At 65.1% G+C, this 911,123-nt stretch carries 839 protein-coding genes, 11 tRNA genes, 2 pseudogenes and 2 riboswitches (2 of these 854 only partly in view); of the genes and pseudogenes, 387 read left to right on the top strand and 465 right to left on the bottom strand.

Features of this window, described 5'->3' with window-relative positions:
• Positions 1-305, bottom strand: the 5' end (the start) of a protein-coding gene (locus CAP37_RS07575) for a YebC/PmpR family DNA-binding transcriptional regulator (protein WP_086123618.1). The gene continues 421 nt to the left of window position 1, outside the view; the window shows 305 of its 726 coding nt (coding positions 1-305); its start codon is at positions 303-305; its stop codon lies off the left edge, out of view.
• A 102-nt stretch (positions 306-407) separates the two neighbouring features.
• Here CAP37_RS07575 and CAP37_RS07570 point away from each other — a divergent pair, with 102 nt between their 5' ends.
• The gene (locus CAP37_RS07570) at positions 408-1,955 is read left to right on the top strand and encodes a helicase HerA-like C-terminal domain-containing protein (RefSeq protein ID WP_086123617.1); all 1,548 of its coding nucleotides are present in this window, start codon (positions 408-410) and stop codon (positions 1,953-1,955) included.
• Between the two features lie 9 nt (positions 1,956-1,964).
• A complete protein-coding gene (locus CAP37_RS07565; RefSeq protein WP_086123616.1) occupies positions 1,965-2,450 on the top strand; it encodes a DUF1499 domain-containing protein in 486 nt (161 codons plus the stop codon).
• 73 nt (positions 2,451-2,523) lie between these two features.
• Here CAP37_RS07565 and clpA read toward each other — a convergent pair whose 3' ends face one another.
• The 3 genes from clpA to icd all read right to left on the bottom strand — a co-directional run bounded on the left by clpA (position 2,524) and on the right by icd (position 6,790).
• Complete coding sequence (gene clpA, locus CAP37_RS07560) at positions 2,524-4,860, bottom strand: ATP-dependent Clp protease ATP-binding subunit ClpA (protein WP_086123615.1); 2,337 nt, start codon at positions 4,858-4,860, stop codon at positions 2,524-2,526.
• 89 nt (positions 4,861-4,949) lie between these two features.
• Positions 4,950-5,306, bottom strand: a complete 357-nt coding sequence (gene clpS / locus CAP37_RS07555) for an ATP-dependent Clp protease adapter ClpS (RefSeq protein WP_179190159.1) — start codon at positions 5,304-5,306, stop codon at positions 4,950-4,952.
• 230 nt (positions 5,307-5,536) lie between these two features.
• Positions 5,537-6,790: an NADP-dependent isocitrate dehydrogenase gene (icd, locus tag CAP37_RS07550; protein ID WP_086123613.1), complete on the bottom strand. Its 1,254-nt coding sequence runs from the start codon at positions 6,788-6,790 to the stop codon at positions 5,537-5,539.
• Between the two features lie 121 nt (positions 6,791-6,911).
• On the opposite strand from icd, the gene CAP37_RS07545 reads away from it, so the two are divergent.
• Complete coding sequence (locus CAP37_RS07545; protein WP_256926907.1) at positions 6,912-7,364, top strand: DUF192 domain-containing protein; 453 nt, start codon at positions 6,912-6,914, stop codon at positions 7,362-7,364.
• A 31-nt stretch (positions 7,365-7,395) separates the two neighbouring features.
• Here CAP37_RS07545 and CAP37_RS07540 read toward each other — a convergent pair whose 3' ends face one another.
• The 3 genes from CAP37_RS07540 to xseA form a co-directional block, all read right to left on the bottom strand.
• Entirely contained in the window at positions 7,396-9,633 is a 2,238-nt protein-coding gene (locus tag CAP37_RS07540; protein ID WP_086123611.1) for an NADP-dependent isocitrate dehydrogenase, read from the bottom strand.
• A 238-nt stretch (positions 9,634-9,871) separates the two neighbouring features.
• A complete protein-coding gene (locus tag CAP37_RS07535) occupies positions 9,872-10,453 on the bottom strand; it encodes a superoxide dismutase (protein WP_086123610.1) in 582 nt (193 codons plus the stop codon).
• A gap of 131 nt (positions 10,454-10,584) precedes the next feature.
• Positions 10,585-11,865 (bottom strand): exodeoxyribonuclease VII large subunit, encoded by a 1,281-nt coding sequence (xseA, locus tag CAP37_RS07530; RefSeq protein ID WP_256926906.1) that lies wholly within the window; start codon positions 11,863-11,865, stop codon positions 10,585-10,587.
• Between the two features lie 365 nt (positions 11,866-12,230).
• Between xseA and CAP37_RS07525 the strand changes: the two genes are divergently transcribed.
• The 6 genes from CAP37_RS07525 (at position 12,231) to adk (ending at position 16,214) form a co-directional block, all read left to right on the top strand.
• Positions 12,231-12,878, top strand: coding sequence for a MotA/TolQ/ExbB proton channel family protein (locus CAP37_RS07525; RefSeq protein WP_086123608.1), 648 nt, complete (start codon positions 12,231-12,233; stop codon positions 12,876-12,878).
• The gene (locus CAP37_RS07520) at positions 12,875-13,312 is read left to right on the top strand and encodes a biopolymer transporter ExbD (RefSeq protein WP_086123607.1); all 438 of its coding nucleotides are present in this window, start codon (positions 12,875-12,877) and stop codon (positions 13,310-13,312) included. Before CAP37_RS07525 ends, CAP37_RS07520 begins: the two co-directional genes overlap by 4 nt.
• Before the next feature lie 28 nt (positions 13,313-13,340).
• A complete protein-coding gene (lpxK, locus tag CAP37_RS07515) occupies positions 13,341-14,423 on the top strand; it encodes a tetraacyldisaccharide 4'-kinase (RefSeq protein ID WP_086123606.1) in 1,083 nt (360 codons plus the stop codon).
• Complete coding sequence (locus CAP37_RS07510) at positions 14,404-14,610, top strand: Trm112 family protein (RefSeq protein WP_086123605.1); 207 nt, start codon at positions 14,404-14,406, stop codon at positions 14,608-14,610. The genes lpxK and CAP37_RS07510 overlap by 20 nt, the downstream gene beginning before the upstream one ends.
• Positions 14,607-15,404, top strand: coding sequence for a 3-deoxy-manno-octulosonate cytidylyltransferase (gene kdsB, locus CAP37_RS07505; RefSeq protein ID WP_086123604.1), 798 nt, complete (start codon positions 14,607-14,609; stop codon positions 15,402-15,404). The genes CAP37_RS07510 and kdsB overlap by 4 nt, the downstream gene beginning before the upstream one ends.
• 153 nt (positions 15,405-15,557) lie before the next feature.
• Complete coding sequence (gene adk, locus CAP37_RS07500; protein WP_086123603.1) at positions 15,558-16,214, top strand: adenylate kinase; 657 nt, start codon at positions 15,558-15,560, stop codon at positions 16,212-16,214.
• Between the two features lie 4 nt (positions 16,215-16,218).
• Here adk and CAP37_RS07495 read toward each other — a convergent pair whose 3' ends face one another.
• From CAP37_RS07495 to CAP37_RS07485, 3 genes are read right to left on the bottom strand one after another with little or no spacing between them, the layout of a single operon-like run.
• Complete coding sequence (locus CAP37_RS07495; protein WP_086123602.1) at positions 16,219-16,698, bottom strand: DUF6152 family protein; 480 nt, start codon at positions 16,696-16,698, stop codon at positions 16,219-16,221.
• 23 nt (positions 16,699-16,721) lie between these two features.
• Complete coding sequence (locus CAP37_RS07490) at positions 16,722-17,141, bottom strand: hypothetical protein (RefSeq protein WP_086123601.1); 420 nt, start codon at positions 17,139-17,141, stop codon at positions 16,722-16,724.
• A 3-nt stretch (positions 17,142-17,144) separates the two neighbouring features.
• Positions 17,145-18,116 (bottom strand): asparaginase, encoded by a 972-nt coding sequence (locus tag CAP37_RS07485; RefSeq protein WP_256926905.1) that lies wholly within the window; start codon positions 18,114-18,116, stop codon positions 17,145-17,147.
• A gap of 117 nt (positions 18,117-18,233) precedes the next feature.
• Here CAP37_RS07485 and lexA point away from each other — a divergent pair, with 117 nt between their 5' ends.
• The 3 genes from lexA (at position 18,234) to CAP37_RS07470 (ending at position 20,498) form a co-directional block, all read left to right on the top strand.
• Positions 18,234-18,920 carry a transcriptional repressor LexA gene (gene lexA, locus CAP37_RS07480; RefSeq protein WP_373271059.1) on the top strand — a complete coding sequence of 229 codons (687 nt, stop codon included), beginning with the start codon at positions 18,234-18,236 and terminating at the stop codon, positions 18,918-18,920.
• A 138-nt stretch (positions 18,921-19,058) separates the two neighbouring features.
• Positions 19,059-19,433, top strand: a complete 375-nt coding sequence (locus CAP37_RS07475; protein WP_086123600.1) for a hypothetical protein — start codon at positions 19,059-19,061, stop codon at positions 19,431-19,433.
• Between the two features lie 57 nt (positions 19,434-19,490).
• Positions 19,491-20,498 (top strand): D-2-hydroxyacid dehydrogenase family protein, encoded by a 1,008-nt coding sequence (locus CAP37_RS07470; RefSeq protein WP_086123599.1) that lies wholly within the window; start codon positions 19,491-19,493, stop codon positions 20,496-20,498.
• 10 nt (positions 20,499-20,508) lie between these two features.
• On the opposite strand, the gene CAP37_RS07465 is transcribed toward CAP37_RS07470, so the two are convergent.
• The gene (locus CAP37_RS07465) at positions 20,509-22,518 is read right to left on the bottom strand and encodes a hypothetical protein (protein WP_086123598.1); all 2,010 of its coding nucleotides are present in this window, start codon (positions 22,516-22,518) and stop codon (positions 20,509-20,511) included.
• Positions 22,519-22,709: 191 nt separating this feature from the next.
• Between CAP37_RS07465 and CAP37_RS07460 the strand changes: the two genes are divergently transcribed.
• From CAP37_RS07460 to CAP37_RS07440, 5 genes are all read left to right on the top strand, one after another.
• On the top strand, positions 22,710-24,230 hold the full coding sequence (locus CAP37_RS07460) for a 3-hydroxyacyl-CoA dehydrogenase (RefSeq protein WP_086123597.1): 1,521 nt from the start codon (positions 22,710-22,712) through the stop codon (positions 24,228-24,230).
• Between the two features lie 27 nt (positions 24,231-24,257).
• A complete protein-coding gene (locus CAP37_RS07455) occupies positions 24,258-25,037 on the top strand; it encodes an oxepin-CoA hydrolase, alternative type (RefSeq protein ID WP_086123596.1) in 780 nt (259 codons plus the stop codon).
• A gap of 97 nt (positions 25,038-25,134) precedes the next feature.
• Complete coding sequence (locus CAP37_RS07450) at positions 25,135-25,854, top strand: Crp/Fnr family transcriptional regulator (protein WP_086123595.1); 720 nt, start codon at positions 25,135-25,137, stop codon at positions 25,852-25,854.
• Positions 25,855-25,894: 40 nt separating this feature from the next.
• The gene (locus CAP37_RS07445; protein WP_086123594.1) at positions 25,895-26,980 is read left to right on the top strand and encodes a phosphotransferase family protein; all 1,086 of its coding nucleotides are present in this window, start codon (positions 25,895-25,897) and stop codon (positions 26,978-26,980) included.
• A gap of 44 nt (positions 26,981-27,024) precedes the next feature.
• On the top strand, positions 27,025-28,284 hold the full coding sequence (locus CAP37_RS07440; RefSeq protein WP_086123593.1) for an acyl-CoA dehydrogenase family protein: 1,260 nt from the start codon (positions 27,025-27,027) through the stop codon (positions 28,282-28,284).
• 27 nt (positions 28,285-28,311) lie between these two features.
• Here CAP37_RS07440 and CAP37_RS07435 read toward each other — a convergent pair whose 3' ends face one another.
• Positions 28,312-28,980, bottom strand: coding sequence for a hypothetical protein (locus CAP37_RS07435; RefSeq protein ID WP_143435899.1), 669 nt, complete (start codon positions 28,978-28,980; stop codon positions 28,312-28,314).
• Positions 28,981-29,056: 76 nt separating this feature from the next.
• Between CAP37_RS07435 and CAP37_RS07430 the strand changes: the two genes are divergently transcribed.
• The 3 genes from CAP37_RS07430 (at position 29,057) to CAP37_RS07420 (ending at position 30,023) form a co-directional block, all read left to right on the top strand.
• Positions 29,057-29,761 (top strand): glutathione binding-like protein, encoded by a 705-nt coding sequence (locus tag CAP37_RS07430; protein WP_086123591.1) that lies wholly within the window; start codon positions 29,057-29,059, stop codon positions 29,759-29,761.
• Between the two features lie 46 nt (positions 29,762-29,807).
• Positions 29,808-29,884: transfer RNA gene (locus CAP37_RS07425), tRNA-Pro, on the top strand.
• 62 nt (positions 29,885-29,946) lie between these two features.
• Positions 29,947-30,023, top strand: a tRNA-Arg gene (locus tag CAP37_RS07420).
• Positions 30,024-30,043: 20 nt separating this feature from the next.
• Here CAP37_RS07420 and CAP37_RS07415 read toward each other — a convergent pair.
• Together CAP37_RS07415 and CAP37_RS07410 are read right to left on the bottom strand one after the other, a co-directional pair.
• Positions 30,044-31,336, bottom strand: a complete 1,293-nt coding sequence (locus tag CAP37_RS07415; protein ID WP_086123590.1) for a phosphatidylserine/phosphatidylglycerophosphate/cardiolipin synthase family protein — start codon at positions 31,334-31,336, stop codon at positions 30,044-30,046.
• Positions 31,337-31,365: 29 nt separating this feature from the next.
• Entirely contained in the window at positions 31,366-32,328 is a 963-nt protein-coding gene (locus CAP37_RS07410) for a tripartite tricarboxylate transporter substrate binding protein (RefSeq protein ID WP_179190158.1), read from the bottom strand.
• Positions 32,329-32,641: 313 nt separating this feature from the next.
• Between CAP37_RS07410 and CAP37_RS07405 the strand changes: the two genes are divergently transcribed.
• From CAP37_RS07405 to CAP37_RS07385, 5 genes are all read left to right on the top strand, one after another.
• Positions 32,642-33,829, top strand: a complete 1,188-nt coding sequence (locus CAP37_RS07405) for an ABC transporter substrate-binding protein (protein WP_086123588.1) — start codon at positions 32,642-32,644, stop codon at positions 33,827-33,829.
• A gap of 100 nt (positions 33,830-33,929) precedes the next feature.
• The gene (locus CAP37_RS07400) at positions 33,930-34,793 is read left to right on the top strand and encodes a branched-chain amino acid ABC transporter permease (RefSeq protein ID WP_086124868.1); all 864 of its coding nucleotides are present in this window, start codon (positions 33,930-33,932) and stop codon (positions 34,791-34,793) included.
• Positions 34,790-35,782 (top strand): branched-chain amino acid ABC transporter permease, encoded by a 993-nt coding sequence (locus CAP37_RS07395; RefSeq protein ID WP_086123587.1) that lies wholly within the window; start codon positions 34,790-34,792, stop codon positions 35,780-35,782. The genes CAP37_RS07400 and CAP37_RS07395 overlap by 4 nt, the downstream gene beginning before the upstream one ends.
• A complete protein-coding gene (locus CAP37_RS07390) occupies positions 35,779-36,543 on the top strand; it encodes an ABC transporter ATP-binding protein (protein WP_086123586.1) in 765 nt (254 codons plus the stop codon). Before CAP37_RS07395 ends, CAP37_RS07390 begins: the two co-directional genes overlap by 4 nt.
• The gene (locus CAP37_RS07385; RefSeq protein WP_086123585.1) at positions 36,540-37,256 is read left to right on the top strand and encodes an ABC transporter ATP-binding protein; all 717 of its coding nucleotides are present in this window, start codon (positions 36,540-36,542) and stop codon (positions 37,254-37,256) included. Before CAP37_RS07390 ends, CAP37_RS07385 begins: the two co-directional genes overlap by 4 nt.
• 5 nt (positions 37,257-37,261) lie before the next feature.
• Here CAP37_RS07385 and CAP37_RS07380 read toward each other — a convergent pair whose 3' ends face one another.
• A complete protein-coding gene (locus CAP37_RS07380; protein WP_086123584.1) occupies positions 37,262-38,044 on the bottom strand; it encodes an IclR family transcriptional regulator C-terminal domain-containing protein in 783 nt (260 codons plus the stop codon).
• A 140-nt stretch (positions 38,045-38,184) separates the two neighbouring features.
• On the opposite strand from CAP37_RS07380, the gene pobA reads away from it, so the two are divergent.
• From pobA to CAP37_RS07365, 3 genes are all read left to right on the top strand, one after another.
• A complete protein-coding gene (gene pobA / locus CAP37_RS07375; RefSeq protein ID WP_086123583.1) occupies positions 38,185-39,372 on the top strand; it encodes a 4-hydroxybenzoate 3-monooxygenase in 1,188 nt (395 codons plus the stop codon).
• An 18-nt stretch (positions 39,373-39,390) separates the two neighbouring features.
• Positions 39,391-40,320, top strand: coding sequence for a CoA transferase (locus CAP37_RS07370; protein WP_086123582.1), 930 nt, complete (start codon positions 39,391-39,393; stop codon positions 40,318-40,320).
• 109 nt (positions 40,321-40,429) lie between these two features.
• Complete coding sequence (locus CAP37_RS07365; protein ID WP_086123581.1) at positions 40,430-41,626, top strand: amino acid aminotransferase; 1,197 nt, start codon at positions 40,430-40,432, stop codon at positions 41,624-41,626.
• A gap of 3 nt (positions 41,627-41,629) precedes the next feature.
• Here the strand turns inward: CAP37_RS07365 and ygiD are convergent, their stop codons facing one another.
• Positions 41,630-42,460, bottom strand: coding sequence for a 4,5-DOPA dioxygenase extradiol (ygiD, locus tag CAP37_RS07360; RefSeq protein WP_086123580.1), 831 nt, complete (start codon positions 42,458-42,460; stop codon positions 41,630-41,632).
• A gap of 125 nt (positions 42,461-42,585) precedes the next feature.
• Here ygiD and phaZ point away from each other — a divergent pair, with 125 nt between their 5' ends.
• The gene (gene phaZ / locus CAP37_RS07355; RefSeq protein WP_086123579.1) at positions 42,586-44,028 is read left to right on the top strand and encodes a polyhydroxyalkanoate depolymerase; all 1,443 of its coding nucleotides are present in this window, start codon (positions 42,586-42,588) and stop codon (positions 44,026-44,028) included.
• A 49-nt stretch (positions 44,029-44,077) separates the two neighbouring features.
• Positions 44,078-44,734, top strand: coding sequence for an electron transport complex subunit RsxB (rsxB, locus tag CAP37_RS07350; RefSeq protein ID WP_086123578.1), 657 nt, complete (start codon positions 44,078-44,080; stop codon positions 44,732-44,734).
• Here rsxB and CAP37_RS07345 read toward each other — a convergent pair.
• From CAP37_RS07345 to scpA, 8 genes are all read right to left on the bottom strand, one after another.
• Positions 44,731-46,245, bottom strand: a complete 1,515-nt coding sequence (locus tag CAP37_RS07345) for a methyl-accepting chemotaxis protein (protein WP_086123577.1) — start codon at positions 46,243-46,245, stop codon at positions 44,731-44,733. The genes rsxB and CAP37_RS07345 overlap by 4 nt on opposite strands.
• A 29-nt stretch (positions 46,246-46,274) precedes the next feature.
• The gene (locus tag CAP37_RS07340; RefSeq protein ID WP_086123576.1) at positions 46,275-46,562 is read right to left on the bottom strand and encodes a hypothetical protein; all 288 of its coding nucleotides are present in this window, start codon (positions 46,560-46,562) and stop codon (positions 46,275-46,277) included.
• Positions 46,563-46,694: 132 nt separating this feature from the next.
• Positions 46,695-47,195 (bottom strand): VOC family protein, encoded by a 501-nt coding sequence (locus tag CAP37_RS07335; RefSeq protein ID WP_086123575.1) that lies wholly within the window; start codon positions 47,193-47,195, stop codon positions 46,695-46,697.
• A gap of 3 nt (positions 47,196-47,198) precedes the next feature.
• Positions 47,199-47,735, bottom strand: coding sequence for a class I SAM-dependent methyltransferase (locus CAP37_RS07330; RefSeq protein ID WP_143435898.1), 537 nt, complete (start codon positions 47,733-47,735; stop codon positions 47,199-47,201).
• Positions 47,736-47,869: 134 nt separating this feature from the next.
• Complete coding sequence (locus tag CAP37_RS07325; RefSeq protein ID WP_086123573.1) at positions 47,870-49,918, bottom strand: acetyl/propionyl/methylcrotonyl-CoA carboxylase subunit alpha; 2,049 nt, start codon at positions 49,916-49,918, stop codon at positions 47,870-47,872.
• 19 nt (positions 49,919-49,937) lie between these two features.
• Positions 49,938-51,470: an acyl-CoA carboxylase subunit beta gene (locus CAP37_RS07320; protein WP_086123572.1), complete on the bottom strand. Its 1,533-nt coding sequence runs from the start codon at positions 51,468-51,470 to the stop codon at positions 49,938-49,940.
• 32 nt (positions 51,471-51,502) lie between these two features.
• Positions 51,503-52,507, bottom strand: a complete 1,005-nt coding sequence (gene meaB / locus CAP37_RS07315) for a methylmalonyl Co-A mutase-associated GTPase MeaB (protein ID WP_086123571.1) — start codon at positions 52,505-52,507, stop codon at positions 51,503-51,505.
• Entirely contained in the window at positions 52,504-54,672 is a 2,169-nt protein-coding gene (scpA, locus tag CAP37_RS07310; protein WP_086123570.1) for a methylmalonyl-CoA mutase, read from the bottom strand. Before scpA ends, meaB begins: the two co-directional genes overlap by 4 nt.
• A gap of 96 nt (positions 54,673-54,768) precedes the next feature.
• Between scpA and CAP37_RS07305 the strand changes: the two genes are divergently transcribed.
• Entirely contained in the window at positions 54,769-55,404 is a 636-nt protein-coding gene (locus CAP37_RS07305) for a GntR family transcriptional regulator (RefSeq protein WP_086123569.1), read from the top strand.
• A 22-nt stretch (positions 55,405-55,426) separates the two neighbouring features.
• Here the strand turns inward: CAP37_RS07305 and CAP37_RS07300 are convergent, their stop codons facing one another.
• The 7 genes from CAP37_RS07300 to CAP37_RS07270 form a co-directional block, all read right to left on the bottom strand.
• Complete coding sequence (locus CAP37_RS07300; RefSeq protein WP_086123568.1) at positions 55,427-57,127, bottom strand: alkaline phosphatase; 1,701 nt, start codon at positions 57,125-57,127, stop codon at positions 55,427-55,429.
• Between the two features lie 106 nt (positions 57,128-57,233).
• Positions 57,234-58,136 carry an alpha/beta fold hydrolase gene (locus CAP37_RS07295; RefSeq protein WP_256926904.1) on the bottom strand — a complete coding sequence of 301 codons (903 nt, stop codon included), beginning with the start codon at positions 58,134-58,136 and terminating at the stop codon, positions 57,234-57,236.
• A complete protein-coding gene (gene dusA / locus CAP37_RS07290; protein ID WP_086123567.1) occupies positions 58,133-59,137 on the bottom strand; it encodes a tRNA dihydrouridine(20/20a) synthase DusA in 1,005 nt (334 codons plus the stop codon). Before dusA ends, CAP37_RS07295 begins: the two co-directional genes overlap by 4 nt.
• Before the next feature lie 11 nt (positions 59,138-59,148).
• A complete protein-coding gene (gene ybaL, locus CAP37_RS07285; RefSeq protein ID WP_086123566.1) occupies positions 59,149-60,861 on the bottom strand; it encodes a YbaL family putative K(+) efflux transporter in 1,713 nt (570 codons plus the stop codon).
• Positions 60,862-60,952: 91 nt separating this feature from the next.
• Complete coding sequence (phbB, locus tag CAP37_RS07280; protein WP_086123565.1) at positions 60,953-61,690, bottom strand: acetoacetyl-CoA reductase; 738 nt, start codon at positions 61,688-61,690, stop codon at positions 60,953-60,955.
• Between the two features lie 61 nt (positions 61,691-61,751).
• Positions 61,752-62,930 (bottom strand): acetyl-CoA C-acetyltransferase, encoded by a 1,179-nt coding sequence (locus CAP37_RS07275; RefSeq protein WP_086123564.1) that lies wholly within the window; start codon positions 62,928-62,930, stop codon positions 61,752-61,754.
• Positions 62,931-62,964: 34 nt separating this feature from the next.
• Positions 62,965-64,758 carry an alpha/beta hydrolase gene (locus CAP37_RS07270; protein WP_256926903.1) on the bottom strand — a complete coding sequence of 598 codons (1,794 nt, stop codon included), beginning with the start codon at positions 64,756-64,758 and terminating at the stop codon, positions 62,965-62,967.
• 129 nt (positions 64,759-64,887) lie between these two features.
• On the opposite strand from CAP37_RS07270, the gene CAP37_RS07265 reads away from it, so the two are divergent.
• The gene (locus tag CAP37_RS07265; RefSeq protein ID WP_086124865.1) at positions 64,888-65,187 is read left to right on the top strand and encodes a hypothetical protein; all 300 of its coding nucleotides are present in this window, start codon (positions 64,888-64,890) and stop codon (positions 65,185-65,187) included.
• On the opposite strand, the gene pgeF is transcribed toward CAP37_RS07265, so the two are convergent.
• From pgeF to CAP37_RS07235, 6 genes are all read right to left on the bottom strand, one after another.
• Positions 65,107-65,877 carry a peptidoglycan editing factor PgeF gene (gene pgeF / locus CAP37_RS07260; protein WP_086123563.1) on the bottom strand — a complete coding sequence of 257 codons (771 nt, stop codon included), beginning with the start codon at positions 65,875-65,877 and terminating at the stop codon, positions 65,107-65,109. The genes CAP37_RS07265 and pgeF overlap by 81 nt on opposite strands.
• On the bottom strand, positions 65,877-66,518 hold the full coding sequence (maiA, locus tag CAP37_RS07255) for a maleylacetoacetate isomerase (RefSeq protein ID WP_086123562.1): 642 nt from the start codon (positions 66,516-66,518) through the stop codon (positions 65,877-65,879). The genes pgeF and maiA overlap by 1 nt, the downstream gene beginning before the upstream one ends.
• A gap of 31 nt (positions 66,519-66,549) precedes the next feature.
• Positions 66,550-67,662, bottom strand: coding sequence for an alkene reductase (locus CAP37_RS07250; protein ID WP_086124864.1), 1,113 nt, complete (start codon positions 67,660-67,662; stop codon positions 66,550-66,552).
• Positions 67,663-68,040: 378 nt separating this feature from the next.
• Positions 68,041-68,943, bottom strand: coding sequence for a ribose-phosphate diphosphokinase (locus CAP37_RS07245; protein ID WP_086123561.1), 903 nt, complete (start codon positions 68,941-68,943; stop codon positions 68,041-68,043).
• The gene (locus tag CAP37_RS07240; RefSeq protein ID WP_086123560.1) at positions 68,943-70,508 is read right to left on the bottom strand and encodes a thymidine phosphorylase family protein; all 1,566 of its coding nucleotides are present in this window, start codon (positions 70,506-70,508) and stop codon (positions 68,943-68,945) included. Before CAP37_RS07240 ends, CAP37_RS07245 begins: the two co-directional genes overlap by 1 nt.
• 27 nt (positions 70,509-70,535) lie before the next feature.
• On the bottom strand, positions 70,536-71,255 hold the full coding sequence (locus tag CAP37_RS07235; RefSeq protein WP_086123559.1) for a GntR family transcriptional regulator: 720 nt from the start codon (positions 71,253-71,255) through the stop codon (positions 70,536-70,538).
• 68 nt (positions 71,256-71,323) lie between these two features.
• On the opposite strand from CAP37_RS07235, the gene CAP37_RS07230 reads away from it, so the two are divergent.
• The 7 genes from CAP37_RS07230 (at position 71,324) to CAP37_RS07200 (ending at position 78,234) form a co-directional block, all read left to right on the top strand.
• Complete coding sequence (locus CAP37_RS07230; protein WP_086123558.1) at positions 71,324-72,697, top strand: Rieske 2Fe-2S domain-containing protein; 1,374 nt, start codon at positions 71,324-71,326, stop codon at positions 72,695-72,697.
• Complete coding sequence (locus CAP37_RS07225; protein WP_086123557.1) at positions 72,694-74,172, top strand: glutamine synthetase family protein; 1,479 nt, start codon at positions 72,694-72,696, stop codon at positions 74,170-74,172. Before CAP37_RS07230 ends, CAP37_RS07225 begins: the two co-directional genes overlap by 4 nt.
• Before the next feature lie 9 nt (positions 74,173-74,181).
• Positions 74,182-74,505 (top strand): 2Fe-2S iron-sulfur cluster-binding protein, encoded by a 324-nt coding sequence (locus CAP37_RS07220; RefSeq protein WP_086123556.1) that lies wholly within the window; start codon positions 74,182-74,184, stop codon positions 74,503-74,505.
• A 50-nt stretch (positions 74,506-74,555) separates the two neighbouring features.
• Positions 74,556-75,260, top strand: a complete 705-nt coding sequence (locus CAP37_RS07215; protein WP_086123555.1) for a fumarylacetoacetate hydrolase family protein — start codon at positions 74,556-74,558, stop codon at positions 75,258-75,260.
• Positions 75,261-75,360: 100 nt separating this feature from the next.
• A complete protein-coding gene (locus tag CAP37_RS07210; protein ID WP_086123554.1) occupies positions 75,361-76,407 on the top strand; it encodes a TRAP transporter substrate-binding protein in 1,047 nt (348 codons plus the stop codon).
• 72 nt (positions 76,408-76,479) lie between these two features.
• Positions 76,480-77,034, top strand: coding sequence for an NUDIX hydrolase (locus tag CAP37_RS07205; RefSeq protein WP_086123553.1), 555 nt, complete (start codon positions 76,480-76,482; stop codon positions 77,032-77,034).
• Positions 77,035-77,055: 21 nt separating this feature from the next.
• On the top strand, positions 77,056-78,234 hold the full coding sequence (locus CAP37_RS07200) for an MFS transporter (protein WP_086123552.1): 1,179 nt from the start codon (positions 77,056-77,058) through the stop codon (positions 78,232-78,234).
• A 9-nt stretch (positions 78,235-78,243) separates the two neighbouring features.
• On the opposite strand, the gene CAP37_RS07195 is transcribed toward CAP37_RS07200, so the two are convergent.
• Complete coding sequence (locus CAP37_RS07195) at positions 78,244-78,561, bottom strand: ATPase with chaperone activity (protein ID WP_086123551.1); 318 nt, start codon at positions 78,559-78,561, stop codon at positions 78,244-78,246.
• Positions 78,562-78,633: 72 nt separating this feature from the next.
• Here CAP37_RS07195 and CAP37_RS21945 point away from each other — a divergent pair, with 72 nt between their 5' ends.
• Positions 78,634-78,768: a hypothetical protein gene (locus CAP37_RS21945; protein WP_256926901.1), complete on the top strand. Its 135-nt coding sequence runs from the start codon at positions 78,634-78,636 to the stop codon at positions 78,766-78,768.
• A gap of 214 nt (positions 78,769-78,982) precedes the next feature.
• Here the strand turns inward: CAP37_RS21945 and CAP37_RS07185 are convergent, their stop codons facing one another.
• Complete coding sequence (locus CAP37_RS07185) at positions 78,983-79,327, bottom strand: hypothetical protein (protein ID WP_086123549.1); 345 nt, start codon at positions 79,325-79,327, stop codon at positions 78,983-78,985.
• A gap of 95 nt (positions 79,328-79,422) precedes the next feature.
• On the opposite strand from CAP37_RS07185, the gene CAP37_RS07180 reads away from it, so the two are divergent.
• On the top strand, positions 79,423-80,118 hold the full coding sequence (locus CAP37_RS07180) for a cold shock and DUF1294 domain-containing protein (protein ID WP_086123548.1): 696 nt from the start codon (positions 79,423-79,425) through the stop codon (positions 80,116-80,118).
• 8 nt (positions 80,119-80,126) lie between these two features.
• On the opposite strand, the gene CAP37_RS07175 is transcribed toward CAP37_RS07180, so the two are convergent.
• From CAP37_RS07175 to CAP37_RS07155, 5 genes are all read right to left on the bottom strand, one after another.
• A complete protein-coding gene (locus tag CAP37_RS07175; protein WP_086123547.1) occupies positions 80,127-82,457 on the bottom strand; it encodes a YgiQ family radical SAM protein in 2,331 nt (776 codons plus the stop codon).
• Positions 82,458-82,559: 102 nt separating this feature from the next.
• Positions 82,560-83,135 carry a GAF domain-containing protein gene (locus tag CAP37_RS07170; protein ID WP_086123546.1) on the bottom strand — a complete coding sequence of 192 codons (576 nt, stop codon included), beginning with the start codon at positions 83,133-83,135 and terminating at the stop codon, positions 82,560-82,562.
• A 24-nt stretch (positions 83,136-83,159) separates the two neighbouring features.
• Positions 83,160-83,615 carry a MarR family winged helix-turn-helix transcriptional regulator gene (locus CAP37_RS07165; RefSeq protein WP_086123545.1) on the bottom strand — a complete coding sequence of 152 codons (456 nt, stop codon included), beginning with the start codon at positions 83,613-83,615 and terminating at the stop codon, positions 83,160-83,162.
• Positions 83,612-83,800: a hypothetical protein gene (locus CAP37_RS07160; RefSeq protein WP_086123544.1), complete on the bottom strand. Its 189-nt coding sequence runs from the start codon at positions 83,798-83,800 to the stop codon at positions 83,612-83,614. The genes CAP37_RS07165 and CAP37_RS07160 overlap by 4 nt, the downstream gene beginning before the upstream one ends.
• A complete protein-coding gene (locus CAP37_RS07155; RefSeq protein WP_086123543.1) occupies positions 83,797-85,362 on the bottom strand; it encodes an FAD-dependent monooxygenase in 1,566 nt (521 codons plus the stop codon). The genes CAP37_RS07160 and CAP37_RS07155 overlap by 4 nt, the downstream gene beginning before the upstream one ends.
• Positions 85,363-85,427: 65 nt before the next feature.
• Between CAP37_RS07155 and CAP37_RS07150 the strand changes: the two genes are divergently transcribed.
• From CAP37_RS07150 to CAP37_RS07125, 6 genes are all read left to right on the top strand, one after another.
• A complete protein-coding gene (locus CAP37_RS07150; RefSeq protein ID WP_086123542.1) occupies positions 85,428-86,342 on the top strand; it encodes a crotonase/enoyl-CoA hydratase family protein in 915 nt (304 codons plus the stop codon).
• Positions 86,343-86,444: 102 nt separating this feature from the next.
• Complete coding sequence (locus tag CAP37_RS07145; protein ID WP_086123541.1) at positions 86,445-87,011, top strand: polymer-forming cytoskeletal protein; 567 nt, start codon at positions 86,445-86,447, stop codon at positions 87,009-87,011.
• Between the two features lie 83 nt (positions 87,012-87,094).
• Positions 87,095-88,792, top strand: coding sequence for an ExeA family protein (locus tag CAP37_RS07140; RefSeq protein WP_086123540.1), 1,698 nt, complete (start codon positions 87,095-87,097; stop codon positions 88,790-88,792).
• A 21-nt stretch (positions 88,793-88,813) separates the two neighbouring features.
• Positions 88,814-89,497 (top strand): general secretion pathway protein GspB, encoded by a 684-nt coding sequence (locus tag CAP37_RS07135; RefSeq protein ID WP_086123539.1) that lies wholly within the window; start codon positions 88,814-88,816, stop codon positions 89,495-89,497.
• 1 nt (position 89,498) lies between these two features.
• Complete coding sequence (locus CAP37_RS07130; protein ID WP_256926900.1) at positions 89,499-90,128, top strand: ATP-binding cassette domain-containing protein; 630 nt, start codon at positions 89,499-89,501, stop codon at positions 90,126-90,128.
• A 93-nt stretch (positions 90,129-90,221) separates the two neighbouring features.
• On the top strand, positions 90,222-91,229 hold the full coding sequence (locus CAP37_RS07125; RefSeq protein ID WP_086123538.1) for a catalase family peroxidase: 1,008 nt from the start codon (positions 90,222-90,224) through the stop codon (positions 91,227-91,229).
• Positions 91,230-91,253: 24 nt separating this feature from the next.
• Here the strand turns inward: CAP37_RS07125 and CAP37_RS07120 are convergent, their stop codons facing one another.
• A complete protein-coding gene (locus CAP37_RS07120) occupies positions 91,254-92,417 on the bottom strand; it encodes an acyl-CoA dehydrogenase family protein (protein ID WP_086123537.1) in 1,164 nt (387 codons plus the stop codon).
• Positions 92,418-92,518: 101 nt separating this feature from the next.
• On the opposite strand from CAP37_RS07120, the gene CAP37_RS07115 reads away from it, so the two are divergent.
• From CAP37_RS07115 to CAP37_RS07090, 6 genes are all read left to right on the top strand, one after another.
• Complete coding sequence (locus CAP37_RS07115; RefSeq protein ID WP_086123536.1) at positions 92,519-93,724, top strand: acetyl-CoA C-acetyltransferase; 1,206 nt, start codon at positions 92,519-92,521, stop codon at positions 93,722-93,724.
• A 19-nt stretch (positions 93,725-93,743) separates the two neighbouring features.
• Positions 93,744-95,897 carry a 3-hydroxyacyl-CoA dehydrogenase NAD-binding domain-containing protein gene (locus CAP37_RS07110; protein WP_086123535.1) on the top strand — a complete coding sequence of 718 codons (2,154 nt, stop codon included), beginning with the start codon at positions 93,744-93,746 and terminating at the stop codon, positions 95,895-95,897.
• A gap of 15 nt (positions 95,898-95,912) precedes the next feature.
• Entirely contained in the window at positions 95,913-96,656 is a 744-nt protein-coding gene (fabG, locus tag CAP37_RS07105) for a 3-oxoacyl-ACP reductase FabG (RefSeq protein ID WP_086123534.1), read from the top strand.
• A 66-nt stretch (positions 96,657-96,722) separates the two neighbouring features.
• Positions 96,723-97,667, top strand: a complete 945-nt coding sequence (locus tag CAP37_RS07100; RefSeq protein WP_086123533.1) for a helix-turn-helix domain-containing GNAT family N-acetyltransferase — start codon at positions 96,723-96,725, stop codon at positions 97,665-97,667.
• Between the two features lie 40 nt (positions 97,668-97,707).
• Positions 97,708-98,325: a chromate transporter gene (locus tag CAP37_RS07095; RefSeq protein ID WP_086123532.1), complete on the top strand. Its 618-nt coding sequence runs from the start codon at positions 97,708-97,710 to the stop codon at positions 98,323-98,325.
• Entirely contained in the window at positions 98,322-98,915 is a 594-nt protein-coding gene (locus tag CAP37_RS07090) for a chromate transporter (protein WP_086123531.1), read from the top strand. Before CAP37_RS07095 ends, CAP37_RS07090 begins: the two co-directional genes overlap by 4 nt.
• Before the next feature lie 13 nt (positions 98,916-98,928).
• Here CAP37_RS07090 and CAP37_RS07085 read toward each other — a convergent pair whose 3' ends face one another.
• The 3 genes from CAP37_RS07085 to CAP37_RS07075 are packed head-to-tail and all read right to left on the bottom strand — an operon-like array spanning position 98,929 to position 101,523.
• Positions 98,929-99,318: a nuclear transport factor 2 family protein gene (locus CAP37_RS07085; RefSeq protein WP_086123530.1), complete on the bottom strand. Its 390-nt coding sequence runs from the start codon at positions 99,316-99,318 to the stop codon at positions 98,929-98,931.
• Between the two features lie 19 nt (positions 99,319-99,337).
• A complete protein-coding gene (gene rlmB / locus CAP37_RS07080) occupies positions 99,338-100,081 on the bottom strand; it encodes a 23S rRNA (guanosine(2251)-2'-O)-methyltransferase RlmB (protein ID WP_086123529.1) in 744 nt (247 codons plus the stop codon).
• Between the two features lie 17 nt (positions 100,082-100,098).
• Entirely contained in the window at positions 100,099-101,523 is a 1,425-nt protein-coding gene (locus CAP37_RS07075) for a PLP-dependent aminotransferase family protein (protein WP_086123528.1), read from the bottom strand.
• 75 nt (positions 101,524-101,598) lie between these two features.
• On the opposite strand from CAP37_RS07075, the gene CAP37_RS07070 reads away from it, so the two are divergent.
• Positions 101,599-102,324: a c-type cytochrome gene (locus tag CAP37_RS07070; RefSeq protein ID WP_086123527.1), complete on the top strand. Its 726-nt coding sequence runs from the start codon at positions 101,599-101,601 to the stop codon at positions 102,322-102,324.
• The gene (locus CAP37_RS07065; protein ID WP_086123526.1) at positions 102,321-103,595 is read left to right on the top strand and encodes a c-type cytochrome; all 1,275 of its coding nucleotides are present in this window, start codon (positions 102,321-102,323) and stop codon (positions 103,593-103,595) included. Before CAP37_RS07070 ends, CAP37_RS07065 begins: the two co-directional genes overlap by 4 nt.
• Before the next feature lie 7 nt (positions 103,596-103,602).
• On the opposite strand, the gene CAP37_RS07060 is transcribed toward CAP37_RS07065, so the two are convergent.
• A complete protein-coding gene (locus CAP37_RS07060) occupies positions 103,603-104,286 on the bottom strand; it encodes an ABC transporter ATP-binding protein (protein ID WP_086123525.1) in 684 nt (227 codons plus the stop codon).
• Between CAP37_RS07060 and CAP37_RS07055 the strand changes: the two genes are divergently transcribed.
• Both CAP37_RS07055 and mnmH read left to right on the top strand, forming a co-directional pair.
• Positions 104,285-104,935 carry an arylesterase gene (locus CAP37_RS07055; protein WP_086123524.1) on the top strand — a complete coding sequence of 217 codons (651 nt, stop codon included), beginning with the start codon at positions 104,285-104,287 and terminating at the stop codon, positions 104,933-104,935. The genes CAP37_RS07060 and CAP37_RS07055 overlap by 2 nt on opposite strands.
• 10 nt (positions 104,936-104,945) lie before the next feature.
• A complete protein-coding gene (gene mnmH, locus CAP37_RS07050) occupies positions 104,946-106,025 on the top strand; it encodes a tRNA 2-selenouridine(34) synthase MnmH (RefSeq protein WP_086123523.1) in 1,080 nt (359 codons plus the stop codon).
• A 34-nt stretch (positions 106,026-106,059) separates the two neighbouring features.
• Here the strand turns inward: mnmH and CAP37_RS07045 are convergent, their stop codons facing one another.
• From CAP37_RS07045 to CAP37_RS06940, 22 genes are all read right to left on the bottom strand, one after another.
• Positions 106,060-106,257: a hypothetical protein gene (locus tag CAP37_RS07045; protein ID WP_086123522.1), complete on the bottom strand. Its 198-nt coding sequence runs from the start codon at positions 106,255-106,257 to the stop codon at positions 106,060-106,062.
• Between the two features lie 33 nt (positions 106,258-106,290).
• The gene (locus CAP37_RS07040; RefSeq protein ID WP_086123521.1) at positions 106,291-107,484 is read right to left on the bottom strand and encodes a PLP-dependent transferase; all 1,194 of its coding nucleotides are present in this window, start codon (positions 107,482-107,484) and stop codon (positions 106,291-106,293) included.
• A gap of 91 nt (positions 107,485-107,575) precedes the next feature.
• A complete protein-coding gene (locus CAP37_RS07035; protein ID WP_086123520.1) occupies positions 107,576-108,100 on the bottom strand; it encodes a phosphoribosyltransferase in 525 nt (174 codons plus the stop codon).
• 69 nt (positions 108,101-108,169) lie between these two features.
• Positions 108,170-109,558 (bottom strand): adenylosuccinate synthase, encoded by a 1,389-nt coding sequence (locus CAP37_RS07030; protein WP_086123519.1) that lies wholly within the window; start codon positions 109,556-109,558, stop codon positions 108,170-108,172.
• Complete coding sequence (locus CAP37_RS07025) at positions 109,555-110,748, bottom strand: ATP phosphoribosyltransferase regulatory subunit (RefSeq protein WP_086123518.1); 1,194 nt, start codon at positions 110,746-110,748, stop codon at positions 109,555-109,557. Before CAP37_RS07025 ends, CAP37_RS07030 begins: the two co-directional genes overlap by 4 nt.
• 65 nt (positions 110,749-110,813) lie before the next feature.
• Positions 110,814-110,999, bottom strand: coding sequence for a DUF2065 family protein (locus CAP37_RS07020; protein ID WP_086123517.1), 186 nt, complete (start codon positions 110,997-110,999; stop codon positions 110,814-110,816).
• 58 nt (positions 111,000-111,057) lie between these two features.
• Positions 111,058-111,954 (bottom strand): protease modulator HflC, encoded by an 897-nt coding sequence (gene hflC, locus CAP37_RS07015; RefSeq protein WP_086123516.1) that lies wholly within the window; start codon positions 111,952-111,954, stop codon positions 111,058-111,060.
• Between the two features lie 29 nt (positions 111,955-111,983).
• Positions 111,984-113,390, bottom strand: a complete 1,407-nt coding sequence (gene hflK / locus CAP37_RS07010; protein ID WP_373271058.1) for an FtsH protease activity modulator HflK — start codon at positions 113,388-113,390, stop codon at positions 111,984-111,986.
• 52 nt (positions 113,391-113,442) lie between these two features.
• On the bottom strand, positions 113,443-114,615 hold the full coding sequence (gene hflX, locus CAP37_RS07005; RefSeq protein WP_256926899.1) for a GTPase HflX: 1,173 nt from the start codon (positions 114,613-114,615) through the stop codon (positions 113,443-113,445).
• Positions 114,616-114,706: 91 nt separating this feature from the next.
• On the bottom strand, positions 114,707-114,973 hold the full coding sequence (gene hfq, locus CAP37_RS07000; protein WP_086123514.1) for an RNA chaperone Hfq: 267 nt from the start codon (positions 114,971-114,973) through the stop codon (positions 114,707-114,709).
• A gap of 65 nt (positions 114,974-115,038) precedes the next feature.
• Positions 115,039-116,373, bottom strand: coding sequence for a ribosome biogenesis GTPase Der (gene der, locus CAP37_RS06995; protein WP_086123513.1), 1,335 nt, complete (start codon positions 116,371-116,373; stop codon positions 115,039-115,041).
• Positions 116,370-117,527, bottom strand: coding sequence for an outer membrane protein assembly factor BamB (bamB, locus tag CAP37_RS06990; protein ID WP_086123512.1), 1,158 nt, complete (start codon positions 117,525-117,527; stop codon positions 116,370-116,372). Before bamB ends, der begins: the two co-directional genes overlap by 4 nt.
• Positions 117,528-117,532: 5 nt before the next feature.
• A complete protein-coding gene (locus tag CAP37_RS06985) occupies positions 117,533-118,198 on the bottom strand; it encodes a tetratricopeptide repeat protein (RefSeq protein WP_086123511.1) in 666 nt (221 codons plus the stop codon).
• Positions 118,199-118,279: 81 nt separating this feature from the next.
• Entirely contained in the window at positions 118,280-119,593 is a 1,314-nt protein-coding gene (gene hisS, locus CAP37_RS06980; protein ID WP_086123510.1) for a histidine--tRNA ligase, read from the bottom strand.
• A gap of 16 nt (positions 119,594-119,609) precedes the next feature.
• Positions 119,610-120,890 (bottom strand): flavodoxin-dependent (E)-4-hydroxy-3-methylbut-2-enyl-diphosphate synthase, encoded by a 1,281-nt coding sequence (gene ispG / locus CAP37_RS06975; protein ID WP_086123509.1) that lies wholly within the window; start codon positions 120,888-120,890, stop codon positions 119,610-119,612.
• A 2-nt stretch (positions 120,891-120,892) separates the two neighbouring features.
• Positions 120,893-121,807 (bottom strand): helix-turn-helix domain-containing protein, encoded by a 915-nt coding sequence (locus CAP37_RS06970; protein ID WP_086123508.1) that lies wholly within the window; start codon positions 121,805-121,807, stop codon positions 120,893-120,895.
• Positions 121,800-122,660, bottom strand: a complete 861-nt coding sequence (pilW, locus tag CAP37_RS06965) for a type IV pilus biogenesis/stability protein PilW (RefSeq protein WP_256926898.1) — start codon at positions 122,658-122,660, stop codon at positions 121,800-121,802. The genes CAP37_RS06970 and pilW overlap by 8 nt, the downstream gene beginning before the upstream one ends.
• Complete coding sequence (rlmN, locus tag CAP37_RS06960; protein ID WP_086123507.1) at positions 122,657-123,802, bottom strand: 23S rRNA (adenine(2503)-C(2))-methyltransferase RlmN; 1,146 nt, start codon at positions 123,800-123,802, stop codon at positions 122,657-122,659. Before rlmN ends, pilW begins: the two co-directional genes overlap by 4 nt.
• A 7-nt stretch (positions 123,803-123,809) precedes the next feature.
• Complete coding sequence (ndk, locus tag CAP37_RS06955) at positions 123,810-124,235, bottom strand: nucleoside-diphosphate kinase (RefSeq protein ID WP_086123506.1); 426 nt, start codon at positions 124,233-124,235, stop codon at positions 123,810-123,812.
• A gap of 103 nt (positions 124,236-124,338) precedes the next feature.
• Entirely contained in the window at positions 124,339-125,775 is a 1,437-nt protein-coding gene (locus CAP37_RS06950; RefSeq protein WP_373271057.1) for a pseudouridine synthase, read from the bottom strand.
• Entirely contained in the window at positions 125,696-126,400 is a 705-nt protein-coding gene (scpB, locus tag CAP37_RS06945; protein WP_086123504.1) for an SMC-Scp complex subunit ScpB, read from the bottom strand. Before scpB ends, CAP37_RS06950 begins: the two co-directional genes overlap by 80 nt.
• A gap of 132 nt (positions 126,401-126,532) precedes the next feature.
• Positions 126,533-127,468: an RluA family pseudouridine synthase gene (locus CAP37_RS06940; RefSeq protein WP_306297826.1), complete on the bottom strand. Its 936-nt coding sequence runs from the start codon at positions 127,466-127,468 to the stop codon at positions 126,533-126,535.
• A 143-nt stretch (positions 127,469-127,611) separates the two neighbouring features.
• Here CAP37_RS06940 and CAP37_RS06935 point away from each other — a divergent pair, with 143 nt between their 5' ends.
• A complete protein-coding gene (locus tag CAP37_RS06935) occupies positions 127,612-128,415 on the top strand; it encodes an outer membrane protein assembly factor BamD (protein WP_086123502.1) in 804 nt (267 codons plus the stop codon).
• Here the strand turns inward: CAP37_RS06935 and CAP37_RS06930 are convergent.
• Complete coding sequence (locus CAP37_RS06930) at positions 128,378-130,306, bottom strand: ATP-dependent DNA helicase (RefSeq protein ID WP_256926897.1); 1,929 nt, start codon at positions 130,304-130,306, stop codon at positions 128,378-128,380. The two genes, CAP37_RS06935 and CAP37_RS06930, sit on opposite strands and share 38 nt — an antisense overlap.
• Before the next feature lie 275 nt (positions 130,307-130,581).
• Here CAP37_RS06930 and CAP37_RS06925 point away from each other — a divergent pair, with 275 nt between their 5' ends.
• A complete protein-coding gene (locus CAP37_RS06925; protein WP_086123500.1) occupies positions 130,582-131,340 on the top strand; it encodes a PP2C family serine/threonine-protein phosphatase in 759 nt (252 codons plus the stop codon).
• 12 nt (positions 131,341-131,352) lie between these two features.
• Here the strand turns inward: CAP37_RS06925 and zapE are convergent, their stop codons facing one another.
• From zapE to CAP37_RS06890, 7 genes are all read right to left on the bottom strand, one after another.
• On the bottom strand, positions 131,353-132,450 hold the full coding sequence (gene zapE, locus CAP37_RS06920) for a cell division protein ZapE (RefSeq protein ID WP_086123499.1): 1,098 nt from the start codon (positions 132,448-132,450) through the stop codon (positions 131,353-131,355).
• A 10-nt stretch (positions 132,451-132,460) separates the two neighbouring features.
• Positions 132,461-133,888 (bottom strand): dihydrolipoyl dehydrogenase, encoded by a 1,428-nt coding sequence (lpdA, locus tag CAP37_RS06915; RefSeq protein ID WP_086123498.1) that lies wholly within the window; start codon positions 133,886-133,888, stop codon positions 132,461-132,463.
• A 63-nt stretch (positions 133,889-133,951) separates the two neighbouring features.
• Positions 133,952-135,235: a 2-oxoglutarate dehydrogenase complex dihydrolipoyllysine-residue succinyltransferase gene (gene odhB, locus CAP37_RS06910; protein WP_086123497.1), complete on the bottom strand. Its 1,284-nt coding sequence runs from the start codon at positions 135,233-135,235 to the stop codon at positions 133,952-133,954.
• Between the two features lie 34 nt (positions 135,236-135,269).
• Positions 135,270-138,161, bottom strand: coding sequence for a 2-oxoglutarate dehydrogenase E1 component (locus CAP37_RS06905; RefSeq protein ID WP_086123496.1), 2,892 nt, complete (start codon positions 138,159-138,161; stop codon positions 135,270-135,272).
• A gap of 184 nt (positions 138,162-138,345) precedes the next feature.
• A complete protein-coding gene (locus CAP37_RS06900; RefSeq protein ID WP_086123495.1) occupies positions 138,346-138,720 on the bottom strand; it encodes a helix-turn-helix transcriptional regulator in 375 nt (124 codons plus the stop codon).
• 85 nt (positions 138,721-138,805) lie between these two features.
• Positions 138,806-140,725 (bottom strand): propionate--CoA ligase, encoded by a 1,920-nt coding sequence (locus CAP37_RS06895; RefSeq protein WP_256926991.1) that lies wholly within the window; start codon positions 140,723-140,725, stop codon positions 138,806-138,808.
• A 95-nt stretch (positions 140,726-140,820) separates the two neighbouring features.
• Complete coding sequence (locus CAP37_RS06890; protein ID WP_086123493.1) at positions 140,821-141,426, bottom strand: isochorismatase family protein; 606 nt, start codon at positions 141,424-141,426, stop codon at positions 140,821-140,823.
• A 185-nt stretch (positions 141,427-141,611) separates the two neighbouring features.
• Here CAP37_RS06890 and CAP37_RS06885 point away from each other — a divergent pair, with 185 nt between their 5' ends.
• Positions 141,612-142,166: a C40 family peptidase gene (locus CAP37_RS06885; RefSeq protein WP_086124860.1), complete on the top strand. Its 555-nt coding sequence runs from the start codon at positions 141,612-141,614 to the stop codon at positions 142,164-142,166.
• A gap of 63 nt (positions 142,167-142,229) precedes the next feature.
• Here the strand turns inward: CAP37_RS06885 and lpdA (CAP37_RS06880) are convergent, their stop codons facing one another.
• The 3 genes from lpdA (CAP37_RS06880) to aceE are packed head-to-tail and all read right to left on the bottom strand — an operon-like array spanning position 142,230 to position 148,482.
• On the bottom strand, positions 142,230-144,077 hold the full coding sequence (gene lpdA / locus CAP37_RS06880) for a dihydrolipoyl dehydrogenase (RefSeq protein ID WP_086123492.1): 1,848 nt from the start codon (positions 144,075-144,077) through the stop codon (positions 142,230-142,232).
• 9 nt (positions 144,078-144,086) lie between these two features.
• The gene (aceF, locus tag CAP37_RS06875; RefSeq protein WP_086123491.1) at positions 144,087-145,754 is read right to left on the bottom strand and encodes a dihydrolipoyllysine-residue acetyltransferase; all 1,668 of its coding nucleotides are present in this window, start codon (positions 145,752-145,754) and stop codon (positions 144,087-144,089) included.
• 16 nt (positions 145,755-145,770) lie between these two features.
• The gene (gene aceE, locus CAP37_RS06870; protein ID WP_086123490.1) at positions 145,771-148,482 is read right to left on the bottom strand and encodes a pyruvate dehydrogenase (acetyl-transferring), homodimeric type; all 2,712 of its coding nucleotides are present in this window, start codon (positions 148,480-148,482) and stop codon (positions 145,771-145,773) included.
• 171 nt (positions 148,483-148,653) lie between these two features.
• Between aceE and CAP37_RS06865 the strand changes: the two genes are divergently transcribed.
• The 3 genes from CAP37_RS06865 to folD all read left to right on the top strand — a co-directional run bounded on the left by CAP37_RS06865 (position 148,654) and on the right by folD (position 152,766).
• Entirely contained in the window at positions 148,654-151,209 is a 2,556-nt protein-coding gene (locus CAP37_RS06865) for a PAS domain-containing sensor histidine kinase (RefSeq protein ID WP_086123489.1), read from the top strand.
• Complete coding sequence (locus tag CAP37_RS06860) at positions 151,206-151,832, top strand: response regulator transcription factor (RefSeq protein ID WP_086123488.1); 627 nt, start codon at positions 151,206-151,208, stop codon at positions 151,830-151,832. Before CAP37_RS06865 ends, CAP37_RS06860 begins: the two co-directional genes overlap by 4 nt.
• 82 nt (positions 151,833-151,914) lie before the next feature.
• The gene (gene folD, locus CAP37_RS06855) at positions 151,915-152,766 is read left to right on the top strand and encodes a bifunctional methylenetetrahydrofolate dehydrogenase/methenyltetrahydrofolate cyclohydrolase FolD (RefSeq protein WP_086123487.1); all 852 of its coding nucleotides are present in this window, start codon (positions 151,915-151,917) and stop codon (positions 152,764-152,766) included.
• A 9-nt stretch (positions 152,767-152,775) separates the two neighbouring features.
• Here the strand turns inward: folD and CAP37_RS06850 are convergent.
• The 11 genes from CAP37_RS06850 to CAP37_RS06800 all read right to left on the bottom strand — a co-directional run bounded on the left by CAP37_RS06850 (position 152,776) and on the right by CAP37_RS06800 (position 165,218).
• Positions 152,776-152,849 (bottom strand) — tRNA-Cys (locus tag CAP37_RS06850).
• A 73-nt stretch (positions 152,850-152,922) separates the two neighbouring features.
• Positions 152,923-152,998: transfer RNA gene (locus CAP37_RS06845), tRNA-Gly, on the bottom strand.
• Positions 152,999-153,098: 100 nt separating this feature from the next.
• Entirely contained in the window at positions 153,099-155,531 is a 2,433-nt protein-coding gene (lon, locus tag CAP37_RS06840) for an endopeptidase La (protein ID WP_086123486.1), read from the bottom strand.
• A 106-nt stretch (positions 155,532-155,637) separates the two neighbouring features.
• Positions 155,638-156,903 carry an ATP-dependent Clp protease ATP-binding subunit ClpX gene (gene clpX, locus CAP37_RS06835; protein ID WP_086123485.1) on the bottom strand — a complete coding sequence of 422 codons (1,266 nt, stop codon included), beginning with the start codon at positions 156,901-156,903 and terminating at the stop codon, positions 155,638-155,640.
• A 139-nt stretch (positions 156,904-157,042) separates the two neighbouring features.
• Positions 157,043-157,660, bottom strand: a complete 618-nt coding sequence (gene clpP, locus CAP37_RS06830; RefSeq protein WP_086123484.1) for an ATP-dependent Clp endopeptidase proteolytic subunit ClpP — start codon at positions 157,658-157,660, stop codon at positions 157,043-157,045.
• 184 nt (positions 157,661-157,844) lie between these two features.
• Positions 157,845-159,155, bottom strand: coding sequence for a trigger factor (tig, locus tag CAP37_RS06825; protein ID WP_086123483.1), 1,311 nt, complete (start codon positions 159,153-159,155; stop codon positions 157,845-157,847).
• 70 nt (positions 159,156-159,225) lie between these two features.
• Positions 159,226-159,312 (bottom strand) — tRNA-Leu (locus CAP37_RS06820).
• A 110-nt stretch (positions 159,313-159,422) separates the two neighbouring features.
• Positions 159,423-160,064 (bottom strand): aspartate/glutamate racemase family protein, encoded by a 642-nt coding sequence (locus CAP37_RS06815; protein WP_086123482.1) that lies wholly within the window; start codon positions 160,062-160,064, stop codon positions 159,423-159,425.
• 1 nt (position 160,065) lies between these two features.
• On the bottom strand, positions 160,066-162,648 hold the full coding sequence (locus CAP37_RS06810) for a TRAP transporter permease (RefSeq protein WP_086123481.1): 2,583 nt from the start codon (positions 162,646-162,648) through the stop codon (positions 160,066-160,068).
• A gap of 91 nt (positions 162,649-162,739) precedes the next feature.
• The gene (locus tag CAP37_RS06805; RefSeq protein WP_086123480.1) at positions 162,740-163,717 is read right to left on the bottom strand and encodes a TAXI family TRAP transporter solute-binding subunit; all 978 of its coding nucleotides are present in this window, start codon (positions 163,715-163,717) and stop codon (positions 162,740-162,742) included.
• 148 nt (positions 163,718-163,865) lie between these two features.
• Positions 163,866-165,218, bottom strand: coding sequence for an aspartate aminotransferase family protein (locus CAP37_RS06800; RefSeq protein WP_086123479.1), 1,353 nt, complete (start codon positions 165,216-165,218; stop codon positions 163,866-163,868).
• A gap of 218 nt (positions 165,219-165,436) precedes the next feature.
• Between CAP37_RS06800 and CAP37_RS06795 the strand changes: the two genes are divergently transcribed.
• Positions 165,437-166,690, top strand: a complete 1,254-nt coding sequence (locus CAP37_RS06795; RefSeq protein ID WP_179190226.1) for a D-amino acid dehydrogenase — start codon at positions 165,437-165,439, stop codon at positions 166,688-166,690.
• Here the strand turns inward: CAP37_RS06795 and CAP37_RS06790 are convergent.
• The 3 genes from CAP37_RS06790 to CAP37_RS06780 form a co-directional block, all read right to left on the bottom strand.
• Positions 166,650-167,549, bottom strand: a complete 900-nt coding sequence (locus CAP37_RS06790; RefSeq protein WP_086123478.1) for a LysR family transcriptional regulator — start codon at positions 167,547-167,549, stop codon at positions 166,650-166,652. The genes CAP37_RS06795 and CAP37_RS06790 overlap by 41 nt on opposite strands.
• A gap of 296 nt (positions 167,550-167,845) precedes the next feature.
• Positions 167,846-171,007: an efflux RND transporter permease subunit gene (locus CAP37_RS06785; RefSeq protein WP_086123477.1), complete on the bottom strand. Its 3,162-nt coding sequence runs from the start codon at positions 171,005-171,007 to the stop codon at positions 167,846-167,848.
• A 7-nt stretch (positions 171,008-171,014) separates the two neighbouring features.
• On the bottom strand, positions 171,015-172,136 hold the full coding sequence (locus CAP37_RS06780; protein WP_086123476.1) for an efflux RND transporter periplasmic adaptor subunit: 1,122 nt from the start codon (positions 172,134-172,136) through the stop codon (positions 171,015-171,017).
• A 123-nt stretch (positions 172,137-172,259) separates the two neighbouring features.
• On the opposite strand from CAP37_RS06780, the gene hpnC reads away from it, so the two are divergent.
• The 6 genes from hpnC (at position 172,260) to CAP37_RS06755 (ending at position 179,396) form a co-directional block, all read left to right on the top strand.
• Positions 172,260-173,189, top strand: coding sequence for a squalene synthase HpnC (gene hpnC / locus CAP37_RS06775; protein WP_086123475.1), 930 nt, complete (start codon positions 172,260-172,262; stop codon positions 173,187-173,189).
• A gap of 95 nt (positions 173,190-173,284) precedes the next feature.
• The gene (bchI, locus tag CAP37_RS06770) at positions 173,285-174,301 is read left to right on the top strand and encodes a magnesium chelatase ATPase subunit I (RefSeq protein WP_086123474.1); all 1,017 of its coding nucleotides are present in this window, start codon (positions 173,285-173,287) and stop codon (positions 174,299-174,301) included.
• 38 nt (positions 174,302-174,339) lie between these two features.
• Entirely contained in the window at positions 174,340-176,118 is a 1,779-nt protein-coding gene (locus CAP37_RS06765; protein ID WP_179190157.1) for a magnesium chelatase subunit D, read from the top strand.
• A gap of 9 nt (positions 176,119-176,127) precedes the next feature.
• Positions 176,128-177,009, top strand: coding sequence for an alpha/beta fold hydrolase BchO (gene bchO, locus CAP37_RS21680; protein WP_179190156.1), 882 nt, complete (start codon positions 176,128-176,130; stop codon positions 177,007-177,009).
• A 108-nt stretch (positions 177,010-177,117) separates the two neighbouring features.
• Positions 177,118-178,200 carry a TRAP transporter substrate-binding protein gene (locus CAP37_RS06760; RefSeq protein ID WP_086123473.1) on the top strand — a complete coding sequence of 361 codons (1,083 nt, stop codon included), beginning with the start codon at positions 177,118-177,120 and terminating at the stop codon, positions 178,198-178,200.
• A gap of 74 nt (positions 178,201-178,274) precedes the next feature.
• Positions 178,275-179,396, top strand: coding sequence for a DUF2855 family protein (locus CAP37_RS06755; protein ID WP_086123472.1), 1,122 nt, complete (start codon positions 178,275-178,277; stop codon positions 179,394-179,396).
• Between the two features lie 3 nt (positions 179,397-179,399).
• Here the strand turns inward: CAP37_RS06755 and CAP37_RS22125 are convergent, their stop codons facing one another.
• From CAP37_RS22125 to ccmA, 8 genes are read right to left on the bottom strand one after another with little or no spacing between them, the layout of a single operon-like run.
• Positions 179,400-180,665 carry a cytochrome c-type biogenesis protein CcmH gene (locus CAP37_RS22125; RefSeq protein WP_086123471.1) on the bottom strand — a complete coding sequence of 422 codons (1,266 nt, stop codon included), beginning with the start codon at positions 180,663-180,665 and terminating at the stop codon, positions 179,400-179,402.
• A gap of 4 nt (positions 180,666-180,669) precedes the next feature.
• Positions 180,670-181,239: a DsbE family thiol:disulfide interchange protein gene (locus CAP37_RS06745; RefSeq protein WP_256926896.1), complete on the bottom strand. Its 570-nt coding sequence runs from the start codon at positions 181,237-181,239 to the stop codon at positions 180,670-180,672.
• Positions 181,236-183,242, bottom strand: a complete 2,007-nt coding sequence (locus CAP37_RS06740; RefSeq protein WP_086123470.1) for a heme lyase CcmF/NrfE family subunit — start codon at positions 183,240-183,242, stop codon at positions 181,236-181,238. Before CAP37_RS06740 ends, CAP37_RS06745 begins: the two co-directional genes overlap by 4 nt.
• Positions 183,239-183,697 (bottom strand): cytochrome c maturation protein CcmE, encoded by a 459-nt coding sequence (gene ccmE / locus CAP37_RS06735; protein WP_086123469.1) that lies wholly within the window; start codon positions 183,695-183,697, stop codon positions 183,239-183,241. Before ccmE ends, CAP37_RS06740 begins: the two co-directional genes overlap by 4 nt.
• Positions 183,694-183,873: a heme exporter protein CcmD gene (ccmD, locus tag CAP37_RS06730; RefSeq protein ID WP_086123468.1), complete on the bottom strand. Its 180-nt coding sequence runs from the start codon at positions 183,871-183,873 to the stop codon at positions 183,694-183,696. The genes ccmE and ccmD overlap by 4 nt, the downstream gene beginning before the upstream one ends.
• Positions 183,870-184,622: a heme ABC transporter permease CcmC gene (gene ccmC / locus CAP37_RS06725; RefSeq protein WP_086123467.1), complete on the bottom strand. Its 753-nt coding sequence runs from the start codon at positions 184,620-184,622 to the stop codon at positions 183,870-183,872. Before ccmC ends, ccmD begins: the two co-directional genes overlap by 4 nt.
• A 7-nt stretch (positions 184,623-184,629) precedes the next feature.
• Positions 184,630-185,295: a heme exporter protein CcmB gene (ccmB, locus tag CAP37_RS06720; RefSeq protein ID WP_086124857.1), complete on the bottom strand. Its 666-nt coding sequence runs from the start codon at positions 185,293-185,295 to the stop codon at positions 184,630-184,632.
• A 53-nt stretch (positions 185,296-185,348) separates the two neighbouring features.
• Positions 185,349-185,972, bottom strand: coding sequence for a cytochrome c biogenesis heme-transporting ATPase CcmA (gene ccmA, locus CAP37_RS06715; protein ID WP_086123466.1), 624 nt, complete (start codon positions 185,970-185,972; stop codon positions 185,349-185,351).
• A gap of 110 nt (positions 185,973-186,082) precedes the next feature.
• On the opposite strand from ccmA, the gene CAP37_RS06710 reads away from it, so the two are divergent.
• The 17 genes from CAP37_RS06710 to CAP37_RS06630 all read left to right on the top strand — a co-directional run bounded on the left by CAP37_RS06710 (position 186,083) and on the right by CAP37_RS06630 (position 202,584).
• Positions 186,083-187,348: a Coenzyme F420 hydrogenase/dehydrogenase, beta subunit C-terminal domain gene (locus tag CAP37_RS06710; RefSeq protein ID WP_086123465.1), complete on the top strand. Its 1,266-nt coding sequence runs from the start codon at positions 186,083-186,085 to the stop codon at positions 187,346-187,348.
• A 134-nt stretch (positions 187,349-187,482) separates the two neighbouring features.
• Positions 187,483-188,385: a polyprenyl synthetase family protein gene (locus CAP37_RS06705; RefSeq protein ID WP_086123464.1), complete on the top strand. Its 903-nt coding sequence runs from the start codon at positions 187,483-187,485 to the stop codon at positions 188,383-188,385.
• A gap of 3 nt (positions 188,386-188,388) precedes the next feature.
• Positions 188,389-189,585, top strand: a complete 1,197-nt coding sequence (locus CAP37_RS06700) for a methyltransferase (protein WP_086123463.1) — start codon at positions 188,389-188,391, stop codon at positions 189,583-189,585.
• A 32-nt stretch (positions 189,586-189,617) separates the two neighbouring features.
• Positions 189,618-190,565 (top strand): chlorophyll synthesis pathway protein BchC, encoded by a 948-nt coding sequence (bchC, locus tag CAP37_RS06695; protein ID WP_086123462.1) that lies wholly within the window; start codon positions 189,618-189,620, stop codon positions 190,563-190,565.
• Entirely contained in the window at positions 190,565-191,572 is a 1,008-nt protein-coding gene (locus CAP37_RS06690) for a chlorophyllide a reductase iron protein subunit X (RefSeq protein ID WP_086123461.1), read from the top strand. Before bchC ends, CAP37_RS06690 begins: the two co-directional genes overlap by 1 nt.
• Positions 191,573-191,577: 5 nt before the next feature.
• A complete protein-coding gene (bchY, locus tag CAP37_RS06685; protein ID WP_086123460.1) occupies positions 191,578-193,122 on the top strand; it encodes a chlorophyllide a reductase subunit Y in 1,545 nt (514 codons plus the stop codon).
• A gap of 27 nt (positions 193,123-193,149) precedes the next feature.
• Positions 193,150-194,631, top strand: a complete 1,482-nt coding sequence (bchZ, locus tag CAP37_RS06680; RefSeq protein ID WP_086123459.1) for a chlorophyllide a reductase subunit Z — start codon at positions 193,150-193,152, stop codon at positions 194,629-194,631.
• A 136-nt stretch (positions 194,632-194,767) separates the two neighbouring features.
• Positions 194,768-194,911, top strand: coding sequence for a light-harvesting antenna LH1, beta subunit (gene pufB, locus CAP37_RS06675; RefSeq protein ID WP_086123458.1), 144 nt, complete (start codon positions 194,768-194,770; stop codon positions 194,909-194,911).
• A 33-nt stretch (positions 194,912-194,944) separates the two neighbouring features.
• On the top strand, positions 194,945-195,169 hold the full coding sequence (locus tag CAP37_RS06670; RefSeq protein WP_256926895.1) for a hypothetical protein: 225 nt from the start codon (positions 194,945-194,947) through the stop codon (positions 195,167-195,169).
• A 16-nt stretch (positions 195,170-195,185) separates the two neighbouring features.
• Complete coding sequence (gene pufA / locus CAP37_RS06665) at positions 195,186-195,392, top strand: light-harvesting antenna LH1, alpha subunit (RefSeq protein ID WP_086123457.1); 207 nt, start codon at positions 195,186-195,188, stop codon at positions 195,390-195,392.
• 116 nt (positions 195,393-195,508) lie between these two features.
• Complete coding sequence (pufL, locus tag CAP37_RS06660) at positions 195,509-196,333, top strand: photosynthetic reaction center subunit L (protein ID WP_086123456.1); 825 nt, start codon at positions 195,509-195,511, stop codon at positions 196,331-196,333.
• Between the two features lie 10 nt (positions 196,334-196,343).
• Positions 196,344-197,321, top strand: a complete 978-nt coding sequence (gene pufM, locus CAP37_RS06655) for a photosynthetic reaction center subunit M (protein WP_086123455.1) — start codon at positions 196,344-196,346, stop codon at positions 197,319-197,321.
• A complete protein-coding gene (pufC, locus tag CAP37_RS06650; RefSeq protein ID WP_086123454.1) occupies positions 197,321-198,409 on the top strand; it encodes a photosynthetic reaction center cytochrome PufC in 1,089 nt (362 codons plus the stop codon). Before pufM ends, pufC begins: the two co-directional genes overlap by 1 nt.
• Before the next feature lie 36 nt (positions 198,410-198,445).
• Complete coding sequence (gene ispH / locus CAP37_RS06645) at positions 198,446-199,381, top strand: 4-hydroxy-3-methylbut-2-enyl diphosphate reductase (protein ID WP_086123453.1); 936 nt, start codon at positions 198,446-198,448, stop codon at positions 199,379-199,381.
• Positions 199,378-200,184, top strand: coding sequence for a hypothetical protein (locus tag CAP37_RS06640; RefSeq protein WP_086123452.1), 807 nt, complete (start codon positions 199,378-199,380; stop codon positions 200,182-200,184). Before ispH ends, CAP37_RS06640 begins: the two co-directional genes overlap by 4 nt.
• Entirely contained in the window at positions 200,177-201,721 is a 1,545-nt protein-coding gene (gene crtD, locus CAP37_RS06635) for a 1-hydroxycarotenoid 3,4-desaturase CrtD (protein WP_086123451.1), read from the top strand. Before CAP37_RS06640 ends, crtD begins: the two co-directional genes overlap by 8 nt.
• The gene (locus tag CAP37_RS06630) at positions 201,679-202,584 is read left to right on the top strand and encodes a carotenoid 1,2-hydratase (RefSeq protein ID WP_256926894.1); all 906 of its coding nucleotides are present in this window, start codon (positions 201,679-201,681) and stop codon (positions 202,582-202,584) included. Before crtD ends, CAP37_RS06630 begins: the two co-directional genes overlap by 43 nt.
• 16 nt (positions 202,585-202,600) lie before the next feature.
• On the opposite strand, the gene CAP37_RS21480 is transcribed toward CAP37_RS06630, so the two are convergent.
• A complete protein-coding gene (locus CAP37_RS21480) occupies positions 202,601-203,413 on the bottom strand; it encodes a hypothetical protein (protein WP_143435897.1) in 813 nt (270 codons plus the stop codon).
• A 72-nt stretch (positions 203,414-203,485) separates the two neighbouring features.
• Here CAP37_RS21480 and CAP37_RS06620 point away from each other — a divergent pair, with 72 nt between their 5' ends.
• The 11 genes from CAP37_RS06620 to CAP37_RS06570 all read left to right on the top strand — a co-directional run bounded on the left by CAP37_RS06620 (position 203,486) and on the right by CAP37_RS06570 (position 216,596).
• On the top strand, positions 203,486-204,937 hold the full coding sequence (locus CAP37_RS06620; protein WP_086123449.1) for a YfcC family protein: 1,452 nt from the start codon (positions 203,486-203,488) through the stop codon (positions 204,935-204,937).
• Complete coding sequence (locus CAP37_RS06615; protein WP_086123448.1) at positions 204,934-206,181, top strand: arginine deiminase; 1,248 nt, start codon at positions 204,934-204,936, stop codon at positions 206,179-206,181. The genes CAP37_RS06620 and CAP37_RS06615 overlap by 4 nt, the downstream gene beginning before the upstream one ends.
• A gap of 50 nt (positions 206,182-206,231) precedes the next feature.
• The gene (argF, locus tag CAP37_RS06610; protein ID WP_086123447.1) at positions 206,232-207,233 is read left to right on the top strand and encodes an ornithine carbamoyltransferase; all 1,002 of its coding nucleotides are present in this window, start codon (positions 206,232-206,234) and stop codon (positions 207,231-207,233) included.
• Position 207,234: 1 nt separating this feature from the next.
• A complete protein-coding gene (arcC, locus tag CAP37_RS06605) occupies positions 207,235-208,155 on the top strand; it encodes a carbamate kinase (protein WP_086123446.1) in 921 nt (306 codons plus the stop codon).
• Between the two features lie 12 nt (positions 208,156-208,167).
• Positions 208,168-210,981, top strand: a complete 2,814-nt coding sequence (locus tag CAP37_RS06600) for a cation-translocating P-type ATPase (protein WP_086123445.1) — start codon at positions 208,168-208,170, stop codon at positions 210,979-210,981.
• 135 nt (positions 210,982-211,116) lie between these two features.
• Positions 211,117-211,491, top strand: a complete 375-nt coding sequence (locus tag CAP37_RS06595) for a hypothetical protein (protein WP_086123444.1) — start codon at positions 211,117-211,119, stop codon at positions 211,489-211,491.
• Between the two features lie 92 nt (positions 211,492-211,583).
• Positions 211,584-212,405 carry a universal stress protein gene (locus CAP37_RS06590; RefSeq protein ID WP_086123443.1) on the top strand — a complete coding sequence of 274 codons (822 nt, stop codon included), beginning with the start codon at positions 211,584-211,586 and terminating at the stop codon, positions 212,403-212,405.
• A 176-nt stretch (positions 212,406-212,581) separates the two neighbouring features.
• The gene (locus CAP37_RS06585) at positions 212,582-212,905 is read left to right on the top strand and encodes a PepSY domain-containing protein (RefSeq protein WP_086123442.1); all 324 of its coding nucleotides are present in this window, start codon (positions 212,582-212,584) and stop codon (positions 212,903-212,905) included.
• A 25-nt stretch (positions 212,906-212,930) separates the two neighbouring features.
• The gene (locus CAP37_RS06580; RefSeq protein ID WP_086123441.1) at positions 212,931-213,407 is read left to right on the top strand and encodes a DUF2271 domain-containing protein; all 477 of its coding nucleotides are present in this window, start codon (positions 212,931-212,933) and stop codon (positions 213,405-213,407) included.
• 17 nt (positions 213,408-213,424) lie between these two features.
• Entirely contained in the window at positions 213,425-215,632 is a 2,208-nt protein-coding gene (locus tag CAP37_RS06575; RefSeq protein WP_086123440.1) for a PepSY domain-containing protein, read from the top strand.
• A complete protein-coding gene (locus CAP37_RS06570; protein ID WP_086123439.1) occupies positions 215,613-216,596 on the top strand; it encodes an FAD:protein FMN transferase in 984 nt (327 codons plus the stop codon). Before CAP37_RS06575 ends, CAP37_RS06570 begins: the two co-directional genes overlap by 20 nt.
• Here CAP37_RS06570 and CAP37_RS06565 read toward each other — a convergent pair.
• Together CAP37_RS06565 and CAP37_RS06560 are read right to left on the bottom strand one after the other, a co-directional pair.
• The gene (locus tag CAP37_RS06565) at positions 216,588-219,230 is read right to left on the bottom strand and encodes a cation-translocating P-type ATPase (RefSeq protein WP_086123438.1); all 2,643 of its coding nucleotides are present in this window, start codon (positions 219,228-219,230) and stop codon (positions 216,588-216,590) included. The two genes, CAP37_RS06570 and CAP37_RS06565, sit on opposite strands and share 9 nt — an antisense overlap.
• Positions 219,231-219,303: 73 nt before the next feature.
• Positions 219,304-220,608 carry a hypothetical protein gene (locus CAP37_RS06560; protein ID WP_143435896.1) on the bottom strand — a complete coding sequence of 435 codons (1,305 nt, stop codon included), beginning with the start codon at positions 220,606-220,608 and terminating at the stop codon, positions 219,304-219,306.
• Positions 220,609-220,984: 376 nt separating this feature from the next.
• On the opposite strand from CAP37_RS06560, the gene CAP37_RS06555 reads away from it, so the two are divergent.
• Positions 220,985-221,458 (top strand): hypothetical protein, encoded by a 474-nt coding sequence (locus tag CAP37_RS06555; protein ID WP_086123436.1) that lies wholly within the window; start codon positions 220,985-220,987, stop codon positions 221,456-221,458.
• Positions 221,459-221,581: 123 nt separating this feature from the next.
• On the opposite strand, the gene CAP37_RS06550 is transcribed toward CAP37_RS06555, so the two are convergent.
• The gene (locus tag CAP37_RS06550; RefSeq protein ID WP_086123435.1) at positions 221,582-222,373 is read right to left on the bottom strand and encodes a TetR/AcrR family transcriptional regulator; all 792 of its coding nucleotides are present in this window, start codon (positions 222,371-222,373) and stop codon (positions 221,582-221,584) included.
• Between the two features lie 63 nt (positions 222,374-222,436).
• Here CAP37_RS06550 and CAP37_RS06545 point away from each other — a divergent pair, with 63 nt between their 5' ends.
• The 3 genes from CAP37_RS06545 (at position 222,437) to CAP37_RS06535 (ending at position 224,354) form a co-directional block, all read left to right on the top strand.
• Positions 222,437-223,216, top strand: a complete 780-nt coding sequence (locus CAP37_RS06545; protein ID WP_143435895.1) for a DUF5701 family protein — start codon at positions 222,437-222,439, stop codon at positions 223,214-223,216.
• Positions 223,217-223,765 (top strand): putative glycolipid-binding domain-containing protein, encoded by a 549-nt coding sequence (locus CAP37_RS06540; protein WP_086123433.1) that lies wholly within the window; start codon positions 223,217-223,219, stop codon positions 223,763-223,765.
• A gap of 91 nt (positions 223,766-223,856) precedes the next feature.
• Complete coding sequence (locus CAP37_RS06535; protein WP_143435894.1) at positions 223,857-224,354, top strand: hypothetical protein; 498 nt, start codon at positions 223,857-223,859, stop codon at positions 224,352-224,354.
• A gap of 154 nt (positions 224,355-224,508) precedes the next feature.
• Here the strand turns inward: CAP37_RS06535 and CAP37_RS06530 are convergent, their stop codons facing one another.
• From CAP37_RS06530 to CAP37_RS06515, 4 genes are read right to left on the bottom strand one after another with little or no spacing between them, the layout of a single operon-like run.
• Entirely contained in the window at positions 224,509-225,948 is a 1,440-nt protein-coding gene (locus CAP37_RS06530) for an NAD(P)-binding protein (protein ID WP_179190155.1), read from the bottom strand.
• A 20-nt stretch (positions 225,949-225,968) separates the two neighbouring features.
• Positions 225,969-227,183: a vanadium-dependent haloperoxidase gene (locus CAP37_RS06525; RefSeq protein WP_256926893.1), complete on the bottom strand. Its 1,215-nt coding sequence runs from the start codon at positions 227,181-227,183 to the stop codon at positions 225,969-225,971.
• A 48-nt stretch (positions 227,184-227,231) separates the two neighbouring features.
• Positions 227,232-227,780: a DUF3455 domain-containing protein gene (locus CAP37_RS06520; protein ID WP_086123429.1), complete on the bottom strand. Its 549-nt coding sequence runs from the start codon at positions 227,778-227,780 to the stop codon at positions 227,232-227,234.
• A gap of 19 nt (positions 227,781-227,799) precedes the next feature.
• Complete coding sequence (locus CAP37_RS06515) at positions 227,800-228,627, bottom strand: class I SAM-dependent methyltransferase (protein WP_086123428.1); 828 nt, start codon at positions 228,625-228,627, stop codon at positions 227,800-227,802.
• Between the two features lie 206 nt (positions 228,628-228,833).
• Between CAP37_RS06515 and CAP37_RS06510 the strand changes: the two genes are divergently transcribed.
• On the top strand, positions 228,834-229,832 hold the full coding sequence (locus CAP37_RS06510; protein WP_086123427.1) for an AraC family transcriptional regulator: 999 nt from the start codon (positions 228,834-228,836) through the stop codon (positions 229,830-229,832).
• Here CAP37_RS06510 and CAP37_RS06505 read toward each other — a convergent pair.
• The gene (locus tag CAP37_RS06505) at positions 229,777-230,289 is read right to left on the bottom strand and encodes a hypothetical protein (RefSeq protein WP_256926892.1); all 513 of its coding nucleotides are present in this window, start codon (positions 230,287-230,289) and stop codon (positions 229,777-229,779) included. The genes CAP37_RS06510 and CAP37_RS06505 overlap by 56 nt on opposite strands.
• Positions 230,290-230,299: 10 nt before the next feature.
• Entirely contained in the window at positions 230,300-231,331 is a 1,032-nt protein-coding gene (locus CAP37_RS06500; RefSeq protein ID WP_256926891.1) for an AraC family transcriptional regulator, read from the bottom strand.
• A gap of 96 nt (positions 231,332-231,427) precedes the next feature.
• Here CAP37_RS06500 and CAP37_RS06495 point away from each other — a divergent pair, with 96 nt between their 5' ends.
• Positions 231,428-232,336 (top strand): LysR family transcriptional regulator, encoded by a 909-nt coding sequence (locus tag CAP37_RS06495; protein WP_086123426.1) that lies wholly within the window; start codon positions 231,428-231,430, stop codon positions 232,334-232,336.
• Here CAP37_RS06495 and CAP37_RS06490 read toward each other — a convergent pair.
• From CAP37_RS06490 to CAP37_RS06475, 4 genes are all read right to left on the bottom strand, one after another.
• The gene (locus CAP37_RS06490) at positions 232,329-233,258 is read right to left on the bottom strand and encodes a DMT family transporter (protein WP_086123425.1); all 930 of its coding nucleotides are present in this window, start codon (positions 233,256-233,258) and stop codon (positions 232,329-232,331) included. The two genes, CAP37_RS06495 and CAP37_RS06490, sit on opposite strands and share 8 nt — an antisense overlap.
• 40 nt (positions 233,259-233,298) lie before the next feature.
• Positions 233,299-234,165 carry an AraC family transcriptional regulator gene (locus tag CAP37_RS06485; protein WP_256926890.1) on the bottom strand — a complete coding sequence of 289 codons (867 nt, stop codon included), beginning with the start codon at positions 234,163-234,165 and terminating at the stop codon, positions 233,299-233,301.
• An 83-nt stretch (positions 234,166-234,248) separates the two neighbouring features.
• Positions 234,249-234,680, bottom strand: a complete 432-nt coding sequence (locus tag CAP37_RS06480; RefSeq protein ID WP_218776828.1) for a hypothetical protein — start codon at positions 234,678-234,680, stop codon at positions 234,249-234,251.
• Between the two features lie 8 nt (positions 234,681-234,688).
• Positions 234,689-235,210, bottom strand: a complete 522-nt coding sequence (locus tag CAP37_RS06475; protein WP_086123423.1) for a nuclear transport factor 2 family protein — start codon at positions 235,208-235,210, stop codon at positions 234,689-234,691.
• Between the two features lie 41 nt (positions 235,211-235,251).
• Here CAP37_RS06475 and CAP37_RS06470 point away from each other — a divergent pair, with 41 nt between their 5' ends.
• Positions 235,252-236,256: a LysR family transcriptional regulator gene (locus CAP37_RS06470; protein ID WP_256926989.1), complete on the top strand. Its 1,005-nt coding sequence runs from the start codon at positions 235,252-235,254 to the stop codon at positions 236,254-236,256.
• 81 nt (positions 236,257-236,337) lie between these two features.
• On the opposite strand, the gene CAP37_RS06465 is transcribed toward CAP37_RS06470, so the two are convergent.
• Positions 236,338-236,793, bottom strand: a complete 456-nt coding sequence (locus tag CAP37_RS06465) for a fasciclin domain-containing protein (RefSeq protein WP_086123421.1) — start codon at positions 236,791-236,793, stop codon at positions 236,338-236,340.
• Positions 236,794-237,043: 250 nt separating this feature from the next.
• Between CAP37_RS06465 and CAP37_RS06460 the strand changes: the two genes are divergently transcribed.
• The 8 genes from CAP37_RS06460 to CAP37_RS06425 all read left to right on the top strand — a co-directional run bounded on the left by CAP37_RS06460 (position 237,044) and on the right by CAP37_RS06425 (position 246,791).
• Positions 237,044-238,090: a LacI family DNA-binding transcriptional regulator gene (locus CAP37_RS06460; RefSeq protein ID WP_086123420.1), complete on the top strand. Its 1,047-nt coding sequence runs from the start codon at positions 237,044-237,046 to the stop codon at positions 238,088-238,090.
• Positions 238,087-239,568: a xylulokinase gene (gene xylB, locus CAP37_RS06455; RefSeq protein ID WP_256926889.1), complete on the top strand. Its 1,482-nt coding sequence runs from the start codon at positions 238,087-238,089 to the stop codon at positions 239,566-239,568. Before CAP37_RS06460 ends, xylB begins: the two co-directional genes overlap by 4 nt.
• Before the next feature lie 43 nt (positions 239,569-239,611).
• The gene (gene xylA / locus CAP37_RS06450) at positions 239,612-240,982 is read left to right on the top strand and encodes a xylose isomerase (RefSeq protein WP_086123419.1); all 1,371 of its coding nucleotides are present in this window, start codon (positions 239,612-239,614) and stop codon (positions 240,980-240,982) included.
• Positions 240,983-241,027: 45 nt separating this feature from the next.
• Positions 241,028-242,098 (top strand): sugar phosphate isomerase/epimerase, encoded by a 1,071-nt coding sequence (locus CAP37_RS06445; protein WP_086123418.1) that lies wholly within the window; start codon positions 241,028-241,030, stop codon positions 242,096-242,098.
• Entirely contained in the window at positions 242,095-243,273 is a 1,179-nt protein-coding gene (locus CAP37_RS06440; protein WP_086123417.1) for a Gfo/Idh/MocA family protein, read from the top strand. Before CAP37_RS06445 ends, CAP37_RS06440 begins: the two co-directional genes overlap by 4 nt.
• On the top strand, positions 243,270-244,754 hold the full coding sequence (locus CAP37_RS06435; protein WP_086124851.1) for a sugar ABC transporter ATP-binding protein: 1,485 nt from the start codon (positions 243,270-243,272) through the stop codon (positions 244,752-244,754). The genes CAP37_RS06440 and CAP37_RS06435 overlap by 4 nt, the downstream gene beginning before the upstream one ends.
• Before the next feature lies 1 nt (position 244,755).
• Positions 244,756-245,766 carry an ABC transporter permease gene (locus CAP37_RS06430; RefSeq protein ID WP_373271054.1) on the top strand — a complete coding sequence of 337 codons (1,011 nt, stop codon included), beginning with the start codon at positions 244,756-244,758 and terminating at the stop codon, positions 245,764-245,766.
• Between the two features lie 68 nt (positions 245,767-245,834).
• A complete protein-coding gene (locus CAP37_RS06425) occupies positions 245,835-246,791 on the top strand; it encodes a substrate-binding domain-containing protein (RefSeq protein ID WP_086123415.1) in 957 nt (318 codons plus the stop codon).
• On the opposite strand, the gene CAP37_RS06420 is transcribed toward CAP37_RS06425, so the two are convergent.
• The 4 genes from CAP37_RS06420 to CAP37_RS06405 are packed head-to-tail and all read right to left on the bottom strand — an operon-like array spanning position 246,788 to position 250,400.
• Positions 246,788-247,390, bottom strand: a complete 603-nt coding sequence (locus tag CAP37_RS06420; protein ID WP_086123414.1) for a membrane integrity-associated transporter subunit PqiC — start codon at positions 247,388-247,390, stop codon at positions 246,788-246,790. The genes CAP37_RS06425 and CAP37_RS06420 overlap by 4 nt on opposite strands.
• Positions 247,387-248,412, bottom strand: a complete 1,026-nt coding sequence (locus CAP37_RS06415) for an MlaD family protein (protein WP_086123413.1) — start codon at positions 248,410-248,412, stop codon at positions 247,387-247,389. The genes CAP37_RS06420 and CAP37_RS06415 overlap by 4 nt, the downstream gene beginning before the upstream one ends.
• Positions 248,409-249,224: an ABC transporter ATP-binding protein gene (locus CAP37_RS06410; RefSeq protein ID WP_086123412.1), complete on the bottom strand. Its 816-nt coding sequence runs from the start codon at positions 249,222-249,224 to the stop codon at positions 248,409-248,411. Before CAP37_RS06410 ends, CAP37_RS06415 begins: the two co-directional genes overlap by 4 nt.
• Positions 249,225-250,400, bottom strand: a complete 1,176-nt coding sequence (locus CAP37_RS06405; RefSeq protein WP_256926888.1) for an ABC transporter permease — start codon at positions 250,398-250,400, stop codon at positions 249,225-249,227.
• Positions 250,401-250,512: 112 nt separating this feature from the next.
• On the opposite strand from CAP37_RS06405, the gene CAP37_RS06400 reads away from it, so the two are divergent.
• Positions 250,513-252,588, top strand: a complete 2,076-nt coding sequence (locus CAP37_RS06400) for an AsmA family protein (RefSeq protein WP_086123410.1) — start codon at positions 250,513-250,515, stop codon at positions 252,586-252,588.
• 18 nt (positions 252,589-252,606) lie between these two features.
• On the opposite strand, the gene CAP37_RS06395 is transcribed toward CAP37_RS06400, so the two are convergent.
• On the bottom strand, positions 252,607-253,584 hold the full coding sequence (locus CAP37_RS06395) for an AraC family transcriptional regulator (RefSeq protein WP_086123409.1): 978 nt from the start codon (positions 253,582-253,584) through the stop codon (positions 252,607-252,609).
• A gap of 6 nt (positions 253,585-253,590) precedes the next feature.
• Positions 253,591-254,118 carry an OsmC family protein gene (locus CAP37_RS06390; RefSeq protein ID WP_218776826.1) on the bottom strand — a complete coding sequence of 176 codons (528 nt, stop codon included), beginning with the start codon at positions 254,116-254,118 and terminating at the stop codon, positions 253,591-253,593.
• Positions 254,119-254,386: 268 nt separating this feature from the next.
• Here CAP37_RS06390 and CAP37_RS06385 point away from each other — a divergent pair, with 268 nt between their 5' ends.
• Positions 254,387-255,199 carry a class I SAM-dependent methyltransferase gene (locus CAP37_RS06385; RefSeq protein ID WP_086123408.1) on the top strand — a complete coding sequence of 271 codons (813 nt, stop codon included), beginning with the start codon at positions 254,387-254,389 and terminating at the stop codon, positions 255,197-255,199.
• A 6-nt stretch (positions 255,200-255,205) separates the two neighbouring features.
• Positions 255,206-256,027, top strand: a complete 822-nt coding sequence (locus CAP37_RS06380; RefSeq protein ID WP_086123407.1) for a class I SAM-dependent methyltransferase — start codon at positions 255,206-255,208, stop codon at positions 256,025-256,027.
• On the opposite strand, the gene CAP37_RS06375 is transcribed toward CAP37_RS06380, so the two are convergent.
• Positions 255,976-257,073 carry a mechanosensitive ion channel family protein gene (locus CAP37_RS06375; RefSeq protein WP_086123406.1) on the bottom strand — a complete coding sequence of 366 codons (1,098 nt, stop codon included), beginning with the start codon at positions 257,071-257,073 and terminating at the stop codon, positions 255,976-255,978. The genes CAP37_RS06380 and CAP37_RS06375 overlap by 52 nt on opposite strands.
• 71 nt (positions 257,074-257,144) lie before the next feature.
• On the opposite strand from CAP37_RS06375, the gene CAP37_RS06370 reads away from it, so the two are divergent.
• The 4 genes from CAP37_RS06370 to CAP37_RS06355 all read left to right on the top strand — a co-directional run bounded on the left by CAP37_RS06370 (position 257,145) and on the right by CAP37_RS06355 (position 261,352).
• Entirely contained in the window at positions 257,145-258,443 is a 1,299-nt protein-coding gene (locus CAP37_RS06370) for an NAD(P)/FAD-dependent oxidoreductase (RefSeq protein WP_086123405.1), read from the top strand.
• A 79-nt stretch (positions 258,444-258,522) separates the two neighbouring features.
• Entirely contained in the window at positions 258,523-259,044 is a 522-nt protein-coding gene (locus tag CAP37_RS06365; protein ID WP_086123404.1) for a chemotaxis protein CheW, read from the top strand.
• A gap of 17 nt (positions 259,045-259,061) precedes the next feature.
• Positions 259,062-260,816: a methyl-accepting chemotaxis protein gene (locus CAP37_RS22120; RefSeq protein WP_086123403.1), complete on the top strand. Its 1,755-nt coding sequence runs from the start codon at positions 259,062-259,064 to the stop codon at positions 260,814-260,816.
• 65 nt (positions 260,817-260,881) lie between these two features.
• The gene (locus CAP37_RS06355) at positions 260,882-261,352 is read left to right on the top strand and encodes an EVE domain-containing protein (RefSeq protein WP_086123402.1); all 471 of its coding nucleotides are present in this window, start codon (positions 260,882-260,884) and stop codon (positions 261,350-261,352) included.
• A 70-nt stretch (positions 261,353-261,422) separates the two neighbouring features.
• On the opposite strand, the gene CAP37_RS06350 is transcribed toward CAP37_RS06355, so the two are convergent.
• Positions 261,423-262,874, bottom strand: coding sequence for an alpha/beta hydrolase (locus CAP37_RS06350; RefSeq protein ID WP_143435893.1), 1,452 nt, complete (start codon positions 262,872-262,874; stop codon positions 261,423-261,425).
• 266 nt (positions 262,875-263,140) lie between these two features.
• Between CAP37_RS06350 and CAP37_RS06345 the strand changes: the two genes are divergently transcribed.
• Both CAP37_RS06345 and CAP37_RS06340 read left to right on the top strand, forming a co-directional pair.
• Positions 263,141-264,157, top strand: coding sequence for a GNAT family N-acetyltransferase (locus CAP37_RS06345; protein ID WP_256926887.1), 1,017 nt, complete (start codon positions 263,141-263,143; stop codon positions 264,155-264,157).
• A 128-nt stretch (positions 264,158-264,285) separates the two neighbouring features.
• On the top strand, positions 264,286-266,631 hold the full coding sequence (locus tag CAP37_RS06340; protein ID WP_086123401.1) for an AI-2E family transporter: 2,346 nt from the start codon (positions 264,286-264,288) through the stop codon (positions 266,629-266,631).
• A gap of 22 nt (positions 266,632-266,653) precedes the next feature.
• Here CAP37_RS06340 and CAP37_RS06335 read toward each other — a convergent pair whose 3' ends face one another.
• The 4 genes from CAP37_RS06335 to imuA are packed head-to-tail and all read right to left on the bottom strand — an operon-like array spanning position 266,654 to position 272,705.
• A complete protein-coding gene (locus tag CAP37_RS06335) occupies positions 266,654-267,484 on the bottom strand; it encodes a peptidylprolyl isomerase (RefSeq protein WP_086123400.1) in 831 nt (276 codons plus the stop codon).
• Between the two features lie 45 nt (positions 267,485-267,529).
• A complete protein-coding gene (locus tag CAP37_RS06330) occupies positions 267,530-270,622 on the bottom strand; it encodes an error-prone DNA polymerase (protein ID WP_086123399.1) in 3,093 nt (1,030 codons plus the stop codon).
• A gap of 9 nt (positions 270,623-270,631) precedes the next feature.
• A complete protein-coding gene (locus CAP37_RS06325; RefSeq protein ID WP_086123398.1) occupies positions 270,632-271,936 on the bottom strand; it encodes a DNA polymerase Y family protein in 1,305 nt (434 codons plus the stop codon).
• The gene (gene imuA / locus CAP37_RS06320) at positions 271,881-272,705 is read right to left on the bottom strand and encodes a translesion DNA synthesis-associated protein ImuA (protein WP_086123397.1); all 825 of its coding nucleotides are present in this window, start codon (positions 272,703-272,705) and stop codon (positions 271,881-271,883) included. The genes CAP37_RS06325 and imuA overlap by 56 nt, the downstream gene beginning before the upstream one ends.
• Before the next feature lie 181 nt (positions 272,706-272,886).
• Here imuA and CAP37_RS06315 point away from each other — a divergent pair, with 181 nt between their 5' ends.
• Both CAP37_RS06315 and CAP37_RS06310 read left to right on the top strand, forming a co-directional pair.
• Positions 272,887-273,141, top strand: a complete 255-nt coding sequence (locus CAP37_RS06315; RefSeq protein WP_086123396.1) for a helix-turn-helix domain-containing protein — start codon at positions 272,887-272,889, stop codon at positions 273,139-273,141.
• Entirely contained in the window at positions 273,138-274,463 is a 1,326-nt protein-coding gene (locus CAP37_RS06310) for a type II toxin-antitoxin system HipA family toxin (protein ID WP_086123395.1), read from the top strand. Before CAP37_RS06315 ends, CAP37_RS06310 begins: the two co-directional genes overlap by 4 nt.
• Here the strand turns inward: CAP37_RS06310 and CAP37_RS06305 are convergent.
• Genes CAP37_RS06305 through CAP37_RS06285 form a run of 5 tightly spaced genes read right to left on the bottom strand, consistent with a single transcriptional unit; the run spans position 274,420 to position 279,488 of the window.
• On the bottom strand, positions 274,420-275,505 hold the full coding sequence (locus CAP37_RS06305; RefSeq protein WP_086123394.1) for a C4-dicarboxylate TRAP transporter substrate-binding protein: 1,086 nt from the start codon (positions 275,503-275,505) through the stop codon (positions 274,420-274,422). The two genes, CAP37_RS06310 and CAP37_RS06305, sit on opposite strands and share 44 nt — an antisense overlap.
• A 50-nt stretch (positions 275,506-275,555) precedes the next feature.
• The gene (locus CAP37_RS06300; protein ID WP_086123393.1) at positions 275,556-276,551 is read right to left on the bottom strand and encodes a tripartite tricarboxylate transporter substrate binding protein; all 996 of its coding nucleotides are present in this window, start codon (positions 276,549-276,551) and stop codon (positions 275,556-275,558) included.
• Complete coding sequence (locus CAP37_RS06295; protein ID WP_086123392.1) at positions 276,548-277,720, bottom strand: CaiB/BaiF CoA-transferase family protein; 1,173 nt, start codon at positions 277,718-277,720, stop codon at positions 276,548-276,550. The genes CAP37_RS06300 and CAP37_RS06295 overlap by 4 nt, the downstream gene beginning before the upstream one ends.
• Positions 277,721-277,730: 10 nt before the next feature.
• A complete protein-coding gene (locus CAP37_RS06290; RefSeq protein WP_086123391.1) occupies positions 277,731-278,546 on the bottom strand; it encodes a citryl-CoA lyase in 816 nt (271 codons plus the stop codon).
• A gap of 45 nt (positions 278,547-278,591) precedes the next feature.
• Entirely contained in the window at positions 278,592-279,488 is an 897-nt protein-coding gene (locus CAP37_RS06285; protein WP_086123390.1) for an intradiol ring-cleavage dioxygenase, read from the bottom strand.
• Between the two features lie 109 nt (positions 279,489-279,597).
• On the opposite strand from CAP37_RS06285, the gene CAP37_RS06280 reads away from it, so the two are divergent.
• Entirely contained in the window at positions 279,598-280,473 is an 876-nt protein-coding gene (locus CAP37_RS06280; protein WP_086123389.1) for a LysR substrate-binding domain-containing protein, read from the top strand.
• A gap of 4 nt (positions 280,474-280,477) precedes the next feature.
• Here CAP37_RS06280 and CAP37_RS06275 read toward each other — a convergent pair whose 3' ends face one another.
• Genes CAP37_RS06275 through CAP37_RS06245 form a run of 7 tightly spaced genes read right to left on the bottom strand, consistent with a single transcriptional unit; the run spans position 280,478 to position 285,586 of the window.
• Positions 280,478-281,062, bottom strand: coding sequence for a malonic semialdehyde reductase (locus tag CAP37_RS06275; RefSeq protein WP_086123388.1), 585 nt, complete (start codon positions 281,060-281,062; stop codon positions 280,478-280,480).
• Between the two features lie 30 nt (positions 281,063-281,092).
• Positions 281,093-281,395, bottom strand: coding sequence for a Dabb family protein (locus tag CAP37_RS06270; protein ID WP_086123387.1), 303 nt, complete (start codon positions 281,393-281,395; stop codon positions 281,093-281,095).
• An 11-nt stretch (positions 281,396-281,406) separates the two neighbouring features.
• Positions 281,407-281,709 carry a YciI family protein gene (locus CAP37_RS06265; RefSeq protein ID WP_086123386.1) on the bottom strand — a complete coding sequence of 101 codons (303 nt, stop codon included), beginning with the start codon at positions 281,707-281,709 and terminating at the stop codon, positions 281,407-281,409.
• Between the two features lie 10 nt (positions 281,710-281,719).
• Entirely contained in the window at positions 281,720-283,042 is a 1,323-nt protein-coding gene (locus tag CAP37_RS06260) for a TRAP transporter large permease (protein ID WP_086123385.1), read from the bottom strand.
• On the bottom strand, positions 283,035-283,610 hold the full coding sequence (locus tag CAP37_RS06255; RefSeq protein ID WP_086123384.1) for a TRAP transporter small permease subunit: 576 nt from the start codon (positions 283,608-283,610) through the stop codon (positions 283,035-283,037). Before CAP37_RS06255 ends, CAP37_RS06260 begins: the two co-directional genes overlap by 8 nt.
• Positions 283,611-283,616: 6 nt before the next feature.
• Entirely contained in the window at positions 283,617-284,729 is a 1,113-nt protein-coding gene (locus tag CAP37_RS06250; RefSeq protein WP_256926886.1) for a C4-dicarboxylate TRAP transporter substrate-binding protein, read from the bottom strand.
• 23 nt (positions 284,730-284,752) lie between these two features.
• Positions 284,753-285,586 (bottom strand): intradiol ring-cleavage dioxygenase, encoded by an 834-nt coding sequence (locus tag CAP37_RS06245; protein WP_086124846.1) that lies wholly within the window; start codon positions 285,584-285,586, stop codon positions 284,753-284,755.
• A gap of 123 nt (positions 285,587-285,709) precedes the next feature.
• Between CAP37_RS06245 and CAP37_RS06240 the strand changes: the two genes are divergently transcribed.
• A complete protein-coding gene (locus CAP37_RS06240; RefSeq protein ID WP_086123383.1) occupies positions 285,710-286,639 on the top strand; it encodes a LysR family transcriptional regulator in 930 nt (309 codons plus the stop codon).
• Here CAP37_RS06240 and ligD read toward each other — a convergent pair.
• Together ligD and CAP37_RS06230 are read right to left on the bottom strand one after the other, a co-directional pair.
• Positions 286,626-289,028, bottom strand: coding sequence for a DNA ligase D (ligD, locus tag CAP37_RS06235; protein WP_086123382.1), 2,403 nt, complete (start codon positions 289,026-289,028; stop codon positions 286,626-286,628). The genes CAP37_RS06240 and ligD overlap by 14 nt on opposite strands.
• 10 nt (positions 289,029-289,038) lie before the next feature.
• Positions 289,039-290,052, bottom strand: a complete 1,014-nt coding sequence (locus CAP37_RS06230) for a Ku protein (protein WP_086123381.1) — start codon at positions 290,050-290,052, stop codon at positions 289,039-289,041.
• A 101-nt stretch (positions 290,053-290,153) separates the two neighbouring features.
• On the opposite strand from CAP37_RS06230, the gene CAP37_RS06225 reads away from it, so the two are divergent.
• Positions 290,154-290,663, top strand: coding sequence for a hypothetical protein (locus CAP37_RS06225; protein WP_086123380.1), 510 nt, complete (start codon positions 290,154-290,156; stop codon positions 290,661-290,663).
• Positions 290,664-290,682: 19 nt separating this feature from the next.
• On the opposite strand, the gene CAP37_RS06220 is transcribed toward CAP37_RS06225, so the two are convergent.
• Genes CAP37_RS06220 through CAP37_RS06205 form a run of 4 tightly spaced genes read right to left on the bottom strand, consistent with a single transcriptional unit; the run spans position 290,683 to position 294,911 of the window.
• Entirely contained in the window at positions 290,683-291,741 is a 1,059-nt protein-coding gene (locus CAP37_RS06220; RefSeq protein WP_086123379.1) for a maleylacetate reductase, read from the bottom strand.
• Positions 291,738-292,607 (bottom strand): NAD(P)-dependent oxidoreductase, encoded by an 870-nt coding sequence (locus tag CAP37_RS06215; RefSeq protein ID WP_256926885.1) that lies wholly within the window; start codon positions 292,605-292,607, stop codon positions 291,738-291,740. Before CAP37_RS06215 ends, CAP37_RS06220 begins: the two co-directional genes overlap by 4 nt.
• 25 nt (positions 292,608-292,632) lie before the next feature.
• Positions 292,633-293,976: an amidohydrolase family protein gene (locus CAP37_RS06210; protein ID WP_086123378.1), complete on the bottom strand. Its 1,344-nt coding sequence runs from the start codon at positions 293,974-293,976 to the stop codon at positions 292,633-292,635.
• An 11-nt stretch (positions 293,977-293,987) separates the two neighbouring features.
• Entirely contained in the window at positions 293,988-294,911 is a 924-nt protein-coding gene (locus CAP37_RS06205; protein ID WP_218776825.1) for an NAD(P)-dependent oxidoreductase, read from the bottom strand.
• 173 nt (positions 294,912-295,084) lie between these two features.
• Between CAP37_RS06205 and CAP37_RS06200 the strand changes: the two genes are divergently transcribed.
• The 4 genes from CAP37_RS06200 (at position 295,085) to CAP37_RS06185 (ending at position 297,955) form a co-directional block, all read left to right on the top strand.
• Positions 295,085-295,801, top strand: a complete 717-nt coding sequence (locus CAP37_RS06200) for a 3-oxoacid CoA-transferase subunit A (protein ID WP_086123376.1) — start codon at positions 295,085-295,087, stop codon at positions 295,799-295,801.
• The gene (locus CAP37_RS06195; protein WP_086123375.1) at positions 295,798-296,439 is read left to right on the top strand and encodes a 3-oxoacid CoA-transferase subunit B; all 642 of its coding nucleotides are present in this window, start codon (positions 295,798-295,800) and stop codon (positions 296,437-296,439) included. Before CAP37_RS06200 ends, CAP37_RS06195 begins: the two co-directional genes overlap by 4 nt.
• 120 nt (positions 296,440-296,559) lie before the next feature.
• The gene (locus tag CAP37_RS06190) at positions 296,560-297,573 is read left to right on the top strand and encodes a sulfate ABC transporter substrate-binding protein (RefSeq protein WP_086123374.1); all 1,014 of its coding nucleotides are present in this window, start codon (positions 296,560-296,562) and stop codon (positions 297,571-297,573) included.
• Positions 297,574-297,661: 88 nt separating this feature from the next.
• Positions 297,662-297,955 carry a DUF1330 domain-containing protein gene (locus CAP37_RS06185; RefSeq protein WP_086123373.1) on the top strand — a complete coding sequence of 98 codons (294 nt, stop codon included), beginning with the start codon at positions 297,662-297,664 and terminating at the stop codon, positions 297,953-297,955.
• Between the two features lie 47 nt (positions 297,956-298,002).
• Here CAP37_RS06185 and CAP37_RS06180 read toward each other — a convergent pair whose 3' ends face one another.
• Complete coding sequence (locus CAP37_RS06180; RefSeq protein ID WP_086123372.1) at positions 298,003-299,115, bottom strand: PQQ-dependent sugar dehydrogenase; 1,113 nt, start codon at positions 299,113-299,115, stop codon at positions 298,003-298,005.
• Positions 299,116-299,136: 21 nt separating this feature from the next.
• Between CAP37_RS06180 and CAP37_RS06175 the strand changes: the two genes are divergently transcribed.
• The gene (locus CAP37_RS06175; protein WP_086123371.1) at positions 299,137-299,598 is read left to right on the top strand and encodes a hypothetical protein; all 462 of its coding nucleotides are present in this window, start codon (positions 299,137-299,139) and stop codon (positions 299,596-299,598) included.
• Positions 299,599-299,646: 48 nt separating this feature from the next.
• Positions 299,647-300,390: a class I SAM-dependent methyltransferase gene (locus tag CAP37_RS06170; protein WP_086123370.1), complete on the top strand. Its 744-nt coding sequence runs from the start codon at positions 299,647-299,649 to the stop codon at positions 300,388-300,390.
• A gap of 12 nt (positions 300,391-300,402) precedes the next feature.
• Here CAP37_RS06170 and CAP37_RS06165 read toward each other — a convergent pair whose 3' ends face one another.
• A complete protein-coding gene (locus CAP37_RS06165; protein WP_086123369.1) occupies positions 300,403-301,731 on the bottom strand; it encodes an NAD(P)/FAD-dependent oxidoreductase in 1,329 nt (442 codons plus the stop codon).
• Positions 301,732-301,896: 165 nt separating this feature from the next.
• Here CAP37_RS06165 and CAP37_RS06160 point away from each other — a divergent pair, with 165 nt between their 5' ends.
• The 6 genes from CAP37_RS06160 (at position 301,897) to CAP37_RS06140 (ending at position 307,475) form a co-directional block, all read left to right on the top strand.
• Complete coding sequence (locus CAP37_RS06160; RefSeq protein WP_086123368.1) at positions 301,897-302,115, top strand: hypothetical protein; 219 nt, start codon at positions 301,897-301,899, stop codon at positions 302,113-302,115.
• A gap of 259 nt (positions 302,116-302,374) precedes the next feature.
• A complete protein-coding gene (locus tag CAP37_RS06155) occupies positions 302,375-303,808 on the top strand; it encodes an integrase family protein (protein WP_086123367.1) in 1,434 nt (477 codons plus the stop codon).
• A 1-nt stretch (position 303,809) separates the two neighbouring features.
• Entirely contained in the window at positions 303,810-304,439 is a 630-nt protein-coding gene (locus CAP37_RS21475) for a helix-turn-helix domain-containing protein (RefSeq protein WP_143435892.1), read from the top strand.
• Positions 304,440-304,576: 137 nt separating this feature from the next.
• Positions 304,577-304,786, top strand: coding sequence for a hypothetical protein (locus CAP37_RS21920; RefSeq protein ID WP_086123366.1), 210 nt, complete (start codon positions 304,577-304,579; stop codon positions 304,784-304,786).
• 455 nt (positions 304,787-305,241) lie between these two features.
• Positions 305,242-305,490, top strand: coding sequence for a hypothetical protein (locus CAP37_RS06145; protein ID WP_086123365.1), 249 nt, complete (start codon positions 305,242-305,244; stop codon positions 305,488-305,490).
• Complete coding sequence (locus CAP37_RS06140; RefSeq protein WP_086123364.1) at positions 305,487-307,475, top strand: AAA family ATPase; 1,989 nt, start codon at positions 305,487-305,489, stop codon at positions 307,473-307,475. Before CAP37_RS06145 ends, CAP37_RS06140 begins: the two co-directional genes overlap by 4 nt.
• Positions 307,476-307,675: 200 nt before the next feature.
• Here CAP37_RS06140 and CAP37_RS06135 read toward each other — a convergent pair whose 3' ends face one another.
• From CAP37_RS06135 to uvrC, 10 genes are all read right to left on the bottom strand, one after another.
• Entirely contained in the window at positions 307,676-308,137 is a 462-nt protein-coding gene (locus CAP37_RS06135) for a hypothetical protein (protein ID WP_086123363.1), read from the bottom strand.
• 10 nt (positions 308,138-308,147) lie between these two features.
• Positions 308,148-308,648, bottom strand: a complete 501-nt coding sequence (locus CAP37_RS06130; RefSeq protein ID WP_086123362.1) for a hypothetical protein — start codon at positions 308,646-308,648, stop codon at positions 308,148-308,150.
• 384 nt (positions 308,649-309,032) lie between these two features.
• Positions 309,033-309,108: transfer RNA gene (locus CAP37_RS06125), tRNA-His, on the bottom strand.
• 45 nt (positions 309,109-309,153) lie between these two features.
• On the bottom strand, positions 309,154-311,076 hold the full coding sequence (locus CAP37_RS06120) for a SurA N-terminal domain-containing protein (protein ID WP_086123361.1): 1,923 nt from the start codon (positions 311,074-311,076) through the stop codon (positions 309,154-309,156).
• A 91-nt stretch (positions 311,077-311,167) separates the two neighbouring features.
• Positions 311,168-311,243 (bottom strand) — tRNA-Val (locus CAP37_RS06115).
• Positions 311,244-311,265: 22 nt separating this feature from the next.
• Positions 311,266-311,538, bottom strand: coding sequence for an HU family DNA-binding protein (locus CAP37_RS06110; protein ID WP_066158910.1), 273 nt, complete (start codon positions 311,536-311,538; stop codon positions 311,266-311,268).
• A 288-nt stretch (positions 311,539-311,826) separates the two neighbouring features.
• Positions 311,827-312,918, bottom strand: a complete 1,092-nt coding sequence (locus CAP37_RS06105) for a tartrate dehydrogenase (protein WP_086123360.1) — start codon at positions 312,916-312,918, stop codon at positions 311,827-311,829.
• A 30-nt stretch (positions 312,919-312,948) separates the two neighbouring features.
• Positions 312,949-313,839 carry a DMT family transporter gene (locus tag CAP37_RS06100; RefSeq protein WP_086123359.1) on the bottom strand — a complete coding sequence of 297 codons (891 nt, stop codon included), beginning with the start codon at positions 313,837-313,839 and terminating at the stop codon, positions 312,949-312,951.
• Positions 313,840-313,851: 12 nt separating this feature from the next.
• The gene (pgsA, locus tag CAP37_RS06095; RefSeq protein ID WP_086123358.1) at positions 313,852-314,421 is read right to left on the bottom strand and encodes a CDP-diacylglycerol--glycerol-3-phosphate 3-phosphatidyltransferase; all 570 of its coding nucleotides are present in this window, start codon (positions 314,419-314,421) and stop codon (positions 313,852-313,854) included.
• Between the two features lie 22 nt (positions 314,422-314,443).
• Complete coding sequence (gene uvrC / locus CAP37_RS06090; protein ID WP_086124844.1) at positions 314,444-316,507, bottom strand: excinuclease ABC subunit UvrC; 2,064 nt, start codon at positions 316,505-316,507, stop codon at positions 314,444-314,446.
• A gap of 50 nt (positions 316,508-316,557) precedes the next feature.
• Between uvrC and earP the strand changes: the two genes are divergently transcribed.
• From earP to CAP37_RS06070, 4 genes are all read left to right on the top strand, one after another.
• Positions 316,558-317,652 (top strand): elongation factor P maturation arginine rhamnosyltransferase EarP, encoded by a 1,095-nt coding sequence (gene earP, locus CAP37_RS06085; RefSeq protein WP_086124843.1) that lies wholly within the window; start codon positions 316,558-316,560, stop codon positions 317,650-317,652.
• Positions 317,653-317,727: 75 nt separating this feature from the next.
• Positions 317,728-318,282: an elongation factor P gene (gene efp, locus CAP37_RS06080; RefSeq protein ID WP_086123357.1), complete on the top strand. Its 555-nt coding sequence runs from the start codon at positions 317,728-317,730 to the stop codon at positions 318,280-318,282.
• A gap of 89 nt (positions 318,283-318,371) precedes the next feature.
• Positions 318,372-319,250, top strand: coding sequence for an AEC family transporter (locus CAP37_RS06075; protein WP_218776824.1), 879 nt, complete (start codon positions 318,372-318,374; stop codon positions 319,248-319,250).
• 30 nt (positions 319,251-319,280) lie between these two features.
• Positions 319,281-320,150: a TIGR00730 family Rossman fold protein gene (locus CAP37_RS06070; protein ID WP_086123356.1), complete on the top strand. Its 870-nt coding sequence runs from the start codon at positions 319,281-319,283 to the stop codon at positions 320,148-320,150.
• Here the strand turns inward: CAP37_RS06070 and CAP37_RS06065 are convergent.
• From CAP37_RS06065 to CAP37_RS06055, 3 genes are read right to left on the bottom strand one after another with little or no spacing between them, the layout of a single operon-like run.
• The gene (locus tag CAP37_RS06065) at positions 320,147-321,613 is read right to left on the bottom strand and encodes an efflux transporter outer membrane subunit (RefSeq protein ID WP_086123355.1); all 1,467 of its coding nucleotides are present in this window, start codon (positions 321,611-321,613) and stop codon (positions 320,147-320,149) included. The two genes, CAP37_RS06070 and CAP37_RS06065, sit on opposite strands and share 4 nt — an antisense overlap.
• A 3-nt stretch (positions 321,614-321,616) precedes the next feature.
• The gene (locus tag CAP37_RS06060) at positions 321,617-324,766 is read right to left on the bottom strand and encodes an efflux RND transporter permease subunit (protein ID WP_086123354.1); all 3,150 of its coding nucleotides are present in this window, start codon (positions 324,764-324,766) and stop codon (positions 321,617-321,619) included.
• Positions 324,767-324,779: 13 nt separating this feature from the next.
• The gene (locus CAP37_RS06055; protein ID WP_086123353.1) at positions 324,780-326,045 is read right to left on the bottom strand and encodes an efflux RND transporter periplasmic adaptor subunit; all 1,266 of its coding nucleotides are present in this window, start codon (positions 326,043-326,045) and stop codon (positions 324,780-324,782) included.
• A gap of 168 nt (positions 326,046-326,213) precedes the next feature.
• On the opposite strand from CAP37_RS06055, the gene CAP37_RS06050 reads away from it, so the two are divergent.
• Positions 326,214-326,867 carry a TetR family transcriptional regulator gene (locus tag CAP37_RS06050; protein ID WP_179190153.1) on the top strand — a complete coding sequence of 218 codons (654 nt, stop codon included), beginning with the start codon at positions 326,214-326,216 and terminating at the stop codon, positions 326,865-326,867.
• 7 nt (positions 326,868-326,874) lie between these two features.
• Here the strand turns inward: CAP37_RS06050 and CAP37_RS06045 are convergent, their stop codons facing one another.
• Genes CAP37_RS06045 through CAP37_RS06010 form a run of 8 tightly spaced genes read right to left on the bottom strand, consistent with a single transcriptional unit; the run spans position 326,875 to position 334,339 of the window.
• Positions 326,875-328,056, bottom strand: coding sequence for an MFS transporter (locus CAP37_RS06045; protein WP_373271053.1), 1,182 nt, complete (start codon positions 328,054-328,056; stop codon positions 326,875-326,877).
• A complete protein-coding gene (locus CAP37_RS06040; protein WP_086123351.1) occupies positions 328,053-329,429 on the bottom strand; it encodes a DNA recombination protein RmuC in 1,377 nt (458 codons plus the stop codon). Before CAP37_RS06040 ends, CAP37_RS06045 begins: the two co-directional genes overlap by 4 nt.
• A 10-nt stretch (positions 329,430-329,439) precedes the next feature.
• A complete protein-coding gene (locus CAP37_RS06035) occupies positions 329,440-330,417 on the bottom strand; it encodes a D-glycerate dehydrogenase (RefSeq protein ID WP_086123350.1) in 978 nt (325 codons plus the stop codon).
• Positions 330,418-330,439: 22 nt separating this feature from the next.
• Entirely contained in the window at positions 330,440-331,837 is a 1,398-nt protein-coding gene (locus tag CAP37_RS06030; protein ID WP_086123349.1) for a sodium:proton antiporter, read from the bottom strand.
• Position 331,838: 1 nt separating this feature from the next.
• Positions 331,839-332,186, bottom strand: coding sequence for an FKBP-type peptidyl-prolyl cis-trans isomerase (locus tag CAP37_RS06025; RefSeq protein ID WP_086123348.1), 348 nt, complete (start codon positions 332,184-332,186; stop codon positions 331,839-331,841).
• Positions 332,187-332,223: 37 nt separating this feature from the next.
• Positions 332,224-332,952 carry a nitroreductase gene (locus CAP37_RS06020; protein WP_086123347.1) on the bottom strand — a complete coding sequence of 243 codons (729 nt, stop codon included), beginning with the start codon at positions 332,950-332,952 and terminating at the stop codon, positions 332,224-332,226.
• Positions 332,949-333,404 carry a thioesterase family protein gene (locus CAP37_RS06015; RefSeq protein WP_086123346.1) on the bottom strand — a complete coding sequence of 152 codons (456 nt, stop codon included), beginning with the start codon at positions 333,402-333,404 and terminating at the stop codon, positions 332,949-332,951. The genes CAP37_RS06020 and CAP37_RS06015 overlap by 4 nt, the downstream gene beginning before the upstream one ends.
• Entirely contained in the window at positions 333,401-334,339 is a 939-nt protein-coding gene (locus CAP37_RS06010; RefSeq protein ID WP_086123345.1) for a histone deacetylase, read from the bottom strand. The genes CAP37_RS06015 and CAP37_RS06010 overlap by 4 nt, the downstream gene beginning before the upstream one ends.
• 263 nt (positions 334,340-334,602) lie before the next feature.
• On the opposite strand from CAP37_RS06010, the gene CAP37_RS06005 reads away from it, so the two are divergent.
• Positions 334,603-335,145, top strand: coding sequence for a phasin family protein (locus tag CAP37_RS06005; RefSeq protein ID WP_086123344.1), 543 nt, complete (start codon positions 334,603-334,605; stop codon positions 335,143-335,145).
• A 133-nt stretch (positions 335,146-335,278) separates the two neighbouring features.
• Here the strand turns inward: CAP37_RS06005 and CAP37_RS06000 are convergent, their stop codons facing one another.
• On the bottom strand, positions 335,279-336,211 hold the full coding sequence (locus tag CAP37_RS06000; protein ID WP_086123343.1) for a patatin-like phospholipase family protein: 933 nt from the start codon (positions 336,209-336,211) through the stop codon (positions 335,279-335,281).
• 108 nt (positions 336,212-336,319) lie between these two features.
• Between CAP37_RS06000 and CAP37_RS05995 the strand changes: the two genes are divergently transcribed.
• Positions 336,320-337,369: an extracellular solute-binding protein gene (locus tag CAP37_RS05995; RefSeq protein ID WP_256926884.1), complete on the top strand. Its 1,050-nt coding sequence runs from the start codon at positions 336,320-336,322 to the stop codon at positions 337,367-337,369.
• Positions 337,370-337,485: 116 nt separating this feature from the next.
• On the opposite strand, the gene ppk2 is transcribed toward CAP37_RS05995, so the two are convergent.
• Positions 337,486-338,382, bottom strand: coding sequence for a polyphosphate kinase 2 (gene ppk2, locus CAP37_RS05990; protein WP_086123341.1), 897 nt, complete (start codon positions 338,380-338,382; stop codon positions 337,486-337,488).
• A 137-nt stretch (positions 338,383-338,519) separates the two neighbouring features.
• Between ppk2 and CAP37_RS05985 the strand changes: the two genes are divergently transcribed.
• The 4 genes from CAP37_RS05985 (at position 338,520) to rpoD (ending at position 345,706) form a co-directional block, all read left to right on the top strand.
• On the top strand, positions 338,520-339,278 hold the full coding sequence (locus tag CAP37_RS05985; RefSeq protein ID WP_086123340.1) for a 3-hydroxyacyl-CoA dehydrogenase: 759 nt from the start codon (positions 338,520-338,522) through the stop codon (positions 339,276-339,278).
• A 13-nt stretch (positions 339,279-339,291) separates the two neighbouring features.
• The gene (locus CAP37_RS05980; RefSeq protein ID WP_086123339.1) at positions 339,292-341,073 is read left to right on the top strand and encodes a gamma-glutamyltransferase family protein; all 1,782 of its coding nucleotides are present in this window, start codon (positions 339,292-339,294) and stop codon (positions 341,071-341,073) included.
• A 39-nt stretch (positions 341,074-341,112) separates the two neighbouring features.
• Positions 341,113-342,984: a DNA primase gene (dnaG, locus tag CAP37_RS05975; protein WP_086124840.1), complete on the top strand. Its 1,872-nt coding sequence runs from the start codon at positions 341,113-341,115 to the stop codon at positions 342,982-342,984.
• 340 nt (positions 342,985-343,324) lie between these two features.
• Positions 343,325-345,706, top strand: coding sequence for an RNA polymerase sigma factor RpoD (gene rpoD, locus CAP37_RS05970; RefSeq protein ID WP_086123338.1), 2,382 nt, complete (start codon positions 343,325-343,327; stop codon positions 345,704-345,706).
• Positions 345,707-345,712: 6 nt separating this feature from the next.
• Here rpoD and CAP37_RS05965 read toward each other — a convergent pair whose 3' ends face one another.
• The 7 genes from CAP37_RS05965 to CAP37_RS05935 form a co-directional block, all read right to left on the bottom strand.
• Positions 345,713-346,519, bottom strand: a complete 807-nt coding sequence (locus CAP37_RS05965; RefSeq protein ID WP_086123337.1) for a hypothetical protein — start codon at positions 346,517-346,519, stop codon at positions 345,713-345,715.
• Positions 346,520-346,529: 10 nt separating this feature from the next.
• On the bottom strand, positions 346,530-347,195 hold the full coding sequence (locus tag CAP37_RS05960) for a hypothetical protein (RefSeq protein WP_086123336.1): 666 nt from the start codon (positions 347,193-347,195) through the stop codon (positions 346,530-346,532).
• A gap of 95 nt (positions 347,196-347,290) precedes the next feature.
• Positions 347,291-348,670 (bottom strand): cell wall metabolism sensor histidine kinase WalK, encoded by a 1,380-nt coding sequence (locus tag CAP37_RS05955; RefSeq protein WP_256926883.1) that lies wholly within the window; start codon positions 348,668-348,670, stop codon positions 347,291-347,293.
• Complete coding sequence (locus CAP37_RS05950; RefSeq protein WP_086123335.1) at positions 348,667-349,365, bottom strand: response regulator transcription factor; 699 nt, start codon at positions 349,363-349,365, stop codon at positions 348,667-348,669. The genes CAP37_RS05955 and CAP37_RS05950 overlap by 4 nt, the downstream gene beginning before the upstream one ends.
• Before the next feature lie 13 nt (positions 349,366-349,378).
• Complete coding sequence (locus tag CAP37_RS05945; RefSeq protein WP_086123334.1) at positions 349,379-349,690, bottom strand: hypothetical protein; 312 nt, start codon at positions 349,688-349,690, stop codon at positions 349,379-349,381.
• Positions 349,691-349,709: 19 nt separating this feature from the next.
• Positions 349,710-350,180 (bottom strand): Spy/CpxP family protein refolding chaperone, encoded by a 471-nt coding sequence (locus tag CAP37_RS05940; RefSeq protein WP_086123333.1) that lies wholly within the window; start codon positions 350,178-350,180, stop codon positions 349,710-349,712.
• A gap of 57 nt (positions 350,181-350,237) precedes the next feature.
• On the bottom strand, positions 350,238-351,221 hold the full coding sequence (locus CAP37_RS05935; protein WP_179190152.1) for a LysR family transcriptional regulator: 984 nt from the start codon (positions 351,219-351,221) through the stop codon (positions 350,238-350,240).
• A 78-nt stretch (positions 351,222-351,299) separates the two neighbouring features.
• On the opposite strand from CAP37_RS05935, the gene uraD reads away from it, so the two are divergent.
• Genes uraD through CAP37_RS05920 form a run of 3 tightly spaced genes read left to right on the top strand, consistent with a single transcriptional unit; the run spans position 351,300 to position 353,229 of the window.
• Positions 351,300-351,884, top strand: coding sequence for a 2-oxo-4-hydroxy-4-carboxy-5-ureidoimidazoline decarboxylase (gene uraD / locus CAP37_RS05930; protein WP_086123331.1), 585 nt, complete (start codon positions 351,300-351,302; stop codon positions 351,882-351,884).
• A complete protein-coding gene (locus tag CAP37_RS05925) occupies positions 351,881-352,855 on the top strand; it encodes a tripartite tricarboxylate transporter substrate binding protein (protein ID WP_179190151.1) in 975 nt (324 codons plus the stop codon). Before uraD ends, CAP37_RS05925 begins: the two co-directional genes overlap by 4 nt.
• On the top strand, positions 352,813-353,229 hold the full coding sequence (locus CAP37_RS05920) for a hydroxyisourate hydrolase (protein ID WP_256926882.1): 417 nt from the start codon (positions 352,813-352,815) through the stop codon (positions 353,227-353,229). The genes CAP37_RS05925 and CAP37_RS05920 overlap by 43 nt, the downstream gene beginning before the upstream one ends.
• A 3-nt stretch (positions 353,230-353,232) precedes the next feature.
• On the opposite strand, the gene CAP37_RS05915 is transcribed toward CAP37_RS05920, so the two are convergent.
• From CAP37_RS05915 to CAP37_RS05880, 8 genes are all read right to left on the bottom strand, one after another.
• Entirely contained in the window at positions 353,233-354,234 is a 1,002-nt protein-coding gene (locus CAP37_RS05915) for an aldo/keto reductase (RefSeq protein WP_086123330.1), read from the bottom strand.
• Positions 354,235-354,239: 5 nt separating this feature from the next.
• A complete protein-coding gene (locus tag CAP37_RS05910; protein WP_086123329.1) occupies positions 354,240-355,205 on the bottom strand; it encodes a Gfo/Idh/MocA family oxidoreductase in 966 nt (321 codons plus the stop codon).
• A 1-nt stretch (position 355,206) separates the two neighbouring features.
• Positions 355,207-356,073: a class III extradiol dioxygenase subunit beta gene (locus tag CAP37_RS05905; protein ID WP_086123328.1), complete on the bottom strand. Its 867-nt coding sequence runs from the start codon at positions 356,071-356,073 to the stop codon at positions 355,207-355,209.
• 66 nt (positions 356,074-356,139) lie between these two features.
• Positions 356,140-356,565, bottom strand: a complete 426-nt coding sequence (ligA, locus tag CAP37_RS05900) for a protocatechuate 4,5-dioxygenase subunit alpha (protein WP_086123327.1) — start codon at positions 356,563-356,565, stop codon at positions 356,140-356,142.
• Position 356,566: 1 nt separating this feature from the next.
• Complete coding sequence (locus CAP37_RS05895; RefSeq protein WP_086123326.1) at positions 356,567-357,499, bottom strand: amidohydrolase family protein; 933 nt, start codon at positions 357,497-357,499, stop codon at positions 356,567-356,569.
• Positions 357,500-357,508: 9 nt separating this feature from the next.
• Positions 357,509-358,192, bottom strand: a complete 684-nt coding sequence (gene ligK / locus CAP37_RS05890; protein ID WP_086123325.1) for a 4-carboxy-4-hydroxy-2-oxoadipate aldolase/oxaloacetate decarboxylase — start codon at positions 358,190-358,192, stop codon at positions 357,509-357,511.
• A 1-nt stretch (position 358,193) separates the two neighbouring features.
• A complete protein-coding gene (locus CAP37_RS05885; protein ID WP_086123324.1) occupies positions 358,194-359,228 on the bottom strand; it encodes an amidohydrolase family protein in 1,035 nt (344 codons plus the stop codon).
• A gap of 20 nt (positions 359,229-359,248) precedes the next feature.
• Positions 359,249-359,941 (bottom strand): substrate-binding domain-containing protein, encoded by a 693-nt coding sequence (locus CAP37_RS05880; RefSeq protein ID WP_179190150.1) that lies wholly within the window; start codon positions 359,939-359,941, stop codon positions 359,249-359,251.
• A gap of 128 nt (positions 359,942-360,069) precedes the next feature.
• Between CAP37_RS05880 and CAP37_RS05875 the strand changes: the two genes are divergently transcribed.
• Positions 360,070-360,978 (top strand): LysR substrate-binding domain-containing protein, encoded by a 909-nt coding sequence (locus tag CAP37_RS05875; RefSeq protein WP_086123322.1) that lies wholly within the window; start codon positions 360,070-360,072, stop codon positions 360,976-360,978.
• A gap of 36 nt (positions 360,979-361,014) precedes the next feature.
• Here CAP37_RS05875 and CAP37_RS05870 read toward each other — a convergent pair whose 3' ends face one another.
• The 7 genes from CAP37_RS05870 to CAP37_RS05840 all read right to left on the bottom strand — a co-directional run bounded on the left by CAP37_RS05870 (position 361,015) and on the right by CAP37_RS05840 (position 367,911).
• Positions 361,015-361,992 (bottom strand): tripartite tricarboxylate transporter substrate binding protein, encoded by a 978-nt coding sequence (locus CAP37_RS05870; protein ID WP_086123321.1) that lies wholly within the window; start codon positions 361,990-361,992, stop codon positions 361,015-361,017.
• A gap of 17 nt (positions 361,993-362,009) precedes the next feature.
• On the bottom strand, positions 362,010-363,329 hold the full coding sequence (locus CAP37_RS05865; protein WP_086123320.1) for a TRAP transporter large permease: 1,320 nt from the start codon (positions 363,327-363,329) through the stop codon (positions 362,010-362,012).
• Positions 363,326-363,802, bottom strand: a complete 477-nt coding sequence (locus CAP37_RS05860; protein WP_086124836.1) for a TRAP transporter small permease — start codon at positions 363,800-363,802, stop codon at positions 363,326-363,328. Before CAP37_RS05860 ends, CAP37_RS05865 begins: the two co-directional genes overlap by 4 nt.
• A gap of 106 nt (positions 363,803-363,908) precedes the next feature.
• Positions 363,909-364,949: a TRAP transporter substrate-binding protein gene (locus tag CAP37_RS05855; protein WP_086123319.1), complete on the bottom strand. Its 1,041-nt coding sequence runs from the start codon at positions 364,947-364,949 to the stop codon at positions 363,909-363,911.
• 111 nt (positions 364,950-365,060) lie between these two features.
• Entirely contained in the window at positions 365,061-366,050 is a 990-nt protein-coding gene (locus CAP37_RS05850; protein ID WP_086123318.1) for a PDR/VanB family oxidoreductase, read from the bottom strand.
• On the bottom strand, positions 366,047-366,823 hold the full coding sequence (locus CAP37_RS05845; protein ID WP_086123317.1) for a GntR family transcriptional regulator: 777 nt from the start codon (positions 366,821-366,823) through the stop codon (positions 366,047-366,049). The genes CAP37_RS05850 and CAP37_RS05845 overlap by 4 nt, the downstream gene beginning before the upstream one ends.
• A 2-nt stretch (positions 366,824-366,825) precedes the next feature.
• Positions 366,826-367,911 carry an aromatic ring-hydroxylating dioxygenase subunit alpha gene (locus tag CAP37_RS05840; RefSeq protein ID WP_086123316.1) on the bottom strand — a complete coding sequence of 362 codons (1,086 nt, stop codon included), beginning with the start codon at positions 367,909-367,911 and terminating at the stop codon, positions 366,826-366,828.
• A gap of 139 nt (positions 367,912-368,050) precedes the next feature.
• On the opposite strand from CAP37_RS05840, the gene CAP37_RS05835 reads away from it, so the two are divergent.
• Complete coding sequence (locus tag CAP37_RS05835) at positions 368,051-369,178, top strand: 5-methyltetrahydropteroyltriglutamate--homocysteine S-methyltransferase (protein ID WP_086123315.1); 1,128 nt, start codon at positions 368,051-368,053, stop codon at positions 369,176-369,178.
• Positions 369,179-369,206: 28 nt separating this feature from the next.
• Here CAP37_RS05835 and CAP37_RS05830 read toward each other — a convergent pair whose 3' ends face one another.
• The 3 genes from CAP37_RS05830 to CAP37_RS05820 are packed head-to-tail and all read right to left on the bottom strand — an operon-like array spanning position 369,207 to position 373,015.
• Positions 369,207-370,247: a TRAP transporter substrate-binding protein gene (locus CAP37_RS05830; RefSeq protein ID WP_086123314.1), complete on the bottom strand. Its 1,041-nt coding sequence runs from the start codon at positions 370,245-370,247 to the stop codon at positions 369,207-369,209.
• 49 nt (positions 370,248-370,296) lie between these two features.
• Complete coding sequence (locus tag CAP37_RS05825) at positions 370,297-372,135, bottom strand: AMP-binding protein (protein ID WP_086123313.1); 1,839 nt, start codon at positions 372,133-372,135, stop codon at positions 370,297-370,299.
• A 10-nt stretch (positions 372,136-372,145) separates the two neighbouring features.
• Positions 372,146-373,015: an amidohydrolase family protein gene (locus CAP37_RS05820; protein ID WP_086123312.1), complete on the bottom strand. Its 870-nt coding sequence runs from the start codon at positions 373,013-373,015 to the stop codon at positions 372,146-372,148.
• A gap of 113 nt (positions 373,016-373,128) precedes the next feature.
• Between CAP37_RS05820 and CAP37_RS05815 the strand changes: the two genes are divergently transcribed.
• The 12 genes from CAP37_RS05815 (at position 373,129) to CAP37_RS05760 (ending at position 387,141) form a co-directional block, all read left to right on the top strand.
• On the top strand, positions 373,129-373,917 hold the full coding sequence (locus CAP37_RS05815) for a crotonase/enoyl-CoA hydratase family protein (RefSeq protein ID WP_086123311.1): 789 nt from the start codon (positions 373,129-373,131) through the stop codon (positions 373,915-373,917).
• Positions 373,918-373,921: 4 nt separating this feature from the next.
• On the top strand, positions 373,922-375,775 hold the full coding sequence (locus tag CAP37_RS05810; protein WP_086123310.1) for a feruloyl-CoA synthase: 1,854 nt from the start codon (positions 373,922-373,924) through the stop codon (positions 375,773-375,775).
• Positions 375,776-375,783: 8 nt separating this feature from the next.
• The gene (locus CAP37_RS05805; RefSeq protein WP_086123309.1) at positions 375,784-377,031 is read left to right on the top strand and encodes a thiolase family protein; all 1,248 of its coding nucleotides are present in this window, start codon (positions 375,784-375,786) and stop codon (positions 377,029-377,031) included.
• 16 nt (positions 377,032-377,047) lie between these two features.
• Positions 377,048-377,812: an SDR family NAD(P)-dependent oxidoreductase gene (locus CAP37_RS05800; RefSeq protein ID WP_086123308.1), complete on the top strand. Its 765-nt coding sequence runs from the start codon at positions 377,048-377,050 to the stop codon at positions 377,810-377,812.
• A complete protein-coding gene (locus tag CAP37_RS05795; protein WP_086123307.1) occupies positions 377,809-378,228 on the top strand; it encodes a thioesterase family protein in 420 nt (139 codons plus the stop codon). The genes CAP37_RS05800 and CAP37_RS05795 overlap by 4 nt, the downstream gene beginning before the upstream one ends.
• Before the next feature lie 55 nt (positions 378,229-378,283).
• A complete protein-coding gene (locus tag CAP37_RS05790; protein WP_086123306.1) occupies positions 378,284-379,417 on the top strand; it encodes an ABC transporter substrate-binding protein in 1,134 nt (377 codons plus the stop codon).
• 150 nt (positions 379,418-379,567) lie between these two features.
• Complete coding sequence (locus CAP37_RS05785) at positions 379,568-380,608, top strand: branched-chain amino acid ABC transporter permease (protein WP_086123305.1); 1,041 nt, start codon at positions 379,568-379,570, stop codon at positions 380,606-380,608.
• A 1-nt stretch (position 380,609) separates the two neighbouring features.
• Positions 380,610-382,379 (top strand): ATP-binding cassette domain-containing protein, encoded by a 1,770-nt coding sequence (locus tag CAP37_RS05780; protein WP_086123304.1) that lies wholly within the window; start codon positions 380,610-380,612, stop codon positions 382,377-382,379.
• A 1-nt stretch (position 382,380) separates the two neighbouring features.
• The gene (locus CAP37_RS05775; protein ID WP_086123303.1) at positions 382,381-383,115 is read left to right on the top strand and encodes an ABC transporter ATP-binding protein; all 735 of its coding nucleotides are present in this window, start codon (positions 382,381-382,383) and stop codon (positions 383,113-383,115) included.
• A 30-nt stretch (positions 383,116-383,145) separates the two neighbouring features.
• Complete coding sequence (locus tag CAP37_RS05770; RefSeq protein ID WP_086123302.1) at positions 383,146-384,873, top strand: tannase/feruloyl esterase family alpha/beta hydrolase; 1,728 nt, start codon at positions 383,146-383,148, stop codon at positions 384,871-384,873.
• A 4-nt stretch (positions 384,874-384,877) separates the two neighbouring features.
• The gene (locus CAP37_RS05765) at positions 384,878-386,575 is read left to right on the top strand and encodes an acyl-CoA dehydrogenase family protein (protein WP_086123301.1); all 1,698 of its coding nucleotides are present in this window, start codon (positions 384,878-384,880) and stop codon (positions 386,573-386,575) included.
• 23 nt (positions 386,576-386,598) lie between these two features.
• Positions 386,599-387,141 (top strand): MarR family winged helix-turn-helix transcriptional regulator, encoded by a 543-nt coding sequence (locus tag CAP37_RS05760; RefSeq protein ID WP_086123300.1) that lies wholly within the window; start codon positions 386,599-386,601, stop codon positions 387,139-387,141.
• Between the two features lie 12 nt (positions 387,142-387,153).
• On the opposite strand, the gene CAP37_RS05755 is transcribed toward CAP37_RS05760, so the two are convergent.
• A complete protein-coding gene (locus CAP37_RS05755; RefSeq protein WP_086123299.1) occupies positions 387,154-388,074 on the bottom strand; it encodes a LysR family transcriptional regulator in 921 nt (306 codons plus the stop codon).
• Positions 388,075-388,171: 97 nt separating this feature from the next.
• Between CAP37_RS05755 and CAP37_RS05750 the strand changes: the two genes are divergently transcribed.
• The 5 genes from CAP37_RS05750 to dnaJ all read left to right on the top strand — a co-directional run bounded on the left by CAP37_RS05750 (position 388,172) and on the right by dnaJ (position 393,548).
• The gene (locus CAP37_RS05750) at positions 388,172-389,104 is read left to right on the top strand and encodes a sodium-dependent bicarbonate transport family permease (protein WP_086123298.1); all 933 of its coding nucleotides are present in this window, start codon (positions 388,172-388,174) and stop codon (positions 389,102-389,104) included.
• Between the two features lie 132 nt (positions 389,105-389,236).
• Positions 389,237-389,575 carry a helix-turn-helix domain-containing protein gene (locus CAP37_RS05745; RefSeq protein ID WP_086123297.1) on the top strand — a complete coding sequence of 113 codons (339 nt, stop codon included), beginning with the start codon at positions 389,237-389,239 and terminating at the stop codon, positions 389,573-389,575.
• A gap of 173 nt (positions 389,576-389,748) precedes the next feature.
• Positions 389,749-390,309 (top strand): nucleotide exchange factor GrpE, encoded by a 561-nt coding sequence (gene grpE / locus CAP37_RS05740; RefSeq protein ID WP_086123296.1) that lies wholly within the window; start codon positions 389,749-389,751, stop codon positions 390,307-390,309.
• Between the two features lie 90 nt (positions 390,310-390,399).
• Positions 390,400-392,334: a molecular chaperone DnaK gene (gene dnaK, locus CAP37_RS05735; protein WP_086123295.1), complete on the top strand. Its 1,935-nt coding sequence runs from the start codon at positions 390,400-390,402 to the stop codon at positions 392,332-392,334.
• An 80-nt stretch (positions 392,335-392,414) separates the two neighbouring features.
• Complete coding sequence (gene dnaJ / locus CAP37_RS05730) at positions 392,415-393,548, top strand: molecular chaperone DnaJ (protein ID WP_086123294.1); 1,134 nt, start codon at positions 392,415-392,417, stop codon at positions 393,546-393,548.
• A gap of 14 nt (positions 393,549-393,562) precedes the next feature.
• On the opposite strand, the gene CAP37_RS05725 is transcribed toward dnaJ, so the two are convergent.
• The 5 genes from CAP37_RS05725 to CAP37_RS05705 all read right to left on the bottom strand — a co-directional run bounded on the left by CAP37_RS05725 (position 393,563) and on the right by CAP37_RS05705 (position 395,534).
• Positions 393,563-393,907: a type II toxin-antitoxin system RelE/ParE family toxin gene (locus tag CAP37_RS05725; RefSeq protein WP_086123293.1), complete on the bottom strand. Its 345-nt coding sequence runs from the start codon at positions 393,905-393,907 to the stop codon at positions 393,563-393,565.
• Positions 393,907-394,182, bottom strand: coding sequence for a type II toxin-antitoxin system Phd/YefM family antitoxin (locus CAP37_RS05720; protein ID WP_086123292.1), 276 nt, complete (start codon positions 394,180-394,182; stop codon positions 393,907-393,909). Before CAP37_RS05720 ends, CAP37_RS05725 begins: the two co-directional genes overlap by 1 nt.
• A 148-nt stretch (positions 394,183-394,330) precedes the next feature.
• Positions 394,331-394,735 carry a hypothetical protein gene (locus CAP37_RS21470; RefSeq protein WP_143435889.1) on the bottom strand — a complete coding sequence of 135 codons (405 nt, stop codon included), beginning with the start codon at positions 394,733-394,735 and terminating at the stop codon, positions 394,331-394,333.
• 22 nt (positions 394,736-394,757) lie between these two features.
• A complete protein-coding gene (locus CAP37_RS05710; RefSeq protein WP_086123291.1) occupies positions 394,758-395,027 on the bottom strand; it encodes a hypothetical protein in 270 nt (89 codons plus the stop codon).
• 6 nt (positions 395,028-395,033) lie between these two features.
• On the bottom strand, positions 395,034-395,534 hold the full coding sequence (locus CAP37_RS05705) for a GrpB family protein (protein ID WP_256926881.1): 501 nt from the start codon (positions 395,532-395,534) through the stop codon (positions 395,034-395,036).
• A gap of 67 nt (positions 395,535-395,601) precedes the next feature.
• On the opposite strand from CAP37_RS05705, the gene CAP37_RS05700 reads away from it, so the two are divergent.
• Together CAP37_RS05700 and CAP37_RS05695 are read left to right on the top strand one after the other, a co-directional pair.
• The gene (locus CAP37_RS05700) at positions 395,602-396,966 is read left to right on the top strand and encodes an MBL fold metallo-hydrolase (protein WP_086123289.1); all 1,365 of its coding nucleotides are present in this window, start codon (positions 395,602-395,604) and stop codon (positions 396,964-396,966) included.
• A 63-nt stretch (positions 396,967-397,029) separates the two neighbouring features.
• A complete protein-coding gene (locus CAP37_RS05695) occupies positions 397,030-398,220 on the top strand; it encodes a lytic murein transglycosylase (RefSeq protein WP_086123288.1) in 1,191 nt (396 codons plus the stop codon).
• Here CAP37_RS05695 and CAP37_RS05690 read toward each other — a convergent pair.
• Positions 398,198-399,145 (bottom strand): YafY family protein, encoded by a 948-nt coding sequence (locus CAP37_RS05690; protein ID WP_086123287.1) that lies wholly within the window; start codon positions 399,143-399,145, stop codon positions 398,198-398,200. The two genes, CAP37_RS05695 and CAP37_RS05690, sit on opposite strands and share 23 nt — an antisense overlap.
• A 113-nt stretch (positions 399,146-399,258) precedes the next feature.
• On the opposite strand from CAP37_RS05690, the gene CAP37_RS05685 reads away from it, so the two are divergent.
• Positions 399,259-399,861 carry a glutathione S-transferase family protein gene (locus tag CAP37_RS05685; RefSeq protein WP_086123286.1) on the top strand — a complete coding sequence of 201 codons (603 nt, stop codon included), beginning with the start codon at positions 399,259-399,261 and terminating at the stop codon, positions 399,859-399,861.
• Between the two features lie 4 nt (positions 399,862-399,865).
• On the opposite strand, the gene CAP37_RS05680 is transcribed toward CAP37_RS05685, so the two are convergent.
• Positions 399,866-400,213 carry a heavy metal-binding domain-containing protein gene (locus CAP37_RS05680; protein WP_086123285.1) on the bottom strand — a complete coding sequence of 116 codons (348 nt, stop codon included), beginning with the start codon at positions 400,211-400,213 and terminating at the stop codon, positions 399,866-399,868.
• Between the two features lie 79 nt (positions 400,214-400,292).
• Between CAP37_RS05680 and CAP37_RS05675 the strand changes: the two genes are divergently transcribed.
• Positions 400,293-400,955: a methyltransferase gene (locus CAP37_RS05675; protein ID WP_086124834.1), complete on the top strand. Its 663-nt coding sequence runs from the start codon at positions 400,293-400,295 to the stop codon at positions 400,953-400,955.
• Positions 400,956-401,033: 78 nt separating this feature from the next.
• Here CAP37_RS05675 and CAP37_RS21670 read toward each other — a convergent pair whose 3' ends face one another.
• A complete protein-coding gene (locus CAP37_RS21670; RefSeq protein WP_179190149.1) occupies positions 401,034-401,204 on the bottom strand; it encodes a hypothetical protein in 171 nt (56 codons plus the stop codon).
• 61 nt (positions 401,205-401,265) lie between these two features.
• Complete coding sequence (locus CAP37_RS05670; protein WP_086123284.1) at positions 401,266-402,159, bottom strand: transglutaminase family protein; 894 nt, start codon at positions 402,157-402,159, stop codon at positions 401,266-401,268.
• Positions 402,160-402,355: 196 nt separating this feature from the next.
• On the opposite strand from CAP37_RS05670, the gene CAP37_RS05665 reads away from it, so the two are divergent.
• Together CAP37_RS05665 and CAP37_RS05660 are read left to right on the top strand one after the other, a co-directional pair.
• Positions 402,356-404,899: an FtsX-like permease family protein gene (locus tag CAP37_RS05665; protein WP_086123283.1), complete on the top strand. Its 2,544-nt coding sequence runs from the start codon at positions 402,356-402,358 to the stop codon at positions 404,897-404,899.
• A 17-nt stretch (positions 404,900-404,916) separates the two neighbouring features.
• The gene (locus CAP37_RS05660) at positions 404,917-406,020 is read left to right on the top strand and encodes a lipocalin-like domain-containing protein (protein ID WP_086123282.1); all 1,104 of its coding nucleotides are present in this window, start codon (positions 404,917-404,919) and stop codon (positions 406,018-406,020) included.
• A gap of 13 nt (positions 406,021-406,033) precedes the next feature.
• Here CAP37_RS05660 and CAP37_RS05655 read toward each other — a convergent pair whose 3' ends face one another.
• On the bottom strand, positions 406,034-406,705 hold the full coding sequence (locus tag CAP37_RS05655; protein WP_086123281.1) for a FadR/GntR family transcriptional regulator: 672 nt from the start codon (positions 406,703-406,705) through the stop codon (positions 406,034-406,036).
• Positions 406,706-406,860: 155 nt separating this feature from the next.
• On the opposite strand from CAP37_RS05655, the gene CAP37_RS05650 reads away from it, so the two are divergent.
• Positions 406,861-407,733, top strand: a complete 873-nt coding sequence (locus tag CAP37_RS05650) for a fumarylacetoacetate hydrolase family protein (RefSeq protein WP_086123280.1) — start codon at positions 406,861-406,863, stop codon at positions 407,731-407,733.
• 49 nt (positions 407,734-407,782) lie between these two features.
• Positions 407,783-408,760, top strand: a complete 978-nt coding sequence (locus CAP37_RS05645) for a tripartite tricarboxylate transporter substrate binding protein (RefSeq protein WP_086123279.1) — start codon at positions 407,783-407,785, stop codon at positions 408,758-408,760.
• 1 nt (position 408,761) lies between these two features.
• Here the strand turns inward: CAP37_RS05645 and CAP37_RS05640 are convergent, their stop codons facing one another.
• Genes CAP37_RS05640 through CAP37_RS05630 form a run of 3 tightly spaced genes read right to left on the bottom strand, consistent with a single transcriptional unit; the run spans position 408,762 to position 411,244 of the window.
• Entirely contained in the window at positions 408,762-409,424 is a 663-nt protein-coding gene (locus CAP37_RS05640; protein WP_086123278.1) for a hypothetical protein, read from the bottom strand.
• Positions 409,421-410,431, bottom strand: coding sequence for an MlaD family protein (locus tag CAP37_RS05635; RefSeq protein ID WP_086123277.1), 1,011 nt, complete (start codon positions 410,429-410,431; stop codon positions 409,421-409,423). The genes CAP37_RS05640 and CAP37_RS05635 overlap by 4 nt, the downstream gene beginning before the upstream one ends.
• A gap of 6 nt (positions 410,432-410,437) precedes the next feature.
• Positions 410,438-411,244 (bottom strand): ABC transporter permease, encoded by an 807-nt coding sequence (locus CAP37_RS05630; protein WP_179190148.1) that lies wholly within the window; start codon positions 411,242-411,244, stop codon positions 410,438-410,440.
• 151 nt (positions 411,245-411,395) lie between these two features.
• Here CAP37_RS05630 and CAP37_RS05625 point away from each other — a divergent pair, with 151 nt between their 5' ends.
• Complete coding sequence (locus CAP37_RS05625; RefSeq protein WP_086123276.1) at positions 411,396-412,958, top strand: acyl-CoA synthetase; 1,563 nt, start codon at positions 411,396-411,398, stop codon at positions 412,956-412,958.
• Here CAP37_RS05625 and queG read toward each other — a convergent pair.
• Positions 412,946-414,025 (bottom strand): tRNA epoxyqueuosine(34) reductase QueG, encoded by a 1,080-nt coding sequence (gene queG / locus CAP37_RS05620; protein ID WP_086123275.1) that lies wholly within the window; start codon positions 414,023-414,025, stop codon positions 412,946-412,948. The two genes, CAP37_RS05625 and queG, sit on opposite strands and share 13 nt — an antisense overlap.
• A gap of 54 nt (positions 414,026-414,079) precedes the next feature.
• On the opposite strand from queG, the gene tsaE reads away from it, so the two are divergent.
• Positions 414,080-414,601: a tRNA (adenosine(37)-N6)-threonylcarbamoyltransferase complex ATPase subunit type 1 TsaE gene (tsaE, locus tag CAP37_RS05615; protein ID WP_086123274.1), complete on the top strand. Its 522-nt coding sequence runs from the start codon at positions 414,080-414,082 to the stop codon at positions 414,599-414,601.
• Entirely contained in the window at positions 414,598-416,043 is a 1,446-nt protein-coding gene (locus CAP37_RS05610; protein WP_086123273.1) for an N-acetylmuramoyl-L-alanine amidase, read from the top strand. The genes tsaE and CAP37_RS05610 overlap by 4 nt, the downstream gene beginning before the upstream one ends.
• Positions 416,044-416,053: 10 nt before the next feature.
• Here the strand turns inward: CAP37_RS05610 and CAP37_RS05605 are convergent, their stop codons facing one another.
• From CAP37_RS05605 to CAP37_RS05590, 4 genes are read right to left on the bottom strand one after another with little or no spacing between them, the layout of a single operon-like run.
• Positions 416,054-416,380, bottom strand: coding sequence for a non-heme iron oxygenase ferredoxin subunit (locus CAP37_RS05605; RefSeq protein WP_086123272.1), 327 nt, complete (start codon positions 416,378-416,380; stop codon positions 416,054-416,056).
• Between the two features lie 16 nt (positions 416,381-416,396).
• Positions 416,397-416,885, bottom strand: a complete 489-nt coding sequence (locus CAP37_RS05600; RefSeq protein ID WP_086123271.1) for an aromatic-ring-hydroxylating dioxygenase subunit beta — start codon at positions 416,883-416,885, stop codon at positions 416,397-416,399.
• On the bottom strand, positions 416,882-418,237 hold the full coding sequence (locus CAP37_RS05595) for an aromatic ring-hydroxylating dioxygenase subunit alpha (RefSeq protein WP_086123270.1): 1,356 nt from the start codon (positions 418,235-418,237) through the stop codon (positions 416,882-416,884). Before CAP37_RS05595 ends, CAP37_RS05600 begins: the two co-directional genes overlap by 4 nt.
• Positions 418,238-418,258: 21 nt before the next feature.
• On the bottom strand, positions 418,259-419,245 hold the full coding sequence (locus tag CAP37_RS05590) for a 2Fe-2S iron-sulfur cluster-binding protein (RefSeq protein WP_086123269.1): 987 nt from the start codon (positions 419,243-419,245) through the stop codon (positions 418,259-418,261).
• Positions 419,246-419,317: 72 nt separating this feature from the next.
• Here CAP37_RS05590 and CAP37_RS05585 point away from each other — a divergent pair, with 72 nt between their 5' ends.
• Entirely contained in the window at positions 419,318-420,232 is a 915-nt protein-coding gene (locus CAP37_RS05585; protein ID WP_086124832.1) for a LysR family transcriptional regulator, read from the top strand.
• 17 nt (positions 420,233-420,249) lie between these two features.
• Here the strand turns inward: CAP37_RS05585 and CAP37_RS05580 are convergent, their stop codons facing one another.
• Complete coding sequence (locus tag CAP37_RS05580; RefSeq protein ID WP_086123268.1) at positions 420,250-420,903, bottom strand: DedA family protein; 654 nt, start codon at positions 420,901-420,903, stop codon at positions 420,250-420,252.
• 35 nt (positions 420,904-420,938) lie between these two features.
• On the opposite strand from CAP37_RS05580, the gene mutL reads away from it, so the two are divergent.
• The 13 genes from mutL (at position 420,939) to CAP37_RS05515 (ending at position 435,526) form a co-directional block, all read left to right on the top strand.
• Positions 420,939-422,792 carry a DNA mismatch repair endonuclease MutL gene (gene mutL / locus CAP37_RS05575; RefSeq protein ID WP_086124831.1) on the top strand — a complete coding sequence of 618 codons (1,854 nt, stop codon included), beginning with the start codon at positions 420,939-420,941 and terminating at the stop codon, positions 422,790-422,792.
• Positions 422,793-422,876: 84 nt separating this feature from the next.
• Positions 422,877-424,220, top strand: coding sequence for an NADP-specific glutamate dehydrogenase (gdhA, locus tag CAP37_RS05570; RefSeq protein WP_086123267.1), 1,344 nt, complete (start codon positions 422,877-422,879; stop codon positions 424,218-424,220).
• A 101-nt stretch (positions 424,221-424,321) separates the two neighbouring features.
• Positions 424,322-425,206, top strand: coding sequence for an alpha/beta hydrolase (locus CAP37_RS05565; RefSeq protein WP_086123266.1), 885 nt, complete (start codon positions 424,322-424,324; stop codon positions 425,204-425,206).
• A 56-nt stretch (positions 425,207-425,262) separates the two neighbouring features.
• Complete coding sequence (locus CAP37_RS05560; protein ID WP_256926879.1) at positions 425,263-426,513, top strand: multidrug effflux MFS transporter; 1,251 nt, start codon at positions 425,263-425,265, stop codon at positions 426,511-426,513.
• Entirely contained in the window at positions 426,510-427,481 is a 972-nt protein-coding gene (gene miaA, locus CAP37_RS05555; RefSeq protein ID WP_256926878.1) for a tRNA (adenosine(37)-N6)-dimethylallyltransferase MiaA, read from the top strand. The genes CAP37_RS05560 and miaA overlap by 4 nt, the downstream gene beginning before the upstream one ends.
• The gene (locus tag CAP37_RS05550; RefSeq protein ID WP_086123263.1) at positions 427,478-428,134 is read left to right on the top strand and encodes an ABC transporter ATP-binding protein; all 657 of its coding nucleotides are present in this window, start codon (positions 427,478-427,480) and stop codon (positions 428,132-428,134) included. The genes miaA and CAP37_RS05550 overlap by 4 nt, the downstream gene beginning before the upstream one ends.
• Positions 428,135-428,235: 101 nt before the next feature.
• A complete protein-coding gene (zwf, locus tag CAP37_RS05545) occupies positions 428,236-429,714 on the top strand; it encodes a glucose-6-phosphate dehydrogenase (protein ID WP_086123262.1) in 1,479 nt (492 codons plus the stop codon).
• 4 nt (positions 429,715-429,718) lie between these two features.
• The gene (pgl, locus tag CAP37_RS05540; RefSeq protein ID WP_086123261.1) at positions 429,719-430,450 is read left to right on the top strand and encodes a 6-phosphogluconolactonase; all 732 of its coding nucleotides are present in this window, start codon (positions 429,719-429,721) and stop codon (positions 430,448-430,450) included.
• A 14-nt stretch (positions 430,451-430,464) separates the two neighbouring features.
• Positions 430,465-432,297 (top strand): phosphogluconate dehydratase, encoded by a 1,833-nt coding sequence (gene edd, locus CAP37_RS05535; RefSeq protein WP_086123260.1) that lies wholly within the window; start codon positions 430,465-430,467, stop codon positions 432,295-432,297.
• A 28-nt stretch (positions 432,298-432,325) separates the two neighbouring features.
• Complete coding sequence (eda, locus tag CAP37_RS05530) at positions 432,326-432,961, top strand: bifunctional 4-hydroxy-2-oxoglutarate aldolase/2-dehydro-3-deoxy-phosphogluconate aldolase (protein ID WP_086123259.1); 636 nt, start codon at positions 432,326-432,328, stop codon at positions 432,959-432,961.
• Entirely contained in the window at positions 432,958-434,547 is a 1,590-nt protein-coding gene (gene pgi / locus CAP37_RS05525; RefSeq protein ID WP_086123258.1) for a glucose-6-phosphate isomerase, read from the top strand. Before eda ends, pgi begins: the two co-directional genes overlap by 4 nt.
• Positions 434,548-434,619: 72 nt before the next feature.
• Entirely contained in the window at positions 434,620-434,973 is a 354-nt protein-coding gene (locus tag CAP37_RS05520; RefSeq protein ID WP_086123257.1) for a hypothetical protein, read from the top strand.
• 139 nt (positions 434,974-435,112) lie between these two features.
• Complete coding sequence (locus tag CAP37_RS05515; protein WP_143435888.1) at positions 435,113-435,526, top strand: hypothetical protein; 414 nt, start codon at positions 435,113-435,115, stop codon at positions 435,524-435,526.
• Positions 435,527-435,535: 9 nt separating this feature from the next.
• Here the strand turns inward: CAP37_RS05515 and garD are convergent, their stop codons facing one another.
• Positions 435,536-437,116, bottom strand: a complete 1,581-nt coding sequence (garD, locus tag CAP37_RS05510; protein ID WP_086123255.1) for a galactarate dehydratase — start codon at positions 437,114-437,116, stop codon at positions 435,536-435,538.
• A gap of 98 nt (positions 437,117-437,214) precedes the next feature.
• On the opposite strand from garD, the gene CAP37_RS05505 reads away from it, so the two are divergent.
• The 5 genes from CAP37_RS05505 to glxR all read left to right on the top strand — a co-directional run bounded on the left by CAP37_RS05505 (position 437,215) and on the right by glxR (position 442,685).
• Positions 437,215-438,243 (top strand): LacI family DNA-binding transcriptional regulator, encoded by a 1,029-nt coding sequence (locus CAP37_RS05505; RefSeq protein ID WP_086123254.1) that lies wholly within the window; start codon positions 437,215-437,217, stop codon positions 438,241-438,243.
• A gap of 409 nt (positions 438,244-438,652) precedes the next feature.
• Positions 438,653-439,603, top strand: a complete 951-nt coding sequence (locus CAP37_RS05500) for a tripartite tricarboxylate transporter substrate binding protein (protein ID WP_086123253.1) — start codon at positions 438,653-438,655, stop codon at positions 439,601-439,603.
• A gap of 10 nt (positions 439,604-439,613) precedes the next feature.
• Positions 439,614-440,963 (top strand): glucarate dehydratase, encoded by a 1,350-nt coding sequence (gene gudD / locus CAP37_RS05495; RefSeq protein ID WP_086123252.1) that lies wholly within the window; start codon positions 439,614-439,616, stop codon positions 440,961-440,963.
• A 19-nt stretch (positions 440,964-440,982) separates the two neighbouring features.
• On the top strand, positions 440,983-441,771 hold the full coding sequence (locus CAP37_RS05490; protein WP_086123251.1) for an HpcH/HpaI aldolase/citrate lyase family protein: 789 nt from the start codon (positions 440,983-440,985) through the stop codon (positions 441,769-441,771).
• Between the two features lie 29 nt (positions 441,772-441,800).
• Complete coding sequence (gene glxR / locus CAP37_RS05485; protein ID WP_086123250.1) at positions 441,801-442,685, top strand: 2-hydroxy-3-oxopropionate reductase; 885 nt, start codon at positions 441,801-441,803, stop codon at positions 442,683-442,685.
• 38 nt (positions 442,686-442,723) lie between these two features.
• On the opposite strand, the gene CAP37_RS05480 is transcribed toward glxR, so the two are convergent.
• On the bottom strand, positions 442,724-443,131 hold the full coding sequence (locus CAP37_RS05480; RefSeq protein ID WP_086123249.1) for a rhodanese-like domain-containing protein: 408 nt from the start codon (positions 443,129-443,131) through the stop codon (positions 442,724-442,726).
• 294 nt (positions 443,132-443,425) lie between these two features.
• Here CAP37_RS05480 and CAP37_RS05475 point away from each other — a divergent pair, with 294 nt between their 5' ends.
• A complete protein-coding gene (locus CAP37_RS05475; RefSeq protein WP_086123248.1) occupies positions 443,426-444,085 on the top strand; it encodes a hypothetical protein in 660 nt (219 codons plus the stop codon).
• An 82-nt stretch (positions 444,086-444,167) separates the two neighbouring features.
• Here the strand turns inward: CAP37_RS05475 and CAP37_RS05470 are convergent, their stop codons facing one another.
• The 4 genes from CAP37_RS05470 to CAP37_RS05455 all read right to left on the bottom strand — a co-directional run bounded on the left by CAP37_RS05470 (position 444,168) and on the right by CAP37_RS05455 (position 447,591).
• Positions 444,168-445,187, bottom strand: a complete 1,020-nt coding sequence (locus CAP37_RS05470; RefSeq protein ID WP_086123247.1) for a TRAP transporter substrate-binding protein — start codon at positions 445,185-445,187, stop codon at positions 444,168-444,170.
• Between the two features lie 33 nt (positions 445,188-445,220).
• A complete protein-coding gene (locus tag CAP37_RS05465) occupies positions 445,221-446,513 on the bottom strand; it encodes a TRAP transporter large permease (RefSeq protein ID WP_086123246.1) in 1,293 nt (430 codons plus the stop codon).
• 3 nt (positions 446,514-446,516) lie between these two features.
• Positions 446,517-447,008, bottom strand: a complete 492-nt coding sequence (locus CAP37_RS05460) for a TRAP transporter small permease subunit (protein WP_086123245.1) — start codon at positions 447,006-447,008, stop codon at positions 446,517-446,519.
• Positions 447,009-447,069: 61 nt separating this feature from the next.
• Positions 447,070-447,591: a gluconokinase gene (locus CAP37_RS05455; RefSeq protein ID WP_256926877.1), complete on the bottom strand. Its 522-nt coding sequence runs from the start codon at positions 447,589-447,591 to the stop codon at positions 447,070-447,072.
• Between the two features lie 181 nt (positions 447,592-447,772).
• Between CAP37_RS05455 and CAP37_RS05450 the strand changes: the two genes are divergently transcribed.
• The 3 genes from CAP37_RS05450 to CAP37_RS05440 are packed head-to-tail and all read left to right on the top strand — an operon-like array spanning position 447,773 to position 449,524.
• Positions 447,773-448,798, top strand: coding sequence for a LacI family DNA-binding transcriptional regulator (locus CAP37_RS05450; protein WP_086123243.1), 1,026 nt, complete (start codon positions 447,773-447,775; stop codon positions 448,796-448,798).
• A gap of 41 nt (positions 448,799-448,839) precedes the next feature.
• Complete coding sequence (locus tag CAP37_RS05445) at positions 448,840-449,208, top strand: hypothetical protein (protein ID WP_086123242.1); 369 nt, start codon at positions 448,840-448,842, stop codon at positions 449,206-449,208.
• 28 nt (positions 449,209-449,236) lie between these two features.
• A complete protein-coding gene (locus tag CAP37_RS05440) occupies positions 449,237-449,524 on the top strand; it encodes a DUF1330 domain-containing protein (RefSeq protein WP_086123241.1) in 288 nt (95 codons plus the stop codon).
• Here CAP37_RS05440 and creD read toward each other — a convergent pair.
• From creD to creB, 3 genes are all read right to left on the bottom strand, one after another.
• Positions 449,479-450,849, bottom strand: coding sequence for a cell envelope integrity protein CreD (gene creD, locus CAP37_RS05435; RefSeq protein ID WP_143435887.1), 1,371 nt, complete (start codon positions 450,847-450,849; stop codon positions 449,479-449,481). The genes CAP37_RS05440 and creD overlap by 46 nt on opposite strands.
• A 95-nt stretch (positions 450,850-450,944) precedes the next feature.
• Complete coding sequence (creC, locus tag CAP37_RS05430; RefSeq protein ID WP_086123239.1) at positions 450,945-452,387, bottom strand: two-component system sensor histidine kinase CreC; 1,443 nt, start codon at positions 452,385-452,387, stop codon at positions 450,945-450,947.
• Between the two features lie 4 nt (positions 452,388-452,391).
• Positions 452,392-453,123: a two-component system response regulator CreB gene (gene creB / locus CAP37_RS05425; RefSeq protein WP_086123238.1), complete on the bottom strand. Its 732-nt coding sequence runs from the start codon at positions 453,121-453,123 to the stop codon at positions 452,392-452,394.
• Between the two features lie 112 nt (positions 453,124-453,235).
• Between creB and CAP37_RS05420 the strand changes: the two genes are divergently transcribed.
• A complete protein-coding gene (locus CAP37_RS05420; RefSeq protein ID WP_086123237.1) occupies positions 453,236-455,551 on the top strand; it encodes a penicillin-binding protein 1A in 2,316 nt (771 codons plus the stop codon).
• Between the two features lie 7 nt (positions 455,552-455,558).
• Here CAP37_RS05420 and CAP37_RS05415 read toward each other — a convergent pair whose 3' ends face one another.
• The 4 genes from CAP37_RS05415 to CAP37_RS05400 all read right to left on the bottom strand — a co-directional run bounded on the left by CAP37_RS05415 (position 455,559) and on the right by CAP37_RS05400 (position 460,123).
• The gene (locus CAP37_RS05415) at positions 455,559-456,539 is read right to left on the bottom strand and encodes a nitronate monooxygenase family protein (RefSeq protein ID WP_086123236.1); all 981 of its coding nucleotides are present in this window, start codon (positions 456,537-456,539) and stop codon (positions 455,559-455,561) included.
• A gap of 24 nt (positions 456,540-456,563) precedes the next feature.
• Complete coding sequence (locus CAP37_RS05410; protein ID WP_086123235.1) at positions 456,564-458,351, bottom strand: acyl-CoA dehydrogenase; 1,788 nt, start codon at positions 458,349-458,351, stop codon at positions 456,564-456,566.
• 78 nt (positions 458,352-458,429) lie between these two features.
• On the bottom strand, positions 458,430-459,362 hold the full coding sequence (locus CAP37_RS05405; RefSeq protein WP_086123234.1) for an electron transfer flavoprotein subunit alpha/FixB family protein: 933 nt from the start codon (positions 459,360-459,362) through the stop codon (positions 458,430-458,432).
• Between the two features lie 11 nt (positions 459,363-459,373).
• Positions 459,374-460,123 (bottom strand): electron transfer flavoprotein subunit beta/FixA family protein, encoded by a 750-nt coding sequence (locus CAP37_RS05400; protein WP_086123233.1) that lies wholly within the window; start codon positions 460,121-460,123, stop codon positions 459,374-459,376.
• A gap of 326 nt (positions 460,124-460,449) precedes the next feature.
• Between CAP37_RS05400 and CAP37_RS05395 the strand changes: the two genes are divergently transcribed.
• The 3 genes from CAP37_RS05395 (at position 460,450) to CAP37_RS05385 (ending at position 463,355) form a co-directional block, all read left to right on the top strand.
• Positions 460,450-461,463, top strand: coding sequence for a TRAP transporter substrate-binding protein (locus CAP37_RS05395; protein WP_086123232.1), 1,014 nt, complete (start codon positions 460,450-460,452; stop codon positions 461,461-461,463).
• Between the two features lie 81 nt (positions 461,464-461,544).
• Positions 461,545-462,063: a TRAP transporter small permease gene (locus CAP37_RS05390; RefSeq protein WP_086123231.1), complete on the top strand. Its 519-nt coding sequence runs from the start codon at positions 461,545-461,547 to the stop codon at positions 462,061-462,063.
• Positions 462,060-463,355: a TRAP transporter large permease gene (locus tag CAP37_RS05385; RefSeq protein WP_086123230.1), complete on the top strand. Its 1,296-nt coding sequence runs from the start codon at positions 462,060-462,062 to the stop codon at positions 463,353-463,355. Before CAP37_RS05390 ends, CAP37_RS05385 begins: the two co-directional genes overlap by 4 nt.
• On the opposite strand, the gene CAP37_RS05380 is transcribed toward CAP37_RS05385, so the two are convergent.
• Both CAP37_RS05380 and CAP37_RS05375 read right to left on the bottom strand, forming a co-directional pair.
• Entirely contained in the window at positions 463,342-464,667 is a 1,326-nt protein-coding gene (locus CAP37_RS05380; RefSeq protein WP_086123229.1) for a mechanosensitive ion channel family protein, read from the bottom strand. The genes CAP37_RS05385 and CAP37_RS05380 overlap by 14 nt on opposite strands.
• Before the next feature lie 6 nt (positions 464,668-464,673).
• Positions 464,674-465,627, bottom strand: a complete 954-nt coding sequence (locus CAP37_RS05375) for a histone deacetylase family protein (RefSeq protein ID WP_086123228.1) — start codon at positions 465,625-465,627, stop codon at positions 464,674-464,676.
• Between the two features lie 26 nt (positions 465,628-465,653).
• Here CAP37_RS05375 and CAP37_RS05370 point away from each other — a divergent pair, with 26 nt between their 5' ends.
• Genes CAP37_RS05370 through mltB form a run of 4 tightly spaced genes read left to right on the top strand, consistent with a single transcriptional unit; the run spans position 465,654 to position 470,667 of the window.
• Positions 465,654-466,574, top strand: coding sequence for a MoxR family ATPase (locus CAP37_RS05370; RefSeq protein WP_086124830.1), 921 nt, complete (start codon positions 465,654-465,656; stop codon positions 466,572-466,574).
• Between the two features lie 3 nt (positions 466,575-466,577).
• Entirely contained in the window at positions 466,578-467,561 is a 984-nt protein-coding gene (locus CAP37_RS05365; RefSeq protein WP_086123227.1) for a DUF58 domain-containing protein, read from the top strand.
• The gene (locus CAP37_RS05360) at positions 467,558-469,579 is read left to right on the top strand and encodes a DUF3488 and transglutaminase-like domain-containing protein (RefSeq protein WP_086124829.1); all 2,022 of its coding nucleotides are present in this window, start codon (positions 467,558-467,560) and stop codon (positions 469,577-469,579) included. The genes CAP37_RS05365 and CAP37_RS05360 overlap by 4 nt, the downstream gene beginning before the upstream one ends.
• Positions 469,546-470,667, top strand: a complete 1,122-nt coding sequence (gene mltB, locus CAP37_RS05355; RefSeq protein ID WP_256926876.1) for a lytic murein transglycosylase B — start codon at positions 469,546-469,548, stop codon at positions 470,665-470,667. Before CAP37_RS05360 ends, mltB begins: the two co-directional genes overlap by 34 nt.
• A 10-nt stretch (positions 470,668-470,677) precedes the next feature.
• Here mltB and CAP37_RS05350 read toward each other — a convergent pair whose 3' ends face one another.
• Positions 470,678-471,478, bottom strand: a complete 801-nt coding sequence (locus CAP37_RS05350; protein WP_086123226.1) for an IclR family transcriptional regulator — start codon at positions 471,476-471,478, stop codon at positions 470,678-470,680.
• A 146-nt stretch (positions 471,479-471,624) separates the two neighbouring features.
• On the opposite strand from CAP37_RS05350, the gene CAP37_RS05345 reads away from it, so the two are divergent.
• The 8 genes from CAP37_RS05345 (at position 471,625) to CAP37_RS05310 (ending at position 479,864) form a co-directional block, all read left to right on the top strand.
• Complete coding sequence (locus tag CAP37_RS05345) at positions 471,625-472,446, top strand: SDR family NAD(P)-dependent oxidoreductase (protein ID WP_086123225.1); 822 nt, start codon at positions 471,625-471,627, stop codon at positions 472,444-472,446.
• 49 nt (positions 472,447-472,495) lie between these two features.
• Complete coding sequence (locus CAP37_RS05340) at positions 472,496-473,512, top strand: TRAP transporter substrate-binding protein (protein WP_086123224.1); 1,017 nt, start codon at positions 472,496-472,498, stop codon at positions 473,510-473,512.
• Positions 473,513-473,660: 148 nt separating this feature from the next.
• Positions 473,661-475,544, top strand: a complete 1,884-nt coding sequence (locus tag CAP37_RS05335) for a TRAP transporter large permease subunit (protein ID WP_086123223.1) — start codon at positions 473,661-473,663, stop codon at positions 475,542-475,544.
• A gap of 11 nt (positions 475,545-475,555) precedes the next feature.
• Positions 475,556-476,548 (top strand): thiamine pyrophosphate-dependent dehydrogenase E1 component subunit alpha, encoded by a 993-nt coding sequence (locus tag CAP37_RS05330; protein ID WP_086124827.1) that lies wholly within the window; start codon positions 475,556-475,558, stop codon positions 476,546-476,548.
• Positions 476,539-477,555, top strand: coding sequence for an alpha-ketoacid dehydrogenase subunit beta (locus CAP37_RS05325; RefSeq protein ID WP_086123222.1), 1,017 nt, complete (start codon positions 476,539-476,541; stop codon positions 477,553-477,555). Before CAP37_RS05330 ends, CAP37_RS05325 begins: the two co-directional genes overlap by 10 nt.
• A gap of 13 nt (positions 477,556-477,568) precedes the next feature.
• Entirely contained in the window at positions 477,569-478,585 is a 1,017-nt protein-coding gene (gene ilvC / locus CAP37_RS05320) for a ketol-acid reductoisomerase (RefSeq protein WP_086123221.1), read from the top strand.
• A 5-nt stretch (positions 478,586-478,590) separates the two neighbouring features.
• Entirely contained in the window at positions 478,591-479,385 is a 795-nt protein-coding gene (locus CAP37_RS05315; protein ID WP_179190146.1) for an SDR family NAD(P)-dependent oxidoreductase, read from the top strand.
• A gap of 116 nt (positions 479,386-479,501) precedes the next feature.
• On the top strand, positions 479,502-479,864 hold the full coding sequence (locus tag CAP37_RS05310) for a hypothetical protein (RefSeq protein ID WP_086123220.1): 363 nt from the start codon (positions 479,502-479,504) through the stop codon (positions 479,862-479,864).
• Position 479,865: 1 nt separating this feature from the next.
• On the opposite strand, the gene CAP37_RS05305 is transcribed toward CAP37_RS05310, so the two are convergent.
• Positions 479,866-480,576 (bottom strand): GntR family transcriptional regulator, encoded by a 711-nt coding sequence (locus tag CAP37_RS05305; protein ID WP_086123219.1) that lies wholly within the window; start codon positions 480,574-480,576, stop codon positions 479,866-479,868.
• 341 nt (positions 480,577-480,917) lie between these two features.
• Between CAP37_RS05305 and hydA the strand changes: the two genes are divergently transcribed.
• The 7 genes from hydA to CAP37_RS05270 are packed head-to-tail and all read left to right on the top strand — an operon-like array spanning position 480,918 to position 488,306.
• A complete protein-coding gene (gene hydA / locus CAP37_RS05300; protein WP_086124825.1) occupies positions 480,918-482,339 on the top strand; it encodes a dihydropyrimidinase in 1,422 nt (473 codons plus the stop codon).
• On the top strand, positions 482,336-483,772 hold the full coding sequence (locus CAP37_RS05295) for an amidase (RefSeq protein WP_086123218.1): 1,437 nt from the start codon (positions 482,336-482,338) through the stop codon (positions 483,770-483,772). Before hydA ends, CAP37_RS05295 begins: the two co-directional genes overlap by 4 nt.
• Before the next feature lie 38 nt (positions 483,773-483,810).
• On the top strand, positions 483,811-484,812 hold the full coding sequence (locus tag CAP37_RS05290; RefSeq protein ID WP_086123217.1) for a TRAP transporter substrate-binding protein: 1,002 nt from the start codon (positions 483,811-483,813) through the stop codon (positions 484,810-484,812).
• Between the two features lie 28 nt (positions 484,813-484,840).
• Positions 484,841-485,368 (top strand): TRAP transporter small permease, encoded by a 528-nt coding sequence (locus CAP37_RS05285; protein WP_086123216.1) that lies wholly within the window; start codon positions 484,841-484,843, stop codon positions 485,366-485,368.
• A 34-nt stretch (positions 485,369-485,402) separates the two neighbouring features.
• On the top strand, positions 485,403-486,698 hold the full coding sequence (locus tag CAP37_RS05280) for a TRAP transporter large permease (RefSeq protein WP_086123215.1): 1,296 nt from the start codon (positions 485,403-485,405) through the stop codon (positions 486,696-486,698).
• A gap of 4 nt (positions 486,699-486,702) precedes the next feature.
• Positions 486,703-487,464, top strand: a complete 762-nt coding sequence (locus CAP37_RS05275) for an aspartate/glutamate racemase family protein (protein ID WP_086123214.1) — start codon at positions 486,703-486,705, stop codon at positions 487,462-487,464.
• A complete protein-coding gene (locus tag CAP37_RS05270; RefSeq protein WP_086123213.1) occupies positions 487,461-488,306 on the top strand; it encodes a fumarylacetoacetate hydrolase family protein in 846 nt (281 codons plus the stop codon). Before CAP37_RS05275 ends, CAP37_RS05270 begins: the two co-directional genes overlap by 4 nt.
• 21 nt (positions 488,307-488,327) lie before the next feature.
• Here CAP37_RS05270 and CAP37_RS21665 read toward each other — a convergent pair whose 3' ends face one another.
• Positions 488,328-489,032: a hypothetical protein gene (locus tag CAP37_RS21665; protein WP_086123212.1), complete on the bottom strand. Its 705-nt coding sequence runs from the start codon at positions 489,030-489,032 to the stop codon at positions 488,328-488,330.
• Between the two features lie 63 nt (positions 489,033-489,095).
• Positions 489,096-490,037, bottom strand: coding sequence for a LysR substrate-binding domain-containing protein (locus tag CAP37_RS05260; RefSeq protein WP_086123211.1), 942 nt, complete (start codon positions 490,035-490,037; stop codon positions 489,096-489,098).
• A 113-nt stretch (positions 490,038-490,150) separates the two neighbouring features.
• On the opposite strand from CAP37_RS05260, the gene CAP37_RS05255 reads away from it, so the two are divergent.
• Both CAP37_RS05255 and CAP37_RS05250 read left to right on the top strand, forming a co-directional pair.
• Complete coding sequence (locus CAP37_RS05255) at positions 490,151-491,239, top strand: tartrate dehydrogenase (protein ID WP_086123210.1); 1,089 nt, start codon at positions 490,151-490,153, stop codon at positions 491,237-491,239.
• 38 nt (positions 491,240-491,277) lie between these two features.
• On the top strand, positions 491,278-492,264 hold the full coding sequence (locus tag CAP37_RS05250) for a tripartite tricarboxylate transporter substrate binding protein (RefSeq protein ID WP_086123209.1): 987 nt from the start codon (positions 491,278-491,280) through the stop codon (positions 492,262-492,264).
• Here CAP37_RS05250 and CAP37_RS05245 read toward each other — a convergent pair.
• The gene (locus CAP37_RS05245) at positions 492,251-493,105 is read right to left on the bottom strand and encodes a DMT family transporter (RefSeq protein ID WP_086123208.1); all 855 of its coding nucleotides are present in this window, start codon (positions 493,103-493,105) and stop codon (positions 492,251-492,253) included. The two genes, CAP37_RS05250 and CAP37_RS05245, sit on opposite strands and share 14 nt — an antisense overlap.
• Positions 493,106-493,183: 78 nt before the next feature.
• On the opposite strand from CAP37_RS05245, the gene CAP37_RS05240 reads away from it, so the two are divergent.
• Both CAP37_RS05240 and CAP37_RS05235 read left to right on the top strand, forming a co-directional pair.
• Complete coding sequence (locus tag CAP37_RS05240; protein ID WP_086123207.1) at positions 493,184-494,089, top strand: LysR family transcriptional regulator; 906 nt, start codon at positions 493,184-493,186, stop codon at positions 494,087-494,089.
• Between the two features lie 25 nt (positions 494,090-494,114).
• Positions 494,115-494,660, top strand: coding sequence for a nucleotidyltransferase family protein (locus CAP37_RS05235; RefSeq protein ID WP_086123206.1), 546 nt, complete (start codon positions 494,115-494,117; stop codon positions 494,658-494,660).
• Here CAP37_RS05235 and CAP37_RS05230 read toward each other — a convergent pair.
• Together CAP37_RS05230 and CAP37_RS05225 are read right to left on the bottom strand one after the other, a co-directional pair.
• Positions 494,657-495,481 carry a phosphatase PAP2 family protein gene (locus CAP37_RS05230; protein WP_086123205.1) on the bottom strand — a complete coding sequence of 275 codons (825 nt, stop codon included), beginning with the start codon at positions 495,479-495,481 and terminating at the stop codon, positions 494,657-494,659. The genes CAP37_RS05235 and CAP37_RS05230 overlap by 4 nt on opposite strands.
• A gap of 691 nt (positions 495,482-496,172) precedes the next feature.
• Positions 496,173-496,475, bottom strand: coding sequence for a putative quinol monooxygenase (locus tag CAP37_RS05225; RefSeq protein ID WP_086123204.1), 303 nt, complete (start codon positions 496,473-496,475; stop codon positions 496,173-496,175).
• Between the two features lie 109 nt (positions 496,476-496,584).
• On the opposite strand from CAP37_RS05225, the gene CAP37_RS05220 reads away from it, so the two are divergent.
• Positions 496,585-497,547 carry a helix-turn-helix domain-containing protein gene (locus CAP37_RS05220; protein WP_086123203.1) on the top strand — a complete coding sequence of 321 codons (963 nt, stop codon included), beginning with the start codon at positions 496,585-496,587 and terminating at the stop codon, positions 497,545-497,547.
• A 163-nt stretch (positions 497,548-497,710) separates the two neighbouring features.
• On the opposite strand, the gene CAP37_RS05215 is transcribed toward CAP37_RS05220, so the two are convergent.
• On the bottom strand, positions 497,711-498,322 hold the full coding sequence (locus tag CAP37_RS05215) for a tyrosine-type recombinase/integrase (protein ID WP_086123202.1): 612 nt from the start codon (positions 498,320-498,322) through the stop codon (positions 497,711-497,713).
• Positions 498,323-498,551: 229 nt separating this feature from the next.
• A complete protein-coding gene (locus CAP37_RS05210; RefSeq protein WP_086123201.1) occupies positions 498,552-499,535 on the bottom strand; it encodes a hypothetical protein in 984 nt (327 codons plus the stop codon).
• A gap of 182 nt (positions 499,536-499,717) precedes the next feature.
• Between CAP37_RS05210 and CAP37_RS05205 the strand changes: the two genes are divergently transcribed.
• A complete protein-coding gene (locus tag CAP37_RS05205) occupies positions 499,718-500,701 on the top strand; it encodes a DUF3644 domain-containing protein (protein WP_086123200.1) in 984 nt (327 codons plus the stop codon).
• Between the two features lie 333 nt (positions 500,702-501,034).
• On the opposite strand, the gene CAP37_RS05200 is transcribed toward CAP37_RS05205, so the two are convergent.
• The 5 genes from CAP37_RS05200 to CAP37_RS05180 all read right to left on the bottom strand — a co-directional run bounded on the left by CAP37_RS05200 (position 501,035) and on the right by CAP37_RS05180 (position 504,650).
• Complete coding sequence (locus tag CAP37_RS05200; protein WP_086123199.1) at positions 501,035-501,904, bottom strand: hypothetical protein; 870 nt, start codon at positions 501,902-501,904, stop codon at positions 501,035-501,037.
• A 152-nt stretch (positions 501,905-502,056) separates the two neighbouring features.
• Positions 502,057-502,680: a CGNR zinc finger domain-containing protein gene (locus tag CAP37_RS05195; protein ID WP_179190145.1), complete on the bottom strand. Its 624-nt coding sequence runs from the start codon at positions 502,678-502,680 to the stop codon at positions 502,057-502,059.
• On the bottom strand, positions 502,641-502,949 hold the full coding sequence (locus CAP37_RS05190; protein ID WP_086123197.1) for an AzlD domain-containing protein: 309 nt from the start codon (positions 502,947-502,949) through the stop codon (positions 502,641-502,643). The genes CAP37_RS05195 and CAP37_RS05190 overlap by 40 nt, the downstream gene beginning before the upstream one ends.
• The gene (locus CAP37_RS05185) at positions 502,946-503,647 is read right to left on the bottom strand and encodes an AzlC family ABC transporter permease (protein ID WP_086123196.1); all 702 of its coding nucleotides are present in this window, start codon (positions 503,645-503,647) and stop codon (positions 502,946-502,948) included. Before CAP37_RS05185 ends, CAP37_RS05190 begins: the two co-directional genes overlap by 4 nt.
• 76 nt (positions 503,648-503,723) lie before the next feature.
• A complete protein-coding gene (locus CAP37_RS05180) occupies positions 503,724-504,650 on the bottom strand; it encodes a DMT family transporter (protein ID WP_143435884.1) in 927 nt (308 codons plus the stop codon).
• 85 nt (positions 504,651-504,735) lie between these two features.
• On the opposite strand from CAP37_RS05180, the gene CAP37_RS05175 reads away from it, so the two are divergent.
• Complete coding sequence (locus CAP37_RS05175) at positions 504,736-505,614, top strand: LysR family transcriptional regulator (protein ID WP_179190144.1); 879 nt, start codon at positions 504,736-504,738, stop codon at positions 505,612-505,614.
• Here CAP37_RS05175 and CAP37_RS05170 read toward each other — a convergent pair.
• Genes CAP37_RS05170 through CAP37_RS05160 form a run of 3 tightly spaced genes read right to left on the bottom strand, consistent with a single transcriptional unit; the run spans position 505,583 to position 510,457 of the window.
• Positions 505,583-506,542, bottom strand: a complete 960-nt coding sequence (locus tag CAP37_RS05170) for an alpha-E domain-containing protein (RefSeq protein WP_086123194.1) — start codon at positions 506,540-506,542, stop codon at positions 505,583-505,585. The two genes, CAP37_RS05175 and CAP37_RS05170, sit on opposite strands and share 32 nt — an antisense overlap.
• A 17-nt stretch (positions 506,543-506,559) precedes the next feature.
• Positions 506,560-507,999 (bottom strand): circularly permuted type 2 ATP-grasp protein, encoded by a 1,440-nt coding sequence (locus tag CAP37_RS05165; protein WP_086123193.1) that lies wholly within the window; start codon positions 507,997-507,999, stop codon positions 506,560-506,562.
• A gap of 55 nt (positions 508,000-508,054) precedes the next feature.
• The gene (locus CAP37_RS05160) at positions 508,055-510,457 is read right to left on the bottom strand and encodes a DNA internalization-related competence protein ComEC/Rec2 (RefSeq protein ID WP_256926875.1); all 2,403 of its coding nucleotides are present in this window, start codon (positions 510,455-510,457) and stop codon (positions 508,055-508,057) included.
• A gap of 131 nt (positions 510,458-510,588) precedes the next feature.
• On the opposite strand from CAP37_RS05160, the gene CAP37_RS05155 reads away from it, so the two are divergent.
• The 4 genes from CAP37_RS05155 (at position 510,589) to CAP37_RS05140 (ending at position 518,316) form a co-directional block, all read left to right on the top strand.
• Positions 510,589-514,095 (top strand): DUF2126 domain-containing protein, encoded by a 3,507-nt coding sequence (locus CAP37_RS05155; protein WP_086123191.1) that lies wholly within the window; start codon positions 510,589-510,591, stop codon positions 514,093-514,095.
• Positions 514,096-514,146: 51 nt separating this feature from the next.
• A complete protein-coding gene (locus tag CAP37_RS05150) occupies positions 514,147-516,786 on the top strand; it encodes a circularly permuted type 2 ATP-grasp protein (protein WP_179190143.1) in 2,640 nt (879 codons plus the stop codon).
• Between the two features lies 1 nt (position 516,787).
• Positions 516,788-517,771, top strand: coding sequence for a transglutaminase family protein (locus tag CAP37_RS05145; protein WP_086123189.1), 984 nt, complete (start codon positions 516,788-516,790; stop codon positions 517,769-517,771).
• Between the two features lie 77 nt (positions 517,772-517,848).
• Complete coding sequence (locus CAP37_RS05140) at positions 517,849-518,316, top strand: RidA family protein (RefSeq protein ID WP_086123188.1); 468 nt, start codon at positions 517,849-517,851, stop codon at positions 518,314-518,316.
• Positions 518,317-518,321: 5 nt separating this feature from the next.
• Here CAP37_RS05140 and CAP37_RS05135 read toward each other — a convergent pair whose 3' ends face one another.
• Genes CAP37_RS05135 through CAP37_RS05120 form a run of 4 tightly spaced genes read right to left on the bottom strand, consistent with a single transcriptional unit; the run spans position 518,322 to position 523,936 of the window.
• A complete protein-coding gene (locus tag CAP37_RS05135; RefSeq protein WP_086123187.1) occupies positions 518,322-518,501 on the bottom strand; it encodes a hypothetical protein in 180 nt (59 codons plus the stop codon).
• 2 nt (positions 518,502-518,503) lie between these two features.
• Positions 518,504-519,604 carry a DNA glycosylase AlkZ-like family protein gene (locus CAP37_RS05130; protein WP_086123186.1) on the bottom strand — a complete coding sequence of 367 codons (1,101 nt, stop codon included), beginning with the start codon at positions 519,602-519,604 and terminating at the stop codon, positions 518,504-518,506.
• Positions 519,604-521,955: a DNA topoisomerase IV subunit A gene (gene parC, locus CAP37_RS05125; protein WP_086123185.1), complete on the bottom strand. Its 2,352-nt coding sequence runs from the start codon at positions 521,953-521,955 to the stop codon at positions 519,604-519,606. The genes CAP37_RS05130 and parC overlap by 1 nt, the downstream gene beginning before the upstream one ends.
• Before the next feature lie 10 nt (positions 521,956-521,965).
• Positions 521,966-523,936 (bottom strand): DNA topoisomerase IV subunit B, encoded by a 1,971-nt coding sequence (locus CAP37_RS05120; protein WP_086123184.1) that lies wholly within the window; start codon positions 523,934-523,936, stop codon positions 521,966-521,968.
• A gap of 155 nt (positions 523,937-524,091) precedes the next feature.
• Between CAP37_RS05120 and CAP37_RS05115 the strand changes: the two genes are divergently transcribed.
• The 5 genes from CAP37_RS05115 to bamC all read left to right on the top strand — a co-directional run bounded on the left by CAP37_RS05115 (position 524,092) and on the right by bamC (position 528,187).
• Positions 524,092-525,339: an MFS transporter gene (locus CAP37_RS05115; RefSeq protein WP_086123183.1), complete on the top strand. Its 1,248-nt coding sequence runs from the start codon at positions 524,092-524,094 to the stop codon at positions 525,337-525,339.
• Complete coding sequence (locus tag CAP37_RS21915) at positions 525,336-525,464, top strand: hypothetical protein (RefSeq protein ID WP_256927009.1); 129 nt, start codon at positions 525,336-525,338, stop codon at positions 525,462-525,464. The genes CAP37_RS05115 and CAP37_RS21915 overlap by 4 nt, the downstream gene beginning before the upstream one ends.
• The gene (locus CAP37_RS05110; protein ID WP_086123182.1) at positions 525,464-526,018 is read left to right on the top strand and encodes a bifunctional 2-polyprenyl-6-hydroxyphenol methylase/3-demethylubiquinol 3-O-methyltransferase UbiG; all 555 of its coding nucleotides are present in this window, start codon (positions 525,464-525,466) and stop codon (positions 526,016-526,018) included. The genes CAP37_RS21915 and CAP37_RS05110 overlap by 1 nt, the downstream gene beginning before the upstream one ends.
• Before the next feature lie 75 nt (positions 526,019-526,093).
• Complete coding sequence (gene dapA / locus CAP37_RS05105; RefSeq protein ID WP_086123181.1) at positions 526,094-526,993, top strand: 4-hydroxy-tetrahydrodipicolinate synthase; 900 nt, start codon at positions 526,094-526,096, stop codon at positions 526,991-526,993.
• A 90-nt stretch (positions 526,994-527,083) separates the two neighbouring features.
• Positions 527,084-528,187: an outer membrane protein assembly factor BamC gene (gene bamC / locus CAP37_RS05100; protein ID WP_256926988.1), complete on the top strand. Its 1,104-nt coding sequence runs from the start codon at positions 527,084-527,086 to the stop codon at positions 528,185-528,187.
• A 4-nt stretch (positions 528,188-528,191) separates the two neighbouring features.
• On the opposite strand, the gene CAP37_RS05095 is transcribed toward bamC, so the two are convergent.
• A complete protein-coding gene (locus tag CAP37_RS05095; protein ID WP_086123180.1) occupies positions 528,192-528,713 on the bottom strand; it encodes a hypothetical protein in 522 nt (173 codons plus the stop codon).
• A 13-nt stretch (positions 528,714-528,726) separates the two neighbouring features.
• Entirely contained in the window at positions 528,727-529,869 is a 1,143-nt protein-coding gene (locus CAP37_RS05090) for a JmjC domain-containing protein (protein ID WP_086123179.1), read from the bottom strand.
• 14 nt (positions 529,870-529,883) lie between these two features.
• Here CAP37_RS05090 and CAP37_RS05085 point away from each other — a divergent pair, with 14 nt between their 5' ends.
• Positions 529,884-530,435: a peptidylprolyl isomerase gene (locus tag CAP37_RS05085; RefSeq protein ID WP_086123178.1), complete on the top strand. Its 552-nt coding sequence runs from the start codon at positions 529,884-529,886 to the stop codon at positions 530,433-530,435.
• A gap of 12 nt (positions 530,436-530,447) precedes the next feature.
• Here the strand turns inward: CAP37_RS05085 and dut are convergent, their stop codons facing one another.
• The 7 genes from dut to CAP37_RS05050 all read right to left on the bottom strand — a co-directional run bounded on the left by dut (position 530,448) and on the right by CAP37_RS05050 (position 537,882).
• The gene (dut, locus tag CAP37_RS05080) at positions 530,448-530,897 is read right to left on the bottom strand and encodes a dUTP diphosphatase (RefSeq protein WP_086123177.1); all 450 of its coding nucleotides are present in this window, start codon (positions 530,895-530,897) and stop codon (positions 530,448-530,450) included.
• 51 nt (positions 530,898-530,948) lie between these two features.
• Positions 530,949-532,736, bottom strand: a complete 1,788-nt coding sequence (locus CAP37_RS05075) for a TRAP transporter large permease subunit (protein WP_086123176.1) — start codon at positions 532,734-532,736, stop codon at positions 530,949-530,951.
• Between the two features lie 2 nt (positions 532,737-532,738).
• Positions 532,739-533,338, bottom strand: a complete 600-nt coding sequence (locus CAP37_RS05070) for a TRAP transporter small permease subunit (RefSeq protein WP_086123175.1) — start codon at positions 533,336-533,338, stop codon at positions 532,739-532,741.
• A gap of 174 nt (positions 533,339-533,512) precedes the next feature.
• Positions 533,513-534,592, bottom strand: coding sequence for a TRAP transporter substrate-binding protein (locus CAP37_RS05065; protein ID WP_086123174.1), 1,080 nt, complete (start codon positions 534,590-534,592; stop codon positions 533,513-533,515).
• Between the two features lie 189 nt (positions 534,593-534,781).
• Positions 534,782-536,677, bottom strand: coding sequence for a 1-deoxy-D-xylulose-5-phosphate synthase (gene dxs / locus CAP37_RS05060; protein ID WP_179190142.1), 1,896 nt, complete (start codon positions 536,675-536,677; stop codon positions 534,782-534,784).
• A gap of 45 nt (positions 536,678-536,722) precedes the next feature.
• Positions 536,723-537,628 (bottom strand): polyprenyl synthetase family protein, encoded by a 906-nt coding sequence (locus CAP37_RS05055; RefSeq protein WP_373271047.1) that lies wholly within the window; start codon positions 537,626-537,628, stop codon positions 536,723-536,725.
• Positions 537,625-537,882, bottom strand: coding sequence for an exodeoxyribonuclease VII small subunit (locus tag CAP37_RS05050; RefSeq protein WP_086124821.1), 258 nt, complete (start codon positions 537,880-537,882; stop codon positions 537,625-537,627). Before CAP37_RS05050 ends, CAP37_RS05055 begins: the two co-directional genes overlap by 4 nt.
• A gap of 219 nt (positions 537,883-538,101) precedes the next feature.
• On the opposite strand from CAP37_RS05050, the gene CAP37_RS05045 reads away from it, so the two are divergent.
• From CAP37_RS05045 to CAP37_RS05030, 4 genes are read left to right on the top strand one after another with little or no spacing between them, the layout of a single operon-like run.
• Entirely contained in the window at positions 538,102-539,307 is a 1,206-nt protein-coding gene (locus CAP37_RS05045; protein ID WP_086123172.1) for an aromatic ring-hydroxylating dioxygenase subunit alpha, read from the top strand.
• A gap of 25 nt (positions 539,308-539,332) precedes the next feature.
• Positions 539,333-540,223 (top strand): DMT family transporter, encoded by an 891-nt coding sequence (locus CAP37_RS05040; RefSeq protein ID WP_086123171.1) that lies wholly within the window; start codon positions 539,333-539,335, stop codon positions 540,221-540,223.
• Between the two features lie 27 nt (positions 540,224-540,250).
• Positions 540,251-541,108, top strand: coding sequence for a sulfurtransferase (locus CAP37_RS05035; RefSeq protein WP_086123170.1), 858 nt, complete (start codon positions 540,251-540,253; stop codon positions 541,106-541,108).
• Positions 541,109-541,129: 21 nt separating this feature from the next.
• Complete coding sequence (locus CAP37_RS05030) at positions 541,130-543,691, top strand: PAS domain S-box protein (RefSeq protein ID WP_086123169.1); 2,562 nt, start codon at positions 541,130-541,132, stop codon at positions 543,689-543,691.
• Here the strand turns inward: CAP37_RS05030 and CAP37_RS05025 are convergent.
• From CAP37_RS05025 to polA, 3 genes are all read right to left on the bottom strand, one after another.
• Positions 543,683-544,474, bottom strand: coding sequence for a ZIP family metal transporter (locus tag CAP37_RS05025; protein ID WP_086123168.1), 792 nt, complete (start codon positions 544,472-544,474; stop codon positions 543,683-543,685). The two genes, CAP37_RS05030 and CAP37_RS05025, sit on opposite strands and share 9 nt — an antisense overlap.
• 70 nt (positions 544,475-544,544) lie before the next feature.
• Entirely contained in the window at positions 544,545-545,444 is a 900-nt protein-coding gene (locus CAP37_RS05020) for a dienelactone hydrolase family protein (RefSeq protein ID WP_086123167.1), read from the bottom strand.
• A 174-nt stretch (positions 545,445-545,618) separates the two neighbouring features.
• On the bottom strand, positions 545,619-548,435 hold the full coding sequence (polA, locus tag CAP37_RS05015; RefSeq protein ID WP_086124820.1) for a DNA polymerase I: 2,817 nt from the start codon (positions 548,433-548,435) through the stop codon (positions 545,619-545,621).
• A gap of 115 nt (positions 548,436-548,550) precedes the next feature.
• Here polA and CAP37_RS05010 point away from each other — a divergent pair, with 115 nt between their 5' ends.
• From CAP37_RS05010 to CAP37_RS04995, 4 genes are read left to right on the top strand one after another with little or no spacing between them, the layout of a single operon-like run.
• Entirely contained in the window at positions 548,551-548,874 is a 324-nt protein-coding gene (locus CAP37_RS05010; protein ID WP_086123166.1) for a hypothetical protein, read from the top strand.
• 11 nt (positions 548,875-548,885) lie between these two features.
• Positions 548,886-549,893, top strand: coding sequence for a homoserine kinase (locus CAP37_RS05005; protein WP_086123165.1), 1,008 nt, complete (start codon positions 548,886-548,888; stop codon positions 549,891-549,893).
• Positions 549,890-550,696 carry a BPSS1780 family membrane protein gene (locus tag CAP37_RS05000; protein WP_086123164.1) on the top strand — a complete coding sequence of 269 codons (807 nt, stop codon included), beginning with the start codon at positions 549,890-549,892 and terminating at the stop codon, positions 550,694-550,696. Before CAP37_RS05005 ends, CAP37_RS05000 begins: the two co-directional genes overlap by 4 nt.
• Positions 550,693-551,445: an iron dicitrate transport regulator FecR gene (locus CAP37_RS04995; protein ID WP_086123163.1), complete on the top strand. Its 753-nt coding sequence runs from the start codon at positions 550,693-550,695 to the stop codon at positions 551,443-551,445. The genes CAP37_RS05000 and CAP37_RS04995 overlap by 4 nt, the downstream gene beginning before the upstream one ends.
• Before the next feature lie 16 nt (positions 551,446-551,461).
• Here the strand turns inward: CAP37_RS04995 and CAP37_RS04990 are convergent, their stop codons facing one another.
• From CAP37_RS04990 to CAP37_RS04980, 3 genes are all read right to left on the bottom strand, one after another.
• Positions 551,462-551,953, bottom strand: coding sequence for a tetratricopeptide repeat protein (locus CAP37_RS04990; RefSeq protein WP_086123162.1), 492 nt, complete (start codon positions 551,951-551,953; stop codon positions 551,462-551,464).
• 45 nt (positions 551,954-551,998) lie between these two features.
• Complete coding sequence (locus CAP37_RS04985) at positions 551,999-554,251, bottom strand: PhoX family phosphatase (protein ID WP_086123161.1); 2,253 nt, start codon at positions 554,249-554,251, stop codon at positions 551,999-552,001.
• A gap of 109 nt (positions 554,252-554,360) precedes the next feature.
• Positions 554,361-555,560, bottom strand: a complete 1,200-nt coding sequence (locus tag CAP37_RS04980) for a glycosyltransferase family 1 protein (RefSeq protein ID WP_086123160.1) — start codon at positions 555,558-555,560, stop codon at positions 554,361-554,363.
• A 120-nt stretch (positions 555,561-555,680) separates the two neighbouring features.
• Here CAP37_RS04980 and CAP37_RS04975 point away from each other — a divergent pair, with 120 nt between their 5' ends.
• The gene (locus CAP37_RS04975) at positions 555,681-556,286 is read left to right on the top strand and encodes an Mpo1-like protein (protein ID WP_086123159.1); all 606 of its coding nucleotides are present in this window, start codon (positions 555,681-555,683) and stop codon (positions 556,284-556,286) included.
• Positions 556,287-556,293: 7 nt separating this feature from the next.
• On the opposite strand, the gene CAP37_RS04970 is transcribed toward CAP37_RS04975, so the two are convergent.
• Positions 556,294-557,940 (bottom strand): aminotransferase class III-fold pyridoxal phosphate-dependent enzyme, encoded by a 1,647-nt coding sequence (locus CAP37_RS04970; RefSeq protein WP_086123158.1) that lies wholly within the window; start codon positions 557,938-557,940, stop codon positions 556,294-556,296.
• Between the two features lie 61 nt (positions 557,941-558,001).
• Here CAP37_RS04970 and asd point away from each other — a divergent pair, with 61 nt between their 5' ends.
• Positions 558,002-558,892: an archaetidylserine decarboxylase gene (asd, locus tag CAP37_RS04965; RefSeq protein WP_086123157.1), complete on the top strand. Its 891-nt coding sequence runs from the start codon at positions 558,002-558,004 to the stop codon at positions 558,890-558,892.
• Position 558,893: 1 nt separating this feature from the next.
• Here asd and arsH read toward each other — a convergent pair whose 3' ends face one another.
• Genes arsH through CAP37_RS04935 form a run of 6 tightly spaced genes read right to left on the bottom strand, consistent with a single transcriptional unit; the run spans position 558,894 to position 563,822 of the window.
• Entirely contained in the window at positions 558,894-559,610 is a 717-nt protein-coding gene (arsH, locus tag CAP37_RS04960) for an arsenical resistance protein ArsH (protein WP_086123156.1), read from the bottom strand.
• Between the two features lie 6 nt (positions 559,611-559,616).
• A complete protein-coding gene (arsB, locus tag CAP37_RS04955; protein WP_086123155.1) occupies positions 559,617-560,642 on the bottom strand; it encodes an ACR3 family arsenite efflux transporter in 1,026 nt (341 codons plus the stop codon).
• A gap of 31 nt (positions 560,643-560,673) precedes the next feature.
• Positions 560,674-561,174, bottom strand: coding sequence for an arsenate reductase ArsC (locus CAP37_RS04950; protein ID WP_086123154.1), 501 nt, complete (start codon positions 561,172-561,174; stop codon positions 560,674-560,676).
• 24 nt (positions 561,175-561,198) lie between these two features.
• Complete coding sequence (locus CAP37_RS04945; protein WP_086123153.1) at positions 561,199-561,525, bottom strand: helix-turn-helix transcriptional regulator; 327 nt, start codon at positions 561,523-561,525, stop codon at positions 561,199-561,201.
• Positions 561,518-562,777 carry an organoarsenical effux MFS transporter ArsJ gene (gene arsJ / locus CAP37_RS04940; RefSeq protein ID WP_086123152.1) on the bottom strand — a complete coding sequence of 420 codons (1,260 nt, stop codon included), beginning with the start codon at positions 562,775-562,777 and terminating at the stop codon, positions 561,518-561,520. Before arsJ ends, CAP37_RS04945 begins: the two co-directional genes overlap by 8 nt.
• A gap of 1 nt (position 562,778) precedes the next feature.
• The gene (locus CAP37_RS04935; protein ID WP_086123151.1) at positions 562,779-563,822 is read right to left on the bottom strand and encodes an ArsJ-associated glyceraldehyde-3-phosphate dehydrogenase; all 1,044 of its coding nucleotides are present in this window, start codon (positions 563,820-563,822) and stop codon (positions 562,779-562,781) included.
• An 82-nt stretch (positions 563,823-563,904) separates the two neighbouring features.
• On the opposite strand from CAP37_RS04935, the gene arsA reads away from it, so the two are divergent.
• Together arsA and CAP37_RS04925 are read left to right on the top strand one after the other, a co-directional pair.
• Positions 563,905-565,695 carry an arsenical pump-driving ATPase gene (gene arsA / locus CAP37_RS04930; protein WP_086123150.1) on the top strand — a complete coding sequence of 597 codons (1,791 nt, stop codon included), beginning with the start codon at positions 563,905-563,907 and terminating at the stop codon, positions 565,693-565,695.
• 111 nt (positions 565,696-565,806) lie between these two features.
• The gene (locus CAP37_RS04925) at positions 565,807-567,960 is read left to right on the top strand and encodes a PhoX family phosphatase (RefSeq protein WP_086123149.1); all 2,154 of its coding nucleotides are present in this window, start codon (positions 565,807-565,809) and stop codon (positions 567,958-567,960) included.
• 3 nt (positions 567,961-567,963) lie between these two features.
• Here the strand turns inward: CAP37_RS04925 and CAP37_RS04920 are convergent, their stop codons facing one another.
• Complete coding sequence (locus tag CAP37_RS04920) at positions 567,964-570,405, bottom strand: UvrD-helicase domain-containing protein (protein ID WP_086123148.1); 2,442 nt, start codon at positions 570,403-570,405, stop codon at positions 567,964-567,966.
• A 74-nt stretch (positions 570,406-570,479) separates the two neighbouring features.
• Here CAP37_RS04920 and CAP37_RS04915 point away from each other — a divergent pair, with 74 nt between their 5' ends.
• Both CAP37_RS04915 and CAP37_RS04910 read left to right on the top strand, forming a co-directional pair.
• Entirely contained in the window at positions 570,480-571,493 is a 1,014-nt protein-coding gene (locus CAP37_RS04915; protein ID WP_143435883.1) for a hypothetical protein, read from the top strand.
• A gap of 193 nt (positions 571,494-571,686) precedes the next feature.
• Complete coding sequence (locus CAP37_RS04910) at positions 571,687-572,664, top strand: GMP reductase (RefSeq protein WP_086124819.1); 978 nt, start codon at positions 571,687-571,689, stop codon at positions 572,662-572,664.
• Positions 572,665-572,678: 14 nt separating this feature from the next.
• Here the strand turns inward: CAP37_RS04910 and CAP37_RS04905 are convergent, their stop codons facing one another.
• Complete coding sequence (locus tag CAP37_RS04905) at positions 572,679-573,563, bottom strand: alpha/beta hydrolase (RefSeq protein ID WP_256926873.1); 885 nt, start codon at positions 573,561-573,563, stop codon at positions 572,679-572,681.
• Between the two features lie 93 nt (positions 573,564-573,656).
• Between CAP37_RS04905 and CAP37_RS04900 the strand changes: the two genes are divergently transcribed.
• A complete protein-coding gene (locus tag CAP37_RS04900; protein ID WP_086123145.1) occupies positions 573,657-574,418 on the top strand; it encodes a GntR family transcriptional regulator in 762 nt (253 codons plus the stop codon).
• A gap of 73 nt (positions 574,419-574,491) precedes the next feature.
• Positions 574,492-575,400, top strand: coding sequence for an NAD(P)-dependent oxidoreductase (locus CAP37_RS04895; RefSeq protein WP_086123144.1), 909 nt, complete (start codon positions 574,492-574,494; stop codon positions 575,398-575,400).
• 20 nt (positions 575,401-575,420) lie between these two features.
• On the opposite strand, the gene CAP37_RS04890 is transcribed toward CAP37_RS04895, so the two are convergent.
• The gene (locus CAP37_RS04890; protein ID WP_179190141.1) at positions 575,421-576,785 is read right to left on the bottom strand and encodes a tetratricopeptide repeat protein; all 1,365 of its coding nucleotides are present in this window, start codon (positions 576,783-576,785) and stop codon (positions 575,421-575,423) included.
• A 154-nt stretch (positions 576,786-576,939) separates the two neighbouring features.
• Between CAP37_RS04890 and CAP37_RS04885 the strand changes: the two genes are divergently transcribed.
• Positions 576,940-577,944, top strand: coding sequence for an AraC family transcriptional regulator (locus CAP37_RS04885; protein ID WP_086123143.1), 1,005 nt, complete (start codon positions 576,940-576,942; stop codon positions 577,942-577,944).
• A gap of 71 nt (positions 577,945-578,015) precedes the next feature.
• Here the strand turns inward: CAP37_RS04885 and CAP37_RS04880 are convergent, their stop codons facing one another.
• From CAP37_RS04880 to orn, 3 genes are all read right to left on the bottom strand, one after another.
• The gene (locus tag CAP37_RS04880) at positions 578,016-579,842 is read right to left on the bottom strand and encodes a DEAD/DEAH box helicase (protein WP_086123142.1); all 1,827 of its coding nucleotides are present in this window, start codon (positions 579,840-579,842) and stop codon (positions 578,016-578,018) included.
• A gap of 289 nt (positions 579,843-580,131) precedes the next feature.
• The gene (locus CAP37_RS04875; protein WP_086123141.1) at positions 580,132-581,721 is read right to left on the bottom strand and encodes an inorganic phosphate transporter; all 1,590 of its coding nucleotides are present in this window, start codon (positions 581,719-581,721) and stop codon (positions 580,132-580,134) included.
• Between the two features lie 61 nt (positions 581,722-581,782).
• A complete protein-coding gene (gene orn / locus CAP37_RS04870) occupies positions 581,783-582,379 on the bottom strand; it encodes an oligoribonuclease (protein ID WP_086123140.1) in 597 nt (198 codons plus the stop codon).
• 89 nt (positions 582,380-582,468) lie between these two features.
• Here orn and CAP37_RS04865 point away from each other — a divergent pair, with 89 nt between their 5' ends.
• Genes CAP37_RS04865 through rsgA form a run of 3 tightly spaced genes read left to right on the top strand, consistent with a single transcriptional unit; the run spans position 582,469 to position 584,982 of the window.
• Positions 582,469-583,731, top strand: coding sequence for a M48 family metallopeptidase (locus tag CAP37_RS04865; RefSeq protein WP_086123139.1), 1,263 nt, complete (start codon positions 582,469-582,471; stop codon positions 583,729-583,731).
• 10 nt (positions 583,732-583,741) lie between these two features.
• Complete coding sequence (locus CAP37_RS04860) at positions 583,742-584,062, top strand: 4a-hydroxytetrahydrobiopterin dehydratase (RefSeq protein ID WP_086123138.1); 321 nt, start codon at positions 583,742-583,744, stop codon at positions 584,060-584,062.
• The gene (rsgA, locus tag CAP37_RS04855; RefSeq protein WP_086123137.1) at positions 584,062-584,982 is read left to right on the top strand and encodes a ribosome small subunit-dependent GTPase A; all 921 of its coding nucleotides are present in this window, start codon (positions 584,062-584,064) and stop codon (positions 584,980-584,982) included. Before CAP37_RS04860 ends, rsgA begins: the two co-directional genes overlap by 1 nt.
• Positions 584,983-586,061: 1,079 nt before the next feature.
• On the opposite strand, the gene CAP37_RS04850 is transcribed toward rsgA, so the two are convergent.
• The 6 genes from CAP37_RS04850 to rpsP all read right to left on the bottom strand — a co-directional run bounded on the left by CAP37_RS04850 (position 586,062) and on the right by rpsP (position 589,954).
• Positions 586,062-586,991: a CobD/CbiB family protein gene (locus tag CAP37_RS04850; RefSeq protein WP_086123136.1), complete on the bottom strand. Its 930-nt coding sequence runs from the start codon at positions 586,989-586,991 to the stop codon at positions 586,062-586,064.
• A gap of 39 nt (positions 586,992-587,030) precedes the next feature.
• The gene (locus CAP37_RS04845; protein WP_086123135.1) at positions 587,031-587,714 is read right to left on the bottom strand and encodes a CoA pyrophosphatase; all 684 of its coding nucleotides are present in this window, start codon (positions 587,712-587,714) and stop codon (positions 587,031-587,033) included.
• A 70-nt stretch (positions 587,715-587,784) separates the two neighbouring features.
• On the bottom strand, positions 587,785-588,141 hold the full coding sequence (rplS, locus tag CAP37_RS04840) for a 50S ribosomal protein L19 (protein WP_086123134.1): 357 nt from the start codon (positions 588,139-588,141) through the stop codon (positions 587,785-587,787).
• 132 nt (positions 588,142-588,273) lie between these two features.
• Positions 588,274-589,050 (bottom strand): tRNA (guanosine(37)-N1)-methyltransferase TrmD, encoded by a 777-nt coding sequence (trmD, locus tag CAP37_RS04835; protein ID WP_086123133.1) that lies wholly within the window; start codon positions 589,048-589,050, stop codon positions 588,274-588,276.
• Between the two features lie 30 nt (positions 589,051-589,080).
• Positions 589,081-589,680: a ribosome maturation factor RimM gene (gene rimM, locus CAP37_RS04830; RefSeq protein ID WP_086123132.1), complete on the bottom strand. Its 600-nt coding sequence runs from the start codon at positions 589,678-589,680 to the stop codon at positions 589,081-589,083.
• A gap of 16 nt (positions 589,681-589,696) precedes the next feature.
• The gene (gene rpsP / locus CAP37_RS04825) at positions 589,697-589,954 is read right to left on the bottom strand and encodes a 30S ribosomal protein S16 (protein WP_086123131.1); all 258 of its coding nucleotides are present in this window, start codon (positions 589,952-589,954) and stop codon (positions 589,697-589,699) included.
• 177 nt (positions 589,955-590,131) lie between these two features.
• Between rpsP and CAP37_RS04820 the strand changes: the two genes are divergently transcribed.
• Both CAP37_RS04820 and CAP37_RS04815 read left to right on the top strand, forming a co-directional pair.
• Entirely contained in the window at positions 590,132-590,662 is a 531-nt protein-coding gene (locus CAP37_RS04820) for a GNAT family N-acetyltransferase (protein WP_086123130.1), read from the top strand.
• Positions 590,659-591,117 carry a TM2 domain-containing protein gene (locus CAP37_RS04815; protein WP_086123129.1) on the top strand — a complete coding sequence of 153 codons (459 nt, stop codon included), beginning with the start codon at positions 590,659-590,661 and terminating at the stop codon, positions 591,115-591,117. The genes CAP37_RS04820 and CAP37_RS04815 overlap by 4 nt, the downstream gene beginning before the upstream one ends.
• A gap of 6 nt (positions 591,118-591,123) precedes the next feature.
• Here the strand turns inward: CAP37_RS04815 and CAP37_RS04810 are convergent, their stop codons facing one another.
• From CAP37_RS04810 to CAP37_RS04785, 6 genes are read right to left on the bottom strand one after another with little or no spacing between them, the layout of a single operon-like run.
• Positions 591,124-592,080, bottom strand: coding sequence for an AEC family transporter (locus CAP37_RS04810; protein WP_086123128.1), 957 nt, complete (start codon positions 592,078-592,080; stop codon positions 591,124-591,126).
• Positions 592,081-592,093: 13 nt separating this feature from the next.
• Positions 592,094-592,639: a DUF3299 domain-containing protein gene (locus CAP37_RS04805; protein WP_086123127.1), complete on the bottom strand. Its 546-nt coding sequence runs from the start codon at positions 592,637-592,639 to the stop codon at positions 592,094-592,096.
• 21 nt (positions 592,640-592,660) lie between these two features.
• On the bottom strand, positions 592,661-592,903 hold the full coding sequence (locus CAP37_RS04800) for a hypothetical protein (protein WP_086124818.1): 243 nt from the start codon (positions 592,901-592,903) through the stop codon (positions 592,661-592,663).
• 5 nt (positions 592,904-592,908) lie between these two features.
• Positions 592,909-594,135 (bottom strand): FtsX-like permease family protein, encoded by a 1,227-nt coding sequence (locus tag CAP37_RS04795; RefSeq protein WP_086123126.1) that lies wholly within the window; start codon positions 594,133-594,135, stop codon positions 592,909-592,911.
• Positions 594,132-594,791, bottom strand: a complete 660-nt coding sequence (locus CAP37_RS04790; RefSeq protein ID WP_086123125.1) for an ABC transporter ATP-binding protein — start codon at positions 594,789-594,791, stop codon at positions 594,132-594,134. Before CAP37_RS04790 ends, CAP37_RS04795 begins: the two co-directional genes overlap by 4 nt.
• The gene (locus CAP37_RS04785; protein ID WP_086123124.1) at positions 594,788-595,303 is read right to left on the bottom strand and encodes a hypothetical protein; all 516 of its coding nucleotides are present in this window, start codon (positions 595,301-595,303) and stop codon (positions 594,788-594,790) included. The genes CAP37_RS04790 and CAP37_RS04785 overlap by 4 nt, the downstream gene beginning before the upstream one ends.
• Positions 595,304-595,496: 193 nt before the next feature.
• On the opposite strand from CAP37_RS04785, the gene CAP37_RS04780 reads away from it, so the two are divergent.
• Entirely contained in the window at positions 595,497-596,048 is a 552-nt protein-coding gene (locus CAP37_RS04780) for a fasciclin domain-containing protein (protein ID WP_086123123.1), read from the top strand.
• Between the two features lie 18 nt (positions 596,049-596,066).
• On the opposite strand, the gene msrA is transcribed toward CAP37_RS04780, so the two are convergent.
• Entirely contained in the window at positions 596,067-596,603 is a 537-nt protein-coding gene (gene msrA / locus CAP37_RS04775) for a peptide-methionine (S)-S-oxide reductase MsrA (RefSeq protein WP_086123122.1), read from the bottom strand.
• An 18-nt stretch (positions 596,604-596,621) separates the two neighbouring features.
• The gene (locus CAP37_RS04770; RefSeq protein WP_086123121.1) at positions 596,622-597,521 is read right to left on the bottom strand and encodes a LysR family transcriptional regulator; all 900 of its coding nucleotides are present in this window, start codon (positions 597,519-597,521) and stop codon (positions 596,622-596,624) included.
• Positions 597,522-597,628: 107 nt separating this feature from the next.
• On the opposite strand from CAP37_RS04770, the gene CAP37_RS04765 reads away from it, so the two are divergent.
• The 7 genes from CAP37_RS04765 to CAP37_RS04735 all read left to right on the top strand — a co-directional run bounded on the left by CAP37_RS04765 (position 597,629) and on the right by CAP37_RS04735 (position 606,489).
• Positions 597,629-598,822, top strand: a complete 1,194-nt coding sequence (locus CAP37_RS04765; RefSeq protein WP_086123120.1) for an acyl-CoA dehydrogenase — start codon at positions 597,629-597,631, stop codon at positions 598,820-598,822.
• 87 nt (positions 598,823-598,909) lie between these two features.
• On the top strand, positions 598,910-599,584 hold the full coding sequence (locus CAP37_RS04760) for a TetR/AcrR family transcriptional regulator (RefSeq protein WP_086123119.1): 675 nt from the start codon (positions 598,910-598,912) through the stop codon (positions 599,582-599,584).
• Between the two features lie 25 nt (positions 599,585-599,609).
• The gene (locus CAP37_RS04755) at positions 599,610-600,755 is read left to right on the top strand and encodes an efflux RND transporter periplasmic adaptor subunit (RefSeq protein ID WP_086123118.1); all 1,146 of its coding nucleotides are present in this window, start codon (positions 599,610-599,612) and stop codon (positions 600,753-600,755) included.
• A 12-nt stretch (positions 600,756-600,767) separates the two neighbouring features.
• Positions 600,768-603,947 carry an efflux RND transporter permease subunit gene (locus CAP37_RS04750; RefSeq protein WP_086123117.1) on the top strand — a complete coding sequence of 1,060 codons (3,180 nt, stop codon included), beginning with the start codon at positions 600,768-600,770 and terminating at the stop codon, positions 603,945-603,947.
• 50 nt (positions 603,948-603,997) lie between these two features.
• Positions 603,998-604,702: a protein-L-isoaspartate O-methyltransferase gene (locus tag CAP37_RS04745; RefSeq protein ID WP_256926872.1), complete on the top strand. Its 705-nt coding sequence runs from the start codon at positions 603,998-604,000 to the stop codon at positions 604,700-604,702.
• Between the two features lie 25 nt (positions 604,703-604,727).
• Positions 604,728-605,078, top strand: a complete 351-nt coding sequence (locus tag CAP37_RS04740; protein ID WP_086123116.1) for a rhodanese-like domain-containing protein — start codon at positions 604,728-604,730, stop codon at positions 605,076-605,078.
• 49 nt (positions 605,079-605,127) lie between these two features.
• Complete coding sequence (locus CAP37_RS04735) at positions 605,128-606,489, top strand: TolC family outer membrane protein (RefSeq protein ID WP_086123115.1); 1,362 nt, start codon at positions 605,128-605,130, stop codon at positions 606,487-606,489.
• 3 nt (positions 606,490-606,492) lie between these two features.
• Here the strand turns inward: CAP37_RS04735 and CAP37_RS04730 are convergent, their stop codons facing one another.
• From CAP37_RS04730 to CAP37_RS04710, 5 genes are read right to left on the bottom strand one after another with little or no spacing between them, the layout of a single operon-like run.
• Positions 606,493-607,587 (bottom strand): rhamnan synthesis F family protein, encoded by a 1,095-nt coding sequence (locus CAP37_RS04730; protein ID WP_143435882.1) that lies wholly within the window; start codon positions 607,585-607,587, stop codon positions 606,493-606,495.
• A 5-nt stretch (positions 607,588-607,592) separates the two neighbouring features.
• On the bottom strand, positions 607,593-608,798 hold the full coding sequence (locus tag CAP37_RS04725) for an O-antigen ligase (protein WP_179190140.1): 1,206 nt from the start codon (positions 608,796-608,798) through the stop codon (positions 607,593-607,595).
• A gap of 50 nt (positions 608,799-608,848) precedes the next feature.
• Positions 608,849-609,967 (bottom strand): UDP-N-acetylglucosamine 2-epimerase, encoded by a 1,119-nt coding sequence (gene neuC / locus CAP37_RS04720; protein WP_086123112.1) that lies wholly within the window; start codon positions 609,965-609,967, stop codon positions 608,849-608,851.
• Positions 609,967-611,019, bottom strand: a complete 1,053-nt coding sequence (locus tag CAP37_RS04715) for an N-acetylneuraminate synthase family protein (protein ID WP_086123111.1) — start codon at positions 611,017-611,019, stop codon at positions 609,967-609,969. Before CAP37_RS04715 ends, neuC begins: the two co-directional genes overlap by 1 nt.
• A gap of 13 nt (positions 611,020-611,032) precedes the next feature.
• Complete coding sequence (locus CAP37_RS04710; protein ID WP_086123110.1) at positions 611,033-611,719, bottom strand: cytidylyltransferase domain-containing protein; 687 nt, start codon at positions 611,717-611,719, stop codon at positions 611,033-611,035.
• Positions 611,720-611,833: 114 nt separating this feature from the next.
• Between CAP37_RS04710 and CAP37_RS04705 the strand changes: the two genes are divergently transcribed.
• The gene (locus CAP37_RS04705; RefSeq protein ID WP_179190139.1) at positions 611,834-613,234 is read left to right on the top strand and encodes a 3-deoxy-D-manno-octulosonic acid transferase; all 1,401 of its coding nucleotides are present in this window, start codon (positions 611,834-611,836) and stop codon (positions 613,232-613,234) included.
• Positions 613,231-614,487: a 3-deoxy-D-manno-octulosonic acid transferase gene (locus tag CAP37_RS21660; protein ID WP_179190138.1), complete on the top strand. Its 1,257-nt coding sequence runs from the start codon at positions 613,231-613,233 to the stop codon at positions 614,485-614,487. Before CAP37_RS04705 ends, CAP37_RS21660 begins: the two co-directional genes overlap by 4 nt.
• 45 nt (positions 614,488-614,532) lie before the next feature.
• Here the strand turns inward: CAP37_RS21660 and CAP37_RS04695 are convergent, their stop codons facing one another.
• The gene (locus tag CAP37_RS04695; RefSeq protein ID WP_086123108.1) at positions 614,533-615,915 is read right to left on the bottom strand and encodes a phosphomannomutase/phosphoglucomutase; all 1,383 of its coding nucleotides are present in this window, start codon (positions 615,913-615,915) and stop codon (positions 614,533-614,535) included.
• A gap of 107 nt (positions 615,916-616,022) precedes the next feature.
• On the opposite strand from CAP37_RS04695, the gene CAP37_RS04690 reads away from it, so the two are divergent.
• The 3 genes from CAP37_RS04690 to CAP37_RS04680 all read left to right on the top strand — a co-directional run bounded on the left by CAP37_RS04690 (position 616,023) and on the right by CAP37_RS04680 (position 619,054).
• Positions 616,023-617,576, top strand: coding sequence for a DNA-3-methyladenine glycosylase 2 family protein (locus CAP37_RS04690; RefSeq protein WP_373271046.1), 1,554 nt, complete (start codon positions 616,023-616,025; stop codon positions 617,574-617,576).
• On the top strand, positions 617,573-618,073 hold the full coding sequence (locus tag CAP37_RS04685; RefSeq protein WP_086123106.1) for a methylated-DNA--[protein]-cysteine S-methyltransferase: 501 nt from the start codon (positions 617,573-617,575) through the stop codon (positions 618,071-618,073). The genes CAP37_RS04690 and CAP37_RS04685 overlap by 4 nt, the downstream gene beginning before the upstream one ends.
• An 81-nt stretch (positions 618,074-618,154) precedes the next feature.
• Positions 618,155-619,054, top strand: a complete 900-nt coding sequence (locus CAP37_RS04680; RefSeq protein WP_086123105.1) for a DMT family transporter — start codon at positions 618,155-618,157, stop codon at positions 619,052-619,054.
• Positions 619,055-619,065: 11 nt separating this feature from the next.
• Here the strand turns inward: CAP37_RS04680 and CAP37_RS04675 are convergent, their stop codons facing one another.
• The 6 genes from CAP37_RS04675 to CAP37_RS04650 all read right to left on the bottom strand — a co-directional run bounded on the left by CAP37_RS04675 (position 619,066) and on the right by CAP37_RS04650 (position 626,746).
• Entirely contained in the window at positions 619,066-621,066 is a 2,001-nt protein-coding gene (locus tag CAP37_RS04675; protein WP_256926870.1) for an acyltransferase family protein, read from the bottom strand.
• Between the two features lie 269 nt (positions 621,067-621,335).
• Positions 621,336-622,292, bottom strand: coding sequence for a PDR/VanB family oxidoreductase (locus CAP37_RS04670; protein ID WP_086123103.1), 957 nt, complete (start codon positions 622,290-622,292; stop codon positions 621,336-621,338).
• A gap of 9 nt (positions 622,293-622,301) precedes the next feature.
• A complete protein-coding gene (locus CAP37_RS04665) occupies positions 622,302-623,621 on the bottom strand; it encodes a Rieske 2Fe-2S domain-containing protein (protein WP_086123102.1) in 1,320 nt (439 codons plus the stop codon).
• A gap of 47 nt (positions 623,622-623,668) precedes the next feature.
• On the bottom strand, positions 623,669-624,007 hold the full coding sequence (locus CAP37_RS04660) for an NIPSNAP family protein (protein WP_086123101.1): 339 nt from the start codon (positions 624,005-624,007) through the stop codon (positions 623,669-623,671).
• Positions 623,991-625,754: an FAD-dependent oxidoreductase gene (locus CAP37_RS04655; protein ID WP_086123100.1), complete on the bottom strand. Its 1,764-nt coding sequence runs from the start codon at positions 625,752-625,754 to the stop codon at positions 623,991-623,993. Before CAP37_RS04655 ends, CAP37_RS04660 begins: the two co-directional genes overlap by 17 nt.
• An 8-nt stretch (positions 625,755-625,762) precedes the next feature.
• The gene (locus CAP37_RS04650) at positions 625,763-626,746 is read right to left on the bottom strand and encodes a flavin reductase (protein ID WP_086123099.1); all 984 of its coding nucleotides are present in this window, start codon (positions 626,744-626,746) and stop codon (positions 625,763-625,765) included.
• 182 nt (positions 626,747-626,928) lie between these two features.
• On the opposite strand from CAP37_RS04650, the gene CAP37_RS04645 reads away from it, so the two are divergent.
• The 4 genes from CAP37_RS04645 to CAP37_RS04630 all read left to right on the top strand — a co-directional run bounded on the left by CAP37_RS04645 (position 626,929) and on the right by CAP37_RS04630 (position 629,820).
• Positions 626,929-628,122 (top strand): thiolase family protein, encoded by a 1,194-nt coding sequence (locus CAP37_RS04645; RefSeq protein WP_086123098.1) that lies wholly within the window; start codon positions 626,929-626,931, stop codon positions 628,120-628,122.
• Positions 628,119-628,541 (top strand): Zn-ribbon domain-containing OB-fold protein, encoded by a 423-nt coding sequence (locus tag CAP37_RS04640; protein ID WP_086123097.1) that lies wholly within the window; start codon positions 628,119-628,121, stop codon positions 628,539-628,541. Before CAP37_RS04645 ends, CAP37_RS04640 begins: the two co-directional genes overlap by 4 nt.
• 33 nt (positions 628,542-628,574) lie before the next feature.
• Positions 628,575-628,898 (top strand): NIPSNAP family protein, encoded by a 324-nt coding sequence (locus CAP37_RS04635; RefSeq protein WP_086123096.1) that lies wholly within the window; start codon positions 628,575-628,577, stop codon positions 628,896-628,898.
• Positions 628,899-629,079: 181 nt separating this feature from the next.
• Positions 629,080-629,820, top strand: coding sequence for a FadR/GntR family transcriptional regulator (locus CAP37_RS04630; RefSeq protein ID WP_086123095.1), 741 nt, complete (start codon positions 629,080-629,082; stop codon positions 629,818-629,820).
• Here CAP37_RS04630 and CAP37_RS22115 read toward each other — a convergent pair.
• The 5 genes from CAP37_RS22115 to CAP37_RS04605 form a co-directional block, all read right to left on the bottom strand.
• On the bottom strand, positions 629,817-631,307 hold the full coding sequence (locus CAP37_RS22115; RefSeq protein ID WP_086123094.1) for an FAD-dependent oxidoreductase: 1,491 nt from the start codon (positions 631,305-631,307) through the stop codon (positions 629,817-629,819). The two genes, CAP37_RS04630 and CAP37_RS22115, sit on opposite strands and share 4 nt — an antisense overlap.
• A complete protein-coding gene (locus tag CAP37_RS04620; protein ID WP_086123093.1) occupies positions 631,304-632,284 on the bottom strand; it encodes a tripartite tricarboxylate transporter substrate binding protein in 981 nt (326 codons plus the stop codon). The genes CAP37_RS22115 and CAP37_RS04620 overlap by 4 nt, the downstream gene beginning before the upstream one ends.
• 31 nt (positions 632,285-632,315) lie before the next feature.
• Positions 632,316-632,717, bottom strand: coding sequence for a cupin domain-containing protein (locus CAP37_RS04615; RefSeq protein WP_086123092.1), 402 nt, complete (start codon positions 632,715-632,717; stop codon positions 632,316-632,318).
• A gap of 14 nt (positions 632,718-632,731) precedes the next feature.
• The gene (locus CAP37_RS04610; protein ID WP_086123091.1) at positions 632,732-633,964 is read right to left on the bottom strand and encodes an amidohydrolase family protein; all 1,233 of its coding nucleotides are present in this window, start codon (positions 633,962-633,964) and stop codon (positions 632,732-632,734) included.
• 164 nt (positions 633,965-634,128) lie between these two features.
• Complete coding sequence (locus CAP37_RS04605) at positions 634,129-634,971, bottom strand: FadR/GntR family transcriptional regulator (protein ID WP_179190136.1); 843 nt, start codon at positions 634,969-634,971, stop codon at positions 634,129-634,131.
• Positions 634,972-635,166: 195 nt separating this feature from the next.
• Here CAP37_RS04605 and CAP37_RS04600 point away from each other — a divergent pair, with 195 nt between their 5' ends.
• Genes CAP37_RS04600 through CAP37_RS04585 form a run of 4 tightly spaced genes read left to right on the top strand, consistent with a single transcriptional unit; the run spans position 635,167 to position 639,764 of the window.
• Complete coding sequence (locus tag CAP37_RS04600) at positions 635,167-636,012, top strand: hypothetical protein (protein ID WP_086123089.1); 846 nt, start codon at positions 635,167-635,169, stop codon at positions 636,010-636,012.
• The gene (locus tag CAP37_RS04595; protein WP_143435880.1) at positions 636,009-637,424 is read left to right on the top strand and encodes a hypothetical protein; all 1,416 of its coding nucleotides are present in this window, start codon (positions 636,009-636,011) and stop codon (positions 637,422-637,424) included. The genes CAP37_RS04600 and CAP37_RS04595 overlap by 4 nt, the downstream gene beginning before the upstream one ends.
• 28 nt (positions 637,425-637,452) lie before the next feature.
• Positions 637,453-638,553, top strand: a complete 1,101-nt coding sequence (locus CAP37_RS04590) for a CaiB/BaiF CoA-transferase family protein (protein WP_086123087.1) — start codon at positions 637,453-637,455, stop codon at positions 638,551-638,553.
• Complete coding sequence (locus tag CAP37_RS04585) at positions 638,550-639,764, top strand: MFS transporter (RefSeq protein WP_256926869.1); 1,215 nt, start codon at positions 638,550-638,552, stop codon at positions 639,762-639,764. The genes CAP37_RS04590 and CAP37_RS04585 overlap by 4 nt, the downstream gene beginning before the upstream one ends.
• A 4-nt stretch (positions 639,765-639,768) precedes the next feature.
• On the opposite strand, the gene CAP37_RS04580 is transcribed toward CAP37_RS04585, so the two are convergent.
• The 3 genes from CAP37_RS04580 to CAP37_RS04570 are packed head-to-tail and all read right to left on the bottom strand — an operon-like array spanning position 639,769 to position 642,538.
• The gene (locus CAP37_RS04580) at positions 639,769-640,920 is read right to left on the bottom strand and encodes an MFS transporter (protein WP_143435879.1); all 1,152 of its coding nucleotides are present in this window, start codon (positions 640,918-640,920) and stop codon (positions 639,769-639,771) included.
• Positions 640,902-641,360, bottom strand: a complete 459-nt coding sequence (locus CAP37_RS04575; RefSeq protein WP_086123085.1) for a Zn-ribbon domain-containing OB-fold protein — start codon at positions 641,358-641,360, stop codon at positions 640,902-640,904. Before CAP37_RS04575 ends, CAP37_RS04580 begins: the two co-directional genes overlap by 19 nt.
• Positions 641,357-642,538 (bottom strand): acetyl-CoA acetyltransferase, encoded by a 1,182-nt coding sequence (locus CAP37_RS04570; RefSeq protein WP_086123084.1) that lies wholly within the window; start codon positions 642,536-642,538, stop codon positions 641,357-641,359. Before CAP37_RS04570 ends, CAP37_RS04575 begins: the two co-directional genes overlap by 4 nt.
• 123 nt (positions 642,539-642,661) lie before the next feature.
• Between CAP37_RS04570 and CAP37_RS04565 the strand changes: the two genes are divergently transcribed.
• The 8 genes from CAP37_RS04565 to CAP37_RS04530 are packed head-to-tail and all read left to right on the top strand — an operon-like array spanning position 642,662 to position 650,433.
• Positions 642,662-643,681 (top strand): cyclase family protein, encoded by a 1,020-nt coding sequence (locus CAP37_RS04565; RefSeq protein ID WP_086123083.1) that lies wholly within the window; start codon positions 642,662-642,664, stop codon positions 643,679-643,681.
• 26 nt (positions 643,682-643,707) lie between these two features.
• On the top strand, positions 643,708-644,469 hold the full coding sequence (locus CAP37_RS04560; protein WP_179190135.1) for an SDR family NAD(P)-dependent oxidoreductase: 762 nt from the start codon (positions 643,708-643,710) through the stop codon (positions 644,467-644,469).
• Between the two features lie 4 nt (positions 644,470-644,473).
• The gene (locus CAP37_RS04555) at positions 644,474-645,553 is read left to right on the top strand and encodes an amidohydrolase (protein WP_086123081.1); all 1,080 of its coding nucleotides are present in this window, start codon (positions 644,474-644,476) and stop codon (positions 645,551-645,553) included.
• On the top strand, positions 645,550-646,302 hold the full coding sequence (locus CAP37_RS04550; RefSeq protein WP_086123080.1) for an SDR family NAD(P)-dependent oxidoreductase: 753 nt from the start codon (positions 645,550-645,552) through the stop codon (positions 646,300-646,302). The genes CAP37_RS04555 and CAP37_RS04550 overlap by 4 nt, the downstream gene beginning before the upstream one ends.
• 21 nt (positions 646,303-646,323) lie before the next feature.
• Positions 646,324-647,967, top strand: a complete 1,644-nt coding sequence (locus tag CAP37_RS04545) for an AMP-binding protein (protein WP_179190134.1) — start codon at positions 646,324-646,326, stop codon at positions 647,965-647,967.
• Between the two features lie 17 nt (positions 647,968-647,984).
• Positions 647,985-648,902 carry an NAD(P)-dependent oxidoreductase gene (locus CAP37_RS04540; RefSeq protein ID WP_086123078.1) on the top strand — a complete coding sequence of 306 codons (918 nt, stop codon included), beginning with the start codon at positions 647,985-647,987 and terminating at the stop codon, positions 648,900-648,902.
• A 23-nt stretch (positions 648,903-648,925) separates the two neighbouring features.
• Complete coding sequence (locus CAP37_RS04535; protein WP_086123077.1) at positions 648,926-649,507, top strand: amino acid synthesis family protein; 582 nt, start codon at positions 648,926-648,928, stop codon at positions 649,505-649,507.
• Positions 649,504-650,433, top strand: a complete 930-nt coding sequence (locus tag CAP37_RS04530) for an SMP-30/gluconolactonase/LRE family protein (RefSeq protein WP_086123076.1) — start codon at positions 649,504-649,506, stop codon at positions 650,431-650,433. Before CAP37_RS04535 ends, CAP37_RS04530 begins: the two co-directional genes overlap by 4 nt.
• Positions 650,434-650,442: 9 nt before the next feature.
• Here the strand turns inward: CAP37_RS04530 and CAP37_RS04525 are convergent, their stop codons facing one another.
• The 4 genes from CAP37_RS04525 to CAP37_RS04510 are packed head-to-tail and all read right to left on the bottom strand — an operon-like array spanning position 650,443 to position 655,915.
• Positions 650,443-651,252 carry an SDR family NAD(P)-dependent oxidoreductase gene (locus CAP37_RS04525; protein WP_086123075.1) on the bottom strand — a complete coding sequence of 270 codons (810 nt, stop codon included), beginning with the start codon at positions 651,250-651,252 and terminating at the stop codon, positions 650,443-650,445.
• A gap of 4 nt (positions 651,253-651,256) precedes the next feature.
• Positions 651,257-652,483, bottom strand: coding sequence for an ABC transporter substrate-binding protein (locus CAP37_RS04520; protein ID WP_179190133.1), 1,227 nt, complete (start codon positions 652,481-652,483; stop codon positions 651,257-651,259).
• Positions 652,484-652,529: 46 nt separating this feature from the next.
• Positions 652,530-655,049, bottom strand: a complete 2,520-nt coding sequence (locus CAP37_RS04515) for a branched-chain amino acid ABC transporter ATP-binding protein/permease (RefSeq protein ID WP_086123073.1) — start codon at positions 655,047-655,049, stop codon at positions 652,530-652,532.
• Complete coding sequence (locus tag CAP37_RS04510) at positions 655,046-655,915, bottom strand: branched-chain amino acid ABC transporter permease (RefSeq protein ID WP_086124814.1); 870 nt, start codon at positions 655,913-655,915, stop codon at positions 655,046-655,048. Before CAP37_RS04510 ends, CAP37_RS04515 begins: the two co-directional genes overlap by 4 nt.
• 86 nt (positions 655,916-656,001) lie before the next feature.
• On the opposite strand from CAP37_RS04510, the gene CAP37_RS04505 reads away from it, so the two are divergent.
• Positions 656,002-656,844, top strand: coding sequence for a FadR/GntR family transcriptional regulator (locus CAP37_RS04505; RefSeq protein ID WP_179190132.1), 843 nt, complete (start codon positions 656,002-656,004; stop codon positions 656,842-656,844).
• Between the two features lie 27 nt (positions 656,845-656,871).
• Here the strand turns inward: CAP37_RS04505 and CAP37_RS04500 are convergent, their stop codons facing one another.
• Genes CAP37_RS04500 through CAP37_RS04480 form a run of 5 tightly spaced genes read right to left on the bottom strand, consistent with a single transcriptional unit; the run spans position 656,872 to position 660,736 of the window.
• The gene (locus CAP37_RS04500; RefSeq protein ID WP_086123071.1) at positions 656,872-657,441 is read right to left on the bottom strand and encodes a nuclear transport factor 2 family protein; all 570 of its coding nucleotides are present in this window, start codon (positions 657,439-657,441) and stop codon (positions 656,872-656,874) included.
• Positions 657,442-657,451: 10 nt separating this feature from the next.
• A complete protein-coding gene (locus CAP37_RS04495; protein WP_086123070.1) occupies positions 657,452-658,432 on the bottom strand; it encodes a tripartite tricarboxylate transporter substrate binding protein in 981 nt (326 codons plus the stop codon).
• Complete coding sequence (locus CAP37_RS04490; protein ID WP_086123069.1) at positions 658,429-658,854, bottom strand: Zn-ribbon domain-containing OB-fold protein; 426 nt, start codon at positions 658,852-658,854, stop codon at positions 658,429-658,431. Before CAP37_RS04490 ends, CAP37_RS04495 begins: the two co-directional genes overlap by 4 nt.
• The gene (locus tag CAP37_RS04485) at positions 658,851-660,035 is read right to left on the bottom strand and encodes a thiolase family protein (RefSeq protein ID WP_086123068.1); all 1,185 of its coding nucleotides are present in this window, start codon (positions 660,033-660,035) and stop codon (positions 658,851-658,853) included. The genes CAP37_RS04490 and CAP37_RS04485 overlap by 4 nt, the downstream gene beginning before the upstream one ends.
• Complete coding sequence (locus tag CAP37_RS04480) at positions 660,035-660,736, bottom strand: nitroreductase (RefSeq protein ID WP_086123067.1); 702 nt, start codon at positions 660,734-660,736, stop codon at positions 660,035-660,037. The genes CAP37_RS04485 and CAP37_RS04480 overlap by 1 nt, the downstream gene beginning before the upstream one ends.
• A 106-nt stretch (positions 660,737-660,842) precedes the next feature.
• On the opposite strand from CAP37_RS04480, the gene CAP37_RS04475 reads away from it, so the two are divergent.
• The gene (locus tag CAP37_RS04475; protein WP_179190131.1) at positions 660,843-661,838 is read left to right on the top strand and encodes a tripartite tricarboxylate transporter substrate binding protein; all 996 of its coding nucleotides are present in this window, start codon (positions 660,843-660,845) and stop codon (positions 661,836-661,838) included.
• 7 nt (positions 661,839-661,845) lie between these two features.
• On the opposite strand, the gene CAP37_RS04470 is transcribed toward CAP37_RS04475, so the two are convergent.
• Positions 661,846-662,409 carry a DUF2889 domain-containing protein gene (locus CAP37_RS04470; RefSeq protein WP_086123065.1) on the bottom strand — a complete coding sequence of 188 codons (564 nt, stop codon included), beginning with the start codon at positions 662,407-662,409 and terminating at the stop codon, positions 661,846-661,848.
• Positions 662,409-663,719, bottom strand: a complete 1,311-nt coding sequence (locus tag CAP37_RS04465; RefSeq protein ID WP_086123064.1) for a CaiB/BaiF CoA-transferase family protein — start codon at positions 663,717-663,719, stop codon at positions 662,409-662,411. The genes CAP37_RS04470 and CAP37_RS04465 overlap by 1 nt, the downstream gene beginning before the upstream one ends.
• Positions 663,720-663,845: 126 nt before the next feature.
• Between CAP37_RS04465 and CAP37_RS04460 the strand changes: the two genes are divergently transcribed.
• The 5 genes from CAP37_RS04460 (at position 663,846) to CAP37_RS04440 (ending at position 668,177) form a co-directional block, all read left to right on the top strand.
• On the top strand, positions 663,846-664,379 hold the full coding sequence (locus CAP37_RS04460) for a nuclear transport factor 2 family protein (RefSeq protein ID WP_218776822.1): 534 nt from the start codon (positions 663,846-663,848) through the stop codon (positions 664,377-664,379).
• Between the two features lie 52 nt (positions 664,380-664,431).
• Positions 664,432-665,403, top strand: coding sequence for a tripartite tricarboxylate transporter substrate binding protein (locus CAP37_RS04455; protein ID WP_086123063.1), 972 nt, complete (start codon positions 664,432-664,434; stop codon positions 665,401-665,403).
• Positions 665,404-665,420: 17 nt separating this feature from the next.
• Entirely contained in the window at positions 665,421-666,329 is a 909-nt protein-coding gene (locus CAP37_RS04450) for a fumarylacetoacetate hydrolase family protein (RefSeq protein ID WP_086123062.1), read from the top strand.
• 44 nt (positions 666,330-666,373) lie between these two features.
• Positions 666,374-667,378: a tripartite tricarboxylate transporter substrate binding protein gene (locus CAP37_RS04445; RefSeq protein ID WP_086123061.1), complete on the top strand. Its 1,005-nt coding sequence runs from the start codon at positions 666,374-666,376 to the stop codon at positions 667,376-667,378.
• A 118-nt stretch (positions 667,379-667,496) separates the two neighbouring features.
• On the top strand, positions 667,497-668,177 hold the full coding sequence (locus CAP37_RS04440) for an EthD family reductase (protein WP_086123060.1): 681 nt from the start codon (positions 667,497-667,499) through the stop codon (positions 668,175-668,177).
• Here CAP37_RS04440 and CAP37_RS04435 read toward each other — a convergent pair.
• The 7 genes from CAP37_RS04435 to CAP37_RS04405 form a co-directional block, all read right to left on the bottom strand.
• Positions 668,170-669,414, bottom strand: a complete 1,245-nt coding sequence (locus tag CAP37_RS04435) for a CaiB/BaiF CoA-transferase family protein (protein WP_086123059.1) — start codon at positions 669,412-669,414, stop codon at positions 668,170-668,172. The two genes, CAP37_RS04440 and CAP37_RS04435, sit on opposite strands and share 8 nt — an antisense overlap.
• A gap of 103 nt (positions 669,415-669,517) precedes the next feature.
• Complete coding sequence (locus CAP37_RS04430) at positions 669,518-670,411, bottom strand: NUDIX domain-containing protein (protein WP_086123058.1); 894 nt, start codon at positions 670,409-670,411, stop codon at positions 669,518-669,520.
• Positions 670,408-671,262, bottom strand: a complete 855-nt coding sequence (locus CAP37_RS04425; RefSeq protein WP_086123057.1) for a hotdog domain-containing protein — start codon at positions 671,260-671,262, stop codon at positions 670,408-670,410. Before CAP37_RS04425 ends, CAP37_RS04430 begins: the two co-directional genes overlap by 4 nt.
• Positions 671,259-672,404 carry a CaiB/BaiF CoA-transferase family protein gene (locus tag CAP37_RS04420; protein WP_086123056.1) on the bottom strand — a complete coding sequence of 382 codons (1,146 nt, stop codon included), beginning with the start codon at positions 672,402-672,404 and terminating at the stop codon, positions 671,259-671,261. The genes CAP37_RS04425 and CAP37_RS04420 overlap by 4 nt, the downstream gene beginning before the upstream one ends.
• A gap of 4 nt (positions 672,405-672,408) precedes the next feature.
• The gene (locus CAP37_RS04415) at positions 672,409-672,666 is read right to left on the bottom strand and encodes a hypothetical protein (RefSeq protein WP_086123055.1); all 258 of its coding nucleotides are present in this window, start codon (positions 672,664-672,666) and stop codon (positions 672,409-672,411) included.
• A gap of 52 nt (positions 672,667-672,718) precedes the next feature.
• The gene (locus tag CAP37_RS04410; protein ID WP_086123054.1) at positions 672,719-673,699 is read right to left on the bottom strand and encodes an aldo/keto reductase; all 981 of its coding nucleotides are present in this window, start codon (positions 673,697-673,699) and stop codon (positions 672,719-672,721) included.
• Positions 673,700-673,722: 23 nt separating this feature from the next.
• Positions 673,723-674,658: an alpha/beta hydrolase gene (locus CAP37_RS04405; protein WP_086123053.1), complete on the bottom strand. Its 936-nt coding sequence runs from the start codon at positions 674,656-674,658 to the stop codon at positions 673,723-673,725.
• Between the two features lie 170 nt (positions 674,659-674,828).
• Between CAP37_RS04405 and CAP37_RS04400 the strand changes: the two genes are divergently transcribed.
• The 5 genes from CAP37_RS04400 to CAP37_RS04380 all read left to right on the top strand — a co-directional run bounded on the left by CAP37_RS04400 (position 674,829) and on the right by CAP37_RS04380 (position 679,949).
• Positions 674,829-676,442 (top strand): NAD(P)/FAD-dependent oxidoreductase, encoded by a 1,614-nt coding sequence (locus tag CAP37_RS04400; protein WP_086123052.1) that lies wholly within the window; start codon positions 674,829-674,831, stop codon positions 676,440-676,442.
• A gap of 22 nt (positions 676,443-676,464) precedes the next feature.
• Positions 676,465-676,920, top strand: coding sequence for a MarR family winged helix-turn-helix transcriptional regulator (locus tag CAP37_RS04395; protein ID WP_086123051.1), 456 nt, complete (start codon positions 676,465-676,467; stop codon positions 676,918-676,920).
• A gap of 205 nt (positions 676,921-677,125) precedes the next feature.
• Positions 677,126-678,169: a TRAP transporter substrate-binding protein gene (locus tag CAP37_RS04390; RefSeq protein WP_086123050.1), complete on the top strand. Its 1,044-nt coding sequence runs from the start codon at positions 677,126-677,128 to the stop codon at positions 678,167-678,169.
• Entirely contained in the window at positions 678,166-678,663 is a 498-nt protein-coding gene (locus CAP37_RS04385; RefSeq protein ID WP_086123049.1) for a TRAP transporter small permease, read from the top strand. Before CAP37_RS04390 ends, CAP37_RS04385 begins: the two co-directional genes overlap by 4 nt.
• A complete protein-coding gene (locus tag CAP37_RS04380; RefSeq protein WP_086123048.1) occupies positions 678,657-679,949 on the top strand; it encodes a TRAP transporter large permease in 1,293 nt (430 codons plus the stop codon). Before CAP37_RS04385 ends, CAP37_RS04380 begins: the two co-directional genes overlap by 7 nt.
• A gap of 47 nt (positions 679,950-679,996) precedes the next feature.
• Here CAP37_RS04380 and CAP37_RS04375 read toward each other — a convergent pair whose 3' ends face one another.
• Together CAP37_RS04375 and CAP37_RS04370 are read right to left on the bottom strand one after the other, a co-directional pair.
• Positions 679,997-681,586: a GMC family oxidoreductase gene (locus CAP37_RS04375; protein ID WP_086123047.1), complete on the bottom strand. Its 1,590-nt coding sequence runs from the start codon at positions 681,584-681,586 to the stop codon at positions 679,997-679,999.
• 30 nt (positions 681,587-681,616) lie between these two features.
• Positions 681,617-683,056 carry an NAD-dependent succinate-semialdehyde dehydrogenase gene (locus CAP37_RS04370; RefSeq protein ID WP_256926868.1) on the bottom strand — a complete coding sequence of 480 codons (1,440 nt, stop codon included), beginning with the start codon at positions 683,054-683,056 and terminating at the stop codon, positions 681,617-681,619.
• A 253-nt stretch (positions 683,057-683,309) separates the two neighbouring features.
• Here CAP37_RS04370 and CAP37_RS04365 point away from each other — a divergent pair, with 253 nt between their 5' ends.
• Entirely contained in the window at positions 683,310-683,966 is a 657-nt protein-coding gene (locus tag CAP37_RS04365; RefSeq protein WP_179190130.1) for a FadR/GntR family transcriptional regulator, read from the top strand.
• Positions 683,967-683,987: 21 nt separating this feature from the next.
• Here CAP37_RS04365 and CAP37_RS04360 read toward each other — a convergent pair whose 3' ends face one another.
• Both CAP37_RS04360 and CAP37_RS04355 read right to left on the bottom strand, forming a co-directional pair.
• Positions 683,988-684,725, bottom strand: a complete 738-nt coding sequence (locus CAP37_RS04360; RefSeq protein ID WP_179190129.1) for an SDR family NAD(P)-dependent oxidoreductase — start codon at positions 684,723-684,725, stop codon at positions 683,988-683,990.
• A gap of 7 nt (positions 684,726-684,732) precedes the next feature.
• A complete protein-coding gene (locus tag CAP37_RS04355; RefSeq protein WP_086123044.1) occupies positions 684,733-685,554 on the bottom strand; it encodes an SDR family NAD(P)-dependent oxidoreductase in 822 nt (273 codons plus the stop codon).
• A gap of 164 nt (positions 685,555-685,718) precedes the next feature.
• On the opposite strand from CAP37_RS04355, the gene CAP37_RS04350 reads away from it, so the two are divergent.
• A complete protein-coding gene (locus CAP37_RS04350; RefSeq protein WP_086123043.1) occupies positions 685,719-686,684 on the top strand; it encodes a tripartite tricarboxylate transporter substrate binding protein in 966 nt (321 codons plus the stop codon).
• Between the two features lie 107 nt (positions 686,685-686,791).
• On the opposite strand, the gene gtdA is transcribed toward CAP37_RS04350, so the two are convergent.
• From gtdA to CAP37_RS04330, 4 genes are read right to left on the bottom strand one after another with little or no spacing between them, the layout of a single operon-like run.
• The gene (gtdA, locus tag CAP37_RS04345; protein ID WP_086123042.1) at positions 686,792-687,886 is read right to left on the bottom strand and encodes a gentisate 1,2-dioxygenase; all 1,095 of its coding nucleotides are present in this window, start codon (positions 687,884-687,886) and stop codon (positions 686,792-686,794) included.
• A 22-nt stretch (positions 687,887-687,908) separates the two neighbouring features.
• On the bottom strand, positions 687,909-689,663 hold the full coding sequence (locus CAP37_RS04340) for an FAD-dependent oxidoreductase (protein ID WP_086123041.1): 1,755 nt from the start codon (positions 689,661-689,663) through the stop codon (positions 687,909-687,911).
• Between the two features lie 17 nt (positions 689,664-689,680).
• Complete coding sequence (locus CAP37_RS04335) at positions 689,681-690,580, bottom strand: NAD(P)-dependent oxidoreductase (RefSeq protein ID WP_086123040.1); 900 nt, start codon at positions 690,578-690,580, stop codon at positions 689,681-689,683.
• Positions 690,577-691,284, bottom strand: coding sequence for an EthD domain-containing protein (locus CAP37_RS04330; RefSeq protein ID WP_086123039.1), 708 nt, complete (start codon positions 691,282-691,284; stop codon positions 690,577-690,579). Before CAP37_RS04330 ends, CAP37_RS04335 begins: the two co-directional genes overlap by 4 nt.
• Before the next feature lie 77 nt (positions 691,285-691,361).
• On the opposite strand from CAP37_RS04330, the gene CAP37_RS04325 reads away from it, so the two are divergent.
• Positions 691,362-692,345, top strand: a complete 984-nt coding sequence (locus CAP37_RS04325; RefSeq protein WP_086123038.1) for an NADPH:quinone oxidoreductase family protein — start codon at positions 691,362-691,364, stop codon at positions 692,343-692,345.
• Here the strand turns inward: CAP37_RS04325 and CAP37_RS04320 are convergent.
• Together CAP37_RS04320 and CAP37_RS04315 are read right to left on the bottom strand one after the other, a co-directional pair.
• On the bottom strand, positions 692,335-693,288 hold the full coding sequence (locus tag CAP37_RS04320; protein ID WP_086123037.1) for an aldo/keto reductase: 954 nt from the start codon (positions 693,286-693,288) through the stop codon (positions 692,335-692,337). The genes CAP37_RS04325 and CAP37_RS04320 overlap by 11 nt on opposite strands.
• A gap of 52 nt (positions 693,289-693,340) precedes the next feature.
• Positions 693,341-694,045 (bottom strand): SDR family NAD(P)-dependent oxidoreductase, encoded by a 705-nt coding sequence (locus CAP37_RS04315; protein WP_086123036.1) that lies wholly within the window; start codon positions 694,043-694,045, stop codon positions 693,341-693,343.
• A 202-nt stretch (positions 694,046-694,247) separates the two neighbouring features.
• Here CAP37_RS04315 and CAP37_RS04310 point away from each other — a divergent pair, with 202 nt between their 5' ends.
• The 5 genes from CAP37_RS04310 (at position 694,248) to CAP37_RS04290 (ending at position 700,722) form a co-directional block, all read left to right on the top strand.
• On the top strand, positions 694,248-695,972 hold the full coding sequence (locus tag CAP37_RS04310) for an amidohydrolase family protein (RefSeq protein ID WP_086123035.1): 1,725 nt from the start codon (positions 694,248-694,250) through the stop codon (positions 695,970-695,972).
• Positions 695,973-695,986: 14 nt separating this feature from the next.
• A complete protein-coding gene (locus tag CAP37_RS04305; RefSeq protein WP_086123034.1) occupies positions 695,987-697,729 on the top strand; it encodes an amidohydrolase family protein in 1,743 nt (580 codons plus the stop codon).
• A gap of 43 nt (positions 697,730-697,772) precedes the next feature.
• Positions 697,773-698,756 carry a tripartite tricarboxylate transporter substrate binding protein gene (locus tag CAP37_RS04300; RefSeq protein WP_179190128.1) on the top strand — a complete coding sequence of 328 codons (984 nt, stop codon included), beginning with the start codon at positions 697,773-697,775 and terminating at the stop codon, positions 698,754-698,756.
• A 9-nt stretch (positions 698,757-698,765) separates the two neighbouring features.
• A complete protein-coding gene (locus CAP37_RS04295; protein ID WP_086123032.1) occupies positions 698,766-699,623 on the top strand; it encodes an SDR family NAD(P)-dependent oxidoreductase in 858 nt (285 codons plus the stop codon).
• Positions 699,624-699,705: 82 nt separating this feature from the next.
• Positions 699,706-700,722 carry a TRAP transporter substrate-binding protein gene (locus CAP37_RS04290; protein WP_086123031.1) on the top strand — a complete coding sequence of 339 codons (1,017 nt, stop codon included), beginning with the start codon at positions 699,706-699,708 and terminating at the stop codon, positions 700,720-700,722.
• Positions 700,723-700,742: 20 nt separating this feature from the next.
• On the opposite strand, the gene CAP37_RS04285 is transcribed toward CAP37_RS04290, so the two are convergent.
• Positions 700,743-701,423 (bottom strand): hypothetical protein, encoded by a 681-nt coding sequence (locus CAP37_RS04285; protein WP_086123030.1) that lies wholly within the window; start codon positions 701,421-701,423, stop codon positions 700,743-700,745.
• A gap of 73 nt (positions 701,424-701,496) precedes the next feature.
• On the opposite strand from CAP37_RS04285, the gene CAP37_RS04280 reads away from it, so the two are divergent.
• Both CAP37_RS04280 and CAP37_RS04275 read left to right on the top strand, forming a co-directional pair.
• Complete coding sequence (locus tag CAP37_RS04280; protein WP_086123029.1) at positions 701,497-702,033, top strand: TRAP transporter small permease; 537 nt, start codon at positions 701,497-701,499, stop codon at positions 702,031-702,033.
• A 10-nt stretch (positions 702,034-702,043) separates the two neighbouring features.
• On the top strand, positions 702,044-703,324 hold the full coding sequence (locus tag CAP37_RS04275) for a TRAP transporter large permease (RefSeq protein ID WP_086123028.1): 1,281 nt from the start codon (positions 702,044-702,046) through the stop codon (positions 703,322-703,324).
• Between the two features lie 4 nt (positions 703,325-703,328).
• Here the strand turns inward: CAP37_RS04275 and CAP37_RS04270 are convergent, their stop codons facing one another.
• Genes CAP37_RS04270 through CAP37_RS04255 form a run of 4 tightly spaced genes read right to left on the bottom strand, consistent with a single transcriptional unit; the run spans position 703,329 to position 707,760 of the window.
• Positions 703,329-704,108: an SDR family NAD(P)-dependent oxidoreductase gene (locus CAP37_RS04270; RefSeq protein ID WP_086123027.1), complete on the bottom strand. Its 780-nt coding sequence runs from the start codon at positions 704,106-704,108 to the stop codon at positions 703,329-703,331.
• Between the two features lie 35 nt (positions 704,109-704,143).
• Positions 704,144-704,977 (bottom strand): sugar phosphate isomerase/epimerase, encoded by an 834-nt coding sequence (locus tag CAP37_RS04265; RefSeq protein WP_086123026.1) that lies wholly within the window; start codon positions 704,975-704,977, stop codon positions 704,144-704,146.
• Positions 704,974-706,035, bottom strand: a complete 1,062-nt coding sequence (locus CAP37_RS04260; RefSeq protein WP_086123025.1) for an SDR family oxidoreductase — start codon at positions 706,033-706,035, stop codon at positions 704,974-704,976. Before CAP37_RS04260 ends, CAP37_RS04265 begins: the two co-directional genes overlap by 4 nt.
• A gap of 15 nt (positions 706,036-706,050) precedes the next feature.
• Entirely contained in the window at positions 706,051-707,760 is a 1,710-nt protein-coding gene (locus tag CAP37_RS04255) for an FAD-binding protein (protein WP_256926867.1), read from the bottom strand.
• A gap of 87 nt (positions 707,761-707,847) precedes the next feature.
• Here CAP37_RS04255 and CAP37_RS04250 point away from each other — a divergent pair, with 87 nt between their 5' ends.
• Positions 707,848-708,915, top strand: a complete 1,068-nt coding sequence (locus tag CAP37_RS04250; protein WP_086123023.1) for a Gfo/Idh/MocA family protein — start codon at positions 707,848-707,850, stop codon at positions 708,913-708,915.
• Here CAP37_RS04250 and CAP37_RS04245 read toward each other — a convergent pair.
• Positions 708,891-710,516: an NAD(P)/FAD-dependent oxidoreductase gene (locus CAP37_RS04245; RefSeq protein WP_086123022.1), complete on the bottom strand. Its 1,626-nt coding sequence runs from the start codon at positions 710,514-710,516 to the stop codon at positions 708,891-708,893. The genes CAP37_RS04250 and CAP37_RS04245 overlap by 25 nt on opposite strands.
• Positions 710,517-710,613: 97 nt before the next feature.
• Between CAP37_RS04245 and CAP37_RS04240 the strand changes: the two genes are divergently transcribed.
• Together CAP37_RS04240 and CAP37_RS04235 are read left to right on the top strand one after the other, a co-directional pair.
• Entirely contained in the window at positions 710,614-711,405 is a 792-nt protein-coding gene (locus CAP37_RS04240; RefSeq protein ID WP_086123021.1) for an SDR family NAD(P)-dependent oxidoreductase, read from the top strand.
• A 44-nt stretch (positions 711,406-711,449) separates the two neighbouring features.
• Positions 711,450-713,066, top strand: coding sequence for an NAD(P)/FAD-dependent oxidoreductase (locus tag CAP37_RS04235; RefSeq protein ID WP_086123020.1), 1,617 nt, complete (start codon positions 711,450-711,452; stop codon positions 713,064-713,066).
• Here CAP37_RS04235 and CAP37_RS04230 read toward each other — a convergent pair.
• The 8 genes from CAP37_RS04230 to CAP37_RS04195 all read right to left on the bottom strand — a co-directional run bounded on the left by CAP37_RS04230 (position 713,050) and on the right by CAP37_RS04195 (position 722,174).
• Positions 713,050-714,708, bottom strand: coding sequence for a GMC family oxidoreductase (locus tag CAP37_RS04230; protein ID WP_086123019.1), 1,659 nt, complete (start codon positions 714,706-714,708; stop codon positions 713,050-713,052). The two genes, CAP37_RS04235 and CAP37_RS04230, sit on opposite strands and share 17 nt — an antisense overlap.
• A 13-nt stretch (positions 714,709-714,721) precedes the next feature.
• On the bottom strand, positions 714,722-716,224 hold the full coding sequence (locus tag CAP37_RS04225) for an aldehyde dehydrogenase family protein (RefSeq protein ID WP_086123018.1): 1,503 nt from the start codon (positions 716,222-716,224) through the stop codon (positions 714,722-714,724).
• A 25-nt stretch (positions 716,225-716,249) separates the two neighbouring features.
• Entirely contained in the window at positions 716,250-717,482 is a 1,233-nt protein-coding gene (locus CAP37_RS04220) for a branched-chain amino acid ABC transporter substrate-binding protein (RefSeq protein WP_086123017.1), read from the bottom strand.
• 46 nt (positions 717,483-717,528) lie between these two features.
• Positions 717,529-718,248 carry an ABC transporter ATP-binding protein gene (locus CAP37_RS04215; RefSeq protein ID WP_086123016.1) on the bottom strand — a complete coding sequence of 240 codons (720 nt, stop codon included), beginning with the start codon at positions 718,246-718,248 and terminating at the stop codon, positions 717,529-717,531.
• Positions 718,245-719,012, bottom strand: coding sequence for an ABC transporter ATP-binding protein (locus CAP37_RS04210; protein WP_086123015.1), 768 nt, complete (start codon positions 719,010-719,012; stop codon positions 718,245-718,247). The genes CAP37_RS04215 and CAP37_RS04210 overlap by 4 nt, the downstream gene beginning before the upstream one ends.
• A complete protein-coding gene (locus CAP37_RS04205) occupies positions 719,009-720,280 on the bottom strand; it encodes a branched-chain amino acid ABC transporter permease (RefSeq protein ID WP_086123014.1) in 1,272 nt (423 codons plus the stop codon). Before CAP37_RS04205 ends, CAP37_RS04210 begins: the two co-directional genes overlap by 4 nt.
• A gap of 3 nt (positions 720,281-720,283) precedes the next feature.
• Positions 720,284-721,231 (bottom strand): branched-chain amino acid ABC transporter permease, encoded by a 948-nt coding sequence (locus tag CAP37_RS04200; RefSeq protein ID WP_086123013.1) that lies wholly within the window; start codon positions 721,229-721,231, stop codon positions 720,284-720,286.
• 202 nt (positions 721,232-721,433) lie between these two features.
• Positions 721,434-722,174 (bottom strand): FadR/GntR family transcriptional regulator, encoded by a 741-nt coding sequence (locus tag CAP37_RS04195; RefSeq protein ID WP_179190127.1) that lies wholly within the window; start codon positions 722,172-722,174, stop codon positions 721,434-721,436.
• A 210-nt stretch (positions 722,175-722,384) separates the two neighbouring features.
• Between CAP37_RS04195 and CAP37_RS04190 the strand changes: the two genes are divergently transcribed.
• Positions 722,385-722,831, top strand: a complete 447-nt coding sequence (locus CAP37_RS04190; protein ID WP_086123011.1) for an RDD family protein — start codon at positions 722,385-722,387, stop codon at positions 722,829-722,831.
• On the opposite strand, the gene CAP37_RS04185 is transcribed toward CAP37_RS04190, so the two are convergent.
• From CAP37_RS04185 to iaaH, 5 genes are read right to left on the bottom strand one after another with little or no spacing between them, the layout of a single operon-like run.
• Complete coding sequence (locus CAP37_RS04185) at positions 722,828-723,520, bottom strand: ABC transporter ATP-binding protein (RefSeq protein WP_256926866.1); 693 nt, start codon at positions 723,518-723,520, stop codon at positions 722,828-722,830. The genes CAP37_RS04190 and CAP37_RS04185 overlap by 4 nt on opposite strands.
• A complete protein-coding gene (locus CAP37_RS04180; protein ID WP_086123010.1) occupies positions 723,517-725,280 on the bottom strand; it encodes an ATP-binding cassette domain-containing protein in 1,764 nt (587 codons plus the stop codon). The genes CAP37_RS04185 and CAP37_RS04180 overlap by 4 nt, the downstream gene beginning before the upstream one ends.
• Positions 725,258-726,112, bottom strand: a complete 855-nt coding sequence (locus CAP37_RS04175; protein ID WP_086123009.1) for a branched-chain amino acid ABC transporter permease — start codon at positions 726,110-726,112, stop codon at positions 725,258-725,260. The genes CAP37_RS04180 and CAP37_RS04175 overlap by 23 nt, the downstream gene beginning before the upstream one ends.
• Before the next feature lie 7 nt (positions 726,113-726,119).
• Complete coding sequence (locus CAP37_RS04170) at positions 726,120-727,286, bottom strand: substrate-binding domain-containing protein (RefSeq protein ID WP_086123008.1); 1,167 nt, start codon at positions 727,284-727,286, stop codon at positions 726,120-726,122.
• 28 nt (positions 727,287-727,314) lie between these two features.
• Positions 727,315-728,739 carry an indoleacetamide hydrolase gene (gene iaaH, locus CAP37_RS04165; RefSeq protein ID WP_086123007.1) on the bottom strand — a complete coding sequence of 475 codons (1,425 nt, stop codon included), beginning with the start codon at positions 728,737-728,739 and terminating at the stop codon, positions 727,315-727,317.
• A 153-nt stretch (positions 728,740-728,892) separates the two neighbouring features.
• On the opposite strand from iaaH, the gene CAP37_RS04160 reads away from it, so the two are divergent.
• Both CAP37_RS04160 and CAP37_RS04155 read left to right on the top strand, forming a co-directional pair.
• Complete coding sequence (locus CAP37_RS04160; protein WP_086123006.1) at positions 728,893-729,708, top strand: helix-turn-helix transcriptional regulator; 816 nt, start codon at positions 728,893-728,895, stop codon at positions 729,706-729,708.
• Between the two features lie 29 nt (positions 729,709-729,737).
• Positions 729,738-730,862, top strand: a complete 1,125-nt coding sequence (locus CAP37_RS04155; RefSeq protein ID WP_143435878.1) for a threonine aldolase — start codon at positions 729,738-729,740, stop codon at positions 730,860-730,862.
• A gap of 48 nt (positions 730,863-730,910) precedes the next feature.
• Here the strand turns inward: CAP37_RS04155 and CAP37_RS04150 are convergent.
• From CAP37_RS04150 to folC, 9 genes are all read right to left on the bottom strand, one after another.
• Positions 730,911-730,987, bottom strand: a tRNA-Asp gene (locus tag CAP37_RS04150).
• Between the two features lie 70 nt (positions 730,988-731,057).
• Positions 731,058-731,133 (bottom strand) — tRNA-Glu (locus tag CAP37_RS04145).
• Between the two features lie 74 nt (positions 731,134-731,207).
• Positions 731,208-731,283 (bottom strand) — tRNA-Ala (locus CAP37_RS04140).
• A gap of 78 nt (positions 731,284-731,361) precedes the next feature.
• Positions 731,362-732,753: a glutamate--tRNA ligase gene (gene gltX / locus CAP37_RS04135; protein WP_086123005.1), complete on the bottom strand. Its 1,392-nt coding sequence runs from the start codon at positions 732,751-732,753 to the stop codon at positions 731,362-731,364.
• 1 nt (position 732,754) lies between these two features.
• Positions 732,755-733,972, bottom strand: a complete 1,218-nt coding sequence (locus tag CAP37_RS04130; RefSeq protein WP_086123004.1) for an O-succinylhomoserine sulfhydrylase — start codon at positions 733,970-733,972, stop codon at positions 732,755-732,757.
• Between the two features lie 24 nt (positions 733,973-733,996).
• Entirely contained in the window at positions 733,997-735,502 is a 1,506-nt protein-coding gene (purF, locus tag CAP37_RS04125) for an amidophosphoribosyltransferase (protein WP_086123003.1), read from the bottom strand.
• 21 nt (positions 735,503-735,523) lie between these two features.
• Positions 735,524-736,009 carry a CvpA family protein gene (locus tag CAP37_RS04120; protein WP_086123002.1) on the bottom strand — a complete coding sequence of 162 codons (486 nt, stop codon included), beginning with the start codon at positions 736,007-736,009 and terminating at the stop codon, positions 735,524-735,526.
• Between the two features lie 19 nt (positions 736,010-736,028).
• Positions 736,029-736,751, bottom strand: coding sequence for an SPOR domain-containing protein (locus CAP37_RS04115; RefSeq protein ID WP_086123001.1), 723 nt, complete (start codon positions 736,749-736,751; stop codon positions 736,029-736,031).
• Between the two features lie 76 nt (positions 736,752-736,827).
• On the bottom strand, positions 736,828-738,195 hold the full coding sequence (gene folC, locus CAP37_RS04110) for a bifunctional tetrahydrofolate synthase/dihydrofolate synthase (RefSeq protein WP_086124810.1): 1,368 nt from the start codon (positions 738,193-738,195) through the stop codon (positions 736,828-736,830).
• A gap of 38 nt (positions 738,196-738,233) precedes the next feature.
• Between folC and CAP37_RS04105 the strand changes: the two genes are divergently transcribed.
• From CAP37_RS04105 to argG, 3 genes are all read left to right on the top strand, one after another.
• Entirely contained in the window at positions 738,234-738,581 is a 348-nt protein-coding gene (locus tag CAP37_RS04105) for an ArsC family reductase (RefSeq protein WP_086124809.1), read from the top strand.
• Positions 738,582-738,643: 62 nt separating this feature from the next.
• On the top strand, positions 738,644-738,961 hold the full coding sequence (locus tag CAP37_RS04100) for a pyrimidine/purine nucleoside phosphorylase (protein WP_086123000.1): 318 nt from the start codon (positions 738,644-738,646) through the stop codon (positions 738,959-738,961).
• Between the two features lie 6 nt (positions 738,962-738,967).
• Positions 738,968-740,299: an argininosuccinate synthase gene (gene argG, locus CAP37_RS04095; RefSeq protein ID WP_086122999.1), complete on the top strand. Its 1,332-nt coding sequence runs from the start codon at positions 738,968-738,970 to the stop codon at positions 740,297-740,299.
• Between the two features lie 143 nt (positions 740,300-740,442).
• On the opposite strand, the gene murB is transcribed toward argG, so the two are convergent.
• Positions 740,443-741,495 (bottom strand): UDP-N-acetylmuramate dehydrogenase, encoded by a 1,053-nt coding sequence (murB, locus tag CAP37_RS04090; protein ID WP_086122998.1) that lies wholly within the window; start codon positions 741,493-741,495, stop codon positions 740,443-740,445.
• A gap of 58 nt (positions 741,496-741,553) precedes the next feature.
• Here murB and CAP37_RS04085 point away from each other — a divergent pair, with 58 nt between their 5' ends.
• The 3 genes from CAP37_RS04085 to CAP37_RS04075 are packed head-to-tail and all read left to right on the top strand — an operon-like array spanning position 741,554 to position 743,616.
• Complete coding sequence (locus CAP37_RS04085) at positions 741,554-742,456, top strand: hypothetical protein (RefSeq protein ID WP_086122997.1); 903 nt, start codon at positions 741,554-741,556, stop codon at positions 742,454-742,456.
• A 15-nt stretch (positions 742,457-742,471) separates the two neighbouring features.
• Positions 742,472-742,963 carry a YajQ family cyclic di-GMP-binding protein gene (locus CAP37_RS04080; RefSeq protein ID WP_086122996.1) on the top strand — a complete coding sequence of 164 codons (492 nt, stop codon included), beginning with the start codon at positions 742,472-742,474 and terminating at the stop codon, positions 742,961-742,963.
• On the top strand, positions 742,963-743,616 hold the full coding sequence (locus CAP37_RS04075) for a TIGR02281 family clan AA aspartic protease (RefSeq protein WP_086122995.1): 654 nt from the start codon (positions 742,963-742,965) through the stop codon (positions 743,614-743,616). The genes CAP37_RS04080 and CAP37_RS04075 overlap by 1 nt, the downstream gene beginning before the upstream one ends.
• On the opposite strand, the gene CAP37_RS04070 is transcribed toward CAP37_RS04075, so the two are convergent.
• Genes CAP37_RS04070 through CAP37_RS04055 form a run of 4 tightly spaced genes read right to left on the bottom strand, consistent with a single transcriptional unit; the run spans position 743,617 to position 746,208 of the window.
• On the bottom strand, positions 743,617-743,985 hold the full coding sequence (locus CAP37_RS04070; RefSeq protein ID WP_086122994.1) for a RidA family protein: 369 nt from the start codon (positions 743,983-743,985) through the stop codon (positions 743,617-743,619). It lies immediately after the preceding gene.
• Positions 743,982-744,611, bottom strand: a complete 630-nt coding sequence (plsY, locus tag CAP37_RS04065) for a glycerol-3-phosphate 1-O-acyltransferase PlsY (protein WP_086122993.1) — start codon at positions 744,609-744,611, stop codon at positions 743,982-743,984. The genes CAP37_RS04070 and plsY overlap by 4 nt, the downstream gene beginning before the upstream one ends.
• 44 nt (positions 744,612-744,655) lie before the next feature.
• Positions 744,656-745,147: an aminoacyl-tRNA deacylase gene (locus tag CAP37_RS04060; protein ID WP_086122992.1), complete on the bottom strand. Its 492-nt coding sequence runs from the start codon at positions 745,145-745,147 to the stop codon at positions 744,656-744,658.
• An 8-nt stretch (positions 745,148-745,155) separates the two neighbouring features.
• Complete coding sequence (locus CAP37_RS04055) at positions 745,156-746,208, bottom strand: aldo/keto reductase (RefSeq protein WP_086122991.1); 1,053 nt, start codon at positions 746,206-746,208, stop codon at positions 745,156-745,158.
• 138 nt (positions 746,209-746,346) lie between these two features.
• On the opposite strand from CAP37_RS04055, the gene CAP37_RS04050 reads away from it, so the two are divergent.
• The gene (locus tag CAP37_RS04050) at positions 746,347-747,030 is read left to right on the top strand and encodes an OmpA family protein (RefSeq protein ID WP_086122990.1); all 684 of its coding nucleotides are present in this window, start codon (positions 746,347-746,349) and stop codon (positions 747,028-747,030) included.
• Positions 747,031-747,078: 48 nt separating this feature from the next.
• On the opposite strand, the gene CAP37_RS04045 is transcribed toward CAP37_RS04050, so the two are convergent.
• Genes CAP37_RS04045 through CAP37_RS04025 form a run of 5 tightly spaced genes read right to left on the bottom strand, consistent with a single transcriptional unit; the run spans position 747,079 to position 752,525 of the window.
• A complete protein-coding gene (locus CAP37_RS04045; RefSeq protein ID WP_086122989.1) occupies positions 747,079-748,536 on the bottom strand; it encodes a gamma-aminobutyraldehyde dehydrogenase in 1,458 nt (485 codons plus the stop codon).
• A gap of 31 nt (positions 748,537-748,567) precedes the next feature.
• A complete protein-coding gene (locus tag CAP37_RS04040) occupies positions 748,568-749,374 on the bottom strand; it encodes an ABC transporter permease (protein WP_086122988.1) in 807 nt (268 codons plus the stop codon).
• Positions 749,364-750,317, bottom strand: coding sequence for an ABC transporter permease (locus CAP37_RS04035; RefSeq protein WP_086122987.1), 954 nt, complete (start codon positions 750,315-750,317; stop codon positions 749,364-749,366). The genes CAP37_RS04040 and CAP37_RS04035 overlap by 11 nt, the downstream gene beginning before the upstream one ends.
• Complete coding sequence (locus CAP37_RS04030) at positions 750,314-751,333, bottom strand: ABC transporter ATP-binding protein (RefSeq protein WP_086122986.1); 1,020 nt, start codon at positions 751,331-751,333, stop codon at positions 750,314-750,316. The genes CAP37_RS04035 and CAP37_RS04030 overlap by 4 nt, the downstream gene beginning before the upstream one ends.
• 4 nt (positions 751,334-751,337) lie before the next feature.
• Positions 751,338-752,525 carry an ABC transporter substrate-binding protein gene (locus CAP37_RS04025; protein WP_086122985.1) on the bottom strand — a complete coding sequence of 396 codons (1,188 nt, stop codon included), beginning with the start codon at positions 752,523-752,525 and terminating at the stop codon, positions 751,338-751,340.
• A gap of 207 nt (positions 752,526-752,732) precedes the next feature.
• Here CAP37_RS04025 and CAP37_RS04020 point away from each other — a divergent pair, with 207 nt between their 5' ends.
• Complete coding sequence (locus CAP37_RS04020) at positions 752,733-753,653, top strand: LysR substrate-binding domain-containing protein (RefSeq protein ID WP_143435877.1); 921 nt, start codon at positions 752,733-752,735, stop codon at positions 753,651-753,653.
• A gap of 275 nt (positions 753,654-753,928) precedes the next feature.
• Here the strand turns inward: CAP37_RS04020 and CAP37_RS04015 are convergent, their stop codons facing one another.
• Positions 753,929-755,683, bottom strand: coding sequence for an acyl-CoA synthetase (locus CAP37_RS04015; protein WP_086122983.1), 1,755 nt, complete (start codon positions 755,681-755,683; stop codon positions 753,929-753,931).
• Positions 755,684-755,718: 35 nt separating this feature from the next.
• Between CAP37_RS04015 and CAP37_RS04010 the strand changes: the two genes are divergently transcribed.
• The 6 genes from CAP37_RS04010 (at position 755,719) to CAP37_RS03985 (ending at position 762,230) form a co-directional block, all read left to right on the top strand.
• Entirely contained in the window at positions 755,719-756,630 is a 912-nt protein-coding gene (locus CAP37_RS04010; RefSeq protein ID WP_086122982.1) for an alpha/beta fold hydrolase, read from the top strand.
• A gap of 92 nt (positions 756,631-756,722) precedes the next feature.
• Complete coding sequence (locus tag CAP37_RS04005) at positions 756,723-757,253, top strand: hypothetical protein (protein WP_218776821.1); 531 nt, start codon at positions 756,723-756,725, stop codon at positions 757,251-757,253.
• Between the two features lie 66 nt (positions 757,254-757,319).
• Positions 757,320-758,424, top strand: a protein-coding gene (prfB, locus tag CAP37_RS04000; RefSeq protein ID WP_143435875.1) for a peptide chain release factor 2 whose coding sequence is annotated in 2 segments (ribosomal slippage) — positions 757,320-757,400 and positions 757,402-758,424 — 1,104 coding nt in all. Because the reading frame shifts where the segments join, the coding sequence is not laid out codon by codon here.
• A 2-nt stretch (positions 758,425-758,426) separates the two neighbouring features.
• Positions 758,427-761,123: an aminopeptidase N gene (gene pepN, locus CAP37_RS03995; protein WP_179190126.1), complete on the top strand. Its 2,697-nt coding sequence runs from the start codon at positions 758,427-758,429 to the stop codon at positions 761,121-761,123.
• Between the two features lie 12 nt (positions 761,124-761,135).
• Positions 761,136-762,143, top strand: coding sequence for a class 1 fructose-bisphosphatase (locus CAP37_RS03990; RefSeq protein ID WP_086122980.1), 1,008 nt, complete (start codon positions 761,136-761,138; stop codon positions 762,141-762,143).
• Between the two features lie 11 nt (positions 762,144-762,154).
• Positions 762,155-762,230, top strand: a tRNA-Thr gene (locus tag CAP37_RS03985).
• Between the two features lie 82 nt (positions 762,231-762,312).
• Here the strand turns inward: CAP37_RS03985 and CAP37_RS03980 are convergent.
• From CAP37_RS03980 to CAP37_RS03950, 7 genes and pseudogenes are all read right to left on the bottom strand, one after another.
• On the bottom strand, positions 762,313-762,780 hold the full coding sequence (locus CAP37_RS03980; RefSeq protein ID WP_143435874.1) for a hypothetical protein: 468 nt from the start codon (positions 762,778-762,780) through the stop codon (positions 762,313-762,315).
• Positions 762,781-762,907: 127 nt separating this feature from the next.
• Positions 762,908-763,198, bottom strand: a complete 291-nt coding sequence (locus CAP37_RS03975) for a YqaJ viral recombinase family protein (protein WP_086122978.1) — start codon at positions 763,196-763,198, stop codon at positions 762,908-762,910.
• Positions 763,199-763,307: 109 nt separating this feature from the next.
• Positions 763,308-764,012 (bottom strand): DUF1071 domain-containing protein, encoded by a 705-nt coding sequence (locus CAP37_RS03970; RefSeq protein WP_086122977.1) that lies wholly within the window; start codon positions 764,010-764,012, stop codon positions 763,308-763,310.
• 86 nt (positions 764,013-764,098) lie between these two features.
• Positions 764,099-764,515: pseudogene (gene radC / locus CAP37_RS03965) on the bottom strand (DNA repair protein RadC); the annotation flags it as partial.
• A 17-nt stretch (positions 764,516-764,532) separates the two neighbouring features.
• Entirely contained in the window at positions 764,533-765,435 is a 903-nt protein-coding gene (locus CAP37_RS03960) for an ArdC family protein (RefSeq protein ID WP_086122975.1), read from the bottom strand.
• 96 nt (positions 765,436-765,531) lie between these two features.
• Positions 765,532-765,894: a hypothetical protein gene (locus CAP37_RS03955; protein WP_086122974.1), complete on the bottom strand. Its 363-nt coding sequence runs from the start codon at positions 765,892-765,894 to the stop codon at positions 765,532-765,534.
• 9 nt (positions 765,895-765,903) lie between these two features.
• Positions 765,904-766,179, bottom strand: coding sequence for a hypothetical protein (locus tag CAP37_RS03950; RefSeq protein ID WP_086124807.1), 276 nt, complete (start codon positions 766,177-766,179; stop codon positions 765,904-765,906).
• A gap of 494 nt (positions 766,180-766,673) precedes the next feature.
• Here CAP37_RS03950 and CAP37_RS03945 point away from each other — a divergent pair, with 494 nt between their 5' ends.
• From CAP37_RS03945 to CAP37_RS03930, 4 genes and pseudogenes are all read left to right on the top strand, one after another.
• Entirely contained in the window at positions 766,674-767,120 is a 447-nt protein-coding gene (locus CAP37_RS03945) for a HEPN family nuclease (protein ID WP_179190125.1), read from the top strand.
• Positions 767,121-767,252: 132 nt separating this feature from the next.
• Positions 767,253-767,792 (top strand): HEPN domain-containing protein, encoded by a 540-nt coding sequence (locus CAP37_RS03940; protein WP_086122972.1) that lies wholly within the window; start codon positions 767,253-767,255, stop codon positions 767,790-767,792.
• 78 nt (positions 767,793-767,870) lie between these two features.
• On the top strand, positions 767,871-768,596 hold the full coding sequence (locus CAP37_RS03935) for a hypothetical protein (RefSeq protein WP_086122971.1): 726 nt from the start codon (positions 767,871-767,873) through the stop codon (positions 768,594-768,596).
• A gap of 171 nt (positions 768,597-768,767) precedes the next feature.
• A pseudogene (locus tag CAP37_RS03930) lies at positions 768,768-768,887 on the top strand (integrase core domain-containing protein); the annotation flags it as partial.
• Between the two features lie 142 nt (positions 768,888-769,029).
• Here CAP37_RS03930 and CAP37_RS03925 read toward each other — a convergent pair.
• The 8 genes from CAP37_RS03925 to CAP37_RS03880 form a co-directional block, all read right to left on the bottom strand.
• The gene (locus CAP37_RS03925; RefSeq protein ID WP_086122970.1) at positions 769,030-771,756 is read right to left on the bottom strand and encodes a DEAD/DEAH box helicase; all 2,727 of its coding nucleotides are present in this window, start codon (positions 771,754-771,756) and stop codon (positions 769,030-769,032) included.
• A 27-nt stretch (positions 771,757-771,783) separates the two neighbouring features.
• Complete coding sequence (locus CAP37_RS03920; RefSeq protein ID WP_086122969.1) at positions 771,784-774,291, bottom strand: dynamin family protein; 2,508 nt, start codon at positions 774,289-774,291, stop codon at positions 771,784-771,786.
• 532 nt (positions 774,292-774,823) lie between these two features.
• A complete protein-coding gene (locus CAP37_RS03910) occupies positions 774,824-776,917 on the bottom strand; it encodes a UvrD-helicase domain-containing protein (protein ID WP_086124806.1) in 2,094 nt (697 codons plus the stop codon).
• Between the two features lie 12 nt (positions 776,918-776,929).
• Positions 776,930-778,726 carry a DUF262 domain-containing protein gene (locus CAP37_RS03905; RefSeq protein ID WP_086122967.1) on the bottom strand — a complete coding sequence of 599 codons (1,797 nt, stop codon included), beginning with the start codon at positions 778,724-778,726 and terminating at the stop codon, positions 776,930-776,932.
• A gap of 305 nt (positions 778,727-779,031) precedes the next feature.
• Entirely contained in the window at positions 779,032-779,643 is a 612-nt protein-coding gene (locus CAP37_RS03900; RefSeq protein WP_086122966.1) for a hypothetical protein, read from the bottom strand.
• A gap of 4 nt (positions 779,644-779,647) precedes the next feature.
• On the bottom strand, positions 779,648-780,037 hold the full coding sequence (locus CAP37_RS03895; RefSeq protein WP_086122965.1) for a hypothetical protein: 390 nt from the start codon (positions 780,035-780,037) through the stop codon (positions 779,648-779,650).
• A complete protein-coding gene (locus tag CAP37_RS21900) occupies positions 780,034-783,066 on the bottom strand; it encodes a site-specific DNA-methyltransferase (protein ID WP_143435872.1) in 3,033 nt (1,010 codons plus the stop codon). The genes CAP37_RS03895 and CAP37_RS21900 overlap by 4 nt, the downstream gene beginning before the upstream one ends.
• 2 nt (positions 783,067-783,068) lie before the next feature.
• On the bottom strand, positions 783,069-786,164 hold the full coding sequence (locus tag CAP37_RS03880) for a BPTD_3080 family restriction endonuclease (RefSeq protein ID WP_086122964.1): 3,096 nt from the start codon (positions 786,162-786,164) through the stop codon (positions 783,069-783,071).
• Between the two features lie 485 nt (positions 786,165-786,649).
• Here CAP37_RS03880 and CAP37_RS03875 point away from each other — a divergent pair, with 485 nt between their 5' ends.
• A complete protein-coding gene (locus CAP37_RS03875) occupies positions 786,650-787,093 on the top strand; it encodes a terminase small subunit (protein WP_086122963.1) in 444 nt (147 codons plus the stop codon).
• Between the two features lie 175 nt (positions 787,094-787,268).
• On the opposite strand, the gene CAP37_RS03870 is transcribed toward CAP37_RS03875, so the two are convergent.
• The 9 genes from CAP37_RS03870 to CAP37_RS03830 form a co-directional block, all read right to left on the bottom strand.
• A complete protein-coding gene (locus CAP37_RS03870) occupies positions 787,269-788,972 on the bottom strand; it encodes a phage/plasmid primase, P4 family (RefSeq protein ID WP_086122962.1) in 1,704 nt (567 codons plus the stop codon).
• The gene (locus CAP37_RS03865; protein WP_179190124.1) at positions 788,969-789,532 is read right to left on the bottom strand and encodes a DNA-primase RepB domain-containing protein; all 564 of its coding nucleotides are present in this window, start codon (positions 789,530-789,532) and stop codon (positions 788,969-788,971) included. The genes CAP37_RS03870 and CAP37_RS03865 overlap by 4 nt, the downstream gene beginning before the upstream one ends.
• Positions 789,529-789,822 (bottom strand): hypothetical protein, encoded by a 294-nt coding sequence (locus tag CAP37_RS21455; RefSeq protein WP_143435871.1) that lies wholly within the window; start codon positions 789,820-789,822, stop codon positions 789,529-789,531. The genes CAP37_RS03865 and CAP37_RS21455 overlap by 4 nt, the downstream gene beginning before the upstream one ends.
• Before the next feature lie 331 nt (positions 789,823-790,153).
• Positions 790,154-790,780, bottom strand: a complete 627-nt coding sequence (locus CAP37_RS21450; protein ID WP_143435870.1) for a hypothetical protein — start codon at positions 790,778-790,780, stop codon at positions 790,154-790,156.
• 62 nt (positions 790,781-790,842) lie between these two features.
• On the bottom strand, positions 790,843-791,256 hold the full coding sequence (locus CAP37_RS03850) for a type II toxin-antitoxin system HicB family antitoxin (protein WP_086122958.1): 414 nt from the start codon (positions 791,254-791,256) through the stop codon (positions 790,843-790,845).
• A 12-nt stretch (positions 791,257-791,268) separates the two neighbouring features.
• Entirely contained in the window at positions 791,269-791,448 is a 180-nt protein-coding gene (locus CAP37_RS03845) for a type II toxin-antitoxin system HicA family toxin (RefSeq protein WP_086122957.1), read from the bottom strand.
• A 64-nt stretch (positions 791,449-791,512) separates the two neighbouring features.
• Positions 791,513-792,817, bottom strand: coding sequence for an integrase family protein (locus CAP37_RS03840; protein WP_086122956.1), 1,305 nt, complete (start codon positions 792,815-792,817; stop codon positions 791,513-791,515).
• 322 nt (positions 792,818-793,139) lie between these two features.
• Positions 793,140-794,648 carry an ATP-binding protein gene (locus CAP37_RS03835; RefSeq protein ID WP_086122955.1) on the bottom strand — a complete coding sequence of 503 codons (1,509 nt, stop codon included), beginning with the start codon at positions 794,646-794,648 and terminating at the stop codon, positions 793,140-793,142.
• A 494-nt stretch (positions 794,649-795,142) separates the two neighbouring features.
• On the bottom strand, positions 795,143-795,418 hold the full coding sequence (locus CAP37_RS03830) for a VOC family protein (protein ID WP_373271043.1): 276 nt from the start codon (positions 795,416-795,418) through the stop codon (positions 795,143-795,145).
• 87 nt (positions 795,419-795,505) lie between these two features.
• Here CAP37_RS03830 and CAP37_RS03825 point away from each other — a divergent pair, with 87 nt between their 5' ends.
• Positions 795,506-795,694, top strand: coding sequence for a DUF6496 domain-containing protein (locus tag CAP37_RS03825; protein WP_086122954.1), 189 nt, complete (start codon positions 795,506-795,508; stop codon positions 795,692-795,694).
• A 29-nt stretch (positions 795,695-795,723) separates the two neighbouring features.
• On the opposite strand, the gene CAP37_RS03820 is transcribed toward CAP37_RS03825, so the two are convergent.
• From CAP37_RS03820 to CAP37_RS03810, 3 genes are read right to left on the bottom strand one after another with little or no spacing between them, the layout of a single operon-like run.
• Positions 795,724-796,296: a cysteine hydrolase family protein gene (locus tag CAP37_RS03820; RefSeq protein ID WP_086122953.1), complete on the bottom strand. Its 573-nt coding sequence runs from the start codon at positions 796,294-796,296 to the stop codon at positions 795,724-795,726.
• Positions 796,289-796,783: a DUF421 domain-containing protein gene (locus tag CAP37_RS03815; protein WP_086122952.1), complete on the bottom strand. Its 495-nt coding sequence runs from the start codon at positions 796,781-796,783 to the stop codon at positions 796,289-796,291. Before CAP37_RS03815 ends, CAP37_RS03820 begins: the two co-directional genes overlap by 8 nt.
• A gap of 10 nt (positions 796,784-796,793) precedes the next feature.
• The gene (locus CAP37_RS03810) at positions 796,794-797,318 is read right to left on the bottom strand and encodes a response regulator (RefSeq protein WP_086122951.1); all 525 of its coding nucleotides are present in this window, start codon (positions 797,316-797,318) and stop codon (positions 796,794-796,796) included.
• A gap of 232 nt (positions 797,319-797,550) precedes the next feature.
• Here CAP37_RS03810 and CAP37_RS03805 point away from each other — a divergent pair, with 232 nt between their 5' ends.
• The 3 genes from CAP37_RS03805 to CAP37_RS21655 are packed head-to-tail and all read left to right on the top strand — an operon-like array spanning position 797,551 to position 800,572.
• Positions 797,551-799,695, top strand: a complete 2,145-nt coding sequence (locus tag CAP37_RS03805) for a hybrid sensor histidine kinase/response regulator (RefSeq protein ID WP_179190123.1) — start codon at positions 797,551-797,553, stop codon at positions 799,693-799,695.
• On the top strand, positions 799,692-800,195 hold the full coding sequence (locus CAP37_RS03800; RefSeq protein ID WP_218776820.1) for a hypothetical protein: 504 nt from the start codon (positions 799,692-799,694) through the stop codon (positions 800,193-800,195). The genes CAP37_RS03805 and CAP37_RS03800 overlap by 4 nt, the downstream gene beginning before the upstream one ends.
• Positions 800,192-800,572, top strand: a complete 381-nt coding sequence (locus CAP37_RS21655; protein ID WP_179190122.1) for a hypothetical protein — start codon at positions 800,192-800,194, stop codon at positions 800,570-800,572. The genes CAP37_RS03800 and CAP37_RS21655 overlap by 4 nt, the downstream gene beginning before the upstream one ends.
• Positions 800,573-800,605: 33 nt before the next feature.
• Here the strand turns inward: CAP37_RS21655 and CAP37_RS03795 are convergent, their stop codons facing one another.
• Positions 800,606-801,853 carry an FAD-binding oxidoreductase gene (locus CAP37_RS03795; protein ID WP_086122948.1) on the bottom strand — a complete coding sequence of 416 codons (1,248 nt, stop codon included), beginning with the start codon at positions 801,851-801,853 and terminating at the stop codon, positions 800,606-800,608.
• Positions 801,854-802,067: 214 nt separating this feature from the next.
• Between CAP37_RS03795 and CAP37_RS03790 the strand changes: the two genes are divergently transcribed.
• Complete coding sequence (locus tag CAP37_RS03790) at positions 802,068-803,084, top strand: porin (protein ID WP_179190121.1); 1,017 nt, start codon at positions 802,068-802,070, stop codon at positions 803,082-803,084.
• A 65-nt stretch (positions 803,085-803,149) separates the two neighbouring features.
• Here CAP37_RS03790 and soxB read toward each other — a convergent pair whose 3' ends face one another.
• The 7 genes from soxB to soxC all read right to left on the bottom strand — a co-directional run bounded on the left by soxB (position 803,150) and on the right by soxC (position 809,910).
• Positions 803,150-804,874 carry a thiosulfohydrolase SoxB gene (gene soxB / locus CAP37_RS03785; RefSeq protein WP_086122946.1) on the bottom strand — a complete coding sequence of 575 codons (1,725 nt, stop codon included), beginning with the start codon at positions 804,872-804,874 and terminating at the stop codon, positions 803,150-803,152.
• Between the two features lie 92 nt (positions 804,875-804,966).
• Positions 804,967-805,617, bottom strand: a complete 651-nt coding sequence (gene soxX, locus CAP37_RS03780; protein WP_086122945.1) for a sulfur oxidation c-type cytochrome SoxX — start codon at positions 805,615-805,617, stop codon at positions 804,967-804,969.
• Between the two features lie 15 nt (positions 805,618-805,632).
• Positions 805,633-806,442, bottom strand: coding sequence for a sulfur oxidation c-type cytochrome SoxA (gene soxA, locus CAP37_RS03775; protein WP_086122944.1), 810 nt, complete (start codon positions 806,440-806,442; stop codon positions 805,633-805,635).
• A gap of 81 nt (positions 806,443-806,523) precedes the next feature.
• Positions 806,524-806,835: a thiosulfate oxidation carrier complex protein SoxZ gene (soxZ, locus tag CAP37_RS03770; RefSeq protein WP_086122943.1), complete on the bottom strand. Its 312-nt coding sequence runs from the start codon at positions 806,833-806,835 to the stop codon at positions 806,524-806,526.
• Between the two features lie 57 nt (positions 806,836-806,892).
• Positions 806,893-807,348 carry a thiosulfate oxidation carrier protein SoxY gene (gene soxY / locus CAP37_RS03765; RefSeq protein WP_086122942.1) on the bottom strand — a complete coding sequence of 152 codons (456 nt, stop codon included), beginning with the start codon at positions 807,346-807,348 and terminating at the stop codon, positions 806,893-806,895.
• A gap of 148 nt (positions 807,349-807,496) precedes the next feature.
• The gene (locus tag CAP37_RS03760; protein ID WP_086122941.1) at positions 807,497-808,567 is read right to left on the bottom strand and encodes a c-type cytochrome; all 1,071 of its coding nucleotides are present in this window, start codon (positions 808,565-808,567) and stop codon (positions 807,497-807,499) included.
• On the bottom strand, positions 808,567-809,910 hold the full coding sequence (gene soxC, locus CAP37_RS03755) for a sulfite dehydrogenase (protein ID WP_086122940.1): 1,344 nt from the start codon (positions 809,908-809,910) through the stop codon (positions 808,567-808,569). The genes CAP37_RS03760 and soxC overlap by 1 nt, the downstream gene beginning before the upstream one ends.
• A gap of 160 nt (positions 809,911-810,070) precedes the next feature.
• Here soxC and CAP37_RS03750 point away from each other — a divergent pair, with 160 nt between their 5' ends.
• The 4 genes from CAP37_RS03750 (at position 810,071) to CAP37_RS03735 (ending at position 814,074) form a co-directional block, all read left to right on the top strand.
• On the top strand, positions 810,071-810,373 hold the full coding sequence (locus tag CAP37_RS03750) for a c-type cytochrome (protein ID WP_086122939.1): 303 nt from the start codon (positions 810,071-810,073) through the stop codon (positions 810,371-810,373).
• Between the two features lie 12 nt (positions 810,374-810,385).
• Positions 810,386-811,663 carry an NAD(P)/FAD-dependent oxidoreductase gene (locus tag CAP37_RS03745; protein WP_086122938.1) on the top strand — a complete coding sequence of 426 codons (1,278 nt, stop codon included), beginning with the start codon at positions 810,386-810,388 and terminating at the stop codon, positions 811,661-811,663.
• A gap of 74 nt (positions 811,664-811,737) precedes the next feature.
• The gene (locus CAP37_RS03740; protein ID WP_086122937.1) at positions 811,738-812,544 is read left to right on the top strand and encodes an alpha/beta fold hydrolase; all 807 of its coding nucleotides are present in this window, start codon (positions 811,738-811,740) and stop codon (positions 812,542-812,544) included.
• Between the two features lie 34 nt (positions 812,545-812,578).
• Positions 812,579-812,689: riboswitch (TPP riboswitch) on the top strand.
• A gap of 71 nt (positions 812,690-812,760) precedes the next feature.
• A complete protein-coding gene (locus CAP37_RS03735; RefSeq protein ID WP_086122936.1) occupies positions 812,761-814,074 on the top strand; it encodes a cytosine permease in 1,314 nt (437 codons plus the stop codon).
• An 11-nt stretch (positions 814,075-814,085) separates the two neighbouring features.
• Here the strand turns inward: CAP37_RS03735 and thiD are convergent, their stop codons facing one another.
• The gene (thiD, locus tag CAP37_RS03730) at positions 814,086-814,931 is read right to left on the bottom strand and encodes a bifunctional hydroxymethylpyrimidine kinase/phosphomethylpyrimidine kinase (RefSeq protein WP_256926864.1); all 846 of its coding nucleotides are present in this window, start codon (positions 814,929-814,931) and stop codon (positions 814,086-814,088) included.
• Between the two features lie 32 nt (positions 814,932-814,963).
• On the opposite strand from thiD, the gene CAP37_RS03725 reads away from it, so the two are divergent.
• From CAP37_RS03725 to CAP37_RS03705, 5 genes are all read left to right on the top strand, one after another.
• A complete protein-coding gene (locus CAP37_RS03725; protein WP_086122934.1) occupies positions 814,964-816,034 on the top strand; it encodes an FAD-dependent oxidoreductase in 1,071 nt (356 codons plus the stop codon).
• A 13-nt stretch (positions 816,035-816,047) separates the two neighbouring features.
• Entirely contained in the window at positions 816,048-816,245 is a 198-nt protein-coding gene (gene thiS / locus CAP37_RS03720; RefSeq protein ID WP_086122933.1) for a sulfur carrier protein ThiS, read from the top strand.
• A gap of 17 nt (positions 816,246-816,262) precedes the next feature.
• Positions 816,263-817,072: a thiazole synthase gene (locus tag CAP37_RS03715; RefSeq protein WP_086124804.1), complete on the top strand. Its 810-nt coding sequence runs from the start codon at positions 816,263-816,265 to the stop codon at positions 817,070-817,072.
• On the top strand, positions 817,069-817,986 hold the full coding sequence (locus CAP37_RS03710; protein WP_086122932.1) for a thiamine phosphate synthase: 918 nt from the start codon (positions 817,069-817,071) through the stop codon (positions 817,984-817,986). Before CAP37_RS03715 ends, CAP37_RS03710 begins: the two co-directional genes overlap by 4 nt.
• Before the next feature lie 114 nt (positions 817,987-818,100).
• Positions 818,101-818,340, top strand: a complete 240-nt coding sequence (locus CAP37_RS03705; RefSeq protein ID WP_086122931.1) for a CsbD family protein — start codon at positions 818,101-818,103, stop codon at positions 818,338-818,340.
• Between the two features lie 12 nt (positions 818,341-818,352).
• Here CAP37_RS03705 and CAP37_RS03700 read toward each other — a convergent pair whose 3' ends face one another.
• The 5 genes from CAP37_RS03700 to CAP37_RS03680 all read right to left on the bottom strand — a co-directional run bounded on the left by CAP37_RS03700 (position 818,353) and on the right by CAP37_RS03680 (position 829,345).
• Positions 818,353-819,054: a Crp/Fnr family transcriptional regulator gene (locus CAP37_RS03700; protein WP_086122930.1), complete on the bottom strand. Its 702-nt coding sequence runs from the start codon at positions 819,052-819,054 to the stop codon at positions 818,353-818,355.
• Between the two features lie 117 nt (positions 819,055-819,171).
• On the bottom strand, positions 819,172-819,681 hold the full coding sequence (locus CAP37_RS03695; protein WP_086122929.1) for a hemerythrin domain-containing protein: 510 nt from the start codon (positions 819,679-819,681) through the stop codon (positions 819,172-819,174).
• 89 nt (positions 819,682-819,770) lie between these two features.
• The gene (locus CAP37_RS03690; protein ID WP_179190120.1) at positions 819,771-820,484 is read right to left on the bottom strand and encodes a Crp/Fnr family transcriptional regulator; all 714 of its coding nucleotides are present in this window, start codon (positions 820,482-820,484) and stop codon (positions 819,771-819,773) included.
• Between the two features lie 91 nt (positions 820,485-820,575).
• Positions 820,576-829,083 (bottom strand): glycoside hydrolase family 94 protein, encoded by an 8,508-nt coding sequence (locus tag CAP37_RS03685; RefSeq protein WP_306297825.1) that lies wholly within the window; start codon positions 829,081-829,083, stop codon positions 820,576-820,578.
• Positions 829,084-829,102: 19 nt separating this feature from the next.
• Positions 829,103-829,345 (bottom strand): hypothetical protein, encoded by a 243-nt coding sequence (locus tag CAP37_RS03680; RefSeq protein ID WP_086122927.1) that lies wholly within the window; start codon positions 829,343-829,345, stop codon positions 829,103-829,105.
• 208 nt (positions 829,346-829,553) lie between these two features.
• Here CAP37_RS03680 and CAP37_RS22110 point away from each other — a divergent pair, with 208 nt between their 5' ends.
• The gene (locus CAP37_RS22110) at positions 829,554-830,150 is read left to right on the top strand and encodes a glycine zipper 2TM domain-containing protein (protein ID WP_306297824.1); all 597 of its coding nucleotides are present in this window, start codon (positions 829,554-829,556) and stop codon (positions 830,148-830,150) included.
• Between the two features lie 102 nt (positions 830,151-830,252).
• A complete protein-coding gene (locus tag CAP37_RS03670; protein ID WP_086122926.1) occupies positions 830,253-831,020 on the top strand; it encodes an SDR family NAD(P)-dependent oxidoreductase in 768 nt (255 codons plus the stop codon).
• Between the two features lie 9 nt (positions 831,021-831,029).
• Here the strand turns inward: CAP37_RS03670 and CAP37_RS03665 are convergent, their stop codons facing one another.
• Positions 831,030-831,467 (bottom strand): hypothetical protein, encoded by a 438-nt coding sequence (locus tag CAP37_RS03665; RefSeq protein ID WP_086122925.1) that lies wholly within the window; start codon positions 831,465-831,467, stop codon positions 831,030-831,032.
• A 178-nt stretch (positions 831,468-831,645) separates the two neighbouring features.
• Between CAP37_RS03665 and CAP37_RS03660 the strand changes: the two genes are divergently transcribed.
• Positions 831,646-831,885: a SlyX family protein gene (locus CAP37_RS03660; RefSeq protein ID WP_086124801.1), complete on the top strand. Its 240-nt coding sequence runs from the start codon at positions 831,646-831,648 to the stop codon at positions 831,883-831,885.
• 9 nt (positions 831,886-831,894) lie between these two features.
• Here CAP37_RS03660 and CAP37_RS03655 read toward each other — a convergent pair whose 3' ends face one another.
• The 4 genes from CAP37_RS03655 to CAP37_RS03640 are packed head-to-tail and all read right to left on the bottom strand — an operon-like array spanning position 831,895 to position 834,469.
• The gene (locus tag CAP37_RS03655; RefSeq protein WP_143435869.1) at positions 831,895-832,284 is read right to left on the bottom strand and encodes a hypothetical protein; all 390 of its coding nucleotides are present in this window, start codon (positions 832,282-832,284) and stop codon (positions 831,895-831,897) included.
• Positions 832,285-832,300: 16 nt separating this feature from the next.
• A complete protein-coding gene (locus tag CAP37_RS03650; protein ID WP_086122923.1) occupies positions 832,301-833,038 on the bottom strand; it encodes an SDR family oxidoreductase in 738 nt (245 codons plus the stop codon).
• Positions 833,039-833,061: 23 nt separating this feature from the next.
• Positions 833,062-833,520: a carboxymuconolactone decarboxylase family protein gene (locus CAP37_RS03645; RefSeq protein ID WP_086122922.1), complete on the bottom strand. Its 459-nt coding sequence runs from the start codon at positions 833,518-833,520 to the stop codon at positions 833,062-833,064.
• A gap of 43 nt (positions 833,521-833,563) precedes the next feature.
• Positions 833,564-834,469, bottom strand: coding sequence for an RNA polymerase sigma-70 factor (locus tag CAP37_RS03640; RefSeq protein ID WP_086122921.1), 906 nt, complete (start codon positions 834,467-834,469; stop codon positions 833,564-833,566).
• A 178-nt stretch (positions 834,470-834,647) separates the two neighbouring features.
• Between CAP37_RS03640 and CAP37_RS03635 the strand changes: the two genes are divergently transcribed.
• The 3 genes from CAP37_RS03635 to CAP37_RS03625 are packed head-to-tail and all read left to right on the top strand — an operon-like array spanning position 834,648 to position 839,488.
• Entirely contained in the window at positions 834,648-837,698 is a 3,051-nt protein-coding gene (locus CAP37_RS03635) for a transglycosylase domain-containing protein (RefSeq protein ID WP_218776819.1), read from the top strand.
• Positions 837,699-837,728: 30 nt separating this feature from the next.
• Positions 837,729-838,697, top strand: a complete 969-nt coding sequence (locus CAP37_RS03630; protein WP_086122920.1) for a diacylglycerol kinase family protein — start codon at positions 837,729-837,731, stop codon at positions 838,695-838,697.
• A complete protein-coding gene (locus CAP37_RS03625; RefSeq protein WP_086122919.1) occupies positions 838,694-839,488 on the top strand; it encodes a metallophosphoesterase in 795 nt (264 codons plus the stop codon). The genes CAP37_RS03630 and CAP37_RS03625 overlap by 4 nt, the downstream gene beginning before the upstream one ends.
• A gap of 10 nt (positions 839,489-839,498) precedes the next feature.
• On the opposite strand, the gene CAP37_RS03620 is transcribed toward CAP37_RS03625, so the two are convergent.
• The 4 genes from CAP37_RS03620 to CAP37_RS03605 form a co-directional block, all read right to left on the bottom strand.
• A complete protein-coding gene (locus CAP37_RS03620; RefSeq protein ID WP_086122918.1) occupies positions 839,499-840,398 on the bottom strand; it encodes an NAD(P)/FAD-dependent oxidoreductase in 900 nt (299 codons plus the stop codon).
• Positions 840,373-840,843 carry an Rrf2 family transcriptional regulator gene (locus CAP37_RS03615; protein WP_086122917.1) on the bottom strand — a complete coding sequence of 157 codons (471 nt, stop codon included), beginning with the start codon at positions 840,841-840,843 and terminating at the stop codon, positions 840,373-840,375. Before CAP37_RS03615 ends, CAP37_RS03620 begins: the two co-directional genes overlap by 26 nt.
• 56 nt (positions 840,844-840,899) lie before the next feature.
• The gene (locus tag CAP37_RS03610; RefSeq protein ID WP_086122916.1) at positions 840,900-841,421 is read right to left on the bottom strand and encodes a DUF962 domain-containing protein; all 522 of its coding nucleotides are present in this window, start codon (positions 841,419-841,421) and stop codon (positions 840,900-840,902) included.
• Positions 841,422-841,504: 83 nt separating this feature from the next.
• Positions 841,505-842,299 carry a hypothetical protein gene (locus CAP37_RS03605; RefSeq protein WP_086122915.1) on the bottom strand — a complete coding sequence of 265 codons (795 nt, stop codon included), beginning with the start codon at positions 842,297-842,299 and terminating at the stop codon, positions 841,505-841,507.
• A gap of 33 nt (positions 842,300-842,332) precedes the next feature.
• Between CAP37_RS03605 and CAP37_RS03600 the strand changes: the two genes are divergently transcribed.
• Positions 842,333-844,609 (top strand): ATP-dependent DNA helicase, encoded by a 2,277-nt coding sequence (locus tag CAP37_RS03600; RefSeq protein ID WP_086122914.1) that lies wholly within the window; start codon positions 842,333-842,335, stop codon positions 844,607-844,609.
• Positions 844,610-844,612: 3 nt separating this feature from the next.
• Here CAP37_RS03600 and CAP37_RS03595 read toward each other — a convergent pair whose 3' ends face one another.
• Positions 844,613-845,923, bottom strand: coding sequence for a hemolysin family protein (locus CAP37_RS03595; protein ID WP_086122913.1), 1,311 nt, complete (start codon positions 845,921-845,923; stop codon positions 844,613-844,615).
• Between the two features lie 9 nt (positions 845,924-845,932).
• Here CAP37_RS03595 and CAP37_RS03590 point away from each other — a divergent pair, with 9 nt between their 5' ends.
• Complete coding sequence (locus CAP37_RS03590; RefSeq protein ID WP_086122912.1) at positions 845,933-846,772, top strand: symmetrical bis(5'-nucleosyl)-tetraphosphatase; 840 nt, start codon at positions 845,933-845,935, stop codon at positions 846,770-846,772.
• A 49-nt stretch (positions 846,773-846,821) separates the two neighbouring features.
• Here CAP37_RS03590 and CAP37_RS03585 read toward each other — a convergent pair whose 3' ends face one another.
• From CAP37_RS03585 to dcd, 4 genes are all read right to left on the bottom strand, one after another.
• Positions 846,822-848,309: a DEAD/DEAH box helicase gene (locus tag CAP37_RS03585; RefSeq protein ID WP_086122911.1), complete on the bottom strand. Its 1,488-nt coding sequence runs from the start codon at positions 848,307-848,309 to the stop codon at positions 846,822-846,824.
• A gap of 159 nt (positions 848,310-848,468) precedes the next feature.
• Positions 848,469-849,365, bottom strand: coding sequence for a neutral zinc metallopeptidase (locus CAP37_RS03580; RefSeq protein WP_086122910.1), 897 nt, complete (start codon positions 849,363-849,365; stop codon positions 848,469-848,471).
• A gap of 57 nt (positions 849,366-849,422) precedes the next feature.
• Positions 849,423-850,526, bottom strand: coding sequence for a fatty acid desaturase (locus CAP37_RS03575; protein ID WP_086122909.1), 1,104 nt, complete (start codon positions 850,524-850,526; stop codon positions 849,423-849,425).
• 64 nt (positions 850,527-850,590) lie between these two features.
• Positions 850,591-851,163, bottom strand: coding sequence for a dCTP deaminase (dcd, locus tag CAP37_RS03570; protein WP_086122908.1), 573 nt, complete (start codon positions 851,161-851,163; stop codon positions 850,591-850,593).
• 116 nt (positions 851,164-851,279) lie between these two features.
• Here dcd and CAP37_RS03565 point away from each other — a divergent pair, with 116 nt between their 5' ends.
• Genes CAP37_RS03565 through CAP37_RS03555 form a run of 3 tightly spaced genes read left to right on the top strand, consistent with a single transcriptional unit; the run spans position 851,280 to position 854,287 of the window.
• Positions 851,280-851,876 (top strand): GbsR/MarR family transcriptional regulator, encoded by a 597-nt coding sequence (locus CAP37_RS03565; RefSeq protein WP_086122907.1) that lies wholly within the window; start codon positions 851,280-851,282, stop codon positions 851,874-851,876.
• Between the two features lie 16 nt (positions 851,877-851,892).
• The gene (locus CAP37_RS03560; protein WP_086122906.1) at positions 851,893-853,266 is read left to right on the top strand and encodes a cytochrome ubiquinol oxidase subunit I; all 1,374 of its coding nucleotides are present in this window, start codon (positions 851,893-851,895) and stop codon (positions 853,264-853,266) included.
• Between the two features lie 16 nt (positions 853,267-853,282).
• Positions 853,283-854,287: a cytochrome d ubiquinol oxidase subunit II gene (locus CAP37_RS03555; protein ID WP_086122905.1), complete on the top strand. Its 1,005-nt coding sequence runs from the start codon at positions 853,283-853,285 to the stop codon at positions 854,285-854,287.
• On the opposite strand, the gene guaD is transcribed toward CAP37_RS03555, so the two are convergent.
• The 10 genes from guaD to CAP37_RS03505 all read right to left on the bottom strand — a co-directional run bounded on the left by guaD (position 854,288) and on the right by CAP37_RS03505 (position 865,863).
• A complete protein-coding gene (gene guaD, locus CAP37_RS03550; protein ID WP_086122904.1) occupies positions 854,288-855,580 on the bottom strand; it encodes a guanine deaminase in 1,293 nt (430 codons plus the stop codon).
• Positions 855,581-855,653: 73 nt separating this feature from the next.
• A complete protein-coding gene (locus tag CAP37_RS03545; RefSeq protein ID WP_086122903.1) occupies positions 855,654-856,757 on the bottom strand; it encodes a BMP family ABC transporter substrate-binding protein in 1,104 nt (367 codons plus the stop codon).
• A 72-nt stretch (positions 856,758-856,829) separates the two neighbouring features.
• Positions 856,830-857,969, bottom strand: coding sequence for a Fic family protein (locus CAP37_RS03540; RefSeq protein ID WP_086122902.1), 1,140 nt, complete (start codon positions 857,967-857,969; stop codon positions 856,830-856,832).
• Positions 857,970-858,058: 89 nt separating this feature from the next.
• Positions 858,059-859,069 carry an adenosine deaminase gene (locus CAP37_RS03535; protein ID WP_086122901.1) on the bottom strand — a complete coding sequence of 337 codons (1,011 nt, stop codon included), beginning with the start codon at positions 859,067-859,069 and terminating at the stop codon, positions 858,059-858,061.
• 14 nt (positions 859,070-859,083) lie between these two features.
• On the bottom strand, positions 859,084-860,088 hold the full coding sequence (locus CAP37_RS03530) for an aromatic ring-hydroxylating dioxygenase subunit alpha (RefSeq protein ID WP_086122900.1): 1,005 nt from the start codon (positions 860,086-860,088) through the stop codon (positions 859,084-859,086).
• A gap of 61 nt (positions 860,089-860,149) precedes the next feature.
• Entirely contained in the window at positions 860,150-861,307 is a 1,158-nt protein-coding gene (locus tag CAP37_RS03525; RefSeq protein WP_086122899.1) for a BMP family ABC transporter substrate-binding protein, read from the bottom strand.
• Positions 861,308-861,383: 76 nt separating this feature from the next.
• Positions 861,384-862,304, bottom strand: coding sequence for an ABC transporter permease (locus CAP37_RS03520; protein ID WP_086122898.1), 921 nt, complete (start codon positions 862,302-862,304; stop codon positions 861,384-861,386).
• A 7-nt stretch (positions 862,305-862,311) separates the two neighbouring features.
• Positions 862,312-863,367, bottom strand: a complete 1,056-nt coding sequence (locus CAP37_RS03515; RefSeq protein ID WP_086122897.1) for an ABC transporter permease — start codon at positions 863,365-863,367, stop codon at positions 862,312-862,314.
• Positions 863,354-864,895: an ABC transporter ATP-binding protein gene (locus CAP37_RS03510; protein ID WP_086122896.1), complete on the bottom strand. Its 1,542-nt coding sequence runs from the start codon at positions 864,893-864,895 to the stop codon at positions 863,354-863,356. The genes CAP37_RS03515 and CAP37_RS03510 overlap by 14 nt, the downstream gene beginning before the upstream one ends.
• A gap of 23 nt (positions 864,896-864,918) precedes the next feature.
• On the bottom strand, positions 864,919-865,863 hold the full coding sequence (locus tag CAP37_RS03505; protein ID WP_086122895.1) for a LysR family transcriptional regulator: 945 nt from the start codon (positions 865,861-865,863) through the stop codon (positions 864,919-864,921).
• Positions 865,864-865,957: 94 nt separating this feature from the next.
• Between CAP37_RS03505 and xdhA the strand changes: the two genes are divergently transcribed.
• The 3 genes from xdhA to CAP37_RS03490 all read left to right on the top strand — a co-directional run bounded on the left by xdhA (position 865,958) and on the right by CAP37_RS03490 (position 870,432).
• Positions 865,958-867,451: a xanthine dehydrogenase small subunit gene (xdhA, locus tag CAP37_RS03500; RefSeq protein ID WP_086124799.1), complete on the top strand. Its 1,494-nt coding sequence runs from the start codon at positions 865,958-865,960 to the stop codon at positions 867,449-867,451.
• Positions 867,448-869,829, top strand: a complete 2,382-nt coding sequence (gene xdhB, locus CAP37_RS03495) for a xanthine dehydrogenase molybdopterin binding subunit (RefSeq protein WP_086122894.1) — start codon at positions 867,448-867,450, stop codon at positions 869,827-869,829. The genes xdhA and xdhB overlap by 4 nt, the downstream gene beginning before the upstream one ends.
• 93 nt (positions 869,830-869,922) lie before the next feature.
• Positions 869,923-870,432 carry a DUF1993 family protein gene (locus tag CAP37_RS03490; RefSeq protein WP_086122893.1) on the top strand — a complete coding sequence of 170 codons (510 nt, stop codon included), beginning with the start codon at positions 869,923-869,925 and terminating at the stop codon, positions 870,430-870,432.
• 114 nt (positions 870,433-870,546) lie between these two features.
• Here CAP37_RS03490 and CAP37_RS03485 read toward each other — a convergent pair whose 3' ends face one another.
• Both CAP37_RS03485 and CAP37_RS03480 read right to left on the bottom strand, forming a co-directional pair.
• Positions 870,547-871,656 (bottom strand): type I restriction endonuclease, encoded by a 1,110-nt coding sequence (locus CAP37_RS03485; protein WP_086122892.1) that lies wholly within the window; start codon positions 871,654-871,656, stop codon positions 870,547-870,549.
• A 145-nt stretch (positions 871,657-871,801) separates the two neighbouring features.
• Complete coding sequence (locus CAP37_RS03480) at positions 871,802-878,431, bottom strand: DUF3320 domain-containing protein (protein WP_086122891.1); 6,630 nt, start codon at positions 878,429-878,431, stop codon at positions 871,802-871,804.
• 473 nt (positions 878,432-878,904) lie between these two features.
• Here CAP37_RS03480 and CAP37_RS03475 point away from each other — a divergent pair, with 473 nt between their 5' ends.
• From CAP37_RS03475 to CAP37_RS03435, 9 genes are all read left to right on the top strand, one after another.
• On the top strand, positions 878,905-879,927 hold the full coding sequence (locus CAP37_RS03475) for a uroporphyrinogen decarboxylase family protein (RefSeq protein ID WP_086122890.1): 1,023 nt from the start codon (positions 878,905-878,907) through the stop codon (positions 879,925-879,927).
• Positions 879,928-879,959: 32 nt separating this feature from the next.
• A complete protein-coding gene (locus CAP37_RS03470; protein WP_086122889.1) occupies positions 879,960-880,628 on the top strand; it encodes a response regulator in 669 nt (222 codons plus the stop codon).
• Positions 880,625-882,022 (top strand): sensor histidine kinase, encoded by a 1,398-nt coding sequence (locus CAP37_RS03465; RefSeq protein WP_086122888.1) that lies wholly within the window; start codon positions 880,625-880,627, stop codon positions 882,020-882,022. Before CAP37_RS03470 ends, CAP37_RS03465 begins: the two co-directional genes overlap by 4 nt.
• Positions 882,023-882,158: 136 nt before the next feature.
• Positions 882,159-883,148, top strand: coding sequence for a tripartite tricarboxylate transporter substrate binding protein (locus CAP37_RS03460; RefSeq protein ID WP_086122887.1), 990 nt, complete (start codon positions 882,159-882,161; stop codon positions 883,146-883,148).
• A 75-nt stretch (positions 883,149-883,223) separates the two neighbouring features.
• Entirely contained in the window at positions 883,224-883,670 is a 447-nt protein-coding gene (locus CAP37_RS03455; protein WP_086122886.1) for a tripartite tricarboxylate transporter TctB family protein, read from the top strand.
• Position 883,671: 1 nt separating this feature from the next.
• Entirely contained in the window at positions 883,672-885,183 is a 1,512-nt protein-coding gene (locus tag CAP37_RS03450) for a tripartite tricarboxylate transporter permease (RefSeq protein ID WP_086122885.1), read from the top strand.
• 120 nt (positions 885,184-885,303) lie between these two features.
• A complete protein-coding gene (locus CAP37_RS03445) occupies positions 885,304-885,837 on the top strand; it encodes a hypothetical protein (RefSeq protein ID WP_086122884.1) in 534 nt (177 codons plus the stop codon).
• Between the two features lie 24 nt (positions 885,838-885,861).
• Positions 885,862-886,407 (top strand): MFS transporter, encoded by a 546-nt coding sequence (locus CAP37_RS03440; RefSeq protein ID WP_143435868.1) that lies wholly within the window; start codon positions 885,862-885,864, stop codon positions 886,405-886,407.
• A 37-nt stretch (positions 886,408-886,444) separates the two neighbouring features.
• Positions 886,445-887,149, top strand: coding sequence for a hypothetical protein (locus tag CAP37_RS03435; protein ID WP_086122882.1), 705 nt, complete (start codon positions 886,445-886,447; stop codon positions 887,147-887,149).
• 129 nt (positions 887,150-887,278) lie between these two features.
• On the opposite strand, the gene CAP37_RS03430 is transcribed toward CAP37_RS03435, so the two are convergent.
• The 7 genes from CAP37_RS03430 to CAP37_RS03400 form a co-directional block, all read right to left on the bottom strand.
• Positions 887,279-889,384, bottom strand: a complete 2,106-nt coding sequence (locus tag CAP37_RS03430; RefSeq protein ID WP_086122881.1) for a reductive dehalogenase domain-containing protein — start codon at positions 889,382-889,384, stop codon at positions 887,279-887,281.
• 87 nt (positions 889,385-889,471) lie between these two features.
• Positions 889,472-890,290 (bottom strand): helix-turn-helix domain-containing protein, encoded by an 819-nt coding sequence (locus CAP37_RS03425; RefSeq protein ID WP_086122880.1) that lies wholly within the window; start codon positions 890,288-890,290, stop codon positions 889,472-889,474.
• A gap of 26 nt (positions 890,291-890,316) precedes the next feature.
• A complete protein-coding gene (locus CAP37_RS21650; RefSeq protein ID WP_179190119.1) occupies positions 890,317-890,607 on the bottom strand; it encodes a helix-turn-helix transcriptional regulator in 291 nt (96 codons plus the stop codon).
• Between the two features lie 52 nt (positions 890,608-890,659).
• The gene (locus tag CAP37_RS03415; protein ID WP_086122878.1) at positions 890,660-890,983 is read right to left on the bottom strand and encodes a DUF2834 domain-containing protein; all 324 of its coding nucleotides are present in this window, start codon (positions 890,981-890,983) and stop codon (positions 890,660-890,662) included.
• A 47-nt stretch (positions 890,984-891,030) separates the two neighbouring features.
• Positions 891,031-891,918 (bottom strand): DMT family transporter, encoded by an 888-nt coding sequence (locus CAP37_RS03410; RefSeq protein ID WP_086122877.1) that lies wholly within the window; start codon positions 891,916-891,918, stop codon positions 891,031-891,033.
• 52 nt (positions 891,919-891,970) lie between these two features.
• Positions 891,971-892,264, bottom strand: a complete 294-nt coding sequence (locus tag CAP37_RS22160) for a helix-turn-helix transcriptional regulator (protein WP_373271086.1) — start codon at positions 892,262-892,264, stop codon at positions 891,971-891,973.
• A 522-nt stretch (positions 892,265-892,786) separates the two neighbouring features.
• Positions 892,787-895,174 (bottom strand): catalase, encoded by a 2,388-nt coding sequence (locus tag CAP37_RS03400; RefSeq protein WP_086122875.1) that lies wholly within the window; start codon positions 895,172-895,174, stop codon positions 892,787-892,789.
• A 292-nt stretch (positions 895,175-895,466) separates the two neighbouring features.
• Here CAP37_RS03400 and CAP37_RS03395 point away from each other — a divergent pair, with 292 nt between their 5' ends.
• The 4 genes from CAP37_RS03395 to CAP37_RS03380 all read left to right on the top strand — a co-directional run bounded on the left by CAP37_RS03395 (position 895,467) and on the right by CAP37_RS03380 (position 901,751).
• A complete protein-coding gene (locus CAP37_RS03395) occupies positions 895,467-898,748 on the top strand; it encodes a PAS domain S-box protein (protein WP_179190118.1) in 3,282 nt (1,093 codons plus the stop codon).
• A 116-nt stretch (positions 898,749-898,864) separates the two neighbouring features.
• Positions 898,865-899,347 carry a hemerythrin domain-containing protein gene (locus CAP37_RS03390; protein ID WP_086122873.1) on the top strand — a complete coding sequence of 161 codons (483 nt, stop codon included), beginning with the start codon at positions 898,865-898,867 and terminating at the stop codon, positions 899,345-899,347.
• 82 nt (positions 899,348-899,429) lie between these two features.
• Positions 899,430-899,636, top strand: a complete 207-nt coding sequence (locus CAP37_RS03385; protein WP_086122872.1) for a hypothetical protein — start codon at positions 899,430-899,432, stop codon at positions 899,634-899,636.
• An 81-nt stretch (positions 899,637-899,717) separates the two neighbouring features.
• Positions 899,718-901,751, top strand: a complete 2,034-nt coding sequence (locus CAP37_RS03380) for a fused MFS/spermidine synthase (RefSeq protein WP_086122871.1) — start codon at positions 899,718-899,720, stop codon at positions 901,749-901,751.
• A gap of 52 nt (positions 901,752-901,803) precedes the next feature.
• Here the strand turns inward: CAP37_RS03380 and CAP37_RS03375 are convergent, their stop codons facing one another.
• Genes CAP37_RS03375 through CAP37_RS03350 form a run of 6 tightly spaced genes read right to left on the bottom strand, consistent with a single transcriptional unit; the run spans position 901,804 to position 908,243 of the window.
• Positions 901,804-902,628, bottom strand: a complete 825-nt coding sequence (locus CAP37_RS03375) for a cyclopropane-fatty-acyl-phospholipid synthase family protein (RefSeq protein WP_086122870.1) — start codon at positions 902,626-902,628, stop codon at positions 901,804-901,806.
• Between the two features lie 30 nt (positions 902,629-902,658).
• Positions 902,659-903,777, bottom strand: coding sequence for an MBL fold metallo-hydrolase (locus CAP37_RS03370; protein ID WP_086122869.1), 1,119 nt, complete (start codon positions 903,775-903,777; stop codon positions 902,659-902,661).
• The gene (locus CAP37_RS03365) at positions 903,774-905,036 is read right to left on the bottom strand and encodes an amidohydrolase family protein (RefSeq protein WP_086122868.1); all 1,263 of its coding nucleotides are present in this window, start codon (positions 905,034-905,036) and stop codon (positions 903,774-903,776) included. The genes CAP37_RS03370 and CAP37_RS03365 overlap by 4 nt, the downstream gene beginning before the upstream one ends.
• Before the next feature lie 6 nt (positions 905,037-905,042).
• Complete coding sequence (upp, locus tag CAP37_RS03360; RefSeq protein WP_086122867.1) at positions 905,043-905,672, bottom strand: uracil phosphoribosyltransferase; 630 nt, start codon at positions 905,670-905,672, stop codon at positions 905,043-905,045.
• Between the two features lie 28 nt (positions 905,673-905,700).
• Complete coding sequence (locus tag CAP37_RS03355) at positions 905,701-906,942, bottom strand: URC4/urg3 family protein (protein WP_086122866.1); 1,242 nt, start codon at positions 906,940-906,942, stop codon at positions 905,701-905,703.
• Positions 906,939-908,243 carry a GTP cyclohydrolase II gene (locus CAP37_RS03350; RefSeq protein WP_086122865.1) on the bottom strand — a complete coding sequence of 435 codons (1,305 nt, stop codon included), beginning with the start codon at positions 908,241-908,243 and terminating at the stop codon, positions 906,939-906,941. The genes CAP37_RS03355 and CAP37_RS03350 overlap by 4 nt, the downstream gene beginning before the upstream one ends.
• A 119-nt stretch (positions 908,244-908,362) precedes the next feature.
• Here CAP37_RS03350 and CAP37_RS03345 point away from each other — a divergent pair, with 119 nt between their 5' ends.
• Positions 908,363-908,662 carry a hypothetical protein gene (locus CAP37_RS03345; protein WP_086122864.1) on the top strand — a complete coding sequence of 100 codons (300 nt, stop codon included), beginning with the start codon at positions 908,363-908,365 and terminating at the stop codon, positions 908,660-908,662.
• 6 nt (positions 908,663-908,668) lie between these two features.
• Here CAP37_RS03345 and CAP37_RS03340 read toward each other — a convergent pair whose 3' ends face one another.
• Positions 908,669-909,481, bottom strand: coding sequence for a DUF72 domain-containing protein (locus CAP37_RS03340; protein WP_086122863.1), 813 nt, complete (start codon positions 909,479-909,481; stop codon positions 908,669-908,671).
• Positions 909,482-909,523: 42 nt separating this feature from the next.
• Positions 909,524-909,638: riboswitch (TPP riboswitch) on the top strand.
• Between the two features lie 59 nt (positions 909,639-909,697).
• Between CAP37_RS03340 and thiC the strand changes: the two genes are divergently transcribed.
• Positions 909,698-911,123, top strand: partial view of a phosphomethylpyrimidine synthase ThiC gene (gene thiC / locus CAP37_RS03335; RefSeq protein WP_086122862.1) — the 5' portion only. The gene runs 488 nt beyond the window's last position; the window shows 1,426 of its 1,914 coding nt (coding positions 1-1,426); it begins with the start codon at positions 909,698-909,700; its stop codon lies off the right edge, out of view.

The raw sequence follows: 911,123 nt of genomic DNA, 5'->3' as shown, positions 1-911,123 counted from the left end.
ATGGTGTCGACAATCACAGCCGCGCCACCGATGCCGTAGCCCTCGTAGCGGATTTCTTCCAGCGCCTGGCCTTCCAGGTTGCCCGAGGCCTTGTCGACGTTGTACTTGATGCGGTCGGCGGGCATGTTCGCGGCCTTGGCCTTGTCGATCGCCAACCGGAGCCGCGGGTTCATGGTCGGGTCGCCACCGCCCTGGCGCGCGGCCACTGTGATTTCACGAATGACACGTGTCCAGATCTTGCCGCGCTTCTCGTCCTGGCGACCTTTGCGGTGCTGAATATTTGCCCATTTGCTGTGTCCGGCCACGAAATTGTCCTTCAGCCCGTTCTGGCTTTGATCTAATAAGCCTGCGATTTTACGTTTTCACCCGCCCCGCCCCGAACAACGCCACTCCAGGAAGACCCGACCATGGCCGAACCGATGCTGATCGCCCAGAACGCCAACACCACCTGCCAGTTGCTGCCTGGGCTGGCCAACCGCCACGGCCTCATCACCGGCGCCACGGGCACCGGCAAGACCGTGACGCTACAGACCTTGGCCGAGCAGTTCTCCAACATCGGGGTACCCGTGTTCATGGCCGACGTGAAAGGCGATCTGTCGGGCATCAGCCAGAAGGGCAGCTTTGGCGAGAAGCTGACCAAGGTATTGCAGGACCGCGGCATCACCCCGCCTGCCTCTCAGGCCTGCCCCACCACGCTGTGGGACGTGTTCGGCGAGCTCGGCCATCCCGTGCGCGCCACCATCAGCGACATGGGCCCGCTGCTGCTCGCGCGCATGCTCAACCTGAACGACACGCAGGCCGGCGTGCTCAACCTCGTGTTCAAGATCGCCGACGACAACGGCCTGCTGCTGCTGGACATGAAGGACCTGCGGGCCATGCTGCAGCACATCGGCGACAACGCCAAGCAGTTCACCACCGAGTACGGCAACATCAGCGCGGCCAGCATCGGCGCCATTCAGCGCGGATTGATGCAGGTGGAACAGCAAGGTGGCGACCAGTTTTTTGGCGAACCCATGCTCGACATCAGCGATTTCATGCAGACAGTGGACGGCAAGGGTGTGATCAACATCCTGGCGGCCGACAAGCTCATGAACGCGCCGCGCCTGTACGCCACCTTCCTGCTGTGGATGCTTTCCGAACTGTTCGAGACCTTGCCCGAGATTGGCGACCCTGACAAACCCAAGCTGGTCTTCTTTTTCGATGAGGCGCATCTGCTTTTCAACGAGGCACCCAAGGTGCTCATCGAACGCATCGAGCTGGTGGTGCGCCTGGTGCGTTCCAAGGGCGTCGGCGTCTATTTCGTGACGCAGAACCCGCTGGACATTCCCGACAGCGTGCTGGGCCAGCTGGGCAACCGGGTGCAGCATGCGCTGCGCGCCTTCACCCCCCGCGATCAGAAGGCGGTGAAGTCAACCGCACAGACCATGCGGCCCAAGGCCGGACTGGACATCGAAGCGGCGATCACCGAACTCGCCGTGGGTGAGGCCCTGGTGAGCCTGCTCGATGCCAAGGGCCGCCCCAGCGAGACCGAGCGCGTGTTTGTCATCCCGCCTGGCAGCCAGCTCGGCCCCATCACCGACGCCCAGCGACAGCAGCTGCGCCAGACGTCGCTGGTGGCGGGGGTCTATGAAAAATTGCTCGACCGTGAGAGCGCCTACGAGATGTTCGCCAACCATGCCGGCAAACGCGGTGAAGAGGCGGCGCCGGAGGAACCCAAGGCCACGCGGACGCCACGCATTCCCGGGGCAGCAAAACCGGAAGCCGAAGCCGCAGCAGGGGGCGGCATTGGCGGCATGGTCAACGAAGCGCTGTTCGGCCGCACTGGTCCGCGCGGAGGACAGTACGACGGTCTCGTCCAGACGATGGCCAAGACCGCGGCGCGCACGGTGGCCAGCGGACTGGGGCGGCAAATCCTGCGCGGCGTTCTCGGTGGGCTGCTTGGTGGCAAGCGCTGAAGGGCGATCATGAAAATCGCTCTGTTTGTTCTCGCGCTGGTCGTTGCGTTGGTGGTGGCTGCAGCGCAGTTCGGCATGCTCAGCGGTCGACGCCCCGCCGATCTGGGTGTCAAGGACGGACGGCTCAAGCCCCCCTCCTTTACCCGCAACAGCGTCAGCAGCCAGGCCGACGCCCATGCCGACCACCCTCAGCGCGGCTACGCCAACATCGAGCCACTGCCATCCAAACGCTTGAACGCCACCGACTCCCTGCAGGTGCTCGAACGCGTGCTGTCCGGTATGCCCGGCATCACGGTAATCGAGCGGCGTCCGGAATACCTCTACGCCCAGGCACAGACACGTTGGCTCAAGTTTGTTGACGACCTGGAGTTCTGGGCCAACCCGTCCACCGGAGTGATCGAGCTGCGCAGTGCCAGCCGGCTCGGGCGGGAGGATTTTGGCGTCAACCGCCAACGCATCGAATCCATACGATCGGCCTACCTGTCCGCGCCCTGAAGCCCAGGCAAGGCCTGTAAAAGCAAAAGGCCCGGAACGACCGGGCCTTTTGACGGGTGGTGGCGCGAGCGCCTTAGCCTGCTGTGGCTTCCTCTGGCTTGGCCTTGCCCTCTTTCTTCTGCAGGGGCTGGATGTCGAGCAGCACTTCCTGCACTTCCTTGCCCGCTTCGTCGAGTTTGGTCTCGATGTCCACCGTAAGGCGTCCGCCTTCGGTCAGGCGACCGAACAGCAGTTCGTCGGCCAGCGCACGGCGGATCGTGTCCTGGATCAGGCGCTGCATCGGGCGCGCACCCATCAGCGGATCGAAGCCCTTCTTGGCGAGGTGCTTGCGCAACGCGTCGGTGAAAGTGACCTCGACCTTCTTCTCGGCCAGTTGCGTCTCGAGCTGCAGCAAGAACTTGTCGACCACGCGCATGATGATGTTCTCATCAAGCGCCTTGAAGCCCACTGTCGCGTCCAGACGGTTGCGGAACTCGGGCGTGAACAGGCGCTTGATATCGGCCATCTCGTCGCCCGCTTCGCGCGGGTTGGTGAAACCAATGGTCGCCTTGTTCATCGTCTCAGCGCCGGCGTTGGTCGTCATGATGATGATGACGTTTCGGAAGTCGGCCTTGCGCCCGTTGTTGTCCGTCAGCGTGCCGTGGTCCATCACCTGCAGCAGCACATTGAAGATGTCCGGGTGTGCCTTCTCGATTTCGTCAAGCAGCAGCACGCAGTGCGGCTTCTTGGTCACCGCTTCAGTCAGGAGGCCACCCTGGTCGAATCCCACGTAACCGGGAGGCGCGCCGATCAGACGACTCACAGCATGGCGTTCCATGTACTCCGACATGTCGAAGCGGATCAGGTCGATGCCCATGATGTAGGCGAGCTGCTTGGCGGCTTCGGTCTTGCCCACGCCCGTGGGGCCGCTGAACAGGAATGATCCAATCGGCTTGTCGCTCTTGCCCAGGCCCGAGCGCGCCATCTTGACGGACGAGGCAAGGATCTCCAGCGCCTTGTCCTGGCCGAACACCACGCTCTTGAGATCGCGCTCCAGCGTCTGAAGCTTGCTGCGGTCGTCGTTGGACACATTGGCGGGCGGAATCCGGGCGATCTTGGCCACAATTTCCTCGACCTCAGCCTTGCTGATGGTCTTCTTGCGCTTGGACACCGGCAGGATGCGTTGGGCAGCGCCCGCCTCGTCGATCACGTCAATGGCCTTGTCGGGCAGGTGACGGTCGTTGATGTACTTGGCGCTCAACTCCGCCGCCGCCTGCAGGGCAGCCAGGGCGTACTTGACGTTGTGGTGCTCCTCGAAGCGAGACTTCAAACCCTTCAAGATGTCCACCGTTTGTTCCACGGTGGGCTCCACCACATCGATCTTCTGGAAGCGACGGGAAAGCGCCGCGTCCTTCTCGAAAATGCCACGGTACTCTGTGAACGTGGTCGCACCGATGCACTTGAGCTGGCCACTGGAGAGCGCCGGCTTCAGAAGGTTGGAAGCGTCCAGCGTGCCGCCGGAAGCAGCACCGGCACCGATCAAGGTGTGGATTTCGTCGATGAAGAGGATTGCGTTGGGCTTGTCCTTGAGCGACTTGAGCACACCCTTGAGGCGCTGCTCGAAATCACCGCGGTACTTGGTGCCGGCCAGCAGAGCACCCATGTCCAGCGAGTACACGGCGGACTCCGCCAGAATTTCTGGCACGTCGCCCTGCGTGATGCGCCAGGCCAGGCCCTCGGCGATCGCGGTTTTGCCCACGCCGGCTTCGCCCACCAACAGCGGGTTGTTCTTGCGGCGGCGGCACAGGATCTGGATCACACGTTCGACTTCGTACTCACGGCCGATCAACGGATCGATCTTGCCGTCTTTGGCGAGCTGGTTCAGGTTCTGGGTGAACTGCTCCAGCGGCGAAGCCTTCTCGTTGCCCTTGGCTTCCCCCGCTTCCTCGTTCTCGGCCGCGCTTTCGCCCGACTTGGTGGGCTCGGGCGGGTCGCTCTTGCGGATGCCGTGGGCGATGAAGTTCACCACGTCCAGCCGGGTCACGCCCTGCTGGTGGAGGTAATACACCGCGTGCGAGTCCTTTTCGCCAAAGATGGCGACCAGCACGTTGGCGCCGGTCACTTCTTTCTTGCCGTTGCCGGTGGACTGCACGTGCATGATGGCCCGCTGAATCACGCGCTGGAATCCCAGCGTGGGCTGCGTATCCACCTCATCGGTGCCGGCAACCTGGGGCGTGTTGTCCTTGATGAAGTTCGTCAGGGACTTGCGCAGGTCGTCGATGTTGGCCGAACACGCGCGCAACACCTCCGCGGCGCTGGGGTTGTCGAGCAGCGCGAGCAGCAGGTGCTCGACGGTGATGAATTCGTGCCGCTGCTGCCGGGCCTCCACGAAGGCCATATGCAAGCTGACTTCAAGTTCCTGGGCAATCATGGGCACGTCCTTTGGGATGGGGATGATTTGATGAGCAATCGGCTGGGTACAAGTATGGGGTACTGAGTCAAGATGGGGTGGGTTCAGGTTTATTCAACCGGCTCGCTCATGCACTGCAAAGGGTGCCCGGCCGCGCGGGCGGCCTGGAGGACCTGGTCCACTTTGGTGCTTGCCACGTCTCGGGAGTAGACGCCACAGATGCCTTTGCCCTCCAGATGGATCTTGAGCATGATCTGGGTGGCGGTCTCGCGATCCTTGCTGAAGTATTCCTGGATGACGTGAACCACGAACTCCATGGGCGTGAAGTCGTCGTTGAGCAACACCACCTGGAACATCTGGGGAGGTTGGGTGCGCTGGGTGCGACGCTCAAGCACCACCGCATCGTCGCTCCCAACACTGGGCGGGGCGGCGGGGTTGGGTGGTTTTTTCGGGTTCTGGGTGGCCATGAAAATGATTCTAGCGGCGCGCCTGCGTCCGCCGCGACGTGCGGGAATAGGAATGCCCGGATCGGGCATGATATGGCTGGACCCGGACTCCGTGGAGCAGTGACAGCGGCGCGATCGTCCATGCCTCATTGTGAATCCAAAGGCAGCAGGAAAACCGTGAAGAAAGGTGGCAATCGAACGCTTGTTCGCGGGCCAGCGCGGACGCCGTCGGGTGAGCCGTCTGCCCAGCTTTACATGTGCTCGATCATCACCTCGCCAAAACCCGAGCAGCTGACCTGGGTAGCGCCATCCATCAACCGGGCAAAGTCGTATGTAACCCTCTTGCTGAGAATGGCCTTTTCCAGCGAACTGATGATCAGGTCGGCGGCCTCCTTCCAGCCCATGTGGCGGAGCATCATCTCCGCGGAAAGGATCTCCGAGCCCGGGTTCACATAGTCTTTGCCGGCGTACTTGGGTGCCGTACCGTGCGTGGCCTCGAAACACGCCACGGTGTCCGACAGGTTGGCGCCCGGCGCAATACCGATGCCCCCCACCTGGGCGGCCAGGGCGTCGGAGATGTAGTCGCCATTGAGGTTGAGCGTGGCCACCACGGAATACTCGGCCGGGCGAAGCAGGATCTGCTGCAGGAAAGCGTCGGCGATGCTGTCCTTGATGATGATGTCCCGGCCTGTCCGAGGGTTCTTGAACCGGCACCAGGGGCCGCCATCGATGGGCTGAGCGCCGAACTCCCTCTGGGAAAGCGCATAGGCCCAATCCCGGAATCCGCCTTCCGTGTACTTCATGATGTTGCCCTTGTGCACGATGGTGACGTTGGGCTTGTCGTTGTCAATGGCGTACTGAACGGCCTTTCGCATCAGTCGCTCCGTGCCCTCGCGAGAGACCGGCTTGATGCCGATGCCCGACGTGTTCGGGAAGCGGATCTTGGTCACGCCCATCTCTTCCGTCAGGAACTTGATCAATTTTTTCGCCTTTTCCGACTCGGCCTCGTACTCAATGCCCGCGTAAATGTCCTCCGAGTTCTCGCGGAAGATCACCATGTTGGTCTTTTCGGGTTCTTTCAACGGCGACGGTACGCCCTTGAAATACTGAACCGGACGCAGGCAGACGTAGAGATCGAGCTCCTGGCGCAAAGCCACATTGAGAGAACGGATGCCGCCACCCACCGGGGTGGTCAGCGGCCCTTTGATGGACACCACGTACTCGCGCAACGCCGCCAGGGTCTCTTCGGGAAGCCACACGTCGGGACCGTAGACCCTGGTCGATTTTTCACCCGCGTACACCTCCATCCAGTGAATCTTGCGCTTGCCGGCATAGGCTTTTGCCACGGCCGCATCCACCACTTTCAACATCACCGGCGTGATGTCCAGGCCAGTCCCATCGCCTTCAATGAAAGGCACGATCGGTTCGTCGGGCACGTTGAGAGACATGTCGGCATTGACGGTGATCTTCTGGCCCTGTGTGGGAAGCTGGATGTGCTGGTACATGGATCGGAAAGCTCCGTGGGTTGATCGCGTGGGGCCAAAAGGGAAATTTTAGTTCGGCGACCGGCTGGTAAAGCCAATGACGCACAATGCGGCCGTGAAGCGAACCACCCCTCTGCTCCCTATGAAACGCCTGTTCACCCAACTGTTCTGCCTGCTCTTTCTCCTTGCCGGACCGGCCTGGTCACAAGCAGAATCGCCGCAGTTGCAATTGCCCAGGGCAAGCTTGTCCGCCGGCATGTTCCTGATCAGCGCTCAGGTGGTGTCCACGCCGGAGCAGCGCGCCATTGGCCTCATGTTCAGGAAAGAAATGCCCGCCAATGAAGGCATGTTGTTCGTTTTCGAGCAGCCTGCGGTCCAGTGCTTCTGGATGAAGAACACTTTTCTGCCACTCACCGCCGCCTTCGTCGAGGAAGACGGCACCATCGTCAACCTGGCAGACATGCAGCCGCAGAGTCTGGATTCCCACTGCTCGGCGAAGCCGGTGCGCTACGTGCTGGAAATGCACCAGGGCTGGTTCGCCAAACGCGGGCTCAAGGCGGGTTCGAAGTTGTCAGGCGCTCCGTTTACCCGGTAGGCCGTGGTCTCCCACGGCCCCCCGAGACACTTCAGGCCTTCAAGGATGCCAGGGCGGCATTGAAGGTTTTGCTGGGCCGCATGATGGTTTCGAGCTTGTCGAAATCGGGCTTGTAGTAGCCGCCGATGTCCACGGCTTTGCCCTGCACCGCAGCCAGCTCGGCAACGATGGCCTTCTCACCCTCCGCAAGCTGTTTGGCGAGCGGGGCAAACTTTGCAGCCAGGGCCGCGTCCTCGGTCTGAGCCGCCAGCTCTTCTGCCCAATACAGCGCGAGATAAAACTGGCTGCCCCGGTTGTCCAGCTGACCGGTCTTGGGTGATGGATTCTTGTTGTTGTCCAGCAGCTTGCCGGTGGCTGCATCCAGTGTGCGCGCCAGAATCTTGGCCTGCGCATTGCCGGTTTTCAGGCCGAGGTCTTCCAGCGATACCGCCAGCGCCAGGAACTCGCCCAGCGAATCCCAGCGCAGGTGGTTCTCTTCCACCAGTTGCTGCACATGCTTGGGAGCCGATCCGCCGGCGCCCGTCTCGTACATGCCGCCACCGGCCATCAGCGGCACGATGGAAAGCATCTTGGCCGAGGTTCCGAGTTCCATGATCGGGAACAGGTCGGTGAGGTAATCGCGCAGGATGTTGCCTGTGGCGCTGATGGTGTCCAGGCCGCGAATCACGCGCTCCAGGGTGTAACGCATGGCACGCACCTGGCTCATGATCTGAATGTCCAGCCCGGCGGTGTTGTGCTCGTGCAGGTACATCTTGACCTTGGTGATGAGCTGCGCCTCATGCGGGCGGTACTGGTCAAGCCAGAACACCACGGGCATGCCCGAGTTGCGTGCGCGGTTCACTGCGAGCTTGACCCAGTCACGAATGGCGGCGTCCTTGACCTGGCACATGCGCCAGATATCGCCCTGCTCCACGTTCTGGCTCATCAGCACTTCGCCGGTGGCCAGGTCTGTGATGTTGGCCACGCCGTCTTCCGGAATCTCGAAGGTCTTGTCGTGCGAGCCGTATTCCTCGGCCTGCTGGGCCATCAAGCCCACATTGGGCACCGTGCCCATGGTCTTGGGGTCAAACGCGCCGTGCCACTTGCAGAAGTTGATGATCTCCTGGTAGATGCGGGCAAAAGTCGATTCCGGCATCACAGCCTTCACGTCCTTCAGGCGGCCGTCGGCGCCCCACATCTTGCCGCTGTTGCGGATCATGGCGGGCATGGAAGCGTCCACGATCACGTCGTTGGGCGAGTGGAAATTGGTGATGCCCTTGGCGGAATCGACCATCGCGAGCTCGGGGCGGCCTTCGTGGCAGGCGTGCAGGTCGCGCTTGATCTCGTCCTGCTTGCTTTGCGGGAGCGTGGCGATCTTGTTGTAAAGATCAACCATGCCGTTGTTGACGTTGACACCCAGTTCGTCGAAGAGTTTGCCGTGCTTGGCGAAGGCGTCCTTGTAGAAAATCTTGACGCAGTGACCGAACACAATGGGGTGTGACACCTTCATCATGGTCGCCTTCACGTGCAGCGAGAACATCACGCCGGTCTTGTGGGCGTCGTCGATCTCCTTCTCGTAGAACGCCAGCAACGCCTTCTTGCTCATGTACATGGAGTCGACGATTTCGCGATCCAGCAGCGACACCTTGGATTTGAGGACGATGGTCTTGCCACTCGTGGTGATCAGCTCCATCTTCACGTCGCGCGCCTTGTCGAGGGTCATGGACTTCTCGCCGTGGTAGAAGTCGCCGGCGTGCATGTGGGACACGTGCGAGCGCGAAGCCTGGCTCCATTCGCCCATGCTGTGAGGGTTCTTGCGCGCATATTCCTTCACGGCCCTGGGGGCACGGCGATCGGAATTGCCTTCCCGCAGCACCGGGTTGACCGCACTGCCCGTGCATCGGGAGTAGCGCGCACGGATGTCCTTCTCCTCGTCCGTCTTCGGGCTCTCCGGGTAGTCAGGAATCTTGTAACCCTTGGCTTGCAGTTCCTTGATACAGGCCATCAACTGCGAAACCGACGCGCTGATGTTGGGCAGCTTGATGATGTTGGCTTCCGGCTTCAGCGTGAGCTTGCCCAGTTCTGCCAGGTAGTCCGGCACTCGCTGGGCTTCGGTCAGGCATTCGGGGAAGGCGGCCAGCACGCGGGCGGCCACGGAGATGTCGCTGGTGGCCACATTCACGCCAGCCGGCGCCGTGAAGGTGCGGATGATGGGCAGGAACGCACTCGTGGCCAGCAGGGGAGCTTCGTCCGTGAGGGTGTAAATGATGGTGGGTTGCTGGCTGCTCATTGCGTATCTCCAGAGATTGTTGGGGTATGCCGCCGGGCTGTCCGGCCGGGTTGTCCGTGCACAAGGATGGGACCGTCCGTGATTTTGCTTTCACAGGTCTGACCGAAGCGCCCATTTTGGAACACCATTCCCACAATGCAGAAAGGCGGCTTGAAAAACTGCATTATTTTTCGAGCCCGAACAACAAAAAGGGCCCGAAGGTTGCCCTTCGAGCCCTGCTTGTGCATCACACGCTGGCTCAGCCGAAATTCTTTTCAGCAAAAGACCAGTTCACCAGCTTGTCCAGATAGGTCTCGACAAACTTCGGACGCATGTTGCGGTAGTCGATGTAGTAGGCGTGCTCCCAGACATCCACGGTCAGCAAGGCCTTGTCGCCAGTGGTCAGCGGGGTGCCGGCAGCGCCCATGTTCACGATATCGACGGTGCCGTCGGCCTTCTTCACCAGCCATGTCCAGCCAGAACCGAAGTTCCCTACGGCCGACTTGACGAAGGCTTCCTTGAACGCGGCGTAGCTGCCCCACTTCGCGGTGATGGCTTCGGCCAGTTTGCCGGACGGCTCGCCGCCGCCGCTGGGCTTCATGCAGTTCCAGAAGAAGGTGTGGTTCCAGATCTGGGCTGCATTGTTGTAGATACCGCCGCTGGACTTCTTCACGATGGACTCAAGGTCCAGGCTTTCAAACTCGGTGCCCTTCTGCAGGTTGTTGAGGTTCACCACGTAGGCGTTGTGGTGCTTGCCGTGGTGAAACTCCAGGGTCTCCCGGCTGTAGTGCGGGGCCAGTGCGTCCAGGTCGTAGGGCAATGCGGGCAGGGTGTGTTCCATGGGGTCCTCTTGTGTTGGAGTAATGACACGTGCCTGGCTGCCGCGCAAAGAAGCAGCAGGTCAACAGCGATGCATTGTAGGCATGGCCACTACCGGCAAGACGAGCATGGTTTTTCGCCCCGCGCGCAACCTCAGCCGTCGACGTGAAGACCGAGTTCACCGTCGGCAAGGGTGGCACGCACGGCTTGTCCTGGTGAGGCTTGGGCAGTGCTCGTGAGCGCCTGTCCCTCGTCGTTCGACAGGAAGGCGTAGCCTCGCTGCAAGACAAGGCGCGGGTCCAGCATGCCCAATGCTTCCTCGCCACGACGAAGACGGATCTGCTGGCGCTCCAAGGCACGTTGAACCGCCAACGGCAAGGCCGTCCGCAGGCTCTGGAGGTGGTTGCGTTGCTGTTGAGTCGCAAGCAGCACGCCACTGTGCAAGCGGTGCTGCAGGCGGGTGAGTTGCTGCTGGCTGGTGTGCAGGCGGGTCGAGGGGCGGCCCAGCCGCTGTGCCAGCCTGTCCAGCCGCTGGCCGTGCTGGTCCACGATGCCGAGCGAGGTGCTGCTCAGCCGCTCTTGCAGGTATTCCAGCTCCCCCATGCGCTGCTCCCGGGCTGGAGCGCAGAGCTCGGCGGCGGCAGTGGGGGTGGGCGCGCGCAGGTCGGCCACAAAGTCTGCCAGCGTGAAGTCGGTCTCGTGGCCCACCCCACAGACCACCGGCATCGGCGATCGGGCGATGGTACGAACCAGCTCGGGATCGTTGAAAGACCAGAGGTCTTCGAGCGAACCTCCGCCGCGCACGAGCAGGAGCACATCGCATTCAGCGCGCGCGTAAGCGGTGCGCAGCGCAGCGCACAGCTCGCCCGGTGCCAGATTGCCCTGCACGGCGGCGGGATAAATCACGACCGGGATGTGGGGCACACGGCGCCTGAGCGCTGTGACCACGTCGCGCAGCGCGGCGGCGCCCAGGGAAGTGACCACGCCAATGCCACTCGGCTGCGCAGGCAGCGGCCTCTTTCGCGAGGCCTCGAAAAGGCCTTCGGCACCGAGCTGTGCCTTGAGCTTCAGGAACTGCTCGAAAAGCGCGCCTTGTCCGCCGGTCTTGAGGCTTTCCACAATCAGCTGCAGATCGCCACGAGGCCCGTAAACGTCGAGCTTGCCGCGCGCCTCCACGAGCTGCCCGTCCTTTGGCACGAAGTCGAGCTGGTCGGCGGCTCGCCGAAACATGGCACAGCGGACCTGTCCGCTGTCGTCCTTGAGTGAAAAGTAGCAATGCCCGCTGGCGGCGCGCGAGAAGCCGGAAAGCTCGCCCTGCACCGCCACGGGATTGAAGCGCGCAGACAAGGTGTCCGCCACCGCTCGCATCAGCGGGCCAACTGCCCACACACGCCGCGCTGCAGGGGCATCCTCGTCGGAAAATGCTTCAGCCACGGAGCTTTCCCTTGCAAATGTGTCCACAAGCCGCACCATTGCTGGCGGTCAAGGGTTTGCCCACAGGCGTTCTGCGGCGTCGCGTCAAGTGTGTTGATTTCAAAGTCTTTTGGCCTGCCTGTTTTGTCATCGTTCCGTCGCAGACCGCGCCAGTTGCAGGCTCGGGACCGAATCCAGCGGTGTTCTTCACAAAGTTATCCACAGAATCTGTGCACGAAGTGTGGGCAGGACGGCGGCATGTGGACGCGGCCCGACATCCGGTGCTTGCGAGGGGATGACCATCAAAGGAAGCCACAGGTGCTGAGACATAATCATCCGACCGTACCGGGCCACCCCTTCGGGCGGCCGTCGACTGGAGCCCCGTTTTGTTTTCCATCATACAAGCCGCCGGTTGGCCAATCTGGCCTCTGATCATCTGTTCTGTGCTGGGTCTGGCCCTGGTCATCGAGCGATTCATCAGCCTGAAATCCAGCAAGATCATGCCGCCCAAATTGCTCGACGAGGCCATCATGGTCTCGCGCAATGGCATCCCCGGCCCCGATGTGGTGACCCAGCTTGAACAGAATTCTGTGCTCGGGTCGGTGCTGGCCAGTGGCTTTCGCACCTTCAACAGCAACCCTCGCGCCAGCGAGGACGACTTGCGCGCCAGCCTGGAGGGCGCTGGCCGCCAGGCAGCAGCCAAGCTGCAACGCTACCTGGGCGCACTGGCCACCATCGCTTCAGCCGCGCCTCTGCTGGGCCTTCTGGGCACGGTCATTGGCATGATCGAGATCTTCGGCTCACAGGCCACCGATGTATCGGGCGCGGTGCCGGGTATGGGCAACCCGGGCCAGCTTGCGCATGGCATTTCGATCGCCCTCTACAACACGGCATTCGGCCTGATTGTGGCCATCCCGGCCTTGATCTTCTGGCGTTACTTCCGAGCGCGAGTGGACGACTATTTGCTGGGCATGGAGATCGCTGCCGAGCGCTTCACTCGCCACCTGCTGAGCCTGCGCAGGACGCCCCTATGAACTTCCGGCCGGGCACGCGGGATGAACCGGAGATCAACCTGATCCCGTTCATCGACATCCTGCTGGTGGTGCTGATCTTTCTGATGCTGACCACCACGTACAGCAAATTCACCGAACTCCAGGTAAACCTGCCGGTGGCCGATGCGCAGGCGCCCAAGCAAAACCCTCGCGAGGTGGTGGTGGCGGTGGGTGCCGATGGGCGCTACTCCATCAACCGGCAGGTGCTTGAAGGCGTGGGCGTCGACGCCCTGACCCGGGTGCTTTCGCTGGCCGCGCAAGACAGCCGTGACACGGTCATTGTCATCAGCGCCGATGCGGCCGCTACCCACCAGTCGGTCATCAACGTGATGGACGCCGCGCGCCGCGCCGGCCTCGTGCAGATCACGTTTGCCACGCAGCAGTCGGGCGCATCCGCAGCCCGCGGCAAACCCTGATTCGAGTCCGGCGAGCCCGGCGCCAGCCATGAGTGAAGGCATCGGGCACTGGCAGAAAGCCTGGCTGGAAGGCGCGCAACGCCGTGGATGGCTGGCCTGCCTGCTGTGGCCACTGTCTGTCCTCTACCTCGTCCTCATCGAAACGCGCCGAGCGCTGTATGCACTGGGCATCTTTGCCACTCACAAGCCGCCGGTGCCCGTGATCGTGGTCGGCAACGTGGTGGTAGGTGGCGCTGGCAAGACGCCCGCCACGCTGGCCCTGGTGGCACACCTGCAGGCCCGAGGCTGGCACCCGGGCGTGATCTCGCGTGGGCACGGGCGGCGGGGTGAGGGCCTTGTTCATGTTGAAACAGACACCGCAGCGCAGCACGTGGGTGACGAGCCGCTGCTCATTCGCCAGCGCACGGGTGTGCCGGTCTGCGTGGCGCGTGGCCGCGTGGATGCGGCGCTTGCGCTCCTGGCCAGACACCCCGAAGTGGACCTGCTGGTGTGCGACGACGGGATGCAGCATCTCGCACTGGGACGCGACTTGACGGTGGCCGTGTTCGACGATCGCGGGGTGGGCAACGGCTGGGTGCTGCCGGCCGGATTGCTGCGTGAACCCTGGCCATTTGCCGCAATGGCGGCTGGAAGGCCCGATATGGTGCTGCGACAAGGGCGAATGGGAGCCGTCGAAGTTGCCTTGCCTCCGCCGAAAGGCATGCCCGAGTTCCACGCGGTGCGTCGGCTGGCGTCCCGCGCCATTGGCCCCGACGGCCAAAGCCAGCCACTGGCACAACTGCAGCAACAACCGGTGATCGCCGTTGCAGGTATCGCGCGCCCCGAGGTTTTTTTCGAGATGCTGCGCGAGAGCGGTTTCACGCTCGCAAGCTGCGTAAGCCTGCCGGACCATGCAGACGCCGCAGACTACGCCGATGTGATCAGTGGCGCTCGCCACCCTCTGATCTGCACCGAGAAGGACGCCGTCAAGCTGTTCCCCATGATGCCGGCCGACCGATCGCCTGAAGCCTGGGCGGTTCCACTCGAACTGGTACCGGAAGCTGCGTTCTTTGAATGCGTCGATGCGAGCCTTGCGCGACTATCATCCCGCCATGGACACGAAACTGCTTGAACTGCTGGTGTGCCCCGTGACAAAGGGTCCGCTGATCTTCGACCGCGAAAAGCAGGAGCTGCTCTCCCGCAGCGCCCGCCTGGCCTACCCGGTCCGGGACGGCATCCCCATCCTGCTCGAACACGAGGCGCGCACCCTGACGGAAGAGGAAGCGGCGCGACCTTCAGCACCCGCGCCACTGGGATGACGCTCTCGGCCGTGGCCGATGCCGGCTTCACCGTGTTGATCCCGGCGCGCCTGGCCTCCAGCCGCCTGCCCGACAAACCCCTGGCCGACATCGGCGGCCTGCCCATGGTGGTGCGCGTGGCCCGGCGTGCGCAGCAAAGCGCTGCACGGCGCTGCGTGGTGGCGGCTGACGATTTGCGAATCGTGCAGGCCTGCGAGTTGCACGGCGTGGAGGCCGTGCTCACCCGCGTCGATCACGCCTCGGGCAGCGACCGGCTTGCCGAAGCCTGCGACCTGCTTGGCCTGGGCAGCGCAGAAGTGGTGGTGAACGTGCAAGGCGACGAACCGCTCATGGAGCCTGCCCTGATCGACGCAGTGGCCGCAGAACTGGTTCGCCGCACCGACTGCGTGATGAGCACGGCGGCCCACGCGATCGGCGGGACAGACGAGTTCCTCAACCCCAACGTCGTGAAAGTGGTGGTCGACCGGATCGGCACCGCGCTGTATTTCAGCCGCGCTCCGATTCCCTGGTGGCGCGACGGCATGGGGTCGCTGAATTCGGGCGAGGCCCTGGCCGCTCTCCCCTCCCCCGTGCCACTGCGTCACATCGGCATCTACGGCTACCGCGTCGATTTCCTGCGCCAGTTCCCGCGACTGGAGCCCGCGCCGTTAGAGGCCACCGAGTCGCTGGAGCAACTGCGCGTGCTCTGGCACGGCCATCGCATCGCGGTGCACATCACCGATTTGTCACCCGGCCCTGGCGTGGACACGCCGGCCGACCTCGAGCGGGTGCGGGCACTGCTCCGAGCTAGCTGAAAACACCCTCTTTCGGGACTCACCGGCTCCAGCTGCTGTAAGCCGGATGCGGGAATGCCCGTGCTATCCTCGAACGGTTGCCCCGGGTCCCAGGCCCGGGCGTGCCGCTGGCGGCCAGCGGCCATGCCATTGAAACTCTGAACAAGGAAAACGATGAGACTGATTCTGTTGGGTGCGCCTGGGGCCGGCAAGGGCACGCAAGCCACGTTCATCTGCCAGAAATACGGCATTCCCCAGATCTCCACCGGCGACATGCTGCGCGCCGCCGTGAAGGCAGGAACGCCGCTGGGACTGCAAGCCAAAGCGGTCATGGAATCCGGTGGCCTGGTCAGCGACGACCTCATCATCAACCTCGTCAAGGAACGCATCGCTCAGCCCGACTGCGCCAATGGTTTTCTGTTCGATGGTTTCCCCCGCACCATCCCGCAGGCCGATGCCATGAAGTCCGCCGGCGTGAAGCTGGACTACGTGCTGGAGATCGACGTGCCCTTTGACGCCATCGTGGAGCGCATGAGCGGGCGCCGCTCGCACCCCGCGTCTGGCCGCACCTATCACGTCAAATTCAATCCGCCTAAAGTGGAAGCCAGGGACGATGTGACGGGCGAACCGCTCATCCAGCGCGACGACGACAAAGAAGAAACCGTGAAAAAGCGCCTGGAGGTCTACAGCGCACAGACCCGCCCGCTGGTGGAGTACTACAGCAGCTGGGCGCGCATCGATCCGGCCAGCGCGCCGAAGTACCGTGCCATCAGCGGAATGGGCTCGGTGGACGAAATCACCGCGCGCGCCTTCGAGGCGCTTTCAAAGTAAGACCTCAAGTCGGGCTGGATCGCAGCCCGTAGGTCTTGCCGTCGAGGAAGATGTATTCGGCGCGCACAATTGCCTCGCCTTTCTCTTCCTTGAACGTGAAGCCCACAACGGCCATCGGCGTGCCGTTCTTGATCTCTGGTACCTGCCACTGGCCCATGCGAAAAAGCGGCGCCAGCTCGATCTCCCAGCGCTTGTCACGGCGAGTGGGCACCACGGTCTTGGCCAACAACGCCGGCCCGTCTATGCCGGCGGTCTGCGCCGGCAAAGCGCGCCGCGCGAGATCGGCGGGCAGGCTCAGGCCTTCAGACACTTCCAGAATCAATTCGGCGTGCGGGTTCCGCCATTTCACGTCCACGGCCTTCCCTTCCAGGTAGACGGGGCGGTCTTGATCGAAGCTGCTCCAGCCGTGGTGTGCCAGAGCGCCGGAGCCCCAGCCCGACAGACCAAGCAACGCGCCAGCCTGCACCAATTCCCGTCTTTGCATGTGCGTCTCCTTCAGATTTCAAACTACACGTAGCCGATCCAGCGGCCGCAGGTGAGAACCAGCAACCACAACACGGTGGACAGCGTCATCAATGCCCGGGCCGCACCATCCTGCAACTGCAGCGACCTGCGCGCGTGAAACCAGCCGGCGTTGCAGCCAGCCAGCATGATCAACGCCATCTTGGCTGTGAACACGCGGTTGGCCAACAGTTCCCCTGGTTGAGTACCAAACATCAGCAGCCCAGAAACCGCAGCCAGCGCGAAGCCGCAAACCGCAAGACCCAGGCTCAACCGTGCCAGGGGCTCAACGGGCAGCGCCGCGCCCCAGCCAAAAACGCGAAGCTCCAGCAACACCAGGTTGCCCAGCAACAACGCCACGCCCAGCAGGTGCACCACCTCCAGCATGGGATAGGCCCACGGATGAGCGCCGAGCGCGGCCAGCAAGGATCAACCCTCCAGCAGGTCCAGCGCGAGCGACAGGCGCGCCTTGACCGGGGACAGACCCCCGGCGTCTTCAAAGGCCAGACCAGCATGGGGCACCACCCGGCCTCCAGCGCAGCGGCTGGTCAATCTCACGCGAACGCCCTGCGCCTCGGCTTCGGTGAGGGCGGCCGCCAAGGCCTGGTGCACCGTGCCGTTGCCTGTGCCTGCAACCACGATGCCGCGCAAAGGCCGTTCGCCAGGGAATGCAAGCAATCCCCTGACGATGCTGCCGTCCGAATCAGCGTGGCTCGTCACCAGTTCAACGCGTGGAAGTTCGCTGACCGCCATGAGGTGTGCCAGCGCTCTGGGATCAAACGGCCGGTCTTCACGGCAACCATCCCAGCTCCGAAATTCGCGCACCTGTCCTTCCTCGACGCAAGCCAGGGCTCCGGCATCGCCGGAATCGAACGCGTCCAGCCGGTACGTGTGGACCTTGGCGACGTCGCGGGCGCCGTGCACCTGCCCGGCGCACACCACCACCACGCCCTCTGTTCCCGCATGGCGGGCCACCGCCACGGCATCGCTGAGATTCTGAGGGCCATCGGACATGAGGGCGGTGGCAGGTCGCGTTGCGCAGGTGAGAACCACGGGCCGGGTGGGCCGCAGCACCCGGTGCAGCAGAAAGGCGGTTTCCTCGATGGTGTCGGTGCCGTGGGTCACGATCACCGCCTGGACCTCTTGCCGCTCCAGATGCGCCGCAATACGGCTCGCGAGAGATTGCCACACGGACAACGCCATGTCCTTGCTGTCGATCTGGGCAATCTGCTCTACCTCAAGCGGCATGCCGCCGAGCACGGGCACCGCAGCCACCAGCTCCGCCGCGCTCACCTGGCCCGCCACGTAACCCACGTTGTCAGCCGACTGCGCGGCGCGCCCGGCGATGGTCCCGCCCGTACCCAGCAGCACCAAACGAAGGGCCTGATTTGATCGCACCACTTGCCAACTCTCCGAAACTGGTTAAAAATACAGCCACTGGATAAGAAAACAGGTATGGGTACGAAAACCCGTCCCAACTTGTTCAACTCCTGTCCCCATGTTCCCGACGAGGTTCCCATGTCCGACATGCCCGCATCCGCCCCCAAGCTCACCGCCCGGCAGCAGCAAATCCTGGAATTGATCCAGACGGCCATCTCCCGCTCTGGCGCGCCGCCCACGCGGGCCGAGATCGCCAGCGAGCTGGGATTCAAGTCGGCCAACGCCGCGGAGGAACATCTCCAGGCACTGGCCCGCAAAGGCGTCATCGAACTCGTCAGCGGCACATCTCGCGGCATCCGGCTGCGCAGTGAAGACCTTCGCTCCATCAACGACTCACGGTCTCGCCAGCTTACACTGCCGCTCGCTGGTTTCTCCCAGCTCATGCTGCCCCTGATCGGGCGCGTGGCAGCAGGCTCCCCCATCCTCGCGCAGGAGCATGTGGACCAGACTTACCACGTCGAACGCAGCCTGTTCCAGCGAGCACCGGACTACCTCCTCAAGGTGCGAGGCATGTCCATGCGGGACGCCGGCATCATGGATGGCGACCTGCTCGCCGTGCAGGCCACCAAGGAAGCGAAGAACGGCCAGATCGTGGTGGCGCGCCTCGGCGACGACGTCACCGTCAAGCGCTTCATGCGGCGCCAGCACCTGATCGAGCTGCACGCAGAGAACCCCGACTACAAAACCATCATCGTCGAACCGGGCGAGGCGTTCGAGATAGAAGGCCTGGCCGTGGGCCTCATCCGCAACAGCTTCCAGCTCTGACCGCACCCGGTCTTTGTCGCCTCAGCAGGTGGCGGGCGTTTGGTCCAGCGGGCTTCTGCGGTTCGCACAGGACACATCCCTGCGTTGGCGGCTTTCCAGCAATCCTGCCTGTGTTCAACCCCCACCAAGGAGTTTCGCATGGGAATCCTCTTCAGCACCAACACCTGGCGCGCACCGCTGCAGCTCATCGACTGCTGGCTTCCGGCCGCCCCAAAACGCCTGGCGCCAGCGGCCAATGAGCCGCTGGCCAGCCGCGTGGTCCAACGATTCGCCCGTGCCGGGTGGCTCGGCCGGCCAGCCAGCGTACCCGCGCACCAGGGGGCGCATACCACGCCGATCAGGCGGTCTGAAAACACAGGCGCATGCCGCGTCCGGGTGTTGCGAGCAACAGATCCGCGGCCATCACCGTCGCTCGGCGTGCGCCTGGTCATCTCGGGCCGCATCAACGATGTTTGCGCCGAACTCGATCGGCTTGCGGATCAGGAAAAACACAGCTCAGCGCGGGCAGCGTGAGCATCTCGCGCCTGCGTGGCGGGGCGACCGGGATGGTGGTGAGGGCACAATAGGGACATGAATATTGTGATCCTTGATGACTATCAAGATGCGGTGCGCAAGCTGCGATGCGCCGAGAAACTGGAGCCCTATCCCGCCAAGGTGTTCACCAACACCGTCAAGGGCGTGGGACAACTGTCCATACGGCTGCGGGATGCCGACGTGCTGGTCCTCATTCGCGAACGCACTCAGGTCACGCGGCAGCTCATTGAAAAGCTGCCGCGACTCAAGTTGATTGCCCAGACCGGGCGCGTAGGCAGCCACCTTGATGTGGCCGCCTGCACCGAGCGTGGCATTGCGGTGGCGGAGGGGGTCGGTTCACCGGTATCCACGGCGGAACTCACCTGGGGCCTTGTGCTGGCCGCTATGCGCCGCATTCCGCAGTACGTGTCGCACCTGAAGCACGGTGCCTGGCAGCAGGCCGGGCTCAAGGCGGCGGCCATGCCCGCCAACTTCGGGCTGGGCATGGTGCTGCGTGGCAAAACCCTCGGCATCTGGAGCTACGGCCGCATCGGCCAGCTGGTGGCTGGCTACGGCCGGGCTTTTGGCATGCGCGTGGTGGTGTGGGGCAGCGAGGACGCCCGGGCGCGCGCCAGGGCCGATGGCCACGAAACGATCGAGAGCAAAGCAGCCTTGTTCGAGGAAGCCGACGTGCTCTCTCTGCACCTTCGCCTGAGCGAAAAAAGCGCGGGTTGCGTGAAGGCGGAAGACCTTGCGCGAATGAAAACCAGCTCCCTGCTGGTGAACACCTCGCGAGCGGAACTGATCGAGCCTGAGGCCTTGATCGCTGCGCTCAACCGTGGTCACCCTGGCATGGCCGCTGTGGATGTTTTCGAGTCAGAGCCCATCTTGCAGGGACACGCCTTGCTTCGTCTGGAGAATTGCATCTGCACGCCCCACATTGGTTATGTGGAGCAGGACAGCTACGAGATGTATTTCGCGGCCGCGTTCGACAACGTCGTCAACTTCATCAAGGGCACGCCGACCAACATCGTCAACCCCGGCGCGCTGCAGGTCCGACGCTGATACTGGCCGCTCATGCCTTCTTGTCGGGACCAGCGTCCCGCGCGCCGGCGCCGTCGCTCTCGGGGGGCATGAAGTCCTGAACCTCAAAATCGATGAGGTTGTCACCAATCTGGCCGGGCTGTTCGCTTTCAGCCGGCCTGGCAGTTTGCTCGACGGCCACGTCCACCTCGGGCAGCGATGCTTCAAACGCCGAAAATTCGGACAGGTCGTCAAGGTTCACGTCAAGCCCGAGCCGAGATGACGCCGGGCTCATGGTGTCCAGACCCATGGGCTGGGTGTTTCGCTCTCGACCATCTTGGGACCCTCCTCTCTCGGCGATCGGCGAGCCATCGAGCAGCCGCCCGGCCGCCTTGAGGGGTTGCACGGCCGTGTGGTGAAACTCGCTGTTCCCCACTGCCTGGGAGCCGTCGCGCTTGATCAGGTCCTTGGCCATTGCGTGCAGGAGCAAGAGTTCGCGGTAAGCCTCCAGATCGAAAACCTCCACTTCGTCGTCGGACGCATCGCGGAAGATCGACTGCTCGATCAGGTCGAGCACGCGTGGCTCCGGCCACAGAGACTGGATTCGGCTGAAGGCTGTTTCGTAGGCTTCCAGCCCGCGCCCGGCGTCGGTGTAGTGATCGAAGGGCGGCGCGCCGGCGTTGAACACCTGATTGAATTCGTCGCGCAACTGGTCGTAGTCGTGGCGCCGTCCGAGCCGGTGGTAAAGCTTGAACAAATCGAGGTACGCCAGCGCACTGGGCTCGTGGCTTTCAGCAAGGTGGTTGCGCAGCACCTGAATGGCCTGTCCATCCTCGCCCAGCGAGACAAAGAAATCGGCCTGCTGCTGAATGTCAAACAGTTCTTCGGTGGCAATGGAGCGAGAGCCACCAATGGCGCTGGAAGAAAACTCGCGCTTGTCGCGCGTGGGCAGGGCCGGTGCCGGTTCGGCGGCCAGGGGGGGGCGGCCACTGCGCCCCGACCCGGTCTTGGGCGAGTTGGGCGGGTTGAGCAAGTCGAAAGAGGAGTCGTCGCCCAGATTGAAATCAATATCCTTGTCGACGTTGTCCACCGCGGCAGGCGTCGGAGTCTTGCGCGTCACGGGTTCGCCGAGTTTGTCGGCGGCCGACTTGTCGTCAGGATGGGAAGACCACCAGGCGCGCGATGCCTCGCCACCTGGCGCTCTGGCCTTGCGACGCCACACGAACGCAAGCAGCAGCAGCATGAGCAGTAGAAGCCCAGCCAGCGCATGGACGAGCGGGTTGCTGTAGCGCTCGTCCCGCGCCTGATTGAGTTGGGACCTGAGTTCGGAGAGACTGGCCTGATCCCGGGTTTGCGCACCGCGCAACTCGGCGGCCTCGGCCTCCAGGGTGCTCAGCTTCCGGGCATCACGCAGAATGTCCTCGGGTGTGGCGTTGATGGCCTTCCAGCGCTCGGCAGCCGCAGCGCGAGCTTCTTCGGAAGTTCCGGGTTCGCTGAGCATCAGCGGTGAGAGCTTGAGCGTGGGATCGCGCTCGATGCCCGGATCCAGGTCGACGGGATCGAGCTGCAGCCGGGGCGCGGCCACCGGGGCTGGCGCGCGGCGCACCACGCTGGGTGGTCTGGCGGCGGGCGCGGGTCGGGCACTGGCCTGGGCCGTTGTGGCAGTAGCTGCCCGCGACGAAGTTGCCGGCGCAGGCACAGCGCCTGCCGAAGACGAGGTGGTGGCGCGCTGCGACGGCAAGGCATCGACGGCGGGAGGACGCGCGGGGGAGGCAGCAGGTGCGGGAGCACTGGCCGCCGCAGGCTCCGAAGACAGATCGGCCAGCAGCACATAGCGGCGGGTGAAGGGATTGCTGCAGCCCGCCCGCACATAGAGCGTGACGATGGGCTCGTTTACAGGAAGCGCCGCCTGGATGCGCACGGTGGCCTGCGCATCGGCCCCGGCCGACTTTTGAGGCGTGCTTCGAACGGCGCCCGCCGATACCTGGGCATCGCCGTAGAACACGTCGGTGTTCACGCACTGGTTGGCGGCGTCTTCGTCGGGCCCGACCAGAAGCTGCACCCGGACATCAAGTGGTTGACCAATGAGGGCTGCGCCACTGTGCCTTCCCAAGGTCACTGCCGAACTGCCCATGGCAGTTGATAGCAAAATACAGGCTGTCCATGTCTGGCGCACGTTGGATGTCCTTCGTTCTTTCGTTTGGTCATTTTGTCATAGCTGCCGGGCCCCTCATTCCAAATACAACACACTTTATGCAACCCATTTTTCCCTCGGCGGGCGTCGTTGGCACGGGCGCCATGGGCCGCGGCATTGCCCAGATGGCGGCACAAGCCGGCAGCCAGGTCTGGCTTTTCGACGTGCAGCCCGGCGCCGCTCAGGCCGCCAGGGACGCGCTGGAAACCACCTGGAAGACTCTGGTGGAAAAGAACCGGATGGATGCCGCGACCATGCAGGCGTGTCTGGAACGCATTCAACTCGCCCAGGCATTGACCGACCTGGCGCCGTGCCACCTGGTGATTGAAGCGGTGGTGGAGCGGCTGGACGTGAAGCAGCGTTTGTTTGCCGACCTGGAGGGCATCGTGCAGCCCGATGCGGTGCTGGCGACCAACACCTCTTCGCTCTCCGTCACCGCCATTGCAGCTGCGCTCAAACGACCGGCACAGCTCGCGGGCTACCACTTTTTCAATCCTGTGCCGCTGATGCGGGTGGTCGAGGTTATTGCCGGCCTGAAAACCAGCGCTGAGGTGTGCCAGCGCCTCACCGACTACACGCGCCAGTTCGGTCACACGCCGGTGGCAGCGCAGGACACGCCCGGGTTCATCGTCAACCACGCGGGGCGCGGCTATGGCACCGAGGCGCTGCGCGTGGTGGGTGAGCAAGTGGCCGATTTCGCCACGATTGACCGCATCCTCAAGGACCAGATGGGATTTCGCCTCGGTCCGTTCGAGCTGATGGACCTGACCGCGCTCGACGTCTCGCACCCGGTGATGGAGTCCATCTACCACCAGTACTTCGAGGAGCCGCGCTACCGCCCCAGCGTCATCACGGCGCAGCGTCTGGCCGGCGGTGTGGTCGGCAAAAAGGTCGGCGAAGGCTTCTACACCTACGACAAAGGCGTGGCCCGCCTGGCCGCCGAACCCGCCACACCCGATGTGTCCGATCTGCCACCGGTGTGGGTGTCACCCAAGGCGGCTCGGCGCCAGGAGCTCTACCAGCTGCTCAAGAACCTTGGCGCGAGCATCGAAACCGCCGCCGTTCCTTCGGCCAGCGCACTGATCCTCGTGGCACCTCTTGGCCTGGACGTGACCACACTCGCTGCGGTGGAGCGCCTGGATGCCACGCGCACCGTGGGCATCGACCTGATGCTGGAAGACGCCTCAACGCGCCGACGCGTGCTGGCCACCAACCCCGCCACGCGACCCGACATGCGCGATGCCGCCCACGCCCTGTTCGCACGCGACGGCAAGCCGGTGAGCGTGATCCGCGACAGCGGCGGTTTCGTCACGCAGCGCGTGGTCGCCACCATTGTCAACATTGCGGCTGACATGTGCCAGCAAGGCATCTGCTCCCCGGCAGACCTGGACGTGGCGGTCACGCTCGGCCTGGGCTACCCTGCCGGGCCACTGGCCATGGGCGACCGCATCGGACCAACGAACGTGCTGGAAATCCTGTTCAACCTGCAGACGGTCTACGGCGATCCTCGCTACCGTCCCTCGCCCTGGCTGCGCCGGCGCGGTGCGCTGGGCCTGAGCCTCACCCACACTGAAGCCTGACCCGGCCACCCCACAGGAAACGCCCCAATGACCGCCAGCCTCAAGAGCCACAGCCATGGACAGACCATGGTGCTGACCATCAGCAACCCCGAGAACCGCAACGCCCTGAGCCCGGACATGTACGCCGCCGGTGTGGAGGCGCTGAACGTGGCAGAGAGCAGCGACGAAGTGCGCAGCGTCGTGATCACTGGAGAAGGCAGCCACTTTTGCGCTGGTGGCAACCTGCAGCGGCTGCTGGCCAACCGTCAGCAACCCCCGGAGGTGCAGGCACAGAGCATCGAAGGCCTGCACAACTGGGTAGAGACCATCCGCGCCTTTCCCAAGCCAGTGCTGGCGGCGGTTGAAGGCTCCTGCGCTGGTGCAGGCTTTTCACTGGTGCTGGCTTGCGACATGGTGGTGGCAGCGCAAAACAGCGTGTTCGTGATGGCGTACAGCAATGTGGGCCTTTCACCCGATGGAGGTGCCACCTGGAGCCTGACGCGCGCCCTCCCCCGCGCCACCGCACTGCAACTGTTGATGTGCGGCGACCGCATCGGCGCCGAGCGGTTGCATCAGCTGGGTGTGATCAACCAGGTGAGCGCGCCTGGCGAGGCCCTGGCCGATGCGCTGGCGCTGAGCGAGCGGCTCAACGCCAGGGCACCCAACGCGTTGTCCAGCATCAAGGAACTCGCCAACGAGGCCTCCACGCAAGCCTTGCATGCCCAGCTCGCCGCCGAGCGCGATCATTTCGTGCGATGCCTTCACCACGGCAACGCCGGCGAAGGCATCAGCGCCTTCATGGAAAAACGCCCCGCCAGCTACCGCTGAGCGGCGCGCCCACTCCCTCCCTGCGCGCATACCCTGATCCCTCGCCACGTCCCTGTGGCGACAATGATCGCCTTTCCAGTCACTCAAAAGACAGCCCATGGACGAACCGATTCTGACAATGGAAGAACGCGAGGCGATCAACAACGGTCGCTGGTTCACCAGCCTTTCTCCTTCCCTGCGTCACGACATACTCCGATGCGCCTACGTCAAGCGATTCAAGGACGGCGATCTCATCGTCGCCCGAGGCGATCCGCCCTCCGAGTGGTCTGCGGTGGCCAAGGGCGCGGTGCGCGTGAGCTCCACATCGCTTTCGGGCAAACAGATCACCCTGACGTATGTGGAGCCTGGTGTGTGGTTCGGCGACGTGGCAATGTTCGACGGCGACCAGCGCACCCACGATGCCTATGCGCATGGACCCACCACCATGTTGTGCGTGGCCAGGACCGATTTCCAGAAAATCCTGAGCATGCATGTGGAGCTCTACGAAGCGCTCATGCGCCTTCAGGCGCGACGCATTCGCACGCTGTTCGGCCTGGTGGAAGACCTCAATACCCTGCCCCTTCGAGCCCGGCTCGCCAAGCAGTTGCTTCACCTCGTGCGCAGTTACGGCGTGCCCTGCTTGTCGGACGGCAGCGAAATGCGCATCGGCCTGCAACTGGCTCAGGAAGAACTGGCGCAACTGCTTGGCGCTTCGCGGCAGCGCGTGAACCAGGAACTCAAATCCATGGAGCGCGAAGAAGCGATCCGCATCGAACAAGGTGGTCTGGTGGTGCGCAACCGCGACATGCTCATGCGCATCGCCGAGTCGGAATCCTGAACAGCACCTGGCCCATCACCTCACTTCGGGCTCGAGCTGCATGACAGACCACCAGAACTTCACTGGCACCAGGCCCGTTGCCGGGCAGCATGCGTTTGACGAAGCCGCCCTGGCCGCCTGGATGGCATCCAGCGTGCCGGACTTCGCGGGGCCGCTCACCGTAGAAATGTTCAAGGGTGGGCAGTCCAACCCCACCTACAAGCTGGTCACGCCGCAACGCGCTTTTGTGATGCGCGCCAAGCCCGGACCCGTGGCAAAGCTGCTGCCGTCGGCCCATGCCATCGAGCGCGAATTCCGCGTGATGAGTGCGCTGCACGGTACCGGGGTGCCTGTGGCCCGCATGCACGCTCTTTGCGAGGACGAGTCGGTGATCGGTCGCGCCTTCTACATCATGGAGTGCGTGGACGGTCGCGTGCTGTGGGACCAGTCGCTGCCTGGCATGACGCCTTCTCAGCGCGGCGCCATCTACGACGAGATGAACCGCGTGATCGCCGCGTTGCACAACGTGAAGCCGCTGGAGATCGGCCTGGACGGCTACGGCAAACCAGGCAACTACTTCGAGCGCCAGATCGGACGCTGGAGCAAGCAGTACCAGGCCTCGGTGACGCAACCGATCGATGCCATGGACCGGCTGATGGAATGGTTGCCCCAAAACGTGCCTTCCATGGCACGCGACGAGTCACTGCTGTCGGTCGTGCACGGCGACTTTCGCCTCGACAACCTGATGTTCCTTCCTGCCGAGCCGCGCGTGCTCGCCGTGCTCGACTGGGAGCTCTCGACGCTGGGCCACCCGCTCGCCGACTTCAGTTACCACTGCATGTCCTGGCACATTCCGCCGGGTGCGTTTCGCGGCATTGGCGGCCTGGACCTGAAGTCGCTGGGCATCCCGTCCGAAGCCGACTACATCGCGCTGTACTGCGAGCGCACCGGCTTTGCAAAACCCGAACAGCTCAAGGCCGACTGGAATTTTTACCTCGCCTACAACATGTTCCGCCTGGCGGCCATCCTGCAAGGCATTGCCAAGCGGGTGGAAGCCGGCACCGCATCCAGCGCCCAGGCCGTCAGCTCGGCTGCTGGCGCGCGGCCCATGGCCGAGCTGGCCTGGCGATTCGCCAGCGCTGGCTGACCCCTTTTTCCCATGCATCCAAGCACTACCCCACAGGAGACAAGATGAACTTCGACTACACCGACAAAGTGAAGGACATGCGCGAACGCCTGCTTGCTTTCATGGACCAGCACATCTACCCCAATGAAGCGCGCTTTTTCGAGGAAATCTCGGCCAATCGAGCGAAGGGCAACGCCTGGGTACCCACCGCGATCATCGAGGAGCTCAAGCCCAAGGCGCTGGCCGCCGGTTTATGGAACCTGTTTCTGCCGCGCAGCCCGCGCGCGCCGCAGGGGCTGTCCAACCTTGAATACGCGCCCATGTGCGAGATCATGGGTCGCGTGCCGTTTGCCGCCGAGGTGTTCAATTGCTCCGCGCCCGACACCGGCAACATGGAGACTTTGGAGCGGTACGCCAGCGAGCCCCTGAAGGACGAATGGCTGGAGCCGCTCTTGCGCGGCGAAATCCGGTCGGCCTTCCTCATGACCGAGCCCGAAGTGGCCTCGTCGGACGCGACCAACATCCAGTGCCGCATTGAGCGCGACGGCAACGAGTACGTGATCAACGGCCGCAAGTGGTGGTCTTCCGGGGCGGGCGATCCACGCTGTGCTGTGTACATCGTGATGGGAAAGACGAACCCGGAGGCACCGCGCCATTCGCAGCAATCCATGATCGTGGTGCCCTCGAACGCCAAAGGCATCAGCGTGCTGCGACCACTCACCGTGTTTGGCTACGACGATGCGCCGCACGGCCACATGGAAGTCTTGCTGGAGAACGTACGTGTTCCGGTCGAGAACCTGCTTCTGGGCGAAGGCCGTGGCTTCGAGATTGCCCAGGGCCGTCTTGGCCCGGGCCGCATTCACCACTGCATGCGCTCCATCGGTGCCGCCGAGCGCGCCATGGAACTCATGTGCCAACGGCTCAACAGCAGAGTAGCCTTTGGAAAACCGGTCTCAGCGCAATCGGTCTGGCACGAACGCATCGCCGATGCACGTTGCCGCATCGAGATGGCGCGCCTGCTCACGCTGAAAGCGGCATACATGATGGACACGGTGGGCAACAAGGTGGCCAAGGCGGAGATCGCCATGATCAAGGTGGTGGCGCCCAACATGGCCTGCGATGTCATTGACATGGCCATTCAGGCGCACGGCGGTGGTGGCGTGAGCGGCGACTTTCCGCTGGCCTACGCTTACGCCAGCCAGCGCACGCTGCGCCTGGCCGACGGCCCAGACGAAGTACATCGCCAGTCCATCGCCAAGCTCGAGCTGGCGCGCCACATGGCGTTGAAGACCGAGGTGGAGATGCCCATCACGCGGGGTTTCTGAACCGGGCTTCTGAACCGCTCGCTTCGCTCAGGACACGGGCAGCGAGCGGGCCTGTTCGGCCAGGTGGCGGAACAGGTCCAGCCCATGCACAGCGGTGGCCCCGTCGCGCGTCTGGTCGATCTGCAAGCGCAAATAGGTCTTGCCTCTCAGCAACATGAACAGCACCGGGGTGGTCGCTGAAACCGCCGCGCCCGGCCAGTCCATGAGTCGCTGCACGGCGCTTTCGTCGATCCAGGCTCTGGCGGTCTCTGTCGAGTCCGTCAGCACGGCATAGCGCTCCCAGAAAGCCTCTTCCGGCCCGGCCCAACCGGCGTCGCGGTACATGGCCAGCCACCGGATTTCTTCGGGAAGCATCGCCGCGCTGGTCTGCAGATCGTCGGTGTAGCTGGCATACAGCGCGGTGGCCTGCTGCTCCAGTGCGCGCTTGAGCGCACGGTTCATCACCACCACGCTGCTCGCTGTACCCAACCCCAGATCGGCGCGCGCCATGAGTTCCATGCCCTGAAGGTAAGCCCGCGACGGGGCTCCGCATTCGATGCGAACACTCTGGCCCTGCCACTGCCCCGCCATGGCATAGGCCCCGCCAAACATTCGTTTGAAGGCCAGTCCCTGTGAAGTGGCCCACTCCGCCAGCGGGGTGGATGGGTCTGGAGAGGGCCGCAAGCCTGTCAACGCTTTTCCCAGTCGCTCAAACATGGACTTGTGTTTTCCCGTAGAGTGAATTTTTTCCAAGCATAACCAACGCCCATCCGCTCACAGAAAGTGCTCTGCCATGATCGACGTTTACTCTTGGCCCACCCCCAACGGACACAAGGTCCACATCATGCTGGAGGAATGCGGCCTGCGCCTTGGCCGCGACTGGCAGGTGCACCCCATCAACATCGGCCAGGGCGACCAGTTTGCGCAGGATTTCCTGAAGATCAGCCCCAACAACAAGATTCCCGCGCTAGTGGATCCACAAGGCCCGGGAGGCCAGCCCATCAGCCTGTTCGAGTCCGGCGCGATCCTGCTGTACCTCGCCGCCAAAACCGGCAAGTTTCTGCCGAAGTCGGACCGCGCGAAGTGGAAGGTGCTGGAGTGGCTGATGTTCCAGATGGGTGGCGTGGGCCCCATGTTGGGACAGGCACACCACTTTCGTCTGTACGCGCCCGAGAAGATCGAGTACGCCGTCAACCGCTACACCAACGAAGCCAAACGGCTTTACGGCGTGATGGACCGGCAACTGGCTCACCACGAGTACATCGCCGGCAAGCAGTACAGCGTGGCCGACATCGCCATCTTCCCGTGGCTGCGGAGTTGGCAGAACCAGGGCATCGACTGGGCAGACCACCCCAGGCTGAAGGTCTGGTTCGACACCATTGCCGCGCGTCCCGCAGTACAGCGTGGAGTGGCGGTGCTGGCCGATGCACGCAAACCGCTCACCGACGACAAGTCCCGCGACGTGCTGTTTGGCAAGACGCAATACGAAAAGCGATGAGGTTTCTGGAGAAGGCTTCGACAGCAGGTACAATTCGAGGCTTAGTCGGAGCGTAGCGCAGCCTGGTAGCGCATCTGCTTTGGGAGCAGAGGGTCGCGAGTTCGAATCCCGCCGCTCCGACCATTGATCGAAAACAAAAAGGCCCACAGTGTGGGCCTTTTTTGTATCACCGGTCGTCACCCTGTCTGCCCGTAGCTCAACCGGATAGAGCAGCTGCCTTCTAAGCAGCAGGTCGGGGGTTCGAGTCCCTCCGGGCAGGCCATCCGATCGTTGCGGCAATCCCTACAGCTGCGAATCAATCAAGGAAGCCACTTTTTCCGCCAGCCGCTCTTGCAGCGGGCGGTTCAGCCACTCCTGATGGCTGATGGGTCGTGACCTGGCCAGGTCCGCTTCAAAAATCGCGGTCTGCTCTTTGGCAAAACGGACGTCCAGAATGTTCAGGGTGGCCTCGTCGTTCAGGCGAAAAGACCGGTTGTCGAAATTGGTGGAGCCCACCGACACCAGCAGGTCATCGATGATCAATACCTTGCAGTGGTACATGGTGGGTCCGTATTCGGCGATGACGGCACCGGCTTCCAGCAGAGGTCCCCACTGAGCCCGCGAGGCCAGGCGCACCGTTTCGGCGTCGATGTGCTCGCCAGGCACCACAATTCGCAGCCGCACACCGCGTTTCATGGCCTCCACCAGCGCTCGCAGCATCAGCTCGTCGGGCACGAAATACGAGGCCGAAAGATCAATGGTGCGAGCTGCCGAGGTGATGGACAGCAGGTACATCAACTGCATGCTCTCGGCGCCGCCGGTGGGCGAGCTGCTGAACATCTGGGCCGCACTCTGCCCGACGTCCTCCAGTTCTGCAAAGTAGGGTTCCCCGTGCAGAACCTGGCCCGTGACCTTGATCCAGTTGTCGAGGAACACGGCCTGAATCTGCGCCACCACCGGGCCCTCCACCTGAAAGTGGGTGTCGCGCCAGCGCTCAGGGCTTTCGGCATTGCCAGTCCATTCGGGCGCAATGCCCACACCGCCGGTAAACGCGCGTTTGCCATCGACCACCAGCAACTTGCGGTGGGTGCGGTTGTTCATGCGCTGCAGGTGGTACCAATGCGGCGGATGAAACTTGTGCACCTCCACCCCCGCAGTCTCCATGGCCTTGATGATCTCTTCGTCCATCTTGCTGCTGCCGATCCAGTCCAGCAGCACATGGGTGCGCACGCCAGCCCGTGCGCGCTCGGCGAGCGCCTCGCCAAACTCCCGGCCGATATCACCCGACCAGTAAATATAGGACTCGAAGGTGATCGTCTTCTGCGCGCCGCGAATGGCCGCGAGCATTGCTGGAAAGATCTCGTCCCCGTTGCGAAGCACCCGCACCCGGTTGCCGTCGACAAACGGCGGACCAAGCAGCACGCCCAGTTCCTGCCGGAAGCGCGGGTCCTCCACGGCGTAGAGGCGTTCCAGGCGCTTTTCGATGTGCGGCTCTGCGCCGGAAAAGTTCATGACCGCCAGCACGGCCAGCAGCGTGACCACCGCTGTGCCAAACACGGCGAACAAGATGCGGTACCTGGAGATGAATTCGCGCATGCACCGAGTATCGCGCGCGTGCAGCTGACTCAGTCCAGGCGGATGTTCTTCTCCTTGACCACCTTGCCCCACAGGGCATTCTCGCGCTTGAGGATATCGCCCAGCTCGTTGCGACCCGGCCTGGCCAGTACATTGACCGACTGGTATTGGGCCACCACTTCAGGTTGGGTGAGCACGGTGGACAAGGCCGCAGCGAGTTTGTCCAGAATGGGCGTGGGGGTGCCGGCCCGCGCCAGGAAGCCGAACCAGACGTCGGCCGAGAATCCCGGCACCACCTCCGAAATGCTCGGCAGATCGGGCATGGCGGAGGATCGCGTCGGGTAAGACAAACCCAGGTAACGCAGGCGCCCTTCTTTCACCAGTCCAGCGGTCGATGACGACGGCGTGGACATCAGGTATTTCACCTGCCCGCTCAAGAGACCCTGGATGGCGGGCGCCGATCCGGAGAATGCGATCCGCACCATGTCCTTGATGCTGGCCATGTCGTGAAACACCTCTGTGGCCAGATGGCCCACGCCGCCCAATGCAGCGGTGCCCCACTCCAGCTTGCCCGGATTCGCCCGCGCAAAGCTCACGAACTCGGCCAGTGTGGCGGGCATCGAGGGATGCGCCATCAGCAGCAACGGTGAAGTGCCTTGCAGCGAAACCGGCACCAGGTCCTTGAACTCGTAGCCCGCGTTGTTGCGAACCAGAGGCGTGGTCACGAATCCGTTGTGGTGCGTGAGGATGGTGTAGCCATCGGCGGGTTGCTGGGCCACGAACTGGGTGCCAATGGCACCGCCCGCACCTGCTTTGGCTTCAATGATGACGGGCTGCCCGAGGATCTTGCTCAGGGGTTCGGTGACGTAGCGCGAAAGCACATCATTCGTGCCGCCCGGCGCACCGGGATTGATGATGCGGATCGGACGCTGGGGCCAGTTGTCCTGGGCCGAAACGTGGGAGGCAAAGGGTGCCATCGTTGCAAGCGAGAGAACGTGTCGACGGTTGAGCATGGGGCGGGTCTCCGGTGGGTAGGGGGAAATCATAGTACCCAACCAATCAAAGTTTTATTGGTAAGACCACTTACTCAGTAACCGTCCACTGCTTTTGCACCGCACAAGGGTTTTCCCGCGCTACAAGAGACCGCATATGCAATATATTGCACGCTGCGTAGATGCACTATTGCTCATAAATTGTTGGCACTCCAATCAAACTTCAACTTTGAATTGTTCAGGCCTAAAGTACGGGTAATTCAGGATCGCCAATCAGCACCCTGCCGACTACAGTGAATCGCACCCCGGCAAACCACCCACAGGAGAATTCACCATGACCACCCGCCGACTCGTCCTGACCCGCAGCGCCGCCGTGATCGGCGCCGCATCCACAGGCCTGTTGCTGCCCCAGATCGTGCGCGCGCAGTCGGACAAGGTCCGCGTGGGCTTCATGCTGCCCTACACGGGCACTTTTGCACAGTTGGGCGTGGCCATCGAGAACGGCTTTCGCCTGGCCGTCAATGAACAAGGCGGCAAACTGGGCGGCCGCGAAATCGAGTATTTCAAGGTCGATGACGAATCCAACCCGGCCAAGGGCATCGAGAACGCCACCCGCCTCGTGCAACGCGACAAGGTCGACGTGCTGGTGGGCACCGTCCACTCAGGCGTGCAGATGGGCATTCACAAGGTGGCGCGCGACACCGGTGTGCTCAACCTGATTCCCAACGCGGGCGTGCACGTCGCCACCCGCGCTCAGTGCGCACCCAACGTGTTCCGCACCTCCTTCACCAACTCCCAGCCCACACTGGCGCTGGGCAAAGCCATGGTGGACCGGGGCCACAAGAAGGCTGTCTGGATCACCTGGAACTACGCCGCGGGCGACGAGGCCTTTGAAGGCTTCGAGCAGAGCTACACCGCCGCGGGCGGCACCATCGTCAAAAAGCTCGGCCTCCCCTTCCCCAACGTGGAGTTCCAGGCGTTGCTCACGGAGATCGCATCGCTCAAGCCCGATGCGGTGGCGTGCTTCTTTGCTGGTGGCGGTGCCGCCAAGTTCATGAGCGACTTCGCCGCTGCCGGCCTGAACAAGTCCATTCAACTTTACGGATCGGGATTCCTGACCGAAGGCGTGCTCGAAGCTGCGGGTCCTGCGGCCGACGGCGTGCTCACCACCATGCACTACGGCGATTCGCTCAACACGCCGCGCGACAAGCAATTCCGCCTGGAGTACGCCAAGGCCTTCCGCCTCCAGCCAGACGTGTACGCGGTGCAGGGCTACGACACGGGCCTGCTGCTCATCAAGGGTGCAAACGCTGTCAAGGGCGACCTCAACAACAAGAAGCCGCTCTACGCCGCCATGGAAGGCGCCGTGATCGACAGCCCGCGCGGCAAGTGGACCATGAGCAAGGCGCACAACCCGGTGCAGGATATCTATCTCCGAAAAGTCGAGAAAAAGGAAAACAAGGTGATCGGTGTGGCGCAGAAGGCTGTGGCCGATTCCGCCGCTGGCTGCCGTATGGGCTGAACGCCGCACCCCTCAACCGATTGCACTGCAAACCGGCGCCCCAGCGGCGCTGGTCTGCTTTTTGCTCGCCGCAGTTTTCCACTCGCCCGCCTCCTGCACCATGGATTTCGCCAATTTCCTGATCCAGTTGCTCAACAGCCTGCAATACGGTCTGCTGTTGTTCATGCTGGCCGCCGGGCTCACGCTGATCTTCGGCATCATGGGCGTGGTCAATCTCGCGCATGGCAGCTTCTACATGCTGGGTGCCTATCTCGCCTGGTTTCTGGTCGGGCAGCTTGAAAGCCTGGTCCTGGCCATCATTCTGGGCACGCTGCTCGCGGTGGTATTCGGCTGGCTGCTGGAGTGGCTGCTGTTCAGGCACTTCTACCATCGAGACCACCTCGACCAGGTGTTGCTGACCTTCGGCCTCATCTACATCTTTGAAGAAGTGCGGTCCATCCTCTGGGGTGACGATGTGCATTCGGTCCAGGTGCCCGAGATGCTCAACTGGTCGATTCCGCTGACCGACAACCTCTCATACCCGGTCTACCGTCTGGTGATGTCGGGCGTGTGCATCGCGCTTGCCCTCGGCCTCTACCTGCTGATTTCAAAGACGCGCCTGGGCATGAAGATTCGAGCCGGCGCCTTCAACCGCGAGATGACCGAATCGCTCGGCATCAACATCCGCCTGATCCATGGCGTGGTGTTCGCGCTGGGCGTGGGACTGGCCGCCATTGCCGGCATGATTGCGTCGCCCATCTCGAGCGTGTACCCGGGCATGGGCAGCTCGGTGCTGATCATGTGCTTTGTGGTGGTCGTGATCGGTGGCATCGGCTCGGTGCGCGGCGCCCTGGTCGCCGCCTTGCTGGTCGGCCTGGTGGACACCTTCGGCAAGGTGCTGGCCCCGCAGATCGCCGGCATGGCCGTGTACATGCTCATGGCCGTTGTGCTGCTCTACAAGCCGGAAGGGCTCTTCAAACAATGAGCTCCCCCAAAGCCCAACTCGAAAAGCTGCCTCGCAGCATCCAGCTCGTGCTGCTGCTGGGCGCCGCAGCGCTCGCGGCTTTTCCGTTCGTGCCCATCGAGGGCACCGATTTCTACCTGCAGATGCTCTCGCAGATGATGATCCTCGCCATCTTCGCGATGAGCCTCGATCTGCTCCAAGGTGTCACCGGTCTGGTGTCGCTCGGCCATGCGGCCTACTTCGGCCTGGCTGGCTACGCACTGGCTTTCCTCACGCCGGCCGATCTGCCCATCAGCCTGTGGTGGTCGTTGCCGGTCGCGGCGCTGGCCGCGGGGCTGGCGGCGCTCATCATCGGCTTCTTCGTGGTGCGCACGCACGGCATCTACTTCATCATGGTCACCATGGCGTTCGCGCAGATGGTGTTCTTCCTCTTCTTCGACAACAAAGCCCTCGGCGGGTCCGACGGCATTTACGTGAACTTCCGGCCCGACGCATCGCTGTTTGGGTGGACGGGCATCGACCTCGACAACAAGACCACGTTCTACTACTTCACGCTGCTGGTGCTGGTGCTGGTGTATGGCTTCCTCCGCCGACTGCTGTTTTCGCCGTTTGGCCGCGTGCTCGCGGGCATTCGCGTGAACGAGCACCGCATGCGCGCCGTGGGCTACGGTACCTTCGGCTACAAGCTGGCCGCCTTCACACTGGCCGGCGCACTCGCCGGCGTGGCGGGCTTCCTGTGGGCAGCGCAGACCGGCTATGTGAACCCCGAACTCATGGGATTTCACATGAGCGCGCACGCCATCATGATGGTGATCCTCGGCGGCATGGGCAACTTTGCGGGTGCCATTGTGGGTGCCTTCGCCTTCGAGTACGTCATGCACTTCTTCAAGGACCTCACGAAACACTGGCAACTGCTCATGGGCAGTTTCATTGTGCTGGTGGTGGTGTTCGCGCCGCGTGGGTTGCTCGGCATGGTGGAAAAATTCACCGGCAAAAGGAGCGGTTCATGAGCGAGCTTCTCCTCAGCGCGAAGAACCTCACCAAACGCTTCGGGGGTCTGGCCGCCGTGAACGACGTTTCGGTCGACCTGTTCCGCGATCGCATCCATGCCGTGATCGGGCCGAACGGCGCGGGCAAGTCCACCCTGACCAATCTGCTCTCGGGCGATCTGCCGCCCACCTCCGGCCGCATCACGGTCAATGGCATTGAGACCGCCGGACTCAGCCCCGAGCGCATCTCCCGCCTGGGCCTGGGCCGCAGCTACCAGAAGACCAACATCTTCCTGCCCTTCACCGTGTGGGACAACGTGCGACTGGCCGCGCAGTCTCGCGAGCGGCACAGCCCGTGGAACCCGCTGCGCTGGCTCTCCGCAGCGGGCGCCATGAACACCGTCAACCAGCGCTGTGAGCGTGCGGTGGAACTGGCCGGCCTCACCGCGCGTGCACACACTGTGGCAGGCACCATCAGCCACGGCGAACAACGCCAGCTCGAGATCGCCATGACGCTGGCCACCGAGCCCACCGTGCTGCTGCTCGATGAGCCGTTGGCCGGTATGGGCCAGGCGGAGGCCGAGAGCATGGTCGCTCTGCTCCAGAAGATCAAGAAGGACCACGCCATGATGCTCGTGGAACACGACATGGACGCCGTGTTCACGCTGGCCGACCAGCTCACCGTGATGGTCAACGGCCAGGTGATCGCCAGCGGCACGCCTGCGGCGGTGCGGGCCGACGCCAACGTACAGGCCGCCTACCTTGGCGAGGAGCACGCATGAGCGCGGACAACTTGATCGCGGCCCGCGCACTGCACACCCACTACGGCGCCAGCCACATCCTGCGCGGCGTCGATTTCACCGTCGGCAAAGGCCAGACCATCGGCCTCATGGGCCGCAACGGCATGGGCAAGACCACGCTGCTGAAATCGCTCATGGGCATCGTCAAACCCAGCGGCGGCCAGGTGCACGTGAAGGGGCGTGAAATGACCGGCGCACCCACCTTTGAAATAGCGCGCCAGGGCCTTGCCTACGTACCTGAAGGGCGCGGCATCTTTGGCAACCTGAGCGTGCGCGAAAACCTGGTGATGTCGGCCCGCGCTGGAACCCAGGGTCAGCGCGACTGGACCTACGAGCGCGTGCTGGACACTTTCCCCCGCCTGGCCGAACGGCTGAATCACGGTGGCCAGCAGCTCAGCGGTGGCGAACAGCAGATGCTCACCATCGGCCGCGCGCTCATGACCAACCCCGACCTGCTGATCCTGGACGAGGCCACTGAGGGCCTTGCGCCACTGATCGCGCGTGAAATCTGGCGCATCTGCGGCCTCATTCGCGAGAGCGGCATCAGCAGCGTCATCGTGGACAAGAACTGGAAACACGTCACCCAGATCACCGACCGCAATGTGATCCTGGTCAAGGGAGAGGTCGTGTTTGAAGGCAGTTCAGCGCAACTGCATGCGCAACCTGAATTGCTGGAGCAGCACCTCGGGGTGTGATTGCCTCAGAGCACTGGCCGCAACTCCCGCGCCGCGTCCAGCAGCAACGGCAACAAGTCTTTCTGCAGGCGAGCCAGTTCAAGTCTTTCGGGTGATGCCACCACATTGAGTGCGGCCACAGTGCGGCCCTGCATGTTTCGCAGAGGCACGGCAAGCGCGTGCACGCCCAGCTCGTGCTCCTCCTGGGCCACGCACAGGTCGTCTTCCCTCACACGCGCAATCAGTTCACGAAAAGCCTTGTGGTCTACCGTGGTGCGAGGGGTCAGGCGTGGCAGCTCACGGCCCTTGAGCCAGGCATTGAAGCCCGCCTTGGGCATGGCTGCGAGCAGCACTCGCCCGGTGGAGGTGGCATGTGCCGGCAGGCGCGCACCCAGGTGAAGGCCATAGGCCATGAGACGCTGCCCACCAATGGAAACGTTGCGCGCGACGATCACCACCTCGTCGCCATCGAGCACGGCCGCCGAGAACGATTCGCGCGTGAGCGCAGCCAGTCGGTTGAGCGTGGGCTGCAGCAGGCGCGGCAGGCGTGCGGATGCAAGGTAGCTGCCGGAAAAGCGCAGCACCTTCGGGGAAAGCCAGTAGTGACTGCCGTCGGACTCCAGGTAGCCGAGGTGGGCCAGCGTGAGCAGGTGTCGCCGTGCCGCAGCGCGCGTAATGCCGGCGCGCTCGGCCGCCTGCGTTGCGTTGAGCCGCTGGCGTTCCGTGTCGAAACTTTCGAGCACCGCCATGCCCTTGGCCATGCCTTCGATGAAATCGGCTTTGGCGATCGCAGGGTGCGCTGTGTTCATGGGCGGATTATGCCTTCGCGCCTGGTTCTGCGCGGTGATCGCACAATTGGTCCGATCATCGCGCAGTCATGACGGTTGCCCATGGCACAGGCCGACGCGTCTTCCTATGCTTCAGGGCAAATCACCCCCAGGAGACACCCATGCGCACCCAGGTCGCCATCATTGGCGCTGGCCCTTCCGGCCTGCTGCTCGGTCAGTTGCTGCACAAGGCTGGCATCGACAACATCATCGTGGAACGCCAGAGCGGCGACTATGTGCTGGGGCGCATTCGCGCGGGCGTGCTCGAACAGGTGACCACCGACCTTATGCTGGAAGTGGGCGTGGGCGAGCGCATGCTGAAGGAAGGCCTGCCCCACGGTGGCTTCGACATGCTTTTCGACGGTGCGCGTCACCGCATCGATCTCGAAGCGCTCACCGGCGGCAAGCGCGTCACGGTCTATGGCCAGACGGAGGTAACCCGCGACCTGATGGAAGCGCGCGAAAAGGTCGGCCGCACCACCGTGTACGAAGCCGCCAATGTGCAGGTGCTCGACTACGACACCGCCAAGCCCCGCGTGACGTACGAGAAGGACGGCCAGACGCACACCATCGAATGCGATTTCATTGCCGGCTGCGACGGCTTCCACGGCGTGTGCAGGGCCAGCGTACCGCGGGGCGCGATCCGTGAATTCGAGAAGGTCTATCCCTTCGGCTGGCTCGGCATGCTGGCCGACACGCCGCCTGTGCACCACGAGTTGATCTACGTGCGCAGCGAGCGCGGCTTCGCCCTGTGCTCGCAACGCAGCCACACGCGCAGCCGCTACTACCTGCAGGTGCCGCTGACCGACAAGGTCGAGGCCTGGTCGGACGACGCCTTCTGGAACGAGCTTCGCCTGCGCCTGGACCCCGAGGCCGCCGCCAGGCTGGTCACCGGACCCGGCCTGGAAAAGAGCATTGCGCCGCTTCGCAGCTTCGTCACAGAGCCGCTGCGCTTCGGCCGGATGTTCCTGGCTGGGGACGCCGGTCACATCGTGCCGCCCACGGGAGCCAAGGGACTGAACCTCGCCGCTACCGACGTGAAGTACCTCTCCACCGCCATCACCGAGTTTTATCAGGAGCGCAGCGAGGCTGGTATTGACGGCTATTCCGAACGCTGCCTCAAGCGCATCTGGCGCGCCGAGCGGTTCTCGTGGTGGTTCACCGGCATCATGCACAACTTCCCGGAAGATGGCCCCATCGTGGCCAAGCTGCAGCAAGCCGAGCTGGATTACCTCATCCATTCGGAGCACGGCCGCCGCACTATTGCAGAAAACTACGTGGGCCTGCCGCTGAATTTCGGCGAAAGCTGAAGCATTTACAGTGGCGGCATGACACAAGCTGCTCATCCCCGCTCCGCCGCCCATCGTCCGCTTCGCGGGGTGCGCGTGCTCAGCCTGGCGCTCAACCTTCCCGGACCCGCAGCCCTCATGCGACTGCGGTTGATGGGCGCTACCTGCCTGAAGGCAGAGCCACCCGCGCCCAAGGGTGCTGGCGCAGGGACGCCGGGCGACCCCATGGGCCAGTACAACGCCATGGCCTATGCCACCCTGCACGATGGCATCAAGGTCGTGAACTGGGACTTGAAGTCGGAGCGTGGTCAGGTCGCCCTGCACAAGGAACTTGCGCGAACCGACGTGTTGCTCACGTCGTTCCGGCCGTCTGCATTGGTCAAGCTGGGTTTGGGCTGGAAGGCATTGCACACGCGTTATGCCGCGCTGTCTTTGGTGGCCATCGTAGGTGCACCGGGTGAGCGCGCAGAGGAGCCGGGCCACGATCTCACTTACCTTGCCGATGCGGGTCTGGTGACCGGCATGGACCTGCCCCCCACCCTGTTCGCCGACATGGGCGGCGCGCTCATGGCGAGCGAAGCGGTGCTGGGCTGCGTGCTGGCTCAGAAGACCTCTGGCAAGGGATCGTTCCGTGAAGTGGCCTTGTCCGAGGCAGCCTCCTGGCTCGCCCTGCCCCGCACCTGGGGGCTCACGCAGCCACAAGGTGCGGTGGGCGGCGCGCACGCCGGCTACCGCATCTACGCTTGCCGCGATGGCCGCGTGGCTGTGGCCGCCCTGGAGCCGCATTTCGCCGCCGCGCTTTGCCAGGCAGCAGGTTGGCCAGTCGGTGGGCCCGCCGCGCTTTTCCAGCCCGACACACATGCAGCGATCGCGGCCTTTCTGCAAGCTCGCACCTGCGCAGAACTGGATGCCCTGGCGCGCGAGCGAGACATTCCGCTGCACACGCTGCGGGCCGCGCCCTCAGCCTGATCCTGGCTCGACGGCTACGGCTTCAGCGAAGCAGACTGCCTGAAAGCGCCCGCCAGCCTCCCGGTAAAATGCGCGCTGCTACCGACCCCAACTCCCCAGGAAATTCAGCATGTCCCTCTTCTCCGCCGTCGAGATGGCGCCCCGCGACCCGATTCTGGGTCTGAACGAACAATTTGCCGCCGACACCAATCCGAACAAAGTCAACCTCGGCGTCGGCGTGTACTTCGATGACAACGGCAAGCTGCCCCTGCTGCAGTGCGTGCAAGCCGCCGAGAAAACCATGATGGACAAGCCCACCGCACGGGGCTACCTGCCCATCGATGGCATTGCGGCCTACGATGCGGCCGTCAAGAGCCTGGTTTTCGGGGCCGACTCCGAGCCGGTGAAATCGGGTCGCGTGGCCACGGTGCAGGCCATCGGCGGCACGGGTGGTCTCAAGATCGGCGCCGATTTCCTCAAGCGCCTCAACCCCGACGCCACGGTGCTCATCAGCGATCCAAGCTGGGAAAACCACCGGGCCCTGTTCACCAATGCCGGCTTCAAGGTCGACAGCTACGCCTACTACGACGCCGCCAAAAAGGGCGTGAATTTCGAAGGCATGCTCGCCAGTCTGAACGCGGCCGCTCCCGGCACCATTGCCGTGCTCCACGCCTGCTGCCACAACCCCACCGGCTACGACATCACGCCCGCCCAGTGGGACCAGGTGATCGCTGTGGTCAAGGCGCGAAGCCTGACGCCCTTTCTGGACATGGCCTACCAGGGTTTCGGCCACGGCATTGCCGAAGATGGAGCGGTCATCGGCAAGTTTGTTGCCGCGGGTCTCACCTTCTTCGTGTCCACCTCGTTCTCCAAGAGCTTCAGCCTGTATGGCGAGCGCGTGGGCGCACTCTCGGTGCTGTGCGAGAACGCGGAGGAAGCTTCGCGTGTGCTGTCTCAGCTCAAAATTGTGATCCGCACCAACTACTCCAACCCACCCATCCACGGTGGCGCGGTGGTCGCTGCGGTGCTCAACAACCCCGAGCTGCGCGCCCAGTGGGAAAAGGAACTGGGCGACATGCGCGTGCGCATCAAGGCCATGCGCCAGAAGCTGGTGGACGGCCTCAAGGCCGCCGGCGTGAAGCAGGACATGGGATTCATCACCAGCCAGATCGGCATGTTCAGCTACTCCGGCCTGACCAAGGACCAGATGGTGCGCCTGCGCAGCGAGTTCGGCGTTTACGGCACCGACACCGGCCGTATGTGCGTGGCCGCGCTCAACAGCAAGAACATCGACTACGTCTGCCAGGCCATCGCCAAGGTGGTCTGAGGCTCAGCCCCACACCATCGAGCGCATGGAAATCGAGGCGCCCTGGAAGCCTTCGTTGAAGAAGGTGGCGCTCTCGGTCTCGCCCGCCGCACCAGCGGCGTACAGCAACGGCAGATAGTGCTCCCAGGTCGGGTGCGCCATCTGCGCCACCGCGCCCATCTGCTGAAAATCGGCCAGCGCATCGGTCCGCCCAGCGGCAATGTGTTCGGCCGTGACGCGGTCGAACTCGATCGCCCAGTCGTAGGCCTGGTTGTCCGCGGCGTCGCGGCGCATGGTGCGCAGGTTGTGCACCACGTTGCCGCTGCCGACGATAAGCACGCCCTGTTCGCGCAACGGCGCCAGCTGCCGCCCCAGCGCAAGATGCTCCGAAGCTGGGCGCCGGTAGTCCATGCTGAGCTGGATCACCGGTATGTCGGCTTCGGGGAACATGGGTTTGAGCACCGACCAGGCGCCGTGGTCGAGGCCCCATTCCACTTCGTCCAGGGCGAGCGGCGCGCCGCTGCCGGGTTGCCGCACCTGCTCGCTGATGGACCGCGCCAGGGCCGGCGCACCGGGTGCGGGGTACCGCTGGTCGAAAAGTGCCTGCGGAAAGCCGCCGAAATCGTGAATGGTGCGGGGCTGCTCCATGGCCGTGAGCGCCCAGCCGCTGGTGAGCCAATGGGCTGAAATGCACAGGATCAGGCTGGGCGGCGAATGCCGCGCGCGCAGTTCGTGCCCCAGGGCCTGCCACTGGCGCCGCCAGGCGTTGTCCTCGATGGCGTTCATGGGACTCCCATGGCCGACGAAAAGGACGGGTTGGCGCGGGGTGGTGGGGGAGGTGTCGTTATGGTTCATGGGAGCTCCGGCCGCATTCTTTCACGAAGGTGACAAGTGGGCCCGAAGATTAGGTGTTTTCACCCTGACAGGGCCTTTGACATGCTGCTATATTGCACTGCAACATAACGAGTCCGTCCCCATCCATGCTGTATCAGATTTACGAAACCCAACGCTCCATCATGGAGCCGTTTGCGGATCTCGCCGAAGTGGCCGCCAAGCTGTACAGCAACCCCATGTTGCCACTGGCGCAAATGCCCGGAGCGCAGCGCATATCCGCCAGTTACGACCTCATGCACCGGTTGGGCAAGGACTACGAGAAGCCGGTGTTCGGCATTCACACGGTGGACATCGACGGCATTGAAGTCGCCGTGCACGAACGCATCGAGATCGACAAGCCGTTCTGCGAACTGCGCCGCTTCAAGCGCTTCTCCGACGACACCAGCACGCTGGCCAAGCTGAAAGGTGAGCCCGTGGTGCTGATCGTGGCCCCGCTCTCCGGCCACTACGCCACCTTGCTGCGCGACACCGTGCGCACCATGCTCAAGGACCACAAGGTCTACATCACCGACTGGAAAAATGCCCGTCTGGTGCCTTTGTCCGAAGGTGAATTCCACCTCGACGACTACGTGAACTACGTGCAGGAGTTCATTCGCCACCTGCAAAAGGGCTATGGGAACTGCCACGTGATCAGCGTCTGCCAGCCCACCGTGCCGGTGCTTGCTGCTGTATCGCTCATGGCCAGCCGGGGTGAAACCACACCGTTGTCGATGACCATGATGGGCGGCCCGATCGATGCCCGCAAGTCACCCACCGCGGTGAACAACCTGGCCACGCAGCGCAGCCACGAGTGGTTCGCGAACAATGTGATCTACCGGGTTCCCGACAACTTTCCTGGTGTGGGCCGCCGCGTCTATCCCGGCTTCCTTCAACACACCGGGTTTGTGGCCATGAACCCGGACCGCCATGCCACGAGCCATTACGACTACTTCAAGGACCTCGTGAAGGGTGACAACGAGAGCGTGGAGACGCACCGGAAGTTCTACGACGAGTACAACGCCGTGCTCGACATGGACGCCGACTACTACCTCGAAACCATCGAGACCGTGTTCCAGGACTTCAAGCTGGTCAACGGCACCTGGGACGTGAAGAACGAAGCAGGCGAACTGGAGCGGGTACGCCCGCAGGACATCACCCGCACCGCCCTGCTCACCATCGAGGGCGAGCTCGACGACATTTCAGGGTCCGGCCAGACCGCCGCCGCGCACGATCTGTGCACCGGCGTCGCCACGCCGCACCGCATGCATTTCGAGGCACCGGGAGCCGGCCACTACGGCATCTTCAGCGGCCGGCGCTGGCGCGAGATGGTGCACCCGGTGGTGAAGACCTTCATCCTCGCGCACCAGCCGGCCACCACCGCACCCGCCCCAGTACCCAAGGCATCGCCCCAGACCGTCAGCAAGGCGCCCGTGCGCGCCGCAAGCAAGGCAAAGCCGGTGAAGAAGGCGGCCGTAGCCAAACCGGTGAGTGCCAAGGTCAAGGTGCAGCCCAAGCCCGCCGCCAAGGGCCGCAAGACCGTTTCCGCCTGAGCGCCAGCTTCACGGCCGCAGCAGCCGTGTCGCCGTTATATTTCCGGGCATGAACGAACTGGCCCGGCGCATCGACGCCGCCCTGCCGCAAACGCAATGCACGCGTTGCGGCTACCCCGACTGCGCCAGCTATGCGCAAGCCATCGCTGCGGGTGAAGCCGGGATCAACCAGTGCCCACCCGGCGGCGCTGAAGGCATTGAACGTCTGGCTGTCCTTACCGGTCAGCCCCCTGTTCCCCTGGATCCAAAGTTCGGTGTGGAAGGCCCGGTGACGGTGGCCGTGATCGACGAGGCCTGGTGCATTGGCTGCACGCTCTGCATCGAGGTCTGTCCCACCGACGCCATTCTGGGCACCCACAAGCGAATGCACACGGTGGTGGAGCCTTATTGCACGGGTTGCGAGCTCTGCCTGCCGGTGTGTCCGGTGGACTGCATTTCGCTGGAAGTGGTGAGCGGCGAGCGCAGTGGCTGGCAGGCCTGGACGCCAGAGCAAGCTCAGCTGGGGCGAGAACGCTACACCCGCCGGCAAGCGCGTCTGGCCCGCGAAAAACAGGAACACGAGGCTCGGCAGGAGGCGAAGTTGCGCGAGAAGCTGGCCCACCTGGCCGACCATTCGCAGATCACCGACCCCGCCTTGCTGGACCGCAAGCGCGCCGTGATCGAGGCGGCTCTTGCCCGCGCGCGCGCGCAGCGCAAGGAAACCTAGGCCTGCTGGCGAGCGGCCACGGTCTTGTACACGCCGCAGCCCACGTAGAGATCGTCGATCTTCACCACGTAGGACATTTTTCCCTGAATGGCACCGGTGACCGGATTGGCGATGTCGTACTCCACCCACCCTGCTGCCGACTCTGCCTGGTTCACGATGGCGCTCAGCAATGCGGCGCCATCGGCGCCTGCGATGTCCTGCACCCGGCTGCCCACCTTCTCCGGCTTGCCACCAAAGGCACGGTAGACGCCGTCGCGGTCGAGCGCGAACACATACATGTCCCGGTCATGGAAACCACTCGCTGGTTCGGTGATTTCGCACACAAAGGCTTCGCGGCCCCGCTGCAGGCGCATGGCCTGTGCCCGGTCCACCAGCGCCATGGCTTCTTCGGCCGTGCCCTGCTGGAGCATGAAGGACGACACCGCGCGTGAGAGGTGCGCCGCGCGCTGCTCGAGTTGATCCGCTTGCGCCACCGCCCGTTCGACCATCTGCGCGTTGCGCTGGGTGATGGCATCGAGCTGCGTCACGGCGGAGGATATTTCTTTCAGGCCGGAACTCTGCTCGGCGCTTGACGCGGAAATGAGCGACATGTTGGCGGCCACGCCCCGCACCCCGCTGACGATCTGGCCCATGCTGCTGCCCGCCGTGCGCATGCGTGCCACGCTGGTTTCCACCTGTGTGCGCGAAGCCTCGATCAGTTCGCGAATCTCGCGTGCTGAAGACGATGAACGTTGCGCCAGCGTGCGAACCTCATTGGCCACCACGGCGAAGCCTCGGCCCTGTTCACCCGCCCGCGCAGCCTCCACCGCTGCGTTGAGCGCCAGGATGTTGGTCTGGAAAGCGATGCTGTCGATCACGCCAATGATCTCGTTCATCTGCTGCGCGCCCTTCTGAATGCCTTCGACGGAATCAACCGCACGGCCCATGGACTGCGCACCGGACTCGGCCACGTCGCGCACCTGAGCCGCCTGCTGATCGGACTCGCCAGCGGTCTGGGCGTTCTGCTGCACGGTGCTGGAGAGCTGCTGCACGCTGGCAGCCGTTTGCTCCAGGTTGGCGGCCTGTTGCTCGGTGCGGTCGGCCAGATCCCGGTTGCCCGCCGCCAGGCTGCGGCCTGCATGGGCCACCAGCGCGGAGTTGCTGCGCACCTCGGCCACCATGGCCGAGAGGTTGGTGGCGACACGCTCGACGAGATGCCCGAGATCGGTCAGCTCATCGCGCCCCTGAATCCGGACCGAAGAGCGCAGATTGCCCTCTGCGGTCTGTTCCATGGCGTGCCGCACCTGCTGGAAATCGGCCATGAAACTCATGTGAAAGGCCAGGAGGAAATAGGCCAGCATGGCCAGGCCGCCACCGGCGACCAGCATCACGCCAGTGCTCTGCGGCTCCAGCCACATGACGGCTTTTAGCGGCCAGGCCGCCGCAGCGGCCAGAACCAGCAGTTTGCTGCCCAGGCGCAGCCGGCGCATCAGCCAGGTGCCGGGAAAGAACAGGAATTGAAACGCGGACATGCAGGGCAGCTCCTCGTAATCTGGGTCGCTCAGTGAACGCCAGCGATGCCGGATCGCTGACTCACGAAATGCCGGAACAGTTCGACGGCCATGGCTCGCAGGGTGTCGTCGGCCATGGTGTGCGCGTGAGAAATCTGCTCCAGCGCGTAGCGGCGGTCGCAGACCATGAGCGCGCGGCTCACGCACATGCCCTGGCTGGACATGCGCAGGCAGAAATTGGCCAGCAAGGCGTCTGGCCAGGGCTCCGCCTCTCCCATGCCACGCCAGCGAGACGCGGGGGTCAGGTCATTCGGTATCGATTTGGCGGACGGTTCCATGGCTCGCTCCTGCGGCAGGGTGCGGAGCCTTGCTCACAGCATGGCCCCTGAAGCCACAAGCGTAATTCGCCCAAAACCGCCGCATTGCGACGAAAAGGTCGGGAAAAACCGGCCAGCTCCCCGTTTGGGGGATCAGGCTGGCAGGGTTTCCAGCCTGGCAAAGGCGGCCACCACTTCGGGCGGCGCCTGCACCAGCTCCACCAGAACGCCTTCGCCGGCGATGGGAAACTCGTCGTTGGCCTTGGGGTGCAGAAAACAGATATCGAAGCCCGCCGCACCCTGGCGAATGCCCCCAGGAGCAAAGCGCACGCCCTGGGCGCTGAGCCACTCCACCGCCTGGGGCAGCCGGTCGATCCACAGGCCCACGTGGTTGAGCGGCGTGGTGTGCACGGCGGGTTTTTTCTCGGGGTCCAGCGGCTGCATCAGGTCGACCTCGACCTTGAACGGGCCACTGCCCATGGCACAGATGTCCTCGTCCACGTTCTCGCGCTCGCTGCGGAAGGTGCCGGTGACCTCCAGCCCGAGCATCTCGACCCAGAGTTTCTGCAGGCGTTGCTTGTCGGGGCCGCCGATGGCGATTTGCTGAATGCCGAGCACCTTGAAGGGTCGATGTGAAGGTTGCGCCTGGACCATTGGTCAGTGGACTCCGTGGATGAACCCGGGTGTGCGCTCCAGCGACCAGACGGTGGCCGGGGGCAGATTGGCCCAGACCGACGCCGCGCGGCGCCAGTGCCAGCCCGGGGGGATGTGGTTGAAAGGCCGAAGGTGCGGCGCCGCATAGGTGTACTGGATCAGGCGCGAGCCAGGCTGGCGGGCAATGATCGAAAACATGGCGTCGATGCACTGTTTGGCTTCGTCTCGCGGCATGGACAGCAGCGGCAGCGATGAAACCAGAGTGACCGGCGAAAGGGCCTTGATGGGCAGGGTGTGCAGACTGGAGGCGCAGTGATTCAGCACCTCCAGAGCCGGAAAGGACCGGCGCAGCAAGCGCGCGAAGTCGGCATCGCGCTCGATCACCAGGAAACGCTCCGGCGTGATGGGCGACTCAGCCAGGGCGCGGGTAATGGCACCCGTGCCAGCGCCGACCTCGATCAGCACGGCAGGCTGATCGCGCTGCACTTCGTCTGCAATGGCGCGGGCCAGTGCCCTGGAAGCCGGGGCAATCGCGCCCATGCGGCGCGGATCGCGCAAACACCCCAGGGCAAAAGCCAGACCATGCCGCATAAACACCCTTCGAAACCGCAATGGCTCGAAGGGTATCCCATTTCGCAAACAGCGTCCGTTTCGGGATGTGCCCTGCAGGGGCCTCATGCAAACTCGACGATGGGCTGATCGACCACCAGCGAATCGCCCTTGGTAGCAAGCACCTTGGCGACCACGCCGTCGGCCGCCGCAAAGAGCACGTTCTCCATCTTCATGGCTTCGATCACGGCCACGCGCTCGCCGGCCTGCACCTTCTGGCCGGGTTGCACCGCCACATCCACCAGCAGACCGGGCATGGGCGACAGCACGTATTTGCTCATGTCGGCCGGTGCCTTGAAGGGCATCAAGGCGTGCAGCTCGCCCATGCGTGGCGACACCACCATGGTCTCGATGCGCGTGCCGTTGTGCTGCACCACCAGCGCCAGCGGGTTGCGCGGCGTGCCACGCTCCACCTGCACCGTGAAGGGTTCGGCGTTGCAGAGACCGATGACGCAGATGTCGTTCAGGCGCGAAGGGCTGGAGAGCGCATAGCGCTTGCCGTCCACCGTGACCACGGCGGAGCCGATCTGCCCCACCACCTCGTCCACGTGCACGGAACGGTAGACATGCCGGCCCTGTGCGTCGAGCACGATCACGCAGAAATCGTGCCCCACCTTCACGCCATAACCCGGCAACTGCCCCGAGAGGCCAGCGGCGCGCTCGCGCGACTTGCGCCGCACGAAGGCGGCCAGTGCCACGAGAAAATCGGGGTCGCTGTGCGGCACGTCTTCCGCGCGAAAACCCTGGGCGTAGTGCTCGGCGATGAAGCCGGTGTTGAAATCGCCGGAGATGAATTTCGGGTGCGCCAGCAGAGCGGCCTGGAAAGGGATGTTGCTGCTGATGCCACGGATCACGAAACCGTTGAGCGCCTCTCGCATTTTGGCAATGGCCTCCGTGCGGTCCTTGCCGTGCACGATGAGCTTGGCGATCATCGAGTCGTAAAACATGGGGATCTCGCCACCGTCCTGCACACCGGTGTCCACCCGCACGCCGTACAGTGCCTCCGTGTTTGCCTGGAACATGGATTGCGCCGGGGGAACAAAACGCACCAGCCGCCCGGTGCTGGGGAGGAAGTTGCGAAACGGGTCCTCTGCGTTGATGCGGCACTCGATCGCCCAGCCTTCGCGTTTCACGTCGGCCTGCGTGAGCGGCAGCTTCTCGCCCGCCGCCACGCGAATCATCAACTCCACCAGATCCAGACCCGTGATGCACTCGGTCACAGGGTGCTCCACCTGCAGGCGCGTGTTCATCTCCAGGAAGTAGAAGTCCTGGTCCTTGCCGACCACAAACTCCACCGTGCCTGCGCTCTGGTAGTTCACTGCCTTGGCCAGCGCCACGGCTTGCTCGCCCATGGCCTTTCGCGTCGCATCACTGATGAACGGCGATGGCGCTTCTTCGATCACTTTCTGATGTCGACGCTGAATGGAACACTCGCGCTCGTTCAGGTAGATCACGTTGCCATGCGAATCGCCCAGCACCTGAATCTCGATGTGGCGCGGCTCCTGCACAAACTTCTCGATGAAGATGCGGTCGTCACCAAAGCTGTTGCGTGCTTCGTTCTGGCACGCGGTAAACCCCTCTAGGGCTTCCTTGTCGTTGTAGGCCACGCGCAGGCCTTTGCCACCACCGCCCGCACTGGCCTTGATCATCACCGGATAGCCGATGTCCTTCGCGATCTCCACCGCTCGCTCGGCAGACTCGATGGCGTCGTTCCAGCCCGGGATGGTGTTCACCTTGGCCGCATTGGCCAGTTTCTTCGATGCGATCTTGTCGCCCATGGCCGCAATGCTGAAATGCTTCGGGCCGATGAAGGCCATGCCTTCGTCTTCCACGCGCTTCGCAAAGGCTTCGTTCTCTGACAGGAAGCCGTAGCCCGGGTGGATCGCCTGCGCGCCAGTCTTCTTCGCGGCCTCGATGATCTTGTCGGCCACGAGGTAGGACTCGCGCGAGGGTGCGGGACCGAGCAGCACGGCTTCGTCGGCCAGCTGCACGTGGCGTGCTTCCTTGTCGGCTTCGGAATACACCGCCACCGTGGCGATGCCCATTTTCTTGGCGGTGGCGATCACGCGGCAGGCGATCTCGCCACGGTTTGCAATCAGGATCTTGGTAAACATCTTGTTGTTCTCCTCGGGCTCAGAGTGGAATGTTGCCGTGCTTGCGCCACGGGTTCTCGAGCTTCTTGTCCTTGAGCATCACCAGGCTGCGGCAGATGCGTTTTCGCGTTTCGTGCGGCAGGATCACGTCGTCGATAAAGCCGCGCGCGCCCGCCACGAAGGGGTTCGCGAAGCGCGCCTTGTACTCGGCCTCGCGAAGGGCCAGCTTGGCCGGGTCCTTCTTCTCCTCGCGGAAGATGATTTCCACCGCGCCCTTGGCGCCCATCACCGCGATCTCCGCGTTGGGCCAGGCGAAGTTCACGTCGCCGCGCAGGTGCTTGGAGCTCATCACGTCGTAGGCACCGCCGTAGGCCTTGCGCGTGATCACGGTGATCTTGGGCACCGTGCACTCGGCGTACGCGTAGAGCAGCTTGGCGCCGTGCTTGATGATGCCGCCGTACTCCTGGCTCGTGCCAGGCATGAACCCGGGAACGTCCACGAAGGTGACCACCGGAATGTTGAAGGCGTCGCAGAAGCGCACGAAGCGCGCGGCCTTGATGGAACTCTTGATGTCCAGGCAACCCGCCAGCACCAGCGGCTGGTTGGCCACGATGCCCACGGTCTGGCCGTCCATGCGGGCAAAGCCGATCAGGATGTTCTTGGCGTACTCGGGTTGCAGCTCGAAGAAGTCGCCGTCATCCACCGTCTTGATGATCAGCTCCTTCATGTCGTAGGGCTTGTTCGGGTTCTCGGGCACCAGCGTGTCCAGGCTGATGTCCATGCGGTCGATGGGATCGCCGCTCGGCCGCACGGGGGCCTTCTCGCGGTTGTTCAGCGGCAGGTAGTTGTAGAGGCGGCGCAGCATCAGGAGCGCTTCCACATCGTTCTCGAAAGCCAGATCGGCCACGCCGCTGCGCGTGGTGTGCGTGATGGCGCCGCCCAGCTCCTCTGCCGTCACTTCTTCGTGTGTCACGGTCTTCACCACCTCGGGGCCGGTCACAAACATGTAGGCCGAATCCTTCACCATGAAGATGAAATCGGTCATGGCGGGCGAATACACAGCGCCGCCTGCCGAGGGCCCCATGATCATGCTGATCTGCGGCACCACACCGCTGGCCATCACGTTGCGCTGGAACACGTCGGCATAACCGCCGAGCGAAGCCACGCCTTCCTGGATGCGGGCACCGCCCGAATCGTTGAGGCCAATCACCGGCGCGCCCACCTTCATGGCCTGGTCCATCACCTTGCAGATTTTCTCCGCGTGCGCTTCAGACAGCGCACCACCGAACACGGTGAAGTCCTGGCTGAACACAAACACCAGCCGGCCGTTGATCATGCCGTAGCCGGTCACCACGCCATCGCCCGGAATCTTGTTGTCCTGCATGCCGAAGTCGGTGCAGCGGTGCTCGACGAACATGTCCCACTCTTCGAAGGTGCCTTCGTCCAGCAGCACCTCCAGGCGTTCGCGCGCGCTCAGTTTGCCTTTGGCGTGTTGCGCGGCGATGCGCTTGTCGCCGCCACCCAGGCGAGCAGCGGCGCGCTTCTTCTCCAGTTGTTCCAGGATGTCCTGCATGGTCGTGTGCTCCAGAAAGGAAAGGGGTTCAGTCAGTCGAAAAGGTCGAGCAGGCGGCGCGCGGCGGTGGAAGCGGGCAACTGCCCTGCAAGCACCTGCCGCGAAATGCCATCGAGCTCGGCGCGCACTTGTGGGTGCGCGCGAAAACGTTGCTTCAAACCGGCGTCGATGCGCTCCCACATCCAGGCCCGGGCCTGCTGCTGGCGGCGCGTCGACATTTGGCCGTTGCCGGTCTGGAGCGTGCGAAAGCGCGATACCTCGGCCCAGAACGCATCCACACCGCGGCCCAGCAGCGCGCTGAGCTGAATCACCTGCGGGTGCCAGAGCGCCTCGTTGTGGTGGGCGTGCTCGGGATGGCCCTGCAGACCCAGCAGGCGCAGCGATGAGGTGATCTGCGCACGCGCACGCGTGGCGGCATCGGGATCCAGATCGGCCTTGTTGATGACCACCAGGTCGGCCAGCTCCATCACACCTTTCTTGATCGCCTGGAGATCGTCACCCGCATTGGGCAACTGCATCAGCACGAACATGTCGGTCATGCCGCTCACCGCCGTTTCGCTCTGGCCCACGCCCACGGTTTCGACAATCACGATGTCGTAGCCCGCCGCCTCGCAGACCAGCATGGCTTCGCGCGTCTTCTCGGCCACGCCGCCCAGCGTGCCGCTGCTGGGGCTGGGGCGAATGTAGGCCTGCTCCTGCACCGATAGCTTCTCCATGCGCGTCTTGTCTCCCAGGATGGAGCCGCCCGAGACGGTGCTGGAGGGATCGACGGTGAGCACTGCGACGCGGTGGCCCCGCTCGATCAGGTACAGGCCCAGAGCCTCGATGAAAGTGCTCTTTCCCACACCTGGCACGCCGCTGATGCCGAGGCGGAACGCATTGCCGGTGTGGGGCAGCAAGGCGGTGAGCAGCTCGTCGCCTTCCGCGCGGTGATCCACGCGGGTGGACTCCAGCAGCGTGATGGCTTTGGCCATGGCCCGGCGTTGCGCAGCAGGCTCGCCGCGCAGAATGCCGTCCAGCAACTCCGAAGGAATCACCCGATCGCTTTCTTGATCTGCTCCAGCACGTCCTTGGCGCTGGCCGGGATGGGTGTACCTGGGCCGTAGATGCCTTTCACACCTGCTTCGTACAGCATGTCGTAGTCCTGCCGGGGGATCACGCCGCCGACGAACACGATGATGTCGTCAGCGCCCTGCTTCTTGAGTTCGGCAATGATGGCGGGCACCAGAGTCTTGTGACCCGCAGCGAGTGTGGACACGCCCACCGCGTGCACGTCGTTCTCGATCGCCTGGCGCGCGCACTCCTCGGGCGTCTGGAACAGAGGGCCCATGTCGACGTCGAAGCCGAGGTCGGCGAAGGCCGTGGCCACCACTTTGGCGCCTCGGTCGTGGCCGTCCTGGCCGAGTTTGCTGATCATCACGCGAGGACGGCGGCCCTGCGCTTCAGCAAAGGCGTTGATCTCGGTCTTGAGGGCGTCCCAGCCCTCGGCGGAATCGTAGGCAGCAGCGTACACACCGGTCACCTTTTGCGTATCGGCGCGGTGGCGCCCATAAACCTTCTCCAGCGCGTCGCTCACCTCGCCCACCGTGGCGCGAAGTCGTATTGCCTGGATCGAAAGATCGAGCAAGTTGCCTTCACCACTGTCGGCGGCTGCGGTGAGCGCTTCCAGCGCCGCCTGCACTTTCGCGCCATCACGCGTTGCCTTGATTTTCTGCAGACGCGCAATCTGCCCGTCGCGCACGGCCAAGTTGTCGATGTCGCGCGTCTCGATCGGGTCTTCCTTGGCGAGCTTGTACTTGTTGACGCCCACGATCACGTCCTTGCCGGAGTCGATGCGCGCCTGCTTCTCGGCGGCGGCAGCTTCGATCTTGAGCTTGGCCCAGCCGCTGTCCACCGCCTTGGTCATGCCGCCCATGGCCTCGACCTCTTCGATGATGGCCCAGGCCTTGTCGGCCATTTCCTGCGTCAGCGATTCCATCATGTACGAGCCGGCCCACGGGTCCACCACGTTGGTGATGTGCGTCTCTTCCTGAATGATGAGCTGGGTGTTGCGCGCAATGCGGGAGCTGAATTCGGTCGGCAGCGCAATGGCTTCGTCGAACGAGTTGGTGTGCAGGCTCTGCGTGCCGCCGAACACCGCCGCCATGGCTTCGATGGTGGTGCGCACCACGTTGTTGTATGGGTCTTGCTCGGTGAGCGACCACCCTGAGGTCTGGCAATGCGTGCGCAGCATCAGGCTCTTGGGATTCTTCGCGTTGAAGCCCTTCATGATGCGAGTCCACAGCAGGCGCGCCGCGCGCATCTTGGCGATCTCCAGGTAGAAGTTCATGCCGATCGCCCAGAAGAAGCTCAGGCGTCCGGCGAAGTCGTCCACGTCCATGCCTTTGGCGGTGGCGGTCTTCACGTATTCCTTGCCGTCGGCCAGCGTGAAGGCGAGTTCCAGCGCCTGGTTGGCGCCGGCTTCCTGCATGTGGTAGCCGCTGATGCTGATCGAGTTGAACTTCGGCATGTTCTTTGCCGTGTACTCGATGATGTCGCCGATGATCTTCATGCTCGGCTCGGGCGGGAAGATGTAGGTGTTGCGGACCATGAACTCCTTGAGGATGTCGTTCTGGATGGTTCCGCTCAGTTTGACCTGTGACACGCCCTGCTCTTCCGCCGCCACCACGTAGCCCGCCAGCACCGGCAGCACCGCGCCGTTCATGGTCATGGACACGCTCACCTTGTCGAGCGGGATCTGGTCGAACAGGATCTTCATGTCCTCCACGCTGTCGATGGCCACGCCGGCCTTGCCCACGTCGCCGGTCACGCGCGGGTGGTCGCTGTCGTAGCCCCGATGGGTAGCCAGATCAAACGCCACGCTCACGCCCTGCCCGCCAGCGGCCAGTGCCTTGCGGTAGAAGGCGTTGCTTTCTTCTGCGGTGGAAAACCCCGCGTACTGGCGGATTGTCCACGGCCGTACTGCGTACATGGTGGCCTGCGGGCCGCGTATGAAGGGCTCGAACCCTGGCAGCGTGTGGGTGTGCGGGAGCCCTGCGGTGTCCTCCGCTGTGTAGAGCGGCTTGACGCGAATGCCGTCCGGGGTCACCCAGTCCAGCGCGTTCACATCGCCTCCCGGCGCGGACTTGGCGGCAGCCTGAGCCCAGGCTTCAAGGCTGGCTGGGGCAAATTCGGGCTTGGATTCGGGCGGTGACTGGCTCATGGCGTGATGGGGATCAGGGTATTCAGAACGGGGGCGAGTTTACATCATTCATAATTATTGATGCAGAATATTCCGCCTGACTTACAATCCGTACCCATGTCTGCCCTCTCGCTCTCACCCCGCGCCCTATATGAAGAAGTCGCCGAGCTGCTGCGTCAGCGCATCTTCAGCCGCGAGCTGGAGCCCGGGAGCTGGATCGACGAACTCAAGATCGCCGAGGAATACGGCATCAGCCGAACCCCCCTGCGAGAGGCGCTGAAAGTGCTGGCGGCCGAGGGGCTGGTCACCATGAAAGTGCGCCGTGGCGCCTACGTGACCGAAGTCTCCGAGAAGGACCTGGCGGACGTGTACCACCTGCTCTCGCTGCTGGAATCCGATGCCGGCGGCGTGGTGGCCGAGCGCGCCAGCGACGAAGAAATCGCGTCACTGCAGACCCTGCACGCCGAACTGGAAGCCGCCGCGGGCGAGCGCGACCGCTTCTTCGCCATCAACGAACAATTCCACATGCGGCTGCTCGAGCTGGCGCGCAACCGCTGGCGCGAGCAGATGGTGGCCGACCTGCGCAAGGTCATGAAGCTCAACCGCCACAACTCGCTGCTGAAGACCGGGCGCATCGAGGAATCGCTGGCCGAACACCGCGCCATCGTGGAGGCCCTCGCGCAGCGCAATCCTGCACTCACCGTGCAGCGCATGCGCGAGCACTTCCAGAACGGGCTCGAAGCCGCCGCCTGACGCGCGCCCCGGCGCTGGCCCCTCAGGCGTTGACCACCGCGGTGTGTCCCAGCGTCACGGTGTGTGCCGACGACTTCACCGTGTCGATGAAGTACCAGTCACCCGTGGCCGCCTGCGCCGTGAAACTCATCAGCAGAAAGCCGCGCCGTTCGGTGTTGGCGAAGTTCAGCATGTCCAGCACATCGATGAAGGTGTCGGCCACGACCGAGGGTGAGATCGATCCCAGGAAGGCCTCGAAGCCGGGTGATGTCACGCTGGGGGTAGCGAACTCCTGCCCGACCACGGTGCCGTCGGCCAGACTCAGATCACTCTGCCAGGCGTTGTGCGTATCCCCCGCGAGCGACACCAGGCGCTTGCCCAGGCCGGAAGCTGAAGACAGCACCGCCTCGCGCGCGGCAGGGTAGCCGTCCCACGCGTCAAGGTTGTAGCCGATCTTCGGGTTCTGAACCGGGTCCACCAGCGCCAACTGCTCGGGGGTCATCAACTGCGGCGCAGAAACTTCAAGCTCCCTGGCCAGCAGATAGGCCGCCACCGCTGCAGCGCCCGCCGCAGGGTCGGTTGCCGGATCGAGCGCCTGCAGCACCGAGGCGGGAAACATCATGCGGGCCATCAGCACCTGCTGGCCCAGCACCTGCCACGTGGCGCCTGAAGCCGTCATCTGCTGGGTCAACCACCCGGTCTGTTCCATGCCCAGCATCTGGCGCGTGGGCGTGTTCAGCGCGGCGAAGGCCGCTGCCGAGGTGGCGGGATCGGTGAGTGACGCAATGGTCAGCGCCGGTTCACGCGCCAGCAGGCGCGTCTCCAGCATGTGCAGCGACAGCAGGTTGCCGAAATCGAAGCTGCGGTAAGCCCTGCGCAAATTGCTGATGTCGGGCGTGCGGATGGGCAGCCACTCGTGGTAAGCCTGCGCCGCCGCAGCAGCCCGCGCGCTGAAGCTGCCCTCGACGCCTTCGGTGTGGTTGATCGAACCACTGGCGCTGGCGTTCTCGGCGATCTCGTGGTCGTCCCAGATGGCGATCATCGGCAACGTGGCGTGCAGCTGTTTCAGGTCGGGGTCGCTGCGGTACTGGGCATAGCGCGCCCGGTAGTCCGCGAGCGTCAGGCATTCGTTGGCAGGCACCGACACCCTGCCCAGTGCCACCGCGTCTTCAGAGGCGTAGCCACCGGCTTCGTATTCGTAGATGTAGTCGCCCAGGTGCACCGCGTATTCGGCCCCGACCGACAACGCGCCGCTGTAGGCGTGGAAGAAGCCGGCCGGATAGTTGGCGCAACTGAACACCGCCAGCTTCACGCTGGTCGCGTTGAGGGCCGGCAGCGTGCGCGTGCGGCCCACGGGGGAGATGTACTCGCCCGAGCGGAAGCGGAAGAAGTAAGTCTGACCAGCTTGCAAGCCGGTGGCATCGACCTTCACGGTATTCCCCGCATCGGGCGATGCCTGGGCCTGTCCTGTGGAAACCAGCTGTGTGAAGCCGGCATCGAGGGCGACTTCCCACGTCAGCGCCACAGGGTTCGCGTCGCCACGCGTGGCGTGTGTCCACAGAATCACACGATCCGCCAGGGGGTCGCCACTGGCCACGCCGAAGTCGAAACGCACCGGTGCCTGTGGGTCGACCGCCTCCTCATCGCCACCACCGCCGCAGGCCGACAGCACACCACCAGCCGACACGGCCGCAGAGACGGAAACGAGCCGCACGATGAAGGTGCGGCGGCTGGATGTGTTCATGGGAATTCCTTCGGACCAGGTCAATTTCCTGACCGCGCAAGTTACCCGTGGGCCCTCTGAGCGTCGGTGCGACATCGCACCCTGCGCAGGCCCGGAGGCTGCGTGTTCAGATCCAGAAAGGATCGAGAACGGTGTTGAAGGCAGGCAGGTCTTCGAAGTAAGGCAAGGCGCCTCCCTCAATGGCATGAAACTGCCAGTTGGGGCGAGATTCCACCGAGTTCCGCCCCTGGTAGTCGGTGAAGTCGCCGCGCGTGGACATGCTCACCCAGACCGGGCAGAGGAGCGTTTCGTAGAGCGTGTTGATGTCGGCACTGAACAGAGCGCCCGACAGAAAGGCGAGCGGTGCATGGTGGGCACCGGGCTGCTTCGCCGTAATGACCGCCTGGCGCCAGAGCGTCTCGTCGATGTTGCTGGAGCCAAAAGTGCGCTTGAGGAAATAGCGAACCACGCCAGGCCGGGTGAGCTGGCGAAAGATGCGGTCGCCCCAACCGGGACGCGACAGCAGGCGCAGCAACCAGGGGATGACCAGCGTGGTACCCGGCGGGCCATGCCGGCGTTTGCTGCGCGAAAACCCGGTAGGGCTCACCAGCGCAATGCGCCGGATTTGCGCTGGCGCCTCGCTCTGCGCACGCGCCACGAATTCGCAGCCGAGTGAAACACCGAGCACATCCACCTGCCCCGTCCCGAACGCCGTGCGCATCCACTCCACCACGGCAAGCACCGCATCGGTCATGAGCCGAGGTGTGTAGGCGCGGTCGCTGCGGTCGGAACGCCCATAGCCAGGCAGGTCCAGCGCCACCACCGTGCGCGTGGCGCGGTAGTGGTCGAAGAGCGGCGCCACTTCAGCCGCAGAGGCCGCCGCATTGACGCTGTGCACCAGCAACAAGGGCGGGAGGCCAACGCCCTGCCCCTCCAACCGGGCGTGGTAGACAGCCACACGGCCCACCGCCGTGTGCAGGATTTCCATGGGCGCGTTCACGGCCGGCGGCAGCATGGGCAGCAAGCTCATGCCGCAGTGGCCTCGGTTTCCTCGCCCGTGTGTGCTCGCGCCAAGGCCCAGACCTCGCGCGGCGGCAGCGGCTTAAGCCGGTGGTCGCTCCACACCTGGCGCCACTTGCGCGCGCCACGCAAGCCGTGGCGAAGTCCCAGCATGTGCCGCGCAATCGCGTACCACGGGCAACCATCCTCCAGGAAAGCCCGCTCCATGTAGGCGACCATCTGCTCTTCCACCGCCTCACGCGTCACACAGGACGGCGCGGCGCCGAAGAACGCCTCGTCCCAGGTCGTGAGCAACCAGGGGTTGTGGTAGGCCTCGCGGCCCACCATCGCGCCATCGACATGCAGCAGATGTTCGCCGATCTGTGCGTTGGTGGTGATGCCACCGTTCACCGCAATGGTGAGCGATGGAAAGTCGCGCTTGAGCTGGTAGGCCAGTGAATAGCGCAACGGCGGAATCTCGCGATTTTCCTTGGGCGAAAGGCCTTCCAGCCAGGCATTGCGCGCATGCACCAGAAACACCGAGCAGCCCGCCTCGCTGACCGTGCCCACGAAGTCGCGCACAAAGTCGTAGCTCTCCACCCGGTCGATGCCGATGCGGTGCTTCACCGTGACCGGAATCGACACCGCATCGCGCATGGCCTTCACGCCATCGGCCACTGTCTGCGGCTCGGCCATGAGGCAGGCGCCAAAAGCGCCGCGCTGCACGCGCTCGCTCGGGCAGCCGCAATTGAGGTTGATCTCGTCGTAACCCCACTGCTCACCCAGGCGCGCGGCGCGGGCCAGCTCGTCCGGCTCGCTGCCACCGAGCTGCAACGCAACAGGGTGCTCCTCGGCGTTGAAACGCAAATGCCGCTGCACGCTGCCGTGCATGAGCGCGCCGGTGGTCACCATCTCGGTGTAGAGCAAGGTGTGCTTTGTGAGCAGACGGTGCAGGTAGCGGCAGTGGCGATCGGTCCAGTCCATCATGGGCGCGACAGACAGGCGCCAGGGCGATAGCGTGGTGGTTTCCATCGACTGGACCTTCAGGCGTGCGCGCGTGCCACGCCGGCCGCCTGCGAGTGTTCCAGCACGTAGCGCGTCATCGACTGCGCCAGTTCTTCTTCGCCGATGAAAATCTTGCCGGCTACCTCTTTTTCAAGCAGGCCGGCCTCTTCCTCGCTGTGGGTGCGAATCACGGTCTGGATCTCCGGGTTCAGGGTGCGGGCGATGCCGATCATCTGGCGCACGTCCAGGGTGTCCGGGGTCGCGATGACGAGCATGCCTGCCCGCGCGATGTGGGCCTGGATGAGCACCGCCGGGTCTGCCGCGTCGCCGAAAACCGCCGGGATGCCTTGTGCGCGCAAACGCTCCACGATGTCGCGGTTCTGCTCGGCCACCACATACGGCAGGTGCTTTTCTTCAAGTGCTGCGGCAATGCGCCGACCCACCCTTCCATAGCCCACCAGCACCACCTGGCGCGAGAGGTATTTCTCGTGGGTGGTCACGGGCAGTTCTGCCAGCGGATCGTCGCGCGCTTCGAGCTTGCGCGCGAACTCGGAGTTCTTGCGCAGCCATTCCTGTAATGGGTTGATCGCCTTGAACAGCAGGGGATTCAGGGCGATGGAGATGAGGGCACCCGCCAGCACCAGGCTGGTGCCTTCCGGTGGCAACAGGCCCAGCGAAGCGCCCAGACCCACCAGAATGAACGAGAACTCACCGATCTGCGCCAGACTCGCCGACACCGTCAGCGCCGTGTTGAGCGGGTAGCGCATGGCCACCACCAGCGCGGCCGCTGCCACCGACTTGCCCACGATGATGATGGCCACCACCCCGAGCACATGCAGGGGACGCTCCAGCAGGATGGACGGGTTGAACAGCATGCCGACCGACACAAAGAACAGCACCGCGAAAGCGTCGCGCAGGGGCAGCGATTCTTCGGCCGCACGATGGCTGAACTCGGACTCGCGCAGCACCATGCCGGCAAAGAAAGCACCCAGTGCGAACGACACACCAAACAACGCCGCAGAGGCGAAAGCGATGCTCACCGCCGCAGCCACCACGCACAGCGTGAACAGTTCGCGTGAGCCCGTGCGCGTGACCTGCCAGAGAAGCCACGGGAACAGACGCCGGCCGACGATGAGCATGAGGGCCACGAAGCCTCCCACCTGCATCAGGGTGAAGCCGAGCGTGCGCCAGACGGAGTCGAGATCTTCGTCGGCGCCTTTTCCGCCCAGAAAGCCTGCCAGCGGAGGCAGCAACACGAGCACCAGCACCATCGCCAGGTCTTCCACGACCAGCCAGCCCACCGCAATGCGACCCGTAAACGAATCGAGAATGCCCAGGCTCTCCAGCGCCCGCAACAGCACCACCGTGCTGGCCACAGAGAGCGACACGCCAAACACCAGCGCGGCGCCTGGCGTCCAGCCCCACCACAGGGCCAGCCCCATGCCCATGAGCGTGGCCACAGCCATCTGCACCACCGCACCGGGCAATGCAATCTTCCGCACCGAGAGCAGGTCGGCCAGTGAAAAATGCAACCCCACGCCGAACATCAGCAGCATCACCCCGATCTCGGCCAGTTGCGAAGCGATGCCTGCATCGGCAACGAAACCCGGCGTGTAGGGCCCGATGATCACGCCCGCCAGCAGGTAGCCCACCAGCGCGGGCAGGCGCACCTTCGCCGCCAGGAAGCCCAGCACCAATGCCAGTCCCAGACCGGCGGCGATGGTATTGATCAGTGAAACGCTGTGGGGCATCGGTCGAATTTACACCACGACCTTGTCCCCAACGGTGGGCCAACAAAAAACCCGCCGAAGCGGGTTGCGGGCTCTCAATCGGCTCGCGCTATCACCCCATGTGCAGGCCACCGTTCACCGAGAAATCGGCACCGGTGGCATAGCCGCCCTCTTCGCTGGCGAGCCAGGCAATGATGGACGCGATCTCGCTGGGTTCGCCCAGGCGCTTGACCGGCACGGTGGCCACGATCTTCTCCAGCACGTCGGGCCGGATCGCCTTGACCATGTCGGTACCGATGTAGCCCGGGCTCACGGTGTTCACCGTGACGCCCTTGGTGGCAAGCTCCTGCGCCAGCGCCATCGAGAAGCCGTGCATGCCGGCCTTGGCGGCGGAGTAGTTGGTCTGGCCGGCCTGGCCCTTCTCGCCGTTGACCGACGAGATGTTGACGATGCGGCCCCAGCCCTTTTCCACCATGTCGGCCACGACCTGCTTGGTCACGTTGAACATGGAGTTCAGGTTGGTCTCGATCACAGCGTCCCAGTCCTCGCGCGACATCTTGAGGAACATGCGGTCGCGGGTGATGCCGGCGTTGTTCACGAGCACGTCGATGGTGCCGTGTTCCGCCTTGGTCTTGGTGAACGCTTCCACGGTGGAATCCCAGTCGCCGACATTGCCGACCGATGCGTGAAAGCTGTAGCCCAGAGCCTTCTGCTCGTCGAGCCATTTCTTGAAGTCGCGCGTGGGGCCGCAGCCGGCAATAACGGTGAAGCCGTCTTTGTGCAGGCGCTGGCAGATGGCGGTGCCGATGCCGCCCATGCCACCCGTGACGTAGGCTACTTTTTTACTCATTGTGTGTGCTCCTCTGAGGTGTTTTGCGAAATGCAGTGCACGGGACGATTAGACCCAATATTCAGCGTTCGACCGCGAGGGAAACCCCCATGCCGCCACCGATGCACAGCGCGGCAAGGCCCTTCTTCGCGTCGCGGCGCTGCATCTCGTGCAGCAACGTCACCAGGATGCGGCAGCCGGACGCACCAATAGGGTGACCGATGGCAATGGCGCCGCCGTTGACGTTCACACGCGCGGGATCGATCTCCAGCACCTTGTTGACCGCGCAGGCCTGTGCGGCAAACGCCTCGTTCAGTTCGAACAGGTCGACGTCGGCGGCTGACCAGCCGGCGCGGGCCAGCGCCTTTTTCGATGCGGGCACCGGGCCCATGCCCATGGTGGCGGGGTCGAGGCCGCTGGTGCCGAAGGCGGCGATGCGCGCCAATGGCTTCAGGCCCAGCGATGCGGCCTTCTTCGCGCTCATCACCATCACCGCAGCGGCACCGTCGTTGATGCCCGAGGCATTGCCCGCGGTCACCGAGCCGGCCTTGTCGAACGCGGGGCGCAAGCCGGCCAGCGCTTCGGCGCTGGTCTTCTTGTTGATGAACTCGTCGGCGTCGAAAACGATCGGATCGCCCTTGCGCTGCGGAATGCTCACGCCAACGATCTCGTCCTTGAATTTGCCCGCGTCCTGTGCGGCACTCGCCTTTTGCTGGCTGCCCAGCGCCAGGGCGTCCTGCGCATCTCGACCAATGCCGTGCGCCTTGGCCACGTTCTCGGCGGTGATGCCCATGTGGTACTGGTTGTACACATCCCAGAGGCCATCCACGATCATGGTGTCGGTCATCTTCCAGTCGCCCATGCGCTGGCCGTCGCGGCTGCCGTTGAGCACGTGTGGCGAGGCGCTCATGTTCTCCTGACCACCGGCAATCACGATCTCGCTGTCGCCCCAGGCCACGGCCTGCGCCGCCAGCATCACGGCCTTGAGGCCGGAGCCACACACGGCGTTGATGGTGAGCGCCGGCGTTTCCTTGGCCACACCGGCTTTCATCATGGCCTGCCGCGCAGGGTTCTGGCCCACGCCCGCAGCCAGCACCTGGCCCATGATCACTTCACCAATGGCGTCCACCGGGAGGCCGGTGCGCGCGAGCAGTTCCTTGATGACGATGCTGCCGAGCTCGGTGGCCGGCGTTTTGGCGAGCGAACCGCCGAATTTGCCCACAGCGGTGCGGGTGGCTGCAACGATGACGATGTCTTCCATGGCTATCTCCTTGTTGTGCTCAAAAAAATCAAGATCAGGCTTTGGCTTTGACGTAACGACCAGGCGCAGGCTCGATCGCCGCGTAGGTCTTGCCCCTGCCATAGGCCTTGGGCGCTGCGATCTGCTTGCCCGCCTGCGGCTTGAGCCAGGCGGACCAGTCGGTCCACCAGCTGCCGGGGTGTTCGGTGGCGCTGTCGATCCATTCCTTCACGTCCTTCGGGAACTTGCCCGCGGGGCCGATCCAGTGGCTGCGCTTGTTCTTGCTGGCGGGGTTGATCACGCCGGCAATGTGACCCGAAGCACCCATCACAAAGCGCTTCTTGCCCGGGAACAACTGGGTGCTGCCGTAGGCACCGCCAATGGGCACGATGTGGTCTTCGCGTGAGCCGTAGATGTAGACCGGCAGCTTGACCTGGCGGAAATCGATTTTTTCGCCACAGACCTTGACCTTGCCCGGCTTGACGAGGTTGTTTTCCAGGTACATCTGGCGCAGGTACCACGCGTAATACGGTCCCGGCAGGTTGGTGCTGTCGGAGTTCCAGTACAACAGGTCGAACGGCGGCGGCGTTTCGCCCTTCAGGTAGTTGCCCACCACGTAGTTCCACACCAGGTCGTTGGGCCGCAGGAAACTGAAAGTGGTGGCCAGGTCGCGCCCAGGCATGAGGCCGCCGTCCTTGAACTGCATCTCGCGGTACTTCACAAAGTTCTCGTCAATGAAGACATCGAGGATGCCGGTGTCGGTGAAGTCGAGCAGCGTGGTGAGAAAGGTGGCGCAGTTCACGGGCTCTTCGCCGCGGGCGGCGAGCACGGCCAGCGCAGTGCCCAGCATGGTGCCACCCACGCAGAAGCCGAGGGCGTTGATGGTTTCGGCACCGGTGATGTCCTGCGTGACGCCAATCGCCTTGATCACCGCATCCTCGATGTACTCGTCCCAGGTCTTCTGCGCCAGCGACTCGTCCGGGTTGCGCCAGCTCACCACGAAGGTGCGGTGGCCTTGCTCCACACAGTAGCGAATGAGGGAATTCTCGGGCTGCAGATCGAGGATGTAGAACTTGTTGATGCACGGCGGCACCAGCAGGAACGGCCGCTCGTACACCTTGGTGGTGAGCGGCTTGTATTCGATGAGCTGGAACAGCTCGTTTTCGAACACCACGGCGCCTTCGGTGGTGGCCACGTTCTTGCCGACCTCGAACACGCTCTCATCCGTCATGGACACGTGGCCCTGCTTCATGTCGTGCAGCAGGTTGGCCACGCCCTTGGCAATGCTCTCGCCCTGGGTGTCGATCGCCTTCTTCTGGGCTTCTGCGTTGAAGGCCAGGAAGTTGCTGGGTGCGCTGGCGTCGATCCACTGCTGTACGGCGAAGCGCACTCGGCTGCGCGTCTTGGCGTCGCCCTGCACGGCATCGGCCATGGCCATGAGCGTGCGCGCGTTCAGCAGGTAGGACGCGGCGGCAAAGGCGGCCACCGGGTTGCCAGCCCAGGCGTCCGAAGCAAAGCGGCGATCGGCTGCGGGTTTGACGTTCGGCCCCTGGTTCCAGAGCCCGGTGACTTCCTTGAGGTAGTTGTTCTGAATTTCGAGCAGCTTGGCAGGATCGAAGCTCACGCCCTGGCCAGCGGCCTGGGAGAACATTTCGCCGATACCGGCCATGCCCGGCATGGCCGAGGGCATGGGCATGGATGTGGGCACTGGCATGCCAAAAGGATTGGATGCACCGGTGGCCGCACCGGGCATCGTCTGCGCCAGTTGCGTCCATTGACTGACGAGGTTCTGCTGAAACTGCTGGGCGGACTCCAGCCAGTTGGTAGGGGGGGTTTTGCCCGATGTCATGCTGGTCTCCGTGGGTGTTGCTTGCGGCCTATGATGGCCTTTCTGGGGAAGAAATTCCGGGTTTTCCCCAGTATTGATGCGAGAGCTTCCAGCAAGCTGACGCGTGGTTCCCGGGCTGCAAGGATGGCCGTGTATCTGGTGGTGATCGGGTGGATGTATGTGGTTCTCATGATGTCGGTGGCCGAGGCCACCAACACCACAGGCACGGTGCTGGGAGCCATTGTGACCTTTTTTCTTTACGGTTTGCTGCCGGTGGCACTGGTGGTTTACCTGATGCGCACGCCTCAGCGCCGCAAGGCCCTCAAGGCGCGCGAAGCGACCGAGCTGCGCGAGGCGCAAACCGCCGCTTCAGGCGATCCAGATGCTGGCGGCCATGCGGCCGGTGCTGCCGAGGCGGGCGGCATCGCGCCGGTGCGAAAAGAACCTTGAAGCGTCCGCCACGGTGCACCAGGCTTCGCTGCCGTCGTTGCCGTGCACATCGCTGAGGCCAGCCACCTGCAACGCTCGACGCGCCAGCGCAGGGAGGTCGGCCAGGAACTTGCCATCGCCGCTGGGCCAGAAGTGCGCCACGGCATTGTGGTCTGCCTTCACGAAAGCCTCGCACACCTCGGCACCCACCTCAAACGCCTTTGGCCCGATGCAGGGACCCAGCCAGGCCATCACATCCCCATCGCCTGCCACCTCGCGCAATGCGCTCAGGGTCGACTGAAGCACGCCAGCGGCGAGTCCGCGCCAGCCGGCATGCGCTGCCGCCACGGCGGTGCCCGAGGCGTGAGCGAACAGCACGGGCAGGCAGTCCGCCACCATGATGGTGGCGGCCACACCTCGACCATTCACCACGCAGCCATCGGCCAGGGTTCCATCGGGGGTTTCCGGGGTCAGGCGCACCACCTGCGTGCCGTGAACCTGTTGCAGGAACACGGGGCGCGCAGGCGCTGTGAACGCGGCGAGCCGCTCACGGTTGGCCACCACAGCCAGTGGTTCGTCCCGCACGTGATCGCCCAGGTTGAAGCTGTCGAATGGCGCCACCGACACACCTCCCAGCCGCGTGGTGCAGACGGCCCGCACACCCGGCGGCACTGGCCAGTCGGGAACGATGGCGTCGGCGGCCAGCAGCATCAGGCTTCGGCGTCAGGACACGCCGAGGGCTGGGATTTCTGGAACGCTTCGAGCTTCATGCAGGCCTCGAAGGCTGCCATGGTGCGTGGAAGGCCGGTGAAGTCGGTGTTGAAGCGCTGGCCGTTGAAGATCTGCGGCACCAGGCAGCAGTCGGCCAGGGTCGGCGTGTCGCCGAAGCTGTAGGTGGACGCCGGCAACTGCGCGAGCTGGCCCTCGTACGCCTGCAAACCAGCGCGGACCCAATGGCGGTACCAGACGTTCTTCGGCTCTTCCTCCACCTTCAGCTCGCGCGTGAGGTACTTGAGGATGCGCAGGTTGTTCACCGGGTGAATTTCGCAGGCCACGATCTGCGCCAGCGCGCGCACGCGCGCCCGGTCGATCAGGTTGGCAGGCACCAGCGACGGCGTGGGGTGCACCTCGTCGAGGTACTCGATGATGGCCATCGACTGCGTCAGGCGCGTGCCGTCGTCCAGTTCGAGTACCGGCACCAGGCCTTCGACCGAGATGTCCCCGAACGCGGGCAACTTGTGATCGCCGCGCGCGATGTGCACCGGAACGTAGTCGTAAGGAATGCCCTTGAGCGCGAGCGCAATGCGCACGCGAAAAGACGCCGAGGAGCGGAAGTAGTTGTAGAGCTTCATGGGCATCAAGGATAAACCCACGCCCCGGCGTTCAGGCAGCCGTCAGTGCGGGGTAATCGGTGTAACCGTGTTCGCTGCCGCCATAGAAAGTGGTGCGGTCGGGTTCATTGAACGGCCCGCCCTGCTTGAGGCGTTGCACCAGATCCGGGTTGGCGATGAACAGCTTGCCGAAGGCGACGAGGTCGGCGCCATCCTTCAGGGACTTCTCGGACAGCGCCAGGTCGTAGCCGTTGTTGACCATCCAGGCGGCGCGCCCGCCAGCGGTGCGGTAGGTCGTTTGCAAGGCCGTGTAGTCGAAGGGCCGATCAGAAATCTCACGCGGTCCACCCGTGGCGCCTTCGATGAAGTGCACATAGGCCAGGTCCATGGGCGCGAGCTCGCGCATCACCAGGTCGAACAGCGGCTGGGGGTCAGCGTCCAGCGCGTCGTTGGCCGGCGTTACCGGCGAGAGGCGAATGCCGGTGCGTTCCCCGCCGATGGCGCTCACGACCGACTGGGTGACTTCCAGCAGCAGACGAGCGCGGTTCTCGATGGAACCACCATAGGCATCGGTGCGCTGGTTGCTGCCGGTCTTGAGGAACTGGTCGATCAGGTAGCCGTTGGCGGCGTGGATTTCGACGCCATCGAAACCGGCCTCGATGGCCGCCAGCGCAGCGCGGCGGTAGTCGTCCACGATGCCAGGCAACTCGTCCAGCGCGAGCGCGCGGGGTTCGGACGTTTCCACGAACGTGGGCACGCCGTCCTTGATCAGCACGGTCTTGGTCTTGGCGCGAATGGCCGACGGTGCCACGGGCGCGCCTCCGCCTGGTTGCAGTTCGGTGTGCGAGACACGACCGACGTGCCAGAGCTGCACCACAATCTTGCCGCCGGCATCGTGCACGGCACGGGTAACGCGTTTCCAGCCTTCGATCTGCTCGGGCGCATACAGGCCCGGCACATCGGCATACCCCTGCCCCTGGTGGCTGATGGCGGTGGCCTCGGTGATGAGCAGGCCGGCGCTGGCGCGCTGCTGGTAATAGGTGGCCATGAGCGGCGTGGGCACGGCGTTGGGCGCGCGGTTGCGCGTGAGCGGCGCCATGACGATGCGGTTGGCGAGCGAGAGCTTTCCGGCAGTGAAGGGTGAAAACAGCGAGGTGGTGGTCATGCGAGCGGTGCAGTCCGTGGAAGGTGCAAAGGGAAAACCCGAGTATTCCCCCATCTCCGGGCGCTTGCCCCGGGCATTGCCTCATAACCCGCCAACCGCACGGCCATTCAAACGCACACGCACGCTGACCCCGCACGCGTGGCAAACCTCGGACCGCTCAGTTGCCACCGATGTGCATGCGGTATGCCGCGCCGTTGGAAAACGTGCAGGTCCCCGCGCCCTGGTAGGGCGTGTTAGGCAGGAGTCGTTGAAGACTCCTTTGCCGGTCATCATGTTGGTGGCCGAGTCTCCTGGTAGCAAACGGGGGTCACGCCCCCGCCCGACCAATCCAGGGCGCGATTCGCACCCGGCGTTGAGCAACCTCAACGCAGCGGCTGTCTACCGGATGCCCTGCAGCGCGGCCACGACCTGGGGAACGATGCTCACGGCGTTGGAGGCATGCGGGATGCAGTCGGTGCTCCAGATTTCACCCACACCCGAACTGCGCACCAGTTGTACCGAGCCCTGGGCAAACAGCGCATGCGTCACGGCCACGTCGACCGAGACCGCGCCCGCCGCGCGCAGCTTCATGGCCGCACGCGCCAGCGTGTGGCCGGAGCTTGCCACATCGTCCATGAGCACCACCGCCCGGCCCGCCACCGGCAGTTCGGGCAGTTCGATGCCCACGTCCCGGTCGCCATGGCGCGTCTTGCGGCACACCGCATGGTCCCAGCCATGCTGCGCGGCGGCCAGGGCCACCCACTGCAGCGCTTCTTCGTCCGGCCCCATCAGCAGCGGGTTCTGGCGCTGGGTGGCGATGTGGTCGGCCAGCAGCGGCGCGCCGCTGAGCACGATCGCATCTTTCACCGGCACGGCTTCATGCAGTGTGGCCACGCGGTGCAGGTGCGGGTCCACCGTGATGATGGCGTCGAACAACCCGGCCAGGAAAGCGCCCACGATGCGCTGGCTGATCGCCTCCCCGGGGTTGAAGGCGATGTCCTGCCGCATATAGGCCAGATACGGCGAGACCAGCGTGAGTTGCTGTGCACCCAGCGTGCGCGCGGTCTGCGCGGCGAGCAACACCTCCACCAGTTTTTCGTTGGGCTGTTGCAGACCGCGCCACAGCACCACGCGCGCGGGCAGCTCGGCTGGCAGGCGCAGGCGCGTCTCTCCGTCGGGGAACCGGTGGCGCTCCACCACGGCCAGGGCCATGCCGAGTGCGCTGGCGGCCTGACCGGCCAGCGAGGTTTCGTCCTCGAAACACAGCACACAACCGGCAGCGGTTTTGCTTGAGAGAGACATCAGAACTCCACAAAGACATGGGGCACCTGGGCGGCGGTGCCCACGCTGAAACCGGAGGCGCGCTCGCTGGCCTGGCGCGCGAACTCCAGATCGGCCGGGTAGCTGGCGTACACGCTGTAGAGCACGTCACCAGCAGCCACCTGTTGGCCGAGTTTGACGCACAGATCCACACCCGCACCCTGCACCTTGGGAGCACCTGCCAGGCGGGCAATCTGCGCGATCTGCAGGTTGTCGATGCCGATGACCACACCGGCGGCGGGCGCCCTCACCGCCTGTGTGAGCGCGCCCAATGCCGGGTGGTGGTGGTCAAAACTGCGGTCGCCTTGTGCCCGCACAATCGCCCGCATCTGCGCCAGCGCGCGGCCCGAATCGAGGATGTCGCGCGCGATGCGAAAGCCTTCGCCGCCGCGCACATCAGGGCTGCACTCGATCAGCCGCCCGGCCAGCCGCAACGATTTCTGCCTCAGATCGTCCGGCGCGCGCGGGTCGTTTTCCAGCACCTGCATCACGTCACGGGCCTCCAGCACCGGCCCCACCCCACGGCCCACGGGCTGGCGGCCATCGGTGATCACCACATCGAGCGATAGGTGCATGCGCTGCGCCACGTATTCAAACAAGCGGCGCAGCCGCTGGGCCTCTGGCATGGAGCGCACCTTGGCCGTGGGGCCGATGGGGATGTCGAGCACCAGGTGCGTGGCGCCGGCGGCGATCTTCTTCGACAGGATGGAGGCCACCATCTGGCCGGGTGAGTCGATGGACAGCGGACGCTCTACCGAAATCAGCACGTCATCGGCCGGCGAAAGCTGGGCCGTACCGCCCCAGGCCAGACAGCCATGGTGCTGGCGCACGATCCCGGTGAGCTGTTCGAACGGCAGCTCCACGTTGGCCAGCACGGCCATGGAGTCCGCCGTGCCGGCGGGCGAGGTGATGGCACGCGACGAGGTCTTGGGGAACACCAGGCCATGGGCCGCCACGATGGGCACGACCAGCATCGAGGTGCGGTTGCCCGGAATGCCGCCGATGCAGTGCTTGTCCACCACCAGGGTTTCGTTCCAGTCGAGCCGCCGGCCGCTGGCCACCATGGCTTCGGTCAGGAAATAGACCTCCTCGCGGTCGAGCTCGCTGCGGTTGCAGGCCACCACAAAGGCGGTGAGTTCGATCTTGGAATAGCGCAACTCGGCGATGTCGCGAATGATGTGGCGGAAGTCGTCGCGCCCCAGTCGCTCACCATTGATCTTGCGAAACAGCGCGGGGATGGACTCGGGCGGCTCGGCCGGCGACACCGAGGCGGGGTGGCCACCAGCCACTTCAAGCCGGGCAAAGGCATCCTCGGACACGCCGATCTCGTGGCAGCCCACGATAGCCTGGTCGTCCACCACGTTGAGCGTGGCCAGGATGCGCCGTCCGTTGGCCCGCACCTCCACCTTGGACAGCGCCTGGAAGCCTTCGGCCCGCACCACGGCGCAGTCGCGGTGCAGATAGGCCACGTTCTCATGGTAGGTGTCGATGGCCACGCGCCGCAGCGTGAGGCCGGTCGGGGCAGCGAGCTCGTTGGTGGGCGACATGCCCGGGACGATACACCGGCCGGGTGCTCACCCCACCACGAGTCGGATGGCGGGCAAGACGCGTTCAGAGTCCGTGCGGCGCTCCAGAGCGAGGCGCATGTTCATTTGCGCGACCTCGGTGTGCTCGACCGCAAGTGCCTGCGCCCGGGCGCTTTCACCGCGCAGCAGCGCGTCGACCAGCATGTGGTGCTGGCGGTGCGCGTAAAGCATCCAGTCGCGGTCCATCGTCAAGGTGCCCTGCATGGGCAGCATCGCCGAAGCGGGCGCAAACGGCAGCTTGTCGTTGAGCGCCACGGCGCGCTGCAGGGCCCGGTTGCCGCATGCCTCGAGCAGCAAGGCATGAAAGCGATCGTTCATTACCGAGTAGGCGGCGTAGCTTTCGATGGTGAGCGGGTTGTCGGCCAGCAGCCGATCGCCTTCCTCGAGGCACGCCTGCAATTGACCCTGCAACTGTCGCGACACACCGTGCTCAGCCACCAGCCGAGCGGCCATGCCTTCGAGGTGCCCGCGCACGGCGATGGCGTCGGTCACTTCCTGTGCGGTGAACTGGCGCACAAGGTACTTGCCGGTGTCGTTCGCCTCCACCAGGCCTTCCTGCTCCAGCGTGACCAGCGCGGCGCGCACCGGCGTGCGCGAGGCGCCCAGGCGTTCGGCCAGTTGCTGCTCGGCCAGCCGCTGGCCGGGCTCGAACCCACCGCTCAGGATCAGGTCGCGCAACTGCATCAAAACGGTGTCTTGCAAGCTCATGCGGCAAACTGTACACTGAATTTACGAAACGGTATACCGTTTGAACGTTCCCGCATTGGAGCCTGCACATGAAAGCCGAACTCAATCAACGACTCACCCAGGTGGGACCGGGCACACCGGGGGGTGAACTGTTGCGCCGCTACTGGCAGCCCGTGGCCTTGCTCGACGAGTTCGACCCGGCGCTGGACCCGCGCATGGCCGTGCGCCCGGTGAAGCCGGTGCGCCTGCTGGGGCAGAACTTCGTGTTGTTCCGCGATGCACAAGGCCAATACGGTCTGCTCGACCGCGACTGCCCGCACCGAGGCGCCGATCTCGCCTTCGGCCGCAACGAAGGCGATGGCCTGCGCTGCCCTTTCCACGGCTGGAAGTTCGACACCACAGGCCAATGCATCGAGACGCCAGCCGAGCCCGCGGGCAGCACGCTGTGCAACCGAATTCGCCAGCGCAGCTACCCGCTGCAAACTGCCAGCGGCGTGCTGTTTGCCTGGCTCGGCCCAGAAGGCCAGACACCGCCACCGCTCCCGGCGCTGGACTGCTTTGCCGCACCGGCCTCCCACACCTTCGCTTTCAAGGGCCTGTGGCACTGCAACTGGCTGCAGTCGTTCGAAGTGGGCATTGACCCGGCGCATGCTTCCTACCTGCACCGCTTCTTCAACGACGCCTCGCTGGAAGACAGCTATGGCAAACAGTTTCGCGGCGCCAGCGCGGGCGATGTGGGTGGCGAGCGCTGGCCCATGACGCGTGTGATGCGCGAGTTCGGCCAGCCGCAGATTTCGTTCGAGGCCAAACCGTATGGCCTGCAGCTCACCGCCCTGCGTCCCATGACGGAAGACCTCACCCACGTGCGCATCACCAACGCCGTGTTCCCGCAGACTTTCGTGATTCCGCTGTCGGAAACCATGACCATCACGCAGATGCATGTGCCGGTGGACGACACGCACAACTACTGGTACGCCTTTTTCACCAGCTTCGGCGGCCCGGTGGACAAGGAAGCGATGCGCAACCAGCGCCTGTCCGCCGTCACCCTGCCCGACTACATCCCGAAGTCAGGCCGCCAGAACCAGTGGGGCTTCAGCGCCGAAGAACAGCAGACCAGCACCTACCTCGGCATGGGCGAGGACGACATCAACGTGCACGACCAGTGGGCCTGCGAAAGCATGGGCGCCATACAGGACCGCACGCGCGAACACCTGGGCACCACCGACCGCGTGATCATGGCCAACCGGCGCCTGCTGCAACAGGCGATCGACACGGTGGAGCAAGGCGGCACACCACCGGGCATCGCCGATGCCGCGCTGCACGGTGCGATCCATGGCCCCGACACCGTGGACGGCATCGCGCCCGCAAAGGACTGGCAAACCTGGTGGCAGGACGGCGTGCGCGCCAAGCGCGAAAACGCTCCCTGGTACACGGGACACTCCGAAACAGCGGGCGCCAAATGACCCATTTCGCCGAACGCTGCGGCAATCACACCGCAGTTCGCGAAATAGCCTGCCTGCGCACCGCCCGCCTGATCGAAGCCAGCGGGATCGAGCTGGTGCGTTTCGGCTGGTGCGACACGCACGGCATGCTGCGCGGCAAGACGCTCACCGCCGCCGCCGCGGTGCGCGCCCTGCGCGACGGTGTGGGCATGGTGGGCACGCTCATGCTCAAGGACACCGCCGACCGCACCGCCTGGAAGGTGTTTGAGCCCGGCGCTGCCGACGATCTGCCTGGCTTTGCCGGCGCGGCCAACCTCATGCTGCTGCCCGACCCGGATAGCTTTACCACCCTGCCCTGGCTCGAACGCACGGGCTGGCTGCGCTGCCAGCCCTGGTTCGCCGACGGCACGCCGGTGCCACTCGACACGCGACGCGTGCTGCAGTCGGCGCTGGATCGGTTGGCCAAGGTGGGCTACGGTCTGAAAACGGGGCTCGAGGTCGAATTTCACATCTACCGCATCACCGACACCCGACCTCAGCTCGACCCCGACCTGGCCGCATGGCCGGGGCTGCCACCGAGCGTGGAGATGATCCACCCCGGCTACAACCTGCAAGCCGAGGCCATGGCCGATCTGGCCGATGAACCGCTGCGCATCGTGCAGCGCACCGCGCAGGCGCTGGGCCTGCCATTGCAATCGCTGGAGATCGAGCTCGGGCCCAGCCAGGTGGAAGCCGTTTTCGACGCCACCGACGCGCTCACCGCCGCTGACCAGATGGTGCTGTTCCGCAACGGCGTGCGCCAGGCGCTGCGCCGCGCTGGTTACCACGCCACCTTCATGTGCCGCCCACCGTTTCCAAACATCATGTCCAGCGGCTGGCACCTGCACCAGTCGCTGGTAGACTTCAAGACGGGCGGCAACGCCTTTGTCCGCGACGCCTCGGCCGGCGGCACCACGAAAGCCGATGCCACACACACGCTCTCGGACACGGGCGCACGCTGGCTTGCGGGCTTGCTGGCGCATGCGCGCGGCATGACCGTGTTGTGCACACCCACCATCAACGGCTTTGCCCGCTTCCGGCCCAATGCGTTGGCGCCGCAGGCCGTGCTGTGGGGCCAGGACAACCGGGGCGCCATGCTGCGCGTGGTGGGTGCTGCCGGCGACAACGCCACCCGCATCGAAAACCGGGTGGGTGAGCCCGCCGCCAATCCCTACCTCTACATGGCCGCGCAGATCCACGCCGGGCTCGACGGCATCGCGCGCGGCCTGAACCCACCGGCCGCTTCTGAAACACCGTATGCCGAGGGGGGTGAGAAGATTCCCACTTCGCTGGCAGAAGGCATTGCGGCGCTGCAAGCGGACGCCGCTCTTTGCGAGGGCCTGGGCGATGGTTTTGTTCGCTACTTCAGCCGGATCAAGCAGAGCGAGATCGATCGCCACGCACAGGCCGAGGACAAGACCGATTTTGAACGCCGCGAGTACTTCAGCCGAACCTGAACCCACACCATGATCAAGATCCGATTCATCTACGCCGACGAGCGCGTGCAGGACATCCAGGCCGAGCCTGGCCAGAGCCTCATGAAAGCCGCGGTGGACGCCAACGTGGCTGGCATCGAGGCCGATTGCGGTGGCTCGCTGACCTGTGCCACCTGCCATGTGATCGTGGATCCAACGTGGGCGAGCCGGCTTCCACCGCCAGTAGCGGACGAGGTCGACATGCTGGACTTCGCATCGAGTCCGGTGGAGCCTGAGAGCCGGCTTTCGTGCCAGATTCGGTTGCTGCCTGAACTGGATGGCCTGGTGGTTCGGCTGCCCGCCACGCAACACTGAGTACACTGAATTCCCCGTTTCGCTTCCCCTGTTCTTCCCGCCACACCCACATGACCGAACCCACCTACGCCTTTGCCCCTCCCGCCGTCGTCAGCGTGCCCGTGCTGGGGCGCGCCGAGCGTTTCGCCGTGCACCGCATCTACTGCGTGGGCCGCAACTACGAAGAACACGCGAAAGAAATGGGCTTCACCGGCCGCGAGCCGCCTTTCTTCTTCCTCAAGCCGGCCGATGCCATTGTGGTGGCCGAGACCGGCCAGACCGCCACCATCCCCTACCCCACGCTCACGTCCAACCTGCACCACGAAATCGAGCTGGTGGTGGCCATCGGAACCGGCGGCAAAAACATCAAGGCCGCTGATGCCGCCAAGCACATCTACGGCTATGCCGTGGGCCTGGACATGACGCGACGCGACCTGCAGACCGACATGAAAAAGCAAGGCCGCCCCTGGTGCATTGGCAAAGCCTACGACCAGTCCGCCCCCATCGGACCCATCACGCTGGCCGCGCAGGCGGGCGACGTGAACAACGCCGCTATCTGGGTGCAGGTGAATGGCACAGACCGCCAGCGCAGCAACGTGGCCAAGCTGATCTGGAATGTGGCCGAGACCATCGAAGCCTTGTCGCAGGCCTGGGAACTGCAGCCCGGCGACCTGATCTACACCGGCACCCCGGAGGGCGTGGCTGCGGTGGTGCGCGGCGACACCATGAACGGTGGCGTCGACGGCCTCACACCCATCTCGGTGAAGGTTGTCTGACTTCGTTGAGCCTCCCACTGAGGGTTAGACCTCTCAGCAATCCCCGCGCCCCGGCGTATGCTTGCGCCACTTTTTTCATAGCACCCAGGAGAACTCCACCATGATCCAACGCAGAACCCTGCTCCAGTCCGGCGCCGCCGTGGCCCTTGGCGCGCCCGCCTTCGCCAGCCTGGCGCAGCAAAGCGTCACGCTCAAGTTCCACACCTTCATGGCCCCGCAATCCAATGTGTGGCTCAACATGCACAAGGCGTGGATGGACAAGGTCGAGAAAGACTCGGGTGGTCGCATCAAGTTTGAAGGCTACCCCGCCATGCAACTCGGTGGATCGCCAGCCCAGTTGTACGACCAGGCGCGCGATGGCGTGGTCGACATTGTGTGGACTCTGCCGGGCAACACGCCAGGCCGCTTCCCCCGCATCGAAGCCTTCGAGCTGCCTTTCATGATGAACAACGCCGAAGCCACCTCCAGGGCCTATTGGGAATATGTGCAGACCGTCGCCCAGGACGAGTTCAAGGACACGCACCCCATTGCCCTGCAGGTGCACGGCCCGGGCATGTTCCACATGCGCAGCAAGCAGATCAAGACCGCCGAAGACCTGCGTGGCTCCAAGGTGCGCGGCCCCACCCGCCAGATCACCAAGATGCTCGGCTACCTGGGCGCCACGCCCGTGGGCATGCCGCTGCCGCAGATTCCCGATGCGCTCTCCAAGGGCGTGATCGATGGCTGCGTGATTCCCTGGGAAGTGGTGCCTTCGGTGAAGGTGCACGAACTCACCAAGTTCCACAGCGAGTTCGATCCCGCTGGCGGCGCGCTCTACACCACCACTTTCGTGATGGCGATGAACCGCAACAAATACGCTTCGCTGCCCGCCGATCTCAAGGCCGTGATCGACAAGAATTCCGGTATCGAGACCTCCGGCTGGCTGGGCAAGGTTCAGCAGGCCGGCGACGGCCCGGGCCGCGAGCAGGCCGTGAAGCAAGGCAACACCATCTACACCATCCCCGCCGCTGAAGCGCAGGAATTCCGCCGCAAGGCGCGTCTGGTGGAAGTGGAGTGGGTGCAGGACATGGACAAGCGGGGCTTCAACGGCAAACAGCTGCTGGAGACCGCCAAGTCACTCATCGCCAAACACGGCAAGAAGGCGTAAGGGCATAAAGCCTTCTCCCTCGAAAAGCCGGGCCTCGAGCCCGGCTTTTTTCTGAGCCCGTAAACTGCCACGATGCTTCGCACACCCGCCAAACACTGCCGCAACTGCGGAGCCGCCGTTCAACTCAGGCTGCCCGACGATGGCGACACGCGGCCCCGCGCCGTGTGCCCGGCCTGCATGACCGTGCATTACGACAACCCGCTCAATGTGGTGGGCACGGTGCCGGTGTGGGGTGACGAGGGGGAATACGTGCTGCTTTGCAAGCGGAACATCGAACCCCGATGGGGCAAATGGACCTTACCGGCGGGTTTCATGGAACTGGGAGAAACCACCGCGGAAGGAGCATCGCGCGAAACCGATGAAGAAGCCGGCGCGCAGTTCGAGCTGGGCGATATCTTCACGCTCATGAACGTGGCTCGCGTGGGCCAGGTTCACATTTACTACCGCGCCCGCCTGCTCAGCGAACGCTTTAACCCGGGCCACGAAACGATCGAGGCCCGACTGTTCACCGAAGACCAGATTCCCTGGGACGACATCGCATTCCGCACCGTCAAGGAAACGCTGGAGCACTACTTCGCAGACCGGCGACGCGGTGCATTCGGCTTTCACACCTTCGACATCGGCTGAACACCCGTTCCTTCACTTGCCATGAGCGACACCCGCCAATGGCCACTTGTGCTGCGGCTGGGCAGTGCCCAGACCCTGGCCTGGGCTTCTTCCTACTACCTGCCCGCCCTGCTCGCGTGGCCCATGGCTCAGGAGCTCGGCATCCCGGTCACCCAGGTCTGGACGGCGTTCAGCGTCGCCTTGCTGCTCTCGGCGGCACTCGGCCCTTTCGCGGGACGCGCCATCGACCGCTGGGGTGGACGCCCCTTGCTCATGGGCACCAGCCTTCTGTTTGCGGCCGGCCTCGCCGGCATGTCGCAGGCACAAGGGCCCATCAGTCTGGGGCTGGCGTGGTTGCTGATGGGCGTGGCCATGGGCGGAGGCCTCTACGAAGCGGCCTTTGCCGCACTGGTGCGCCTGAGAGGCACCGACGCCCGGGCCTCCATCACTGGCATCACGTTGCTGGCAGGCTTTGCGAGCACGGTGGGCTGGCCCCTGAGCGGCTGGTGGGAAGCCGAATGGGGATGGCGCGGCGCCTGCCTGATGTGGGCCGGGCTGCACCTGCTGGTGGGCCTGCCGCTCAATGCGAGCATCCCGCGCGCCATTGCGCTGCCCGTACCCCAGGCCGTGCGGCTGGACGGCGACACCGCCTTCGACACCCCTGCCGAGCCCGCGCCCCGGTACGCCGCCTGGGTGCTGGCCTACGTTTTCGCCGTCACCTGGTTTGTGAGCACCGCCATGGCCACGCACCTGCCACAACTGCTGGTGGCCAGTGGCGCCACGCTGGCGGGCGCGGTGGCCATCGGCGCACTGGTTGGCCCGGCGCAGGTGGCGGGCCGGTTGCTGGAGTTCGGGTTCCTGCGCCGCCTGCACCCCTTGCTGGCCGCGCGCGCGGCTGCCCTGGGTCATCCCCTGGGTGTGGCCTGCTGGATGCTGTTCGGGCCGGTGGCGGGACCGGTGTTCGCGGTGTTGCACGGGGCGGGCAATGGCATCCTCACCATCGCCAAGGGCACGCTGCCGCTGGTGCTGTTCGGGCCCAGGGGCTATGGCCGACGGCAGGGCCTGATCACCGCGCCTTCCCGCGTGGCGCAGGCGTTCGCACCGTTGGTGTTCGGCGCCTGCATAGAGCGCTGGGGAGCGGGAGCGTTGTGGATTTCAAGCGCGCTCGGCCTGAGCGCAGTGGGCGCGTTGATGTGGCTGCGCACCGGGGTGAAGCGCTGATCAGCCGGCTCAGTCGAGCGCCGGCGCCGGTGCTGGCCAGTTCAACAACTCGGCAAGGCGCGTGATCACCCAGGTGGATTCGGCATCACTCACCACCGCCGGCTCCACCCGCAATCCCAGCAGGCAGCGCGTGAGGACGTCGGTTTCCGTGATGCCCAGGCTGAACTCCATCTGCCGCGCGGTTTCGGTCAGCATCTGCGCCATGTCCTCGCAAAGTTCGTAGCGCTCCGCCAGCTCGGCGCGCGGCAGCGACGGCTTCTGTCGTCCGGGCGCGAGATACAGCTCAAGGAAGGAAGGCGGAATTTCGATCTGGGATTCGTCGGACATGCCGAACTGTATTGCAGCGGCCGGTGCCTTCGGGCAACATGCGGCGCTTTCACCCCACACAAGGCGCCCATCATGGCCATCTGGTTGGAACTCGGCATTTTCATCGTCGTGCTGGCCATTGGCGTCTGGCAGTTGTGGGACGTGAAGAAAGCTCAGGCCGAACGCATTGCCCGGGAAGCCCGGAAGCCCTCTGATCAGGACGCCTGAGGAGCGTCCAGCACCTTCGCCAGCCACTGGGGTGGCGCGCTGGCGTCTCGCCAGACGAGAGATCGCGCACCTGCTGCAGGTGTGCGGCTTCATGAAGGTCGGCGTTGACGAACTCGGCCTGCTCCGGAATCAGGCCAGCAACCACGGCAGATGCGTACAGGGTCGACTTGCCGGCGCCATTGGGACCGGCCCAGCAGGTAAAAGACGGGCCGTGTCACGCGGCGCGGCGGCTGCCAGATGCCTTGCTGCGCTGTTCCTTCACGCTCTGCCGCACCGCCTCGGCCAGAACCCCGCTGGACTCGGCAGCGAGAAAACGGGCTTCGATCGCCTCAACCGAATCGGTCGCCAGGGCCTGCCGGGCGGCAGCGTCGTAGCGGGAAATGGCCTCGCGGGCTTCCTGCACCGTGAGGCCGGTCTCTTCTGCGATGCGGCCGAGCGTGGCCCAGTACTCGATCTGCCCGGCAACCGACCGGCGTTGTGGCTGGGCCGCATCACGGGCTTGCTGGACCAGCCCCGCGGGCAGCTTGACCGAGGAAAATGCACTGCTGGAGGACGACATGGGAAAACTCCTGTTTGGCGCATTTTGCGCCATTCGGGATACCATGGCAAGCGCTGGCCTATTGCCACATTCGTTGAAACCTTTCCTACACCGCCATGAGAAAACAGGGAACCGTGGTGCGCTGGGACCGCGAGCGCGCGTTTGGATTCATTCGCAGCCCGCAAACCGCCGCCGACATCTTTTTTCACACCCGCGACTTCAGCGGCCACAACCCGCCCGCCGAAGGCATGGAAGTGAGCTTCGACGAGATTCACGTGGGTGGAAAGGGGCCGCGAGCCCTTTCGGTGGAGCCGGTGCGCAACTTGGTGGCCTCGCCACTGGATGCCGCGCCACTGCCCTTGCCTGCTGAGGCCGAGATTCTGCCCAAGGCAGCGCCTGCGCGGCGATCGCGCACGCCGCGCGAGAAGCGCCGCGAAGAATTGCCGTTGTGGATCGGGCTGGGCCTGATCGCGCTGTGGCTGCTGCTCTGGCTCATCGGCATCGGGTTCGGCCGCTTTCCCTGGGTGGTACTCACCGCCGTGGTCATCCTCAACCTCGCCACCTTCTACATGTACTGGCGAGACAAGGACGCGGCCATCACCGAAAGCCCGCGCGTGCCGGAAGACTGGCTGCATGGCCTCGACGTGGCGGGTGGCTGGCCCGGCGGCTGGTTCGCCCAGCACATCCTGAGGCACAAAACCGCCAAATCCCGCTTCCAGCTGATGTACTGGGGCACGGTGGCACTGAACTTTGCGGCGTTGCTGGCCTGGATCTGCTGGCCGTTGCTCATGGGCTCTCCACCCGAGGCTTGAACCCTGCTTCAGCCGGGCTTGCGCTTGCCCGCACCCACCGGTGAACCGGGTCGGGCCGCGCTACCGGTGACGCGGGGCGGCAGCCCGGTGTGCTGCGTGAGCAGGCGCCCCTTCGACGGCGCCGCACCCACCGGCGTGCTGTTCTTGCGGCGCGCGCTCTGGTAGCTGCCATCGGTGAGCGGCTGGAACGTGGGGATGAGGTGGTGCTTGCCGTTGCCAATCAGGTCGGCACGACCCATGGCCTTGAGCGCCTCACGCAGCAGCGGCCAGTTGTTCGAGTCGTGGTAGCGCAGAAAGGCCTTGTGCAGGCGACGGCGCTTGTCGCCGCGCACGATGTCCACGCGTTCGGCGCGCTCGTCGCGGTGAATGCCCTTGAGCGGGTTCAGGTTGGTGTGGTACATGGCCGTGGCGGTGGCCATGGGGCTGGGGTAGAAGGTCTGCACCTGGTCGGCGCGAAAGCCGTTTTTCTTCAGCCACACGGCCAGGTTCATCATGTCCTCGTCGCTCGTGCCCGGGTGGGCAGCGATGAAATACGGAATGAGGTACTGCTTCTTCCCGGCCTCTTCGCTGAACTTCTCGAACAGCTGCTTGAACTTGTCGTAGCTGCCGATGCCGGGCTTCATCATCTTCGACAGTGGCCCGCCTTCAGTGTGTTCGGGCGCGATCTTCAAATACCCACCCACGTGGTGCTGCACCAGCTCCTTCACGTACTCGGGGCTCTTGATGGCGAGGTCGTAGCGCAAGCCAGAACCGATCAGGACCTTCTTGATGCCGCGCAACTCCCGCGCCCGCTTGTAAATCTTGATCAGCGGACCGTGGTCGGTGTGCAGGTTGGAACAGATGCCCGGGTACACACAGCTCGGCTTGCGGCAGGCCGCTTCGATCTCGGGCGTCTTGCAGCCCAGGCGGTACATGTTGGCCGTGGGGCCGCCAAGGTCGGACACCACACCGGTGAAGCCTTCCACCTTGTCGCGGATGTCTTCCACTTCCTTGATGATCGATTCTTCGGAGCGGCTCTGAATGATGCGGCCCTCGTGCTCGGTGATCGAGCAGAACGTGCAGCCGCCAAAGCAGCCGCGCATGATGTTCACGCTGAAGCGGATCATTTCCCAGGCCGGGATCTTCGTGGCGCCATCGTGCTTGCCGTGTTCGTCGGCGTAGGCGGGGTGCGGACTGCGCGCGTACGGCAGGTCGAACACATGGTCCATCTCCGCCGTGGTGAGTGGAATCGGCGGCGGGTTGATCCACACGTCGCGCGCCGTGGCGCCTTCGCCGTGGGCCTGCACCAGCGCGCGCGCGTTGCCGGGGTTGGCTTCGACATGCAGCACGCGGTTGGCGTGCGCGTAGAGCACGGGGTCACTCTTGACTTGTTCGTAGCTGGGCAGGCGAATCACCGACCGGTCGCGCGCGGGCGGTTTGCGTTTGCTTTGCAAGGCCGGGTTGGGCACGAACTTCAGCGTCTGAATGGCGGGGTTGACCTCGGCCAACGGTGCGTCGTCATCTTCCTTCGAACAACTCTGCCCTTGCGCCTGCGCCTGCTCGCTCGTCGTCAGGTAAGGATTGATGTGGCTCTCGATGCGCCCAGGCGCATCCACCTCGCTCGAGTCGATCTCGATCCAGCCCGCAGCGGTCGGATCGCCCGGCCGCCGCACGAATGCGGTGCCACGCACATCGGTGATCTGCTCGATCGGCTCGCGCGCGGCAATGCGGTGCGCCACCTCGACCAGCGCGCGTTCGGCATTGCCGTACAGAAGGATGTCGCACTTGCTGTCCACCACCACGCTGCGGCGCACCTTGTCGCTCCAGTAATCGTAGTGGGCGATGCGGCGCAGGCTGCCTTCGATGCCGCCCAGCACGATGGGCACCTCCTTGAAGGCTTCCCGGCAGCGCTGGCTGTAGACAATGGCCGCGCGGTCGGGGCGCTTGCCACCCACGTCACCGGGCGTGTAGGCGTCGTCGCTGCGGATCTTGCGGTCCGCCGTGTAGCGGTTGATCATGGAATCCATGTTCCCGGCCGTCACGCCCCAGAACAGGTTGGGCTTGCCCAAGGCCTTGAACGCTTCGGCGCTGGTCCAGTCGGGCTGGGCAATGATGCCCACACGAAAGCCCTGCGCCTCGAGCACCCGGCCCACCACCGCCATGCCGAAGCTGGGGTGGTCCACGTAGGCATCGCCGGTGACCAGAACGATGTCGCAACTGTCCCAACCCAGCTGCTCCATTTCGGCGCGGGTCATCGGCAGGAACGGCGCCACGCCGAACCGCTTGGCCCAATACGGCCGGTAGCTTGTGATCGGCTTGGCGGCGCGTGCGAAGAAGGAGACGTCGATGGGGGCGTTCATGGGGCTGGCACAGACCCGGAGCGCGGGTGGGTGGAAAACCGCTGATTTTACCGGGCCACCCCGTTTTCATGGGGGATCAGGGCTACCGCGCCCCAGCAGCAGTCACTTGGGGCGAAGTTGCCAGTCCGGCACGGACTCAGGGGCTTTGCGCACCACGCGCCGCTGATCAAGCTTCTGGGCCGCCAGGCGAGCCGTGAATTCGAGCTTCTTAAGGTCTTCCGGATCGGGCTTGCCCTGAGCATGAAAGCTGAAGCAGCACAGCGTGCCGTAGATGTCTCCGTTCTGCAGCACGATGGGCGTGCTGATGTGGGTACCAATCGGAAAGGGTACTTCCTTGAGCAGGGCCGCCGAGGCCGGCAGGGCTCTTGCATCGGCAATGAACCTCGGCAAGCGCCCGTCCACCACGCGCTGGCACCAGCTCGCCTCCAGCGGCGCCGCATCGCCTGGCTTCACCACCGGCGGATCGCCTGCTGCCACCTGCCGCATCACGCGCTGACCATCGGTGAATTCAGAGACAAACACCACGTCCATCTTCATTCGTTCGCGCAGCAGGCGAAGCACCTGCGAGACAGACTGGTCGACGAGTTCGTCGGACGCATCGGCCGTGGCCACCAGCAGTTCGGTTACCTGCACGGTGAGGTCATCGGGCTTGTAGCCCAGATCGTTCAAGGGATTCATGCACGTTTTATAAACGGATCGCTCTCATTCATCGACCTCCTGGCGCTGTGAATGGGCCACCAGACGGTCAAAAAATGTTTCAAGCTGTCGCTGTTCGCCGGGGGAAAGACACCCAAAGATGTCTTGGTTGCGCCTTGCAATGAGCCGCATGACGCGCTTCCACAGCAGTTTCCCACTGCGCGTGGGCGTGAGCACCACGCCGCGCGCGTCGGTGTCACTGGCCGTCTTCTGCACCAGTTCACGCTCCACCAGCATTTGCGCCGCGCGACTGGCTTGTCCCTTGTCCAGATTGGCGCGCATGGCGAGATCGTTCACCGACAGGGGTGCGAACTGCCCGATGGCTGCAAGACAGCGCGCCTCGCCCACCCCAAGGCCCAGTTCGCTCGCGTAGGCTGCGCTGCTGTGTCGATCGGTGAGTTTGTTGAGTCGGTGCAGGCGGTAGGTCAGGAAGTCCTGCAGTGAAGGCAGTTCGGTGCTCATGCGGGGCCCGCATCGCTTTGTGCCAGCGCGTTCGCAATCAGCGGCAGCACCTCGTCGGCGCGATCAAACCGGCTCATGAGCGAAAGACACAGCATGGACAGAAACATGGGGGCACCGGCCTCCCCCACATGCGCCAGGGCCTCGCACACGGCGCTGTAACTCTGGTCAAGATCGGCATCGGTCATGCGAACACTCCCACGTGGTTCAAAGCTGCGCACAGCGGCGCGGGGTCCAGGCCGTGCCAGCGGCCCATCACATAGCCATCGGGCCGCACCAGCACCAGGGCGGGCTCGTCTGGCTGGTGCAGGCCGAAGCGCTGCCAGGCCTGGCCAACCGCATCCATGGTCGGGTTGATGGACAGCACCTCCACCTCGGGTTGATCCATCACCAGATTGCCACCGAACACCAGCACCACGAACCGGTGGCCGAAGCGGCTGCTCAAGTGGAACGGGCCGTCGGCGGCATGCAGCAGCGCCTCGGGCGCGGGCGCGCCAGGCGCGGCCTGCTCGTTGGCCCAGACACCCGCCTGCGGGGCGTTCAGGGGAGAGTCCACGTAAGTGATGGGCGAAGACTGGCGCGGATTGATCAGTGAGCGCACTTGCGCGTCGCTCACCGCCAGCCGCAGGGTGGCTTCGCGCATGAGCTGGTAAGCGAAGTTGGGGGGCGCCATGAACTCGGTGCTCTTGGCACCGTAGGCGATGTTCTCTTGCGCAGCGTGAACGCGTTCGACGGAATACGAGTCGAGCAACGCCTCGGGCGACCGGCCCTGAACGACCCGGGCAAGCTTCCAGGCCAGGTTGGCCGCGTCGTCCAGCCCGGAATTGAGCCCGCGCACGCCAAAGATCGGCACCAGATGTGCGGCGTCGCCGGCAAAGCACACGCGGCCGTGGCGGTAGCTCGGCAGCGTGAGGCATTTGGCGTTGTAGATCGATATCCACAGCGGCTCCCAGGGTTCGGTTTCACCGATCATGTCCAGGTGGCTCTGCACGCGTGGCAACACGTTCTCGGGCTTCACCGCCTCCAGCGGGTCCTCGTCGTCGCGGATCTGGTAGTCGATGCGCCACACGTCGTCGGGCTGGCGGTGCATGAGGATGGTCGAGCCGGGGTTGGACGGTGGGTCGAACCACGCCAGGCGCTCGACTTCGCGCCGCGTTTTCTGCACGATGTCGACGATGACATACCGGCCTTCGTACTGCGTGCCCTCCAGTTGCAAACCGAGCTGTTCGCGCACCGTGCTGCGGCCACCGTCACAGGCCACCACCCAATCGGCGTTCACGGTCTGCGTGCCTTGCGGCGTCTCCACGTCGACCGCCACACCATCGGCGCGCGGCCGGACTGCAGCCACCCGGCTGGCCCAGTTCACCTGGGCGCCAGCGCCCTGTGCAATGGCCGCCTTGTGGGCAAACTCCTCCACATAGAACTGCTGGATGTTCACCATCGGAGCGAAGCGCTGTGTGGGTTCACTGGGCATCTGGAAGTGAAGCACCTCGGTGTTCCGCCAGTGGCTTCGCCCGCCCACCCAGCTCAAGCCTTTTTCCTCCAGCGGCCGGTCGGCGCCCACCCACCCCAGAATCTCCAGCGAACGGCGCGACATGCAGATGGCGCGACTGCCGCTGCAGTAGCTTTCGTCGGCTTCGATGACCAGGTTGGTGACGCCCTGGCTGGACAACAATGCCGAGAGAGTCAGGCCGACGGGACCGCCGCCAGCAATGAGCACCGGTACGGATTCAGGCAGAGTTTTTTTCATGTCATGCTATTTAGTTGCGTGCGCAACTATAGTGCAATCTGATCATTCCACCAAAGGAGACCTTCATGCCACACTTCAGCACGCTGCGCATCGAACCGGACGCCACCAACCCGCGCGTCGCGCGATTGCTGCTCAACCGACCCGAGCGCCTGAACGCCATCAACGACGAAATGCCACGCGAAATCCGTGCGGCGGTGGAATGGGCCAATGCCGAAGACAAGGTGCACGTGATCGTGGTCGAAGGTGCAGGCAAGGGCTTCTGCGGCGGCTACGACCTGTCGATGTTCGGCGAGGGTGAGATTGACCACCCTTGCCAGCAGGAACGACACCCCTGGGACCCGATGGACGACTACGCTTTCATGAAGCGCAACACCGAGGACTTCATGGCGCTCTGGCGCAGTGCGAAACCGACCATCGCGAAAGTGCATGGCGCGGCGGTGGCCGGCGGCAGCGACATTGCGCTGTGCTGCGATCTGCTGGTCATGGCCGAAGACGCCCGCATCGGCTACATGCCTACCCGGGTGTGGGGCTGCCCCACCACCGCCATGTGGACCTACCGGCTGGGTGCCGCGCGCGCCAAGCAGATGATGTTCACCGGCAACGTGATCGACGGCCGCACTGCCGCCGCCTGGGGCCTGGCCAACGAGGCCGTGCCTGCGGCACAACTGGAAGACGCCGTGATGGCACTGGCCAACCGCATTGCGGGTGTGCCGCGCTCTCATCTGGCCATGCACAAGCTGGTCGTCAACCAGGTCATGCTCACCATGGGCCTGGAGCAGGCACAGACCATGGCCACACTGTTCGACGGCATCACCCGGCACAACCCCGAAGGCCTCTGGTTCCGGCGCCACGCGCAGGAGGCCGGCTTCAAGGACGCGGTGCAGTGGAGAGACAGCGGTCGCCCGATTCCGGAGGGCGAAGAGGCTCGTGCGCTGGTGCGCGAAATCGAAAAGCGCAAGAGGGATGCTGCGGAAAAATGAAACCGCATGTACGGTTCATCTCGTTACCCCTCTTACGGTACCTGTCTGAATGTAAGCTGCGCCCCGCATAGCATGGCCGCTTCACTTTTTGAAGGAGCTGGCATGGCACTGCATTTTGGTAAACGCGAAACCGAACAACCCAAATCCCTCAACACCGGCATGGCCACGCAACGGTATGGCCAACCCGGCACCAGCCCGTCGAGTGCCCAGGCACCGACCCCCGCGCAGCCGAGCGCCGCCGCCACGCCGGATCTGGACCTGCCCCTCTCGTCCCCCGAAAGCACCAAAATGCCCGAAGGCGGCAGCAAGCTCACCGTCGGCCCCAACATCAAGCTCAAGGGTGTCGAGATTACCGATTGCGACACCCTGGTGGTCGAAGGCCTGGTGGAAGCCACCATGGATTCGCGCGTGATCCAGATCGCCGAGCAAGGCGCCTTCAAGGGCTCGGTGGAAATCGACATCGCCGAAATCCGTGGCACTTTCGACGGCAACCTCACCGTGCGCCAGAAGCTGGTGATCTACGCCACCGGCAAGGTCACTGGCAAGATCCGCTACGGCAAGGTCGTGATCGAGGAAGGCGGCCAGCTCTCCGGCGACATCGAGTGCACCGTGACCTCGTCCAGCAAGACGCAGACGAACAAGCAACACGCCATGGCGCTGGCGGCCTGATCCGCGCCTCCGGCACGCCGGAGCGGTCGCACCCTGACCGCCCGGCGTTGCCCGCCCCAGAGCGCACCGTTATGCTCGGGGGCATGTACGCCGAATTCTTCGGGTTGAAGCAAGACCCGTTCTCCATTGCACCGGACCCGCGCTACCTCTTCATGAGCGAGCGTCACCGCGAGGCATTGGCGCACCTGCTTTACGGTATTCGGGGTGGCGGTGGCTTCGTGCTGCTCAGCGGCGAAATTGGCGCTGGCAAGACCACCATCTGCCGCTGCTTCCTGGAGCAGATCCCGGAGCGCTGCCGGGTGGCTTACATCTTCAACCCGAAACTCACCGTCGGCGATCTCCTCAAGACCATCTGCCACGAGTTCAATATCGAGGTGCGTCACGAAGGCATCGGGCCAGCCACCATCAAGGACTACCTCGACCCGCTCAACGAGTACCTGCTCAAGAGCCACGCCGAAGGCGAACGCAACGTGCTCATCATCGATGAAGCACAGAACCTCACGCCCCATGTGCTGGAGCAATTGCGCCTGCTGACCAATCTGGAAACCAGCGAGCGCAAGCTGCTGCAGATCATCCTGATCGGTCAGCCTGAGCTGCGCACGGTCATCGCGCGGCCCGAGCTGGAACAGCTCGCCCAGCGGGTGATTGCGCGTTTTCACCTCGGTGCGCTCAACGAAGCCGAGACCCGCCAGTACATCCAGCACCGCATGCAGGTCGCCGGCCTGCGCGGTCCGCTGCCGTTTTCCAGCCAGGCCATCCAGCGCGTTCACGAACTCGCGCGCGGTGTGCCGCGGCGCATCAACCTGTTGTGCGATCGCGCGCTGCTCGGCGCCTACGCCACGAACCAGCCCCGTGTGGACCGCGCGGTGGTGGACAAGGCGGCGCGAGAGGTCTTTGAATCCGATGCCCCAGCGCCGGTGGCCCGCCGTCGCGCCGCGCGCGCCCAGACGCGCACCTCGTCCCTGCGGGTGCTGGGTGCCGGCGTGCTGGCGGGTGTGCTGGTCGCGGGCGCCGCTTTCTGGTTGTGGAACCTGCAACACAGCCGCGCCGGCGTCGCCACGCCGAGCGAGACGCCCGCGTTGGCCCAAGCGAAACCTGCGGCCCCGGCGGCCAGCCAGCCCGCCACCGCGCTGGTGCCTGCAGACTCTGCGAGCGCGCCGGCTCCCACCGCACCCGTGCTGCCCAGCGGGCCGCCGCCGGCTACCAGTCTGCACAGCACCGAGGTCGCCGCGCTGCGTGAACTAGGTCCCTTGTGGGGGCAGGCGCTGGAGGCGGGGGAACCCTGTGCCACCGCCCAGCGCGCCGAGCTGCAGTGCTACCGAACCGACCGCCTCACCCTCAGTGGCATGCGCCAGCTTGATCGCCCCGGCATCGTCACCCTGAGGCTGCCTGAAGGGACTGGCCTCGCGCTCGTCACCGCCCTCGCCGGCGACACCATCACCCTGCAGGCCCAGGGTCAGCGCTGGGCCATGCCGCTGGCTGCGCTGGCCGACATCTGGCGCGGCGACTTCGCCACGCTCTGGCGCACGCCGCCTGGCCAGAAGGGCCGTCTGGTGGACGGGCGCACTGGCCCCGCTGGCGAATGGCTGGGCAGCCGCATCGCCGGCCTGCAGGCCATCGGCAAGGTGCCGCCCACGGCCAACAACCTCACCGCCCGCATTCAGGCTTTCCAGCGTGTCAACGGCATCGATCCAGCCGGGCTGGCCGGCCCCATCACTTTCATGCAGGTGAACCTGGCGAGCGGCGTCGACGAGCCTCGCCTGTCCGTGCCCGGCTCCTGAGCCCGAACACCCGAGCCCGCCATGTCCTACATTCTTGACGCCCTCCAGCGCGCCGACGCAGAACGCGAACGCGGCCACGTGCCAGGCCTCAACAGCCAGCGGGTGCCACCGGCCAGCCGCAAGCCAGTACAGGCTCGGCGCTTGCGCCCCTGGCATGTGGTGCTGGCAGCGGCCCTGGGCTTGTGCGTGGTGCTGGCGCTCTGGTGGTGGCAGCCTCCATCCCTGCAGTCCACCTCCACGCCTGCCACTGAGCGCCCTGCCCCCACCATGCGCGAGGCACCGCCTCCTGCGCAGACGGCGGCCCAGCCGGAACCGGTGCTGCCGATCCTCGCCCCGCCGCGCCCCGAACCCGCCGCACCCGCCAGACCCGCAACAGCCACCGCAACGGCCAGCAAGAAAGCGCCCGCCCCTTCCGCCAGCGCACCGGCGTCGGCGCCCTCGGTCACGCCGGCAGCTGCCGAGGTTTCACCCGCTGGCGCGGTGCGCAGTTTCGCCGAGTTGTCGCCCGAAGTGCGCGCCCAACTGCCCGCCGTCAGCGTGAGCGGTGCCACCTACTCCAAGGACGCCGCGGTGCGCATGCTGATCGTCAACGGCAAGGTGGTGCAGGAAGGCCAGGAGATAGCGCCCGGGCTCAAGCTGGAAACCATTGGCCAGCGCAGTGCCGTGCTCAACCACCAGGGCTTGCGCTACTCCATCGGCTATTGATGTGAACGCCGATCCCATCGATCCCGTGCTGCAGGTGAAGGGCCTGCGCTTTGGCTGGCCCGGCCGACCCCTGTTCCACGATCTGTCGTTCGATCTGCCACCGGGCGTGAGCCTGGTGCGCGGCGATGACGGCAGTGGCAAGAGCAGCCTGCTGGGTCTGATCGCCGGCGCGCTGCTGCCCGAGGCAGGCACGCTGAGCATTCAAGGCGTTCGTCTGCACGAACAGCACGATGCCTACCGCCACCGCGTGTTCTGGATCGACCCACAGACCGAAGCCCACGACGCGCTTGCCGCAGGCGGCTACCTGGAAAGCCTCAGCCGCCACTACCCCCGGTTCGACAACGACACCTTCAACGAGCTCGTGGACGGCTTCGGCCTGAGGCCACACCTGGGCAAGCCGATGTACATGCTCTCCACCGGCAGCCGGCGCAAGGTGTGGCTCACCGCTGCGTTTTCGGCGGGCACTCCGCTCACGCTGATCGACCAGCCTTTCGCGGCGCTGGACGCGCCTTCCGCTCGCTTCCTTCGGGAGCTGCTCCAGGACGCCAGCAGCCACACCAGCCGCGCCTGGCTGCTGGCAGACCACGAAGCGCCAGAGGGCGTGTTGCTCACGAGAAAGATCGAGATCTGACGACTTTTCTGTAAGAAGTTGCGACTGCGCCCGACCACTGCACAGGTGGTCGCGCCCCGCTCCACCGCACTCTTTACGCAAAGGTCGCTCACGATGAAACCCCTGCTTCTTGCCGCTGCCGCATCTGCCGCTCTGGGCAGTTCGCTACTTTCCCCAGTCGCCATCGCCCAGGCATCACCTGCCGAAGCGCAGGTCAATGCGCTCGAAGGTCTGGCCGGCCCGCAGCCCGGCTTCCGGCGCTCGGGCGCCAAAGGCATTTGCGCCAGCGGCCATTTCGTGGGCAATGCCGCCGGTCGCGAACTGTCTCGCGCCAGCGTCTTCAAGGGCGAAAAAGTGCCGGTGGTGGCGCGCTTCTCGGTCGGCGGTGGCAGCCCCAAGGCCAGCGACAAGAGCAAGTCCGTGCGCGGGCTCGCACTGCAGTTCCAGTTGCCTGGTGGCGAGCAATGGCAGATGGCCAACATCTCTGCACCGGTTTTCTTCGTGAGCAAGCCCGAGCAGTTCGCGCCATTCGTACAGGCCCGCACGGCAGACCCGGCCACCGGCAAGCCCGATGCAGAAAAGCTCAAGGCCTTCAACGCCGCCAACCCGGACACGTTGCGACAGGCGGCCTACCTCGCGCAGGCCCCCGTCCCTGCCAGCTACGGTGCGGTGAATTACTGGGGTGTGAACGCGTTCGAGTTCGAGGCCGCGCCCGGCAAAAGCCGCTTTGCACGTTGGCAGTTTGTGCCTGATGCTGGCACCCTGGGCCTGACCGAGGATCAGCTTAAAAGCATGGGTGACGAGTTCCTGGCGGGCGAGCTGCGCGAGCGTGTGGCGAAAGCGCCGGTGAGTTTCGACTTCCGTCTTCAACTCGCTGAAGCCGGCGACAACCTGACGGATCCCACCCTGACCTGGCCCGACGCGCGGCGGGTGGTGTCGGCCGGCAAGCTGGTGATCGACAAGGTGGCCGACGGCATGGGCGGAGCCTGCGATGCCATGACCTTCAACCCGGTGGTGCTGCCGGCCGGCATCAAGCCTTCGGCCGACCCGGTGCTGAACGCACGTGCAGCGCCCTATGCGCTTTCCCTCGGTCGCCGTCTGGGCGAAGCTGCGAAGAAGTAAACCTTGCAGGTGATGGGCGGCCGGTCACCGGCTGCCCATGCCCATGCTCCGCGAGATCACCTCTTTCATGATCTCGTTGGTGCCGCCGTAAATGCGCTGAACGCGCGCATCGGCGTAGGCCCGGGTGATCGGGTATTCCCACATGTAGCCGTAGCCGCCGTGCAGCTGCAGGCACTCGTCCATCACCTTGCACTGCAGGTCCGAGCACCAGTACTTGGCCATGCTCGCGGTTGCCGTGTCGAGCTTTCCGTCCGCAATCAGTTCGCAGCATTTGTCCACAAACACGCGCGCCACCTGCACCTCGGTCTGAAGCTCGGCCAGCTTGTAGCGCGTGTTCTGGAAGGCGGCCACCGCCTGGCCGAACACCTTGCGGTCTTTCGTGTACTGCACGGTCCAGTCGATGGCGGCCTGGGCGGAGGCCACCGCCCCGATGGCAATCTGCAAGCGCTCCCAGGGCAGTTGTTCCATGAGGCAGATGAAGCCACGGCCCTCCATGGCCGGGCCACCCAGCAGGTTCTCAGCGGGCACCACCACGTTGTCGAAAAAGAGCTCGGAGGTGTCCTGCGCCTTCATGCCCAGTTTCTTCAGGCGCTTTCCTTTTTCAAAGCCTGGCATGCCGCGCTCGACCAGCAGCAAGCTGGTGCCCTTCGCACCCGCGCCGGGGTCGGTCTTGGCCACCACGATCACCAGGTCGGCGTGCCAGCCATTGGTGATGAAGGTCTTGCTGCCGTTGAGCAGGTAGCTGCCATCGGGCTGCCTGATGGCCGTGGACTTCACGCCTTGCAGATCGCTGCCAGCGGCCGGCTCGCTCATCGCGATCGCGCCCACCATGGCACCGCTGGCCATGAGCGGCAGGTACTTCTGCTTCTGCGCTTCGGTCCCGTAGTGAAGGATGTAGGGTGCCACGATTTCGCTGTGCAGGCCGAAGCCGATGCCGCTGAAACCAGTGCGCGCAATCTCTTCCATCTGCAGCACCGAATACAACTTGTCGGCGCCGGACCCACCGTAGGCCTCGGGCAGCGTCATGCACAGGAACCCGTTTTCGCCCGCCTTGTTCCACACAGCCCGGTCCACAAAACCCTGCTCCTCCCAGGCCTCGTGATGAGGGGCGATTTCCTTCTCCACGAACTTGCGGAAGCTGTCGCCAAAAGCGGCGTGGTCGGGGTTGAAAAGTGTGCGGTCGATCATGGCGGTGTCACCTATCAGACTGTGTCGGGGAATATCACAAAGCAGATGCTTGGCGAAAGTCTATACTCGTTCGCGGCATCCGCATTCCCCCAGGAGACACCATGAGCGAAGCCTTCGTTTTCGATGCCGTGCGCACGCCGCGCGGCAAGGGCAAGAAAGACGGCAGCCTGCACGAGGTCAAGCCGGTCGACCTGCTCGCCGGCGTGTTGACCCGCCTGCAGCAGCGCAACGGCTTCGACACCGGCGCGGTGGACGATGTGGTCATGGGCGTGGTCTCGCCCGTGGGTGAGCAAGGCTCGGTGATCGCCAAGGTGGCCGCGCTCAAGGCCGGCTGGGACTGGCGCTGCTCCGGCGTGCAGCTCAACCGCTTCTGCGCCTCCGGCCTGGAGGCGGTGAACCTGGCGGCCATGAAGGTGAAGAGCGGCTGGGAAGATCTCGTGGTCGCTGGCGGCGTGGAAAGCATGAGCCGCGTGCCCATCGGGTCGGACGGCGGGGCCTGGGCACAGGACCCGCAGACCAACAGCGATACGCTGTTTGTGCCGCAAGGCATCGGCGCAGACTTGATCGCCACACTCGAAGGATTCAGCCGGGAAGACGTGGACGCTTTCGCCCTCGAATCGCAGAAGCGCGCTGCGGCGGCGCGGGCCGCCGGCCACTTCAAGAGCTCGGTGGTGCCGGTGACCGATTTTCTCGGCCAGACCATCCTCGAAGAAGACGAGTTCATCAAGCCGCACACCACGATGGAAGGGCTCGGCTCGCTCAAGCCAGCTTTCGATCAGCTCGGTGGCATGGGCTTCGATGCGGTGGCCCTGCAGCGCTACCCGCAGGTTGAACGCATCCACCACGTCCACCACGCGGGCAACTCCTCGGGCATCGTGGACGGCGCCACCGCCATGCTGATCGGCAGCGAGTCCGCCGGCAAGACGCACGGCCTCACGCCGCGTGCACGCATTGTCTCGGTGGCGCTCTCCGGCGCCGACCCCACCATCATGCTCACGGGGCCGATGCCGGCGGCGCGCAAGGCGCTGGCCAAAGCCGGCCTCACCATCGATCAGATCGATCTGTTCGAGGTGAACGAAGCCTTCGCCGCCGTGCCCATGAAGTTCATGAAGGAGCTGGGCGTGCCGCATGAGAAAGTGAATGTGAACGGCGGCGCCATCGCGCTTGGCCATCCCCTGGGCGCCACCGGCGCCATGATTCTTGGCACGCTGGTGGACGAGCTGCATCGCCGGCAGTTGCGTTACGGGCTGGCCACCTTGTGTGTGGGCGGCGGCATGGGCATCGCGACGATTGTGGAACGCATCTGAGGCGGAGTTCAAAGACAACATGAAAACCATCCGATACGAACTCGCCAACGGCATCGCCACCCTCACCTTCGACGAACCCGATTCACCGGTGAACACCATGTGTGCCGACTGGCAGCTCGACCTGTCCGAGGCCACGAGGCAGGTGATGAGCGATGCCGCCAACATCAAGGGCATCGTCCTGGCCTCGGCCAAATCCACGTTCTTCGCAGGTGCCGATCTCAAGGGCACCATGCGCCTGAAGACCAGTGATGCACCACGCGTGTTCAAGGAGGTCGAGCAGACCAAGAAGAACTTCCGCACGCTTGAAACGCTGGGCGTTCCGGTGGTGAGCTGCATCAACGGTGCGGCGCTGGGCGGTGGCTGGGAAGTGGCGCTGGTGGGTCATTACCGCGTGTCGGTCGACAACCCGAAGATCCAGCTGGGCCTGCCGGAGATCACGCTCGGCCTGATCCCTGGCGCCACGGGCATCACCAAGATGACGCGCCTGCTCGGCATCGTCGGTGCCCAGCCCTACATCCTGGAGAGCAAGCTGTTCAACCCGCGCGAGGCGCTCGACCTCGGCCTCGTGCACGAGCTGGTTTCCGCAGAGGGCGACGTGCGGGCGGCATTGCGCACCGCCGCGCTGGTGTGGATCGCCGCGAACCCGCGGCCGCGCCATCCGTGGGATGAGAAGGACTACAAGATGCCCGGCGGCACGCCGGCCAACCCGAAGATCGCCGGCATGCTGGCCGTGGCGCCAGCCATGCTCAAGCAGAAAACGCGCGGCCTGTATCCCGCACCGGAGGCCGCGCTGGCCGCCATGGTCGAAGGCGCGCTGGTGGACTTCGATACCGCGCTTCGCATCGAGAGCCGGTACCTGGCGCGGCTGATCGTGAGCCCGGTGGCGAAGAACATGATCAACACGTTCTTCTTCAACATGAACGCGATCCGTGGTGGACATTCGCGGCCCAAGGGCATTCAGCGCTACGTCCCCCGCCGCGTCGGCATTCTGGGCGCCGGCATGATGGGCGCGGGCATTGCCTACATGCAGGCCAGCCGCGGCATCACCACCGTGCTGGAAGACGTGAGCCTGGAGAACGCACAGCGCGGCAAGGCCTATAGCCTGAAGATCACCGACCCGCGTGTGGAAAAGGGCCAGATGAGCCCGTTTGATCAGAAGGCGCTGCTCGACCGCATCACGGCCACCGAGTTCGTTGCTGACCTCAAGGGTTGCGACCTGATCATCGAAGCCGTGTTCGAGGACCGGGAGCTCAAGTCCGCCGTGACCCGCGAGGCCGAACCCATGCTGGGCGCCGGCGGCTTCTTTGCCAGCAACACCTCCACGCTGCCCATTTCCGGGCTGGCCAAAGCCAGCAACAAGCCGCAGCGTTTTGTGGGCATCCACTTCTTCAGCCCGGTCGACAAGATGAAGCTGGTGGAGATCATCCGAGGCAAGCTGACCGACGATGAAACCGTGGCCCGCGCCTACGACTACGTTCAGGCACTGGGCAAGTTGCCGATCGTGGTGAACGACTCGCGCGGCTTCTACACGAGCCGAACCTTCGGCACCTTCGTGATGGAGGGCGCAGCCATGCTGGGCGAAGGCATTCCGGCGCCGGTGATCGAGAACGCGGCCATGCAGATCGGTATGCCGGTGGGGCCGCTGGCGGTGCTCGACGAAACCGCGCTGTCGCTTTCGGTGCATGTGCTGGACCAGACACGCACTGATTTCTCGCGCGAGGGTCGGACCTACGAAGCCTCGCCCGGCGAACGGCTGGTGGAGCGCATGGTCAAGGAATTCAAGCGCCCGGGCCGGGCCGGCGGTGGCGGCTTCTACGATTACCCCAGCGGTCAGAAAAAACACCTCTGGCCCGAACTCAAGGCCCGCTTCGAGAAACCCACGCTCACGTGGAACCTGCAGGACATCAAGGACCGGCTGCTCTATCGGCAGTCGGTGGAGACCGCGCGTTGCCTGGCCGAAGGCGTGCTCACCAGCGTGCACGACGCCAACATTGGCTCGCTCTTCGGCATCGGCTTCCCCGCCTGGACGGGCGGTGCCATGCAGTTCATCTATGGCACCGGCATCGAGGCCTTCGAACAGCGGTGTGCGAGTCTGGCCGCTTTGTATGGCAAGGGCTTTGAACTCAATCAGGCGGAGAAAGACGCCATCCGCATGCACCAACCCGCCTATTGAAACTGAAACGAGAACATGAAACGACTCGAAGGAAAAGTCAGCCTCATTACGGGCGCCGCACAAGGCATCGGCCTGGCCACCGCGCTCAAGTTCGCTCAGGAAGGCTCCACCGTCATCGTCTGCGACGTGAAGCAGGCGGGCGTGGACGACGCCGTGAAGCAGTGTGAAGCCCTCGGCGTTCAGGCGCTGGGCTTCGTGATGGATGTGACGCAGCGCGACATGGTGGACGCGGTGGTGGCACAGGTGCAGCAGCGTCTGGGCCGCATCGACGTGCTGGTGAACAACGCCGGCATCACGCAGGACGCGCGCCTGCAGAAGATGACGCTGGAGCAGTTCGACCGGGTGATCGACGTGAATCTGCGCGGCGTGTTTCACTGCGCGCAGGCGGTGGCCGACGGCATGACGGCGCAAGGCAGTGGCGTGATCCTCAATGCGTCGTCGGTGGTCGGCATTTACGGCAACTTCGGCCAGACCAACTACGCAGCCAGCAAGTTTGGTGTGATCGGTTTCACCAAGACCTGGAGCCGCGAACTCGGGCCCAAGGGTGTGCGCGTGAATGCGGTGGCACCGGGGTTCATCACCACGCCCATTCTTTCCACCATTCCAGACAAGGTGATCAGCGAGATGGAGCACCGCGTGCCCCTGCGCCGGCTGGGCCGCCCGGAAGAGATCGCCAACGTCTATGCCTTCCTGGCCAGCGACGAGGCCAGCTACGTGAACGGCGCTGTGATCGAAGTTTCGGGCGGCATGTCGGTCTGAGGCCATTAATTGCCTTGGTCCTCAAAACAGTTGCCAAAAGAAACTTCTTTGAAGACAATCCCGGGCATGAATCTGCCCGAAACCCCAGCCCAGGTTGACCCACTGCAAGTTCGCGCGCTGCGCGCCTTCAACCGCTTCTACACCCAGCGCACGGGCCTGCTCGACCCTTATCTCGACAGCGATTTCTCGCTGACCGAAGTTCGGGTGCTGTACGAACTGGCACACCACGCGCCGTGCACCGCCAGCGATCTCAAGCGCCGTTTGCTGCTGGACGCTGGCTACCTCAGCCGCATCATGCGACGCTTCGGCGCGGCCGGCTGGGTGACGCGATCGCGCTCCACCGTCGATGCGCGTCAACTCGCGCTGAGCCTCACGCCCGAAGGTCGCGCTGTGTTCGAGCCGCTGCAGCAGCGTTCGCGCGATGAAGCCGCCCGCCTGTTGGCCCCATTGCCGGCGGCGCAGCGCGACCTGCTGGTAACGGCCCTGGCAAGAGCCCAGAGCTTGCTGGAATCGCCAGGCACACCGACCTCGCACACCGCCGTGCTGCGTGATCCGCGGCCCGGCGACATGGGTTGGGTGGTGCAGCAACATGGCGAGCTTTACGCACGCGAATACGGCTGGAACAGCGAGTTCGAGGCGCTGGTGGCCGAGATCGTGGCCGGCATGATCCGCCAGCACGATCCGGTGCACGAACGGGGCTGGATCGCCGAGCTCAATGGCGAACGCGTGGGTTCGGTCTTTGTGGTGCGCAAGAGCGAGACCGAGGCGCAGCTGCGCCTGCTCATCCTCAGCCCCGCCGCACGCGGCCTGGGCCTGGGCGCGCGCCTCACCGACGAGTGCCTGGCCTTCGCGCGCGCCAAGGGCTACCGCCGCATGGTGCTGTGGACCAACAGCAACCTGACGGCCGCCCGCGCCATCTACGCCCAGCGCGGCTTTGTGCTTGAGCACAGCGAGCCGTACCGGGGCTACGGCCAGGACCTGGTCGGGGAAACCTGGGCACTCAAGCTCTGAACGGCGGGGCTGTCGGGTCGAACCGATAATCAGCGCCACCATGCCCGCGCCCCCGCAAAACCCGCCCCTGGAACTCCATCAACCCCATTCAAAGACCGATCTGTTCGTGTCCTTCACCTGGCTGGCGCTGCAAGGCTTTGGCGGCGTGCTGGCGGTGGTGCAGCGGGAGCTGGTGGAGAAAAAGCGCTGGATGACGCGCGAGCAGTTCGTGGAAGACTGGGCCGTGGCGCAGATCATGCCGGGCCCCAATGTGGTCAATCTTTCCATGATGATCGGCGGGCGCTACTTCGGCCTGCCAGGCGCACTCGCCGCGCTTGCCGGCATGCTGTGCGCGCCCATGGTCGTGGTCCTTTTGCTGGCCGTGCTGTACGGCAACGTAGCAGACAACCCGATCGCCCAGAACGCGCTGCGCGGCATGGGCGCCGTGGCCGCGGGCCTGATCACCGCCACCGGCATCAAACTCATCAGCGCACTCGACAAGAACGCCATGGGCCTGGGTGTGTGCATTGCCCTGGCCGCCCTCACCTTCGTGGCCATTGCGCTGCTGCGCTGGCCGCTGCTGTGGGTGCTGCTGGGCATTGGGGGCTGCGCCTGTGTGTGGGCCTACCGCGTGCTGTCTGACGGGGACGCCGACCGCCAGAAGGACGCACAGCCATGATGGCACCCACGCCCGAGAACTGGCTCGACCTGTTCACCCACTTCGCTTCACTCTCCCTGCTGGGCGTGGGCGGTGCCATCACCACCGCGCCCGACATGCACCGCTACCTCGTGTACCAGAACGGATGGCTCAGCGAATCGCAGTTCACGTCGTCCATTGCGCTCTCGCAGGCTGCACCCGGGCCTAACGTGCTTTTCGTCGCCCTGCTGGGCTGGAACGTGGGCCTCAACGCCGGCGGTGGACCTGGCGCAGGTGGCATCGCCTGGGCGCTCGCCTTCCTGGGCGTGCTGGTGACCATGGTGGCCATCCTGCTGCCTTCCTCGGTGCTCACCTACACCGCCACGCGCTGGGCGCACCAGAACCGCGAACTGCGCGCCGTGCGCGCGTTCAAGACTGGCATGGCGCCCATCGTGATTGCCCTGCTGATCGCCACCGGGTGGCTGCTCACCGGTTCGCACGAACACCCGGCGCGCGACTGGCGGCTGTGGCTGCTCACGGCGGTGGCCACCGTGCTGGTGTGGCGCACGAAGCTGCACCTGCTGTGGATGATCGGTGCCGGCGCAGTGCTCGGCGCCCTGGGACTGGTCTGAGAAACTTCGCCCGCTATTGATTGGCCTGCAGCATGGCCGCCATCTTCTGGTGGATCAGGTTGATCGCCTTGAGGGGGCGGATCATCACCTTGAATTCGACGATCTGGCCTTCATCGTTCCAGCGGATCATGTCCACGCCATTGACGGTGATGCCGTCGATTTCGACCTGGAATTCCAGCACCGCGTCGCGTGGCCCCACCACCTCCCGTACATAACGGAAAGAGGCGTTGAAGAACACCTGGAACGCCGCCCCCAGGTACTGCGTGGTCACCGCCCTGCCAGGCTGCGGCGTGTGCACCACCGGGGAATGGAAAACCACATCCTCGGCGAGCAGGTCTCTCAGACCTCGCACGTTGCGGGTGTTGACCAGTTCATGCCAGATCGCCAGGGTTTCCATCGTCATGTGATCTCCCGTTGGGGCTTCAGCTTCTCTGCCGCAGCGCCTCATAAAGGCACACGCCGCTGGCCACCGACACGTTCAGGCTCTCGACCGCCCCCGCCATGGGAATGCTCACCAGCTCGTCGCAGGTCTTGCGCGTGAGCTGGCGCATGCCCGCGCCCTCGGCGCCCAGCACCATCGCCACCGGGCCTTTCAGATCGACCTGGTACAGCGTCTTTGGCGCGTCGTCGCTGGTGCCGATGATCCAGATGTTGCGTTCCTTGAGCTCACCCAGCGTGCGCGCCAGGTTGGTGACCATGAAGTAGGGCACGGTCTCGGCCGCGCCGCTCGCCACCTTGGCCACCGTGGCGTTGATGCCAGCCGCGTGGTCCTTGGGCGCAATCACGGCATGCGCACCCGCGCCATCGGCCACTCGCAGGCATGCGCCGAGGTTGTGCGGGTCGGTGATGCCATCAAGCACCAGCAACAAGGGCGGCACGCCGGTGGGTTCCAGCTGCTCCAGCAGGTCGTCCAGCGAGCGCACCTGCGCAACTTCTTCCACCCGCGCGGCCACGCCCTGGTGACCATGGCTGCCCGCCAGTTTGGCGATGCGCAAGCCGTCGGCCTCGATCAGCCGCACGTTGGCCTCTCGCGCTTTCTCCAGAAATTGACGCATGCGAGCGTCGCGCCGGGTGGGTTCAAAATAGATTTCGATGATGGATTGCGGCGCGGTCTTGAGGCGCACGCCCACGGCATGGAAGCCGAACAGCACTTTGGGGGATGACATCCGGGGATTATCGATGCTCAGAGACCGTGGGCCAGCTCACCCAGGCGGCGCACCGCGCCATCGAAGCGCGCATCGCCCGGATGCCCGACGTTCAAGCGAAGGTGGTGGGTGAAGCGGCGGTCGGCGGAAAACAGCACACCGGGTGCGGTGCTGATGGCGCATGCCCGCGCTTTGTGGTGCAGGGCGAGCGTGTCCACCCCGGTTGGCAATTCCAGCCACAGAAAGTAGCCGCCCAGCGGCCGCGTGACGCGCGTGCCGGCGGGGAAGTGCCGCTCCACCAATCGCAATGCGCGCTGCTGTTGCGCGGCGAGCGCTTCACGCAGGCCGCGCAGGTGGCGGTCGTAGCCACCCTGCGCTAGGTACTCGGCCACGGCGAGCTGGGGCGGCAGCGCTGTGGCCAGCGAACTCATCATCTTCAGCCGCTCCACCGCAGGCGCAAAACGCCCGGCGGCTGCCCAGCCGACGCGGTAGCCCGGCGCCAGGCATTTGGAAAAAGACGAGCAGTGCAGCACCCAGCCTTCGCGGTCGAAGGCTTTTGCCGGCGGCGGGCGGCGCGCTCCGGCATGCAGCTCGCCATAGACGTCGTCTTCGATGAGCGGCACGCGGTGGCGCGTCAGGAGTTCCACGAGGGCCTGCTTGCGGGCAGGTGGCATGAGCGCGCCCAGCGGGTTCTGGAAACTGGGCATGAACCAGCAGGCGGCCACCTTCTGGCGCGCAAGCAATTCGGCCAACGCCTCCAGATCCACGCCGTCGCGCGGGTCGGTCGCCACCTCCACCGCTTGCAAGTGCAGCCGCTCCAGCGCATGCAGTGCGGCATAAAAAGTGGGCGACTCCACCACCACCAGATCGCCGGGTTTTGTCACCGCCTGCAGGCACAGGTTGAGCGCCTCCATGGCGCCGTTCGTGATGATGGGCTCGTTGTCGGCCAGGGGCACACCATGCAGGGCGTAGCGCCGGCGCAGCGCATGGCGCAGGCCCTCGTCGCCCGCCGTGAGAGCGCCGGTGATGCGCGCTGCGGGCAACCGGCGCATGGCCCGCGCGCCGCTGCGTGCGAGTGCCTCGAACGGAAACAGGTGCGACGCCGGAAATGCGGAGCCGAGCGGGACCACGTCGGCATCGCGGGTGGAATCCAGCAGCGCGTAGACCAGCTCGCTCACGGCCACTGGCGTGGCCTCGGTACGCGGCTGTGCTGCCTGCGGCACCGCGCGCGGCAGCCGGCGGCTTGCGCGAACGTAGAAGCCCGAGCGCGCGCGTGCTTCCACCAGACCCTGGGACTCCAGCTGCCCATAAGCCTGGAACACCGTGGACGGGCTCATGCCGCGCTGCAGGCAGGTCTGGCGCACCGAGGGCAGGCGCTCGCCCGGGCGCAGTGCCCCGGCGCGGATGCCTTCGGCCAGCTCTTCCGCGAGCTGTTGGTAACGGGTGATCTGCGCTTGCTGCATGTCATCTGATCTGGTTGCTTTTCAATATATCTGAACATTGCACATCAGATGGGTCTTTGCGATGATCGATGCACCATGAAATTCCGCTTTCCGTTGCCTGTGTGGCGTGTGTGGGTCCTCGCCATTGGCTGGGCATTGACCCCGCTGGCGATACCTGCCCCTTTTGAAGACACCCTCGCGCAGCGTCTGGTGGCCTGCACAGCCTGCCACGGTCCGCAAGGTCGCGCCGCGCCCGACGGCTACTACCCGCGCCTGGCGGGCAAGCCGGCGGGCTACCTCTACAACCAGTTGCTGAACTTCCGCGACGGCCAGCGCCAGTACCGGCTCATGTCGCAAATGGTCGAGCCGCTGAGCGAGGCCTACTTGCTGGAAATCGCCGAGCACTTTGCGGCGATGGAGGTGCCCTACCCCGCCCCTGCTCCGGTTCAGGCCACGGCCGGGCAGCGCCAGCGCGGCGAGCAGCTCGCGCTGCGCGGCGATGCTTCGCGCCAGCTGCCGGCCTGCGCCAGCTGCCACGGTGCAGCGCTCACCGGCGTGTTGCCCGCCACGCCAGGCTTGCTCGGTCTGCCGCGCGACTATTTGAACGCCCAGCTCGGCGCGTGGCGCACGGGCCTGCGAAAGGCACACGCGCCGGACTGCATGGCCGAGGTCGCTCGCCGTCTGGCGCCTGAGGACATTGCCGCTGTGAGCGCGTGGCTGGCTTCGCAGACGGTACCAGCACAGGCGCATGCCGTGGTGGCTTCAGCCGCGACGCTGCCGATGCGCTGTGGCAGCGCCGTCCCGCCGGGAGCAAGACCATGAGCCCGCGCTTGCTGAAGTTCACCGCAGCTTTCACGCTGCTCCTGGTGGCGGTGCTGGGCTGGATGAGCTGGCCCACGGCGCCGATTGCGGTAACACCCTCAGCCACCACCCCCGCAGACGTGGGAACGATCGAGCGTGGTCGCTACCTCGCTGTGCAAGGCAATTGCCAGGGTTGCCACACGGTGCGCGGCGGCGCGCCGTTTGCGGGCGGTCGCGCCGTGGGCACGCCATTCGGCACGGTGTTTGGCAGCAACCTCACGCCCAGCGCCACAGGGCTGGGCGAATGGACCGCCGACGATTTCTGGCGCGCCCTGCACCACGGTCAGTCGCGCGACGGCCGCTGGCTCAACCCGGTTTTTCCCTTCAACAACACCACGCAGATCGCCCGCGCCGACAGCGACGCGCTGTTCGCCTACCTGCGCAGCCTGCCGCCGTCTGACGCGGCCGTGCCAGCGCACGACTTACGCTGGCCCTACAACACACAGGGCGCGCTGAAGGTGTGGCGCGCGCTCTATTTCGTGGAAGGTGACGCCACCGCCTCTGCCAAAGACGCCAGCGCAGTGGACGAGGTGCGGCGTGGCGCCTACCTGGTGAATGGCCTGGGCCACTGCAGTGCCTGCCACGTGACGCGCAATGCACTGAGCGGCAACGCCGACATGCTGGGTCTCGCGGGTGGCCTGATCCCTTTGCAGAACTGGTACGCGCCTTCGCTGCTTGATCCCGCAGAAGCCGGCGTGCAGGAGTGGTCTCTCGAAGAGATCGTGGCGCTGTTCCGGGATGGCCGCACGCCAGGCGCCAGCGTGAGTGGGCCGATGGCCGAGGTGGTGCAACACAGCACGCAGCACTGGCAGCCTGAAGATCTGCGTGCCATGGCCAGTTACCTCCGGCAACTGCCCAAGGTCCAGATCGCGACCCCATCCACGGTGAAAGCGCCAGAAGACCGCGCGCTGCGCATCGGCGCTGAACGCTACGAACAGCACTGCGCGCAGTGCCACGGAAAACAGGGCGAGGGCGTGGCCGTCTATCCACCGCTGGCGGGCAACCGGGCCGTGCTCATGGCCTCACCTGCCAACGCACTTCAGACGGTGCTCAATGGCGGCTTCGGTCCTTCCACGGCGGCTCATCCCCGGCCCTTCGGCATGCCGCCTTTCGTGCTGGAACTCAGCGAGCAGGACATTGCCGATGTGCTCACCTACGTGCGCACCCAATGGGGGAACCAGGCCGCGCCGGTGACCGCACTGGACGTTCGACAGCTGCGCGGATCGCGCTGACCGCCCTTCAGACCAGCGCTTCGGCCACCACCTGGCCGGCTTCGATGGTGATGCGGCGCTCGCAGCGCTGCGCAATCGCGCGGTCGTGTGTCACCAGCACCAGCGTGGTGCCTTGCTCGCGGTTGAGGTCGAACATCAGTTCCATGATCTTGCCGCCGGTGGCGAAGTCCAGGCTGCCGGTGGGCTCGTCGGCCAGCAGCACCGCTGGCTGCACCACGAAGGCTCGCGCCAGCGCCACGCGCTGCTGCTCACCGCCCGAGAGCACCTTGGGGTAGCTGGAAAGGCGCTCCCCGAGGCCCACGCGCTGCAGCATCTGCGTGGCGGTGGCCCTCGCATCGCGCCGCCCTGCCAGCTCCAGCGGCAGCATCACGTTTTCCAGCGCGGTCAGGTTGCCCAGCAACTGGAAGCTCTGGAACACGAAGCCGACCTTCTGCGATCGCAGCGCGGCACGCTGGTCTTCGTCCATGGCGAACAGATCGACACCATCGATTTGAACCGTTCCGCTGCTGGGCGTGTCCAACCCCGCAATGATCGACAGCAGCGTGCTCTTGCCGGACCCGGATGCGCCCACGATGGCGGCCGTTTCCCCTTTGTTCAGGGTGAAATCGATATCACGCAGAATGGTCAGGGAACCGGTGGAGTCGGTCACCGTCTTGAACACATGCTGAACCGCAATCATCGAATCGGACATGGAAGGAATTCTCAAGTTGAAACGTCGTCACTTTAACGTGCTGGCCCTTGTCGGGCTGGCAGCTCCGGCCATTGCCCAGACCCAGGCGCCTGTGATTCTGGTGGTCGGCGACTCCCTGAGCGCCGAATACGGACTCAAGCGGGGTACCGGCTGGGTGGCGCTGCTGGATGAGCGCCTGAAGAAGGAAAAAGTTCAGGCACGCATCGTGAACGCGAGCATCAGCGGTGACACCACCTCGGGAGGCCGGTCGCGCATAGCGGCGCTGCTCAAGCAGCACAAGCCGGCCGTGGTGGTGATCGAGCTGGGTGGCAACGACGCCCTGCGAGGCCTGCCGAACAACATGACCCGCGAGAACCTGGCCACCATGGCCCGACTCTCCAGGGAAGCGGGAGCCAAGGTTCTGTTGCTGGGCATGGAAATGCCGCCCAACTACGGCGCCCGATATGCCCAGGAGTTTCGCGAGGCGTACGTCGCCGTGGCCAAGGCCGAGAAGACCGCGCTCGTACCGTTCTTCCTGAAGAACGTGGCCGATATCAAGGATCCCACTGCGCTGTTCCAGTCCGACCGCATCCACCCCAACGAAAGTGCCCAGGCGCTCATGCTCGACAACGTCTGGCCCGAGCTTCGCAAACTGCTGCCGCGCGGATAATCGCGGCACCATGCCCGTCCACACCCTGAACGCCACGCTCGCACCTGCCCGCCTGGCCGAGTTCGACACCATCATCGACGCGCGCACCGAAGACGAATACGCGCTCGATCACGTACCGGGCGCTGTCAACTGGCCCACACTCAACAACGCCGAGCGCATCGAGATCGGGACCCTCTACAAGCAGGTGAATCCGTTCGAGGCCAGAAAACGCGGCGCGGCCATGTCGGCGCGCAACATCGCCGCCCACATCGAGCGCGAGGTGCTCGACAAGCCGCGCGACTGGAAGCCGCTGCTGTACTGCTGGCGTGGCGGCAACCGCAGCGGCGCACTGGCCACCATCCTGAGCGCCATCGGTTTTCATGTCACCCTCATCGAAGGTGGCTACAAATCATGGCGCGCGGCGCTGGTGGATGCGGTTCCGGAACTGGCGCGCGGCCTGTCCTACCGCGTGGTCTGCGGCCCCACGGGCAGTGGCAAGACGCGCCTGCTTCACGCACTGGCCGCGCAAGGCGCCCAGGTGCTCGACCTGGAAGCGCTGGCGTGTCACCGAAGTTCGGTGCTGGGTCATATTCCGGGTCTGGCACAACCGAGCCAGAAGCGTTTTGATTCGTTGATCTGGGACGCGCTGCGCGGCTTCGACCCCGCGCGCGTGGTCTATGTGGAGAGCGAAAGCAAGAAGGTGGGCAATGTGCGGGTGCCCGATGCGCTGATGGACGCCATGCGGGCCAGCCCATGCATCGACCTGCGGCTTAGTGACGAGCAGCGCGTTTCATTGCTGCTCGAAGACTACGACTTCTATGTGAAGGATCCGGCGATTTTCTGCGAACGGCTCCAGGCGTTGACCGAACTGCGCGGCAAAGCCACGGTGTCGGACTGGGTAGCTCGGGTACAGGCGGGGCAGACACCGGCGGTGGTGCTGGAGCTGTTGACGCTCCACTACGATCCGATGTACAGCCAGTCGATCGACCGCAATTTCAACCAGTTTGCAAGCGCTCTGCCCTGCGAACTGCGCGATCGCTCAGCCCAGGCGCTCGCGGAAGCGGCGAGCATGTTGATCGGCAGCGAAACGCCCGCAAACGCGCACGCCTGAGGCGTGTTTGCAGAGCGCGCCGAGCGGGACTAACTCAGTCCGCGCTGCCAGTGCCCTCGCCAGCGGCGGGCGCATCCCCGGGCACATCGGGCGAATCAGCGCCATCCCCCTGCGGAGAGTCGCTGTCTTCAGGCCGACGACCGGCGGACTTGGCCTTGAGCTTCTCCTCCTTCTTTTTCTTCTTGGCAAGCTCGCGCTGGCGTTTTTCGTATCCGTAGTTGGGAGTAGCCAAATCGATCTTTCGGGTCTGTGGTGAGGAAAGGGGTCAGGTCTTCAGCGCATCCATCGCCTGCGCCAGATCGGCGCGCAGGTCGTGCACGGATTCCAGCCCCACGGCAAAGCGTACCAGACCGCCAGTATGTGGCCAGGCCAGTTTTCGCGAGAAAGCCATGCGGTAAGGCGCACAGAGGCTGATGGGGCCGGCCCAGCTCCAGCCGAGGCGGAACAAGCGCAAGGCGTCGCAGAAGGCATCGATGCGGGCCTGCTCGATGGCAGGATCGAACACCGCACTGAACAGGCAGGCGGCCGCGGTGGCATCGCGTTGCCACACGGCGTGGCCCGGGGAGCCGTGGAGCGCGGGATGCAGCACCTGCACCACGCCCGGCTGCGCCTGCATCCAGGCGGCGAGTTCGCGGGTGCTGGAGTCCTGAGCTGCGTAGCGCAGCGCCATGCTGGGCAATCCTCGCAGCACGAGTTCAGCGTCGTTGGCACCAACGCCCAGGCCCAGACGCATTCGGGTCAGCAGGATCTTGCGGTGCAACGCGAGATCGCGCGTGATCACTGAGCCCATGAGCACGTCTGCGCCACCACTGGGGTATTTGGTGAGCGCCTGCACGGAAACGTCTGCGCCGAGCTCGAACGCATTGAACGCGATGCCCGCACCCCACGTGTTGTCGATGGCGGTGACGATGGCTTGTGAAGGATCGCGCACCGCGTTGGCCTGGCGCACGCGATCGACCAGGGCCGGAATATCCGGAAACTCCAGCGTGATCGAGCCCGCCGCTTCCAGCCAGACCAGCCGCGTGGCGGGACCGATCTTGCGCGCCAGATCATCGGGATCCATGGCGTCGTAAAAACGGTGCGTGATGCCCCATGCCGCGAGTTCCACGCTGGCAAACACCTTGCCCGGGTCGTAGGCGTTGTCGGGAATCAGCAATTCGTCGCCGGCGCGCAGCAGGGCCATGTCCACCAGCGTCATCGCAGCCAGGCCGCTGGGCGCGAGCATGCAGTGCGCGCCGCCTTCCAGCGTGGCCAGGCGCTCTTCCAGCGTGAAGGTGGTGGGCGTGCCGTGCAGGCCGTAGGTGTAGCCGCTCTTGTCTTTCCAGTCGTAAGTGCGGAGCGCCTGGACGTTGGGAAAAATGACGGTAGACGCCTTGTGCACCCCCGGCGCCACGGCCTCGAAGCCCTCGGGGGGCTTGTACGGGTGGTGGATGAGGCGGGTGGACAGGTCGTCGTTCATGAATGTGTTGCCGCCGGGCCGCCCCAAGGCGACACGCGTCCCCTTGGGGGGCAGCGACACGCGCAGCGGCGGAGCGTGGGGGCCACTTGGACTAGAGTTTCCACTTTTCAAGCAACTGCGCGGGCCGCATGCTGTCGTAGCCTTCGAAGGGCTGGTGAATCCATGGATTGGTGGGCAGGAATTCCACCGAGTAGTCGGGAGTGAAGGACGACAACTGCTTGGTCCAGATCACCGCGCTGCGCATTTCGGTGATGGGCTTGTAGTTGTTTCGGAGCAGGTCGATGACGGCCTTGAGCGTGTGGCCCGAGTCGGCCAGATCGTCCACCAGCAGCACGCGGCCAGCGATCTCGCCCTTGGGGGTGGTGATGTAACGCGCGATGTCGAGATTGCCCTGCTCTGTGCCGGCAGCGGCGCGGTAGGAGCTGGTCGACATGATGGCCAGCGGTTTGTCGAAAATGCGCGAAAGGATGTCACCGGGGCGCATGCCTCCACGCGCCAGACACAGGATGGTGTCGAACTCCCAGCCCGACTGGTAGACCTTGAGCGCGAGCTTTTCGATCAGGTTGTGGTACTCGTCGTAAGAAACGTAGAGGTGTTTACCGTCTTCGGTCAGCATGCGGACTCCGGGTGTGGGGCGTGGGGTGGATTTTGCACGAACGCGGGGTCCGGTACGGGAGCGAAACGCTCAGCCATGGTAGGGGTTGACGAGCAGGATGGTGTGATCGCGGTCGGGGCTGGTGGAGACAACGTGGATCGGCACGCCGGTCGTTTCCTCGATGCGCTGCAGGTAGCGTTGCGCATTCACCGGCAGATCTTCGTGGCGCGTCACGCCCACCGAGGTCTCGCTCCACCCCGGCAAGGTTTCGTAGATGGGTTCGCAGCGAGCGATGTCCTCGGCCCCCATGGGCAGGATGTCAATCACCTCGCCATCAAGCCGGTATCCGGTGCAGAGCTTCAGTTCTTTCAGGCCATCGAGCACATCCAGCTTGGTGATGCACAGACCAGTCAGGCCGTTGACCTGCGCCGAGCGCTTGAGCAACGCGGCATCGAACCAGCCACAGCGGCGGCTGCGGCCAGTGGTCACGCCCTTTTCGGCGCCCACGGTCGCCATGTGCCAGCCGGGCGTGCCTTCTTTTTCCCATTCGAGTTCGGTGGGAAAAGGACCGCCACCCACTCTCGTGCAGTACGCCTTGGTGATGCCCAGCACGTAGTGCAACAGGCCAGGACCGACGCCAGAACCCGCCGCGGCGTTGCCCGCCACGCAGTTGCTGGAGGTGACGAAGGGGTAGGTGCCATGGTCGATGTCGAGCAGCGTGCCTTGCGCGCCCTCAAACAGCAGATTGGCGCCTGCGCGGTGGGCTTCGTTGAGTTCGCGCGAGACGTCGGCGATCATGGGCTTGAGCAGCTCGGCTTGCTGCATGGCCTCAGCGTAGACGGGCTCGAACTGGATCGCGCCGTCCTTCATGTAGGCGGCGATCTTCTCGTCCCAGGCGAGATCGGCCGAATGCAACCAGGTGGTGAGCAGGTGGTTGTGCAAATCGAGCAGCTCGCGAAGCTTGGTGGCGAAACGCTCGGGGTACTTCAGATCCTGCACCCGCAGCGCTCGGCGAGCGATCTTGTCTTCGTAAGCCGGGCCGATGCCACGACCGGTGGTGCCGATCTTCTCGGTGCCGGCCTTCACCTTGGCGGCCTCGCGCGCGATGTCGATGGCGGCGTGGAACGGCAGGATGAGCGGGCAACCTTCGCTGACGCGCAGGCGCGAGCGCACCTCGACCCCGGCTTTCTCGAGCCCTGCGATTTCCTCGAACAGCTTGCCCACGGACAGCACCACGCCATTGCCGATGTAGCACTTCACACCCGCACGCATGATGCCGCTGGGAATGAGGTGCAACGCGGTCTTGACGCCATTGATGACCAGTGTGTGCCCGGCGTTGTGACCGCCCTGGAAACGCACCACGCCGGTGGCCGATTCGGTGAGCCAGTCAACCAGCTTGCCCTTGCCTTCGTCACCCCACTGGGTGCCCACCACCACCACATTGCGCCCTGGGGTCACGGCGCTGTTGCTGTTCGTCATTTGCTGGTTTCCGTTTGAATGGGTTGCACTGTCCATTGCCCGCTTCGGAGCGCATCGGCGACCAGTTCGCGGTCGCAGTGGAATTCGTCGACTTCGTGTTCATGTCCCGGCAGCACGCACACCACGGTGTGGCCTTCGCTGCGCAACCGGGCGATGGTTTCGCGCAGGCCAGCATCCATGCCCCAGGGCGCGCGAATGGCGGCCTTGAGCGGACGCGGCGCCACGGCGGCCACCAGTTCCTTGAGATCCAGGCTGAAACCCACGGCGGGGCGGTTGCGACCGAACACCGCGCCCACTTCGTCGTAGCGCCCGCCCCGGGCGAGTTCGAGCGACTGCCCTGCCCCGCTCCCGACCTCTTGGGCGAACAGCGCGAAACGCATGCCCGTGTAGTAGGCGTAGCCACGCAGATCCGCCAGATCGATCGACACGCGCAAGTCTGCGGCGTGCGAAGCCAGCCAGCGAAGGCCTTGCAATGCGGCATGCAATTCTGCGGAGGGCTGCAGGATGCGTTGCGCCTCGTCGAGCACTTCCACGCCACCAAAAAGACGGGGCAGCGCACAGAGGTCATGGCGCACGCGGTCGGGCAGCTCACGCGCCAGCGCGTCCAGGCCGGCCACATCCTTGGCGTTGAGCGCAGCGTGGATGCGGGCCTCGTCAGCGGCGGTGAGCTTCACCGGAGCGAGAACGGCGTCAATCACGCGCACATCGGCCATGTCGAGCTGCAGGCTCTGCACACCCGCACTGCGCAGGCAGGCCTCTGCCAGTTCAATCACTTCGAGATCGGCCTCCTGCGCGGCATGGCCGTAGATTTCAGCACCGAACTGCAGCGGCTCCCGGCTGGCAAAAGGCCGATCGGTCCGGGTGTGCACCACGGGACCGCAGTAACACAGGCGTGCCACACCCTGGCGGTTGAGCAGGTGCGCGTCGATGCGAGCGACCTGCGGCGTGCTGTCCGCACGCAGCCCGAGGGTGCGCCCGGAGAGCTGGTCAACCAGTTTGAAAGTCTGCAGATCCAGTGCCCCGCCGGTGCCGGTGAGCAAGGATTCCAGGTGCTCCACCAGCGGCGGCATCACCAGCTCGTAGCCGTAGCCTCGGGCGGTGTCGAGCAAACTCCTGCGTAATTCTTCGATGTGGCGCGCCTCGGAAGGCAGGACATCGGCGATGTGATCCGGGAGGACCCAGGCAGACATGGGCATTTTCAGGAGCTGTTAAAACCGTGATTTTACCGGCCCCTGTACCGGGGCCCGGCGTGGATTCAGCCGAGCAGCCACCAGAGCAGCGCGCCGCCGATGATGCTCATGAGGCCGAAGAATCTAAGCTGCCCGTCGCGCAGGCGAAGCATTTCCGAAAACATGCGACGCCAAAGGCCCGGTGCCAGCAGCGGAAGCAGGCCTTCGACAATCAGCACCAGGGCCAGCACCGGCCAGAACAGTTCGGACATGTCATGCCCCTGTGGATCCTGGACACCGCGCGGAAGCGGTGCCCTGTGCCCCTCGCCCTCAGCGGCCGGCGGGTGCGAGGTTGCTGCTGCGCAAGGCCTTGAAGAAGTCAGACGAAGGATCCACCACCAGCACGTCGCCCTTGCTGGCAAAGCTGGCTTTGTAGGCATCGAGGCTGCGGTAGAACTGGGCGAAAGCCGGGTCGCGACCGAAGGCATCGTTGAATGACGCGGCTGCTTTGGCGTCGCCCTCGCCCTTGATGAGCTGAGCGGCGCGGTAGGCTTCAGAAACAATCACTTCGCGCTGGCGGTCTGCATCGGCGCGGATCTTCTCGCCTTCGGCGAAGCCGGTGGAGCGCAACTCGTTGGCCACGCGCTTGCGTTCGGCTTCCATCCGCTGGTAGACCGAGGCGGTGATGCTCTCGGCATAGTCCACGCGGGTGATGCGCACATCCACCACATCCATGCCCCAGGGCTTGTCGGCACCGCGCACAGCGGCCAGAACTTCGCGTTTCACATCGGCCATGAGCTGTTCGCGCCGGGTGGAAAGCAGCTCGTTCACGGTGCGCTTGTTCACTTCCTGCTGGAACGAGTTGCGAACCACGCGGTTGAGTTGCAGAGCACCTGCGCGCTCGGTGATGCCGACGTTGCGGATGTACTCCTGCGGCTCGCTGATGCGCCAGCGCACGTACCAGTCGATCACCACGCGCTGCTTTTCGGCGGTCAGCGTGGGCTCGGTATCGGTGCTCTCCAGGGTAAGCAGGCGCTTGTCGATGTACGAAACATTCTGGAAAGGCGGCGGCAGCTTGAAGTTCAGGCCCGGTTCGGTGACCACCTGCTTGATCTGTCCGAGCTGGAAGACCACGCCGAACTGGCGCTGGTCGACCACGAACAGCATGGAACTGGCGATCGCCAGGGCCACGATGAGTGAAGTGAGGATGAAACCCAGTTTGTTCATGTGATTGCTCTCGGGTCGCGTGGGGCGGCTCAGCGGACTTCGCGCTCACGCGAACGTGCGGCGTTGTCGATGCTGCGGCTGGCAGGCGTGGACGTGGTCCCTGTGGCGGACACCGGAGCGCTTGGCGAAGCCGCTGCCGCTGCCCCGGTCTGGGCGGTCATCTGCATGATCTTGTCCAGCGGCAGGTACAACAGGTTGGAGCCCGACTTGGAATCCACAAGCACCTTGGTCACATTGGAGTAGATCTCCTGCATGGCATCCGTGTACATGCGCTCGCGCGTCACTTGCGGTGCCTTCTGGTACTCGGTCAGCACCGAACGGAAGCGTTGCGAATCACCCTCGGCCTGCGCGACGATGCGCGCACGGTAGCCTTCGGCTTCTTCGGTCAGGCGCGAAGCAGCACCACGGGCGCGCGGCACCACGTCGTTCGCGTAGGCCTGCGCCTCGTTCTTCGCCCGCTCGCGTTCCTGGCCAGCCTTGAGCACGTCGTCGAAGGACGCCTGCACCTGCTCAGGCGGCCGCACGCCGCCCTGCTGCAGGTTGATCCCGACGACTTCAATACCCACCTTGTAGCGGTCAAGGATGTTCTGCATGAGCGCTCGAACGCGCGGAGCGATCTGATCACGCTCCTCGGCCAGCGCGGCATCCATCTTCATCTTGCCGACCACTTCGCGCACCGCGGTTTCGGCCACCTTGACCACCGATGCATCGGGGTCGCGGCTCTCGAAGAGGAAGGCACGCGCATCGTTCAAGCGGTACTGCACCGCGAACTTGATCTCAACAATGTTTTCGTCTTCCGTGAGCATGGCCGATTCGCGCAGGCCCGTGGCAGGCACGACGTTGTCGCGCCCCACATCGACCGAGCGGATCTGCGTCACGAAAACAGTTTCATGGCGCTGAATGGGATAGGGCAAGCGCCAGTTGAAACCAGCGCCTACCGAGCTGTGGTATTTGCCGAACTGAGTGATGACCGCCTGCTGGCCTTCCTGCACGATGAAAAAGCCAGTGCCCAACCAGATCAGTGCGGCCACGCCAACGATCAGGCCGGCGCCGATGCCGGTGGTCTTCGGGCTCGGCGTGAAGCCGGGCATGCCGCCACCCGAACCGTTGCCACCGCCCGTGCCACCACCGCGACCGCCCTTGTTGCCCAGCAGGCCACCCAGCTTGCGATTGAAGTCGCGCCAGAGTTCGTCGAGGTCGGGCGGGCCCTGGTTGGGGCCCTGGCCGCGAGGCGGGCGCTGCGGCGGACGCGGATCTTCATTGCGATCGGGCTCCTGCCCATCCTTCGAGCCTTCATTCCGGGATGCATCGTCACCGCGACCCCAGCGAGGGTCGTTCAGGTTGAACATGCCCAGCAAGCCGCGCCAACCCCGGCGGCGGGAGGGCTGCGAAGGGGTCTTGGCGCCGGGTGCGGGGGATTGCAGATTCACATCCATGTGTTGCCAACTTTTTTCGGTGCAAAGAACAAAACAGTCACATTGTGCCCAATCACGAGACCGGGTTGCCTATTTCAGGTGTAGGCCCGGGGGACATCTCCCCCTGGCCTGCTTTCAGGGCCAGTACGCGTTCGGCCAGCATGGCGCGCAACGCGGGTATGCCTTCGCCCGTGTGTGCGCTGACGTGGATTCGAGGGACCGACTGCCCCTCCAGTTCCATGGAGTCGCTCAGAACGCGTGGAACATTGGCAATATCCATCGCATCAAGCTTGTTGAACACCAGGATCTGGGGCACCTGGTCAGCCCCGATGTCCTTGAGCACGCCCATCACTGACGCGATCTGCTCCGGGTGCGCAGGATTCGACGCATCGACCACATGAAGCAGCAGATCGGCGTCGGCCGCTTCCTGAAGCGTGGCGGCAAAGGCATCGACCAGGCCGTGCGGCAGGTCACGAATGAATCCGACGGTGTCTGACAAGGAGACTGAGCGTTCCGCTTCGCCCAGATAGAGCTGGCGTGTGGTCGTGTCCAACGTGGCGAAAAGTTGGTCGGCCGCGTAAGCGCGAGCCTTGACGAGGCTGTTGAATATGGACGACTTGCCCGCGTTCGTATAGCCCACGAGCGAGATGGAGTAAGTGTCCCGGCGCTCGCGCTGGCGGCGCTGGGTGGCGCGCTGCTTCTTGACCTTCTCCAGGCGATCTTTGGTGCGCTTGATGGCCTCGCCGATCATGCGGCGGTCGAGCTCGATCTGAGTCTCTCCTGGCCCCCCGCGCATCCCGATACCGCCACTCTGGCGCTCCAGGTGCGACCAGCGCCGCACCAAGCGGGTGGAGAGGTACTGCAGGCGAGCGAGCTCTACTTGCAGCTTGCCTTCATGGCTCCGAGCGCGCTGAGCGAAAATTTCCAGAATCAGCAGCGTGCGATCGTTCACCGGCAGGCCAAGATGGCGCTCCAGGTTGCGCTGCTGTGCGGGGCTCAACGACTGGTCGAACAGCACCTCGGCCGCACCGGTGGACTGGGCCAGCATTTTGATTTCTTCGGCCTTGCCCGAGCCAACGAACAGCGCCGGATCGGGAGCGCGACGCTTGCAGGTCACGCGGTCGGCCACCGAATAGCCTGCGGTTTGTGCCAGCAGGCCGAGTTCTTCCAGGCCTGCGTCGAAATGAGGAACACCAAAATCCACCCCCACCAGAATGACCGATGGCGTGGACGTTGGGGAGGGCAAAACGGGGTTCAAAGCGAGCGGGCGGCAACGCACAAGGCGTCGCAAGCCCGACAGTCGCACTGCACGGGCTTACTGTGATTCAAGGTATGAATCAGGGGGCGGGGTCGTCCGCGCCGACCGCCGAGAACTGAACGGGGCGACCCGGAACGATGGTGGAGATGGCGTGCTTGTAGACCATCTGCGTGACCGTGTTGCGCAGGAGCACCACGTATTGGTCGAATGATTCAATCTGACCCTGCAACTTGATGCCGTTGACCAGATAAATCGACACGGGCACATGCTCCCGGCGAAGCTGGTTCAGGAAAGGGTCTTGCAAGAGCTGGCCTTTGTTATTGCTCACGATATGCTCCGTGTTCAACGAAAGTTAATGAAGAATGGACCATACCACAGCACCGGCGGCACGCCTTGGGTAACCAGAAATTCCTATTCCTTGAAGGGATTGGCTGAGGTCTTGAACTCGATCCGCAGGGGCGTGCCCACCAGATCGAAGGCCTTGCGGAAGCGTCCTTCGAGGAAGCGCCGGTAGGCGTCGGGCACGTGCTCCAGGGAGTTGCCGTGAATGACGATCACCGGCGGATTCATCCCCCCCTGGTGGGCATATCGCATCTTGGGCCTGAACATGCCGCTGCGCGTGGGTGCCTGGAAAGCCACCGCTTCAAGCAGCAGGCGCGTGAGCACCGGCGTGGACATTTTGCGCATGGCCGAGGCATGCGCCAGGCCGATGGATTTCCAGACAGGGCCGAGGCCCTGGCGTTTCTTCGCCGAAATGAGGTGCATCGAGGCAAACTTGAGAAAGGCCAGCCGGGTTTCGACCTGCCTTTCGATCTGCTCGCGCTGGTAGGCGTCAATGGCGTCCCACTTGTTGATGGCCAGAACGACGGCTCGGCCACTTTCGAGGATATAGCCAGCAATGTGCGCATCCTGGTCGGTCACACCCTGGGTGGCATCGAGCAACAGCAAGACGACGTGCGCGTTCTCGATCGCCTGCAGTGTCTTGACCACCGAGAACTTCTCGATCGCTTCGAAGACCTTGCCCTTGCGACGAATGCCGGCGGTGTCGATGAGTTCGAACTTCTGACCACCATGCTCGAAAGGCACGGAAATGGCATCGCGCGTGGTGCCGGGCAGATCGAAGGCCACCAGACGCTCTTCGCCCAGCCACGCATTGATGAGCGTGGATTTCCCGACGTTGGGCCGACCAGCCACCGCAAGGCGGATCACGCCAGTCTCGGCTTCCGGTTCTTCCTCGTCCTCGGGCGGCAGACCGGGAATGCTCTCCAGCGCCGTCTCCAGCAGGGTTCGGATGCCCTGCCCGTGAGCGCTGGAAGCTGGCAGCACTTCACCCAGGCCCAGCTCGTAGAACTCCACCAGCTGCAGGCCCTGCGTCATGCCCTCGGCTTTGTTGGCCACGAGCACCGTGGGCTTGCCCAGGCGGCGAAGGTATTGGGCAATTTCGTGGTCTTGAGCGCTGATGCCGGCGCGCGCATCCACCACGAAGATCACCACGTCGGACTCGGCCACAGCCTGCCGGGTCTGCTTGGCCATCTCCTTGTAGATGCCCTCGATGGCTTCGGGCTCGAAGCCGCCGGTATCGATGACGATGTATTCGCGGCGACCGACCTTGCCGTTGCCGTAGTGGCGATCACGGGTAAGGCCGGCAAAGTCGGCCACGATGGCGTCGCGCGTGCCCGTCAAACGGTTGAACAGGGTGGACTTGCCCACATTGGGCCGGCCGACCAGAGCGATGACTGGCTTCACTGGGGGCGCCAGGCGTAGACGCCGCCGTTGCGGGTCTGCACCACCAGCGCATCACCCGCCAGCACCGGTGCCGACAGGATGGGTGATCCGTCGGTCGAGAGACGCGTCATCTCGCTGCCATCCTCGCGCGAGATGAGGTGCACCAGACCGGCGCCATCACCAACGGCCACCACGCGGCCCAGGGCCAGTGGAGCACTCAGGTCGCGGTACTTGAGGCGATCCAGGGTCCAGGCGGGCTCGCCCGTGCCGCGCTGCCAGGCCAGAAACTTGCCGTCGGTTTCAGCGCCAAACACCAGCCGGTCATCGCCGTGAAGGCCCGCAGTACCCCTTGCAGGGCGGGTCCAGATTGTGGTGCCGCGTGTCGTGTCAACGCAGCCCACCGCCGCACCATAGGCGCGCACGCAGACGCTGCTGCCGATGCGGCTGGCAGGGCCCACGATGTCGACCAGCCGTTCGACCTCGTTGGTGCCGCGCGAGGTGGCCACAGGCGCGTCCCAGCGGACCACGCCGTTTTGCGGGTTCAAGCCGACCAGGCGGCCGGCGAGTCCTGCCACCAGCATGTCACCCACGGCGAGCAGTACGCCACTCTGGCTGAGCACCAGTGGCTCGGCGGGGCGGGTCTGACTCCAGAGCCGCGCGCCGTTGGATCCATCGAAGGCGATCACGGTGCGATCTGCCGTGAGAACGAAGACGCGCTTGCCAGCGACAAGGGGTGCGGTGAAAGCGCGCGCGGGAAGGCGCACACGCCAGAGCTCGCGCCCATCGGCGATGGCGATCAGTTCGTTTTCGCGCGTGACGACGGCAGCGGTTTCTCCGTCGGAGCCCACGCCCGCTGCAATGCGAGCCTTGAGGTCCAGGCGCCAGACGTCTTTTCCATTGCTGGCGTTGAGCGCCGCGACCGTACCAGCCTCGCTGGCCACGAAAACGCGCCCGGCCGCCACTTGAGGCACCAGAGAAGCGTGGCCAGCGCCCACCTGCGCCGACCAGGCGACGCTGGTTCCCATGAGAGCGGCCACTGGCGCCAGTTCCGCAGGCTTGGGCTTCTCGGGGCCCGAGGAACAGGCCGCCAGCAAAACGGTGAAAGTGAGACCCAGCACGGCCAGCGTGCGGCGCCCGGGGTGGGGATGGAAGGCAGAGATCAGGCAGGTCGGCATGGCATTCAGGGCGCGGTGGGAGTCAGGCTGGTGACGTTCACGCCCAGGGCGGCGAGCTTCACCTCAACCAGGCGGCGGTATTCAGTGCGCTGGCCCAGCGCCTTCCAGGCGGCCTGGTATTGCGCGCGGGCTTCGTCAGGCTTGCCCTGGGCCATGTAGATGTCACCGCGTCGATCGGCCACCAGCGGTTCAAAAGATTTCGGCACCGGCGCTTCGAGCGTCTTCAGCGCCTGATCGAAAGCCTTCGCTTCCAGGTCAAGGGCAGCCAGGCGCAGGCGCGCCACAGCTTTGTAGGAAGCATCGCCGGATTTCTCGGCCGCCCAAGCCAGCGCGGCGCGCGCCTTTTCCGCTTGCCCGGCATCGAACAAGGTTTTGCTGGCCAGCAGCGCAGCCTGGCTGGCGAAGGTGGTGCTGCCAAAGTTGGCCTGCATGTCTGCCAGCGCGCGCTCCATGCGCTGCGCATCCTTGGCCACGGCTGCGCGATCGACCTCGTCGTACAGCGCTGCCGCTTTCACAGCCTGGTTGCGCTGCCACCAGTTCCAGCCATTCCAGGCCGCGAACGCACCGAAAACGACAATCAACACCCAGCTGATGAGGTTGCCGTAGCGGGTCCAGAAGTGTTTGATCTGGTCGAGCTGTTCCTGCTCTTCGAGGTCGAGGTGTTTGGCCATGATGGGTGTTGAACTGCGGGTCGTGCGCTGCGTGCGCAACAGGGGATTGTAGGCGGGTGGGCGAGCCGCCCGGGGCGGCGCTCAGACCTGGCGAAGGCGTGCCGCCCATTCCGCCACCGCCGCCAGCGGCAGCAGGCTCTGCACCGCCTCAGGCGAAGCGCCCTGCCCTGGCGCGCGCGGCCCCCGCAAGGCCTTGAGGGCCACACTGCCCTGCTGCATTTCCTGCTCGCCGAAGATGAGCGCATGGCGTGCACCACTGGCATCGGCTTTCTTGAACTGTGACTTCATGCTGCCCATGCCTTCAGCTCCGCCCGCATGCATCTGCACGCTCACCCCATGGCGGCGCAGCGCGCGCAGCACCGGCATCACCTCAGGCACCCGCGCCGCGTCGGGCACAACGGCATAGGCGTCTGGCACCGGCTGGTCGGGCAGCTTGCCTTGTTCCTTGAGCAGCTCAAGGATGCGCTCCATGCCGAGCGCCCAACCCACAGCGGGTGCCGCCTTGCCGCCGATCTGCTCGAAAAGACCGTCGTAGCGGCCGCCCGCGCACACCGTGCCCTGCGAGCCCAGTTGCGTGGTGACGAACTCGAACACGGACAGGTTGTAGTAGTCCATGCCACGCACCAGGCGTGGGTTGATGCGGTAAGCGATGCCGTGCGCGTCCAGCAGGCCGCGCAAGCGATTGAAGTGATCCAGCGACTCGGCCCCGAGGTGGTCCATGAGCCGAGGTGCGGCGTTGACCAGCGCCTGCATGGACGGATTCTTGGTGTCGAGGATGCGCAGCGGGTTGCTGTGCAGGCGCCGTCTGGCTTCTTCATCCAGCTGGTCGCTGTGGGCTTCGAGGTAGGCGATGAGTGCATGCCGGTGCGCGAGCCGCTCGGGCGGCTGACCTAGGCTGTTGATTTCAAGCTCGATACCTTCCAGGCCCAGCTCGGCCCAGAGGTCGCAGGCCAGCACGATGAGTTCTGCGTCCACATCCGGCCCCACAAAACCCAGGGCCTCGGCACCAAACTGGTGGAACTGGCGGTAGCGACCGCGCTGCGGCCGCTCGTGCCGGAACATCGGGCCCATGTAGTACAGGCGCTTGGGCCCGTCGTAGAGCATCGAATGCTCCAGGGCGGCTCGCACAACACCCGCCGTGTTCTCTGGGCGAAGCGTGAGCTGTTCGCCATTGAGCCGGTCTTCAAAGGAGTACATCTCCTTCTCGACGATGTCGGTCACCTCGCCCAGGCCGCGCACGAACAGCGCCGTGGGCTCCACGATGGGCGTGCGCAGATTGCGGTAGCCGTAGCGGCGCATGAGGCTCCGAAGCGTGTCCTCGAGCCACTCCCAGTGCGCGGACGCGGGAGGGGCGATGTCGTTCATGCCTTTGACGGCGCTCAGTTTCTCTGCCATGGGCGGTGGGGGCGATTCAGGCGGGCGTGCCGAACCGCTTCTCGATGTAGTTTTCGACGATGGTCTGGAATTCCTGCGCGATGCCTGCACCGCGCAGCGTCATGGCCTTTTTGCCGTCGATGAAGATCGGCGCGGCCGGCGCCTCACCGGTGCCCGGCAGGCTGATGCCGATGTCGGCGTGCTTGCTCTCCCCCGGGCCATTGACGATGCAGCCCATCACCGCCACCTTGAGGCTTTCCACGCCGGGATAGCGGGCGCGCCACACCGGCATGGACGCACGAAGATAGTCGTCGATCTGTTTGGCCAGCTCCTGGAAAGTGGTGCTGGTGGTTCGGCCGCAGCCGGGGCAGGCGGTGACCGAAGGCACAAAGGCACGCATGCCCAGGGCCTGAAGAATCTCCAGCGCGATCACCACCTCTTGGGTGCGCGCCTCGCCAGGCTGCGGCGTGAGCGAGACGCGGATCGTGTCGCCAATACCTTGTTGCAGCAGCACTGAAAGTGCGGCGGTGGAGGCCACCGCACCTTTGGTGCCCATTCCGGCCTCGGTCAAGCCCAGATGCAGTGCGTAGTCGCAACGCTGAGCCAGCGCCTGGTACACGGCGATGAGGTCCTGCACGGCGCTGACCTTGCAGGAAAGAAAGATGTTGTTGCCATCGAGGCCAATGTGCTCTGCCCGTTTCGCGGATTCCACGGCCGATGTGATCAGCGCCTCGTACATCACCTGACGCGCGTCCCAAGGTTCGGTGCGGCCAGCGTTCTCGTCCATCAGGCGCGCCAGCAGGTCCTGATCCAGGCTGCCCCAGTTCACGCCGATGCGCACCGCCTTGTTGTGCCGGGCGGCGATCTCGATCATCTGCGCGAACTGGCGGTCGCCCTTGTCTCCACGGCCCACATTGCCCGGGTTGATGCGGTATTTGGACAGCGCCTCGGCACAGGCCGGGTGGTCCGTCAGCAGCCGGTGACCGTTGTAGTGAAAGTCGCCAATCAGCGGCACGTCCACACCCATGCGGTCGAGCTGTTCGCGGATGTAAGGCACGGCCTTGGCGGCTTCGTCGTTGTTCACCGTGATCCGCACCAGCTCGGAGCCGGCAAGCGCCAGTTCCTTGACCTGAATGGCGGTGCCCACGGCGTCTGCGGTGTCGGTGTTGGTCATGGACTGCACGCGCACCGGCGCGCCGCCCCCCACTGTCACACGATGGCCGCCCCAGGCCACCACGCCCTGTCGTGTGCGGCGCGGCCGTGCCAACGACAGCGGAATGGGTTCGCAGGACCTGGCAGATCGCACGACATCGTCCATGGTCACTTCACCTCGAATCGCGCCACGTTGTTGCGGGCAATGGCATTCACGTCGAAAGGCCGTCCGCGCACGGTCACCTGAGCCGATTCGGCGCGGCCCAGCACCACGGTGTAAGGCGGAGAAGTAGAGAAATCGACCGCATCGCCAGGTTTGAGCATCCGCTGGACGACGACACTGCCGGTGCCGTTGGTGACCTCCACCCACGATTCCCCGGTGGCGGAAATCGTCAGCAGACTGCCGGGCGTGGGAGTGGGTGTGGACACGAGCGTGGGCGTGGACGCCGGCGTCGCTGCCGCATTCGGGGTGGTTGCCGGCGGAGCCGTGGGAACGGGCGCTGCTTCAGGCATCGGCGCGACAGGCGTTGCCACCGCCGGAACGCTGGGGTTCGATGACACGCCGGCCGCATCCACCGGCACGGGCGCAGAACCGGGCTCCACAGCGGCAACGGGCTCCACCGGCGTAACAACGGTGTCGCCCCCTGAGACGGCCGGCGGCTCCTGTGCACGCGGCAGAAACACGATCACCAGCGCACCCAGCAGCAGCACGATCGCTGCGAGCATGGCGGGTCGCGAGAGCCACGACAGCGGATTGACCGGGGCGGGGTCGCTGGCCGGCTTGAACGGTGCATTGATGGCCTGACGCGAGCCGCCCAGCTCGGGCGCCACGCCGATCGGAATCTGCTGCAGGATGGGCGCCGGATCGACCTTGAGATGGCGACAGGCGCTGGAGGCCAGCGCGCGCGCGAAGGTCAGGTCGGGCAATTCGTTGTACCGACCCGCTTCCAGCGCCTCAAGCTTGCGCACCGGCACTTTCAACGCGGCCGCAAGGGCAGCGATGTGCAGGCCGGCCGCCTCCCGGGCGACGCGAAGCAGCACAGGGCGGCTGACCTCCTCCACCGCGTTCTGAGCGTCACTCATCGAAGGCCCCTCGCTGATAGGACGCCCACTCTCGGGAATCAGGGTAGCGGCGGCCCAGCTGTTGGGCGAGCTGGCGCATGGCTTCGGTGTTGCCCACCTTGCGCTCGACCTTGATGCCAAGCCAGAGCGTCTCTGCGTTGGCCAGATCCGAATTGTTCAGACGACGGATCGTGAACTGCGCTTTCTCGTTTTCGCCACGCCGAAACTGCAGCGCGGCCAGGTTGTAGGCGGTGATGGGGTTGCCAGCGTCGAGCTCGTACGAACGCGCCAGGCTGCCTTCGGCCTCGGCAAACTGACCGGCCCGCACCTGGCAAACGCCTTTGGCCATCAGCGTCTTGGCCTGACCGCCATAGACCGGGCTGGCCATCGCTTGCTGGAACAGTTCGACGGCCTGCGCGTACCGCCCTTGCTGGCACGCGAACAGGCCATAGTGGTGCAGCACGTCGGGATCGCGTGGGTTGAGCTGCTGGGCGCGGCGGAAGCTTTCCTCCGCCAGCGGAAGCTCATTCATTCGCGAATACACCAGGCCGCGCAACATGTACGCCGATGCATAGGTCGGGTCAGCGGCCAGCGAGAGTTTGATCTCGTCGAGCGCCACCGTGGTCTGTCCTTGCTCAAAGTACCCTGCCGCGAGCTCCAGGCGAATTCGAGCCCGCTTGCGGGCCTCGGGTTCATCGGATTCGGTGACCGGCTCGGCAGTACGGCCCACGCCGGCCCCCGTGTTCGAGCCTGCGCCGGGGTTCTGTGCGCAACCGGCAAACAAAGCCATCAAGGAAAGCGCTAGGAGCAACGAAAAAGGCAAGGGCAGCCAGGGTCTGGAACTCGGGTCGGAGATGCGGAGCGCTTGGGTCATGCCTGCCTTTCCTTGCGGACGATGTGAATCGGTCTTGCGGTAGCTTGTCGGCGCTGAGCCAGCCGGCTGGCCGCATTGGTGCGGTCCAGCACGTCACCGGCGAGCTGCCCGCAAGCGGCGTCGATGTCGTCGCCCCGCGTCTTGCGCACGGTGGTCACCACGCCGCCCTCGTTGAGAATCTGCCCGAAACGCAGCACCACAGAGCGCGGCGAACAGGTCAGACCCGAATCGGGGAACGGATTAAAAGGAATCAGGTTGATTTTGCACGGAACACCACGGGCGCCATGCCCCTTGAGCAGCGCGAGCAACTGCCGCGCGTGTTCAGGCTGGTCGTTCACGCCGTCGAGCATGCAGTACTCGAAAGTGACGAAATCGCGCGGCGCGGCGGGCAGATAGGCCAGGCAGGCGTCGAGCAGTTCGGCGATGGGGTACTTGCGGTTGAGCGGAACAAGGTCGTCGCGCAAGGCGTCGTTGGGTGCGTGCAGCGAAACCGCCAGCGCCACCGGGCAGTCCTGCGCCAGCCGCTCGATCATGGGCACCACGCCGGAAGTGGACACAGTCACCCTGCGACGAGAGAGCCCGTAACCGTGGTCATCGAGCATGACGCGCAGCGCGGGCACCAGCGCGCTGTAGTTCTGCAAGGGTTCACCCATGCCCATCATGACCACGTTGGTGATCACGCGTTCCCCGGTCTTGAGGTGGCGGCGCAGGAAATGTTCGGCGTGCCAGAGTTGGGCGACGATCTCGCCGGTGCTGAGGTTGCGCGAGAAGCCCTGATGGCCGGTGGAGCAGAAGCGGCAGCCAACGGCGCAGCCGGCCTGGGAAGAAATGCACAGTGTGCCGCGGTCGTCTTCAGGGATGAAAACGGTTTCGACCGCATTGCCGTCGCCGACGTCGAACAACCATTTGATGGTGCCGTCGGTGGAGTCCTGGCGAGAGAGCACAGGCAGATCGGCGACCGTGCAGACCCCGGGCAGCTTCTCACGCAGGCTGCGGGCGAGATCGGTCATGTCGGCGAAGTCCGCCGCACCCTTCTGATGAATCCAGCGGAACAACTGGACGGCGCGGAAGCGCTTCTCGCCCAGCTGCTCGCAAAAGGCGGCCAAACCCTCGAGATCGAAGTCGAGCAGATTGGCCGTCATGACATGATCAACGCGAGTAAACGTTGAGACCGGCAAAGAAGAAAGCCACTTCGGCAGCGGCGGTCTCGGGAGCGTCGGAACCGTGCACTGCGTTGGCGTCGATGCTGTCGGCGAAGTCAGCGCGGATGGTGCCAGCGGCAGCCTTCTTGGGATCCGTGGCGCCCATCAGGTCGCGGTTCTTGGCAATGGCGCCTTCGCCTTCGAGCGCCTGAATCATCACAGGGCCGGAGATCATGAAGTCGACCAGATCCTTGAAGAAGGGGCGGGCCTTGTGCACAGCGTAGAAGGCCTCGGCCTCGCCACGCGAGAGGTGCGCCATGCGGGCTGCCACGACCTTCAGGCCGGCGGCTTCAAAGCGGGCGTAAATCTGGCCAATGACGTTCTTGGCGACGGCGTCGGGCTTGATGATCGAGAGGGTGCGTTCGATGGCCATGGAAATCCTGAAGTTGTTGGGTCAATCAACCGAGGCTTTGAGACACCTCGCAAAGCCCATGATTCTACATCGGTCGAGCCATTCACCCCGGGTGTGCCGGGGTTCAGCGCCCTCCCGGACGGCCGCCCCCACTCCCGCCTCCGCCCCCGCCTCCACGGCGACGGCCGCCAGCGGGCGGACCCCCGCGGCCGGCATTCTGCTCGCGAACGCGCTGCAGGGCATCCTGACCGATGTAGCCAAAGGACGTTTTCATGGGATCGGGCTGAGCCTGTCCGGTTCCGGGCCCTTTGCCAGCTCCCTTGCCGCCTCGCCCCTTGCCCTTGCCAGCCGCACCCGATGGTGCTCCTCCCATGCCGTAGCCGCCGGCACGGCGGTCGTCAAACCCCGGGCCCTCGGCGCGACTGCCTGGCGGCTTGCCCTGGCCTCGAACTGCCTGACCACGCCGCATGGGTTGCTGGGTCGGATGGCGTCCGGGTGCCCGTGCTCGATTCACGCCACTGTCATCAACGCCAGCAGCCGGCATGCCGGCGGCGGCGGTCAATCGACCGATGTCCCGCTCGTCAAGCTCGACCCAGGCGCCGCGCTTGAGGCCTCGCGGCAGCATCATGGCGCCGTAACGGATCCGGATCAGGCGGCTGACCGCGTGGCCCACGGCCTCGAACATGCGGCGCACTTCGCGATTGCGGCCTTCGCCGATGGTGACGCGGTACCAGCAGTTGGCGCCCTCGCCTCCGCCGTCTTCGATGGAAGCGAACTGGGCCATTCCGTCATCGAGGCGAACGCCATCGAGCAGGCGCTGCTTTTCCTCGTTGGACAACGCGCCGAGCACGCGCACGGCGTACTCGCGCTGGAGACCAAAACGCGGGTGCATGAGGCGGTTGGCCAGCTCGCCGGAACTGGTGAGCAACAGCAGACCTTCGGTGTTGATGTCCAGCCGTCCGACCGACTGCCATTTGCCCTGCATCAAGCGTGGCAGCCGCCGGAAAACCGTCGGCCGGTTCTGCGGGTCGTCGTGCGAAACCACTTCGCCCGCGGGCTTGTGGTAGGCCAGCACGCGCGGCGGCGGTGGCGTCATGCGCACGCGCACGGGCTTGCCGTTGACCTTGATCGTGTCGCCGAACTGGATGCGCTGGCCGATGTGGGCGGGCTCCCCGTTGACGGAGATGCGCCCCTCAAGGATGAGTTGCTCCATCTCCAGGCGCGAACCCATGCCGGCCTGCGCCAGCACCTTGTGCAGCTTGGGCGACTCGGGTTGGGCGCTGAGCACCCGCTTCGTGGGCAGCGGCAGATCCTGCTCCTGCTCCGCATCGAACGCACCACTGACCACATCGTCGAAACGCAAGGCCTCGAGTTCGGCGGACGGGCTGGCACCAGGGGCTGAAGCCACGGGCATCACCACCTCCGGGAGCGCTGGCGGCTTTGGTTCGCCGGCGGCCTCATGCCCCGCCTCAGCGTCGGGATCAGATGGCGTGGGAGGGTGGTTCGCCGGGTTCATGGGGTTCCTGTGTAGAGGTTTCCAGTGCCGGCGGATCGCCGGCATGGGTTGCGGCGTCGCCGGAGGTGTCCGCTGGCTCGGACGTGTCGTTGGGCTCCGGCTGCAGGCTGGCCGACAGCGAATCGAAATCCAGGCGATCCAGGGCAGACTCCTGCACGTCGCTGCCTTCCAGCGGGGGGAGCTGGTCCAGCGATGAGAGGCCGAGGTCGTCCAGAAACTGGCGGGTGGTGGCAAACAGCGCGGGGCGGCCCACCGTCTCGCGATGCCCGATGACCTCGATCCAGCCTCTGTCCTCCAGCTGTTTGATGATGAGTGAATTGATGGTCACACCGCGAATGTCTTCCATGTCGCCGCGCGTGACGGGTTGGCGGTAGGCAATGATGGCCAGCGTCTCCATGGCGGCGCGGCTGTAGCGCGGCGGCTTCTCGGGATGCAGGCGATCAAGGAAGGGACGCAGTTCGGGCCGACTCTGAAAACGCCAGCCTGTGGCCACCTTCACCAGCTCCACGCCGCGCCCGGTCCATTCCAGTTGCAGATCGGCCAGCAGCGACTTGAGCGTGTCGGCAGAAACTTCGTCCTCGAACAGCGTGCCGAGTTCGCGCACCGACAGCGGCTGGGGTGCGCAGATCAAGGCCGTCTCGAGGACGCGCTTGGCATCCGTGGTGTTCATGGTGTCGGTAGGTCAAAAACCAGCTTGCAGCCGGGACGGTACGGAAAGGCATCGGGCCCGCCACAACCCTGCCGGCTGCGTTGACCGGAAAAGGGATCGAAGGGGTTCAACCGGTTGCCATGGCGGGCAACGTCAAGAGATTTGGGGGTCCAGAAAGGCGCTGGCCACCCGGGCGTGATTGTAACGGAGGCCGCATTCGGCCATGGCGGCCTGCATGTCGGGTGGTGGGGCACTCTCGAAGTCGAGTTCCTTACCGGTGGTGGGGTGCCGCAGGCGCAGGCGCGCCGCGTGCAGCGCCTGCCGAACCATGCCCCATTGGACTCGTCCGCCGTAGAGGGTGTCGCCCACCAGGGGATGCCCCATCCACGCCATGTGCACGCGGATCTGGTGGGTTCGACCGGTGTGCAGCTTGCAGGCCACCAGACAGGCCTGGTCCAGTCCGTCGATCAGTCGCACCGTGGTCTGCGCCGGCTTGCCGTTGCCGTTTTCAGCCCGCACCACCGACATGCGCAGCCGGTTGTGCACGTCTCGCCCGATCGGCTGGTCAACGCCCCGCTCCACCGGGCCCTGCCAGCGGCCGTGTGCGAGCGCAAGGTACTGCCGATTCACCTCGCGGGCGGCGATGGCACGCACCAGCGCCTCCATGGCCTGCCGGCTCTTTCCCACGAGCATCAGGCCCGAGGTGTCCTTGTCGAGCCGGTGAACGATACCGGCGCGCGGCAGACTGCTGGCTCCGGGGTGGTAAGCCAACAGGCCGTTCAGCAAGGTCCCGCGCCAGTTGCCGGCCGCGGGATGCACCACCATGCCGGCCGGCTTGTGAATCACCAGAAGCTCGGCGTCTTCATGAACCACGTCCAGCGCCATCGGCTCGGCCACGAAGGCTTGCGCCTGCTGCGTTGGGCGCAACTCCACCGTCAACCGGTCGCCCGCCGCGATGCGCGCTGAAGGCTTGCGAAGCGGGATATCCCTGAGCACGACGGCGCCATCGGCCATCAGCTGCTGCAGGTAGGAGCGGGAGAATTCGGGAATCAGCGCGGCCAGCGCCCGGTCGATGCGCCAGCCGTGCATCTCGGCGGGTACATTGCAAACCCGGGTTTCAGCCTCCGCGGCGAGCTCGTCGACAAGCCCTGGCGGTGAACCTTCTGACACATCCCCCGTCGATATAATTTGCGTTGCCAAACCCATTGTCCCGTTGTAAAGGTGCATCCTTGATGCTTAGTCTCAGATTATCGGCTGTGTCCTCCTTTGTGCTGGCAACGGCACTGGTGTTGACCGCTTGCAGCACCAAGCCCGTGGATGAGACGGCTGGCTGGAGCCCGAACCGCATCTACAGCGAAGCCACGGAAGAGCGTTCGGCCGGCAACTTCGAGAAGGCGGTGACGCTGCTGGAAAAGCTCGAAGGGCGCGCAGCGGGTACGCCGCTGGCTCAACAAGCCCAGCTCGACAAGGCTTACACGCACTACAAGGCCAGTGAGCAGGCCCAGGCGCTGGCCGCGATCGACCGCTTCCAGAAGCTGCACCCGGCGAGCCCCGCCATGGATTACGCGCTTTACCTCAAGGGCCTGATCAACTTCAACGACAACCTTGGTCTGTTCGGGTCGTTGGCGCGGCAAGACCTCTCGGAGCGCGATCAGAAGGCCGCCAAGGAATCGTTCGAGGCGTTTCGCGAGCTCGTGAGCCGTTTCCCGGACTCCCGCTACAGCCCCGACGCGCGCCTGCGCATGACCTACATCGTCAATTCGCTGGCGCAATACGAGGTGCACGTGGCGCGCTACTACCACAGCCGTGGCGCATATGTGGCCGCCATCAACCGCGCGCAATCCGCCCTCACCGACTACACCGACGCACCCGCGCTGGAAGAAGCCCTTTTCATCATCGTGCAGTCTTACGACGCGCTCGGCATGACCCAGTTGCGCGACGACGCCAGGCGTGTGATGCAGGCCAGCTATCCCCGTAGCGAGTACCTGAGCAAGGGATTCAAGTCGGTCGATAGCCCGTGGTGGAAGCTCTGGTAAGCACCAGCGCATCGAGCGCTTTGGCCATCTCGGCCTCGTCCTCCAGCCGGCGCATGGGCGGCAGGGCAGCCAGCAGGCGGTTGCCGTAAGAGCGGCTGATAAGCCGACGGTCGCCGATCACCAGAATGCCGCGGTCCGACTCCGAGCGGATCAGCCGGCCAGCGCCTTGCTTGAGGGCCATGGCGGCTTCCGGCAGGAATCCGTCGGTGAACGCATTCATTCCTTTCGCCTCGAGCTGCCGCGCCCGCGCTTCCATCAGGGGGTCGTCGGGCGGTGGAAACGGCAGCTTGTCGATAACGAGCAGTTGCAGCGCATCACCAGGCAGATCCACCCCTTCCCAGAACGACGCTGAAGCGACGAGCACCGAAGCCTCGGTCGCTACCCGAAACCGGTCGAGCAAAGCACGCCGGGAGCCCCGCCCCTGAGCAAGCACCTCCAGCGGACCGCAGCGGCCCAGTGCGATCAGTTCAACGAGGCGCGCCGCCAGGCGGTCGGCCGCGCGCAAGGTGGTGGTGAGCACGAGGGTGCGCCCACCCAGCCGCGATGCCCAGCGCGCCACGGATTCGGCAAGCGCCGGTGTGTGCGACTCCTCACCGGGATCGGGCAGATCCTCCGGCACGTAAAGCGAGGCCTGCGCGGCATGGTCGAACGCGCTGGGGACCTGCAGGGAGCGCAGGCCCGGCAGGTCGCTGAGTCCCAAGCCGCGGGAAAACCACTCCAGCTCCGGCTCATGGCCAAGGGTGGCCGACGAGAAAATCCAGCTTCGTTCTCTGGGTGCATCCGGACCCAGCAGCGCTCGAAACAAGGCAGAACTGTCGGGCGGCGAGCGCAGCGCGCGCCAGGATCGACCCTCTTTCCACTCCACCCAACGCACACCTTCGCCGGCTGTCTGCCCAGTGCAGATTTCGCGCCAGAGCAAGCGCATGGATTGCACGCGCTGGAAAAGCCGCTCCAGATCGACGCTGGCCTGGGCAGTGGCGTGCAGCGCCTGTGCCGCCGCAGTGAGGGCATTCTCCAGACCGGCCACCGCATCGGTCCACCGGCCGGCGTCCACCCCCTGCGGCACAGCGTCTGGCCAACGGCTGCGCTGCGCGCCTGGTCGCGGCATGGTCAGAAATGCCCTTCCCGCCTGCTCCAGACTGAGGGCGATATGGGCCCAGGGCCGCTGGCCGCGGGCCCACTGCGGTCCCTCCATCGCCAGATCGTGCGCGAGTGCGCGCACCGGGCCCGACCCAATGGACTGGCCCAGGAAACCAATGCCTGTGTCGTTGAGCTGGTGCGCTTCATCAAAAACGACCACACCGGCGGTGGGCAGCAGAGCGGCAGCGCCGGTTTCGCGCACGAGTTGATCGGCAAAAAAAAGATGGTGATTGATCACAACCCAGTCGGCCTGCAAGGCTTCGCCGCGCGCACGGTAGACATGGCAGGCATCGTGGCGTGGGCAGGCGGAGCCCAGGCAGTTTTCGCCTGTTGACGTGATCAGCGGCCGCAGCGGTGAACGTTCGTCCAGACCATCGAGTTCAGCCAGATCGCCACGGCGCGATTGCCGGGCCCAGTGCATCACCCTGAACAAGCCTGCTGCCAATGCAGGATCGCGCAGCCCCTTCGACGCGGGTCCATGCAGGGCCTGTTCCAGCCGGTACAGACACACATAGCTGGATCGCCCCTTGAGCAACGCCACGCGCACCGGCACACCCAGCGCGCTCACCACCGCCGGTATGTCGCGCGCAAAGAGCTGGTCCTGCAAGGACTGAGTGGCAGTGGACAGCAAGGCACGCCGGCCGCTGAGCAGCAACGGCACCAGATAGGCGAAAGTCTTGCCAACACCGGTGCCCGCCTCCACCGCCAGACTCTCGTTCGCTTCGATGGCGCGGGAAACGGCCTGAGCCATAACAAGCTGGCCGGGCCTTTCTCGCATCCCTGGCCGAGCGCGCGCAAGAGGCCCGTCGGCGGAAAACGCCGCCGCGACCCCGGATTCCAGTGTGTTCAGAGTGCCTCCGTCAGCATCGCGCATCGTCCACGGTGGACAAAGTCACAGGCGGCGCTCTGGCGCCGTCCAGCGGCGCCAGATATCGCGCGTTTGATGATAGGCTGATCGAGCCATGGCCCAAGCTTGGCGCCCACAGGCTTCAACCGCACGATTTTTCCGACGGCTTTCATTCAGACATGTCCAAAGGCTACCGCATCCAGGCATCCACCGGCATCCACCGGGGCGACCGAGACTACCAGCAGGATCAGGTTTGCCTGCTCCACCATCCCCGCCATGGCAGTTGCATGCTGGCCGTGCTGGCCGACGGTATGGGTGGTCGAAGTGGGGGGCGAAAGGCCTCGGACCAGGTGATGCTGACGGCGCGGCAGCTGTTCGAGCGTTACGACCCCGAAACCGACGATGCCGGCTCTCTGCTGCGCCAGATCGTCGAAGAGTCGCACCTGGTGATCAAGTTGACCGCCGTGTCGGCCGAACAGGAACCGCACAGCACCATCGCTGCTTTCCTCATCAATCCCGGTGGCGACAGCCATTGGGTGCATGCTGGCGACTCGCGCATCTACCATTTCCGCAATGGCAAGATGATCTTCCGCACCATGGACCACTCCTACGTGCAGACGCTGGTGAACCAGGGCGAAATCAGCGAAGAAGAAGCGCTGGACCACCCGCACGCCAACATCCTCATGGGCTGCCTGGGCACCGAGAACGATCCACCGGTGGACATTCACGTGGTGCCGCAGCTGCACCCTGGCGACGCGCTGATGGCCTGCAGCGACGGCGTGTGGCACTACTTCACCCCGGAAGAACTCTCCAGCACCATTGCCATGCTCTCGCCGCGCGAGGCCTGTGAGTTCCTGATCCAGAAGGCGCGCACGCGTGCCAAGGGCATGGGCGACAACCTCTCGCTCATCATCGTGAAACTCGACCCCTTGGGCTGATCAGGCCTTTGCTCAGGTCAGCCCGGTGTCCACCAGCCGGTGCTCGAGGGCCAGAAACTCCGCCGATTGCATCTCGTTCAAGCGCGAAACCGTGCGGGGGAATTCGTGCGCCATGGGGCCTTCCAGATAGAGCTCCTCCGGTGGCACTGCAGCCGACATCACGAACTTGACGCGCCGGTCATAGAGCACATCCACCAGCCAGGTGAAACGCCGCGCTTCTGAAGCCTGCCGTACTGACATCTGTGGCACGTTGGACAGCATCAGGGTGTGGAACTGCGTGGCGACTTCCAGGTAGTCGTTCTGCGATCGCGGGCCGCCGCACAGCGTGCGGAAGTCAAACCAGATCACGCCACCCGCGCGCCGCAAGGCATGGATCTGTCGTGCCTCGATGTGCATGACCGCTTCCTTTTCGCCCACCTCGGCCAGTTGCTCGAAGGTGGCCTCCATGGCTGCATCGGCTTCAGGCCCGAGCGGGCAATGGTAGAGCTGGATGTGCGTGAGGGTGCGCTGGCGGTAGTCGGTCCCGTTGTCCACGCTGAGGACTTCCAGCCGGTCCTTGAGCAACGCTATCGCAGGAAGAACGCGCTCACGGTGCAGTCCGTCGGGGTAAAGATTGTCGGGGTGGAAATTGGAGGTGGTGACAAAGCCCACACCCGCCTTGAACAGCGTGTCCAGCAGACGGTGAAGGATCAAGGCATCGGTCACGTCGGCCACGTGAAACTCGTCGAAGCAGATCAGCTTGTAGCGCTTGGCGATGCGAGCGCCAAGCTCGTCCAGCGGGTTCACGGTGCCCTGCAGCTCGCGAAGTTCGCGGTGAACCTCGCGCATGAATTCGTGGAAGTGCAGGCGCGTCTTGCGTTTGAGCGGAACAGCTTCGAAGAAGCACTCCATCAGGAAGCTCTTGCCGCGCCCTACGCCGCCGTGCATGTAGACGCCGCGCGGAATCTCCGGGTTGACGAAGAGCTTCTTGAGGGAGTTGGAGCGCTTCTGCTTGTAGGCCGCCCACTCGTTTGCGCAGCGCTCCAGCGCATCAATGGCGCGCTCCTGCGCCGGATCGGACGTGTAGCCGCGCTCCTTGAGCGCGGCCTCGTAGGTGCTGCGAACGCTCAAGATCGCCGTGTCAGAAGTTCAGCGTGCGCTTGTCCACCGCCAGCGCGGCTTCCTTGGTCGCCTCCGAGAGCGAGGGATGGGCGTGGCAGATGCGAGCGATGTCCTCGGCACTGGCCTTGAACTCCATGGCCACCACCGCTTCGGCGATCAGCTCGGAGGCCATGGGGCCCACGATGTGAACACCCAGGATTTCGTCGGTGGTGGCGTCGGCCAGAAACTTCACCATGCCGGTGGTGTCGCCCAGCGCCCGCGCACGGCCATTGGCCAGAAACGGGAACGTGCCCGCCTTGTAGGCCACACCGTCGGCCTTGAGCTGCTGCTCTGTGCGGCCCACCCAGGCAATCTCGGGACTGGTGTAGATCACCCACGGTACGGTGTTGAAGTTGACGTGTCCGTGCTGCCCGGCGATGCGTTCTGCCACGGCCACGCCCTCTTCCTCGGCCTTGTGCGCCAGCATGGGGCCACGCACCACGTCGCCCACCGCCCACACGCCCTTCAGACTGGTGCGGCATTCGTCGTCGACCACGATGGCGCCGCGCTCGTCCAGCTTCAAGCCGACAGCTTCGGCGTTGAGGCCAATGGTGTTGGGCACGCGGCCGATGGAGACGATGAGCTTGTCGGCATCGATGGACTGGTCTTCGCCCTTGGCGTTGGTGTAGGCCACGCTCACGCCCTTCTTGCTGGTCTTGACTTCCCCGACCTTCACGCCGAGCTCGATTTTCAGACCTTGCTTGTCGAACGCCTTCTTGGCTTCCTTGGCAATCTGCTGATCCACCGCGCCGAGGAAGGTGGGCAGGCCTTCGAGAATGGTCACGTCCGAACCCAGGCGACGCCACACCGAACCCATCTCCAGCCCGATCACGCCGGAGCCGATCAGCACCAGCTTCTTCGGCACGGCACCGACGCGCAACGCGCCGTCGTTGGACAGCACGGTCTCTTCATCGAACGGCACGCCCGGCAACGCCCGCGCGTTCGAGCCGGTTGCCACGATGACCTGTTGACCCGTGAGGAGCTCTTCATTGGCACCCGTCACCTGAATCTCGTAGCCCGCTTCCACCGCCTTCACGAAAGAGCCCCGGCCGTGGAAGAACGTGATCTTGTTCTTCTTGAACAGGTAGAGGATGCCGTCGTTGTTCTGCTTGACGACGGCGTCCTTGCGGGCGAGCATTTTTGTGACGTCGATCTTGACGTTGGTCGCACTGATGCCGTGGTCGGCGAAGTGGTGGTTGGCGTGGTCAAAGTGCTCGGACGACTGCAGCAAAGCCTTGCTGGGGATGCAGCCCACGTTGGTGCAGGTGCCACCCGGAGCGGGTCCGCCAGCGGCGTTCTTCCACTCGTCGATGCAGGCGACCTTGTAGCCGAGCTGCGCTGCGCGGATGGCAGCGATGTAGCCGCCGGGGCCGCCACCGATCACGACGACGTCAAATGCTTGGGACATGTTGTTTTCCTGAATTCAAAGGGCCAACGCCCCTGGCGGGGCGTTGGCGGGAGAGGTCGCTGGTCAGATATCGAACAGGATTCTGGCGGGATCTTCAAGCGCCTCTTTCATGGCGACCAGACCCAGCACAGCTTCGCGGCCATCGATGATGCGGTGGTCGTAGGACATGGCCAGGTAGTTGATCGGGCGGATCACGATCTGGCCGTTTTCCACCACCGGCCGGTCCTTGGTGGCGTGCACACCCAGGATGGCCGATTGCGGTGGGTTGATGATGGGCGTGGACAACATCGAACCGAAGGTGCCGCCGTTGGAGATGGAGAAGGTGCCGCCCGAAAGGTCGTCCAGGCCGATCTTGCCGTCCTTGGCCTTCTGGCCGAATTCAGCAATCTTCTTTTCGATATCGGCAAAGCTCATCTGGTCGGCGTTGCGCAGGATGGGCACCACCAGACCACGCGGAGAGCCCACCGCAATACCGATGTCAAAGTAGCCGTGGTAGACGATGTCGTTGCCATCGACCGACGCGTTGATGATCGGGTACTTCTTGAGCGCATGCACCGCCGCCTTGACGAAGAAGCTCATGAACCCGAGCTTCACGCCGTGTTCCTTCTCGAACTTCTCCTGGAACTTCTTGCGCATCTCCATCACCGGCGCCATGTTCACTTCGTTGAACGTGGTCAAGATGGCGTTGGTCGACTGCGATTGCAGCAGGCGTTCGGCCACGCGGGCGCGAAGGCGGGTCATGGCCACGCGCTCTTCCGGACGGTCACCCAGGTCGGGTGCGACCACCGGTACCTGCGGCAGCACTTTGGCGGGCGCGCCGGTGGGAATGGCCACTGGCGCAGCCACGGCTTTGGGCGCCGAAGCCGCAGGAGCGGCAGCGCCGCCAGCCACGGCCGAGAGCACGTCGCCCTTGGTGACGCGACCATCCTTGCCCGTGCCCGGCACCGAGCCTGATGCCAGGCTGTTGTCGGCCATGAGCTTGGCAGCTGCGGGCATGGCCACGCCGGCCTTTGACTGCGATGCCGGGGCAGCGGCGGCGGCTGCGGGAGCGGTCGCGACTGCCGAAGACGCCGGTGCGGCGGCCGGCGCCGCTGCGCCCGCCACAGCTTCGGTGTCGATGCGCGCGATCAGTTGCTCGGCCGCGACGGTCGCGCCGTCGGCCTGCACCAGTTCGACCAGCACACCGGCGGCAGGCGCGGGCACTTCCAGCACCACCTTGTCGGTTTCGATCTCGATCAGGATCTCGTCGATTGCGACGGATTCACCGGCCTTTTTCTTCCACGTCAACAAGGTGGCTTCGGCCACCGATTCAGAGAGTTGCGGGACTTTGACTTCTACGATTGCCATTGTTTTTCCTGCGCTATGCGTTTTGCGTTGTGCGTCACTTGGTGAGGATGAAGCCCTTGAGCTTGCCGAAGGCGGCTTCGATCAGGGTCTTCTGCTGCTCCTGGTGCAGATGGGCGTAGCCCACTGCGGGAGAAGCCGACGCTGCTCGCCCGGCGTAGCCCAGCTTCTGGCCTTCGAGCATGTTCTCGTGGATGTAGTGCTGCACGAAGAACCAGGCGCCCTGGTTCTGCGGTTCGTCCTGGCACCAGACCACATCGGTGGCGTTGGGGTACTTGCGCATCTCCGCGCCAAACACCTTGTGCGGGAACGGATAGAGCTGTTCCACACGCAGAATGGCGACGTCGTCCGAGCCGCGCTCCTCGCGCTTCTTCACGAGGTCGTAGTACACCTTGCCCGAGCAGCAGATGACACGCTTGACCTTCTCGGCCTTCTTCACCACATCGGCGTCGTGCTCGGGAATGACGGTCTGGAAGCCACCCTTCGTGAACTCGGACAACGGCGAGGTGGCGTCCTTGTTTCGCAACAGCGACTTGGGCGTGAAGATGATCAGCGGCTTGCGCAGCCCCCGGATCATCTGGCGGCGCAGCACATGGAAGATCTGGCTCGCCGTCGTCGGCTGCACCACCTGCATGTTGGTGTCGGCCGCCAGCTGCATGAAGCGTTCCAGGCGGGCAGAGCTGTGTTCCGGACCCTGACCCTCATAGCCGTGCGGCAGCATCAGCGTGATGCCGTTGACGCGGCCCCATTTCACTTCGCCAGAGGCGATGAACTGGTCGATCACGACCTGCGCGCCATTAACGAAGTCGCCAAACTGCGCTTCCCAGATCACCAGCGTGTTGGGGTCGTTCGACGCGTAGCCGTACTCGAACCCCAACACCGCCTCTTCCGACAGGATGGAGTCGATCACCATGAACGGCGCCTGGTTGTCGGCCACGTTCTGCAGCGGCACGTAGGTGCCCTCGTCGTACTTCTCGCGGTTCTGGTCGTGAATCACGGCGTGGCGGTGCGTGAACGTGCCACGGCCACAGTCTTCACCTGACAGGCGCACAGGGAAGCCGCTGGCCACCAGCGAGGCAAACGCCATGTGCTCACCCATGCCCCAGTCCACGGGAATCTCGCCACGGCCCATGGCTGCGCGGTCTGCATAGACCTTCTTGACGAGCTGGTGCGGGGTCACGCTACCAGGGATCGTGGTGAGGCGGTCCGACAGGCGCTTCCACTCGGCCATGGGAATGGCGGAATCCGCGTTGTCGGTCCACTTCTTGCCCAGATACGGGCTCCAGTCGACCGCGAATTTGCTCTTGAAGTTGGTCAGGACCGGGTCTACCGTGTGGCGCCCGGCATCGAGCGCAGCGCGGTAGGACTTCACCATGTCGTCGCCGAGCGTGTCGCCCAGGCCTTGCGCGGCCAGCTTGTCGGCGTACAGCTTGCGCGTGCCGGGGTGGGCTGCGATCTTCTTGTACATCAGCGGCTGAGTCAGGCTGGGGGTGTCCTGCTCGTTGTGACCCAGCTTGCGGAAACACACGATGTCGACCACCACGTCCTTCTGGAACGCCATGCGGAAGTCCAGCGCCAGCTGGGTCGCGAACACCACGGCCTCGGGGTCGTCGCCGTTCACGTGCAGCACCGGCGCCTCGATCATCTTCACCACGTCCGAGCAGTACAGCGTGGAGCGGCTGTCTCGCGGGTCGGAGGTGGTGAAACCGATCTGGTTGTTGATAACCAGATGCACCGTACCGCCGGTGGAATAACCCCGGGTCTCGGCCAGCGCCAGAGTTTCCATCACCACGCCCTGCCCGGCGAAAGCGGCGTCGCCGTGCACGAGCACCGGCAACACCTGCTTGCCCAGCGGGTCGCCACGGCGGTCCATGCGGGCGCGCACCGAGCCCTCCACCACCGGGTTCACGATCTCCAGGTGGGAAGGGTTGAAGGCGAGCGAGAGGTGAACCGGCCCACCGGGGGTGGTCACATCCGAGCTGAAGCCCTGGTGGTATTTCACGTCGCCCGAAGGCAGCTCTTCGGGAGCCGTGTGGTCGAACTCGGCAAACAGGTCCTTGGGCATCTTGCCCAGGGTGTTGACCAGCACGTTGAGGCGGCCACGGTGGGCCATGCCGATCACAATCTCCTGGATGCCGACCTGTCCAGCCTGGCGAATGAGTTCGTCCATCGATGCGATGAAGCTCTCGCCGCCCTCGAGAGAGAAGCGCTTCTGCCCGACATACTTGGTGTGCAGGAAGCGCTCGAGGCCCTCGGCCGCAGTGAGGCGGTCCAGGATGTGCTTTTTCTTCTCGGCATTGAATGCAGGCTTGGTGCGGCTGGCTTCCAGGCGCTCCTGCCACCAGCGCTTCTGGCCCTGGTCGGTGATGTACATGTACTCGGCACCGATGGAGCCGCAGTAGGTTTCGCGCAGCGCATTCAGCAGCTCCCGCAAGGACATGGTTTCCTTGCCGAAGAACGTGTTGCTGGTGTTGAACACGGTTTCCAGGTCAGCGTCGGCAAAACCATAGAACGACAGTTCAAGCTCTGGAATGTGGTCGCGCTCCGCGCGCTTCAGCGGATCAAGGTCGGCCCATCGGGCTCCGACGTTGCGATAAGCGGCGATGAGCTGCTGGACTGCAACTCGCTTGCGGCCGAGTTCAGAATCTGCACCGGTGGCCACCACCACCTTGGTGCCGCCCTGCTTGGCGCGCTCGGCGAAGGCATTGATGACGGGCTGGTGCGGAACGTCGCGGGCGTCGGAGCCGTCGCCTGCGGGAACGTGTTGCAACGCGTCAAAGTAGCCGCGCCAGTTTTCGGGCACGCTGCCCGGATTTTCGAGGTAGTTCTCGTACATCTCTTCCACGTACGGCGCGTTGCCGCCGAAGAGATACGAGTTGCCCTTGTAGGCAACGTAGACGTTGCCTCCGTTCGATGAGGAATCGCTCATGAATCCGCTGACCTCCGTTTCCCTTCGGGAAACATTAGCTGGTTAAGAAAAACCTCCCGCGGCACGGCTGAACCGTTAGGCGGATGCGACAGTGACTGTGGAAGGACCTGACTGCAGCCCCAGATTGTGCCAGCTTGAGGCGCGTCAGGGGAGAAGAATGCGCTTTCAGTGTTTCAGATGTGCGTCAGGATGCAACACGGGGCGACAGTCGCTCTGACGCGGGCACCGAGCTGGGCTCGTCCATTTCGATCGCAATCTGGGTGCACACGGTGCGGCAAAGCATCACGGCCTTCTCGCTCTGCACCCGGTAGATCACCTGGGTACCCTCCTTGCGCTTGGCCAGCACACCCGCCCGATACAGCAGGTTCAGGTGCTGCGACAGGTTCGGTTGGGTGGTGTCGATCTCCTGCAACAGTTGCGAGACCGACTTTTCGCGATCGCACAGGGCACTGAGGATGCGAAGGCGCATGGGCGTGGCAAGCACGCCGAACAACTCAGCAGCCAGCTCGAACACACGCACCTTTTCTACCTGCCCCGGGGTCTCGATCATTTGGTCCATGGCGATCTTCGGTAGTGACTATATAAGCATGAATGATACTTATAAAGACCTCAGGTGACCACCTCTGGTGGCCTGTCGACCGCCTTCAGGCCAGCAAATCCCGGATCTGCTGCAAGGCCGCGGGGTCGTCCATGGTGGTCAGGTCACCCGGGTCGCGGCCTTCACAGACCGCCTGAATGGCGCGGCGCAAGAGCTTGCCGCTGCGCGTCTTGGGCAACACGTTCACGAAGCGAACACGGGCCGGCCGGGCCACGGCGCCGAGCTGCTCGTCCACCACCTTCATGATCTCGCCCTCCAGTTTGAGTCGGGCGGCATCGGTGGTGAGCGCGGAAACATCCCTGGCCACCACGAAGGCCATGGCCACCTGGCCTTTGAGCTGGTCGGCAACGCCCACCACGGCCACCTCGGCCACGTTGGCGTGGCTGGAAATGCTTTCCTCGATCTCGCGGGTGCCCAGGCGGTGGCCGGCGACGTTGATCACGTCGTCGGTGCGGCCCAGTATGTAGAAGTAGCCATCCTTGTCACGCACGCCCCAGTCGAAAGTGCTGTAGACCAGCTTGCCCGGAATGCTCTTCCAGTAGGTGTTGACGAAGCGCGCATCGTCGCGCCAGACGGTCTGCATGAAACCCGGAGGAGTGGGACCCTCGATCACCACCACACCCTTTTCGTCCGACCCGGTGAGCTCTTCGCCGGTGTTCTCGTGCAGCAGCTTCACGTTGTAGCCGTACATCGGCACGCCGGGGCTGCCGAATTTGCTGGGTTTGCGCTCCACGCCGTTGGCAACCGTCAAGATCGGCCACCCGCTCTCGGTCTGCCAGTAGTTGTCGATGATGGGCACACCCAGGCCGTCGCTGATCCAGCGGGCAGTGGGCTCGTCCAGCGGCTCGCCAGCGAGAAACAACGCCTTCAGGCTCGAAAGATCGTATTTCTTCAGGTAGGCCGGGTCTTGCTTCTTCAGCACCCGAACTGCCGTCGGCGCACTGAACATCACCGAAACCTTGTATTTTTCAATCAGGCTCCACCAGATGCCACCATCCGGGCGGATGGGCAGGCCCTCATACATGATGGTGGCCATGCCGGCGATGAGCGGACCATAAATGATGTAACTGTGCCCCACGACCCAGCCGATGTCGCTGGTGGAGAAGTAGGTTTCTCCGGGCTCGCACATGAAGATGTGCTTCATGCTCGCGGCCAGCGCTACGGCATAGCCGCCGGTGTCGCGCTGCACGCCCTTGGGTTTGCCCGTGGTACCGCTGGTGTAGATGGTGTAGCTGATGTCGGTGGCGTCAAGCCACTCGCAGGGAACCTGAGCGCCAAGGTGCTGTTCGCGCAACGCGGCGTAATCGTGATCGCGCCCGGGCACGAGACTCATGGCAGCGAGCCCCCGGTTGACAAGAACAACGGAGGTGGGCTTGTGGCTCGACAGGCGGATGGCCTCGTCCAGCAGGGGCTTGTATTCCACCACTTTGCCTCCGCGCGAACCGGCATCGGCGCTGACGATCGCCACCGGCGATGCGTCTTCGATCCGATTGGCCAGCGAGTGGCTGGCGAAGCCACCGAACACCACGGAGTGAATGGCGCCAATGCGCGCGCAGGCCAGCATGGCAAAAGCCGCCTCGGGAATCATGGGCATGTAGATCAAGACCCGATCGCCCTTCTTCACGCCCTGATCCAGCAGCACAGCAGCCATGTGCTGCACTTCGGCATGCAGCTCCCGGAAGCTGTAGGTGCGCTCGACGTCGGTCTCGGTGGAGACAAAGATCAGTGCGTTCTGGTCCGCCCGATCTTTGAGATGCCGGTCCACAGCGTTGTGGCAGAGATTGATCTGGCCGCCCTCGAACCAGCGCGCGAACGGCGGGTTGTCGTTGTTGCAGACGCGATCGAAGGGTTTTTTCCAGTCGACCAGGGCGGCCTGTTCAGTCCAGAACGCGTCCCGGTCCTCCATGGAACGGCGGTAGAACTCGGTGTAGCCCTGAGCTTGCTTCATGGATGTCTCCTGCGAAATGGATGCGGGTGAAACGAATCTGAATTCTTAATTATGAGAGTCAGTCTTGCGAGAGGCTGACGCGACGGGATCTTCCGTAGCGCGCCAGACTTCCTTTACTTGATCAAGGCCTGCACGTCGCGAAAGGCCGGGTGTTCCGCGCTGCGAAGCCACTCGAAAGCCACCATTTCTGTCGTGACCAGTTCGGCGCCAGCGCCGGCCAGGCGGTCGAAGGCCGCATCGCGATTTCGTTCGGTGCGCGAGCTGCAGGCATCGGTCACGACCCAGACGTCGAACTCCTGTTCAATCAGTTCCAGGGCGGTCTGCAGCAGACAGACATGGGCCTCACAACCCGCTATCACGATGGTCGGCCGCTCAATCTCTGCCGCTGCAGCGGGTTTCTGCAGGTGTTTTGGCATGCTGCGGGCATTGCCGCCACCCGATCGGGCTGGCGGCCGAAGCCAGTCGGCCAGCCCGTCGCTCAACGCGCCGAAGCTCATCTTGGGCAAGGTCTTGCGGCAAAGCTCGCGCAGTTCGGACGCATTGGGGCCCAGCTTCTCCGGGTTCTGCTCGGTGCCGAACGCAGGCACATCGAGCAGCTTTGCCATGCGCGCCAGTCGCAGGGCATTGGCCAACACCTCTGGGCCCTCGAAGATGACGGGCATCAGGCGCGTTTGGTAGTCCACGAGCACCAGTTGGGATTCGGAAGCGTCCAGCAGCATCTTGTCTTTCTTTCTGATCGGGGTTGGTGCCGCATTCTCGCAGCGGTGGCGCTGCCCTTCGTCAGCCGTTTCACACCACCGGGCCGGTCAATACCGGGGAAAACGCCCAAAATACAAATCAAATCAATGGCTTGCTTGAATTTCCTCACTTGACTTCGACCGCCATGCCGGCTACGCTGCGCCCCATGACCCGCTGGCTCCCCGTCCTGATCCTGAGCTGCTCGACCGTGGCGCATGCCTCGCCGGGCGGCACCAGCTTCAATGACATCGACGGCCTGCTGGTCGAAAAGGGCTTGATGTCCCGCATGGGCGAACAATTTCAGCAGACGCGCGACACGGTGAGTGAACAGGCATCCAGCCTGGTGATCAACGCCCTCGCCTTCCTCGACATTCCCTACCGCTATGGCGGCAACAACACACAAACCGGTTTTGATTGCAGCGGTTTTGTGCGCGCTGTGTACGAGCAGTCGGTGGGCAAGGTGCTGCCTCGGCGTTCCGATGAGCAAGCGGCGGCCACACAAGAAATCGACCGCAGCGATCTCAAACCGGGTGACCTGGTGTTCTTCAACACCATGAAGCGGGCTTTCAGCCATGTGGGCATCTACATGGGGGAAGGCAAGTTCATCCACTCGCCGCGTGCGGGCGCGCAGGTTCGGGTGGAAGACATGCGCCTGGCTTATTGGAGCAAGCGCTTCAATGGCGCGCGACGCGTGCCCTTGGCCTCTTCAGATCAGCGCTGAAAGTGCGCTGCGCCAGAAACAAACCCGGCTGAGGCCGGGTTTGTCATTGGTGGCTTGAGCGCGCTACTTGCGCTGAGGTGGCACGTCGGTGCAACTTCCGTGCGCGATTTCAGCCGCCATGCCGATGCTCTCGCCCAGCGTAGGGTGCGGGTGGATGGTCTTGCCGATGTCCACTGCGTCTGCGCCCATCTCGATGGCCAGAGCGATCTCACCGATCATGTCGCCCGCATGGGTGCCCACCATGCCGCCGCCCAGAATCTTGCCGTGCCCATGGGCCTCAGGCGAGTCGTCGAACAGCAGCTTGGTCACCCCTTCGTCGCGCCCGTTGGCAATGGCGCGGCCAGAGGCGTTCCAGGGGAACAAGCCCTTCTTCACCTTGATGCCTTGCGCCTTGGCCTGGTCTTCGGTGAGGCCCACCCAGGCCACCTCGGGGTCGGTGTAAGCCACGCTGGGAATCACGCGCGCATTGAAGGCGGCACTGGCCAGCTCCTTGTTGCCCTGCAGCTCGCCCGCAATCACTTCGGCCGCCACATGCGCCTCGTGCACCGCCTTGTGCGCCAGCATGGGCTGACCCACGATGTCGCCGATGGCAAAGATGTGCGGCATGTTGGTGCGCATCTGAATATCGACATTGATGAAGCCGCGATCGGTCACGGCCACACCAGCCTTGTCGGCCGCGATCTTCTTGCCGTTGGGGCTGCGGCCCACGGCCTGAAGCACCAGATCGTAAGTTTGAGGCGCAGGGGCCGTGCCGCCCTCTTCCGCCGCAGCAAACGTCACTTCAATACCTTCGGGCGTGGCTTTGGCCGACACCGTCTTGGTCTTGAGCATGATGTTGTCGAAGCGTTTGGCGTTCATCTTCTGCCAGATCTTCACCAGGTCGCGATCGGCGCCCTGCATCAGTCCGTCGAGCATTTCCACCACGTCCAGGCGCGCGCCGAGCGTGCTGTAGACCGTGCCCATCTCCAGGCCGATGATGCCGCCGCCCAGAATCAGCATGCGCTTGGGCACCTCCTTGAGTGCGAGCGCGCCAGTACTGTCGACCACTCGCGGATCTTCGGGCATGAAGGGCAGGCGCACGGCCTGGCTACCGGCCGCGATGATGGCCTTCTTGAAGGCGATCACCTGCTTCTTGCCGGTTTTCTCCTGCGCCGCGCCCGTGGTCTCCTCCACTTCCAGGTGGTTGGCCCCCACGAAGGCGCCGTAGCCGCGCACGGTGGTGACCTTGCGCATCTTGGCCATGGCCGCCAGGCCGCCGGTGAGCTTGCCGATGACCTTTTCCTTGTGGCCGCGCAACTTGTCGATGTCGAGCTCCGGCTTGCCGAAGGCCACGCCGAGGTCGGCCATGTGACTCACTTCGTCCATCACCGCAGCGACGTGCAGCAAGGCCTTGGAAGGAATGCAGCCCACGTTCAGGCACACGCCGCCCAGCGATGCGTAGCGCTCCACCAGAACGACCTTGAGACCAAGGTCGGCAGCGCGGAAAGCCGCACTGTAGCCGCCGGGGCCACCACCGAGCACGAGCACGTCGCACTCGAGGTCGGCACTGCCACCAAAGCTGGCCGCCGCAGGTGCAGCAGCGGCAGGCTCACCCGCTTTTCCGCTCGCCGCCGCGGGTTGAGGTGAGGGCGCTGCCGGCGAAGCAGCGGGCGTCGGCGCGGAAGTCGCGCCCTCGGCCGCTTCCAGCGTCAACACCACACTGCCCTGCTTGACCTTGTCGCCGAGCTGGACCTTGAGCTCCTTGACCACGCCTGCGTGCGAAGACGGTATTTCCATCGACGCCTTGTCGGATTCCACCGTGATAAGCGACTGCTCCGCCTTGACGGTGTCGCCGGGCTTGACCAGCAGCTCGATCACCGCAACTTCGTCGAAGTCCCCGATGTCCGGAACCTGAATTTCAATCAGTGCCATCGCCATGCCTTAAAGAAGAACGCGACGGAAGTCGCCGAGGATCTGGCCCAGGTAGGCGTTGAAGCGCGCGGCGGCCGCGCCATCGATCACCCGGTGGTCCCAGGTCAACGAGAGCGGCAGCATCAGGCGCGGCTGGAAAGCCTTGCCGTCCCACACGGGTTCCATCTGGCTCTTGCACACGCCCAGAATGGCCACCTCGGGCGCGTTGATGATGGGCGTGAAGTAACGCCCACCAATGCCGCCGAGGCTGGAGATGGTGAACGTGGCGCCGCTCATTTCGGCCGGACTCAGCTTGCCTTCCCGCGCCTTCTTCGCCAGTTCACCCATTTCCTGGCTGATCTGCAGCACGCCCTTCTTGTCGGCGTCCTTGATCACGGGGACCATCAGGCCATTGGGCGTGTCGGCCGCGAAGCCGATGTGCCAGTACTGTTTGTAGATCAGCGCGTCGCCGTCGATGGAGCTGTTGAACTCAGGGAATTTCTTGAGCGAGGCCACGCAGGCTTTGATGAGGAAGGCGAGCATGGTGACCTTGACACCGCTCTTCTCGTTTTCCTTGTTGGTGGAAACGCGAAACGCTTCGAGATCGGTGATGTCGGCATCGTCGTGGTTGGTGACCGCCGGGATCATGATCGCGTTGCGCAGCAAGTTGGCGCCGCTGATCTTCTTGATCCGGCCCATCTCCTTGCGTTCGATCGGTCCGAACTTCGCGAAGTCCACTTTCGGCCAGGGAATCAGGCCCAGACCAGCACCTTCAGCACCGCCGGACGAGGCCTTGGCAGCCTGCGCCTTCGTTTGCGTGGAACCTGTCATGACGGCCTTGGTGAAGCCGAGCACGTCTTCCTGCGTGATGCGCCCTTTGGGACCGCTGCCCTTGATTTCATCGAGCGGCACCCCTAGTTCGCGCGCGAACTTGCGCACGGAAGGCGAGGCGTGAGGCAGGCCCACGGTGGTGGTGGCGGTCGGGTTGTGTTCGGCAGCGGCAGGCGCCACTTCCGTTCGCCCTGAGCCTGTCGAAGGGCTCGCCTGCACCTTGGCAGGGGCTTCGACGGGCTCAGCCCGAACGGGTGCAGAAGACGCCGCCACGGCGCCTTCGAGCACCGCCAGCAGATCACCGATGTTGACCGTGTCTCCGACCTTGACCTTGAGTTCCTTCAGCACGCCAGCGGCAGAAGAAGGAATCTCCATCGACGCCTTGTCGGATTCGACGGTGATCAGGCTTTGCTCGACCGCAATCTTGTCGCCGGGCTTGACCAGCACTTCAATGACGGCGACGTCCTTGAAGTCGCCAATATCGGGCACGCGCACCTCGACCGGGCCACTGGCGGCCGGCGCAGCGGCCGGCGCAGCGGCCGGAGTCGCTGGGGCCGGAGCCGCCGCAGGAGCAGCAACCTGAGCTGGCGCCGCTGGAGCTGCTGGCGCCGGTGCGGCAGCGGCTTCACCCGCCGCCTCGACCACGAGCACCACCGAGCCCTGCTTCACCTTGTCGCCCAGCGCGACCTTGAGCTCCTTCACCACACCTGCTGTGCTGGACGGAATCTCCATGGAAGCCTTGTCCGACTCCACAGTGATCAGCGACTGCTCCGCCTTGACGGAGTCGCCCACCTTCACCAGCAGCTCGATCACCGCCACCTCATCAAAATCCCCAATGTCCGGGACCTTCACTTCAATCAGTGCCATGTTCTTTGTCTCCGGGTTAGGCGTAGAGGGGGTTCACTTTGTCGACCTGAATGCCGTATTTCTTGATGGCCTCGGCCACCTTGGCCACTGGCACTTTGCCCTCTTCGCTCAACGCCTTGAGCGCAGCCACCACGACGTAATGGCGGTTGATCTCGAAGTGTTCGCGCAGCTTGCTGCGGAAATCGCTGCGGCCAAAGCCGTCGGTGCCCAGCACCTTGTAGGTGCGGTCTTTCGGAATGAAGGGGCGGATCTGCTCCGCGTAGTTCTTCATGTAGTCGGTGGAAGCGATCACCGGGCCCGTGGTTGCGCTCAATTGCTGCGCCACGAAAGGCACGCGGGGTGTCTCGGTGGGATGCAACAGGTTCCAGCGATCGGCATCCTGCCCATCGCGAGCCAGCTCGTTGAAGCTCGGGCAGCTCCACACACCAGCACTCACGCCCCAGTCTTTTTCAAGTAACTCCTGCGCAGCAATGCTCTCGCGCAGGATGGTGCCGCTGCCCAGCAGTTGAACGCTCGGCGCGGTCTTCTTGAGCGCTGGCGCCTGCTTGCAGTAATACATGCCCTTGATGATCTGCTCTTCCGTGCCGGGCTGCAGGCCGGGCATGGCGTAGTTCTCGTTGAGCAGCGTGAGGTAGAAGTAAACGTTGTCCTGCTTCTCCACCATGCGCTTCAAGCCGTGGTGCAGGATCACGCCGACCTCGTGCGCAAAGGTCGGGTCGTAGCTGATGCAGTTCGGAATGGTGCCGGCCAGGATGTGGCTGTGGCCGTCTTCGTGCTGCAGGCCTTCGCCGTTGAGCGTGGTGCGCCCGGAGGTGCCGCCCAGCAAGAAGCCGCGCGCCTGCATGTCGCCCGCCGCCCAGGCGAGATCGCCAATGCGCTGAAAACCGAACATGGAGTAGTACACGTAGAACGGCACCATGATGCGGTTGCTGGTGCTGTAGCTGGTGGCTGCGGCGATCCAGCTGCTCATGCCACCGGCTTCGTTGATGCCTTCCTGCAGGATCTGGCCAGCCTTGTCTTCCTTGTAGTACATCACCTGGTCTTTATCGACAGGTGTGTACTGCTGGCCGGCCGGGTTGTAGATGCCCACCTGCCGGAACAGGCCTTCCATGCCGAAGGTCCGTGCCTCGTCGACCAGAATGGGCACCACGCGCGGACCCAGTGCCTGGTCACGCAGCAACTGCGTCAGAAAGCGCACATAGGCCTGGGTGGTGGAAATCTCGCGACCTTCGGCGGTGGGCTCCAGCACGGCCTTGAAGGTCTCAAGCGAAGGCACCGTGAAGCTCTCATCGGCCTTCACCCGGCGCTTGGGCAAATACCCGCCCAGTGCTTTGCGACGCTCGTGCAGGTAGCGCATCTCCGGCGTGTCGTCGGCCGGCTTGTAAAACGGAATCTTGGAGAGTTCGCTGTCCGGGATCGGCAGATTGAAACGGTCGCGGAAGATCTTGATGTCTTCGTCGGTGAGCTTCTTGGTCTGGTGAACCGTGTTCTTGCCCTCGCCCGACTTGCCCATGCCGAAGCCCTTGACCGTTTTGATCAGCAGCACGGTGGGCTGGCCCTTGTGGTTCACCGCCTTGTGGTACGCGGCGTAGACCTTTTGCGGGTCGTGACCACCGCGCTTCAGGTTCCAGATGTCGTTGTCGCTGAGGTGGGCCACCATCTCCAGCGTCTTGGGGTCGCGGCCGAAGAAATGCTTGCGCACGTAGGCACCGTCGTTGGCCTTGAAGGCCTGGTAGTCGCCGTCGACCGTGTCCATCATGATCTTGCGAAGCGCGCCGTCCTTGTCGCGCGCCAGCAGCGAATCCCACTCGCTGCCCCACAGCAGCTTGATCACGTTCCAGCCGGAACCACGGAACTCGCCTTCGAGCTCCTGGATGATCTTGCCGTTGCCGCGCACCGGGCCATCCAGACGCTGCAGGTTGCAGTTCACCACGAAGATCAGGTTGTCGAGGTTTTCGCGCGCCGCCAGGCTGATGGCGCCCAGCGATTCGACTTCGTCCATCTCGCCGTCACCGCAGAACACCCAGACCTTGCGGTTCTCGGTGTTGGCGATGCCGCGCGCGTGCAGGTACTTCAGGAAACGCGCCTGGTAGATCGCCATCAGTGGACCCAGGCCCATGGAGACGGTGGGAAACTGCCAGAACTCGGGCATGAGCTTGGGGTGCGGATAGCTCGACAAACCCTTGCCATCCACTTCCTGGCGGAAGTTGAGCAGCTGCTCTTCGGTCAGGCGGCCTTCCAGGTAAGCGCGGGCGTACACGCCGGGCGACACGTGACCCTGAATGTAGAGGCAGTCGCCACCATGGTTCTCGCTCTCGGCGTGCCAGAAATGGTTGAAGCCGGCGCCAAACATGTGCGCCAGCGAGGCAAAGGAACCGATGTGACCGCCCAGGTCACCGCCGTCTTCGGGGTTGTGCCGATTGGCCTTGACGACCATGGCCATTGCGTTCCAGCGCATGTAGGCGCGCAGGCGCTCTTCAATCTCGATGTTGCCGGGGCAACGCTCTTCCTGGTTGGGCTCGATGGTGTTCACATAGCCGGTGGTGGCCGAGAAAGGAAGGTCGATGCTGTGCTGGCGAGCTTCTTCCAGAAGTTGCTCAAGCAGAAAGTGCGCCCGTTCGGGGCCCTCGCGCTCAATCACGGCGGCCAGGGCCTGCATCCACTCGCGGGTTTCCTGGGCGTCCACATCCCCGGCAACCTGGCCTTTGAGAGCGTCGTTCGCTGACATTCTTGTCTCCTGTTGGTTTGAATCGAGCTTACGGAGGTCTATCCGCAGTGTCACGGATTTTTCCACAAATGGTTTTCAATTTCAATATGTGCGTAAAGATTTCATATTACGAGATCATACGGATGCCAGCCTAGGGTATTCGGGCTGCTCTCACGTAGACTTCGGGCATTCATGATCCCGCTGCCGTCCCCGACCCCATCGAACCGGCCGCCCGCACAGGCAGCGTGGTGGAAACGCTGGTGGCGCCGCCTCCCCCCCTCTCGACAGGACCGCTTCGCCACGCTCGCGCCTTTGCTGGCGGTGCTGCTGTTCCTCTCGGCCATCGTGGTGGCCATCACTTACCTGCGTTATGAGGAACTGGAGCGTGAACAGGAAGCCGTGACGCGGGATGTGGAGTACGCCCAGCAGCGGCTTCGGCTGCGGCTGCTGGAACGGCAGGAGCAGCTCATGCGTCTGGCGCGCGAGGTGAGCAACAAGGAAATCGAGAGCGAAGAGTTCAAATTCCAGGTCGAGTCGCTGGTCAGCCAGTTTCCCGAGATGCTGGCGATCAGCTGGATTGATGGCCGGCGCAATGTGCAGGCGAGCTACGCCTCGCCCAGCGCGCCCGTGGCCTTGACTCGCGCGGTGGGCAGCACCCTTTCCCCGGGCGAGACCGACGGCACATTTGAACTGGCGCGCGACCTGCGCCAGCCCGTGTACTCCCGCCCCTTTGGTGAAGATGCCCGCAACGCCACGCTGATGTTGCACGTGCCGCTGAGCGAGCAGGGACGTTTCTCCGGCACGATCATGGGCGAGTATTCCATCGACGGACTCATGCGGTTTGGCATCCCGCCGGAGATCATGGCGCGCTACGCCGTGGCTCTGGTGGACGACCGCGATCGCGTGCTCGCCGGCAGCCTGCAAGCGCCCGAATCGGTTTTGCGCCTGTTGCCCTGGTCCAACCCGCCTCTGGAGCACGAAGTGCCGGTGTCCCCGGTGGGCAACGGACTGATTCTCAAGGCGCAGGGTTATCGCACCTCGCAGGACATCGTGGGCAGCGGTTTCTTCTGGGTGATCGGCGCCCTGAGTGCCCTTACCGTGTGGATGCTGCTGGGCACCTGGCGCCACACCCGGCGACGCGTGCAGGCCCAGCAAGCCCTCATGGCCGAAACCAACTTCCGGCGCGCCATGGAAAACTCCATGCTCACGGGCATGCGTGCGCTGGACATGCAGGGGCGCATCACCTACGTGAACCCGGCCTTTTGCTCCATGACGGGCTGGACCGAAGGCGAGCTGGTGGGTCGCACGGCGCCCTTTCCCTACTGGCCCGAAGAAGACCACGACCAGCTCGCCGCACGGCTTGAAGACGAGCTTCGCGGGCGCTCCACGCCGGGCGGCTTCGAAGTGCGCGTGCGCCGGCGAGACGGCAGCATCTTCGATGCGCGCATGTACGTCTCGCCGCTGATCGACCCCAAAGGCCATCAGACCGGCTGGATGACCTCGATGACTGACATCACCGAGCCCAAGCGCATTCGCGAGGAACTCTCGGCCTCCTACGAGCGCTTCACCACCGTGCTGGAATCGCTGGACTCCGCGGTGTCGGTGGCGCCCCTTGGCAGCGACGAGATGCTGTTCGCCAACAAGATGTACCGGCTGTGGTTTGGCACGCGCGGCCTGGGCCACCGTCATCTGGTCGACCTCGCGGGCAACCAGCCCTCGCCCAGCCCGGACGACGGCGATGCCGTGGACGCCTTTGCAGGCATGCCCACCGAGACGCTGACCGATGCGGGCGCGGAGAACGCCGAGGTGTTCGTGGAAGAGCTCGACCGCTGGCTGGAGGTGCGCACGCGTTATCTGACCTGGGTCGACGGACGCCTGGCGCAGATGGTGATCGCCAGCGACATCACGCCCCGACGCTTCGCGGAAGAACAGGCATCCCGCCAGGCCGAGCGTGCCCAGACCGCGAGCCGCCTCATCACCATGGGCGAAATGGCTTCCAGTGTGGCCCACGAGCTGAATCAACCGCTCACCGCCATCACCAACTATTGCAACGGCATGATCTCCCGCCTTCAGGAGCAGCGGATCACCCCGGACGAACTGCTGGGCGCGCTGGAAAAAACCTCCCGGCAGGCCCAGCGCGCCGGGCAGATCATCCAGCGCATCCGCGCCTTCGTGAAGCGCAGCGAGCCCAACCCCACGCTGTCCGACGTTGCCCAGATGGTGAACAACGCCATCGAGCTGGCAGACATCGAGTTGCGCCGCCACCAGGTTCGCCTCTCGCCCTACGTGGCCGCCCGGCTGCCCAATCTCATGGTCGATCCCATCCTGATCGAGCAGGTGCTGATCAACCTGCTCAAAAACGCGGGTGAGGCGATCGCGCAGGCGGGTCGTCTGCCGGGCGAGCGTTACGTGGAACTTCGCGTCGGCCCCCGGCATCTGGACGATCAGGATGTGGTTGAGTTTTCCGTGCGTGATTCGGGCAATGGTGTTCCCGATGAAATGATCGAGCGAATTTACGAGGCCTTCTACAGCACGAAGAGCGAGGGTATGGGCATTGGTCTCAAACTGTGCCGCAGCATCGTCGAATCGCACCATGGGAGGATGCAGGTGCAGAACATCTACAATGGCGAAGAGGTGGTGGGCTGCTGCTTCAGCTTCTGGATCCCCGTGGTCTCGCGGCTGCAGAACCACAGCACCGCGGCTGGGCCCGCCACAGAGCCGCTGACGGACACAGAAAGAGCGAGATGAGTTTGATCCCCAAAAAAGGCAGTGTCTACGTGGTCGATGACGACGAGGCGGTGCGCGACTCACTTCAGTGGCTGCTCGAAGGCAAGGACTTTCGGGTGCGCTGCTTCGAATCTGCAGAAGCCTTCCTGAGCCGCTACGACGCTCGCGAAGTGGCCTGCCTGATTGCCGATATCCGCATGGGTGGCATGACCGGCATGGAACTGCAGGACCGCCTCATCGAACGCCAGTCACCCCTTCCCATCGTCTTCATCACGGGTCATGGCGACGTGCCCATGGCGGTGGAGTCCATGAAGAAGGGCGCGCTCGACTTCATTCAGAAACCATTCAAGGAAGACCAGCTTGTGGCCCTGGTCGAGCGCATGCTCGAACACGCCCGAGAGGCCTTCGCCACGCACCAGCAAGCCGTCAGCCGGGACGCCCTGCTCTCCAAGCTCACCAGCCGCGAAGCGCAGGTGCTCGAACGCATCGTGGCGGGTCGGCTGAACAAGCAGATCGCCGACGACCTGGGCATCAGCATCAAGACGGTGGAAGCCCATCGCGCCAACATCATGGAAAAGCTGGGTGCCAACACCGTTGCGGATCTGCTCAAGATTGCGTTGGGACAAACGCCCGCCAAAGCCTGATCACACGCTGAAATTCTTCTTCACAACGCCCGCCACTTTTCCGGCGGGCGTTTCTGTTTTCAACCTCTTCTGATTCTTCAACATGACCGCTCAACTGATCGATGGCAATGCGCTTTCCAGGAAGATCCGCGCCGAAGTGGCCGGCCGCACCGCCGCGCTCAGGGCAAAAGGCGTCGTGCCCGCCCTCTCCATCATCCTCGTGGGTGAAGATCCGGCGAGCCAGGTGTACACCAAGCACAAGGTCAACGACAGCACCGAAACCGGCCTGCAGGCCACGCTGGAGCGCTACCCCGCCAGCATGACCGAGGGCGAATTGCTCGCCCGCATCGAGGCGCTGAACCTCGACCCGGCGGTACACGGCATCCTGGTGCAACTGCCGCTGCCCCGGCACATGGATGCCAGCAAGGTCATTGAAACCATCGCGCCGGCCAAGGACGTGGATGGGTTTCACATCTCCAGCGCCGGTGCGCTGATGGTCGGGCAACCCGGCTTCTGGCCCTGCACGCCGTACGGCTGCATGAAGATGCTCGAGGACATCGGCTACGACCTCAAAGGCAAACACGCGGTGGTGATCGGCCGCAGCAACATCGTCGGCAAGCCCATGGCGCTGATGCTTCTGCAAAAGAACGCCACCGTGACCATATGCCACAGTGCGACGCAAGACCTGAAGGCCATGACGCTGCAGGCCGACGTGGTGGTTGCCGCCGTAGGCAAGCGCAACGTGCTCACCGCCGACATGGTCAAACCCGGCGCGGTGGTGATCGACGTCGGCATGAACCGCAACGACGAAGGCAAGCTTTGCGGCGACGTGGACTTTGAAGGGGTGAAGGAAGTGGCCGGCTGGATCACACCGGTGCCCGGTGGCGTGGGCCCCATGACACGCGCCATGCTGCTCGTCAACACCTTGCAGGCGGCGGAGCGGCAGCTGGCTTGAGAGGATTTGTGGAGGCGCGATCCGGAGTCGAACCGGACTAACCGGATTTGCAATCCGGGGCATAACCGCTTTGCTATCGCGCCATCAGGCTCGGCGCGTGGAGCGCTGAGCTGAAACTCTGACAAAAAAGGGAAGCAGAGCTTCCCTTTTTAAATCTGGAGCGGGAAACGAGACTCGAACTCGCGACCTCAACCTTGGCAAGGTTGCGCTCTACCAACTGAGCTATTCCCGCATTCTTTCTCGGCTCACATTGCGTTGATTCAGTGCTTGCCGGAAACCGAAATTATAGCGTAAAAAACCGGCCTCTTTCAAGCCCGGTTTCATTTTCTGAATCAGTGCTTGACCGCATCTGGATGCGGCGCCGGCGTGCGGACGGAAGCAGCCGCAATCTGCGCAGCAACCTCCTCTTCGGTCAGTGGCACAGGCAGTCGCTCCAGCGCAATGGCAAGCACCTTGTCGATCCATTTCACCGGCACGATCTCCAGGCCCTGCTTCACGTTGTCGGGGATCTCGGCCAGGTCCTTCACGTTCTCTTCCGGAATGATCACGGTCTTGATGCCACCGCGAAGTGCCGCCAGCAGCTTCTCTTTCAGGCCACCGATGGCCGTGACCTCGCCTCGCAGCGTGATCTCGCCGGTCATGGCCACATCGGCCCGCACCGGTATGCCGGTGATCGCCGAAACCAGCGCCGTGGTCATGGCGGCGCCGGCACTGGGGCCGTCCTTCGGCGTGGCGCCATCGGGCACGTGAATGTGGATGTCGCGCTTGTCGAACTGCTCGTCCTTGATGCCCAGCATATGGGCCCGGCTGCGCACCACAGTGCGTGCCGCTTCAACCGACTCTTTCATCACATCACCGAGCGAACCGGTGCGGGTGATGACACCCTTGCCCGGCATGATGGCAACTTCGATGGTGAGCAAATCGCCGCCCACTTCGGTCCAGGCCAGACCCACGACCTGACCCACCTGGTTCTGTGCTTCGGCGCGACCATAGTTGTACTTGCGCACACCCAGGAATTCGCTGAGGTTGTCGGCGTTCACCACCACGGTGGGCGTGTACTTCTTGAGCAGCAGACCCTTGACCACCTTGCGGCAGATCTTGGAGAGATCTCGCTCAAGCGAACGCACGCCAGCTTCGCGCGTGTAGTAGCGCACGACGTCGCGCACGGCTTCCTCGCACACTTCAAGCTCGCCTTCTTTCAGCCCGTTGTTCTTCAGCTGCTTGGGCAGCAGGTAACGCATGGCAATGTTGACTTTCTCGTCTTCGGTGTAACCCGAGAGGCGGATCACTTCCATGCGGTCCAGCAAGGCCGGTGGAATGTTCATGGAGTTTGAAGTCGCCACGAACATCACGTCGGAAAGGTCAAAGTCCACTTCGACGTAGTGATCGCCGAAGGTGTGGTTCTGCTCAGGGTCCAGAACTTCCAGCAGAGCGCTCGAGGGATCGCCACGGAAGTCGGTCCCCAGCTTGTCGATCTCGTCGAGCAGGAACAGCGGGTTGCGCGTGCCCACCTTGGACAGGCTCTGCAGCACCTTGCCAGGCATCGCGCCGATGTAGGTGCGGCGGTGCCCGCGGATTTCCGCTTCGTCACGCATGCCGCCGAGCGCCATGCGCACATACTTGCGACCAGTGGCCTTGGCCACCGACTGCCCCAGCGAAGTCTTGCCCACACCGGGTGGGCCGACCAAGCAAAGAATGGGCGCCTTGACCTTGTCCACGCGCTGCTGCACTGCAAGATATTCAAGGATGCGGTCCTTGACCTTTTCCAGACCGTAGTGGTCTTCGTTCAGCACGGCCTCGGCGTGCGCCAGATCGTGCTTGATCTTGGTCTTCTTGCTCCAGGGCAACGCCACCAGCGCATCGATGTAGTTGCGCACCACGGTGGCCTCGGCCGACATGGGTGACATCAACTTGAGCTTCTTGAACTCGGCATCGGCCTTCTTGCGGGCCTCTGCGGGCATCTTGGCGGCCTTGATCTTCTTCTCGATCTCTTCGATGTCGGCGCCCTCTTCGCCTTCACCCAGCTCCTTCTGGATCGCCTTGACCTGTTCGTTCAGGTAGAAATCGCGCTGGTTCTTCTCCATCTGGCGCTTCACGCGGCCACGGATCTTCTTGTCGACGTTGAGGATGTCGACCTCGCGCTCGAGTTGTTCAAACAGGTTTTCCAGCCGCTTGTTGACCGGGTCGAGATCGAGCACGACCTGCTTGGACTCCAGCTTGAGCGGCAGGTGGGCCGCAATGGTGTCGGCCAGACGACCCGGATCGTCGATGCTGGAGATGGACGTGAGGATCTCGGAAGGGATCTTCTTGTTCAGCTTGACGTACTGGTCGAACTGCTGCATCACGGCGCGACGCAGGGCTTCGAGTTCGTTGGACGGCGTTTCCGGCTTGTCGGCACCTGCATTGACCGGGCTGACACTGGCCACGAAGTGGGTTTCACCATCGCGGATGTCGAGCACCTTGGCGCGCTGCACACCCTCGACCAGCACTTTCACGGTGCCATCGGGCAGCTTGAGCATCTGCAGGATGGTGGCCACGCAGCCCATCTCGAACATATCGTCGGTGGAAGGCTCGTCCTTGGCGGCGGCCTTCTGCGCCACCAGCATGATGCGGCGCTCGGATTCCATCGCGGCTTCGAGCGCCTTGATGCTTTTGGGGCGACCCACGAACAGGGGAATCACCATGTGCGGGAAGACCACCACGTCGCGCAGGGGCAGCAACGGGAGTTCAACCGGCGAACTGGGCAAAGGGGTTTGTCCGGACATTGCAACCTCGACTAAAACGGGTAAATGGGGTGGGTGCGCGCGATCTCAACCGGACGGACGCATCAACCAGCTCGGCGCGCTTTCAGGGCGCGCGCCGCTGAACCATTCAGGCCTGCCTGGCCGCTTCGCGGTACACCAGCAGGGGCGGCTTGTTCTCATCGATGGTGGACTCATCGACCACCACCTTCTCTACATTGCTCATGCCCGGCAGATCGAACATGGTGTCGATCAGCGCGTTTTCCAGTATCGACCGCAATCCACGTGCGCCGGTCTTGCGCGCGAGCGCCTTTCGGGCAATCGCCTTGAGCGCTGTGGGGCGCACTTCCAGCTCGGCGCCTTCCATGGCCAGCAGGCGCGAAAACTGCTTGACGACGGCGTTCTTGGGCTCGGTCAGGATTTCGACCAGCGCATCCTCGCTGAGTTCCGAAAGCGCGGCAATCACGGGGACGCGGCCGACCAGCTCGGGGATCAGGCCGAACTTGATCAGGTCTTCCGGCTCGATTTCCTTGAAGGCATCGGTCACGCTGCGTTGTTGCTTGCTCTTGACGGTGGCGCCAAAACCGATGCCGGAAGCCTCGGTGCGGTTGTCAATGATCTTCTCCAGCCCGGCGAACGCGCCGCCGCAGATGAAGAGGATGTTGGTGGTGTCCACCTGCAGGAAGTCCTGGTTCGGGTGCTTGCGGCCACCCTGCGGCGGCACCGAGGCCATGGTGCCTTCGATAAGCTTGAGCAAGGCCTGCTGGACACCCTCACCTGAAACATCGCGGGTGATCGATGGGTTGTCGGACTTCCGCGTGATCTTGTCGATCTCGTCGATGTACACAATGCCTTGTTGCGCCCGCTCGACGTCGTAGTTGCAGCTCTGGAGCAGCTTGGCCACGATGTTTTCCACGTCTTCGCCCACGTAGCCGGCTTCGGTCAGCGTTGTCGCATCCGCCATGACGAACGGCACATTGAGCATGCGCGCCATGGTCTGGGCGAGCAGCGTCTTGCCGGATCCTGTGGGGCCAATGAGCAGGATGTTGCTCTTGGCCAGCTCCACGTCGTCCTTGCGAGCGGTCTGCTTGTGGCGCAGACGCTTGTAGTGGTTGTAGACGGCCACCGCCAGCGCGCGCTTGGCGGGTTGCTGACCGATGACGTAGTTGTCCAGGTTGGCCTTGATCTGGGCGGGCGTGGGCACGTCGTCGCCCGAGGCTTTGACCGACTCGAGACCGGGCAACTCATCGCGAATGATGTCGTTGCAGAGGTCGATGCACTCGTCGCAGATGAACACCGAGGGGCCGGCGATCAGCTTCTTCACCTCGTGCTGGCTCTTGCCGCAAAAGGAGCAGTAGAGCGCTTTTTCACTGGAGGCGGCTTTTTTGTCTGCCATAGGTTGGGGAGCTCGGATGACGCGATGTCAACAATGATAGTTCAAGGGTGAGCGGCGACAAACGGGGGAAAAGCGCCGGAATTGGCACCAAGTCCCCCATTTACACCTTCAAAAAGGCCAAATAGCCTGCCGCGAGGCTTCAGGTCGTGCCAGGGCGCTTCTCGATGACCTTGTCGATCAGGCCGTATTCCTGGGCTTCCGAGGCCGTGAGGAAGTAGTCGCGCTCGGTGTCGTGCCGGATCTTCTCCAGCGGCTGACCGGTGCGCTCAGCGAGGATACGGTTCATCTGATCCTTGGTGCGAAGGATGTCGCGGGCATGGATCTCGATGTCGGTGGCCTGGCCACGTGCGCCACCCAGCACCTGGTGGATCATGACTTTGGAGTTCGGCAACGAGAAGCGCTTGCCTTTGGCGCCAGCGGCCAGAAGGAATGCGCCCATGCTGGCGGCAAAGCCACAGCACAGCGTGGACACATCGGGCTTGATGAAATTCATCGTGTCGAAGATCGCCATGCCGGCGGTCACGCTGCCGCCTGGAGAGTTGATGTAGAACGAAATGTCCTTGTCGGGGTTCTCGCTCTCCAGGAACAACAGTTGCGCCACGACCAGGTTGGCGGTCTGGTCGTTCACCTCACCCACCAGAAAGATCACGCGTTCCTTGAGGAGTCGCGAGTAGATGTCGTAAGAGCGCTCGCCGCGGCCTGACTGCTCGATGACCATGGGCACCATGCCCAAACCTTGAATGTCCATTGCGCTCATGCGTTTCTCCATGTGTTGATGCTTGCCATGTCACTACTGTAACCAACCCGCCGTGGCCGCCTGCCCGCCCGGTGCAAGACCGGAGCGCCTGCAGGGGTGGACCGCCGACAACGGCAGATGGGGGACGAACTGAAAAAAGAAAGGGCGGATCGCTCCGCCCTGTTCCATTGGCCGCTCAGTCGGATCAGGACTGGGCCATCAGCTCGTCAAAGCTGACCGGCTTCTCGGTCACTTGCGCTTTGGCCAGCACGAATTCCGTGACGTTGTTTTCGATCACGATGGCTTCGACTTCGGCCATGCGGCGGTTGTCGCTCTGGTACCAGCGCACCACATCGCCCGGCTTCTCGTAAGAAGCAGACAGTTCTTCGATGTGGGCCTTGATCTGCTCGGGCTTGGCGTGCAGCTCGTTCGCGCGCACCAGCTCGGCCACCACCAGACCCAGGCGCACACGGCGCTCGGCCTGCGGGCGGAACAGCTCTTCGGGAATCGGCGCCTTGTCGGCATCCTTCACGCCGCGCTGCTTCAGGTCGGCACGGGCACCTTCCACCAGGCGGTCCAGCTCGGACTGCACCACCGACTTCGGCAGGTCCAGCTCGGCCTTGGAAATCAGTGCGTCCATCACGGCCTGCTTGTTGCGGGCCTGCAGGCGGAACTTCACCTCGCGTTCCAGGTTCTTGCGGATGTCGGCGCGCAGGCCTTCCACGGTGCCTTCAGCAATGCCGAGCGACTTGGCCAGAGCTTCGTCAACTTCGGGCAGGTGGGCGGCTTCAAGCTTGTTGACAGTGACGAGGAAGTCGGCCGTCTTGCCAGCCACGTCCTTGCCGTGGTAATCGGCCGGGAAAGCCAGCGGGAAGGTCTTGGATTCGCCAATCTTCATGCCGCGCACGGCATCTTCGAATTCCTTCAGCATCTGGCCATCGCCCACGATGAACTGGAAGGCCTCGGCCTTGCCGCCCTCAAAGGGTTCGCCATCGATCTTGCCGCTGAAGTCGATGGTGGCGCGGTCGCCGTCCTGTGCGGCCTGGTCCTGCGCGCGTTGCGCGAAGGTGCGACGCTGCTTGCGCAGGATGTCGAGCGTGCGGTCGATGGCGGCATCGTCCACTTCGGCGGACACCTTCTCCACCGTGGCGGTGGCCAGGTCGCCGATCTTCACTTCGGGATAGACCTCGAACACGGCGTCGAAGGTCAGCTGGCCTTCGGGCGCGCCTTCCTTCTCGGTGATCTTTGGCTGGCCGGCCACGCGCAGTTGCGCTTCGTTGGCAGCGCTGGCAAAAGCCTCGCCCACCTTGTCGTTCATCACTTCGTAGTGCACCGAGTAGCCATAGCGCTGGGCCACCACGTTCATGGGCACCTTGCCGGGCCGGAAGCCATCCATCTTCACGTCGCGAGCAATGCGCTTGAGGCGGTTGGACACTTCGTTCTGGATCACATTGGCTGGCAGCGTCAGCGTGATCTTGCGCTCCAGCTTTTCCAGGGTTTCAACGGTCACGGTCATGGTTTTCTCCAAAAGGGTGTGGTCAACCAGCCTGTCTGGCCGACCCGGGGAAATGTCTTTGTCTGTGGTGTGGTGCGCGGGGGGGGACTCGAACCCCCACACCATTGCTGGCGTCAGGACCTAAACCTGGTGCGTCTACCAATTTCGCCACCCGCGCGCCTCGTAGGGGGTTTTCCGACGCAGCGCAAGGGGTTCGCTGAGCGGCCGGTTGTCCACTTCACGGCAACCCTAGATTGTAGCCGCTGCGCTTCTCCCCGCCTTGCCCGTTCAGGCGCCCAGCCGCTGGCGCAACACCCGCACCGCGCTGCCGGGCGTGGTGAGCACGGGAAGGCCCGTGGCCTTGTGTATGGCGCGCTGGGCGCGTGCCATGCTGAACTGGGCCACGGCGATCAGATCGCAGCCCTGGCCTGCGAGCCAGTGCGCGGCTTCCACCACGCGCGCGTCGTGACCGGCGTCATCGCCCCGGTTCAACGCATCCATGGCGCCTTCGGCCAGGCAGGTGACGAGCTCGGTGCCGGGCGGGAACTCCGGCGGCATGGAGACCAGCGTGGGCGCGAACGAGGCCACCAGCCCAATGCGGCCACCGCGCGCCACCGCTTCGGCCACCATGGCCTCGTTGGGCTTGAGCACCGGCATGTGCGGCCGGCGCGCGGCCACCGCCTCGATGCACGGACCAAAAGCCGAGCAGGTGAACAGGATCGCGTCCGCACCGGTGCCCTCGGCGTAAGCCGCAAGGGCTTCGAAGCGGCGGTGCATGGCGCCGTCAAGCCCCTTGCCGCTGTTCGCCAGATCGGCCGAAAGGCTGTCGTCCTGCAGGTTCATGCGCACAGCCTCGGGCCACGCGCGTTCCATCTCTTCGTTGATGGGAGCCACCGAATGAGACAGGGCGTGGATGAGAGCGATGCGCATGTCAGGCGGCTTGAGCCAGCGGCACGGGTCGCATGCGGCGACCCTGGGTCCACCACACCAGCAGCACCAGCACCAGCGCGGGCAGGTAGAACCAGTGTGGCGTGGGCCGGTCGGTCGGCACCTGCACACCCGTCACATCCCAACCCTGCTCGAAGCCGGACTTGGCGGCGCGCGTACCAAACTTCACCTGCCCGATCTGCACCGCGTCACCCAGCGGCATGAGCTGCAGCCCAGCGTCAGACAGGCGCTTGCGGCCATCCGGCCCCTGGTCGCCCAGTTGCAGGGCCACCGTCTTTTTCACCTCATCGCCTTCGATGGTCAGACCCTGTATGACCATGACCACGCGGTCATCGGTGAGCACATCGCGCGCCACGTCGTACACCTGCGCCGCCGGCACCAGGCGGTACTCGGGTTCGATGCGGTCCATGAAAAAGTCGGGGCGGAACAGCAGCACCACGGCCACGGAGAGCAGCAAGGTTTCCCACCAGCGGCTCTTCACGCGAAACCAGTTCATGGTGACGGCAGCAAAAATCAATGTGGCCAAGGTGCAGGCGAGCACGAGGCGAATGAGTTCGCCCCAGCCGTGCACGTTGATCAGCAGCAGCTGCGGGTTGAATATCCAGATGAAAGGGAGGATGACCGTGCGCAGCGCGTACACCGCACCCTGCACACCCGTCTCGATGGCGTCCTCACCCGAGATGGCGGCCGCCGCGAAGGTGGCCAGCCCTACCGGCGGTGTGATGTCACCCATGATCCCGTAATAGAAGACGAACAGGTGAACCGCGATGAGCGGAATGATCAGGCCGGACTGCGCGCCCAGTTCCACCACCACGGGCGCCATCAGCGTGGCCACCAGCACGTAGTTGGCGGTGGTGGGCACGCCCAGGCCCAGCACCAGGCACACGAAGGCGATGAAGAGCAGCATCACCATCACATTGCCCTGCGCCACGAACTCCACAAACTCCGTCATGCGCAGGCCCAGGCCGGTGAGCGTGATGGCGCCGACGATGACGCCTGCCGTGGCCGTGGCCACGCCAATTCCGATCATGTTGCGCGAGCCGTCGTTGAAACCGCCCACCACCGAATTCCAGCCCGCCAGCCAGGTGCCGGCCGTGCTGGCGCGGCGAAACATGGCGATCAGCGGGCGCTGCGTGAGCATGAGCACCACCAGCGTGGTCACGGCCCAGAAGGCGGAGAGCGATGGCGACATCTCTTCGACCATCAGGCACCAGATCAGCATGGCGATCGGCATGAGGTAGTGCAGACCTGCGCGGACCGTGGGCCAGGTCTCCAGCGCCTTGGGATGTTCGATGTCGATGTCGTCCGGCAGATCGGGACAACCCGCCGCCTGCTTCACCGAGAACAGGTACAGCGCCAGCACCACGGCGGACACAGCGTAAGGCGCCACGGGGCCCATCACCGCCTTGATGGCCTGCAGCAGGTAATAGATGGCGCACACCACGGCGATGCTCCCCGCGATGCCGATCGCATTGCGCAGCACGCGAATGCGCCAAGGCTTGGGCGTGGTCTTGATGATCGGCTGCATGCCCATCTTCAACGCTTCGAGGTGAACGATGTAGAGCAGTCCGATGTATGACAGCGTGGCCGGCAGAAAAGCGTGCTTGACGATGTCGGCGTACGGAATGCCGACGTACTCCACCATCAGGAAGGCGGCAGCGCCCATCACCGGCGGCATGATCTGGCCGTTGACCGAGGCCATGGTCTCGATGGCGCCGGCTTTGACGCCACCATAGCCCGCCTTCTTCATGAGCGGGATGGTGAAGATGCCGCCAGAAACCACGTTGGACACCGACGAGCCGGAAATCATGCCGTTGAGGGCAGACGACACCACCGCCACCTTGGCGGGCCCGCCGCGCAAGTGGCCCAGGGCCGCGAAGCTCACCTGCATCATGTAGTTGCCGCCGCCCGCGCGATCCAGCAAGGCGCCGAACAGCACATAGACAAAGATGGTGCCAGCCGACACACCGAGCGCGATGCCGTACACGCCTTCGGTGGTGAGCCACATGTGCGAGATCAACCGGTTGACCGAAGCACCCTTGTGCGAAAGCACCTCGGGCAGGTGCGGGCCGAGCAGGCAGTAAGCCAGAAAGATCACCGCCAGGGCGGCCATGGGCCAGCCCACCGCGCGGCGCGTGGCTTCGAGCAGCAGCAGCACACCTGCAGATCCAACCACGATGTCCATGGTGTTCGGCTGGCCCGGCCGCGTGGCCAGCTCGGCGTAGAACAGCATGATGTACGCGCCGCAAAACGCGGCCACCAGCGCCAGCAGCCAGTCCACCACCGGCACGCGATTGCGTGGCGAGCGCTTGAAGGCGGGCCAGGCCAGGAAAGCCAGGAACAAGGCAAAACCAAGGTGAATGGCGCGTGCTTCGGTGTCGTTGAGGATGCCGAACCCGAGTGCGAAAGGCAGCGGCGAGGCGTACCAGTACTGGAACAACGCCCAGAGCATCGCGACCGCGAACACCACGCCCGCCGTAATGCCTGTGGGTTTTCGCCCGCCGGTGTCGCTGTCGGCGACGAGTTGCTGCAAGGCTTCCGGCGCTTTTTCTAGGTCTGTGGTCATGGCGTCAGGTTCGCTGGAGAAGGCTAAAAAAAATGGCGAAGATCACTTCGCCATGGGGTTCAAACCGGGCCTGCCCGCAGGCCCGTGGGGATCACTTGATCCAGCCCTTTTCCTTGTAGTACTTCACCGCACCTTCGTGCAGCGGAGCGCTCAGGCCGTCCTTGATCATGTTCTCGGGATTCAGGTTGCCAAGGGCGGGGTGCAGCTTCTTGAACTCGTCGAAGTTCTCGAACACCGACTTCACCACGGCATACACCGTGTCCGTCGGCGTCTTGCTGGAAGCCACCACGGTGGCGATCACACCGTAGGTGTTGGTCGGCTGTGGGTTGTTGGGGTACAGGCCGCCTGGCAGCGTGACCTTGGCGTAGTACGGCTTTTCGGCCACCAGCTTGTCGACCGCCGGGCCGGTGATGGACACCAGCTTGGCGCCGCAAGACGTGGTCGGGTCCTGGATGTTGGCGCTGGGGTGTCCAACGGCGTAGTAGAAGCCGTCGATCTTGCCATCGCACAGTGCCGGGCCATGTTCATCGGCCTTGAGTTCGGAAGCCAGCGAGAAGTCGCCCAGCTTCCAGCCCATGGCGCCCAGCAGCTCTTCCATGGAGGAACGCGTGCCCGAGCCAGGGTTGCCGACGTTGAAGCGCTTGCCCTTGAAGTCTTCAAACTTGGTGACGCCAGCTTCCTTGCGGGCCAGCACGGTGAAGGGCTCGGGGTGCACGGCAAACACCGCGCGCAGGTCGCCATAAGCGCCCGCGTCCTTGAACTGGCCCACGCCCTTGAGTGAGTTGAACTGCACGTCGGACTGGGTGAAACCCAGGTCAAGCTCACCGGCCTTAATGGTGTTCACGTTGAACACGGAACCCCCGGTGGATTCCACCGAGCAGCGGATGCCGTGCTTGGCGCGGTCCTTGTTGACCAGGCGGCAGATCGCGCCGCCAGCGGCGTAATAAACGCCCGTGACACCCCCGGTGCCGATGGTCATGAACTTCTGCTGGGCCTGGGCGGGAGCCGTGGGTGCCATCAGGGCGGCGGCCGCGGCCATGGCGCTCAGACAAAGTTGGATTTTTTTCATGGTGGTAGCTCCTGCAGTTTTCTGCGTGGTTGAACAATCGTGGTACCCCTGAAGGGCCGGTCCCCGATGCCTTTGAATCCTAAGGCAAGCATCGTGCCGACCTTGGGCTGCGGACTTAGTGTTTACCCCAGAAGGGTATGCAAATGCGTCATGAAGTCAGTTGGGTGTCAGCCTGCGCAATCGCAAGGTCGATGGCGCCAGCCAGCCGCTCCACGATCTGCTCCAGCTCGCCAGGCGTGCTGATGAAGGGCGGCGCCAGCAGCACGTGGTCACCGCAGCGGCCATCCACCGTGCCCCCCATGGGATACACCAGTACCCCATTGGCCATTGCCTTGCTCTTGATGCTGGCGTGCAGCTTGTGCGAGGGATCGAACCACTGCTTGCTCTCGCGCTCGGCCACCACCTCGATGCCCCAGAAAAGACCGCGCCCCCGGATGTCGCCCACATGCGGATGCTCGCCAAAGGCCCGCTGCAGCAAAGCGTGCAGCTGTGCACCACGTTCGCGCACCTGGGCCAGAAGACCATCGCGTTCAATGACACGCTGCACCGCCAGCGCCGCCGCGCAGGCCACGGCATGGCCCAGGTAGGTGTGGCCATGCTGAAAGAGCCCGCTGCCGCGTCGAAACGCCTCTACCAGCTTGCCCTGCGCCAGCACGGCGCCAATGGGCTGGTAGCCACCACCCAGACCCTTGGCGATGGTGAGCAGGTCGGGCACGACGCCGTCCTGCTCGCAGGCGTGCAGCGTGCCGGTGCGGCCCATGCCGCACATCACCTCGTCCAGGATCAGCAGGATGCCGTGTCGGTCGCACAGTTCGCGCACGCCCTTGAAGTAGCCCGGCACCGGTACCAGCACCCCTGCGGTGGCGCCGCCCACGGTCTCGGCCACGAAAGCCATCACCGTATCGGGCCCAAGCCGCTCAATGGTTTGTTCCAGCTCGGCCACCAGCCGCTGCCCGTATTGCTCAGGCGTTTCTTCGTCGCGCTTCTCGCGGTATTCGTAGCAGGGCGACACATGCGTCACGTCGATCAGCAGAGGTTTGAACTGCTCGCGCCGCCAGGCGTTGCCGCCCACAGCCAGCGCACCCAGCGTGTTGCCGTGGTAACTCTGCCGCCGCGCAATGAAGTGGCGCCGCTGCGGCTGGCCAATCTCCACAAAATACTGGCGCGCCATCTTCAGCGCCGCCTCCACCGCCTCCGAGCCACCGCTGACGAAATAGGCGTGGCTCATGCCCGCCGGCGCGGAGTCGATCAACACGCTGGCCAGCTCCTCGGCCACTTCGGTTGTGAAGAAGCTGGTGTGCGCATAGGCAAGGCGGTCGATCTGCGCGTGCATGGCCGCCAGCACATCCGGATGGCCATGGCCCAGGCAGGAAACGGCCGCACCGCCAGAGGCATCGAGGTAGCTCTTGCCCTGAGCGTCGGTGAGGGTGATGCCCTGCCCGCTCACCGCCACAGGCAGGTCGTGGCGCAACTGGCGGTGGAAGACTCGGGTGGAATTCATTCGGTGATGCAGCATGTTGGGGCGACGGTCGCAGTGTAAGTAGCACCCCCACCGTTTGAGAATGCTTTTTTGTCGCCCATCCATGCCCGGGGTTTATGGCGGCGCGGCCGTCACACGGCCCATGAGTTCAGGGCATGGGCCGTGTGGCGAACGGCATTTTCCAGAATGTCGGCGTCTGCTTACAGTGCGGTTTCATGAACACCACCACCACCCCGCGTCTGCAAGTTTGTGTGCTGGGCGCTGGCATTGTCGGCCTGGCCACCGCCTGGCAACTGCAACGCGATGGCCACGAGGTGACGGTGGTGGACAGCGCGCAGACCGGTGCCGGCGCCAGCGGTGCCAACGGCGCGCAACTCAGCTATTCGTATGTGCAGCCACTGGCAGACCCTTCGCTTTGGCTGCAGTTGCCCAAGCTGCTGCTCGCGCCCGATTCGCCGCTGAAGTTCCGACCGCAGCTCGACCCGCACCAGTGGGCCTGGGGCCTGCGCTTTCTGGCCGCCTGCCGCGCCAGCGTCTCGCGCCGCACCACGGCCAGCCTGCTCGCGCTGGCGTCTGAGAGCCGAGCAGGGTTCGAGCACCTGATGGCGCAGGAACCGCTGGACTGCGATTTCTCGGCCACCGGCAAGCTGGTGCTCTACCCCGACCCAAGCTCCTTTGCCGCCGCACGCCGTCAGATGGAACTGCAACGCAGCCTGGGCACGGTGCAGCACGCCATCTCGCCGGCCGAAGCGGTGGCCATCGAGTCCGCGCTGGCGCAGCACGCGCCAAACTTTGCCGGCGCCATTCACACCCCCAGTGAGTGCGCGGCAGACTGCTTCAAGGTCTGCCAGGCGTTGCAGCGCTCGCTGGAAGCGCGCGGCGTGCGCTTTCTGTTCCAGACCGAAGTCACCGGCCTGATCCGCCAGGGCGACCGCATCGTGGCGGCCCAGACTCGCGATGGCCGAATCGAAGCCGATGCCTTCGTGGTGTCGCTCGGCACCGGTTCACGCCGTCTGGCCGCGCCCCTGGGGCTGGACGTGCCGGTCTATCCCATCAAGGGCTACAGCATCACGGTGGAGGCCAGCCAGGCTGCAGGCGCGGCCCCGCTGGTGAATGTGACCGATGCAGCTCGCAAGGTGGTGTTCGCACGCATCGGAAACCGCCTGCGTGTGGCCGGCATGGCCGAGCTGGTGGGCCACGATCGAGCGATCCCGGCCGAGCGCATCGCGTCGCTGGTGACCAGCACCCGCGAGGTGTTTCCCGAAGCCGGCAATTTTGATGACGTGCAGCCTTGGGCGGGTTTGCGTCCGGCCACGCCCACAGGGTTCCCGGTGCTGGGCCGGCTGCGCGGCTCGCCCCACAACCTGTTGTTCAACACGGGACACGGCGCCCTGGGTTTTACGCTCGCCTTTGGCAGTGCGCAGCGCGTGGCACGCGCGCTGAATGAAAGCGTCAGGCCAGTTGCTGCAAGGCTTGTTGCATGCAGCGCGTGAATGCGCGGGTGGTGAGCGAATTGGGCCGCGCGGTCGGGCGCAACATGCGCACGGTGGTTGCCAGTTCGGGTTCCAGCGCGAGAACGTCGACCCGCTCCAGATCCGCCGACGCTGCCGTGCAACCCTCCACCATGGCCACGCCCACCCCATGGTGCGCCAGCGCCAGCGCCACGTGGTAGGTCTGCACGGTCATGACTTCCTGCAACCCGGCACCACTGTCTCGCACGGCATGAGCCAGCAAGGTGCCCAGCGGGTCCTGGCCGTCGAGCGCAATCACAGGCAGTTTTGAAAGCTGGGCCAGGGTGATGGTGCCGGCCTTGACCTGTTTCACCGGCAGCAAGCCTTTGGGCACCACACACACCACGCGCCGCTGCGCCAGTTGTTCCTGCGCCAGCGCGGGGTGCGACACGGCGCTGAACACGTAACCCACATCGGCCTCCTGCAGCACCAGCGAAGCCACAATCTGTGGCGAGTGCAGCGCCTCATGGTGCACAACCACCGAGGGATGTTTTTCGCGAAACAGCCGCATGGCGCGCGGAAAAACTTCGTAGCTCAGCGCGAGCACGGTGAGCACACGAAGCTCCCCCTTGCCACGCCCGGCCTTGAGGCTTGCAGAAAGACGCTGCACTTCATCCAGCTGGGTGAACAACCGTTCGATGTGCGGGTACAAAACCTGCGCCTCCACCGTGGGCTTGAGCCTGCCGCCGACGCGTTGAAAAAGCTGGAAACCCAGCTGGAGTTCCGCGTGCTGCAGCGTGCGACTCACGGCCGGCTGCGTCACGTTGATCATGCGGGCGGCAGCGCTCACGCTGCCGGTGAGCATGACGGCGTTGAAGACTTCGATGTGGCGTAGGCGCATGCCTTGTATTGTTTCCTTTTTTCTCGGGTGGGTACGGTCATCGGCAACCGGGGTGATCGGCTCCGCGAATGTCCCCCGGGTCGGCTTCGCCGCCCCTCCTCCTTTATTTCGCTGCGCCGCTCACCCCGGCTGCCGATGACCTCTTTGCGCGCGAATAGTGGAGCGCCACCAGCGTTGGAAGCTCATGGATCTCAGGTGCTCTGTGGAGCGAAATAAAGGAGGAGACGGCCGAAGGCCGTCGGGGGACATTCGCGGAACAGAGCGCCTGAGGTCCATGAGCCAGCGAGGTGGAGTCCTTACGAGTCCTTGGGCTCCCTTTGCACCCGGAACCACGCCGCATACATGGCAGGCAACGCCAGCAAGGTCAACACCGTGGCAACCACCAGCCCCCCCATGATCGCCACCGCCATCGGACCCCAGAACACGCTGCGCGAGAGCGGAATCATGGCGAGCACCGCAGCGGCAGCCGTCAACACGATGGGCCGCATCCGCCGCACGGCCGCTTCCACGATCGCGTCCCAGGCTGGCACGCCGCGCGCACGGTCCTGCTCGATCTGGTCGATCAGGATCACCGAGTTGCGCTGGATCATGCCCATCAGCGCAATCACGCCGAGCAGCGCCACAAAGCCGAACGGCCGGTTCAGCAACAGCAGCGCACCGGCCACGCCCGCCATGCCCAGCGGCCCGGTGAGAAACACCAGCAAGGATCGGCTAAAACTCTGCAATTGCAGCATGAGCAAAGTGAACACGATGAACAGCATCAGTGGAACGCCCGCCACGATCGACGACGACCCCTTGCTGCTTTCTTCCACCGCGCCCGCCACCTCGATGCGGTAGGCGTTAAGACCCCGCTCGGCCCAGCTGTCGCTGATTTTCTTCAGCGCCGGCTGCAACTCCGCCGTCACCGTGGCACCTTGCAGGCCTTCGACCACGTCGCTCTGCACCGTGATCGCGTAGTCGCGGTTCTCGCGCCACAGCACGCCCGGCTCCCAGTCGAACACCGGCGTTGCAATCTGCAGCAGCGGAATCGCCTGGCCGCTCGCCGTGGGCAGGTAGGCATTGGCCAGGCTGCTGATGGCATCGCGCTCCTGCAGCGGCTGGCGCAGCACGATGTCGATCAGCTTGTCGCCCTCGCGGTACTGGCCCACCGTGCTGCCACTGAGCAGCGTGCGGGAAGCCTGCGCGATCGACTGGCTCGACACGCCCAGCGCACGCGCCTTGGCCTGATCCACCTCCAGCCGCAGCCGCTTCACCGACTCGTTCCAGTTGTCGTTCACGCCACGCGTGTTCGGATTCGCGCGCAGGGCCACGGTCACCTCGTCGGCCAGGCCGCGCAGCACCGCCGGGTCGGTGCCCACCACGCGGAATTGCACCGGATACGGCACGGGCGGTCCATTGGGCAGCAGCTTCACGCGACCACGCACCTCGGGGAACTCGGTGGCCAGCAAGGCGGGCAGCGCCTTGCGCATGACCTCGCGCGTCTTCAGGTCCTTGGGCAGCACGATCATCTGCGCCACGTTGGTCTGCGGAAAGATCTGGTCCAGCGGCAGGTAGAAACGCGGCACGCCCGTGCCCACCCAGGTGCTCACGCTGCGCACGCCAGGCTCTGCCGCCAAGCGCTTTTCCACCCGCTTTGTCACCTCGTCCATCGCCTGCATGCTGCTGCCCTCGGGCAACCAGATGTCCACCAGAATTTCGGGCCGGCTTGAGTCGGGGAAGAACTGCTGCTGCACCGAACCCATTCCCACGATGCCGAGCACAAAGGTGAGGATGGTCGCGCCGATGGTGATCCAGCGGTACTGAACGCACCAGTCCACCACGGCGCGAAAGCGCACATAGAACGGGCCGTCGAAAACCTCGTGCACGTCGCCGGCGTGGGGCTTCACCTTCAACAGTTTCACGCCCAGGTAAGGCACGAACATCACCGCCACCACCCACGAGATCACCAGCGCGAGGACCGTCACCGCAAAAATGGCAAACGTGTATTCACCCGTGGTGGAGTTGGCCAGGCCGATCGGCAGGAAGCCGGCTGCAGTGATGAGCGTCCCGGTGAGCATGGGCATTGCCGTGGCCTCCCAGGTGAAGGTGGCTGCGCGCACCATGCTGTAGCCCTCCTCCAGCTTGCGCACCATCATCTCCACCGCAATGATGGCGTCGTCCACCAGCAGGCCGAGCGCGATGATCAGCGAGCCCAGCGAAATCTTGTGCAGGCCGATGCCCCAGTAGTTCATGGCCAGGAAGGTGATGGCCAGCACCAGCGGAATGGTGATGAACACCACCAGGCCGGGGCGAATGTCCAGCGTGTAGCGGCGCAGGCCCTTGCCGCCTTCGCGCCGGTGCAGACCCAGCGCGAGGAAGCTCACCGCCAGCACGATCACCACCGCCTCGATCAGCACCTTCACGAACTCGTTCACAGAGTTCGTCACGGCCGAGGGCTGATCCTGCACCTGCGCCAGCGACATGCCGGCGGGCAGGCGCGCCTCGATGCCGGCCACGGTGGTCTTGAGCGCCTTGCCGAGCGCAATGATGTCGCCGCCCTTTGCCATGGATATGCCCAAGGCGATGCTGTCTTTTCCGTTGTGGCGCACCAGCACCGCCGGGGGGTCTTCGTAGCCGAGACCGATGTCGGCGATGTCACCCAGGCGGATCTGCGTGCCATTGCCGGCGCGGATCGGCATGGCGCGCAGCTGCTCGACCGAGTTGAAGGCACCGGCCACACGCACCTGCACCACATCGTGCGGCGACTGCACGGCGCCTGCGGACTCCACCGCGTTCTGCTGGCCCAGCGCGTCGAGCACTTGCTGCAGGTTCAGGCCGAGCACCGCCAGGCGTTTCTGCGAGATCTCGATGTAGAGCTTCTCGTCCTGCACGCCAAAGAGTTCGACCTTGCTCACATCGGGCACGCGCAGCAATTGCTGGCGCACGTCGTCGGCCACCGTCTTTCGTTCAGCGAGCGAAAAACCATCGCCCTGCAGCGCGTAGATCACGCCGTACACGTCACCGAATTCGTCGTTGAAAAACGGACCGATCACGCCTTGTGGCAGCGTGCCGCGCATGTCGCCCACCTTCTTGCGCACGGCGTACCAGACCTGCGGCACCTCGCCCGGCGGCGCAGAGTCCTTGAGCTGAAAAATGATGAGGGCCTCGCCCGGCTTGGAATAGCTGCGGATCTTGTCCGCGTACGGCACTTCCTGCAGCGTTTTCTCGATGCGGTCGGTCACCTGCTCGGCCACCTGCTCGGCGGTGGCGCCGGGCCAGACCACACTGACCACCATGGCGCGAAAGGTGAAGGGCGGGTCTTCGTCCTGGCCGAGCTGAAAGTACGCCGCCACACCGAGCAGCATCAGCACGATCATGAGGTAGCGGGTGAAGGCCTGGTGGTCCAGCGCCCACTGCGAAAGGTTGAAGCGCGAGACCCAGTTGCTGGTCGGCGCGGGGGGGTGGGCAGAGTCGCTCATTCGGCGCTCACTGCGTGGACGTGGTGGCGAAGCGCGTGACCTTCTGGCCCGGCGCGAGCACATGCACACCCGCGGCCACCACCTCGTCGCCCGGCTTCAGGCCTGCTGCAATCACCATGTCGTTGCCATCGGCACCGGCCACCACCACCGGGCGCGGTTGCACCGTGCCGGCGGTGGCGTCGTACACCCACACCGCAGTACCCGAACGGTCACCCTCGGTGGAGCGCATCAGGGCGCTCGTGGGCAGCTTGATCACCGGGCCGGCCGCGAGCTGGCTGGCCGAAGGTGCCAGGGTTACGTAGGCGGTGGCGCCCAGCGGCGCGGTGGCGTCGTCGGGCAGCGCGAGCTTGACCTGGTAGGTGCGCGTGGCGGCGTCTGCGCTGGCCGCCACTTCGCGAACCACGGCGGCCAGCGGAGCGGGCGTCGCGCCTGCACCTGCCGCACCGGCCCACAGCCTCACCTGCGCGCTGGTGCCCACCTTGATCTGGCCCACGCGGTCTTCGGGCACCGCAATCACGACATCGCGCGCGCCATCTCGCGCCAGCCGCACCACGGGCGTCCCGGGGGAAACCACCTGCCCCACCTCGGCCTCCACCGCCAATACCACACCGGCGCCGTCGGCCAGCAGCCGCGCGTAAGCCGCCTGGTTGCCCTGCACCGCGCCCTGCGCCTTCGCCTGGCGCAGCGTGGCATCGGCCGATTGCAGCGTGGCCTGCCGGCGCTCGATTTCGGCGCCGCTCACGAAACCACGGGACAGCAGATCCTGGTAGCGCTTGAGGTCGGCCGCCGCAAGGTCGCGCTGGGTTTGCGCTGCGCTCACCTGGGCCTGCGCGGCCTGGCTGGACAGCGCCAGGTCCTGCGCATCGAGTTGCGCCAGCAACTGGCCCGGCTTCACCCGCTGACCCACTTCGGCCGGCCGCTGCACCAGCTTGCCGCCGACCCGAAAACCCAGCCTCGATTCGGTGCGCGCACGCACCTCGCCAGCGTATTCGGCTCGGGCGTTCACGCTGCCCGAGCCCACGGTGAGCAGCTTCACAGAGCGGATCGGTTCCTGCGGCGCCTCCGGCCGGGAGCAGGCGGCCAGCGCAACGGCGGCGGTGAGCACGAGCAGAACGTGAGGTGTTTTCATGGCGGTACGGGCTTGCGCCAAGGGGTCGGGTAGGTTGAAAAATTTGGTCAGATCATTAATGACTGACCGGTTAGTAATCAAAATTGTAGTGTAAATTCCACTCCCTTCTTCAAGATTTCCACGATGTCGTCGTCCCCCGAAAATCCATCTGCACCCGCCAAAGCCGTGCCTTCGCACGCCGCGCCGCTGGGCGGTTCGGTCGGGCACTACGAGAACTTTCCCGTGGCCTCCTGGCTGTGCCCGGCGCCGCTGCGGCCAACCGTGGCGGCCATCTACCACTTCGCCCGCACCGCCGACGACATCGCCGATGAAGGCGACGCCACGGCGGCAGAGCGCCTGGCCGATCTCGCGGCATACCGCGCCGAACTGGTGCAATGTCTGCCGGGTGTTGTCACCGCCGAAGTGCCCACGCCGCGCTGGCCCCAGGTGTTTGGCCCGCTGGCCCGGGCGGTGCGCCGGCACGTCCTGCCGACTGAACCCCTGCACGACCTCATCAGCGCCTTCGAGCAAGACGTGCGCCACACCGAAAACGCGCACCCCTATGCCAACATGGGCGAGCTGCTGGCCTACTGCCGCCTTTCGGCCCAACCGGTGGGTCGCCTGCTGTTGCACCTTTATGGCGTGCGCGACGAGGCTTCGCTCAAACAAAGCGACCAGATCTGCAGCGCGCTGCAACTCATCAATTTCTGGCAGGACCTGAGCGTGGACCTGCCGCGCCAGCGTGTGTACCTGCCCGCCGATGTGCTGCAACGCCACGGTGCCAGCGTGGCCGACTTCATGCCCCCTTCAAGCGCTGAACCCGGCGCTTCCATTGCGCGCCAGCAGGCCGTGGTGGCCGAGCTTTGCGGCTTCGCGCGCGGCCTCATGCAGCAGGGCGCGCCGCTGGTGCGCAGCGTGCCGGGGCGTGCGGGTTGGGAGCTGCGCCTGGTGGTTCAGGGCGGCCTCGCCGTGCTCGACGAGATTGCCGCCATCCAGCACCGCAGCTGGCAAACGCGCGTGAAGCTGGAACGTGGCGATGTGCCTCGCCTCGCGTGGCGCGCATTGTGGATGTGAAGCCCTTGCGGCTGCACTGAGTCGCCTAAAAGACACGGGTTTCAGTACAAGCCCTCGGGGTGAAACCGGGGTGCCATGCCATACTGATTTCCCATATGGCACAGGCATTCCCTTTCTCGGCAATCGTGGGGCAGGATGAGATGAAGACGGCGATCCTGATCGCCGCCATCGACCCCGGCATTGGTGGCGTTCTGGTTCTCGGAGACCGTGGCACAGGCAAGTCCACCGCCGTGCGCGCGCTGGCCGCGTTGTTGCCGAAAATGCGCGCCGTGGTGGGTTGCCGCTACGGCTGCGACCCGGCCGAATCGGCGAGCCATTGCGATGAATGCGCCGCGCTGCACGGCGCGGCCAAATCCCACCTCATTCCCGTCCCCGTGGTCGACCTGCCGCTGGGCGCGACCGAAGACCGCGTGGTCGGCGCGCTCGACCTGGAACGCGCGCTCTCGCAAGGCGTGAAGGCCTTCGAGCCCGGCCTGCTGGCGCAGGCGCACCGGGGCTTTCTCTACATCGACGAGGTCAACCTGCTTGAAGACCACCTGGTGGATCTGCTGATCGACGTGGCCGCATCGGGCGAAAACGTGGTGGAGCGCGAAGGCCTGTCGGTGCGCCACCCCGCGCGCTTCGTGCTGGTGGGCAGTGGCAACCCGGAAGAAGGCGAACTGCGCCCCCAGCTGCTCGACCGCTTCGGCCTATCGGTGGAGGTAAAAACGCCCGAAGCCCTGGCGGACCGCGTGGAAGTGGTGCGCCGCCGCGACGCCTTCGAGCAGGACCGCGCTGCGTTCATCGAACGCTGGCAAAAGGACGACGAGCGCATCCGCAAGCAGATCACCGCCGCGCGCAAGCGCTTGCCAGAGGTCGCCATTACCGACGCGGTTCGGGAACGCATCAGCGCGCTGTGTGCGGCACTCGGCACAGACGGCCTGCGTGGCGACCTCACGCTCTTGCGCGCTGCCCGTGCGCTGGCTGCGCTCGATGGCGACAAGACCGTGGGCAACGCGCACATCCGCCGTGTGGCCGCGCCCGCATTGCGCCACCGCCTGCGCCGAAATCCGCTGGACAACGCGGGTTCCAGCGCGCGTGTGGAACGCGCCGTGGCCGAACTGCTCGCGTAGCGGTTCGGGCTGAGCCTGCCATAGCCCAGCGCACGCCCATGTTTGAACTCGCCCCCCCCAAGCTTCGCGCCGATGCAGCCTTCGCCGCCGCCCTGTGCGCGGTGGACCCTGTGGGCCTCGGTGGCGTCGCCTTGCGCGCCAGCGCGAGCCCCCTGCGCGCTGCCTGGCTGAACCTGCTCAAGACCTTGCAGCCCGCCGGCACACCCTGGCTGCGCCTGCCCCATCACGCCACCGACGCGGCCCTGCTCGGCGGGCTCGACCTCGCCGCAACGCTGCACGCGGGCCGGCCCGTGGCCCAGCGTGGTCTGCTGGCGCGGGCCGATGGCGGCTGGCTGCTGCTGGCCATGGCCGAACGGTGTGGCCCCAACGTGGCCGCGCACCTGAGTGCCGCGCTCGACCTGCATGAAGTGCGCTTGCAACGCGAAGGTCTCGCGCACACCGCGCCCGCACGCTTCGGCCTGGTTGCGCTGGACGAAGGCCAGGGCGATGACGAACGCCTGCCCGCCACCCTGCTGGACCGGCTGGCCTTTCAGCTCGTGCTGGAACCTGCCAGCGCCGCAGACGACACCCCAGCGTTCACACCACACGACATTGAGCAGGCGCGCGCCGCGTTGCCCGCCGTGCGCGTGCCCGACGAACTGGTGCAGGCCCTGTGTGGTGCTGCGCTGGCGTGGGGCGTTGCATCGCTGCGCGCACCCCTCATGGCGTTGCGCGCCGTGCGGGCCGCCGCCGCGCTGGCCGGGCTCGAGGAGGCCGATGAATCGCACGCCGCGCTGGCGGCGCGCCTGGTGCTGGCCCCCCGCGCCACGCGCGTGCCCGCGCCGCCGGAGCCGCAAGAGGCTGAAGCCGAGGAACCCCCTCCGCCCAGCGAAGACCGCACCGAAGAAACTCAGGCCGACGAAGACAACGAAAGCTCACCCGCCGACCCGCAGGCGCTGGAAGACCAGCTCATCGAGGCAATGCAGTCCGCGTTGCCGCCCGGCCTGCTGGCCGCGCTGCAGGCGGGCCAGCAGCGCCAGGCGCAAGCCCGGGCCGCCGGCACCGCGGGCGCGCTGCAGAAGCACGCCCACCGGGGCCGCCCTGTTGGCACGCGCCGGGGTGAACCGCGCGCCGGGGCCCGCCTGCATGTGCTCGACACCCTTCGCGCCGCCGCACCCTGGCAGCGCCTGCGCCAGCGCGATGCCACGCCCCACCCGCGCAAACGCATCGAGGTGCGACGCGAAGACTTTCACGTGGTGCGCCACCGCCAGCACCGCCCCACCACCACTGTGTTTGTGGTCGATGCCTCCGGCTCGGCGGCACTGCACCGCCTGGCCGAGGCCAAGGGCGCGGTGGAGTTGCTGCTGGCAGAGTGTTATGTGCGGCGCGACAAGGTGGCCGTGCTGGCGTTCCGCGGCGCAGGGGCCGATCTGCTGCTGCCGCCCACCCGCTCGCTGGCCAGGGCCAAACGCGCGCTGGCCGCGCTGCCCGGCGGCGGTGGCACGCCGCTGGCCAACGCCATCAGCGCGGCGCTTGAACTCGCACAGCAGATCGCACGAGCCGGCGACACACCGGTCACCGTGTTCCTGACCGACGGCCGCGCCAACATCGATCGCCATGGTGCGCCCGGCCGCGCGCAGGCCACGCAAGACGCGAAGGCTGCCGCAGAAGCGTTTGCAGTCACCGGCCTGAATGCGTTGCTCATCGACACCTCGCCGCAGCCCGCAGATGCCGCGCGCGAGTTGTCGCAGGCCATGGGGGCGACCTACATCCCGCTGCCCTACGCGGGCGCCGCCGGGCTGACACAGGCTGTGCTGCTGGCACAGCCCGCCGGCTGAACGCCAACCATGGACTGGCAGCGCGACAGCAAGGACTGGCCCCACCGCGAGCGCAGCCGCTTCACGCAGGCCGGCGGCCTCACCTGGCATGTGCAGGTGTTCGATGGCCCATCCGCACAAGCTCCTGTGGCCTTGCTGCTGCACGGCACCGGCGCCTCCACCCATTCGTGGCGCGAGGTGGCGCCGCTGCTGGTGCAAAGGGGATACACGGTCATCGCCCCCGACCTGCCGGGCCATGCCTTCACGGGCATGCCACCGGGCGGAGCAGGCTCACCGCAGCTCGGGCTGCCTGGCATGGCGCGCGCGCTGCACGCGCTGCTGCAGGCGCTGCACGCCACCCCCGCCATGGCGATCGGCCACTCCGCCGGCGCGGCCATCGCCATCCGCATGGCGCTCGACGGCCTCATCCATCCGCAACGCATCGTCGGCATCAACGCCGCCGTGCTGCCGCTGGGCGGGCTCGCGGGGCCGCTGTTCTCACCCGTGGCCAAGCTCATGGCCGCCGCGCCGGTGGTGCCCCGCCTGTTCGCCTGGCGAGCGCGCGACCCCGCCGTGCTCGAGCGCCTGCTGGCCGGCACGGGTTCGACGCTCGACGCCACAGGCAATGCCCTGTACCACCGGCTTGTGAGCAACCCCGAGCACGCCGCCGGCGCGCTCGCCATGATGGCCAACTGGAACCTGCCGCAACTGGCGCGCGACCTGCCTCACCTGCACACGCCGCTGGACCTGCTGGTCGGCGAAAACGACCGCACCGTGCCGCCCGCCCATGGCGCCCTCATCCACGACCGGCTCGCGCCCGTCGCACGCGGCAGGCTGGTGCGTCTGCAGGGCCTCGGCCATCTGGCTCACGAGGAAGCGCCGGCGCGGCTTGTGGCGCAGATCTTCGGGTAAGGCCCGCGCCGGGCATGCCCCAGGGGGTACGGGCATAATCGTCCGGCTACACGGGGTGCAACGCCCCACTTTCCGCAACCCTCGACCCTTCCCCAGGAGACTCATTCAATGGATCGTCGTTCCGTCATCAAGAACGCTGGCATCGCCGGTGTTCTGGCCGCAGGCATCGCGCCCGCCGTGCATGCCCAGGCCGCTGTTCGCTGGCGCCTTGCCAGCAGCTTCCCCAAATCGCTGCCCACCATCTTCGGCTCTGCCGAGAAGTTCTCCGAGACCGTCAAGGCCCTGTCTGGCGGCAAGTTCGAAGTGTCGGTGCACCCCGCCGGCGACCTGGTCCCCGCCTTCGGCGTGGTCGATGCAATCCAGGACAGCACCATCGAGATGGCTCAGACCGCCTCGTATTACTTCACCGGCAAGGACCCCATTTTTGCCTTCGGCTGCGCCGTGCCCTTCGGCCTGACCGCGCGCCACATGGACGCCTGGATGGAACACGGCAACGGCCGCAAGTTCATGGACGAGTTCTACGCCAAGTTCAACATCGTCTCGATGAGTGCGGGCAACACCGGCACCCAGATGGGTGGCTGGTACCGCAAGGAAATCAAGACCGTGGCCGACCTCAAGGGCCTGAAGATGCGCCTGGGTGGCGGTCTGTTCGGTGAGACCATGGCCAAGCTCGGTGTGGTGGCACAGAACATGCCTGCTGGCGAGGTGTACCAGGCGCTGGAAAAGGGCTCGCTGGACGCCACCGAATTCGTCGGCCCGTTCGACGACGAGCGCCTGGGCTTCCAGAAGGTTGCACCGTATTACTACTACCCCGGCTGGTGGGAAGGTGGCGCCGAGCTGGAGTTCTTCATCAACAAGAAGGCCTTCGACGCCCTGTCGCCCGAGAACAAGGCCATCGTGCGCGCTGCGGGTGCCGTGGCTGCGCGCGACATGACCGCCAAGTACGACGCCCAGAACCCGATCGCCCTGAAGCGCCTGGTGGCCGCAGGCACCAAGCTCATGCCGTTCTCGAAGGCGCTGATGGACGCCGGCTTCAAGGCCTCGCAGGAAGTATTTGCTGCGCACGAAGCCAAGTCGCCCGAGTTCAAGAAGATCCACCAGGACATGCGCGCCTTCCAGCGCGACCAGATCCTGTGGAGCCGCTTCTCTGAATGGCGCTACGACAGCTACATCACGGGCGTCAAACTCTGACCTCCGTCGACATGACTGTCTGACCCAGGAGCCCGCCACGAACGTGACGGGCTCTTTTTTTTGGAGACGCCCCCATGACCACCACCCAGTTTCAGATCCGCAAGAACGCCTTGGACACGACCCGCCTGGTGACGCTGCCCGATGCGCCGCTGGCCGAGGGCGAGGTGCGCGTGCGCGTGGATCAGTTCGCCTACACCGCCAACAACATCACCTACGCCGCGTTCGGCGAGGCCATGAGCTACTGGCAGTTCTTCCCCGTGTTGAACGATGCGGAAGGTCTGTGGGGCATCGTGCCGGTGTGGGGCTTCGGCGTGGTGGAGCAATCGCGCTGCGAAGGCGTGGCAGTGGGCGAGCGCCTGTACGGCTACTGGCCCATGGCCACGCACGCGGTGCTGCAGCCGGTGCGTGTTTCGCCCGAAGGATTTCTGGACGGCGCTGCACACCGCGCCGCGCTGCACACCATCTACAACCAGTACATTCGCTGCGCGGCCGACCCGTTGCACAACCCCGCCACCGAAGCCTTGCAGGCGCTTCTCAGGCCGCTGTTTCTCACCGCGTGGCTGATCGACGATTTTCTGGCCGACAACGCCTTCTTCGGCACCTGCGAGGGTGGCCAGCGCGGCGTCATGCTGCTCTCTTCGGCCAGCAGCAAGACCGCCTTTGCCACAGCGGCTCAACTCGCGAAGCGGCCCGAGGTGGAGGTGGTGGGGCTGACCTCCGCCGCCAACGTGGCGTTTTGCGAAAGCCTGGGCGTCTACAGCCGCGTGCTCACCTACGACCAGCTCGACGCCCTGGCGAGTGACACGCCCTGCGTGTACGTGGACTTCGCGGGCAACGGCAGGCTTCGAAAGCACATCCACAGCCGCTTCGACAAACTGGCCTACAGCTGCTCCATCGGCGGCACGCATGTGGACCAGTTGTCGGGCGCGCGAGAACTGCCCGGGCCGCGCCCGGTGCTGTTCTTCGCCCCCGCGCAGGCGAAGAAACGCCATGGCGACTGGGGCGGTGCCGAATTCAACCAGCGCATGGCGCGCGCCTGGCACGGGTTCATCGAACAGGTGAACGAACCTGCTGCGCCTTGGGTGAAGGTGCAGCACCACCACGGACCCGAGGCGGTGACGGCCGCCCATGCGCTGGTGCTGGCAGGGCGCGGGGACCCGCGCCTCGGTCACATGCTTTCGATGGCGGGCGATTAGAGCCTAAGGCACGACGCCAGCCACCAGCACGCGCAAGCCCTGTTCGCTGTTGGCGATGGCGCCCGTGCGGCCCACCAGATCGCCGGCCTTCGGCATGGCATCGCCCGAGCGGCTGATGCGCGCTTCCACCACCACCTGCGCGTGATCGGAAATGCGGTGGTCAGGCGCCATGGCCTGGTCGTCGCTCAAGGTGAATGCCACGGGTTCGGCCGACGCGCTCAGCCGCAGCACCGCCAGCGGCAGGCGCGGGCCCTGCGGCGGGCGGGCCGTGATGTAGAGCGTGTCGCCCGGCTGCAGGCGCGAGCGAAGTTCGGGTGCGATCTCGACGCGTCCGGAGATGCCCGTGGTCGGCGTGGCGGCGGGCGCCTGCGCGGCGGCCAGCGCCAGCGCTTTAGGGTGACGCGGATCGATCTTCAAAGCCCGCTGCACCAGCCGCTCGGCTTCGGCGGCGCCGCCGGGGCCGTTGATCAGCCGCAGCAGATCGGCGCGGTCGGCCAGGCGCTGGGCGTCGTTGGGGTCGAGCTCGATGGCGCGGGCGTAGCTCTCGGCCGCTTGCCCATAGCGCTGCATGCTGGCCTGTGCGCGGGCCAGCATGTCCCACGCGGGCGCATCGGCGGCGTTGCCCGCCGGGCGGGCGCGCAGGGCTTGCTCCATCTGCCTCACCATGCCGTCCACATCGGCCATGGTGGGCGCCGCGTTGGCGGGCTGCACCAGAGACCCTGGCTGGCCGAGCACGCTGTAGAGCGCCAGCGCCGGCACGGTGAGCACCAGCGCGCCCAACGTGAGCTGACGCACGCTGTACGCACCCGTCTCGGTGGTTGAGGCGCTCACAGCGGGCGTATCGGTGCGCTCGCCGGCATCGAAGCCGCCCGCAGCGCGCCGACGCAGATGCCGCACCAGCGCAACGCCACCCAGCAACAGCAGCGCAAACGGCCCGAGCCACAGCATCACGGTGCTGGTTTTCAGTGGTGGTCGGTACAGCACAAAGTCGCCATAGCGCTGCGACATGAAGGCGAGGATCTCGGCCTCGCTGCGGCCGGCGCGCAGTTGCTCGCGAATCTGTCCGCGCAGATCCACCGCCAGTTCGGCGTTCGACGCGGCCACGGTTTCGTTCTGGCAGACCAGGCAGCGAAGCTCTGCGCCGATGCTCATCACACGCGCTTCCAGCGCGGGGTCGGCCACGGCGGGCTTGGCGTTGCCGCGATCCTGCGCCCAGGCCTGCGAGAACAGCACACACGCGATCAGAAAAAGCACCTGGCGCAACGACATGGTTTCAACCCTCTAGTTGCCGCAGCAAAGGCAGCAGTTGCTTCTGCATCACGTCGCGGGTGAGTTCACCGGTGTGCTTGTGGCGGATCACCCCATCGCGGTCGATCACATAGGTCTCCGGCACGCCGTAGACGCCAAAATCCAGCCCCACGCGGCCCTGCGTGTCCGACAGCGTGGCCGCGTACGGATTGCCGTGGCGCGCCAGCCAGCCCAGCGCCAGATCGCGCTTGTCCTTGTAGTTCAAGCCGATCAGCGTGACCTGCCCCGTTTTCGCCATTTCCACCAGCAGCGGGTGCTCGGCCTGGCAGGCCACGCACCAGGAGGCCCACACGTTGAGCACCCACACCTGGCCGCGCAACTGTTCGGGGCCGAGCGTGCGCTCGGGCGCGGCCAGCGTGGGCAACACGAAGGCGGGAACGCGTTGGCCAATCAGCGGCGAAGGCACCTCGCGCGGGTTGAGCTGCAGGCCGGCGCCCAGCACACCCACCAGCGCGATGAACGCCACCAGCGGCCATAGAAAGCGCAGGCCGCGCGGCGCTGGCTTGTCCATCGCTTCGTTCACGGGTTCGTTCATGGCTGCACCTTCTGCGCCACCACCAGCGGCGCCACGGGCATGGGGGTCGCCGTGCGTTCATCGCGGCGGCTGCGTGCCACGCGGTAGCGACGGTCTGCCATGGCGAGCAAGCCGCCGAGGCCCATCATCAGGCAGCCACCCCAGATCCAGTTCACCAGCGGCTTGTGGTGCAGGCGAACGCTCCACGCCGTCTCGCTCACCGGCTCACCCAGCGCCACGTACAGGTCGCGCATCACGCTGCGGTCGATGGCCACTTCGGTCATGGGCATGCGGCTCACCGCGTAGAGCCTGCGCTCGGGTCGCAGCAGCGCCACGGGCTCGCCGTCGGCTGTGGTCACGCGCATCTGCGCCTGAGCCGAGGTGTAGTTGGGTCCCTGCACCACGCCCATGCTTTCCAGCGTGAAGCGGTAGCCGCCCACCTCGGCGTGCTGGCCAGCCTCCATGCGCACATCGTTCTCGGTGCTGAAGCTGCTGACCACGCTGACCCCCGCCACGAACACCGCCACACCCAGGTGCGCGAGCAACATGCCGAGCCATGCGCCGGGCTGCGCTGCAAGGCCGCCCAAGAAACCAGCTGGATGCGCGCGCAGGCGTTGCAGCGCACCCGCCAGCGTGCTCACCGCAACCCACGCCGCCAGCAGCAGGCCCAGGCCGGTCAGCGGCGCGCTGGCCTGCCACCACACTGCGGCCAGCAAGGCGGCTGCCGCGCTCACGGCGGCGGCCCACCGCAGGCGCTTCACCAGATCGCCCGCATGCGCCTGGCGCCATTTCGCCAGCGGCCCCACACCCATGAGGAACAGCGCCGGCGCCATCAGCGGCACGAACACGGCGTTGAAGTACGGCGGCCCCACCGAGAGCTTGCCCATGCCGAACGCGTCGATCACCAGCGGGTACAGCGTGCCCAGCATCACCGCCGCCGTGGCCACCAGCAGCAGCAGGTTGTTGGCCAGCAGGAAGCTCTCGCGCGAGAGCACGCCGAAGCGCTCGCCCTCGCCCACACTGGGCGCACGCCACGCATACAGCGCCAGCGAACCACCCACCACCAGCAGCAGGAAAACAAGAATGAACACGCCGCGCGCCGGGTCGGTGGCGAAGGCGTGCACCGAACTCAGCACGCCAGACCGCACGATGAAGGTGCCCAGAAGCGAAAGCGAAAACGCAAGAATGGCGAGCAGCACGGTCCAGCGCCGGAAGGCGCCGCGTTTCTCGGTGACCATGAGCGAATGGATGAGTGCCGTGCCCACCAGCCACGGCATGAAGGACGCGTTTTCCACCGGGTCCCAGAACCACCAGCCGCCCCAGCCGAGTTCGTAGTAGGCCCAGAAGCTGCCCAGCGCAATGCCCACCGTGAGAAAGCTCCAGGCCGCCAGCGTCCACGGCCGCGAGGCGCGCGCCCAGGCGTCGTCGAGCCGCCCGCCGAGCAAGGCGGCCACCGCAAACGCAAAGGCCACCACGAAACCGACGTAGCCCATGTAGAGCATGGGCGGGTGGATCGCCATGCCCGGGTCCTGCAGCAGGGGGTTGAGGTCGTTCCCATCGGGCGGTGCGGGAAACACGCGCTCGAAGGGGTTGGAGGTGAGCAGCGTGAACAGCAAAAAGCCCACGCTGATGAGGCCCATCACGCCCAGCACACGCGCCTTCATGGGCAGGTCGATGCCGCGCGAAAACACCGTGACCGCGAGCGTCCACCCACCGAGGATCAACGCCCACAGCAGGATCGAGCCTTCGTGGTTGCCCCACACGGCGCTGAGCCGGTAGATGAGCGGCAGCGCGCTGTGCGAATGGTTGGCCGCGAGCAGCACGGTGAAATCGTGCGTGACGAAAGCGTGCGTGAGGCAGACATAAGACACCAGCAACAACCCGAACTGCGCGCGCGCCGCCGGCACGGCCAGCGCCATCCACGCCACATGGCCACGCTGCGCGCCCCAGATCGGCAGCACGCCCTGCACCAGCGCCACGCACAGCGCCATCACCAGCGCAAAGTGACCGAGCTCGGCGATCATTTCGCGCTGCCTTCCACCAGGCTGCCCTGCCCCGTGCGGGCGCGGGCCAGCGCATCGGCAGCTTCAGGCGCCATGTAGTTCTCGTCGTGCTTGGCGAGCACCTGGTCGGCACGAAAAACCCCATCGGCCCCGAGCCGGCCCTGTGCCACCACACCCTTGCCTTCCTGGAACAGATCGGGCAGCAGACCGGTGTAGGTGACCGGAATGGCGCGTGCCGTGTCGGTCACCTGAAACTGGATCGTGAGACTCTTGCCGTCGCGCCGCACGCTGCCCTCTTCCACCAGCCCACCGATGCGAAAGGCGCGGTCGCGCGGCGCCTCTTTGGCCTGCACCTGCGTGGGGCTGTAGAAAAACACCAGGTTGCTGCGAAATGCGTTGAGCACCAGCGCACTGGCCGCACCCACCGTGAGCAGGCCCACCGCCAGCGCCACCGCGCGCCGCGTGCGCGGCTTCATGCGACGCGCTCCCCGATGGCTTCGGTGTCGCTCGCCTCGCGCACCAGCAGCCGGCGGCGCAGGCGCAGCATCAGCAGCTCGGCCACCACCACGGCGGCGGTCATGCCCAGGGAACCCCACACATATAGGCCGTAGCCGCCCATGTCCAGAAAATCGCGCAGGTCGGTCCAGTTCATCGTGCGGCCTCCAGGGTCTGGTGCGCCCAGCCAGTGTGGCGTTCGCGCTCGAGCATGATCACGCGCACCCGGGCCAGCGCCACGGCGATGCAGTACATCCAGCAGGCCAGCGCCATCACCAGCATGCCGAGCAACATGGGCGTGGCCATGCTGGGCGCTTTCGACAGGCTCACCGATGCGCCCTGGTGCAGCGTGTTCCACCACTGCACCGAGAAATAGATGATGGGCAGATTGACCACACCCACGATCGCGAGCAGGCCGGCGGCGCGGTCGGCGCGGCGGGTGTCGTCGATGGCGTTGTGCAGTGCGATGAAGCCGATGTAGAGGAACAGCAGCACCAGCTCGGAGGTCAGCCGCGCGTCCCAAACCCACCAGGTGCCCCAGGTCGGCTTGCCCCAGAGCGCGCCAGTCCACAGCGCGAGAAACGTCATGAGCGCGCCGGTGGGCGCGAGCGCGCAGGCCATCATGCTGGAGAGGCGCGAGTTGAAGATGAGGCCGATGGCGGCCCACATTGCCATGGCGAGGTACACCACCATCGATGCCCACGCCGTGGGCACGTGCACGAAGATGATGCGGTAGGCCTCGCCTTGCTGCGCATCGGTGGGCGCGAGCCAGAAACCGATGTAGAGGCCGATGGCCGTGAGCACCAGCGCCAGCGCACCGAACCACGGAATCAGCTTGCCCGCCAGCGGGTAGAAGCGCTGCGGTGCGGCGTAGTGGAACCAGTCGATGCGTCGCGAGGTGTTCATGGTGTGTTCACTCCATCGAAATGCGCAGGGCCGCGCTGGTCACCAGCGGGGCGGCCAGAAGCGAGAGCAGCAACATGGCGCCGAGCAGAGAAAAATGGCCGCCCACGTCCAGCCCGGCGCTGTGCGCCTGCACCGCGCCCGCTCCAAAGATGAGCACCGGCATGAGCAGCGGCAGCACCAGCAGCGACATGAGCACGCCCGCGCCGCGCAGGCCCAGCGTGAGCGCTGCGCCAATCGCACCCACCAGGCTCAGCACCGGCGTGCCCAGCAACAGCGAGAACAGCAGCACGCCGGTGGCCGAGGCCGACAGATCGAACTGCAGCGCCAGCAGCGGCGAAACCAGCACCAGCGGCAGCACCGAGCTGCACCAGTGCGCGGCCACCTTGCCCAGCACCAGCAGCGGCAACGGGTGCGCACCGATCAGCAACTGCTCGAGCGTGCCGTCCTGGTGGTCGTCTGCAAACAGCCGCGCCAGCGGCAGCGTGCACGCCAGCAGCGCCGCCACCCACACCACGCCGGGTGCCATGGTGCGCAGCAGCGCGGGCTCGGGGCCCACGCCCAGCGGGAACAGGCTGACCACCATCACGAAGAACAACAGGGCACCCAGCGCATCGGTGCGCCGGCGCGCGGCGATGCGCAGGTCGCGCAGGAAGATGCAGCGCAGGCCAGCCAGCCAGCCGGGCGCGGTGGCCTCGGCGCTGGGAGCTGCGTCGACCACGGCGGTGTTCACAGCGCCAGCTCCTGGTGGGGTACATCGTCCAGCGCCACGCCCTGGTGGCTGGTGAGCACCACCGAGCCACCGCGGCGCAACTGCGTTCGCACCAGGCCTTCGAGCCACGCCGTGGCTGCTGTGTCGAGCGCGTTGAAGGGTTCGTCCAGCACCCACAGCGGCGCATGGCGCGCCAGCACCAGGCGTGCCAGCCCGCAGCGCTTGCGCTGCCCCTGGGAGAGATGCCGCACCGGCGTGCGCTCGAAACCGCGCAGGCCGGCATCGACCAGGGCCTGCAGCGCCTCGGTGCGCACTGCATCGTGCCCACCCAGTGTGCTGGCGGTGCGCAGGTTGTCCAGCGGCGAAAGATCGTCTTTCAGCGCGGCGGCGTGGCCCAGGTACACAAGCTCACGACCCCAGCGTTCGCGCTGTGCGGCAAGCGGCTCACCGCGCCAGCGCACTTCGCCCTCGCTGGGCAGCAACAGCCCGCACATCAGGCGGAGCAGGCTGGTCTTGCCGGCGCCGTTGGCACCCGCCACCCGCAGCAACTGGCCAGCACCCAATTGAAGATTCAGGCCGCTGAACAGGGTTCGTCCACCGCGCACGCAGGCCACCCGGTCCAGCGCCAGGCCGGCGTTCATCCCGCCATCCCGTCGGTGCGCAGCAGGGGGCTGATGCGGTTGGTCAAGGTCTTCACCGGCTCGTCTCGAATGTCATTGTCAACTTAATGTGACACTTATATCATCGGTCGATGGTTGACACAAACGCAGAAACCCCGAAACCCGTCTGGCGCGCCCCGCCCTTGCCAGATGCGCCCGCCCGGCATTTCTGCACCGACTGCGGCCTCTCCCGCACAGAGAACCCACGCCGGTGCGGCCAGGCCTGCCAGTTCATCCAGCCCGACTATCCCGCCCTCGAACAGCGGGTGCACGGCCGCAGCCGCGCCCTGCCCGGCCCCGGCGACACCGGCAGCGACGAGCTTTTCTTCGGACCCCACCGCCAGATGCTGCAAGCGCGGCTGGCGCATCCCCTGCCCGGCGCGCAATGGACCGGCATCACCACCCGCATCGCCGAGAAGCTGCTGCGCGCCGGCGAGGTGGACGCGGTGATCGCCATGGCGCCACATCCCGACGACGCCTGGCGGCCCATGCCGGTGCTGGTGACGCGGCCGGAAGACATGGCGCAATGCCGGGGCATGCGCATGGGCTATGCGCCCTTGATCGCGCTGGTGGAGCCCGCGCTGCGCCAGGGCTTCAAGCGCCTGGCCGTCATCGGCATTCCCTGCCAGGTGTACGCGCTGCGCGCCATCCAGCCCGAACTGGAGCGCGAGCTCGGGCTCGAAAAACTGTTCGTCATCGGCACGCCCTGCTCGGACAACACCACCACCGAGCGCTTCCACCATTTCCTCTCGCTGATCTCACCGCGCCCCGAAGACATCACCTACCTGGAATTCCGCGCCGACTACCACGTGGAGATCCGCATGAAGGGTGGCGAAGTGCGCACCATTCCCTTTCTGCAACTGCCGCTGTCCACCCTGCCGCCGGACTTTTTTCCCACCACCTGCCGCACCTGTGTGGACTACACCAACGCGCTGTCGGACATCACCGTGGGCTACATGGGTGGCCAGGGCGAACAGTGGCTGCTGGTGCGCAATGAGCGCGGCCAGGCCCTGCTGGAGTTGCTGGGCAAGGAAGTGGTGACGCAGGCGCCGGGCAGCGCGGGCAAGCGCGCTGGCGCGGTGCGCGGCTTCCTGAAAAACGTGGAGCTCGCGGCCGGCGGCCTGCCGCTGCGGCGCATGCCCGACTGGCTGCGCCCGATCGTGGGCTGGCTGATGCCACGCATCGGGCCACGCGGGCTGGAATTCGCCCGCGCCAGGGTGGAAATGAAAGCCATCGAAACGCTGCTCCACCTGCAACGCGAAGCCCCGGCCCGCATCAAGACCATGGTGCCCGAGCATGTGGTGCACCTGGTGCGGCCCTATGGGCTGGCGCGCGAGCCCGCACCACCCAAGCCCTGACCTGCGTTCCCTTCTGCGCGGGTTTTGGTTGCAGTGCACAACCAAATAGCCTTTGACATGTTGAAGTGTCATGTTAGATTGACACTACTTGATGTCACATCTTGATGACACCAAGTCACTCGGACGAGGGGCCCATGGACATGATGTCACGCATCCAGCAAGCACTAGACAGGCAACTGACTCAGGCTTGCAGCCCCAGCTCCCCACCCCGGTTGATGGCCGCCATGCGGCACGCGGTGTTTCCCGGCGGTGCCCGGATCCGCCCCCAGCTCTGCCTCGCTGTGGCGCGAGCCTGCGGTGAAGACGCACCCGAACTCACCGACGCGGCCGCCGTGGCCATCGAGCTGCTGCACTGCGCCTCGCTGGTACACGACGACATGCCCTGCTTCGACGACGCCGACACCCGGCGCGGCCAGCCCACCGTGCACAAGGTGTACGGCGAACCGCTCGCGCTGCTCACGGGCGACGCGCTGATCGTGATGGCCTACCAGGCACTCGCCCGAGCCGGCGTGAAGCACCCCATGCGGTTGGCGGGCCTGCTGCAGACCGTGTGCGATGGCACCGGTGCACCCGACGGCATCGTGGCCGGGCAGGCCTGGGAATGCGAAAGCCGTGTGGACCTGGGCCAGTACCAGCGCGCCAAGACCGGCGCGCTTTTTGTGGCCTCCACCTGCGCCGGCGCACAGGCCGCCGGTGCCGACCCGGCCGGCTGGCGCGCCCTGGGCGAATGCCTGGGCGAGGCCTACCAGGTGGCCGACGACATTCGCGACGTGATGCTGCAGGCCGATCAGCTCGGCAAACCCTGCGGCCAGGACGCGCACCACGGGCGCCCCAGCGCCGCAGCCGATCTGGGCCTGCTCGGCGCCATCGACCATTTCCGCGGCCTCATGAAATCCGCTGTGGATTCACTGCCCGAGTGCCCGAGCCGCGGCGCCATGCGCCACCTGGTGCTGCAGGAATCCGAGCGGCTGATTCCGCAAAGTACCTGTGATCGCATCGAGCGCGAACACCACGTCATGACGCTGGCGAGCCTCTGAGCCATGACCACACTGCGCGCCACCGAACCACCGCTCTCCGGCGAGCCACCGCCATCCTGGCGCGACCGACTCGCCGCGCGCGCCGACCGCTGGATGACCAGCCCCGCACTGAATCGCTGGGCCAGTGCCAGCCCGCTCACACGCTGGCTGGTGCGCCGGCGCTCGGCGCAGCTGTTCGAACTCATGGCCGGCTTCGTGCACACGCAGGTGCTGCTGGGCTGCGTGCGGCTGCGGGTGCTGGAGCATGTGCTTGCAGCGCCGTGCACCCTCGACGAACTCGCGCGCCTCACGCGGACCCCGGCCGCATCGCTCCAGCGCCTGCTGGATTCCGCCGTGGCGCTGCGCCTGCTGGAACGCCGGGGCGAGGCGCGCTATGGCCTGGGCAGTCTGGGCGCGCCGGTGCTGGCGCACGCCGGCATCCGGGACATGATCGAACACAACGCCGTGCTGTTCGACGACCTGCGCGACCCGCTGGCGCTGCTGCGCGACCCCGCGCAGGCGCGCATGCACCGCTACTGGCCCTACACCGAAGAAGGCGGCCTGCCCGCGCCACAGGAGCAATGCGCGCGCTACTCGGCGCTGATGGCGAGTTCGCAGCGCTTCGTCATCGACGAGTTGCTGGCGGCCTACGCGTTTCAGGAACACCGCGTGGTGCTCGACGTGGGGGGCGGCATGGGCGGCTGGGTGAGCGCGCTGGCCCAGGCCCACCCCGCCCTGCAATTGCAGCTGTTTGATCTGCCGCCCGTGGCCGCGCTGGCGCAGGACCACATTCAACGCCTGGGCCTGGCCAACCGCATCACCACCCACGGCGGCAGCTTCACGCAAGACCCGCTGCCGCGAGGCGCCGATCTCGTCACCCTGGTGCGCGTGGCGCACGACCACGCCGATGCCACGGTGCTGAAGCTGCTGCGCGCCATCTTCGAGGCCCTGCCCCTGGGCGGCGCCCTGCTGCTGGCCGAGCCCATGGCCGAAGCCGGCGGCACGCCACAGCCGAGCGACCCGTATTTCCACTTCTATCTGCTCGCCATGGGCGCCGGCCGGCTGCGCACGCCGGAGCAGCTGATGGTGCTGATGCGGGAAGCCGGCTTCTCGCACATCGAACGCGTGCCCAACCGCCAGCCGCTCCATGCCCAGCTGCTGCTCGCACGCAAGGCTAGGTGTTTACCCGCAATTGACGCTGATAGCGTCAATTCAGATTGACACTTTGAACTGTCACTCATTAAATACATCACATGACAGCCGACGCCATCGTTTTCCAGAGTCCATGCAACCTGTCGGTGCGTTCGCTGGATCTTCGCAGCCTTGCGGACGGTGACGTGGAAGTGGAAGTTTCGTACAGCGGCATCAGCACCGGCACCGAGCGCTTGCTGTGGGACGGCAGCATGCCGCCCTTCCCCGGCATGGGCTACCCGCTGGTCCCCGGTTATGAAACGGTGGGCCGCGTGGTGCGCACCCAGGGCGAATGCGGCCTGGCCGTGGGCGACCACGTGTTCGTGCCCGGCTCCTACAGCTTTGAAGGCGTGCACAACCTCTTCGGCGGCGCCGGCTCGCGGCTCGTGGTGCAGGCCAGCCGCGCAGTGCGCCTGGACGCTGCCCCCACCGCCGATATGGTGCTGCTGGCCCTGGCCGCCACCGCGTACCACACGGTGAGCTACGGCGGCACTCGCGCCCCCGATACCCCGCCCGACCTGATCGTGGGCCACGGCGTGATGGGCCGCCTGCTGGCGCGCCTTACGGTGGCTGCGGGCGCAGCCGCCCCGGTGGTGTGGGAAACGCAGGCACAGCGCCACGAAGGCGCCGAGGGCTACAGCGTGGTGCACCCCGACGAAGACGACCGCAAGAACTACCGCGCGATCTACGACGTGAGCGGCGACGCCGACATCCTGCACCGCGTGATTCCGCGCCTGGACAAGGGCGGCGAGGTGGTGCTGGCCGGCTTCTACAAGCAGAACATTTCCTTCGCGTACGCACCGGCCTTCATGCGCGAAGCGCAGATCCGCGTGGCCGCCGAATGGAAGCGGGCCGACCTGCTCGCCGTGACCGAACTGGTGCAGACCGGCCGCCTCTCGCTCGAAGGCCTGCTCACCCACACCGATACGCCTGCGCATGCCAGCGCCGCCTATGCGACCGCCTTCGGCGACCCGCAATGTTTGAAGATGGTCCTGGACTGGAGACACTGATGAATTCACTGCCTGTCAACGTGCAACCCGCTCGCTTCATGGAAGCCCTGCGCGAGGAAGCCGCCATCGAGCCCGAACCGGTGCACACCGGCGAGGTGAAGAAGGAAACGCAGATCATCGCGATCTACGGCAAGGGCGGCATCGGCAAGAGCTTCACGCTCGCCAACCTTTCTTACATGATGGCGCAGCAGGGCAAGAAGGTGCTGCTGATCGGCTGCGATCCCAAGAGCGACACCACCAGCCTGCTGTTCGGCGGCCGGGCCTGCCCCACCATCATCGAAACCTCGTCGAAGAAAAAGCTGGCCGGCGAAGCGGTGCAGATCGGCGACGTGTGCTTCAAGCGCGACGGCGTCTACGCCATGGAGCTGGGCGGCCCCGAAGTGGGTCGCGGCTGCGGCGGGCGCGGCATCATCCACGGCTTCGAGCTGCTGGAGAAGCTGGGCTTCCACGAATGGGGTTTCGACTACGTGCTGCTCGACTTCCTGGGCGACGTGGTGTGCGGCGGCTTCGGACTGCCGATCGCCCGCGACATGTGCCAGAAGGTCATCGTGGTGGCCTCGAACGACCTGCAGTCGCTCTACGTGGCCAACAACGTGTGCAGCGCCGTGGAGTACTTCCGCAAGCTCGGCGGCAACGTCGGTGTGGCCGGCATGGTGATCAACCGCGACGACGGCACTGGCGAGGCGATGGCGTTTGCCGAACAGGTCGGCATCCCGGTGCTGTCGGTGATTCCGGCCGACGACGACATCCGCCGCAAGAGCGCGAGCTACGAAATCATTGGCCGCCCGGAATCGGTGTGGGGCCCCCTGTTTGCCGAGCTGGCCGAGAACGTGGGGACCTCCACGCCCATGCGGCCAAAACCCATGTCTCAAGACGGCCTGCTCGGCCTTTTCTCCGCCGCCTCGGTGGGACGCGATGTGGTGCTGGAACCGGCCACGGTGTTCGACATGTGCGGCAAGTCCGAAACCGTCAAGCCCACGCTTGAAGTGGTTTACGACGAAGTCTGAACGCCATGAGCCAGCCCGTCATCCCCATCGTCCCCTTGAAGGCCACCACCGCCATCGAGGGCGATGGCATGGGCTGCCACGCGGGCGGTGAAACGCTGCTCGCCGCCGCGAAATCGGCCGGCAAGAGCGAGGTGCTGGCGCAGTACGCCAAGGACTACCCCAAGCGCGAGAACGCCGGCCCGCACGACCAGCCGCAGAGCATGTGCCCGGCCTTCGGCTCGCTGCGCGTGGGCCTGCGCATGCGCCGCACCGCCACCATCCTCAGCGGCTCGGCCTGCTGCGTGTACGGCCTCACCTTCACCAGCCACTTCTACGGCGCGCGCCGCAGCGTGGGTTATGTGCCGTTCAACAGCGAATCGCTGGTCACCGGCAAGCTGTTTGAAGACATACGCGAGGCGGTGCACGCCCAGGCCGATCCCGCCAAGCTCGACGCCATCGTCATCATCAACCTGTGTGTGCCCACCGCCAGCGGCGTGCCGCTGCAGATCCTGCCCAAGGCCATCAACGGCGTGCGCATCATCGGCATCGACGTGCCCGGCTTCGGCGTGCCGACCCATGCCGAAGCCAAGGACGTGCTGACCGGCGCCATGCTGCGCTACGCCCGCGACGAAATCATGGCCGGCCCGGTGGCCGCACCGCGCCAGGGCCGCCAGGCGCTGCCCACGCTCACGCTGCTGGGCGAAATGTTCCCGGCCGACCCCATGGGCATCGCGCAGATGATTGCGCCCATGGGAATTGCGGTGGGTACCGTGGCACCCACGCGCGAATGGCGCGAGCTGTACGCCGCGCTCGACGGCGCCGCCGTGGCCGCCATCCACCCGTTCTATACCGCCAGCATTCGCGAGTTCGAAGCCGCTGGCCGGCCCATCGTCGGCTCCGCGCCCGTGGGCGTGGACGGCACGCACGACTGGCTCGGGGCGGTGGGCCAGGCCATGGGTGTATCGCCGGCGCTGGTCGATGCCGCTCGCAACCAGTCGCTCGGTGCGATTCGCGGCGTGCTGTCGCAACAGAAGATCAACGGCCGCATCACCCTGAGCGGCTACGAAGGTTCCGAGCTGCTGGTGGGTCGCCTGCTGGTGGAATGCGGCGCCGACCTGCGCTACGTGGGCTCGGCCTGCCCGGCCACACCCTGGAACAGGCACGACGCCGAGTGGTTGAAGTCCAAAGGCGTGCAGGTGCAGTTCCGTGCCTCGCTGGAGAACGATCTCGACGCGCTGCACGAATACCAGCCGCAGCTGGCCATTGGCACCACGCCGGTGGTGCAGGCCGCCAAGGAAGCCTGCGTGCCTTCGCTCTATTTCACCAACCTTATTTCGGCCCGTCCCCTCATGGGCGTGGCCGGTGCGGGCTCGCTGATCCAGGTGGTGAACGCCGCCATGGGCAACAAGGCGCGCTTCGACGACATGAAGGCCTTCTTCGGCGGCGTGGGCCAGGGCGACGAAGCCGGCGTGTGGGAAGAAGTGCCCCGCCCGTTCCCGGATTTCCGCAAGGAGAACCGGCGCCAGAACGAGAAGCAGGCCAAGAAGCGCAAAGCCGAGGAGATGTCATGAGCACCACAACGAAAGCGCAGGCCTGACATGCTCGTTCTCGACCACGATCGCGCAGGAGGATACTGGGGGGCGGTGTATGTCTTTACCGCCATCAAGGGCCTGCAGGTCGTGATCGATGGTCCGGTGGGTTGCGAGAACCTGCCCGTGACTTCGGTGCTGCACTACACCGACGCGCTGCCGCCGCACGAGTTGCCCATCGTGGTGACCGGCCTGGCCGAAGAACAGCTTGGCCGCGAAGGCACCGAGGGCTCCATGAAGCGCGCCCACGCGGTGCTCGACCCTGAGCTGCCCGCCGTGGTGGTCACCGGTTCCATTGCCGAGATGATCGGTGGCGGCGTGACGCCCGAGGGCACCAACCTCATGCGCTTCCTGCCGCGCACCATCGACGAAGACCAGTGGCAGTGCGCCAACCGCGCGATGTTCTGGCTCTGGAGCGAGTACGGCATGAAGAAGGTGCCGGCGCGCAAACCCTTCAGCGAGCGCCCCGCCGGCGAGAAGCCGCGCGTGAACATCATCGGCCCCTGCTACGGCACCTTCAACAGCCCCAGCGACCTGGCCGAGATCCGCCGCCTGGTGCAGGGCATCGGCGCGGAGATCAACCTGGTGTTCCCGCTCGGCAGCCACCTGTCCGAAGTCTCGCGTCTGGTCGAGGCCGACGTGAACATCTGCATGTACCGCGAGTTCGGCCGCATGCTCTGCGAGGCGCTGGACCGCCCCTACCTGCAGGCACCGATCGGCCTGCACAGCACCACGAAATTCCTGCGCAAGCTGGGCGAGTTGCTGGGCCTGGACCCGGAGCCGTTCATCCAGCGCGAAAAGCACACCACCATCAAACCGGTGTGGGACCTGTGGCGCTCGGTCACTCAAGATTTCTTCGCCACCGCGAGCTTCGCCGTGGTGGCGAACGAAACCTACACACGCGGCTTGCAGCATTTCCTGGAAACGGAAATGGGTCTGCCCTGCCGCTTTGCGGTGCCGCGCATCCCTGGCGCCAAGACCGACAACGCCGCCGTGCGCGAACTGGTGCGCACCAAAACACCGCTGATCCTTTTCGGCAGCTTCAACGAACGCATGTACCTGGCCGAAGCCGGTGCCAGCGGCCCGATGCGCGCGGCCTTCATTCCGGCTTCCTTCCCCGGCGCGATCATCCGCCGCCACACGGGCACGCCTTTCATGGGCTACAGCGGCGCCACTTACCTCATTCAGGAGGTGTGCAACGCGCTGTTCGATGCGCTGTTCCACATCCTCCCGCTCGGCACCGACATGGACAAGGTCGACCCCACGCTCGCGCGCGGCGAAGTGGCTGGCCTCTCGACCCCGTGGAACGACCAGGCCCAGGCCCGTCTGCACGCACTCGTTTCCATCCAGCCGGTGCTGGTGCAGATCTCGGCGGCCAAGCGCCTGCGCGACGAGGCCGAACGCCGCGCCCGCGAAAACGGCGATGCGGCCGTGACCGAAGGCCACGTGAACACCGCCGGACAAGAGCTCGGCATGGGAGAGACGGCATGACGTCTTTTCTGAAACCCATTCGATCTGTGCCCAAGGGCCAGGTCACCCCCACGTTGTGGCATTCCGCCACGGCTGCCCAGGTTGCGCGGGTCGGGCGCATCGCAGGCCACGAGGCCTTACCAAGAAGGAGCATCACATGTCACAACGGACATCCATATCCGGCCTGACGGACGAGGAAGCTCAGGAGTTCCACCAGTACTACATCCAGGGTTTCATCGGGTTCACGGCCATCGCCGTGGTGGCCCACATCCTGGTGTGGTTCTGGCGGCCCTGGCTCTAGGTCCGACCCATTGTCATGAAAAGGAAGACTGCCATGAACGATATGTCTTATGAGGCTCATAAGCCATCCAGCCGAGGCGACAAGTTGTCGTTCGTGCTGATCTTTGCTCCCTGCTTCGTGCTGTTGTTGTCGCTTGCGTTGCTGGGCCAGCTGGTCGGCATGCATTGGCAGCTCTGGCTGCCAGGCGCGGAGCACAAGGCCAGCATCTTCTCGGGCGTGCATGCCGCCGTCTACACCCTCATGTCTCACATCATTTAGAAAAGGAATTCACATCATGTGGAGAATTTGGCGATTGTTCGACCCGGTCAGGGTCATGGTGGTGCAAGGCGTATTTCTGTTCGCCGTGGCCGTGATGATTCACCTCATCCTGCTCAGCACCAACAAGTTCAACTGGCTCGACGGCCCCAAGGCCGCACCAGCAAAAACGGCGTTGATCGCTCCGGCCGTTGTGCCGGCGGCCACGCCTGCCGTGAAGTCCTGAGCTTCACCCCAGGTGTGCAGATGCTGTTACTTCGCACGGGCCAGCACAGCATCTGCACCACCCATTTCTGAACAATAAAAACGCATTCCATCCACCTGAGACAGGAGGGCCGATCCATGGCCATGCTGAATTTTGAAAAGAAGTACCGGGTCCGAGGCGGGACACTGGTCGGCGGCGACCTGTTCGACTTCTGGGTGGGTCCGTTCTACGTCGGCTTCTTCGGTGTCACCACCATCTTTTTCGCCTTCCTGGGCACGGCCATGATTCTCTGGGGGGCCTCGCAAGGGCCGACCTGGAACCTGTGGCAGATCAGCATCGCGCCTCCCGACCTCTCCTACGGCCTGCGCTTCGCGCCGCTCATGGAAGGCGGCCTGTGGCAGCTCATCACCGTGTGTGCGATCGGCTCGTTTGTTTCCTGGGCGCTGCGCGAAGTGGAGATCTGCCGAAAACTCGGCATGGGTTACCACGTGCCCGCCGCCTTCGCGGTGGCCATCCTGGCGTATGTCACGCTGGTGGTGATTCGGCCGGTGCTGCTCGGTGCCTGGGGCCACGGTTTCCCCTACGGCATCTTCAGCCACCTCGACTGGGTGTCCAACGTGGGCTACCAGTACCTGCACTTCCACTACAACCCCGCGCACATGATCGCGGTGAGTTTCTTCTTTGCCACCACCTTCGCGCTCTCGCTGCACGGCTCGCTGATTCTTTCGGCGACCAACCCGAAAGCCGGCGAAACGGTGAAGACACCCGAGCACGAAGACACGTTCTTCCGCGACACCATCGGTTACTCCATCGGCACGCTGGGCATCCACCGCCTGGGCCTGTTTCTCGCGCTGGCCGCCGTGCTGTTCAGCGCGCTTTGCATCGTGATCAGCGGACCGTTCTGGAGCCGAGGCTGGCCCGAATGGTGGGGCTGGTGGCTGAACATGCCCATCTGGAGCTGAGGAGAACACCATGTCGCAATACCAGAACCTCTTCACCACCGTGCAGGCCGTTGGCCCGCTGCACCACGGCGTGCCCCTTCCTCACGGCGACAGCCCGCGCACCGGCAAGCTGCCGGCTTCGTGGCACTGGCTCGGCCGGCTCGGCAACGCGCAGATCGGCCCCATCTACCTCGGCGGGCTCGGCCTCGCTTCGCTGATCTTCGGCGTGCTGGCGATCAACATCATGGGCATGAACATGCTCGCCTCGGTCAACTACGACCCGGTGCAGTTTGTGCGGCAACTTTTCTGGCTCTCGCTCGAACCCCCGGGACCGCAGCACGGCCTGGGCCTGGCGCCGCTGAACCAGGGCGGCTGGTGGCAGATAGCCGGCCTGTTCCTCACCATCTCGGTGATGCTCTGGTGGGCGCGCACCTACCGCCGGGCTCGCGTGCTGGGCATGGGGACACACGTGGCCTGGGCCTTTGCAGCGGCCATCTGGCTGTTCCTGGTGCTGGGCCTCATCCGCCCGGTGCTCATGGGTTCGTGGAGCGAGGCCGTGCCCTTCGGCATCTTCCCCCACCTCGACTGGACGGCCGCCTTCTCGCTGCGCTACGGCAACCTGTTCTACAACCCGTTCCACGCCCTCTCCATCGCCTTCCTCTATGGCGCCACGCTGCTGTTTGCCATGCACGGTGCCACCATCCTCGCGGTGAGCCGCTTCGGTGGTGAGCGCGAGATCGAACAGATCGTGGACCGTGGCACGGCCAGCGAGCGCGCCGCCTTGTTCTGGCGCTGGACCATGGGCTTCAACGCCACCATGGAATCCATTCACCGCTGGGCCTGGTGGTTCGCCGTGCTGTGCCCGCTGGTGGGCGGCATCGGCATCCTGCTCACGGGCACGGTGGTCGACAACTGGTACCTATGGGCCATCAAGCATGGCGTGGCACCGCCCTACCCCGACGTGTTCCCCGCCGTGATGGATCCGGCGCTCACTCCAGGAGCCAAGTGATGAACCACGCAACTTCAAACACACGCCCCTGGCTGCGCCTGATCGCGCTCGGTTCTCTCGTGCTGCTGGCCGCCTGCGAGCGCCCGCCCATGGAGACCAAGCAACAGGGCTACCGTGGCACCGGCATGGTCCAGATCGTCAACCCGCGCCTGCAGGGCGATGTGGCGGCGGCGAACCAGATCCCGGTGTCGATTCCCCCCGCCAGCGCCGAAGGCCCCAAGGCCGGGCAGGTGTACCAGAACGTGAAGGTGCTGGGCGATCTGAGCGTGGGTGAGTTCACACGGCTGATGGTCAACATGACGGCCTGGGTGTCGCCCGAACAGGGCTGCAACTACTGCCACAACCCGGCCAACCTGGCCGACGACAGCCTCTACACCAAAGTGGTGGCGCGCCGCATGGTGCAGATGACGCAGCACATCAACACCGACTGGAAGCCCCACGTGGCCGAGACCGGCGTGACCTGCTACACCTGCCACCGCGGCCAGCCGGTGCCCAGCAACGTGTGGTTCACCGCCGATGCGCAACCCTACGGCTCGAACTTCATGGGTGACAAGGCGGGCCAGAACTCGCCCACGGTGGATGTGAAGCTGGGATCGCTGCCTTACGACCCGCTCAATGGCTACCTTGCCGGCACCCCGCAGGCCATTCGCGTGGGCGGCACCACCGCCCTGCCCACCGGCAAGGGCGCGAGTATCCAGCAGACCGAGAAGACCTACGCGCTCATGACGCACATGTCGAGCGCGCTGGGCCAGAACTGCACCTTCTGCCACAACACCCAGAACTTCAGCAAATGGGAAGGCACACCACCGCAGCGCGTGACGGCGTGGCACGGCATCCAGATGACGCGTGATCTGAACCTGGCCTACATGGAGCCGCTGACCAGCGTGTTCCCCGCCAACCGCAAGGGCGAGCTGGGTGACGTGGCCAAGGCCAATTGCGCCACCTGCCACCAGGGCGTGAACAAACCCCTGGCCGGCGTGCCCATGCTGAAGGACCACCCCGAGCTCGCGGCCTACCGGCCCTACACGGCGCCCGCCCCTGCGGCACCGGCGCCTGCACCGACCACGGCGCCTGGCCCGTCGCAGTAGGCCTGAAACCCACCCGCAGGCCCGCCGGCGACCACCATGCAAGTGATCCTGGCCCAGCCGCGCGGTTTCTGTGCCGGGGTTACCCGCGCGATCGACATCGTCGATCGCGCGCTTGCGCTTCATGGCGCACCGGTGCATGTGTTTCACGAGATCGTGCACAACCAGTGGGTGGTGGACGACCTGCGCTCACGCGGTGCGGTGTTTGTGAACTCGCTCGACGACGTGCCCGCCAACGCCGTGGTGGTGTTCAGCGCGCACGGCGTTTCACGCCAGGTGGTGGACCACGCCAAAGCGCGGGGCCTGCACACCATCGACGCCACCTGCCCGCTGGTGGCCAAGGTGCACCAGCAAGCCCAGCGCTTCGTGCGCCAGGGCCGCACGCTGCTGATGATTGGCCACGCAGGCCACGAGGAAGTGGTGGGCACCATGGGCCAGGTGGATGCTCCGGTGCACCTGGTGAGCCGCGCCGCCGATGTGCAGGCGCTGGACCTGCCCGAAGGTGCCGAACTGGCCTACGTGACCCAGACCACGCTCAGCCTGGACGATACGCGCGAGATCATTGCGGCGCTGCAGGCGCGTTTTCCCGGCATCGTCGGCCCCGAAGTGGACGACATCTGCTACGCCACGCAGAACCGCCAGGTGGCGGTGCGCGCGCTGGCCGCGCGGGTCGACCTGGTGCTGGTGGTCGGCGCACGCAACAGCTCCAACTCGAACCGACTGCGCGAAGTGGCCGAGCGCTCGGGTGTGCCAGCCCGCCTGGTACAGGACGAGCACGAGATCGATCCGGCTTGGCTGCGCTCCGCGCCGCGCGTGGGCGTCACATCGGGCGCATCCACACCCGAACTGCTGGTGCAGCGCGTGGTGGCCACCCTGGGCATGCTGAACCCCGACCCCCGTGCTTCGGTGGTGCAGCTGGCGGGCGTGCGCGAGGAAGTGAGCTTCCGGCTGCCAGCCGAGTTGGCCTTGCCATGACAGAGACACCACCCGACGTCATCACCCTTTCCGGGGTGGTGGTGGTGGTGCTGGTCAACTATTTGCGCGAGCACCAGGCCTGGGGCTGGATGCGCATGGTGCAGGGCCCATCCGCCATCAAGGACACGCCGGGCCTGTGTTTCGCGAAGGTGATGGGCAGCGGGCATGGCGGCGGCTTCGGCCTGCGCCCCAGCGCAAGCCACCAGGGTTTGATTGCGATGTTCGACCACGCCGAACAGGCACACGCCTTTCTGGGCGGTGCGCATGTAAGGGCCATGCACGAACGCGCGAGCGATTTCTGGAGCGGCATGCTCGAAGTGCTTTCGGCGCGCGGCCAGTGGGATGGTCAGGCCTGGGGCGCCACACCCGGCACGCAGCTCGGCACCTGGGTGCGCGCTGCCAACGACGAAGAGGCCCCGCGCCCGCTGGCCGCGCTCACACGCGCCAGCATCCGGCCCGCCAAAGCCATGGCCTTCTGGCGCAACGCGCCGGCCGCGCAGAACGCGCTGCACACCGCACCCGGCTGCACGCTGGCCATGGGCCTGGGCGAAGCACCGCTGGTGCGCCAGTGCACCTTCAGCCTGTGGAAAGACACCCCCTCCATGCTGGCCTACGCGCACCAGGGCGCCCACCAGCAGGCCATCGAGGCGGCCTACCGCCACGGCTACTTTTCCGAATCGCTGTTTGTGCGCATGCGCCTGCTCACACACCACGGCCACTGGCCCGCGCCCATGGCCCCCCCAGAGGCGGTGGAAGACCCGCCGCCGCCGAGCGACCGCACCGAGCAGCGAGCGCATGTCTGAACACAAGGTGGTCGTGGTGGGTGCCGGCATCGGCGGGCTGGTGAGCGCCTTGCGACTGGCCCACCAGGGCCTGGACGTGACGGTGGTGGAAGCCGCTGAAGGCCCGGGCGGCAAGCTGCGCCAGCTGGTGGTGGACGGCGCGCCCATCGACAGCGGCCCCACCGTGTTCACACTGCGCTGGGTGTTCGACGAACTGCTGGCTTCGGTGGGCACCAGCCTCGAAGCCGAGTTGCGCATTCGCAAGCTGCCGGTGCTGGCGCGCCACTGGTGGGAAGACGGCGGCACGCTCGATTTGCATGCCGACCCGGCGCGTTCATTCGACGCGGTGGCGAGCTTCGCAGGCGCGGCCGAGGCCCGGCGCTTCCAGGGATTTTGCGCGCAGGCGCAGGCGCTGTACCGCACGCTGGAGCGCCCCTACATGCGCACCGCCGCACCCAGCATGGCCGGCCTCTCCATGGGGCTGGGCCTGCGCGGCATGGGTGTGCTCGCGTCCATCGGCCCACTGCACAGCCTGTGGCGCAGCCTGGGCCGCCATTTCACCGATCCGCGCCTGCGGCAACTGTTTGCGCGCTACGCCACCTACACAGGCTCATCGCCCTGGCAGGCGCCGGCCACGCTCATGCTGATTGCGCAGGTGGAGCTCGATGGCGTGTGGAGCATCGACGGTGGCATGCACGCGCTGGCGCGCTGCCTGGAGCGGCTGGCGCGCGAGCGCGGTGCCACGTTCCGATACCGCAGCGCCTGCGAACGCATCGACGTGCGCGCTGGCCGCGTGCGCGGCGTCACCTTGGCCAGCGGCGAAACGCTGCAGGCCGACAGCGTGGTCTTCAACGGCGACGCCGCAGCGCTGCGCCACGGCCTGCTGGGCGAAGGCGTGCGCCGCGCCGTGCCACGCCGCTCGCCACCGCGCTCGCTCTCGGCCATCACCTGGTCCGTCCACGCGCCCACGCGCGGTATCGAACTCGACCGGCACAACGTGTTCTTCCGCGCCGACTACGCCAGCGAATTCACCGACATCTTCCAGCGCGGCCGCCTGCCGCAAGCGCCCACGGTGTACGTGTGCGCGCAGGATCGTGGCGCGGGCGAACCCGCTCCAGAGGGCAGCGAACGCCTGCTGTGCCTCGTCAACGCGCCCGCTGCCGGCGACACCCCGAACTCGCAGGAGCTCACCCCGGAGGCCATCGAACAATGCGAAACCACCAGCTTTTCCCTGCTGCGCCGTTGTGGCCTGAAGATCACTGCCTCGCACCCGCCGGCCATCCGCACCACGCCGCAGGACTTCCATCGCCTGTTTCCGGCCACGGGGGGCGCGCTGTACGGCCAGGCCACCCACGGCTGGACGGCAGCCTTCTCTCGACCTGGCGCCAGCACACCGGTGGCGGGACTTTTCCTGGCGGGGGGGAGCGTGCACCCGGGTCCGGGGGTTCCCATGGCGGCCCTCTCGGGCCTGCGGGCGGCCGAGGCGCTGATGGCGAGCCCCGCTTTGACCAGGTGGTGCCCTCCGGTGGCTACCTCTGGTGGTACATCGACGCCCTGAGCGACGACGGCCAGCACGGCCTCTCCATCATCGCCTTCGTGGGCAGCGTGTTCTCGCCCTACTACGCCTGGGCGCGAAGGCGCGGCAACAACACCAACCCCGACAACTTCTGCGCACTCAACGTGGCGCTGTACAGCCGGCAGGCCCGGCGCTGGAGCATGACCGAGCGCGGCGCCGCGCACAACCACCGCGACCGCACCCGCTTCGTCATCGGCCCCAGCCAGCTGCACTGGAACGGGCAATCGCTCTGCATCGAAATCGACGAAGTGGGCGTGCCCCTGCCCCGCCGCATTCGCGGCACTGTCACCGTGCACCCGCAGCAGCTCTTCAACTTCAGCACCCCGCTCGACGCCACAGGCCGCCACCGCTGGGGACCGCTCGCACCAAGATCCCGCGTGGAAGTGGACCTGAGCCACCCCGCCCAACGCTGGCGCGGCCACGCCTACCTCGACAGCAACGAAGGCGACGAACCCATCGAACGCGCGTTCACCGAATGGGACTGGTCACGCAGCGCCATGAAAGACGGCAGCACTGCCGTGCTGTATGACGTGGAACCCGGCCGCGCCAACGGCCGCCTGCTCGCCCTGCGCTTCGGCCGCCACGGCAGCGTGGTGCCGTTTGAAGCCCCACCGCGCCACGAACTGCCCCGCACCGCCTGGCGGCTGGCGCGGCGAATGTGCAGCGAAGCGCCTGTGCAGGTGGTGCAGCAGCTGGAAGACACACCGTTCTACCAGCGCTCGATGCTGTCCAGCCGCTTGATGGGCGAGACGGTGACGAGCTTTCACGAAACGCTGCATGTGCCACGGCTGGTGTCGCCGGTGGTGCAGGCGATGTTGCCCTGGAGGATGCCGAGGCGGGGCTAGGTGCAGGGCATCCCGATCAACGCCGCAGCACCGCTCCCGCAGCTTCACCGGCCGACTGAAAAGGCCCCAACGGATTGGTCTGGCGCTCCAACTTCTCCATGCGAGCCTCACCAGCGTAGTTCCGGAACAGCACCACGCCGTCGCTCACGACCACCAGAGTCTCGAACCACCAGCCGGTTGTGTAAGTCACTCGCCGGATGTTCAGGAAATCGAGCCAGAAGCCCCCTTGACGTTTCCGGGTGGAACGATCGAAGCGGAACAGGTAGGCGCGGCAGGCAGAGCGTGCCTCGATGCAGGCGCGGATGCCCGCGTCCAGGCTGTCGATCGGCACGCCGGCATGAGGCGCCAGACGCGCCACGATTTCGGGGTAAGCGATCTGCGTCACGTTCTTGCCTTCCCTTGGGTCGAAGCCCAGAGCAGGAAGCTCGCTTTCACGCGTACGGAACGGTTCCAGGCGCTCCACCGCCGCCTGCGCCTCTGCAAAGCTTTGAAAGGGAGATGCCGTGACACTGCTGCCGCTCGGTAGCAAGCTGGTGCACCCGCTCAGAAAAAGAGACAGCACCCACCAGCCCGCGTGCCAAAGATTTGCCTTCATGCACGCACTATCGACGCGGCCTTGGCCTGCGCCCTTGACGAAGATCAACCGCCACAGCAAGCGTCCGCCTGAAATGGGGAACCGATGACAGGTCGTGTTCATATGTGCATGCTCGCGGTGGCTGCGCCAACCTATGCGGTGGGGTTGCGATCTCCCTGAATGGTTCGTGACAGCGAGGAATGTGCTGCACACTTGATGCTGGTCAATGGGCGAGGTTGCGAACAGCGGGAACATGCCGCCAGATGCTGCACACGGTCTTTCCGTCATTCGACGTGGAGGTGTGGGGTGTCACAGGAGGCAAACCCCATGGAACAACCGACATCCACGGTGGCGGTGACGGTGCCCCGCCCCGCCCTGCAAGACCGCTTTCCGAGCGCCTACACGATCCTCTTTGCGCTGACCATCCTGATGGCCATCCTCACCTGGATGTTGCCGGCGGGCCAGTACCAGCGGGTGGCCAACGAAGCTCTGGGAAAGAACGCACCGGTGCCGGGCAGCTACCAGCTCGTGGCAGCTTCTCCACAAGGCGTGCTGGATGTTCTGACAGCACCCGTAGCCGGGTTCTACGACCAGGCCACCGGCATGGCAAACGCCATCGACGTGTCGCTCTTCGTGCTGTTCATTGGGGGCTTCCTGGGCGTCGTCAACGCCACGGGCGCCATCAACACGGGCATCGAGCGCGTGATGTTGCGGTTGAAAGGACGGGAGAAATGGATGATCCCGGCCTTGATGCTGCTGTTCGCCGCAGGTGGCACCACCTACGGCATGGCAGAGGAGACACTGGCGTTCTATGTGCTGCTGATCCCGCTGATGATCGCAGTGGGGTACGACGCGCTCACCGCCGTGGCAGTGATCATGGTCGGCGCTGGCATCGGGGTGATCGGATCGACCATCAACCCTTTTTCCACCGCCATTGCATCCAACGCAGCGGGCATCCACTTCACCCAGGGCATGGCCTTGCGCCTGACCATTCTGGGGCTGGGCTGGCTGATCTGTGTGGCCTATGTGATGCGTTACGCGGAGCGCGTTAGAAAAGATCCGTCGGCCTCGCTGGTGGCTGATCTCAAGGCATCCAACGAAGCCCATTTCCTGCGCAACCGGGCAGACCATCGCAACGCGCTTCTCAGCAGGCGCCAACAGCTCATTCTGGTGATGTTCGGCGCCACCTTCGTCGCCATGGTCTGGGGCGTGGCCACTCAGGGCTGGTGGATGGCCGAGATGTCGGCCCTGTTCCTGACGGCGGCCATTGCCGTGGGTCTGGTGGCGTGGATGGGCGAGAAGCCGTTCACCAACGCATTTGTCGACGGCGCCCGTGACCTGCTCGGTGTGGCACTGGTGATTGGTGTGGCACGCGGCATCGTGGTCATCATGGACCAGGGCAAGATCACCGACACCATCCTGCACGCATTTGAAGGCTGGATCACCGGCATGTCGGACGTAGCCTTCGTGAACGCCCTCTTTGCCACCGAAGGGCTTTTGAGCCTTCTGGTCCCGTCCACCTCGGGGCTGGCGGTCTTGAGCATGCCCATCCTGGCTCCGCTGTCGGACTTTGCGGGCGTATCGCGCGATCTCGCGGTCACGGCGTTCCAGACCGCGATCGGCATCACCAACCTCGTCACCCCCACCTATGCGGTGGTGGTGGGTGCGCTCGCCATCGGCAAGGTGCCCTACCAGCGCTGGGTGCGCTTCATCTGGCCGTTGATGCTGATGCTGGCGTTGCTGAGCATGGCCTCCCTGAGCGTGGCGGTCATGCTGTGAGCGCGGCCCCGGCATCGAACGCAGACACCAGCCGCCTGGGCGTGCATTCCGAAGTGGGCCGGCTGCGGCGCGTGCTGGTCGGCTCGCCCGGCCTTGCCCATGAGCGCCTCACCCCTGCCAACTGCGACGCGATGCTGTTTGACGATGTGTTCTGGGTTCAGCAGGCACGCACCGACCATTTCGACTTTGTTTCCAAGATGCAGGACCGCGGCGTCGAGGTGCTCGAGATGGGTCAATTGCTTGGCGAGACCCTGGCCATTCCCGAAGCGCGCGACTGGGTCCTGCAACGCCGGGCCACGCCCGACCATGTGGGTGTCGGCATGCTCGATGAGCTCAAGGGCTGGCTTTGGGAGCTGCCGCCCGACGTGCTGGCACGTTACCTGGTGGGTGGCGTGGCGGTGCACGACCTACCGTTCAAGCCGCACGGCATGTTCGGCCCCTACCTGGGACCCGACGGCTTTGTGCTGCCGCCCCTGCCGAATCTGATGTTCACCCGCGACACCAGCGCCTGGATCTATGGCGGCGTCACCCTCAACCCGATGCACTGGCCCGCACGCCGCCAGGAGACGCTCCTGACGGCCGCCGTGTATCGCTTCCATCCGCTCTTTGCAACGGCCGGGTTTCCGGTGTGGTGGGGCGACCCCGATGCAGATCACGGACCGGCCACGCTGGAAGGCGGGGACATCATGCCGATCGGCAATGGCGTGGTGCTGATCGGCATGGGTGAGCGCAGCACGCCGCAGGCGGTGGGGCAACTCGCGCAGGCTCTCTTTGCGGGCGGGGCCGTCCGGCGCGTGGTGGCCTGCCAGATGCCGCCATCCCGGGCTGCCATGCACCTGGACACCGTGTTCTCGTTCTGCGACCGCGACACCGTCACCAGCTTCGTCGCTGTGGCCGAACAGATCGTCTGTCACAGCCTCTATCCCCAGGACCGTGGCGGCATCGAACACCGGCGAGAAAGCCGGCCCCTGTTCGAGGTGGTGGCCGAGTGTCTGGGCCTGAAACAGCTGCGCGTGATCCCGACCGGTGGCGACAGCTATGAACAGGCGCGGGAGCAGTGGGACGACGGCAACAACGTGGTCGCCCTGGCACCCGGGGTGGTGATCGGCTACGACCGGAACACCCACACCAACACGCTGCTGCGCAAGGCGGGGATCGAGGTCATCACCATCCGTGGCAGCGAGCTGGGCAGAGGCCGGGGCGGAGCTCACTGCATGACGTGCCCGCTGTGGCGCGAGGCATGAGGCACTTGCACGACCGACCAACCGACCGACCGACCGAATCAGGACTCCACATGGCATTCAACCTGCATCAGCGCAGCTTTCTTAAGTTGCGCGACTTCTCCGCAGATGAAATCGGCTTTTTGCTCAGGCTCGCCGCCGACCTCAAGACCGCCAAGTACACCGGCACGGAGCAACCCCGTTTACAAGGCAAGGAAATTGCACTGATCTTCGAGAAGGATTCCACCCGCACACGGGTGGGCTTCGAGGTGGCCGCGCACGACCAGGGCGCCACCGTGACCTACCTGGGCCCTTCCGGGAGTCACATCGGGCACAAGGAGTCGATCAAGGACACGGCGCGGGTGCTCGGCCGCGTGTACGACGCGATCGAATACCGGGGCTTTGGCCAGGAGGTGGTGGAGACGCTGGCCAGGTGGTCGGGCGTGCCGGTGTACAACGGCCTCACCGATCAGTTTCATCCGACGCAGGTACTGGCCGACCTGCTCACCATGCGTGAACACTGCGACAAGCCCTATCGGGAAATGGCCTTCTGCTTCCTGGGCGATACCGGCAACAACATGGGGGACTCGCTGTTGATCGGCGCGGCCAAGCTGGGCATGGACGTGCGCCTGTGCGGGCCGGCCTCGCTGTGGCCTGAGCCAGCCATCGTCGATGAAGCGTCGGCACTTGCGCGGGCGAGCGGCGCACGCATCCTGCTGACCGAAGACGTGGCCGTCGGCGTGAAGGGCTGCGACTTCCTCTACACCGATGTCTGGGTCTCCATGGGTGAGCCCGAAACGAAGTGGGCCGATCGCATCGGTCTGCTGCTGCCCTACCAGGTCAATGCCCAGGTGATGGAATTGACCGGAAATCCCCGCGTTCGATTCATGCATTGCCTGCCAGCTTTTCACAACACGGAGACTGAAGTGGGCGCGCAGATCGCCAGGCTACATGGCATCACCGCCATGGAAGTAACCGACGAGGTGTTCGAGAGTCCGGCATCCATCGTGTTCGATCAGGCCGAGAACCGCATGCACACGATCAAGGCCGTTCTCGTGGCCACGCTGGGCGGCTGACATGGGCCGCGTCGTCGTGGCTCTGGGCGGCAATGCGCTCCTGCGGCGCGGCGAGCCGGTGAGCGCCGCCACGCAGCGTGACAACATCCGGCGCGCTGCGCAGGCATTGGCGCTGCTCATGGCCGAAGGACACCTGCTGGTCATCACCCACGGCAATGGGCCGCAGGTAGGCATGCTGGCGCTGCAGGGCGAAGCGGCCGGCCAGGGCGCGTTTCCGCTCGACGTGCTCGGGGCGGAGACGGAGGGCATGATCGGCTACGTCTTGCAGCAGGAACTGGACAACGCCTTCGCTGGCCCAGCGCGTTTCGCCACTCTGCTCACCCAGGTGGAGGTGGACCCTCGCGACGTCGCGTTCCAGTCACCGAGCAAGCCCGTGGGCCCGGTGTATGCCGAGGCCGAAGCGAGGCGGCTTGCCGGGCAGCGCGGATGGGCCATCGCGCGCGACGGTGACGCCTGGCGCCGCGTCGTGGCATCGCCCCACCCGGTGCGCATTCTCGAAATCGAGGTCATCCGTCTGCTGGTGGCTCAAGGGGTCACGGTGATCTGCGCGGGCGGAGGTGGCATCCCTGTGGTTATGCGTCCTGATGGCACCTGCATCGGCGTCGAAGCCGTCATCGACAAGGACCATGCCAGCGGTTTGCTGGCCGTCGAACTGAAGGCCGATGCCTTCCTGATGCTGACCGACGTGCCGGCGGTGTACACCGACTGGGGCACTCCAGAAAAGCGCGCACTGGGTGATGTGACGCCGGACGAACTCGCAAAGCTCAATTTCGCTGCGGGCTCCATGGGCCCCAAGGTTCATGCGGCCTGCGATTTTGTGACGCGCATGGGTGGCCTGGCCGGCATCGGCGCTCTCGAGGACGCGTCCTCCATCCTGGCGCGACGGGCGGGCACCCGGGTGGTACCTGCTTCATCACCATAAACTCTGCCTTTCATGCCTGCCGGTATTCCCTCCTCCCAGGCATCGCAATCGACCCTCGAAAACCTGTTGACCCTGACGGCGTCGGACAGCACCAACGGGCTGGGCTCGGTCGATGCCCACGAACGCCTTGCTCGACTCGGACCCAATGCGCTGGTGGCCGCACAGCCGCTTGCGGCGTGGCGCGGTTTTGTGGACCAGTTTCGGGATCCACTGGTTTATCTCCTGCTCGTGGCGGCGGCCGTCACATTCTTCGCCTGGTGGTCCGAGGAGGGCCATGGCTGGCCGGTCGACGGCATCGTGATCCTGTCCATCGTGATGCTGAACGCGGTGCTGGGGTTCACGCAGGTGACCCGGTCGCAGCGCGCGGTCGCGGCGCTGGCCAAGCTGGCTGGCGCCACCTCAGGCGTCCTGCGAGACGGCACGGTGCTTCGCGTTCCCGGCACGGATCTGGTGGTCGGCGACATCCTGCTGCTCGCCGAGGGTGACCGGGTGGGTGCGGACGCTCGATTGCTGGACGCCCACGCCTTGCTGGTGCAGCAGGCATCACTCACCGGTGAGAGCGACGCCGTTCTCAAGCAGGCCAGTGACCTCTCCACCGAGCAGTCGCTGGGCGAGCGCTACAACATGGTGTTCAAAGGAACGGCGGTGGTCCAGGGCAACGGCCGGGCACTGGTCACGGCCACCGGCATGCAAACGGAAATGGGCTCGATTGCCCACTTGCTCGCCACCACGCCTGAGGAAGCAACGCCCTTGCAAAAGGAGGTGCGCCACATCGGACGGCTTCTGGGAGTGGGGGTCATGGTCATCGCCACCATCGTCATCCTGACGGTGCTCTGGACCGCCGACATTCGCAACTGGACCGACGCCGTCCCAGTCTTGTTGCTGGGGGTTTCCCTCGCCGTGGCAGCGGTGCCCGAAGGACTGCCGGCCATTCTTTCCCTGGTGCTGGCCCTGGGCGTGCAACGCATGGCGGCCCACAACGCGATCGTCAAGAAGCTGTCTTCGGTGGAGACGCTGGGATCGGCCTCCGTCATCTGCACCGACAAGACGGGAACATTGACCCACTCGGAGATGACCATTCAGCAAGTGGTGACCGCTTCTGGCACCACGCGCGCGGACGGCGTGGGCTACTCGCCCGAAGGCGGCATGTACCACCAGGACCAACCGCTGGGCCCTGGTGCACTGCGAGCCGAGGTGGTGGCGGTGGTGAGTGGCGGCAGCCTTGCCGGCAACGCCAGCCTGCGAAAAGATGCCGATGGAAACTGGGTAATTCAGGGCGACCCCACAGAGGCCGCTTTTCTGGTGGCCGAGCGAAAGCTGGACGCGCACGAGCGGCGCGCCGAACGCTTTGAGCGGATCGCCGAAGTGCCCTTCACCTCCGATCGAAAGATGATGTCGGTGGTGGCGATCGACCATGAACTTGCCGACGCACATGTGTTGATCAGCAAGGGGGCTCCGGACGTGCTGCTCGACCACTGCAACCGCGCGCGCGTGGGCATGGACGTTCTGCCGTTGACGGCAGAGATGAGGGCCCGGGTACTGATGGAGGTCGAACAGCTGTCCAACGCTGCGTTGCGCACGCTTTCGGTCGCCTATCGAACCCTTGAGAAAGGCGAAGACACACACGCCGGCGAGGCTCTGGAAAATGACCTGGTGTTCCTGGGCACCGTGGGCATCATGGATCCACCGCGCACCGAGGTGGCACCGGCCATCCAGGCGGCGCAGGCGGCTGGCATTCGCATCATCATGATCACGGGGGACCATCCCCGCACCGCCGACCGCATCGCCGAAGACCTCGGCATCATCCAGGCGGGCGCCATAGCGCTCACCGGCCCCGACATCGATCAGCTGGACGACACGGCATTGGCCAACGCCGTTCGATCGGTCTCGGTGTTCGCCCGTGTGGCACCGGCACACAAGCTGAGGATCGTGGACGCGCTGCAGGCACAGGGACACGTGGTGGCCATGACCGGCGATGGCGTGAACGACGCGCCAGCACTCAAGTCAGCGGACATCGGGGTGGCCATGGGAGGGACCGGAACGGAGGTGACGAAGGAAGCCAGCAAGATGATTCTTGCCGATGACAACTTCGCCACGATCGTCGCTGCGGTGCGCGAGGGGCGTGGCATTCTGGACAACATCCGAAAGTTCCTGCGCTACCTGCTCTCGTCCAACATGGGCGAGCTGCTCACCGTGTTCCTCGGCATCGTCCTGGCACGATCGCTCGGGTTGCAGGACGCCGCCGGTGCGGCCGTGCTCCCCCTGCTGGCCACGCAGATTCTGTGGATCAATCTGATCACCGACACAGGCCCTGCCCTGGCGATGGGGGTCGATCCACGCGCGAGCGATGTCATGACCCGAAAGCCACGCAGGCCTGACGAACGCGTGATCGACAAGCGAATGTGGCTCACCGTGGGACTGACGGGCATGACCATGGCCGCAGTCACCTTGCTTACGCTGGACATTTTTCTGCCGGGCGGCTGGATCCATGGCGAACACAGCATCGAGACCGCCCGGACGGCGGCATTCACGGTGTTGGTACTGGCCCAACTCTTCAACGCTTTCAATTCGCGATCGGACACATTCAGCGCATTCGTGGACCCGTTCTCCAACGGTTGGCTCTGGGCGGCCGTGGCGCTGGGCGCTGCGCTGCAGTGGGTGGTGGTGCACTGGAGCGTGCTGAATCTGGCTTTCGGCACAACGCCGCTCTCGGCGGGCCAGTGGGCGCTGTGTGCATCACTCGCCAGCGTGGTTCTCTGGGTGAGCGAGCTTCAAAAGTGGTGGACTCGCCGCTCAGCCCTAACCGCAGGACGCTTGCCAGGCTGACACCAGGCGCGAGCCTGGGCTGCGACTTTGCGCTGGATCAAGATCGCGCGACGATTCGTGCCGTAAGGTGGTCGACGTGCACCAGATCTGCTGTTGATCCATGCGCTGCACCCTTACCGTTTTCAGAGGAATCCCATGACATTCACCCATGCTGTGATCTGGCTGGATCACCACAAAGCTCTGGTCATCGAGTTCGATCCAGAAACCATGCGCGAACGCCGCCTGGAGGCCAGCTCCCATCCAACCGCTCAACATCGCAGCGAGGTTCGAAGCGAGCACGAGTTTTTCGCCAAAGTGTGTGACGCGGTGGCGGGTATGGATTCCATCCTGGTGACCGGCAGTCACACCGCACAGGCCGACTTCCGTCATTACATCGACAAGCATCGACCGACCTTGACGGACCGGATCAGCGGATGGGAAACCGTGGACCATCGAACATCCGCGCAATTGGTGGCACTGGCGCGGCAACGGCAGCAGGAATCTGCAAAGGGTCTGGCACCTCGGCCCTGAACCGCGCGGCTGCTTGATCCAGCGCAATGCGCCCGGGCTCTGCACCGGGTAAGTTGGAGCTTTCCAAGCTTCCCGCGCTGGAAGGAGTGTTCATGTCTTCTCCCCAATCCATCCTGCTCCAGGTCGACAGCTCTTCGCGCACGACGGAGCGCATCCGGCTGGCGCGCCAGCTGGCCGACGAATTCAATGCCGAAGTCATTGCACAGCCCTGCATGCTGAGTTCGATCGCACGCCACCCCATGGCACTGGAAGGGTCGTCTTCAGCCATCGCACTGATGCAGGAATTCGACGAAGCGTGCCTCCAGAAGGCGCACGCAACTTTCATGAAGGCGGCTGCAGGCTCCAGCCGCCTCCACTGGGCCAAACCCCTGGTGGAGGGGCCGTGGGGCTTTGCCCATCGTGCGCTGTACGCCGACCTGATGATCCTCGGCCAACGCGATGCGGACGATCCTGCCGCAGGGGAACTGCCGGCGGATTTCTTGCCCGGGGCGCTGGTGCAAAGCGGGCGACCTGCGCTCGTGCTGCCCCACACCGGCTCCATCCCTCCGGTGGGCCGCCAGGTGCTGGTGGCCTGGAAGGAGACGCGGGAATCGGCTCGCGCAGTAACGGCCGCACTGCCCTGGCTGCAGCGTGCCCGCAAAGTCCATGTGCTGTCTTACGGTGAAGAGGCCGGCGCCTCCCTGCGAGCGCTCGAACGGTACCTGCAACCCCATGGCGTCTCGGTCATCTGCCACGACGGCGGCCCTGAGCACGCCGAAGCCGGCGACCAGGTGCTGTCGAGGGCGGCAGATCTGGGTGCTGACCTGCTCGTCATGGGCTGCTATGGCCACAGCCGGGCTCGCGAATGGGTCCTGGGCGGTTTCACGCGCACCATCCTGCGGTCGATGACGCTCCCCGTGCTGATGGTTCATTGAACAGCAGAGCATTTGTTCGACTGGTTCTTGACGTCTTGAACGTGCCCCCTGAAGAAAGCGCTGCAACCCTCTCTGCTTCAACGCACCTGCTCCAGTGGTCACACCACGCTTGGCTTATCCGGAGTGAGCGCCCAGATTCTTCTGACGCGCGCTGACCCGACTTGAAAGAGCTTTCCATGAACCCCCTCCCCTTATTGCGCCATGGCTTGCTGGCGCTGTCACTCAGCCTGGCCGCGCTGCCCGTGCTGGCCGACGATGACTGCGATGCGCCGCTGAGTCGCTGGCAGTCACGCGATGCCGTGCGGCAGATGGCTGCCGCTCAGGGCTGGCAGATACAACGGCTGAAGATCGATGACGGCTGCTACGAAGTGCGGGGCACAGATGCCCTGGGCCGCACCTTCAAGGCCAGGATCGACCCGGAAACCCTGAAGGTGTTGAAGCTGAAGCAGGACGACCACCAACGAGACCGCGATCGCGATCGTGATCGCAATTCCGAATAACCACGACCCCCACCGGAGCATCACCATGTCCAGACCCCTTTTGACTCTTCTGACAGCCGCTTGTGCGACCGCCCTCCCCGCTCTTGCACACAGCCGTCCACTCACGCTGACCGCCCAGCTCAAGAACTACGGCGGCGACGGCGCCTACCTGGCGGCGTACCTGACCGATGCCAAGGGCGCCTATGTGCGAACGCTGTGGGTCGCTGGCGGCAAGGCCAAGTACCACAAGCACTTGTCCGACTGGAGCCGACTCTCGGCCGGTGACACCAAGCGGCTGGACGGCGTCACCGGCGCCAGCGTGGGCGCAGGGCGAACACTCAAGGTCACCGCCGATCTGGCCGATGCGCTGATCGACGCAGGCTATGAGATCCGCATTGACGCCGCGGCAGAAGACATGCGCGACAGCCCCTCGGAGGTCCGCATACCACTGTCCACCGCCAACGTCGGCAAGCCACAGACCGGCAAGCAGTACATCCAGTCCGCGACCTTCGAGCTCAAGTGAAGGGTGAAAGGTCTCGCGTGACCTGGAAAGCCATCCACCGCTGGCTGGGTCTGACGGTGGGCAGCCTGGCCGTGCTGCTGGGCGTCACCGGTGCCGTACTGGCAATCGATCCGGTGCAGCAGGCGTGGCAGGCACCCGCCGCACCGGGCGATCTGCCGGTGGCCACGCTGGTGGAACGCGTCACACGCACCATAGCCGGCGCAGAGGAAATTCGGCACCTGCCCTCGGGCGCCATCGTGGTGTTCAGCTTTGCGGGTGACCAGCCGCAGGCGACTTACGTGGACCCGGCCGATGGCCGGGTGCTGGGTGCCTGGCAAGCCTCGGTGCTGCCGCGCTGGGTGAAGAACCTGCACCGCTCGCTGCTGTTGGGCGACGCCGGGCGCTGGGGTGCAGCGGGCATTGCGCTGGCCATGGCCCTGGTGTGCGTTTCTGCCCTGGTGCTGCTGCTGCGCCGAATGGGCGGCTGGCGGCGGTTGGCGGCGCGGGTGCGCGGCTCGCTGGCGCAACGCATCCATGTGGTCACGGGTCGCGTGGTGCTCGCCGTTTTGTGCCTGACGTCGCTCACGGCGCTGACCATGAGCGCATCGACACTGGGGCTGGTGGTTCTCGATTCCCGAACCGAACCTGATGTGCTCTCGGTGGTTTCCGGCCAGCCGGCCTTGCCTGGTGCGCAGCTGGTCACGCTGCAAAACCTGGCCGTGAAGGATCTGCGCAAGCTGAATTTTCCCGGAACCACCGACCCGGAGGACACATGGAAGGTCGCCACCGCCCAAGGTCAAGGCTGGATCGACCGGTATTCGGGGCAGATGCTGGTGTGGCAGGACGCCACCGTGGCGCAGCGCGCTTACGACCTGGCGGTGGTGCTGCACACGGGGGAAGCGGCCTGGCCCTGGGCCGTGGTGCTCGGGTGCGTGGGTGCCAGCGTGCTGCTTTTCTGGCTGTCAGGCGTGGTGATCTGGTGGCAGGCCCGCCGCCAGGCGCCGCACGTCACGGGCAGCGCCCCGCTGGCACAGGCCGGAGTGCTCATCTTCGTGGCCAGCGAAGGCGGCAGCACCTGGGGCTTTGCCCAAACGCTGCAAGACGCGCTGAGCCAGGTGGGCCACCGCGTGCACACCAGCGCGCTGGAGAACTTCCAAACCACGGCCGCCACGCGGCAGGTGTTCATGCTGGTCGCCACCTATGGCGAGGGCCAGGCCCCGGCCCATGCCAGCCACACCCTGGAGCACATCGGCAAGCTCAAGGCCAACGCCGTGCCGGTGACGGTGCTGGGCTTTGGCGACCGGCAGTTCCCGGCCTTCTGCGCCTTTGCGCAGGCGCTGGACCAGACGCTGCGCAAGCAGGGCTGGCTCTCGCTGCTGCCGCTCGAATGCATCCACCAACAGTCCGGCCAACAGTTCGCGCGCTGGGGCGTTGCCCTGGCGCAGGCGCTGGGCGAACCCTTGGTGCTGGAGCATGTGCCGCGAGTGCCTACCACCACCGCACTCACGCTCATTGCGCGCCAGGATTACAACGGTGCTGAGGGGCCGGCCACGGCAGTCCTGCGCTTTGCGTGGCCTGCACAGAGCCTGGGCGCACGCCTGCGCGGGCACGGCCTGGCGCGGTTTGCGGCGGGCGACCTCGTGGGCGTCGTGCCGCCGGGATCGGCCGTGCCGCGTTACTACTCACTGGCATCGGGCCAGAAAGACGGCTTTCTGGAAATCTGCGTGCGTCAGATGGCGGGCGGTCTGTGCTCCACGCACTTGCTGAACCTGAAGATGGGAGACCGCATCACCGCCTTCATCCGGTCCAACCCTGGCTTTGCATTGCCGCGAACACGTCGGCCGGTGCTGTTGATCGGGGCGGGCACTGGCGTGGCGCCACTGGCGGGCTTCATCCGCCGCAACGACCGGCACAGCCCCATGCACCTGTACTTTGGCGGGCGCGATCCGGCACGCGACTTCTACTTCGGCCCCGACATCCAGCGCTGGCTTGTTGAAGGGCGCCTGGCGACGTTGCACACGGCCTTCTCTCGCGTGCCCGAGGGCGGCGGCTACGTGCAGGACGCCCTGCGCCGGGATGCCGAGAACCTGCGCGTATGGGTGATGCGGGGCGCCCTCGTGCGCGTCTGCGGCGGCCGCGCCATGGCGCAGGGCGTGGCCGAGGCGATGGACGCGGTGCTGGCGCCCCTGCAACTGAGCGTGGCAAAGCTCAAAGCCAGCGCGCGCTATGCCGAAGATGTCTTCTGAAACTGCCTTGAGCTGCCAGCGCACCACGCTGCACGGTCCGACCATGGGCACGCGTTGGTCCGCCACGGTCGACGCCAACACCTCCTTGGACCTGGAAGCCTTGCGCCAGGACCTCGCCACGGCGGCAGAGCAGGTGGACGAGCAGATGTCGCCCTGGAAAATGGGCAGCGACCTCATGCGCCTGAACCGGGCGCCCGTGGACACCTGGGTGCATCTGTCCGCTGACATCCTGGAGGTGCTGGCCTGTGCGCTCGATATCCAGCGCCTGAGTGCAGGTTCATTCGATCCGTGCCTTGGGGAACTGGTCGATGCCTGGGGCTTCGGCGCAGTGCGCGACACACCCGACGCGAAAGCGATCCTCGCCGCGCGCCAACCCGCAGCGCACGCCGTGCCCGGGAGCATCGAGCTGGAAAGGCCCTCGGGGCGTGCCCGCAAACGCATGCCGTTGCAGCTTGACCTGTGCGGCATTGCCAAGGGCTACGCGGTGGACCGCATGGTCACGGTGCTGCAACAACACGGTGTGCGGCACGCACTGGCCGCGCTGGACGGCGAGCTTCGCGCCGTAGGTCGCCAGGCCAGCGGTGCGCCCTGGGCCGTGGCACTCGAGCGCCCCGAAGCGGGGTTGCGCGCGGTACAGGGTGTGCTCGAACTGGAAGACCTGGCCGTGGCCACCTCGGGCGACTACCGACGCTGCTTGCAAGTGGGCGATGCGCGCCTGGCCCACACCATGGACGCGCGCCGCCGTGCACCAGTGAACAACGCCGTGGCGTCGGTCACCGTGCTGGCGCGCACCTGCATGCACGCAGACGCCTGGGCCACGGCTCTGCTGGTGGCAGGCCCCGACGAAGGTCTGGCCATGGCACAGCGCATGGGCCTGGATGTGTTGTTCCTGCTGCGCCGTGCAGGAGGTCTGGTGGAGCTGGGCCTGGGCCGGTTTGGCAGGGCCGCCGCCCTCTCAAATTGAAGGCCGTCTGCGGGCCCACTTGATGCCTTCAAACCACAGCACGCTCAGCAAACCCAGACCGCAGGCAGCGGCCAGCTCGTGCATGGGCAGGGGCGCGAAGCGCAGCACCTCCACCGCCCAGGGAACGTAGAGCGCAGCCAGCAACAGCGCGCTGGCCAACCCCAGCACTCCCCACAGCGTGCGGTTCGGCGTGCGCAGCGTGGCCCACAGCGAGCGGGTGGTCGAACGGTTGGAAAGGATCAGTGCCAGGTTGCCCACGACCAGGGTGGCAAACGCAAAGGCACGCGCCTCGGGTTCGGGGATGCGCGCACTGGCCCATGCGAACGAGGCCATGACAACAGCCAGCACACCCACACCCTGAACCAGCGCCAGGAGCAGCGTGGTGCCGCCAAACAGGGGGGCGGTCGCATCGCGCGGCGGGCGCTGCATCACATCGTCTTCTGCCGGCTCGTTCTCGAATGCCACCGAGCAGGCCGGATCGATGATGAGCTCGAGCAAGGCAATGTGCATCGGGTACAGCAAGGCCGGCCAACCGAGCAGCACCGGCAACATCGCCATGCCGGCGATGGGAACATGCACCGCCAGGATGTACGACATGGCCTTGCGCAGGTTGTCGAAGATCCTGCGTCCCAGCCGAACCGACGCGACGATGGCCGCGAAGTTGTCGTCGACCAGCACCAGCGAAGCCGACTCGCGGGCCACGTCGGTGCCGCGCTTGCCCATGGCCACACCCACGTGCGCCGCGCGCAGCGCCGGGGCATCGTTCACGCCGTCGCCCGTCATCGCGACGATATCGCCCGGCGCCTTCAGCGCCTGGACGATGCGCAACTTCTGCTCGGGTGCGATGCGTGCGCAAACGCTGACAGTGGCCATGCGTTCACGCAGTGCCCCATCGTCCAGCCCGGCGATTTCGTCGCCGGTGAGCACGTCACCGTCGAGCCCGGCCAACCCAGCCTGATGGGCGATGGCCCGTGCCGTGGCCGGATAGTCGCCGGTGATCATGACCACGCGAATGCCAGCGGCGCGGCACTCGGCCACGGCGGCGGGCACTTCTGCGCGCACCGGATCGGCCAGCCCGAGCAACCCGATGAACTCGAAATCGAAACCGTGCTCGTCCGTTGGCCAGTCCTGGCCTTCAAACGATCCACTCGCCACAGCCAGCACGCGCAGCCCCTGGGCCGCCAGCTTCTCCACCGCGCTACCGACATGGGCCCTCTGCGCATCGTCGAGGTGGCACAGGTCCATCACCGCCTCCGGCGCACCCTTGGCAGAGACGGTCTGGACACCATCACCCGGCGCTGCCCACACGTGCGACATCGCCCGCAGCGCCGGGCTGAGCGCGTAGGTGCGCACCAGACGCCAGTTTCGGTGCAGGTGTTCGGTGTCCGTGAGGAAGCGCTGACCGAGTTGATGGAAGGCCTTTTCCATCGGGTCGAACGGGTCGATCACGCTGGCCAGGATCGCGTGCTCCACCAGCGCGTGGAAGGCCTCGGGCAACCGGTCTTCGGTTCGTGCATCCAGCGCGAGGCTTTCGCTCAGTTCGACACCACCGGTGACCAGGTTCGTCACCGTCATGCGGTTCTCCGTCAGCGTGCCCGTCTTGTCGCTGCAGAGCACGGTGGTGGCGCCCAGCGTTTCGATGGCGTTGATGCGCCGGGTGAGCACACCTTCCCGGGACAGCCTGCGTGCGCCGAGCGCGGGAAACACCGTCAGCACCACCGGGTACTCCTCTGGCAACAAGGCCATGGCCAGGGCAATGCCTGCCAGCAGGGCTTGCAGCCAGTCGCCCCCGATCAACCCGTGCGTCAGGATCAGCAGCAGGCTGAGCGTCAGCGCCAGCAAGGCGAGGTTGCGCACCAGCCGAGCAGTCTGCTTTTGCAGCGGCGAACGCTCGTTCTCCACGGTGCTCAGCGAGGTACCAATGCGGCCGATCTCGCTGCGCTGGCCGGTGGCGGTCACGCAGGCCAGCGCGGTGCCCTGCACGATCAGCGTGCCCGCGTACACCCAAGGTAGATCGTCACCGCCCGGTGCCTGGCGCGTGGCTCCGGACGCCTCACCCGATGCAGCCCGTTCATCGGCCTTGGCCACCCGCTTCCCCACCGGAACAGCCTCACCCGTCAGCAGTGATTCATCCGCCCTTACGCCGTCAGCAGAAACCAGCAGCGCATCGGCCGCAATACGGTCGCCTTCGCTCAGCTTGAGCAGGTCGCCGCGAACCACGTCGCGCCCGGCAATTCGCTGAGGCTGTCCGTCGCGAATGACCAGCGCGCGCGGGCTCGTGAGGTCACGCAACGCTTCGATGGCCCGCTCGGTCTTACCCTCCTGGTACAGCGTGAGCCCCACGGTGACCGCCACGAACCCGAAGAGCGTCAGCCCCTCCTGCAGGTCCCCGAAGGCGAGGTACAGGGTGCCTGCCGCGAGCAGCAAAAGGAACATCGGCTCCCGCACGGTTCCCAAAGCGATGGACAGCAGGGAGCGGCGCTGTCCACCGGGCAGCGCGTTGGGGCCATCTTCCCTCAGGCGCTGCGCAGCCAGGTTGGTGGTAAGACCCGATTCAAGGATGGCCGCATCGGCGGACGTCTCAATGGGGGACGCCGCGCCGGGTTCGTCCAGATCAGCTTGGGTCGCAGTCATGTCAGGGCCGGATCGCCGGCCACCTCCTTGGCCACAAGCTTACGTGCACCTGCGCTGTTCCGCGAGCAGTCGGTTACTTCACATCAATGTCGATGTAGACCTCGGTGTCGGATACGCGCACACCGTTGGTGGCGGTCTTCATGAAAGTGTTGTTGACCGGGTTGCCCGTTCCGAACAAAGACGTCGGATCCAGCTTGAAGGTCACGCGGTACTTGCCTGCGGATGAGCCTGAGGTAGCGGGATCCCACACGAACCCATAGGTGAAGTTACCGGACACAGGGATTTCACCAGACAGCTTGTTGAGACCGTCGGGGAATGCAGGATCAAACAGGGCCTGGTCCACCACCAAAGCACCGGTGGGCAGGCCGCCCGCGTCCAGCTTCTGGAGCGTCAGTCGGGCATTGGTCGCGAAGACAAAGGCGGTGGTGGCGGTGGCGGCCACCCCAGTGGTTCCCTGCAACTCGTTGGTTCCCGAACCCGACAGCAGCAGCATCGGGTAGATCGTCATGGGGGTTGCGGTCACGTCCTTGCTCAGCACCATTTCGATCCTGATCTTGGCAGACGAACTGAGGCTGGCGCTGGACAGGTTGTCGCCCCACTTGGCATTGACTTCCTGGTCCACCCCGCTGGCCTTGGCCCATTCACCCTGCCAGGTGTTGATGGACTTTTGCTCGTAATACAGAGGGTTGATCCTGGAAGCCCGAGGCAGATACGGCAGCGCGGTCTGGCCAAGACCCTGCATGGCTGTCACTTCAGCGGTCAAGGGGCGCAGGCCGGTGTTGTAGTCGATCACCGTCAAGTCGGTGGTCCAGACTTTTGCCGGGTCGAGGGCCATGTTGGTGATGCCAATGTCGTCCGCAAAGATCAGGGCCGCTGAGAAGTTGTTGCCATAGGTGGCTGGCACAGGCGGCCCCGTCACGGAGTCGCTGGCGACCGCAGATGCTGTCTCGCCACCCGCATTCTTGGCGGTGACCACGTAGTAGTACGTGGCGTTGGCCCCTGGCAAGCCGATGTCGGTGTGGCTGTAGGGCGTTGTCTGTGCCGCGACCGCTGGTATCGAGGTGACGAAGTTGGTCGGGGACACCACCGTGGTGGCGCTGGTGGTGGCGGTGGTGGTGCGGTAGATCTCGAAACTGCCTGGCAGGCCGGTGCTGGCCGAGACGGCTGGAGGTGACCACACCAGAGTTGCCACGTTCTCGCCACCGGTCACGGTCAAGGCGGTGGGCGCTCCAGGCGCAGCAACAGTCACCGGTGTCGGCAAGTCGGATGAGCCCCCGCAGCCCGAGAAAGACAGGGCCGCAAAAGATGCCAGCGCCAATGTGGCGACACGCGTCACCAGGCGATACCAGCGAGACGGGTCGGTTCTGGTCGGCTTCATGAAAAGTTCCTTTGTGAAACAAGGTTGAGAAATTGTCCGGAGAACGCCCGGCCCTTCGCGACCGGATGTTCTGCACAGTGCCCACTGAAACGGATTGCTCCTTGGTCCGCTTCTCGGGCAATGAAGACAAGCTCCACTTTCGGGCGCTGAAGCTGGACTCCCATTGACTGGACGCAATGCCTTGCAGAAAAAGTTTGCGGCAGGGTGGTCTGTGCTGCTGATCGGAGCGGGTGCCACCAGCACCTCGCTTTGCGTTGAGCGCACTCAACGTGCAGCGGGCTCCTCATGCAGACACTGAATGGCGCAGCTCCGAACGGCGCACATCAACGAATCTGACTTGCACGACGACTCAACTTTCAACTTTTAGGACATCCCCATGAACAAGCCCTTGCCCGCGTTCTTTGCCACTATTGCCCTCGCCGCTTCTATGGCGGCACCCGCCTGGTCCGCCGGCGGCGCCGGCTCCGGGAGTGGTGCTGGTGGCTCTGGTGGAGCCGCATCGGGCGCCATGAACGCCCAGCAAAACCGCATTCATACCCAGACGCAACTCAAGACCCAGGACCAGTTGTTGCTGCGCACGCGCGAACAGCTTAAAACTCAGGACCGCCTGCTCAGCGCCACGCGTGACCAGCTCAAGACACAGGACCGTCTGCTCACGCAGACCCGCGACCAGCTCAAGACTCAAGACCAGACACGCGATCGAGAACAACTGCAGACGCAGGAAAAACTCCACCAGCAGTCGCTCGACCAGTTGAAATTGCAGGAACAGGCGCAGCTGAAAACACGCGACCAGCTCAAGGCACAGGAGGAACTGCATCTCCACCTGAGGGACGAACTAAAGAACCGCTGATCGACCTGAATGCGCGCAGATCGCGATCGAGCCTGGACCGCACACAAAGACGCTCGTTCCTGATCGGGAGTAACCCGTCGCAAACGTACCTGCGGGGACCTTCCAATCTCCTCGCGGACTCCGCTACCCGCGACTGGTGTGACGACCCTGAACGTGGAGTACCACGCCACTGATCAGGCGCTCCAGACCGAACGCGAATGTCCGCCGAGGATCGGTGGCCGCGCCATAGGCTTCACCTGCGGCCGCACCCACTCTGACCGCAAGTGGAAACTGATCGGGTGTCACGAATCGAGCCAGGTGCTGGGCGTGCGCCTCCCACCAGCCGCGATCTGAGAGGCCGGTAGCATCAGAGGCGCTGGCCGCCTCGATGGCGCTGCGCGCGCTGCCGCGCACGAAGTCGGAAACGGTGGCGATCACCAGGTCCATTTCGACGTCTGGCAACCCGGCAGGTTCGATCGACTTCAGCTCCCGCTCGTACTTTCGGATGGCGTGAGGACCGAGCGATGGGCGTTGCACAGAAATCTGCAGCATCCAGGGATGCGCCCGGTACAGGTTCCAGGCATCGGTCGCGACGATGCGAAGTTGTTCGGGCCATGCGGCACGCAAGGGCAAGTCATCAGGCAGCTTTGCGTACGCGGCTTCCAGGACCAGTTCCAGCAGGACGTCCTTGGTGGGCACATAGCGGTAAAGCGCCATCGCCGCCACGCCGAGTCGGGCGCCGAGATTGCGCATGGAAAGCGCTGTCAGACCGCCCTGATCGGCCAATTCAAGCGCCGCATCACCCACTGCCCTGGTGGACAGGCTGCGCCGCGGCCCGCGACGCGTTTCGGGCGTGTTGCCCCAAAGCAGGTCGAGCGTAGAGCGAGGGTCCCCATGGCCGACGAAACTGACGGGTGCTCCGGTTTTTGGCTTCATTTGTTGACAGTGTACGCTTTTAATGTTTATGCTTACACCGTACACTTTTTAAGGGAACACCCTGTGGAACACAAGCAATCGCATGGCCAGACCCGGCGCATGGGCGCAGTGAGCGGGCTCGTCTCGCAGATCGACCGACTCATCGATCTTGGTATTCATTCTGCGATCGGACTATCGCCCGAAGCGTTCCGCCAGTCATTGCTACCGCTGGGGGTGCATGTGCAGGGTGAAGCAGGCGAACCGGACATGGAGGCCGGAACTGCAGATGCGGTCATCGTCATCAATACGCCGCGGCTCCCCATCGGCGACATGTGGTCCAGAGTGCACCGCGCAGGAAAGCCAGCCATGGAGCGCCTCTTTCCGAGAAAGCCCGAGGACTTCCGACCCACGGAGAGCCTGGATCTACCGGCCGGGGAAGCCTATCTGCTTTTGGGCCTCGACCGGGGGAACGCAACCCTGAACGCCGTGCCGACGGAGGCATCGCCGCGCATCGCCGCACAAGGACGTTCGCCGATCACGGTGGAGGAAGGCACCAGCGTACTCCTGCAGTGGCCTCTCTTCTTGAAGCCGAACCACTGCTTCATGATGCTGGGATCGCGCTGCGGTGACCGACGCGTTCCAGCCTGGTGGCTGAGCAACCGCGCTCCCCGGCTGGGCTGGTGCTGGGAAGGCAACCCGCATACGTGGCTCGGGTTCGCTTCATGCCTTGGCCGCAGCCCCGCCATCGACTTCGGCCGAGTGGAAGCAGATCGAGACGCCAAGCCATGCGATCAAGCGCCATCGCGACCCGAATACTCAACCTTCGATCGCGGTGCGTCGGGCACGTGCATGAAAGGAAAATAGATGTCTGTCCTGTTCTGGCGACGCACTGATCTCCACGGCCTGGAACGAATGACTCTGGCCGTGAAGCCGGATTGCATCACCGCGATGTCCACCGTGATCAGCGTCGAAGGTAGCGGCCTTCGCCTGGACCACCGATGGGTGCTCACGCCCGACTGGCGTGCGCAATCGGTGGAGATCGAGCGATGGGATGCGGAGGGCCACGAAGCGCTGCGACTGGCCCGTGTGGGAGCCACGGCATGGGAAGTCAATGGCGTGACGCGGCCGGACCTGGACGGCGCTGAAGAGCCTGATCTGTCGGTCACCCCGTTCTGCAACACGTTCCCGATCCGCCGCGTGCCGCACGCTGCGGGCGAAAGCCTCACGCTGGACACCGCCTTCATCGACGGCGAAACACTCACCGTCACACGATCGCGGCAGCGCTATGAGCGACAGGGTCCTGGTCGCCTGCGCTTCATCGACCTTGGGCTCTTCAGCGGCTTTACGGCCGACCTCACCGTGGATGCAGACGGACTGGTGACGGCCTACGAAGGCCTGTTCGAGCGGGTCTAGGGTGCAAGGAGCACCAGGTGTTCAGATTTGCGCGGCCACTCTGAAAAGCTAGGATGCGCACTGCACCTTTTCTCAAACCTTCCGAAAAGACATGTCTAAAACCATCGCTTGCGTCGCCCTGACGTCGCTCCTGCTGGCCGGCTGCACATCCACAGCCCCACTTCCAACGGCCACCTACACCGCTCCCGCGCACACATCTGCCGCCGTCTTGTATGTTTTTCGTGGACATACGATGCCGACAAAGGCCAACGTGGATATCCAGATTGACGGCAATGGCGTGGGTTACCTTGCACCCGGCACGTTCACCTGGATCCTGGTGCAGCCTGGCAAGCGCGTGATTGGGGTCGGCTATCCATCTTTTCCCAACATGCGCCCGGAACTGGAGATGGAGTTCGTGCCTGGACAAAAGTATCTGGTGGAGTACGACAGCAAGTTCGGGCGCGAGTTTTCCTGGTTCGGTACCCGAGAAGCGGCCCAACCCGGTGTGAGGTGGGATGGCAAGGGCGGGTACACGCGGATACGCAATTTGCCAATCAGTGGGTTAAACAATGTTGTAGGTGAGTACCGCTACGTCAGCAATTCACCCTGAGAGCCCTTGCAGGCGCACGTCCAGGTGCATCTCCACCCGAATACTCATCCTTCGATCGTGGTGCGTCGGGCAGTTGTTCGTCCAGCGACTGCCGATCCTCCAGCCGAAAAGTGCAGTGACGGGTGCGCAACGCGTTCTGGCAAGCGCGAGACACTCATTCTGTCGACGAAACCACACGGCCTTGCTGAGAACTTTCCTTTACTGAGGCGAGCAATGTGGTCATGCGTTGAAGCCCGGGAACGCGAGCCTGCCTGAGCCTGGACTGAAGCGCTTCCCATGCCGGGTCTGCGTGGTGGTGGAAACGCGTGAACAGGCCGGTGTAAGCCTCCAGCCGCGAGCGCCGCAGCCAGTCCTGGAGTTCCGCGTGTTGCGACCAGGCGGCCTGGTTGCGCGCGGTCTGCAGGTGCATGAGCAGCCAGTCAAGGGGCACCGTTGGCACCAGCACGGGTTCGCTCAACGCGTTCTTGACCTCGTCGTCTTCGATGGTGGCTTCCAGGTGGGCGATGAAGGCGGCGCTGAAGCTGGGCGAGCAACGGCGCAGGTATTGCGGAACGATGCGATGCCCCTGAAAGACGGGTTGCACCGGTCCGCGTGGCAGGCCGCCGGCGCTGCAGTGGATGTGCACATGCTTGGGGGAAGTGGGCACCTTGCCCTGATCCAGCACGATGCGATCGAGTTCGATGCCCTTCACGTGGCCCAGACGCACAACGTTCCTGATGCGGCGCAGCTGCATCAGCTCGGCGTTGCTCACCACCGCGCATCGGTACATCGTCGGCGTCACGGACGGGTCGATGCGTTGCAGCAGCTGCATGCCTTCCAGCCGGGCAAACAGATCCGGCAGAGAAGTGGCATCACGTGCGGCCTCGAATTCCGCCACCATCGCGGCCATCGTCTGGTGCGCGAACGGAGCGGTGGGCTGCACGTTGGCGCGGTTGAGCAGCCAGGCTTCGCGTGGGCGGATCCAGGTGATCGAATCGGCGTCGACGCCCTGCTCCAGCAACCACAAGGCGGTGTCCATGGCCGTCTTGCCGCCGCCCACGATCACGTGGCCGGCGACGGGTCGATCCCACTGCGTGAGTTCGGTCGGCGTGAGGCAGGTCACCCCATCAGCCACGGCAAACTTTGGCCCGTGGGTCGCGGGCACCTGGGTGTCAGCCTGGGTGGCGTCCACCCAGCGCCGGCGCGCCACCAGTCGCACGCGCTGACCGTTCACGAGCGAAGTGGCCACACCGGTTTCATCGACGTCGTGCATGGGCAGCCAGCTCACGCGACCGCTGGTCAACAGCTGCTGCATCACGCGGTCGTAGTAGGCGCAGATCTCCGCACCACTGGCCAGTTCATTGAGGCCGGCATTCAGGCCTGTCGTGTCGATCTGGCCCCGCCCCAGCGGCAGCGAGTTCACGCCGTAAGTGACCGAAGGACCATGCAGCCGAACGAAGGGATACGCGTCGTTCCAGTGGCCACCCGGCCTGGCGCGGCGGTCGACGATGGCCACCGTGGCCGAGGTCTCAGCCGTCAGCGTGTCGGCCATCGCCATGCCGACCGCGCCTGCGCCGACGATGACGTAGTCGACTTCCCGGATGGTTTCGCTCATGGTGCGCTCCTGGCTGCTGATCATTGTTCCGCCGCGGCGCTGCGCTGCAGGGCCCACTGGCCGATGCGCTGGCCCATGGCCACGCCCACCTCGGTGGAGTTGCGGTAGTGCACGCCGCCGTAAATGCGCGCCTGCGCCACTTCGCTGGCGAACTCGTCGGGCGTGTTCCAGCGGCGCACCACGCCAGGCAAGGTGGCGCTGGTCGTGCTGAGCACCGGCAGCGGCCCCTTGCTGCCCTCAGCCTTCAGCACCGTGGCCACGGTACTGGCCAGGATGCAGTGCGCGCAAGGGTATTCCGGGTGCATGGGCGTCTCGATGAGGGGCGTCCAGCTCGCGTCGCGCTCGGTGGCGTCCTGACCGTCCACGTCGCCGTTGCGAATGGCGGTGACGGGGCGCCAGAAGTTGTATTGGTACTTCGCATCCATCACGGCGATCAGCGCGTCGTCCATGGACTGGGCCACCAGCGCAAACAGACGCGCGTTGGCCACCGCGTCACGGCCCGGCTGCAGCGCCACCGAGCGCACCACCCCGTGGTAGATGGCGGGCATCGAGTAATCCCAGAAGCGACCGATTTCGGTTTGTTCCGTGCTGCGCTGCTTGCTGTCGCGTGCGCCCACCACCTTCATTTCATTGAAGTCCGTTGCCCAGCGTGCGCTGGTGAGTGCGGGTGGCGGTCCTGGTCGGAACTGGTCGGCACGCTGCAGCAACCACGGCTTGCGTTGTGGCCAGGCGAGCGCGGCGAGCGTGGTGGTGGGCACATAGGCGCCTGCGGTGGTGTGGGGCCGGTAGCTGTCCGCGCTGTTCGGCATCTCACCGCTACGTGCGGCCAGCACACGCTGTGCTGCGCGCTCGCCGGCCGCCAGATGCGTGGCACGTGAAGCGTCGTCGGGCACGGCAGAAAGCGCGGACTGCACAGCGGCTTCAATGCCGGCGCGTTGCGCAGGCAGCAACTGCGTGAGCGCCGCGCGGTGGGCGCCTGCCACCGCCACGTCCACCGCGTGAGATGGTGCCGCAGGTGCGCGGGCCGCTTCCCGCGCGGCTTCGTACACGGCGGTCTGCACCAGTGCCATCACACGCACGGCAGGTGGCGTGCCAATGCGCGCGTCGCCGACGATCTGGGCAGATCGCTGGTTCCAGTCGGTGATGACATCGGCGCTCGCGGGTGATGCGGTGATCGTGATCAGGGCGCCAGCGATTGGCACGGCGAAACCTGTCATCCACGGAGTTGTTTTCATGATGGTTCTTTCAATTTGAGAATCTGGGATGCCTGCCGCGGACAGCGATCAGGCGGGAACAAAAAACCGGTAATCGGCGCGGTAGCCCACGCGCGTCTGCCGCCCGATCGATGCAGCGTTGCAGCCCTCTGCCGGCGCGATGCCGCCTTCGGTGTTCACACGCTGAATGAAGCTGACGGCGCTCAACACGCCAGGTGCACCGGCACTGTGGGTGCTGATCAGCAGCCACGGAATGGCACCACGTGCCGGCGCGTCGGCACGGGCTCGCACACTGCCCACTACCCGGCTGCCGTCCAGGCCCATCCAGTAGGGGCCGGCGCCATGGCTGCCCATGGAGCGGCCACGTTCGTCGAACAACTGAGCCTCTGGCGCCACGAAGACCCAGGCGGGCGCGGTGCTGCCGCTCGGGCTGCGGCATTCGTAGATCTGTACGCCGGTGGCCGAGACCGTGGTCAACGCGCGCACCGAGCGCCCTGGCTCCAGCGCCGCAGGCACGATGACATCGGGTGTCGGTGCACCGGCGCAAGCCGCGAGAGCGGCGAGGCAGGCGCCCGCCAGCAGGGCAGTCAGCGGCCTCAGAGAGTTCCTTGTTTGCATGTCGTTCTACCTTGCTGTTTCAGTGCTTGGTCACCACGATTTCGAGGTATTCGCTCGGGACCACCATCGAACCAGGACCCGCCACGTTCAGTTCCTCCAGCAGGGCCGTGATGCCGCGCTCCAGCGATTGCGCACCGGCGGCGTCGAGTGCCGCGAAGGCCTTGTGGGTCGGGCCGTAGAAATCCCGGAACACTTCGATGAAGTGCGCTGCCGACCGGTAGCGGAAGTTGAAGTGCCGACGCAGGCATTCAATGTGCGAAGCCTGTGCGCCGAAGAGTTCGACGATGTGCGGCTCCGTGCCCCACAGCGCAGGTGGCTGCACGCCGGCCGGGGGCGGCACGTGCGCGCCAATCACCTTGAACAGACGGCCGATGAAGCCAGCAGGTGTCCAGTTCGCCAGAGCAATGCGGCCGCCGGGACGCGCGACGCGCAGCATCTCGCTGGCCGCGCGGTGGTGGTCGGGCGTGAACATGACGCCGAAGGTGGACAGCACCACGTCAAAACTGGCGTTGGCAAAGGGCAGTGCCTCAGCGTCCGCAAGCTGGAACTGCATGGGCAGGTGCTCGGCCTGTGCGCGGTTGCGCCCTTTGTCCAGCAGCGCTTGCACGTAATCGGTAGACGTGACCTTGGCGTAGCGGCGTGCGGCTGCCAGCGACGCGTTGCCGTTGCCGGCCGCCACGTCCAGAACCATCTCATCGGCGCAGACGTTGGCGGCTTCTGCCAGCGATTCGCCCACAATCTGCAGGGTGGTGCCGACGGTGGAGTAGTCGCCACTGGCCCAGGTGGCCTGCTGACGCTGCTTGATGGCGGTGAGATCCGGGGCGGGTTTGTCGATGACGGTGTTCATGGCTTCTAAGCTCCTGAGGTTGGGTGTGAGAGAGGTGCATCGGCGCCATCTGCGCCAATGGATGAATTCTCGAAAACCAACGCCATTGACGCTTCACCTTGCGTTCGGCATATTTGCTCGTGCGTCCGCCATTGGCAGCGCGGAGCGCCGGGACCTTGCCGTGCGTCCGCGCGGATTGACCGAAACTCCGGACAAAGCCAAAAGCCATGAGTCACGATCCGTTGTCCGACGTGTTGCGCAGCGTTCGCCTGCGCGGCGCGATCTTTTATTACGTGAGCTTCGACGGCGAATGGGCCGCCGAAACACCACCCTCCCCCATGCTCGCCGGTGCACTCATGCCCGGCGCGGACCACGTGCTCGCCTACCACCTGATGGCCAAGGGAGAAGGCTGGGCCGCATCCGACGGGCAGGCCCCTGTGCGGCTGGCCACCGGAGACATCATCATGTTTCCCCGCGGCGACGGCCACGTGATTTCCAGTGCGCCCGGCATGCACGCCATGGCCGATGAAAGCAGCTGGCGCTTCGAGACGCGCAACGATCCCAAGCCCATTCCCGTGGCTTACCACCGAGGCGTGCTGCGTCCTGGCTTGCCGGGGCCTGCCGACGACGCCCGCTCGGTGGTCGTGTGTGGCTTCGTGGCCTGCGACATGAGGCCCTTCAACCCGCTGATCAACGCGCTTCCCCCGCAGTTGCATCTGCGCGCCGGCGCCCTGGGCGCGTGGACGATGCAGCTGCTCGACCAGGCGGTGTCGGAATCGCGCGAACGCCGCGCCGGCAGCGCCGCTGTGCTGGAGCGGGCCAGTGAATTCGTGTTCGTGGATGCGGCGCGGCGCTACCTGGAATCGCTGCCGCCGGGATCGTCGGGATGGCTGGGTGCCCTGCGCGACCGGCACGTCGGCCAGGCCATTTCGCTGCTTCATGAACGACCGGCGGAACCATGGAGCGTGGAAGAGCTGGGTCGGCAGGTCGGGCTCTCGCGCTCGGCCCTGCACGATCGCTTCGTTGAACTGACTGGACAGGCGCCGATGCAATACCTGACCAACTGGCGCATGCAACTGGGTGCGGGCTTGCTGCGCAAAGGCCACGCCAAAGTGGCCACGGTGGCGCAGGAGGTGGGTTACGACTCCGAAGCCGCTTTTGCGAGGGCTTTCAAGCGACTCGTGGGCCAGCCGCCAGCGGCGTGGCGGCGCTCCCAGACAGGATGAGCCTCCGCCTGTCTTGGGCCAGGGCTGCCAGACATCGCACCTGCCATTCGAACTCGGGTTCGAACGACCCTCGCTCGACCACTGCCCCGTAGCCTCCTGCACCGTAGACCATGGCATAGGCGGCGTAGTCGGCCGCCTGAAGTGCCTTGCCCGCCAGCGCGTTGGCGACCGCGTAGGTGGCCGACACCGCCGCGTGGCCGCAGCCATCGATCGACTTCGAGCCCGGATGCTGGTTGGCCAGACGGGAAGCCTCGGCCGCTAGCCGCTGGCGACCTTCTACGCTCAGCTCGCCTTCAAGATAACGGCCTAGCCCATTCAGGCACTCGATGGCGGCCGGCTCCTCAAGCAGGTGCCGTACCCGAAGCGCGCAAGCATGGCCAAACGCCAGTCGCAGACGCTCGTGGGTCGGTGCATTCAATTCAAGCCTGCGGGCAAGCAGATCCAGGTTGTCGTTCACATTCAACTCTTCAAGTGGGTTGGGTATTGGCCACTGATTGCCCGTGTGCACGTCGCCAGGTCGCGGGCGGTAGCCCGGTAGCGCGCTTGAAAGCACGCGAGAACGCTGCCTCCGAGTCGTAGCCCACATCGAGGGCCACAGCGGCCACGCTGGTATGGCCTTCGCGCAGCAGGCGCGCACCGCACTGCATGCGCCAGTTGGCCAGGTATTGCATGGGAGCAAATCCGGTCAGCAAGACAAACCGGTCGTGCAGGGCTGAGCGCGACAGCCCCACGCGAAGGCTGAGTTCTTCAAGCGTCCAGGGCTCGGCGGGGTCGCCGTGCATCAGGGTGATGGCGCGACCCACCTGGCGGTCGCGCAGAGCGCCCAGCCATCCCTGCGCTTCAGCCGGCAAGGAGTCGAGGTACCGCCGCGCGCCATCGACAAACACCATCTCGCTCACGCGTTGCAACAGGGCCGCACTGCCTGCGCGTCGGGCCTTGGTTTCGGCGGCGGCGTGCTCAAGCATCGGTGCCACCCAGGCGTCCATGCCACTGGCAGGAAGGTGCAGCAGCCTGGGCAAGGTGTTGACCAATGGGTTGAATGGCTTCACGTCGCAGGCGATGAAGCCGCAGACCACCACCGTGCTGGCCTGCTCTCGCAGCAGGCCAGACCCCACGATGCAGGCGCCTCCGCTGTAGGTGATGGGGATGGCGCGCTCACCGTCAAGCACCCGACCGAGCATGCCTTCATTGTCCTTCTCGATCGGCGCGAGGCCCGGCATGCTGGAGACAACGTGCGCGTCGCCGTGCGGGAGCATCACGATGTCGCCTTCATGCATGCGAAGCGGCGGCTCACCATCTACCCCAACCCACCCCCCGCCTTTCACAAACATGTGGTACTCGATGACGTGCTCGGCACCCGGCATTACCGCTGGTCCGATGGTGCGCCCGCCAGGTGCCTGAACGGACCAGTCATCCCGGCAAGTCAAGTGAAAGAAAACCGAGCCGCGCAAGCGCACGCTGCGCAGTACGTCGGAAAGTGGGTCAATAAGAGCGTTCAATTTCGACTCCCTCAAAAGGTGACCGTCACGCGGATTTTGAGGATATTCAGTCAGTGCGTAAAATGAATTTCTCGAACCGATTACTGCACTTTGCTGATGAAACTCGACGTCCTCGGGATGCAGGCCTTTGTGGCCATAGCGACGCTAGGAAGCTTTGCGCGCGCAGCTGACAGCCTGTCCGTGACATCGCCAGCCTTGACACGCCGTCTGAGCAATCTCGAGTCACAACTTGGCGTGCAGCTTCTGGAACGAACCACGCGTTCGGTCGCACTTACGCCCACCGGGACCAGCTTTCTGCCCCGTGCGCGCAATCTGCTGGACGAGCTTTCCATCGCCATTCGCGAGATCAGTGCCAGCGGTCAGGCGCAGCGTGGTACGGTGACGATTGCATGCGTACCCACAGTTGGGGTTCGGTTTTTGCCTTCGATCCTTGGCGCGTACAGCTGCCGCCACCCCGACAACCACATCCGCATTCTTGACCACACCTCTTATGGCGTAGCGGAGGCCGTGCAGAGGCGGGAAGCGGAGTTCGGGATCAACATGGCGAATGCCCAGTTCTCGGACCTCGAGAGCATCCCGGTTCTCACTGATCGATTCGGACTGATCTGCAGGCGCGATCACCCGCTGGCCCGCAGGCGCACGCTGAAATGGCATCAATTGCAGGGCCATGCGCTCATCGTCCCGGGAAGCGGAAGCAGCAATCGGCCCCTCCTTGACACGGTGTTGGGTCCTTTGAACATCCAGTTGCCTGCAACCTACGAAGTGGAACGCAGCTCCACAGCGGTAGGTCTGGTCGCCCAGGGGCTGGGGGCTGCAATCGTTCCTCAGTTGTCGATCCCACCCGGAGCGTACCCCCAACTCAAGCTCGTCGCGCTGGCGGACCCCTGTGTGGAGCGCACGTTTGTCCTGCTGCGACGTAAAGGAGCTGTGCTCTCCCCACCTGCCCAGGCACTGTTCGAGTTGATTCGTGCGCAGGCAGCTCATGAGCCCAGGGTCCCTACCTGACATGTAGGTGCTTCCTGCGCAAAAGTGGCAAGGCCATTGCAAGCAGCACGAAACCCATGGCAAGCCACTGCATGGAATGAATCGGTTCCGCCAACCACCAGGCGGACAAAGCGAAGGCCGACAAAGGCAGAAATGCAGTGGCCAGGGCCGCTCCGGCGGCTGAGGTTCTTGCAGCGCCGGCGTACCACAGCACAAAGCCGCCCACGGTACCCACCCACGCGTAATACAAGACACCCGCCATGGCGGTGCTTTGCCAGAGCACACCACCGTCTGGCCAGCGCACAGCTGCAGGAACCGCGCACAAAACCAATCCGCCCGCACTCATCAAGATGGACATCTGCAACGGCGTGAGGGCACTTTTCAGGCGACCCTGGCCCAGGATGAAAACGGCCTCGCAAGCGACGGCGCCGAGCACCAGCGACATGCCCAGGAAGCGGTGTTCTGATGGGACAGCGGTGCCGGCATCGGGGCTGGCCAGCGCGAGAAGTACCACACCCAGCGTGGCCAGACCAATAGAGGCAACTGTGCGAAGCCGGGGGCGCTCACCCAGAAACACGAAGGACAACAGCGCCGCTACCGCAGGCAGCGTGCCGGTCACCACACTGGCATCCGCTGCGCTGGCCATCTGCACGCCCAGAATCAACAACACCGTGTAGCCCACGCTGCCCGCGGCAGCCTGCAGCAACAGCACGATCTGGTCATGCCGACAGAGCCTGGGCCACGCGGTTGATTGCCACAGCAGCCCGATCAGCAGCACGGGCAAGGCTGCTGCATGGCGCAGAGCCGTAGCCACGAAGGGATCCATGGTCTGGCCAATCAGTTTGCTGGCTGGCACTGTGGAGCCCACCAGAACCATGGCCAGCACACACAGCAACTGACCGTTGCGCTGTTCTTTTGGGTGGTCCCTGATGGTTTGTTCCATGTGCGCCCTCCGGGTAAATGAGGGCCCACTGTGAACAGCTTCAGGCGTTTAGTCTTGAACGCGGTTGCAGCACGCGCTGGCTGGCGCCAGGCGCATAGCCGAGCAATGCCCGGAAGGTGCGGGTCATGTGGCTCTGGTCGGCAAAGCCGCTCTCTGCAGCAGTAGCGGCCAGAGGCACGCCCTGCGCGATCAGCGCGCGAGCTCGCTCCAGTCGGTAGGCTCGCAGCCATGCGTGGGGAGGGAGGCCATACACCTCGGTGAAGCGGCGCAACAACTGGTAGCGGCTCAGGCCGAGTGGCGCCGACAAGGCTTGCAGCGATGGGGGGTTGAGCACTTCGGCCGCCAGCATGTCGCGCACCTTGCCGATGGATGCCGGTGCGTTCGAAGGCAGGCGGGCCGTGGTGTGATGCGTGAGCACGTGGGTGCACAGAAGCGTCAAGGCCGATTCGTCAGCCAGCCGCGTCAGGCCGTCAGCCGCTTCGCGGGCGCCGCGGTGCGCCCACGCCTTGAACAGCTGCTGCAGCTGAACCACCAACAGTGGGTCCTGCAACACCGGACGGGTGAATTCCACGTCGGCGTCGCTGCTGGCGTCGGTCTGGCCGCCGAGTGAACGCATGAGCTTCACGTCAACATGCAGCATGACCCAGCGGCGGCCTTCTCTCTGGAGGGGAGCGCCGTCATGGACCTCACCAGGGTTGTGCGTCAGCACACTGCCCGCCAGCACATCCACCGGCCCCCGGCCGCTGGCCGAGCGATGGCCGCCTTGCTCCATCACACCAAATCCGAACGTGCTGTGCCAGTGTTTGCCAAATGACCGAGTCGAACTGATCCGGATGGCATGGACACCGGGCAACGAGCTCTGCAAGAGTTCGGCATGCATGGGCGAGGTTGCGCTCGTACTGGACATGTGCTGGTTGCTGCGATCGTTCACCATAACTCTGAAATCCTACATTGCAGAAACACTGCTTGATGCCGACAGTGGCTTCTCGCTCAGTCGATGGTCAGCACGTGACCCAGCATGCCCACGGTCAGCGCGCCTTGCAGCGTGACGCTGATGGTGCGTGGCCAGTTGCAACAAATGAGTTCATCAATCACTTCCGTGTCCTTGCCACCAATCTCCAGATGAGCGTGGCGCGGAGTTTCCACGGCCATCGCAACGAGAAGTCCCACCACGCCCAATGCAATGTTCGCGGCGTGCATCCACTCCGGCATGCCCGGGCCGAATACGGCCAAGGGGATCGGAAACAGAAAGCACGCAAAGCCCGGGGCGGCCATTGCCAGCGAAGCGCGCAATGCATAGAACCGGTGATAGCAGATGTAATCCGTCTCGCCGACACGCTGGAACAAGGGATACAGCACAACCTGTGCGAGCCATACCTGCCCGACAGCCCAGAAGCAGATCCCCGTCCACCCCAGCAGCATGGCTTCTCTCATGCGCGTCCAGCGGACAACGCCGCCGCTTTCTCCAGGCTGATGGCCGTGACCAAGGGGTCGGCATGCCGGTGAGCCAGTGCCCAGTGGCCACCCTCGCGCCGAAACACCAGGGTCACCCGCAGCGCCCAGGGCTGAGCGGTCAGACCTCCCACTTCAGCCACGGTGCGTTCAATGGCGACGAGCACCACCAGGTCGGTTGAGGGATAGGCCTGCACGAGCTCCAGCGTGGAGTCACGCCCGCTATTGAAGAATCGGCCAATCGCTTTCCAGCGCTCGGGAGAAAGCAACGAGCCATGGGTCGGAGGGCCGCCGAAAGGGGCCATCAAGGTGAAGTCAGGGCTGATCCGGATGTGGCTGAAATAGCGGTCAAGGTCGCCCTGCATCAGTGCAGCGTGCGCCTGCGTGGCGCTGTCCAAAAGGGGCGCGAGGATGTCGTCTGAGGTGGCGCTGCGTGGCGTCTCCGCCAGGGCGAGCGTAGGGAGGGCTGCGGCCAGCACGGTGCGGCGAGTGGTGCTCATGATGGAAATCCTTTGATGAGGCTCTGTGCCTCTCGTAGTTGATGGAGGCGCGTAGGATCTGCCCTTCGTCGAGATGCATCAAGCGATATGATTTCAGGAATATGCTGAATGAAATTGATCTGTCGCGTGTCGATCTCAATCTGATGGTGCTGTTTGAGGCCGTCATGCGCGAGCGGCATGTGGGTCGCGCTGCGGAGCGGCTTCACCTCACGCCTTCGGCCGTGAGCCACGGCATCGGGCGGCTGAGACGCCTGCTCAACGATCCCTTGTTCCTGAAGACGCCCAAGGGCGTCACCCCCACGGCCCGAGCAAGCCAGCTCGCTTCGCCAATCACCGAATTGCTGGCACGTACACGCAGCGTGCTGTCGTCCGCAACGCCTTTCGACCCGGCATCGACCACGCGACGGTTCACGATCGGCGCACCCGATGGTTCGTCGGCGGTGTTGTTGTTGCCGCTGCTGGACACATTGAAGACAACGGCGCCCGGCATCGAGATCTCCGTACGGCAACTGATGCCAGTGGCCGGAGAAGTTTCACCAGAAAAGGCATGGCGCACGGCCTGGAGCGAGCTCGACGCTAGGGAAATGGACCTCGCGATCGTCCCGACGGACAGCACACCACTGCGCTTCTCAAGGCACCTGCTTTACGACGAAGACTTCGTGCTCGTGGTGCGCGCTGGAAATCCACTGGCCCGCAAGCCGAGCCTGAAACGGTACCTCGAGGCCCGGCATCTGGTGGTTTCGATAACAGGTGAGCCTCACGGCTTCGTTGACGCCGTGCTGGCCTCCGAAGGACATTCCCGCCGCGTTGCGTGCACCGTGCCGAATTTCATGTTTGCGCTGGCCGTCGTGGCAGAAAGCGATCTGGTCTGCGCCGTCCCTCGCCGCTTCGCACATACGCACGGAGCCCGTTTCGGTCTGAAAGTGATCGAGCCTCCGCTGCCGCTGGGCGGCTTCCACATGAACCTCGTCTTACCCGAAATCGCGATGATGGATGGGGGCGTGGCCTGGCTGGTCGAGCTGCTGCTGACGCAACACAAGTCATAGACCTCGATCGCCCAGGGGCCCCTACACCGGACAAAAAAAAAGCGCCCCGCACGAACGGGGCGCTCTTCCGTCAGTGCTTTGTTACTTGGGCATGATCACCGTGTCGATCACGTGAATGACGCCGTTGTCCGCCGCGATGTCGGTCTTCACCACATTCGCAGCGTCCACCTTGACGCCACCGGTGGTCGACACCGTGAAAGAGCCGCCCTGAACGGTCTTGACCGGGCCAGCCTTCACGTCCTTGGCCATCACCTTGCCAGGAACCACGTGGTACGTGAGCACCTTGGTGAGTGCTGCCTTGTCTTTCAGCAGCGCGTCCAGGGTGGCCTTGGGGATTTTGGCAAACGCTTCGTCCGTCGGGGCGAACACCGTGAACGGGCCAGGGCCCTTCAAGGTGTCAACCAGACCGGCAGCCTGTACCGCCGTCACGAGTGTCTTGAACGAGCCGGCTGCAACGGCGGTGTCCACGATGTCTGCGGCCTGGGCCGAGCCCAGCGAAGCAAACGCCACGAGCGAAGAAATGATCAGTTTTTTCATCGGTAAGTCCTTGAAGAGGGTTGAGGAAGTAGTCGACTGCGCTTTCAAGCGCCTCGTCGCGGTCGAATACTAAACTGCAAAGTCTCTACATAGACTACTTAGTCTGTAAAGATACTTTTCTGTATGGTTATTGGGTGCAAGACGCCGTCCACCGTCCGGCAGGCGGTCCGAGTAACGAACCTCAAACTGCCTGCTCCTCTCAGTAAAAACACCTAGCAATTTTCTGAGGTACGTACCTCAGAATGCCGGCATGGACCCCCGGACACCCCTCAAGGCACGCGCCACGCTGGAAGACGTGGCGCTGGATGCGCAGGTCAGCCTGGCCACGGCGGACCGGGTGGTGAACAAGCGGCCCGGGGTGCGGGAAGCTACGGTGGCGCGGGTGAATGCCGCCGTGCGCCGGCTGGGTTACCGGCCCGACCCTTCTGCTGCCAAGCTGGCGCGCTCGCGCCTTAGACGGGTGGCGTTCCTGCTGCCGGCGGGCAACAACCGGTTCGTGGATTTGCTGGGTGAGCAGATCGAGGCCAATGCCGAATGGATGCGCGACCAGCGCATCGATTCCGAGGTGCTGTCGGTCAACGTGTTCAACCCCGGCGAGCTGGCCAAGGCGTTGCTCGCGCAAGAGGGCCAGCGCGATGCCGTGGTGGTGATGGCGCTCGATCACCCGGTGGTGCGCTCGGCCATCGACCAGCTCACACAAGCCGGCACGGTGGTGATCACGCTGGTGTCGGATGTGCCCTCCTCCACGCGCCAGCATTACGTGGGCATCGACAACACGGCGGCGGGCCGCACGGCCGCCACGCTCATTGGGCGTTTCGTGGGCTCGCGCAAGGCGCAGGTGGCCATCATCCTCGGCAGCCTTTCGCTGCGCGACCACGCCGAGCGGTATTTTGGTTTCAACCAGGTGATGGCGCAGGAGCACCCGCACCTCACGGTGTTGCCGCCGCTCGAAGGGCAGGACGACGCGGGGCGCAACCAGTCGCTGGCTGTGCAGTTGCTGGCCGATCACCCGGATCTGGCCGCCATCTACAGCGTGGGCGCGGGCAATGCCGGCATCTGCCAGGCGCTGCGCGGCGCGGGGCGCGACCAGAACACGGTCTTCGTGGGCCACGAGCTCACCAGCGTGTCGCGCGCGGAGTTGCTCAACGGCACGATGGACGCGGTGATCAACCAGGACGCGGGCCACGAGATCCGCTCTGCCCTGCGCGTCGCCCTGGCGCAGTGGTCGCAGGAGCCGGTGCTGGCGGACCAGGAACGCATCCGCATCGATATCTACCTGAAGGACAACCTGCCGTGATCACCCTCGGCCTGGACCTCGGCACCTCCGGCGTGAAAGCCCTGCTGCTGGACGGCGACAACACGCTGGCCACTGCCACGGCGCCGCTCACCGTGCAGCGGCCGCAGCCGGGGTGGTCTGAGCAGGACCCTGCCGACTGGTGGCGCGCCACCGAGAGCTGCCTGGACGAACTGGCCGCTGCACATCCCCGCGCTTTGGCGGCGGTGAAGGGCATTGGCTTGTCTGGCCAGATGCATGGCGCCACGCTGCTCGACGCCGGGAACAACGTGCTGCGTCCCTGCATCTTGTGGAACGACGCGCGCAGCGGCGCGCAGTGCGCAGAACTGGAAGCGCCGGCCCTGAACCTGCGCCGCCTCACCGGCAACCCGGCCATGGCGGGCTTCACGGCGCCCAAGCTGCTGTGGGTGCGCGAGCACGAGCCGGAGATCTTCGCGCGCATTGCGCGTGTGCTGCTGCCCAAGGCCTGGCTGCGCTGGAAGCTCTGCGGCGAATTCATCGAAGACATGTCCGACGCTTCGGGCACGCTCTGGCTGGATGTGGCGCAGCGTCGCTGGTCGCCCTCGTTGCTGGCGGCTTGCGGCTTGTCTGAAGCGCAGATGCCGCGCCTGGTGGAAGGCTCCGAGCCGGCGGGCCAGTTGCGTGCCGAATGGGTGAAGCGGTGGAAGTTTGATCAGGTTCCGGTGATCGCAGGAGGTGCGGGCGACAACGCGGCGGGTGCCGTGGGCGTGGGCGCGGTGAACGCGGGCGATGCGTTTGTGTCGCTCGGCACATCGGGTGTGCTGTGGGCCACTACCGCCGGCTTCGCGCCCGCGGCCAGCCAGGGCGTGCACGCTTTCTGCCACGCCCTGCCCGACCTGTGGCACCAGATGGGCGTGCAGCTCTCGGCCGCCGCTTCGCTGGCGTGGTGGGCGCGCACCACGGGTGTGAACGAAGCGCGCCTGCTCGATGAGCTGGACCACGCCGACCCCGGCCCCGCGCCCTGCTGGTTCCTGCCCTACCTGAATGGCGACCGCACGCCGCACAACGACAGCACGGTGCGCGGCGGTTTCCTGCAGCTCTCGGCCGACACCGAGCGAACCGACATGACGCAGGCGGTGCTCGAAGGCGTGGCGTTTGCGTTTCGCGATGCGCGCGATGCGCTGGCCACCGCTGGCACGCAACTCACCGAGGCCGACCTGCTCGGCGGCGGCGCCCGCTCGGCGCGCTGGAGTCAGGTGCTGGCCGATGTGCTGGGCATGCCGCTGCACCAGATCGAAGGTGGCGAACACGGCTGCGCGCTGGGCGCGGCGCGGCTGGCGCGCGCAGCGGCCGGTGGCGGCAGCACATTCGGCAAGCCACGCCGGTTGCGCAGCTTTGAACCCGACCGCGAACGTGCCGCCCTTTACGAAGAGGCTCATCTGCGCTGGCAGGCGCTGTATGGCCTGGCGCGACAGGTGGCTTCGCCCCTGCAGACCATTCCATCGGCCATGCCTGCATGAGCCTTTCATTTCCACTGCCCAACACGCTCACAGCGCCATCACCATGACACAGACCCTCGCTCCCGAACCCGTGGCCGCCACCGCCCAGCACAAGGGCTACTTCAGCTTCCGCGAGCCCATTGCCTTCCGGGGCGAAGGCTTCAAGCCCACACCATCCGAACCGCTGGCCTACCAGTACTACGACAAGAACCGCCTGGTGCTGGGCAAGCGCATGGAAGACCAGCTGCGCTTTGCCACCTGCTACTGGCACAGCTTCGGCTGGGGTGGCACCGATCCCTTCGGTGAACCCACCTTCCAGCGCCCCTGGCACGGCGCGGGCGATCCGATGGCGCAGGCGATCCAAAAGGCCGACGTGGCCTTTGATCTCTTCCGCCTGATCGACTCGCCCTTCTTCACCTTCCACGACCGCGATGTGGCCCCTGAGGGCGCCACGCTGCGCGAATCGAACGAGCACCTGAAGCGCATTGAAGGCGTGTTTGAACGCAAGATGGACGAGACCGGCGTCAAGCTGCTCTGGGGCACGGCCAATCTGTTCTCCAACCGCCGCTACCTCGCAGGCGCCGCCACCAACCCCGACCCGGACGTGTTCGCCTACGCCGCCGCGCAGGTGAAGAACGTGATGGAAATGACGCACCGCCTGAAGGGCCAGAACTATGTGCTTTGGGGTGGGCGCGAAGGCTACGAGACGCTGCTCAACACCGACCTGAAACGCGAGCTGGCGCAGCTCGGCCGCTTCCTGAACCTGGTGGTGGAGCACAAGCACAAGATCGGATTCACCGGCCAGATCCTCATCGAGCCCAAGCCGGCCGAACCCACCAAGCACCAGTACGACTACGACGTGGGCACGGTGTTCGGCTTCCTGAAGGCGCATGGGCTGGAGAACGAAGTGAAGGTGAACCTGGAGCAGAACCACGCACTGCTGGCCGGCCACACGTTTGAACACGAAATTGCGCTGGCCGGCGCACTTGGCATCTTCGGCTCGCTCGACATGAACCGCGGCGACGAGATGCTGGGCTGGGACACCGACCAGTTCCCCAACAACCTGCCGCAGGTGGCGATGACGATGTACGAAGTGCTCCGGGCCGGCGGCATTGGCCAGGGCGGCCTGAACTTCGACGCCAAGCTGCGCCGCCAGTCGATCGACGCCGACGACCTGGTGTGGGCCCACGCCACCGCCATGGACCTCTGCGCACGCGCGCTGCTGGTGGCCGAAAAGATGATTCAGGACGGCGCGCTGCAGCGCCATGTGGAGAGCCGTTACCAGGGCTGGGATTCGCCACGCGGCCGCGCCATTCTGAACGGCGAACGCTCGCTGGACGCACTGGCGCGCGAAGTGGAGGCCGATGGCCTGGAACCGCAGCCGCGCTCGGCGCAGCAGGAGCGGCTGGAGCACCTGGTCAACAGCTACCTCTGAACATCGCCGCTCAACAGAACACCGCAAGACAAGGAGACATCACTCATGGCCACCAACATCAAAGGCCCCGGCATCTACCTCGCGCAGTTCGCCAGCGACACCGCGCCGTTCGACTCATGGGCGTCCATCACCCAATGGGCCGGCGGCCTGGGTTTCGAGGGCGTGCAGATCCCGTCGTGGGACAAGCGAATTTTCGACATGGACAAGGCCGCTGAATCGCAGACCTACTGCGACGAAATCGCAGGCGTGGCACGCGAGAACGGCGTGGCCATCACCGAACTCGGCACGCACCTGCAGGGCCAGCTGGTGGCCGTGCACCCGGCTTACGACGAAGCCTTCGACGGCTTCGCACCCGAGGCGTTTCGCAAGAACCCCAAGGCGCGCCAGGCCTGGGCGGTGGAGCAGATGAAGCTCTCGGCCAAGGCCTCGCAGCGCCTGGGCCTGAAGAGCAACGTGAGTTTTCCCGGTGCGCTGGCCTGGCCGTTCCTGTACCCGTGGCCACAGCGCCCGGCAGGTTTGATCGACGCCGCCTTCGACGAACTCGCCAAGCGCTGGAAGCCGATCTTCGATGCGTTTGAAGACGCCGACTGCAATGTGTGCTTCGAGCTGCACCCCGGTGAAGACCTGTTCGACGGCACCACCTTCGAGATGTTCCTGGAGCGCGTGAACAACCACCCGCGCTGCTGCATCAACTACGACCCTTCGCACTTCCTGCTGCAGCAGCTCGACTATCTGGAGTTCATCGACATCTACCACGAGCGCATCAAAGCGCTGCACATCAAGGACGCCGAGTTCCGCCCCACCGGCCGACAGGGTGTGTACTCCGGTTACCAGCCGTGGGTGGAGCGTGCCGGGCGCTTCCGCTCGCTGGGTGATGGGCAGGTGGACTTTGGCGCCATCTTCTCCAAGATGGCGCAGTACAACTACGACAGCTGGGCGGTGCTCGAATGGGAGTGCTGCCTGAAACACCCGGAGGCTGGTGCGGCCGAAGGCGCGGAGTTCATTCGCAAGCACATCATCCGTGTCACAGAAAAAGCCTTCGACGATTTCGCGGGTGGCGATACCGACCCTGCGCAATTGCGCCGCATGCTCGGCCTGCAGGAGGCCGGCCAATGACGATCGAAGCCGGTTCCACAGCGGAAGGCGCAGGCCGCCGCATCCGCCTGGGCATGGTGGGCGGTGGCGAAGGTGCTTTCATTGGCGCGGTTCACCGCATCGCCGCGCGGCTGGACGATCACTACGAGCTGGTGGCCGGTGCGCTTTCTTCCACGCCCGAGAAGGCCCTGCGCTCGGCGCAGGCGCTGGGTCTTGCGCGTGCGTACCCTGATTTCCGCACCATGGCGCGTGAGGAAGCGGCGCGCGGAGCGGATGGCATCGAGGCCGTGGCCATCGTCACACCCAACGATCAGCACGCGCCCGCGGCCGAAGCGTTCCTGGAGGCCGGCATCCACGTGATCTGCGACAAGCCAGTGACCACGACGCTGGCCGAAGCGCAGCGCCTGCGTGAACTGGCCAAGGCCAAAGGCCGCCTGCTGGCCGTGACCTACAACTACAGCGGGTACCCCATGGTGCGGCACGCTCGCCGGCTGGTGCGCGAGGGTGCCCTGGGCCAGATCCGAGTGGTGCAGGTGGAGTACGCGCAAGACTGGTTGACCGAACCGCTCGAATCCAGCGGGCAGAAGCAGGCCGCCTGGCGCACCGACCCGGCCCGTGCGGGCGCAGGCGGCTGCATTGGCGATATCGGCACGCACGCCTACCAGCTGGCGGCCTTTGTGAGCGGCTTGCACACGCAATCGCTCTGCGCGGAACTCAGCGCCTTCGTACCCGGCCGCGTGCTGGACGACAACGTGCAGGTGATGCTGCGCTTTGCGGGTGGCGCGCGCGGCTCGCTGTGGGCCAGCCAGGTGGCGCCGGGCAACGAGAACGGCCTGCGCCTGCGCATCTACGGCGACAAGGCCGGACTCGAATGGCGGCAGGAACACCCGAACCAGCTGCACTGGTCGCCGTTCGGCCAGGCCACACAGATCATTTCGCGCGGCACGGGGGCGGCCAACGCCGACGCAGCCCGCGTCTCGCGCCTGCCCTCTGGCCACCCGGAGGGTTACCTCGAAGGCTTCGCCACGGTCTACGCTGAAATTGCGCAGGCCCTGCGCGCCGCGCGCGACGGCTCGGCGCTGTCGCCCGAGGTGGTGTTCCCCACCATCGAAGACGGCGTGCACGGCATGGCCTTCATTGAAGCTGCGGTGCGATCGTCGTCGAAGGGTGGGCAATGGGTGGAGGTGGCTGCGTGAGCCTTAGCGTGCGCTTCAACGACGTCGTAAAGGACTTCGGGCCGGTGCGCGTGCTGCACGGCGTGAGCTTCGAGCTTGCGCCCGGGCGCATGGTGGGCCTGCTGGGCGAGAACGGCGCGGGCAAGTCCACGCTGATGAAGATCCTCTCGGGCTACGAATCGCTGTCCGGCGGCAGCCTGGAGGTGGATGGCGTGGTGCGGCATTTCGCCAGCTCGCGTGACGCGGAAGAAGCCGGCATCGTGCTGATTCACCAGGAGTTCAACCTGGCCGACGACCTGACCGTGGCGCAGAACATCTTTCTGGGCCGGGAGCTGCGGCGCGGCTGGCTGCTGGACGAAGCGGGCATGCGAAGCGCCGCACGCAAGGTGCTGCAGCAGGTGGGGCTGGACATCGACCCCGACACCCGCGCACGCGATCTCATCGTGGCGGAGAAACAGCTGGTGGAAATTGCCAAGGCGCTCTCGCGCAACGCGCGCCTGCTGGTGATGGACGAACCCACCGCCACGCTCACGCCTTCGGAAACGCAGCGCCTGTTTGCGCTCATTGCGCAGTTGCGGGCCCAGGGCGTCACGGTGATCTACATCTCGCACAAGCTCGACGAGGTGGAGCGCGTGACGGATGAGATTGTGGTGATGCGCGACGGCCGCTTCGTGGCGCGCGGCCCCACGGCCGAGCACACGCGGCACCAGATGGCCAACCTGATGGTGGGCCGCGAACTCTCCGACATGTTTCCGCCGCGCGTGGCACCGCCGGCCGGCGAGCCATTGCTCTCGGTGAAGAACGTGACCGTGCCCGGTTGGGCAAAGAACGTGAGCTTCGACGTGCGCCCCGGCGAGATTCTGGGCTTTGCGGGGTTGGTGGGCGCCGGTCGTACGGAACTCTTTGAAGGCCTGCTGGGCCTGCGCCCGCGCACTGGCGGCGAAATGCTGCTGGCCGGCCGCCCCGTGCATTTCAGGAATCCCCGCGAAGCCGCTCACGAGGGGCTGACTTACCTCAGCGAAGACCGCAAGGGCTGCGGCCTGCACATCCGCATGTCGCTGCAGGAGAACCTGACGCTCATGGACCTGGACCGCCATGCGAAGCCGATGCTCGACCCGCGCTCCGAACGCCGCGCGCTGGAAAAAGCCGTGGCCGATTTCGGCATCCGCACCGGCTCGCTGGATGCGCCGGCGGGCTCGCTCTCTGGCGGCAACCAGCAAAAGCTGGCCATGGCCAAGGTGCTGCAGCCCGACCCGCGTGTGGTGGTGCTCGACGAACCCACGCGCGGGGTGGACGTGGGCGCCAAGCGCGACATCTATTTTCTGGTCCAGCGCCTTGCGGCCGAAGGGCGCGGCGTGGTCGTGATCTCTTCCGAACTCATGGAGCTGATCGGCCTGTGCCACCGCGTGGTGGTGATGCGCGCCGGCGCCGTGCAGACCACGCTGGACGCCGACCACCTGACCGAAGAGGCGCTGATCGCGCATGCCACCGGAACACACTGAAATGAACCAGAACGCCGTTCAAGCTGTCGAAGCCCCGCCCACCCAAGGCCGCCAACCTTTGCGGCAATTCCTGCGCGACGCCGGCCCCATCGTTGGCCTGGTGTTGCTGTGCATCGCCGGCACCTTGCTCAACCCCGATTTCGCGACCTGGGACAACGCGATGAACGTGCTCACACGCACCGCCTTCATCGGCATCATCGCGGTGGGCATGTGCTTCGTCATCATCTCCGGAGGCATCGACCTCTCGGTGGGCTCCATGGCCGCGCTCATTGCGGGCTGCATGATCATGGTGATGAACTGGGTCGCGCCGATGGTGGGCAGCCCGGTGGCTGCCGTGCTGGTGGGCATGGCGATTGCACTCATCCTCGGAGCCGCGTTTGGCCTCGCGCACGGGGTGCTCATCACCAAGGGGCGCATCGAGCCCTTCATCGTCACGCTGGGCACGCTCGGCATCTTTCGCGCCTACCTCACCTACTTCTCGAACGGCGGCGCGCTCACGCTCGACAACGAACTGGGCGACACCTACGGCCCGGTGTACTACGGTGCCTGGCTGGGCATCCCCATTCCCATCTGGGTGTTCCTGGGTGTGGCGCTGGCCGGCGCCCTGCTGCTCAACCGCACTCGCTATGGCCGCTACGTGCAGGCCATCGGCTCCAACGAACAGGTGGCGCGCTACGCCGCCGTGGCGGTGGACCGCATCAAGATCCTCACCTACGTGCTGCTTGGCGTGTGCGTGGGCATTGCCACCCTGCTCTACGTGCCGCGCCTGGGCTCGGCATCGCCCTCCACCGGCCTGCTCTGGGAGCTCGAAGCCATCGCGGCTGTGATAGTGGGCGGCACCGCGCTCAAGGGCGGCCAGGGCCGCATCGTGGGCACCGTGGTGGGTGCCGTGCTGCTCTCCGTGATCGGCAACATCCTCAACCTCACCAGCATCATCAGCGTGTACCTGAACGCGGCGGTGCAGGGTTTCGTGATCATCGTCGTGGCCTTCCTCCAAAGAGGGCGACGATGAATTCCCCGGCAACGCAGCCATTCGGCCGGCGAGCCATTTCAGCCTCGAGAACCTAGCAAGGAGACATCATGAACAGACGCCTTTTTTCTGCCATTTCACTGGCCATCGCCACCCTCGTCACCGCCCCTTCAGCTTTCGCCCAGAACAAGATGGTGATGGGCGTGTCTATTCCCGCCGCCACCCACGGCTGGACCGGCGGCGTCGTCTATTGGGCCAACCGCACCAAGGCCGAACTCGAGAAGCAGTACCCCGGCTCTTCCGTCATCGTGAAGACCGCAGGCTCTGCCGCCGAGCAGGCCAACCAGGTGCAGGATCTGCAGACCGTCAACAAGATCGACACGCTGGTGATCCTGCCGTTTGAGTCCGCACCGCTCACCAAGCCGGTGGGCCAGGTCAAGAGCAAGGGCGTGTTCGTGACGGTGGTGGACCGTGGCCTCACCGACCCCACCGCGCAAAACGCGTATGTGGCCGGTGACAACCCCGGCTTCGGCAAGGTGGCCGGCGAGTACATGGCCAAGGCCATGGGCGGCAAGGGCAACGTGGTGATCCTGCGTGGCATTCCCACCGTGATCGACAACCAGCGCGTGGACGCGTTCAACGCGGTGATGAAGGCGAATCCGAACATCAAGGTGCTGGACGCCAAGCACGGCAACTGGAACCGCGACGACGCCTTCAAGGTGATGCAGGACTACCTGACCCGCTTCAAGCAGATCGACGCCGTGTGGGCTTCAGACGACGACATGGCGGTAGGCGTGCAGAAAGCGATTGAACAGGCCAAGCGCACCGACGTGAAGCTGGTGCTGGGCGGCGCGGGCTCCAAGGACTACATCAAGAAGGTGATGGATGGCGACAAGGTCGTCACCGCCGATGTGACCTACTCGCCCAGCATGATCGCCGACGCCATGAAGCTCACCGCCGAGTCGCGCGTGAAGGGCACCGCCATGCCCGCCACCACCACCATTCCTTCGGTACTCATCACCAAGGAAAACGCGTCGAAGTACTACTTCCCCGACTCGCCGTTCTAAGCCGGCCCTGACCCTGCCACCCGCATCGCGAGTTGCCACAGCGCAACCCGGTGCGCGGCGGCCAGGGCATCGGGCGAGGCATCGCTCAGGTCCACCTTGAAATCAGCGGCACCCAGTACGGGTGCGGCAGCGCCAGCGCCTACGCTGGTCAACCCCCAGCGCGCCTGAAGGCGCAGCGTGCGCTGCGCGGCATCGGCCATCAGCGTCACGATCTCCACACGCAGCATTCGGCCCACCGCCACACCCCCCGGTGCAGGTGCGCGCCACACCAGGCCTTCACCGCGCAGCAGCGCCAGATCAGAAGCCAGCAGGCGTGGAATGCTGTCGCGCAGCGGCTCGGCCCAGCGGTGGCCGGTGAGCGGCTGCAAGCCTGCAGCTCCGCTCGCCACCATCAGGGTGTCGCGGTCCAGCGAGCCCGGCATGTCGACCGCGCTGGCCACTTCCCACACCGCCCCATCGCCGGGGCGCGGCGCGGGCCGTGGTGCCGGCGGCTCGCTGCGGAGTTCGTACCAGCGGGTGGAAGGTGCGGGGTTGCCGGCGCAGGCCGCCAGCAAAAGCGTCGAGGCGCAAACGCCTCCCAGGATCAATCTTCTCTTCATTCGGGAACCCTCCGGCCACGCAGCAGTGAATCAGGTTGTTGTTCGAGCGCTTCGGCGAGGTCGCGCAAGGCGCGCGCGGCGCGAGACAGATCGCCCAGTGCCTGGTCGGCGCCGGTCATGAGGCGCGAGTCGCCCGAGGTGGCTTGTCGAAGCGCCGTGGCGGTGCGTGCCACCTCGTCGGCCGCGCGCTGCAGGTTGGTCACCAGCGGCGCGTTGGGCGCCAGCAGTTCAGAAACCTGATTGGAGGTTTTGCCCAGCCCCGTTGCGGTGTTGTTCACCGATTGCGCGGCCTGCCCCATGCCGTCCATGGCCTTGCGGGTTGACTCCAGCGAACGCTGCAGCTCATTCGCCAGCGGATCGATGCGTTTGTCCAGGCGATCCGAGATGCGCTTGAAGGTGGACGTGATGGCGGCCAGGTCGTCCATCGCCTGCTTGAGCTGCGGGCCGCCCACCACTGCGCGCGCCGACGACGCAATGGCGGAAATGTCTTCAGCAATGCGGCGGAAGTCCATGCCGTCGAACTGCTCGCGCAGGTTCTGGATGGCGGTGGCCGTGGTGGGAATCTCGATCTCGGCGCGGCGGTTGCTTCCGCGCAACTTGCCCTCCAGCTTGGGGCGCAAGTCCAGGTCGACGTACAGCAGGCCGGTGAGCAGGCTCTGCATGGACAACTGCGCGCTCAAACCCCGCTCCACCAGCGCGGGCAGCGCCGGCTCCGAGCCACGCTTGCCGTCGAGCCCGCTCACCGCGTTGCTGTCGAGCACGGCCACCACGGGAATGGCGTAGCTGTCGTTCTTGCGGTCGTAGAAGATGTCGATGGATTCCACGCTGCCGACCCTCACGCCCCGAAACACCACCGGTGCACCGACCTGCAGGCCATACACCGACCCGCTGAAGTACATGACGGTGCGCTCCTTGCGCGTGAACAGGTTGTTGCCTGCGAGGGCGATGATGGCGATGGCAATCAAAGCGATGCCGGCCACCACGAAAGTGCCGATCAGCGTGGCGCTGGCCTTGCGTTTCATGTCGAGGTCTCCTGAGGAATCGGTGCGCCGCGCCGCAGGAAATTCTGCACGCCTTCGGGGCCGCTGCGCCGCAGTTCTTTGGGTGGGCCAAGTGCGGTCATGGTCTTGGTTTCGGCGTCGAGGAACAGCAGCCGATCGGCCACGGTGAAGATGCTTTCGAGTTCGTGGCTGACCATCACCACGGTGGTGTGCAGGTCGTTGCGAAGGTGCAGGATGAGCTCGTCCAGGTTGGCCGAGGCCAGTGGGTCCAGCCCGGCAGAAGGCTCGTCGAGAAACACCAGCGGCGGATTCAGCGCCAGCGCACGGGCAATGGCCGCGCGCTTCTTCATGCCGCCGCTGAGGGTGGCGGGCTCGGCATCGAAGCTGCCACCCAGCCCTACCAGCGCCAGCTTGAAGCGCGCTTCGTGTTCGCACTGCTCGGGCGCCATGTCGGTGAAGAGCTGCATGGGCAACATCACGTTTTCACCCACGGTCATGCTGCTCCACAGCGCACCGGCCTGAAACGTGACGCCGAAAGTCTGCATGAGCTTGCGCTGCTCGGCCGCATCGGCCGCGTAAAGATCACGGTCGCCATAGATCACCTGCCCCGTTGCGGGCGCCTGCAAGCCGATGAGGTGGCGCAGCAGCGTGCTCTTGCCGCACCCGCTGCCACCGGCAATGGCGAGCACCTCGCCGGGCAGGATGTCGAAGTCGAGGTCGCGCTGAATCACCTTCGGGCCAAAGGCCATGGTGAGGTTTCTCACGCTCACCAGAGGCTCTGCCGAAGCAGGCGCGGCGGCAGAGGCAACTGTGGGTTCCTGAAGTGTTTCCATCTAGAAATCGAGCCTTTGAAACACGACCGTGAGCGCCGAAGCGGCCACCACGATCCAGACGATGGCTTGCACCACCGACGCGGTGGTGGCATCGCCCACGGCCTGCGCGCTGCGCCCGGCAGAGAGGCCTTGCAGGCAACCCGCCAGCGCCACCAGAACTGAATACACCGTGCCCTTGATCAACCCCACCAGCACATGCGGCAGGGTGAGCGCCTCCACGCTGGAATACACGTACTCCAGCGGCGTGACACCGTAGATGCCCACAGCCACCAGCCAGCCCACCGCCATGCCCACCAGCGCACCGAACGCGGTGAGCATGGGGCCGACAATGAGGAGTGCGAGCACGCGTGGAAGCACCAGGAAATCCACCGGGTTCACGCCCATGGTGGCGAGTGCGTCCACCTCTTCGTTGGCGCGCATGCTGCCGATCTGCGCCGCAAAGGCTGCGCCCACGCGCCCAGCCAGCACGATGCCCACCAGCAAAGCCGCCACTTCACGCACCACGCCCACGGTGACCAGGTCGGCGATGTAGGTCTGCGCGCCAAAACGCTGGAGTTGCGCCGCGCCCATGTAGGCCACGATCAGCCCCACCAGGAAGCTCACGAGGGCGATGATGGGCAGGCTGCGCGGCCCTGTCTGTTCGATCTGCCACAGAAGGTCTGATCCCCGCATGTCGCACTTGCCGCGAAACAGGCGGCCGACGGAGAGCAACACTTCGCCGAAGAAGGTCAGCGCCTTGCGTTTGTCGACCCACCACGCGGCGGTGCGCGTGCCCAGGCGAGTGACTCGGCCTGGCGGGTCGGCAGGGACTGCCGCGGCCAGCGGCGGCGTGCCGTTCAACGCCAGCGAAACAATCTCCTGCAAGCCTTCGGGCAGGTCGCGAAGATCGACCGACACGTCTCGTTGCGCAAGCGGTTCGAGCTGCATCCAGAGCCGAGACGCCAGTGCGGCATCCCACGCGCCCAGACCAGCCGCGTCGATGCGCACCGATTGCATGTCGGTCGCGGGAAGTTCGGGAAATGTGGGGGCAGAGGCCGTCCAGTTGCCAGCCAGACGCAGCACCCACGCATCGCCCTGCGCGTCCCAATGAGCCTCGGGGGCCTGCGCCGTGTCACGCACCTCCATGGCGGGTGAAGAGGTATTTCCAGCGGGGGCATGGTGCACGGAGGAATCCATTCATGCTCGGAGTGTGGATTCTATCGACGGGCCCGTCTGTAGGACATCGCGCACAAGGATCGCGGCCTGCGCCTACGCCACGCTCGTGCGAACGCGCATACCCTGAAGCCACATGAACACTCCCGTGAGACGCCTCAGGACCCGACACGTGCTGATCGGCACGGCGGCCGCGCTTGTGTTGGGCGTGGTGGCGCTGGAAATCGCCGGCTGGCCTTTCCTGCGCCAACCGGTCGAGCGCGCGATGGCGCGCGCCACCGCTGTGCCCACCACCTTGCAGGGGCCTTTCAAGCTTCACCTGTTCTGGCGCCCCAGGCTGGAGGTGGATCACCTGAACATCGGCTCAGACCCGCGTTACGAGGTGCCGCACCTGCTGGATGCACGCAACGTGGTGCTGGCCTGGCGCTGGGGTGACGTGTGGCGCTGGCGCCAGGGCGAGGCACTGCGCGTGCATGCGCTGAAGGCCGACACGCTCGATGCCCACCTGCGACGCACACCGGAAGGGCAAGCCAACTGGCAACTGGGCGACCAGAGCAAGCCGAAAGACCCGCAGGCCAGAGGCTTCGACCTGCCTCGCTTCGGCACCCTCATGGTCGGCCGCGGGCAGATCGACTGGCGCGACGCGGTGCAGGATGTGGACCTGGACATTGCCGTGCGCGGCAGCGAAGGCGAGGCGGTCAGCCAGCAAGGCGCGGGCTACGAGGCCACGGTGACGGGTCGTTACCAGGCCATGCCGATGAAGCTGGCCGTGAAGGCGGGTGGCACCCTCCCCTTGTTGCAGGACCCCGATGCATCGGCGCAAGCGCCCTGGGTGCCCGTGCGGGTGGAAGGCAGCGTGGCGTCCTCCCGCTTGCTGTTCGATGGCGAAGCAGCCGCGCTGCTGGGCACGCCGCGGTTGCGTGGTGCGCTCGAATTCAAGGGCCCGTCGCTCGCCGCCGTGGGCGAGCCGCTGGGCATCACGCTGCCCACCACGCCCCCGTTCGACCTGAAGGGCAACCTGCAGCACGAAGGCGGGCAGTGGCGCTTGCAGGCGTCGCGCGCCCACATCGGCAGCAGCCGCCTGGCCGGCGATCTGCTGTTCGATCAGACCGTGCGCCCGGCTCGACTCAGTGGCGAGTTGAATGGCTCGCGGCTTGCCTTCGCCGATCTCGGCCCTGCCGTGGGCGCCAATGGCGCAGGTGACAAACCCGCGCAGAGCCAAGCCGATGGCCGCGTGTTGCCGCAGCGCAAGTTCGACCTGCCCTCGCTCAAGGCCATGGATGCCGACGTGCGCATGAAGTTCGAGGAGCTCGACTTCGGCACGGCGTCGATGGCGCCTTTGCGCCAACTTCAAACGCGGCTGCGGCTCGACGGTGGCGTGCTGCGCCTCGAATCGCTGCAGACCGTGGTGGCTGGCGGCTCGCTCAAAGGCATGACCCAGCTCGACGCCAACGCCAGCCCCGCGAAATGGGAAGCGAATCTGGATTTCGCCGGCATCGATGTGGCGGGCTGGCTGCGCGGCCTGCAGAAGGATGGCGCCACCGAAAAGCCCCCGGCAGCCACCGCCACCACCGCGCTCAAGCGCGAACGCAACGAAGCCCGCCAGGGTGGTGACCAGCCCGTGCAGTCTTACCTGACGGGCGCACTCTCCGGCAACGTGAAGGTCACAGGCGCCGGCAACTCCACCGCCGCCATCCTGGGCAGCCTCAATGGCCCGATGCAGATCAACCTGCGCGACGGCACGGTGTCGTATCTCATCACAGAAGCCCTGGGGCTCGACGTGGCGCAGGCGCTGGGTGTCGTCGTCAGCGGCGACAAGCCCCTGCCGCTGCGCTGCGCCCGCTTCGACCTGATGGCCAGCAAAGGCGTGATCGAACCCCGGCTCGCGGTGGCCGACAACGCCGACAGCACCATCTGGGTGACTGGCCCCATCAACCTGAAGAACGAAACGCTGGACCTGCGGGTAGTGACCCGCCCGAAGGACTGGTCGCCGCTGTCCCTGCGCACGCCCATTACCGTGGGTGGCACGCTCGGCAACCCCGATGTGGGCATCGAGGCGCAGGGCCTGGTGGGGCGTGTGCTGGGCGCGCTGGCACTGGGCGCCACCGTGGGGCCGCTGGCGGCGTTGATTCCCTTGATCGAGCAAGGCAGCAAGGAAGGCGCAGACCCCTGCAACCCCGTGCTGGCCAGCGCGCCCGCGAAAAAGCCCTGAACGGTGTGACCGGGTTGGTCAGTGCACCGTCACCACGGGCTCTGCGTGGCGGTTGCGCCGCCAGGTGGCGGGCGGCACGCCGTACTCGCGCCTGAAGGCGCGGATGAAGGCGGTGTCGGTCTGGTAGCCCACATCCTGCGCAATTTGCGCGAGCGGCGCCTTGCTCCGGCACAGCAGATTGGCCGCCAGCATCATGCGCCACTGGGTGAGGTACTGCATGGGCGAGCTACCCACCAGCAACTGGAAGCGCTCGGCCAGCACCGAGCGCGAGGTGCCGGCCGAGCGCGCGAGCTCGTCCAGCGTCCAGGCGTGCGCGGGCTTGTGGTGCAGCGCGTTCAGCGAAGCGCCCACGATGCGGTCACCCAGGCCCGCGAGCCAGCCGGTGCGGCCCGCGCTCTGCTCGTGGATGTAGAGCCGCAGCACCTCGATGAACAGCACCTCGGCCAGCTTGGCGAGCACGCCCGCGCCACCCGCGCGCGGTGACCGTGCCTCGGCCAGCGCGTAGCGCACCGAGGCTTCGAGCCACACGCCCGCGTTCGAGCCGCGCACGTTCACACGCACCAGCGGCGGCAGGCCGGCGAGCAGCAGCCGGGCCAGCCGGGCATCGCAGGCCAGATAGCCACACAGCAGCCGCGTGGTGGCGCCACCGCCACCGTAGTTCAGCTGGCGCGGCCGGCGCTGCAGCAGCTCCTTGAGCGGTGTGCCTGCAGCAGGCGGCAACCCCGGCGCAGATGACATGCGGTGCGCATCGCCCTGCGGAAACAGGATCACGTCACCCGCCGTGAGGCGCATGGGTTCTTCGCCCTCCAGTTCCACATGGCATTCGCCCTCGGTGATGAGGTGAAAGATGATCACGCGTTCTGCGCCGGGCTCCAGCAGCGGCGCGGCTGCGTCGGCTGGGGGCGACTGGTAACACCACGGCGCGGTGAAGCGCGCCTGCAGAAAAATGGCGCCCACCAGTTGCACCACGCGCAGGGTTTCGGAAAGCGCATCCATGGTGAGCTACGCAGTTTCCACGCGGATGGTCAGCGGCAGTGCGCTGCGCACCAGAGAGGGGATCGGAGAACTGCCCAGCGCGGTCTCCACGAAAGCGCGAAGCCGGTCGGGTGACTCGGCTGGCGCAACGATGCGCACGGTCAGACTCACTTCAAGCGGCCCGGCGGGGACCTGCCGGCCGTCCGCATCCGTCATGGCGAACATGCCGCGCGCATCAGATCGGCTCTCGGCCCGAACTTCCAGCGCCTCGATGGGCAAGCCCTGCAGGGCAGCCGCCATGGTGATCGAAGTGGTTGCGCACGAAGCCAGGCCGGCGCGGAAAAACCACCCCGGCGTGACCTCGTCACCGGCACCGCCGAATTCGGTCGGCATGTCGGAAGGCAGCGCCGTGCCGTTGGCGTGCCGAACCACCACGCGCATGCCGTTCGTCCACTGCGCAGTGGCCGGCGTATCGTCGTGCAAGCCCGCCTCGGGGCGGCGGGAGAAAACCGACTGAACGCGTTGCAAGGCCTGGGTGATGGGAGTCTGCGACACGGTGTTTTCCTTCAGTGGAGGACAGGAACTCAGCGGCGGATTATGAGCGGACCAGGTGCTCGCTGGGGTGGCTTCGGACGCGTGGTCAGCTTTCCCGGACGTCGAGTCAAGGCCAGCGCGATGGGGGGCCAGTTGCGGACGATCGGACAGACCTGCCAGCCGCTCGAACAGGACAGCGATGGCCCACCGGCGTTCCACTGCATGCCGGGCCAACCGCTCCATGGCGGTCACCCCGCCCTTGCCAGCCAACCCACCAGGAGAGAACACCATGAACGCATCCAACGACCTCATTGCCCTCAAGGCTCGCCAGCAGACCGCCTGGGCCAGCGGCGACTACGCCGTGATTGGCACCACCTTGCAGATCGTCGGCGAATCGCTGGCCGAAGCCTGCGACCTGCGCTGGGACGAGCGCGTGCTCGACGTGGCCGCCGGCAACGGCAACGCCACCTTGGCCGCCGCGCGGCGCGGCTGCCAGGTCACCTCCACCGACTACGTGGGCGGCCTGCTTGAACGCGGCGCCGAGCGCGCGCGCGCCGAACGCTTCGACGTGAAGTTTCAGGAAGCCGACGTGGAAGAACTGCCGTTCGCACACGCCAGTTTCGACGCCGTGCTCTCCACCTTCGGCGTGATGTTCGCGCCCGACCATGCACGCTCGGCTTCGGAGATGCTGCGCGTGTGCCGCCCAGGCGGCCGCATCGGCATGGCCAACTGGACACCAGCCGGCTTCATCGGCCAGCTCTTCAAGACACTGGGCAAACAACTGCCGCCACCTGCCGGCCTGCAACCCCCTTCGCTCTGGGGCATGGAAGCGCACCTGCGCGAACTGTTTGGTGCGGGTGCTGCAAAGATCGGGGTGACGCCTCGCATTTTCAACTTCCGCTACCGCTCGGCCGCGCACTTCATCGACGTGTTCCGGACCTGGTACGGCCCGGTGCACAAGGCCTTTGCAGCCCTGCCCGCCGACAAGGCCCAGGCGCTCGAAGCCGACCTCACGGCCCTGCTCAACGGCCTGAACCAGGCCGGGCCCGGCTCGCTCGTGGTGCCCAGCGAGTACCTTGAAATCGTCATCACACGCAGCTGAAGCCCCATGGAACCCCGCCTGCAACGCCGCGTGCAACGCTACGGCTGGGACCTGGCCGCCGATGACTACGAGCCGCTGTGGCAGGCGCAGCTGGCGCCCGCGCAGGCCGAGCTGCTGGCGCAGGTGGCGCTGGCGCCGGGCGAGCGCGTGCTCGACGTGGCCTGCGGCACCGGTCTTGTGACCCTGCCGGCGGCGAGGGCGGTGGGGCCGCACGGCCGGGTGCTGGGTGTGGACATCTCCGAGCGCATGGTGCAGACCACGCTGCACCGTGCGCGGGCAGAGCAGTTGCATCAAGTCGATGCGGCGCGCATGGACGCCGAGCAACTGGCTCTGCCCGATGCGGGCTTCGACGTGGCGCTGTGCGCCTTCGGTCTGATGTACCTGCCAGAACCGGAGCAGGCATTGCGCGAACTGCGGCGCGTGCTGCGCCCGGGCGGCCGCCTCGGCCTGGCGATCTGGGGTGAACGCGCTCGCTGTGGGTGGTCGGCACTGTTTCCCATCGTCGATGCCGAAGTGACCAGCGAGGTCTGCCCGTTGTTCTTCCGCCTCGGCCAGGCCGACACGTTGGTGCGTCTGTGCGCACAAGCTGGCTTCAACGATATGCAAACCATGCGCATCAGCACCACCCTGCGCTACACCCATGCCGACGACGCCTGTCGGGCCGCCTTCGTGGGTGGGCCGGTGGCGCTGGCCTGGTCGCGCATGGACGAGGCGGCCCGAGAGCGCGTCAGCGCGGCCTACCTGCAGGCCATCGACGGGTGGCGCACCGGTGCTGGCTACGCGGTGCCCGCCGAGTTCCTCATTTCCACCGCCACTTCGCCTTCCTGACGCTGACGCGGCAGGCACTGCGGGTACTCGCGCTGGATGAAGTCGATGAGCTGTTCGCGCACATGGCAGCGCAGGTCCCACGCGGCACCGGCGGACGCTGCCGTGACAAGGCAGCGCAACTGCAGAGCCTGCTCACCCGCTTCGGTCACCTGCAGCAGGGCGAAGCGCTTGTCCCAGTGCGGGCTGCTTTCCACCGCCCGCTGCAGCGATTCGCGCAGTGGCGCAAGCGGCATGCGGTAGTCCACCCAGAGAAACACGGTGCCGATGAGTTCGGAGGTCTGGCGCGTCCAGTTCTGGAACGGCTTTTCGATCCAGTACTGCAGCGGAACCACGAGCCGGCGCTGGTCCCAGATGCGCACCACCACGTAGGTGCCCGTGATTTCCTCGATCACGCCCCATTCGTTCTCGACGATCACCACGTCGTCGATGCGGATCGGCTGGCTCAGGCCGATCTGCAAACCCGCAATGAGGTTGCCGAGCACCGGTCTCGCCGCGAAGCCCGCCACGATGCCCACCACGCCCGCCGAGGCGAGCAGGCTGGCCCCGACCTGTCGCACGGCTGGAAAGGTCATGAGCATCAGCGCGCCGCCGATCAGGATGATGAGGCCCTGCACAGTGCGCGAGAGCACCAGGGTCTGCGTCTGGATGCGGCGCGCCACCAGGTTGTCGGCCACGGCCAGCGGGTTCGCAGCCGCCACGCCATTGGCCGCCCCCTGCACGGTGCGGGTCAGCAGCCAGGTGATCACGCCGATGAGCAGCAATGTGGTGAGGCGCTCGGCCCAGGTGAGCCAGCCCATGCCCTGCGGCGCCTGCTGCCACGCGATGTTGAGCGCGAGCAACTGCAGCAGCAGGTGAGCAGGCGCCTCGATCGCCCGACCCACGGAAATGATCATGGGCGAATCGCGCCCGGCGCGTTGCACGATGCGCCGGCCCACGCGGTACACCAGCTCGGCCAGCAGCATGAGCAGCACCGCCACCAGCAGCGCGGGCAGCCATTCGACGAGAAACGGAGGGAAATTTTCGGGGAGCCAGTTCGACACGTTCATGCCACAGCATAGCCAGAACCGTGCCATCCACGCTTTTGGCATGGGCACACGCGTGGACTACAGTGGTGCCCATGAAAACACGCATCGTGATCGTCGGTGGCGGCGCTGGTGGTCTGGAGCTGGCCAGCAAGCTCGGCCGCCAGCTCGGCGCAGAACAGGTGACGCTGGTCGACCAGCAGTTGTTCCACATCTGGAAACCGTCACTGCACGAAGTGGCTGCGGGCACGCTGGACATTCACCAGGAAGGCCTGTCGTACGAAATGCTTGCGCACGACAACCGCTTTACCTTCTGCTTTGGCGCCATGACCGACCTTGACCTGGAAGCACACGCCGTGCAGGTGGCGCCCGTGCTCGACGAACACGGTGAAGAGCTGGTGCCTGCGCGCACCGTGCCCTACGACCAGCTGGTGATTGCCGTGGGGAGCACCGCCAACCACTACAACGTACCGGGTGCGGCCGAACACACCCTGTCGCTCAACCGGCCCGCCGACGCCGAGCAGTTCCGCCTGCGCATGCTCAAGCTGCTCACGGCCGCCGAGCTGCGCAAGAGCGCGGGCAACGAGGGCCAGGTGCGCATCGTCATCATCGGGGGCGGCGCCACTGGCGTGGAGCTGGCGGCCGAGCTGCGCGAAGCCAGCGTGGTGCACTCGCGCTACGGCTTTCGCCGGCTCGACCCGCAGCGCGACGTGCAGCTGACGCTGCTCGAAGGCGCCGACCGCATCCTGGCGCCGCTGCCGGAAAAAGTGTCCAGCGCCGCCGCCAAACTGCTCCAGCAACGGCACGTCGCCATCGAGACGAAATGCCGTGTGGCGCGCATCACGCCCACGCAGGTGGAAGACGCCACCGGCCGCGTGTTCCAGGCCGACCTGGTGGTGTGGGCCGCCGGCATCAAGGCGCCCGATGTGCTGAGCACGCTGGGCCTGCCCACCAACCGCACCGGCCAACTGGAGGTGGACGATCACCTGCTCGTAAAGGGCCACGCGAACATCCACGCCCTGGGCGACTGCGCCGCCTGCCCCACCGCAGAGGGCGGCTGGGTGCCCCCACGCGCACAGGCCGCCCACCAGCAGGCCAGCTACCTGCACGATCTGCTGTTGCGCCACGCCATGGACAAGCCGGCGCAGAAGCGCCCCTACGTCTACAGAGACCACGGATCGCTGGTGTCGCTGGGTACACAGACCTCGGTGGGCAGCCTCATGGGCAACCTGTTCAAGTCCACCTGGTATGTGCAGGGCCTGCTCGCCCGCACCATGTACGTGAGCCTGCACCTGATGCACCACCAGGCGGTGCTGGGCACGCTGCGCACCGGTGTGCTGGCGGTGGCGCGGTTCCTGGTGAAGCGGGCGACGCCGCTGGTGAAGCTGCACTGAACTCCGCCTGGCGCGCGGCCAGCTCAAGAAATCCGGGAAGCCGCCGATACGGAGGCATCAACCCTCCTTCCCGGACCCCATGGACGCCCCACACCACCCCTCTGCCGGCGCGGCTTCGCGCCACCCGTCTCCTGCGCTCGCCGCCGCTGGTGAATTCTTGAGCTTTCGCCTCGGTGCGGAGGAATACGGCATCGACATCCTGCACGTGCAGGAGATCCGCTCTTACGAAGAGCCCACCCGCATCGCGAATGCGCCGGCGTTCATCAAGGGCGTGGTGAATCTGCGCGGTGTGATCGTGCCGGTGGTGGACATGCGCATCAAGCTCAATTGCGAAAAGGTGGAATACAACGGCTTCACCGTCACCATCGTCATCAGCGTGCACGACCACGTGATCGGCCTGGTGGTGGATTCGGTGAGCGATGTGATCGAGCTCACCCAGGATCAGATTCGGCCCGTGCCGCAAATCAGCACCTCGCTGGACGCCGACTTCATCACCGGCATCGCCAATGTGGGCGAACGCATGCTCATCCTGGCCGACATCGGCGCCCTGGTCGGCAGCGCCGAACTTGGCCTGGTGAACGCGCCCTCCGCTCTTCAGTAAACCTTCCCCCTTTCGTCATGAACCTTTTCCGACATCTCTCCGTCGGCGCCAGGCTGTGGGCCGGCGTCATTGCCATCATCGTGGCGCTGTTCGTGGTGGTGGCCACCGCAGGCTCGCGCTCTTCCAGCCTCAATGAAGAGTCCGAACGCGTGCTCTCGGCCCTGGCCGCCAAGACCACCATCGCCACCGAATGGGCCGGCCTGACCGAAACCAACGTGACGCGCGTGCAGGCCTCCATTGCCAGCACCGACCCGGCCATTGCCGAGATGTACAAGGACCTGATTCCTGCGGGCGTGGCCTCCATTTCCGAACTGCAGAAGCAACTGCAGGCGATGGACATGAGTGCACCCGAGAAGGCCCAGCTGGAAAAGATTGCCGGGCTGCGCAAGGCGGTGCTGGATTCGCTGGCGAAGGCCAACGAAATGAAGAAGGCCGGCGATGCTGCGGGCGCCGCGCAGGAAATCTCGTCGCGCTTCAATGGCGCCGTCACGCCCTACCTGGCCGCGCTGCGCGAGTTCGCCCGCATGCAGACCGACATCCGCCAGCAGGCGCAGGCCGAGTTCACCGAGCGCCGTTCCACCAGCCTCACCATTGCCACTTTCCAGGTCGGAATCCTCATTGCCGGCATCGTGGCTGGGGCGTTCTTCCTCATCCGCAACATCCGCAATCCGCTGCGCGAAGCCATGGGTTTTGCCGAGCAGATCGCCAGCGGCGACCTGACCGCGCAGATCAGCAATCACCGCAAGGACGAGTTCGGCGCCATGAGCGCGGCGCTGCTCAGCATGCGCGACCGCCTGGTGAACGTGGTGGCCGACGTGAAGCGCGGCACCGAGAACATCAACGTGGCCGCGCGCGAGATTGCCACCGGCAACAACGACCTCTCGGCCCGCACGGAGCAGACCGCCTCCAACCTGCAGCAGACCGCTGCGAGCATGGAGGAGATGTCGGGCGCCATTCGCCAGTCCGCCGACTCGGCGCGCGTGGCCAACCAGCTGGCCGACGTGGCGGGCCAGAGCGCGCAAAAGGGTGGAGAAGTGGTGAGCCAGGTGGTGGCCACCATGGAAGAGATCAACCAGGCCTCACGCAAGATCAGCGACATCATCGGCGTGATCGACGGCATTGCGTTCCAGACCAACATTCTGGCGCTGAACGCTGCCGTGGAAGCGGCCCGTGCCGGTGAGCAGGGCCGTGGTTTTGCGGTGGTGGCGGGCGAGGTGCGCAACCTGGCGCAACGCAGCGCGCAGGCCGCCAAGGAGATCAAGGTGCTCATCAGCGCCAGCGTGGACAGGGTCACCACCGGCACCGAGCTGGTGAACCAGGCCGGTCAGACCATGGGCGAGATCGTGGCCAACGTGGTGCGCGTGCGCGACATGATCGGCGAGATCGCCAGCGCCTCGGGCGAACAGGCCGACGGCGTGAACCAGATCAACTCGGCCGTGGCCAACCTCGACCAGCTCACGCAGCAGAACGCCGCGCTGGTGGAAGAAAGCGCGGCCGCCGCGTCCAGCATGAACGACCAGGCCGACCGCCTGGCCCAGGTGGTGCAGGTGTTCCGCGTGGACGCCCACGCCGCCACGCAGAGCGCCATCACGCAGTTGCGCCCCGCCGAGCCGCGCAAGCTGCCGGCAGCCAAGCCGGCGCCGAAGGTGGTCGCCACAGCCAAGGCCGCTCCGCGCGCCGAAGCCAAACCAGCCACACCGCCCACGCTGAAGACCAGGGTGGCGGTGGCGGAGAAGGCCAGCTCGAACAACGAAGAGTGGGAGTCCTTCTGAAGCCAGAACCCCGCTGAAGCTCAGCGGGGCCTCGACAGCCCCGGGAAAATCCGCAGAATGGCGCGATGACCCAACAGTACTGGCTGATGAAATCCGAGCCCGAAGAATGCTCGATCGACGACGCGCTGAACGCCCCCAAGGCCACCGTGCCCTGGACCGGCGTGCGCAACTACCAGGCCCGCAACTTCATGCGCGACCAGATGAAGGTCGGCGACGGCGTGCTGTTCTACCACTCCAGTTGCCCCGAACCGGGCATCGCCGGCATTGCCAAAGTGGCATCGGGCACCCGGCCCGACCCCACCCAATTCGACAAGAAATCCCCCTACTTCGACCCGGCCTCCAAACCCGAGGAACCGCGCTGGCTGCTGCTGGACGTGAAGGCCGTGAAGAAGACGCGCCTGATGGGACTGGCCGAACTGCGCGAGATGCCCGCGCTTGCCGACATGGTGGTGTTGAAGCGCGGGAACCGGCTGTCGATCACACCGGTGAGTGAGGCGCACTGGAAGGTGATCAACAAGAAGCTGGCGGACGATTGAACGCGTTCGCTCACGCAAAAAAAGCCCCGACGCGTCACCGCATCGGGGCTTTTTCATTCAAGTGCCGCTTTCAGGGAGGGCAGGCAGGCGCCAGCGGGCGGAACGCGGATGCGGCGCTGCCGGTGTCGTCCACGCCCAGCGTGCTGTCGGTGAACGTGCAGCCGTAGGCCGCGTTGGCCACGGTGGCTGGCGTCATCACGTCGTCGCCGGCGGGTTTCACGCCGGTCTGCTCCCAGGTCACCATGTCTTCAAACGCTCTCACCTGCTCGGCCGTGGTGAAGTCGCAATGGCTGGCGCCGCGGATGGCGCGCTGCACCAGCCAGCCGGCATTGCCCTTGGCGGCTGCGCGCTGCTGGTACACCTGCTGCATGCTGAAAGGCACGAACAGATCACCCAGCGTGTGGATGGACACCACCGGGATGCTGAACTCGCCGTTGATGGCGGGGACCCAGCGCAGGCCATCCCTTCTCAGGCGGTTGGCGTCGGGTGCGGCGGTGAGCTTCTGCACGCTGTTGTTGAGCGCGGTCGAGCCCGGCACATCGCCTGCAATCAGGTAGGTGAATGCGTTGGTGTCCAGGATGTTTCGGTTCAGGATGCCGGTCACGGTGCCGTCGCTGCCGAAGGTGCCGTAGGCCGACTGAAAGCTGCGGCCGTACAGCACGCCTTCGTCGAACATCGGGCGCTCGCCACCGGTGAGGTTCTCCACCACCGACAGGTACTTGACGCCTTGCGCGGTGGGCACGATGTTGGCCGCGGTGAAGGTGGAGAACAGCGAGCTGGTGACCAGTCCCACGATCTCCGACCATTTGTCGGTGGGGTAGCTGGGCACGCCAGCCAGCGCCTGGGCGGTGACCTGCATGCCGGCGAACCGGTTGAAGAGCTCGGCATCACCCATCACACCGCACATGGGCACCGCGCCGTGGTAGCTCACCTTGTTCTTCGCGGTGGCCATGGCCTCTTGCTCGATGGCCGCGCCCGTGACGTGGCCGCCCATGGAATGCCCGGTGATGTAGATGCGATCGGGCGCGGCGAGCGCCCGGCCATTGGTCGCGGCGATTCTGGTGAAGGCCAGCGCGAGCGCGTTGGTGTCTTCCACGCCGGTGCGCACGTCGTAGTAGTTGGTGGAATAGCTGGATGCCGCCCAGGCATAGCCGTTCTCGATGAGATAGCGACGGATGCTGGGGTTGGACACCGTGAGCACGGAACCCTCACCACGGAAGCCGTGCGCATACATCACCAGCTTGCCGTTCCAGCCGGTGGCGGGCACCTCCACGCGGTAGGCCGCCCCGTTGAGCACACCGGCCCACCGATCGGTCCCCGCGACCACGCCCGCCATGGCGGCAAACGTGGTGGCACTCGGGTCTTGCGGCGTGAAAGTGCGGCTGTCCTGGGCGCGCGTTTCCTCTGGCACCACGGGTGGTGGAGGCGCAACGACCACCGGGTCGTCGCCGCCACCACCGCAGGCGGCGAGCAAGGCTGCGCCCGCCAGAATCGCCAGGCGAAATCTGTTTGCTGTTTTCAAGGTTGTCTCCAAATCGTTGTAGGTCAATCAATGGTTGTTCACGCGAAAGCGCACACAACCCGTCGGTTATGCGGTGACGGATACAACGGCAGGAGCGGGATTACCCGAAAAAAGTCGCACAGGCGACGCGCATTGTTTCCCACGAAGCGGGCATGTCGTTTGCCCTTCCGGTCGCACCTGGGGATGAGGCCAATGTCGCTGGGTACAGTGCAGCCTTACCCTGGCGGGGTGGTGGTGCTTGAATATAGGCTGACGTAATCTCACCGTTGGCAAACCAGGAGACACCCATCGCCACGATTGAAAACCCCCTGCCCGGTCTTCGCCTTCGCCCGTTCGCAGGCGACAGCGACTTTCCCGCGATGGCCGAGGTTGCCAACGCCGTGTTTGCCGCAGACGTGATGGGGTGGGTGCGCACCCCCGAGCACATCCGGCGCGACTACGCCAGCTTCACCCATTTCGACGCGAGCAAGGACCTCGCCATGGCGGAGGTGGATGGCCGGCTGGTGGGCTATGTGCGCACGGTGCAGTGGATCGACGAGAAAGGGATCCTGGTGCAGGGACAGGTCGGCTTCGTGCATCCGGCGTTCAGGCGCCGGGGGGTGGGCGACGAGCTGTTGCGCTGGGTCGAGGCGCGGCAGCGCGAAGTGGCACAGCTGCAAGGCGCTGCGGATTCCGTGCACCATGTGTTCGTGACCGAGGGCGAGACCGATCGTGCCGCCCTGTTGCACCGCGCAGGTTATGTTCCCATCCGCCACTTTCTGCGCATGGAGCGGGCGACGCTCGACGACATCCCGGACTTCCCGCTGCCCGAAGGCTTCGAGCTGCGCAGCGTGCAGCCCGAGCACCTGCGGCCCATCTTCGACGCGCACATGGAAGCACTGCAGGACCACTGGGGCGTGGCGCCCGCCAGACCGGGCGACTTCGAACGCTGGACCACCCTGCCCACCTTCCAGCCCCACCTGTGGCAAGTGGCGTGGCACCGCGAGACGGACCAGGTCGCCGGACAAGTGAAACCCTTCATCAACGAAGAGCAGAACCTGACGCAGAACCGCCGGCGCGGCGAGACCGAGTTCATCAGCGTCGGCGCGCCCTGGCGAAGGCGCGGCCTGGCACGCGCGCTCATCGTGCGCGCCCTGCAGGCGCAGCGCGACGCCGGCATGAACGAATCCGTGCTGGGTGTGGACGCTGACAACCCGCACGAGGCCGCCAGGCTCTATGAGCTCTGCGGATTTCGCGTCACGCAGCGGAACATGGTGGTGCGCAAGAACGTCAAGGGACGGTGATCAGAGCCCCCACGTCCACAGGCTCCATCTCCAGGCTGGAGAGCTTCAACTTATAGTGCTAGCGGTCAGCGGGCAGGCCATGCCATCAAGGCAGGGATTTTTTTGATGCCCTATCCAGGAGAAGCGGTTTGCAAGAATCAGAGACATCCCTGCCGCTGCCTCAGCGGCTGCTGGCGGCGGCCGTGGTTGTCACCGCGCTCTACTTTGGGCGGGATCTGCTGATTCCGCTGGCGTTGGCCACTTTGCTGGCGTTCGTGCTGGCGCCACTGTCCGAACGCATCCGGCGTGTGGGCATTCCGCGTGCCGTGGCGGTGATGGCGGTGGTGCTCGTCACGCTCGGGGCGCTGGTGGGCATGAGTCTGTTCATGGCCGGACAGGTTCGCGAGCTGGGCAAGGAACTGCCCACCTACCAGAGCAACATCGCGACCAAGTTCGACCGGCTCCGGGCGCACCTGCGCGCACCCGGCATCTTCAGCGAAGCCAGCCGTGTGATCGATGCGGTGGAATCGGAAATCGCTCAGACCCAGGGGGAGCTGGAGAAAGGTTCCGCACCTGCGCAGCGCCGCCCGGCCCGAGTCGAAGTGGTTCCCGTGACGCCCGGCGCGTATGCCACCGTCGGCCTCTGGCTGGAGCGATTCGGCCCGCCCGTTGCGGTTTTTGCCACCACGCTCATCTATCTCGTGCTGGTGCTGTTGAATCCAGGCGACCTGCGCGATCGACTGGTGAGGCTGCTGGGCGGCAGCGTGCACCGCACCACCGACGCGCTGAACGACGCAGGCCAGCGCGTCACCCGCTACCTGACGATGCAATTGGTCGTGAACCTTTGTTACGCCATTCCCATGGCGGCCGGGCTGTGGTTGATCGGCATTCCCGGCGCGCTGCTGTGGGGGCTGGTGTCTGCGGTGCTGCGCTTCATCCCTTACGTGGGCGCGCTGGTGGGTGCCATTTTCCCGCTGCTGCTGGCCGTGGCGGTTGATCCGGGCTGGTCGATGCTCCTGTGGGCTGTGGCACTGATCGCGGTGCTCGAGCTGATCAGCAACAACATCATCGAACCCTGGCTCTACGGCGCGAGCACGGGTCTGTCGGCCATGTCGTTGATCGTCGCCGCGACGTTCTGGACGGCGCTGTGGGGACCGGTGGGTCTTGCCCTGTCGACGCCGCTGACGGTGTGCCTGATGGTGTTCGGCAGGCATCTGCCTCAACTCGCGTTCCTGGACGTGCTGCTGGGGAGTCGGCCTGCTCTGGAGCCCTCCGCCCGCCTGTACCAGCGGCTGCTGGCCGGCAACAGCGCCGATGCCATCGAACTGGCAGACGATTCGGTGGAGACGTCGAGCCCACGCCAGTTCTACGAGGATGTCGGCATCCCGGTGCTGCGCATGGCCACCGTGGACCACCGGCTGCAGGAGGCCTCTGCGGAACACCGCCACCGTGTCGTGAGCGGCATGGGGGCGGTGATTGAAGAGTTGCGCACACGCTACCCCACCGATCGACCTGATGGACCGCTGGAAGCACTTTGCATTGGCAGCCGCTGGACGGTGGACACACTGGGGGCCAGCATGGCGGCGCACGCGCTGGCGCTGGACGGGGTGGCTGCTTCAGCCGCGCCCATGGCGGCGGGTGCGGTCACAGGGGAGCTGATTGCCTCGCTCGGTTCCGAAGGAGCCAAGGTATTCGTGTTGTCCTACTTCAGCCCCAAGCCGCAGGAGCACGCGCAATATTTCGCCCGCCGGCTCAAGCGGCGCTGGCCGGAATCGAAAGTGGTGCTGGCGCTGTGGAACGTGGAGGGCGCAGAGATTGCGGCATGGCCGCTTGCCGACTGGGGCGTGGACGCGGCAGTCGGCTCGATCAATTCCCTGGTGACCGAGGTGTCTGCCCGGCTCGACCGCGTCGGTGCGGCGGGCTGGACACCGGCGCAATTCGGGGACGAGGACGAAGAGCGCGTGCGTGCGCTGCGCGAGAGCGGCGTGCTCGACGCATCGCTGCGCGGCACCTTCGACAGCGCCGCGCGACGCGCCGCAGACATCTTCGACATGCCCACAGCCTTGATCACGCTGATCGACGACCAGTGGCAGTACAACCATGGCGACTCGACCAAGTCGGGTCGCATCGGCACCGGGGATCCGGAACGCGGGCCTGAGCGAAGCGTGTCGATGTGCGGCCACGTGGTGGCAGGCGGCGCGGTGATGGTGGTGCCGGACGTGCAGCGCGACCCGCGCTTTGGGGGCAACCCCGTGCTGATCGAGAGCGAGATCCGCTTTTACGCCGGTGCGCCGCTGCGCGATGCAGATGGGCACATTCTGGGCACACTGTGCCTGCACGACACAGAACCCCGCACCATGAGCCTGCGCGACGCCAGGCTGCTGGAATCCCTGGCCGAAGAAATCATGGCACCACTGCGCAAGCGCACCGTATCGCCCGCGCCTTCGATTGGCACGGACGCTCAGGTGAAAGCGGTCGATCCGGAGCGGGCTTGAAGTCAAGTGCCGCTGGTGCGGCTCACTCGATCTTCGCGCTGGAGCGCAGCACCTGAAGCTGCACGTCCAGGGTTCTTTCAGCGATCACGCGGCCTACTTGCGGACGGATGGCGTCGAAGCTCGGTGGCACCAGGGGGCGCGAAGCCTCCAGCTTGAGCACATGCCAGCCGGCCGGGCTGCGCACCGGCTTGAGCGCTGTAGCGCCGGGTTGCAGGTCGTCCATGGCCTGGGCCAGCGACGCGTGCAACTGACCGCGCGGCACCCAGCCGGCCAGGCCGCCGGTGGTGCGCGTGCCGGTGTCGGTGGAATGCGCCACCACCAGACTCGCCATCGGCGTGCCCTTCTGGATCTGCCGGATGAGGCGGCGCGCCGTGCCTTCGTCGGCCACCAGCAGGTGCCTCAACTGGTATTCGACAGTGCCCAGACCTGCCACCTGCCGCAGGTATTCGGCCTGCAGGTCTTCGTCGCTGGCGGGGTTGAGCGCCACCACGCGTTGTTGCCACATCTTCACCAGCGCAGCCTGCGTGGCCAGCTCGATCTGTGCGGCGGCCAGCGTGGCGCGGTCGAGCCCCACGGCGCGCGCGGCCTGCGCCATCAGCGCCCGGTTGATCAGCGTGTCGCGAATGCTGGTGCGCAGCGTCGGGCCGTCGCTGGCACCCTGCCCCGTCTGCTCGCGCGCCAGGATGTCGGCATGGATGTTGGGAATGGCCTGGCCGTTGACGGTGACGAAGGTCTGCAGCATGGCGCCGCTGTCGCGCACGTCTTCGAGGGGTGGGGCTTGCTGTGCCTGGGCGGTGGTGCCCGCGGTGGCGAGCAGGCACAGGAGCAGGGCCAGGTGTTGGCGAGCAGTCATGTGGAGGTCCTCCAAGATGGAAGGCCCACTGTAGTCTCCCCAGACTCAATGAAAATCCCGGCTCACCGTAGACAGGCCCTGCAGCATCGGCGTGAGGTCTTCCAGGTGGCCGGCGATGAGGTTGGTGACTTCGCCTTCGCGTTGCCAGACGCCGCGCACAGCGAGCAGGCGTGAGTTGGCGAGCACGCTGCGCTGGCGTTCGCGCAGGTGGCGCCACACGATGACCTGCACCACGCCGGTTTCGTCTTCCAAAGTGACGAACACCACGCCCGAAGCGGTGCCGGGTTGCTGGCGCAGGGTGACGATGCCGCAGTGGCGCACCAGGCGTCCGTTGGGCGCGTCCTTGAGTTGCTCAGCGCTCATCAATTTTCGTTTCGCGAGTTCGGCCCGCAGCAACGCCAGCGGATGGCGGCGCAGCGTGAGGCCGGTGGCGGCGTAGTCCCACACGATGGCTTCGCCTTCGGGGGCTTCGGGCAGGGCCAGCGGGGTTTCTTCAATGGGGGCGCCTCTGAGCAACGCGGGCGGTGCCTGCAGCGCGGCGGCATCCCACACTTGCTGGCGGCGGTGGCCGCTCAGGCCGGCCAGGGCGTCGGCGGCGGCGAGGTGTTTCATCTGCAACTGGTCGAGGTTCGCGCGGCGGGCGAGGTCCTGGGCGTTGCGCAAGGGTTGCTGGGCGCGCGTCTGGACGATGCGCTCGGCGGCGTCTTTTCGGATGCCGTTGACGAGGTGCAGGCCCAGGCGCACGCCATCGCCTTCGATGGTGCTGTCCCATGGGCTGTGCAAGACGTCGATCGGGCGCACTTCCACACCGTGCCGTTTCGCGTCCTGCACGAGCTGGCTCGGCGTGTAGAAGCCCATGGGCTGGCTGTTGAGCAGGGCCACCAGAAATTCCGCCGGGTAATGGCATTTGATCCACGCACTCACATAGACCAGCAGCGCGAAGCTGGCGGCGTGGCTTTCGGGGAAGCCGTAGCTGGAGAAACCCTTGATCTGTTCGTACACGCTCTGCGCGAATTCGGCGGTGTAGCCGCGATCGGTCATGCCCTTGACGAGGCGCTCTTCGTATTTCTGCAGGTTGCCGTGGCGCTTCCACGCGGCCATGGCGCGGCGCAGGCCGTCGGCCTCGCCGGGGGTGAAGCCGGCGGCGAGCACGGCGATCTGCATGCACTGCTCCTGAAAGATGGGGACACCCAGCGTTCGCCCCAGCGCCGCTTTCAACTCCGGGCCCGGATAGCTCACCGGCACCTTGCCCTGCCGCCGGTTCAGGTAGGGATGCACCGCGCCACCCTGGATCGGCCCCGGCCGCACCAGCGCCACTTCGATCACCAGGTCGTAGTATTCGCGCGGCCTCAGGCGCGGCAGCATGCTCATCTGCGCGCGGCTCTCGATCTGGAACACGCCCACGGTGTCGGCAGCGCAGATCATGTCGTAGGTGGGTGTGTCGCCTTCGGTCGCGTCCTGCATGGTGAAGGTGCGGCCTTCTTTCTCGCTGATCAGGGCCATGGCCTTGCGCAAGGCGGTGAGCATGCCGAGCGCGAGCACGTCCACCTTGAGCAGGCCCAGCGCGTCGAGATCGTCCTTGTCCCACTCGATCACGGTGCGGTCTTTCATGGTGGCGTTCTCGATCGGCACCAGGCGTGAGAGCGGCATCTGCGTGAGCACAAAGCCGCCGGTGTGCTGCGAGAGGTGGCGCGGAAAACCCATGAGATCGGCGGTGATGTCGAGCAACTGCCGCACCTGCAGGCTGTCGGGGTCCAGCCCGGCCTCGCGCAGGCGCTCGGGCGCGATCTCGCGGCCATTCCACCAGCGCGACTGTTTCGCCAGCGCATCGAGCAGACCTTCTTCAAAACCCAGGGCCTTGCCGACGTCGCGCAGGGCGCTGCGCGGCCGGTAGCTGATGACGGCGGCGGTGAGCGCGGCGCGTTCGCGGCCGTATTTGGCGTAGAGGTACTGGATCACCTCTTCGCGCCGCTCGTGCTCGAAATCCACATCGATGTCGGGGGGCTCATTGCGCTCTCTGGAAATGAAGCGCTCGAACAGCACGGTGGCCCGGTCGGGATCGACTTCGGTGATGCCGAGGCAGTAGCAGACCACGCTGTTGGCGGCCGAGCCACGGCCCTGGCACAGGATTTTTTGCCCACGCGCGAAGGCCACGATGTCGTGCACGGTGAGGAAGTAGTGCTCGTACTTCATGTCGGTGATGAGTTCGAGTTCGTGCTCGATCTGCTTCACCCACTTCCCGGGGATGCCTTGCGGCCACCGTTTTCGGGCGCCCTCCTCGGTCAGGCGGCGCAGGTAGCTGGTGGGCGTCTCGCCTTCGGGAATCACCTCGCTCGGGTACTGGTAGCGCAACTCGTCGAGAGAAAAATCGCAGCGCGCGGCCACCGCGAGCGTTTCGGCCAGCAGCTCGGGGGGATAGAGGTTGCCCAGTGTGGAGCGCAGGCGCAGGCGCTGTTCGGCGCTGGGTTCCAGCGCGAAGCCGCATTCGGTGAGCGGCTTGCCGATGCGCGTGGCGGTGAGCACGTCCTGCAGGCGCTTGCGCGAACGCACATGCATGTGCACGTCGCCCACGGCCACCAGCGGCACCGCGGTCAGCTCGCTGCTCTGGCGCAGGCGGTGCAGGCACCTCTCGTCGTCGACTCGGCGCAGCTGCTCCACGCCCAGCCAGCAGCGGCCGGTGAAGTGCTGCAGCAACCAGCGCGCCACGGTGTCCAGGGCGTCCTGGTCGTTGTTCCGATCGGGCACGGCGACTACCACGCAGTCGGCCAGCGCGGTGGCATCGATGCCGTCCAGCGTGAGGCGGTAGCTGCCCTTGGGCGATGCGCGGCGCAGGCCCGTGATGAACTCGCACAGGTTGCCGTAGCCATTGAGGTTGCAGGCCAGCACGATCAGGGTGAAAGGCGCGTCGCACCGCACCTGGAACTGGCTGCCGATCAACAGTTTCAACCGGTGTTCTTTCGCGGCCACATGGGCACGCACCACGCCGGCCAGAGAACATTCGTCCACCATCGCCAGCGCCTGGTAGCCCAGCTTTTTCGCGCGCTCGACCAGTTCTTCCGGGTGGCTGGCGCCGCGCAGGAAACTGAAGTTGGAGAGACAACGCAGCTCGGCGTAGTCGGGCAAAGTGGGTGGGTTCATCGCAGCGCCTCAAGCAAAGTGCCCATGCAGAAACCAGCAGGCTGATTCATCCAGCCGCGTCTGGAACACCCACACCACACCCGCCTGCGGCGACAGCGCCACCCAGTAATCGCGCACCACGTTGCGCATGCGGTCTTCATCGCCCACGCGGTCCCACCACCCGCCTTCCACGCGCTGCGGCCCGAGCAGCAGCACCAGTTCGCCCTGGTAGAGCGGCCGGTGCTCGCGCACGAGCAGGCGCAGCGGCACGGGCAGCAGAAAGGCCGGCTGGGGCAGACCGGTGGTGGGTGCGCCGTGGCGCGGCAGGGGCAGCGCCGCCAGCTGCCAGCGGCACATCCATTCGGGGCGGTGGTCTTCGCACAGCACCGGGCGCAGCACGCGCTGCGGCCCCAGGCGAGCAGACAGCCGCTCCAGCACCAGACCCAGCTTTTCGCCCTGTCGCACGGCATCGGGCAGCAGCGATGCACTCACCTCGTGCAGGGGCTGCACTTCGGTGGCCACCAGCACCAGATCGCCCACGGGGGCGAGCAGTTGCACGCGCGCAAGATGCTCGGCCAGCAGCCGGCACAAATGCTCGATGTCGCGCGTGGGCTCGGCCGTGCCGATGGTGATCTCGCCGCCCTCGCCCGCCGCGCGCGCGCGCATCGCGTCGTGCGCCCATTTCAGCGTAAAGGCTGTAACGCCCGCGCGCCGCGCCGCCAGCCAGCCACTGAGCACGAGCAGCAGGCGCCGCGCGCCGAACAGCAGGGCCGGCGCCTGCTCCACGCGTGCCATGAGTTCGAGCCGCTCTTCAAAATGCTCGGGCAGCGTCACCCATTCGTGCACTTCGGGCGCGAGGCCATAGGCCTGGTCGAGCGCCTTGAGCAGGTGCTGATCGAACCGCCGCGCCATGCCACCACGCGGCAGCGCACGCACGTCGCCCAGCGTGCGGCAGCCGATGTGTTCGAGCGTGAGGCGGTGCGGATGCGTGGCGCTCAGCGTGGCCATGGGCAGGGTGTCCAGCAGGGCATCGAGCTCTCGCTTGAAACCGTTCTCGATGCCGGCGCGCGCCAGCGCCAGCGCGGCCAGGCCGTTGGGCGCCCAGGCGAGTTGCGCCACACCCACTTCACGCCCCTCGCCCAGCACGCGGTCGCGCAGCGCGCGTTTGCCGCCGAACAGCCGCACGCTGGCCTGCACTTCCATGAGCACGGCTTCATCCACCAGCGCCACGCGGGGTGTGAACTGCAGGGCCCAGGTCGCCAGCGCGCGCTGCGCGGCCTCAGTGCGCGGGGCTGGGCTGTGGGCTGGGCTGGGCAGGAGTGCGGACCACAACATGGTCGACCTCTTCTTCGCGGGGCGTCCACCGGCTGGGCTGGCGCAGCCGGGGGGTGATGAAGGCTTGCAGGCCGCCGGGCACCGAGGCCAGGCGCAGGGTGTCATCGAGCGGCGGGCCCTTGCGCTTGGCAATGCGCACGTGCAGTTCCCAATCAGGCCCCACGCGCACCTGCAGCCGCAGCGGCGCCGCCGACGATTCGCCGAGCGCCCGGCTGGGCCGGCACACGAACACCGGCGATTCGAAGCTGGCGGCCAGCACCTGCAGCCGGCGGATCTGCGCGGGGCGCGCCTGCGGCAGCCACACCACGAGCGCACCGCAGGCCTGCGCCTTGACGAGCTGTTCGGCCGACCACAGGCGCTCGGGCGCCGAATCGGCCTGCACCCAGACCAGCCGGCGTTCGTCGATGCCTTCAAAGCGCAAACCCGGCAGGTGCGGCGCCAGCGGCGGGCCCACCACCACCACCGGTTGCCCGGCGGCACACACCTGGCGCAGCGCCGGCCCGAGCAGGCGCCATTCCAGCGTGCCGCTGTGCGGTGTGAGGATTTCGGTCAGCCCATGGCCGGGCCAGCCACCGCCGGGCAACTGCGCGTCCAGCACGGGGAACCCGCTGGGCCACACGGCAGACACCGGCGTGCCGAGCTGATCCCCACGCCACAAGGCCGAGGCCACGGCGGCCGACCACCCACCAGCGGGATGCGCCGGGCGGGAAGGCGGAGAAACGGCAGGGGAAGACGGATCTTCCTCCTGCCAGTTGAGGGCGGGCTGCATGGCGTGGGGTGGTGGGAAATCAAACGAACCTGAAACTGTATGAACGTACAGTATCTGAAAGCCATCCCACTGTCCATCGACAAGATGCAGCGCTGGGCGGTCATCAAGAATCCCTCACCAAAAACTTGATATTTTTATCAAATAAATCTACTATCCAACAAATTATTGATCTATTTATCAAATGCAAACGCTTCAGGAACTGGGTCACACAGTGGCAATGCGCCGCAAGGCATTGGGCTTGCGCCAACAGGTCGTGGCCGAGCAAGCCGGCATCACGGCTGAATCCCTGTCCCGCTTCGAGCGCGGACGCAGCGCCGAATTTGGATCGCGAAAGCTGCTGGCCGTGCTGGCGGTTCTCGGCATGGAACTGAATGTGGTGCCCACTGGTCAGGCAGGCACGCTGGATGAGCTGCGCCGGGAGCGCAACCAGGCATGAAACTGTCGGTTTACGTGATGGGCCGCAATGTGGCCACGCTGGAACAGTCGGGCGACTTCAGGAGCGTGCTCGCCTACAACGCCAATACCGCGCCCGATGATTTCGTCTCGCTCACCATGCCGGTGCGCACCGAAAGCTACGTGTGGGACGACACGCTTCCCCCCACTCTGCAAATGAACCTGCCCGAGGGCTACCTGCTTCAAGTGCTGCAGGAACAGTTCGGCCCGCACATCGGCGCGAGCCCGGTCGCCTTGTTGTCGGTCATCGGGCGCAACATGGTGGGCCGTGTGCAGGTGGCTTCGGCAGGCGCCGAACTCAGCGAACCCACATCCTTCCTTGAAGTCGCCTCGCTGCTGAAGGGAGACAACTCCGAAGCGGCTTTTGCCGCACTGGTGCGCGAACATGCCACCAGTGGGGTATCGGGTGTCGTGCCCAAATTCCTGGACGCGCAGGCCGCCCCTGGCTCACCCCTGGGCCTGCACAAGAAGACCAGCCTGATCACGCGCCGTCACATCATCAAGGGCTCCAGTGCGCGGCTGCCTTTCGTCGCGCTGAACGAACACCTGTGCATGGAGGTGACCCGCCGCGTCATGCCTGCTGCACGGACCGAAGTGTCCGACGACGGCCAGGCGCTGGTGGTGCATCGCTTCGATGTGGACGAACAGGGCCAGCCCCACTGGGGCATGGAAGACTTCTGCAGCCTGCTGGGCTTGCGGCCCGCCGCGAAGTACGACACCACCTGGGAGCGCATCGCCAAAGCCGTGCGAGACCACGTGCCGGGCCCGCAGCGGCTGGAGACCTGCCGCCAGCTCGCCGCCATCTTGCTGCTCACCTACGCCCTGCGCAATGCCGACTGCCATGCCAAGAATCTGGCACTGCTCTATACCAGCCGTGCCGATGTGCATCTGACACCGGCGTACGACATGCTGACGACCAGCGTGTACGCGGGCTTTGAACACAACCCGCCCGCCATCGAATTCATGGGCAGGAAAACATGGACGCCGGGCAAGAGCCTGCAAAAATTCATTGCAGCCATCCTGGGCATTCAACCCAGGGAGCAGCAACAGATGGTGCAAGCCATCAGCGATGCAGTGGCTGATGTGGGACCGTTGGTGCGCCAGGCAATGGCGCAACATCCCGGCTTTGAAGCAATCGGCAAACGCATGCTCGTGGCCTGGGCCGAAGGCGTGCAAGGTCTGCGCGATGAGCGCGTCTATGCGGCAGGCGATTGGGCAGCGGGTGAAGCCTTCACAGGCTTCTCGCCACCGCCCAACAGAATCAACGCTCCCAGTCGCGCTCGGGCTTCGCGCCGCGTGCCTTGACAGCGGCGATGTACTGCGACAGCAGCGCCTTGGCCTGCGTGCCGCGCGCTTCGTTGTTCTTCACCCATTCCTGCGAGAGCGCGGGAAGCTGATCGATCCACTTGCGGCGATCGGCTTCAGACATCGGCGTCACGGTCACGGGTGGGTTCTGCGTCTTGCCCACTTCGACCATGCGGGCGATGGCGCTCTCGTGGCGCTGCACCAGGTCTTCACCGTGGCGGCGCGAATACTCGGCGCCGGCTTCGCGCATGGCCACCTGCACCTCGGGCGGCAGCTTGTTCCAGGTGTCCTTGTTGATGGCCAGGCCACCCGAGAACACCACGCCCATGTTCACCTTGGTGATATAGGGCGCCACTTCGTAGATCTTGGTCGGCAGGATGCCGGTGGCCAGCGAGACCACGCCGTCGGACACGCCGGTCTGGATGTCGGTGTAGAAGGTGGTGAGCGCGCCGTCGACCGGTGTGGCGCCCACGCCGCGCAGCCACTGGCCCAGGATGCCGGGGGCCGAAATCTTCTTGCCGCGCAAGTCCTCGATCGACTTCACCGGGAACTTGGTGAAGATGTCGTAGGTGTCGGAACCGGTGGCGCCGAGGAAGACCAGGTTGTACTTGTCCCACTCGTTCTTGAAGGCCGGGTTCTTCTCGATCAGTTCGTTCATGGCGCCAAGCACGATGCGCGTGTCGCTGGTGACGAAGGGCGTGTGCACGCTGAGCTGGCTGATCGGCATCTTGGCCGGCTCCAGGTAGCTGAACACCCAGCCAAGGTCGGTGATGCCCTGCTCCACCGAAGTCAGCGTGGCATTGGCCTTGTAGAGCTGGCCACCGAAGGCTTCTTTCCACTGGATCTTGTACTTGCCACCCGCGGCCAGGCGCTTGTCCACCTCGGGCATGAACACCTGCGGAATGAAGCCGACCCACGGAATGGTGGTGGGGTGGCTGGAAGCCACGGTGAGGTTGATCACCTGCTGGGCCGAGGCGGCCATGGGCAGGCTCATCGCAACGGCTGCCGAAGCAGCCAGGCGGACGAAGGTCGAACGTTTCATGCTTGTCTCCTGTTGTGGGTCTGGGTATGGGTATGCGAACGCGAAAAAACTCAATCGACCTGCGCGCCGGACTGGCGCACCAGCGCGGCCCATTTGGTGACCTCTGCACGGCCGAACTCGGCCATGGCATCGGGTCCCAGCGGGCGCTGCTCCACGCCTTGCGCAGCGAGCTTGGGCGCCACCTCGGGGCTGGCCAGCGCGGTGGCGGCGGCCTGGCGCAGGCGGGCCAGCACCGGGGCCGGCGTGGCCGCTGGCGCGTACAACATGAACCAGGCCACGAGGTCAAAGTCCGCGTTGATCTGCTCGGCGATGGTGGGCACGTCTTTCGCAGCGGCGCTGCGCTGCACGCTGGAGGCACCGAGCGCACGCAGGCGACCACCCTGAATGTGCGGCAGCACGGCGGCCGGGTGGTAGAACATGAAGTCGGCGCGGCCACCCATCACATCGTTCATGGCCATGCCGCCTTCCTTGTACGGCACGTGCAGCATCTGGCCACCCAGGCGCGCTTTCAGCAACTCGCCCGCGAGGTGGCCCGAGGTGCCGTTGCCGGCGGATGCAAAACTCACGCCCTGCCCCTGCGCAGCGCGCGCCTTCAGATCGGCGAGGGTCTTGAGCGGGCCCTGGGCTGAAACCACCAGCAGCGTGGGCGTGTAGCCCACCAGCGCAATCGGCGCAAAGTCTTTCAGCGGGTCGTATGGCAGGCTGCGGAACAGCGTGGCGTTGATGGCGTGCGTGCCCACCGTGCCCATGACGATCTGGTAGCCATCGGCCGCGCCCCGCGCCACCTGCTGCGAACCCACCGAGCCACCCGCACCGGCGCGGTTTTCCACCACCAGGGGCTGGCCGAGCTCGCGCGACATGCCATCGCCCACCACGCGCGAAATGATGTCGGTGGTGGTGCCGGGCCCAAACGGCACGATCATGCGCACCGGTTTGTCCGGGTAGGCCTGCGCAAAGGCACTCAGTGGCAGCGTCAGGCCTGCGGCCGTGGCGCCGAGGCCGATCAGGGCTTCGCGTCGGCTGGGCTGGCGTTGAAAACGGGTCATACGGTCTCCTTCTTTTTGCTCAGGTCTTGGGTAGCGGTGTCGGGCCAGCCGCGCGCGTACAGCGCGTTGTGCTCGCCCAGGGTGGGTGGTGGGCTCACGTCCAGGCTGCGCTGGCCATCGAAACTGAGCGGTGAGCGCACGGTGCGCGAAGCGCCCATCACCGGGTGGTGGGTGTCCACGAACAGTTGCAGGTGCTTGGCCTGCGCGTCTTCGGGCACTTCGTCGGTGCGGTACATGGGGGCATGCGGCACGTCCTGCGCCACCAGGCGGGCGCACCAGTCGTCGCGCGTGCGCTCCTTGAAGATACCGCCCAGCAGATCAATCAGCGCATCCTGGTTGGCAATGCGGCCGGGCCGGCTGGCGAAGCGCTCGTCCTCAAAGATGTCGGGCCGCTCCATGGCGTTGGCCAGGCCCTGCCAGAATTTTTCGGGCGAAGACATGTGCAGCGCAATCCAGCCGCCGCACGCGCATTCGAGCACGTAAGACTGCGACACGCTGGGCCGGCTGTAGGGACCCATGACTTCACCCACCGAGAACAGGTGCGTGAAGGCGTCGAGGTTGAAATGCGCCATGGCCTCGAACATCGAGACCTCCACCTTGCGGCCCTGCCCGCTCTGCTGCCGCTCGAACAACGCGCCCAGAATGCCGAAGGCGGCGTAGTAGCCGGTCATGGCGTCGGCAATGGCCGGCCCCACCACGCGCGGGTTGGCCGGGTTCACCAGCAGGCGCAGGTAGCCACTGGCGGCCTGGGCCACGGTGTCGTAGCTTGGCCGACCTGCCGCCGGTCCGTCCTGGCCGAAGCCACTGATGGCGCAGTAAATCAGGCGCTCGTTGAGCGCACGCAAGCGCGCTTCTCCGGCATGGATCTGTTCGGCGAAGCCGGGGCGGAAGTTCTGGATGTAGACATCCGCCCCTTCGATGAGTCGATCGAAGGTCTCGCGGTCTTCCGGCTTGCGCGTGTCCAGTGCCACGCTGTGCTTGTTGCGGTTGTAGGTCTGGTAGTGCGGGCTGTAGAGCCCACCCTTGAAGGCACGGAAGGGGTCGCCCGTGCCGGGCAGCTCCACCTTAACCACTTCGGCGCCCATGTCGGCCAGCATCATCGAGGCCGCCGGCCCGGTGATGAAGGTGCCGTGTTCCACCACGCGAAGGCCTTTGAGTACCTGGGTCATTTTGTTGCCTTCAAAGCTTCTGGTCGGGCACGAAGCCCTCGGGCACGGAGCCGGTGTAGCGCAGCTCACGCGTGGCCTGGTAAGACAGCGCAAAGCCGATCGGCGTCTCCAGCTCCTCGCTCATGTGGGCAATCAGGCCAGCGCAGCGCGCCAGCATGGGCACGCCCTTGAGCGCATTGAGCGGGAAGCCCACGCCCAGCAGCACCGCCGGTATGGCCGCGGACACATTGAGCTTGAGGTCCTTGCCAATCACCTCGGGCAGCACGGCTTCCACCGCTTCGGCGATCTGCACAAAACGTTGTCCACCTCCCGCCATTTTCGACACGCGAAACAGGGCGTCCACACGCGGATCGCGTGCCTTGTGCAACGGGTGGCCGTAGCCGGGTACGGCCTGCTTGCGCGCACGCCACTCGCCCACCACGGCGCGAGCCGCGGCATTCAAATCTCCACCGTGCGCGGGCGCGGCCTGGTCGATCTCGTCGAACAGGCGGCCTGCGGTTTCGGACGCGCCCAGGATCACCGAGCCACAACCCAGAATGCCCGCGGCCACCGCACCCTGGAGCGCGTCGGGCGCGGCCGCCAGCGTCATGCGGGCAGCCTGCACGCTGGGCACCAGCCCGTGTTCGGCAATGGCGACCAGCGTGGCGTTGAGCACCGCGCTGGCCGGTGAATCGGGCTTGCGGCCGGTGAGCAGCAGGTAGAAATAGTCTGCGAAATTCACCTGGCCGATCAAATCCTGGCACAGGTCTTCGCCACGCACCACGATGGTGTCGGGGTTCGAGGCACAAATGGCGGACTCGGGCACTGTGGCCTTGCCGATTTTCAAAAGAGGTCTCCGTTGCGGTGAAGGTGGGGATGAATGACAGCGCGCTCAGGCGGCAGGCACCAGGCGGAAGTCGTAAGTGGCGCTGTGGTACGGCACGTTCATGCTGCGCCCGTCGGGCGCGGTCCCCGGCGGATGCTGGTCGAACGGCACGATGAGGCTGTCGCGCACGCCGAACACGGCGTCCGAATCGAGGTAGGGGCTGTCGGCCACGAAGAGGTGCGTGGTGACCGTCTGGTGGCCGGGTGCGTACACCTTCATGTGAATGTGCCCGGGCCTGTTGGGGTGCCGGCCCATGCGGCGCAGCATGTCGCCCACCGGGCCGTCATCGGGCACCGGGTAGAACGAAGGCTTGATCGACCAGAAACGGTAGCGGCCCTTCGCATCGGTGCGGAAGCGCGCACGAAGGCGCATGCCGGTGTCATCGCCCATCTGCATGTCGTACACGCCGTCGCCGTCGCCCGACCACACATCGAGGCAGCAGCCGGCAATGGGGTTGCCCTGGGTGTCGGTCACGGTGCCGTGGTAGTAAGCCGGCTCGCCCGGCATCTGCTCGCCGATGTCGCTGCCCAGCTCCAGTTCGGGCGAACCTTCCCAGTAAAACGGGCCCTGCACGGTGGCCTCGGTGGGTGTGCTCGTGCCGCCACCGGCGGCCTGGAAGGCGCGCGCGGCCTTGAGCTGGTTGATGGCCACCACCAGCATCGAGATGCCCAGCGTGTCCGAGAGCAGGATGAATTCCTGGCGTTTGTCGTCACAGGTCTTGCCGGTTTCGGTCAGGAAACCGATGGCCGATATCCATTCCGCCTCGCTCAGTTCAACTTCGCGCACGAAGGCATGGGCGTGGCGCACCAGGGCGCTCATGACCTGCTTGAATCGGGGATCGGTGCAGTCGGCGAGGCGATCGATCACAGCCTGCGTGATGTCGCCGGCTTCGAGTTGGGCCATGTCTTGTCTCCTTTATGGCGTGAGTCTAGGGGTGGGTTTATGACGATGGAAGTGATGATTTTCGACCGCTACCATCGATGACATCGATACATGAAACCTGGAGCTTGCGATGGAACTCAGGCACCTGCGCTACTTCGATGCCGTGGCCGAAACTCAGAACTTCACCCGCGCTGCCGAGCGCCTGCACGTCACGCAGTCGACGCTTTCGCACCAGATACGGCAACTGGAAGAAGAGCTTGGGCTGGTGCTGTTCGACCGGGGCCACAAGCGTGTGGCCCTGACTGAAGCCGGCGAGATGCTGCGCAGCCACCTCATGCCGGCGCTGCAGCAGATCGACCGGGGTCTGCAATCGCTCAAGCACGCACCTGAAACCCTGGCGGGGGAACTGCGCATTGGCGCCACGCACAGTTTCAACACGCGGCTGGTGCCGCTGTGCGTGTCGGCGTTCCTGGGCCACCACCCCGGCATCAAGGTGAGCGTGGAAGAACTCTCCGCCGAACTGATCGCCCGGCGACTGGTCAGCGGCCACCTGGACCTGGGCGTGTCGTACCGGCCCGACGACCGCACCGAGCTGTGGTTCGAGCCGCTCTACAACGAGGAGCTGAAGCTGGTGGTGGCCGCATCGCACCCGCTGGCGAGGCGCAGGCGCGTGCGCATGGTGGAGCTCCACCACTGCCGCATGGTGCTGCTGCCGTCGCAGTTCTCCACCCGCAAGCTGCTGGACGATTGCTTCGAAGCGGCTGGCGCGCAGCCACTGGTCATCGCCGAGCTGAACTCCATCGCACCCATGATCGAACTCATTCGCCAGACCGATCTGGCCGGCATCATTGCCGAGACGGCGGTCATGCCGGCGGCTGATTTGCGCGTGGTGCCCATCGAAGACCCGACACCGATCCGCACGCCCGGGCTGCTGTGGAAGAAGGGCGCGAACCGCTCTCCCATCGTCAAACACATGGCCTCCGTGATTCGCCGTGCCGCGGGCTAACTCATCAAAGAATCTGGCAAGCCTGCTCGAAGCTCAAACGCGGGTTGCGGTCGAACAGTTTGCTGTCGTCGCCCTGGCCGAGGTTGATGAGGAAGTTGGCGCGCCAGCGGCCGTCGGGGAAAAACTCGGCGTTCACCTTGTTCAGGTCCACGCCGCTCATCGGCCCGCAGTCCAGCCCGAGAGCACGCGCCGCGATGATGAAGTAGGCGCCGCCCAGCGTGCCGTTGCGCGTGGCGGTGGCTTCGCTCAGGGCCGGGTTGCTCTCGAAGTTTTCCTTGGCGCCTTCGCGGTGCCACACCTGGGGCATGAACTCGAAGAACTTCGTGTCGGTGGCCACGATCACGGTAACCGGGGCATCGCGGGTCTTGTCGAGGTTGCCGGGCGTGAGCGCTGGCAGCAGGCGCGCGCGCGACTCGGGCGAGTTCAGGAACACGTAGCGCGTGGGCTGCGTGTTCATCGAGGTCGGCCCCATGCGGGCGATGTCGTACACCTGCCGCAGCAGGGACTCCGGCACCGGATCGCTGGTGAAGCCGTTGGCGGTGCGCGCCTTCAGAAAGATCAGGTCCAGGGCTTTGGCGTCGATGGTCATGGATGGGTTCTGCTTGGGGTGGGTTGAAATTCAGGAGGCTTCAAAATCGACCTGGTGTCGCGCAATGCGCAGACCTTCCAGCTCGCGCCGCACGCGCAGGTGCTCGGGGTGATTTGTATAAGCGGCCAGCGCCTGGCGCGATTCGAACTCCGAGTACAGCACCACGTCGCAGGCGTAGTCGACCCGGCTCTCATCGACACCGATCTCCATCCGGAGCAGGCCCGGTATGCGTTCGCGTATGCCCTCGAACGCCGCCTTGAGCCGGCTCACGTTGCCAGCCTTTTCATCCTCGGTGCTGCCCAGGATGTTCCACATGACGATGTGTTTGATCATGCTCGGTCGCATCAGGTGGAGGGAAAACCGGCCTTCTGGGGCCAGAGGTTGGCGAAAGCGTGCACGGTGCTGCCTGCGTAGACGCCGGCCTGCGTGAAAGGCTCCCGGGCCAGCCAGGCCCGGGCGGCTTCCCGGTCCGGGAAATCGATGGCCAGCAGACTGCCCACCATGGTTTGCCCGTCGTCGGCCAGCAAGGGGCCTGCAAAGGCGATGCGGTCGGCCACCGCACCGAGGTAGTCCTTGTGCAGCGGGCGAATGCGTTGGCGCAATTCGCTGGCGCCAGGTTTGTCGAGCAGGTGAAAGATGTAGATCATGGCGTCACCTTCATTGCATGCGCGCCAGCCAGGTCGACAGGCCCGGGAAGATGGCGAGAACCACCAGCACGGCGATCATCGCCAGCACGAAGGGGAAGGCGCCTGCAAAGATGTCGCGGATGGTGATGCGAGGATCGTTGAGCGCGGATTTCACCGTGTACACCGACACGCCGAACGGCGGCGTCAGCAGGCCGACCTCCACCGCCACCACCGTCAGCACACCGAACCAGATCAGGTCCATGTTGAACGCCGTGGCAATGGGCAGCACGATGGGCAGCATGATCAGCATGATGGACACCGAATCGATGATGCAGCCCAGCGCGATGACGATGGCGAGGTAGGCGATCAGGAAGCCCCAGGGTCCGAGGCCCATGTCGGTGATGGCGCTGGTGATGCCGGCTGGCATGCCGGTGAGCGCCAGCATGCGGCTGTACAGCGATGCCGCGATGATGAGGAACAGCACCGACACCGAGACATAGCCGGTCTCCGTGAGCACGTTCCACAACTTGCGCCAGGTCAGGCGGCGGCGCACCAGGGCAATGACAAAGGCGCCAGCAGCGCCCACGGCGCCGGCCTCGGTGGGCGTGAAGAACCCGCTGTAGAGGCCACCCAGCACCAGCACCACCAGCGCCAGGATGGGGAAGAACTTCACGGCCGCACTCGCCCAGGTTTCCGTGTCAGCCTGTTCCGCCGTTTGCGGTGCGCCACTGGCGTAGATCTTGTGTGGCCAGAAGTAGGCCATCGCCAGAATCAGGCCGGCAAACGCACCCGCCATGATCAAGCCCGGGAGGATGCCCGCCAGAAACATGCGCCCGATCGATTCCTCGGCCAGCACGCCGTAAATGATCATCAGCAGCGAAGGCGGAATCAACATGCCCAGCACCGAGGAGCCGGCCACCACGCCCACGGCAAAGCGTGGGGTGTAGCCATGGCGAATCATCTCGGGCGTGGCCACTTTGGTGAACACCGAGGCCGAAGCGATGGAGATGCCGGTGATGGCGGCGAACACCGCGTTGGCACCCACGGTGGCCAGGCCCAGGCCGCCGCGCAGCCGCCGAAGCAGCCACTGGAACACATCGAAGGTGTCGCGCCCCACCCCGGAAACGCTCACGAACATGCCCATGAGCACGAACAGCGGCACCACGCCGAAAAGGTAATCGCGGATCGAATCGTTGGCCGCGGCCCCCACAAAGCGCGCCGCGATCTCGGGCGACTTGAGCAGCCACACGCTGAGGAACGACGTGACGATGAGCGCCACGCCAATGTGCATGCCGATGACGATGGCCACCAGCATCAGGCCGATGGCCAGAAAACCGATCATCAGTTCACTCATGGCCGCCTCCGCCGCGAACCGGTGCAGTGCCGCTGTCGCGCAGGTCGTGCCAGGCGAGCAAGGCATATTGCACGGCGGCGAGCGCGCCACCCATCGTCACCACCAGGGCCATGGGCCAGGTGGGAAAGGTGAACACACCCTCGATGCCGATGAACTCGTTGTTGTTCCAGGCCTTCACCAGCAGCGGCCGCGTGGCGTACGCAATGACGCCACAGGCAAAGATGCCGAAGATCGAGAACAGCGCCCGCAAGCGCAGACCGGCGCGCGGCCGCTTGACAAGAAACGGATCAATGAACAGATCAGCCCGGCTCATGCGCCCATGCCTCAACGTGCTGGGCAACTGGAGGAACACGATGACGATGATGGACGCGGCCACCAGCTCGGCCACGCCGTCGATGGGCTTGTTGAATGCGTTGCGCAGGAACACATCGGCGCACATCAGCACCATGACCATGCCGATCACGATGGAACCGAGGCCGTTGAGCCCGTCGACCAGGTGGCCGAACGGGCTGCTGGGCGCCGACGGGGCCGGTGCCTCGTCGAGATTGGTGTTGGCTTCGTAACTCATGGGGGATCAGAGGCCCTTGTCCCAGTCGCGCAGGGGCTTGGCACCGCGCTTGCGCAGCTCTTCCATGTAGGTCTTCACGATCAGCGCCGAAGGGCCACGCGAGGCGTTGGACTTCACCCAGTCGGCGGCAATGTTGGGCATGGTGCTGGCCCACTTCTCGCGCTCGCCAGGGGCCATGGGCGCCACCTTCACGGGCACGCTCTGCGTGGCACCCTGCGTCTGGATGGACTTGAGCGCGGCTTCGTAGCGCTGCATCAGCGTGTTGCCCAGCGTCTTCGAGTACTCCAGCCCCACGTCCTTGATGATCTTCTGCACCTCGGGCGGCATCTTGCTGAAGCTGTCCTTGTTCATGGCCATGCCGCCGTTGTAGAGCGCGCCGATGTCCACGGTGGTCACGTAGGGCGCCACTTCGTAGATCTTGTTCGGCAGGATGCCGGTGGAAATGGAGATGGTGCCTTCGCTCACGCCGGTCTGGATGTCGGTGTAGTAGCTGGTGAGCGAGCCATCGACCGCCACCGCACCCGAGCCGCGCAGCCAGGTGCCCACCGCACCCGGGGCAGAGATCTTCTTGCCATTCAGATCGGCATAGGTGCTGATCGGCATCTTGGTGAACAGGTGGTAGGTGTCCACCCCCGACGCGCCGAGGAACACCAGGTTGTTGCGGTCCCACTCGGCCTTGAGGGCGGGCACCTTCTCGTTCATCTCGTTGGCCACCTCCAGCAGCATGCGCACATCGCCGGTGGCGAATGGCGTCACCGTGGCGTACTGCGTGAGCGGCATCTTGGCCGATTCGAGGTTGGCGAACACCCAGCCGATGTCGGCAATGCCCTCGCCCACGCTGGAGAGCGTGGCGTTCATCTTGTAAAGCTGGCCGCCGTAGGCCTCTTTCCATTCGATCTTGTAACCCTTTCCCAGCGCCTCCACGCGCTTGTTGACTTCGGGGACAAAGAGCGTACTCATGAGGCCGACCCAGGGCAGCGTGGTCGGGTGGCTGGAAGCAATGGTGAGCCTGAAGGTCTGCTGCGCGTGCACGGGCCCGAGGCCCGCGGTGAGCAGCGTGGCCCCGATGGCCGTGGCCAGGGCGGTGCGGTGAAAGATGCGCTTGTTCATATTCATCATGGTTTTGTCTCCTGCGGGTTGGCTTAATTTTTCACGGGGTTGAGCACGAAATCGAAATCCAGGGTGGTCGAGCCATCGGGCTGCCGCACCCACTCGGCCACCAGCGACTGGCGCACGCCGAAGACCGCATCCGAATCGAGGTAAGGGTCGCCAGCGCGGAACACATGGGTCACCAGCGTCTCGTAACCGGGTGCGCGGATCATGAAATGCAGATGGGCCGGCCGCCAGGGATGGCGTTTGGTGGCGCGCAACATGTCGCCCACGGGACCATCGTCGGGAATCGGATAGGGCTCGGCCACCACGCTCTGAAAATGGAAGCTGCCATCAGGCGCGCTTTGCAGCACCGCCCTGCCCTGCGCCTGCGACAGGCCTTCGCGCTGCACGTCGTAAAGCCCGTCGGCGTCGGCCTGCCAGACATCGATCTCGGCATCGGCCACGGCTTCCCCGCCCAGGCCGCGCACGCTCCCGCGCACCAGGCAGGGTTCTCCCGGGGCGCCGTTGGCCACGTCTGCGCCATGCTCTACCCGGGGCGCGCCCTCTACATGGAAAGGACCGAACACCGTGGCTTCGGTGCAGCCGGCGGGTTTGTCGTTGTTCATGGCCACCGTCAGCATGGAAAGCCCCAGCGTGTCCGAGAGAAGGATGAACTCCTGCCGCTGGTCGTCGCACTTCTGGCCGGTGGCGGTGAGGAACTGGATGCCCTGCATCCACTCCGCCTCGGTGAGCTTGACCTCGCGCGCAAAGGCGTGCAGGTGCTGCACCAGGCTGGTCATGATCTCCTTCAGGCGAGCGTCGGGTGTCTGCGACAGCCGCGCGAGCACGGCCTGGGTGATGTTGTACTGATCGAGGTTTCTCAAACGCATGTCTCCAGATCGCCTGCGGTTGGCCCGCAGTGCCGTCACAATGTAGAGCGTTGGGGGAGACAGACCAATGCCTGCGGCAAAAATGACTTTTTCTTCAGGCGCAACAAAGAGCAGACCATGGACCGCTGGACCGAGATCGAATTGTTCGTGCAAGTGGCCGAAACTGGCAGCCTGAGCCGGGCCGCCGAGTTGCTGGACCTCTCCAACGCCAGCGCCAGCCGCCACCTGGCGGCCCTCGAAGAACGCCTGGGCGTGCGCCTGGTGGAGCGCAACACTCGCCGCCTCTACCTCACCGACACCGGGCAGGAATTCTTTCAGCGCGCCCGCACCATCCTGGCCGACCTGCGCGACGCCGAGTCCACCGTGAACGCCGCCGCGCTCAACCCCACCGGCGTTCTGCGCGTTACGGCGTCACTGTCGTTTTCCATGCACCACATCGCGCCCTTGCTGCGCGAGTACACCGACCGCTACCCCAATGTCACGGTGCACGTGGAAGCCGCCAACCGGTACCTGGACATCATCGACAACAACATCGACGTGGCGATTCGCAACCGCGAGTACGAACCCGACTCCAACATCACCATCCGCCGGCTGGCCGAGACGCGGCGCATTCTGGTGGCCTCACCCGGCTACCTGGCCCGCCACGGCGTGCCGCAGGCGCTGGACGACCTGCAGCGCCACAAGCTGCTGATCTACACCCACGCCAACAACCCCTACGAGCTGCGCTTCTCGCGCGCGGACGAGCACCGCACCGTGAGCGTGAAGGGCTTGCTGGAAAGCAACGACGGCCAGATATTGCGCGCTGCGGCGCTCGACGGCATGGGCATTCTGGTGCAGCCCAGCTACATCGTGTACGACGACGTGGTGGCCGGCCGACTGGTGCCGATGCTCGACGACTGGGACCTGCCGCGCCTGACGATCAACCTGGCCTACCCGAGCCGCAAGCACCTCAGTGCCAAGGTGCGCACCTTTATCGACTTCATGGCGGCGCACTTCAAGAAGATGGACTACGAGCGCAAGTGGACCGGCCAGTTCACGGTGTACTGACCTTGAAACCCAGGTGCCGCATGGCTGGCGCCAGCGACACGGCCGCCTTGTCGTAGCCCTCCCACGGCGAGTTGCCCTTGCGAAGGCGCTGGTCCACGGTCTGCACGGTCCAGTGCGCACCGCTCTTGAGGCCCGAGAGCTCGGACCACGCCACCGGCACCGAAATGCCCAGACCCGGCCGCGAGCGGGCCGACCACGCGCTCACGGTGGTCGCGCCGCGCCCATTGCGCAAATAGTCGGCAAAGATCTTTCCCACCCGGTTGCGCGGGCCGCTTTTGGCCACGAAGCGCTCGGGTATCGTCTGCGCCAGGTGCTGCACCACCGCTTGAGAAAACCCCTTCACCGCATCCCAGCCGTGCAGCCGCTTGATGGGCACCACCACATGCAGGCCTTTGCCCCCGCTGGTCTTGAGGAACGCCGGCAGGCCCAGTTCCTTCAGCAACACATGCACCAGTTCTGCCGCTTCCTGCACCTGCGCCCAGGCCACGCCTTCGCCGGGGTCCAGGTCAAAGGTCATGCGGTCCGGGCGTTCGATGCGGTCCTTGCGCGCGTTCCAGGTGTGAAACTCCACCACGTTCATCTGAGCCGCCGAGAGCAGGCCCTGGGGTCGGGCCACTTCGATCAAGGGATCGTGCCCTTCGTCCAGCGCGGGGTCGAGCAGCGCCACGCCGTCCATGCGGGTCTTGTCCAGGTGCTTCTGAAAAAACAGCTCACCCTCGGTGCCATCGGGCGCACGCACCAGCGCCACGGGCCTGCCCTTGAGGTGCTCCATCATGAAAGGCGCCACCGTTTCGTAGTAGCGCACCAGGTCCATCTTGGTGAGCCCGCTTTCGGGGTCGATGACACGTTCGGGGTTGGAGACTTTCATGGTGGTCACCGCTTTAGGTTCTTCACGGGCAATGGCCACGGCCGGCTTGTCGCCGCGCAGCCCTAGAAACACGCCATGGCGCACGCGCCCCTCCTGCGTCCAGCCGGCAAAAGACACCTCCGCCAGCAGGCTGGGCTTCACCCAGTGGGGCCTGCCTTCAATCTTGCCGGCGCCGGCAAAAGGGCTTTTGTTCGCAGTGAGCTTTTTCAGCGTGCCGTGCAGCGATTGCAGGGTGCGCTCATTGAAGCCCGATCCCACATGACCCGCGAACTTCAGTGCGCCGTCTTCATCGTGCACACCCAGCAGCAGCGCGCCAATGCCGGTGCGCGAGCCCTTGGGATCGGTGTAGCCGCCGACCACGAACTCCTGTCGCTGGCCACACTTCAGCTTGATCCAGTCGGTGTTGCGTCGGGAAGCGTAGGGCGCCGCCTTGCGCTTGCCGATCAGCCCTTCAAACCCGAGCTGGCAGGCAGAAGCGAGCAGATCGGCCGATGGCGCGTCGAAGCTTTCGCTGAAGCGCAGCAGATCGCTGGCGTGCCCCTCCATCAGCGCGCGCAGGCGCTCTCGCCGCTCTTGCACCGGCAGGGGGCGCAGATCCAGACTATCGGCGAACGGCAGGTCGAACAGCACGTACACCAGATGTTTCGTCTCCACCGCGTCGAACGCGTTCTGCAAGGCCTGGAAATTGGGCACGCCCTCCTCGTCCACCACCATCACCTCACCATCGAGCCAGCCCGATTTCAGGGGCAGCGCCGCCACCTCTTTGGCCAGCGTGGGAATGCGGCCCGTCCAGTCGTGGCCATTGCGGGTGAACAGCCGAACGGTCTTGCCCTGTTTGCGCGCCAGCAGGCGGTAACCATCGAACTTCAGCTCCCAGAGCCAGTCCGCCACCTCGGTGGGCGGCGCCTTGGCCAGGGTGGCCAGCTGCGGGGAGAGTTGGTCAGGGAGAGCAGCCTTTTTCGGCGTGGCCGTCTGCAGACTGCTCACGCTGTCGGGCAGTTCCTCGACCACGTTGAATTCGTCGGCGGGTCGTTCGTGCTCGTCGTGTTCCTTGATGAGCAGCCACGGCGGACCCTTGCCACCCGCGTCGGCCCGCATGCGCACCAGCGTCCAGTGGCCTTTCAGCTTGTGGCCGTGCAGTTCGAACTTGAGCTTGCCTTCCTCATAGCCCTTCGCCGCATCGCCGATGGGCGTCCAGTGGCCCTTGTCCCAGACAATCACCTTGCCCGCGCCATACTGACCCGGCGGAATCTGGCCTTCAAACGTGTTGTAGGCAATGGGGTGGTCTTCCACCTGCACCGCCATGCGCTTGTCCTTCGGATCGAAGCTCGGCCCCTTCGGCACGGCCCAGCTTTTCATGGTACCGGCGAGCTCCAGGCGCAGGTCGTAATGCAGGTGGCTGGCCCAGTGTTTCTGGATCACGTAGCGCAGCGCCCCGGTGCTGGCCTCACCCCCTTCGGCCGGCTCGGGCGTGCGGGCGAAGTTTCGCTTCTTGCGGTAGAGCGCCAGCGCATCTGCCATGCCCCACCTCTCAGGCTGCGCGACGCACCGGCTTCTTCGCAGGCGCCTTGCTCGCGGGGGTGGCCTTCTTCGTCGCTGGCTTTTTCTTCGCCGCCGCCTTGCGCGCCGGCGCGGCCTTTGCTGTGGGCAATTCGGTCACGGAAGCGGGCTGGTCCCGGGGGCTGCGCGCGGCACCCAGGCTGCGCTTGAGCAGCGCGGTGAGGTCCAGCACGTTCGCGCCAGAAGGCGCTCCCTCCGCCTTGTCCACCTTGGCCACCTCGGCCAGCTCACCCTTGGTGGCCTTGGTCTCCACCAGTTTGTTGATTTCGTCGGCGAACGAATTGCGAAACTCGTCTGCCTTCCACGGCTGCGTCATGTCTTCGATCAGCTGCATCGCCATGGTCATCTCGGCGTCCTTGATGCCCGCCGCCTTCACCCCCAGCGGTGGCAGGTCGAGCTGTTCAAAGGACCGGATCTCACCGCCCCAGCGCAGCAGATTCAGGATGAGCGCACGACCGCAGGGAATGAGCACCGCCAGGTGCTGCTTGGTCTGGATCACCACCTTGGCCAGCCCCACCTTGTTGCTCTTGGTGAGCGCTTCGCGCAGCAAGGCATACACCTTCTCGCCACGCTTGAGCGGCGCGGTGTAGTAGGGGCGCTCCAGGTACACAAAAGGAATCTCGTCGGCGTCGACGAAGGTCTCGATCTCGATGGTCTGCGTGACCTTGGGGAAGGCCGCGGCGATCTCTTCGGGCGAGAGCAGAACATAGCGACCATCTTCGTACTCGACACCCTTGACGATGTCGGCGCTGGACACTTCCTTGCCAGTCACCTTGTTGATGCGCTTGTAGCCCACCGGGTCCATCGACCGGCGATCGAGCCAGTCGAAATCGATACCCGAGCTCATGGTGGCCGAGTAAAGGCCCACCGGAATGTGCACCAGCCCGAAGCTGATCGCACCCTTCCAGATCGTGCGCGTGGAGGTGGGCGCCTGGCCTTCGTCCGCCGCCTCCGCGCGGGGTGGTTTCTTGCTGCGTGCAGCCATGGCGGATTTCCCTTTCATACGAGAAAAGAAAATTAGCACCAGCAAACGCCGTCCGGTGTAGGACAGCACCCCGTTGCGCCCGGGTGGATACTCGCGCCCACATGACATCCATCCAGCCCTGCCCGCTGCCCGAAGAGGCCTTGCTCAGAAAGTACCTCGAAGGGGGATCGTTCACCGACTGCTACGCCGTGAACGTGCCCGGCACCGTATCGCAGGCGGCGTACGTCGCGGCGTTCTACAGCTCGGGTGTCTTCAAGGTGGAGAGGCGCCTGCTGGGCTGGTTCGCCTCGCGGCCCGCCACCGATGAACAGGCCCACGCGCTCGGCGCCGGGCAGATTGACACCTTCTCGGCCTGGTCCGTCGAGAGCCGCAAAGCCAACCAGTTGCTCCTGCGCGATTTCCAGGGCCGCACGCGGTCCTGGCTGATGTCCTCACCCGCAGACGTGAACGGCGCTCCGGGCACCCGCCTCTATTTCGGCTCGGCCGTGGTGCCGGTGATTGACAGGCGCACGGGTGAGGCCAGAATGGGCTTCGCGTTTCGCGTGCTGCTGGGATTTCACAAGATTTACTCTCGCGTTCTGCTGCGTGCAGCGGTTTCTCGCTTGGCTTGACCAGCACACAGCGGCGACATCAACCCGGTCTGACGCCCTCGAACGCATCCTGCAGCAACGCGCGGATTGCCCCCCTCTCCAGCGGCCTCGGGTTCGGGTACTGGTTGCTCATGGCGATGTCGCAGGCTTTGTCGAGGTCTTCGGCTTTCATGCCGATGTCCTTCAGGGCCACGGGTGCGCCATTGTGTTTGGCCAGGTCGTACACGGCCTGCGCGGCGCTCACGCCCGCCAGGGCACGGCGAATGCGCTCCATGGCTTGCGGTGCAGCAGCCGCGTTGTAAGCCAGCGCATGCGGCAGCACGATGGTGTGCGTCTCGGCATGGGGCAGATTGAAACTGCCGCCCAGCGTGTGGCACAGCTTGTGGTGCAGGGCCATGCCCACGGTGCCGAGCACGATGCCGCAGAGCCATGCGCCGTAGAGCGCGTCGGAACGGGCTTCGGGGTCGCCCGCGTTGGCGCGAATGCGCGGCAGGGCACGGCCGAGGGCCGCAATGCCTTCTTCGGCCATGAGGTCGATCACCGGGTTGCCTTCTACCGAATACAGGCCTTCGGCGGCGTGGGCAATGGCGTTGATGCCGCTGGTGACACTCAGGCCCACGGGCAGCGTCATGGAGAGTTCGGGGTCGTAGATCACGGTGCGGGGCAGCACGCGCATGTCCTTGCCGGTTTTCTTCAGGCCCGCTTCGGTGATGCCGTAGATGGGCGTCATCTCGGAGCCGGCGTAGGTGGTGGGAATGGCGAGGATGGGCAGGCCGGAATCGAGTGCGATGGCCTTGCCCAGGCCGGTGGTGGAGCCGCCGCCGATGGCCACGGCGCAGTCGGCGCCCAGCCGGCGCGCTTCCTCACGGGCCTCGCGCGCGGTCTCGATGGGCACATGCATCACCGCGCGGTCGAAGATGCCGGCGGAGCGCGAGCCCAGCAATGCGGCGACGCGCTCGGCCGAGTCGCGCTGTTCGGGCGTACACAGCACCAGCGCACGCTGCGCCTTGAGCGCATCCATCTCGGCAGGGAGCGAAGCGAGAGACCCGGCGCCGAACACCACGCGCGAAGGCAGGCCCTGGTAGACGAAGTTCTTCATCGATCCAGCCCTGCGCTGCGTTCGAGCACCCGGATGATGGCCGCGTAGTCCAGATCGGCATCCCCCTGCGCCTGCGCCGAGGCCATGAGCTGGCGCGTGGCGGCGGTTTGCGGCACCGGGGCCTGGCAGGCCGCGGCTTCGGCGAGGATGAGATCGAGGTCCTTGTTCATCTGGGTCACGGTGAAGGTGGGCGCATAGTCGCGCCTTGAAAGTTGGGCCGCCTTGGCCTTGAGGATGGGCGATGCCACGGCGCTGGCGCCGAGCACGGCCCACATGTCGGCCCACTCCAGCCCGCCCTTCTGCCCGAGCGTGAGGCCTTCGGCCAGCATGGCGCTGGTCTGCGCAATGAGCAGATTCACCACCAGTTTCATGAGGCGGGCCTGCTCGCCGCTGCCCAGGTAGAAATGGTTCGGTCCCCAGCAGCGCAGCAGCGGGAGCAGGCGTTCGTGAACCGCGCGAGGGCCGGATGCCATCACCGTGAGCTGCGCTGCTTCGGCCATGTGGTTGTTGCCCGACACCGTGATGCGCAAGTACTCCACACCAGCGCGCGCACAGGCTTCGGCCACCTCGGCCGAGACGTGCTGCGACACGGTGCTGGTGTCGAGGTACACCGCGCCCTGCGGCAGCGCAGCTGCCACCGCCATGCCCACGCTGCGCAAGGCCTGGTCGTGGGGCAGCGAAGACATCACCACCTCCGCGCCGGCCAGCGCCTCCATGGTGCCGGAGGCGAGGCCGCGATCGGCCGCCAGCGCCAGGCGCGCGGGGTCGGGGTCGCTCACGGTAACGGTGTGGCCGGCTGCCTGCAGGTGGCTGGCCATGGGCAGGCCCATCTTGCCCACGCCGATGAAATGAATGCTCATGCTCATGTTTTCTTCCTGTCGGGCGTGGACATCACAGACCCATGGCCTGCGTGATCTTGCGGCCCGACTGCTGCAAGCTTGCCAGCAGCGAGCCAATGTCGGCATCGAGTACCCGCCCGCCGCGCTTGCGCCACTGCCCGGCGATCATCACGCTCTCAATGTTGGCCAGCGAAGCCTGCATCACCACCGCGCTCACCGGGTCGTGCACGGGCTGCATGTTCAGCGTGTCCGCGCGAATCACCACCAGGTCGGCCTGTTTGCCCGGCGCCAGGCTGCCGATGCGATCCTGCTGGCCGAGCATGCGTGCGCCCTCCACCGTGACCCACGCCAGCGCCTCGCGCGTGGTGATGGTGGACGTGGGCGGAATGCTGCCGTGCGCTTCTCGGTAAGCAAAGTTGTCCAGGCTGCGCTGGATGCCCAGTGCAATGCGCGCCTGGCTGAGCATGTCGCCGCTCATCACGCTCTCCAGATCCACGCCCAGCGAGGGTGCGCGGCCCAGGGCGCGCAGCCGGCCGGTGAGCGGATGGCCGTGGCCCTGCGACATCTCGCTCTCGGCCGCCGCTGAAAAGCTCATGCCCAGTTCGCAGAACCGCGCCAGTTGCGCTTCGGTCAGCGCGTGGCCGTGCACGATGTTGATGTGCGGGCCCAGCAAGCCCGCTTCTTCAAGCCGCTCCCAGCCATCGGGTGTGCGCGCGGGCCCTCCGCCCTGGTGCAGCGAGGCAATGAGGCCGAGTTCCTTGGCCATGCGGAAGTCGTGCATGGCGACATCGAGCGTGGAGTAATGCGGCCCGAGCACGGCGGCATGAATGCTCAGCAGCGGTTCGCCACGGTGCTCGTTCAGCAGCCGCTCCACCTCGGCGCGCGGGTGCGGTTGCTCCCAGAATGGTGTTTCACCCGGCTTGGGATCGGGCTTGGGTGTGCCGTGGAAAAAGGCCGCGCGAATGCCGGACTGCAGCAGCGCGGCCACCGCCGCGTCGTTGTGCGCCGGCGTGGGGTTGTTGTGGCACCAGTCCACCAGCGTGGTGGTGCCGCAGTTGATCTGGTTGAGCGCCCCCACGAGCGTGGCGATGTGCAGATCGCCCGGCGTGAACACGGTGGCCAGACCGGAGTGCATGTTCTTGAAATATTGCAGCAGCGTCCAGTTGGCGGCCACGCCGCGCAATGCGGTCTGCCAAGTGTGCATGTGGGCGTTGACGAGACCCGGGATGACGATGCAGCCGGTCGCATCGACCACCTGTGCGCCCTCGGCCGCAATCCCCGGCTCGATGGCCGTGATGGTGTCGCCGGTGACGAGCACGTCACCCCGCAGCAGGTCGCCCTGCGCGTCCATGGTGATGACGGTGCCACCGCGAAGCAGGGTGCGGGCTGCAGCCATGGCCGGGCGCCTCAGCTGCTCAGGCCGTCGCTGACGTCGACGTCCAGCGGCTGGATCTGCAGCCCGGCATCGGCGGCGGTCTCGCGCAGCAGCACGGCGAAGTCGATGTCCTCGTAGCCCCGGCCCACCATGCGCGCAATGCTCTCGCGCGTGGCCGCCGCTGCGGGCATGGCCACGCCGTGGGCCTTGGCCGCACCCAGGCCCAGGTCCATGTCCTTCAGCAGCAGCTTGGGCGTGAAGGTCACCTGATCAAAATTGAGCTTGGTGAGCACGGGCGTCTTGTAGCGCGTGTACATGGAGCCCAGCACCGAGTCGTTGATGCTCTCCAGGAACACATCGCGCGTAATGCCGGCTTTCTCGGCCAGCACCGTGATCTCGCACAGGTTCTGAATGATCACGCCGAACATGGTGTTGTGCGCGATTTTCCACACGCGGGCCAGCTCGCCCTCGCCTACCCACATGGCCTTGCGCGACATGGCGGCCAGATACGGCTCGGCTTCGTCGTAGATATTCCTGGGGCCGGAGGCCACCACCAGCAGTTTGCCGGCCTTGGCCACCTTGGCGTTGCCCGAAACCGGGGCGCACAGGTAGGCAATGCCCAGGGCTTCGAGCTTCGTGCGGATTTCGGCCGATCCCTCCTGCGAGATGGAAGAGCTGTCGATCACCACGCGCGGTCGCTTGTCGCCGGCCACCAGGCCACCTTCGCCGAACAGCACTTCCTTCAGGTCGTTGGTGGTGGAGACCATGGTGAACACCGTGTCGCAGGTGGAGAGGTCTTGCTTGCTGCTCACCACCACCGCGCCGTACTCGGCCAGGGGTTCGGCTTTGCTGCGGGTTCGGTTCCACACCTCTACCGTGTGGCCGGCCTTGGTCAGCCGCTTCACCATGGCTTCGCCCATGCGGCCGAGGCCGATCCATCCAATTCGCTTGCTCACGCTTGTCTCCGTGTCTTTGTGGTCAATGGCCGCTGAGTGTGTCGCCCGACCCGGCCCGGTGCAACGGACGAGGTGAAAATCAGTTTTCCGGCTCGGGAAAAGCCCACGCGGCGCGCGGCAGCCAAAGGCGTTGAAAATCGCCCAGGCTTCCCACATCAGCAGGAGACATCGACTTGATCAACAAGATCGCCCAATCGATCGCCGACGCGCTCACCGGCATCGCCGACGGTGCCACCGTGCTCATCGGTGGCTTCGGCACCGCCGGCATCCCCGGCGAACTCATCGAAGGCCTCATCGACCAGGGGGCGCGAGACCTCACGGTGGTGAACAACAATGCCGGCAACGGCGACACGGGTCTGGCCGCGCTGCTCAAGACCGGGCGCGTGCGCAAGGTGATCTGCAGCTTCCCGCGCCAGGCCGACAGCCATGTGTTCGACGCGCTCTACCGCAGCGGACAACTGGAACTGGAGCTGGTGCCGCAGGGCAACCTGGCCGAGCGCCTGCGCGCCGCAGGCGCTGGCATCGGCGCCTTCTTCACGCCCACGGGCTTCGGCACCGAGCTGGCGAAAAACGCCGATGGCAGCGAGAAGGAAACCCGCGTCATCAACGGCAAAGCCTTTGTGCTGGAGTACCCCATCTTCGGCGACGTGGCGCTCATCAAGGCCGAGCGCGGCGACCGCTGGGGCAACCTCACCTACCGCAAGGCCGCGCGCAACTTCGGGCCGGTGATGGCCACTGCGGCAAAACGCACCATCGCCAGCGTGTATGAAATCGCCGAACTCGGCAGCTTCGACCCCGAAGCCGTGGTCACCCCCGGCATCCACGTGAGCGCCATCGTGCAGATACCCCGCGTGGCCACGCAGGCCGGTGGATTCAAGGACGCAGCATGACCTACACGAGAAGAACCAAAGAAGAACTCGCGCGCCGTGTGGCGCAGGACATCCACGACGGCGCCTACGTGAATCTCGGCATCGGCCAGCCCACGCTCGTGGCCAACCACCTGCCCGAGGGCATCGAAGTGGTGTTGCACAGCGAAAACGGCATTCTGGGCATGGGCCCGGCACCTGCCAAAGGCGAAGAAGACTACGACCTCATCAACGCCGGCAAACAACCGGTGACGCTGCTGCCCGGTGGCGTGTATTTCCACCACGCCGACAGCTTTGCCATGATGCGCGGCGGCCACCTCGACATCTGCGTGCTCGGCGCTTTCCAGGTTTCGGCCACCGGCGACCTGGCCAACTGGAGCACCGGCGAGGCTGGCTCCATTCCCGCGGTGGGCGGCGCCATGGACCTCGCCATTGGCGCCAAGCAGACCTGGGTGATGATGGATCTGCTCACCAAGCAAGGCGCGAGCAAAGTGGTGGCCGAGTGCAGCTACCCGCTCACTGGCATCGGCTGCGTCAAGCGCATCTACAGCGACCTGGCCACGCTGGACTGCACGCCCCAAGGCTTGCAGCTCATCGACAAGGTGGACGGGCTCGAACACGCCGAGCTGGAGAAGCTGGTCGGGCTGCCGATCGCACCTTGAAGCCCTTCGAGCCGTTAGATGTTTCAGTAATTAACAACCAAAAAACCATTCGTTCCTTATCCGTGGAGATGGCGGGATCATTCCTTCCATTCCATCAACAACGGATTCCGAAGGAACGCCATGACCACCCGCCGCCAGCTCATCCAGGCCCTTGCCGCCACCGCACTGTCTGCCAGCGCCATTTCGGCCTACGCACAACCCGCCCCGGTGACCCTGCTCAACGTGTCGTACGACCCGACGCGTGAGCTTTATGTGGAATACAACGCAGCCTTCACCAGGTACTGGAAGACCAAGACCGGCCAGGACGTGACGATCAAGCAGAGCCATGGCGGCTCGGGCAAGCAGGCCCGCTCCATCATCGATGGCCTGGACGCCGACGTGGCCACACTTGCTCTGGCCGGTGACACCGACGCACTGCACACGAACGGCGGCTGGATCCCCAAGGACTGGCAAAAGCGCCTGCCCCTCAACAGCTCTCCTTACACATCCACCATCGTGCTGGTCACCCGCGCGGGCAACCCCAAGAACATCAAGGACTGGGATGACCTGATCCGCCCGGACGTGAAGGTCATTACCCCCAATCCCAAGACCTCGGGCGGCGCGCGCTGGAACTACCTGGCCGCCTGGGAATTCGCCAAGCGCAAATACGGCAGCGAAGACAAAGCCAAGGATTTCGTGGCCAGGCTCTACGCCAACGTGCCGGTGCTCGACACCGGCGCACGCGGCTCGTCCATCACCTTCGCGCAGCGCAACCAGGGCGACGTGTTCATCTCCTGGGAAAACGAGGCCTACCTGCTGGAGAAGGAATTCGGCAACAAGGTCGATTTCGTCTACCCGTCGCTCTCCATCCTGGCCGAGCCCGCCGTGACGGTGGTGGACAAGAACGTGGACAAGAAAGGCACGCGCGCTGTCGCCGAGGAATACCTGAAGTTCCTCTACACCGAAGAAGCGCAGGACATCATCGGCAAGCACTTCTACCGCCCCACTTCCGCCAAGGCCCAGGCCAAGTACGCCAAGCAGTTGCCCAAGCTCAACCTCTTCAAGATCGAGGACGCGTTTGGTAGCTGGGACAACGCGGCCAAGGTGCACTTTGCCGACAACGGCACCTTCGACCAGATCTACACCAGGAAGTAGTCAGCGGCGCTCAGGCTCAAGCGGGCGGCAGGTGGCAAACTCGGCAGCTTCAGCTCCACTCTTCAACCGCCTGAACCAAGGAAGCGACATGCCCAAGGCCTACTGGATTTCCACCTACCGTTCCGTCAGCGACCCGGCCGCACTGGCCGAATACGCCAAGCTCGCGGGCCCTGCACTTCAGGCAGCGGGCGGTCGTTTTCTGGCGCGTGGCATGCCCGCGCAGGTGTATGAATCCGGCGTGCAGCAGCGGGCGGTGCTGATCGAGTTCGACAGCGTGGAGCAGGCACTCGCGGCACACGACAGCCCGGACTATGCGCGAGCGCTGGAAGCCTTGAGCAACGGGGCCGACCGGGACATCCGCATCGTCGAAGCCGTGGCCTGACCGCCGAAGTTGGCTAGGCCTTTGAGTTCAACCACGCGCTGGTCAACCTATTTCGGCACCACCCGCAGCACCCGCCCGGCAGGGCTGTCGGTCAGCAGGTAGATGGCACCGTCCGACCCGGCGCGCACGTCGCGGATGCGTTCGCCGAGTTCAAGGAACAGCACCTCCTGCGGCCCGGGCGTGCCGCCCGCCAAGGGAACGCGGCGCACGCTGCGCTCCTTCAGCGCCGCCACGAAGAGGCTGCCGCGCCATGCCGGGAACAACGCGCCGTCGTACCAGGCAAGCCCCGCAGGTGCAATCGAAGGCGTCCACTCCACCAGCGGCGGCTGGATGCCCGGCAGGCGTTGGTAGGGCGTGATGCGGGCGTAGGTGTAATCGATGCCACCGGTGGTCACGGGCCAGCCGTAGTTGGCCCCGGGCTGGATGCGGTTGAGTTCGTCGCCACCGCGCGAGCCATGTTCGTGCGCGTACGGCACTCCGTTGACGACCACCATGCCCTGCGGATTGCGGTGCCCGTAGCTGTAAATCTCAGGCTGCGCGTCCTTGCGAGACACGAAGGGGTTGTCGTTGGGCACACCGCCATCCGCCCGGATGCGCATCAGTTTGCCCAGGTGCGTGTGCAAGCGCTGGGCGTCCGTGCGCTCAAGGTTGCCGTCGCCCATGCCGAACAGCACGCTGCCATCGGCCAGCCATGCCATGCGGCCACCGAAATGCTGGCTGTCGGTCTTGGCCGGTTGAGAAGTGAAGATGGGCTTGACCTCCTGCAGCTGCCGGCCATCGAACCGCGCGCTCACCAAGCGCAGGTGGTTGGCTTGCGGCGTGCCATGCGCGAACGACAGCAGCACCCGGCCATTGGCTTCAAACGCCGGGTCCACCACCACGTCGAACAGACCGGCCTGCCCGCGCGCCATCACCGGCGGCACACCCGGCACCGGTTCAGGCCTCAGTTGCGGCCGGCCATCGGGGCCGGGTTCGATCAGGCGGAGCCGGCCAGGGCGCTCGGTGACGAGCATGCGTCCGCCGGGCAGGAAGGCGAGCGACCAGGGATGCTCGAGCCCGGTTGCAACGGTCTCGACCCGGTAGTCGGCGGCCTGCGCGGGCATCACGGCAGCCAGGGCACCGGCAAGAAATGCGGCAAGAAAGGCGGCGAAGTAAAACATAATTTGGCGATTATGAAAGACATGAACGCCATCGAACCTCCGCGCCGCCGCTGGACCGCCCATCTCTGGCCCCTGCTGCTGGCGCTCGTGCTTGCGGCGGCCTGGGGTTCGGTGGTGCAGACGCAATGGAACCTGCAAGCCCTGGTCGGGCTGGGTCTGGAGATTCCCTTGGGCGACCGCCTGCGCACGACAGTGCAGGACCTGATCGGCTTTGCCCCGGTCTACGCCGGCATCCTTGCGGCGGGCTGGCTGCCCGCGCTGGCCGTGGCTGCCTTCCTGGCCCGCTGGTGGCCGGCTGGGCGAGGTATGCTGCTGTCGGCTGCCGCCGGAGCGGGCATGGTGGCTGCCGTTCGCGCGATCGACGCGGTAGCACCCATGCCTGTCTTCATCGACGCGACCCGTCACCTGCCCGGACTGCTGGCGATGGCCATCGGCGCGGCGATGGCCGGATGGCTCTACGCTCGACTCACGTCGCGCAGCTAACCCGCAACCAACCTATCCATCTCGGCCCAAGGCCCCAGGAGCAACCATTTGATCGAATCCACCACCCACCTGCCGCATGCGCCCCTGCCGGCCTACTACCGCGACGAGGCAGAACATGCGCAGTACGTGCGCAGGATCTTCGACGAGACCGCCGTCGACTACGACCGGATCGAGCGCGCCATGGCATTCGGATCGGGCGGCTGGTACCGGCGAGAAGCGCTGGTCCGCGCGGGGCTGGCATCGGGCGACAAGGTTGTCGACGTGGGCATCGGCACCGGTCTCCTGGCGCGCCAGGCCTGCCAACTGATCGGCGAGCAGGGCCGCCTCGTTGGCGTCGACCCGAGCCCCGGCATGCTGGCGCAGGTGGATCTGCCCAGTGTCGACCTGCGCGCCGGCCGCGCCGAGGAACTGCCTTGTGCCACCGGCGAAGCCGACTTTCTGAGCTTTGGCTATGCCTTCCGCCATGTGTCGGACGTGGACGCCGCGCTGCAGGAGTTCCACCGCGTGCTGAGGCCCGGTGGTCGCCTGCTGATTCTGGAAATCAGCCAGCCTTCGAGCCGAATTTCGCGCGCCCTGGTGAAGTTCTACATGCGCCGTGTGGTGCCGACGCTGGCGCGCATCGTTGCCCGCGAGCGCGGCAGTGTCGAGCTGTGGCGCTACTACTGGGACACCATCGAGAGCTGCATCCCGCCTGCCCAGATTCTTGAGGCGATGGAGCGTGCAGGTTTCCTGCAGGTGAAGCGCCACACCGAACTGGGCGTGTTCTCCGAATACACCGCCGTCCGGCCTTGAGCGAACTGACGCCTATTCGGCCTTCATGATGGTCTCGCCACGGAGCGTCCCCATGTCGCGGATGTTGTGGCGATGCCGTTTCCAGCCGGCATACGTGCGACGCCAGTTCGCCACCGAAACCACGTAGTAGATCAGCTTGAACATCACCAGCGACAGCCGGTAAGCCGGGCCGTGGTGGATGTCGGCCGCCAGCAGCGACATGAGACCCTGCTTGACCTTGAATCGGTTGTTCGGGTGCATGAACATGTCGCGAATGGTGGGGTTGGTGACGCGGTAGATGAACCACGAATAATCACGCGGGCCCACACGCACGCGCTTTTCGTACGCGGCGCGTGCAGCGGGCAGGCGCTCGGGCTGGTCCAGCGCCGTGGCGACCAGCTGCGCACCGTCGAATCCACTCTGCATCGCCAGGAACACGCCTGAGGAGAACATGGGATCGATGAACGTGAAGGCATCGCCCACCATCAGGTAGCGCTCTCCAGTGGCGTGCGTGCTGGAGTAGGCGAAGTTTCCGGTGGCATGCACCTGGTCGTCCACCAGCGTGGCGTCCTTCAACCGATCGTGCAGTTCCGGGCACAGGGCAATCGTGTCGAAGAAATAGTCCTTCAAGGGCTTGTCACGCGCCTTCAGGTAGTAGGCCCAGCACACCGCGCCCACACTCGTGGTGCCGTCGGCCAGCGGGATGAACCAGAACCAGCCGTGCTCGAACCAGCAGATGCTGATGTTGCCTTCTCGCTTGCCTTCCAGGCGCCGGGCGCCACGAAAGTGTCCGAACAGCGCTGTGCTGTTGTGGTCCTTGTTCTTTTCCTTGCACCTGAACTTGTTCGCCAGCAGAGTGTCGCGGCCCGTGGCATCGACCACGAAGCGCGCATGCCAGCGGCGCGTTTCACCACCCTCCAGCACCGCCTCGACCCGGGCGCCTTCGTCGTCGAATGCCACATCCTTCACCTTGGCGCCCTCCAGCGCCTGGGCGCCCAGGCTGGCGGCATGGCGAAACAACAGCTCGTCCATTTCGGAGCGACGCACTTGCCACGCCGATGCCATCGAGGGGTCCCAGCCCTCGGCGAAATCGACATAACTGCAGTAGTCCAGATCGGGCGGAACAAACTCGATGCCGAACTTCGGCATACCGATCTTCTCGATGTGATCCCGCACACCGAGCTTGTCGAACAACGCCACATTGCCCGGCAGGAGCGACTCGCCAATGTGGAAGCGCGGATGGTGCTCCTTTTCCAGCAGCACCACCTTGCGCCCTTCACGGGCCAGCAAGGCCGCAATGGTGGAGCCGGCAGGACCACCTCCGACCACAAGCACATCGCAATTCTCATCAGCAGGTTGCATCGATTCAATTCCCGGTTGGTGCCACGCTGGCGAAGTGCGAAAAGTAACACGACTCACAGCCACTTCCCGCTGGCCATGTCCATCAAAGGCGCTGTCGGCCCGACTGCCCTATGCTGGGCGTTCTTTCAAAGGTGCCCCTGGCGCCGAGACCGGATCGACCACACGATGAAAACCATTGACGAGATGCTGCTCCTGGCCCTGTTGACACCCGATCAGCACCACGAGATCAGCGCCTGGATTGATCAGGCGGACACGCCCGAAGACATTCTGAACATGCCCACGCCGCTGTGGAAGGCGGTCGAGCGCGCGAGCGCAGTGATGGGGATCGACGAGGATCTGGTGCGGCCGCCCTCGCTGGACGCCGATGACGCGCTGAGCGGCTGAACGAGCTCAACCGCCAGAAGCAAAAAAGCCCGGTGGAAACCGGGCTTTTTGCTGAATCAAGTGGGGTGGCTGATGGGGCTCGAACCCACGACAACAGGAATCACAATCCTGCAAAACTAGTATTTGCTTCCGTTGAGGACTGTCGATACAATCTATATAAATCAACGACTTAGTGACCCATTGGGTCATTCTGTTGTTGATTACGATTCGGCTGTTTCGGTCGAATCTGCCTACAGATTGCCTACAGATCGGAAGCCCCATGACCTCAACCAAGAGCAGAACCCGCCTGACCGCTGGCCGTGTCGAGGGCTTCACTTGCCCTCCTGGCAGGTCTCAAGCCTTCCTGTGGGACTCCGATGCACCCGGTCTACTTCTGCGGGTCACTCCGACCGGACGCAAGACTTATGCATTCGAGGGGCGGCTCAGGGGCCAGACCATCCGGCGCACCATCGGAGAGGTGAAGGCATGGGGCATCGAGCAGGCCCGGGTTGAGGCTCGACGGCTTGCAGTGGCGCTCGATGCTGGCACAGACCCGCGAGAGGTAGAACGCGAGCAGGACGCCCAGAGAGCCGCCGAACAGGTCACAGAAGCCGCTGATGCGCTCGCAGGGGGGCTAACCGTGGGTGAGGCATGGGATGCCTACCTAATCGAGCGGCAACCGCTCTGGGGCGCCCTGCACTACCGTGACCACCTCGACAAGGCGCGCCCCGGTGGAGAACAGTCCAAGCGGCGCGGAGCCAAGAAGGGAGTGAAGACGAAACCCGGCCCCCTCGCCCCGTTGATGCGCCTCAAGCTGAGCGAGATCGACAGCGCCACGATTGAGCGCTGGGCCGCCGCAGAGGGCAAGTTCCGCGCATCATCTGCACGACTCGCATGGCGCCTGCTCACCGTGTTTCTCACTTGGTGCGGCGAGCACCCCCAATACGCCGCCATCCTGCCCCAGCAGAATCCCGCCAAAACGCGCAAAACCCGCGAGGCGCTGGGCCGGCCGGGGGTGAAGTCCGATGTGCTGACCCGCGAGCAGTTGCCCGCATGGTTCGTGCAGGTCAGCAAGATTCAGAACCCGTGCATTGCCGCCGCGCTGCAGGTGATGCTCCTCACCGGCGCACGACCCGGCGAAGTTCTTTCGATGCGATGGGAAGACGTGAACCTCCAATGGAAAGGCATCAGCATCCGGGACAAGATCGAAGGGACGCGAGAGATACCGCTCACCCCCTACGTCGAGCACCTACTCTGCGCCCTGCCCCGTCGCAATGAGTGGGTTTTTTCGAGCGCCTACGCCCTCGACATGAGCGAGCACAACATCAAGCGAAGGGCCGCGAAGAGCGCTCGTAAGGGCGAGGCCACCACGCCGGCCGCTGTAATCAACCGCAGCGCCGATGGGCGAATCTCGGAGCCCAACACGCCGCACACCCGGGCCTGCAAAGCGGCAGGCCTTGAAGGTCTCACGCTGCACGGGCTGCGCCGCTCGTTCGCCAGCCTCACCGAGTGGCTCGAAATTCCCGCTGGGGTCGTTGCACAGATTCAAGGTCACAAGCCCAGTGCGACGGCAGAAAAGCACTACAAGCGCCGCCCACTCGACCTGCTGCGCCTGCACCATGAACGGATCGAAACATGGGTGGTTGCGCAAGCTGGGGTGAAGTTCGAGCCAAAGGCGAAGACAGAACCCGCAACCCTTCAACTGGTGGCCTGAAATGAAATCCAACCTAACACCAGTTCAATTTGAAGCAATGGCCGAACATCATTCGGAGCGCAGCAAACTTCGACCCGGCGGGTTCTTTGAGGCCTTGAACGCGCGCCTGGCGACTCATGAGTCCGCTGGATTTGTGGCCATGCAAGATGCTGCCACAAGACTTAGCGACGGGGATGACAGCAAGCAGAAGGCATATCACCTCAGAATGTGTGAAGCATGGGCAACCGGGACATTGGCCGCCTACGATGGAGCCACACGGCTCCCAATTGAAGCGCCAACCTCCGAAGAGCGACAACGGCTGAAAGGATCGGAAGCATTTGGACCCAGCGGAATGCGCCAACGCCTCGACCGGAACCGGCAGGTGCGCGACCTTGATTTGGTGAAGGTTTCAGAACTCGACGCATGGCTGATGCCGGGCGGGTTCACCTACTCTCAGAAGGTGCGCGGGCTTACGTCCTCATCCCCAGCCCCGAAAGCGCTCAACGCAGAACAAATCGCAGAAGGCAAGCGCATGCTCAGCGAGGGGTGTACTCAGGTGGCGGTTGCAGAACACTTGGGAGTGTCCCGGCGAACCGTCCAAAAGAGGTGCGTCACAGCAGCAATTAGGTCCCCTTGGCCAAGTGCTAAGTGAAGGTGCTACCTTGCGACGAGTAGCACCCTCGCGCGTGAATAGCAGGCCATGCCTGAGGCCTCGCCACTAACTTCCCCTGCTACTGGTAGCACCCACACATTGAGGTCTTGTTCCTCAATCACAAAGGGTGCCACCCAATGAAGACCGATACACAGTTCCAACCTCTTGAACAGATCACACGACCTGCTGTGGACACTGCTGCCGCAGCCCACTACCTGAACCGCCGGCCGCAGACTCTTCGAGAGTGGGCATGTCGGGAGCATGGTCCAGTGCGCCCGATCCGCGTGAATGGTCGCCTCGCTTGGCCTGTGGCCGACCTGCGCCGCGTCTTGGGGGTCGTGCAATGACCGACCATCGACGAACAGGCCCCGCAAAAGCGAACGGCCCGGGTGCAACCGGGCCGAGCGCAGATACCAAAGCACCAAACACCCTCAATGTGCCACATTGGAACCCCTCTGTAAACCGCGAGCCCGACTGCCCAGGCGTGCATGCGTCGCCAGCGGAGTGGGCAGTATGGGATGCGTTCAAAAGGGCCGAGCGCCATGCTGAGCTTGAGCGCGAACTGCGCGGCACGAGGTCCCGCACTGCCATTCAACGCCTTGCCTCGCATTGCCTCAAAAAGACAGAACGCAGAGGGCAACGCTGCTACACGAGCCCTGGTGCCAACCGATTCCGAGATCGCTTGGAGCGCATGGCGTTTGAATTGACAACTGTTCAAAGCAGGCCAGGAAGGGCCTACTGGGCAACTGTGCCGGGCACCTTGGTCGGATATGCCAAGCACCACGCTTCACTGGACCGCGCCATGCAGCGCGAGCACCTGCTCGAAGAATCGGGCATCGACCGTCGCTACCTCATCGAGGGTCGCTTTCTATTGGACGGGCCGGCGGGGTGCGAGAGGGTTCTCGATCCGCGCGACATTTCAGCGCGAGAAGAGTACACCGCACGCCTCTACCTGAGCATGAGGGCTTTGGGATTCCCAAGACCAGTGGGGAGAAACGCAGAGGCGGCTATTCGGCGCCTCAGTACGCTGGTGGAAGGCGGCGAACGATGAGCACCCATTCCTCAGACTCGACAACCTCGCTGCCCCTATGGCTTTCAGGCGCCCCATTCGAGACCACACTTGCGCAACGCCTGATGCGCAATGTCCCGGAAGCGATGAGAAACGCAAAGCGCTGGCTGCTGCACCGTGCAAAAAAGCCTTTCTATGTTTCGGGTGCTCCCCGTTCCGGGACTCTCGACTCGCCAGAGGACCTAGAACACATGGGAACCTTTGAGCAGGCGATCGCAGCGCTGCAGGCGGGGAGGTTCGATGGCGTGGGCTTTGCACTGGGTGACGGATGGCAAGGAATTGACCTCGACAAGGTGGATACCAATGGATTGGCTCACCTCGTGCCCGATCTGCCCGGATATGTGGAGCGCAGCCCCAGCGGAAAGGGATGGCACGCCATCGGGCGCGGCGAACGCATCGACAACATGGGCGCGGACGGGTCAGGCGTCGAAGCCTACAGCGGGCGCCGCTTTTTCACCGTTACCGGTGATGAGGGCCACGGCGAGCCGGTATGCCTTGCCGGTTTCGTTCGCGCGCGTATCGAGCCGCTACGCCGTCGCACAAACTCGCCCGTGGTGTCGCACTCGGCGGCACGCGTTGGGATAGGCGCTGCAGACTGGAACGACCTGAGCAGTGCGCTCAGTGCCATCCCCCCATCGTGCTCCCGAGACGAATGGGTCCGCACCGGATTCGCGTTGAAGGCCCAAGGCGAAGCAACCGGACAGGTGGAACGAGCCCATGAGATGTGGCGCGCCTGGAGCGCTGGCGATCCGAGCAAGTACCCCGGCGACAAGGCAGTCGCACAGCAATGGGGCAGCTTCCAAAGTGATAAAGAGAACGCCGTGGGTCCGGCGTCAATCTTCCATCTGGCGCAGTGCTATGGCTGGACTCGGCCACCGCTTGACGTTTCGCAGATGTTCACCGCCAGCGCTGCGGCGCCGTCGAATGAACGACTACCGCATGCACTGTCGATCGTCTTCGCGGATGCCCTTCCTGAGGCCTTCCAGCCGCCCGATGAACTGATCCAAGGACTGCTGACCTTGGGGGACTCCTCCCTTTGGTACGGCGACAGCAACGCGGGAAAAACTTTCGTGCTGCTCGATGCGGCTTGTGCAGTGGCTCGCGGCGTTCCTTGGATGGGAAGACAAACGGAGCCGGGCCTCGTGGTCTATCTCGCGGCCGAGAGCCCATCATCGGTGCGCAGTCGGGTGCAGGCCTATCAGCTGCACCACGGCGTGCGGGTGCCCCATTTCGCCATCGTGCAGGACCCGATTGACCTGTTCGACGGGGACGCGGACACGGACGCCATCGTCCGAGCGGTAAGGGACCTGGAGGAACAGACTGGGCAACGATGCAGGCTCATCATCGGCGACACCCTATCGCGCCTGAGCGCTGGTGCCAACGAGAATGCGGGTCAAGACATGGGGCTGGTGGTGCGTCGAATCGACCGCATCCGAACCGAATGCGGGGCGCATGTCGCACTGATCCACCACGGCGGCAAGGATCAGAGCAAGGGCGCCCGAGGATGGTCGGGCATCCGCGCCGCTGTGGACACTGAGATTGAGGTAACGGACACGCCTGCCGGCAGATGCTTCGAGGTCACCAAGCAGCGGGACCTGCCCACCAAGGGACAGCGCTGCGGGTTCAGGCTGCAGACCCTCACGCTAGGTCAAAGCAAGTGGGGGGCGCCGGTCACCTCGTGTGTTGTGCAACCTACTGCGGCCCCAAAGAAGCAGCAAGGCAAGCCCCTGCCAGATGGAGCGCTGGCCGTGGTCAGGGTCATGCGAGGGCATCCAAACGGGATCATGAAAAAGGACCTCGTGAAGAGCTTGGAACTTGAGTTCAATCGAACGACCGTCACGCGCAGCGTCGATCGTCTCATCGATGCAGGAACGCTGACCAGCGTTGAAGGGATCATTTACCCGGGCAACCTCTTTCCCGTTTTGCAGTTCGAGAAGGCAACTGCTGCAGGTTCCACAGGCGTCTAGTCAGGTGCAAGCGGTGCATTCATGTGCATGCACTGTGCGCACAAAGGGCAAAAAAGTGTGCGTGCAGTGCACCACCCTATAGGGGGTGCACACATGCACATGCCCAGCACTAGGATTTATCAAACCCAATGGGTTACTACTTCGCGCAGATGCGACAGAACTACCATGCGCGCGCGAGGGGATGAATCAGCGGCACGACTTCAAACCGCGTCAACGTAATAGCGAAAGACCACTTTGGCTTTGCAACGGTGACATGCGAGTCCGATCTCCCGCCGGTCCTCGTGCGACTGTTGAAGGATGGACTTGGTCCGCTGATTGAAACAATTCAGGCACAGTTTCTGCGTCGCTTGAAGGTTACCTGCACGCTCATGAGGAACAGCAGCAAACACTCCATGTGCAACTTCGACAACTCCATACGCCTTTGCTTCCTCGCCCCATTCTTCGAACGCTTCGACTTGCTTCTCCAGTTCAGCGATCCGCGAGCTTTGTTGAGACATGGTCTGCTGCGCTTCGAGCGCTGCAGCGTTCGACTGCATCAGCTTGACGTTGACGTCTGAAACCGCCGCCACGATCTCGTTGTAATTCGCCAGTGAGTTCGCAGCCTTCAGAAGCGAGGTCAAGGCTTGGACGCTCTGAGACGCGACGATCAGCTCATTAAACATAGATCCTCTTTCATTTGATCCGCTGGGTAGCAAGGCATTGATCGCGGACGCTCCACACCATTCCGCTGAGCCTCGAAAAGTCAGTCTGGCTGAGTCCGAACTGCGCGGAATCGAGGCCAGGAGCAGACGTGATGATCCGAAGGTAATCCACAAACGCAACCTGTACTGGCAGGCGCTCTGCCAAACAGTGGCATTCCTCGATCCTGCCGCTTGCAATCATGCAGTCGATTTTCTTGTTTAGTGTTGCCAACCTCAAACGCATCCAGATGGTGTCTTTGTAGGTTTTGTCGGATTCGAACTCCATACGAATCTGCTCAAGCTGATGTACCGTCAACGGCTTACCTTCGTTCCGAGTTTTGTCGGTCAACGCTCGACATTCAAGGTAGTCCACAGAGTCCGCGAGATCAGCGATTTTCGGGTCTCCCTTTGGGAGAAACGCACACTCATCGGCCCGCGCGCTCGGCGAGGCCAATAAGCAGAGCAGGAGCAGTGCGAGGCTGATGGTGTTCACGTGCGATGGCTTCCTTTGTTGTCTGAAAATTTTTAGAATTTTCTGGGCCACTGGGTCTGGCAATTCAAAAATTTTTCAGGACCGGCGCGCCACCTCCTGCTCGACTTCCGTAACGCGCCGGCTGGGGCGGTACACCCCCTCTATTCGATTCTGCCGGATCGAAGCAGCCCCGGGCTCGGGAAATCTTTTCTTCTGCGGCGCGGCGGTGCGGTTTGAGCGCGTCAGTCCCGAGCAGGATGCGCGAGCACTGCACCTGCGCACCACGAGCCAGCACCCACACCTCGAAGCACCCGGAACCGGCGCGTCTGCCTACAGATTGCCTACAGGCAACACCAAAAGAAAAAGCCTGCTACCGATTCGATAGCAGGCTTCTCAGTGTTTATATGGGGTGGCTGATGGGGCTCGAACCCACGACAACAGGAATCACAATCCTGGACTCTACCAACTGAGCTACAGCCACCGCAAGAGCAGCATTATAGCCAGATCAATTCGAGCCGCTGCCGGGTCAGCGCACCGCCGTCTTCACCGCGGCAGGCTCTGGCACCAGGATGCGCACCTTGAAGCGCTCTTTCAGCGACTCCAGGTAGGCTTCGTTCTCGGCCGACGCCCACCACTGGCTGTACTGCTGCAGTTCCTGGGTCAGTTGCTGGGCGTTGCGCGTATCGCGTGGCAGCACTTTCTCCACCTTCACCACGGCGTAGCCTTCTTCACCCAGACTCACGCCGGCCCAGGCCGGCAGGGCCTTGGGGTCGGTGCTGAGCGCAGCGGTGATCACGGGCTGAACCAGCCCCTGCGGGTTTTCGCGCGAAACCACCACCGGAGCCGCGAGGCCCGTGTCGGCGCCGCCGGCCTTCCAGGCCTGCAGGCGCTTCTCGCCCTCTTCTCGCGCCAGCTCGGTCGCGCGCTGCGCCACCAGGCGCTCACGCACCTGCTCACGCACTTCGGCCAGCGGCAGCGTGCGCGCGGGCATGTGTTGCACCACGCGGGCGGCAGCCAGTTGCCCGGAGCCTGTATCCACCGCCTCGGTGTTTCGCTTCTTGTCGATGGCATCAGGTGAGAACAGCGCGCCAAGCAGGCGCTCGTTGGCCAGTGGACCGGTAGCGCCCGGGAGCGGCTGGCGCTGCACGCCCTTGGCCGTGCGCACCTCCAGCTTCAGGCGGTCGGCGGCGGGCTTGAGACTGTCGGCCTGCTCGTAAACGAGGTTGCTGAAGGTATCGGCCGCCTCGGCGTATTGCTTCTGGGCCTGCTGCTTCTTCAACTCGGTCTCGATCTCGGCGCGCATCGATTCAAAGCTGCGCTGGGGTGGCGCCTTGATGTCGCTGAGCTGGATGATGTGGAAACCGAACTCGGTTTCCACCAGATCGGAGATGTCGCCCTTCTTCAATGCGAAGACCACATCTTCAAAGGGCTTCACCATCGCACCGCGTGCGAAGAAATCGAGGTCGCCACCATTGGCAGCAGAGCTGGGGTCTTGCGACTGGGCCTTGGCCACATCGGCAAAGGTGGTAGGGGCCTTGCGCACCTGCTCCAGCAGGGCCGCGGCACGAACGCGCACGGCTTCCTTCTGTTCGGGCGTGGCGCCAGCAGGCACCGTAAGAAGAATGTGGCGCGCACGGCGTTCTTCAGTGCCCGAGAGGCGACCGGCGTTCTGGTCGTAATAGGCGCGCACATCGGCCTCGTTGAGCGCCGTGGCCTTTTGCAAGGCCGCGGAGTCGAGCACGACATACTCGATGTCGGCCTGTTCGGGCGCCTGAAACATGGCGGGGTTGGCGCTGTAAAAGGCTTCGATCTCGGCATCCGTGGGCTTCACCTGAGCGGCGAAATCGCGCGCGACAAAGCGAGCCACGCGCACTTCACGGCGCTCGAAGAAGGCATTGAGCGACACATTGGCCAGCGCGAGGGGCGTGAAGCCCGAGGCCAGAATGCCCATCGATACCTGGCGCTGCGACAGATCGGCCCGCACGCTGGCCTCGAAGGATTCGGGCGTTAGGCCCTGGCGTGAAAGCAGCTGGCGGTAGGCCTCCACATCGAGCGTGCCGTCGGGACGGCGCAGGGTGGCGATGGTCTCGTTTTGCTGCAGCTCACGCGCCAGGCGCTCGTTGCTGGTGTAGAGGTTGAGTTTGCTGGCCGCGGCAGCCAGCAGCCGCTCGCGCACCAGGCGTTCGAGCGTGGCATAGCGCGCACCTTCGCTGTCGAGCAGGGCGGCATCGATCGAGGGCATGGCCTGCCGAAGGCGTTGCGATTCCTGCTGATGCGCCACGTCCCATTCGGTCTTCTTGATGTCCTTGCCGTCCACCGTGGCCACGGCAGCGCCACCTTCGTTGAGGCTGGTGTAGCCCTCGATACCGAACAACACGAAGGACGGAATGATCAGAATCAGCAGGAAGCCCATGAGGTACTTCTTGTGATTGCGGATGGAATCGAACATGGCTTGAACCCTGCTACTTCAAAAACCGGCCACGATGACGGTGCCGGTGGAGACAACAAAAAAGGCGAACCCGGGTTCGCCTTTTCGATGGTGGTGGGTGCTGACGGGGTCGAACCGCCGACCTACGCCTTGTAAGGGCGCCGCTCTACCGACTGAGCTAAGCACCCCACCGGAAAACCGGCGATGACATCAGTTCAGCGCATCCTTGAGTGCCTTGCCCGGGCGGAACTTCGGCACTTTGGCGGCCTTGATTTTAATCTCGGCGCCGGTGCGGGGGTTGCGACCCTTGCGAGCGGGGCGCTTGGTCACGGCAAACGAACCAAACCCGACGAGCGACACCGTGCCGCCCTTCTTCAACGTGGTGCGGATGGCGGTGATGGTGGAGTCCAGCGCACGCGTTGCAGCAGCCTTGGAAATGTCGGCGTGCTTGGCGATGTGTTCGACGAGTTCTGTTTTGTTCACAAATAGCCCCTCTTGAAATGGAAAGTGTGTTTCGTGATGACGGGTTTTTTTCCGGAGACGGCGGGCGGGCCGTGGTCAAAAAACCTGATCGCTCTGGACCGCAGGACGTTGCCGCTAGGCTGACAAACGCTGAGTGATTAGACCCACTGGTCACGACCCCTGTCAATACGTTGCAGGGACGAATCCAGCCTTGGCGGCGCAAGAGGCGAGATTCTAGACGCTTTCACCGTTCACCCCGGGGCACGCAACAAAATGTCGCAATCGCGACGCGACCCGGCAGCCCGGTGATCACGAAGCGATGGCCTTTGCGATGGCGCGGCCAACGTCGGCCGTGCCGGCCTTGCCGCCCAGGTCCGCCGTGCGCGGCGCGCCGCTGCCCGGCTGCAGCACCGATTCAATGGCACGCATGATCGCGTCGTGCGCCTCCCGATGGCCCAGGAAGTCGAGCATCATGGCGCCGCACCAGATTTGTCCGATGGGGTTGGCGATGCCCTTGCCTGCAATGTCGGGCGCAGAACCATGCACCGGTTCGAACAGCGATGGATGCTGCCGCGTGGGATTGAGGTTGGCGCTGGGCGCGATGCCGATGGTGCCGGTGCACGCGGGTCCCAGGTCGCTCAGGATGTCGCCGAAGAGATTGCTGCCAACCACGACGTCAAAAAAATCAGGCCTTTGCACGAAGTGTGCGGTGAGGATGTCGATGTGAAATTTATCGACCCTCACATCAGGGTACTCCAGGGCCATCTCCGCCACGCGCTCGTCCCAATAGGGCATGGTGATGGCGATGCCGTTGGACTTGGTGGCACTGGTGAGGTGCTTCTTCGGCCGCGAACGCGCCATCTCGAACGCGTAGCGCAGCACCCGGTCCACGCCCACGCGCGACATCACGGTTTCCTGAATGACGATCTCGCGTTCGGTGCCTGCGTACATGCGCCCTCCCACGCTGGAGTACTCGCCTTCGGTGTTTTCCCGCACGATCACCATGTCGATTTCGCCAGGCGCCCGCGGGCTGCCGTCGCGCCGCACCACGGGTGCGGTCACGCCAGGCATCAGCCTGGCCGGGCGGATGTTGACGTACTGGTCGAACTCGCGGCGGAACATCAACAGTGAGCCCCAGAGCGAGATGTGGTCGGGTACCTTGTCGGGCCAGCCCACCGCACCAAAATAGATCGCGTCATGGCCCCCGATCTGCTCCTTCCAGTTGTCGGGCAGCATCTTGCCGTGGCTCTCGAAGTAGTCGCAGCTGGAAAAATCGAAGTGATCGAACTGCAGGCCAATGCCGAATTTCGTGGCGACGGTCTCCAGCACGCGAATGCCTTCGGGCATGACTTCGGTTCCGATGCCGTCTCCGGCAATAACGGCGATGCGGTGTCGGCTCATGGTTGCTCCTTGATGTCGGTCAATGCGGGATCAGCGCGCCGGGCGCACCACCAGCGCCACGCCAAAAGCGGTGAGTGCGGTGCCGAGCAACGTCGCGGCGGTGATGGGTTCGGCAAACAGCACCCACGCGATCAGCGCGGTGCAGGGTGGCACCAGGTACATGAGGCTGGTGACCGATGCCGCCGCTCCGCGCTGAATCAGCATGTAGAGCAGCGAACTGCCTCCCAGCGTGAGCCCCAGCACCGACCAGGCCATGGCACCCATGAGTTCGCCGTTCCAGTTCATGGCCTCGGCTTCGAGCAGCGTCAATGGCAGCGTGACGAGCAAGGCCGCGAGCAGCTGCACCGCGTTGGCGGTGCGCACATCGCAGGCGGCCACGAAGCGCTTCTGGTACAGCGTGCCGATGGTGATGGCAAACAGGGCCATGACGGCAAAGGAAAGATTGAGCCAGTTGGCCTGGTCGCCGGGTCCACCAGCGCCAAACTTTCGCGAGACCACCAGCACGAGGCCAGCGAAGCCGAGCACCAGGCCGAGCCACTGGCGCTTGCTCACTTTCGATCCGGTGCCCGAAAGCCAGATGGCAGTGAGCACGGGCTGCAGGCCCACGATGAGCGAGGACAGGCCCGAGCCCATGCCGGCCTTGACTGCCGCCCACACGCCGCCGAGGTACCCCGCGTGCATGAGCACACCGGTAACGGCCAGATGGAACCAATGGGCGCGGCTGGTGGGCCACTTCACGCCCGCCAGAAAAATCCAAGGCAGAAAACACAGGATGGAGAGCCCATAGCGCACCGCCAGGAACTTCATGGGGGGCGCATGTGGCATGCCGTAGCGCGCCACGATGAAACCAGTGCTCCAGATCAGCACGAACACCCAGGGCATGGCGCGCAGCCAGGCGTTGTCTTGCGCGGGCGCGTTCATGGCCTTACCTTCTCAACGCGACTTGGCGCGAATCTCGGGAATCGCCTTTTGCAGGTAGTACACCATCGACCAGACCGTCAGCACTGCCGAGATCCAGATCAGCCACGTGCCCCAGAGTTGCGTGTCGATCACGCCGAACAGCGTGCCGTGGTACAGCAGAAAAGGTATCGCCACCATCTGCACGGTGGTTTTGACCTTGCCGATCATGTGCACCGCCACGCTCTTGGTGGCACCGATGATGGCCATCCACTCGCGCAGCGAAGAAATGGCGATCTCGCGGCCGATGATGATGAGCGCGACGAACACGTCGGCACGGTCCAGGTGCACCAGCACCAGCAGGCTCGCGCACACCAGAAACTTGTCGGCCACGGGATCGAGAAACGCGCCGAAGGCCGAGGTCTGGTTCAGCTTGCGGGCCAGGTATCCATCGGCCCAGTCGGTCCAGGCAAACACCACGAACATCACCGTGGCCACCAGGTTTTGCCGCGCCGGGTTCATGTCTTCCACATAGAACACCCCCACGATCAACGGGATGGCCACGATGCGGGCCCAGGTGAGCAGGGTGGGGAGATTGAAGAACATAGTGGGCTGATTATGAACTTGGCTAGTGCAGAGCCCGGTAGATGGTGTCGGCAAGCTCAGCTGATATTCCCTCTACCGTGCACAAGTCTTCCACGCTGGCAGAAGCCACACCACGCACCCCACCGAAACGCTGCAGAAGCCGGGCGCGCTTCTTTGGTCCCACACCCGGAATGTCCTCGATCCGGCTGCCGCCGGTGCGCACCTTGGCGCGCTGGGCCCGCATGCCGGTGATGGCGAAGCGGTGCGCTTCGTCGCGGATCTGCGCCACCAGCATCAGCGCGGCCGAATCGTGGCCCAGGTAGACCTTCTCGCGGCCATCGGCAAACACCAGTTCCTCCAGCCCCACCTTGCGGCCCTCGCCCTTTTCCACGCCAACAATGAGCGAAAGGTCCAGGCCGAGCTGCTCGAACACCTCGCGCGCCATGCTCACCTGGCCCTTGCCGCCATCGATGAGCACGAGGTCGGGCATGCGGGGGCCCGCGACCGATTCGGCGGTGGGCTCCATGGCCTGGGCTTCGACAGGCTCAGCCTGAACGGTGAGGTTCGGCTCAGCGTGAGCGGCAAGATCGGGCTCAGCCGGAACGGTGAGATCGGGCGGTGGCGCGTCATCGGCGCGCATGGCCTCGGCGATGCGGCCGTAGCGCCGCAGCAGCACCTGCCGCATGGCGGCGTAGTCGTCGCCTGGCGTGATGCCTTCGATCTTGTACCTGCGGTACTGGCTGTTCTGCATCTTGTGGCCTTCAAACACCACGCACGACGCCTGCGTGGATTCGCCGGCGGTGTGGGAAATGTCGAAGCACTCGATGCGCAGCGTGTCGAGCTGGTCGTCTGGCAGGTGCAGCGCATCGGCCAGGGCGCGCGTGCGGGCCTGCTGGCTGCCCTCTTCGGCCAGCAGGCGGGCCAGCGCGATGTCGGCGTTTTTCTGTGCCATCTCCAGCCAGATGCGGCGGTGCTCACGCGGCTGGTGCACGGCGTTCACCTTGGCACCGGTCTGTTCGGTCAACGCATCCAGCAAAGGCTTGCCCACGGCATGGCTCGTCACCAGCGTGTGCGGCATCGCCACGCCCAGGTAGTGCTGTGCAATGAACGCTTCCAGCACCTGCACCGCCACGCGCTCTGCGGGGTCGACCTCCACGGGCGGCTCGTCGGAGATGGCGTGGTCGATGGCCGCAGCGTCCTCCACATGAGCGGGGAAATACGGCCGATCGCCCAGGTGTCGCCCGCCGCGGATCATGGCCAGGTTCACGCACGCCCGACCGCCCTGCACTTTCACCGCCAGCACATCCACGTCCTTGTCGGACACGTTGTCCACCGCCTGCTGGTGCAGCACGCGCGAGAGTGCCGTGATCTGGTTGCGCAACTCGGCCGCCTGCTCGAACTCCAGCTTTTCGGCGTGCGCCAGCATGCGCTGCTCCAGCGTGTCCAGCACCGCCTGCGTTTCGCCGCGCAGAAAGCGTTCGGCGTCGCGCACGTCCTGCGAATACACCTCGCTGTCGATCAGGTCCACACAGGGGCCGCTGCATCGCTTGATCTGGTACAGCAGGCAGGGCCGCGTGCGGTTGGCGAACACCGTGTCTTCACAGGTGCGCAGGCGAAACACCTTCTGCAGCAGCGTGATGGACTCCTTCACCGCCCAGGCGCTCGGATAGGGGCCGAAGTAACTGTGGCGCCGGTCCACCACGCCCCGGTAGTAGGCCATGCGCGGAAACGCCTGCGCGGGCGACGGTGCGCGAGCCAGGGGCTTGTCGCGCGTGCCGGTGATCTTGAGGTAGGGGTAACTCTTGTCGTCGCGGAACAGGATGTTGAACCGCGGATTGAGCGTCTTGATGAGGTTGTTTTCCAGCAGCAGCGCCTCGGCCTCGGAGCGCACCACGGTGGTCTCCATGCGCGCGATCTTGCCCACCATGTGGCCGATGCGCGTGCCGTCGTGGTTCTTCTGGAAATAGCTCGCCACGCGCTTCTTCAGGTTGCGCGCCTTGCCCACGTAGAGCAGCTGGCCCTGCGCGTCGAAATAGCGGTACACGCCAGGCAGCCCCGGCAGCGCGGCCACTTCGCTCAGCAGTTGATCGGAGTGCGGGTCGGACATGGGCAGGTATTGTGCGCGGCCTTGAAAGCCTTGCCCCGACAATGGCGACCATGCGCTGGGACATTTTCTGCAAGGTGATCGACAACTTCGGCGACGTGGGCGTGTGCTGGCGGCTTTCGGTCCAGCTGGCGCACCGCGGCGAGCAGGTGCGCCTGTGGCTGGACGATCCACGGGCGCTGGCGTGGCTGGCGCCGGGCGCGCTGCAGGGTGAAGTGCCAGGCATCGAGGTGTTGCACTGGACCACGCCCTTGCCCGTCGGTCTGCTGGACCCCCTGCCGCTGGCCGACGTGTGGGTCGAAGCATTCGGCTGCGACCCGCCAGCCGAGTGCGTCGAAAGACTCGGGCACGAAATGGCGGGCGGCGCCGCGGCGCCGGTGTGGATCAACCTGGAGTACCTCAGCGCCGAACCCTACGTGGAACGCTCTCACCGCCTGCCCTCACCCGTCATGAGCGGCCCGGCCTGGGGCATGACGAAATGGTTCTACTACCCCGGCTTCACCGAACGCACGGGCGGTCTGCTGCGTGAAGACGATCTCCTCGCGCGCCAGGCGGCCTTTGATGCCACCACCTGGCTGGGCGGCCTGGGCCTCCCACCCGAAGGCTCGGCAGAGTCGCTCCGCGTGAGCCTCTTCTGCTACGATCCCGGTGCGTTGGGCAGCGTGCTGCAACAGGCCGGGCAAGCCGCCACACCGAGCCATTGGCTGGTGACGCCGGGGCGGGCATGGCAAGCGGTGCAGCGTCTGCCGGGCCCGATCGACAGCGCCTGCCGTCTGCACGCCCTGCCCCTTCTCATGCAACGCGACTTCGACCACCTGCTCTGGTCGTGCGACCTCAACTTCGTGCGCGGCGAGGACTCGCTGGTGCGGGCGCTGTGGGCCGGCCAGGCCTTCGTGTGGCAAATCTACCCCCAGCATGACGACGCCCATCACGCCAAACTGGAGGCGTTTCTGGGCTGGATGCGCGCGCCCGACTCGCTGCGGGGCTTTCACCTTGCGTGGAACGGCATCGGCGACCAGCCTGCCGTCTGGCCCGACCGCGCCACGCTGGCCCAATGGCGTGAATGCGCCCACCAGGCTCGCCAGCGGCTGCTGGCCCAGCCAGACCTGACCAGCCAGCTCGCCGGCTTCGTACTGGAAAAGCGATAAAATTCGAGGCTTTGTGGAAAACCGGTCGGGTGTGCAGCCCACGCCGGAAACTGCGGCCCAACCGTTGGAACCCTTATGAAAATCGCTCAAGAACTCCGCGCCGGCAACGTCATCATGCACGGCAAGGACCCGATGATCGTCCTGAAGACCGAATACAGCCGGGGCGGCCGTGGTGCTGCCACCGTGCGCCTCAAGCTCAAGGCCCTGCTCAACAACATGGCCACCGAAGTCGTCTGCAAGGCCGACGACAAGATGGACCAGATCATTCTGGACAAGAAGGAGTGCACCTACTCCTACTTCGCCGATCCGATGTACGTGTGCATGGACGCCGACTTCAACCAGTACGAGGTGGAAGCCGAAAACATGGGTGATGCCCTGAACTACCTCGAAGACGGCATGACCGTGGAAGTGGTGTTCTACGACGGCAAGGCCATCTCGGTCGAGCTGCCCACCAGCGTCGAGCGCGAAATCACCTGGACCGAGCCGGCCGTCAAGGGCGACACCTCGGGCAAGGTGCTCAAGCCCGCCAAGATTGCGACTGGCTTTGAAGTCTCGGTGCCGTTGTTTGTGGCCCAGGGCGATCGCATTGAAATCGACACGCGCACCGGCGAGTACCGCAAGCGTGTCTGAAGGCGCGCGGACCTTGTCCCTTGTCTGAAGAGGCTCCTCCGGGAGCCTTTTCCGTTTGATCGATCCAACCCCACCGCAGCGCCTCACCGATGGACCTGATCTCCCGCATTGCGGACGTCATCATCCCTGTGTTCCTGATCGTGGCCATCGGCTACGGCTACGGCCGCCGGGCGCGGCCCGACCTCTCGACCTTCAACCGCATCGCGCTCGACGTGCTTGCGCCCATGCTGATGTACTCGGTGATGGCGTCCAAGGCTTTCGTGATCGGCGACCACCTGACCCTGCTGCTGGGTGGCGCAATCGTGATCCTGGCTGGTGGGTTGCTGGCCTGGCCACTCGCCCGGGCCTTCGGTTTGCAGGCGCGCACGCTGGTGCCGGTGGTCATGTTCAACAACTGCGGCAACATCGGCCTGCCGCTGGCGCTGCTCGCCTTCGGCGCCGACCAGTTCGGCGCCGCCGTGGCACTGTTTGCGGTGAGCAACCTCCTCCACTTTTCCGTGGGGGCTCGCATCACCAGCCGGCTCGCCCGCACGCGCGACCTCATGACGAGTCCGCTGATGATCGCCACACTGCTCGGCCTGGCGAGCGCATTGAGCGGCATCAGGCCGCCCGATGTGGTGCTGGCGGGCCTGAAGTTGCTGGGCGACGCCATCATCCCGATGATGCTCTTCGCGCTCGGCGTCCGCCTCACCTCGCTGACGCGCCAAGGGCTTGCCATGGGCATGCTGGGCGCACTGGCGCGTCCGATCATCGGCCTGGCCATCGGGCTCCCACTGGCATGGGCACTGGGGCTCGAAGGGGTTGCGCGCGCGCAACTGCTGCTGTTTGCCGCGCTACCCCCTGCTGTGATGCAGTTCATGCTGGCCGAGCGCTACCACCAGGAACCCGAGAAGGTCGGTGCCATGATCATGCTGGGCAATGCCCTTGCAGTGGTCTTCGTACCGATCGCCCTGGCCCTGGGCCTCTAAGACACTCTTCGCCATTCAAGGAGCCTTTCCATGGAAGCCACGCAACATCTCAACGAACGGCGACTGGCCGATGCCTGGGCCGAATTGCAGGCCCATTCCAACGAGGGCAATGCTCTGCAGGCGGACGCCTACCGCCTCGCCTTCGCCGACCCCGAGTTCCTGCTGCGCCGGGAAACGCGCGGCATCCGCCTCCAGCTGGAGATGCTCAAGCCCGATCTCGCGCAACGAGAGCTGGGCATTGAAAATACGGTGGTGGTGTTTGGCAGTGCCCGTTTCCGGGAAGCCAACGACGCGCGCGAACTGCTCGCCAAGGCCGAGATCACGGAGAACGAGCACGCCATCCGCGCTGCCACGTCCATGGTGCGCAACGCCCACTACTACGACCACGCGCGCGAGTTCGCGCGCACCGTTGCGCGCTACAGCAAGCAGTGCCCGCAGGCCGATCAGCTCTTCATCTGCACCGGGGGTGGCCCAGGCATCATGGAAGCTGCCAGCCGGGGCGCGCACGACGAAGGCGCGCTCAATGTGGGCCTGAACATCGCCCTGCCCCACGAGCAGTCGGCCAACCCCTACGTCTCACCCGAACTCAGCTTCAAGTTCCATTACTTCGCGCTGCGCAAGATGCATTTCATGATGCGCGCCAAGGCGCTGGTCGCGTTCCCGGGCGGCTTCGGCACGCTGGACGAGCTGTTCGAAGTGATCACGCTGGTTCAGTGCAGAAAGTCCAAGCCCGTACCGATCGTGCTGTTCGGCAGCGACTACTGGAAGCGCCTGATCAACCTCGACGTGCTGGTGGAAGAAGGCACGATCTCGCCTGAAGACCTGGACTTGTTCAAGTACGTGGACGACCCGCAAAGTGCGTGGGAACACATCGTCCAGTTCTACGACCTGAAGACCTAAGGCTGCGTCCAGCCACCGCCCAGGGCCTTGTACAAAGCCACCTGGCTCTGCTGCTGCGCCAGCCGCGTCTGCGCCAGCGCCTGCTGGGTGGCAAACAGCGAGCGCTGCGCATCGAGCACATCAAGGTAGTTGGCCACGCCGTTGCGGTAGCGCAGCTCGGCCAGACGGAAACGATCGGCCTCTGCGGTGGCCTGCACTTGCTGCGCCGCCAACTGGTCGCCCAGCGTGGCGTTGCCCGCCAGCGCATCCGCCACTTCACGGAAAGCGGTCTGAATCGATTTCTCGTACTGAGCCACCGCAATCTCGCGACCCGCTTTGGCCGAGTCGAGGTTGGCGCGGTTGCGCCCGGCGTCGAAAATCGGCAGCAGCGCCTGAGGCGCCAGCGTGAAGCCCCAGCTGCCATCCTTGAACAGGCCAGAGAGATCGGAGCTGGCGGTGCCCGCGCTGGCGGTGAGCGAGATGCGCGGAAAGAAAGCGGCGCGCGCGGCGCCGATGTTGGCGTTGGCCGCAATCAGCAGTTGCTCGGCCTGGCGGATGTCGGCGCGGCGCGTGAGCAGGTCTGAGGGCAGGCCAGCCGGCACGTCGCGCAGCATGGACGCGCCCATCGCAGGCGCGGAGGGCACGGCGACGCTGCCATCACCAGCGGTGGTCGATGAAGGCGCGGGGGCCGCTGTGGGCAACAGCCCCACGGGCGGAGCCTGCCCCACCAGCAAAGTCAGCGCGTTCACATCCAGCGCCCGCAGGCGCCGCTGCTGCGCGAGCGAAACCCGCGCAGAGGCGCTGAGCGACTCGGCCTGGCGCAGGTCCAGCGCGGAGGACGCGCCATTGTCGAAGCGCAGCTTGCTCAGACGAAGCGAGTCTTCGCGGGTGGCGAGCGTGCGCTGCGTCAGGGCCAGCAGTTCCTCGTTGGCCTGCAGGCTCAGCCAGGTGCTGGCCACCGCCGCGACCAGGCTGGTCTGTGCCGCGCGCTGCGCCTCTTCGCTGGCGAGGTACTGTGCCAACGCGGCTTCTTTCAGGCTGGCGATGCGGCCGAAAAAGTCGATCTCCCAGCTGCTGAGCGCCAGGCCCACGCTGTAGACGCTGCTGATGCCACCGCTGCCGTCGGCCGCCGGCTGACGGTTGCCGCTGGCAGCGAGGTTGACGGTAGGGAACTGGTCGGCGCTGCGAATCTGGTACTGCGCGCGCACCTGCTCGATGTTGAGCGTGGCCACACGCAGGTCCCGGTTGTTGGCGAGCGAGAGGGCAATGAGTTCGCGCAAGCGGGCATCGCCGACGAAATCGCTCCAGGCGATGTCGGCCGCAGGCGTGGCATTGGCCGCAGCTGCAGGCGTTGCCACCGGCCACTCGGGCGCCACCGGCATCGCCGGCCGTTCGTAGGTCGGCATCATCGAGCAGCCGGCCAGCACGGCAGAGGCCACCAGCGTGAGCGTGGTGCGCGTCAAAGAGAGGTGTGTTTCAAACATTGACTAGGCTCCATGTCCATGGTGTCGGGCCTGCTCGGCATCGTGCATTTGCTGGCGCTTGCTGCCTTTGAAGAGCGTGCGGACCACGACGAAGAAGATGGGCACGAAAATCACCGCGAGCACCGTGCCGGTGATCATGCCGCCGATCACCCCGGTGCCAATCGCGCGCTGGCTCGCCGAGCCCGCGCCAGAGGCCAGCGCCAGCGGCAGCACACCCAGGGTGAACGCCATTGAGGTCATGATGATGGGGCGGAACCGGATGTGGGCAGCACCCAGCGCCGCCTCGATCGCGCTCTTGCCCTGCGCCTGCAGGTCTTTGGCGAACTCGATGATCAGAATCGCGTTCTTCGCCGTGAGTCCGATGATGGTGATCAACCCCACCTGGAAGTACACGTCGTTCGAGTAGTTGCGCAACAAGGTCGCCAGCAGTACACCGAGTACGCCCAGCGGCACCACCAGAATCACCGAGAGCGGGATGGTCCAGCTCTCGTACAACGCGGCCAGGCACAGGAACACCGCGAGGATGGCGAAGCCGTAGAGCACCAGTGCCTGGGCGCCCGCGAGTTTTTCTTCGCGTGTCTGGCCGGTCCACTCGTAGCCGAAACCTTGCGGCAGCTGGCTCGCGAGCTTCTCCATCTCGGCAATGGCCGCACCGGTGCTGGAACCAGGCGCGGCGCTGCCGCTGATGCGCATCGACGGGTAGCCGTTGTAGCGCACCGTCTGCATCGGGCCCGTGATCCAGCGCGTGCTGGCGAACGCCGACATCGGCACCGCCTGCCCTTTGTTGTTCACCACGTTCAAGCGCAACAGGTCATCGGGCTGCATGCGGGCGGGCGCATCGGCCTGCACCACCACGCGTTGCAGACGGCCCGCGTTGGGGAAGTCGTTCACATAGCTCGAACCGAGGGCAGTGCCGATGGCCGCATTGATCGAATCGAAACCCACACCCAGCGCGTTGGCCTTGTCGCGGTCGATGTCGATCTGCAACTGCGGCGCGTCTTCCAGCCCATCGGGGCGCACCTGCGTGATGACTTTGCTCTGAGAAGCCAGGCCCAGCAACTGGTTGCGCGCCGCCAGCAGCGCCTCGCGGCCCTGGCCGGAGCGGTCCTGCAGGCGGAAGCTGAAGCCGGACGATGCGCCGAGTTCGGGGATGGGTGGCGGGCTGAGCGGGAAGATGAACGCGTCGCGAATGCCGGAGAGTGCACCGAAGGCCCGGCCCGCAATGTCGGATGCCGAGCTGCCGGCCGCGGTGCGTTCAGACCAGTCCTTGAGCGTGATGAAAGCCAGCGCGGCGTTTTGCCCCTGTCCCGAGAAGCTGAAGCCCAGCACGCTGACCATGCCCTGCACTTCCGGCTGCTTGAGGATGAAGCCTTCCACTTGCTTCATCACGTCCAGCGTGCGCTCCTGCGTGGCGCCCGGCGGCAGCTGCACATTCACGAGCATGGTGCCCTGGTCTTCGTTGGGGAGGAACGAAGTCGGCAAACGCATGTAGACCACACCGGCCACGGCGACGATCGCCGCGTAGATGATGAGTGTGCGACCGGCGCGCGGCAGCAGCGCGGCCACGCCGCCTTCGTATCGCTTGGCGGTGCGCCTGAAGCCGCGGTTGAACCAGCCGAAGAAGCCCTTCTTCTCGTGGTTGTGCCCGGCTTCCACCTGCTTGAGCAGGGTGGCGCACAAGGCCGGCGTGAGCGAGAGCGCCATGAAGGCCGAGAAGGCGATGGACACGCCCATCACGGCCGCGAACTGGCGGTAGATGTTGCCCACCGATCCGCTGAAGAAGGCCAGTGGCACGAACACCGAGATCAGCACCACCGTCACGCCGATGATGGCGCCGGAAATCTGGCCCATGGCCTTGCGTGTGGCCTCCAGCGGTGGCAGGCCTTCCTCGCTCATGATGCGCTCGACGTTCTCCACCACCACGATGGCATCGTCCACCACGATGCCGATCACCAGCACCATGCCGAACATGGTGAGCACGTTGATGGAGAAACCCATGGCCAGCAGCGTGGCGAAGGTGCCCAGCAACGCCACCGGCACCACGATGGTGGGGATGATGGTGTAGCGGAAGTTCTGAAGGAACAGGAACATCACCAGGAACACTAGCAGCATGGCCTCGCCCAGCGTCACCGCCACCTGCTGGATGGAAATCTTCACGAAGCGCGAGCTGTCGTAGGGAATCGACCAGCTCATGCCCGGCGGAAAGAACTGCTCAAGCTCGGTCATCTTGGCGCGCACGGCATCGGCCGTGGCCAGTGCGTTGCCACTCGGCGAGAGTTGCACGCCGATACCGACCGCTGGCTGGCCGTTCAGGCGCGCCGATGTGGCATAGGCCTGGGCGCCCAGCTCGATACGGGCCACGTCCTTCAGTCGCACGGTGGCGCCGTCGGGGGTGGCGCGCAGCACGATGTTGCCGAACTGTTCGATATTGGCGAGCTGACCGTTGACCACCACGGTGGCCGAAATGCTCTGACCGCCCACGTTGGGCAGCGCACCGATTTCACCTGCCGACACCTGGGCGTTCTGCGCCCGGATGGCGGCGGTCACGTCGGTGGCGCTCATGTTGAAGCCCAGCAGCTTGGCCGGGTCGATCCAGATGCGCATGGCACGCTCGGTGCCGAAGAGCTGCGCCTGGCCGACGCCTGTCACACGCTGCAGTTCGGGCACCACGCTGCGAGAGGCGTAGTCGCCCAGCGCGACGGGATTCCATGCAGGGTCGTCGCTCGACAACATGGTGAACAGCAGGAAGTTGCTGCGCGACTTGTCCACTCGCACACCTTGCTGCGTCACCGCCGAAGGCAGGCGCGGTGAAGCGCGCGAGAGCCGGTTCTGCACGTCCACCTGCGCCAGATCGGCGTTGGTGCCGGTCTGGAAACTCAGCGTGATGCTGCCGGTGCCGTTGGCCTGCGCCACCGACTCCATGTAGATCAGGCCGGGAGAGCCATTCATTTCCTGCTCGATCACCGAGAGCACGCTGTCTTCCAGCGTGGCCGCCGATGCGCCCGGGTAGGTGGCGTTGATGACGATGGCGGGAGGCGCCACCGGTGGATATTGCGCAATCGGCAACTGGGTGATGGCCACACCGCCCATCACCATGATGAAGAGCGCGATCACCCAGGCAAAGATCGGCCTGTCAATGAAGAATTTCGCCATGTCGGGGCGCTCCTCAGCTCGATGCGGCAGGGGCCGGCGCGGGGGCTGGGGCGGCGCTGCCCGGGGCTTGCCACGGCACTGCCTTCACCGGTGTGCCGGGCGGCATCATCTGCAGCTTCTGGAAGCCATCGACCATCACCTGCTCGCCCGCCTTGAGCCCATCGACGATGACCCACTTGCCGTTCTGCTCGCCACCCACCTTCACCTTGCGCGGTGCCACCTTGCCATCGGCACCGACCACCGACACCGTGTCACCTTGCGCCGAGCGCGTCACCGCCTGCTGCGGCAGCGTGATGGCGTTGCCGGCCGTGGCCTGCTCGAGGCGCACACGCACATAGAGACCCGGCAACAGCGTGCCCTTGGGGTTGGGCACTTCGGCGCGCAAGGTGATCTGGCCCGTGGTGCTGTCGACCGTGAGGTCGGAGAACAGCAGGCGGCCGGGCCGCTCATACACGCTGCCGTCTTCGAGCACCACCTGAACGCTGGCAGCATCCGCACCAGCGCCCTTGAGCCGGCCGCTCTCCATGGCCTTGCGCAATTGGTAAACCTCGGCGGCCGACTGGGTGAAGTTCACATACATCGGATTGATCTGCTGGATCACCGCCAGTTGCGTGGCCTCGCCCTGCCCGACCAGCGCACCTTCGGTCACCAGCGCGCGGCCAATGCGGCCGGAGATAGGCGCCGTGACACGGGCATAACCGAGCGTGATGCTGGCGCTCTGCACCGAGGCCCGGCCAGCAGCCACGTCGGCCTCGGCCTGCTTCTGCGCTGCCACGGCGCTGGCAAATTCCTGCTGGCTCACGGCGTTTTCCTTCACCAGTGGCGCATAGCGCTCAGCCAGCGCGGTCGCCTGCGTGAGGTTGGCCTGCGAACGCGCCAGACTCGCCTGGGCGCTTTGCAGCGCGGCCGTGTAAGGAGCGGCATCGATGCGGAACAGAGCCTGCCCGGCCTTGACCTCGCTGCCTTCGCGGAACAGGCGTTCCTGCAGGATGCCAGCGGCCCGGGCCCTCACCTGGGCCACGCGCGAGGCTTCCAGCCGGCCTGGCAGCTCGGTCATCAGCCCCACATCGCCCGGGGCCACCGTGACCACGCCCACCTCTGGCGCGGGCATGCCACCACCCGGTGCAGCCGCAGCCGCTGGCGCTTCGGACTTGCCGCACGCGCTCAGCAGCACCGCCAGCGACAACACGGCCAGACCGCGCGAGACGCGAGCCGGAGGGACAGAGAAAAAGCGGGGGCGCACGGAAGGCTCGGGCTTGACTTGGCTCAAGGCGGACATGGATATCCTTGGGTGAAGATGGGGTTGCGCAGAGGGGGCCAACGTGACGATGGGGCAGCTGCCGCAAAGCCGTGCAGTATACATACATACAAGAATGTATGTATAGTGCAGCACTTGGGCCCAGACTGGCGAGGGTCTTGATGGGCTTGCCGACAGGAGACACACATTATGGTTCGACGAACCAAAACCGAGGCGCTGGAAACGCGCAACAGCCTGCTGGACGCGGCCGAGCACCTCTTTCAGGCGCGAGGCGTTTCGCGCACCTCGCTCAACGACATTGCCACCGAGGCCGGCACCACGCGCGGCGCCATTTACTGGCACTTCAAGGACAAGGCCGACCTGTTCAACGCCATGATGGAACGCGTGACCATGCCACTGGAGTGTTCGCTGGCGAACACCGTGCAAGCCACCGCCGACCCCCTGCTCGCCCTGCGCGACGCCATGTTGAGCGCCTTGCGGCAGACCGCCACCGACGAACAGACCCGGCGGGTCTTCGAGGTGGCGACCCACAAGGTGGAGTACGTCACCGAGATGCAGGCCGTGCGAGACCGCCACCTGCGCGTCCGCAATGAGTGCATGACCATGACCAAAGAGGCACTGGGACAGGCCGTGAAGCGCGAGCACCTTGCACTCCCCATGCCCTTGTCGACCGCCGCGCTGGGGCTGCACGTGATGATGGACGGGCTGATCCAGAACTGGCTGCTCGACCCGCAAGCTTTCGATCTCGTTCAGAGTGGTCGCGACACCGTCGATGCCTACCTGGCGGGTCTGGGTTTCGAGCTGAGCTCACGCTACACACTGGCTGAACCCACGCCAGCCTGAATGCGGCTCAGGGGTCGTGGCGTTGCGGGGCTTCGGGCGCCGAGGTGCGCAGCGTCCAGGCCAGCGGTGAACCCATTCCCACCACGCCGCCGACCAGCCAGAACACCGCGCCCACCCCCACCAGCGCGCCGGCCGACCCGAACAGCAGTGGCATGACCACGCTCGACCCATTGATGGCCATGGCACGCAGGCCGAGCGCCTCGCCGTGGCGGTGGTGCGGGGTCATCTGGTGCAGCGAGCTCATGATCATGGGCTGCACCGAGCCCAGCGCGAAACCCAGCAGTACGGACAGTGCGCCCATGGCCCAGGCGGCGTGCACCAGCGGGTAGATCGCGAACAACACGGCCGTGGCCGCCATGGCCGCGCCGATCACCACCGATTCGCGCAGGTGCGAGGCCAGCCACGGCATGAGCACGCGGATGGCCGTGGCGGCCAGCGCAAACGCGCCAAGGATGGTGCCGATCACCGTGGCGCTCAGGCCGCGCTCGTGGCCCAGCACCGGCACCAGAAAGGTGTGGACGTCCCAGCACGAAGACAGCATCCAGTTGATCGCCATCAGCTTCCGGAAGCCCTTGTCCTTCAGCAGGTTCCAGGACGAGCCGCTGGCCTGCCGCAGTTCGGGTGCCACGGGTTCGTGTTCCACGGTGTGGCGTACCCAGAACCAGGCCATGGAAGGGAACAAGGCCAGCAGCAGGAACGCCGCGCGAAAACCGAAGCTGTCGATCATCACCCCGGCCAGAAAGGGCCCCAGGAAGTTGGAGATCGACGGGCCGATGGACATCCAGCTGAAGACCTGCCGCAGTTCGGTGGCGCCGTTGGCGAGCCGACCCACGTGGCGTTGCAACGCGATCATCGCCAGGCCAGTGGCTGCACCGCACGTGAGTGCGGTCAGGCACAGCACCAGAAAAAAGGGGAAGGCCACTGCCAGCGCCGCGCCGGCGGTGGCCACGCCCACCGAGATGGCCACCGGCTTGCGCAGACCGCGACGGTCGGCATAACGCCCGGCCGGCAGGGCCATGAAGACCGGTGCCAGGGCAAAAAGGGCCAGCAACACGCCCACCGCCACGGGGCTGTAGCCCTCGCGAAGTGCCATGAGCGGTGCCGCGAGGCGAAAGCCGGTCATGCACGCATGCAGGCTGATCTGGGCTGCGATCAGGCGCGCGAGGTCGGTGCGCAGATTCGGGTTCAAGCGTCTGCGTTGTCGGAAGGGTCCAGTGGCAACAGCGCGCTGGCCTGGTCCTGCGGCAAGGCCTCCACGGTCTTCAGCGCCTTGCCCATCGCCCGGCTGCGCGTCTCGGCGTTTTCCAGCGTGTTGAGCACGGTCTGCGTCTGGCTCTTCACGCGCGCGAGCACGTCGCCGAATTTGCCGAACTCGGTCTTCACCGCGCCCAGCACCTGCCAGACTTCGCTCGAGCGCTTCTCCAGCGCGAGCGTGCGAAAGCCCATCTGCAGGGAATTGAGCATGGCCATGAGCGTGGTCGGCCCGGCGAGCGTCACACGGTATTCGCGCTGCAGCACTTCCATGAGCCCGGGCCGGCGCAAGACCTCGGCGTACAGGCCTTCGGTGGGCAGAAAGAGAATGGCGAAATCGGTCGTGTGCGGAGGCTGCAGGTACTTGTCGGCCATGGATTTCGCCTCCAGGCGGATGCGCTGTTCCAGCCCTCGTGCGGCCACTTCGGCGCCTTCCACATCCGCGCGCTGTTGCGCGTCGAGCAGACGCTCGTAGTCTTCGTTCGGGAACTTGGCATCGATCGGCAGCCAGCACGGCGCGCCATCGTCGCCGCGCCCCGGCAGCTTGATGGCGAAGTCCACCGCGTTGCGGCTGCCGGGGCGCGTGGTCACCTGCGTGGCGTACTGATCGGGGGCGAACACCTGTTCCAGCAAGGCACCGAGCTGGGCCTCGCCGAACATGCCGCGCGTCTTCACGTTGGTCAGCAGGTGCTTCAGGTCGCCCACGCCCTGCGCCAGCGTCTGCATCTCGCCCAGGCCTTTGTGCACCTGCTCCAGCCGATCGGCCACCTGCTTGAAGCTCTCGCCCAGGCGCGCCTGCAAGGTGCTCTGCAGTTTTTCGTCGACCGTGGCGCGCATCTCGTCGAGCTTCGCGGCATTGCCTTGCTGGAGCTGCTGCAGCTGGGCGTCGAGCGTGGTGCGGATCTCGGCCAGCCTGCGCGCATTGCCTTCGCTCATGTCCTGCAACTGCTTCGTGAGCGTGTCGCCCAGCGTGCCGCGCAACAGCACGAGCTGCTGGGCAAAGGCGTCGAGCTGGGCGTTCTGCGTGCGCGTGGTCTCAGCGGCTTGCCCCGTCAATGTTTCCTGAAACGTGGCCAGCGTCTGCTGGATTTCCTGGCGACCGCCTCGTGACGACTCGCTGATCTCGCGCCGCAGTTCGCTCTCCACCCGCTCCACACGCTGGCCCTGCTGCTGCAATTGCGCCAGCAGCAACTGGCGATGCGCCAGCGCGTCGGTGTCCACGGGCGGGCGGCGCAACAACAACCAGGCGACCAGCGCCAGATTGACCAACAGCAGGATCAGCAGCGCCCAGAGCAGCAGGTCGGCATTCATCAAACGTGCATCAAACCGGAGCGTTGATGGGCGTCACAGCACGCCCGGTGGTGAGGAATGCAATGACGTTGTCGGCGGCGAGGTTGGCCATGGCCTTGCGGGTGGCGATGGTGGCGCTGGCAATGTGCGGCGTGAGCACGACGTTGGGCACGGTGAGCAAGTCCGGATGCACCTTGGGTTCGCCCTCGTACACGTCCAGACCCGCTGCGGCGATGCGCTTCTCGCGAAGGGCCAGCGCCAGCGCGGCGTCGTCCACGATCCCGCCGCGAGCAATGTTGACCAGCGTGGCGGTGGGCTTCATCTGCGCGATTTCCGCGGCGCCGATGGCGTGATGCGATTCGGCGCTGTAGGGCAGCACGAGGATGAGGTGATCCGCCGTCTTCAGCAGCTCTGCCTTGTCGACGTAGCGGGCCTTGCATTCGGCCTCGGTCGCGGCATCGAGCCGGGAGCGGTTGTGGTAGATCACGTTCATGCCGAAGCCATGGGCACCGCGCCGCGCAATGGCCTGACCGATGCGGCCCATGCCCAGGATGCCCAGCGTGCTGCCGTGGACCTCTGCACCGGCAAACATGTCAAGCCGCCACTGGTTCCACAGGCCCGCTCTCAGAAAATGCTCGCTCTCGGTGAGGCGCCGGGCGGTGGCCATGAGCAGCGCGAAGCCGAAGTCGGCCGTGGTCTCGGTCAGCACGTCGGGCGTGTTGGTGGCCACCACGCCAGCCGCGGTCATCGCAGGCACGTCGAAGTTGTTGTAGCCCACGGCAATGTTGGCCACCACCTTCAGCTGCGGGCAGGCCGCGATCAGCGCCGCGTCCACCTTTTCACTGCCAGTGGTCAGCACGCCGGCCTTGCCCTGCAGCCGGTCCTTGAGCTCCTGCGCCGACAGAACGGCATCGCCGTCGTTGGTATCGACATCGAAGTGCTCACGCAGGCGAGCGACCACCTCCGGGAAGATGTTGCGGGCAATCAGGATCGAGGGGCGTGTGGTCATGGGCAAGGGAGATGAGGAGGTGTCAGACGAACCAGATCCAGGTAATCAGCGCGAACAGGGGCAGCAGGATGCCGATCGACCAGAGCATGTAGCCGAAGAAGCTGGGCATGCGCACCCCACGGTCCTCGGCAATGGCTTTGACCATCAGGTTGGGCGCGTTGCCGATGTAGGTGTTGGCGCCCATGAACACGGCGCCGGCCGAGATGGCGGCCAGCGTCGGTGCCAGCGCGTTCATCAGCACCTGCGGATCGCCCCCTGCGGTGTTGAAGAACACCAGGTAGGTCGGCGCGTTGTCGAGGAACGAACTCAGCACACCCGTGGCCCAGAAGTACATCGCCGGGTTGGGCGTTCCATCGGCGTTGGTCACCGCCCTGACCACCGCGCCGAAGGGTCCGTCCACGCCGGCCTTGAGCATGGCAATGACCGGGATGATGGTGAGGAAGATGGCGGCGAACAGCTTGGCCACTTCCTGCATGGGCCCCCAGGAAAACTGGTTGCTTTCATGCACGCTCGAAGGCGTGAGGCGCAGCGAGACCAGCGTGACGATGATCAGGCCAACATCGCGCAGCAGGCCGGGCAGCCCGACCTCGGTTCCCCACACATTGAAGACCACCGACGATTTCCACAAGCCGCTCATGAGGACCAGTGCCACCACCACCCCCAGCAGAAGGAAGTTCTTCGCGCCGTCAAAGCCGATGCGCGGGGTGTCGGGCGTTGGGTCGCGGGGCTGCACCTCTTCGCGGTTGCGGTAGAGCCACCAGTCGATGACGAAGAAGATCCCCAGCAGCGACACCAGCATGAACAGGGTTTCGCCCCAGATGTGGTTGAAGGTCCAGAAGAACTCGATGCCCTTGAGGAAGCCCAGGAACAGCGGCGGGTCTCCCAGCGGGGTGAGCGAGCCGCCCACGTTGGACACAATGAAGATGAAGAACACCACCACATGCACCTGGTGCTTGCGGTTGTCGTTGGCGCGGATCAGCGGGCGGATCAGCAACATGGATGCACCGGTGGTGCCCATGAAGCTGGCCAGCACGGCCCCGAGTCCGAGCAAGCCGGTGTTGAGCGCTGCGCTGCCGTGCAGGTTGCCGCGCAGGAAGATGCCGCCGGCCACCGTGAACAGTGCGGTGAGCAGGATGATGAACGGGATGTACTCGGCCACCATGGCATGCACCACGGCGGTCCAGGCCACGCTGGGCCCGGCCACCACCGCGAACGGCACCAGAAACACCAGCGCCCAGGCCGCAGACACTTTGCCGAAATGGTGGTGCCAGAAGATCGGCGCGAGCAGCGGTACCAGGGCAATCGACAGCAGGACGCCCGCGAACGGCACGCCCCACCACACCGAGAGCTGGCTGCCATCAAGATCGGCGGCCTGAGCGAGGCCGGGCAACAGCGCCAGGGTGAATGCGAACCAGCGCATGTCAGACCGCCAGCAGGTCGACCTCGAACAACAGGGTCGCGTTGGGTGGAATCACGCCACCGGCACCGCGCGCGCCATAGCCCAGAGCGGCCGGAATCACCAGCCGGCGCGTGCCGCCCACAGCCATGCCCTGCACGCCTTCGTCCCAGCCCTTGATGACGTGGCCGGCGCCGAGCGGGAATTCGAACGGCTGCCCACGGTCCTTGCTGGAATCGAACTTGGCGCCCTGCACACCGTCGTTGTAGAGCCAGCCGGTGTAGTGCACCTGCACGGGACGACCTGCCTGGGCGGTTTCGCCGTTTCCAACCACGGTGTCTTCGTACTGCAGGCCGCTTGCGGTGGTGATCATGTTGTTCTCCTGTTGTGAAATGAAGGGAAGCGCCCGATTATTCCAGCCACGTCGTGAACGACGCAGCCGGCTCGCGCGGTGTGTAGAAACTGTTGACCACCTGGTCGGGATCGGCATAGCCGAGCGACATGCCACAGACCAGCATTTCGTTCTCGCCAGCGCCGATGTGCGGCAGGATGATGCGGCCAAAGCCGTTCCAGGCCGCCTGGGGGCAGGTGTGCAGCCCATGGCCGCGCGCGGCCACCATCAGGTTCTGCATGAACATGCCGTAATCCACCAGTGAACCGCGCCCCATCACACGGTCCAGGGTGAACATCAATCCCACGGGTGCGTCGAAGAAGCGGAAATTGCGCTGGTGCTGCGCATGCATCTTGTCCTTGTCGCCCTTGGTGATGCCCAGCAATCCGTAGAGCCCCCAGCCATTCTCGCGACGCCGGTCGATGAAGGGACTGACCCATTTTTCGGGGTAGTAGTCGTAGGCTTCCTTGTACTCGGCGGCCAGTGAAGGGTCGGCTCGCAGCGCGTCGTGCGCCGCGCAGACCTTCTGCACCAGCGAATCGCGGCTGGCGCCCTGCAGCACATAGACTTTCCAGGGTTGCGTGTTGGTGCCTGAGGGCGCGCGGCTGGCCAGTGTCAGCAGGTGTTCAATCGTCGCCCGCGGCACGGGTGTGGGCAGAAACGCGCGAACAGACATCCGGCTGGTGATGGCGGCGTCGACGCTGGCGGCATCGATGGCGCCCGTGGCGGCCTGGGGATTGAGGGTCATCGAAGGGTCTCCAGGGTGCGTTTCAGCGGTTCAGGAAGCGGCACGGGGCGGCGGGTCTCGCGATCCACGTAAACATGCACGAAATGTCCGCAGGCTGCGGCCAGATCCACCCCATCGGCGAACAGGCCCACTTCATAACGCACGCTGGAACTTCCCAGATGCGCCACGCGCAGACCCGCCGACACGGTTTGCGGAAAAGCCAGGGGTGCGAAGTAGTTGCACTGCGTCTCGATCACCAGCCCGATCACCGGGCCTGCATGGATGTCCAGCGCGCCTTGTTCGATGAGATAGGCATTCACCGCCGTGTCGAACCAGCTGTAGTACACCACGTTGTTCACGTGACCATAAACATCGTTGTCGCTCCAGCGCGTGCCGATGGTGCGGAACACGCGGTAGGCGCTGCGCGGCAGGGCCTGGGCACGCTCGATGGGTGAACGGGTGGCGGTATTCATGCCGCGGCATTGTGCCAGTGGCCGACGTACTCCATCGCCGTGCGGTAGGTGTTGATCTGAACCTGCACTGTGTCGTCGAGGTCGGTGCCGTAGCCACCGCCCATGGCAAAGGCCAGTGGCAGGCGGCGCTGCCACGCCCAATCCATCACGCGTCGGTCGCGAGCTTCCAGGCCGTCGAACGTGAGCTTGAGGCGCCCCAGCCGATCACCTTCGTGCGGGTCCGCACCCGCGAGATAAAGCACCAGACCAGGCTCGAACCGTCGTTCGAGCTCGCCGAGCGCCTGTTCCAGCGCCTCCAGGTATTCGCTGTCGGCGCAGCCGTCGGGCAGCTCCACGTCCAGATCGCTGGGCTCCTTGCGAAAGGGAAAGTTTTTCGCACCATGCAGGGACAGCGTGAACACCGTCGGATCACTGGCAAAGATGCGTGCCGTGCCATTGCCCTGGTGCACATCAAGGTCGATGATGGCCACGCGCAGGGGTCCGCGCGCGCGATGCATGCGCGCATGCTCGGCCTGCATCAGGCGCGCCGCCACCGCGAAATCGTTGAACACACAGAAGCCGCTGCCCTTGTCGGCATAGGCATGGTGCGTGCCGCCCGCCAGGTTGGCCGCCAGACCGGCGCCCCCCATCGCGCTGCGGCAGGCCTGCAGCGTGGCGCCCACGGAGCGCCTGGCACGCTCGGCCATGGCCGGGCTCCACGGAAAACCAATCTCCCGCTGCGCGGCGGCGGACAGGCTTCCCGTGGTGATGGCATCGATGTAGGCCGGCGTGTGCACCAGCGCCAGTTCACCATCGCTCGCCGGCATGGCTTGCCCGAGCTGCACCTGGGGCAGTTCCGACGCGAGCCGCTCGCGCAAACGCGCGTACTTGGCCATGGGAAACCGGTGGCCGTTGGGCAAGGGAAGAACGAAATGGTCGGCGTAGAAGGCTTGCACGGAAAGGTCTGGAACGGGCCGACGTGGGGGTCCCACATTGTGGACGGCCAGGGAAGACGGAGCGGGTCGGGCGGTTTCTAGAACCGGGTCCCTAGAATGCTGCAGCGCAGCAAAAAGGACTTGCGCGATCGTTTCGCTTACCTATAATCGAGCCCATGTTGCAGTGCAGCAAAGTGAACGAGAACAACAGCGTCAAAGACAGCGCGGTGTTCCCAGCAGCCCTGAACTAAGCCCCTTTTTTGACAACTCCAGGAGTATTGAATATGTTGACCGCTGAACAAATCGTTGCCGCCCAGAAAGCCAACATCGAAACCATTTTCGGCCTGACCCAGAAAGCCTTCGAAGGCATGGAAAAGCTGGTCGAGCTGAACGTGCAAGCCACCAAGGCCGCCCTGTCCGAATCCGCCAACAGCGCCCAGGCCCTGCTGAGCGTGAAGGACGCGCAAGAACTGCTGACGCTGCAAGCCAACCTGATGCAGCCGCTGGCTGAGAAGACCGTGGCCTACAGCCGTCACCTGTACGACATCGCTTCGGGCACCGGCGCCGAGTTCGCCAAGGCCGCTGAAGCCCAAGGCAGCGACACCCAGAAGAAATTCCTGGCTGTTGTCGACAACGCCGCCAAGAACGCTCCCGCCGGTTCCGAAACCGCCGTGGCCGTGATGAAGAGCGCCGTGTCCGCCGCCAACAACGCCATGGAATCGGTTCAGAAGGCTGTCAAGCAAGCCACCGAAATGGCAGAAGCCAACTTCAACACCGTGACTTCTTCGGCTGTGAACGCCACGAAGTCCGCCGCCAAGAAGCGCTGAACATCGCCGCAAGGGCGCCGTTGATCGGTTGAACCGGCACGCGCCCCGGCACCCACTCTAGGATCAAACTGGTTTTTCTGGTTGTCTCCTCGGGTCCTTTTCGAAATTCGATTTCATCGGACCCCTTAAGCCCTCACTGCAAAGTGAGGGCTTTTTTTCTGGCCAGCTGGGTGCGCAACATCGGCAGTGCCGCCTGCATGGCCGCGCGCCCCGCCTCGATGGAGCGCTTGCGGGAGGCGAAGTCTGCGCTGCCCACCCCCGCCAGAGAAGGCCGCACCACCACATCGGCGCCGGAGAGTTCATGCCGGTTGATGCTCTGCCCCATGATGGCAAAGGTCTGCAGCAGCACCTGCAGGCTGCCCACCGCCAGGTTGCCTTCGGGGGAACTGGAGATGTCCACCGCCAGCACCACTTCGGCGCCCATGTCGCGCGCCTGCCGCACCGGGACCGGTGCCACCAGGCCGCCGTCCAGGTATTCGCGGCCAGAAATGGCCACCGGGGCGAACACCCCGGGCACAGCGCTGGAGGCGCGCACCGCCTGCGCGGTGTCGCCACGGCGGAACAGCACGCCCTGCCCGGTCGACAGGTCGGTGGCCAGCACGCCAAGGGGCAGCGACATGTTCTCCAGCAGCTTGCCGTCGACCTCCTTGCGCACGTAGCGTGCGAGCGCCTCACCCCTCAACAGGCCGCGCCCCATGATGGGCAGCGCCCAGTCGGTCAACGTCGCCTCCTCCATGCCCAGCGCCGCAGTTTCGAGTTGCGCGGCGGTCTTGCCACTGGCGTAGAGGGCGGCCACCAGGCTGCCGGCCGATGTGCCCACCACCACGTCGGGCCGAATGCCGTTTTGCTCCAGCACCTGAATCACGCCCACATGGGCAAAGCCGCGCGCCGCGCCACCGCCCAGAGCAAGACCCAGGCGCGGCGCGCGGGTCACCACCTCCGGCGGCACGGGCGACGGCGTCACGGTGGGAGCCTCGGGCGGGCGCGGCGGTGTGCTGGAACATCCCACCATCAGCACCACGGCAGCAATCAGGCTTCTGAGGATCAGGGTCTTATTAAGAACCATTCGCGTTTCTGTTAGCATCTTGGACTGGATTATCCCCTCGGTATACGGTCTAAAAATCGACCGTTCAAATTCCCACGCCGCTTGCAAATTCATTCAAAAAGGACAGCCATGACTTCGTTTTCCAGGTTCTCGATGCTGGCAATTGCCGCCGCAGCCGCGCTGGGTGCTCCCGCCCAGGCACAGGACAAGGTGCTCAATCTCTACTCGGCGCGGCACTACCAGACCGACGAGGCGATGTACGACACCTTCACGCGCACCACGGGCATCAAGATCAACCGCGTGGATGCAGACGACGCGGGCATTGTGGCGCGCCTGCGCGCGGAAGGTGCCGCCTCCCCGGCCGACGTGATCCTGCTCGTGGACGCTGCCCGCCTGGCTTCCGCCGACGCTCAAGGCCTGTTTCAGCCGATCAAGTCGGCCAAGCTCGACGCCGCCATTCCCGCCAACCTGCGCGCCACGGCCACCGCCGAGGGCGTGACCTGGACCGGATTTTCCACCCGCGCACGTGTGATCGTGTACGACCCGGCCCGTGTGAAGGCCGAAGACGTGGCCACCTACGAGCAGCTGGCCGACCCCAAGCTCAAGGGCATGGTGTGCACGCGTTCGGGCTCGCACCCCTACAACCTTTCCCTGTTCGCCACCGTGGTGGAACGCCTGGGCGACCAGAAGGGTGAGGCCTGGCTCAAGGGTGTGGTGGACAACATGGCCCGCGCACCCAAGGGCGGAGATACCGATCAGATCAAGGGCGTGGCCTCGGGTGAATGCGGCGTGGCGCTGACCAACACCTACTACGTGGCGCGGATCATCAAGTCCACCAAGCCGGAAGATCAGGCCGTGATGAGCAAAGTGCGCGTGTCCTTTCCGAACCAGGGCACCAGCGGCACGCATGTGAACATCGCCGGCGCGGCCGTGGCCAGGTACGCGAAGAACCGCGACAACGCGGTTCAGTTCATGGAGTTCCTGTCGAGCCCGTTTGCACAGGACTACTTTGCCAACGGCAACAACGAGTTCCCTGCCGTGAAGGGTTTGAAGATCGACAACCCGGCCATCAAGACCATGGGTGGCGACAACTTCAAGGCCGAAACCGTGCCGCTGGGCGTGGTCGCCAAGAACATGACCAAGGTGCAGCAGATGCTGGACCGCGTGGGGTACAAGTAACACCCCCGCCGCGCTTCGTCCCCCTCAAGGGGGCAATGCCTGCGGCCTGGCGAAGCCAGTTCCGCGGCATTTCTGGATGACCAGGGCCCGCTGTTGCGGGCCCTGGTTTTTGCGTCTCAATAGACTTGCGGTACGTGGATTTCGCCGGGGACTTGATGCCGGCGATAGCCTTCGTGGCGCACGCGTTCTGGAAGCGTGATCGTCGCCTTTTCCACTTCGCCGTAGGGCATCTGCTGGAGCAGGTGGTGGATGCAGTTCAGCCTGGCCTTTTTCTTGTCGTCGGCCTGCACCACCCACCAGGGTGATTCGGGGATGTGGGTGCGCTCCAGCATCACTTCCTTGGCCTGTGTGTAGAGCTCCCAGCGGCGCCGGCTTTCCAGGTCCATGGGGCTGAGCTTCCATTGTTTTAGCGGGTCGTGAATGCGCCCGAGGAAACGCAGGTGTTGCTCTTCGTCCGAGATGGAGAACCAGTACTTGACAAGCTGGATGCCTGAGCGCACCAGCATGCGTTCGAATTCGGGCACGGAGCGGAAGAATTCTTCGTATTGCTCATCGGTGCAGAAACCCATGACGCGTTCAACACCAGCGCGGTTGTACCAGCTGCGATCGAACAGCACCATTTCGCCGGCCGCTGGCAAGTGCGCGGCGTAGCGCTGGAAATACCACTGCGTGCGCTCGCGGTCGTTGGGTGCCGGCAGTGCCGCCACACGGCACACGCGCGGATTCAGGCGCTGGGTGATGCGCTTGATGGCGCCGCCTTTGCCCGCCGCGTCGCGGCCCTCGAACAGAATCACCACCTTGTGCCCGGTGGCCACCACCCAGTCCTGCAGCTTCACGAGTTCGGCCTGAAGGCGAAACAGCTCGCGGAAATAGACGCGGCGTGCTTCTTTTGCCTGCGACGCGTCGCCCGCATCGGTTTCACGGTCCTCCAGCTCCATCTCGAGCTCTTCGTCGAAGCCGTCCATCAGGTCGGCGTGGATGCGGCGCATCAGGTCGTCTGCGTTGTCGAGCATGGCGATTCAAATGTGAGGGCAAAGCAACGAGGCTAGAGGCCTCATGTGACAACGCCGTGACGCGCCCATGTCGCATAATCCGCGCTGAATTGACGTTTACGTCAACGTCATATCAATCCCCCTCACAGGAGCACCTCATGGACATTCAAGGCAAGGTATTCATCGTCACCGGCGGCGCGTCGGGTCTGGGCGAAGGCACGGCGCGCATGCTCGCCGCCAACGGCGGCAAGGTGGTGATTGCCGACATGCAGGCTGAAAAAGGCGAAGCGGTGGCCAGGGAAATTGGCGGCGCTTTCGTGAAGTGCGACGTGAGCAGCGAGGCCGATGGCCAGGCCGTGGTGGCCCAGGCGGTTTCCATGGGCAAGCTCATGGGCCTGGTGAACTGCGCGGGCATTGCGCCGGCCGAGAAAACCGTGGGCAAGAACGGCGCGCACAACCTCGGCGTCTACACCAAGACCATCATGGTCAACCTGGTCGGCAGCTTCAACATGATCCGCCTGGCCGCCGAAGCCATGAGCAAGAACGAACCCGAGTCCACGGGCGAGCGCGGCGTGATGATCTCCACCGCCAGTGTGGCGGCCTACGACGGCCAGATCGGCCAGGCTGCCTACGCCGCTTCCAAGGGCGGCATCGTGGGCATGACACTGCCCATTGCGCGCGACCTTTCGCGCAACGGCATCCGCAACATGACGATCGCGCCCGGCATCTTCGGTACGCCCATGCTGTTTGGCATGCCCAAAGAAGTGCAGGACGCACTGGCCGCGGGGGTGCCCTTCCCGAGCCGCCTGGGCACGCCCGAGGACTACGCCAAACTGGCCCGGCACATCTTCGAGAACGACATGCTGAATGGCGAGGTGATCCGCCTCGATGGCGCGATTCGCCTGGCCCCGAAGTAAGCGTGCCACTGCCATGAAGCGACTGGCTGCCATCGCTTCCCTGGTGTTGCTCGGCGCCTGCGCGCCGACACTTCCGCCGCCTGCGCAGCCTGAAGCTTCTTCAGGCCTCACCGCCAAACCCGGCTGGACCTTCCAGCGCCAGGCTGTGGCCGCCGCCAACCCGCTGGCCACCAAGGCCGGCGCGCGCATCTTGCGTGAAGGCGGCAGCGCCGTGGACGCGGCGATCGCGGTGCAGATGGTGTTGACGCTGGTGGAGCCGCAGTCCAGCGGCATCGGCGGCGGTGCTTTCCTGTTGCATTTTGACGGCCAGCGCGTTCAGGCTTTCGATGGCCGCGAGACGGCGCCGGCCAGCGCTTCCGAATCCCTCTTCCTCGACGCGCAGGGCCAGCCCCTGCCCTTCAACACCGCCGTCACCAGTGGGCGATCGGTCGGCGTGCCGGGAACGCTCCTGATGCTGGCGCTGGCGCATCGCCAGCATGGGCGCCTGCCCTGGGCGCGGTTGTTCCAGCCCGCCATTGAACTCGCGGAACGGGGCTTTCCTGTAAGCGCTCGTCTGCACGCCTTGCTCACGGCCGACGCAGCGCTGCGCGATGACGCCGCGGCGCGTGCCCTCTTCTACCGCGCCGATGGTTCAGCGCATCCCGTGGGCCACTTGCTGCGCAATCCGGAGCTCGCGCAGGTGCTGCGCAACGTCGCAACGATCGGCCCCATCGCCCTGCATGAAGGCCCGGTGGCGCAAGCCATCGTGGCCGCCGTGCAGCGCCCGCCACTGCCCGGCAGCCTGAATGCCGAAGACCTGAAACGCTACCAGCCGAGGGAGCGCGAAGCCCTGTGCCACGACCATCAGGCGGGCGGCCGCGCGCTGCGCATTTGCGGCTTCCCGCCACCCAGCTCGGGTGGCCTTGCAGTCGGTCAGATCCTTGGCCTGCTGGCCCGCTCACCGCAGGCCACGGCGCCGTTGCAGGCCGGTCTGCCCGCAGCGAACTGGCTGCACGCCTACACAGAGGCGTCCCGGCTGGCATTCGCCGATCGGGCCCGTTACGTGGCAGACCCCGATTTCGTCACCGCACCGGGCGGCCGCTGGAACAGCCTGCTTGAACCGCGCTATCTGGACGAGCGCGCACGGCTCATGGGCCCACGCCGTGCCGAGCAGTTGCCGGCTGGTGAGCCGGCTGGCCAGCGGGTGTCTTACGCCCCGATGCCCGCGCAACCCGAGTACGGCACCAGCCACATCAGCATCGTCGATGCCCAGGGCCGTGCGGTGGCCATGACCACCACCATCGAAGCGGGTTTTGGCGCGCGCCGCATGGTGACCACGGATCCCTCGCGCCCCGGCGGTTTTCTGCTCAACAACCAGCTCACCGATTTCAGCTTCACGCCGCGCGACGCGGGCGGGTTGTCCGTGGCCAACCGGGTCGAGCCCGGCAAGCGACCGCGCTCGTCGATGGCGCCCACGCTGGTGTTCGACCGCTCCAGCGGCGAACTGCTCATGAGCACCGGCAGCCCGGGTGGCGCACTCATCATTCACTACACGGCCAAGGCGCTGCACGGCGTGTTGCAGTGGGGTCTGCACCCGCAGGCCGCGCTGGATCTGCCGAACTTCGGGAGCCTGGGCGGGCCGCTGCTGCTCGAACAAAACAGGTTTCCCGCCGCCACGGTGCAGACATTGCGGGGGCTGGGCCACACCGTTCAGGAGATCGAGATGACGAGTGGCGCCCAAGCGCTGGTGCGCCAGGGCACCCACTGGCTCGGCGGGGCCGATCCCCGCCGCGAGGGCATCGTGTCTGGCGACTAGCTTGCCCGGCCAGACCCGGGCGTGGGTCAGAATACCCGGGTGGCGATCCCCCAGACCTTCATTCAGGAACTGCTCAACCGCGTGGACGTGGTCGACGTGGTGGGTCGCTACGTGCAGCTCAAGAAGGGCGGCGCCAACCTGATGGGCCTGTGCCCGTTCCATGGCGAAAAGTCACCCTCCTTCAGCGTCAGCCCCACGAAACAGTTCTATCACTGCTTCGGCTGTGGAGCCAATGGCAACGCCATCGGCTTCCTCATGGAGCACGCCGGCATGAGCTTCATTGAAGCCGTGAAGGACCTGGCGCAGCAGACCGGCCTGCAGGTGCCCGAGGAAGAATCCTCGCCACAGGATCGCGAGCGCGCCGCCCAGCAACGCCAGAAGCAGGTCACGCTCACCGACGTGCTGGAAAAGTCGGCGCAGGCCTACGCAAAGCAACTCAAGGTGTCGCCCCGCGCGGTGGACTACCTCAAAGGCCGTGGCCTCTCAGGGCAGATCGCCAAGACCTTTGGCCTGGGGTACGCGCCGGAGGGCTGGCGTTCTCTGGCCAGCGTGTTCCCCGACTACCAGGACCCGCTGCTGGTGGAGTCGGGCATGGTCATCGAGCACGAGGACGAGAAAGGCGCCGACGGCCTGTCGAAACGGTACGACCGCTTCCGCGATCGCATCATGTTCCCGATCCGCAATGTCAAAGGCGAGTGCATCGGCTTTGGTGGGCGGGTGCTCGACAAGGGCGAGCCCAAGTACCTCAACTCGCCTGAAACCCCGGTGTTCAGCAAGGGCCGCGAGCTCTACGGACTGTTCGAAGGTCGCACCGCCATTCGCGTGGCCGGGTACGCGCTGGTGACCGAGGGCTACATGGACGTGGTGGCGCTCGCCCAGCTGGGCTTTGCCAACGCGGTGGCCACGCTGGGCACCGCCTGCACGCCCGACCACGTGCAGAAGCTCTTTCGCTTCACCGATTCGGTGGTCTTCAGCTTCGATGGTGATGGCGCTGGCCGGCGCGCCGCGCGCAAGGCGCTCGATGCCGCCCTGCCGCTGGCCACCGACACGCGCAGCGTGAAGTTCCTCTTCCTGCCCACCGAGCACGACCCGGACAGTTTCATTCGCGCCAATGGCACGGACGCGTTCGCGAGATTTGTCCGCCAGGCAGTGCCACTGAGCGACTTCCTGGTGGAGGCGGCGGCTGAAGGATGCGACATGGCGACCATGGAGGGCCGATCCCGAATGATCGTCGGGGCAGGACCTCTGTGGAAAGCCCTGCCCGAGGGCGCACTCAAGCGCCAACTCATGAGCGTTCTGGCCGAGCGGGCGCAACTGGACGCCAGAGACCTCCCGGATCTCTGGGGACTCTCCAGCCGGGACAGCAAGACGCCTCTTCGTGGCGCGCGGGGTTCCGACTCTCGCTACAAGCAGCGTGCTTACGGCAGCGGTGCCCGACAGGTCATCAAGCCCAAATCCATCGCAATGGCCGAGCACATCGCCCTTGCCGCGCTCAGGAACTCCTCAGCCTGGGATCTGCTGGCCAACGAAGACCACCATCTGCTTTGCGAGCTCCAGTCACCCCATGGCGACCTTTTTTCATGGATCGACACCCGATTCAATGAGCACGGCGCAGAGCCCTGGGCTGTGCTGCAGATAGGTGTTGAGGGGCAACCGTTCGCAGAGCTGGCCAACCGGCTGATCGCGCTGGACAACATGCAGCCCAGCGGCCAGACCTACGACATTGAAGAACTGGGCGCGTCGGATCTGCGCCGGCTGGCGATCTCGATCCACCTGGATGCCATCGCAGCCGAAATTGCCCGGGTCAGCGCCTTGTCGTCCTCCGATCCGGAACGAATGGAGCGACTTTACGAACTCAGCCACAAGCAAAAGACCCTGCTGGATGCTCAGCGCCCCCCCGTCCAGGCTTGATTGGCTGGAAGCGTTGCGCAAGACAAAATCGGCGACCCAGCGGTATAATCCACGGTTTTGCACCGCAAGCGCGACAGCAGCACCTCCGGCATCGGCCCGGCCCCCAACGACGGGGCTACATGGACACCCTCCTGGCCACCTCAGCGACCCGCCCCGGTCCTGACGGAACCCCGCAAGGACTGCACACCAAATGTTCGCCCTCACAGCTTGCAGGCCTGCTCCTTCCGGCAAGGGGTGGGTGATGTGCCCTACAAACTCACCGGAGTGACCGTGCTGCGCGGCCTTCAGGCGATTTTTGTGTGATCTGCCGGTTCCAGTTCGACATTTTTTTGAGGTCCCCATGCCCGCGAAGAAATCCAGTACGCCCGTCGTGTCCAGCACCAAGACCGCCAAGAAGGCCAGCCCGCGCGCTGCTGCCCCGGCTTTGCCCCCCAAGAAAGCCCCTGCTGTGACCCAGAAGACCCCCGCCAAGCCCGCGACCAAGACCGCGCCTGCCAAGAAATCAGCTGCCAAGGCCGAGCCGATCGAAGAAACCACCGCGAAGAAGAAAGCCGGGCGCCCTGCCAAGGCCGAGCCGATCGAAGAAACCACCGCGAAGAAGAAAGCCGGGCGCCCTGCCAAGGCCGACGTCGCCGAGTCGCCTGCTGCCAAGCGCGGGCGCAAGCCTAAAGCCGATGCCAAGGGCAAAGGCAAGTCCGACGCCGATCTGGACGATGCCGACCTGAGCGACATCGAAGACGATCTGACCGGCGAAGTCGAGGCCGAGGTGGTGGACACCACCGCGCAGACGACCGAAAAGGTCAAGCCCCTGCGCATGAAGATCAGCAAGGCGAAAGAGCGCGCGCTGATGAAGGAATTCGGGCTGGACGAAACCGTTTTGTCCGAAGAGGAAGCGCGCAACCGCCGCGAACGCCTCAAGACCCTGATCAAGCTGGGCAAGACGCGCGGCTACCTCACGCATGGCGAAATCAACGACCACCTGCCCGACAAGCTGGTGGAAGCCGAGACGCTGGAAGTGGTGGTGTCGCTGCTCAACGACATGGGTGTGGCTGTTTACGAACAGACGCCAGACGCCGAGACCCTGCTGCTGAACAACACCGGCCCCACCGCCGCCACCGAAGAAGAGGCCGAGGAAGAAGCCGAAGCCGCGCTGTCCACCGTGGACAGCGAGTTCGGCCGCACGACCGATCCGGTGCGCATGTACATGCGCGAGATGGGTACGGTCGAACTGCTCACGCGCGAAGGCGAAATTGAAATCGCCAAGCGCATCGAGGGTGGCCTGAACGACATGATGGCGGCCATCAGCGAGAGCCCGGCCACCATTGCCGAGATCCTGGTCATGGCCGACGACATTCGCGAAGGCAAGGTCGTCATCTCCACCGTGGTCGACGGTTTCGCCGATGCCGATGCGGCCGACGACTACGTGGCCGAAGAAGATTTCGACGACTACGACGAAGCGGACGACGACGACGGCAAGGGTGGCTCCAAGGCGCTTACCCGCAAGCTGGAAGAACTCAAGCGCGAGGCGCTCACCCGTTTCGACACCATGCGCTCGCTGTTCGAGAAGCTGCACAAGACCTACGACAAGGAAGGCTACGGCACGCCCGCCTACCTCAAGACGCAGAAGTCCATCACCGAGACGCTGATGTCGATCCGCTTCACTGCCAAGGCGATCGAAAAGCTGTGCAGCACCATGCGCAACCAGGTCGATGAGGTGCGCAAGAAAGAGCGCGAGCTGCGCCGCATCATCGTGGACAAGTGCGGCATGCCGCAGGAGAAGTTCATTGCCGAGTTCCCGGCCAACCTGCTCAACCTGAAGTGGGTCGAGAAGCAGGCCGCCTCCGGCAAATCGTGGAGCGTGGTGATGGAGCGCAACATCCCGCCGATCCAGGAGCTGCAGCAGGGCCTGATGAACATCCAGAGCAGCGTGGTGGTGCCTCTGACGCATCTGAAGGACATCAACAAGCGGATGAACCAGGGTGAGTCCACCTCGCGCGATGCCAAGAAGGAAATGATCGAGGCCAACCTGCGCCTGGTGATCTCCATCGCGAAGAAATACACCAACCGTGGCCTGCAGTTCCTCGACCTGATTCAGGAGGGCAACATCGGCCTGATGAAGGCGGTGGACAAGTTCGAATACCGCCGCGGCTACAAGTTTTCGACCTACGCCACCTGGTGGATTCGCCAGGCCATCACGCGCTCCATTGCCGATCAGGCGCGCACCATCCGGATCCCGGTGCACATGATCGAAACCATCAACAAGATGAACCGCATCTCGCGCCAGCATCTGCAGGAGTTCGGTTTCGAGCCGGATGCCTCCATCCTGGCCGAGAAGATGGAGATGCCTGAGGACAAGATCCGCAAGATCATGAAGATCGCGAAAGAGCCGATCTCGATGGAAACCCCGATCGGCGACGACGACGATTCGCACCTGGGCGACTTCATTGAAGACCAGGCGAACACCGCGCCCATCGAGGCCGCGATGCAGGCCGGCCTGCGCGAAGTGGTGAAGGAAATTCTCGACAGCCTCACGCCGCGTGAAGCCAAGGTGCTGCGCATGCGCTTCGGCATCGAGATGTCCACCGACCACACGCTGGAAGAAGTGGGCAAGCAGTTCGACGTGACGCGCGAGCGCATTCGCCAGATCGAAAGCAAAGCGGTTCGCAAGCTCAAGCACCCGAGCCGTTCGGACAAGCTGCGCAGCTTCATCGACACGCTCTAACAGCGTTCAGCGCACGCCGAGCATCCAGCCTTCCAGCTCCGCCACCTCTCGCTCCATGGGCGTGAGCGGCGGCTGAAGGCAGGCTTCCAGCTCGCCGCGTGCGGCCATGTCGGCCATCCAGCGCGCCGTGGCGTAGGCATCGTGCTCTTCTGTCTCGCGTTGCTCGCGCGGGTACCGGCGGCGAAAGATCGAAGGGTGAACTTCCACGATCACCGACTTGTCCCCGGGCAACTGCCAGCCATCGAACGGCCAGAAATGCAGACGGTCGCCGACTTCGTCGCGCAGCCATTTCAGCCACGGAATGCCCGCGTGCGCGGCCTTGGCGGTGACGCCTTGAACGTCGAACGAGGAGACACTGCGGGCCGAAACGGTCCAGCGCTCTGTGAGGCGCAGTGACTCTCCCGGCGCTTGCTGTTGCGGCGACGCCCAGGCGCTGTTTCGCTGGTGCATCAATCGGCGCCTGACCGAGTCCACACCCACCCGATCCTGCTGTGTGGGCCAGTGCGCCACGAAGTTGTTGAGAAATGCGGGCCAGGCGTCCAGCTGGTGGCGCCCGAAATGCGCCACCGGCAGGGAGAAGCCGTGGTCGAGCCCTGCGAGGAAGCGCGTGCCCCGAAGCACTTCTTCCCGCAGCCGCTCAGCCAGCTCGCGACGGTTCCAGTTCACGGAATCGCTGGGGCAATCGGGGTGGCGACACGTCCAGCGCTGTGCGCCACGCAACCCCGACTGCGCTGCGTAGACCTGCAGCCCTTTCAAGCGGGTCAACGGCGTTTGCGCGCCGGAATAGCCGATACCGATGAAACAGTCGAACATGGGCCGGCTCCTACTGTGCGGAGCCCGCGCCGATGAGCTCGCGCAGCCGCCCCGCCGCCAGAAGCCGCTCGCCGGCATCCCCCAAACGAAGCACGTCGAAGATCGCCAGCATGTCGTGCAAAGCCGGGTCCTGCATGGCCGCGTAAGGGACTCCCGGATGCAAGGGTTCGATGCCCTGGCCTTGCGCAGCACCGTTGGGATGCGGCCAGACCCAGGCGCCGCGCCCCTGCGGAAGCAAACGGGCCACCGCAGGCCAGCTGTGGGCTGTGGGTACACCGGGCGAGTTGGGCAAGCGCTGGGCTGGAAACGCATACCGTGCGCCGTGCACCGCGAACTCCGTCAGGTTGGGAACGTGCACGCTCGCGGGGTTGTCGTCCATGGAGGGCGACGGTTCGCTCACCATGCCGCGGGCTGCAGCCAGCTTGCCCGGTCTTCGCGGCCGTGACCGCACGCGGTAGATCGCCGCGGGCTCTTCGAGCACGCCGGCGGAAGACAGCGTTGGCGCCCATGCCAGATGGTTTTGCAGCAGCTCGGCCTGGAGGCCGCGCTTCACACAGGCGTGCGCCTCGGAGGCGCTAAGACCGAGTTCATTCGCCATGCTGGAATAGGTCCACCGGCGACCGGTCAATGCCACCAGCTTGAGGGCGACCAGGAAATCTTGCGGCTTGAGTTGCATGCGGTTCTTCTGTATTTATTCTATATTCGTGAATTGCGAATACAGAATTTACAGAACAACCGGCAAAAGCGCAACCCCCTTCTGGGCGAAGCGAATCACGCGCCGGGCAGCGTCACCGTTACCGCCAGACCGGGCCGGGCGTTGCGCACCGCAAACGTGCCGCCGTGAGCCAGTGCCACCAGACGGCACAGATAAAGGCCCAGGCCCACGCCGCCGGCGCTGCGGGTGCGCGCGGTGTCGGGCCGGAAGAAGGGCTGGGCCAGATGGGGCAGCTGGTCTTCGGGCACACCGGGGCCGTGGTCGCGCACCTCGATCAGCACGCCCTGCCCGCCCGTTGCGTCGGGATGAATGTGCAGCTCCACTGGCTGGGGCACACCGGCGCTGTGGCGCAGCGCGTTGTCGAGCAGGTTGCGCAGCAGCAGCCGCACGCGGATGCGATCCAGCGGCAGCGTGGGCAAGCCAGGGGCCGCTTGCAGCCGGATGGTGCTGGCCGCAGACTGAGTCACGGCGAGTTCGTCGATCACTTCTCTGGCCAGTGCAAAGGGATCGGTGGGCTCCCGGTGCAGCGCCTTGTGGCGCCCCGCCAGGCGCTCGCTCTCCAGCAGGTCGCTGATGAGGCGGGCCATCTCGGCCAGGTCGCGCAGCAGCGCCTCGCGCTGGGCCGCGATGTCATCGGTCTCGGGCAGCAACTCGGTGTTGAGCCGCGCGCGGGTGAGCGGGCTGCGCAGTTCGTGGCTGATAGCCAGCAGCAGCGCGCGCTGGGCTTCGAGCATCTGGTGGATGTCGTGGCCCATGGTGTTGATGGTGGTGGCGAGCTGGCCAAGCTCATCGGGGCGCTGCGGCCGGCGCACCGGAATGGGTTGACCAAACTCGCCCGCGCCGAAGCGCTGCGCACCCTGGCGGATGTCATCGAGCGGGCGCAGCAACCGGCGCACGTACAGGTAGGCCAGCAGCGTGAGCAGCAGCAAAACACTCAGTGTGAAGCCGATCAGCTTGGGCCGGCGCTCGAAAGCGGCGTCGTTCAGGCCGAACTCGATGCGGTGTCCATCTGCCGTGGTTCGCAATAGCAGGCCGTCCCAGTCCTGGTCGTCTCCCCAAGCGGGGCCGTCCCCGTCGGCGCTGCGCGGGCGGTCGCGTTTCCAGTGCGGTTTCACCTGATCGGGATGCGACCGCCAGTTGACTTGGGGCCCCGTGATGGCAATGGTCACCGGCAGGCGCTGCGTGAGCGCCTGCGCACGCTCGACGCTGGGTGTGCCACCCACCACCACCTCGGCGCCGAGGCGATCCACATAGTCCATCAGCAACGGGCGCGCCGCCTCGCGCCAGCCCACCGAAAAGGCCTTTTGAGCGCCGCTGATGAAGGTGAAGGCCATGCCCATGGCCAGCAACAGGAACACCAGCACCAGGCGCAGCCGAAGCGAGCTGCGAAGCGCCGCAAATGCCCGGCGGTACCAGGGAAGAACGGCGGTGGTCACGGCGTCAACCGGCGCAGGGCGAGCGAGTAGCCCGCATTGCGCAGCGTCTTGATGCAGTCGAGCGGTTCGAGCTTTCTGCGGAGGCGACTGACCACGATGTCCACCGCGCGCGTGTACAGGTCTGCATCGTGCCCACGCAGCTGGTTGAGGATGTCGTCTCGGCTGAACACGCGGCCGCTTTCGCGCGCCAGCAGGTGCAGCAGTTCGAATTCGGTGCCGGTGAGTTCCACCGCTTCTCCCTGGCGCACCACGCTGCGGCGCGCGGGGTCGATGCTGAGCCCTTCAAAAGCCAGCACGCCTGGCGATGGCGAAACTGCGGAGGGGCCGTTCTGCCCGTTGCGACGGCGCAGCACGGTCTGGATGCGCGCGACCAGTTCGCGCGGCTCGAAAGGCTTGGGCAAGTAGTCGTCGGCACCGAGTTCCAGGCCCACCACGCGGTCCATCACGTCGCCGCGCGCGGTGAGCATCACGATGGGGATGTCGCTTTCCTTGCGAATGGTTCGACAGAGTTCAAAGCCATCCATCTCGGGCAGCATCACATCAAGAATGGCAACCTCGAAAGCGCCGGTGCGCAGCCGGGCCAGGCCTTCGCTGGGCCTGAGCGCGTGGGTCAGGGCCAGCTCGAAGCGCTGGAAATAGGTGGCCAGCGGGGCCCCGAGTTGTTCGTCATCGTCAATCAGCAAGACACGGTGCATGCGGCATTCTCACTCACATCACCGCGCCCGGCCCCATGTCGCTCAGCGCACGGTGGCGCAAGATGAGCCGGCGCAGGCGCTGCTGGGCCCGCGTGTCCAGGCCGTCGAAGCGGTCGGCCACCGAAAGAATGGCGGGCAGCGTGTGCACCGCCTCGGCAGGCCGCCTGCGGGAAAAACGAGCCCAGAGTCCCAGGGCATGCTCCCGGTCAAAGCGCGGCCCCCAGACCAGCGCCAGCAACTCGTCGTGTGGATCCTCCACTTCGGCCAGCAGCGCGGGACCGTGGTCGCGCAGCGGCTGGCCGATGGCTTGCAATGCCGGTGACATCGCCGTTCGTCTCGCTGCTTCAGCCGCGACCGAACCAGCCCTTGCGCTGCGCCATGCGCTCACGCACTTCGGCCTGCTGGGTGGGGTTGAGGCTGTCGTAGAAATCGGCCAGAGCGTTGATCACCTCGGGGCTGCTCACCTGCAACACGCGGGTCTTCTCGTCCAGCAGGCTCAGCGCGCGGGCGCGGTCGAACTTCTCTGCCGAGACCAGCGAACGCAACTCGGCGCGCGGGTCGGTGGTCTGCCCGATGAAGGCAGCGCGCTGGGCCTGCACCTTGTCGGCCAGGACATTCAGCTTCTGCTGCTGGGCAGCGTTCAGGTCGAGCTTGCTGGTGATGCGATCGATCACCTTGCCGCGCACCTCGGCCATTTTCTCGGCACTCATGGGGCCGCGCTCGTGGTGGCCACGCGTGCCGCAGGCAGCAAGGCCGCCAAGCGCGATGGAGATACCGGTGAAGGCCAGGAGAGAGCGTTTGATCCAGGGTTTCATGACAGGGTCCTTAGCGAACGGTTGTTGAACATGTCCGCCATGGTGCCCAGCCCGTCGCTACTTCGCATCTCGGCGCGGTTTCGATTTCTTTCGGTTTGTATCTGCGCCCACCGCGCGCACCCGCGCCAGGTACTCGATCACGTGGGTGCCCAGTCGCTCGGCCACCATGCGCGCAATGTGCGGCAGCGCCCGGCCCGCGCTCACGGCCACGCCCACCGTTTGCGCCTGCGCGCTCTTGTCCTTGAGAGGCACGAAGCACAGCTGCCCCGCCAGAATTTCCGGGCCTGCATCGAGCTCGGACGTGAGCGCCACGTGGCTGCCACTGCGCACCAGGCTTTTGACGAGCTGCAACGAGTTCGTCACGAGCGGTGGTCGGGCTTCCTGCAGCAGCCAGTTGTGGCGGCGCTCCAGGTAACGCCGGATGGTCAACGCCTTGCTCTGCGCCGCCAGAGGCCATGCCGCCACATCCTTGAACGTCACCTGCGCAAGCGACGACAGTGGATGCCCGGGCGCCACCACGCAGCCCAGCGGCAGGTCGGCCGTGGCCACGATGTGCAGATCACGCCCGGGCTTGAGGTTGAAGGCCACCGCCAGATCCACGTCGCCCGCGCGCAGGCGCTGCATGGCCTCGTCCGGGCTCACGATGTCCACCTCCAGCACGATGCCCGGATGTTCCTGCGCCACCGCCAGCACGAACTCGGGCAGCAGGCCGTTCACGTGGCTGTCCATGGCGGCCAGCCTCAGGTGGCCCTGGCTCACGCCTTGCAGCTGCTTGATGTCGGAAAGCGTGCGGTTGAGGTCGGCCTTCCAGCGCTGGGACAACGCGAGCAGCAACTCGCCAGCGGCGGTCAGGCGCATGCCGCGCGGCTGGCGCTCGAACAGCGGCAAGCCCAGGTCTTCCTCCAGCAGCAGGATGTGGCGGTCGATCGCCGAAGCCGAGATCGAAACATCGCGCGCCGCGGCCTGCACCGAGCCGAGCTGGGCCACAGCCGCCACGTAGCGCAAGGCCTTCGGGTGAAGCAGTTGGTTCAGGTTGCTCATGCGTGCTGAAAAACAGAATGGAACGTGCCCAATTATGCGATGGACAGCAATGCATGCGCGTCGCAAACTGCGCCCATCATGAGCACGCCATCCCCTGCGCCCATCCCCTGGAATGCCTTTCTGGCCATGCCGCAGAGCGACTTCTGTGCCCTGCTGGGCCCGGTGGTCGAACATTCGCCCTGGGTCGCAGAACGCGCCTGGGCAGCGCGCCCGTTTGCCGACCGGGACATGCTCTACCGCGCCATGGCGGATGTGATTCTGGGTGCGAGCGATGCGGAACAACTGGCCCTGCTGCGCCGCCACCCCGAACTGGCCGGACAGGAAGCCCGGGCGGGAACCATGACGGCGGACTCGCAGAGCGAACAGGGTCGCCTCGGTTTGACGGCTCTGGACGCCGCCACCGTGCAACGGATCGAAACCCTGAACGCTCGCTACCGCGAACGCTTTGGCTTCCCCTTCATTGCGGCGCTGCGCCTGCACGGCACGCTGGCTTCAGTGCTGCAGGCGTTCGACGAACGGCTCCGCCACGACGACGCCACCGAACGCGACGCAGCCTTGCAGCAAGTCTGCGAAGTCATGCGCGGGCGACTGACGCAGACCGTGCTGCCCCCGGCTCCCCTCCCCTCACCCCCCGTTCTCACCCACACTGGAATCCCATCATGAAAAACCCACGCCGCCACTTTCTGGCCATTGCCGCCCTGCTGTGCCTGGCCCTGCCGCAGGCCCACGCGCAAGCCTGGCCCCAGAAGCCGATCCGGATCGTCGTCACCTTCGCTCCAGGAGGCTCGTCCGACATCGTGGCGCGCCTTCTGCAGCCAGGCCTGCAGGAAAAGCTCGGCCAGATCGTGATTGTGGAGAACAAGCCTGGCGCGGGCAGCACCATCGGCGCCAACGAGGTGGCGCGCGCTGCGCCCGACGGCTACACCCTGCTGCTTTCCAACACCGCACCCATCAGCATCTCGCCTTTCATGATGGACAAGTCGCCCTACGACCCGGTGAAGAGCTTCACGCACGTGGCCTACATCGGCTCGGTGCCCAATGTGTTCGTGGTGCACCCCTCCGTGCCGGCCAAGACCATGCCCGAGCTGGTGAAGTGGATCAACGCGCAGGCCAAACCGGTGAACTACGGCTCGGGCGGCGTGGGCTCCATCGGACACATCGTGGGCGAGATGTTCAAGCAGCAGTACAAGCTGAACATGGAACACGTGCCGTACAAGGGCTCTTCACCCATGCACAACGACCTGCTCGGCGGTACGCTGCAGTTCGCGGTGGACACGCTCACGCAGAACGTGCCCTACATGAAAGACGGCAAGCTCACGGGCATTGCTGTGACCTCGCGCGGCCGGGCTGCCATGTCGCCCAGCGTGCCCAGCGTGGTGGAAGCGGGTTACCCCAAGCTGGTTGCCGAAAACTTCCTCGGCATATCGGCACCGGCGGGCATTCCGAAAGACGTGGTGGATAAGGTGCACAAGGCGGTGGCCGAGGTGGTGGCGCGGCCCGACGTTGCCAAGCGGCTGGCGGACCTGGGCGTGGAGCCCGAGGCCATGAGCACCGTGCAGTTCACGCAGTTCGTCACCGAGCAGGTGAACGAATGGGCACCGGCCGTGAAGGCGTCTGGCGCCCGCCTGAATTGAACGCCATGAGCGGCGGCATCTCGATTCATTGTGTGGACGTGGCCAGCGGCCGGTTGGCTGTGGGCCTGGGTGTGGAAGTGGTCCGCCTGGGGCCCGATGGCCTGCCCCAGGGCGCTCCGCTGGCCGAAGGGCGTGTGGGCAGCAACGGGCTGCTGCATCACCCCACCCTCATGAGCGAAGCGATCACCGCTGGCGGCTACGAAGTGCGCTTTTCGGTGGGCGACTTCTACCGCAGCCAGGGCCATGCCACGGGTGGCCCGGTGTTTCTGGAAGTGGTGCCCTACCGCTTCCACATCGCCGACCCGGTTCAGCACTACCACCTGCCGTTCAAGTTCACGGCCTGGGGCTTTTCGCTGTTTCGCGGCGGCGCCTGACGGTCAATAGCTTTCGGTGTCGACTTCGCGGTTCGCCTGCTCGTTGTAGCGGTTGCCACTCACCGTTTGCTGGTTGATCAGCGCCTCGAGCCTGGCCATCGTCGCCGCATCCAGCTTCACGTCCGCCGCGTCGATGTTGTCGCGCAGGTGGTCCTGCCGGGCGGTACCGGGAATCGGCAGGAGGTCGTCGCCCTTGTGCAGCAGCCATGCAATGGCCAGCTGCGCCGGCGTGCAACCCACTTCGCGCGCGATGGCCTCAAAAGGCGCCAGCAGCTTGAGGTTGGCGGCGTAATTTTCGGGCGAGAAGCGCGGCATGGTGCGGCGGATGTCCTTGGCATCCAGCGCGGCCAGGTCGATCTCGCCGCACAAAAACCCGCGAGCCACCGGGCTGAAGGCCACAAAACTCACGCCGAGTTCACGGCAGGCCTCAAGCACCGCTATCTCGGGGTTGCGCGTCCACAGCGAATACTCGGTCTGCACCGCCGCAATGGGGTGCACCGCGTGCGCCTTGCGCAGGGTGTCTGCCGACACTTCGGACAAACCGATGCTCTGAATCTTGCCGGCGCGCACCAGGTCGCTGAGCCCGCCCACGCTCTCTTCCACCGGCACTGCTTTGTCCCAGCGGTGCAGGTAGTAGAGATCGATCACATCGGTCTTCAGGCGCTTCAGTGCCGCTTCGCAAGTGGCGCGCAGCGTCTCGGGTCGGCCGTCGATCACACGTACCAGCTTGCCGTCGCCGGCCACGTCCACGCCCTGCATGCCGCACTTGCTCGCCAGTGTGAACTGGCTGCGGTGTTTTGATAGCGCCTTGCCCACCACCGTTTCGCTCGCACCGAAGCCGTACAGGGCTGCCGTGTCGAAGTGGGTCACGCCGAGGTCGAGCGCGGTGAGCAGGAGGCGTTCCGCGTCCGCTGCGGGAATCGGCGCGCCGTAGGCATGGCAGATATTCATGCAGCCCAGGCCGATGGCCGAGACCTTGAAGGGGCCGAGTTGTCGTTGCTGCATCGCGCTCAACCGTTCGCGTTCAGTTGTTGTTCCAGCTTGTTCAACACTTCATAACAGGCCAGCACCTGGGCCACGCTGGAATTGGGCTCGCGGCCCTCCTTGATGGCGGCGAAGAACTCGCGGTCCTGCAGCTCGATGCCGTTCATGCTCACCGCCACTTTCGACACATCGATCTTTTCTTCCTTGCCGTTGAAGAGGTCGTCGTAGCGGGCGATGTAGGTCGCCGTGTCGCCGATGTAGCGGAAAAAGGTGCCGAGCGGGCCGTCGTTGTTGAAGCTGAGACTGAGCGTGCAGATGGCGCCATTGGCGGCCTTCAGCTGGATGCTCATGTCCATGGCGATCCCCAACACCGGGTGGATCGGGCCTTGCACGGCATTGGCCTGCACGATCGGGCTGCCGCACTGGTAGGCGAACAGGTCCACGGTGTGGGCCGCGTGGTGCCACAGCAGGTGGTCGGTCCAGCTGCGGGCCTGGCCCAGCGCGTTGGTGTTGGTGCGGCGGAAGAAATACGTCTGCACATCCATCTGCTGGATGTTGAACCTGCCTGCCGTGATTTCCTGGTTGACGTACTGGTGGCTGGGGTTGAAGCGGCGCGTGTGGCCGCACATGGCCACCAGCCCGGTTTTCTTCTGCAGCGCCACCACGTCCTGCGCACCCTTGAGGCTGTCGGCCAGTGGAATCTCCACCTGCACGTGCTTGCCGGCATTCAGGCACGCGATGGTCTGCTCCGCGTGCATCTGCGTCGGCGTGCACAGGATCACGGCGTCCAGCTCCTTGAGCGCCAGGCTCTCGGAGAGCTCGGTGGTCACATGCCCGATGCCGTACCTGGCGGCCACTTCCTTCGTCTTGTCGAGCTCACGCCCGATGACCGAGATCACCTCGACGCCGTCGATGTTCTTGATGCCGTCCAGGTGCTTGACGCCGAAGGCGCCGGCGCCCGCGAGGGCGACTTTGATGGTTTTACTGGTCATGTCAGTTGTTCTCCAGAATCAGGTGGCCCACGGCGGTGTTGCTCGCGGGCACATGGTAGAAGCGGTGCGCCACCTTCGGGGGCTTGCCACCGGCCACATCGGCCATGGCACCACGCGCGATGAGCCACATCACCAGCTCGATGCCTTCGCTCCCGGCTTCACGCACGTAGTCGATGTGGGGGACTTTCGCCTGGCCCTCGGGATCGGCGATGAGCCGATCGAGGAACGCGTTGTCGAAAGTCTTGTTGATCAGGCCGGCGCGCGGGCCCTGAAGCTGGTGGCTCATGCCGCCGGTGCCCCAGATCTGCACGTTGAGGTCTTCGTCGTAACTCTCCACGGCCTTGCGGATCGCCTTGCCCAGGTTGTAGCAACGCTGGCCGCTGGGCACCGGGTACTGCACCACGTTGACCGCGAACGGGATCACCGGGCAGGGCCAGGCGCCCTTCACCGGGTCCTGTTCTCCACACATCAGCGAGAGAGGAACGGTCAGGCCATGGTCCACATCCATCTTGTTGACGATGGTGAGGTCGAAGTCCTGCTGAATGACGGACTGTGCGATGTGCGACGCGAGGTCGGGGTGACCAACCACCTTGGGCACCGGCCGCGGACCCCAGCCCTCGTCCGCTGGCTGGAACTCGGCCGCCGTGCCGATGGCGAAGGTAGGGATCATGTCCAGGCTGAAGGCCGTGGCATGGTCGTTGAACACCAGGAAGATCACGTCGGGCTTGTTCTGCTTCATCCATTGTTTGGAGAAGTCGTAGCCCTTGAAGACCGGCTGCCAATACGGTTCCTGCGTCTTGCCGAGGTCAAGCGCGGCGCCGATGGCGGGCACATGCGAGGTGTAGACGGATGCGGTTATCTTGGCCAATTCAATACTCCAATTTCTGTTCAGAGGTCCCGGTGCGCAGGACAACCGGCGCCAGGATGCCGTGGGTCATTTCTTGCCTTGGGGTTGCCGATGTGCCTGCGCATCACCGTCTTCGCCCACCACGCGATTGCCTTCGGCCGAACGGCCACCGGCGATCATCATGTTGCGGTACTCGTCCTCGGTCATGCCGGTCATGGAGCCCGCCATCTGCTGGAAGCTCTTGCCGTCGGTGGCGCCGATCTTGGCCAGAAAGTAGATGTTGCCGCCCAAGCGGATGCACCAGTTCAGGTCTCGCGCGAGCACGGCCTGCTTCTGCTCTTCGGTCATGGCCCACTCGTCAAGGTAGGCGCGCTCGTCGGCTTTGAACCGCTCGCGGTTCTCGGCCTTCATGAGGCTCATGCAGAACTGGTTGAGCCAGTAGCCCTTGCGGCTTTGCTCGGCGTCGAAGATGGTCGTGCCCGGCACGTCCAGGTAGGGTTTATCGAGTGGCATTTCAGTTTTCCTCCGGCCAGTACAGGCGCATCGGGTTGCTCACCAGCAGCTTCTTCTGCAGCTCGGGCGTTTTCGCGATGTGCGGGATGAAATCGACCAGCAGGCCATCGTCGGGCATATGGTCCTTCAGGTTGGGGTGCGGCCAGTCGGTGCCCCAGAGCACGCGGTCGGGGAAGTCCTCCACCACCTTGCGTGCAAAGGGGATCACGTCGGTGTAGGCGTTCTGTTCGCCGTTGAGCGCCTTCGGACCGGTGACGGACAGTCGCTCCGGGCAACTCACCTTGCTCCACACATTGGGGTGCTGGCGCATGAATTTCAGGAACAGCTCGAACTCCGGACCGTCCACCGGTTTGCTCACGTCGGGGCGGCCCATGTGGTCCACCACCACGGTGGTGGGCAGCGCTGTGAAGAAGTCCCACAGCTCGGGCAGGTCCACCGCCTCGAAATAGATGACCACGTGCCAGCCCAGCTTGTGGATGCGCGCAGCGATCTCCATCAACTCTTCCTTGGGGGTGAAGTCCACCAGGCGCTTGACGAAATTGAAGCGCACCCCGCGCACACCGGCAGCGTGCAGGGTCTGCAGTTCTTTATCGGTCACGCTGCGCTTGACGGTGGCCACTCCACGCGCCTTGCCGTTGGAATGCACCAGTGCGTCGACCAGCGCGCGGTTGTCGGCGCCGTGGCAAGTGGCCTGCACCACCACGTTGCGCGCGAAACCGAGGTGGTCGCGCAGCGCGAAGAGCTGCTGCTTGCTCGCGTCGCAAGGCGTGTACTTGCGCTCGGGCGCGTAGGGAAATTCGGCTCCTGGGCCGAACACGTGGCAGTGCGCGTCCACGCTGCCGGCAGGCACCTGGAAGCGGGGCTTGCTCGGGCCGCTGTACCAGTCGAGCCAGCCAGGGGTCTTGGTGAAATCACCGGATGTCGGTTTGCTCATGGCGTGCTTTCAATCGATGTACTTGAGGCCGGCAGCCGCCAGCGGCTCGCGCATCTTGTACATGTCCAACCCAAGCACGCCACTGGCCAGCTTGGCGCGCTTCTCGCCCTCGAAGCTTTCACGTTTCTGCGCGGCTTCGAGTGTGGCGGCGGCGCGCGCGGCGGGCACACACACCACGCCGTCGTCGTCTGCCACGATCACGTCACCCGGTGTCACCAGCATGCCCGCGCACACGATGGGAATGTTCACCGAGCCCAGCGTGGCCTTGATGGTGCCCTTGCTGGAAATGGCTTTGCTCCACACAGGGAAGTTCATCTTCTGCAGCTCTTTCACGTCGCGCACGCCGCCGTCGATCACCAGCGCACGCGCACCGCGCGCCTGGAACGAGGTGGCCAGCAGATCGCCGAAGAAGCCGTCGGTGCACTCGGCGGTGACGGTGGCCACCACGATGTCACCCGGCTGGATCTGCTCGGCGGCCACATGCATCATCCAGTTGTCACCGGGCTGCAGCAGCACGGTAACGGCCGTTCCGCTGACTTGCTGGCCGGGGTAGATGGGCCGCATGTACGGCTTGAGCAGACCCACGCGACCCATGGCCTCGTGCACCGTGGCCGAGCCGAGCGCTGCCAGGCCGTCGGCGGCTGCGCGGTCGGCGCGGGTGATGTTGCGGTAGACAACGCCGAGTTCGTACATGTCAGATTCCTTTGGCTTTCAGGCGCTCATCGAGGCGCGGGAACACGCGGCGCACGTTGCCTTCGTAGATCTGGTGCTTGTCGTCCGCACTCAGGATCTTCGACGCTTCGATGTAGCGCTTGGTGTCGTCGTAGTAATGGCCGGTGGTGGGGTCGATGCCCCGCACCGCACCAATCATTTCGCTGGCAAACAGCACGTTCTTCACCGGAATCACCGTGTTGAGCAGGTCGATGCCGGGCTGGTGGTAGACGCAGGTGTCGAAGAAGATGTTGTTCATCACGTGGGTGTCGAGCAAGGGCTTCTTCATTTCCTGCGCGAGACCCCGGAAACGGCCCCAGTGGTAGGGCACCGCACCGCCACCGTGCGGAATGAGGAACTTCAGCGTCGGGAAATCCTTGAACAGATCACCCTGAATGCATTGCATGAACGCGGTGGTGTCGGCGTTCAGGTAGTGCGCGCCCGTGGTGTGGAAGCACGCATTGCAGCTCGTGCTCACGTGGATCATGGCGGGCAGGTCGTACTCCACCATCTTCTCGTAGATGGGGTACCAGTGCCTGTCGGTCAGGGGCGGGCTGTTCCAGTGACCACCCGAAGGATCGGGGTTGAGGTTGATGCCAACCGCGCCGTACTCCTTGACGCACTTCTCCAGCTCGGGGATGCAGGTAGCCGGATCGACTCCGGGCGATTGCGGCAGCATGGCCACCGGCACGAAATGATCGGGAAACAGCGTGGAGACGCGATAGCACAGTTCATTGCAGATGGCGGCCCAGGTGCTCGACACATGGAGGTCGCCGATGTGGTGCGCCATGAAGCTCGCGCGCGGCGAAAACAGCGTGAGGTCGCTGCCGCGCTCCTTCATCAGCTTGAGCTGGTTGGTCTCAATGGACACGCGCAGCTCGTCGTCGCTGATCTTCAGGTCCGCCACCCTGGGCATCGTCGCCGGGTCCTTGATGCCCGCAATCTGCTGGTTGCGCCAGTTCTCCAGCGCCTTGGGGGCCGTGGTGTAGTGGCCGTGGCAATCGATGATCAGACTCATGGGTGCTCCTGGTTGTTGTGTCAGCGCGCGGGCTCCATGCCCTGGCGTTGCTTGGCTTCGTCGGCGGCGGGCGAAACCATGAAGTCGAGCAATGCCCTGACCTCTTCGGCCCGCGCGGTGCCCACGGGAATGCCGGCAGAAAAAGTGGTGACGATCTGAATGGCCGGTGGCAGTGGCCCGGCGACCGTGATGCCCTCGACGTGCAGCAGTTCGCTGAGTTGCTGAAAACCCAGTTCCACCTCGCCCCGCGCCACCAGCGTGCCCACCGGCACACCGGGCGGCGCCTGCACCATGCGGCCGGCGATCTGGTCCGCAATGCCCCAACGCTCGAAGAGCTTGCCCAGAGCAACGCCGCTCGGGCCGGTGGAGCAGCTCACACTGCGCGCGGCCAGCACGGCAGCGCGCAAAGCATCTTCGGTCGACAGATCAGGCAAGGCAGCACCGGCGCGCACCGCCACCGCCACGCCCGAGCGCACCAGGTCGACCCGACTGCCGGCGCGCAGGTGGCCGGCGGAAATGAGTTTGTCGATGGCGTCCGAAGCCAGCACCACCAGATCGAAGGCTTCGCCAGCCTGCACGCGTTTGGCCGCATCCACGCCGCCCACCGCCTCGATCGTGATCGGGCCCGCGGCGCGCGCACCGTAGGCGGCCACCAGTTCGGCCAGCACCTGGCGCGTGGCCATGGAGGAAATACCTTGGATTGGGAGTGACATGGAAGGTAAGCCGGCTTGAAGACCGGCCATTGTGGACCGGCAGAAGCCCCAAGAAAAGTCGTAGTCCCGCTAGCAGCTAGAACAAAAAAACATAACTATGATCCGAACTCCAGCCAACACCGAATTCCATGGACCTCAAGCAACTCGAGTACTTCGTGCGTGTCGCCGAACTGGGCAGCTTCACCCGGGCGGCCATGGCGCTGCACGTGGCGCAACCTGCCCTTTCGCGCCAGGTGCGCCTGCTGGAAGTGGAGTTGCGCCAGAACCTGCTGGTGCGCAACGGACGCGGCGCCGTGCCCACCGAAGCCGGCAAGCTGCTGCTGGCCCATGGGCGCGGCATCCTGCACCAGGTGGAGCGGGCGCGGGAGGAGCTGGGCCGGGTGCGCGGTGCGCTGGCCGGGCGCGTGGCCATTGGCTTGCCGCCCACGCTGGCGCGCGTACTGGCGGTGCCGCTCACCCGCGCCTTTCGCCTGCAACTGCCGCAGGCCAGCCTGTCCATCAGCGAAGGCCTCTCGGTCACCATGCAGGAATGGCTGGTGAACGGGCGGCTGGACATAGCCGTGCTTTACAACGCGCAGCCCGCACCCGAACTGGACATTCACCCGCTGTATGACGAAGACCTGATGCTGGTGGAACCGCGTCCACCCGGCCTGCCTGAAGATCCTCCACCGCCTCCGATTCCCCTGCGCGAGGTTGCCGCACTCCCGCTGGTCATCCCCAGCCGGCCCAACGCCATCCGCATGCATGTGGAGGCCGAAATGGCCAACATCGGCTGCAGACCCCTGGTGGCGCTGGAGATCGACGGCGTTTCGGCCATCCTGGACCTGGTGGCCGACGGCGCAGGTGCCGCGCTGCTTTCGCGCAACGCGGTGGCCAGCTCGATCCGACCTTCGGCCTACCGCATGCGGCAGGTAAACGAGCCGCCGCTGCGCACCCGGTTGTGCCTGGCGATCAGCGCGCAGCGTCCGGCCACTTTGACGCAGCAGAACACGCTGGATCTCATTCGTCACACGCTGGAGAAGCTGAACGCGCGTTGAGCGAACGGCTGCGCGCCCTAGAGAGGTGCCGCTATCTCATTGCTTCGGAATGCCGGCGCGTTCGATCACACGGCCCCAGCGCCGAATGTCGTTGACCAGCAGCGCCGTGGCCTGTTCGGGGGTGGACGAACGCGGGTCGATGTTGAGTTCGCGCAGCTTCTTCTGCACCTCGGTGTCGGCCACCGTGGCCGCTATCTCGCGCTGCAGACGGTCGATGACGGTCCGGGGCGTTTTCGCGGGGGCCGCCAGCGCATTCCACGAAGAGGCCTGGAACCCGCTCACGCCCGCTTCCATGGCGGTCGGCACCTCAGGCAGCACCACCGAGCGCCGCTCACCAGCCACCGCCAGCGCCTTGAGCGCACCGCCGCGAATCTGCGTGAGAACCGGCGCCAGAATCTCCACGCCCACATCAACCTGCCTCCCACGCAGCGCGCCAATGAGGTTGGGCGTGCCGTTGAAGGGGATGATCTGCGCGTCGATGTCGGCGCTGCTCTTGAACAGCTCGGCCGCCAGGTGCTGCGTGCTGCCGATGTTGATGCTGCCGATGTTGAGCTTGCCCGGGTTCGCCTTCGCATACGTCAGCAGTTCGGGGAAGCTCTTGAAGGGGGCGTCGGGGTGGGCCACCACCGCGATGTCGAAGAAGCCGAGCGTGGAAATGGGGGCGAAATCGCGAACCGTGTCGAAAGGAAGCGACTTGAACAGGCTGGCCGTGACCGCCGTGCCGTTGGACATCAGAAACAGGCTGTAGCCATCGGGCTCGGCCCGCGCCACGCTCTCAGCCGCCACCACACCACCTGCGCCCGGACGGTTCTCGACCACCACGCTCTGCGCAAGCCGCTCACCGAGCTTCGCCGCCACGATGCGCGCGGTGAGATCACCCACGCCACCGGCCGCGAATGGCACCACGATACGCAGGCCCCTGGAGGGAAACGCGGGCTGAGCCACCGCGTGAAACGGGGAGGAGACGCCAGCCACCAGCGCCAGCAGACCTCCCAGGAATGCGCGACGTCCCATGGCAACCCCCTTCTGCGTCAGCCTACGTATTGCACCAGCCAGAGCGATATCCCTGGGAACAGCAGCAACAAGGTGGTGCGCACCACGTCGCTCGCCAGGAACGGCAGCACGCCGCGGTAGCTCTCACCAATCGGCACGTCTTTGGCCATGCCGTTGACGACATACACGTTCAGCCCCACCGGCGGTGCCAGCAGCCCGAAGCCCACGGTCATGAGCACCATGATGCCGAACCAGATCGCCACCGATTCCTGCGGCATGCCGAAGTCCAGCCCGATCACCACCGGGAAGAAAATCGGGATGGTGAGCAGGATCATGGAGAGTTCGTCCATCACGGCGCCGAGCACCACGTAGAACAGCAGGATGGCGGTGACGACCAGCAGCGGCGTCACGTTCCAGCTGTTGATCACCTCGGACAGCATGGTGGTCACCTGCGTGAGCGCCAGTGCCGAGTTCATCATGTCGGCGCCAATGAAGATCATGAAGATCATGGCGCTGGCTGCCGCCGTGGAATAGAAGCACTGCTTCACCTTGGCCAGCGTCAGTTCGCGCTTGAGCAAGGCCGCCACAAAGGTACTGGCAGCGCCCACGCCGGCACCCTCGGTGGGCGTGAACAGGCCACCGTAGATGCCGCCGAAAACGATGATGAACACGATCGCGATCGGCCCCACGCCCAGCAAGGCTTCCATCGTCAGGCGGGGATGGTCGTCGTCGTGCTCGGGCGCGTGGCCCGGCACCAGGCGAACATAGATCGCAATCGCGATCATGTAGCCCAGCATGGCGATCATGCCGGGCACCATGGCAGCAGCGAACAACTTGGCGATGTTCTGCTCGGTCAGGATGGCATAGATCACCAGCGGCACCGAGGGTGGAATAAGGATGCCCAGCGTGCCGCCAGCGGCCAGCGTGCCGGTGGCCAGCCGACCGGAATAACCATGGCGCTTCATTTCAGGCAGGGCCACCGAGGTGATGGTGGCCGCCGTGGCAATGGAAGAACCGCAGATGGCGCCAAAGCCAGCGCTGGCCAGCACAGCCGCCATGGCCAGCCCGCCCTTGAACCGCGCCATGACCACGCTGGCGAACTGGAACAGCGCCTTGGAAATGCCGCCCTGCGTGGCGAAATTGCCCATCAGTATGAACAGCGGAATGACCGAGAGGTCGTAACTGGCAAAACGCGCGAACGCAGCGCCGTTCAGGTTGTTGAAGAAAGGTGGCCAGCCCACCTGGTAGATGTAGCCAAAACAACCCGCTGCGAACATGGCCACGGCGATCGGCACACGAATGGCCATCAGGCCCAGCATGATCCCGAAGATCAATCCTGCCAAAGACAAAGAACTCATTCACCCTGCTCCGGAAAATTACGCACAAAAGCCTGGTACAGGGCGATCAGTGCCGTCAAGAGAAACGGCGGCACCATGAAGCAATAGACGATCCACTCGGGAAACCCGAGCATCATGGAAGTGGTCTGCGTCTCGTAGGCGCTGATGCCTCCCACGGTGGTGCGCCAGGTCAGCAGCAGCATCAGCATGGCCAGCAGCAAGGCGCCGAACCGATCCATCAAGGCGGTGGCGCCAGAGGAGGCCTTCGATGTGAAGAAGTCCACGATGATGTTTTCGCGCTTGAGCTGGCACCAGGGCAAAAACAGCGCGATGGCAGCGCCCGCCGTGAAGGCCGTCAGTTCGTAATCGCCCACCAGCGTCAGGCCGATGGTGTTTCGGCCGATGAGGCTCACGCAGGTGATCAAGGTGATCACCGTGAGCAACACGCCCGCCAGAATCGCACTCGATCTGGCCAACAGGGAAAGCAGTTTCAACGCGGCACCTTCTTGAAACAGGCGATCCGCCCAAGCCGAGAGCGGCCGGAGCGGATCGTTCGGTTGAGAGTGCGGCACCAACGAGGCATGCCGCAGGGGTAGAGGATTATCGCTGGTACTTTGCGATGAGCGCCCGGGCTTCGGAGACCAGCTTGGCACCGTCCACGTTCTTGCCCTTCATTTCATTGACCCAGTCGGTCTCCACGGTGGCGGCCGTGCGGCGCCAGCGCTGGGTCTCTGCTGTGTCGAGCGCCACGATGTTGTTGCCCGCCTTCTCGGCGATGGCGCGCCCGGCCTTGTCGCCCTCATCCATGGCACGCCCGAACATGGCGGCCGTCTCGATGCCCGAGTTGGCGTCGATCACCTTCTTCAGGTCGGGTGGCAGCTTTTCGTACGACGCCTTGTTCATGGAGAAGGCGAAGGTCTGCGTGTACAAACCCTGACGTCCCGCGAAGGTGGTGTGGTTCTTCACCAGCTCGGTCACCTTGAGCGAAGGCGTGACTTCCCAGGGAATGGTGGTGCCGTCGATGGTGCCCTTGGAGAGTGCGTCGGTCACGGCCGGCACCGGCATGCCGACCGGGGTTGCGCCCAGTTTGGTGAGCATGTTGTTGATCACGCGCGAACCGCCGCGCACCTTCATGCCGCGCAGGCTCTCGAGGCCGGTCACGGGGGTCTTGGTGTGGAACAGGCCCGGGCCGTGGGTGTGCACGGCGATCAGCTTCACATCCTTGAATTCATCGGCGGCGTATTTGTCCACGTATTCCTGAAAGGCCCGCGAAGACTCTTCGGCCGAACCGCTCATGAAGGGCAGCTCGAACACCTCGGACTTGTTGAAGCGGCCCGGCGTGTAGCCCAGCACGGTCCAGGTGAAATCGACCACGCCATCGCGGGCCTGGTCGAACAACTGGGGAGGTGCGCCGCCGAGCTGCATGGCGTGGAAGAGCTGCACCTTGATCCTGCCGCCCGACTCGGCTTCCACCTTCTGCGCCCAGGGAACGAGCGCGCGGGCCGGTATGGTGGCTTGCGGCGGCAGCATCTGGTGCAGGCGCAGGGTCACCACCTGCTGGGCCGTGGCCTGCCCGGCCAGGCCCGCCAGGGCGACAGCGCCCAGGGCCAGCAGGGTGGTGCGGCGTTTGAGAAAGCTCATGTTTGTCTCCTGTTTCTGATGATTCCGGTGCGTGGGCGTGTGGGCGCGCCCCGATCCGGATAACTTGAAGAACGCCATGCCCACACGGTGCCAGCTACTACTCAGATTCACTCAGGCGCACTCGGCTCGCCACGCGGTGTCGAGCGTGACGCTTCCCACCACGCGCGAGACGCATGCGCAGATGCGCGTGTTTTCCCGCTTCTCGCGTTCGCTCAGGAACACGTCGCGGTGGTCGATCTGGCCGTCGAGCGAAAGAACATCCATGACGCACAGGCCGCATTCACCCCGCCGGCAGTCGCTCATGACCTCGATGCCTGCGGCCTCCAGCACTTCCAGCAGCGGCTGGTCGGGGGGCACCTCCAGCCGGGTGCCGTGGCGCGGCAGCTCCACGTAAAAGCCTTCGCTGTGCAGGCGGCCACCGCTGCCAAACGTCTCGAAGCGCAGGCTGGGCAAAGGACGGCCGGCATCCAGCCAGCGCGCACGCACCTCGTCCAGCAACGCGGCGGGCCCGCACACATAGGCCTGTGCTCCGGCAGACAAGGCGTCGATCTCACCGGTCAGATCCAGCCGCTCGCCCCGGGACGACACGCAGGTGACCAGGCCTTCGCCAAGCAACTCGCGCAGCGTCTCGCCATAGGCCAGCTCGCTTTCGCTGCGCGCTGCGTACAGCAGGCGCACCCGATGTCCGCCGCGCGCCAGCGCCTGCGCCATCGACACCATGGGTGTGATGCCGATGCCACCAGCCACCAGCAAGGTGGCGGGCGCGGCAAAGCCCAGCGGAAAATGGTTCTGCGGCGTGCCGACCTCGATCGCATCGCCCACCGCGAGCTGCCACATGGCGCGCGAGCCGCCAAGGCCATCGTCCAGCCGCTTGACCGCGATGCGGTAGCCCGGGCATTCCTCAGGCGAACCCACCAGCGAATAGTTGCGCGTGAACTCGCGGCCATCGGCCGCCAGCCGCACCTGAAGGTGCGCCCCGGGCGCCCATCGCTCGGCCACGGCATCCGCATCGGCAGGAGCCAGCACAAATTCGCGAACCGTGGGGGTGAGGTCGCGCAGCTCGGCCACGCGCGCGCCTTGCCAGGTGAGGGTGCTTTTCATCTTCGGCGAATGAGTTTGAGGGCCGGCATGGACCCGGGGGCGAGGACTCTGGCGGGACCGTTGAGCACGTCCTGCAGGTTGCGTTGCGCCAGACGAGAGTGCTCGCGCATGATCGCTTCGGCACGCGCGCCCTCCCGCTGTTCGATGGCTTCCAGCACTTGCCGGTGCTGGTCCTGCGCCACCACCAGCATGTCGCGCGCGCGGCTCGAATGCGCCTGCACCACCACGAACCCCGAGGGCGAGGCGAAGGGCAGGCTCAACACCTTTTCCAGCTGCCGCGTGATGGTCGGGCTGTCTGCCATTTCCCAGACGAGGCTGTGGAACTGGCTGTTGAGCGTCACGTAGGCGGAGAAGCCTTCGTCGTCGAGCGCTGGCGTGGCCAGCACCGCGTCGATGCGGTCCAGGCACTGGCGCGATTCGGCTAGGACCACACCGGGCGCACCGCGCTCGGCGGCGAGCCGCGCCAGCAGGCCTTCGAGGGTGCCGCGCAGCTCGATGGCGTCGGCAATGTCGCGCTCGGAGAAGGTCTGCACCACATAGCCGCCGTTGGGCAGCGCCTGCAAAAGGCCTTCCTGTTCCAGTCGCATCAGCGCAGCGCGAATGGGTGTGCGCGAAACACCCAGACGTTCGACGATGGCGAGCTCCGCAATGCGCGAGCCACCGGCCAGCTCGCCTGAGAGGATGAGTTCGCGCAACTGCAGCAGCGCGCGCACCTGGGCGCTTTCAGGGGTGGCGCCTTCGTTCACAACGGGGTTCGGGGTGAGCGTCTCCATGCTCAGCTCGCCCGACGGATGGGAATGACCGTGGAAGGTGAGCCGCCTCGCTCGGACTCCACCATGCGGTCAATCAGGCGCCGCGCCCACATTGCGCCGGCATCGATGTTGAGGTTGTAGAACTTGTGATCCGGGTGTTCCTCGATCGCTCTCTGCTGTGCCTCCAGCACCAGCTCGTCTTCGCGGAAGATGCTGGCCACGCCCTCGCGCAACTGGTGCGTGAGGCGTTGCTCCTCCAGGCAATAGTTGCGCGCGAACGCCCAGAAATACAGGCAGGTGTTACCGGTTTCTGGCGTGATGGTGTTGAGCACAAAGCCGTTCACGCCCTGGCTGCGGTCGCCTTGCGGCGCGCCACTGCCGGCGGGGGCCACGCCCACGTCGATGGCGACCGTGCACGGCGCCTCGAAGCGGATGATCTGCCAGCGGTCCACCGGGCCGCTGTAGCCGCGCGCCTGCTGGATCTGGCCGGCCCAGAACGGCGGCGCCTCGATGCCTTCCATCCAGCGTGTCACCACGGCGGTGCGCTCGCCGTGCGTGGCCACGAAGGGCGCCTCGGCCACGGCGCGGTTGCCGATGCTGCTGCCGTGCACGAATGCCTCGTGCGTGAGGTCCATGAGGTTGTCGACCACCAGCCGGTAGTCGCACTGCACGCGGATCATCTTGCCGTCGGCCGCCCAGGCCGGATCGTGGTTCCAGTGCAGGTCGGGCACCAGGGCAGGATCGGCCAGCGCCGGGTCCCCCGGCCACACCCAGATGAAGCGGTGCTTTTCCAGCACCGGAAACACGCGCACGCAGGCAGACGGGTTGAGCGTTTCCTGGCTCGGCATGTGGGTGCAGCGGCCTTCGGCGTTGTAGACCAGACCGTGATAGCCGCACACCACCTCGTCGCCTTCGAGCCGACCCATGGACAGCGGCAACAGCCGGTGCCAGCAGGCGTCTTCCAGGGCCGCCACAGCGCCGCCGGTCTGCCGGTAGAGCACCATTTTCTGGTTGCAGATGGTGCGGGCGAGCAGGCTGCGGCCGACCTCCACATCGTAGGCGGCTGCGTACCAGGCGTTGAGCGGGAAATGCGAAGGCGTGGTGTTCATGGGATACGCAATGTATACAGAACACGGGGTTTTTCAAGTAATTTTGCCAAATGCTGGGGTTTTCCATAGGTTTCTGTATTCTTCAAAGGCTGGCAAAGTGCCGCTTCACCCCCTCTGAGACGTTCAACCGGACTCCACCATGACCCTGCGCAAGCACCCCCCTTTCCGTGCCGACCACGTTGGCAGCTTTCTCCGACCGGCCTACCTGCTCGAAGCGCGTGAGAAAAAAGCCAAGGGGGAGATCACCCCGGCCCAACTGCGCGAAGTGGAAGACCGCGCCATCACCGAGATCGTGAAGTTCCAGGCCGACGTGGGCCTCCAGTCCATCACCGACGGTGAGTTCCGCCGCACCTATTTCCACATCGATTTCCTGGAGCAGCTGGGCGGCGTGAAGACCGACATTCCGGTCACCATCCGCAAGCCCGATGGCACCGAGGAACTGGCGCCGCCGGTGATCCGCGTGATCGACAAGGTGCGCCACGTCAAAGATATCCAGCTGGCCGATTTCCAGTACCTGAAGGCGCAGGTGGAGGCGCTCGGTTTGCCAGCGGTCACGCCCAAGGTGACCATCCCTTCGCCGACCATGCTGCACTTTCGCGGCGGGCGCGCCGGCATCAGCAAGGAAGCCTACCCCGAGCTGGATCCGGTTTTTTACGACGACGTGGCCAAGGCCTACGGCGAAGAGCTGCAAAGCCTGGCCGACGCGGGCTGCACCTACGTGCAGATGGACGACACCAACATGGCCTACCTGTGCGACGAGCGCATGCGCGAGGCGGCCCGCCAGCGCGGCGACGACCCCAACGAACTGCCGCACCGCTACGCCGGCTTCATCAACAAGGTGGTGGCCCACAAGCCCGCCGGCATGACGCTGGCGATGCACCTGTGCCGAGGCAACTTCAAGAGCACGCACGCGGCAGCAGGCAACTACGAGCCGGTGGCCGAAGCGCTGCTGTCGGAAATGAAGCTCGACGCCTTCTTCCTCGAATACGACGACGACCGCAGTGGTGATTTCCGGCCGCTGCGGTATCTGTCCAAAGACAAGATCGTGGTGCTGGGCCTGGTGACCACCAAGTTCGGCCAGCTGGAAAGCAAGGACGCGCTGAAGCGCCGCATCGATGAAGCGGCCAAATACGCACCGCTCGACCAGATGTGCCTGTCACCGCAGTGCGGCTTCTCCAGCACCGTGCACGGCAACAACATCGCCATGGAAGACCAGCGCCGCAAGCTGGCGCTGGTGGTGGAGACGGCGCAGGAAGTCTGGGGTTGAAAGCAGGGGCGCCACTGGGCGCCCCTCGTCATTTTGCGTACTTGGCAATCAGCGCGCGAGCTTCCGACACCAGCTTCGCTCCATCGATGTTCTTGCCCTTCATCTCGTTGATCCAGTCGGTTTCCACCGCACCGGCCGTGCGGCGCCACCGCTGGGTTTCGGCGATGTCGAGCGCCACGATGTTGTTCTTCGCTTTCTCGGCGATCTCGCGGCCCATCTTGTCGCCCTCGTCCATCGCGCGGCCAAACAGCGCCGCGGTTTCAATGCCCGAGTTGTCGTCGATCACCTTCTTCAGGTCGGCCGGCAGCTTGTCGTAGGACCCTTTGTTCATCGAGAACGCGAACGTCTGGGTGTAGAGACCGGTCGCGCCTGCGAAGGTGGTGTGGTTCTTCACCAGCTCGGTCACCTTGAGCGAAGGCGTCACTTCCCAAGGAATGGTCGTGCCATCGATGGTGCCCTTGGAGAGTGCGTCCGTCACCGCCGGCACCGGCATGCCCACGGGGGTGGCGCCGAGTTTCACCAGCATGTTGTTGATCACGCGCGAACCGCCCCGGATCTTCATGCCACGCAGGCTTTCCAGGCCGGTCACCGGCGTCTTGGTGTGAAAGAGGCCTGGGCCGTGCGTGTGCACCGCCAGCAGCTTGACGTCCTTGAACTCGTCGGCAGCGAACTTCTCCACGTACTCCTGGAACGCGCGCGATGACTGCTCGGCCGAGCCGCTCATGAACGGCAACTCGAACACCTCGGCCTTGTTGAACCGACCCGGCGTGTAGCCGAGCACGGTCCAGGTGATGTCGGCAACGCCGTCACGCGCCTGATCGAACAACTGCGGTGGCGTGCCGCCAAGCTGCATGGCGTTGAAAATCTGCACCTTGATGCGACCGCCCGAATCGGTTTCGATCTTCTTCGCCCAGGGCGCAATGGCGCGCGAGGGAATCGGGGCCTGGCCCGGGAGGAACTGGTGCAGGCGCAGTGTGATCGTCTGCTGGGCCAGCGCGCTGCCTGAGAAGGTGGCGGCGGCCAGGCCACTGAGTGCCATCAATGCGGCGCGGCGGTTGAATCTTGTCATGGGTTGGTCTCCGGTTGGGTTGAAAAAAACAGAAGGCTGAAGTGCCTTCTCAGCTGAAACGAATGTCCACATCCACCGCCATGGCTGCAAGGCCGTGCAGCAGTCGTTCATGCAGGGCGGTATCACGCGGCCCGGGCAGTTCGATCACCGTCCGCTGGCGCCCGCCTTGTTCAAAGGCGCGCACGCTGGCGTTCATGCCCGGTGCCCAGTCGCGCAGCGCTTCCTGCAGCTTGATTTCAATGGCACGCAGGCGCAGCTCCGGCTTGAACACCTTGCCGATGGCGGTCACTGGCAGCGCAGCAAGCAGCACCACGCGCTTCGGCACCGCAGGCCGCTCGTAAACTGTGGGCGCCACCGCAGCCAGCAGTTCTTCGGGCGCTATCTGCGCACCCGGCTTGAGGGTGACAAACGCCACCGGAACCTCGCCCGCGTATGCATCGGGCTCGGCGACCACCGCACACATGGCCACCGCCGGGTGTGCCAGAAAGGCGTCTTCCACCAGGGCCGGATCGATGTTGTGCGAGCCGCGGATGATCACGTCTTTGGCGCGGCCGGTGATGTGGATTCGCCCCGCAGGGTCGATATGACCGAGGTCACCAGAGACGATCCACCCTTGCTCGAACATGCCCGCATTGCGCGCGGCATCGGTGTAGCCCGGGCTCACGTGGGGCCCGCGCAGCACCAGTACACCAGTTTCACCCGGTGCGCAGCGCTCGCCCAGCTGCGCGGCGCCGTCGCGCCAGGGCACGGCAAGCACCTCGGTGTAGGGAAGACGCAGCCCAGCCGAACCCGGGGTGCGCGGGCCGCGCAGCGGTTCGATGCTCACCAGCCCGGCGCATTCCGTCATGCCCAGGATGTTGCGCACCGGAATGCCGGTGGCTTTCTCGAAGCGCTGCGCCAGTTCGGCCGGCAGTGGCGAGCCACCGGTGTAGGCGGCGCGCACGCTCTTCACATCGGCGTCGATGGGCACGCCAAGCAAGCTGGCGAGCACGGTGGGCACACAGGCCAGGTGGGTCACGCGCTCGCGTTCACAGAACTTCCAGTAGGCCTGCACGAAGGCGGTGTTGCGCATGCCGGTGAGCGTGGGCAACACCTGGCGCGCGCCAATAGCCAGCAGCGCCAACCCATACACAAAGGCGCCCGCCACGTGGAACAGCGGGAAACCGTTGATTTCCACCGCGCGCTCGTCCATGTCGTAGAACGCGTGAGCGAACCACGCGGTGTGTGCCTCGTTGCCTTGCGTGTGCTGCGCCAGCTTGGGCGCACCGGTGGTGCCGCCGGTGTGAAACAACGCCACCACGCGGTCGGGGTTCAGGTCGGGGTCGAACGCGAGTTCATCGGCCATCAGCGCCATCTGGTCCTGCAGCACCGGCACGCCGGGTTCGGTGCGTGCGCTGGCGCGAATCTGCAACAACGGCACGGCATGGTGCTGCACCACGCGCTCGGCCACCGGCCACACCGCCAGCTCGTCGTTGGGGCCCAGCGCCACCAGCACCTTCGCATTGGCGGCCTTGAGCAGCGCGGCAATGTGTTCGGGCTGGAGCAGGTAGTTGATGGGGCAGACCCGGCCGGCAAGCTCCGCGCCCCAGAGCACCACATGCGCCTCGGGCGTGTTGGGCGCGAGCACGGCGACCGCGTCGTCCGGCCCCACGCCCATGGCACGAAACAGGTTGGCCGCCCGATGAATACCGGCCAGCAGCGCGCGGTAGGTGGTGCGGCGCGGGGGCGTGTCCAAACCGGCATCGGGCAGGAAGGTGAGTGCCTCACGCGCGGGGAAACGCAGCGCAGCAGCGCGAATCAGGGCATACGGGCTGCGGTGCGGGGCCACCAGGGCGCGCACGTTGCGCTCCAGGTGTTCGATGTCGGCGAGCGTGGTGAAGGCTTGCATGGCGCAGCGATCACTGCACGTCCAGGCCCAGCAGTCGCACGGCATTGCCCTTGAGGATGCCGGGCATCACCTCCGGCTTGAAGCCAGCAACCTCGAAGTCTTTCATCCAGCGCTCGGGCGTGATCAGTGGGTAGTCGCTGCCAAAAAGAATGCGGTCCTTGAGCAGCGTGTTGGCGTACTGCACCAGTTGCTTGGGGAAGTACTTCGGGCTCCAGCCCGAGAGATCGATCCACACATTGGGTTTGTGCGTCGCCACGCTCAGCGCCTCGTCCTGCCACGGGAAACTGGGGTGCGCCATGACGATCTGCATGTCGGGGAAATCGATCGCCACGTCGTCCAGGTGCATGGGGTTGCTGTACTCCAGCCGCAGGCCGCCACCGCAGCGCATGCCCGAGCCGATGCCGCTGTGGCCGGTGTGAAAAATCGTCGGCAGCTTGTGCGCGTTGATCACCTCGTAGATCGGCCAGGCCATCTTGTCGTACGGGTGGTAGCCCTGCACCGTGGGATGGAACTTGAAGCCCTTCACACCCTCTTCCCTGATCAGGCGCTCGGCCTCGCGCGCACCCATTTTTCCCTTGTGCGGATCGATGCTGGCGAAGGCAATCATCATGTCGCTGTTTTCGCGCGCGGCCTGCGCAATTTCCTCGTTGGGAATGCGCCTGCGACCCAGTTGGGCCTCGCTGTCCACGGTGAACATCACCAGGCCGATCTTGCGTTCGCGGTAGTAGGCAATGGTCTCGGCAATGGTGGGCCGGCGGTTGCTGCCAAAGTACTTGTCGGCCGCGCGGTCGTACTCCTCGCCGTAGCTGTCGAACGGGTTGCGGCAGCTCACTTCGGCGTGGGTGTGGATGTCGATCGCGATGAGGTTCTTGTGGTCCATCTTGTCTCCAGAAACCTAGGGTAAACACGGGGTCGGTTTTCGACCGGTGTGCTTGTTTTGGTTATTGTTTATAACAATAATGCAAAGCCACTTCAAGCCCAACAACCCTTGCCATGCCCATCCATTCCAACGACATCACGCTGAGCCTGCAAGGCGCTTCGTCTGAAATCGCCGTCATCACGCTGAACCGGCCCGCCAAGCGAAATGCGCTCAACGACGGCCTGATTCTCGCGCTGCGCGACATTTTCCAGGGCATGCCGCATGGCGTGCGCGCGGCCGTGATCCACGGCTCTGGCGACCACTTCTGCGCCGGCCTCGACCTCTCTGAACTGAGCGAGCGCGATGCGGGCGAGGGCCTGCACCATTCGCGCATGTGGCATGCCGCGCTGGACTGCGTGCAGTCCGGCCCGGTGCCCGTGGTGGCCGCGCTGCACGGCGCGGTGGTGGGCGGTGGCCTCGAGCTGGCAAGCGCCTGCCACATCCGCGTGGCCGACGAGTCCTCCTTCTTCGCGCTGCCCGAAGGCTCGCGCGGCATCTTCGTGGGCGGTGGCGGCTCGGTGCGCATTCCACGCCTGATCGGCGCCGCACGCATGGCCGACATGATGTTCACCGGCCGCGTCTACAAGGCCGTTGACGCCGAGCGCATCGGCCTCATGCAGTACCTGGTGCCGACCGGCACCGCGCTCGACAAGGCTCTGGAGCTGGCCACGCGCATTGCCAGCAACGCACCACTGACCAACTACGCGCTGATGCACGCGCTGCCGCGGATCGCCGAACAACCGGCCGACCAGGGCTTCTTCACCGAAGCGCTGATGGCGGCGATCGTGCAGAACGCACCCGAGGCGAAAGCCCGTGTGCGCGATTTCCTGGAAGGCCGTGCGGCCAAGGTCAGCAAGGATTGAAGCCATGACCGCAGCAAAGTACCGCCCCCTGAAGTTCGGCGTCACGCAGGCTGTGCTGCGCGATGGCCACGAAGGTGTGCACTACCTCAGTGCCGCCAAAGACCTGGGCCCGTTTCCCGAGCGCATCACCGACCGCCTGATCCACTGGGCGAAGGAGCGCCCCGACCAGACCGTGTTCGCTCGCCGGGTGAAGAACGCCGATGGCACCACGGGCGACTGGCGTCACATCACGTTTGCCCAGGCGCTCGATGCGGCGCGCCGCATTGGCCAGGGTCTGCTGAACCGTGGCCTGTCGGCCGAGCGCCCGGTGCTGATCCTGAGCGAGAACGACCTGGAACACGCGCTGCTCGCGCTGGGCTGCCTGTACGCCGGCGTGGCCTACTGTCCCACCTCGCCGCCCTACTCGCTCATCAGTCAGGATTTCGACAAGCTGCACCACGTGGTGAAGACGCTGACGCCCGGCCTCGTGTTCGCGAGCGATGCGAACCGCTACGGGCGCGCGATGCTGGCCACGCTGGACAACAGCGTGGAGCTGGTGACCACCGAAGGCACGGTGCCTGGCCGCACCACCACGCCGTTTGCCGCGCTGCTGGCGACCGAGCCCACGCCCGCGGTGGACGCCGCGCAGGCAGCCACAGGGCCGGACACCATTGCCAAGTTCCTGTTCACCTCGGGCTCCACCAAGATGCCCAAGGCGGTGATCAACACACAGCGCATGTGGTGCGCCAACCAGCAGCAGATGAGCGAATCCATGCCGGTGCTGGCCGAGGTGCCGCTGGTGCTGGTGGACTGGCTGCCCTGGAACCACACCTTTGGCGGCAACCACAACTTCGGCATGGTGATCTTCCATGGCGGCACGCTCTACATCGACGACGGCAAGCCCACGCCCGCGCTCATGGCCGAGACGCTGCGCAACCTGCGCGAGATCGCACCCACGGTGTACTTCAACGTGCCGACCGGGTTCGAGGCAATTGCCAACGCGATGAAGAACGACGAAGCCCTGCGCAAGACGCTGCTCTCGCGCGTACAGATGTTCTTCTACGCCGGCGCCGCGCTGGCGCAGCCGGTCTGGGACGCCCTGCACTCGGCGCAGGAGCAGGAGATCGGGGAACGCATCGTGATGGGCACTGGCCTGGGCATGACGGAATCCAGCCCGTTCGGCATTTTCGTCACCAGCCCCAACGTGAAGGCCGGGGACCTGGGCCTGCCCACGACGGGCCTGGTGCTCAAACTGGTCGATACCGAAGGCAAGACCGAGGTGCGCTACAAGGGACCGAACATCACGCCCGGCTACTGGCGCATGCCGGCAGAAACCGCCGATTCGTTTGACGAAGAAGGTTTCTTCAAGACCGGCGACGCGGTGAAGTGGATCGATGAGACCGACATCCACCAGGGCCTGAAGTTCGACGGCCGCATTGCCGAAGACTTCAAGCTCGCAACCGGCACCTTTGTCAGCGTGGGCCCACTGCGCGCAAAAATCATTGCCGCAGGTGCGCCCTACATCCAGGACGTGGTGCTCACCGGCCTGAACATGAAAGAGGTGGGCGCCATGGTATTCCCCACCGGCGCCGTGCGCGCACTCAGCGGCATGCCGGCCGACGCCCCGATGCACGACGTGCTCAACAGCGCACCGGTGCTCGCGCACTTCCAGCGCGTGGTCAACGAACTGGCCAAGACCGCCACCGGCAGTGCCAGCCGCATAGCGCGCCTGTGCCTGCTGGCCGACCCGCCCACCATCGACCGCGGCGAGATTACCGACAAAGGGTCGATCAACCAGCGCGCCGTGCTCACCCACCGCGCCGAAACCGTGGAGCACCTGCACGACGGCACGCTCCACGCGATCCTGAAACCTGAATAAGACACGACATGGCTTCCAGAGGATTCTTTAACGCATTCGACGACGTCTGGCTGCTCGACGGCGTGCGCACGCCCATGGTCGACTACTGCGGTGCACTCGGCCACATTTCACCCACCGATCTGGGCATCAAGGCGGCACGCGAGGCACTGGCACGCGCCGGTGTGCCGGGCGAGCACATTGGCTCGGTGGTCACCGGCAACATGGCACCGGGTGATTTCGACCAGTTCTTCCTGCCGCGCCACATCGGCCTCTACGCCGGTGTGCCAGTGGAGGTGCCGGCCCTCATGGCGCAGCGCATCTGCGGCACCGGCTTCGAGCTGTTCCGCCAGGCGGGCGAACACATTCAAGGCGGCGCGTGCGACGCTGCGCTGGTGGTGGGCACCGAGAGCATGACGCGCAACCCCATTGCCGCCTTCGACCACCGCACCGGCTTCAAGCTCGGTGCGCCCGTGGGCTTCAAAGACTACATGTGGGAAGCGCTGAAAGACCCGGCGGCCGGCATCAACATGATCCAGACCGCCGAGAACCTGGCGAAGAAATACGGCATCTCTCGCGAAGACGTGGACGCGTTCGCCTCCAGCTCGTTCGCCCGGGCGGTGGCCGCCCAGGCCAGCGGCTTCCTCGCGGGCGAGATCGTGCCGGTGATCAGCGAGAAGTTCGAGCTGGAGGGCTACAAGCCGCGCGGCATTCGCCTGCAGGGCAAGCTCACCGAGGTCGCCACCGACACACACCCGCGCATCTCGCCCGTGGAGGTGCTGGCAAAACTGAAAGCCGTGTTCGACGGCGGCGTGCAGACCGGTGGCAACAGCTCGGCGCTGGTGGACGCGGCAGCGGCTTGCGTGGTGAGTTCGGGCACCTATGCCAAAGCGCAGGGCAAACAACCGCTGGCGCGGGTGGTGGCCGCCGCCGCCGTGGGCGTACCGCCAGAGATCATGGGCATCGGCCCGGCGCCGGCCATCCGTTTGCTGCTGGAACGCACCGGCCTGAAGCTGGCCGATATCGGCCGCTTTGAAGTGAACGAAGCGCAGGGCGCACAAACCCTGGCCGTGGCGCGCGAGCTGGGTATGGATCTGGACCGACTCAACGTCAACGGCGGCGCCATTGCACTCGGCCACCCACTCGCCGCCACGGGCGTTCGTCTCACGCTCACGCTGGCGCGCGAACTGCAGCGCAGCGGCATCCGCTACGGCATCTCCAGCGCCTGCGTGGGCGGCGGCCAGGGCATCGCCCTGCTGATTGAAAACCCAGAAGCATGAACAAGGAACACACGACATGAACATTCAAGGACACGCCGCCCTCGTCACCGGTGGTGGCTCGGGTCTCGGTGAAGCCACTGCGCGCGAACTGGCCCGCCTGGGCGCGAAGGTTGCCGTGCTCGACGTGAACCTCGAGAACGCGAAGCGCGTGGCGGCCGACATCGGTGGCGCGGCCTTCGCGTGCGACATCACGAACACCGAAAGCCTCCAGGCCGCCATCGACGGCGCAGCCGCTGCCCACGGCGCGGCCCGCATCCTGATGAACATCGCCGGCATCGGCAGCGCCAAGCGCGTGGTGGGCAAGGACGGCAACGCCGCACCGCTGGAAGACTTTGCGAAAGTCATCAACGTCAACCTGATCGGCACCTACAACGCCAGCCGCCTGTTTGCCGCCGCCTGCGCGAAGCTCGATCCGCTGGAAGACGGCGAACGCGGTGTGATGATCTTCACCGCCAGCGTGGCCGCTTTCGACGGCCAGGTGGGCCAGCAGGCCTACAGTGCATCGAAGGGCGGTCTGGTGGGCATGACGCTGCCCATGGCACGCGATCTGGCGCAGCACGGCATCCGCGTGTGCACCATCGCACCGGGGCTCTTCAGCACACCCCTGATGAAACAACTGCCCGAGCCGGTGCAGGCCTCTCTGGCGGCCAGCATCCCGTTCCCGCCACGCCTGGGCAAGCCTGAAGAGTTCGCTCAACTCGCCGCGCACATCGTCACCAACACGCACCTCAACGGCGAAGTGATCCGCCTCGACGGCGCCTTGCGCATGGCACCCCGATGAGCAAGACCGTGATCTTCGAGGTGGACGTGATGTTCGGCGACTGCGACCCCGCCGGTATCGTGTTCTTCCCCAACTTCTCCAAGTGGATGGACGCTTCTTCTCTGAACTTCTTCATGCAGTGCGGCGTGCCGCCCTGGCGTGAACTGGTCAAGACGCGCGGCATCGTCGGCACGCCCTTGCTGGAGATTCACACCAAGTTCATTCGCCCCGCCACCTATGGCGAACGCCTGCAGATCCACACCAGCGTGACCGAGTGGCGCGAGAAGGTGTTCATGCACAGGCACGTGGTGAAGCGCGGCGACGACCTGCTGTGCGAAGGCACCGAGACGCGCGCGTTCGTGATTCACCCGCCGGAGGCGCCCGAACGCATCAAGGCGATCCCCGTGCCTGAAGACATCAAGGCCCTGTGTTCCTGATACCCCTTTTCCTGCCCGTTCCGTTTCTCACCACCACCCAGAAGGAGACATCCCCGTGAAAATCGTCAAGACCCTCATCGCCGCCGCCGTCACGGCGCTGGCCACCACCGCCGCGCTGGCCGACATCAACATCGGTGTGAGCCTTTCGCTCACGGGCCCGGGTTCCGGCCTGGGCATTCCCATGCAGAACCAGCTCAAGCTGTTCCCGCAAACCATCGCGGGTGAGAAGGTGAACCTCATCATCCTCGACGACGCGAGCGATCCGGGCAAGGGCGCTGCCAACGCCCGCCGCTTCGTGACCGAAGACAAGGTCGATCTGATCATCGGCTCGTGCCTGACCCCGGTGGCGGCCGCCATGACCCCGGTGGTCACCGAAGCCAAGACGGTGCAACTGGCCGCTTCGCCAGTGGGCGTGCCCCCGGGCGCAGACCACTGGATGTTCCGCCTGCCGCAGGGCAACGACGTGATGGCCTATGCCATGGTCGAGCACATGAAGAAGCAGAACATCAAGACCATCGGCTTCCTGGGCTACACCGACGCCTATGGCGAGCTCTGGCTCAAGGCGATCACGCCACTGGCCGAGAAGGCCGGCATGAAGGTGCTGGCCGCCGAGCGCTTCGCGCGCGCCGACACCAGCGTGACGCCGCAGGCCCTCAAGCTCAGCTCGGCCAACCCCGACGCGATCCTGGTGGTGGCTTCCGGCTCCGGCGCCGCCATGCCGCACAAGGCCATCGTGGAGCGCGGCTACAAGGGCAAGATCTACCAGACCCACGCGGCCGCTACGCCCGATCTGGTGCGTATTGGTGGCAAGGATGTGGAAGGTTCCTTCGTGGTCTCCGGCCCGGCCGTGATCGCCGAGCAGTTGCCAGAAAACCACCCGTCCAAGAAGCTGGCGGTGGACTTCGTCACCAACTACGAGAAGGCCATGGGCCCCGGCACGCGCAACCAGTTTGCCGGCCACAGCTACGACGCCGCCATCGCCCTGAACAAGGCCGTTCCGATCGCCCTCAAGAGCGGCAAGCCCGGCACGCCCGAGTTCCGCGCCGGCCTGCGTGACGCCTTCGAAACGATGGGCCGCACCGTGTTCTCGCACGGCGTGATGAACTGGACCAAGGATGACCACTGGGGCTACACCAATGAAACGGGTGTGATGCTGAAAGTGGTCGACGGCAAATTCAAGGTCGAGTGATTCGGAGCACCCCCCTGCGCCGCTGACGCGGCTTCCCCCTCTCTTGCGCGCCTTTGGCGCTGGGAGGGGGGACGGCATCTCGGGCCGGCGGAGCCGGACCCTTGGTGCCCCTGATCTCAAGAGCGCTTCTTCTTTTCGTTAAGGCTTTTCATGGACTTTTCGATCGCCAGCATTTTGTTGCTGGACGGCTTGACCAACGGCGCGGTGTACGCGCTGCTGGGGCTCGCCATCGTCCTGGTGTTCACTGTCACCCGGATCATCTTCATTCCCCAGGGTGAGTTCGTCGCGTACGGCGCGCTGACCCTGGCCATCTTTCAGACCGGCAAGGTGCCCGGCACTGTGTGGTTGCTGTTGCTGCTGGCCGGTGTGGCCGCGTTGATGGAGCTTGCCGAGCGCTGGCGCCACCAGCGCTCGGTGTTGCCCGCACTCAAGGCCGCAGGCCGCACCCTGGTGTTGCCCGTGCTGGTCTCGATTGTGGCCATCTGGGCCGCGCCACAACTCTTCCCGCTCTGGGTGCAGGCCGCGCTCAGCGTGGCGGTGGTCACGGTCTACGGGCCGCTGGTCTACCGTGTGGCCTACCAGTCGCTGGAGAGCGCCACACCCTTGGTGCTGCTGATCGTTTCGGTCGGCGTGCACTTCGCCATGACTGGCCTGGGCCTGCTGTTCTTCGGTGCTGAGGGCTTCCGCAATACTGCGTTCTGGGAACAGCGCTTCACCGTCGGCCCGGTCATGCTGTCGGGCCAGGCCATCATCACCTTCGCCGCCACCGTGGCGCTGATCGTCATGCTCTGGCTGTACTTCGAGCGCTCGCTGCGCGGCAAGGCGCTGCGAGCCATTGCCGTGAACCGCACCGGCGCGCGCCTCATGGGCATTTCGTCGCAGGCATCGGGCCAGCTCACCATGACCATGGCGGCGTTCATCGGCGCGCTATCCGGCCTGCTCATCGGCCCCACCACCACCGTGTTCTACGACTCCGGTTTCCTCATCGGCCTGAAAGGTTTTGTGGCCGCTGTGGCCGCAGGCCTCGCGAGCTACCCGGGCGCGCTCATCGCGGCGCTGGGCGTGGGCGTGATCGAAGCCTTCGGTTCGTTCTGGGCCAGTGCCTTCAAGGAAGTGATTGTGTTCACCCTGATTCTCCCCGTCCTGCTGTTCAGGTCCCTGCGCAGCAAGCATTCCGACGAGGACCACTGACATGCCGAAACTGCAAAACTTCGGCCTGCTGATCCTGGCGCTGGCGATCCCCCTGATCGCCGTGCTGCCGCTGCCCGATTTCTGGATCACGCAGCTCAACTACATCGGCATGTACAGCATGACCGTGCTGGGTCTGATCCTGCTCACGGGTGTGGGTGGTCTCACTTCGTTCGGGCAGGCGGCTTTCGTCGGCATCGGCGCTTACACCACGGCGTGGCTCACGCTGAACCTCGGCATGTCCCCGTGGCTCACGCTGTTCATCGGCGTGGGTCTCACCGCCGGCAGTGCGCTGGTGGTCGGCTTGATCACGCTGCGCATGTCGGGCCACTATCTGCCGCTCGCCACCATCGCCTGGGGCCTGTCGCTGTACTACCTCATGGGCAACCTCGATGCACTCGGCAAGTACGACGGGCTGCTCGGCATCAAGAGCCTGTCCATTGGCGGGTTCGACATCGGCCAGGGCCGAGCTTTCTTCGTGCTCACCTGGGTGATCCTGCTCGCCTTCGTGGCCGCCATGCTGCATCTGCTCGATTCGCGCGCGGGTCGGGCGATTCGCTCCCTCAGGAATGGTTCGCAGATGGCCGAGGCCATGGGCATCAGCACCTTCCGCTACAAAGTCACCATCTTCGTGCTGGCGGCCGTGCTCGCCTCGGTGGCGGGCTGGCTGCTCGCGCACTTCCAGCGCACGGTCAACCCCTCGGCCTTTGGCCTGAAGATGGGCATCGAGTACCTGTTCATGGCGGTGATCGGCGGCGTGGGCCATGTGTGGGGCGCCATCGTCGGTGCCGGGCTCATTCGTGTGCTCGAAGACCAGCTGCAGGTGCTGCTGCCCAAGCTCATCGGCACCAGTGGAAGCTATGAAGTGATCGTCTTCGGCATCGCGCTGGTGGTGGTGCTCAAGTACCTGCCCGATGGCCTGTGGTCGCTGGTGGGACGCCACATGCCCAAGCCGCCGCGCAAGGTCGACTGGCAGAGCGCCCCTGCCCTGCCCGCGCGCGCCCGGCCCGCCTCCGGCGAGCTGGTGCTGGACGTGCAGAAGGCACGCATGCAGTTTGGTGGACTGATCGCCGTGAACGACATCAGCTTCCAGATTCACTCGGGCCAGATCGTCGGCCTGATCGGTCCCAACGGCGCGGGCAAGTCCACCACCTTCAACCTCATCACCGGCGTGCTGCCAGCCACCAGCGGGCAGGTGATGTTCCAGGGCGGCAACGTCATCGGCAAGCCCTCGCGGGAGATTGCGCAGATGGGCATGGCGCGCACCTTTCAGCACGTGAAGATGATTCCCGACATGACGGTGCTGGAAAACGTGGCGCTCGGCGCGCACACGCGCGGCACCAAGGGCGTGCTCCCGGCCATGCTGCGCGCCAACCAGGGTGAGGAAAAGCAACTCTTCCGTGAGGCGCAACGCCAGCTCGAGCGCATCGGCATGGGCGAGTACCTGCACGAGCAGGCCGGCAACCTGGCCATGGGCCCACAGCGCCTGATGGAGATTGCGCGCGCACTCAGCGCCGATCCCACCCTGCTGCTGCTCGATGAACCTGCCGCCGGTCTGCGCTACCAGGAGAAGCAGGCCCTGGTCGGCGTGCTGCGCCAGCTCAAGAGCGAGGGCATGAGCATTCTGCTGGTGGAACACGACATGGACCTGGTGATGCAGATATGCGACCACCTGGTGGTGATGGAGTTCGGCACGCTGCTCACCCAGGGACCGCCCGCGCAGGTGCAGCAGGACCCGAAGGTGCGTGCGGCCTACCTCGGCACGGAGCATTGACATGACCACACCCATTCTTCAAGTCAAGGGCCTGCGCGCCGGCTACGGCCGCGCCGAGGTTCTGCACGGCATCGACATCGAAGCCCTGCCCGGCGGCGTGATCACCGTCATCGGCCCCAACGGCGCGGGCAAGTCCACCTTGCTCAACACGCTCATGGGCATCCTGCCCGGCCAGGGGACGATCGAATTCCGCGGGCAAGACATCACCCGGCTCACGCTCGAGGAGCGCGTGATGAACGGCATGGCGCTGGTGCCCGAGAAGCGCGAACTCTTCGGCACCATGCCGGTGGAAGACAACCTGCTGCTCGGCGGCTTTCGCCAGATGCGCATGGGCAATGCGAAATGGCGCAGCAAGCTCGACGACGTGTATGGCATCTTCCCGCGCCTGCAGGAACGCCGCGCGCAACTGGCCGGCACGCTGTCGGGCGGCGAGCGCCAGATGCTGGCCGTGGGCCGCGCCCTCATGTCCAGCCCCGACCTGCTCATGCTTGACGAGCCCAGCCTGGGCCTGGCCCCGCTGATCGTGCGCGAGATCTTCGCGATCATCGAACGCCTGCGCCAGACCGGCGTGACCATCGTGCTCGTGGAACAGAACGCGCGCGCGGCGCTGCAGGTGGCCGACCACGGCTACGTGCTGGAGATGGGCGAACTCAGCGCCCAGGGCCCCGCGCGCGAACTCGCCAGCGACCCGCGCGTGATCGAGACCTACCTTGGCACGGCGCGCCAGAGCGCCTGATATTTTGTTCGGCCCCAGAGGAGACACAACATGAAGAACCCCGCATCCGTTGCCCGCTTCGCCTTGCCTGCTGCCATGGGCCTCGCCTTGGTGGCCTGCAGTACCAGCCCCATGGTTCCCACGCCTGCGCCGTTAAGGGCTGCGGTGGGCGCCACCCTGAACCAGTGCGACGCGCTGGTGAACCAGTTCCGCTTTGAACAGACGGTGATCGATTCCGCCGTCACCGTGGCCACGGGCGGCCTCATGCTGGCCGGCCAGCCGGTGGCCGCGCACTGCCTCGTGAAAGGCCAGATGCACAAGCGCAAGGGCAGCGATGGCCGCGACTACGCGATCGGCTTTGAAATGCGCCTGCCGCAGGCCTGGAACGGCCGCTTCTACTACCAGGGCAACGGGGGGCTGGATGGCGCCGTGCGACCTGCCGAGGGCGCGCTCGGCGGTGGCCCGATCACCGGCGCGCTGGCGCAGGGTTTTGCGGTCATCAGCTCGGACGCCGGCCACACCGGCGCGCAAACGACCGTGTTCGGCCTCGAGCCGCAGGCCCGGCTGGACTACGGCTACCAGGCCGTGGCCAAGCTCACGCCCATGGCCAAGGCCTTGATCGCCAGCGCCTACGGCAAAGCGCCCGACCGCTCTTACATCGGCGGCTGCTCCAACGGCGGCCGCCACGCGATGGTGGCGGCCTCGCGAGTGGGCGACCAGTACGACGGCTACCTGATCGGCGCGCCCGGCTACCGCCTGCCCAACGCCGCACTGGCGCAGCTGTGGGGCGCGCAGCGCTGGATGCCGCAGGCCACGCCGGGTGCCGCGGTGAAACACCCGCTCAACCCCAACGCCAACATTCCGGACCTCGGCAGTGCGCTGACCGCACCAGAACGCCAGACCGTGGCGCGCGCCATTCTCGAGCGCTGCGATGCGCTGGACGGCCTGAAAGATGGGCTCGTGCAGGCCACGCAAGCATGCCAGTCCGCCTTCAACCTGGTGCGCGACGTGCCCACCTGCACCGGCGCGCGCGACGGTGCCTGCCTCACCGCGCCACAGAAGGCCACGCTGGCCGAAGTGCAGGCCGGCGGCAAGGCGGGCAACGGCCAGCCCATCTACAGCGGATTTCCCAACGACCCTGGCATTGCCGGCTCCAACTGGGCCACGTGGAAGTTCGTCAACTCGGTGGCTCTGGACCCGTTGTCGGTGGGCACCATCTTCACCGCGCCACCGGCCGCCCCGGTCAACTTCTCCAGCGCCAGCATCGACGCGTTGCTGCCCGCCATTTCGGCCACCAGCGACACCTACCGCGAATCGGGCGTCTCGCTCATGGGCCCGCCCGGTCATGAGAAACCCGACAACCTGCTGCCGCTGCGCGCGCGCGGCGCCAAGATGGTGCTTTACCACGGCGTGAGCGATGCAATCTTTTCCGCCGAGGACACGCGCCAGTGGGTCGAACGCGTGAACCGCTCGCAAGACGGCAAGGCCAACGATTTCGCGCGTTACTTCCCGGTGCCGGGCATGAACCACTGCAGCGGCGGCCCGGCCACCGACCAGTTCGATCTGCTCGGCCCGCTGGTGAAGTGGGTTGAACAAGGCGTGGCGCCTCAAGCCGTGACGGCCAGCGCACGCGGCGCCGGCAACGCGGGCGGCGTGAACGCGGAGCTGCCCGCCGACTGGTCCGCCAACCGCACCCGCCCGCTGTGCGCCTACCCGAGCGTGGCGCACTACAACGGCAGCGGACCAGTGGAAAGCGCATCCAGCTTCACGTGCCGCTGAAGCGATGAACGCTTACCAGCCCCGGCCCGAGAGCCACGCCTTCATCTTGCTGCAGGTGTTGCGGGCACCCGAGTTGCTGGCCGAGCTCCCCTTGCTGGCCGAACATGCCGAACCGGCCCTGCTCACGCAGGTGATCGAGGAGGCCGGCAAGTTTGTGGGCGAAGTGCTCGCACCGCTCAACCGCGAGGGTGACGAAGTGGGAGCGCAATGGAAGGCCGGCGCAGTGACCATGCCGCCGGGATTCCAGGAGGCCTACCAGGCGTTCTGGCAAGCCGGTTGGCCATCGCTGGCGTGTGCCGTTGAAGATGGTGGCCAGGGCCTGCCCACCGCGCTGGAGGCCGTGCTGCATGAAATGCTGAACGCCGCCAACCACGGCTGGACCATGGCACCGGGTTTGCTGCACGGCGCGTACGAGTGCCTGAAGCACCACGGCTCCGAGGACATCAAGGCGCGCTACCTGGAGAAGCTGGCCACCGGCGAGTGGCTCGCCACCATGTGCCTCACCGAGCCGCACGCTGGCAGCGATCTCGGCCTGGTGCGCACGCGGGCCACGCCCCTGCCCGACGGCCGATTTGCCCTGAGCGGCACCAAGATCTTCATCTCCGGCGGCGAGCACGACCTCTCCGACAACATCGTGCATCTGGTGCTGGCGCGTTTGCCCGATGCACCGCCCGGCCCGAAGGGGTTGTCGCTGTTCGTGGTGCCGAAGTTTCATGACGATGGCAGCCGAAGCGCGGTGCACTGCGATCGCATCGAAGAGAAGATGGGCATCCACGCCAGCCCCACCTGCGTGATGCGTTTCGACGAAGCCGCCGCCTCGCTGGTGGGCGAACCGGGCAAGGGCCTGAACGCGATGTTCGTGATGATGAACGCGGCTCGGTTGCTGGTGGGCTTGCAAGGCATCGGTCTGCTCGATGCCGCCTGGCAGAAAGCCAGCGCCTACGCGCAGGAGCGCCGCCAGATGCGCGCACCGGGCAGCGCAAGCAAGTCTGGTCAGGCAGACACCATCGCGCTGCATCCGGCCATGCAGCGCATTCTGCTGACCCAGCGCGCCTGGATCGACACCGGCCGCGTGATCGCGTACCGCACCGCACTCGAACTCGACGTGCAGAAGCACCATCCCGACGGAGCGCGGCGCGAAGCAGCGGCGCGCTGGTGCAGCCTGGTCACACCCGTGCTCAAGTCCGCCTGGACCGAGCAGGCCTTCACCGGTGCCAGCGCCTGCCTGCAGGTGTTCGGCGGCCACGGCTATGTGCGGGAATGGGGCATCGAGCAGCACGTGCGCGATGCTCGCGTGGCCATGATTTACGAAGGCACGAACGAGATTCAGGCCATCGACCTGCTGATCCGCAAGACCCTGCCCGATGGCGCGGCCGCGCTCCAGACCTTGCTGGCCGAGCTGCAGGCCGACCTGGACGGCCTGCCGCAGGCCGGGGCCGCGCGCGAAGCGCTGCAACGCTTCGCCGAGTTCCTGCGCACACAGCTGCTGCCTCGTACCGCCGCCGACGCGCCGGCCGACCGGGCCCACTGGCTGGCCGATGATTTCTTGCGCGCCGTGGCCCTGGTGCTCATGGCCTGGGCCAGCGCGCGCATCGACGCCACGCCAGACGCGGGCGAAGCACCGGCCGCCTTCTGGCGTTTTGTCTGGCCCGAATTCGACATGCGCCTGGGCCAGATGAGAACCACGCTGGGCACAGCCTGAGTTCGCCACGCTATGCTTTGACCATGCCCGAGACCTCGATTGCCAACGCCTTGCGCCGCCCACGCGGCCCCCGCAAGAAATCCGTGTCCGGGGTCGATCTCGACCTCGCCGGGGAATCGACCGGCGCGTCCGAGCCTTCGGAGGTGGACACCAGCTACCTTGAATCGCTGCTCGGCTACAACGCCAGGCGCGCGGCGCTGGCCGTTATTGCCGTGTTCCTGCGCCGCATGGAGCCCTACGGTTTGCGCCCGGTCGACTTTTCGGTGGTCTCGGTGGTGGCGCACAACCCGGGCGTGACCTCGCGCCAGATCTGCGCCGCCCTCGACATTCTTCCGCCCAACCTGGTGGGCATGGTCAAAAGCCTGCACAAACGCGGCCTGATCGTGCGCAAGCCCCATCCCACCGACCGGCGCGCCCAGGGCCTGCACCTCTCCACCGCAGGCCAGCGGCTCTACCGCGAAGCCCAGGCCACGGCCACCGAGCTGGAGCAGAAGGTCGCGGGGCGGCTGTCGGGCGAGGAGCTGCAAATGCTCATCTCGCTGCTGCACAAGGTGTACCGCCGCTGAACTCGGCGTGCGCTACGGCTTTGGAAACAACTCGCGACGCGCGGCGTCGGTAATGGCCGCCACAGCGGAATTGGAAATGCGACGCTCGATGGAAATCGCGTAGAACTCCTCCACGAGATCCGGCGCGGCACCCAGTTGCACCACGCCGAACTGAGCCTCGATCTCGTGCGCCAGGATGGCTGGCCCCGCAAACACACCGAAGCCCTGGCGGCCGAACGCTTTCGTCAATGCGCCGTCATCAAACTCTGCCACCACACTGGGCACCACGCCCTTGTCGTCCAGCCAGGCGTCCAGGCGCGGGCGCAACACCGAATCGAAATTAGGCATCAACCACGGCAACCCGTTCAGGCTGGCGGGAAACCGGGCACGGATCTGACGCAAAGTGCGCCCTTCCCGCTTGAGGAGCGCTGGCGATGCAAAGAAGCACACCCCTGTTTTGCCCAGCAGGTGAGTGAATGCCTTGACGCTCAGGCCCGCAGGCATGGGCACATCCGAGACCACCAGATCGAGCCGGTGAACCGCCAGCTCAGCCAGCAAGGGGGTCAGCTTCCCTTCCACACAGATCAACCGGCTCCGATCGGGTGCGGTCAAGGCTGGCTCCAGCACATGGCACGCGATGGACTTGGGGACTGAATTGACAATTCCGACCCGAAAACTGCCCTGCCCGGCTCCCTCCTGTCCGGTCTGAAGGGCTTCCTGCAAGGCGGCGCCCAGCGCAAAGATGTCGTCCGCGAACCTATGCACCATGCGGCCTGCATCGGTGGGCTCCACGCCCCGGCCTGCCTTGCGCAGCAAAGGTTTTCCCAGCCGCTCCTCGAGCAGTTTGATCTGGCCGCTCAGGGTCTGAGGGGTGAGGTGAAGTTGGGCGCTGGCGCGAGCGATGCTGCCCGTGCGCAACACCGTCCAGAGGTAATGGAGGTGCTTGTAGTTCATGTTGAGACATCGATTTATTCGATGTGTTTTATCTCAAAACCGAATTTCTTCCGAACCAATCGCGTTCTAAAGTGCTTTGTTGCGTCGGGGGGAAATCATGTCGGTGGATGTCGTCGTTCTTTTCTTTGCACTTGGCCTGGCCGCTCGGCTGGCGGGCAGTGAACTCAAGGTTCCCCAAGCGCTCTACGAGACGCTCTCGATCTATCTGTTGCTGGCGATCGGGCTCAAGGGCGGCGTGGAGATCAGCCGGCAACCCCTTCCGGAGCTGCTGCCCCAGGTGGTTGCCTGCGTGGCACTGAGCCTGGCGGTGCCGTTTGCGGTCGTGCCCCTGCTGCGTCGCCTGGGTTTTTCGGGTGTGGACAGCGCCAGTCTGGCGGCGCACTACGGTTCGGTCAGTGTCGTCACCTTCGCCGTGGCCACCAGCCACCTGCAGCAAAAGGGCATCGCATACGAAAGCCATGCGGCGCTCTGGGTGGCCTTGATGGAGGCGCCGGCCCTGCTGTCCGCCATCTTCCTCGCGCGGCGCGGCGGCGCAGGCCCCGTCGACTGGCGGCATTTGTCTCGCGACGTTCTGGCGGGCCCCTCGGTCATGCTGCTGGCCGGCGGGCTGGCCATCGGCGCGCTCATGGGCGAGGCTGGCACGGCGCCGCTCAAGCCGGTGTTCGTCGACCCTTTCAAAGGCGTGCTGGCCCTGTTCATGCTCGAGCTCGGTCTGGTGCTGGGGGAGCGGCTGGCCGATGTGCGTCGTTTCGGACTGCGCCTGCTGGTGCTGGGCACTGGCTTGCCGCTGTTGCTCGCGGTGGCGGGCGCGCTGGTGGGAAAGATGCTGGGCCTGAGCACGGGCGGCGTGGCGATCATGGCCACACTGGCCGCGAGCGCCAGCTACATCGCGGCGCCCACCGCCATGCGCATCGGACTGCCAGAGGCCAATGCTGGACTGTCCATTGCGGCGGCCCTGGGGGTCACTTTCCCCTTCAACATCCTGGTGGGCATCCCGCTTTATCTGTGGTTCGCGGGCCGGCTGACCTGAATGCAATCCGGGTAAATCCGGATGATTGACGTTTGCGCCACATTGCTGCAGTGCACGCAGCTAGCAAACTGGTAGCACGCGGGTTTCGTCCCTATAGTGGATCGCACCATCCCGCGCCTTACGGAGCCCCCCATGACCGCCAAGGACAATGCCGCCGTGATCCAGCTTTTCGATCTGCTGGAATCCCGCTATGCCATGCGCGTGATCTGGGCCCTGAGCGACGGCCACCCCCAGACTTTCCGGCTGCTGCAGGACAGCGTGGGCGGCGTGACCCCCAACACACTGAACACCCGCCTGAAAGAGCTGCGCGCGGCCCGGCTGGTGGACCACAGTGGCCATGGCTACCGCCTTACCGCCCAGGGAACCGACCTGGCGCGCCGACTGGTGGAGGTGCAGCAGTTCGCGGGCAAGTGGTCGCAGCACCAGGCGCGCGTGGCGGCGGCGGCGCAGCCGCATTTCGCCGGGAACTAAAATCACGCCTCGGGGTGCCCGCCACCCCGCCCCCGGACACGCTGCCGCCCAATGCGCCCAGCGCCGTCCAGCGGGTGGCAAATCTGCCGCCCAATCCCTTGAATACGGACCCAAAGGCCCCAACTGACGCCTACGGCCACTCTGGCCATTGCTTCCACGACCATCACAGACCCATGAGCCAGACCCCTGCCAACCCCGACCAGCCCGATCAGAATGCGCCCGTGAGCCCTGAAGAGGCCCTGGCCGCCGAAGCCGCCAACGAGGCCGATGCCCTGGCTGCCCTGACCCAGGAGCTTTCCACCGCCAAGGCCCAGAACGCCGATCTGGCCGACCAGTTCCTGCGCGCCAAGGCCGAGGCCGAGAACGCCCGTCGCCGCGCCGAGGAGGAAGTCGCCAAGGCGCGCAAATTTGCCGTGGAGAGCTTTGCCGACAGCCTGCTGGCCGTGGCCGACAGCCTGGAGGCCGGCCTGGCCATTACCGACGCCACCCGCGACCAGTTGCGCGAAGGCACCGAAGCCACGCTCAAGCAGCTCAAGAGCGCGCTGGAGCGCCACAAGGTGCTGGAGATCAACCCAAGCGCGGCCGCGAAATTCGATCCCCATCAACACCAGGCCATCAGCGTGGTGCCGGCCGATCAGGAAGCCAACACCGTGGTGACCGTGCTGCAGAAGGGTTACCTCATCGCCGACCGCGTGCTGCGCCCGGCGCTGGTGACGGTGGCCGCACCGAAATGATGACCCGTCGGGCTTGAAATACCCACCGGTTATCCACATCTTTCCCACATCGTTTTTCACAACATTCAATTTTCCAGACGGAGTTACAACATGGGACGAATCATCGGCATTGACCTGGGCACCACCAACTCGTGCGTGTCCATCATGGAAGGCAACACCACCAAGGTGATCGAGAACGCGGAAGGTGCGCGCACCACGCCCTCGATCGTGGCTTACCAGGAAGACGGTGAAGTGCTGGTGGGTGCCTCGGCCAAGCGCCAGGCCGTCACCAACCCGCGCAACACGCTCTACGCGATCAAGCGCCTGATCGGCCGCAAGTTCACCGAAAAGGAAGTGCAGAAGGACATCAACCTGATGCCCTATTCCATCGTGGCCGCCGACAACGGCGACGCCTGGGTGGAAGTGCGCGGCAAGCAGATTTCCGCCCAGCAGGTCAGCGCCGACATTCTGCGCAAGATGAAGAAGACCGCCGAGGACTACCTGGGCGAGCCGGTCACCGAAGCGGTGATCACCGTGCCGGCTTACTTCAACGACGCCCAGCGCCAGGCCACCAAGGACGCCGGCCGCATCGCCGGTCTGGACGTGAAACGCATCATCAACGAGCCCACCGCTGCGGCCCTGGCCTTCGGCCTGGACAAGCAGGAAAAGGGCGACCGCAAGATTGCGGTGTACGACCTGGGTGGCGGCACCTTCGACGTGTCCATCATCGAAATCGCCGATGTGGATGGCGAGAAGCAGTTTGAAGTGCTGTCCACCAACGGCGACACGTTCCTGGGTGGTGAAGACTTCGACCAGCGCATCATTGACCACATCATTGGCGAGTTCAAGAAAGAGCAAGGCGTTGACCTGAGCAAAGATGTGCTCGCCCTGCAGCGCCTGAAGGAAGCCGCCGAGAAGGCGAAGATCGAGCTGTCTTCGTCCGCCGCGACCGACATCAACCTGCCCTACATCACCGCCGATGCCTCGGGTCCGAAGCACCTGAACATCAAGCTGACGCGTGCCAAGCTTGAAGCCCTGGTCGAAGAGCTCATCGAGCGCACCATTGCGCCTTGCCGCACGGCCATCAAGGACGCCGGCATCAGCGCCTCCGACATTCACGACGTGATCCTGGTCGGCGGCATGACGCGCATGCCCAAGGTGCAGGAAAAGGTGAAGGAGTTCTTCGGCAAAGAGCCGCGCAAGGACGTGAACCCCGATGAAGCTGTGGCCGTGGGCGCTGCCATTCAGGGCCAGGTGCTCAGTGGCGACCGCAAGGACGTGCTACTGCTCGACGTGACTCCGCTGTCGCTCGGCATCGAGACCATGGGTGGGGTCATGACCAAGATGATCCAGAAGAACACCACGATCCCGACCAAGTTCGCGCAGACCTTCTCGACCGCTGAAGACAACCAGCCCGCTGTGACCATCAAGGTGTTCCAGGGCGAGCGCGAGATCGCCTCAGGCAACAAGCTGCTGGGCGAGTTCAACCTGGAAGGCATCCCGGCCTCGCCGCGCGGCATGCCACAGATCGAGGTGTCGTTCGACATCGACGCCAACGGCATCCTGCACGTGGGCGCCAAGGACAAGGGCACCGGCAAGGAAAACAAGATCACCATCAAGGCGAACTCGGGCCTGTCTGAAGCCGAGATCCAGCAGATGGTGAAGGACGCCGAGCTCAACGCCGCCGACGACAAGAAGAAGGTGGAGCTGGTGCAGGCCCGCAACCAGGCTGAAGCCATGGTGCACAGCGTGAAGAAGAGCCTGGGCGAACATGGCGACAAGCTCGATGCGGCCGAAAAGGAAGCCATCGAGACCGCGCTGAAGGACGTGGAAGAAGCCGCCAAGGGCGAAGACAAGGAAGCCATCGAGAGCAAGACCGAGACGCTGATGTCAGCGAGCCAGAAACTGGGCGAGAAGGTGTATGCCGCCTCGCAGGCCGAGCAGGCCGCAGCTGCTGGCGCCAGCGAAACGCAGGGTGGCAACAGCAGCAAGCCGGCCGACGACGATGTGGTCGATGCCGAAGTGAAAGAAGTGAAGAAGTCCTGATCGACTGAGCGTTTTCGATCATCCGCCGCGTCAGGGAAACCTGCCGCGGCGTTCGTGTTTCAACCGAACCGCAACTGACCATGGCAAAACGCGATTTTTACGAAGTACTGGGCGTGCCCAAGAACGCCTCGGACGAAGAAATCAAGAAGGCGTATCGCAAGCTGGCGATGAAGCACCACCCCGACCGCAACCAGGGTGATGCGGCCAAAGCAGCCGAAGAGAAATTCAAGGAGGCCAAGGAAGCCTACGAAATGCTCTCGGATGCGCAGAAGAAGGCCGCCTACGACCAGTACGGTCACGCTGGCGTGGACCCCAATCTGCGCGGCGGCCCCGGCGGCGCCGAAGGCTTTGGTGGCTTCTCCGAATCGTTCGGCGACATCTTTGGCGACATCTTCGGTGGCGCCCGTGGCCAGCGCGCTGGCCGCCAGGTCTACCGGGGGGCCGATCTGTCTTACGCCATGGAGATCTCGCTGGAAGAAGCCGCAGGAGGCAAGGAAACGCAGATCCGCATTCCCTCGTGGGACAACTGCGAAACCTGCAGCGGCACCGGCGCCAAGCCTGGCACCAGCGTCAAGACCTGCACCACCTGCCACGGCCAGGGCTCGGTGCAGATGCGCCAGGGTTTCTTCAGCGTGCAGCAGACCTGCCCGCATTGCCACGGCAGCGGCAAGATCATTCCGGAGCCCTGCACCACCTGCAGCGGCCAGGGCAAGATCAAAAAGCAGAAGACGCTGGAGATCAAGATTCCCGCCGGCATCGATGACGGCCAGCGCATCCGCAGCACCGGCAACGGCGAACCCGGCCAGAATGGTGGCCCCTCGGGCGACCTCTACATCGAAGTTCGCCTGCGCAAGCACGACATCTTCGAGCGCGAGGGCGACGACCTGCATTGCCAGGTGCCGGTGAGCATGACGGTGGCGGCGCTGGGCGGCGAGATCGACGTGCCCACCCTGGCTGGCAAGGCCACCATCGACCTGCCCGAAGGCACCCAGAGCGGCAAGACCTTCCGTCTGCGCGGCAAAGGTGTGAAGGGCGTTCGCAGCAGCTACCCGGGCGACCTGTACTGCCACGTGGCGGTAGAAACACCCATCAAGCTCACCGAGCACCAGCGCAAGCTGCTCAAGGAGCTCGACGATTCGTTCAAGAAGGGCGGGCACAAGCACAGCCCGAACGACAAGGGCTGGTTCGAGAAAGCGAAGTCGTTCTTCAGTTGACTGGAAGCGGTGAACTATGCTCCCAGCAACCGGCGAGACAGAAGTGACTGCATGTCCCGGCGACCATCGACGATCAGATAGACGATGACCCTGCGATCCTCGATCCTGTAGATCACGCGGTAGGGTTTGAAGAATGTCTGTCGGTATTCCTTGATGCCCAGGGCCAGCAGCTCTCTTGGATAGCTGCCGCGCTCAGGGAATCGACTGAGACTTTGCGCCACGGCAATCAACTGGTCCAGGACACGGCCGGCACTCAGCAAGCTGTCGTGCTCCGCCATGTAGTCGTGAAGCGATTCGAGATCCTGCTCGGCACCCTCTGTCAACAGCACCTTGAACGGGCCAGCAGCTGGGCCGGACATCAGGATGCGTTGCGCTTGGCCCGCAGGCGGGCGACCACGTCCGCCAACGGCTTCACTTTGCCCGCCACAACTTCCTGTCGCCCGAGCGCAAGGACCTTCAGCAAGGCCAGTGTCTCCTGGGTTTCTTCATAGGATGCCAGGTCCTGCAGGATCGCCCTGGCTTCGCCGTTCTGCGTGATGACCATGGGCTCGCGGCATTCAACGAGCTCTGCCAACACGCCAGCGGCGTTCGCCTTCAGGTAACTGATCGGTTTGACTTGGGTTGAATAGCGCATGGCAGTGGTGTCGGTGGATCGGAAGAGACTGAATATAGTCCTTAAAAGGACTCTATCTCAATTGCCATCTACCATCTATCGCCTCGGCAATGTTCTTGTGCGAGGCCACGAGATTGCGCGGCAGGTGGACATGGCGTGCGCACGGCGCTCAATCCCGACAATACCCCTCACCCGCCTTCACGGTCAGGCAGTCCTTCTTCTCGCTCAACCATTTCATCCCTGTCTCTGCGCCGTTGCTGGCGCGCACCGATTCGTGCACACCGTCGCGCTCGAACTCAAGCCGATCGCCCACGGCAATGCCTGGGAAGGTGCGAGGGCCGTCAAGGTTCTGGATGGTGACTTCGTACTTGCCGCTGCCGCCAGCGAGCTGAAGGAAAGTGCCTTCCGGGCCGTTCCACTTGCCCATCCATTTGTCCGCTGCAGGCGCGGCGCCGTTGGACGCAGGAGTGGTGGCAGGGCTGGGCTGCGGCGGTTCCACCGCGCGGTCCTTGCATCCTGCGGCTGCCAGCGTGAGCACGGCGAACAGGGTGGCGAAGAAGGGAATTCGGTTCATGGTGATGTTCCAGAAAAGGTGATCAGGCGGCGCGCGCACGCCGATGGATGCGGAAGGCGAAAACACCGGTCGCGATGACGATCGCCCACAAGACGATGGACAGCAGGAGGTAGAAGAACTCGCTGCCGGCGTGGTACACGACGATGCCGTCGAAATAGTTGCCCTGCTCGTTGTACGGCATCTGGAACCGGGCGATGGTGTAGAGGGTGACGAGCAGCGCGGGGATGGCGAAGGCAAAGGCCAGCAGCCCCAGCGCCAGGGCGCCCACCCACAGTTTGCTGCTGCGTGCCATCTGGAATCAGCCCGCTCGCTGCGCTTGCAGAACGGAGGCGATGAAGGGCGACTTGGCCTCGGTGTAGGCCTCTCTGTCCTCAGGATGGCGCGCGGCCAGCGAGAGCTTTAGGTTCTCGTAGTCGCGAGCCAGCTGGCTGTTGCCGCGCAGTGCGTCTCGAAAGGCAAGGCGGTCGTGCCAAAGCGCGCTGTTCAGGGGCACCAGGTGCAGGTGGTGGGTGCGAACCTCGGGGGACGGTTTGCAGAACCAGTGCATCTGCTCGGGCTTGTAGGGGTAGTGACAGTAGCCGGCGGCCACTGCGGCGGCAATGGCCGTTCGGGATGCGTCCAGATCCTGCACCGGCGCCATGATGTCGATGACCGGTTTCGCGGACAGGCCGGGTATCGCCGTGCTGCCAATGTGCTCGATGTCGGCGACCAGCCATGGCGCGAGCGCGATCCGCAGCAAGGCGGCCTCCTGTGCGAAGCGTGCAGGCCACTCGGTGGAATACGGGACGATCTCGATCAAGGTGTGCGAGCCAGGTGGCAGTGGATGCCGAACTGTATCGCGGCAAGCGCGGCGTAAGATGGTCTGCATGAGCGTTCACATCCGATTTCTGGGCGGTGCCGGCACCGTCACCGGCTCCAAGTACCTGGTGGAGCACGACGGCCAGAGTCTGCTGGTCGACTGCGGGTTGTTCCAGGGCTACAAGCAGCTTCGACTGCGCAACCGCGATCTCTTGCCAGTGTTGCCCAACCACATCGGCGCCGTGTTGCTGACGCACGCGCATCTTGATCACAGCGGCTATCTCCCTCTGCTGATGAGAGAAGGCTTTCACGGGAAGGTCTGGTCCACGCCGGCCACTCGCGATCTGGCGCAGATTCTGTTGCCCGACAGCGGCCACATCCAGGAGGAAGATGCGGCCTATGCGAACCGCAAAGGCTTCTCGAAGCATTCGCCAGCGCTGCCGCTCTACACCGAGGACGACGCGCGGCAAAGCCTCAAACTTTTTCGCACCGTGCCCATGCACCAGGCGTTCGAGCCGCTCAAAGGATGGACAGCACATTTCTCCGGCGCAGGCCACATCCTCGGTGCCGCCAGTGTGCTGCTGGAGGTGGGTGGGCGACGCATCCTGTTCTCTGGCGACCTGGGACGACCCGACGATGCCCTCATGCTCGCGCCCGACGCACCGCCCGCAGCCGACGTGGTGGTGTGCGAATCCACCTACGGCGACCGCGAGCATCCGGATGAAGACCTGCTGGCCGAACTCGCCCCCGCGCTGCAACGCGTGGCCGCACGCGGCGGCACGGCGGTGGTGCCGGTATTTGCCGTCGGCCGCGCGCAGGCTTTGCTGCACGCCATCGCGCAGCTCAAATCCCGTGGGGAGTTGCCCCATGGGCTGCCGGTATTTCTGGACAGCCCGATGGCGATCCACAGCACGGAGCTGTTTGCCCGCCACCTGGGCGAACACCGGCTCGACGCGGAGCAATGCCGCGCCATGGGGCACGTGGCGAAGATGGTGCGCACGGCGGACGAGTCCATGGCCATTTCGCGCCAGCATGGCCCGAAGGTCATTCTGGCCGCAAGCGGCATGGCCACGGGCGGGCGCGTGCTGCACCACCTGATCCAGCACCTGGGCGACCACCGCAACATGGTGGTGCTCACGGGTTACCAGGCGCCAGGGACACGGGGCGCCACGCTGGCCCAGGGCGGCACACAGCTGCGCATGCACGGGCAGGATCTTCCTGTGCGTGCAGAAATCGTCCAGCTCGCGTCGGCATCGGCCCACGCCGACGCGGGGCAGCTCATGGCCTGGCTGCGATCGCTGCCCACACCGCCGCGGCGTGTGTTCGTGACGCATGGCGACATGGAAGCCTCCGACCGCCTGCGTCACCGCATTGAAACCGAACTTCGCTGGCAGGCGCTGGTGCCGGAGCACGGCAGCACCTGGGCAGCTTGAACGCTGGAACATTTCCTCACACCGTCCGGGCGAACCCCGCCGCCCGGCCCGACTCACATCCCGATGACCCGACAAATTCCCCTGCTCCTGGGCTCTGCCCTGCTCTCCTGCGCCGCCTGGGCGCAAAGCCCGAACCCCGAGTTCGACAGCTGCCTGAACACCCTGCGTGCGCCCGCGCGCGCCGTCGGCGTGCAGGACGCGACCTTCGCGCAATACACGCAAGGCCTCGTGCCGGACATGACGGTGATCGACAAGCTGAACTTCCAGCCCGAGTTCCGCACCGCGATCTGGGACTACATGGCCGGGCTGGTAGACGAAGAACGCGTGGAACAGGGCAAGGCCCTCATGGCGCAGCACGCCGAGACGCTGGCGCGCGTGAACGAGCGCTTTGGCGTTGACCCGGCCACGGTGGTGGCGGTGTGGGGCGTGGAGAGCAACTTCGGCCAGAGCTTCGGCAAGTCGCCACTGGTGCAGTCGCTGGGCACGCTCTCGTGCTTCGGCCGTCGGCAGGCCTACTTCCGGGGCGAGTTTTTCGCCACGCTGCGCATCCTGCAGGCGGGCCACATTGCCCCTGATCGCCTGGTGGGCTCTTGGGCCGGCGCCTTCGGCCACACGCAGTTCATGCCGAGCACCTTCGAGCGGCTGGCGGTGGATTTCGATGGCGACGGCAAGGCCGACCTGATGGACAGCACCACCGATGCACTCGCCTCCACCGCGAACTTCCTGGCCAAGGCCGGCTGGCAGACCGGCCAGCCCTGGGGCTTCGAAGTGAAGTTGCCCGAGAGCTTTTCCGTGGCGGGCGAAGGCCGGCGCAGCAAGCGCGCCATGGCCGAATGGGCCGCGCGCGGTGTGAAACGTGTGGACGGCTCGCCCCTGCCCGCCAGCGGCAGCGCCGGCCTGCTCACGCTGGCCGGACCGCAAGGCCCCGCCTTTCTGGTGATGCGCAACTTCGACGCGCTCTACAGCTACAACGCGGCCGAGAGCTATGGCCTGGCGATTGCGCACCTGTCGGACCGCCTGCGCGGTGGCGCCCCATTCGCCACGCCCTGGCCCACCGACGACCCCGGCATCTCACGCGCCGAGCGGCGCGAATTGCAGACCTTGCTGATTCAACGCGGGCACGACATCGGCGCGGTGGACGGCATGCTGGGCGACAAAAGCCGCACCGCCATCCGCGCCGAGCAGGAACGCCTGGGCCAGGAAGCCAACGGCCGCGCCGGGCAGAAGCTGCTCAAGGCGCTGCGAGGCGGCTGAGGCTGCGCGAGAGGCGCTCGCTGGCCACGCGCAGCCGCTCCTTCAACAACGGTGGCTCGATCACGTCGAAATCCACATCGAGCGCCATGAGCCAGTAGACCAGCGAATCGAGCTGATTGGCGCCGCACACCATGATGCAGCGGTGCTCGTCTACCGTTTCCAGCACGGCGGCCGATGGAGGAATGCGTTGCAGCATGACCTCGCGCGGCTGGTGCAGCATCACGCGCGCCTGTTCGGGGTATTCCACGTAGGCACGCAAATCACCGGCCGGTGCCGCGCGCGGCGCAAAGTGCGCGCCGGTTTTTGGTTCACCCTCCACACGGTCGATGCGAAAGGTGCGCCAGTCGTCGCGCGCGGGATCCCAGGCCACCAGGTACCAGCGGGTGCCGTTGTGCACCAGGCCATGCGGTTCCACGTTGCGCTGCGTGCTCTGATTCTTGCCGTCGCGGTAGGCAAAACCCAGCTGCAACTGGTCGCGGCAGGCGGCTGACAGAGTGGCCAGCACATTGGCGTCCACCGTCGGCCCCATGCGCTGGATCGGCAGAATGGCCGCGCGCAAGGCTTCAATGCGGCGACGCAGCCGGGCGGGCATCACCTGCCCCAATTTCACCAGCGCGCGCAACGAGCTTTCTTCCACGCCGCTCACGGTGCCAGCGGCGGCGATCTGCAGGGCAATCGCCACGGCCAGGGCTTCTTCGTCGTCCAGCAGCAGCGGTGGCAGCGCCTGGCCGGCGCGAAACGCGTAGCCGCCGGCCACGCCGCTGCTGGCGTGAATCGGGTACCCCAACTGGCGCAGGCGGTCGATGTCCCGGCGCAGCGTCCGGGGGTTCACTTCCAGGCGTTCGGCCAGTTCCTGGCCAGCCCAGTGGCTGCGCGTCTGCAGCAGGGAAAGCACGCGCAGCAGGCGTGAGGATGAGGTCAGCATGTTTCGCACTCTAACTCTTATCGAGGGCAGAAAATGTCCGCAATAGGCACGACATTTCACACACGGCCTCGGCGCGGTGTCGAGGCGGTCTTCAACCTTCCCAGGAGCCCATCATGTCCATCGTTCTCTACTGGCACCCCATGTCCAGCGCCACGCCCATTGCCTGTTCCCTCGCCGAACTCGACGTGCCGCACGAACGCGTGAAGATCGACATCAAGACCGGCGAACAGCGCCGCCCCGAGTTCCTCGCGCTCAACCCCAATGGCAAGGTGCCCACCCTCACTTTTGAGGGCGCGCCGATGTTCGAGGCGCTGGCGATGCAGCTCTGGCTCGGCGAGCAATTCGGTGTGGAGCGCGGCCTGTGGCCCGCCGCCGGCACACCCGAGCGGCTGCAGGCCATGTCGTGGTGCACCTGGGCTTACGTGACCTACGGCGCGCAGCTCATGCGCCAGCAGGCCGCACTCGACGCCGGCACGCCCGACGATGCGCACGGCACAGCGGCGCGAAAGGCCATGGATGAATTGCTGGGCCTGCTCGACGACCGCCTGGGCAGTCAACCCTGGATGATGGGTGAGGCCTATTCGCTGGTGGACCTCGTGGTGGGCTCGGTCATCGGCTACAGCGCGTACATCGGCGCACCGGTGGCCTCGCACTCCACCACGCTGGCATGGCTGCAGAAGGTGCAGGCACGCCCGGCGATGCAGATCGAGGGCTGATGCCTCAGCCCAGCTTCACCGCCGTGCCGCTCACACAGACCATCATCATCCCGTTGGTCTCGCCGAGCACTTCGTAGTCGAAGTCGATGCCGATCGCGCCATCGGCACCCATCTCTTTCGCAGACTCGATGAGGTCTTCCATGGCGGCGTCGCGCGCGCCCGAGAGTGCGCGCTCGTAGCCGCCGGCGCGCCCGCCCACCACGTCGCGCACCGAAGAAAACATATCGCGAAAGATGTTGGCGCCGATGATGGCCTCGCCGTGCACCACGCCCAGCATCTGCGAGCGCTGCACGCCTTCCAGCGTGGTGGTGCTGAGGAAGAAGCCTTCGTTGCCTTTGGAAAACCAGCCCATTTGAAACTCCCGCTGACGCACCACCTGGCGGGTGCGTGGGCATGGTACCGTGCCCCACGCCACCAACGAAAGCCACCCCATGCCAGGCTACCAAGTCCGGACCGAGACCTTGCACATCGGCGGTGAAGACTGGCACATCCGCCGGTTGCTCGACGACCAGCAATACACCGATACCAATCACAGTGCAGCCGACATGGGGCTACCGCCCGCCGGCTGGTCGCATTTTGGCCAGGTGTGGCCGTCATCGCGCGTGCTCGCGCTGGCCATGCTCACGCACCCACTGGAGGGCTTGCGGGTGCTCGAGATCGGCGCTGGCCTGGCGTTGGCCAGCCTCGTCATGCACCGCCGGGGCGCGGACGTGACGGTGAGCGACTGGCACCCTCTCACCGAGGAGTTCCTGCGCCACAACCTCGAGCTCAATGGCCTGGGTCCGCTGCCGTACGAATCTGGCAACTGGGAGAGCACGGCCGCCACCGACAACCCGGCACTGGGCCGTTTCGATCTCATCGTGGGCAGCGACCTGCTCTACGAACGCCAGCAGCCCGCGCAGCTCGCCGCATTCATCTTCCGGCACGCGAGCCCCAAGGCCGAAGTGCTCGTTGTCGATCCCGACCGGGGCAACCGCGCCGCTTTCGGTCGGGACATGGCCGCTATGGGCTTCACGCTCACCATGAGCGCGGCCAACCGGCAGCTGGAGGACGGCGAGGCGTACAAGGGCCGGTTTCTGACGTTTCGCCGCTGAGGGTGAAATATTGCGCCCATGCAAAAGGCCCGCTGTAGCGGGCCTTTTGCATGGAGGACCCTTCGGCCCAGCTGGGAATCAGCCGCCCTTCTTGGAGCGCTTGCCCGGGTTCTTCTTGCTGCGCGTGGCCACACCACGCTCCAGGCTCACGCGCTGGCCGCGGCCTGGCGAGGCCAGCGACACGCCGGGAACGGGCGTGGGGCGGGGGGTGCGCTTGCGGTCGGCTTCGGTGACGATTTTGTTGCCCATGACAGGATCCTGAGAGAGTTGGAAAAACCCCTATTAGGCCACAACGCCCCGGGCGTGGGCCTCAGGCGGTCGCCGCCTTGTTCCAGCCCAGGCTCGAATCGGTGGACAGCGCCTCGGGACGGTGCACCGGCATCTCCCAGCCTCGGGCAGCGTCGGTCTGCGCGGAAATGTCGATGCGTGGCGCATTCGCCTGCACACCACCGAAGATGGTGGCGAACGAGGCGTCGGCCGCGTCGCGCCCGCTGCCGATGCGCACGAAGCCCATGGGAATGGCGGTGCCCGAGGGATCGAACATGTACCAGCGGTGACCGAGATAAGCCTCCACGTAGGCGTGGAAGTCGGTGGGGCCCAGGGCGGGGTCGGCGCCGTAGTCGATGGCGGTGGTGAAGCGCGCCGGAATGTTGAGCGCGCGGCAGAAGGCAATCATGAGGTGGGCGAAATCCCGGCACACACCCTTGTGGTCGTTGAGCGTGTCCAGCGCAGAGGTCATGGAATTGCTGGTGTTCGATTCGAACTTCACCTCGCTTTGCACCCACTTCTGGATCGCCTGCACGCGCCGGTAGCCCTGCGGCAGATGGCCAAACAGCTGCGTTGCCATGGCAGTCACGCAGTCCGACTGACAGTATCGGCTGGGGTAGATGTAGGTCAGCACCTCGGGCGGCAACTGCGCCACCGGCGTTTCAAACACGCTGTCGGGATTGGCCACATGGTGCGCAATGTCCAGCGTGGCGCGGTAGCGCAGCAGCAGCGGCCCGGGAGACGCCGCCAGGCGCAGCAGGCGAGTGCGGGTCGCCGGATCGGTGTGCGACGACATGGGCACCGGCTGGCTGACGTGCAGCTCTTCCCACACCACCGTCTGCTGGGGCGCGTGCGCGGCCTGGACGTTGAAGATGAAATCGGCACCGGGCGGGTTGACCGTGTATTCGAGATCGATGGCGAGGTGAATGCGAACCATGGGGTCACCGTGAAAAAGTCAGAAAACTGGCCGGCTGGCCAGGCGGCCGCGCTGTGTGCGCGGAAAAATCGGTGAACTCCAGAAAACCGGTGGTGCATGGTACGCGGGCAAAAACCCCGCGTCTGTGCGATGAAACACTCTGGACTTGAAACCCCCCACGCTCCGCCGCTTTGCGGGTCGACGTAAGCTCCAGACCATGCGCGCGCTGCTCTCCACTTTCTCCATGCAGGAACTGCGCCACCACCCGTGGCGCAACGCTTCGGCGGTGGTCGCGGTCATGCTGGGTGTGGCGCTGGCGTTTGCGGTGCACCTCATCAACGCCTCGGCGCTGGCCGAGTTTTCCAGCGCGGTCAGCTCGGTCAACGGCCAGCCCGACCTCTCGCTGCGCGCACGCCAGGGCCTGCTGGACGACCGCTTGCTCGAACCCGCAGCGGCCCACCCGGGCGTTTCTCTCGCCAGCCCGGTGCTGGAAGCTGCGACCCAAGTCGCAGACCCACAGGGACGGCGCGTGGCGGTGAAGCTGATGGGCGTGGACGCGCTGGTGGTGGCGGGGCTCTCGCCCGCGCTCATGCCGGTGGTGGAGGGATCGGACGCTGGCCGCCTCGACCTGTTCGCGCCAGACGCCGTGTTCCTGAATCCGGCCGCCAGCCAGGCTTTGCAGGGCGCGCGCCTGCTGCCACTGCCTGGCGGCGCGCTGCGTGTGGCCGGCCGCGTGAACGCCCCGGGCACACCGCTGCTGGTGATGGACGTGGCGGCCGCCCAGGAACACTTGAAGCTGCCGGGGCAGTTGAGCCGCATCGACTTGCGCCTGGCGCCGGGTGCGCGCGCCAGCGAGGTGCTGGCCGAGCTCGCGCTGCCAGATAACGTGATCGCGCAACGCCCCGAACAGTCGGGCGAGCGCGTGAGCAACCTCTCTCGCGCCTACCGGGTCAACCTCACGGTGCTGGCGCTGGTCGCGCTTTTCACCGGCGCTTTCCTCGTGTTTTCTGTGCTGTCGCTCTCGGTGGCGAGGCGCCAGCCGCAGTTTGCGCTGCTGGGTGTGCTCGGCCTCTCGGGGCAAGAGCGGCTTCGCCTGGTGCTGGCCGAATCGGCCCTGCTCGGGCTGCTGGGCAGTGCGCTGGGCGTGGCGCTGGGCACGGCCCTGGCAGCGCTCGCCTTGCGCCTGCTGGGGGGCGACCTGGGCGGCGGCTATTTCTCCGGCGAATCCCCTCCGCTGCTGTGGAGCCCGTGGGCGGCGGTGGTGTATGGCTTGCTGGGCGTGGCGGCCTCGGTGGTGGGTGGCTGGTGGCCCGCGCGGGCCACCGCGCGCATGGCGCCGGCGCTGGCCCTCAAGGGTCTGGGTGCACCTGCGCCGCGCGGCGGGCGCCGCCACACATTGGCACTTTCGCTGATCGCGCTGGCGGCAGCGCTGGCCTGGGCGCCGCCGGTGGCAGGCATCCCGCTGGCGGCCTACGTGTCGGTGGGCTTGTTGCTGGTGGGCGGCATTGCGGCGCTGCCGTTGGGCGTGGGCTGGCTGCTGGATCGGATCGCGCCGCACGTGGCGACCCGCGCCCTGCCGCTGCTGGCGGTGGAACGCTCGCGCCGCCTGCGCGAAACCGCTGCCGTGGCCACCAGTGGCGTGGTGGCCAGTCTGGCGTTGTCGGTGGCGCTCACGGTGATGGTGGCGAGTTTTCGCGATTCGGTCACGCAGTGGCTCGACGCCGTGCTGCCTTCGCCGCTGTACGTGCGCAGCGTGGGGGGCGTGGGCGACGCCAGCCACCTGCCCGACGACTTCGTGTCGGCGGTGGCGCGCGTGCCGGGCGTGGCGCGTGCCGACCCGCTGCGCGCCACGCCGGTGCAGCTCGACCCGGCGCAGCCTGCGGTGGTGCTGCTCTCTCGGCCCCTGAGCCTGGCGCCGGGTGCCGTGCTCGGGCTGCCGCTGGTGGGCAACCCCTTGCCGACCCCCGCTGCCAGCGAGGCAGAGCGCGTGGTCCGCGTCTATGTGAGCGAAGCCATGGTGGACCTGTATGGCGCGCAACCTGGCGGCTGGCTCGATGGCCTGTCGCTGGCCTTCGCGCAGCCGCAGGTGCGCGGCACCCGCTTCTTCGTGGCGGGCGTGTGGCGCGACTACGCGCGCCAGCACGGCAGCGTGGTGATGGACCGCGCGGACTTCGTTCGGCTCACCGGCGATGCGCGCGTGAACGACCTGGCGTTGCTGCTCTCGCCCGATGCGCAGGAAGACGAGGTGCGCGAGCGCATCCGAGCCGAAGCCGAACGGCTGGGTGTGGTCGATCAGATCCAGTTTGCATCGGCCAGCCAGATCCGCGCCAGCTCGCTGCGCATCTTCGACCGCAGCTTTGCCGTCACCGTCTGGCTGCAGGCGGTGGCCATCGGCATCGGCCTGTTCGGCGTGGCGGCGAGCTTCAGCGCGCAGGTGCTGGCGCGCAAGCGCGAGTTCGGCCTGCTGGCGCACCTGGGCCTTACACGGCGGCAAATCCTCGGCGTGGTGGCGCTCGAAGGCCTAGCGTGGACACTGCTGGGCGCACTGGCCGGGCTGGCGCTGGGCCTGGCGGTGAGCCTGGTGCTGGTGCACGTGGTCAACCCGCAGAGCTTTCACTGGACCATGGATCTGGTGCTGCCCTGGGCACGGCTGCTCGCGCTGTGCGCAGCCGTGGTGGTGGCCGGCACGCTCACGGCCTGGCTGGCCGGCCAGGCCGCCGCAAGCCGCGACGCGGTGCGAGCCGTCAAGGAGGACTGGTGAACTTCGATCGACGTCAAATGCTCATCGGTGCCACCGGCGCGTGCCTGCTGCCGCCGCTTCAAGCGCAGGGCACACACCAGCCGGGCGACGTGCTGCGGCCGCGCCCGCTCGTGTTTCCGCGCGACCACGGCAGCCACAACGACACGCGCACCGAGTGGTGGTACCTCACCGGCCATGCGCGCGATGCCAGTGGGCGCGACTTCGGTTTCCAGATCACGTTCTTTCGCAGCCGGGTTGACGAAGCCCGCCACCTGAAGAGCCGGCTGGCCGCGAAACACCTGCTGTTCGCGCACGCGGCGATCACCGACGTGAAAAGCGGCGAGCTGGTGCACGACCAGCGCATCGCACGCTGGAACGGCGAGCCACCCGCGCGCAGCGGCCACGCGGTGTTTGCCAGCGTGAAAGACACCCACATCGAACTGCGCGACTGGCACCTGCTGCGCGAGCCCGCGGGCGACTACACCATGCGCGTGACCAGCGAGGCACTGCAGATCGAACTGCGTGCCCAGCCGCGCCAGGCCCACTTGCTGCAAGGCGACAAAGGCTTCTCGCGCAAGGGGCCCGACGCCGCCCAGGCGAGCTTCTACGTGAGCCAGCCGCAGCTGGCGGTGCGGGGCACGCTGGACGTGCGCGGGCAGCGCTTTGCCGTGCAGGGCAGCGGCTGGCTGGACCACGAATGGAGCGAAGCGCTGCTGCACCCCGAAGCCGTGGGCTGGGACTGGATCGGCATGAACCTGCTCGACGGCTCCAGCCTCACCGCCTTCCAGTTGCGGCGCAAGGACGGCAGCAAGGTCTGGGCCGGTGGCTCGTTCCGCGCGGCCGGCAGCGCGCAGAGCCCGACCGACATCTACGCCTTCGCGGCCGGCGAGGTGGACTGGCAACCCCGGCGCTTCTGGACCAGTCCGCGCACGCGGGCGCGCTACCCGGTGGAATGGGTGGTGCGCACGCCGGCCGATTTCTACACCATCAAGGCCGTGATCGACCCACAGGAACTCGACAGTCGGGCGAGCACTGGCACGGTGTACTGGGAAGGCCTCTCGGACCTGATCGACAGCAATGGCCGCACGGTGGGGCGCGGTTATCTGGAAATGACGGGCTACGCGCAGCGGCTCGTGCTGTGAGCACGTTGCTCGCTCAATAGCCGAGCAGATTTCGGCGCACTTGCAAGAGGTGTTCGAGGGTGAGGTCGCGCGCCCTTGCAGCGTCGCGATCGCGCAGCGCACCCACGATCTGGCGGTGCTGCACCTGGTAGGCGAGCCGGCGTTCGGGCGTCACACTCTTCTTCTTGAGCTGGCCCCAGTCGCCCTGGGCGCGCACCGTCTTCATGAGGCTGAACACGTTGCCGACGAAGCTGTTGTGCGCCGCGTCGGCGATGGCCTGGTGCAGCTCGGCGTCCCAGTGCTCGAAGGCTTCGAGGGTGTCGGCGGCTTCGGCCTCATCGCAGCATTCATCCATGCGCTGCAGGTCGGCCGCGTTGGCGTTGCGGATCGCCAGCTCGATGATGGCGGGCTCCATGGCCAGGCGCGCTTCCATGAGATCGGCCGGGCTGGTGTGCTGCGACGAATCCTGCTGCACGCGACGACCGAGGCGCGCTCCCACATGTTCTGTGACGAACGTGCCGCTGCCCACGGTCTGCTCGATCAACCCTTGCTGCTTCAGTTCGGCCAGTGCCTTGCGCACCGTGGTGCGGCTCACGCCAAAGGTGTCGGAGAGTTCGCGCTCGGTGGGCATGCGGTCGCCCGCGCGCCAGTGCCCCGACTGCAGTTGGTCAAGGATCGATTCGCGCAGCGGTCTGGACAGGCTCATGAAGTGGCAATGTACCAAAACAGACCAATGTGCCCGGGCAGCCTTTTCTAGGTGCTTTCCCCACTCCGTCGTAGACCCTCAGCACTTTAAGATTTGACGTCTGGTACCAATTGGTATTTTTTGGTATTTCTGTGGACTTTCTTGAAGGAGTTTGCGTGCGCATCGCCACCTACGTTCACCAGGGCCATCGGCAAGTTGGTCTCGTCTCGGCCGATGGACTGACCATCACACCCCTGGGCCTGAGCCCGAAAGACGCCAGGCGCGGCGCGCTGCCGCTGGTGGAAGCCGCCGCAGCTGGCCGGCCCCTGCCTGCCACTGCGGGCGCCGCACTGAAGGTGGCCGAAGTGCAGCTCGAAGCGCCGATCCCCCTGCCCCGCCGCAACCTCTGGTGCGTGGGGCGCAACTACCACGAGCACGCCAAAGAATTGCAGGGCTCGGTCTTCAAGAACAACAACACCAACCCGGCCGCCTGGCCCATCGTGTTCACCAAAGTGCCCGAATGCGTGGTGGCCAACGGCACCGACGTGCTGCTGCCCGGCGATGACATCTCGCCACAGATCGACTACGAGGCCGAACTGGCCGTGGTGATCGGCACCGGTGGCAAGAACATCGCGAAGGCCGATGCGATGAAACACGTCTACGGCTACACCATCGTCAACGATGTCACCGCCCGCGACGTGCAGATGCGCCACCAGCAATGGGACATGGGCAAGAGCTTCGACACCTTCTGCCCCATGGGCCCGTGGATCGTCACCGCCGACGAACTCGACGGCCAGCACACGCGCGTGCGTTGCTGGGTGAACGGCGAGCCGCGCCAGGACGGCCGCACCGAAGACCTGATCTTCGACATCCCCACCCTCATTGAAACCATTTCGCGTGGCATCACGCTCTACCCCGGCGACGTGATCGCCACCGGCACGCCGGCCGGCGTGGGCCTGGGCATGACACCGCCTACGTTTCTGAAGAGCGGCGATGTGGTGCGCATCGAGATCGATGGCATCGGCACGCTGCAGAACCGTTTTGTCTGACTTGTCTGACCGCCTTTCCCACTCAAGAACACACCGTCAGGAGACCCTCATGAACACGACCGCGCTCAAACTCTGCAGCCTCGCGCTGGCACTCGCCGCTACGGTGGGCATGGCCCACGCGCAGGACGCCTACCCCAGCAAACCCGTGACCATGGTGGTGCCCTTCCCGCCCGGCGGCGTGGCCGACGTGGTGGGCCGTCCGGTGGCCGAGGCCATGGCGCGCCACCTCAACCAGTCGGTGGTGGTGGTCAACCGGGCCGGCGCTGGCGGCGGCATCGGCATGGCCCAGGTGGCCAAGGCCGCGCCCGATGGCTACACGATGCTGATGGCGTTGTCGTCCATCGTCGTGCTGCCCGAAGCCGACAGGATCCTCGGCCGCCCGCCGATGTTCGAACTCTCACAACTCATCCCCATCGCCCGCATGACGGCCGACCCCACGGTGCTCGTGGTGCGCGCCGACAGCCCGTGGAAGACCTACGCCGAATTCATCGCCGCTGCCAAGGCCAACCCGGGGCGGCTGACCTTCGGCTCATCGGGCAACTACGGCACCATGCACGTGCCGATGGAACAGCTCAAGGCCGCCACCTCCAGCTACATGCTGCATGTGCCCTACACCGGCGCCGGCCCGGCCATCCTGGGCATGCTCAGTGGCCAGGTCGATGCCGTGGCCACCGGCCCCGCCAGCGCGGTGGGTCAGATCAAGGCCGGCAAGCTGCGCGCCCTCGCCCATTGGGGCGAAGGCCGCCTGGCCTTGCTGCCCGACGTGCCGAGCTTCAAGGAACTCGGCGTGCCGATCAGCTATTCGCAGTGGTCCGGCATCTTCGTGCCGGCCGGCACACCGCCTGCCGTGGTGAACAAGCTGCGCGAAGCCGCACGCATGGCCGCGCAGGACCCCAAGACCGTGCAGGTGATGACCACCGCCGGCACCTCGTTCCAGTTTCAGGACGCCGCCGAGTTCGACAAGTTCGTGCAGGACGACGCCAGCGCCATGAAATCCGTGGTGCAGAAGATCGGCAAGGTGAACTGAATCAGCGCGCCGCAGGGGGCGGTGCCACCAGGTCGATGCGGCGCTGCAGGCGCGCGGCTTCGTCGCTGGCGCCTGCGGCCTTCGCGCGTTCCCGCTGCACGCCGAGCCAGGCCAGCAGCGGGCGCCGCCAGCCCCGCGCCGAGGCGGTGTCCACCGCTTTGGTGATCACGCCGGGCGTGGCACGACCGCTGCGCAGCAGAACCCCCGCGGCCACCAGTTGCGACAGCGGATCGTCCATCGCGGCCACAGCGGCATCGGGCGCGGCGTTGCCGACCAATGCGCGATGCACCTGGGGCAGCAGTGCGGCATCGGCAGGCGTTGCGGTGCCCTGCAGGTAACGCGCGTAGGCCTGTTCAGCAGGCGCGGCGTCCTGAGCGAGCGCATCGAAGCCCGCGCACGGTTCGAACACCAGCGAGGCGACGCGCGTGGCGCAGCGCAGCAGCTCTGCGCGCGCCAGCAGATCGGCACGCCCGGTGCTCGCGATTTCGCGCCGCGCACGCCCAAACTCCAGCGCCTCGATGCGCGCATCGCCCACCAGCCAGGCTTCGGCCGCGCGCTCGGCACTGGTCTTGGCGTTCATCTGCCATTCGGGAGCGGGCGGCTTGCTGGAGCAGGCCGCCAGCGCGATGGTGCCCGCCAGGAAAAGACTGGTCTTCAGCTTCATGGGAGTTTGATCTCTGCGTCTCTGGAAAACGGCCACTTGCGGTTGATCTCGTTGATCAGCGAATCCACCTTGCGCAGGCTGGACTCGACCTCGGCTCGCAGCGTGCCGAGATCTCCCGTGGCGTCCCGCGTGTTGCTGGCCACGCCCTGCACCTCCACCAGCACCGCGTCCACCTTCTGCAGGCTGTTGCGTGCATCGGCGAGCAAGCTGTTGAGTTGCTTCACCGTGGCCTGCGCATCGCCCACCAGCCCGGTCTGCCCGGGTGCGGCGCCCTGGCCGAACACCTGGCGGTCGGCGTTGGCAGCCAGGCTGTCCAGGCGCTTGGCCAATGCGTCGGCGCGCAGCAGCAGCGCATTGGTGCGTTCGATGGTGAGCAGCAGTTTCTTCGCGTCGTCGTCGTTGCCCATCAGCACGCCCAGGCCACCGTGCGGCCCTTTCAATCGCTCAGCCGTCACCTGCACACCGCCCAGCGTGCCGGCCACGGCGCCATCGGCGGCGGTAAGGGCGGCCAGGTTCTCCAGCACCTCGCGCATGCTGGCCGCGAGCTTGGGGATTTCGGCCGCCGTGTCGCCGCGCAACACGTTGCGCTCGGCGCCATCGGGCAGCGGCGGGTCTTCCAGCACGCCGCTGTAGGCGCGCAGGCGCGTGCCACCCACCAGGCCGCGTTCCATGGTGAAGATGCTGGAGGTGCGCAGCCATTTCGCGTCCTTCTCGGGCACGTCCACCAGGATGCGCACGTTGCCGTCATCCGCCAGCTCGATGCGCGCCACGCGCCCGATGGCAAAGCCGGCGAAGGTCATGTCCATGCCCACCACCACACCTTCGGAATCGTCGGAGATCAGCACCAGCCGCTGCGTGGGCTCGAACACACCGCGTGCGAACATCACATAAGCCGCCGACCCCACCACCAGCAGCACCATCACCACCAGCAGCAGCGCGGCCTTGAACTCCAGGTTTTTCACCGGTGGTGGTTCGTCGTACGGAGGGGGTGGAGGCGTGGGCGTCATGGGGGTCTAGTAATAGTTGCCAATGAGCGAGGTGACCTCGATCAGCAGCACCACAGAAAACAGGCGTGCGAATTCGGACATGTCACTGCGGCGGGAAAAGCCGCCACGGTCATCGCTCTGCGCGCTGGCCGCCAGCGGCACCACCCCCACCGCGAGGCTGAAGAACAGCGTCTTGAGCGAGAAGATGAGCGTGACCGTGGGCGAGAACACCTGACCCACGCTGCGCGTGTAGGCGGGCAGGCCCCAGGGCGAAAAACCATAAACCGTGAGGTAGGTGAGCACCAGACACACCACACAGGCCAGCGCCGCGAGCAACAGCACGGAGAACATCGCGGCCACCGCACGCGGCAGCAGCACCGAGGCCAGCAGCGATTCCTGCGGCGCGAGGCTGCCTTCGCGGTGCGCGCGGGCAAAACGACCCCGCAAAGCCTGCGCGGCCGGCATGGCGTAGCGCGCCGCCACGAACATGGCCGAATACAGGGGGATCAGCTCCAGCACCAGAGTGCGCACCAGCACTTCCAGCGCGTATTGCGATAGACCATAGCTGTAGGCGGTGGCCACCACGATGCGGATGAGCACCAGGCTCACCAGCGCGGAAAGCACCAGAAACCAGGCCAGCAGTGGCGCCGTGGCGGTGTAGAGGTGCGCAAACACCGCGCTGCGGTGGGCGGCGCGGGTATAGATGGACGGCGTGAGCGCCAGCACCACGATCTGCGCGCCCATGTGGATCACGTGCCACCAGGCGCGCCAGGTGGCGCGGGCCTTGCGGCCCCAGTAGCCCATCAGGCTGTGGGTGGCGTTCACGGGGTTCATGCGGGCATGATAGTCGGCGGCCTCGGCGCGGCCCGCGCCACAGTCGTGAGCAAACGTGACAGCGCGCTGGTGTAAACGCGCATGGCAATGTGGCCCGATTCGATTTCAATCGGCCATCACATCCCCTTTCCAGAGATTTGAGGAGCCCTGCATGTCTTTCTCCGTTCATCCCGTGGTGCGCCGCCAGACCATTGCCGATGCGCTGCGCCGCACCGCCCTGCGCCTGCCCGCAAAGACCGCCATCGTCTGCGGCGCCACGCAGTGGACTTATGCCGAGTTCGATGCGCTGGTGAGCCGCCTGGCCGCCGGCCTGGCGCGCATCGGCGTGGCGCAGGGCGACAAGGTGGCCGTGCTGGCTCGCAACTCGCACGGCTTCGCCGCGCTGCGCTTTGCGCTGGCGCGCCGGGGTGCGGTGATGGTGCCGATCAACTTCATGCTGAAGGCCGACGAAGTGGCCTACATCCTGCGCCACGCAGGGGCAAAAACACTGGCCACCGACAGCGGCCTGGCGTCGCTCGCTCGAGAGGCCGCCGCGCTCGACACGCAAGTCGCCCAGTTCATCTGGCTGCCGTCTGAAGACCCCAGCGAACCGATCGCCGGCATGCACCGCTTCGACGAACTCGCCGCCTGCGCCGACCCCCTGCCCGACGTGACCCTGGGCAGCTTCGACCTGGCCCAGATCGTCTACACCAGCGGCACCGAGTCCACGCCCAAGGGCGCCATGCTCACGCACGACGCGGTGCTTTGGCAGTACGTGAGCTGTGTGATCAACGCCAGCATCGCCGAAGACGACCGCGCCCTGCACGCCCTGCCGCTGTACCACTGCGCCCAGCTCGACGTGTTCTTCGGCCCCGCCATCTACATTGGCAGCAGCAACGTGATCACAGCCAAGCCGGTGCCCGACAACCTGATCGCCCTGATCGAGAAGTTCGGCATCACCAGCTTCTTCGCGCCACCCACCGTGTGGATCGCACTGCTGCGCTCGCCGCTGTTCGATGCGGCCAGGCTCAAGACGCTGGCCAAGGGCTACTACGGCGCGTCCATCATGCCGGTGGAGGTGCTGAAGGAACTGGCTTTACGCCTGCCCGCCGTGCGCTTGTGGAACCTGTACGGCCAGACCGAGATTGCGCCGCTGGCCACCATGCTGCCGCCCGAAGACCAGTTGCGCAAACCCGGCTCCTGCGGCAAGGCGGTGCTGAATGTGGAGACCCGCGTGGTGGACGACGCCATGCAGGACGTGGCCGTGGGCGAAGTGGGCGAGATCGTGCACCGCTCGCCGCACCTCATGCTGGGCTACTTCAACGATCCCGAGCGCACGAAGGCGGCGTTTGAGGGCGACTGGTTCCACAGCGGCGACCTCGCGGTGATCGACGACGAGGGCTACATCACCGTGGTCGACCGCAAGAAGGACATGATCAAGACCGGCGGCGAGAACGTGGCCAGCCGCGAGGTGGAAGAAATGGTCTACCGCCTGGGCGCTGTGAGCGAGGTGGCGGTGATCGGCCTGCCCGACCCGAAATGGGTGGAGGCGGTCACGGCGGTGATTGTGGTCAAGGCTGGCCAGCAGCTCACCGAGGCCGAGGTGCTGGCCCACTGCAACCAGCACATGGCCAGTTTCAAGAGCCCGAAGCGGGTGGTGTTCACAGACAGCCTGCCCAAGAACCCGAGCGGCAAGCTGCTCAAGCGCGAACTGCGCCAGCGCTACGCGGCCTGAGACAGCGCCCAGGCCACATGCTCGCGCACCAGTTCACTGGGATGGTCGGCGCGGGTCTGCAAGGCGCTTGACACCGCGTCATCCGGAGCGGCACGCAGCGCATTGCCCAGCGCCACCGCGAGGTTGCGCAGCCAGCGTTCGTGGCCGATGCGGCGGATCGGGCTGCCCTCGGTCCGGCGCAGAAACTCTGCCTCGCTCCAAGCGAAAAGCGCCACGAGGCTTGATCCACTGAGGCCTTCGCGCGCATCGAAATCGGCAAGAGGGCTGCGCCGCGCGAACTTGTTCCAGGGGCAGACCAGCTGGCAGTCGTCGCAACCATAGATGCGGTTGCCCATGAGTGGTCGCAGCTCCATCGGAATGGCGCCCGCGTGTTCGATGGTGAGGTAACTGATGCAACGGCGTGCGTCCAGCCGCTGCGGTGCCGTGATGGCGCGCGTGGGGCAGATGTCGATGCAGGCGCTGCACGCACCGCAGTGCTCGCCGACGGCTTCGGTGGGCGGCAGCGCGAGGTCCACATAGATCTCGCCAAGGAAAAACATCGACCCACCTTCGCGGTTCAACACCAGCGTGTGCTTGCCGCGCCAGCCCTGGCCGCTGCGTTGCGCCAGCTCTACCTCGAGCACCGGGGCTGAGTCGGTGAACACGCGGTAACCCAGCGGCCCCACCGCGGCCTGGATGCGATCGGCCAGCGTCTGCAGGCGGTTGCGCAGCACCTTGTGGTAGTCCCGCCCCCGGGCGTACAACGACACCACCGCTTCACGCGGTCGATAGAGCCGCGCAAGCTCCTGTGCCTGCCAGCCCTCGGGCGTGTCGCGCGGCAGATAGTCCATGCGCGCGGTGATCACGCTCACGGTGCCCGGCACCAGCTCGGCCGGGCGCGCGCGCTTCATGCCGTGCGAGGCCATGTAGGCCATGTCGCCGTGCCATCCCGCCGACAACCAGGCCTGCAGGCCGGGCTCGGCAGAAGACAAATCCACATCGGCCACACCAATTTGCGAAAATGCGAGCTCCTGGCCCCAGGCCTGCACCTGTGAGACGAGTTGAGCAGTATCCAGAGCGATCTTCATGTGAAGCCCATTGTAGGAACCGATCCGGTGCCAGTGGCATCGGTGTCTGTTGCCATGAGCTGGCAGGGGCGCTGGGAAACTGAAGAAGACACGCAGGCGTTTGCCCGCCAGCTCGCCATGTCGCCCGCCATCGCCCACGCCACCCTGGCGCTCGATGGCGACCTCGGCGCCGGCAAGACCACCCTGGTGCGCCACCTGCTGCGTGCGCTCGGCGTGCGAGGGCGCATCAAAAGCCCGACCTACGCGGTGGTGGAACCGCACACCGCCATCGACTGCGCGGTGATGCCCGCCGGCGAACCACTGCAAATCTGGCACTTCGATTTCTACCGCTTCAGTGATCCACGCGAATGGGAAGATGCGGGCTTTCGCGAACTTTTCGCCAGCCCGGGCCTCAAGCTGGTGGAGTGGCCAGAACGCGCGGGCGACTTTCTACCCCTCGTTGATCTGCGCATTCACATTCAACCCGACGAGATGACACCTCAAGACCACATCGATCTGGATCAGGACACGCACCGCCGGGTCAGCGTCAGCGCCCTCACCCCCACGGGCCGCCTGCTTCTGGAGGCGCTGTCATGACGATTTCACGCCGCAAGCTCCTGCGCACCGGCTCCCTGGTACTACTGCTCGGCGCGCAGCAGATTGCGCGTGGCGCCAGCGTGGTGGCCGTGCGCATCTGGCCGGCAGAAGACTACACGCGGGTCACCATCGAGTCCGATGCGGTGCTGCAGGCGCGCCAGTTTTTCATCAACGAACCGCCGCGCCTGGCGGTGGACATCGAAGGCATCGACCTGCTGCCGGGCTTGCGCGAGCTGGTGGGCAAGCTCAAATCGGACGACCCGAACATCGCTGGCATCCGCGTGGCGCAGAACGCACCCAATGTGGTGCGGCTGGTGATCGATCTCAAGCAGCCGATCAAGCCGCAGGTGTTCAACCTCGAACCGGTCGCCGCCTACCAGCACCGGCTGGTGTTCGACCTGTATCCGGTCAACGCACCCGATCCGCTGGAACAGCTGATTGCGCAGCGCATGAAGGACCTGGACGAAGCCAGTGCACGCGCGGCGCGGCTGCTGGGCCTGGAAACCGAGAAGGTGACCCGGGCGGCAACACCAGCAGACGACCCGCTGGGTGCCTTGATCGCGAAGCGCGAACTCCCGCCCGGCGTGACCGGGCCCGTGGCACCGGGCAACGCACCTGCACAGCCGCCGGTGACGGGCGACGACAAGACCGTGGCTGGCGCAACGCCTGGCAAGGGAAGCCCGGCCAAACAGCCACCCGGGGGCAAGGGCAAGACCGAACGCCTGATCATCGTCGCGCTCGACCCCGGCCACGGCGGTGAAGACCCGGGCGCCATCGGTCCCGGCGGCACGCACGAGAAAAAGGTGGTGCTGCAGATCGCGCAGAAGCTGCGCGACCGCATCAACGACACGCGCGTCAACGGCAACCCCATGCGCGCCTACATGACGCGCGACAAGGACTTCTTCGTGCCCTTGCAGGTGCGCGTGCAGAAGGCCCAGAAGGTGCAGGCCGACCTGTTCATCAGCCTGCACGCCGACGCTTTCCTCACCCCCCGACCGCAGGGCGCCAGCGTGTATGCGCTGAGCACGAAAGGCGCCAGCAGCGCGGCCGCGCGCTGGATGGCCGACAAGGAAAATGCGGCCGATCTGGTGGGCGGGCTCAACGTCAAGTCGAGTTCGGACGCCCACCTGCGACGCGCGTTGCTGGACATGAGCACCACTGCGCAGATCAACGACAGCCTCAGGCTTGGCAGCGCCATGCTGGGCCACGTCAAGCGCATCGGCAAGCTGCACAAGCCGCGCGTGGAGCAAGCCAACTTCGCGGTGCTGCGCGCGCCAGACATCCCCAGCGTGCTGGTGGAGACCGCCTTCATCAGCAACCCCGATGAAGAAAAGCGCCTGAACGACCCGAAGTACCAGAACGACCTTGCCGACGCCTTGCTGCGCGGTATCGTGGCCTACTTCTCGAAGAATCCGCCGCTGGCGAGAACCCGCCAGATCTGAACCGTCGGCTTCAGCCGGCCATGTTCAGCAGCACCCGGCCATCCACGATGCGCACCGGGTAACAACGCAGCGCCTCGGTGACCGGAGCACAGGTGGGCTGCCCATCGCGCACGTTGAACTTGCCCTGGTGCAGCGGACATTCGATCTCGTGCCCGTCCAGAAAGCCATCGCAGAGGCGTGCGTGCCCGTGGGTGCAGGTGTTGTCGGTGGCAAATACCTCGCCTTCCACCTTGTAGATGGCGATGTCGCGTCCGCCGACCTGCAGACCGGTCACATCGTCGTCCGGCAACTCGTCGATCGACGTGGCGTCGGTCCAGGATTTTGGGTTCGAGCTCATGGAGGCACCTCGGGCTTCAGATGGGGTAGATGATGGAATTGGGGATCATCTCGCTGTCGTACACGCACAGGCGCGACGCGAACTTGAGACCCTGCGGCGTGCGCACGATCACGTCGATGTAGCGTCCGACGTTGAAGACCGTGGTTTCTTTCGACAGCTTGGTGCGGAAAACGGCGTAATTGGCTTCGGCTTCAAAGCGATCCGCTTCGGCCTTGTGCACCAGCGGCGCGCCAACCACATGGCGCTGGTAGTAGGGGTCGTGGAACAGCGTTTCCTTGATGCCGTACGCGCGGTCCTTGAGCATGCCCTTGCTCTCGAACGACAGCGTGGCCAGCGGGAAGCCGCGCTCGTGGTTCTCGCGAGGGATGAGCTTGTAAATGCCCTCTTCGATGAAGAACTCGGGCCACAGGTCCCAGTCGCCCGAGTCCACCGCCTGTGCGTAGTCGGCGTAGAGGCGCGTGATGGCGAGGTGGTCTTCGAAACGAAGCGCAGGTGACGCGCTCATGACTTTGCCTCCATCACTTCGCGCCAGTATTTGTACATGCCGCGAATCAGCGTTTCGGTGACCATGTGGTCGGTGTCGCCCACCTCGCGGCCCCCGAGTTCAGCCAGCGTGCGGTGGTGCGGCTTCTGCTCGAAGCCTTGCTGCGAGAACTCGATCACCTCACCATCGTCGGCCGACACGAAGCCGGCCGGGCCGAACAGGTTGGCCTGGCGCAGGCGCCGTTGCGTCATCTCGGGCGTGTCGTCCTCGAAGCCGAAATGGGTCCAGACGAAGTCGAAGGCACCGTGGCCGTCGGGCTGAATGTGGCGCGTGGAAACGCTGTTGACCTGCTGCTGCAGGATGACGCTGGGAAACAGCGTGGTCATCACCGCCGTGGGTACAGGTGCCCCCACACTCGGCGCTTCGCGCACTTCGCTGCCCCCCGAGGGGGCGTCCGACGCCTTGGGGCGGCCCGGCGTCGTCGGCCCACCCCACCAGTCCTCAGGCACGATGTCCAGGAATCGCGGGTCGTGCAGTTGCATGCTTTCCTTGAAGCTCGACACCTGCGTGACCTGATCGGCCTTGCCGGACTGACCGCGCGTGGAGATCATGGCCGCGTGGCGGTGGTGCGCGTCCATCTTGAGTTCGCTCTTGTTGTCGGCGCGCCAGAGGCCGAAGGTGACGAACCAGGTGTGCAGCAGGCCTGGGTGGTAGGGGTCCTTGATGTTCTCCTGCATCAATTTCCAGTTGCCCGGAATGCGCTGACGGTTGTAGCCCAGGATGGTGAGCTTGCGGCCGTTGAAGAGGCGGTCGAAGTAACCGAGGATGACGGGACCGAGAAAATCTTCCAGCGACTCGACACCGTGGTCGAAACTGGCAAACACCACGCCACCACGTGTGGCCACCTTGAGCTGGTTGAGGCCGTGGTCGGTGGTCTTGAAATCGGCCGGCATGCCGCCGTTGACCTTGCCGTCCTGCTTCACGCCGCGGCGAAACGGCACGCCCTGCAGATCGCCCTTCAAGGTGTAGCTCCACTGGTGGTAGGGGCAGACGAATTCCTTCCGGTTGCCGTGGCGCTCGCGGCAGAACTGCATGCCCCGGTGCGCGCACACGTTTTCCACCACGCGGATCTCGCCCTCGGCGTCGCGCACCAGAATCACCGAACGCTCGCCGATCACCGTGCGCTTGAAGTCGCCGTTGTTCGGCACTTCCGCTTCCAGGCCCACGTAGTTCCAGTGCCGGGTGTAGAAGAAGCGCTCGAGCTCTTTCTTGTGCTGCGCCGGGTCGGTGTAGGCCATGAAGGGAATGCGGCTCGTGCCATCGGACTCCCAGCGGATGCGGTCGGGAAAAGTCCCTTCGGTGGTGGTGTTCATGCGGTCTCCTGGTTGTAATGTTCAGGTGCTGCTGGCGTAGAAGGCATCGGCGTGAATGTGCTCGGGCAACACGCCCATCTGCCGGATCAGGAGCGAGGTGGCCTCCACCATGGGCGGTGCGCCACAGAGGTAAGCGCGAAAGTCGTCGAGCTTCGGCCAGTCCTGGCGGATGGCGTCGGTCACCAGGCCGGTGCGGCAGCCCGGCGCGCGGCCGGAGGCCACCACGGTGTGCACATGCAGGCCGGGGTGGCGCTTCTGCAGGTCGGCCAGCCATTCGAGCCCGTAGATGTCGCGCTCGGAACGCACACCAAAATACAGATGCACCGGGTTGCGCATGTCGGCGGCCAGTGCGCCGCGCAACACCGAAAGAATCGGAGCCAGCCCCGTGCCACCGGCCACACACAGCATGGGGCCGGTGTGTTTGCGGCGCAGGTATGCCGAGCCCAGCGGCCCACTCACCCGCACCGCGTCGCCCACCTTCAGCACCTGCGCGATGTAGCCGGTGACGCGCCCATCGGGCACGAGGCGCACGTGAAACTCCAGCTCGCCATCGGCGCACAAGCCCGCCATCGAATAGGGCCGGATGTGCTTGGGCGTGAACTGGAGTTGGGCGTACTGGCCGGGCGAGAACTCGATCGGCTTGGCCGGCTTCAGGCGCAACCGCTTGATGTCGTGGGTGGCGTCTTCGATGGCCACCACCGTGGCCTTGACGATGCGCGCGGTGTGCACCACCACTTCGTCTGGCTCCGGAATTTCCACCGTGCACGGCTCGGTGAGGAAGGTCTGGCACGCCAGCACCGAGCTCGGGTCGTCACCGGGCTGCGCGTGCCGCACTTCGTGGCCCGACTCCAGCACGTGGCCCGACACCACCTTGCACCGGCAGGTGCCACAGCGCCCCGCCATGCAGCTGTAAGAAACCGGGATGCCGTTCGCTCGCAGCACCTCCAGCAGGTTCGTGCCTGCGTTGACGCTCAGGGTGCGGTCGATCGGCCGTATGTGGATGTCCATCGGCCGATGATCGTCGGCGCCCGAAAATCAGTCAACGCAATGGCGTTAATGATCGATATCATTCAGATCAATATGGAACTTGAAGACATTGACCTCAACCTGCTGGTGGTGTTCAACCAGTTGCTCACCGAACGCAAGGTGTCCAAGGTGGCCGAGAACCTGGGCCTGGGTCAGCCGGCGGTGAGCAATGCGCTGGCTCGTCTGCGCAAGCTGTTCGACGACGAGCTGTTCCTGCGCACCGCCCATGGCATGCAGCCCACGCCATTCGCGGAGCATCTGGCCGAATCCATTGGTTATGCGCTGGGCATGATCCATGGGGCGGTGAATGCCCGCACCTCGTTCGATCCCGCCACCAGCCAGCGCAGCTTCAGCATCGGCATGACCGATATCGGTGAGATTTACTTTCTGCCGCGCCTCATGCAACGCGTGCAGGAGCTGGCGCCCTCGGTCACCATCAGCACAGTGCGCCACACCAGCCTGAACCTGAAGGACGCGATGGAAGCTGGCCAGATCGACCTGGCCATCGGCCTGCTGCCGCAACTCAAGGCGGGGTTTTTCCAGCGGCGCCTGTTCGAGCAGAAGTACGTCTGCCTGTTCCGTCAGGGGCACAAGCTCGATCAGAAGCGCCTGCGCGCGGCAGACTTTTTTGCCGCCGACCATGTGGCCATCGTCTCAGCCGGCACCGGGCACGGTCAGGTGGACGAAATTCTGGACAACCACACGCCGCAGCGGCGCGTGAAGCTCAAGGTGCCCCACTTCGTGGCCATTGGCCACATCCTGCAGAGCACCGACCTGATTGCCACCGTGCCGGAGCGCCTGGCCGAACGCATGGTGGAGCCCTTCGGGTTGCGCCACCTGCCGCACCCGGTGGACCTGCCCCGCATTGCCATCAACCAGTTCTGGCACGCGAAACACCACAAGGATCCGGCGAACCAATGGCTGCGCAACCTGCTCGTCGATCTGCATGCCGACCGCGCGCCGGCCTGAAACCAGGCCGGGTTGCCTCAGACCGGATTTCGCTTCGCCTCGCGGCTGGCCTTCCAGCCCCCATAGAGGGCGATGAGGCCGGGGATGATGATCATGGCCCAGATGATCTTGCTGAGGTTTTCCTGCACCCAGGGCAGGTTGCCGAACCAGTAACCCGCTGCCGTGAGACCCACCACCCAGATCACCGCGCCGATCACGTTGTAGGCGGTGAATTTGGTGCGGGTCATTTCGGCCACACCGGCCACAAAGGGCGCAAAGGTGCGGATGAAGGGCATGAAGCGCGCGAGGATGATGGTGATGCCGCCGTAGCGCTCGTAGAACGCGTGCGCCTGGTTGAAGGCATTGCGGTTGAACAGGCGCGAGTTCTCCCACTGGAACACCTTGGGGCCGAAGTAGCGGCCTATTGAATAGTTCACCTGGTCGCCCAGCACGGCGGCCACCACCAGCAGGCCCATGGCCAGCGGCAAGCTCATGAGGCCCGCGCCGCACAGCGTGCCCACCACGAACAGCAGCGAATCGCCCGGCAGGAACGGCATGACCACCACGCCGGTCTCGGTGAAGATGATGAGGAAGAGCAGCGCGTACACCCAGGCGCCGTAGTTCTGCACGAAGGTCTGCAGGTGCTGATCCACATGCAGGATGAAGTCGATGAGGAAGGCAATGATTTCCATGGAGGGGCATTATCCCTGCGCCCTACAATTTGCCCGTGAACGCCAGCCTTCCACCCTCCAGCACGCCGCCCCGCCGCCCCATTCGCGAGCTCCCCGATGAACTGGTGAGCCAGATCGCAGCGGGTGAGGTGGTGGAACGGCCGGCCTCGGTGGTGCGGGAACTGCTGGACAACGCGCTGGATGCGGCCGCCACCCAGATCACCGTGCGGCTGCAGGCCGGTGGCGTGCGCCTGATCAGCGTGGAAGACAACGGCGGCGGCATCCTGCGCAGTGAGCTGCCCCACGCCCTGAAACGCCACGCCACCAGCAAGATTGCCAGCCTCGCCGACCTCGAGTCGGTGGGCACCATGGGCTTTAGAGGCGAGGCACTGGCGGCCATCTGCTCGATCGCCGAGGTGTCGCTGCTGACCCGCGTGGACACCGACGAGGAACCGCACGGCTGGCTGCTCGATGGCCGAAGCGGCGAACTGCGACCCACTGCCCGGGCACCCGGCACCACCGTGGAGGTGCGCGAACTGTTCTTTGCCACGCCGGCCCGGCGCAAGTTCCTCAAGACCGACGCCACCGAACTCGCTCATTGCATCGAAGCCGTGCGCCGCCACGCGCTGGCGCGGCCCGACGTGGGCTTTGCCATCTGGCACGAAGGCAAACTGGTGTCGCAGTGGCGCGCCGTGGCCGGCGGCGGCATCGATGCGCTGCGCAAGCGCCTGGCCGACGTGCTGGGCGAAGAATTCGTGCAGCAGGCGGTGGCGGTGGACTGGCCCGTGGACCCACCCGACGACGGCCTGCAACGCCTGCGCGTGTGGGGCTTTGCCGGCGTGCCCGACGCCGCCCGCTCGCGCGCCGACTGGCAGTTTGCCTACGTGAACGGTCGCTACGTGCGCGACAAGGTCGTCATGCACGCCGCGCGCAGCGCCTACGAAGACGTGCTGCACGGGCATCGCCAGCCGGTGTATGCGCTGTTCGCCACGCTCGACCCGGCCCGCGTGGACGTGAACGTGCACCCCACCAAGATCGAGGTGCGCTTCCGGGACAGCCGCGAAGTGCACCACGCGGTGCGGCAGGCGGTGGAAACGGCGCTGGCGGTGCCGAGGTCTACCGCAGCTGCCGAAGCCCCGAGCGCGGAGCCCTTGCCGGTGTGGACACCGCCCGCGCAGCAGACCGGCCTGGCGTTTGCGCCGCGCGAGCCGGAAGTGGGGTATCGGGTGAGTGATGTCGGGGCGTTGTGGGGGAACGCTCCTGTTCCGTCCGTTCGGGCTGAGCCTGTCGAAGCTCCCGCCCAGCCACAACCCCTGCCGCAAGGCGAATGGCCGCTCGGCCGCGCCATCGCCCAGCTTCAAGGCGTCTACATCCTCGCCGAGAACACCCAGGGCCTGGTGGTGGTCGACATGCACGCCGCGCACGAGCGCATCGTCTACGAGCGCCTCAAACAGCAGCTCGACAACCAGCAGGTGGCCAGCCAGCCGCTGCTGATCCCGGCCACCTTCGCCGCCACGCCCGAAGAAGTGGCCACCGCCGAAGCCTGCGCCGAGGCGTTGTCCACGCTTGGTCTGGAGGTAAACCCGCTCTCGCCGCGCACACTGGCGGTGCGCGCCGTGCCCACCACCCTGGCCCAGGGCGACCCGGTGGAACTCGCGCGCAGCGTGCTGGCAGAGCTGGGCCAGCACGACGCCAGCACGGTGGTGCAACGCGCCCGCAACGAACTCCTGGCCACCATGGCCTGCCATGGCGCCGTGCGCGCCAATCGACGTCTCACGCTGGACGAAATGAATGGCCTGCTGCGGCAGATGGAAGTCACCGAAAGATCGGACCAGTGCAACCACGGCCGGCCCACCTGGCGGCAGGTCGGCATGAAGGAACTCGACGCGCTGTTCCTGCGAGGCCGCTGAGGCCCAGGCACCAGGCCGGGGCGTTTTGCGTCACGAAATGCGCTTTCCGCATAATCTCATGCACCAACTTGAAGCATGAGATCCATGAAATACCCTTCGGCCCACGCCTTTCTCGAACAAGTCGCGCACCGCAACCCCCACCAACCCGAATTCCTGCAAGCCGTCACCGAGGTGATGGAAAGCCTCTGGCCTTTCATCGGTGCGCACCCGCGCTACGCCGAGCAGGGCCTGCTCGATCGACTGGTTGAGCCCGAGCGCGTGGTGATGTTCCGCATCTCGTGGGTGAACGACCACGGCGACGTGCAGGTGAACCGCGGCTACCGCATTCAGCACAGCTCGGCCATCGGCCCCTTCAAGGGCGGCATGCGCTTTCACCCCTCGGTGAACCTGTCGATCCTGAAGTTTCTGGCCTTCGAGCAGACCTTCAAGAACGCGCTGACCACCCTGCCCATGGGCGGCGGCAAAGGTGGATCGGACTTCGACCCCAAGGGCAAGAGCGCGGGCGAGGTGATGCGCTTCTGCCAGGCGCTGATGAGCGAACTGTTTCGCCACATCGGTTCGGACACCGACATCCCCGCGGGCGACATCGGCGTGGGCGCGCGCGAGGTGGGCTTCATGACTGGAATGATGAAGAAGCTCAGCAACCGGGCGGACAGCGTGTTCACCGGCAAGGGCCTGAGCTTCGGCGGTTCGCTGGTGCGGCCTGAGGCCACCGGCTACGGCACGGTGTACTTCGCCGAGGAAATGCTCAAGACGAAGGGCAAGACACTGGACGGGCTGCGCGTGAGCGTGTCCGGCTCAGGCAACGTGGCGCAGTACGCGGTGGAAAAAGCCATGGCCATGGGGGCGAAGGTGGTCACGGTTTCCGACTCCAGCGGCACGGTGATCGACGAGGATGGTTTCACCCCGGCCAAGCTGGCCGAGCTGATGGAGGTGAAGAACCATCTGTACGGCCGCGTGAGCGACTACGCCGAGCGAACGAAGACGCGCTTCGAACCCGGCGTGAAGCCCTGGGGCGTGCCGGTCGATGTGGCGCTGCCCTGCGCGACGCAGAACGAGATTGCAGCGAGCGACGCAGCCCTGCTGGTGAAGAACGGCGTGTGCTGCGTGGCCGAAGGCGCCAACATGCCCACCACACTGGAAGCGGTGGACGTGCTGGAGGCCGCCGGCGTGCTCTACGCCCCCGGCAAGGCCAGCAACGCCGGCGGCGTGGCCACCTCGGGCCTCGAGATGAGCCAGAACGCCATGCGCCTCTCGTGGCCGCGCGAGGAGGTGGACGCGCGCTTGCACACCATCATGGTGGGCATCCACCAGGCCTGCCTGCAGCACGGCAAGCGCAAGGATGGCACGGTGAGCTATGTGGATGGCGCCAATATTGCCGGCTTCGTCAAGGTGGCTGACGCCATGCTCGCCCAAGGCGTGATCTAGCCCACGCAATCCCGATCTGGCGGTGCGCAGCCGTGGCATGGAACGTGCACCATGGGTAAAGGCGCTGAACTTTTCTCCGTTCAGGTGCATCCATCACCGCCATGAAGCGACTTCTCGTCACCTTGTTTGCTGCCCTGGCCATGCTGGCCGGGTGCGCTACCCTCGACGAGAAACAACGCGGCTGGATCTTCCAGCCCTCGGATCGCAGCTGGGCGGGTGGCCTGAGCGCAGCCCAGGGCATGGAAGAGGTCTGGATCGAATTCCCTTCCCAGGTCACTGGCCACCCGGTCAAGCTGCACGGCCTCTGGGCGCAAAACGAAAACTTCACCGAGCAGAAGGATGCGCCGGTGCTGCTGTACCTCCACGGCGCACGCTTCAATGTCACCGGCTCGGCTTTCCGGGCGCGGCGCATGGAAGAGCTGGGCTTTTCGGTGCTGGCCATTGACTACCGTGGCTTTGGCAAGAGCACGAACGAGTTGCCCTCGGAATCCATGGCCTACGAAGATGCGCGCGCGGCGTGGGAATGGCTGGGCCAGAAGTACCCCGGGCGCCCTCGTTACATCTTTGGCCACTCGCTGGGCGGCGCCATTGCCATCGAGCTCGCGGCGCAGGTTAGCGACGAGGCCGGCACCGTGGTCGAGGGCACCTTCACCTCCATCCCCGATGTGGTGAGCACGTTCAAATGGGGCTGGCTGCCGGTGTCGCTGCTGATCACCCAGCGGTTCGAGGCGGTCAAGCGGGTGCCGGAGATCGGTTCTCCGCTGCTGGTGGTGCATGGGGGTGAAGACCGGCTGATCCAGCCCGCGCTGGGACGCCGGCTCTATGAGGCGGCCACCGGTCGCAAATCGTTCGTGCTGGTGGAAGGTGGCTCGCACCACAACACCAATTCGGTTGGGCAGGCGCAGTACCGCGCAGCCCTGGCCGACCTGTTCGGCCTGGGGGCCGTCAGCCCCACGGCGGACGGCGTGAACCTGGTTCGCAACTGACCCTGGCATGCCCCGCCGGGCCGGCTTGCGGGGGCGCTTCTGCTACCCTCGACCGGATGCCCTCCACGTCCGTTTCTTCTCGCATGTCACCCGGCATCATCGTGCTGGTTCTGGCTCTGCTGCTGGGCCTGCAGCCTGTCACCACCGACCTGTATCTGCCCGCCCTGCCCTCGATCACGCAGGGCTTCGGCGCGCCGATGTCGCAGGCACAGCTCACCCTGACCGCACTGTTGCTGGCCTTTGGTCTGTCGCAACTGGTGTGGGGACCGTTGTCGGACCGCTTCGGACGCCGCCCGATCCTGCTGCTGGGCATGGGGGCTTACGTGGCCGCGTCCATCGCCAGCGCCTTCTCGCCCACCATGGAGCAGCTCATCGTCTGGCGCGCCGTGCAAGGCGTGGCCATGGGCGCGGGCGTGATGTGCGCGCGCGCCATCGTGCGCGACCTGTACGCGCCGGCCGATGGCGCACGTGTGATGTCCAAGGGCCTCACTGGCCTGGGCGTGATCGCCTGCGCGAGTGCACCGGTGGGTGGTCTGCTTTCCGACCTCTTCGGATGGCGCATTTCGCTGGTGGCCCTGGCCGTGTTCGGCGCCGGCACCCTGGCGGTGCTGGCGTGGCGTTTCGAGGAAACCCTGGCGCAGAAAAACCCGGACGCCCTGCACCCGGGCAAGCTGCTGTCCACCTGGGCCCTCATTGCGCGCCACCCCACCTTCTGGGCGTTCGCGCTGCTCGCCACCGCCTCCTATGGCGGTCTCTTCACTTTCCTCGCCGGCTCGTCCTTCGTGTTCATTCAGGTGCTCGGCCTGAGCAAGACGCAGTACGGGCTGGTGATGTTCAGCATGTCGCTGAGCTACATCCTCGGCACCTTCCTGTGCCGGCAGCTGCTGCCGCGCTTCGGCATCCGTCGCACCGAAGCCATTGCCGGCGGCATGACGCTGGCTGCCGGCACCAGCATGGGGGTGATGGCCTGGGCAGGGGTGCAGGGACCCTGGGCCATCATGGTGCCGTTCTATGTGTTCATGCTGGCCCATGGCGTGCACCAACCCGTGAGCCAGACCGGCGCGGTGGGCCCGTTCCCGCAGGCTGCCGGCGCGGCTTCGGCGCTCAGCGGTTTCCTCATGATGGTGGCGGCCTTCTTCATGGGCGGCTGGCTCGGCCGCAGCCTGGCCGGCATCGCCGAGGGCACGGGCTCCGTGCTGCCATTGACCAACGGCATCTGGTTCTGGAGCGTGCTGATCGCCGCCACCGCATGGACGCTGGTGCAGCGCCACGGCGAACCGAGGCCTTCCCCCGTGCGAATGGCATGACACCCGCACCACCTCGCTGCATTGCGCTGGCGGGTCCCACGGCCAGCGGCAAGAGCGCGGCCTCAATGGCCATCGCCGAACGCTGGCCGGTGGAAATCATCAGCGTCGATTCAGCGCTGGTGTTTCGTGGCATGGACATCGGCACTGCCAAACCGAGCGCTGCCGAGCGGGCGCTCGTGCCGCACCACCTCATCGACATCCTGGACCCGCTGCAGAGCTACAGCGCCGCCGACTTCGTGCGCGACGCCAGCGTGCTGGTGGATCAGATCGCGTCACGCGGGCGCACCGCGCTGCTGGTGGGCGGCACCATGCTGTACTTCAAGGCCCTGCTCACAGGCCTGGACGACATGCCGCCGGCGGATGACGGTGTGCGCGAGGCCATCGATGCGCGCGCCCGCGAGCTCGGCTGGCCGGCCCTGCACGCCGAACTGGCGCGTGTTGACGCCGCCACCGCCGCACGCCTGCCACCCAACGACGCGCAGCGCATTCAGCGCGCCCTCGAAGTGTTCGCAGTCTCCGGCCGACCCATTTCCAGTTTCCAGAGCGGGCGGCAGAACAATCCGCTGAGCCCCCTCGCACCCGAACACCTGATCTCCCTGGAACCGGCCGAGCGGAGCTGGCTGCACGCGCGCATCGCGCAACGATTCGACGACATGCTGGCCCAGGGCTTTCTCGACGAGGTTCGCCGCCTGCGTGCACGCGGAGACCTCTCGACCGCGCTGCCTTCCATGCGTTGCGTGGGATACCGCCAGGCCTGGGAGCTGATGGATGCGCATGGTGACAAGCTGGCGCCCACACAGCAGGCCGAACTGCGCGACCTCGGCATCTTTGCCACACGCCAGCTGGCCAAGCGCCAGCTCACCTGGTTGCGCTCGATGCCGCAGCGCCAGGTGGTGACCTGCGATGCACCGGATGCGCTGGCGCAGGTGATGAGCGCAGTCGAAAAAAGGCTGGAGATCGCGCCATGACGCTGATCGTTGACCAGCTCGGCAAACGGTACGGCACCACGCCGGTCTTCAGCCACGTGAGCCTGCGCGTAGAGCCGGGCGAATTCGTGGCCATCGTGGGCGAATCGGGCGTGGGCAAATCCAGCCTGCTCAATTGCCTGGCCGCGCTGGACGACTGGAGCGAAGGCAGCATCCATCACAACGGGGTGGACCTCGGCACGCTCGGCGAGACGCAGCGCGCGCACTGGCGGCGCGAGCACCTGGGCTTCGTGTTCCAGGCCTTTCACGTGCTGCCGCACCTGGACGTGGCACAGAACGTGGGCCTGCCATTGCTGCTGCTGGGCCGGCCCGATGCGGCGCGCGTGCGCGAGATGCTGGAAGCCGTGGGCCTGGGCGAGCTCGGCACGCGGCTGCCGGCCGAACTCTCGGGCGGTCAGCTGCAGCGCGTGGCGATTGCGCGCGCCCTGGTGCACCGCCCGGGCCTCCTGCTGGCGGACGAACCCACCGGGAACCTCGACCCGACCACCGCAGCGCAAGTGATGGACGTGCTGCAACAGCAAGCACAAGACAGCGGCGCGGCGCTGATATTGGTGACGCATTCCAGCGCCGCTGCCGCGCGGGCACGGCGCGTGCTCCATCTCACGGCCGACGGCCTGCAGGCTTTCACCTTTTGACTGGGCCTTGCGGCCACATGCGGGTAAGGTGAGGGCTGATGACGCTGGCATGTAACTTAATCACCTTAGAATCCAGAAATTCAAGTAACTAAATTAGAAGCATGGTCACCTCCAACGCCCCTGCCGCCATCCCCACGTCCCCACTCGATCTGGTCATTTTCGGCGGCGCGGGCGACCTTTCCGTGCGCAAACTGCTGCCAGCGCTCTACATGGCGCACCTGCACCACAACCTCCCGCCCGCCACGCGCATTCTGGTGCTGGGTCGACAGTCCTGGGACCGGGCGGCGTTCACCGCCTTCGTGGATGAGAAAGTGCGCGGTTTCATCGACCCGGAGGCGATGGACGCCGTGGCGTGGCCAGCGTTCGTCGAGCGCCTGGCTTATGTGTGCCTCGACGCCACCGAACCCACCGACTTCGCCGGCCTGGGCGCTGCCCTGCAGAATGGCTCGGACCGCGTGTACTACCTGGCCACCGCGCCCACCCTGTTCACCGGCATCTGCGCCAACCTGGCCGGCGCCGGGCTCATCGACGCGCGCTCGCGCGTGGTGCTGGAAAAACCGCTGGGCCACGATCTGGCCTCGGCGCGCGCCATCAACGACGAGGTGGGCCGGCATTTCAGCGAGGCGCAGACCTTCCGCATCGACCACTACCTCGGCAAGGAGACGGTGCAGAACCTCATGGTCCTTCGCTTTGGCAACACCATCTTCGAGCCCCTGTGGCGCAGCCCGTTCATCAAGAGCGTGCAGATCACCGTGGCCGAGTCGGTGGGCGTGGGCAGCCGCGCCGGCTTCTACGACGGCACCGGTGCGCTGCGGGACATGCTGCAGAACCACCTGCTGCAACTGCTGTGCATCGTGGCGATGGAGCCGCCCGTTTCGCTGGACCCGGACGCGGTGCGCGATGAAAAGCTCAAGGTGCTGCGCTCGCTGCGCCCCATGACCGTGGCCGACGTGGCACGCGACACCGTGCGTGGCCAGTACACCGCGGGCTCGTCCAATGGCGAAAAAGCGGTGGGCTACCACCAGGAAGCCAACGTGCCGGCCGACAGCAACACCGAGACCTTCGTGGCTTTGCGCGCGCACATCAACAACTGGCGCTGGGCCAACGTGCCGATCTTTCTGCGCACCGGAAAACGGCTGGCAGAGCGCCATTCCGAGATCGTGATCGAGTTCGCCGACCTGCCCTACACCATCTTTCCCGACGCACCGCGTCAACCCGTCAACCGGCTCATGATTCGCCTGCAACCCGAGGAACATGTGCAGCTGCAGATGATGGCCAAGGAGCCCGGCAGCGGCATGCGACTGCGCCCGGTGAGCCTGAACCTCGATCTGGAATCGGCCTTCAGCGCGCGCCGCGCCGAGGCCTACGAGCGCCTGCTCATGGACGTGACCAAAGGCCGCCTGACGCACTTCATGCGGCGCGACGAACTCGAAGCCGCCTGGACCTGGGTCGAGCCGATCCTGGACGGGTGGAAGAACCTGAATGAAAAACCCCGACCCTACGCCGCCGGCAGTTGGGGCCCTGCAGCCTCGTCCGCCCTGATGGCGCGCGAAGGATCGGCCTGGGCCGAAGAGGTATGACGCCATGAAGGAAGACGAACCCATTCCACCGACCACCTTGCAGGTGCACCCGGCCGGCAGCGAAGCCGAGCAGGCGCAGCAGCTGGCGCGCCACATCGCGCGGCGCCTGCGCGAGGCCATTACCGTGCGGGGTCATGCGGTGATCGCGGTCTCGGGGGGCAAATCGCCGGTGGCCATGTTCGAGGAACTGCGCGAACAGCCGCTGGACTGGGCACGCGTGACCGTGCTGCTGGTGGACGAACGCTGCGTGCCGCACGACCACCCCGAGAGCAACACCGCGCTGGTGCGCACGCACCTGCTGCAGGGCGCGGCGGCGGCAGCCACCTTCGTGCCCTTCTTCGACACCTTGCCCGCCTCACTCAGCGACACCGCCCTCAACGCCATGGTCGACGCCGCCAACCACCGACTCGCCGCCCACCCCTGGCCCATGGACCTGGTGGTGCTGGGCATGGGCGAGGACGGCCACACCGCCTCGCTGTTTCCCGGCGCACCAAGGCTGCCCCAGGCGCTGCGTGGCAGCGGCCCCATCACCTGGTTGCGGCCCATCGCCGCGCCACACGCTCGCCTCACGCTCACGCTGCCGGCCCTGCTGGCCACGCGCGAGCTGGCGCTGTCCATCGCGGGCGCGGGCAAGCTCGCCACCTACCAGCAAGCGCGTCTGGCGGCAGACGAATCGCTGCCCGTCTCTCTGGTGCTGAACCAGTACCAGACTCCCGTCAGCGTCTGGCTGGCCTGAATGAAGCACACAAGATGACCACGACTCCACCCCTTCACCCCACCCTCGAACGCGTCACCCGGCGCATCGTGGAACGCAGCGCCGAGACCCGCGCCACGTACCTCGAAGCCATGGCTGCGCAGCGCAAGTCCGGCACGCAGCGCGCCGGCATGGGTTGCGCCAATATGGCCCACACCACGGCCGCGCTGCCGGCAGCCGACAAGCTCAAGATCCACGCCGAGCGCGCACCGCACCTTGGCATCGTCACCGCGTACAACGACATGCTCTCGGCCCACCAGCCGTACGAAACCTACCCACAGAAGATCCGCGACCACGCGCATGCGCTGGGTGCCACCGCGCAGGTGGCCGGTGGTGTGCCCGCCATGTGCGATGGCGTCACACAAGGCGCGGCCGGCATGGAGCTCTCGCTGTTCTCGCGCGACGTGATCGCGCTGGGCACCGCCGTGGCGCTCTCGCACAACGTGTTCGACGCCGCGCTCATGCTCGGCATCTGCGACAAGATCGTGCCCGGCCTGTTCATGGGCTCGCTGCAGTTCGGCCACCTGAGCATGGTCTTCGTGCCCGCCGGCCCCATGACCTCGGGCCTTTCCAACGACGCCAAGGCCAAGGTGCGCCAGCAGTACGCGCAGGGTCTGGTGGGCCGCAACGAGTTGCTGGAATCCGAAGCGCAGGCCTACCACAGCCCCGGCACCTGCACCTTCTACGGCACCGCCAACAGCAACCAGATGCTCATGGAAATCATGGGCATGCACCTGCCGGGTGCCTCGTTTGTGAACCCCGGCACACCACTGCGCGAGGCGTTGACGCGCGGCGCCGTGAAACGGGCTGTGGCCAACACCGGGCGCACCGGCGAGCCGGCCATCTGCATGGCCGACATCGTGACCGAGAAGACCCTGGTCAATGGCATCGTGGGCCTGCTGGCCACCGGCGGCTCGACCAACCACACCTTGCATCTGGTGGCCATGGCGCGTGCCGCCGGCGTGCTGGTGGACTGGGACGACTTCGCCGAGCTTTCGCATGTGGTGCCGCTGCTGGCGCGCGTGTACCCCAACGGCAGCGCCGACGTGAACCACTTCCACGCCGCTGGCGGCATGGGCTTCCTCATGCAGGAACTGATGGCCGCCGGCCTGCTGCACGCCGATGTGAACACCGTGATGGGCGCCGGACTCGATGCCTACATCCGCGAGCCCTGGCTGGACAACGGTCAGCTGGCCTGGCGCCCGGTGCCCGAGCGCAGTGGCGACACCACCGTGCTGCGACCCGTGGCCGACCCCTTCAGCGCCGACGGCGGCCTGCGCCTGCTGCAGGGCAACCTGGGCCGAAGCGTGGTGAAGGTCTCCGCCGTGAAGCCCGAGCACCGGGTGGTGCGCGCACAGGCCGTGGTGGTGAACGACCAGCACGAGCTGCTGGACCTGTTCAATGCCGGCAAGCTCGAACGCGATCTGGTGGCCGTGGTGCGTTACCAGGGGCCGCGAGCCAATGGCATGCCCGAGCTCCACAAGCTCACGCCACCGCTGGCGGTGCTGCAGGACAAAGGCTTCAAGGTCGCGCTGGTCACCGATGGCCGCATGTCGGGCGCCTCGGGCAAGGTGCCTGCGGCCATTCACCTCAGCCCCGAGTCGCTCGCGGGCGGGCCGATTGCACGCGTGCGCGACGGCGACTGGATCACGCTGGACTGCGAGCGCGGCGTGCTCGAACTGGAGGTGGACGCCGTCACCCTGGGCAAGCGCCGCGTGAAGCACCCCGACCTGCGCGGCAACCAGCACGGCAGCGGCCGTGAACTCTTCGGCCTGTTCCGCCAGCAAGCCAGCGCCGCCGAGATGGGTGCTTCGCCGCTGTTCGGTTGATCCTCACGCGACACGAATCCGCCACACCATGACGACCTGTTTCACTCCCCCCACATTCACCTCTCGCGTGGTCCCCGTCATCGTGCTCTCCAACGCGGCGCACGCCGTGCCGCTGGCGCACGCGCTGCTCGAAGGCGGCATCGACGTGATGGAGATCACCCTGCGCTCGGACGTGGCGCTGATGGCCATTGAGGCCGTGGCGCGCGCGGTGCCGCAGATGCACCTGGGCGCCGGCACCGTGACGCGCGTGGCCGAGGTGCAGCAGGTCATGAACGCTGGCGCCACGTTCGCGCTCTCGCCCGGCTGCACCGATGCGCTGGTCGAAGCCGTGAAAGCCGCCAGCCTGCCCTTCATTCCGGGCGTGATGACCCCGGGCGAGGTGATGCACGCGCGCGACCACGGCTTTCACCTCATGAAGCTCTTCCCGGCAGCACAAGCTGGCGGCATCGGCATGCTCAAGGCGCTTGGCTCGCCGCTGTCGGACGTGCGCTTCTGCCCCACCGGCGGCGTGGGCACGGAGAACCTGCGCGAGCTGCTGGCCTTGCCCAACGTGGCGATGGTCGGCGGCTCCTGGCTCACGCCGGCCGACGCGCTGCGACAAGGCGACTGGGCCCGCATCACCCAACTGGCCCGTGAGGCCACCCAACTGTCAAAACCCGCATGAAACTGCCCACCACCCTGCCCGCCTGGGCCCGACTTCAGGCCTTGGCCGCCACCCCCACGCCCCACTTGCGCGAACTGCTCGCAGAGCCCGGGCGCGCCACCCGATTCACCCACAGCGTGGCTGGCATCACGCTCGACGCCAGTCGCCAGCGCCTCACGCCCGACATTGAGCGCGCGCTGCTCGAGCTGGCACAGCAATCGAATGTTGCCGAGCAGCGCGAGGCGATGTTTCGGGGCGATGCCATCAACGCCACGGAGGATCGGCCTGTGCTGCACGTGGCCCTGCGCGGCGATCCGCTGCACACCGGCCCGTGGGGCAAGCAGGTACAGGCCGAGGTGCAGGCCGAGATCAACCGGGTCTGCGACTTCGCCGAGGCGCTGTCTGCCGGCGCGGTGCGCGGCCACAGCGCCGAGACCATCACCGACGTGGTCAACATCGGCATCGGCGGCTCGGACCTGGGGCCGCGCATGGCGGTGGAGGCGCTGGCGCACCTGGCGCACCCTGCCGTGCCGGGCCCCCGCGTGCACTTCGTCTCCAACCCCGATGCGTGGGCGCTGCACAGCGTGCTGCGGGGACTGAACGCGGCGCGCACGCTGCTGGTGGTCTCCAGCAAGACCTTCACCACGCAGGAAACGATGACCAACGCCGCCAGTGCGCAGCGCTGGTTGAAGGACCAGGGCTGTCCCGAAGACGCGCTTTCCACGCACCTGGTGGCCATCACCGCCAGCCCGAAACAGTCGGCGAAGCTGGGGTTTCCGGCCGAGCGCACCTTTCTCTTCTGGGACTGGGTGGGTGGCCGTTACTCGGTCTGGTCGGCCCTGGGCCTGCCGCTGGCGCTGGCGATCGGGGCGGCGAATTTCCGCGACTTTCTTGCTGGCGCGCGCGAAATGGACCAGCACTTCACTGAGGCCCCGCTGGCGCAGAACATGCCCGTGCTGATGGCGCTGCACGGTGTGTGGAACCGCAACTTTCTGCAACTGCCCACCCACCTCATCGTGCCCTACGCCTCCCGGCTGGCGCGCTTCACGCCCTTCGTGCAGCAGATGGACATGGAATCCAACGGCAAGCGCACCCACGTCGACGGTACGCCCGCCACCGTGGACACGGGCCCCATCGTCTGGGGCGGCCTGGGCATCGACGGCCAGCATGCCTACTTCCAGCTCATCCACCAGGGCCGGCACACCGTGCCGGTGGATTTCATCGGCGTGCAGAACGAAGACACTCCGCTGCCCATGGCAGCCACGCACCACGCGGTGGTGAACCTCAACCTGCGCGGCCAGGCCGAGGCCATGGCACGCGGGCGCACCCTGCAGGACACGCAGGCGCTGCTCGAGAAGGAAGGCCTGTCAAAAGCCCGGGCGGCGGCCATGGCACCGCACCGCAGCTTCGAGGGCAACATCCCCAGCCACGTGCTGTGGCTCGACCGTCTGGACCCCCAGCGTCTGGGAGCTCTCATCGCGCTCTACGAACACAAGGTCTTCACCCAGGCGGCCATCTGGCGCATCAACGCCTACGACCAGTGGGGCGTGGAACTCGGCAAGACCATGGCCAAGGCCATGGAGGCGACAGCGAAAGATGCCCCGTAGGGTATAAAATGCCGTGCCCGAAGTGGGTTGAAACTCCAAGCCCCCTGGCTTGCCCGCCCTAGGAACCATTGCATGCACAGCAGCGTCAAGACCTTTCTCAGCAGCCTGACGTCGATCCTGACGTCGAGCAACGCAGAATCGACGCCCAAAGCCCCCGACCCGCATGCGATGCTGCTGATCCAGAAGTCCATGTTGCGACTGCTGGGCCTGCGCGGTGCAGAAGTGCACCCTGAGCTGGAGCACCGCATCCGGTACGCGCCCAGCATCGAAGCCCTGTGGTTCCTGCGCGCCGATCTGGCTCAGGCCCTGTGCCTGCAGCGCGACGAAACCAGCGCACTGCAGGCGGTGTCCGACCTCACGCCGCTGTTCGAAGGCAACATCGCCAAGACGCAACTGCAGGCTTACCAGCGCGGACAGCGCCGCTGACACGCTGGCTTTTGATGCAGTTGTAACTGCCTGTTTGGCCCGGATCGGACAAGGACTACAGACCCCGCCGCATCAAGGTCCCAGCATGGTGATCCAGGGCGATGAAGCCATCGCCTCCGACATTCGGAAAGGACACACCATGAAAACATCCATACGCCAGCATCTGCGGTTCAGCCTTGCCACCGCGGCGCTCGCCATCGCTCTTCCCGCGTCGGCGGCGGGCGGCGTCGACAAGGCATCCATCGAAGCCAACTACCAGGCCGCTCGCTCGGCCTGCCAGGCCATGGCCGTGCCGGCAGACCGCACGAACTGCCTGCGAGACGCAGGCGCCGCGCGCGCACAGGCGCTGCGCACGGGGCCGTCCTCCACATCGGCCGAGCAGTTGCAGCGCAACGCCCTGCAGCGTTGCCAAGCTCACAAGTCGGCTGAAGACCAGGCCACCTGCGAACGCATGGCGCGTGGCGACGGCAACACCTCGGGCTCGGTGGAGGGCGGCGGGGTGATCCGCGAGCTCACCACGCAGGTCCCAGCGCCCATGCCGCCACGCCAGTAACCGGGCGGCTCAGGTCACGGGCGCCGGGTTGAACAGCACCAGCGCGTTGTGCAGCTTCCAGCGCTCGGCCCACGTCTGTTTGCGGCCACTGGCCACGTCGAGCATGAGCCGGAAGAGTTCCCAGCCCACGTCTTCGATGCTGGCCGTGCCATCGGCAATGGTGCCGGCGTTCAGGTCCATGAGGTCGTGCCAGCGGCGGGCCAGATCGCTGCGCGTGGCGACCTTGATGACCGGCACCGGCGCCAGGCCGTAGGGCGTGCCGCGCCCGGTGGTGAACACATGCAGGTTCATGCCGGCGGCCACCTGCAAGGTGCCACAGATGAAATCGCTGGCCGGCGTGGCCGCGTAGGTGAGCCCCTTGGCGTGCAGCTTCTCGCCCGGAGAGAGCACATTGCCGATGGGCGCGCTGCCTGACTTCACGATCGAGCCCATCGCCTTCTCGACGATGTTGGACAGGCCGCCCTTCTTGTTGCCTGGCGTGGTGTTGGCGCTGCGGTCCACGCTGCCGCGTTTCAGGTAGTCGTCGTACCAGGCCATCTCTCGCACCATGGCCTGCGCCACTTCGGGCGTGGTGGCGCGCGCGGTGAGCTGGGCAATGCCGTCCCGCACCTCGGTGGTTTCGGAAAACATCACGCTGGCGCCTGCGCGCACCAGCAGGTCGGTGCAGAAGCCCACGGCCGGGTTGGCGGTCACGCCAGAAAAAGCATCGCTGCCGCCGCACTGCACACCCACCACCAGCTCGCTGGCCGGCACGGTCTCGCGCCGGCGCGAGTCCAGCCGCTTCAGGTGCACCTCGGCCTGCCGCAGGATCGAGTCGACCATCGACATGAAGCCGACATGCGCATCGTCCTGAAGACAAACCACATCAAGCGCGGGATCTTCACCGCGTAGATCGGCGATAGGAATCGAGCCTGGCGGCAGCAGCCGCTCGGGCTGCAGCTTTTCGCAGCCCAGGCTGACCACCATCACCTCGCCACCAAAGTTGGGGTTCAGGCTGATGTGGCGCAGCGTGCGAATGGGAATGATGGCGTCGGGCGCGTCGATGGCCACACCGCAGCCGTAGCCATGCTCCAGTGCCACCACATCGTCCACATTCGGGTATCTGGGCAGCAGCTCGCTCTTGATGCGCTGCACGGCGAAGTCGGTCACGCCGGCCACGCATTGCACCGTCTGCGTGATGGCCAGGATGTTGCGCGTGCCCACCGACCCGTCCGGATTGCGGTAGCCCTCGAAGGTGTAGCCATCCAGCGGCGGCAGAGGCTCGGGTTTGAAGGTGGCCATGGGGAGGTCTTCCAGGCCGCGCGCATCGGGCATTTTCAGCAGGCGCTCGTGCACCCAGCTGCCGGCCGCAATGTCGTCTAAAGCAAACCCGATCGGCACGCCATACCTCAACACCGTGCCGCCGCGCGGCAGATCGACCAGCGCCACCTTGTGGCCCTGCGGCACCTTCTCGCGCAGCACCAGCCCGCCGGGCAATGAAGTGCCGGCGCTCAGGCCACCGTCGTTGGCGACGATGGCCACGTTGTCCCGCTCATGCATGCGAATGGTCAACGGCGATGACGCCGTCCGCGTGGCAAGGGTGTCCGACATCCGCATCTCCTATGATTCAGCGCGCAACCAGCGCGCACGGGAGCCGTTTCCGGCTACGATCGCCATCCATTTGGTACCGGTACCATTTTAAGCCGCAAATGAAAGATTCCGACAACACCCGGCGCGCGCGCCGTGGCAGCGGGGCCATCACCCTGCGCGATGTGGCGCTGCTGGCCGGCGTGGCCCCCATCACCGCCTCACGCGTGCTCAACACGCCCGAGCAGGTGTCGCCAGACGTCCGGCAGAAGGTGCTGGAAGCGGTGCAGAAGACCGGCTACGTGCCCAACCGCATGGCCGGCGGGCTGGCATCCTCGCGCAGCCGTTTGATTGCGGCCGTGGTGCCGAGCACGGTGATGTCGGTGTTCATGCCGACCATCGAGTCGCTCAACGGCACGCTCTTCGATGCGGGTTACCAGCTCATGCTGGGTCAATCGGGCTATTCCGCCAGCCGAGAGGAATCGCTGCTGGAGGCGATCATCGGCCGCAGGCCTGACGGCATTTTCCTCACCGGCATCCTGCGCCCGGGTCTCGGCCGCACGCGGCTGCTGGCCTCGGGCATTCCGGTGGTGGAAACCTGGGACCTGACACCCACACCCATCGACATGCTGGTGGGTTTTTCTCACAACGACATCGGTCGCGAGGTGGCAAGATTCCTCATGGGCAAGGGGCGCAAACGCATGGCGCTGATCCGGGCCGAAGACGAGCGTGCCGATCGGCGCGCGACCGCGTTTGCCGATGCGGTCTCGCGAGCGGGGCTGGGCCCGGTGGAGGTGGTGAACGTGGGAGCGTCGCGCTCGCTGGGCAGCGGGCGCGAGGCGCTGGGCCGGTTGCTGGCGCAGGCGCCCGATGTGGACGCGGTGTTCTGCAGTTCGGACTTGCTGGCCCTGGGTGTGCTCACTGAAGCACGGGTGAGAGGCCTCGACATTCCTGGCAGGCTGGCCATCGTGGGTTTTGGCGATGTGCCATTTGCAGCAGACATGGCGCCGGCGCTCAGTACGGTGCGCATCAATGGTGTGGACATCGGTCGCCTGGCGGCGCAGTTTCTGATCGACCGGGCCGAGGGGCGGGAAGTGGTGCACCGGGTGGTGGATGTCGGGTTTTCGATTGTTGAGCGGGAGACTTCCTGAGTTTTTCTCCGGCTAGTCCGGTCGATGCCGGATGGGGCTGACAGCTCCGCGAATGTCCCCCGGTCGGCTTCGCCGCCCTCCGCCTTTATTTCGCTGCGCTGTCAGCCCCATCCGGCATCGACCTCATTGGTGCGCGAAAGGTTGCGCGCAACCATGTCAGCAGCTCGTGAGCGCATGGCGCTCTGTGGAGCGAAATAGAGGAGGAGGCGGCCTCCCGCCGCCGGGGGACATTCGCGGAACAGAGCGCCATGCGCTCACGAGCCCGAAGAAGCAGTTGCAAGAAACGGCGTCCAAATAAAACCGATTGACGCGCCCATTTGGTACCGGTACCATTCGCCCGAACTTCATCTGGTACCGGTACCAAACGAAGCCACGCCGCCACACATTTCCAACGACAGGAGACACACCCATGAAACAACTGCTGTGCGCGCTCGGCGCGTCCATGACCCTCACCGCGGCCATGGCCTGGCCCGACAAAACCGTCACCCTCGTCGTGCCCTTCCCGCCCGGTGGTTCCACCGACGTGATCGCGCGCACGCTCCAGCCCAAGCTACAGGAAAAACTTGGCGGCACCTTCGTGGTGGAGAACAAAGCCGGCGCCACCGGCACCATCGGCGCCACGCACGTGGTGCGTTCCGCACCCGATGGCCACACCCTGTTCGTCTCGTCCCTCGGCCCCTTCGTGATTGCGCCCCACCTCTTCAAGGTGAGTTACGACGCGCCCAAGGAATTCGACTTCATTTCCGTCGCCGTGCAGGCGCCCAACGTGCTCGTGGTTCCCGCTGCGTCGGCGCACAAGAGCATGGCCGACGTGATGGCGTTCCAGAAAGCCAACCCCGGCAAGATGACCTTTGCCTCATCCGGCAACGGCAGCAGCGACCACCTGACGGCTGAGCTTTACTGGCAGCAGACCGGCACCAGCGGCGTGCACGTGCCTTACAAGGGTGGCGGCCCCGTGATGACCGATCTGCTGGGCAACCAGGTGGATTCGTCCTTCATGAACATCAACACCGCCATGCCGCAGATCGTCGCCGGCAAACTGCGCGCGCTCTCTATCACCAGCGCCCAGCGTTCGCCGTTGCTGCCCAACGTGCCCACGCTCGACGAACTCGGGATCAAGGACGCCAACGTCTACTCCTGGCAGGCCGTGGCCGGCCCCAAGGGCATGCCGGCCGATTTGAAGGCCAAACTGCACGCCGCCATTCGGGACGCGTTGAACGACCCGGCCGTGAAGCCGAAGCTGCTCGAAGTCGGCTTCGAAGTGGTGGCCAGCACGCCCGAGCAGTTCACCGCCTTCCAGGCGGCTGAATTTGCCCGCTGGCAAAAGCTGATCCAGTCGCGCAACATCAAGGCGGATTGAGGCGCCGTTCATGCTGAGTCCTGTCGCTGTGTCCGCCTCCACGCCCCGCGTCACCGATCTGCGAGCCATTCCTGTCGCGGGGCGCGACAGCATGTTGCTCAACCTGAGCGGTGCACACGCGCCATTTTTCACGCGCAACCTGCTCATCCTCACCGACAGCGCAGGGCGCACCGGGGTGGGCGAGGTGCCGGGTGGCGAGAAGATCCGCCAGACGCTGGAGGATGCGCGCGAACTGGTGGTGGGCCAGCCGATCGGCGACCACCAGCGCCTGCTGCGCGAACTGCACAGCCGTTTCGCGGATCGCGACTCGGGTGGGCGTGGGTTGCAGACCTTCGACCTGCGCACCACCATCCACGCGGTGACCGCTGTCGAAAGTGCCCTGCTCGACTTGCTGGGCCAGCACCTGGAGGTGCCGGTGGCCGCCTTGCTCGGCGAAGGCCAGCAGCGCGACGCGGTGGAGATGCTGGGTTACCTGTTCTACATCGGTGACAAAAGCAAAACGGACCTTCCCTACGCCAGCGAGCCCGATGCGCCCGACGCCTGGAGCCGCCTGCGCCACGAAGAAGCCATGTCGCCCGAGGCCGTGGTGCGCCTGGCCGAGGCCGCGCGCGAGCGCTACGGTTTCAACGACTTCAAACTGAAGGGCGGCGTGCTGCGCGGTGACGAGGAAGTGGATGCGGTCATCGCGCTGCACGAGCGTTTTCCCGATGCCCGTGTGACGCTGGACCCCAACGGCGGCTGGCTGTTGAAGGACGCGATCCGCCTCGGCCAGCGCATGCGCGGTGTGGTGGCGTACGCCGAAGACCCGTGCGGCGCCGAAGACGGCTTCTCCGGCCGCGAGGTGATGGCCGAATTCCGCCGCGCCACCGGGCTGCCCACGGCCACCAACATGATCGCCACCGACTGGCGCCAGCTCACGCACGCGCTCTCGCTTCAGTCGGTCGACATTCCCCTGGCCGACCCGCACTTCTGGACCATGGCGGGCAGCGTGCGCGTGGCGCAGACCTGCCGAGACTGGGGCCTCACCTGGGGCTCGCATTCCAACAACCATTTCGATGTATCGCTGGCCATGTTCACGCACGTCGGCGCTGCCGCGCCGGGCAAAGTCACCGCCATCGACACGCACTGGATCTGGCAGGATGGCCAGCGCCTCACCAAAGAGCCGCTTAAGATCGTCGGCGGCCATGTGCAGGTACCGCGCAAGCCTGGCCTGGGTGTCGAGCTCGACATGGCCGAGGTGGAGAAAGCCCACCAGCTCTACCTGCAGCACGGCCTGGGATCGCGCGACGATGCCACCGCCATGCAGTACCTGATGCCGAACTGGACCTTCAATCCCAAGCGCCCTGCGCTGGACCGATGAACCACAACCCTTTCACCCCATGAGACCGAACCGACTGCGACAGATCTGGGCCGCTGGCGGCGCGGTGGCCAATGGATGGCTCGCCATTCCAAACAGTTTTTCTGCCGAGACCATGGCCCACCAGGGCTGGGACTCGCTCACCATCGACCTGCAGCACGGCGTGGTCGACTACCAGGCCATGGTGGGCATGCTGCAAGCCATCTCCACCACCGACACCGTACCTGTGGTGCGCGTGCCCTGGCTGGAGCCCGGCATCCTCATGAAAACGCTGGACGCCGGTGCCTACGGCGTGATCTGCCCGATGGTGAACACGCGCGAGGACGCGCAGAAGCTGGTGGCGTACACGCACTACGCGCCGCGCGGCACACGCAGCTTCGGCCCGGTGCGCGCCCTGCTCTACAGCGGCGCCGATTACCCGAAGCACGCCAACGACACCATCGTCACCTTCGCCATGATCGAAACCGCGCAGGCGCTCGACAACCTTGAAGACATCCTCTCGGTGCCTGGGCTGGACGCGATCTATATCGGCCCATCCGATCTTTCGCTCGCGCTGGGCTGCAACCCGACCTTCGACGACCTCGACCCCAAAGCCGCTGCAGCGGTCGAACACATCCTGGCTCGCGCCAAGGCGCATGGCCTGGTGGCCGGCATCCACAACGGCTCGCCCGAAGCGGCGGCGCGCCGCATCGCCATGGGTTTCCAGTTCGTCACCATCAGCTCCGACGCACGCCTGATCGCCGCTGGCTCGCAGCAGGTGCTGGCCACGCTGCGCGCCACGCATCCGCGCACCACACCGGACGGCTACTGAACACCTCCTCTCACTTGCAAGGACATTCAATGAAGATCGGATTCATCGGCCTCGGCATCATGGGCACGCCCATGGCCCTGCACCTCGCCAACGCGGGTCACACGCTGTATGTGCACACGCGCAGCCAGGTGCCCGAGGCGATTGGCGCGGCCGGCGGAAAGCGCTGCGAGAACGCCGCCGCCGTGGCGCGCGAGGCAGAAGTGATCTTCACCATGGTGCCCGACACGCCCGACGTGGAGGCTGTGCTGTTCGGTGAGAACGGCGTGGCCTCCGGCTTGAGCAAAGGAAAAATCGTGATCGACATGAGTTCGATCTCGCCCATGGCCACCAAAGGCTTTGCCAAACGCATCAACGAACTGGGTTGCGACTACATCGATGCTCCGGTCAGCGGCGGCGAAGTGGGCGCCAAGGCCGGCTCGCTCACCATCATGTGCGGTGGCGACGAAGCGGTGTTCGAGCGCGTTCGCCCGTTGCTGGAACTCATGGGCAAGAACATCACGCTGGTGGGCGGCAATGGCGACGGCCAGACCACCAAGGTGGCCAACCAGATCATCGTGGCGCTCAACATCGCGGCGGTGAGCGAAGCCCTGGTGTTTGCCAGCAAGGCCGGCGCCGATCCGGCCAAGGTGCGTCAGGCGCTCATGGGCGGCTTTGCAGCCAGCCGCATTCTGGAGGTGCACGGCGAACGCATGATCAAGCGAACCTTCAACCCCGGCTTTCGCATCAAGCTGCACCAGAAGGATTTGAACCTGGCGCTGCAAGGTGCACGCGAGATCGGCGTGAGCCTGCCGCAAACAGCCAACGCCGCGCAGCTGATGCAGGCCTGTGCGGCGCACGGCCTGGGCGAACTGGATCACTCGGCCCTGGTGCAGGCGCTGGAGATCATGGCAGGGCATGCGGTGGCAAAAAGCTGACTGCGCCTGCCAGCGGGCGCGGGAGTGTGGATGGGCCACTACCGGGGAGAGGTCTCCTTCTCGTAGGGCCAGTTCACGATGCCGCCCCAGACAAAAACGTGCTTGTATCCATCGGCCTGCAACTTCTCGCACGCTAAGGGGGCCTTCATGCCACCGTGGCAATAGACAACGATGTACTTGTCCTTTGGCGGTGGTGCTTTCACGTCTGCGGTGACGCCGCCCGGGATGTTGATGGCCGTCGGGATATGCCCTGACGCGTATTCGGCAGGAGAACGCACATCGACGATGACAAAGCGCGGGTCTCTGCGGTCGATGATCGCTTTCAAGCCTTCAGGCGTCCGGATCTGATTACCCAGCCCGTTGGGCAAAGTGTCCGTCTGCGCCCATGCCGGTGTGCAAAGCGGCAGGGCGAGCAGCAGAGCAAGAAAGCAGGACCGTCTCTTCATCTTGAGCCCTCCGTGGCGTCCTCGTGGTGAAGCCGCAGTCGCCTTTATAAGAGGCGGTCGACATCGCCACGTTGACGCAAGTCAACCGTGCGCGCGACGATGGTCAGGGCCCGAGCGCCGTCGGACTTGAGCGGCCAATGGCGGCTTGACGGAGATCAATCGATGTACGCAAAAACCAGTCGCTCGGTGCATCAATGTTCGGCGAATTGACGAACATCAGTTGCGCGCTCCTCAGGCTTCCTAGAGTGGGTTGCAGCAGGCGCCATGGCCTGCACAACCACCACAGGAGACCCCATGTTTACCCGACGCACCACCACACTTTCGCTGCTGGCCACCGCCACAGTCGCCGCCTTTGTACTCACCACCGGCTGCGCCAGCGCGCCCCCGGTGGGCGAAAAAATGGTGTCCGACCCGATGGGCACCGTCACCACGTACCACCGTAAAAGCTCAGGCAGCCTGGGCAACTTCGATGGCAAGGTGGTTTGGACGCACGCACCCGGCACCTGGCAGGGCAAACCGATGATTGCCTTCGGCGCACCGCAGGCCGGCGTGGCACTGCACGATCCCGCCACCTTTGACGCGGTGGCTTACCTTCGGCCCGACGGTTCGCCGTTCTCGGCCTACGAGCCGCCCGTGGGCTATCGCTGGCCGCTGGAAGTGGGCAAGGCATGGACCTCCAGCCACGATGTGACGAACTTCGTCACGGGCACGAAACAGAAATCCACGATCCAGTGGAAAGTGGTTTCCTACGGCGACGTAACGGTGCCGGCCGGCACCTTCAAAGCATGGAAGTTGCAATGGGTCGACAACCTCGGCGAGGCCGAGACGCGCTGGACCGCGCCGGCCGAGGGCCTGGCAACCATCAAGCGCCACGTCGAGCGCCCGGCCTCGCACCCGCAGGGCGCGGGCGTGCTGGACGCCGAACTGCTGTCGCGCGTGCGGCCCGCGAAGTGATGCGTCCACGGACGCGCGCACGCCACTGACACAAAATGGCCGGCGCCTTGCGGGGCCGGCCTGTGCACCAGGGCGCCGCGCCTTACTTGGCGGCGCGCGCCTTCGCCACGGCCGCCTGCGTTTCTTTCCACAGGTCTTCGCCCACGTTGGTGGCAATGCCCGTGTTGACCGCCGCCAGCTTCTCGCGCATGCGATTGGCCTCGCTCGGGCTCAGCTGGTTGATCTGCATGCCCTTGCCCTTCAGATCGGCCAGCGCCTTGTCGGCCTCGGCGCGCGTGTCCTGGCGCTCGAAGTCGCGGCTCTTCTTCGCGGCGTCCATCAGCACCTTCTGCTCGTCCTTGCTGAGCTGATCCCAGTACTTCTTGCTCACGGTCACGATCCACGGGCTGTAGACGTGGTTGGTCACGGTCAGGTACTTCTGCACCTCGTAGAACTTGCTCGAGAGAATGGTGTTGTAGGGGTTCTCCTGGCCGTCCACCGTCTTGGTTTCGAGCGCGGTGAAGAGTTCGGAGAACGGCAGCGGAACGGCGTTGGCGCCAAGCGTCTTGAAGCTGTCGATGAACACGTTGTTCTGCATCACGCGCAGCTTGATGCCATCCATGTCTTCCAGTTTGGTCACCGCGCGCTTGTTGTTGGTGAGGTTGCGGAAGCCGTTCTCCCAGTACACCAGACCCACCAGGCCTTTTTCCTGCAACTTGTCCATCACCTTCTGGCCCACCGGGCCGTCGAGCACCACGTCGGCTTCCTTCGCGTTGTCGAACAGGAAAGGCGTGTCCCAGATCGCCATTTCCTTGGTGATGCCCACCAGCGTGGCGGTGGAGCCCACCATCATTTCCTGCGCGCCACCGATCAGCGCCTGCTGCATCTGCACGTCCGAGCCGAGCGCGGCGGCGCCGATGGCGCGGATCTTCATCTTGCCGCCGGACGCTTTCTCCACCTCGTCGGCAAACACCTTGGTGGCGCGACCCTGGTTGGACACTTCGTTGAGGCCGTAGCCGAAGCGGATGATGCGCGGCTTGATGTCTTGCGCCAGCGCAGCGAAAGGGGCGGCAAAGGCGGCCGCAGCGGTGGCGGCAATGAGGGTTCGACGGAACAGGGTCATGACAGTCTCCTTGGAGTGGGTGAAATTGAAACGTCAGCGCATCCAGGCCACGGGCGCGGTGACGATCTGCGGGAACACGATGAACAGGCCGAGAACGAAGAGATAGGCGATCAGGAACGGATTCACGCCCTTGATCACCTGGTGCATGGGCAGGCGGCCGACGCCGGCGACCACATTGAGCACGGTACCCACCGGCGGCGTGATCAGACCGATGGCCCCGTTGAGCACGAACATGAGGCCGAAATACACCGGGTCGATGCCGGCCTTGACGGCAATGGGCAGCATCACCGGCGCGATGATGAGGATGGTGGGCGTGAGGTCGAGCGCGGTGCCGATCAGCACCAGCGCGATCATCATGGCCACCATCAGCAGGCGCGGATGTTCAATGAGCGGCCCGAGCCAGCCCGACAGCGTGGACGGCAGGTCGGCCAGCGTGATCATGTAGCTGGCCACGGCGGCACCGGCGCACAGGAACATCACCACCGCCGTCGTGCTGGCCGCGCGCACGAGGGCCGCGTACAGCTCGGGCAGGCGCATTTCGCGGTGCACCAGCATGGCGATCACCAACGCATAGAACGCAGCGACCACAGCGGCTTCGGTCGGCGTGAACACCCCGCTCTTCATGCCGCCGATGATGATCACCGGCATCAGCAAAGCCCACACCGCGCGGCCGGTGAGGCGCAGTCGCTCGGCCAGTGGCGCCTTCGGGTGGCTCTTCAGCGTCATTTTGCGCAGCACCACGCGCCACGCCACGATGAGCGCCACGCCCATGATCAGACCCGGCACGATGCCCGAGATGAACAGCGCCGAAATCGAGGTGTTGGTGGTCACGCCGTAGATCACGAACGCCATTGACGGCGGAATGATCGGCCCGATGACACTGCCCGCGGCAATCAGGCCCGCCGAAGAGGCCATCGGGTAGCCGTGCTGGCGCATCATGGGCAACAGAATGGCAGACATCGCCGCCGCGTCGGCCAGCGCCGAACCCGACATGGCCGAGAGCAGCACCGCCGCGCCAATGGCCACGTAGCCCAGCCCGCCGTGCACATGGCCGACCCAGGCTTGCGCCATGTCGATAATGCGGCGGCTGATGCCGCCCGAGTTCATGAGCTCACCGGCGAGGATGAAGAACGGCACGGCCAGCAGCGGGAAGCTGTCGACACCGGCCACCATGTTCTGCGCCAGCAGTTGCGTATCCCAGAAGTCCATCACCCAGGCCATGGCGGCCCCGGTGAGCAGCAGCGCGAACGCCATGTTCATGCCCACGCCCATGAGCAGCACCATGCCGGCCATGAAGACGATGAATGCGAGTGCTTCGACGCTCATGGTTTACTCCATGTCCACCGAGTGGCCCAGGTCGAGCGGGGTGCGCCGCACGATCTCGACCAGCACCATGAAGCCGATGGCCAGCGCACACAGCAGCGCCGGCAGCGGCAACAGCGCCACCGGGTAGCCCAGCACCACGGAGTTGCTGTTCATGCCCACCACCACCTGCTGCCAGGCGCCACGGCCGAGCAGCACGCAGGCCAGCAACACCAGCAGGCGAATGACCAGGGTGACGAACGCAAACGCTTTCGGGCGGTGGCGCAGCGTGCCCACCAGGCTGGTGAAGGCCATGTGCTGGCCCGCCGGGTAAGCAGCGGTGGCGCCCAGAAACACCATCCACACGAACAGCAGGCGCGAGAGTTCTTCGGTGGCGTTCAGGCCGCTGTTGAAACCGTAGCGCAGCACCACGTTGCCGAACACGCACAGCACCATGGCCGCCAGGCAGAGCGCCAGCAAGGCCTCGGCGCTGCGTTTGAGGAAGTGGTTGAAGTTCATTGGAATGCCCTCCGTGCTGCGCACTGCGGGTGCGAGCGCCTTCGGAGCGGCCGGGCGGCGCTCATTGCACCACCTCTGAACCGCGCACCCAGCGGGCGACCTCTTCCCCCAGCGCAGCCAGCTCGCGCGTGGCGTCCAGGCGCAGCACGCCAGGCTCTTCGCGCGGGTCTTCCAGCGTTTCGAACTGGCTGGCCACCAGGCTCACCGGAAACACATGCGCGGGCCGCGCGGCCACGCGAGCGCGGGCCTGCTCTTGTGTGAGATCGAGGAACACGAAGCGCAGGCCCGGTGCGGCGGCACGCAGGCGATCGCGGTAGCGGCGGCGCAACGCGGAACAGGTGAGCACCACGCCACCGCCGTGGCTCTGCAGTTGCGCGGCCAGTGTATCGAGCCACTCCGCGCGGTCTTCATCGCTCAACGGTGAGCCGCTGCGCATCTTCAGGATGTTGCCGGCGGAATGAAAGTCGTCGCCTTCGAGCAGGGGCACGCCCAGGGCCTGGGCGCACCACTGCCCCAGGCTGGACTTGCCGCAACCCGCCACGCCCATGACGACAAGCAAGGTGTTTTCGGACCGATGGTTCATTTGGTAGCGCTGTCCCAAGAATCTAAAAAAAGGGCTGCAACAACGGCGTGGCTTCCACCTCGACACCGCGAGGTTTCATGGCAACATGCGTGGGCAGGTTCAGGGTAAATTCGGGTGTCGGATGGCTTTGGACAGCGCTATCCTAAACGCCAGTGCCGTTTTCGAAATACCGGGAAAACCCTTGGAACCCTCCGAACGCAAGCGCCGCCACAGCGGGCGCATCACCCTCACCGACGTCGCCCAGGCGGCCGAGGTCAGCCCCATCACCGCGTCTCGCGCGCTGCGCGGAGAACGCGGCGTGGCGGCTGAACTCGTGGAACGCGTCAAGGCGGCGGCTACCCAGCTTGGCTATGTGCCCGATCCGGCGGCGCGCGCGCTGGCTTCGCAGCGCAGCGCGCAGGTGCCGGTGCTGGTGCCGTTGTTGTCCAACGCCCTGTTCGTCGACGTGCTCGAATCCGTGCAGCGCACGCTGTGGCCCCACGGTTACCAGACACTCATCGGCGTAACGCACTACGAACCGCTGGAAGAAGAACAACTGCTGCGCAGCTACCTCGCGCACCGCCCGGCCGGCCTGCTGCTCACTGGCTTCGACCGCACCGAAGCCGCACGCCAGCTGATCGCCGCCAGCGGCGTGCCCTGCGTTTACCTGATGGAGCTCACGCAGGCACCCGGCGTGTATTGCGTGGGCTTTTCGCAGATAGAGGCCGGGCACGCCATCACCGAACACCTGGTGCAGCGCGGGCGCAAGCGCATCGCCTTCGTGGCCGCCCAGCTGGACCCGCGAACCATGCAGCGCGCCGAAGGTTACCGCCGCTGCCTGCGCGAGCACGGCGTGTACGACGCGCGGCTGGAGCTGCTCAGCCCGGAACCATCGTCCATGCGACTCGGTGGTGAGCTGTTCGAAGATCTCCTGCGCACCAGGCCCGACGTGGACGCCGTGTTCTTCTGCAACGACGACCTGGCCCAGGGTGGCCTGCTCACCGCGCTGCGCCTGGGCGTCGACGTGCCCGGGCGAATTGCCGTGGTGGGCTTCAACGACCTCTCGGGCAGCGACCAGATGGTGCCGCCGCTCACCACAGTGCGCACGCCCCGGCGCGCCATGGGCGAAGCCAGCGCGCAGATGCTGCTGGGGCTGATGCGGGGGGAGACGCCGGCACAGAACTCGGTGGACCTGGGCTTCGAGCCGATGATTCGGGGCAGCAGCTGAAGTCGCGCTAAGCTGTCGGACCAGTCCCAGCAGGAGGCTCCATGTCCCACGCGGCTTTCACCATCAAGGCGTTTGCGGTTTACCTCGGTGCGCTCGGCGCATCGCTGGTGCTGGCCCCCAACTTCATGCTCTCGCTGTTCGGCTTCGCGCCCACCAGCGAGGTGTGGATCCGGGTGCTGGGCGTGGTGGTGTTCAACCTCGGCTGGTATTACTGGTACGCGGCGGTGAGCGAAGCCCGACCTTTCTTCGCCGCTTCGGTGGTCACGCGCGTGTTCGCACTGCTGGCCTTCTCGGGCCTGGTCGTTTCAGGCTTTGCGCCGCCCATGCTGGCGCTGTTCGGCCTCGTCGATGCGGCGGGTGGCGCATGGACATGGCTGGCCTTGCGCAAGGACCGGCATTTTTTCCATTGATCAACTTTTCATTCAGGAGACACAGCCCATGGCCGCCTACATCTACGCCAACGTCCAGATCACCGACCCCGCCATCTACGAAAGCTACCGCAAGGAAGTGCCCGCGGTGCTCGCGGCGCATGGCGGCAAGTTCCTGGTGCGCGGCGGAGCCGTTTCCGTTCTGGAGGGCAACGGCGTCCCGCAGCGCCAAGTGATTCTGGAGTTTCCCGACATGGCGCACCTGCAGGCGTTCTACCAGTCGCCGGAGTACCAGCGACTGGTCGCCATCCGTCAGAGTGCGTCCGTCGGCACGCTGTTCGCGATCGAAGGCGCCTGAGGCGGCGGCGCGCCCATCACGCTGTACCAGTCCACCTTGCGTGTGGCGACCATGATGGCCGCAAGCACGCCGAACAGCAGCAGCGAGCCCATCATCAGCGCGTTGTCTTCCGAGACCAGGATGCCGTAGAGCACCCCGTACAGCGCCACGAGCAAACCGCTCATGAGCATGCCGGGCCGCCAGCCACCCAGCACATGGCGCAGGTAGTGAGCCAGCAAGCCGATGCAGGCCAGGCTGGCCGCCAGATAGGCCCACACAAAATCCATGTGCTCGGAGAGCGAGAGCAGCAGCAGGAAAAACAACACGAGCGCGGCGCCGATCATCAGGTACTGCATGGGATGAATGCGCCACTGCCGCACCATCTCGAGCACGAAGAAGGCCGCGAAGGTGAGCACGATGAACATCATGGCGTACTTGGTGGCGCGCTCGGTCATGCGGTAGACATCCACCGGGTTGTCCAGCGACACAGCGAAACCTTCAAGCAGCTGTGGTTTTTCGCCTTGCTGCAGGAACTGTTGCTGCGCCTGTGCCGACAGTGAGGTCACGTTCCACTGGGCCTCGAAGCCTTGTGGACCCACGCTGCGCGAGCGCGGCAGAAAGTCGCCCACGAAGCTGGGGTGCGGCCAGGCCGACTGCAGGTTCACGCTGTTCTCGTCGGCCAGCGGCACCCAACCCATGCGGCCGGTGCCGGCCAGCTCCAGTTGAAGCTCGAAGGGCAAGCCCTCGCCGGGCTTGAGCCAGCCCACCTCAATGGAGGCACCAAGCGGCAGTGGCATGCGCTGGGTGGACAGCGTTGGCCCCACCGCCAGCGCACGACCGCCCACCTTCAACTGCGGCGCGCTCAGCAGACCGCGCAAATCGCCTACGCCCATCAACACGCGCGGCTGGCCCAACGCGATCTGGCCGCCCTTCTCCTTCGGTTGCACGTCGCTCCACACGAAGCGGCCCGTGCTCTCGTGCGAGCTGGTGTAGACCGTGATGGGAAAGATGCCGCGCCAGCGCGTCTCGGTGTTCAGGCGCGCCCGCGTGTCCATGCGGGTCGGAAAGCGAATGGACACATGGTTCTGCGTCACGCGCTCTTCGCGCAGAAGGCCCGTGTCGCCCACCGGCACGGTGCGTGTGAAGGTTTCGGTGTAGGGCACGTACAGCACCGGGCCGGTGATCGTCTGGGCGCCCGCATGGGCGCGGGCCACCTCGGTGGCAGCAACCTCACGGTTCTGGCTGCGTTCGTGGATCACGTCGCGCACCATCATCAGGGGAATCGAGAGCAGCAGCATCAGCAAACCGATGATCAGCACTTTGCTCAGCAAGGGGTATTTGTTCAATTCGGGCTCCGTGTTGAGAACCCACCCAGTCTGATCACGCGGCGTGCAGCGCGTGTGCGGTGCAGCGGCTTTTTGTGAAGCCGGCGTGAAAACGGTCAGGTGGGCAGGCGCCAGCGCGCTTCGCAACCCGGCGGCGGCTCGGCGTTGCCAATGACCAGTCGCCCACCGTGCAGTTCGCTCACTTCCCGCACCAGGCACAGGCCAAGGCCGGAGCCTTTGTCCTGCCCCTCGGCGCGCGGCAGCGAATAGAACCGCTCGAAAATGCGATCCATTGCGTACGCGGGGATACCAGGCCCCTGGTCGCGCACCGACCATTCCACCTGATCGCCGTCCTGGCGCAATTGCAGCCAGAGTTCACCCTGCTGGGGTGAGAACTCGACCGCGTTGTCCAGCAGGTTCTGCAGCGCCTGGCCGATGAGGAACGGGTCGCCCTGCACCTTCATGCCCTGCCGCAGATCGTCGTGCACGCGCAGTGCCTTCAGCCGGATGCGCGGCTCCATGCGCAGCAACAACTCGCGCGTGAGAGCGCTCAGGTCCACTGGCTCGCGCGCGGCCAGACCACGCATCTGTTCCACATGCGCGAGTTCGAGCAGTTTGTCCACCAGCTGGCGCAGGCGTTCGGCCTGGCGCTGGATGTTGTCGGCGAAGCGGTGCCGGTCATTGGGAGGCAAGTCTTCCTGCAGCAACTCGGCGGCGCCGCGGATGGCCGCCAGCGGGCTCTTGAGCTCGTGCGTGAGGGTGTGCACGTAGCTCTCCACGTAGGCCTTGTCTTCCAGCTGCAAACGCATGCGTTCCAGGGCCTGCGCCAGCTCGCTGAACTCGGTGTTGCCTGACAGGCGGCCCAGCACCGGCATCACCACGCGGTCACCGCGCGCCACCGCGTTGGCGTAGCCGCGCAGGCGCGAAAGCGAACTCGCAATCCACCAGCTGAACAGCAAACCGATGGCGAGGGACAGCCCCAGCAAGGCCCAGGACCAGCGCAGGATGCGCTGCTGGCTGCGCTCGATGTAGGGTTCGAGGCGTTCGTTGGGGCGCGAGACAGAAAGCACGCCGATGATGCGATCGCCATCGCGAATGGGCGCGGCCACGTGCATGACCGTGGCGGTGTCGGGTGCATAGGGATTGGCCGGGCTCGAACGCGCGCCGTATTCACCGCGCAGGGCGCGGGCCACGTCGTTCCAGCGCGAGAAATCCTGCCCGATCGCTTCCGGCCGCGTATCGAAGCGCACGATGCCCCGGGCGTCGGTCACGGTCACTCGGTAGTCGATGCGGTCTTTCTGAAAACCCCAGATGCTGGCCTGTGGGTTCACCTCAGGCAAACCGGTCAGCGCCTGCGCAAAATTACCGCTGCCGATGGTGCCGGCCTTCATGTCGGGCGCGGCCAGGCGGGAGAGTGTGTAGGCCGCGTCCACCAGGCTGTCTTCCATGGCCTGTCGGGTGCCCGGCTTCACCTCTTCCACAAACACGCGCAGCACCACAAAGAGTGCCAGCCCGAGGATGAAAAAGAAGCCCAGCAGCAGGCGCAGACCAATGCGCATGCGTTCAGTCCGGCAGGCGGATCGAATAGCCCATGTTGCGATGGGTCTGGATCACCTCCGCCACCAGGCCGCGCTCGCGCAACTTGGCGCGCAGCAGTTTCACGTGCGCATCGACCGTGCGGTCTGCGGTGTCGGCGGCATCACCCCACACCAGATCCATCAGTTCCGAACGCGAGAAGATGCGCTCGGGCCGCCGCAGCAAAGTGGCCAGCAGCTGGAATTCGTACCGGGTGAGCGCGAGGTAGCTGCCCTGGCAGGCGATGCGCTGCGCGGCTTCGTCCAGCACCAGAGCGCCGCCCGACAGCTCGGGAGCAGCCGCTTCAACCTGCGCCGCAGTAGCGCCAGCTTGAGCACCCGGTGAAGCGCCACCTGAAGCGCTGCGGCGCAGGATGGCACGTACCCTTGCCACCACCTCGCGCGGCGAGAAGGGCTTCACCACGTAGTCATCGGCCCCCAGTTCAAGTCCGAGCACGCGGTCGATCTCCTCGTGGCGAGCGCTGAGGAACACGATGGGGAGTTCGCTGGTCTTGCGGATGGCCCGGCACACATCGAAACCGCTGCCGTCGGGCAAGCCCACGTCCAGCACGGCGAGATCGGGCGGCTCGTTCTCGAACGCCTGCAGCGCTTCACCCACCAGGCGAACATGCCGCACCTCGAAACCCTCGCTTTGCAGCGCATAGATCAGTGTGTCGGCGATGGCCTGTTCGTCTTCGAGCAGCAGGATGCGCTTGCGCATGGGTGGGAACGCGGTCGGATGGAGGGCGCCATCTTAAGCCGACACAGGTGGTTACCTTGCCGGGCTTCGCAGCGCACATTCGCTTCACACCAATCCGGGACAATTCGTCTCCATGTTTGTGCCTACCTTGCGGCGCGCGCTCCTGGGCTTCACCCTGATCGCCGCCACCCTCTCCGTGCTGCCTTCGCGTGCGTCGACCTTCGATCTGCCGCCGCTGGACCGCATCGTTAACTACCAACCCAAGCTGCCGCTGCAGGTGTTCACCGCCGACGGCGTGGAGATCGCGCAGTTCGGTACCGAGCGGCGCGAATACGTGCCGCTCACGCGCATGCCCCGGCAGCTGCAGCAGGCGGTGCTGGCAGTGGAAGACGCGCGCTTTCGCGAACACTCGGGTGTGGACCCCAAAGGCATCGCGCGCGCACTGGTGGCGGCCATCACCGGCGGGCAGCGCCAGGGGGCTTCCACCATCACGCAGCAGCTGGTGCGCACCATGCTGCTCACGCGCGAGTTCTCGGCGGAACGCAAGGCCAAGGAAATCTGGCTTGCGCTCAAGCTTGAACAGGAAATCTCCAAGGACCGCATCCTGGAGATCTACCTCAATGAAATCTTCCTGGGCCAGCGTGCCTACGGCTTCGCGGCAGCGGCGCAGATCTACTACGGCAAACCGCTGGACAAACTTTCGCTGGCCGAAACCGCCATGCTCGCGGGCCTGCCACAGAACCCCTACTACGCCAACCCGGTGGCCAACTTCGAGCGCGCCACCCAACGCCAGCGCGTGGTGCTCGCCCGCATGCGCGCGGTGGACGCCATCACCGACCAGCAGCTCGCGGCGGCTCGCGCCGAAAAGCTCGTGATCCGCCAGCCCGGGCTGCGCAGCGTGCACGCCGCGCACGTGGCTGAAATGGCGCGCCGTGCCGTGGTGGATCGTTTCGGCACCGAGGCGTATTCCAGCGGCATCAAGGTCACCACCTCGCTGCGTGCAGCAGAACAGCGCGCGGCCCACGCGGCGGTGCAACGCGGCGTACTGGCATTCGACCGGCGCGGTGCCTGGCGCGGCCCGGAAGACCTGGAGTCCCTGCCCGCGAAAGAAGGTGCCGAGCTGGAGCGCGCCGCCGCCGAGGCACTGAAAGACCACCGCGACGACGAGACGCTGCGCGTGGGCATCGTGCTGGCGGCCAGCCCCAAGGCATTGCAGGTGCAACTGACCAGCGGAGAGCGCGTCACCGTGCAAGGCGAAGGCTTGCGCTGGGCACAGCGTGGGCTCGACGCGAAGGCCAAGGCACCGCTGAAAATCCAGCGCGGCTCCATCGTGCGCGTGGTCACCACGGGCAAGAACAAGGCCGGCGCTGTGTGGGCCGTGTCGCAATGGCCAGAAGCAGAGGCCGCGCTGGTCGCCATGGACCCGCAGACCGGCCGCGTGCGCGCGCTCGTGGGCGGTTTCGACTTCACCCGCCAGCCGTTCAATCACGTCACCCAGGGCTGGCGCCAGCCCGGCTCTGCGCTGAAGCCGCTGCTGTATTCGGCCGCACTCGAAGCGCGTGTGATGCCCGCCACCATGGTCGACGATCTGCCCTTCACCGCCGCCAACGGCTGGAGCCCGAAGAACAGCAACGACCAGTTTTCCGGCCCGATCTCCGTGCGCGAGGCGATCGCGCGATCGAGCAACCTGGCCAGCGTGCGCGTGTTGCAGCACACCGGCACCCAGGCCGCACGCGACTGGACCGGCCGCTTCGGGCTGGACCCGGCACGCCAGCCCGACAACCTCACGCTGGCACTGGGCACCGGCAGCGCCACACCGATGCAGATGGCGCAGGCTTACGCCACGATTGCCAACGGTGGCTGGCGGGTGGCGCCGGTGGTGATCGAGAAGATCACCGATTCACAAGGCAAGGTGCTGTTCGAGGAACCACCGCCTGTGACGCTGACGGAAGAGAACCGCGCCATCCCCGCACGCAACGCATTTGTGATTTCCAGCCTGCTCAACGACGTGGCGCGCACCGGCACCGCCGCGCGCGCGCAGGCCACGCTCAAGCGGCCCGACCTCTATGGAAAGACCGGCACCACCAACGACGCGGTGGACGCCTGGTTTGCGGGCTATCAACCCTCGCTGGCCACCGCAGTGTGGATCGGCTACGACCAGCCGCGCGGCCTGGGTGGCGCGGAGTCCGGCGGGCGGCTTGCGCTGCCGATCTGGATCGACTTCATGGGCGTGGCACTGAAGGGCACGCCTGTGGCGCCGCAGCCCTCACCGCCGGCTGGGCTGGTGCGCGAAGGCGACGACTGGCTCTACGCCGAGTGGGCCGAAGGCGGCTGGGTGTCGGCCATATCCGACCAAGGGGGCGTGGAGTACGCCCGCACCTTCGCGGGCGACCTCGGCAAGATCTTCGACTCCCTGGGCAACTGGTTCAGGAGCGGGCCAAGGCCCTGACCCGTGTTCAGCCCGCGCAGATGCGGGCTTTGGCTTCGGCGTATTCGCGCTTGAAGCGCGCCACCATCTCGGCAGCGGGCATCACCTCACGGATGGCGCCAATGCCTTGTCCGCATCCCCAGATGTCGCGCCAGGCCTTGGCGGCGTTGGCGCCTTCTCCGGTCGAGAAGTTCATCTTGCTCGGGTCGCTCTGCGGCAGGTTGTCCGGGTCCATTCCGGCGTTCCTGATGCTGCCCTTCAGGTAGTTGCCGTGGATGCCGGTGTAGAAGTTGCTGTAGACGATGTCGTCTGAATTGGAGCTGGTGATCATCTGTTTGTAGCCGTCCACCGCGCGCGCTTCTTCGGTGGCAATGAACGCCGAGCCGATGTAGGCGAGGTCGGCACCCATGGCCTGCGCGGCCAGGATGGCACCGCCAGAAGCGATGGCGCCCGACAGCGCAATCGGGCCACCAAACCATTCGCGAATTTCCTGCACCATGGCGAAGGGGCTCTTCACGCTGGCGTGACCACCCGCACCGGCCGCCACAGGAATCAGGCCATCAGCGCCCTTCTCGATCGCCTTGTGCGCAAACACGTTGTTGATCACGTCGTGCAGCACGATGCCGCCCCAGCTGTGCACACCCTGGTTCACATCTTCGCGAGCGCCCAGGCTGGTGATGATGATCGGCACCTTGTACTTGGCGCACAACGCCATGTCCTGCTCCAGCCGGTCGTTGCTCTTGTGCACGATCTGGTTGATGGCGAAGGGCGCCGCCTTGTTGTCCGGGTTGGCTTTGTCGTGCGCCGCCAGGGCCTCGGTGATCTCGGCCAGCCACTCGTCCAGCTGCGATGCCGGGCGCGCGTTCAGCGCCGGCATGGCCCCGATCACCCCCGCCTTGCATTGGGCAATGACGAGCTTGGGGTTGCTGATGATGAACAGCGGCGAGCCGATCACCGGGAATTTCAGGTTCTTCAGGACGGGCGGAAGGCTGCGGGCGGGTGCGGTCATGAGGTCTCCGGATGAAGGGTCGGGTCAGAAAGCTTCTGCGCTCAGCGCGGTCACGGCCTCGGCGCCGTCCACGATCGCATCGCGAACGCCAGGGACGCGGCTGAGGATGTGGTCTGCGTAGAAACGCGCGGTGGTGATCTTGGTCTGCATGAATGCCACGTCCTGTCCCTTGGCGGACAGTTCCTCGGCCACCAGCAGCGCGCGTGCCATCTGCCAGCCCGCCATGAGATTGCCGGCCAGCATGAGATAGGGCACGCTGCCTGCAAAGGCCGCGTTGGGGTTGCTGCGCGTGTTCGCTGCAATGAACTCCACCACGTCCACAAAGGCCTGGCGCGCCGCCGTGAGGCGCTTGCCCACCGCCTGTGCCTGCGCGCTGCCGGCAGCCAGTGCCTTTTCGGTCTGCTCGATCTGCGCAGCAATGGCCTTGGCCGCCGTGCCGCCATCGCGCGAGGTCTTGCGGCCCACCAGGTCGTTGGCCTGGATCGCCGTGGTGCCTTCGTAAATGGTGAGGATCTTCGCGTCACGGTAGTACTGCGCCGCGCCGGTTTCCTCGATGAAGCCCATGCCACCGTGCACCTGCACGCCCAGGCTGGTCACTTCCAGGCTCATCTCGGTGCTGTAGCCCTTCACCAACGGCACGAGGAATTCGTAGAAGGTGGCGTTCTGCTTGCGCACCTCGGCATCCGGGTGGTGGTGCGACGCGTCGTAGGCGGCAGCGGCCACGGTGGCCATGGCGCGGCAGCCTTCGGTGGAGGCGCGCATGGTCATCAGCATGCGCTTCACATCGGGGTGGTGAATGATGGGCGCGGCCGCGCTCAGCGAACCGTCCACCGGGCGGCTCTGCACGCGGTCGCGCGCGTAGGCCACGGCCTTCTGGTAGGCCCGCTCCGCAATGGCGATGCCCTGCACGCCCACGGCGTAGCGTGCCGCGTTCATCATGATGAACATGTATTCCAGGCCGCGGTTCTCCTGGCCCACGATGTAGCCGACCGCACCACCATGGTCGCCGTACTGCAGCACGGCGGTGGGGCTGGCCTTGATGCCCATCTTGTGCTCGATGCTCACGCAGTGCACGTCGTTGCGCGCGCCCAGCGAGCCGTCCTTGTTCACCATGAACTTCGGCACCACGAACAGGCTGATGCCCTTCACGCCTTCGGGCGCACCTGTCACACGGGCAAGCACGAGGTGCACGATGTTCTCGGCCATGTCGTGCTCACCGTAGGTGATGAAAATCTTGGTGCCGAACACTTTGTAGCTGCCATCGGGCTGTGGCTCGGCGCGGCTGCGCACCGCCGCCAGGTCTGAACCCGCCTGCGGCTCGGTGAGGTTCATGGTGCCGGTCCACTGGCCGCTCACCAGCTTCTCCAGGTAGATCGCCTTGAGTTCATCGCTGCCGGCGGTGATCAGCGCTTCGATGGCGCCATCGGTGAGCAGCGGGCACAGCGCAAAGCTCATGTTGGCGCTGTTGAGAATCTCGCCGCAGGCCGCACCAATCGTCTTGGGCAGACCCTGGCCGCCAAAGTCGGTGGGGTGCTGCAAGCCTTGCCAGCCGCCCTCGGCGTACTGCCTGAACGCCTCCTTGAAGCCAGGCGTGGTGGTGACCACACCGTCCTTGAACGACGACGGGTTCTTGTCGCCCTCCCAGTTCAGCGGTGCGATCACATCCTGGTTGAGCCGGGCGCACTCCTCCAGCACCGCCTGCGCCGTTTCCAGGCCGGCGTCTTCAAAGCCTGGCATCTGCGCCACCTGGTCGATGCGCGCCAGGTGCTCGATGTCGAACAGCATGTCCTTCAGGGGTGCGATGTAGCTCATGGGGTTGTCTCCACAGGATTCACGGATGCAGATGCGACAAGGGCATCGCGAACGATGCCCTTGTGTTGTTCAGAGGGCTCAGAGTGCCTTGATCAGTTCGGGCACGGCCGCGAAGAGATCGGCCTCCAGGCCGTAGTCGGCCACCGAGAAGATCGGCGCCTCGGGGTCCTTGTTGATCGCGACGATCACCTTGGAATCCTTCATGCCGGCCAGGTGCTGAATGGCCCCGGAGATACCGGCTGCAATGTAGAGCTGCGGCGCCACGATCTTGCCGGTCTGACCCACCTGCCAGTCGTTGGGCGCGTAGCCTGCGTCCACCGCCGCGCGGCTCGCGCCGAGCGCTGCGCCCAGCTTGTCGGCCAGGGGCGTCATCACCTCGTTGAACTTCTCGGCGCTGCCCAGCGCGCGGCCACCGGAAACGATGATCTTGGCGGCCGTGAGTTCGGGGCGGTCGCTCTTGGCGATCTCGCTGCCCATGAACTTGCTCTTGCCGTCGTCGGCCGCAGCCGTGGCGGTCTCCACCGCTGCGCTGCCACCCGTGGCCGCTGCCGGGTCGAAGCCGGTGGTGCGCACGGTGATGACCTTGGTGGCGTCCTGCGCCTGCACGGTGGCGATCGCGTTGCCGGCGTAGATCGGGCGCTCGAACGTATCAGCGCTGATGACCTTGGTGATGTCGGAAACCTGGGCCACGTCCAGCGCAGCGGCCACGCGGGGCGCCACGTTCTTGCCGCTGGCGGTGGCGGGGAACAGGATGTGGCTGTAGTTGGAGGCCATGCCCAGCACCTGTGCGGCCACGTTCTCGGCCAGGCCGTGTTCGAAGCCTGGCGCGTCGGCGTGGATCACCTTGGCCACGCCAGCGATCTGCGCGGCGGCGGCGGCCGCAGCACCCGCGTTGTGTCCTGCGATGAGCACATGCACGTCACCCCCACATTGAGCGGCGGCGGCAACCGTGTTGAGAGTCGCGCCCTTGACGGAGGCGTTGTCGTGTTCGGCAATAACGAGTGCGGTCATTTGTCGGTTCCTCAGATCACTTTGGCTTCGTTCTTCAGCTTGTCCACCAGGGCGGCCACATCGGCCACCTTGATGCCGGCGCCGCGCTTGGGCGGCTCGCTGACCTTCAGGGTCTTGATGCGCGGCGTCACGTCCACGCCGAGGTCTTCGGGCTTGAGGATGTCGAGCTGCTTCTTCTTGGCCTTCATGATGTTGGGCAAGGTCACATAACGCGGTTCGTTCAGACGCAAGTCGGTGGTGATGACCGCCGGCAGCGTGATCGACAGCGTCTCCAGACCCCCATCCACCTCGCGCGTGACGCTGGCTTTGCCATCGGCCACTTCGACCTTGCTGGCAAACGTGGCCTGCGGCAGGCCGGCGAGTGCGGCCAGCATCTGGCCGGTCTGGTTGCAGTCGTCGTCGATCGCCTGCTTGCCCAGGATCACGAGTCCAGGTTGTTCCTTGTCGACCAGCGCCTTGAGCAGCTTGGCCACGGCCAGCGGCTGCAGTTCCACGGTGGTCTCCACCAGGATGGCGCGGTCGGCGCCGATGGCCATGGCGGTGCGCAGGGTCTCCTGGCACTGCGTGACGCCGCAGGACACGGCGATCACTTCGGTGACCACGCCCTTCTCCTTCAACCGCACGGCTTCTTCCACTGCGATTTCGTCAAACGGGTTCATGCTCATCTTGACGTTGGCGATGTCCACGCCAGTGCCGTCGCTCTTGACCCGCACCTTGACGTTGTAATCCACCACGCGCTTGACGGGGACGATGACCTTCATGCTGCTTTGCTCCTGATGATTGGGGAAACGCTCGCCTCGAATTGACGTGCACGTCAACGAGGCATTGTATGCGGGCCATCCGGCCTGACTCGCTGGCACCTTCCTTGAGAGGGGGGTATCCAGACACAAGCGAACGACCGTGCTTTTTCTGCATTGTAGTGGCTTGTGATTGCACCCCCTCACTGTCGCCACGACGACCATTAACCAACCACGCGGTCGGCGAATCCGGGTAAGTCTGGAGGCGACAAACGCGGGTGCTCGCCTATAGTGGGACATGCTCAACTGCTTATGTTGAGTAATCAACGATCCCACCCAGGAGACTCTGCATGAAACTTCGCTTGCTTGTGGCTGCGGCCCTTTCGTCCTCCGCGTTTTTGAGCGGCGCGGCTTCAGCCCAGACGGTGTTTTCCGTTTCCAGCTGGGTCGGCCCAGCGCACACCCTGAGCATGGCGCAGAAGACCTGGTGCGACCAGCTGGAGAAAGACAGCGCCGGCCGCATGAAGTGCAACATCCTGCCCAAGGCCGTGGCTGCTGCGCCCGGCACATTCGACGCAGTGCGCGATGGTCTGGCAGACATTTCCTTCACGGTCGACGGCTACACGCCGGGCCGCTTCATCAACACGCAGGTGGCCGAGTTCCCCTTTCTGGGCAACAGCGCCACCGCGACCTCGGTGGCCTACTGGCGCATCTACAACAAACACTTCGCGCCGCTGGGCGAGCACCGCGGCGTGAAGGTGCTGTCGGTGTTCACGCACGGCCCCGGCATCATCTTCAACGCCAAACAGCCGGTCACATCCGCAGCGGACGCCGCGAAGCTCAAGTTCCGCATTGGCGGCGGCAACATCAATGAACTCTCGAAGGCCATGGGCTGGAACACCACGCTCAAGCCGGCGCCCGAGTCGTTCGAGCTGCTCTCCACCGGCGTGATGGACGGCACGTTCTTCCCCGATGAGTCCATTGCCTCGTTCAAGCTGAGCATGATCAAGCACGCCACCACGTTCCCGGGTGGCCTCTACAACACCAGCTTCGTTTTCATGATGAATCCGGCGAAGTACGACGCGCTCTCGGCGCAGGACAAGGCCGTGGTGGACAAGCTCTCTGGCGAAACCGCAGCCCGCACCTTCGGCGAGGGCTGGGACAAGGTGGACGCGGCCAGCCGCGAGCTTCAGAAAACCCAGGGTGTCGTGCGCGTTCAGGCCGACGATGCTTTCGTGAAGGCCGTGGCCGCCAAGCAAGGTGAGCTGGAAGACAAGTGGGCCGCGGCCGCCTCGGCCAAAGGCCTGAAGGATCCGAAGGCGGTGCTGGCCGAATTCCGCGCCGAGATCGCCAAGGCGAAGTAAGCTCGCGCTTCTCGAGGCCTGCCCTTCAAGGCCGGCGGAGCACCTTGCCCGCCGGCCTTTTCACATCAGGACATCAACATCATGCTCAAGACGCTGGAGCGCATGCTGCGCTGGTCTGCCGGGCTCATGGCCGCCATGGCCCTGTTTGCCATCATGTGGCTCACGCTCGTGGACGTGACCGGCCGCCGCTTTTTCAACCACTCGGTTCCCGGCGGGCTCGAGATCACCGAGATCCTCATGGTCATCGTGATCTTTGGCGCCCTGCCCATGGTGTCGTGGCGCAGTGAGCATGTGGTGTTCGATTCGCTCGACGCCTTTCTCCCTGACTGGGCGCGCGCCATCCAGGCGCGCCTGGTCAACCTGGTCTGCGCAGCAGCGTTTGGGTTCCTGGCCTACCTCATGACCACGCGCGCGGCGCGCTTCGCCGAATATGGGGACACCACCGTGCACCTGCAGCTCGCCATTGCGCCCGTGGCCTGGTTGATGGCGCTCTTCCTGTTGCTCACCGCGCTGGTTCACCTGCTGTTCGTGTTCGTCGTGGTGCCCGTTGCTTCACCCCACCATCCCGCACCCGCCGTCGTCGAAGGAAGCTCCACATGATCGAAGCACTGGTGGGCTTCCTGGCCGTCTTCGCGATGGCCTTCCTCCGTATTCCACTGGCCGTGGCCATGGCCATTGCCGGCATGGTCGGCATGGGTCTGCTGCGGGGCTGGCAGCCGGCGTTCGCCAGCACCAGCCAGGTCATTTTCGAAACCGGCTTTCACTACGTGCTGTCGGTGATTCCGCTGTTCGTGCTCATGGGCAACCTGGTGGCACGTGCGGGCATGGCGCGCGAACTCTTCACCGCCGCCAATGCGTTTGTCGGCCACCGCAAGGGCGGCCTGGCCATGGCCAGCATCATTGCCTCCGGCGGTTTCGGCTCCATCTGCGGCTCCTCCATCGCCACCGCGGCCACGATGGCGCGCGTGGCGTATCCGGAGATGAAGGCGCACGGCTACAAAGACACGCTCGCCACTGGCGCCATCGCCTCCGGCGGCACACTGGGCATCCTCATCCCACCGTCCACCATCCTGGTGATCTACGGGATCATCACCGAGACCGACATCGGCAAGCTCTTCGTGGCCGGCATCCTGCCGGGCCTGGTGGCCATCACCTGCCTTTGCCTAGGGGTGGTCTATGTGACCTGGCGCGATCCGTCAGCCGGTCCGCGCGCGGACAAGTTCACCTGGGCACAACGCTTCGCGGCCATCCGGGGCATCTGGGGCGTGGTGGTGCTGTTCGCGCTGGTGATCGGCGGCATCTACGGCGGCGTGTTCACAGCCACGGAAGGGGCCGGTGTGGGTGCAGCAGGCGCGTTTTTCTTTGCACTGCTGCGCGGCACTCTCACGCCAAGGGTGCTGATGGACATCCTGGTCGAAAGCACGCGCACCACGGCGATGCTCTTCACGATCCTGATCGCCGCGATGATCTTCACCAACTTCATCAACTTCACCACCATGCCGGGCGACCTGCGCGACTTCGTGCTGCAGTTCAGCCCTCACCCGGTGATGGTGGTCGTGGTGATGATGGGCATCTACCTCGCGCTGGGCATGGTGATGGAAGAACTGGCCATTGTGCTGCTGACCATACCGGTGTTCTTCCCCGTGATCACGGGCCTCGGGTTCGACCCCGTGTGGTTCGGCATCCTGATCGTCACCATCGTCGAGATCGGCATGATTTCGCCGCCGGTCGGGCTGAACCTTTTCGTCATCAACTCGCTGTTGCCCGGCGTCAAGCTGGGCACCATTTACCGCGGTGTCTGGCCGTTCGTCATGGCGGACGTGGTGCGCCTGGGCATCCTGATTGCGTTCCCGACGATCGCGCTCTGGTTGCCCAGTTTCATGAACCGCTAGGCGGCGGCTCCGCAGCCTGAGGATCCTCGCGCAACGGGCGTCGCAACACGTGCAGGACACGTTGCGGATAAGGGATTTCGATGGCGTTCTCGCGCAAGGCCTTCAGCACGCTGAAATTGATCAACGAGCGGATGTTGAGCGTGCCGTTCTCTGGATCAGCGATCCAGTACCCCAGTGTGAATTCCAGCCCGTCTGCCCCAAAATTGGACAGCGCCACGGACGGCGCTGGCTCCCTGAGGACCCGCTCATGCTGCATCGCAGCCGCCAGCAGGACGCGCGTCACCATGTCGACGTCGCTGTCGTAGGCCACGGAAACGACCGTGGATTGCCACACGCGGTTGTCCGCGAGCGACAGGTTCTCCACGCGGTTGATGATGAGCAGCTCGTTGGGCACGATCGATTCGCGCCCCGTGGGAGACCGGATGACCGTGTAGCGGGCGTTGATGTCGGTGATGCGACCCTCGAAATTGTCGACCCGCACGTTGTCGCCAATGCGCATGCTGCGCTCGGCCAGGATCACAAAGCCGCTCACGTAGTTGGAGGCCAGTTTCTGCAGACCGAAACCGATGCCCACACCGATGGCGCCGCCGAGCACCGACAGGGCGGTGAGGTCGATGCCGACAGCGGACAGCGCAATGATCAGGCCGACGAACATGAGCAGCGCCCGAGTGGCGTTGCTCACGGCCTTGCGCAGGGAAAGGTCGCTGCCCACCGCCTTGCGCAGAAGGCGCGTTTCAATGGCTGATGACACCCACAAAGAGAGGATCAACACCGCGCCTGCAGTCACTGCGCCTTCGATCAGCGTGCGCAGACTCAGCGTGGTGGCGCCGATCTTCCAGGAGATGTCGTCAAGTTCCGCAAGAATGACCGGCAGCAGGCCACTGACCCACAACACCATGGCCAGCCACGCCACCCACGAAATGGTGCGTTCCAGCGCCCGCACCCAGGGCGCGGTCGTGAAGGCCACCTGAAGCACCTTCACGCCAACGCGAATGACCACCAGCGCCACCAGCACCGGTATGGCCACCTTGAACGCCGCCAATGGCATCAGCTTGGTGATGAGGGCCCGCGCCACGTAGGCCAGCAACAGCAACACCAGCGGAAACATCACGCCGTCGACCAGACGCCGTCCGAACAGCACAGAGGTTTTCTCCTGCTCCATGCGCAGGGCCTTGCGCAGCGCCCAGCTCATGCCCAGCGCGACCGCAATGCAGCCAGCCAGCGCGGCCAGTTCCACCAGCACTGTGGGCTGGGCGAAGCCCGCCAGCCAGAGGTCGAAGTCGTCGATGGGTTTGGGAGAAGCGGTTGCCATAGGTGTTCAGACGTCGGCGAGCACCCGAAGGTGCGCTTCCACGCTCCGGCCGAGCGCGCTCAACGCGTAGCCGCCCTCCAGACAGCTCACGATGCGGCCCTTGGCGTGGCGCTCTGCCACCTCCTTGATGCGCGAGGTCATCCACGCGTAATCGCTCTCCACCAGGCCAAGCTGGCCCATGTCGTCTTCGCGGTGGGCGTCGAAGCCCGCGCTGATGAAGATCATCTGCGGGCGGTGCGCTTCCAGCCGGGGCAGCCACATCATGTCGACCAGTTCGCGGATGTCCATGCCCTTGGTGTAGGCAGGCACCGGCAAGTTGACCAGGTTGGACGCCGTGGAGTGCTCGCAAACCGGGTAGAACGGGTGCTGGTAGAAGCTGCACATGAGGATGCGCTCGTCGCCGGCAACGATGTCCTCGGTGCCGTTTCCGTGGTGAACGTCGAAATCGATGATGGCCACGCGCTGCAGGCCGTGGCGCTCCAGCGCGTACTTGGCTGCCACGGCCACGTTGTTCACAAAGCAGAAGCCCATGGCCTGGTTGCGCGTGGCATGGTGGCCCGGCGGGCGCACAGCGCAAAAGGCGTTGGCCATTTCACCGGCCATCACCGCATCGGTGGCGTCGATGGCAGCGCCCGCAGCCATCAGGATCGCGTCCCAGCTGTGCGTGTTGATGGCGGTGTCGGGGTCCACGTGCGCGTGGGTGGGTCCGCCGGCGGAGATGTCTTCCTTGAGGCTCTCGCACAAGCCGCGAAGTGCGGCAAGGTGCATGCGGCCATGGGCGAGTTCAAGATCGGCAAGGGAGGCCGCGGTGGCTTCCCGGCGCTCCAGCGCCACGTCGAGCCCGGAGATGAGCAAGCGGTCTTCGATGGCGTCCAGCCGTTCGGGGCATTCCGGGTGGCCGGCGCCCATTTCATGTCTCCAACAATCCTTGTGGGTGAAATACCCGGTGGCCTGGCTCATGACGGTTTTACGGTATGGTTCGCGGCATGCAAGCCGACGCAAGAATCCAACTGCTGCTGAGTCAGCTTAACACGGTGATCGTGGGCAAATCGCAGCAGGTTTCGGACTGCGTGGCGTGCTTGCTGGCCAATGGGCACCTGTTGATCGAAGACGTTCCCGGCGTTGGCAAGACCACGCTGGCGCATGCCCTGGCGCGCTCTTTCGGTCTGCAGTTTTCGCGCGTGCAGTTCACCGCCGACCTCATGCCGAGCGACCTGGTGGGCGTGTCGATCTACGAGCGCGGACGGGAAGATTTCGTGTTCCACCCGGGCCCCGTGTTTGCCCAGGTTCTGCTGGCCGACGAGATCAACCGCGCCAGTCCCAAGACGCAGAGCGCGCTGCTCGAGGCCATGGAAGAAAAGCAGGTGACGGTGGAGGGTGAAACGCGAGCACTGCCCGAGCCTTTCTTCGTGATCGCCACGCAGAACCCGCACGACCAGCTGGGCACTTACGCCTTGCCCGAATCGCAGCTCGACCGCTTCCACATGCGCCTGTCCATCGGCTACCCCGACCGCGCGGCCGAACGCGAACTGCTGCGCGGGCAGGACCGGCGCGACATGCTTGAGCGCCTGCCCCCTGCCCTCACCCCGGCCGACCTGGCCGACCTGCAGCGCACCGTGAGCCAGGTGCACACCGCCGAGCCAGTGCTCGAATACCTGCAAGACCTGGTGGCCGCCACGCGCAGCGGCCGCTGGTTTGCGCAGGGCCTCTCGCCACGCGCGGCGCTGGCGGTGGTGCGCTCGGCCAAGGCCCAGGCCTACCTGAACGGGCGCGACTACGTGGCGCCCGACGACATCGCCGCCATCCTGCCGCAGACGGTGTCTCATCGCTTGATTCCGGTGCGCGACGCGGGGCGCGGGCCAGTGGAGCAGGTGCGCGCGATGCTGGAAGCGGTGCCCCTTCCCTAGGCGATGGACAGCCCCATTCGCCTGGTTCGCGAGCGGGTGCAACGCTGGTGGCACAGCCGCCTGCCGCGCACGGACACGCTCACCCTCACACAGCGCAACGTCTACATCCTGCCCACGCGAGCGGGCTGGATGCTGGCTTTCACGCTGCTGATCCTGCTGCTCGCCAGCATCAACTACGAGCTGAACCTGGGTTACCTGCTCACCTTCCTGCTCGCCGGCACGGCGGCGGTGGGCATGCACGTGTGCCACGGCAACCTGCGTGGCACCACCCTGCACCTGAATGCACCCGAGCCGGTGCATGCGGGGCAGGCAGCTCTGCTCGATGTTCGCCTGTCCAGCGAGCGGGCGCGCACGCGCTACGGTATCGGCATGGGGGTGATTGGTGCGGATGTGGCCCATGCTCCGCTGGCGTGGACGGACGTGCCCGCGCAGGGCAGCACCACGCTGCAGGTGAGCTGGCCCGCGCCGAGCCGGGGCTTGCACACGCTGGCGCCGCTCACCGCGCACACGTTGTTCCCGCTCGGCACCTTTCGCGTCTGGACCGTGTGGCGCCCGGCGTCCCCGGTGCTGGTGTATCCCGAGCCTGAAAGCCACCCACCGCCACTGCCACCGGGTGAGCCGCAGGCGGGCAGCTCGGGCCTGGCGCGCGTGCAAAGCACGGGCGAGTTCGATGGCGTGCGCGCCTACCAGCGCGGCGACCCCATGAAAGCCGTGGTCTGGAAAAAGGCCGCGCAGGCCTTTGCATCTGGCCGCGATGAACTGGTGAGCCGCGACGCGCTCTCCAGCCAGCGCCAGCAGCTCTGGCTGGACCATGCGAAATGCGGCGCCAGCAACCTGGAGGCTCGCCTCTCGCGCCTGACGGCCTGGGTGCTGATGGCCGACCGGCTGGGCATGGACTACGGCCTGCGCGTGCCAGGCCGCGAGATTGCGCCCGACCAGGGCGCAGCCCACCGCGCGCGCTGCCTGGAGGCGCTGGCCCTGTGCTGAAGAAACTCCATCAATCGCTGACGAGTCTGCCCCGGGAAACGCGTGACACGCTGTTCCTTCTGGCCGTCATCGGCTGGGTGGTGTTCCTTCAGGTGGGCCACATTCCCTGGTGGTGCGGATTGCTCACCGCCGGAGTGCTGGCGTGGCGCACCACGCTCACCTTGCGCGGCCTTCCCTTGCCCGGCTGGCCGTGGCGCATCGGCCTGCTCGCCCTCTTGCTGGGCGCCACCTGGGCCACCCACAGCACCATTCTGGGGCGCGATGCCGGGGTCACGCTCATCGTGGTGCTGCTGGCGCTGAAGACGCTGGAGATGCGCGCGAAGCGAGATGCTTTCGTCATCTTCTTCCTCTCGTTCTTCATGCTGCTCACGCACTTCTTCTACTCTCAGACCTTGCTCACGGCGGCGGGCATTTTGATCGCCCTCATGGCGCTGCTGACCGCGCTGGTCAATGCCCACATGCCGGTGGGACGCCCCAGTCTGGGGCAGGCCGCGCGCATTGCTGGCGGCATGGCGCTCATGGGCGCGCCCATCATGCTGGTGCTGTTTCTGCTGTTCCCGCGCCTCTCGCCGCTTTGGGGTACGCCGGGTGACGATGCGGCGGGCCGCAGCGGCCTCTCCAACAGCATGCGGGTGGGCCAGATCGCCCAGCTGGTGCTGGACGACAACATTGCCCTGCGCGTGAAGTTCGAAGGCCCGCCGCCGCCGCAAGGTCAGCTTTATTTCCGCGGGCCGGTGCTCAGCGATTTCGATGGCGCCGAATGGCGGCCCGTCCGATCGGGCTTCCCCGACGCGCTGGCGCTGCCCCCCGATCTTGTGGTTTCGGGCGAGGCGGTGCGCTACGAAGTGACCATGGAAGCCAACCGCCGGCCGTGGCTGTTCCTGCTGGAAGCGGCCACGCAGGCGCCCGAGCTTCCCGGCGTGCGCGTGCGCATGACGCGCGAGCTGCAGTGGATCACCGACCGGCCCATCGGCACGCTGGTGCGCTACCAGGCGCAAAGCCACACCAGCTTCCGCCACGGGCCGCTCGAACCCGCGGTGGCACTGCAAGACCACATCGAACTGCCGCCTGGCTTCAACCCGCGCACGCTCGCCCTCGCCCAGGACCTTCGGCGCCTGCATGGCAGCAACAACACCGCCCTCATCAATGCCGTGCTCGACAGGCTGCGCACCGGTGGCTACACCTACACGCTGGAGCCGGGTGTGTACGGGCAGCACACGGCCGATGAGTTCTGGTTCGACCGCCGCCAGGGCTTCTGCGAGCACATTGCCAGCAGCTTCGTGGTGCTCATGCGCGCACTCGACATCCCGGCGCGCATCGTCACCGGCTACCAGGGCGGTGAGGTCAATGGCGTCGATGGCTTCTGGACTGTGCGCCAGCGCGACGCGCACGCCTGGGCCGAGGTCTGGCTGCAAGGCCAGGGCTGGGTGCGCGTGGACCCCACCTCCGCCGTCTCGCCGGGGCGCATCGGCTCGCTGCAAAGGCTCACCGCGCCCGAGGGGGTGCTGGCCGGTGCCCTGCGCAACCTCAACCCCACGCTGATCACGCAGATGCGCGAGGTGTGGGAGGCCGTGAACAACCGCTGGAGCCAGTGGGTGCTGAACTACACGCAGGGGCGCCAGCTCGACCTGCTGAAAAGCCTGGGGTTCCAGTCCCCCAACTGGACCGATCTGGTCACCGTGCTGCTTGGCGTGGTGGTGCTCGCCAGCCTGATCGGCGCCGGCTGGACGCTGTGGGAGCGCCAGCAGCACGATCCCTGGCTGCGCCTGCTGCGCCGAGCGCGAAGCCGCCTGAACGCCGTCGGCATTCCCAGCGCCGACCACACTCCGCCCCGCGAACTCGCGCGCCAGGTGCAACAACGCTGGGGACCGCAGGCCGACATTGCACAATGGCTGCTTCGGCTGGAAGCCCAGCGCTACAGCCGGCCCGATTCCGGAAACCCCATCTCCCTCGCCGCCCTGCAGCGCGAGTTCAGGCAACTGGCATGGCCCAGAAAAAATTCCACACCCGCTTCCTGATGCAGACCGCCATGTTCGTGGCGGCTTCCATCACCCTCACCTTCTCCCCGAGCGCCTGGGCGCAAGGCAACGGCAGCCCGGCCAAGACACGCCCTGTGGCCAGGCAGGCCGCCGCGCCCTTCCTCTACGCACAGAGCGACGCCGCCATGGCCTTTGCCACCGACCTGGCTCTGCGCCGCGACCTCGACCCGGCCTGGGTGCGCCAGCAGATCGGCCAGGCTCAGCGCCTGCCGGTGGTCATCCGCCTCATGCAGCCGGCGCCCAGCGGCACACCGAAAAACTGGGCTGCCTACCGGGCGCGTTTCATCGAGCCAGTCCGCCTGCGCGCCGGCCAGCAGTTCTGGGAGGAAAACCGCGCAACGCTGGCGCGCGCCGAGGCCGAGTACGGCGTGCCCGCCAGCCTCATCGTGGGTGTCATCGGCGTGGAAACGCTGTATGGCCGGCATAAAGGCACGCACAAGGTGATCGACGCACTCACCACCCTCGCCTTCGATTTCCCGGCCAGCCACCCGCGCGCGGCCGTGCGCAGCGAGTTCTTTCGCAGCGAGCTCGAGCAGTACCTGAGCCTCACCGAGCGCACCGGCACCGACCCGCAAAGTTTGCTGGGCAGCTACGCCGGCGCCATGGGCTGGCCGCAGTTCCTGCCCAGCAGCTGGGTGAAGTACGCGATCGATTTCGACGCCGATGGCAAGGTCGATCTTTTCAACAACACGGCCGATGTGATCGGCTCGGTGGCCAACTACTTCAAGGCCTTCGGCTGGCAGAGTGGTCTGCCCACGCACTACCCGGTGCGGTTCGATCCCAACCAGAGCAAGGACGACCTCGACGCCCTGCTCGCACCGGACATCCTGCCCAGCTTCAGCGTGGAAAGCTTCAACGCCAGAGGCGCGGTGGTCGACAGCCCCGCCGCCGCGCAACACACCGGCAAGCTCGCCCTGGTGGAACTGGAGAACGCCGGGGCGCCTTCCACCTTTGTCGCGGGCACGGAGAACTTCTACGTGGTGACGCGCTACAACTGGAGCAGTTATTACGCGCTGGCGGTGATCGAGCTCGGGCGCGAGGTCGAGGCGCTGGTGTCGGCCCGCTGAAGCGACGCGCTCACACCGAGCCTTCCTGCTCCGCCCGGCTCATCACGTCGCGGCTCACACGCACCATGCGCTCGCCCAGCACCGCCCGGCGCATCGGATGCAATCGCGCTTCGCTGGTCACCAGCACGATGGCTGCCACGGGGCGACCGTCCTTGCGCAGCAGGGGAACACCCAGCGCCCAGTAGTGCGGCACCACGATGCCGGGGATGACGGCAAAGCCGCGTTCACGCGTTTCGCGCAACAGCGGGCGGATCACCGAAACCGGTGACTTCGGGTAGTGCTTGTCAATGAAGGGGCCGTTCGCGCGCAGCGCGGCTTCGGCTTCTTCTTCCGGCAGCGCGGCCAGAATGGCCAGGCCACCGGCGCCCACGCCGAGCGGATGCCGATCGCCGACGCGAAGCGCATCGGGCGGAATCGGCACATCGCCGGTTTCGCGCGAGAGGCAGATGGCCTCGAAGCCCTGCACCACGGAAAAGAACACCCAGTCGCCTGTTTCCAGTGCCAGCGCGCGCAGCGAGACCATGGCCAGGCGCTGCAGGGTGTAGCTCGGCTCTGCTGCCAGGCCCACAGCGAAGGTTTCGGGCCCCAGGCGGTAGCAGCGCGAGGCGGCGTCGTGCACCACAAAACGCTCGTCCACCAGCGTCTGCGTGAGCCGCACCGCCGTGGCTTTGCTTAACGACAGGCGGCGTCCGATGTCGCTGATGCGCATGCCGTCGGGCTGGCTGCGGGCGAGCAGCTTGAGGATGGCCAGCCCGCGACGCAGCGTCTGGGCGCCGGGCGTCTCGCCAGCGGCAAGTCCTGTTTCGTTCATGTTGGTGGAAACCCGCGGTGGTTGGTCTACATGGTGAACCAAATTCTGGTCGGACCTGGCAGCTTCCCTCTTCCCAGGCCCCCAGCGGCCCTGACAAGATCGGCAAGACGCTTCACATAATGAACTAAAACCTGGACGACAACACGATGAACACCCCCAGGCAACATTCCGGCCGGGTCGCCCTGGTCACCGGCGCTGCCAGCGGCATCGGCCTGGACATTGCGCACGGGTTGTCGCGGCAGGGCGCCACCGTCTGCCTCGTGGATCGCAACGGCCCAGCGGCGCAGGAAGCAGCGCAAGCCATCGTCGACGCAGGTGGGCAGGCAGAAGCCTTTGTGGTGGACCTCGCCGACATGGACGCAATCACCGCCATGCTGGCGCAGGTGAGCAAGCGCCACGAGGTGATCGACATCCTTATCAACAACGCTGGCATTGCGCTCAACCAGCCCGCCACCGCGCTGGCGCTTTCGCAATGGAACGCGACGCTGGCGGTGAACGTGACCGCGCCCATGGTGCTCACGCAGCATGTGCTGCCTGGCATGAGGGACAAGGGCTGGGGACGCGTCGTCAACGTGTCGTCCATCAGCGGCGTTCGCGCCGGCACCGGCCGCCTGGCCTACGGCACGTCGAAGGCCGCACTCATCGCCATGACCGGGCAGTTCGCCATCGAGGCGGCGGAATGGGGTGTCACGGTCAATGCGATCGCGCCTGGCTTTGTCGACACGCCCATGATCCGCACCCTTCTCGGCAGCTCCAAGCCCTCCACCTTGCTGGCCGCATGCCCCATGAACCGCTTCTGTTCGCCCCAGGAAGTCTCGAGCGCGGTGCTCTTTTTCACCTCCGAGGACGCCTCCTTCATCACGGGCCAGACGCTGGGCATCGACGGCGGCTTTCTGGCCAGTGGTCTGTTCATCCGCAACCTGTTCGAGATTCCGGCCGCCACGCCCGCGCAGAACGTCGCGGCCTGAGTCGGCAACCCCTTTCTTCACCCCGCACCACAACGATAGGAGACAGACGATGACCTTTTCCCGCCGCACCCTCATCAAGGCCACGGGCATCGCAGCGGCCAGCTGCGCCGCGCCGCTGAAGCTGGCTTACGGCCAGAGCGCCGAGTTCACCTTCAAGTACGCCAACAACCAGCCGCCCGCGCACCCCATGAACGTGCGCGCCAAGGAGGCGGTAGAAGCGATCAAGAAGGAAACCAATGGCCGCATGGAGATTCAGCTGTTCCCGAGCAACCAGCTGGGTTCGGACACCGACACGCTGAGCCAGCTCCGCTCGGGTGGCGTGGAGATGTTCAACCTCTCGGGCCTGATTCTCTCGACGCTGGTGACGCCCACCGCGCTCAATGGCCTGGGCTTCGCGTTCCCCAACTACGACGCCGTGTGGAAGGCCATGGATGGCGACGTCGGTGCGTACATTCGCGCGCAGATCGGCAAGGCCAATCTGGTCGCGCTCGACAAGATCTGGGACAACGGCTTCCGCCAGACCACCACGTCCACCAAACCCATCGTGACGCCAGCCGATCTGGAAGGCTTCAAGATTCGCGTGCCGGTGTCACCGCTGTGGACCTCCATGTTCAAGGCGTTTGGCTCTTCGCCGATCTCGATCAACGCGTCGGAGATGTACACCGCCCTGCAGACCAAGGTGGCCGACGGCCAGGAGAACCCGTTTGCGGTCATCTCCAACTTCAAGCTCTACGAAGTGCAGAAGTACTGCTCGCTCACCAACCACATGTGGGACGGCTTCTGGACGCTGATCAACAAGCGCGCCTGGGACCGCCTGCCACCGAACATCCGCGACATCGTGGCCAAGCACCTGAACGACGCCGCCATGAAGGAACGCGTGGACGTGGCCGCCAACGAAGCCACGCTGCAGAAAGACCTGACCGCCAAAGGCATTGTGTTCAACACGCCGAACACCGCGCCCTTCCGCGACAAGCTGCGCAGCGCCGGCTTCTACGCAGAATGGAAAGCCAAGTTCGGTGACGAAGCCTGGGCGGTGATGGAGAAGTACACCGGCAAGCTCGGCTAACCCCCCGCCGCGCTTCGCGCGACCCCCCTTCGGGGGGCGGCACTGGCGGACCGGCGGAGCCGGATCCGCGGTGCCTCTCGATCTGACCCGGCGTGCGTTGCGGGTCTCTTTTTTTTCCGGTGCGGGTCTTGATTCCCTCTGATTCTGTATGACTCAATCTTCTGCCGGGTTGCCGGTTGCCGACGTCGGCGATGTGCTTGAGGGCGCCGTGTCTCATGAGGCGCGGAACAGTCCGTGGTGGATGCGGCCCATCGAGGCACTTTCGGCCGTCCTGATGCTGAACATCACGGTGCTGCTTCTGGTGGGCGTGATCTCGCGTTATGTGTTCGGCAAACCCATCATCTGGTCCGACGAGGTCGTGTCGATCTCGTTCATCTGGCTCACCATGCTGGGCGCGGCCATTGCCGTGTACCGCAACGAACATTTGCGGCTGAGCATGTTCGTGGAAATGTTGCCGCCGAGACCGCGCGCGTTCGTGCACGCCTTCGCGCTGGTCGCCATCGCAGCCCTGCTTCTCTCATTGATCGGCCCGGCCATCGAATACGCCAAAGACGAGTGGTTCATCCACACGCCGGCGCTCGATCTGCCCAACAGCTTTCGGGTGAGCTCCATCGCCTTTGGCTTCGTCGCCATGCTGGCCATGATCCTGATCTACGCCGGGCGCACCGTGAAGAAGGCGGACCTGGCACTGGCGGTGGTGGTGGTTGCGGCCATCGCCGCGGCCTGCTGGGCGCTGTCGCCGCAGTTGATGAAGCTGGGCACCACCAACATCGCCATCTTCCTCATCGGTTTCGTTGCGGTGTGTCTGGTGGCGGGCGTGCCCATTGCGTTCTGCTTCGGCATCGGCGCCGTGTGTTACCTCGCTTTCTCCACGCATGTTCCCGTTACGGTGGTCATCGGTCGCATGGACGAAGGCATGTCGAGTCTGGTGCTGGTCTCGGTGCCCATCTTCGTGCTGCTCGGCTGCGTGCTCGATGTCACCGGCATGGGCAAGGCCATTGTCGATTTCCTGGCCTCACTGCTGGGTCACATCAAGGCCGGCATGTCGTACGTGTTGCTGGGCTCGCTGTTCATCGTCTCGGGCATCTCCGGCTCCAAGGTGTCCGACATGGCCACGGTGGCACCCGCTCTGTTCCCCGAGATGAAACGCCGCGGCCACAAGCCGCGCGACATGGTGGCCCTGCTCGCCACCGGCGCCGCCATGGCCGACACGGTGCCGCCCAGCATTGTGCTGATCGTGCTCGGTGCCGTGGCCGGGGTCTCCATTGCCGGCCTGTTTCAGGCGGGTTTCGTGGTCGCCATGGTGCTGCTCAGCGTGCTGCTGATCATGGCGCGCTGGAAGGCGCGCAACGAGGACATGCACGGCGCGAAGCGCGCACCCATGCGCATGGTGGGTCGCTTCCTGCTGGTGGCTGCGCCCGCGCTGGTGCTGCCTTTCATCATCCGCAGCGCGGTGGGGGAAGGCGTGGCCACCGCCACCGAGGTGTCCACCGTGGCCGTGGTGTACGCCCTCTTCGTGGGCCATGTGCTTTACGGCGGCATCGGCCTGCGCAAGTTCTACAACATGCTGGTGGACACCGCGGCTCTCTCGGGCGCCGTGTTGCTGGTGCTGGGCGCCGCCTCCGCCATGGCCTGGTCCATCACGCAGAGTGGTGTGGTGCAGCAGCTCTCGGTGTTCATGACCACGCTGCCCGGCGGCTGGATCGGCTTCATGGCCGTGACCATCGTCATCTTCGTCATTCTGGGCTGCCTGCTCGAAGGCTTGCCGGCCGTGCTGCTGCTGGCGCCCATCATGTTTCCCATCGCCAAGAAGCTCGGCATCAACGACATCCACTACTCCATGGTGATCGTCTGCGCGATGAACATTGGCCTGATGATGCCGCCCATTGGCGTGGGCTTCTACATCGCCTGCCGCATTGGCGGGGCCAAGCCCGACGACGTGATCGGCGCGATCTGGCCCTACCTCGTGGCCCTGCTGATCGGCGTGGTGATCATCGCGGCGGTGCCGTGGATCTCCACCGTGGCCCTGTGAGCACCCTCAACATGATCGACCTCTACCGAACCATGGCGCGCATCCGCGCCTTTGAACTCGCGGCCGAAGTGGCCAGCCAGGGCGGCGTGCAGGTGCTCGGCGCCAAAATGGACGACCGCGCCAAGGTGCGCGGGCCGCTGCACCTCTCCATCGGCCAGGAAGCGGTGGCCGTGGGCGTGTGTGCCCACCTGACCCACAGCGACCTGCTGACCAGCACGCACCGGGGCCACGGCCACACCCTGGCCAAAGGTGGCGACATGCGCCGCATGATGGCCGAGCTGTTCGGCCGCGCCGATGGCAACAACGGTGGCAAAGGCGGCTCCATGCACATCGCCGATTTCTCGGTGGGCATGCTGGGCGCCAACGGTGTGGTCACCGCCGGCCTGCCCATTGCATGTGGTGCGGCACAAGCGCTCAAGCTGCAGGGCAAGCCCCACATCGTGGTGTGTTTCTTTGGCGATGGCGCCACCAACCGGGGGCCCTTTCTGGAGGCGCTGAACTGGGCCGCCGTTTACCGCCTTCCCGTGCTGTTCGTGTGCGAGGACAACCGTTACTCCGCCACCACCGCCACGTCCGGCCTCACCGCTGGTCCGGGGGTGGTCGCGCGCGGGGAGTCGCTCGGTGTGCCGGGCGAGTCGGTCGACGGCAACGACATCGAGGCCATGTTCGAGGCCGCTGGCCGGCTGGTGGCTCGGGTGCGTTCTGGCGAGGGGCCGCACCTGTTGCACGCCCTCACCTGGCGCGTGCGCGGCCATGTGTCGGTGGATCAGCAGGCCTATCGCGATCCGGCGGACCTGCGCGGCGCGGTGGAGGCCGATCCACTCAGTCAGGCTCGGGAACGCGCACTGGCGCTGGGTGCCACAGCCGCCGAACTCGACGCGGTGGACGCCGCCGTGCAGGCCGAGATCGAAGACGCGGTGGCGTTCGCCAACGCCTCGCCCACGCCAGACCCGGAGCACGCCTTCACCGACATCCAGACCACCGGAGCCGGCACATGGCACTGAACCGCATGACCTATGCCGAGGCCGCCGTGCGCGCCGTCTCCAACGCCATGCAGCGCGACCCGAGCGTGGTGGTGCTGGGTGAAGACGTGGGGCGCGGCGGCATCTTCGGGCAATACAAAGGCCTGCAAGCCAGCTTCGGCCCTGAGCGCGTGGTGGACACGCCGATCTCGGAGGCCACCATCGTGGGTGCCGGCGTGGGCATGGCGCTGGTGGGCATGCGCCCGGTGGTGGAGCTGCGCGTGGTCGACTTTGCGATGTGCGCGATGGACGAGATCGTCAACCAGGCCGCCAAGAACCGCTATATGTTCGGCGGCCAGGGCCGCGTGCCGCTGGTGATGCGCATGCCCATCGGCATGTGGTCCAACTCGGCCGCGCAACATTCGCAAAGCCTCGAAGCCTGGTTCGCCCACCTGCCCGGCGTGGTGGTGATGTGCCCGGCCACGCCGCAGGACAACTATTCCATGCTCACCCAGGCCTTGCAGGGCGAGGACCCGGTGATCTACATGGAGAACAAGGAACTCTGGACGCGGGAAGGCGAGGTGGATGAATCCATCGTCTGTGTGCCGGGCCGGGCCCATGTGCTGCGTCGGGGAACAGACCTCACGCTGGTGAGCTGGTCGGCCGCCGTGCACACGGTGTCGGCGGCCGCCGAACAGCTTGCCGAGCAAGGCGTGCAGGCCAGCGTGATCGACCTTGGCACGCTCTGGCCGTGGGACCGCGACGCCGTGCTCGACGATTGCGCCCGAACCGGCCGCCTGCTGGTGGTGCACGACGCCGTGCAGGCCGGCGGCTTCGGCGCCGAGATCGCGGCCACCGCCGCAGAGGCCACCGGTTGCCGCGTGGCGCGTCTGGGCGCACCGCGCATACCCGTGGGCTACGCCACCCGCCTGGAAAGCGTGGCGCGCATTTCATCCGCCGCCGTGGTGCAGGCGGCGTTCAACCTCTTGTCCACCCATCCCACCGTCCGGACCGAACCCGGCGAAGAAGTCCCCTCCCATTCCATCTGAAGGCAACGACACCATGAAAGTTTTCTACGACAAAGACTGCGACCTCTCCCTGATCAAGGGCAAGACGGTTGCCATCATTGGCTACGGCAGCCAGGGCCACGCCCACGCGCAGAACCTCAACGACAGTGGCGTGAAGGTTGTGGTTGGCTTGCGCAAGGGCGGTGCTTCCTGGGACAAGGTCGGCAAGGCCGGCCTGAACGTGCTCGAAGTCAACGATGCCGTGAAGTCCGCCGACGTCGTCATGATCCTGCTGCCCGACGAACAGATCGCCGAGGTCTACAAGAACAACGTCGAACCCCACATCAAGCAGGGCGGCTCGCTGGCCTTCGCCCACGGCTTCAACGTGCACTACAACCAGGTGATCCCGCGCGCCGATCTGGACGTGTGGATGGTGGCCCCCAAGGCCCCGGGCCACACCGTGCGCAACACCTACACCCAGGGTGGCGGCGTGCCCCACCTGGTGGCGGTGCACCAGGACAAGAGCGGCAAGGCGCGCGATCTGGCGCTGAGCTACGCCATGGCCAACGGTGGCGGCAAGGCCGGCATCATCGAGACCAACTTCAAGGAAGAGACCGAGACCGACCTGTTCGGCGAGCAGGCCGTGCTGTGTGGCGGCGCGGTTGAACTCATCAAGATGGGCTACGAGACGCTGGTGGAAGCGGGTTACGCGCCCGAGATGGCGTATTTCGAGTGCCTGCACGAGCTGAAGCTGATCGTGGACCTGATCTACGAAGGCGGCATTGCCAACATGAACTACTCGATCTCGAACAACGCGGAGTACGGCGAGTACGTGACCGGGCCGGAGGTGATCAACGAGGAGTCGCGCGCGGCCATGCGCAACGCCTTGAAGCGCATCCAGAACGGCGAGTACGCCAAGATGTTCATCGCCGAGGGGCGCACCAACTACCCGAGCATGACGGCACGGCGGCGCAACACGGCCGAGCACAGCATCGAGGTGGTGGGTGCGCAGCTGCGCGCCATGATGCCTTGGATCGCCAAGAACAAACTGGTCGACCAGACGCGGAACTGACCGCCATGGCACCCGCTGCATCGGAACGCGTGGCCGTCATCACCGGCGCAGCGCGCGGCATTGGCCTGGCCAGCGCGCGCTGGTTTCTGGCGCGCGGCTGGCGCGTGGTGGTGCTCGACAAGGACGCCCCCACGCTTGTTGCCGCGGCGGCCGAGCTGGAGCGCGAGTCACCCCACCGCTCGATGGCGCAGCACTGCGACGTGTCTGACCCCGCGCAGGTGAACGCCCTGGTGGCGAAGGTGGAAGCCGCCTGGGGCCGCATCGACGCACTGGTGAACAACGCCGGCGTGGCGGTGTTCAAGCCGCTCGTGGCCACCAGCTTCGAGGAATGGCGCTACGTGATGGCCACCAACCTCGACGGCGCCTTCCTGTGCAGCCAGGCCTGCGTGCCGCTCTTGCGCCGCCAGGGCGGTGCCATCGTCAACATTGCGTCCATCTCGGGCCTGCGCGCGAGCACCTTGCGCGTGGCCTACGGCACCAGCAAGGCCGCGCTCATCCACTTTACCAAGCAGCAGGCGGTGGAGCTGGCCGGGCTGGGTATTCGCTGCAATGTGATCGCCCCAGGCCCGGTGGAAACCGCCATGGCCAAACAGGTGCACACGGCCGAGATTCGCGCCGACTACCACGCCGCCATTCCTCTGGCGCGCTACGGCTCCGAGGAAGAAATTGCCGCCGGCATCGGCTTCCTGTGCTCGCCCGAGGCGTCTTACGTGACGGGACAGGTGCTCGCAGTGGACGGCGGCTTCGACGCCGCAGGCGTGGGCCTGCCCACCCTGCGGCGCGATTTCAGCGATCTCTGAGGGGGAGATTCGGCACTTGCTGCGACGCAGCCGCTTGGCTAGACTGCACCAGCATTCGCATTCCACCCCACGGGAGCAGCGTGCAAGCATCGATCCCATCCCAACACCACCGACCGTTGCCATGGGTCGACCAGTGCCTGGAGCTCACCGAGCGCGGTGAGCTCGACGAGGCACTTCAAGCCGGTCGCCAGGCGCTCGAAGAAGGCCTGCGCAACAACACGCTCTGGCTGATGCTGGATGTATTTGCCTACCTCGCCGGAAAACGCGGCCGCCTCGGCGACGCCGCCCTGGCCTTCGGTTGCGCAGACGCCGAGTTCACCCACCGCGCCGCCATGCGCCGGCCCGCCGAACAGCGCGCTCACGATGTCACGCTGGCCGCCCTGCGCGAGGCCATGCCGGCCTACTTTGTGTCGGCGCTGCTGACCGAAGGCGCAGCGCTATCGGTGGAAGAAGCCGCGCGGCTGGCGCTCGACGCCTGATTCAAGTCCGGAACACGGCTTCCAGGTCCACTTCCATTGTGGCCGTGTGCAGCGTGAGGCTTTTCTCGATGTGATCGAGGTGCTCGAGCATGAGCTTTTCAGCGCGCGCCGCGTCGCGCTTGGCAATGGCTTCAATGATGCTGGAGTGCTCGTCAGCGCGGCAGCTGTTGGCGGTGGGCGCGTCGTAGAGGAAGATGATCAGACAGGTAAGCGTGGAGAGTTCGCGCAGGCTGCGAGCAAGTGCGGTGTTCCCGGCCAAGGTGGCGAGCAGCTGATGGAACTCGCCTGAGAGGCGCACCACGGCACGTTTGTCGTCGCGCCGCCGCGCGTCCATCTCCAGCTCCTGGTGTTGCCGCAGCCGGGCCACCTTGTCCGGAGTGAGTGTGTTGATGAGACGGCGAATCACTGCGGGCTCGATCAGCCGGCGCGCTTCGAAAACATCCATCGCCTGCTCCGGCGTGGGCCGGGCCACGAAGGCGCCACGCTGCGGGTACAGATCCACGATCTGCTCATGGGCCATTCGCGCCAGCACTTCGCGAATGCGCGCCCTGCTCACATTGAAGATGCTCGCCAGCCGGTCTTCGCCGAGCTTGGTGCCCGGATGAAGGCGGTGCTCGAGGATGGCAACGTAGATCCGCTCGTAGATTTCGTCGTTGCTCCGCTCCTGCTCCAGCTGGGCTTGCGGCAAGGTGGAGCGCGGTTGACGTGGCATGTGGGTGACGGGATGGAGGGCCTGAAGGGCGGGCCCGGACTCGCGCGATTGTATAGAGCGGGACCCGGAATGTTGGCAACCAGTGTCGGCGAAGGTCGGTGCTGTCATGGGCACGACCGTATCGCTTTGGGCACATTGTCAACATTAGAGTAAACACCAATGTCGACATGTACCAGAAGGCATAGCATCGATTCATGCCAAGTGTCGACATACCTGTCGACACTTGGCATGAATCTGGCTTGAGAATGGCCACTTCGGAATCTCCATACATATGAGCGCTGTAGACATCACTGTTAACACCAAATCCGTGCATGCGAACCATGCTGGTGCGGAGCTGCCCCATGACTGAGCCCTTCGACCTCGTTGTCCGCAACGGCCGTGTGGCAACGGCCAGCGACGTGTTTCATTCCGACATTGGGGTACGGGCCGGTCGAATCGTGGCACTGGGTCTTGACCTGCCCGCTGGTGCCCGCGAGCTCGATGCCCGGGGGCGGGTGGTGACACCAGGCGGCGTGGATGCCCACTGCCACCTCGACCAGCCGATGGCGCCGCCCGTGCGAATGGCGGATGACTTCGACACCGGAACGCGTGCTGCTGCCTGTGGCGGCACCACCACCGTCATCCCGTTTGCAGCTCAGGAAAAAGGCCACTCGCTGCGTGCTGCGGTTGACGACTACCACCGACGGGCCGCCGGCAAGGCCCATGTGGACTATGCGTTCCACTTGATCGTGAGCGACCCCACGCCCACGGTGCTGGAGCAGGAGCTGCCAGCCCTGATCGCCGAGGGCTACACCTCCTTCAAGGTCTACATGACCTACGACGATCTCAAGCTGGACGATGGGCAGATTCTGGACGTGCTGTCCGTGGCTCGACAGCACGGGGCCATGGCGATGATCCACGCCGAAAATGCCGACGCCATCGAGTGGCTCACACGCCGGCTGGAGGCCGCGGGCCGCACGGCCCCGCGCTTTCATGCCCACGCCCGCCCCATGCTGGTGGAACGCGAAGCCACTCACCGCGCCATTTCGCTGGCCGAGCTCGTAGACGTGCCGATCCTGATCGTGCATGTGTCCGGCAAAGAGGCGGTCGAGCAGATTCGATGGGCGCGTTCGCACGGACTGCGGGTGTACGCAGAGACCTGCCCGCAGTACCTGTTCCTGACCGCAGAAGACCTGGGTCTGGACGACAGCTACAAGGGCGCTCGCTGCGTGTGCAGTCCGCCGCCCCGCGACGCGTCGAATCAGCGCGTGATCTGGGACGGCCTCAATGACGGCCTCTTCACCATCTTCAGCTCCGATCACGCGCCCTTCCGGTACGAAGGAGACGACGGCAAGAAGCCGGCCGGCGAAGAGGTGCCCTTCCGGCACATTCCCAATGGAATTCCCGGCATCGAGACCCGGCTGGCCCTGCTCTACTCCGAGGGCGTGATGGGCGGCCGAATCACGCTGGAAAAGTTCGTCGAACTCGTGTCTGCCAACCCGGCCAAGGCCTACGGACTGCACCCGCGCAAAGGCACCATCGCCATCGGCGCCGATGCGGACCTCGTCATCTGGGACGAAGGCGAGCGCGTGCTGCGAAACGCGAATCTGCACCACAACGTCGACTACACCCCGTACGAAGGTCGCGTGCTCAAAGCCTGGCCTGGCATCACACTGGTGGGCGGCGAGGTGGTGTGGGACGGCAACTTCCACGCGCGGGCAGGAAGGGGTCGCTTTCTGGCGTGCGGCAAGCCCACGCTCGGCCCGGCAGGAGTGCGCACATGAACCTGATCAATGCCACCGCCCTTGAAACGGCCTCAATGGTGCGTTCGCGCCAGGTCAGCGCCCGTGAAGTATCGCAAGCCATGCTGGCGCACCTGGAGCGTTGCAACCCGGTGCTCAATGCGCTGATCCATGTCGACCCAGAGCGTGTTCTTGCCGAGGCCGATGCCGTCGATCGGAGCGTCGGCAACGGCTCCACCTCCATGGGCTCGCTCAGCGGGGCCACGTTCTCCACCAAAGACAACCTCTGGGTACAGGGTCGCCCTGCCAGTCAGGGCTCACGCCTGTTTGCAGACTTTGTTGCGCCTGCGAGCGCATTGGCCGTGGAGCGACTGCAAGCTGCAGGGGGGGTGGCACTGGCTGGCAGCAATTGCTCGGAATTTGCCTGCAAGGGCAACACGACGAACCAGCTTCACGGGGCCACGCGTAACCCCTGGAACACCACGCTCACGCCAGGAGGGTCATCTGGCGGTGCCGCCGCTGCGGTGGCCGCCGGCATTGGGCACCTGGCGCTTTGCACCGATGGGGGGGGCTCCACCCGCCGGCCTGCGGCGCACACGGGAGTCGTGGGTTTCAAACCGAGCGCGGGCGCTATCGCCCACCCGGTCGGGTTTGCCGAGCCCGTGTTCGGCAACAGCGTGGTGGGCTTGATGGCGCGCACGGTGGAAGATGTCGCCGCCCTGTTCGACGCCGTGGCCGGCGCCGACCCGCGCGACCCGATGTGCATGGTGGGTGCCCTTCATTCGCCCACCGCCGGCAGGCTGCAGAATTCTCTGAAAGGCCGGCGGGTCGCCTTCAGCCCACGCCTTGGACTCGACGTGGTGGTCGATCCCGATGTGGCTGCAGCCACTGCCCAGGCCGCAGCCTGGCTTCGCAGTGCGGGAGCGGATGTGGTCCAGGTCGATCCGCAGTGGCCGCAAGGCACGAGCGAAGACGCGCTCATGCCGCTGCAATTCAGCGGTCTGGCCGCCATCCACGGCGAAGCCTTCCGTCGAAACCCCGCGATGTTCGATCCCGACATTGGCGCGCAGATCGAACGCGGGCTGAGCCTGCGCGGCGCCGATGTGGCCAGCGCCCTGCTGCACCGCGAGGCGCTGTACCGCAGCCTCGCAGAATTCTTCGGCCGCTTCGATCTGCTGCTCACGCCCACCACACCTTGCGTGGCCTGGCCGCTGCAGGACCTGGGTCCTCGCACCATCGCGGGCCAGGACGTCTCGCCACGCGCCCACGCCGCTTTCACGCCGGTGTTCAACCACGTGTACGCACCCGCCTGCTCCGTGCCGGTCGCCCTCGACCGCGAGGGCCTGCCCATCGGCGTCCAGCTGGTCGCACCCCGGTGGCACGACGCCGCTGTGCTCCAGGCCGCCTGGCAGCTGCAGACCGCTGCACCCGCACGTTTTCGTCAACCTGTTCCGTTCCCACCCGCTCTGGCGTGAGCCAGTCATCCACCGCTGCACCCGAAGGAGAAATTCCCATGTCACAACTGACTCGAATGCTCGCCGTTGCCGGCCTGTCCACACTGCTGGCCCTGCCAGCCATGGCGGCCAAGATCAAGATTGCCACCAACGTGGCCGACACTTCCAACTGGGTCGTGGGCGCCAAACGATTCAAGGAGATCGTGGAACGCGAAAGCGGCGGTCGCCACCAGGTGGAGATCCATGCCAACGGCGTGCTCTCCGGCCGCAACGACCGCGTGGAGCTTGAAATGGCGCAAGCGGGTGCGGTGGAAATCATCATGAAGACCACGCCCTGGCTCGCCCAGCTGCATCCCGATTTCATGGTGATGTCCGTGCCCTGGGTGTTCCCTGATTCGAAAACCGCCATGGCGGTGATGGACGGCGCAATTGGCGAGCGCCTGAACAAACACTTGCAGTCGCGCAACCTGCACGCGCTGGGCTGGGGTTCAGGCAGTTTCTTCCAGCTCTACACGAACAAGGGCCCAATGAAAGCGCCGGACGATCTGAAGGGCGTCAAGATCCGAACACCGGGCCTCAACCTGTACCTCGACTCGTGGAAAGCCATTGGTGCGAACCCGGTGGCCATGAACTTTGCCGAAGTGTTCTCCGCCCTGCAGGCAGGCGCCATCGACGGCGGCATCTCGCCCATTCCGCTTATCTATTCGTCGCGCTTCTACGAGGTGAGCAAGAACATCTCGGTGGTGAACTTCTCGTTCGAGGCGGTGGGCTTCATCGCCAGCAACACGTTCTGGTCCAAGCTGTCCGAGGCCGACAAGACCCTTGTGCGCAAGGCCGCGACCGAAGCCATGGCCCACCAGCGCAAGGTGGCCGACGACGAAGAGGCCGACCTCGTGAAGAAGATGCAGGCCGCCGGCGTGAACGTGTACACACCGACCACTACCGAGCTCAACGCTTTCAAAGCCAAGCTGGAACCCGTCATGCCGGGCTTTCGCAAGCAGATTGGCGAAGACCTCATGAAGCTTGTCGAATCGGAAGTCGCACGAGTCCGCAAGCCCTGATCCCCAACGTCACCCTGGAGTTCTCGCCATGAGCAGCACCCCCACAACAGAAAAGTCCACCGGCCCACTGGCACGCGCCGGGCACTGGCTGGATCGCGCCGAGTTCTGGTTCATTGCACTGGCGTGTGCCGGCATCGTCGTGCTGGTTTTCGCGGGGGTGCTCTCGCGGTTCGTGTTCTCGCAGCCAATGGCGTGGTCCGAGGAGTTGGCCCGGTACCTGTTCCTGTGGGCTGCGCTGGTGGGTGCGGCCGCAGGCTGCCGCAACAACCAGCACGGCGGCATTCCATTGCTGGTGCACAAGTTCTCGCCGGGCGGCCAGCGCTTTGTGGAGGTCCTGGTCACGGTGCTGGTCATCACCGTGCTGATGGTTCTGGCGTGGCAGAGCATGGAGTCCACCCAACAGGCACTGGAGAGCGGGCAGACCAGCCTGGCGTCGGGTATTCCTGTGTGGGTGATCAACGGTATTGCCCTGGTGGCTTACGTGCTTGCCATCCTGCGCACCGCGCAAGGATTCAAGGCAGGGGCCTACCACCCCCGGAACGCCCAGGCCGAATGAACGCAGACGACCGCAAAGAACTAGGACACTCGAAATGGAACTCCTGAGCAACCCGGCCGTCATTGGCTTCTTCGTTTTCTTCGGCCTTCTGGCGCTCAATGCGCCAGTCTTCGTGGCACTGGGCGGCGCTACGCTGTTCACCATGGTCGTGCTGGAAGCTGCACCGCTAAGCATGATGCCGTTTGTGGTGTCGAGCTCGCTCGACTCGTTCACGCTGCTGGCCACGCCGCTCTTCATCATTGCGGGCAACCTGATGACGCGCACCGGCGTGGCAGCACGCCTTGTTAGCCTGACCGAAATCATCTTCGGGCGCATGCCCGGTGGTCTGGCGCTCACCACCCTGGTCACCGGCTGTGTGCTCGGCTCCATGAGTGGCTCCAACATCGCCACGGTGGCCGCTCTGAGCTTCCTCATTGGGGCCATGGCGAACTCCGGCTACCCACGGCCATTTGCGGTCGCGGTGGTCGCGGCGGGCTGCACCTTCGGCGTGGTGATTCCGCCTTCGATCAGCTTCATCATCTATGGCGTGATCACGGAAACATCCATTCCCAAGCTCTTCGCCTCGGGCGTGATACCCGGCCTGCTCATGCTCCTGCTGCTGGGCGGCTACACCGTCACAGTGTCCATCGTGAAAGGCTATCGACCGGCCGATGTCCAGCGCTCCTGGCCGATCTTCTTCAAGGCCCTGCGCGAGGCCTTCTGGGGCCTCATGGCACCGGTGATCATCCTGGGCGGCATTTACTCGGGCGTATTCACCGCCACAGAGGCCGCTGCCGTGGCGGTGGTCTACATCATCATCGTGGACCGCCTCGTCTACAGGCAGATCCGCTGGGAGGACATGCCCGAAGTGTTCTTTCAGTCGGGCAAAACCATCGGTGTCATCGGCATGATGATCGCCATGTCGGCGGTGTTTGCATGGGTGCTGCAGACGCAGGGCGTCGCCCAGTTGCTTGACCAGATGCTGCACGCCGTGAGCGGTGGCAGCAGGGTCGTGATCTTGCTGGTCATGCAGTTCATCATCTTTCTCTCCGGCATGTTCCTCGAACCCATCGCGGCCATGTACTTGCTGGTACCGCTGTTCAAGCCCACCCTACTGGCGATCGACATGGACCTGATCCAGTTCGGCGCCGCCATGACGGTGAACCTCTCGCTGGCACACCTCACACCCCCGGTGGGAGTGGGACTTTTCCTGGCTGCGCAGATGGGCAATGTATCTTTCGCCAAAGCAGCGAAATGGGCCATACCCTTTGTGCTGTGCGAGATTGTGGTGGTGCTGCTGACCACCTTTATTCCGGCAATCGCCATGACGCTTCCCAACCTGCTGAAATGACACGATGAAACGCATCCTGCTCATCAACCCGAACATCTCGCAGAGTGTTTCTGACCTGATCCGGGTCGAGGCTGAGCGCAGCGCTTCACCCGACACGCAGATCGAGGTGCTGACCGCGCCGTTCGGTGTGGCGTACATCGAAACCCGCTTCGAGGCCATGATCGGCGCATTTGCCACCGCCGAACTGGTCGCGCAACACCACGAACGCTTTGATGCGGTGGTGGTGGCGGCCTTCGGCGACCCAGGCTTGCCAGCACTGCGCGAAGTGCTGGACTGCCCGGTCACCGGCCTCACCGAAGCGGCACTGGCCAGCGCGTGCCTGCTCGGCAACCGCTTCTCCATCGTTGCCATCTCGCAGCGCATTCGCGCGTGGTACCGGGAAACCGTTCATGCCTACGGACTTGAAGGCCGGCTCGCCAGCATCCGCGGGCTCGATGAACCGCTGCAGGACATCGGTAACGTGCAGGGCAACCAGGGGGAACGACTGGTTGCCCTGGCCGAGCGATGCGTGGCAGAAGATGGGGCCGACGTCATTGTGCTCGCGGGTGCGCCACTGGCCGGACTGGCGCGCTCACTGAAGGGACGCCTGCCCGTTCCCTCGGTCGATGGCGTCTCCAGTGCGGTCCGCCATGCCGAGTCGCTGGTGGCCCTGCGGCCCGGCCTTGCACGCAGCGGCAGCTTTGCGCCGCCGCCGATCAAGCCGCACCAGGGACTGAGCACCGCCATGGCGCGTTTGCTGGAACGCAAGTCGGGAGGTGAAGCATGAAACTTCTGCGACATGGACCCGCGGGGCACGAGCGGCCAGGCCTCCTCGACAGCGATGGCCACATTCGTGACCTGTCGTCGGTACTTGACGACATCTCTCCCGCCACTCTTTCCCCCGAAGGGTTGAAGTCATTGCGAGTGCTCGATGCCTCGAAGCTGCCCATTGTTCACGGCAACCCGCGCCTCGGCGCGCCGTGGACAGGCATCGGCACCTACGTGGGCATAGGACTGAACTACCACGACCACGCAGCCGAAGCAGGTCTGCCCATTCCCGCCGAACCGATTCTGTTCGCCAAATGGGTCAGCTGCATCTGCGGGCCCAACGACGACACCCTGCTGCCCAACGGGTCCACCAAAACGGACTGGGAAGTGGAGCTGGCCGTGGTGATCGGCAAAGAGGCGCGCGATGTTTCCGAACACGAGGCCCTGGACCACGTGGCGGGTTACTGCCTGGCCAACGACGTGTCTGAACGCAGCTTCCAGATTGAGCGCAGCGGCGGCCAGTGGAGCAAAGGCAAAGGCTTCGATACGTTCGGCCCCATCGGTCCCTGGCTCGTCACTGCCGAAGAAGTGGGAGACCCGCAGCAGATCGATCTCTGGCTCGACGTGAATGGCCAGCGCATGCAGACCGGCAACACCCGCGACATGATCTTCAGCTGCGCGCAACTGGTGAGTTACTGCAGCAGGGTGATGACGCTGCGCCCCGGCGACCTCATCACCACGGGCACGCCAAGCGGCGTCGGCATGGGCATGAAGCCGCCGAGGTACCTGAACTCAGGCGATGTGGTGGAACTGGGCAGCAACGTGCTGGGCCGGCAGAGGCAGAGGGTGAAAAGCCGTTGATGCGAGCGTCGCTCGCCTGATTCAGGGCGTGTCGGTTGTTTGCGCGCTGCCAGCCACCGCAGCGCCGCCGCCGGCACCCACGCCCATGCCTACGCCCATGCCGGCACCACCACCGGCGCCACCGCCTCCCCCGCGGCCACCACCCCGTGCTTCCGCACCGCCGCCGCGCCGCGCGCCCCCACCCGCCGCGTTCACGCGCAGCGGCCCCTGGTTGGGTACCGCCATGTCTGCGGGCACCGGCGTCAAGTCCAGCGCCTGGCGAATAAAGTTGCGCAGCGACACCACCAGCGCAGCCACCTCCACATTGCGACCCGCCACCATTTCGTTCGCGGCGTTCGCGGCCAGGCGCACCTGTTCTTCGGTACCCAGCAGGATGATGTCGGACAGCGCCGCCTCCACGGCATCCCGAATGCGACGGCGGCGCTCGGAAGCACTCGCCATCGCATCGATCTCACTCTCTTCGTCGGTATCGGCATCGCGCCGCAGATCGCGAAGGTGCGCCGGATCGACCGTGAGCACCCCGGTAAAAGAACCACCCAGCGTCTTGTAGGCCGCGATCAACACCTTCAACCGTTCGTTGATCTGCCGGTTCTCGCGCTCACGCTTGCGCTGGAAGGTCTGCATGAACACCAGGCGGATGCCGACGAAAACCAGCGACACCAGCACCAGGCCAAATAGCGTGGTGAAGATCGCGTACCAGGAGCTGAAATCGAGCATGCCGCGCATGGGTGAGGTCCTGTGAAAGAGGCAAGGACGGCCAGTATGGCACCGGGCTTTCGGCAGAGGGCGCTAAGCCGAAGGCCGGCCCCGCCCTGTCGCCATCTGCTGCGAAAACGACACGGTGAGGAAATCCACGAACGCCCGCACCCTCGCAGCAAGCTGGTGCCGCTGCGGGTAAACAGCGTGGATGGAAGCATCGGGCGTGAAGTACTGCGGCAACACCTGCACCAGGCGGCCGTTGCGCAGGTGGCGTTCAATGTCCCACTCGGCTCGCATCAGAATTCCATGACCATCCAGCGCCCAGTTCACGGCGATCTCGCCGTCGTTGGTGGACAGGTTGCCTCGCGTTTTCACAGCTTCGGTCTTCACCAGTTTGCCCCTTCCACTGGAGAGTCGCCACACGCCATAGGCCTCTTCGCCCTGGCGAATGCCGATGCAGTTGTGGCGCGCCAGGTCGTTCGGAACCTTGGGCATGCCATGCTTCGCGAGGTAGGCAGGCGCCGCACAAAGAAGGCGCCGGTTGGGCGCAAGGTGGCGCGCGATCACGCGCGAGTCGGGTGGCGCACCGAACCGGACGCACACATCGAACGTGTCCTCCGTCAGCGGCGGCGGATTCACCGACAGTTGCAACTGCACTTCCACCTGCGGGTGCTTGCGCGCAAACCGCGAGATGAGCGGCGCCACATGGCTCCGCCCAAAGCCCAGCGTGGCATTCACCCGAAGCAGGCCGGTGGGCGTGGAGCGTGAGACACCCAGCAATGCCTGCATGTCGTCGATCTCACCCAGGATGCGGCGTGCGTGCAACAGATAGACCTCTCCCTCAGGGGTGAGGCTCATGCGCCGTGTGGTGCGGTTGACCAGTGCCACACCCACCCGCAACTCCATCAACGCCAGATGCTTGCTGACTGCCGGGGTGGTAATGCCCAGCTCACGCGCGGCCGCACTCAGGCTGCCCGCGCTGGCCAGCACAGAGAAGAACCCCAGATCCGAAGGCTGGATGGCTTGATTCATGGCGGTCCCACTGTTGAATTCAGGTTAACGATGGATTCACTTTATCGGCGTTTCAAAAACATGTCGACTCCCTACAGTCACGCCATCGTTCATCCCCGCTCAAGACCACCACCATGAAAACTTACGCCATCGCAACCATCCCGGGAGACGGCATCGGCAAGGAAGTGGTTCCTGCCGGCCAACAAGTGCTGGAAGCGCTTGCCAGTGCCAGCCATCAGTTCCGTTTTCAGTTTGAAGACTTTGACTGGGGCGGCGGCTACTACCGCCAGCACGGCGTGATGATGCCGGCCGATGGCCTGAACGCGCTGCGAGAGAAAGACGCCATCTTGTTCGGCTCTGCGGGAGACCCGGACATCGCCGACCACATCACGCTGTGGGGCCTGCGCCTGAAGATCTGCCAGGGCTTCGATCAATACGCCAACGTGCGACCCACGCGCATCTTGCCCGGCATCGACGCGCCGCTGAAACGCTGCAAGTCGGAAGACCTGAACTGGGTGATCGTGCGCGAGAACTCCGAGGGCGAATACGCCGGCGTGGGTGGGCGCGTGCACCAGGGCCACCCGATCGAAGCCGCGACGGACGTCACCATGATGACCCGCGTGGGCGTGGAGCGGATCATGCGTTTTGCGTTCAAGCTGGCCCAATCCCGCCCCCGCAAGCAGCTCACGGTAATCACCAAGAGCAATGCGCAGCGCCACGCCATGGTGATGTGGGACGAGATCGCGGTGGAAATTGCCAGGGAGTTTCCCGACGTCACCTGGGACAAGGAACTCGTGGACGCCGCCACGGCCCGCATGGTCAACCGCCCGGCCACGCTGGACACCATCGTCGCCACCAACCTGCATGCCGACATCCTGAGCGACCTGGCCGCCGCGCTCGCGGGCAGCCTGGGCATTGCCCCCACCGGCAACATTGACCCCGAGCACCGCTACCCGTCGATGTTCGAGCCCATCCATGGTTCAGCGTTCGACATCATGGGCAAGGGCCTGGCCAACCCAGTGGGCACCTTCTGGAGCTGCGTGATGCTGCTCGAGCACCTGGGCGAGTTTGAAGCTGCGCAACGCCTGATGAACGCCATAGAACAGGTCACCGCCAACCCCGCCCTGCACACCCGCGACCTGGGCGGCACCGCCACCACCGTCGACGTGACGCAGGCGGTGTGCGAACTGCTGGCCAACCGCCAGCAACGCAGGGCCGCCTGAGCCGCCGATTCAAAGACCAACAACCACTGGAGACCTGCATGAAGACCACCCGTTCCATTCCCCGCCGCCTCTTCGTTCAAGGTGTGGCCCTGGCGACCACCCTCACGGTAACCGGTGCCATGGCACAAGCCTGGCCCGCCCGGCCCGTCACCCTGATCGTGCCCTTTCCGGCCGGTGGTACCACCGACGTGCTGGCCCGCGCACTGGGCGAGCGGCTTCAGCAAAGCCTGGGGCAACCCGTGGTCATTGAAAGCAAGCCCGGTGCCGGGGCCACCATTGGTGCGGACTTCGTCGCCAAGGCCAGGCCCGACGGCTACACCCTGCTTGTGGGCGCCGTGCACCACACCATAGCCACCAGCGTCTACAAGAAGCTGCCCTACGACTTTCAGAAGGACCTCACGCCCATCACCACCATCGCCATGGTGCCCAATGTGCTGGTGGTCAATGCCAGCACGCCCGCGAAGAACCTGAGCGAACTCGTTGCCCTGCTCAAGTCGGACCCCGCCAAGGCCAACTACGGTTCCAACGGCAATGGCACGGCGCAGCACCTGATCGGCACCCAGTTTCAGAACAGCACGGGCGCGAAGATGGCGCACATCGCCTACAAAGGCAGCGGCCCTCTCGCCACCGACCTTCTTGGCGGGCAAATCCTCTTGTCTTTCGACACCATCACACCCGTGTTGCCCCACATCAAAGCCGGCAAGCTGCGCCCCCTGGCGGTGACCACCGCCACCCGTTCTCCAGCCCTGCCCGACGTGCCCACGCTCGCCGAGGCCGGTCTCAAGGATTTCAACATCGGCACCTGGTTCGGGGTACTGGCGCCAGCCGCCACGCCCAAGGACATCGTTGCCCGTCTCAACGCCGAGATGGTGAAGATCATCAAGTCACCCGAGTTCCGGGCGCGCATGGCCGACATCGGTGCAGACCCGATTGGCGACAGTCCGGATCAGATGGCGCAGACCATCAAGAACGAGACTGAGAAATTCGGCAGACTGGTGAAGGAAGCCAACGTCACGCTGGACTGAACCGGATCAACACGATCCCCGCAAACACCACCGCCGCCGACAACAGCCGGCGAGCGCTAAGCCCTTCCTTCAACACGAAGGCGGAGATGAGTGCCACGAAGAGCACGCTTGTCTCCCGCAGTGCGGACACCGCGCCCATCGGGGCGCGGGCCAGTGCCCACACCACGATCCAGTAGGCGCCCATCTGCATGGTGCCTGCCAGGGCGCACAGCATCCAGGTCTTGCGGTCCACTTTAAAGACCTGGGTGCCCTTCCACCGAAGCACTACCAGGGCGGTGGCAATGCCGTCGAGCAAGGTGACGAGCACCGCAAAGCCCACGGCCGAGGCCGCCGCCCTGGCGCCCATTGCGTCCACCACGGTGTAAGCCGCAATGAGCAGGCCGGTGAGCAACGCGTAGCCAACGGGCCTGCGGCTCGCGCCGGGCGGATGGGCGCGGCCCCACCAGCCCAGTGCCAGCACACCGCCACTCAGCACCACCACGCCCAGCAGGGCGCCATTGCCTGGCCATTCCCCCGCGAGCACCACACCACCAATCACCACCAGCAGCGGCGCGGAACCCCGGGCGATGGGATACACCTGACCGAGATCGCCGTGGCGGTAGGCAATGGGCAGCACGAGGTGGTAGACGGTGTGGATGGCCACGGAGAGGGCGAGCCAGCCCCAGCTCTCTGGCGCCGGCATCGCCACCCAGGGCAGCGCGCACAACGAGATGCCGCTGCCGATCAACGTGGTGATGGCCATCACGCTGATGCGGTCACCGCCGATCTTGATGGCGCTGTTCCAGCCGGCATTGAGCAGTGCCGCCAGCAAGACAATGAAGAAGACGTCGTTGGAGATCATGATGGAAAGCCCGCATGGTCTTTGGTGGCCTAACATCCGTAAAGTTGAATGATCTGAATCTTGACTTTAGGAATCCTGATGCGAAACCTCAACCTCGATCAATTGCAGACGCTGGTGGCCATCGCTGACCTGGGCACGCTGGCCGCTGCCGCGCAGGCCCTGCACCTGGCCGCGCCCACCATCAGCCTGCACCTGAGCGAGCTTGAATCGCGCATCGGCGCCACGCTGGTGCATCGAGGTCGCCGCCAGGCCAGCCTTACATCCGCAGGGGAACTGCTGGTGCAGAAGGGCCGGCGTTTGCTGGCAGACGCGGACGACATGCTCGATGAAGTGAAGCGGCGCGCCGATGGCCACGCCGGCCTGGTTCGCCTGGGCACCACCGCCGGCGTGAGCCCCCTGCTGCTGCCGCGTGCGCTGGAAGCGCTGGCACGCGAACGACTCGGGGTGAACGTGAAGCTGGAGGTGCTGGGCTCAGAGGCTTCCATGGCACGCCTGCGCGCCGGCACGATCGATATCGCCATCGTCGCGCTGCCGCAAAAGCCCGCGCCCGGCGTGAAGCTGGTGCCCTGGCGCCGAGATCAGATGGTGGCCTTCCTGCCGGCGGGCTGGAAGGTGCCGGCGCGCATCACGCCGCAATGGCTGGCTGAACATGGGTGGATGGGCTTTGACGCGAGCACGCAGATGCACAAGCTGATTGCGGCTTGGTTCGGCCGCGCGGGTCTGAACCCACGCCCGAGCATGGAGGTGAATTACCCTCTTGCACTCAAGAGCCTCGCGGCCGCCGGCCAGGGCGTGGCCGTGTTGCCGCTGGAAGACCCACTGGAAGCGCGGCCAGGTGCCGGACTGCAGGTGCGCCCGCTCAGCCCGCTGCTGATGCGCGAACTGGCGCTGGCTCACCGAACCGCGGAACCCCATGAAGCTGCGGTGGCCGGTGTGCTGCAAACCCTGAAAGGTTTTACGGCCATCACCCGCCTCGCCCGGTGAATTCACGCCTTTCCAATCGCTTGTCATGCAAGACCGCTTTTTCGCCGACATCCTCACCAACCGCCACAACCGCGCCATTCTGGAACGCTGGCCCAGCCTGGCCCTGCCAGACGGCTGGCTGGTGGCGGGCTGCCTTTTCCAGACCGTGTGGAACCTGCACAGCGGCCATGCGCCCGAGGCAGGCATCAAGGACTACGACCTCTTTTACTTCGACACCACCGACACCAGCGCGGCGGCCGAACGCCAGGTGCAGGCGCGGGTGAGCGATGCGCTGGGCGATCTGGGCATCACCGTGGAAGTGTCCAACCAGGCGCGCGTGCACCTCTGGTACGAGTCGTATTTCGGCGAGCCCTATGCAGCACTGCGCAACAGCCGGGAAGGCATCGATCGCTTCCTGGTACCCGCCACCTGCGTGGGCGTGCGACCCGGCGAGCTGTATGCCCCCAACGGCTTGGAGCAGCTGTACGAAGGCGTGCTCACCATGAACCCGCGCACGCCGCACCGCGAACTGTTTCTGAAGAAGGCCGAGTCGTACCGATCGCGCTGGCCGTGGTTGCGGGTGGTTTTTTAGCGGCTACTGAACAGGGTGTGCGGGCTTCGACGGGCAATCTCCATCGCCACGACACACACCGTCACCCACGCCAGCCCGGACGCAAACCCAGCCACCACATCGCTCGCCCAGTGCACCTGCAGGAACACGCGGCTCCAGCCCGTGCTGAAGGCCAGCGTGGTGCCCAGCAACACAGCAGGCAGATGCCAGCGCGAAGGCAGCAAACGCATGCAAAGGTAGGCAAGCATCCCGTACACCACCACCGCGCCGGAGGTGTGCCCGCTGGGAAAGCTGTAGCCCTCGGCCACCGCAAACCCGTGATCGTGAATAGGCCGCACCCGCTCGAAGATCTGCTTCAGCCCCCGGTTCAGCAGCGCGCCCCCGGCGCAAGCCAAGACCCAGCCAAACGCCAGCGTGGTCTGCCGGCGCACGAGCATCAGAACGGCAACCACCATGACCAGCGCGGTCAGCGTGATCGGGTCCCCCAGGTGGGTGAGCGTCCCGAAGACGCGCAGGGTGGAAGCGGACAGTTCGCGCGAAAGCGTCTCGGTGAGTCGCGAATCGAAGAGGCCGATCTCATCGTCTGCCTCGAACACTTCCATCATCTCGGCGAACACCGAGGCCGTCGCCATCAGCATCCCCGCGCCAACCGCCAGGCAGATGCTCAGCAGCATGCCGCGCGAAAGCTTGCCGCCCACCATGCGCACGCCATGGCGCCTGAACAGGAGAAGCGCCGAGGTGGCCACCACGAGCAGCACGATCAAGCCCACGGTAAACACGGGAACGGCGTGTGCCCCAAGCCATTCAGCCCAAGCCTGCACCTTCGCTGCGTCGTCATCCATCGTCAAGCTCTCCACTGTCAGCTGAAAGCGTGCATTGTGCTTGTGACCCAGCGCCCTCCCCTTCAGCCACGCGCCTCCGCTCTACCGCGCTACCACAGTGACGGTATGGCGGACGGTGTCAAGCGGGATGGTTTCGAGGTGCGGAGGATTTGGAAGGGCGGCGCTGGAGGGCGGATTTAGACTGGACCCAGTCACTCGCGTTCGCGGCCCGAACGGCGGCTGCCGACACAACCGGTCGCTCGACCACTCCGGCCTTGATCGACTGCTCGAGGTTGACAGCCGTCATTCAAGGGTAGCCGAGTCAATCAAGCCCGCCGGTCGACGGGAGCCTTGATCGCGAGCGGCAGCTTTGACCAAGCGGGGAGGGCGGCCGACGACCCTGAACCGACATCCACGGCCCTGAATCCGGCGTCACGAAGCGGTCGGACCGGTACGCCGGCCGCCCCGTGGAGGGCACACACGGGTAGACGGTAGTCAGGGCGATAAAGGCGCAGCGCGCGGGTTGAGACCGTGCGGGCTAGCCGCCCGCTCCCACGGGCGGTTTGTGGCCGGGACTACTTCGACGCGGCCACCGCCGGCAAGAGCGGTTCAATTGGGATCGGTTTGAAGGAGCGGCCCACGAGGACAGGACCTCTTCATCCCGATCACTCAAGCCATACGGAGCTTCACATTTGCCGCCGTGGTCAGCTCGTCAGCCAGGCAATTTCGCCGCCAGCAGATCGATCCTCTCGATGTTCGGCGGTGTACTGAGCAAGGCGCCTGCGTTCGCCATCAACGCGGCGGCAATCGGGCCGTGCAGGTGAGCCTCGCGGCCGGCCTCGTCCGCAAAAGCGTCAAAGACGCCGAACGTCGATGGGCCGAACTTCAATGCGAACCAGGCGGTGGTGCCCGACTCGGCGTTGGCGAGCGGCAACGCGCCTCGCAGAAAGTCGGCAACGGCGGCTTCCTGGCCAGGCTTGGCTTCGAGGCGGACGAACAGGGCGAACTTGGTCATGGAGTGATCCTCTGGTTGAACGGGTGACAGCGTTGGCGCGTCCTAAGTCTCGGGCGCGGCGGCAGTTTCCGCGAGTGGCAGGAATGCCAACATTGATATCATTTCTGCCATGAATCTACACCTTCTTGTTCTCGATGGCGTGTTCGACCTGGGTCTTGCTGCACTCATGGACACACTGAGCACGGCCAATGAACTGGCGGGCTCGCTCGCACAGGCGCCGCCGCCCGTCGACGTCACGGTAGTCGGCGTTCGGCGTCGCGTGCGCACCGCGCACGGTCTGACGGTACCGGTCGTGCCAGTGCACCGCGTGCAGAACCCTGACGTTGTTCTGGTGCCCGCGCTCGGCGCCAAGATGCCAGACGCGCTCGCCGCGCGTCTCGCGCATGCGGACGTGGCCGACGCAGTCGTCGCGTTGCAGCAATGGTCAAGCGCCGGCGCGGCCACTGGCGCCGCCTGCACCGGCACCTTCTTGCTGGCGGAGAGCGCGCTGCTAGATGGCCAGCGCGCCACAACTTCGTGGTGGCTGGCGCCAATGTTTCGGCAGCGCTATCCGCACGTGGCGCTCGACGAGTCCCGCATGCTTGTGAGTTCGGCCGGCTTCACCACGGCCGGCGCCGCCTTGGCTCATCTCGACCTGGCATTGAGCGTCGTGCGCAGCCGTAGCCCGGCGCTGGCGGCTCTGGCGGCGCGATACCTGCTGGTAGAGGCCCGCGGCTCGCAAGCTGAGTTCGTGATCCCCGATCACCTAGCCCATGCCGACCCGGTGGTCGAGCGCTTTGAAGGCTGGGCCAGGCAGCAACTCGCGCACGGGTTCTCTCTCGCCGATGCGGCCGTCGCAGCGGGCGCCAGTGAACGCACCTTGGCGCGGCGCGTGCAAAGCGTGTTGGGCAAGACACCCCTCTCGTACTTCCAGGATCTGCGCGTCGAGCGTGCGGTGCATCTGCTGCGAACCGGCAGCCAGAGCGTCGACCAAATCGCCGCACAGATTGGCTACTCCGACGGTGTGACCCTTCGGGCCTTGTTGCGTCGCAAGCTGGGCCGCGGCGTGAGGGAGTTGCGCGCACGTGCATGATCGGCGCCGCGTGGTGCAGGTCGATGAAGTGCCGGAATGCTGCCGGTACTGAACGTCTGCAGATGGCCAAGACCTCTCGATCGGCCGCCCGCCACAAAGCTGGCATTCAGGGCGGACGCCCCGTCACGGCGACAGGTGCGGCCGCTCCGGTTCAAGGGCTGACTCAGATTTCCGTCTGCTCAGAAATTTCGAGCGCGTCATCGACCTCGATGCCGAGGTACTTGACGGTCGACTCGAGCTTGGAGTGCCCGAGCAGCAGCTGCACCGCTCGAAGGTTCTTGGTGCGCCGATAGATCAGCGTCGCCTTCGTCCGCCGCATCGAGTGGGTGCCGTACTCGGCTGGGTCCAGCCCGAGCTCCTCCACCCAACGCCCAAGAATGCGAGCGTACTGACGGGTGCCCAGGTGCGGCGAGCCGTGGATGCGGCTGGGGAACAGGTAGTCTTCCGGCTTCAGCCCTGCACGCTTGATCCAGGCCTGCACCGCCTCTCTGGTAGCCGGCGTGATCTCGAACTGAACAGGACGCTCGGTCTTGTGCTGCATGACCAGTGCACGCGCCGCCACTTGATCGCCGTGGCAGACGTCGCGGACCCTCAGGCCGATAAGGTCGCAGCCCCGAAGCTTGCTGTCGATGCCAAGGTTGAAGAGCGCCAGCTCCCGCGCACGACCCTGCATCTGCAGCCTGACGCGAAGCGCCCATATGTCCTTGACCTTGAAGGGCGCCTTCTGTCCGACGATCTTGCCCTTGTTCCACGGCTCCCGATGAGTGGTTCCCATGACGGTCTCCACAAAGTTGAGGGCCGCTTAGGTTGCGCTCTCGGGCGTGCCGGGCCGCGGGGCGCAGGGTGAGGAACCTCTCGGATCGCTGCGGCGAAGGTCAGCTTTCGGATGCTGGGGCGGCCGAGCACTGTCGGCCAAGAAGAGTCATTCGCGAAGGACAGCTCTAGGGCACCCAGCTTAGCCCGAGCGCGCTGGATGGAGACGCCAGGGGGTAGTGATGCTCACGTCAGCGAGACGCAGCAGACAATGCAGGCTGAAGTCGAGACGCTGATGCGGCTGGTGCGGGGATCGTCGCGAACGAAGATGCCGAGGAGGTGGTACTGGGCGGCACCACCGCAGGGCGTGCCACGGACGGTTGAGGCGCAGCGGTGCTCGCCGCACTCGCCGCCTTACCACCGTTCGCCTTCTCCTTCTGCAGGTCGAGCACAGTGGGCAGCTTCAGAAAGTTCGCCTGCGCTGCGGCGAACACCAAAGCGGCTGCGGCGACGACCCACCCCGCGAATTGCATCCACCAGTTAGCGCCGTGCTTCCGAGAGGCGTCTCGCCGCTCATCTAGGGTCCGTACGCCCTGACCAGTCAGGCGAAAGCTGTAGTTGTCCGATGTCGACAGGTCGCCAGCCTCGGCGAGCAGCTGCAGTTGCCTGTCCAGGCGTTCCTGGAACGCCTGCCAGTTGGGGTGGCCTGCCCAACGGTCGCCATATCGATGGCTCATCACCTCGAGGGCGCCAATTCTGTCAACGCCCCGCGAGGTGAGCTCAGCAACGTCCTTCAGTATGGTCAGGCGGTCGCCGAGCATCATCTGACGGGCATTGAACAACTTCTGTAGAACCCAACGCTGCACGCGCAGCGCGTGGAGCCAAAGATACGGCCACTTGGTTCCTTGCCCGAGTACGAGATGGACAACGCCTTCGTATCGAACTTCATCGAGCCCGTAGTAGTGCGTCACCTGGAGCGCGGCGGCGTCAATCGCGTCCAGTTGGACGGTGACAGGGCGCCTATGACTATGGCCGTCGAACTCGAGCCCTTGGACGGTGGGGGCCGTGATGCCTACCAGCACCGTACGTGGACGCGCGCCCGTTTCGGGCATCACGACGTTGAAGCAGTTGATCTTCATGCCCTCGTCGCTGGAGCGGTGAACTGTGGCCGGGCAAGCTCGTGCCAGAAGCCGGGGGAGGAAGAAACGCAGCAGGACTTGGTGGATTCGTTGCATCGGCGCTCATTATCGGAGCGTCGAGGCCGGTCCTCCGCAACGTGCGCTGTCGCCTACCTCGCACTGCGCCAAACCCTCACGCCGAAGGACGATGCCCAAGATGCCCCAGACCGCGATCCCGAGATGTTGGGCGCGTTACGGCGCAGAATCGACGCAAAGTAGGCAGGGAAAGAGAGAGCCAAGTGCGCCCCCCACTGCATCAGAGGCTTGTCGACAAGGCGGTCGCTGCCATCACGGCGGCGGTGGAGGTCTACAACAAGCCGGCGTTCGCGTACCGAGCGGAGACCTTCGCCATCTTGGCGCTGAACGGCTGGGAACTCCTGCTCAAGGCCAAAGTGGTCAAGGATGAGGGGAATGACCTGAAGGCCAGACGTGTCTATCAAGCGCGGCCGACGAAGTCGGGCAGGCCGAGCAAGAAGCTGTTCCTGAAGCTCAACCGTGCCGGAAACGCGCAGACGATCTCTCTCGGTGCCTGCATTGTCGAACTCGAAAAGTCACCGGCGAAGCTTCATGTCGAGGTGAAGAACAACCTCGAGGCCCTCACCGAGATTCGAGACAACTCAGTCCACTTCGTTACTGCGAACGCGCTGCTTGCGCGGCAGGCGCAGGAGCTGTCAGCCGCCGCGGTTCAGAACTTCGTCGTTCTGACGAAGCAGTGGTTCGCTCGAGACCTGTCTCGGTCACTGCATGTGATCCTTCCGTTGTCCTTCATCGCTCCAGCTTCGACTGCTGAAAGCGTCGTCGTTTCGGCAGACGAGAGCCGGCTGATCCGGCACCTTGAAAGTCTGGCGAAGGTGCCCGGCAATGCCGAGTCGCCGTTCGCGGTCGCTGTGCGCTTGCAGTTGAAGTTGGAGAAGTCGACGCTTTCCGCCGCCCCCAAGGTGCAAGTCACCAAGGACCCCGACGCGGTGAAGGTCACCTTGACTGAGGAGGACGTGAGAGCGCAGTACCCATGGGACTACCGGGAGCTGTGCAAGCGGATGGCTGCTCGGTATAGCGACTTCAAACAGGACGGCCGATTCCACGCTCTGCGTAAGCCACTGTTGACGGATGAGCGATACGCCAAAGCACGGTACCTCGATCCGGGGAACCCGAAGAGCCCCAAGAAGGACTTCTACAACCCAAACGTGTTGAGCGTCTTTGATGCCTCGTACAGACGGGTCTAGCGTGAGCGTGAACGACCGCTTGAACGAGCATGAATGTGAGGAGCAGATAGCCGGTTCGGGTCGGCACCGCCAGGTCAAACTGTAGGAAAGCGGTCACTGGCACGGCGCGACCCGACGTGCGGAAGTCGTCCGGCCGCTGTACCTCGGACAGCAGACGGTCGCACCCCGGGTCGGGCCTCTACCGAGCGACTGTTTGGTACCCTTGAGCGTGAGTAGGAACGCGGCTCATGACGGGCAGCTCTCGCTGCTTAGCAGCCCCTCTGCCCTATCCATCCAAAGCAAGTCGCTACGGCAATGTCCACCGGCGCGCTAATCACGCCTCGACGCCCAATCTCAATGCGCCTGCAAGCCCACCGGAAAGTCGTAGTGCTCATCCACCGCCCGCGCTGCCATCAGCGGCAGCATGCGGTCGATGAAGACTTCGCCGATCCATTGGCGGACGGCCGGATCGGGAGAGTCGATGCAGCTTTGCAGCGTGAGGCTGCTGAAGCTGCCGATGCCGTCTTCCATGTACAGGCCGAGCGGCACAGCGGGCAAGGCGTTGCCCTGATTGTCCACGGGGTGGCTCCGGGTGGCTTGTTGCCAGGCGCAGTAGAAGCGCTCGAAGCAGCCCACGGTGCCTTTGCGCCAGACGTCGCTGACGTAGAAATGCCAGGCGCCCTGGTCTTCCACCACGAAGCCCCAGCTGAATTCATGAATGCCGTCGGGGGCTTCCGCGAGCACGCCGATTTCATTCACGTCTTCGCGCGCTTTGTATTCGGCGTACAGCGGGCCGGGGCCGGTGAGTTCGCCCCGCACGAAGCGTTGCAGCAAGGCGGGATCTGAGCTGAACAGCGGTGGCGGATCGCTCCATGCGCGTTTGGCGCGGTGGATCAGGCGCGATGTGGCGTCCGCACTTTTCTGGGCCGTGATGCAGCGGTCCATGAAGTTTTTGCGGCCTTCGGGGGTGGCGAGCTGTTCGACGATTTCAGCGAAGGCGATGTCGTCTTTCAGGTAGCCGTCTTCCCGCAGGCGCAGCACGATGTCGAGCATGGAGCTGCGGGTGATGTGTTCGAGCATGTAGGCCATGTCGCCGCCATCGAACTGGTCGATGGACTTTTGAACCCAGGCCAGGGTTTCCTCGGGCGACAGGCCCTGCGGCGCTCGCGGCATGTCGTTGAACAGGGCCCGCAGCACCCTGACGGTATCCAGATCGCTGGCCATGAAGTCTCCGTAATGGCATGAGGCCCGTATCCCTTGATCGAGCCTCCGGGCAGCATAGCCTTCTATGGCGGATTGCCCCGTGCAGTTGACACGGGTGTGTGACTTTTGATCCGGTTTGGCACAACACCAGGGCGCTGAGCGTGATTTCTGCCTCAGGCGCCCAGGGTCGATCTGGCCTCGGTTTCGCGCTTGCCGGCACGGTAGGCGCGGGTGCGCTGCCGCGTCTGGCAGGTGAGCGAGCAGAACTGCCGAAGCCCGGCGGGCGATTGGTCTACAAACACGTCGGCACACGCCTGACCATGGCAGGTGCCGAGGCGGCTGGCGTCGGGCGACGCACGCAGGTGCTCCAGCAGCGCCAGCGCGGCGGCGGCCAGCAGCTCCTGGCCAGCGTGGGCACAGCGCCATGCTTCGCGCACGCGCCAGCCCTCAGAAGCCATGGTGGGCGTGAGGCCCGCCTGTTCGGCCAGGCGGCTCAGGCTCTGCGCACATTCGCGCCCGGAGCCTGCGGCAAACACGGGGTAAACAAGATCGGCCACCTCCACCAGCTGGGTGGCGCTCAGTCGCGGGAACTGGCGCCAGGCAAGCGGGCTGGTGGCGCGCCACGCGGAGAGCGTGGAATACGCCTGCGCGCTTTTGCCGCATGCCTTGCGTGGCGCGCTGCCCCACGCGTTGACCAGATTCACCAGCAGGGGCAGCGGCAACGCCACCACCTCGCGGCCGGTGCGTTGCGCGCCTTTCACAGCCAGGCCCGCAACAGCGCCGTGGTGATCACGCAAGCCAGCATGCCGGCCAGTGGCCCGGCGCGCGCGGCCCATGCCAGCACGGCGGCCACAAGACCACCCAGGAGGGTGGGGTCCAGCAGGCTCCATTGCGGCCCGGCCACGGCGCCCACCAGCATGCCGGCCAGCAAAGCCGGCGGCAGCGCGTCGATGATGGCGCCTACGCTGGGTGGCAGCGTGCGCTTGTGCATGGCGAGCGGGCCGGCCGCCTTCAGCGCGTAGTTGAGCAAGGCGAAGCCCACCACGGCGATCAACATGGTGCTCATGGCGCCCTCCTCTTGAAGCGCAACGCCAGGAGCGCCGCCAGACCGGCACACAACAAGGCGCTACTGGGCGGAACAAACCAGCACATCACACCGGCAATGACCAAGGCCAGCACGATGGTGGGACGCTGGTGCGGGTCGGTGCGCCAGATGTCGAGCACGAAAATGAGGAAGAAGGCGGGAAAGGCGGCGTCAATGCCCAGGGTGCGCACCAGTTCAGGCGGCGGGGCCAGGAAGGCGCCCAAGGCCGTGCCCGCGATCCACGCCGGCCACTGCATGAGCGTGGCGGCAATCATCTTCTCGCGGTCGATCGTGCCATCGGGCCGGCGGGCCAGCGCCCACGAGCTGTCCACCACCGATTGCGCCTCCAGCGAACGGCGCCACGCCCCGCCTCTAAAGGCACGCGCGGCCGAGATGGCCATGGGCACAAAACGCAGGTTGATCAGCGTGGCTGCGGTGATGGCGGCGAGCACACCGCCCCCGCCGCCGATCGCCAGCACGATGGCGAACTGTGCCCCGCCACCAAACACAATGGCCGACATGAGCACCACCAGCCAGGCCGGCCAGCCCTGAGCCACGGCGGCCACACCAAAACTCACGGCCAGCGCAAAGGCGGCCACACCAAGCCCCGCGCCCACCGCCAGGCCTTCACGCCAGCTTTGCCTTCTTCGATCGGGGTGGTCGATGTCTTCCGTGCTCATGGGGTGGGTGCCTGCGGCCTCTGAAATGTGTCACGCAAAGATACCACCTTTTGCGTGACACTTTCAGCCCCACCCGCTACGCCTGGCGGGCGCGCTGCATGCCCACCACCACCAGGGCCACCAGCATCACAAGCACGCCCAGCAGCTGGCTGGGGCTGAGCGCGCGGTCGTACACCAGCCAGTCCACCGCCACCGCCGAAGCGGGGTACACAAACTGCAGCACCGCCACGCGCCCAGCCGTGAGGCGGGCCACACCGGCATACAGCACCACATACGCCAGCCCGGTGTGAATCACGCCCAGCCCCGCCAGCCACGCCCACGCCGGGCCAGCCGGTGGCCAGCCTTGCATGAACGGCCACCACAGCAACACCACAGCGCCCACGGCGCACTGCCACCAGGCCAGCGCCAGTGGGCTTACGCCGCGCGCGCGGTTGGCGATCAAGGTGAGGGCGGCGTAGCCCACCGAGTTCAGCAAGGCCAGCGCCACACCCCACAGGTAGCTGCTGGACCAGCCCACGCCGGTGAGCGCACCGTCCACCCAGCCAGAGGCCAGCGCCAGGCCAATGAGTGAAGCCAGCGCGGCAACCGCCTGCGCGCGGGTGATGCGCTCTTTCCACCACCAGGCGCCAAAGGCCATCACCAGAAATGGCTGCACATGCACCACCACCGTGGCCACGCTGATGGACGTGCGCTCGATGGCCTCGAAGAACAGCAGCCAGTTCACCACCGCCAGCACGCCCGCACTCACGGCGGCCAAACGTGCAGCGCCCACCAGGCGCAACTCTCCCCAGCGGCGTGTGGCGGCGAACCACGCCGTGAGCGCGAGCAAGCCGAAAGCGCAGCGGAACCACACCGCTGTGATCGGGCTTTGCCCTGCCTCCTCCAGAAACACACCCAGCGTGCCGAGCATCAGGCCACCGGCCACCATGAGCCACATGCCGCTGCGTTCGCGCGCGCTGGCGGCTTCAATGCTGTTGAGGGAGATGGTGCTGCTGGGGTTCATTCACCGATGGTCGGGTGGTGGGGTGTTTCTGTACAGCGGATAAATAGAATCCCATGCATTCGACAATCGAATACTGGATCCCACCATGAACCATGCAGATCTGCAACTCGACTGGCTGCGCGCCTTCGTCACCGTGGTCGACTGCGGTTCGCTCTCGGCGGCAGCGCCCTTGCTGCACCGCTCTCAATCGGCGGTGAGCATGCAGATCAAGAAGCTGGACGACGCCGTGGGCCGGGCGGTGCTGCTGCGCGGGCCGCGCCACCTGGAGGTGACGCCAGTGGGGGCCGAGCTGCTCGGCTACGCGCGCCGCCTGCTCTCGCTGCACAACGAAACGCTGGAAGCCTTGCACGGCCCTGAACTTTCCGGCCGCGTGCGACTGGGTGTGCCCGACGACTACGCGGCCACTTACCTCACGCCGGTGCTGCGCAGCTACGCCAGCCGCCACGCAGGAGTAGAGATCGAACTGCATTGCGAGCAGTCCACCGCGCTCATCCCCAAGGTGCAGCGTGGCGAGATCGACCTGGCGCTTGTTTCGCGCGACAAGCCTTCACGCGGGAGGCTGCTGTTTCATGAGCCCCTGGTGTGGGTGGGCGCGGCGGCATTTGAAGCCTGGCGGCGCGACCCGCTGCCGCTGGCGGTTTACGAACAGGCGAGCCAGGCCCGGCGCTCCACCATCGCTGCGCTCACCGCACAGCGGCGCGCCTACCGCATGGTCTACAACAGCTCCAGCCTGGCCGGCCAGCTGGCGGCGGTGGAGAGCGGCCTGGCGGTGGCCGTGCTCACGCGCTGCAGCGTGCCGCCACACCTGCCCATACTGGGCGAGCGGCAGGGGCTGCCGCCGTTGTCAACGATGGAGGTGGCGGTCTACCGAAGCCAGGCGTCGCGCCATCTACCGGCGGTAGACGCACTGTTTGAGCAGATGGTGCACACGCTCAGTGTGAAGGAACCAAAAAGTCCTGGCTGATGCGGCCGCCGAGTTCGTTCACGCGGTCCAGAAACTGCGTAAGGTACGCATGCAGGCCGGTGGACAGAATCTCGTCGATGCGGGCGTACTGCAGATCGGCCTTGAGCTTGCCGGCGCGGCGCAGCGTTTCGCTGCTGTGCTCGTTGGACACCACGGCAAGGTTGTTCACCACTTCGTTCAGGCTGGCCGCCAGGCTGCGCGGCATGTCGGCACGAAGAATCAGCAGCTCGGCCACGCGCTCGGGCGTGATCACGTCCCGGTACACCTTGCGGTAAACCTCGAAGCCGCTCACGCTGCGCAGAATCGCACTCCAGTGGTAGAAGTCGTACTCCTGATCCAGCTCGCTCGCCGCGCCGAAGAAATCGCTGTGAACAGCGTGGAACTTCACGTCGAGCAGACGCGCGGTGTTGTCGGCGCGTTCCAGGAAGGTGCCCATGCGGTAGAAGTGAAAAGCTTCGTCCTGCAGCATGGTGCCAATGGCCACCCCGCGTGAAAGGTGCGAGCGGAACTTGACCCACTCGAAGAATTCGCTAGGGTCGCGCTCGAAATTCTTGGCTTTGAGCATGCGGCCGAGTTCCAGCCAGGTCTGGTTCTGGGTTTCCCAGAATTCGGTGGTGAGCGCGCCGCGCACGGCGCGTGCGTTTTCACGCGCGGCTTTCAGGCAGGCGGCAATGCTCGACGGGTTGGCCTCGTCGCGCACCATGAAGTCGAGCACATTGCGCGGCGTGATTTCCTTGCCGTATTTCTTGGTGTAGGTGGGCAGGAGTTCGCTGATGACCAGCAGCCCTTCCCAGCCCACTTGCGCCACGGCGGCAGACTGCGGCAGCAGCGAGGTCTGGTAGTTCACATCCAGCATGCGGGCGGTGTTCTCCGCCCGCTCGGTGTAGCGGGACATCCAGAAAAGGTGGTCGGCGGTGCGCGAAAGCATTTTTTTGTCTCCCTTGTTCAATCCTCGAGGACCCAAGTGTCCTTGGTACCACCGCCCTGTGACGAGTTGACGACCAGTGAACCGGCCTTGAGGGCCACGCGCGTGAGGCCACCAGGCACCATCTGCACTTCCTTGCCCGAGAGCACGAAGGGCCGCAGGTCGATGTGGCGAGGAGCCACGCCACTTTGCACATAGGTGGGGCAGGTGGAAAGCGACAGCGTGGGCTGCGCAATGTAGCCACTGGGGTTGGCCACCACCGCCTTGCGGAACTCCTCGATCTCGGCCTTGGTGGACGCGGGCCCAACGAGCATGCCGTAGCCGCCCGCGCCATGCACTTCCTTCACCACCAGCTCCTTCAGGTTGGCGAGCATGTACTTGAGGTCTTCGGGGTCGCGGCCCATGAAGGTGGGCACGTTGTTCAGAATGGGTTTCTGGCCCAGGTAAAACTCGATCATTTTCGGCACATAAGGGTAGATCGACTTGTCGTCGGCAACTCCCGTGCCCACGGCGTTGCAGATCGCCACATTGCCGCTGCGGTACACACTGAGCAAGCCTTCGCAACCCAGGGTGGAGGTGGGCCGGAACACCGATGGGTCGAGGAAGTCGTCGTCCACCCGGCGGTAAATCACGTCCACCCGCTTGGGGCCGCGCGTGGTTCGCATGTAGACGAAGTTGTCCTTCACGAACAGGTCTTGCCCTTCCACCAGTTCAATGCCCATCTGCTGGGCCAGAAAGGCGTGTTCGAAGTAGGCGCTGTTGTACATGCCGGGCGTGAGCACAACCACGGTGGGTTCGGCGGTGGTGGCCGGGCTCACGGCGCGCAGGGTTTCGAGCAACAGGTCGGGGTAGTGCGCCACCGGGGCCACCCGGTTCTCGCCGAAGAGTTCGGGGAAGAGCCGCATCATCATCTTGCGGTCTTCAAGCATGTAGCTCACGCCGCTGGGCACGCGCAGGTTGTCTTCGAGCACGTAGTACTCGCCTTCGCCCTTGGCGTTGGGGGCCCGCACGATGTCGATGCCGGAAATGTGCGAATAGATCTGGTGCGGCACATCCACGCCCATCATCTCGGGGCGAAACTGCGCGTTCTTGAAAATCTGCTCGGCCGGGATGAGGCCGGCCTTGATGATTTCCTGGTCGTGATAGACGTCGTGAATGAAGCGGTTGAGCGCGGTCACGCGCTGCACCAGGCCCTCTTCCATGCTGTGCCATTCGTTGGCGGGGATCACGCGGGGAATCAGGTCAAAGGGAATCAGGCGCTCGGTGCCGGAGCCGTCTTCGTCCTTGGCGCCGTACACCGCAAAGGTGATGCCGACCCGGCGGAAGATCATTTCCGCTTCCTCGCGCCGCGAAGCCATCACATCTTCGGGCTGCTGGGCCAGCCAGCGCGCGTAGTTCTGATAGTGGGCCCGGACCTCGCTGGGCGAGGCATTCATTTCGTCGAACATAGGTCTGCTCATGGGCTTTTTCTCCTGACCAGAGCATAGCAAGTACCGGGCCAAGGGTAAGCCCGAATCACTTTTTCCAGTAGCGCCGTGCCACCTCCCGCTGACACGCCATTGCCCCCGGCTCCTCACTGCGCCAGGTGGCGGCACCGCACTCGGGTGAACTCACCCAGTCTATGCCACGCTGGCGGTATCGATCCAGCACCGCCGGAGCCGGATGACCAAAACGGTTGCGGTAGCCTGACTGCACGATCACCCAGCGCGGCAGGAGCGTGTTGAGCAGCACGGGGCTGCTGGACGTGAGGCTGCCATGGTGGGGCGCGAGCATGACGGTGGCGCGCAGCTCGGGGCGGGCAAGCGCCATGCGCACTTCCTGTGCAGCATCGATGTCGCCACCCAACCAGGCGCTGTGGCGGCCGTTGGAGATGCGCAGCACGCACGACATGGCGTTGCTGGACAGGCGCGGCGCGCCATCGGGCCCGTAGTGCGCGGGCTGCGGGTGCAGCATTTCAAAGTCCACGCCCTCCCAGTGCCAGCGCTGACCGGCCACGCAGTGCCGAAACGGATCGGCGTCGAACGAAGAAAGCCAGCGCGCGCCGGGCTGCGCTGCCCGCACAGCGGCCGCACCGCCTGAGTGATCGCTGTCGCGGTGGCTCACCACCACGGCATCCAGCGTCTCGCCCAGCGCGCGCAGCAGCGGCAGCACCACCCGGTCGCCGGCGTCGGCGGCGTCGGGTTGCGGGCCGTAGCGCGGGCCGGTGTCGTAGAGCAGGCTGTGGCCGGCGGTGCGCAGCAGCACCGCGCCGCCCTGCCCCACGTCCAGTGCCAGCAGCTCGAATTCGCCTGGTGCCGGGCGCGGTGGGGTGTAGAGCAAGGCCGGCCAGACAAACATGAGCCCGGCAAGACGCAGCGTCCACGGCAGCCGAAGCACGAGCAGCACGCCGCCCACCACGGCCGCCACCGCGAACGGCCAGGGCGCCACGGGTCGAAAAATGGCAGCCCATGGCCACTGCGCCAGCCAGGCCAGCCCCAGCGCCATGGCCTGCACGGCCCAGGCCGCCGCGTCCCACAGGGGCGGCAGCAGAACGCCCAGCATGGCCAGTGGCGTGATCCACAAGGTGACCAGCGGAATAGCCACCAGGTTGGCCAGCAGGCCCACCAGAGAAAACTGGCCGAACAGCAACAGCGTAAGAGGCGCGAGCGCCACGGTAACAATGCCTTGCTCGCGCACCAGCGAGGCGACAGACCGCACCGCACGGCGCAGCGCGCTCAGCGGAGCCCGATCTTGCCAAAGGCCACCCGGGTCGGTGGCGAACAAGATGCCCACCGCCACGAAGCTGAGCCAGAAGCCCGGCTGCAGCAGGGCCCACGGGTCCAGCGCCAGCACGGCCACCATGGCCAGCAGCCACACCACCGGCCAGGGCCAGCGGCGCACCTGCAAGCGCAAGGCCACCACCACCGCCAGCATGATCAAGGTGCGCTGCGAAGGCACGCCCCAGCCCGAGAACAGCGCGTAGGCCGCCGCGAAAGCCACGCCGCCCACCCCGGCAGCCCACGGCGTGGGCACAGCGAAAAGCGCCCGCGGCCACCACCGCGCCAGCCGCCGCCAGGCGAGTGCCACCAGCACCGTGGCGAGCCAGGCGAACATGGTCACATGCAGGCCCGAAATCGACATGAGGTGCGCCACACCGGTGGTGCGGAACAGGTCCCAGTCGGCCCGGTCGATCGCCGATTGCTCGCCCACCACCAGAGCAGCGATCACGCCGGCGCTGCGCGGGTCGTCGGGCAGGCGGGCGTCAATGCGCTCGCTCACGGCCTGCCGTGCGGCATCGAGTGAATACCAGGGGCTGCGGCTCAGCCGTTGCGGTGCGGGGTCGCGCGGGCCGCTGCGCACGTAGCCGGTGGCCTGAATACCGCGCTCCCAAAGCCAGAGTTCGCGGTCGAAGCCGTGCGGGTTGGCGTTGCCATGGGGGCTGCGCAGGCGCACGGTGAAGCCCCAGCCTTCGCCAGCGCGCAAGCCCGGGCTGCCAGCCGCGATGGACCAGCCCCCTTCGCCGCCCGCATCCACGCCGCCATGCCAGCTCAGCTGCAGCCGGGCCGGCACTTGCACTGGCTCGCCGCCCAGCCGGGCTGAATCCACCAGAAATTCGAAGCGCTCCCCTTGTGCGCTGCGCTGCGGCAGCGAATCGATGCGGCCCGTCAGGGCGATGTCCTGGCCCTGCAGGGCTGGATCGAGCGCACCGGCGGCAAAGTGCGCGGCGCGCGCGCCGGTGAGGCCAAAGCCAGCCAGAACGCCAGCCAGCACACCAACGACCACGCCCCCGCGCCACGAGGGGCGCCACGCCCAGGCTGCCACCAGCAGCGGCGCTAGACCGAGCAATGCCAGATAGACACCGAGCGCTTGAAGCTCGGCCTGCTGCAACTGCAGCGCCACCCCCAACACCCCACCGAGCAAAGTACCCGTGCGCCACACGCCGCGTCGGCCGTTATCGGCCTTGTCATTCTTCTTTGGCGCGAGACTTGCTAGGATGCCTGCAAGCCGCGCCAGGATTCCCCCTGCCTGCGGACCCATCGTTTTTTGTTTCTCCCTGTCGAAAGCTTCGCATGGCCATCCACGTTGCCCTGAGCCACATCACGCATTATCGGTACGACCGTCTTGTCAAACTGGGGCCACAGGTGGTTCGTCTGCGTCCCGCGCCGCACAGCCGCACCAAGGTGCTCTCGTATTCGCAGCGCATCGAGCCCGGCGACCACTTCATCAACTGGCAACAAGACCCTTTTGCCAACTACCAGGCGCGCCTGGTGTTCCCCGAGCCCACCACCGAATTCAAGGTCACCATCGACCTCGTGGTGGAGATGGCGGTGTACAACCCGTTCGACTTTTTCCTGGAACCTTCGGCGGAAAACTACCCGTTCGAGTACGACGCGGGTCAGGTCCAGGAGCTGGCGCCCTACCTCGCCACCACACCCATGACGCCGCTGCTGCAGGCCTATGTGGACGAGGTGGACCGCAGCGAGCGCCGCACGATCGACTTTCTGGTTGACATCAACCAGCGGCTGCAGCGCGACATTGCGTACACCATCCGCATGGAGCCCGGCGTGCAGGCGCCAGAGGAAACGCTGAAGATCAAGAGCGGTTCCTGCCGGGACAGCGGCTGGCTGCTGGTGCAGATCCTGCGCCACATGGGCTTGGCGGCGCGCTTTGTGTCCGGCTACCTGATCCAGCTGAAGCCCGACGTGAAATCGGTCGATGGCCCGAGCGGCCCGGAGAAAGACTTCACCGATCTGCACGCCTGGTGCGAGGTGTTCCTGCCAGGCGCAGGCTGGATCGGGCTGGACCCGACCTCGGGCCTGCTGGCCGGCGAAGGCCATGTGCCGCTGGCCTGCACGCCGCAGCCTTCGAGTGCCGCGCCAGTGGAAGGCGCCATGGACAAGTGCGAGGTGACCTTCAGCCACCACATGGGTGTGACGCGCATCTACGAATCCCCGCGCGTGACCAGCCCCTACACCGACGAGCAGTGGGCGAGCGTGCTGGCCCTGGGCGACAAGGTGGACGCCGACCTGGAAAAAAGCGATGTGCGGCTGACCATGGGCGGCGAGCCCACCTATGTGGCCACGGCCGACCGCGACGCCGCCGAGTGGAACACCGATGCCCTTGGCCCCACCAAGCGCGGCTACGCCACCGAGCTGCTGGGCCGGCTGCGAGAGCAATACGGCGCAGGCGGCTTCGTTCACATGGGCCAGGGCAAGTGGTACCCGGGCGAGCAGTTGCCGCGCTGGGCGCTTTCGATGTTCTGGCGCGCCGATGGCGACACCATCTGGAACAACCCCGCGCTGCTGGCCGACGAGCGCGACGAAGCCCACTACACCGCCGACGACGCACGTCGATTCACGCAGGCGCTGGCGCGCAAGCTGGGGTTGTCCACCCAATACATCACCCCGGGCTACGAGGACACCTGGTACTACCTGTGGCGCGAGCGGCGCCTGCCTGTGAACGTGGACCCGTTCGACAGCAAGCTCGACGACGAGCTGGAACGCGCGCGCCTGCGCCGCGTGTTCACCCAGGGACTCGATGCCACGGTGGGCTATGTGCTGCCGTTGCAGGCTTCGGGGCCGAGCGGTGCGCTGTCGAGCAACGGCAAGGCCAGCTACCCGCGCATTTCGGGCACGGTGTGGTCCACCGGCCCGTGGTTCGTGCGCGACGAGCGCATGTACCTGATTCCGGGCGACTCGCCCATGGGCTACCGCTTGCCGCTGGACTCGCTGCCCTGGGTGTCGGCAGGAGACTACCCGTACCACATCGAGCAGGACCCGCACTCCGCGCGCGACCCGCTGCCGCGCGGCGCGGCCGTGAAGCACCAGGTATCGCCCCACCAGGTGGGTGGTGGTTTTGCCGAGGGCGGCACGGTCTCCATGCAGAGCGTGGACTACGAGACCGAGGGCGAAACCGTGGAAGGCCTGCGCGCGGGCCAGCCGGGGCCTGGCTCGGCACCGGCGCAGGCGCTGTCTGCGCGCTTCCCGCAGCGCGGCGAATCGGCCGCCTGGCTCACGCGCACCGCCCTGTGTGTGGAAGCGCGCGATCCGCACCGTTCCAATGGCCCCAAGGCCGAGAAAGCCGGCGGCGGCAAGATTCACCATCTCTACGTGTTCATGCCCCCCATGGTGCAGCTCGAGGACTACCTCGACCTGCTCGCTGCCGTGGAAGCCACCGCCGAGAAGCTGGGCATGACCATCGTGCTCGAGGGCTATCCGCCGCCGCGCGACCCGCGTCTGAAGATGCTGCAGGTCACACCCGATCCGGGCGTGATCGAGGTCAACATCCACCCCGCGCACAACTGGGGCGAACTGGTGGAGCACACCGAGTTTCTGTACGAGGCGGCGCACCAGACGCGCCTGTGCGCCGAGAAGTTCATGACCGATGGGCGCCACACCGGCACCGGTGGTGGCAATCACTTCGTGCTGGGCGGCGCCACGCCGGCGGATTCGCCTTTCCTGCGCAAGCCCGAGTTGCTTGGCAGTCTGCTGGCGTACTGGCACAACCACCCTTCGCTGTCGTACCTGTTCAGCGGCCTCTTTATTGGCCCGACCAGCCAGGCGCCGCGTGTGGACGAGGCGCGCAACGACCAGCTGTACGAACTCGAGATTGCGCTCGCGCAGATCGAGAAAAACCGCGCGACCCATGGGGAAGACATGCCACCGTGGATGGTGGACCGCACGCTGCGCAACGTGCTCATCGACGTGACTGGCAATACGCACCGCAGCGAGTTCTGCATCGACAAGCTCTACTCGCCCGATTCCCCCACGGGCCGCCTGGGCCTGCTGGAGTTGCGCGCCTTCGAGATGCCGCCGCATGCGCGCATGAGCATCGCGCAGCAACTGTTGCTGCGCGCCATGATCGCGCGCTTCTGGGCCAAGCCGTGGAACGGCCGCCTGACGCGATGGGGCACCGAGCTGCACGACCGCTACCTGCTGCCCACGTTTGTGCGCATGGACTTTGAAGACGTGCTCGCCGACATGGCCGGCATCGGCTACGACTTCGACATGGCCTGGTTCGAGCCGCACTTCGAGTTCCGTTTCCCACTGGTGGGCGAGGTGGCCGCGCGCGGCATCGAACTCACCATTCGCAGCGCGCTGGAGCCTTGGCACGTGATGGGCGAGGAAGGCGCGCCCGGCGGCACGGTGCGTTATGTGGACTCGTCGCTGGAGCGCGTGGAGGTGCTGGTGAAGGGCCTCAACGAAAGCCGCCACGTGATCACCTGCAACGGCCGCGCCCTGCCTCTGATGAGCACCGGCACCGTGTCTGAATACGTGGCCGGCGTTCGCTACAAGGCCTGGAGCCCGCCATCGGCACTGCACCCGTCGATTCCGGCGCACGCGCCACTCACCTTCGACATCGTCGACACCTGGCTGCAGCGCTCGCTGGGCGGGTGCCAGTACCACGTGGCCCACCCGGGCGGTCGCAACTACGACACCTTCCCCATCAACGCCTACGAGGCCGAAAGCCGCCGGCTGTCGCGCTTCTTCCAGATGGGCCACACGCCCGGGCGCATGGTGGTGGAGCCCGCGTTCAGCAGCCGGGAGTTTCCGTGCACGCTCGATCTGCGGACCTGAACCGGGCGAACCGGGGCTGTGTGAAGGATGCAACAAGGCGACCCCGGGGGGATGGGCCCTGCCGCATCGCCACGGGCATACTCGGGAACAGTGAATCCCGAATCGACCGAATCCCTTTTTGACGAGCTGCGCCCAGGTGCCCCCGGCGACTGGGCGCTCTCGCTCGCGGTGCCCGCCGATGCCGGCCACCGCGACGAGTTGCGCGTCGGGGGGGCGGCGGACTCACCCGAGCTGGCGCCCACCTGGGCCAGCTTTTTCGATCACATCGGCTCCGACGGCTTTGCCGACCTGAACCGCCGCAGCGAAAACCTGCAGCGCCAGATTCGCGACAACGGCGTCACCTACAACGTCTACGCCGACAAGGCCCGCGGTCTGGAACGCCCATGGGCGCTGGATCTGTTCCCCAAGATCATCGACCCGCAGGATTGGGCGCGCATCGAGGCCGGCGTGCTGCAACGCACGCGCCTGCTCAACGCGATGATGGCCGACCTCTATGGCGAGCGCGAACTGCTCAAACGAGCGCTGCTTCCCGCTGCGCTCGTACAGGGGCATCCCGGCTACCTTCGGGCGATGCAGGGCGTGCGCCCGCCGGGTGACACCTGGCTGCACATCGTGGGCTTCGATCTGGCGCAGGGACCCGACGGCCAGTGGTGGGTGGTGGGCCAGCGCACCCAGGCACCTTCGGGCCTGGGCTATTTGCTGGAGAACCGCATCGCGATCTCGCGCCAGTTCCCCAAGGCGTTTGCCGGCATGAAGGTGCAGCGCCTGGCCGCGAGCTACCGCGCGCTCATGGACGGCATCAAGCGCATGGCGCCCGAAGGCGAGAACGCGCGCATTGCGCTGCTCACACCCGGCCCTTACAACGAAACCTACTTTGAACACGCTTACCTCGCGCGCTACCTCGGCCTCACGCTGGTTGAAGGCAACGACCTCACGGTGCGAGATCAGCGCCTGTTCCTGAAAACGCTTGGCGGCCTGGAGCCGGTGCACGCGCTCATCAAGCGGCTGGACGATGAGTGGCTCGACCCGCTGGAACTGCGCTCAGACTCCCGCTTGGGCGTGCCCGGCCTGCTGCAGGTGCTGCGCGCGGGCAACCTGCTGCTGGCCAACGCGCCGGGTTCGGCGCCGCTGGAATCGAGCGCGCTGCTGGGCTTTCTGCCCGCCATCAGCCGCCACTTGCTGGGCGAAGAATTGAGCATGCCCTCGCTGGCCACCTGGTGGTGCGGTGAAGACGCCGCGCTGCGCGAGGTGTTGCCGCTGCTCAAGGACAGCGTGATCAAGCCCACCTACCCGCGCTCGGAGCTGGAAACGGTGATGGGCCAGAGCCTGGGGGAGCGCCAGCTCGACGAATGGTCGGGCCGCATGGCAAGGCACCCGGACAACTACACGGTGCAGTCCTGGCTGCCGCTGTCGCAAACGCCCACCTGGTCGGGCGAGCGGCTGATCCCCCGCTCGGCGATGTTGCGCGTGTTTGCAATGGCCAACGGGCCGAAATCGTGGTGTGTGCTGCCCGGCGGCCTGGTGCGGCTGGCACCGCGCGGCGAACTGATTGCCGCCATGCAGCGCGGCGGCAGCAGCGCCGACTGCTGGGTGGTTACCAACGGCGCGGTTGACCACACCAGCCTGCTGCAGTCGGCGCCGAGCACGTTGTCGATGGCCCTGCAGAAACGGCCGGTCACCAGCCGTGCTGCCGAAAACCTGTTCTGGCTGGGCCGCTACACCGAGCGCGCAGAAAACAGCATTCGCCTCGCACAGATCGCACTGTCTCATCTGGGTGGAGAAGAACCGAGTTCCCGCCCGCTCATGGCCTGGCTCTCCGACGCCGCACAAGAAAACTCGCTGGTGCTGCCCGACGTGCCCAGCGCCTCGCTCTCGCCGCGTGTGTTCGCACGCAGCCTGATCGCCTCGCTGTCGCCCCAGCCCGATACCCCGCTGGACTCGCAGGCGCTGAGCGTGGGCTTCAACCTGCGTGCGCTCAAACTGGCGGCCTCGCAGGTGCGCGAGCGCCTCTCGCAAGAGCACTGGAGCCTCATCGAGCGCGTGGAGACTGCGTTCGCGCAGGAGTGCGCCGCACTCTCGACCGACGCCGAGTACGCCACGGCCGAGGCCATGACGGCGCTGCAGAACGCCAGCGAACTGCTGGCCGCCATCACCGGCTCGCAAACCGACCGCATGGTGCGCGACGACGGCTGGCGCATGCTTTCCATGGGTCGCCACATCGAGCGCCTCATCACCCTCTCGCGAGCGCTCTCGCTGGGTCTGGAACACCGCTGCGTGCACGACTCGGCCGGTTTCGAGGCGGTGGTGGCGCTGTTCGACAGCACCATCACCTTCCACGCGCAGTACCAGCAGCGCCGCGACATGGTGGCACTGATCGACCTGCTCGTGATGGACCGGGACAACCCGCGTTCGCTGGCGTGGGTGGTGCAGACGCTGCGTTCGCGCCTGGCCAAGCTGGCCCAAAGCGCCACCCCGCAAGATGCGGTGCTGGCACGCAACCTGCCCAACCCCGACACCTGGGTACTGCCCGACCTCAGCAACTGGCAGCGCAGCCCCGACGGGTTGCGAACCTGGAGCGACCTGGCAACGTTGCTCGACGAATGCGAGGCCGCCGCGGTGGACCTGTCGAACGAACTCACGCGTTTGCACTTCAGTCACGCGGATCAGCGCAACCAGAGCCTGGGTGCCTGACATGCTCCTGCGCATCGTTCACCGCACGCGCTACCGCTACCACGCGGCGATCGACCTGGCGCAGCACATGGTGCACCTGCGCCCGGTGGACACACCCACGCAGCAGGTGCTGCAGCACGAACTGCGCATCGACCCCGAACCGGCAGCGCGCAGCAACACCACCGACGTGTTCGGCAACCAGCGCACCTTTTTCTCGCTGCAGTCGCACCACGCCGTGCTGACGGTGGAGGCGGACAGCCTCGTGAGTACACATGCGCCGGAGCCGCTGCCGCTGGGGCCACCCTGGCGCGGCATGAGCTGGGAACGCGTGCGCGAGCACTTCCGTTACCGCGCGCTCGCGCCCTTTGATCCGGCGAGCGAATTCCTGTTTCCGTCACCCTACGCGCCGCGCGACGATCACTTTGCAGACTTCGCGCGGCCCGTGGTCAAGCCAGGACTGCCCGCGCTGGAAGCCGCGCGCGCCTTGATGGAACACATCCACACGGAGCTGACCTACGAGACTGACAGCACCGAGGTGAACACGCCCGCGGTCGAAGCGCTGGAGCAGCGAAAGGGCGTGTGCCAGGACTTTGCGCACATCATGATTGGCTGCCTGCGCAGCCTGGGTTTGCCCGCGCGCTACGTGAGCGGCTACCTGCTCACGCGCCCGCCGCCGGGCCGGCCTCGGCTGATCGGCGCGGACGCATCGCATGCCTGGGTGTCGGTGTATGTGCCCCTGGCGGCCGAAGGCAACGACAACGAGAACGAGAAGGAGAACGACAGCGCCGCTGGAGGCGCCTGGTTCGATTTCGACCCCACCAACAACCGGTGCGGCTGGGGCAGCCCGGGCGAGGACTACGTGACGCTCGCCACCGGGCGCGACTTCGGCGATATCTCGCCCATGCGCGGCGTCATCCAGAGCGGCGCGCGCCACACCCTCTCGGTGGCCGTCACGGTGGCGCCACCCGACGAACTGGCCGAACTCGCCTCCATCACGCCCGCCTGAGTTCGGCGGCGTCCGGCGGAGGGGTATGTCAGCCACCCCACCGATAGAATGACCCGCTCATTCTTCTGGAGATCACCATGTCCGTTCACGAAAAGCTCAAGAGCCTCGGCATCACCCTGCCCCCCGTCTCCGTGCCCGCCGCCGCCTACGTGCCCTTTGTGCAGACAGGCAAGCTGATCTTCCTCAGCGGACACATTGCCAGACAAGACGGCAAGCCCTGGGTCGGGCAGCTGGGCCTCACGATGACCACCGAAGAAGGCAAGGCCGCCGCCCGCGCCGTGGCCATCGACCTCATGGGCACGCTCTCCGCCGCCTGCCTCGCCGCCGGCAAGACGCTGGACGACGTCAAACGCATCGTCAAGGTGCTCAGCCTGGTCAACTCGACGGCCACCTACACCGAGCAGCATCTGGTCACCAACGGCTGCAGCGAACTCATCGGCCAGGTGTTTGGCCCAGCCGGTGCGCATGCGCGCAGTGCGTTTGGCGTGGCGCAGCTGCCGATGGGCGCTTGTGTGGAGATCGAGCTGATTGCCGAGCTCGCGTAAGCGAGTTACTTCCTGCGGCGTTCGCTCGCGCGGCGCACCTGCCGGCTCTGGGTGGATTGCGCGACGGCCTGGTCTTTGGCAGCATGCCGACTGGCGAAGTGGCGCACCGCCCAGCGCGCCACGCCAAACGACAGCGCCGCCACCACCGCTGCAACCACCAGGCCGATCCATTCACCGTTTTCCATGTTCAGTTCTCTTGAGTGAGGAAGACCTCGAAACGCGCCAGTTCTTCATCCAGCGCTCGCCGGAAACCCACATCGCGCGGGCGTGTGGTGGCAAGGCCCAACTGGTGCGTGAGCCGGCCGCGTTCCTTGCGCAGGTTGGCCCAGCCGACCATCTGTTCGCCCCACAGCACCGGTAGCGCGTAGTGGCCCATGGTGCGCCTGGCCGCAGGCACATAGGCCTCGAAGCGGTAGGCCCAGTTCCAGAGCATTTCAAAGCGCCGCCGGTCCCACACCACGGGATCGAACGGGGCGAGCAGCCGCACGCCCTCGCCGGGCTGGTGGCGGCGTGAAGCCGGGTTTTCGTCGGCGGGCCAGAACCACGTGATGCCGTCGACCACGGCGTGGCCGTAGCGTTCGCGTGCCGCCTTCACCACCGCACGCGTTTCCAGCGACAGATGCGGTGCGCCGTAACGCAGCAGCGTCACCAGGTAGCCCAGGCTGGGTGAAGGAATGGGCGCGTAGAGCGCCACGATGGCGTCGACCAGCGCCTCGGCGCGCACCCGGCGCGCCGCTGGGCTTTCGTCCTGTTCGGCGTGTTTCACTGCCTCGTACACCCGTGTTCCCGCGTCGCGGCGGCGCACGCGCAGCCAGCCGTGGTGGTGCATGTTCTCCAGCAGGCGGGTGCTGGCATTGAGTTCACCGCCCCAGTATCCGGCCACCCGGCCGTGATGAACGAAGGCTTCGCCCACCTCACGGGGATGCACCACACCACGCTCCTGCACAAAGGCCAGCACCTCCTGCGCGCGTAGCATCGTGGCAGCGTCCCAAGGGTTGCGCGGCGTGCGCGGGTGCAGCAAGGCCAGCATCTCGCGCTGTACGAAGCCGTAGTTGACGAACGCGTCTTCCTCGATGCCCAGGCGCTCGTAGCGGCGCTCCAAGTCGCCGGCGCGGTAGTCGCTCACGCGCTGGAAAAGGATAAGGTCTTGCGCGCGGGCCGGTGCGCGCATGGGATCGGCCTGCACGAAGCCCAGCCGGCGCATCGCTGCCGGCAAGCTCACCGGCTTGAACAGGCTGCGCGCGATCGCGTAGCGGCGCAGATCGTCCAGAGTGGGCGAACGCGCCACTACTCCACCCGCGTGATCCGGTTCGGCTTGAAGCCGAGGTCGGCCGCCTTGCCCTTGCGAGCGCGTGCCGCGCGAGCGTTGTTCAGGCTGCGAATTTCCAGCGTTTCGTCTCGTTCCTTGCCACCGCGGCCAATGCCTTCGATCTTCACGCTGCGCGTATAGGCGGCTGCACCCGCCAGGGTGTCCTTGGGTTCCAGATCGAGCAGCATCAGGCCGCGCCCGCCTTTCTCCATCATCTTGAGTTCGCTGATTTCAAAGGTGAGGATGCGTCCGCCCGTGGACGCGCAGCAGATGTGCGTGGCCGGCACCAGCGGCTGACCTCCCGATGTAAACGCGGCATGCGACGGCGCGCACGGCACCTCGCCCTCACCCAGATTGATAAAGGTTTTTCCGCCGCGCTGGCGCGAGACCATGTTGTCCACCGTGGCCAGAAAACCGTAACCACCGGTGCTGCTGAGCAGCAGGGCGGCGTTGGCGGGGCCGGCGAAATAGTGCAGTGGCTGGGTGCCGCTTTCGAGTTCAATCAGCGTGGTGATGGGCTGGCCGTCGCCTCGCGCGCCGGGCAGGCTGGCCACAGGCACGGAATACACGCGGCCATTGCTGCCGAAAGTGATGAGCGTGTCCACCGTGCGGCACTCGAAGGTGCCGTAAAGGCCGTCGCCCGCCTTGAAGGCGAAGCTGCCGGCCTCGTGGCCATGACCGGTGCGCGCGCGCACCCAGCCCTTGCTGGAGACCACCACCGTCACCGGCTCGTCCACCACCTTGATCTCGGCCACCGCCTTTTTCTCGGTCTGGATCAGCGTGCGGCGCGCATCGGCGAAGGTCTTGGCGTCGGCCTCGATCTCTTTGACCATCAGGCGCTTGAGGCTGCCCGGATTCGCCAGAATGTCTTCCAGCTTGCCCTGCTCTTCTTTCAGCGACTTGAGTTCCTGCTCGATCTTGATGGCTTCGAGCCGTGCGAGCTGGCGCAGCCGGATTTCAAGAATGTCTTCGGCCTGCCGGTCGCTGAGCTTGAAACGCTCGATCAGCGCGGCCTTGGGCTCATCGCTCTGCCGGATGATCGCAATCACTTCATCGATGTTGAGCAGCACAAGCTGCCGGCCTTCAAGGATGTGGATGCGGTCCAGCACCTTGGTGAGACGGTGCTGCGAGCGGCGCGTGATGGTGACCTGGCGGAATTCGATCCACTCGGTCAGCATCTGCCGCAGCGATTTCTGCGTCGGCCGGCCATCGAGTCCGACCATGGTGAGGTTGATCGGCGCCGAGGTTTCCAGGCTGGTGTGCGCCAGCAGTGCGGTGATGAGTTCCTGCTGCTCGATGCGGCTGCTCTTGGGTTCGAACATCAGGCGCACCGGCGCGTCCTTGCTCGACTCGTCGCGCACGCCATCGAGCACCATCAGGATGCTGGCCTTGAGCTGCGTCTGCTCCTGCGACAACGCCTTCTTGCCGGCCTTCACCTTGGGGTTGGTGAGCTCCTCGATTTCCTCCAGCACGCGCTGCGTGCTCACGCCAGGGGGCAGCTCGGTCACCACCAGTTGCCACTGGCCGCGCGCGAGGTCTTCAATCTTCCAGCGCGCTCGCACCTTCAAGCTGCCGCGCCCGGTGCGGTAGGCATCGGCGATGTCGCCGGCCGGGCTGATGATCTGACCGCCGCCGGGGTAATCGGGCCCGGGCAGGATGGCGAAGAGCTCGTCATCGGTGAGCTTCGGGCTCTTGATCAGAGCCACGCAGGCATCGGCGACTTCGCGCAGGTTGTGGCTGGGGATCTCGGTGGCCAGCCCCACGGCGATGCCCGAGGCGCCATTGAGCAGGTTGAACGGCAGGCGCGCCGGCAGCTGCCTGGGCTCGATGGTGGAACCATCGTAGTTGGGCACAAAGTCCACCGTGCCTTCGTCGATCTCGTCGAGCAGCAGCGTGGTGATCTTCGCCAGCCGGGCTTCGGTGTAGCGCATGGCCGCAGCGCCATCGCCATCGCGGCTGCCGAAATTGCCCTGGCCGTCGATCAGCGGGTAGCGCTGCGCGAAGTCCTGCGCCATGCGCACCAGCGCGTCGTAGGCGGCCTGGTCACCGTGCGGATGAAAACGACCCAGCACGTCGCCCACCACGCGCGCACTCTTCACCGGCCGGGCTGCCGTGTTGTTGTTGGGACCGGAAAAACCCAGCCCCATGCGGTCCATGCTGTAGAGAATGCGCCGCTGCACCGGCTTCTGGCCGTCACACACGTCGGGCAGGGCACGGCCTTTCACGACCGAGAGCGCGTATTCGAGGTAGGCGCGCTGGGCGTAGTTGGCGAGGTTCATGCCATCGTCCGGCTCGGACAGTGGCAGTTCGGGTGTGTTCAGGTCGGACATGACTTCAGATTCAGATATCGATTTCTACCGAGTCGCCATGCAACTCCATCAACTCCCGGCGTGAGGCGGCTTCGCCCTTGCCCATGAGCTTGGTGATGAGGGCTTCGGTGCCGGCAAAGTCGATGGCGCCGAGCACCACGGGCATGAGGCGTCGGGTGTCGGGGTTGAGGGTGGTGTCCCACAGCTGCTCGGCGCTCATCTCGCCCAGGCCTTTGAAGCGGCTGATCTGGCACTTGTCCCTGGGCACGCCGTCCTTGCCACATTTGTCCAGGATGGCGTGCAGCTCGCCTTCGTCCAGCGCGTACTGCTTGGCGGCCGGCTTCTTGCCGCGCGCGGGAATGTCCACCCGGAACAGCGGCGGGCGCGCCACAAACACATGGCCGGTTTCGATGAGCTTGGGGAAATGCCGGAAGAACAAGGTGAGCAACAGCACCTGGATGTGCGAGCCGTCCACGTCGGCATCGCTGAGGATGCAGACCTTGCCGTAGCGCAGGCCGGAAAGTTCGGGCGTGTCGTTGGGACCGTGCGGGTCCACGCCGATGGCGACCGCGATGTCGTGGATCTCGGTGTTGGCGAACAGCCGGTCGCGCTCCACCTCCCAGGTGTTGAGCACCTTGCCGCGCAGCGGCAGCACCGCCTGGCTTTCCTTGTCGCGGCCCATCTTGGCGCTGCCACCGGCCGAGTCGCCTTCGACCAGAAACACCTCGTTGTGCGCCAGGTCCTTGCTCTCGCAGTCGGTAAGCTTGCCGGGCAGCACGGCCACGCCGGAGCCCTTGCGCTTCTCGACCTTCTGGCCCGCCTTCTGCCGGAATTGCGCGGCCTTGATGGCGAGTTCCGCGAGCTTCTTGCCGTAATCGACATGCTGGTTGAGCCAGAGTTCGAGCGCAGGGCGCACGAAGCTGCCGACCAGGCGCACCGCGTCCCGCGAATTCAAGCGCTCCTTGATCTGGCCCTGGAACTGGGGATCGAGCACCTTGGCGGAGAGCACGTAGCTGGCACGCGCGAACACGTCTTCGGGCAACAGCTTCACGCCCTTGGGCAGCAACGCGTGCAGCTCGATGAAGCCCTTGACGGCCTGGAACAGCCCGTCGCGCAGACCGCTCTCGTGCGTGCCGCCGGCACTCGTGGGAATCAGGTTCACATAGCTCTCGCGCACCGGCTGGCCGTCTTCGGTAAAGGCCACGCACCAGGAGGCGCCCTCGCCTTCGGCAAAGCTGTCGTGTCCGCTGTCGGCAAAACCCTCGCCCTCAAACAGCGGGATCACGGGGTCGCCGTTCAGGGTCTGCTGCAGGTAGTCGCGCAGGCCGCCCTTGTAAATCCAAGTCTGCGCGTCTTTGGTCTTTTCGTTCACCAGCGTGACGCTGACGCCGGGCATGAGCACGGCCTTGCTGCGCAGCAGGTGCGTGAGTTCGGCCATGGGCAGGACGGCTGACTCGAAATACTTGGCATCGGGCCAGGCGCGCACGGTGGTGCCCTGCTTGCGGTCGCCCTCACCCTTGGGCGCGAGCACCAGAGGCTCGATCACGTCGCCGGCGGAAAACGCCAGCCGGGCCACCTGACCTTCGCGATAGCTGGCCACCTCCAGGCGCGTGGAGAGCGCATTGGTGACGCTCACACCCACGCCATGCAACCCGCCAGAGAAGCTGTAGGCACCGCCCTTGCCCTTGTCGAACTTGCCCCCCGCGTGCAGCCGGGTGAACACCAGCTCCACCACCGGGGCCTTTTCTTCCGGGTGCAGGCCAAAAGGGATGCCGCGTCCGTCGTCTTCCACGCTCACCGAGCCGTCGGTGTGCAACGTGACCTTGATCTTCTTGCCGTATCCGGCCAGGGCCTCGTCGGCGGCGTTGTCCAGCACTTCCTGGATGATGTGGAGCGGGTTGTCGGTCCGGGTGTACATGCCCGGGCGCTGCTTGACCGGCTCAAGGCCCTTGAGGACTCGGATCGAGCCCTCGGAATATTCGGGGGGGGTTTGGGTCGCCATGGGGGCGGATTGTATGCGCGACCGTCCCGAAACACTGTATGCAGATACAGACTTTGACACCAGGCGGGCGATCCATGCGTCCGGATCATCAATCCCGGCGTCCGATGTCAAAGGCAGGTCGGGCAAGTCGGCGGCTTCTTCGCTACAGTTCGCGGATGTCGTCTTCTGCCTCCTTTCCCACTCCCCTCACCCCGCGCCTGTCGACCCTGCAAGTGCTGGCCTGCGGCGCATTGATCGTCACGTTGTCGATGGGCGTGCGACACGGCTTCGGTCTGTGGCTGCAACCCATCACACAGGCCCAGGGCTGGACCCGAGAAACCTTCTCCTTCGCGCTGGCGATCCAGAACCTTTCCTGGGGCCTGTTCGGCATCTTCGCCGGCATGGCGGCGGACCGATTCGGCGCGTTCCGCGTGCTCGCTGGCGGCGCGGTGCTCTATGGGCTGGGCATGGCCGGCATGGCATTGAGCACCAGTTCGCTCATGTTCGCCCTCACCACCGGTGTGCTCATTGGAGCCGCACAGGCCGGCACCACCTACGCCGTCATCTACGGCGTGATCGGCCGGCAGATTCCGGCGGAAAAGCGCTCCTGGGCCATGGGTGTCGCGGCGGCGGCGGGCTCGTTCGGCCAGTTCCTCATGGTGCCGGTGGAAGGCTGGCTGATCAGCAACGTGGGCTGGCAGCAGGCGCTGCTGTTCCTGGGCGTGGTGCTGCTGCTCATCATCCCGCTGGCCCTGGGTCTGCGCGAGCCCGGCTTTGCGGCTGGCGAGGCACCGAAGCGCGAGCAGACGATCGCCCAGGCGCTGCGCGAAGCCTTCCGCTACCGCAGCTTCCAGCTGCTCATGGCGGGCTATTTCGTCTGCGGTTTCCAGGTGGTGTTCATTGGCGTGCACATGCCCAGCTACCTCAAGGACAACGGTCTGTCGCCCCAGGTGGCCAGCTACGCACTGGCGCTGATCGGGCTGTTCAACGTGGTGGGCACCTACGCAGCCGGGGCGCTGGGCCAGCGCCTCGCCAAGCGCCACATCCTGGCGTTCATCTACTTCGCGCGCGCGCTGGTCATCGCTGTGTTCCTCATCGTGCCGCTCTCGCCCGCCAGTGTGTATGTGTTCGCCAGCGTCATGGGCGTGCTGTGGCTTTCCACCGTGCCACCGACCAACGCCGTGCTGGCCCAGATTTTTGGCGTGGCCCACATGTCCATGCTCAGCGGCTTTGTGTTCTTCAGCCACCAGATCGGCAGCTTCATGGGCGTGTGGCTGGGCGGCGTGCTGTACGACCGCACGGGCAGCTACGACATCGTCTGGTACCTCGCCATCGCACTGGGCATCTTTGCCGGCCTCATCAACCTGCCGGTGCGCGAGACACCGATCGTGCGCGAACCACGCGCCATGGGAGCGGCGGCGTGAGGCCCCTGGCGCTGCGCGCACTGGCCTGGACTGCCGTGGCGGCGGGTCTTCTGGCCACACTCACGCTCTACCAGCGACCCGAATTTCTCGTCAACCTCGCCGACCAGATCTGGAGCTGCTTCTGATGCACGGCACCGAGGCGCCTTCGGCCTGGGTGCAACGCTGGGCGCATCTGGTGCCGGACGGTGGCAGCGTGCTGGACGTGGCTTGTGGCCACGGTCGCCACATGCGGTGGTTCGCACAGCGTGGTCATACCGTCACCGGTGTGGACCGTTCGCCAGAGGCCATCGCCTCCGTGGCGGGCATCGGGCGGGCGCAACTGGCCGACATCGAGAACGGCCCGTGGCCCTTCGAGGGCGAACGTTTCGACGCCGTGGTGGTGACCAACTACCTCTGGCGCCCGCTGCTGCCGGTGATCGTGACCAGCCTGGCCGACGGCGGCGTGCTGATCTACGAGACCTTCGCCAGCGGCAACGAAAGCGTGGGGAAGCCCTCGCGACCCGACTTTCTGCTTCAAACCGGTGAACTTCTGGCCGCCTGCGAGGAACTCACGGTGGTGGCTTATGAAAATGGGTTCTGCGACCGCCCGGAGCGATTCGTGCAGCGCATCGCGGCAGTCCGAAAACGCCCGTCCACCCCCGGCTCCCCCCCGAGGTATCCACTGGATGCCACTGAGTAGAATGCGTGATTCGCGCGCCCGGCCCGCGTCCTGCTGAAAAGGGCGAACCCGGCGCCCTCCACCGGACCCCCAAACATGACACCCATCACCGGCAGCATCGTCGCCCTGGTCACGCCCATGCAGGAAGACGGCAGCGTGGACTACGCCGCCTTGCGCAAGCTCATCGACTGGCACATCACCGAAGGCACCGACTGCATCGGCGTCGTTGGCACCACGGGCGAATCGCCCACCGTCACGGTGGAAGAGCACTGCGAAATCATCCGGGTGTCGGTGGAGCAGGCGCGCACCCACGGCGAGAAGCGCGTGCCCATCATGGCTGGGTGCGGCGCCAATTCCACCGCCGAGGCGATCGAGCTGGCCCGCTTCGCGCGCAGCGTCGGTGCCGACTGCCAGTTGCAGGTGGTGCCCTACTACAACAAGCCCACGCAGGAAGGCCAGTACCAGCACTTCAAGGCCATTGCCGAAGCCGTGGGCGATCTGCCCACCGTGCTCTACAACGTGCCCGGCCGCACCGTGGGTGACATGCACCACGACACCGTGCTGCGTCTGGCCCAGGTGCCTGGCATCGTCGGCATCAAGGAAGCCACCGGCAACATCGAGCGCGCGCAGTGGCTCATCCGGGAAGTGCCCAAGGGGTTTGCCGTTTACTCGGGCGACGACCCCACCGCCGTGGCACTCATGCTGTGCGGCGGCCAGGGCAATGTGAGCGTCACCGCCAACATTGCGCCCCGTCTCATGCACGAGCTGTGCGTCGCCGCCATCGCGGGCGACGTGAAGCGAGCGATGGACATCCAGATGCGCCTGCTGCCGGTGCACAAGAATCTTTTCGTCGAAGCCAACCCCATCCCGCTCAAGTGGGCCATGGCACGCCTCGGCCTTTGCGGGGAAACCTTGCGCCTGCCCATGACACCGATGTCGCGAAACCTCGTGCCGCTGGTCGAGGGTGCGCTGAAAGAAAGCGGCCTGCTGTCCTGATCGGGCCGCGCGCCTTCCTCGAATTCCACCTGTTCCTACCAAGCCCCCCTCATGTCCATCCGCACCCCGAACACGACCCACCTCAACCGGATGAGCCAGCCTCTGTCCACCTCCCATCTGCCAGCCCGCCTGGGCATGCTGGCGGTGGTCGCGCTGGTGGTTTCGGGTTGCTCCGTTCTCCAGGAAGACAAGATCGACTACAAGGGCGCCGCGCGCGGCAGCACGCTGGACGTGCCGCCGGACCTGACGCAACTCAGCCGCGATTCGCGCTACAACGTGCCCGGCTCGGTGGTGACCGCCAGCGGGTACCAGAGCGCCCAGCCTGCCGCAGCCGGTACCGGCACCGCCACTGTGAGCGTGGGCGATGTGCGCATCGAGCGCGCAGGCACGCAGCGCTGGCTGGTGGTCGACCGCCCGGCCGACAAGCTCTGGAGCCCGGTGCGCGATTTCTGGCAAGAAAACGGATTCCTGCTTGAAATCGACCAGGAATCGCTGGGCATCATGGAGACGGACTGGGCCGAGAACCGCGCCAAGTTGCCTCAGGACATCATCCGGTCGACCATCGGCAAGATCTTCGACAGCCTGTATTCCACTGGCGAACGCGACAAGTTCCGCACCCGTCTGGAGCGCAACGCCGCGGGCGGTACCGAGGTTTACATCAGCCACCGCGGCATGATCGAGGTCTACTCCACCAAGGACAAAGACCAGACCATCTGGCAGCCGCGCCCGGCCGACGTCGAACTGGAAACCGAATTTCTGCGCCGGATGATGATCAAGCTCGGCGTGAGCGAAGCGCAGGCCAAGGCCGTGACGGCCACGGCACCCGCGCAGGCCGCGGCCCGCATGACCATGGTGAACAACGCGCCCGTGGTTCAGTTCGACGACAACTTCGACCGCGCCTGGCGCCGCGTGGGCCTTTCGCTGGACCGCACCGGCTTCACCGTGGAAGACCGCGACCGCAGCCAGGGCACGTACTTCGTGCGCTATGTCGAACCCGTGGCCACCACCAAGCCCGGCTTCATCAGCCGCATTTTCGGTGGCTCCACCCCCGAAGCGAGTGCGGCACGCTACCGCGTGGTGGTGCGCAGCACCGACAACAAGACCATGGTTTCGGTGCTTGACGGCCAGGGCAAGGCCGACGGCTCGGCCAACGCGCAGCGCATCGCGCAACTTCTGGCGGACGACCTGAAATAAGCGGTCAGAGACCGAGGGTAGACGCCGGGAAGGCCGGCGCCCCCTTTTGCCACCACTGGTTCAGCTGCTCACGCAAGGCCACACGCCGTGCGGCGTCGTGGCTGGCCAGCAGCGTGCCCCGCAACGGATCGATCCGCTCCATCGTCCAGCCGGGAGACCACAGGGCGCTCGGCAGATCGCCATCTGCGGCGCTAGAACACGCATGCGCTTCAACCAGGTGAGACCAGGTGACGCGCCACTGAACGAAACGGGGGTGACGTTCGCGCAGATCTCGGAAATCGCGAGCGATCAGTTGCAGGGTGCGACCGCGCGCCGACCACGCATGCAGCGAGGCCACCACATCACGCTCGCCCAGCGGCCAGTCGGCAAAATTGACGTCGCAAAGAACAATGCGCGACCAACCTTCCGCCGCCGCTGTGGCGAGCGCCTGACGCACCAGATCGACAAACAAGGCATGTCCCTCGAGGCGGCCTTGCGGCAGCGCAGGCAGCTCGGGCGATGGGATAGATTCTTCGGCAGGGTTCATCGGTGGCGCCCTTTCATGGGTTCAAAGTCGGGTGCAGCCAACCGGCCTCAAACCAGTCCTGCAGCAACGATTTTGCGTCTTCGCTGGCTTGCTTCACTTCGCGTTCGGCCAGGCTCCGGCGGTCGGCCAGGGCGCGCATGAGCCGGGCATCGGCACCCCCCGCGCGAAAGCTCTCGCCATTGATGAACACGTGGTGTTCGTCGTACATCATGCGCGTGCGCCGGTCCAGTCGCAAGGCACCCGGTGCCCAGCTGCCCGAGGCCTCGTCGAACCAGATGCGTGGCTTGGGTTCGGTCATGACTTCGCCCAGCGCACACGCCAGCGATCGACGATCGGCCAGCAGGCGCTGCAAGGCATCGACCGCGAAATCGCGCAACGCCACCGGCATGGCCGCAGGGTTCGCAGTGGCGGGCTGCCGAGGATCTCGGTAGAGCGTTTCGTCCTGCAGTTCGTCGGCCATGCGCTGCAACAGCTCACCGGCCAGGCCACCGCGCTGCGGCGCGCGAAAGCCGATGGAGTAAGTGCTGCAATCGCCGCCCACTGCCACCCCGTCGTGCGCCCAGCGCGGCGGCAGGTAGAGCATGTCGCCCGGCCCCAGCAGGTGTTCTTCCTCGGGGTCGAATTGACTCAGGATCTTCAGGGGCACATCGGGCTGCAGCGAGAAGTCCGTTTGCCGCCCGATGCGCCAGTGGCGCTGACCCGTGGCCTGCAGAAGAAACACGTCGTAGCTGTCGAAATGCGGACCCACCCCGCCGCCATCGCTGGCCCAGGAGATCATGAGGTCGTCGAGCCTGGCATCGGGCACAAAACGGAACTGCTGCAAGAGCTCGTGAGCGGCGTCCAGGTGCTGGTCCACGCCTTGAAGCAGCATCGTCCAGCCGGGTTGCTTCAAAGGCGGCAGCTTGCTGCGACTGAGCGGCCCCTGGCGCAGCGTCCAGCCGGCCCCCTGCTGCACGATCAGGCGCGACTCCACCGCGTCCTGCCCTGCCAACTCGAAAAGTTGTGCGCGCGAGAGCAGCGGCTGGAAACCGGGCATCGCCGCGCGAATGAGCAACGGCTTCTTTTGCCAGTGGCGACGCATGAACTGCGCTGGGGAGAGCCCCCCGAGCAGGGTGCTCGGTACGTCGGGCGGGCTGGATCGGAGGGCTTGTGTCATGGGACAATTGTCGGATGAAAATCAACCAACAATGCGTGGTCGCACTGACCTGGACCCTCAAGGACACGCTGGGCGAAGAGCTCGACGTTCTGGAGGAGCCGGTGGAGTTCCTGATGGGCGGCAACGACTTGCTGGCCAAGATCGAGGAAGCCTTGCTCAACCACTCGGCGGGCGACACGGTGGAACTGCAACTGGAACCCGTGGATGGATTCGGTGACTACGACGACCGCCTGCTGTTCCTGGAACCACGGCACCTGTTGCCAGACGAGCTCGAAGAGGGCATGGGGTTCGAGGGCCTGCCCGAGGGATGCAACCCGGCCGCCCCCAAAGATCGCTTGTATTTCGTGAGCGATATCTATCCCGAGCATGTGGTGCTCGACGGCAATCACCCGCTGGCTGGCATCGCACTGCGCATCGTGATGAAGGTGCACGCGGTGCGTGAGGCGGAAGAAGGCGAAATTGGTCGGGGTACGCTGGGCACAGGCTTCTTCCGCATGGAAGTGGATGCGCCCGACGAACTGCAGGGCCCGGGCATCACGCCGCCCGGCCCGCGAACACTGCACTGAATCGGCAGGGGCTCAGCCCCGGCCGGTTGACCCGTAGCCGCCAGCACCACGCTCGCTCGCGGCAGCGAAATCATCCACCACGTTGAAGCGCGCCTGCACCACCGGCACGATCACCATCTGCGCGATGCGCTCCATGGGTTCGATGGTGAAGGCCACATCACTGCGGTTCCAGGCGCTCACCATGAGCTGGCCCTGGTAGTCGCTGTCGATCAGACCCACCAGGTTGCCCAGCACGATGCCGTGTTTGTGGCCCAGGCCGGAGCGAGGCAGGATCATGGCGGCATAACCCGGGTCGGCCAGGTGGATGGCCAGGCCCGTGGGCACCAGCTGCCAGGCGTTGGGTGCCAGGGTGATCGGCGCGTCGAGGCAGGCCCGCAGGTCCAGGCCCGCGCTGCCAGTGGTGGCATAAGCCGGAAGCTGGTTCGCCATGCGCGGGTCCAGCACCTTCACGTCAATCTGCATGCGTTCACTCCGGCCTCAAAGGCCATGTGGTGGTTTGTTCAGGGCCGAAAATCAAGGCTTCTTCAAGCTGTCCTGCAGCGCTTTGGCCGGGTCTTCTTCCGGCTCTTGCGAGGGCTCAGAGGCCTCGGGTTCGGGCGCTTCTGCGCCCTCTTCCGCTGGCGCTTCTTCCTCTTGTGGGGCCGCTTCTTCCAGTCCCGGCATGTTGCGCAACATGTCGCTCACTGCGTCGTCGTCCACCTTCACCTTGGCATCGAGGCTGCCCGTAACGAGCGTGGGGTTGAACACCACCACCGCCACCATGATGAGCTGCAGGATGATGAAGGCGATCGAGCCTTTGTAGATTTGCGCGGTGGTCACCGCCGGAATGCGCTCTTTCGTCACCACATCGGTGTAGTCACTCCGCGCCGCCACACTGCGCAGATAGAACAGCGCGAAGCCGAAGGGCGGCGTGAGGAAAGAGGTCTGCAGGTTCATGGCCAGGATGACGCCGAACCAGATCAGGTCGATGTCCATCTTGGCGGCCACAGGGGCCAGCAGCGGCACCACGATGAAGGCGATCTCGAAGAAGTCGATGAACATGCCCAGCACGAACACCAGCAGGTTCACGAACAGCAGGAAGCCCATCTGGCCACCCGGCAGTTTGTCGAACAGGTGCTCGACCCAGATGTGCCCATCGGCCGCGTTGAAGGTGAAGCTGAAGACGGTGGAACCGATCAGGATGAACAGCACAAAGATCGCCAGCTTGGTGGTGCTCTCCAGCGCCTGCCTGAGCAGGCTCAGGGTGAGCGCGCGTCGTGCGCTGGCCATGATCAGCGCGCCCAGCGCACCCATGGCGCCGCCTTCGGTGGGCGTGGCGATGCCCAGAAAGATGGTGCCCAGCACGAGGAAGATAAGGACCAGAGGCGGGATCAGCACGAAGGTGACCTGCTCGGCCAGGCGCGAAAGCAACCCAAGGCGGAAAAGCCGGTTGAGCAGGGCCAGCGCCAGCGCCAGCAGCGAGCCCACGGTGATCGACAGGATCACCACCTCATCTGCTGCCGGGCTGAACTCGCGCCCGATCAGAGGATTGATGATGGACTCGTGCACCTGCGACCACGCGTAGCTCACCGCCGCACACATCGCCAGCAACACCAGCAGCGAACGGTGACCACTGGAGCCATTGGGCTCGTTGTAGATGCGTGCCTCGACCGGCAGCGCCGGGACCCAGCGCGGCTTGATGATGGCGACACCGGCCACGAAGAGCAGGTACAGGCCCACCAGCATCAGGCCGGGAACCAGCGCGCCGGCGTACATGTCGCCCACCGAGCGGCCAAGCTGGTCGGCCAGCACGATCAGCACCAGCGAGGGCGGAATCGCCTGTGCCAGCGTGCCCGAGGCGGTGATAGTGCCGGTGGCGATCGTGCGGTTGTAGCCGTAGCGCAGCATGATGGGCAGCGAAATCAGGCCCATGGAAATCACGGCGGCCGCGACCACGCCCGTGGTGGCGGCCAGCAGCGCGCCCACCAGAATCACCGCCACCGCCAGGCCGCCGCGCACCGGGCCGAACACCTGAGCCACGGTGGCCAGCAGGTCCTCGGCCATGCGGCTGCGCTCCAGAATGATGCCCATTAAAGTGAAGAAGGGAATGGCCAGCAGCGTGTCGTTCTGCATGATGCCGAACACGCGCAGGGGCAACGCCTGGAACAGGTTCGAGGGGAATAGCCCGGCTTCCATGCCGATGAAGCCGAAGAAGAGGCCGGTGGCCGCGAGCGCGAAGGCCACGGGAAAACCAGACAGCAGGAAGACCAGAAGTCCCGCGAACATCATCGGGACGAAATTGGCAGAGATGAATTCGATCATGATCACTGCGCTCCCTTGAGGCGCGCCTGGGCTTCTTCAAGCAGTTGCTGCGCCAGCTTTTCTTCATCGGTGGGACCATCGTGGGCCAGCACGTCGGGGCCGTGGCCGGTGAGGAACGCCACGCGCTTGATCAGCTCACTGACACCTTGCACGAACAGGATGAGGAAGCCCAAGGGGATCAGGCCGTAAACCGGCCAGCGGATCAGACCGCCCGAATTGGAGGACATCTCGCCGGTGTTCCAGGCGCGCTCGAAAAGCGGCCAGCCGAGCGTGGCCATCATGTAGCAGAGCGGGAACAGAAAAATGATGATGCCGAAGACATCGACCCAGTTGCGGCCGCGCGCGCTGAACTTGGAAGAGATGAAATCGATGCGCACATGCGCGTTGCGCAAGAAGGCGTAGCCGCTGCCGAGCATGAAGACCGCGGCAAACAGGTACCACTGGATTTCCAGCAGGGCATTGGAACTGCTGTCGAACAGCTTGCGCACGATGGCGTTGCCGGCGCTGATGAGGGTGGTGGCCAGGATGAACCACATGACCAGCTTGCCGATGAGCTCGCTGAAAGCGTCAATGAGGCGGGAAATTTTCAGTAGGAACGGCATGGGATTCCCCGTGTGAAGGGCGGTCTCGAAGGCAACCGAATAGTCTAGCGGACGCGGCCCGCCAGAACTGAACGAAGGCTGACACGCAGAGGCCCGCGCAGCAGGTTTCTCAAGGCGCCAAGCCGAGCAAAAAACCCCGCCAGGGCGGGGCTTCTTGCACGGTGTCGGCGTGGATTACAGCTTGGCCGCTTGCATGTAGCGGTCGAACTGCGCTTCGGTGAAGCGGAACCACAGGTTCTGGTCCTTGCGGAAGTTCGAGTAGTCGGTGTAGATCTTCTTCCACTTCGGGTTCTTGGCGTTGTTGTCTGCGTAGAGCTCCATGGAGTTCTTGAACGCAGCGTCCATGACCGCCTTGGGGAAAGCCAGCACCTTGGTGCCTGCGGCTACGAGCTGCTTGAGCGCCGCAGGGTTCAGAGCGTCGTACTTGGCCTGCATGGTGGTGTGGGCGATGGCTGCGGCGCACTCCACAATGGCCTTGTTCTCGGCGGACAACGCGTTGTAGGCCTTGTTGTTGACGTACAGCGAGAGCTGCGGGCCGCCTTCCCACCAGCCGGGGTAGTAGTAGTTCCTGGCGACCTTGTTGAAGCCCAGCTTCTGGTCGTCGTACGGGCCCACCCACTCGGTGGCGTCGATGGTGCCTTTCTCCAGCGCCTGGTAGATCTCGCCGCCCGGGATGTTCTGCGGCACACCACCCATGGTGGTGAGCACCTTGCCGGCGAATCCGCCGATGCGCATCTTCAGGCCCTTGATGTCGGCCAGCGTCTTGATTTCCTTGCGGTACCAGCCGCCCATCTGGGCTCCGGTGTTGCCCATGGGGAAGTTCACGATGTTGTAACCCTCGTAGAACTCACGGAACAGCTTCATGCCGTTGCCTTCGTACATCCAGGCGGTCATCTGGCGGCTGTTGAGGCCGAATGGAATGGCGCAGTCCAGTGCGAAGGTGTCGTCCTTGCCGAAGAAGTAGTAAGGCGCAGTGTGGGCACATTCCACCGTGCCTTCCTGCACGCCGTCGACCACGCCGAAGGCGGGCATGAGTTCGCCGCCGGGGTGAACGGAGACCGTGAACTTGCCCCCTGTCATTTCGCCCACCTTTTTGGCGAAGACCTCAGCCGCACCGTAGATGGTGTCCAGCGCCTTGGGGAAACTGGAGGCCAGTCGCCACCGGATGGTGGCCTGGGCATGCACCGCAGGCGCGACACCAGCGGTCAGCACACCGGCGATGCCGGCGTGCTTGATCATTGAACGACGATCCATATTGTTTGACTCCGTGGTTTGAATGGGAATACACCCGACCCGGCGAACCGGGCTGGAGACTTGTCAGTCCGAGGTCATTGTAGAAATTGCACCCGCACCACAGTCAGGGGTTTTCCCTCGAACGAAGCCCCCAGAACGGAGGGTGTTCAGCGTCTTGCAAGCTTTCACGCCGCTGGCGCGGCGCAGAGGTCAGCCAACGACCTTGAGGTTCGCCGGCGCCTGCAGCACCGCTTCAAAGCGCGCACGAATGGAGGCCTCGATGCCCGCGGCGTCCAGCCCCTGCAGAGACAGCAGCTTGGCCGGGTCTCCGTGCTCGATGAATTCGTCGGGCAGCCCCAGCTGCAGCACCGGCAGCAGCAGCCCCTCGGCCTGCAACGCTTCGAGCACGGCGGAGCCCGCACCACCCTGCACGCAGCCCTCTTCCAGCGTCACCAGCGCATCGTGGCTCTGTGCCAGTTCGCGCAGCAAATCCACGTCGAGCGGTTTCACCCAGCGCATGTTGGCCACGCTGGCCCCCAGTTTCTCGCCCGCCACCAGCGCTGGCTGGAGCAGCGTGCCGAAGGCCAGGATCGCCACGCCACGCCCTTTGCGCCGCAGCTCGCCCCGGCCATAGGGCAGGCCCGCAAGGCCTTCGGGCTGGGCAACACCGGCACCCGCGCCGCGCGGATAGCGCACCGCCACCGGGTGGTTCTGCTCGAACGCGGTGCTGAGCAGCTGTCGGCACTCGGCCTCGTCGGCTGGGCAAGCCACCGCCATGTTGGGAATGCAGCGCAGGTAGGCGATGTCGTAAGCGCCCGCATGGGTGGCGCCATCGGCCCCTACCAGGCCAGCACGGTCGAGCGCGAACACCACCGGCAAATTCTGCAATGCCACATCGTGAATGAACTGGTCGTAGCCACGCTGCAGGAAAGTGGAGTAGATCGCCACCACAGGCTTCAGGCCTTCGCAGGCCAGACCGGCTGCAAAGGTGACTGCATGCTGCTCTGCAATGCCGACGTCGAAGTAGCGCGCAGGGAAGCGGCGCTCGAACTCGACCATTCCCGAACCCTCCCGCATGGCGGGCGTGATGCCCACCAGGCGCGGGTCGGCCGCCGCCATGTCGCAAAGCCATTTCCCGAACACTTGCGTGAACGTGGTCTTGGCGGGCGTGGTCGGCTTCGTCAGGCCCACGGCGGGGTCGAAGGTGCCCGGCCCGTGGTAGGCCACAGGATCGGCCTCGGCGAGCTTGTAGCCCTGCCCTTTTTTCGTGACCACGTGGAGGAACTGCGGCCCGCTGTCGGTGTCGAGCAGGTGGCGGATGTTCTCCAGCGTGGGAATGAGCGAATCGAGGTCGTGGCCGTCGATGGGGCCGATGTAGTTGAAACCAAATTTCTCAAACAGCGTGGCGGGCACCACCATGCCTTTGGCGTGCTCTTCCAGCCGCTTGGCCAGCTCGAACAAGGGCGGCGCCCCCTTGAGCACCTGCTTGCCCACGTTTTTCGCGGCCGCATAAAACTGCCCGCTCATGAGTTGGGCCAGGTAGCGGTTGAGCGCTCCCACCGGTGGCGAGATCGACATGTCGTTGTCATTGAGCACCACAAGCAGGCGACCCTCGGCCACGCCCGCGTTGTTCAGCGCCTCGAACGCCATGCCTGCGGTCATGGCACCGTCGCCGATGATGGCCACGGCCTTGCGCTTCTCACCCTTGATCTTGGCGGCCAGCGCCATGCCCAGCGCGGCCGAGATGCTGGTGGACGAATGTGCGGTGCCGAAGGTGTCGTATTCGCTCTCGTCACGGCGCGGGAAACCACTGATGCCGCCGAGCTGGCGCAAGGTGCCCATGCGGTCGCGCCGACCGGTGAGGATCTTGTGCGGGTAGGTCTGATGACCGACGTCCCAGACCAGGCGGTCTTCCGGCGTGTCGAACACGTAGTGCAGCGCCAGCGTGAGCTCCACCGTGCCAAGGTTGGAACTGAGGTGGCCCCCGGTTCGGGCGACGCTTTCGAGGAGGAAGGTGCGCAGCTCGTCGGCCAGCGGGGTGAGCTGCGCGCGCGTGAGGCGGCGCACGTCCTTCGGCGATTCGATCGTGGACAGCAGTGAACTCATGGGCAAATTGGCTCGGGTCATGTCGTGGGGGCCTTGCGCAAGGGCTCAGTATGCACGCCGGCCCACCCAGTCGGCCAGTGCGTGCAGGGTGGCGGTGTGCTCCAGGCGGCTCTGGTCCAGCGCGGCGTGGGCCTCGTCCAGCACGCGCTCGGCGTAGGCCTGCGCCTGGGCCAGGCCCATCAGGGAAACGAATGTGGGTTTGTCGGCGGCGGCGTCCTTGCCAGCGGTCTTGCCGAGCGTGGCCGAATCGGCCGTCACGTCGAGCACGTCGTCCACCACCTGAAAGGCCAGGCCAAGCGCGGCGCCATAGCGGGTGAGCTGGGCCAGCACCTCGGGCGCGACGCGACCTGTGGCCGCGCCCATGGTCACGCTGGCCTTGAGCAGTGCGCCGGTCTTTTGTCGGTGCATGGCCTCCAGCGCGGTCTGATCCAGCGCCACGCCGACACTGGCCAGGTCCACCGCCTGGCCGCCGGCCATGCCGGTGGCGCCTGCGGCTTGCGCGAGCAGACGACAAAGCTGCGCCGCCATGTCGGCCGGCACAGCGCCGCCATCCGGCACGAGCAGCTCGAAGGCCAGCGCCTGCAGGGCGTCGCCCGCAAGCAAGGCCTGCGCCTCGCCAAAACGCACGTGCACTGTGGGCTTGCCCCGGCGCAGCACGTCGTTGTCCATGCAGGGCATGTCGTCGTGCACCAGTGAGTAGGCGTGAATCAGCTCGACTGCGCACGCAGCGCGCAAGGCGGCTTCACGCAGGCCGCTCACGGCTTCGCTGGTGGCGAGCACAAGCAGGGGCCGCAGCCGCTTGCCACCGTCGAGCACGGCGTAACGCATGGCCTCACCCAGACCCGCCGGCGCATCGGCGGGCACCCAGCTGGACAGGGCCTGCTCAACCTCGTCCTGCCGGGCCTGGCGCCACGCGGCGAAATCGTTCGTATCCTGAAGCACGGCGTTCAAGCGGCGTCCCAGGGTTTGAGCTCGCCGCCTTCGAGCACCTTGATCTGGTTCTCCACCGCGTCGAGGCGGGCGCGGCAGAAGGCCAGCAACTCCGCACCGCGCTGGTAGTGGGTCAGCAACTGCTCCAGCGGCAATTGCCCTGCATCGAGTTGCGATACCAGCTGTTCGAGTTCCGACAGTGCCGCCTCGTAGCTGGCGGGGGTACCGGTGGACGTCTGAGTGCGGGCGAAACTGGAGGCGGAGCGTGTGGTCATGGGGTTGGGTGGTCGCGGGGCCGTGGGCTGGCCGATCGACATTCTATGCACAGCACGCCATGTTGACCCCCGGGGTACAATCCGGCCTCTTTTTTTCCAAACTGACGGGCCCCCAGGCCCGGAGGGACGCACCACTCCACCCATCCCGCGCGAATTCGTCTGACGAGCACAGCGCTTACCCTGCCCCTTCATAGGGGGAGTCTCTAGGTCAGGACCCTGATGTCTGATTTAAGTCTTCAACTGCAGCAGGCCGCAAGCCAACTTCCGGTTTCCAGCTACTTCAGCGAGGCGCTGTTCCAGCGCGAAAAGGAAAGTCTCTTCCAGCGCGGGCCCCGGTACGTGGGGCACCAACTCTCGGTTCCCAACCTCGGGGACTACCACACACTGCCGCAGGAGCGCGGCGGTCGTGCTCTGGTGCGCACCGCCAAAGGCGTCGAGCTGGTCTCCAACGTCTGCCGCCATCGCCAGGCCATGATGCTGCAAGGCAAGGGCAACCTGAACGACACCCGAAGTGGCAGTGCCGGGGGCAATATTGTGTGCCCGTTGCACCGCTGGACCTACAGCGGCGTGCACGGTGAGCGAGCCGGTCAACTGCTGGGCGCACCACACTTCGAGCAGGACCCCTGCCTGAACCTCAACCACTACCCGCTTCGTGAATGGAACGGGCTGCTGTTCGAGGACAACGGACGCGACGTTGCAGCCGACCTGGCCAACATGGGGCCGCGCGCCGCGCTCGACTTCGAAGGCATGGTGCTGGACCACGTGGAGCTGCACGAGTGCAACTACAACTGGAAGACCTTCATCGAGGTCTATCTGGAGGACTACCACGTGGCGCCATTCCACCCCGGCCTGGGCGGTTTCGTGACCTGTGAGGACCTGCGCTGGGAATTCAAGCCTGAGTACTCGGTGCAGACCGTGGGCGCGGCCAACCTGCTGGGCAAGGCAGGCAGCCCGGTGTACCAGCGCTGGCACGAGCAGCTCATGAACTACCGCCAGGGCGCCATGCCCGAGCACGGCGCCATCTGGCTGACCTACTACCCGCACATCATGGTGGAGTGGTACCCGCATGTGCTGACGGTGTCCACGCTGCACCCGGTGAGCGTGGACAAGACGCTGAACATGGTGGAGTTCTACTACCCCGAGGAAATCGCGGCCTTCGAGCGCGAATTCGTGGAAGCGCAGCGTGCGGCCTACATGGAAACCTGCGTGGAAGACGACGAAATCGCCGAACGCATGGACGCCGGCCGCAAGGCCCTGCTGGCACGCGGCGACAACGAGGTCGGTCCCTACCAGAGCCCGATGGAAGACGGCATGCAGCACTTCCACGAGTGGTACAGAGCGAGGATGTACCCCCCCGCGCCGCCTTCGGCGTCACCCCCCCAGGGGGACGTCACCTGCGGCCTGGCGGAGCCAGTTCCGCGGTGACCCTCGCCGAAAAGGGTCGCTAGGCATGCAAGCTCTGTGGATCGTGCTGGCCTCGCTGCTCTTTGCGAGCATGGCGGTGTGCATCAAGTACGCCTCGGCGTACTTCAACGCGTTCGAGATCGTGTTCTACCGGGGCTTGCTGGGCATGCTGGTGCTGATGGCCGTGGCCCATGTGCAAGGCACCTCGCTGCGCACCCGCGTGCCTGCCATGCACGCCTGGCGCGGCGTGGTGGGTGTGATCTCGCTCACCACCTGGTTCTACGCGATCGCGCACCTGCCCTTGCCCACGGCCATGACCCTGAACTACATGAGCAGCGTGTGGATCGCCACCTTCCTGCTCGGCGGCGCTTTGTTGATGCAGGGCCGCAACATGCCCGTGCGCCAGCAAGGGCCGCTGTTTCTCACGGTGATCGCGGGTTTTGCCGGCGTGGCCATGTTGCTGCGGCCTTCGCTGAATCCGGATCAGGTGGTGGGCGCTTTTGTCGGGCTGATCTCGGGTGTGTTTGCCGCGCTGGCCTACCTTCAGGTGGCTGCCCTGTCTCGGGCGGGGGAAACCGAGGCTCGAACGGTGTTCTATTTCTCGCTCTGCGCCACCCTGGTCGGCGGGCTGGGCATGCTGTTCGCGGGTGTGAGCGCATGGCGCTGGCCATCGGCCTTGTGGCTGCTGCCCACCGGTTTGCTTGCGGTGTTCGGCCAGCTCTGCCTGACCCGTGCCTATTCACGCGGTGCCACCATGGTGGCAGCCAGCCTGCACTACACCGGCATTGTGTTCGCCACGCTCTACAGCCTGGTCCTGTTCGGCGAAGTCATTCCCCTGATCGGCTGGCTGGGCATGGCGCTCATCGTGGTGAGCGGCGTCGCGGCCACGGTGTTGCGGGCACGCGCCGTCCCCAACGCGCCCGCCGAGGAGCACTGACCTGCGGCTCTACCGCACAATGCGCGCATGTACACGACCCTGATCACCCCGGCCCAGCTCCAGCAGCTCATGGACAGCGGCGCGCCCCTTCGCGTGCTGGACGCCAGCTTCGAGCTGATGAAGCCCGACGCGGGCGCGGCCCAGTTTGAAGCCGAACACCTCCCCGGCTCGACCTATGTGCATCTGGATCACCACCTGAGCGACAAGACCGGCGCCGACCGCGCCAGCGGTGGACGCCACCCGCTGCCCTCGCGGGAAACCTTCGCCCGTCGGCTCGGCGAGCTCGGCGTGGCCAACCACATGCAGGTGGTGGTGCTCGACCGCCAGGGAGCCAACTACTGCGGGCGTCTGTGGTGGATGCTGAAATGGTGCGGCCACGAAGCCGTGGCGGTGCTCGATGGTGGCCTGCCCGCCTGGAAGGCGGCCGGTGGCGATGTGGCCACTGGGCCGGCACCGGCGCCAGCACCAGCCCACTTCGAGCTGCTTGCGCCCCTGGCCCAGCTGGCCACCACGGCCGAGATCGAAGGGGCCCTCGGCCGGCCCGGACTCACGCTCATCGATGCGCGCGCCGCCGCCCGTTTTCGCGGCGAGACCGAGCCGCTCGACCCGGTGGCGGGGCATATTCCGGGCGCGCTCAACCGCCCGTTCGTTCAAAGTGTGTTGGCCGATGGGCGCTTCAAGCCGGCGGCGGAGTTGCGCGCCGAATTCGATCAATTGCTGGGTGGGCGCGACCCGGCCAGCGTGGTGCACCACTGCGGCAGTGGTGTGAGCGCCATCCCCAACCTGCTCGCCATGGAAATCGCGGGGCTGGGCCGCGGCCGGCTGTACGCGGGCAGCTGGAGCGAGTGGTGCAACACGCCGGGCCTGCCCGTGGCGCAGGGCTGAGCAGGCAGGAACCAGGCCCCCATGGCTCGCCCTTCCCAGAATCAGGAGCCGGCGGCGGTGCCCGTTCTGGCGGGGGGGCCGCGCAAACGCGTGTTGAGCCTGTTGTCGCTGGTGATCGCCCTGGCCGCCTTGCTGGTGCTGGTGCTGGATCTCCTGATGGCCAGCCCCGGTCAACACGAAGCCTGGAACGCCGGTGCGTTGATGGTGGTGGCGGGCCTGGCCTGGTGGCTGGCCCGCACAGGCCGCGACCAGTACGTGGCACATCTGATCGTCTTCGGCACGCTGGCGATTGCGATCAATTCGGTGATCACCTACGGTTCGGTTCGCACCGCCGTGGGTTTCCTGTTCGTGGCGGCAGTGGCCGGTGCCGGCACCTTCCTGGGTCGCACTGCGCTCGTGCTCACGGTGGGGGCCAGCGTCGGCGCGCTGGGCGTGCTCACGCTGGCGGAATACAACGGCTGGCTCACCGCCACGCCTTACTTCGAGGTCGGCCTGCGGGTGTGGATCACGCATTCGGCCACGCTGGTGGTGGTGGCCGTGATGGTCTACCACAGCCGGCGGCAACTGCGCGATTCGTTTGTGCGCCAGACCGATGAGCTGGAGCGGCGCAAGAAGACCGAGCAGGAACGCGACCGCAACCTGGAACGGTTCGCCCGCATCTTTCGCACCAACCCCAGCCCGATGGTGGCGCAATCGGCCCGCTCCGGAATGATCCTCGATGTGAACCCCGCGTTCGAGCGCTGCTACGGCTACCAGCGCTCGCAGGTGCTGGGGCGCCAGGACAGCTTTCTGTGGGCAAGCCAGGAAGAGCGCGAAGCCTTCATGACCTTCCTGTTTGCCACGCGGCGCGCCGAACAATACGCGGCGCACGGCCAGCGCGCCGACGGCAGCGTGTTCGACGCGCTGATCTCCAGCGAGATGGGCGACGACCCCGAAGACAAACTGATCATCACCACCATCTCCGATGCGAGCGCGCAGAACGAGATGCTCGAGCGTCTTCGGCGCTCAGAGGAGCGCTTCGCCAAGGCCTTCAACTTCAGCCCGTTGAACATGACCATCACGCGGCTCTCCGATGGTTCTTTCGTCGAGGTCAACCGGGCCGAAGACCGCGCCCAGGGCCTGGTGCCGGCCGACCTCAAAGGCAAGACCACGGTGGAGATCGGCGCCTGGTTGACGCCACAGGACCGCGAAGCCTTTGTTGAACGTCTGATGCGCGACGGCCGCGTCGACGCCTATGAAACCAGAATGCGTCACAAGGACGGTCATCTGGTGGACACCCGGCTATGGGCCGAGCTGGTCGACGTGGACGGTGAACGCTGCATCCTGTCGTGCACGGTCAACATCACGGAAGAAAAGCAGCGAGAAAACCTGCTGCTCAACGTGGCCAGAGGGGTGGCCGCAGAAACCGGCGAAGCCTTCTTCGGCGCCCTCACGCGCCACCTCGAAACCACCGTGGGCGCAGACATGGTGGTCATCGGCGAATGCCGCGAAGATGGGCGCGTGCGCACGCTGGCCATTCAGCAGAACGGCCAGGCCGCATCCAACTTCAGCTTCAACCCCCAGGGCACGCCCTGCGCCCAGACTTTGCACCAGCAGGACATGCTGGTGTGCGCTCATGAACTGGCCGAGCAGTACCCACAGGCCACCAGCCTGATTGCCTCCGGTTGCCAGGCCTATCTGGGCAAGGCCCTGCGCGATGCCGACGGCAGCCCCATCGGGGTGATCTTCGCGCTCTGGGCGCGCGAGGTGGAAATCGGCTCCGACACGCAGGCGCTCATCGCTATCTTCGCCAGCCGCGCCAACGCCGAGCTGGTGCGCCTGCGGCGCGACAGGGAAATCCAGCAATTCAGGGAAACGCTGGAGCAACGCGTGCGCGAGCGCACGGCCGACCTGCAGAACCTCAACGCCGAACTCGATTCCTTCGCCTACTCGGTATCGCACGACCTCAAGTCACCCCTGCGCGCGATCGACGGGTTTACGCGATTGCTCGACGAAGCGCTGGGCGAGCGGCTGAGCGCGGACGAGCGCCAGTTGCTCGACCGCGTGCTGCACTCCACCAACCGCATGGGCTCGCTCATCAACGACCTGCTGGCGCTGGCCCGCGTGAGCCAGGGCCGCCTGGAGCGCCAGGCCGTAGACCTGAGCGCTCTGGCCAGCCAGGTGGTGCTCCAGGAGCGCCAGAAATACCCTGAGCGCGACATTCGGTATCGGGTGGAGCCCGACCTGCAGGCCCATTGCGACCCGCGTCTGGCGCGCATTGCGCTGGAGAACCTCTTCGCCAACGCGTTCAAGTACACCCGCACGCGCGATCAGACCGTGATCGAGTGGGGCCGGTTGCCCGATCAGCCCGGGTCGTTTTTTGTGCGCGACAACGGCGTGGGCTTCGACATGGCCTATGCCGACAAGCTCTTCAAGCCCTTCCAGCGGCTGCACATGCCCAGCGAATTCGAGGGCACCGGCATCGGCCTGGCCACGGTGCGCCGCATCATCGAACGGCACGGAGGCTCGATCCGTGGCGAGGGCAAGCCCGGCGAGGGCGCCGTGTTCACCTTCACCTTTGGCGACCCACCCGCTTCAATGTGAGGAGTGGGCGAGGCCACTGACGAAAGTGACCAGCCCAATACCCGCCAGCAGCCAGCCGATCTGGGCCACCGTGGCGCGCAAACCCACCCGCTTCTGAAGCTGCGGAATCAGGTCGGCCAGCGCCACATAGACAAAGCTGCTGGACGCAGCCACCAGGAAGTACGGCAGGTAGTCTTCAAGCCGCGTGAGCAGGAAGTAACCGACCAGGCCACCCAGTGCGGTCACCGTGCCCGCCAGCGACACCTTGATGAGCGCAGCCCGCGTGGTGCTCGAGGTCTGCCGGAGCACCACCAGATCGCCCATGTGGTGGGGCACTTCGTGAGCCATCACGGCCAGTGCGGCGATCACACCCAGGCGCATGTCGGCCATGAAGGCCGAGGCAATCAGGATGCCGTCGCCGAACGCATGCACGCTGTCTCCGGCCAGCACCGTCCACCCGCCCGAGCGGGCTTCGTGGTGGTGATGGTGATGACCGTGGTGGGCGTCGTGATCGTGCTCTTCCTGGCGGTGCTCGTGCCCGTGGTGCCAGAGTTCGGCCTTGTCGAGCAGAAAGAAGAACACCAGGCCCGCCAGCAGCAGGGCGAACAGTTCGTGCGCGCTGGCCTCGCTCTCGAACGCTTCGGGCAGCAGGTGCATGAAGGCGGTGGCCATGAGCGCGCCCGCGGCGAGGCTGAGCATGTGCTGCGTGAAGCGGGCCATCATGGCAAAACCCAGCAGGGCGGCCAGCCAGACGCTGCCCACGCCGGCGGCCACGGTGCCAATGAGGATGGCAAGAAGGATCATGTCGCGCTCGATTCAGCCACAAAAAAGGGCCGCGATCTGCGGCCCCGGGATCAATGGTGCAGGCGAGACTTCAGGCCACGCCATGCTGCTTGAACCACGCCACCGCCCTCTTCCAGCCGTCCTCGGCCGGCTCCTTGCGGAAACTCGGGCGGTAGTCGGCGTGGAAGGCGTGTGGCGCGTCGGGGTAGACCACGAAGGTCGACGCTTTGGCCGCCGCATTACCGGCTGCCAGAGCGGCTTTCATCTTATCAACCGTGTCAAGGGGGATGCCGGTGTCGGCGGCGCCATACAGGCCAAGCACCGGGCCCTTCAGCCCGGCGGCCACGTCCACCGGGTGCTTCGGGCTGAGAGGCGTGGGGTCGCCAACCAGGCGACCGTACCAGGCCACGCCGGCCTTCACCGCCGGGTTGTGAGCCGCGTACAGCCAGACGTGGCGCCCACCCCAGCAGAAGCCGGTCACGCCCAGCTTGCTCGCATCACCTCCATTGGCCGCAGCCCATTTCACCGTGGCGTCCAGATCGCCCATCACCTGCGCATCGGGCACCTTGGACACCACCTCGGCAATCAGCTTGGCGATCTCGCCATAGCTCTGGGCATCGCCCTGGCGCACGAACAACTCCGGGGCAATGGCCAGGTACCCGGCCTTGGCAAAGCGGCGGGTGGTGTCGGCGATGTATTCGTGCACGCCGAAGATTTCGGAGAGCACCAGCACCACGGGCAGGCCCGTCTTGCCGGCGGGCGCTGCACGGTAGGCCGGCATCTTGAAACCGTTCACGTCGATCATGACCTCGCCCACGGTCAGACCGTCGGCCGACGTCTTTATGGCGGTCTGCGCCATCAGTGGAGCGGCCGCGGCCGCATAACCCACTCCGAGAGCGGCCTTGAGCGCGGTGCGGCGGGTGGCGCCCTGTTCGGTGGACTGGCCGGGCAGCAGGGCATCGAGGTCCTGCGCGTGTCGTTCGTCAAGCATCGTTTTGTCTCCTTTGGTTGGGTGGAAGAGAAGTGATTTGCCTGGATGAACGAAGTTCAAAGTATGTGGGTGCAGAGCGGAGGCCATCCAGAAATGCCGCGGAACTGGCTTTGCCGGGCCGCAGGCATTGCCCCCTGGGGGGAGGCGCCGAAGGCGCTTCGGGGGAGATCCTGGCTAGTGCGCCTTGTCCCAGTTAGGCCCCACGCCCACCTCGGCCAGCAACGGCACCTTCAGCGCCGCCACGCCCGCCATGAGCTGCGGAATTTCGGTTTTCAACCACTCCACCTCTCCTTCGGGCACCTCGAACACCAGCTCGTCGTGCACCTGCATGATCATCTTCGTGCCACGGCGCTGTTCGTCCAGCGCCTTCTGCACCGCGACCATGCTGAGCTTGATGAGATCGGCTGCCGTGCCCTGCATGGGGGCGTTGATGGCCTGCCGCTCCAGCGCCGACAGCTTCGCGCCTTTGGCGTTCTTGATGTCCGGCAATACCAGACGCCGGCCGAACACCGTCTCGATGTATCCCATTTCCTTGGCCCGCTGGCGCGTCGCATCCATGTAACGCTTCACACCCTCGAAGCGCTCGAAGTAACGCGTGATGTAATTTTTGGCCGCTGTGTTGTCGATCCCCAATGCCTTGGCCAGGCCGAAGGAGCCCATGCCGTAGATCAGACCGAAGTTGATCACTTTGGCATAGCGCCGCTGTTCGCTGCTGACCTGCGCCGGCTCCAAGCCGAACACCTCGGCGGCGGTGGCGCGGTGAACGTCAAGGCCTTCGTGGAAGGCCCGCAGCAGCGCCGCGTCTTCGCTGATGTGCGCCATGATGCGCAGCTCGATCTGTGAGTAATCGGCGCTGGCGATCACATGTCCGGCGGGCGCCACGAAGGCTTCTCGTACCCGGCGGCCCTCGGGCGTGCGGATCGGGATGTTCTGCAGATTGGGGTCGTTGCTCGACAGACGCCCTGTGACGGCCACGGCCTGCGCATAGTGCGTGTGCACGCGGCCGGTGCGCGGCAGGGCGAGCTGCGCGAGTTTGTCGGTGTAGGTGCCTTTGAGCTTGGACAGTCCCCGGTGCTCCAGAATCTTGGCGGGCAACGGGTAGTCCTCGGCCAGTTTCTCCAGCACTTCTTCATCGGTGCTGCGCGCGCCGGTGGCGGTCTTCTTGACGACGGGCAGGCCCAGCTTGTCGAAGAAGATCTCGCCGAGTTGCTTGGGGCTGGCGAGGTTGAACGGCTGGCCGGCGATGACGTAGGCCTCCTGCTCCAGCGCCACGATCCGCTGGCCGAGTTCATGGCTTTGCGCGGCCAGCGTGGGCGCGTCGATCAGAACACCGTTGCGCTCGATGCGGTAGAGCGCCTCACTGCTGGCCATCTCCAGCTCGTAGACGAATTTCAGCTTCTCGTCGGCCTCCAGCTTCGGCCACAGCGTCAGGTGCACGTCCAGCGTCTGGTCGCTGTCCTCGCACGAGTACTCGGCCGCCTTGGCCACATCGACCTGTGCAAACGGAATCTGGTGCGCACCCTTGCCGCACAGGTCTTCGTAGTTGATGCCCTGCCGGCCCAGGTGCCGCTCCGCCAGGCTGGCCAGCCCATGTGGCTTGTGCACTTCCAGCACATAGCTCTGCAGCATGGTGTCGTGCGCGTAGCCCTGAACCTCGATGCTGTGGTTGGCAAACACATGGCGGTCGTACTTCACATGCTGGCCAAGCTTCTTGCGGCTGCCGTCTTCCAGCCAGGGTTTGAGCCTTGCGATCACTTCGTCGAACGGCAGCTGCACCGGTGCATCGGGGCCGCTGTGGCGCAGCGGAATGTAAGCCGCTTCACCCGGCTTCACACTGAAGCTGATGCCCACGATCTCGGCGCGCATTTCGTCGAGCGAAGTGGTCTCGGTGTCGATGGCCACGAGGTCGGCCGTCTGCACACGGGCGAGCCAGTCGTCAAACAGCGCCCAGTCCAGGATGGTGTCGTACTTCAGGTTGGTGGCTTGCGTGGTGCCGCTCAGGTCGGGTTCGTCGAACAGTCCCGGCGAAGCATTGGTGGAGCGGGCCTTGTGCTCCTCGATCAGCTCGGGCGGCACATCGTGCTGTGAGAGCGATTTGACCAGCCCCTTGAAGCCATACGTTTCGCCGAACGCCTTGAGCGCTTCGCTGTCCTGCCCGCCGATGGCGATGGCTTCCAGCGAGGGCAGACCTTCGATGTACTCCTTCAGGTCGCAGTCGGTCTTGATGGTGAGCAGCTCGCGCCCTTTGGGGAGCCATTCGAGCGCGTTGCGCAGATTTTCCCCAGCCGCGCCCTTGATCTCGCCCGCGCGCGCCACCAGCGCTTCGAGCGAGCCATATTCCGTCAGCCACTTCACCGCGGTCTTGGGGCCGACCTTGGGCACGCCCGGCACGTTGTCCACCTGGTCACCCACGAGCGTCTGGTAATCCAGCATCAGGCTGGGCGGCACGCCGAATTCAGCCGTCACGCCGGCAATGTCGCGGCGGCGGTCGTTCATGGTGTCGATCACAGTGATGTGCTCGTTGACAAGCTGGCTCAGGTCCTTGTCGCCGCTCGAGATGATGCAATCTATTCCCTGCTGCGACGCCACATGGGCCAGCGTGCCGATCACGTCGTCTGCCTCCACGCCTGGCACGTCCAGCACCTTCCAGCCCAGGAGCTTCACCACCTCGTGAATCGGCCCGATCTGGGCGCGGAGGTCGTCGGGCATGGGCGAACGGTTGGCCTTGTATTCAGGATAGAGCGCGTCCCGGAAAGTAGGCCCCTTGGCGTCGAAGACGCAGGCCGCAAAGTCGGCGCGCACGTCCTTGCGCAGCTTCTGCATCATGTTGATCATGATGCGAATGGCGCCGGTTTTCAGTTCGGTGCCATCGGGCAGGGTGGTGCTCATGGCTTCACCGCCGGCAAAGAACGCGCGGTAGAGGTAACTGGAGCCGTCGACCAGCAGCAGCGTGGGCACGGGGTTCTGGGAGGGGGTCTGGGCGTCGGACATGGGGCGATTGTGGCGGAGATCGCGCCGCATCCAGCCGCCCCCGGACTGCGTATCCAGTGGTAACCGCCTCTGCCCCACCGCCAGCGCAGCCGGTCTGCCTTGCCTACAATGCCGCATGACCTCGAACATCTGCCGTCCCCTCGCCGCACTCGCCTTCGGCCTGTGCGCCACCCTGACCGCTCTGGCCCAGGTGGCGCCCGTCGAGGCGCCGCGCGAGCCCACCTCGCCGCGCGACCGCATCGAGCGCATCACCCACGAAGACGGCCTGACCCGCATCGACGAAGTGCGGGTGGGCGGCCAGACGCAGAGCATCGACGTGCAACCCAAGAACGGCGCGCCGGCCTACCAGATCCAGCCGGAAGCGGGCGGTACGACCGACACGAGCGGCAAGCGCACCGGCAACGCCGGGCGCAGCAGCTGGCGTGTGCTGAATTTCTGATCGCCAGCCACATGGCCGTTTACACCGAAGTCGCTTTCGCCGAAGCCGCCGCCCTCCTCCACACGCTCGACCTTGGCGACCTCACCGAGCTTCGGGGCATCCAGGGCGGCATTGAAAACACCAACTACTTTGTCACCAGCGAGCGCGAAGGCGTCACGCAGGAGCATGTGCTGACGGTGTTTGAACGCCTCGGCTTCGAGCAGCTGCCGTTTTACCTGCACCTGATGAAGTTCCTGGCCGAGCGCGGCATTCCCGTGCCGGCGCCGGCGGCAGATGCTCAAGGCGAGATCCTGCACACGCTGCAGGGCAAGCCTGCGGCGGTGGTGGCCAAGCTGCGGGGGCGCAGCCACCTGGCCCCGGGTGTGGCGGAGTGCGAGGCCGTGGGCACCATGCTGGCGCGCATGCACCTGGCCGGGCGCGATTTCCCAAAGACCCAGCCCAACCTGCGCGGCCTGCCCTGGTGGAACGAGACCGTGCCCGTGGTGCTGCCCTTTCTGAGTGCGCCACAGTCCGCCCTGATCCGCTCGGAGCTCGCGTACCAGAACCACGTGGCCCGCAGCCCGGCCTACGCCGCGCTGCCGCGCGGTCCGATCCACGCCGACCTGTTCCGCGACAACGTGATGTTCGAGGGCGGTGAACTCACCGGCTTTTTCGATTTCTACTTCGCTGGCTGCGACACCTTCCTGTTCGACATCGCGGTCTGCCTCAATGACTGGTGCGTGCTGCACGACGAGGACCACGATGGGTCGCTCGACACGCCGCGCTCGCTGGCGCTGCTCTCGGCCTACCAGGCGGTGCGCACCCTGAGTGCCGCCGAACGCAGCCTGCTGCCGGCGCTGCTTCGGGCGGGCTCCCTGAGGTTCTGGATCTCCCGCCTCTGGGATCTGCACCTGCCGCGCGAGGCGGCCATGCTGCAGCCTCACGACCCCACCCATTTCGAACGCGTGCTGCGCGCCCGAGTTCGCGACACGCAGGCGCTGTCGGCCCTGCTGCGCGAAGACGCCCTACAACCCGCATGAAACTCAATCTCGTCCCCGCCCGCACCGGCCTGCAATGGGTCAAGCTCGGCGTGAAGACTTTCTTCCGCCAGCCCCTGGCGATGTCGGGCCTGTTCTTCATGTTCATGGCCACGGTGTCCATCATCTCGCTGGTGCCCGTGCTGGGCACCGCCATCTCGCTCGCGCTGGTGCCAGCGGCCACGCTCGGCCTCATGGCGGCCAGTCAGGAAGCCTCGCACGGCCGCTTTCCCATGCCCTCGCTGCTGATCGCGGGCTTTCGGGCCGGGCCGTCCAAGACCCGCTCCATGCTCATCCTCGGCGCCCTGTACGCCGCCGGGCTGATGCTGGTGCTCGGCGTGTCCGCGCTGTTCGGGACGGACGTGCCGCCCCCCGCCGAGGTGCCGGGCGGCGAGGTTTCGCCCGAGATGGTTCGCAACCTGTTTGCCAACGAAGGCCTGTGGGCGGCGATGGTGCTTTATGTTCCGCTGCTCATGGCGTTCTGGCACGCGCCGGCACTGGTGCACTGGCACGGCGTGACGCCACTCAAAAGCCTGTTCTTCAGCCTGCTGGCCTGCTGGTCCAACAAAGGCGCCATGCTGGTTTACTTCTTTGGCTGGGTCGGCGTCTTCATGCTGGTGGGCCTGCTCATGAGCCTGCTGGCCACGGTGCTGGGCGGCACGCAGGCGCTCAACCTGATCCTCTACCCCATGGTGCTGTTCATGGCCTCCATGTTTCACACGTCGATTTATTTCAGTGTTCGCGACAGTTTCACGGCGGAAGGTGGTCCTTCCTCTACCGATCCCACTCCAGGAGACAACGCATGACCCAGCACACCCTGCAAGGCCGGAGCGAAGAAGAGATCCTGTGGTTCCAGCGGCGCAACACGCTCAAGGCCGCCGCGGCCTGGGTGATGGCCGGTGGGCTGCCGGCGGCCCTGGCGCAGCAGCGCAGCAACGTGGTGGAGTTCGTGGGCGACGTGATGCTGAATGGTCAGCGCATGGTGCCGCAGCAGATCGTGCAGACCGGCGACGACATCCTCACCGGGCCCGCATCGAGGCTGGTGTTTCTGATCGGCAACGCCGCCTTTCATGTGCGGCAGAACTCGCGCCTGCGCGTGGAACGCGGCAGCACACTGAACACCGCGAGCTTGCTGCGCCTGCTGTCGGGTGCCGTGGTGAGTGCGTTCGGCCCGGGCAGCAACCGGAGCATCGTCACTCCCACGCTCACCGCCGGCATTCGTGGCACGGGGGTGTACACCGAAATCATGGCCGACCAGGGCGGGCGCACCTATTTCTGCAACTGCTACGGCACGGTGGACATGGAGTCGAACGGCAACAAGGCAGTGTCTGTCTCCAGCTACCACCAGTCGTTCTGGGGTGAGGTACAGCCGCGCGGCGGTCGCTTCCTCACGCCTGCGCCGGCGCTCAACCACACCGACGAAGAACTCGAATTCCTCGCCCGCCTGATCGGTCAACGCACGGCCTGGCAGATCGTGGGCCAGACCGGCGTGAAGGATGGACGCGGCTACATGGAGCAGCGCCCACCCGAGGCCCATCCCGCAGCGCCACGCTGAGGCCGGGGCGTCAGTTTCAATCCGGGTTCTTTGCTTTGTATTCGTCGATCGCCCCAGCCAGATCGACGTACTCTTCGCAGGTCTGATTCCCGCAAAGCCGCGCCAGTTCGGCCAGGTGTTTCCGGGCTTCTGCCGGTCGGCGATCCATCAGGTAGGCCTCGCCGATGTACTCGTGCGCGCTCTTGTGCTGAGGATCAATTTCCAAAGCCAGCTTGTAGTGGGCGAAAGCCCTGGCGAGGTCGGGCGTGGCCTTTTTGCGGTGGCTGTATCCCAACAGGTTGTGGGCGTCGGCGTTGCGGGGGTCGACCTTCACCGCCGCGTCGAGCTCGTTGATCGCCCGCTGCCAGTCCTTGGCCTGAATCGCTGCGCGCGCCGCATCCATCTGTTCAACTTCGCCGGAGCCCATCATGGTCGGCGTGTCTCTGGCCAACGCATCGGACGCGGCCAGCAACAGCGCGCAGACCAGCGCCACCACGAAGGGCTGGACCGGATGGTGTCTGAGTTTCATGGAAACCTCCCTGAAAAGCCGACCCCATCCCCCGGCCCAACGCCCCTACAGACCGATCACGCCGCCATCGGTGCGGGTGATCACGATGGTGGCCGAGCGTGGGCGGCCAGCGGCACCATAGCCCGTGTTGCCAGGCCACTGGCTCTGGAAAGTGAACGGTCCGGCGCCGTAGGCGGGCGTGCTTTCACCAGGGTGCTGCACATTCACAAACAGCGTGCGGCCGTCTCCGGTTTCGGTGATGCCAGTGATTTCGCAGCCCGGAGTGCCCACCAGAAAGCGGCGCAGCTTGGTTTCGCCGAGCGCTGCGCCCAGGAAGGTGTTCTGCGTGCCGGTGCTGCCACCCAGGCTGTTGTTCACCGTGATCGCGCCCCCATCGCCCACCGTGCCGGGAATGGCCGCGAGCAGCATGCAGTTGGTCACGTCGGTGTAGGCACCGTCGTCGGTCTGAATCCAGCAGATGCCGGTGGCCTGGCTGAACCACAAACCATCGGGTGAGGCAAAGTCGTTCTTCGCGTTCAGACCGGAGAGGTTGATGTTCGCGCCGGAATCTTCTTCCGCACCAAAAAGGAAGATGTCCCAGTTGAAGCTGAGGGCCGTGGAGGCGCCGGCCAGTTCCTTGAAACGGATGATGTGGCCGTGGGGATTGCCGGTGCGTGCGCGACCGTCCGCATCGGCGTAGGCGCGCAGGTTGGCGGCATCGGCGTTGGCCACGTTGCGGCTGCCGTTGTTGGTCATGGTGAAGTAAACCTCACCGTTCTTCGGGTTCACAGCGCCCCACTCAGGGCGGTCCATCTTGGTGGCGCCCACGGCATCGGCGGCGTGGCGCGCATTCACCAGCACGTCGGCCTGATTGGCGAAGACGTAGGTGGCGTAGCCCGAGATGGCCGGATTGGCGATGTTGAGTTCAAGCCATTCGCCAGTGCCGCTGGCGTTGAACTTGGCCACGTACAGCTTGCCTTCGTTCAGGTACTTGTCGCCGGCGGCCAGGCCACCGCCCACATCGCTCGCGCTCCACACAGCGGTGGAGACGAACTTGTAGATGTATTCGTTCTGCGAATCGCAACCCATGTAGAAGGCGAGCGGCTGGCCGACCACCGGAATGCTGCACACAGCAGCTTCATGGGCGAAGCGGCCCATGGCCACGCGCTTGGCCGGCGTGCCGCTGGTCAACGGGTCGATCTCGACGTTGTAGCCGAAGGTGTTGGGCTCGTTGCGGAAATCCAGCGCGGCGGTGGCACCGGGTGCCGAAATGTCCCAGCGGCCGAAGCGGTCGTCGGTGGCTGCGGTGGCGGTGGCGAACCAGCCCTGAGAACCCGCGGTGGTGGCACCCGCTGCAATGGCGGTGCGGGCCACGCCGTAGCGCTGGCGTGAGGTGCTGGTCTTCGCATCGATAGCGGTCGAGCCCTGGGGCATGTTGAAGTAAGCAGCCCAGTTTTCTTCGCAGGCCAGGTAGGTTCCCCAGGGCGTCTTGCCGTGGCCGCAGTTGTTGATGGTGCCGCGCGAGGTGGCGCCGGTGGTGTCGAACTTCGTCACCATGAAGGCGCGGATGTCGGCCAGGTGCGCGGCGGGGCCGGCAATGCGCATGGGCGTCTGGCCGGTGACGCGGCGGTTGTAGAGCGAGTCCAGCTTGTAGACCCACTGGCCCGATCCGTTCTTGCCGATCTCGGCCACCGAAACGCCATGGTGGTTGATTTCCTTCAGCACTTCCAGTTCCGGCCGCACACCCAGGTCCCAGCCGCCGAACTGGCTGAACTTCTTGCCCGACACGCCGGCGGAGGTCTGACCCGTGGGGTGGAAGAAATGCGAGTCGGCCGAACTTTCGTGGTTGACAACCAGCACCGCGCGGCCCGTGTCGGTGGTGGTGTAGCGGCCAAGCGCGTCGATGTAGAACAGGTCCATGCCGTCGTGGTGATCGCCCACGCGCATGGTCCATTCGTCGGTCTCGGTGCCCAGGTTGCTGTAAGCCGGAATGCTGGACACCAGGCGGTCGCCGGTGGCGTGCAACACGCTGTAGGTGTAGCCGGCGGGCAGCGTCACGCTGTCGAGCAGGCTCTTGTCGACGGCGTCGAAACCCAGTGCGGTCTCGGACGGCGTGCCCGGGCCGGGGCCGGGTGCGGGCGCGTCATCGCCACCGCCGCCGCAAGCCGACAGGAAAGGAATGCTGGACAGCGCGGCCAGGCCGATGCCGCCACGGATCAGGTTGCGGCGGTTCAGCGGCGTGCGGCTGCTGCGTTCCAGCACGTCCTGGAAGTGTTCGTTGGGCGAGTCGTTGCAGGAGTCGTCGGAATGGTGAGACATGGTTGGTTGCGTGGGTGGTTGAAAGACCAACGCAGTGTCCCGATCGCACATGACGCTTCCGTGAATCGGATGAAAACCCCCGCCCGTACCCCAGCAAGCCGCATCGACATCAACGTGTCACATTCGCTGCGGCATGCAGAAACAGGGATTCCACCTGCCGTGCGATCTGCTGCCAGTCCAGCTGGGCAACCTGCGAGCGGGCTCGCAAGGCGGCGTGCGCAACGCGGCCGGGCTGCGCCGCGAGTTGCGCGGCCACGGCCACGAAGGCGGCGTCATCGTTGGGTGCAACCAGCCATCCGTTGCCGTCGTGCTCGACCCAGTCCGCGGCAGCGGCGGTGTTGAAGGCCAGCACCGGCAGTCCGCTCGCCAGCGCCTCCACCGTCACGTTGCCAAAGGTTTCGGTGAGGCTGGGGAACAGGAACATGTCGGCCGAGGCGTAGTAGCCGGCGAGTTCATCGTGCCCGCGCATGCCGGCAAATATGCCTTGCGGGCAGCGCTGGCGCAGGCTCTCACGCAAGGGTCCATCGCCCACCACCACCAGCTTCACATCGGGGTGCTGCGAGCGCATGGCCTCAAAGGCGCGCAGCGCCACGTCCAGGTTCTTCTCGGCGGCCAGGCGCCCGACCACCAGCAGCACCAGGCTGTGGGCCTCAGCACCCCAGGATGCGCGCAAGGCCTCGCTGCGGCGTGAGGGGTTGAAGAGTTGCGTGTCCACACCTCGCGCCACCACCTGCACGTTCTCGAATCCGCTCTCCACAAGCTCGGCTCGCAAGGCCTGCGTGGGCACCATGGTGAGCTGCGTGAGGTTGTGGAACTTGCGCAGGTAGGCCACGATGGGTTTGCGCAGCCAGCCCACGCCGTAGTGCTGGCTGTAGGCGTGGAAGTTGGTGCGAAAGTCGGACGTGACCGGCAAGCGCAAGTGGCGAGCCGCCTGCAAGGCAGACCAGCCCAGCGGACCTTCGGTCGCGATGTGCACCAGGTCGGGCCGTCTGAGCGTCCATGCCTGGATCAGCGCGCGCTTGCCCGGCAGGCCCAGCTTGAGCTGGGGATAGCGCGGAATCGGCATGCCGCGCATCAGCATTTCCTCAAAACCTGTGTGGCTCAATGCCTGGTCCACACGCGTCTGGCGCGGACGGATCAACTGCACCTGGTGGTTGCGCGCGCACAAGCCTTGCACCAGCCGCGAGAGGGTGAGCGACACGCCGTTGATCTCCGGCGGCCAGGTTTCGGTCACCACCGACAGTCGCAACGAAGGGGTGGAGGCCGGGTACTCCTCCACCAGAATCTGGTCCGAGTGCAATGGGGTCATGCCGGCATGTTCCGGCGCAATTGCAACACCGCGATGACAACGCGTGACTGTCACCGTGTTTTCACACGGGCGCGCAACCATGTCTTGCGCCTGCCGCGCCCCTTAACCCATGGAGCTGCCGTGAACGAGTTTTTCAAGACCCTTGAAATCCAGCGCTGGGACGACCACCGCTACTACCACCACAGCCGCATCAACCAGACGCTGCATTTCATCAGCGCGGTGAGCTTCGTGGTGGCCTATGCGCTGCTCTGGACCGACCCCGTGCTCTCGGCGCTGATCGCGTGGCTGGTGGCCATGACCAGCCGCCAGGCCGGCCACTTCTTCTTCGAGCCCAAGGGCTATGACCATGTGAATCAGGCCACGCACGAACACAAGGAAGCCATCAAGGTGGGCTACAACCTGCGACGCAAAGTGGTGCTGATGTCCTTGTGGGCGGGCACACCGCTGCTGGTGTGGGCCGTGCCTGGTGTGTTCGGTCTGTTCGAGCCACCCACCGCGTGGATGGAGTTCATTCGCCAGGTGGGCACGCTGTGGCTCGCGCTCGGCGTGGGGGGGTTGCTGTTTCGCACCGTGCACCTGTTCTTCATCGCCGACGTAAAAACCGGCCTGGTGTGGATGACCAAGATCCTCACCGACCCGTTCCACGACATCAAGCTTTATCACAAGGCGCCTCTGTACCTGATGCGCGGCCAGCTCATCGACCCCGGCGTCGCTCAACGCAGCTGACGGCGCTTCATCCCTGCCAGTGTTGCCACATCTCGCGCAGCACCTGGCGGCGGATGGTCTTGTGGGTGGTGCCCGGTGCTCTCCACCACCAGCCCTGGTCTTTCATCTCTTGCGCGGCGGCCACGCAGCGGCGCAACACCTCTTCAAATTCGTCGTCGTGCAAATCCAGGCGGAAGATCAAGCGACCGGTGCCGATCCAGCTCAGGGCCAGGCCATGCCAGCGCAGGAAGTACTGGTATATCCAGTGATACCGCCCGGGTTCGGTGTAGGTGAGCATCCACACGCTCTGCAGGTTGGCGGCGCGCACCGGGAAGCCGTGCGAGGCCATCATGTCGTTGAACCGCTTCGCCCGTGCGTCCCACTTCGCGTCCTGGTTCACATACAAGTCCTGAATCTCCGGTGTCTGCAAGCGGCGCAGGAAGGCGTTCATGCCCCCCATGACGTAGGGATGCGCGTTGAAGGTGCCGCGCGCAAAGCACACATCGGCCGGGCGCTCGGGGCGAAAGCGTTTCATCAGGTCGGCACGGCCACACACCACACCCACCGGGTAACCACCTGCGAGCGTCTTGCCATAGGTGACCAGATCGGCGCGTACGCCGAAGTATTCCTGCGCGCCGCCCGGCGCGAGCCGGAAGCCGAGAAAAACCTCGTCGAAGATCAGCACGATGCAGCGCTCCGTGCAGACCTCCCGGAGCTGCTTCAGCCACACGGTGTACGCGGCGCGGTCATAGCCAGCGCTGCGGCTGCCGTCCACCAGCGTGGAGTCACCGGGCGCGTTGCGGTTGGGGTGCAAGGCCTGCAGTGGGTTCACCAGCACGCAGGCAATGTCGCGCCTCGTGCGCAGCACCTGCAGGCTCTTCGGGTCCATGTCTCTCAGCGTGTAGGTCTCGCGCGGCGGCATCGGGTTGCCGGGGCCGGGTTGCACGTCTTCCCACCAGCCGTGGTAGGCGCCGCAGAAGCGCACCAGATTCTTGCAGCGCGTGTGGTAACGCGCCAGGCGAACCGCCTGCATCACCGCTTCGGTGCCCGACATGTGGAACGACACCTGCTCCTGTCCCGAGATGACCTTCAGGCGTTCGATGTTGTCGGCCACGCAGGGGTGGTAGGCGCCGAGCACCGGGCCCAGCGCTTCGCCGATGCGCGCACCCTCGGCCATGCAGGCCTTGTAGAAATCCACGCCAAACACATTCACGCCGTAGGAACCGGTGAGGTCGATGAAGCGGTTGCCATCGAGGTCGGTCACGCTGCTGCCTTCGGCAGAAGCCACGAAGGCGCCGACCTTGAGGCGGTCACGAACGAGCGGAGTGAACTGGAAAGGCACGCGGTAGCTCCCGGTGAACTGCAGATCGGCCAGTCCCTCTCGAGCTTCGGCGCTCAGCGCCAGGCTCTTCGCGTAACGCTGGGCGTAGCCGGCTGCCAGCGTGTCGAACGAGGCTCGGCGCAGATGAGCGACTTCGGCCGGTGCGCCATCGCAATCAAAGAAGCGGCTTTCTTCCAGGGCATAGCCCGGCAGCCACGAGGCCAGACGCTTGGCCATGCGCGAGTGGCCGGCGAGCGAGCGGTGCTTGGCGCGCGAAAGCTGAAGGCGCTGCCGCAGATACGGCATCGCCAGCGCCAGCGAACCCAATGGCAGTACGTAGGACAGGTAGGACATGCGGCAAACGCTCCCGAGCGGTGGATGTGTGTCGTTTGTAGGTCGACCACATGACGCACACATGAACATTTCAAGACAACTGCAGCGCCTAGCCTTGAACGAGGACATCAACTTCCTGCTCACCAACCGGGTGCCTCGCGCCGCACTCACGCGTTTCATGGGCTGGTTCAGCCGCATCCGTAACCCCTGGGTGCGCGATGCTTCCATGGCGGTGTGGCGCACCTTCACCGACATCGACCTGAGTGAAGCGAAGAAGACTTCGTTCGACAGCCTGCACGACTGCTTCGTGCGGGAACTCAAACCCGGCGCGCGCCCGCTCGACCCGAGCCCCGATGCGCTGGTGAGCCCCTGCGATGCGATCGTGGGTGCGTGTGGGCGCATTGGCGAAGACCCAGCGGCGCAGGTGTTCCAGGCCAAGGGCTTCCCCTACCCGCTGACCGATCTGCTGGGTCATGGCGCTCCCGCCCGCGCCATGATCGACAACCTGCGTGGCGGCAGCTACGTCACGCTGCGCCTGACCTCCAGCATGTACCACCGCTTCCACGCGCCGACCCCGCTCACGCTGACGCACTTGACGTACCACAGCGGCGACACCTGGAACGTGAACCCCATTGCGTTGAAGCGCATCGAAAGACTCTTCTGCAAGAACGAACGCGCAGCCCTGCATGCCCGCCTGGACGACGGCACTCCGCTGCTGCTGGTGCCCGTGGCCGCGATTCTGGTGGCCAGCATGCGGCTGCGGGCGGTGGACGTGGCACTCAACGCGCAGTACCGGGGACCGCACCAGCTGCTCTGCAACGCCCGCTACGACAAGGGAGAGGAAATGGGATGGTTCGAGCACGGCTCGACCATTCTGGTGTTCACCCCGCCCGGGTTCGCGCTGGCCAACGGCGTGGAAGCCGGCCACCGCATCCGCATGGGCGAGGCCCTGCTGCGGCGCGCGGCAGCTTGAGTCAGATGGCCGACTGGTTCACTCGACGCATGAGCTGCTCGGCGCTTTCCTTGCGCTCGCTGTAGCGATCCACGAGGTACGGCGCCACATCGCGCGTGAGCAGGGTGAACTTCACCAGTTCTTCCAGCACGTCCACCACGCGGTCGTGGTAGGGCGAGGGCTTGAGGCGATCGTTTTCGTCGAACTCCTGGAACGCCTTGGCAATCGACGACTGGTTGGGGATGGTGATCATGCGCATCCAGCGGCCCAGCACGCGCATCTGGTTCACGGCATTGAACGACTGCGATCCACCGCTGACCTGCATCAACGCCAGCGTCTTGCCCTGCGTGGGCCGCACGGCGCCCAAAGAGAGCGGGATCCAGTCGATCTGCGCCTTCATGATGCCGGTCATGGCGCCATGGCGCTCCGGTGAGCACCACACCATGCCCTCGGCCCAGGCAGCGAGCCCGCGAAGCTCGACCACCTTGGGATGGGTTTCGGGTGCGTCGTCCGGCAGCGGCAGGCCGCTGGGATTGAACACCCGCGTCTCGGCGCCCATGGCCTGCAACAGACGAACCGATTCTTCCACCACCAGCCGGCTGAAGGACCGCGTACGCAGCGAGCCATAAAGCAGCAGGATGCGGGGAGCGTGACTGGAGGCCTGGGGAGCGCGCAGCCGCTTTGCATCGGGCACCTCGAACGCTTCCGCGTTCACCTGGGGCAAGTCGGCGTGGAGCATGCGCGGTCAGGCCTTCGCCGGTTGGTCGTCTGGCCGCCAGGCATTGACGAGCGCCACGAGCGTCAGCATCACCGGCACCTCCACCAGCACGCCCACCACGGTGGCCAGAGCGGCGCCCGAGTTCAGGCCAAACAGAGAAATGGCCACCGCCACGGCCAGCTCAAAAAAGTTGGACGTGCCGATGAGGCACGCCGGCCCGGCAACATCGTGCCGCAGCTTGAGCCACCTGGCGCCCCACCAGGTGATGAAGAAAATGCCGTACGACTGCAAGATGAGCGGCACGGCGATGAGCGCGATCACCAGCGGCTGCGCCACGATGGTCCGTGCCTGGAAACCGAACAGCAGCACGACGGTGGCGATGAGGCCCGCGACCGACCAGGGCTTGAGCATGGCCACGAAGTCCGTCACGGCGTGGTCGGACTTCCGGCTCAGCAAGTGCCGCGTCGCCATGCCGGCCAGCAGCGGCAGCACCACATACAGCACGGTGGAAAGCAGCAGCGTTTCCCAAGGCACCGTAAGGTCCGTAAGGCCGAGGAGAAAGGCGGCAATGGGTGCATACGCCACCACCATGATGAGGTCGTTGATGGACACCTGCACCAGCGTGTAGTTGGCATCGCCCTTCACCAGCTGGCTCCACACGAACACCATGGCGGTGCATGGCGCCACGCCGAGCAGGATCATGCCGGCGATGTATTCTTTGGCCGATACCGGATCAACCCACGGTGCGAACAGGTACTGAAAGAACAGCACACCGAGTGCCGCCATGGTGAAGGGCTTGATGAGCCAGTTGACCACCAGGGTGAGGGCCAGGCCCTGCGGCTTCTTGCCCACGTCCTTGATGGCCGACCAGTCGATCTGGATCATCATCGGATAAATCATGACCCAGATGAACACGGCCACCACGAGGTTCACGTGGGCGATCTCCAGGCCAGCCACCAACTCGAACAGCCCGGGCAATGCCAGCCCCAATGCCACACCCAGGGCAATGCCACAGGTCACCCAAACCGTCAGATACCGCTCGAACAAACCCATGCCGCAATGCCCCTGAAAAACTGGAAGTGTCTCAGCTCTTGACGCGGCCGATGTCGGCCAGCTCCTTGTTGAGCGCGAGCTTGTCCAGCTTTTCAAAGGGCAGCACCGTCAGCAGCGCGATGCGGCGGTTCAATACCATGAAGGCATCGGCAAACGCTCGGAGCACCACTTCCTCGCTGCCCCTGACCGACGCAGGATCTTCAACCCCCCAGTGCGCAGACATCGGCTGCCCCGGCCAGACCGGACAGACCTCGCCCGCAGCCTTGTCGCACACCGTGAGCACGAAGTCCATGTGCGGGGCGTCAAGCGCGGCGAACTCGCTCCAGTTCTTGCTGCGAAGGCCTTCCGTCTTGAAGCGGTTGCGCTCCAGCAGTTCGATGGCGTGGGGATTCACCTCGCCGGCAGGATGACTGCCCGCGCTGTACGCGCGAAAGCGCCCGGCGCCCTGCTGGTTGAGAATGGCTTCGGCCATGATGCTGCGCGCTGAATTGCCCGTGCAGATGAAGAGCACGTTGTACGAAGACTTCGACATGTGAACCTTTCGGTGGGGAGGACGTTAGGGGCAGTCGTTGCACACGACCGTGTTGACTTCGCACGGCTGCCCTTCGCAGCAATGCGCGGTGAGAAAGCCCAGCAGCGTGTTCATCTGTGTGAACTGCGCGCGGTATATCAGGTGGCGGCCATCGCGCTCGCTGGTGGCCAGACCGGCATGCACCAGCTCCTTGAGGTGAAACGAGATGGCGGTGGGCGAGGTGCCCAGTTCCTCGGCCATGTGGCCCGGCAGCACGCCCTTGGGGCCGGCCACCACGAGCATGCGGAAAATGCGCAAACGCGTTTCCTGAGCAAGCGCCCCGAGGGCGCGAACCACCTCAGCTTCATTCATGGAGCAGCTCCTTCCGTGAAATGGAAACTTGCGCCTGTTTCCTGAGAGGCAGGCGCAGCGTGATCAGCCAGCAGGTGATCAGCATCACGGCCGAACCGGTGAGCGCGTAGAGCAGGCCACCCCACTGGTACAGCAGGCCAGAAAGCAGCGTGCCCATGAACCGGCCCAGCGCGTTGGCGGCGTAGTAGAAGCCCACGTCTTCCGCGGCCTTCTCGGAGCCGGCGTACGCGAGGATCAAGTAAGAGTGCACGGAAGAATTGACCGCGAAGGCGAAGCCGAAAAGGCCGAGCCCGCCCACCACCACCCACTCCAGGTTCGGCACCTGCAGGTAGACCGCCACAGCGATGCCGATGGGCACCACCGCCAGCAGCGCAGACCACAGGCGCGCGGCCGGCACCTCGGTGCTCAGGCCATCGGCGCTGCGGCGCACCAGCTGAGGCGCGAGCGCCTGCACCATGCCGTAGCCAATGGTCCAGGCCGCGAGGAAGCCACCGACCATGGTGAAGGTCCAGCCCTGTGAATACAGGAACACCGGCACGCCCACCACGAACCACACATCCCGCGCGCCGAACAGCACCACACGGGCCGCCGCCAGCGCGTTGATGCCGGCGTTCTTGGCAAAGAGTTCTTTCGCCGATTTCGATGCCTTGCTCTTGCCCATCATGGCCGGCAGCGAGCTCACCACGCCCGCCAGCACGAGCGCCAGCAAAGCTGCCATGCACCACAGCGAAGCCTGGAAGCCGATCGCCTCCAGCATCAAGCCACCGAGAAAAAAGCCCACGCCCTTCATGGCATTCTTGCTGCCAGTGAACCACGCCACCCACTTGAACAGCTGGCCCGAACCCTGTTCCTTCGCCTGGGCCGAGGTCACCTTGATCGCCGATTTGCTGGCGGTCTTGGTGAGGTCTTTCGCCACACCGCAGATGCCCTGAGCCAGCACCACCCAGGCCACCGACATGGCCGCCGTCCACGCGGGATTCAGCAGGGAGAGCAGCGTAAAACCAATAATCTGCGTGACCAGCCCCACGGTGAGCATGCGCGTGATGCCGTAGCGCGTGGCCAGCCACCCGCCGATGAGGTTGGCCAGCACGCCCGCCGCTTCGTACAGCAGGAACAGGAACGCCAGCGCGAACGGCGAGTACCCTAGCTTGTAGAAATGCAGCAGCACCAGCATGCGCAGCGCGCCGTCGGTGAGCGTGAAGCCCCAATAGGCGGCGGTGACGATGGCGTAGTTGCGCGCGGCGTGCTGCATGTCAGATGCCCACGTCGTTCATGTGACAGGCCAGATCGACCATGCGGCAGGCATAGCCCATCTCGTTGTCGTACCAGGCGTACACCTTCAGCAGCGTGCCGTCGGTCACCATGGTGGAGAGCGCGTCCACGATGGAGCTGCGTGTGTCTCGCGCGTAATCGACGCTGACCAGCGGGCGGGTTTCGTAACCCAGGATGCCAGCGAGTGAACCTTTGGCGGCCTTCTCAAACAAGCCGTTCACTTCCTCCGCCGTCGTCTCGCGCTTCAGCTCGAACACGCAATCGGTGAGCGAGGCGTTGAGCGCCGGCACGCGCACCGCGTGGCCGTTGAGCTTGCCCTTGAGCTCGGGGTAAATGAGCGCGATGGCGGTGGCGCTGCCCGTGGTGGTGGGCGCCAGGCTCATCAGGGCACTGCGAGCGCGGCGCAGATCCTTGTGGGGCGCATCGACCACCAGGTTGGTGTTGGTGGGGTTGTGCAGCGTGGTGATCTGACCGTGGCGAATGCCGATGACCTCGTGCACCACCTGCACCACCGGCGCCAGGCAATTGGTGGTGCACGACGCGGCGGTGACGATGCGGTCCCGCGCCGGGTCGTACTGCGTGTGGTTCACACCCACCACGATGTTCAGCACCCCGCCCACCTTCACCGGTGCGGCCACGATCACGCGCCTCGCGCCCCGGTCCAGGTGGCCCTGAAGCGTCTCTGGTGTGAGGAACTTGCCGGTGCACTCCAGCACCACGTCCACGCCCAGGTCACCCCAGGGAATCTCGGCCGCCGTGCCATGCGCGCTGAACGACATGCGCGTCCCGTCGACGCGGATCGCGTCATCGCCTTCGGCGGCGATGTCTGCCCGCCACTTGCCCTGCACACTGTCGAAGGCCAGCAGGTGCGCGGTGGCCGCCGCCCCGCCCTTGATTTCGTTGAGGTGAACCACCTCCAGTCGGTTACCCGCGCGCGGGTCGTCGTCTTGCCGCTCGGCGGCGCCCAGTGCGGCGCGAAGCGCCAGCCGTCCGATGCGGCCCATGCCGTTGATGCCCACTTTCATGGTGTTGCTCCGGGTGCTACATTATTTCAATAATTGTTGAATTATTTCATGGCTTTGTGACAAGCCCAAGACAGGGATCGATATGGAAGCTGGATTTTTGCTGCAGCCCACCCGGCATCTTTTCTTCACAGGCAAAGGCGGCGTCGGCAAGACGTCCCTCTCCACGGCGGCGGCCCTGAGCCTGGCGGACAGGGGCAAGAAGGTGTTGCTCGTCAGCACCGATGCCGCGTCGAACCTCGACGAAATGTTGGGCATCGAACTTCGCAACACCCCCGTGCCTGTACCCGGCGCGCCTGGCCTGTCGGTGCTGAACATCGACCCCGATACCGCGGCAGAGTCCTATCGCCAGCGGGTGCTGGGACAAATGAACGCGGAGAGCAGTGAAGAAGAGCGATCCAACGTGCGCGAGCAGTTGTCTGGCGCGTGCACCACGGAAATCGCCTCCTTCGATGAGTTTTCTTCCCTGCTGTCCGATGGCGCAGAACACTACGACCACATCGTCTTCGACACGGCACCCACCGGTCACACCCTGCGTCTGCTCAGCCTTCCGAAAGCCTGGACCGGGTTTCTGCAAGGCAACGACCGAGGCGCTTCCTGTTTAGGCCCGCATTCCGGACTGAAGATGCAGGAGCTTCGGTTCAAGGCAGCGCTCGAAGCCCTGAGCGATCCCGCACGGACCACGGTGATTCTGGTGACACGCCCGGACAAGGGGGCCATGGGCGAAGCCGCACGCACGTCGGAAGAACTCCACGGGCTGGGACTGGGCAACCAGCGACTGGCCATCAATGGCGTGTTCCATGCCAGCGATCGCACCGATGCAGTGGCCTGTGCCATCGAAGACCTGGGCAAGCAGGCGCTGGATGAGATGCCCGAGGCCCTGCGCGCATTGCCACAAGACCTCGTGCCCCTTCGACCCTTTGACACGGTCGGCCTGCCGGCTCTGCGGGCCCTGTTGAAACCGGGCACCCATCATCCGGTCACGCCCCATCCGATCGCCGCTGCGGAAAACCCGACACAGGTTCAAGGGCTGGACGCTCTGGCAGACGACCTGGCCGCAGCAGACCACGGACTCGTGATGGTGATGGGCAAGGGCGGTGTCGGCAAGACCACCGTTGCTGCGGCACTGGCACTGGGTCTGGTGCAGCGCGGCAAGACGGTGCACCTGAGCACCACCGATCCCGCCGCCCATCTGTCGGGCACCTTGAGCGGCGATGTGCCGGGTTTGAAGGTGAGCCGGATCGACCCCAAGGTTGAAACGCAGCGCTACATCGACAAGATAATGGCGACCCGCTCGCCCGATCTCGACCCAGCGGAACAGGCCCTGCTGCTGGAGGACCTGCAATCGCCCTGCACAGAAGAGGTGGCTGTCTTCCATGCGTTCTCGCGCATCGTCGGCGAAGGCCGAAGCGCCTTCGTGGTGCTCGACACCGCACCGACGGGCCATTCCATGCTGCTGATGGACGCCACGGGCGCCTACCACCGACAAATGACGCGCGAGTTCGAAGGGCACGGAGCGGCCCGCATCGTCACGCCATTGATGAGGCTTCAGGATGCGAACTACACCAGGATCATCCTGGTCACCTTGCCCGAAGTGACGCCCGTCTCGCAGGCGGCTGCGCTGCAGGACGATCTTCGCCGCGCGAAGATCGAGCCCTATGCCTGGGTGCTCAACAAGAGCGTGCTGGCGGCTGGCACGCACGATCCCTTGTTGTCCGCACGGCTCGCGGGTGAACGCAAGCAGATCGAGCGCATGACCGCCGGCCTGGCCAGGCGGCTGTTCACCCTGCCCTGGCTGACCGTTCCGCCGATCGGGTTCGCGGCTCTCTCCAGGCTGGTCAGCAAGGCGCCCGAAGGGGCGACTTCAGAAAACTGAATCTCGCCAAAAGATCGACTCGAAGGCCCAGACCGGGTGATGTACTGTCACCAGACTTTCACGCAGATTGCACATGATCCGTGGTGATTCATTCACCCAAGGTCATTTGCCATGCCCCACGACACCATCCGCCCCAACGCCCACTTCAACGACGAAGACTCCAACACCAGCCACAACCCCGCGTTCGACAGCGTGCTGCAAACCCGGCTGAGCCGTCGTGGCCTGCTGCGCGGCACCGCAGCTCTCGGTGGTGCGGCTGCCCTGGGTGGCTGCGCCACCACATCGGGCCCGGTGGCTCCGGTCAATGCGCTCGGGTTCACGCCTGTGGCAAAAACCGTGGCCGATCAAGTCACTGTGCCCCCTGGCTACACCGCCCGCGTCATCTACGCCCTGGGTGACTCCCTCACTGCCGCCACGTCGGCCTACAAAAACGACGGCACCGATGCCGACTTCGGTAACCGCGCAGGTGACCACCACGATGGCATCGAATGGTTCGGCCTTGACGCTGCCGGCCAACCCTCGGACAGCTTTGCATCGCGCGGCCTGCTGGCCATGAACCACGAAGCCACCACCGACGAGAAGCTCAGCTCCTTTTTCATTCACGCGAACGGCGGCACGTCCACCCTACCCCGTCCGGCAGCGGAAATCGACAAGGAACTCATGATCCACGGGCTCTCGGTAGTCGAGGTGCAGACCGACGGCAAAGCCTGGGCCACCAAGCCGGGTTCAGCGTTCAACCGACGCGTGACGACCATGACGCCGGTCACCATTCACGGCCCGGCGCGAGGCAGCGAGCACATGGTGACGAAGTACAGCCCCGACGGCACACAAGCACGTGGCACGCTCAACAATTGCGGCACCGGCCGCACCCCCTGGGGCACCTTCATTTCTGGTGAAGAGAACTGGTTCGGCTATTTCTTCCGTGACGCAAAGGACGACGACGCGCGCAAGAAGGACAAGCAGGTGCAAGCCCTCAACCGCTACGGCCGCAGGGCTGGTGCAGCCAGCCGCCACGGATGGGAAAGCGGTGGCAGTGCCGACACCTACACGCGCTGGAACAACAGCGCCGTGGGCGCCAGCGCCAAGGACGATTTCCGCAACGAGATGAACACGTTCGGCTACATCGTCGAAATCGACCCCTACGACAAGACCACCGCGCTGCGCAAGCGCACCGCACTCGGCCGCATGGGCCACGAGAACGCCACCTTTGCGCGCGTGAGCGCCGGCCAGCCTGTGGTGGCCTACATGGGTGACGACGCGCGGGGCGAATACATCTACAAGTTCGTCTCGGCCGCCAAGTGGGATCCGGCCGACGCGAAGCCGACCAACCGCCTGGCCGCTGGCGACAAGTACCTCGACAAGGGCACGCTCTTCGTCGCCCGCTTCAAAGGCGACGGCACGGGCGAGTGGCTGGAGCTGTCGATGAACAACCCGGTGATCGCCGGCAGTTCTTACTTTGAGTTCAAGAGCGATGCCGATGTGGCCGTTTTCACCCGCCTCGCCGCCGACGCAGTGGGTGCCACCCGCATGGACCGACCAGAGTGGGGCGGCATGAACCCAAAGAACGGCGAGGTCTACATCACCCTCACCAACAACAGCGCACGCACATTGGCCACGGTGGACAGCGCCAACCCGCGGGTCTACACCGACCAGAAGGCCGGCAAGGAGCAGAAAGGCAACGTGCACGGCCACATCGTGCGTCTGGCTGAGAAATCGCCGGCCGATGCCGCTTTCCAGTGGGACATCTACCTCTTCGCCTCGGAAGCCGACGCTGACAAAGCCAGCGTAAATCTGTCGAACCTCACCGACGACAACGACCTGTCATCGCCCGATGGCCTGGTGTTCAGCAAGGCCACAGGCATCTGCTGGATCCAGACCGACGACGGTGCCTACACCGACAAGACCAACTGCATGCTGCTGGCCGCCCTGCCCGGCCAGCGCGGCGACGGCGCAAACAAGACGATTGCCTATGGCGACAGGCAGATCACCACGCCCGTGGGCAAGCCGCCAACACCGGCCACGCTGAAGCGCTTCCTGGTCGGCCCCAAGGGCGCAGAGATCACCGGCATCACTGAAACGCCCGACGGCCGAGCGATCTTCGTGAACATCCAGCACGCCGGCGAAAACACAAAGATGGCCGACGTGAACGACGCGACAAAGTTCGAGAGCCAGTGGCCAGCAAACGCGGGCTACGGCGCGGGCAGACGCCCTCGCTCTGCGACCATCGTCATCACGAAGAACGACGGTGGCGTGATCGGGACCTGATGGTCAGGGGATCGGCGTGAGCTTGGCCACGCTCAAGGCCAGCCACTTCGTGCCGTGCCGCGTGAAGTTCACCTGGGCTCGCGCATCGGCACCCGCGCCTTCCACCGCCAGCACCTTGCCCTCGCCGAACTTGTTGTGGAACACGGCGAGGCCGGCATGAATGTCGGTGCCGCGATCGGGCTCGGGAGCGGTTTGCCCCAGGCCCTTCGGGTCGCCCTTGTCGTTGAAGCCCGGCGACCACGAGGGCTGCAGCACCGGTGCCGCGCCGAAGCTGCGCCTGCCGTTCTGCCAGGTGCCCCCACCGCCGCCCCAGGCGGGTTGCGGCGGCGTGAGCCATTTCAAACACGCCTCAGGCAGTTCGTCAAAGAAGCGGCTCTTGAGGTTGTAGCGCGTCTGACCATGGAGCATGCGGGTTTGCGAGTGGCTGAGGTACAGCCGCTTTCTCGCGCGTGTGATCGCCACGTACATCAGGCGGCGCTCTTCTTCCAGGCCATCCCGGTCGCTCATGGAGTTCTCGTGCGGAAACAGACCTTCTTCCATGCCGGTGATGAACACACAATCGAACTCGAGCCCCTTGGCGGCGTGCACCGTCATGAGCTGCACGGCATCCTGCCCGGCCTGGGCCTGGTTGTCGCCAGATTCGAGTGCGGCGTGTGTGAGGAAGGCGGCGAGCGGGCTGAGGGTTTCGCCGGTTTCGGCATCGGGCGCGGGGAGGCCCTCACCCCCGCCCTCTCCCAGAGGGAGAGGGGGCAAGCCAACCCCCGGATCCAGCCCCTGGCTCACCGGGCTCTGGGTCAGTGGCTTGCCCAGCTCATCCACCGGCAAGGCCACCGCATCGCGGCCAAAACCTTCAATGCTCACAAAGCTCTCGGCCGCGTTAACCAGCTCCTCCAGGTTCTCCACCCGGTCCTGGCCTTCGCGCTCGGCGCGGTAGTGCTCCAGAAGCCCGCTGTGCGAAAGCACCAGTTCGATGATTTCCCGCAGCGTGCTGCCTTCGGTCTGCTCGCGCACCACGTCGAGCTTGGCCACGAAGGCGGCAATGGCCACGCCCGCGCGGCCGGTCACCGCGCTCACCGCATCGTGCAAAGAACAGCCGGACGCACGGGCCACGTCTTGCAGTTGTTCGATGCTGCGCGCGCCGATGCCTCGCGGCGGGAAATTCACCACGCGCAGAAAGCTCGTGTCGTCGTTCGGGTTCTCCAGCAGGCGCAGGTAGGCCAGCGCGTGCTTGATTTCAGCGCGCTCGAAGAAGCGCAGGCCGCCGTAGACGCGGTAAGGCATGCCAGCGTTGAACAGCGCCGTTTCCACCACACGGCTCTGCGCGTTGCTGCGGTAGAGCACCGCCATTTCGCTGCGCGGCACGTCTTCGCGCGCGAGCTGCTTCATCTCATCCACCATCCACTGCGCCTCGGCGAAGTCGCTGGTGGCTTCATGCACGCGCACGGGTTCGCCAGCGCCCGCATCGGTGCGCAGGTTCTTGCCCAGGCGGTGGGTGTTGTGGCTGATGAGCTGGTTGGCGGAATCGAGAATGTTGCTGGCGCTGCGGTAGTTCTGCTCCAGCTTGATCTGGTGACGCACGTTGAACTCGCGCACGAAGTCGGCCATGTTGCCCACGCGCGCGCCGCGAAAGGCGTAGATGCTCTGGTCGTCGTCGCCCACGGCAAACACCGCGTTGCCCGCGGGCGGAAGGCCTTGCAGCGGCGGCGCGCTGAACATCTTGATCCACGCGTACTGGAGCCGGTTGGTGTCCTGGAATTCGTCGATCAGGATGTGGCGAAAGCGCCGCTGGTAGTGCTCGCGGATCGGATCGTTGTCGCGCAGCACCTCGTAGCTGCGCAGCATGAGCTCGCCGAAATCCACCACGCCTTCCCGCTGGCATTGCTCTTCGTACAGCCCATACAGCTCGATCTTCTTGCGCGTCTCTTCATCTTTGGCGACCACGTCGCGCGGGCGCTGGCCGTCTTCCTTGCAGCCGCTGATGAAATACTGGATCTGCTTGGGCGGAAAGCGCTCATCGTCCACGTTGAACTGCTTGCAGAGGCGTTTCACCGCAGAGAGCTGGTCTTGCGTGTCCAGAATCTGGAAGGTGGCCGGCAGGTTGGCGATTTTGTGGTGCGCGCGCAGGAAGCGATTGCACAGGCCATGAAAGGTGCCGATCCACATGCCCCGCACGTTCACCGGCAGCATGGCCGAGAGGCGGGTCATCATCTCCTTGGCAGCCTTGTTCGTGAAGGTCACGGCCAGAATGCCGCCGGGGGACACGTGGCCGTTCTGCATCAACCACGCAATGCGCGTCGTCAGCACCCGCGTCTTGCCCGAGCCGGCACCGGCCAGGATCAGCGCATGTTCGGCGGGCAGGGTAACGGCGGCTGCCTGTTCGGCATTGAGGCCCGCCAGCAGCGGAGATGGGAGCAAGTCGGCTTGCAACGGTTCTTCAAAAGGCATGCGCTCGATTGTAGAAAGCCGGCGAGGCGTTGCGAGGCACAATGCGCACTCTGAAGGGACATGAAGAGGCTTTCATGAAGATCCTGCGTGCGCTGGGGTTGTTGCTGCTGTTGGTGTTGATCGGCGTTTTCTTTCTGGCGTGGCCGTCCCTGCGCGACTGGCGGCATGATTTTGTAGCCCCGACCCCTTTGCTGGCCGACGAGACGCCCATGGCGGCCATCTGCCGCATCCGCACCGAATTTCTGGCGTTGCCCAACCCGGTCTACGATGGCTTCAAGCGCCATGAACGGTGGGAGCGCCAGGGCCTGGGGGCGCCCACGCAACGCTTCGGCCCGTTCTGGGAAATCGATCTGGACTGGTCAGCCTGGCGGTTCGCACGGCGCCATTCCCGGCTGGAGCTCGTGGCCGCCCTCGGCCCGTACCTGGGTGACCCGCAACTCGCCCCCAAGGCAGTGGCCGTGCTGGCGGGGCTGCCGCTGGGTTCACGCGAGCGCCTGGAGCAGGTGCAGACCATGTCCATCCTGCTGGCCGAGCCGGAAAAATTCATCCCGGACAGCCTGGCCGCTGCTCCCTGGACCGACCTGCAGCTGAGCTACGCCCAAGGATCGCTGCGCCCCTTGTACGGCATCGAGAACAGCGTGGACCGCCTCCAGGGTGTCGCTCCGACACCCCATCCGGGCACGCTGGAGGGCAGCCTGATCGAAATCCTGCAAGCCAACGACGATTTGAAGGGGGCGCAGTTCGAGACCGTGGACGTTAGCGACACACCGACCTACCCCGACTACGAGTCGCTTTTGCAGAAGCTGCCGCCACCGGCCCCGCTGCCCTCCTTTCAGGCTTTTCTGCAGCGCTGGCCGCGCGAACTCCTCGCCACTGCGTTGTTTCCGCTGGCGCTCGATGCCGGGACCGACCGCGCCGCCACCAGCAACCGCGAGCGCTACATGCGCGTGATGGGCCGTGAAGCCGCCTATTGGCCGCTGCATGCGCAGCGCCTCTTCAACACCGATGCGCAGGCCGCCGCTTATCGGCGCGAGACCAGCGTGTTTGCGCGTTCACTCTGCCAGGGTGCGCAGCCCCGCAGTCTGTAGGGCTTCGACATGCGAAAGTTCGTATGACCCGCATAGGGTCAGGCGCATGTCCTCACTCTGGAGAGCGCGGGTAGAATCAGTCACCGGGCCCAAGATTCTTGCGCCCGGTTTTTTTATGGCCATCGCCATCGAAAACCGGCACAAGCCAAGCGCTCATCTGTTCAACAACAGTCTTCTGGAGCTTGGTTTTCAAATGGAAATTTTCGACTACGACAACGTGCTGCTGTTGCCACGCAAGTGCCGCGTGAACAGCCGCTCCGAATGCGACGCCGGCGTGGAGCTGGGCGGGCGCAAGTTCCGGCTGCCAGTGGTGCCGGCCAACATGAAGACGGTGGTGGACGAGTCCATCTGCACCTGGCTCGCGCGCAACGGCTACTTCTACGTGATGCACCGCTTCGATCTGGACAACGTGAAGTTCGTGCGCGACATGCGCGCGGCCGGTGTGTACGCCTCGATCTCGCTCGGTGTGAAGGCGCCGGACTACGCCACCGTGGACCAGCTTGCGGCCGAAGGCATTGCGCCGGAGTACATCACCATCGACATCGCGCACGGCCACGCCGACAGCGTGAAGGACATGATCGTCTACCTCAAGGAAAAGCTGCCCACCGCCTTCGTGATCGCGGGGAACGTGGCCACGCCCGAAGCGGTGATCGACCTGGAGAACTGGGGCGCGGATGCGACCAAGGTGGGCGTGGGGCCGGGCAAGGTGTGCATCACCAAGCTCAAGACTGGCTTTGGCACCGGTGGCTGGCAGCTTTCAGCGCTCAAGTGGTGCGCGCGCGTGGCCACCAAGCCCATCATTGCCGACGGCGGCATCCGCAGCCACGGCGACATCGCCAAGAGCGTGCGCTTCGGCGCCTCCATGGTGATGATCGGCTCGCTGTTTGCCGGCCACGAGGAATCCCCCGGGCAGACGGTGGAAGTGGACGGCCAGCGCTTCAAGGAGTACTACGGCTCGGCCAGCGACTTCAACAAAGGCGAGTACCGCCACGTGGAAGGCAAGCGCATTCTGGAACCCATCAAGGGCACACTTTCCGACACGCTGGTGGAAATGGAGCAGGACGTGCAGAGCTCCATCAGCTATGGCGGCGGCACCCGGCTCATGGACATTCGCAAGGTGAACTACGTGATTCTGGGTGGCGACAACGCCGGCGAACACCTGCTGATGTAGCCCGGGCCGTCCCGTCAGATCTCGAGCAGTTCCCGCGTGAGCAGGTGCAGCCGGTGCCCCGGCTGCGCGAGCGCTTCCACAATGCTGAAGTGGTTGAGCCCCGGGAGCGCTTCGCACACCGGCACCACCTGGGAGCCCCAGGCCTGCTGGATCAGCCGGTTCTGGCGCAGGAATTCGCTGCTTTCATCGGCGCCGGCCACTGCGTACAGCTGCCCCCGGCCTTCGGCCAGCGGTGCTGCCGGCAACCGCGCCGGACTGGCCTTTTTCACCTGCGCCGGCGTGAGGCGCAACGATTCCTGCACGAAGGGCGTGTGCATCACCGGCTCCAGATCGTGCAGCCCGGAAATGGACATGGCGTTCTTCACCAGCGAGGCGGGAAGATCGTCGCCCACCCTTGTCCATTCGCAAGCCCGCATCATCGCGGCCAGGTGACCACCGGCGGAATGGCCGGCCACGGTGATGCGGTTCGGGTCGCCCCCGTGAGCGGCGATGTGCCGATGCACCCAGGCCAGCGCCTGCACCATCTGCAAGGTGATGTCGGGAATGGTGACGGCGGGGCACAGCGCGTAATTGGGCAACACCACGCAGGCGCCTGCCTGCACGAAGGGGGGTGCGATGAAGGAATGGTCGGCCTTGTCCAGACTGCGCCACCAGCCACCGTGAATGAACACCAGCACCGGCGCCAGCGGGGTGCCAGGGTTGCGCGCGGTGGGAAAAATATCCAGGGTTTCGCCAGCACCCATGCCGTAGCTCACATCCAGCAACGCACGGCCATCCTGGCGGGCCTGGGCCGAATCGCGCGCCCAGCGCTCGAAATGGGTGGCATGGTCAGGCACCCGGGCGCGGTTGTTGTACTCGCGGTCCAGCCAGGCAGCGTCGTAGCGGGTCGAGGTGGTCATGGAGGCGCATTGTGTCATGGGGTTTTTGCCCTGTACCTCTGTTCGCAGCCCAGCCAAACGTGTATTCTGTATACAGAGTTCCAAATTCACACCATGCCCGCCCAACTGCTCAAGCTCGACCCCTCGCCGGACCTGGCCGACCAGGTCTACCGGGTGTTGCTGGATGCGATCAGCGCAGGCGCGCTCAAGCCGGGGCAACGGATCACGCAGGAAGAACTGGCCGAGCAGCTGGCCGTGTCGCGCCAGCCGGTGATGCAGGCGCTGCGGTTGCTGAAGAAGGACGGGTTCGTGCAGGACGCACCCATCACCCACGGCCCGGCCGGCCGCTGCCGGGGCTTGCAGGTAACACCCATCGACGCCAGCTGGATCGCGCAGGTGTACGAAGTGCGCGGCGCGCTCGATTCACTGGCTGTGCGACTGGCGGCGCAACGGCGCACGGCCCTCGATCCGGCGCTCATCACCGAGGGGCGCGAGGCCGTGAACCGCGGCGACATCAAGGCCATGATCGATGCCGATCTGGCCTTCCACACCGCGCTCTACCGCGCCGCCCAGAACCCATTGATCGAGCAAAGCGCGCTGCTGCACTGGCACCACATCCGCCGTGCCATGGGCGAGGCACTTCAGTCGGCCATGTTGCGCGAGCCGGTGTGGGACGAACACGAGGCCATCGCCAATGCGGTGGCCAGCGGCGATGTGACTCTGGCCGATGAACTGATGCGCGCGCACAGCGACAAGGCCAGCTCCACCCTGGGCGCCGAAATGATCGAGAAGGCCCGGCTACACAGCGCCGAATTGCCCGGGACGGCAAGAACCGCTCGCACCACCCGACAACTCCGTGGTCGTCATTTGCTCTAGCATTTGACCCACTTCTGCGCGGTTTCCGGGCTTGCCCGGAAACCGCCTTTTTTTGTCTGCCAACGGAACACCAGTGAACACGTCCACGCCCACCAACCAAGATTCCGCCCCCGCCCGCGTGGCCGTGCTGGGCATCGGCATGATGGGCCTGCCCATTGCGCGCCGGCTGTGCGAAGCCGGCTGCGAAGTCAGCGCCTGGAACCGCTCGCGCGCCAAAGCAGAACGCTTGCTGCCCTTCGGCGCCGGGGTGACCGACACGCCGGCCGACGCGGTGGCTCAAGCCGATGTGGTGATCACCCTGCTCGAAGATGGGCAAGTGGTGGAAGACGTCCTGTTCCACCAGGGGACCATCAAAGGGCTTCGGCCCGGCACGCTGGTGGTGGACATGTCATCCATCCAGCCGCGCCAGGCGCGCGACCACGCCGCGCGACTCTCTGCCATGGGCGTGGGCCACCTGGACGCGCCAGTGTCCGGAGGCACGGTTGGTGCCGAACAGGGCCAGCTCGCCATCATGGTCGGCGGCAAACCGGCCGATTTCGAACGCGTGCGCCCGCTGCTTGAGTTGCTGGGCCGGCCCACGCATGTGGGCCCCACCGGCGCCGGACAACTCGCCAAGCTCGCCAACCAGATGATCGTAGGCATCACCATCGGCGCGGTGGCCGAGGCGCTGCTGCTCTGCGAAAAGGGCGGCGCCGACATGGCCAAGGTCAAGCAGGCCATCACCGGCGGCTTCGCCGACAGCCGCATCCTGCAGGTGCACGGGCAGCGCATGATCGAGCGCGACTTCACCAAGCGCGGCGCCGTGGCAGTGCAGCTCAAGGACATGCGCAACGCCTTGACCACTGCCAACGAAATCGGTTTCGAAGCACCGATCACGCAACTCTTCGAACAGCTCTTTGCCCAAGCCGCCGGCCATGGTCTGGGTGAGCTGGATCATTCGGCGCTGTTTGTCGAGCTGGCCAGCCGCAACGGCATGGCCTGATCCAGAGTCCACCACCCACATCAAGGCGCCGGCACCATCGTCGGGCGATCCAGGTGCACTTGAGCCTTGGGCTTCGCGGTTCGTGCACGCTGCAGAAATGCGCGGTTCACGGGGCTGTGTGGCCTGAGCGCCAGGCGCTCGTGGGCCAGCGCCTCGGCCAGCCCGCGCTGCCCCGCGCGCAGGGCCGACTCGGTGAGCGTCCAGTCGATGATGTCTCGCTGGGCATGGCTGCCGCCAAAGCGGTTGGCGATGTGGCGCGCGCGGTACAGGTGCTGCACAGCCGCGTCGTGCTCACCACGCCAGTGCGCCAGAAAGCCGTCCACCAGATCGGCACCCGTGTCACCGGCCCAGCGGGACACCTCGGTGGTGCCATCTGCCGACCGCAGGGCCTGGCTGAGACGCTGTACATCGGCCAGCCTGCCGGCGCCCAGGTAAGCCATCACCGCGTGCCAGTCGTTGAAAGGGTAGAGCTGGCCGTCGGCGTGTGAGTCCCAGGTGTGGGCCACCTCCACCCAGCGCTCGCCCACGTCGATGCCCGAGAGGTGAAGCCGCCAGAGCAGGGCCGATGCGTCCACCAGATCCAGCGCCACAGCGCTGGGCGTTTTGCGAACCACACCGTCGTAGATCGCGAGCACTTCTTCGGTCTGGCCGAGATCCAGATGACAGAGCGCCCCGTGCCAGGCGTTGTGCACCTTGAAGAAGTTGTCGTCGCCGGACCAGAAAGGCTCGCGCGTGCGCATCCACCCCACCCCGTCCTGCGCCCGACCCTGCATCTCCATCACATGCGCCACCGCATGGTGCGCCCAGCAGTCCAGCGGCTCAAGGTCCAGCGCTTCGCGGCCCGCCGCCTCGGCGCGCGCATAGTCGCCGCTTTCCTCCAGGCCAAAGGCGTACATGCCGAGCACGATGGAGTAGCCCGGCATCTCGGGCGACCACTGCGGCAGGGTGCGTGCGATGCGGTCGCGCAGGTTGCGCGCATTGGCGCGGTAGAAATCGATCAGGTGGCCGGCTTGCAGCGCCACGATGTCGAAGGGGAACTGGACATGGTGGCGGTCCATGGCAAGTGCGGCTTCGGTCCACTCACCTGCCAGAACGCGCTCGAGCACCCCGGCATGCGACGATTCGCGCTCATTCAGTCGCATCTGGCGCAGGCCGTTCATCACGTCCTGTGCCATCGCCACGCAGCCTGGTTCGGTGGCCAGGGCCAGCATGTGCGCCTGGAGAATGTGGGCCATGGCAAAACGTGGCGCGCCCGAAATGGCCTGTGCCAGGCTGGCCATGGGGTCACCCCGATAAAGCTGGAAGGCCGTGACAGCCTGTTCATAGGAGGCGAGCGCCTCATGGTTCGCGCCGCTGAGCGCATGTCCCTGTGCATCGGTGATCATCAAAAACTCCTGAGTGGTCTGGTTCAATGTCGGCGTGGCGCATGGAGAGTGGTGTTGCGCCCACGACGTCAGCGGATGTACTCTATGCCTCCTCTCAGCGCCGAACCATCCCCGAAACGCCGGCATTTTTCGCCGAAACGCCACCGACGCGACCATGCAGGACGCCGCGCACTCACCCGATCCACTGGCGGACATCCTGCGCGCCATGCGCCTGACCGGAGGCGTGTTTCTGGAAGCCTCGTTCACCTCGCCGTGGTGCGTGCTGTCGCACGTCGAACCCGGCGACTGCGCCGGATTCCTGCCACTGCCGCGCCACATCATTGCGTACCACTACGTCTGCGCCGGCCAGCTCGCGTTGCAGGTTGACGGCGAGAAGCCCGTGCACGCGCAGTCCGGTGACATCGTGATCCTGCCCCGCAACGACCGCCACCGCATCGGCAGCAACTTGCTGAGCGAACCGCTGGACGTGAACGACCTCTTCGAGCCCGGTGAAGGCAGCGACCCCGCACGCTTGGTCTACGGCTGCGCAGCTTCCGCAGACACCCGTTTCTTCTGCGGATTCCTCGGCCACGACCAATCCAGCGACCCGCTCATCAGCGCCCTGCCGCGCGTGCTGCACTTGCGCCTGGCCGATGCCGCAGCCAGCGATTGGATCGAAAGCTCGCTGCGCTTCGCGTCATCGCGGCGCCCTGCGCTGGAAGAAAACGGCGACAGCGGCATGTCTTCCGCCATGCTGGGCAAGCTGGCCGAGCTCCTTTTTCTGCAAGCGGTGCGCCGCTACCTGCAAGATCCTCTGGCTCCCGCCACCGGATGGATCGCCGGCTTGAGAGACCCCATGGTGGGCCGCGCACTGGCGCTCATGCACAGCGACCAGGAGGAAGCACGTACCTGGACGGCCGACGCCCTGGCGCGTGCAGTGGGCCTTTCCCGTTCGGCATTTGCCGAACGCTTCACCTCACTGGTGGGCGATCCGCCCATGCGCTACCTGACCCAGCGACGCCTGCAACAAGCCGCCCGCCGCCTGGCCGAATCCGCCGACCCGATTGCGCGTATCGCGGAAGAAGCGGGCTACGAGTCAGAACCTGCGTTTCACCGGGCTTTCAAGCGGGTGTATCAGGTGACGCCGGCGGGGTGGAGGAAGCAGCACGCAAATCTTTAGGCCAAGCCATAAGCCTTGAGCCAAAAAAAACCGGACCCTAAGGTCCGGCTTTTTTTTAACTTCAGCTTCGATCAGCGCGGGCTGCGACGCGCCACCGGTCGAGCGGGAGCGCGATCGGCGCCCCTGTCGCTGCGGCCGACGCTGGAGAAGCCACCGGGCTTGGCTGCCGTGCGGGCAGGAGCGCGATCAGCGAAACCACGGCCAGCGGGCGGGCGGCTGTCGAAGCGGCCTTCGCCGCCGCGGTTGTTGTCAAAACGGGGCTCGCTGCGCGGGTCCGCACGGCCTTCAAAGCGCGGATCAAAACGCGTCTCCGGGCGGCTGTGGTCTACGCGGGGGGCTTCGAAGCGTCCCTCAGGGCGGCCTTCTGGACGGCCTTCCGGACGACCTTCAAAACGCGGGCCGCGCGGTGCGGAAGGGCCACGGCGGTCGTTGAAGCCGCTGCGGTCGGCATAGCCATTGCTGGGACGACCGGTTGGGCGACCACGGCCACCGAACTCGGGTTGCGGCGCGCGCTGGCGCGGCTCCAGGCCGGGCACGGTTTCCACGTTGATGCGCTGGCGCGTGTAAGCCTCGATGTCACCGATCTTGCGGCGGTCGCGGAACTCGGCGAACGTGACGGCCAGGCCGTCGCGGCCGGCGCGGCCGGTGCGGCCGATGCGGTGGGTGTAGTCCTCGGCCTTCATCGGCAGGCCAAAGTTGAACACGTGGGTGATGGTGGGGACGTCGATGCCGCGTGCTGCCACGTCGGTGGCGACCAGGATCTGCACCTGACCAGCGCGCAGTGCCATCAGGCGGCGGTTGCGGATGCCCTGGCTGAGCGCACCGTGCAGCGCCACAGCGGAGAAGCCATCTTGCTGCAGGTCGTTGGCGAGGCCGTCGCATTCGATCTGCGTGCTGGCAAACACGATGGCCTGGTTGATGCTGGCATCACGCAGCCAGTGGTCGAGCAGCTTGCGCTTGTGGTCGGCGTTGTCGGCCCAGAAAAGCACCTGCTTGATGTTGGCGTGCTGCTCTTGCGGCGAATCGATCTGCACCTTCTGCACATGCTTGCCGTTGTCGTGCATCACGCGCATGGCGAGTTGCTGAATGCGCGGCGCAAAGGTGGCGCTGAACATCATGGTCTGGCGGCGCTGGCTGGTGAGGTCGTTGACTTCGGCCAGATCGTCGGAAAAACCGAGGTCGAGCATGCGGTCGGCTTCGTCCACCACCAGGAACTGCACCTGGTCGAGCTTGAGCTGTTGCGAGCGCTGCAGATCAAGCAGACGGCCGGGCGTGGCCACCACGAGGTCGGCGTTCTGCAGACGGGCAATCTGCAGCTGGTAGGGCATGCCGCCCACCACGTTGGCGATGCGCAGGCCGCGGCAGTGGCGAACCAGGTCGATGGCGTCGTTGGCCACCTGCTGCGCGAGTTCTCGCGTCGGGCAAAGAATTAGCGCGCCTGGGGTGGCGGCCTTGAAATTGCGCGAGCTGGTGGGGTCCTTGCGCTTGGGCGCCTTGGGCGGGGCTTCGCCACGGGCCAGTGCTTCGGCCACAGCGCGCTCACGGTCGGTGCGCTCTTTGGCTTCGGCGTCGGCGCGCTGCTGCAGCAGGGTGTGCAGCATGGGCAACAGGAAAGCGGCGGTCTTGCCGCTGCCGGTCTGGCTGGACACCATCAAATCGGCAAAACGCGCTTCGCCCTGGGCCAGCATGGCCTTGGGGATCACGTTGGTCTGCACTGCCGTGGGCTGCGTGTAGCCGAGGTCCATGCAGGCCTGCACCAGCTCGGGGGCCAGGCCCAGCAGCTCGAAGCCGTTGGGGCCCACAGGCTCGGTGATCACGGGTGTGGAAGTGTCTGCCTCGGTGTCGGCAGTGATAATTTCGGGCGAGAAATCGCCGCGTGCTTCAAAAGAGTCGCTCATGTTCGTCCATGCGCCAAATGCGCAATTGATCGAAAAAAGTCGCTGAAGGGGCGGCGCACCTCAATGGGTGGCGGCTCCGGGGCGCTTGATCCGTTCGTGGTTACAAAACATCAACCATCAAACGATCAACGCGCCATAGGTCACAAAGTTGCGTGACACCGGGAGCGAAGGCCCCATATCTTGAAATCGGGGGGCCTGGTGTGTGAGGCAGATGCACAAATCATCGCAGTTGCCTGCGAAGCCGCTGATTATGGCACAGTTTCAGTGGAAACCCTAATGCTGAGCGCAATCAGCTCAAAACAGCGCGCACGATGTAGAACAAAAGGGCCGCCAGCACGGCGGTGGCGGGCACGGTGACGATCCACGCAGCCACGATGCGCATGACCGCCGAGCGCTTGACGATTTCTTTCTTGTAGGCCTTCTTCAGCGCCTTCTGTTCCTTCTTGGCAAACACGGCGCCCGCCTCGGCCGCCTCGCGCGCCTTGGTGCGGCGCTTCATGTCGGCGAGCATGCGCTTCTTCTCCCTCACTTCGGCGGCCTCGAAGCGGTGCAGATAGGCCTCTACCTCGGCGCGGTCTGCGCCTTGGTGGCCTGCGAACACCACCGCTTCCATCTTGGCGTAGTTCACCTTCAGCAACTCGCGCAGGAACCCCACGCCAAAAACCGCGCCAATGGAAATGTGGGTGGTGGACACCGGCATGCCCATTTGCGATGCAATGATGACGGTGAGCGTGGCAGACATGGCGATGGAGTACGCGCGCATGTTGTCCAGCTCGGTGATTTCCTTGCCCACAGTGCGAATCAGCCGCGCACCATAAAGGGCGAGGCCGACCGACAGCCCCAGCGCGCCCAGCACCATGATCCACAACGGCGTGCCGGCCTTGGTGGCGATGGCGCCCTCCTTCACCGCTTCGTAGATTGCGGCCAGCGGTCCGATGGCGTTGGCCACGTCGTTGGCACCGTGGGCGAAGCTCAGCAACGCAGCCGAACAAATGAGGGGCCAGGTGAAGAGCCGATTCACCCCGTCCTTGCTGTTGTCCTGGCGCATGGCCATGCGGGCAATCGGTTTGCGGATCAGCCACCACACCACAAGCGCCACGACCGCCCCAGCGACCAGCGCCACAAGGAACCCCACCTTCACAATCTGCCCCAAACCCTTGAGCAGCATGTAGGTGGTGTAGGCCCAGACCATGACCGAAATGAGAACGGGCACCACCCGACTGGCGGCCTCCGTCTTGTCGCTGCGGTAGGTCACGCTGCGCTTGATGATGTAGAGGAAGGCGGCCGCCATGGCGCCGCCCATCAGGGGTGAGATCACCCAGCTGATCACGATGGCCCCGATGGTGTCCCAGTTCACCAGACCCCAGCCGCCAGCGGCGATGCCCGCGCCCATGACGGCGCCGATGATGGAGTGCGTGGTCGAGACGGGCGCACCCAGGGCCGTGGCCAGGTTGAGCCAGAGCGCGCCAGCCAGCAAGGCGGCGAACATGACCCAGGCGAACAACGCGGGGTCGGCAATGGCATCGGCGTCGATGATGCCGCCCTTGATGGTGCCCACCACATCACCGCCCGCCACGATGGCGCCCAGCGCTTCGAACACCGCCGCCACCACAATGGCCCAGCCCATGGTGAGGGCGCCTGAACCGACCGCCGGACCCATGTTGTTGGCCACGTCGTTGGCGCCGATGTTCATGGCCATGTAGGCGCCCACCGCAGCCGCCACGATCAGCAGCCAGACGGCAGAACTGGTCAGGCTGGCAGTCGAAGCGCCGGTGAGCGAGGCATAGACACCGACGAGCAGCAGAAACAGCACGGCTGCGCCGAGCTGGAGCACTTCCTGATTCTTGGTGACGAAGCGGGAGCGGGACTTTTTGGTCATGTGAAACTCAGATGAATGTCACGATTCTGACATGTGGCCAGGGTCGCAAAACCACCTGGAATCAGCGCAGGAAGTGCGTGCGGTAGTGCTCGAGCTCGTCGATGGACTCATGCACATCGGCCAGGGCCGTGTGCTTCTGGTGCTTCTTGAAGGCCTCGTACACCTCAGGCCTCCAGCGCTTCGCCAGTTCCTTCAAAGTGCTCACGTCGAGGCAGCGGTAGTGGAAAAAAGCCTCCAGCTTCGGCATGTACTTCACCATGAAGCGGCGGTCCTGGCTGATGGTGTTGCCGCACATCGGTGAGCCGTTCTTCGGCACATATTTAGAGATGAACTCAAGCAGCGTGGCCTCGGCTTCCGCTTCTGTCACGGTGCTGGCCTTCACCTTGTCGATCAGGCCGCTGCGGCCATGCGTGCCCTTGTTCCAGTTGTCCATGGCACCCAGCACCGCGTCGCTCTGGTGAATGACCACCACCGGGCCCTCGATGCGCGGGGTGAGTTGCGGGCCGGTGATGATCACCGCGATCTCCAGCAATCGCTCTTTCTCGGGATCGAGTCCGCTCATCTCGCAATCGATCCAGACCAGGTTCTGGTCGCTCCTGGAAAGGGTGGGAATGTCGGACGCGGCGGGCACGGTGGCCGGTGGGGTGGCTGAAGTCATGGCGGGGATTTTCGCCGATCCGCACAAGGGGACCGGCGGCATGCCCCGCGGCGCAACCTGGCACCACGGCATTCGATAGACTCGGCCCCATGGACACCGCCTCCCTATTCTTCACCGCGCTCTTCTGCGCCCTGCTTGTGCTCGGCCTTCTGGTGCGCACGGTGCTGGCCAGCCGACAGATCCGGCACGTGGCCCGGAACCGTGACACGGTGCCGGCCGCTTTCAGCAACACGATTTCTTTGGCGGCCCATCAGAAAGCGGCCGACTACACCATCAGCAAGTCGCGCTTTGGCCTGCTGGAAACGGCGATCGAAGCCGCGATGCTGCTGGGGTGGACGCTGCTCGGTGGACTGGACTGGCTCAACCAGACCCTGCTGGCCGCGTTGGGCCCTGGCATGTGGCAACAGCTCGCGCTTGTGGCGGCTTTCGTGGTGATCGGCGGCTTGATCACGCTGCCGCTGGGCTTGTACAGCACCTTCCGCATCGAGGAGCGCTTCGGCTTCAACAAGATGACGGTTTCGCTCTGGCTGGCCGACCTGTTCAAAGGCGCGCTGGTGGGCGCAGTTGTCGGCCTGCCCATTGCCGCGCTCATGCTTTGGCTGATGGGTGCCGCCGGCACCACGTGGTGGCTGTGGGCGTGGGGCGTGTGGATGGCATTCAACCTGCTGGCGCTGGTGCTTTACCCCACCGTCATCGCCCCCATGTTCAACAAATTCGAGCCGCTGTCGGACGAAACCCTCAAGGCGCGGGTGAATGCCCTCATGCAACGCTGCGGCTTCGCCGCCAAAGGTTTGTTTGTGATGGACGGCAGCAAGCGCAGCGCGCACGCCAACGCCTACTTCACCGGCTTCGGGGCCGCCAAGCGCGTGGTGTTTTTCGACACCCTGTTGCAGCAACTCAGCCCCGGAGAGATTGATGCGGTGCTGGCGCACGAGCTGGGCCACTACAAACGCCGCCACATCCTCAAACGAATCGCGCTCATGTTTGCGCTGAGCCTGGTTGGGTTCGCTCTGCTGGGCTGGGTATCCAGCCAGGCCTGGTTCTACAGCGGCCTGGGCGTGACCCCCTCCATGGAGGCGCCCAACGATGCGCTCGCCCTGCTGCTCTTCCTCATGGTCGTCCCCTTGTTCACTTTTTTCCTGTCCCCGCTCATGGCGCAACTTTCGCGCCGGCACGAGTTCGAGGCCGACGCCTACGCCATGGCCCAGACCAGTGGCGACGACCTGGCCAGTGCGTTGCTCAAGCTCTACAAGGACAACGCCAGCACGCTGACGCCCGACCCGCTCTACGCCCGCTTCTACTATTCACACCCTCCGGCCAGCGAACGCCTGTCCCGCCTGCAAGGCATCTGATCACTACAACATGAATTCCATCCACCAGAACCGCCGCGCGCTTTCCGCCACCGAAATCGTGACCCAGCTCACTCAGCTCAACGGCGACGCCGCGCAGGGCTGGAAGCTGATCGAAGGCTCGCTGGAAAAGACCTACACCTTCGCCAACTTCTACGAGACCATGGCCTTCGTCAACGCGCTGGCGTGGATCGCGCACCGCGAAGACCACCACCCCGACCTTGCCGTGAGCTACAGCCGTTGCACGGTGCGCTTCAACACGCACGACGTGGGCGGCATCTCCGTCAGCGACTTCCATTGCGCGGCCGCAGTGGATGCGCTGCAAAAGGACTGATGGCCGATCTGATGCCCGGTCTGGTGGTGGCTGCCCATGGTCGCCACTGCCTCGTGGAAAGCCTGGATGGCGAACGTCGCATCTGCCATCCTCGTGGCAAGAAGAGCGCGGTGGTGGTGGGTGACCAGGTGCAATGGCAGATCACCGGCGACGAAGGCAGCATTGAGCGTGTGGAGGAACGGCGCAACCTGTTCTACCGGCAGGACGAGATGCGAACCAAGTCGTTTGCCGCCAACCTCGACCAGGTGCTGGTGCTGGTGGCGGCCGACCCCGAGTTCTCCGAGCGCCAGCTTGCGAGAGCGCTGATTGCAGCGCAGGCCGAGCGCATCGATGTGCTGATCGTGCTCAACAAGAGCGACTTGCAGCCTGCTTTCGATCGCGCCTGGGCACGCCTGGCGCCCTACCGCCGCATGGGATGCGCCGTGTTGCCGCTGCGCCTGAAATCGGCCGATGGCACGGAAGACGGCCTCGATGCGCTGCAAGAGCGGCTGACTGGCAAGCGAACGCTGGTGCTGGGCCCTTCCGGCGTGGGCAAAAGCACGCTGGTCAACCGGCTGGTGCCTGAAGCGCGTGCACAGACCGGGGAGATCTCGCGCGCGCTCAACTCGGGCAAACACACCACCACCAGCACCACCTGGTACTGGGTAGATGAAGCGCGTCGCACGGCGTTGATCGACTCGCCCGGCTTCCAGGAATTCGGCCTGAACCACATCGAGCCCATGCAGCTCGCCCACCTGATGCCCGACCTGAACGCCACGCTGGGCGAATGCCGCTTTTACAACTGCACTCACCTGCATGAGCCTGGCTGTGCCGTGGTGGCGCATGTGCGGGAGGGCGAAGCGCCGCTGTCCATCAGCGAGAACCGCTACCGTATCTATGGCGAGCTGTTCGAAGAGCTATCGAACAAAAGGCGCTACTGAGCAGCCAGGCGCACCCGCTTTGCGCCTCCCCCGGGCGATTCGAGCCCATTCTTTTGCATCTGGTGCCTTCGATCCCCCAAGGGTGATCTGCCTTCCTATTGTCGAATCGACCATCTCCAGGGCACCCGCGCGCCGAGGAGATGAGTCGCACCAAGATTCTTTGTAGGCAATTCAAGATGGAGGCAGTGAAGTAAATGGCAACGCAAAGAGGAAATGGCCAGCGGCCTGCTGTGGCACCGCTGCAAGAGGAATTTTTGGGAGGGCTCCCGCTTGCTGCGGATGAGGCTGCGGGTGGTTCTGACAGTGATGACCGTCTGGATGGGAGCCCAGACGCCGAGGCCTCCATCGGGTGGAATCTGTCAGAAAGCACGTTAAGTCCGTCCGCTACCCACAGCATTCGTCCACAGAGCCCTGAGCTCGTGGAAGGTTTGATGGATCTTCTGGACAGGGAAGAAGCGCAGGGGGCCGGCCTGGGGATGCCCGTGCTGCCGCCTGCTCACGCCTCTACACCTTCAGCGGCCGCGTTGCCCACGGCGCCGTTCGTGCCGCCACTCAATCTGCGCGGGCTGCGCCAAGATGTGCCCCTGGCGCCTGCCGCGCACTCGCCCTGTGCGCTGCCCGCGGTAGGCAGCCCTGCCGGTTCCCGGCTCCGTGCCAATGCGTTGATGCCCTCGGAGTGGCGAGGTGTGATGGAGCGGCGACTTGCGGCACTGCGATTGCCGCCCGCTGCAGGCGCCCCTGAGGTGAGCGAACTGGGTGCCATGTCTCCCACCGCGCGACCTGGAGCGGCGGGCCGTGTCCGTGGCGCCGGGGTGGTGCCTTCATTGCCGCTGGACCCTTTGCCCGCGCTGTCACCTGCCACGCGTGGCCGAGTGGCGCAAGGTGCGGAGGCCGGCAATCCGTCGCAGGCTCGGGGTGCGGTGGCAGGTGGTTCCGGTGGGGCAGACCCGGCGTCTGGGCCATCCCTGCCTTCCATTGCCGGGCCTGCTCGCTCATCGGGTCGCGGCCTTTGCGGTCCGTCCTGATCAGGAGGGTGTACGCATCATCGCGCTGACCATAGATGGCGGCCTACTGAGCGCCTACAGCCCTGCGAGCGTGAGCAGGGCGAGCAGCAGCATCCAGAGCACCACGGCTCGCCAAACCAGCCCCACCACACTGCCCAGATGCGCCAGTTGCGGCTCTGGCCGGCTGCCTGGGTCGCCCTCTTCCGGCAGTGCCAGCGCATCCGGCTGCGGCGCCAGTCGTACGTTGAGTGCGCCGGAGGTGGCGGCCAGCACCACGCCATCGCTCCCTGGGGCGAAGCGTTCTGCATCACCCCGCCAGCTCGCCACCGCCTCCTCGAAATTGCCGACGATGGCAAAGCCCAGTGCGGTCATGCGCGCCGGCACGTGGTCTACCCAGCCCCAAGCCTTTTCCGCAGCAGATTGCAGTGCCACGCTGGGCGTGCCGTCGGGGCGCGCGCGCCAGTTGCGCGAGAGGTATTCGGCCAGGCGGTAGAACACCGCACCCGAAGGCCCCAGCCCCAGTGCCCAGAACACCGCGAAGCACACCAGCACGCCGAACACATGGCGATGCGCCGCAAGCACTGAATGCTCGATCACCTGGCGCAGCAATTCGGTGCGCGGCAGTGTGGAGGCGTCTACGCGAAGCCAGGAGGCCAGCTTCTCGCGCGCCGCAAGATCGTTGCCCTCTTCCAGTGCCTGACGGATCTCGCTGAAGTGGTGGCTGAACTGGCGAAAGCCGAGCGTCACATACAGAACGCATACCACCCAGACGAACGCCAGCACCGAGCTGAATTGCCACAACCCCCAGTACACCAGGCCGGCCAGCAGAGAAGGCACGCCCACTGCCAGCAACCAGGCCAGCCAGCCGTGGGACGACTGACCCGCATCGAGATTGCGACGAACCATGCGGGCCCACCCGCGCAAACCACCATGAACGGGATTGTCAAAGGCCAGGGGACGCGCTTGCTCCAGCAACAGGGCAATAAGAATAGCGAAGAAGCTCATGGCGCCATCATAGTGGCGCGCTCATGGTGAGCCTCTGGATCAGGCTGTAAGAAGCCGATAGAAGTTGCGCAGCATGCCTGCGGTGGCGCCCCAGATGAAACGCTCAGTGTCGCCATCCTGATAGGGCATCGAATACCACTCGCGAACCACGCCTTCGAAATCGTGCGCATGTCGACGGTGGTGCAAAGGGTTCATGAGGTAAGCCAGCGGCACCTCGAACACATCGTCCACCTCATGCGGGTTGGGCACGAGTTCAAAGCCCGGCTGCACCAGGGCCACCACCGGTGTGATGATGAACGCCGTTCCGGTGACGTATTCGGGCATGGTGCCGAGCACCTCCACATGGTCCGGCTGCAGGCCGATCTCTTCATGCGCTTCGCGCAACGCAGCGGCGATGGCATCGGCATCCTCCGGGTCGAGCTTGCCGCCGGGCAGTGCAATCTGCCCCGCATGCGTCGACATGCGCGTGGTGCGCTGGGTGAGGATCAGCGTGAGTTCGTCGCGCATGACCAGCGGCAGCAGCACGGCGGCCTGGGTGGGTGCCCGGTTGCCAAACTTTCGCTCGCGGTGCAGTTCGGGCGTCCACACCGGGGGATGGGTGAACAGATCGCGCAGGCCTGCTGGCGTGAGGCGCTGCGCCTGAGCCGGGTGAAGGATTTCGTCGGGCGCGTCGGCCTGAATGGGCACGAGGCGAGGGTCGAAGGCAGGCAGAAGCTGGGTCATGAGACTGCGAGCATAGGCGGAACGTAAAAAAGCCGCTCCGAGGAGCGGCTTTTTGCGCCAGCTTGAAGGCTTACGCGCCCAGCTTTTCGCGGATGCGTGCCGACTTGCCGCTGCGCTCGCGCAGGTAGTACAGCTTGGCGCGGCGCACGGCACCGCGACGCTTCACTTCGATCTTGGCGATCAGCGGGCTGTACAGCGGGAAGGTGCGTTCCACGCCTTCACCGTTGGAGATCTTGCGCACGATGAAGCTGGAGTTGAGGCCGCGGTTGCGACGGGCCACCACAACGCCTTCGTAGGCCTGCACTCGCTTGCGCGTGCCTTCGATCACGTTCACGCTGACGATCACGGTGTCGCCAGGGGCGAACGGCGGGATCACTTTGCCGAGGCGAGCAATTTCTTCCTGCTCTAGGGTCTGGATGAGGTTCATGATTTCCTGTTTTGTCGGTCATGACCGCGCTGCACTAAAGGCCGCGAATCCGGCAGGGCCCCTGTCCAGACCTGTGGAGTCTGCGGGGTGGCCCGGTCGCGGCGGCCGGTCAGAGGATCGAAAAGCCTTGGATTATAGCAAGCCTTGAGAACGCAGGAAAGCCAGGTCCGCCGGATCGAGCAAGCCGCTCTCGCGGGACCGCTCCAGAAGATCCGGGCGCTGGCGCGCGGTGAGCAGCAAGCTTTGCTCCCGCCGATGGCGCGCGATGCGCTCGTGATGGCCGCCCAGCAGCACCTCCGGCACGGGTTGTGGCCCTGCCGGGCCCTGCCAGACCTCCGGACGGGTGAAGTGCGGGCTGTCCAGCAGACCATCCAGCGCTGGATTGAAGCTGTCCTGCTGGTGGCTGCCCTCGTCGTTCAGCACGCCGGGTTGCAGGCGCGCCAAGGCGTCAAGCAAAGCCATGGCAGCAATTTCACCGCCTGAGAGCACGAAGTCGCCCAGACTGATCTGCTGGTCAATGCACGCGTCGATGAAACGCTGGTCGATGCCCTCGTAGCGTCCGCACACCAGCACAGCGCCCTGGCTTTCTGCCCATTTCGCCACGCCGGCATGGTCCAGCTTGTCGCCAATGGGTGAGAACAAAACCACCGGCGCTCGCGCCGCTTCGGCCTCGCCCCGCGCTTCGCGCACCGCCTGCAAGCATCGCCACAGCGGCTCGGCCATCATCACCATGCCAGGGCCGCCACCGAAAGGGCGGTCGTCCACGCGCCGGTAGTTGCCTTCTGCGTAATCGCGCGGGTTCCAGAGGTGCACATCCACCTTGCCGGACTCGAAGGCGCGGCGGTTGATGCCATTCGCAAGAAATGGCTCGAACAGTTCAGGGAACAGTGAAATGACGTCGAAGCGCATGGAGCGAGCCTGTGTGCAGACGTCCTGAACTCAGTAGTCCGGTTGCCAGTCGACCGTGATGCGCCGTGCGGCTTTGTCAACGTGGTCGACATAGGCGCCCACGAACGGGATCATGCGCTCGGCCACCTCCGGTGTGCCATCGACTGCTTCGGGGTATTCCAGCACCAGAACGGAGTTGGGCCCGGTGGGCATCAGGTCGCGCACCACGCCGAGGTGCACGCCTTCCCGGTTGAAGACGTCCAGACCGATCAAGTCCACCCAGTAGTACTCGCCCTCTGGCGTGGCGGGAAAAGCACTGCGCGGCAGGTAAATGCGGACACCCTTCAAGGCTTCGGCCGCATTGCGATCACCGACGCCGACGAGCTGTGCCACGAGGCCATCGGCATGGGCCTTGACCTCGGCAACTTCGACCGCCACGCAGCCCGAAAACGCCGAGAAGCCGCGCGCGAAGCGGGCTTCGGGCGGCTGCAGGAACCATGTCGGGGAAACGATCAGCGCCTCGGTATCGGCACTGTGGGGCAGGATGCGAACCCAGCCCTTGATGCCCCACGCGTCCTGAATGCGGCCCAGCTCGATGGCGTCATCGGGCAGGGACGACGCCTGAAAGGCGTCGGACGCGGGGCTGGTCACCTTCGGCGAGGAAGGATCAGGCCGTGGTGGCCGTGGCTGCGTTTTGCTTGACCAGGCGTGCCACCGTGTCGGACGGGGTGGCGCCCACGCTGGTCCAGTAGGTCAGGCGATCCAGCGCGATGCGCAGCGGCTCTTCACCACCGCGCGCCAGCGGGTTGTAAAACCCGATGCGCTCGATGAAACGGCCATCACGGCGGTTGCGCTTGTCGGCAACCACGATGTTGTAGAAAGGACGGGCTTTTGCGCCGCCGCGGGAAAGTCGGATGACGACCATGATTTATCCTTCGGGTGGAGAGGTACCGAACTGGTACTTCACTGGGTTTTGCAACCCGCCTCGATCGCGGCGCCTGAGACACACGACTGACCACCCGGCCAGCGAAACGCCACGAAACCCGCGATTATAGCCCGTCTGGCGGTGCTTCCCTCTTTGCCATCCTTCCCCACTGACGCCATGCCCCTCATCCGCCCCAGCCGCGACGAAGACCTCGACGCCATCACCCGCATCTATGGCCACCATGTGCTGCACGGCACAGGCACTTTTGAAACCACGCCCCCGAGCCTGGCCGACATGACAGCCCGCCGCGCCGATGTATTGGCCAAAGGCCTCCCCTGGCTGGTGGCGGAGGAAGACGGCCAGGTGCTCGGATTTGCCTATGGCAACTGGTTCAAGCCGCGCCCCGCCTACCGGTTTTCGGTAGAAGACTCGATCTACATGGACCCGGCGGCGCACCGCAAGGGCTTGGGCCGCGCGTTGCTGGCCGAATTGCTGGCGGTGCTGGAGCGCACGGGCACACGCAAGGTCATGGCGGTGATTGGCGACTCGAACAACGCCGGCTCCATTGGCGTGCACCGCGCGCTGGGCTTCGAGATGGTGGGCGTGGTGCAGTCCTGCGGCTGGAAGTTCGATCGCTGGCTCGATATCGTGATGATGCAGAAGACCCTGGGCGCGGGCGACAGCACACCACCGAATGCCACGGCATGAGCGCGTACCGCAGGAACAAGACGCTGGCCGTGTGGCTGGCGCTGATCTTCGGTGTGCTCGGCCTGCACCGCTTCTACCTGCGGGGCCTGGGCGATTGGGTGGGTTGGCTGCACCCCATACCCGCCGCACTCGGCCTGTGGGGTGTGGACCGCGTCCTTCTGTACGGGCAGGACGACAAGCTCTCGTGGATTCTGATTCCCCTGCTGGGCATGACAGTGGCAGCGAGCTGCCTCATGGCCATCGTCTACGCACTGACCGATCGAGAGAAGTGGAACCGCCAGTTCAATCCCGGTCTGCCCGCCGACGCGAACCCGGGCGGCACAAACTGGCTGACCATTGGCGCACTCGTGGCGGCACTGCTCATGGGCACCGTCGCCTTGATGGGCAGCCTGGCGTTCGGCTTTCAGCGCTACTTCGAATACCAGGTCGAAGAGGGCCGCAAGATCAGCCAGTGACCGCGTTCATCCGATGTGCGACATGAGCAGCATCACCAGGCTCAGCGTGAACAGCGCCAGCACCGTGGACAAGCCCATGCTGGCCGTGGTGATCTCCTGCGCCACTTCGTAGCGCTGGGCAAACAGGAACACGTTGGCGCCGATCGGCAGCGCGGCGGCCACCACCATCACGGTGAGTGGCAGGCCGGAGATGCCCATGGCCCAGGCGCTGGCGCCCACCAGCACCGGCAGCACCAGATTCTTCGAGGCGCTGATCCAGAGCGCCTGACGAAGGTGGCCCGCCATCGGCGTGCGCGCCAGCGTCACCCCCACCAGCACCAGCGCGATGGGACCGAACGCGCTGCCGAGCAATTGCAACGGCCTGTCCACCACGGTGGGCAGCGTCCAGCCGGTCTGGGCGAACAGCAAACCACAGAGAATGGGCAGTGGGATGGGATGGATCAGCGCGCCCTTGAAGGCCGACCAGGCCGTGGCCAGCACGTGAGGCGCACGCTCGCCACCCGCACGGGCTTCGCGCGCCACGGCGAGTTCGAGCACGATGGAGCCGACCGTGAGCAGGATGAGCGCGTGCACCGACACCAGGGTGAGCAAGGTGACCAGGCCAGCCTTGCCATAGGCGAGCTCGACCAGCGTGATACCCAGCATGACCATGTTCGAGAACGTACCCGCCAGCGCCATGACCACGCTGCCGCGGTTGAACCCGCGCCAAGCGATGGACACACCGAGCAGAGCGAGCGCGGCCAGAAAGTAGGCTGCCACCGGCAGCAGGTCGAGCTGCTCGAAACGCACCGCACTCATGGTGCGAAACAGCAGCGCGGGGATCAACAGCAGGAACACCAGGTTGGACAGGTCCTTGATGGAACTGTCGCGGATCCACTGCAGGCGACCGGCCAGAAAGCCGAGCGCGATGAGCAGGAAAACCGGGGTGAGAGAAGCGACGACGGGGTGTTGAGCGAAATTCACCCAAGGATGTTACTCACTCAACGCCCACCGCCTCCGTGATGCGGTAGTACAGACCGTATTTGTCGTTCTGCAGCACGTGGAACTTGCCCTCCACCACCACCGCCTCCAGTTTGTATTTCACCGGCTTGCTGGTGCGCACCTCCACCATGCTTTCAGGCCCGCCTGGCGAGCAGAAAGAGCAGGTCAGTGGCACCGAGGCCAGCAGAAAATGGCGCTGGTTCTCGCCGGGTTCGAGCGGCATCATGAAGCCCTGCAACCGCAGCGTTTTCTGGTTCAGCGCGTTCACCGCGTCGGGGTAGACCGGCACGATGCGCTTCTTATCCACCCTGGTGGTGATGTCGGTCAGCATGGACCAGGCCACCACGTCGCTTCGCTGGGGCAAGGGCGCAATCGGGCTCTGCGGGCTGTGCACGCCGGCCCCCTGCCCTTGCACATGCGGCGACACCGGTGGCTGCGAGGCCGCAGCGCCGGGGGGCAGCGGGGAACTCAGCGTCTGGGCTCCTGCAACACCCGTCAGGCACAGAAAAAGCAGCGAGGCGGTGGATCGAAGCAGTGTCATGGGTGGTCAGGATCGATGGGTTCAGTGAGCGTGGCGCATCCCGCAGTATTTGCCCAGTGCAAGACCCTTGCAAGCGGTCTGGAGTTCCGCCATGCAGACCTTTTCGCCTTTGCCCGCTTCCAGGCACTTGGCAGCGCCCTCGTGGGCGCTGGCCATGGCACGGTGACGCGCGATGTCTTCTTTGGTCTCCTGGTCGGAATGTTGTGCCAGCGCCGACGTGGCGAGCAGGAGGGCGGAAGAGAGGCACAGCAATGCTTTTTTCATGGTGTTCACCGGGTTGAGTTGAGAAGGGAAGTGACATCGATCCGGTAGGCGCTGATCGCAGGCAACAAAGCCGAGATCACCGCCACCAGAAAAGCCAGCGCTGGCACCCACCATTCGGCGGAAACCCATTGCCAGCCCGAAATGCTCAGCGAATGGCGGGCTGCGAGCAGCTCGCCCAGCAAGGCCGTGAGCGCGTGAGCCGCCAGCAGGCCCAGCGCACACGCCAGCAGCGCGAGCCAGAGCGCCTCGCACAGCAGCAGCGCGCTCACGCGGGCCGGCGGTGCGCCCAGCATGCGCAGCATGGCGAGATCGCCCCGGCGTTCGCGCACGGCGCTCCAGAGCGCGATGAACACCGAGAGGCCCGCCACCGCGAGCAGCACCGCCGTGAGCCCATGCAGCACCTGCGTGCCCACGCCGACCATGGCCAGCAGGCGCGTGATTTCCAGTGCGGGTGCGGCGGCCTGCAGGGAGGTGGTCTCGTTGACGAAACGCGGAAAGCTCACCGCGGCCATGGGCGTGCGGTAGCGGATCAGCGCCAGCGTGATTTCGCGTTCGGCCTGCAGGGCTTCGTCCAGCTCCGCGCGCTCGGCCTCGCTCATGCCAGCGCCTGCGTGCATGTCGTCGTGCACGCGCCAGACCGATTCGGTGGCGGTGAGGATGAGTCGGTCGAGCACGCAGCCGCAAGGCGCGAGCACGCCCGACACGGTGTACGGCGTCCCGCCGTGAGACGCACCGCCCACGCCCAGGCCGTGCGCACCCTCGAAAGCCTGCCCCAACTGCAGCCCCGTGCGCGTGGCCACCTGCGCGCCGAGCACAGCCTGCATCGGTGACTGCCAGAGCACACCGCTGGCCAGCTGCACGCCGTAATGCCCGGCGTAGTCGTGTGTCGTGCCGACGATGCGAAACCCCTGAAGGTTGTCGCCAAGACTCAGAGGAATGAGCTGGGCCACGTGGGGATGCTGCGCGAGCTTCGCGGCTTCGGCCAGTGGGATGTTGCCGGGCGGCACGTCGATGTGGAAAACGCCGGCCAGGATGAGCTGCATGGGACTGCCCTTGGCGCCCACCACCACATCGATCCCCGCCAGGTCGCGGTCGAAGGCGCGCTCCACCTGATCGCGCGCGATGAGCACCAACGCCATCGAGGCCAGCCCGAGCGCCAGCAGCAACAGGTTCAGCGTGGTCGAGAGCGGGCGCGACCAGAGGTAGCGCCAGGACAGGGTGGCGACGTTCATGGTTCGAGCTCCGCGGCAATCCGTGCAAGCGTCAACACCTGCGCGTGCGGCAAGTCCTGCCGCACGCGCGCATCGTGCGTGGCAATCACCAGCGTGGCGTTCAGATCTGCTGCGCTCTTCACCAGCAAACTCAGCGCCACCGCGCACGCATCGTCGTCCAGGCTGGCGGTGGGTTCGTCGGCCAGGATCACGCTCGGGCGCAGCAACACGGCGCGAGCCAGCGCCACGCGCTGGGCCTGACCGCTCGAGAGTTGCGAGGGCCGGCGCGCGGCGAACGCACCCACTTGCAATGCATCCAGTGTTCGCGTGATGGCGGGCCACTGAGGCGGCAGGCCGGCGGCGAAGTACGCCAGCGCCAGGTTGTCGGCCACGGAGAGTGCTTCGCTCAGGTGCAGCCTTTGCGGCAGAAAGCCCACATGGCGCGCACGCCAGGTGTCTCGCGCGCCCGCGCGCAAGGTGCCGAGCGCCTGCCCCGCCACCAGCACCTCACCGCGCGAAGGCGTGAGCAGCCCCGCCGCCAGTGCCAGCCAGGTCGACTTGCCACTGCCCGAGGGTCCGCGAAGCAACAGCGTGCCGCCTTGAGGCACGGCGACATCAGGCAGCTGCAGCGGCTGCGCGCCCGGGTAGGCATAGGCCAGGCCGCGGGTCTCGATCACGCGACGCCCTCAGCTGGGTTATTCAATGGCACGCAGGTGGCGCAGGTGCCATGGATCGACAGCTCCAGCCGCTCCCCGTGATGGCCCAGCCGGGCCAGCGCCTGGAACAGGTCTTGTGTGACCGCTCGGGTGGAATCGCTGGCGGTCGACAAGTCGAAGCGCCGGTGGCAGGCATCGCACTCGAAACGCGATTCCGTGCCCCCGTCTTCGGCCGGGGCCGTGGTCGGCGCCAGGCTGAATCGCCAGATGCGCTGCTCGTCGGCTTCGCGGCGCAGCACACCGCAGGTGGCCAGCCGGTCCAGCAGGCGGTAGAGCGTGACGCGGTTGAGATCGAGTCCGCGCGCAGTGAGGGCGGCCTGCGCCTGGGCGTGCGTGAGGCGACCGCGCGGCCTGGCCAGAAACAGGCCCAGCACCGCCCGCGTGGCCAGCGTGCGTCGGAGCCCTGCCCCTTCCAGACGCGTCTGCACCTCGGGCGGAACGCCCGTGAATTCCCTGGCTGGACGAGACGACATGGATTTCTCCCATTGTTGCAACCTTGTTGCAGTAGGTGGCGATGCTAACGCAATTCAGTTGCGCTAAGGACCGCTGCCAAGTGGGGGCCAGCGTGCTTGTACGGCGAGGGTCTTTTGATTTTTCTGAATCCAGTCTGCATCCGGTCTGCGTATCTCCTGTAGCCGCATCGGCTTCAACCCTTCAGGAGACTCCATGATCACCAAGACCCTCAGCAAGACCGTTCTCGCCATCGCCATCGGCACCGCATCGCTCGGCGCCTTCGCACAAGTCATGGTGGGCGGCGCGCCCATGCTGGCCAGCAAGGACATCATCGACAACGCGGTGAACTCCAAGGACCACACCACCCTGGTGGCGGCCGTCAAGGCTGCCGGCCTGGTCGACACGCTCAAGGGCCCGGGTCCGTTCACCGTGTTCGCGCCCACCAATGCTGCGTTCGCCGCACTGCCCGCCGGTACCGTGGACACGCTGCTCAAGCCCGAGAACAAGCCCATGCTCAGCGGCATCCTCACCTACCACGTGGTGTCGGGCAAGTTTGATGCGGCGGCCATCAGCAAGATGATTGCCGATGGCAAAGGCATGGCATCAATCAAGACGGTGGCTGGCGGCACGTTGGTGGCGAAATCCGCTGGCGGCAAGGTCACGGTGACCGATGAAAAGGGTGGCGTGGCCACCGTCACCATCGCCGATGTCTACCAGTCCAACGGCGTGATCCACGTCGTGGACAAGGTGATGCTGCCGAAGTGATCTCCGGCTCCGCAAGACCTACTTCGCCAGCCTGGCGAAGGTCTTGCGGAACTTGGCCACCTTGGGCGCCGCCACGGCCATGCAATAGCCCTGGTGCGGGTTGCGCTCGAAGAAGTCCTGGTGGTATTCCTCCGCCGGCCAGTAGTTGTCCAGCGGTTTCACCTCGGTGACGATGGGCTTGCCGAAGGCGTTGTCTTTGGTGAGCTCATCGATCAGCGCCTGCGCCACCTGTTGCTGCTCGGGCGTGGTGAAGTAAATGCCACTGCGGTATTGCGTGCCCACGTCGTTGCCCTGGCGGTTCAGCGTGGTGGCGTCGTGCACCACGAAAAAGATCTCCAGAATTTCGCGCGTGCTGATCTGCGCGGGGTCGTATTCGAGCCGCACCACTTCGTTGTGGCCCGTGGTCCCGGTGCACACCATTTCGTAGCTCGGCTGTTTCACCTGCCCATTGGAGTAACCGGACTCCACATCGGTCACACCTTTGACGCCCACGTACACCGCCTCGGTGCACCAGAAGCAGCCACCACCCAGCACCAGCACCTGTTTGTCGCTCATTGCATTTCTCCAGAAACGTCAGCCCACCGAATGTACCGACTGCGCGGCCGCGCGCACGACCGCCAGAAATGCCCCCAGCGCAGCCTGGTCTCTGTCGGTCCTCCAGAGGCAGTGCGTTTCGTAAGGCGACGTTTCGCCAGCCAGCGGCACGAACACCGCACCGGGCAGGTTGGCCTGCTGCAGCGCCGCCGGCACCAGCGCCACGCCCAATCCTTGCGCCACCAGAGAAACCACGCTGAGCCAGTGGCGCAACTCGTAGCGCACCTCCGGCGAAAACCCCGCGTCGGCACAGAGACCGAGGATGCGCTCGTGGTAATCGGGCGATACCGCCCGCGAGATCATGGCAAAGGGTTCGCCTTGCAGCGCGTGCAACGCCAGCCGCTTGCGCCGCGCCATCGCATGCCCCAGCGGCAGGCAGGCCACGAAAGGTTGGCGGGACACAAGAATCTGGGAAAAGCCCGCCGGCACCCGCGTGGTGTGCACGAAGCCGACATCCAGCCGCTCGTGCATGAGGTCGATGAGCTGGTCGCTCGAACTCAGCTCGCGCAACGTGAGCCGAAGCTTGGGGTGCTCGGCGGCGAAGCCCTTGAGCATTTGTGGCAAGCCCCGGTAAAGCACCGTGCCGGCAAAGCCGATCTGCAGGCTACCCACCAGCCCCTGGGCCACCTCGCGCGCCTCACGGGCTGCCTGGCCGGCCTGATCGAGCAGTGCGCGCGCCGCTGGCACGAAGGCCACACCCGCCGCCGTGAGCTGCACACCCCGGCTGTTGCGGGTGAACAGCTGCGCCCCCACCGAGGCTTCGAGCTGCTGAATGTTGAGCGAGAGCGGCGGCTGCGTGATGGACAGGCGCTGGGCGGCGCGGCCGAAGTGCAGTTCCTCGGCCAGCACCAGGAAATAACGCAGGTGGCGGAATTCCATGAATATGTTTTCTGGATCAATGAATACGGTAACGATATTAGACAACTATGCATGCTCGGCCGACAATCGCGCTCTTCGCACACCCCGCAGAACCGGAGACAAACACCATGCTTTCCCCCACCAAAGCCAAAGCCAGCTTCAGCTGGGAAGACCCGTTCCACCTGTCCCAGCAGCTCGACGACGACGAGCGCCAGGTGATGGACGCAGCGCGCGCCTACTGCCAGGAAAAGTTGCTACCCCGTGTGACGGAAGCCTTCCGCCACGAGAAGACCGACGTGGCGATCTTCCGCGAGATGGGTGAGCTCGGCCTGCTGGGCGCCACCATTCCCGAGGCCTACGGCGGCGCAGGCCTGAACTACGTGTGCTACGGCCTGGTGGCTCGCGAGGTGGAGCGCGTGGATTCGGGCTACCGCTCCATGATGAGCGTCCAGAGCTCGCTGGTGATGGTGCCGATCAACGAGTTCGGCACCGAAGCGCAGAAGCAGAAGTACCTGCCCAGGCTCGCCAGCGGCGAATGGATCGGCTGCTTCGGCCTGACCGAGCCCAACCACGGCTCGGACCCCGGCAGCATGGTGACGCGTGCCAAGAAGGTCGACGGCGGCTACAGCCTCTCCGGCGCCAAGATGTGGATCACCAATTCGCCGATTGCCGATGTGTTCGTGGTGTGGGCGAAAGACGATGAAGGCGCCATCCGCGGCTTCATTCTGGAAAAAGGCATGAAGGGCCTCAGCGCCCCGGCGATCCACAGCAAGGTGGGCCTGCGCGCCTCCATCACCGGCGAGATCGTGATGGACGGCGTGTTCTGCCCGGAAGAAAACGCCTTCCCCGAAGTGCGTGGCCTGAAGGGCCCGTTCACCTGCCTCAACAGCGCGCGTTACGGCATCGCCTGGGGTGCGCTCGGCGCCGCCGAAGACTGCTACTTCCGCGCCCGCCAGTACGTGCTGGACCGCCAGCAGTTCGGCCGCCCTCTCGCCGCCAACCAGTTGATCCAGAAGAAGCTGGCCGACATGCTCACCGAGATCAGCCTGGGCCTGCAGGGCTGCCTGCGCCTGGGCCGCATGAAAGACGAAGGCACGGCCGCGGTGGAGATCACGTCCATTCTCAAGCGCAACAGCTGCGGCAAGGCGCTGGACATTGCCCGCCTGGCGCGCGACATGATGGGCGGGAATGGCATTTCCGATGAATTCGGCGTGGCGCGCCACCTGGTGAACCTGGAGGTGGTGAACACCTACGAAGGCACGCACGACGTTCATGCCTTGATCCTTGGGCGCGCCATCACGGGCATTGCCGCGTTCTCCTGACATCGGGACCGCCGGCTTTACCGGCGCGACACCGGGCGGCGTGGGCCATGGGGTATATTACTAACCCATCGGTCATTAACCATCCCCATGCCATCGCCAACCACGTCCGCCGATTCCGACGCCGAGCCGCGCCAGCGCCGCGCCCGGCGCAAGGAAGCGCGCCCGGGTGAGCTGCTGGACGCCGCGCTGCAACTCTTCGTAGAAAAGGGTTTTGCTGCCACCCGGGTGGAAGAAGTCGCGGCGCGCGCCGGCGTCTCCAAAGGCACGCTGTTCCTCTACTTCCCGAGCAAGGAAGAACTCTTCAAAGCCGTGGTCCGCGAGAACATCGCGGGCCGCTTCACCGAGTGGAATGAAGAACTGCAGCAATTCAGCGGCGACAGCGCCGAACTGGTGCGCTACTGCATGCACTCGTGGTGGGAACGCATCGGCAATTCGGCGGCCTCCGGCATCACCAAGCTGGTCATGAGCGAGGCTGGCATGTTCCCCGAGATCGCGGCGTTCTACCAGCAGGAGGTCATCATCCCCGGGCACGATCTGCTGCGTCGCGTCCTGCAGCGCGGCATCGACCGCGGAGAGTTCCGCGCGCTTCAACTGGAGTACGCGGTCTACAGCTTGATTGCGCCCATGATCTTCCTGCTGATGTGGAAGCACTCCATGGCGCCATGCTGCCCGCCGTCCGAACAGATCGATCCCATCGGCTTCCTGGACAACCAGGTCGACCTGCTGCTGCGCGGCATGCTGGTGCCGGGCAAACCCGTCTGAATACCCATTCATCACCGCATTGGCCATGACCTCTCCACGCGCACGCTCCACCTGGATCAAATGGTTGCTGCTGGCCCTGCTCGTGGTGGGCGTCGGCGTCGGGCTGTTTCGCGCACTCGACAAGCGCAAGACACAGGCGGCTGAAGCCCGCGCGGCGGCCGAGTCGATGCAGAAAGCGCCCGTGTACACACTGGCAGCCAGCGACGTGGTGACAGCACAGACGCTCGAGCTCACGCAGACCGTGGGCATTTCGGGCTCGGTGGAAGCCTTGCAGACGGCGGCTGTGAAGGCGCGCACCGCGGGCGAAATTCAGGGTTTGAGCAAGCGCGAGGGCGACGAGGTGAAAGCCGGCGAAGTGCTGGCGCGCATCGACAGCACCGAAGCCCAGGCGCGCGTGCGCCAGGCGGCGCAGCAAGCCGAATCGGCGCAGGCGCAGGTGAGCATCGCGCGGCGGACCACGGACAACAACCAGGCGCTCGTGCGCCAGGGCTTCATCTCGGCCACGGCGCTGGAGACCTCGAACAACAACCTCGCTGCGGCGGAAGCCAACCACCGCGCCGCGCTCGCCGCGCTGGACATCGCCAGAAAATCGTTGGCCGACACCACGCTGCGCTCGCCACTGAACGGGCAGATCTCGGCGCGGCTGGTGCAGAACGGTGAGCGTGTGGGCATCGACACTCGCGTGTTCGATGTGGTGGACCTCTCTGCCTTTGAAATGGAAGCCGCCATCTCGCCGGCCGACGCCGTGACGGTGCGTGTGGGCCAGGCCGCCGTGCTGCGTGTCGAGGGCCTGCCAGAACCCATTCAGGCCACGGTCTCGCGCATCAACCCGAGCGTGCAGGCCGGCAGCCGCAGCGTGCTGGTGTACCTGCGCATGCCGGCCGCACCCGGCATGCGTCAGGGCCTGTTTGCCCAGGGCCATCTGGTCACTGGCTCGGTCAAGGCCATCGCCGTGCCTGCATCGGCGGTGCGCAACGACAAGCCTCAGCCCTACATCCAGCTGGTGCGCGAAGGCTCGGTGGCACACCTCACCGTACAGGGCGGGGCCACCGGCCTGCGCGGCAGCGAACCCATGCGAGAGATCGTCGGCCTGGCTGAAGGCACGCAAGTGCTCGGTGCACAGGCCGGCCTGATCCGCGAAGGCACGGCCGTGAAGCTGGCCACCCCCTAAGCGCAGCCCACCATGTGGTTCACCCAGGTCTCGCTGCGCAACCCGGTCTTCGCCACGATGGTGATGATCGCCTTCGTGGTGCTGGGCCTGTTTTCATTTCAGCGGCTGCAGGTCGACCAGTTCCCCAACATTGACTTCCCCGTGGTGGTGGTGCAGGTCGCCTACCCCGGCGCATCGCCCGAAATCGTGGAGTCCGAGGTCACCAAGAAGGTCGAAGAGGCAGTCAACGCGATCGCGGGCGTGAACACGCTCACCTCGCGCAGCTACGAAGGCCAGTCGATTGTCATCATCGAATTCCAGCTCACCGTAGATGGTCGCAAGGCGGCCGAGGACGTGCGCGAAAAAATCGCCATCCTGCGCCCGGTGTTCCGCGACGAGGTGGAGGAACCCCGCGTGCTGCGCTTCGACCCGGCGAGCCGCTCCATCTGGTCGGTGGCGGTGATTCCGGAAGCTGTGAACGGCAAGACACCCAGCGCGGTGGAACTCACCACCTGGGCCGAGCAGGTGTTCAAGAAGCGGCTTGAGAACGTGCGCGGCGTCGGCTCGGTGACGCTGGTCGGACCCACGCGTCGCGCCATCAACATCGACCTCGATCCTTCGGCCATGGAAGCGCTGGGCGTGACCACCGAGCAGATCAACACCGCCGTGCGCAACGAGAACCAGGACCTGCCGGTCGGCACGCTCAAGACGGGTGAGGCCGAGCGCGTGGTGCAGGTGCTCTCGCGGCTGCAGAACCCGAAGGATTTCGAGAACATCATCGTGGCGCGCCGGGGCGGCCAGGCCGTGCGACTGGGCCAGGTGGCACGCGTGAGCGACGGCACGCAGGAGGTCGAAAGCCTGGCGCTGTACAACGGCCAGCGCACGCTGCTGCTGCAGGTGCAGAAGGCACAGGACGAAAACACCATTGCAGTGACGGACGGACTGAAGGCCGCCGTGGCCTCGCTCGGCGCCGAGTTGCCACCCGGAATGCGGCTGGAGCAGATCGCCGACGGTTCGCGGCCTATCCGCGTCTCGGTCGACAACGTGCGCCGCACGCTGATCGAAGGCGCATTGCTCACGGTGCTGATCGTCTTCCTGTTCCTGAACTCGTGGCGCTCCACCGTCATCACCGGGCTCACGCTGCCCATCGCGCTGATCGGCACCTTCTTCTTCATGAACCTGTTCGGGTTCACCATCAACATGATCACGCTGATGGCGCTTACGCTCTCGGTGGGTCTGCTGATCGACGACGCCATCGTCGTGCGCGAAAACATCGTGCGACACGTGCAGATGGGCAAGACGCCGTTCAACGCGGCCATGGATGGCACGCAGGAAATCGGCCTGGCCGTGCTGGCCACCACCCTGTCGATCGTGGCGGTGTTCCTGCCCATCGGTTTCATGGGCGGCATCATCGGCAAGTTCTTCCACGAGTTCGGCATCACCATGGTGGCCGCCGTGCTCATTTCGATGTTCGTGAGCTTCACGCTCGACCCCATGCTGTCTTCGGTGTGGCACGACCCGGAAATCGAGAAGCACGGCAAGGCCGGTGCACCGCGAACCCTGTACGACAAGACCATTGGCCGCGTCACCGGATGGTTCGATCGTTTTCAGGACGACCTGACCGACACCTACCAGAACACACTGCGCTGGTCCCTCAAGCACAAGCTCGCCACGCTTGGGCTGGCGCTCGCCACGTTCGTGGGCAGCCTGTTCATCGTGCCGCTGCTGGGCACCGAGTTCGTGCCCAAGGCCGACTTCTCCGAAACCTCGCTGAGCTTCAACACGCCGGTGGGCTCGTCGCTGCAGGCCACCGAGGCGAAGACGCGGCAGGTGGAGGCGATCCTGCGCGAATTCCCTGAGGTGAAATACACACTGTCCACGCTGAACACCGGCAACGCGCAAGGCGCCATGTACGCCAGCATCTACGTGCGCCTGGTCGACCGCAAAGACCGCACCCTCAGCGCCGATGCCATGTCAGCCCGCCTGCGCGAGCGCCTGCGCAGCGTGCCGGGCATCACCGTGACGCACGTCGGTCTGCTCGACGCGGTGGGCGGCAACAAGCAGGTGGAGTTTTCGCTGCAGGGCGACGACCTCGCCGAGCTGGAGCGGCTCACGCAGACCGTGATGGAGCGCATCCGCCCGATCGTGGGCCTGGTCGATCTGGACGCCAGCGTGAAGCCCAACAAGCCGACGGTGGACGTGAAGATGAAGCGCGATCTGGCCTCTGACCTGGGCCTGAACGTGGCTGCCGTGGGAGCGAGCCTGCGCACGCTGGTGGCCGGCACCACGGTGGGCAACTGGCGCGCCGCCGACGGCCAGAGCTACGACGTGAACGTGCGGCTGGCACCGGGCGAACGCGAGCGCACCAGCGACCTGGCCAACCTGCCCTTCATGGTGGGCACTGCGGCCGACGGCACGGCGCGCGTGGTGCGCCTGGGTCAGGTGGCCGACGTGGTGGACGCCACCGGCCCGAACCAGATCAACCGGCGCAACCTCAACCGCGAGGTCGCCATCAACGCCAACGTGTACGGCCGCTCGCCCGGCGAAGTGTCTACGGAAATTCGCCAGGCGCTCGACGGCATCGCCTTCCCGCCGGGCTACCGCTACGAGTTCGGCGGCTCCACCAAGAACATGCAGGAATCGTTTGGCTACGCGCTCTCCGCACTGGCGCTGGCCATCATCTTCATCTACATGATTCTGGCCAGCCAGTTCCAGAGCTTCCTGCAGCCGCTCGCGCTCATGACCTCGTTGCCGCTCACGCTGATCGGCGTGGTGCTCACGCTGCTGATGTTCGGTTCGACCATGAGCATGTTCTCCGTGATCGGCATCGTGCTGCTGATGGGCCTGGTCACCAAGAACGCCATCCTGCTGGTGGACTTCGCCATTCGCGCGCGAGAAGGGCGTGCCGGCGGGCCGCCGCTGGACCGCGAGTCTGCGCTGCTGCTGGCCGCCCGCGTGCGCCTGCGCCCCATCCTCATGACCACGCTGGCCATGGTGTTCGGCATGGTGCCGCTGGCGTTTGCGCTCACCGAAGGTTCGGAACAGCGCGCGCCCATGGGCCAGGCCGTCATAGGCGGCGTCATCACTTCTTCGCTGCTCACCCTGGTGGTGGTGCCGGTGGTCTATTGCTACATGGACGATCTGGCTGCGTGGTTTCGCCGCCGGCTGGGCCTGGCGCCCACCCATCCCGCCCCGGCGGGGCCCACTCCTTAAAATCCCGCGCTGATCCGCCCTCCGAATCCTGCTTCAACCGAATGAATGCCATGACCACTGCCACCCCCCACACCGCCATGAGCCTGAACCAGGCCCGCTTCAACATGATCGAGCAACAGATCCGCCCCTGGGAAGTGCTCGACGCGCAGGTGCTGGACCTGCTGGGCCGCATTCGCCGCGAAGACTTCGTGCCAGCGCCCCACAAGGCCCTGGCCTTCGGCGACCTGGAGCTGCCTCTGACCCACCCGGCGGTGGATGGCGAAGTGATGCTGGCACCCCGGGTCGAGGCCCGCCTGTTGCAAGACCTCGCGCTCAAGCCCACCGACAAGGTGCTGGAAGTGGGGAGCGGCAGCGGCTACATGGCCGCGTTGCTGGCCAGCCTGGCGCGGTCGGTGGTTTCGCTGGAGATCAATCCCGTGCTGGCCCGCATGGCGCGCGAAAACCTGCAGACCGCAGGCATTCACAACGTGGACGTGCGCGAGGCCGATGCGGCTGCCAATGGCTTTTCTGCCTGCTCCAGTCAGGGCCCGTTCGACGCCATCGTGCTCAGCGGTTCGGTGGCTGAGGTGCCCGCTGCCCTGCTGGCCCTGCTGGCCAGGGGCGGACGGCTGGCCGCCATCGTGGGCTTCGAGCCCATGATGCGCGCGACCATCGTGACGCGCACGGGCGATGCCTCGTTCCAGACCGAACAACCCTGGGACACCGTGGCACCTCGCCTGCGGAACTTTCCCGCCCCTTCGAGCTTCCGTTTCTGATGCCGATCCACGCCGCGAGCCGCCCATGAAAGCCATTCACCCCGCCCAACTGCACGACTGGCTGCAGCTCGCCGCCGCCAGCACCCCCGCCGACGCACTGCCCCTGGTGCTCGACGTGCGCGAGCCCTGGGAACTGCAGACCGCCTCGGTCCGGCCCGATGGCTTCGAGTTGCTGGCCATGCCCATGCGCAGCGTTCCAGAACGCTACCTGGAGCTCGACCACACGCGCCCCATCGCCTGCCTGTGCCACCACGGTGCGCGCAGCGCGCAGGTGGCGCAGTTTCTTCTGCAGAACGGGTTCACCGACGTGGTCAACATCCACGGCGGCATCCACGCCTGGTCGCAAGAGCTCGACCCCAGCGTGCCGGTGTACTGAGCCCGCTGCCCCGCATCGCACCGCACCGCCTTGTTTCAAAGGACCTTTCATGAACGCCCCGATCGCCCAGCCTTCCACCGCCCGAAGCGGCCTGCCTGCCCTCCGCCACACGGCGCTGGCCGCGTTGCTGGTGCTGGGCGCTGCGGGTGCGCAGGCACAGAGCCTGGTGGAGCTGTACGAAGCCGCGCGGGGTTTTGACGCCACCTACCTCTCGGCGCGCTCGCAGTACGAAGCCGACCTTTCCCGTGCGGCCCAGGCCCGCGCGGGCCTGCTGCCTCAGGTAGGACTGGCTGCGGCAGCGAGCTGGGCGCGCCGCGATGCCAGCAACCCCGTGCTCGACGCCACCACCAACAGCCAGAGCACCGGCGTCTCGGCCAGCCAGCCACTTTACCGGCCGGTCAACAAGCTGGTGAACGAGCAGGCACAACTCTCCATTGACGTGGCCAGGGCACGCCTTACCCAGGCCGAGCAGGACCTGATCCTGCGCACTTCGCAGGCCTATTTCGACGTGCTCGCCGCGCAGGACACGCTGGCCTTCGTGCAGGCGCAAAAAACCGCCGTGGGCGAACAGCTCGCGGCGGCCAAACGCAACTTCGAGCTCGGCACCACCACCGTGACTGACTCCCGGGAAGCCCAGGCTCAATACGACCTGGTGCTGGCGCGAGAGATCGCCGCAGAAAACGACCTGCGCGTGAAACGGCTGGCGCTGGACCAGCTGGTGGGTCGTCCCAGCGTGACGCCTCGGCCCTTGATTGCCCCCGTAGCCTTGCCCGAGCTGCTGCCGGCCGATCCACAGGCCTGGGTGAACCTGGCCGATGAAACCCATCCGGCCATCCTGCAGGCCACGCGCGCGCTGGAGATCGCGAAACTCGAGACCGCCAAGGCCGAAGCCGGTCACAAACCCACAGTCGACCTGGTGGCGCAATACCAGGTGGCGCGCGCGCCGTCCAACGTGGCCATCGTGCCGGGCAATGTGCGCACCAACAACGCCAGCGTGGGGGTGCAGTTCAACATGCCACTGTTCGCCGGGTTCTCGATCCAGAACCGGGTGAAGGAAACGCTGTCGCTGGAAGAAAAAGCCCGCACCGACCTTGAAGCCACACGGCGAGGCGTGGACCTGAACACGCGAAGTGCCTACCTGGGCGTGGTCTCGGGCCAGGGTCAGGTGAAGGCACTGGAAGCGGCCGAGGCCTCCAGCCAGAGCGCACTCGACGCCAACCGCCTCGGGTACCAGGTGGGCGTGCGCATCAACATCGATGTGCTCAACGCCCAGAGCCAGTTGTTCCAGACCAAACGCGACCTCGCTCAGGCGCGCTACAACGTGCTGATAGGCAGTCTGCGGCTGCGCCAGGCCAGCGGCAGGCTGGCACCCGAAGACCTGCGGCCGGTCAACTCGCTGCTGGCGCCCTGAGCGTCAGCCCGCCACGCTGGCCACGATCTCCGCATACGTGGCTTCATCGGGCCGGGGCAGATCGCCCGCCTCCACCGCGCGCACGTACTGCCGCCGCATGCGAATCTGCAGCTCGCCCCGGTTCTTCTTGAGCACCGGCACGCCGAGCAGCCCGATGGTGGCGTAGCAGAAAGCTGAATGGAAGTTGCGCCGGGCAGACACCGCTTCGATGTGCGCCATGGCCTTCGCGCGCCAGGCGGTGTCGCGAGCACCCGAACTCAGCAGTTCGTCGCGCTCGTGCTGCAGGTTCAGGTCGGTGTAGGCGCCGTACTCCAGCGTCTTGACCACGGCCTCCACCGGCTGCTGCGCCAGTGCTTGCAGCAATCGATCGCGCGAGTAAATGCCTTCGCTCGGCACACCCGCGGCGAACAATGCACGTGAGAAACCGCGCTCGCCCCGGCGCACCGTGAGGTACTTGTTGCTGGTGGCCACATAGTAGTTCCAGTAATCGAGAAACACGGTCGAACTCAGCACCGAACGCTTGATATGGAAAAAGTACGAAAGAAAAATGCCCGTGTGTTCGGACTCAGGCTGCGGATGGTCGACATGCCGCAGAGCGCCGACGAAGCCCGCAGGGGACCGCTCCATGGACGCCAGCATGGTCTCGCCCTTGTCCAGTGGAAACCACACGCTGTCGTTGAGGATGACGAGGTGATCTGGTGATACCGACCAGTGCCAGAGCAGCCGGATGCCATCGCGGTAGCCCCCGAAGTCGTAACCAAAGTTGGGCCGTTCGACAAAGCGCCACACGCAGGCCCCCATGGCCTGCTGGTCTTGTGCCGACACCGGCGCATTGGCCACCAGCAACACGGCGTAGCCGCGCTTTGTAAGGTGCCGGCAGGTCTCGAGCACCGAGGCGGCCATGCCCTTGGGCTGGTACACCAGAAAGATCGCCACCTTCTGCGTGAGCGGCGCCGCGCCGTTCTGCACGCGGTAATCCGATGGAAACCGGGCATCGAGCCGACGCTGGCGTGCCGGGCCCACCAGGCGCTCGGGCAGCGACCGAAGCTGCTGGCGCAGGGTCTCCAGCTCGCGTTCGATCTTCCAGCGGGGAATCATGCGCGTCACCTCGCGGCCGGGGCTGGTGCCGAGCCGCGCCACCCGGCCAGCAGCAATGGCAGTACGGAGGCGAAGAAGTGCCGCTCCGTGGTCACCCAGAACGGCCCGTTGATGAAACTGTCGACCAGCAGGATGGCCATGAAGGCCGCCGCCAGCAGCCGGTAACGCCCTTGTTGCGCCAGGCCCGCTGCCAGCGAGCGCTGCAGCAGCCACACGTAAGCCAGCAGACCAAAGACGCCGTGCTCGGCGGCAAAAAAGAGAAACTGGTTGTGAGGGTGCACACAGGAAATCGCGCACTGCCCGGCGTCGTTGTAGAACTGGAGCGAATACACGCGGTAGCCGCCGGTGCCATGGCCCCAGATCGGGCTGGCCACAAACATTTCCGCCGCGTTTTTCCACATGTCCAGCCGCGCGCCGATGGAGGTGTTGACCACGCCCCCATCGAGGTACTGGCCGAACTCGGCGAAGCCGGTAAGAATGCGCTGCCGCAGCAGAGGGGACGAGGCAAACAGGATGGCCGTGATCAGCAGCACGGCAGCCAGCGAGCGCCAGCGCCAGACCACCGGCACCGACACCAGCGCCAGCGCGCAGAACATGGCCAGCAACACCGCCTGACCTGTGCGCCCCTGCAGCAGGTGGGTGATGCTGAACACAGTGAACATGGCCACCACGGACCACGCCACCTGCGCGGCGCGCCCCCGGGCCTCCAGCGCATACACCACCGCCAGCGCAGTAAAGAACGACATCGCAAGACCCTGTGCGATGTAGTCGTTGAAAATGTTGTGGCTCACGCCGAAGCCGCGGGTATGGGAGTCCGACCACGGCACCTCGACCCAGATGTTGGCGTAGGTGGACACCAGCGTGATCAACGCACCCACGGCAAACGCCACCAGCGCGCGGTTCTGCCAGCGTGGCTCGTGCAGCAGCGTCAGCAGCATCAGCATCATGGGGAACTTGCTGTACACGTAGAGGTGGGTGCCGATGGTGGAGCGCGGTGCATCGGTGTACGCAATGCCCACCAGCACCAGAGCGAACAGCAGCAGGCTCGGCAACGTGATGGGATGCCGGCGGATCAAGGCCCACTTCTCGGCGTAGCGCCCGGAAAGCGGCCAGCACACCAGAATGAGCAACACCGAGATGTTGACCAGCGCGATCGAGGTGGGGGCGCCCAGCAGCAGTGCCACTGCTGCCCACCGAGCGGTCTGGTCCATCGCGGACTGAAAACGGTGGAGGACCAAGGGAGCGGGTGCGTCGATGACCATCAGTCGCTGGAAAAAGCCTTTTGCAGGGGCTGCAGCCAGAACCCGGGACGGCGCAGCACCTCCACAAAGCCCTCGGCCGCTCGGCCATGGCCGAAGGTGGTGTCGGCGGCAAAACGCTGGCCCCATGTCTCACCAAGGAAACGATCGATCACGCTCGCATCGCTCGCCGCACACGCAGTGATCGACGGTCCGCTGGCGCGCTTGTTCTGCCGCGTGCCCACCTCCAGGCTCGGCACGCCAAGAAAGGGGGCCTCGCGCACCCCCGCGCTGCTGTTGCCCACCATGGCCGATGCGTGCCGCATGAGCTCGGAAAAATAGGCAAAGCGCATGGATGGAATCTGCCGGAAGCGGGCGGGTGGCAGGCGATCGAGAACGGCAAAGATGTCTTCGGTGCCCGGGTCGTTGTTGGGCGAGATCACCACGAAGTTCCGGCCACTGGCCTCCAGCCGCGAGAACAGCGCCTGCGCCTGCGCGCCGATGGTGTCGGCCTCGGAAGTGACCGGATGGAAGATGGCGATGCCGTAGTCGTCAAACGGAATCGCGTAGCGCTCCTTCACCTGCGCCAGCGTCACACCCGAGGGTTGTGCGTGGGTGTCGAGCTCGGGCGAGCCGATGTTGTGCACGCGGTCGGCCGGTTCGCCCAGCGCCAGCACGCGCTGGCGCGCCTCTTCCGAACTCACAAAATGCTGCGAACACAGCTTGGTGTTGCAGTGGCGAATGCTCTCGTCGATGGTGCCCGAGACCTCGCCGCCTTCGATGTGCGCCGAAGCGATGTACTTCATGGCGCAAACGATGGAGGCGGCCAGTGCCTCGACCCGGTCGCCGTGGATCACCACCAGGTCGGGCCGGTGCTCGTGCACGAAATCAGAGAAGCCCAGGATGGTCTTGGAGAGGATGAAATCCTGCGCGTCGCCTTCGCGCTGGTTGACGAACTCGAAGAACTCGGCCTTCGGAAAACGCTTCACCTCCAGGCGCGTTTCGCCATAGCGCCGCATCATGTGCATACCGGTGATGAAGAAGCTGATGTCGAAGCCCGCGCGCTGCGCCGCCAGCGCCAGCGGCTCCAGCTTGCCGAAGTCGGCGCGCGTGCCGGTTACAAAAAGCAGCTTCTGGCCCATCAGGTGTTCACCAGCGGCTTCACGCCGTCGAGGTCGCTCCACAGCAACTGCTGGTTCCGCTTCACGGCGCGCGTGAGTTTTGCGCCCACCAGCCGGTCGAAGTGCTGCACCGAGATTTCGCCGGAGCCGGGACGGCGCGCCCAGATGTCGGTGGCGGTGATCACATGGCCGGCCGCCAGGTCACGGTCGGCCACCATGGAGCCACGCGCGAACCGGTACACGTCTTCCTCGGGTGCGGTGCGCACTTTGGGGTTGTGCAGCGCGGTGTGGATCTCGCGCGAGCGGTCGATCAGGAACTTGAGTTCGGCCGGGTCCATGGAACAGGAAATGTCCGGACCCTTGCGGTAACGCGTGTCGGTGAAGTGGCGCTCCAGGATGCAGGCACCCAGCGCCACCGCAGAGATGGCCATTTCCGGCCCGATGCTGTGGTCGGAGAACCCGATGACGGCGTGCGGGAAGGCGTTGCGGAGTTCGGTGATGCCCTGCAGGCTCACGATTTCAGGGGGCGAGGGGTAGAGGTTGGTGCACTCCAGCAGCGCATAGTCCACTCCGGCATCGTCGAGCGCCTTCACCGAGGGCCGCATGCCGTCGATGGTCTGCATGCCGGTGCTCATGATGATGGGCTTGCCGAAGCTGGCGATGTGGCGGATCAGCGGCACATGGTTGCATTCGCCCGAGCCGATCTTGAAGGCCGCAATGCCGATGTCGTTGAGAAAATCGGCGGCTGCACGAGAGAACGGCGTGGAGATGTAGATCATGCCGAGCGACTCGGCGTACTTCTTCAGCGAGATCTCGTCGTCTTTCGACAGCGCGCATTCCGCCATCACGTCCCAGATCGATTTGTCGGCGTTGGGCGGGAAGATAGCCTTGGCCTCTTCGGTCATTTCATCGTCCACGAAATGGGTCTGGTGCTTGACCATCTCGCAGCCGGCGCGGTGCGCGGCGAGCACCATGCCTTTGGCCACATCGAGGCTGCCGCCGTGGTTGATGCCGATCTCGGCCACCACCAGCGGCGGGTGGGCGGGCGAGATCTCTCGGTGGGCGATCTTCATGGGTGCAATTCCTTCAGGGACTGATCTGTTTCAGGAGCGCCTCGCAGCGCTCGAAATCTTCCAGCGTGTCGATGTCCTGGCTGCGCTCGGCAGGCATCGGCAGCACGCCGATGCGCTCCGAGACAAAGCTGCCTCGTGCCAGGAACCAGTCGGCATCGCAGACATAGATGGCACCGTTGGGCCGCACCACCTGGGGCAGGCTCTGGCGGTTGGCGAAACAGTGCGCCGGATCGGACAGCGGCTGGAAGCGGTTGCCTCGCAGTGTGCCCCACTTGAGCACGCCCCGGTCGGCCTCGGTGACCGACATGACGAGTTCGAAATACCCGCCAGCGAACACGCCCAGCGCGGCTTCAATGTCGGCCGGACGGCGCAGCGGCGAAGTGGCCTGCAGCAGCACCACGGGCCCGTGCACGTTGGCGGTTTCCAGTGCGTGCTGCAACACCGGCGCCATGGGCACGCTGTCGCCCGCGAGTTGGGCGGGTCGCTCGACCAGCGTCACCTGGGTGGGCAGCTCGGCCCAGAGCACCTCGGGGATATCGGTGGTGATCACCACGCGGGATGCGCCGGCGGCCAGCGCCTGATCGAGCGCATGTCGGTACAGCGGCTTGCCCGCGAGCGGACGAATGTTCTTGGAGGGCAAGCCCCTGGATCCGGCGCGCAGCGGGATGACCGCGGTCCAGGCCGGAGATGGAAGGGACATGGTGGATTTCCTGTGGTGCGGGGAGCGCCCGCACGGTGGGGCGGCGGGTGCAGGTGCGTAACTATACTGAAAGCCTTTTGCCGGGCTCCCGGCCAGCGCACTCCGCATCCACCGATGGCCCTGCCCTCTTCCAACCGCCAGTCGCCCCGTCCGTTCCCGCCCGGCTGGCGCCTGTCGGCCATGATCGCGCTGTACGAACTGCTGTGGCACCTGCTGCTGCCGTTTTTTCTGCTGTTTCTGTGGCAACGCGGCAAGCGGGAGCCGCTGTACCGCCAGCATTGGCGCGAACGCTTTGGCGGCGTCGACACCCCGCTGCAAAGCCCGTTGTGGGTGCACTCGGCTTCCATGGGCGAGATTCGAGGCGCGGCGCCGCTGGTTCGTGCGCTGCTCGCAGCCGGCTACCCGGTGCTGGTGACCACGCTCACGCCCGCTGGCCGCACGGCGGCCAGCCAACTGTTTGAAGAAGCCATTGGTCAGGGCCGCGCGCAGGTGGCCTTCGTGCCACTGGAACTGGGCTGGGCGGTGCGCCGCTTCATCCGCCGCGTGCGTCCGCGCGCCGCCATGATGACCGAGATCGACACCTGGCCGGTGCTGCTGGCCAGCATCCGCCGCCAGCGCGTGCCGCTGTGCATCGCCAACGCGCAGTACCCGAAGAAAAGCATCGAGCGCGACCGGAAGTGGGGCGGCTTTCGCGCCGGCATTTTCCAGGCGTACCAGCTGGTGCTGTGCAAATCTGAAACGCACGCGCAACGCTTTCGCGCCGTCGGTTGCGAGCGCGTGGTGATCGCCGGTGAGACGCGTTTCGACCTGCCGGTATCGCCCGCGCAACTCGCCGCCGCGCGCACGCTGCTCGCTCCCTGGAGCCTGGCCACCGCTGTGCCGGGCGGACGACCCGTGCTGTGTTTTGCCAGCGCCATCGTGGGCGAGGACGAGCAGTTCATCGACGCGATTGCGCGCGTGCAGGCCGGGCTGGTGCAGGCCGGCCTGCCGCGTCTGCTGGTGGTGTACGTGCCGCGCAGCCCGCAGCGCTTCGACACGGTGGCCGAACTGCTGGAGGCTGCCGGCTTGAAGGTGGCGCGCCGCAGCCGCATGCTGAACGCGGAGCTCGCGCCCACCGCCGACGCGCCCGACATGACGCAAGTGGACGTGCTGCTCGGCGACTCGCTGGGCGAGATGTACTTTTACCTCGCGCTCTCGCAGGTGGTGGTGGTCGGTGCGTCCTTTGTGCCACTCGGTGCGCACAACGTCATCGAGCCGCTGGCGCTGAAGAAACCGGTGATGGTGGGCCACAGCATCTGGGGTATCGAGTACCCCGGCGTGGAAGCGCTGGCAGCGGGTGTGCTGCAGCAGCACATGACGATCCCCAGCCTGGCCGACGCGCTGGTGAAACTGCTCACCTCGCCCGCCGATTACGCGCTTGCGATCGCCGGCGCGGAAGCCTTTTACGCGGAACACGGCGGCGCCACCGAAAAACACATGGCCACGCTGGTGCCCTGGCTGGAGGGCCGGGGGTGAGCGGAGCGCGCCAGCCCTGGGTGCTGCAGGCCTACCTGGGCCTGGCAAGCGCGCTCGCGCCGGTGTGGCGCAAAGGGCTGGAGCGGCGCCTGAAGCGCGGCAAGGAAACCCCACGCAGCGTGCGCCAGAAACTCGGCAGCGAATACGCCGACCGGCCGCAGGGCACGGTGGTCTGGGGCCATGCCGTGGGTGTGGGCGAGGCCATGGCGCTCGCCGGCTTGTTCGCGCGCCTGGCGCCGCTGCGGCCCGACTGCAGCTTTCTCATCACCACCACCGCGCGCACCTCGGGCGATGCGCTCAAGCGCACCGGCCTGCCCCCGCGCTGCCAGCACCAGTTCGCGCCGGTGGACACCCCCGAAGCGGTGGCCCGGTTCCTCGACCACTGGCGCCCTTCACTCGCGCTGTGGTGCGAAATGGACCTGTGGCCCGCGCTGATTGCCGGCACCGATGCAAGGGGCATTCCGCGCGTGCTCGTGAATGCGCGGCTATCGCCCGAATCGCTGGCCAAGCGGCGCTGGGGCCGCTGGCTGTACCAGGCCTTGCTGCCGGGTTTTCGTGATGTGTTCGCGCAGAACGACGCCACCGCGGAAGCGCTCGTCAAGCTCGGCGCGGCCCGCGAGCGCATCACCGTGAGCGGCACCATCAAGTCGCTGGTGCCCGCGCTGGGTTGCGATGTGGATGAGCTGGCGGCCTGGCGTGATGCGCTGCGCGCTCGGCCGGTGTGGCTGCTGGCGTCGAGCCATCCGGGCGAAGAAGCGCTGGCGCTGCAGGCCCATGCGCGATTGCGCGAGCAACTGCCAGACGCCTTGCTGCTGATTGCACCGCGCGCACCGGCTCGCGGCGGTGAAGTGGCGGCGCTGGCGGGCGATGCGCCGCTGCGCAGTGCGGGCGCTCTGTTGCCCACGAGCGCGAGCGTCTACGTGGCCGACAGCATTGGCGAAATGGGCCTGTGGTACCGGCTGGCACCCATCGCGCTGGTGGGGGGCTCGTTCGCACCCGTGGGCGGTCACAACCCGCACGAGCCGCTGGCGCTGGGCTGTGCGGTGCTGCACGGCCCCAACGTCTGGAATTTTTCAGAGAGCTACGAACGGCTCGATGCGCTGGGGCAGAGCTCGCTGGTGGGGAATGGAGACGAAGTGGTGCGTGGCGTGACTGCTGCCTGGTCAACGCCACATGATTCCGATGCCGCCGCGCTGGTGGATCCGCAGGCCGAAGCGGTGATCACTCGCGTGCTTTCTCACTTGCCGGGTTGATTTCTCGCTTCCTTGCTGGCAAGGGTGGGCGGTCAGGGCAAGAAATCAGTGCGCGCTCGCACCCACCACCGCATCAGGCTTGCCCAGACGCAACAAGGTCAACATGGCCGCCTCGATGCGATGCAAGGCCTCCGGCGTGTGCCCCTCGAAACGCAGCACCAGCACCGGCGTGGTGTTGGAAGCGCGAACGAGGCCAAAGCCATCGGGCCAGTCGACCCGCACGCCGTCGATGGTGGACACCTTGGCCGGCGCGTCGAACTTCGCCAGCGCCACCAGTTTTTCCACCACCGCATGGGGTTCGCCCTCGGCGCAGGCCACGTTGAGCTCTGGCGTGCTGAAGCTGGTGGGCAGGGCATTGAGCACCGCGCTGGCATCGGCACTGCGGCTCAGAATTTCCAGCAGGCGTGCGCCCGCATACGTGCCGTCGTCGAAACCGTACCAGCGCTCCTTGAAGAAAATGTGGCCGCTCATTTCGCCGCCGAGCGGACTGTTCAGCTCCTTCATGCGCGCCTTGATCAGCGAGTGGCCGGTCTTGTAGATGTGCGCCACGCCGCCGGCCGCTTCGATGGCCGGGGCCAGGCGCTGCGAGCACTTCACATCGAACACGATGTCGCCGCCCGGCACACGCGACAGCACGTCCTGCGAAAACAGAATCATCTGCCGGTCCGGGTAGATGGTGGCGCCGTCCTTGGTGACGATGCCCAGGCGGTCGCCGTCGCCGTCGAAGGCTAGACCGAGTTCGGCGTCCGTCTCGCGCAGCGTGCGGATCACGTCCTGCAGGTTCTCTGGCTTGCTCGGGTCCGGGTGGTGGTTGGGAAAGTTGCCGTCCACCTCGCTGAACAGCTCGATCACCTCGCAGCCCAGCGCGCGGAAGATCGCCGGAGCCGAAGCGCCAGCCACACCGTTGCCACAGTCGACCACCAGCTTCATCGGCCGCGCCAACTTCACGTCGCCCACGATGCGCGCCTGGTAAGCCGCCGACACGTTGATGAGCCGCACGCGCCCGCCGTCCTGGCGTTGGTGGGTCTCGCCCTCCATCGTGCGGCGCAGCGCCTGAATGTCTTCGCCGTAGATGGCCCGGCCACCGAGCACCATCTTGAAGCCGTTGTAATCGCGCGGGTTGTGGCTGCCCGTGACCTGGATGCCGCTGGTGCACAGCGTGCTGGCCGCAAAGTACAGCTGGGGCGTGGTGGCCATGCCGATGTCGATCACGTCCACACCCGCGGCCACCAGGCCACGAATGAGCGCGGCCGACAGCGCCGGCCCGCTCAGGCGCCCATCGCGCCCTACCGCCACGACGCGCTCGCCCTGCGCCATCGCCTGCGTGCCGAAGGCCAGACCCAGGGCCTCGGCCACGCCTTCGTTCAGGTCGGTCGGCGTGACGCCGCGAATGTCGTAGGCCTTGAAGATGGACGCTGCAACTTGCATGAATGATCCCTGATGAACGTAAAAAAAACATTGTAGAAGGGGGTATCTCCGGCCTGGTGAGGCATATGTCCGGAAACGGCCAGTTGAATCGTCGCCCAGCGCCTAACATGGCACCCATGCTGCCCCCCGCCACCATCGACGACGACGCCTGCTACCGCGCCCTTTGCGCGCACGACGCGCGCTTTGACGGCCGCTTCTTCACCGCCGTCACCTCCACCGGCATTTACTGCCGCCCGGTGTGCCGTGTGCGCACGCCCCGCCGCGAGAACTGCCGCTTTTTTGAGCACGCAGCGCAGGCTGAGCGCGCCGGTTTCAGGCCGTGCCTGCGCTGCCGGCCCGAACTGGCGCCGCTGGAACGGCACTGGTCCACCGAAGACGCTTCCACCATCCTGGTGCAGCAGGCCACGCGCTGGCTGGATGATCCGCTCAACTGGGCCGACCCGGATGTGTCTGCCGCCATGAGCGAGCGCCTGGCGAACCGGCTGGGTGTGAGCGACCGCCACCTGCGCCGCGTGTTCGAAGAACACCTGGGTGTCTCGCCACTGCAGTACCTGCAGACGCGCAAGCTGCTCACGGCCAAGCAGCTGCTGGCCGACACCGACCTGCCCGTGACGCAAGTGGCGATGGCGAGCGGCTTCGCCAGCGTGCGCCGATTCAACGCCGCCTTTCTCGGCCACTACCGGCTCAACCCCACGCAACTGCGCCGGCAAGCACCCACCCGAAAAGGCTCGGACACCGGCCAGGGCACCTCTGTGCGTCTGGGCTACCGACCGCCGTACGACGTCCACGCCCTGCTCGCTTTCCTTCGCCAGCGCCTCATCACCGGTACCGGATTCGTGCGCGCCGAAGCGGGTGCGCCCCTGCAACTGGGCCAGACCTGCCGGCTTCCGGCTGCCACCGGATCGGTGCATGCGGGCTGGTTGCTGGTGGATTTCGATGAAGCGCGCTGCCAGGTGGTATTGCGCGTGAGCGATTCTTTGCGCGAAGCGCTGCCCCAGGTGATTCACCGCGTGCGCGCCGCGCTCGACCTGGACGCCGATCCCGCTGCGATCAATGCCGTGCTGCACGGCGCCTTTCCAGAAGGCGACGGCCTGCGCGTGCCGGGGGCGGTGGATGGATTCGAACTGGCGGTGCGGGCCGTGCTGGGCCAGCAGATCACCGTGGCCGCCGCCCGCACGCTGTCGCAGCGCCTGGTGGACCGCTTCGGCGAAGCGATCGACACCCCGTTTCTCGAACTCACGCGCCTGTTCCCCGCACACGAAGTGCTGGCCCAGGCTGGCGGCGACGCACTGGGCCAGCTCGGCATCGTGAAGCAGCGCCAGGCGGCCATCGTCTCGCTCGCGCAGGCCGTGGCTGGCCAGCGCCTGCAACTGCACGGCAGCGCCGACGTGCCCGCCACCATTGCCGCGCTCAAGGAACTCCCGGGCATTGGCGACTGGACGGCGCAGTACATCGCCATGCGCGCGCTGCGCTGGCCCGATGCGTTTCCCGCTGGCGACGTGGCCCTGCAAAAGGTGATGGGCGTGCAGCACCACAAACAGGCCGCACGCCTGGCCGAGGCCGCATCCACCGTGTGGAAACCCTGGCGCAGCTACGCAGTGATCCGCGCATGGGCGGCTGGTGTCGCCCCCTCCACCGAATCGAAAGGAACGCCAACATGAAGCACGATCCCACTACGGTATTCACCGAATGGCAAGGACCCCTGGGCGCCATGGTGCTGGCGGCCACGCCACGAGGCCTCAGCGGCGTCTGGTTTGAAGGCCAGCGCCATGGGCCGGACACCTCTGCCTGGCAGCGCGCGGACGATGTGCCGGTGCTGCAGCAGGCGGCTGTGCAGCTGGCTGCCTACTTCGCGGGCAAGTGCAAGGCGTTCGACCTGACGCTCGACCTGGGCGGTGGCACCGCTTTTCAGCAGCGCGTGTGGCAGGCCTTGCTGGAGATCGCGCCGGGCGGCACCACCAGCTATGGCGCGCTGAGCGCACGCATCGGCCACCCTGCCGCCGTGCGCGCCGTGGGGTCTGCCGTGGGGCGCAATCCGGTGAGCATCGTCGTGCCCTGCCACCGCGTGATCGGCGCCAACGGCTCGCTCACCGGCTATGCGGGTGGGCTGGACCGCAAGACCGCCCTGCTGGCGCTGGAAGGCGCTGCACTGCACTGAACCCATGAACGCATCAATCGGTGCGCCAAGCATCATCAATGGCGTGGCTTGCGACCCATCGCCATCGGCATACTTCCCCCCATGAACCCTGCCCTCATTGTCGAATTCGTCCTGCTCGGTGCCATCTGGGGCGCCTCTTTTCTGTTCATGCGCCTCTCAGTGGTGGACTTCGGGGCTCTGCCCACCGCCTTCGTGCGCGTCTCGGTGGCGGCGGCCTTCCTGCTGCCCATCCTCCTGTGGAAACGCGAGGGCCGCATTCTGTTGCAGCACTGGAAGGCGCTGTTCCTGGTGGGTCTGCTGAACTCGGCCATTCCCTTCGCGTGCTTTTCATTCGCGCTGCTGGCCATCACCACCGGCCTCTCCGCCATCCTGAACGCCACCGTGCCGCTGTTTGGCGCCCTTGTGGCCTGGCTCTGGCTGAAGGACAGACCCAACGGCTCGCGCATCCTGGGCCTGGCGATCGGCTTTGCCGGCATCGTGGCGCTCACCAGCGGCAAAGCCAGCTTCAAGCCCGATGCCGTCTCCGGCATTGCGCCCGCATGGGCCGTGCTGGCCTGCCTGCTGGCCACGCTGTGCTACGGCATTGCCGCCAGCTTCACCAAGCGCTACCTGGGTGGCCTGCCGTCCATGGTCACGGCCACGGGCAGCCAGCTCGGCGCGGTGTGCGGCCTGGCGTTGCCCGCGCTGTGGCTCTGGCCCGCCAGCAACCCCGGCACCACGGCGTGGGCCGCCATCGTGGCGCTCGGCGTGCTCTGCACCGGCGTGGCCTACATCCTCTACTTCCGCCTGATCGAACAGGCGGGCCCGGCACGTGCGCTCACCGTCACGTTTCTCATTCCGGTGTTCGCGCTGATCTACGGCGCAGTGCTTCTGGGCGAAGCCATCACGCCGCTCATGATCGGCTGTGGCGTGGTGATTCTTTGCGGCACTGCGTTGTCGACGGGGTTGGTGCGTCTGGGGTGGTTGAGCCGCGCCCGATGACGCGGGCTCGGTCAGCCGGGGCCCTGAATCTGCCGGCCCAGCCAGGGGGCAGCTCTCTCCGCACCCCGGATGTTGAGGTGGTCCCGGTCGAGGTACCAGGGGCCACCCTTGTCGCCCATGACACATTGTCCCGCTGAGCAAAAAAGCTCCTCCGGATTCAGGACTCGGAAGCCTTCGATGTGCGGCAATCTGTTCAGCAGTTTACGCACACGGGTCTGTTGCGCATGGTGCTGCGAGATGGGCGAAGCGTTGCGCTGAATCACCGCTTCGGCAGCTGGGTCGCCCCAGAGACCGGCCTGGTTGAGCTTGTGGAACACCTTCCTGGGCTCCGTGATCTGCTGAGGCACCTGCTCCATCAGAAAGACCCGTGTGCCCAACGCTTGATAGGCCCGCACGGTGCGCTCGATCCCCCGCACAAACACCGCCTTCGAGTGCTCGCGCGAAAGCGGGTCGGCATCGTTTTCCACCAGGTAGTACCGTCGAGCCGAGCGTGACGTGGTCTCGCCATCGGTGTACATGCCCCACCGGGCCACCAGCAACAGATTTCGGGGCCTGACCTGGCTCGCATAGGTGTACTGCGCCTGCGCGAGCGATCGGCAGACATCTACGGGCCATATGCCCGATTTCACATCCACCCCCAGCAAGGGAAGGCAGCCGCCCATGCCGATGTAGGCATGCGAGGTTTCACGCTCACCGTAGAGGGAGACCAACGCAGGGAGAAAGGCATCCGCATGGCTGTCGCCGAAAAGCACCGTATCCACCTCGCCGGGATGCACACCTTCAGGCAGCCGGCATTGCGCTTCAATTTCGGCAGCGACTGCCAACTGTTTGCCACACGGACTGGCCAGGCCCTGCCACCTGAACAGGTCAGCCACTCTGGCGTGGTTTTCAATGCGACCGGGATAGCCCTTGTTCGCATAAAGCAAGGCGGCGATGCCGGCAAACAGCAATGCGATGGCCAGCGCACCCAGGAAGATGAAACGCCGTGAAAACCTGCTCGACTTTCTGAACGGCTGCTCCACAAACCGCCAGGTCAGCCCCGCCAGCACAAAGGTCACCGCGCACAACAACACATAGAAGGGCATGGTCGGTTCGTCGACAGATGCTTGCCTCGCAAGAGCAAAGAGTGGCTGGTGCCACAGATAGGCGCTGTAGCTCACCAGACCAACGCCAACCAGCACGGAGGAACCCAGCCATCGGCCCACCAGGTTGTGAGGCTGCGCGAACAGAATGATCAGGCCGGTCCCCAGAACGGGAACCAGTGCGTACACACCTGGCCATGGCAGGGCGCGGTCGAATCCAGGGATGCTCAGCACAAGCAGGGCCAAGCCGACCGCGGCCAGAAAGCTGGCAAGCGCAGGTCCTGCCATCGGTGACTTCGATCGAAGATAGACAGCGGCCAGCGCACCGATCATCAGCTCCCAGGCCCTGAACGGGAGCAGGTAGAAAGCCGCATCGGGATGTGCCCTGGAGCCCCACTCGGCCAGTACAAAGCTCAGAACGGCCACCACGACAAGTGCAGCGGTCAGCGTCCGTATGCCTCGCCGAAAGAGAAACACCGCAACGACGGGAAAGACCAGGTAGTACTGCTCCTCAGCGGCGAGGCTCCAGGTGTGCAGCAAGGGCAACAACTCGGCATTGGCCTGGAAATAACCGCTCTCGCTCCAGAACAGGTGGTTGGACGCAAACAGCATCACCGCCAGCAGGCTCTTCGAGAAGGCCTTGAGATCTTCGGGAAGCAGCACCACGCAAGAGAGGATCAGGGTGGCTGCAACCACCACGAACAAGGCCGGCAGGATTCTGCGTGCCCGACGCTCGTAAAACGCCGCAAATGAAAATTTGCCTTGCGCCATCGCATCGAGAATGATCCCCGTGATCAGGTAGCCGCTGATGACAAAGAAGACGTCGACCCCGACGAACCCGCCCGAGAATCCGCCGATACCCGCGTGGAACAGCACCACAGGCACCACGGCCAGGGCTCGCAGCCCGTCAATCTCCCGTCTGTACTTCAACTCTGTCCCGCCTCGCAATGGAAGTTCTGGTCAACACCTCCTTGCGGATGGCAGCGGCGAGTCTAGGTACACCCCCGAAAATGCAGGGCGTTCGGGCCCGAACGAACTCGAATCGAGATTGAAGGATCGGCCAGCGGGAACCAGCGCTGGAGGGACGGCCATGACTCAGGCCATGAGCAAGCGAACGACGATGGAAGACGTGGCCATGGCCATCGTCGATGCCCACGAGCTGCTGTCGCTGGGCGTGCGCCCGAAAGCTCCCTGAACCGCTACAGGTCGAGCACCAGCGTCGGCGACTTCGAGCCGGAGCAGCAGATCATGATGTGGCGGTTCGCGGCGCGCTCCTCATCGGTGAGGTATTCGTCGCGGTGGTCTGGCTCACCGTCTATCACCCCGGTCATGCAGGTGCCGCACACGCCGGCGCTGCAGGCGTACTGCACCTGAACGCCCTGATCCAGCAAGGCATCCAGAATGGTTCTACCGGCGCCCACCGCAATGCGCTGGCCACTGCGCTGGAGCACGAGTTCGAAGCCACCCGCGGTAGCCGCTTCGCTGGCGGCGGCAAAGCGTTCGACGTGCACTTGTGTGGCGGGGCGCTGGGCACAGGCCGCCAGAAAGGCGTCGATCATGCGCGCCGGACCGCAGCAGTAAAAATGCGCCGTGGCAGGGGCACTGGCCACCACCTGGGTCAGGTCCATGCGGGTCTGGTCTTCGGCACCGCAGTGCAAGGTGACCCGGCCCCGGCCGGCGTCGAGCGCGCGGAGTTCTTCGAGAAACGCGGCATGCTGCGGCGAGCGGGCCGCCAGGTGCAGCCGCCAGGCCCGGCCTTCGCGTTCGAGCTGCCGCACCATCGACATCAGCGGCGTGATGCCGATGCCGCCACCAATGAGCACCGACTCTGGCGCATCAGGTGCCAGCGGGAAGTCGTTGACCGGAGCGCGCACCAGCAGTTCGTCGCCCACGCGCGGGTGGTCGTGCAGCCAGGTTGATCCGCCCTTGCCTTCGCGTTCGCGCAGCACGGCCACCACGTAGCGGTGCGTCTCGGCCGGGTCGTTCACCAGCGAGTAGCTGCGCACCTTTTCACCGGGGAGCAGAAAGTCGATGTGGGCGCCGGCGGTGAAGGCCGGCAGCGGCCCACCACCGGCGGCCACCAGTTCGAGCGAGACAACGTCCTGCGCCTCCAGACGGATCTGGCGCAGGCGCAACTTCAAGGTCGCATCAGGCATGCAGTGGGCTCAGGGTGCGTAGCCGAAATCGGCGCCGAGCCGTGCTCGCATGTGTTCGGCGCCCTCTTCCTGCCACGAGGCCTTGGCCGGCAGGGTGAGCGATACAGCCCGCACCATGAAGAGATCGGGATCGTCGTAGCGGGGCGGGCGCTGCTGTCGCTGCTCCAGGTTGCGCACGGTTTCGAGCAACTGGCGCCGCGTCATGGCGATGCCAGTGTCGCTGATGCCCAGATGTTCCTGGCTTCGATCGTAGATGGGTGCCACGCCCGACTGGCAGGCGGCGTCCTGCACCCAGAGGCCCGGCAGGCCAGAGAACCAGGTCTTGGTCTGCGCGTCGTAGTTGAACTGGAAACCGGTTTCGAGATTGAACTTGGTCCAGTACTTGGCAAACGGCACGCTCACCGGGCGCGGAGCGAAAGCCTGCGTGCTGGCGTGGCCGGTCTCTCGGCCGGCGTGTCCGTCCTCGAACAGCTTGCGTGTCTTCTCGTACAGCGGCTGAGAAGGGTGGTACGAGAACATGATGCACAGCGTGTTCTCGTCGTCCAGTGGCACCCAGGCATGGCCGCTGAGTTCGGGGTACTTGGACTGGGGTGGCACCAGTGTGTAGAACGGCAACAGGAACTGGTTGACGCGCCAGTACCAGGTGTCTTCATCGAGCACGCGGCGCGAGGCAATGCTCATGCCCTGCTCACCGCGATGGCACTCGAACACCGGGCGCAGGTCCTTCTTGGCCACCCAGTCGTTGATGGCGCCTTGCGAATCAATGCGGCCATGCAGGATGGCGGCGTGGGCCGAGTCGATCTCGCCTTCCACCGCCTGCAGCCAGTTGCATTCCTGCACGCGAAAGCTCACATGCACGTTTTCCTCCGGCACCATGTTCCATTCGAGCGAAGGCAGCGGCGGGGGCGATTCGCGATCCGGCCCCATGTAGGCCCAGACCACGCCGTTGCGCTCCTGGCAGGGGTAGTTCTTGATGCGTGTCTTGGCCTTGAGCCGGCTGTCCGGCGGTTCGGCCGGCATGTCCACCACTTCGCCGTTCACGTCGAATTTCCAGCCGTGGTAAACGCAGCGCAGGCCGCAGTCTTCGTTGCGGCCGAACACCAGCGGGGCACCGCGGTGCGGGCAGGCGTGGTCCACCAGACCAATGCGGCCTTCGCTGTCGCGAAACGCCAGCAGGTCTTCACCAAGCAGGCGCACGCGCACCGGCTGGCCGTTCACCTCCAGGTCGGTCGACGGCAGGAAAGGCAGCCAGTACAGGCGCATGAGTTTGCCCATGGGCGCGTCGGCGCCCACGCGCACGAGCAGTTCGTTGTCTTCACGGGAAAGCATTCGCGGGTCTCCAGTCAGTGGGTTGTTGTTGTGCGCGCTCGCGCGCTTCAGCCCTGGCGCAGGCTGGGCAGGTCGATGCGGCGAATCAGGCGCGTCTCCTGCGCCACGATGAGGTGTTCGGAGGCCGAAAGGTAGGCCGGGAAATCGGGGTGCGTGTCGCGGGCGAGCGAGCGGCGCTCGTAGTCGGCCATGTCGTCGTAACCCCAGAGGTGCACCACCTGGTTCAGCGGGCCCACCACGCTCGAATAGAACGCCAGCGGCGTGCCCAGCGTCTTGAGCAGCACCGGCATGGCCAGGCGATCGAACACCTCCAGGAACTCCGGCATCTTGCGCAGCTTGATGGTGTAGATGCGGTGGTCGACCAGCGCTTTAGGCTGCAACAGCATGCGCTTCCTCCTGATTGACGGCCGTCTCCAGCCCGGGTTCGAGACCCGCCATGAAACGCCCGGTGAGGTAACCGAAGGTCAGGATCGGCCCCAGGGTGATGCCGGCGCCCGGGTAGTTGCCGCCCATCACGCTGGCGCGGTCGTTCCCCACGGCAAACAAGCCCGGGATCGGCCCGCCCTGCGCGCCGAGCACGCGGCCGGCCACATCGGTGGTGATGCCATCGAAACTGCCAAGGTCACCCACCAACAGCTTGAGCGCGTAGTAGGGCCCGTCGCCGATTGGTGCCACGCAGGGGTTGGGTTTCTGCTCGGGATCGGCCAGGTAACGGTTGAACGAGGTGCGGCCCCGGCCGAACTCGGGGTCTTCACCACGCACGGCGCCCTCGTTGTACTGGCGCACGGTGGCTTCCAGCCCGGCAGCATCAAGGCCCGCGTTCTGGGCCAGTTCGGCCAGCGTGCGGCCTTTGTTCAGGTAACCATTGCGCACGAAGCCACCCAGCGGCATGGGCGCGGGCTTGGCGTAACCCAGGCCGTATTTGCTGATGGTGGCCTGGTCGCAGATCAGCCACATCGCGGTTTCGCGGTCGTTCTTGCAGGCCTCGATCATGGCGGCGCCCACGTCGTGGTACGAGTTCGACTCGTTGGTGAAACGCTTGCCGTTGCGCAGCACGCCGATGATGCCCGGCTTGTAGCGATCGAGCAGGTGTGGGAAGGCACCAAAGGTTCCGTCCTTGCGCGGTACTTTGGAGGTGGGCATCCACGCTGCCGCCGACGCAAAGCGGATCGGCACGGTGCCGCCGACCTGCTCGGCCATGCGTGAACCGTCGCCCGTGTTGTCGGTGGGCACAGGGGAGAAATGTTCGCCACCACGCCGCAGGTGCGGGTAGGCGCGCTGGATGCGCTCCAGATCGTGCGCAAAACCACCGGCCGCCAGCACCACGCCTTTGCGCGCGCGAATGACGCGCTCGCCATCGGGCCCGGCGACGCGCGCTCCGACCACACGACCGTCTTCCACCAGCAGCTCGCGCGCGGGCGTGGAGGTGTGGATCGGAATCTTCAGGTCCAGCGCCGACTTGGCCAGCCGCGCCGCCAGCGCATTGCCACTGGTCACCAGCACGCCGCGCCGGTAGAGCACCAGTTCCTTGATGTGCGTGAGCAGGCGTTTGCCCACGTAGATCGCCGATTTGAGGGACTTGGTGGCGTTGAAGAAATGCTTGAGATCGGCGTTGGACGAGTTGAACATCATGCCGATGAAGGTGATGGTGGCCAGCGGCGGACGCAGGCGCGCCATGTCTTGCCCCAGGCCGCGGATGTCGAAAGGCGCGGCCAGGATCGAGCGGCCGATGTCCACACCACCGTCCACATCGGGGTGGTAGTCAGGGTAGAGGGTGGGGATGAATTTGAGCTCGGTCTCGCGGTCGAAGAACTCGACCATCTCTGGCCCCCGGTCGACGAAGGCCTCGACCGCCGGGCGGTCGAAGAAGGCACCGGTTTCAGCGCGCATGTAGCGCATGACGGCTTCGCGGCTGTCCTGGATGCCGGCCTTGCGCGCCTGCGGGCTGCCAGGAATCCAGAGCACCCCACCGGAAAACGCGGTGGTTCCGCCGAAGACAGGTGCCTTCTCGACCACCACCACGTCCAGGCCGTGGTGCCGGGCGCTGATCGCGGTGGACAGGCCACCGGCACCCGCGCCGATCACCAGCACATCGCACTCGGTGACGGGGGCTGAAACAGTTTGTTGGCTCATGGGTGTTCTCAAGTCGGGGTAAGCGCTGGAGCCGCAGCGGCCGCGCCGCGGCGCATTTCATCGAAATAGTGCGTCATCGCCGCCTCGGCCGCTTCGGCGTCGCGCTGGCGAAGGTGCGCCAGGATCTGCTTGCGCACCGGCACCAGGTCGGGCCGGTAGCGCAACGACGTGTCGGCCTTGAGCACCTGCCGCATGATGTTGTTCAGCGTGTCCGACACCACCACCAGCACTTCGTTGTGTGCCGCCCGGGTGATCAACCGGAAGAATTCGAGGCTGGCCTCGGCGCGCCGCTCGCGCTCCTCGATGGTCGCGAGCTGTTCGATCTGCAGAATGTTGCTTTCGATCGCATCGAAGTCCTCTTCGGCGCCGTTCTCACAGGCCAGCCGCAGCAGCATGCAGTTGACCAGGCGACGGGCCTGGTCGAGGTTGCCGGGCTCCATGCGACCGCGCGCGGCCAGCTCACGGAGCGACTGCGTGAGCATCATGTAGGCGCCCTTGTAGAACACCAGCGAATCTTCGTGGCGGCCGTGTTCAAACTGGGCCACCTGCCCCAGAAACAGCACATGATCACCCGCCAGGTGTTCGGCGAACTTGTCGCACTCGAACGTGGCGACACAGTCTTCGATGATCGGAAGATTCCGGTGACCCTTGTGCCACGCGACACCTTCGAACTTGTCGACGATCCGCCCGCTGGCAAAACGACCGGAAAGGTCCTTCTGGTCTTCAGCCAGGATGTTGATGGCAAAGGCGCCGGCCTGCTGAAAGGCGCCCAGGCTTTTGCTGTTGATGCGCAGGCCCCAGGACACCAGCGGTGGATCCAGCGAGACCGAGCTGAAGGAGTTGCAGGTCAGGCCGACCGGCCGGCCTTCAGCATCGGTGGTGGTGATGATGGCCACGCCGGTGGGAAAGCTGCCCAGCGCGTTGCGAAAGGCCCGGACATCGAACGCGGGGTTCGCCTCCGTGGCAACGGCGGGTGTGACGGTGTCGGGCATACGGGCTCCTGAAGCTGCACCAAGTGGGGACTGGCGCGATTATGGCGCACCCAAAGACTATCGTCAATGGTATTACCAATACCTGAAAATGACATCCTGAATCGACCCAACCGGACCATCTATACGAATGGTCAGTCCATTACCGCTATACTGCGCCGGTCACAGAACGGAAGGAACACAGCATGACAAGACGCGTTGCCATTGTGGGCACCAGCGCCATTCCGGTGGGGCGTCATCAGACGCGATCGGACGAGCCGCTGCAGGTGCTTGAACAGGAGATCATGAGCAAGCTGGTGGTGGACGCGGTGAAGGATGCCGGCGTGGACCGCAAGGACATCCAGAGCCTGATCTTCACCGTCACGCGGCCCTACACGCTGCAAAAATACTTCCACACCTTCCTGGTGAGCCACCTGCGCCTGCCCTGCACCGGCAACGTGATGGAAGTAATGGGCAACGGCATGACAGCGGCGCTGGCGTTCGATCAGGCCTGCAACGAGATCATGCTGGGCCGCACCGATGTGGCACTCGCCCTGGGCATCAACATGGAAGCGGCCACGCCCTCCATCGACCACGCGATGAGCAGCATGCGCTCCACCGGCGACGTGGATTTCCACGCCACCGCCGGCTTCATTCCGATTTCCTGGTACGCCATGGACGCCATGCGCTACATGCACGACCACGGCGCCACGCGCGAGCAGTTCGGCTCGGTGGCGGTGAAGAACCGCCACCACGCCTCGCTCAACCCGCTGGCGCAATACCGCAAGCCGATCACGCTGGACGAGGTAATGGCGCAGCGCCCGATCGTGGAACCGCTGGGCCTGTACGACGTGCCCGGGCGCAGCGACGGCGCTGCTTGCCTGGTGCTGGCCAGCGAGGAAGTGGCCAAGTCGCTGGGCAAGCCGTATGTGCTGGTGCGCGGCCGTGGCTTCTTCCACGACGGCTCGCACCAGATCAACGAAGTCCCGAACGACATGACCGAGCTGATCGCCGCCAAAGAGGCTTCGGCCACGGCTTACAAGCAAGCCGGCATCAGCGCCTCCGACATCGACTTCGCCGAGTTCTACGCACCTTGCACCATCGTGGAGATTCTGGTGAGCGAGGCCGTGGGCTTCTTCAAACGTGGCCAGGGCGCACCCGGCGCGCTGGAGGGGCAGACCCGGCTGGGCGGGCGCATCCCCATCTCCACCTCCGGCGGCCTCACCTCACGCGGCCACCCCGCCTATGTCACCTCGCTCTACAACATGGTCGAGGTGGCCGATCAGCTGCGGGGACGTGCCGGCGAACGGCAGGTGGCCAATGCCCGGCTCGGGCTGGCCACCGGCGAACTCGGCAACTACAACGCCGCCCTGATCCATGTTCTGGAGGCCGTCCGATGACACTCGACCTGATCCCCGTCGCCCGCAAGCGGGCCTACCCGCCGCGCGTCTCGGCCTTCACCCAGCCGTTCTGGGAAGGGCTCTCGGCAGGCAAGTGGCAATCCACCTGCTGCCAGGCCTGCGGCAAGTTCACCTTTCCGCCCAAAAAGATCTGCCCGCATTGCTGGTCGGAAGACATGGTGTGGAAAGACCTGAGCGCGCGCGGCACGCTGTATTCGTGGACCCGCATCCACGCCGCGCCCAAAGTGTTTGCCGATGAATCCCCGTACGCCGTTTGCGTGGTGGACCTCGACATTGGCCTGCGCATTGCCACGCGCATGGTGGAACGCGAGGGCGTTGAATTCAAGCCTGGCATTCCCATGGAACTGGTGGTCCTTCAATACGAAGATGGCCCCCTGTTCGCCTCACGTCCTGCCTGAAAACCCTTCTCAGACCCACAACGGAGACCACCGATGTTCTACGAACTGCGCACCTACACCTGCCTGCCCGGCAAGATGCCCATCGTCCTCAAGCGTTTCGAATCCGCCACGCTCGGCTTGTTCAAGAAGCACGGCATGAAGGCCGGCCCGCTGTTCACAGTGGCCGTGGGCGACGACAACCTGCAGATCAAGTACATCCTGGAATGGGAGTCGCATGCACAGCGCGACAAGGCCTGGACCGACTTCCGCAACGACCCGGACTGGGCCAGGGCACTGGCCGAAAGTGAAAAAGACGGCCCAGTGGTGGCGAAGATCAGCAATGAATTGCTCATGGCGGTTCCTTTCTCCATCAGGTAAAGCCACACCCCCGCGCCGCGCCTTCGGCGCGTCACCCCCTCAAGGGGACAGCGCCAGTGGCCCGGCAAAGCCGGTTCCACGGCGCTTCTCGAAAAGAGGGCATTGCAAAAACGGTCAGACCCTGACAAGGTTCGACCGGCCGGTCGGTAAAATGCGAGCATCGTTCACTTCGAATACACGCATGAACAACGCACCCGCTTCCGCGCTCGGTTTCGCTCCGATCACGCCGCAACGCGCTTTCGAAGAGATCGCCAACCAGATCCGCGAGCTGGTGGCGAGCGGCAAACTGAAGCCAGGGGACCGGTTGCCCGCCGAGCGCGAGCTCTCGGCCAAGTTCAACGTGAGCCGCAACACGCTGCGCGAGGCGCTTCGCGCGCTGGAGCTCTCGGGCATGATCGAACTTCGCAAGGGTGCCACCGGTGGCGCCTTTGTGTTGCCGGGCAGCTCGGGGGTGATCGTCAATGGCCTGCGCGATCTGTACCACCTGGGCGCCATCACGCCGCAGCACCTGACCGAGGCGCGCACCTGGATCAGCGGCATCGTGGTGCGCGTGGCCTGCGAACGCCTGACCGAGGAAGACCTGCAAAAGCTCGAAGCGAACGTGGCCGCCGCCGCGCAGGCGCAGAAGGCGGGCAACTTCGAGGAACGCGCCGAGTTGCACCGGCAGTTCCACATCCTGCTGGCGGAAGCCACGCACAACCCGATCATCATGATCGCGGTGGAGGGCATGAGCGAGCTCATGCGCCAGTTCATCAAGGCCATTGGCCCGAGCGAGAACGCCTACACGCTGCCCTCGCGGCGGCGCCTGCTCAAGCACCTTCGCGACCGCGACGCCGATGCCGCCGAGCAGGAGATGACCAAGTTTCTGGAGCGCCTGGAGATCAAGTACCTCGATCTCTGGAACTCCCGCGCCAAGCACTAAAGCCGCCTGGGCTCCTGAGCGGCAAAGCGCCCGGCGCGGCGCCCGGAGGTGACGGCCCAGCCGATGTGGTGGCCATTGCCGGCAAGCAGTGCGCCGCCCTGCCCCACCGCGCCGGCCGCGTAGAGCCGGGGTATCACGCCACCGTCCGCTCCCAGCACCTGGTGCCTCTCGGTCACCGCCAGCCCACCGTCGGTGATGACGATGCGGCTCTCCAGCGGACCGAGCGCATGGAACGGCGCCTGCAACACACCGCCTGCAACGCCCTCGGGCAGTGCCGCGTTGCGGCTTTCGATCGTTGCGCGCAAGGCATCGCCAGGCAGCCCGACGCGGCCAGCGAGCGCTTCCAGGCTGTCGGCACGGTGGTAGAGATCGGGCCGGTGGCGCTGGTAGTCGGGCACATAGGCGAAGGCCACGCCAGGCGCGGTCGACACATAGTGCGGTGGACCGGAGAACATAGTAGCCACGCGGCTGTCGAACACCAGCCAGGCATGTCCACCCGGCTGTTGTGCAATCGCCAGCCCCGGTTGCACCAGCTCGTCGACAAAGCGCTGACCCTCTCGATTGACCAGCACCGCGCCCGCGCGCAGCAGGCTGGCCTCGGGTCCCATGGAGGCGGTCATGAACGACATCACGAAGGGGCGGAACAGCGAGGCCGGCAGATGGTCCAGCGCCCACTGCATGAGTTTGCCCAGCAGCCAGGAGGGCGGAAGGCGCCGCACCAGGTTGGGCCGCGTGGGCTCCATGAAACGGAGGCCCGGGCCGAAAACCACCTCACCATTGATCACACGCGCACCCAGCGCTTCGCCCAGCTTGTGGCCGTCGCCCGTGGCAGTGGGGTTGATCGCAGGAATGCGGGCCAGCTCCGGGCGGAAGCGCTGCTTGAGCTCGGGGTCGTTGCTGTAGTCGCCCGCCGCCAGCACCACGCCCGATCGGGCCTCGACCTCCACCGACTGACCTCCCATACGTGCCAGCACGCCGCGCACACCGCTGTGGCCATCTCGCAGGATCTGCAGCACCGGCGCGTCCAGCCGGACGTCTACACCGCGCGCCTTCGCTGCGCGGTTCAGGTAATAGGGATACGCGCGCGAATTGGGCAACACGTTGTGCATGCGCGGGTGGCGGTGCGGCGGGTCGGCGGTGGGGCCGTAGAAACTCAGGCCAAGGGAGATGAGCCACTCCAGCGACTCGGCCGCGTGATCCACCAGCAGGCGGCGCAAGGCCAGGTTGTCCTTGCCGGCGAAGGGGCCCATGAAATGGTCCATGTCGGCGAAGTGTTCGTCCGGCGTGTCCACGATGCCGGCGCGCTTCTGGAGGCTGGAGCCGGCGGCGTTGATGGACCCCACCGAGAGGCGGCTGCTGCCGCCCGGCATGGGGTTCTTCTCCAGCACGATCACGCGCGCGCCGGCGTCTGCGGCCTCGATGGCGGCCGACAGCCCGGAAGCACCGGCACCGATCACGATCACGTCGCAGGACAAGGATGGATTCATTCGACTTTCAAGCCCGTGGTGCGGATCAGGTTGGCCCAGCGGGCCGACTCGGCGCGGGTGATTTCCTGGAAGGCGGCCGGCGTGCTGGGCGAGGCCAGCGCGCCGACGCTGGCGAACTTTGCCTGAATGTCCGGCAGCGCCAGCACCTTGTCCAGCGCCTCGTTGAGCCGCGCGATGTGTGCGACCGGCGTGCTGCTGGGCACAAAAAGGCCGAACCACACCTCAGCCGAAAAACCGCGCACCGTGTCGGCAATCGGCTTCACCCCGGGCAACATCGCCGTGGGCCGGGCAGAAGCAACCCCCAGCAACCTGACCTGCCGCGCCCTCACCGCGTCCATCATCAAAGGAGAAGGTGGCGTGAACAGCGCCTGCACCTGCCCGGCCCGCAACGCCTGCACCAAGGGCGCCTCCCCGCGGTAGGGCACGTGCACCATCTTCATGCTGGCCGCCTGGGCCAGCAGCGCCATGCTCATGTGGCCAAAGGACGCCGTGCCCACCGAGCCGTACTCAACCGGCGCTCGCTGGTAACGGATGTAGTCGATGAACTCGGTCATGGTGCTGGCGGGCACGTCGTTGTTCACCAGCAGCACCATGGGTGTGGAGCTCACCCGCGAAACCGGCGTGAAGTCCCTCAACGCGTCGTAGCCGGCATTTCTGTTCAGGTGCGGCGTCATCACGAAGCCGTTGTTGGCAAAAACCAGGGTGTGGCCGTCGGGCGCGGCGGTTGCCACGGCCTGCGTGCCAATGGCACCAGACGCACCGGGCTTGTTGTCCACCACCACCGGTTGGCCCAGCAACTTCCCCAGCGGTTCGGCGATGGCGCGGACCTGGATATCGGACAAACCCCCGGCGGCGTAAGGCACCACGATGCGCAGCGGCTTGTTCGGAAAAGCCGGCTGCTGGGCCTGCGCCAACGAACAGGCGAGCGCCATCGACGCGGCGAAGCCGGCGATGAGCGCCCTCAAGTGGTTGGTCATGAAGCGGGCCAGCCGGCACCGCGCTCCGGCATTACTTCAGTTCCTTGCCCGCGTGCTCGCCTTCGAGGAACTTGTTGGGCTTGAGAAAGAAAGAGATCACCAGTGCGCCGTTGGGCGAACGCGCCAGATGCCGGTTGCCCTTGGGGCGCCACACGTAGTCGCCCTCACGCACTTCGCCTTCGTCGTCCACGATGCTGCCCGAGAGCACATAGGTCTGCTCGATCTCCACATGCTCGTGCAGCGGCAGTTGCGTGCCCGGCTTCCAGCGAAACAGCGCTGTCAGCAAGCCACTGCTCTCGTCCTGCATCAACACCTTCATGTCGATGCCGGGCGTGGGCGTGGGCTTCCAGGGAATGCTCTGCACATCCACATAGCGCGACTCGTCATCGCCGAGCTGGTCGTGCTGCGGATGGAAGGGCGTGATGGCGTTCATGGCGCTCTGGACCTTCAGGCCTTGGCCTCGTACTTGGCCAGGATTTCCTTGAAGCCAAACACCTTGGCGGCGTTCAGGCCCAGCACCTTGGCACGGCTGACTTCGCTGATGCCACCCATCTGGCGCTCGATGGCCTGGGCCGAATGCGGCCAGGTACCTTCGTGGTGCGGGTAGTCGTTGGCCCACATGAAGTTGTCCTGCAGACCATGCTCTTCCATCAGTGACAGACCCGCGCGGTCTTCGCCGAAGGTGGCAAAACCCTTGGCCTTGAAGAAGTCAGACGGCAGCGCTTTCAGCTTGGGCTTCACCCAGAAGTGGTGCTTCAGGTAAGCCTCGTCCATGGCGTCCAGCATCCATGGCACCCAGCCGATACCGGCTTCCACGCTGCCGAACTTCAGCTCGGGGTGGCGCTCGGCCACGCCCGATGCGCAGATGTTGACCAGCGGCTCCAGCGTGGGCGAGAGCGAGTGCACGACGTAGTTCACCACCGCGCCACCCAGGCCGCGCGTGGTGCGCGGGTCCTTGCCGGTGGACACGTGGAAGGTGACCGGCACGTCGGCTTCGGTGAAGCGCGCCCACATCGGGTCGAACTCGATCTTGTTGTAATTGAGTTCGTTGGTCTTGGGCGGGCCGAACAGCGGCTTGCAGGGCAGCGTGAAGTGGCGGAAACCCAGCTTCAGGCAGCGGTCGATTTCCTTCAGCGTGGCTTCGATGTTGCCGGTGGCCAGCGCGGCGGCGGGCGAGAGGCGGTCGAAGTGGGCGCCGAAGGTTTCGTGGGCCCACGTGTTGTACACCTCGCACTGAGCGTGCGCGAAATCGGGATCGAACGTGTACCACATGCCCAGGCCCTTGCCCGGGAAAATGATCTCGCCATCGATGCCATCCATCTCCAGGTCCTTGATGCGCTGCTCGACGGAAGGCCCCTTCTCGGTGGCCGTGGCGCCGGCCCTGGAGCGGGCCAGGTCTTCACCTTCGAGGCGTGCCAGCACCAGGCGGTCAGGCTGCTCGGAAGCCTCCATCTTGCGCCACTGAATGCCCTTGTCGTCGATCCACATCTTGGGCAGGCGGTCCTTGTACTTGGCGTCGATGCGCTCGGCCCAGAGGTTGCCTGGCTCGTTGGCGTGGGTGTCCGAAGACACCATCAGGTACTTGTTGGGGGCACCCGGCTGGGGTGACTTTTCCCAACCGGTGGCGCCGGGGGTGTTCAGGCGCCATTGGTTGGCTTCGTTGACGACGATTTCGCTCATGGTGTGTGGTCCTCGTGGTGGTGGATCGACGGTTCGGTTTAAATGGTATGACCATTATATGTGCCGAAAACCCCTTGTCAAGCAAGGCACGAAAGATCCAGCGAAAAGCCCACGAGGGCTCACCTGGGCGGGCGCGAAACCAGGCGGCGCGCGGCCGCCTGCCTTCAGCGCGCCGCCGTGCGGGCTGAAGGCTTGGCCGGCTTGGCCGCGCTCTTGGCCACTGGCTTGGCTCGCCCCTTGCTCAGGGGAAGAGCGTCTTTCGCCACGGCCGCCACCGTGCGTCCCGGGCGCACCAATTCGATCGGATCGGCGTCCATGCCCTCGTGCACCACCGAGAGGTATTCATTCATGTGCTTGATGGCGGTATCCGCATCGCGCGCGCGCATGGCCTTGACGATTCGCTTGCGCACGGACACCAGCTCGGGACGGGCCACGCGGCCGGTGCGATCGATCACCACGCGGATGATGTCGCTGAGCGAATCCACCAGCATCATCAGCACTTCGTTGCGAGTGGCCTTGGCGATCAGGCGGAAGAACATCACGCCTGCGTTGGCGCGGTGCAGGATGTCATCGCTGCTTTCGATGTACGCGATGTTTTGCTCGATGGCCTGGAAGTCTTCTTCGGTGGCGCGCTCGCAGGCCAGGCGCATGACCATGCCGTTGATGAGCACGCGCGCTTCGGCCAGACTGCGCAGCGTCACACGGCCGAGGAACATCAGGTCCTGCAGCGACTGCGTGAGCATGGCGGGGTTGCCGTCGCGAATGAACGTGCCGCCCTTGACCCCTTTCTGCAGGAAGACCACCCCAGAGATCTCCAGTGTGCGCAGCGCCTCGCGCACTGCGGGCCGGCTCACCTTGAACTCCAGCGCCAGTTCGCGCTCGGCGGGCAGTTTGTCGCCGGGCTTGAGCGCGCCCGAACTCAGGCGGTTGCGGATCTGCTCGCAGATCTCCTCAAACACCCGGCGGGTCTTGATTTGCTGGAATGCGAGATCCTGCGTCGGCTCCATGTGGTCTTCCTCTCTGTTCTCACGCGCGCGGGGTCGCGGCTGCGAGGGTGAAAGCATAGCAGTACGTGTTGATGGGCCCTGCCCAATTCCCGTCCGCAAAGCGACTTCCTCGAATGGACTTACCATTACAGCATTTGGAGCGGATTTCGACCCACTCCAGAACCCTCGAACACCCCCCGCAATCAAGGAATTCGCATGGCATCCACCCATTCCCCCCGCATCGTCAACAACCCTCAGGGCCGTGTGCTCGTCTTCGACTCGGCCACTTACGTGGAGTCCTTCGTGGCAGCCGAGCCTGCCACCCAGGGGGATGTCGTGGTCAACGCGTCGTACAGCGGGGTGCTTTGTGCGCGCATGGTCATGTCGGCCAAGCCCAGCGCGGTGATCGGGCTCGATTGCGCCATCGGCAAGGACGGCGCCGGCATCGCCGGTCTGTGGTACTACGAAGCCCTGGGCGTGCCCGCCGCAGCGGTGGATGTGATGACCGCCGAGATGGGCAATGGCAGCGACCTCTACGACAACGGCATCGTCAGCCGCGTGAACGACGCAGCGCAGGCGCTGGGCATCGAACCCGGCATGAAAGCCAGCGACGCCGCGCGCTTCCTGCAGACCGGCGAGAAGAAGCCTGCCGTGTTCGAGCCCACCCGCCGCCGTGTGATCCACACCGCCGCCAGCGGTCGCAGCATCGTCTGCACCGACTCCATTGCCTACGCCCTGCCCGAAGACAAGAACCGCAACGTGCTGTGCACCGCCGGCCACACCGGCCGCAGCGTGGTGGGCTATTTCCGCGACTACCGTCCCTGGGCCTTCATCTGCTCCGACGGTGGCGTGGGTAAGAACAACTCCGGCCTGTCCGCACTGGAAGCGGTCGAGCCCGATGGCATTCCGGGCGCCTCGGTGAGCGCGCTCACAGCCCGCATGGGCGACGGCCAGAGCACCTACTTCGACGGTGTCATCAGCGCCTGTAACCAGCCGGCCCGCGCCAAGGGCGTCAAGGTGGGTCAGAGCGCGAAGGAGGCAGCGCTGCTGCTGCTGGAGTGAGTTCTCCCGTGGAGGCGTCCGGTTCACCCGAGGCGGAGGCGAAACGATCGGCCAGGAGCGCCCTGCTGCTGGTGGCGATGATGGCCGGCACGCTGTTCAACCTGTTCCATCCGCACCCCGGCGCCGTGGCGCTGGTGGGCGTGGCCGCCGCTGTCTTCCTGTTTCGCGAGCGCTGGCGCCTGCCGCCGAGCATCCGTCGGGTCTCGCTGGCGCTGGGAGCGATCACGGTGTTGCTGCTGCCGTTCGCAGCATCCCCCGGCGAGAGCCTCAGCAAGGGTGTTGCCATTGGTGGGCTCATGGCGTCCATCATTTCATCGGTGACCCTGATGGCGCGCGCCGCGCTCGCCGCACCCCAGACCGGCGTGGTGGCGAGCCACCTGCTGGCCACCGGCATGCGCAGCCGCTACCTGCTGGTCTCGCTGGCCTGCCAGCTCTTCGGTGGGTTGATGGGACTGGCCGGTGTGAGCATGCTGATGGACATGGCGTCCAAGGGCGAAGTGCTGGTGGAAGAGGATCGCCTGTCGATGCTGGCCGCCATCATGCGCAGCTTCGCGGCGGCCACCATGTGGAGCCCCATGTTCAGCAATGTCACCATCTTGCTGGCGCTCTACCCGGGCCTGACCTGGGCCACGGTGGTGCCGCTCTGTCTGGCGCTGGCGGGCTGCTCCATCGTGCTGGGCTCGTTGCTCGAAATGCGACGCCTGCGCCACCGAACGCTGGCTTCTCCGCAGCCCATGCCGCGCGCCCCGCTGTACCGCGCGCTGGTGCCCATGCTGGTGGCCATGGCGGTCTTTCTGGCGGCGGTGATTGCACTGGCGCACGCACTGCAGGTGGCGGTGGTTGCCGGCATCGTGCTGCTGATTCCCCTGGCCGTGCTCGTGCTGCATGCGCTGCAGGCCGAAGGGCCTGCCCGGCTGAAACAGGCTCGCGGCCGGCTTCGCGAGGACTACCGGAAGCTGCCGGCCCTGGCGGGCGAGGTGGCGCTCTTCATGGCGGCCGGCTGCGGCGGCACCGTGATCGCCAGTGTGATCCCCGCAGCCTGGACCAGCGCCATGGGCACGGTGCTGGCTACTTCACCGTTCCTGGCCTGCTTTGCGCTCATGGCCATCATCATCGGCCTGGCCTTTCTCGCGGTGCACCCGGTGCTGACGGTGGTGCTGGTGGGCACGGCCCTGCCGCCCGCCATGGTGGGCCTGCCCGTGACGGTGCACATGGCGGCCATCCTGGTGTCGTGGGGGGTGGCGAGCTATGCCACGCCGTTCTCCATGATTGCGCTGATGGCGCACCGCTATTCCGGTTACTCGGTGACCGCCGTCACCGTGAACCTCAACCGTGGCTTCGCCGTGATCTACCTCGGCCTGGCCATCCTGTTCCTCGGTACCATCGCCACGGTCGTTCGCGGCGCTGGTTGAACCTCTGCACCCTGAAAGGACTTCGCCCATGACCACACCCTCCACCGCCAAAGGCCCGCTGGCCGGCCTTCGCGTCGTCGAATTCGCCGGCATCGGCCCGGGGCCATTTGCCTGCATGCTGCTCTCCGACATGGGTGCAGACGTCGTCACCATCGACCGACCGACCCGAAAACTGGGCGACCGCAACAACATCACCGGACGCGGTCGCAGCGTGGTGCTGGCCGATTTGAAGGACCCCGCTGCGCGCGAGGACGTGATGGCGCTGCTGGAGCAGGCCGACGTGCTGATCGAGGGCTTTCGCCCGGGCGTGATGGAGCGCCTGGGCTTCGGGCCCGACGTGGTGGCCGCGCGCAATCCGCGTCTGGTGTATGGCCGCATGACGGGCTGGGGCCAGCACGGCCCGCTGGCGCAGGCGGCCGGCCACGACCTCAACTACATCTCGATCGCGGGCGCGCTGCACGCCATCGGCCCGGCCGGTGGCGCGCCGGTGCCGCCGCTGAACCTGGTGGGCGACTACGGCGGTGGCAGCCTGTACCTGATCGTCGGCATCCTCGCCGCGCTGCACGAAGCGAAACGTTCCGGGCAGGGCCAGGTGGTGGACGCGGCGATGTCCGATGGCGTGATCTCGCTCATGAGCAACTTTGTGTCGCACGCCCGGCGCGGCCTCTTCAAGGAAGAACGCGGCAGCAACGGGCTGGACGGCGGAGCGCCCTACTACCGCACCTTCGAGACCGCCGATGGCCAGTACATCAGCATCGGCTCGATCGAACCGCAGTTCTTCAAGGACCTGTGCGAACGCGTGGGCCTGCCTGCTGCCCTGCGCGATGCCCAGCTCGACCGCGCACGCTGGCCCGAGATGCACACCGAGTTCGAGCGCATCTTCCGCAGCAAGACGCGCGACGAATGGGTCGCCTTGCTGGAAGGTACCGACGTCTGCTTCGCGCCGGTGCTGCCCTTGAGCGAAGTGCCGCAACACCCGCACAACGTGGCGCGCCAGGCGTTTGTCGACGTCGAGGGCGTGAGCCACCCTGCACCAGCGCCGCGTTTCTCGCGCACGCCATCGGCCATCCAGGGCCCCACGCCGTCTGCCGCCGTCACGGCGCAGGCGGTGCGGGCGCGCTGGAGTTGAACGCCGAGCCAGGCTCGCCCGCCGCGCTCGAAGCCGAGCGCGACAGCACCATTGTTCTGCTGGCGTGTGCCGCGTTCTTCAGCGGCGCGGCCCTGCGTGTGTGCGACGGTCTGCTGCCGCGCCTCGCGCGCGATTTCACGATCACGCCCGGCGCAGCCAGCCAGGTGGTCATCAGTTTCGCAGTGGCCTATGGGCTGATGCAACTGGTGTTTGGACCGCTGGGCGACCGCTACGGCAAGGCGCGCCTGATGTGCGCGGCGCTGTTCGGCTGCGCGGGCGGGGCCGCCGCCTCTGCGCTCGCCCCGGGTTTTGATGCGCTGGTATGGACCCGCATGCTCTGGGGCATGGCAGCAGCCGGCGTGATACCGCTGGCCATGGCCTGGATCGGCGACAACGTGCCGTATGCACAGCGCCAGGCCACGCTGGCGCGGTTCCTCACCGGCACGCTCTCGGGAATGATGGCGGGCCAGTTGGCTGGCGGACTCTTCGCCGATCTCGCGGCCGGCTGGCGCGGCGCTTTCTTCACGCTGGCCGTGGGCTTCGCCTTGGTGGCCACCTTGCTGCTGCGGCGCGTGCGCCGCATGCCGGCGCCAGCGCGCAGCGCCAGCACGGGGCGCGGCCATTTCGGCCGTGATCTGTGGTCGGTGCTGCAGGTGCCCTGGGCGCGCCGGGTGTTGCTGGCCGTGGGCGCTGAAGGCATTTTTCTGCTCGGTCCGATGGCTTTCCTGCCCACCTACCTGCACCACCGCCACGGCCTCACGCTGGCGGTGGCCTCGGGCCTGATCGCGCTGTACGCGGTGGGTGGCCTGGTGTATGCCGTGAGCGCGCGGCGCCTCGTGGCCACGCTCGGTGAGCGGCGCATGGTGCTGCTGGGCGGTGTGCTCATGAGCGCCACCTTCCTTGCGCTCTGGCTCTCGCCGTGGTGGTTCGCTGCCGGCCCCATCGCGCTGCTCATGGGCTTCGGCACCTACCTGTTCCACAACACGCTGCAAACCCATGCGACGCAGATGGCGCCTGCCTCGCGCGGCACCGCCGTGGCGCTGTTCGCCTTCTGCCTTTTCGCCGGTCAGGCGCTGGGCGTCACGCTCGCGGGCTGGTCGGTCGACCACCTGGGCTACGTGCCGATGCTGGCAGCGGCAGCGGCTGGCCTGGCAGTGGCGGGCTGGGCGTTTGCGGGCGCCCTCGGTCGGCGGGTGCCCCCGGTGCACTGAAGCGTCAGCGGTGGCGGCCTGCGTAAGCACCGCCGCCGGCCAGCAGCGCGGCGCCGAGCCAGAACACCACGCCCACGCCCACGGCGGAGCCCAGCGCGCCGAACACCAGCGGCAGCAGGGTCTGGCTGGCGCTGGTGATGGTGGAGCGCACACCCACTGCCTCACCGGCCCGGCCCGCGGGCGCGGTCACGTGCAGCAGGCCCATGGCCATGGGTTGCCCACAGCCAAGGGCGAGTCCCAGCGCAAAGGCCGCCAGCAACATCACGGGCAGCGATGTCGCCATGGGAAAAAACAGGTAGCCGGCGGCGGTGATGAACATGGCCCAGCGCAAGGTGCGCCACTGGCCCAGGCCCGCCGCGAGGTGCGGCAAAAAAATGCGGACCACGAAGGTGCCGACACCGAAGGCGCCCATCACCATCCCGATGGCGGTGGCGCTCAGCCCGGAGCGGGCGCCATGCAGGGGAACCAGAAAAGCAAACAGATCCCAACCCATGGACAGCAGGCCGCTCACCACGAACACCGATCGCAGCGGCCGGTGCCGCAGCAAGTCACCCACCGAGTGGGACGCTTCGTGCGTGGCCGGGCGAAGCGGCGCGGGCTCCGGCTTTGATGACGCCAGAATGTAGAGCGCGCCCAGCGAGCAAGCCGCCGCACCCAGGAACGCCGCCGAATGCCCCAGTTGATCGATGGCCACACCCGAAAACAGCGGCCCCGCCACACCCGACAGCGAGAAGCCCATGGCCAGCACCGAGAACGCGCGCGTGAGGCCTTCGGGTGGCGCCTGTTGACCGATGGCGTTGTTCACCGACACATGGGCCAGCATGTAGCCCGAGCCCACCAGCACGCTGGCCACGCACAGCACAGGGATGGATGGCCACCAGGCTGCCAGCAGCGCACCCACTGCCGCCATGCACAGGCCGGCCATGGCCGGCCGGGTGTGCCCGATGCGGTCGGACCAGCGCCCGGTCTGCACGGCGAGGAACATGGGCACCACCATGAGCAGACCCATGACAAGACCGATGGCGGCCGGGGAGGCGTCCAGCGCCACCGCCTGCAAGGTGAGGGTGAAACGGCCTGCGGCGAAGGCCATGTGGCCCAGCACCAGCAGGCCGATGAGCCGCAGGGGAAGGGAAGAACCTATTTCGCGTAACGCCACTGCAGCAGTGTAAAAGGCGGGTCGGCCTGGGGATGGTGCTCGAACACGCCCTCCACTTCGGCGCCGATGCGCACTTCTTCCATGGCGTCACCCAGCAGGTTCCCCAACATGCGCACACCCGGAGCGCCATCGAGCTCCACCACCACCACGAGGTAGGGGCCATGGTTGTTCAGGCAGGCATGCACCGGGTGCCAGACACGCTCCCAGCTGTAGATGCGCGCACGCGGCGCCACTTCGTCCCACTCGGGATCGATCGCATGGCAGCCGTGGCAGATCCATTCGGGACCGTGCTGCCAGGTGCCGCAGGTCTTGCAGTGCTGCACCATCACGCGGTTGTTGCGCAGGCCGTTCCAGAACGGCGCGGAGAGACCGTCGCCCTCGGGTACCGGGATCGGGAGACCGGCCGGCAAATACGATTTGTTGGTGGTGATAGCGCTCACAGCGTGGCCTCCGATCCGAGAAGAAGGTTGCTCACCGGCGTGACCATGGGCCCGCCGATCACCAGGGCCACGTCGTTGCGTGGCGCCTGCGCGGTCGAGGTGCCGCGCACCTGTCGCACTGCCTCCAGCACCAGCTCGAAGCCGTGCATGTAGCACTCGGCCAGGTTGCCGCCGCTGGTGTTGAGCGGCAGTTTGCCGCTCGGTGCGAGCAGGTTGTCGAGCTGCAGGAATTCATTGGCTTCTTCAGGCTTGAAGAAGCCGTGCTCGGCGAGCGCCATCAGCACGCCGCCGGTGAAGTTTTCGTAGCTCTGCACCACGCCCACGTCTTTCGGACCCATGCCCGCCATGCGGAACATGTTGGGTGCCACGGTGGAGAAGCTCGAGCTTGCGTAGTTGGGCTGGTTGTGCGCATTGGCGCCGACGCGGTGATCCGAGCCGGTGGCCGCACCGAGGATGTACACCGGGCGGTTCGGAAAATCCTTCGCGCGCTCGGCTGGCACCATGATCACCGCCGCCGCACCATCGTTTTCCATGCAGCAGTCGAACAGGTGAAAGGGCTCGACGATCCAGCGCGAGTTGTCGTACTTCGCTTCGTCCAGCGGCTTGCCGTACATCACGGCGCGGGGGTTGGATTGCGCGTGGTGGTAGGAGGCCATGGCAATGGCGCGCAGCGCCTCTTGCTTCACCCCGTTCTCGTGCATGAAGCGGCGCGCCTTCATGGCGAACTTCTGGCCCGGCGAGAGCACGCCATAGGGCGCCTGATAGGCCATGTCGCTGGAGATGGTGGGCGTGGTGGGCGCCTTGCCGAAGCGGCCGAACTGACCCTGCGCCAGAGAGCGGTAGGCGACCACGCAGTCTGCCAGACCCGCAGCGATGGCGGCCGCACCGTTGGCAACGGCACCGCAGTTGCCGCCCCCGCCGCCGCCCCACTGCATGGTGGTTGAACGCAGTTGCTTCGCAGCCAGCGCGGCCGACATGCGCGAAGGCTCCGAGCGGTCGTTGGAATAGGAGGCAAAACCATCGATGTCGCGCGGGTCAATGCCCGCGTCCTTCGATGCCGCCAGCACCGCCTTCAACGCGAGCTTGAACTCTGCGTCGGGCGACTGGCTGTGCTTGTAGTAGGTGGTCTCTCCGATGCCGACGATGGCAACGCGTCCCCTGAGTGATCGATCGGTCATCGAAGTTTCCCCGGCACCTTTCAGCAGGCGCCAAAATATTAGACATTCAAATGGATGGACCAATACTAGCATACGAACTATACTGGCCGCCGACCTGGAAAGTCAGCTTGGAGACACCGAACTATGCGATGGAAAAACAGGCCGGAGGGCTCCAATTGGGGTGACTTCGGCGAGGACGATCAGATCGGCCGCATGAACCTCATCACCCCGGCCCGGCGGCTCGCCGCAGTGCGGGAAGTCACCGAAGGACTGGCCTTCTCGCTCAGCATGCCGCTGGACTATCCCGGTGGCGCCGAGCTGGTGCCCAGCCGACGCGCGCCACGCATCGAGGCCACGCGCCGCGCCACCGGCGAGTACAGCTACAACTTCTGCTTCTCCTGCCAGAACCACTCACTGTTCGACATCACCTCGGACGACGCCGTGACGATCTGGACGCAGTACTCCACGCAATGGGATTCGCTGGCGCACTGGGGGCAGGAGTTCGATGCCGATGGCGACGGCGTGGCAGAGCCCGTGTACTACAACGGCTGGCGCGCGGGTGAGCACGTGCTCGGACCCGACCAGCCCGGCGGGCCGTTCGCGAAAAAGCTCGGCATGGAAACCCTGGCCGAGACTGGCGCGCAAGGGCGCGGCGTGATGGTGGACCTCGCCTCCATCCATGGCGAAGCACCTGCGGTGGTTGGCTACGACGGCCTCATGCGGGCGCTCGACCGACAGAAAACCAGCGTGGAACCCGGCGACTTTCTGTGCCTCTACACCGGCTGGGCCGACCTGGTGCTGTCCATGAAAAAGCAGCCCGATTTCGACCGCCTCAAGAAGTCCTGCGCGGTGCTCGACGGCAAGGACCCGGCCCTGCTGAACTGGATTACCGACAGCGGCCTGGTGGCCATCTGCGCCGACAACCTCGGCGTGGAAGCCGTCAACAGCGCGGCCTCGGCCGGCGGTGGCGCCAAGCATTCCTTCATGCCACTGCATGCGCATTGCCTGTTCAAGCTCGGCATCTTCTTTGGCGAGATCTGGAACTTCAGTGAACTCGGCCCCTGGCTGCGCAAGAACAACCGAAGCCGATTCCTGCTCACTGCGCCGCCATTGCGGCTGCCAGGGCTGGTGGGTTCCCCGCCGATGCCGGTTGGCACGGTTTGACATTCATACAACGAGGAGAGAAGAGCGTGACGGACATCAAGGAACGCGTGGCAGCTGTCACCGGCGCCGGGGGCGGCATCGGCCTGGGCATTGCAGAGCGACTGGCTCGCGCGGGCTACCAGGTGATTGCCATCGACCGCGACGGCAAGGTGAACGAGGCCGCTGCTGCATTGCGCGCCGAGGGCCTGAAGGTGCAGGCCGTGGTGCTGGACGTAGCCGACGAAGCGGCGGTGAGGAAGATGGTGGCCTATATCGACGCGCAGCATGGCCGCTTCGATGTGCTGGTGAACAACGCCGGCATTCACCCCAAGGTGAATGGCGAGCGCAACAGCTTCATGAAGATGACCACGGCGCAGTGGAACGAGGTGATAGGTGTGAACCTCACCTCGGCGTTCGTGCTGTGCCGCGAGGTCGCGCCCCTCATGAAGCGCCACCGCTGGGGCCGCATCATCAACATGTCTTCGCGCGCGGGCCGCACGCTGGTGGACACCGCGGGCATTCACTACGCCGCCGCCAAGGCCGGCATGATCGGCATGACGCGCGTGATCGCGGCCGAGGTCGCGGCCGACGGCATCACCGCCAACTGCATTGCGCCGGGCCGCATCGTCTCGCCCATGACCGACCAGGGCAGCGCGGAACAGCGCGCCATGCTGGTGGGCCGCATCCCGGTGGGCCGCATCGGCACGCCCGACGAGATCGGGCACGTGGTGCAGTTTCTGGCCTCGGAAGATTCCGGTTACCTCACCGGCACGGTCATCGACGTCAACGGTGGCACCTTCATGTGCTGAACCCATGAGCAACGACAACGCCAGACGCCGCGGCGCCCCGCCCCACCATTTCATCGACGACGCCTGGCTGGCGCTGCGAGACGAGCCGGTGCTCGACGCCGGCCGGCCCATCGTCGACCCACACCACCACCTGTGGGACCGACCGCGCCACCGCTACCTGCTGCCCGAGATCCTGGCCGACCTGAACACCGGTCACCACGTGCGCGGCACCGTGTTCGCCGAATGCAGTTCCATGTACCGGGCCGATGGCGACCCGCGTTTCGCCTGCGTGGGCGAGGTCGAGTTCGTCAACGGCATTGCCGCCATGAGCGCCAGCGGTGTGTATGGCCCGGTGCGCGTGGCCGCCGGCATCGTCGGCAAGGTGGACCTCACCTTGGGCGCCTTCGCCGAAGACGTGTTGCGCGCCTGCATGGAGCGAGCGCCCGACCGCTTTCGTGGCATCCGCCACATGGCCGCGTGGGATGCCAGCCCCGAGGTGAGCACCCTGCTGCGCCCTCCGCCACACGACCTGCTGCTGAACCCGGCGTTCCGCGAAGGACACGCGGTGCTCGGGCGCCTGGGCCTGTCGTTCGACGCCTGGGTCTACCACCCGCAGTTGCCGCAACTCATTGAGCTGGTCGATGCCAACCCGCACACACCCGTGGTGCTCAATCACCTGGGTGGCCGCGCCGGCCTCGGGCCCTATGCAGGAAAGCAGGACGAAGTATTCAAGACGTGGAAAGCCTCGATCGTTGCGCTGGCCGAAAGGCCCAACGTCACCGTCAAGCTTGGCGGCATCGGCATGCGCCTGGGCGGCTTCGACTTTCACGACCGCGACCTGCCACCCACTTCGGAAGAACTCGCCGAGGCCTGGGGCCCCTACGTGCACACCTGCATCGAAGCCTTCGGTACCTCGCGCGCCATGTTCGAGAGCAATTTCCCGGTCGACAAATCGTGCTGCAGCTACCGCGTGCTGTGGAACACCTTCAAGCGACTGGCGCAGGGTTTCACGGAGTCGGAGAAGGCCGATCTGTTTGCCGGCAGCGCGGTGCGCGCCTACCACCTGCCCGCTGAGCTGGCGCAGGCCGCACCGGAGGCCGCATGAGCCCCGCTCCAGCGCGCGTGGCCCTCGTCACCGGCGCCGCCAGTGGCATTGGCCTGGCCATCGCCACCCAGTTCGCCAAAGACGGGCTCATCACCGTGCTGCTCGACCGCTCGCCGAACATCACCGACATCGCTGCCAGCCTGCAGGGCCACACGCACGCCATCGTCTGCGATGTGTCCGACGAAGCCGCGATCCACACGGCAGTGGCCGACGTGGAGGCGCGGTATGGCCGCTGCGATGTGCTGGTGAACAACGCCGGCGTGCACCCCAAGCGCGAGGGCGGCAAGTTCCTCATCGAACAGATCCCGATGGCGCAGTGGCAGGAGGTGATCGCCATCAACCTGACCGCGTCGTTCGTGTTCTGCCAGCGTGTGATGCCGCTGATGCGCCGGCACCGCTGGGGGCGGATCATCAACATCTCTTCCCGCGGGGGCCGCACCGCCTCGCCGGTGGCCAGTGCCCACTACGCCGCCACCAAGGCCGGGCAGATCGGATTCACCCGCATCGCCGCGCTCGAAGGCGCGCCCGACGGCATCACCGCCAACTGCGTGGCGCCAGGTCCCATCGAAAGCGCCATGACCGCCGGCTCCTCGCCCGAAGTGCGCGCCGCCTTTGCGCGCAGCGTCCCGCTGGGCCGCTACGGCGACCCCGGAGAAATCGCCTCGGTGGTGAGCTTTCTCGCCGGCGACGGATCTTCTTTCATCACCGGCGCCGTCTTCGACGTCAACGGTGGCACCTTCATGCCCTGATTCATGCCCTGCCTCCACGCCATGACCGACACCTACCAGCGCAACAACTTCTCCCTTCGCGAGCTCACCATCGGCCAGGTGCTGCGAAAGCAGCGCGAGCGTTTTGGCAGCAAGACCTTCCTGACCGAGCTCTGGACCGGCCGGCAGTGGACCTACGCCGAGCTTGACGATTTCGCCAGCCGCGCTGCGCAGGTGCTGCGCGGCCTGGGCGTTCAGAAGGGCCAGCATGTGGGTCTGATGCTGGGCAATTCGGGCGAGCACCTGGCGCTTTTTCTCGGCCTGGGCAAACTCGGCGCGGTGTCGGTGCCGGTGAACACCGCCGCGCGCGGCGATCTGCTGCGCTACTACCTGAGCCATGGCGATGCGTCGCTGGTGATCGTTGACGAGGTCCTGGCGCCGCGCCTCGCCGAGGTGCTGCCGCAACTCGACCTGGTGCGCAGCGTGGTGGTGCTCGGCGCGGATGGCGCGCCCTCTGCCAAAGAAAGCCTCGCCCTGCCCAAACCGGCACACGACCTCGCCACGCTGCTCGCCGCCGCTTCCACGCAGGAGCCGAAGGCCGAGGTGAAGTGCTCTGATTTGCTCATGCTGGCCTTCACCAGCGGCACCACCGGCCCTTCCAAGGCCAGCATGCTGCCGCACGCTGCTGCCCTCACCTACGGCACCAGCGCGGCCGAGGCGCAAGGCTACCGCGAGTCCGACGTGTTCTACATCTGCCTGCCGCTGTTCCACAACAACGCCCTGCTCGCCGCCTTCTGCGCGGCGCTGGTCTGCGGTGGCTCGGTGGTGATCTCGCAGCGCTTTTCGGCCTCGCGCTTCATGGACGAAATCCGCCGATCGGGCGCGACCATCACCAACTTCCTGGGCGCCATGTCCAACTTCCTCTGGAGCCAGCCGCCCCGGCCCGACGACACCGACAACCGTCTTCGGCTGGTGAGCATGTCGCCGATGCCCGGCTTCATTCCTGAGTTCGAAAAACGCTTCGACCTCAAGGCCATGAGCAACTACGGTCTGTCCGATTTCGGCACGGTAAGCGCCTTCGTGCCGGGTGCGCCCGCCAGCAAGCTCGGCTCCATCGGCAAGGCGCGTCGCGATTTTGAACTGCGCGTGGTGGACGACGACGACTTCGAGTGCGCACCCGATGAAGTGGGCGAGCTCGTGATCCGCTCACACGAACCATGGCGCGCCACCACCGGCTACTACAAGATGCCCGAGGCCACCCTGGCCGCACACCGCAACCAGTGGTTCCACACCGGCGACCGGGTGCGCTGCGACGCCGACGGCTACTTCTGGTTTGTCGATCGAAAAAAAGACTGCATCCGCCGCCGCGGCGAGAACATCTCGGCCTACGAGGTCGAACAGGTGATTGCGCGTTTCGACGCCGTGGCCAACGTGGCGGTGTTCCCGGTGAAAACGCCGGAAGGCGACGAAGAGGTGGGCGCGAGCGTGGTGCTTCGTGAGGGGCAGGCGCTGAGCGAAGCCGAGCTGGTGCAGCACTGCGCACGCAACATGTCTTACTTCATGGTGCCGCGCTATGTGCAGTTGCTGCCCGAACTGCCCATCACGGTGAACCAGAAGGTGGAGAAGTTCCGCCTCAAGCAGGCCATGGAAGCCGCGCTGGATTCGGTTTGGGACCGTGAACGCAGCGGCATCGTGCTCGAGCGATGAAACAACCGGAAGAATTGATGACAAACAACACCGTGGTGGGCTTCGTGGGTCTGGGCATGATGGGCCTGCCCATGGTGGAACATCTGGCCGCGTCGGCCGGTATCGAGGTGCGGGTGCACGACCAGTCCAGCGCGCGCATCGATCTGTTGCGCGCCCACCCGGCCTGGGGCCAGGGTCTGCAGGCGGTGGCCTCGCTGCGCCACCTCGCGGTCTGCGACGTGGTGATCACCATGCTGCCCAACAGCGCCATCACCGACGCCGTGGTGCTGGGCGATCCGCAGAAACCGGGCTTGTGCTCGGTGCTGAAGGCCCCGACGGTGGTGGTGGACATGGGGTCCTCGCACCCCGAGCGCACGCTCGAACTGGCGCAGCGCCTGCTGGCGAGTGGCGTTGCCCTGCTCGATGCACCGGTCTCCGGCTCGGTGGCCAAGGCGCGCTCGGGCACGCTCTCCATCATGGTGGGCGGGCCAGAGGCGGCGTATGACCGCGTGCGTGCCGTGCTGCAGACCATGGGCAGCCAGCTCATCCGCACCGGTGAGGTGGGATCGGCCCACGCCATGAAGGCGCTGAACAACTATGTGTACGCGGCCGGCCTGCTGGCCACCAGCGAGGCCCTGCTCGTGGCCCGCCGCATGGGTCTGGATCTCGATGTATTTGCGGAAGTGCTCAACGCGTCCAGCGGCCGCAATGTGGCCACCGAGACCAAGCTGCGCCAGTTCATGATCTCGCGCGAATTCGATGGCGGCTTCGCCCTCGGCCTGCAAGCCAAAGACCTCGCCACCGCACGCAGCCTGCAACAGGCCACCGGCGTCACCGCGCCGCAGATGAACCTGTGCGCCGATCTCTGGCAGCAGGCGGTCAACGAGCTGGAGGTGGGCGTGGACAACACCGCCATCCTGCGGCTGCTCGAACGCCAGAGCGGCATCGACACCTGAACGCATCCTTTCACAGGAATCCCATGTCACTCATCCAGATTCGCAAACGCTCCCTCACGGTGGAAACCACCTTCCACGAAGGCGGGCCACCGGTCGACACACCCCTGCGCATGGCCGCCAGCTGTGCCGTGATCCAGAACCCCTACGCAGGTCGCTACGAGCCCGACCTCCTGCCCTTCATGCAGGAACTTCGCTCGCTGGGCACGCTGCTGGCCCAGGAGCTGGTGGACACGCTGGGCGGGCGCGAGAACATCGAGGTGTACAGCAAGGCCGCCATCGTGGGCATCGACGGCGAGATGGAGCATGGTGCTGTGTGGCACGAAGCCGGTGGCTGGGCCATGCGCACGGTGCTGGGCGAACCCAAGGCCATGGTGCCGGCGGTGAAGGCTGTAGCCTGCGCGGGCTACCGAGTGATGGTGCCGGTGCACTACATCCACGCGTCGTACGTGCGCAGCCACTTCAACAGCATGGAGATCGGCATCCAGGACGCACCGCGCCCGCGCGAAATTCTGTTTGCGCTGGTCATGGGCACGGGCGGGCGCGTGCACTCGCGCCTGGGCGGATTGACCAAGGAAGCCGTCACCGTGAAAGATGGGCAGCGATGAGCGCCGCTGACATTCGTGTGATCGCCAGCGGCCTCGACTTCCCCGAAGGTCCGGTCGCGCTGCCCGATGGCAGCTTTCTGGTGGTGGAGGTGGCCAACGGCCGGCTGACCCGTGTGCAGGCGGACGGCCGGCTGCAGACCGTGGCCGAACTCGGCGACGGCCCCAACGGCGCGGCGATCGGACCCGACGGCGACGTCTACGTGTGCAACAACGGCGGCTTCGCCTGGCATGTGGAAGGCGGCAAGCGCCACGTGGTGGGGCCGAGCGCCGACTACCAGGGCGGGCGCATCGAACGCGTGAACCTGAACACCGGTCGCGCCGAGGTGCTCTACACGCATGCCGGAGACCACCGTCTGTGCGGACCGAACGACCTGGTGTTCGACCGGGAAGGCGGCTTCTGGTTCACCGACCTGGGCAAGACCCGCGCACGCGACATGGACCGGGGCGGCGTGTACTACGCGCGCACCGACGGCAGCCTGATCAAGGAAGTGATCTTCCCGATCTCCAAGCCCAACGGCGTGGGCCTCTCGCCCGACGAAAAAACCCTGTACGTGGCCGAGACCGAAACGGGCCGGCTCTGGGCGTTCGACATCACAGGGCCTGGCGAAGTGGCCCGCGAGCCACGCCCCTCACCCAACGGTGGGCGCCTGGTGGTGGGCCTGCCGGGCCTGCAGATGCTGGACTCGATGGCCGTGTGCGCCGATGGCACCATCTGCTGCGCCACACTGATCCGGGGCGGCATCACCCTGGTCTCGCCCGATGGCCAGGACGTGCGCCACGTTCCCATGCCCGACGGCCACACCACCAACATCTGCTTCGGCGGCCCGGATCTGAAGACCGCCTACATCACGCTGGCGCACCGGGGCGAGCTGGTGGCCACTGCCTGGGACCGGCCGGGACTCAAGCTGAATTTCTCTGGCTGGTGAGGCCCGCGCTCAAGAAGGGGTCAGCACGGCACCGCCGCAGACCGAGATGCACTGCCCGGTGACGTAGCCCGAGAGCGGCGTCACCAGAAACTCCAGCACGTTGGCGCAGTCCTCCACATCGCCGAAGCGGCGCAGCGGAATGCGGCGCATCTCTTTTTCGGTGTGCATGTTGCGGCCCTCCGATTGTTTTCGGATGCGCTGCGTGAGCATGCCGCCGGGCGAGAGGCAGTTCACACGAATGCCATCGGGGCCGAGTTCGCTGGCCAGGTGGCGCGTGTAGTGCAGCACCGCCGCCTTGGCCACCGAGTAAGGCGTGAGGTTCGCACCCGACTTGGCCGCATCGAGCGCCACCATGGTGGCCACGTTCACGATCACACCGCTCTGTTGAGCGCGCATGGTGGGCGCCACTTCCTGGCAGCAGAGCACCGCGCTGTGGTAGTTCACGCCGAACATCTGTGCCATGTCCTCGTCGGTGAACTTCGAGGCCGCGCTGCGTTCCACCGGCGAGAAAGCGCCCCCCGCGTTGTTGACCAGAATGTCGATGCGGCCGAATTCGGCCAGCGCCTGCTGCACCAGCGCACGAGCGCCCTCGCGCTGCGTCAGGTCGCCTTGCACGCCGATGCTGCGCCGCCCCAGCGCGCGCACCTCGTCGGGCACGGTGTCTGCCGTGAGTTCCTCGCCGAACTCGCGCGCCGAGGCGAGGTCGATGTCGGCCACCACCACATCGGCGCCCAGCGTCGCCAGGCGCAGCGCATACGCGCGGCCGAGCCCGCGCGCGGCACCGGTGACGATGGCCACCTGTCCCTGCAGCTTCAACATGCGCTCAGAGCCCGCCCATGGAACAACCGATTTCTTCCTTCGTGCCGTAAAGCGCCTCGAAGTCGGCCATCTTCATGTCGGCGTTCAGGATCTCCAGCGCGTCGTACCGGTCGGTGACGTTGTCGCGAACCCTGGCCACCGGCAGGCGTGTGATGAACTGGTGGTCCCAGTCGCGGAAGTAGCCTGGCACGTGGGCCGGACGCACGGTTTCGAGCCCACGCACGATGGCTGCTGCGTCGGTGGACTTTTCCTTGGCGATGGCCGCCAGGATCATGTTCATGCACACCCAGCCTTGCGCCATGCTGGCCGATGCCGGCGTGCCCTTGATCTTGCGGACCGCTTCGTTGAAGGCTCGCTCGGCCGGGCCGTTGTTCGGGTTGTTGAAGTGCCAGTACTTGCCCATGATCCCGGACAGACCGTTCTGCGACCAGATGTCCTCGTCTGCCACGGTGAGGCTGGCCAGCGGGATGCGGCCGCGCAGGCCGAACTCGTTGTACTGCTTGAGGAACGCGGTGAGGTCGGTGCCCGCAATGCCGAGCGCCACGGCATCGGGTCGCGCCTGCCGGATCTTCAGGATGATGGAGCTGAAGTCGGTGGTGCCCACCGCCGCTGAATCCACGCCCAGATCGGTGCCACCGGCGGCTTCCAGTTCCTTCTTCAGCATCTGGTAGGCCTCCTGCCCATAGGCATAGGCGCCCACCAGGAAATACCAGCGCTTGCCGGTGCGCAACAACTCCCTCGATACCAGTTTCGCATAGACCATGGGGGTCGCGTTGTTGCGAAACACGTAGCGGTTGCAGTTCTTGCCCGTGATTTCGCGCGCCAGCGCGGCGCTGATGATGGTGGGCATCTTGCCGCTGGCCGCTGTCGAGGCAATGGCCAGGCCGGTGGCGCTGTTGCTGCCACCAATGACCGCACTGACCTTGTCCTCCTGAATCAGCTTCTGCATGTTCTGCTGCGCGCCCAGCGGGTTGGGCTCGTCGTAAGCCACCAGCTGGATGGGGCGACCCAGCACCTGGTTGTTGGCCTGGTCCAGTGCGATCTTGATGCCCAGCGAAGCGGCTTCCCCCTGCAGCGCAAACGGACCCTGGCGCGGCAGCAGGGTGCCGAGCTTGATCGGCGCGCTGGCCTGCGAAAACACCAGCGCCGGTGCACCGAGAACGGCTGCGCCGGCACCGGCGGTTTGCAGGAGCCGGCGGCGACCTGCTGAAAAGTGCGAATCACGTGTCATGGTTGTCTCCTGTTGAAAGGGAAAAAGTGGCTGGCGGGAAAAATCGTCAGCCGGTTTCGGCCGGCACCGGCTCCACCAGCCCAAGCAGGCGAGCCTGGAGGGCGTGGTCCTCGGCCAGCGTGGTGGCATCGCCCTCGAAGGCGACCTTGCCGTTCACCAGCACCACGGCGCGGTCGACGATGGAGAGCACCTGCTCGGCGTGGTGCTCCACCAGCACCATGGCCACGCGCCCACGCAGCTTCTGCACCGCGGCCATCACCTCGTTGATCACGGCAGGGGCCAGGCCCTCAAACGGTTCGTCGAGCAGGATCAGGCGGCTGGGCGTGAGCAGCGAGCGCGCGATCGCCACCATCTGCCGCTCGCCGCCCGAGATGTTTTCCGCGCGCGACTTGCGCACCGTGGCCAGGCGCGGAAAGAGTTCGTACACCTCGTCCAGTGACATCCCGCCCTTGCGCAGGGCGATCAGCAGGTTGTCCTGCACCGTGAGGTTGGGGAACAGGCGCCGGCCTTCGGGCACCATCGAGATGCCCAGGCGGTTGATCTCGAACGGGCGCAGGTTCTGGATCTCGCGCCCGGCCCAGACGATCCGGCCCTCATCGGCCGGCAGCATGCCGTACAGCGCGCGCAGCAAGGTCGTTTTTCCCACGCCGTTTCGTCCCAGCAGGGCCACCGCTTCGCCTTCGTGCACGCGCAGGTCGATGCCATCGAGGATGCGCCCGCCGCCGTAGCCGGCGGCCAGCCCGCTGGCCTGCAGCAGCACCGGGGTAGCGGTCCGTGGCGCGCGCGCGGCCGCAGCCGCGCCGCGCACCTCGGGCGAACTGCCCAGGTAGGCGCGCACCACCTCGGGGTTGGCCGCCACCTCGGCCGGCTTGCCATCGGCGATCAGCTTGCCCTGGTGCAGCACCGTGATGCGGTCGGACAGCGCGAGCACGCGGTCGATATCGTGCTCGATCAGCACCACGCCGTGCGAACGCGCCAGCGCCTGGATCAAGCCGGCCACGCGCTCGCGGTCGGCCTCGCCCAGCCCGGCCAGGGGTTCGTCCAGCAGCAGCAGGCGCGCCTCGGTGGCCAGGGTGATGCCGATCTCGAGCAGCCGGCGCTCGCCGTGCGAGAGGTCGGTGCACAGCTCACCGGCACGCTGGGCCAGCCCCACCGCCTCCAGCACCGACCAGGTGCGTGCGTTGACTTCATCGCTGGTGTGGGCGTCGCGCCAGATGGCGTGAGCGTTCGCCCGCGTGGCCTGCACCGCCAGCCGCACGTTCTCGAACGCCGTGAGGTGGGTGAACACGCTGACGATCTGGAACGAGCGCGCCAGCCCGAGACGGATGCGCTTGTGCATGGGCAGGCGGGTGATGTCCTGCCCGAGGAAACGCACCACGCCGGCGTCGGCCGGCAGCACGCCGCTCAGCATGTTGAAGAAGGTGGTCTTGCCGGCGCCGTTGGGGCCGATGAAGCTGTGCAGCGTGCCCGCGTGCACGTCGAAGTCGTAGCCCGCAGCCACGGTGAGCGAGCCGAATTTCTTGGTCAGCCCGCGCACGGTGAGCAGCGGCTCGCCACCGGCGGGGGCACTCGCCGCCGCCGGCGCGTAAGGCGTGATGTGCGCGGGCCGGGGTGGAATGCCCTCTCGCACCAGCGTCCAGCCCTTCAGGCCCAGGAAGCGGCGCAGCAGACCATGGATGCCTTCGGGCGCGACCAGCACCACCAGCATGATGAGCGGTGCGAACAGCAACCACCAGTTGTTGATGATGGCGCTGAGCTGGTCCTCCAGCACTATGAAGACAATGGCGCCCCACAGCGCACCGACGAAATGGTGCATGCCACCGAGCACCGTCATGAGCAGGGCATCTGCCGCGTGCTCCCAGCTCAGGGGGTTGGCGTACACGCCGCGCATGAACAGGGTGAGCATGCCGCCGGCCAGCGCGGTGATGGCCGCCGAGAGCACGAAGCCGGCGAGCTTGATGCGCTGCACGTCGTAACCGAGGCTGGAAGATCGCTGTTCGTTGTCGCGAATGGCCTGGAAAAGGCGCCCCAGCGGCGAATGCGCCAGCCGCCACATGAGCCACAGCGTGACCAGCACCGTGACCACCACGAACACGTGGAAGGCCATGGCCGATTCCAGCACCGGCCGGGGCACGCGCTGAAGACCGTTTTCACCCCCGGTGAGGTCGGTCCACTTGTAGGCGATCTCGTAGGCAATCTGGGCGCAGGCCAGGCTCAGCAACGAAAAATAAAGTCCCCGCCTTCGCAGGATGAGCGCGCCCACGTGCAGCGCCAGCAGCGCGGTGAAGACCACGCCAAACGCCAGCCCGACGAATTCGTTCACGTCGCCAAACCAGTGCAGCAGCGAGAGTGCCGCCGCGTAGCTGGCCACGCCGAAGAACACCGAGCCACCAAAGGGAACCAGCCCGAGGTAGCCCACCAGCAGACCGATGCCGGCGGCATAGAGCACGTAGATGGCGATCTGGGTGACACGCCCCAGCGGCAGGCTGGTCACCAGGGTCAACAGGCTCAGCACCACCAGCGCGGCCGCCACCTGGGCCACGGGGTGTTTGAACAGACGCTTCATGAAAAGTGTTCCCAGTGCTCGCCGAACAGGCCGCGTGGGCGCACCAGCAGGATGGCCGCCATCAGCAGGTACATCGCCACACCGGCGGCCTGCGGAAAAAACTGCGTGCTCATGGCCGTGACCAGTCCCACCAGCAGGCCGGCCACCACGGCGCCGCCGTAGGAACCCAGGCCACCAATGGTCACGATCACGAAGGCCGGCATGATGGCCTGCGCCGACATGCTGGGCGTGACCGACCACAGCGGTGCGGCCAGCACGCCGGCCGCACCAGCCAGCATGCAGCCCACCCCGAACGCCCCGGTGAGCACCAGCGGCAGGTTGATGCCGAGCATGCCCACCATCTGCGGGTCGCGGCTGCCCGCGCGCAGGATGCGGCCATAGGGCGTGAACGACAGGAAAGCCCACAGCAGCAGCAGGATCGCCACGGTGATGAATAGCACCGCCACACGGTAGGTGGTGGTGAGGATGGGGCCGTATTCGATGAAGCCGGAGAACACCTCGGGCGGCGAAAGCGGCTGGGCGCTCGATCCCCAGGTGGTGCGGATCACCGCCTCGATGAACAGCGAGAGCGCGAAGGTGAGCACCAGCGTCATCAAGGGGTCTTTGCCGTACAGACGGCGCACCAGCACACGTTCGACCACGATGCCCACCAACCCCACACCGATGGGCGCGAGGACCACCGCCGCCCAGCCGAACTCGCGCTGCAGCGTCAGGGCAAAGTAAGCGCCCAGCGCGAAGAATGCGCCGTGCGCCACGTTCACGATGCCCAGCAGACCGAACACGATCGACAGGCCGATCGAGATCAGGATGAACAGGAAGCCCAGCACGAGGCCGTTGACGGTCTGGGAGAGGATGGCATCAAGCATATCGTCGAAATATATCATTGGACCAACCATTGATGCAATATGGAATCCCTGTCCATCAACCATCCTTTGCCACTACGATTGCCATCATGAAAACCTCGCCCCCCTCCTCCAGCTTCGGCATCCAGCCGATCAGCCCGCAGCGCATCTACCAGGAGGTGGCCAGCCAGTTGCGGCGCAACATCTCGGAAGGCAAGTTGCGCCCCGGCGACAAGCTGCCCCCCGAGCGCGACCTGGCGCAGATGTTCGGCGTCAGCCGCAACACCATGCGCGAGGCGCTGAGGGCGCTGGAGTTGAGTGGCCTGATCGAGCTCAAGCTGGGGTCGGCGGGTGGCGCCTTTGTGCTGCCGGGCAGTTCAAACGCCGTGGTCAATGGCATGCGCGACCTGTATTTCCTCGGTGCGATCACGCCCGATCACCTCACCGCCGCGCGGATCTCGGTGAGCTCGGCAGTGATCCGCATGGCCTGCGAGAACATGACCGATGAAGACCTGGCGGAGCTTGAGCGCAACGTGGCCATGGCCGAAGAAATGCACAACTCGGGAAGCTTCGAGGAGCGCACCAAATACCACCAGGCCTTTCACGTGCTGCTGGCCAAGGCCACGCACAACCCCATCCTGCTGGCCACCACCGAAGGCATCGTGGAAATCCTGCGCCAGTTCGTGAAGGCCATCGGGCCCACCGAAGACCAGACCTACACCCTGCCCTCGCGCAAACGGCTGCTGACGCATCTGCGCAAGCGCGACGCCGAGAAGGCCGTGAAAGAGATGACCTCTGCCCTGATCAAGCTGCACGAGGGCTACATGGTCCGGGCGCGCGGGCTGCCACCGGGCAAACAGGCCTCGGCCAGGAATGCGGCCGAACCCGCGCGTCGCCCGACTCGCAGCGCCACACCGAGCAAGACGCGCACCCGCGCTCCCCGCGCCACCTGAACGGGTCGTCGCGCAAGAGCTGCGCGATCAGGCCAGGCCGACGGCCTTGCGCTCGCGGAAGATGAAATCCTCCTGCGTGCGCTGGCCCGACTCCCAGCCCGGCACCGGCTGCGGTGCGTTGGCGGGCACCGGCACCACCTGCTTCCAGTCGGCCACCAGCGTGCGTTTCAGAATTTTCCATTCGCCTTGTCGCCGCTCGAAGCGGTCCACGTAGCGCGAACACGTCAGCAGGTCCATGGCCCCCTCGGGCGCCTTGCCACCCGCGAGCTGCGCCAGCGCCTGTGCGGCTTCGGCGGGGTAGCGCTGGGTGGTGCGCACGTAGCTTTCCACCAGAGCCAGGTCTGGCCCGGCAAACTCGATCAGCAGGTTGCTGACCGCGTGCATGGAGAAAGGAATGTTGCGGTGGCGGTTGCGGATCCAGTCCATCAGGCCATCCACGCCACCGTCGTACGCGCCGTGCGCATCGTTTGCATCGGGGTGGAACACGGTCGTCATCAAGTCGAAGTCGAGCCGGTCCACGCTGCGGCACCAGCGGTACATGCAGTCCTGAATCTGCATGCGGTCGGCAATGCGCTCGGGCGAGTAGTCGTTATTCATGTGCTCGCGTTCATTCCGGTTGCAGGTTGGCCTGCTGCATCACGCGGGTCCAGATCTTCTGATCGGCGGCCCAGGTGTCGGCGAAGTTCTTCGCTGGTGCCGGCTTGGGCGTCATGCCCAGCCCGGCAAGCTTGGTCTGCATGGCGGGTTCGCTCACCGCCTTGTTCACGGCGTCGTTCAGCCGCGCGAGCACATCGGGTGGCGTGCCGGCCGGGGCCGCCAGGCCGAACCAGGCCAGCACATCGAAACCGGGCAAGGTTTCGGCGATGGCAGGCACGCTGGGCAGCAACGGGCTGCGCTGCGGCGACGAGACACCGAGCATCTTCAGGCGGCCGCTGGCCACCAGGCCATTGATGGCGTCCGACGGCGTAGTGATCACCATCTTGACTTCGCCGGTCAGCGCCGCGTTGGTGGCCTGCGACGAACCCTGATAGGGCACGTAGACCATCTCCAGGCCCGCCATCTGGTTGAACAGTTCGTTGGTGAGGTGGCCGAGCGAGCCTCGCCCGGCCGAGGCGTATTCCAGGCCGCGCGGGCGCGCCTTGGCGTAGGCAATGAGTTCGGCCACGTTGTTGGCGGGAATGACCGGGTTGGTGAGCAGCACCATGGGCGTGGTGGCCACCAGACCCACGGAGGCGAAGTCCTTGATGGGGTCGTAGCCGGCGTTCTTGCGCATGAGTGCCGTGGTCACCGTGGAATTGCCCACCTGAAGCAGCGTGTAGCCATCGGGCGCGGCGTTCTTCACGTGTTGCGTGCCCACCGTGCCACCCGCGCCCAGGCGGTTTTCCACCACGATCGACTGGCCGAGGATGCGCTGCAGCGGCTCCTGCAGGTTGCGGCAGAGCACGTCACCCGTGCCACCGGCGGCGAACGGCACGATCAGGTGGATGGGCTTGTTGGGAAACCCGGCTTGTGCCCAGGCGTGGCCCGGGTGCAGTGCGGGCAGGGCAGACAGGGCGGAAGCGCCCAGCAGGTGGCGGCGGGAAATCATGGGGAGTCTCCTTGGTCTTGAGGTGAATCGGCGGCGCGGCCGCTCGGCTGGAATGCGGGAAAGGCCAGCGCATGGCCGTCCTCTTCCCAGGTGATGTGAACCGGTTGGCCCAAAGCCAGATCGGCGTGTGGTGCGAGAACGCGCGCCAGCATGCGTGGGCCTTCCGCCAGCTTCACCAGCGCCAGTGCATACGGCACCCGGTGAGCCAGCGCGGGCGGTGAGACGCGGCTTTTGGTGAGCGCGACGATGGTGCCGCGCCCGCTGGCCTCACGCCACTGCACACCGGCCTCGCTGTAGAGGCTCTGCGGCCGGGGGTAGAACTGGGCGCGCCCGCTGGTGGCATCGAACTGCAGCATGAGGCGGCGCTCACGAAGACCGGCCCAGAACGGCTCGGCCACATCGCCGTGCGGCAGATCGCTCATTGCCCACGCTCCAGCAGCATCACACTGCTCGTGCCCCAGTTGCGCGCGTAGGGAATCACGCCAATGCCGCTGAGCATGGCGTTGCCGTGGCGCTTCACCTGCCGCTCGCCCGCTTCGCCGAAGAGCTGGCGCAGGCACTCGACAAGGTTCACGCCGCCGCCGGCCAGGCCGGGCTGCCCGGCCGATATCTGACCACCACCGGTGTTCAGCGGCAGGTCGCCCGCGTGGCCCATGTCGTGCGCGAGCACAAAGGCGCCGCCTTCACCCGGCCCGCAGAAACCGGTCTGCTCCAGTTGCAGGATGAGCGCGATCAGAAAGTCGTCGTACCAGTGCAGCATGTGCACGTCCTTCGGCGACATGCCGGCGGCTTTGAAGGCGCGCGGTCCCACGTCGGTGAAGCCACTCACCAGGATGTCGTCGGCGTGCTGTTCGCGCGGATCGAAGTTGATGCGCTCGGCATAGCCTATTGGGTGCACCAGCTTCTCGAAGCCGAGTTCTCGCGCCTTGCGCGTGGACATCACCAGCACCGCACTGGCGCCATCACAGCGCATCACGCAGTCGAGGATACGCAACGGATCGGAGACGATTTTTGATTCGAGGTACTCGCGCTCGGTGAGCGCCTTGCGCAGCACCTCGCAAGCGTTGTCGTTCAGCAATGCGCCGTTGCGCTGCGTCACCGCCAGGCGGGCCAGCGCATCGTGCGGCAGGCCATACCGGTGGTCGTACACCGAGCTCAGCAGCGCAAAGGCGCTCAGCGGGCCGGCGTAGCCCGCCGGGTCGCAGAACTCGGTGCGGTGGCCCGACTGCACCGAGCGGTCCTGGGTCGACACCGCGTCGGCCGCGAGGCACAGCACGATCTCGCACAGCCCCGCCTCGATCGCCATGCCGGCGCGAATCAGATTGCCGCCGGAAGACGCGCCGCCGATGTCGGTGGCCTGGCACCAGGTGACCGACAGGCCCAGGCCTTCGGCCATGAGGCTGCTGTAGAACGGGTTGCCGCCTTCGGACATGGCAAGCGTGGTGGCGAAGCCATCGATCTGGTCGCGCTGGAGGCCGGTGCGCGCCAGCAAGGCATTGACCGCCTCACCGGCCAGCGAGAGCGCGCTGCGCCCGCTGCGGCGCACGAGCTTGGTCTCGGCGTACCCGACGATGGCCAGGTCGCGCCGCGCCAGAAAGTTCATCAGTCGGTCACCCAGGTCACCACGTCGTCCAGGCTCGCGCGGCTGGTGCGGTAGCTGTTGGCCGGGTGGCTGGTGTCTTCGTAGCCAAAGGAAATGCCGCAGACCACCTGGCGTGCGAGATCGATGCCCAGCAGCGACTTGGCCAGGGCGCTGTGCGAGGCCAGCGCGGCCTGCGGAATGGCGGCCACGCCATGTGCCTGCATGGCCAGCAGCAACACCTGCACATAGCCGCCCACATCCACTGCGCCATACACGCCGAGGCCCGGGTCGCTGGTGAGAATGGCCACGTGCGGCGCACCGAACAGTCGGAAGTTCTCTAGTGCCTGGCGGTTGCCGCCTTCCTTGTCGCCACGCTCCACGCCCACCGCCTTGTAAAGCTGAAAACCGCATTCGCGCCGACGCGCCAGGTAAGGGCCTGTGTATTCCTTAGGGAAGGGAAAGTCGCTGCCCTTGTCGGCACCGCTCTGCGCGGCATTCAACATGGCTTCGCGAAAGCGATCCACCGCCGCGCCCGATGCGATCGTGACCTGCCAGGCCTGCGAGTTGCACCAGGAAGAGGTGCGTTGCGCCGTCGCCAGAAAGCTCTTCTGCACGTCGATGGCGACGGGCTGGGGAAGAAAGGCGCGGCAGCTGTGGCGCTCGGCCAGGAGCTTGTCGAGCGCTGCGGCATCGCTGGTGGCAGAGGGGCTGATTCGGTCCATAAGGGAAATTGCTGTCTTGATGTTTAATGGTTAGACCAATATAATGCGCCAGCCAATCGATGTCAATCCAGTCCAACGCGCGCCTTTCGCACAAACGGAGACCCCCATGAACGCACAAGATCCCCACACCCAACCCAGCCGCCGCCTGGTGCTGGCCGCTGGCCTCGGCGCCGCTGCCCTGGGCCTGACCCTGCCGGCGCGCGCGCAGGAAACGTTCCCCAGCAAGCCGATCCGCATCCTGGTGGGCGCCGGCGCCGGTGGCTCCACCGACATCACGGCCCGCCTGGTGGGCACCGAGCTGGCCAAGCTGCTGGGCCAGCCCGTCGTGATCGAAAACCGGCCTGGCGCCTCGGGCACCATCTCCGTGCAGCAGACCGTGCGGGCACCGGCCGACGGCCACACCCTGGTGTGGGTGGGCAACAGCGTCATGGCGATCTCGCCCTTCCTCTACAAGGAGCCGGGCTACGACGTGAGAACTCTGATCCCGGTGAGCCTGGCCACCACCTCCATGTTCGTGATCATGGCGTCGCCGGAATTCAAGGACCTGAAGCAACTCATCGCCTACGGCAAGGCCAACCCCGGCAAGCTCAGCTTCGGCTCCAACGGCGTGAACGGCAGCCTGCACCTGCTGTCCGAACTGCTCAAGACCGAAGCCGGATTCGATGCCGTGCACATTCCCTACAAGGGCGGCGCCGAATCGGCGAGTGCCACCATGGGCGGCCAGATCCAGTTCTACTTCGACGCGCTCTCGTCCAACCTGGCACTGGCCCGCACCGGCAAGCTCAACGCACTGGCCGTCACCGGCTCGCGCCGCGACAAGTCCCTGCCCGACACGCCCACCATGGCCGAACTGGGCCTGCCCGCCATGACCACCGACGTGTTCTTCGGCCTGGTCGCGCCACCCGGCACCCCGACGCCGGTGGTGAACAAGCTGGCCGATGCCATGAAGACGGTGCTGGCCCAGGCGCCGTTGCGCGAGGCGCTCTCGGCCACCGGCAACGAACCACAAAGCACCACGCCCGCCGAGTTCCGCGCGCTGGTCGACAAGGAAGCAGCGCGCTTTCAGGCCCTGATCAAGGCCAAGGGCATTCAGCCGCAGTGATGGCCGCTTACAGCCCCCATCTCACGATGGCGGGCTGGCCGCCGCGGCGCAGTCCGTGGCAAGTATCGAGTAGCGCCGGGCGCGGCCCTTCTTCGGCCGGTGGCAGACCGAGCTCATGGCGCCGCCGCTCCATCGCGGGGCGAATCGATTGCAGGGCCGTGGTGGCCAGTGGCCCCATCAACTCCGTGAGGTGCGTGCAGCCGAGCGCGCCGCGAAAGAGCGTCTTCACCGCCTGGGTAAAACCCGCCTGAATGCGCAAACCGATCAGTTGTTCGTAAGCGGGATTGATGTCGACGCAGTCCGCATAAGGCACCTGGTGCGAAACCGCTTGCGCCTCGACGATGGTGAAACTGTCGTCCAGCGCGAGGCGCAGCGACATGAGGTGGATCGGGTCGCCCGCCTTGCGCATGGCGACGTTGCCGCGCACAAAGGCGGGATCCATGTCGTAGGCGCGCGTGTCCGACAGCCGCGCCTCCACCTCCCAAAGACCGTCCTCGCGCGCCCAGCCCGTGCAAGTGATCTGCCGGGTGTGCAGCGCAGCGCGCGGCTTGGCCGGTGGGAGCTCTCGCATCAGGCGGCGGCCTCCGCCTTGGCCGGCGCGGGATTTTTCGCGGCGGGTGCCGAAGCACTCAGTGCACCGCTGGCGCGCAAGGCGGCGATGCGCTCATCGCTGTAGCCCAGCGTTTCACGCAGCACTTCTTCGGTGTGCTGGCCGACCGCCGGAGCAGGCTTCGGATCGGCCACAGGCGTGCCCGAATAACGGATGGGCAAGGCCACGTTGGGCATCCAGCCGATCACCGGGTGTTCCACCCGCGTGACGAGGTTGCGCGCGCGCGCCTCGGGCGAACGAATCGCATCGCCGACGTTGCGCACTTCACCGCAAGGAATGGAGGCCGCGCGCATGCGGGGCTGCCAGTAGGACCAGGGCTGCTTCGCAAAGATTTCTCCCAGCATCTCGAAGATTTCCGCGCGCTTGGCCATGCGGCCATTGCGATCGGAAAGCACCGGATCGTTGGCCAGGTCCGGGCGCTCGATCACCTGTGCCATGAGGCGGTGAAAGATCTTGTCGTTGCCGCAGTTGATGTAGAACGGCTTGTCGCTGGACTCGAACACGCCGGAGGGGCAGGTGTCCGGGCTTGTGTTGCCATGGCGCTGAGGCACCGCACCGGTAAAGAGGTGCTGCAGCGCAGCGTAGCCGGTCATGAGCACCGCGTTGTCGAACAGCGCCACTTCGATCGACTGGCCCTCGCCAGTGCGATGGCGCGCGAGCAGCGCACCCAGAATGGCGTTGCACGCCATGGTGGCGGTGCTGATGTCGATCACGGGTGAGAGTGTGCGCACGCCCTGGCGGTCTTTGTAGCCATTCATCGAGATGAAGCCGCTCTCGGCCTGCGCGATGGGGTCGAAGCCCAGGCGATCGGCGAATTCGCCTTCACGCCCGTAAGCCGACACCGAGCAGTAAATGAGTTTCGGGTTGAGCTTGCGGCAGCTTTCGTAATCCAGACCAAAGCGCTCCATGACGCCGGTGGAAAAATTCTCCACCACCACGTCGGCCTTGGCGACCAGCTCCCGCACCACCGCAAGGCCTTCCGGTGTCTTCATGTTCAGCGCCGCGCTGCGCTTGTTGCGGTTGCTCCAGAGGTAGGGAGCGCCCTGCGCCGGCAACTCGGCATGCACCGGGGGATAGTGGCGAAACTCGTCGCCGCGCCCCGGGGTTTCCACCTTGATGACATCGGCGCCCATGTCGGCCATCACCATGGTGGCAAACGGACCGGCAATGAAGTGGGTGAAGTCGACCACACGAACACCCTCCAGCGCCTTCGGTGCGCTGGCAGGACGCGGCGTGTGGATGGGGAACTCGGCTTCCAGGTTGTCAAGCATGTTTGTCCTCATACGGCCAGGAGAAATTGGCCTTGTCTTCCATTGGTAAGACCATTATACTGTCAAGTTCAACGCTCGGTCAAAGCTTTTTGCAGCCTTTTGCCGACACACCACGGAGACATGCCCTTGCCCGCCCCCACTTCGCCCGCACAGCCGGCCGACGCGCTCGACTACCTGCTCAGTGCAGACGCGATCCGCCAGACCAAGGCGCGCTATTGCCGCTACATCGACACCAAGCAGTGGGATCGCCTCGCTTCCATCTTCACCGATGACTGCCGCTTCGAAGGCCTGGGCTCGGCCCCGGCCGGTGCCGACGTGGCCATGTTCGTGCAGGGCGTCTCCAGCCGACTGGCCCACACGATCTCGGTGCACCACTGCCACATGCAGGAAACGGTGATGACCGGACCCGACACCGCCCGCGTGATCTGGGCGATGGAGGATTTCGTGGAGTGGACCGACGGCGGCACCGTGAAGGAAACGCCCGGCAGCAAAGGTTTTTTCGGCTACGGCCACTACGAAGAGGAATACCGACGCGTGGGCACCGACTGGAAGATCAGCTTCCTGCGGCTCACGCGCCTGCGGCTGGACCCGGTGCCGGTGGACGCGCCCGCGCCCCGCATGGGGCAACGCCAGGCCACGCCCGACTGGCTCGACGTTTGACGCACCGCGCGCCCGACCGTTTTTGACAACACACCCCACAGGAGACTTTTCCGTGCCTTCTTACTTGCGCCAACTGCTCACCGGCCTCGCGCTGGCCACCAGCGCCCTCATGCCCGCGTGGGCTGCATATCCCGAGAAACCCGTGGTGCTGGTGGTTCCCTACCCGCCCGGCGGCATGGGCACCACGTTCGGCAACATGGTGAGCGAGGCCATCAGCCCGAGCCTGGGCCAGCGTGTGGTGGTCGAATACAAACCCGGCGCCAACGGCGCGCTCGGCGCGGGCTTTGTGGCCAAGGCGCCCGCCGATGGCTACACGCTGCTGATGGCGGTGAACAGCACCATGACCATCAACCCCAGCCTGTACGCCAGCCTGCCGTTTGACCCTTTGAAGGACTACTCGCCCGTCTCGATGGTGTTCACGTCGTCGAACGTGCTGGTGGTCAACGCCAGCAGCCCGGTGAAATCGGTGAAGGAGCTCATTGAATACGCCCGCGCGCGACCCGGCAAGGTGTTCTACGGCTCGGCTGGCAATGGCTCCACCCCGCACCTCTCGGGCGAAATGTTCCGGCAGCTATCGGGCGTCCCGGTGGTGCACGTGCCGTACCGCGGTGCAGGCCCCGCCATCAGCGACCTGCTCGGTGGTCAGCTCGACTTCATGTTCGTCGACACCTCGGTGCTCACGCATGTGAAGGCAGGCCGGTTGCGGGCACTCGCCGTCACGGGCAAGACCCGCCTGGGCGCTGCGCCGGAGCTGCCGACCATGGAAGAAGTGGGCCTCAAGGGTTTCTACATCGACACCTGGTACAGCCTGGCCGCTCCGGCAGGCACGCCACCCGATGTGATCGACCGGCTCAATGCGGAGGTGGCCAGGATGGTGGCTTCGCCTGCGGTGCGCGAGCGCATGCGCAACATCGGCGTGGACCCCGCCACCGACACCAGCGCGAAGTACATCGACCAGATCGTACGAAGTGATACCGCCCGCTGGAAGAAATTCATCTCCGGTACACGCATCCGACTTGATTGATCTGTAACCATCACACCATGAAATTTCTCACCTTCTCGCAAGATGGACGCACCCAGCTGGGCGCCCACACCGACGCCGGCATCGTCAACCTGAGTTCGATGCTGCGTGCGTCTCTCGGCGCTTCAGCCAGCGTGCCGAACGACGTGGCCGGGCTGATCGAAGCGGGCCCCGAAATGCTGGAGCACGCTCGCCGCGCCCTGCAAGACACGAGCAGCCACAAGGCCCACATGGCGGCACCTGATGCGCGCGTGCTCGCGCCCCTGCCGCGTCCAGGCAAAAACGTGTTCTGCGTGGGGCGCAACTACCGCCTCCACATCATCGAAGGCAACCTCGCCGCCAAACGCGACCCCGACGATTTTCCGAAGGCTGCGGAGTTCTTCTCCAAACCCTGGACCACCGTCATCGGCACCGGCGATTCCATTCAGCGGCACGCAAAACACACACGCATCCTCGACTACGAAATCGAACTCGGCATCGTGATCGGCAAGGGCGGCGTGGACATTCCGCGCGAATCCGCGCTGGACCATGTGTTCGGCTACACCATCATCAACGACGTGACCGCGCGCGACCTGCAAAAGCGCCACGGGCAGTGGTTCAAGGGCAAGGGCCTGGACACCACCTGCCCCATGGGACCCTGGGTGGTGCACCGCAGCGCCGTGCCCGATGCGCAGGCCCTGAACATGGAGCTGGACGTGAATGGCGAAGTGCGACAGCACGCCAGCACACAGGACATGCTGTTCGACGTGCCATCCATCATCGAACAGCTCTCCGCCGGCCTCACCCTGCACCCCGGCGATGTGATCGCCACCGGAACGCCTTCGGGCGTGGGCTTTGCCATGACGCCCCCCCGCTGCCTGGAGCCGGGCGACGTGATCCGTGCACGCATCGATGGCCTCGGCGAACTGACCAACACCGTCGTCGAGTAAACCCTTTCCCCCCGCGACCGCGCAACCACCCCTAGGAGACACCCATGAAAGATTCCCACTCCATTTCCCGCCGCACCGCCACGCTGCGCCTGGCTGCCCTGGCCGGTGGCGCTGCCAGCATCGGCGCGCTGCCCTCGCTGGCATTCGCGCAATCGGGCTACCCGGAGCGTCCCATCACGCTGATTGCACCCTTCGGTGGTGCGGTCGATTTCCTGGCGCGTCAGATCGCGCTGCACATGGCAAAGACCATGAACGGCAGCATGATCGTTGACGTGAAGCTGGGCGGCTCGGGCACCATCGGCCTTTCTGCCGTGGCGCGCGCGGCACCCGATGGCTACACCATCGGCATGGGCACCAGCACCGCCATGACGTCGGCCCCGCACCTGATCAAGAACACGGGTTACGACGTGGTGAAGTCGTTCACCTACCTCGGCCTGATCCAGACCACACGGCAAGTGCTGGTGGTGGCGCCCGCGCTGGGCGTGAACACCGTGAGCGAGTTCATCGCGCTAGCCAAGTCCAAGCCCGGCAAGCTCAACTTCGGTTCTTCAGGCATCGGCAACAGTATCCACCTTGCGGCCGAGCAGTTCAACGCCGACGTGGGCATTCAGGCCGTGCACATTCCCTACAAGACCGGCCCCGAGACCGACGCCGCCATCATGGCCGGCGACGTGCACTACGCGTGGCAGTCGGTGCCCAGCTCGATCGCCCTCATCAACAGTGGGCGCATCAAGGCGCTGGCCGTTACCGGCGACACGCGCGATGCATCGCTGCCCAATGTGCCTTCGATCAAGGAAGCGGGCTACAACGTGCTGCTTCCCGAACAGCTGTTCGGCATGGTGGCACCGGCCAACCTGCCGCCCGCCGTTCAGGCCAAGCTGATGCAGGCGGTGCAGGCCATGACGTCCGACCCGGAATTCCAGGCCATCGTTCGCAAGGGTGGCGGCACGCCATCGCAAGTGGGTGGCGATGAGTTTGCCAAGATCGTGCAGCGCGACAGCAAGCTCTGGGGCGACCTGATCAAACGCCTCAACATCACCCCGACCTGAGCATGGCCCACCCCCGCAGCGCTTCGCGCTACCCCCTCAAGGGGGCAACACCAGCGGCCCGGCAAAGCCGGTTCCGCGGTGTTTCGCGATCAGACGTTCTCCATCGCAGGGGTTTTTCATGATCTTTCGCTCGGGCGTCTTCAGTCGAAAAGAAGGCATCAGCGAAGCGCAGTTCGGTGACCACTGGTTCCAGGTGCACGGGCACCTGGCCAGTTTCATGCCGGGCGTGCACCGCTATTTTCAGAACCACATCCGCGAGCGCCTGTTCGAGGTGCAGCCCTTCCCCGATCACGAGGTGGGTGGCATCTCGCAGCAGTGGTTCGACGACGTGGCCGCCATGGAACGTTGCGAACAGTCGCCCGAGTACGCAGCCGTCAAGCGAGACATCCCGAACTTTCAGGGCGCCATCACCATTCTGGTGCTGGCGGGCGAGCCGGTGTTCGGCACCGCACCCGTGCCTGAAGAAGGGCGCGCGCCCGGAGGGCCCGCCAACAAGCTGCTGGTGCTCTCCCGTTTGCGCAAGGCAGCTCCGCAAGGTGCACAGCCCACTCTGCTCGCACCCACCGAGGGCGGGCCCTTCGCCTACGTGCAGAACACCGTGGTGGACAGCGCGCACCCGGTGTCGGCCAACGTGCCCAGTGGCAAGGTGCCAGTGGAGGCCATGGCCGAGTTGTTCTTCGAGAGCGCGCAGCAACTGCGCGACTGGGTGGCCTCGCCCGCCGGGCAGGCGTTCATCCACCAGCACCCGGCTTACGAACCACTGGCCGCCTACGCGGTGAACGCGGTTCGCATCATGTGAGGCCGAGCACGCCCGCTGCCCGCAGCTCGGCGATCTTTGCCTCCGAATAGCCCAGTACCTCCCGCAGCACCTCGCTGGTGTGTTGCCCCAGCATCGGTGCGGCCACCGGCGGCACCACGGGCGTACCCGAAAAATGCAGCGGTAGGGCCACGTTGGGCACGCTGCCGGCGGTGGGGTGCGGCACCTGCGTGACCAGCCCGCGCACCTTCACTTCACGCGATTCCAGCGCCTCGGGCAGCGTGCGCACGGCGCCGGCCGGCACCTTGGCCTGGTCCAGGCGCGCCAGCCAGTTCTCTCGCGTGTCGGTGGCAAATATGCGGTTCAGGATGTCGATCACACGCTCGCGCTGCGCGAGGCGCCCATCGATGCGCTGCAACCCGGGATCGTCGCCCACCTCGGGCATGTTCAGCACGTCGATGAAGAGCCGGCGAAACAGCGAGGTGCTGGTGCAGGTGAGAAAGAGCGGCAGGTCGGCCGTGGGGAACACACCGCTGGGCACCGCGTCGTTGCTCACGTTGCCGTTGCGCTTGGGCACCTTGCCGCTGAAGAGGTATTGCGCGGTCATGAAGCCGGTCATGAGCACCCCGGTGTCGAACAGCGGCACATCGACATGCTGGCCCTGGCCGGTGCGGTGGCGTGCGGCCAGGGCAATCAGGATCGCGTTGCTCGCCATCATGGCGCATGCCATGTCCATCACCGCCGGGCCGGTTCGCACACCGTCCCGATCGGCGTAACCAGTGAGCGACATGAAGCCGCTCTCGGCCTGCATGATGGTGTCGAAGCCGGCGCGGTCGGCCAGCTCGCCGGTGCGGCCGAACGCCGAAACCGAGCAGTAGATCAGGCCCGGGTTGTCGCGCGAAAGCGTCTCGTAGTCCAGCCCGTACTGCGCCATCACGCGCGAGGTGAAGTTCTCCACCACGACATCGGCATCTCGCACCAGCGCCTGCGCAATGGCGCGGCCGGCATCGGTCTTGAGGTCCAGTGTGATGCTGCGCTTGTTGCGGTTCGCCCAGAGGAAGCTGGCGCCCTGCCCGTCCAGGCTGGCTTCGGAGGGCGCGAAATAGCGCTGGTCGTCGCCCTTGGGTTTCTCGATCTTGATGACGTCGGCACCGGCATCGGCCAGGATCATGGTGGCCATGGGGCCGGCGATGAAGTGGGTGAAATCGATCACGCGCAGACCGCCCAGGGCGGTGGCTTGCAGTCGGGTCTGGGTGGGTGTGGGTGGGGAGCTGTTCATGTTGATTCAGGTGCCGTTGAACCGGGGTGGGCGTTTCTGCGGCAGGGAGATCCAGGCCAGCGCGCCTTGCAGCTCCAGCTGGAGGGTGTCGAACGCGGGAATGTCAGCGGCCATGCACGACCTCGGTGGGTGCGGCGAAAAATGCTTCAAAGCCGTCTGCCGGTTCGTACCGCTGACCCCGCGTCAACAGCCGCAGCGGCCCCGGCATCGCGCGCTCGCGCACGGGGTGCAACGCGTCGCCGGGGTAGCACATGGTGCGGCCCTCGGGGTCGCGGATCACATGCGGCTGAATCAAGGCGGGCAGACGCCCGCGTGCCTCGGCCAGCGCACTGTCCACGCTGCCATGCCGCGCCAGGTGCGCCAGCGTCATGATCTGCGGCGGAGCCAGCGTGAGTTCACCCCGCCAGTAGCTTTGCAGCGCGGGGCGCGGCTGCACCCAGCGTGCTTCCGTGGTCTCGCGCTCGTCGTGACGGGCCAGGCCCACAGGTGCCCGCGCCACGAAGAAGCGGGTGTCAAAACGCTTGTTGGGTGAATCGGGTGGCGTGATCCAGCGCGACCACGGCGCGAGCGCACCCACGCGCAGCCGCAGGCCCATCTCGGCCAGCAAGGTGTTGAAGGCCATGCCGTCGGCCAGGCGGGCCAGCGCTTCCTCGGCGCGCGCAGGGACCAAATCTTCGGCCAGCAGCAGGCCAGATTCTTCAAACGTCTCGCGCAACGCGGCCACATACAGGCCTGCGGCGGTGGCGGTGTCGATATCGTTCTCGCCCAGCCGCGCGTGCAGCGCGCTGGCCGACTCATCGAGGTGCTGGCTGTCCTGCAGCTCGGTGTCTGGCGCATCAAGCTTGCCACCCGGGAACACAAAAGCACCCGCCAGCACCTCGGAGAGACCGTGGCGCTTGAGCATGAGCACCTGCGGCCCGTCTTCCGAGTCGCGCAACAGGATGAGCGTGGAAGCCGAGCGCAAGGGCTTGGTCAATGGGGGTGATGCGGGGTTCATTTTTTCTCCACCATTTTCCACAGGCTGGTGGCGCTGGCCACTGGCAGCCCGTTCACACGAAAGCGCCCGGTGATCACCAGCGTTTCGCCTTGCTGGCCTTCGGTTTGGCTGTCCACTTCGAGCACATCGCCCAGCCGCACCGGCCCCAGGCGCGAAATGCCCATGCCCACGGTGACGCACACCGAACCGCTCACGGTGCGCGCGCGGCGACCAAGAAAGAGGTCGGCCATCATGAGCACCATGCCGGCGTCGATCTCGTTGCCTCCAAGGGAGTCGAGGTTGACCGGCTTCACCTGCAGTCCGCCCACCGGTTCGCCGCGCTCGTCGTTGCGCACATGAAACGGCCCCACGTGAGCGCTGAACGCGTCAACAGGTTCGCGCACCACATGGTTCGGGTGCAGCGCCATGGGCACAGGCGCACCCGGCGCACCCACTGCCGCCCCGGCATCGATCTGGTAGATGGCGGTGGCCGTCATGAGCACGCGCTCGCCGGAGCGCAGTCCCCCGTTGACGAACACCAGCGTGCGCGTGGTGCGCACCACTTGCGCATCGGTGAACACCCAGTCGCCGGTCTGCGCGGAGCTGATCAGTTCGGTGTGCAATGAAAGCAGCGTGGCCTTGCCGCCAGGCCGCACCGCGCGTGCGGCGCGTAACGCGGCCTGCGCCATGGCCATGGAGGCCAGGCCCATGGCCATACCGCCGTGCACGCGGCCGGTGATGTTGGTGTGCCGCTCTTCGATGCGCAGGGCCAGTGCACCGTCGGCGTCGCACCAGAGCGGGCCCACATGCAATGCATAGCCCTGCAGGCCATCGCGGGTCCAGGTGCCCGGGCCAGGTGGCGGCAGGCTCACGACACAGTCCCGGCCGCAGCCAGCGACTCGATCTCGTCGGCTTCGAGTCCCCAACCATCCAGCGCCGCCGGCAGGTCCACGCCGGGCTCCACACCGGCGGTGGGTGTGGCCGAAGGCGTGCGCGAAAAGCGCGGTGCCGGCGCCGGCTGCAGCATGCCATCGACCTCGATGAAGGTGCTGCGCGCCGCGTTGTGCGGGTGCGCGGCGGCCTCCTGCATGTCGAGCACGGGGGCGAAGCAGGTCTCGCTGGTCTCGAGCTGTGCGCACCACTCGTCTCGCGTGCGCGTGCGGAACACGGCATCCAGCCGCTCGCGGATCACCGGCCAGTGGGCCGGATCGTTGCGATCGGGCAAGCCGGCCTGGTCCAGCCCGGTCTGGCGCAGCAGCTCGGCGTAAAACTTGGGCTCGGCCGAGCCGACGCTGATGTATTTACCGTCTTTTGTTTCGTAGACCGCGTAGAACGGCGAGCCGCCGCCGGTGACGCTGCGGCCCCTGCCCGGCCACTTGCCGCCCGCGCGGTAGCCATGGAAGTAGGTCATGAGTGAGGCCGCGCCATCGACCATAGCCGCGTCCACCACCTGCCCCTGGCCTGAGCGCGCCGCCTCAATCAGCGCGCAGGCAATGCCGAAGGCCAGGTACATGCCGCCGCCCCCAAAATCGCCCACCAGGTTCAACGGCAGCACCGGCGGCCGTCCGGCCTCGCCAATGGCTTCCAGCGCGCCAGACAGCGCGATGTAGTTGATGTCGTGTCCCGGCGCCATGGCCATCGGGCCCTCCTGGCCCCAACCGGTCATGCGGCCGTAGACCAGGCGCGGGTTGATGGCGAGGCATTCGGCCGGGCCCAGGCCAAGCCGCTCCATCACGCCGGGGCGAAAGCCTTCGATGAGCGCATCGGCTCCGCCGAGCAGGCGCCTGACAAGCGCCACGCCATCGGGCGACTTCAGATCCACCGCGATGGAGCGGCGGTTGCGGTCGGTGAAGTAGAAACGCTGCGGCATGGCACGCGGCGCGGGGTCGGGGCGGTCGATGCGCAGCACCTGCGCACCCATGTCGGCCAGCATCATGGCCGCGAACGGGCCCGGCGCGAGGCCGGCCATCTCGATGACCTTGATGCCGTGCAGCGGGCCACGCGGGGGCGTCATCCGCTCAGGCGGGTTGGGCCACAGCCTCGCCTTCGACCGGCTCTACGAGCGTTCCGGTGCCATCGATCACGTAGCGGCCATCACCCACGGGGTCGAGAAAACCGCCGTTCTCCGTCATGAGCAGGTGCCAGGTTTCGCGCCACTGGGCAGAGGTTGCCTCGTCGGCCTCGCTCTCCAGCCAGGCGTAACGCGTCACCTTGTACTGCCGGCCGCTGGCGTCCTTCACCTGGAACACGCGTTCGGGAATGGTCTTGTTCAGCATGGGAGGCCTCATTCAGATTCAATGGTCATACCATTATAGAACGTTGTGCCGCTCAGGAGAAGCCCGCAACGGTGTGCGGGATGTACGGCGCCTCCAGGGCCCCGATTTCCTCGGGCGTGAGCTGGAGCGACAACGCTGCCACGGCGTCCTGCAGGTGCGCCGGCTTCGACGCACCGACGATGGGTGCAGTGACACCGGGGCGGCTGGCCAGCCAGGCCAGCGCCACCTGCGCGCGCGGCACGCCCCGCGCCGTCGCCACGGTGGCCACCGCATCGATCACGCGGCGGTCGGCTTCGCCCAGGCCCTTGTGCAGGCTTTTGCCGTACTGGTCGGTCTCGGTGCGAAAGGTCTTCTCGTCAAAATCCCGCGTGAGGCGGCCGCGCGCCAGCGGGCTCCACGGGATCACGCCGATGCCCTCTTCCCGGCACAGGCGCAGCATCTCGCGCTCTTCCTCGCGGTAGAGCAGGTTGTAGTGGTTCTGCATGGAGACGAAGCGCGTCCAGCCATGCAGGTCAGCCAGGTAAAGCGCCTTGCAGAACTGGTACGCATACATCGAAGACGCGCCGATGTAGCGCACCTTGCCGGCCTTGACGACATCGTGCAGCGCTTCCAGCGTCTCTTCGATCGGTGTGGTGTAGTCGAAGCGGTGGATCTGGTACAGGTCGATGTAGTCCGTGCCCAGGCGCTTCAGGCTGGCGTCGACCTCAGTCATCACGGCCTTGCGCGACAGACCGGCAGCGTTGGGATCGGTCCGCATGGCACCGTTGAGCTTGGTGGCAATCACCACCTCGTCGCGGCGGGAAAAATCGCGAATGGCGCGGCCTAGAATCTCCTCGCTGGTGCCATCGGAGTAGATGTTGGCGGTGTCGAAGAAGTTGATGCCCGCCTCGAACGCCTGGCGCAACATCGGCCGGCTGGCCTCTTCGTTCAGCGTCCATTCGTGCGCGCCGCGCCCGGGCTCGCCGTAGGTCATGCAACCGAGGCACAAGCGGGACACCTTGAGGCCGGTGCGGCCGAGTCGAACGTATTCCATCGATGTCTCCATTCGGTTGTTGCTTACTTCGAGGTCACCCGGTCGATGGCGGCCACCATTTTCTCGAAGGCGCGCCCGGCACTGGGCGCGTAGTTGATCATGGCGAGGAACCCGTGCACCAGGCCTTCACCGCGCACCACCTCGGTGGGCACGCCGGCATCCTCGAGGCGCTGGCCATAGGCCTCGCCCTCGTCGCGCAGCGGGTCGCGCCCGGCGGTCACCACCAGTGCCGGCGGCGAAGCCGACAGATCTTTTGCGTGCAGGGGCGAGGCATCGGGGTGTGACCGCTTCGACACGTCCGGGCAGTAGTGATCCCAGAACCACTTCATGTCGTTGCGGGTGAGCAGGTTGCCCTGGGCAAACTCGGCGTAGCTGCCAGTGTCGAAATCGTGGTCGGCCACGGGGTAGGCCAGCACCTGCAGATCCACCTTGCGGGCGGGCGCCGAAGCGTTGTGGATGCGCGAGGCCACCGTAGCAAGGTTGCCACCGGCACTGTCGCCCATGGCCACCAGCGCGCGCGGTTCGGCACCGATCGCCCTGGCCGCGTCCGCGGAGGCGGCCCAGCGCATGGCGGCCAGCGCATCGTCCACCGGCAAGGGAAACGGATGCTCGGGCGCGAGCCGGTAATCCACCGACAGCACGGCGCAACCGGTGCGGTTGGCGAGCGTGGCGGTGAAAGGGTGGTAGCCGGCCACCGTGCCGATGACCCAGCCGCCGCCGTGGAAATAGACGATCAGGCCTTTGGGCGAGTTCGAGGGCACGTACAGGCGCACGGGGAGCGCGAATCCGCCAGACGAGGGAATGGTGAAGCTCTCGTCTCGCTGCACCTCGGGCGGGTCACCAAACAGCAGCGCCATGAGCATCGGGCCGCTGCGGGCCTCTTGCGGTGTGCTCTGCCAGAAGGGCTTGCGGTTGGCGTCTTTCACCATCTGCAGCAAGGTTTCGATTTCCTTGTCCATGTCCGTGTCTCCTGATGATTGGCTTGACCATGTATTGGACCAATATTAGACGGACGTTTTGTTGTCAGGTCAACCTATTAGGTTGACAACTCAACATGATGGGATCAGAATCAGCCCAAACCGGCTCGTGACATTCCACCAGCCGCCCCCATACCCGAGGAGAACAACCCATGAGCAGTGAAGCCGTCCGCAAGGTGGACATGATCATCGTAGGCGCCGGTTTTGCCGGCCTGTACCAGTTGCACCGCGCAAGAGGCCTGGGCCTTTCGGTGCAGTTGCTCGAAGCCGGTGACGGCGTGGGCGGCACCTGGTTCTGGAACCGCTACCCCGGCGCGCGCTGCGACGTGGAGAGCCTGGACTATTCGTATTCCTTCAGCGAGGAGCTGCAGCAGGAATGGAACTGGAGCGAGCGCTACGCGCCGCAAGCCGAAATCCTGCGCTACATCAACCACGTGGCCGACCGCTTCGACCTGCGCAAGGACATCCAGTTCAACACCCGCGTGGCCAGCGCGAGCTTCGACGAAGCCACCACACGCTGGACTCTGGTGACCGAAGCGGGCGAACGCTTCGAGGGACAGTACGTGATCATGGCCACGGGCTGCCTGTCGATCCCGCAACCGCCGAAGTTCAAGGGTCTGGAGACCTTCAAAGGCCAGTGGTACCACAGCGCCAACTGGCCACGCGAAGGCGTGGACTTTGCCGGCAAGCGCGTAGGCCTCATCGGCACCGGTTCCAGCGGCGTGCAGATGACGCCGGTCATTGCCGAGCAGGCCGCGCACCTCACGGTGTTCCAGCGCACCGCCAACTTCAGCGTGCCGGCACAGAACGAGCCGCTGACCGAAGCCACGCTGGCGCACGTGAAGGCGCACTACGCCGAACGCCGCGCGCTGGGCCGCGAGGCCGTGACTGGCCAGTACCTGAGCGCCAACGACAAGAGCGCCCTGGAGGTGAACGACGAAGAACGCCTCAAGGAATTCGAGTTCCGCTGGCGCGGTGCGGGCGGGGGCTTCCGCATGCTGCGCGCCTTCAACGACCTGATGCGCGACCCCGTGGCCAACCGGTACGCCGGCGACTTCGTGCGCGGCAAGATCCGCGCCACGGTGAAGGACCCCGCCAAGGCGGAGATTCTCTGCCCGAAGCCAGACCTGCCCTTCGGCACCAAGCGGCTCTGCGTCGACACCAATTACTACGAGACCTTCAACCGCGCCAACGTGGACCTGGTGGACGTGAAGGCGAACCCGATCACCGAGATCACGCCCACCGGCCTTCGCACCACGCAGGGCGAACACCAGCTCGATGCGATCGTGTTCGCCACCGGCTTCGACGCCATGACCGGCGCCTTGCTGGCCATCGACATCCGGGGTGCGGGCGGCCTGTCGCTGCGCGAGAAATGGGCGGCGGGACCGCGCACCTACCTCGGCGTTTCCATGGCGGGCTTCCCCAACCTGTTCGTCATCGCCGGTCCTGGCAGCCCATCGGTGCTCAGCAACGTGGTGCACTCGATCGAAACCCATGTGGACTGGATCACCAGTTTCCTGCAGCGCAGCCGCGCGCAGGGCACCGCGCGCATCGAGGCCGATCTGGCGCACGAGGACAAGTGGGTGGAGCACGTCAACGAGGTGGCGAACCAGACGCTCTACCCGGTGGGCAATTCCTGGTACCTGGGCGCCAACATGCCCGGCAAGCCGCGCGTGTTCATGCCTTACGTGGCCGGCGTGCCAGCGTACCGCCGCATCATCGAGGGCGTGGCGGAAAAGAACTACGAAGGTTTCCTGCAGGCCTGAGGGAGCCACTACCATTCGGGGCATGAAACTCGACCTCGACCGATACGTGCCTGGCCTGCTGCTGTGGCTGTCCAACAAGATGGCCAGCAGCGCGTCCAGCCTCTACCGGGCCCGCTTCGACATGGGTGTGGCCGACTGGCGGGTGCTGTCCTACTTTGAGATCTACCCATGGTCCACCGCCTCCAGCGCGTGCGACCTGATGGGGCTGGACAAAGCCGCCGTGAGCCGCAGCGTGGCGCTGCTGCAGGAACGTGGCTTCCTCAAGTCGCGCCCGCTAGGTCTTCGCAAGATCGAATACGCCACCACACCCGCCGGCAAGAAGCAGCACGACCGGATCATTCGCCTGGCCACAGCGCGCGAAGAGGCGCTGCTGACCGGCTTCAGCCCGGAAGAACGCACCGCGCTGATCGGCTACCTCAACCGCATGCTGGCCAATCTGGATGCCGTGCGTGACGTCGGACGCGACAGCGGGCACTGAGCCACCGGGGTAGCGCACCCCACTTCTCATCTCAGCAACGCCAGTCTGCGATCGCGCACAGCGCATCGCGGATGGCGCCTTCGCGCGCGCCGACACGGTCTCATGGTTTACCCTTATTGATCTATTGGACTGACCATTTAAATAATTATTGTGTTTGAAGTTCAACCCAATCACACGTTCCACCCCGCCCCACCAGGAGACTTTCATGAAATTCGGCGCATCAAAACTCTGGGCTGCCACCGCCGCCCTGCTCATTGCCGCCAGCGGCGCGTCCGCACAGACCGTGTTGCGTTACTCCAATTGGCTGCCACCCACCCACACGCTGAAGAAGACGGTTTTTGAGCCGTGGGGCGAAGAAGTGGCCAGGGTCACGAATGGCCGGGTGAAGGTCGACATGCTGCCGAAGGTGGTGGGTTCCGTCCCCGGGCAACTGGATGTGGTGCGGGACGGCCAGGCAGACGTGTCCTGGATCGTCAACGGCTACACGCCCGGGCGCTTCACCCTTTCCGAAATCGCCGAACTGCCTTTCATGGGCGACGACGCCGAAGTGACATCGCCGACATTCCACCGCTTCTACGAACGCCACCTGGCCAAGTACGGCGAGTTCAAAGGCGTTCACGTGCTCAGCACCTTCCCGGTCGGCTCCGGCCACATCTTCCTGGCCAAGAAGCAGTTCCGTGCCGTTGGCGACCTGAAGGGCATGAAGATGCGCAACCCCCAGGGCAGCACGCTGCCCATCATGGCCGCACTGGGTGCTGTGCCGGTGCAGAAACCCGTGACCGAGATGTACGAGCTGCTGTCTTCGGGCGTGGTCGATGGTTCCTTTCTCAACCGCGAAGCGGTCTATGGCTACAAGCTGCTTGACGCCCTGCCCCACCTGACCCTGATTCCCGGTGGCATGTACAACACCGTGCTCTCGCTGGTCATCAACGAGAAGAAGTGGAACGAGATTTCCGAGGCAGATCGGCGCGCCATCATGGGCATTTCGGGTGAAGCCCTGGCTACCAACATCGGCAAGGCCTACAACCGCATCGATGGTGAAGGCGTGGAAGCGTTGCGCAAGAACGGCGGCACGGTCGAAGTGGCCAGCCCGCAGCTGATGACCGATCTGAAGAACACCCTGCGGCCCGTGGAGCAAGCCTGGGTGGAGGCAGCCAAAAAGAAGGGCATGGCCGATGCCGACAAGATGCTGGAGGAATACCGCGCCATGCTGGCTGAAGCAACAAAGAACCGCCAGGCCAAAAAATGAGCGGGACGGTGGCCAAGGCAGAGCGGGCACTGGACACCCTGACCGGTCTGCTGCTGCTCGCCCTGATGATGCTCACCACCGTGGACGTGCTGGGTCGCAACCTGTTGCGCCAGCCCGTCCCGGGGGCCACCGAACTGACCGAGCTCATGCTGGCCGGGATCGTGTTCCTGGCCTTCCCGAAGCTGGCGTACCGGCAAGGCCACATCGTGGTGGACCTGCTGGACTTCCTCACCGGACCCCGGACCCGACTCATCCAGACGCGCTGCGCCGCGGTGTTGAGTGCCGTGACCTTCGTGGGTCTGACGTGGCCGTTGCACCGGGCCGCGCTTCGCACCATGGAAGATGGCGACACCACCATCCAGCTGGGCATCCCGCTGTACTACCCGCTCTGGATGATGTCCGCCATCTGCCTGGTCACCGGAGCAGCCTTTGTGCTGGGCGCTCTCTACCACTCGCCAACCCCTACTGCGGGTGAAGAAACTTCCTCATGTTGACCGCTGCCCTCGGATTCGCCGCTGCATTTGCCCTGATTTTTTCCCGCGTCCCGATTGCAATCGCCTTGCTGCTCATCGGGTTCGCGGGTTTCGCCACGCTCAGTGGCTTGATGCCCAGTCTCAGCATGATTGCGGCCAGTGCGCGCGACAGCGTGCTCTCGTACAACCTCGCGGTCATTCCGTTGTTCGTGCTGATGGGCAACCTGGTGGCGGGTGCGGGCATCTCGCAAGATCTCTTTCGCGCCGCCCAGGTGCTCATTGGCCGGCGGCGTGGCGGCCTGGCCATGGCCACCATCGTGGCCAGTGGTGGCTTCGGCGCCATCTGTGGCTCCAGCGTGGCCACGGCACTGACCATCGGCAAGGTTTCGCTGCCTTCGATGAAGAGGTACGGCTATTCAGAAGGGCTGAGCACCGCAGCCGTGGCCGCCGGCGGCACGCTGGGCATCCTGATCCCGCCCAGCGTCATCATGGTGGTCTATGGCGTCAGCACCGAAACCCACATCGGCAAGCTCTTCATGGCCGGCATCATCCCGGGCATCATCGGCGTCCTGGGGTACATGGCGGCTGTGCGCTGGGTGGTCTGGCGCGACCCTTCAGCCGCACCCATCACCGAAAAAATCCCGAAGGAAGAGCGCAAGGGCCTGTTCAAGGGTCTTGTGCCGGTGATCGTGTTGTTCGGTCTCGTGCTGGGCGGCATCTATGGCGGCCTGTTCACGCCCACCGAGGCATCGGGCATTGGCGCTTTCGGTGCCTTTCTGTTTGCGCTGAACCGCCGTGTGCTCACGCGCGAGGCCATTCGCTCGATCCTGAGCGACAGCGCGCAGACCACCGCCATGATGTTTGCCATCCTTCTGGGGGCCACGGTGTTCGGTGAGTTCATCAACCTCACCGGTGTTCATAAGGCCCTGCTGGACGTGGTGCAGGACGCGTCGCTCGAGCCCTTTACCGTCATCCTCATCATCATCGGCGTCTACATCGTGCTGGGCTGCATTCTGGAAAGCCTCTCGATCATTCTGCTGACGGTGCCTTTGCTGTTTCCGGTGGTGGTGGGGCTAGGCTACGACCCGGTCTGGTTCGGCATCATCGTCGTGGTGGCCACTGAAATCGGGCTCATCACACCACCCATCGGCATCAACCTGTTCGTGATCCAGTCGCTGGTGCCCAACCTCAAGCTGTCCACGCTGGTTCGCGGCATCGTGCCCTTCGTCACAGTGGATATCGTGCGCATTCTGCTGCTGGCGGCGGTGCCCGCGCTCTCGCTCTGGTTGCCCAACCGGATGTTCTGAAGCAGCCCCTCGAGATTGACACGGAGCCGGTCATGCCGGCTCCGCCATCACCTCGATTTCAGAATCAGATCCGAGGCCTTTTCTCCGATCATGATGCTCGCCGCGTTGGTGTTCGCAGACACCAGCGTCGGCATGATGGATGCATCGGCCACCCTCAGGCCCTGAATGCCGTGCACGCGAAGCTGGTCGTCCACCACCGCCATGCCGTCGTGGCCCATCTTGCAGGTTCCACAGGGGTGAAAAACCGTGCGTCCCGTGGTGCGGGCGAACTCAAGGAGTTGTTCGTCGCTGTCCGCCCAGTTGGGTTGATTCACGCGCTCCACATAGGGCTGCAGGGCGGGCGACTCCACGATGCGCCGCGTCATGCGGATGCCATCCACCAGCGTCTTTTGATCCAGCGGATGCGTGAGGTAGCGCGGAAGAATGCGCGGTGCCCGCTGGAAGTCTGCCGATGCAATGTTGACCTCACCACGGCTTTCCGGCCGCAACTGGCACACGGTCAGCGTGAAGCCGGAGAACCGGTCCATCTCGGCGCTCTTGCCGTTGGTGGTGAAGAGCATGAAGTGAAACTGAACATCAGGGCGGTCAAGTTCCTTGCGCGTTCGCGCGAAGCCGCCCGCTCTGGCAGAGCCAGTCGTCAATGGGCCTCCGCCGCGCAGGAACTGCAGGCCAGCCTTGATCTTCCAGCCCCACTGGCGCGACTGCACGTTCCAGGTGACCGGCTGCTTGCACTTCACGAGGGTATATGCGTTGTAGTGGTCCTGCAGGTTCTGACCCACGCCCGGCAACTCATGGACGGGTTGTATGCCGTGCTCCTGCAGCAGCGCGCCCGGCCCGATGCCGGAGAGTTGCAGCAGTTGCGGCGAATTCACCGCCCCACCACAAAGCACAACCTCTCGAGCCGCACCGACCTGGTGAAGACGCCCGCCAAGCAGATACTCCACGCCGGTGGCGCGCCGCCCTGCCATCAGAACCCGGCTCACCTGTGCGTGGGTGCGCACCACCAGGTTGGCACGGTGTCGAACCGGCTTCAGGAACGCCGCGGCGGCGCTGGCACGTCTGCCTTTGCGCGTCGTCAACTGGTAGTAGCCCGCGCCCTCCTGGCGCTCGCCATTGAAGTCGGGGTTGCGCGCGATGCCCGCCTGCTCGGCAGCACGCACAAAGGCGTCGGAGAGTTCATCGGGATGAGACACGTCCGAGACGGTCAAGGGTCCACCCGCACCGTGCCAGAAATTGCCGCCTCGCATCTGGTTCTCGGAGCGCTTGAAATAGGGCAGCACGTCTTCGGCGCCCCAGCCCTTGTTGCCGAGCGCCTGCCAGTCGTCGAAGTCCTCGTGCTGCCCGCGCACGTAGAGCAGGCCATTGATGGAGCTCGATCCGCCCAGCACTTTGCCGCGCACCCAGGACATCGCTCGGTTGCCCGTGCCTGGTTCGGGTTCTGTGGTGTAGCCCCAGCCCAGAGAAGGATTGAAGATGGTGCGATAGAACCCGATGGGCACATGGATCCACGGGTTGCTGTCGGGCGGCCCTGCCTCCAGCAGCAACACCCGGTGCGCCGGGTTTTCCGACAGCCGATTGGCCAGCACACAGCCGGCACTGCCGGCACCAACGATCACAAAATCAAAGGTTTCCTGCACAGGCAGCCTCCAGAGATGTCCAGGTCCGTGTCAATCGGCGCGGTAAACCGACTTGACGTTCATGTGGTCCAGCAGGCCTTCAATGCCCTGGGCAACGCCCAGGCCACTGTCCTTGGTGCCCGCAAATGGCATCTCCGGTGCCGTCACGCTGAAGGTGTTGATGCCCACCATGCCCACCTTCAGGCGGTCCTGAATGGCGCGGGCGGTTTTCAAAGATCCCGTGAAGGCGTAGCTTGCGAGGCCGAAGTCAACGTCGTTCGCCCGGGCAATCACCTTGTCGAGGTCGTCGAAGCGAACCATGGGCGCTATGGGGCCAAAGACTTCCTCGCGCATCAGGCGCGCACCGTCGGACACGTCGGTCAATACGGTGGGCTCCCAGAAATAGCCAGCTCTGGAAGGCCGGTCGGGCGCGCCCACGGCGATGCGCGCACCCGCCAGCACGGCGTCCTCGGTGTACATCTGCATCACCTCGGCCCGCCGCTGGTGCGCCAGGGGTCCCATGTCGGTCCCGGCCATCGCGCCGTCACCGACCGACAGATTTTTCGAGTGCCGGACGAACTCGCTCACGAAGCGATCGTGAATGGCTTCGTGCACGAAGAAGCGCGAAGGTGCGATGCAGATCTGCCCGGCATTGCGAAACTTGCTGGCCACGCTCATCTGCGCTGCCCGGTCCACATCGGCGTCGTCCATCACGATCACCGCCGAGTGACCACCGAGCTCGAAGGTCACCTTCTTGAGGGCCTGGCCCGCCAATGCGGCCAGATGCCGACCCACCGTGACGGAGCCGGTGAAGGACACCTTGCGGATGTGGCGAGATGCGATCAGGCGCTCGGACACCATGGAAGGCACACCGAACAACACCTGGATCGCGTTGGCAGGCACACCACAACGGATGCAGATGCGGGCGAGATGGAGCACCGCGCTGGGTGCTTCTTCGGCCGGCTTGATGACCACGGAGCAGCCGGCCGCCAGCGCATGAGCGATCTTGCGAGCGGCCAGCGCCAGGGGATAGTTCCACGGCGAAAAGGCCGCCACCGGGCCCACGGGCTCCAGTTGCACCATCTGCTGCACGCCAGCGCTTCTGGCAGGCACGGTGCGGCCATAAATTCGCTTGCCTTCCTCGGCCAGCCATTCAAAGAGATCGGCCGAGCCCGCCACCTCGCCGCGCGCTTCGTTCAAGGTTTTGCCCTGCTCGGCGGTCAGCAGAGCTGCCATCAGTTCGGCGTCTGCCCTGACCTGCGCGGCCACGGCCTGAAGGCAGCGTGCTCGCTCGAAGGCCGATCGGGCGCTCCACTCCAGAAAGCCCTTCTGGGCGTTTTCAGCCGCCGCGTCGATGTCTTCGAGACTGGCCAGAGAGAGCATGCCGATGGTCTCGCCCGTGGCCGGATTGAACACGGGACGCGTGTCGCGCCCACCCTGGGTCACATCTTTTCCAGCGATCAGTGAACCGATCTGATTGATTGCAGCCACGAACTTGCTCCAGTGATGATGTATATTGACAAACCAGTGAACTATATAAATGGTTTGTCCATTTGCATTGTAGTCCAAACTCTGTTTTCGACAGGCTGGAAAATTTCGAGTCGGGACGGCGTGAGCGGCGCTGCTGTTGTGTAATTCGGGCTTTGGAGTTCATCAGATGAAAAAGGACGCGACGAGTGCGCCGACACAGCCGCGCACCAGTGCCCAGTTCACCAGCGTCAAGACCCGGCGTGGTTTCGAGGAAGTGGGCGACCAGATCAGGGCGATGCTTCACTCTGGGGAACTGAAGGCCGGGGATCGCCTGCCTTCAGAGCAAGACCTCGCCACCGGCTTCGGCGTGAGCCGGCCCGTCATCCGGGAGGCGTTGCGCACCCTGGAAATGGCCGGCATTCTTGAACTGAAACTCGGCACCAAGGGAGGCGCCTACATCCGCAATGGCAATGCGGACATGCTGGCGCGACCGCTTCAGGATCTCATCGCCCTGGGCAGGATTTCAATACCCAATCTGATCGACGCCCGGCGGATGATTCACAGCGTCATCCTGCAGAGCGCATGCGAACACGGCACGGCGACAGACTTTGCCGCCATCGAAGCCAACCTGGACCGCATGGAAGCGCTGGCCAGAGAGAAGGACTGGGCCGCGCGCACGGATGAAGCCGTGCTGTTTTTTCACCTGATTGCAAAGGCAACGCACAACGAAGTGATGGTGATCCTCATCGACTCGCTGTTGCAGATACTTCGCTATGTGGTGCTGGAAAAAACACCCGCCGGGCATCGGCCGCAGCTGGTGCCCTTGCGCCGCAAGATCCTCGCCTGCCTGCGCGCGCGGAACTCAAGCGAGGCGATCGAACACCTGAACGAGTACCTGAAGGTCGTCCACAAGGCCACCAAGGTCAAGTGAGCCCTGCCCCCAGCCGGGTCCTCACGACGAGTTCAACACCCCGCCGTCGACCGTGATCAGTTGCCCCGTCATGTAGGCCGAGTCGGGCCCGCAAAGGAACTTCACCACACCAGCAACGTCCTCTGGCGTTCCGTAGCGACCCAGGGGAATCTCGGCCATGCGCTGGTCGCCAAAGCGAGCAATCACGTCGGTGGTCATGCGCGTTTCGATGAGCCCGGGCGCCACGGCGTTGACCAGGATGTGCGGCGCGAATTCGCGCGAGAAGGTGCGCGTGAGCCCGACGATACCGCCCTTGGCGGCGGTGTACGCCGCGCGGCCAGCCGCACCACGCTGAAAGGCCCGCGAGCTGCACAGCACGATACGGCCAGCGCCCGCGCCTTCTCCATGCTGGGCGCGAAACGCAATGGCCATGTCGTAGGCGTTGGTGAGGTTGCTGGCGATGGCGCGCTCCCACACGCTGCGGTCGTCTGCATCCAGTGGATCGGGCTCGAACACGCCGGCCATGTGCACCAGCGCGTGCACCGCCTGGCCGCAGGCGGCAAAGGCTTCCCGACATTCGGCCGGCGACGCCAGCGCCGATGCGTGCGCCGACACCCTGCCCAGGGACTGCAGTTCGTTTTTCGCTTTCTCGAGCCGATCGCGGTCAATGTCCACCAGGTGCACATGGGCGCCGTGCTGCAGAAATGCACGCGCCGTGGCACGGCCGATATCACCGGCGCCACCGGTAACGAGCATGCAGCGGCCTTCAAATGTCCCCATCACCGTCTCACTTCGGAGCGACGTACTTTTCGGCCACCGTGCCCAGCTTGGCCGGCGGCGCGCCGAAAGAAGCCCAGCCACCATCCACCGGCAAGGTGACACCGGTGATGAAACTCGCACGATCGGAGGCAAGAAACGCGATGGCCTCGGCGACTTCTTCGGGGCGCGCGGTGCGGCCCATGGGCGTGCAGCGTTCCAGGTCTTCCAGGTCGAGCGCGCCCTTGGCCGCCAGATTCTTCACCAGGTCGGTCAGCACATAGCCCGGCGCCACGGCGTTCACGCGGATGCCGTCACGCGCCCATTCGCTGGCCATGGCCGAAGTCATGGTGGCAATGCCGGCTTTGGCAGCGCCATAGGCATTGCGACCCGGGTGCCCCTGCAGGCCGGCGATGGAGCTGATGTTGACGATGGCGCCCGACTGCTGCTGCACGAAGATGCGCCCCGCCTCACGGCTGGCCAGAAAGGTGCCACGCAAATGCACCGCCAGAATGCGGTCGAAGGCATCGACCGTCTGCTCCAGCGTCATCACCGGCTGCTCGCCGATGCCGGCGTTGTTCACCAGCACATCGATGCGGCCAAACCGCTCTTGCACCTGCTGAATCAGCGCCACCACGGCGGCTTCGGAGGTCACGTCGCAACCCAGCCCCAGGTGGCCGGCGCCGAGTTCGGCGGCGCGCTGCTCGGCGGCCTCGGGGCGCACATCGGCGATCACCACGTGCGCGAATTCCTGCGCCAGGCGCTTCGCGGTGGCCCAGCCGATGCCGTCACCGGCGCCAGTGACCACGGCCACGCGCTCTGGCAAGTTCGAAACAGGTTTTTGTGCAGCCAAGGGGGTCTCCTGAAAGGCTTTTCGATGCGTTGCATGCCGGGCCGGTGAGGGGTATTACTCACTCGCGCCCTGCCCACTCGGGCTATTATGCATCCCAGATTCTATTGGTCTGTCCTATAGCCATTTGGACCAATGCGCATGTTCAACTTACCGGAGACAACCCCATGCTGCCTCGCCGCACCCTCCTCGCTTCCCTCACGCTCGCCCTGCTGGGCACCACCGCGCTGGCGCAGGACGCCTGGCCCAGCAAACCCATCCGGTTCATCGTACCGGCGGCCGCCGGCGGCACCAACGACGTGCTTGGCCGCCATCTGCAAGAGCCTTTGTCCAAGCTGCTGGGCCAGCCTGTGATCATGGAATACAAGGCCGGCGCGGGTGGCGCCATCGCCTCGCAGTACGTGGCCACGCAGCCAGCCGATGGCTACACCTTCCTGCTGCATGGCAGTGGTCTGGTGACCGTGCCGCTGGTGCAGCGAAAACCCCTGTACGACGCCATGAAGGACTTCGTGCCGGTCTCACTGATCGGCACTTCGCCCATGGTGCTCATGACGCACCCATCAACACCGGGCACGCTCAAGGATTTCGTCGACTACGCGCGCGCCAACCCGGGCAAGCTCGAGTGGGGTGCCGCCGCGTTGGGCGGCGTGGGCCAGCTGGCCATGGAAGCGTTCCACAGCGCGGCCGGCATCAAGAGCATGGTGATGGTGCCCTACCCCGGTGCAGGCCCGGCGGCGCAGGCGCTGCTGGCTGGCCAGACCAAATACATGCTGTCCACGCCGTCTTCTGCCACGCGCGGCTTCGTGGCCGAGGGCAAGATGCGCGTGCTCGGCGTGTCCACCGCGAAACGCAGCCCGCTGCTGCCGGATGTACCCAGCATCAGCGAGGTGGTGCCCGGCTACGACACCGAGACCTGGTTCGGTCTGGTGGCACGCACCGGCACACCGCCATCCATCATCACGCGCGTGGCCGATGCGGTAGCGCAAGTGGTGGCCATGCCGGACGTGCAGGAGAAGATCCGGAGCGTGAACGTGGTGCCTCAGAGCGGGACGCAGCCGCTGGGCGACATCCTGAAGAAGGACCATGCCCTGTGGGGCAAGGTCGTGAAAGAGAACAACATCAGCATGGATTGACCCACCCCCGCGCCGCGCCTTGCGGCGCGTCACCCCCTCAAGGGGGCAACACCTGCGGCCCGGCAAAGCCGGTTCCGCGGTGTTTCTGGTCCTGCTCTGCTTCTCGCCTAGAGTTGCTCTTCTCTTAGAAGGCCGAGCTTTTCCTGCACCGCTCTGTCGGAGTAGGTGAACAGCACCGCGTCTTCGCTGGCGGTGTGGGTCACTTGCTGCCAGCTCGGCACGATGAACACGTCGTGCGGTTCCCATTCCATGGTCTTGCCATCCACCGTGGTGCTGCCTCGGCCTTCAACCACCGTGAATACGGTGCTGTCGGTGCTGCGGTAGGGCCGGGTCGCGAAGCCTTTGGGCAGCAATTGCATGCTGGTGGCCATGGTGGGCATGGCCCAGTCGCCGTTGACGGGGTTGACGTAGCGCATCTTGTGTCCGTGCCAGGCATTGATCTCGCGAAAGCGCGCCAGCCGGTCGAGTGCCTCGCGGGTGCGGGCGTAGGGGTAATTGAAGATCGGTGAGGTCAGCGTCTTGCCGAAGTCGTGGTCCACCGGCAGCATGTTGGTGCCGGCCTCGGCCATGGCCGCGCCCTCGGGCCGGTCGAGCGGCTGCACCTTGCCGGGATAGCCCTCTCGAAAGCTCGCGCCGAGCAGGTTGACGATGTGCATGTCCAGCCCGTCAAGCCACACCATGGGGCCGTCGCCCTCGTTGCCATGGTCGTGCCAGGCCATCGAAGGCGTGATCACAAAGTCGCCCGGCTCCATCATGGTCTTCTCGCCCGCCACCGCCGTGTAGGCGTTGCGGCCCTCGACAATGAAGCGCAGTGCCGAGGCCACATGGCGGTGTGCCGGCGCAATCTCGCCGGGTAACACGATCTGGAAACCACCGAACAGACTTTGCGTGATGCGCGACTGTCCCGGCAAGCCCGGGTTCTCGAACACCAGCACGCGGCGCTCGGCTTCTTCGGTCGATATCTGGCCGCAGGCCTCCATGAGGAAAGGCCGCACATCGCGGTAGTGCCAGATCGCAGGCACGCAGCGCGGCACGGGCTTCTCGGTCACCAGGCCGTGCAGCACGCGCCACAGCGGTGCGAGCTGGTGCTCGGCGGCCCGGGCGTAGAAATCGCTGCGGCCGGCCTCGGCCGCAAGATTCACCGTGGGCACCACGCCCGAGTCGTCGCGCAGATCGGGCACCTGGCCGGGGGGCTTGGTCATGGCAAATCTCCTTTGATGGGTTTCAGACCTCCACGGGCTGCCGCACATCCGCTACTGCCAGCATGCTCGCCTCCGCCGCCATGTACTCGGAGGCCAGCATCCCGAAGGTCATAGCGGGCCCGAGCGTGATGCCGCCGCCCGGATAGCCACCGCCCATCACGCTGGCGTTGTCGTTGCCGGCAGCAAACAGCCCCTCGATAGGCTGACCGTCGACGCCGAGCACACGCGCCTTGGCATCGGTCTTGACGCCAGCGAAGGTGCCCAGGTCCCCCATCACCACGCGCACCGCGTAGTAAGGGCCGTGCGCCACCGGCGCCACGCAGGGGTTGGGCTGGTGGGTCTTGTCGCCGAGGAAGCGGTTGTAGACGCGCCAGCCACGGCGAAACTGGAGGTCTTTGCCGTCCACCGCGCCCTGGTTGTATTCGGCGATGGTTTTTTCAAGTTGCGCGCCATCGATGCCGGCCTTGGCCGCCAGCTCTTTCAGCGTGGCACCGCGCAGCAGATAGCCCGAGCGCATGTGTCCACCCAGCGGCAACGGGAAGGGCTTTGCAAAGCCCAGGCCATAGCGGCGGATGGTGCGGTGGTCGGCGATCAACCAGGCGCAGACCTCGGCCTGCTCGGCGCAGGACTTCTGCATGGCCATGCCCACGTCGTGGTACGAGTCCGACTCGTTGGCAAAACGCTGGCCGCGCCGGTTGACGGCGATGATGCCGGGCTTGTAACGGTCGATCAGGTGCGGAAACACACCCGTCTCGCCGTTGGACCGCTGCACGCGCGAGACTGGAATCCAGGCCGCCGCGTTGGGCAGGTTCGTTGCCACCTGCGCTCCCACCGCCTCGGCCATGCGCAGGCCGTCGCCGGTGTTGCCGGGAGGCGCGGGCGAGAGGTGTTCGTGTCCGGAGGGCGCATGCGGAAAGAGTTGTTTGCGGCGCTCCATGTCCTGCGGAAATCCACCCGCCGCGAGCACTACGCCACGGCGCGCGCCCACGCGCACGGTGTTGCCGTCTTTTCGGCCGACCACCACGCCAGCCACCCGACCGCCCTCGCGGATGAGCGATTTCGCGGGCGATTCCAGCCACATCGGAATGCCTAGGTCGAAGGCCGACTTGGCCAGCCGTGCGGCGAGCGCGTTGCCATTGGTCAGGCGCATGGCGCGGCCGTGGAACAGCATCTCGAACGCGTGCGTCACCAGGCGCCGGGCCACGTACATGGCGGAGGTCAGCGAGCGCGTGACGTTGAAGAAATGGCCCACCTCGGCGCTGGAGTTGAACATCATGCCGACGAAGGTGATTTCCTTGAGCGGCGGGCGCAGTTGCTTGATGCGATCGCCCAGCACACGGCCGTCCATGGGCGCGGCCATGATCGATCGGCCTGCCGTGCGGCCTCCCGGGCTCTCCGCGTGGTAGTCGGGGTACTCGGGCAACGGAATCAGCTGAACCTCGGTCTGTTTGACGAAGAAATCCACCATGCGCGGGCCGTGCGTCAGAAAGGCCTCCACGCGTTCTTCGTCGTAGAACTCGCCGCATTCGTAGCGCATGTAGGTGCGCGCATCGTCCATCGAATCGGGCTCGGGCCGGGCGGTCGAAATGGGGTTGTTGGGCACCCAAAGCACCCCACCCGAGCGCGCGGTGGTGCCGCCGTACAGCGCTTCCTTTTCCAGCAGCAGCACATCCAGGCCCAGCTTGCGCGCGGTCACGGCTGCTGCCATGCCACCCGCGCCGGTGCCGATCACCACCACGTCGACCATCTGGTCAAAACCCTGCTCGCTCGCATTCATGTAGAGATGTCCTTGAATCAAGTTTTCTTCACGCCGCCGACCTTCAGCGGACCCTGTGCGTACATGCGCATGGTGGTCGGCAACCCACCAGAGGTGTAGCCCTGCGCGATCTGCATGCGGAAGAACGAGGCCACGAGGCCGGTCACGGGCATCGCGCTGCCGGTGATGCGGCCCATGTCCATGATGATGTCGATGTCCTTCATGGCGGTCAAAGTGTTGCCCTTGTAGGTGCCCTCCACCATCTGCTGACCATAGTTGCGCAGCACATTGGAATCCGCGAAACCGCCCGCGACAGCCTCGGGAATCAGCGCCGGGTCAATGCCGAAACGGGCCGCGAAGTTCAGCGTCTCGGCCACCACCGCACCTGTGCCGTAGTTGAGCATCTGGTTGCAGGCCTTGGTGGCCATGCCGCATCCCACTGGGCCCATGTGGGTGACGCGTCCACCAAACGCGCCGAGCACGGGGCGCACACGCTCCACCACCGCCGCATCGCCGCCCACCATCACCGCCAGCGTGCCCAGGCGGGCGCCGGCGGGTCCGCCCGAGACCGGTGCATCCACCCAGGCCATGCCACGTTGCGCCAGCAATCGCTCGGCCATCTGCTGCGTGTGAACCGGATGGATCGTGGAGAGGTCCACCAGCACCTGCCCGGCCCGGCCCGCCTCGGCGAGGCCACCGGGGCCGAACACCACTTGTTCCACCGCTTCGCCGTTGCTGAGGCAAAACAGGATCACGTCGCAGGCCTGGGCCAGCTCGCCGAGGCTGGCAGCCACCCTCGCGCCCTTCTCGGCGAAGGGCTGCGTTTTTTCGGACGTGCGGTTGTAGACGGTGAGCGCATGGCCCGCGTCCAGCACGCGCATGGCCATGGGCGCACCAATGTCGCCCAGTCCGATGAATCCAATGCGGTCCCGGCTCATTTCAGTGCCCTCCCGTCGACGAGGATGGTGCTCACGCGGGCATTGAGCTCGGCGCCGTCGTCGCGCAGCGGCAAGCGGGCATCAGACGCATAGCTCTCCACCATGGCCGCCTCATCCGCGTAGCAGACCTCGGCGATGCCGTCGATGGGCAGCTCTGAATAAGACACCGGCTTGCCTTGCGCGTTAAAACGCGCGCTCACCAGGTTCTGCACATAGCCATCAAGCCGTGGCAGGTGCCTGACCAGATTGGCGTGGCGAACAAACCAGGCTTCCCGGAATGCTTCGGGTGTGGTCGCCTTGCGGGTGAGCAACAACCAGCGCCTGAATCCACCCTGCACCGCACCGGCGCGCAGAGGCACGGGGATGTTTGCCTCACTGTCCAACGAAAACAGGGGACGCGCCACGGGCGCGATGGCAAGAAGAAAGTTGCGCCATGCCGGGCTGTCCAACAGCTCGGCGCCCGCACCCGCGTCGGTGAAGTGAAGGTCGAGGATGGCGCCAACGTCATCGGCCTCGGCCACCACGCCCCCGTAGGGTCGATCGTTGGCGATGTAGTCGGTGGGTACATGCCGCACCACCCGGTTCACAACGATCTGCCCGACGCTCGGCAGCCCCAGCAAGTGTTCACGCGCCGCTCGCTCCACGGCTTCGGTGACTTCGGGCACCGGCCGCAGCGCAGCCAGGCAAACGGTTTTCATGCTCATCGTGCGGATCTCCTTGGGTAGTCCCGAGACGATTATCGCTCAATATATACAATGGACGGACCATTTGAAGGATGTCCATGAAAGCCATCGTTTGCCGCGAATTCGGCCCCGTTGATCAACTCATCTGCCTCGACCTGCCGTCGCGCCCTCTCGCAAGCGGCGAGGTGCGCGTCCGCATCAAGGCAGCGGGCATGAACTTTCCCGACTCCCTGAAGGCAGAGGGCCAGCATCAGATCAAGCCGCCGCTGCCCTGGATCCCCGGCAGCGAGACCGCCGGCGTGGTGATCGAGGTCGCCGACAACGTCACCCAGATCCAGGTGGGCGACCGTGTCATGGGTGTGTCCGGCGCTGACGGCGGCGGCTTCGCTCAGGAAATCGTGCTGCCGCAGGAGCGCGTGTTCCAGCTCGCGCCCCACATGACTTTCGAATCGGCGGCGGCGGTGCCGGTGGTGTATGGCACCACGCTGTATGCCCTCAAGCAGCGCGGCCAGTTGCAGCCCGGCGAGTGGGTGCTGGTGCTGGGCGCGGCAGGCGGGGTGGGGCTTGCCACCGTGCACCTGGCAAAGGCCATGGGGGCGCGCGTGATCGCTGCCGCCAGCACACCCGAAAAACGCGCACTCACGCTGCAGCACGGCGCCGACCACGCGGTGGACTACACCCAGCCCGACTGGCGTTTGAAGGTCAAGGAGCTCACCAATGGCAAAGGCGTGGATGTGGTCTACGACCCCGTGGGTGGCGACGCCTTCGACGAGGCTGTGCGTGCCATCGGCTGGGGAGGCCGCTACCTGGTGATCGGATTCACATCAGGCCGCATTCCCACCCTCAAGATCAACATGCCGCTGGTCAAGGGCTACGACGTGATCGGCGTGCGCTACGACGTGTGGCGCGACGGCTGGTGGAGCGAGGCCCGCGCCAACCTTGAACAGGTGCTGCAATGGTGCGCGGAAGGCATGTTCCAGCCCCTCGTGTCCGCCAGCTACCCGCTGGCCGATGCCGTGACCGCGCTCAAGAGCATCACCAGCCGCCAGACCAGCGGCAAGGTGGTGCTGCTCAACGACTAGCCTTTTCGAGTCGCTGCATGTCGGCCTCGTCCAGCTTCAGGGCCACAGCCGACACCAGGTCCTGGAGCTGATCGAGCGATGTTGCGCTGGCAATGGGCGCCGTGATGCCCGGCATGCCGAGCTGCCAGGCGAGTGCCACCTGAGCCGGGGTGCTGGCGTGCCTGGCCGCCACTGCATCGAGCGCATCGAGAATGGCCAGGCCGCGAGGGTTGAGGTACTTGGCCACCGCGCCCTTGCCGCGCGCGCTCTTGCTCGCGTCTTCAGGCTTGCGGTACTTGCCACTGAGGAAGCCTGCGGCCAGCGCGTAGAACGTGATCACGCCCACGCCCTGCGCCTGGCACACCGGCAGCAAATCGGCCTCGAAGTCTTGCCTGTCGTACAGGTTGTAGAGCGGCTGCAGTGTTTCGTAACGCGGCAGGCCGTGGCGTTCGCTCACTTCCAGGGCTTCCTGCAGGCGCGCGCCTGAGTAGTTGGAGGCGCCGATGGCGCGAACCTTGCCTTCGCGGATCAGGTCCGCAAACGCGCCGAGCGTCTCCGCCAGTGGCGTGTCGGCATCGTCGTCGTGCGACTGGTAAAGATCGATGTGATCGGTACGCAGGCGCTTGAGCGAGGCCTCCACGGCCTGCCGGATGTAGGCCGGCTTCAGGCCCGACTTGCCGGGCCCCATGGGCTTGCCCACCTTGGTGGCGATCACCACCTGATCGCGCTTGCCGGTGGCCTTGAGCCAGTTGCCGATGATGGATTCCGACTCACCACCCTGATGGCCGGGGACCCAGCTGGAATACATGTCCGCCGTGTCGATGAAGTTGAAGCCGGCGTCGACCCAGGCGTCCAGCAGGCGGAACGATTGCGCCTCGTCCACAGTCCAGCCAAACACGTTGCCGCCGAAGGCCAGCGGCACAACCTGAATGCCGGAACGGCCGAGTGATCGCTGGGTGATCATGAGCGTGGTTTCCTTCTGAACAGTGGAAGAGGAATGGGCGGGGGGAGGCAGCTTAGCTCAGCCCCGTGATCGGCACGCTCGCGCCGTGAATGTCCTTGGCCGCATCCGAGGCAAGGAAGGCAATCACGCCGGCGAGCGACTCGGGCGACACCCAGCGCGAGGGATCGGCCTTGGGCATGTCCTTGCGGTTCTCGGGCGTGTCGATGATGCTGGGCAGGACACAGTTCACGTTGATGCCCTTCTCCCGCAGTTCGGCTGCCATCGACTCGGTCAGGCGCGCCACTGCGCTCTTGGAAGCGGCATAGGCGCCCATGTTGGCCCCGCCCTTGCCGGCCGCACCGGCGCCCACGTTGACGATGCGGCCACCACCGCCGGCCAGCATGGCCGGGACCACGACCCGCGCCGTGTGCAGCACCGAGCGCACATTGAGCCCCATGAGAAAGTCCCAGGTGCTGTCGCTGGTCTCGTGCACCGCCTCACCCATGCGGAATCCACCCGCCAGGTTGCACAGCACGCCGATGCGGCCGAACTGCTCCAGCGCCCGTTGCACCGCCGCATCCACCGCCGCGGCGTCCAGCAGGTTGGCCGCAAGGCTGAGCTGCCGATCGGTGTCGGGCCCGTAGATCGATTCGAGCAGGCTCTGCTCGCGGTCCAGCAGGACCAAGGTCCAACCTTTATCGGAAAAAGCCTGCGCCACAGCGCGGCCCAGATTGCCACAGGCACCGGTGATCAGGACAGTCTGCATTGCATATTCCATTCATTTAACATATGGTCTTACCATTTTATCGCCAGTGACACTGGCGAGCGATTCGCCGTTCGGGAACGCCATTATTCATGGCTCCCCTGCAGACGCCCAGCTTCGGCTGTTTTGTTGTTTTCTCAACTTAATAGGTTGACACGACAACACAGCAATCTCACAATCACGTCTCGCTGGAGACATGACTTCAAGAGGACAACCCATGAAAAAGACCCTGGACCTGGTGATTCGCGGCGGCGCGGTGGCCGACGGCCTTGGTGGCCCGCTGATCGAGGCGGACGTGGCCGTGAACAACGGCGTGATCGTTCAGGTGGGCAAGGTCACGGCCCAGGGGCGCGAAGAAATCGACGCGCGTCACCAGGTGGTGGCCCCCGGTTTTGTCGACATACACACCCACTACGACGGCCAGGCCGTGTGGGATCAACGTTTCTCCCCTTCAAGCTGGCACGGCGTGACCACGGCGGTCATGGGCAACTGCGGCGTGGGCTTTGCGCCGGTGCGCCCGCAAGACCGCGATCGCCTCATCGACCTGATGGAGGGCGTGGAGGACATTCCCGGCGTGGCTTTGCAGGAAGGTCTGGACTGGGCATGGGAGAGCTTTGCAGACTACCTCGACGCGCTGGAGCGCAAACCGCACGACATCGACTTCTGTGCGCAACTGCCCCACGCCGCCCTGCGCGTGTACGTGATGGGTGAACGCGCCTCGCGGCTGGAAATGGCCACGGCCGAAGACCGTGCCCGCATGCGAGAGCTCACCGCCGAAGCCATGCGCGCAGGCGCCATCGGTTTTTCCACCTCGCGCTCGATCAACCACAAGTCGATCAAAGGCACGCCCACCCCCACCCTGAAGGCCTCCGAAGAAGAACTCATGGCCATTGCCATGGGTGTGAAAGACGCGGGGCGTGGCGTGCTGCAGATGATCACGGACTTCGACGGCGAGGACGTCGACAGCGAATTCCAGCTCATGCGCCGACTGACCGAGGCATCGGGCCGCCCGCTGTCTTTCTCGCTCATGCAGAAGCACAAGAACCCGCGCGGCTGGCAGCGCATTCTTGAGCTGACGCGGCAGGCCAATGTCGACGGCCTGAGCATGCTGGCGCAGGTGGCGCCGCGCGGGGTCGGCATCATGCTGGGCCTGCAGGGCAGCCGCAACGTGTTCTCCGAGTGCCCTTCCTACCAGGCCATCGCCGATCTGTCCCTCGAAGAACGCGTGGAGCACCTGCGCCAACCCGCGATGCGCAGTGCGCTGCTGAGCGAGCTTGCTGCGAGCGCCGCCACGCCGCTGGGGCAGCGGCTGGTGGAGTTCACCAACATCTTCCGTTTTGGCAACCCGCCCGAATACGACCCGGGCCCGGAGCATTCGCTGGCAGCCACCGCCGCGCGCGAAGGCAGAACACCGGGCGAAGTGGCCTACGACCTGATGATGGCGGATGACGGCCACGGCACGCTGTACTCACCGTTCGCCAACTACGCAGAACGCAACCTGAATGCGTGCGGCGACATGATCGCCCACCCCGACACCGTGATCGGCCTCGGCGACGGCGGTGCCCACGTGGGCCTGGTCTGCGACTCCAGCTTTCAGACCTTCATGCTCAGCCACTGGGGTGGTCCCAACGGCCGCTTCGAACTCCCCTGGCTGATCAAGCGACAGACCTCGGACACGGCACGCGCCGTCGGCCTGAAAGACCGTGGCGTCGTCGCCCCGGGCATGAAGGCCGATCTCAACGTGATCAACCCCGACCAGCTGGGCATGGACGTGCCCCACATGCAGTTCGATCTGCCCGCTGGCGGCCGCCGCCTCATGCAGCGCGCCAACGGCTACACCGCGACCATCGTCTCCGGCACACCGGTCTACCGCCAGGGCGTGGCCACCGATGCCCTCCCCGGAAGGCTCGTGCGGGGCCCGCAGGCTGCCCCCGCTCTCTGAACTCAGGAACCCCCATGACTCATGAATACGACCTGGTGATTCGCCACGGCCAGGTGATTGATGGCACCGGTTCTCCCGCCTTCGCGGCCGATGTGGCGGTGAAGGACGGCAAGATCGCGGCGGTGGGCACGGTCGAAGGCAAGGGCCGCAAAGAGCTGGACGCCAGGGGCCAGCTGGTCACGCCCGGCTTCGTCGACATCCACACCCACTACGACGGCCAGGCAATCTGGGACCAGTTCCTCACACCCGGTTCATGGCACGGTGTGACCACGGTGGTGATGGGCAACTGCGGCGTGGGCTTTGCGCCGGTGCGGCCGGCCGACCGCGACGCGCTGATCCAGCTCATGGAAGGCGTGGAAGACATCCCCGGCCCCTGCCTCGTCGAAGGCCTGAAGTGGAACTGGGAGAGCTTCGGCGAGTACCTGGATGTGCTGGACTCGCAAACCCGCGACACCGACATCTGCGCCCAGCTGCCGCACGGCCCGCTGCGCGTGTACGTGATGGGCGAGCGCGCGCTTCGACTCGAGAACGCCACGCCGGAAGACATCGCCGAGATGCGCAAGATTACGGCCGAGGCCATGCGCGCCGGCGCTTTTGGCTTCACCACCTCGCGCACCATCAGCCACAAGAGTGCATCGGGCGATCCAACGCCCATGCTGCGCGCACAAGAGGACGAGCTCACCGGCATCGCCATGGGCCTGGCCGATGCGGGACACGGTCAGCTGGAGTTCGTCTCCGATTGGGACCAGCCCAGCCCGGCCGGCGAATTCGGCATGATGCGACGCCTGGTGGAGAAGTCGGGCCGCACCTGCGTGTTCTCGCTCAACCAGCGCCACGGCGAGCGCAAGGAAGTGTGGCGTGAGCTGCTGGCGCTGTCGGACCAGGCCGCCGCCGATGGACTCAGCATCCGCCCGGTGACGGCACCGCGCCCCATCGGTTCACTGTTCGGTCTCACCGGAACGCAGAACCCGTTTGCCGCCACGCCCACCTACCGCAGCATCGCGCACCTGCCACTGGCCGAGCGCGTGTCACGCATGCGCGACCCCGAGATTCGCCAGCGCATTCTCAGCGAAGACCCGTACAGGGACAGCACCTTCCCGCTGTTCGAGCGCATGGGTTTCGAGAAGATGTACGAGCACATGTTCCTGCTGGGCAACCCGCCCAACTACGAGCCGCCGCGCGAAAGCTCCATTGCCTCCATCGCCCGGCGCGAAGGCCGCACGGGCGCCGAAGTGGCCTACGACATGTTGCTCGACGACGGCGGCCAGGGCTTTCTCTACGCCACCTTCACCGGCTACCACGATTTCGAGTGCGAACCCACGCGCGAGATGCTCACCCACCCCAACGCCATGATTGGCCTGGGCGACGGTGGCGCACATGTGGGCTTCATCACCGACGCGTGTTTCCCCACCTACCTGCTCACGCACTGGGGCCGGGACCGCGCCAGCGGCCGCCAATCGGTGGAAGAGCTGGTGCGCCGCTACACCAGCGATCCAGCGAAGACGGTGGGCCTGGACGATCGCGGCTTCATCAAGCCCGGCATGAAGGCCGACATCAACATCATCGACTTCGACCGCCTCGCGCTCGACACGCCCTACGTCGTGGAAGATCTGCCGGCGGGCGGCAAGCGCCTGCTGCAGAAAGCCCGCGGCTACACCGCCACCATTCTCTCGGGCGAGATCACCTACCTCCATGGTGAGTCCACCGGCGCCACGCCAGGCCGCCTGGTGCGCGGCCCTCAGAAGGCCAGCGTCTGAGACGCAGTTCCCTTTTTCACAACCCCTCTGCAGGAGACAAGAAATGAAAACCTTGAAGATGTTGCGCCGCACCGCTGTGGGTGCCATGGTCGCCCTGGTCGCCACTTGGCAATTGCCGGCCTTCGCCGAATACCCCGATCGTCCCATCAAGCTCATCTGGCCGTATGCCGCTGGTGGGCTGGGCGCCAACCTGGCGCGACTGATCACCGATGGCCTGCAGGAACGCCTGGGCCAACCGGTGGTAATGGACGTGCGCCCCGGTGCTGGCGGCACACTGGGCATGGGTGTGCTCAAGACTTCGCCGCCCGATGGCTACACCATCGCGCTCAGCACCATTGCGCCGCTCTCTCTGGCGCCCAGCCTCTACAAGAGCCTGCCCTACGATTCGGTCAAGGACTTCGAGCCGGTGGCCATGACCTTCATCGGCCCGAACCTCATCGTGGTGAACGCATCGAGCCCGTTCAAGACCTTCGGCGATCTGGTGTCCTTCGCCAAGGCCAACCCCGGCAAGCTCAGCTACGGCACCGCCGGCAACGGCAGCACTTTCCACCTCACCGCCGGCCTGTTCTCGCAACTCACCAAGGGTGAGCTCGTGAACGTGCCGTACAAAGGCGGCGCACCGGCCTTCATGGGACTGCTTGGCAATGAGACCAATGTGGTGTTCGGCAACACCGACTCCCTGCCGCACGTGGCCGCCGGCAAGATGCGCGCGCTCGCGGTCATGAGTCCCAAGCGCGTGTCCATCGCGCCCGATGTGCCCACCACCGCTGAACTCGGCATGCCCGAGCTCATGCTGGAGTCCTGGTATGGCGTGGTCGCGCCCGCCGGCACGCCCAAGCCCATCATCGATCGCCTGAACCGGGAAATCACCGCCGTGCTGCAGACGCAGCGCGTGAAGGATGCGCTGAAGACACTCAGCACCGAAGCAGCACCGGACCAGAGCGTGGCCACCTTCCGCAAGACCATCGCCAGCGAGATCGCACGCTGGAAGCCGGTGATCCAGACAGCCGGCATCACGGCTGAATAAGCGGCCTCCGTGAACGACCAACACCGGCTGGACGGTCGCGTCGCTGTCATTACGGGCGCAGCGGGTGGCTTGGGCAGCGGCATTGCGCGCCACCTCGCGCAGCTCGGCGCGCACCTCGTGCTGCTGGAGCCGCGCGTGGAGAGCCTGCAGCCCTTGTGCCGCGAACTGCGCGAAGGCGGCGCACAGGTACAGGAACTGGCCTGCGATGTCACCGACGAAGCTTCGGTCGCTCGGGCGGCGCAAGCCGTGGCCGAGCAGCACGCCGGCCGCTGCGACATTCTGGTCAACAACGCTGGCATCCTGGTGCCCGCGAGCCCGCTGGAGGCACTCACGCTCGCCGACTGGAACCGCAGCATGGCGGTGAATCTCACCGGCGTGTTCCTGTGCACACGCGAATTTGGCCGCGCCATGCTGAAGCAAGCCAGCGGCAGCATTGTCAACATCGGGTCCATCGGCGCACAGAGCCCCAACACCTCACCGCCCTACAGCGTCACCAAGGCCGGCGTGCTCGCGCTCACTCGCCACACGGCGGTGGAGTGGGGACCGATGGGGGTGCGCACCAACTCGGTGAGCCCGGGCTTCCTGCGCACGCCGCTGTCGGAGGTGCACTACGCCAACCCCGACATGCTGCAGCTGCGCACCCAGGTGATCCCCTTGCGGCGCCTCGGCACGGTGGATGACATTGCCGCTGTGGTGGGCTTCCTCGCCAGCGACGCCGCCGGCTTCATCAACGGCGAGGACATCGTGGCTGACGGTGGCTTTCTGCACACCACGCTGATGCACGTGCACAAGCACGCCGACCAGTACGGCGGCACGCACCAGGCGGACCTGAGCCCGTTTGCCCGGCTCAACCAGCAAAAAACGTAATGCCAATGGTTTGGCTGAACCATTGGATAAATTAAACTAACATGTGTTAGTTTTATCTTTCCAGCCCTTCAATGGAGACTTCATGAAATTCCGCCAGCTTGCCCTACCGCTCACCCTGGTCGCGGCCTTTGTGGCTTCGTCCACCGCGTTTGCGCAGGACATCCAGACCCGCACCATCCGCTTCGGCCACCTCACGCCGGTGGGTCACCCCATCAGCGACGGCGTGCGACGCTTCGCCGAACTGGTTTCACAGAAGAGTGGCGGGAAGCTTGTCGTGAAGGAATTCGCCGCGTCGGTGCTGGGTGGCGAACTGCAGCAGCAGGCAGCGGTGCAAGGCGGTGTGCAGGAAATGTTCACACCCGCCACCACCACGGCGGCCGCGCTGGTCAAGGAATTCGGCATTCTGGACGCGCCCTTCTCCATCACGAACGCGCAGCAGGCCGACGCGCTGCTGCAGGGCCGCTTCGGCAAGGCGCTGCTGGATCGTCTGCCCGAGAAGGGCATCGTGGGGCTGGACTACTGGGAGACTGGTTTCCGCAACTTCACCAACAGCCGCAAACCCATCCTGGCCGCCGACGATGTGAAGGGCCTGAAGATCCGCGTGATGGCCAACCCGGTGTTCGTGGAGAGCTTCGGCGCACTGGGCACCAACCCCGTGCCCATGGCCTTCGGCGAGTTGTACGGCGCGCTGGAATCCAAGGCGCTGGACGCCCAGGAGAACCCCTACACCATCATCCTGTCCAACAAGTTCTACGAAGTGCAGAAGTTCGTGAGCGTGACCAACCACGTCTACACGGCCAACCTGATCGAAGTGAGCAAGAAGTTCTGGGACAAGCTCTCGGCCGCCGAGCAGAAAATTCTGCAGGACTCCGCGCGTGAAGCCGGCGTCTACCAGCGCAAGGTCAGCCGCGACTCTGCGCAGCAAAGCCGCACGGAGCTCGAAGCCAAGGGCATGAAGGTCAACGAAGTCCCTGCCGCCGAACTGGCCAAGATGCGCCAGTCCACCGTGCCGGTGATCGACAAGTTCGCCGCCACGTACGACCCCGCGCTGATGAAGATCTACCGCGAGGAAATGGACAAGATCCACGCCAACCGTTAAAGGGCCGCGTGCGCGAGCCTTCAGCCCCCTGCAGGCTCGATGAGGTAGCTCAATCCGTAGGTGCGCGACTGCACGTCCGAGGCCTCGGCCACCTGGGCGTGCAGCGCCGTCACGATCGCACCCAGGTGCTCACGCAGTGCGAGCCCGTTGGCCGACTCCACCAGCAGCACGTGGTCGTCCGTGCTCTCGCGTGCAGCAGCAGGACGCAGTTCGCGCTCGCGCGTGGAAGCCGCAGCCACCGACGCCTCGGGCGTGCCCAGGTGGCAGGCGGTTACCACCGTGTTCATCACCAGCGCATCGCACAGGCTCTGGCCCGCACGCTCCACGCGATCGACCGGCGCGCGAAAGCGCACGGTGGCCAGCGCACCGCCCACCTGCTGGCCCGCCGTGCCGACTGTGCGGCAGCCCATGCGCATGAAATTCGTCAGGCAGGGCATGACGCGCTGCGTGAGCGGCGTCGGGTTGTTCAGCCGCTCCAGGTAGGCCGCGCTGGTCATCACCGCAGCGTCGCGCGTTTCATAGCAATTGAAGTAACGGTGCGGCCCTTCGTCGAGCGCGATATAGCGCCGTCCGCGCAGGAACCCGGGAACGCCCACCCGCTCGATCATGTGTTCGTGCGTGAGCCAGGCGTCGTATTCGGTGGGCGTGATGCCCTCGATGTCGTTCCAGATGGCAAGAAAAGAGGCGCCGCGAAAGGCCATGTCAATAGTCTCCTTTGGTCTGACCATATCATTTTCAGCGGCCTTCGGGTCGCTGCCTGAGAAAGGGTTTCCCATGCAAAAGCTCATCGACGGCTACTGCCGTCTGCTGAATTTCCTTTGCGCCCTCGCGCTTGCCGCCATGGTGGTGCTGGTGTTTGGCAACGTGGTGCTGCGCTACGCCTTCAACTCCAACATCGCGGTGTCTGACGAGATGTCGCGCTGGCTTTTTGTCTGGCTCACCTTTCTGGGCGCCATCGTGGCGCTGAAGGAGCATGGGCACCTGGGCACCGACGTGCTGGTCTCGCGGCTACCGCGCACGGCACGCCGCATCTGCCTGTTCATCGCCCAGAGCCTGATGCTCTGGGCCACCTGGCTGTTGCTTTCTGGCAGCTTCACGCAGGCCCGCATCAACTTCGACTCCGTGGCACCGGTCACCGGGTTGTCCATGGCCATCTTCTACGGCTCGGGCATCGTCTTCGGCGTTTCTGCCATTGCCCTGCTGCTCCGCGAAATGTGGCGCACGGCCTCGGGTGCCACCACCGACGACGAGCTGGTGATGGTCACCGAATCGGAAGAGCTGGCCCACATCGAAACCCCGACCCGCCGCTGAGCCCCACACCATGACCGTTGCCATCTTCATCTTCTCCCTGCTGGCGGCCATGCTGATCGGCGTGCCCATCGCCTACGCGCTGTTGCTTTCGGGTGTGGCGCTCATGTGGCACCTGGATCTGTTCGATGCGCAGATCCTGGCGCAGAACGTCATCAACGGTGCCGACAGCTTCCCGCTGCTGGCCGTGCCCTTCTTCATGCTCGCGGGCGAGATCATGAACGTGGGCGGCCTGTCGCAGCGCATCGTGAACCTCGCGCTGGCACTGGTGGGCCACCGGCGCGGCGGCCTGGGGTATGTGGCCGTGCTGGCGGGTTGCCTCATGGCGGCGCTCTCCGGCTCGGCCGTGGCCGACACTGCGGCGCTGGCCGCGCTGCTGCTGCCCATGATGGTCAAGGCCGGCCACAACAAGGGCCGGGCCGGTGGCCTCATCGCGTCGGCCGGCGTCATTGCGCCGGTGATTCCGCCCTCCATCGCCTTCATCATCTTCGGCGTGGCGGGCAACGTCTCGATCGGCAAGCTGTTTCTCGCCGGCATCGTGCCGGGTCTGCTCATGGGTGTGGCCATTGCCGTCACCTGGCATTTCGTGGCGCGCCGTGAAAACGTGACGCCACCGCCCAAGGCCAGCGCGGCCGAGCGCTGGCGCGCGCTCAAGGAATCCACCTGGGCGCTGATGCTGCCGGTGATTGTGCTGGTGGGTCTGAAGATGGGTGTGTTCACGCCGACCGAGGCCGCCGTAGTAGCCGCTGTCTACGCGCTCTTCGTGGCCACCGTGGTGTACCGCGAACTCCACTGGAGCAAGCTCTATGACGTGTTCGTCACCGCGGCGCGCACCTCCGCCATCGTGATGTTCCTGATCGCTGCGGCCATGGTCTCGGCCTGGCTCATCACCGTGGCCGACATTCCGACCCAGCTGGTGGAGATGCTCCAGCCCTTCATGGACAACCAGATCCTGCTGTTGTTCATGATCATGCTGCTGGTCATTGCGGTGGGCACGGCGATGGACATGACGCCCACCATCCTGATCCTCACGCCCGTTCTCATGCCGGTGGTGAAGGCCGCCGGCATCGACCCGGTCTACTTCGGCGTGCTGTTCATCATGAACAACGCCATCGGCCTCGTGACGCCACCCGTGGGCGTGGTGCTGAATGTGGTGGCCGGCGTGGGCAAGATGAAGATGGACGAGGTCACGAAGGGCGTGCTGCCCTTCATGGCCGCGCAGTTCTTCGTGCTGTTCCTGCTGATCCTCTGTCCGTGGATCGTGACCGTGCCGGCGAAATGGCTGGCTGGCTGAACCTTCAGGCGAACACCGCGGGCTGCACGCTCATGAGCGCTGTGCGCATGAAGCCGCCGTCCACAATGATGTCCTGCCCGTTCATGTAGGAAGCGGCATCGCTGGCGAGGAAAGCGATCGCGTCGGCGATGTCTTCCGGCCGGCCAATGCGGCCGGTGGGCACCACCTTGATGCGGCCCTGGTGCAGCTTCTCGTTCTGGTAGAAGTGCTCGGACATCGGGGTGCGGATCATGCCCGGGCTGACCGAGTTGGCGCGAACGCCGCGCGGTCCCCACTCCACCGCCATCTGGTGCGTCAGCCCCAGCACGCCCGCCTTGCTCGGGCCGTAGGGGCCGATGTCGTTGGGCACGCGCGCGCCGATGGAGGCGATGTTGATGATGGCGCCGCTCTTCTGCGCCAGCATCATGCGCACCAGGTGCTTGGCGCACAGAAAAGAACCCCGCAGGTTCACGCTCATCACCTTGTCCCAGGTGGCCACGGGCAGTTCTTCCAAGGGAATCACCGGTGCCATGATGCCCGCGTTGTTCACCAGAATGTCGCAGCGCCCGAACTTCGTCTTCACCGCCAGCGCCATGGCCTCGATGTCCGCCTCGTTCGTCACATCACAGGCCAGCGAGAGCGCGGCCAACGCATTCTCAGGCGCCTTGAGATCGACCGTCACCACGCTCGCCCCCATGCCGTGCAGGCGCGCCACCATGGCGCCTCCCAGCCCTCCCCCGGCCCCGGTGACGACGGCAACGCGCCCCTGAAGTGAGGCCTTGTCGAAAGTGGTGTGTGTGTTCATGGTGCTGCGTGTCTCCGTAGGTTGATGGGTGAAATTCAGTGGGCGAAATGCCGTGCGAAGAATTGCGCTGCCGCTTCAGCCGCGTGGCGCGCGCGCAGTGTGGGGGCCAGGTCGGCGTGCTGCACGGCCGGCGTCTCCAGTTCCAGTTCCGCATCGCCCGGCAAGGCGTTGACCAGGCCGGCCAGGTCGAGCCCGCCATCGCCGAGCAGACGGCGTCCGGCCATGGCTTCGTTGAACAGCGTGTCGCCCTCGGCCAGCTGCGCGGGCGCATCGCACAGCTGCGTGAGGTACACGATGGAGGGATCGAGCGCGGCCACGTCGCGAGGGGTAGCGCCCGAACGCGCAAGGTGGAGCGCGTCCACCAGAATGCCGACGTTGCCTGCGCCGCTGGCCGCGATCAACGCCACGGTTTGCGCGATGGTCTTGAGCTCGCTCATGGGCATGAACTCCAGCGCGATGCGCACACCGGCCTCTCGCGCCGCCGCCGCGTAGTCGCGCACCAGCTTGGCCACACGCGCCATGTTGGCGTCGAAGCAGCCCTGCAGGATCAGGGGCGCACCCACAGCCTTTGCGGCGTTCACATTGGCCAGCAGGTGCTCCAGCGTCACCTGCGGCGAGATGTAGTAGCCACTGATGCTGGAGAGGCGCACGCCGCGCTGGGCGGCGGCACGGCGAATCTCGTCGAAGGCATCGGCGCGGTCGTCGACCGAGGGCCACGCGTCGCCGGGGTAGCGCCCGCTGATGCGCGGGCCGGCCGCACCGAAGCCCGCGCTGGCCGCAGCATCGATCACGTCCAGCGGCGCGGCCTGTGCGCCGAGCGTGAGGAAGCCCAGCGTGAGGTCGCTGACGCGGCGGTGTCGGGCGTTCATGACGGAAGCACCTTGTGCTGCTGCAACTCGCGCAGGCGCTGCACGAACATGGCGTCGGTCTCGATGCAGTCGTGAAAACCGGCGCGGCGGATCTTGCCGGTCTCCAGCAGCACGTCGTGCGACATGCGCAGCATGTAGTCGACCCAGCCCCAGTTGACGATGCGGTTGATGTCGATCTTGCGCAGGCCCTGGCGTTCAGAAATGCGGTCCCAAAGCGCCTGCTGGTCGGGCATCACGTCCACCAGCGGCATGGTCTTGGGTTCGGCCCATTCCATGCCCAGGCCCTGGGCGATCACCGGCCAGGTATTGCGCCAACGAGCCGGGTCGCCGTTGCTCACGTTGAAAGCCTGGTTGGCCGCCGCCTCCGAGCGCGCCGCCCAGCTGGCGGCCGAGCCGATGACGTGCGCGTCGGCGATCTGGTGCAGCGCGTCGTAGGCGCCCGCGCTGCCGGGAAAGCGCAGCGGCAGGCCCATCTCCTTGCTGATGGCGGCGTAGATGCCCACGCCCATCACCAGGTTCATGGGGTTGCCCACAGCAAAGCCGGAAACGAATGGCGGGATGAGGTTGACCCAGGACCAGCGCTGGCCCTGCTGTGCCTGGCGCAGGAAGTCTTCCTGGTCGTAGTAGAAGTTGGGCGGCAACTGGCGCGCGTCGGTCTCGCGGCAGGGCGTCTTCGTCTGGCCCCACTGAATGCCGTAGAACTTCGCGCCGGTGGTCAGCACCACTTTCTCCAGTTGGGGCGCCATTGCGCTCACGGCCTCCACCAGGTTGCGGAGCATGGCCAGGTTGGGCGCCACCTCGGCCGCGCGGCTGGCGGCGGGCTGGTAGGCGGTGAAGAACACGTGCGTGATGTCGGGATGCTTCGACAACGCCTGCCGGCAGGCCTGTGGGTCCATCAGGTCCAGCGCAATGCCCTCGGTGCCTTCGATGTCGCCCCCGCCGGAGCGCGAGGCGCACAGCACGCGCCAGCCATCGGCCACCAGACGCTGGGTCACACCGATACCGACGATGCCGCTGGCCCCCGCGACAAGGGCCACAGATGGAGATGCAGATGACATGGATGTTTTTCCGTTTCAATGTTTGAGCGAAGTGGCGTGCATGGCGGCGCGGTAGCCGAAGACCATGGCCGGGCCGATGGTGGCGCCCGGTCCGGGGTAGGTGCCGCGCATGAGCGAGGCCGCGTCGTTGCCGCAGGCGTACAGGCCGGCGATGGGCTGGCCATCGGCGTCGAGCACCTGACCATGTTCGTTGGTCGACAGGCCGGCGTCGGCCGCAGCGTCGGCTGGCCACAGGGCCATGGCGCAAAACGGCGCTTGTGCAATGGGACCCAGGCAAGGGTTGGGCTGGTGATCGGGATCGCCGTTGAAGCGGCTCACCTCGGTGGCGCCCTTGCCGTAATCGCTGTCCACACCGGTGAGCGCGTAGGCGTTGTTGCGCGCCACGCTGTCCTTCAGGCCGACCGCGTCCAGACCCGCACTGCGTGCCAGCGCGTCCAGGTTGTCGCCCACGTGCAGGTAGCCGGTTTTCACGTGCGGCTTCAGGTTGGTGGTGCCTGGATGGATCAGCCCCAGGCCGTACTTCTCCACAAAGGCGGCATCGCAGATCAACCAGGCGGGAATGGCCGGCGTGGTGGCGTGGCGCTTGATCATGTCTTCGCAGAAGTAGTGGTACGACGCGCCTTCGTTGGTGAATCGCAGGCCCGCGCTGTCCACCGCGATCAACCCAGGCTTGGCACGGTCGAGGAAGAGGTGCGGGAACAGGCCCGTGCCACCCTTTGCATCGTGCGTCACCGAAACCGGTTGCCACAACACACCAGCGCCGCCCGGCGTACCGTCGATCGCGGCCCCGGCGAGTTCGGCCGCGCGCACGCCGCCACCCTGGTTGCCTTCAAAAATCAGCGAAGGCCAGCGGTCGTGCCCCGGCCGCATCCATCGCTTGCGCAGCGCCGGGTTGCGCCCGATGCCGCCGGTGGCCAGCACCACACCCAGGCGCGCTTTCACTTCAACAAGCTCGCCCGTGGCCAGCTTGAAGCGAGCGCCCGAGACGCGATTGCCGTGCTTTGACAGCGATTCGATCTGCGCGCCGAACGCAATGGCCGTGCCCGCCGCGCGCAGGCTGGCGAAGAGCCTCGCCACCAGCGCGTTGCCCATCACCAGACGCGTGCCGCGCGCGTGGCGCAGCCGATCGGCGGCATAGCGCAGCACCAGGCCCGCGCTGTGCTTGAAGCTGGCCCACGACTTGAATCGCCCCAGCAGATGGCCGATGTCGGCCTTGCCGACCATCATGCCGCCGAGCACCATGAACTCCTTCATCGGTGGGCGGATGCGGTGGAACTCCTCGCCCAGCAGGCGGCCGTCGAACGGCAGTGGTGCGAGCGCGCGCCCCGCCACGCGCGAGCCGGCAATGTCCGCGTAGTCGGGGTGCTTGCCAGCGGCCATGAACTTCACCTGCGTGCGCCGCACGATGTCGTCGATGATGGCCGGACCGGTCTCCAGGTAGACCTCGCGCAGGCGACGCAATTCGCCCGATGGCACCAGGCCATCGAGGTAGCGCAAGCCCTCTTCCATGCTGTCCTCGAATCCCGCCGCCTTGACCAGGTTGTTGTTGGGAACCCAGATCGTGCCGGCCGCTGTGGCCGTGGTGCCACCCACCTGCTCGGTCCCTTCGCACAGCAGCACATCCAAGCCGGCCAGCGTGCCCATGACGGCAGCGGTCATGCCGCCGGCACCGGCGCCCACGACCACGAGATCGACTTCTTTCTTCAGGGAGGGCGGGCTGCTCACGGTGTCTTTTCCTCGGTGTTTTAAGGCTGTCGCGTTTGGTTGGACCATAGGATACTATCGCGATTTCACCGTCCTCTTCCGCCGACCATGACCGCATCCCCCACTTCCCGCATGCCTGTCGCCGTCATTGGCGCGGGGGCCATTGGTCGCATGCACATCGAGCGCACGCTGCGCCATCCCGATGTGTCGGTAGCGGGCATTGCCGACCCCACGCCCGCGGCGCGCAAGCTGGCCGAAAGCCTGGGCCTGGCCTGGTACGCGGACCACCGCGAGTTGCTGGAAAAATCGGACGCGCGCGCGGCCATCGTGGCCACGCCCAACCACACGCACGCCGATGTCGGCATCGACTGCATCTCGCGCGGCCTGCCGGTTCTGATGGAGAAACCGGTGGCCGACACCATCGAGAACGCCCAACGGCTGTGCGACGCCGCCAAACGCGCGGGAGTGCCCGTCATGGTGGGCCACCAGCGCCGCCACAACCCCATCATCCAGCGCGCCCGTGCCCTGGTGAACGAAGGCGTGCTGGGCCGCCCTGTCAGCGTCAACGGCATGGCGACCTGGCTCAAACCCGACAGCTACTTCGACCTCGCCTGGCGGCGCGAAAAGGGCGGCGGGCCGGTGCTGATCAACCTGATCCACGACCTCGATCTGCTTCGCTTTCTGGTGGGTGAAATCGACAGCGTGCAGGCCATGACCTCCAGCGCCGTGCGGGGCTTCGAGGTGGAAGATACGGCCGCCGTGCTGCTGCGCTTTGCCAATGGCGCGCTCGGCACGCTCACTGTGTCCGACGCCGCAGTGACGCCGTGGAACTGGGACCTCGCCGCCGGCGAGGCGCCGCACTACGCCCAGGTGTCGGTGGACACCCACTTCCTCAGCGGCACCGAAGGTTCCATCACCCTGCCCCGCCTCCATACCTGGCGCTTCGATGGCAAGCGCGGCTGGCACGAACCGCTCACCCAGAGCCAGACCATGCTGCACCGGCAAGACCCCTACATGGAACAACTGCGCCACGTGCGCGCCGTGGCCGAAGGGCGCGAGCAACCGCTGTGTTCGGGGGTGGACGGCATACGCACCCTGCAGGCTGCACTGGCCGTGCACGAAGCCGCGCTGGCGCAGCACGTGGTGCGGCTTCATACCATCTCGAACCCTCTGTAGCCGTCGGCCGCCACTTCGTTGACGATCTTTCGGTAGGCCGGCACGCCCGCCACGTAAGGCATGAACACGCGCGGCTTGCCCGGCATGTTGGAACCCATGTACCAAGAATTGGCCGTGGGGTAGAGCGTGCGGTCAGCGACTTCGTTCACGTGGTGCACCCAGTCGTCCTCGGCACGCTGCTGCGCTTCGATGCGGCGCACGCCCCTGGCGCGCGCGTCTTCGAGGCAACGGGTGAGCCAGTTCACGTGCAGCTCGATGGAGTGCACCATGTTGCTGAGCACCGAAGGGCTGCCGGGACCGGCGAGGATGAACAGGTTCGGAAAGCCCGCCACGGCCAGACCCAGGTAGGTGCGCGGCCCATCCACCCACTTGTCGCGCAGCGCCTGGCCGCCCACACCGCGCACATCGATGGACTTCAGGGCGCCGGTCATGGCGTCGAAACCGGTGGCAAAAACGATCACGTCGAGCGGGTATTCCTGACCGGATTGCGTGCGCAGGCCATTGGGCGTGGCCTCCACCAGCGGGTCGGTCCGCACATCCACCAGGGACACGTTGTCGCGGTTGAAGGTCTGGTAGTAGTCGGTATCCACGCACAGGCGCTTGGTGCCGAAAGGCAGGTCGTCCCTGGGACACAGCAGCTCGGCGGTTACCGGGTCTTTCACCGTCGCGCGGATCTTGCTGCGCACGAACTCGGCCGCCTGGTCGTTCGACTGCTTGTTCACCATCAGGTCGTTGAACGCGCGCAGCATACGAAAGCCGCCACCCGCGCCCTTCCAGCGGAACTCGAACTCCTTGCGCCGTTCGGCTTCGCTCACCTCCATGGCCGACTTGTCGTTGGCGATGAGGAAGTGGCCGGTGTGGGTCTCCAGCGCGCGCTCGCGGCGCGCGCCATAGGTGGACTTGACCTCGGCGAGCTGCTCGGGCGTGATGGGTTCGTTCTGCGCTGGCACGCTGTAGTTGGCGGTGCGCTGAAATACGGTGAGGTGCTTCGCGCGCTGCGCGATCTCCGGCGTCATCTGCACCCCACTGGAACCGGTGCCGATGAGACCCACGCGCTGGCCCGCGAAGTCCACGCCTTCGTGCGGCCAGTTCGCGCTGTGGTACCACCGGCCCTTGAAAGATTCGAGCCCGGGGAACTGGGGCGCCTGCGGGATCGACAGGCAGCCGGTGGCCATGATGCAGTAGCGAGCCGAGAAGCGGTCGCCACCCTCGGTGGTGACCAGCCAGCGGTCCTCGGCCTCGTCGTAGATGGCGGAAGTCACGCGCGCGTTCAACTGAATGTCGCGGCGCAAATCAAAACGATCCACGACGTGGTTGATGTAGCGCAGGATGTCGGGTTGCGGCGCGTAGCGCTCTTTCCAGTCCCACTCCTGTTGCAGCTCGTCGCTGAACGAATAGGAATAGTCGAGGCTCTCCACGTCGCAACGCGCGCCGGGATAGCGGTTCCAGAACCAGGTTCCGCCCACGCCCTCACCCGCCTCCAGCACCCGGGCCGACAGGCCGATGCGCCGCAGGCTGTAGAGCTGGTAGATGCCCGCAAAGCCGGCACCGACGACGATGGCATCGAGCTGGACCGGAGGGGCGTTGCTGCTCTTGCTCAATGGAGTCTCCTCGAAACACACGCACTGAAAATCGCCTAAAGGTCGTAGAATTGTACTGGTAAGACCATTTCAATTCCAGCATGCACACGGAGACAGCATGGACCTCAAACTCACCGGAAAACACGTGCTGGTCACGGGCGGCAGTCGCGGTATCGGCCTGGCCTGCGCGCTGGAATTTCTGCGCGAAGGCGCCCGCGTGAGCATCGCTGGGCGCAGTCCGGAAAACCTCAAGACCGCACAGGCACAACTGCTGAAGGAAACCGGCGCCACCGTGGCAACCCACAGCGCCGACCTGAGCGATGCGCAAGCCGCGCTGGCCATGGTGGATGCGGCCGAGCATGCCGGTGGACCCATCGACATCCTGGTGAATTCGGCCGGCGCAGCCAAGCTCACGCCGTTTGCCGAACTCAGCCCCGCCGCCTGGCAGGCTGCCATGCAGGCCAAGTTCTTCAGCTACATCAACGTGACGGACCCGCTCATCAAACGCATGGGTGCGCGCGGCCAGGGCGCCGTGGTCAACGTGGTGGGCATGGGCGGGAAGGTGGCCACGATTCACCACCTCGCGGGCGGCTCAGCCAACGCGGCGCTCATGCTTTCTACCGTGGGCATGGCCGCAGCCTATGCGCCCCGGGGCGTGCGCGTGAACGCCGTCAATCCCGCCCTCACGCTCACCGAGCGCGCCGCCGCCAGCATCTCGGCCGACGCGCGGCAACGCAACGTGCCGGAAGAAGAAGCCCTGCGCCAGGCGCAATCGCGCGCACCACTGGGCCGTCTGGCCAACCCTCAGGACATCGCCGACGTGGTGGTGTTCCTCGCCTCGCCCCGCGCGGCCTATGTCACCGGCGTCGTCATGTCGCTGGACGGCGCTTCCGTGCCGCTCGTGGTCTGAGCCCGCTGATCCCCTCACCCCAACCATCTCAGGAGACATCTTCCGTGAACGCCTCTACGCCATCAGCCACCGCGCTGGACGTTGTCATTGTTGGAGCCGGCTTCGGCGGCCTGTACGCCATTCACAAGTTTCGTCAGCAAGGGCTGAACGTGCGCGCCTTCGAGGCGGGCGATGGCGTGGGTGGCACCTGGTACTGGAACCGCTACCCCGGGGCGCGCTGCGATGTGGAGAGCATGGAGTACTCGTATTCCTTCAGCGACGAACTGCAACAGGAATGGACGTGGAGCGAGAAGTACGCGCAGCAGGGCGAGATCCTGCGCTACGCCAACCACGTGGCCGACCGCTTCAAGCTGCGCGACGCCATCCAGTTCAGCACCCGCGTGGTGAGCGCCGCCTTCGATTCCGAAAGCAAGCTCTGGACGCTGCGCACCGACCGGGGTGATGCTGTGACCGCACGCTTTTTCGTGGTGGCCGGTGGCTGCCTCTCGTTGCCGCGCATGCCGGACTTTCCCGGCCGCGACAGCTTCAAGGGCAAGCTGTACCACACCGGCACCTGGCCGCATGAAGGTGTTGACTTCAGTGGCCTGCGCGTGGGCGTGATCGGCACCGGCTCCAGTGGCATCCAGGCCATTCCGCGCATTGCCGAGCAGGCCAGGCAGCTCACCGTGTTCCAGCGCACGGCCAATTTCAGTCTGCCGGCGTGGAACATTCCCATGCCCGCCGAATACGAAGCCTGGTTCAAGGCGCACTACCCGGCGCGGCGGGAAAAGGCGCGCTACTCCTCGGCCGGCATCGCCTGCCATCCCACGCCCGACAAGGGGGCTCTTGAAGTGCCCGACGACCAGCGCGCGAAGGTCTACGAGGCCGGCTGGGCGCACGGCGGGCCAGGCTTCACGCGCATCTACAAAGACATTCTCTCGAACGAAAAGGCCAACGAAACCATGGCCGAGTTCGTGCGCAACAAGATTCGCCAGAAGGTGAAAGACCCGGCCGTGGCCGCGCTGCTGACGCCCACGGACCACGCCATCGGCACCAAGCGCATCTGCGTGGACACCGACTACTACGAAACCTACAACCGCGACAACGTGAAGCTGGTCAATGTGCGTGAGCACCCGATCGAAGAGATCACGCCCAAGGGCCTGCGCACGACCGAAAAGGAATACGAGCTGGACGCCATCGTGTTCGCCACCGGTTACGACGCGGTGACCGGGGCCATCCTCAACATCGACATTCGCGTCGATGGCGGCCCATCACTGGCCGAGAAATGGGCACACGGACCCAAGACCTACCTGGGCCTCATGACCGCGGGCTATCCGAACCTGTTCATGGTGACTGGCCCCGGAAGCCCCTCGGTGCTGACCAACATGATCACCTCGATCGAACAGCACATCGAATGGATCGCCGACTGCCTGCGCTACCTCGGGCAGAAGGGCGTGCGTCGCATGGAGGCGCAAGTCGACTTTGAGGAGGCCTGGGTCCGCCACGTCAACGAAGTCGCCGACACCACCCTCTTCCCGCGCGCCAACTCCTGGTACACCGGCGCCAACATCCCGGGCAAGCCCCGCGTGTTTCTGCCCTACGTGGGCGGCCACGGCGTCTACCGCATGAAATGCGCGGACGTGGCGTTCAAGGGTTACGAGGGCTTCACGCTTCAGCCATGAGTGCCACGGGCGGCCGCACCACTTCCTGAGGGCTCAACAGGAAGTGCGCGGCACGCTCGCCGATCATCATCGAGGGCGCGGCCGTGTTGCCGCCAATGATGTTGGGCATGATGGACGCGTCTGCCACGCGCAGGCCTTCGATACCGTGCACGCGAAGGCGGGCATCCACCACGGCCATCGGGTCGTCGGCAGGCCCCATCTTGCAGGTGCCGACCGGGTGGTAGGTGGTGGTCGTGGCCTGGCGCACATAGACTTCAATGCGATCGTCGCTGACTGCGCTAGCACCGGGTGACAGCTCGTCGCCCAGGTACGGCGCCATCGCGGGCATGCCCAGGATGCGCCGCGCTTCCTTCAGGCCACGCACCAGCGTGCGGGCGTCTTCGCGGTCTTCCAGGAACCGCGCGTCCAGCACCGGCTTGTCAGCCGGATTGGCCGAGGCCAGCGACACCTGGCCGCGCGTGCGGGGGCGCAACAAAGCCACATGCAGCACCACACCGTGGCGGCGCGGCATGGTCTTGGCGTTTTCCTTCATGCCGATCATGAAGGTGTATTGCAGATCGGGCCGGTCGAGCCCGGGCAGGCTGCGAAAGAAGCCACCCGACTCGGCGGCGTTGGACGACAACATGCCGGTGCGGCCGAAGAGGTACTGGAAAGGCGCCAAGGCCACTCGCGGTGCCACGCGCCAGCTCAGCGCATACGACTCCGCGCCCGGGTTCGACACCGCCACCGACACCGTGGGATGGTCTTGAAGGTTCGCGCCCACGCCGGGCAGTTCGTGCTGCACCTGCAGGCCAGGCTGGCGCAGCATGTGTGCCGGCCCGATGCCCGAGAGCATCAGCAACTGCGGCGAATTGATGGCACCCGCAGACACCACCACCTCGGTGCCCGCGTCCAGCTCCAGGCGCTCACCGGCCCGCACCACGGTCAGGCCCACGGCACGCCCGGCACGCAGGCGAATGCGTTCGACCAGCGTGTCGGCGAACACCGTGAGGTTCGGTCGCCCCAGCACCGGATGCAGGAACGCGCGCGAGCTGCTCAGGCGGCGGCCGTCGCGCTGGTTGAGCTCGAACAGGCCGAAGCCATCTTGCTGCGCGCCATTGAAGTCGTCGTTGCGCGCGTGGCCCGCCTGCTGGGCAGCGCTTACGAAGGCGTGCGACAACGGGTTGGTGTGCTTGAGCCGCTGCACGTCGAGCTCACCGCCCCGGTTGTGCCAGCGGGAGGCACCGGCGGCGCGGTTCTCGTGATGCTTGTAGAACGGCAGCACGTCGTCGTATCCCCAGCCAGGGTTGCCCAGCGCGGCCCACTCGTCGTAGTCGTGCTGATGGCCCCGGATGTACACCGTGCCGTTGACCGAAGTGCAACCACCGAACAGGCGACCACGCGGGCACGGAATGTCGCGCTGGTTGACGCCCTCGCCACCCCGGAAACTGAACTGCCAGTTGTAGCGCTCGTGCGGCAGCAGGAACACGTTGCCGATCGGCACCGTGGTCTTGACGTTGACCGGGAAGCTGAGATCGGAAGGCCCCGCCTCCACCAGCGCCACCCGCACCGCCGGATCGGCCGAGAGGCGGTTGGCCAGCACGCAGCCGGCCGCGCCGGCACCCACGATGATGTAGTCGAAACCCGTATTGGAACGTGACATGGGTGCTTTCAACTCAGCGCTTCATGGGGTGGCCCTTGAGCCACACCGCCTTGGTCTGCAAGTACTCTTCCATGTGCTCGGCGCCCGACTCGCGGCCATAGCCACTCATCTTGTAGCCACCGAAGGGCACCGCCGGGTCCATCGTCTGGTAGCAGTTCACCCACACCGTGCCCGTGCGCAGCCCGCGCGAGACGCGCTGCGCGTTGCTGATGTCGCGCGTCCACACCCCGCTGCCCAGCCCGTACGGCGTGTCGTTGCCCCGCCGGATCACTTCGTCCACGTCGTCAAACGGCATCGCCGAGATCACCGGCCCGAAGATCTCCTCGCGCGCAATGCTCATGCCGTCGTTCACCCCCGCAAAGATCGTGGGCGCCACGAAGTAACCCTCGGCCAGCGCCCCTTCGGTGATGCGCGCTCCGCCCGAGAGCGCCTTGGCCCCTTCGGCCTTGCCCGCCGCCAGATAGCCGGTCACGCGCTCGAGCTGCGAATCGCTCACCAGCGGGCCGAGCTGGGTGCTCGGGTCCAGCGGATCGCCCACGCGAAGGGTCTTGGCGAAGGCCGCCACGCGTTCAACAAACTCGTCGTGGATGCTGCGCTCCACAAACAGGCGCGTGCCCGCGCTGCAGATCTGCCCTGAGTTGTTGAACACGGCCATGGCCGCGCCGGGCACCGCCTCGTCCAGGTCGGCATCGGCAAACACGATGTTGGGCGACTTGCCGCCGAGCTCGACCGAGACACGCTTCATGTTGCCGGCCGAGGCGCGCACGATGTGCTGGCCCACTTCGGTGGAGCCGGTGAAGGCGATCTTGTCCACATCGGGGTGCGCGGCCAGCGCCGCACCGGCTTCACCGAAGCCGGTCACCACGTTGACCACACCGGGCGGAATACCCGCCTCCAGGCAGAGCTCGCCCAGGCGCAGCGGTGACAGCGGCGCCTGCTCGGCGGGCTTGAGCACCATGGTGCAACCGGTGGCCAGCGCCGGGGCGATCTTCCAGATGGCCAGGCCCAGCGGGCCGTTCCAGGGGTTGATGGCCGCCACCACGCCCACCGGCTCCTTCAGGGTGTAGGAGAACACGTTGCCGTCGACCGAGTTGTCGATGGTGTGGCCGTGGGTGGCCGTGGCCAGCCCGGCGTAGTAGCGCAGCAGGGCAATGCCACGGCGGCGCCCGGCCGAGGTGCGGGCAATGGGGCCGCCCATGTCCAGGGTGTCCAGGGTGGAGAGTTCCTCGAAGTGCTGGTCGAGCAGGTCGGCCAGCTTGAGCAGCACGGCCTGGCGGTCGAACGGCTTGAACTTGCTCCACGGGCCCTCGAAGGCGCGGCGCGCAGCGGCCACCGCGCGGTGGATGTCTTCAGCGCCCGCCTCGGCCACTTCGGCCAGCACCTTGCCGGTGCTCGGGTTCCAGGTCTTGAAGGTCTTGCCCGAAGCGGCAGGCACCAGCTGCCCGTCGATCAGCAGCAGCTTGGGCTGGCCGTTCAGGAACGCGGGCGGCTTGAACTGGGTTTGAATGCTTCCCATGGTGTGTGTCCTGGTGGAGGGGCGTTCAGCCCGGTCGCTTCATCTGGCAGGAGGTGGGCAGCGAAGACACATAGGGCTCCAGCTTCTGCAGCGTCTTCCAGCCGTAGCCGGTTTTCTCCAGGTCGTACTTCACAGCCTTGCCGTCGGCCTTGGTCCAGGTTGAGACCACCTGCGACTGCTGGATCTGGTGGTCCATCTTTCGCATCTCGATTTCGCCGTTCATGCTCATGACCTTCAGGCCTTCGAGCGCGCGAGCCACGGCCAGTGGCTCGGTGGACTTGGCCTTGGCCATGGCGGCCGAGAGCAGTTTCATGGTGCTGTAGTACGGCAGCACGACGAAGTCGTCGTTGTATTTGGCGCGGAACGGCTCCATCACCTTCTTGCTCTCGTTCGGGTAGTCGTTCGGGTTCCAGTAGGTGATGAGCTTCACGTCCTCGGCGTTGGCCGAGGCCAGCGCGGTGGGCGCGCCGGTGGTGGCGGCGTTGTAGGTGAAGAAGGGCACCTTCAGGCTCGCGTCCTTCGCGGCCTTGATCAGCAGCGTCAGGTCGGCGCTCCAGTTGGCGGTGACCACCGCTTGGGCGCCCGAGGCCTTGATCTTGGCCACGTAGGGCGCGAAATCCTTCACCGCGAGCATGGGGTGCAGGTCGTCACCGACGATTTCCACGTCCGGCCGCTTCTGCTTGAGCACGGCCTTCACGCCGGCACTGGTCTGCTGGCCGGTGGAGTAGTTCTGGTTGATCAGGTAGATCTTCTTGAGATCGGGCAACGTGGCCATGTAGCTCACCAGGCCCTGCGTCTTCATGTCCTGGTGCGAGTCGAAGCGGAAGTGCCAGAAGCTGCACTTCTCGTTGGTGAGTTCGGGTGCGCCGTTGGTCACGTCCAGGTAGACAAGTTCCTTGCCCGGGTTGCGCTCGTTGTGGCGGTTGATGGCGTCGATGAGCGCGGCGGCCACAGCCGAGCTGTGGGCGTGGGCGATGTAGCGGATGCCCTGGTCTGAAGCGCTCTTGAGCTGCTGCAGCGATTCCTGCGGGCTGCCCTTGCCGTCGAAGTTCACCACTTCGTAGGTGTGGCCGGACGCCCAGTTCTCCTTGTTGGCGATCTCCACCACCATGCGCAGTGTCTTGTTGGCGTTCTCCACGATGGCCGCAGCCGGGCCGGAGAAAGGATCGATGTGCGCGATCTTCACGACCTCGGCCCAGGATGCCGAGCAGGCCAGTGCGACGGCCAGGCCGGTGGCGGAACGGAGGAAAGTTTTCATGGTGTCTCCTTGAAGGGTGGATGGTGCAAAGCCAGAGAGCGAATCGCTACACCTCCAGCCATTCCTTGCGGATCTGGCTGTTGCGCTGGAGGTCCGAGGGCGTGCCCTCGAAGACGATGGCGCCGTGTCCCATGACATAGACGCGTTGGGAAATCTGCATGGCGATGGCCAGCTTCTGCTCGACCAGCAGCACCGAGATGCCGCGCCGGCGAAGCTCTTCGAGGTAAGCGCCCACCTGTTCGACGATCTTGGGCGCGAGGCCCTCGGTGGGCTCATCGATCATGATGAGATCGGGGTCGCCCATGAGCGTGCGGCACAGCGTGAGCATCTGCTGCTCCCCGCCCGAAAGCACACCGGCCGCCGTGTGGCGCCGCTCCTTCAGACGAGGGAACAACGTGTACATGTCGTCCATCGACCAGCGCGAAGCCTTGCCCTTCTTCTCGCCCAGCATCAGGTTCTGCTCCACAGTGAGCGTGGGATAGATGTCGCGGCTTTCGGGTACATAGCCCAGGCCACGGTGTGCAATCTGGAACGCCTTGAGGCCAAGGATTTCCTCACCTTTGAAACGGATGGAGCCGGTGGCCTGCACCTGCCCCATGGCCGCCTTCACGGCCGTGGAGCGGCCCACGCCATTGCGGCCCAGCAGGCTGACGATCTCGCCTTGCCCCACATGAAGATTCAACCCATGCAGCACGTGGCTCTTGCCGTAGAAGCCATGGACGTCGCGCAGTTCGAGCAGGGGACTGGAAGTGTTGACCGCGCTCATGCCGATGCTTCCTCGTTAGCTGTGGTGCCCAGATAGGCTTCCTGCACAGCGGCGTTGGAGCGGATGCGCTCGGGCGTGTCGCAGGCGATCACCTCGCCGTACACCACCACCGCGATCTTGTCGGCCAGGCCAAACACCACGCCCATGTCGTGCTCAACCATCAGCAGCGTCTTGCCCACCGTCATGCGGCGAATCAGGTCCACCGCCGCGTCGGATTCCGAACGGCTCATGCCGGCGGTGGGCTCGTCGAGCAGGATCACCTCGGCACCACCGGCCACCGTCACGCCGATCTCCAGAGCGCGTTGTTCGGCATAAGGCAACAAGCCGGCGGCCACGTCGCGCTTGGCCGTAAGGCCGGTCTGCTCCAGGATGGCCTCGGCCTGTTCGCGCACGTCCTTCAGGCCGCCCAGGCGCTGCCAGAACGAATAGCGGTAGCCGAGCGACCACATGACCGCGCAGCGCAGGTTTTCATACACGCTCAGGCGGTGAAAGATGTTGGTGATCTGGAAACTGCGCGAGAGGCCCGCGCGGTTGATCTCGAACGGCTTCAGTCCCACGATGGACTGGCCCTTGAGCAGGATCTCGCCGGAGCTCAGGCCGAAACGGCCCGAGATGAGGTTGAACAGCGTGGTCTTGCCCGCGCCGTTGGGGCCGATGATGGCGAAGCGTTCGCCTGCCGGCACCACCAGGTTGGCGCCGCGAATGATCTCGGTGACGCCGAAGCGCTTGCGCACGTCGCGCAGTTCGATGGCGGGTGCATTCATGATTTCCGGCCTTCCAGGTCTTGCGCGTCGATCTCGGCGTTCACGCCATCCCAGGCATTCACAAAGGCCGCCTTGCGCGCGCGCAGCCAGAGCGAGCCCAGCAGCACCAGCGCCGCACCCACCCCCGCTCCGATCCACATGCCGTTGTCGCCCAGCCGCTCCAGCAACCGCGCCGCAGCGGCCTTGCTGGTGCCGAAGGCGTTGATGTACGCCAGCTCCACCAGGATGACGGTGCCCAGCGCGATGAGCGTGGCCGCCAGCACCACCGAGATCCAGTGAGGAGCGACACGGCCGAATCGGCCCGAGCGCAGCACGCGCCAGTTCGACGTGATCAAGCCGGTGAGACCAGCGGGCGCGTACATCACGAACAGCACGAAGAAGGCACCCAGGTAGAACTGCCAGGCCCCGGTGAAGTCCGACAGTTTGTGCATGAGGAACCCGCCCACCACCGCACCCACGATGGGGCCGGCGAAGCTGGTGGTGCCGCCGATGAAGGTGAGGATCAGCGCGTCTGCCGAGCGCTGGGCGCTCAGGCTCTCGGCGCTCACCACCTCGAAGTTGATGGCCGACAGGCCACCTGCCACACCCGCGAAGAAGGTGGCCAGCACCAGCACGATGTAGCGCACGCGCCGCGTGTCGTAGCCGATGAACTCGGCGCGCTCGGGGTTGTCGCGCACCGCGTTGGCTATGCGCCCCAGCGGCGTCTGCGTGAAGGCGTACATCACCACCGTGCTGAGCACGAGCCAGAGCGCAATGAGGTAATACACCTGAATCTGTGGCCCGAAGGACAGACCGAACAGCGGTTCCCCATAGCTGCGGTTGGTGGACAGGCCACCTTCGCCGCCGAAGAAACTGGGGAACATGTGCGACAGCGCATAAACCAGCTCGCCAATGCCGAGCGTGATCATGGCGAAGGTCATGCCGGCCTTCTTCGTCATGATCAGGCCGAACAGCGCGCCGAACAGCAGGCCCGCCACACCACCCACCAGAGGAATCAGATAGACCGGAATCCACAGCGCGCCGTTGGTGGCCATGTTCATGGCGTGGATGGCGAAATGTGCGCCAAGGCCCGAATACACCGCATGGCCAAAGGAGAGCATGCCGCCCTGCCCCAGCAGCATGTTGTACGACAGGCAGAACAAGATGAGGATGCCCATCGTCGAGAGGAAATAGATCGACGCCGAGCTGTTGAACACCAGCGGTGCGAACACCACCACCAGCGCCAGTGCCACCCATGGGAGCCCGTGTTTCAGGAGGACGTTGTTCATGGTTCAGGTCTCCCGCGTTCCGAGCAGACCACGTGGCCGGAACACCAGCACCAGGATCAGCAGCACGTAGGGCAGGATCGGCGCCACCTGCGCCACGGTGAGCTTGAAGAGGTCGTAGGCCGGTGTCGATTCGTCGATCACCACGCCCCAGCGGCTCACCAGCGTGAGCAACGAATAGTCCATGGACACGGCGAAGGTCTGCACCACGCCGATGAGCAGGGAAGCCAGCAGCGCACCCACCAGCGAGCCCAGCCCGCCGATGACCACCACCACGAAAATGATGCTGCCCACCGCCGCCGCCATGGAAGGCTCCGTCACGAAGGCATTGCCGCCAATCACGCCGGCCAGACCGGCCAGCGCCGCGCCGCCGCCGAAAACCATGGTGAACACGCGCGGCACGTTGTGGCCCAGCGCCTCCACCGACTCGGGGTGCGTGAGCGCCGCCTGGATCACGAGCCCGATGCGCGTCTTCTTGAGCAGCAGGTAGATGGAGAGCAGCATCAGCAGCGCCACCAGCATCATGAAGCCGCGGTAGGCCGGGAAGGTGGTGGAGAACAGGGTGAACAGCGGGCGATCCAGCTCCACCGGCGCGGCGTAGGGCATCGTCATGCGGCCCCAGATCACCTGCACCACCTCCACGATCATGTAGGCCAGGCCGAAGGTGAAAAGCAGCTCGGCGATGTGGCCATGCTTGTGCACCACGCGCAGGCCATGGCGTTCAACCAGCGCACCAATGGCACCCACCGCGAGCGGTGCCACAAACAGACCGACCCAGAAACCCAGGTAGGTGCTGATGGCGTAGGCGAAATAGGCGCCCAGCATGTAGAAGCTGGCGTGCGCGAAATTCAGCACGCCCATCATGCTGAAGATGAGCGTGAGGCCTGAGGACAGCATGAACAACAGCAGGCCGTAGCTCACGCCGTTGAGCAGGGCAACGATGAAATATTCCATGACAGGGCGCTTGTGGGAGGCAGCGGTGGCCAAGGCCCGACCGCACCCGTCTCCCGCGGAGCAGCCTCCCAAAATTTCGTCTCCAGATAGTTTTTAAATGTCCGACCTTTAAAAGGTCCCACTATTTTGAAAGACGATCGAAATTACGCCATGGGGGTAAACCCGTATCCCAAAAAACAGAGGGTCTGGAAGGCTCGCCCGGTCAGCGACCTGAGCCGAGGTTGAGGCTCTTGGCCAGATCGCGCAGGGCCACCAGCAGCGAGCGAAGTTCGCGGCTGGCGCCGTCGGCATCTCGGCGAACGAACCGCTCGTAAAACCGTTGGCGCGCCGCCGCCAGCTCCACCGGCGAGAAGTACGTGGGGCCCAGAAGGCGGCCCACCGTGTCGCTGATGGAGTCCACTACCATGCTGATCGCCCGGTTGCGCGTGGCCCTGGCCAGGATGCGGTAGAACTCCAGCGAGTAAGCCAGTCGCTGTTCGTAGCTCGGGTCGGACAAGGTCGATGCGGTCTTGTCCACGATGTCCTTGAGCGCGGCGAAATCTTCTTCCGTGGCGCGCTCGCACGCCAGGCGCACCACCACGTCGAGCAGGTGAATGCGCAGTTCGGTCAGGTCGTCCACCGAGATCGAGCCCAGGTGAACCATGTCGCTCATCACCTGTGTCACCTTGCCTGTGGTGTCCCCCTCCCGGATGAACGCCCCACCCTTCACGCCCAGTTCCATGGCGATCAGGCCCGCGTTCTCCAGGTTGCGCAGCGCCTCGCGCACCGCATTGCGCCCCACACCCAGTTGCTCAGCGAGGTCTTTCTCTGAAGGCAGCTTGTCGCCCGGCTTGAGCGCGCCATTCGCCAACTGTTCACGAATGCGGTTGACCACCAGCTCGAACGTGCGCCGCGCCGGCACCGGCTTGATCTGGAGCGTGTGGTCGGGAGAAGACTCGGGCATGAACGTGAGGCCTGAAAAAAGAAGGCGCAGTGTAAGCGCAGGCTCTTGGAATGACCGGCAGCTCAGAAAAGCCCCCCACAACTGCGATCGTTGATTCCTGAAATGCATCGCCCTGTAGGCCAACCTGGTGGCTGGTGCCGGATCAGGCAACAACGCATTGCGGGTGACTAGCATCCGGAATCTCACTCCACCCGCCTCCTTCAAAGTCTCATGAACCACGACGTCCGTTCCTACGCAGGCTTTTGGGTCCGCCTGCTCGCCACGCTCATCGACACCGTGGTGATCGTGTGCATTACGCTCCCGTTGCTCATCGCCTTCTATGGCTGGGCCTATCTCGACATGGCGCAGACGGGTCTGGTGGCGGGCAAAGTGGATTTTCTGCTGACCTGGGTGGCGCCAGCGGTGTTTGCCATTGCGTTCTGGCTGTACAAGCAGGCCACGCCCGGCAAGATGGCCGTGTCCATTGCCGTGGTGGACGCCAGCACCGGCAAGAGCCTGACCGTGGGCCAGTCGGTCGGTCGCTACCTCGGCTACTTTCTCGCTGCCATGCCGTTGGGACTCGGCTTCCTCTGGGTGGCATTCGACCCCAGAAAACAGGGCTGGCACGACAAGCTGGCTGGCACGGTGGTGGTGCGCGTCAACAAGGCAAGGCCCTAAACCACGAGGTGCGCCTCCAGCGCATCGCGTCCGAAGCTCGCCAGCGGCCCCTGCAGCACGCAGTCTCCATGGTCGAGCACCAGCACATCGTCGGCCACGCTCATCAGGAACGACAGGTTCTGTTCCACCACGATGAAGGCGGCCCCTTCTTCGTCTCGGCGATGGCGCAGCAGCGTCGCCATGCGTTCGATGTTCTCCGGCTGTACGCCTTCGGTGGGTTCGTCCAGCAGGCTCAGGTCAGCGCGCAAACCGAGCGTTCGCGCAAAAGACAGCAGTTTGCGCTCGCCGCCACTGAGTGAACCGGCGCGTTGCGCCATGCGCTCGGCCAGGCGCGGGAACTGGGCCAGCATGGGCGCGTAACGATCGCCCTGGCGCTCGGGCAGGTGCAGCCAGAGGTTCTCCGCCACACTGAGTTCGGCGAACACCACTTCTTCCTGCGGTGCATACGCGATGCTCTCGGCCAGACGGCGGTGGGGCGGCACGCCCTGCAGATCTCGCCCTGCCCAATTCACCTGGCCGCTGGCCAACGGCAGAAACCCCGCGAGCGCGCGCAGGAGCGTGGTCTTGCCCACACCATTGCGACCGAGAATGCCGAGTACCCGGCCGGGCCCCACGCGCCCGCTTACGCGGCGCAGCACCATGGTGTCGCCGTATCCGCAAATGATGTTCTCGAACTTGAAGTCCTTCACTTGCGGCCCCCTGCGTACACGGCGCGCACGGCCGGGTTTGCCTGGATGGTGGCGAGGTCTCCCTGCGCCAGCAAGCGGCCCTGGTGCAGCACGAACACATCGCCACCGATGGCCGCCACGGCGCTGATGTCGTGTTCGATCACGAGCGCGGCGGCGTCCAGTGCGGTGATGGCCGCGCGGATCGTGGCAATCATCTGGTGCGTCTCGGCTGGCGAGAGGCCTGCACAGGGTTCGTCCAGCAGCACCAGGCGAGGCTCGGGCAACACGGTCATCACGAATTCCAGCGCCTGGCGCTGGCCTTGCGAGAGGCTGCCAGCCGGTTCATCCATTCGCTCTTTCAAGGCCGGAAACTGCTGAAGCAATTCGTCCTGCAGCGCGCTGTGCCAGGCCAGGGGCGCACGGGTGAGCGACATCGAAGGCCGCAGCCGAGCCACCCACAAGGCAATGCCGAGGTTCTGGCGCACGCTGAGCGAACCGAACACCGAGGGAATCTGCATCTTGCGACCCACGCCGTGCCGCGCCACGCGCCAGGCGGTTGCCCCGGAGATGTCGGTGTCGTCGAGCACGATGCGGCCTGCCCGCACGGGCAGCCGACCGGTCATGGCATTGAAGGTGGACGTTTTTCCCGCACCGTTGGGGCCGATGACGCATCGGATGCCGGGGCCCTGCAGACGCAGCGTGAGGCCATCGAGAATCTTCACCCCACCCTGCCCGCAGGCCACCGATTCAAAGGACAGACTCAGTGCTTGACGGGGCTTCGGCAACGCGGGTGCCATCACCGGCTGCGGTGCCGTCCCTGGGGCGCCACCGAAGAAGCGCGCGCCGATGCCGGCCACGCCATCCGGCAGGAAGCGCACCACGCCGATGAAGAGCAGGCCGACCAGCACTTCCCAGTAGCTGAAGTGGTCGCGCAGTTCGCTGGAGGCATACCCCACCAGCACGGCGCCCAGCAGTGCGCCCAACGGGCTGGCCTTGCCCCCCACCGCCGCCCAGATGACGAACTCGGTCGACAGCACAAAGCCCATGGTGAGCGGCGTGACGATGCCCTGGTGCGCCGCGAACAAACCGCCCGCACCCGCAGCGAGCAAGGCCGACAGCGCATACGCGTTGGCTTTCATACGGTCGGTGGCGAAGCCGAAAAGTTGAAGGCGGTCTTCGTTCAGCGCAATGGCGCTCCAGAGCACGCCGAGCGGGCGGCGGTAAAGCAGACCGAGCAACGCCGTGGTGACCACGGCGCAGGCGGCCACCAGCCAGTAGAGCGTGCTGTAGCGTTCGGTGCCGGGCAGGTCGGGAATGCCGGCCATGCCGTTGAAGCCGCCCGTGAGATCGCTCCACTGCTGCGCGGCCAGAAAGCCCAGCATGGTCATGGCCAGCGTGATGAGCGAGAAAAACGGCCCGCTTCGATGGCTGCGCGCGAAGATGAGCCGCGCAACCCCGTAGGCCAGCGCAGCCGGCAACAGCTGCGCCAGCGGCAGCCCGGCGAACCAGGCACTCTGCTGCTCGGCGGCCTTGAGCATGCCCCCCGTGAGGTAGGCACCCAGCCCGAAAAACAGCGCATGGCCCAGCGGCAGAAAGCCCAACCGGCCCCAGCACAGCGCCACGCCCTGCGTGGCCATGCCGTAAATGAGGAAGAGCGCGATCTGGTAGGCGACGAATTCATTGCTGGCGAACGGCAACGCAATGAGCGCGGCAGCCAGAGCGAGGGGTGCGGCAAACGGCTTGGCAAGGATCACGGTGTCAGCGACGTCCGAAAAGACCATGGGGCCGCAGCCACAGGAACAGGATGGAGAGCACGAGCACCACCGCATAACCACTGGTCTGGCCCGCGATGCTGCTCATGACGGCCTGCGAGCCACCGATCACGCCCACGCCACCGGCGAAGCCACCGAGCGTGCCGAGCCCGCCGACCACGAGCACAAAGAAAGCGTCGAGAAGGTAGTCCACACCAATGCCGGGCTCGATGCGCACCAGCGGAGCGAGCAGCACGCCCGACGCGCCGGCCAGCACCACGCCAATGACGAAGGCCTGCGAGGCCAGGCGCTGCGTGTTGATGCCGAGCGCCTGCGCGAGCACCGGGTTGCTCGTCATGGCGCGGACGCGCAGCCCCGCCGCGCTGCGCCGGTACCAGAAGAACAGGCTCACCAGCAGCAACACCGCCAGGGCGATGAGCGCCAGCCGGTAGGCCGGGTATTCAATACCACCGAACTGCATCGGCACGCCGAGCTGGCTCTCCACGTTGCGGTAGCCCTTGCCGTAGATGGCCTCCACCAGCTTGCGCAGCAGCATGGCCAGGCCCCAGGTGGCCAGCAGCATGTCGAACGGGCGCGCGTACAGCGGGCGAATCAGCCAGCGCTCCACCACCAGGCCCAGCGCACCGCACACCAGCACCGCGAGCGGAAACGCGGTGAACAGCGGCCAGCCCCAGGCCTGCACGGTGACCACCGAGTACGCGCCGATCATCACGAACTCGCCATGCGCCATGTTCATCACGCCCAGCAGCCCGAACACCACCGCCAGGCCCAGCGTGGTGAGCCCGAGCGTGGCGAGCTCGTAGGCAATGTTCAGGCCGTGCAGCAGCCAGCTTCCCTCCATCGCCGGGTCACACCTTGCAGGTCTGGCCTGAGCCGATGCGCGGGAAGGTCTTGATCACGCGGAAGCCCTTGTCGTTCACGTCGGCGAGATAGACGTCCTGGTCCACGTGTCGGGCGCGCATGGTCACCGCACCCCGTGGGCCGTTGTAGCTCGCGCCCTGGCTGGCGGCATCCAGCGCCTTGGCGTCCAGCGACTTCGCCTTGGTGGCCACCGCGTCGAGCATCAGGAAACCTTCGTACACCGACTCGGCCAGGCCATTGAGTGCGGGTGCCTGCGCGCCGAAGCGCTTGAAGTACGCATCGGAAAACGCCTTGGCGGCTGGCGTGGTGATGTTGGCGAAGTAGCCTGCGCTGGAATACAGGTTGCGAGCGCTCGCCACGCCGATGCCGGCGAGCGTGTTCTCTTCAATCAGGGTGCCCAGGCGGATGGCCTTGTCGGCCAGGCCGAAGCTGGCGAAGGCCTTGTTGAATCCGACCGAGGCACCGCCCACCAGCGAGACCAGCACCGCGTCGGCACCGCTCTCGCGGATGCGAGCCAGGCTGGAGTCGAAGTTGTCGGCGGTGAAGGGAAGGTATTCGTCGCCCACCACCTGAGCGCCGGTCTTGGTGATATAGCCCTTGGCCACCGCGTTGGTGGTACGGCCCCAGATGTAGTCGTTGCCGATCATGTACCACTTGGTGGGCTTGCGTTCGGCGGCCAGCCAGGGAATGACGGGCTCCAGCTGCTGCTGCGGCGTTTCGCCGTTCACGTAGGTGCCGGCTGCGCACTCACCGCCTTCGTACACCGGCGTGTAGAAGTACGGCACCTGCGCCTTGAACAGGCCCACCAGTGCGCCGCGCACGGCGCTGTCGTGCATGCCGATGAAGGCCTGCGCGCCCGAACCTTTCCACAGCTTGAGCGCGGCCTGCGAGGCCTCGGCGGGCGGCAGGCCGGCGTCGCCGAACAGCAGCGAAATCTTGCGACCCAGCACACCGCCGCGCGCGTTCAGTGTTTCAGCGGCCAGCTCGGCGCAGGCCTTCGACGAAGGACCGAACAACCCGGCCGGCCCGCTCTGCGGCAGCATCACCGCCACCTTCAGGTCAGTTTGGGCGAACGCGGGCCCGATACCCAGCGTGGCGACGGCGGAACTGCCGGCGAATGCGCCGGTGTACTTCACGAATTGACGACGGTCCATGGAAAGACTCCTGGTTGGGTGGCGAAGATCAGATGGGCAAAGGGGCGAAGGGGGCAAGAGGCGCGGGTGGCAGCAATGCTTCGATGGCCGCGGCAATGCCCAGCAGCGTGCGGTCGCTGCCGGCCGGGCCATCCAGCGCAATGCCCACGGGCAAACCGTCGCTCAGTCCAGCGGGCAGCGTCACACCCGGAATGGCGGCGTTGCTGCCGGGGTCGGTGTTGCGAATGAAGGTGCCAAAGGTGGGGCCACGCACACCATTCAGCTCCACCGTTTCATCCTCGCCAATCGGCTTTGCCGTGAGCGCCGTGGTGAGAAACACCAGCGCGGCCACGCCGCTTTTCTTGAACGCATCGGCGTAGATGGCCTGCAGGCGCTGCCGCGCAGCCAGCGCGTCCTGGTACACCGATTCGGGCATGGCGCCTTCGCCCAGCAGGCCGGGAACGAGGCCAGCCACATCGGGGCTGCGCACGTCGGCAACCAGCTGCTCCAGTGTGATGCCGCGTTTGGCGTCTTTCAGGTAGGCGCGCATGTCGCGCACGAATTCATAGAGCGCCACGGGAAAACTCGCGGCGGCATTGGCTTCCTGCAGACCGGGCAACTCCACTTCCACCAACACCACACCTGCGGTGCGCAGCGCCTCCAGCGTGCGCAAGCCCACCTGCGCCACACCGGGCTCCAGGTTATCCCAGTAGCCAGCGCCCGGAATACCCAGCCGCAAACCGCGCAGATCGGGCACCGTCAGCGGCGTGCTGTCGCCGGTCAGCACTTCATCCAGCAGGGCGCAATCGAGAATGCTGCGCGCCATGGGGCCGGCGGTGTCGCGCGTGGTGGAAATGGGTGCAATGCCGGTGCCGGGCACGCGCCCGACCGTGGGCCGCAGCCCGGCCAGCCCGCAGAGCGCCGAAGGCACGCGCACGGAGCCACCGGTGTCGGTGCCGATGGCCGCAGGCACCATGCCGGCGGCCACCACCACGCCCGACCCCCCGCTGCTGCCACCGGGAATGCGCGCCGGGTTCCAGGGGTTGCGGGCCGCGCCGGTCACCGCGTTGTTGGTCGTGATGCCGAAAGCCAGTTCATGCATGTTGGTCTTGCCAGCGATCAGCGCACCGGCCGCGCGCAGCCGGCGCACCAGTTCGGCGTCCTGCACCGGATAGAGACCATGCAAGGCCCCCGTGCCTGCGCCGCAGGGCCAGCCGATCGCATCAATGTTGTCCTTGAGCGCGATCGGAATGCCCAGCAGCGGCAGATCTTCGCCGGCCGCCATGCGCGCGTCGGCCTGCCGTGCCTGGGCTCGCAGCGCCTCGGCATCGAAAGCCACGTAGCCATTGAGGGCAGCGCCTGCCTCGGTGCGGGCGATCAGGGCATCGACCAGCGCCAGGCTGGTGAGCGTGTTCGCCTTGAGCATGCGCCGCAAAGCCACCACGCTCTGACCAATGGGATCTGTTTGCGACATGTGTGCGACTCCAGTGCTTGGACTTGACTGGACGCAGCGTAGGAGCGGCGCGGCGCTTTCGCACCTATCAGGATTGTTAGGGGTCCCTGGCGGGGCAGCAGGGGCGGGAAAGACCCGATGCGGCTCAAGCACGTTTATTGCTTCACTCTAGGCATGCACCTGTCCACCTCCCAGACGCGCGCGCTGCGCGACGTGATGCGCCTGATGGCCGACGCCACCGACGCCGACGCCCTGCGCGAGCAACTCGCCCTGCCCATGCTGGACCTCATGGGTGCGGACACGTATGTGTCGTTCGTCTGGAACGGCACACAACAGCGCTTCGAGCGCGTGAAGTCGATCAACATCTCGCAGGACAACCTGCGCGCCTGGGACGAGCACTACCGCTTCGTCGACCCCCTCACCTTCCCCATGATGGAACGGCGGCGCCCCACGGTGGCCACACAGATCCTGCGCCAGCCCGAGCTGATGCGCACCGAGTTCTTCAACGACTTCCTGCAGCGCGACCGCATGTACTGGGGCGTGAACGTCTACGCCTACGCCGGCGACGAATGCGTGGGCGACCTGCGCATCTGGCGCCAGCACCACCGGGGCAATTTCGACAGCAACGAGATCGAGGTGCTGCGCATGGTGGAGCCGGCGCTGGCCGCCGCGCTGGCCAGGTTGCGCTGGCAATCGCATCTGGCGCCGCCGCCGGCCGAAGACGAACGCGCCGAAGACCTGCTGCAACGCCACGCCCGCCTGAGCCAGCGCGAGGCCGAAGTGGCCTGGCTGGTGGCGTGCGGCTGCCCCGACAAGCTCATCGCCCAGCGCCTCTCGGTCGGCCACCCCACGGTGCGCTTCCACCTGGCCAACGCATTCAGAAAGTTCCAGACCGACAACCGGGCTCAGCTCGCGGCGCGGGTGCAGTCGGTGCTGGATGCGCACCGGCGTGAGAGCGGCGCTGCCGTCAGGGTGCAGCAGCCGCACTGATCGTCGGGTCGCTCGGTAGACTCGTGTCGATGAGCCACAACGACCTTCCTCTCAAGTACCAGCTCACGCCCGTCATCAATGCGGCAGGCAGCTTCACGCCGCTGGGCGTATCCCGATCATCCACACAGGTGGCGCAAAGCGCGGCGCTGGCAATGGGTTCGTTTTTCATCATGGAAGAGCTCCAGCAACTTGCCTCCCGCAGGCTCGCCTCGTGGGCGGGGTGCCAGGCGGGCGCGGTGACCCACTGCACATCGGCCGCCATTACCCAGGCTGTGGCCGCCTGCATCGCGGGCACCGACGAATCGGCCGTCGCGGCACTGCCAGACGCTGGCGAGCGCAAGCACCTCGTCGTGATTCCCGAGGGTCACTGCGTGAACTACGGCCACCCCATCGAGACGGACATTCGCCTGGCGGGCGGCCGTGCGCTCAAGGCCGGCGACCAAAGCTCGCTTCCGTTGCCCGACCTGGAACGTGCCCTGGACGCGCCGGGCGTGTGCTGCCTTCTCCTGGTGTGCTCGCGTCTGACGTCGTTTCACGATCTCGACCTGGCCGTTGCGGTGTCTGCCGCGCGTGCGAGAGGCATCCCCGCCGTCATCGACGGTGCCGCACAGGACCTTCGCGTGCAAGCCTTGCTCGCCACTGGGGCCGACGCGGTCCTGGTGAGCGGTCAAAAGTACCTGGCCTCTCCCACCGCCGGGCTGGTGCTGGGTACCCAATCGTTCGTGGAAGCATTCAGGGCGCAGGAACGCGGCATCGGCCGCGCCATGAAGGCCAGCAAGGAAGCCATCGTGGGGGTGCTCGCCGCCCTCGAAGAGCGTGAAGGGCGGGATGACACTGCGTGGAATCTCGAGCAACAGCGCAAGGTGGATCTGCTGCTCGAACTTCTGCGATCCTGCCCGGGCATCCAGGCGCGCGCGGAGATCGACCCGACGTGCATGCCGTTCCAGCGCGTCAGGCTCGCCCTGGCAGGCGGTGCGCCGGCAGCCAGGGAACTGGTGCACCGATTCAAGGCCGGTCGACCCAGCATCTGGGTCATGGAACACGGGCTTGCCGAAGGCATCCTGCGGTTTGAACTGGTCGGGCTGCACGAATCGGAAGTGCGCCACCTGGCCCACGAGCTGACGGCCGCTCTCGGCGAGCCAAGCCAGCACTGAAATGAAGAAAGCCGCTGCAAGCAGGACTTGCAACGGCTTCTCGATTTATGGCGGAGTGGACGGGGCTCGAACCCGCGACCCCCGGCGTGACAGGCCGGTATTCTAACCAACTGAACTACCACTCCTGGTAGATGGCTTTCGCTCTTTCGAGCCAAGTGCCAACCACTTGTTTGCCTACTTGCCTTGCGGCTTGTTTGGCGACCCTACGGGGATTCGAACCCCGGTACTCACCGTGAAAGGGTGATGTCCTAGGCCTCTAGACGATAGGGTCATAACCTTGGGACTAACCGAACCGCGAATTCTAGCATCGGGCGACCGGTGCATTCTTTCGCAACAACAAAACTTTGGTGGAGGTAAGCGGGATCGAACCGCTGACCTCTTGCATGCCATGCAAGCGCTCTCCCAGCTGAGCTATACCCCCACGCGGGTTGCTGATCCGACCCCGGCAAATCGCTTCACCCGGTGCATTTCAGCAAGCCTCAGATTATAGGCGATATTTTCAGGCGCTCCGCAAACGGGCGAGCACGATCTGACGATCCTGCAGTGCGAGCACGGCATCGAGGGATGGTGTCTGGGCCGTGCCCATGACGAGCACGCGAACCGGCATGGCGAGCTGCGGCATCTTCAGGCCGTGCGCCGTGAGCACTTCCTTGATGGCTGCGGAGATGCTGGCCTTGTCCCACGCCGCATCACCCAGTTTGCCCGCCAGTGCCGCCAGCGCGGGCCGCACCGCGTCGGTCACATGCTGCACGCGCTCGTCGGCGTTGGGTGTGATGTCGGTGTAGAAAGCCTTGGCCCACTGGGCCAGCACCAGGGTGGTGTCGCAGCGGTCCTTGAACAAACCGCAAATGCCCGGGAGGCGGTCGTCCACGTCAATGCCCTGCCACTTCAGCTGTTCGGCCACCAGCGACGCCAGCGCGTCGTCGGTCATGGCCTTGAGGTGCTGGGCGTTCACCCAGCGCAGCTTGGCTTCGTCGAACTGGGCAGCGCTGCGGCCGAGGTGGTCCAGGCTGAACCACTCCAGGAACTGCGCGCGGCTGAAGATTTCGTCGTCGCCATGGCTCCAGCCCAGGCGCGCGAGGTAGTTCACCATGGCGTCGGGCAGATAGCCTTCGTCGCGGTATTGCGTGACCGGCTTGGCTCCGTTGCGCTTGCTCATCTTCTCGCCGAGCTCGTTGAGCACGGTGGGCAGGTGGGCATACACCGGCGGCTCCTTGCCGAGCGCGCGGAAAATGTTGATCTGGCGCGGCGTGTTGTTCACATGGTCGTCCCCACGGATCACGTGCGTGATGTCCATGTCGATGTCGTCCACCACCACGCAGAAGTTGTAGGTGGGCGTGCCATCGGGGCGCGCGATCACGAGGTCGTCGAGTTCGTCGTTGGCGATCTCGATGCGGCCCTTCACCTTGTCGTCCCACGCCACCACGCCGCCCAGCGGGTTCTTGAAACGCAGCACGGGCTTCACGCCTTCGGGCACCGCCGGCAAGGTCTTGCCGGGCTCGGGCCGCCAGGTGCCGTCGTAGCGTGGCTTTTCTTTCGCCGACATCTGCTTTTCGCGCAGTGCGTCGAGTTCGGCCACGCTCATATAGCAGGGGTACACCAGCCCGGCGGCGACCATCTCGGCCAGCACCGCCTTGTAGCGGTCCATGCGCTGCATCTGGTAGAACGGCCCCTCGTCGTGATCGAGGCCGAGCCACTTCATGCCTTCGATGATCACGTCCACCGCGGCTTGCGACGAACGTTCGAGGTCGGTGTCTTCGATGCGCAGAATGAACACACCACCGGTGGAGCGCGCGAACGCCCACGGATAGAGCGCCGAGCGGATGTTGCCGAGGTGGATGAAGCCGGTGGGCGACGGTGCGAAACGGGTGCGGGTGGTGGGTGCGGACATGTCAGAAGGAAGAGAGGCCACGATCAATGTCGGCCTGGATGTCGTCGAGATGTTCGAGGCCGACGGCCACACGGATGAGGCCTTGCACCACGCCCGCGTCCTGGCGCTGCGCCTCGGTGAGGCGGCCATGAGAGGTGCTGGCCGGGTGGGCCAGCAGGGTCTTGGTGTCGCCGAGGTTGGTCGAGAGCGAGAGCACATGCAGCGCATCAAGCACCTGGAAAGCGCGTTCACGGCCCTGCTCGGGACTGGTGGCCTTCACCTCGAAAGACACCACCGCACCGCCACAGCCCGCCTGCTGCGCCATGGCCAGCGCGTGCTGCGGGTGGTTCACCAGACCAGGGTAGTGCACACGCGCCACGCCGGGGTGTTGCTCCAGCCAGCCCGCGAGCGCGAGTGCGCTGGCCGATTGCGCGCGCATGCGGATGTCCAGCGTCTCCAGCCCTTTGAGGACGACCCACGCATTGAAGGGCGCCAGCGTCATGCCCGCACTCTTGAGCACGGGGAGGAAGGTCTTGGTGATCAGGTCCTGGCTGGCGCACAAGGCACCCGCCATCACACGGCCCTGCCCATCGAGGTACTTGGTGCCCGAGTGCATGACGATGTCGGCGCCCAGCGCAATGGGGCGCTGTAGCGCCGGCGTGGCGAAGCAGTTGTCCACGCACAGCAGCGCGCCTGCGTTGTGCGCCAGGTCGGCCAGTGCGCGGATGTCGCACACCTCGGTGAGCGGGTTGGTGGGCGTCTCGGCGAACAGCAGCTTGGTGTTCGGCGTGATAGCAGCCTTCCACGCCGCCGCGTCGGCCTGCGGCACGAACGTGGAGGCCACGCCGAATTTGGCGAGGTCGGTGCCGATCAGCTTGATGGTGGAGCCGAACATGGATTGAGAACACACCACGTGGTCGCCGGTCTTGAGCAGGCCCATGCACATCATGAGGATGGCCGACATGCCCGAGGCGGTGGAGATGCAGGCCTCGGCGCCTTCGAGCGCGGCCAGGCGTTGCTCGAAGCTCGACACGGTGGGGTTGCCGTAGCGGCCGTAGGTGAAGCCGTCTTCATCACCCGCAAAGCGGCGCGCGGCGGATTCGGCCGAAGGCTGCACATAACCGCTGGTGAGGTAGAGCGCTTCGGAGTTCTCACCGTACTGGCTGCGCTCCACAGCCTCGCGCACGGCCAGCGTGTCGCGGTGCAAGCCTTTGGCGAGAGCGGATTTCTTCTGCGTCATGGTTGAAAAAGTTCTGGGGAAATTTCAGGCGACCTGCGCGTTCGGCAGGGCCAGGCGCGAGGTGTCTTCTTCGCCCTCCTCGCTCTGGTCGCGCCCCGCATTCAAGCGGGCAATGTCGGCCAGCGTGATGTCGCCGGTCACGTAGACGCCGTCGAAGCACGATGCGTCGAAGCCATCCAGCTTGGGGTTGAGCGAGCCGATGGCCTGCTTCATGGCGTCCACATCCTGGTAGATCAGGGCGTCGCAGCCGATGCTCTCGCGCACCTCGTCCACGGTGCGTCCGTGGGCCACGAGTTCGTCGGGCGTGGGCATGTCGATGCCGTAGACGTTGGGGTAACGCACCGGCGGTGCGGCGCTGGCCAGATAGACCTTTCGCGCACCGGCGTCGCGCGCCATCTGCACGATCTCGCGGCTGGTGGTGCCGCGCACGATGGAGTCGTCCACCAGCAGCACATTGCGGCCCTTGAACTCGCTGCCGATCACATTGAGCTTCTGGCGCACCGACTTCTTGCGCACGCCCTGCCCCGGCATGATGAAGGTGCGGCCGACGTAGCGGTTCTTCACGAAGCCTTCCCGGTAAGGCAGGCCGAGCAACTGGGCAAGTTCCATGGCGCTGGGGCGCGACGACTCGGGAATGGGAATGACCACATCGATCTCGTTGGGCGGCACGGTGGAGACCACGCGCTTGGCCAGCGTGATGCCCAGGTTCAGGCGCGCCTGGTAGACCGAGATGCCATCGAGCACGGAATCGGGCCGGGCCAGGTAGACAAACTCGAAGATGCAGGGGTGGTGGCTGACCTTGTCCGCGCACTGCTGGAAGTTCATCTGGCCTTCGAGGTCGACGAACACCGCTTCACCCGGTTGCAGGTCGCGGTCGAGCACGTAGCCCGTGCCTTCGAGCGCCACGGACTCGCTGGCGACCATGACGCCACCTTTGTCGTTGTGGCCGACGCACAGCGGGCGGATGCCGTGCGGATCGCGAAAGGCGAGCAGGCCATGGCCGGCGATGAGCGCCACTACGGCATACGAACCCTTCACGCGCTGGTGCACGCCGCGCACGGCGGCGAACACATCGGCCGGCTTGAGGGTGATGCCGCGCGTGACCTTCTCCAGCTCATGGGCCAGCACATTGAGCAGCACCTCGGAGTCGCTGTCGGTGTTCACGTGGCGGTGGTCGGTCTGGAACAGCTCCTGCGCCAGCGCCTTGGCGTTGGTCAGGTTGCCGTTGTGCACCAGCACCAGGCCAAAGGGAGCGTTCACATAAAAAGGCTGCGCCTCTTCTTCGCTGAAGGCGTTGCCCGCTGTGGGGTAACGCACCTGGCCCAGGCCGCACAGGCCAGGCAGCGCGCGCATGTTGCGGGTGCGGAACACGTCGCGCACCATGCCCTTGGCCTTGTGCATGAAGAACTTGCGTCCCTGCTGCGTAACGATGCCGGCGGCATCCTGGCCACGGTGCTGCAGGAGCAACAAGGCGTCGTAGATGAGCTGATTGACCGGCGTCTTGCTCACCACGCCCACGATTCCACACATGATTTGAACCCTCAGGAAAAACTATCGGATATGTCGGGCCACTGGCTCAGGCAACAAGGGGCGAATTTCCAGCAAGGTGGCAGACAGCATGCCGGCGGCGCTGGAACCCTGCCACCAGGCAGCACTTTGCAGCTGCATCATGCTCACCACCACGGCGGCGCCCAGCAGCATCACCAGGGCACGCGCCAACCCAAAAGCGCCACCAAGCACACGGTCTACCGGCCGCAGGCCCACGGTTGCCACCAGCTTCTGCACCAGCCAGGCCACCATGCCGCCGGCAAAAGCCACAAGAATGAACACCAGCACGAAAGCCAGCGCGAGCTTCAAAGGAGCTGAAAAACCATCCACCGGCAGCCAGGCCGCCACTTCATCGGCAAAAGTCTGGGCAAGAATGAAGGCCAGCACCCAGCCTGCCAGCGACAACACCTCGTACATCAGCCCGCGCCAGAGCCCCAGCAGCACCGACAGCAACAACACCGCCAGCAGCACCCAATCCGTGGTCACCATGGCCCGTGCCCCGCAGAACTCACAACGTGAGGACGCTGGCGCTCACGCCCAACGCCTTCACGCGAGCGGCCACCTTCTCGGCCTCTGCACGGCTTTCAAAGGGTCCCAGCCGCACCCGGATGCGACGACCGTCAGCAGTCTGCGCCACCTGGGTGTAAGTCTTGAGGCCAGCGGCCTCCAGCTTCTGCCGCACCGCGCGGGCGCCGGATTCTTCAGCGAAGGCGCCCACCTGCACCACCAGGCGCTCGGAAGCAGCGGCGGGCGCCGGGGTGGGCGTGGAGGCAGGGGGTGTGGCGGGCTTGCCCTCCAGCAACGCGCGTGCGCGCTCGGCGTCGGCGGGCGGCTTGGCAGGTGGAGGTGCGGGCGCGGCAGCAGGCGGTGGCGCTGGCGCCGCAGGCCGGGACTCGACCACCTCTTCCTTCGCGCCCAGCGCCTCGCGCGCATTCACGCTTTCGGTGGCTGGCTTGGGGGCAGGCGCTGGCGTGGCAGAAGGCGTGGACGCAGCGGCGGACGGCGCCCTGGCTGGCGCTGCAGGCAGGGTTTTGGCGGGAATCTCGATCGGGATGTTGACCGGAATGGGACGCGGCTGGGTGTCGAACAGCAGCGGAAAGCCGACCACGCCCAACAGCACCAGCACGCTCGCGCCGATGAGCCGGTGACGGGCGCGCCGGCGCACGGCCTCGATGCTCTGCGGTGGCGGTGTCGAGGGGTTGCCCTGGGAACCTGAACGGGATTTGAACATTCGGGGTGGGACTGTGGCGCCATGAAAGGCCTGGCGGGGGGCGCGGCAGGGGGAGCGCTCGGGGCGTGGAAGGCGGCTAGGCGGAGAGGTGTTTTGCCGACATCCGGGGCACACCGTCCTGCAAAACGCCACCCACGGTGTAGAACGATCCGAAGACGACGATTCTATCAGCGGGGTCTGCAGCGGACACCGCTGCGCGCAGGGCGTCCATGGGGCTGGCGTGGCGACCGGCGACCCGGCTTTTTCCGCCAGGCGCCGTGGCGGGGTGCCGGTCCAGCATGTCGGCCAGTGCCTGCGCGGTGCTGGCGCGTGCCAGCGGCAGGTCGGTCACGTGCCAGTGGTCGATGAGCGGCGCGATGCGCTCCAGCATGGCGGGCAGGTCCTTGTCGGCCATGGCACCAAAGACCGCATGGGTGCCGGGGTAGAAACCCATGGCGTCCAGGTTTTCAGCCAGCGCCGCCACCGAATGCGGGTTGTGCGCCACATCCAGCACCAGAGTGGGCGTGCCCGGCACGATCTGAAAGCGCCCGGGCAGCTCCACCAGCGCCAGGCCATTGCGCACCGCTTGCGCCGTCACCGGGAGGCGCGCACGCAGCGCTTCCACCGCCGCCAGCACGCCCGAGGCGTTCACCAGCTGATTCGCGCCACGCAGTGCCGGATAAGCCAGGCCGGCATAGCGCCGCGCGCCGTGCGAAGGATGCATGGCCCAGCCCCACTGCTGCTGGTCGCCCGCGAAATGGAAGTCTTTGCCCAGGCGCCACAGGTTGGCGCCGATTTCCAGCGCGTGGTCGAGCACGCTCTGCGGTGGCACCGGGTCGCTCACCACCACCGTGCGGCCGGTGCGCATGATGCCGGCCTTCTCGAAGCCGATGGCCTCGCGGTCGTTGCCCAGCAGAGCCATGTGGTCCAGTGCGATGCTGGTGATGACGGCACAGTCGGCGTCGATGATGTTCACCGCGTCCAGCCGCCCGCCCAGGCCCACTTCGAGAATCGCCACGTCCAGCCCGGCGCGCGACAGCGTGCGCAGGATGGCCAGCGTGGTGAACTCAAAGTAGCTCAGGCTGATCTCGCCCGTGCCATCGTCGCCGGGCTGCCCCTTGCGGGCCACCTCCACTTCGGCCAATGCCGGCAGCAGCTCGGCCTGCTCCACCGGCGCGCCGGCCACCCGGCATCGCTCTTCAAAATGCACCAGATGCGGGGAGGTGTAGACGCCGGTGCGGTAGCCCGACTGGGTGTAGATCGCTTCCAGCATGGCGCAGGTGCTGCCTTTGCCGTTGGTGCCGGCCACGGTGATCACCGGGCAGTCCAGCGCCAGGCCCATGCGCTGCGCCACGCGCTGCACACGGTCGAGCCCCATGTCGATGGTGACGGGGTGCAGGCGTTCGGCGTGGGTCAGCCAGTCGGCCAGAGTGGTGGGATGGTCGGGAACGGGGATGTCGAGCATGGGCGGGATTGTCCCATCCATCGTCGACAATGGCGGCCATGATCACCGTTCATGGCATCCCCAACTGCGACACCGTCAAGAAGGCCCGCGCCTGGTTGACCGAACACGGCGTCGCGCACCAGTTCCACGATTTCAAAAAGCAGGGCGTCCCCGAGGCTGCGCTCGACCGCTGGCTGGCCGCCGCCGGCTGGGAAACGGTCATCAACCGCAAGGGCAACACCTGGCGGCAGCTCGACGAAGAAGCGCGCGCCGGCGTGACCGACGCCGCCAGTGCACGGGCGCTGGCGCTGGCCAACCCGAGCGTGATCAAGCGACCCGTGGTGCAGTGGGCCGACGGAGGCATCACCATCGGCTTCGACGCATCCGCCTGGCAGAAGCGGATCTGACCAGCAGCCCCGCAGGTCGGCGGACCTAAAATCGCGGTTTCGCCTTTTCATCCCCCCATCTCATGACCACCACCCAATTCGACGGCGTGACCGTCAACACCCAGGCCAGCGTCTATTTCGACGGCAAGTGCGTGAGCCACGGCATCACCTTCGCCGATGGCACGAAAAAGTCGGTCGGCGTGGTGCTGCCGGCCACCCTCACCTTCAAGACCGGTGCGCCGGAAGTCATGGAATGCGTGGCCGGCGGCTGCGAATACAAGCTCGCGGGTACCGAGGCCTGGGTCAAGTCCGGCCCGGGAGAAAAATTCAGCGTGCCCGGCAACAGCAGCTTCGACATCCGCGTGACGGAGCCCTACCACTACATCTGCCACTTCGGCTGACCCCTCATGGCCACCATCCTCCAGAACCTCCCCACGCACCAAAAAGTCGGCATCGCTTTCTCCGGCGGGCTCGACACCTCGGCCGCGCTGCTGTGGATGAAGCAGAAGGGCGCCATTCCCTACGCTTACACCGCCAACCTCGGCCAGCCCGATGAGCCCGACTACGAGGAGATCCCGCGCAAGGCCATGGCCTATGGCGCCGAAAAGGCGCGGCTGGTGGATTGCCGCACGCAACTCGCGCACGAAGGCATCGCCGCGCTGCAGTGCGGTGCCTTCCACATCAGCACGGCCGGGGTAACCTACTTCAACACCACGCCGCTGGGCCGTGCCGTCACCGGCACCATGCTTGTGGCTGCCATGAAGGAAGACGACGTCAACATCTGGGGCGACGGCAGCACCTTCAAGGGCAACGACATCGAGCGTTTCTACCGCTATGGTCTGCTCACCAACCCGAGCCTGAAAATCTACAAGCCATGGCTGGACCAGCTGTTCATCGACGAGCTGGGTGGCCGCGCCGAGATGAGCGCGTTCATGACGGCCAATGGGTTCGGCTACAAGATGAGCGCCGAGAAGGCCTACAGCACCGACAGCAACATGCTGGGCGCCACGCACGAGGCGAAGGATCTGGAAAACCTCAACAGCGGCATGCGCATCGTCAACCCGATCATGGGCGTGCCGTTCTGGCGCGAGGACTGTGCGGTGAAGGCCGAAGAGGTGACCGTGCGTTTTGAAGAAGGCCAGCCGGTCGCACTGAACGGCCAGACCTTCGACAACCCGGTGGACCTGATCCTGAAGGCCAATGAGATCGGCGGACGCCATGGCCTGGGCATGAGCGACCAGATCGAGAACCGCATCATCGAAGCCAAGAGCCGGGGCATCTACGAAGCCCCTGGTCTGGCCTTGTTGTTCATCGCCTACGAACGGCTGGTGACGGGCATTCACAACGAGGACACCATCGAGCAGTACCGCATCAATGGCCTGCGCCTGGGGCGTCTGCTCTACCAGGGCCGCTGGTTCGACCCGCAGTCCATCATGCTGCGCGAGACGGCGCAGCGCTGGGTGGCGCGTGCGGTCACGGGCGAGGTCACTGTGGAGCTTCGTCGAGGCAACGACTACTCGATCCTCAACACCGAAAGCCCGAACCTGACCTACGCGCCGGAGCGCCTGAGCATGGAGAAGGTGGAAGACGCGCCGTTTTCGCCGCTGGACCGCATCGGCCAGCTGACCATGCGCAACCTCGACATCACCGACACGCGGGCCAAGCTCGGCATCTATGCCAAGTCTGGGTTGCTTTCGCTGGGTGAGGGGTCGCAGATGTTGAGGCTCGAGGGCGAGTGATCGCCATTTTTTGGCATTGACCTCGCGGATCGGGGCGCCCTGACGCTCTGCTCCGCGGGTGTCCCCCGGCGGCTGGTGCCGCCTCCTCCTTTACCCCGCTGCGCAGAACGCCAGGGCGCCCCGATCTGTGGGGCTCGTGGAACTCAAACCACCACAGGTTCGGGCTCCAGGAGGATGCCAAAGCGTTCATACACGCTGGTCTGAATCGCCTTCGCGAGCGTCATCACCTCGCCACCCGTGGCGCCGCCCCGGTTCACCAGCACCAGCGCCTGCTTTTCGTACACGCCCGCATTCCCCACCCCCCGGCCCTTCCAGCCACAGGCGTCGATCAGCCAGCCTGCGGCCAGCTTGATGCTGCCATCGGCCATGGGGTAGTGCACCACCTTCGGATCGCGTGCGATGATGTCCGCGCACTGCTCTTCGCTCACGGTGGGGTTCTTGAAAAAACTGCCGGCGTTGCCGATCACTGCGGGGTCCGGCAGCTTGGCCCGGCGAATGGCGCAAATCCAGTCGAAAATTTCCTGCGCAGTCGGCTGATGGTTGCCTGTTTCTGCAATCTTGCGCTCCAGGTCGGCGTAACCCAACACCGGCTTCCAGGGCCTGGGCAACCAGAAGCGCACGCGCGTGATGACCGCCCTGCCCGCCAGACCCAGTCCCTTGTCGCCCGCGGGTGCGTGCTTGAACACCGAATCCCGGTAACCGAACCCACACTGCGCAGCATCCAGCGTGAAGACGCGCCCTGTCTGCAGGTCGACCGCATCGAGCGAATGAAAGCGATCCTGGAGTTCCACGCCATAGGCGCCGATGTTCTGCACCGGCGAAGCCCCCACGCTGCCCGGAATCAGGGCCAGATTCTCCAGACCGGGCCAGCCCTGTTCGAGCGTCCAGCGCACGAATTCGTGCCAGTTCTCGCCGGCACCGGCTTCCACCACCAGGCCCTTGGGGGTTTCCTCGACCAGGCGGCGTCCGCCGATTTCCACCTTGATCACGAGCGGCTTGATGTCACCCGTGATCACCAGGTTGCTGCCGCCACCCAGCACAAAGGGCGGGGTTTCCCGCGTGAGAGCGGCCCAGTGCTGGCTGGCCATGAGGGCGGTCAGGTCGGCCTCGCTCTTCACTCGCGCCAGATGCAGCGCACGCGCCACGATGCCGAAGCTGTTGTGGGCCTGTAGAGGGACTTGGTTCTCGACTATCATCCGTCGATTGTCTCACCCGCCTGCACCTGGACCGGGCTCCAAGCATGTCCGTCAGCCCATGAATTCAGCCACCCCGACGCCCGCCAATTCGCCCACCTGGCAATGCGTGCTGGTGTGCTGGGGCACGAAGTACCCGGTCACACTGATCAACCACCTGATCGAACGCATCGCTGCGCACAGCCGCAACGTGCCACGCTTCGTGATGATCTGCGACGAGCCCAAGGCCGGTCTGCTGCCTTTCGTGCAGACCCGCATTTTTCCGCCGCTCTACATGCAGAAGCCGTTCAAATCGGTGGGCTGCCAGGCCAAGCTGGCCATGTTTGAAGACGGCGTGCTGCCGCAAGACCTGCCTGTGGTCTACATCGACCTGGACACCGTGGTGATGGGCGACATGGGCGAAGCGGTGAGCTTCATGAAGAACCAGGACACGGTGCTCATGCTGCAGAGCGCCATCATTCCTTTTGGCCCCATCGGCCGCGCCATCTGGCGCGCCACCAAGGGCCGCAAGTACGCGCGTGGCAACTCGTCTGTGGTGGTGTTTCACCCGGCGCGCTGCACCTACATCGCCAGGCGCTTCCGCGAACTCTACGAACGCCACCCTGATTTCGGTTTTCGCCCCATGGCCGCCGACGAGCGCTTCATCAGCTGGGCGGCGCAGCCGCACATGGAACGCATTCCGAAATCGTTCGCGGTCAAGTTTCCCAATGAGTTCATGTTCCACCTGCCGGGCTGGCTGTATGTGAAGGCCCTCTTCCCCTGGGTGCGCGCGCGGCGCGAGAAGCTCGCGGCCATAACGCTATGCGGGCTGGACATCAAACCCGAGAAGCTGCTGGCGCTGCGCGATGCCGAGGTAATCGCCGATAACAAGGACCGCAAGCTGGTCTGGAGCACGCGCGTCATGGGCTCGTCCAAGCAGAAGATCATCGATTTTTACCGCGACATCATTCCCCTTTCCTCCTGATCGAAGTACACCACCATGCCCTCCTTTGACACCGTCCTTGAAGCTGATTTTGTGGAAGTGAAGAACGCGGTCGACCAGGTCGCACGCGAAATCGGAACTCGGTTCGATTTCAAGGGCACGGGCGCGGCGATCGAGCTCAAGGAGAAAGAAAAGGAAATCATCCTGCACGGCGATGCCGAGTTCCAGCTTCAGCAGATCGACGACGTGCTGCGCGGCAAGCTCACCAAGCGCGGTGTGGACGCGCGCTTCCTCGATGTGGGCAAGGTCGAGAAGGTCGGTGGCGACAAGGTCAAGCAGGTCGTCAAGGTGAGGAACGGCGTCAGCACCGAAGACGGCAAGAAGATCCAGCAGGTGCTCAAGGGCAGCAAGCTCAAGTTGCAGGGTGCCATTCAGGGTGACGCGGTGCGCGTCACTGGCGCCAAGCGCGACGACCTTCAAGCGGCGATGGCGCTGATTCGCAGCGAACTCAAAGACCTCCCGCTGTCCTTCAACAACTTCAGGGATTGATGCGCCCCGCCGCCACCGCGCTCCTGGTCCTGGCCTGCTGGCTTCTGGCGGCCTCGCCGGCGCCGGCACAGCAGGTGGCGCTCTCCGGCCTTTCCAGCGGCCGGGCGCTGCTGGTGATCGACGGCGCCAAGCCGCGGTTTCTGCTTCCCGGACAGACCCACAGCGGCGTTCGCCTGCTGAGCGCACTGGGCGATTCGGCGGTGATCGAGGTGAATGGCCAGCGCCAGACTCTGCGTGTGGGCGATGCGCCGGTCAGCGTGGGCAAGGCCGCCGCAGACACCGGTGCCCAGCGCATCGTGCTCACCGCCGACGCGCAAGGCCATTTCATGCCACCGGGCCAGATCAATGGTCGCGAAGTGCAGTTCATGGTCGACACCGGGGCCACATTGGTGATCCTGAGCGAATCCGATGCCAGGCGCATCAACCTTGCCTACGACAAGGGCCGCAAGGTCAAGGTGAGCACCGCCAACGGCGCAGTGGCCGGCTACGAGGTACGGCTGGCCTCGATCAGGGTGGGTGAGGCGCAGGTGTACGACGTGCCGGCCATCGTGCTGCCGCAGAGCATGCCCTTCGTGCTGCTGGGCAACAGCTTCCTCACCCGCTTTCAGATGCAGCGCAACAACGATCAGATGACGCTGGAACGCCGGTTCTGATCACACCGCTTTCTGTGCGGCGGTGACCACAATCTCGATGCGGTAACTCGCCTGTGCCAGCGCCGCCTGCACCGTGGCACGCGGTGGCGCGGTGCCCGGCACCACCCAGGCATCCCACACCTCGTTCATCACACCGATTTCACCGATGTCGGTCAGGAATATCTGCGCGCGCAAAATGCGGGATTTGTCGCTGCCCGCTTCCAGCAGGCGCTGCTGCACCTGTTCCAGCACATCTTCGGTCTGTCCGCGAATGTCGGTGTCGCCGCGCTCTGGCACCATGCCGGCGAGGTAGACCACGCCATTGAACACCGCCGCCTCGCTGTAACGGGCGGCCACGCCAATGCGCGTGATGTGTGTCGATGGGTTCATTTTTTCTTCGCTCCCAATTTGCTTTCCTTGCCGGCGATCAGCCGGTTGATGTTTTCCTGGTGGCGCCACACCAGCAGCATGCCCATGACAGCGAGCGCGAGCACCTGCGTGCCCGGAGCGTCCCAGGCCACGCGGTGGCCAAGCAGAAAATACGCCGGCGCAAACACCGCGGTCACGATGGAGGCCAGCGATGAATAGCGAAAGAAGAAGGCAATGATCAACCAGGTGGCCAGCGCCGCCAGCCCCAGCCAGGGCTGGAAGCCGACGATGACGCCGGCCGCAGTGGCCACGCCCTTGCCGCCCTGGAAGCGGAAGAACACCGGGTAAAGATGCCCGAGGAACGCGGCGAGCCCCACCAGCGCGACCGTGCCATCCCCCAGACCCCAGGCCTCGCCCCACCACTGCACCGCCACCACTGGCACCCAGCCTTTGAGCGCGTCCAGCAACAGGGTGACGATGGCTGCGGCCTTGCTGCCCGAGCGCAAGACGTTGGTGGCACCGGGATTCTTGCTGCCATAGGTGCGCGGATCGGCCAGACCCATGCTGCGGCTCACCAGCACGGCGAACGACAGCGAGCCGATCAGGTAGGCGGCCAGCGTGGCCAGCAGTGGGTAGGTGATTGCCAAAAGGGTCTCCTCGTTCTTGTTGTCGCGGGGCGCAGTCTGCCTGGCTATTCTGCCAGCGCGCAGTTCACCGGCTTCGCGCCCAGAGGGCCGTTCAGCACGGCGGGATCGATGCCCACCAGATAGCCCCGTCGCCCACCATTGATCCAGATGCGCGGCAGCGTGAGCACGGTCGCTTCCACATACACCGGCATGGTGCGCTTCAGGCCGAAGGGCGAGGTACCGCCCACCAGAAAACCGCTGTGCCGGTTGGCCACTTCGGGCTTGCAGGGCTCGACCGATTTCGCGCCGATCTGCCTTGAGAGGTTCTTGGTGGAGACGGTGCGGTTGCCGTGCATGAGCACCGCGAGCGGCTTGGCGGCTTCGTCCTGCATGATCAATGTCTTCACCACCGAGAACGGGTCCAGGCCCAGCACCTGCGCGCTGTGCTGCGCCCCACCGTGCTCCAGGTACTCGTAGGGATGCTCGGTGAAGGCGACGCCCTGCGCCTTGAGCCAGGCGGTGGCCGGCGTTTCACTGACGTGCGACTTCTTTGCCAAGCGTCCGCTCACTGAGCAGGGTCGCGGTGCTCGAACCGGATCTTGTCGATTTCAGCGAGCAGTTCGGGCGACAGCTTCGTCTCCCACGCGTCCAGGCATTCGTCGAGTTGGGCCCGCGTGGTCACGCCGATGATGGTGCTGGCCACGCGCCAGTTGGTGTAGCAGAAAGCCAGTGCCATTTGCGTGGGCGTGAGTCCGTGCGAGCGCGCCAGCGCGTTGTAGCGGCGCGATACCTCCAGCGACTCGGGGCGGCCCCAGCGCTGCTTGCGCATGGATTCAAACAGCGCCAGGCGCCCCGCCTCACCCACCAGGCCGGTATCGTCGTACTTGCCACTCAGGAGGCCAAAGCCCAGCGGGGAATACGCCAGCAGTGACACGCCCAGGCGGTAGCAGGTTTCGTCGAGACCGTTCTCGTAGCTGCGATTCACCAGGCAGTAGGGGTTCTGCACCGTGGCCACGCGCGGCAGGCCATGCTGCTCGGCCACGCGCACGAATTCGTGCACGCCGTAGGGCGACTCGTTGGACAAACCCACCTCGCGCACCTTGCCGGCTTGCACCAGCTCGGCCATGGCCTCCAGCTGTTCCTGAATCGACGCGCACGGCCGGTCTTTCGCCGGATCAAACGCCGTTGCGCCGAACACCGGCACGTTGCGCGCGGGCCAGTGGATCTGATAGAGGTCGATGGTGTCGGTCTGCAGGCGGCGCAGGCTGTTCTCACACGCCTGGATCACCTCGGCTTTGGTCACACCCGCCACCTCGCCGCGAACCCAGGGCATGCCGCGCGACGGGCCCGCCACCTTGGAAGCCAGCACCACCTTCTGGCGCAGACCCGGGTTGCGCGCAAACCAGGTGCCCAGAATGGTTTCGGTGGCTCCATAAGTTTCTGCGCGCGCCGGCACCGAATACATCTCGGCCGTGTCCAGGAAATTCAGGCCGCGCTCCAGGGCACGGTCCATGATGCGGTGGGCGGTGGCCTCATCGACCTGCTGGCCAAAAGTCATGGTGCCCATGCAGATGGGCGAAACCTTCAAGTTGCTGGCGCCGAGTGGAATGGTTTTCATGCAAATCTTTGTAAAGTCGGACAGCTCCTACTGTCATTTGCAGCAGGAGGCGTATAAGTTTAGAGTGCCTCGGCCCCCCGGGTCGGCATTCTCAACAATCCCGTTGACCTTATCCAAAACGCAGTGGAGCTAAAACCCATGAACTCGATCACCTCCCGAATCACACGCGGCTTGACCGTGACCACCCTGGTGGGCGCCATGGCGTTGGCCGGTTGCGCCAACATGAGCGAAACCCAGAGCGACTCGGCCAAAGGTGCCGGCATCGGTGCGCTCGGCGGCGCCATTCTGGGCGGCCTCACGGGCGGCTCCAAGGGCGCCACGCAAGGCGCTGTCATCGGTGCTGGCGCGGGCGCACTGGGTGGCTACATCTGGTCCACCCGCATGCAGGAACAGAAGAAAGCCATGGAGCAGGCCACCCAGGGTACCGGCATCGGCGTGAGCCAGACCGCCGACAACCGCCTGAAGCTCGACGTGCCCGCAGACGCCGGCTTCGCCACCGGCCGCTCGGCCGTCAATCCCACGCTCGCACGGGTGCTCGGCCAGTTCGCCACCACGCTGCAAAGCAACCAGGCAACCACGGTGGCCATCATTGGTCACACCGACAACACCGGCAGCGACGCCGTGAACAACCCGCTGTCGTTCGACCGCGCCAACGCCACGCGCGACTTCATCGTCTCGCGCGGTGTGTCCCCCGCGCGCTTCAGCACCGATGGCCGCGGTTCACGCGAACCCATCGCCGACAACGGCACCGCACAAGGCCGCGCCGCCAACCGCCGCGTTGAAATCTACGTGGCCGAGCCGGCGCAGACCGCAGCGCGTTGATCCCTCCACGGCTCATCGAAAAAACCCGGCAACTGCCGGGTTTTTTCTTTACAGCCTGGCCATCACATGCCGAGCAACCGTGTAGTCCTCCAGCGCGTACATCGACATGTCCTTGCCGTAGCCGCTAGCCTTCATGCCACCGTGGGGCATTTCATTGACCAGCATGAAATGCGTGTTGATCCAGGTGCAGCCGTACTGCAGCTTGCGAGCCACCTTGAACGCACGAGAAACATCCTGCGTCCACACCGATGACGCCAGCCCATATTCCGAATCGTTGGCCCAGGTCACCGCTTCCTCTGGATCGGTGAAGCGGGTCACGGACACCACCGGGCCAAACACCTCTCGGCGCACGATCTCGTCGTCCTGCCGGGCACCGGCAATCACCGTGGGCTCGTAGAAGAAGCCGCTCCCCGCGCGCATTTTTCCCCCCGCGGTCACCTCCATGTGCCCGACCATCTGGGCGCGTTCCACGAAGCTGGCCACGCGGTCGCGCTGGCGGTCGCTGATGAGTGGACCCAACTCCACGCCAGCCTCGTCCTGCGTGCCCATCTGAATGGTCTTTACCGCGCTGCTGAGGTCGGCCACCAGCCGGTCGTACACCTTGGCGCCTGCGTACAGACGGCAAGCCGCTGTGCAATCCTGCCCCGCGTTGTAGTAGCCGAAGGTGCGGATGCCATCCACCACGGCGTCGATGTCGGCGTCGTCGAACACCAGCACCGGCGCCTTGCCGCCCAGCTCCAGGTGCGTTCGTTTCAAGGTGCCGGTGGCGGTCTGCAGAATCTTGCGGCCGGTCGACACATCGCCGGTGAGCGAGACCATGCGCACCAGGGGATGCTCCACCAGCGGCTGGCCCACGCTCGGACCTCGGCCGCACACCACATTGAACACACCCTTGGGCAGAATGTCGGCCACCACACGGGCCAGCAACAGCGTGGTCAATGGCGTCTGCTCGCTCGGCTTGAGCACCACGGTGTTGCCAGCCGCCAGAGCCGGCGCACATTTCCAGGCGGCCATCATGAGCGGGTAGTTCCAGGGAGCGATCGACCCCACCACGCCCACCGGGTCGCGCCGGATCATGCTGGTGTGGCCGGCCAAGTACTCGCCCGCCACGGAGCCCGTCATGCAGCGGGCCGCACCGGCAAAAAAGCGGAAGCAGTCGACGATGGCAGGAATCTCGTCTTCCAGTGCGCGCGCATACGGCTTGCCACAGTTGAGCGATTCGAGGCGCGCAAACTGCTCGGCGCGCTGCTCAATCGCATCGGCCACTTTCAGCAGCAGGCGCGATCGCTCCATTGGCGTGGTCTCGCTCCAGCTGTCGAACGCCCGGCTGGCGCCGAGCACGGCCTTGTGGATCTGCTCGAAGGAGGCCTCGGGCACCTGCACGATCACTTCGCCCGTGGCCGGGTTGAGCACGCGCTCGGCCTCGCCCTCACCAGCCACGAACTGGCCGTCGATGAACAACTCGGTGTGCAGGGCCGGGGCCTGGAAGTCGGGGGTCTTTCCCATGGTGGTCTCCGTTGGGTGAAAGGGTTCGGGTTCAGCGTGAACCCGGTTGTTCGTCGGCGCGCGTGAGGTAGTACGCCGCGAGGATGGGCACGAAGGTGAGCGCGATGATGACCACGGCCACCACGTTGGTCACCGGCCGCTGGCGCGGGCGAATGAGTTCCTGCAGCATCCAGATCGGCAGCGTGGTCTGCTGGCCAGCGGTGAAGGTGGTCACGATGACCTCGTCGAAACTCAGCGCAAACGCCAGCAGGCCACCGGCGAGCAAGGCAGAACCCAGCTGCGGAAGAATCACGTAGCGGATGGTCTGGAAGCTGTCGGCACCCAGGTCCATGGAGGCCTCGATCAGCGAAGGGCTGGTGCGCCGCAGCCGTGCCACCGCGTTGTTGTAGACCACCACCACGCAGAAGGTGGCGTGGCCCACCACGATGGTCCAGAAACTGAACGGGATCTCGGCGGTGTGGTACGCGGTGCGCAGCGCGATGCCGGTGACGATGCCGGGCAATGCAATCGGCAGGATGAGCAGCAGCGAGATCGCATCGCGGCCGAAGAAGCGGGTGCGCGCGAGCCCTGCCGCAGCCAGTGTGCCCAGCACCATGGCGAGGGCGGTCGAGACCAGCGCCACCCTGAACGACAGGCCGATGGCGGCCCACACATCTTCGCGCTCCCATGCAGCGGCGAACCATTGCGTCGTGAGCGCCGGTGGCGGGAACACATAGCTTTTGTCCTCCGCGCTGAAGGCGTACAGGATGATCAGCGCAAGCGGAATGTGCAGGAACAACACGCCCGCCCAGGTGGCGACCTTCAAGCCCCAGCCGGCGCGGTTGGGGTCAGAGCGCATCGAAGGCCCCCAGCCGTTTGGCGATCCATAAATAGATGCCGATCACCACGATGGGCACAAGCGAGAACGCCGCAGCGAACGGCACGTTGCCGGCCACCCCTTGCTGGCGGTAGACCACTTGCCCGATGAACAGCGTGGAGTCTCCGATCACCTGCGGAATGATGTAGTCGCCCAGCGTGAGCGAGAAAGTGAAGATGGAACCGGCGGCAATGCCCGGCATGGCGAGCGGAAAGATCACTTTCCAGAACGTGGTGCCGGCGCGCGCGCCAAGATCGCTGGAGGCTTCGAGCAGCGAACCGGGAATGCGCTCGATCGCGGCCTGGATCGGCAGGATCATGAACGGCAGCCACATGTAGACGAAGACGATGAAGGTGCCCAGCCGCGAGAACGAGAGCGAGTTGCCGCCGATACCGGGTGTGGACAGCAGCGCGTCGAGCAGCCAGGTCATGTGCACCTCGGCCAGCACCCAGGAAATGGCGCCTTCCTTGGCCAGCAGCAGCTTCCACGCATAAAGCCGCACCAGGTAGCTCGACCACAGCGGCAGCATGACCGCGATGTAGAGCAGGGCCTTCTGCGAGCCGCGCGCATAGCGCGCCATGTAGTAAGCGATGGGAAATGCAATGACCCCGCAGGCCAGCGTGACGCTGATGGCCATGCCCACCGTGCGCAGCACCACATCGACATTGGCGGGGTCGGTCAGCTCGCGGAAGTTATTCAGCGAAAGTTTTGAACGATCCACCACACCCGAGAACTCATCGAGCGTGAAGAAACTGTTGGCCAGCAGCGCGAACAACGATCCCAGGTAGATCACGCCGAACCACAGCAACGGCGGCCCGAGCAGCGCAGCCAGCAGCAGACCCCGGCGCGTGTAGAGCAGATCAGAGAGCTTGCGCAGGAGCCCCGCGCGGGGCACGGGCGCTGGCGCGGGCATGACCAGGTTCATGCAGGCGCCCCGGGTCCAGCCAGCGTGTGCACCGCATCGGCCTGCCAGTGCAGGTGCACGGTGTCGCCGGCCATGGGCAGCACCGGGTGCAACTCGGGATTGAGGTCCACCGCCACCGCTTCGCCCGACCAGTCCACCCGAACACGCGAGAACGAGCCGAAGTACTGCGCGTCTATCACTGCACCACTGATGCGAGCCTGCGGCGCTGCACCGATGCGAATGCGCTCGGGCCGCAGCATGACGCTGTCCACGCCGGCAATCTCGTGCGCCCGCGCGCCATCGAACACATTGGCCGCGCCCACAAACTCGGCGACAAAGCGCGTGGCAGGCTTGTTGTAGATGGCCTGCGGTGCACCCACCTGCTCCAGCCGGCCGTTGTTGAACACGCCGATGCGGTCGCTCATGGAAAGAGCTTCATGCTGGTCGTGCGTGATGAAGAGAAAGGTGATGCCGAGTTGCCGTTGCAAGGCTTTCAGCTCGGTCTGCATCTGCTCGCGCAGCTTCAGATCGAGTGCGCCCAGCGGTTCATCGAGCAGCAGCACCTGCGGCTGGTTGATCAGTGCGCGCGCCAGCGCCACGCGCTGTCGTTGCCCGCCTGAAAGCTGCCCCGGCCGGCGCGTGCCCACACCCGAGAGCCGCACCAAATCCAGCATCTGCTCCGCGCGCGCATGGCGCTGCGCTTTCTCCACGCCTTGCACCATCAGGCCGTAGGCCACGTTGTCGCGGATGTTCATGTGCGGGAACAGCGCGTAGTCCTGAAAGACCGTGTTCACCGGCCGCGCGTAGGGCGGCAGGTGCGACACATCCTGGCCCCCGATCAGGATGCGCCCCGAGGTGGGCAGCGTGAAGCCCCCGATCATCCGCAGGCAGGTCGTCTTGCCCGAACCCGAGGGCCCGAGCAAGGTGAAGAACTCCCCTCCTTCAATCGTCAGGTCCACATGATCGACAGCGCGCACGGTCTGTGCGCCGCTGCCGAACACGCAGGACACTCCCTCCAGCGTGACAGCAACCGTCATGTGATCAGCGACCGCCCAGCACAGCGATGTAGTCGGAAACCCACTTGTGATAGGGGACGCAAGCGTTGTTCTGTGAAGCGCACTTGCTGGTGGGCGTCTTCCAGAACGAGATCTTCTCGAAGCTGTTGAAGCCCTGGTTCGCACAACCCTGATCGCCCAGCAGCTTGTTGCCCTTGCAGGCGGCCGGCACCGCAGGCACCGATCCGAACCAGGCCGCCAGATCACCCTGCAGCTTGGTGTTGAGCGAGTGCTCCATCCACATGTAGGCGCAGTTCGGGTTCTTCGCGTCGACATGCATCATGGTGGTGTCGGCCCAGCCGGTGGCACCCTCGGCAGGCACCACGGTGGCCACCGGGCGGTTCTTGCTCTTCAGGATGTTGGCCATGAACTGCCAGCTGCTCGAAGCAACCACGCCTTCGTTGGTGAAGTCGTCGATCTGCACGAAAGCGTCGTGCCAGTACTTGCCCACCAGCTTGCGCTGGCCGCGCAGCAGGTCGAGCGCAGCCTTGTACTGCGCTTCGTTGAGTTCATAGGGGTCCTTGATGCCCAGCGCAGGGTTCTTCTTCATCAGGTAGAGCGCGGCATCGGCGATGTAGATCGGGCCATCGAAGGCCTGCACACGGCCCTTGTTGCTCTTGCCATCGGGCAGTGTGGTTTCCTCGAACACTACGCTCCAGCTGGTGGGCGGCTTATCCTTGAACACCGTGGTGTTGTACATGAGCACGTTCCAGCCCCACTGGTATGGCGTGCCGTAGTGGGTGTTGTTCACGTAGTGCCAGGGCGCTTTCTGCAAACGCTGATCCACAGTCTTGTAGCTGGGGATCAGGTCCACATTGATCGGCTGCACACGCTTGCCGGCAATGAGGCGCATGGACGCGTCGCCCGAGGCGGTCACCAGATCGAAGCCGCCTTCGTTCATCAGCGCCACCATTTCGTCGGAGGTGCCCGCGGTCTTCACGTTGACCTTGCAACTGGTCTTCTTCTCGAAGTCGGTCACCCAGTCGAAGTTCTTGTCGGTCTGGCCGCGTTCGATGTAGCCCGCCCAAGCGACGATGTCGACCTGGCCTTCGCCTTTGCCCAGCTTCTTCAGGGCCGATTGCGCATGGGCAGCCGGCGCCAGGGTAGCCAGCGCCAGGGCCGTCGTCACGAGTCCCGCGACGGTGCGGGCCAGGGGGGATAGTGCGAGTTTCATGGGTCGATCACCTTCCAGGTTGAGAACGGTTTCAACAAACACAGCCCACCGCCCGGCGGGCCGACAGCAGCGCATCGTAGGAAGCGGCGATCCGCTTTCAAAATTCAATATTGCTGCGGTAAGCTATCTCGAAAATAGAGATCAAGGGTTTACCCATATCTTTTTTGCACCGCAACAGGGCGATGTTCTGCGGCGGTGCGCACCAGCATGAATCGCCACATCACGCTCAAGCAGTTCCGCTACTTCCTGGCCGTGGCCGAATCGGACTCGGTGGCCGCTGCCTCGCGCATGCTCAACATCGCGCAATCGGCCATCACCAAAAGCGTGCTGGAACTGGAAGACGAGCTCGGGCTGGTGCTGTTCGAGCGCAGCCCCAAGGGCATGCGGCTCACGCCCGAAGGGCATCGCTTCCAGGTGAAGGCCCTGCGCGTGATCGGCGCCGTGGCCGACGCAACACGTGGTGTGTCTCCCGGCGCCACACCGCTGGCCGGCGCCATCACCATCGGTGTCACCAGCCTGGTGGCGGGCTACTACCTCTCGGAGGTGTTCGCGCGTTTCCGGCGCACCTGCCCGGGTGTGGACCTGCAGGTGGTGGAAGACGCGCCACCCTTCCTGGAACATCTGCTGATCAATGGCGAGCTCGACATCGCGATCATGGTGAGCAACGCACTGGGCGAGCCGCAGGCGCTGGTGGCGGAGACGCTGACGCGTTCACCCAACCGCGTGTGGATGGCGGCCGACCACCCATTGGCCTCTCAAACGGAGGTGGGTCTGGCCGAGTGTGTGCAGCACGATCTGGTGGTGCTGCAGGCCGATCGCATCGAGCTGCTGATGCGCAGCGTGTGGGCCCGTCATCAGCTGAAGCCGCGCACGGTGTTGCGAACTTCGTCGCTGGAGGCGGTGCGTTCGCTGGTGGGCGTGGGCGCGGGGCTGGCGGTGCTGCCGGATTTTCTGTACCGGCCCTGGACGCTGGATGCGGAACATGTGGAGGTGCGCACATTGCGCGATGCCGTGCCGACGGTGGATGTGGGGCTGGTGTGGCGGCGCGGTTCGCAACCGCGCGCGGAGGTGCTGGAGTTCATCGAGGTGGCGCGGGACCAGTCGCGGTCTCGGCGGGCTGCTGCCTGAGTTTTTGCTTCGGCTGGAGCGGTGTTCTGTGAAGGGGTCGCTCTGCTCCGCGAATGTCCCCCGAGTCGGCTTCGCCGCCTCTCCTCCTTAATTTCGCTGCGCAGAGCGACCCCTTCACAAAACCCCTCGTTGGCATTCGAAGCGACTGCGCGCCAACACCGCTTCAGCGCATGGGTGTGAGGCGCTCTGTGGAGCGAAATAAAGGAGGAGGCGGCCTCCCGCCGCCGGGGGACATTCGCTCCACAGAGCGCCTCACACCCATGCGCCCGCGAGGTTCAAGCCTTAAGAACCCCAAGAGAAGCACGAGCCTCCTCCTGCAACCGCAAAATCCGCCGCTGAACCTTGCCTGTGGTGGTCATGGGCAAAGCAGCGATGAACTCGATCTCCTTGGGATATTCGTAAGGCGCCAGCATGCCCTTTACATGTGCCTGCAGAGCCTTCACCAGCGCCTCGTCGCCCACATGCCCAGGCGCCAGCACCACATAAGCCTTCACCAACGCACCGCGCTCGACATCGGGCTTGGGCACCACCGCCGCGTTGGCCACGGCCGGGTGCTTCACGAGGCAGTTCTCGATCTCGCTCGGACCGATGCGGTAACCCGCGGACTTGAACACGTCATCCGCGCGGCCCTGGTACCAGAGATAGCCATCTTCATCGCAAATCGCGAGGTCGCCCGTGCGGCACCAGCTGTTTTCTGGATCGCCGGTGTACTTCGCCCGCGTCGCGCCTTCGTTCTTCCAGTAGCCCAGAAAGAACGTCGGGTCGGGGTGACCGTGGCGATCAAGTCGATGCACGGCCACTTCACCTGGCGTACCCGCCGGGCTCTCCCGACCTTCGTCGTCAATCAACGCCACGCGATGCCCGGGATAGGCCTTGCCCATGCTGCCCGGCCTGGCCGGGTACAGCCGCGAGCAGTTGCCCACGATGTAGTTGATCTCGGTCTGGCCGAACATCTCGTTCACCGTCACGCCGAGCTGGTCCTTGCAGTAGGCAAACACGGCATCGCCCACCGCCTCGCCCGCACTCATGAGCGCCTGCAGTTTCAGGCGGTAGTGCGCACGCACGTCGGGCACCGCCTTCATCATGGCCTTGAGAGCGGTAGGAAACAAAAAGCTGTGCGTCACACCGTGGCGCTGCATCAACTCGAACGCCGTCTGCGGCGCAAACCGGCCATTCCACGCCACGATGGGGCGGCCGAAATACAGCGTGGGCAGCAGCGCGTCCATGAGCCCGCCGGTCCAGGCCCAGTCGGCCGGCGACCAGAACACCGCGTTCGTCGGCAGCTTCGCATTGAACGGATCGAAACCGAACCAGTTCTGGCTGCACACGAAGCCGGGCAGGTTGCCAATGAGCGCGCGGTGCGGAATGAGCGCCCCTTTGGGGTTGCCCGTGGTGCCACTGGTGTAGATCAGCACCGCTGCTTCCTCGGCCAGTGTGTTCACCGGCTCAAACTCGCCACCCTCCTGCGCCAGCAGCGAGGTCCAGTCCAGGTCGGCGCGCATGCCTTCAGGCGTGCCGTCGCCATCGATGCCGATCACGCAACGCAGCAGCGGGCAGTTTTCGCGCACGCCGAGCAGCGCGGGCAGGGAAGCGGCGTCGCAGATGGCCACCACGGCCTCGCTGTCGTGCAGACGGTATTCGAGCGCGTCGGGACCGAACAATTGGGACAGCGGCATGCCCACCGCTCCCATCTGCAGCACCGCCATGTAGGCCACCGCCGTTTCGAAGCGCTGCGGCAGCACGATGGCCACGCGGTCACCGCGCTGCACACCCAGCGCGGCGAGCGCCTGCGAAAGGCGGTTGGCCTGGTCCAGCAAGTCGGCGTAGCTGTGGCGCTGGTCGGGGCGGTCTGGCGCGCAGCCGATCACCGCCGTTTTTTCTGCACTGGATGCAGAGCTCGCCCAGCGGCGCATGCAGACCTGCGCGATGTTGAAATGGTCGGGCACCTGCCAGCCAAAGCCTTGATGCAGGGCCTCGTAAGCGCTCACCACCTGGCCGGCCCGCTTGTCTCTGGCTTGACTCTGGCGCATGGGTTGTCTCCAGCCTGTTCTTTATGATCCGCCGAATGTACCAAGCCCTGAAGTCCTCGCGCAGCGAGTTTGTCCCGATCCGCCAGCTCAGTTGTCACCTTCGAAGCTGGGGCCAGCCCGACACGACCCAGGCGCCCCTGGTGCTGGTGCACGGCTGGATGGACGTGTCGGCCTCTTGGCAGTTCGTGGTGGACGCCATGGCCACCGAGCGCTGGATACTCGCACCCGACTGGCGCGGATTCGGCCTCACCAGGGCCGAAGGGCCGCCGCCCGACAGCTACTGGTTTCCCGACTACATGGCCGATCTCGACGCCCTGCTTGACCAGGTGGTGGGTGAACGGCCAGTGGACCTGGTGGGACACAGCATGGGCGGCAATGTGGCCATGATCTATTCAGGCGTGCGGCCGCAACGCATTCGGCGGCTCGTCAACCTGGAAGGCTTCGGCATGCCCGAAACCAGGCCATCGCAAGCCCCCGGTCGCTATGCCCAATGGCTTGACGAAATCAAGGCGCTGCGAAGGGGTGAAAACGCCTTGAAGAGCTACAGCTCACCCGATGGCGTGGCGCGCCGTCTGATGAAGACCAACCCCCGACTGCCGCAGGACAAGGCAGACTGGCTGGCGCGCCAGTGGGCGGCACCCAATGCGCAGGGCGAATGGGAAATTCTGGGCGACGCGGCCCACAAAGTGGTGAGTGCGCAGCTCTTTCGTGTGGACGAAACGCTGGAGTTGTACCGCCGCATCAGCGCACCGGTGTTGTCGGTGACGGCCAGCGACGACAGCCTTTCGCTGTGGTGGAAGGGCCGGTTCACCCTGGAGCAGTACCACGAACGCATGCGGGCGGTGCCCGACCTGCGCAACGCCGTGGTGAACGATGCCGGGCACATGATGCACCACGACCAGCCCGCTGAACTGGCACGCCTGATTGAGGAATTTCTGAACGCCTAGCCGCTCCGCAGGCCGATGTACGGGTTGTTTCAGGAAGCTACCCGCCTTGCGCGCCCCTGCATGCATACTTGGGCGCCATGCCCCTGAAGAAAATGCAAGCACCCCACCCCGCGCTGTGCGCCGCGCTGCTATGCGCCGCACTCTCCGCTCCCGTTCACGCCGCCGGCTTCATGCAGGAGTCCCTTTGTCCGGGGCTCGACCAGCCTGTTGCTGGCACAGGCCAGAAGTACGAGGCATTCTTCTCGCCCTACACCCATCACTGGTCCCAAGATGCAGAGCATCAGCAGGTCTACGCCATCAGCCTGAGTCGCCTGCTGCCGAACGACCGCTTCTGCGGTTTCAGCCTGTTCAACAATTCGTTCGGCCAGCCTTCGGCCTATGCCTTCATCGGCAAGACCTGGCCCGGCGTGCTCGCCAGCTACCCAGAGGTTTACGTATCGGCCACCGCCGGCATCATCTACGGCTACGTGGGCAAGTACAAGAACAAGGTGCCGCTCAATGTGGGCGGCTTCTCGCCGGTCATCGTGCCTGCGGTCGGCTACCGCATCTCGCCCAGCGCCGCCGTGGAAGTGCAGCTGCTGGGAACCGCCGCGTTCATGCTGGGCGCCACCTGGCGTTTCTGATCGGGCGTCGGGCGGCCTGCCATGAGAAAATCGCGGTTTTGATTCACGCACCGCAGGAAAAGACCCATGGACGCCGAACGCAGCAACACCATCCGCAGCCAGCTCGAAGACCTGACCACCCGGGTGGTCGAGCTCCGGAGGTATCTTTGACTACGATGCCAAGGCATCGAAGCTGAAAGAGGTCGAGTCCGCGCTGGAAGACCCCACCGTCTGGAACGACCCCAAACGCGCCCAGGACCTGGGCCGTGAAAAGAAGTCGCTGGAAGATGTGGTGCTGGTGCTGGACCGGCTCACCGGGGAGCTCTCCGACAACACCGAGCTGTTCGAGATGTCGAGCGAAGACGGCGACGATGCCGGCCTGCTCACCATTGAAGGCGAAGCGGCCAAGCTGGCGGCCGAGGTGGAAAAGCTCGAATTCCGCCGCATGTTCAACAACCCGGCCGATCCGCTAAACTGCTTTGTGGATATTCAGGCGGGCGCCGGTGGCACCGAAGCCTGCGACTGGGCCAGCATGCTGCTGCGCCAGTACCTGCGCTATGCCGAGCGCAAGGGCTTCAAGACCACCCTGGAAGACGAAACAGCGGGCGACACCGCCGGCATCAAGAGCGCCACCATCAAGGTGGAAGGTGAATACGCGTTTGGCCTGCTGCGCACCGAAACCGGCGTGCACCGCCTGGTGCGCAAGAGCCCCTTCGATTCTTCCGGTGGTCGCCACACGTCCTTCGCGTCGATCTTCGTGTACCCCGAGGTGGACGATTCGATCGAGATCAACATCAACCCGGCCGATGTGCGCACCGACACTTACCGCGCCAGCGGTGCGGGCGGCCAGCACATCAACAAGACCGACTCCGCCGTGCGCCTGACGCACATTCCCACCGGCATCGTGGTGCAGTGCCAGGACGGCCGCAGCCAGCACAGCAACCGCGACGTGGCGTGGAAGCGCCTGCGTTCGCGCCTGTACGACCACGAACTCCGCAAGCAGCAGGAAGAGCAGCAGAAACTGGAAGACACCAAGACCGATGTGGGCTGGGGTCACCAGATCCGGTCGTATGTGCTGGACAACAGCCGCATCAAGGATCTCCGCACCAACGTCGAGATCTCCGCCACGCAGAAGGTGCTGGACGGTGATCTCGATCCCTTTATTGAAGCTTCCCTCAAACAAGGGGTTTAGGCATGAGTTCATTGCGTGAAGGCCCCACCACCGTGGTTCGCCGCGAAGACTACACAGCGCCGGCCTACTGGATCGAAACGGTCGACCTCTGCTTCGATCTGGACCCGACCAAGACGCGCGTGCTCAACAAGATGCGCCTGCGCCGCAATCTGGACGTGCCGGCCCGGCCGCTGCGGCTCGATGGTGAAGACCTGAACCTGGCACGGGTGCTGGTCAACGGCGCGGGTTGCTCGTTCAAGATCGAAGGCGTGCAGCTCGTGCTGGAGAGCCTGCCCGAGGGACCTGAACCGTTCGATCTGGAGATCTTCACCACCTGCGCGCCCGAGAAGAACACGCAGCTGATGGGCCTGTACGTGAGCCAGGGCACGTTCTTCACGCAGTGCGAAGCCGAAGGTTTTCGGCGCATCACCTACTTCCTGGACCGCCCGGACGTGATGGCCAGCTACACGGTGACGCTGCGCGCCGACAAGAACAAGTACCCGGTGCTGCTCTCCAACGGCAACCTGGTGGAAGAAGGCGCGTTGCCCGATGGCCGCCACTTTGCCAAATGGGTCGATCCGCACAAGAAGCCGTGCTACTTGTTCGCGTTGGTCGCTGGCCAACTGGTGGCGCGTGAACAGCGCATTACCGCGCGCAGCGGTGGCAACCACCTGCTGCAGGTGTATGTGCGCCCCGGTGACATGGACAAAACCGAGCACGCCATGAACTCGCTGATCGCCAGCGTGGCCTGGGACGAAGCCCGCTTTGGCCTGCCGCTCGATCTGGAGCGCTTCATGATTGTGGCCACCGCCGACTTCAACATGGGCGCGATGGAGAACAAGGGCCTCAACATCTTCAACACCAAGTACGTGCTGGCCAACAGCGCCACCGCCACCGACACCGACTTCGCCAACATCGAATCGGTGGTGGGCCACGAGTACTTTCACAACTGGACCGGCAACCGCGTCACCTGCCGCGACTGGTTCCAGCTGAGCCTGAAGGAAGGCCTCACCGTGTTCCGCGACCAGGAGTTCAGCATGGACCTGTGCGCCGAACCCTCGGCGCGCGCGGTCAAGCGCATTGAAGACGTGCGCGTGCTGCGCACCGCGCAGTTCCCCGAAGACGCCGGCCCCATGGCCCACCCGGTGCGGCCCGACAGCTACGCCGAAATCAACAACTTCTACACCGTCACCGTCTACGAAAAAGGTGCCGAGGTCGTGCGCATGATGCAGACCCTGACGAGCCGGGCGGGCTTCGCCAAGGGCATGAAGCTCTACTTCGAGCGCCACGATGGTCAGGCCGTGACTTGCGACGACTTCGCCCAGGCCATCGCCGACGCCAACCCGGACTCCGAGCTCGCCCGCCTTCTGCCGCAGTTCAAGCGCTGGTACAGCCAGGCCGGCACGCCCCGTGTGCAGGCCGAGGGCCACTTTGATGCGGCAGCTCGCAGCTACACGCTCACGATGAGCCAGACCTGCCAACCCACGCCGGGCCAGATCACCAAGGAGCCCTTCGTGATCCCGGTCTCGCTCGGCCTGCTCGATGCCCAGGGTGCCGAACTGCCACTGCAACTGGCCCACTGGAACCAGCCAGAGAGCGGCAGCCGCACATTTGTGCTGACCCAGGCCAGCGAAAGCTTCACCTTCGTGAACCTGGACACCGAGCCCGTGCCTTCGCTCATGCGCGGGTTTTCAGCACCCGTGGTGCTGGACTGCCACTACACCGACGCCCAGCTCATGACGCTGCTGGCGCACGACACCGACCCCTTCAACCGCTGGGAAGCCGGCCAGCGCCTGGCGTTGCGCCGTGCGCTCAAGGCCATTCTGGCCGAGGGCCCGGTGTCCCAGGAGCCGCTGGACGGCGCGTTTCTGGGCGCCATGCGCGAAGTGCTGCGCCACCCCGGTCTGGATGCCGCCTTCAAGGAACTGGTGCTCACCCTGCCCAGCGAGACCTACATCGCCGAGCAGCTGGCCGAGGTGGACCCGCAGCGCGTGCACGCCGTGCGCGAAGCCATGCGCGCCCAACTCGCCACCGCATTGCAGGACGACTGGGTGTGGGCATTTGAGGCCCACAAGGACAACGGCTCCTACCGCCCCGATCCGCGCAGCACCGGGCGCCGTGCGCTCGCCGGCCTTGCACTCATCATGCTGTGCCTGGCCGCCCGCGACGACACCCGCCTGGCCTGGCCCGAGAAAGCCTGGCAACACTTCCAGAGCGCCGGCAACATGACCGACCGGTTCAACGCCCTCACCGCGCTGGTGGCGAGTGAGCATGCGCTCGCCAGACAAGCGCTGGAGCACTTCCATGCGCTCTTCAAGCACGAGGCACTGGTCATCGACAAGTGGTTTGCCCTGCAGGCCGGCGCCAGCGACCACGGTGGCAACGTGTTGCCCGCCGTGCGCCAGCTGATGAGCCACCCCGATTTCAACCTGAAGAACCCGAACCGCGCACGCAGCGTGATTTTCAGCTACTGCAGCGCCAACCCCGGCGCCTTCCACCGCGCCGACGCCGCAGGCTACCGCTTCTGGAGCGATCGCGTGGTCGAGCTCGACGCCTTCAATCCCCAGGTGGCCGCCCGCCTCGCCCGCGCCCTCGACCGCTGGAGGAAACTGGCCGAGCCCTACCGCAGCGCCGCCCGCGAAGCCATCGCCCGAGTGGCCGCCAAGCCCGACCTGAGCAATGACCTGCGCGAAGTCGTCACCCGAGCACTCGCCGACTGATCGAAAGCCCCCATGTCCAAACGCATCTCCCTCACCCGCTACCTCGTCGAACAACAGCGCGTCGACGGCCACATTCCCTCGCAACTCCGCCTGCTTCTTGAAGTGGTGGCACGGGCTTGCAAAAGCATCAGCCAGGCCGTGAACAAGGGCGACCTGGGCGGCGTTCTCGGCGTGGCCAGCACCGAGAACGTGCAGGGCGAGGTGCAAAAGCAGCTCGACATCATTGCCAACGAAGTGCTGATTGAAGCCAACGAATGGGGCGGCCACCTGGCGGCCATGGCCAGCGAGGAAATGGACAGCATCTACGTGGTGCCCAACCGCTACCCGCAGGGCGAATACCTGCTGCTGTTCGACCCGCTCGATGGCTCCAGCAATATCGATGTGAACGTGAGCATCGGCACCATCTTCAGCGTGCTCAAGAAGCCCGAAGGCAGCGCCGGCGTGAGCGAGCAGGACTTTCTGCAACCCGGCGCCCAGCAGGTGGCCGCCGGCTACTGCGTGTATGGCCCGCAGACCACGCTGGTGCTCACCGTGGGCGACGGCGTGGCCATGTTCACGCTCGACCGCGAGCAAGGCTCCTTCGTGCTCACCAAGGAAAACCTGCAGATTCCGCCCGACACCAAGGAATTCGCCATCAACATGAGCAACATGCGCCACTGGGACGAACCGGTGAAGCGCTACGTGGACGAATGCCTGGCCGGCAAGGAAGGCCCGCGCGGCAAAGACTTCAACATGCGCTGGATCGCCAGCATGGTGGCCGACGTGCACCGCATCCTCACGCGCGGCGGCATCTTCATGTACCCGTGGGACAAGCGCGAACCCAACAAGCCCGGCAAGCTGCGCCTGATGTACGAAGCCAACCCCATGGGCTGGCTGGTGGAACAAGCCGGCGGCGCCGCCACCAACGGCAAAGAGCGAATTCTGGACATCAAGCCCGGCAAGCTGCACGAGCGAGTGAGCGTCATCCTGGGCTCGAAGAACGAGGTCGACCGGGTGACCAGCTACCACACCGGGCTATAATCGCGGGCGTTGCCGGTGTAGCTCAGTCGGTAGAGCAGCTCATTCGTAATGAGAAGGTCGGGTGTTCGATTCATCTCTCCGGCACCACGTAGATACTAGAAAGCCCGCTATTCAAAAGATAGCGGGCTTCTTCATTTAAGATTCGATGTAAGGGCGGATGTAAGAGTATTTACAGAATGGTGGTCACCCTCACCTCCTGCTTGGCCTTGCCTCGGTATGCGTTCAGGTCGAATCCTTGCAGAACCGGCACTATCTTGTAGTCCACGCTCCCCTGCTTCCAAAACCGTGTCACGGCCACGCCAGCTCCCTGCTCTCGTGGATGTTGCGCCAGCGCGACCAGCGACTGCCGCGCTGCCTCCAGCCGCTCGGCCAACGCGTCCGCCTCACGCTTGACCACGGCATAGGCCCGCGCTGCCTCAACCCAGGCTAAGTCTGTACGGACCACTGCGTCGGCCTCGCTCAGTGCGGGTGGTGTGTCGTCATCGAGGTAGCGCTGGAAACTATCCCACGCAGCCTGGATGCGCTCCATCAGCATCTCATCGCGCTCCGTGCTGTGCAGCAGCCCGCGCTCGCCATCAAACACCCACAGGTGCGCCGTCAGTGCGCCGCTCACCATGAGCTGATGCTGGATCTGCACCTGATAGTGCTCGGGTACCTCGCCAGACGCCACTGCCTGCCAGAGCTCGGATCGAGTCCCCCGCTATGGGCACTTGATCTCAAGTACCAGGTCACCTTCCAACGTCATGCCATCGAGGCTTGCACTTTTATGCCTCGGCTTCCAGCACCAGCGGCTGCATGACCAGGCCGGTTTGTTCCTCGTAAACACGGCGTGCCAGAGGCTCGAGGTCGGTACCACGCTGCATGGCAGCCGTCGCGACCGATTGGTGCCGGCCTGTTTTTATAAGCCAGAGTTGGTAGGGCGTCATCCAGGGGCTGAGCCCCAGCACCGCTGCGGACTCGGACGCGTTGCGTTTGGCCAGGCGGTAGGCCAGCCACTCGGGGCTGCCCTGGGGCAGGTTGATGAAGGTGGGGGAAACGAAGGTGTTGGTGTTCATGTTGGATTCCTTGAGTGAGGTGGTGAAGATTTGCCCCGCAGGGCCGATGAATAAACACGGGTTGGTTAGCTGGCCCGCACAGACCCACTGCACGGAGCCGGCAAGGTGATCAAGCGGCTCGGCGCTTCTCCAGTGAGCGCACAACCCGCAGGAAGTCGGTCGCGGGGATCGCAGCCAGTGACTGCACCCCGAAGTACGACAACACCCGCGCGAGTTCGACGCCCACCTCGATGGCCAGCTTGTGGATTTGCGCCTGCTGCGCCTTGGTGATGCAGGCCGGCGCCGCCGGATTGCCCTTGTGCCCGCGGGGCGCAGGCTGTGGTGCTCCGTCGGGCTCTACAACCGATTCGTCGTTGGCCGCAGCGTGAGTTGCTGCAGCAGCAGAAGAAGACGGATGGGGTATCGGTGCGAAGTCTTCAGGCATGACAGCCTGTGGCAGGTCCTCACCCGCGTAGATGTAGAGCCCCAGGCCATGCAATGCGATCGCCTTGACCAGGCAGCGCTGCAGACTGGTGTTGATGTCGAACGCTGTGGGAGCCTGCAACGGACGGTTACGTCCATCAAGAACCGGGTGAATCTGGCTCAGCCGCACGCCCTGCACCGTCACGGCGACCTCGACGAACACGCCTGCCTCGGTGGCCAGGTAGGGCAGGCCGTGAAAGCGCTGCACCTCCCAAGTGGCGGTGGCGTCAGCTGTGCGCAGTTGGGCCACGGCATAGGGCCATGAGAGGTAGCTGAAACCGCCCTTCTTCTCAAGGTGCTCGTTGACATTGATGACGTTGAGCCGTGCGAAATGGTTGATGGTGTCGGTCATGTGAACTCCATTGGGATAAAAAATGCCCAGTGAACCGGAGCTCGCTGGGCGGGAGGGGGAACGTAGATACGAGAGTGGTGGTGCGGTCAGACCAGCCCCAGCTCAGCCATGCTGGTGACGTGGGAGCGGGTCACGATGAAGTGGTCCAACACCCGCACGTCCACCAGCGCCAGCGCCGACTTGAGCGTCTGGGTCAGCAGCTCATCGGCGCGCGAGGGTGCAGCGGCACCACTGGGGTGGTTGTGACAAAGGATCACCGCCGCCGCGTTGTGGGCCAAGGCCTCGATGACCACTTCTCTTGGATACACCGAGGTCTGTGTGAGCGTGCCCCGAAACATCTCCTCGGTGGCAATCACGCGGTTCTGAGCATCCAGGAACATGACCGCAAACACCTCGTGCGCTCGCTCGGCCAGCGTGAGCTGCAGGTAGTCGCGCACGGCAGCGGGTGATACCAGCGCATCGGCCAGGCGCACCTCGCAGGCGAGATGCCGCAAAGCCTCTTCGACGATGGGTGCGCGGCTCATGCGGACACCTCCGCCTGAGCGGCAAGGGCACGCTCTTCTGGCATCAGGAAGTCCACCGCCTTCTGCGCCATGGAGGCTGCAGAGAAGACGAGCCGACGGTCGTTGCGAAGGGCTTGCAGCCATTCGTTGATGTAGCTGGCGTGGTGCAGTGCACCGGGCAAGCCACAGCGGGCGTTGAGGAAGGCCGAACCCATCTCGGCCACGAGTTCTTCGAACGCATAGGCTTCGATGTGCTGACGCGAAGACAGCATTCGGTTGCAGCGGCTGGCGTGGCCTGTCCAATGGGTCAGCTCGTGCAATGCGGTGCTGTAGTAGCTGGCTGGTGCGTCAAAGGCCTGTTGGGGCGGCATCTGGATCAGGTCCAGGCCAAGGCTGTAGAAGGCCCTGTCCCCGCCATGCTGGATGTGGGCGCCCGAGGCCTTGATCACGTCATCGGCCTGCGCGATAGGCTTCCAGTCTGCGGACAGGGGCAAGGGCGCCGTGAGTCGCTCGGGCAGGTCGTCGGCCTGGGCCGCATTGAACACGGTGAACGACCGCAAGAGCGGGATCACCTTGCTCGACTGGCTCGGAGTGGGCTTGGCGGAAACGTCGTCATCGCGCTCCAACATCTTGAAGAACACGATGCGGGTGCCGGACTCGCCACGGCGAATACGGGAACCAGCGCTCGAGGCCTGCTGAAACGTAAGCCAGCGGTTGCTGGGATAGCCACGTGCGAGTTGTTGCAGGTTGAGCAATAGGACGTTGATGCCTCGGTAGGGGCGTCCGGTGGTGAGATTGGCAGGAGTAGCGCTGCCGTGAGTTTGATCCCAGGGACAGACCCAGGGAGGGGTCCCGGCTTCCATCGCGGCAATGATGGTGTTGGTGACCTCGGTATAGAGGTCTTGGTGAGTGACGGACATGGTGAAGCTCCAGAAATGAAAGAAGCCCCGGTGAGTGAACACACGGGGCTTCAGGGGGTGGGGGTTTGAGGGCTGAAAGACGGGTTGGTGACGGCTTCAGGTCCAGCGCTTGAGCCAGGGCGAGAAATGGGTCGCAACCCTGCAGGTCGCTGCCTGCGCCAGCTTCTCGGCCGCGCGTGAGCCGAACTGGATGAAGACGCCTGTCAGGCCGTGGGTACGGCGCAGCGCCTCTTCGAGCTTGCGTTCGGAGAGCAGGAAGGCGACGGTCGGATGGATCAGGTACTCGCTGGCTGCGAGCGCCGCCATGGCAGCGATGAGCCAGAGTAGGAAGATCAGGAAGATGCCCAGTGCAGCGACATTGATGATCCACACGCAGACGCTGGCGAACAGCAGTCCGATGGAGATGTCGCACGCCAAAGCAGCCGTGGTCCGGATGAAGACACGTTTGCGTTCGTTCATACGGCCTCCTCAGACCTTCAGGCTGAAGTAGCCGGGATAGTAGGAGTTACCTTTGATGTGTCCAAAGGCGCGCTTGGCGAAGGTGCTGCCCAGGCTGGTCATGAGACCGGCCACGGTGGCGGCCATGATGCCGCTGAAGGTGCCCCAGTGAACGAGCAGGGTGACGATGGTGACGCCAATGTCCAAGGCGACGTCGTGGGCCAACAGGCGCAGCATGGTGCGTCTAGGCAGCTTGATAAAGATGAGAACGAGGCCGAGGAAGATGGCCGCTCCGGTTACAAACATGATGAACTCCATTGGGTTGATGGCAAGGCAGAGGGATCTGCCCTGTTACGGAGTCAGCTTGAAAGCTGTCTCATGAAACCCAGAGTGCTTGCCAGCTTGCTGGCAAGTGAATTCATGTGTTTTGGAGACGTAGTTTCCCCAGGGGGAAAGAGACTCCTTTTGCAGATGAGCGAATGTGAAATCCGAAGTGAGGGTGTCTTTGATTGACCCCGGTGGGAGGGACCCACCTGAAGGTGCGTAGCGTTCTGCGTATGGAAAAATTTCAAAAAAAATTTCACCAGGAGAAGTTCGCATCTCCTAAGGACGTTGAGCGCCAACGCTAGATTACCTCGCAGATTGAAAGTCACGAATCGAAGCAGGCACTTTTTGAAGGCCTCATAGCAGCAAGTTCATGATCTATCGACGCGTTCAGGAACATGAAATGATTAGGGCTTCCGGCGAAGCGCAGCTTATCTCAAAGCTCCTGCTGGATGTATAACTTCAGGCATCACAACGTGCACCTCCCGATCATGAGTTTCAATTCAAATTTTGACCGTGCGTTCATCGATCGCAGCCTGCAGCTCGTGCAGGAATACACCGGTCCGCATGACGCAACCCTGCTGCTCAACTGCCTTCTGGGCTTGCTCATCGTCCCGAAGGAATCGTGTCTAGCTTCGATCCCGAAGAAACCAATCGAAGACCTCGCTAGCTGGGGAATATCGCCATCTGCCATAACCGCCTTTGGGCGAGCCGATCGAGAGGACGAAGACCCCCACAACCTGCGCGGGCTGGTGTGGCGCCTACGGAATTCGGTCGCCCACTTCCGATTCAGGCCTGAGCCAGAGGATGGAGAGGTGGTCGCTTTTCATTTCCATGACAAGAGCGGCTTCAAAGCCACCGTTCAATTGTCAGAATTACGCATTTTCGTGGAACGGCTCGCGAAGCATGTACGCGAGCTATGAAGCCTCGCGTCGCTGTAGCGGAGCAGCAGCAGGCAATCTTGCTCCGACGTGATGCAGTACATTTTCTCCAGATCCCGTTGGGCATCTTTGCACCTGCCGCCAGCTTGGCTGGAACCCTAAAACTCATCCCGCATGTCGAAAGCACTCAACTCCTTCGAAGGCTCGATCAAGGACGCAGAGGATCTGCTCGAGCATTTTGATGCAATGAGCAAGCCGCCACCTGCCAATGCTGAAGTGCTCAAGCGTGCCAGCCTGGTCATGGCATTAACTGCGTGGGAGACCTACGTCGAAGACCGCGTCCGTGAGGAAGTTGCCCAACGCTTGCGAGTCGTTAATGGCAGCTACGTCGGGAAATTTGTGGCAGGTCGGCTTGAGGACGAACTGAAGCGTTTTCACAATCCCACCGCTGAAAAGACCAGAAAACTGTTTCATGACTTTCTTGAGACTGACGTCACGGCTAGATGGGAGTGGCCGAACTACGATAGCGCGAAAGCCAAGAAGACACTGGACGAGCTCATCTCCAAACGAGGGGATGCTGTGCACAGATCCAAGCCCCAGGCTGCAAGCGCCCCGAACATGCCGCACCTGGTCAAACGCGACGAGCTTGAAAAGGCTATCCGTTTCCTCAAGTCTCTTGTTGAGGCAACCGACAAGGCTCTTTTGGAGAAATGAGTCCTAGCAACTCGCTCAGGCTGGCACGCCGCTACGCGCAGGGTATCAATACCAATTCGAGCTAACAGGGTTTGCCAGATGCAGATCGCACTTTCAGAACTCCCATTCCCTCTTTTTCATGGCACTTCCACACTGTTTCTGAACGACATTCAGGCAGGCGGACTCGGTGCGAAGAACCCGCTTCTTGAGCTCGAGATCATTGAGTTCATCAAGCTGATCATGCCTCTGATCGATGAACATCTCTCAGAAACTGATACCTACCTCAACCATCGCGGAACCTTCGGCTTGATGGCAGAGCAGTTCACAAGCAGCCAGGGTTTCAACTTCCAGCACGGTCAGACCTATCTATCCCCAGCGAAGCCCACTGCGATTCGTTACGCAGTGAATAAGCGCTACGGCTCAGAGCTTCTGACCTACGCCCTTGAATTCCTGCGGATGCTCGTTGAGAAACGCCTGCCGGTTGTTGTGAGTGAGCTCTTCGCCAGGTTCCCCCAGGTTTTTGAGCTTCTGAACTTGTCCCGTTCTCCTGTTCTCATCAGAGCTGAACGGGTGCAGATGTTCCAGGTCCTGACCGAGCGAGGAGATGATCCTTTGCCTCAGGTCCGCCAGTTGACGGCTTATCTAAAAGAGGACCGAGGATTTATTGAGATCGTGGGGCAGCAGAGCAATTTCCGTCTCATGGCTCCCGTCATGCCGCAACAGCTTACGGTCTGGCTGATAAATGTCATACAGCTCAAACCATTCAAGCCTGAATACACTTTGCACCGCATCGGGCCGCGTGAACACTTGGGCGCTGATACTTGACCTCTCGCTTAAGTGCTTGTCCACTGGCAGACCATCCCCGCCGTGGCATTGGACGCAAAGCTCTGACGTCTCCCCCATACCCGGTCACTTCTAAACTGGAGTTCGGCAACTTTGCAGCTGTTGATCTGACCTCTTTCTGACGAACTCACTCGAGGTCAGGTGGCAGAGTGAGCCATGCGGGTAGTGATGGACTGGGTGGCTTTCTACAATCACCGGAGGTTGCATTCCTCGCTGGGCTACATCAGCCCGATTCAGTTCGAGCAACGCGGGTACCAAGCACAGCGCAAAAAAGGCCGCGTAGAAGGTGGGCTAAGAATTACACCAAACGATGGCAAGGTCAATTGGCATGACAAGAACCCGAAGGAGCTTCACAGACCAATTCAATCGTGAGGCAGTGAGGCCGTCTCCGCAGAAGGTTCAAGAACGCAGCTCGTCAAGGTACCAGGATCAGCGAGGCCAAGGGCCACACGGCGTAGCGCAACCCAGCGGCCATCTGCTCTTCGGTCGGGCGCTTCAAGTTTCGAAGCAAGCTGTCTTCCACAGCGGCCAAGTCAGCGCGGAGGGACACGGCAGTTCCATCCTTGATGCGCGGAACGTTCTGGCAGGCTCTGATGACGGCGGCACGCAGTACCCCAGTCAGTTCCACAGGCTCACCGGTCTGCGCAAGGACGAAGCAGTGCAAGGTGAGGCCACGCTCGGCCCAGACCCCGCGCTCTTGCTCCAGTCTTTGGCGCAGGAATGCCAGGATAACGGCACCCTCGGTTTCAGGCCCTAGGAACTCCAGCCCGGCAGGCCGATTCAGGAAAGCTAGGCCTACCTTTCGTGACGACCCAAAGGGCAGCCCCAGTACAGCCTTCACCACGTCCAGGTTCAGGCCGAGCTGCAGCACGTCCGAGCCGTCGGCAGCCACCGCGCGCAAGCCACCGGTGTCTCCACAGGCAAAGGTGCGCCCCGCGAAGCGAATGGTCGGGACCGCTTCTTCCACGGCAACGATCTCGTTGTCCTGGAACGTGAAGGTTCCGAACGTGGCGGCCTCGCCATCGTCTGCGCCGCAGTGCTTGACGAGGAAGTGACCAAGATCCGCCCAATGGGCTTCACCCGGCTCGGTGGCGCGAATCTGTTCCGCCTGCTTGCGATAGGCCTCGTCGAATGAGTTCCAGGAGCGGAAGCCCTCGGTGACCAGCCGGCCGATTTGCTGGATGGCGGGGTCATCCAAGCCCACGGTGCCTGTGACATCGCTGAGAACGGTCTCCAGTTCCTTCGGAGGCACCAGCGACATGACTCGGCTGAAGAGGGACTCGAACTGGTCGGGGTCCAGGTGCTGCGAGATGAGTGCGAGCTTGTCGCGTGCGACGCGGTACATGTCCACCTCACGGCTACCTTTTGCCACGACGGTATCAACGATCACGGTCTTGCGCGAACCGAACCGATGGATACGACCGATACGCTGTTCCATATCCATCGGGTTCCAGGGCACGTCCAGGTGGATGAGGCGGCGCGCGCGCTGCATATTCAAGCCCTCACCACCCGCGCGGGACGACACCAGAAAGCGAGGTCCGTCGTCGGACTGGAAGCGGGCAACCTCGGCCAGTCGATCTTCATCTGACTGGTTGCCGATGATCAGCGCAGGCTTCTGGCCGTATCTCTTTTCCAGGATCCCAGCAACCACGGTCACTGTCTCGACCGGCTGAGCGAACAGCACCACCTTCTCATCACTGGCTGCGTCGATCAATCGGCAGACGGCATCCCATTTGGCGTGAGCGACATCAGTGCCGACCAGGCGGACACCTTCATCTAGCAAGCTGGCTAGCTGCTGAGCGTTGGGTTTCCATTCCTCCTCATCGACCTCTTCGTCTTCCAGCGCATCCTCTTCGATGACCCGATGGCCCACCTGTCGGGACAGCCGTTCAAAAAGCTGCTCCAGCGGCTCATTGTCCGACCCGCCACGGTAGGGGCGCAGTGCAGCAATGGCTCGCGTGAGTGACGGGTGACCCAGGGACCAGCCCAAGCGGCGCATGGCCAGTCGAACCAAGAAGCCAATGCCGGCTTGCACACTGGAGGCCGCCCATTGAAGCGCCTGCCCCTTGGCCCAACCCGCTGCACGCGCCTTGACGCCGGTGGGGCCTTCCGCGTCGTAAAGGGTGCCAATGCCCAGGTACCAGCGCTCGTAGGCCTGGCCCAGGCTCACGAGTGTCGGTTGGCAGATCTCGCGTGCCGGGAAGAGCGGCGCACCACGCCAGTCACGCACGCGGTCCTTGGTCCGGAAAATCACCCGACCCGCGGCGCCCGCAACACTCTTGCCGTCGTCAGACAATAGACGCAGGATATTTTTGAAACGCGCTTCGTTTCCCTGGTGCGGCGTACCGCTCATAAGCACTAGGCGACCGGTGCTGGGCATGGCCTTGGCTATCTGCGACACCAGCTTGAATGACTGGTTGGGCTTACCGCCGTCGGGATCCCAGTCAGAGAGGTGGTGGCACTCGTCAACGATGAGCACGTCCCACGGTCCGCTGGCCGCCACCTTGTCGAGGTTGGGGCCGAAGACCGCCTTGTGGATACTGGCGACGACCACGTTGTCGGCGTCCAAACGTGCGTCACTTAACGCGCCGGCTACCCAGGCGCGTGCATTGATCTCTAACTTGTCGCGCAACTCATTCACCACGTTTCGCACCAGCCGAGCGGGCGCCAGGTACAGGATGCGCGTCGCAGGGTTGCGGTCGATCAACCGACGCATCAACAGGCCGGCTTCGATGGTCTTCCCCAGGCCGACTTCATCGCCGATCAACACCTTGCGCAAATCAGGGCGCTCGAGGATGTGCTGGACCAGACTGACCTGGTGCATCAGCGTGGCGGCCTTGCGCGCATCCAACCGGCGCTGCGGGTCTTCAGCCACCAAGAAAGCAGCATAGAGCCGGGCCAGACTGCGGGTGCTCAGCGCTAGCCAGTTGTCGCCTTCGTCCAATGCGCGTGCGGCCGCAAGCTGTGCAGGCGACAGGATCTGATTGACGCGACGACGATCGATATTGGATTCAACCAAGGGGGCCGCGGCTGGCCCGCTCAACAGTCGGGCCGGCACACTCACGAGGTCGTAGGACTCGAAGCCGAAGTCATCCACGATGCGCAAGACGGCGCGCGTTTGGCCGCAGTACTCCACTAGCATGTCTTCTGCCCCTTGTTGGATGGGAGGCTACGCGGTTGTGTCATTCATCTCTGGCTTGGCCGGGCAGGCAGCCAACACCAACTCCAGCTCCTCCAAAATGGGCCGGCGCTTCTGGGCATCCGAGCGTTTCAAGCGTTCCTCGTGCTTTTCAACGATGAGGTTGGCCGTCGTCTGGATAGGATCCCCTCCCTGGCGGAAGGCAGTTTGAATCTCTTCACGTACCGCTGCAAAATTGGTCTGCAAGATCGCAATCGCTGGCTCCTGTGCTGCCTTGGTTGCTGTGGCTGCAAGCTTCTTGAACAGCTCCAGCACGCGATACTTCACACCCGGACCGATGTCATTGCCCGCCTGGACAAACCGCCTGCAGGCCACCTCGACCGGCCCACGAATGGCTTCGGACATCTTGGACTTCACTGTGTTGCGCAGTTCGTCCACTGCTTCCTTGCCGACCTGCTTCATCTGCTCGGCCATGCCCGCAACACGTTCCTGCTGCGTCAACAGCAGCTTATGGTTGACCGAAGCACCACCATGCTCATTCGCCCAAGCACAGATCTCTGCCACGATCTGTTCGATGTCGGCAGAAAGATTGCTGGTGCGCTTGCGTACATCGCGCAAAAGCTTCTGGCCCCACACTGCGGCCATGGGCTCCTGAAAGTAATTGCTGATGTCATCAGGCAGATTGATGGCTCTGCTGCCATAGAAGGTGCCACCTCGCCGAACTGCGGCGCGAAGCGTGGCCCAGTGCGCGTGCTGCAACGAGTAGAGGTAGTTCTGAACTTCGAGCTCAGCAGCAGCCCGCGCTTCCAGCACTAGTGCTTCAATCTTGGCCTGAACAGTCGAGTCCAGAAACTCGCGAAAGGCACCGACGCGACGGTCGTACTCCTCGCGCTTGGGTTGGAGGATTTTCTGCAGCGCTTCTTCAAGGCGTTGCGCTTCCTCCGCGGCGCGCCCCTCGCTGCGCCACTGCCCGTCGATGATCTGTAACTCGCTCAATAGCGTGTTACCCAGTCGCTTACTGACCTCTTGCAACTGGGCTGCCCTGCGCAGGCGCTCAGACTTGCCCAAACTGACCAGTGACTGCTGGAGCTCAATGACGCCAGTGTCCGCCACATCCTTCAGGATCGGAACGTCTTCCTCATCGTCCTTCAGAATCTTGGCGTACTCCGGCGCCGAGACAGGATGAATCTCCAAACTGTCCAGAATGCTGGCCCTGGCCTGATCACGAGCCGCCTGCACAGTGGCGTTGCTCGACTCGCCGATCTTCCCCAGCTGCTCGATGATTTGCGAACGCATCCTCGGCTTGAACTCGGAGATCTTCTGCGTGAAGACCTCACGCTTTTTCGGTCTGGGGCCTTGCGCCGAGTCCCAGCCCTGCCACGCAGTCCAGGCCACGTCATCCACGCGCGTAACGGCGATCAACATCGTACATGGATCGCTGGAGGGGTCATCTGCTGCACCAACCAGTCGGTCCCAGTATCCACTGCTGCGAAGCAGATCCAGCGTGGACTCAGTCGGCCCGGCCCGGTCCACCACCAGAATAATAGCCCGGGCCTTTTCGCGCACATAGCGCTTGGTGATGTCGCGATAGGCGTCCTGGGCGATTCCCACACCGGGTAGATCCACCAGTTCCACACCCGATTGCAGGACCTCGGACGGCCAGCCCACCTCGATCCGCTCAATCAAGGGCGCTAAGAAGCCGGCGGCATGCTCACGGAGCTCCGTCATGAACGCATTGGCGTCGTCACCCTGACGCCGCTCATAGATTCGATTCTCTTTTGAGAGCTGCAGCACCGGCCTGCCCGCGCTTGAGCGCGGCTGCTCACTGGAAAGCTGAAAGATGCGTCGCACTCTGGCCAGGCGCTTAGCGTCAACATCGGTGATGTCTTGGTTCCAGCGCGTCTTCACGTCGCATGCGACGCGAAGTGCATCGATCAGGTAGGGCAAAGTAACTTTGCTGAACTGATCGCCCGTGACGATCAGCTTGGCTTGCCGGATCATCTGGTCGAGTGCATCACTTGTGGGCGCTTCGGGGTCAGCATTGGGCTCGCGAACTTCTGCGCTACCGGCTGCATCCTCTCGATCCGTGTCATCAAGCAGCGTGCTTAGATCACCCGGATCAGCGCCGTGCGACTCTATCGGCCCCGTCGCCTCGGCCCGTTGTTGCGCGATGCGCAACTCATTCTCGTACCGACGTTCTAGAGCGAAAGCAACCTTCCAGAGGTGTTTGCGTTGATGATAGGTGACGCGGAAGAGTGGTGTGGGACTGTGCCGCACCTCTGTTGCCTGTGCGGTTAGGGGCCCAATGCCTCCGGCGGGCAATACCTGCTCAGCACCGGCCGCCAAAGCATTCAGTAATGTGCTCTTACCGATACCTGAGTTGCCCAGGAAACACACCGTGACGCAGTCTCGCATACCGATGAGTCGCTTCAGGCGCGCGTGGTCGTTCTCGAGCGTGGCCATTCGCTCAGGCGCGTACTTCGCCAGGAATGGCTTCGCCGACTGATCGAACCAGTCCAACAATTTAGCTTCGTTCATTTGTCTGCATTTTCAGATTGTTGATACGTGCTCTAGTTCGACTTGCACTCAGACGAACACAGGACTTCACACGACGTTAAGTGCAAGGGCTTCCTGGGCCTTTCGCTAATTGGCGATGCGCAGATGAGTGTATACAACGACCGCGATTCGCCCCTGGGAACCATTGAGAGTTTCAGGACATGCAGAGCGATTCACAGGCTGTTCTTCGACGTCTCCCCGTTTTCAGTAGCATTGGGCTTTGGAGTTCAGAGTCAATTTAACGGGTTTTGCATCAGCCTTTGAGCATAGGTCGCAGTGAATCCACTTTGAAATCCCGTACCAGACGGGAGTAAAGAATTCCAACTGATGGAGTCTCCACATGAAGAAATCAAGCTTCTTTTCAAGCCGCTGCGCCAGCCGATTTTCGCCAGACGTCATACGAGATGCACAATTGCTCAGCGCTGGTATGAGTGTTGCCATGATTTTTATGCCCCCCCCAGGGCTTAAGGTGCCAATTCGTTTTGCAGTGTGTCGCAGAGTGCCTCGAGGCTCTTTACTGCTCCTGTCTGAAGTCGTCGAGAAACTCGGACACCGGCGTGATACCCGTCACCAGCAAATGATCGCGCGCTCGGGTGCAGGCAACATAGAGCAAATGGCGTTCGGTGTCGTAGACCTCTTGCAAATCTGAGTCGTCTCCGACAGATTCGATGCGCTCTTGCAACGGGATCACCTCGTCGTCACAGGCCATCACTGCTACGCCCCGAAACTCCAGTCCCTTGGCGAGGTGCATGGTGATGATGGATACGTGACCGATGACGGTCTCTACATGCTGATCAAGCAGTTTGAAAGACAGGCCCGCAGCATCGACTGCCGCCTGAGCGCGACTCAACTGCGCTTCTGAGCGAACGAAGACTCCCAGCTCGTGAGGCAACGTGCCAGATCGCACCTGCTCGGCCAGCCAGGCTCCGACCGTAGAGACCTCGTCCGATTCGGTACCCAAAGCACGGACCACCGGTGGCGGACCGTTGAACACCGAAACCGTGTCATTGCGGGTATCGCTGTTGCCGTCAATATCGGTGGTTTGAGGTCCCAGCAACCGATCCGCCTGCAGGCGAATCTGGTGCGATGTTCGGTAGTTGATGCGCAGCGTGCGCGAGCGCCCGCGAATATCGACCCCTAGTGATTTCCAGGAAAAAGGTTGTTGAAAAATCCTCTGTCCTAGATCACCCGCAAAAAATAGCGCGTCAGGCCGGTTCCGGCCGATGGAGGCCAGGAATCGAATGTGAGCCACGCTCAGGTCTTGGGCTTCGTCCACCACGGCGAAGTCATACGGCGCGTTCTTGCTAGCGCTTAGCTTGGTTGCCAAGTTGGTGAACATAGCGGCTGGCGTGATGAGCTTTTCCTTGGCCAGTGCTGCCCTGACCAACTCAAAAATCGCCCACAACACAGCCCGCTGGGGCTCTGGCAATCGCGTCTTGCGCCCCAGGCGCGCGACATCTCGGTAATCCTCCCACGACTGCAGTTGCCAAGCATCGACGATCTGCTCCCATTCAGTAAGCAAAAAATACAGACTGAATTTGTGGCCACTCACGTACTCGGAAGACTCGCTGAACATTCGCTTGACGGCCGCGCGACTCGCAAGCGTCAGATCGCCATGCTGTGCTTTGTAGAGACGCTGACCAATAGCCTCTAAGGAGTACACATCAATGCGCTCGGCCAAACGCGGCTCGCTGGCCACAAGGCGCTTCAACTTGGTGTGCAAAGCACTGGCCAACGTGTCGGAAAACGTAGTCAACAAAACCCGAGCTTCTGGCTGGCTGCGCGCCAGGTAGGCAGCGCGGTGCAGCGCCACGATGGTCTTGCCTGTGCCTGCTGAGCCTGAAACGCGTGCAGGGCCCGTGTATTCCCGCTCAACCCACTGCCGCTGTTCGGGGTGCAGAAAAACTGTCCACTTTTCCCACGGATAGTTGAGTGCGGCCTCCAGCTCGGCCACGTTGCTCATCACCCGGAAGCGGCGCTGCGCATCGGGATGATCAAACGGATTCGCATGTGCGGCGGCCGGGGCCGGTACACGCGGCTTCCCGCCTGTTGCCAGCTCCAACAATGCTTCAGCAGCTTCTGCGGGCAGGTGATCGGCCAAAGCCAGATACGACTCTTCAGTAGCCGCCTTGACGTCCTCCAGCCATTCGGCGGGCACACCGTAGCTCAGCAGCTCGTGATCTGACCTGTCGGTGAAGATCAGTTTTGGTGACTTGGGGGGCGAAGCTGTTGGGGCCGTTTCAGTCGGAACATAGACTGGCACCTCCACCCGTTTGACCGTCTCACGCACCTCAACCAACTGAGCCGCACCTGTCGTCGGATGGGTTTCGAGCTTGCGACGGCGCGCCCAGTCATAAGCAGCGTCGTGGTGGTCCACATAACAAAGCAGAAGGCTGTTTTGTGCCTTGTGCACGATGAGGCGAATGTCACTGCCTGCGCGCGCCGACCAGAAGTTTTTGTCTTTGGATTGCTCGATCCGGTGCAAGCTCATGCTCGGATGCGCCGGATTCATTTGCAGGTCGAATGCGGTTGTCTTCACAGCCTTCTGCTCATCGCCGGTCAGGCGAGCGAGGCTGTCGGTAAAGGTTTCAGCTATGAGGAAATTCATCTGCTGACCCATTTATGGCAGTGGCCAGATGGCGACTGCCAGGTCTGCAAGCTCCCCAGAACGCTGGGTGACTTCTATGAACCTGAAATGGGGCTTGCCCACCAGATCTTGTGTGATCTTGAGTGCCGACTTCCTGTAGGCTGCTTTCTTTGCTGCAAAGGGATTGTTGGAGGCTGCTATGTTCAATGGGCCGGAAAAGATGGTGAGGTTTCCGATGCGCGACACATACTGAGGGTGTTTAGCTTCGGCACCTTCTCCAAGGTAGGTGATCCAGTCCCCAAACTCATCTCTGTCCTTCTTGGACTTGATCTTCTGCGGGATGATGTGTTCAACATGTACTTCCGCAGCTCCCAGTACATTCAGTTCGTCAAACTGCCCTTGCTTGGACAGCTCGATTTGCTCAAGGCAGAACCGCGCTCGGTCAATAACGGTGCCTGTGAATTTGGTCTCTGAAAACTCAGTCCGAAACTTTTCATCGCTTGGACATAGCTCTCGGTAGGCCTTGCGAGTTGCCTCACCAGGGTTCCTAGGGTTCACCGAGCAAAGCCTGGCAAACAAGGCCTCCGTTTCGTTTGATCGCTCACGGCAAATGTGGCGCCTCAAGACGAAGCTCTCCGTTAACCTTAAAACTTCGAGGAATACCTTGTCCTGGCAGCCTCCTGCGCGAAGGTGCATCAAGAACCCGTACGTTTGAACGGCCTTGATCATCTTCAAGTTCCGCAGGTGGCGATTCGTCTTTTCGTCGGTTGTTTTGACCAAGACCAGCTCGCCGTAATGCTTGGCCCGGAGAACCAACTCCGACAAAAATGTGGTGAATTCGACCTTCGTTGTCTTCGCGGATTTAGTCGAGTCGAGTATTTCCACGGTACCTTGCCTGGCGTCGACCAGTTCTTCACCATCTGTATCCTCTGACTCTTCGACCTCCGTGTATAGATGCCTTTCAGGAAGGGCAGAGGCCTCTGCCACCCGCTCCATAAACACCTTTTTGAAAACTGGAACCACGTTTGCAGCAGTGAGGCGTGTTTGCTCCAAGGACATCAGGTAGTACCGGAAGAATGCATCCGAGTTTGTACCGTCGAGGTTCAGTATGAGAGCAGCCCAGCTCTTGCGAGCAGCCTGTAAGGACTCATCGCTGAAACGGGCAGCGTTTCCAAGAAGAAAATTCTTGATGATATCGGTGGGGCTGAGTCGGAGGCCCCGGTTATTGATCGTCTCAAACAATTTAAAGGCGTCTTTCGCCTCGCCGACATCAAGCCTGATAACGATAGCTTGATTCTGCAGTCGATACAGGAAGATGCCCAGGTCTTTTAGGCTCTGGCTAGCAATCCATTTTCGAATCGTTTCGAATGCTGATTTCAGCTGTAGATTCTTGAACTCCTTCGTCTCGTCATTCAGGACTAATCGATCAAACTCGTCCGAATCAATTGAGTCCAACGAGACCTTTCGGACAGGCTTGCCACCCATAGGCTTTGCAGTCAACAAGCGCGCAACCTCGGCCGCTTCATCGGCTTCGCCTTTTTCAAGTAATCTCTGTCTTATGCACTCGAGCAGTATGGACACTGTGGTCAACCGCTGTTGCCCGTCTACGAGTTCAAGTTTGTTGAGTCCAGCAGTGTGATGACTAGCCAAGCACACAATGCTACCAAGCAGGTGCGTATCCGCATTCTCGATCAACTTGATGTCATCGATCAGCTCCCAGATCTGGCGATCCTTCCATGAGTACCGTCGTTGGTAGGTTGGAATAACGTATTGCTCGTTGTTGGACCCAAATATTTGATTAATAGATAAGGCGGCTGGGGTGATGATCATTAAGTGTGTCTCAAAAGTTAGATCTCAAAAACCTTCATCACCTCATTGCCCAGGTGATTGATGCCCTTCGCTGCGATGCGATCTGACATGGGCTTGTGCAACCAACGCGATGTGTCGCCGCCTGCGCCCGCAGACCAGCCGTTTTGTCTTTTGGTTGCTCGACTCTGTGCAGGCTCGTGCTCTGATCGGGCGGATTCAGTTGCAGATCAAAGGCGGTGGTCTTGAGGGACTTTTGCTCGCTGCCGATCAGGCACGCGACGCTCTCGGTGAGGGTGCTAGCGATTGAGATGCGCACGCTGAAAATCTCATTTCGGAAAATAGAAGTCGCGACACCACAAATAATCAATAACCGAACGGGCCAACGCGGCTATAGCAAGTAATCCTGCAAGCCTTATTGGGCTCTCCATTGAGCCCACGTATATATCGTTGGCGACCAAATAGGCCAAGACTACAACAATAAACACGAAGTTTATGATTGTCCATTTCGCTTCCGCTGACAGCTTCGAGCCAGATGATGCGCCAAAAGAAGTAAACAGTCCCCAGACCACGTCGACAGTCAATACACCGATGAGTAGCCATGCAAAATCAGATGGCTTCTTCAACAGCTGCGATAGAGCCAAGAAGACCAATGCATGCATAAATAATAATGCAAAGTCGATAATTAGGGCGCTTCGGCTAACATGGGCATTTTCATTTTCGATATAGACATCATCCAAGTGGCGAAGCGCACCATGAAAGAAGGGAAATAGCGTAGCCAAAAATGCGACAAACAAAAGCATAGAGACGCCGCTGATCGATGTTAATCCTGCATTAATATCGATCGTGCTGATGACTGCAACCGAGAGGGCGGCAGCAATCACTACGGTATATAGATTGGCCAGGCTTCGAATTGAATTTTCCATCCCCTTTTTATTCATTTTATTATTTCCTTGCGGATACCCACTGGTAGAGCTCTTGGATGGAGTAGAAAACAGGTTTGCCGAGTCTTTCAAAGGTGGCTACCTCAGCATCCGCGCCCGAGGAGACGCACTCTTTATAGTCCAGACCATTGACATTGATCTCAGCATTGAGACGAAGGCAGCAGTCGTATAGCCGCAGCATCGCTTGGTCGTAGTCAATCCAATCCTGGTATGGACGCGGATACACGATGTGTTGGAAGTGTGTCCAAAGTGGCGCGACCGGTAGGACTCTTTTTTCGGTGAGCAGTTGGTCAAATATCTTGCATTGAAAATGTGCATTGAGAACTGGGTCACCTTTTGAGTACGGGGAAGCGATAAAGACCGTGGGCAACAAGGCCAGTTCAGATTTCATATCTTGAATACCTTCATGACCTCATCCCCCAGATGATTGATGACCTTCACTGCGATACGACCTGACTTGGGTTTGTCGAACGGGCGCGAGGTGTCGCTATTGAGCGTGTCCCAAGCTTCTTTGTCGATCTCGGCTTTGAGTGTGGTTTTCAGGGCGGTGTAGGGATCGTTGGCGCCCAGAAAGTAGGCGTGGCGGACGAAGAAGCTCTCTTCGTTGTAGTCGGTGTCTATGAACCAACAGGCGATGCCGTCGGCGCCGTCGCTGATCACCTCGCCTGTTTGGGGTTTGAAGACATCCACACCATTCACTTTGACCACCAGTTTTTCACCTTCGACCACTGGGTAGGTCTCTTTGCCGGCAGTGACAACCTTCAGGCTCTTGCCTTTGGTGTTGAGGATGTCGATGTCGGGCTCGCCAAAGATCACGAACAGGTTTCCTTTGCCGGTGTTCTTCAGGTCTTCGGCCATGTGCAGGTCGGCGTTCATGCGCGCCTTGAGCACGGGGATGCGCCCCAAGTTGGAGAACTCGGTGGCGTGAGCTTCGTAATTAAAGGCGCAAGCAATCAACACATCAAAGCCAGCATCGCCGCACTCGCGAGCAGCCTCAACCAAATCGCTTCGCTGCACAGTACCGAATTCGGAGCCGATGAAGATGCCGGCACGCTTCTCTACGTCGCCTTCCATGTAGAGGCCTACGGCGCACACTGCGCCCTTTCCTGGCCATGGGTTGATTGTGGTGAACGTGATTCGGTCGGCTTTGTGAGCCTGTTGCACACCCGCGGCCTTGAGGTTGTCCAGAATCATCTGGGGGAACGACTGTTTGGCTTCGTACTCGCCTCGTTCTTTTTGAGCCGTCTGCGGGTCGATCAGCTCGTCGTTTTCGTCCACACCCAACATGCGGTGTGGGCTGAGCGATTCCACTGTGAAGGGCCCTGCCACGCGCACGGCCTTCTTGTTGTCGTAAGGCTTGTCAAAGAGGTATTCAACTTCGGCTTTGGCGGCGATGGAGGCGTCGATCTCTTTTTGACGGGCAATTCGGGCCTGCCACCATTCGGCGTGTAGCTTCGCTTGCTCCTCAGGCCATGGGTCCACCGGACGCTCGGGCAGTGTCGTCAGCGTATACGCACGCTTCAAGCTGTGATTGATGGCCTGTAGGCTCTCTGTCGTCCTGCCTGGATTCGCATCCTTTTTCAAGATCTGTTCTGCTTTGATCGCATGGAAAATCGTTTGGGTGGCTTTGTCCCAGGCATCTTCCGCCTCACGAGGAACTTCCCACTCCTGCCAACTGACTCCGCGAGCGGCGTTCAGCTTCTCGCGCAGCGGCTCTAGCGTGGCTTGCCACTTTTCCCAGATCACGTCGATCTCGGCGTTGTTGGCGATGGATTTCAGCGTGATGTGCGGCACGCGCTCATAAACAAAGCCTTGGCGGATATTGCCCTGTGTCGGCTGGGTGCTTGGTGCCGTGCGGGTGACCTCACCTTCCTTGATCTGGCCTTCAATCGTGTCGGCCAACAGGTAGAACGGATAACGTGCGCCCATGATGCGGGCGCGCGCCAAAGCGAGAGCTACGCGTGAGGTGTCGATGGTGACCCACCGGCGGCCCCACTGCTCGGCGACGTTAGCTGTGGTGCCGCTCCCGCATGTGGGATCGAGGACGAGGTCTCCAGGGTCGGTGCACATCAACATGCACCGTTGAATGACTTCGGGAGCGGTCTGAACAACATAGACTTTTTTGTCGCCAGTGAATCCGCGATCCCCCATTCCCAACCAAACGTTGTTTAGCGGTGTACCAGCTACTTCGTCGATGTAGCGTTTCCACTCAACACGTTCCCCGCGTTGAATAATTCTCCCAGCATTTGCAAGACGTATTAGTTTTGATACATCCTGTCCTGTCGACCAATGCCTACCTGCAGCGGGATAGTATGGCTTGCCTTTAAACCAAAACGGCTCTTGCTTATGATTCGGTGCGTCTTGTGAAATGAGTGGCTGGTCGTCGAAGAAATCGAAACCATCAACCGAGCCGATCTTGATTTCATTCTGAGTGGCTACTCGCCATTCTGTTCGGTCTTTCCGATCGAGAAGGATGTATCCGGTAGCCCCTGCTTGTCCAGGCTTTTTGGGAGTTTTTAAATCGCGATACTTGAGGGAACTTTTCTTCTTTGAGAACCAGATTATAAAGTCAGTTACGTTACTGAATGAGTCTGGCGCAAGTCCTTCGGTTTTTGTGAATGTGATCATGCTGACAAATTGATCTTCACCAAACACCTCATCCATCGCAGCCCGCACTCGGTGCACATTCTCGTCCCCAATCTGCACAAAGATCGATCCCGATTCCGTCAGCAAATCCCGCGCTACCGTTAGCCGGTCGCGCAGATAAGTCAGGTACGAATGGATGCCATCGCGCCAAGTGTCCCGAAATGCTTTGACTTGCTCCGGCTCACGGGTGATGTGGTCAGCGTTGCCGTCCTTTACGTCCCGACTGGTGGTGCTCCACTGAAAATTGCTGTTGAATTTGATGCCATAGGGCGGGTCAAAATAGATGCATTGCACCTTGCCGCGCAGGCCTTCGCGCTCGGCCAGGCTGGCCATGACCTGCAGGCTATCGCCCAAGATCATGCGGTTGGTCCAGTTCTGATCGTGCTGATAGAACTCGGTCTTGTCTGCGCCCTTCGGGATGCCGTTGAAGTCTGAAAACAGGTCGGCGGTGGTTTGACCTTCGTCGTGCTCGCGCTCTTTGCTGGTGCGCAGCAGGTCGTCAATCAGAGCCTTGGGGTGCACCTTTTCCTGGATGTAGAGCGGTGGCGCGTTGACGACAAGGTCGCTCCAGTCTTGCTCGTCTTTGCCGCGCCAGACCAACTGGGGGTCTAGATCGGTATTGCGCGGGTAGCGTATTTGCTTGGGCGCAGTTTGCTCTTGCGTGGCAATGGACTGCTGCTCCACGGAAGGGATGTTTTTACGCTTGGCTTCGTCGTGGGTGAGTGTCTCGACCGATTTGGATGCTGCGGACTTGGTAGGTTTTTTGGTGGCCATGCTTAAACGTTCCCTGTGGCGGCCTTCCTGGCAGCGATCTCAATGAGTTGGGTGAATTGCGCGTCGACTTTGTCTTTGAAGTCGGCTTCGATTTGGTACACCTCGGTGAACTCGGCGAAGGCCCAGCGACCTTGAGTACCGAGGTGGTTGACGCCGGGCACCCAATAGGTGTCCATGGTGGATTTTTTCTCGATGGCGTCCTCACCTCGGTAGCCTTTGATCTCGACCACGAGATGCAAAGGGTCCTCGGCTCCATGACCATCATCGACCAGCACGATGAAATCGGGCAGGTACTTGCGCATGGTGGAGCCAAACCGGTAGGGCACCTCCAGCCCCAGGTTGTGGTTTTTGGCGTAGGCCAACACCTTGGGGTGCGATTCGGCCACGCGGCAAAACTCGGCTTCCCAATCGCTGTCCAGAATCACCCAGTTGAGGTGGCAGTGCTTGGAGCTGGTCTCCCAGCGGCTGGTCTTGGAGGTGTTGAAGCGAACGTTCTTGGTGGAGCCGGTGGGGTTGTAGGCGTCCAGCAAGGCCTTGATAGGGCGCTCGCCTAGGAACTGCCGGGTGATGGCTGCGGTGATTTTGTTGCAGGCCATGTCGGCTAGCTCTTGGTACATCAGCAGAGCGGGATAGGTTCCGCCTTTGCAAACCAGGTATCTTGGATTGCCATCGTCATCCACTGCGTCGAGCCACTCTTTGACGATGCGTTTGAGTTGCCCAAAGAGGTGAAGCTTGGGGGCCTCGCCGGGGTCTCGCCACTTGGTATAGAGCAGCCTTTGGGTCAGCTGGAACAGCAGGGTGGACGGTCGCATGTCACCCAGATGCTCTAGGCTCATGTCGGCACCTTCACCGATGATGCCGGAGTTGCGGGTGATGGATGGCCCCACCAGCGCGGGGCTTAGGGTCAGCACAGACTCGTCGTTGAAGCTGGCTGCCAGGCGCTCTTCAGGCAGCTCCACACGGTAGCCTTCCACTCGGGGGAACGTGATCTCAAGGGCATCTCGCTCGGGGCGAATGGCTTTGACCTGCACCGTTTCGCGCGGAGGCTGGGGCGGGCCAATGACGGGCTTGGCTGTGAAGTTGAAGGGGATGCCAAAGACATCGGCGTATTCGACATTGAACAAGCCGACATCATTCACTTCGTAGGACTGGCGCCGAAGGGCGCGGCCGATGACCTGCTCACACAGCAACTGCGTGCCAAAGGCGCGAATGCCAAGCACGTGGGTCACGGTGTTGGCATCCCACCCCTCGGTGAGCATGGAGACCGAAACCACGCAGCGGATGGATCCGCCGAGTTGCCCGGCTTTGCCCACGGTGTTCATCACTTCGCGCAGCAGCTCCTGGTCGGTGATGTTGTCGCCGGATCGCGCGTCGCCGCTGCGTTCGATGATCTCGCGGCGAAACTGGGCAATTTCATCAGCGGCCATGCCGCGGAAGTTGTCGTCCAACGCATCGCCTGCCTCCAGTTGTTCGCTGTCGATCAGCAAGGTATTGGGGCGCGGCAGGGGGTTGCCGGTGGTTTCGTCGAAGTTTCGAAACAACGCCAGGCGGCCGTTTTCCAGCGTGGTGGTGTCGTCTTCGTTTTTGCGGTGGAAGCCAGACACAAAGTCGTAGACCAGTTTGGAGATCGCGGTGTTCTGGCAAACGATGATGAAGCAGGGCGGGACCTTGATCCCGTAATCTTCCCAGAGCTTGAAAGTCTTTTCGTAGTGGCCGTAGAGAGCCAGCAGCGCAGTTTGCAGGCGCAGGGGGAGCTTCAAAGGGTCAAGCTCGCCACCGGTGCCTCGGCCCTTCTTGGGCATGTCTTTGCGGATGTGCTCCCAGAGGTTGCGAAACACGGGCATCTCGTCGCCGGTGATGTTCTCGGCCACCGGCACCCGGGGCAGCTTGACGATGCCGCATTCGATGGCATCCATCAGCGAAAAGTCACTCATCGTCCATGGGAACAGAGTGCCTTCAGCGTAGCCGGAGCCACTAAGGAAGAAAGGCGTGGCAGACAAGTCCATGACACGGGCGACACCCAGCTTGCGGTTGACAGCTTCAAGTCCCGAGATCCATAGGCGGGCGGCCTCGTTGTTCTTGTCAGCTTCTTTCTTCTCATCGCCCTTGAGGACTTCGTCATCTTCGGGTGTGGGTTTCTCGCGGTAGCAATGGTGGGCCTCGTCGTTGATGACCATGATGTTTTTCATACCCATCAGGTCAGGCATGACGCGCTGGAGCATCTGGCCCTCTGTCTCTTGTGTGAAAGGGGCATCACCTGTGCGACCTTGAAGCAGTTGGCGTCCGCCTTTGGAGAGCTCAATGCGCTCACGCATCTTGAACGCGTGGTAATTGGTGATGACGATCTTGGCGCGGCTCATGTCGTCGAGCATGTCGCTGGGCAGCAGCTCACGGTCTTTGTAGTAGCTGTTGGGATCGTTGGGCTGCAGGACGCGCAGACGGTCTTTGATGGTGAGACCGGGGGCGCAGATCAAAAAACCACGGGTGAAGTGCTTGCTGGTGGGGCGGCGCACGGCGTTGATCGTCTGCCACGCAATCAACATAGCCATGACAGTCGTCTTGCCAGCCCCGGTGGCCAATTTCAACGCGAGGCGCATCAATTCAGGGTTGGCGTCTTTGTTGGCGCTGGCCAGGTGGTCAAGGAGCGACTTTCCCGCTTTTGACTGAGGCGCGACTTCCGTCAACCAGATGGCGGTTTCAGCCGCTTCGACCTGACAGAAAAAGGGGCGCACACCACTGAACTTGTGATGCCGCCAGTGCTGCAACAACCGAGCTGTTTCCGGTGTGACTTGCCATTGGCTGGGGTTCGGCAGGCTGCGCCAGGTATCGACGGCCTGACGCACCTGGTTGATGATGGAGGTGGGGTCGTATTGCTGCTCAGCCGTTGACAAGCTTGAGCCTTCGTCAAACAGCATCTCGCCTTGCTGAACCGCCTTCTTGCGCTTCTTCGGCTTCGGGATCGGGGTGATGAACTCCGCGCGCCTACGGGTTTCAAGAATCTGCTGGGTTGGCTGGCCATCACCGTCGAGCTCCCAATGCCTTGAAGGGCAGTCGTACGGAGAATTCAGAATGGGATGATCGAAAAACGGGTTTGACATGGCGGCCTGGCAGTCTGATTAAATGACTTGCGAAGCCAAATTATGTCGCCCTGACGCATGTGTTTGAGACGCAGCATTACTTAGATCGGACAGTTGAATCTGCCCCATCTGGATAAATTTTTTCATCATCTTCCCTGAAACTGAATGGTTGCTTTTGCTCCGTAGTCTATGCGTGGGATCTGGGGAGTCTAAAAGGGCACACAGGCACCGCCCCTTCCAAAGGAATTTGTTTGACAGGATTCAAGGATCGTGCGTAGTGAGCGCGGCGGCGGGTGCCTGCATGACAAGGAAGGGGTGTGGGTTCGACGCACAGGATTTCGAATCAGATCTCCACGGGGTGGGGAGCTCACGAATAGAAAAGTGCTTTGGCGACACAAGGCGCAGGGTGGCGGCTTCGCTTGCGCGCTGAATGCACCCCGAAGGCCAACTCTTCAATGAGCTGCTGGCGGTAGGCAGAAGACGGCACACACCGCTATAATTTTACCATGCGAAATTTAGACCACTCCCTGACCGCCAGGCAATTGCGCTGGGTGGACGAGTTTCTGGTGGACGGCAACGCCACCGCCGCTGCCGTTCGGGCTGGCTACAGCGAGAGATCCGCCCGATCCATCGCCCACGAGAACATGACAAAACCTGCCTTGCAGGCGGTTTTGTCGGAAAGACGTGGAGAGGTAGCCAGCCGCCTGCAAATCACGCGGGAAGGGGTGATTCAGGGGCTCCTGGACGCTGTGCATTTGGCCAAGGAGCAGTCCAACCCGGCTGGGATGGTTGCCGGCCTGCGGGAGATCGGGAAGATGCTGGGGTACTACGCGCCGGAGGTGAAGCGGGTGGAGGTTGGACTGAGCGCCACGGCTGAGCGCCAGCGGTTTGAGGCCATGAGCGACGAAGAGCTTCTGTCGCACATTGAGCGGTTGCAGGTAGCCGCTTAGGGGCAGTTCCCCAGCTGCTCCCCGACCGCTGGTGGTTGCCATAGCCAATGTGTGCTGGCGCGCCCTCATCGATAAAAGGTGGAGGGTAGTGGAGGGTAAATTCACAACTTTTCTATGTGTTGTGTAACAGAAGAGTTTGTGTTTTAAACCTCCACCACCCTCCACCGCGTGGCAGTCAGCAGCCGCACTTAACCCCCACATAGAAGTTGCCATCCTTGCGCGAAACTCGTTTGAAGATGGCAGCCAGGTCTCGACCAAAGTTGCCATTGGCCATCGGCCGGTAGCCGTTTCGTTCGCACCAATGCTTGTAGCTCTGATAAGCCTCGCTGGCCTTCGTTTCTAGGAGGGGACCCACGGTGCAGCAGTCCTTTTGCCAAGCACCAATCACATCCATCTCCTCGCGGTAAGCGTCTACCGCATCGCTGATGATTTTCGGTTCTGACAATCCTTTTTTTTGCCAAGCAATGCAGCCTTTGATTGCCCAGTTGAGGATGCCTGGCAATTCGGCGCGCAGCTTGATCTGCAATTGAGCGTCTTGTTGCGCCTTTGGTATGGTGACCGTGAAAGGGATCAACCGCACGCGCCGCCAGATACCGTCGTCGCGGCCCCGGATCACTGGCTTGTGGTTGCCAGCGACGAAGAGCTTGAACTTTGGCATGTACTCAAAAAACTCCTGGTAGTGAAAGCGGGCTGAGAGCCGTTCGCCACCCGTCATCTGCTTCACCAGCGCTTCCGCAAGCAAGTTACCGTCTTCGACCTCGTTGGCGATCACGGCACGCACGTTCTGCAGGCGAGCAATGTCGTTGGTGCCGCCAGACTTCTTGACCATCAACGTTTCTGACGGTGTTTGACAAGCCAAATCACTGCCGAGTACTTCTTTGACCACATTGAGAAAAACGCTCTTACCGTTAGCCCCCCCGCCGTAAAGAAAGAACAGGCATTGCTCTTCTGTCAAGCCTGTCAGGGCATAACCGACAACGCGCTGCAGGTAGTGCATCAGCGTCTTGTCACCGCCTGTGACTTGGTCCAAAAACGCCAGAAACTGTGGGCAAGTGGCTTTGGCATCGAAGACTACCAGGCTGTGCCGTGTGATCAGTTGATCACGCTGAGCTTCCTGCAGCTTACCCGTGCGCAGATCAATCACACCGTTGGCGACTCCCAAAAACATGTCGTGACTGTCAAGCTGGTCGACGTCCACGACGAGCTCTGGCAGACTGCGCGCGAGCTTCAGGGCCGCTTCAAGGTTGGCAGCTTTCAGGCTGGAAGTAGCGTGCTGGCGGACGCGTTTTTGCAAGCCGTCGTCGTTGACCACATCGGCCTCTTTGAAGATGTCGCGTGCGACCTGCTTGGCAAGCTCCATGACCTTGCCCATACCGTCACGGCGCCAGCGCAAGCCGTCCCACACGTACCAGCCACGGTTGGGTACGTAGATGACCTCGCCCACGTGGCGAACGCCAAAGCGCATGGCGTTGCCTGTGTCGTTGAGTGACTGGATGACGTCGTCAGGACTGGCTGCGGGGTAACGCATGATGCTGGCGGCAATCGCAGTGACCTCACTTGCATCCAGGGGCGGTTCACACCGGATAGCGTTTTCGGACTGCAAGGCTGCCTCGATGGACACTTTACTCATGCCCTTGCGCCGCATGCTGCCCGCCAGACTGGTCAGCGTATTGTTTCGGCCGAATTCAGGAATGGGGCCGTCATGGCGGGCAGCGGCTTGACCGTTGGTCGATGACCCCACCCCTTTTTGACGTCGTTTGGCGCCTGGCAGTTTCTGGGCGTCAAGGTTGAGCCCGTTGACGATGGTGAGAACAGGGCGAGGTGTTACCTTGGGCTGTGGCGGCGTGATGGAATCGACCAGCATGAGTTTGCTGCTCATTTCTTGGCCTCCAACTGGACCAGACGGGTCATGAAAGGTTCGCTCTTCTGATGCCAGAAACCGGGCAAACGCATCACGCGGGGGAGGTCACACACCTTGGGGTCACCTTTGAACTTCGCTGCGATTTGTTGCTGCCGCAGTTTGAAATCAGCCCGCGCGCAGTCGTTGGTCAGCCAATAGGCGTGCCAGCGGTTGGGGCTGCTTTCCACGACGATGTCTGGGTCGTGAGCGTCGAGAACAGGTTGCAGTGGCGAGCCATCCAGGTCGACCCACAGGGCGCGGACACTTACGACATTCTTTGTAGTGCGACAAGTCGCGCTGTCAGCGTGAATGACGCCATCACCCTCGTTGACCATGACGAATACGCCAGCACCTTGCTGCTGCAGCCGGGACAGTTTCGGCAGGTGCTGATCAAGCGTTCCGTGGAACACCCGGGCCAAACGGCCATCCTTGCGGTTACCGTTGTCATCAAAGGTTTGGAAGGTGAATGCGTCATCAGCACCCAGCAAGTCCAGGAAGTGATTTGCCTGGGTGATGTCAGGCGTGAGTACGTTGCTCATGATTGGCATCCTCCGCTGGTGAGTGCGACATGGAACTCAGTAGGTGGCACAGAGAGGGCGACCAGCAGCTGCGACTCGACCGGTGTGCGGTGCTCCGGCGAGTAAGTGAAATGGGTGTCGCCAGCGAAGGCTCGCTGGATGCAGCCGACTTTTCGGCCGAGCGCCACGGCCTCACCGAAGAGTTCATGGATCTCCTCTGTAGGGTCTTCGAGGTCCTTGAGCAGGACGTCGAGCAACACCTGAAAGCGGCTGGTGACAGGGCCGGTGTCGTGTTTCAGTAGGGTGATCATTTCGCGACCCCCGTGACACGCTTGAGCTCACTGACAGGCCATGCAAGTCGGCCTGAGATGCGGAGGGGTTTCACGGCGCCGTCCTGATAGACAGCCCAGCAGCGCAATGTCTGGGGGCGGCGGTTCAGGTAGAAGGCCGCGGCGGCAGTTTCCACGGTAGGGCGGGTGACAGATTCCAGCGGTGGGAACTGCCCGGAGGGCAAAGTTGACATGTTGAGACTCCAAAACAACAGCTCAAAATGGCGTTGAATGGAGCCCCATTCTTAGTAATTTTTCTCGACGGACAAATGCCGGAGAACCTCCCGAGTAACTCCTGATAAACATCAGAGGATCAGTCAGTTTGATTGGCCTCGCTTTTCATCATGCGACCCATTCCGCGATCAAGCGCGCTTGCAGGAGCGGACTTTTCCAGCTTGTTTTTTGCCCGCGCCCATTCCAATGCTTTCGCCTCGTTCCAGCCACGAGCGCCTGCTTTGGCCACGGAAAGACCATTTGAGCTGGCGTCACTGATATCGCCTTCTATGGTGGGCCAGATTGCCTTGTGCTTCGCAATCATGCTGGCCCGGTTTAGAGGGACGGCAGCTGCTACTTGCTCGGTACTTGCTGCCAACAAAGTTGCTTGGGTGGATGTGTCAAGGCCATCCACCAGTGCGCAGTAACCATTTTTGCGGAGCCAAGGGATCAGGCTTGAGACCAAGACATTGGTGCTTGTGCACGGCTTCTGCACGCCAGAGGGTACGCTCAGGAGGTCGCCGGTAGTCAAGGACGAAGTCAGTGCGCGTTCTTCCAATGACGTATCGAGGGGAATGCCATATGGGCTCTCTGGGTCATCGGGATCTTGAACGGTGACATCTGCCAGCGCTCGCGGGTCAACGCCATGCATCAATACCGCAATTTCATGGACAGTCAATGACGACAAGAGCCTCCAATCTGTGTAGTTCGGAGTAACGCCCGTCATTTAGATTTCTCCAAGATGGAGTTGCTGCCTGGCGCAATCATCCCGGGACAAAACCATGGCTATCAGGCGTGCGCAGCCTGATCCCGGCCTTCAATGGCCATGCGGGCAATGAAGCCTGAGCGGGTCTCGCCCGTGCTCTTGGCGCGAGCATCCAGGCGGTGCAACACGCGGCGCGGCAGGCTGATGTTCACGCGCTCCAGCGTGTCGTCCAGCATGGCAGGATCTACCTTCACCAATGCCCATGTCCACCCTTCAAATTCGGGGTGCATGGCGCGCAGTTCTTCGATGTGCGATGGCGACGGAATCGCTTGCCCGTCATCAAGGGCTGCTTCAATCCAGCCGGTGATGGCATCTTCGGCCTGAATCATGGCCTCTTCCTGAGTGTCGCCTGCTGAAAAGCAGCCTGGTAGGTCGGGCACCACCACACCCCAAGCGGTGGCATCGGTTCCAGGTTCAATGACGATCGGATAGCGCATGGCGAGTACCTCTCAAATTCCGGCTTGCCGCCGAATGGCCTTGACCAGACCGAGCCCCAAGTCTTTCTTTGGGTGCGGCACCACGACGATGCCGGAGCGGGTCGGGTGCTTGTAGATGTGGTGCGAACCGTTCACCCGGTCAAGCTGCCACCCCACACGCTGCATTTCGCGTATCAGATCAGCGCTGGTCATTGGTGTGTATGATACACATTCGCTGAGATTTCGGCAAGCCGACTGCCTTTGAAGGCGCCCTGCGTCACGAACCTACCACATGCAATCTGCCCGGTTCTGCCTCGGGGTCGAACTGCACACCTGCCAGCTTCAGCGTGTGCACCTCAATCAGTGTGAGAAAAGGCCGAAGGGCATCAACACTGCGCGGCCTGTAGCCCTCGGCTGTCGCGCTGGGCTTATGGCCCATCACCTGGGCGATGGCACCAGCGGGCGCGCCGGCAGCCTCCCCCAGCAGCGAAAAGGAACGGCGCAGCCCGTGAATGGTCAGGCCATCGATTGACGCGCTTTGCAGGGCTTTAGCGTGACTGGCGCGGGTGTCGGCAATGCGGCCCGATTTGCCCGTGCTGGCGAAAACAAATTCATTGATGCGCGGCAAGGTCGCCAGCAGTTGCGCCAAGTGGGGCGTCAAGGGGATGGTGCGGGTGTCCTCCACCTTGTCGGCAATGGTCAGCTTGCGCCACTGAAAATCCACATCTGCCCACTTCATCGCAGCCAGTTCTTCGCGGCGGGCACCTGTCAGCAGCAGGGCGCGCAGGTAGACCGATGCGGTGCGGTTGCTCAATTGCTCAACGCCGGCCCACCATCCGGACACCTGTGCTGCCTCAAGGGCATCAGTTCGGCGGGTGTTGCTGGGCAGCCTCTCCACGATGGCGGCCGCGCGGCCAGCGTCTCTGTCGGTGAGCTTGCGGTACTCGGGGCGGGCGCTGCACCAGCGCAGGAAACCCCGGAACATCATCAAAGCTCGAGTGGCTTGATGCTTGCCCTTCACCGCCTCGCTGTCGAACCAGATTTTCAGGCTGTCCTCGTTCACATCGGAGAGCGGCAGCGCCAGCAGCGGATACAGCGGCCCCGGACGGGTGACACCCTTGCCGCGTTTCTTGTCCAGGCCACCCGGCGCGGCCATCGCTTCAAGATCTGCCCGATAGCCCGGCTTCCACGCGTCTTTGCGCTTGGGTTTTCCATTGGCAAGGTACAGAGGCCACACCTCGCCCACCGTTAGGGCCTTGGCGGTCGCTTCGGCTTGCTTGGCGGCCGATGCGGCCAGTGCCTCACGCTTCAAGTCGCGGGGGTCTTTGCCTTCGTCAATCAGGCGTTGCAGTTCGCGGGCCTTGGCCTGGGCGTGCGGGATAGTCCAAGCGGCGGGGCTTCCGATGGTGAGGCGCAGGTCTTTGCCTTGGTAGACGCTCTGAAACACATAGGCGGGCTTCCCGGCAGGCGTAGTGCGCAGCCCCAGCCCCGGCGCTGTGGCGTCCCACAGAAACGCTTGCTTCTTTTCGGGCGGGCAATTGAAAGCCGATACCCGGCCAGCGGTGAACGGAACCTTTGCCATGCTGTTGAGCCCTTGAGCGTCTTACATCGGCCAGGATGTAAGGGCGGATGTAAGACTGTTTTCGAAAAACAAGCGAACTTTAATCAACACAAGGACCGGCTTCCCACCCAGTAAGTAGCTCGTAAGATGTTGATTTATATTGATTATATCGACAAACATCAACACCTCAAAATATTGGGTTCCGATCATTCGTAATGAGAAGGTCGGGTGTTCGATTCATCTCTCCGGCACCAACATATAAAAGCCCCTGACTGTCGTGGTCAGGGGCTTTTCCGTAGCTAGCGTGTAACCCGCTGATTTTGCCCGGTTCCGGGCGGTCGCCTCACAGGCCGAGGTCCTTCACGTACTCGAGCACCTTTGCAAGAAGGTACTGTTGGATGTGGCCAACGCTCATAGAGCTCTGTTGCTCTCTGATCTCGCCTGAGATACCCACTCCAGTGGTGCGCCATGTGGGTTCAACACAGATCAACCGTCCATCCGCAAGATCAACCATCACATCGGGCTGAAGATTGCTGCGCGTGTCGAGTGAGCGCTGCTCAGCAGTAACTTCGGCGGCAACTCCCACCTCTTGCAATGCCTTTTGGATGCAGGCAGACAAAGCCTTGTTGAGGGCTTTGTCCTGCTTCGACGCGAGTTGCTGAACTCGCCTGTACTCATTGGCGGTGCCTTCGCTGGCCGCTCTGATCGTCGCGGCATTGGACGAAGGGGTGCCCGCCAGCAACTGAAAGAACTTTGCCGACTGCATTGCCGAACTCGCATTGGAGGCGGACTCCTTGCGGTTTTGAAGCTTCTCGAGTATCGAATCATCTCCGAAAGCTCTGATCGCGCTGACCGCAACGTTGGGCGTGAGCTCGAACAGCCGAACATCCAAGTGGCGTAGCAAGAATGCGATTTGATGGCGCCGCTGTCGCCAATCACCGAGGTACCCCGTAGTCGTGTCGCTGGCGTCAAGAACAGCAATCATACGATCGATGTCGATCCTCTTTTCTGTACCCTGGGTCAGATTCGCTACTGTGAGACTAAGCTCACGCGTGTCATCGCCGCCAACCAAAATCCAGATGCTCGGAATCCGACGCTCCTTCAACGTGTCCCCGAATTGATTGTTAAGTTCTTGCGACTTGGCCTCAAGTTTGCCGTAGAACTGGCTGATGGTTTCGCTCGTTTGGACCATCGGTTGCACCACCGTCGTTCCTAGGCCAAACGCCTCCAAGCCCTGCCCCGAATTCAGAGACCGCGCAGTGACATCTGCCACCTCGTAATAGGCCGACTTCGGGAGGCCGGTGAATTGGTAAAGGCCCTTCGACGTCTGATCGACGATGCTGTCGCTCCCAACATCCCACGCCGTCGCGCTTATGAGCTGCGCTGCAGCCACGTCGGTGATCGGCCAGATGACCAGCACTCGACCAGCATGCGTCCGAAAAATCCGGCGAATCTCTTCGAAGAATCGGCGCAGTTCATGCGCGTCCAGTTCGGGGTTGTCCCTCTCGAGCAGAACATAGATCTGCCCTTGCACAGGCGCATCGCCACGGGACTTGATCTCTTGCGCGATTTCGCCAAGTGACAACTTGTCGGACAACGGGGTGATATGGGCGCCCGAATAAAAGCGGGGCAGCGTACTAAGAAACGTTGTCTTGCCGGAGCCCGAGGGTCCTAGGAAAAGCTCAAAACGGCCAAGCCCTCCGCTCGATACTTGGCGGATCAGCTGCTCAACTCGAGAAGTGGCCTCTGGAACCTTCCTAACGATTTGGGTAAGGTCTGCCTGTTTCTCGGAAGCCACGTCCTGCAAATATTCAAAGCGCTTTGGGAGAACGAGGGAAGGGAACGTGGTCATGTAGGAGCTCCAGCAATTTCAACCGATTGTAAAAGTTGATCCATTCGGCTCGCGGCGCGCTGGAGCCCATCGGGTGCAACGTGCGCTTGGCGCTCCACCATAGCTTGGGTCTTCCAGCCTCCCAACCGCTGCACCTCGTGGGTTGGAGTGCCCGCCTCCCGGTGCCATATCGCAAATGCGTGGCAGCAGAAGTCTCAATGCCCGCTCGCTTGCGGGCGTTTCGCCACGCCTTGGTGCTGACCTACATGACTGGATAGCCCTCCTACGAAAACACACAGGTGGGGCGGGCACCATGGCGGCGCCGAAGCACCCCAAGCGCGGCGAAATTAGCGGCAAATAGACCATGGCCGTTGCTGACGTCCACTTTGCCGACAGTTGCAACCGTAAGGCGCTACGTCAAGCAAACCGCAACGGCGAAAACGGCCTCATATCCACCCTCGGTACGTTCCCCGTCATCATCGCCGCCAGCAGTTCCCCCATCACCGGCCCCAACTTCAAGAACTCGCCTCTTGGAGTTCCACGAACCCCCGGCACACGGCAGCGAGCTTGTTCCCGTCGGGGTCGCGCACGTAGGCGACATAGAAGTCTTTGCCGTAGTGGGGACGCAGACCCGGCGCTCCTTCGGACTTACCGCCGTGCGCAAGCGCGGTCGCGTGGAATGTCTGCGCCACGAGCCAGGTGCGGGCCTTCAATGCCACCATCAAGCCGTTGCCAGAGGCCGCTTCTCGCTGGTCGAACGGCGCGCAGACCCATAGGGCAAGTTCTGTCAACCCGCCGTTCTTGTAGGTCGAGCCATCCTTGCAGGCATCCGCATTGCCCCGCCGTTGATGCGGAGCTTTATCAGTAGAGGAGCAGCCATGAGCAAATACGGACCCAAGGCGTCGGAGAAGGTTGAGGAAGCCTTGCACGAAATGAAGGAAGGCCAACTCAAGACTGGCACGGGCAGAAAGGTGACCAGCCGAAAGCAGGCGGTGGCCATCGGGCTTTCAGAAGCGCGGGAAGCTGGCGGCAAGGTGCCGAAGCGCAAGGCGAAAAAGACCGCCTGAAAGATACCGACTCAGCTTTCAAAGCTGATTCACGGCGTCTTCCAGCGGGCGGTTTGCCAGGGGCGCGTGTTGCACTTGAGGATGTCGGCCATGTAGGCCAGTGCTGTCGCCTTTTTCTCCAGGGTTTCGGCGGCGGTGCAGTCCTCGGGCGCGTGCACCTTCAGCCCGCGCAAGAACGCATCTGCAGCGGTGAGCTGGATGCAGATGTCGGTGGCGAGGCCGGCGATGATGAGTGAGCGCGCCCCGATCTTGTACAGGAGGATGTCAAGCGGGGTGCCGTAAAAGGCCGAGTGCATGGGCTTGAGCACGGCGAGGTCGCCACGCTGCGGCCGCACCAGGCGCGTCATGGTGGCGCTTGCAGTGCTGCCCTTGCCCAGCTCCCTCACCATGCTGGTGAAGTCCGAGGTCCAGCGGCCGAAGTTGTCATTGGCGAAGATCACCGGAATGCCGTGGGCGCGGGCAGCGCGCGCAAGCTGGCTGGTCACAGCTGCCGCTTCCAGCGCAGGGCCGGTCAGCTGAGGTGCTTCGGGAAAATCCAGGGGATTGATGAAGTCCACCAACAGCAAGGCGTGGCGGCTCTTGGGCAAGCTTGTTTCACGCAACGCCGGTCTCCTGTTTCACCGCGCCCGAGGACGACTTGAGAATGCTGATGTTTCCATCGGCTTCCAGGAAGGCGTACTTCACGTCCTTCAGATCGCAGTCGGCTTCTCGCAGCGCACGCTCTACGTCAAGCAAGGGCACGTGCTCACGTTTCAGTATCTCCGTGAAGAGTCGCCCGTCTCGGCCGATCAGCACGGCCGCGCCTTCGGTCAGGATCTGCATCCAGACACTGCGGCTGGCCATGACCGCCACCACCAGATTGAGCGCGATCAGCGTGGCCACGGAGAGCAAGCTCGCGGTGACCGAAATATCCCCGCCATTGAGCCCGGATCCCGCCACTTCGCTCAGCAGCAGCACCACCAGAAGGTCGAAAGGGGTGAACTGCCCGACAGTGCGCTTGCCGGAGACGCGCATCATGAACAACAGGGCGAGGTAGATGAAGATCGCACGCAGCGGTAGTTCCCACCAGGGTACGGACAGGGTCCACATCAAAGACTCCTCAACCGCTGGCGGCGACGCGGCGGCGAAACGCTTCCTCTTCGATCGCTGTACTCAGCGCTGCAGGATCTGCCGGTTTGACGAAGTGGCAATCGAACCCCGCCGCCCTCGATGCCTTGCCGGCTTCATGCTGCCCCCAGCCTGTCAGAGCCATCAACAACAATTCGCCACTCGCACGCATCTGGCGCAAGCGCCGGGCCAGTTCCATGCCCGACATGACCGGCATGCCCAGATCAAGAATCGCAACGTGGGGCATGGACTCCTGTACGGCGTGGAGCGCGTCCGCGCCACTGAAAGCGACGACGGTCTGATAGCCGTAGAACTCCATGGCCACTGCGAGCATGTTTGCTGCATCTTCGTTGTCGTCAACGATGAGAACCTGAATGCGGCCTCTTTCCACCCTGCTCATCTGCCACCCTCTTCCCAGCGGTCCGTGCTGCCTGTCTGCGTACAAAAAATCAATGCTCGGGCGCTCGTCGTTGCGAACACGGCAGGGTTCTTTTTCCAGAAGCTGTCTGAGGTTCACGGTGCATTGCCTGCGGATACAAATGTTTGAAAGTGTTTGAAACAGCGGCAACTGCCGCTATTGGCCGTGTGGCAAACGGCATGCCCGAGCTCGGCCGATTGGCAGCGTCGATCGAGAGGTTCGGGGCGGTGATGCTTGACGCTTTCGCGCACCACACGCGAGCTCGCTCAGGCTAAGATTTCGCGCTTTCAATGTGAGCGTCCCGGTCCTGAATGCCCCAGGAGCCCTTCAATTGAGCAATTTTGCAGCGGTCCCTGCAAGCAGCCTCCCGCGCAACAATGCGTTGCGTTATCTGGAGGCCACGGTGGTTCTGGCGGTTGCGCTGCCGGCCATACTTTTCTGTGTGGAAGCCTGGCGGAGTTACACAGACGCCATCAACCGTGCTCGCGTCCGCCTGAGCAGCGACGTTGAGGTGGCGGCTCAGCATGCCTTGCGCGTCTTTGACACCACCGACGTCTTGCTGGATCGGGCGTTCGATCTGATCGGGAACAGCGACGACGCCTCCCTGCGCGCGCAGGAGCAAGCGATGCATGAACAGCTGAAGCGCATCACGGCTTCCTTGCCACACGTTCAGTCACTGTGGGTTTTCAGCAATCGCGGCACGCCCCTTCTCAGCAACCGATTCTTCCCGACGCCGGTCTTCGATGTGTCGGATCGCGAATACTTCCAATGGCACCGGGCCGGGCACGGCACTTCTTACGTAACGGAAGCCCTCGTGGCACGCTTTGGCGGCGAGCGATTCTTCGATGTCAGCAGGCGGCGCGTGGATGGCAATGGCGATTTTGCCGGCTTGATCTCGGTGGGATTGCGCCCAGAACACTTCTCCAGCTTCTACAAGGAAATGATCGGAGATCGACAGGACGGACGCGTGGCGCTCTTCCGAAGTGATGGACGCTATGTGGCCCGCTGGCCCTCCTTGCCGCCTCCGGAAGCTCGACTTCCGAGCAACAACCCCCTTCTGGCACGCTGGGCCAAGGGCGAGATATTCGGCATGCACAACGCCGACTCGCTGCTGGATGGTTCGGAGCGGCTGGGTGCATTTCAGAAAGTGGGCAGCTACTCGCTTTACGTCTACGCAAGCGTTCCGCGCGCGGCTGTAGAAGCCGAATGGCGGCGTGAGATGGGCGTGCTGGCCGCGTTCGTCGGGCCCGTCTCGTTGCTCCTGGCCTGGATTGCATGGGTGGCGAGACAACGCACCCGAGAGCAACTGCTGGCCTCCCAACGCCTGGAAAAGGAAACGGCACAGCGCTTGCGCGCAGAAGAGACGCTGCGTCAAGCCCAGAAGCTCGAGGCAATGGGGCGGCTCACTGGCGGCGTGGCGCACGACTTCAACAACCTGCTCGCGGTGGTGAGCAACAACGCCTTTCTCCTCGGCATGAAAACGCTTGGAGAAGAGCACAAAGCCAAGGCCCTGGAAGGCATCAAGCGCGCTGTGACGTCGGGAACCTCGCTGACGCGACAACTGCTGTCGTTCACGCGGCGCCAGGCGCTGAGGCCCGAAGTCTTGTCGTTGCAGGAGCGCTTGCCGGCGCTGGCAGACATGCTGCACACCGCGCTGGGCAGCAACATCGAGTGCGTGGTCAGCGTGGCGCCGAATACGGCACCGATCGAAGTGGACCTGGCGGAAATGGAACTCGCCATGTTGAATCTGGCGGTCAATGCCAAGGACGCCTGTTCGGCAGAAGATCGCGTCACCATCACCGCTCGCAATGCAGCGCCCCAGGAAGAAACCGACATTCCTGAACAGGCTGTGGTGATCGAATTTTCTGACACCGGAAAAGGCATCGAACCCGACGTTCAGGAGCGGGTATTCGAACCTTTCTTCACGACCAAGTCGGTGGGGGAAGGCACCGGTCTGGGCTTGAGCCAGGTTCATGGCTTTTGTGCAAGAGCGAACGGCGTCGCACACATTTACAGCGAGCTGGGCAAGGGGACAACGGTCCGTCTGTATCTGCCCGCCGCTTCGGGCGAGGCCGCACCAGCCGCACAACCTCCAGCCGCAGCCCCTCCCGCATTGAAGTGCAGGGTTTTGCTGGTAGACGACAACGCGTCGCTCGCCGATTCCCTTCGGCCCATGCTGGAGTCGGTTGGCTGCACGGTCCAGGCCGCATGCTCAGTGGACGAAGCCCTGACGCTGCTGAGCGATGGCCCGATTTTTGATGTGGTGCTCAGCGACATCGTGATGCCCGGAGCACTCGACGGCATTCAATTTGCGAACGCGCTGCGACGGGCCTATCCCAATTTGCCCGTGGTGCTCATGACAGGCTACTCCGCGCAACTGACCACTGCACGCGAGAGTGGGTTTACGGTGTTGCCCAAGCCATGCTCGCCCCAAGTGCTGGTGGAAACCTTGTCACGTGCAGTTCAGCAACGTTGAAGAAATTTTTGCGGAAAAAAATGCTGCTCCCAAATACCGCCGTTGAACGACGGGATTCATTTGTCCAGAACAAACGAATGCAGGTTCTCGCTGACGCGGTTTTGTCCTACAGGTTTCTTCAAACCTCAATCACAAACTTCAACATTCGCGCCGTGAATTTCACCCGTTTCCTGGAGGCCCCCATGAGATCTGCTCTGGAGTACTGCATCTTCGGAATCGCCCTGTTTGTCGCCGTTGTCGCTGCGTTTCACCTGGCGCTGGCGCTCGGTTTCGGGGAACCGGTATGGGAGCCATTGGCGACCATGGCCTCGGCGATTGGCGTCATGGGTTTACTCGGGTTGGAACGCACAGACGCAGAATTGGAACGGGACGGGCAAAGCACAACCCCTACCGAAAGCGCCCCCAACCAGGTGATTGCCGAGCAATCAATGAGAGATCAACGCGTCCAGCTGGTGGGCACCTGTCTTGCCCCGAATCAGGCAGAAAGGATGGCCCCATGACGCAAGACCACATGAAGCACCGAAGAGGGGTGTACGCAAGCCCGCGCCAACCGCAAGGCGACTTTGGTCGGGGAAGCGACCACGCCCAGCTCGGCAGCAGTGACGACGTGAACCGTGAACTCAATCAGCGCGGGGCCTATCGCGATGCAGAGCCGGCGCAAGACCCGGCCACGGGCTCCCGACCGAGCACCCCTGGGCGAACCTCCAAGGCGCGACCGCCTCGAGCAGAGCCCCTTCAGCCCGATCGCCCGGGTCGGGGAAATGGTCGCGAGAAAAGCGATCGTGATGCGGCACACGACGAGGAAGAATCGGTCAGGAGAATCGCCACGCAGAGCAAGGACGCTCTGGACAACGTGCGTGATGGCTACGATCGGTAGCGGCTTGCTGTTGGGCGTTTGATCGCACCAAACTTACCCAAACCGCCCCGGCGAAAACGGCCTCACATCCACCCGCGGCGCGTTCCCAGTCATCATCGCCGCCAGCAGTTCCCCCGTCACCGGCCCCAGCGTGAACCCCTGGTGCCCATGACCAAACGCGCACCACATGCCCGCCACCGAGGGCACGGCGCCGAACACGGGCTTCATATCCGGCATGCAGGGGCGCGTGCCCATCCAGGGCTCGGGGTCGACGCGTTCGCCCAATGGAAAGCTCTGGCGGGCGATGTGTTCGGCGGCTTCGATCTGGGCCAGGTTGCGTGGGGCGTCCACATGGGCAAGCTCGGCGCCGGTGGTGAGGCGCAGGCCCTTTTGCATGGGTGCGATGACGTAGCCGTATTCGGCGTCAATCACGGTGCTGTTCAGCGGCTGGCCCGGCACGGACGCGTAGTGCATGTGGTAGCCGCGCTTGGGGATGACGGGCGCGGTGTAGCCGAAGCGTGAGGTGAGCTGCAGGGTCCAGGGGCCGAGAGCGACGACAACTTGCCTTGCGGTCAGCGTCTCGCCACTTGCCGTGTCCACCTGCCAGCCGCCTGCGTCGGTCCTGCGCAGTGACATCGCATCACCCAGCTTCACCGCCCCGCCCCGCTCCTCGAAAAGCTGTGCGTAGCGCTGCACCAGGTCGCCGGGGCTGCGAATGGCCACAGGGTCGGTCCATCGCACGGCACCGGCGAAGCTGCCGATCAGCGACGGTTCTTCGCGGACCACATCGGCGCCTGAAAGCTTGATGTGTTGCACGCCGTGCTGTGCGCGTGCATCGGCCACTTGATGGAAGGCGTGCAGTTCGCGCTCGGTGCGAAAGAGCATGACGTAACCCATGCCACCGATGAGATCGTTGGCACCCGCATCGTTCATCAGTTGCTGATGCGTTTCGAGCGACAACGCGATCAGCGTCTCGTACTCGCGGGAGATCTTTTGAAGTGGACCCGGTGCCGAGTTGCGGTAGTAAGACCACAGCGGCCCGAGCATGCGCACGGCGTCTGCGGCCTGGTAGCGCACATCCACGCGCCGGTTGGTGGCGCCCGACAATAAAAAGCCCAAGCTGCGCGGCAGCGCATAGGGCTCGATGGCTTCGCGCTGGATGATGCCGGCGTTGCCGTAAGAGGTTTCAAGGCCGGGGGCGCGCCGGTCCACCAGCGCAACGGCCTGGCCTCTGGCCTGCAGGTGGAGCGCGCAACCCACGCCCACCATGCCTGCGCCGAGAACGATGGTGTCGTGTGTCATGGTGCTGGTGATTCTAGTTGCTGCGATTTTGATGGCAGGCTGATGACAGTCCATGAGGCCTGCGGGGCCATGTGTTGTATCTCCGGGCAAACCCTCTGGCGGCGGCGGGGTGTCACGGAGCCTTCGCAGCAGATCGATGAAATACGCAGGACTTCCTGCATGGTGCAGGAAGCAGGGGCATCAAGCCCTGCATCCCTTTCATCGGAGCATCCACATGAAGAAGAGCCTCATCGCTCTGGCCGCACTGGCCACCCTTGCCGCCGCGGGCACCGCATCGGCCCAGTCCACCGTCACCATCTATGGCCGCATGGACGCCTCGGTGGGCAGCAACAAGGTCGACACCACGAGCACCACGCAATTGTTCAGCGGCAACCTGACCACGAGCCGCCTGGGCTTTCGTGGCACGGAAGATCTGGGTGGTGGCCTCAAGGCCAACTTCCAGCTTGAAAGCGCCCTGACGGTGGACGACGGCACGGCCGCTGGTCTGCGCTTTGGTCGCGCATCGTGGGTGGGCTTGAGCGGTGGCTTCGGCGCCGTGCGCCTGGGCCTGATGGACAGCCCCTACAAGGACATCTACGACATGGGCGTGTCGAACAACCTCTACGACTCGGAGTTCACGCCCACCAAGATCGCTTACCTGAGCGGTGCCGTGGGCACGGCATCGGGCGTGAGCGATTTCACCAGCCGCCCGAGCAACATGGTTCGCTACGACTCGCCCAGCTTCGGTGGCTTCAGCGGCAGCGTGGGCTATGCCTTTGACGAGAACACGGCGCCCGTCACCACCAACTCCGAAATCACCGCCCTGAACCTGCGCTACCGCAGCGGCCCGCTGGACGTGGGCCTGGCCTACCAGGACCAGAAGAACGCCACCGCTACGCTCGACCGCAACTTCACCGTGCTGGCGGCCGCGTACAACTTCGGCATGGTCCGCGTGTCAGGCCAGTACCAGATCACCGATCAGTCCAACGGCCTGGAAGACCGCGACTATTCCTTTGGCGTGACCGTGCCCTTTGGCAACTTCGATGTGTCGGCAGGCTTCGGCAGCGGCAAGTCGGAACTCAACGGCGTGACCACGGGCGAAGGCAAGGCCTTTGCGCTCGGCGCCACCTACGCGCTGTCCAAGCGCACGCGCCTGTACGGCGGCCTGCTGGATGGCGATGTGGAAAACGGCGCGGGTGCCACGGCGCGCGAGCGCCGTCTGTACGCCGTGGGCGTGCGCCACGACTTCTAAGCTTTCGCGCTCTCGAATCTCCAAGGCAATTTCAAACCCGTCACCTTCACCGGTGACGGGTTTTTTTAGTTCGCCAGCCCCGGATTGCCCTGCATGCCGACGATGCGGGGCGTGTTGATCTTCACGCCCTTCACCACCTTGCGGTCGCGCAGGTAGCCCGAGACCACGTCCCAGATGGGCTCGCCCTTGGCGCCTTCCTGCACCGAAGCCCAGCCAGCCACCTTGTAGGTCTTGCTGGCTTCGATGGGCTTGCCTTTCAGCATCATGTTGTTGATGCGCTGGCCCATGGGCGCGTTGGGGGTCATGGTGTATTGCATGCCGCCCACGCGCACCATGTCGCCGCCCTGCTGGTAGTAAGGATCGGGGTTGAAGATGTTGTCGGCCACGTCTTCCAGAATGGTCTTGATCTGTTCGCCGCTGAACTCATTGAGCGTGGTGGCGGGGTAGGTCAGCGCCATCTGGTCCATCATGCGTTCGTAGGTGATGGTGTCGCCGGGCAGCAGCGAAGTGCCCCAGCGCACTCCAGGCGAAAACGCGATTTCGGCACCCTTGTTCTGCATGAGCGCGTCGCAGATGAGCTGGTCCCAGGAGCCGTTGAAGTTGCCGCGGCGGTAGAGCAGGTCTTGAGTGACCGCGAGCTTTTCTTCGAGCTTGTCCTTGTAGGGCGCGCGCACCTTGTCGATGTGCGCCTGCATGGCGGCATCGGCCGGCAACAGGTTGGAGAAGATGGGCAGCAGCTTGTAGCGGAAGTCCTGCACCTTGCCATCGCGCACGTCGAAATCGAGCACGCCCAGAAACTTGCTGTTGGAACCGGCGTTGGTCACCAGCGTCTGGCCGCCGCTGTTTTTCACGATGGTGGGTGCGGGCATGCCGTCGTGCGTGTGGCCACCCAGAATGGCGTCGATGCCGCGCACGCGCGAGGCCATCTTGATGTCGACGTCCATGCCGTTGTGCGAGAGCACCACCACCACCTGCGCGCCCTTGCCGCGCACCTCGTCCACCATTTTCTGCATGTGCTCGTCCTGGATGCCGAAGGTCCAGTCGGGCACCATGTAGCGCGGGTTCGCAATGGGGGTGTAGGGGAAGGCCTGGCCGATCACACCCACCTGCACGCCGTTCATTTCGCGCAGCGCGTAGGGCTTGAACACGAGGTCTTCAAAGTCGGTGGTCTTGATGTTCTGCGCGAGGAATTCCATGTTCCCCTTCAGGTCCTTCTCCACGATTTCCTGCACGCGTTTCGCGCCGAAGGTGTGCTCCCAGTGCGAGGTCATCATGTTCACGCCGAGCAGCTTGCAGGCGTCCACCATGTCCTGGCCGTTGGTCCACAGCGAAGTGGCCGAGCCCTGCCAGGTGTCACCGCCATCCAGCAGCAAGGCGTGGGGCCGGCTGGCCTTGAGCTGCTTGACCAGCGCGGCCATGTGCGCGAAGCCACCGACCTTGCCGTAGGTTTTGGCGGCCTGGCTGAAGTTCAGATACGAAAAGGCATGCGCCTGCGCGGTGCCGGGCTTGATGTTGAAGTGCCGGAGCAGCTTCTCGCCCACGATGTGCGGCGGGCGGCCCAGCGCTTCGGCCACGCCCAGGTTCACGCTGGGTTCGCGGAAGTGAATGGGCGTGAGCTGCGCGTGGCAGTCGGTGAAGTGGAGGAAGCTCACGTTGCCGAACTTGGGCACGTCGTACAGGCGCTCGCCGGCACCCGGGGCGGCTGCCAGCACGTCGCGTTGGTTCAGTGCCATGCCGGTGGCGCTGGCCACGGCCAGCACCTGCATGAATTCACGGCGGCTGAAACTCATGTCTATCCCTTGTCAATTGATCGCTGATATTTGCGCGAAATTTTTTTCGCCGGATGGCCCCGTGCTGCGCGTTGCAGCCCGGGGCCATGCCGTTACTTGTTGACCGGTGAAGCCGGGTCGAGCAGCAACGCCATCACGTCCTTGAGCTGCTTTTCATTCAGGATGGCCATGTGGCCGACGCGTGGCATCTGCGAACAGGCGTTGTAGGCACGCGAGTTCCAGAGCTTGCCCCAGGTGTACTCAACGATGGGCTTGCCGCTGGCGGCGTTCGGGTCGGTCACGCCGCGCAGCTTGCCGTAGTTGTAGAGGCTCGGGCCCAGCGTGCCGAAGGAGATTTCTTCCTTGCTGATCTGGTGGCAGTTGTAGCAATTGCCGCCGTTGGCCTCGCCCGCCTTGTCGCTCCAGGTCAGGCCACGGCCGCTCTGGGCGATCTTTTCGCCCTCTTTCCAGTCGCCCAGAAACTTGCCGTCGGCGGGCCACTTCACGGTCTTCATGTTGGCGGCCTCGATGGCCTTGGCGATCTTCTCGTCAATCTGCTTGCCCGCCACGTTGGCGGCCACGCATTCGCGGTTGGCGTCGTCCTGCACCAGGCGGTCCACCTTGGCGATGCCACGGTCCTGGAACGAATTCTTGAGCATCTCGGCGGTGGCTTTGTCCACATCGGCGGCAGAGGGGGAAGAGGTGCAGCCGGACAACACGAGCGCGGCCACGGGCAGCAGGGCAAACATCAGGTTCTTGTTCATGGTGGTGTCTCCGGTTCAGCGCTTGATGGCGGGCACGATGGACTCGGCGGTCTTGGCGTTCACGCCCATGTAGACGCCCAGTGCGATGGTGGCCTCGCTGCCGAATTTCGGCTCGGGAAAGCGCTGCTGGCGGAAGCAGTCGTTCAGGCGCAGCTGCATGCCCCACATCTGCGCGTTGGACACGCGGTACGCCGGCCAGGCCGCAAAGCCGACGCCGTCTCCCGGGTTCTTGGTGAGGTTGGGCAGGTCTTGCAGGCGAATGCGCTTGTCGTCTTCACCGTGGCAGGAGGCGCAGGAAAAGTCGTGCGTGCCGCCGCGCGTGAAGAACATGCGCTTGCCGGTTTCATACATCAGCTTTTCCTGCGCATGCGATTGCGGCAGGTTGAAGCGCATGCCCTTGGACGCCGTGGCCACATAGGTGGCCAGTGCGGTTACGTTGGCCATCTCGCCGCGCCCGAAAGGGGTTTTGGCGATCTCGGCGGCGTTGAAGCCCTGCAGGTTTTCCATGCAGGTGATCAAGCGCGTTTCCAGGTCCTGCACGCGGCCGGTGTCGGCAAAGTAGCGTGGCATTTCAACAAAGGCGCCCTTGATGACACCCGGGCCCTTGCCGAGGTCGCATTTTTCGAGCGACGCGTTCTTTGGACCCCGTTTCTGTTTCCAGAGCTCCTCGCCTTTCATCTCGAACAGTTCGGCCGGGTTGCCGTCCTGCAGCATCTCGCGGTATTTGGCGATGCCGTCGGCCGTCGAGCTCTGGGCGTGAGCGCTGCCCAGTGCGGCGGCGGTTGCGGCGAAGGCCAGCAGACCGTTGCGGAGGTGTTGGTTCATCGGGGGTCTCCTCTTTATGGTGGTGAAAAAAGCGAAACGGCCAGACGGGGCGTGCTGGCCGTTGCTACCCTGCAGCAAGGGTCAGGCTACCGTCGCCTCGTCGGTGCGCGTGTCGCCTTTGGTGTCGACCCATTTCACGACGATCTTGTCGCCCTTGGCCGCGCCCTTGAACTTGAACGAGAGAAACGGGTTCTGGGCCACCGAGCCGGTGAACTGCGACTGCAGCACGACCTTGCCGTTGTGGGTGGCTTCCACGTCTTTGATGAAGTGGGCGGGGATGAGGTTGCCGCCGGCATCGCGGCGGGTACCGGGCTCCATGACGTGGGACATGAGCACGCGGACGGTGGTTTCGTCACCGGCGAGGGCGGCGCGGATGCGCATCGGATCGGCCATGATGGACTCCTGAAATTCTGTGAACGGATGAAGCGGAAACGGTGAAGGTGCGGGCGATCAGCCGCCGCAACCACCCAGCGTGACCTTGGTTTCCTTGGTGGCCGAGAACAGCTTGCCGTCGGCCTTGACCACGGCCACCACGTTGCTGCTCTGGCCCATCTTCAGACGGGTCTGCACATCGGGCGCGGTGCCGGCGGGAATGGTGAAACCGCACGAGAGCGGCATGGGATTCTTCTCGACGATGAGGAAAATCTCGGTGGTGTTGGGCAGCTTGCTCGAAGCACCCACGGGCACCACGGCGCCGTTTTCGGCGATGTCGGGCGCAACCACGGTGACCTGGTCGCTGTTGGCGGGCGTGCCGCCCACGGCCTTGAGCGCCTCGGCCAGTGTCTTGACTTCGAAACCGGCGCGGTCCACGGCGGCTTGCGCCTGGCTCTGGGTAATGATCCCCAGCGACACCAGGGTGGCAAACGCCCCGGTGGTCTTGAGGGCGACTCGGCGTGAGTTGTTCATGAGGAGCTCCAAATGGGAAGGGAAACGCTTGAGTTTAGAGGGGCCGAGGGGGTTGCGCTGTGCGCAGCTTAGGGCCTCGGGCGGGGAAAGGGTCTTGGTAGTTACGAGTACATGCCAATATTCCAATTTCGGTGTGCTTACTCAGTGTTCATTTCGCACCGGCCGCAATCCACTTTGCGATGGCAGCGGCCTGCGCCGCGCTCAGCTGGGGCTGGGGCGGCATGGGCACCGGCCCGAACACTCCCACGCCACCTTCGCGGATCTTCACCGCCAGGTAAGCCTCCAGCCGTTCCTGGCCCTTGTGCTTCGCAGCGATCTCGTTGAAGCCGGGGCCGACCACCTTGCTCGTCATGCCGTGGCAAGCGGTGCAGCTGTTGGCGGCCAGCAAGGCCTTCACGTCGCCGCCCGCGACGGGCTTGGCGGCAGCCATCGCCACCGCAGCGCGCGTGCCGGCACCCACTGGCGCGGTGGGTGCCGGCCTGGTGGTGTCCGCACCGCGCACCGGCCCGATCACACGGTTCTGCTCGGCGATGTTGCCGTGCGCATCGCGTGCAAATTCCGGCAGGAACGAACGGATGGTGGGCTCCACCGGGCAGTCCTTCATGCAGGCCACGTTCGTCACATCGCCCTTGCCTTCCAGCTTCCACAGTGGCTCGTGGAACACCATGCCGTTGCGGTTGGGCATGCGCTTCTGCACCTCGGCGATGTTGGTGTCGCTCAACGTGAAATCAGCCGGCACCACTTCGGCCAGGCTCAGGATGTAGGCGGTGACGCTGTAGACCTCTTCGGTGGTCAGCGTCTTGGGCGCGTTCCACGGCATGGCGCGGTTGATGTAGTCCCACAGCGTCGAGACCGTGGCCACTTTCATCATGGTGGTCTTCTGCGGAAAGATGCTGCCCGGCTCCAGGTTCTTCACGCGGCCGCGCTCGATGTCGGCCTTGGTGGTGCCGCCCACGATGGGCGTGAACACTTCGTTGGATTCGCCAAAGCTGCCGTGGCACGAGGCGCATTGCGCCTCCCACACCTGCTCGCCCTTGGCCACCGTGCCCGAGCCCTTGGGCAGGCCCTTGAAGTCGGGGCGCACATCGATGTCCCAGGCCTTCACCTCGGCCCGCGTGGCGTCGCGGCCGATCTCCTGCCAGGGCTTGCCTTGAGAAAACGCGGCGCCAGCAGAGAGCGCGGCAACGAGCAGCAAGGTGGATTGAAAAAGGGATTTCATCAATACACCTGCACGTTGGAGACTTCGCCGTTTTCAGAAACTTTCCACGATTGAATGGCGTTCTGGTGGTAGATCGAACGCGTGCCGCGCACCGCGCGCAACTGGTTGATCTTCGGTTGCACATAGCCCGTGCTGTCGATGGCGCGGCTCTGCAGCACCGCCGGTTTGCCGTCCCACACCCAGTCGATGTTGAAGCGCGTGAGCGCCTTGGGCAGCACCGGTCCTTCGAGCCGCGCGGTGCGCCAGTTGCGCCCGCCGTCCACGCTCACGTCCACCCGCTTGATGCTGCCGCGCCCCGACCACGCCAGGCCGGTCACGTTGTAGTAGCCCTTGTCGAGCAGCGTCTGGCTGCCCGAGGGCGTGGTGATCACGCTCTTGCATTCCTGGATGCCGGTGTACTGGCGGTGCGTGCCATCGGGCATGTGGTCGATGTAGTGCACCGCCTCATCCTTGCTGGCCCACTTCATGTCGCCCACTTCCAGGCGGCGCAGGTATTTCACCCAGCTCACGCCCTGCACACCCGGCACCACCAGGCGCAGCGGGTAGCCGTTTTCCGGCCGCAGCATTTCGCCGTTCATGGCCCAGGCGACGATGCAGTCGTCCATGGCGCGCTCGATGGACAGCGTGCGCGTCATCGAGGAACCATCGGCTCCCTCGGCCAGCACGTATTTGCCCTTCTGCTTGTCGTAGCCGCACATCTCCAGCAAGGTGGAAAGCAGCACGCCGGTGTATTCGCAGCAGCTCAGCATGCCGTGCGTGTACTGCACCGAAGGCAGCGCCACATTGCCCCACTCCGGCGCCGAGTTGGCACCGCATTCGATGAAGTGGATGCGCGAGACGCTGGGCAGGCGCATGAGATCGTCCATGGTGAACACGCGCTCGCGCTTCACCAGGCCGTTGATCATCAGGCGGTGCTTCGAGGGATCGATGTCCCACCAGCCCTGGTGGTGGCGCTCGAAGTGCAGGCCGTTGGGCGTGATGATGCCGAACAGGCCCTGCAGCGGCGCGAAGCTCACCGAGGCCTGCGGCACGCGTGTGAGCCCCGGGCTCTGGCGGCGCTGCAGATTGGTTTCCCACTGGCTCGGCACGCCGTAGCCCGGTGTGGCCACAGGCTGGCCCAGGCCCTTGGTGTGCGGTGGCAATTCAAGAATGGCGCTCTCGCCGTCTGCGGCCATTGCGCGGGTGGACGCCGCCACGCTGGCGGCGGCGCCCGCACCCATGGCCAGCGCCTTGCCCATGAAGCTGCGCCGCGCCTTGCGGGCCTGCTCCAGCTTGTCGGCGCCGAGGTGGTTTTCTGGCGCGGGCAGCACACGCCCGATCACTTGGCTCAGGTCTTCAGACACGGATTGGTTCCTGCAGGTTGGCGGTTCACACAGCGACTATATGCGTGATTGCTGATATTCGGATAGGTAGAAACCCGATGACTTTTTCAAACTGCGGGAGAGCCTCCTCTGCTACATTTTTCAGCGCAGTTCCGTACAACCAAATCCAATGGAGACCACGATGGGGAAATCGATCAAATGGCTGGCAGGGAGCGTGTTGTGCGCCGCTGCCCTGGGGGCGCAGGCCCAGGTGAATCAGGTGAAGGTGTGGGCTGCGGCCTGCGCCAACTGCCACGGCACCGATGGCCGCGCCGCGCCCGGTACGATCGCGCTGGCCGGCCAGGGCAAAGACGACCTGCTGCAGAAGCTGCTCGATTTCAAGGCCGGCAAGCGGCCCGCGACCATCATGCACCAGCTCTCCAAGGGCTACACCGACGAGCAGCTGGCGCAGATCGCCACCTACTTCGCCGCCCAGAAGAAATAAGGAGCCCACGCCATGAAACGTCGTCAATTTGTTCAAACGCTGGGCGCCGGCTCGGCCGTGGCCAGTCTGGGTTTTCTGGGTGGCTGCGCCACGCGCGGCAGCGGTGCCCGGGTGGTGGTGGTCGGCGGGGGCTACGGTGGCGCCACCGCCGCCAAGTACGTTCGCCTGTTCTCCGACAACAGCATCGATGTGACGCTGATCGAGCCCAACGCGGCCTTTGTCTCCTGCCCCATTTCCAACCTGGTGCTCGGTGGCCACAAAACCATGGCCGACATCACCACGCCGTACGACAACCTGAGCAAGCGCCATGGCGTGAAGGTGGTGCGCGACATGGTCACCAGCATCGACCCGGCCAAGCGCACGGTGAAGCTGGCCGGCGGCGCCGAGCTGGCGTATGACCGCCTGATCCTTTCGCCCGGCATCGATTTCATGATGGACTCCCTGCCCGGCATGGCAAAGCCTGGCGCGGCCGACAAGGTGCTGCACGCCTGGAAGGCCGGCCCGCAGACGCTGGCGCTGCGCCGCCAGCTCGAAGCCATGCCCGATGGCGGCGTCTACGCGCTCTCGATTCCGCTGGCACCCTACCGCTGCCCGCCCGGCCCCTACGAACGCGCCTGCATGGTGGCGAGTTACTTCAAGGTGGCCAAGCCGAAGAGCAAGGTTGTGATCTTCGACGCCAACGACGACATCACCTCGAAGAAGGGCCTGTTCATGAAGGCCTGGGAGGACCACTACAAGGGTCTCATCGAGTACCGTCCCAAGCACAAGCTGGTGGACGTGGACGCCGCCACCAACACACTGAAGTTCGAGTTCAACGACGACTTCAAGGCCGGCGTGGCCAACGTGCTGCCCAACCAGCGCGCTGGCGACATCGCGGTGAAGACCGGCCTGGCCACGGCCAATGCACGCTGGTGCGAGGTGGACTTCCTTACCTTTGAATCGAAGGCGCAGAAGAACATCCACGTGCTGGGCGATGCGATCCAGGTGGCCCCGCTGATGCCCAAGTCGGGCCACATGGCCAACCAGCACGGCAAGACCTGCGCCGCCGCTGTGGTGTCTCTGCTGCAGGGCAAGGAAGCGCCTTCGCTGCCGATCTACGCCAACACCTGCTACAGCTTCGTCACCGCCACCGACGTGGTGCACGTGGCCAGCGTGCACCGCTACGACGCGACGCAAAAGACCATGCTCACCGTGCCGGGATCGGGGGGCTTGTCCACCGCAGCCACCGCGCTCGAAGGCGAATACGCGATGGCGTGGGCGCGCAACATCTGGGCCGACACGCTGGCCTGAACGGCCACGGTCCGAAACAAAGCCCTGCTCGCAGGGCTTTTTGTTGGCCTTCCATCCGCGCAGGAGTTGATTTCATGAAAAGACGGTCGCTGATTTCTCTGGCCTTGGGCGCGCTGCCACTGGCCACCACCCGGTGGGCCGGCGCTGCGGAGCGCATCGGCGTGCTGCTCCTCCACGGCAAGAACCCCGGCGGACCGGAAAGTCCGCAGTACGTCCCCGTGAAATCGGCCATGGAAAAGCAGGGCTGGCTGGTGAGCATTCCTGACATGCCCTGGTCGCGCAACCGCTACCTGCAAGGCCATTGGGATGGCGCCATGGCTGAAATCGCCCAGCACATCAAGGCGTTACAGGAGAAGGGAGCAACGCGGATCGTGCTCATGGGACACAGCATGGGGGTGCCCGCCGCCATGAGCCACGCCGCGCGAGGTGGCACCGCGCACGCGCTGGTGCTGCTGGCGCCGGGCCACGTGCCGCGCGCGTACTTCACCGTGCCGCAGCTGTCACCGGTGCGTGAAAGCATCGAGGCGGCCCGCGCCATGGTGGCCGCCGGCAAAGGGGATGAGTCCAACCGCTTCATGGACATCAACCAGGGTCGCCAGCAACCCATCGTCACCACGGCGAAAAACTTCCTCTCGTACTTCGATCCCGAATCAGACGCCGACATGGGCGTGACCGCGCCGAGACTGCCGGCGAACCTGCCGGTGCTCACCGCCATCGGACAAGGCGACCCGATGTTCAAGCGCGTGCGCAGCTACTACGTCGATCAGTTGCCCGCGAACCCGAAAACGCAGTTGATTGAAGTGTCGGGTGGCCATCTGGACACGCCTCAGGTGGCGCTGGCTCAAATGCTCGAATGGATACCCAAGGCGGTCTCTGCCTGAAGACAGCACCGTATACTCGCCACCTGCCGCAAGGCACATCCGCTAGGGGTGTTGCGCTGGGGTCCTGTACCCCGGTCGCGACTGAGAAAGTCCCTTTGAACCTGACTGAGGTAATCCTCGCGCAGGGAAGCAGGCCGGTTTCATTTCTCCCCGTCGCCCCGGTTCGCGGCGACCCCGGCCCAGCCCACCTGCCTCAACTTTGCATGGAGCAAATTGATGGCATCCGCTTCTTCTTCGTCTCCGGCCAACCAGGCCCTGACACCCATCGCACCCGGCAACCGGGTGTTTCATTTTCACGAGCACGCCGCGCTCTGGTTCAGCCTGGGCACCGGCCTGCTGGTGATGCAGATCGGCGCTTACCTGGTGCCGGCGGTGGGCACGCGCGACGCGGTGATAGCGATCGTGCTGGGTTCGCTGATCGGCGCCGGCCTGCTGGGCTGGACCGCGCGCCTGGGTTGCCAGACCGGGCTGGCCAGCGCGGGCCTGATGCACGCCACCTACGGCAGTGCGTTCGCCAAGCTGCCGGTGCTGCTCAACATCGCGCAGCTCATCGGCTGGACCACCTTCGAGCTGGTCATCATGCAGGAGGGCACGGTTGCGATCCTCAAGCAGGCCCTGGGCAGTGAGCCCGGTGGCCTGCTCGACGGCACCGGTGGCAAGCTGCTGGCCACGCTGCTCTGGGGCGGTGTGCTGATCGCGCTCATGGCCGGCTCCATGCTCACACTGGTGCGCCGCTTCGTGAGCCGCTTCGGGCTGCCGCTGGTGGTGGCCTCGCTGGTGTGGCTCACCTGGCAGTTCGGCACGCGCCTGCAGGCGCAGGGTTTCGAGGCTTTCTGGAACCGGCCGGGCAACGGCGGCATGGGTTTGTTTTCGGCCATGGACCTGGTGATTGCCATGCCGGTTTCCTGGCTGCCGCTGGTGGCCGACTACGCGCGCCACGGCAAGCGCGCCGCCACCACGCTGGGCGGCACCTGGCTGGGCTACGCGCTGGCCAACATCTGGTGCTATGCGCTGGGTGTGCTGGTGGTGAGCACGGTGGAACCCGGCACCAACCTGGTCGCGGCACTGCTGCTGGCGCAGGGTGGCCTGATCGCACTCGGTCTGATCCTGCTCGATGAGATGGACAACGCGTATGGCGACGCGCACTCGGGCGCGGTGTCGGTGCACAGCCTGCGCCCGCGCTGGAGCATTCGCAACGCGGGCCTGGCCTTCGCCGCACTGTGCACGGTGCTCGCGCTGCTCCTGCCCATGCACACGCTGGAACCTTTCCTGCTGCTGCTCAGCTCGGTGTTTGTGCCGCTCTACGGCGTGATCCTGGGCCGGCTCGGCAGCGGTGCAGCGCTGGGCGAGCGCCGCACGGTGAACTGGAGCGCAGCTGCTCTGTGGGTGGCGGGCATTGCCACCTACCACCTGCTCGCGAAGTTCGCTCCCGAGCTGGGTTCGGCGCTGCCCACGCTGGCGCTCACCTTCGTGTTCGCTTCGCTGACCCGTCCGCGCAACTCCACAGGGTTGGCCACCGCCAGCGCCTGAGCGTCATGCGATCAGTTGCGCGCCTGCTTTCTTTGAATCACCGGTGCGTGCCCGTGATTCAGGGGGCCGTGGCCGGCGCCGGTGTACACATCGGCACCTTGCGCGATGGCCTGCAGGATGTACGCGCGGGCCAGCGAAACGGCGCGCTCCAGCGGCTCGCCCAAAGCCAGGTGCGCCGCGATGGCCGAGGACAGCGTGCAGCCCGTGCCGTGCGTGTTGCGGCTGGCAATGCGTGGCGAGGTCAGGCGTTGCGCCGCACCTGCGCCCGTGACCAGCAGGTCGGTCACTTCATCACCGGGCAGGTGACCGCCCTTCAGCAGCACGGCGGGTGCGCCGAGTGCGAGCAGGTCGCGAGCGGCGCTTTCGAGTTCGTGCGCGGTGGCAATCGGCCGCCCCAGCAGCAGCGCCGCTTCGTCGAGGTTGGGCGTGATCACGGTGGCCAGCGGAAACAGCTCGTCCACGAGCACCTGCACCGTTTCGGGCGCGATCAAACGGTCGCCCGATGTGGCCACCATCACCGGGTCGAGCACCACGCGCTGCACCTGGTAATGCTTGAGCGCCCAGGCCACGGTGCGCACGATCTCGGGTGCGTGCAGCATGCCGATCTTCACGGCGTCGACACCGATGTCGTCGAGCACTGCGATGAGTTGCGCCTTCAGCATTTCGGGCGGCACGCCATGGATGCCGCTCACACCCAGCGTGTTCTGCGCGGTGAGCGCGGTGATGGCGGTCATGCCGTAGCAGCCCAGCGCGGCGAAGGTCTTGAGGTCGGCCTGGATGCCGGCGCCACCGCCGCTGTCGGAGCCGGCAATCGACAGGACGCGGGTGTAGCGAAGCGGTTCTTCGTTTTTCATCATGGCGCGCATTGTGGCAGCGCCCGGGGGCACCCATGCTGAAACCCCACGCTGTGGTGCTGGGTGCCGGCCTCATGGGCCGGCTGCTGGCCTGCGCGCTCGCGCAGCGCGGGCACCGGGTCGAGGTGTTCGATGCGGGTGGGCCCGAAGCTGAGCACGCCGCCGCGCGCGTGGCCGCTGCCATGCTGGCGCCACTGGCCGAATCGGCCGTGACCGAACTCGCTGTGGTGCGCATGGGCCAGCACGCGCTGGCGCGCTGGCCACAATTGCTGGCCGCGCTGGAGCGCCCGGTGTTCTTCCAGCAAAGTGGCACGCTGGTGCTGTGGCACCGGCAGGATGCGGCCGAAGCCGAGCGCTTCGCCGGCCAGCTCGCGCGCACCAGCGCCGCCCTGCCCTCGCTGCCGCAAGCCCAGCGCATCGACGCCAACGCCATCGCCGCGCTCGAACCCGCGCTCGGCCACCGCTTTGCGCAAGCCCTGTACCTGCCCGACGAAGGCCAGCTCGACAACCGCGAACTGCTTGCTGCATTGGCGCACCAGATGCACGCGCTGGGCGTGGCGGTGCACTGGCACACCCCTCGCACACTGGCCGAGGTGGACCCAGGGCCACAGGCCTGGCTGTTCGATTGCAGAGGCCTCGGCGCGCAGCCGCAGTGGAACGCGCTGCGCGGTGTGCGCGGCGAAGTGGCGCGCGTGCACGCCCCTGGCGTGAGCCTCTCGCGCCCCACGCGCCTGGTGCACCCGCGCTACCCGCTCTACATCGCTCCCAAGCCCGATGGCCTTTTCGTGATCGGCGCCACCGAAATCGAGTCCGACGACCTGACCCCAGCCAGCGTGCGCTCCACGCTGGAACTGCTGAGCGCGGCCTACACCGTGCACCCGGGTTTTGGCGAGGCGCGCATCGTCGAACTGGGGGTGCAGTTGCGCCCCACCCTGCCCGACAACCTGCCCGCCCTGCGTCTCGCCGCTCCGCGCAGAATGGAGATCAACGGCCTGTACCGCCATGGTTTCCTGATTGCCCCGGCCATGCTCGACGCGGTGCTGGAGATCGTGGACCTCGACCAATCGCCGCTGGCCTCGTCGTTGGGCTTGCCAGTGATCCGATAAGAGAAACTTCCGCATGAACATCGTCATCAACCAGGAGACCCGCGAGCTGCCCGAAGGCGCCACGCTGGCCGATGCCCTGAAAGTGTGGGACACGCCCGCCGTGTTCGCCGCCGCCGTGAACCTGCAGTTCGTGCCCCGCACCGCCTACGCACAGCACCGCCTGGCAGAGGGCGACCGCATCGAGATCATTGCCCCCATCACGGGGGGCTGAGGACAAGCCCCATGGACATGACCACCCCGCTGACCCACGAAGACCCGCTGGTGCTTTACGGCGAAACCTTCGCCAGCCGCCTGCTGCTCGGCACCTCGCGCTACCCGTCGCCCGCCACGCTGGAGGCGGCGGTGAAGCGCGCGCAACCCGCCATGCTCACCGCTTCGCTGCGGCGCCAGGGCGCGGCGCAACCCGAGGCCGGTGCGGCCTTCTGGAAGCTGCTGCAGGAACTCGCCGTGCCCGTGTTGCCCAACACCGCTGGCTGCCACACCACGCAAGAGGTGATCACCACCGCGCAGATGGCGCGCGAGGTGTTCAACACGCCGTGGATCAAGCTCGAACTCATCGGCGACGACTACAGCCTGCAGCCCGACACGCTCAACCTGGTCGACTGCGCGCGCCAGCTCATCAACGATGGCTTCAAGGTGCTGCCGTATTGCACCGAAGACCTGGTGCTCTGCCAGCGGCTGGTCGATGTGGGCTGCCAGGCGGTGATGCCGTGGGCCGCACCCATCGGCACTGGGCGCGGACCTGTGAACCCCTACGCCATGCGCCTGCTGCGCGAACGCCTCGCCGTGCCCCTGATCGTGGACGCCGGCCTCGGCCTGCCTTCGCACGCCTGCACGGTGATGGAGTGGGGTTACGACGCCGTGCTGCTGAACACCGCCGTGGCGCTGGCGCAGTCGCCGGTGGAAATGGCTGGTGCGTTCGCCGACGCCGTGCGCGCCGGCCGCGCCGCGTACCGCTCAGGCGCCATGCAGCCGCAAGACAGCGCCCAGCCCAGCACGCCCGTGATGGGCACCCCCTTCTGGCACCACACCCCATGAGCAGCACCCCGAACCCCGAGCAGATGGCCCGCGCCATCGTTGAGGCCCACCGCGACACACTGGCGCTGCCACTGCAGCCGCACGCCGAGCGCGTGTCGGTGCAGACCGGCGACGAGGTGTTCACCGCCGCGCTGCAGGCCGCCCAGGCGCTGGGCTTTGTGCCCGACGACGCGTTGTGCGTGGCGCGCGCGTGGTCCCAGCAAGTTCAGCGCACGGGCGCATTTGACCCGTTGCAGTGGCCCGACGAACCCGCCGATTTCGGCATGGCGCCCTTTCCGCGAGCCAACGCGTTCGCGGCCTGCCCCATGGCGCTCGGCCTCTACGCCGTAATGCCCGACGCCGAATGGACCATCCGCATGGCGCGCGCGGGGGTGCCCACGGTGCAGCTTCGCTTCAAGTCCACCGACGCAGCCGCCATTCGCGCCGAGGTACTCGCCACCGTGGCAGGAGTGCAGGGCACCGGCGCGCGCCTGTTCATCAACGACCACTGGCAGGAAGCGATCGACGCCGGCGCCTATGGCGTGCACCTGGGCCAGGAAGACCTGCAGGCCATGACCCCGGCTGGACTGGACGCCATAAGAAGCGCCGGCCTGCGCCTGGGCCTCAGCACGCACGGGTACGCCGAGATGCTGATCGCCGAGCGCCACAGCCCCAGCTACATCGCGATGGGCGCGGTGTTCCCCACCACGCTCAAACTGATGGCTACGGCACCGCAAGGCACAGGCCGCCTCGCGGCCTATGCGCGACTGCTGCGCGATGTGCCACGCGTGGCCATCGGCGGCATCGATCTGGTGCGACTGCCAGCCGTGCTCGCCAGCGGCGTTGGTTCGGTGGGCGTGGTGCGCGCCCTCATGGCCGCGCCCGATCTGGCTGCGGCGGTGGCGACCTGGAAGACAGCGATCACATCCAGCTGATTGCCCGGGCATGCCGTGGCTCGGTGCCATGACGCACAGACCCAGCGATGCGCGCGCCGTAAAAAGGTCCTCAGGCGGGCCGCATGGCGCTCGCCCCAACGCAAAGGACATCGCATGAACTGGGACACCATTCAAGGCAACTGGAAACAACTCACTGGCCGCGCCAAGCAGCAGTGGGGCAAGCTGACCGACGACGACCTGCAGGTGGTCGAGGGTCACCGCGACATGCTCTCGGGCAAGATCCAGGAACGCTACGGCATTGCCAAGGACGAAGCGGACAAGCAGCTCAGCGCCTGGGAGAAAAGCGCTGACGACACCTGGCTGGACGCCGACACCAAAGCCCGCCGGGAATGAGCCCGCAGAGCGCTACGCTTTCTGGCCCATGAGCTCGGTGTAGAGCTTCCGGTCCGATTCGTAGCAACTGCAGGCCTCGGCTTCGAGGCCTGTGCGGTCCAGCACGGTGAGTTCACCCCGGTGGTACTCGATCAGGCCGCCGTGCTGGAAATCGCTGGCCGCCTGCGTCACCCCCACCCGGCGCACGCCGAGCATGAGGGCCATGAATTCCTGCGTGACATGAAAGCTTGGGCTCTGTGCGCGGTCCTGGCTCATGAGCAACCAGCGCGCCAGGCGTGGGCCGATCATGTGGAAGCGTTCACACGCTGCGGCCAGGGCCGCCTGGTGGAGTCGCACCATCAACGTTCTCTGCACGATGTTTCGCAATTCCGGCAAGGCTTCGCTGGCTTCCCTGAGTGCTTCGGCACCTATGCGCCAGCTCATCCCCGCACCTTGCACCAGCGCACGCCACGGCGTCTTCGCCAACCCGAGAATGAGTTCGGAACCGAGCATGGCCTCTCGGCCCACCATGCCCACCTCGAGAGACGGGTGGCTGTTCAGCTCGATCACCAGTGAGATGTAGCCTTCGCGCGGGAAGTACGCATGGGTCAGCACCCGGTTGTTTTCGCTGAGTTCGGCTGAGAGCACCAGCTCGAACGGTTCGCAACGGTCGAGGAACTGCTTGCGCACCGCCGTGGGCAACTGCTGGATCAGGCGGTTTTCGGATGGGGGCATGGAGCACTTCGCAGATGACCGCCAGCGGCGGCGCCACCAGTCGGTTCCGGACCAGTGTGAACGCTAAGCGTCGGGCCGTACAGTCCGCCACCGCACATAGACCAATCGACCTGGCGCTCAGGCTTGCTGTCGGGCCGGTTCGATGTGCGTGAAGTCGCGCTGATGGGCCTTGCGCACACGCGTCATCTTCTCGCCGAGCGCATGGGTGTCGATGCCGGCCTCGCGGACCATGCGGAACAACACCGCCTGTTCGCTGTCCATGCTGGGCACCACGCAGTCGGCGATGTCACCCACGGTGTTGTCGTAATCCGGGTCGCCGGGCTCCATCTCGTCGAGTTGCGCAATCAGTTCCAGCAGGCGCTCGTGGTCGCAGAAGGCCGACAGCGCAGGCGAATTGGCGCCGGCCACAGACCGCACCAGGGGATAGAAAATTTCCTCTTCCAGACGCGCGTGCAGGCTGAGCGTGTCGCACAGGCAATCCACAATTTCGGCCTTGCCCTCGGGGCCACCCGCGCCCGCCATGCGCAGGCGGTCAAACTCCCGCAACAGGCGTCGGATCAGGTCGTGGTCCAGTCGCAGCTGGTCCAGCGCGTCGCGCGCGCGGCCGAAGGCGCGAACGCGCATCATGAGGAACGGTCTTTCATGCCCGCTTTGTAGACCGAGGCGGCGCTTTCTTCTGTTCGCTAGCGCACACCAGGGGGCGCCTGCGAACCCCTTCAATCCTTCTCGCCTTGCGGCAACAAGCGGTCGCTTTCCCGCTTCACCACGGCGTAACACTCGCAGGTGCGCTTCTCCAGCCCGGGGCGGTCCAGCACGGTAATGCGGCCGCGCGAATAGCGGATGAGCCCGGCACGCTGCAAACCAGCCGCCGCTTCTGTCACACCCTCGCGACGCACCCCCAGCATGTTGGCGATCAACTCTTGCGTCATCACCAGCTCGTTGCCCTGCAGGCGGTCCAGGCTGAGCAGCAGCCAGCGGCAGAGCTGCTTGTCGAGCGAATGGTGGCGGTTGCACACCGCTGTCTGGCTCATCTGGGTGATGAGTGCCAGCGTGTAGCGCAGCATGAGGTGCATCACCGGCCCGGCCCGGTCGAACTCCGCCTTCACGGCGTCGGCGCGCAGGCGGTAGCCCTTGCCTGCGCTTTGCACCACCGCTCGACTCGGCGTGGTGCCCCCGCCCATGAAGATCGAAACGCCCACCACGCCTTCGAATCCCACCACGGCAATCTCGGCCGAGGCTCCGTTTTCCAGCACGTAAAGCAGGGAGACGATGGCGCTGGTGGGGAAATACACGTAGGCCATGGGCTCGCCGGATTCGTACAGCACCTTGCCCAGGGTAAGGTCGACCTCCTCCAGTTGCGGCTGCCAGCGCAGCCATTCGGCCTCGGGCAGAACGCGCAGAAGGTGGTTCTGTCGTGGCTCAATGTTCATGGAAGACCTTTGTTGTGTTCGATAGCGTACACACCCCAGATCGGCTTCGGTGGCTTTGCAGTGGATATCGGTCGCTGACCTGATGACCGGCTCAGCCCGTGGTGGGCAGAGCGATGACGAAACAACTTCGCACCGGGAGCTCGCGCCAGCGCAGGCGCTCGCCCACCGACAGCAGCTGCGCGCCCTCGCTGGCACAGCGCGCGCGCGCCGCAGCCGGCTCAGCCCGCAACAGCACGAAACGCATCGATCGCCCATCGCGACGCAGGGTGATCTCGGCCTCGGGCCAGTGCGATGGCAGGCAGGGTGAAAAGCACAGTTCCTGCGCATCCAGGCGCAGTCCGAGGATGGATTCCTGCGCTGCGCGGTGCAGCCAGCCGGCCGCGCCGGTGTACCAGCTCCAGCCGCCCCGGCCCACATAGGGCGGCTGGCTGTAGACATCGGCCGCCATGGCGTAGGGCTCCACGCCATAGACCGCGCCGCGTTGCGGATGCGCCGCGCGGTGGGCCGGGCTCAGGTAGGTGAAATAGCGGTAGGGCGTGTCCCGCGCCTCGGTGTCGGCATCTTCGCCGGCGGCCAGCGCTGCGGCGGCCATCAGCGCCCACACACCTGCGTGCGAGTACTGGCCACCGTTCTCGCGCACACCGGGTGGGTAGGCCTGGATGTAGCCGGCGCTGGGCATGGCGTTGGAAAGCGGCGGCGTGAGCAATTGAAGCAAGCCCACCTCGGTGTCCACCAGGCAGGCTTCTACCGCCTCCATGGCCTGCACCTGCCTTTGCAGCGGGGCCTGGCCCGAGAGCACCGACCAGGCCTGGGCAATCAGATCGATGCGCGCCTCGGGCTGCACGTGCGAGCCGAGCGGGCTGCCGTCGTCGAAGAACGCGCGCTTGTACCACTCGCCGTCCCAGGCCTCATTCTCCAGCGCTTGCCGCCAGCCCTGCAGCGCTGCTTCCCAGCGCCCGACCCGCGCAACATCGTTGCGCTGGCGCGCGAGTGGCAACCAGTCGACGACGATGGCACAGAGGAACCAGGCCAGCCACACCGACTCGCCCCGCCCCTCAATGCCCACGCGGTTCATGCCGTCGTTCCAGTCGCCGCCGCCCATCAGCGGCAAGCCGTGGGCACCCACGGCCAGGCTGTGATCGATGGCGCGTGCTGCGTGTTCGTACACCGTGGCTTGCGCCTGGCTCACACGCGGCGTGTCGTAGATGTCTTCCGCGCCATCGGCCAGCGTGCTGCCTTCGAGGAACGGTGCCTTCGCCTCCAGAATGCCGGCGTCACCCGTGGCGCGCAGGTAGTGCGAACAGGCAAAGGGCAACCAGAGCAGGTCGTCCGAAAAACGCGTGCGCACGCCGGCACCGCCCGGCGCGTGCCACCAGTGCTGCACATCGCCTTCGGCGAACTGGCGCGACGCGCAGAGCACGATCTGCTGGCGCAACAGGGCGGGCTGGGCCCACACCAGCGCCATGGTGTCCTGCAACTGGTCCCGGTACCCGGTGGCACCGCCGGCCTGGTAGAACCCGGCCTTGGCCCACAGGCGCGAGGACACGGTCTGGTACAGCAGCCAGCGGTTCACCAGCACATCAAACAGCGCATCGGGCGTGCGGACCTCGCTGGCGCCGAGCAGGGTGTCCCAGCGGGCGAGCGTCGTCTTTTCGCGCGCCAGCGGCGCCACGGCAATGGCATGGCGCGCCAGCACCTGTGCGGCGGCGGGGCTTTCTGCATAGCCCAACAGAAACACCTGCTCCAGGCTCGCACCGGGTCGCAAGGTGATCGGGCGCGAGAGCGCCGCGCACGGGTCGAGGCCGGAGCCACTGCGCCGGCCCAGGTGTTCGGGCAACACCAGCTGGCCACGGGGATCGAAGAACTCGCGCCGGTCGCAGGTCCAGTCCAGCCCTTCGCCGTCCTGCGCGCCCACCTGCGCTTCGGCAAAAAACGCCGTGCCGCCACCGAAGCCCGCTGCCGCCTCGGTCTGCGTGCACATCAGACCCAACAACCCATCCGCCGGGGAAGCCGCCAGCCGAGGCTCGGTGTGCAGCGTGGCGCGGTCGCTGCGCTTTTCGCCGAGCATCCATTCCACAATGCCCACTGCACGCAGGTGCGCCTTGCTCTGGCCCCGGTTGCTCAGCCGGATGCGCACCTGCTGAACCGCGCTATCGGCATCGACACACCAGCGCACCGACACCGCCAGCTCACCGCGCTGGTGCTCGATGGTGGTGTGCCCCTGGCCGTGCACCACGCGGTAGGTGACGTCGCTGGCGCCCCAGGCCGATGGCGCCACGCTCCAGACCTCGCGCGTGCGCCGGTCCTGCAGCAGGAACCACTGCGCCGGCGGGTCGGCCACCGGGTCGTTGGTCCAGGCGGTGAGCTGGTTCAGGCGGCTGTTGATGGCCCAACTGTGGCCCGCGCCGCTTTCCGAAACGATGGTGCCGAACACCGGGTTAGCCAGTACGTTGGTCCAGGGCCGGCGGGGCCGCAAGCCCACGCCCACGTCGAAGGCAAAAGCGCCTGTGCCGGTGGCGAAGGCCCCCACCGTGGTGGCCGGGCGCCGCTCCAGCGCATGCATGGGCACGCTCTCGATGCGACCGGAGCGGTCGGCGTGGCCGGCCGGAGCACCGTGTCGCTGCGCCCACGCCCGGACCTGCTGAACCCAGGGCGGCCCATCGGCCTGCAGGTGGACGCGCGCCAGAGACTCCAGCGTGGCGAGCTGGGTGGAAGTGAGGGCATCGGGCCGCAGCACATGCAGCCCGGTCACCGAGCCCCGTTGGCTCGCCACAGCGCCGGCCTGCTGCTCGCTCAGCAAGGTGAGTTCGCGCTGCAGCGGCATCTGGTAAGAGTGCACCTCGCTGCTGAGCACCACCAGATCGCAGGCCACACCACAGCGCGACCACTCACGCAGCGCCTGCGCCAGGATGCGCAACAGCCCCATGCCCTGCGGCGATCCCGCGTCCACCAGCAACAAGGGCCGGTCGCCCGAAATACCCAGAGGCCACAACGAACGCCGGTCGCACTCGCGAGGCAGGGCAGCGCCCTCGCCCACCGGCAGCACATCCCGTGGCACGGTGAGCACCAGGGCGGTGGTGAGCGCCTGCAACGCGGGCAGGTACTCGGGCAACGGCCGGTGCGACACCGCCTGCACGCCCGCCAGCGTGGCCGACATCAACGAAGCCCGCTCCACCGTGCTGGGCTGGCGGTGCTTGTCGACGACGGCGCGCAGCGTGGCGGCGTCGTCGCTCGCGGCCGTGGCAAAGGTGACGCTGGCCTGCGCGCCCGGCGCCAGCCGCAAGGTCACGCCCAGCACCGCCACCGGGTCCAGCCCGGTGTCCAGCGGGCCAGACTCCTGTGGCACCTCGCGCAGGTTGGCCAGGGGCAGCGCCGCCGTGTGGTTGCGTCCCAGCCACTGCAGCCGGTCGGTCTGGCAGCGCCAGGCCGTCACCACGCCCTCGGTGGCGGCCACGAAATGGGCGGCCTGCAGGGTGCGTTCGGTGTGCAGGCGCGGCCGGCGCTCGAAATGCAGCGCCTGCTGGTCGGCCAGCCACTGCGCGGTGACGAAGAAGTTGGAGAACGCGGGGTGCGCCTCGTCGGCCGCCGGGCTGGCAAGCGTCACCTCGAAAGCCGAAATCAGTTCGAGCTCGATCGGCTTGTCTCCGCGGTTCACCAGCACCACCTTGCGCAGCTCGATGTCGTCTTCGGGGCTGACCCAGACCGTGGTGCTGGCGCGCAGTTCGGGCCACTGCGCCTCGAAGCACACGCGGTCGGTGTGGTAGGTGCACTGGTAGAGCGCGTTGGGGTCGGGCGCCGGGTGGCTGGTGATGGACACCGGCGCGTCCTGGCGCCCCAGCCGCAGGTAGACAAAGCTGCCGCAGGCGTCGCGCAGGGCGTCGTCGCGCCAGCGCGTGATGCCGGTGCCATCCCACCGGCTCCAGCCCCCGCCGTGCGGGCGCAGGGTGACGCTGTAGCGTCCGTTGGACATGAGGTGCGTGGGCGCCAGCGACTGGGCATCGGGTGTGACCGGACGCACGTGGTCGGGCGCGCGGCGTTGCAGCGCGTGCAGCGGCAGGCTGGGCGGCGTGAAGGCGGGCAGGCGCGGTAGATCGCGCGGCGAGGCTTCGTGCAGCAGCGAGGCCACCGCCTCCAGGCGCGGGTGCGCCATGCCCCAGCGCCGCGCCACGCCGTCGCGCAGCACATTGGCCAGCGCCACGATGCTCATGCCCTGGTGGTGCGCCATGCAGGTGCTCACCAGCGTGTAGCGCCCGCCCTCGGTCTGGCGCGAGGGCGTGAAGTCCAGCGCCTCGAAGTAGCCATAGCGCCCACGCGCGCCCAGCTCGGTCAGCGTGCGCAGATTGCGGCAGGCCAGATCCACATCGAGCTGCGTGGCCAGCGCGGTGGCGTATGGCGCAATGACGCGTTCGTGCAGCGGCGTGCGGCGCAAGGCCAGGCGCGGCACACCCTGCGGCGCGTACTGGTAGGCCAGCGTGTGATCGCGTCCCGCGTAGGCGCACTCCGAAATGCCCCAGGGCATGTCGTGATCCTGCACAAAAGCCATCTGCTCGTGCAACGCGGTACAGGCCGCTTCCTGCAGCAAGCTGCCGTGCGGCTCGGCGGTGAGCAGCGTGGGCATGAGGTACTCGAACATCGACCCCGACCACGACCGCAACAGCGCGCGCTGGCCACTGGCAAAGAAGGGCCGACCGAGCGCCGACCAGTGCTTGACCGGCAGGTCGCCCTTGGCAATGGCCAGCAGACTGGTGGTGCGCGCCTCCGAGGCCAGCAGGTCGTAGAACGATTTGTCGAGCTGCTGTTCATCGAGCCGAAAGCCGATGTGCAGCAGATGGCGCCGGGTGTTGTAGAGGAAGCGGAAATCCGCCTCCCAGGCCATCTGCTCGAAAGCGGCCGCCAGCGCGAGCAGCCGCTGGCGGGCGCGCTCGCTGGTGCCCTCGGCGGCGGCGGCGCGGTCCAGCCCGGCCGAGCGCAGCGTGGCCAGGTGATCGGCCAGCAGCCAGGGCATTTCCTCGCGTTCGGAGACCGGCTGGCGCACGTTGGGCGGCGCCACCGACATGCCATCGAGTTCGGCGGTGGCCTCGAGCATCAGCGTCTGGAACCGGGCGAAAGTGGCGCTGTCGTGCGGATCGGGCAGCGTGAGGCGCAGCAACTGGCCCATGGCGGTGTGTTTCACCGGGCGGTGCAGCAGGCTCTGCACCACCGCCATGTGCGGCGCGATGCGCTGGCGCGAACGCTCGATGGCCTCCTGCGTGGCCTGCGGCGCGTGCGGCTCGCGCGCGAGTTCGGTGCAGGCCTGCGCCAGCGCGAGCAATTCGGCGCTGAGGTTGCCGCTGTCCACCGTGGACACATACCTGGGCAGCAAGGGCTGCAGGGTCTGCGTGTCGTACCAGTTGAGAAAGTGCCCGCAGTGGCGTTCCATGCGCTGCAGGCTGCCCAGCGTGGCTTCCAGCCGCGCCAGCAGATCCTGCGTGCCGATCCAGCCGAACTGCCGCGCGCACGCCACGCTGAGCAGGTACAGGCCGATGTTGGTGGGCGAGGTTCGGTGGGCCACGGCATCCACCGGCAGCGTCTGCAGGTTGTCGGGCGGCAGGTGGTGGTTCTGCGCGTCCACGCAGCGCTCGAACAGGCGCCAGGTGTCGCGCGCCACGCCTTCGAGCAGGTCACGGTCTTCCGGTGCCATGGTTTGAAGGCGCGGCCTTGACCACGGCTGGTTGGCCCACCACGAGAGCAGCGGCCCCGCCACCCAGCAGCCGAGCACCACCATCGCGATCGGATCGGCTGGCGAGCGAAAGGCGAGCACGGCGGCCAGCAAGGCGAGAGACAAGGCGCTGGACAGACCGTGGTGGCGCAGCGCCGCGACGAGGCGGTGGTCTTGCGCCGCGCGGGCGGCGTCCGCGGTGGTCCACTCGAGCAGGCGGCGCCGGCTCACAGCCAGCCGGTACAGGGTGCGCAGCGTGGCGTCTGCCGAGAGCAACGCGTGCTGCGGCAACAGCACCAGATGCCACAGGCCGCCCGCCAGCGCGCGCACGAGGTCGCGCACGGAGGCACGCAGGAACCGCTCGCCCACTTGAATGAAGCGGCGCGGCACGCTGCCGGCGAACGCCCCCAGCAGCGGGGCAGCCGCCTGTGCGGCGGCGCTCAGCCACAACGCCATGGGGAGCGACAGGCCGTGGCCGAACAACGCCAGCACGATCAGCCCCAACGATGCCGGCGCCACCAGAGAGCGGCGCAGGTTGTCGGCCAGCTTCCAGCGGTTGATGCCCGAGAGCGGCCAGTGCACCAGGAAGGGCAGCAGCTGCCAGTCGCCGCGCATCCAGCGGTGCAGGCGCGCAGCGGCCACGTCGGCGTGTGCAGGCTCGTCTTCGATCAGGGTGACGTCGCTCACCACCGCGCAACGCGCGATCGCGCCTTCGAGCAGGTCGTGGCTGAGCACCCGCTCGGTGGGCAGCCGCTGGCCGAGCACGGCATGCAGCGTGGCCACGTGCAGCAGGCCTTTGCCCGTGAAGCTGCCTTCGCCAAACAGATCCTGATAGACATCGGAGGACATCGCGCTGTAGGGGTCGAGACCCCGCTGGCCGTCGTGCAGCCACTGGTGCGGCGTCGGCACCTCGTCACCGCGCAGCGGCGCCACCACGCGCGGCTGCAGGATGCCGTAGCCGTGCACCACGCGCTGGCCGCTGGCGTCGAGCACGGGCCGGTTCCCGGGGTGCTCGGCCACGCCGACCAGCGCGCGCAGGCGCCCAGGTGGCAACTGCGTGTCGCTGTCGAGCGTGAGGATGTAGCGGGTGTTGGGCGCCAGGCGCGATAGCTCGCCCAGATCGAGGAAGGGGCCCGGCGCATGGGTGGCCAGCGCGGCCACCAGTTGTTCGATCTTGCCGCGCTTGCGCTCCCAGCCGAGCCATCGACCTTGTGTGGTGCTGAAGCTGCGCTCGCGGTGCAGCAGCAGGAACCGCGGCGGCTCGCCGGCTGCGGCGGGGTGGCGGGCGTTGAGCGCATCGAGCAGGCTGCACGCCTGGCGCAGCAGTGCCGCGTCGTCTTGCCGCTCCGGCGTATCGGCATCGGCCCAGTCGCTGAGCAGCGCAAACTGCGCGCAGGGCTCGGGGTTGGCCAGGTGGTGCAGGTGCAGCCTGTGCACCAGCGCAACGATGCCGGCCGGGCTGTTGAGCAGCGCCGGAATCACCACCAGCGTGCGCGCCGAGTCGGGCAGCCCATCTGCCATGAGGAAGCGCGGCAGATGCATGGGCTTGGCCGACTCGCTGATCAGCCGGTTGGTCAGCGCGATGATGGTTTCCGACGCCGGAAACAGCATGAGCAGCAGCGCCAGCGCAGCGCCCGCCTGACCGACCCACCCCACGGCTTCGCCCTCCGAACGCAGCAGCAGCCACATCACCAGCCACAGCGTGCCGCCCAGCAAGGCGCTGAAATACAAGGGCGTGCGCGTGAGGCGGAGGCCGACACGCCAGCGCGTGGGAATAAGGCGGCGCACGCCGAGCGCTTGCTCCAGCTCGGCGCGCCCCTCGCCCTCCAGCCAGTGACCGGCGAGCGACGTGTCGCCGCTGCCGCTGGTCATGGCCTGCAGAAGCGTCTGCGCCACCTCGGATTCGAGCCGCCCGCTTTGAGCCGACAGGCGCTCGATGCCATGCAGCGTGGTGTTGCGCGTGGCGTCGTCCTCGGCTGCGAAGATCGGCGAAGCCAGCATCACCTGCATGACGCGGCTGGTGTGGGCGACGATGTCGGACCAGTCGGCCGCGCTGATCAGCCGCAGCGAGGTCACGGCATTGCCCATGCTCAGGTGGTCGGCCGCCTGGTCGGCGTGGTGCTGCGACTGCAGCGCAGCCAGATCGGGCGCCACTTCTCGCAGCCATTCGCGCACCTGGGGCAGCGCGGAGCCCGGGCGCGCCGCGCGCGAACCCGCCAGGCTTTGCGACAGGTGCACCAGGAACACGCTGCGCACACCGCTCTGTTCGGCCACGGCGTACATGGCCTGCGCCTCCCGCAATCCCAGCTCGTCGATGCGGCTGGCGCACTGGCTCGCAAGTTCGCGTGCCGCCTTCTGGCTGGCAATGCGGTCCACCAGGCGGCGCAGGTTTTCGACCAGCACCACCCGCAAGGTGGTGGGCAGCGCCCACAGCTCACCCTGGCTGAGTTCGCGCGTCTCCTGGTAGGCGTCGAGGAAGTGGCCGAGCAGGGTTTCGTCGAACGCGCCGTCGGTGTGCGCAACGAATGCCCACGCAATGCCGTAGACGCGTGGCAGGCCCGCCAGTGGCGCATCCTGCAGCACGGGCAGCGAACGGTAGTAGCGCGCAGGAAGGCCCTCGCGGATCTCGCGCAGCTGGTCTTCGATGAGGTGGAAGTTGTCGAACAGCCATTCCGCTGCCGGGCTGATGTCGCGCTCGTCCAGCGAGTGCGACATCAGCGCCTGGTAGGAAGCGCGCAGGCTGCGGATGTTGCTTTGAAGGCGTGGGTAGAAGGTGGCCTGGCCGAGTGTGGCGCGCCCCGCCCGGTGCGACTCACCCAGGCTGCGCCCGTGCCGCTCAAACCGGGCAATGCCGAAAATTTCCGAACGAATGGGCTCCTGCGCGGGTCCCAGGCGCTTCAACGCCTTCTGCGGCATTGACTCAGAACACGAGCCATGCGGCGCTGGCCAGCACGATGATCATCAAGGCGGCGGTCACCGTTCGTTCGGACATCCATCCCACCACGCCAGACACCGTTCCCCAGGCCGCCTGCACCGGGCTGCGCAAGGCACCGCACAGGCTCAGGTGCTCACTCAAAGCGGAGCGGTTGAGCGCAGAAATCTCCGCCGGCTCACCGTACGAAGAGGTGTCCCAGCTGGGTTGCAGAGAAACAGTTTTTGACATGGCAGCTCCTGATGAACGGTGAAGGGGCTGGCGATTTGCAGCGTTCATGGGTTGTAGGCCAGAGGGGGCGCATCGTCTGTTCGTTGACGCACGCAGGTGCCCGTTGCAAGCCCGTGACGGGAACGTGGTGAATGAGCGCCAGCGCACAGACCCGGCCGCTATCAACGCGCAAATTCGGTGCATCGTTTCCAGATCTGAAAGGATCACCATGAACCAGTACAAGTCTTTCCTCGCACTGCGCCAGAGTGGTGCAGTGATGGCCGTCTGCGGCGCCATCTTTCTGGCCGGCTGCGCGGCCCCGGACTACCAGACCGCGCCACCCGGCTATCCCTACCCCGACTCGCAGGCGCAGCCCGGACAGCCGATGGCGCAACCCGACTACCGCCGCCGTCCGAATGAAACCCTTTACGAGGCAAATGTGACCTCCATGCGCGCCGTGGTCGCTCCGGGCCCGCAGCGTTGCTGGATCGAGCGCGAGCCCGTGGCCCAGCCCCGGCACAACGTGCCGGGCGCGATTGCCGGCGGTCTGATCGGCGGCATCCTGGGTCACCAGATCGGGCGCGGCACGGGCCGCGACATTGCCACCGTGGGTGGCGCCGTGGCGGGTGCCGCCGTGGGCTCCAACGTGGGCCGCAACAACGCGCCGCAGACGCAGGACGTGCAACGCTGCACCACCGACACCAGCGCCGCCACCGAATATTGGGAAGTGACCTACAACTTCCGCGGCACGACGCACTACGTGCAGATGACGACACCACCGGGACGCACCATCCTGGTGAACGGCAACGGCGAGCCGCGCATCTGAACACCTCGCACCGATCTCCCCCCCTTTCCACGCCACGCGCGGGGCTTGCCCCGAGCTCGGCGTGGATTTTTTTGCCCGCGAAGGCGTGGCTGGAAATTTGACATGTTGAAGAAGAAAGTGGTGTTGGTCACCGGCGCCGGTTCCGGCATCGGCCGGGCGGTTGCCCTGGTGTGCGCACGCGAAGGCGCAGCCGTGCTCGTGAGTGACATTGACGCGGCCAGCGCCAAGGCCACCGCGGAAATGGTGCGCGAGCTGGGCAGCGAGGTGCTGGCAGTGGTTGCCGACGTGGGCAATGCCAGCGATTGCAAGAACCTGGTGGAGCGCTGTTGCGCGCACTTCGGTCGACTCGACGTGGCCTGCAACAACGCTGGCGTGGGCGGCCAGAGCCTGCCCACGGCCGACTACCCGCTCGAGGAGTGGGCGCGCGTGATCCGGGTGAACCTCAGCGGCGTGTTCTATGGCATGAAATACCAGATCGAGGCGATGCTGCGAAACCACCCAAGTGGCTGCGGCTCCCGCGGCGCGGTGGTCAATGTGGCCACCATCCTGGGTTCGGTCGGGTTCGCCACGGCACCGGCCTACGCCGCTGCCAAACACGGCGTGGTGGGCCTCACCCACACCGCCGCGCTGGAGTACGGCACGCAGGGCATCCGGGTCAATGCGGTCGGCCCGGGCTTCATCCGCACACCCATGATCCAGCCGCTCGAAAGTGATGCCGCCGCGGTGGCAATGCTGATCGCGGCGCACCCGATCGGTCGCCTTGGCGAGGCCGAAGAGGTGGCAGAACTGGTGGCCTGGCTGGCCTCGGATCGAGCCTCGTTCGTCACCGGCTCCTACCACCCGGTGGACGGCGGCTACCTCGCCCGCTGAAGGCAGCTTCTAGACGCCGACCGCGACGAAGCGATCGGTTCGCGCGGCCCTTCGAACCGACTGCAGATCTTCATGCATGGCCTGCGCCGGGCAGGCGCCGGCCAGCCAGTCGTTGGGCGTGACGAACCAGAGCGCGAGCTCGGTGTCCTCGAACACGCCGCGCAGGTCGGACAGCAGTGGGCGCATGCAGGCATGCACGGCGGCTCGCGGCAGATCGAACTGGAACAAGGGCAACATGAAACCCCACGGACTCTCGATCGCGACCACCGATTGCGAAACGATCCAGCGGGCCACCAGCGAAACCGGCTGCACGATCGACAACTCGGCGTTCTCCTCGCAGCGGTGCCGGATCAGCTCGGACAACTCGTCGCCGCTGGCAAGACCGCCACTCTCGGCAAAAGCCTGAGCGGTGGTGGCCCAGTGATCGATGGGCGAGAGGACCGGCACCCGACTCTCGATTTCGTCGAGGAACGGCGAGGACCGGAAAATGGGCCTGCATTTCGATCGGAGCCATGCTTCTTCTCCTGGGCACAGGGAGGCATCCCGCATGCCTCCTCAGCCTCGAAGCTTGGCCTTTGAAACAGCCGCGGTCTGTGCGGTGGCAGACATGGGGTCCAATACGCACATGACGCCCCCCACAGCCCCGCCCGCCTCTTTCAACGACACCGAACAACGCCTCACCGAGCTGGAAATCAAGGCCAGCTACGCCGAGGACCTGCTCGACACCCTCAACCAGCAGGTCGCGCGCCAGCAGGATCAGATCGAATTGCTGCTGCGCGAGGTGAGCCGCCTGCGCCAGCGCGGAGAAAGTGGCGCTTCCGTGGCCCCCCGCGATCCGCGCGACGAGCTGCCGCCGCACTATTGAACGCTGCGGCTACTGCCGCACGAGCTTGATCGTGCGCCCGTTGTCGAAGGTGCCTTCGAGCGTTTTGTCGTCGGTGCGTTGCAGCGTGGCCTTGCGGTCGCGGCAGCCGGCAACAGCGCTCGAAGCATCCAGCTTCAGGTCCAGCCTGGCGGCAGGGTCACCGGTGATGGACAGCGGCAGCGGCCGGCCCACACAGGCGTCGCGCTTGTCCTTGTCGCTGCGGGCGTAGGTGGTCCAGGTGCCGGTGCCACCCTTCAGCTCCACCATGGCCTCGCGACCTTCTGCACCCTCGGTGGCGAAGGTGGCGCGCCAGTTGCCATCCAGCGTGGCCTGGCTCCAGACCGGTGGGGCAAGAAGACAGGCAAGGACGATCAGGCAGAGGTGGTGTGGCGTGCGCATGGCGCGCATTCTCGCGCTAGCCGAGCCATTGCGCCACCGTGATCGCTCCCAGGCGCGCGCCGGGCCCGGGAATCAGCGTGTCTTTGCCAATGCGGGAACCGAAGTAGCGCGCCTGGTCATCCGTGACGACTTCGCGCGCATCTTGCCGGGCCTGGAAAACCCGCCGGATGAGGGCGTCGAGCGGCACCGCCTCCGGCCCGCCCACTTCCAGCATGCCGTTGGCAGGCGCCTGCACGGCAACGTCCGCCAGCGCAGCCGCCACATCGGCCGAAGCAATGGGCTGCAACGGTGCCGAGGGCAGGCGCACGGTCTCCCCTTCGGTGTTCACCTGGGCGATCGGCATCAGGAACTCGTGGAACTGCGTGGCGCGCAGGATGGTGAAAGGCACGCCACCCGCGCGGATCAATGCTTCCTGCGCGACCTTGGCTCGGAAGTAACCGCTGTCGGGCACACGCTCCGAGCCCACCACCGACAGCGCCACGTAGTGCTGCACGCCAGCGCGCGCGCTGGCCTCCAGCAGGTGGCGGGTGGACGAGCGGAAAAAGTGCATCACGGCCTCGTCCTCGAACGAAGGCGAATTGGTCACGTCCACCACCACCTGCGCGCCCGCCAGGGCTGCGTCCAGCCCTTCACCGGTGACGGCGTTGACGCCGCTGGAAGGCGAGGCAGGGGTGACGGCGTGTCCCGCCTGTTCGAGCAGGCGGGTGAGCTGTTTTCCGATGAGGCCGGTGCCTCCGATGATCACGATGTTCATGGGATCTCCTTGTGTGAGTGGTTTCAGGCGATGTCTTTTTCGGGCACCGGCGCGCGGAGGCCCACGCACACGCGGTTCCAGGCACTGATCTGCGCGATGGTCCAGCACAGCTCGACGATCTCCTGGTCGCTGAACTGCGCCTGGAGTGCGGCGAACTCGGTGTCGCGGCTTCCGTGGTGTTCCACCAGCCGGGTCAGGGACTCCGCCCAGTCCAGCGCAGCGCGCTCGCGCGGGCTGTAGAGGTCCGCCTCGCGCCAGGTGACGAGGCTGTTGATGCGCTGCCAGGTTTCAACGTGCTTGCGCAGGTCGCGCACGTGCATGTCGACGCAGAACGCGCAGCCATTGAGCTGCGAAACGCGCGTTTTCACCAGGTCCATGAGCGGTACGCCCAGCGTGGAGCCTGCGGTGGTGGCGCCCACGGCCACCATGGCCTGGAAAGTCTTGGGTGCGATGTCGGTCCAGGGAAGTCTTGCGGTTTTCATGATTCGCCTTGATGAGGTGGTTGGGATACACCTCACAAGACGGTCAGGTCGGCGGCTTTGTGACAGACCCTTCGCGACCGAGTGCGGTGGCGATGCGCGCGAGCTTGTCGGGGTTGCGCTGCACGTGCAGGCGAAGGATGCGTTGGCCGTCCGTCACGAACGACTGTGCCGATTCCAGCGCGCCATTGACGAAGCGCAGCAAGCCCCACTGCCCGTTGAGCACCACGACCTCGAAGCGCACGGCGTCACCGAATCGTCGGTGGGTGGCGTAAAAGAGTTGAGCGATCCGACGGTCGCCCACGATGGGCACGCCGAAGCTGGGCACTTTGCCGCCGCCGTCGCCCACCAGTTGGGCGTCTTCGGCCAGCAGGTTCTTGAGGTCGTCGAAACGCCCGCTGGAAGCCGCTTCAGCGAACCCGCGCAGCAACCGGAGCTGGTCCTCGCGCGAGACGGTGTGGCGCGGTCGCTCGTCCTTCAACTGCTCGCGGGCGCGGTGCACGATCTGGCGGCAGGCGCTTTCCGTCTTGCCCAGGGCCTGAGCCACCTCGCCGTAATCGGCGTCGAACACCTCGCGCAGCAGGAAGGCCGCGCGCGCCTCGGGCGCCAGGCGTTCGAGCAGGACCAGCAACGCCACCGAGACGTCGTCGGCGCGTTCGACCAATTGTTCCGGTGTAACCGGCGATTCCGCCATCAGCGGCTCGGGCAGCCAGGTGCCGATGTAGTGCTCGCGCTGCACTTTGGCGCTTCGAAGCCGGTCGATCGCCAGTCGCGTGGTGACGGTGACCAGCCAGGCCTCGGCGTTGTCGATGTCCGTCGGGCGGTTCTCGTGCCAGCGCAGCCAGGCGTCCTGCACCACCTCCTCGGCTTCGGCGGACGTGCCGAGCATGCGGTAGGCCATGCCCTGCAGTCGCGGGCGCAATCGGTTGAAGGTGTCGGTCGGCATGTTCATCAGACGTTTCAGCCGCCATTTTGTGACAGCGATCACATTCGCTTCGTGCCGGTCGGAGGGACTGCACCGCCCGTCCCGCGCGCGTGAGGGCGTGCGCGGAGAACCCTGACAATGCAGGCAGGCGACAGACGCCCACAGAAGGAACATGTCAGGTGTCTTGCATCCATGGGAAGCCCCGATGATCGAACAGCGGTTCGGTGAGGAACCCTATACCGCCGGGCTGGGCGATCCGCCCGGCTACCAGCCGCCCCGACGCATGAGCCGTCGCCAGCGCATGGCCCTGCTGATCCTGTTCACCGTGAGTGCGGTGCTGGCCATGCTGATCTGGCACGAAGTGCAGACCTCTTATTGGCAGGCCCGGGAGCTCAACAGCTACGCCGCCGGCCTGCGTCACCATGTGGCGCCGGGGCCGGCAGAGCAGATCCGCTTCCCGACCGAAGGGCCATTCGACGAAAGGCTTGGCTATGTGGCCATTCCGGGCTTCGCAGAGCGCCTTCGGGCGCGTGGCTTCCAGATCACCGGGCAAGCACGCCAGAGCGAATCGCTGCAGGCCCACCTGGCGCGCGGCTGGTTCGCCCCGTACGCCGAAAAAACCCACACCGGCCTGACCGTGCTCGATTGCAGCCGTGAGCCGCTGCACGCGTTTCGCTACCCCTACCGGCGCTTCGAGCGTTTCGAGAGCCTGCCGCCGGTGGTGGTGCAGGCGCTGCTGTTCATCGAGAACCGCGACCTGCTCGATGCCGAACGCCCCGAAATGAACCCGGCGGTGGACTGGGTGCGCTTCACGCGCGCGGTGATCTCGCAACTGGGCAGCCAGATCGATCCCGACATCGACACACACGGCGGCAGCACGCTGTCCACGCAGATCGAAAAGTACCGCCATTCGCCCGGTGGCATCACCCACGATGCGCGCGAAAAACTGCGGCAGATGATCTCGGCCTCGGTGCGGGCCTACCAGCAGGGCACGCAGACCATGCCGGCGCGCCGCCAGCTGGTGCTGGACTACATGAACACCGTCCCGCTCTCTGCCGCGCCGCGCCACGGCGAGGTGCACGGTCTGGCGGACGGCCTGTGGGTGTGGTTCGGTACCGACTTCGAACGAGCGCAAAGTCTGCTCACCGACCCGTCTGCCGAGGCCGACGCGAAGGGGCAAGTGCTGCGACAGGCGGTGGCGCTGATGATTGCGCACCGGCGCCCTTCCCACTACCTCGGCCAGGGCCGCAAGGACCTGGACCAAAGCACCGACTCCCACCTGCGCCTGCTGGCCACGGCCGGCATCATCGACAACGCCTGGCGCGACGCTGCCCTGCGGCAGACGCTGGTGTTCCGCGACATGGAGAAGGACCCTCCGCTGCTGCCCTCCACCGCCAGCAAGGGCACCACCGCCGTGCGCACGCGGCTCGCGGGTATGCTCGGCACGTCGCTGTACAGCCTGGACCGGCTTGACGCCGAGGCCAGCACCACCCTGAACGGCAAGCTGCAGGAGGCCGTGAGCGATTACCTGGGCCGACTGAACGAGCCGGACTTCGCCAGCTCGCAACAGCTCATGGGCGAGCGCCTGCTTCAGCCGGCCACGCTCACGGAGGTGCGTTACAGCTTCACCCTGCTGGAGAGCACGCCGCAGGGCAACCTGGTGCGGGTGCAGACCGACACCACGCAGCAGCCGCTGGACATCAACGAAGGCAGCAAGCTCGAGCTGGGCTCCACCGCCAAACTTCGCGTGCTCGCCACCTACCTCGAACTGGTGTCCGAACTGCACGCCAGGCTCGCCACCCTGGAGCCGGCTGCGCTGCGGGCCACCGAAGTGAGCCGGCAGGACACGCTGACCCGCTGGGCGGTGGACCATCTGAGCGGCCAGAGCGACACCAGCCTCCCCGCGATGCTGGAAGCCGCCATGGATCGGCGTTTCTCCGCCGATCCCGGCGAGCAGTTCTTCACCGGTGGTGGGCTGCACAGCTTCCACAACTTCAACCGCTCCGACGACGCCCGCAACCCGACCCTGCGTGAATCCATGCAGGCGTCCATCAACCTGCCCTTCGTGCGCCTCATGCGCGAGGTGGTGCGCCACACCATGTACCAGGTGCCCGGCAGCACGGCGAAGCTGCTGGAAGACGAACTCGATCCGCGCCGAGAGGCCTACCTGGCGCTCTTCGCCGACCGCGAGGGCCAGGCCTTCCTGCGCCGCTTCTGGCGCAAAACCGACAACCAGACGCCGCAGGAACTGCGCGCGATGCTGCTCGATGGATTGACCCCCAATGCCGATCGGTTGAGCGCCGTGTTCCGCTACCTGGAGCCCGAGGCCTCGCCCGAAGCGCTGGGTGTCTTCCTGGCCACGCGGCTGGGAGACAGGACACCGGAAGCCGAACGCCTGGTCAGCCTGCACGAGCGCTTTGCGCTCGAGGCCTTCGACCTGCCGGACCGCGGCTATGTGGCCCGCGTGCACCCGCTCGAACTCTGGCTGGTGGCCTACCGGCTGAAGCATCCCCAGGCCACACTGGGCGAAGCCATTGCGGCCAGCGCCGCCGAACGCCAGGCGGTCTACCGCTGGCTGTTCCGCACGCGCGCCAAGGACGCACAGGACACCCGCATCTACACCATCCTGGAGGTAGAGGCCTTCCTGGAAATCCACCGCCGCTGGACCCGCCTGGGTTACCCCTTCGGTCACCTGGTGCCCTCGCTGGCCACCTCGCTCGGCAGTTCGGGCGACCGGCCCGCAGCGCTGGCCGAACTGATGGGCATCATCGTCAACGGCGGCGTGCGCCGACCCACGCACCGCATTGCCGACGTGAAGTTCGCGCAAGGCACGCCTTGGGAAACCGAGCTGCGCCCGACGCCCGCCGAAGGCGAACGCGTGATGGCGCCGGAGGTGGCGCAGGCGCTGAAGAAGGCTTTGTCGGAGGTCGTGGAGGCCGGCACAGCGCGGCGGCTGGCCGGCAGCTTCCAGAGCAAAACCGGGGAAGACCTGTCGCCGGGGGGCAAGACCGGCACCGGTGACAACCGCGTGGTGATCAAGGGACGCAGCGGCCAGGCCATGAACCGCACCGCCACCTTCGTGTTCTACCTTGGTCCCCGGCACTTCGGCAGCATCACCGCCTACGTGGTGGGGCCCGACGCGGCGAAGTACCGGTTCACCTCGGGCCTGCCGGTGCAGATCCTGCGCTCGATGGGGCCGGTGCTGCTGGCCCACCTCGACGGCAGCCCAGGCAGCGGGTGTCCCCGCGAACCCTAGGCCTGAACAGCGCGGGCTAAACTGGCCCGAATGGCTACCCCACCCGACCTTGATCCCACCGCCACACTGCGCTTCATTCTCAACGGCCGGTCCGGCAGCCAGGACGGCGACGGCACCCGCGCAGCGATCGAATCCACACTGCAGGCGGCTGGCCGGGCCGGCGAACTGAACTATTGCGAGCCCGGCGAACTGCCACAAGTCGCGGCCAGGGCGGCCAGGCAGGCGCTGGCGGAGCGTTCGGCCATCGTGGCCGTGGGCGGTGATGGCACCATCAACGCGGTGTCGCAAGCCGCGCATGCATCGGGCTGCGCCATGGGCGTGATCCCGCGCGGCACCTTCAACTACTTTGCTCGCACGCACGGCCTGCCACTCGACGTGGCCGAAGCCACCGCGCAGCTGCTGGCCGCACGGCCCGTGCCGGTGCAGGTCGCTGCCATCAACGAACAGGTGTTTCTCGTCAATGCCAGTGTGGGCCTGTACCCGCAACTGCTGGAAGACCGGGAGGCCTGGAAGTCGCGCTTCGGGCGCAACCGGCTGGTGGCCCTGGGCGCGGCCTTTGCCACCTTGATGCGGACACCGAACCGCCTGAAGCTGAGCATCGAGCTCGACGGCATCAAGCGCGAATTGCGCACGCTCACGCTGTTCGTGGGCAACAACCGGCTGCAGCTGGAACAGGTTGGGGTGGCAGAGCAGAAAACTGGCGCAGCAAAGCCGGACAGCGGCCGCGTGACGGCTGTGGTGCTCAAGCCCATTGGCACGCTGGGCATGCTGCGGCTGATGCTGAGCGGCGCCCTGGGTTCGCTCGGCGAGGCCGAGGGGATCGAGCATTTCGAGTTCGAGCACATGGTGGTGAAACCGCCGAGCGTGATGCGACTGCGCCGCATGAAGGTGGCGTTCGACGGCGAGGTGGCGCGCATGGCGCCGCCGCTGCGGTTTCGCGTGATGCCCGAACCGCTGTACCTGCTGAAGCGGGACACCACCGCGAAGGACGCGGCTTGAGCGTCGCCCTGCAGATCTCCGATCCGCATTTCGGCACCGAGGTGCCCAAGGTGGTGGAAGCCCTCGCGCGTCTGGCCTCGCAACTGAAACCGGATCTGTTGGTGCTCTCGGGCGACATCACCCAGCGCGCACGCGCCGCACAGTTCGAGGCGGCAAAAGCTTTTGTGAGCCGCATCGACGCGCCGTTGCTGGCGGTGCCCGGCAACCACGACATTCCATTGATGAACCTGTGGGCGCGGCTGGCGCACCCGTATGCGAACCACCAGGCGTCCTTTGGTGGGCAACTCGAACCTGAATTCGAATCCCGAGATCTGCTGGTGCTGGCGGTGAACACCACGCGCGCGCTGCGCCACAAGAACGGCGAGGTCTCATCGACCCAGGTGCAGCGCGTGGCAGAGCGGTTGAAGAATGCCCGTACCGATCAACTGCGCGTGGTGGTGGTGCACCAGCCCATTGAAGTGATGCGGCCGCAGGATGAACCCGATCGCCTCATTGGCCACACGGCGGCGCAACAGGCCTGGGCGGCAGCGGGTGCCGACATCGTCCTGGGCGGACACATCCACCTGCCCTATGTGCTGGCGTTGCCCGGTCTGGCGCGGCGCATGTGGGCGGTGCAGGCGGGCACCGCCGTGTCGAGCCGTGTGCGGCGGGACGTGCCCAACTCGGTGAACGTGTTGCGCTGGTCGGCCGATCAGGGTGTCTGCGTGGTCGAGCAATGGGACCACGTGGCAACCAGTCAGGCGTTTGAACTGCAGCTCGCGACGCGCCTTGACGTGGCGCGTGCCACCTGAGCCGACACGTTCAGCCGAACATCATCGATCGGTGTGCCGAGGCGCCCGCCATGGCGCCAGCCCCCACCGAAATCGCCACGTTGCCGGCCGCGCGCGCAGCGTCGCCACAGGCGAAAACACCCGGCACGGTGGTGGCCTGCATCGCATCGGTGCGAATGAACTCTCCGGTGGGTCCCTCGTCCATCTCGCAACCGAGCTGATCCGCGACGGCGCTGGCGACGCGGGTTCTGGTCACGGAGAAGAGGCCGTCCATCACGAACCGCCGGCCGTCGCGCAGTTCCACGGTGGATGCATCCACAAGCCGCGTCACCGCGCCCTCCTCCACCTTCACGCCACGCGCGGCCAGCGCAGCGCGCTGCTCGCCGTCGGGCACGAAGGCGTCGTTGAGGAACAGCGTGGTCGTGCCCCAGTCGGGCAGCATGAGTGCGTGGTGCATCGACATGGGGTTCGATGCCAGCACACCGATGCGGCCCTCATTGAGTTCGTAGCCATGGCAGTAGGGGCAATGGAACACGCTCACACCCCAGCGCTCGCGCAGACCATCGATGGCGGGCAACTCATCAACCACTCCCGTGGCCAGCACCAGCTTGCTCGCCTGCGCGATCTGACCATCGGGCAACGACACGCGAAATCCATCGCCCTCGCGCTCTGCCTGCGTCGCCGTGCCATCCAGCCATCGCAGGTTCGGATACGCCAGCAGCTGCGCTCTGGCTTCGGCCGCGATGGCATCAGGTGCCTGCCCATCACGCCCCAGGAAGCCATGCGATGCGCTGGCGAAGCGATTTCGGCGCAGGTTCGAGTCCACCACCAGCACGCGTCGGCGCGCGCGTGCCAGTTGCAGCGCGGCGGACATGCCGGCGTAGCTGCCGCCAATCACGATGGCGTCAAGGGATTCGGTGGAGGTGTTCATGGTGGTGGCTGGCATGGGGGTGTTCGGCAAAGCGCCGGTTGAAATCGGCCGCAAGGTCGGCCAGGGTGACGCGACCCAACCTCTGCACCAGCAAGCTGTGAGCTTCCTGCAGCGCGCCCGACAGGGCCTCGTTGACGGCCTGTTCGACCAGACAGTCGGGCTTGTCCGATCGGTGGCCCACGGCGAAAACGGCGGGCGCACCCACGGCCTCGTACACGTCGCGCAGCGTCACCGTGTGCAGATTGCAAGCCAGCACCCAGCCGCCGCCATGGCCCTTTTCAGAGCTCACGAAGCCTGCGTTGCGCAGACCAGCCAATGTGCGGCGCACCACCACCGGACTGCCCTGCAGGCAAGCTGCCAACGCCTCAGAGGTCATGGGCGCATCGCTCTGCGCCATGTGCAGCAGGAGGTGAAGAATGGAGGAGAGTCGGCTATCGAGTTTCATGTAACTTCTGAGGTTACATGAAATCAGGATGCCCCTCCCGCTCGAGGGGAATTGAGCTATTTCGCCAGCGCGCGGCCCGAATGCACCGCGCCCGCGCGCGACTCGATCACCGCCTCCACCTCGTGGCGCAAACCGAGCAGGAAGCCGAACTCGGCGACCACGAAGAGTGGGCCGATGATGAGGCCCATGATGTCGTCGACAAAGGCCGGCTTGCGGCCCTCGAAGATGTGGCCCACGAACTGGATCACCCAGCCCACCACAAACAGGCCAATGCCGAGCGTGGCCCAGGTGCCGGTGGACAGCGTGGCGGTGGTGTGGGCAAACGCCAGGCAGGCCGCGAGCAGCAAGCCCATGACGATGCCGTAACGCAGGTCCAGCCGCAGGTAGTAAAGCGTGGCGGCGATCACCGCGAACGTGGCGGGTGTCAACGACAGCCCCGCCAGCTCGAACGCCGGGCGCGCGAGCAGCACCACGACGGAGAGCACGATCATGGGAATGCCGATGAAGTGCGTGACGATGTTGCGCCGGTCGCGGTGGTAGGCGGCGTAATTGCTCAGCTGGTCGTTGAGGGTTTTCATGGTGTGTCTCCTGTCAGGGCGGCCCCGGGTAAACATCATCGCCAGAGTCGCCCGCCTGCGCCAGCGGGGATGCACGCAAGCCGTCACAACAGCGACTGCGCGTCGTCCTCCGGGCGCGCGGCCGGCCCGCTGCGCGCCAGCGCCATCCACACGTGGAATGGCAATTGCGGCACGGCGCGGCGCGGTGCTTCGCGCGCCACCACCAGGCGCTCGCCTTCGAGCTGCAGCACACCGCATTCGGGTGGCACTTCTTCAGGCTGGGCGATCGGTCGGCCTTTTGCGTCCTGCCCCAGCACATACCAGCAGGCGCTGGCCAGGCCCAGGTAAGCAGCGCGCTTGGCAGGCCGCCGAAGGTCACCCAGCAGATCCGCGCGGCTGACCTTGATCTCGTGCACCACCGGTTCCAGGTACGCCTCCACCGTGGTGTGGCGCACCGAAAACACATCGGGGCAGGCCATGCACCACATGTGGTCCGGGGCCATCGCGGGTGGCTCGCACTCGAAAGCGCTGAGTTGGTGTGACGGCGTTGACACCTCGTTATCGGCCTCGAACAGTTCAGATGGCAAAGGCACGCGCAGCATCAGGCCGCGCCAGGCGAGCCGCCCCGCCTGAGCCATGGCGATGGCCACCCGCTCCACCAGTGCCTCGTGCGGCGTGCGCACGGCTTTGTTGTGCGCAAACACCGTGGCCAGGCAATGGATGCCGGCGTCGCTCACGCGCAGCGTCTCGCAGCCCTCGGGTGAAAGCCTGCGCTCCAGCAGACCGGCGGCGAGCAGTTCCACCTCCAGCATGTCGTGGCAGGGCCAGCCCGCGGAGCGGTGAATCTCGCGCAGGCGCCGGTGGTGGTGGCGTGTAAGGGCGGCGGCAATCGGGTCCATTTACTGACTATATATCCAGTACCATGCCGCGTGATGCCTGCCTCTTTCCTGTCCGACGAAACGCCAGCCCCGACCCCGGTGGCGGTGCGTGTGCTCTGCGCGTTCGCGGCCAAGACCGGCGATCTGGACCTGCGTTTCACGCCCTCGCCCAGCGCGCAGGACGGCATTCAGGGACACGCCACCGTCACCGCTCGGCGCAAGGCGGGCTACCAGCGCGAAGTCAGACTCAGCGCGCGTTTCGGCGAGCTGCTGGTGCAGGGCCGCGCCGACGGCTTCGACGCCACCACGCCACGGCTGGAAGAGATCAAGACCCACCGGGGAGATGCCGACCGCATCCCCGACAACCACCGCGCCCTGCACTGGGCGCAAGCCCGCGTGTACGCCTGGATGCTGTGCGAGCAACTCGGGCTGCAGCGCATCGAAGTGGCGCTGGTTTACTTCAACATCGACACCGCTCAGGAAACCGTGCTGCCGGTGTGGCACAGCGCCGTGGAGTTGAAGGCATTTTTTGAAACGCTGTGCGCCCGCTACGCCGGCTGGGCACGCGCCGAAGGCCTGCACCGCGTGGCGCGCGACGCGGCGCTGCAGTCGCTGGGGTTTCCGTTTGAGGCATTTCGACCAGGCCAGCGCGAGATGGCTGCCGCCGTGTACCGCGCTCACGGCGCCGGGCGCCACCTGCTCGCGCAGGCACCCACCGGCATCGGCAAGACCATGGCCGCGCTGTTCGCGGCGCTGCGCGCTGCGCCAGAGCAAGGCACACACAAACTCTTCTACCTCACGGCCAAAACGCCTGGTCGCCAGCTGGCGCTGCATGCCCTGCAACGCCTGCAGGTGCGGCCGCTGCGCGTGCTGGAACTCGTGGCACGAGAGAAGGCCTGCGAGCACCTCGACAAAGCCTGCCACGGGGATGCTTGCCCGCTCGCGCGGGGCTTCTACGATCGCCTGCCGCAAGCCCGCGAAGACGCTGCACAAGCCGGCTGGCTCGACAAGCCCGCGCTGCGTGCCGTTGCGCTCCAGCACGGCGTGTGCCCGTATTACCTGGGTCAGGACATGCTGCACTGGAGCGATGTGGTCGTGGGCGATTTCAACCATTTCTTCGACCTCAGCGCGGGTGCCTGGGCGCTCACGCTGAATCAGGAACTGCGGGTGGGCCTGCTGGTGGACGAGGCGCACAACCTGATCGAGCGCGCCCGGCTGATGTACAGCGCTGAGCTTCACCCAGCGTCCTTCCAGGCCGTGCGAAAGACCACCCCCGCCGCGCTGAAGAAATCCATGGACCGGCTGCATCGGCAGTGGAGCGCCCTCGCCCGCTCACAGTTGCAAGACCACGAGATTCTTCACGAGTTGCCCGGTGCATTCATCGACGCGCTGCAACGCCACGGCGGCGAGCTCTCCGACCACCTCGCCAACGAACGTGACGATGTCCATGGCGATCTGCAAGCCTGGCTGTTCGAGGTGCTGCATTTCCTGCGCGTGGCCGAGGTGTTTGCCGATCACTCCATGGTCGATCTCACGCGCCCGCAAGCCGCACCAGGCCGCGCGCGCCACCCGGTGCTGAACATTCGCAACCTCGACCCCGGCCCGCTGCTGAAGCCACGCTGGGAGGCCGCACACAGCGCCACGCTGTTCTCGGCCACGCTGCGCCCCATGGACTACGTGAGCCAGTTGCTCGGCCTGCCCGACGACACTGCGCGGCTTGAAGTGCCTTCACCCTTTGATCCTTCGCAACTGCGCGTGCGCGTGACGCCAGACATCTCCACGCGCTACAACGACCGCGACGAATCGCTCAACCGCCTCGTGGATGTCATGGCCACGCAATTCGCGGAGCGCCCGGGCAACTACCTCGCCTTCTTCAGCAGCTTCGAGTATTTGCGGCAGGCGTTCGACCGATTGCAGGAACACCACCCCGCGATTCCCGTGTGGGCGCAGTCGCGTGGCATGAACGAACCCGAGCGCGATGCCTTTGTGGCCCGTTTCACCGATGAGGGCCAGGGCATCGGCTTCGCGGTGCTGGGCGGCGCCTTCGGCGAGGGCATCGACCTGCCGGGCCGCCGCCTCATCGGTGCTTTCATTGCCACGCTCGGCCTGCCGCAGGTAAACCCGGTTAACGAACATCTGCGCCAGCGGCTGCAAACGCGCTTCGGCCAGGGCTACGACTACGCCTACCTGTTCCCCGGCCTGCAGAAGGTGGTGCAGGCCGCAGGGCGCGTGATTCGCGGGCCGCAGGACGAAGGCGTGGTGGTGCTGATGGACGACCGGTTCAACCGCGCCGAGGTGCGGCGCCTGCTGCCCCCGTGGTGGGGTATTTGAGAATCAGATGCCCGCGTCAATGGCGGGTTCGATTTCAGGCAGGCGCGAAATCAGCACCTGGTCGATGCGCCGGCCGTCGAGCACCAGCACCTCGAAGCGCCAGCCCGCGCAGTCCACGCTGTCGTCCTTTTCCAGCAGGTCGCCCGCCACGGTCTGCATGAGCCCGGCCACGGTGTTGTAGCGGCCCTTGTCTTCGTCGGGCAATTCTTCAATGTCCAGGCGCGACTTGAGTTCGGCAACCGGCATGGCACCGTCCACCAGCCAGGCGCCGTCTTCGCGCTGCGTGGCCCAGGCATCCACCGAGGTACGTGGCGAGAGTTCGCCGGTGATGGCTTCGAGCATGTCCAGCGGCGTGAGCAGGCCCTGCACCACACCGTATTCGTCGACCACGAACACCATGCGCGTGGCGCGCTCGCGAAACTGCTCCAGCAACTCCATGCCGGTGAGCGTTTCCGGCACGAACACCGCCGGCTGCACGTGGCGCATCAAGGGTTCGTTGTTGCCTTCGGCCTGGAGGGCGAGCATGCGCGGCAGGTGGATCACACCCACCACGTCTTCGAGCCCGTTGCGGCACACCGGGTACCAGGAGTGGCCGGTGGTCCAGGCCTTCTGCACCGCGACGTCGATGCTGTCCTGCGCATCCAGCCATTTGATTTCGGAGTGCGGCACCATGATGGAAGTGAGCTGCCGGTCGTCGAGCAGGAACACGTTGCGCACCATCTGGTGTTCATGCTCTTCGATGATGCCGGCGTCCACGCCCTCTTCCAGGCTGGCATTGATTTCTTCTTCGGTCACATGCTGCACCGCATTGGTGTCGATGCGCAGCAGCTTGAGCACCCACTGCGTGGTGTGCGTAAGCAGCCACACGAAAGGCTTTGCCGCCTTGGCCACGAAAGCCATGGGACGCGAAACCCAGCGCGATACCGCCTCGGGATACAGCTGGCCGATGCGCTTGGGCACCAGCTCGCCGAACACAATGGTGATGAAGGTGATCACCACCACCACGATAGCGGTGGAGAGCACGTTGGAAGTGGCCACCGTGAAGCCATTGGCCTCAAACCAGAGACCCAGGTCGTCGCTGAACGCGGCCTCGCCCACGATGCCGTTGAGCATGCCGATGGACGTGATGCCAACCTGCACCGACGACAGGAACTGCGTGGGATTTTCCAGCAGCTTGAGTGCGGTGATCGAGCCCTTGTCACCGGCCTCGGCCATGGCCATCAGACGCGCCTTGCGGCTGGACGCCAGGGCCAGCTCGGACATGGCGAACGCGCCATTGAGCACGGTGAGAAAGACGATGAGGAGGATATCCATAATGCGTGGATGTCAATTTACATGATTGGTGATGTGCAGGGCTGCGACTCCGCGCTGGGCCGCCTGCTCGACCACATCGGGTTCTCGCCCAGCCGGGACACGCTGTACCTGCTGGGCGACCTGGTCAACCGCGGCCCCGAATCGCTGCCGGTGATGCGCCGGCTGATGGAGCTCGGCACGTCGGCGCATTGTCTGCTGGGCAACCACGACCTGTTCCTGCTGTCGGTGGCGCACGGGGTGCGCAAGCTGCACCGAAGCGACACACTGGACGACGTCCTGAACGCGCCAGACCGCGATGCCCTGCTCGACTGGTTGCGCGCACGGCCGATGGCCCTGCACGAGCATGGCTGGCTCATGGTGCATGCGGGCGTGCTGCCGCAGTGGGACGTGGACCAGACGATGGCGCTGGCAGGTGAGCTGCAGGCAGTCTTGCGCGGCGCCGACTGGATCGAATTCCTGCACGCCATGTACGGCAACGAGCCGCCCCTGTGGAGCGAATCGCTCACTGGCGCTTCGCGTCTGCGCGTGGTGGTCAACGCACTGACACGGCTGCGCTTCTGCACCGCCCAGGGCGTGATGGAGTTCGAGGTCAAGAGCAGCGCGGCCATAGCGCCCGAGGGCTTCATGCCCTGGTTCGACGTGCCGGGCCGCCGAACCGAAGGCGTGCCGATCGCATTCGGCCACTGGTCCACCCTGGGCACTGTGGACCGGGGCGACCTGCAGGCGCTCGATACCGGATGCGTGTGGGGTGGGTGCCTCACGGCCGCGCGCATCGACGGCCAGAAGCCCGGCGAAGTCGAGCGGATTTCCGTGCGCTGCGACCAGGCCCGCAAGCCTGGAAAGTCCTGAAGCAAAGGCGGCGCGAGCCGCCTGGCAGGGTCGGGCAAGGGCGCTGCCCTCAGCTTTCTTCTGGCACCGGCGCAGGCGCTGGAGCGGGTGCGCTCTTGAACAGCGCGGGCACCTTTTTGCGGGTCTTGATGTTGGGCGAGGCGGTGCGTGTGGTGGCGCGCTGAGCCACTTCCCAGGAAGGCGGCGCATCGCTGGCGGCCGAGGGTTCGTAGGGCTTGTCGAACAGCGGATCGGCTGGCGCGCGCGGGGCGCGTGCGGGTGGCCGGCCCGGCGCCGCGGTGCGCTCCGGTCGCTCGCGGCTGGCACGCGCTTCGCGGCGTTCGGTGGTGTCATCGTCAGCCGGTGCCTGCCAGGCGCGCTGACCATCATTGAAGCGGCCAGCGGGGCGGCGGTCGGCTTCAAATTCCAGCGCTTCGAGTTCCAGCTTCTTGCCCAGCAACTTTTCCAGGTCGCCCATCAGGCGCGCGTCGCGCCCGCTGACGAACGACACCGCCAGACCGGAAGCGCCGGCGCGGCCCGTGCGGCCGATGCGGTGCACGTAGTCTTCGGCGTTGAACGGGATGTCAAAGTTGAACACCGCCGGCACGTCCTTGATGTCGAGGCCGCGCGCTGCCACATCGGTGCAGACCAGCAGGTCGACAGCACCGCTCTTGAAAGCATCGAGTGCCTTCAGGCGCTCGTCCTGGCTCTTGTCGCCATGCAATGCCGTGGTGTTGAGGCCTTCGCGCTCAAGCGAACGCGCCAGACGCGCGCAACCCAGCTTGCTGTTGACGAACACAAAGGCCTGCTTCAGGCCACGCTCGCGCAGGATTTGCTTGAGGATGCCGCGCTTGTCGTCGTCTTCCACGCGGTAAAAATGTTGCTCCACCGTGGAGGCGGTGGCGTTGGATCGCGCCACCTCGATCGTGACCGGGTCCTGCAGGTAGCTGTTGGCCAGGCGCTTGATCTCGGGCGAGAACGTGGCCGAGAACAGCAACGTGGTGCGCTGCTTGGGCAAATAGCTCAGGATGCGCTGCAGGTCGGGCAGGAAGCCGATGTCGAGCATGCGGTCGGCTTCGTCGAGCACCACGTATTCAACCTGGTTGAGCACGCAGTTCTTGGCTTCGATGTGGTCCAGCAGGCGCCCTGGCGTGGCCACCAGCACCTCCACGCCCTTCTTGAGTTCGGCGGTCTGCGGCTTCATGTCCATGCCACCAAACACCACCGTGCTGCGCAGGTTGGTGTACTTGGCGTAGAGCTTGACCTGATCGGCCACCTGATCTGCGAGTTCGCGCGTGGGCAGCAACACCAGGGCGCGCACCGGATGCCGGGCGGGCGAGGTCGAGGCGTTCTCGTGCTTGAGCATGCGTTGCAACAAAGGCAGCGTGAACGCGGCGGTCTTGCCGGTGCCGGTCTGGGCGGCGCCCATCACGTCGCGACCTTCGAGCACCACCGGAATCGCCTGCGCCTGGATCGGCGTCATGGTCTCGTAGCCCATTTCGGCCACGGCTCGCTCAATGGCAGGCGAGAGGGAAAGTTCGGAAAAGGATTGGGTCATGGACTTCAAAGTTAGCCCGGTATTGTCTCACTTTGACGACTTTTGGCCCAAAAGTGAGCTTTACGCCTGCAAATGGACCCTTAGGAGCACCGCGGAACCGGCTTTGCCGGGCCGCAGGTGCCGCCCCTTGGGGGTGACGCCGCAGGCGGCGCGGGGGGATCAAAGTGCGGCGGCCTTGAACGTGTCGCAGGATTGAACCTGACCACTTTGAAGGCCGGCATTGAACCAGCGCTGACGCTGCGCGCTGGTGCCGTGGGTGAAGCTGTCGGGCACGATCTGGCCCTGGCTTTTGCGCTGCAGGGCATCGTCGCCAATGGCGGCGGCGGCCGTCAGCGCCTCTTCCACATCGCCGGGTTCCAGAATGGCCTTGGACTTGTGGTTGTGGTGTGCCCAAAGGCCGGCGAAACAGTCGGCCTGCAGTTCCAGCCGGACCGACATGGCGTTGTACTCGCGCTCGCTCACGCGCCCGCGCATTTTCTCCATCTGGTCGGTGATGCCCATGAGGTTCTGCACGTGGTGGCCCACCTCGTGCGCGATCACGTAGGCCTGCGCGAAGTCGCCGGGCGCGCCCAGCTGGCGGCGCAAGGTTTCGTAAAAGCTCAGGTCGATGTAGACCTTCTGGTCGCCCGGACAGTAAAACGGCCCCATGGCCGACTGGCCTGTGCCGCAGGCGGTGGGCGTGGCGCCACGAAAGAGCACCAGGCGCGGCTTCTGGTACTGAGAGCCGGCTTGCTGAAACACCTGCCCCCACACATCTTCGGTACCCCCCAGCACAGAAGCCACGAACTTGCCCATGTCGTCGGTGGGCGCCTGTGCCGGGCCCTGCGCCTGCTCCACCTGAGCGGTCGGCGCCATGTCGCCACCGCTCAAGGCGCCCAGAATGGTGAGGGGATTGATGCCAAAGATCCAGCCCGCCACCAGCGCCACAGCGATGGTGCCAATGCCGATGCCTCTCCCACGGCCGCCACCGCCCAGGCCGCCGAAGCCCCCACCACCACCCGGTTGTGAGCGACGGTCCTCCACCTGATCGGATTCGCGGTTGTTTTCCCATTTCATGCGTGGCTCCTCGGCGGCGCAAATACGGCCGCGGGTACCTGCATTATGGGGCGCACCTCACACCGTTGCGGCCGCCACCGGGCTGGTTGGACGGCCCTGGAAATCGGTCCAGCATCGGCGGCTGAAGTCGTAGAGCTTGCAGCGGCGCGCGGTGTCGAAATACCAGCGCCAGGAAAAGCGCTGCACGATGATGCGCCCGGGCAGCGCGCTTTCCAGCAGGCGCTGCGCGCCCTTGAGCTTGTAGAGCGGGATGCTCATGTCCACGTGGTGCGCGGTGTGCTCCATGATGTGGTGCAGCAGCGCACCGATGCGCAGGGGAAAGGTGAGGTGCACGGTGGTGGAAACGAACGGTGCCGCCCTGGCCCAGGCGGCTTTGTCGTCGTGCCACTGCACCGCCGTGTGAGTGTGGTGCACATAGACCACAAAGCCGATCATGGCGTTCCAGAACAGGAAGGGAACGGCGAAGCCCATGCCCAGCAGCAGCCAGACCGACTGGCCGGTGGCCAACGCAGCGACCACCAGCCCACCGATCCAGACCAGGGCGGAGGCAACGACGAAGAGGCCATCCCACACGAACTCGGCGCGGCGCGTGCCCATGTAAGCCTTGCGCGGAAAAAACATGCGGCGCCACCACATTTCCACCAGGTAATACAGTGCCGGGCCGAAGCCGCTGCGGTAGGCGCGCTCCATGGCGCGGCGGGCCGGCGGCAGGGCCTCGTATTCGTCGCGCGTGAGCGGCGCCCACACAAAATCCACGCCTTTGAGGTTGGTGTAACCGTGGTGCACCACGTTGTGCCCCACCTCCCACAGGCTGTAGGGCGTGAGCGAAGGCAGCATGGCGATGCGGCCCAGCACGCGGTTCAAGCTCCGGTGCGGCGTGTAGCTCTGGTGGCAGGCGTCGTGGCCAATGATGAAGAGGCGGCCGATCATGAAGCCCGCGCCCAGGCCGCACAGCAGCTTGGCCCACCACGCGCCGAGCAGCACCGTGCCGGACATGAGGGCGCCGAACACGAGCCAGTCGAACACCAGCAGTGCAACGGCCTGCACGGTGCGGCGCTCGACAATGGGCGCGAGCCAACCGCGTATCACCTTGCGGTGTGGCAGCGGCTGGCCAGCGGGAACGGGATCGGGGAGTGTGAAGGAGGGAGGGAGACTGGACATGGGCGGGGATGCTAGACCCGCCCTCCTCCGATGGCCTTGACGCAGGTCAAGGACTGAAGCGTGCTCAGGCTTTTGGTAGCGTGACCCCGACCTGGCCCTGGTATTTGCCGCCACGGTCCTTGTAACTGACCTCGCACACATCGTCCTTGTCGCTCTCGAAAAACAGCACCTGCGCGCAGCCTTCGCCCGCGTAAATCTTGGCCGGCAGTGGCGTGGTGTTGCTGAACTCCAGCGTCACATAACCTTCCCACTCGGGCTCGAAGGGCGTCACATTAACGATGATGCCGCAGCGCGCGTAGGTGCTCTTGCCCAGGCAGATGGTGAGCACATTGCGCGGGATGCGGAAGTACTCCATGGTGCGCGCCAGCGCGAAGCTGTTGGGCGGGATGACGCACACTTCCTTGTTGATGTCGACGAAGCTGTTCTCGTCGAAGTTCTTCGGGTCCACCACCGTGCTGTGGATATTGGTGAACACCTTGAATTCGGGCGCGCAGCGGATGTCGTAGCCATAGCTGCTGGTGCCGTAGCTGATCACCTTGCGGCCATCCACCTCGCGCACCTGGCCGGGCTCGAAGGGTGAAATCAGGCCGTGTTGTTCGGCCATGCGGCGGATCCATTTGTCGCTTTTGATGCTCATGGGGCGGCATTGTAGGTGGCGCGCCGGGCGCGCCCGCCTTCGTCAGAGCCCCCATGAACTTTCCGGAATTTCAGTAATTACTGAAAATTCAATCTGAACGCGATACAGTGGCGCCCATGCCGCTGCAAGACCACCTCCCCCCGCTGAACCGAGAATTCGTCGCCCACTTCGGGGAAATGGGCAGCCGATGGGGCATCAACCGCACCGTGGGGCAGATCTACGCCCTGCTCTTCATTTCGCCCAACGCGCTCAACGCCGACGAGATTGCCGAGACGCTGGAGTTCTCGCGCTCGAACGTGAGCATGGGCTTGAAGGAACTGCAGGCCTGGCGCCTGGTGCGCCTGCGCCACCAGCCGGGCGACCGGCGCGAGTACTTCGAGGCGCCGGCCGATGTTTGGGAAATCTTTCGCGTGCTGGCCGAAGAACGGCGCCGCCGCGAGGTGGAGCCCACGCTCTCGATGCTGCGCACCGCGCTGCTGGAAACCCCCAGGACAGAGGCCGAGCAGCACGCCCAGGAGCGCATGCGGCAGATGCACGATCTGATCGACCGGCTCATGACCTGGTTCGACGACGTGCAGAAGCTCGCGCCCGAGACCGCGATGCAGCTCATGGGCATGGGCGCTACGGTGACGCGTGTGCTCGAACTCAAGGACCGACTGACCGGCAAAGGCGCGCGCGGCGCGCGGCCCGAGAAGCTGCCCGACGCCGCCTGAACAGGAGATCAAACCCATGGACGCCCTGATCCTCTCCCGCATCCAATTCGCGGCCAACATCAGCTTTCACATCCTGTTCCCCACCATCACCATTGCGCTGTGCTGGTTCCTGCTGTTCTTCCGGCTGCGCTTCCTCAAAACGCGCGACCCGGCCTGGGAAGAGGCCTACTACTTCTGGACCAAGGTGTTCGCGCTGACCTTCGCGCTCGGCGTGGTGTCGGGCATTGTCATGAGCTTTCAGTTTGGCACCAACTGGCCGGGCTTCATGGAAAAGACCGGCAACATCTCGGGCCCGCTGCTGGGCTACGAAGTGCTCACCGCGTTCTTCCTGGAAGCCAGCTTCCTGGGCATCATGCTGTTCGGCCGTGGCCGCGTGAGCGAGCGCGTGCACCTGGCCGCCACCATGCTGGTCGCGTTTGGCACCACCATGTCGGCGTTCTGGATCCTGAGCCTGAATTCGTGGATGCAGACACCCGCCGGCTTCGAGATCGTGGACGGCAAGTTCATTCCGGTCGACTGGCTCGCCGTGGTGTTCAACCCCTCGTTCCCCTACCGCTTCGCGCACAAGCTGCTGGCCTCCACACTCACCGCGTCCTTCCTCATCGCTGGCCTGTGCGCCTGGCAGCTGCTGAAGGGCAGCGCCACGCACGGCACGCACAAGGCGCTGCGCACGGCCCTGATCGCTGCCGCTGTGGCCATGCCGTTGCAGTTTGTGGCCGGCGACATGCATGGTCTGAACACGCTGGAGCACCAGCCCGCCAAGATCGCCGCACTCGAAGGCATCTGGCACACCGAGAAGAGCGCGCCGCTCACGCTGTTCGGCATTCCCGACGAAGCGGCGGGCACCACGCACTACGCCGTGAAGATTCCAAAGATGGCGAGCCTGATACTGGCGCACGACATGGACGCGGAGCTGAAGGGCCTGAACGAATTTCCCGGCGCGCATCCGCCGGTGGCGCCGATCTTCTGGGCGTTTCGCGTGATGGTGGGTGTGGGTTCTCTGATGCTGGTGGTGGCCTGGTGGGGTGCCTGGATGCTGTGGCGCCAGCGCAGAGAAGGTGCGCATCCCGATGGCCGTGTGAAGCTGCCACGCCCCCTGTTGTGGACGCTGGCGGGCATGACCTTCTCGGGCTGGCTGGCCACGCTCGCGGGCTGGTACGTCACTGAAATCGGCCGCCAACCCTTCGTCGTCTACGGCCACCTGCGCACTGCCGATGTGGCCACACAGATCGCGCCGCCCATGATCGCGCTCACGCTCACGGCCTACCTCATCGTCTACGGCCTGCTGCTCATCACCTACGTGGGTGTGCTCAAGTACATGGCCGAGCATCCTTTCAAGCACGCCCCCGAGGCCCCGGCCGGCGCGGCGCTTGGCAAGGCCGGCGTCTGATCGAAGGGAACACCACATGACCACCTGGGCCGAAATCCTGCCTCTGATCTTTCTCGCCGTGATGGGCCTGGCGCTGCTGGCCTACGTGATCCTCGACGGCTACGACCTCGGCGTGGGCCTGCTGCTGCCGCTGGCGCAGAGCAAGGAAGAGAAGGACACCATGATCTCCAGCATCGGCCCGTTCTGGGACGCCAACGAGACCTGGCTGGTGCTGGGCGTGGGCGTGCTGCTGGTGGCTTTTCCGATGGCACACGGCCTGGTGTTGCAGGCGCTGTACCTGCCGGTGGCGGTGATGCTGATCGGCCTGATCCTGCGCGGCGTGGCGTTCGACTTCCGCGTGAAGGCGCCGACGAAATACGTACCTTTCTGGAACCGCTCGTTCTTCGTGGGTTCGCTGCTGGCGAGCAGCTCGCAGGGCTGGATGCTGGGCAGCTACATCACGGGCTTCGACAGCGGCTGGATCGGCCTGGCGTTCAGCCTGGGCATTGCGATCACATTGCCTGCGGCCTATGTGTTGCTCGGCGCGGGCTGGCTGATCATGAAGACCGAGGGTAAATTGCAGACGCACGCGGTGCGCTGGGCCGCCCGCGTTTTGTGGCCCATGGGCTTTGCGCTGGTGGCCATTTCGGCGGCCACACCGCTGGTAAATCCCGGCGTGGTGGCGAAATGGTTCAGCGTGCCCGAAGTGTTCGGCTTGATGCCGATTCCGCTGAGCTGCGCCATCGCCTTCTTCGCGGTGCGCTGGGTGGTGACGCACCCGAACGTGGTGAAGGCGGGCTACGGCTGGGTGGTGTTTGCGGCCACGGTGCTGATCTTCATCCTCGCCTTCTTCGGTCTGGCCTACAGCATCTTTCCGGACATCGTGATCGGCCGCATGACGGTGTGGGAAGCCGCCATTTCCACCGAGTCGCTCACCGTCGTGTTTGTGGGTGTGGCAATCACCTTGCCGGTGATCATCGTGTACACGATCTACATGTACCGGGTGTTCTGGGGAAAAGCGCGGGCCTTGACGTATACGTAGTCAACCAGAGAAATCAGCCCCAGCCACCACCGTACGCGAAACCAAACGATCGTCCCCAAGAACAATCAACGCAAACAGCAACTCGTCCAGGCTGCGAGCCTGCGATGTCTTGCGAGCCAGCAAAGGCGTGGCCTGCGGATCGAGCACCACAAAATCGGCCTCGTTGCCGGGTTGCAGATTCCCCACCACGCCCTCCAATCCCAAAGCCCGCGCAGCCCCCGCCGTGTGCTGCCACCAGAGCTGCCCCGGCGTGAGGCTCAGGCCGGTCTTGGTGTGGCCCTCTCGGCCCACGCAGTAAGCGGCCAGCATGGTGTGGAAAGGCGAGAAGCTGGTGCCCCCACCCACATCGCTCGCCAGCCCGTAGCCCATGCCCGCCGCGTCCGCCGCCGCGTAGTCGAAGAACCCGCTGCCCAGAAACAGATTGCTCGTCGGGCTCACCGCGGCCACTGTGCCAGTGCGCGCCATCAGCTCGCGGTCGGCCTGGTCCAGGTGGATGCAGTGCGCGTACACGGCGCGCTTTCGAAGCAACCCGAAGTCGTCGTACACGCCCAGGTAACTGCGCGAATCGGGAAACAGCTCTGCCGCCCAGCGCACCTCGTCGCGGTTTTCTGCCACGTGCGACTGGATCCACACATCGCCGTACTTCGCCGCCAGCTCACCCGCGCCGCGCAACTGCGCCGGCGTGCTGGTGGGCGCAAAGCGCGGCGTGATCGCATAGCCCAGGCGGTCCACGCCATGCCAGCGCTGAATCAACGATTCGGTATCGATCAGGCTCTGCTCGGTCTCGTCGCGCACGCCGTCCGGGCTGTGCCGGTCCTGCAGCACCTTGCCGGTGATGAAGCGCAGGCCGCGCGCGCGCGCCTCCTCGAACGCGGCGTCCACCGAGGCCGGATGCGAAGTGGCGAAAGTAAGCGCCGTGGTCACGCCATGGCGCGCGAGTTCGTCGAAGAAGAAGCCGGCCACCTCCCGCGCATGCTCAGGGTCGGAGAAACGCGTCTCGTGCGGGAAGGTGTAGTTTTCCAGCCAGGGCAGCAGGCCCGCCGCCGGCGCACCGATCACATCGGTCTGCGGGTAGTGCACATGCATGTCCACAAAGCCCGGCGCGATGAGTTTGCCGCGAAGGTCTTCCACCGAAACGCCGGGGAAGTTCCCGATCAGCGTGTCATGGTCGCCCACCGCACGCACCACACGCCGGCCTTGTGCATCGGGGCCCACCACGAGCAGGCCATCGGCCTCGTACACGGGGCTCTGGTCGTCGGCAAAACGGAGGATGGCGGCGCGGTAGGCTCTCATTTGAACGAGCTTAACGCCTCATGCGCGCGACGGCATAACGCCCTGCCGATAGGGCCCATACCGCCGCCGTGGGTCAACGGTCCACAGAACCCTGCACGCCTTCAACCAGCCAGTTCATGCCGAGAATCTGCGCGTCGCTCAGGCCCTGCCCGGCTTCAATCACGGTCTTGCCCTGGTTGTCGCGCACCGGCGCGGTGCGTGCGGCGGTGAACACGGGCAACTTGCCTGCAGCCATGTCGGCCTGGCGCGCCAGCACTTCGTCGCGCACAGCGGCGGGCACCTTGCTGCCGAACGCATCGACGCGGATCATCCCGTCTTTCACGCCGCCCCATACGCCGCCGCTCTGCCAGGTGCCGTCCAGCACCGCCTGCACGCGGCGCGTGTAGTAGTCGCCCCAGAGGTGCGTGACCGCCACCACCTGCGCATCGGGCGCGACCCTGCGCATGTCGGAGTGGTAGGCCACGGCGAGCTTGCCGCGCTCCTGCGCGGCGGTCATCACGGCGGTGGACCCGGTGTGAAAGGCGAGCACCTCGGCGCCCTGGTTCATCAGCGTCATGGCCGCATCGCGCTCGCGCGGAGGGTTGAACCACTCGCCCAGCCACACCACCTTCACCGTGGCACGCGGGTTCACCGAGCGCATGCCCAGCGTGAAGGCGTTGATGCCCTGAATCACTTCGGGAATGGGAAAGCCCGCCACATAGCCCGCCTGCGTGGCCATGCGGCCGGCGGCGACACCGGCCAGGTAGCGGCCTTCGTAATAGCGCGCGTTGGCCGTGGCCACGTTGGGCGCCGTCTTGTAGCCGGTGACGGACTCGAACTTCACATCCGGAAACTCGCGCGCCACCTTCAGCGTGGGCTCCATGTAGCCGAAGCTGGGCGTGAAGATGATGCGCGCACCCTGCTGCGCCAGATCGCGGATCACACGCTCGGCATCCGCGCCCTCGGGCACGTTCTCCACATAACGCGTCTCCACGCGGCTGCCCAGCGCGGCCTGCACCGCGAGGCGCCCTTGCTCATGCTGACGTACCCAGCCGGCATCGGTAAGCGGCGCCACGTAGACGAAGCCGACCTTCAACGGTGGCGGCGACGTCTGTGCCTGGGTGATGGACAGGGGAGATAAAAAGCTGGCAACTGCCAGCACGCACAAGGCGCGCCGGGTCACGAGGTTTTTGTACATGGTGTTCCTCTACATGGCTTCCGTGAATGAAAAAGCGAGCCGGGGAAGCACCGGGCTCGCTGGGGGCGGATTTTACGCGGGTCCGCCCGTCACCACTTCGTAAGCCGTGCTGCGTCCACCGTCCTCGGTCTTGCGCAACGCGCCGAGCGACACGAGATGCTGGATGTCGCGCAACGCGGTGTCTGAGGAACATCTGGTCAGCTTGGCCCACTGCCCGCTGGTCAGACGTCCCTCGAAACCGTCGAGCACGCGGTTCAGCATGGCCACCTGTCGCTCGTTGAGCGATGTCTGCGCCCAGCGTTGCCAGAACGTCGACTTTCGCAACACTGCGTCCAGCGTGTGGTGCGCGCTGTCGACCGCGCGCTGCAAGGTGTTGATGAACCACGCGAGCCAGGCGGTCACATCCAGATTGCCGCGCTGCGTGCGTTCCAGAACCTCGTAGTACCCCTTGCGTTCGCGTTGAATCTGCGATGAAAGGCTGTAGAAGCGCTGTGGACTGCCGTCGCCGCGCGCCAGGAACAGGTCTCCCACAGCGCGCGCGATTCGGCCATTGCCGTCGTCGAAGGGATGCAGCGTAACGACCCACAGGTGCGCGAGACCCGCCTTGATCACGGCGGCCTCGCCCGTGGGGGCATTGGCCCAGTCCAGGAAACACCGCATCTCTTCGTCCAGCCGCTGCGCGGGAGGCGCCTCGAAGTGAACTCGCTGCCGCTGCACGGACCCCGACACCACCTGCATGGCGCCTGCTGCATCGTTGCGCCAGGCTCCCACCCTGATTCGCGTGAGCGAGCCAAAGCCCGTGGGAAACAGGGCCGCGTGCCAGCCGAACAGCCGTCCGGCGCTCAAGGGGAGCTGACAGTTGGCCGTGGCGTCCAGCACCATGTCGACCACGCCTTCCACATGCCGGTCGGTTGGAGCAAGTGCGCCGATGTCCACGCCCAGTCGCCGTGCCACCGACGAGCGAACCGCGTCCACATCGAGTTGTTCGCCTTCAATCTCGCTGGTCTTGAGCACGTCGTCGGTCACTGCGCTCAGCGTGGCGCGGTCGCGCAAGGCGAGCCCTACATCGGCCATGCGGCCCAGCAACAAACCCTGGGCACGACTGACCTCGCTCAGCGGGCCACTCAAAGCGGGCAGGTCGTAGCGAAGCGCAGGCCAGTCGGGCGACTGCCAGATATAACGTGCATCGTTTCGGTAATCACCGCTTTTCATGCGGCGATTATGCGGTCAATCACCGCATGAAACCGCTATTCGCCGCAGAAAATGCGGCGAATAGGCTGCAGTTTCGCCGCATGCACCCCTCAGGCGTTGATGGCAGCGTCCAGCATGGCGGTCATTTCTTCGCGGCGTGTCTCATTCACAAAGCTCGCCTCGATGCTGTTGCGGGCCAAGGTGACCACGTCTTCGTGCGAGAGCTGCAACGCCTGCACGGTCTGCACGAAGTTGGCGTTCATGTAGCCGCCGAAGTAGGCCGGGTCGTCGCTGTTGACGGTGGCGCACAGGCCGGCGTCGAGCAGGCGCTTCATGGGGTGATCCGTCAAGTCGTTCACCACGCAGAGCTTGAGGTTGGAGAGCGGGCACACGGTGAGCGGCACGCGGCGGCGGGCGAGTTCGGCGACGAGCTTGGGGTCTTCCAGGCTGCGCACACCGTGGTCGATGCGCTCGGTCTTGAGGTCGTTGAGCGCTTCCCAGATGTACGCTGGCGGGCCTTCTTCGCCCGCGTGGGCCACCACGTGCAGATCAAGCTCGCGGCAGCGCGCGAACACGCGCGAGAACTTGCTCGGCGGGTGGCCGACCTCGCTGGAATCCAGCCCCACGCCAATGAAGTGCGCGCGGTAGGGTAAAGCGGCTTCCAGCGTGGCGAACGCGTCTTCTTCACTGAGGTGGCGCAGGAAACACAGGATGAGTTCCGCGCTCATGCCCAGCTCACCGCGTGCGCGTTCGCAAGCGCTGGCAAGGCCCTTGATGACGGTGGCCATGGGCACGCCGCGCGCGGTGTGCGTCTGTGGGTCGAAGAACACTTCGCTGTGGACCACGTTGTCGGCCTTGGCGCGCAGGAAATAGGCCCAGGCCATGTCGTGAAAATCGGCCTCGTGCAGCAGCACGCTGGCGCCGGCGTAGTAGATGTCCAGGAAGCTCTGCAGGTCGGTGAAGGCGTAGGCGGCGCGCAGGTCTTCCACGCTGGCGTAGGGCAGCGCGAGGGCATTGCGCTCGGCCAGCGCGAAGATCAGTTCGGGTTCCAGCGAGCCTTCAATGTGGATGTGCAGCTCGGCCTTGGGGATGGCAGCGGCCAGTTCGGCGGCGGTGGTCATGGTCTCTCCCGTGTTCAACACGTGCCCAGCGAAATGTCCAGGCGTTTCAGGTAGCGGCGGTACGCGCTCGAGACGCGGTCTGCCGGGCCGTGCACTTCGGCGACCGGCGCCAGCCGGCCCACCGGCAAGGCACGCGGTGTCTGTGATTCCACCACAGGCCGGTCCTGCGAAAACACGGCGTCCTGGAATTCGCGCAGGGCTTCGTCACTGGAGCTGTCGCCCTGCGTGGCCATGGCGAACCAGGCGGTGCAACTCTCGTGCCCATCGGGCCGCACGAAGAGGGCAATGGCGTTGCTCACCGGGTCACCTTCGGCCGCGTCCTTGCGCAGGATGGCAGCAAAGGGATGGGGCACGGTGTAGCGGTAGGCGATCCACGCACCGCCATCGGCACCGGCATAGGCGCGCGGCTGCCAGGCGCGCGCGCCGTTCACCTGCACGCCATCGGTGCCCTCTTCCACCTGGCCGATGTCCACCTGCGCATGGCTGCGCTCTCCGAGCCATCCTTCGTGCACGAAGCCGAAGTGGCTGAGGTCCAGAAAATTTTCCACCAGGCGCGGCGCGCTGGTGTTGAGTTCGTAGGGGCCGCACAGCACCTGCCGCCAGGCCGGGTTGTCGCCGGGCTCAAAGACCGGTAGATCCGGCAGGGGTTGCGCGGGTTGGCCGAGACGCACCCACACCAGGCCATAGCGCTCGCGCGCTTCATGCACCGTGGCCATATGGCCGGCGGGCGGCTCGAAATCCGGCGCCGCGGGCACGTGCTTGCAACGACCACCGGCTTCAAACTGCCAGCCGTGGTACGGGCACTCCAGCCGCGCACCATGCAGACCAATGAGCACGCGGCCCAGCGAAAGGCTGGCGCCCCGGTGCGGGCAGCGGTCTGCCCAGGCGTGAACCTGGCTGGCGCCGTGGGTGTGCTCGCGCCACAGCACCAGCCGCTGGCCGAGCAGCGAGCAGGCCAGGGGTTCGTCGCGCAGTTCGTGCGCTGCGATGACAGGGTGCCAGAGTTGCTGTTCGACCATAGGCTCCATTCAAACAAAAAAAGCCGCCCGGAGGCGGCCTCTTTTTCCACGGTCTGTGGACTTAGTTCGGCACTTTGCCTTCAACGCCCTTGACGTAGAACTTCACGCCGCCCAGGAACTTGTCGTCAGCGACTGCGTCCTTGGCCAGCACTTCCTTGCCGTCCTGACCCACGAGCGGGCCCTTCCAGATGTTGTAGGTGCCGGCCTTCAGGCCTGCGCGCACTTCGTCCACCTTGGCCTTGGCTTCGGCAGGGACGTCGTCGGCCACGGAGACCATGTCGATCGCACCTTCCTTCACGCCCCACCACACGCCGCCGGTGGTCCAGGTGCCTTCCAGCGCGTCCTTGGTGGCCTTGATGTAATAAGGCGCCCAGTTGATCACAGCCGAACCCAGGTGGGCCTTGGGGCCGTAGGCGGTCATGTCCGAATCCCAGCCGAAGGCGCGCTTGCCCAGCTTCTCGGCGGTCTGCAGCACGGCCGACGAGTCGGTGTTCTGCATCAGCACGTCGGCGCCGCCGTTGATCAGCGAGGTAGCGGCTTCGGTTTCCTTTGGTGGGTCGAACCAGCCGTTCACCCAGACCACCTTGGTCTTCACTTTGGGGTTCACCGACTGCGCGCCCATGGTGAAGCTGTTGATGTTGCGGATCACTTCGGGAATTGGGATGGAGGCCACCACGCCCAGCGTGTTGGTCTTGGTCATGCTGCCCGCGATGATGCCGGCCATGTACGCGCCTTCGTAGGTGCGGCTGTCGTAGGTGCGCATGTTGTCGGCGGTCTTGTAGCCGGTGGCGTGCTCGAACTTCACGTCCTTGAAATCGGGCGCGACCTTGAGCATGGGCTCCATGTAGCCGAAGGTGGTGCCGAACACCAGCTTGTTGCCCTGGCTGGCCATGTCGCGCAGCACGCGCTCGGCGTCGGCGCTCTCGGGCACGTTCTCCACGAAGCTCGTCACCACCTTGTCGCCGAACTCTTTCTCCACCGCCTTGCGGCCGTTGTCGTGGGCGAAGGTCCAGCCACCATCGCCCACCGGGCCGACATAGGCAAACGCGATCTTCAGCGGCTCGGGCTTCGGTGCCGGGGCGGCGGCGACCGGGGCCGGCGCAGGCGCGGCGGCGGGCGCAGCGGCCTCTTCCTTCTTGCCGCAGCCGATCAGCACGGCACTGGTCAACGCGGTCAACGCGGCAACCTTCATCAGGGAGCGTTTGTTCAGGTCTGTCATGGGTTTCCTCGGTGTGAGAAGGGTGGTGGGAAAACGGGGTTGAATACAGGTCTGGGTACGGTACGGTATCGGTAAATTATGCACCCGGGTAGAAGGGTTTTCCGATGGACGTGGGCATGTTGATGCGAATCCACGTGGGGTTGCGCGAGATGAGCACCAGCACGACGATGGTGGCCACGTACGGCATCATGGTCAGGAACTGGCTGGGCACGTTCACGCCAATGCCCTGCAGGTGGAACTGCAGCATGGTGACGCCGCCGAACAGGTAGGCACCCAGCAGCACGCGGGCCGGGCGCCAGGTGGCAAACGTGGTGAGCGCCAGCGCGATCCAGCCCTTGCCGGCGATCATGCCTTCCACCCACAGCGGCGTGTACACGGTGGACACGTAGGCGCCCGCCAGACCGCAGAGCGCGCCACCGGCCATCACCGCCATCATGCGGATGCGACGCACCGGGTAGCCCAGCGCGTGGGCCGATTCCGGGCTCTCGCCCACGCTGCGCAGCACCAGGCCTGCACGCGTGCGGTACAGAAACCAGATCAGCCCGAGCACCAGCGCCACACAGGCGTACACCATGGGGTGGTGGCGGAACAGCGCGGGGCCGATCAGCGGAATCTCGCTCAGGAACGGAATGGCGAACTGCGTCTGCTCGGGCAGCTTTTCCTGCACGTAGCTGCTGCCCGCAAACGCCGAGAAACCGGCACCGAACAGGCTGAGTGCGAGCCCCGTGGCGTACTGGTTGGTGTTGAGCCAGATCACCAGCCCGCCGAAGATGGCCGCCAGCAAAGCCCCGGCGCCCATGCCGGCCAGAAAGCCGAGCGTGCTGCTGCCGGTGTGCACCACGGTGGCAAAACCGGCGAGCGCGGCGCAGAGCATCATGCCCTCGGCACCCAGGTTGACGATGCCGGCCTTCTCGTTGATCAACAGGCCCAGCGAGGCAATGGCCAGCACGGTGCCCGCGTTGAGCGAGGCGGCGAAAAGCAGTGCGATGGATTCCATGTCTTCCTCACTTCTTCCAGACCAGGCGGTAGGCAATGAGCGTGTCGCAAGCCAGCAGCGCAAACAGCAGCAGACCCTGGAACACCCCGGTGATTGATTTGGGCAAGCCCAGGCGCGACTGCGCGAGTTCGCCGCCGATGTAGAACATGCTCATGAGAATGGCGGAGAACACGATGCCCACCGGGTGCAGCCGCCCCACGAAGGCGACGATGATGGCCGCGAAGCCGTAGCCTGCCGGCACATAGGGCGTGAGCTGGCCAATGGGCCCGGCCACTTCCAGCGCGCCCGCAAGGCCGGCGGCGCCGCCCGAGGTGAGCAGCGCGATCCACAAGGCCTTGCGCGACGAGAAGCCCGCATAACGCGCCGCAGCAGGCGCCAGGCCGCCCACCAGTTGCGCATAGCCCGAGTAGGTGCGAAACAGAAACACCCACACGGCGGCCACACCGGCCAGCGCCAGCAGCAGGCCGATGTTCACGCGAGAGCCGCTCATCAACCGCGGAATCTGCGTGACCGACTCGAAGGTCTTGGTCTGCGGGAAGTTGTAGCCGAGCGGGTCTTTCCACGGTCCGTACACCAGGAAGTTCAGCACCTGCACCGCCACATACACCAGCATCAGGCTCACCAGGATTTCGTTGGCGTTGAAGCGGTCGCGAAGCAACGCGGTGATGCCGGCCCACAGCATGCCGCCCAGCACACCGGCGGCCAGCACGGCCGGCACGATCCACGCGCCGGTGTCTTTGGTGGCGGTGAGCGCCATGCCTGCCGCGCAGATGGCGCCAAAGATGTATTGCCCTTCGGCGCCGATGTTCCACACGTTGGAGCGAAAGCACACCGCCAGCCCGAGCGCGATGATGAGCAGCGGCGTGGCCTTGACCATGAGCTCCGAGAGCGCGTAGGTGCTCTTGATGGGCTCCCAGAAGAACACCTGCAGGCCGCGCACCGGGTCCTTGCCGAGCACGGCGAACAGAATGACGCCGATCACCACGGTGATGAGCAGGGCCAGCAAAGGCGAGGCGTAGCCCCAGCGCGCCGACGGCTGGGGACGGACTTCAAGCCGCAGCATGGGCAGCCTCCTTGCTGTTGTGTGGTGCGGAGGTTTCCCACAGGCCCGACATCCACTCGCCAATGCGTTCGATGGTGGCGTCCTTGCGGTCCATGCTGGGCGAGAGTCGGCCCTTGGCAATCACGTGCAGGCGGTCGCTGATCTCGAACAGTTCGTCGAGTTCTTCGCTCACCACCAGCACCGCGCAGCCGGCGTCGCGCAGCGCCAGAATCTGCCCGCGAATCTGCGCCGAGGCACCCACGTCCACCCCCCAGGTGGGCTGGCTCACGATGAGCAGCTTGGGTTTGGCCTCGATCTCGCGGCCCACAATGAACTTCTGCAGGTTGCCGCCCGAGAGCGATTTGGCCGCCGCATCCGGCCCGTTGGCCTTCACGTTGTAGCGCGCAATCACGTCTTCCGCCTGCTTCCTGAGTGCGTTCACCTTGATCCAGCCGCCCGCGCCCAGCGCATCGCGCCGCGAGAGCAGCAGGTTGTGCGCCAGCGAAAGCGTGGGCACCGCGCCACGCCCCAGGCGTTCCTCAGGCACAAAGTGCAGGCCCAGCGCGCGGCGCCTGCCGGGCGCGTAGCGCGAAGCATCTTGCCCGCTCACACGGATGCTGCCGGCCGGCGCGCGGCGGTCTTCCCCCGAGAGCGCATACAGCAGCTCGCTCTGGCCGTTGCCCGACACCCCGGCAATGCCCACCACCTCGCCTGCCCGAACGGTGAGCGCGATGTCGTTCAGTTGCGTACCAAAGGGGTCGTCGCTCGCGAGCGTGAGGCCGCTCACTTCCAGCACCGCTGCGCCCGCGTGAAGTTCGCGCACGTTGAGTGCCGGCGGTTCGGCGCCGATCATCAGGCGCGAGAGCGAGGCATTGCTTTCTTGCCGCGGATCGCACACGCCGGTGACCTTGCCGCCGCGCAACACGGTGCAGGCGTTGCAGAGCTCGCGAATCTCGTGCAGCTTGTGGCTGATGTAGAGGATGCTGCAGCCCTCCGAGGCCAGCTTCTTCAGCACCACAAAGAGCTTTTCGACCGCCTGCGGTGTGAGCACCGAAGTGGGTTCGTCGAGGATCAGCAACTGCGGGTTGGTGAGCAGCGCGCGGATGATTTCCACCCGCTGCATTTCACCCACGGACAGCGTGTGCACGGGCCGCGAAGGGTCGATGTCCAGCCCGTACTCGGCTGCCTTGGCGGTGATGCTCGCGGCCACCGCCGGCAGGGTGAGCGATTTGTCCAGCCCCAGCCACACGTTTTCTGCCACGGTGAGCGTGTCGAACAGGCTGAAGTGCTGGAACACCATGCTGATGCCCAGCGCGCGCGCCTCCTGCGGGTTGCGGATGTGCACCGGCTTGCCGTTGAACATCACCGTGCCTTCGTCGGGTTTCACCGAGCCGTAGATCACCTTCATCAGCGTGGATTTGCCGGCGCCGTTTTCGCCCAGCACGGCGTGCACCTCGCCGGGCTGCACGGTGAGCGAGACATCGCTGTTGGCCACCACACCGGGGTAGCGCTTGGTGATGCCGCTCAATTGAAGTCGGGGTGTGGTCATGTGTCTCCTTCTTGTGGGTGGGGTCAGGACTCGGCGTCCAGCCGCTTGAGCGAAGCGGCGACCGTCTTGATCTGTTCGCGCAGCCAGCGCGCCGCGTTCGATGCGTGGGTGCGCTCGTGCCAGAGCTGGTAATACATCATCCGGGGGAATTCCACCGGGCTGGGCAGCACCTTCACCGGCAGCACACTGGTGAAGCGCTCGCAATACTGGCGCCCGGTGGTGAGCACCAGCAGGCTGCCCGCCACCATGGCCGGAATCAGCCCGAAATGGGGGCAGCGCGCGGTGATGTTGCGCACCAGACCCAGGCTGGCCAGGTGGTCGTCGATGAAGCCGCGCGCGCCGGGGTGGGTGGGCGTGGGCGCAATGTGCTCGGCGCCCAGCCAGGCCTCCACGTCCCAGCCGCGCCGCGCGGCCGGATGCTGGTTCGACACCAGGCACACCACCTCGTCACCGAACAGCCGCCCCAGGTGCAGATCGTCCGGCGGCTGCGCCCAGTTGCCAATCACCACGTCCACATCGCCCTGGGCCAGGTGGTTGCGGTAATCGGAATCGCGCGAGAGCGGGTGGATGTCGATCGGGCAGTGCGGCGCCAGGCTCTTGATCTGCGTGACCAGCTGGGGCAGGAACAGCGGATCCAGATAGTCGCTGGCGGCCAGGCTGAAGCTGTGGTGGGCGGTGGCGGGATCGAAACTGCGCGCGTCGGAAAACAGCACCTCGGCGCTGCGCAGGATGTCGGCCGCCGGCTCGATCATGCGCAGGCCGGCCACCGTGGGCACCATGCCTGAGCCTGAACGCACCAGAAGGGGGTCTCCGGCGAGTTCGCGCAGGCGCTTCAGGGCCGCGCTCACCGCCGGCTGGTACATGCCCAGCCGGATCGCCGCACGCGAGACGCTGCGTTCGGTGAGCACGGTGTGCAACACGCGAATGAGGTGCAGGTCTATCTTGTCGAACATGGCCCCGTATTTCATACCGGTGTCATATGCTGGTGAATGGTGTTTTGGGCATTCTGGACATATGACGGAGCATATGTTGTGCCATGGGGCCGGCGCTATGCTGGCGCGCATGACACCCCAAAAATCAGCACAAACCCTGAGCTTCCTGCGCCGCGGCCAGCCCGTGACGCTGGAAAACGTGGCCCCCGACCGCACGCTGCTGGAGGTGTTGCGGGAGGACCTGCACTGTACCGGCACCAAGGAAGGCTGCGGCGAAGGCGACTGCGGCGCCTGCACCGTGGTGCTGGGCGAGGCGGTGGCCGGCAAGCTGGAATACAAGGCCATCAACAGCTGCATCCGCCTGGCGCATTCGGTGCAGGGGCTGGCGGTGTGGACCGCCGAAGACATTGCCGCCCCCGGCGGCGACCTGCACCCGGCACAGGAAGCCATGGTGCAGTGCCACGGCAGCCAGTGCGGCTTCTGCACGCCGGGCTTTGTGATGAGCCTGTTTGGCATGTACCAGAATACGAAAGGCGGCAAGGGCATCGACCGCACCCAGGCGCAGGTGGAGCTTTCGGGCAACCTGTGCCGCTGCACCGGCTACCGCCCCATTCTTGATGCAGCGCAGCAGATGGGCACCCTGCCCCTGCCCGCCGGCTGCGGTGTGAATGAGGCGGCTACCGTGGCCGCGCTGAAGAAGCTCCCGCCCGCGCCGGCTGAGCACTACCTGCGCCCGGCCACGCTGAAGGCGCTGCTGCAGGCCCGCGCCGCGAACCCCAAAGCCCAGGTGGTGGCCGGCTGCACCGACGTTGGGCTGTGGGTCACCAAAATGCACAAGCGCTTCGAGCAGGTGCTGGACGTGACCGCTGCCGAAGAACTGAAGCGCGCGGAAACCTACCCTCACCACATCGCCATCGGCGCCGCCGCCACGCTGACCGACGCCTACGCCGCGCTGGTGAGCGAGCGCCCACAACTCAAGACGTTTGCCCAGCGCTTCGCCGGCCTGCCGGTGCGCAACTCGGGCACGCTGGGCGGGAATGTGGCAAACGGCTCGCCCATCGGGGATTCCATGCCGCTGCTGATTGCGCTGGGGGCCAACGTGGTGCTGATGCGCTGGGATCCGAAGCGCGGCGCCATGGCCCACCGCGAGATGCCGCTGGAGGATCTGTACACCGGCTACCGGCAGAACGTGATGAAGCCGGACGAGCTGCTTTGCTGGATCAAGGTGCCTCGGCCGGTGAACGGTGAGACGGCGAAGGTGTACAAGATCAGCAAACGCTTCGACGACGACATCTCCGCCGTCTGCCTCGCCATCCGCATGACGGTGGAAGGCGGCACTGTGAAGGCCGTGTCCATCGGCGCCGGCGGCGTGGCCGCCACGCCGGTGCGCGCCCGCCAGACCGAAGCCGCCCTGCTCGGCCAGCCCTGGAGCGCCGACACGGTAATGGCCACCACCGCCGCGCTGCGTGCCGAGTTCCAGCCCATTTCCGACATGCGCGCCAGCGCAGCCTACCGCCACACGGTGCTGGGCAACCTGCTGCAGCGCTTCTGGCTGGAGAGCCAGGGCCTGCAACGCATCAACCTGGAAAGCCTGACCGCATCCGACCTGGAGGCCGTGGCATGAACGCACGCGACAAAAACCCGACCGACACGCCGGTGGTGATCTCCTCCCGAGGGGACGCCGAGATCGCTCCCGAAACCCCCATCCCGACCACACCGACGCAACCCAAAGCCGAACGCGCCGCCGGCGTCTCCCGCTTCCACGAAAGCGCGCGTGCCCAGGTGGCCGGTGGCGCTACTTATATAGACGACATCCCCGAAGTGCGCGGCACGCTGCACGCCGCGCCGGTGTGCTCGCCCGTGGCGCACGGCAAGCTGCGCGGCATGGACACCCGCGCCGCGCTCGCCGTGCCGGGCGTGCGCGGCGTGTTCAGCACCGCCGACATCCCCGGCGACCCGATGCTCGCCGCCTTCGCGCACGACGAGCCCGTGTTCGCCACCGACACCGTGCAGTTCCTTGGCCAGGTGGCCGCGCTCGTGGTGGCCGACGACGTGATGACCGCGCGCCGCGCCGCACGGCTGGTGAAGTTCGACATTGAGCCCCTTCCGGCTGTGATCAGCGTGCACGAGGCGCACGCGCTGCAAAGCTACGTGTTGCCACCGGTGCATGTGAAACGCGGCAACGCCGCCGCCGCACTGGCGCGCGCACCGCAGGTGATTGAAGGCACCTTCGAGATCGGCGGGCAGGAACACTTTTACCTGGAAGGCCAGGTGGCCTATGTGCTGCCGCTGGAGCAAGACCAGTGGTGGGTGTATTCGAGCACCCAGCACCCCGGCGAGGTGCAGCACTGGGTTTCGCACGCGCTGGGGCTGGACAACCACGCCGTGACGGTGGAATGCCGGCGCATGGGTGGCGGCTTCGGTGGCAAGGAAACGCAGGCCGGCAACCTGGCCGTGTGGGCCGCCATCGCCGCCAACAAGCTCAAGCGCCCGGTGAAGCTGCGGCTGGACCGCGACGACGACTTCATGGTCACCGGCAAGCGCCACCCCTTCGCCTACCACTACCGCGCCGGCTTCGATGCCACCGGCCAGCTCTGCGGGCTAGAGCTGGAGATGCTGGCCAACTGCGGCTTCAGCGCCGACCTTTCCGGCCCCGTGGCCGACCGCGCCATCTTCCACGCCGACAACGCCTACTTCCTGGAAGACGTGGCCATCTCCAGCTACCGCTGCAAGACCAACATACAAAGCCACACCGCGTTTCGCGGCTTCGGCGGCCCGCAGGGTGTCATCGTCATCGAACGCATCCTGAGCGATATCGCCCGCGCGCTGGGGCTGGACCCACTGGACGTGCGCCTGCGCAACCTGTACGGCATTGAAGAACGCAACGTCACCCACTACCAGATGAAGGTGGAGGACAACATTCTCGAACCGCTGATGACCACGCTGGCCCACACCAGCGGCTACCGCGAACGCCGCGAGCAGATTGCCGACTGGAACGCGCAGAGCCCCGTCATCAAGAAAGGCATTGCGCTCACGCCTGTGAAGTTCGGCATCAGCTTCACCGCCACGCTGTTCAACCAGGCCGGCGCGCTGGTGCACGTGTACACCGACGGCAGCGTGCAGGTGAACCACGGCGGCACCGAAATGGGCCAGGGCCTGAACACCAAGGTGGCCGCCATCGTGGCCGACGAACTCGGCGTGCCGTTTGAAAAGGTGCTGTCGACCGCTTCAGACACCAGCAAGGTGCCCAACGCCAGCGCCACCGCCGCCAGCAGCGGCACCGACCTGAACGGCCGCGCCGCGCAGTTTGCCGCCCGCCACGTGCGCGACAACCTCGCCGCGTTCGTCTCCGGCCTGGACAACTGCGGTGCCGGCGCCGTGCGTTTCGAAGGCGGCCAGGTGATCACGCCCACCACCACGCGAAAGTTTGAAGACGTGGTGAGCGCCGCGTACGCCAACCGCATCCAGCTCTGGAGCGACGGCTTCTACCGCACGCCCAAGATCCACTACGACAAGACCACCCTGACGGGCCGGCCGTTCTACTACTTCGCCTACGGCGCCGCCGTGACCGAAGTGGCCATCGACACGCTCACCGGCGAGAGCCGCGTGCTCAAGGTCGACATCCTTCACGACGTGGGCCACAGCATCAACCCAGCCATCGACATCGGCCAGATCGAAGGCGGCTTCGTACAAGGCATGGGCTGGCTCACCACCGAACAACTGGTGTGGAACGACAAGGGCTACCTGCAGACCCACGCCCCCAGCACCTACAAGATCCCCGCCACCGGCGACATCCCCGAACACTTCAAGACCGACCTCTGGCCCGAGGCCAACCGGGAAGACAACGTGCACGGCAGCAAGGCCGTGGGCGAACCGCCCTTCATGCTGGCGATCAGCGTGTTTGAGGCGCTGCGCGATGCGGTGGCGCAGGCGGGCGGGAATGCAGAGGCGATGAATGCGCCGGCGACGGCGGAAGAGGTGTTGCGGGCGGTGGGCACCTAGGCTGGACGCATGCTGGTAGCCTCACGTGGTCGGCAGGGCTTCCGCCATGCCAACCCCGGCGATCTTGCCCCAGCAAAAGTGAATTCATCCATCATGACCAGCCCTCTGTACACCGCCTCCGTTCCCGTCCTGCAGCAGATGCTGAAGGCCTTGTCGGACGTGCTCAAGAAAGCCGAAGACCACGCCACGCAAAAGAACATCGATCCCAATGCGCTGCTCCAGGCGCGGCTGTTTCCCGACATGTTGCCGCTGATCCGTCAGGTACAGATTGCCGCTGACTTCTCCAAGGGCATTTCCTCCCGCCTGGCGGGTGCCGAGGTGCCGTCCTGGCCCGACACCGAGGTCAGCTTCGCGGACCTGCAAGCGTTGATCACCAGGGCTTTGGCCCATGTTGGCTCCTTCAAGCCGGAGCAATTTGATGCAAGTGAGAGCCGCGAGATCGTGCTGCGCCCCGGCACGCCGAAGGAAAAGAAGCTGATGGCCAGCGCCTATCTGCTGCACTACGGCCTGCCGCAGTTCTTCTTCCACGTGACCACCGCCTATGCCATCTTGCGCCACAACGGCGTTGAGATCGGGAAACGTGACTACATGGGTGCTTACTGAGGCTAGATGGCCGACCCGTTTCGGGCGTGCGACGTTGGTTTATGGATGGTGGAATTGCGGCGATAGCTGCCGGCGGGGATTCCTACTTTCCAGGCACAAGCCAACCCGAAGAGATCACGTTTGGCTCAGGTGAAAAGTTGCAGTTGCTCTTAGCTGATCAGCGTACAGAAACACGTCATCGACGGCCTCTATGTTCATCACTTCCTCTTCCTTGCTGGTACTAAAAAGGCCCAATCGCAACTTCTGATTGTTGTTGAACCTCAGACGGCAAATCGGCTTGCGGTTGTTGTCATCTAGGAGTACGGCGCAGTAGGACTGAGCATCGCGAATGAAAATTCGCTTTGGTGAGACAACGTCTCGAAGGATGGCTTTGACCAGATGAAATGCTTCGAACTCCTCCATGGATGTGTCAACTTGCGCTTGTGTCGCACTCGTCGCAAGGGGTATGGGATTAGCAGTGTTCTGCATGGGTGTGGCTGGCGGCTGAAGATTGATGACCGAAACAGCCTCAGGAGACATCGCGCCTTTCAAGCGGGCATTGATGCGCTCGCCGATGAGTTGTTCGAATGCTCGTCTTGCAATGGGCGTGAACTGCTCGCGAATCGCCACCGTGAATTTTTTGTTGCCGATCAAATCGGTCGCAAGTAAACGGACGACCTCCTCTGGGGGATTCTCAATCCAGGCAGACAGCTTGTTCTGAATGGCTCTTGTGTACTTGAGCTCATTCGCCGTAGTCAGGATCGTGTCCAAGTCGAACGCTGCTTTCGCAAATTTCTTGAGCTCTTCGACATCACGATCTCTGAAGTCGAGAATGTTGAACTCGAAGAATGGCTTTTCGTCCATCTTGTTCGGGTGCTCAAGATCTGTGAAGAATTTGTACACCAATCCGTTGGTGAGCACACCGAACCTGGCGGCGGTGACATGGAAGTACCTGAATAGCTGACCCGCATGATTGATGCTGAGATCTCCGCCAGCTTTTTTGCACTCGAAGAGCATGATTGGTTTGCCATCACGCAGGATGGCGTAGTCCACCTTCTCGCCTTTTTTTGTGCCGATGTCCGCAATCAACTCTGGCGTGACTTCCAGCGGATCGAAAGGGTTGTATCCCAAGATCTGAATGAAAGGCATAACCATCGAATTCTTGGTCGCCTCCTCAGTCTGGATCATGTCTTTAGTGACTGAGATTCTTGATGCCAGAACGCGTAACTGATCGATGAAGTCCACAGAATTTTCCTCCTCACGGTTTGTTGAAAACTGATCTCACAAAAACTGTGCTCCCGCATCCATGTGCGCGTGAGCAAACGAATCCGGCACGCGACAGAGAGCTGCTTGATGTGTCGAGAGCCATGTCCGCCAGTACCTGATGCCCCTACCGCCTGTTGACTGCACGCAGGGCCTCCTCAAGCCGGACTCGACTGGCTGCGCGCAAGCGCTGAATACCTAGGGCCCTCGCCATGCTCACCAAGTTTTCATCGTCGGTGTTTACAGGGTCGTGGCACATCTGTGCCAGCGCCTGGAGCTCTGGCATGCAAACCTCGTCAATCGAGCGTTGCTGCTCCTCGGGGGGGCGCCTGAAGGCAACTGGAGAACCTGGGGGAAGCGCTTGAGGCCAATAAAAGGTGCCGACGTCCTCTTTGGAGTTCTTGAACCGCTGGCGAGCGATCGCTTCAACACGCTCCTGAATGCGACCGCCGGTTCTTTGCCATTGATGCGCACGACTGATACGACGTGCCAACACAGAATCAAGAATTGGTCCTTCGGTTTGAATCACGTGCTCAATCATGGCGATCAAGACTGACTCATACGAAGCTTCATAAAACCTGTCAGCCACAGCCGCCCCCTCCAGTTCTTCCGTGGGCACCTCCCGGTAAAACTGCCCTTGGCTGCTCGTGAGGTCACTCGATCCCTGCTGAGCTGCATTCCTGGCATACACCTCGTCAAAAACCTCGACGGACTCTTCGGAGAGAGCGGTGCCACTTCGCGTTGCTTCACCAGGGTGTTTATTCGCTGCAGGCACCGTGGCGTGGGCCTTTCGCAGGGCGGCCTCAGCAGCTTCCTTTGCTGCAGCCATTTCTGCCTCTTCGGCACGTCTCTTACGGCTGACCTCAAGCAGCGCCGCAAGCTTCGCGTGGATACGATCAAGTGTTCCATTCTTGTCGACCCACCAGTCGGTGGACCAGATGCGCAGAATGTCCCAGCCCAAGCCTCGCAGCACTTGCTCACGCAGTTTGTCTCGATCGCGCGCGGTGGCTGAGCGGTGATACGTCGCCCCGTCGCATTCAATTCCAGAGAGATAGGTACCAGGAGCATCTGGGTGCACAACTGCAAGATCAACCCGAAACGATGAGGCGCCGACTTGTGCGTGCAGCTCCCACCCCTTTGCCGCCAGCGCGCCGGCAACGGCCTCTTCGAACGGACTCTCAAAGTCACCGAGGCTGCCGCGTGTGGCCTCTGCCAAGGCTTTCGGACCGCGTTCTGCAAACTCAAGGAAATGCTTGAGGTCACGGACACCATGCGCTTGCGTGCGGGAGAGGTCCATCTGATCGGGTTTGAGACTTGAGAACACGCGCAGCTCTTGACGGGCTCGCGTGATGGCCACGTTCAAGCGCCTCTCTCCACCATCGCGGTTCATGGGGCCGAAGTTCATCGAGACTGCACCGCTCATGTCAGGACCATAGGAAATGGAGAAGTACATGATGTCGCGTTCATCCCCTTGAACGCTCTCCAAGTTCTTCACGAACAAGGGCTCCAGTTCGGCTTCGGAGAAGTGAGGCTCGATCGAAGGATCCTTGCGCCGCTCTTCGTCCAAGAGATCTTCAATGAGTTTTTGCTGCTCCGAATTGAAGGTGACCACGCCAATCGTGTGTTTCGAAGCTCTGAACCCTGGCGACTTCAGTTTTGCGACGACGTCTGCAACCACCGCCTTTGCCTCGGGTTTGTTGATCCTGGCGCCACCCTTTTCATAGACGCCCTTGACGTAGTGAAAGCTGACGGCTTTGTCTTCTGTCACTGGTGAGGGGAAGGTGACCAGTTCACCGCCGTAATACCGGTGATTGGAGAAGGCGATGAGGCTCTCGTTGCGGCTGCGGTAGTGCCAAGAAAGATCGAGCGTTGGAAGATTTGCTCCCAGACATTCATCCAAGATGCTTTCCATGTCACCTTCGACCTCTTCGTCATCGAGCGACGACTCGGCTCTGTCAAAGAATGCAGTTGGGGGAAGCTGTTTGGGGTCTCCGACCATCAAAACCTGCTTGCCGCGGGCAATCGCGCCGATGGCGTCCCACACCGGAATCTGCGAGGCCTCGTCAAAGACCACAACGTCGAACTGCTCCGAATCTGGCGCAAGGTACTGCGCGATCGAAAGCGGACTCATCAACAAGCATGGCGTGAGTTTCACCATCGCAGTAGGAATTCCTCCGATCAGCTCACGCAGTGGGAGGTGGGCACGCTTCTTCGTGATCTCGCGGCGCAACAGCCCCCACTCGGAATTGCGAGTCACGTCCTCCGGCGAGGGCAATCCCGAACAGAGCGATGCTCTCACCCAGGCACGTGTCAGTTCAGTAAATTTGCTGTCCAGCGCCCGAAAATCAGCGATACGCTTCTCGTGTTCTGCGGAGACAAAGGTCCGGATGACTTGCTCACTATCGACGACCGCGTTGAGCCACCATCGGCAGTAATTCGTCTCAAACGCCTTCATCACGTCTGCAGGTGCGACGGCACCATTCTCCAGGCCGGCAACCATTGGGCTGAGGCCCAAAGTTATTGCTTCCCCTCGTACCTTCCGCCACGGACACCAAGCATGAAGGCGCGCTTCGGATTGCACAAGATTCTTGCAACGCCCAACCAAGCTCTCGATGTCAATTTCCTGGAAGTCCGCTTGTGCCAGGTCAGAGAAGTGCCCTTGTTGCGCCAGCTTGTCCACGGCCGGCTGCAGCTTGGCCCATGCGTCCAGATAGTCTTGGCCCCTGCCTGCGACCGGACCATTCACATCCAGCAGCCCATTTCCGTCAACCACCAGTCGTTCAAGCACCGCTGAAACAGCAGGTACCTCGGACGGTGCGAGGGCAAGGTTCGATATCGCTGCGGCAATGGAACCCTGAAACCGGATAGCCTTTTCAACATCCTGAACGTCGGTGTCCAGCCCTTTCCAGACGCCATGAGTTGACATGCCGAGTTGGTCGAAGGAGGACAGTTGGCGTTCACATGCTGTGCGCTTTGCAAGCAGCTGGTGATCACGGGAGAACATCTCGCCACATGCTCCCGTCGCAACCAACTGCAGCTCGCCCTCCATGGTTCCCCGTGAGCGGATGATCTCAAGGAGGCGCGCGAATATGGTCGCTACGCGCAAGATGTGAACATCACTTTCAAGCCCTCTCCAAAGGCCACCCGTTTGACTGCGCAGGTTGGGGAAGGCGTTGATGCGCTGATCAAGTTCGCCGATGGAACGGAGTTTCTGCACCTCTCCAGCCAGAGTCTCACCCCCTCGGCCAGCGGCCAATGCGTCCAGTCCTTCGTCGGTCCAAGCCAAGCCTTGTTTGACGGCGGCAGCGGCTGCTTGGAGCTTCAAGGCGCCCGTCAGGACTTCTGCACGGGACTTCAGTCCGAACCAGATGCCCGACGCCTCGGGACCGATGTCGTGTTTTTCGATCGCCGACCGCGTGTCTCGTATGGCGACCAAGGCAGTCAAGTCGTTGGCAACGCTGGGTTCACCATCGCCAGCCACAAGTGCCTCCAGGATCTTTCGGACCTTTCTCTTGCCGGCCCACGACATTGGCCATACCGACTTCTGTGCCTTGGCGTACTCTCGGTGCAGCAGGTAGACATTCACCTGCTCAATACCGTCGGAGTAGCGGACAGAGAGCGTCTTCCCGAGCGACTCCAGCCGCTCCAGCAGCTTCACACCGTTCGCGATGCTTTCCTGTGCGTCTGCGGGCCACGGTCTTGCGAGGCTTCCGACCAGATCTGTGCGCCTGGCCAAGAGATCTGCGCCGCTCTCTGCATCGTGCACGACTCCTGCAGTCCAGCCGGGCGAGAGCTCAGCATTCAACTGGGCATGCTCGACCACCAACTTGCATCCAGCACTGAGCGCTTCCGAAATGGTCTTTGCATCCGCCCTGAATGCGAATCGCCAGTCTTTTCCGGAAGCCATGGGAAGCGCCCGGCTCAAGGTGGCCAGCGCGGTGCGGCGCCGGCGCGTCAGTTGTCCTGTTTCCAGGCCAATCGCCTGGCAGAACGACTCGGCCGTGTTCTGGATTCGCTCAGCCACAGGAACCACAGCCCGAGCCGCATCGATCAGCATCTGCTGCCAGGTCGGTGACCAATCATCCTGGCCAACATCCTTGAGTGGCCCTGATGTGAGAGCGTTTGGGCCGACGGCAGATGCGTTGACCGCCAATCGGTCTACCACCTCGCGGAGTTTCTCGGTGTCTTTGGCACCGTGTGCCGAATGCGAAGACCAGGACAGTCCCAGCGCGGGCATGTCGGCGCCCGCCACGACCACACCAATGGCATCAAATATGGATTGGCCGTTCGAATGCTTGTGATGCAACCGCTCGACATACACGTTCAGTTCGTCGCGCAGACGCTTCAGCCTCCGGGCCTCCGCCGCCCAAGCTTCCGGATCAATGTCACCCTTGGCCTCCCAGGCCGTCTTGAGCTGAGCCAGCACGTCGAGCTTTCTGGCTTTGTTCGAATGCAACTCCAAACAAAATTCGCCGAGCTTGACCTCACGCAGGCGTCTGTAGACGACGTCCAACGCGGCAATCTTTTCTGAGACAAACAACACACGTTTGTTCTCGGCCAGGCACTGAGCGATGAGATTGGAGATCGTCTGGCTCTTACCCGTACCAGGAGGCCCGATCAGCACAAAATCCTTGCCCCTGGCTGCGGCCATCACGGCCGCCAATTGAGACGAATCAGCGGGCAGGGGGCAGAATGTCTGCTCGGGTCCGAAGTCGCGGTCGAGTACCTTTGGATTGGGAAAAGAGGACGTGCTCGGAAAGGGATCCCGTGGCGTGTCGAGGAGGTGTTTGACCACGTTGTTCTGTCGCAGCTGGTCGGTACGCTGCACCAAGTCCACCCACATCAGGTACTTGGCAAAGGAGAACATCGAGAGGTAAACATCTTCCGAAACCTCCCAGCCCTTGATGTCTTTGACTGCCGCTGACACGGTACGCCAGATCTTCGCGATGTCCACGCCAGCATCGTCTTGGGCAAGCTCACCGCCTTGGATCCCCAGTTCCAGTTTGAAGTCCTGGCGCAACATCTCAATCAGCGTGGGATTGAAGCGAGGCTCATCTTCGTGGATGGTCAACGAGAAACCAGACCGGACGCTCTTGCGGTTCAACGTCACGGGCAAGAGTACAAGAGGCGCCTTGAAGGTTTTCTCGTCTTTCTCGTCGCGGGTCCAGGTGAGAAAACCCAGAGCAAGAAACAAGGTGTTCGCGCCACCTTCTTGTAGGGTTGTCCTTGCCGATCGGTACAAGTCAACCAGTCGGGTTTCGAGTTCCTCCTGAGGGAGGCTGACAAAAACCTCCCTGCGTTTCAGCGCATCGACGGCGTGGGTGCGGCGCAGGTTTTCGCGCTCACGCGCTTCATGGATGGCCTGATTCCTGGGGTCCGAACCATCCATCAGATCAGGCCGTTGCAACAGTCGCACTTCCTTGCCGTCGGACATGAGGTCCTCAAGTGCTCCGGGATCTGGCGCCTCCAGCTTCAGCGATTTCTTTCCCGCCTTGAAGTTGAGCAGATTGTTGCGCATCGACAGGTCAAGCAACTTGCGCTGCCAGCGCGCGAGTCTGTCTTTCGGGTCCAGTGTCGAGGGCTTGCCTTCAACAATGATGTCGTCTGGAAGATCCGGGGCCTCGTCGAAGGGGACTACCGTCGGTCCGTCATCCTCCGGCTTTGCCTGGTGGAGAGGCGTTTCATTGCTTGCCAACGGCTTGATGCGTTGCAATCGCGCCCGCCGCACATCTACCGCGAGCTCGAACCTCTCGGCTTGCTCTTCTGAGACTTGGGACGTACCGTTGTCTGCTGCGAATCGAAAGGGAACCCCTGGTCTCTGCGCCACGAGGGTGGTCTCGAACAACACCAGTTCTTTGAGCTTCACGCGTTTGCGCAGCGCGGTGATGTCATCCACCACAGAGGAGGAAAACTCTTCGTGTTTGAGCCAAACGCCTGCGAACGCATGTCCCTTGGTAAATATCAGCAAGGGGTTGAGACCGGCTTGCTCCAAGGCCGAGCAAAAGAGAAGAGCCAGGTCAAGGCACGTCGCGAGACCTGAATCCGCGATTTGTCCCGAAGACCGAATCTTCTGTCCTGAGTGCTCAAAACTCGCTGGTGGCAGTGCGTAGTCAAGCTTCATGCCGACGACAGCACCCCAGATGGCCGATGCGATTTCCCACGCGCGCTTGGGTCCACCCTTGTAGCCATCAAGAGAGGCATCCTTGCCGTTGTCTCGAAGCACATCCGCAGCCTTCTTGAGAAGCCGGTCAATCGCAGGTTCGTTGGGCTGGACGAAGGCCGCGATCATGTCCGGCATGTGCGCGATTCCGCCCCATTGGTTACGAGGGAGAAGTTCGACTTTGCGAGAAATGACGACGGGATCGTCTTGCGGACCTGCATCGGCCCGTTTGAGGGTGAGCGTGACCGTTGCCTGCTCTGCCTCGGTGAGCTTGCTCAGCAGCACTCCATCGAGTTGAACGTCCAGCTCTTGCACTCGATAGGATTGACCGGCCCCAACCGAATCGAGCCGCCATCTCTTGGCTCGAACAAAGGCAGGGATGGATTCGAGCACCAACTCCAGGCCTTTGGATTCCTCGGTAAGTGTGCTGACTACCTGCAGTTCTCGGAGCAATGGAACCGAGTTCTGAAAATCAGCGAGATTCAGCTTGGTTGAAAACGCAGCTTCCAGCCGAAGTTCACGCACGACATCTACCGATTCGGTTGTGTCTGGCTTCGGGTTTTCATGTTCTGTTTGCTTCCAGTCGAGCTGCGCCATCTTCAATCCAAGTCAGTTGAACTGTCCACAGGCCCGATAGGCCCCTCCCTATGTGGCTCATCTCTTGCGGATGTGAGCTTCAGCCAAAGAACCATACTGACACAAAGTTGCCCAGCCTAGGGTGATTGCTCCGTCGTACTTCGACGCGACGTGGAATCGGTCGCACATCCGGGGATGTCCGGGGTCTGAATGAAGACAAGGCAGGCAAGACTACAAAGCGACCGGCTGAATTAATGTCCATCCGCAGGTCCAGTAGCTTTCATGTCTCTCGGTCATTCGTGTTGTGGCTGCAGGTTCATCTAGTCGAGCACCCGGCCACGTATTTGTGTGACGTGACCGGCGCAGTATATCGACGGGTCTGGCGAAGCCGGGTGCTTACTCGTTGCGTCGAGCTTCGGTACCAGTACCCCCCATGGGTATCAAGTTGTACGATGTGCCGCGGCCAGCCATTCCTCCACTGAAAGGGTGTATCCATGTTGTTTCCCACCACCGTCGTCGGCAGTCTTCCTCAGCCCGACTGGCTCATCGACCGCGCCAAGCTGGCCGGCAGGTTCCCGCCCCGGGTTCGAGCAAAGGAGCTGTGGCGCATTCCAGAGGCCTACCTGGCCGAGGCGCAGGAAGATGCCACCCTCATTGCGATTCGCCTGCAGGAAGACGCGGGGCTGGACATCGTCTCTGACGGTGAGATCCGCCGCGAGAGCTATTCCAACCGCTTCGCCACGGCGCTGGAGGGTGTGGACCTGGACAACCCGGGCTCGGCGCTGGACCGTTCAGGGCACCCGAACCCGGTGCCTCGCATCGTTGGCAAGATCCGGCGCATGCACGCGGTGGAGGTGGGGGACCTGCAGTTTTTGAAGAAGCACACCAAGCTGCGAACCAAGATCACCGTGCCCGGCCCGTTCACCATGCTCCAGCAGGCTCAGAACGACTTTTACAAAAGCGAAGAAGAAGCCGCCATGGACTACGCGGCGGCCGTGAACGAAGAGATCAAGGACCTGTTTGCTGCGGGTGCCGACGTGGTGCAGATCGACGAACCCTACATGCAGGCCCGGCCGGAGAAGGCCCGGCAATACGGCCTGGCCGCGTTGAACCGCGCGCTAGAGGGTGTGCAGGGCACCACCTGCGTGCACATCTGCTTTGGCTACGCCGCCATCATCCACGAGCGGCCTACGGGCTATTCCTTTTTGCCCGAACTCTCGGGGTGCCGGTGCAAGCAGGTATCGCTCGAAACCGCGCAGTCCCACCTCGACACGTCGGTGCTGCGCCAGCTGGAGGGCAAGCAGTTTTTGCTGGGATGTCTTGATTTGTCGGATCTGAACGTGGAAACGCCCGAGGTGATTGCCGATCGCGTGCGCAAAGCGCTGGTGCATGTGAAGCCCGAGCAGATCATTCTGGCGCCGGATTGCGGCATGAAGTACCTGCCGAGGGAAGTGGCGCAGGGCAAGCTGGAAAACATGGTGGCTGCGGCGAAGCAGCTTCGGAAAGAGTACGCGTAGGGGCCTGTCTGAACTTCGAGCGGACTCGGGCCATGCGCATCCTGCTTGCCGAAGACGAAACCGACCTTGGAAACTGGTTGACCAAGGCCCTGGCCCAGAGCGACTTTCAGGTCGACTGGGTGAACGACGGCCGCATGGTGCGCCGCAGCCTCAAAGCCACAAAGTACGACGCACTCATTCTTGACCTGGGCCTGCCCGGCCTGGGCGGCCACGACGTGCTGGCCGATCTGCGCGAAGCAGATGAGCGCCTGCCGGTGCTCGTCCTCACGGCGCGCGACTCGCTCATGGAGCGCGTCAGCTGTCTGCACGGTGGCGCAGACGACTTCCTGGCCAAACCGTTCGATGTGGCGGAACTGGAGGCGCGGTTGGTCGCACTGATCCGGCGCTCCCGGGGACAGGACCATCCGCGTTTCACTTGCGGGCCGCTGGGCTACGACAGCGCGTCCAAACAGTTTCGGCTGAAGCATGACGTGCTGAGTCTTACGCCGCGCGAACATGCGCTTCTGCGCGCCCTTATCCAGCACCCCGGCGAGCCACTGTCCAAGCGCGAGTTGCTGGAACGCCTGTTCTCCGACGAACAAGACGTGAGCCCCGAGGCCATCGAGGTGCTGGTGCACCGCCTGCGCAAGCGTCTTGAAGCGTCTCCTGTGCGCATCACCACGCTGCGAGGGATGGGTTACCTGCTGGAGTGTCCCGCGTGAAACCTCCGCGATGGCTGGGCGGCAGCATCCGCCGCACACTGCTGGTGGTTCTGGTGCCGGGCATGCTGCTGGTGTTTTCGGCCGAACTCTGGCTGGCCTCGCGCACCGCCAGCGAAGCGGCAGACGCCGCCTACGACCGGTCGTTGCTGGGCGCGGTGAAGTCCATCGACTCCAGCATTTCCACCGCCAGCGGAGGCCTGGCTGTGGAACTTCCCTACCGCATGCTGGAGTTCTTCGAGCTCACCGCCGAAGGGCAGGTGTACTACAGGGTGGCCACCGAAGACGGCCTGGTGGAGATCGGCAGCTCCGACCTGCCCCCCCCGCCCAGTCTCTTGCAATCGGGCCAACCCCAGTTTCACGAGGGTGTGTATTTCGGAGAACCGGTTCGTGTGGGCAGCTACGCGCGCGAGCTCTCCACGCCGCTGGCGGGCCAGCCAGGACCGCAGCGAGTGGTGATTCAGGTGGCCGAAACCCTGGAAGCCCGCACCGACTTCCGGCGTGCCCTGGTGCTGCAATCGGTGGCGCGCGACTTCCTGCTGGTGGTGGTGGCCAGCACCTTGTTTGGTCTGGCCATTGCCTGGGCCATGCGCCCACTGGCGCGCCTGCGCCAGGATGTGGAGGCCCGACCGCCGCAAGATCTCACCCCGATGGACAGCGAGGGTGTGCCCGCCGAGGTGTTGCCGCTGGTGGGTGCGATCAACCACCACATCGGGCGCAACCGGGAGCAGGCCGAAGCGCGCCGACGTTTCATCGACGACGCCTCGCACCAGTTGCGCACGCCGCTGACCACGCTGGCCACCCAGGTGGCTTTTGCCCAGCGCGAGCAAGACCCTGCCGCGCTTCGCGAGGTGATGGACAACATCCGCCAGCAGCTGGACGAAACCATTCGCCAGACCAACCAGATGCTTTCGCTTGCCAAGGCGGACAGCGCCGCGCCGGAACCCGAGCCGGTGGACGCGGTGGTGCTGGCCGAAGACCTGGTGAGCCGCTGGTGGCCTGTGGCGCGCGAACAGGGAGTCGACCTGGGCTTGCACGCACCCATGACCACGCTGTCCTTTCACGGCGAAGCCGGTCTGCTGAAGGAAGCCTTGTCCAATCTGCTGCACAACGCAATCCGCTACGGCGGTGCAGGCTGCCAGGTGACGCTGGCTGTGGACCACAGCGACGATGGCGTGCGCTTCAGCGTGGTCGACAACGGCCCCGGCCTGCCGCCCGACGAACTGGCGCGCGCGGGCGAGCGGTTCTTCCGCGGCCACCACGGCCCGTTGCCTGGCTCCGGGCTGGGGCTGGCGATTGCGCGCACGGTGGCCAGGCGCCATGGCGGCGAGATGAAGGTGAATGCCGGACCCGAGGGGCTCGGGCTGGAGGTCACCATGACCTTGGCCCGCGCCTGAGCTCCGGCCACTTTTACGGGTTAACCCTGAAGAATCTGCCCCATTTCTGAAAGCGGCTTGAAAGTACGCTTTTTCTACAGTGCCCTCTTCGCAGCAAATCCGTTGCGAGCGTTTCACCCCCAGAGGAGACACTTTCATGAGCATCACATCCCGCTTGGTTGTTCTGGCCATCTCGGCCAGCGCCGTCACCGCTTTCGCCGCTGGCGCGCTTGAAAAAACCGAGTGCATCGCGCCCGCCAAACCCGGCGGCGGTTTCGATCTGACGTGCAAGCTTGTTCAAAGCGCACTGCAGGAGGGCAAGTTCGTCGCCGACCCGATGCGCGTGACCTACATGCCCGGCGGCATCGGCGCCGTGGCCTACAACACCGTGATCGCGCAGAAGCCCGATGCAGCCAACACCATCGTTGCTTTCTCGGGTGGCTCGCTGCTCAACCTGGCCCAAGGCAAGTTTGGCCGCTACACCGAGAACGACGTGCGCTGGCTCGCCGCCATCGGCACCGACTACGGCGCTGTCGTCGTGGCCGAGAACTCGCCCTTCAAATCGCTCAAGGACGTGATGACGGCCATCAAGGCCGATCCCACCAAGGTGGTTCTGGGCGCCGGTGGCACCGTGGGCAGCCAGGACTGGATGAAGGCCGCGCTGACCGCACGCGCCGCCGGTGTGAACCCCAAGACCATGCGCTACGTGGCCTTTGAGGGCGGCGGCGAAGCGCTGACCGCGCTGCAGGGTGGCCACATCCACGTGTTCACCGGCGACGCGGCCGAGGCCGGACAACAGATCAAGGCCGGCGCCAAGGTTCGCATCCTGGCGGTGATGAACGACAAGCGCCTCGCTGGCGAAATGGCCAGCATTCCTACGGCCGCTGAACAGGGCTATGACGTGGAATGGCCCATCGTGCGCGGCTTCTACCTGGGCCCCAAGGTGAGCGACGCCGACTACAAAATCTGGGCCGACACCTTCACCAAGCTGATGGCCACGCCCGCCTACGACAAGCTGCGCAGCGAGCGCGGCCTGTTCCCCATGGCCCTGACGGGTGCGCCGCTGGACGCCTACGTCAAGAAGCAGGTGGCCGACTACCGCAAGCTGGCCGAAGAGTTCGGCCTGAACGTCGTGCCCGCCAAGTGACATCTGCGGGGCCTCGGCCCTGCATGGCGGCGCCACCCTGATGGTGGCCCGCCCCCCTTTTCCCCGGAGTACCCCATGAGTGACCGCGTCCTCGGTGCGGTGTGTGTTGTTGCGTCCGCCGCCATGGCCTGGGCCGCGCAGGACTACGCCGCCGCCATCTCCTACGAACCCGTTGGCCCGCGCGCCTTTCCGCTGCTGCTGGCCTGCGGTCTGGGTCTCTGTGGCCTCTGGCTGGTGCTGCGCCCCACCGCTGGTGCAGAGTCCTTCCACGGTGTTCCATGGAAGGCCACCGCCTTGTGTGCAGCCGCCGTACTGGTCTATGCGCTGCTGTTCCAGTGGCTGGGTTTTGCACTGGCCACGGCACTGATGGCCGTGCCGGTGGGCATGGTGTTTGGCGGCAGCTGGAAACAGTCATTCGCCGGTGGCGCCGCGCTGGGCCTGGTGCTGTTCCTGCTGTTCGACAAGCTGCTCGATGTGGTGCTGCCCACCGGCCCGCTGGCTGCGCTGCTGGGAGGTAGCTGACATGGAAGTGCTACAACACCTGATCTTGGGCTTTGGCGTGGCGCTCACCCCGACCAACCTGCTGATTGCCGCGCTGGGCTGCTTCATCGGCACCATCGTCGGCCTGCTGCCCGGCCTGGGTCCCATCAACGGCGTGGCCATTCTGATGCCGCTGGCATTCGCCATGAAGCTGCCGCCGGAGACTTCGTTGATCCTGCTGGCTGCGGTGTACATCGGCTGCGAATACGGCGGGCGCATCTCGTCCATCCTGCTCAATGTGCCGGGCGACGCGGGCGCCATCATGACCGCGCTGGATGGCTACCCGATGGCGCGAAATGGCCAGGGCGGGGTGGCGCTGTCGATCTCGGCCTGGAGCTCCTTCGTGGGTTCGCTGGTGGCCACCATCGGCATCGTGCTGTTCGCACCGCTGCTGGCCAGTTGGGCGCTCTCGTTCGGTCCGGCAGAGTATTTCGCGCTCATGTGTTTTGCCTTCGCCTGCATCGCCGGGCTGATGGGTGACGCGCCGGTTAAAGCCGGTCTGGCTGCGCTCATCGGCCTGTCCATGTCGTGCGTGGGGCTGGATTCCAACTCGGGTGTCTACCGCTTCACTGGCGGTGACGTCCACCTCTCAGACGGCATTCAGTTCGTGGTGGTGGTGATCGGCGTGTTCTCCATCAGCGAGCTGCTGCTCATGCTGCAACAACACCACACCAGCGCCGGCATGGTCACGCAGACCGGTCGCATGCTGTTCAACTGGAGTGAACTCAAAGCCACCTGGTGGGGCACGGTGCGCTCCAGCGTGGTGGGCTTCGGTGTTGGCGTGTTGCCAGGAGCAGGCGCCACCATTGCCAGCGCCATGACTTACTCGATGGAGAAAAGCCTGACCGACAAGGAAGGCACGTTCGGCAAGGGCGATATCCGAGGTGTGGCCGCGCCCGAAGCGGCCAACAATTCGGCCGCCACAGGCTCCTTCGTGCCCATGCTCACGCTGGGTGTGCCTGGCTCCGGCACCACGGCGGTGATGGTCGGCGCGCTTTCGCTCTACAACATCACGCCCGGCCCGGCGTTGTTCACCCAGCAACCGGATCTGGTGTGGGGCCTGATCGCCTCGCTGTTCGTGGCCAACGTGATCTTGCTGGTGCTCAACATCCCGCTGGTAGGCGTGTTCACCAAGGTGCTGAGCGTGCCCAACTGGTTGCTGGTCCCGGGCATTGTGGCCGTGAGCAGCGTGGGCGTGTACGCGGTACACGCCACCACGTTTGACCTGGTCCTGATGACCGGCCTGGGTTTCACGGCCTACCTGCTGCGAAAGCAGGGAATCCCCATGGCGCCGCTGATCCTGGGCTTTGTGCTGGGCGACATGATGGAGCAGAACCTGCGCCGTGCCCTGTCCATCAGCAATGGTGACGCCAGCATCCTGGTGGGCAGCCCCATCGCCATTGGCCTGTGGGCAGCGGCTGGACTGATGCTGTTCGTGCCGATCGGAATGAGAACTTTGGCTGCGCGACGGGATGTAAAGCTCGGAGCAGCCTGATCCTCACTTCCCTGCCGCATCAACATGGTCCGGCCGCGCTGCTTTCGATTTGCATGAAAATCCGCTGAGACCGCAAACTCACATCGCTTGAAATCGCACACTCCCTCCAAGAGGCCTGCCGTGATCCATCATCTCCGTCTAGCCGTCAGCGTCATCGCCCTGGGCTTGCTGGGCGCCTGCGCATCGGCGCCGCCCGTGAACAGCGTGGCCACGGTGGCTGTGCAGGCCACCGTTGCACCGGCTGATCTTGTGGCGGGGCATTCACACGCCGTGCGGATGCGGGCTGCGCTGCAGGCGGCGGGCGTCAGCGCCGAGGTGATCTCGGCCGGGCGGGTCGTGCGGGTGGCGTGCGCCACCATGAGCGACGGCACCTGGGGAGGCCTGGGCGTGCTGCCCGAAGGCGCTCGCGCGGCGAACGACAGCGTGTGGCGCATTCGGGTGCTGGATGTGGGCGACAACGACCGTGAGGCGGTGAACCCTCTCACCACGCCCGTGCCGGCGCTGAACTGGTCGGGCAAGTCGGCTTACACCTTCGTGCCGAACTGGCGGGAGCTGGGTCGTCGTTCCAACCTGGACCCGGTGCCGCTACCGAGCGATCAGGAGGACAGGTACCACGTGGTCTTCAGCCGCTACCTGGTGCGCTGCTCCGGCTAGTCTCACTTTTCATCACCGCTGGGTATGGCGGCGGGCCTGTTTGCGCAGATCGGATTGCTTGCGCATCTTTTCTCGCTGCTGGTTCCTGCGCCAGGCGCACAAGCAGCGGGACTGGCGACGGGCCTTGCAACCACTTGTGCGATGAACGGGCGCATGGTTGTGGCGAGTGTGCTGCCCACTGACGCCAACTACCGCATCGTCGCGGCATTGGCCTACGGCGTTCAACTGTCGGGTTCGATGATGTTGCTGCTGACCAGCGAACAGCACATCGCATGGGTCCTGCTCAGCGTGGCGCTGTTCGGCTCAGGCATCGGCAATGCGACCTCGCTGCCGCCGGTCATCGCGCTTGCGAAGTTTGCCAAAGAATACGTGCCGCGTGTGGTAGCGCTGATCGTGGCGCTGGGACAAGCTGCCTCTGTATTCGCGCCGGCTGCATTCGGGCTCATGGTGAGTGCATCGACCCATGACGAATTTCACGTGGCCGCAAGAAGGCCCGCTGCATACATTGGCATGCACTGTCTGCACGCCCCGTGCGACGTGACGGGAAGAGCAGCTTCCTGCTCAACCTGATCGAACGCTGCAACCAACTCCTTTTTTTCAGCCTCCCATGAAACCTGTCCTCAAGCACATCTTCCTGCTCAAGCGCGAGTACGCGCAGCTGCCTTTCTTCGACTTCCTGCGCGACGAGGGCATCCCGGCTCGCGACCGGCTCGCCTTTTTCCCCTGCATGGCGTCCTTCATCATGAGTTTCGGCGACCTCAATCGCCTGGTGCTGCGCGAGGAGCCAACCGAGGACCCCTACCTCAAGATGATCAACGCCCACACCTACGAGGATGATCACCACTGGCCCTGGTACCTCGAGGACTATGCCAAGCTGGGCCACGACGGGACGCGGCAAGCGCCCGGGGAAACGCTGCGCTTTCTCTACAGCGATGCGACGATCCAGAACCGGCTGCTGGCGCATCGCCTGGCCCACCTGATCTGGGGCGCCGAGCCGGTGGTCCGCCTGGCCATCATCGAGGCGATCGAGGAAACCGGGAACGTGCTGTTCGAGCTCACCTCGCGCATTGCCACGCAGTACCAGAAGGAGACTGGCGTCGAGCTGCGCTATTGCGGCGAGTTCCATTTCAACCTGGAGTCAGGCCACGCAATGAACAACGATCACGCCGAACTGGCACTCATCGCCCTGGATGACGCGCAGCGGCGCGACGCGCTGGAGCGAGTAGACAAGGTGTACGCCTGGTTCACCGCGTGGACGCACGAGCTCCTGGCGTTTGCGCGGGCGGCGAAACCGCAAGCCGAAGTCGCCTGAACTGGAGGGGAGCAGACAGACCGCTGGCCCGCATCTCCATACCGCACCACCTGTGGGCGTACAAGGCTCGGTCGCGGGCAGGTACCACGTGGTCTTCAGCCGCTCCGTGGTGCGCTGCTCCGGCTAGTCTTATTTCTCTGGCACGCCCCTGCCCCGCCGCCGGCGCGCCGCCAGCGGCGACTCGGCCGCCGCGTAAGCCCCCAGGCCCGCCGCGCGATCCAGCGGCGCAACGGTTTGCAGGGTGGTGCCGCCCGGAGGCTGCAGCTCAGGTGGAAAGAAGGCGAGCTTTTGCGCACGCGCCAGCTTGTCGGTGCGCGACGGGTCGAGGTCGCGCTCGTTCACGCCGCCGGGTGGCTTCACGGCGATGCCGTCCACGATCTCCAGATCGAACCACCAGCGTTTGACCGCGTTGCGCTGGCCGCCGCCGGTGGCGTCGTCGTGCTCGATGAGCTGGCGGCGCGAGGAAGGCACTTCAATGGACAACCACAGCAGCCGCTCGGATTCGACCAGGTCTTCGCGGTTGTAGGGGCAGGTTTTCATGCAGCGGCCGCAGGCGGAACCCTTCATGTTCGTCAGCCGGTACTTTCCGCATTTCTCCACGTCGGGTTTCCAGATCTCGTAGCCGTTGAACATCACCTTGGGGCCGAACGGGATGGCATTGCAAGGGCACTCGCGCGCGCACTTCATGCACAGGTTGCACATGGCCTGCAGGCCGAAGTCGATCGGCTTGTCCACCACCAGCGGCAGGTCGGTCGTGATCAATACAGACTTGGAACGCGGGCCAATAAATGGGTTGAGGATCAACTCGCCGATGCGGGAGAGTTCACCCAGGCCAGCCATCAACACGGCGGGCAGGTGCAGCAGCTCGGAATGGGCGTTGGAGTGCGCGCGCGCTGAATACCCCATGCGCCGCACATGGGCGGCCATCACGCCCGCCATGGTGGCGCCGCGCAGGTAGGCGCGCATCGATTGCGCGCCCGAGATCCAGTCATCCCCGGAGGCGCCTTCCATGGTCTCGAAGCCCTGGTCCATCAGCATCACCACGGCGTACCGGTGGTAGGGCCCGATCGGGCGCCCTTCCACTTCGTCGTGGGAGTAGTACATCCACGGCTCGGCTTTGCAGATGCCCACCAGATCAGCGCCCAGCACATGGGCCAGGGCCTTGATGGCGTCTGCGTTGCGCTGCGGGTCCGACAGATCACCGCCCAGGCCGGTGGGCTGCAGCGGTTCGCGCGTGCCCTGCAGGGGCACCAGTGCGCGGATCAATGGCGTCATGGCAAAGGCCAGCGGGTGCTTCACGGCAAAGCGGGTGCGCTCGATCCGGGCCTTTTCGCCCAGGTCGCCGGCCAGCGCGCGGGTGAACAGATCGGCGCGCTTGGGCACGCGGCGAATCTCGTCGCGCAGCAGCAACGTGGTGGGCTCGTCCACCCGGCGGATGCGCTCCATCTCGTAGCGGCCCATGTGCACCGGCCGCCGCGCGAGTTCATCGTCCTCAAAGCCAGGCCGCGTGCCGAGGGCGCCCATGTAGGTGTCGGAGTCCGGCCAGGCCAGGGACGCATCCGGTGCGATGGGCTGGTCCACCGCCACGGCATAGTCGGAGGTGACCACACCCACGCGAAAGCCGCGTTTGGAAAACGGCATGGCCAGCACGCCATCAACCGCTTTGGCCACGCCAGCGCGCTGGGCCAGTGCAGCCAGATCGAGATCGGTATGGCCGGCCACGTGCCCGCGCGCCGACCAGCCCAGCGCGCGGATGTAGCCCGCCATCACCGCCGCCACCTCGGCGCAACGCAGGTCAGTGCGTTCGGCGTGGGTGCCCACGATCCATTCGGCGCCCGGCTCGCCAGGCTTCGGCTCGCGGCTGAACTCCACCAGGAACACGAACGCATGGCTGTGCGGTGAAGAGGTTGGTTGCAACCAGTCCTGCGGATGGATTTCACAGACACCGGCGAGCGTGCATTCCAGAAAGTACGCAGACGCCTTGAGGTTGCGCGCACGGGTTTCCAGGTCATCCGGCACCGGCGCGCGCGCAGGCGCAACCGGCCCATCCAGGTGAGCCTGAAACAGCGCTCTGTATTCAGGCAGCGCGCCCAGCACCGAGTCGGCGCCGGGCGGCATCGCGTCATCTGGTTGACGCACGCCCGCTGCGGGCTCCACCGCAGCACGCGGCAGCAGCTCGGTGGGCAACACGCCGAGATCGAAGTGGCGATCTCGGTTGGAGAAGAGACGGGGCATGAAGCCTCCTTCTGGGGGGAGGTCGCAATATATCAAGCGCCCCGCGTCTGGCGACCGAACTCATCCGACTGGCATCGGTGCCAACGGCTAGAGATCCTCACGCGCAGTCTGCAAAGCCTTCGGCGTGGACAACGCCCACCAAGGCCTGTCAGCCGCAGCCTGCGATGTCATCTGCAGCACACTCGCGCCACCCAGTTGCCGCGCATCCAGCGCCAGGTGCGACTGGTCGTAGTAGCCGGCGTCGATCGACTCCTGCGCGAGCGAAGCGTCATCCTGCGTGACCACGGCTGTGAGCGCTCGATGAAAGCGCTCCAGCCGCTCGAAGTGTTTGGGTGAGATGCCCAGCACGCTCCGGCAGCGCCGTTCCAGCTGGCGGGGGCCAATGCCCAGCGCCACGCCAGCCTGCGCGCCCAGGCGTCCCAACGCTTCACACAGTTGCTCGGCCTGCTGCCACTGTTCAGCGGAAACGCTGTGCATGGCGCGGCTGAAGCTTGCCGTCAGCGCGTGCAGGCAGGCCCACTCGTTGTCCAGCGGGCCGAGTTCCTCCGCCAGCCGCGCTGCTTCAGCTTCGCCCACCACGCTGCTCCAAGGCAAGGCGGTGTTGGTGGCGGCGCCGCACACTGGGTGAAGCAGACAGGCCGCCGCAGCGGGCCGCACGATCAGGCCCAGTGCCGTGATGCCGCCCGCGTGGGCGTACGCCGTGGGCTCGGTGGTGAGGGTGTGAAAGGAGGCGGCCTGCGCAATGGACCACCGCGCATCGGGTTCGGTGCGCGTCAGGTGCATCGTCAGCATGGCGCGTGGCATGGCCGGGAAACGCGACTCGTGCTGGTCAGCGCCCATGCGAATGATCACCGCGCCATCGAGCCATTGCGACAGCGGATGAGGGACGGCGAAGACCTGCAGCATCGCGACATCTTACGAACGCCCGCGCGTCACGCCAAGCGGCAGGCGCCCGGTGTGACGCCATAGCGCTGCTTGAAGCGCCGGTAGAAGGTGGACACCTCGCCGAAGCCGGCGGTGAAGCCGATGCTGGCGGTGTCCAGGTGTTGGGCATGCGGGTCGCGCAGCAAGGCATGTGCGTGGTGCAGGCGGGTGCGGGTGAGGAACTGCTGGAAGCTGCAGTCCGACAGCGTGAACAGCGCATGCAGGGAACGCACCGAGAGGCCGAAGGCAGCAGCCACGGTGGCGGGCGTCAACTCGGCGTCGGCAGCGTGTTGCTCCACATGGCGCTGCACTTGCAGCAGCAGCGCCCGCCGCTGCCTGCCCCGCCAGCTTTCAGCGCACCGCACCAGCGCCCCGCCCCAACCGCCACCACAGGTAGCCCGGCAGCGCAAAAGACAGACCCACCAGAAACGTGAGGGGAATCGCCCACCACCGCAACCCACCCGCCGCGCGGTCCATGCCCACGCCGACGCTGAACGCGATGGCGGCCAGGTACACGTCGAACGTGATGGCGGTGGCAAGCGGATTGGCGAAGGCGTGCTGGAAGAACACGCCAGGCAGCACGCTCCCGCCATGGGCAAAGTACTGCAGGTTGTAGAACCAGGGGAGCAGGAGGCCAACGACGGCAATGGCTGCAAGCAGATGTCTGGGTTTCATGCCAGCGAAGTTAGCTGAGCGGATGGCCGGCGTATAGGAAAAACGCGTCATCGCGGACCGCCGCTTGCACGTGGTGCGCTGGCGAAGGCAATGCCGATCGCCACCAGCAAGGATGTCGATGCGGTTACCCAGCCCAGCTCCTCACCCAGCAGGCGCGCCGCACCCACAGCCGTCATGGGCGGCACCAGCGCCGCAGACAATGAGGCTCGAGCCGCGCCGAGGCGCGCTATGGCCACCGAGTACGTCACCAAACCCAGAACGCCGGCGATCACTCCCTGCCAAAGTACTTGCAGCAACACATCGTGGAGGGGCGCTGTGAACAACAAAGGCGCACCCCACACCGCGAGTGGGACAACGAGGAACAAAGCCGACCCGGTGTTGACGAGCGCCGCGCCCTGCAGTGCATTCAGACCGCTGCGGCGAAACGCCACCGTGTAAATCGCCCACAGCGCAGCAGCCACCATGAACAGCAAATCACCCCGCCAGCTTCCCGCCACGCCAGCGCGCAGGCTGGACGCTCCCAGCGAAAACACGCCTATCGCCACCAAAGTCAGCCCCAGCCACTGCAAGCCCTGCACACGCTCATCGAGCACGAACCGGCACACCAAGGCGGTGAACAAGGGCATCGTGCCGGCCATGAACACGCCGACATGCGCGGCGGGAGCAAACTGCGCACCTGCCAGGACGAGCAAACCGAATGGCAATCCCCCACAAGCGACGAGCAGGGCCACCGCTCTCCAGGTCAGGTTTGCTGGCCATGGGGTTCGAAACAGAATCGGACCGAGCAGACACGCTGGGATGGCGTAGCGCAGCACCGCCAGTTCCATGGGGCCAAGCGTGGTGGTGACGCCGTGCCGGGAAGCGATCTGCCAGCCAGCACCGATCACGGCGGCAGCAAAGGCGGCGAACAGGCCCAGGAGATATCTGCAATTCATCGCCGGGAGTCTGCGACGAGACAACCCCGGCGAATATCAAAATCCTGCTCAGTTAGCGGGCGTTCCTGAAAGCTTGGCGCGCCTGGGCAGGCGTCAGTCCCACTTCCGTTCGAAACGCATGGCCAAAATGACTCTGGTGACAAAACCCCAGATCGTGAGCGAGTCCGGCAAGATCATTCTCGCCCGCCTCAAGCCGGTCCAATGCCACGCAAAGACGCAAACGCTGTCGGTATTCGTGCAGGCTCACTCCAACGTGTCGTCGGAACGAACGCGCCAAGTGGGAAGGAGAAACATGGACCGCATCGCAGACATCCTGAACCGTCACACGGTCGCCTCGCTCACGCATCAGGAGGCTTCGCGCGCGCGATACGTGCCCAACGCACGCACGACTCGGATGCAAAAGGACCGCGGACCTGAATGCGGAGTCGACTATGCCAACGGTTTGCGCTGCCAGGGTTCTACCCGCTTCGAGATTGAGCCAGTGGAGCCTCAGGTGAAACAAAGCGGAAGGGGGCAACAGCCAAGCTTGCGGTTCGGTGGGCACCTTCACGCAGTGTCTGGCGGTTGCACTCACCACCACACCGGCTCGGCCATTCGATCCTTGCTCTGGCTTGATCTGATAGGGAATCGCTTCTGCAAGGCCAAAGGCAGTCAGGCCGTCGATCAGCACTTCGCTATCGCCGCTGCGGAGTTGCGCAGCTCCACTTCCCGGCAAGACCACCCTGCGGGTTGGCGTGCGATACAGGGGGCTCCATTGGGGCGCCGCTTCATGCCAACGCACACGTTCCACCAGCACGTTCCGACTGGCACCAATGACAACTCGATCTTGCGGCATGAACAAATTCTAGGCCGCAAGTTCGATGTGTCGCTAAACCATCGGCGGGTCCGTCTCCCGCTCGAAGTGGCGGTGCTTGGCCATCGCGTCGATGAACGCGTCCACATCCGTGCCCTGCACGATGCCGGGATCGGCCTCACCCGATGGCAAGGTGGGCGCCACGCCCGCCGCCTGCAACAGCGCGTCGGAAGCCGGCATCACCAGAATAGCTTTGCAGTGGCGGTGCTGATCGCGGATGAACTCCAGCGTGTGGCCGTCCTTCGCCAGCGCGTCGGCCACGCCATCGCCATCGGGCAGCACCAGTGCATCGAACAGGAAGCCGGGCTCGTTTTCCAGCGAGGCATCGGCGTCGATCGCCACCCCGTCCGATGTCTTGACGGGACCGATGCGCGGACCCACGAAGCGCGGCACCGCGCCTTCGGCGAACAGCGCGGCGTGCACGTTCATCGCGCTCTGGCCATTTGCGCCGTCGGCCACAAGCAGCGCAACCTTGCGCCCCTTGATGGAGCCATCGCCAGGCCGGGCCAGCAGCGACAAGGTGGGCGATCGGGTGACTTCGGGCATGGTGGGGTTCTCCAGCGCACGCGGCATGGCGTCGGGCAACACCGCCATGCCCAGCCCCTGGGCCACCTGCTGGGCGAGTGCTTCAGAGGCATTGCGCAGCGAGGCCACCATGCGTTCTCGAATGGCGGGCACCGTGACCTTGGACAGCTCGAAGCGGAACGCAGCCGCAATGTGGGCCTGCTCCACCGGGCTCTGGCTTTCAAAGAACAGCGTGGCCTGGGTGTAGTGGTCGGCAAACTTCTCGGGTTTGGCGCGCACCTTGCCCTGCTCTTCCTTGGCCTGAATGCGCGCGGGCACGGACACAAAGCCCTGTTGCGCGCCAGCCTGGAAGGGACAGCCACCGCCCAGGGAGTTGGGTTCGTAGCTCACACGACCACGCGGAATGGCCTGGCGGTGCATGCCATCGCGCTGGTTGTTGTGCACCGGGGCCAGCGGTGAATTGATCGGAATCTCGTGGAAGTTAGGCCCACCCAGGCGGGTGATCTGCGTGTCGACATACGAGTGAATCCGACCGGCCAGCAGGGGGTCGTTGGAGAAATCGAGCCCGGGCACGATGTGCGCGGTGCAGAAAGCGACCTGCTCGGTTTCTGCAAAGAAGTTGTCGGGGTTGCGGTTCAGCACCATGCGCCCCACCGGCCGCACCGGCACCAGCTCTTCCGGGATCAGCTTGGTGGCGTCGAGAATGTCAAAGCTGAACTGGTCTGCCTGCTCTTCGGTGAACACCTGCAGGCCCAGTTCCCATTCGGGGTAGGCACCGGCTTCGATGCGTTCCCACAAGTCGCGGCGGTGGTAGTCCGGGTCGGCGCCGGAGATCTTCACGGCCTCGTCCCACACCAGCGAATGCGTGCCGTACACCGGGTTCCAGTGGAACTTCACAAACACCGATTCGCCTTCGGCATTGACCATGCGGAAGGTGTGCACGCCAAAGCCCTGCATGGTGGCATAGCTGCGCGGAATGCCCCGGTCGGACATGGCCCACATCAGCATGTGGGTGGACTCGGGCATGAGCGAAACAAAATCCCAGAAGGTGTCGTGCGCGCTGCCGGCCTGCGGCATGCCGTTGTGCGGCTCGGGTTTGACGGCGTGCACCAGGTCCGGGAATTTCATGGCGTCCTGAATGAAGAACACCGGCATGTTGTTGCCCACCAGGTCCCAGTTGCCTTCGTCGGTGTAGAACTTCACGGCGAAGCCGCGCACATCGCGCGCGGTGTCTTTCGAGCCGCGTTCGCCCTGCACGGTGGAGAAGCGCACGAACACCGGCGTGATCTTGCCGGCCTCCTTGAACACGGAGGCCCTGGTGATGTCGGTCAGCGGCTCGTAACACTCGAAGAAGCCATGCGCTGCCGAGCCACGCGCGTGCACGATGCGCTCTGGAATGCGCTCGTGGTCGAAGTGCGTGAGTTTCTCGCGCAGGATGAAATCTTCCAGCAATACGGGGCCGCGCACCCCGTACTTCAGTGAATTCTGGTTGTCTGCAATCGGCACACCCTGGTTGGTGGTGAGCCTCTGGCCCGATGAATCCACCCGCACGCGGTCTAGCGCCTCGATGGTCCAGTTCACGCCTTCGGCGGCCTGGGTGCCGGTTTTGGCAGACACGTTTTCTTCCGACAGCGTGCTGCCGGTGGGCAGGCGCGATGCCGGCTCCACCGTGGCCCCGGGCTGGGGGTGCAGTCCGTTGTCGAACCCGTGTTCACCCGCCTTGCCGGCGTTGAAGGGCATGCCGGCCACCATGTCGTGGGTCTGCACCGCCTGTTGCGAGGCGGTGTCGTCGGCGGCCTTCACCTGGGAAGGCGCGCTGTCGGTGTTGCGGGCGGCAGCGGGTGAATCGCTGCGCGTGGGGTTCTTTGATTTGGCCATGGTGAGTTTTCCGATGCGAAGAAAAGTGCTCCCAACCACCTGCATTCAGGCGGCTGGCATCGTTACCGCGCTGGTCACGCGGTCGGACGCCACCCTCTTCGGCAATGCGCGTGCCCGATCGGGCGGGTGGCAGGACCATCAACGAAGGGGCTTGCACCCAGCGATGGCGGAATCTGCGGCAAGAATGACTGAAAGTGGTTGCGCGACCTCGCCTTCCCGAGGCACAGGGGCTGGAGCAGCAGGCACGCCGATTGCCGGGAAGGTGGCCTGCTCCCCAGGAAGAAAGGTGCCCATGACCGCCAACCCTGTGGCCTACCTACCCACCGCCCGGTCCAGCCACGCCCATCTGCTCGCTCTCAAAGACGCGCTGCGGCCTCTGGCCGACCCTGTGGAAATCCAGGGCACCGCCAGCCAGATGCTGTGCAAAGTCCTCCACGCCAACCGCGTGGCCTATTTCGAACTGCGTGGGGACGAGTACGTGATCGAGCGCGACGAGGTGAATGGCGTGGTTTCCATCGCCGGGCGTTACCCCGTGTCTTCCTTCGGGCAGCGGCTGCTGGACCACTACCGCTCTGGCCGGGTGGCGGTCTGCAACGACGTGCAAGCCGACACGGCGCTTTCGCCGGGTGAACGCGCGGCCTATGCGGCCATCGGGGTGGGTGCCTACGTGGGCGTGCCGCTGATCAAGAACGGTGCTTTTGTGGTGGGGCTGGGTGTGCACGTGAAAGGGCCCAGGGCATGGACGGCGTGGGAGACATCGCTGGTGAACGAAACCGCCGAAGTCACCTGGGCGGCCGTGGAGCGTTCGCGGGCAGAGTCCGCCTTGTTGCGGTCGGAGCAGCACTACCGCATGCTGTTCGACTCGATTGACCAGGGGCTGTGCACGATCGAGGTGCTGTTCGACGAACAGGGCAAGCCGAACGACTACCGTTTCCTGCAGACCAACACCGCCTTCGAGCGGCACACCGGCATCGCCGACGCCCATGGCAGACGCGTGCGCGAGGTGGCCCCGGACCATGAAGCGTTCTGGTTCGAGATCTACGGCCAGATTGCACTCACCGGCAAGGCCCGCCGTTTTGAGCACGCAGCGAAAGCGCTCAACCGGTACTACGAGGTGTACGCGTTCCGCGTGGGCGCGCCGGGAGACCACCAGGTGGCCGTGCTGTTCAACGACGTCAGCGAGCGCCGGCGGCGTGAAACCGATCTGGCCTTCCTCTCGGAAGTCAGCAGCGACCTGGTGCAGCTCACCGACACCGACGAAACCATGGCCGTGCTCGGTGCCAAGATCGGCGCCCACATGAAGATTTCGCGCTGCGAGCTGGCCGAAATCAACGATGCGGGAGACGAAGTGACCGTGGGGCACGAGTGGCACCGAAGCGGCATGCCGGGCCATCGGGGCGTTTACCGCATTGCCGATTACCTTTCGCAGAACGTGGTGAGCGCTCTGGGGCGGGGCGAAGTGCTGGTGGTGACCGATACGGCGAACGACCCGCGCGTGGATGCGCAACGCCTGGCGGCCCACCACACCGCCGCCTTCATCGCCGTGCCCATGGTGCGGGAAGGTCGATGGCGATTCCTGCTGGCAGTAAAACAAGCCGAACCGCGCGACTGGCGCGAGGACGAGGTGGCTCTCATGCAGGAAATCACCAGCCGGGTGTGGACCCGCCTGGAGCAGGCCCGTGCCGAAACCGCGCTGAAGGTCTCTGACGCTCGGCAGAAGGCGCTATTCAGCCAGATGCTGGGTGGCGTGGCAGAGACCGATCTGCATGGCAGGTTCCTGAGCGTCAACCGGCGCTACAGCGAAATTCTGGGTTACTCGCAGGCCGAACTGCTGGGCATGCGCATGCAGGACGTGCTGTATCCCGAAGACCGGCCAGTGAACCTGGCACGTCGCGCGCGGCTCATTCACCACGGCGAGCCGTTCGAGATCGAGAAGCGGCATGTGCGCAAGGACGGTTCGGTTATCTGGGTGCACAACAGCGTGTCCCGTCTCTGCGACAGCGCGGGCAAGCCCAGAAGCATCATCTCGGTTTCGCTGGACATCACGGCCCGCAAGCAGCAGGAGGCTGAGGTACAGCGAGGCGCGGAGCTGCTCGACTACCTCATCCACCATTCGCCCAGCGGCTTCTACATCGTCGATGCGGACTTTCGCATCTCGCACATCAACGCGGAAACGCAGACGCGCGCGTTCCGCAATGTCAATCCCGCCATCGGCGTGTCGCTGGACGCGGCCATGCGCGTGCTCTGGCCCGAACCTCTGGCTGCGGAACTCATTGCCATCTTCCGCCACACGCTGGAGACAGGTGAACCCTATGTGTCGGACGGTCTGGTGAGCGACCGCGCCGACCTTGGCGAGGTGGAAACCTACAACTGGCAATTGCTGCGCATCACCATGCCCGATGGCCGGTATGCCGTGGCCTGCTTCTACTACGACACCACCCAGCTGCGCCGCGCCGAACAGGAGCTGCGCGAAGCCGATCAACGCAAGGACGAGTTCCTGGCCACGCTGGCGCACGAGCTGCGCAACCCGCTGGCGCCCATTCGCAACAGCCTGCACATCCTGCGCATGGCCAACGGCGGTGGTGCGGGGGCCGATCGTGTGCACGACATGCTGGACCGACAGGTGAAGCACATGGTGCGGCTCGTGGACGATCTGATGGAGGTTTCCCGCATCACGCGCGGCAAGTTCGAACTGCGCACGGAATCGGTCCAGCTTGCCGACGTGGTTCACAACGCGGTGGAGACCAGCAAGCCGCTGCTTGAAGCGGCGTCACAGCAGCTGGTCCTTTCGCTGCCCGACCAGCCGTTGACGCTCGAGGCCGATGGCATGCGGCTGGCCCAGGTGCTGGCCAACCTGTTGAACAACGCCTCCAAATACACCGAAGAAGGTGGCTGCATCTGGCTCGGTGCACAGCGCGAAGGCGCCGAGGTGGTGGTGTCGGTGCGGGACAACGGCGCCGGCATTCCGCCGGAAATGTTGCCGCGGGTGTTCGACTTGTTCACGCAGGCAGACCGCACCTACCACCGTGCTCAGGGCGGGCTGGGGATTGGCCTGACGCTGGTGCGCAACATCGTGACCATGCATGGCGGCAGCGTGGAGGCGCGCAGCGAAGGGCTCGGCCACGGCAGTGAATTCCGCGTGCGCCTGCCGCTGGCCACAGCGGCAGGCGCCCAGCTGGATGTGGTCAGTCAGCCCGAGACACAGGCGCCCCGCTTGCGCCGCATCCTGGTGGTGGACGACAACCGCGACAGTGCAGACAGCCTGGAAATGGTGCTGCAATTTCTGGGTGCAGATGTGCAAACGGTGTACGACGGCCAGTCGGCGCTGGAGGCGATGGACACCTACCGCCCCTGCGCGATGTTCCTGGACATCGGCATGCCGGAGATGGATGGCTACGAGGTGGCCCGGCGGGTGCGGCAAAGCCCGCAAGGCCGCGACATGACGCTGATTGCGCTGACGGGCTGGGGCCAGAAGGAAGACCTGCGGCGATCGCACGAGGCGGGCTTTGACCGCCACCTCGTGAAGCCCGCCGACGTGGACGACCTGCGCGCCGTGCTCGCCACCCTGAGCTGAGGCCCCGCGGGATCCGAAGCAGTGCACCAGGCACATGCTTTGCCAAGGTAAACGGCGTTCGTCAAAACCGGCGTATGCACCGACCACCTCATTCATCCCACGTCAAAGGAATTCCCATGGCCACCACCCGCTCCGCCCCCGATGCATGCACCCTGCTCGATGCCGACCACAAAGCGGTCAAGAAGATGTTCAAGGACTACGACGACCTCGCGTCCTCCAGCGCGAAGTCTGCCAACCAGAAAAAGCGGGACCTGGCGCGAGAGATCTGCCAGGAGCTGACGGTGCACGCCACCATCGAAGAAGAGATCTTTTATCCGGCCCTGCGCGCCGCCCTCAAGGAGACCGACCTGCTGGCGGAGGCAGAAGTCGAACACGCTGGCGCCAAGGACCTCATCGCCCAGATCGAAGCCACGGAAGAAGTCGACGAGATGTTCGACGCCAAGGTGAAGGTGCTGGGCGAGTACATCGACCACCACGTCAAGGAAGAGCGCAATGAGATCTTTCCCAAGGCACGCGCGGCCCGCGGCCTGGACCTGGTGACCATGCGGCAAGACCTGCTGGCGCGGAAAGAAGCGCTCATGGGCATGGAACCGGCCTGATTCCGCCCGCAGCGCCGCCCGCTGCGGGGGTTCGGGAACGCCAATTGCCCCTGAAGGCTTCCTGTTGCGAAAGGAAGCCTTCATGGACAACCATCACCACCATCCGCCACCCGACCAGGCCCTGGCCGAGCGGCCGACCGAGTATTCCGACCCGGAGCTGAAGGAGTACACCGACGAGCAGGCGGAAGACCTTCTGGAAACCGTCATCCACTACATGCCCATCGTGTTGCCGCTTGCGGGCGCGCTGCAGATCTTCATGCTCGCGTTCATCGCGGTGTACCTGGCATAGGGTCTGGTTTTTCTGGGGCCTGAGGGCCCGCTTTGAGCAACGGTCATACTCCGGCATCCCTGGTCCGGAGCACACCGTTTCATGCCCCTCTTCGCCGTCACGGTCTTCCTGTCAGCGTTCCTGCTGTTCCAGATTCAGCCCATCGTTGCGAAGATGATCCTGCCGTGGTTCGGCGGGTCTTCCTCGGTGTGGACGCTGTGCATGGTGTTCTTCCAGGTGGAACTGCTCGTGGGCTACGCCTATGTGCACCTGGTTCATGAAAAGCTCAGCGCACGCCGCCAGCCCTGGGTGCACGGCGCGCTGCTGCTGCTGAGCCTGGCCACCCTGCCGGTGGTGGCCGACCCCTCCTGGAAGCTGGACGCGCAGGCCTACCCCACCTGGAGCGTGCTGGGCGTGCTGGCCACCACGGTGGGTGTGCCCTACCTGCTGCTCTCCACCACCGGCCCGCTGATGCAGGCCTGGTATGCGCGCAGTTTCGTGGCGCAGGGCGTGCAGCCCTACCGGCTCTATGCACTGTCCAACCTGGCGTCGATGCTGGCGCTGCTGTCTTACCCCGTGCTGGTGGAGCCGGCCATGGCGGTGAAGCCGCAGGCCTGGGTGTGGTCGGTGGGTTACGCCCTGTTCGTGGTCGCCTGCGTGGCCACGGCGGGCTTCACGCTGCGGCGGCAAGGTGGCACCCATTCGAGCGCCCACGCGGCCCCGCTGCAAGAAGCACCCCACCCCGGCTGGCGCGAATGCCTGATGTGGGTGGGCCTGGCGGCCACGGCTTCCATGCTGCTGCTGGCCATCACGCGGCACCTCACGCAGGACGTGGCGCCCGTGCCCTTTCTCTGGGTGCTGCCGCTGGCGCTGTACCTGCTGAGCTTCATTTTGTGTTTCGACGCACCGCGCTACTACGTGCGCCCGCTGTTTCTTGGCGCGCTGCCGCTGGCCTTCCTGGCGCTGGATTTCGCGATGAACGAGGGCTTGAGCGCGCCCGTGCTGGTGGGTCTGCTGAGCGCAGCGGTGTTTGTGTTCTGCATGGTGTGCCATGGCGAGCTGGTGCGGCGCCGGCCACCGGTGCGCCACCTCACGCTCTTCTACCTCATGCTCTCGGTGGGTGGCGCACTGGGCGGCCTGTTCGTCGGGCTGGTGGCGCCGGTGGCATTCAACGCCTACTTCGAACTGCCACTGGGCCTGTTCCTGTGTGCGCTGCTGATGGTGCTGGTGCTCTGGCCCGAGCTGCGCGGCAGGCGGCACGCTCGCTGGCTGCGCGGTGCCTTGCTGGTCGCGCTGCTGCTGTATGGCGTTCGGCTGACCAGCATTTCGCTGGACTACGTGCAGGGTTACACCGAAGTGGTGCGCAACTTCTACAGCCAGACCCGCATCGAGGACAGCGTGGACGAAGACGGCCTGGGACCGGTGCGCAGCATGGTGCACGGCAGCATCACCCACGGCGAGCAGTACCTGAGCCACCCCCGGCACGCCACCGCCTACTACTGCGAACGCACCGGCATCGGCCGCGCCCTGCAAAGCCTGCCGACCGATCGGCCACGCCAGATCGGGGTGGTGGGCCTGGGCGCAGGCACGCTCGCGGTGTACGGGCGCGCGGGCGACGAGATGCGCATGTATGAGATCAACGACCAGGTGCTGGACCTGGCGCGCAAGCACTTCAGCTACCTGGCCGACAGCGCGGCCACCATCGTGCCGGTGCTGGGCGACGGGCGCCTGATGCTGGAACGCGAATCGCCGCAAGCCTTCGACCTGCTGGCCATGGACGCTTTCTCCGGCGACTCCATTCCCACCCACCTGCTCACGCTGGAAGCCTTCGAGGCCTACCAGCGGCACATGTTGCCCGACGGGCTGCTGGCGGTGCACATCACCAACACCTACCTGGACCTGCGCCCGGTCATGGCATCGGCCGCACAGCACCTCGGCAAGGTGGCCGTGCTGCTGGAACTAAGCGCGGGCCACGGCGACCCGTTCTGCCGCCGATCTTCGTGGGTGGTGTTTGTGAGCCCCGCGCAGGCCGCCGCGCTGCCGGCGGCGATGCAAGGCGCCAAAGTGCTGGTGCCGACACCGGGCTTCCGGCCCTGGACGGACACGTTCTCGAACCTGTTCGACATCCTGATCTGAATCCGCAGCACGGTCTTGAACCGGGCATCGCGGTCAGTGGACATCTGCGTGATCAGGGTCCACGGGTCGCCTTCCAGGCGCTGCCACCGTTCACCCTGCCCTGCATGTCACGGCCCATCACCTCGCCGGCGTAGCGCAGTCCATCCACGGTGAACTGGATCTGGGTGCCTGTCATGCGCGCATCGCGCAAGGGAAACGCCTGGCCGCGCTGGCGCAGCGTGCCCTTGAGCATCTGAAACGTCTGCTCCAGCACCAGTTCCTGTCCATTGCCCAGTTGCCAGGTGCCCGCCACCTGAGCGGGCACGGTCCATTGGTAGGCCTCGCAATAGGTGCGGCAACCTTCCACCACCCGCTGCACCTGGTCGGGCACCCAGTCTTCCAGGTTGAAAGAATTGGAGACGATGCGCGTGCCAGGCTTCATGGCCAGCAGCGTGGGCCGCAGGCGCATGTTCAGCTCGGGCAGCAGGAACATGGTGACCACGGTGGCGCGGGAAAAGTCCGACTCGAAGATGTCGGCCTTCTGAAAAGTGGCGCGCGTGCTCACGCCCTCGGCTTGTGCGGCCCGCCTGGACAGCGCCACCAGATCGGCGTTGTATTCGATGCCGTGTGCGATGGCGCCACGCTTCGCGGCCGTGATGACGAGGCGGCCATCACCGGAACCCAGATCGACCAAGTAGTCTTGCGGGGTGAGCTTCGCCATTTCCAGCATGCGGTCGACCAGCACCTCAGAGGTGGGAATCCACATCACGTCCTTGCCGGCCTGGCCCTCGGCAGGCTGGTAGGTGGGCGCGGGGGTTTGCGCTGGGGCGTGAACGCACAACGCCGAGGCCGCCACAAAGATCGCAGCGGCCAGCAAGGAGGGGCGAAGTTTCATCATGGTGGGTCTCCGGTTGAGTGCAGCAGGCGCTCAGTCGAGCGGCCAGGGCAGCTGGCGCTGCAAGGCGGGTACTTCCGATGCTGGCGGTGCTTCGGCACCGCCGCCGAGCCCGCGCCACCACGGCACCACGGCCTGGAGGTGCGCCGGTTCCACGGCTTCACCCAGGCGGGGCATGAGCAACGAGGCGCCGTGGGAAGGCGCCAGCTTCAGCAGCGTCTCCACCGGTTCGTCCCACTCGTGCATGGCCAGGCTGAAGGTGCCCCAGTGCACCGGCAGAAAGGCCCCTCCGCCGAGCAGCGCGTGCGCCTTCAGGGCATTCACGGGGCCCAGGTGAATGTCGCCCCACGCGGGGTGGAAAGCGCCCACTTCGAGCATCACCAGATCGAACGGGCCGAGCCGTTCGCGGATGGCGGCGTACTCGGTCGTGAGGCCGGTGTCGCCGCTGAAGAATACGCGGTGCCGCTCGGACTGCACCACCATGGAAGACCACAGCGTGGCGTTGCGGTCCTTGAAGCCGCGACCCGAAAAATGCTGAGAAGGCGCGGCGGTGATGGTCAGGCCCGTGCCCGGCACGCGGTGGCTTTCCCACCAGTCGAGCTCGGTGATGCGCTCGGCCGCCACGCCCCAGGCCTGCAGGTGCGCGCCCACACCGAGCGAAGTGACGAAGGGCACGCTGCTGTGCCGCGAGAGTGCGCGGATGGTGGGGTAGTCCAGGTGGTCGTAATGGTCGTGCGAGATCAACACCACGTCCACCTCGGGCATCTGCTTCAGGCGCAACGGCACGGGCTGGAAACGTTTGGGCCCGAGCAGGCGAAACGGCGAAGCGCGCGTGCCCCACACCGGGTCCGTCAGAACACGGTGACCATCGATCTCGATCAGCACGGTGGAGTGGCCAAGCCAGGTGGCGCGCAAGCCGCTCTGCACGGGCCGACTCCAGGCCTCGCGGGGATCGATCGAAGGCAATGGCCCGGTCGGCGCGCGCCGCCCGCCGGAACTGAGGAATTCCTTCAGCGTGGGCCGGGGCACCGTGCTGTCTCGCAAACCCGGCAACACCGGATGCTGATTGCGAAAGCCTTCACCGGTCCACAAAGCCGAAACCCGCATGCGCTCCAGCCGCTCGCCCTGGGCGCGTTTGCCGAAGGAGTTCACAGCGGGTTCTCCTCGCGTCCGGGCAGGGAGAGCCGCGCGGTGGCCGGTGCCATTTCCGACAGCAAGCGCCCCTTGCGCCACACCTTGAGTCGCGTGGCGCGCAGGCGAATGGCTTCGATCGGATCGCGCGCCTGCAGCAGCACGAAGCTGGCGTCCTTGCCCGCTTCCATGCCGTAGCTGGCCAGGCCCATCACCTTTGCGGCGTTCACCGTCACCGCGTCGAAGCACTGGCGCATGCCGGCCTGGCTCGTCATCTGCGCCACGTGCAGGCCCATGTGCGCTACTTCCAGCATGTCGCCACTGCCCAACGAATACCACGGGTCCATCACGCAGTCGTGACCGAAAGCCACCGTGACACCGGCGGCCATGAGCTCAGGCACACGCGTCATGCCACGCCGTTTCGGATAGGTGTCGTGTCGGCCCTGCAGCGTGATGTTGATGAGCGGGTTCGCCACCGCGCTCACGCCCGACTCGGCAATCAGCGGGATCAGCTTGCTCACGTAGTAGTTGTCCATGCTGTGCATGGAGGTGAGGTGCGAGCCGTTCACGCGGCCTTGCAGGCCCAGGCGCTGCGTCTCGCAGGCCAGGGTCTCGATGTGGCGCGAGAGGGGATCGTCGCTTTCGTCGCAGTGCATGTCCACCGGCAGGCCGCGCTCGGCGGCGAGTTCGCACAGCAGCTTCACGCTGGCCGCGCCGTCGCTCATGGTGCGCTCGAAGTGCGGAATGCCGCCCACCACGTCCACGCCCAGGTCGAGCGCTCGCTTGAGGTTGTCGAGCCCGCCCGGGCTGCGCAGCACGCCGTCCTGCGGGAATGCCACGAGCTGAACGTCCAGATACGGTGCCATGCGCTTCTTTGCTTCCAGCATGGCGCGCACCGGCAGCAGGCTCGGGTCGCTGGTGTCCACATGGCTGCGAATGGCCAGCAAACCCTTGGCCACCGCCCAGTCGCCGTAGGCCAGCGCGCGCTCCACCAGCGCTTCTTCGGTCAGCAAGGGTTTGAGCTCGCCCCACAGCGCGATGCCTTCGAGCAGCGTGCCGCTCTGGTTGACGCGCGGCAGGCCGTAGCTGAGCGTGGCGTCCATGTGAAAGTGCGGGTCGCAGAACGGCGGCGTGAGCAGCTGACCGCCAGCGTCCAGCGTGTCGTGCGCGGTTGCATTCAGCCCGGCGCTCACCTCCACGATGCGCCCGTCCTGCACGGCCACGGCCATGTCGGTTCGGCCGTCGGGCAGGGTGGCGTGGGTGATCAGCAGGTCGAGCATGGGTTCTTACTGCGTGCCGAAGATGCGGTCGCCCGCGTCGCCCAGGCCGGGCAGGATGTAGCCGTGGCTGTTGAGCTCGCGGTCGATAGCGGCGGTGTAGATGGGCACATCGGGATGCGCGCGCTGCAGCGCGGCAACGCCTTCGGGACAGGTAAGCAGACAGACGAACTTGATGGACTTGGGGCCGATCTCTTTCAGCCGGTCCACGGCTGCGATGGCCGAGTTCCCGGTGGCGAGCATGGGATCGACCACGATCACGTCGCGTTCGTTCATGTGCGTCGGCATCTTGAAGTAGTACTCCACGGCGGTCAGCGTTTTCGGATCGCGGTACAGACCGATGTGGCCCACGCGCGCACCCGGCACCACGCTGAGCATGCCGTCCAGAATGCCGTTGCCCGCGCGCAGGATGGAGACGAACACCAGCTTCTTGCCGTCGATCACCTTCGCCCGCATGGTCTCCAGCGGCGTCTCGATTTCAATCTCCTGCATCGCCATATCGCGCGTGACCTCGTAGGTCATGAGCATCGCCATCTCGTTGAGCAGGCGCCGGAAACTATTGGTGCTGGCGTCCTTGCGGCGCATGAGGGTGAGCTTGTGCTGCACCAGGGGGTGGTCGATGAGGTGAACGTTGCTCATGGTGGTAGGGGCCTTCGAGGTAAAAAAGTCAGAACACCGTGCCGTCGCTGGCGATGTGGAAGGGCGGCAGTCCGCCACGCAACCGTTGTGCCAGCAAGCGCCCTGCCCCCCAGGTGCCGCCTTCGAGCACGCAGGCCAGCGGCAACTGATCGGGCTGCAGGCCCAGCTCGGCGCGCACCAGCGGTGCGAGCTCATCCAGCAAGGCCACGGTGAGCGCGCGCCATTCCACAATGAATGGATCTCCCGCCTGCCAGGTGCGCGTGGCGTGGTCGGCGGGCAGCGGATGCAGCACACCCGCATCGATCAGCAGACCGCCGTTGCGGTACTCGGGCAGGCCCGTGAGTGCGTCCAGCCCACCCAGCTTCACGCCCGCCCACTCGAACGGTTCCAGCAGTGAATAGGTAAGCCACTGCGAGAGTTTGTGGAACGGCATCCAGCCGGCGGTGAGGCCTGGCCCGGGCACGGCGGAATGCCGCCAGCAATCGCCCAGAGCGATGCCGCCCAGCGTGTTCTGCGCCGGCCAGATGTCGGACAAGGTGTCGAGCAGTGTCTTGAGGATGTCGTGCGCTTCGAGCGAGGTCGCATGAAGCGCGTCGTAAAGCGCACCCGGGCGCCCGGACGGCCCGTAGGTGCTGGCATGGCCGAGCAGGGCCACACCCAGGCGCCGCAGCACATCGACCCGGCCTTCCAGCCCCACCAGCGGATTGCCCTCGCTCACCTGGAACGCCGCGCCCAGTGTCCTGGTGGTCAACGCTGCCAGGCCGGCGGCGTCCACACGGAGCGGTTGCGCCGGCTCGCTGGAGAACAAGCCTGCGGTGAAGGCATGAAAGCTCGCCACGCCCAGGCCTTCGGAACGCGAGAAGGTCTGTCCACTCGAAGCTTCGTCGTAGCGCCAGTCCGCGCCAGCCCCCGCATCGAGCAGCACGCTGACCAGCGCCAGGTCGATCTGCGTGCGCGCGCGTTCTGCGGTTTCCACCGGACCCAGCAGCGCGTCGAGCAACGCGCGCCGGTCCACGCCACCGGCCTCGAAGTGGCGCCAGCGGCTGTGGTACGGAATGCGCAGGTCGGGGAAGCGCTGGCGCGTGAGTTCGGCCACGGTGCGTGCAGCCGATTTCAGCGCCGCGTCGTCGACCGAAAAACAGGCGGAGTCACCAGCACGGGCGCGCGCCAGCAACGCCGTGGCGCGTTCGCGAATCGCCCCGGTGGATCGCAGCGCGCTCACCGCCCCTGCGGCGGTGGAGGCGTCGGCGTGGGCAGAAACGCCGCTCAAGCGCCCAGCCCCCGACCCTTGGCGATCTTGAGTTCTTCCGCGCCGGGCACCAGCCCCGGTGTGAAGTACCCCGCGGCCATCTTGGCGTCCATCTCCACACGGGCATCGGCCGGAATCAGTTCGTCCGGGATGTTGATGCGCTCACCCACCTCAATGCCGCCGCCGGTGATGGCGTCGTATTTCATGTTGCTCATGGAGACCAGTCGGTGGATCTTCTTCACGCCCAGCCAGTGCAGCACGTCGGGCATGAGTTCCTGGAAGCGCATGTCCTGCACACCGGCCACGCATTCGGTGCGGGCGAAATACTGGTCGGCCGTGTCGCCGCCCACCTGCCGCTTGCGCGCGTTGTAGACCAGGAATTTGGTCACCTCGCCCAGCGCGCGGCCTTCCTTGCGCGAGTAGGCCACCAGGCCCACGCCGCCACGCTGCGCGCCCAGAATGCATTCTTCGATTGCATGGGTGAGGTAGGGCCGGCAGGTGCAGATGTCGGAGCCGAACACATCGGAGCCGTTGCACTCGTCGTGCACGCGGGCGGTCAGCGTCACATCTGGGTTGGCCAGGTCGCGCGGTTCACCGAAGATATAGACCGTCTGCCCGCCAATGGGCGGCAGGAACACCGAGAGGTCGGAGCGTGTGACGAGCTCGGGGTACATGCCACCGGTTTCCTCGAACAGCACGCGGCGCAGGTCGGTCTCGCTGCAACCGAAGCGCTTGGCCACGCCCGGCAGGTACCACACCGGTTCCACCGCCACCTTGGTCACCACCGCCGCACCGCCCGCCGTGAGGAACTTGCCGTCGGGCTTGAGGCGGCCCTTCAGCAAGGCGTCGATCACCTCGGGCAGGATCACGTGCGCCTTGGTCACGGCGATGGTGGGACGAATGTCATAGCCCGCCGCCAGCTCGGTGGCATACACATCGGCCACCACCGCACCCCAGGGGTCGATGCTGCAGATCTTTTCCGGGTCGGCCCACTGCGGGTACGGGCCGATGATGTCGGTGGGCGAGGTGTTGGTGAGATCGGCACGGTGCTCGCGCTTGAGCGCCCCGGCCGCCACCGCCAGCGCGCGGTACACGCTGTAGCTGCCACTGTGCGTGCCGATCACGTTGCGGTGCGACAGGTTCAGCGTGGTGCCCACCACCGGCCCGCGCTCCCTGGCCGTGGCCGCGCCCCACTGGATGGGGAGTGCGCCAAAGCCGCCGGAATGCGAGGTGAGGCGGATGTGCCGGGGATGCGGCGAGTTCGGCGAGGGCGGTACTTCAGCGGCCACAAGGCCTGTCGGTGACGGGGAATCTTCGGACATGATGGGAAGCTCCTGGGGGCTGGCCTACCCAAGCAAGCTCAGTGCCAGACATCTTATGCCTGCCCGAAGCACATGCCCTTCAGTACAATCGCCGACCGCTCCCCACTGCCCGTCGCCTCATGCATTACTCTGCCTCGCACCACAAGCTCAAGCTCATCCTGGCGGCCCATGGCCTTAAGACCGGCGATGCGGGCGGCATCGACAAGCTCTTCGGTGGCAAAGACGGCTACTACTGGTTCGGCACCGTGCGCGACCTGTGCCCGGAAGGCAAGACGCTTTCGTGGGAAAGCCAGTACGCCATGGTCAACGCCATTCAGGCGCACGAGAACGCCACGGCCGAAGAAGACGAGATGAAGGCACAGGTGCCCAGCGCCGCCAACATCGCCGCGCTCTCCAAGCTGCTGGCCGATCCGCTCTGAGCAAAGCTACTTCAGCCGTTCGATCAGGCCCAGGGCGGCAGCGGGCGCGCGCTCCTTGGCGCCGCTGATGAAAAACATGAACACATCGCGTGATCCCGCCGGCTTGCCAGCGGGGGCCAGCCGTGGCACATCGGCTGGCTCGGCGCCTGCCGCCCAGGTTTTGGCTGCATCAGCCCAGCGGTCCAGGGCCTTTGGTTCGTAACCCGTCTTCACCTTCGCTTCGGTGCGCATGAGGCGCGCATAGACGAAGTCCCCGGTCAGGTCGGCGAACGAGGGGTAATCGTCCGAGTCGGTGAACACGGTGGCGCAGCGGTACTTGCGCGCGAGTGCCAGGTACGCGGGGTCGATGAAGCTGTTGTGGCGCACGTCCAGCGCATGGCGCAGCGGCAGGCCGTCCACCTTCTCCGGCAACAGCCGCAGGAAGGCTTCAAAGTCATCCGGATCAAACAGCTTGGTCGGCGCAAACTGCCACACCAGCGGACCGAGCTTGGCGCCCAGCTCACTGAGGCCGCTACCGATGAAGCGCTGGATCGATTCGCCTGCTTCGCCCAGTACCTTGCGGTTGGTGGCAAAGCGGTTGGCTTTCAACGAGAACACGAAGCCCTCTGGTGTCTCGTCGCGCCACTTGGCAAAAGTGGGCGGCTTGAAGGTGCTGTAGTAGGTGCCGTTGACCTCGATCGCGGTGAGGTGCGTGCTGGCGTACGCGAGCTCCTTGCTGTGAGCGAGCCCCTTGGGGTAGAAGTTGTCGCGCCAGGGCTCAAAGGTCCAGCCGCCCACGCCGACCCGCACGCTGCCTGTTACGGATTTCTTTCTGCTCACACCCGTCTCCCGGAAAAGCTGAGTGCAAACGACTTTACACTCCCCCCTGCTCCGGGGTGCACGGACCTGAAAGGGTCTGGCGCTGAGATGGCTGACCAGCCGAACCCGCGAACTTGATCCGGTTAGTACCGGCGAAAGAAGAGCTCACGCACACCCATGGCGGGTGGGCGGACCTCCGGAGCATTTCTTCAATGCCTTTTTCCCGGAGACCGCCACATGAACGCACCCGACCACCTTGCCCTCGCGCAACTCGCCCTCAGCCGTGAGCCCTTCCCTGCTTCGCGCAAGTTGTATGTGCCCGGCACGATGCCAGGCGTGAACGTGCCCATGCGCGAGATCGCGCTCACCAACGGCGAACGCGTGGTGGTGTACGACACATCAGGTCCGTATTCCGACCCCACAGCCGCCATTGATGTGACGCGCGGCCTGCCCGATGTGCGCAGCGCCTGGATTGAAGCGCGCGGCGACACCGAGACCTACGCCGGCCGCGCGCGCCAGGTGCTGGACGACGGCGTGAAAAACGAAGCGCGCCAGAACGACACCAGCATCGAACGCATCGAGGCCCTGCGCGCGCAGGCCGCCGGCCTGCAGCGCTCGCCACGCCGTGCACGCTCCGGCATGAACGTGACGCAGATGCACTACGCCCGCAAGGGCATCGTCACGCCAGAAATGGAGAGCGTGGCACTGCGCGAAAACGGCAAACGCGAGTGGATGGCCGAGTACCTGGGCGACGCCGCACGAGAGGCGCGACTGCGCGGCAACCCCATGGGCGCGCACATCCCGGACGTGATCACGCCCGAGTTCGTGCGCGACGAGGTGGCTCGCGGCCGCGCCATCATCCCGGCCAACATCAACCACACCGAACTGGAGCCCATGGCGATCGGGCGCAACTTCCTGGTGAAGGTCAACGCCAACATCGGCAACTCGGCGGTGACCTCCAGCATCGAGGAAGAAGTGGACAAGCTGGTGTGGGCGATTCGCTGGGGCGCCGACAACGTGATGGACCTTTCCACCGGTCGCAACATCCACACCACGCGCGACTGGATCGTGCGCAACTCGCCGGTGCCCATCGGCACGGTGCCGATCTACCAGGCGCTGGAGAAAGTGGGCGGCGTGGCCGAAGACCTCACCTGGGCGATCTTTCGCGACACGCTGATCGAGCAGGCCGAACAGGGCGTGGACTACTTCACCATCCACGCGGGCCTGCGACTGGCCTTTGTGCACCTCACGGCAAATCGGCGCACCGGCATCGTGTCGCGCGGCGGCTCCATCATGGCCAAGTGGTGCATCACGCACCACCGCGAGAGTTTTCTCTACACGCACTTCGAAGAAATCTGCGAAATCATGAAGGCGTACGACGTGAGCTTTTCGCTCGGCGATGGCCTGCGCCCCGGCAGCGCGGCAGACGCGAACGACGAGGCGCAGTTCGCCGAACTGCAGACGCTGGGCGAGCTGACGAAGATTGCCTGGCAGCACGATGTGCAGACCATGATCGAAGGACCGGGCCACGTGCCCATGCACCTGATCCAGGCCAACATGGACGAGCAGTTGAAGCACTGCCACGAAGCACCCTTCTACACGCTCGGGCCACTCACCATCGACATCGCACCGGGCTACGACCACATTGCCAGCGCCATCGGTG

Source organism: Hydrogenophaga sp. IBVHS1 (assembly GCF_002127265.1).
Taxonomy (GTDB): domain Bacteria; phylum Pseudomonadota; class Gammaproteobacteria; order Burkholderiales; family Burkholderiaceae_C; genus Hydrogenophaga.
The sequence above is the reverse complement of the archived record's forward strand: the minus strand, read 5'-3'. Positions and strand labels throughout refer to the sequence as shown.

Coding starts and splice junctions, on each gene's coding strand:
- CAP37_RS04500 (WP_086123071.1), bottom strand. CDS start 657,441: ATGAATAACGACTACTCGCCCGAGCGCATTGCCGACCGCATGCAGATT.
- CAP37_RS05255 (WP_086123210.1), top strand. CDS start 490,151: ATGAAAACTTACGCCATCGCAACCATCCCGGGAGACGGCATCGGCAAG.
- CAP37_RS07185 (WP_086123549.1), bottom strand. CDS start 79,327: ATGTCGTCCTCCAGCAGTGCATTTTCCTCGGTCAAGCTGCCCGCGGGG.
- CAP37_RS07145 (WP_086123541.1), top strand. CDS start 86,445: ATGGCACTGCATTTTGGTAAACGCGAAACCGAACAACCCAAATCCCTC.
- CAP37_RS05830 (WP_086123314.1), bottom strand. CDS start 370,247: ATGACAAGATTCAACCGCCGCGCCGCATTGATGGCACTCAGTGGCCTG.
- CAP37_RS04695 (WP_086123108.1), bottom strand. CDS start 615,915: ATGCAAGTTGCAGCGTCCATCTTCAAGGCCTACGACATTCGCGGCGTC.
- CAP37_RS04275 (WP_086123028.1), top strand. CDS start 702,044: ATGACCGTTGCCATCTTCATCTTCTCCCTGCTGGCGGCCATGCTGATC.
- CAP37_RS04015 (WP_086122983.1), bottom strand. CDS start 755,683: ATGCGCCAGAGTCAAGCCAGAGACAAGCGGGCCGGCCAGGTGGTGAGC.
- CAP37_RS03880 (WP_086122964.1), bottom strand. CDS start 786,164: ATGTCAAACCCGTTTTTCGATCATCCCATTCTGAATTCTCCGTACGAC.
- CAP37_RS06705 (WP_086123464.1), top strand. CDS start 187,483: ATGGACATGATGTCACGCATCCAGCAAGCACTAGACAGGCAACTGACT.
- CAP37_RS06595 (WP_086123444.1), top strand. CDS start 211,117: ATGACATTCACCCATGCTGTGATCTGGCTGGATCACCACAAAGCTCTG.
- queG (WP_086123275.1), bottom strand. CDS start 414,025: ATGAAGATCGCTCTGGATACTGCTCAACTCGTCTCACAGGTGCAGGCC.
- odhB (WP_086123497.1), bottom strand. CDS start 135,235: ATGGCAATCGTAGAAGTCAAAGTCCCGCAACTCTCTGAATCGGTGGCC.
- CAP37_RS07245 (WP_086123561.1), bottom strand. CDS start 68,943: ATGTCTCTCTCAAGCAAAACCGCTGCCGGTTGTGTGCTGTGTTTCGAG.
- CAP37_RS03640 (WP_086122921.1), bottom strand. CDS start 834,469: ATGAACATGCCGACCGACACCTTCAACCGATTGCGCCCGCGACTGCAG.
- CAP37_RS06415 (WP_086123413.1), bottom strand. CDS start 248,412: ATGAAACGCAAGGCCAGCGCCACGCTGATCGGCACTTTCGTGGTGGCC.
- CAP37_RS06935 (WP_086123502.1), top strand. CDS start 127,612: ATGCTTAGTCTCAGATTATCGGCTGTGTCCTCCTTTGTGCTGGCAACG.
- CAP37_RS05825 (WP_086123313.1), bottom strand. CDS start 372,135: ATGCAAGCCTTCACCACGCTCGCCGACATCGAACACCTGGAGCGCAAC.
- CAP37_RS03430 (WP_086122881.1), bottom strand. CDS start 889,384: ATGCCCCGTCTCTTCTCCAACCGAGATCGCCACTTCGATCTCGGCGTG.
- CAP37_RS21475 (WP_143435892.1), top strand. CDS start 303,810: ATGAAATCCAACCTAACACCAGTTCAATTTGAAGCAATGGCCGAACAT.
- xdhA (WP_086124799.1), top strand. CDS start 865,958: ATGACACCCCAAAAATCAGCACAAACCCTGAGCTTCCTGCGCCGCGGC.
- CAP37_RS22115 (WP_086123094.1), bottom strand. CDS start 631,307: ATGAATCCATCCTTGTCCTGCGACGTGATCGTGATCGGTGCCGGTGCT.
- CAP37_RS21665 (WP_086123212.1), bottom strand. CDS start 489,032: ATGCGCGGCATGCTCGATTTCAGCTCCTGGTACGCGATCTTCACCACG.
- CAP37_RS06460 (WP_086123420.1), top strand. CDS start 237,044: ATGGACCCCCGGACACCCCTCAAGGCACGCGCCACGCTGGAAGACGTG.
- ppk2 (WP_086123341.1), bottom strand. CDS start 338,382: ATGCTCGACAACGCAGACGACCTGATGCGCCGCATCCACGCCGACCTG.
- CAP37_RS06985 (WP_086123511.1), bottom strand. CDS start 118,198: ATGGCCAAACACCTCGACCTCGAAGAGCAGGAACAGCTCGACCAGATC.
- CAP37_RS04655 (WP_086123100.1), bottom strand. CDS start 625,754: ATGAGCCAACAAACTGTTTCAGCCCCCGTCACCGAGTGCGATGTGCTG.
- miaA (WP_256926878.1), top strand. CDS start 426,510: ATGACACCCGCACCACCTCGCTGCATTGCGCTGGCGGGTCCCACGGCC.
- CAP37_RS04005 (WP_218776821.1), top strand. CDS start 756,723: ATGCAAGCACCCCACCCCGCGCTGTGCGCCGCGCTGCTATGCGCCGCA.
- CAP37_RS21455 (WP_143435871.1), bottom strand. CDS start 789,822: ATGATCACCCTACTGAAACACGACACCGGCCCTGTCACCAGCCGCTTT.
- pufB (WP_086123458.1), top strand. CDS start 194,768: ATGTCACAACGGACATCCATATCCGGCCTGACGGACGAGGAAGCTCAG.
- CAP37_RS06120 (WP_086123361.1), bottom strand. CDS start 311,076: ATGTTCGATTCCATCCGCAATCACAAGAAGTACCTCATGGGCTTCCTG.
- CAP37_RS04915 (WP_143435883.1), top strand. CDS start 570,480: ATGAAGATCCTGCGTGCGCTGGGGTTGTTGCTGCTGTTGGTGTTGATC.
- CAP37_RS05350 (WP_086123226.1), bottom strand. CDS start 471,478: ATGAACGAAACAGGACTTGCCGCTGGCGAGACGCCCGGCGCCCAGACG.
- CAP37_RS07165 (WP_086123545.1), bottom strand. CDS start 83,615: ATGAGCACCGAACTGCCTTCACTGCAGGACTTCCTGACCTACCGCCTG.
- CAP37_RS03390 (WP_086122873.1), top strand. CDS start 898,865: ATGGCCACCACCCGCTCCGCCCCCGATGCATGCACCCTGCTCGATGCC.
- CAP37_RS03400 (WP_086122875.1), bottom strand. CDS start 895,174: ATGGCCAAATCAAAGAACCCCACGCGCAGCGATTCACCCGCTGCCGCC.
- CAP37_RS05855 (WP_086123319.1), bottom strand. CDS start 364,949: ATGAGCTTTCTCAAACGCCGCACCACCCTGCTGGCCCTGGGCGCTGTC.
- CAP37_RS04340 (WP_086123041.1), bottom strand. CDS start 689,663: ATGAATGCGAGCGAGCAGGGTTTTGACCAGATGGTCGACGTGGTGGTG.
- CAP37_RS06865 (WP_086123489.1), top strand. CDS start 148,654: ATGATCCCGCTGCCGTCCCCGACCCCATCGAACCGGCCGCCCGCACAG.
- CAP37_RS06185 (WP_086123373.1), top strand. CDS start 297,662: ATGCCCAAGGCCTACTGGATTTCCACCTACCGTTCCGTCAGCGACCCG.
- CAP37_RS07325 (WP_086123573.1), bottom strand. CDS start 49,918: ATGTTTACCAAGATCCTGATTGCAAACCGTGGCGAGATCGCCTGCCGC.
- CAP37_RS06690 (WP_086123461.1), top strand. CDS start 190,565: ATGAATTCACTGCCTGTCAACGTGCAACCCGCTCGCTTCATGGAAGCC.
- CAP37_RS05135 (WP_086123187.1), bottom strand. CDS start 518,501: ATGGAAAACGGTGAATGGATCGGCCTGGTGGTTGCAGCGGTGGTGGCG.
- CAP37_RS03905 (WP_086122967.1), bottom strand. CDS start 778,726: ATGATCATCACCCCAGCCGCCTTATCTATTAATCAAATATTTGGGTCC.
- CAP37_RS04770 (WP_086123121.1), bottom strand. CDS start 597,521: ATGGAATTCCGCCACCTGCGTTATTTCCTGGTGCTGGCCGAGGAACTG.
- hydA (WP_086124825.1), top strand. CDS start 480,918: ATGACTGAGCCCTTCGACCTCGTTGTCCGCAACGGCCGTGTGGCAACG.
- ccmA (WP_086123466.1), bottom strand. CDS start 185,972: ATGAACGCCGGCCTGGCGCTGGACCGGGTGGCCTGCGTGCGCGGTGGA.
- CAP37_RS03410 (WP_086122877.1), bottom strand. CDS start 891,918: ATGAATTGCAGATATCTCCTGGGCCTGTTCGCCGCCTTTGCTGCCGCC.
- thiS (WP_086122933.1), top strand. CDS start 816,048: ATGAACATCGTCATCAACCAGGAGACCCGCGAGCTGCCCGAAGGCGCC.
- CAP37_RS21450 (WP_143435870.1), bottom strand. CDS start 790,780: ATGACGGGCGTTACTCCGAACTACACAGATTGGAGGCTCTTGTCGTCA.
- CAP37_RS06025 (WP_086123348.1), bottom strand. CDS start 332,186: ATGATCACCACCGCAAGCGGCCTGCAGTACGAAGACACCGTGGTTGGA.
- gltX (WP_086123005.1), bottom strand. CDS start 732,753: ATGTCCGCACCCACCACCCGCACCCGTTTCGCACCGTCGCCCACCGGC.
- CAP37_RS21945 (WP_256926901.1), top strand. CDS start 78,634: ATGGCCATCTGGTTGGAACTCGGCATTTTCATCGTCGTGCTGGCCATT.
- CAP37_RS05275 (WP_086123214.1), top strand. CDS start 486,703: ATGAAACGCATCCTGCTCATCAACCCGAACATCTCGCAGAGTGTTTCT.
- folC (WP_086124810.1), bottom strand. CDS start 738,195: ATGCTCGACATCCCCGTTCCCGACCATCCCACCACTCTGGCCGACTGG.
- CAP37_RS03975 (WP_086122978.1), bottom strand. CDS start 763,198: ATGAACACCAACACCTTCGTTTCCCCCACCTTCATCAACCTGCCCCAG.
- lexA (WP_373271059.1), top strand. CDS start 18,234: ATGTCCGACATGCCCGCATCCGCCCCCAAGCTCACCGCCCGGCAGCAG.
- lon (WP_086123486.1), bottom strand. CDS start 155,531: ATGTCCGGACAAACCCCTTTGCCCAGTTCGCCGGTTGAACTCCCGTTG.
- CAP37_RS05480 (WP_086123249.1), bottom strand. CDS start 443,131: ATGAAGAGACGGTCCTGCTTTCTTGCTCTGCTGCTCGCCCTGCCGCTT.
- icd (WP_086123613.1), bottom strand. CDS start 6,790: ATGTACCAGCACATCCAGCTTCCCACACAGGGCCAGAAGATCACCGTC.
- ccmD (WP_086123468.1), bottom strand. CDS start 183,873: ATGAACTGGACCGACCTGCGCGATTTTCTGGACATGGGCGGCTACGGC.
- CAP37_RS06315 (WP_086123396.1), top strand. CDS start 272,887: ATGCAAACGCTTCAGGAACTGGGTCACACAGTGGCAATGCGCCGCAAG.
- CAP37_RS07460 (WP_086123597.1), top strand. CDS start 22,710: ATGCAACCCATTTTTCCCTCGGCGGGCGTCGTTGGCACGGGCGCCATG.
- CAP37_RS05870 (WP_086123321.1), bottom strand. CDS start 361,992: ATGGGACGTCGCGCATTCCTGGGAGGTCTGCTGGCGCTGGTGGCTGGC.
- CAP37_RS06745 (WP_256926896.1), bottom strand. CDS start 181,239: ATGAACGAACCCGTGAACGAAGCGATGGACAAGCCAGCGCCGCGCGGC.
- CAP37_RS04665 (WP_086123102.1), bottom strand. CDS start 623,621: ATGCTTTCCCGTGAAGACAACGAACTGCTCGTGCGCGTGGGCGCCGAC.
- CAP37_RS07205 (WP_086123553.1), top strand. CDS start 76,480: ATGCTTCGCACACCCGCCAAACACTGCCGCAACTGCGGAGCCGCCGTT.
- CAP37_RS03795 (WP_086122948.1), bottom strand. CDS start 801,853: ATGACACACGACACCATCGTTCTCGGCGCAGGCATGGTGGGCGTGGGT.
- CAP37_RS06020 (WP_086123347.1), bottom strand. CDS start 332,952: ATGACCCTCAATCCCCAGGCCGCCACGGGCGCCATCGATGCCGCCAGC.
- CAP37_RS03875 (WP_086122963.1), top strand. CDS start 786,650: ATGCGAAATTTAGACCACTCCCTGACCGCCAGGCAATTGCGCTGGGTG.
- guaD (WP_086122904.1), bottom strand. CDS start 855,580: ATGAGAGCCTACCGCGCCGCCATCCTCCGTTTTGCCGACGACCAGAGC.
- CAP37_RS06310 (WP_086123395.1), top strand. CDS start 273,138: ATGAAACTGTCGGTTTACGTGATGGGCCGCAATGTGGCCACGCTGGAA.
- CAP37_RS05065 (WP_086123174.1), bottom strand. CDS start 534,592: ATGGATCGTCGTTCAATGATCAAGCACGCCGGCATCGCCGGTGTGCTG.
- CAP37_RS06440 (WP_086123417.1), top strand. CDS start 242,095: ATGACGATCGAAGCCGGTTCCACAGCGGAAGGCGCAGGCCGCCGCATC.
- CAP37_RS05960 (WP_086123336.1), bottom strand. CDS start 347,195: ATGCAACTCAAGCCGCAAGATTTCCTGGTCGCCCTCAAGCTGGTGGCA.
- CAP37_RS05025 (WP_086123168.1), bottom strand. CDS start 544,474: ATGATCCTTCTTGCCATCCTCATTGGCACCGTGGCCGCCGGCGTGGGC.
- CAP37_RS07295 (WP_256926904.1), bottom strand. CDS start 58,136: ATGAGCTTGCTGCCCATGCTGCCGCCGGCCGTGAACGCGCCCATGGAA.
- CAP37_RS04200 (WP_086123013.1), bottom strand. CDS start 721,231: ATGGAATATTTCATCGTTGCCCTGCTCAACGGCGTGAGCTACGGCCTG.
- CAP37_RS04230 (WP_086123019.1), bottom strand. CDS start 714,708: ATGTCACGTTCCAATACGGGTTTCGACTACATCATCGTGGGTGCCGGC.
- CAP37_RS07430 (WP_086123591.1), top strand. CDS start 29,057: ATGATCGACGTTTACTCTTGGCCCACCCCCAACGGACACAAGGTCCAC.
- bchI (WP_086123474.1), top strand. CDS start 173,285: ATGGCACAGGCATTCCCTTTCTCGGCAATCGTGGGGCAGGATGAGATG.
- CAP37_RS06380 (WP_086123407.1), top strand. CDS start 255,206: ATGGAACCCCGCCTGCAACGCCGCGTGCAACGCTACGGCTGGGACCTG.
- CAP37_RS04220 (WP_086123017.1), bottom strand. CDS start 717,482: ATGAAAACTTTCCTCCGTTCCGCCACCGGCCTGGCCGTCGCACTGGCC.
- CAP37_RS04620 (WP_086123093.1), bottom strand. CDS start 632,284: ATGACCAACCACTTGAGGGCGCTCATCGCCGGCTTCGCCGCGTCGATG.
- CAP37_RS06285 (WP_086123390.1), bottom strand. CDS start 279,488: ATGGCCCAACTCGAAGCCGGCGACATCACGCAGGCTGTGATCGATCGC.
- folD (WP_086123487.1), top strand. CDS start 151,915: ATGACCGCTCAACTGATCGATGGCAATGCGCTTTCCAGGAAGATCCGC.
- eda (WP_086123259.1), top strand. CDS start 432,326: ATGACGACCTGTTTCACTCCCCCCACATTCACCTCTCGCGTGGTCCCC.
- CAP37_RS03695 (WP_086122929.1), bottom strand. CDS start 819,681: ATGATGCGCGTTCGCGCCTTCGGCCGCGCGCGCGACGCGCTGGACCAG.
- CAP37_RS05280 (WP_086123215.1), top strand. CDS start 485,403: ATGGAACTCCTGAGCAACCCGGCCGTCATTGGCTTCTTCGTTTTCTTC.
- CAP37_RS05420 (WP_086123237.1), top strand. CDS start 453,236: ATGTTTGTGCCTACCTTGCGGCGCGCGCTCCTGGGCTTCACCCTGATC.
- CAP37_RS04205 (WP_086123014.1), bottom strand. CDS start 720,280: ATGAACAACGTCCTCCTGAAACACGGGCTCCCATGGGTGGCACTGGCG.
- CAP37_RS05245 (WP_086123208.1), bottom strand. CDS start 493,105: ATGATCTCCAACGACGTCTTCTTCATTGTCTTGCTGGCGGCACTGCTC.
- CAP37_RS06465 (WP_086123421.1), bottom strand. CDS start 236,793: ATGAAAAAACTGATCATTTCTTCGCTCGTGGCGTTTGCTTCGCTGGGC.
- soxA (WP_086122944.1), bottom strand. CDS start 806,442: ATGAACCAACACCTCCGCAACGGTCTGCTGGCCTTCGCCGCAACCGCC.
- CAP37_RS04210 (WP_086123015.1), bottom strand. CDS start 719,012: ATGAATGCACCCGCCATCGAACTGCGCGACGTGCGCAAGCGCTTCGGC.
- CAP37_RS21480 (WP_143435897.1), bottom strand. CDS start 203,413: ATGTTCCCGCTGTTCGCAACCTCGCCCATTGACCAGCATCAAGTGTGC.
- CAP37_RS07110 (WP_086123535.1), top strand. CDS start 93,744: ATGAAAACCATCCGATACGAACTCGCCAACGGCATCGCCACCCTCACC.
- CAP37_RS05605 (WP_086123272.1), bottom strand. CDS start 416,380: ATGAGCTCGAACCCAAAATCCTGGACCGACGCCACGTCGATCGACGAG.
- CAP37_RS04985 (WP_086123161.1), bottom strand. CDS start 554,251: ATGTCTCACCATTCCGACGACTCCTGCAACGACTCGCCCAACGAACAC.
- purF (WP_086123003.1), bottom strand. CDS start 735,502: ATGTGTGGAATCGTGGGCGTGGTGAGCAAGACGCCGGTCAATCAGCTC.
- CAP37_RS07570 (WP_086123617.1), top strand. CDS start 408: ATGGCCGAACCGATGCTGATCGCCCAGAACGCCAACACCACCTGCCAG.
- CAP37_RS04335 (WP_086123040.1), bottom strand. CDS start 690,580: ATGAGCCGGGACCGCATTGGATTCATCGGACTGGGCGACATTGGTGCG.
- CAP37_RS06900 (WP_086123495.1), bottom strand. CDS start 138,720: ATGGACCAAATGATCGAGACCCCGGGGCAGGTAGAAAAGGTGCGTGTG.
- CAP37_RS06760 (WP_086123473.1), top strand. CDS start 177,118: ATGGATCGTCGTTCCGTCATCAAGAACGCTGGCATCGCCGGTGTTCTG.
- thiD (WP_256926864.1), bottom strand. CDS start 814,931: ATGATGAAAAACGAAGAACCGCTTCGCTACACCCGCGTCCTGTCGATT.
- trmD (WP_086123133.1), bottom strand. CDS start 589,050: ATGCGCTTCGACGTCATTTCACTGTTCCCTGAACTGTTCGAGCCATTT.
- CAP37_RS07240 (WP_086123560.1), bottom strand. CDS start 70,508: ATGTCGCCCACCAACGAGCTCGCTGCCCCGACCGGCCTCACGCTGCGG.
- CAP37_RS04900 (WP_086123145.1), top strand. CDS start 573,657: ATGCCCGCCCAACTGCTCAAGCTCGACCCCTCGCCGGACCTGGCCGAC.
- CAP37_RS05035 (WP_086123170.1), top strand. CDS start 540,251: ATGTACACGACCCTGATCACCCCGGCCCAGCTCCAGCAGCTCATGGAC.
- CAP37_RS05820 (WP_086123312.1), bottom strand. CDS start 373,015: ATGGACCACAAGAACCTCATCGCGATCGACATCCACACCCACGCCGAA.
- pgeF (WP_086123563.1), bottom strand. CDS start 65,877: ATGCTGCTGGCCGCCGACGCCATCGTTCCCGACTGGCCAGTGCCGCCG.
- CAP37_RS06710 (WP_086123465.1), top strand. CDS start 186,083: ATGGTTGACACAAACGCAGAAACCCCGAAACCCGTCTGGCGCGCCCCG.
- CAP37_RS04860 (WP_086123138.1), top strand. CDS start 583,742: ATGAATTCCATCCACCAGAACCGCCGCGCGCTTTCCGCCACCGAAATC.
- CAP37_RS03835 (WP_086122955.1), bottom strand. CDS start 794,648: ATGACCACGTTCCCTTCCCTCGTTCTCCCAAAGCGCTTTGAATATTTG.
- CAP37_RS04190 (WP_086123011.1), top strand. CDS start 722,385: ATGAACCACGACGTCCGTTCCTACGCAGGCTTTTGGGTCCGCCTGCTC.
- CAP37_RS04035 (WP_086122987.1), bottom strand. CDS start 750,317: ATGAACCTGGTCATGCCCGCGCCAGCGCCCGTGCCCCGCGCGGGGCTC.
- CAP37_RS05685 (WP_086123286.1), top strand. CDS start 399,259: ATGTCCATCGTTCTCTACTGGCACCCCATGTCCAGCGCCACGCCCATT.
- CAP37_RS04990 (WP_086123162.1), bottom strand. CDS start 551,953: ATGAAACTCAGACACCATCCGGTCCAGCCCTTCGTGGTGGCGCTGGTC.
- CAP37_RS07060 (WP_086123525.1), bottom strand. CDS start 104,286: ATGTCCGATTCGATGATTGCGGTTCAGCATGTGTTCAAGACGGTGACC.
- pufA (WP_086123457.1), top strand. CDS start 195,186: ATGTGGAGAATTTGGCGATTGTTCGACCCGGTCAGGGTCATGGTGGTG.
- bamB (WP_086123512.1), bottom strand. CDS start 117,527: ATGCCGACCTGCCTGATCTCTGCCTTCCATCCCCACCCCGGGCGCCGC.
- CAP37_RS04320 (WP_086123037.1), bottom strand. CDS start 693,288: ATGATCACCCAGCGATCACTCGGCCGTTCCGGCATTCAGGTTGTGCCG.
- CAP37_RS06190 (WP_086123374.1), top strand. CDS start 296,560: ATGACCACCCGCCGCCAGCTCATCCAGGCCCTTGCCGCCACCGCACTG.
- CAP37_RS04495 (WP_086123070.1), bottom strand. CDS start 658,432: ATGATTTCCCGCCGCCACCTGCTGGGCGCTTCCGCCCTGTCTGCCCTG.
- CAP37_RS06470 (WP_256926989.1), top strand. CDS start 235,252: ATGGAGGCGCGTAGGATCTGCCCTTCGTCGAGATGCATCAAGCGATAT.
- CAP37_RS06005 (WP_086123344.1), top strand. CDS start 334,603: ATGTTGACCGCTGAACAAATCGTTGCCGCCCAGAAAGCCAACATCGAA.
- scpA (WP_086123570.1), bottom strand. CDS start 54,672: ATGAGCCAGTCACCGCCCGAATCCAAGCCCGAATTTGCCCCAGCCAGC.
- iaaH (WP_086123007.1), bottom strand. CDS start 728,739: ATGTCGCAAACAGATCCCATTGGTCAGAGCGTGGTGGCTTTGCGGCGC.
- CAP37_RS05085 (WP_086123178.1), top strand. CDS start 529,884: ATGAAAATCAACCAACAATGCGTGGTCGCACTGACCTGGACCCTCAAG.
- CAP37_RS07300 (WP_086123568.1), bottom strand. CDS start 57,127: ATGAACACATCCAGCCGCCGCACCTTCATCGTGCGGCTCGTTTCCGTC.
- CAP37_RS04715 (WP_086123111.1), bottom strand. CDS start 611,019: ATGAAGATCGCCCACCGAGAGATCTCGCCCGCCCACCCGCCGCTGGTG.
- CAP37_RS04040 (WP_086122988.1), bottom strand. CDS start 749,374: ATGCGCTCTGACCCCAACCGCGCCGGCTGGGGCTTGAAGGTCGCCACC.
- CAP37_RS03920 (WP_086122969.1), bottom strand. CDS start 774,291: ATGAACGAAGCTAAATTGTTGGACTGGTTCGATCAGTCGGCGAAGCCA.
- CAP37_RS04540 (WP_086123078.1), top strand. CDS start 647,985: ATGACAAACAACACCGTGGTGGGCTTCGTGGGTCTGGGCATGATGGGC.
- CAP37_RS04815 (WP_086123129.1), top strand. CDS start 590,659: ATGAGCGCGTACCGCAGGAACAAGACGCTGGCCGTGTGGCTGGCGCTG.
- CAP37_RS07540 (WP_086123611.1), bottom strand. CDS start 9,633: ATGAGCAGCCAGCAACCCACCATCATTTACACCCTCACGGACGAAGCT.
- CAP37_RS07030 (WP_086123519.1), bottom strand. CDS start 109,558: ATGACGAACAGCAACAGCGCCGTGACCCCAGGGCGCAATGTGGTGGTG.
- CAP37_RS06765 (WP_179190157.1), top strand. CDS start 174,340: ATGTTTGAACTCGCCCCCCCCAAGCTTCGCGCCGATGCAGCCTTCGCC.
- CAP37_RS06485 (WP_256926890.1), bottom strand. CDS start 234,165: ATGTCCAGTACGAGCGCAACCTCGCCCATGCATGCCGAACTCTTGCAG.
- CAP37_RS05610 (WP_086123273.1), top strand. CDS start 414,598: ATGACGATTTCACGCCGCAAGCTCCTGCGCACCGGCTCCCTGGTACTA.
- CAP37_RS06015 (WP_086123346.1), bottom strand. CDS start 333,404: ATGAATACCGCCACCCGTTCACCCATCGAGCGTGCCCAGGCCCTGCCG.
- CAP37_RS03955 (WP_086122974.1), bottom strand. CDS start 765,894: ATGAACGAACGCAAACGTGTCTTCATCCGGACCACGGCTGCTTTGGCG.
- CAP37_RS03610 (WP_086122916.1), bottom strand. CDS start 841,421: ATGAAAACCCTCAACGACCAGCTGAGCAATTACGCCGCCTACCACCGC.
- clpS (WP_179190159.1), bottom strand. CDS start 5,306: ATGGCCACCCAGAACCCGAAAAAACCACCCAACCCCGCCGCCCCGCCC.
- CAP37_RS06355 (WP_086123402.1), top strand. CDS start 260,882: ATGACCCAACAGTACTGGCTGATGAAATCCGAGCCCGAAGAATGCTCG.
- CAP37_RS05330 (WP_086124827.1), top strand. CDS start 475,556: ATGATCGACCTCTACCGAACCATGGCGCGCATCCGCGCCTTTGAACTC.
- CAP37_RS21670 (WP_179190149.1), bottom strand. CDS start 401,204: ATGGGCAACAAAATCGTCACCGAAGCCGACCGCAAGCGCACCCCCCGC.
- mnmH (WP_086123523.1), top strand. CDS start 104,946: ATGCCCGTCCACACCCTGAACGCCACGCTCGCACCTGCCCGCCTGGCC.
- CAP37_RS03670 (WP_086122926.1), top strand. CDS start 830,253: ATGTTGAAGAAGAAAGTGGTGTTGGTCACCGGCGCCGGTTCCGGCATC.
- CAP37_RS03760 (WP_086122941.1), bottom strand. CDS start 808,567: ATGAAATCCCTTTTTCAATCCACCTTGCTGCTCGTTGCCGCGCTCTCT.
- CAP37_RS07340 (WP_086123576.1), bottom strand. CDS start 46,562: ATGGAACCGTCCGCCAAATCGATACCGAATGACCTGACCCCCGCGTCT.
- rplS (WP_086123134.1), bottom strand. CDS start 588,141: ATGAACCTCATCCAGACCCTAGAGCAGGAAGAAATTGCTCGCCTCGGC.
- CAP37_RS07440 (WP_086123593.1), top strand. CDS start 27,025: ATGAACTTCGACTACACCGACAAAGTGAAGGACATGCGCGAACGCCTG.
- CAP37_RS03600 (WP_086122914.1), top strand. CDS start 842,333: ATGCCTGCCTCTTTCCTGTCCGACGAAACGCCAGCCCCGACCCCGGTG.
- CAP37_RS03440 (WP_143435868.1), top strand. CDS start 885,862: ATGGCGGCGGGCCTGTTTGCGCAGATCGGATTGCTTGCGCATCTTTTC.
- CAP37_RS05070 (WP_086123175.1), bottom strand. CDS start 533,338: ATGCCGTTCCTACTGAAAATTTCCCGCCTCATTGACGCTTTCAGCGAG.
- CAP37_RS04085 (WP_086122997.1), top strand. CDS start 741,554: ATGAATTCAGCCACCCCGACGCCCGCCAATTCGCCCACCTGGCAATGC.
- CAP37_RS03735 (WP_086122936.1), top strand. CDS start 812,761: ATGGCATCCGCTTCTTCTTCGTCTCCGGCCAACCAGGCCCTGACACCC.
- arsB (WP_086123155.1), bottom strand. CDS start 560,642: ATGGGTTTGTTCGAGCGGTATCTGACGGTTTGGGTGACCTGTGGCATT.
- CAP37_RS05640 (WP_086123278.1), bottom strand. CDS start 409,424: ATGAAGCTGAAGACCAGTCTTTTCCTGGCGGGCACCATCGCGCTGGCG.
- CAP37_RS04805 (WP_086123127.1), bottom strand. CDS start 592,639: ATGACACTGCTTCGATCCACCGCCTCGCTGCTTTTTCTGTGCCTGACG.
- imuA (WP_086123397.1), bottom strand. CDS start 272,705: ATGCAGCCCGCCCTCAACTGGCAGGAGGAAGATCCGTCTTCCCCTGCC.
- CAP37_RS04360 (WP_179190129.1), bottom strand. CDS start 684,725: ATGGGGACATTTGAAGGCCGCTGCATGCTCGTTACCGGTGGCGCCGGT.
- CAP37_RS04490 (WP_086123069.1), bottom strand. CDS start 658,854: ATGAGCGATCTGCCGCACGGCGATGTGGCCGAGCCGTTCTGGGCCGGT.
- CAP37_RS05600 (WP_086123271.1), bottom strand. CDS start 416,885: ATGAGCGCGTCACCTGCGCTTCGTTTCGAAGACCACCTCGCCATCACG.
- gdhA (WP_086123267.1), top strand. CDS start 422,877: ATGAAATACCCTTCGGCCCACGCCTTTCTCGAACAAGTCGCGCACCGC.
- CAP37_RS07470 (WP_086123599.1), top strand. CDS start 19,491: ATGAATATTGTGATCCTTGATGACTATCAAGATGCGGTGCGCAAGCTG.
- CAP37_RS06175 (WP_086123371.1), top strand. CDS start 299,137: ATGAACGCCATCGAACCTCCGCGCCGCCGCTGGACCGCCCATCTCTGG.
- CAP37_RS04385 (WP_086123049.1), top strand. CDS start 678,166: ATGAGCGGGACGGTGGCCAAGGCAGAGCGGGCACTGGACACCCTGACC.
- ispH (WP_086123453.1), top strand. CDS start 198,446: ATGCAAGTGATCCTGGCCCAGCCGCGCGGTTTCTGTGCCGGGGTTACC.
- bchZ (WP_086123459.1), top strand. CDS start 193,150: ATGCTCGTTCTCGACCACGATCGCGCAGGAGGATACTGGGGGGCGGTG.
- CAP37_RS04555 (WP_086123081.1), top strand. CDS start 644,474: ATGAGCAACGACAACGCCAGACGCCGCGGCGCCCCGCCCCACCATTTC.
- CAP37_RS05760 (WP_086123300.1), top strand. CDS start 386,599: ATGCCCGAGACCTCGATTGCCAACGCCTTGCGCCGCCCACGCGGCCCC.
- CAP37_RS06520 (WP_086123429.1), bottom strand. CDS start 227,780: ATGCAAACAAGGAACTCTCTGAGGCCGCTGACTGCCCTGCTGGCGGGC.
- CAP37_RS06590 (WP_086123443.1), top strand. CDS start 211,584: ATGTCTTCTCCCCAATCCATCCTGCTCCAGGTCGACAGCTCTTCGCGC.
- CAP37_RS06950 (WP_373271057.1), bottom strand. CDS start 125,775: ATGCCGGCGATCCGCCGGCACTGGAAACCTCTACACAGGAACCCCATG.
- CAP37_RS06195 (WP_086123375.1), top strand. CDS start 295,798: ATGACCTACACGAGAAGAACCAAAGAAGAACTCGCGCGCCGTGTGGCG.
- CAP37_RS04865 (WP_086123139.1), top strand. CDS start 582,469: ATGGACACCGCCTCCCTATTCTTCACCGCGCTCTTCTGCGCCCTGCTT.
- CAP37_RS03450 (WP_086122885.1), top strand. CDS start 883,672: ATGGAAGTGCTACAACACCTGATCTTGGGCTTTGGCGTGGCGCTCACC.
- CAP37_RS04310 (WP_086123035.1), top strand. CDS start 694,248: ATGAAAAAGACCCTGGACCTGGTGATTCGCGGCGGCGCGGTGGCCGAC.
- CAP37_RS03515 (WP_086122897.1), bottom strand. CDS start 863,367: ATGCTGCGGCTTGAAGTCCGTCCCCAGCCGTCGGCGCGCTGGGGCTAC.
- CAP37_RS04660 (WP_086123101.1), bottom strand. CDS start 624,007: ATGCTGTTGCAGCCTAAAGCGCTGGTCGACCACCGCATCTACACCATC.
- clpP (WP_086123484.1), bottom strand. CDS start 157,660: ATGAGCGCAATGGACATTCAAGGTTTGGGCATGGTGCCCATGGTCATC.
- hflK (WP_373271058.1), bottom strand. CDS start 113,390: ATGGATGTGAATCTGCAATCCCCCGCACCCGGCGCCAAGACCCCTTCG.
- CAP37_RS07415 (WP_086123590.1), bottom strand. CDS start 31,336: ATGCGCGAATTCATCTCCAGGTACCGCATCTTGTTCGCCGTGTTTGGC.
- CAP37_RS05840 (WP_086123316.1), bottom strand. CDS start 367,911: ATGAACACCACGCCTTCGCATTTCCCGCTCAACGCCTGGTACGCAGCC.
- CAP37_RS06815 (WP_086123482.1), bottom strand. CDS start 160,064: ATGCGCATCGCTCTCATCCACGCCCTGTCTCATTCGGTGGCTCCCATC.
- CAP37_RS05170 (WP_086123194.1), bottom strand. CDS start 506,542: ATGCTTTCGCGCACCGCCGACCACCTTTTCTGGATGTCCCGCTACACC.
- CAP37_RS07210 (WP_086123554.1), top strand. CDS start 75,361: ATGATCCAACGCAGAACCCTGCTCCAGTCCGGCGCCGCCGTGGCCCTT.
- rlmB (WP_086123529.1), bottom strand. CDS start 100,081: ATGTCATCCCCCAAAGTGCTGTTCGGCTTCCATGCCGTGGGCGTGCGC.
- CAP37_RS07270 (WP_256926903.1), bottom strand. CDS start 64,758: ATGACATCGGGCAAAACCCCCCCTACCAACTGGCTGGAGTCCGCCCAG.
- CAP37_RS06000 (WP_086123343.1), bottom strand. CDS start 336,211: ATGGTTCTTAATAAGACCCTGATCCTCAGAAGCCTGATTGCTGCCGTG.
- CAP37_RS06790 (WP_086123478.1), bottom strand. CDS start 167,549: ATGCGCCTACGCCACATCGAAGTCTTCAACGCCGTCATGCTCACCGGC.
- CAP37_RS06335 (WP_086123400.1), bottom strand. CDS start 267,484: ATGACTGCTCGCCAACACCTGGCCCTGCTCCTGTGCCTGCTCGCCACC.
- CAP37_RS06905 (WP_086123496.1), bottom strand. CDS start 138,161: ATGAGCGATTCCTCATCGAACGGAGGCAACGTCTACGTTGCCTACAAG.
- adk (WP_086123603.1), top strand. CDS start 15,558: ATGAGACTGATTCTGTTGGGTGCGCCTGGGGCCGGCAAGGGCACGCAA.
- CAP37_RS03565 (WP_086122907.1), top strand. CDS start 851,280: ATGCCGCTGCAAGACCACCTCCCCCCGCTGAACCGAGAATTCGTCGCC.
- bamC (WP_256926988.1), top strand. CDS start 527,084: ATGAGCCAGCCTCTGTCCACCTCCCATCTGCCAGCCCGCCTGGGCATG.
- CAP37_RS03815 (WP_086122952.1), bottom strand. CDS start 796,783: ATGTGGACCCTGTCCGTACCCTGGTGGGAACTACCGCTGCGTGCGATC.
- CAP37_RS04485 (WP_086123068.1), bottom strand. CDS start 660,035: ATGAACTTTCTGGCGCGGCGCGACCTGGCCATCGTCGGGTACGCCGAG.
- CAP37_RS04435 (WP_086123059.1), bottom strand. CDS start 669,414: ATGAACAGCTCCCCACCCACACCCACCCAGACCCGACTGCAAGCCACC.
- CAP37_RS07565 (WP_086123616.1), top strand. CDS start 1,965: ATGAAAATCGCTCTGTTTGTTCTCGCGCTGGTCGTTGCGTTGGTGGTG.
- CAP37_RS07380 (WP_086123584.1), bottom strand. CDS start 38,044: ATGAACACAGCGCACCCTGCGATCGCCAAAGCCGATTTCATCGAAGGC.
- CAP37_RS04390 (WP_086123050.1), top strand. CDS start 677,126: ATGAAATTCGGCGCATCAAAACTCTGGGCTGCCACCGCCGCCCTGCTC.
- crtD (WP_086123451.1), top strand. CDS start 200,177: ATGTCTGAACACAAGGTGGTCGTGGTGGGTGCCGGCATCGGCGGGCTG.
- CAP37_RS06280 (WP_086123389.1), top strand. CDS start 279,598: ATGGAACTCAGGCACCTGCGCTACTTCGATGCCGTGGCCGAAACTCAG.
- CAP37_RS05020 (WP_086123167.1), bottom strand. CDS start 545,444: ATGCTTGACGAACGACACGCGCAGGACCTCGATGCCCTGCTGCCCGGC.
- CAP37_RS03825 (WP_086122954.1), top strand. CDS start 795,506: ATGAGCAAATACGGACCCAAGGCGTCGGAGAAGGTTGAGGAAGCCTTG.
- CAP37_RS07090 (WP_086123531.1), top strand. CDS start 98,322: ATGATGGCACCCACGCCCGAGAACTGGCTCGACCTGTTCACCCACTTC.
- CAP37_RS04430 (WP_086123058.1), bottom strand. CDS start 670,411: ATGAACCCCGCATCACCCCCATTGACCAAGCCCTTGCGCTCGGCTTCC.
- CAP37_RS06420 (WP_086123414.1), bottom strand. CDS start 247,390: ATGAAGAGAAGATTGATCCTGGGAGGCGTTTGCGCCTCGACGCTTTTG.
- CAP37_RS06405 (WP_256926888.1), bottom strand. CDS start 250,400: ATGGATTCCTCCGTGCACCATGCCCCCGCTGGAAATACCTCTTCACCC.
- CAP37_RS04670 (WP_086123103.1), bottom strand. CDS start 622,292: ATGCCTGATGCGACCTTGAAGTTGCGCCTGCGCCAGATCCGTCTGGAG.
- CAP37_RS04545 (WP_179190134.1), top strand. CDS start 646,324: ATGACCGACACCTACCAGCGCAACAACTTCTCCCTTCGCGAGCTCACC.
- CAP37_RS07335 (WP_086123575.1), bottom strand. CDS start 47,195: ATGGTCCAGGCGCAACCTTCACATCGACCCTTCAAGGTGCTCGGCATT.
- CAP37_RS04280 (WP_086123029.1), top strand. CDS start 701,497: ATGCAAAAGCTCATCGACGGCTACTGCCGTCTGCTGAATTTCCTTTGC.
- CAP37_RS03380 (WP_086122871.1), top strand. CDS start 899,718: ATGCCCCTCTTCGCCGTCACGGTCTTCCTGTCAGCGTTCCTGCTGTTC.
- rsxB (WP_086123578.1), top strand. CDS start 44,078: ATGAACGAACTGGCCCGGCGCATCGACGCCGCCCTGCCGCAAACGCAA.
- CAP37_RS05795 (WP_086123307.1), top strand. CDS start 377,809: ATGAGCAAGACCGTGATCTTCGAGGTGGACGTGATGTTCGGCGACTGC.
- CAP37_RS03645 (WP_086122922.1), bottom strand. CDS start 833,520: ATGAAAACCGCAAGACTTCCCTGGACCGACATCGCACCCAAGACTTTC.
- CAP37_RS06670 (WP_256926895.1), top strand. CDS start 194,945: ATGAACGATATGTCTTATGAGGCTCATAAGCCATCCAGCCGAGGCGAC.
- CAP37_RS07305 (WP_086123569.1), top strand. CDS start 54,769: ATGTCTGCCCTCTCGCTCTCACCCCGCGCCCTATATGAAGAAGTCGCC.
- CAP37_RS04305 (WP_086123034.1), top strand. CDS start 695,987: ATGACTCATGAATACGACCTGGTGATTCGCCACGGCCAGGTGATTGAT.
- CAP37_RS04745 (WP_256926872.1), top strand. CDS start 603,998: ATGACCACTGCCACCCCCCACACCGCCATGAGCCTGAACCAGGCCCGC.
- CAP37_RS05175 (WP_179190144.1), top strand. CDS start 504,736: ATGAACCATGCAGATCTGCAACTCGACTGGCTGCGCGCCTTCGTCACC.
- dapA (WP_086123181.1), top strand. CDS start 526,094: ATGACACCCATCACCGGCAGCATCGTCGCCCTGGTCACGCCCATGCAG.
- CAP37_RS05520 (WP_086123257.1), top strand. CDS start 434,620: ATGCACAGCAGCGTCAAGACCTTTCTCAGCAGCCTGACGTCGATCCTG.
- CAP37_RS05110 (WP_086123182.1), top strand. CDS start 525,464: ATGCACGGCACCGAGGCGCCTTCGGCCTGGGTGCAACGCTGGGCGCAT.
- rsgA (WP_086123137.1), top strand. CDS start 584,062: ATGGCCGATCTGATGCCCGGTCTGGTGGTGGCTGCCCATGGTCGCCAC.
- CAP37_RS06100 (WP_086123359.1), bottom strand. CDS start 313,839: ATGAACGCGCCCGCGCAAGACAACGCCTGGCTGCGCGCCATGCCCTGG.
- CAP37_RS07510 (WP_086123605.1), top strand. CDS start 14,404: ATGGACACGAAACTGCTTGAACTGCTGGTGTGCCCCGTGACAAAGGGT.
- CAP37_RS06620 (WP_086123449.1), top strand. CDS start 203,486: ATGGAACAACCGACATCCACGGTGGCGGTGACGGTGCCCCGCCCCGCC.
- CAP37_RS04315 (WP_086123036.1), bottom strand. CDS start 694,045: ATGGAATATGCAATGCAGACTGTCCTGATCACCGGTGCCTGTGGCAAT.
- CAP37_RS04405 (WP_086123053.1), bottom strand. CDS start 674,658: ATGGACAAGGAAATCGAAACCTTGCTGCAGATGGTGAAAGACGCCAAC.
- CAP37_RS06330 (WP_086123399.1), bottom strand. CDS start 270,622: ATGAACCCACCCACTTTGCCCGACTACGCCGAGCTGCGTTGTCTCTCC.
- CAP37_RS05040 (WP_086123171.1), top strand. CDS start 539,333: ATGCAAGCTCTGTGGATCGTGCTGGCCTCGCTGCTCTTTGCGAGCATG.
- CAP37_RS04600 (WP_086123089.1), top strand. CDS start 635,167: ATGGCATCCACCCATTCCCCCCGCATCGTCAACAACCCTCAGGGCCGT.
- tsaE (WP_086123274.1), top strand. CDS start 414,080: ATGAGCTGGCAGGGGCGCTGGGAAACTGAAGAAGACACGCAGGCGTTT.
- CAP37_RS06475 (WP_086123423.1), bottom strand. CDS start 235,210: ATGAGCACCACTCGCCGCACCGTGCTGGCCGCAGCCCTCCCTACGCTC.
- CAP37_RS06295 (WP_086123392.1), bottom strand. CDS start 277,720: ATGACCCAGGTACTCAAAGGCCTTCGCGTGGTGGAACACGGCACCTTC.
- CAP37_RS06555 (WP_086123436.1), top strand. CDS start 220,985: ATGAACAAGCCCTTGCCCGCGTTCTTTGCCACTATTGCCCTCGCCGCT.
- CAP37_RS05075 (WP_086123176.1), bottom strand. CDS start 532,736: ATGATCGAATTCATCTCTGCCAATTTCGTCCCGATGATGTTCGCGGGA.
- soxB (WP_086122946.1), bottom strand. CDS start 804,874: ATGAGTTTCAGCCGCCGTGAATTCATGCAGGTGCTGGCCGTGGCCAGC.
- CAP37_RS06300 (WP_086123393.1), bottom strand. CDS start 276,551: ATGACCCGTTTTCAACGCCAGCCCAGCCGACGCGAAGCCCTGATCGGC.
- CAP37_RS05045 (WP_086123172.1), top strand. CDS start 538,102: ATGTCTGATTTAAGTCTTCAACTGCAGCAGGCCGCAAGCCAACTTCCG.
- dxs (WP_179190142.1), bottom strand. CDS start 536,677: ATGAGTTCACTGCTGTCCACGATCGAATCGCCGAAGGACGTGCGCCGC.
- CAP37_RS04910 (WP_086124819.1), top strand. CDS start 571,687: ATGGAAATTTTCGACTACGACAACGTGCTGCTGTTGCCACGCAAGTGC.
- CAP37_RS04330 (WP_086123039.1), bottom strand. CDS start 691,284: ATGAGCATGAAAACCGTTTGCCTGGCTGCGCTGCGGCCGGTGCCCGAA.
- CAP37_RS04880 (WP_086123142.1), bottom strand. CDS start 579,842: ATGAGCGACTCTTTTGAAGCACGCGGCGATTTCTCGCCCGAAATTATC.
- ybaL (WP_086123566.1), bottom strand. CDS start 60,861: ATGCCCCACAGCGTTTCACTGATCAATACCATCGCCGCCGGTCTGGGA.
- soxX (WP_086122945.1), bottom strand. CDS start 805,617: ATGAACAAGAACCTGATGTTTGCCCTGCTGCCCGTGGCCGCGCTCGTG.
- CAP37_RS21655 (WP_179190122.1), top strand. CDS start 800,192: ATGACGCAAGACCACATGAAGCACCGAAGAGGGGTGTACGCAAGCCCG.
- CAP37_RS03535 (WP_086122901.1), bottom strand. CDS start 859,069: ATGACCACCGCCGCCGAACTGGCCGCTGCCATCCCCAAGGCCGAGCTG.
- CAP37_RS05210 (WP_086123201.1), bottom strand. CDS start 499,535: ATGCAACGAATCCACCAAGTCCTGCTGCGTTTCTTCCTCCCCCGGCTT.
- CAP37_RS04045 (WP_086122989.1), bottom strand. CDS start 748,536: ATGGGAAAGACCCCCGACTTCCAGGCCCCGGCCCTGCACACCGAGTTG.
- orn (WP_086123140.1), bottom strand. CDS start 582,379: ATGACTTCAGCCACCCCACCGGCCACCGTGCCCGCCGCGTCCGACATT.
- CAP37_RS05765 (WP_086123301.1), top strand. CDS start 384,878: ATGAACGCTTACCAGCCCCGGCCCGAGAGCCACGCCTTCATCTTGCTG.
- CAP37_RS04710 (WP_086123110.1), bottom strand. CDS start 611,719: ATGTCCCTTCCATCTCCGGCCTGGACCGCGGTCATCCCGCTGCGCGCC.
- CAP37_RS04945 (WP_086123153.1), bottom strand. CDS start 561,525: ATGAATGAAGCTGAGGTGGTTCGCGCCCTCGGGGCGCTTGCTCAGGAA.
- CAP37_RS04850 (WP_086123136.1), bottom strand. CDS start 586,991: ATGAGCTTCTTCGCTATTCTTATTGCCCTGTTGCTGGAGCAAGCGCGT.
- CAP37_RS04380 (WP_086123048.1), top strand. CDS start 678,657: ATGTTGACCGCTGCCCTCGGATTCGCCGCTGCATTTGCCCTGATTTTT.
- CAP37_RS03385 (WP_086122872.1), top strand. CDS start 899,430: ATGGACAACCATCACCACCATCCGCCACCCGACCAGGCCCTGGCCGAG.
- CAP37_RS04515 (WP_086123073.1), bottom strand. CDS start 655,049: ATGAAGCGTCTGTTCAAACACCCCGTGGCCCAGGTGGCGGCCGCGCTG.
- CAP37_RS06265 (WP_086123386.1), bottom strand. CDS start 281,709: ATGATCTACATCTTTCACCTGCTCGACAAACCTGGCGCCAGCGAATTG.
- CAP37_RS05810 (WP_086123310.1), top strand. CDS start 373,922: ATGACCGCAGCAAAGTACCGCCCCCTGAAGTTCGGCGTCACGCAGGCT.
- CAP37_RS06070 (WP_086123356.1), top strand. CDS start 319,281: ATGGAAGCCACGCAACATCTCAACGAACGGCGACTGGCCGATGCCTGG.
- CAP37_RS04640 (WP_086123097.1), top strand. CDS start 628,119: ATGACACTCGACCTGATCCCCGTCGCCCGCAAGCGGGCCTACCCGCCG.
- CAP37_RS06515 (WP_086123428.1), bottom strand. CDS start 228,627: ATGAACACCGTCATCGACAAACCCGCCCCGGATCTCACCGCCATCAAG.
- CAP37_RS05185 (WP_086123196.1), bottom strand. CDS start 503,647: ATGAGCACGGAAGACATCGACCACCCCGATCGAAGAAGGCAAAGCTGG.
- soxY (WP_086122942.1), bottom strand. CDS start 807,348: ATGAACAACTCACGCCGAGTCGCCCTCAAGACCACCGGGGCGTTTGCC.
- CAP37_RS07200 (WP_086123552.1), top strand. CDS start 77,056: ATGAGCGACACCCGCCAATGGCCACTTGTGCTGCGGCTGGGCAGTGCC.
- gtdA (WP_086123042.1), bottom strand. CDS start 687,886: ATGACCAAGCCCCCCGGCCAGGTGCCCGATCTGCGCGACGACTCGGGC.
- CAP37_RS04130 (WP_086123004.1), bottom strand. CDS start 733,972: ATGACGCAGAAGAAATCCGCTCTCGCCAAAGGCTTGCACCGCGACACG.
- CAP37_RS04010 (WP_086122982.1), top strand. CDS start 755,719: ATGTACCAAGCCCTGAAGTCCTCGCGCAGCGAGTTTGTCCCGATCCGC.
- CAP37_RS07065 (WP_086123526.1), top strand. CDS start 102,321: ATGAGCCCGCGCTTGCTGAAGTTCACCGCAGCTTTCACGCTGCTCCTG.
- CAP37_RS05660 (WP_086123282.1), top strand. CDS start 404,917: ATGCTCATCGGTGCCACCGGCGCGTGCCTGCTGCCGCCGCTTCAAGCG.
- CAP37_RS05325 (WP_086123222.1), top strand. CDS start 476,539: ATGGCACTGAACCGCATGACCTATGCCGAGGCCGCCGTGCGCGCCGTC.
- neuC (WP_086123112.1), bottom strand. CDS start 609,967: ATGGGCCAGAAGCTGCTTTTTGTAACCGGCACGCGCGCCGACTTCGGC.
- CAP37_RS04395 (WP_086123051.1), top strand. CDS start 676,465: ATGAAACTCGACCTCGACCGATACGTGCCTGGCCTGCTGCTGTGGCTG.
- CAP37_RS04510 (WP_086124814.1), bottom strand. CDS start 655,915: ATGCTTGATGCCATCCTCTCCCAGACCGTCAACGGCCTCGTGCTGGGC.
- CAP37_RS05115 (WP_086123183.1), top strand. CDS start 524,092: ATGTCGTCTTCTGCCTCCTTTCCCACTCCCCTCACCCCGCGCCTGTCG.
- CAP37_RS03585 (WP_086122911.1), bottom strand. CDS start 848,309: ATGACCCAATCCTTTTCCGAACTTTCCCTCTCGCCTGCCATTGAGCGA.
- gudD (WP_086123252.1), top strand. CDS start 439,614: ATGCTGAGTCCTGTCGCTGTGTCCGCCTCCACGCCCCGCGTCACCGAT.
- CAP37_RS04740 (WP_086123116.1), top strand. CDS start 604,728: ATGAAAGCCATTCACCCCGCCCAACTGCACGACTGGCTGCAGCTCGCC.
- CAP37_RS05440 (WP_086123241.1), top strand. CDS start 449,237: ATGGCCGCCTACATCTACGCCAACGTCCAGATCACCGACCCCGCCATC.
- CAP37_RS06890 (WP_086123493.1), bottom strand. CDS start 141,426: ATGCTGCTGGACGCTTCCGAATCCCAACTGGTGCTCGTGGACTACCAA.
- CAP37_RS03520 (WP_086122898.1), bottom strand. CDS start 862,304: ATGGAATCCATCGCACTGCTTTTCGCCGCCTCGCTCAACGCGGGCACC.
- rpsP (WP_086123131.1), bottom strand. CDS start 589,954: ATGGTCGTCATCCGACTTTCCCGCGGCGGCGCAAAAGCCCGTCCTTTC.
- polA (WP_086124820.1), bottom strand. CDS start 548,435: ATGTCCGACGCCCAGACCCCCTCCCAGAACCCCGTGCCCACGCTGCTG.
- CAP37_RS06215 (WP_256926885.1), bottom strand. CDS start 292,607: ATGAGCATGAGCATTCATTTCATCGGCGTGGGCAAGATGGGCCTGCCC.
- CAP37_RS06445 (WP_086123418.1), top strand. CDS start 241,028: ATGGCCACCAACATCAAAGGCCCCGGCATCTACCTCGCGCAGTTCGCC.
- CAP37_RS04270 (WP_086123027.1), bottom strand. CDS start 704,108: ATGAACACACACACCACTTTCGACAAGGCCTCACTTCAGGGGCGCGTT.
- CAP37_RS05405 (WP_086123234.1), bottom strand. CDS start 459,362: ATGACCGCACTCGTTATTGCCGAACACGACAACGCCTCCGTCAAGGGC.
- CAP37_RS04590 (WP_086123087.1), top strand. CDS start 637,453: ATGACCACACCCTCCACCGCCAAAGGCCCGCTGGCCGGCCTTCGCGTC.
- CAP37_RS06780 (WP_086123476.1), bottom strand. CDS start 172,136: ATGAAAACACCTCACGTTCTGCTCGTGCTCACCGCCGCCGTTGCGCTG.
- CAP37_RS04170 (WP_086123008.1), bottom strand. CDS start 727,286: ATGGACCGTCGTCAATTCGTGAAGTACACCGGCGCATTCGCCGGCAGT.
- CAP37_RS03850 (WP_086122958.1), bottom strand. CDS start 791,256: ATGCGCTATCCGATCGTCATTGAACCTGGAACCGATGCCACCGCTTGG.
- CAP37_RS04760 (WP_086123119.1), top strand. CDS start 598,910: ATGCCATCGCCAACCACGTCCGCCGATTCCGACGCCGAGCCGCGCCAG.
- CAP37_RS07055 (WP_086123524.1), top strand. CDS start 104,285: ATGGAAGGAATTCTCAAGTTGAAACGTCGTCACTTTAACGTGCTGGCC.
- CAP37_RS07100 (WP_086123533.1), top strand. CDS start 96,723: ATGAATCTGCCCGAAACCCCAGCCCAGGTTGACCCACTGCAAGTTCGC.
- CAP37_RS06550 (WP_086123435.1), bottom strand. CDS start 222,373: ATGAAGCCAAAAACCGGAGCACCCGTCAGTTTCGTCGGCCATGGGGAC.
- CAP37_RS07535 (WP_086123610.1), bottom strand. CDS start 10,453: ATGGAACACACCCTGCCCGCATTGCCCTACGACCTGGACGCACTGGCC.
- CAP37_RS07345 (WP_086123577.1), bottom strand. CDS start 46,245: ATGTCCGCGTTTCAATTCCTGTTCTTTCCCGGCACCTGGCTGATGCGC.
- CAP37_RS05190 (WP_086123197.1), bottom strand. CDS start 502,949: ATGAGCACCATGTTGATCGCCGTGGTGGGCTTCGCCTTGCTCAACTAC.
- CAP37_RS05665 (WP_086123283.1), top strand. CDS start 402,356: ATGCGCGCGCTGCTCTCCACTTTCTCCATGCAGGAACTGCGCCACCAC.
- CAP37_RS03940 (WP_086122972.1), top strand. CDS start 767,253: ATGTCGAAAGCACTCAACTCCTTCGAAGGCTCGATCAAGGACGCAGAG.
- CAP37_RS06885 (WP_086124860.1), top strand. CDS start 141,612: ATGACCCGCTGGCTCCCCGTCCTGATCCTGAGCTGCTCGACCGTGGCG.
- earP (WP_086124843.1), top strand. CDS start 316,558: ATGCGCTGGGACATTTTCTGCAAGGTGATCGACAACTTCGGCGACGTG.
- CAP37_RS07520 (WP_086123607.1), top strand. CDS start 12,875: ATGAACTTCCGGCCGGGCACGCGGGATGAACCGGAGATCAACCTGATC.
- CAP37_RS05380 (WP_086123229.1), bottom strand. CDS start 464,667: ATGGCAACCGCTTCTCCCAAACCCATCGACGACTTCGACCTCTGGCTG.
- CAP37_RS05340 (WP_086123224.1), top strand. CDS start 472,496: ATGACCTTTTCCCGCCGCACCCTCATCAAGGCCACGGGCATCGCAGCG.
- CAP37_RS07225 (WP_086123557.1), top strand. CDS start 72,694: ATGACCCATTTCGCCGAACGCTGCGGCAATCACACCGCAGTTCGCGAA.
- CAP37_RS05400 (WP_086123233.1), bottom strand. CDS start 460,123: ATGAAGGTCATCGTCCCCGTCAAGCGCGTGGTGGATTACAACGTCAAG.
- CAP37_RS07135 (WP_086123539.1), top strand. CDS start 88,814: ATGTCCTACATTCTTGACGCCCTCCAGCGCGCCGACGCAGAACGCGAA.
- ccmE (WP_086123469.1), bottom strand. CDS start 183,697: ATGAAGCCGCGCACGCGGCGCGCGGTGGCGCTGGCGGTGGGCCTGCTC.
- bchY (WP_086123460.1), top strand. CDS start 191,578: ATGAGCCAGCCCGTCATCCCCATCGTCCCCTTGAAGGCCACCACCGCC.
- CAP37_RS03790 (WP_179190121.1), top strand. CDS start 802,068: ATGAAGAAGAGCCTCATCGCTCTGGCCGCACTGGCCACCCTTGCCGCC.
- CAP37_RS05670 (WP_086123284.1), bottom strand. CDS start 402,159: ATGGTTCGCATTCACCTCGCCATCGATCTCGAATACACGGTCAACCCG.
- CAP37_RS04800 (WP_086124818.1), bottom strand. CDS start 592,903: ATGAAAAAAGCATTGCTGTGCCTCTCTTCCGCCCTCCTGCTCGCCACG.
- CAP37_RS05850 (WP_086123318.1), bottom strand. CDS start 366,050: ATGAAAAGCACCCTCACCTGGCAAGGCGCGCGCGTGGCCGAGCTGCGC.
- CAP37_RS03530 (WP_086122900.1), bottom strand. CDS start 860,088: ATGGTCGAACAGCAACTCTGGCACCCTGTCATCGCAGCGCACGAACTG.
- CAP37_RS04350 (WP_086123043.1), top strand. CDS start 685,719: ATGCTGCCTCGCCGCACCCTCCTCGCTTCCCTCACGCTCGCCCTGCTG.
- aceF (WP_086123491.1), bottom strand. CDS start 145,754: ATGGCACTGATTGAAGTGAAGGTCCCGGACATTGGGGATTTTGATGAG.
- CAP37_RS03350 (WP_086122865.1), bottom strand. CDS start 908,243: ATGTCCGAAGATTCCCCGTCACCGACAGGCCTTGTGGCCGCTGAAGTA.
- CAP37_RS03375 (WP_086122870.1), bottom strand. CDS start 902,628: ATGATGAAACTTCGCCCCTCCTTGCTGGCCGCTGCGATCTTTGTGGCG.
- CAP37_RS05965 (WP_086123337.1), bottom strand. CDS start 346,519: ATGTTCGACTGTTTCATCGGTATCGGCTATTCCGGCGCGCAAACGCCG.
- soxZ (WP_086122943.1), bottom strand. CDS start 806,835: ATGGCCGATCCGATGCGCATCCGCGCCGCCCTCGCCGGTGACGAAACC.
- CAP37_RS07175 (WP_086123547.1), bottom strand. CDS start 82,457: ATGAACGCCCCCATCGACGTCTCCTTCTTCGCACGCGCCGCCAAGCCG.
- CAP37_RS04920 (WP_086123148.1), bottom strand. CDS start 570,405: ATGCCTTTTGAAGAACCGTTGCAAGCCGACTTGCTCCCATCTCCGCTG.
- CAP37_RS05680 (WP_086123285.1), bottom strand. CDS start 400,213: ATGGGCTGGTTTTCCAAAGGCAACGAAGGCTTCTTCCTCAGCACCACC.
- CAP37_RS07155 (WP_086123543.1), bottom strand. CDS start 85,362: ATGAAAAAAACTCTGCCTGAATCCGTACCGGTGCTCATTGCTGGCGGC.
- CAP37_RS03480 (WP_086122891.1), bottom strand. CDS start 878,431: ATGGCGCAGCTCGACTGGAAGCAAACAGAACATGAAAACCCGAAGCCA.
- CAP37_RS03435 (WP_086122882.1), top strand. CDS start 886,445: ATGAAACCTGTCCTCAAGCACATCTTCCTGCTCAAGCGCGAGTACGCG.
- CAP37_RS03710 (WP_086122932.1), top strand. CDS start 817,069: ATGAGCAGCACCCCGAACCCCGAGCAGATGGCCCGCGCCATCGTTGAG.
- garD (WP_086123255.1), bottom strand. CDS start 437,116: ATGTCGGACACCCTTGCCACGCGGACGGCGTCATCGCCGTTGACCATT.
- CAP37_RS06800 (WP_086123479.1), bottom strand. CDS start 165,218: ATGAATTCCACCCGAGTCTTCCACCGCCAGTTGCGCCACGACCTGCCT.
- CAP37_RS07160 (WP_086123544.1), bottom strand. CDS start 83,800: ATGACCGATGCCGATCTTGACCAGAGTTACAGCGCCGTGTGCGAGGCC.
- CAP37_RS05770 (WP_086123302.1), top strand. CDS start 383,146: ATGAAGAACCCCGCATCCGTTGCCCGCTTCGCCTTGCCTGCTGCCATG.
- CAP37_RS04480 (WP_086123067.1), bottom strand. CDS start 660,736: ATGGACCGAATCAGCCCCTCTGCCACCAGCGATGCCGCAGCGCTCGAC.
- CAP37_RS07390 (WP_086123586.1), top strand. CDS start 35,779: ATGAGCGAGCTTCTCCTCAGCGCGAAGAACCTCACCAAACGCTTCGGG.
- CAP37_RS05490 (WP_086123251.1), top strand. CDS start 440,983: ATGAGACCGAACCGACTGCGACAGATCTGGGCCGCTGGCGGCGCGGTG.
- CAP37_RS06220 (WP_086123379.1), bottom strand. CDS start 291,741: ATGAAGAACTTCGTCTACCAGGGCCTGCCTTCGCGCGTGGTGTTCGGC.
- ispG (WP_086123509.1), bottom strand. CDS start 120,890: ATGGACGATGTCGTGCGATCTGCCAGGTCCTGCGAACCCATTCCGCTG.
- CAP37_RS05720 (WP_086123292.1), bottom strand. CDS start 394,182: ATGCGCTATTCAACCCAAGTCAAACCGATCAGTTACCTGAAGGCGAAC.
- CAP37_RS04225 (WP_086123018.1), bottom strand. CDS start 716,224: ATGGGAAGCATTCAAACCCAGTTCAAGCCGCCCGCGTTCCTGAACGGC.
- CAP37_RS07120 (WP_086123537.1), bottom strand. CDS start 92,417: ATGATCGACCGCACACTTTTCAACCCCGACCACGCCGCTTTTGGCGAC.
- CAP37_RS03615 (WP_086122917.1), bottom strand. CDS start 840,843: ATGAAACTCGATAGCCGACTCTCCTCCATTCTTCACCTCCTGCTGCAC.
- xylA (WP_086123419.1), top strand. CDS start 239,612: ATGACACAGACCCTCGCTCCCGAACCCGTGGCCGCCACCGCCCAGCAC.
- rlmN (WP_086123507.1), bottom strand. CDS start 123,802: ATGACGGCCAATCTGCTCGACTTCGATCTCGAGGGTTTGGCCGCCTTT.
- CAP37_RS05550 (WP_086123263.1), top strand. CDS start 427,478: ATGACGCTGATCGTTGACCAGCTCGGCAAACGGTACGGCACCACGCCG.
- CAP37_RS05560 (WP_256926879.1), top strand. CDS start 425,263: ATGCCCTCCACGTCCGTTTCTTCTCGCATGTCACCCGGCATCATCGTG.
- fabG (WP_086123534.1), top strand. CDS start 95,913: ATGAAACGACTCGAAGGAAAAGTCAGCCTCATTACGGGCGCCGCACAA.
- CAP37_RS06755 (WP_086123472.1), top strand. CDS start 178,275: ATGACCACCACCCAGTTTCAGATCCGCAAGAACGCCTTGGACACGACC.
- CAP37_RS04080 (WP_086122996.1), top strand. CDS start 742,472: ATGCCCTCCTTTGACACCGTCCTTGAAGCTGATTTTGTGGAAGTGAAG.
- CAP37_RS07235 (WP_086123559.1), bottom strand. CDS start 71,255: ATGAGCTTGCAAGACACCGTTTTGATGCAGTTGCGCGACCTGATCCTG.
- CAP37_RS04820 (WP_086123130.1), top strand. CDS start 590,132: ATGCCCCTCATCCGCCCCAGCCGCGACGAAGACCTCGACGCCATCACC.
- CAP37_RS07035 (WP_086123520.1), bottom strand. CDS start 108,100: ATGCTGACCGAAGACGGTAAACACCTCTACGTTTCTTACGACGAGTAC.
- pgsA (WP_086123358.1), bottom strand. CDS start 314,421: ATGTTCTTCAATCTCCCCACCCTGCTCACCTGGGCCCGCATCGTGGCC.
- CAP37_RS06055 (WP_086123353.1), bottom strand. CDS start 326,045: ATGTCCGCCTTGAGCCAAGTCAAGCCCGAGCCTTCCGTGCGCCCCCGC.
- CAP37_RS06740 (WP_086123470.1), bottom strand. CDS start 183,242: ATGATCGCCGAGCTCGGTCACTTTGCGCTGGTGATGGCGCTGTGCGTG.
- CAP37_RS07170 (WP_086123546.1), bottom strand. CDS start 83,135: ATGAATCCCTTGAACGATCTGGGCTACAAGCCCGATGACCTCACCGTG.
- CAP37_RS07275 (WP_086123564.1), bottom strand. CDS start 62,930: ATGGAAGACATCGTCATCGTTGCAGCCACCCGCACCGCTGTGGGCAAA.
- CAP37_RS03510 (WP_086122896.1), bottom strand. CDS start 864,895: ATGACCACACCCCGACTTCAATTGAGCGGCATCACCAAGCGCTACCCC.
- CAP37_RS04105 (WP_086124809.1), top strand. CDS start 738,234: ATGATCACCGTTCATGGCATCCCCAACTGCGACACCGTCAAGAAGGCC.
- CAP37_RS05385 (WP_086123230.1), top strand. CDS start 462,060: ATGATCGAAGCACTGGTGGGCTTCCTGGCCGTCTTCGCGATGGCCTTC.
- CAP37_RS04030 (WP_086122986.1), bottom strand. CDS start 751,333: ATGACGGTTGCTGTCACGCTGGAGGGAGTGTCCTGCGTGTTCGGCAGC.
- CAP37_RS07215 (WP_086123555.1), top strand. CDS start 74,556: ATGACCGAACCCACCTACGCCTTTGCCCCTCCCGCCGTCGTCAGCGTG.
- CAP37_RS05285 (WP_086123216.1), top strand. CDS start 484,841: ATGAGCAGCACCCCCACAACAGAAAAGTCCACCGGCCCACTGGCACGC.
- CAP37_RS05050 (WP_086124821.1), bottom strand. CDS start 537,882: ATGACCACACGCTCCGCCTCCAGTTTCGCCCGCACTCAGACGTCCACC.
- CAP37_RS06510 (WP_086123427.1), top strand. CDS start 228,834: ATGAGTCACGATCCGTTGTCCGACGTGTTGCGCAGCGTTCGCCTGCGC.
- CAP37_RS04925 (WP_086123149.1), top strand. CDS start 565,807: ATGCCCCACGACACCATCCGCCCCAACGCCCACTTCAACGACGAAGAC.
- CAP37_RS05200 (WP_086123199.1), bottom strand. CDS start 501,904: ATGGCCAGCGATCTGGATACCGTCAGGGTGCTGCGGGCCCTGTTCAAC.
- CAP37_RS04250 (WP_086123023.1), top strand. CDS start 707,848: ATGACCGCATCCCCCACTTCCCGCATGCCTGTCGCCGTCATTGGCGCG.
- CAP37_RS07475 (WP_086123600.1), top strand. CDS start 19,059: ATGGGAATCCTCTTCAGCACCAACACCTGGCGCGCACCGCTGCAGCTC.
- CAP37_RS05375 (WP_086123228.1), bottom strand. CDS start 465,627: ATGAGCCAGGCCACCGGGTATTTCACCCACAAGGATTGTTGGAGACAT.
- CAP37_RS05725 (WP_086123293.1), bottom strand. CDS start 393,907: ATGTCCGGCCCAGCTGCTGGCCCGTTCAAGGTGCTGTTGACAGAGGGT.
- CAP37_RS05090 (WP_086123179.1), bottom strand. CDS start 529,869: ATGACACAAGCCCTCCGATCCAGCCCGCCCGACGTACCGAGCACCCTG.
- CAP37_RS07320 (WP_086123572.1), bottom strand. CDS start 51,470: ATGCAGGACATCCTGGAACAACTGGAGAAGAAGCGCGCCGCTGCTCGC.
- CAP37_RS05475 (WP_086123248.1), top strand. CDS start 443,426: ATGTTTACCCGACGCACCACCACACTTTCGCTGCTGGCCACCGCCACA.
- CAP37_RS05165 (WP_086123193.1), bottom strand. CDS start 507,999: ATGAGCAGACCTATGTTCGACGAAATGAATGCCTCGCCCAGCGAGGTC.
- CAP37_RS05270 (WP_086123213.1), top strand. CDS start 487,461: ATGAAACTTCTGCGACATGGACCCGCGGGGCACGAGCGGCCAGGCCTC.
- CAP37_RS03990 (WP_086122980.1), top strand. CDS start 761,136: ATGTCCAAACGCATCTCCCTCACCCGCTACCTCGTCGAACAACAGCGC.
- CAP37_RS05775 (WP_086123303.1), top strand. CDS start 382,381: ATGACCACACCCATTCTTCAAGTCAAGGGCCTGCGCGCCGGCTACGGC.
- CAP37_RS04785 (WP_086123124.1), bottom strand. CDS start 595,303: ATGTCGTCTCGTCCAGCCAGGGAATTCACGGGCGTTCCGCCCGAGGTG.
- CAP37_RS07405 (WP_086123588.1), top strand. CDS start 32,642: ATGACCACCCGCCGACTCGTCCTGACCCGCAGCGCCGCCGTGATCGGC.
- CAP37_RS05460 (WP_086123245.1), bottom strand. CDS start 447,008: ATGAACTTCAACCACTTCCTCAAACGCAGCGCCGAGGCCTTGCTGGCG.
- mltB (WP_256926876.1), top strand. CDS start 469,546: ATGGCCCAGAAAAAATTCCACACCCGCTTCCTGATGCAGACCGCCATG.
- CAP37_RS04120 (WP_086123002.1), bottom strand. CDS start 736,009: ATGGTGACCACGGATTGGGTGCTGCTGGCGGTGTTGTTGCTGTCGGTG.
- CAP37_RS04570 (WP_086123084.1), bottom strand. CDS start 642,538: ATGACCGATCGATCACTCAGGGGACGCGTTGCCATCGTCGGCATCGGA.
- CAP37_RS04265 (WP_086123026.1), bottom strand. CDS start 704,977: ATGAACGCCCGACACCGCCGCGTCAGCGACCTCACGCTGGGCTTCCTC.
- CAP37_RS03950 (WP_086124807.1), bottom strand. CDS start 766,179: ATGTTTGTAACCGGAGCGGCCATCTTCCTCGGCCTCGTTCTCATCTTT.
- CAP37_RS05390 (WP_086123231.1), top strand. CDS start 461,545: ATGCTCAAGACGCTGGAGCGCATGCTGCGCTGGTCTGCCGGGCTCATG.
- pufC (WP_086123454.1), top strand. CDS start 197,321: ATGAACCACGCAACTTCAAACACACGCCCCTGGCTGCGCCTGATCGCG.
- rpoD (WP_086123338.1), top strand. CDS start 343,325: ATGCCCGCGAAGAAATCCAGTACGCCCGTCGTGTCCAGCACCAAGACC.
- CAP37_RS03840 (WP_086122956.1), bottom strand. CDS start 792,817: ATGGCAAAGGTTCCGTTCACCGCTGGCCGGGTATCGGCTTTCAATTGC.
- ygiD (WP_086123580.1), bottom strand. CDS start 42,460: ATGAACCATAACGACACCTCCCCCACCACCCCGCGCCAACCCGTCCTT.
- CAP37_RS06365 (WP_086123404.1), top strand. CDS start 258,523: ATGGACGCCCCACACCACCCCTCTGCCGGCGCGGCTTCGCGCCACCCG.
- CAP37_RS05295 (WP_086123218.1), top strand. CDS start 482,336: ATGAACCTGATCAATGCCACCGCCCTTGAAACGGCCTCAATGGTGCGT.
- pgl (WP_086123261.1), top strand. CDS start 429,719: ATGAAGGAAGACGAACCCATTCCACCGACCACCTTGCAGGTGCACCCG.
- grpE (WP_086123296.1), top strand. CDS start 389,749: ATGAGCCAGACCCCTGCCAACCCCGACCAGCCCGATCAGAATGCGCCC.
- CAP37_RS03750 (WP_086122939.1), top strand. CDS start 810,071: ATGGGGAAATCGATCAAATGGCTGGCAGGGAGCGTGTTGTGCGCCGCT.
- CAP37_RS21470 (WP_143435889.1), bottom strand. CDS start 394,735: ATGAACCGAATTCCCTTCTTCGCCACCCTGTTCGCCGTGCTCACGCTG.
- CAP37_RS05395 (WP_086123232.1), top strand. CDS start 460,450: ATGAAACTTCGCTTGCTTGTGGCTGCGGCCCTTTCGTCCTCCGCGTTT.
- CAP37_RS04115 (WP_086123001.1), bottom strand. CDS start 736,751: ATGTTCAAATCCCGTTCAGGTTCCCAGGGCAACCCCTCGACACCGCCA.
- CAP37_RS05805 (WP_086123309.1), top strand. CDS start 375,784: ATGGCTTCCAGAGGATTCTTTAACGCATTCGACGACGTCTGGCTGCTC.
- CAP37_RS05865 (WP_086123320.1), bottom strand. CDS start 363,329: ATGAGTTCTTTGTCTTTGGCAGGATTGATCTTCGGGATCATGCTGGGC.
- CAP37_RS04610 (WP_086123091.1), bottom strand. CDS start 633,964: ATGAGCGAAATCGTCGTCAACGAAGCCAACCAATGGCGCCTGAACACC.
- CAP37_RS03680 (WP_086122927.1), bottom strand. CDS start 829,345: ATGTCAAAAACTGTTTCTCTGCAACCCAGCTGGGACACCTCTTCGTAC.
- CAP37_RS04875 (WP_086123141.1), bottom strand. CDS start 581,721: ATGACCAAAAAGTCCCGCTCCCGCTTCGTCACCAAGAATCAGGAAGTG.
- CAP37_RS05980 (WP_086123339.1), top strand. CDS start 339,292: ATGAAGCGACTGGCTGCCATCGCTTCCCTGGTGTTGCTCGGCGCCTGC.
- CAP37_RS06940 (WP_306297826.1), bottom strand. CDS start 127,468: ATGCACGGCTGGCGCATCGACCGGGCGCTGGCCGCGCTGATTCCCGAA.
- CAP37_RS07230 (WP_086123558.1), top strand. CDS start 71,324: ATGAAAGCCGAACTCAATCAACGACTCACCCAGGTGGGACCGGGCACA.
- CAP37_RS04530 (WP_086123076.1), top strand. CDS start 649,504: ATGAGCGCCGCTGACATTCGTGTGATCGCCAGCGGCCTCGACTTCCCC.
- CAP37_RS05910 (WP_086123329.1), bottom strand. CDS start 355,205: ATGACCAGTAAAACCATCAAAGTCGCCCTCGCGGGCGCCGGCGCCTTC.
- CAP37_RS05515 (WP_143435888.1), top strand. CDS start 435,113: ATGAAAACATCCATACGCCAGCATCTGCGGTTCAGCCTTGCCACCGCG.
- CAP37_RS22120 (WP_086123403.1), top strand. CDS start 259,062: ATGAACCTTTTCCGACATCTCTCCGTCGGCGCCAGGCTGTGGGCCGGC.
- arcC (WP_086123446.1), top strand. CDS start 207,235: ATGGGCCGCGTCGTCGTGGCTCTGGGCGGCAATGCGCTCCTGCGGCGC.
- CAP37_RS05315 (WP_179190146.1), top strand. CDS start 478,591: ATGGCACCCGCTGCATCGGAACGCGTGGCCGTCATCACCGGCGCAGCG.
- CAP37_RS03590 (WP_086122912.1), top strand. CDS start 845,933: ATGTCAATTTACATGATTGGTGATGTGCAGGGCTGCGACTCCGCGCTG.
- CAP37_RS04690 (WP_373271046.1), top strand. CDS start 616,023: ATGGCACCCATGCTGCCCCCCGCCACCATCGACGACGACGCCTGCTAC.
- CAP37_RS03630 (WP_086122920.1), top strand. CDS start 837,729: ATGGCTACCCCACCCGACCTTGATCCCACCGCCACACTGCGCTTCATT.
- CAP37_RS04730 (WP_143435882.1), bottom strand. CDS start 607,587: ATGATTCCCCGCTGGAAGATCGAACGCGAGCTGGAGACCCTGCGCCAG.
- CAP37_RS05030 (WP_086123169.1), top strand. CDS start 541,130: ATGGCTCGCCCTTCCCAGAATCAGGAGCCGGCGGCGGTGCCCGTTCTG.
- CAP37_RS06105 (WP_086123360.1), bottom strand. CDS start 312,918: ATGAGCCGACACCGCATCGCCGTTATTGCCGGAGACGGCATCGGAACC.
- CAP37_RS05240 (WP_086123207.1), top strand. CDS start 493,184: ATGCGAAACCTCAACCTCGATCAATTGCAGACGCTGGTGGCCATCGCT.
- CAP37_RS03655 (WP_143435869.1), bottom strand. CDS start 832,284: ATGCGCACGCCACACCACCTCTGCCTGATCGTCCTTGCCTGTCTTCTT.
- dusA (WP_086123567.1), bottom strand. CDS start 59,137: ATGGAAACCACCACGCTATCGCCCTGGCGCCTGTCTGTCGCGCCCATG.
- CAP37_RS07020 (WP_086123517.1), bottom strand. CDS start 110,999: ATGTCCGAACTGTTCTGGCCGGTGCTGGCCCTGGTGCTGATTGTCGAA.
- CAP37_RS04175 (WP_086123009.1), bottom strand. CDS start 726,112: ATGGAGGGAAGCTGGCTGCTGCACGGCCTGAACATTGCCTACGAGCTC.
- CAP37_RS04465 (WP_086123064.1), bottom strand. CDS start 663,719: ATGCTTGACAACCTGGAAGCCGAGTTCCCCATCCACACGCCGCGTCCT.
- CAP37_RS04885 (WP_086123143.1), top strand. CDS start 576,940: ATGCAGGACGCCGCGCACTCACCCGATCCACTGGCGGACATCCTGCGC.
- CAP37_RS04470 (WP_086123065.1), bottom strand. CDS start 662,409: ATGCGAGAGCTCCCACCGGCCAAGCCGCGCGCTGCGCTGCACACCCGG.
- CAP37_RS21920 (WP_086123366.1), top strand. CDS start 304,577: ATGAAGACCGATACACAGTTCCAACCTCTTGAACAGATCACACGACCT.
- CAP37_RS05945 (WP_086123334.1), bottom strand. CDS start 349,690: ATGTCACCGGCATTGCAAGCCATCGGCCAGCCGCTGCGCGACCACGGT.
- CAP37_RS05250 (WP_086123209.1), top strand. CDS start 491,278: ATGAAGACCACCCGTTCCATTCCCCGCCGCCTCTTCGTTCAAGGTGTG.
- CAP37_RS04630 (WP_086123095.1), top strand. CDS start 629,080: ATGAACAACGCACCCGCTTCCGCGCTCGGTTTCGCTCCGATCACGCCG.
- CAP37_RS03345 (WP_086122864.1), top strand. CDS start 908,363: ATGCATTACTCTGCCTCGCACCACAAGCTCAAGCTCATCCTGGCGGCC.
- CAP37_RS05220 (WP_086123203.1), top strand. CDS start 496,585: ATGAATCTACACCTTCTTGTTCTCGATGGCGTGTTCGACCTGGGTCTT.
- CAP37_RS07180 (WP_086123548.1), top strand. CDS start 79,423: ATGAGAAAACAGGGAACCGTGGTGCGCTGGGACCGCGAGCGCGCGTTT.
- CAP37_RS06230 (WP_086123381.1), bottom strand. CDS start 290,052: ATGGCTGCACGCAGCAAGAAACCACCCCGCGCGGAGGCGGCGGACGAA.
- CAP37_RS06395 (WP_086123409.1), bottom strand. CDS start 253,584: ATGGATGCGCTTTCCGAAACCCTGCGCGTGGTGCAACTGGTGGGCGCC.
- CAP37_RS03910 (WP_086124806.1), bottom strand. CDS start 776,917: ATGAATTTCCTCATAGCTGAAACCTTTACCGACAGCCTCGCTCGCCTG.
- CAP37_RS03620 (WP_086122918.1), bottom strand. CDS start 840,398: ATGAACACCTCCACCGAATCCCTTGACGCCATCGTGATTGGCGGCAGC.
- CAP37_RS06525 (WP_256926893.1), bottom strand. CDS start 227,183: ATGAAAACAACTCCGTGGATGACAGGTTTCGCCGTGCCAATCGCTGGC.
- CAP37_RS05935 (WP_179190152.1), bottom strand. CDS start 351,221: ATGAGCAACCTGAACCAACTGCTTCACCCGAAGGCCTTGCGCTACGTG.
- CAP37_RS04795 (WP_086123126.1), bottom strand. CDS start 594,135: ATGAACGTCGCCACCCTGTCCTGGCGCTACCTCTGGTCGCGCCCGCTC.
- CAP37_RS05585 (WP_086124832.1), top strand. CDS start 419,318: ATGGAACTTGAAGACATTGACCTCAACCTGCTGGTGGTGTTCAACCAG.
- dut (WP_086123177.1), bottom strand. CDS start 530,897: ATGCAGATTGACGTGAAGGTGCTGGACCCGCGCATGGCGAACCAGCTT.
- CAP37_RS05010 (WP_086123166.1), top strand. CDS start 548,551: ATGACCTCGAACATCTGCCGTCCCCTCGCCGCACTCGCCTTCGGCCTG.
- CAP37_RS06810 (WP_086123481.1), bottom strand. CDS start 162,648: ATGACCACAGACCTAGAAAAAGCGCCGGAAGCCTTGCAGCAACTCGTC.
- CAP37_RS06075 (WP_218776824.1), top strand. CDS start 318,372: ATGGACCTGATCTCCCGCATTGCGGACGTCATCATCCCTGTGTTCCTG.
- CAP37_RS04400 (WP_086123052.1), top strand. CDS start 674,829: ATGAGCAGTGAAGCCGTCCGCAAGGTGGACATGATCATCGTAGGCGCC.
- CAP37_RS06255 (WP_086123384.1), bottom strand. CDS start 283,610: ATGAGTTACGAAGCCAACACCAATCTCGACGAGGCACCGGCCCCGTCG.
- CAP37_RS05370 (WP_086124830.1), top strand. CDS start 465,654: ATGCAAGCCGACGCAAGAATCCAACTGCTGCTGAGTCAGCTTAACACG.
- CAP37_RS04075 (WP_086122995.1), top strand. CDS start 742,963: ATGCGCCCCGCCGCCACCGCGCTCCTGGTCCTGGCCTGCTGGCTTCTG.
- phbB (WP_086123565.1), bottom strand. CDS start 61,690: ATGAGTAAAAAAGTAGCCTACGTCACGGGTGGCATGGGCGGCATCGGC.
- CAP37_RS04705 (WP_179190139.1), top strand. CDS start 611,834: ATGGCCCTGCCCTCTTCCAACCGCCAGTCGCCCCGTCCGTTCCCGCCC.
- CAP37_RS04475 (WP_179190131.1), top strand. CDS start 660,843: ATGAACGCACAAGATCCCCACACCCAACCCAGCCGCCGCCTGGTGCTG.
- CAP37_RS05950 (WP_086123335.1), bottom strand. CDS start 349,365: ATGCACCGTGTCTTGCTGATTGACGATGACGAACAACTCGGGGCCCCG.
- CAP37_RS05700 (WP_086123289.1), top strand. CDS start 395,602: ATGAGCGTTCACATCCGATTTCTGGGCGGTGCCGGCACCGTCACCGGC.
- CAP37_RS04285 (WP_086123030.1), bottom strand. CDS start 701,423: ATGGCCTTTCGCGGCGCCTCTTTTCTTGCCATCTGGAACGACATCGAG.
- CAP37_RS06275 (WP_086123388.1), bottom strand. CDS start 281,062: ATGACCATCGACGCCAAAGCCCTGGACCTGATCTTTCTGAAGGCGCGC.
- CAP37_RS05120 (WP_086123184.1), bottom strand. CDS start 523,936: ATGGCGACCCAAACCCCCCCCGAATATTCCGAGGGCTCGATCCGAGTC.
- CAP37_RS05590 (WP_086123269.1), bottom strand. CDS start 419,245: ATGGACATCCACATACGGCCGATCGACCGCACCCTGAGCGTCAACGCA.
- CAP37_RS04995 (WP_086123163.1), top strand. CDS start 550,693: ATGACCCAGCACACCCTGCAAGGCCGGAGCGAAGAAGAGATCCTGTGG.
- CAP37_RS04195 (WP_179190127.1), bottom strand. CDS start 722,174: ATGCCCGAGTCTTCTCCCGACCACACGCTCCAGATCAAGCCGGTGCCG.
- ligD (WP_086123382.1), bottom strand. CDS start 289,028: ATGGCAGATGCGCTGGCGCTCTACCGCAAGAAGCGAAACTTCGCCCGC.
- lpdA (WP_086123498.1), bottom strand. CDS start 133,888: ATGTCCCAAGCATTTGACGTCGTCGTGATCGGTGGCGGCCCCGGCGGC.
- CAP37_RS03475 (WP_086122890.1), top strand. CDS start 878,905: ATGTTGTTTCCCACCACCGTCGTCGGCAGTCTTCCTCAGCCCGACTGG.
- CAP37_RS05580 (WP_086123268.1), bottom strand. CDS start 420,903: ATGGAAATCATTGCCTTCCTCATCGACTTCATCCTGCATGTGGATCAG.
- upp (WP_086122867.1), bottom strand. CDS start 905,672: ATGAGCAACGTTCACCTCATCGACCACCCCCTGGTGCAGCACAAGCTC.
- CAP37_RS06540 (WP_086123433.1), top strand. CDS start 223,217: ATGTCTGTCCTGTTCTGGCGACGCACTGATCTCCACGGCCTGGAACGA.
- CAP37_RS07125 (WP_086123538.1), top strand. CDS start 90,222: ATGAAACCCCTGCTTCTTGCCGCTGCCGCATCTGCCGCTCTGGGCAGT.
- CAP37_RS07195 (WP_086123551.1), bottom strand. CDS start 78,561: ATGTCCGACGAATCCCAGATCGAAATTCCGCCTTCCTTCCTTGAGCTG.
- CAP37_RS05565 (WP_086123266.1), top strand. CDS start 424,322: ATGAAGCGACTTCTCGTCACCTTGTTTGCTGCCCTGGCCATGCTGGCC.
- CAP37_RS05155 (WP_086123191.1), top strand. CDS start 510,589: ATGGCCATCCACGTTGCCCTGAGCCACATCACGCATTATCGGTACGAC.
- asd (WP_086123157.1), top strand. CDS start 558,002: ATGAACATTTCAAGACAACTGCAGCGCCTAGCCTTGAACGAGGACATC.
- CAP37_RS05225 (WP_086123204.1), bottom strand. CDS start 496,475: ATGACCAAGTTCGCCCTGTTCGTCCGCCTCGAAGCCAAGCCTGGCCAG.
- CAP37_RS04905 (WP_256926873.1), bottom strand. CDS start 573,563: ATGACCACCTCGACCCGCTACGACGCTGCCTGGCTGGACCGCGAGTAC.
- CAP37_RS07495 (WP_086123602.1), bottom strand. CDS start 16,698: ATGCAAAGACGGGAATTGGTGCAGGCTGGCGCGTTGCTTGGTCTGTCG.
- CAP37_RS03705 (WP_086122931.1), top strand. CDS start 818,101: ATGAACTGGGACACCATTCAAGGCAACTGGAAACAACTCACTGGCCGC.
- CAP37_RS03935 (WP_086122971.1), top strand. CDS start 767,871: ATGCAGATCGCACTTTCAGAACTCCCATTCCCTCTTTTTCATGGCACT.
- CAP37_RS04415 (WP_086123055.1), bottom strand. CDS start 672,666: ATGCTGAACAAGACCATTCCCGAACGCGTGTTCCAGGTGAAGGACGCC.
- ccmC (WP_086123467.1), bottom strand. CDS start 184,622: ATGAACACCTCGCGACGCATCGACTGGTTCCACTACGCCGCACCGCAG.
- CAP37_RS04890 (WP_179190141.1), bottom strand. CDS start 576,785: ATGATCACCGATGCACAGGGACATGCGCTCAGCGGCGCGAACCATGAG.
- bchO (WP_179190156.1), top strand. CDS start 176,128: ATGGACTGGCAGCGCGACAGCAAGGACTGGCCCCACCGCGAGCGCAGC.
- CAP37_RS07400 (WP_086124868.1), top strand. CDS start 33,930: ATGGATTTCGCCAATTTCCTGATCCAGTTGCTCAACAGCCTGCAATAC.
- dnaJ (WP_086123294.1), top strand. CDS start 392,415: ATGGCAAAACGCGATTTTTACGAAGTACTGGGCGTGCCCAAGAACGCC.
- ligA (WP_086123327.1), bottom strand. CDS start 356,565: ATGCCACTCGATAAACCCTACCTGGACGTGCCGGGCACGACCATCTTC.
- CAP37_RS05290 (WP_086123217.1), top strand. CDS start 483,811: ATGTCACAACTGACTCGAATGCTCGCCGTTGCCGGCCTGTCCACACTG.
- CAP37_RS04680 (WP_086123105.1), top strand. CDS start 618,155: ATGAACCCTGCCCTCATTGTCGAATTCGTCCTGCTCGGTGCCATCTGG.
- CAP37_RS05305 (WP_086123219.1), bottom strand. CDS start 480,576: ATGCCACGTCAACCGCGCTCCACCTTGCCGCAAGCCCAGCTGGAGCAG.
- CAP37_RS03660 (WP_086124801.1), top strand. CDS start 831,646: ATGACGCCCCCCACAGCCCCGCCCGCCTCTTTCAACGACACCGAACAA.
- CAP37_RS03545 (WP_086122903.1), bottom strand. CDS start 856,757: ATGTACAAAAACCTCGTGACCCGGCGCGCCTTGTGCGTGCTGGCAGTT.
- CAP37_RS04520 (WP_179190133.1), bottom strand. CDS start 652,483: ATGACACGTGATTCGCACTTTTCAGCAGGTCGCCGCCGGCTCCTGCAA.
- CAP37_RS05365 (WP_086123227.1), top strand. CDS start 466,578: ATGGACAGCCCCATTCGCCTGGTTCGCGAGCGGGTGCAACGCTGGTGG.
- CAP37_RS03540 (WP_086122902.1), bottom strand. CDS start 857,969: ATGAAAAGCGGTGATTACCGAAACGATGCACGTTATATCTGGCAGTCG.
- CAP37_RS06240 (WP_086123383.1), top strand. CDS start 285,710: ATGGACCGCTGGACCGAGATCGAATTGTTCGTGCAAGTGGCCGAAACT.
- CAP37_RS05215 (WP_086123202.1), bottom strand. CDS start 498,322: ATGGGAACCACTCATCGGGAGCCGTGGAACAAGGGCAAGATCGTCGGA.
- CAP37_RS06160 (WP_086123368.1), top strand. CDS start 301,897: ATGAAAACCATTGACGAGATGCTGCTCCTGGCCCTGTTGACACCCGAT.
- CAP37_RS04735 (WP_086123115.1), top strand. CDS start 605,128: ATGAACGCCCCGATCGCCCAGCCTTCCACCGCCCGAAGCGGCCTGCCT.
- CAP37_RS03635 (WP_218776819.1), top strand. CDS start 834,648: ATGATCGAACAGCGGTTCGGTGAGGAACCCTATACCGCCGGGCTGGGC.
- CAP37_RS03970 (WP_086122977.1), bottom strand. CDS start 764,012: ATGACCGACACCATCAACCATTTCGCACGGCTCAACGTCATCAATGTC.
- CAP37_RS04685 (WP_086123106.1), top strand. CDS start 617,573: ATGAAGCACGATCCCACTACGGTATTCACCGAATGGCAAGGACCCCTG.
- CAP37_RS05095 (WP_086123180.1), bottom strand. CDS start 528,713: ATGAACCCTGCCGAAGAATCTATCCCATCGCCCGAGCTGCCTGCGCTG.
- CAP37_RS06060 (WP_086123354.1), bottom strand. CDS start 324,766: ATGGCGAAATTCTTCATTGACAGGCCGATCTTTGCCTGGGTGATCGCG.
- CAP37_RS05505 (WP_086123254.1), top strand. CDS start 437,215: ATGAAAGATTCCGACAACACCCGGCGCGCGCGCCGTGGCAGCGGGGCC.
- CAP37_RS05465 (WP_086123246.1), bottom strand. CDS start 446,513: ATGAGCGTCGAAGCACTCGCATTCATCGTCTTCATGGCCGGCATGGTG.
- CAP37_RS06585 (WP_086123442.1), top strand. CDS start 212,582: ATGAACCCCCTCCCCTTATTGCGCCATGGCTTGCTGGCGCTGTCACTC.
- argG (WP_086122999.1), top strand. CDS start 738,968: ATGGCCACCATCCTCCAGAACCTCCCCACGCACCAAAAAGTCGGCATC.
- CAP37_RS05145 (WP_086123189.1), top strand. CDS start 516,788: ATGCTCCTGCGCATCGTTCACCGCACGCGCTACCGCTACCACGCGGCG.
- CAP37_RS05780 (WP_086123304.1), top strand. CDS start 380,610: ATGCCGAAACTGCAAAACTTCGGCCTGCTGATCCTGGCGCTGGCGATC.
- arsJ (WP_086123152.1), bottom strand. CDS start 562,777: ATGCAGCACGCCGCGCGCAACTACGCCATCGTCACCGCCGCCTATTGG.
- pufM (WP_086123455.1), top strand. CDS start 196,344: ATGTCGCAATACCAGAACCTCTTCACCACCGTGCAGGCCGTTGGCCCG.
- pepN (WP_179190126.1), top strand. CDS start 758,427: ATGAGTTCATTGCGTGAAGGCCCCACCACCGTGGTTCGCCGCGAAGAC.
- CAP37_RS06410 (WP_086123412.1), bottom strand. CDS start 249,224: ATGGAAACACTTCAGGAACCCACAGTTGCCTCTGCCGCCGCGCCTGCT.
- pgi (WP_086123258.1), top strand. CDS start 432,958: ATGAAACTGCCCACCACCCTGCCCGCCTGGGCCCGACTTCAGGCCTTG.
- CAP37_RS04025 (WP_086122985.1), bottom strand. CDS start 752,525: ATGAAACTCGCACTATCCCCCCTGGCCCGCACCGTCGCGGGACTCGTG.
- CAP37_RS06480 (WP_218776828.1), bottom strand. CDS start 234,680: ATGCTGCTGGGGTGGACGGGGATCTGCTTCTGGGCTGTCGGGCAGGTA.
- CAP37_RS07410 (WP_179190158.1), bottom strand. CDS start 32,328: ATGCTCAACCGTCGACACGTTCTCTCGCTTGCAACGATGGCACCCTTT.
- arsA (WP_086123150.1), top strand. CDS start 563,905: ATGGAAGCTGGATTTTTGCTGCAGCCCACCCGGCATCTTTTCTTCACA.
- CAP37_RS03365 (WP_086122868.1), bottom strand. CDS start 905,036: ATGCTCGACCTGCTGATCACCCACGCCACCCTGCCCGACGGCCGAACC.
- CAP37_RS06385 (WP_086123408.1), top strand. CDS start 254,387: ATGAACGCATCCAACGACCTCATTGCCCTCAAGGCTCGCCAGCAGACC.
- CAP37_RS04420 (WP_086123056.1), bottom strand. CDS start 672,404: ATGACGCCCCCGCGTGGCCCGCTGCACGGCATCAAGGTCATCGAGATG.
- kdsB (WP_086123604.1), top strand. CDS start 14,607: ATGACGCTCTCGGCCGTGGCCGATGCCGGCTTCACCGTGTTGATCCCG.
- CAP37_RS04950 (WP_086123154.1), bottom strand. CDS start 561,174: ATGTCGAAGTCTTCGTACAACGTGCTCTTCATCTGCACGGGCAATTCA.
- hisS (WP_086123510.1), bottom strand. CDS start 119,593: ATGGCAGAGAAACTGAGCGCCGTCAAAGGCATGAACGACATCGCCCCT.
- CAP37_RS05335 (WP_086123223.1), top strand. CDS start 473,661: ATGACTCAATCTTCTGCCGGGTTGCCGGTTGCCGACGTCGGCGATGTG.
- CAP37_RS21900 (WP_143435872.1), bottom strand. CDS start 783,066: ATGGCCACCAAAAAACCTACCAAGTCCGCAGCATCCAAATCGGTCGAG.
- CAP37_RS05710 (WP_086123291.1), bottom strand. CDS start 395,027: ATGGCACGCAGCAGCAAACTGTGGGTGGGCGCCCTGGCGCTGGGGCTG.
- CAP37_RS06370 (WP_086123405.1), top strand. CDS start 257,145: ATGAAAACACGCATCGTGATCGTCGGTGGCGGCGCTGGTGGTCTGGAG.
- CAP37_RS04615 (WP_086123092.1), bottom strand. CDS start 632,717: ATGAACGCCATCACGCCCTTCCATCCGCAGCACGACCAGCTCGGCGAT.
- CAP37_RS04020 (WP_143435877.1), top strand. CDS start 752,733: ATGAATCGCCACATCACGCTCAAGCAGTTCCGCTACTTCCTGGCCGTG.
- CAP37_RS04440 (WP_086123060.1), top strand. CDS start 667,497: ATGATCTTTCGCTCGGGCGTCTTCAGTCGAAAAGAAGGCATCAGCGAA.
- CAP37_RS03700 (WP_086122930.1), bottom strand. CDS start 819,054: ATGCCCCCATCCGAAAACCGCCTGATCCAGCAGTTGCCCACGGCGGTG.
- CAP37_RS03870 (WP_086122962.1), bottom strand. CDS start 788,972: ATGAGCAGCAAACTCATGCTGGTCGATTCCATCACGCCGCCACAGCCC.
- CAP37_RS05785 (WP_086123305.1), top strand. CDS start 379,568: ATGGACTTTTCGATCGCCAGCATTTTGTTGCTGGACGGCTTGACCAAC.
- CAP37_RS03595 (WP_086122913.1), bottom strand. CDS start 845,923: ATGGATATCCTCCTCATCGTCTTTCTCACCGTGCTCAATGGCGCGTTC.
- creB (WP_086123238.1), bottom strand. CDS start 453,123: ATGCGCAAGCGCATCCTGCTGCTCGAAGACGAACAGGCCATCGCCGAC.
- CAP37_RS03725 (WP_086122934.1), top strand. CDS start 814,964: ATGCTGAAACCCCACGCTGTGGTGCTGGGTGCCGGCCTCATGGGCCGG.
- CAP37_RS07140 (WP_086123540.1), top strand. CDS start 87,095: ATGTACGCCGAATTCTTCGGGTTGAAGCAAGACCCGTTCTCCATTGCA.
- CAP37_RS03470 (WP_086122889.1), top strand. CDS start 879,960: ATGCGCATCCTGCTTGCCGAAGACGAAACCGACCTTGGAAACTGGTTG.
- CAP37_RS04450 (WP_086123062.1), top strand. CDS start 665,421: ATGAAATTTCTCACCTTCTCGCAAGATGGACGCACCCAGCTGGGCGCC.
- glxR (WP_086123250.1), top strand. CDS start 441,801: ATGAAGATCGGATTCATCGGCCTCGGCATCATGGGCACGCCCATGGCC.
- CAP37_RS06140 (WP_086123364.1), top strand. CDS start 305,487: ATGAGCACCCATTCCTCAGACTCGACAACCTCGCTGCCCCTATGGCTT.
- CAP37_RS04645 (WP_086123098.1), top strand. CDS start 626,929: ATGACAAGACGCGTTGCCATTGTGGGCACCAGCGCCATTCCGGTGGGG.
- CAP37_RS07365 (WP_086123581.1), top strand. CDS start 40,430: ATGTCCCTCTTCTCCGCCGTCGAGATGGCGCCCCGCGACCCGATTCTG.
- CAP37_RS05635 (WP_086123277.1), bottom strand. CDS start 410,431: ATGACGCCCACGCCTCCACCCCCTCCGTACGACGAACCACCACCGGTG.
- dnaK (WP_086123295.1), top strand. CDS start 390,400: ATGGGACGAATCATCGGCATTGACCTGGGCACCACCAACTCGTGCGTG.
- CAP37_RS06270 (WP_086123387.1), bottom strand. CDS start 281,395: ATGATCAAACACATCGTCATGTGGAACATCCTGGGCAGCACCGAGGAT.
- efp (WP_086123357.1), top strand. CDS start 317,728: ATGAAAATCGCTCAAGAACTCCGCGCCGGCAACGTCATCATGCACGGC.
- CAP37_RS06065 (WP_086123355.1), bottom strand. CDS start 321,613: ATGTTTGAAACACACCTCTCTTTGACGCGCACCACGCTCACGCTGGTG.
- CAP37_RS07455 (WP_086123596.1), top strand. CDS start 24,258: ATGACCGCCAGCCTCAAGAGCCACAGCCATGGACAGACCATGGTGCTG.
- CAP37_RS06430 (WP_373271054.1), top strand. CDS start 244,756: ATGAACCAGAACGCCGTTCAAGCTGTCGAAGCCCCGCCCACCCAAGGC.
- CAP37_RS06490 (WP_086123425.1), bottom strand. CDS start 233,258: ATGGAACAAACCATCAGGGACCACCCAAAAGAACAGCGCAACGGTCAG.
- scpB (WP_086123504.1), bottom strand. CDS start 126,400: ATGAACACCACGGATGCCAAGCGCGTCCTCGAGACGGCCTTGATCTGC.
- pufL (WP_086123456.1), top strand. CDS start 195,509: ATGGCCATGCTGAATTTTGAAAAGAAGTACCGGGTCCGAGGCGGGACA.
- CAP37_RS05750 (WP_086123298.1), top strand. CDS start 388,172: ATGTCGGTGGATGTCGTCGTTCTTTTCTTTGCACTTGGCCTGGCCGCT.
- arsH (WP_086123156.1), bottom strand. CDS start 559,610: ATGCTCCACGCCGACTTGCCCCAGGTGAACGCGGAAGCGTTCGAGGTG.
- creC (WP_086123239.1), bottom strand. CDS start 452,387: ATGCGCATTGGTCTGCGCCTGCTGCTGGGCTTCTTTTTCATCCTCGGG.
- zwf (WP_086123262.1), top strand. CDS start 428,236: ATGGTCACCTCCAACGCCCCTGCCGCCATCCCCACGTCCCCACTCGAT.
- CAP37_RS05410 (WP_086123235.1), bottom strand. CDS start 458,351: ATGAGCTACATCGCACCCCTGAAGGACATGCTGTTCGACATCGAGCAC.
- CAP37_RS06210 (WP_086123378.1), bottom strand. CDS start 293,976: ATGGCTGCAGCCCGCACCCTGCTTCGCGGTGGCACCGTCATCACCATG.
- CAP37_RS06050 (WP_179190153.1), top strand. CDS start 326,214: ATGGTTCGACGAACCAAAACCGAGGCGCTGGAAACGCGCAACAGCCTG.
- CAP37_RS07435 (WP_143435899.1), bottom strand. CDS start 28,980: ATGTTTGAGCGACTGGGAAAAGCGTTGACAGGCTTGCGGCCCTCTCCA.
- CAP37_RS06225 (WP_086123380.1), top strand. CDS start 290,154: ATGACATCCATCCAGCCCTGCCCGCTGCCCGAAGAGGCCTTGCTCAGA.
- CAP37_RS05925 (WP_179190151.1), top strand. CDS start 351,881: ATGAAAAACCCACGCCGCCACTTTCTGGCCATTGCCGCCCTGCTGTGC.
- CAP37_RS07250 (WP_086124864.1), bottom strand. CDS start 67,662: ATGACCACCACCTCGCTGTTTTCACCCTTCACTGCCGGAAAGCTCTCG.
- CAP37_RS03895 (WP_086122965.1), bottom strand. CDS start 780,037: ATGAAATCTGAACTGGCCTTGTTGCCCACGGTCTTTATCGCTTCCCCG.
- CAP37_RS22110 (WP_306297824.1), top strand. CDS start 829,554: ATGAACCAGTACAAGTCTTTCCTCGCACTGCGCCAGAGTGGTGCAGTG.
- CAP37_RS04750 (WP_086123117.1), top strand. CDS start 600,768: ATGTGGTTCACCCAGGTCTCGCTGCGCAACCCGGTCTTCGCCACGATG.
- CAP37_RS06305 (WP_086123394.1), bottom strand. CDS start 275,505: ATGAAACGTTCGACCTTCGTCCGCCTGGCTGCTTCGGCAGCCGTTGCG.
- CAP37_RS05445 (WP_086123242.1), top strand. CDS start 448,840: ATGTCCCACGCGGCTTTCACCATCAAGGCGTTTGCGGTTTACCTCGGT.
- CAP37_RS03900 (WP_086122966.1), bottom strand. CDS start 779,643: ATGAATAAAAAGGGGATGGAAAATTCAATTCGAAGCCTGGCCAATCTA.
- CAP37_RS05920 (WP_256926882.1), top strand. CDS start 352,813: ATGGGCACCGGCCGTGAAGGCGTCTGGCGCCCGCCTGAATTGAACGCC.
- xdhB (WP_086122894.1), top strand. CDS start 867,448: ATGAACGCACGCGACAAAAACCCGACCGACACGCCGGTGGTGATCTCC.
- CAP37_RS04765 (WP_086123120.1), top strand. CDS start 597,629: ATGCTTTCCCCCACCAAAGCCAAAGCCAGCTTCAGCTGGGAAGACCCG.
- CAP37_RS05655 (WP_086123281.1), bottom strand. CDS start 406,705: ATGAGCCTGTCCAGACCGCTGCGCGAATCGATCCTTGACCAACTGCAG.
- CAP37_RS04525 (WP_086123075.1), bottom strand. CDS start 651,252: ATGTTGAAGCTGCAGGGACAGGTGGCCATCGTCACCGGTGCCGCGCGC.
- CAP37_RS05630 (WP_179190148.1), bottom strand. CDS start 411,244: ATGAACCCCGTGAACGCCACCCACAGCCTGATGGGCTACTGGGGCCGC.
- CAP37_RS04970 (WP_086123158.1), bottom strand. CDS start 557,940: ATGTCCTACCTGTCCTACGTACTGCCATTGGGTTCGCTGGCGCTGGCG.
- CAP37_RS07150 (WP_086123542.1), top strand. CDS start 85,428: ATGCCACACTTCAGCACGCTGCGCATCGAACCGGACGCCACCAACCCG.
- CAP37_RS22125 (WP_086123471.1), bottom strand. CDS start 180,665: ATGTCGTTGCGCCAGGTGCTTTTTCTGATCGCGTGTGTGCTGTTCTCG.
- CAP37_RS05180 (WP_143435884.1), bottom strand. CDS start 504,650: ATGAACCCCAGCAGCACCATCTCCCTCAACAGCATTGAAGCCGCCAGC.
- CAP37_RS04325 (WP_086123038.1), top strand. CDS start 691,362: ATGAAAGCCATCGTTTGCCGCGAATTCGGCCCCGTTGATCAACTCATC.
- CAP37_RS06565 (WP_086123438.1), bottom strand. CDS start 219,230: ATGACTGCGACCCAAGCTGATCTGGACGAACCCGGCGCGGCGTCCCCC.
- CAP37_RS06155 (WP_086123367.1), top strand. CDS start 302,375: ATGACCTCAACCAAGAGCAGAACCCGCCTGACCGCTGGCCGTGTCGAG.
- CAP37_RS05995 (WP_256926884.1), top strand. CDS start 336,320: ATGACTTCGTTTTCCAGGTTCTCGATGCTGGCAATTGCCGCCGCAGCC.
- CAP37_RS05000 (WP_086123164.1), top strand. CDS start 549,890: ATGAAACTCAATCTCGTCCCCGCCCGCACCGGCCTGCAATGGGTCAAG.
- CAP37_RS05875 (WP_086123322.1), top strand. CDS start 360,070: ATGGACCTCAAGCAACTCGAGTACTTCGTGCGTGTCGCCGAACTGGGC.
- CAP37_RS04605 (WP_179190136.1), bottom strand. CDS start 634,971: ATGGAGCCGACGCAGGATCTCGCATTCCAGCAAATCAAGACCCGCCGG.
- CAP37_RS06165 (WP_086123369.1), bottom strand. CDS start 301,731: ATGCAACCTGCTGATGAGAATTGCGATGTGCTTGTGGTCGGAGGTGGT.
- CAP37_RS05675 (WP_086124834.1), top strand. CDS start 400,293: ATGCCAGGCTACCAAGTCCGGACCGAGACCTTGCACATCGGCGGTGAA.
- dcd (WP_086122908.1), bottom strand. CDS start 851,163: ATGAGCATCAAAAGCGACAAATGGATCCGCCGCATGGCCGAACAACAC.
- CAP37_RS05150 (WP_179190143.1), top strand. CDS start 514,147: ATGGGCCCTGCCGCATCGCCACGGGCATACTCGGGAACAGTGAATCCC.
- CAP37_RS04215 (WP_086123016.1), bottom strand. CDS start 718,248: ATGAGCGCGGTCAACACTTCCAGTCCCCTGCTCGAACTGCGCGACGTC.
- CAP37_RS06535 (WP_143435894.1), top strand. CDS start 223,857: ATGTCTAAAACCATCGCTTGCGTCGCCCTGACGTCGCTCCTGCTGGCC.
- phaZ (WP_086123579.1), top strand. CDS start 42,586: ATGCTGTATCAGATTTACGAAACCCAACGCTCCATCATGGAGCCGTTT.
- CAP37_RS05500 (WP_086123253.1), top strand. CDS start 438,653: ATGAAACAACTGCTGTGCGCGCTCGGCGCGTCCATGACCCTCACCGCG.
- CAP37_RS05885 (WP_086123324.1), bottom strand. CDS start 359,228: ATGAGTCTGATCATCGATTGCCACGGCCACTACACCACGGCCCCCAAG.
- CAP37_RS07075 (WP_086123528.1), bottom strand. CDS start 101,523: ATGCAGCAAGCGCAGATCACCCGTTACCAACAGCTCGCGGAAGAGCTG.
- CAP37_RS03505 (WP_086122895.1), bottom strand. CDS start 865,863: ATGAAATACGGGGCCATGTTCGACAAGATAGACCTGCACCTCATTCGC.
- CAP37_RS06180 (WP_086123372.1), bottom strand. CDS start 299,115: ATGTTTTACTTCGCCGCCTTTCTTGCCGCATTTCTTGCCGGTGCCCTG.
- CAP37_RS06570 (WP_086123439.1), top strand. CDS start 215,613: ATGCCGAAGATGTCTTCTGAAACTGCCTTGAGCTGCCAGCGCACCACG.
- CAP37_RS03690 (WP_179190120.1), bottom strand. CDS start 820,484: ATGAACATTGAGCCACGACAGAACCACCTTCTGCGCGTTCTGCCCGAG.
- CAP37_RS06530 (WP_179190155.1), bottom strand. CDS start 225,948: ATGAGCGAAACCATCCGGGAAGTCGACTACGTCATCGTCGGCGCAGGC.
- uvrC (WP_086124844.1), bottom strand. CDS start 316,507: ATGTCCGACCCGCACTCCGATCAACTGCTGAGCGAAGTGGCCGCGCTG.
- CAP37_RS05260 (WP_086123211.1), bottom strand. CDS start 490,037: ATGAATCAAGCCATCCAGCCTTCGGATCTGGGGTTCTTCTCTGTGCTG.
- CAP37_RS05755 (WP_086123299.1), bottom strand. CDS start 388,074: ATGAACTACAAGCACCTCCATTACCTCTGGACGGTGTTGCGCACGGGC.
- CAP37_RS05745 (WP_086123297.1), top strand. CDS start 389,237: ATGACCGCCAAGGACAATGCCGCCGTGATCCAGCTTTTCGATCTGCTG.
- CAP37_RS04055 (WP_086122991.1), bottom strand. CDS start 746,208: ATGAAAACCATTCCACTCGGCGCCAGCAACTTGAAGGTTTCGCCCATC.
- CAP37_RS05880 (WP_179190150.1), bottom strand. CDS start 359,941: ATGTCACTCCCAATCCAAGGTATTTCCTCCATGGCCACGCGCCAGGTG.
- CAP37_RS06425 (WP_086123415.1), top strand. CDS start 245,835: ATGAACAGACGCCTTTTTTCTGCCATTTCACTGGCCATCGCCACCCTC.
- CAP37_RS03425 (WP_086122880.1), bottom strand. CDS start 890,290: ATGCTGCAGGTCTTCGCCGTCCCTCATCCGCTGTCGCAATGGCTCGAT.
- CAP37_RS22160 (WP_373271086.1), bottom strand. CDS start 892,264: ATGCGTGAGCGAGGCGACCGTGTGACGGTTCAGGATGTCTGCGATGCG.
- CAP37_RS06325 (WP_086123398.1), bottom strand. CDS start 271,936: ATGTTGTGGTCCGCACTCCTGCCCAGCCCAGCCCACAGCCCAGCCCCG.
- argF (WP_086123447.1), top strand. CDS start 206,232: ATGGCATTCAACCTGCATCAGCGCAGCTTTCTTAAGTTGCGCGACTTC.
- CAP37_RS04410 (WP_086123054.1), bottom strand. CDS start 673,699: ATGGAATACGTTCGACTCGGCCGCACCGGCCTCAAGGTGTCCCGCTTG.
- CAP37_RS07040 (WP_086123521.1), bottom strand. CDS start 107,484: ATGAACGACGACCTGTCCACCCGCCTCATCCACCACCCGTACAAGCCC.
- CAP37_RS05345 (WP_086123225.1), top strand. CDS start 471,625: ATGAACACCCCCAGGCAACATTCCGGCCGGGTCGCCCTGGTCACCGGC.
- CAP37_RS05845 (WP_086123317.1), bottom strand. CDS start 366,823: ATGGAGACGCTCACCCCGAACCCCGTTGTGAACGAAGGCGCCACCCCT.
- CAP37_RS06580 (WP_086123441.1), top strand. CDS start 212,931: ATGTCCAGACCCCTTTTGACTCTTCTGACAGCCGCTTGTGCGACCGCC.
- lpxK (WP_086123606.1), top strand. CDS start 13,341: ATGAGTGAAGGCATCGGGCACTGGCAGAAAGCCTGGCTGGAAGGCGCG.
- ndk (WP_086123506.1), bottom strand. CDS start 124,235: ATGGCCATCGAACGCACCCTCTCGATCATCAAGCCCGACGCCGTCGCC.
- bchC (WP_086123462.1), top strand. CDS start 189,618: ATGACAGCCGACGCCATCGTTTTCCAGAGTCCATGCAACCTGTCGGTG.
- CAP37_RS04535 (WP_086123077.1), top strand. CDS start 648,926: ATGTCACTCATCCAGATTCGCAAACGCTCCCTCACGGTGGAAACCACC.
- CAP37_RS07545 (WP_256926907.1), top strand. CDS start 6,912: ATGAAACGCCTGTTCACCCAACTGTTCTGCCTGCTCTTTCTCCTTGCC.
- CAP37_RS05455 (WP_256926877.1), bottom strand. CDS start 447,591: ATGAACCATCGGTCCGAAAACACCTTGCTTGTCGTCATGGGCGTGGCG.
- lpdA (WP_086123492.1), bottom strand. CDS start 144,077: ATGGCACTGATTGAAATTCAGGTTCCGGACATCGGGGACTTCGACGAA.
- CAP37_RS05595 (WP_086123270.1), bottom strand. CDS start 418,237: ATGAACACCACCACCGAAGGGACTTTTCCCGACCGCATCCGCTGGGAG.
- CAP37_RS07115 (WP_086123536.1), top strand. CDS start 92,519: ATGAGCGAAGCCTTCGTTTTCGATGCCGTGCGCACGCCGCGCGGCAAG.
- hpnC (WP_086123475.1), top strand. CDS start 172,260: ATGTCGTCGTCCCCCGAAAATCCATCTGCACCCGCCAAAGCCGTGCCT.
- aceE (WP_086123490.1), bottom strand. CDS start 148,482: ATGTCAGCGAACGACGCTCTCAAAGGCCAGGTTGCCGGGGATGTGGAC.
- CAP37_RS06040 (WP_086123351.1), bottom strand. CDS start 329,429: ATGAATGCCGACCTGCTGCTCTGGGCGCTGCTGATCCTGCTGTTGGTC.
- CAP37_RS03715 (WP_086124804.1), top strand. CDS start 816,263: ATGACCACCCCGCTGACCCACGAAGACCCGCTGGTGCTTTACGGCGAA.
- CAP37_RS03925 (WP_086122970.1), bottom strand. CDS start 771,756: ATGCTAGTGGAGTACTGCGGCCAAACGCGCGCCGTCTTGCGCATCGTG.
- parC (WP_086123185.1), bottom strand. CDS start 521,955: ATGTCCGACCTGAACACACCCGAACTGCCACTGTCCGAGCCGGACGAT.
- CAP37_RS07385 (WP_086123585.1), top strand. CDS start 36,540: ATGAGCGCGGACAACTTGATCGCGGCCCGCGCACTGCACACCCACTAC.
- CAP37_RS04155 (WP_143435878.1), top strand. CDS start 729,738: ATGAGCCACAACGACCTTCCTCTCAAGTACCAGCTCACGCCCGTCATC.
- CAP37_RS05835 (WP_086123315.1), top strand. CDS start 368,051: ATGACCCTGCGCAAGCACCCCCCTTTCCGTGCCGACCACGTTGGCAGC.
- CAP37_RS05940 (WP_086123333.1), bottom strand. CDS start 350,180: ATGAAACCCTGGATCAAACGCTCTCTCCTGGCCTTCACCGGTATCTCC.
- maiA (WP_086123562.1), bottom strand. CDS start 66,518: ATGAAGCTCTACAACTACTTCCGCTCCTCGGCGTCTTTTCGCGTGCGC.
- CAP37_RS03560 (WP_086122906.1), top strand. CDS start 851,893: ATGGACGCCCTGATCCTCTCCCGCATCCAATTCGCGGCCAACATCAGC.
- CAP37_RS05235 (WP_086123206.1), top strand. CDS start 494,115: ATGCAAGACCGCTTTTTCGCCGACATCCTCACCAACCGCCACAACCGC.
- clpX (WP_086123485.1), bottom strand. CDS start 156,903: ATGGCAGACAAAAAAGCCGCCTCCAGTGAAAAAGCGCTCTACTGCTCC.
- CAP37_RS05915 (WP_086123330.1), bottom strand. CDS start 354,234: ATGCAGCAACGACAACTCGGCCCCTTCAAGGTCTCGGCCATCGGCCTG.
- CAP37_RS03845 (WP_086122957.1), bottom strand. CDS start 791,448: ATGACCAGCGCTGATCTGATACGCGAAATGCAGCGTGTGGGGTGGCAG.
- CAP37_RS05815 (WP_086123311.1), top strand. CDS start 373,129: ATGCCCATCCATTCCAACGACATCACGCTGAGCCTGCAAGGCGCTTCG.
- CAP37_RS06640 (WP_086123452.1), top strand. CDS start 199,378: ATGACAGAGACACCACCCGACGTCATCACCCTTTCCGGGGTGGTGGTG.
- CAP37_RS06600 (WP_086123445.1), top strand. CDS start 208,168: ATGCCTGCCGGTATTCCCTCCTCCCAGGCATCGCAATCGACCCTCGAA.
- CAP37_RS06145 (WP_086123365.1), top strand. CDS start 305,242: ATGCAGCGCGAGCACCTGCTCGAAGAATCGGGCATCGACCGTCGCTAC.
- clpA (WP_086123615.1), bottom strand. CDS start 4,860: ATGATTGCCCAGGAACTTGAAGTCAGCTTGCATATGGCCTTCGTGGAG.
- CAP37_RS03395 (WP_179190118.1), top strand. CDS start 895,467: ATGACCGCCAACCCTGTGGCCTACCTACCCACCGCCCGGTCCAGCCAC.
- CAP37_RS04565 (WP_086123083.1), top strand. CDS start 642,662: ATGCGATGGAAAAACAGGCCGGAGGGCTCCAATTGGGGTGACTTCGGC.
- ligK (WP_086123325.1), bottom strand. CDS start 358,192: ATGTACGAACTCGGCGTTGTCTACCGCAACATCACCCGCGCCGACCGC.
- CAP37_RS07220 (WP_086123556.1), top strand. CDS start 74,182: ATGATCAAGATCCGATTCATCTACGCCGACGAGCGCGTGCAGGACATC.
- CAP37_RS04300 (WP_179190128.1), top strand. CDS start 697,773: ATGAAAACCTTGAAGATGTTGCGCCGCACCGCTGTGGGTGCCATGGTC.
- CAP37_RS06970 (WP_086123508.1), bottom strand. CDS start 121,807: ATGAGTGACGCTCAGAACGCGGTGGAGGAGGTCAGCCGCCCTGTGCTG.
- CAP37_RS03490 (WP_086122893.1), top strand. CDS start 869,923: ATGACCAGCCCTCTGTACACCGCCTCCGTTCCCGTCCTGCAGCAGATG.
- CAP37_RS05895 (WP_086123326.1), bottom strand. CDS start 357,499: ATGAGCAAACCGACATCCGGTGATTTCACCAAGACCCCTGGCTGGCTC.
- CAP37_RS04290 (WP_086123031.1), top strand. CDS start 699,706: ATGAAATTCCGCCAGCTTGCCCTACCGCTCACCCTGGTCGCGGCCTTT.
- hflC (WP_086123516.1), bottom strand. CDS start 111,954: ATGAACAAACTGGGTTTCATCCTCACTTCACTCATCGTGGCCCTGGCG.
- CAP37_RS07070 (WP_086123527.1), top strand. CDS start 101,599: ATGAAATTCCGCTTTCCGTTGCCTGTGTGGCGTGTGTGGGTCCTCGCC.
- CAP37_RS07370 (WP_086123582.1), top strand. CDS start 39,391: ATGACACAAGCTGCTCATCCCCGCTCCGCCGCCCATCGTCCGCTTCGC.
- CAP37_RS06785 (WP_086123477.1), bottom strand. CDS start 171,007: ATGAGCGACTCTGCCCACCCCCCCGCGCCGACCAGCAACTGGGTCTCG.
- CAP37_RS07330 (WP_143435898.1), bottom strand. CDS start 47,735: ATGGGCGCGATTGCCCCGGCTTCCAGGGCACTGGCCCGCGCCATTGCA.
- CAP37_RS05645 (WP_086123279.1), top strand. CDS start 407,783: ATGAACACGACCGCGCTCAAACTCTGCAGCCTCGCGCTGGCACTCGCC.
- CAP37_RS04070 (WP_086122994.1), bottom strand. CDS start 743,985: ATGAACCCATCGACACACATCACGCGCATTGGCGTGGCCGCCCGTTAC.
- CAP37_RS05695 (WP_086123288.1), top strand. CDS start 397,030: ATGACCCGACAAATTCCCCTGCTCCTGGGCTCTGCCCTGCTCTCCTGC.
- CAP37_RS04260 (WP_086123025.1), bottom strand. CDS start 706,035: ATGTCATCTGCATCTCCATCTGTGGCCCTTGTCGCGGGGGCCAGCGGC.
- CAP37_RS04100 (WP_086123000.1), top strand. CDS start 738,644: ATGACCACCACCCAATTCGACGGCGTGACCGTCAACACCCAGGCCAGC.
- CAP37_RS06375 (WP_086123406.1), bottom strand. CDS start 257,073: ATGAACGTGTCGAACTGGCTCCCCGAAAATTTCCCTCCGTTTCTCGTC.
- CAP37_RS04550 (WP_086123080.1), top strand. CDS start 645,550: ATGAGCCCCGCTCCAGCGCGCGTGGCCCTCGTCACCGGCGCCGCCAGT.
- CAP37_RS07095 (WP_086123532.1), top strand. CDS start 97,708: ATGCCCGCGCCCCCGCAAAACCCGCCCCTGGAACTCCATCAACCCCAT.
- CAP37_RS06250 (WP_256926886.1), bottom strand. CDS start 284,729: ATGATGAATATGAACAAGCGCATCTTTCACCGCACCGCCCTGGCCACG.
- CAP37_RS05140 (WP_086123188.1), top strand. CDS start 517,849: ATGTCCGTTCACGAAAAGCTCAAGAGCCTCGGCATCACCCTGCCCCCC.
- CAP37_RS07445 (WP_086123594.1), top strand. CDS start 25,895: ATGACAGACCACCAGAACTTCACTGGCACCAGGCCCGTTGCCGGGCAG.
- CAP37_RS03865 (WP_179190124.1), bottom strand. CDS start 789,532: ATGAGCAACGTACTCACGCCTGACATCACCCAGGCAAATCACTTCCTG.
- CAP37_RS07025 (WP_086123518.1), bottom strand. CDS start 110,748: ATGTCTGCCTGGGTCCTCCCGGATCACATCGCCGATGTCCTGCCTTCC.
- CAP37_RS03605 (WP_086122915.1), bottom strand. CDS start 842,299: ATGGACCCGATTGCCGCCGCCCTTACACGCCACCACCACCGGCGCCTG.
- CAP37_RS06135 (WP_086123363.1), bottom strand. CDS start 308,137: ATGTTTAATGAGCTGATCGTCGCGTCTCAGAGCGTCCAAGCCTTGACC.
- CAP37_RS05800 (WP_086123308.1), top strand. CDS start 377,048: ATGAACATTCAAGGACACGCCGCCCTCGTCACCGGTGGTGGCTCGGGT.
- CAP37_RS03455 (WP_086122886.1), top strand. CDS start 883,224: ATGAGTGACCGCGTCCTCGGTGCGGTGTGTGTTGTTGCGTCCGCCGCC.
- CAP37_RS05625 (WP_086123276.1), top strand. CDS start 411,396: ATGTCTTTCTCCGTTCATCCCGTGGTGCGCCGCCAGACCATTGCCGAT.
- CAP37_RS03745 (WP_086122938.1), top strand. CDS start 810,386: ATGAAACGTCGTCAATTTGTTCAAACGCTGGGCGCCGGCTCGGCCGTG.
- CAP37_RS06400 (WP_086123410.1), top strand. CDS start 250,513: ATGAACACTCCCGTGAGACGCCTCAGGACCCGACACGTGCTGATCGGC.
- CAP37_RS04980 (WP_086123160.1), bottom strand. CDS start 555,560: ATGACCCCATTGCACTCGGACCAGATTCTGGTGGAGGAGTACCCGGCC.
- CAP37_RS04780 (WP_086123123.1), top strand. CDS start 595,497: ATGATCACCAAGACCCTCAGCAAGACCGTTCTCGCCATCGCCATCGGC.
- CAP37_RS03650 (WP_086122923.1), bottom strand. CDS start 833,038: ATGAACATCGTGATCATCGGAGGCACCGGCCTCATCGGAAAACAGCTC.
- CAP37_RS04160 (WP_086123006.1), top strand. CDS start 728,893: ATGCACCTGTCCACCTCCCAGACGCGCGCGCTGCGCGACGTGATGCGC.
- CAP37_RS07450 (WP_086123595.1), top strand. CDS start 25,135: ATGGACGAACCGATTCTGACAATGGAAGAACGCGAGGCGATCAACAAC.
- CAP37_RS03555 (WP_086122905.1), top strand. CDS start 853,283: ATGACCACCTGGGCCGAAATCCTGCCTCTGATCTTTCTCGCCGTGATG.
- CAP37_RS05690 (WP_086123287.1), bottom strand. CDS start 399,145: ATGCTGACCTCATCCTCACGCCTGCTGCGCGTGCTTTCCCTGCTGCAG.
- CAP37_RS03575 (WP_086122909.1), bottom strand. CDS start 850,526: ATGTCCAGTCTCCCTCCCTCCTTCACACTCCCCGATCCCGTTCCCGCT.
- edd (WP_086123260.1), top strand. CDS start 430,465: ATGACCACGACTCCACCCCTTCACCCCACCCTCGAACGCGTCACCCGG.
- CAP37_RS05005 (WP_086123165.1), top strand. CDS start 548,886: ATGGCCGTTTACACCGAAGTCGCTTTCGCCGAAGCCGCCGCCCTCCTC.
- CAP37_RS06260 (WP_086123385.1), bottom strand. CDS start 283,042: ATGAGTGAACTGATGATCGGTTTTCTGGCCATCGGCCTGATGCTGGTG.
- pilW (WP_256926898.1), bottom strand. CDS start 122,660: ATGACCCAAGCGCTCCGCATCTCCGACCCGAGTTCCAGACCCTGGCTG.
- murB (WP_086122998.1), bottom strand. CDS start 741,495: ATGATAGTCGAGAACCAAGTCCCTCTACAGGCCCACAACAGCTTCGGC.
- CAP37_RS04845 (WP_086123135.1), bottom strand. CDS start 587,714: ATGACCCAGCTTCTGCCTGCCTTCGACCCTCGCCTCGTGCCCATTCAG.
- CAP37_RS04935 (WP_086123151.1), bottom strand. CDS start 563,822: ATGAAAGTGGGCATCAACGGCATGGGCCGCATCGGACGGCTGGCGCTT.
- CAP37_RS03415 (WP_086122878.1), bottom strand. CDS start 890,983: ATGAAACCCAGACATCTGCTTGCAGCCATTGCCGTCGTTGGCCTCCTG.
- CAP37_RS03580 (WP_086122910.1), bottom strand. CDS start 849,365: ATGAAATGGGAAAACAACCGCGAATCCGATCAGGTGGAGGACCGTCGC.
- CAP37_RS03960 (WP_086122975.1), bottom strand. CDS start 765,435: ATGTCCGTCACTCACCAAGACCTCTATACCGAGGTCACCAACACCATC.
- CAP37_RS04725 (WP_179190140.1), bottom strand. CDS start 608,798: ATGGACCAGACCGCTCGGTGGGCAGCAGTGGCACTGCTGCTGGGCGCC.
- CAP37_RS05415 (WP_086123236.1), bottom strand. CDS start 456,539: ATGACCGCACCCGCCCGCAGCCTTCCGCCCGTCCTGAAGAACCTGAAA.
- CAP37_RS06035 (WP_086123350.1), bottom strand. CDS start 330,417: ATGACCACACGCCCCTCGATCCTGATTGCCCGCAACATCTTCCCGGAG.
- CAP37_RS03740 (WP_086122937.1), top strand. CDS start 811,738: ATGAAAAGACGGTCGCTGATTTCTCTGGCCTTGGGCGCGCTGCCACTG.
- uraD (WP_086123331.1), top strand. CDS start 351,300: ATGAGCACGCCATCCCCTGCGCCCATCCCCTGGAATGCCTTTCTGGCC.
- ilvC (WP_086123221.1), top strand. CDS start 477,569: ATGAAAGTTTTCTACGACAAAGACTGCGACCTCTCCCTGATCAAGGGC.
- CAP37_RS05470 (WP_086123247.1), bottom strand. CDS start 445,187: ATGACCCTGTTCCGTCGAACCCTCATTGCCGCCACCGCTGCGGCCGCC.
- CAP37_RS04505 (WP_179190132.1), top strand. CDS start 656,002: ATGAAAACCTCGCCCCCCTCCTCCAGCTTCGGCATCCAGCCGATCAGC.
- CAP37_RS06495 (WP_086123426.1), top strand. CDS start 231,428: ATGAAACTCGACGTCCTCGGGATGCAGGCCTTTGTGGCCATAGCGACG.
- CAP37_RS06860 (WP_086123488.1), top strand. CDS start 151,206: ATGAGTTTGATCCCCAAAAAAGGCAGTGTCTACGTGGTCGATGACGAC.
- CAP37_RS06805 (WP_086123480.1), bottom strand. CDS start 163,717: ATGAAAAAAATCCAACTTTGTCTGAGCGCCATGGCCGCGGCCGCCGCC.
- CAP37_RS04050 (WP_086122990.1), top strand. CDS start 746,347: ATGAACTCGATCACCTCCCGAATCACACGCGGCTTGACCGTGACCACC.
- CAP37_RS04180 (WP_086123010.1), bottom strand. CDS start 725,280: ATGGTCTTTTCGGACGTCGCTGACACCGTGATCCTTGCCAAGCCGTTT.
- CAP37_RS06925 (WP_086123500.1), top strand. CDS start 130,582: ATGTCCAAAGGCTACCGCATCCAGGCATCCACCGGCATCCACCGGGGC.
- CAP37_RS07085 (WP_086123530.1), bottom strand. CDS start 99,318: ATGACGATGGAAACCCTGGCGATCTGGCATGAACTGGTCAACACCCGC.
- CAP37_RS06030 (WP_086123349.1), bottom strand. CDS start 331,837: ATGCGCTGGTTCGCATTCACCCTGGCGCTGTTGCCCGGCCTCGCTCAG.
- CAP37_RS04240 (WP_086123021.1), top strand. CDS start 710,614: ATGGACCTCAAACTCACCGGAAAACACGTGCTGGTCACGGGCGGCAGT.
- CAP37_RS04445 (WP_086123061.1), top strand. CDS start 666,374: ATGAAAGATTCCCACTCCATTTCCCGCCGCACCGCCACGCTGCGCCTG.
- CAP37_RS03525 (WP_086122899.1), bottom strand. CDS start 861,307: ATGACAGACCTGAACAAACGCTCCCTGATGAAGGTTGCCGCGTTGACC.
- CAP37_RS04635 (WP_086123096.1), top strand. CDS start 628,575: ATGTTCTACGAACTGCGCACCTACACCTGCCTGCCCGGCAAGATGCCC.
- msrA (WP_086123122.1), bottom strand. CDS start 596,603: ATGAGCGACAAACAGGTGCTGGTGCTGGGTGGTGGCTGCTTCTGGTGC.
- CAP37_RS06930 (WP_256926897.1), bottom strand. CDS start 130,306: ATGGCTCAGGCCGTTTCCCGCGCCATCGAAGCGAACGAGAGTCTGGCG.
- CAP37_RS07395 (WP_086123587.1), top strand. CDS start 34,790: ATGAGCTCCCCCAAAGCCCAACTCGAAAAGCTGCCTCGCAGCATCCAG.
- pobA (WP_086123583.1), top strand. CDS start 38,185: ATGCGCACCCAGGTCGCCATCATTGGCGCTGGCCCTTCCGGCCTGCTG.
- CAP37_RS04650 (WP_086123099.1), bottom strand. CDS start 626,746: ATGCCCGACACCGTCACACCCGCCGTTGCCACGGAGGCGAACCCCGCG.
- CAP37_RS03460 (WP_086122887.1), top strand. CDS start 882,159: ATGAGCATCACATCCCGCTTGGTTGTTCTGGCCATCTCGGCCAGCGCC.
- CAP37_RS04755 (WP_086123118.1), top strand. CDS start 599,610: ATGACCTCTCCACGCGCACGCTCCACCTGGATCAAATGGTTGCTGCTG.
- CAP37_RS05230 (WP_086123205.1), bottom strand. CDS start 495,481: ATGGATGACGACGCAGCGAAGGTGCAGGCTTGGGCTGAATGGCTTGGG.
- CAP37_RS06700 (WP_086123463.1), top strand. CDS start 188,389: ATGACCACACTGCGCGCCACCGAACCACCGCTCTCCGGCGAGCCACCG.
- CAP37_RS06560 (WP_143435896.1), bottom strand. CDS start 220,608: ATGAAGCCGACCAGAACCGACCCGTCTCGCTGGTATCGCCTGGTGACG.
- CAP37_RS05985 (WP_086123340.1), top strand. CDS start 338,520: ATGGACATTCAAGGCAAGGTATTCATCGTCACCGGCGGCGCGTCGGGT.
- tig (WP_086123483.1), bottom strand. CDS start 159,155: ATGACCGTGACCGTTGAAACCCTGGAAAAGCTGGAGCGCAAGATCACG.